826 protein-coding genes, 18 tRNA genes, 3 rRNA genes, 4 other RNA genes, 5 pseudogenes and 2 riboswitches (1 of these 858 running past the window's edge) are annotated in these 912,774 nt (G+C 59.8%); of the genes and pseudogenes, 353 read left to right on the forward strand and 503 right to left on the reverse strand.

Annotated features, from left to right (window positions below):
* Nucleotides 1–73: 73 nt before the first annotated feature.
* Genes fdhD through ACMGG9_RS14355 form a run of 3 tightly spaced genes read left to right on the forward strand, consistent with a single transcriptional unit; the run spans nt 74 to nt 2,889 of the window.
* On the forward strand, nt 74–916 hold the full coding sequence (gene fdhD / locus ACMGG9_RS14345) for a formate dehydrogenase accessory sulfurtransferase FdhD (protein ID WP_033650829.1): 843 nt from the start codon (nt 74–76) through the stop codon (nt 914–916).
* 58 nt (nt 917–974) lie between these two features.
* Nucleotides 975–1,892 carry a bestrophin family protein gene (locus ACMGG9_RS14350; protein ID WP_033643582.1) on the forward strand — a complete coding sequence of 306 codons (918 nt, stop codon included), beginning with the start codon at nt 975–977 and terminating at the stop codon, nt 1,890–1,892.
* A 34-nt stretch (nt 1,893–1,926) separates the two neighbouring features.
* A complete protein-coding gene (locus ACMGG9_RS14355; protein ID WP_033643584.1) occupies nt 1,927–2,889 on the forward strand; it encodes a Dyp-type peroxidase in 963 nt (320 codons plus the stop codon).
* Between the two features lie 26 nt (nt 2,890–2,915).
* On the opposite strand, the gene arsC (ACMGG9_RS14360) is transcribed toward ACMGG9_RS14355, so the two are convergent.
* The 3 genes from arsC (ACMGG9_RS14360) to ACMGG9_RS14370 all read right to left on the reverse strand — a co-directional run bounded on the left by arsC (ACMGG9_RS14360) (nt 2,916) and on the right by ACMGG9_RS14370 (nt 5,047).
* Nucleotides 2,916–3,347, reverse strand: coding sequence for an arsenate reductase (glutaredoxin) (arsC, locus tag ACMGG9_RS14360; RefSeq protein WP_033650828.1), 432 nt, complete (start codon nt 3,345–3,347; stop codon nt 2,916–2,918).
* A 14-nt stretch (nt 3,348–3,361) separates the two neighbouring features.
* Nucleotides 3,362–4,651, reverse strand: coding sequence for an arsenic transporter (locus ACMGG9_RS14365; protein ID WP_033650827.1), 1,290 nt, complete (start codon nt 4,649–4,651; stop codon nt 3,362–3,364).
* A gap of 69 nt (nt 4,652–4,720) precedes the next feature.
* Nucleotides 4,721–5,047, reverse strand: a complete 327-nt coding sequence (locus ACMGG9_RS14370) for a metalloregulator ArsR/SmtB family transcription factor (protein ID WP_033650826.1) — start codon at nt 5,045–5,047, stop codon at nt 4,721–4,723.
* A 150-nt stretch (nt 5,048–5,197) separates the two neighbouring features.
* On the opposite strand from ACMGG9_RS14370, the gene ACMGG9_RS14375 reads away from it, so the two are divergent.
* The 4 genes from ACMGG9_RS14375 (at nt 5,198) to ACMGG9_RS14390 (ending at nt 8,167) form a co-directional block, all read left to right on the forward strand.
* Nucleotides 5,198–6,307, forward strand: coding sequence for a YbdK family carboxylate-amine ligase (locus ACMGG9_RS14375; protein WP_414161499.1), 1,110 nt, complete (start codon nt 5,198–5,200; stop codon nt 6,305–6,307).
* A 95-nt stretch (nt 6,308–6,402) separates the two neighbouring features.
* A complete protein-coding gene (locus ACMGG9_RS14380) occupies nt 6,403–6,582 on the forward strand; it encodes a hypothetical protein (RefSeq protein WP_004935085.1) in 180 nt (59 codons plus the stop codon).
* Nucleotides 6,583–6,794: 212 nt separating this feature from the next.
* Nucleotides 6,795–7,391 (forward strand): hypothetical protein, encoded by a 597-nt coding sequence (locus tag ACMGG9_RS14385; protein ID WP_414161500.1) that lies wholly within the window; start codon nt 6,795–6,797, stop codon nt 7,389–7,391.
* A gap of 2 nt (nt 7,392–7,393) precedes the next feature.
* The gene (locus ACMGG9_RS14390; protein WP_033650823.1) at nt 7,394–8,167 is read left to right on the forward strand and encodes a DUF3307 domain-containing protein; all 774 of its coding nucleotides are present in this window, start codon (nt 7,394–7,396) and stop codon (nt 8,165–8,167) included.
* Nucleotides 8,168–8,215: 48 nt separating this feature from the next.
* Here the strand turns inward: ACMGG9_RS14390 and mgtA are convergent, their stop codons facing one another.
* Nucleotides 8,216–10,915 carry a magnesium-translocating P-type ATPase gene (gene mgtA / locus ACMGG9_RS14395; protein ID WP_033643589.1) on the reverse strand — a complete coding sequence of 900 codons (2,700 nt, stop codon included), beginning with the start codon at nt 10,913–10,915 and terminating at the stop codon, nt 8,216–8,218.
* Nucleotides 10,916–11,158: 243 nt separating this feature from the next.
* Nucleotides 11,159–11,857 carry an MgtC family protein gene (locus ACMGG9_RS14400; protein ID WP_025303346.1) on the reverse strand — a complete coding sequence of 233 codons (699 nt, stop codon included), beginning with the start codon at nt 11,855–11,857 and terminating at the stop codon, nt 11,159–11,161.
* 501 nt (nt 11,858–12,358) lie between these two features.
* Here ACMGG9_RS14400 and ACMGG9_RS14405 point away from each other — a divergent pair.
* Both ACMGG9_RS14405 and ACMGG9_RS14410 read left to right on the forward strand, forming a co-directional pair.
* A complete protein-coding gene (locus ACMGG9_RS14405; RefSeq protein ID WP_213587919.1) occupies nt 12,359–14,539 on the forward strand; it encodes a glycoside hydrolase in 2,181 nt (726 codons plus the stop codon).
* Nucleotides 14,540–14,600: 61 nt separating this feature from the next.
* Nucleotides 14,601–15,986 (forward strand): CoA transferase, encoded by a 1,386-nt coding sequence (locus ACMGG9_RS14410; protein WP_414161501.1) that lies wholly within the window; start codon nt 14,601–14,603, stop codon nt 15,984–15,986.
* On the opposite strand, the gene ACMGG9_RS14415 is transcribed toward ACMGG9_RS14410, so the two are convergent.
* A complete protein-coding gene (locus tag ACMGG9_RS14415) occupies nt 15,983–16,858 on the reverse strand; it encodes a LysR substrate-binding domain-containing protein (protein ID WP_213587918.1) in 876 nt (291 codons plus the stop codon). The genes ACMGG9_RS14410 and ACMGG9_RS14415 overlap by 4 nt on opposite strands.
* A 101-nt stretch (nt 16,859–16,959) precedes the next feature.
* On the opposite strand from ACMGG9_RS14415, the gene ACMGG9_RS14420 reads away from it, so the two are divergent.
* Nucleotides 16,960–18,375: a pyridoxal phosphate-dependent decarboxylase family protein gene (locus tag ACMGG9_RS14420; protein WP_033650973.1), complete on the forward strand. Its 1,416-nt coding sequence runs from the start codon at nt 16,960–16,962 to the stop codon at nt 18,373–18,375.
* A 12-nt stretch (nt 18,376–18,387) separates the two neighbouring features.
* On the opposite strand, the gene ACMGG9_RS14425 is transcribed toward ACMGG9_RS14420, so the two are convergent.
* Nucleotides 18,388–19,029: a GNAT family N-acetyltransferase gene (locus ACMGG9_RS14425; protein ID WP_101452867.1), complete on the reverse strand. Its 642-nt coding sequence runs from the start codon at nt 19,027–19,029 to the stop codon at nt 18,388–18,390.
* A gap of 794 nt (nt 19,030–19,823) precedes the next feature.
* On the opposite strand from ACMGG9_RS14425, the gene rcsA reads away from it, so the two are divergent.
* On the forward strand, nt 19,824–20,453 hold the full coding sequence (gene rcsA, locus ACMGG9_RS14430) for a transcriptional regulator RcsA (RefSeq protein ID WP_019453510.1): 630 nt from the start codon (nt 19,824–19,826) through the stop codon (nt 20,451–20,453).
* Between the two features lie 216 nt (nt 20,454–20,669).
* Here the strand turns inward: rcsA and dsrB are convergent, their stop codons facing one another.
* Together dsrB and cspE are read right to left on the reverse strand one after the other, a co-directional pair.
* Nucleotides 20,670–20,870 (reverse strand): protein DsrB, encoded by a 201-nt coding sequence (gene dsrB / locus ACMGG9_RS14435; protein WP_033643594.1) that lies wholly within the window; start codon nt 20,868–20,870, stop codon nt 20,670–20,672.
* 319 nt (nt 20,871–21,189) lie between these two features.
* Nucleotides 21,190–21,402, reverse strand: coding sequence for a transcription antiterminator/RNA stability regulator CspE (gene cspE, locus ACMGG9_RS14440; protein WP_004935122.1), 213 nt, complete (start codon nt 21,400–21,402; stop codon nt 21,190–21,192).
* 375 nt (nt 21,403–21,777) lie between these two features.
* Between cspE and ACMGG9_RS14445 the strand changes: the two genes are divergently transcribed.
* From ACMGG9_RS14445 to ACMGG9_RS14455, 3 genes are all read left to right on the forward strand, one after another.
* Nucleotides 21,778–22,155 carry a hypothetical protein gene (locus ACMGG9_RS14445; RefSeq protein WP_033643595.1) on the forward strand — a complete coding sequence of 126 codons (378 nt, stop codon included), beginning with the start codon at nt 21,778–21,780 and terminating at the stop codon, nt 22,153–22,155.
* Between the two features lie 509 nt (nt 22,156–22,664).
* A complete protein-coding gene (locus ACMGG9_RS14450) occupies nt 22,665–22,874 on the forward strand; it encodes a hypothetical protein (protein ID WP_004935132.1) in 210 nt (69 codons plus the stop codon).
* A gap of 156 nt (nt 22,875–23,030) precedes the next feature.
* On the forward strand, nt 23,031–24,038 hold the full coding sequence (locus ACMGG9_RS14455) for an NAD(P)H-quinone oxidoreductase (protein ID WP_033643596.1): 1,008 nt from the start codon (nt 23,031–23,033) through the stop codon (nt 24,036–24,038).
* Between the two features lie 43 nt (nt 24,039–24,081).
* On the opposite strand, the gene ACMGG9_RS14460 is transcribed toward ACMGG9_RS14455, so the two are convergent.
* A complete protein-coding gene (locus ACMGG9_RS14460) occupies nt 24,082–25,134 on the reverse strand; it encodes an SDR family oxidoreductase (RefSeq protein ID WP_047574673.1) in 1,053 nt (350 codons plus the stop codon).
* A gap of 110 nt (nt 25,135–25,244) precedes the next feature.
* Between ACMGG9_RS14460 and ACMGG9_RS14465 the strand changes: the two genes are divergently transcribed.
* Nucleotides 25,245–26,177 (forward strand): LysR family transcriptional regulator, encoded by a 933-nt coding sequence (locus ACMGG9_RS14465; RefSeq protein WP_033650815.1) that lies wholly within the window; start codon nt 25,245–25,247, stop codon nt 26,175–26,177.
* Between the two features lie 3 nt (nt 26,178–26,180).
* On the opposite strand, the gene ACMGG9_RS14470 is transcribed toward ACMGG9_RS14465, so the two are convergent.
* The 3 genes from ACMGG9_RS14470 to ACMGG9_RS14480 form a co-directional block, all read right to left on the reverse strand.
* Nucleotides 26,181–26,570, reverse strand: a complete 390-nt coding sequence (locus ACMGG9_RS14470) for a YidB family protein (RefSeq protein ID WP_019453502.1) — start codon at nt 26,568–26,570, stop codon at nt 26,181–26,183.
* A 95-nt stretch (nt 26,571–26,665) separates the two neighbouring features.
* Nucleotides 26,666–26,914: a GlsB/YeaQ/YmgE family stress response membrane protein gene (locus ACMGG9_RS14475; RefSeq protein ID WP_004935146.1), complete on the reverse strand. Its 249-nt coding sequence runs from the start codon at nt 26,912–26,914 to the stop codon at nt 26,666–26,668.
* Nucleotides 26,915–26,925: 11 nt separating this feature from the next.
* The gene (locus ACMGG9_RS14480; RefSeq protein ID WP_033643599.1) at nt 26,926–27,126 is read right to left on the reverse strand and encodes a glycine zipper domain-containing protein; all 201 of its coding nucleotides are present in this window, start codon (nt 27,124–27,126) and stop codon (nt 26,926–26,928) included.
* A 628-nt stretch (nt 27,127–27,754) separates the two neighbouring features.
* On the opposite strand from ACMGG9_RS14480, the gene ACMGG9_RS14485 reads away from it, so the two are divergent.
* Both ACMGG9_RS14485 and yjdN read left to right on the forward strand, forming a co-directional pair.
* Nucleotides 27,755–28,675: a Kdo(2)-lipid IV(A) acyltransferase gene (locus ACMGG9_RS14485; protein WP_033650814.1), complete on the forward strand. Its 921-nt coding sequence runs from the start codon at nt 27,755–27,757 to the stop codon at nt 28,673–28,675.
* 176 nt (nt 28,676–28,851) lie between these two features.
* On the forward strand, nt 28,852–29,271 hold the full coding sequence (gene yjdN, locus ACMGG9_RS14490; RefSeq protein ID WP_046687369.1) for a VOC family metalloprotein YjdN: 420 nt from the start codon (nt 28,852–28,854) through the stop codon (nt 29,269–29,271).
* 15 nt (nt 29,272–29,286) lie between these two features.
* Here yjdN and ACMGG9_RS14495 read toward each other — a convergent pair whose 3' ends face one another.
* A complete protein-coding gene (locus ACMGG9_RS14495) occupies nt 29,287–29,481 on the reverse strand; it encodes a hypothetical protein (RefSeq protein WP_033643602.1) in 195 nt (64 codons plus the stop codon).
* A 160-nt stretch (nt 29,482–29,641) separates the two neighbouring features.
* Here ACMGG9_RS14495 and ACMGG9_RS14500 point away from each other — a divergent pair, with 160 nt between their 5' ends.
* Together ACMGG9_RS14500 and ACMGG9_RS14505 are read left to right on the forward strand one after the other, a co-directional pair.
* Nucleotides 29,642–31,195, forward strand: a complete 1,554-nt coding sequence (locus tag ACMGG9_RS14500) for a sensor domain-containing diguanylate cyclase (protein ID WP_033650812.1) — start codon at nt 29,642–29,644, stop codon at nt 31,193–31,195.
* Between the two features lie 494 nt (nt 31,196–31,689).
* A complete protein-coding gene (locus tag ACMGG9_RS14505) occupies nt 31,690–32,583 on the forward strand; it encodes a Kdo hydroxylase family protein (protein ID WP_414161502.1) in 894 nt (297 codons plus the stop codon).
* Nucleotides 32,584–32,626: 43 nt separating this feature from the next.
* Here the strand turns inward: ACMGG9_RS14505 and paaZ are convergent, their stop codons facing one another.
* Nucleotides 32,627–34,693, reverse strand: coding sequence for a phenylacetic acid degradation bifunctional protein PaaZ (gene paaZ, locus ACMGG9_RS14510; protein WP_414161503.1), 2,067 nt, complete (start codon nt 34,691–34,693; stop codon nt 32,627–32,629).
* A 317-nt stretch (nt 34,694–35,010) separates the two neighbouring features.
* On the opposite strand from paaZ, the gene paaA reads away from it, so the two are divergent.
* The 13 genes from paaA to paaY all read left to right on the forward strand — a co-directional run bounded on the left by paaA (nt 35,011) and on the right by paaY (nt 46,303).
* Nucleotides 35,011–35,949, forward strand: a complete 939-nt coding sequence (paaA, locus tag ACMGG9_RS14515) for a 1,2-phenylacetyl-CoA epoxidase subunit PaaA (protein WP_042784922.1) — start codon at nt 35,011–35,013, stop codon at nt 35,947–35,949.
* 21 nt (nt 35,950–35,970) lie between these two features.
* Nucleotides 35,971–36,258, forward strand: a complete 288-nt coding sequence (gene paaB, locus ACMGG9_RS14520; RefSeq protein WP_004935173.1) for a 1,2-phenylacetyl-CoA epoxidase subunit PaaB — start codon at nt 35,971–35,973, stop codon at nt 36,256–36,258.
* Between the two features lie 8 nt (nt 36,259–36,266).
* A complete protein-coding gene (paaC, locus tag ACMGG9_RS14525; protein WP_033650808.1) occupies nt 36,267–37,025 on the forward strand; it encodes a 1,2-phenylacetyl-CoA epoxidase subunit PaaC in 759 nt (252 codons plus the stop codon).
* Between the two features lie 9 nt (nt 37,026–37,034).
* The gene (gene paaD, locus ACMGG9_RS14530) at nt 37,035–37,532 is read left to right on the forward strand and encodes a 1,2-phenylacetyl-CoA epoxidase subunit PaaD (RefSeq protein ID WP_072627398.1); all 498 of its coding nucleotides are present in this window, start codon (nt 37,035–37,037) and stop codon (nt 37,530–37,532) included.
* Nucleotides 37,533–37,545: 13 nt separating this feature from the next.
* The gene (gene paaE / locus ACMGG9_RS14535) at nt 37,546–38,604 is read left to right on the forward strand and encodes a 1,2-phenylacetyl-CoA epoxidase subunit PaaE (protein ID WP_089191965.1); all 1,059 of its coding nucleotides are present in this window, start codon (nt 37,546–37,548) and stop codon (nt 38,602–38,604) included.
* An 8-nt stretch (nt 38,605–38,612) separates the two neighbouring features.
* Entirely contained in the window at nt 38,613–39,386 is a 774-nt protein-coding gene (paaF, locus tag ACMGG9_RS14540; protein WP_414161504.1) for a 2,3-dehydroadipyl-CoA hydratase PaaF, read from the forward strand.
* 3 nt (nt 39,387–39,389) lie between these two features.
* Entirely contained in the window at nt 39,390–40,181 is a 792-nt protein-coding gene (gene paaG / locus ACMGG9_RS14545; protein WP_033643612.1) for a 2-(1,2-epoxy-1,2-dihydrophenyl)acetyl-CoA isomerase PaaG, read from the forward strand.
* A gap of 2 nt (nt 40,182–40,183) precedes the next feature.
* Nucleotides 40,184–41,716 (forward strand): 3-hydroxyacyl-CoA dehydrogenase, encoded by a 1,533-nt coding sequence (locus ACMGG9_RS14550; protein WP_414161505.1) that lies wholly within the window; start codon nt 40,184–40,186, stop codon nt 41,714–41,716.
* Nucleotides 41,713–42,153 carry a hydroxyphenylacetyl-CoA thioesterase PaaI gene (paaI, locus tag ACMGG9_RS14555; protein ID WP_099786174.1) on the forward strand — a complete coding sequence of 147 codons (441 nt, stop codon included), beginning with the start codon at nt 41,713–41,715 and terminating at the stop codon, nt 42,151–42,153. The genes ACMGG9_RS14550 and paaI overlap by 4 nt, the downstream gene beginning before the upstream one ends.
* A complete protein-coding gene (gene pcaF / locus ACMGG9_RS14560; protein ID WP_047025411.1) occupies nt 42,150–43,355 on the forward strand; it encodes a 3-oxoadipyl-CoA thiolase in 1,206 nt (401 codons plus the stop codon). The genes paaI and pcaF (ACMGG9_RS14560) overlap by 4 nt, the downstream gene beginning before the upstream one ends.
* 15 nt (nt 43,356–43,370) lie before the next feature.
* The gene (gene paaK / locus ACMGG9_RS14565; RefSeq protein ID WP_016927188.1) at nt 43,371–44,678 is read left to right on the forward strand and encodes a phenylacetate--CoA ligase PaaK; all 1,308 of its coding nucleotides are present in this window, start codon (nt 43,371–43,373) and stop codon (nt 44,676–44,678) included.
* 77 nt (nt 44,679–44,755) lie between these two features.
* Nucleotides 44,756–45,694: a phenylacetic acid degradation operon negative regulatory protein PaaX gene (paaX, locus tag ACMGG9_RS14570; RefSeq protein WP_042784929.1), complete on the forward strand. Its 939-nt coding sequence runs from the start codon at nt 44,756–44,758 to the stop codon at nt 45,692–45,694.
* A 12-nt stretch (nt 45,695–45,706) separates the two neighbouring features.
* Nucleotides 45,707–46,303 carry a phenylacetic acid degradation protein PaaY gene (gene paaY, locus ACMGG9_RS14575; protein ID WP_033643617.1) on the forward strand — a complete coding sequence of 199 codons (597 nt, stop codon included), beginning with the start codon at nt 45,707–45,709 and terminating at the stop codon, nt 46,301–46,303.
* A gap of 37 nt (nt 46,304–46,340) precedes the next feature.
* On the opposite strand, the gene ACMGG9_RS14580 is transcribed toward paaY, so the two are convergent.
* From ACMGG9_RS14580 to ACMGG9_RS14600, 5 genes are all read right to left on the reverse strand, one after another.
* Nucleotides 46,341–47,738, reverse strand: coding sequence for an amino acid permease (locus ACMGG9_RS14580; RefSeq protein ID WP_414161506.1), 1,398 nt, complete (start codon nt 47,736–47,738; stop codon nt 46,341–46,343).
* Between the two features lie 20 nt (nt 47,739–47,758).
* Nucleotides 47,759–48,946: an aromatic amino acid transaminase gene (locus ACMGG9_RS14585; RefSeq protein WP_414161507.1), complete on the reverse strand. Its 1,188-nt coding sequence runs from the start codon at nt 48,944–48,946 to the stop codon at nt 47,759–47,761.
* Between the two features lie 58 nt (nt 48,947–49,004).
* A complete protein-coding gene (locus ACMGG9_RS14590; RefSeq protein WP_033643621.1) occupies nt 49,005–49,376 on the reverse strand; it encodes a RidA family protein in 372 nt (123 codons plus the stop codon).
* A 1-nt stretch (nt 49,377) separates the two neighbouring features.
* Complete coding sequence (locus tag ACMGG9_RS14595) at nt 49,378–50,175, reverse strand: alpha/beta hydrolase (RefSeq protein WP_414161508.1); 798 nt, start codon at nt 50,173–50,175, stop codon at nt 49,378–49,380.
* 147 nt (nt 50,176–50,322) lie between these two features.
* On the reverse strand, nt 50,323–51,234 hold the full coding sequence (locus tag ACMGG9_RS14600; RefSeq protein WP_103101001.1) for a LysR family transcriptional regulator: 912 nt from the start codon (nt 51,232–51,234) through the stop codon (nt 50,323–50,325).
* Nucleotides 51,235–51,332: 98 nt separating this feature from the next.
* Here ACMGG9_RS14600 and ACMGG9_RS14605 point away from each other — a divergent pair, with 98 nt between their 5' ends.
* Together ACMGG9_RS14605 and ACMGG9_RS14610 are read left to right on the forward strand one after the other, a co-directional pair.
* Entirely contained in the window at nt 51,333–51,950 is a 618-nt protein-coding gene (locus tag ACMGG9_RS14605; RefSeq protein ID WP_414161509.1) for a glutathione S-transferase family protein, read from the forward strand.
* 4 nt (nt 51,951–51,954) lie between these two features.
* Complete coding sequence (locus ACMGG9_RS14610; protein ID WP_033650796.1) at nt 51,955–52,869, forward strand: pyridoxamine 5'-phosphate oxidase family protein; 915 nt, start codon at nt 51,955–51,957, stop codon at nt 52,867–52,869.
* A 42-nt stretch (nt 52,870–52,911) separates the two neighbouring features.
* Here the strand turns inward: ACMGG9_RS14610 and ACMGG9_RS14615 are convergent, their stop codons facing one another.
* Nucleotides 52,912–53,127: a glycogen synthesis protein gene (locus ACMGG9_RS14615; RefSeq protein WP_414161510.1), complete on the reverse strand. Its 216-nt coding sequence runs from the start codon at nt 53,125–53,127 to the stop codon at nt 52,912–52,914.
* Between the two features lie 211 nt (nt 53,128–53,338).
* Here ACMGG9_RS14615 and gabD point away from each other — a divergent pair, with 211 nt between their 5' ends.
* Nucleotides 53,339–54,814 carry an NADP-dependent succinate-semialdehyde dehydrogenase gene (gene gabD, locus ACMGG9_RS14620; RefSeq protein WP_089194911.1) on the forward strand — a complete coding sequence of 492 codons (1,476 nt, stop codon included), beginning with the start codon at nt 53,339–53,341 and terminating at the stop codon, nt 54,812–54,814.
* A 136-nt stretch (nt 54,815–54,950) separates the two neighbouring features.
* Here gabD and ACMGG9_RS14625 read toward each other — a convergent pair whose 3' ends face one another.
* Nucleotides 54,951–64,967 carry an amino acid adenylation domain-containing protein gene (locus tag ACMGG9_RS14625; protein WP_414161511.1) on the reverse strand — a complete coding sequence of 3,339 codons (10,017 nt, stop codon included), beginning with the start codon at nt 64,965–64,967 and terminating at the stop codon, nt 54,951–54,953.
* A gap of 526 nt (nt 64,968–65,493) precedes the next feature.
* Between ACMGG9_RS14625 and pqqU the strand changes: the two genes are divergently transcribed.
* The 4 genes from pqqU to ACMGG9_RS14645 all read left to right on the forward strand — a co-directional run bounded on the left by pqqU (nt 65,494) and on the right by ACMGG9_RS14645 (nt 70,746).
* Nucleotides 65,494–67,638: a TonB-dependent receptor PqqU gene (gene pqqU, locus ACMGG9_RS14630; RefSeq protein WP_414161512.1), complete on the forward strand. Its 2,145-nt coding sequence runs from the start codon at nt 65,494–65,496 to the stop codon at nt 67,636–67,638.
* 147 nt (nt 67,639–67,785) lie between these two features.
* Nucleotides 67,786–70,158 carry a glucose/quinate/shikimate family membrane-bound PQQ-dependent dehydrogenase gene (locus ACMGG9_RS14635; RefSeq protein WP_033650791.1) on the forward strand — a complete coding sequence of 791 codons (2,373 nt, stop codon included), beginning with the start codon at nt 67,786–67,788 and terminating at the stop codon, nt 70,156–70,158.
* A gap of 226 nt (nt 70,159–70,384) precedes the next feature.
* Entirely contained in the window at nt 70,385–70,570 is a 186-nt protein-coding gene (locus ACMGG9_RS14640) for a hypothetical protein (protein ID WP_033643635.1), read from the forward strand.
* The gene (locus ACMGG9_RS14645) at nt 70,567–70,746 is read left to right on the forward strand and encodes a hypothetical protein (RefSeq protein ID WP_015378373.1); all 180 of its coding nucleotides are present in this window, start codon (nt 70,567–70,569) and stop codon (nt 70,744–70,746) included. Before ACMGG9_RS14640 ends, ACMGG9_RS14645 begins: the two co-directional genes overlap by 4 nt.
* A gap of 28 nt (nt 70,747–70,774) precedes the next feature.
* Here ACMGG9_RS14645 and ACMGG9_RS14650 read toward each other — a convergent pair whose 3' ends face one another.
* From ACMGG9_RS14650 to ACMGG9_RS14735, 18 genes are all read right to left on the reverse strand, one after another.
* Entirely contained in the window at nt 70,775–72,208 is a 1,434-nt protein-coding gene (locus ACMGG9_RS14650; protein ID WP_033650790.1) for an EmmdR/YeeO family multidrug/toxin efflux MATE transporter, read from the reverse strand.
* A 114-nt stretch (nt 72,209–72,322) separates the two neighbouring features.
* A complete protein-coding gene (gspS, locus tag ACMGG9_RS14655) occupies nt 72,323–72,721 on the reverse strand; it encodes a type II secretion system pilot lipoprotein GspS (RefSeq protein WP_147879980.1) in 399 nt (132 codons plus the stop codon).
* Between the two features lie 86 nt (nt 72,722–72,807).
* On the reverse strand, nt 72,808–73,008 hold the full coding sequence (locus ACMGG9_RS14660) for a hypothetical protein (protein ID WP_015378375.1): 201 nt from the start codon (nt 73,006–73,008) through the stop codon (nt 72,808–72,810).
* 115 nt (nt 73,009–73,123) lie between these two features.
* A complete protein-coding gene (locus tag ACMGG9_RS14665) occupies nt 73,124–75,259 on the reverse strand; it encodes a peptidase domain-containing ABC transporter (protein WP_004935271.1) in 2,136 nt (711 codons plus the stop codon).
* Nucleotides 75,246–76,541, reverse strand: coding sequence for an HlyD family secretion protein (locus tag ACMGG9_RS14670; RefSeq protein WP_004935276.1), 1,296 nt, complete (start codon nt 76,539–76,541; stop codon nt 75,246–75,248). The genes ACMGG9_RS14665 and ACMGG9_RS14670 overlap by 14 nt, the downstream gene beginning before the upstream one ends.
* A 73-nt stretch (nt 76,542–76,614) precedes the next feature.
* Nucleotides 76,615–76,974: a hypothetical protein gene (locus ACMGG9_RS14675; RefSeq protein ID WP_004935280.1), complete on the reverse strand. Its 360-nt coding sequence runs from the start codon at nt 76,972–76,974 to the stop codon at nt 76,615–76,617.
* A gap of 137 nt (nt 76,975–77,111) precedes the next feature.
* A complete protein-coding gene (locus tag ACMGG9_RS14680) occupies nt 77,112–78,053 on the reverse strand; it encodes a fimbrial protein (protein ID WP_033643645.1) in 942 nt (313 codons plus the stop codon).
* A gap of 42 nt (nt 78,054–78,095) precedes the next feature.
* Nucleotides 78,096–80,672: a fimbria/pilus outer membrane usher protein gene (locus ACMGG9_RS14685; RefSeq protein ID WP_414161513.1), complete on the reverse strand. Its 2,577-nt coding sequence runs from the start codon at nt 80,670–80,672 to the stop codon at nt 78,096–78,098.
* 54 nt (nt 80,673–80,726) lie between these two features.
* Nucleotides 80,727–81,410: a molecular chaperone gene (locus tag ACMGG9_RS14690; protein ID WP_033632666.1), complete on the reverse strand. Its 684-nt coding sequence runs from the start codon at nt 81,408–81,410 to the stop codon at nt 80,727–80,729.
* Between the two features lie 56 nt (nt 81,411–81,466).
* Complete coding sequence (locus ACMGG9_RS14695; RefSeq protein WP_004935293.1) at nt 81,467–82,006, reverse strand: fimbrial protein; 540 nt, start codon at nt 82,004–82,006, stop codon at nt 81,467–81,469.
* Nucleotides 82,007–82,645: 639 nt separating this feature from the next.
* The gene (locus ACMGG9_RS14700) at nt 82,646–84,154 is read right to left on the reverse strand and encodes a PhoPQ-activated protein PqaA family protein (protein WP_042784952.1); all 1,509 of its coding nucleotides are present in this window, start codon (nt 84,152–84,154) and stop codon (nt 82,646–82,648) included.
* Between the two features lie 70 nt (nt 84,155–84,224).
* Nucleotides 84,225–84,623, reverse strand: a complete 399-nt coding sequence (locus tag ACMGG9_RS14705) for a hypothetical protein (RefSeq protein WP_042784953.1) — start codon at nt 84,621–84,623, stop codon at nt 84,225–84,227.
* A gap of 84 nt (nt 84,624–84,707) precedes the next feature.
* Nucleotides 84,708–84,941, reverse strand: coding sequence for a hypothetical protein (locus ACMGG9_RS14710; protein WP_004935304.1), 234 nt, complete (start codon nt 84,939–84,941; stop codon nt 84,708–84,710).
* Between the two features lie 131 nt (nt 84,942–85,072).
* Complete coding sequence (locus ACMGG9_RS14715) at nt 85,073–85,900, reverse strand: Cof-type HAD-IIB family hydrolase (protein WP_033643650.1); 828 nt, start codon at nt 85,898–85,900, stop codon at nt 85,073–85,075.
* A 1-nt stretch (nt 85,901) separates the two neighbouring features.
* Nucleotides 85,902–91,688, reverse strand: a complete 5,787-nt coding sequence (locus tag ACMGG9_RS14720) for an amino acid adenylation domain-containing protein (RefSeq protein WP_414161514.1) — start codon at nt 91,686–91,688, stop codon at nt 85,902–85,904.
* A gap of 34 nt (nt 91,689–91,722) precedes the next feature.
* Nucleotides 91,723–92,592 (reverse strand): hypothetical protein, encoded by an 870-nt coding sequence (locus ACMGG9_RS14725; RefSeq protein ID WP_414161515.1) that lies wholly within the window; start codon nt 92,590–92,592, stop codon nt 91,723–91,725.
* A gap of 108 nt (nt 92,593–92,700) precedes the next feature.
* Nucleotides 92,701–93,276 (reverse strand): helix-turn-helix transcriptional regulator, encoded by a 576-nt coding sequence (locus ACMGG9_RS14730; RefSeq protein WP_004935315.1) that lies wholly within the window; start codon nt 93,274–93,276, stop codon nt 92,701–92,703.
* Nucleotides 93,277–93,982: 706 nt separating this feature from the next.
* Entirely contained in the window at nt 93,983–94,273 is a 291-nt protein-coding gene (locus ACMGG9_RS14735) for a hypothetical protein (protein WP_004935318.1), read from the reverse strand.
* Between the two features lie 244 nt (nt 94,274–94,517).
* Here ACMGG9_RS14735 and ACMGG9_RS14740 point away from each other — a divergent pair, with 244 nt between their 5' ends.
* Entirely contained in the window at nt 94,518–94,745 is a 228-nt protein-coding gene (locus tag ACMGG9_RS14740) for a hypothetical protein (RefSeq protein ID WP_004935320.1), read from the forward strand.
* A gap of 265 nt (nt 94,746–95,010) precedes the next feature.
* Here ACMGG9_RS14740 and ACMGG9_RS14745 read toward each other — a convergent pair whose 3' ends face one another.
* The 18 genes from ACMGG9_RS14745 to ACMGG9_RS14830 all read right to left on the reverse strand — a co-directional run bounded on the left by ACMGG9_RS14745 (nt 95,011) and on the right by ACMGG9_RS14830 (nt 118,806).
* The gene (locus tag ACMGG9_RS14745; protein ID WP_033632662.1) at nt 95,011–95,364 is read right to left on the reverse strand and encodes a DUF6277 family protein; all 354 of its coding nucleotides are present in this window, start codon (nt 95,362–95,364) and stop codon (nt 95,011–95,013) included.
* A gap of 25 nt (nt 95,365–95,389) precedes the next feature.
* Nucleotides 95,390–98,869, reverse strand: a complete 3,480-nt coding sequence (tssM, locus tag ACMGG9_RS14750) for a type VI secretion system membrane subunit TssM (protein WP_033643653.1) — start codon at nt 98,867–98,869, stop codon at nt 95,390–95,392.
* Nucleotides 98,870–98,904: 35 nt separating this feature from the next.
* Nucleotides 98,905–100,416 carry a type IVB secretion system protein IcmH/DotU gene (gene icmH, locus ACMGG9_RS14755; RefSeq protein ID WP_414161516.1) on the reverse strand — a complete coding sequence of 504 codons (1,512 nt, stop codon included), beginning with the start codon at nt 100,414–100,416 and terminating at the stop codon, nt 98,905–98,907.
* Nucleotides 100,413–101,771 (reverse strand): type VI secretion system baseplate subunit TssK, encoded by a 1,359-nt coding sequence (gene tssK, locus ACMGG9_RS14760; RefSeq protein WP_021505816.1) that lies wholly within the window; start codon nt 101,769–101,771, stop codon nt 100,413–100,415. The genes icmH and tssK overlap by 4 nt, the downstream gene beginning before the upstream one ends.
* A gap of 1 nt (nt 101,772) precedes the next feature.
* Entirely contained in the window at nt 101,773–102,279 is a 507-nt protein-coding gene (locus ACMGG9_RS14765; RefSeq protein WP_033643655.1) for a type VI secretion lipoprotein TssJ, read from the reverse strand.
* A gap of 9 nt (nt 102,280–102,288) precedes the next feature.
* A complete protein-coding gene (locus tag ACMGG9_RS14770) occupies nt 102,289–102,654 on the reverse strand; it encodes a PAAR-like domain-containing protein (RefSeq protein ID WP_033643656.1) in 366 nt (121 codons plus the stop codon).
* 6 nt (nt 102,655–102,660) lie between these two features.
* Nucleotides 102,661–103,275 carry a DUF3540 domain-containing protein gene (locus ACMGG9_RS14775; RefSeq protein WP_033643657.1) on the reverse strand — a complete coding sequence of 205 codons (615 nt, stop codon included), beginning with the start codon at nt 103,273–103,275 and terminating at the stop codon, nt 102,661–102,663.
* Nucleotides 103,268–104,422, reverse strand: a complete 1,155-nt coding sequence (locus ACMGG9_RS14780; RefSeq protein WP_414161517.1) for a pentapeptide repeat-containing protein — start codon at nt 104,420–104,422, stop codon at nt 103,268–103,270. Before ACMGG9_RS14780 ends, ACMGG9_RS14775 begins: the two co-directional genes overlap by 8 nt.
* Complete coding sequence (locus tag ACMGG9_RS14785; protein ID WP_414161518.1) at nt 104,412–106,637, reverse strand: DUF2169 domain-containing protein; 2,226 nt, start codon at nt 106,635–106,637, stop codon at nt 104,412–104,414. The genes ACMGG9_RS14780 and ACMGG9_RS14785 overlap by 11 nt, the downstream gene beginning before the upstream one ends.
* Nucleotides 106,638–106,649: 12 nt before the next feature.
* Nucleotides 106,650–108,911 carry a type VI secretion system tip protein VgrG gene (vgrG, locus tag ACMGG9_RS14790; RefSeq protein ID WP_004935351.1) on the reverse strand — a complete coding sequence of 754 codons (2,262 nt, stop codon included), beginning with the start codon at nt 108,909–108,911 and terminating at the stop codon, nt 106,650–106,652.
* A gap of 64 nt (nt 108,912–108,975) precedes the next feature.
* The gene (gene tssH / locus ACMGG9_RS14795; protein ID WP_414161519.1) at nt 108,976–111,561 is read right to left on the reverse strand and encodes a type VI secretion system ATPase TssH; all 2,586 of its coding nucleotides are present in this window, start codon (nt 111,559–111,561) and stop codon (nt 108,976–108,978) included.
* Nucleotides 111,562–111,577: 16 nt separating this feature from the next.
* The gene (tssG, locus tag ACMGG9_RS14800; RefSeq protein ID WP_046687388.1) at nt 111,578–112,606 is read right to left on the reverse strand and encodes a type VI secretion system baseplate subunit TssG; all 1,029 of its coding nucleotides are present in this window, start codon (nt 112,604–112,606) and stop codon (nt 111,578–111,580) included.
* A complete protein-coding gene (tssF, locus tag ACMGG9_RS14805) occupies nt 112,599–114,440 on the reverse strand; it encodes a type VI secretion system baseplate subunit TssF (protein ID WP_414161520.1) in 1,842 nt (613 codons plus the stop codon). Before tssF ends, tssG begins: the two co-directional genes overlap by 8 nt.
* A gap of 11 nt (nt 114,441–114,451) precedes the next feature.
* Nucleotides 114,452–114,898, reverse strand: a complete 447-nt coding sequence (locus ACMGG9_RS14810; protein WP_015378391.1) for a type VI secretion system baseplate subunit TssE — start codon at nt 114,896–114,898, stop codon at nt 114,452–114,454.
* An 81-nt stretch (nt 114,899–114,979) separates the two neighbouring features.
* Nucleotides 114,980–115,504: an Hcp family type VI secretion system effector gene (locus ACMGG9_RS14815; protein WP_004935369.1), complete on the reverse strand. Its 525-nt coding sequence runs from the start codon at nt 115,502–115,504 to the stop codon at nt 114,980–114,982.
* Nucleotides 115,505–115,735: 231 nt separating this feature from the next.
* A complete protein-coding gene (gene tssC / locus ACMGG9_RS14820; protein ID WP_033643662.1) occupies nt 115,736–117,262 on the reverse strand; it encodes a type VI secretion system contractile sheath large subunit in 1,527 nt (508 codons plus the stop codon).
* The gene (gene tssB, locus ACMGG9_RS14825; RefSeq protein ID WP_033643663.1) at nt 117,259–117,816 is read right to left on the reverse strand and encodes a type VI secretion system contractile sheath small subunit; all 558 of its coding nucleotides are present in this window, start codon (nt 117,814–117,816) and stop codon (nt 117,259–117,261) included. Before tssB ends, tssC begins: the two co-directional genes overlap by 4 nt.
* Nucleotides 117,817–117,840: 24 nt before the next feature.
* Nucleotides 117,841–118,806 (reverse strand): ImpA family type VI secretion system protein, encoded by a 966-nt coding sequence (locus ACMGG9_RS14830; RefSeq protein ID WP_033643664.1) that lies wholly within the window; start codon nt 118,804–118,806, stop codon nt 117,841–117,843.
* A 1,609-nt stretch (nt 118,807–120,415) separates the two neighbouring features.
* Here ACMGG9_RS14830 and ACMGG9_RS14835 point away from each other — a divergent pair.
* Nucleotides 120,416–120,850: a DoxX family protein gene (locus tag ACMGG9_RS14835; RefSeq protein WP_033651807.1), complete on the forward strand. Its 435-nt coding sequence runs from the start codon at nt 120,416–120,418 to the stop codon at nt 120,848–120,850.
* A 48-nt stretch (nt 120,851–120,898) separates the two neighbouring features.
* Here ACMGG9_RS14835 and ACMGG9_RS14840 read toward each other — a convergent pair whose 3' ends face one another.
* From ACMGG9_RS14840 to ACMGG9_RS14850, 3 genes are all read right to left on the reverse strand, one after another.
* Nucleotides 120,899–121,861: a hypothetical protein gene (locus ACMGG9_RS14840; RefSeq protein WP_147879975.1), complete on the reverse strand. Its 963-nt coding sequence runs from the start codon at nt 121,859–121,861 to the stop codon at nt 120,899–120,901.
* A 283-nt stretch (nt 121,862–122,144) separates the two neighbouring features.
* Entirely contained in the window at nt 122,145–122,777 is a 633-nt protein-coding gene (locus ACMGG9_RS14845) for a helix-turn-helix domain-containing protein (RefSeq protein WP_033643666.1), read from the reverse strand.
* Between the two features lie 127 nt (nt 122,778–122,904).
* On the reverse strand, nt 122,905–123,717 hold the full coding sequence (locus ACMGG9_RS14850) for an IclR family transcriptional regulator C-terminal domain-containing protein (RefSeq protein WP_033643667.1): 813 nt from the start codon (nt 123,715–123,717) through the stop codon (nt 122,905–122,907).
* Nucleotides 123,718–123,906: 189 nt separating this feature from the next.
* On the opposite strand from ACMGG9_RS14850, the gene ACMGG9_RS14855 reads away from it, so the two are divergent.
* The 6 genes and pseudogenes from ACMGG9_RS14855 to pcaC all read left to right on the forward strand — a co-directional run bounded on the left by ACMGG9_RS14855 (nt 123,907) and on the right by pcaC (nt 128,972).
* Nucleotides 123,907–124,596, forward strand: coding sequence for a 3-oxoacid CoA-transferase subunit A (locus tag ACMGG9_RS14855; protein ID WP_033651809.1), 690 nt, complete (start codon nt 123,907–123,909; stop codon nt 124,594–124,596).
* 11 nt (nt 124,597–124,607) lie between these two features.
* Complete coding sequence (locus ACMGG9_RS14860) at nt 124,608–125,261, forward strand: 3-oxoacid CoA-transferase subunit B (protein WP_147879973.1); 654 nt, start codon at nt 124,608–124,610, stop codon at nt 125,259–125,261.
* Nucleotides 125,262–125,271: 10 nt separating this feature from the next.
* Nucleotides 125,272–126,474 (forward strand): 3-oxoadipyl-CoA thiolase, encoded by a 1,203-nt coding sequence (gene pcaF, locus ACMGG9_RS14865; protein WP_414161521.1) that lies wholly within the window; start codon nt 125,272–125,274, stop codon nt 126,472–126,474.
* A gap of 3 nt (nt 126,475–126,477) precedes the next feature.
* A complete protein-coding gene (locus tag ACMGG9_RS14870) occupies nt 126,478–127,827 on the forward strand; it encodes a 3-carboxy-cis,cis-muconate cycloisomerase (RefSeq protein ID WP_033651812.1) in 1,350 nt (449 codons plus the stop codon).
* Nucleotides 127,818–128,561 (forward strand): annotated as a pseudogene (pcaD, locus tag ACMGG9_RS14875) (3-oxoadipate enol-lactonase); the annotation flags it as partial. The gene ACMGG9_RS14870 and the pseudogene pcaD, both read left to right, overlap by 10 nt.
* Nucleotides 128,562–128,972 carry a 4-carboxymuconolactone decarboxylase gene (gene pcaC, locus ACMGG9_RS14880; RefSeq protein ID WP_223524804.1) on the forward strand — a complete coding sequence of 137 codons (411 nt, stop codon included), beginning with the start codon at nt 128,562–128,564 and terminating at the stop codon, nt 128,970–128,972.
* A 9-nt stretch (nt 128,973–128,981) separates the two neighbouring features.
* Here the strand turns inward: pcaC and ACMGG9_RS14885 are convergent, their stop codons facing one another.
* Genes ACMGG9_RS14885 through pcaH form a run of 3 tightly spaced genes read right to left on the reverse strand, consistent with a single transcriptional unit; the run spans nt 128,982 to nt 131,331 of the window.
* A complete protein-coding gene (locus ACMGG9_RS14885) occupies nt 128,982–129,914 on the reverse strand; it encodes a LysR substrate-binding domain-containing protein (protein WP_028128141.1) in 933 nt (310 codons plus the stop codon).
* A 59-nt stretch (nt 129,915–129,973) separates the two neighbouring features.
* On the reverse strand, nt 129,974–130,594 hold the full coding sequence (pcaG, locus tag ACMGG9_RS14890; RefSeq protein ID WP_016927159.1) for a protocatechuate 3,4-dioxygenase subunit alpha: 621 nt from the start codon (nt 130,592–130,594) through the stop codon (nt 129,974–129,976).
* A complete protein-coding gene (gene pcaH, locus ACMGG9_RS14895) occupies nt 130,594–131,331 on the reverse strand; it encodes a protocatechuate 3,4-dioxygenase subunit beta (RefSeq protein ID WP_016927158.1) in 738 nt (245 codons plus the stop codon). Before pcaH ends, pcaG begins: the two co-directional genes overlap by 1 nt.
* A gap of 229 nt (nt 131,332–131,560) precedes the next feature.
* Between pcaH and ACMGG9_RS14900 the strand changes: the two genes are divergently transcribed.
* Nucleotides 131,561–133,456 carry a bifunctional sugar phosphate isomerase/epimerase/4-hydroxyphenylpyruvate dioxygenase family protein gene (locus ACMGG9_RS14900; RefSeq protein WP_033651815.1) on the forward strand — a complete coding sequence of 632 codons (1,896 nt, stop codon included), beginning with the start codon at nt 131,561–131,563 and terminating at the stop codon, nt 133,454–133,456.
* Nucleotides 133,457–133,712: 256 nt separating this feature from the next.
* Entirely contained in the window at nt 133,713–135,086 is a 1,374-nt protein-coding gene (locus ACMGG9_RS14905; RefSeq protein WP_046687396.1) for an MFS transporter, read from the forward strand.
* A gap of 112 nt (nt 135,087–135,198) precedes the next feature.
* Here the strand turns inward: ACMGG9_RS14905 and ACMGG9_RS14910 are convergent.
* Nucleotides 135,199–135,288 (reverse strand) — tRNA-Ser (locus ACMGG9_RS14910).
* 92 nt (nt 135,289–135,380) lie between these two features.
* On the opposite strand from ACMGG9_RS14910, the gene mtfA reads away from it, so the two are divergent.
* From mtfA to ACMGG9_RS14925, 3 genes are all read left to right on the forward strand, one after another.
* Nucleotides 135,381–136,181: a DgsA anti-repressor MtfA gene (gene mtfA / locus ACMGG9_RS14915; protein ID WP_414161522.1), complete on the forward strand. Its 801-nt coding sequence runs from the start codon at nt 135,381–135,383 to the stop codon at nt 136,179–136,181.
* A gap of 99 nt (nt 136,182–136,280) precedes the next feature.
* A tRNA-Asn gene (locus tag ACMGG9_RS14920) sits at nt 136,281–136,356 on the forward strand.
* Between the two features lie 568 nt (nt 136,357–136,924).
* Nucleotides 136,925–140,959, forward strand: coding sequence for an NACHT domain-containing protein (locus ACMGG9_RS14925; RefSeq protein WP_414161523.1), 4,035 nt, complete (start codon nt 136,925–136,927; stop codon nt 140,957–140,959).
* Nucleotides 140,960–141,197: 238 nt separating this feature from the next.
* On the opposite strand, the gene gap is transcribed toward ACMGG9_RS14925, so the two are convergent.
* The 4 genes from gap to ACMGG9_RS14945 all read right to left on the reverse strand — a co-directional run bounded on the left by gap (nt 141,198) and on the right by ACMGG9_RS14945 (nt 145,155).
* On the reverse strand, nt 141,198–142,208 hold the full coding sequence (gene gap, locus ACMGG9_RS14930) for a type I glyceraldehyde-3-phosphate dehydrogenase (protein ID WP_241439402.1): 1,011 nt from the start codon (nt 142,206–142,208) through the stop codon (nt 141,198–141,200).
* A gap of 77 nt (nt 142,209–142,285) precedes the next feature.
* Complete coding sequence (locus tag ACMGG9_RS14935; protein WP_046688511.1) at nt 142,286–143,260, reverse strand: GlxA family transcriptional regulator; 975 nt, start codon at nt 143,258–143,260, stop codon at nt 142,286–142,288.
* Nucleotides 143,261–143,385: 125 nt separating this feature from the next.
* Nucleotides 143,386–144,120, reverse strand: a complete 735-nt coding sequence (locus ACMGG9_RS14940) for an SDR family NAD(P)-dependent oxidoreductase (RefSeq protein ID WP_033643677.1) — start codon at nt 144,118–144,120, stop codon at nt 143,386–143,388.
* A 12-nt stretch (nt 144,121–144,132) separates the two neighbouring features.
* Complete coding sequence (locus ACMGG9_RS14945) at nt 144,133–145,155, reverse strand: LLM class flavin-dependent oxidoreductase (protein WP_101452846.1); 1,023 nt, start codon at nt 145,153–145,155, stop codon at nt 144,133–144,135.
* Between the two features lie 149 nt (nt 145,156–145,304).
* Nucleotides 145,305–145,407: riboswitch (TPP riboswitch) on the forward strand.
* Nucleotides 145,408–145,469: 62 nt separating this feature from the next.
* Between ACMGG9_RS14945 and ACMGG9_RS14950 the strand changes: the two genes are divergently transcribed.
* Genes ACMGG9_RS14950 through ACMGG9_RS14965 form a run of 4 tightly spaced genes read left to right on the forward strand, consistent with a single transcriptional unit; the run spans nt 145,470 to nt 148,625 of the window.
* Nucleotides 145,470–146,153 carry a TenA family protein gene (locus ACMGG9_RS14950; RefSeq protein ID WP_099782194.1) on the forward strand — a complete coding sequence of 228 codons (684 nt, stop codon included), beginning with the start codon at nt 145,470–145,472 and terminating at the stop codon, nt 146,151–146,153.
* Nucleotides 146,150–146,890 carry an ABC transporter ATP-binding protein gene (locus tag ACMGG9_RS14955; RefSeq protein WP_208060730.1) on the forward strand — a complete coding sequence of 247 codons (741 nt, stop codon included), beginning with the start codon at nt 146,150–146,152 and terminating at the stop codon, nt 146,888–146,890. Before ACMGG9_RS14950 ends, ACMGG9_RS14955 begins: the two co-directional genes overlap by 4 nt.
* Nucleotides 146,887–147,654 (forward strand): ABC transporter permease, encoded by a 768-nt coding sequence (locus ACMGG9_RS14960; protein WP_042784966.1) that lies wholly within the window; start codon nt 146,887–146,889, stop codon nt 147,652–147,654. The genes ACMGG9_RS14955 and ACMGG9_RS14960 overlap by 4 nt, the downstream gene beginning before the upstream one ends.
* Nucleotides 147,655–147,689: 35 nt before the next feature.
* A complete protein-coding gene (locus tag ACMGG9_RS14965; RefSeq protein WP_116286316.1) occupies nt 147,690–148,625 on the forward strand; it encodes an ABC transporter substrate-binding protein in 936 nt (311 codons plus the stop codon).
* Here ACMGG9_RS14965 and ACMGG9_RS14970 read toward each other — a convergent pair whose 3' ends face one another.
* A complete protein-coding gene (locus tag ACMGG9_RS14970; RefSeq protein WP_414161524.1) occupies nt 148,626–149,366 on the reverse strand; it encodes a transporter substrate-binding domain-containing protein in 741 nt (246 codons plus the stop codon). It abuts the gene before it with no gap.
* Between the two features lie 285 nt (nt 149,367–149,651).
* On the opposite strand from ACMGG9_RS14970, the gene opgB reads away from it, so the two are divergent.
* On the forward strand, nt 149,652–151,955 hold the full coding sequence (gene opgB / locus ACMGG9_RS14975; protein WP_033651825.1) for a phosphatidylglycerol--membrane-oligosaccharide glycerophosphotransferase: 2,304 nt from the start codon (nt 149,652–149,654) through the stop codon (nt 151,953–151,955).
* 139 nt (nt 151,956–152,094) lie between these two features.
* Complete coding sequence (locus ACMGG9_RS14980; protein ID WP_033643685.1) at nt 152,095–153,558, forward strand: AMP nucleosidase; 1,464 nt, start codon at nt 152,095–152,097, stop codon at nt 153,556–153,558.
* Nucleotides 153,559–153,594: 36 nt separating this feature from the next.
* Here ACMGG9_RS14980 and nac read toward each other — a convergent pair whose 3' ends face one another.
* Nucleotides 153,595–154,518 carry a nitrogen assimilation transcriptional regulator NAC gene (gene nac / locus ACMGG9_RS14985; RefSeq protein WP_033643686.1) on the reverse strand — a complete coding sequence of 308 codons (924 nt, stop codon included), beginning with the start codon at nt 154,516–154,518 and terminating at the stop codon, nt 153,595–153,597.
* 328 nt (nt 154,519–154,846) lie between these two features.
* Here nac and ACMGG9_RS14990 point away from each other — a divergent pair.
* Nucleotides 154,847–154,922 (forward strand) — tRNA-Asn (locus ACMGG9_RS14990).
* 57 nt (nt 154,923–154,979) lie between these two features.
* On the opposite strand, the gene ACMGG9_RS14995 is transcribed toward ACMGG9_RS14990, so the two are convergent.
* Nucleotides 154,980–155,420, reverse strand: a complete 441-nt coding sequence (locus ACMGG9_RS14995; protein ID WP_033643687.1) for a DMT family transporter — start codon at nt 155,418–155,420, stop codon at nt 154,980–154,982.
* A 17-nt stretch (nt 155,421–155,437) separates the two neighbouring features.
* A complete protein-coding gene (locus ACMGG9_RS15000) occupies nt 155,438–155,956 on the reverse strand; it encodes a GNAT family N-acetyltransferase (protein ID WP_033651829.1) in 519 nt (172 codons plus the stop codon).
* Between the two features lie 38 nt (nt 155,957–155,994).
* Here ACMGG9_RS15000 and ACMGG9_RS15005 point away from each other — a divergent pair, with 38 nt between their 5' ends.
* A complete protein-coding gene (locus ACMGG9_RS15005) occupies nt 155,995–156,564 on the forward strand; it encodes a helix-turn-helix domain-containing protein (protein WP_033651830.1) in 570 nt (189 codons plus the stop codon).
* 12 nt (nt 156,565–156,576) lie between these two features.
* On the opposite strand, the gene ACMGG9_RS15010 is transcribed toward ACMGG9_RS15005, so the two are convergent.
* The 3 genes from ACMGG9_RS15010 to ACMGG9_RS15020 all read right to left on the reverse strand — a co-directional run bounded on the left by ACMGG9_RS15010 (nt 156,577) and on the right by ACMGG9_RS15020 (nt 158,554).
* The gene (locus ACMGG9_RS15010) at nt 156,577–156,870 is read right to left on the reverse strand and encodes a DUF2623 family protein (RefSeq protein ID WP_033643690.1); all 294 of its coding nucleotides are present in this window, start codon (nt 156,868–156,870) and stop codon (nt 156,577–156,579) included.
* Between the two features lie 130 nt (nt 156,871–157,000).
* On the reverse strand, nt 157,001–157,588 hold the full coding sequence (locus ACMGG9_RS15015; RefSeq protein ID WP_033643691.1) for a nitroreductase family protein: 588 nt from the start codon (nt 157,586–157,588) through the stop codon (nt 157,001–157,003).
* A 69-nt stretch (nt 157,589–157,657) separates the two neighbouring features.
* Nucleotides 157,658–158,554, reverse strand: coding sequence for a LysR substrate-binding domain-containing protein (locus tag ACMGG9_RS15020; RefSeq protein ID WP_033643692.1), 897 nt, complete (start codon nt 158,552–158,554; stop codon nt 157,658–157,660).
* A gap of 115 nt (nt 158,555–158,669) precedes the next feature.
* On the opposite strand from ACMGG9_RS15020, the gene ACMGG9_RS15025 reads away from it, so the two are divergent.
* Nucleotides 158,670–159,305 carry a flavodoxin family protein gene (locus tag ACMGG9_RS15025; RefSeq protein ID WP_147879967.1) on the forward strand — a complete coding sequence of 212 codons (636 nt, stop codon included), beginning with the start codon at nt 158,670–158,672 and terminating at the stop codon, nt 159,303–159,305.
* Between the two features lie 28 nt (nt 159,306–159,333).
* Here ACMGG9_RS15025 and ACMGG9_RS15030 read toward each other — a convergent pair whose 3' ends face one another.
* Nucleotides 159,334–160,713, reverse strand: a complete 1,380-nt coding sequence (locus tag ACMGG9_RS15030; RefSeq protein ID WP_414161525.1) for an FAD/NAD(P)-binding protein — start codon at nt 160,711–160,713, stop codon at nt 159,334–159,336.
* Nucleotides 160,713–161,885, reverse strand: a complete 1,173-nt coding sequence (ssuD, locus tag ACMGG9_RS15035; protein WP_033643695.1) for an FMNH2-dependent alkanesulfonate monooxygenase — start codon at nt 161,883–161,885, stop codon at nt 160,713–160,715. Before ssuD ends, ACMGG9_RS15030 begins: the two co-directional genes overlap by 1 nt.
* Nucleotides 161,886–162,165: 280 nt before the next feature.
* Here ssuD and ACMGG9_RS15040 point away from each other — a divergent pair, with 280 nt between their 5' ends.
* Nucleotides 162,166–164,085 carry an aliphatic sulfonate ABC transporter substrate-binding protein gene (locus tag ACMGG9_RS15040; RefSeq protein WP_414161526.1) on the forward strand — a complete coding sequence of 640 codons (1,920 nt, stop codon included), beginning with the start codon at nt 162,166–162,168 and terminating at the stop codon, nt 164,083–164,085.
* A gap of 718 nt (nt 164,086–164,803) precedes the next feature.
* Here the strand turns inward: ACMGG9_RS15040 and ACMGG9_RS15045 are convergent.
* Nucleotides 164,804–165,652 carry a helix-turn-helix domain-containing protein gene (locus ACMGG9_RS15045; protein ID WP_414161527.1) on the reverse strand — a complete coding sequence of 283 codons (849 nt, stop codon included), beginning with the start codon at nt 165,650–165,652 and terminating at the stop codon, nt 164,804–164,806.
* 696 nt (nt 165,653–166,348) lie between these two features.
* Here ACMGG9_RS15045 and ACMGG9_RS15050 point away from each other — a divergent pair.
* The 4 genes from ACMGG9_RS15050 (at nt 166,349) to ACMGG9_RS15065 (ending at nt 172,538) form a co-directional block, all read left to right on the forward strand.
* Nucleotides 166,349–167,236 carry a helix-turn-helix domain-containing protein gene (locus ACMGG9_RS15050; RefSeq protein ID WP_414161528.1) on the forward strand — a complete coding sequence of 296 codons (888 nt, stop codon included), beginning with the start codon at nt 166,349–166,351 and terminating at the stop codon, nt 167,234–167,236.
* A 495-nt stretch (nt 167,237–167,731) separates the two neighbouring features.
* On the forward strand, nt 167,732–167,905 hold the full coding sequence (locus ACMGG9_RS15055; protein WP_153297017.1) for a hypothetical protein: 174 nt from the start codon (nt 167,732–167,734) through the stop codon (nt 167,903–167,905).
* A gap of 458 nt (nt 167,906–168,363) precedes the next feature.
* Nucleotides 168,364–170,703 (forward strand): membrane-bound PQQ-dependent dehydrogenase, glucose/quinate/shikimate family, encoded by a 2,340-nt coding sequence (locus ACMGG9_RS15060; protein WP_116286324.1) that lies wholly within the window; start codon nt 168,364–168,366, stop codon nt 170,701–170,703.
* Between the two features lie 194 nt (nt 170,704–170,897).
* The gene (locus ACMGG9_RS15065; protein ID WP_016927100.1) at nt 170,898–172,538 is read left to right on the forward strand and encodes a Na+/H+ antiporter; all 1,641 of its coding nucleotides are present in this window, start codon (nt 170,898–170,900) and stop codon (nt 172,536–172,538) included.
* A 110-nt stretch (nt 172,539–172,648) separates the two neighbouring features.
* Here ACMGG9_RS15065 and ACMGG9_RS15070 read toward each other — a convergent pair whose 3' ends face one another.
* Nucleotides 172,649–173,404, reverse strand: a complete 756-nt coding sequence (locus ACMGG9_RS15070) for a glycosyltransferase family 2 protein (protein WP_414161529.1) — start codon at nt 173,402–173,404, stop codon at nt 172,649–172,651.
* A gap of 319 nt (nt 173,405–173,723) precedes the next feature.
* On the opposite strand from ACMGG9_RS15070, the gene ACMGG9_RS15075 reads away from it, so the two are divergent.
* Entirely contained in the window at nt 173,724–173,966 is a 243-nt protein-coding gene (locus tag ACMGG9_RS15075) for a hypothetical protein (RefSeq protein WP_015378427.1), read from the forward strand.
* Between the two features lie 5 nt (nt 173,967–173,971).
* Here ACMGG9_RS15075 and ACMGG9_RS15080 read toward each other — a convergent pair whose 3' ends face one another.
* On the reverse strand, nt 173,972–174,601 hold the full coding sequence (locus tag ACMGG9_RS15080) for a serine-tRNA(Ala) deacylase AlaX (protein WP_033651838.1): 630 nt from the start codon (nt 174,599–174,601) through the stop codon (nt 173,972–173,974).
* Nucleotides 174,602–174,686: 85 nt separating this feature from the next.
* On the opposite strand from ACMGG9_RS15080, the gene ACMGG9_RS15085 reads away from it, so the two are divergent.
* Nucleotides 174,687–175,622, forward strand: coding sequence for a LysR family transcriptional regulator (locus ACMGG9_RS15085; protein ID WP_089191989.1), 936 nt, complete (start codon nt 174,687–174,689; stop codon nt 175,620–175,622).
* On the opposite strand, the gene alkB is transcribed toward ACMGG9_RS15085, so the two are convergent.
* Nucleotides 175,605–176,252, reverse strand: a complete 648-nt coding sequence (gene alkB / locus ACMGG9_RS15090) for a DNA oxidative demethylase AlkB (RefSeq protein WP_033643703.1) — start codon at nt 176,250–176,252, stop codon at nt 175,605–175,607. The genes ACMGG9_RS15085 and alkB overlap by 18 nt on opposite strands.
* A 139-nt stretch (nt 176,253–176,391) precedes the next feature.
* Between alkB and rarD the strand changes: the two genes are divergently transcribed.
* Nucleotides 176,392–177,270 carry an EamA family transporter RarD gene (rarD, locus tag ACMGG9_RS15095; RefSeq protein WP_033643705.1) on the forward strand — a complete coding sequence of 293 codons (879 nt, stop codon included), beginning with the start codon at nt 176,392–176,394 and terminating at the stop codon, nt 177,268–177,270.
* Between the two features lies 1 nt (nt 177,271).
* Here the strand turns inward: rarD and dhbA are convergent, their stop codons facing one another.
* The 11 genes from dhbA to citC form a co-directional block, all read right to left on the reverse strand.
* Nucleotides 177,272–178,030 (reverse strand): 2,3-dihydro-2,3-dihydroxybenzoate dehydrogenase, encoded by a 759-nt coding sequence (gene dhbA, locus ACMGG9_RS15100; RefSeq protein ID WP_039565253.1) that lies wholly within the window; start codon nt 178,028–178,030, stop codon nt 177,272–177,274.
* Nucleotides 178,031–178,130: 100 nt separating this feature from the next.
* Nucleotides 178,131–179,321, reverse strand: coding sequence for an isochorismate synthase MenF (locus ACMGG9_RS15105; protein ID WP_122016247.1), 1,191 nt, complete (start codon nt 179,319–179,321; stop codon nt 178,131–178,133).
* 189 nt (nt 179,322–179,510) lie between these two features.
* Nucleotides 179,511–180,203, reverse strand: coding sequence for a 4'-phosphopantetheinyl transferase family protein (locus ACMGG9_RS15110; protein ID WP_197762199.1), 693 nt, complete (start codon nt 180,201–180,203; stop codon nt 179,511–179,513).
* A gap of 161 nt (nt 180,204–180,364) precedes the next feature.
* Nucleotides 180,365–181,594 (reverse strand): bifunctional glucose-1-phosphatase/inositol phosphatase, encoded by a 1,230-nt coding sequence (agp, locus tag ACMGG9_RS15115; RefSeq protein WP_122003981.1) that lies wholly within the window; start codon nt 181,592–181,594, stop codon nt 180,365–180,367.
* Between the two features lie 146 nt (nt 181,595–181,740).
* Nucleotides 181,741–183,204 carry an anion permease gene (locus tag ACMGG9_RS15120; RefSeq protein ID WP_033643712.1) on the reverse strand — a complete coding sequence of 488 codons (1,464 nt, stop codon included), beginning with the start codon at nt 183,202–183,204 and terminating at the stop codon, nt 181,741–181,743.
* 25 nt (nt 183,205–183,229) lie between these two features.
* Nucleotides 183,230–184,114 carry a triphosphoribosyl-dephospho-CoA synthase CitG gene (gene citG / locus ACMGG9_RS15125; RefSeq protein ID WP_033651844.1) on the reverse strand — a complete coding sequence of 295 codons (885 nt, stop codon included), beginning with the start codon at nt 184,112–184,114 and terminating at the stop codon, nt 183,230–183,232.
* Nucleotides 184,095–184,643: a citrate lyase holo-[acyl-carrier protein] synthase gene (gene citX, locus ACMGG9_RS15130; RefSeq protein WP_033651845.1), complete on the reverse strand. Its 549-nt coding sequence runs from the start codon at nt 184,641–184,643 to the stop codon at nt 184,095–184,097. Before citX ends, citG begins: the two co-directional genes overlap by 20 nt.
* Nucleotides 184,644–184,646: 3 nt before the next feature.
* A complete protein-coding gene (gene citF / locus ACMGG9_RS15135) occupies nt 184,647–186,152 on the reverse strand; it encodes a citrate lyase subunit alpha (RefSeq protein ID WP_028130661.1) in 1,506 nt (501 codons plus the stop codon).
* Complete coding sequence (citE, locus tag ACMGG9_RS15140; RefSeq protein ID WP_016927085.1) at nt 186,152–187,072, reverse strand: citrate (pro-3S)-lyase subunit beta; 921 nt, start codon at nt 187,070–187,072, stop codon at nt 186,152–186,154. Before citE ends, citF begins: the two co-directional genes overlap by 1 nt.
* Nucleotides 187,056–187,364, reverse strand: coding sequence for a citrate lyase acyl carrier protein (gene citD, locus ACMGG9_RS15145; protein WP_016927084.1), 309 nt, complete (start codon nt 187,362–187,364; stop codon nt 187,056–187,058). Before citD ends, citE begins: the two co-directional genes overlap by 17 nt.
* Nucleotides 187,364–188,434, reverse strand: a complete 1,071-nt coding sequence (gene citC, locus ACMGG9_RS15150) for a [citrate (pro-3S)-lyase] ligase (RefSeq protein ID WP_414161530.1) — start codon at nt 188,432–188,434, stop codon at nt 187,364–187,366. Before citC ends, citD begins: the two co-directional genes overlap by 1 nt.
* Before the next feature lie 313 nt (nt 188,435–188,747).
* On the opposite strand from citC, the gene dpiA reads away from it, so the two are divergent.
* The 3 genes from dpiA (at nt 188,748) to ACMGG9_RS15165 (ending at nt 192,816) form a co-directional block, all read left to right on the forward strand.
* Complete coding sequence (gene dpiA, locus ACMGG9_RS15155) at nt 188,748–189,434, forward strand: two-component response regulator DpiA (protein WP_033643717.1); 687 nt, start codon at nt 188,748–188,750, stop codon at nt 189,432–189,434.
* 102 nt (nt 189,435–189,536) lie between these two features.
* A complete protein-coding gene (locus ACMGG9_RS15160; protein ID WP_414161531.1) occupies nt 189,537–192,626 on the forward strand; it encodes a beta-galactosidase in 3,090 nt (1,029 codons plus the stop codon).
* Nucleotides 192,627–192,740: 114 nt separating this feature from the next.
* Nucleotides 192,741–192,816: transfer RNA gene (locus ACMGG9_RS15165), tRNA-Asn, on the forward strand.
* A 203-nt stretch (nt 192,817–193,019) separates the two neighbouring features.
* On the opposite strand, the gene ACMGG9_RS15170 is transcribed toward ACMGG9_RS15165, so the two are convergent.
* The gene (locus ACMGG9_RS15170; protein ID WP_147879957.1) at nt 193,020–193,820 is read right to left on the reverse strand and encodes a nucleotidyltransferase domain-containing protein; all 801 of its coding nucleotides are present in this window, start codon (nt 193,818–193,820) and stop codon (nt 193,020–193,022) included.
* An 809-nt stretch (nt 193,821–194,629) separates the two neighbouring features.
* Here ACMGG9_RS15170 and ACMGG9_RS15175 point away from each other — a divergent pair.
* Nucleotides 194,630–196,336 (forward strand): hemolysin, encoded by a 1,707-nt coding sequence (locus ACMGG9_RS15175; RefSeq protein ID WP_147879956.1) that lies wholly within the window; start codon nt 194,630–194,632, stop codon nt 196,334–196,336.
* A 49-nt stretch (nt 196,337–196,385) separates the two neighbouring features.
* Here ACMGG9_RS15175 and ACMGG9_RS15180 read toward each other — a convergent pair whose 3' ends face one another.
* Nucleotides 196,386–196,958, reverse strand: coding sequence for a hypothetical protein (locus ACMGG9_RS15180; RefSeq protein ID WP_147879955.1), 573 nt, complete (start codon nt 196,956–196,958; stop codon nt 196,386–196,388).
* A 129-nt stretch (nt 196,959–197,087) separates the two neighbouring features.
* Between ACMGG9_RS15180 and ACMGG9_RS15185 the strand changes: the two genes are divergently transcribed.
* Nucleotides 197,088–197,978, forward strand: a complete 891-nt coding sequence (locus ACMGG9_RS15185) for a LysR substrate-binding domain-containing protein (protein WP_047025369.1) — start codon at nt 197,088–197,090, stop codon at nt 197,976–197,978.
* Here ACMGG9_RS15185 and ACMGG9_RS15190 read toward each other — a convergent pair.
* The 7 genes from ACMGG9_RS15190 to ACMGG9_RS15220 form a co-directional block, all read right to left on the reverse strand.
* Nucleotides 197,975–198,703 (reverse strand): PA1136 family autoinducer-binding transcriptional regulator, encoded by a 729-nt coding sequence (locus ACMGG9_RS15190; RefSeq protein ID WP_147879954.1) that lies wholly within the window; start codon nt 198,701–198,703, stop codon nt 197,975–197,977. The two genes, ACMGG9_RS15185 and ACMGG9_RS15190, sit on opposite strands and share 4 nt — an antisense overlap.
* Nucleotides 198,700–199,575, reverse strand: coding sequence for a glyoxalase III HchA (hchA, locus tag ACMGG9_RS15195; RefSeq protein WP_033643728.1), 876 nt, complete (start codon nt 199,573–199,575; stop codon nt 198,700–198,702). The genes ACMGG9_RS15190 and hchA overlap by 4 nt, the downstream gene beginning before the upstream one ends.
* A 102-nt stretch (nt 199,576–199,677) precedes the next feature.
* On the reverse strand, nt 199,678–200,445 hold the full coding sequence (locus ACMGG9_RS15200) for an ABC transporter ATP-binding protein (protein ID WP_033651856.1): 768 nt from the start codon (nt 200,443–200,445) through the stop codon (nt 199,678–199,680).
* A complete protein-coding gene (locus ACMGG9_RS15205; RefSeq protein ID WP_033643730.1) occupies nt 200,432–201,442 on the reverse strand; it encodes a FecCD family ABC transporter permease in 1,011 nt (336 codons plus the stop codon). The genes ACMGG9_RS15200 and ACMGG9_RS15205 overlap by 14 nt, the downstream gene beginning before the upstream one ends.
* Nucleotides 201,443–201,484: 42 nt before the next feature.
* Complete coding sequence (locus ACMGG9_RS15210; protein WP_223524790.1) at nt 201,485–202,561, reverse strand: ABC transporter substrate-binding protein; 1,077 nt, start codon at nt 202,559–202,561, stop codon at nt 201,485–201,487.
* Between the two features lie 46 nt (nt 202,562–202,607).
* A complete protein-coding gene (locus tag ACMGG9_RS15215) occupies nt 202,608–203,006 on the reverse strand; it encodes a hypothetical protein (protein WP_047574509.1) in 399 nt (132 codons plus the stop codon).
* A gap of 18 nt (nt 203,007–203,024) precedes the next feature.
* Nucleotides 203,025–204,395 (reverse strand): MFS transporter, encoded by a 1,371-nt coding sequence (locus tag ACMGG9_RS15220; RefSeq protein WP_260048743.1) that lies wholly within the window; start codon nt 204,393–204,395, stop codon nt 203,025–203,027.
* Between the two features lie 339 nt (nt 204,396–204,734).
* Between ACMGG9_RS15220 and amiA (ACMGG9_RS15225) the strand changes: the two genes are divergently transcribed.
* Entirely contained in the window at nt 204,735–205,577 is an 843-nt protein-coding gene (amiA, locus tag ACMGG9_RS15225) for an N-acetylmuramoyl-L-alanine amidase AmiA (protein WP_033643732.1), read from the forward strand.
* Between the two features lie 54 nt (nt 205,578–205,631).
* Complete coding sequence (locus tag ACMGG9_RS15230; RefSeq protein ID WP_414161532.1) at nt 205,632–206,684, forward strand: porin; 1,053 nt, start codon at nt 205,632–205,634, stop codon at nt 206,682–206,684.
* Between the two features lie 144 nt (nt 206,685–206,828).
* On the opposite strand, the gene ACMGG9_RS15235 is transcribed toward ACMGG9_RS15230, so the two are convergent.
* Together ACMGG9_RS15235 and ACMGG9_RS15240 are read right to left on the reverse strand one after the other, a co-directional pair.
* Entirely contained in the window at nt 206,829–207,773 is a 945-nt protein-coding gene (locus ACMGG9_RS15235; RefSeq protein ID WP_176589069.1) for an NAD-dependent epimerase/dehydratase family protein, read from the reverse strand.
* 67 nt (nt 207,774–207,840) lie between these two features.
* Nucleotides 207,841–208,671 carry an alpha/beta fold hydrolase gene (locus ACMGG9_RS15240; RefSeq protein WP_033643735.1) on the reverse strand — a complete coding sequence of 277 codons (831 nt, stop codon included), beginning with the start codon at nt 208,669–208,671 and terminating at the stop codon, nt 207,841–207,843.
* 220 nt (nt 208,672–208,891) lie between these two features.
* Here ACMGG9_RS15240 and ACMGG9_RS15245 point away from each other — a divergent pair, with 220 nt between their 5' ends.
* The 8 genes from ACMGG9_RS15245 to ACMGG9_RS15280 all read left to right on the forward strand — a co-directional run bounded on the left by ACMGG9_RS15245 (nt 208,892) and on the right by ACMGG9_RS15280 (nt 218,912).
* Nucleotides 208,892–210,295 carry a coniferyl aldehyde dehydrogenase gene (locus ACMGG9_RS15245; protein WP_414161533.1) on the forward strand — a complete coding sequence of 468 codons (1,404 nt, stop codon included), beginning with the start codon at nt 208,892–208,894 and terminating at the stop codon, nt 210,293–210,295.
* Nucleotides 210,296–210,554: 259 nt separating this feature from the next.
* The gene (gene katG, locus ACMGG9_RS15250; protein ID WP_414161534.1) at nt 210,555–212,750 is read left to right on the forward strand and encodes a catalase/peroxidase HPI; all 2,196 of its coding nucleotides are present in this window, start codon (nt 210,555–210,557) and stop codon (nt 212,748–212,750) included.
* Between the two features lie 188 nt (nt 212,751–212,938).
* A complete protein-coding gene (locus ACMGG9_RS15255) occupies nt 212,939–213,520 on the forward strand; it encodes a hypothetical protein (protein ID WP_147838511.1) in 582 nt (193 codons plus the stop codon).
* On the forward strand, nt 213,517–213,966 hold the full coding sequence (locus tag ACMGG9_RS15260; RefSeq protein ID WP_089192004.1) for a hypothetical protein: 450 nt from the start codon (nt 213,517–213,519) through the stop codon (nt 213,964–213,966). Before ACMGG9_RS15255 ends, ACMGG9_RS15260 begins: the two co-directional genes overlap by 4 nt.
* Nucleotides 213,959–214,318 carry a DUF805 domain-containing protein gene (locus ACMGG9_RS15265; RefSeq protein ID WP_046896410.1) on the forward strand — a complete coding sequence of 120 codons (360 nt, stop codon included), beginning with the start codon at nt 213,959–213,961 and terminating at the stop codon, nt 214,316–214,318. Before ACMGG9_RS15260 ends, ACMGG9_RS15265 begins: the two co-directional genes overlap by 8 nt.
* 479 nt (nt 214,319–214,797) lie before the next feature.
* Entirely contained in the window at nt 214,798–215,697 is a 900-nt protein-coding gene (locus ACMGG9_RS15270) for a VOC family protein (RefSeq protein WP_162997205.1), read from the forward strand.
* A gap of 41 nt (nt 215,698–215,738) precedes the next feature.
* Nucleotides 215,739–217,028 (forward strand): alginate export family protein, encoded by a 1,290-nt coding sequence (locus tag ACMGG9_RS15275; RefSeq protein ID WP_147879952.1) that lies wholly within the window; start codon nt 215,739–215,741, stop codon nt 217,026–217,028.
* A 501-nt stretch (nt 217,029–217,529) separates the two neighbouring features.
* Nucleotides 217,530–218,912: a serralysin family metalloprotease gene (locus tag ACMGG9_RS15280; protein WP_033643741.1), complete on the forward strand. Its 1,383-nt coding sequence runs from the start codon at nt 217,530–217,532 to the stop codon at nt 218,910–218,912.
* Nucleotides 218,913–219,018: 106 nt separating this feature from the next.
* On the opposite strand, the gene ACMGG9_RS15285 is transcribed toward ACMGG9_RS15280, so the two are convergent.
* The 5 genes and pseudogenes from ACMGG9_RS15285 to ACMGG9_RS15305 all read right to left on the reverse strand — a co-directional run bounded on the left by ACMGG9_RS15285 (nt 219,019) and on the right by ACMGG9_RS15305 (nt 224,386).
* On the reverse strand, nt 219,019–220,071 hold the full coding sequence (locus ACMGG9_RS15285; protein WP_414161535.1) for an NAD(P)H-dependent flavin oxidoreductase: 1,053 nt from the start codon (nt 220,069–220,071) through the stop codon (nt 219,019–219,021).
* 96 nt (nt 220,072–220,167) lie between these two features.
* A complete protein-coding gene (locus ACMGG9_RS15290) occupies nt 220,168–221,778 on the reverse strand; it encodes an MFS transporter (RefSeq protein WP_033643743.1) in 1,611 nt (536 codons plus the stop codon).
* On the reverse strand, nt 221,771–222,196 hold the full coding sequence (locus tag ACMGG9_RS15295; protein ID WP_047025359.1) for a DoxX family protein: 426 nt from the start codon (nt 222,194–222,196) through the stop codon (nt 221,771–221,773). The genes ACMGG9_RS15290 and ACMGG9_RS15295 overlap by 8 nt, the downstream gene beginning before the upstream one ends.
* A 9-nt stretch (nt 222,197–222,205) precedes the next feature.
* Nucleotides 222,206–223,035: pseudogene (locus tag ACMGG9_RS15300) on the reverse strand (alpha/beta fold hydrolase).
* A 160-nt stretch (nt 223,036–223,195) separates the two neighbouring features.
* Nucleotides 223,196–224,386 (reverse strand): sugar transporter, encoded by a 1,191-nt coding sequence (locus ACMGG9_RS15305; protein WP_046687439.1) that lies wholly within the window; start codon nt 224,384–224,386, stop codon nt 223,196–223,198.
* Between the two features lie 260 nt (nt 224,387–224,646).
* Between ACMGG9_RS15305 and ACMGG9_RS15310 the strand changes: the two genes are divergently transcribed.
* Nucleotides 224,647–225,333: an aspartyl/asparaginyl beta-hydroxylase domain-containing protein gene (locus tag ACMGG9_RS15310; protein WP_414162276.1), complete on the forward strand. Its 687-nt coding sequence runs from the start codon at nt 224,647–224,649 to the stop codon at nt 225,331–225,333.
* A gap of 17 nt (nt 225,334–225,350) precedes the next feature.
* Here the strand turns inward: ACMGG9_RS15310 and ACMGG9_RS15315 are convergent, their stop codons facing one another.
* Nucleotides 225,351–226,283 (reverse strand): aromatic alcohol reductase, encoded by a 933-nt coding sequence (locus ACMGG9_RS15315; RefSeq protein ID WP_414161536.1) that lies wholly within the window; start codon nt 226,281–226,283, stop codon nt 225,351–225,353.
* An 86-nt stretch (nt 226,284–226,369) separates the two neighbouring features.
* Between ACMGG9_RS15315 and ACMGG9_RS15320 the strand changes: the two genes are divergently transcribed.
* Entirely contained in the window at nt 226,370–226,789 is a 420-nt protein-coding gene (locus ACMGG9_RS15320) for a winged helix-turn-helix transcriptional regulator (protein WP_033651871.1), read from the forward strand.
* A 29-nt stretch (nt 226,790–226,818) separates the two neighbouring features.
* Here ACMGG9_RS15320 and ACMGG9_RS15325 read toward each other — a convergent pair whose 3' ends face one another.
* The 5 genes from ACMGG9_RS15325 to ACMGG9_RS15345 all read right to left on the reverse strand — a co-directional run bounded on the left by ACMGG9_RS15325 (nt 226,819) and on the right by ACMGG9_RS15345 (nt 231,858).
* On the reverse strand, nt 226,819–227,535 hold the full coding sequence (locus ACMGG9_RS15325; RefSeq protein WP_033651872.1) for an ABC transporter ATP-binding protein: 717 nt from the start codon (nt 227,533–227,535) through the stop codon (nt 226,819–226,821).
* Nucleotides 227,532–228,407, reverse strand: a complete 876-nt coding sequence (locus tag ACMGG9_RS15330) for an ABC transporter ATP-binding protein (protein WP_033651873.1) — start codon at nt 228,405–228,407, stop codon at nt 227,532–227,534. The genes ACMGG9_RS15325 and ACMGG9_RS15330 overlap by 4 nt, the downstream gene beginning before the upstream one ends.
* On the reverse strand, nt 228,404–229,690 hold the full coding sequence (gene livM, locus ACMGG9_RS15335) for a high-affinity branched-chain amino acid ABC transporter permease LivM (protein ID WP_033643751.1): 1,287 nt from the start codon (nt 229,688–229,690) through the stop codon (nt 228,404–228,406). Before livM ends, ACMGG9_RS15330 begins: the two co-directional genes overlap by 4 nt.
* A 10-nt stretch (nt 229,691–229,700) precedes the next feature.
* The gene (locus ACMGG9_RS15340; protein WP_033643752.1) at nt 229,701–230,615 is read right to left on the reverse strand and encodes an ABC transporter permease subunit; all 915 of its coding nucleotides are present in this window, start codon (nt 230,613–230,615) and stop codon (nt 229,701–229,703) included.
* A gap of 124 nt (nt 230,616–230,739) precedes the next feature.
* Entirely contained in the window at nt 230,740–231,858 is a 1,119-nt protein-coding gene (locus tag ACMGG9_RS15345) for a branched-chain amino acid ABC transporter substrate-binding protein (protein ID WP_016927040.1), read from the reverse strand.
* A 456-nt stretch (nt 231,859–232,314) separates the two neighbouring features.
* On the opposite strand from ACMGG9_RS15345, the gene ACMGG9_RS15350 reads away from it, so the two are divergent.
* The 3 genes from ACMGG9_RS15350 to ACMGG9_RS15360 all read left to right on the forward strand — a co-directional run bounded on the left by ACMGG9_RS15350 (nt 232,315) and on the right by ACMGG9_RS15360 (nt 233,648).
* Nucleotides 232,315–232,390, forward strand: a tRNA-Asn gene (locus ACMGG9_RS15350).
* 470 nt (nt 232,391–232,860) lie between these two features.
* Nucleotides 232,861–233,322, forward strand: coding sequence for a hypothetical protein (locus ACMGG9_RS15355; protein ID WP_414161537.1), 462 nt, complete (start codon nt 232,861–232,863; stop codon nt 233,320–233,322).
* A 250-nt stretch (nt 233,323–233,572) separates the two neighbouring features.
* Nucleotides 233,573–233,648, forward strand: a tRNA-Asn gene (locus ACMGG9_RS15360).
* 73 nt (nt 233,649–233,721) lie between these two features.
* Here the strand turns inward: ACMGG9_RS15360 and ACMGG9_RS15365 are convergent.
* From ACMGG9_RS15365 to ACMGG9_RS15375, 3 genes are all read right to left on the reverse strand, one after another.
* On the reverse strand, nt 233,722–234,930 hold the full coding sequence (locus tag ACMGG9_RS15365; RefSeq protein ID WP_414161538.1) for an aldose 1-epimerase family protein: 1,209 nt from the start codon (nt 234,928–234,930) through the stop codon (nt 233,722–233,724).
* Nucleotides 234,931–235,355: 425 nt separating this feature from the next.
* A complete protein-coding gene (locus ACMGG9_RS15370; RefSeq protein ID WP_016927038.1) occupies nt 235,356–235,658 on the reverse strand; it encodes an XRE family transcriptional regulator in 303 nt (100 codons plus the stop codon).
* Nucleotides 235,659–235,662: 4 nt separating this feature from the next.
* Nucleotides 235,663–236,016: a type II toxin-antitoxin system RelE/ParE family toxin gene (locus ACMGG9_RS15375; RefSeq protein ID WP_089194950.1), complete on the reverse strand. Its 354-nt coding sequence runs from the start codon at nt 236,014–236,016 to the stop codon at nt 235,663–235,665.
* 438 nt (nt 236,017–236,454) lie between these two features.
* Between ACMGG9_RS15375 and ACMGG9_RS15380 the strand changes: the two genes are divergently transcribed.
* Entirely contained in the window at nt 236,455–237,750 is a 1,296-nt protein-coding gene (locus tag ACMGG9_RS15380; RefSeq protein ID WP_033643756.1) for an MFS transporter, read from the forward strand.
* 26 nt (nt 237,751–237,776) lie between these two features.
* On the forward strand, nt 237,777–238,583 hold the full coding sequence (locus ACMGG9_RS15385) for a substrate-binding domain-containing protein (protein ID WP_414161539.1): 807 nt from the start codon (nt 237,777–237,779) through the stop codon (nt 238,581–238,583).
* Here the strand turns inward: ACMGG9_RS15385 and ACMGG9_RS15390 are convergent.
* From ACMGG9_RS15390 to ACMGG9_RS15400, 3 genes are all read right to left on the reverse strand, one after another.
* A complete protein-coding gene (locus ACMGG9_RS15390; RefSeq protein ID WP_089197228.1) occupies nt 238,558–239,457 on the reverse strand; it encodes a LysR family transcriptional regulator in 900 nt (299 codons plus the stop codon). The two genes, ACMGG9_RS15385 and ACMGG9_RS15390, sit on opposite strands and share 26 nt — an antisense overlap.
* Before the next feature lie 102 nt (nt 239,458–239,559).
* Nucleotides 239,560–239,946 carry a diacylglycerol kinase gene (locus ACMGG9_RS15395; RefSeq protein ID WP_223524775.1) on the reverse strand — a complete coding sequence of 129 codons (387 nt, stop codon included), beginning with the start codon at nt 239,944–239,946 and terminating at the stop codon, nt 239,560–239,562.
* Between the two features lie 185 nt (nt 239,947–240,131).
* The gene (locus ACMGG9_RS15400) at nt 240,132–241,256 is read right to left on the reverse strand and encodes a DNA-binding protein (protein ID WP_042785021.1); all 1,125 of its coding nucleotides are present in this window, start codon (nt 241,254–241,256) and stop codon (nt 240,132–240,134) included.
* Nucleotides 241,257–241,433: 177 nt separating this feature from the next.
* Between ACMGG9_RS15400 and ACMGG9_RS15405 the strand changes: the two genes are divergently transcribed.
* From ACMGG9_RS15405 to spt, 5 genes are all read left to right on the forward strand, one after another.
* Nucleotides 241,434–241,628, forward strand: coding sequence for a hypothetical protein (locus ACMGG9_RS15405; RefSeq protein ID WP_145957729.1), 195 nt, complete (start codon nt 241,434–241,436; stop codon nt 241,626–241,628).
* A 365-nt stretch (nt 241,629–241,993) separates the two neighbouring features.
* Complete coding sequence (locus ACMGG9_RS15410) at nt 241,994–243,733, forward strand: fatty acyl-AMP ligase (protein ID WP_033643761.1); 1,740 nt, start codon at nt 241,994–241,996, stop codon at nt 243,731–243,733.
* The gene (locus ACMGG9_RS15415) at nt 243,730–244,644 is read left to right on the forward strand and encodes an NAD-dependent epimerase/dehydratase family protein (RefSeq protein WP_223524771.1); all 915 of its coding nucleotides are present in this window, start codon (nt 243,730–243,732) and stop codon (nt 244,642–244,644) included. Before ACMGG9_RS15410 ends, ACMGG9_RS15415 begins: the two co-directional genes overlap by 4 nt.
* Before the next feature lie 31 nt (nt 244,645–244,675).
* Nucleotides 244,676–244,936: an acyl carrier protein gene (locus tag ACMGG9_RS15420; RefSeq protein ID WP_015378483.1), complete on the forward strand. Its 261-nt coding sequence runs from the start codon at nt 244,676–244,678 to the stop codon at nt 244,934–244,936.
* Nucleotides 244,923–246,095, forward strand: a complete 1,173-nt coding sequence (spt, locus tag ACMGG9_RS15425; RefSeq protein WP_414161540.1) for a serine palmitoyltransferase — start codon at nt 244,923–244,925, stop codon at nt 246,093–246,095. The genes ACMGG9_RS15420 and spt overlap by 14 nt, the downstream gene beginning before the upstream one ends.
* A 64-nt stretch (nt 246,096–246,159) precedes the next feature.
* Here the strand turns inward: spt and ACMGG9_RS15430 are convergent, their stop codons facing one another.
* Complete coding sequence (locus ACMGG9_RS15430) at nt 246,160–246,891, reverse strand: ATP-binding protein (RefSeq protein WP_101453898.1); 732 nt, start codon at nt 246,889–246,891, stop codon at nt 246,160–246,162.
* Nucleotides 246,892–247,259: 368 nt separating this feature from the next.
* Between ACMGG9_RS15430 and ACMGG9_RS15435 the strand changes: the two genes are divergently transcribed.
* From ACMGG9_RS15435 to lptG, 7 genes are all read left to right on the forward strand, one after another.
* Nucleotides 247,260–247,985 carry a hypothetical protein gene (locus ACMGG9_RS15435; protein ID WP_144236209.1) on the forward strand — a complete coding sequence of 242 codons (726 nt, stop codon included), beginning with the start codon at nt 247,260–247,262 and terminating at the stop codon, nt 247,983–247,985.
* Nucleotides 247,986–248,015: 30 nt separating this feature from the next.
* On the forward strand, nt 248,016–248,810 hold the full coding sequence (locus ACMGG9_RS15440) for a hypothetical protein (protein WP_414161541.1): 795 nt from the start codon (nt 248,016–248,018) through the stop codon (nt 248,808–248,810).
* 72 nt (nt 248,811–248,882) lie between these two features.
* Complete coding sequence (locus ACMGG9_RS15445; RefSeq protein ID WP_004935553.1) at nt 248,883–250,220, forward strand: lipopolysaccharide biosynthesis protein; 1,338 nt, start codon at nt 248,883–248,885, stop codon at nt 250,218–250,220.
* A complete protein-coding gene (locus tag ACMGG9_RS15450) occupies nt 250,217–251,086 on the forward strand; it encodes a hypothetical protein (RefSeq protein ID WP_033643767.1) in 870 nt (289 codons plus the stop codon). The genes ACMGG9_RS15445 and ACMGG9_RS15450 overlap by 4 nt, the downstream gene beginning before the upstream one ends.
* A 20-nt stretch (nt 251,087–251,106) precedes the next feature.
* Nucleotides 251,107–251,673, forward strand: a complete 567-nt coding sequence (locus ACMGG9_RS15455) for a YtfJ family protein (protein WP_046688517.1) — start codon at nt 251,107–251,109, stop codon at nt 251,671–251,673.
* 28 nt (nt 251,674–251,701) lie between these two features.
* Nucleotides 251,702–252,772, forward strand: a complete 1,071-nt coding sequence (gene lptF / locus ACMGG9_RS15460; RefSeq protein WP_414161542.1) for an LPS export ABC transporter permease LptF — start codon at nt 251,702–251,704, stop codon at nt 252,770–252,772.
* Nucleotides 252,769–253,845 carry an LPS export ABC transporter permease LptG gene (gene lptG, locus ACMGG9_RS15465; protein ID WP_414161543.1) on the forward strand — a complete coding sequence of 359 codons (1,077 nt, stop codon included), beginning with the start codon at nt 252,769–252,771 and terminating at the stop codon, nt 253,843–253,845. Before lptF ends, lptG begins: the two co-directional genes overlap by 4 nt.
* A 199-nt stretch (nt 253,846–254,044) precedes the next feature.
* Here lptG and ACMGG9_RS15470 read toward each other — a convergent pair whose 3' ends face one another.
* The 4 genes from ACMGG9_RS15470 to ACMGG9_RS15485 form a co-directional block, all read right to left on the reverse strand.
* Nucleotides 254,045–257,131 (reverse strand): efflux RND transporter permease subunit, encoded by a 3,087-nt coding sequence (locus ACMGG9_RS15470; RefSeq protein WP_187048213.1) that lies wholly within the window; start codon nt 257,129–257,131, stop codon nt 254,045–254,047.
* Nucleotides 257,128–258,237: an efflux RND transporter periplasmic adaptor subunit gene (locus tag ACMGG9_RS15475; RefSeq protein WP_033651889.1), complete on the reverse strand. Its 1,110-nt coding sequence runs from the start codon at nt 258,235–258,237 to the stop codon at nt 257,128–257,130. Before ACMGG9_RS15475 ends, ACMGG9_RS15470 begins: the two co-directional genes overlap by 4 nt.
* A gap of 74 nt (nt 258,238–258,311) precedes the next feature.
* Nucleotides 258,312–258,926, reverse strand: a complete 615-nt coding sequence (locus ACMGG9_RS15480) for a TetR/AcrR family transcriptional regulator (RefSeq protein ID WP_187048214.1) — start codon at nt 258,924–258,926, stop codon at nt 258,312–258,314.
* A 271-nt stretch (nt 258,927–259,197) separates the two neighbouring features.
* Complete coding sequence (locus ACMGG9_RS15485; RefSeq protein ID WP_187048215.1) at nt 259,198–259,347, reverse strand: hypothetical protein; 150 nt, start codon at nt 259,345–259,347, stop codon at nt 259,198–259,200.
* Between the two features lie 218 nt (nt 259,348–259,565).
* Between ACMGG9_RS15485 and ACMGG9_RS15490 the strand changes: the two genes are divergently transcribed.
* The 4 genes from ACMGG9_RS15490 (at nt 259,566) to ACMGG9_RS15505 (ending at nt 263,544) form a co-directional block, all read left to right on the forward strand.
* The gene (locus ACMGG9_RS15490; RefSeq protein ID WP_414161544.1) at nt 259,566–261,068 is read left to right on the forward strand and encodes a phospholipase; all 1,503 of its coding nucleotides are present in this window, start codon (nt 259,566–259,568) and stop codon (nt 261,066–261,068) included.
* Nucleotides 261,065–261,838 (forward strand): ankyrin repeat domain-containing protein, encoded by a 774-nt coding sequence (locus tag ACMGG9_RS15495; RefSeq protein ID WP_038877899.1) that lies wholly within the window; start codon nt 261,065–261,067, stop codon nt 261,836–261,838. Before ACMGG9_RS15490 ends, ACMGG9_RS15495 begins: the two co-directional genes overlap by 4 nt.
* Before the next feature lie 32 nt (nt 261,839–261,870).
* Complete coding sequence (locus ACMGG9_RS15500; protein WP_414161545.1) at nt 261,871–262,629, forward strand: ankyrin repeat domain-containing protein; 759 nt, start codon at nt 261,871–261,873, stop codon at nt 262,627–262,629.
* Nucleotides 262,630–262,770: 141 nt separating this feature from the next.
* On the forward strand, nt 262,771–263,544 hold the full coding sequence (locus ACMGG9_RS15505; RefSeq protein WP_089192018.1) for an ankyrin repeat domain-containing protein: 774 nt from the start codon (nt 262,771–262,773) through the stop codon (nt 263,542–263,544).
* A gap of 91 nt (nt 263,545–263,635) precedes the next feature.
* On the opposite strand, the gene ACMGG9_RS15510 is transcribed toward ACMGG9_RS15505, so the two are convergent.
* A complete protein-coding gene (locus ACMGG9_RS15510) occupies nt 263,636–264,943 on the reverse strand; it encodes a serine hydrolase domain-containing protein (RefSeq protein ID WP_108681477.1) in 1,308 nt (435 codons plus the stop codon).
* Between the two features lie 107 nt (nt 264,944–265,050).
* On the opposite strand from ACMGG9_RS15510, the gene ACMGG9_RS15515 reads away from it, so the two are divergent.
* Nucleotides 265,051–265,959 (forward strand): LysR family transcriptional regulator, encoded by a 909-nt coding sequence (locus tag ACMGG9_RS15515; RefSeq protein ID WP_108681479.1) that lies wholly within the window; start codon nt 265,051–265,053, stop codon nt 265,957–265,959.
* Between the two features lie 366 nt (nt 265,960–266,325).
* Here ACMGG9_RS15515 and ACMGG9_RS15520 read toward each other — a convergent pair whose 3' ends face one another.
* The 3 genes from ACMGG9_RS15520 to ACMGG9_RS15530 are packed head-to-tail and all read right to left on the reverse strand — an operon-like array spanning nt 266,326 to nt 270,499.
* Nucleotides 266,326–268,269, reverse strand: a complete 1,944-nt coding sequence (locus ACMGG9_RS15520) for a hypothetical protein (protein WP_154231715.1) — start codon at nt 268,267–268,269, stop codon at nt 266,326–266,328.
* The gene (locus ACMGG9_RS15525) at nt 268,266–268,892 is read right to left on the reverse strand and encodes a hypothetical protein (protein ID WP_414161546.1); all 627 of its coding nucleotides are present in this window, start codon (nt 268,890–268,892) and stop codon (nt 268,266–268,268) included. The genes ACMGG9_RS15520 and ACMGG9_RS15525 overlap by 4 nt, the downstream gene beginning before the upstream one ends.
* Nucleotides 268,889–270,499 carry a VPA1262 family N-terminal domain-containing protein gene (locus tag ACMGG9_RS15530; protein ID WP_154231716.1) on the reverse strand — a complete coding sequence of 537 codons (1,611 nt, stop codon included), beginning with the start codon at nt 270,497–270,499 and terminating at the stop codon, nt 268,889–268,891. Before ACMGG9_RS15530 ends, ACMGG9_RS15525 begins: the two co-directional genes overlap by 4 nt.
* A 411-nt stretch (nt 270,500–270,910) precedes the next feature.
* On the opposite strand from ACMGG9_RS15530, the gene ACMGG9_RS15535 reads away from it, so the two are divergent.
* Nucleotides 270,911–271,915 (forward strand): LacI family DNA-binding transcriptional regulator, encoded by a 1,005-nt coding sequence (locus ACMGG9_RS15535; protein ID WP_004935582.1) that lies wholly within the window; start codon nt 270,911–270,913, stop codon nt 271,913–271,915.
* A gap of 6 nt (nt 271,916–271,921) precedes the next feature.
* Here the strand turns inward: ACMGG9_RS15535 and araD are convergent, their stop codons facing one another.
* The 10 genes from araD to ACMGG9_RS15585 form a co-directional block, all read right to left on the reverse strand.
* Complete coding sequence (gene araD, locus ACMGG9_RS15540; RefSeq protein ID WP_033632583.1) at nt 271,922–272,614, reverse strand: L-ribulose-5-phosphate 4-epimerase; 693 nt, start codon at nt 272,612–272,614, stop codon at nt 271,922–271,924.
* Entirely contained in the window at nt 272,608–273,477 is an 870-nt protein-coding gene (locus tag ACMGG9_RS15545; RefSeq protein WP_414161547.1) for an L-ribulose-5-phosphate 3-epimerase, read from the reverse strand. The genes araD and ACMGG9_RS15545 overlap by 7 nt, the downstream gene beginning before the upstream one ends.
* Nucleotides 273,464–274,951 carry an FGGY-family carbohydrate kinase gene (locus tag ACMGG9_RS15550; RefSeq protein ID WP_042785037.1) on the reverse strand — a complete coding sequence of 496 codons (1,488 nt, stop codon included), beginning with the start codon at nt 274,949–274,951 and terminating at the stop codon, nt 273,464–273,466. The genes ACMGG9_RS15545 and ACMGG9_RS15550 overlap by 14 nt, the downstream gene beginning before the upstream one ends.
* A gap of 8 nt (nt 274,952–274,959) precedes the next feature.
* Nucleotides 274,960–275,949 carry an ABC transporter permease gene (locus ACMGG9_RS15555; RefSeq protein WP_414161548.1) on the reverse strand — a complete coding sequence of 330 codons (990 nt, stop codon included), beginning with the start codon at nt 275,947–275,949 and terminating at the stop codon, nt 274,960–274,962.
* Complete coding sequence (locus tag ACMGG9_RS15560) at nt 275,946–277,436, reverse strand: sugar ABC transporter ATP-binding protein (RefSeq protein ID WP_414161549.1); 1,491 nt, start codon at nt 277,434–277,436, stop codon at nt 275,946–275,948. The genes ACMGG9_RS15555 and ACMGG9_RS15560 overlap by 4 nt, the downstream gene beginning before the upstream one ends.
* 54 nt (nt 277,437–277,490) lie before the next feature.
* Nucleotides 277,491–278,408 carry an ABC transporter substrate-binding protein gene (locus tag ACMGG9_RS15565; protein WP_016927010.1) on the reverse strand — a complete coding sequence of 306 codons (918 nt, stop codon included), beginning with the start codon at nt 278,406–278,408 and terminating at the stop codon, nt 277,491–277,493.
* A gap of 136 nt (nt 278,409–278,544) precedes the next feature.
* A complete protein-coding gene (locus ACMGG9_RS15570; RefSeq protein WP_033643780.1) occupies nt 278,545–279,612 on the reverse strand; it encodes a zinc-binding dehydrogenase in 1,068 nt (355 codons plus the stop codon).
* 354 nt (nt 279,613–279,966) lie between these two features.
* Nucleotides 279,967–280,284 (reverse strand): PTS system regulator TmaR, encoded by a 318-nt coding sequence (gene tmaR / locus ACMGG9_RS15575; RefSeq protein ID WP_004935612.1) that lies wholly within the window; start codon nt 280,282–280,284, stop codon nt 279,967–279,969.
* Nucleotides 280,285–280,444: 160 nt separating this feature from the next.
* Nucleotides 280,445–281,512 (reverse strand): FUSC family protein, encoded by a 1,068-nt coding sequence (locus tag ACMGG9_RS15580; protein WP_129992840.1) that lies wholly within the window; start codon nt 281,510–281,512, stop codon nt 280,445–280,447.
* Nucleotides 281,513–281,606: 94 nt separating this feature from the next.
* Nucleotides 281,607–282,374 (reverse strand): N-acetylmuramoyl-L-alanine amidase, encoded by a 768-nt coding sequence (locus tag ACMGG9_RS15585; protein WP_033651900.1) that lies wholly within the window; start codon nt 282,372–282,374, stop codon nt 281,607–281,609.
* Between the two features lie 176 nt (nt 282,375–282,550).
* Between ACMGG9_RS15585 and ACMGG9_RS15590 the strand changes: the two genes are divergently transcribed.
* Nucleotides 282,551–283,297, forward strand: coding sequence for a helix-turn-helix transcriptional regulator (locus ACMGG9_RS15590; RefSeq protein WP_033643785.1), 747 nt, complete (start codon nt 282,551–282,553; stop codon nt 283,295–283,297).
* Nucleotides 283,298–283,333: 36 nt separating this feature from the next.
* Here the strand turns inward: ACMGG9_RS15590 and ACMGG9_RS15595 are convergent, their stop codons facing one another.
* Nucleotides 283,334–284,443: an SDR family oxidoreductase gene (locus ACMGG9_RS15595; protein ID WP_033644325.1), complete on the reverse strand. Its 1,110-nt coding sequence runs from the start codon at nt 284,441–284,443 to the stop codon at nt 283,334–283,336.
* Between the two features lie 258 nt (nt 284,444–284,701).
* On the opposite strand from ACMGG9_RS15595, the gene ACMGG9_RS15600 reads away from it, so the two are divergent.
* The 3 genes from ACMGG9_RS15600 to sbcB all read left to right on the forward strand — a co-directional run bounded on the left by ACMGG9_RS15600 (nt 284,702) and on the right by sbcB (nt 286,669).
* The gene (locus tag ACMGG9_RS15600; RefSeq protein WP_046896373.1) at nt 284,702–284,908 is read left to right on the forward strand and encodes a hypothetical protein; all 207 of its coding nucleotides are present in this window, start codon (nt 284,702–284,704) and stop codon (nt 284,906–284,908) included.
* A gap of 54 nt (nt 284,909–284,962) precedes the next feature.
* Nucleotides 284,963–285,151: a DNA polymerase III subunit theta gene (locus tag ACMGG9_RS15605; RefSeq protein ID WP_033643787.1), complete on the forward strand. Its 189-nt coding sequence runs from the start codon at nt 284,963–284,965 to the stop codon at nt 285,149–285,151.
* 90 nt (nt 285,152–285,241) lie between these two features.
* A complete protein-coding gene (sbcB, locus tag ACMGG9_RS15610) occupies nt 285,242–286,669 on the forward strand; it encodes an exodeoxyribonuclease I (RefSeq protein ID WP_142075793.1) in 1,428 nt (475 codons plus the stop codon).
* Between the two features lie 70 nt (nt 286,670–286,739).
* Here the strand turns inward: sbcB and ACMGG9_RS15615 are convergent, their stop codons facing one another.
* Both ACMGG9_RS15615 and ACMGG9_RS15620 read right to left on the reverse strand, forming a co-directional pair.
* Nucleotides 286,740–288,107, reverse strand: coding sequence for an APC family permease (locus tag ACMGG9_RS15615; protein WP_025303526.1), 1,368 nt, complete (start codon nt 288,105–288,107; stop codon nt 286,740–286,742).
* 535 nt (nt 288,108–288,642) lie between these two features.
* Nucleotides 288,643–290,061 carry a glutamine synthetase family protein gene (locus ACMGG9_RS15620; RefSeq protein ID WP_414161550.1) on the reverse strand — a complete coding sequence of 473 codons (1,419 nt, stop codon included), beginning with the start codon at nt 290,059–290,061 and terminating at the stop codon, nt 288,643–288,645.
* On the opposite strand from ACMGG9_RS15620, the gene ACMGG9_RS15625 reads away from it, so the two are divergent.
* The 6 genes from ACMGG9_RS15625 to ACMGG9_RS15650 all read left to right on the forward strand — a co-directional run bounded on the left by ACMGG9_RS15625 (nt 289,975) and on the right by ACMGG9_RS15650 (nt 296,908).
* The gene (locus ACMGG9_RS15625; RefSeq protein ID WP_308383592.1) at nt 289,975–290,259 is read left to right on the forward strand and encodes a hypothetical protein; all 285 of its coding nucleotides are present in this window, start codon (nt 289,975–289,977) and stop codon (nt 290,257–290,259) included. The genes ACMGG9_RS15620 and ACMGG9_RS15625 overlap by 87 nt on opposite strands.
* 197 nt (nt 290,260–290,456) lie before the next feature.
* The gene (puuR, locus tag ACMGG9_RS15630) at nt 290,457–291,014 is read left to right on the forward strand and encodes an HTH-type transcriptional regulator PuuR (RefSeq protein WP_016927000.1); all 558 of its coding nucleotides are present in this window, start codon (nt 290,457–290,459) and stop codon (nt 291,012–291,014) included.
* A gap of 155 nt (nt 291,015–291,169) precedes the next feature.
* Entirely contained in the window at nt 291,170–292,681 is a 1,512-nt protein-coding gene (locus ACMGG9_RS15635) for a sugar ABC transporter ATP-binding protein (protein WP_414161551.1), read from the forward strand.
* Complete coding sequence (locus ACMGG9_RS15640) at nt 292,678–293,673, forward strand: ABC transporter permease (protein ID WP_042785047.1); 996 nt, start codon at nt 292,678–292,680, stop codon at nt 293,671–293,673. The genes ACMGG9_RS15635 and ACMGG9_RS15640 overlap by 4 nt, the downstream gene beginning before the upstream one ends.
* A gap of 244 nt (nt 293,674–293,917) precedes the next feature.
* Nucleotides 293,918–295,906 (forward strand): ligand-gated channel protein, encoded by a 1,989-nt coding sequence (locus tag ACMGG9_RS15645; protein WP_414161552.1) that lies wholly within the window; start codon nt 293,918–293,920, stop codon nt 295,904–295,906.
* A 78-nt stretch (nt 295,907–295,984) separates the two neighbouring features.
* Nucleotides 295,985–296,908, forward strand: coding sequence for a siderophore ABC transporter substrate-binding protein (locus tag ACMGG9_RS15650; protein ID WP_414161553.1), 924 nt, complete (start codon nt 295,985–295,987; stop codon nt 296,906–296,908).
* Between the two features lie 32 nt (nt 296,909–296,940).
* Here ACMGG9_RS15650 and ACMGG9_RS15655 read toward each other — a convergent pair whose 3' ends face one another.
* Together ACMGG9_RS15655 and ACMGG9_RS15660 are read right to left on the reverse strand one after the other, a co-directional pair.
* Complete coding sequence (locus tag ACMGG9_RS15655) at nt 296,941–297,729, reverse strand: ABC transporter ATP-binding protein (protein WP_033643795.1); 789 nt, start codon at nt 297,727–297,729, stop codon at nt 296,941–296,943.
* Nucleotides 297,726–298,808, reverse strand: coding sequence for a FecCD family ABC transporter permease (locus ACMGG9_RS15660; protein ID WP_033643796.1), 1,083 nt, complete (start codon nt 298,806–298,808; stop codon nt 297,726–297,728). The genes ACMGG9_RS15655 and ACMGG9_RS15660 overlap by 4 nt, the downstream gene beginning before the upstream one ends.
* A 369-nt stretch (nt 298,809–299,177) precedes the next feature.
* Between ACMGG9_RS15660 and ACMGG9_RS15665 the strand changes: the two genes are divergently transcribed.
* A complete protein-coding gene (locus tag ACMGG9_RS15665) occupies nt 299,178–300,278 on the forward strand; it encodes a GGDEF domain-containing protein (protein WP_033652543.1) in 1,101 nt (366 codons plus the stop codon).
* Between the two features lie 45 nt (nt 300,279–300,323).
* Here the strand turns inward: ACMGG9_RS15665 and ACMGG9_RS15670 are convergent, their stop codons facing one another.
* From ACMGG9_RS15670 to ACMGG9_RS15680, 3 genes are all read right to left on the reverse strand, one after another.
* Nucleotides 300,324–301,802, reverse strand: coding sequence for an amino acid permease (locus ACMGG9_RS15670; RefSeq protein ID WP_033643798.1), 1,479 nt, complete (start codon nt 301,800–301,802; stop codon nt 300,324–300,326).
* Between the two features lie 221 nt (nt 301,803–302,023).
* Nucleotides 302,024–302,890, reverse strand: a complete 867-nt coding sequence (gene yieE, locus ACMGG9_RS15675; protein ID WP_021505917.1) for a DNA-binding transcriptional regulator YeiE — start codon at nt 302,888–302,890, stop codon at nt 302,024–302,026.
* Between the two features lie 99 nt (nt 302,891–302,989).
* Nucleotides 302,990–303,187, reverse strand: a complete 198-nt coding sequence (locus ACMGG9_RS15680; RefSeq protein WP_033643799.1) for a hypothetical protein — start codon at nt 303,185–303,187, stop codon at nt 302,990–302,992.
* A gap of 193 nt (nt 303,188–303,380) precedes the next feature.
* Between ACMGG9_RS15680 and ACMGG9_RS15685 the strand changes: the two genes are divergently transcribed.
* Together ACMGG9_RS15685 and nfo are read left to right on the forward strand one after the other, a co-directional pair.
* The gene (locus ACMGG9_RS15685) at nt 303,381–304,454 is read left to right on the forward strand and encodes a YeiH family putative sulfate export transporter (protein ID WP_033652542.1); all 1,074 of its coding nucleotides are present in this window, start codon (nt 303,381–303,383) and stop codon (nt 304,452–304,454) included.
* A gap of 98 nt (nt 304,455–304,552) precedes the next feature.
* A complete protein-coding gene (gene nfo, locus ACMGG9_RS15690; protein WP_033643802.1) occupies nt 304,553–305,392 on the forward strand; it encodes a deoxyribonuclease IV in 840 nt (279 codons plus the stop codon).
* A gap of 17 nt (nt 305,393–305,409) precedes the next feature.
* On the opposite strand, the gene ACMGG9_RS15695 is transcribed toward nfo, so the two are convergent.
* The 4 genes from ACMGG9_RS15695 to fruB form a co-directional block, all read right to left on the reverse strand.
* Nucleotides 305,410–306,003: a DJ-1/PfpI family protein gene (locus ACMGG9_RS15695; protein ID WP_080273400.1), complete on the reverse strand. Its 594-nt coding sequence runs from the start codon at nt 306,001–306,003 to the stop codon at nt 305,410–305,412.
* Nucleotides 306,004–306,164: 161 nt separating this feature from the next.
* Nucleotides 306,165–307,850, reverse strand: a complete 1,686-nt coding sequence (gene fruA, locus ACMGG9_RS15700; RefSeq protein ID WP_033643804.1) for a PTS fructose transporter subunit IIBC — start codon at nt 307,848–307,850, stop codon at nt 306,165–306,167.
* 11 nt (nt 307,851–307,861) lie between these two features.
* Nucleotides 307,862–308,803: a 1-phosphofructokinase gene (fruK, locus tag ACMGG9_RS15705; RefSeq protein ID WP_015378523.1), complete on the reverse strand. Its 942-nt coding sequence runs from the start codon at nt 308,801–308,803 to the stop codon at nt 307,862–307,864.
* Entirely contained in the window at nt 308,800–309,933 is a 1,134-nt protein-coding gene (gene fruB / locus ACMGG9_RS15710) for a fused PTS fructose transporter subunit IIA/HPr protein (protein WP_069100293.1), read from the reverse strand. The genes fruK and fruB overlap by 4 nt, the downstream gene beginning before the upstream one ends.
* 247 nt (nt 309,934–310,180) lie before the next feature.
* Between fruB and ACMGG9_RS15715 the strand changes: the two genes are divergently transcribed.
* The 4 genes from ACMGG9_RS15715 (at nt 310,181) to ACMGG9_RS15730 (ending at nt 315,813) form a co-directional block, all read left to right on the forward strand.
* The gene (locus tag ACMGG9_RS15715; protein WP_033652539.1) at nt 310,181–310,603 is read left to right on the forward strand and encodes a nucleotide triphosphate diphosphatase NUDT15; all 423 of its coding nucleotides are present in this window, start codon (nt 310,181–310,183) and stop codon (nt 310,601–310,603) included.
* Between the two features lie 231 nt (nt 310,604–310,834).
* Nucleotides 310,835–311,995 carry a NapC/NirT family cytochrome c gene (locus ACMGG9_RS15720; RefSeq protein WP_033652538.1) on the forward strand — a complete coding sequence of 387 codons (1,161 nt, stop codon included), beginning with the start codon at nt 310,835–310,837 and terminating at the stop codon, nt 311,993–311,995.
* 12 nt (nt 311,996–312,007) lie between these two features.
* The gene (gene torA / locus ACMGG9_RS15725) at nt 312,008–314,482 is read left to right on the forward strand and encodes a trimethylamine-N-oxide reductase TorA (RefSeq protein WP_101453943.1); all 2,475 of its coding nucleotides are present in this window, start codon (nt 312,008–312,010) and stop codon (nt 314,480–314,482) included.
* A gap of 155 nt (nt 314,483–314,637) precedes the next feature.
* On the forward strand, nt 314,638–315,813 hold the full coding sequence (locus ACMGG9_RS15730) for a sugar efflux transporter (RefSeq protein ID WP_033652536.1): 1,176 nt from the start codon (nt 314,638–314,640) through the stop codon (nt 315,811–315,813).
* Here the strand turns inward: ACMGG9_RS15730 and ACMGG9_RS15735 are convergent.
* The gene (locus tag ACMGG9_RS15735; RefSeq protein WP_019453627.1) at nt 315,810–316,064 is read right to left on the reverse strand and encodes a YkgJ family cysteine cluster protein; all 255 of its coding nucleotides are present in this window, start codon (nt 316,062–316,064) and stop codon (nt 315,810–315,812) included. The two genes, ACMGG9_RS15730 and ACMGG9_RS15735, sit on opposite strands and share 4 nt — an antisense overlap.
* A 271-nt stretch (nt 316,065–316,335) precedes the next feature.
* Here ACMGG9_RS15735 and mtr point away from each other — a divergent pair, with 271 nt between their 5' ends.
* Both mtr and yeiP read left to right on the forward strand, forming a co-directional pair.
* Nucleotides 316,336–317,580, forward strand: a complete 1,245-nt coding sequence (gene mtr / locus ACMGG9_RS15740) for a tryptophan permease (protein WP_047025330.1) — start codon at nt 316,336–316,338, stop codon at nt 317,578–317,580.
* 126 nt (nt 317,581–317,706) lie between these two features.
* Complete coding sequence (gene yeiP / locus ACMGG9_RS15745; protein ID WP_004935725.1) at nt 317,707–318,279, forward strand: elongation factor P-like protein YeiP; 573 nt, start codon at nt 317,707–317,709, stop codon at nt 318,277–318,279.
* Nucleotides 318,280–318,321: 42 nt separating this feature from the next.
* Here yeiP and uxuA read toward each other — a convergent pair whose 3' ends face one another.
* Nucleotides 318,322–319,512 carry a mannonate dehydratase gene (gene uxuA / locus ACMGG9_RS15750; RefSeq protein ID WP_047025329.1) on the reverse strand — a complete coding sequence of 397 codons (1,191 nt, stop codon included), beginning with the start codon at nt 319,510–319,512 and terminating at the stop codon, nt 318,322–318,324.
* Between the two features lie 292 nt (nt 319,513–319,804).
* Between uxuA and ACMGG9_RS15755 the strand changes: the two genes are divergently transcribed.
* Complete coding sequence (locus ACMGG9_RS15755) at nt 319,805–321,277, forward strand: mannitol dehydrogenase family protein (protein ID WP_033652533.1); 1,473 nt, start codon at nt 319,805–319,807, stop codon at nt 321,275–321,277.
* 61 nt (nt 321,278–321,338) lie between these two features.
* Here the strand turns inward: ACMGG9_RS15755 and ACMGG9_RS15760 are convergent, their stop codons facing one another.
* A complete protein-coding gene (locus tag ACMGG9_RS15760; RefSeq protein ID WP_004935734.1) occupies nt 321,339–321,647 on the reverse strand; it encodes a type 1 fimbrial protein in 309 nt (102 codons plus the stop codon).
* 319 nt (nt 321,648–321,966) lie between these two features.
* Between ACMGG9_RS15760 and ACMGG9_RS15765 the strand changes: the two genes are divergently transcribed.
* From ACMGG9_RS15765 to yejF, 8 genes are all read left to right on the forward strand, one after another.
* Nucleotides 321,967–322,941, forward strand: coding sequence for a CobW family GTP-binding protein (locus tag ACMGG9_RS15765; RefSeq protein WP_033652532.1), 975 nt, complete (start codon nt 321,967–321,969; stop codon nt 322,939–322,941).
* A gap of 78 nt (nt 322,942–323,019) precedes the next feature.
* On the forward strand, nt 323,020–323,730 hold the full coding sequence (locus ACMGG9_RS15770; RefSeq protein WP_033643814.1) for a phosphatase PAP2 family protein: 711 nt from the start codon (nt 323,020–323,022) through the stop codon (nt 323,728–323,730).
* 410 nt (nt 323,731–324,140) lie between these two features.
* Nucleotides 324,141–324,716: a bifunctional murein DD-endopeptidase/murein LD-carboxypeptidase gene (gene mepS / locus ACMGG9_RS15775; RefSeq protein ID WP_033643815.1), complete on the forward strand. Its 576-nt coding sequence runs from the start codon at nt 324,141–324,143 to the stop codon at nt 324,714–324,716.
* Between the two features lie 392 nt (nt 324,717–325,108).
* Entirely contained in the window at nt 325,109–326,692 is a 1,584-nt protein-coding gene (locus tag ACMGG9_RS15780; RefSeq protein ID WP_414161554.1) for a cyclic di-GMP phosphodiesterase, read from the forward strand.
* A gap of 93 nt (nt 326,693–326,785) precedes the next feature.
* Complete coding sequence (locus ACMGG9_RS15785) at nt 326,786–328,597, forward strand: extracellular solute-binding protein (protein WP_033652530.1); 1,812 nt, start codon at nt 326,786–326,788, stop codon at nt 328,595–328,597.
* Between the two features lie 9 nt (nt 328,598–328,606).
* Nucleotides 328,607–329,701, forward strand: coding sequence for a microcin C ABC transporter permease YejB (locus tag ACMGG9_RS15790; protein WP_033643818.1), 1,095 nt, complete (start codon nt 328,607–328,609; stop codon nt 329,699–329,701).
* Nucleotides 329,698–330,723: an ABC transporter permease gene (locus ACMGG9_RS15795; protein ID WP_042785062.1), complete on the forward strand. Its 1,026-nt coding sequence runs from the start codon at nt 329,698–329,700 to the stop codon at nt 330,721–330,723. The genes ACMGG9_RS15790 and ACMGG9_RS15795 overlap by 4 nt, the downstream gene beginning before the upstream one ends.
* Before the next feature lies 1 nt (nt 330,724).
* Entirely contained in the window at nt 330,725–332,335 is a 1,611-nt protein-coding gene (yejF, locus tag ACMGG9_RS15800) for a microcin C ABC transporter ATP-binding protein YejF (protein ID WP_414161555.1), read from the forward strand.
* An 8-nt stretch (nt 332,336–332,343) separates the two neighbouring features.
* On the opposite strand, the gene ACMGG9_RS15805 is transcribed toward yejF, so the two are convergent.
* The 3 genes from ACMGG9_RS15805 to rsuA all read right to left on the reverse strand — a co-directional run bounded on the left by ACMGG9_RS15805 (nt 332,344) and on the right by rsuA (nt 335,235).
* The gene (locus tag ACMGG9_RS15805; protein ID WP_004935763.1) at nt 332,344–332,688 is read right to left on the reverse strand and encodes a YejG family protein; all 345 of its coding nucleotides are present in this window, start codon (nt 332,686–332,688) and stop codon (nt 332,344–332,346) included.
* A gap of 595 nt (nt 332,689–333,283) precedes the next feature.
* Nucleotides 333,284–334,480, reverse strand: coding sequence for a Bcr/CflA family multidrug efflux MFS transporter (locus ACMGG9_RS15810; RefSeq protein ID WP_033652528.1), 1,197 nt, complete (start codon nt 334,478–334,480; stop codon nt 333,284–333,286).
* A gap of 41 nt (nt 334,481–334,521) precedes the next feature.
* Nucleotides 334,522–335,235: a 16S rRNA pseudouridine(516) synthase RsuA gene (rsuA, locus tag ACMGG9_RS15815; protein WP_033652527.1), complete on the reverse strand. Its 714-nt coding sequence runs from the start codon at nt 335,233–335,235 to the stop codon at nt 334,522–334,524.
* A 316-nt stretch (nt 335,236–335,551) separates the two neighbouring features.
* On the opposite strand from rsuA, the gene ACMGG9_RS15820 reads away from it, so the two are divergent.
* Entirely contained in the window at nt 335,552–337,309 is a 1,758-nt protein-coding gene (locus tag ACMGG9_RS15820; RefSeq protein ID WP_414161556.1) for a DEAD/DEAH box helicase, read from the forward strand.
* A gap of 162 nt (nt 337,310–337,471) precedes the next feature.
* A complete protein-coding gene (gene rplY, locus ACMGG9_RS15825; protein ID WP_004935776.1) occupies nt 337,472–337,756 on the forward strand; it encodes a 50S ribosomal protein L25 in 285 nt (94 codons plus the stop codon).
* Between the two features lie 84 nt (nt 337,757–337,840).
* On the opposite strand, the gene yejK is transcribed toward rplY, so the two are convergent.
* On the reverse strand, nt 337,841–338,848 hold the full coding sequence (gene yejK, locus ACMGG9_RS15830; protein WP_042785067.1) for a nucleoid-associated protein YejK: 1,008 nt from the start codon (nt 338,846–338,848) through the stop codon (nt 337,841–337,843).
* Nucleotides 338,849–339,059: 211 nt separating this feature from the next.
* On the opposite strand from yejK, the gene ACMGG9_RS15835 reads away from it, so the two are divergent.
* From ACMGG9_RS15835 to ACMGG9_RS15860, 6 genes are all read left to right on the forward strand, one after another.
* Complete coding sequence (locus tag ACMGG9_RS15835) at nt 339,060–339,287, forward strand: YejL family protein (RefSeq protein ID WP_004935782.1); 228 nt, start codon at nt 339,060–339,062, stop codon at nt 339,285–339,287.
* 9 nt (nt 339,288–339,296) lie between these two features.
* On the forward strand, nt 339,297–341,078 hold the full coding sequence (gene yejM, locus ACMGG9_RS15840) for an LPS biosynthesis-modulating metalloenzyme YejM (RefSeq protein ID WP_033652524.1): 1,782 nt from the start codon (nt 339,297–339,299) through the stop codon (nt 341,076–341,078).
* 78 nt (nt 341,079–341,156) lie between these two features.
* A tRNA-Pro gene (locus ACMGG9_RS15845) sits at nt 341,157–341,233 on the forward strand.
* Between the two features lie 33 nt (nt 341,234–341,266).
* Nucleotides 341,267–341,396, forward strand: a non-coding RNA gene (locus tag ACMGG9_RS15850) — RtT sRNA.
* Between the two features lie 32 nt (nt 341,397–341,428).
* A non-coding RNA gene (locus tag ACMGG9_RS15855) (RtT sRNA) lies at nt 341,429–341,558 on the forward strand.
* Nucleotides 341,559–341,591: 33 nt separating this feature from the next.
* Nucleotides 341,592–341,721, forward strand: a non-coding RNA gene (locus ACMGG9_RS15860) — RtT sRNA.
* Between the two features lie 137 nt (nt 341,722–341,858).
* Here ACMGG9_RS15860 and maiA read toward each other — a convergent pair.
* Genes maiA through ACMGG9_RS15880 form a run of 4 tightly spaced genes read right to left on the reverse strand, consistent with a single transcriptional unit; the run spans nt 341,859 to nt 345,647 of the window.
* The gene (gene maiA / locus ACMGG9_RS15865) at nt 341,859–342,503 is read right to left on the reverse strand and encodes a maleylacetoacetate isomerase (protein ID WP_414162277.1); all 645 of its coding nucleotides are present in this window, start codon (nt 342,501–342,503) and stop codon (nt 341,859–341,861) included.
* Between the two features lie 20 nt (nt 342,504–342,523).
* A complete protein-coding gene (locus tag ACMGG9_RS15870) occupies nt 342,524–343,225 on the reverse strand; it encodes a fumarylacetoacetate hydrolase family protein (protein ID WP_414161557.1) in 702 nt (233 codons plus the stop codon).
* Nucleotides 343,226–343,240: 15 nt separating this feature from the next.
* On the reverse strand, nt 343,241–344,278 hold the full coding sequence (gene gtdA, locus ACMGG9_RS15875) for a gentisate 1,2-dioxygenase (RefSeq protein WP_089192036.1): 1,038 nt from the start codon (nt 344,276–344,278) through the stop codon (nt 343,241–343,243).
* 19 nt (nt 344,279–344,297) lie between these two features.
* Nucleotides 344,298–345,647, reverse strand: a complete 1,350-nt coding sequence (locus ACMGG9_RS15880) for an MFS transporter (protein WP_414161558.1) — start codon at nt 345,645–345,647, stop codon at nt 344,298–344,300.
* 125 nt (nt 345,648–345,772) lie between these two features.
* Here ACMGG9_RS15880 and ACMGG9_RS15885 point away from each other — a divergent pair, with 125 nt between their 5' ends.
* Both ACMGG9_RS15885 and ACMGG9_RS15890 read left to right on the forward strand, forming a co-directional pair.
* On the forward strand, nt 345,773–346,684 hold the full coding sequence (locus tag ACMGG9_RS15885; RefSeq protein ID WP_089192038.1) for a LysR family transcriptional regulator: 912 nt from the start codon (nt 345,773–345,775) through the stop codon (nt 346,682–346,684).
* A gap of 173 nt (nt 346,685–346,857) precedes the next feature.
* Nucleotides 346,858–347,100 (forward strand): DinI family protein, encoded by a 243-nt coding sequence (locus ACMGG9_RS15890; protein WP_042785072.1) that lies wholly within the window; start codon nt 346,858–346,860, stop codon nt 347,098–347,100.
* Nucleotides 347,101–347,257: 157 nt separating this feature from the next.
* Here the strand turns inward: ACMGG9_RS15890 and ACMGG9_RS15895 are convergent, their stop codons facing one another.
* The 17 genes from ACMGG9_RS15895 to ACMGG9_RS15975 all read right to left on the reverse strand — a co-directional run bounded on the left by ACMGG9_RS15895 (nt 347,258) and on the right by ACMGG9_RS15975 (nt 363,526).
* Nucleotides 347,258–349,279 (reverse strand): prophage tail fiber N-terminal domain-containing protein, encoded by a 2,022-nt coding sequence (locus tag ACMGG9_RS15895; RefSeq protein WP_414161559.1) that lies wholly within the window; start codon nt 349,277–349,279, stop codon nt 347,258–347,260.
* Entirely contained in the window at nt 349,276–350,436 is a 1,161-nt protein-coding gene (locus ACMGG9_RS15900) for a tail fiber domain-containing protein (protein ID WP_042785073.1), read from the reverse strand. The genes ACMGG9_RS15895 and ACMGG9_RS15900 overlap by 4 nt, the downstream gene beginning before the upstream one ends.
* Nucleotides 350,437–350,486: 50 nt before the next feature.
* Nucleotides 350,487–354,074: a DUF1983 domain-containing protein gene (locus ACMGG9_RS15905; RefSeq protein ID WP_414161560.1), complete on the reverse strand. Its 3,588-nt coding sequence runs from the start codon at nt 354,072–354,074 to the stop codon at nt 350,487–350,489.
* Between the two features lie 53 nt (nt 354,075–354,127).
* Nucleotides 354,128–354,646: a tail assembly protein gene (locus tag ACMGG9_RS15910; RefSeq protein WP_414162278.1), complete on the reverse strand. Its 519-nt coding sequence runs from the start codon at nt 354,644–354,646 to the stop codon at nt 354,128–354,130.
* Between the two features lie 120 nt (nt 354,647–354,766).
* Entirely contained in the window at nt 354,767–355,099 is a 333-nt protein-coding gene (locus ACMGG9_RS15915) for a hypothetical protein (RefSeq protein WP_127554718.1), read from the reverse strand.
* Between the two features lie 37 nt (nt 355,100–355,136).
* Nucleotides 355,137–355,841, reverse strand: coding sequence for a C40 family peptidase (locus ACMGG9_RS15920; RefSeq protein WP_414161561.1), 705 nt, complete (start codon nt 355,839–355,841; stop codon nt 355,137–355,139).
* 9 nt (nt 355,842–355,850) lie between these two features.
* Nucleotides 355,851–356,603 (reverse strand): phage minor tail protein L, encoded by a 753-nt coding sequence (locus ACMGG9_RS15925; protein WP_033639816.1) that lies wholly within the window; start codon nt 356,601–356,603, stop codon nt 355,851–355,853.
* A 9-nt stretch (nt 356,604–356,612) separates the two neighbouring features.
* Entirely contained in the window at nt 356,613–356,951 is a 339-nt protein-coding gene (locus ACMGG9_RS15930; protein WP_004935824.1) for a phage tail protein, read from the reverse strand.
* Nucleotides 356,951–359,242, reverse strand: coding sequence for a phage tail tape measure protein (locus ACMGG9_RS15935; protein ID WP_182074469.1), 2,292 nt, complete (start codon nt 359,240–359,242; stop codon nt 356,951–356,953). The genes ACMGG9_RS15930 and ACMGG9_RS15935 overlap by 1 nt, the downstream gene beginning before the upstream one ends.
* Nucleotides 359,235–359,456 (reverse strand): hypothetical protein, encoded by a 222-nt coding sequence (locus ACMGG9_RS15940; RefSeq protein WP_080280890.1) that lies wholly within the window; start codon nt 359,454–359,456, stop codon nt 359,235–359,237. Before ACMGG9_RS15940 ends, ACMGG9_RS15935 begins: the two co-directional genes overlap by 8 nt.
* Nucleotides 359,457–359,473: 17 nt before the next feature.
* Nucleotides 359,474–359,839 carry a phage tail protein gene (locus ACMGG9_RS15945; RefSeq protein WP_025160180.1) on the reverse strand — a complete coding sequence of 122 codons (366 nt, stop codon included), beginning with the start codon at nt 359,837–359,839 and terminating at the stop codon, nt 359,474–359,476.
* A gap of 126 nt (nt 359,840–359,965) precedes the next feature.
* Entirely contained in the window at nt 359,966–360,421 is a 456-nt protein-coding gene (locus tag ACMGG9_RS15950; protein ID WP_033652513.1) for a major tail shaft subunit, read from the reverse strand.
* A gap of 40 nt (nt 360,422–360,461) precedes the next feature.
* Nucleotides 360,462–360,854, reverse strand: coding sequence for a hypothetical protein (locus ACMGG9_RS15955; RefSeq protein WP_042785077.1), 393 nt, complete (start codon nt 360,852–360,854; stop codon nt 360,462–360,464).
* Nucleotides 360,851–361,240 (reverse strand): hypothetical protein, encoded by a 390-nt coding sequence (locus ACMGG9_RS15960; protein ID WP_042785078.1) that lies wholly within the window; start codon nt 361,238–361,240, stop codon nt 360,851–360,853. The genes ACMGG9_RS15955 and ACMGG9_RS15960 overlap by 4 nt, the downstream gene beginning before the upstream one ends.
* A 57-nt stretch (nt 361,241–361,297) precedes the next feature.
* Nucleotides 361,298–361,738 carry a lysozyme gene (locus ACMGG9_RS15965; RefSeq protein ID WP_147879905.1) on the reverse strand — a complete coding sequence of 147 codons (441 nt, stop codon included), beginning with the start codon at nt 361,736–361,738 and terminating at the stop codon, nt 361,298–361,300.
* A complete protein-coding gene (locus ACMGG9_RS15970) occupies nt 361,725–362,045 on the reverse strand; it encodes a phage holin family protein (protein ID WP_033652509.1) in 321 nt (106 codons plus the stop codon). The genes ACMGG9_RS15965 and ACMGG9_RS15970 overlap by 14 nt, the downstream gene beginning before the upstream one ends.
* A 1,118-nt stretch (nt 362,046–363,163) precedes the next feature.
* Complete coding sequence (locus ACMGG9_RS15975) at nt 363,164–363,526, reverse strand: antiterminator Q family protein (RefSeq protein ID WP_033651917.1); 363 nt, start codon at nt 363,524–363,526, stop codon at nt 363,164–363,166.
* Nucleotides 363,527–363,768: 242 nt separating this feature from the next.
* Between ACMGG9_RS15975 and ACMGG9_RS15980 the strand changes: the two genes are divergently transcribed.
* Nucleotides 363,769–364,446: a LexA family protein gene (locus ACMGG9_RS15980; protein WP_033651918.1), complete on the forward strand. Its 678-nt coding sequence runs from the start codon at nt 363,769–363,771 to the stop codon at nt 364,444–364,446.
* 91 nt (nt 364,447–364,537) lie between these two features.
* Here ACMGG9_RS15980 and ACMGG9_RS15985 read toward each other — a convergent pair.
* The 4 genes from ACMGG9_RS15985 to ACMGG9_RS16000 all read right to left on the reverse strand — a co-directional run bounded on the left by ACMGG9_RS15985 (nt 364,538) and on the right by ACMGG9_RS16000 (nt 365,789).
* A tRNA-Thr gene (locus tag ACMGG9_RS15985) sits at nt 364,538–364,613 on the reverse strand.
* 6 nt (nt 364,614–364,619) lie between these two features.
* A tRNA-Ser gene (locus tag ACMGG9_RS15990) sits at nt 364,620–364,707 on the reverse strand.
* 157 nt (nt 364,708–364,864) lie between these two features.
* On the reverse strand, nt 364,865–365,194 hold the full coding sequence (osmE, locus tag ACMGG9_RS15995) for an osmotically-inducible lipoprotein OsmE (RefSeq protein WP_004935874.1): 330 nt from the start codon (nt 365,192–365,194) through the stop codon (nt 364,865–364,867).
* 127 nt (nt 365,195–365,321) lie between these two features.
* Nucleotides 365,322–365,789 (reverse strand): DUF1348 family protein, encoded by a 468-nt coding sequence (locus tag ACMGG9_RS16000; RefSeq protein WP_089192047.1) that lies wholly within the window; start codon nt 365,787–365,789, stop codon nt 365,322–365,324.
* Nucleotides 365,790–365,897: 108 nt separating this feature from the next.
* Between ACMGG9_RS16000 and ACMGG9_RS16005 the strand changes: the two genes are divergently transcribed.
* Complete coding sequence (locus ACMGG9_RS16005; RefSeq protein ID WP_033651920.1) at nt 365,898–366,476, forward strand: TetR/AcrR family transcriptional regulator; 579 nt, start codon at nt 365,898–365,900, stop codon at nt 366,474–366,476.
* Here ACMGG9_RS16005 and ACMGG9_RS16010 read toward each other — a convergent pair.
* The gene (locus ACMGG9_RS16010; RefSeq protein ID WP_187048240.1) at nt 366,470–366,886 is read right to left on the reverse strand and encodes a VOC family protein; all 417 of its coding nucleotides are present in this window, start codon (nt 366,884–366,886) and stop codon (nt 366,470–366,472) included. The two genes, ACMGG9_RS16005 and ACMGG9_RS16010, sit on opposite strands and share 7 nt — an antisense overlap.
* A gap of 157 nt (nt 366,887–367,043) precedes the next feature.
* Nucleotides 367,044–368,180 (reverse strand): porin OmpC, encoded by a 1,137-nt coding sequence (gene ompC, locus ACMGG9_RS16015; protein ID WP_033651922.1) that lies wholly within the window; start codon nt 368,178–368,180, stop codon nt 367,044–367,046.
* A 695-nt stretch (nt 368,181–368,875) separates the two neighbouring features.
* Here ompC and ACMGG9_RS16020 point away from each other — a divergent pair.
* Genes ACMGG9_RS16020 through rcsB form a run of 4 tightly spaced genes read left to right on the forward strand, consistent with a single transcriptional unit; the run spans nt 368,876 to nt 373,858 of the window.
* Nucleotides 368,876–369,283, forward strand: coding sequence for a DUF4186 domain-containing protein (locus ACMGG9_RS16020; RefSeq protein WP_089192050.1), 408 nt, complete (start codon nt 368,876–368,878; stop codon nt 369,281–369,283).
* Nucleotides 369,284–369,337: 54 nt separating this feature from the next.
* Nucleotides 369,338–370,492, forward strand: a complete 1,155-nt coding sequence (locus ACMGG9_RS16025; protein ID WP_047025315.1) for an MFS transporter — start codon at nt 369,338–369,340, stop codon at nt 370,490–370,492.
* A gap of 20 nt (nt 370,493–370,512) precedes the next feature.
* Nucleotides 370,513–373,215 (forward strand): phosphotransferase RcsD, encoded by a 2,703-nt coding sequence (gene rcsD / locus ACMGG9_RS16030; RefSeq protein WP_033643838.1) that lies wholly within the window; start codon nt 370,513–370,515, stop codon nt 373,213–373,215.
* On the forward strand, nt 373,208–373,858 hold the full coding sequence (gene rcsB, locus ACMGG9_RS16035; RefSeq protein WP_004935900.1) for a response regulator transcription factor RcsB: 651 nt from the start codon (nt 373,208–373,210) through the stop codon (nt 373,856–373,858). Before rcsD ends, rcsB begins: the two co-directional genes overlap by 8 nt.
* 61 nt (nt 373,859–373,919) lie before the next feature.
* Here rcsB and rcsC read toward each other — a convergent pair whose 3' ends face one another.
* Together rcsC and gyrA are read right to left on the reverse strand one after the other, a co-directional pair.
* Nucleotides 373,920–376,781, reverse strand: coding sequence for a two-component system sensor histidine kinase RcsC (gene rcsC, locus ACMGG9_RS16040; RefSeq protein WP_042785084.1), 2,862 nt, complete (start codon nt 376,779–376,781; stop codon nt 373,920–373,922).
* A 166-nt stretch (nt 376,782–376,947) separates the two neighbouring features.
* Nucleotides 376,948–379,590, reverse strand: coding sequence for a DNA topoisomerase (ATP-hydrolyzing) subunit A (gyrA, locus tag ACMGG9_RS16045; protein ID WP_033643840.1), 2,643 nt, complete (start codon nt 379,588–379,590; stop codon nt 376,948–376,950).
* Between the two features lie 212 nt (nt 379,591–379,802).
* On the opposite strand from gyrA, the gene ubiG reads away from it, so the two are divergent.
* The 4 genes from ubiG (at nt 379,803) to yfaE (ending at nt 384,717) form a co-directional block, all read left to right on the forward strand.
* Nucleotides 379,803–380,528 carry a bifunctional 2-polyprenyl-6-hydroxyphenol methylase/3-demethylubiquinol 3-O-methyltransferase UbiG gene (gene ubiG / locus ACMGG9_RS16050; protein ID WP_033644327.1) on the forward strand — a complete coding sequence of 242 codons (726 nt, stop codon included), beginning with the start codon at nt 379,803–379,805 and terminating at the stop codon, nt 380,526–380,528.
* A 438-nt stretch (nt 380,529–380,966) separates the two neighbouring features.
* Entirely contained in the window at nt 380,967–383,255 is a 2,289-nt protein-coding gene (gene nrdA, locus ACMGG9_RS16055) for a class 1a ribonucleoside-diphosphate reductase subunit alpha (RefSeq protein WP_033632525.1), read from the forward strand.
* 67 nt (nt 383,256–383,322) lie between these two features.
* Nucleotides 383,323–384,453 (forward strand): class Ia ribonucleoside-diphosphate reductase subunit beta, encoded by a 1,131-nt coding sequence (gene nrdB / locus ACMGG9_RS16060; protein ID WP_414161562.1) that lies wholly within the window; start codon nt 383,323–383,325, stop codon nt 384,451–384,453.
* A 3-nt stretch (nt 384,454–384,456) separates the two neighbouring features.
* Nucleotides 384,457–384,717, forward strand: coding sequence for a class I ribonucleotide reductase maintenance protein YfaE (yfaE, locus tag ACMGG9_RS16065; RefSeq protein WP_072627287.1), 261 nt, complete (start codon nt 384,457–384,459; stop codon nt 384,715–384,717).
* Nucleotides 384,718–384,776: 59 nt separating this feature from the next.
* Here yfaE and ACMGG9_RS16070 read toward each other — a convergent pair whose 3' ends face one another.
* Nucleotides 384,777–384,929 carry a Hok/Gef family protein gene (locus tag ACMGG9_RS16070; protein WP_004935921.1) on the reverse strand — a complete coding sequence of 51 codons (153 nt, stop codon included), beginning with the start codon at nt 384,927–384,929 and terminating at the stop codon, nt 384,777–384,779.
* Nucleotides 384,930–385,159: 230 nt separating this feature from the next.
* On the reverse strand, nt 385,160–385,981 hold the full coding sequence (locus tag ACMGG9_RS16075; RefSeq protein ID WP_033651927.1) for an AraC family transcriptional regulator: 822 nt from the start codon (nt 385,979–385,981) through the stop codon (nt 385,160–385,162).
* Between the two features lie 116 nt (nt 385,982–386,097).
* Here ACMGG9_RS16075 and ACMGG9_RS16080 point away from each other — a divergent pair, with 116 nt between their 5' ends.
* On the forward strand, nt 386,098–387,306 hold the full coding sequence (locus ACMGG9_RS16080) for an FAD-dependent oxidoreductase (protein WP_414161563.1): 1,209 nt from the start codon (nt 386,098–386,100) through the stop codon (nt 387,304–387,306).
* A gap of 3 nt (nt 387,307–387,309) precedes the next feature.
* On the opposite strand, the pseudogene ACMGG9_RS16085 reads toward ACMGG9_RS16080, so the two are convergent.
* A pseudogene (locus tag ACMGG9_RS16085) lies at nt 387,310–388,505 on the reverse strand (nicotinamide mononucleotide deamidase-related protein YfaY).
* Nucleotides 388,506–388,750: 245 nt separating this feature from the next.
* On the opposite strand from ACMGG9_RS16085, the gene tyrP reads away from it, so the two are divergent.
* Nucleotides 388,751–389,959 (forward strand): tyrosine transporter TyrP, encoded by a 1,209-nt coding sequence (tyrP, locus tag ACMGG9_RS16090; RefSeq protein WP_163965848.1) that lies wholly within the window; start codon nt 388,751–388,753, stop codon nt 389,957–389,959.
* A gap of 61 nt (nt 389,960–390,020) precedes the next feature.
* Here tyrP and ACMGG9_RS16095 read toward each other — a convergent pair whose 3' ends face one another.
* Entirely contained in the window at nt 390,021–390,560 is a 540-nt protein-coding gene (locus tag ACMGG9_RS16095; RefSeq protein WP_033643844.1) for a YfaZ family outer membrane protein, read from the reverse strand.
* A 338-nt stretch (nt 390,561–390,898) separates the two neighbouring features.
* Here ACMGG9_RS16095 and katA point away from each other — a divergent pair, with 338 nt between their 5' ends.
* A complete protein-coding gene (katA, locus tag ACMGG9_RS16100) occupies nt 390,899–392,335 on the forward strand; it encodes a catalase KatA (protein ID WP_033651930.1) in 1,437 nt (478 codons plus the stop codon).
* 44 nt (nt 392,336–392,379) lie between these two features.
* On the opposite strand, the gene menE is transcribed toward katA, so the two are convergent.
* The 8 genes from menE to idnO all read right to left on the reverse strand — a co-directional run bounded on the left by menE (nt 392,380) and on the right by idnO (nt 400,641).
* On the reverse strand, nt 392,380–393,765 hold the full coding sequence (gene menE / locus ACMGG9_RS16105) for an o-succinylbenzoate--CoA ligase (protein WP_342175405.1): 1,386 nt from the start codon (nt 393,763–393,765) through the stop codon (nt 392,380–392,382).
* Nucleotides 393,753–394,736 carry an o-succinylbenzoate synthase gene (gene menC, locus ACMGG9_RS16110; RefSeq protein WP_414161564.1) on the reverse strand — a complete coding sequence of 328 codons (984 nt, stop codon included), beginning with the start codon at nt 394,734–394,736 and terminating at the stop codon, nt 393,753–393,755. The genes menE and menC overlap by 13 nt, the downstream gene beginning before the upstream one ends.
* Nucleotides 394,736–395,593: a 1,4-dihydroxy-2-naphthoyl-CoA synthase gene (menB, locus tag ACMGG9_RS16115; RefSeq protein WP_033639797.1), complete on the reverse strand. Its 858-nt coding sequence runs from the start codon at nt 395,591–395,593 to the stop codon at nt 394,736–394,738. Before menB ends, menC begins: the two co-directional genes overlap by 1 nt.
* Nucleotides 395,594–395,604: 11 nt before the next feature.
* Nucleotides 395,605–396,375, reverse strand: a complete 771-nt coding sequence (gene menH / locus ACMGG9_RS16120; protein WP_116286706.1) for a 2-succinyl-6-hydroxy-2,4-cyclohexadiene-1-carboxylate synthase — start codon at nt 396,373–396,375, stop codon at nt 395,605–395,607.
* The gene (menD, locus tag ACMGG9_RS16125) at nt 396,372–398,048 is read right to left on the reverse strand and encodes a 2-succinyl-5-enolpyruvyl-6-hydroxy-3-cyclohexene-1-carboxylic-acid synthase (RefSeq protein ID WP_060660438.1); all 1,677 of its coding nucleotides are present in this window, start codon (nt 398,046–398,048) and stop codon (nt 396,372–396,374) included. The genes menH and menD overlap by 4 nt, the downstream gene beginning before the upstream one ends.
* 380 nt (nt 398,049–398,428) lie before the next feature.
* Nucleotides 398,429–398,740: a stress response protein ElaB gene (elaB, locus tag ACMGG9_RS16130; RefSeq protein ID WP_033643850.1), complete on the reverse strand. Its 312-nt coding sequence runs from the start codon at nt 398,738–398,740 to the stop codon at nt 398,429–398,431.
* 81 nt (nt 398,741–398,821) lie between these two features.
* Nucleotides 398,822–399,853, reverse strand: a complete 1,032-nt coding sequence (gene idnD / locus ACMGG9_RS16135) for an L-idonate 5-dehydrogenase (RefSeq protein ID WP_195880224.1) — start codon at nt 399,851–399,853, stop codon at nt 398,822–398,824.
* Between the two features lie 23 nt (nt 399,854–399,876).
* Nucleotides 399,877–400,641, reverse strand: a complete 765-nt coding sequence (idnO, locus tag ACMGG9_RS16140) for a gluconate 5-dehydrogenase (RefSeq protein ID WP_033643852.1) — start codon at nt 400,639–400,641, stop codon at nt 399,877–399,879.
* 268 nt (nt 400,642–400,909) lie between these two features.
* On the opposite strand from idnO, the gene ACMGG9_RS16145 reads away from it, so the two are divergent.
* Nucleotides 400,910–401,893 carry a LacI family DNA-binding transcriptional regulator gene (locus ACMGG9_RS16145; RefSeq protein WP_414161565.1) on the forward strand — a complete coding sequence of 328 codons (984 nt, stop codon included), beginning with the start codon at nt 400,910–400,912 and terminating at the stop codon, nt 401,891–401,893.
* Here ACMGG9_RS16145 and ACMGG9_RS16150 read toward each other — a convergent pair.
* Complete coding sequence (locus ACMGG9_RS16150; protein WP_033643854.1) at nt 401,873–402,382, reverse strand: DUF1097 domain-containing protein; 510 nt, start codon at nt 402,380–402,382, stop codon at nt 401,873–401,875. The two genes, ACMGG9_RS16145 and ACMGG9_RS16150, sit on opposite strands and share 21 nt — an antisense overlap.
* Nucleotides 402,383–402,512: 130 nt before the next feature.
* Entirely contained in the window at nt 402,513–403,748 is a 1,236-nt protein-coding gene (locus tag ACMGG9_RS16155) for an MFS transporter (protein WP_047574275.1), read from the reverse strand.
* A 288-nt stretch (nt 403,749–404,036) separates the two neighbouring features.
* Between ACMGG9_RS16155 and ACMGG9_RS16160 the strand changes: the two genes are divergently transcribed.
* Entirely contained in the window at nt 404,037–404,912 is an 876-nt protein-coding gene (locus ACMGG9_RS16160) for a LysR family transcriptional regulator (protein WP_414161566.1), read from the forward strand.
* Between the two features lie 59 nt (nt 404,913–404,971).
* Here ACMGG9_RS16160 and nuoN read toward each other — a convergent pair whose 3' ends face one another.
* The 14 genes from nuoN to lrhA form a co-directional block, all read right to left on the reverse strand.
* Nucleotides 404,972–406,429, reverse strand: coding sequence for an NADH-quinone oxidoreductase subunit NuoN (gene nuoN, locus ACMGG9_RS16165; RefSeq protein ID WP_033635324.1), 1,458 nt, complete (start codon nt 406,427–406,429; stop codon nt 404,972–404,974).
* A gap of 6 nt (nt 406,430–406,435) precedes the next feature.
* A complete protein-coding gene (gene nuoM / locus ACMGG9_RS16170; RefSeq protein ID WP_033643857.1) occupies nt 406,436–407,965 on the reverse strand; it encodes an NADH-quinone oxidoreductase subunit M in 1,530 nt (509 codons plus the stop codon).
* Between the two features lie 95 nt (nt 407,966–408,060).
* Nucleotides 408,061–409,908, reverse strand: a complete 1,848-nt coding sequence (gene nuoL / locus ACMGG9_RS16175; RefSeq protein WP_004936005.1) for an NADH-quinone oxidoreductase subunit L — start codon at nt 409,906–409,908, stop codon at nt 408,061–408,063.
* On the reverse strand, nt 409,905–410,207 hold the full coding sequence (gene nuoK / locus ACMGG9_RS16180) for an NADH-quinone oxidoreductase subunit NuoK (protein ID WP_004936014.1): 303 nt from the start codon (nt 410,205–410,207) through the stop codon (nt 409,905–409,907). Before nuoK ends, nuoL begins: the two co-directional genes overlap by 4 nt.
* Nucleotides 410,204–410,761 carry an NADH-quinone oxidoreductase subunit J gene (gene nuoJ, locus ACMGG9_RS16185; protein WP_019453717.1) on the reverse strand — a complete coding sequence of 186 codons (558 nt, stop codon included), beginning with the start codon at nt 410,759–410,761 and terminating at the stop codon, nt 410,204–410,206. The genes nuoK and nuoJ overlap by 4 nt, the downstream gene beginning before the upstream one ends.
* Before the next feature lie 13 nt (nt 410,762–410,774).
* The gene (gene nuoI, locus ACMGG9_RS16190) at nt 410,775–411,317 is read right to left on the reverse strand and encodes an NADH-quinone oxidoreductase subunit NuoI (RefSeq protein WP_025160170.1); all 543 of its coding nucleotides are present in this window, start codon (nt 411,315–411,317) and stop codon (nt 410,775–410,777) included.
* A 14-nt stretch (nt 411,318–411,331) separates the two neighbouring features.
* Nucleotides 411,332–412,309, reverse strand: a complete 978-nt coding sequence (gene nuoH, locus ACMGG9_RS16195; protein ID WP_033643858.1) for an NADH-quinone oxidoreductase subunit NuoH — start codon at nt 412,307–412,309, stop codon at nt 411,332–411,334.
* Nucleotides 412,306–415,044 carry an NADH-quinone oxidoreductase subunit NuoG gene (gene nuoG, locus ACMGG9_RS16200; RefSeq protein WP_049234003.1) on the reverse strand — a complete coding sequence of 913 codons (2,739 nt, stop codon included), beginning with the start codon at nt 415,042–415,044 and terminating at the stop codon, nt 412,306–412,308. Before nuoG ends, nuoH begins: the two co-directional genes overlap by 4 nt.
* 76 nt (nt 415,045–415,120) lie before the next feature.
* Nucleotides 415,121–416,467, reverse strand: a complete 1,347-nt coding sequence (gene nuoF / locus ACMGG9_RS16205; RefSeq protein ID WP_015378579.1) for an NADH-quinone oxidoreductase subunit NuoF — start codon at nt 416,465–416,467, stop codon at nt 415,121–415,123.
* Nucleotides 416,464–417,015: an NADH-quinone oxidoreductase subunit NuoE gene (nuoE, locus tag ACMGG9_RS16210; protein ID WP_033651941.1), complete on the reverse strand. Its 552-nt coding sequence runs from the start codon at nt 417,013–417,015 to the stop codon at nt 416,464–416,466. Before nuoE ends, nuoF begins: the two co-directional genes overlap by 4 nt.
* Nucleotides 417,016–417,017: 2 nt before the next feature.
* On the reverse strand, nt 417,018–418,814 hold the full coding sequence (gene nuoC / locus ACMGG9_RS16215) for an NADH-quinone oxidoreductase subunit C/D (protein WP_033651942.1): 1,797 nt from the start codon (nt 418,812–418,814) through the stop codon (nt 417,018–417,020).
* A gap of 96 nt (nt 418,815–418,910) precedes the next feature.
* Nucleotides 418,911–419,585 (reverse strand): NuoB/complex I 20 kDa subunit family protein, encoded by a 675-nt coding sequence (locus ACMGG9_RS16220; protein WP_004936039.1) that lies wholly within the window; start codon nt 419,583–419,585, stop codon nt 418,911–418,913.
* A gap of 15 nt (nt 419,586–419,600) precedes the next feature.
* Nucleotides 419,601–420,038 carry an NADH-quinone oxidoreductase subunit NuoA gene (gene nuoA / locus ACMGG9_RS16225; protein ID WP_004936040.1) on the reverse strand — a complete coding sequence of 146 codons (438 nt, stop codon included), beginning with the start codon at nt 420,036–420,038 and terminating at the stop codon, nt 419,601–419,603.
* Between the two features lie 707 nt (nt 420,039–420,745).
* Nucleotides 420,746–421,690: a transcriptional regulator LrhA gene (lrhA, locus tag ACMGG9_RS16230; RefSeq protein WP_033643860.1), complete on the reverse strand. Its 945-nt coding sequence runs from the start codon at nt 421,688–421,690 to the stop codon at nt 420,746–420,748.
* An 856-nt stretch (nt 421,691–422,546) separates the two neighbouring features.
* Here lrhA and ACMGG9_RS16235 point away from each other — a divergent pair.
* Together ACMGG9_RS16235 and yfbR are read left to right on the forward strand one after the other, a co-directional pair.
* A complete protein-coding gene (locus ACMGG9_RS16235; protein ID WP_019453720.1) occupies nt 422,547–423,761 on the forward strand; it encodes a pyridoxal phosphate-dependent aminotransferase in 1,215 nt (404 codons plus the stop codon).
* Nucleotides 423,762–423,868: 107 nt separating this feature from the next.
* A complete protein-coding gene (gene yfbR / locus ACMGG9_RS16240; protein WP_015378582.1) occupies nt 423,869–424,468 on the forward strand; it encodes a 5'-deoxynucleotidase in 600 nt (199 codons plus the stop codon).
* A gap of 27 nt (nt 424,469–424,495) precedes the next feature.
* Here yfbR and ACMGG9_RS16245 read toward each other — a convergent pair whose 3' ends face one another.
* The 4 genes from ACMGG9_RS16245 to yfbV all read right to left on the reverse strand — a co-directional run bounded on the left by ACMGG9_RS16245 (nt 424,496) and on the right by yfbV (nt 428,190).
* Nucleotides 424,496–426,328, reverse strand: coding sequence for an SLC13 family permease (locus ACMGG9_RS16245; RefSeq protein ID WP_033643862.1), 1,833 nt, complete (start codon nt 426,326–426,328; stop codon nt 424,496–424,498).
* Between the two features lie 97 nt (nt 426,329–426,425).
* Nucleotides 426,426–427,082 (reverse strand): sugar phosphatase, encoded by a 657-nt coding sequence (locus ACMGG9_RS16250; protein ID WP_033643863.1) that lies wholly within the window; start codon nt 427,080–427,082, stop codon nt 426,426–426,428.
* A 17-nt stretch (nt 427,083–427,099) separates the two neighbouring features.
* Nucleotides 427,100–427,594, reverse strand: a complete 495-nt coding sequence (locus ACMGG9_RS16255; protein WP_033643864.1) for a YfbU family protein — start codon at nt 427,592–427,594, stop codon at nt 427,100–427,102.
* Between the two features lie 140 nt (nt 427,595–427,734).
* Nucleotides 427,735–428,190, reverse strand: a complete 456-nt coding sequence (gene yfbV / locus ACMGG9_RS16260; protein WP_004936061.1) for a terminus macrodomain insulation protein YfbV — start codon at nt 428,188–428,190, stop codon at nt 427,735–427,737.
* Between the two features lie 358 nt (nt 428,191–428,548).
* Here yfbV and ackA point away from each other — a divergent pair, with 358 nt between their 5' ends.
* Together ackA and pta are read left to right on the forward strand one after the other, a co-directional pair.
* Nucleotides 428,549–429,751 (forward strand): acetate kinase, encoded by a 1,203-nt coding sequence (ackA, locus tag ACMGG9_RS16265; RefSeq protein ID WP_004936063.1) that lies wholly within the window; start codon nt 428,549–428,551, stop codon nt 429,749–429,751.
* Between the two features lie 74 nt (nt 429,752–429,825).
* Nucleotides 429,826–431,985, forward strand: coding sequence for a phosphate acetyltransferase (gene pta / locus ACMGG9_RS16270; RefSeq protein ID WP_033651943.1), 2,160 nt, complete (start codon nt 429,826–429,828; stop codon nt 431,983–431,985).
* Nucleotides 431,986–432,096: 111 nt separating this feature from the next.
* On the opposite strand, the gene ACMGG9_RS16275 is transcribed toward pta, so the two are convergent.
* The 7 genes from ACMGG9_RS16275 to ACMGG9_RS16305 form a co-directional block, all read right to left on the reverse strand.
* Nucleotides 432,097–432,543: a hypothetical protein gene (locus tag ACMGG9_RS16275; RefSeq protein WP_308347541.1), complete on the reverse strand. Its 447-nt coding sequence runs from the start codon at nt 432,541–432,543 to the stop codon at nt 432,097–432,099.
* Nucleotides 432,521–432,913, reverse strand: coding sequence for a polymorphic toxin type 44 domain-containing protein (locus ACMGG9_RS16280; protein ID WP_198811068.1), 393 nt, complete (start codon nt 432,911–432,913; stop codon nt 432,521–432,523). The genes ACMGG9_RS16275 and ACMGG9_RS16280 overlap by 23 nt, the downstream gene beginning before the upstream one ends.
* An 831-nt stretch (nt 432,914–433,744) precedes the next feature.
* Nucleotides 433,745–434,704, reverse strand: coding sequence for a transketolase family protein (locus tag ACMGG9_RS16285; RefSeq protein ID WP_414161567.1), 960 nt, complete (start codon nt 434,702–434,704; stop codon nt 433,745–433,747).
* The gene (locus ACMGG9_RS16290) at nt 434,697–435,548 is read right to left on the reverse strand and encodes a transketolase (RefSeq protein ID WP_342207708.1); all 852 of its coding nucleotides are present in this window, start codon (nt 435,546–435,548) and stop codon (nt 434,697–434,699) included. Before ACMGG9_RS16290 ends, ACMGG9_RS16285 begins: the two co-directional genes overlap by 8 nt.
* A 13-nt stretch (nt 435,549–435,561) precedes the next feature.
* The gene (locus ACMGG9_RS16295; protein WP_004936074.1) at nt 435,562–436,941 is read right to left on the reverse strand and encodes a PTS ascorbate transporter subunit IIC; all 1,380 of its coding nucleotides are present in this window, start codon (nt 436,939–436,941) and stop codon (nt 435,562–435,564) included.
* Nucleotides 436,942–436,964: 23 nt separating this feature from the next.
* A complete protein-coding gene (locus ACMGG9_RS16300; RefSeq protein ID WP_025303676.1) occupies nt 436,965–437,246 on the reverse strand; it encodes a PTS sugar transporter subunit IIB in 282 nt (93 codons plus the stop codon).
* Nucleotides 437,247–437,338: 92 nt separating this feature from the next.
* Nucleotides 437,339–437,782, reverse strand: a complete 444-nt coding sequence (locus ACMGG9_RS16305; RefSeq protein ID WP_033643869.1) for a PTS sugar transporter subunit IIA — start codon at nt 437,780–437,782, stop codon at nt 437,339–437,341.
* Between the two features lie 310 nt (nt 437,783–438,092).
* On the opposite strand from ACMGG9_RS16305, the gene ACMGG9_RS16310 reads away from it, so the two are divergent.
* A complete protein-coding gene (locus tag ACMGG9_RS16310; RefSeq protein WP_042785105.1) occupies nt 438,093–439,112 on the forward strand; it encodes a LacI family DNA-binding transcriptional regulator in 1,020 nt (339 codons plus the stop codon).
* A 53-nt stretch (nt 439,113–439,165) separates the two neighbouring features.
* On the opposite strand, the gene yfcD is transcribed toward ACMGG9_RS16310, so the two are convergent.
* Together yfcD and yfcE are read right to left on the reverse strand one after the other, a co-directional pair.
* On the reverse strand, nt 439,166–439,711 hold the full coding sequence (gene yfcD, locus ACMGG9_RS16315; protein ID WP_004936086.1) for an NUDIX hydrolase YfcD: 546 nt from the start codon (nt 439,709–439,711) through the stop codon (nt 439,166–439,168).
* A gap of 100 nt (nt 439,712–439,811) precedes the next feature.
* Nucleotides 439,812–440,363 carry a phosphodiesterase gene (yfcE, locus tag ACMGG9_RS16320; RefSeq protein WP_033643871.1) on the reverse strand — a complete coding sequence of 184 codons (552 nt, stop codon included), beginning with the start codon at nt 440,361–440,363 and terminating at the stop codon, nt 439,812–439,814.
* A 233-nt stretch (nt 440,364–440,596) separates the two neighbouring features.
* On the opposite strand from yfcE, the gene yfcG reads away from it, so the two are divergent.
* The 3 genes from yfcG (at nt 440,597) to ACMGG9_RS16335 (ending at nt 442,640) form a co-directional block, all read left to right on the forward strand.
* Nucleotides 440,597–441,226 carry a GSH-dependent disulfide bond oxidoreductase gene (yfcG, locus tag ACMGG9_RS16325; RefSeq protein WP_016926886.1) on the forward strand — a complete coding sequence of 210 codons (630 nt, stop codon included), beginning with the start codon at nt 440,597–440,599 and terminating at the stop codon, nt 441,224–441,226.
* 111 nt (nt 441,227–441,337) lie between these two features.
* Nucleotides 441,338–441,709, forward strand: coding sequence for a dihydroneopterin triphosphate 2'-epimerase (gene folX, locus ACMGG9_RS16330; RefSeq protein ID WP_025303682.1), 372 nt, complete (start codon nt 441,338–441,340; stop codon nt 441,707–441,709).
* A 16-nt stretch (nt 441,710–441,725) separates the two neighbouring features.
* Nucleotides 441,726–442,640, forward strand: a complete 915-nt coding sequence (locus tag ACMGG9_RS16335; RefSeq protein WP_414161568.1) for a TIGR01777 family oxidoreductase — start codon at nt 441,726–441,728, stop codon at nt 442,638–442,640.
* A 7-nt stretch (nt 442,641–442,647) separates the two neighbouring features.
* Here ACMGG9_RS16335 and hisP read toward each other — a convergent pair whose 3' ends face one another.
* The 15 genes from hisP to ACMGG9_RS16410 all read right to left on the reverse strand — a co-directional run bounded on the left by hisP (nt 442,648) and on the right by ACMGG9_RS16410 (nt 456,969).
* Nucleotides 442,648–443,421: a histidine ABC transporter ATP-binding protein HisP gene (hisP, locus tag ACMGG9_RS16340; RefSeq protein WP_004936098.1), complete on the reverse strand. Its 774-nt coding sequence runs from the start codon at nt 443,419–443,421 to the stop codon at nt 442,648–442,650.
* 21 nt (nt 443,422–443,442) lie between these two features.
* Nucleotides 443,443–444,147 carry an ABC transporter permease gene (locus ACMGG9_RS16345; protein WP_033643875.1) on the reverse strand — a complete coding sequence of 235 codons (705 nt, stop codon included), beginning with the start codon at nt 444,145–444,147 and terminating at the stop codon, nt 443,443–443,445.
* Nucleotides 444,144–444,830, reverse strand: a complete 687-nt coding sequence (locus ACMGG9_RS16350; RefSeq protein WP_033635345.1) for a histidine ABC transporter permease HisQ — start codon at nt 444,828–444,830, stop codon at nt 444,144–444,146. The genes ACMGG9_RS16345 and ACMGG9_RS16350 overlap by 4 nt, the downstream gene beginning before the upstream one ends.
* 82 nt (nt 444,831–444,912) lie before the next feature.
* Nucleotides 444,913–445,695, reverse strand: a complete 783-nt coding sequence (gene hisJ / locus ACMGG9_RS16355; protein WP_033643876.1) for a histidine ABC transporter substrate-binding protein HisJ — start codon at nt 445,693–445,695, stop codon at nt 444,913–444,915.
* Between the two features lie 304 nt (nt 445,696–445,999).
* The gene (locus tag ACMGG9_RS16360; protein ID WP_033643877.1) at nt 446,000–446,572 is read right to left on the reverse strand and encodes a UbiX family flavin prenyltransferase; all 573 of its coding nucleotides are present in this window, start codon (nt 446,570–446,572) and stop codon (nt 446,000–446,002) included.
* A gap of 140 nt (nt 446,573–446,712) precedes the next feature.
* Entirely contained in the window at nt 446,713–448,230 is a 1,518-nt protein-coding gene (gene purF / locus ACMGG9_RS16365) for an amidophosphoribosyltransferase (RefSeq protein ID WP_033632500.1), read from the reverse strand.
* Between the two features lie 21 nt (nt 448,231–448,251).
* Nucleotides 448,252–448,752, reverse strand: a complete 501-nt coding sequence (gene cvpA, locus ACMGG9_RS16370) for a colicin V production protein (protein ID WP_004936119.1) — start codon at nt 448,750–448,752, stop codon at nt 448,252–448,254.
* Between the two features lie 234 nt (nt 448,753–448,986).
* Nucleotides 448,987–449,739: a cell division protein DedD gene (gene dedD / locus ACMGG9_RS16375; RefSeq protein ID WP_033643878.1), complete on the reverse strand. Its 753-nt coding sequence runs from the start codon at nt 449,737–449,739 to the stop codon at nt 448,987–448,989.
* The gene (gene folC / locus ACMGG9_RS16380; protein WP_033643879.1) at nt 449,740–451,005 is read right to left on the reverse strand and encodes a bifunctional tetrahydrofolate synthase/dihydrofolate synthase; all 1,266 of its coding nucleotides are present in this window, start codon (nt 451,003–451,005) and stop codon (nt 449,740–449,742) included.
* 191 nt (nt 451,006–451,196) lie between these two features.
* Nucleotides 451,197–452,105 (reverse strand): acetyl-CoA carboxylase, carboxyltransferase subunit beta, encoded by a 909-nt coding sequence (accD, locus tag ACMGG9_RS16385; RefSeq protein WP_414161569.1) that lies wholly within the window; start codon nt 452,103–452,105, stop codon nt 451,197–451,199.
* Between the two features lie 232 nt (nt 452,106–452,337).
* Nucleotides 452,338–453,000 carry a DedA family protein gene (locus tag ACMGG9_RS16390; RefSeq protein WP_004936130.1) on the reverse strand — a complete coding sequence of 221 codons (663 nt, stop codon included), beginning with the start codon at nt 452,998–453,000 and terminating at the stop codon, nt 452,338–452,340.
* 78 nt (nt 453,001–453,078) lie between these two features.
* The gene (gene truA / locus ACMGG9_RS16395; RefSeq protein ID WP_046687554.1) at nt 453,079–453,900 is read right to left on the reverse strand and encodes a tRNA pseudouridine(38-40) synthase TruA; all 822 of its coding nucleotides are present in this window, start codon (nt 453,898–453,900) and stop codon (nt 453,079–453,081) included.
* A complete protein-coding gene (locus ACMGG9_RS16400; protein ID WP_033643883.1) occupies nt 453,900–454,910 on the reverse strand; it encodes an aspartate-semialdehyde dehydrogenase in 1,011 nt (336 codons plus the stop codon). Before ACMGG9_RS16400 ends, truA begins: the two co-directional genes overlap by 1 nt.
* A 110-nt stretch (nt 454,911–455,020) precedes the next feature.
* Complete coding sequence (gene pdxB / locus ACMGG9_RS16405; protein WP_033643884.1) at nt 455,021–456,142, reverse strand: 4-phosphoerythronate dehydrogenase PdxB; 1,122 nt, start codon at nt 456,140–456,142, stop codon at nt 455,021–455,023.
* A 53-nt stretch (nt 456,143–456,195) separates the two neighbouring features.
* Entirely contained in the window at nt 456,196–456,969 is a 774-nt protein-coding gene (locus ACMGG9_RS16410) for an AraC family transcriptional regulator (RefSeq protein WP_033643885.1), read from the reverse strand.
* Nucleotides 456,970–457,086: 117 nt separating this feature from the next.
* Here ACMGG9_RS16410 and ACMGG9_RS16415 point away from each other — a divergent pair, with 117 nt between their 5' ends.
* Nucleotides 457,087–458,007, forward strand: coding sequence for a DMT family transporter (locus ACMGG9_RS16415; protein WP_033651953.1), 921 nt, complete (start codon nt 457,087–457,089; stop codon nt 458,005–458,007).
* On the opposite strand, the gene ACMGG9_RS16420 is transcribed toward ACMGG9_RS16415, so the two are convergent.
* From ACMGG9_RS16420 to ACMGG9_RS16430, 3 genes are all read right to left on the reverse strand, one after another.
* Nucleotides 458,004–459,422 (reverse strand): sensor histidine kinase, encoded by a 1,419-nt coding sequence (locus ACMGG9_RS16420; protein WP_033651954.1) that lies wholly within the window; start codon nt 459,420–459,422, stop codon nt 458,004–458,006. The genes ACMGG9_RS16415 and ACMGG9_RS16420 overlap by 4 nt on opposite strands.
* Entirely contained in the window at nt 459,409–460,083 is a 675-nt protein-coding gene (tctD, locus tag ACMGG9_RS16425) for a transcriptional regulator TctD (protein WP_033643888.1), read from the reverse strand. The genes ACMGG9_RS16420 and tctD overlap by 14 nt, the downstream gene beginning before the upstream one ends.
* A 167-nt stretch (nt 460,084–460,250) precedes the next feature.
* Nucleotides 460,251–460,580 carry a hypothetical protein gene (locus tag ACMGG9_RS16430; protein ID WP_047025296.1) on the reverse strand — a complete coding sequence of 110 codons (330 nt, stop codon included), beginning with the start codon at nt 460,578–460,580 and terminating at the stop codon, nt 460,251–460,253.
* Between the two features lie 274 nt (nt 460,581–460,854).
* On the opposite strand from ACMGG9_RS16430, the gene ACMGG9_RS16435 reads away from it, so the two are divergent.
* From ACMGG9_RS16435 to ACMGG9_RS16445, 3 genes are read left to right on the forward strand one after another with little or no spacing between them, the layout of a single operon-like run.
* Complete coding sequence (locus ACMGG9_RS16435; RefSeq protein WP_033651957.1) at nt 460,855–461,835, forward strand: Bug family tripartite tricarboxylate transporter substrate binding protein; 981 nt, start codon at nt 460,855–460,857, stop codon at nt 461,833–461,835.
* A 15-nt stretch (nt 461,836–461,850) separates the two neighbouring features.
* Nucleotides 461,851–462,282 carry a tripartite tricarboxylate transporter TctB family protein gene (locus ACMGG9_RS16440; protein ID WP_033643891.1) on the forward strand — a complete coding sequence of 144 codons (432 nt, stop codon included), beginning with the start codon at nt 461,851–461,853 and terminating at the stop codon, nt 462,280–462,282.
* Between the two features lie 11 nt (nt 462,283–462,293).
* The gene (locus ACMGG9_RS16445; protein WP_016926872.1) at nt 462,294–463,811 is read left to right on the forward strand and encodes a tripartite tricarboxylate transporter permease; all 1,518 of its coding nucleotides are present in this window, start codon (nt 462,294–462,296) and stop codon (nt 463,809–463,811) included.
* A gap of 34 nt (nt 463,812–463,845) precedes the next feature.
* On the opposite strand, the gene ACMGG9_RS16450 is transcribed toward ACMGG9_RS16445, so the two are convergent.
* Nucleotides 463,846–464,475, reverse strand: coding sequence for a CatB-related O-acetyltransferase (locus ACMGG9_RS16450; protein ID WP_042785110.1), 630 nt, complete (start codon nt 464,473–464,475; stop codon nt 463,846–463,848).
* Between the two features lie 156 nt (nt 464,476–464,631).
* Nucleotides 464,632–465,627 (reverse strand): DMT family transporter, encoded by a 996-nt coding sequence (locus ACMGG9_RS16455; RefSeq protein WP_147838335.1) that lies wholly within the window; start codon nt 465,625–465,627, stop codon nt 464,632–464,634.
* A gap of 172 nt (nt 465,628–465,799) precedes the next feature.
* Here ACMGG9_RS16455 and ACMGG9_RS16460 point away from each other — a divergent pair, with 172 nt between their 5' ends.
* A complete protein-coding gene (locus ACMGG9_RS16460; protein WP_047025294.1) occupies nt 465,800–467,266 on the forward strand; it encodes a PLP-dependent aminotransferase family protein in 1,467 nt (488 codons plus the stop codon).
* Here the strand turns inward: ACMGG9_RS16460 and ACMGG9_RS16465 are convergent.
* Genes ACMGG9_RS16465 through ACMGG9_RS16480 form a run of 4 tightly spaced genes read right to left on the reverse strand, consistent with a single transcriptional unit; the run spans nt 467,263 to nt 470,917 of the window.
* The gene (locus tag ACMGG9_RS16465; RefSeq protein ID WP_147838336.1) at nt 467,263–467,763 is read right to left on the reverse strand and encodes a protein disulfide oxidoreductase; all 501 of its coding nucleotides are present in this window, start codon (nt 467,761–467,763) and stop codon (nt 467,263–467,265) included. The two genes, ACMGG9_RS16460 and ACMGG9_RS16465, sit on opposite strands and share 4 nt — an antisense overlap.
* Complete coding sequence (locus tag ACMGG9_RS16470) at nt 467,756–468,472, reverse strand: DsbA family protein (RefSeq protein ID WP_033651962.1); 717 nt, start codon at nt 468,470–468,472, stop codon at nt 467,756–467,758. The genes ACMGG9_RS16465 and ACMGG9_RS16470 overlap by 8 nt, the downstream gene beginning before the upstream one ends.
* A complete protein-coding gene (locus ACMGG9_RS16475) occupies nt 468,469–470,505 on the reverse strand; it encodes a protein-disulfide reductase DsbD family protein (RefSeq protein WP_147880752.1) in 2,037 nt (678 codons plus the stop codon). The genes ACMGG9_RS16470 and ACMGG9_RS16475 overlap by 4 nt, the downstream gene beginning before the upstream one ends.
* Nucleotides 470,506–470,554: 49 nt before the next feature.
* Nucleotides 470,555–470,917, reverse strand: a complete 363-nt coding sequence (locus tag ACMGG9_RS16480; RefSeq protein ID WP_033639760.1) for a hypothetical protein — start codon at nt 470,915–470,917, stop codon at nt 470,555–470,557.
* 205 nt (nt 470,918–471,122) lie between these two features.
* Here ACMGG9_RS16480 and flk point away from each other — a divergent pair, with 205 nt between their 5' ends.
* A complete protein-coding gene (gene flk, locus ACMGG9_RS16485) occupies nt 471,123–472,151 on the forward strand; it encodes a flagella biosynthesis regulator Flk (RefSeq protein ID WP_414161570.1) in 1,029 nt (342 codons plus the stop codon).
* Between the two features lie 4 nt (nt 472,152–472,155).
* On the opposite strand, the gene ACMGG9_RS16490 is transcribed toward flk, so the two are convergent.
* Nucleotides 472,156–472,611, reverse strand: a complete 456-nt coding sequence (locus ACMGG9_RS16490) for a rhodanese-like domain-containing protein (RefSeq protein ID WP_033651965.1) — start codon at nt 472,609–472,611, stop codon at nt 472,156–472,158.
* 93 nt (nt 472,612–472,704) lie between these two features.
* Here ACMGG9_RS16490 and ACMGG9_RS16495 point away from each other — a divergent pair, with 93 nt between their 5' ends.
* Nucleotides 472,705–474,138, forward strand: a complete 1,434-nt coding sequence (locus tag ACMGG9_RS16495) for a PLP-dependent aminotransferase family protein (protein ID WP_342193303.1) — start codon at nt 472,705–472,707, stop codon at nt 474,136–474,138.
* Nucleotides 474,139–474,165: 27 nt separating this feature from the next.
* On the opposite strand, the gene ACMGG9_RS16500 is transcribed toward ACMGG9_RS16495, so the two are convergent.
* Nucleotides 474,166–475,062 carry an endonuclease/exonuclease/phosphatase family protein gene (locus tag ACMGG9_RS16500; RefSeq protein WP_414161571.1) on the reverse strand — a complete coding sequence of 299 codons (897 nt, stop codon included), beginning with the start codon at nt 475,060–475,062 and terminating at the stop codon, nt 474,166–474,168.
* A gap of 217 nt (nt 475,063–475,279) precedes the next feature.
* Here ACMGG9_RS16500 and pepT point away from each other — a divergent pair, with 217 nt between their 5' ends.
* Nucleotides 475,280–476,527, forward strand: a complete 1,248-nt coding sequence (gene pepT, locus ACMGG9_RS16505) for a peptidase T (RefSeq protein WP_414161572.1) — start codon at nt 475,280–475,282, stop codon at nt 476,525–476,527.
* Here pepT and ACMGG9_RS16510 read toward each other — a convergent pair.
* Entirely contained in the window at nt 476,524–477,636 is a 1,113-nt protein-coding gene (locus tag ACMGG9_RS16510) for an SLC13 family permease (RefSeq protein WP_414161573.1), read from the reverse strand. The genes pepT and ACMGG9_RS16510 overlap by 4 nt on opposite strands.
* Nucleotides 477,637–477,788: 152 nt before the next feature.
* Here ACMGG9_RS16510 and apbE point away from each other — a divergent pair, with 152 nt between their 5' ends.
* Nucleotides 477,789–478,820, forward strand: a complete 1,032-nt coding sequence (gene apbE / locus ACMGG9_RS16515; RefSeq protein WP_414161574.1) for an FAD:protein FMN transferase ApbE — start codon at nt 477,789–477,791, stop codon at nt 478,818–478,820.
* Between the two features lie 51 nt (nt 478,821–478,871).
* Here the strand turns inward: apbE and ACMGG9_RS16520 are convergent, their stop codons facing one another.
* Nucleotides 478,872–479,093, reverse strand: coding sequence for a hypothetical protein (locus ACMGG9_RS16520; RefSeq protein WP_004936201.1), 222 nt, complete (start codon nt 479,091–479,093; stop codon nt 478,872–478,874).
* A gap of 212 nt (nt 479,094–479,305) precedes the next feature.
* Nucleotides 479,306–480,526, reverse strand: coding sequence for a beta-ketoacyl-ACP synthase I (gene fabB, locus ACMGG9_RS16525; protein ID WP_004936203.1), 1,221 nt, complete (start codon nt 480,524–480,526; stop codon nt 479,306–479,308).
* 170 nt (nt 480,527–480,696) lie between these two features.
* Here fabB and mnmC point away from each other — a divergent pair, with 170 nt between their 5' ends.
* Nucleotides 480,697–482,718, forward strand: coding sequence for a bifunctional tRNA (5-methylaminomethyl-2-thiouridine)(34)-methyltransferase MnmD/FAD-dependent 5-carboxymethylaminomethyl-2-thiouridine(34) oxidoreductase MnmC (mnmC, locus tag ACMGG9_RS16530; protein ID WP_414161575.1), 2,022 nt, complete (start codon nt 480,697–480,699; stop codon nt 482,716–482,718).
* A 40-nt stretch (nt 482,719–482,758) separates the two neighbouring features.
* On the opposite strand, the gene ACMGG9_RS16535 is transcribed toward mnmC, so the two are convergent.
* The 6 genes from ACMGG9_RS16535 to prmB form a co-directional block, all read right to left on the reverse strand.
* Nucleotides 482,759–483,040 carry a YfcL family protein gene (locus tag ACMGG9_RS16535; RefSeq protein WP_016926855.1) on the reverse strand — a complete coding sequence of 94 codons (282 nt, stop codon included), beginning with the start codon at nt 483,038–483,040 and terminating at the stop codon, nt 482,759–482,761.
* 32 nt (nt 483,041–483,072) lie between these two features.
* Nucleotides 483,073–483,630, reverse strand: a complete 558-nt coding sequence (locus ACMGG9_RS16540; protein ID WP_033651970.1) for an elongation factor P hydroxylase — start codon at nt 483,628–483,630, stop codon at nt 483,073–483,075.
* A 91-nt stretch (nt 483,631–483,721) separates the two neighbouring features.
* A complete protein-coding gene (locus ACMGG9_RS16545) occupies nt 483,722–484,528 on the reverse strand; it encodes a sulfite exporter TauE/SafE family protein (protein WP_033651971.1) in 807 nt (268 codons plus the stop codon).
* Nucleotides 484,529–484,531: 3 nt separating this feature from the next.
* Nucleotides 484,532–485,359 (reverse strand): penicillin-insensitive murein endopeptidase, encoded by an 828-nt coding sequence (gene mepA, locus ACMGG9_RS16550; RefSeq protein WP_025303719.1) that lies wholly within the window; start codon nt 485,357–485,359, stop codon nt 484,532–484,534.
* A 5-nt stretch (nt 485,360–485,364) separates the two neighbouring features.
* The gene (gene aroC, locus ACMGG9_RS16555) at nt 485,365–486,450 is read right to left on the reverse strand and encodes a chorismate synthase (protein WP_033643909.1); all 1,086 of its coding nucleotides are present in this window, start codon (nt 486,448–486,450) and stop codon (nt 485,365–485,367) included.
* Between the two features lie 65 nt (nt 486,451–486,515).
* Nucleotides 486,516–487,448 (reverse strand): 50S ribosomal protein L3 N(5)-glutamine methyltransferase, encoded by a 933-nt coding sequence (gene prmB, locus ACMGG9_RS16560; RefSeq protein WP_025160157.1) that lies wholly within the window; start codon nt 487,446–487,448, stop codon nt 486,516–486,518.
* A 170-nt stretch (nt 487,449–487,618) separates the two neighbouring features.
* On the opposite strand from prmB, the gene smrB reads away from it, so the two are divergent.
* A complete protein-coding gene (smrB, locus tag ACMGG9_RS16565) occupies nt 487,619–488,149 on the forward strand; it encodes an endonuclease SmrB (protein WP_025303720.1) in 531 nt (176 codons plus the stop codon).
* Nucleotides 488,150–488,218: 69 nt separating this feature from the next.
* On the opposite strand, the gene sixA is transcribed toward smrB, so the two are convergent.
* The 4 genes from sixA to ACMGG9_RS16585 all read right to left on the reverse strand — a co-directional run bounded on the left by sixA (nt 488,219) and on the right by ACMGG9_RS16585 (nt 493,059).
* Entirely contained in the window at nt 488,219–488,701 is a 483-nt protein-coding gene (gene sixA, locus ACMGG9_RS16570; protein ID WP_004936230.1) for a phosphohistidine phosphatase SixA, read from the reverse strand.
* A 389-nt stretch (nt 488,702–489,090) separates the two neighbouring features.
* Nucleotides 489,091–491,256 (reverse strand): fatty acid oxidation complex subunit alpha FadJ, encoded by a 2,166-nt coding sequence (gene fadJ / locus ACMGG9_RS16575; RefSeq protein ID WP_047025283.1) that lies wholly within the window; start codon nt 491,254–491,256, stop codon nt 489,091–489,093.
* A complete protein-coding gene (gene fadI, locus ACMGG9_RS16580; RefSeq protein WP_042785123.1) occupies nt 491,256–492,566 on the reverse strand; it encodes an acetyl-CoA C-acyltransferase FadI in 1,311 nt (436 codons plus the stop codon). Before fadI ends, fadJ begins: the two co-directional genes overlap by 1 nt.
* A gap of 196 nt (nt 492,567–492,762) precedes the next feature.
* Nucleotides 492,763–493,059, reverse strand: coding sequence for a YfcZ/YiiS family protein (locus ACMGG9_RS16585; RefSeq protein WP_072145088.1), 297 nt, complete (start codon nt 493,057–493,059; stop codon nt 492,763–492,765).
* Nucleotides 493,060–493,464: 405 nt separating this feature from the next.
* Between ACMGG9_RS16585 and fadL the strand changes: the two genes are divergently transcribed.
* Nucleotides 493,465–494,787 carry a long-chain fatty acid transporter FadL gene (gene fadL, locus ACMGG9_RS16590; RefSeq protein ID WP_033651974.1) on the forward strand — a complete coding sequence of 441 codons (1,323 nt, stop codon included), beginning with the start codon at nt 493,465–493,467 and terminating at the stop codon, nt 494,785–494,787.
* 117 nt (nt 494,788–494,904) lie between these two features.
* Here fadL and mlaA read toward each other — a convergent pair whose 3' ends face one another.
* From mlaA to ccmA, 10 genes are all read right to left on the reverse strand, one after another.
* Complete coding sequence (gene mlaA, locus ACMGG9_RS16595) at nt 494,905–495,663, reverse strand: phospholipid-binding lipoprotein MlaA (RefSeq protein ID WP_033643913.1); 759 nt, start codon at nt 495,661–495,663, stop codon at nt 494,905–494,907.
* 28 nt (nt 495,664–495,691) lie between these two features.
* Nucleotides 495,692–496,906, reverse strand: a complete 1,215-nt coding sequence (gene ccmI, locus ACMGG9_RS16600) for a c-type cytochrome biogenesis protein CcmI (protein ID WP_033651975.1) — start codon at nt 496,904–496,906, stop codon at nt 495,692–495,694.
* Nucleotides 496,906–497,373 carry a cytochrome c-type biogenesis protein CcmH gene (locus tag ACMGG9_RS16605; RefSeq protein WP_033643915.1) on the reverse strand — a complete coding sequence of 156 codons (468 nt, stop codon included), beginning with the start codon at nt 497,371–497,373 and terminating at the stop codon, nt 496,906–496,908. Before ACMGG9_RS16605 ends, ccmI begins: the two co-directional genes overlap by 1 nt.
* Entirely contained in the window at nt 497,370–497,921 is a 552-nt protein-coding gene (locus ACMGG9_RS16610) for a DsbE family thiol:disulfide interchange protein (protein WP_033643916.1), read from the reverse strand. The genes ACMGG9_RS16605 and ACMGG9_RS16610 overlap by 4 nt, the downstream gene beginning before the upstream one ends.
* Nucleotides 497,918–499,888: a heme lyase CcmF/NrfE family subunit gene (locus ACMGG9_RS16615; RefSeq protein WP_033643917.1), complete on the reverse strand. Its 1,971-nt coding sequence runs from the start codon at nt 499,886–499,888 to the stop codon at nt 497,918–497,920. The genes ACMGG9_RS16610 and ACMGG9_RS16615 overlap by 4 nt, the downstream gene beginning before the upstream one ends.
* A complete protein-coding gene (gene ccmE / locus ACMGG9_RS16620; protein ID WP_004936264.1) occupies nt 499,885–500,379 on the reverse strand; it encodes a cytochrome c maturation protein CcmE in 495 nt (164 codons plus the stop codon). Before ccmE ends, ACMGG9_RS16615 begins: the two co-directional genes overlap by 4 nt.
* Nucleotides 500,376–500,612 (reverse strand): heme exporter protein CcmD, encoded by a 237-nt coding sequence (ccmD, locus tag ACMGG9_RS16625; protein ID WP_033651976.1) that lies wholly within the window; start codon nt 500,610–500,612, stop codon nt 500,376–500,378. Before ccmD ends, ccmE begins: the two co-directional genes overlap by 4 nt.
* Entirely contained in the window at nt 500,609–501,346 is a 738-nt protein-coding gene (locus ACMGG9_RS16630; protein WP_004936270.1) for a heme ABC transporter permease, read from the reverse strand. The genes ccmD and ACMGG9_RS16630 overlap by 4 nt, the downstream gene beginning before the upstream one ends.
* A 120-nt stretch (nt 501,347–501,466) precedes the next feature.
* Nucleotides 501,467–502,126 carry a heme exporter protein CcmB gene (gene ccmB / locus ACMGG9_RS16635; protein ID WP_025303731.1) on the reverse strand — a complete coding sequence of 220 codons (660 nt, stop codon included), beginning with the start codon at nt 502,124–502,126 and terminating at the stop codon, nt 501,467–501,469.
* Nucleotides 502,126–502,758, reverse strand: a complete 633-nt coding sequence (gene ccmA / locus ACMGG9_RS16640) for a cytochrome c biogenesis heme-transporting ATPase CcmA (RefSeq protein WP_047574213.1) — start codon at nt 502,756–502,758, stop codon at nt 502,126–502,128. Before ccmA ends, ccmB begins: the two co-directional genes overlap by 1 nt.
* A gap of 229 nt (nt 502,759–502,987) precedes the next feature.
* Between ccmA and ACMGG9_RS16645 the strand changes: the two genes are divergently transcribed.
* Entirely contained in the window at nt 502,988–503,914 is a 927-nt protein-coding gene (locus ACMGG9_RS16645; RefSeq protein WP_147880748.1) for a formate/nitrite transporter family protein, read from the forward strand.
* Between the two features lie 129 nt (nt 503,915–504,043).
* Nucleotides 504,044–504,118 (forward strand) — tRNA-Arg (locus tag ACMGG9_RS16650).
* Nucleotides 504,119–504,189: 71 nt separating this feature from the next.
* Here the strand turns inward: ACMGG9_RS16650 and ACMGG9_RS16655 are convergent.
* The 4 genes from ACMGG9_RS16655 to ACMGG9_RS16670 all read right to left on the reverse strand — a co-directional run bounded on the left by ACMGG9_RS16655 (nt 504,190) and on the right by ACMGG9_RS16670 (nt 507,146).
* Entirely contained in the window at nt 504,190–504,432 is a 243-nt protein-coding gene (locus ACMGG9_RS16655) for a hypothetical protein (RefSeq protein ID WP_414161576.1), read from the reverse strand.
* A gap of 19 nt (nt 504,433–504,451) precedes the next feature.
* Nucleotides 504,452–505,252 (reverse strand): helix-turn-helix domain-containing protein, encoded by an 801-nt coding sequence (locus ACMGG9_RS16660; protein ID WP_163965920.1) that lies wholly within the window; start codon nt 505,250–505,252, stop codon nt 504,452–504,454.
* Between the two features lie 699 nt (nt 505,253–505,951).
* Nucleotides 505,952–506,173 (reverse strand): hypothetical protein, encoded by a 222-nt coding sequence (locus ACMGG9_RS16665; protein ID WP_033643922.1) that lies wholly within the window; start codon nt 506,171–506,173, stop codon nt 505,952–505,954.
* 1 nt (nt 506,174) lies between these two features.
* Complete coding sequence (locus tag ACMGG9_RS16670; protein WP_042785129.1) at nt 506,175–507,146, reverse strand: hypothetical protein; 972 nt, start codon at nt 507,144–507,146, stop codon at nt 506,175–506,177.
* 227 nt (nt 507,147–507,373) lie between these two features.
* Here ACMGG9_RS16670 and ACMGG9_RS16675 point away from each other — a divergent pair, with 227 nt between their 5' ends.
* The 3 genes from ACMGG9_RS16675 (at nt 507,374) to dsdC (ending at nt 510,639) form a co-directional block, all read left to right on the forward strand.
* Nucleotides 507,374–508,870 (forward strand): PAS domain S-box protein, encoded by a 1,497-nt coding sequence (locus tag ACMGG9_RS16675; RefSeq protein WP_142075841.1) that lies wholly within the window; start codon nt 507,374–507,376, stop codon nt 508,868–508,870.
* A gap of 134 nt (nt 508,871–509,004) precedes the next feature.
* Nucleotides 509,005–509,256 (forward strand): CsbD family protein, encoded by a 252-nt coding sequence (locus ACMGG9_RS16680; protein WP_033643925.1) that lies wholly within the window; start codon nt 509,005–509,007, stop codon nt 509,254–509,256.
* A gap of 453 nt (nt 509,257–509,709) precedes the next feature.
* A complete protein-coding gene (gene dsdC, locus ACMGG9_RS16685) occupies nt 509,710–510,639 on the forward strand; it encodes a DNA-binding transcriptional regulator DsdC (RefSeq protein WP_033651984.1) in 930 nt (309 codons plus the stop codon).
* Nucleotides 510,640–510,650: 11 nt separating this feature from the next.
* On the opposite strand, the gene ACMGG9_RS16690 is transcribed toward dsdC, so the two are convergent.
* The 3 genes from ACMGG9_RS16690 to ACMGG9_RS16700 are packed head-to-tail and all read right to left on the reverse strand — an operon-like array spanning nt 510,651 to nt 512,217.
* Nucleotides 510,651–510,953 carry a hypothetical protein gene (locus ACMGG9_RS16690; RefSeq protein WP_042785132.1) on the reverse strand — a complete coding sequence of 101 codons (303 nt, stop codon included), beginning with the start codon at nt 510,951–510,953 and terminating at the stop codon, nt 510,651–510,653.
* Nucleotides 510,954–510,956: 3 nt separating this feature from the next.
* Complete coding sequence (locus ACMGG9_RS16695) at nt 510,957–511,880, reverse strand: DMT family transporter (protein ID WP_089192086.1); 924 nt, start codon at nt 511,878–511,880, stop codon at nt 510,957–510,959.
* Between the two features lie 46 nt (nt 511,881–511,926).
* Entirely contained in the window at nt 511,927–512,217 is a 291-nt protein-coding gene (locus ACMGG9_RS16700; RefSeq protein WP_033643929.1) for a hypothetical protein, read from the reverse strand.
* Between the two features lie 403 nt (nt 512,218–512,620).
* Here ACMGG9_RS16700 and ACMGG9_RS16705 point away from each other — a divergent pair, with 403 nt between their 5' ends.
* On the forward strand, nt 512,621–513,766 hold the full coding sequence (locus ACMGG9_RS16705; RefSeq protein WP_376697688.1) for a porin: 1,146 nt from the start codon (nt 512,621–512,623) through the stop codon (nt 513,764–513,766).
* A 57-nt stretch (nt 513,767–513,823) separates the two neighbouring features.
* Here the strand turns inward: ACMGG9_RS16705 and mltB are convergent, their stop codons facing one another.
* Nucleotides 513,824–514,912, reverse strand: coding sequence for a lytic murein transglycosylase B (gene mltB / locus ACMGG9_RS16710; protein WP_033632457.1), 1,089 nt, complete (start codon nt 514,910–514,912; stop codon nt 513,824–513,826).
* Nucleotides 514,913–515,191: 279 nt separating this feature from the next.
* Here mltB and ACMGG9_RS16715 point away from each other — a divergent pair, with 279 nt between their 5' ends.
* The 3 genes from ACMGG9_RS16715 (at nt 515,192) to ypdK (ending at nt 516,798) form a co-directional block, all read left to right on the forward strand.
* Nucleotides 515,192–515,644 carry a DUF805 domain-containing protein gene (locus tag ACMGG9_RS16715; RefSeq protein WP_033643931.1) on the forward strand — a complete coding sequence of 151 codons (453 nt, stop codon included), beginning with the start codon at nt 515,192–515,194 and terminating at the stop codon, nt 515,642–515,644.
* Nucleotides 515,645–515,727: 83 nt separating this feature from the next.
* The gene (locus ACMGG9_RS16720) at nt 515,728–516,165 is read left to right on the forward strand and encodes an antitoxin HicB (RefSeq protein ID WP_033651988.1); all 438 of its coding nucleotides are present in this window, start codon (nt 515,728–515,730) and stop codon (nt 516,163–516,165) included.
* A gap of 558 nt (nt 516,166–516,723) precedes the next feature.
* Nucleotides 516,724–516,798, forward strand: a complete 75-nt coding sequence (gene ypdK, locus ACMGG9_RS16725) for a membrane protein YpdK (protein ID WP_099782600.1) — start codon at nt 516,724–516,726, stop codon at nt 516,796–516,798.
* A gap of 58 nt (nt 516,799–516,856) precedes the next feature.
* Here ypdK and ACMGG9_RS16730 read toward each other — a convergent pair whose 3' ends face one another.
* The 3 genes from ACMGG9_RS16730 to ACMGG9_RS16740 all read right to left on the reverse strand — a co-directional run bounded on the left by ACMGG9_RS16730 (nt 516,857) and on the right by ACMGG9_RS16740 (nt 519,381).
* Nucleotides 516,857–517,381, reverse strand: a complete 525-nt coding sequence (locus ACMGG9_RS16730) for a cytochrome b (protein WP_033643933.1) — start codon at nt 517,379–517,381, stop codon at nt 516,857–516,859.
* 111 nt (nt 517,382–517,492) lie between these two features.
* Complete coding sequence (gene alaC, locus ACMGG9_RS16735; protein WP_033643934.1) at nt 517,493–518,722, reverse strand: alanine transaminase; 1,230 nt, start codon at nt 518,720–518,722, stop codon at nt 517,493–517,495.
* Between the two features lie 119 nt (nt 518,723–518,841).
* Nucleotides 518,842–519,381 (reverse strand): GNAT family N-acetyltransferase, encoded by a 540-nt coding sequence (locus ACMGG9_RS16740; RefSeq protein WP_033643935.1) that lies wholly within the window; start codon nt 519,379–519,381, stop codon nt 518,842–518,844.
* Between the two features lie 168 nt (nt 519,382–519,549).
* Here ACMGG9_RS16740 and ACMGG9_RS16745 point away from each other — a divergent pair, with 168 nt between their 5' ends.
* From ACMGG9_RS16745 to ACMGG9_RS16755, 3 genes are all read left to right on the forward strand, one after another.
* Nucleotides 519,550–520,794 (forward strand): DUF1479 domain-containing protein, encoded by a 1,245-nt coding sequence (locus ACMGG9_RS16745; RefSeq protein WP_414161577.1) that lies wholly within the window; start codon nt 519,550–519,552, stop codon nt 520,792–520,794.
* A gap of 92 nt (nt 520,795–520,886) precedes the next feature.
* A complete protein-coding gene (locus tag ACMGG9_RS16750) occupies nt 520,887–522,578 on the forward strand; it encodes a sensor histidine kinase (protein WP_342185067.1) in 1,692 nt (563 codons plus the stop codon).
* Nucleotides 522,575–523,309 (forward strand): LytR/AlgR family response regulator transcription factor, encoded by a 735-nt coding sequence (locus ACMGG9_RS16755; RefSeq protein ID WP_025303751.1) that lies wholly within the window; start codon nt 522,575–522,577, stop codon nt 523,307–523,309. Before ACMGG9_RS16750 ends, ACMGG9_RS16755 begins: the two co-directional genes overlap by 4 nt.
* 4 nt (nt 523,310–523,313) lie before the next feature.
* Here ACMGG9_RS16755 and ACMGG9_RS16760 read toward each other — a convergent pair whose 3' ends face one another.
* The gene (locus ACMGG9_RS16760; RefSeq protein ID WP_033643938.1) at nt 523,314–523,646 is read right to left on the reverse strand and encodes a DUF2502 domain-containing protein; all 333 of its coding nucleotides are present in this window, start codon (nt 523,644–523,646) and stop codon (nt 523,314–523,316) included.
* A gap of 396 nt (nt 523,647–524,042) precedes the next feature.
* Here ACMGG9_RS16760 and ACMGG9_RS16765 point away from each other — a divergent pair, with 396 nt between their 5' ends.
* The gene (locus ACMGG9_RS16765) at nt 524,043–525,272 is read left to right on the forward strand and encodes an OFA family MFS transporter (protein WP_033643939.1); all 1,230 of its coding nucleotides are present in this window, start codon (nt 524,043–524,045) and stop codon (nt 525,270–525,272) included.
* 69 nt (nt 525,273–525,341) lie between these two features.
* Here ACMGG9_RS16765 and glk read toward each other — a convergent pair whose 3' ends face one another.
* Entirely contained in the window at nt 525,342–526,304 is a 963-nt protein-coding gene (gene glk, locus ACMGG9_RS16770; RefSeq protein ID WP_025303754.1) for a glucokinase, read from the reverse strand.
* Between the two features lie 310 nt (nt 526,305–526,614).
* On the opposite strand from glk, the gene ACMGG9_RS16775 reads away from it, so the two are divergent.
* Nucleotides 526,615–527,862, forward strand: coding sequence for an ion channel protein (locus ACMGG9_RS16775; RefSeq protein ID WP_047025275.1), 1,248 nt, complete (start codon nt 526,615–526,617; stop codon nt 527,860–527,862).
* On the opposite strand, the gene ACMGG9_RS16780 is transcribed toward ACMGG9_RS16775, so the two are convergent.
* Both ACMGG9_RS16780 and ACMGG9_RS16785 read right to left on the reverse strand, forming a co-directional pair.
* A complete protein-coding gene (locus ACMGG9_RS16780; RefSeq protein WP_019453821.1) occupies nt 527,859–528,551 on the reverse strand; it encodes an aspartate/glutamate racemase family protein in 693 nt (230 codons plus the stop codon). The two genes, ACMGG9_RS16775 and ACMGG9_RS16780, sit on opposite strands and share 4 nt — an antisense overlap.
* Before the next feature lie 67 nt (nt 528,552–528,618).
* A complete protein-coding gene (locus tag ACMGG9_RS16785; RefSeq protein WP_016926809.1) occupies nt 528,619–529,071 on the reverse strand; it encodes a multidrug/biocide efflux PACE transporter in 453 nt (150 codons plus the stop codon).
* 96 nt (nt 529,072–529,167) lie between these two features.
* Between ACMGG9_RS16785 and ACMGG9_RS16790 the strand changes: the two genes are divergently transcribed.
* Nucleotides 529,168–530,058 carry a LysR family transcriptional regulator gene (locus ACMGG9_RS16790; protein WP_033651995.1) on the forward strand — a complete coding sequence of 297 codons (891 nt, stop codon included), beginning with the start codon at nt 529,168–529,170 and terminating at the stop codon, nt 530,056–530,058.
* Here the strand turns inward: ACMGG9_RS16790 and ACMGG9_RS16795 are convergent.
* The gene (locus tag ACMGG9_RS16795) at nt 530,034–531,695 is read right to left on the reverse strand and encodes an alpha-keto acid decarboxylase family protein (protein ID WP_414161578.1); all 1,662 of its coding nucleotides are present in this window, start codon (nt 531,693–531,695) and stop codon (nt 530,034–530,036) included. The two genes, ACMGG9_RS16790 and ACMGG9_RS16795, sit on opposite strands and share 25 nt — an antisense overlap.
* A 191-nt stretch (nt 531,696–531,886) precedes the next feature.
* Between ACMGG9_RS16795 and mgrA the strand changes: the two genes are divergently transcribed.
* Complete coding sequence (gene mgrA / locus ACMGG9_RS16800; RefSeq protein WP_414161579.1) at nt 531,887–532,876, forward strand: L-glyceraldehyde 3-phosphate reductase; 990 nt, start codon at nt 531,887–531,889, stop codon at nt 532,874–532,876.
* Here the strand turns inward: mgrA and ACMGG9_RS16805 are convergent.
* Nucleotides 532,868–533,101 carry a hypothetical protein gene (locus tag ACMGG9_RS16805; protein WP_127897177.1) on the reverse strand — a complete coding sequence of 78 codons (234 nt, stop codon included), beginning with the start codon at nt 533,099–533,101 and terminating at the stop codon, nt 532,868–532,870. The two genes, mgrA and ACMGG9_RS16805, sit on opposite strands and share 9 nt — an antisense overlap.
* On the opposite strand from ACMGG9_RS16805, the gene ACMGG9_RS16810 reads away from it, so the two are divergent.
* Complete coding sequence (locus ACMGG9_RS16810) at nt 533,100–533,510, forward strand: DUF2502 domain-containing protein (protein ID WP_046896266.1); 411 nt, start codon at nt 533,100–533,102, stop codon at nt 533,508–533,510. The two genes, ACMGG9_RS16805 and ACMGG9_RS16810, sit on opposite strands and share 2 nt — an antisense overlap.
* Before the next feature lie 41 nt (nt 533,511–533,551).
* Here ACMGG9_RS16810 and ACMGG9_RS16815 read toward each other — a convergent pair whose 3' ends face one another.
* A complete protein-coding gene (locus ACMGG9_RS16815; protein ID WP_042785141.1) occupies nt 533,552–534,787 on the reverse strand; it encodes an Nramp family divalent metal transporter in 1,236 nt (411 codons plus the stop codon).
* Between the two features lie 377 nt (nt 534,788–535,164).
* Between ACMGG9_RS16815 and ACMGG9_RS16820 the strand changes: the two genes are divergently transcribed.
* Nucleotides 535,165–536,352: a NupC/NupG family nucleoside CNT transporter gene (locus ACMGG9_RS16820; protein ID WP_414161580.1), complete on the forward strand. Its 1,188-nt coding sequence runs from the start codon at nt 535,165–535,167 to the stop codon at nt 536,350–536,352.
* Between the two features lie 118 nt (nt 536,353–536,470).
* Here the strand turns inward: ACMGG9_RS16820 and ACMGG9_RS16825 are convergent.
* A tRNA-Ala gene (locus ACMGG9_RS16825) sits at nt 536,471–536,546 on the reverse strand.
* A 60-nt stretch (nt 536,547–536,606) separates the two neighbouring features.
* Nucleotides 536,607–536,682 (reverse strand) — tRNA-Ala (locus ACMGG9_RS16830).
* 308 nt (nt 536,683–536,990) lie between these two features.
* On the opposite strand from ACMGG9_RS16830, the gene ACMGG9_RS16835 reads away from it, so the two are divergent.
* On the forward strand, nt 536,991–537,776 hold the full coding sequence (locus ACMGG9_RS16835; protein WP_033651998.1) for a formate/nitrite transporter family protein: 786 nt from the start codon (nt 536,991–536,993) through the stop codon (nt 537,774–537,776).
* Nucleotides 537,777–537,842: 66 nt separating this feature from the next.
* Here the strand turns inward: ACMGG9_RS16835 and gltX are convergent, their stop codons facing one another.
* A complete protein-coding gene (gene gltX / locus ACMGG9_RS16840; protein WP_033643946.1) occupies nt 537,843–539,258 on the reverse strand; it encodes a glutamate--tRNA ligase in 1,416 nt (471 codons plus the stop codon).
* A gap of 294 nt (nt 539,259–539,552) precedes the next feature.
* Between gltX and ACMGG9_RS16845 the strand changes: the two genes are divergently transcribed.
* The 4 genes from ACMGG9_RS16845 (at nt 539,553) to ACMGG9_RS16860 (ending at nt 539,929) form a co-directional block, all read left to right on the forward strand.
* A tRNA-Val gene (locus ACMGG9_RS16845) sits at nt 539,553–539,628 on the forward strand.
* A gap of 28 nt (nt 539,629–539,656) precedes the next feature.
* A tRNA-Val gene (locus ACMGG9_RS16850) sits at nt 539,657–539,732 on the forward strand.
* A 38-nt stretch (nt 539,733–539,770) separates the two neighbouring features.
* A tRNA-Val gene (locus ACMGG9_RS16855) sits at nt 539,771–539,846 on the forward strand.
* 7 nt (nt 539,847–539,853) lie between these two features.
* Nucleotides 539,854–539,929 (forward strand) — tRNA-Lys (locus tag ACMGG9_RS16860).
* Between the two features lie 84 nt (nt 539,930–540,013).
* On the opposite strand, the gene ACMGG9_RS16865 is transcribed toward ACMGG9_RS16860, so the two are convergent.
* On the reverse strand, nt 540,014–540,424 hold the full coding sequence (locus ACMGG9_RS16865; protein WP_071997822.1) for a GNAT family N-acetyltransferase: 411 nt from the start codon (nt 540,422–540,424) through the stop codon (nt 540,014–540,016).
* 217 nt (nt 540,425–540,641) lie between these two features.
* On the opposite strand from ACMGG9_RS16865, the gene fepB reads away from it, so the two are divergent.
* The 4 genes from fepB (at nt 540,642) to ACMGG9_RS16885 (ending at nt 544,785) form a co-directional block, all read left to right on the forward strand.
* Nucleotides 540,642–541,649, forward strand: coding sequence for a Fe2+-enterobactin ABC transporter substrate-binding protein (gene fepB / locus ACMGG9_RS16870; RefSeq protein ID WP_197849890.1), 1,008 nt, complete (start codon nt 540,642–540,644; stop codon nt 541,647–541,649).
* A 215-nt stretch (nt 541,650–541,864) separates the two neighbouring features.
* Nucleotides 541,865–542,920, forward strand: coding sequence for a Fe(3+)-siderophore ABC transporter permease (gene fepD / locus ACMGG9_RS16875; protein ID WP_033652547.1), 1,056 nt, complete (start codon nt 541,865–541,867; stop codon nt 542,918–542,920).
* Nucleotides 542,920–543,957 (forward strand): iron-enterobactin ABC transporter permease, encoded by a 1,038-nt coding sequence (gene fepG / locus ACMGG9_RS16880; protein ID WP_033652548.1) that lies wholly within the window; start codon nt 542,920–542,922, stop codon nt 543,955–543,957. Before fepD ends, fepG begins: the two co-directional genes overlap by 1 nt.
* A 21-nt stretch (nt 543,958–543,978) precedes the next feature.
* The gene (locus tag ACMGG9_RS16885) at nt 543,979–544,785 is read left to right on the forward strand and encodes an ABC transporter ATP-binding protein (RefSeq protein WP_004936408.1); all 807 of its coding nucleotides are present in this window, start codon (nt 543,979–543,981) and stop codon (nt 544,783–544,785) included.
* A 28-nt stretch (nt 544,786–544,813) separates the two neighbouring features.
* On the opposite strand, the gene ACMGG9_RS16890 is transcribed toward ACMGG9_RS16885, so the two are convergent.
* The 3 genes from ACMGG9_RS16890 to budA form a co-directional block, all read right to left on the reverse strand.
* Nucleotides 544,814–546,400 carry an ABC transporter substrate-binding protein gene (locus tag ACMGG9_RS16890; RefSeq protein ID WP_342185064.1) on the reverse strand — a complete coding sequence of 529 codons (1,587 nt, stop codon included), beginning with the start codon at nt 546,398–546,400 and terminating at the stop codon, nt 544,814–544,816.
* Between the two features lie 143 nt (nt 546,401–546,543).
* Entirely contained in the window at nt 546,544–548,229 is a 1,686-nt protein-coding gene (alsS, locus tag ACMGG9_RS16895) for an acetolactate synthase AlsS (RefSeq protein WP_033643950.1), read from the reverse strand.
* Between the two features lie 32 nt (nt 548,230–548,261).
* Nucleotides 548,262–549,041, reverse strand: coding sequence for an acetolactate decarboxylase (gene budA / locus ACMGG9_RS16900; protein WP_033643951.1), 780 nt, complete (start codon nt 549,039–549,041; stop codon nt 548,262–548,264).
* A 449-nt stretch (nt 549,042–549,490) separates the two neighbouring features.
* Between budA and ACMGG9_RS16905 the strand changes: the two genes are divergently transcribed.
* On the forward strand, nt 549,491–550,393 hold the full coding sequence (locus ACMGG9_RS16905; RefSeq protein ID WP_033652550.1) for a LysR family transcriptional regulator: 903 nt from the start codon (nt 549,491–549,493) through the stop codon (nt 550,391–550,393).
* Here the strand turns inward: ACMGG9_RS16905 and eutC are convergent.
* Both eutC and ACMGG9_RS16915 read right to left on the reverse strand, forming a co-directional pair.
* Nucleotides 550,372–551,169, reverse strand: a complete 798-nt coding sequence (gene eutC / locus ACMGG9_RS16910) for an ethanolamine ammonia-lyase subunit EutC (protein ID WP_414161581.1) — start codon at nt 551,167–551,169, stop codon at nt 550,372–550,374. The genes ACMGG9_RS16905 and eutC overlap by 22 nt on opposite strands.
* Nucleotides 551,166–552,551 (reverse strand): ethanolamine ammonia-lyase subunit EutB, encoded by a 1,386-nt coding sequence (locus ACMGG9_RS16915; protein WP_042785150.1) that lies wholly within the window; start codon nt 552,549–552,551, stop codon nt 551,166–551,168. The genes eutC and ACMGG9_RS16915 overlap by 4 nt, the downstream gene beginning before the upstream one ends.
* 159 nt (nt 552,552–552,710) lie before the next feature.
* Between ACMGG9_RS16915 and ACMGG9_RS16920 the strand changes: the two genes are divergently transcribed.
* Both ACMGG9_RS16920 and ACMGG9_RS16925 read left to right on the forward strand, forming a co-directional pair.
* Nucleotides 552,711–553,259 (forward strand): nucleotidyltransferase family protein, encoded by a 549-nt coding sequence (locus tag ACMGG9_RS16920; protein WP_033652553.1) that lies wholly within the window; start codon nt 552,711–552,713, stop codon nt 553,257–553,259.
* A gap of 52 nt (nt 553,260–553,311) precedes the next feature.
* Nucleotides 553,312–553,779 (forward strand): FlxA-like family protein, encoded by a 468-nt coding sequence (locus ACMGG9_RS16925; protein WP_021505617.1) that lies wholly within the window; start codon nt 553,312–553,314, stop codon nt 553,777–553,779.
* A 1-nt stretch (nt 553,780) separates the two neighbouring features.
* Here ACMGG9_RS16925 and ACMGG9_RS16930 read toward each other — a convergent pair whose 3' ends face one another.
* Nucleotides 553,781–554,701, reverse strand: coding sequence for a LysR family transcriptional regulator (locus ACMGG9_RS16930; RefSeq protein ID WP_033643957.1), 921 nt, complete (start codon nt 554,699–554,701; stop codon nt 553,781–553,783).
* Between the two features lie 97 nt (nt 554,702–554,798).
* On the opposite strand from ACMGG9_RS16930, the gene ACMGG9_RS16935 reads away from it, so the two are divergent.
* Entirely contained in the window at nt 554,799–555,791 is a 993-nt protein-coding gene (locus tag ACMGG9_RS16935; protein ID WP_033643958.1) for a bile acid:sodium symporter family protein, read from the forward strand.
* A gap of 26 nt (nt 555,792–555,817) precedes the next feature.
* On the opposite strand, the gene ACMGG9_RS16940 is transcribed toward ACMGG9_RS16935, so the two are convergent.
* The 3 genes from ACMGG9_RS16940 to zipA form a co-directional block, all read right to left on the reverse strand.
* The gene (locus ACMGG9_RS16940) at nt 555,818–556,033 is read right to left on the reverse strand and encodes a DUF3820 family protein (protein WP_172755763.1); all 216 of its coding nucleotides are present in this window, start codon (nt 556,031–556,033) and stop codon (nt 555,818–555,820) included.
* Complete coding sequence (ligA, locus tag ACMGG9_RS16945; protein WP_197665923.1) at nt 556,033–558,054, reverse strand: NAD-dependent DNA ligase LigA; 2,022 nt, start codon at nt 558,052–558,054, stop codon at nt 556,033–556,035. The genes ACMGG9_RS16940 and ligA overlap by 1 nt, the downstream gene beginning before the upstream one ends.
* A gap of 79 nt (nt 558,055–558,133) precedes the next feature.
* Nucleotides 558,134–559,159, reverse strand: a complete 1,026-nt coding sequence (gene zipA / locus ACMGG9_RS16950) for a cell division protein ZipA (RefSeq protein ID WP_047025265.1) — start codon at nt 559,157–559,159, stop codon at nt 558,134–558,136.
* A 221-nt stretch (nt 559,160–559,380) separates the two neighbouring features.
* Here zipA and cysZ point away from each other — a divergent pair, with 221 nt between their 5' ends.
* The 5 genes from cysZ (at nt 559,381) to crr (ending at nt 564,283) form a co-directional block, all read left to right on the forward strand.
* Nucleotides 559,381–560,139, forward strand: a complete 759-nt coding sequence (cysZ, locus tag ACMGG9_RS16955; protein WP_033643961.1) for a sulfate transporter CysZ — start codon at nt 559,381–559,383, stop codon at nt 560,137–560,139.
* Nucleotides 560,140–560,324: 185 nt separating this feature from the next.
* Nucleotides 560,325–561,293, forward strand: a complete 969-nt coding sequence (gene cysK, locus ACMGG9_RS16960; RefSeq protein WP_016926786.1) for a cysteine synthase A — start codon at nt 560,325–560,327, stop codon at nt 561,291–561,293.
* A 399-nt stretch (nt 561,294–561,692) separates the two neighbouring features.
* Entirely contained in the window at nt 561,693–561,950 is a 258-nt protein-coding gene (ptsH, locus tag ACMGG9_RS16965; protein WP_004936458.1) for a phosphocarrier protein Hpr, read from the forward strand.
* Nucleotides 561,951–561,996: 46 nt separating this feature from the next.
* Nucleotides 561,997–563,724, forward strand: a complete 1,728-nt coding sequence (gene ptsI / locus ACMGG9_RS16970) for a phosphoenolpyruvate-protein phosphotransferase PtsI (protein ID WP_004936461.1) — start codon at nt 561,997–561,999, stop codon at nt 563,722–563,724.
* 49 nt (nt 563,725–563,773) lie between these two features.
* On the forward strand, nt 563,774–564,283 hold the full coding sequence (gene crr, locus ACMGG9_RS16975; protein WP_004936467.1) for a PTS glucose transporter subunit IIA: 510 nt from the start codon (nt 563,774–563,776) through the stop codon (nt 564,281–564,283).
* A gap of 75 nt (nt 564,284–564,358) precedes the next feature.
* On the opposite strand, the gene ACMGG9_RS16980 is transcribed toward crr, so the two are convergent.
* The 10 genes from ACMGG9_RS16980 to ACMGG9_RS17025 all read right to left on the reverse strand — a co-directional run bounded on the left by ACMGG9_RS16980 (nt 564,359) and on the right by ACMGG9_RS17025 (nt 573,891).
* The gene (locus ACMGG9_RS16980) at nt 564,359–565,684 is read right to left on the reverse strand and encodes an ATP-binding protein (protein WP_414161582.1); all 1,326 of its coding nucleotides are present in this window, start codon (nt 565,682–565,684) and stop codon (nt 564,359–564,361) included.
* Nucleotides 565,685–565,690: 6 nt separating this feature from the next.
* Nucleotides 565,691–566,371, reverse strand: coding sequence for a response regulator transcription factor (locus ACMGG9_RS16985; protein ID WP_033652557.1), 681 nt, complete (start codon nt 566,369–566,371; stop codon nt 565,691–565,693).
* Nucleotides 566,372–566,621: 250 nt separating this feature from the next.
* Nucleotides 566,622–567,503, reverse strand: a complete 882-nt coding sequence (gene cysM / locus ACMGG9_RS16990) for a cysteine synthase CysM (protein ID WP_033644334.1) — start codon at nt 567,501–567,503, stop codon at nt 566,622–566,624.
* Between the two features lie 80 nt (nt 567,504–567,583).
* Nucleotides 567,584–568,672: a sulfate/thiosulfate ABC transporter ATP-binding protein CysA gene (gene cysA / locus ACMGG9_RS16995; protein ID WP_033643965.1), complete on the reverse strand. Its 1,089-nt coding sequence runs from the start codon at nt 568,670–568,672 to the stop codon at nt 567,584–567,586.
* Complete coding sequence (gene cysW, locus ACMGG9_RS17000; protein WP_033643966.1) at nt 568,662–569,537, reverse strand: sulfate/thiosulfate ABC transporter permease CysW; 876 nt, start codon at nt 569,535–569,537, stop codon at nt 568,662–568,664. The genes cysA and cysW overlap by 11 nt, the downstream gene beginning before the upstream one ends.
* Nucleotides 569,537–570,376: a sulfate/thiosulfate ABC transporter permease CysT gene (gene cysT, locus ACMGG9_RS17005; protein WP_033652561.1), complete on the reverse strand. Its 840-nt coding sequence runs from the start codon at nt 570,374–570,376 to the stop codon at nt 569,537–569,539. The genes cysW and cysT overlap by 1 nt, the downstream gene beginning before the upstream one ends.
* The gene (locus tag ACMGG9_RS17010) at nt 570,377–571,399 is read right to left on the reverse strand and encodes a sulfate ABC transporter substrate-binding protein (RefSeq protein WP_414161583.1); all 1,023 of its coding nucleotides are present in this window, start codon (nt 571,397–571,399) and stop codon (nt 570,377–570,379) included.
* Nucleotides 571,400–571,599: 200 nt separating this feature from the next.
* Entirely contained in the window at nt 571,600–572,499 is a 900-nt protein-coding gene (locus ACMGG9_RS17015; protein WP_033643968.1) for a Dyp-type peroxidase, read from the reverse strand.
* A gap of 182 nt (nt 572,500–572,681) precedes the next feature.
* Nucleotides 572,682–573,269, reverse strand: coding sequence for an RpoE-regulated lipoprotein (locus ACMGG9_RS17020; protein WP_004936494.1), 588 nt, complete (start codon nt 573,267–573,269; stop codon nt 572,682–572,684).
* A gap of 157 nt (nt 573,270–573,426) precedes the next feature.
* The gene (locus tag ACMGG9_RS17025) at nt 573,427–573,891 is read right to left on the reverse strand and encodes a DUF2919 family protein (RefSeq protein ID WP_172755761.1); all 465 of its coding nucleotides are present in this window, start codon (nt 573,889–573,891) and stop codon (nt 573,427–573,429) included.
* A gap of 174 nt (nt 573,892–574,065) precedes the next feature.
* Between ACMGG9_RS17025 and ACMGG9_RS17030 the strand changes: the two genes are divergently transcribed.
* Nucleotides 574,066–574,464 carry a YgiW/YdeI family stress tolerance OB fold protein gene (locus ACMGG9_RS17030; RefSeq protein ID WP_016926776.1) on the forward strand — a complete coding sequence of 133 codons (399 nt, stop codon included), beginning with the start codon at nt 574,066–574,068 and terminating at the stop codon, nt 574,462–574,464.
* A 42-nt stretch (nt 574,465–574,506) separates the two neighbouring features.
* Here the strand turns inward: ACMGG9_RS17030 and ACMGG9_RS17035 are convergent, their stop codons facing one another.
* Nucleotides 574,507–574,932, reverse strand: a complete 426-nt coding sequence (locus tag ACMGG9_RS17035) for a GNAT family acetyltransferase (RefSeq protein ID WP_004936504.1) — start codon at nt 574,930–574,932, stop codon at nt 574,507–574,509.
* 204 nt (nt 574,933–575,136) lie between these two features.
* On the opposite strand from ACMGG9_RS17035, the gene amiA (ACMGG9_RS17040) reads away from it, so the two are divergent.
* The 3 genes from amiA (ACMGG9_RS17040) to ACMGG9_RS17050 all read left to right on the forward strand — a co-directional run bounded on the left by amiA (ACMGG9_RS17040) (nt 575,137) and on the right by ACMGG9_RS17050 (nt 577,459).
* Nucleotides 575,137–576,018: an N-acetylmuramoyl-L-alanine amidase AmiA gene (amiA, locus tag ACMGG9_RS17040; protein WP_033652564.1), complete on the forward strand. Its 882-nt coding sequence runs from the start codon at nt 575,137–575,139 to the stop codon at nt 576,016–576,018.
* A gap of 65 nt (nt 576,019–576,083) precedes the next feature.
* Nucleotides 576,084–577,004 (forward strand): oxygen-dependent coproporphyrinogen oxidase, encoded by a 921-nt coding sequence (gene hemF, locus ACMGG9_RS17045; protein WP_042785157.1) that lies wholly within the window; start codon nt 576,084–576,086, stop codon nt 577,002–577,004.
* On the forward strand, nt 577,004–577,459 hold the full coding sequence (locus tag ACMGG9_RS17050; RefSeq protein ID WP_004936514.1) for a YaiI/YqxD family protein: 456 nt from the start codon (nt 577,004–577,006) through the stop codon (nt 577,457–577,459). Before hemF ends, ACMGG9_RS17050 begins: the two co-directional genes overlap by 1 nt.
* A gap of 22 nt (nt 577,460–577,481) precedes the next feature.
* On the opposite strand, the gene ACMGG9_RS17055 is transcribed toward ACMGG9_RS17050, so the two are convergent.
* The 4 genes from ACMGG9_RS17055 to ACMGG9_RS17070 all read right to left on the reverse strand — a co-directional run bounded on the left by ACMGG9_RS17055 (nt 577,482) and on the right by ACMGG9_RS17070 (nt 583,766).
* On the reverse strand, nt 577,482–579,722 hold the full coding sequence (locus ACMGG9_RS17055; RefSeq protein WP_042785158.1) for a TonB-dependent receptor domain-containing protein: 2,241 nt from the start codon (nt 579,720–579,722) through the stop codon (nt 577,482–577,484).
* A 123-nt stretch (nt 579,723–579,845) separates the two neighbouring features.
* Complete coding sequence (locus tag ACMGG9_RS17060; protein ID WP_197665919.1) at nt 579,846–581,972, reverse strand: S9 family peptidase; 2,127 nt, start codon at nt 581,970–581,972, stop codon at nt 579,846–579,848.
* 54 nt (nt 581,973–582,026) lie between these two features.
* Nucleotides 582,027–582,824, reverse strand: a complete 798-nt coding sequence (locus ACMGG9_RS17065) for an energy transducer TonB (RefSeq protein ID WP_108681699.1) — start codon at nt 582,822–582,824, stop codon at nt 582,027–582,029.
* Between the two features lie 102 nt (nt 582,825–582,926).
* The gene (locus ACMGG9_RS17070; RefSeq protein WP_414162279.1) at nt 582,927–583,766 is read right to left on the reverse strand and encodes a ChaN family lipoprotein; all 840 of its coding nucleotides are present in this window, start codon (nt 583,764–583,766) and stop codon (nt 582,927–582,929) included.
* A gap of 177 nt (nt 583,767–583,943) precedes the next feature.
* Here ACMGG9_RS17070 and mmuP point away from each other — a divergent pair, with 177 nt between their 5' ends.
* Both mmuP and mmuM read left to right on the forward strand, forming a co-directional pair.
* On the forward strand, nt 583,944–585,353 hold the full coding sequence (gene mmuP / locus ACMGG9_RS17075) for an S-methylmethionine permease (protein WP_033643976.1): 1,410 nt from the start codon (nt 583,944–583,946) through the stop codon (nt 585,351–585,353).
* Complete coding sequence (gene mmuM, locus ACMGG9_RS17080; protein WP_149542742.1) at nt 585,343–586,281, forward strand: homocysteine S-methyltransferase; 939 nt, start codon at nt 585,343–585,345, stop codon at nt 586,279–586,281. Before mmuP ends, mmuM begins: the two co-directional genes overlap by 11 nt.
* A gap of 48 nt (nt 586,282–586,329) precedes the next feature.
* Here the strand turns inward: mmuM and maeB are convergent, their stop codons facing one another.
* From maeB to ACMGG9_RS17105, 5 genes are all read right to left on the reverse strand, one after another.
* Nucleotides 586,330–588,609: an NADP-dependent oxaloacetate-decarboxylating malate dehydrogenase gene (gene maeB, locus ACMGG9_RS17085; RefSeq protein WP_016926766.1), complete on the reverse strand. Its 2,280-nt coding sequence runs from the start codon at nt 588,607–588,609 to the stop codon at nt 586,330–586,332.
* Nucleotides 588,610–588,824: 215 nt separating this feature from the next.
* A complete protein-coding gene (locus tag ACMGG9_RS17090; RefSeq protein ID WP_004936544.1) occupies nt 588,825–588,998 on the reverse strand; it encodes a hypothetical protein in 174 nt (57 codons plus the stop codon).
* Entirely contained in the window at nt 588,979–589,359 is a 381-nt protein-coding gene (locus ACMGG9_RS17095; protein WP_414161584.1) for a hypothetical protein, read from the reverse strand. The genes ACMGG9_RS17090 and ACMGG9_RS17095 overlap by 20 nt, the downstream gene beginning before the upstream one ends.
* Nucleotides 589,356–589,757: a M15 family metallopeptidase gene (locus ACMGG9_RS17100; protein WP_414161585.1), complete on the reverse strand. Its 402-nt coding sequence runs from the start codon at nt 589,755–589,757 to the stop codon at nt 589,356–589,358. Before ACMGG9_RS17100 ends, ACMGG9_RS17095 begins: the two co-directional genes overlap by 4 nt.
* Nucleotides 589,747–590,073: a phage holin, lambda family gene (locus ACMGG9_RS17105; RefSeq protein WP_033643982.1), complete on the reverse strand. Its 327-nt coding sequence runs from the start codon at nt 590,071–590,073 to the stop codon at nt 589,747–589,749. The genes ACMGG9_RS17100 and ACMGG9_RS17105 overlap by 11 nt, the downstream gene beginning before the upstream one ends.
* A 293-nt stretch (nt 590,074–590,366) precedes the next feature.
* On the opposite strand from ACMGG9_RS17105, the gene ACMGG9_RS17110 reads away from it, so the two are divergent.
* Nucleotides 590,367–591,866, forward strand: a complete 1,500-nt coding sequence (locus tag ACMGG9_RS17110) for a glycosyl hydrolase family 18 protein (RefSeq protein ID WP_164107370.1) — start codon at nt 590,367–590,369, stop codon at nt 591,864–591,866.
* An 85-nt stretch (nt 591,867–591,951) separates the two neighbouring features.
* Here ACMGG9_RS17110 and ACMGG9_RS17115 read toward each other — a convergent pair whose 3' ends face one another.
* Complete coding sequence (locus ACMGG9_RS17115; protein ID WP_025303805.1) at nt 591,952–592,893, reverse strand: LysR family transcriptional regulator; 942 nt, start codon at nt 592,891–592,893, stop codon at nt 591,952–591,954.
* Nucleotides 592,894–593,297: 404 nt separating this feature from the next.
* On the opposite strand from ACMGG9_RS17115, the gene ACMGG9_RS17120 reads away from it, so the two are divergent.
* On the forward strand, nt 593,298–593,891 hold the full coding sequence (locus tag ACMGG9_RS17120; RefSeq protein ID WP_197801449.1) for a lytic polysaccharide monooxygenase: 594 nt from the start codon (nt 593,298–593,300) through the stop codon (nt 593,889–593,891).
* 65 nt (nt 593,892–593,956) lie between these two features.
* On the opposite strand, the gene ACMGG9_RS17125 is transcribed toward ACMGG9_RS17120, so the two are convergent.
* From ACMGG9_RS17125 to ACMGG9_RS17150, 6 genes are all read right to left on the reverse strand, one after another.
* Complete coding sequence (locus ACMGG9_RS17125; RefSeq protein ID WP_004936575.1) at nt 593,957–594,919, reverse strand: sugar-binding transcriptional regulator; 963 nt, start codon at nt 594,917–594,919, stop codon at nt 593,957–593,959.
* Between the two features lie 95 nt (nt 594,920–595,014).
* Nucleotides 595,015–595,671 (reverse strand): dihydroxyacetone kinase subunit DhaL, encoded by a 657-nt coding sequence (dhaL, locus tag ACMGG9_RS17130; protein ID WP_033643985.1) that lies wholly within the window; start codon nt 595,669–595,671, stop codon nt 595,015–595,017.
* A 3-nt stretch (nt 595,672–595,674) separates the two neighbouring features.
* On the reverse strand, nt 595,675–596,676 hold the full coding sequence (locus ACMGG9_RS17135; protein WP_015378693.1) for a dihydroxyacetone kinase subunit DhaK: 1,002 nt from the start codon (nt 596,674–596,676) through the stop codon (nt 595,675–595,677).
* Between the two features lie 29 nt (nt 596,677–596,705).
* On the reverse strand, nt 596,706–597,476 hold the full coding sequence (locus ACMGG9_RS17140) for an SDR family oxidoreductase (protein WP_414161586.1): 771 nt from the start codon (nt 597,474–597,476) through the stop codon (nt 596,706–596,708).
* 35 nt (nt 597,477–597,511) lie between these two features.
* Complete coding sequence (locus ACMGG9_RS17145; RefSeq protein WP_004936588.1) at nt 597,512–598,780, reverse strand: MFS transporter; 1,269 nt, start codon at nt 598,778–598,780, stop codon at nt 597,512–597,514.
* A gap of 66 nt (nt 598,781–598,846) precedes the next feature.
* A complete protein-coding gene (locus tag ACMGG9_RS17150) occupies nt 598,847–599,959 on the reverse strand; it encodes an MDR/zinc-dependent alcohol dehydrogenase-like family protein (protein WP_033643987.1) in 1,113 nt (370 codons plus the stop codon).
* Between the two features lie 318 nt (nt 599,960–600,277).
* Here ACMGG9_RS17150 and rpiB point away from each other — a divergent pair, with 318 nt between their 5' ends.
* The 3 genes from rpiB to tkt all read left to right on the forward strand — a co-directional run bounded on the left by rpiB (nt 600,278) and on the right by tkt (nt 603,893).
* Nucleotides 600,278–600,736, forward strand: coding sequence for a ribose 5-phosphate isomerase B (gene rpiB / locus ACMGG9_RS17155; protein ID WP_033643988.1), 459 nt, complete (start codon nt 600,278–600,280; stop codon nt 600,734–600,736).
* Between the two features lie 193 nt (nt 600,737–600,929).
* Nucleotides 600,930–601,880: a transaldolase gene (tal, locus tag ACMGG9_RS17160; protein WP_016926754.1), complete on the forward strand. Its 951-nt coding sequence runs from the start codon at nt 600,930–600,932 to the stop codon at nt 601,878–601,880.
* Between the two features lie 18 nt (nt 601,881–601,898).
* A complete protein-coding gene (tkt, locus tag ACMGG9_RS17165) occupies nt 601,899–603,893 on the forward strand; it encodes a transketolase (protein ID WP_042785165.1) in 1,995 nt (664 codons plus the stop codon).
* A 50-nt stretch (nt 603,894–603,943) separates the two neighbouring features.
* Here the strand turns inward: tkt and nudK are convergent, their stop codons facing one another.
* Nucleotides 603,944–604,519: a GDP-mannose pyrophosphatase NudK gene (nudK, locus tag ACMGG9_RS17170; RefSeq protein WP_060660385.1), complete on the reverse strand. Its 576-nt coding sequence runs from the start codon at nt 604,517–604,519 to the stop codon at nt 603,944–603,946.
* Nucleotides 604,520–604,906: 387 nt separating this feature from the next.
* Between nudK and narQ the strand changes: the two genes are divergently transcribed.
* Together narQ and ACMGG9_RS17180 are read left to right on the forward strand one after the other, a co-directional pair.
* Complete coding sequence (narQ, locus tag ACMGG9_RS17175; RefSeq protein WP_033651518.1) at nt 604,907–606,583, forward strand: nitrate/nitrite two-component system sensor histidine kinase NarQ; 1,677 nt, start codon at nt 604,907–604,909, stop codon at nt 606,581–606,583.
* Between the two features lie 161 nt (nt 606,584–606,744).
* Nucleotides 606,745–607,377 carry a response regulator gene (locus ACMGG9_RS17180; RefSeq protein WP_033651519.1) on the forward strand — a complete coding sequence of 211 codons (633 nt, stop codon included), beginning with the start codon at nt 606,745–606,747 and terminating at the stop codon, nt 607,375–607,377.
* A 31-nt stretch (nt 607,378–607,408) separates the two neighbouring features.
* Here ACMGG9_RS17180 and ACMGG9_RS17185 read toward each other — a convergent pair whose 3' ends face one another.
* A complete protein-coding gene (locus ACMGG9_RS17185) occupies nt 607,409–607,687 on the reverse strand; it encodes a winged helix-turn-helix domain-containing protein (protein WP_004941750.1) in 279 nt (92 codons plus the stop codon).
* A 292-nt stretch (nt 607,688–607,979) separates the two neighbouring features.
* On the opposite strand from ACMGG9_RS17185, the gene acrD reads away from it, so the two are divergent.
* Nucleotides 607,980–611,114 (forward strand): multidrug efflux RND transporter permease AcrD, encoded by a 3,135-nt coding sequence (gene acrD, locus ACMGG9_RS17190; protein WP_033643993.1) that lies wholly within the window; start codon nt 607,980–607,982, stop codon nt 611,112–611,114.
* Between the two features lie 124 nt (nt 611,115–611,238).
* On the opposite strand, the gene ypfM is transcribed toward acrD, so the two are convergent.
* Nucleotides 611,239–611,298 carry a protein YpfM gene (gene ypfM, locus ACMGG9_RS17195; RefSeq protein WP_100396732.1) on the reverse strand — a complete coding sequence of 20 codons (60 nt, stop codon included), beginning with the start codon at nt 611,296–611,298 and terminating at the stop codon, nt 611,239–611,241.
* Between the two features lie 216 nt (nt 611,299–611,514).
* Between ypfM and ACMGG9_RS17200 the strand changes: the two genes are divergently transcribed.
* The 7 genes from ACMGG9_RS17200 to ACMGG9_RS17230 all read left to right on the forward strand — a co-directional run bounded on the left by ACMGG9_RS17200 (nt 611,515) and on the right by ACMGG9_RS17230 (nt 616,342).
* The gene (locus tag ACMGG9_RS17200; RefSeq protein WP_414161587.1) at nt 611,515–611,994 is read left to right on the forward strand and encodes a tetratricopeptide repeat protein; all 480 of its coding nucleotides are present in this window, start codon (nt 611,515–611,517) and stop codon (nt 611,992–611,994) included.
* A gap of 9 nt (nt 611,995–612,003) precedes the next feature.
* Nucleotides 612,004–612,435 (forward strand): GNAT family N-acetyltransferase, encoded by a 432-nt coding sequence (locus tag ACMGG9_RS17205; protein ID WP_072627166.1) that lies wholly within the window; start codon nt 612,004–612,006, stop codon nt 612,433–612,435.
* A gap of 729 nt (nt 612,436–613,164) precedes the next feature.
* Nucleotides 613,165–613,716, forward strand: coding sequence for a LuxR C-terminal-related transcriptional regulator (locus ACMGG9_RS17210; protein ID WP_123061883.1), 552 nt, complete (start codon nt 613,165–613,167; stop codon nt 613,714–613,716).
* Between the two features lie 256 nt (nt 613,717–613,972).
* Nucleotides 613,973–614,359, forward strand: coding sequence for an ArsC family reductase (locus ACMGG9_RS17215; RefSeq protein ID WP_228206518.1), 387 nt, complete (start codon nt 613,973–613,975; stop codon nt 614,357–614,359).
* Complete coding sequence (dapE, locus tag ACMGG9_RS17220; RefSeq protein ID WP_033643998.1) at nt 614,356–615,483, forward strand: succinyl-diaminopimelate desuccinylase; 1,128 nt, start codon at nt 614,356–614,358, stop codon at nt 615,481–615,483. The genes ACMGG9_RS17215 and dapE overlap by 4 nt, the downstream gene beginning before the upstream one ends.
* Nucleotides 615,480–616,154, forward strand: coding sequence for a M15 family metallopeptidase (locus tag ACMGG9_RS17225; RefSeq protein ID WP_414161588.1), 675 nt, complete (start codon nt 615,480–615,482; stop codon nt 616,152–616,154). The genes dapE and ACMGG9_RS17225 overlap by 4 nt, the downstream gene beginning before the upstream one ends.
* 2 nt (nt 616,155–616,156) lie before the next feature.
* The gene (locus tag ACMGG9_RS17230; RefSeq protein ID WP_004941720.1) at nt 616,157–616,342 is read left to right on the forward strand and encodes a YpfN family protein; all 186 of its coding nucleotides are present in this window, start codon (nt 616,157–616,159) and stop codon (nt 616,340–616,342) included.
* 30 nt (nt 616,343–616,372) lie between these two features.
* Here the strand turns inward: ACMGG9_RS17230 and ypfH are convergent, their stop codons facing one another.
* The 6 genes from ypfH to dapA all read right to left on the reverse strand — a co-directional run bounded on the left by ypfH (nt 616,373) and on the right by dapA (nt 623,164).
* On the reverse strand, nt 616,373–617,062 hold the full coding sequence (gene ypfH, locus ACMGG9_RS17235) for an esterase (RefSeq protein ID WP_042785172.1): 690 nt from the start codon (nt 617,060–617,062) through the stop codon (nt 616,373–616,375).
* Nucleotides 617,063–617,182: 120 nt separating this feature from the next.
* Nucleotides 617,183–619,195 carry a tRNA(Met) cytidine acetyltransferase TmcA gene (locus ACMGG9_RS17240; protein ID WP_414161589.1) on the reverse strand — a complete coding sequence of 671 codons (2,013 nt, stop codon included), beginning with the start codon at nt 619,193–619,195 and terminating at the stop codon, nt 617,183–617,185.
* A gap of 56 nt (nt 619,196–619,251) precedes the next feature.
* Nucleotides 619,252–620,121: a neutral zinc metallopeptidase gene (locus ACMGG9_RS17245; RefSeq protein ID WP_033644002.1), complete on the reverse strand. Its 870-nt coding sequence runs from the start codon at nt 620,119–620,121 to the stop codon at nt 619,252–619,254.
* A 209-nt stretch (nt 620,122–620,330) separates the two neighbouring features.
* A complete protein-coding gene (gene purC, locus ACMGG9_RS17250; RefSeq protein ID WP_033644003.1) occupies nt 620,331–621,044 on the reverse strand; it encodes a phosphoribosylaminoimidazolesuccinocarboxamide synthase in 714 nt (237 codons plus the stop codon).
* A gap of 169 nt (nt 621,045–621,213) precedes the next feature.
* The gene (gene bamC / locus ACMGG9_RS17255; RefSeq protein ID WP_033644004.1) at nt 621,214–622,266 is read right to left on the reverse strand and encodes an outer membrane protein assembly factor BamC; all 1,053 of its coding nucleotides are present in this window, start codon (nt 622,264–622,266) and stop codon (nt 621,214–621,216) included.
* A gap of 16 nt (nt 622,267–622,282) precedes the next feature.
* On the reverse strand, nt 622,283–623,164 hold the full coding sequence (dapA, locus tag ACMGG9_RS17260; RefSeq protein ID WP_033644005.1) for a 4-hydroxy-tetrahydrodipicolinate synthase: 882 nt from the start codon (nt 623,162–623,164) through the stop codon (nt 622,283–622,285).
* 110 nt (nt 623,165–623,274) lie between these two features.
* Here dapA and ACMGG9_RS17265 point away from each other — a divergent pair, with 110 nt between their 5' ends.
* Together ACMGG9_RS17265 and bcp are read left to right on the forward strand one after the other, a co-directional pair.
* Nucleotides 623,275–623,880 carry a glycine cleavage system transcriptional repressor gene (locus tag ACMGG9_RS17265; RefSeq protein WP_369795937.1) on the forward strand — a complete coding sequence of 202 codons (606 nt, stop codon included), beginning with the start codon at nt 623,275–623,277 and terminating at the stop codon, nt 623,878–623,880.
* A 2-nt stretch (nt 623,881–623,882) separates the two neighbouring features.
* Nucleotides 623,883–624,347 carry a thioredoxin-dependent thiol peroxidase gene (gene bcp / locus ACMGG9_RS17270; RefSeq protein WP_033635500.1) on the forward strand — a complete coding sequence of 155 codons (465 nt, stop codon included), beginning with the start codon at nt 623,883–623,885 and terminating at the stop codon, nt 624,345–624,347.
* Between the two features lie 43 nt (nt 624,348–624,390).
* Here bcp and ACMGG9_RS17275 read toward each other — a convergent pair whose 3' ends face one another.
* Nucleotides 624,391–625,467, reverse strand: a complete 1,077-nt coding sequence (locus ACMGG9_RS17275; RefSeq protein ID WP_033644006.1) for an AI-2E family transporter — start codon at nt 625,465–625,467, stop codon at nt 624,391–624,393.
* Nucleotides 625,468–626,230: 763 nt separating this feature from the next.
* Between ACMGG9_RS17275 and ACMGG9_RS17280 the strand changes: the two genes are divergently transcribed.
* Nucleotides 626,231–626,539, forward strand: coding sequence for a hypothetical protein (locus tag ACMGG9_RS17280; RefSeq protein WP_230328417.1), 309 nt, complete (start codon nt 626,231–626,233; stop codon nt 626,537–626,539).
* Between the two features lie 30 nt (nt 626,540–626,569).
* Complete coding sequence (locus tag ACMGG9_RS17285; RefSeq protein WP_033651529.1) at nt 626,570–627,022, forward strand: GNAT family N-acetyltransferase; 453 nt, start codon at nt 626,570–626,572, stop codon at nt 627,020–627,022.
* Nucleotides 627,023–627,024: 2 nt separating this feature from the next.
* Here the strand turns inward: ACMGG9_RS17285 and ACMGG9_RS17290 are convergent, their stop codons facing one another.
* The gene (locus tag ACMGG9_RS17290; RefSeq protein ID WP_033651530.1) at nt 627,025–627,642 is read right to left on the reverse strand and encodes a LysE family translocator; all 618 of its coding nucleotides are present in this window, start codon (nt 627,640–627,642) and stop codon (nt 627,025–627,027) included.
* A 189-nt stretch (nt 627,643–627,831) separates the two neighbouring features.
* Between ACMGG9_RS17290 and ACMGG9_RS17295 the strand changes: the two genes are divergently transcribed.
* Nucleotides 627,832–628,293 (forward strand): Lrp/AsnC family transcriptional regulator, encoded by a 462-nt coding sequence (locus ACMGG9_RS17295; RefSeq protein WP_021504394.1) that lies wholly within the window; start codon nt 627,832–627,834, stop codon nt 628,291–628,293.
* 34 nt (nt 628,294–628,327) lie between these two features.
* Here ACMGG9_RS17295 and ACMGG9_RS17300 read toward each other — a convergent pair whose 3' ends face one another.
* Both ACMGG9_RS17300 and ACMGG9_RS17305 read right to left on the reverse strand, forming a co-directional pair.
* A complete protein-coding gene (locus ACMGG9_RS17300; protein WP_033651531.1) occupies nt 628,328–629,536 on the reverse strand; it encodes an NAD(P)/FAD-dependent oxidoreductase in 1,209 nt (402 codons plus the stop codon).
* Between the two features lie 160 nt (nt 629,537–629,696).
* Complete coding sequence (locus tag ACMGG9_RS17305; RefSeq protein WP_033644016.1) at nt 629,697–630,236, reverse strand: RrF2 family transcriptional regulator; 540 nt, start codon at nt 630,234–630,236, stop codon at nt 629,697–629,699.
* A 340-nt stretch (nt 630,237–630,576) separates the two neighbouring features.
* Here ACMGG9_RS17305 and ACMGG9_RS17310 point away from each other — a divergent pair, with 340 nt between their 5' ends.
* From ACMGG9_RS17310 to ACMGG9_RS17325, 4 genes are all read left to right on the forward strand, one after another.
* Complete coding sequence (locus tag ACMGG9_RS17310; protein WP_033651532.1) at nt 630,577–632,046, forward strand: tetratricopeptide repeat protein; 1,470 nt, start codon at nt 630,577–630,579, stop codon at nt 632,044–632,046.
* A 20-nt stretch (nt 632,047–632,066) separates the two neighbouring features.
* Nucleotides 632,067–632,420, forward strand: coding sequence for an arsenate reductase (glutaredoxin) (arsC, locus tag ACMGG9_RS17315; protein ID WP_033651533.1), 354 nt, complete (start codon nt 632,067–632,069; stop codon nt 632,418–632,420).
* A 200-nt stretch (nt 632,421–632,620) separates the two neighbouring features.
* Nucleotides 632,621–632,851, forward strand: coding sequence for a hypothetical protein (locus tag ACMGG9_RS17320; RefSeq protein ID WP_033644019.1), 231 nt, complete (start codon nt 632,621–632,623; stop codon nt 632,849–632,851).
* 13 nt (nt 632,852–632,864) lie between these two features.
* Entirely contained in the window at nt 632,865–633,404 is a 540-nt protein-coding gene (locus ACMGG9_RS17325) for a helix-turn-helix transcriptional regulator (RefSeq protein WP_033644020.1), read from the forward strand.
* A 13-nt stretch (nt 633,405–633,417) separates the two neighbouring features.
* Here the strand turns inward: ACMGG9_RS17325 and hda are convergent, their stop codons facing one another.
* Nucleotides 633,418–634,119 carry a DnaA inactivator Hda gene (hda, locus tag ACMGG9_RS17330; RefSeq protein WP_025159568.1) on the reverse strand — a complete coding sequence of 234 codons (702 nt, stop codon included), beginning with the start codon at nt 634,117–634,119 and terminating at the stop codon, nt 633,418–633,420.
* A 272-nt stretch (nt 634,120–634,391) separates the two neighbouring features.
* On the opposite strand from hda, the gene ACMGG9_RS17335 reads away from it, so the two are divergent.
* On the forward strand, nt 634,392–634,907 hold the full coding sequence (locus tag ACMGG9_RS17335) for a hypothetical protein (RefSeq protein WP_016926729.1): 516 nt from the start codon (nt 634,392–634,394) through the stop codon (nt 634,905–634,907).
* Between the two features lie 33 nt (nt 634,908–634,940).
* Nucleotides 634,941–635,189: a GlsB/YeaQ/YmgE family stress response membrane protein gene (locus ACMGG9_RS17340; RefSeq protein ID WP_016926728.1), complete on the forward strand. Its 249-nt coding sequence runs from the start codon at nt 634,941–634,943 to the stop codon at nt 635,187–635,189.
* 47 nt (nt 635,190–635,236) lie between these two features.
* On the opposite strand, the gene uraA is transcribed toward ACMGG9_RS17340, so the two are convergent.
* Together uraA and upp are read right to left on the reverse strand one after the other, a co-directional pair.
* Nucleotides 635,237–636,526, reverse strand: a complete 1,290-nt coding sequence (uraA, locus tag ACMGG9_RS17345; protein WP_033651534.1) for a uracil permease — start codon at nt 636,524–636,526, stop codon at nt 635,237–635,239.
* A gap of 76 nt (nt 636,527–636,602) precedes the next feature.
* The gene (upp, locus tag ACMGG9_RS17350) at nt 636,603–637,229 is read right to left on the reverse strand and encodes a uracil phosphoribosyltransferase (RefSeq protein WP_004941642.1); all 627 of its coding nucleotides are present in this window, start codon (nt 637,227–637,229) and stop codon (nt 636,603–636,605) included.
* 255 nt (nt 637,230–637,484) lie between these two features.
* Between upp and purM the strand changes: the two genes are divergently transcribed.
* The 3 genes from purM to speG all read left to right on the forward strand — a co-directional run bounded on the left by purM (nt 637,485) and on the right by speG (nt 639,824).
* Nucleotides 637,485–638,522 carry a phosphoribosylformylglycinamidine cyclo-ligase gene (gene purM / locus ACMGG9_RS17355; protein ID WP_414161590.1) on the forward strand — a complete coding sequence of 346 codons (1,038 nt, stop codon included), beginning with the start codon at nt 637,485–637,487 and terminating at the stop codon, nt 638,520–638,522.
* Nucleotides 638,522–639,160: a phosphoribosylglycinamide formyltransferase gene (gene purN, locus ACMGG9_RS17360; protein ID WP_072627154.1), complete on the forward strand. Its 639-nt coding sequence runs from the start codon at nt 638,522–638,524 to the stop codon at nt 639,158–639,160. The genes purM and purN overlap by 1 nt, the downstream gene beginning before the upstream one ends.
* A gap of 112 nt (nt 639,161–639,272) precedes the next feature.
* Nucleotides 639,273–639,824, forward strand: coding sequence for a spermidine N1-acetyltransferase (gene speG / locus ACMGG9_RS17365; RefSeq protein ID WP_033644040.1), 552 nt, complete (start codon nt 639,273–639,275; stop codon nt 639,822–639,824).
* Nucleotides 639,825–639,893: 69 nt separating this feature from the next.
* On the opposite strand, the gene ACMGG9_RS17370 is transcribed toward speG, so the two are convergent.
* From ACMGG9_RS17370 to ACMGG9_RS17385, 4 genes are all read right to left on the reverse strand, one after another.
* Nucleotides 639,894–641,198, reverse strand: a complete 1,305-nt coding sequence (locus ACMGG9_RS17370) for a hypothetical protein (RefSeq protein ID WP_414161591.1) — start codon at nt 641,196–641,198, stop codon at nt 639,894–639,896.
* Nucleotides 641,199–641,944: 746 nt separating this feature from the next.
* Nucleotides 641,945–642,307: a DUF596 domain-containing protein gene (locus ACMGG9_RS17375; RefSeq protein ID WP_048795068.1), complete on the reverse strand. Its 363-nt coding sequence runs from the start codon at nt 642,305–642,307 to the stop codon at nt 641,945–641,947.
* A gap of 8 nt (nt 642,308–642,315) precedes the next feature.
* Nucleotides 642,316–648,237, reverse strand: a complete 5,922-nt coding sequence (locus ACMGG9_RS17380) for a DUF637 domain-containing protein (protein ID WP_414161592.1) — start codon at nt 648,235–648,237, stop codon at nt 642,316–642,318.
* 60 nt (nt 648,238–648,297) lie between these two features.
* A complete protein-coding gene (locus ACMGG9_RS17385; RefSeq protein ID WP_414161593.1) occupies nt 648,298–649,965 on the reverse strand; it encodes a ShlB/FhaC/HecB family hemolysin secretion/activation protein in 1,668 nt (555 codons plus the stop codon).
* Between the two features lie 370 nt (nt 649,966–650,335).
* Between ACMGG9_RS17385 and ACMGG9_RS17390 the strand changes: the two genes are divergently transcribed.
* On the forward strand, nt 650,336–651,790 hold the full coding sequence (locus ACMGG9_RS17390) for an SIR2 family protein (protein WP_342175386.1): 1,455 nt from the start codon (nt 650,336–650,338) through the stop codon (nt 651,788–651,790).
* Nucleotides 651,787–652,278 (forward strand): TIR domain-containing protein, encoded by a 492-nt coding sequence (locus ACMGG9_RS17395; RefSeq protein ID WP_369605926.1) that lies wholly within the window; start codon nt 651,787–651,789, stop codon nt 652,276–652,278. Before ACMGG9_RS17390 ends, ACMGG9_RS17395 begins: the two co-directional genes overlap by 4 nt.
* 65 nt (nt 652,279–652,343) lie before the next feature.
* Here ACMGG9_RS17395 and pstB read toward each other — a convergent pair whose 3' ends face one another.
* From pstB to ACMGG9_RS17410, 3 genes are read right to left on the reverse strand one after another with little or no spacing between them, the layout of a single operon-like run.
* Nucleotides 652,344–653,156 carry a phosphate ABC transporter ATP-binding protein PstB gene (gene pstB, locus ACMGG9_RS17400; protein WP_004941613.1) on the reverse strand — a complete coding sequence of 271 codons (813 nt, stop codon included), beginning with the start codon at nt 653,154–653,156 and terminating at the stop codon, nt 652,344–652,346.
* 28 nt (nt 653,157–653,184) lie between these two features.
* Complete coding sequence (pstA, locus tag ACMGG9_RS17405) at nt 653,185–654,834, reverse strand: phosphate ABC transporter permease PstA (protein WP_414161594.1); 1,650 nt, start codon at nt 654,832–654,834, stop codon at nt 653,185–653,187.
* Complete coding sequence (locus ACMGG9_RS17410; RefSeq protein WP_414161595.1) at nt 654,831–657,002, reverse strand: ABC transporter permease subunit; 2,172 nt, start codon at nt 657,000–657,002, stop codon at nt 654,831–654,833. The genes pstA and ACMGG9_RS17410 overlap by 4 nt, the downstream gene beginning before the upstream one ends.
* 396 nt (nt 657,003–657,398) lie before the next feature.
* Between ACMGG9_RS17410 and ppk1 the strand changes: the two genes are divergently transcribed.
* The 6 genes from ppk1 (at nt 657,399) to ACMGG9_RS17440 (ending at nt 666,988) form a co-directional block, all read left to right on the forward strand.
* A complete protein-coding gene (gene ppk1 / locus ACMGG9_RS17415) occupies nt 657,399–659,462 on the forward strand; it encodes a polyphosphate kinase 1 (RefSeq protein ID WP_033644044.1) in 2,064 nt (687 codons plus the stop codon).
* 10 nt (nt 659,463–659,472) lie between these two features.
* Entirely contained in the window at nt 659,473–661,023 is a 1,551-nt protein-coding gene (ppx, locus tag ACMGG9_RS17420) for an exopolyphosphatase (protein ID WP_033632396.1), read from the forward strand.
* A 181-nt stretch (nt 661,024–661,204) separates the two neighbouring features.
* On the forward strand, nt 661,205–661,387 hold the full coding sequence (locus tag ACMGG9_RS17425; protein WP_004941600.1) for a YfgG family protein: 183 nt from the start codon (nt 661,205–661,207) through the stop codon (nt 661,385–661,387).
* A 103-nt stretch (nt 661,388–661,490) separates the two neighbouring features.
* A complete protein-coding gene (gene mgtE / locus ACMGG9_RS17430) occupies nt 661,491–662,924 on the forward strand; it encodes a magnesium transporter (RefSeq protein ID WP_004941597.1) in 1,434 nt (477 codons plus the stop codon).
* A gap of 185 nt (nt 662,925–663,109) precedes the next feature.
* Complete coding sequence (locus tag ACMGG9_RS17435; RefSeq protein ID WP_042785187.1) at nt 663,110–666,439, forward strand: diguanylate cyclase; 3,330 nt, start codon at nt 663,110–663,112, stop codon at nt 666,437–666,439.
* Nucleotides 666,440–666,634: 195 nt separating this feature from the next.
* Nucleotides 666,635–666,988, forward strand: a complete 354-nt coding sequence (locus ACMGG9_RS17440) for a DNA-binding protein (RefSeq protein WP_033644048.1) — start codon at nt 666,635–666,637, stop codon at nt 666,986–666,988.
* A 6-nt stretch (nt 666,989–666,994) separates the two neighbouring features.
* On the opposite strand, the gene alkA is transcribed toward ACMGG9_RS17440, so the two are convergent.
* The 3 genes from alkA to ACMGG9_RS17455 form a co-directional block, all read right to left on the reverse strand.
* Nucleotides 666,995–668,485 carry a DNA-3-methyladenine glycosylase 2 gene (alkA, locus tag ACMGG9_RS17445; RefSeq protein WP_164106909.1) on the reverse strand — a complete coding sequence of 497 codons (1,491 nt, stop codon included), beginning with the start codon at nt 668,483–668,485 and terminating at the stop codon, nt 666,995–666,997.
* 161 nt (nt 668,486–668,646) lie between these two features.
* Nucleotides 668,647–669,486 carry an oxidoreductase gene (locus tag ACMGG9_RS17450; protein ID WP_142002798.1) on the reverse strand — a complete coding sequence of 280 codons (840 nt, stop codon included), beginning with the start codon at nt 669,484–669,486 and terminating at the stop codon, nt 668,647–668,649.
* A gap of 147 nt (nt 669,487–669,633) precedes the next feature.
* On the reverse strand, nt 669,634–670,644 hold the full coding sequence (locus ACMGG9_RS17455) for an AraC family transcriptional regulator (RefSeq protein ID WP_033644051.1): 1,011 nt from the start codon (nt 670,642–670,644) through the stop codon (nt 669,634–669,636).
* Nucleotides 670,645–670,915: 271 nt separating this feature from the next.
* Between ACMGG9_RS17455 and yegD the strand changes: the two genes are divergently transcribed.
* Together yegD and ACMGG9_RS17465 are read left to right on the forward strand one after the other, a co-directional pair.
* A complete protein-coding gene (yegD, locus tag ACMGG9_RS17460) occupies nt 670,916–672,268 on the forward strand; it encodes a molecular chaperone (RefSeq protein ID WP_033651543.1) in 1,353 nt (450 codons plus the stop codon).
* 51 nt (nt 672,269–672,319) lie between these two features.
* Entirely contained in the window at nt 672,320–672,886 is a 567-nt protein-coding gene (locus tag ACMGG9_RS17465; protein WP_033651544.1) for a GNAT family N-acetyltransferase, read from the forward strand.
* On the opposite strand, the gene ACMGG9_RS17470 is transcribed toward ACMGG9_RS17465, so the two are convergent.
* Together ACMGG9_RS17470 and ACMGG9_RS17475 are read right to left on the reverse strand one after the other, a co-directional pair.
* Nucleotides 672,883–673,500: a pyridoxamine 5'-phosphate oxidase family protein gene (locus ACMGG9_RS17470; RefSeq protein WP_033651545.1), complete on the reverse strand. Its 618-nt coding sequence runs from the start codon at nt 673,498–673,500 to the stop codon at nt 672,883–672,885. The genes ACMGG9_RS17465 and ACMGG9_RS17470 overlap by 4 nt on opposite strands.
* Nucleotides 673,501–673,560: 60 nt before the next feature.
* On the reverse strand, nt 673,561–674,514 hold the full coding sequence (locus tag ACMGG9_RS17475) for an aldo/keto reductase (RefSeq protein ID WP_042785189.1): 954 nt from the start codon (nt 674,512–674,514) through the stop codon (nt 673,561–673,563).
* Nucleotides 674,515–674,783: 269 nt separating this feature from the next.
* Here ACMGG9_RS17475 and ACMGG9_RS17480 point away from each other — a divergent pair, with 269 nt between their 5' ends.
* Genes ACMGG9_RS17480 through baeR form a run of 6 tightly spaced genes read left to right on the forward strand, consistent with a single transcriptional unit; the run spans nt 674,784 to nt 685,769 of the window.
* The gene (locus ACMGG9_RS17480; RefSeq protein ID WP_414161596.1) at nt 674,784–676,037 is read left to right on the forward strand and encodes an MdtA/MuxA family multidrug efflux RND transporter periplasmic adaptor subunit; all 1,254 of its coding nucleotides are present in this window, start codon (nt 674,784–674,786) and stop codon (nt 676,035–676,037) included.
* On the forward strand, nt 676,037–679,156 hold the full coding sequence (locus ACMGG9_RS17485) for an MdtB/MuxB family multidrug efflux RND transporter permease subunit (RefSeq protein ID WP_033644058.1): 3,120 nt from the start codon (nt 676,037–676,039) through the stop codon (nt 679,154–679,156). The genes ACMGG9_RS17480 and ACMGG9_RS17485 overlap by 1 nt, the downstream gene beginning before the upstream one ends.
* A complete protein-coding gene (mdtC, locus tag ACMGG9_RS17490) occupies nt 679,153–682,233 on the forward strand; it encodes a multidrug efflux RND transporter permease subunit MdtC (protein WP_342174252.1) in 3,081 nt (1,026 codons plus the stop codon). The genes ACMGG9_RS17485 and mdtC overlap by 4 nt, the downstream gene beginning before the upstream one ends.
* Before the next feature lie 10 nt (nt 682,234–682,243).
* Nucleotides 682,244–683,674 carry a multidrug transporter subunit MdtD gene (gene mdtD / locus ACMGG9_RS17495; protein ID WP_033644060.1) on the forward strand — a complete coding sequence of 477 codons (1,431 nt, stop codon included), beginning with the start codon at nt 682,244–682,246 and terminating at the stop codon, nt 683,672–683,674.
* Nucleotides 683,671–685,053 carry a two-component system sensor histidine kinase BaeS gene (baeS, locus tag ACMGG9_RS17500; protein ID WP_116286540.1) on the forward strand — a complete coding sequence of 461 codons (1,383 nt, stop codon included), beginning with the start codon at nt 683,671–683,673 and terminating at the stop codon, nt 685,051–685,053. The genes mdtD and baeS overlap by 4 nt, the downstream gene beginning before the upstream one ends.
* A complete protein-coding gene (baeR, locus tag ACMGG9_RS17505; RefSeq protein WP_414161597.1) occupies nt 685,053–685,769 on the forward strand; it encodes a two-component system response regulator BaeR in 717 nt (238 codons plus the stop codon). Before baeS ends, baeR begins: the two co-directional genes overlap by 1 nt.
* A gap of 7 nt (nt 685,770–685,776) precedes the next feature.
* On the opposite strand, the gene ACMGG9_RS17510 is transcribed toward baeR, so the two are convergent.
* Nucleotides 685,777–686,166, reverse strand: coding sequence for a type II toxin-antitoxin system VapC family toxin (locus ACMGG9_RS17510; RefSeq protein WP_108681740.1), 390 nt, complete (start codon nt 686,164–686,166; stop codon nt 685,777–685,779).
* Nucleotides 686,167–686,169: 3 nt separating this feature from the next.
* On the reverse strand, nt 686,170–686,433 hold the full coding sequence (locus ACMGG9_RS17515; protein ID WP_019452401.1) for an antitoxin: 264 nt from the start codon (nt 686,431–686,433) through the stop codon (nt 686,170–686,172).
* Nucleotides 686,434–686,770: 337 nt separating this feature from the next.
* On the opposite strand from ACMGG9_RS17515, the gene ACMGG9_RS17520 reads away from it, so the two are divergent.
* The 17 genes from ACMGG9_RS17520 to gutQ all read left to right on the forward strand — a co-directional run bounded on the left by ACMGG9_RS17520 (nt 686,771) and on the right by gutQ (nt 703,892).
* Nucleotides 686,771–687,109, forward strand: coding sequence for a YegP family protein (locus tag ACMGG9_RS17520; RefSeq protein ID WP_033644064.1), 339 nt, complete (start codon nt 686,771–686,773; stop codon nt 687,107–687,109).
* 178 nt (nt 687,110–687,287) lie between these two features.
* Nucleotides 687,288–688,640, forward strand: coding sequence for a tRNA 5-hydroxyuridine modification protein YegQ (gene yegQ / locus ACMGG9_RS17525; RefSeq protein WP_046897730.1), 1,353 nt, complete (start codon nt 687,288–687,290; stop codon nt 688,638–688,640).
* A gap of 467 nt (nt 688,641–689,107) precedes the next feature.
* Complete coding sequence (gene yegS / locus ACMGG9_RS17530; protein WP_033644066.1) at nt 689,108–690,013, forward strand: lipid kinase YegS; 906 nt, start codon at nt 689,108–689,110, stop codon at nt 690,011–690,013.
* 168 nt (nt 690,014–690,181) lie between these two features.
* Nucleotides 690,182–691,396, forward strand: coding sequence for a D-mannonate dehydratase ManD (gene manD, locus ACMGG9_RS17535; RefSeq protein ID WP_047574071.1), 1,215 nt, complete (start codon nt 690,182–690,184; stop codon nt 691,394–691,396).
* 5 nt (nt 691,397–691,401) lie between these two features.
* The gene (locus ACMGG9_RS17540) at nt 691,402–692,418 is read left to right on the forward strand and encodes a Zn-dependent oxidoreductase (protein ID WP_175403949.1); all 1,017 of its coding nucleotides are present in this window, start codon (nt 691,402–691,404) and stop codon (nt 692,416–692,418) included.
* Nucleotides 692,419–692,509: 91 nt separating this feature from the next.
* Nucleotides 692,510–693,799 carry an MFS transporter gene (locus ACMGG9_RS17545; RefSeq protein WP_197823053.1) on the forward strand — a complete coding sequence of 430 codons (1,290 nt, stop codon included), beginning with the start codon at nt 692,510–692,512 and terminating at the stop codon, nt 693,797–693,799.
* 52 nt (nt 693,800–693,851) lie between these two features.
* Nucleotides 693,852–695,357: a mannitol dehydrogenase family protein gene (locus tag ACMGG9_RS17550; RefSeq protein WP_213588061.1), complete on the forward strand. Its 1,506-nt coding sequence runs from the start codon at nt 693,852–693,854 to the stop codon at nt 695,355–695,357.
* Complete coding sequence (locus ACMGG9_RS17555) at nt 695,338–696,669, forward strand: MFS transporter (RefSeq protein ID WP_069100800.1); 1,332 nt, start codon at nt 695,338–695,340, stop codon at nt 696,667–696,669. The genes ACMGG9_RS17550 and ACMGG9_RS17555 overlap by 20 nt, the downstream gene beginning before the upstream one ends.
* Before the next feature lie 98 nt (nt 696,670–696,767).
* Nucleotides 696,768–697,454 carry a GntR family transcriptional regulator gene (locus ACMGG9_RS17560; protein ID WP_060660360.1) on the forward strand — a complete coding sequence of 229 codons (687 nt, stop codon included), beginning with the start codon at nt 696,768–696,770 and terminating at the stop codon, nt 697,452–697,454.
* Nucleotides 697,455–697,660: 206 nt separating this feature from the next.
* A complete protein-coding gene (fbaB, locus tag ACMGG9_RS17565) occupies nt 697,661–698,710 on the forward strand; it encodes a class I fructose-bisphosphate aldolase (RefSeq protein ID WP_015378749.1) in 1,050 nt (349 codons plus the stop codon).
* A gap of 235 nt (nt 698,711–698,945) precedes the next feature.
* The gene (locus ACMGG9_RS17570; RefSeq protein WP_004941528.1) at nt 698,946–699,494 is read left to right on the forward strand and encodes a PTS glucitol/sorbitol transporter subunit IIC; all 549 of its coding nucleotides are present in this window, start codon (nt 698,946–698,948) and stop codon (nt 699,492–699,494) included.
* 15 nt (nt 699,495–699,509) lie between these two features.
* Nucleotides 699,510–700,493: a PTS glucitol/sorbitol transporter subunit IIB gene (locus ACMGG9_RS17575; protein ID WP_042785195.1), complete on the forward strand. Its 984-nt coding sequence runs from the start codon at nt 699,510–699,512 to the stop codon at nt 700,491–700,493.
* Nucleotides 700,494–700,515: 22 nt separating this feature from the next.
* Nucleotides 700,516–700,878 carry a PTS glucitol/sorbitol transporter subunit IIA gene (srlB, locus tag ACMGG9_RS17580; protein ID WP_004941520.1) on the forward strand — a complete coding sequence of 121 codons (363 nt, stop codon included), beginning with the start codon at nt 700,516–700,518 and terminating at the stop codon, nt 700,876–700,878.
* Nucleotides 700,879–700,888: 10 nt separating this feature from the next.
* Nucleotides 700,889–701,668 (forward strand): sorbitol-6-phosphate dehydrogenase, encoded by a 780-nt coding sequence (srlD, locus tag ACMGG9_RS17585; RefSeq protein WP_033644069.1) that lies wholly within the window; start codon nt 700,889–700,891, stop codon nt 701,666–701,668.
* Between the two features lie 46 nt (nt 701,669–701,714).
* Nucleotides 701,715–702,071 carry a transcriptional regulator GutM gene (gene gutM / locus ACMGG9_RS17590; protein ID WP_004941515.1) on the forward strand — a complete coding sequence of 119 codons (357 nt, stop codon included), beginning with the start codon at nt 701,715–701,717 and terminating at the stop codon, nt 702,069–702,071.
* A gap of 83 nt (nt 702,072–702,154) precedes the next feature.
* The gene (gene srlR, locus ACMGG9_RS17595; RefSeq protein WP_033644070.1) at nt 702,155–702,928 is read left to right on the forward strand and encodes a glucitol operon DNA-binding transcriptional repressor SrlR; all 774 of its coding nucleotides are present in this window, start codon (nt 702,155–702,157) and stop codon (nt 702,926–702,928) included.
* Nucleotides 702,921–703,892 (forward strand): arabinose-5-phosphate isomerase GutQ, encoded by a 972-nt coding sequence (gene gutQ / locus ACMGG9_RS17600; RefSeq protein ID WP_049270680.1) that lies wholly within the window; start codon nt 702,921–702,923, stop codon nt 703,890–703,892. The genes srlR and gutQ overlap by 8 nt, the downstream gene beginning before the upstream one ends.
* A gap of 39 nt (nt 703,893–703,931) precedes the next feature.
* On the opposite strand, the gene ACMGG9_RS17605 is transcribed toward gutQ, so the two are convergent.
* From ACMGG9_RS17605 to thiM, 3 genes are all read right to left on the reverse strand, one after another.
* Nucleotides 703,932–704,390, reverse strand: coding sequence for an inhibitor of vertebrate lysozyme family protein (locus ACMGG9_RS17605; protein ID WP_033648850.1), 459 nt, complete (start codon nt 704,388–704,390; stop codon nt 703,932–703,934).
* 83 nt (nt 704,391–704,473) lie between these two features.
* A complete protein-coding gene (gene thiD, locus ACMGG9_RS17610; protein ID WP_414161598.1) occupies nt 704,474–705,274 on the reverse strand; it encodes a bifunctional hydroxymethylpyrimidine kinase/phosphomethylpyrimidine kinase in 801 nt (266 codons plus the stop codon).
* On the reverse strand, nt 705,274–706,065 hold the full coding sequence (gene thiM / locus ACMGG9_RS17615) for a hydroxyethylthiazole kinase (RefSeq protein WP_414161599.1): 792 nt from the start codon (nt 706,063–706,065) through the stop codon (nt 705,274–705,276). Before thiM ends, thiD begins: the two co-directional genes overlap by 1 nt.
* 35 nt (nt 706,066–706,100) lie before the next feature.
* Nucleotides 706,101–706,197: riboswitch (TPP riboswitch) on the reverse strand.
* 142 nt (nt 706,198–706,339) lie between these two features.
* Between thiM and ACMGG9_RS17620 the strand changes: the two genes are divergently transcribed.
* Complete coding sequence (locus ACMGG9_RS17620; RefSeq protein ID WP_033644074.1) at nt 706,340–706,765, forward strand: GNAT family N-acetyltransferase; 426 nt, start codon at nt 706,340–706,342, stop codon at nt 706,763–706,765.
* Here ACMGG9_RS17620 and ACMGG9_RS17625 read toward each other — a convergent pair.
* Complete coding sequence (locus ACMGG9_RS17625) at nt 706,762–707,985, reverse strand: MFS transporter (protein WP_342174250.1); 1,224 nt, start codon at nt 707,983–707,985, stop codon at nt 706,762–706,764. The genes ACMGG9_RS17620 and ACMGG9_RS17625 overlap by 4 nt on opposite strands.
* A 95-nt stretch (nt 707,986–708,080) precedes the next feature.
* On the opposite strand from ACMGG9_RS17625, the pseudogene ACMGG9_RS17630 reads away from it, so the two are divergent.
* The 3 genes and pseudogenes from ACMGG9_RS17630 to rluF all read left to right on the forward strand — a co-directional run.
* Nucleotides 708,081–708,518 (forward strand): annotated as a pseudogene (locus ACMGG9_RS17630) (winged helix-turn-helix transcriptional regulator); the annotation flags it as partial.
* A 42-nt stretch (nt 708,519–708,560) separates the two neighbouring features.
* Nucleotides 708,561–709,364: an aminoglycoside adenylyltransferase family protein gene (locus ACMGG9_RS17635; RefSeq protein WP_369334399.1), complete on the forward strand. Its 804-nt coding sequence runs from the start codon at nt 708,561–708,563 to the stop codon at nt 709,362–709,364.
* 138 nt (nt 709,365–709,502) lie between these two features.
* Entirely contained in the window at nt 709,503–710,372 is an 870-nt protein-coding gene (gene rluF, locus ACMGG9_RS17640; protein WP_089192127.1) for a 23S rRNA pseudouridine(2604) synthase RluF, read from the forward strand.
* A 110-nt stretch (nt 710,373–710,482) separates the two neighbouring features.
* Here rluF and ACMGG9_RS17645 read toward each other — a convergent pair whose 3' ends face one another.
* The 4 genes from ACMGG9_RS17645 to ACMGG9_RS17660 all read right to left on the reverse strand — a co-directional run bounded on the left by ACMGG9_RS17645 (nt 710,483) and on the right by ACMGG9_RS17660 (nt 715,470).
* Nucleotides 710,483–710,935: a DUF943 family protein gene (locus tag ACMGG9_RS17645; RefSeq protein ID WP_033644077.1), complete on the reverse strand. Its 453-nt coding sequence runs from the start codon at nt 710,933–710,935 to the stop codon at nt 710,483–710,485.
* Complete coding sequence (locus ACMGG9_RS17650) at nt 710,928–711,731, reverse strand: YPO3983 family protein (protein ID WP_042785204.1); 804 nt, start codon at nt 711,729–711,731, stop codon at nt 710,928–710,930. Before ACMGG9_RS17650 ends, ACMGG9_RS17645 begins: the two co-directional genes overlap by 8 nt.
* A 181-nt stretch (nt 711,732–711,912) precedes the next feature.
* The gene (locus ACMGG9_RS17655; RefSeq protein ID WP_414161600.1) at nt 711,913–714,960 is read right to left on the reverse strand and encodes an autotransporter domain-containing protein; all 3,048 of its coding nucleotides are present in this window, start codon (nt 714,958–714,960) and stop codon (nt 711,913–711,915) included.
* Between the two features lie 195 nt (nt 714,961–715,155).
* Complete coding sequence (locus ACMGG9_RS17660; RefSeq protein ID WP_025303891.1) at nt 715,156–715,470, reverse strand: hypothetical protein; 315 nt, start codon at nt 715,468–715,470, stop codon at nt 715,156–715,158.
* Between the two features lie 175 nt (nt 715,471–715,645).
* Here ACMGG9_RS17660 and ACMGG9_RS17665 point away from each other — a divergent pair, with 175 nt between their 5' ends.
* Together ACMGG9_RS17665 and ACMGG9_RS17670 are read left to right on the forward strand one after the other, a co-directional pair.
* Nucleotides 715,646–716,278, forward strand: coding sequence for a LuxR C-terminal-related transcriptional regulator (locus tag ACMGG9_RS17665; RefSeq protein ID WP_414161601.1), 633 nt, complete (start codon nt 715,646–715,648; stop codon nt 716,276–716,278).
* On the forward strand, nt 716,275–718,056 hold the full coding sequence (locus ACMGG9_RS17670) for an ATP-binding protein (RefSeq protein WP_414161602.1): 1,782 nt from the start codon (nt 716,275–716,277) through the stop codon (nt 718,054–718,056). Before ACMGG9_RS17665 ends, ACMGG9_RS17670 begins: the two co-directional genes overlap by 4 nt.
* A gap of 16 nt (nt 718,057–718,072) precedes the next feature.
* Here ACMGG9_RS17670 and ACMGG9_RS17675 read toward each other — a convergent pair whose 3' ends face one another.
* Together ACMGG9_RS17675 and ACMGG9_RS17680 are read right to left on the reverse strand one after the other, a co-directional pair.
* Nucleotides 718,073–718,405: a type II toxin-antitoxin system RelE/ParE family toxin gene (locus ACMGG9_RS17675; RefSeq protein WP_414161603.1), complete on the reverse strand. Its 333-nt coding sequence runs from the start codon at nt 718,403–718,405 to the stop codon at nt 718,073–718,075.
* A gap of 31 nt (nt 718,406–718,436) precedes the next feature.
* The gene (locus ACMGG9_RS17680) at nt 718,437–718,664 is read right to left on the reverse strand and encodes a type II toxin-antitoxin system Phd/YefM family antitoxin (RefSeq protein ID WP_033651562.1); all 228 of its coding nucleotides are present in this window, start codon (nt 718,662–718,664) and stop codon (nt 718,437–718,439) included.
* A 218-nt stretch (nt 718,665–718,882) separates the two neighbouring features.
* Between ACMGG9_RS17680 and ACMGG9_RS17685 the strand changes: the two are divergent.
* A pseudogene (locus ACMGG9_RS17685) lies at nt 718,883–719,077 on the forward strand (hypothetical protein); the annotation flags it as partial.
* Between the two features lie 62 nt (nt 719,078–719,139).
* Here the strand turns inward: ACMGG9_RS17685 and ACMGG9_RS17690 are convergent.
* From ACMGG9_RS17690 to ACMGG9_RS17700, 3 genes are all read right to left on the reverse strand, one after another.
* The gene (locus ACMGG9_RS17690; protein ID WP_127897174.1) at nt 719,140–719,334 is read right to left on the reverse strand and encodes a hypothetical protein; all 195 of its coding nucleotides are present in this window, start codon (nt 719,332–719,334) and stop codon (nt 719,140–719,142) included.
* Between the two features lie 159 nt (nt 719,335–719,493).
* Nucleotides 719,494–721,608, reverse strand: coding sequence for a peptidase domain-containing ABC transporter (locus ACMGG9_RS17695; RefSeq protein WP_414161604.1), 2,115 nt, complete (start codon nt 721,606–721,608; stop codon nt 719,494–719,496).
* Nucleotides 721,601–722,878, reverse strand: coding sequence for an HlyD family secretion protein (locus tag ACMGG9_RS17700; RefSeq protein WP_033644082.1), 1,278 nt, complete (start codon nt 722,876–722,878; stop codon nt 721,601–721,603). Before ACMGG9_RS17700 ends, ACMGG9_RS17695 begins: the two co-directional genes overlap by 8 nt.
* Nucleotides 722,879–723,198: 320 nt before the next feature.
* Between ACMGG9_RS17700 and ACMGG9_RS17705 the strand changes: the two genes are divergently transcribed.
* On the forward strand, nt 723,199–723,516 hold the full coding sequence (locus ACMGG9_RS17705) for a hypothetical protein (protein ID WP_079007635.1): 318 nt from the start codon (nt 723,199–723,201) through the stop codon (nt 723,514–723,516).
* Nucleotides 723,517–723,593: 77 nt separating this feature from the next.
* Here the strand turns inward: ACMGG9_RS17705 and ACMGG9_RS17710 are convergent, their stop codons facing one another.
* The 4 genes from ACMGG9_RS17710 to guaB form a co-directional block, all read right to left on the reverse strand.
* The gene (locus tag ACMGG9_RS17710) at nt 723,594–725,219 is read right to left on the reverse strand and encodes a cholesterol oxidase substrate-binding domain-containing protein (RefSeq protein WP_042785207.1); all 1,626 of its coding nucleotides are present in this window, start codon (nt 725,217–725,219) and stop codon (nt 723,594–723,596) included.
* Between the two features lie 128 nt (nt 725,220–725,347).
* The gene (locus ACMGG9_RS17715; RefSeq protein ID WP_033644341.1) at nt 725,348–726,151 is read right to left on the reverse strand and encodes a helix-turn-helix domain-containing protein; all 804 of its coding nucleotides are present in this window, start codon (nt 726,149–726,151) and stop codon (nt 725,348–725,350) included.
* A 1,101-nt stretch (nt 726,152–727,252) separates the two neighbouring features.
* Nucleotides 727,253–728,830 carry a glutamine-hydrolyzing GMP synthase gene (guaA, locus tag ACMGG9_RS17720; RefSeq protein ID WP_021504498.1) on the reverse strand — a complete coding sequence of 526 codons (1,578 nt, stop codon included), beginning with the start codon at nt 728,828–728,830 and terminating at the stop codon, nt 727,253–727,255.
* A gap of 103 nt (nt 728,831–728,933) precedes the next feature.
* Nucleotides 728,934–730,397, reverse strand: coding sequence for an IMP dehydrogenase (gene guaB / locus ACMGG9_RS17725; protein ID WP_414161605.1), 1,464 nt, complete (start codon nt 730,395–730,397; stop codon nt 728,934–728,936).
* Nucleotides 730,398–730,567: 170 nt separating this feature from the next.
* On the opposite strand from guaB, the gene xseA reads away from it, so the two are divergent.
* The gene (xseA, locus tag ACMGG9_RS17730; protein ID WP_147881066.1) at nt 730,568–731,944 is read left to right on the forward strand and encodes an exodeoxyribonuclease VII large subunit; all 1,377 of its coding nucleotides are present in this window, start codon (nt 730,568–730,570) and stop codon (nt 731,942–731,944) included.
* Nucleotides 731,945–731,947: 3 nt separating this feature from the next.
* Here the strand turns inward: xseA and ACMGG9_RS17735 are convergent, their stop codons facing one another.
* Nucleotides 731,948–734,314 (reverse strand): TIM-barrel domain-containing protein, encoded by a 2,367-nt coding sequence (locus tag ACMGG9_RS17735; protein ID WP_033651563.1) that lies wholly within the window; start codon nt 734,312–734,314, stop codon nt 731,948–731,950.
* 11 nt (nt 734,315–734,325) lie between these two features.
* On the reverse strand, nt 734,326–735,636 hold the full coding sequence (locus ACMGG9_RS17740; RefSeq protein ID WP_198793319.1) for an MFS transporter: 1,311 nt from the start codon (nt 735,634–735,636) through the stop codon (nt 734,326–734,328).
* 359 nt (nt 735,637–735,995) lie between these two features.
* On the opposite strand from ACMGG9_RS17740, the gene ACMGG9_RS17745 reads away from it, so the two are divergent.
* The 3 genes from ACMGG9_RS17745 (at nt 735,996) to ACMGG9_RS17755 (ending at nt 738,495) form a co-directional block, all read left to right on the forward strand.
* Complete coding sequence (locus tag ACMGG9_RS17745; protein ID WP_033651630.1) at nt 735,996–737,066, forward strand: LacI family DNA-binding transcriptional regulator; 1,071 nt, start codon at nt 735,996–735,998, stop codon at nt 737,064–737,066.
* A gap of 62 nt (nt 737,067–737,128) precedes the next feature.
* A complete protein-coding gene (locus tag ACMGG9_RS17750; RefSeq protein ID WP_033644087.1) occupies nt 737,129–738,154 on the forward strand; it encodes a M4 family metallopeptidase in 1,026 nt (341 codons plus the stop codon).
* Entirely contained in the window at nt 738,154–738,495 is a 342-nt protein-coding gene (locus tag ACMGG9_RS17755) for a protealysin inhibitor emfourin (RefSeq protein WP_016929750.1), read from the forward strand. Before ACMGG9_RS17750 ends, ACMGG9_RS17755 begins: the two co-directional genes overlap by 1 nt.
* Nucleotides 738,496–738,499: 4 nt before the next feature.
* Here the strand turns inward: ACMGG9_RS17755 and ACMGG9_RS17760 are convergent, their stop codons facing one another.
* The 22 genes from ACMGG9_RS17760 to trmJ form a co-directional block, all read right to left on the reverse strand.
* Nucleotides 738,500–738,721 (reverse strand): zinc ribbon domain-containing protein, encoded by a 222-nt coding sequence (locus ACMGG9_RS17760; RefSeq protein ID WP_147881063.1) that lies wholly within the window; start codon nt 738,719–738,721, stop codon nt 738,500–738,502.
* Nucleotides 738,722–738,734: 13 nt separating this feature from the next.
* Entirely contained in the window at nt 738,735–739,691 is a 957-nt protein-coding gene (locus ACMGG9_RS17765) for an AEC family transporter (protein ID WP_033651565.1), read from the reverse strand.
* Nucleotides 739,692–739,790: 99 nt separating this feature from the next.
* Nucleotides 739,791–741,281, reverse strand: coding sequence for a ribosome biogenesis GTPase Der (der, locus tag ACMGG9_RS17770; protein WP_004941442.1), 1,491 nt, complete (start codon nt 741,279–741,281; stop codon nt 739,791–739,793).
* A gap of 255 nt (nt 741,282–741,536) precedes the next feature.
* On the reverse strand, nt 741,537–742,718 hold the full coding sequence (gene bamB / locus ACMGG9_RS17775) for an outer membrane protein assembly factor BamB (RefSeq protein ID WP_046687651.1): 1,182 nt from the start codon (nt 742,716–742,718) through the stop codon (nt 741,537–741,539).
* An 11-nt stretch (nt 742,719–742,729) separates the two neighbouring features.
* Nucleotides 742,730–743,350, reverse strand: coding sequence for a YfgM family protein (locus tag ACMGG9_RS17780; protein ID WP_033635592.1), 621 nt, complete (start codon nt 743,348–743,350; stop codon nt 742,730–742,732).
* Nucleotides 743,351–743,363: 13 nt separating this feature from the next.
* Nucleotides 743,364–744,638, reverse strand: coding sequence for a histidine--tRNA ligase (gene hisS / locus ACMGG9_RS17785; RefSeq protein ID WP_025303909.1), 1,275 nt, complete (start codon nt 744,636–744,638; stop codon nt 743,364–743,366).
* 139 nt (nt 744,639–744,777) lie between these two features.
* The gene (gene ispG / locus ACMGG9_RS17790; RefSeq protein ID WP_016929756.1) at nt 744,778–745,899 is read right to left on the reverse strand and encodes a flavodoxin-dependent (E)-4-hydroxy-3-methylbut-2-enyl-diphosphate synthase; all 1,122 of its coding nucleotides are present in this window, start codon (nt 745,897–745,899) and stop codon (nt 744,778–744,780) included.
* Nucleotides 745,900–745,946: 47 nt separating this feature from the next.
* The gene (gene rodZ, locus ACMGG9_RS17795) at nt 745,947–746,921 is read right to left on the reverse strand and encodes a cytoskeleton protein RodZ (protein WP_033644090.1); all 975 of its coding nucleotides are present in this window, start codon (nt 746,919–746,921) and stop codon (nt 745,947–745,949) included.
* Complete coding sequence (pilW, locus tag ACMGG9_RS17800) at nt 746,911–747,660, reverse strand: type IV pilus biogenesis/stability protein PilW (protein ID WP_033644344.1); 750 nt, start codon at nt 747,658–747,660, stop codon at nt 746,911–746,913. Before pilW ends, rodZ begins: the two co-directional genes overlap by 11 nt.
* A gap of 97 nt (nt 747,661–747,757) precedes the next feature.
* On the reverse strand, nt 747,758–748,954 hold the full coding sequence (locus ACMGG9_RS17805; RefSeq protein ID WP_286093522.1) for a bifunctional tRNA (adenosine(37)-C2)-methyltransferase TrmG/ribosomal RNA large subunit methyltransferase RlmN: 1,197 nt from the start codon (nt 748,952–748,954) through the stop codon (nt 747,758–747,760).
* A 237-nt stretch (nt 748,955–749,191) separates the two neighbouring features.
* The gene (ndk, locus tag ACMGG9_RS17810; protein ID WP_004941424.1) at nt 749,192–749,617 is read right to left on the reverse strand and encodes a nucleoside-diphosphate kinase; all 426 of its coding nucleotides are present in this window, start codon (nt 749,615–749,617) and stop codon (nt 749,192–749,194) included.
* Nucleotides 749,618–749,778: 161 nt separating this feature from the next.
* A complete protein-coding gene (gene sseB / locus ACMGG9_RS17815; protein ID WP_033644091.1) occupies nt 749,779–750,609 on the reverse strand; it encodes an enhanced serine sensitivity protein SseB in 831 nt (276 codons plus the stop codon).
* 89 nt (nt 750,610–750,698) lie between these two features.
* Nucleotides 750,699–751,994, reverse strand: coding sequence for an aminopeptidase PepB (gene pepB, locus ACMGG9_RS17820; protein ID WP_033651568.1), 1,296 nt, complete (start codon nt 751,992–751,994; stop codon nt 750,699–750,701).
* A 223-nt stretch (nt 751,995–752,217) separates the two neighbouring features.
* On the reverse strand, nt 752,218–752,418 hold the full coding sequence (gene iscX, locus ACMGG9_RS17825) for a Fe-S cluster assembly protein IscX (protein WP_006327336.1): 201 nt from the start codon (nt 752,416–752,418) through the stop codon (nt 752,218–752,220).
* A 32-nt stretch (nt 752,419–752,450) separates the two neighbouring features.
* On the reverse strand, nt 752,451–752,786 hold the full coding sequence (fdx, locus tag ACMGG9_RS17830) for an ISC system 2Fe-2S type ferredoxin (protein ID WP_004941417.1): 336 nt from the start codon (nt 752,784–752,786) through the stop codon (nt 752,451–752,453).
* A 2-nt stretch (nt 752,787–752,788) separates the two neighbouring features.
* Nucleotides 752,789–754,639: a Fe-S protein assembly chaperone HscA gene (hscA, locus tag ACMGG9_RS17835; protein ID WP_414161606.1), complete on the reverse strand. Its 1,851-nt coding sequence runs from the start codon at nt 754,637–754,639 to the stop codon at nt 752,789–752,791.
* Nucleotides 754,640–754,671: 32 nt separating this feature from the next.
* Nucleotides 754,672–755,193 carry a co-chaperone HscB gene (gene hscB / locus ACMGG9_RS17840; protein WP_033644094.1) on the reverse strand — a complete coding sequence of 174 codons (522 nt, stop codon included), beginning with the start codon at nt 755,191–755,193 and terminating at the stop codon, nt 754,672–754,674.
* Between the two features lie 62 nt (nt 755,194–755,255).
* Nucleotides 755,256–755,579, reverse strand: a complete 324-nt coding sequence (iscA, locus tag ACMGG9_RS17845) for an iron-sulfur cluster assembly protein IscA (protein ID WP_004941410.1) — start codon at nt 755,577–755,579, stop codon at nt 755,256–755,258.
* Between the two features lie 54 nt (nt 755,580–755,633).
* Nucleotides 755,634–756,020 (reverse strand): Fe-S cluster assembly scaffold IscU, encoded by a 387-nt coding sequence (gene iscU, locus ACMGG9_RS17850; protein ID WP_004941408.1) that lies wholly within the window; start codon nt 756,018–756,020, stop codon nt 755,634–755,636.
* A 24-nt stretch (nt 756,021–756,044) separates the two neighbouring features.
* A complete protein-coding gene (iscS, locus tag ACMGG9_RS17855; RefSeq protein ID WP_015378780.1) occupies nt 756,045–757,259 on the reverse strand; it encodes a cysteine desulfurase in 1,215 nt (404 codons plus the stop codon).
* Between the two features lie 54 nt (nt 757,260–757,313).
* Nucleotides 757,314–757,808, reverse strand: coding sequence for a Fe-S cluster assembly transcriptional regulator IscR (iscR, locus tag ACMGG9_RS17860; protein WP_004941404.1), 495 nt, complete (start codon nt 757,806–757,808; stop codon nt 757,314–757,316).
* Between the two features lie 193 nt (nt 757,809–758,001).
* Nucleotides 758,002–758,736, reverse strand: coding sequence for a tRNA (cytosine(32)/uridine(32)-2'-O)-methyltransferase TrmJ (gene trmJ, locus ACMGG9_RS17865; RefSeq protein WP_025303916.1), 735 nt, complete (start codon nt 758,734–758,736; stop codon nt 758,002–758,004).
* A 119-nt stretch (nt 758,737–758,855) separates the two neighbouring features.
* On the opposite strand from trmJ, the gene suhB reads away from it, so the two are divergent.
* Nucleotides 758,856–759,659 carry an inositol-1-monophosphatase gene (suhB, locus tag ACMGG9_RS17870; RefSeq protein WP_033644096.1) on the forward strand — a complete coding sequence of 268 codons (804 nt, stop codon included), beginning with the start codon at nt 758,856–758,858 and terminating at the stop codon, nt 759,657–759,659.
* A 55-nt stretch (nt 759,660–759,714) separates the two neighbouring features.
* Here suhB and ACMGG9_RS17875 read toward each other — a convergent pair whose 3' ends face one another.
* Both ACMGG9_RS17875 and ACMGG9_RS17880 read right to left on the reverse strand, forming a co-directional pair.
* On the reverse strand, nt 759,715–760,737 hold the full coding sequence (locus ACMGG9_RS17875; RefSeq protein ID WP_033651571.1) for a nickel/cobalt transporter: 1,023 nt from the start codon (nt 760,735–760,737) through the stop codon (nt 759,715–759,717).
* Nucleotides 760,728–761,363 carry a DUF1007 family protein gene (locus ACMGG9_RS17880; protein ID WP_033651572.1) on the reverse strand — a complete coding sequence of 212 codons (636 nt, stop codon included), beginning with the start codon at nt 761,361–761,363 and terminating at the stop codon, nt 760,728–760,730. The genes ACMGG9_RS17875 and ACMGG9_RS17880 overlap by 10 nt, the downstream gene beginning before the upstream one ends.
* Before the next feature lie 180 nt (nt 761,364–761,543).
* On the opposite strand from ACMGG9_RS17880, the gene csiE reads away from it, so the two are divergent.
* Complete coding sequence (gene csiE / locus ACMGG9_RS17885; protein WP_033651573.1) at nt 761,544–762,809, forward strand: stationary phase inducible protein CsiE; 1,266 nt, start codon at nt 761,544–761,546, stop codon at nt 762,807–762,809.
* Here the strand turns inward: csiE and ACMGG9_RS17890 are convergent, their stop codons facing one another.
* Both ACMGG9_RS17890 and glyA read right to left on the reverse strand, forming a co-directional pair.
* Nucleotides 762,810–763,955 (reverse strand): 3-phenylpropionate MFS transporter, encoded by a 1,146-nt coding sequence (locus ACMGG9_RS17890; protein ID WP_108681767.1) that lies wholly within the window; start codon nt 763,953–763,955, stop codon nt 762,810–762,812.
* A 156-nt stretch (nt 763,956–764,111) separates the two neighbouring features.
* A complete protein-coding gene (gene glyA, locus ACMGG9_RS17895) occupies nt 764,112–765,365 on the reverse strand; it encodes a serine hydroxymethyltransferase (RefSeq protein ID WP_047570908.1) in 1,254 nt (417 codons plus the stop codon).
* Between the two features lie 357 nt (nt 765,366–765,722).
* On the opposite strand from glyA, the gene hmpA reads away from it, so the two are divergent.
* Nucleotides 765,723–766,913, forward strand: a complete 1,191-nt coding sequence (gene hmpA / locus ACMGG9_RS17900; protein WP_069100607.1) for an NO-inducible flavohemoprotein — start codon at nt 765,723–765,725, stop codon at nt 766,911–766,913.
* Nucleotides 766,914–766,950: 37 nt separating this feature from the next.
* Here hmpA and ACMGG9_RS17905 read toward each other — a convergent pair whose 3' ends face one another.
* From ACMGG9_RS17905 to purL, 15 genes are all read right to left on the reverse strand, one after another.
* Nucleotides 766,951–768,135 (reverse strand): c-type cytochrome, encoded by a 1,185-nt coding sequence (locus ACMGG9_RS17905; RefSeq protein WP_147881060.1) that lies wholly within the window; start codon nt 768,133–768,135, stop codon nt 766,951–766,953.
* Entirely contained in the window at nt 768,132–770,042 is a 1,911-nt protein-coding gene (locus ACMGG9_RS17910) for an NAD(P)-binding protein (protein WP_414161607.1), read from the reverse strand. Before ACMGG9_RS17910 ends, ACMGG9_RS17905 begins: the two co-directional genes overlap by 4 nt.
* 85 nt (nt 770,043–770,127) lie before the next feature.
* Nucleotides 770,128–771,552, reverse strand: coding sequence for an aminobutyraldehyde dehydrogenase (gene patD / locus ACMGG9_RS17915; RefSeq protein WP_147881059.1), 1,425 nt, complete (start codon nt 771,550–771,552; stop codon nt 770,128–770,130).
* A gap of 35 nt (nt 771,553–771,587) precedes the next feature.
* Nucleotides 771,588–772,394: an ABC transporter permease gene (locus tag ACMGG9_RS17920; RefSeq protein WP_016929774.1), complete on the reverse strand. Its 807-nt coding sequence runs from the start codon at nt 772,392–772,394 to the stop codon at nt 771,588–771,590.
* Nucleotides 772,384–773,328, reverse strand: a complete 945-nt coding sequence (locus ACMGG9_RS17925; RefSeq protein WP_016929775.1) for an ABC transporter permease — start codon at nt 773,326–773,328, stop codon at nt 772,384–772,386. Before ACMGG9_RS17925 ends, ACMGG9_RS17920 begins: the two co-directional genes overlap by 11 nt.
* 1 nt (nt 773,329) lies before the next feature.
* On the reverse strand, nt 773,330–774,358 hold the full coding sequence (locus ACMGG9_RS17930; protein WP_033651579.1) for an ABC transporter ATP-binding protein: 1,029 nt from the start codon (nt 774,356–774,358) through the stop codon (nt 773,330–773,332).
* A gap of 53 nt (nt 774,359–774,411) precedes the next feature.
* Nucleotides 774,412–775,566 carry a putative ABC transporter substrate-binding protein YdcS gene (gene ydcS, locus ACMGG9_RS17935; RefSeq protein WP_025303928.1) on the reverse strand — a complete coding sequence of 385 codons (1,155 nt, stop codon included), beginning with the start codon at nt 775,564–775,566 and terminating at the stop codon, nt 774,412–774,414.
* Between the two features lie 73 nt (nt 775,567–775,639).
* Nucleotides 775,640–777,103 (reverse strand): gamma-aminobutyraldehyde dehydrogenase, encoded by a 1,464-nt coding sequence (locus ACMGG9_RS17940; RefSeq protein ID WP_089197345.1) that lies wholly within the window; start codon nt 777,101–777,103, stop codon nt 775,640–775,642.
* A gap of 115 nt (nt 777,104–777,218) precedes the next feature.
* A complete protein-coding gene (locus tag ACMGG9_RS17945) occupies nt 777,219–778,142 on the reverse strand; it encodes a LysR substrate-binding domain-containing protein (protein ID WP_015378793.1) in 924 nt (307 codons plus the stop codon).
* A gap of 331 nt (nt 778,143–778,473) precedes the next feature.
* Nucleotides 778,474–778,812 carry a nitrogen regulatory protein P-II gene (glnB, locus tag ACMGG9_RS17950; protein ID WP_004847623.1) on the reverse strand — a complete coding sequence of 113 codons (339 nt, stop codon included), beginning with the start codon at nt 778,810–778,812 and terminating at the stop codon, nt 778,474–778,476.
* Nucleotides 778,813–778,824: 12 nt separating this feature from the next.
* Nucleotides 778,825–780,447 (reverse strand): NAD+ synthase, encoded by a 1,623-nt coding sequence (locus ACMGG9_RS17955; protein WP_147881058.1) that lies wholly within the window; start codon nt 780,445–780,447, stop codon nt 778,825–778,827.
* A 130-nt stretch (nt 780,448–780,577) separates the two neighbouring features.
* The gene (glrR, locus tag ACMGG9_RS17960) at nt 780,578–781,918 is read right to left on the reverse strand and encodes a two-component system response regulator GlrR (RefSeq protein ID WP_046687667.1); all 1,341 of its coding nucleotides are present in this window, start codon (nt 781,916–781,918) and stop codon (nt 780,578–780,580) included.
* Entirely contained in the window at nt 781,915–782,787 is an 873-nt protein-coding gene (gene qseG, locus ACMGG9_RS17965) for a two-component system QseEF-associated lipoprotein QseG (RefSeq protein ID WP_052133764.1), read from the reverse strand. Before qseG ends, glrR begins: the two co-directional genes overlap by 4 nt.
* A gap of 3 nt (nt 782,788–782,790) precedes the next feature.
* Nucleotides 782,791–784,227, reverse strand: a complete 1,437-nt coding sequence (locus tag ACMGG9_RS17970) for a sensor histidine kinase (protein WP_033644112.1) — start codon at nt 784,225–784,227, stop codon at nt 782,791–782,793.
* An 889-nt stretch (nt 784,228–785,116) separates the two neighbouring features.
* On the reverse strand, nt 785,117–789,007 hold the full coding sequence (purL, locus tag ACMGG9_RS17975) for a phosphoribosylformylglycinamidine synthase (RefSeq protein WP_414161608.1): 3,891 nt from the start codon (nt 789,005–789,007) through the stop codon (nt 785,117–785,119).
* 278 nt (nt 789,008–789,285) lie between these two features.
* Between purL and mltF the strand changes: the two genes are divergently transcribed.
* Nucleotides 789,286–790,746: a membrane-bound lytic murein transglycosylase MltF gene (gene mltF / locus ACMGG9_RS17980; RefSeq protein ID WP_033644113.1), complete on the forward strand. Its 1,461-nt coding sequence runs from the start codon at nt 789,286–789,288 to the stop codon at nt 790,744–790,746.
* On the opposite strand, the gene tadA is transcribed toward mltF, so the two are convergent.
* Nucleotides 790,747–791,253, reverse strand: a complete 507-nt coding sequence (tadA, locus tag ACMGG9_RS17985; protein ID WP_033644114.1) for a tRNA adenosine(34) deaminase TadA — start codon at nt 791,251–791,253, stop codon at nt 790,747–790,749.
* Between the two features lie 117 nt (nt 791,254–791,370).
* On the opposite strand from tadA, the gene ACMGG9_RS17990 reads away from it, so the two are divergent.
* Nucleotides 791,371–792,423 carry a DUF2157 domain-containing protein gene (locus tag ACMGG9_RS17990; RefSeq protein WP_099782384.1) on the forward strand — a complete coding sequence of 351 codons (1,053 nt, stop codon included), beginning with the start codon at nt 791,371–791,373 and terminating at the stop codon, nt 792,421–792,423.
* 45 nt (nt 792,424–792,468) lie between these two features.
* On the opposite strand, the gene yfhb is transcribed toward ACMGG9_RS17990, so the two are convergent.
* The 3 genes from yfhb to murQ are packed head-to-tail and all read right to left on the reverse strand — an operon-like array spanning nt 792,469 to nt 795,402.
* Nucleotides 792,469–793,125, reverse strand: a complete 657-nt coding sequence (gene yfhb / locus ACMGG9_RS17995; protein ID WP_042785222.1) for a phosphatidylglycerophosphatase C — start codon at nt 793,123–793,125, stop codon at nt 792,469–792,471.
* Between the two features lie 3 nt (nt 793,126–793,128).
* Nucleotides 793,129–794,490 (reverse strand): PTS transporter subunit EIIC, encoded by a 1,362-nt coding sequence (locus tag ACMGG9_RS18000; RefSeq protein WP_072627118.1) that lies wholly within the window; start codon nt 794,488–794,490, stop codon nt 793,129–793,131.
* Between the two features lie 18 nt (nt 794,491–794,508).
* Nucleotides 794,509–795,402, reverse strand: coding sequence for an N-acetylmuramic acid 6-phosphate etherase (murQ, locus tag ACMGG9_RS18005; RefSeq protein ID WP_033651584.1), 894 nt, complete (start codon nt 795,400–795,402; stop codon nt 794,509–794,511).
* 167 nt (nt 795,403–795,569) lie between these two features.
* Here murQ and ACMGG9_RS18010 point away from each other — a divergent pair, with 167 nt between their 5' ends.
* Together ACMGG9_RS18010 and ACMGG9_RS18015 are read left to right on the forward strand one after the other, a co-directional pair.
* Nucleotides 795,570–796,418, forward strand: coding sequence for a MurR/RpiR family transcriptional regulator (locus ACMGG9_RS18010; protein ID WP_033644119.1), 849 nt, complete (start codon nt 795,570–795,572; stop codon nt 796,416–796,418).
* A gap of 53 nt (nt 796,419–796,471) precedes the next feature.
* Entirely contained in the window at nt 796,472–796,732 is a 261-nt protein-coding gene (locus ACMGG9_RS18015; RefSeq protein ID WP_033632309.1) for a YfhL family 4Fe-4S dicluster ferredoxin, read from the forward strand.
* Between the two features lie 46 nt (nt 796,733–796,778).
* Here the strand turns inward: ACMGG9_RS18015 and acpS are convergent, their stop codons facing one another.
* The 7 genes from acpS to lepA form a co-directional block, all read right to left on the reverse strand.
* The gene (gene acpS, locus ACMGG9_RS18020) at nt 796,779–797,159 is read right to left on the reverse strand and encodes a holo-ACP synthase (protein WP_206358221.1); all 381 of its coding nucleotides are present in this window, start codon (nt 797,157–797,159) and stop codon (nt 796,779–796,781) included.
* The gene (pdxJ, locus tag ACMGG9_RS18025; RefSeq protein WP_033651585.1) at nt 797,159–797,890 is read right to left on the reverse strand and encodes a pyridoxine 5'-phosphate synthase; all 732 of its coding nucleotides are present in this window, start codon (nt 797,888–797,890) and stop codon (nt 797,159–797,161) included. Before pdxJ ends, acpS begins: the two co-directional genes overlap by 1 nt.
* Before the next feature lie 71 nt (nt 797,891–797,961).
* Nucleotides 797,962–798,693 carry a DNA repair protein RecO gene (gene recO / locus ACMGG9_RS18030; RefSeq protein WP_015378804.1) on the reverse strand — a complete coding sequence of 244 codons (732 nt, stop codon included), beginning with the start codon at nt 798,691–798,693 and terminating at the stop codon, nt 797,962–797,964.
* Between the two features lie 4 nt (nt 798,694–798,697).
* Nucleotides 798,698–799,606, reverse strand: a complete 909-nt coding sequence (gene era, locus ACMGG9_RS18035; protein WP_004929162.1) for a GTPase Era — start codon at nt 799,604–799,606, stop codon at nt 798,698–798,700.
* Nucleotides 799,603–800,283, reverse strand: coding sequence for a ribonuclease III (rnc, locus tag ACMGG9_RS18040; RefSeq protein WP_004929158.1), 681 nt, complete (start codon nt 800,281–800,283; stop codon nt 799,603–799,605). The genes era and rnc overlap by 4 nt, the downstream gene beginning before the upstream one ends.
* A gap of 234 nt (nt 800,284–800,517) precedes the next feature.
* Nucleotides 800,518–801,495: a signal peptidase I gene (lepB, locus tag ACMGG9_RS18045; protein ID WP_033644122.1), complete on the reverse strand. Its 978-nt coding sequence runs from the start codon at nt 801,493–801,495 to the stop codon at nt 800,518–800,520.
* Nucleotides 801,496–801,527: 32 nt separating this feature from the next.
* Complete coding sequence (lepA, locus tag ACMGG9_RS18050; protein ID WP_019452315.1) at nt 801,528–803,327, reverse strand: translation elongation factor 4; 1,800 nt, start codon at nt 803,325–803,327, stop codon at nt 801,528–801,530.
* A gap of 519 nt (nt 803,328–803,846) precedes the next feature.
* On the opposite strand from lepA, the gene ACMGG9_RS18055 reads away from it, so the two are divergent.
* Nucleotides 803,847–804,683, forward strand: a complete 837-nt coding sequence (locus ACMGG9_RS18055; RefSeq protein WP_033644123.1) for a hypothetical protein — start codon at nt 803,847–803,849, stop codon at nt 804,681–804,683.
* Here the strand turns inward: ACMGG9_RS18055 and rseC are convergent.
* From rseC to rpoE, 4 genes are read right to left on the reverse strand one after another with little or no spacing between them, the layout of a single operon-like run.
* Nucleotides 804,680–805,156 carry a SoxR-reducing system protein RseC gene (gene rseC, locus ACMGG9_RS18060; RefSeq protein WP_033644124.1) on the reverse strand — a complete coding sequence of 159 codons (477 nt, stop codon included), beginning with the start codon at nt 805,154–805,156 and terminating at the stop codon, nt 804,680–804,682. The two genes, ACMGG9_RS18055 and rseC, sit on opposite strands and share 4 nt — an antisense overlap.
* A complete protein-coding gene (rseB, locus tag ACMGG9_RS18065) occupies nt 805,156–806,112 on the reverse strand; it encodes a sigma-E factor regulatory protein RseB (protein WP_025303948.1) in 957 nt (318 codons plus the stop codon). Before rseB ends, rseC begins: the two co-directional genes overlap by 1 nt.
* The gene (gene rseA / locus ACMGG9_RS18070) at nt 806,112–806,765 is read right to left on the reverse strand and encodes an anti-sigma-E factor RseA (protein ID WP_033644125.1); all 654 of its coding nucleotides are present in this window, start codon (nt 806,763–806,765) and stop codon (nt 806,112–806,114) included. Before rseA ends, rseB begins: the two co-directional genes overlap by 1 nt.
* A gap of 30 nt (nt 806,766–806,795) precedes the next feature.
* Nucleotides 806,796–807,371 (reverse strand): RNA polymerase sigma factor RpoE, encoded by a 576-nt coding sequence (gene rpoE, locus ACMGG9_RS18075; RefSeq protein WP_004929136.1) that lies wholly within the window; start codon nt 807,369–807,371, stop codon nt 806,796–806,798.
* Between the two features lie 214 nt (nt 807,372–807,585).
* On the opposite strand from rpoE, the gene nadB reads away from it, so the two are divergent.
* Nucleotides 807,586–809,187 (forward strand): L-aspartate oxidase, encoded by a 1,602-nt coding sequence (gene nadB / locus ACMGG9_RS18080; protein ID WP_197752444.1) that lies wholly within the window; start codon nt 807,586–807,588, stop codon nt 809,185–809,187.
* Nucleotides 809,188–809,225: 38 nt separating this feature from the next.
* Here nadB and trmN read toward each other — a convergent pair whose 3' ends face one another.
* Nucleotides 809,226–810,005 (reverse strand): tRNA(1)(Val) (adenine(37)-N(6))-methyltransferase TrmN, encoded by a 780-nt coding sequence (trmN, locus tag ACMGG9_RS18085; protein ID WP_042785226.1) that lies wholly within the window; start codon nt 810,003–810,005, stop codon nt 809,226–809,228.
* A gap of 99 nt (nt 810,006–810,104) precedes the next feature.
* On the opposite strand from trmN, the gene srmB reads away from it, so the two are divergent.
* Nucleotides 810,105–811,427 (forward strand): ATP-dependent RNA helicase SrmB, encoded by a 1,323-nt coding sequence (gene srmB / locus ACMGG9_RS18090; RefSeq protein WP_047025578.1) that lies wholly within the window; start codon nt 810,105–810,107, stop codon nt 811,425–811,427.
* A gap of 52 nt (nt 811,428–811,479) precedes the next feature.
* On the opposite strand, the gene ACMGG9_RS18095 is transcribed toward srmB, so the two are convergent.
* From ACMGG9_RS18095 to grcA, 3 genes are all read right to left on the reverse strand, one after another.
* Nucleotides 811,480–812,235, reverse strand: a complete 756-nt coding sequence (locus ACMGG9_RS18095) for an ankyrin repeat domain-containing protein (protein ID WP_089192173.1) — start codon at nt 812,233–812,235, stop codon at nt 811,480–811,482.
* Nucleotides 812,228–813,187, reverse strand: a complete 960-nt coding sequence (locus tag ACMGG9_RS18100) for a DUF2974 domain-containing protein (RefSeq protein WP_060442526.1) — start codon at nt 813,185–813,187, stop codon at nt 812,228–812,230. Before ACMGG9_RS18100 ends, ACMGG9_RS18095 begins: the two co-directional genes overlap by 8 nt.
* A 183-nt stretch (nt 813,188–813,370) precedes the next feature.
* Nucleotides 813,371–813,754 carry an autonomous glycyl radical cofactor GrcA gene (grcA, locus tag ACMGG9_RS18105; RefSeq protein ID WP_004929114.1) on the reverse strand — a complete coding sequence of 128 codons (384 nt, stop codon included), beginning with the start codon at nt 813,752–813,754 and terminating at the stop codon, nt 813,371–813,373.
* A 346-nt stretch (nt 813,755–814,100) separates the two neighbouring features.
* On the opposite strand from grcA, the gene ung reads away from it, so the two are divergent.
* The gene (gene ung / locus ACMGG9_RS18110) at nt 814,101–814,784 is read left to right on the forward strand and encodes a uracil-DNA glycosylase (protein WP_004929112.1); all 684 of its coding nucleotides are present in this window, start codon (nt 814,101–814,103) and stop codon (nt 814,782–814,784) included.
* Nucleotides 814,785–814,840: 56 nt separating this feature from the next.
* On the opposite strand, the gene grpE is transcribed toward ung, so the two are convergent.
* Nucleotides 814,841–815,425: a nucleotide exchange factor GrpE gene (gene grpE, locus ACMGG9_RS18115; protein WP_025159545.1), complete on the reverse strand. Its 585-nt coding sequence runs from the start codon at nt 815,423–815,425 to the stop codon at nt 814,841–814,843.
* Between the two features lie 125 nt (nt 815,426–815,550).
* Between grpE and nadK the strand changes: the two genes are divergently transcribed.
* The 3 genes from nadK to bamE all read left to right on the forward strand — a co-directional run bounded on the left by nadK (nt 815,551) and on the right by bamE (nt 818,756).
* Nucleotides 815,551–816,429, forward strand: a complete 879-nt coding sequence (gene nadK, locus ACMGG9_RS18120; RefSeq protein WP_004929107.1) for an NAD(+) kinase — start codon at nt 815,551–815,553, stop codon at nt 816,427–816,429.
* 86 nt (nt 816,430–816,515) lie between these two features.
* On the forward strand, nt 816,516–818,177 hold the full coding sequence (gene recN, locus ACMGG9_RS18125; RefSeq protein WP_033644129.1) for a DNA repair protein RecN: 1,662 nt from the start codon (nt 816,516–816,518) through the stop codon (nt 818,175–818,177).
* A 240-nt stretch (nt 818,178–818,417) separates the two neighbouring features.
* Nucleotides 818,418–818,756 (forward strand): outer membrane protein assembly factor BamE, encoded by a 339-nt coding sequence (bamE, locus tag ACMGG9_RS18130; protein ID WP_004929101.1) that lies wholly within the window; start codon nt 818,418–818,420, stop codon nt 818,754–818,756.
* Between the two features lie 118 nt (nt 818,757–818,874).
* On the opposite strand, the gene ACMGG9_RS18135 is transcribed toward bamE, so the two are convergent.
* Both ACMGG9_RS18135 and ACMGG9_RS18140 read right to left on the reverse strand, forming a co-directional pair.
* Nucleotides 818,875–819,159 (reverse strand): RnfH family protein, encoded by a 285-nt coding sequence (locus ACMGG9_RS18135; RefSeq protein WP_414161609.1) that lies wholly within the window; start codon nt 819,157–819,159, stop codon nt 818,875–818,877.
* Nucleotides 819,152–819,586, reverse strand: a complete 435-nt coding sequence (locus ACMGG9_RS18140; protein WP_004929096.1) for a type II toxin-antitoxin system RatA family toxin — start codon at nt 819,584–819,586, stop codon at nt 819,152–819,154. Before ACMGG9_RS18140 ends, ACMGG9_RS18135 begins: the two co-directional genes overlap by 8 nt.
* Nucleotides 819,587–819,747: 161 nt before the next feature.
* On the opposite strand from ACMGG9_RS18140, the gene smpB reads away from it, so the two are divergent.
* Together smpB and ssrA are read left to right on the forward strand one after the other, a co-directional pair.
* Nucleotides 819,748–820,230, forward strand: a complete 483-nt coding sequence (gene smpB, locus ACMGG9_RS18145; protein ID WP_016929804.1) for an SsrA-binding protein SmpB — start codon at nt 819,748–819,750, stop codon at nt 820,228–820,230.
* A gap of 49 nt (nt 820,231–820,279) precedes the next feature.
* Nucleotides 820,280–820,643, forward strand: a transfer-messenger RNA (tmRNA) gene (gene ssrA / locus ACMGG9_RS18150).
* A 132-nt stretch (nt 820,644–820,775) separates the two neighbouring features.
* Here ssrA and ACMGG9_RS18155 read toward each other — a convergent pair.
* From ACMGG9_RS18155 to ACMGG9_RS18165, 3 genes are read right to left on the reverse strand one after another with little or no spacing between them, the layout of a single operon-like run.
* Complete coding sequence (locus tag ACMGG9_RS18155; protein WP_197756193.1) at nt 820,776–821,912, reverse strand: HlyD family secretion protein; 1,137 nt, start codon at nt 821,910–821,912, stop codon at nt 820,776–820,778.
* A gap of 9 nt (nt 821,913–821,921) precedes the next feature.
* Nucleotides 821,922–822,266, reverse strand: a complete 345-nt coding sequence (locus ACMGG9_RS18160; RefSeq protein ID WP_122004496.1) for a DUF3302 domain-containing protein — start codon at nt 822,264–822,266, stop codon at nt 821,922–821,924.
* Between the two features lie 38 nt (nt 822,267–822,304).
* On the reverse strand, nt 822,305–822,958 hold the full coding sequence (locus tag ACMGG9_RS18165) for a DUF3313 domain-containing protein (protein WP_197756194.1): 654 nt from the start codon (nt 822,956–822,958) through the stop codon (nt 822,305–822,307).
* Nucleotides 822,959–823,093: 135 nt separating this feature from the next.
* Between ACMGG9_RS18165 and ACMGG9_RS18170 the strand changes: the two genes are divergently transcribed.
* The gene (locus ACMGG9_RS18170) at nt 823,094–824,029 is read left to right on the forward strand and encodes a LysR family transcriptional regulator (protein WP_025303965.1); all 936 of its coding nucleotides are present in this window, start codon (nt 823,094–823,096) and stop codon (nt 824,027–824,029) included.
* 55 nt (nt 824,030–824,084) lie between these two features.
* Here the strand turns inward: ACMGG9_RS18170 and ACMGG9_RS18175 are convergent, their stop codons facing one another.
* From ACMGG9_RS18175 to ACMGG9_RS18185, 3 genes are all read right to left on the reverse strand, one after another.
* The gene (locus ACMGG9_RS18175) at nt 824,085–825,746 is read right to left on the reverse strand and encodes a DUF2534 family protein (protein ID WP_187048308.1); all 1,662 of its coding nucleotides are present in this window, start codon (nt 825,744–825,746) and stop codon (nt 824,085–824,087) included.
* A 71-nt stretch (nt 825,747–825,817) separates the two neighbouring features.
* Nucleotides 825,818–826,234 carry a DUF2946 domain-containing protein gene (locus ACMGG9_RS18180; protein WP_223524628.1) on the reverse strand — a complete coding sequence of 139 codons (417 nt, stop codon included), beginning with the start codon at nt 826,232–826,234 and terminating at the stop codon, nt 825,818–825,820.
* Between the two features lie 112 nt (nt 826,235–826,346).
* On the reverse strand, nt 826,347–826,799 hold the full coding sequence (locus ACMGG9_RS18185) for a GNAT family N-acetyltransferase (protein WP_197756196.1): 453 nt from the start codon (nt 826,797–826,799) through the stop codon (nt 826,347–826,349).
* 100 nt (nt 826,800–826,899) lie between these two features.
* On the opposite strand from ACMGG9_RS18185, the gene ACMGG9_RS18190 reads away from it, so the two are divergent.
* The gene (locus ACMGG9_RS18190; RefSeq protein ID WP_197756197.1) at nt 826,900–827,634 is read left to right on the forward strand and encodes a class I SAM-dependent methyltransferase; all 735 of its coding nucleotides are present in this window, start codon (nt 826,900–826,902) and stop codon (nt 827,632–827,634) included.
* A 59-nt stretch (nt 827,635–827,693) separates the two neighbouring features.
* Here the strand turns inward: ACMGG9_RS18190 and ACMGG9_RS18195 are convergent, their stop codons facing one another.
* The gene (locus ACMGG9_RS18195) at nt 827,694–828,194 is read right to left on the reverse strand and encodes a GNAT family N-acetyltransferase (RefSeq protein WP_033651602.1); all 501 of its coding nucleotides are present in this window, start codon (nt 828,192–828,194) and stop codon (nt 827,694–827,696) included.
* Between the two features lie 151 nt (nt 828,195–828,345).
* Nucleotides 828,346–828,861: a DUF1543 domain-containing protein gene (locus ACMGG9_RS18200; RefSeq protein WP_108681804.1), complete on the reverse strand. Its 516-nt coding sequence runs from the start codon at nt 828,859–828,861 to the stop codon at nt 828,346–828,348.
* A gap of 120 nt (nt 828,862–828,981) precedes the next feature.
* Here ACMGG9_RS18200 and ACMGG9_RS18205 point away from each other — a divergent pair, with 120 nt between their 5' ends.
* Complete coding sequence (locus tag ACMGG9_RS18205) at nt 828,982–829,164, forward strand: YodC family protein (protein WP_016929823.1); 183 nt, start codon at nt 828,982–828,984, stop codon at nt 829,162–829,164.
* A 32-nt stretch (nt 829,165–829,196) separates the two neighbouring features.
* Here ACMGG9_RS18205 and ACMGG9_RS18210 read toward each other — a convergent pair whose 3' ends face one another.
* Nucleotides 829,197–829,475 carry a GNAT family N-acetyltransferase gene (locus ACMGG9_RS18210; RefSeq protein WP_414161610.1) on the reverse strand — a complete coding sequence of 93 codons (279 nt, stop codon included), beginning with the start codon at nt 829,473–829,475 and terminating at the stop codon, nt 829,197–829,199.
* Nucleotide 829,476: 1 nt separating this feature from the next.
* Complete coding sequence (locus tag ACMGG9_RS18215; RefSeq protein ID WP_016929825.1) at nt 829,477–829,707, reverse strand: (4Fe-4S)-binding protein; 231 nt, start codon at nt 829,705–829,707, stop codon at nt 829,477–829,479.
* A 192-nt stretch (nt 829,708–829,899) separates the two neighbouring features.
* Between ACMGG9_RS18215 and ACMGG9_RS18220 the strand changes: the two genes are divergently transcribed.
* The gene (locus tag ACMGG9_RS18220) at nt 829,900–830,313 is read left to right on the forward strand and encodes a DoxX family protein (RefSeq protein WP_016929826.1); all 414 of its coding nucleotides are present in this window, start codon (nt 829,900–829,902) and stop codon (nt 830,311–830,313) included.
* 50 nt (nt 830,314–830,363) lie between these two features.
* On the opposite strand, the gene smrA is transcribed toward ACMGG9_RS18220, so the two are convergent.
* Nucleotides 830,364–830,936, reverse strand: a complete 573-nt coding sequence (smrA, locus tag ACMGG9_RS18225) for a DNA endonuclease SmrA (RefSeq protein WP_346406830.1) — start codon at nt 830,934–830,936, stop codon at nt 830,364–830,366.
* 184 nt (nt 830,937–831,120) lie between these two features.
* Between smrA and ACMGG9_RS18230 the strand changes: the two genes are divergently transcribed.
* Nucleotides 831,121–831,456: an MbeD/MobD family mobilization/exclusion protein gene (locus tag ACMGG9_RS18230; protein WP_033644141.1), complete on the forward strand. Its 336-nt coding sequence runs from the start codon at nt 831,121–831,123 to the stop codon at nt 831,454–831,456.
* A gap of 67 nt (nt 831,457–831,523) precedes the next feature.
* Complete coding sequence (locus ACMGG9_RS18235; RefSeq protein WP_033644142.1) at nt 831,524–831,970, forward strand: DUF1198 family protein; 447 nt, start codon at nt 831,524–831,526, stop codon at nt 831,968–831,970.
* Nucleotides 831,971–831,995: 25 nt separating this feature from the next.
* Here ACMGG9_RS18235 and ACMGG9_RS18240 read toward each other — a convergent pair whose 3' ends face one another.
* The 3 genes from ACMGG9_RS18240 to ACMGG9_RS18250 all read right to left on the reverse strand — a co-directional run bounded on the left by ACMGG9_RS18240 (nt 831,996) and on the right by ACMGG9_RS18250 (nt 834,604).
* On the reverse strand, nt 831,996–832,334 hold the full coding sequence (locus tag ACMGG9_RS18240; protein ID WP_042785237.1) for a DUF2002 family protein: 339 nt from the start codon (nt 832,332–832,334) through the stop codon (nt 831,996–831,998).
* 102 nt (nt 832,335–832,436) lie between these two features.
* Complete coding sequence (locus ACMGG9_RS18245; protein ID WP_197760265.1) at nt 832,437–833,609, reverse strand: MFS transporter; 1,173 nt, start codon at nt 833,607–833,609, stop codon at nt 832,437–832,439.
* Between the two features lie 98 nt (nt 833,610–833,707).
* Complete coding sequence (locus ACMGG9_RS18250; protein WP_414161611.1) at nt 833,708–834,604, reverse strand: LysR substrate-binding domain-containing protein; 897 nt, start codon at nt 834,602–834,604, stop codon at nt 833,708–833,710.
* Nucleotides 834,605–834,709: 105 nt separating this feature from the next.
* Between ACMGG9_RS18250 and ACMGG9_RS18255 the strand changes: the two genes are divergently transcribed.
* Nucleotides 834,710–836,092: an MFS transporter gene (locus ACMGG9_RS18255; protein ID WP_414161612.1), complete on the forward strand. Its 1,383-nt coding sequence runs from the start codon at nt 834,710–834,712 to the stop codon at nt 836,090–836,092.
* On the forward strand, nt 836,089–836,469 hold the full coding sequence (locus ACMGG9_RS18260; protein ID WP_004928958.1) for a DUF4440 domain-containing protein: 381 nt from the start codon (nt 836,089–836,091) through the stop codon (nt 836,467–836,469). Before ACMGG9_RS18255 ends, ACMGG9_RS18260 begins: the two co-directional genes overlap by 4 nt.
* A 196-nt stretch (nt 836,470–836,665) precedes the next feature.
* Here ACMGG9_RS18260 and asr read toward each other — a convergent pair whose 3' ends face one another.
* The gene (gene asr, locus ACMGG9_RS18265; protein WP_004928953.1) at nt 836,666–837,016 is read right to left on the reverse strand and encodes an acid resistance repetitive basic protein Asr; all 351 of its coding nucleotides are present in this window, start codon (nt 837,014–837,016) and stop codon (nt 836,666–836,668) included.
* 229 nt (nt 837,017–837,245) lie between these two features.
* Between asr and ACMGG9_RS18270 the strand changes: the two genes are divergently transcribed.
* On the forward strand, nt 837,246–837,554 hold the full coding sequence (locus ACMGG9_RS18270) for a DUF883 family protein (RefSeq protein ID WP_004928950.1): 309 nt from the start codon (nt 837,246–837,248) through the stop codon (nt 837,552–837,554).
* A gap of 67 nt (nt 837,555–837,621) precedes the next feature.
* Here the strand turns inward: ACMGG9_RS18270 and ACMGG9_RS18275 are convergent, their stop codons facing one another.
* On the reverse strand, nt 837,622–839,046 hold the full coding sequence (locus tag ACMGG9_RS18275; protein WP_414161613.1) for a PLP-dependent aminotransferase family protein: 1,425 nt from the start codon (nt 839,044–839,046) through the stop codon (nt 837,622–837,624).
* A gap of 95 nt (nt 839,047–839,141) precedes the next feature.
* On the opposite strand from ACMGG9_RS18275, the gene ACMGG9_RS18280 reads away from it, so the two are divergent.
* The 5 genes from ACMGG9_RS18280 to nrdF all read left to right on the forward strand — a co-directional run bounded on the left by ACMGG9_RS18280 (nt 839,142) and on the right by nrdF (nt 843,596).
* Nucleotides 839,142–839,573 (forward strand): carboxymuconolactone decarboxylase family protein, encoded by a 432-nt coding sequence (locus ACMGG9_RS18280; protein ID WP_015378864.1) that lies wholly within the window; start codon nt 839,142–839,144, stop codon nt 839,571–839,573.
* 272 nt (nt 839,574–839,845) lie between these two features.
* A complete protein-coding gene (nrdH, locus tag ACMGG9_RS18285) occupies nt 839,846–840,076 on the forward strand; it encodes a glutaredoxin-like protein NrdH (RefSeq protein ID WP_414161614.1) in 231 nt (76 codons plus the stop codon).
* Nucleotides 840,077–840,085: 9 nt separating this feature from the next.
* A complete protein-coding gene (nrdI, locus tag ACMGG9_RS18290; protein WP_004928930.1) occupies nt 840,086–840,490 on the forward strand; it encodes a class Ib ribonucleoside-diphosphate reductase assembly flavoprotein NrdI in 405 nt (134 codons plus the stop codon).
* Nucleotides 840,472–842,616 carry a class 1b ribonucleoside-diphosphate reductase subunit alpha gene (gene nrdE / locus ACMGG9_RS18295; RefSeq protein ID WP_213588031.1) on the forward strand — a complete coding sequence of 715 codons (2,145 nt, stop codon included), beginning with the start codon at nt 840,472–840,474 and terminating at the stop codon, nt 842,614–842,616. Before nrdI ends, nrdE begins: the two co-directional genes overlap by 19 nt.
* A gap of 8 nt (nt 842,617–842,624) precedes the next feature.
* Nucleotides 842,625–843,596: a class 1b ribonucleoside-diphosphate reductase subunit beta gene (nrdF, locus tag ACMGG9_RS18300; RefSeq protein ID WP_414161615.1), complete on the forward strand. Its 972-nt coding sequence runs from the start codon at nt 842,625–842,627 to the stop codon at nt 843,594–843,596.
* A gap of 43 nt (nt 843,597–843,639) precedes the next feature.
* Here the strand turns inward: nrdF and ACMGG9_RS18305 are convergent, their stop codons facing one another.
* The 5 genes from ACMGG9_RS18305 to ACMGG9_RS18325 form a co-directional block, all read right to left on the reverse strand.
* Complete coding sequence (locus tag ACMGG9_RS18305) at nt 843,640–843,927, reverse strand: type II toxin-antitoxin system RelE/ParE family toxin (protein ID WP_033639548.1); 288 nt, start codon at nt 843,925–843,927, stop codon at nt 843,640–843,642.
* Complete coding sequence (locus ACMGG9_RS18310) at nt 843,927–844,214, reverse strand: CopG family ribbon-helix-helix protein (protein ID WP_033639547.1); 288 nt, start codon at nt 844,212–844,214, stop codon at nt 843,927–843,929. The genes ACMGG9_RS18305 and ACMGG9_RS18310 overlap by 1 nt, the downstream gene beginning before the upstream one ends.
* A 77-nt stretch (nt 844,215–844,291) precedes the next feature.
* The gene (locus ACMGG9_RS18315) at nt 844,292–844,486 is read right to left on the reverse strand and encodes a DUF1289 domain-containing protein (RefSeq protein WP_213588030.1); all 195 of its coding nucleotides are present in this window, start codon (nt 844,484–844,486) and stop codon (nt 844,292–844,294) included.
* Between the two features lie 64 nt (nt 844,487–844,550).
* Nucleotides 844,551–845,291, reverse strand: a complete 741-nt coding sequence (locus ACMGG9_RS18320; protein ID WP_047025555.1) for an SDR family oxidoreductase — start codon at nt 845,289–845,291, stop codon at nt 844,551–844,553.
* Nucleotides 845,292–845,444: 153 nt separating this feature from the next.
* Complete coding sequence (locus ACMGG9_RS18325; RefSeq protein WP_414161616.1) at nt 845,445–846,389, reverse strand: MBL fold metallo-hydrolase; 945 nt, start codon at nt 846,387–846,389, stop codon at nt 845,445–845,447.
* A gap of 206 nt (nt 846,390–846,595) precedes the next feature.
* Between ACMGG9_RS18325 and ACMGG9_RS18330 the strand changes: the two genes are divergently transcribed.
* Nucleotides 846,596–847,567, forward strand: coding sequence for a patatin-like phospholipase family protein (locus ACMGG9_RS18330; RefSeq protein ID WP_047025553.1), 972 nt, complete (start codon nt 846,596–846,598; stop codon nt 847,565–847,567).
* Nucleotides 847,568–847,664: 97 nt separating this feature from the next.
* On the opposite strand, the gene ACMGG9_RS18335 is transcribed toward ACMGG9_RS18330, so the two are convergent.
* Nucleotides 847,665–849,020 (reverse strand): 2-hydroxycarboxylate transporter family protein, encoded by a 1,356-nt coding sequence (locus tag ACMGG9_RS18335; protein ID WP_033644155.1) that lies wholly within the window; start codon nt 849,018–849,020, stop codon nt 847,665–847,667.
* 326 nt (nt 849,021–849,346) lie between these two features.
* On the opposite strand from ACMGG9_RS18335, the gene ACMGG9_RS18340 reads away from it, so the two are divergent.
* Entirely contained in the window at nt 849,347–850,939 is a 1,593-nt protein-coding gene (locus tag ACMGG9_RS18340) for a sensor histidine kinase (protein ID WP_033644156.1), read from the forward strand.
* A gap of 33 nt (nt 850,940–850,972) precedes the next feature.
* Entirely contained in the window at nt 850,973–851,659 is a 687-nt protein-coding gene (locus tag ACMGG9_RS18345) for a response regulator (protein WP_033644157.1), read from the forward strand.
* A 16-nt stretch (nt 851,660–851,675) separates the two neighbouring features.
* Here ACMGG9_RS18345 and ACMGG9_RS18350 read toward each other — a convergent pair whose 3' ends face one another.
* Nucleotides 851,676–851,939 (reverse strand): hypothetical protein, encoded by a 264-nt coding sequence (locus ACMGG9_RS18350; protein ID WP_342193183.1) that lies wholly within the window; start codon nt 851,937–851,939, stop codon nt 851,676–851,678.
* Nucleotides 851,940–852,065: 126 nt separating this feature from the next.
* On the opposite strand from ACMGG9_RS18350, the gene proV reads away from it, so the two are divergent.
* The 3 genes from proV to proX all read left to right on the forward strand — a co-directional run bounded on the left by proV (nt 852,066) and on the right by proX (nt 855,438).
* On the forward strand, nt 852,066–853,268 hold the full coding sequence (gene proV, locus ACMGG9_RS18355; RefSeq protein WP_414161617.1) for a glycine betaine/L-proline ABC transporter ATP-binding protein ProV: 1,203 nt from the start codon (nt 852,066–852,068) through the stop codon (nt 853,266–853,268).
* Nucleotides 853,261–854,367, forward strand: coding sequence for a glycine betaine/L-proline ABC transporter permease ProW (gene proW, locus ACMGG9_RS18360; protein WP_042785249.1), 1,107 nt, complete (start codon nt 853,261–853,263; stop codon nt 854,365–854,367). Before proV ends, proW begins: the two co-directional genes overlap by 8 nt.
* A gap of 69 nt (nt 854,368–854,436) precedes the next feature.
* A complete protein-coding gene (gene proX / locus ACMGG9_RS18365; protein ID WP_033644160.1) occupies nt 854,437–855,438 on the forward strand; it encodes a glycine betaine/L-proline ABC transporter substrate-binding protein ProX in 1,002 nt (333 codons plus the stop codon).
* A gap of 30 nt (nt 855,439–855,468) precedes the next feature.
* On the opposite strand, the gene ACMGG9_RS18370 is transcribed toward proX, so the two are convergent.
* A complete protein-coding gene (locus ACMGG9_RS18370; RefSeq protein WP_042785250.1) occupies nt 855,469–856,347 on the reverse strand; it encodes a LysR family transcriptional regulator in 879 nt (292 codons plus the stop codon).
* A gap of 105 nt (nt 856,348–856,452) precedes the next feature.
* Here ACMGG9_RS18370 and ACMGG9_RS18375 point away from each other — a divergent pair, with 105 nt between their 5' ends.
* The 7 genes from ACMGG9_RS18375 (at nt 856,453) to emrB (ending at nt 863,770) form a co-directional block, all read left to right on the forward strand.
* Entirely contained in the window at nt 856,453–857,652 is a 1,200-nt protein-coding gene (locus ACMGG9_RS18375; protein WP_047025549.1) for an MFS transporter, read from the forward strand.
* A 121-nt stretch (nt 857,653–857,773) separates the two neighbouring features.
* Nucleotides 857,774–858,520 carry an AzlC family ABC transporter permease gene (locus ACMGG9_RS18380; protein ID WP_033644163.1) on the forward strand — a complete coding sequence of 249 codons (747 nt, stop codon included), beginning with the start codon at nt 857,774–857,776 and terminating at the stop codon, nt 858,518–858,520.
* Nucleotides 858,510–858,857 (forward strand): L-valine transporter subunit YgaH, encoded by a 348-nt coding sequence (ygaH, locus tag ACMGG9_RS18385; protein ID WP_033644164.1) that lies wholly within the window; start codon nt 858,510–858,512, stop codon nt 858,855–858,857. The genes ACMGG9_RS18380 and ygaH overlap by 11 nt, the downstream gene beginning before the upstream one ends.
* Before the next feature lie 162 nt (nt 858,858–859,019).
* Entirely contained in the window at nt 859,020–859,538 is a 519-nt protein-coding gene (mprA, locus tag ACMGG9_RS18390) for a transcriptional repressor MprA (RefSeq protein ID WP_004928879.1), read from the forward strand.
* A 28-nt stretch (nt 859,539–859,566) separates the two neighbouring features.
* A complete protein-coding gene (locus tag ACMGG9_RS18395; protein WP_033644165.1) occupies nt 859,567–861,018 on the forward strand; it encodes an efflux transporter outer membrane subunit in 1,452 nt (483 codons plus the stop codon).
* 23 nt (nt 861,019–861,041) lie between these two features.
* A complete protein-coding gene (emrA, locus tag ACMGG9_RS18400) occupies nt 861,042–862,214 on the forward strand; it encodes a multidrug efflux MFS transporter periplasmic adaptor subunit EmrA (RefSeq protein ID WP_016929855.1) in 1,173 nt (390 codons plus the stop codon).
* A gap of 17 nt (nt 862,215–862,231) precedes the next feature.
* Nucleotides 862,232–863,770, forward strand: a complete 1,539-nt coding sequence (emrB, locus tag ACMGG9_RS18405) for a multidrug efflux MFS transporter permease subunit EmrB (RefSeq protein WP_033644166.1) — start codon at nt 862,232–862,234, stop codon at nt 863,768–863,770.
* Nucleotides 863,771–863,830: 60 nt separating this feature from the next.
* Here emrB and ACMGG9_RS18410 read toward each other — a convergent pair whose 3' ends face one another.
* Nucleotides 863,831–864,919: a tRNA/rRNA methyltransferase gene (locus tag ACMGG9_RS18410; protein WP_033644167.1), complete on the reverse strand. Its 1,089-nt coding sequence runs from the start codon at nt 864,917–864,919 to the stop codon at nt 863,831–863,833.
* 207 nt (nt 864,920–865,126) lie between these two features.
* On the opposite strand from ACMGG9_RS18410, the gene trxC reads away from it, so the two are divergent.
* The 4 genes from trxC to pssA all read left to right on the forward strand — a co-directional run bounded on the left by trxC (nt 865,127) and on the right by pssA (nt 870,555).
* Nucleotides 865,127–865,546, forward strand: a complete 420-nt coding sequence (trxC, locus tag ACMGG9_RS18415) for a thioredoxin TrxC (protein ID WP_004928868.1) — start codon at nt 865,127–865,129, stop codon at nt 865,544–865,546.
* 114 nt (nt 865,547–865,660) lie between these two features.
* Nucleotides 865,661–866,350, forward strand: coding sequence for a tRNA-uridine aminocarboxypropyltransferase (locus tag ACMGG9_RS18420; protein ID WP_047573925.1), 690 nt, complete (start codon nt 865,661–865,663; stop codon nt 866,348–866,350).
* A 48-nt stretch (nt 866,351–866,398) separates the two neighbouring features.
* Nucleotides 866,399–869,047, forward strand: coding sequence for a GNAT family N-acetyltransferase (locus ACMGG9_RS18425; RefSeq protein ID WP_414161618.1), 2,649 nt, complete (start codon nt 866,399–866,401; stop codon nt 869,045–869,047).
* A gap of 152 nt (nt 869,048–869,199) precedes the next feature.
* Nucleotides 869,200–870,555 carry a CDP-diacylglycerol--serine O-phosphatidyltransferase gene (gene pssA / locus ACMGG9_RS18430; protein WP_414161619.1) on the forward strand — a complete coding sequence of 452 codons (1,356 nt, stop codon included), beginning with the start codon at nt 869,200–869,202 and terminating at the stop codon, nt 870,553–870,555.
* A gap of 36 nt (nt 870,556–870,591) precedes the next feature.
* Here the strand turns inward: pssA and ACMGG9_RS18435 are convergent, their stop codons facing one another.
* The 7 genes from ACMGG9_RS18435 to gmhB all read right to left on the reverse strand — a co-directional run bounded on the left by ACMGG9_RS18435 (nt 870,592) and on the right by gmhB (nt 878,511).
* A complete protein-coding gene (locus ACMGG9_RS18435) occupies nt 870,592–871,902 on the reverse strand; it encodes an MFS family transporter (RefSeq protein WP_033644171.1) in 1,311 nt (436 codons plus the stop codon).
* Nucleotides 871,903–872,341: 439 nt separating this feature from the next.
* Nucleotides 872,342–872,457: ribosomal RNA gene (rrf, locus tag ACMGG9_RS18440) — 5S ribosomal RNA — on the reverse strand.
* 175 nt (nt 872,458–872,632) lie between these two features.
* Nucleotides 872,633–875,540: ribosomal RNA gene (locus tag ACMGG9_RS18445) — 23S ribosomal RNA — on the reverse strand.
* Between the two features lie 207 nt (nt 875,541–875,747).
* Nucleotides 875,748–875,823, reverse strand: a tRNA-Ala gene (locus ACMGG9_RS18450).
* 38 nt (nt 875,824–875,861) lie between these two features.
* Nucleotides 875,862–875,938 (reverse strand) — tRNA-Ile (locus ACMGG9_RS18455).
* A 74-nt stretch (nt 875,939–876,012) separates the two neighbouring features.
* A 16S ribosomal RNA gene (locus ACMGG9_RS18460) occupies nt 876,013–877,554 on the reverse strand.
* The 16S, 23S and 5S rRNA genes sit together here with 2 tRNA genes alongside, the layout of an rRNA operon.
* A 393-nt stretch (nt 877,555–877,947) precedes the next feature.
* Nucleotides 877,948–878,511: a D-glycero-beta-D-manno-heptose 1,7-bisphosphate 7-phosphatase gene (gene gmhB / locus ACMGG9_RS18465; protein WP_025304009.1), complete on the reverse strand. Its 564-nt coding sequence runs from the start codon at nt 878,509–878,511 to the stop codon at nt 877,948–877,950.
* A gap of 188 nt (nt 878,512–878,699) precedes the next feature.
* On the opposite strand from gmhB, the gene metN reads away from it, so the two are divergent.
* From metN to proS, 6 genes are all read left to right on the forward strand, one after another.
* Nucleotides 878,700–879,731 carry a methionine ABC transporter ATP-binding protein MetN gene (gene metN, locus ACMGG9_RS18470; protein WP_004932012.1) on the forward strand — a complete coding sequence of 344 codons (1,032 nt, stop codon included), beginning with the start codon at nt 878,700–878,702 and terminating at the stop codon, nt 879,729–879,731.
* Nucleotides 879,724–880,377 carry a methionine ABC transporter permease MetI gene (locus tag ACMGG9_RS18475; protein ID WP_004932010.1) on the forward strand — a complete coding sequence of 218 codons (654 nt, stop codon included), beginning with the start codon at nt 879,724–879,726 and terminating at the stop codon, nt 880,375–880,377. The genes metN and ACMGG9_RS18475 overlap by 8 nt, the downstream gene beginning before the upstream one ends.
* A gap of 39 nt (nt 880,378–880,416) precedes the next feature.
* A complete protein-coding gene (locus ACMGG9_RS18480; RefSeq protein WP_033644900.1) occupies nt 880,417–881,232 on the forward strand; it encodes a MetQ/NlpA family lipoprotein in 816 nt (271 codons plus the stop codon).
* A 114-nt stretch (nt 881,233–881,346) separates the two neighbouring features.
* Nucleotides 881,347–881,751 carry an Rcs stress response system protein RcsF gene (gene rcsF / locus ACMGG9_RS18485; RefSeq protein ID WP_025304011.1) on the forward strand — a complete coding sequence of 135 codons (405 nt, stop codon included), beginning with the start codon at nt 881,347–881,349 and terminating at the stop codon, nt 881,749–881,751.
* Entirely contained in the window at nt 881,748–882,455 is a 708-nt protein-coding gene (tsaA, locus tag ACMGG9_RS18490; protein WP_033644898.1) for a tRNA (N6-threonylcarbamoyladenosine(37)-N6)-methyltransferase TrmO, read from the forward strand. The genes rcsF and tsaA overlap by 4 nt, the downstream gene beginning before the upstream one ends.
* A gap of 112 nt (nt 882,456–882,567) precedes the next feature.
* The gene (proS, locus tag ACMGG9_RS18495; protein ID WP_414161620.1) at nt 882,568–884,286 is read left to right on the forward strand and encodes a proline--tRNA ligase; all 1,719 of its coding nucleotides are present in this window, start codon (nt 882,568–882,570) and stop codon (nt 884,284–884,286) included.
* Nucleotides 884,287–884,354: 68 nt separating this feature from the next.
* On the opposite strand, the gene nlpE is transcribed toward proS, so the two are convergent.
* The 3 genes from nlpE to ACMGG9_RS18510 are packed head-to-tail and all read right to left on the reverse strand — an operon-like array spanning nt 884,355 to nt 886,033.
* Nucleotides 884,355–885,038: an envelope stress response activation lipoprotein NlpE gene (nlpE, locus tag ACMGG9_RS18500; RefSeq protein ID WP_072627080.1), complete on the reverse strand. Its 684-nt coding sequence runs from the start codon at nt 885,036–885,038 to the stop codon at nt 884,355–884,357.
* A gap of 29 nt (nt 885,039–885,067) precedes the next feature.
* Nucleotides 885,068–885,481 carry an alternative ribosome rescue aminoacyl-tRNA hydrolase ArfB gene (arfB, locus tag ACMGG9_RS18505; protein ID WP_060660319.1) on the reverse strand — a complete coding sequence of 138 codons (414 nt, stop codon included), beginning with the start codon at nt 885,479–885,481 and terminating at the stop codon, nt 885,068–885,070.
* 3 nt (nt 885,482–885,484) lie between these two features.
* Nucleotides 885,485–886,033: a YaeQ family protein gene (locus tag ACMGG9_RS18510; protein WP_033644891.1), complete on the reverse strand. Its 549-nt coding sequence runs from the start codon at nt 886,031–886,033 to the stop codon at nt 885,485–885,487.
* Between the two features lie 213 nt (nt 886,034–886,246).
* Between ACMGG9_RS18510 and ACMGG9_RS18515 the strand changes: the two genes are divergently transcribed.
* Both ACMGG9_RS18515 and rof read left to right on the forward strand, forming a co-directional pair.
* Entirely contained in the window at nt 886,247–886,447 is a 201-nt protein-coding gene (locus tag ACMGG9_RS18515; RefSeq protein ID WP_033652508.1) for a YaeP family protein, read from the forward strand.
* Nucleotides 886,434–886,697, forward strand: a complete 264-nt coding sequence (gene rof / locus ACMGG9_RS18520) for a Rho-binding antiterminator (protein ID WP_004931991.1) — start codon at nt 886,434–886,436, stop codon at nt 886,695–886,697. The genes ACMGG9_RS18515 and rof overlap by 14 nt, the downstream gene beginning before the upstream one ends.
* A 50-nt stretch (nt 886,698–886,747) precedes the next feature.
* Here rof and ACMGG9_RS18525 read toward each other — a convergent pair whose 3' ends face one another.
* From ACMGG9_RS18525 to ispU, 20 genes are all read right to left on the reverse strand, one after another.
* Nucleotides 886,748–887,062, reverse strand: a complete 315-nt coding sequence (locus ACMGG9_RS18525; RefSeq protein ID WP_025304017.1) for a c-type cytochrome — start codon at nt 887,060–887,062, stop codon at nt 886,748–886,750.
* Nucleotides 887,062–888,393: a tRNA lysidine(34) synthetase TilS gene (gene tilS, locus ACMGG9_RS18530; RefSeq protein WP_193160485.1), complete on the reverse strand. Its 1,332-nt coding sequence runs from the start codon at nt 888,391–888,393 to the stop codon at nt 887,062–887,064. The genes ACMGG9_RS18525 and tilS overlap by 1 nt, the downstream gene beginning before the upstream one ends.
* A gap of 56 nt (nt 888,394–888,449) precedes the next feature.
* Entirely contained in the window at nt 888,450–889,895 is a 1,446-nt protein-coding gene (gene dtpD / locus ACMGG9_RS18535) for a dipeptide permease DtpD (protein WP_414161621.1), read from the reverse strand.
* 68 nt (nt 889,896–889,963) lie between these two features.
* Nucleotides 889,964–892,102 (reverse strand): lysine decarboxylase CadA, encoded by a 2,139-nt coding sequence (gene cadA / locus ACMGG9_RS18540; RefSeq protein WP_033635725.1) that lies wholly within the window; start codon nt 892,100–892,102, stop codon nt 889,964–889,966.
* A gap of 95 nt (nt 892,103–892,197) precedes the next feature.
* Nucleotides 892,198–893,541, reverse strand: coding sequence for a cadaverine/lysine antiporter (cadB, locus tag ACMGG9_RS18545; protein ID WP_033644886.1), 1,344 nt, complete (start codon nt 893,539–893,541; stop codon nt 892,198–892,200).
* A 369-nt stretch (nt 893,542–893,910) separates the two neighbouring features.
* Nucleotides 893,911–895,467, reverse strand: a complete 1,557-nt coding sequence (cadC, locus tag ACMGG9_RS18550; protein WP_123061932.1) for a lysine decarboxylation/transport transcriptional activator CadC — start codon at nt 895,465–895,467, stop codon at nt 893,911–893,913.
* An 89-nt stretch (nt 895,468–895,556) separates the two neighbouring features.
* Complete coding sequence (locus ACMGG9_RS18555; RefSeq protein ID WP_047026598.1) at nt 895,557–895,946, reverse strand: VOC family protein; 390 nt, start codon at nt 895,944–895,946, stop codon at nt 895,557–895,559.
* Nucleotides 895,947–896,053: 107 nt separating this feature from the next.
* Entirely contained in the window at nt 896,054–898,198 is a 2,145-nt protein-coding gene (locus tag ACMGG9_RS18560; RefSeq protein WP_042785262.1) for a lysine decarboxylase LdcC, read from the reverse strand.
* 111 nt (nt 898,199–898,309) lie between these two features.
* The gene (gene accA, locus ACMGG9_RS18565) at nt 898,310–899,269 is read right to left on the reverse strand and encodes an acetyl-CoA carboxylase carboxyl transferase subunit alpha (RefSeq protein WP_004931972.1); all 960 of its coding nucleotides are present in this window, start codon (nt 899,267–899,269) and stop codon (nt 898,310–898,312) included.
* A gap of 12 nt (nt 899,270–899,281) precedes the next feature.
* Nucleotides 899,282–902,770: a DNA polymerase III subunit alpha gene (gene dnaE, locus ACMGG9_RS18570; RefSeq protein WP_033652500.1), complete on the reverse strand. Its 3,489-nt coding sequence runs from the start codon at nt 902,768–902,770 to the stop codon at nt 899,282–899,284.
* Between the two features lie 77 nt (nt 902,771–902,847).
* On the reverse strand, nt 902,848–903,441 hold the full coding sequence (gene rnhB, locus ACMGG9_RS18575) for a ribonuclease HII (protein WP_033644879.1): 594 nt from the start codon (nt 903,439–903,441) through the stop codon (nt 902,848–902,850).
* Nucleotides 903,438–904,586 (reverse strand): lipid-A-disaccharide synthase, encoded by a 1,149-nt coding sequence (lpxB, locus tag ACMGG9_RS18580; RefSeq protein ID WP_004931967.1) that lies wholly within the window; start codon nt 904,584–904,586, stop codon nt 903,438–903,440. The genes rnhB and lpxB overlap by 4 nt, the downstream gene beginning before the upstream one ends.
* Nucleotides 904,587–904,589: 3 nt before the next feature.
* Nucleotides 904,590–905,378 (reverse strand): acyl-ACP--UDP-N-acetylglucosamine O-acyltransferase, encoded by a 789-nt coding sequence (gene lpxA, locus ACMGG9_RS18585; protein ID WP_033644878.1) that lies wholly within the window; start codon nt 905,376–905,378, stop codon nt 904,590–904,592.
* A 3-nt stretch (nt 905,379–905,381) separates the two neighbouring features.
* A complete protein-coding gene (gene fabZ / locus ACMGG9_RS18590) occupies nt 905,382–905,837 on the reverse strand; it encodes a 3-hydroxyacyl-ACP dehydratase FabZ (RefSeq protein WP_004931962.1) in 456 nt (151 codons plus the stop codon).
* Between the two features lie 160 nt (nt 905,838–905,997).
* On the reverse strand, nt 905,998–907,020 hold the full coding sequence (gene lpxD / locus ACMGG9_RS18595) for a UDP-3-O-(3-hydroxymyristoyl)glucosamine N-acyltransferase (RefSeq protein ID WP_025304030.1): 1,023 nt from the start codon (nt 907,018–907,020) through the stop codon (nt 905,998–906,000).
* A 3-nt stretch (nt 907,021–907,023) separates the two neighbouring features.
* Nucleotides 907,024–907,521 carry a molecular chaperone Skp gene (skp, locus tag ACMGG9_RS18600; RefSeq protein WP_004931958.1) on the reverse strand — a complete coding sequence of 166 codons (498 nt, stop codon included), beginning with the start codon at nt 907,519–907,521 and terminating at the stop codon, nt 907,024–907,026.
* A 156-nt stretch (nt 907,522–907,677) separates the two neighbouring features.
* The gene (bamA, locus tag ACMGG9_RS18605) at nt 907,678–910,104 is read right to left on the reverse strand and encodes an outer membrane protein assembly factor BamA (protein ID WP_033652498.1); all 2,427 of its coding nucleotides are present in this window, start codon (nt 910,102–910,104) and stop codon (nt 907,678–907,680) included.
* 35 nt (nt 910,105–910,139) lie between these two features.
* Nucleotides 910,140–911,495: a sigma E protease regulator RseP gene (gene rseP, locus ACMGG9_RS18610; RefSeq protein ID WP_025304033.1), complete on the reverse strand. Its 1,356-nt coding sequence runs from the start codon at nt 911,493–911,495 to the stop codon at nt 910,140–910,142.
* A gap of 27 nt (nt 911,496–911,522) precedes the next feature.
* Nucleotides 911,523–912,365, reverse strand: a complete 843-nt coding sequence (gene cdsA / locus ACMGG9_RS18615; RefSeq protein WP_033644875.1) for a phosphatidate cytidylyltransferase — start codon at nt 912,363–912,365, stop codon at nt 911,523–911,525.
* Between the two features lie 9 nt (nt 912,366–912,374).
* Nucleotides 912,375–912,774, reverse strand: partial view of a (2E,6E)-farnesyl-diphosphate-specific ditrans,polycis-undecaprenyl-diphosphate synthase gene (gene ispU, locus ACMGG9_RS18620; protein ID WP_033644874.1) — the 3' portion only. It continues 359 nt past the right edge of the window; 400 of the gene's 759 nt are visible here — the last part of the coding sequence; its start codon lies beyond the right edge, outside the window; its stop codon occupies nt 912,375–912,377.

Below are 912,774 nucleotides of genomic sequence, written 5' to 3' on the forward strand. Positions count from 1 at the left end.
GTATAATGTCCACACCTGCTCAATAAGCATTCATCCCCGTCGGCGCCTCGTCACCGACGGTCACGAGAACGTTATGAACAAGCACCTACTCCTCGCAGAAACCGACGACATCGAACAGGCCTGCCTGTCTCGCCATGCGGTCTGGCAGCGCACCGATCTGGCTCAGGCGCAGCAGGATTGGCTGGCGGAAGAAGTGCCGGTCGCCCTGGTGTACAACGGCATTTCCCACGTGGTGATGATGGCGACGCCGAAAGATCTGGCGGCCTTCGCCATCGGTTTTTCGCTGTCCGAAGGCATCATCACCTCTCCCGACGATATCTACGACATCCGTCAACAACCGGCCTGCAACGGCATTGAAGTGCATGTAGAGCTCTCGAGCCGCCGCTTTATGCAGCTGAAAGAGAAGCGCCGCAGCCTGGCCGGCCGCACCGGCTGCGGCGTCTGCGGGGTCGAGCAGCTGCAGGAGGTTGCTCAGCCCATCGCACCGCTGCCCTTCACCCAACGTTTCGATTTGGCCCAACTCGACCGGGCGTTGGCTCAACTGCAGGAAGTGCAAACGGTGGGAAAACTGACCGGCTGCACCCATGCGGCGGCCTGGATCCAGCCGGACGGCGCACTCAGCGGCGGATGTGAAGACGTCGGCCGCCATGTGGCGCTCGACAAACTGCTGGGTTACCGCAGCCAACAGGCCTGGTCGCAAGGGGCGGCGCTGGTCTCGAGCCGCGCAAGCTATGAAATGGTGCAAAAGTCCGCCATGTGCGGCGTCGAGATCCTGTTCGCCGTCTCCGCCGCCACCCGTCTGGCGGTGGAAGTGGCCGAGCGCAGCAACCTGACGCTGGTGGGCTTCAGCAAACCGGGGCGCGCCACCGTCTATACGCACCCGCAACGGCTCTGGCAATCGACAACGGCGGCATAGCGCCGCCGGATAAGAATCGACTATTCTCAATAGCAGGACACCAGGAAGCACCCACGTTATGATAATTCGCCCGCACCAGAACTGGTTTTTTCGCCTGTTCGCCTGGCACGGTTCCGTGCTGTCAAAAATTACCTTTCGCCTGTCGCTGAACGTGCTGATGTCGATAGTGGCGGTGATCAGCTACCAATGGTACGAACAGCTCGGCGTGCATTTGACCATTGCGCCGTTCAGCCTGTTGGGCATCGCCATCGCCATTTTTCTCGGCTTTCGCAATAACGCCGGCTACAGCCGCTTTGTCGAAGCGCGCAACCTGTGGGGCTCGCTGCTGATTACCGAACGCACCCTGCTGCGCCAGATCAAAAGCCTGCTGCCGGACGAACCGGCGGTGCAGCAAAAGGTCGCCAAGCTGCTGATCGCCTTTAGCTGGAGCCTGAAGCATCAGCTGCGCGGCACCGACCCCACCGCCGATCTGTACCACAATCTCACCGGCAACGAGCTGGCCGAGGTGATCGCCAGCCCGATGCCGACCAACCGCATCCTGCTGATGCTGGGCCAGGAAATCGGCAAATTGCGCCGTCAGGGCTTGCTGAGCGACATCACCTTCGGGCTGATCGACGATAAGCTGAGCGAACTGTCTCACACCCTCGGCGGCTGCGAACGGCTCGCCAGCACCCCGGTGCCGTTCGCCTATACCCTGATCCTGCAGCGCACCGTTTACCTGTTCTGCAGCCTGTTGCCTTTTGCCCTGGTGACCGATCTGCATTACATGACACCGTTTGTTTCGGTGTTCATTTCCTATACCTTCTTATCCTGGGACTCACTGGCCGAAGAGCTGGAGGATCCGTTCGGCGTGTCGGCCAACCATCTGCCGTTAAACGCCATTTGCAACACCATCGAGCGCAACCTGCTGGAAATGAACGACCAAAGCCCGCTGCCACCGCCGATGAAACCCGACGAGCACTTTAATTTGATCTGATCTATTTCACCCGAACACACTGGAGCCGAATGCAATGAATGCAAATAATACCCCGCCGCAAGCCGTATTCACGCCGGTCACGCGCCATGCCATTTTCATCGTCGCCACCCTGTCGCCCGTTCCCGCCCATCTGGCGGCGGTGCGCGCCTGGTGCGGCGATATCGCCGCCGTGGTACGTTCGGTCGGCAAACGCGCGCCGGCGGGCAATCTCACCTGCGTCTGCGGCTTCGGCTCCGAGGCCTGGGATACGCTGTTCGGCGCGCCGCGCCCTCGCCAGCTGCATCCGTTCAGCCCGATCGGCAGCGGGGAGCGCGTTGCGGTCGCCACGCCTGGCGACATCCTGCTGCACATCCGCGCCGATGAAATGGATCTGTGTTTTGAACTGGCCTCTCAGTTGACCGCCAAGCTCGGCGACGCCGTGACGGTGATCGAGGAGGTGCACGGCTTCCGTTATTTCGATCAGCGCGCCATGATCGGCTTCGTCGACGGTACGGAGAACCCGGAGGGGCACGAAGCCTTCGACTACACGGTGATCGGCGACGAAGACGCGGCGTTCAGCGGCGGCAGCTATGTGCTGGTGCAGAAATACCTGCACGACATGCAGGGCTGGAATTCGCTCAGCGTGGAAACGCAGGAGAAGATCATCGGCCGCCATAAACAGTCCAACATCGAGCTGGATGAAGCGGTCAAACCGTCGTCGTCGCACAGTTCGTTGACCACCATCACCGACGAGCAAGGCAACGAGGTGAAAATTCTGCGCGACAACATGCCGTTCGGCCGCCCCGGCCTGCGCGAGTTCGGCACCTACTTTATCGGCTATGCGCGCTCCCCGCAGCCGATCGAGCAGATGCTGGAAAACATGTTTATCGGCCGCCCGGCCGGCAACTACGATCGGCTGCTCGATTTTAGCCACGCGGTGACCGGCACCCTGTTCTTCGTGCCTTCTGCCCCGCTGCTGGAAGCGCTGGCCGATCGCAGCGGCGCCGAACTGCACTGATTGGATGAAATGCGGGGCCGCAGCGATTAGCCGTTGGTTATCCTGTGGCCCTGCGCATCAATCACCGGCTCCCCGTCCTCTTTGCTGAAGGCGCCGCGCTGCGGATCCGGCAGAATCTCCAACACCACCTCCGACGGACGGCACAAACGCGTGCCGAGCGGGGTCACCACAATGGGGCGGTTGATCAGGATCGGCTGTTGCAGCATGAAATCGATCAGTTGATCATCGCGCCAGCCGGCTTCGTCCAGCTTCAGCTCGGCGTAAGGCTCGATGTTTTTGCGCAGCAACGCGCGCGGCGTCATGCCCATTTCGTCCAGCAACGCAATCAATCGTTCGCGGCTTGGCGGCGTTTCCAGATACAAAACCACCTCTGGCTCAACGCCGCTGTTGCGGATCAACGCCAACGTATTGCGCGACGTGCCGCAGGCCGGGTTATGGTAAATCTTGATGTCGCTCATGACGGTTTCTCCGGTCAGGGCAAAACGGACAACCGCAATGCCAGCGCGGCCAGGGTGACAAACAAAATCGGTAACGTCATCACCAGCCCCACGCGGAAATAATAGCCCCAGGTAATGACGATGTTCTTTTGTGCCAACACATGCAGCCACAGTAACGTCGCCAGGCTGCCAATCGGGGTAATTTTGGGGCCGAGATCGCTGCCGATAACGTTAGCGTAAATCATCGCCTGTTTGATGACGCCTTCCGCACTGCTGCCGTCGATAGACAACGCCCCCACCAATACCGTCGGCATGTTATTCATGATGGAAGAGAGAAATGCGCTCAGGAAACCGGTGCCAAACGTCGCCGCCCACAGCCCCTGCCGTGCCAACGCGTCCAGCACACCGGAAAGCCAATCGGTCAAACCGGCGTTGCGCAACCCGTAGATCACCAGATACATGCCCAGTGAGAAAATGACGATCTGCCAGGGCGCCCCGCGCAACACTTTACCGGTATCGATCGCTCGCCCGCGTTTCGCCACCGCCAGCAAAACCAGGGCGCCGCAAGCGGCGACCAAACTGACGGGCACGCCGAGCGGCTCCAGGGCGAAAAAACCCATCAACAACAGCGCCAATACGGCCCAGCCGGTCCGAAACGTCGCGCGATCGCGAATCGCTTCCCGTGGCACCGGTAAACGCGTCAATGCGTAGCGCTGCGGAATATCCTTGCGGAAGAACAGATGCAACATCACCAGCGTCGCCGCGACGGCGGCAAGGTTGACCGGCACCATCACCGCCGCATACTCCGTAAAGCCCAGCCGGAAGAAATCCGCTGAAACGATATTTACCAGGTTGGACACCACCAGCGGCAGGCTGGCAGTATCGGCGATAAAGCCCGCCGCCATGACGAAAGCCAGCACGGCAGCAGGACGAAAACCGAGCGCCGACAGCATGGCGATCACGATCGGCGTCAGAATCAACGCGGCGCCGTCGTTCGCGAACAACGCTGCCACTACAGCCCCTAGCAGCAACATGTAGGTAAACAGCCATCGACCTTTGCCGTTGCCCCAACGTGCGACATGCAAGGCGGTCCAGGTGAAGAAGCCGCTTTCATCCAGCAGCAGGCTAATGATGATAACGGCGATGAAGGTCGCGGTCGCATTCCAGACTATCTGCCACACCACGGGAATATCACCGACGTGCACCACGCCGCTCACTAATGCCAATCCCGCCCCGATCGACGCACTCCAACCGATGCCCAGCCCTTTCGGTTGCCAAATCACCAAAATCAACGTCAGAATAAAGATTGTCCCCGCCACTATCATCGCCGCCTCGCTGCTTCTTCAAGTTTACATATATGTTTTTTCGAATATATTAGGGCAAATTTTTTATCGTTACGGGCAACCTTTCGCCGCGCGTTGCGCCAATTCCATCATCTGTTCTGATCGGCACTGATAAGCCTGCTCAATAATAGCCGCCGCCCAGGCCGGCATATGCGGCGACAGGCGATAATGTATCCACTTGCCATCGCGCCGATCGAGCAACAGCCCGCTTTCACGCAGCATCGCCAGATGTCTTGATATTTTTGGCTGCGGCAGCGCCAGTGCGCCCGACAGCTCGCACACGCACAGCTCGCCGGCGTGGCGCAGCACCAGCACCAGCGTCAGACGCGTCTCATCCGACAAGTTTTTAAACAGCTTCAGCGGCGTCAATGACGTCATGTCGCACTCCCGTTAACCTTTATCTGCTCCACAAATCGCTCGTGAAAATATCACCTTCATATTCGAAAAAGCAAATATAAAACGCAAGGCGTTATCCCCAGCCCAACAACTTATACTTATCTTACGCTGTTTTTATGGGAAGGAGGCGCCATGCCGCTCACATTCAAACCGTCGGAAAGACTCTCCATCGGCACCGAAATAGAGCTGCAGCTGGTCGATGACGAGCACTACGATCTTACGGATCGGGCTGACCGGGTGGTCAGCGCGGTCGGCGACCGCCGACGCGTCAAACATGAGCTCACCAAGTCGATGGTGGAACTGAACAGCTCGGTGCACCGCGATCTCGATGCGCTGCACGCCGAGCTGCGCGCCCTGACCGATTCCGTCCGGCGCAGCGCACGGCGCCTGGGCTGTGACGTCTGCGGCGGCGGCCGCCACCTGAGCAACGACTGGCGCAAGCAGGTCATCAGCGACAACGCGCGCTACAGGCAGCTGGCCAGCCGCTTTGGCTATCTCTCCAAGCTGGCCTGCGTATTCGGCCAACACATCCACCTCGGCGTCAACGACGGAGACGAGGCGATGTACCTGTGCCATGCGCTGACGCCCTATTTTCCGCAGCTGATCGCGCTCAGCGCTTCGTCACCGCTGTACCAGGGCGTCGATACGCACTTTGCCAGCTCCCGTTTCAGCGCACAGAATTCTTTCCCCAATTACGGGTGCCTGGAACACATCTACAGCTGGCGCGAATTCAACGCCTACTATGACCGGCTGCATGCCGCCGGCGTCATCGACAGCGTCAAGGATATTTACTGGGATGCGCGGCCGAAACCGGAGCTGGGCACGGTAGAGATCCGCATCTGCGATACGCCGCTGCGCCTCGCGCACGCCACGCTGCTGGTCGGCTACTGCCGTCTGCTGGCCGATTTTCTGTTGCAACACCGCACGCCGATCGCGCCGGAGTACGATGCCTTCACCAACTACAACAAGATCAACGCCTATCGCAGCGGTTTCGCCGCCGAATACGTCGATCCCGCCACTCTGCGCCGCTGCAGCCTGACCGCACATATCCTGCACACCCTCGACTCGCTGAGCGGCTTCGCCGAGCGGCAGGAGGATCGGGCCGTGCTGCAGGCGGTCGAGCGCCATGTGCGCCGGGGCATCAGCGATTCGGAGCATATCCGCCAGATGTTGTACAACGGCCTGCCGCAAACCCAGGTCATCAAACGCCTGTGCGATGAGCTGTTGCAACCGGCAAGTTAAGTTTCGGCTATCGATTCCATACGCCAAAGCGGCTGTTCATTATGTGCTCTTTCGCTACAATCGTGAGCACTGACATTCACCGTATCGAGGACACTATGTACAATTTCTCCCGCTATCAGGCAAAAGAACTGGCGCTGGCTTACATGAGCGGCAAAAAGCACGATCTGTCGCCGCAGGAGTTTTTGCAGCAGCTGAAAAGCAGCGAAAGATCGTTTGAGCACCTGCTGAAACACGGCAGTGAAATGCCACGTGACGTGCTGGTAAAAAGCTTCTGAACGGCCGGTCGCCGGCCTCTTTCCGTCTACGCCGCCGGTGGCGGGCCTGACAGGTCCGCGCATTCCCGGCCGTCTCTCTCCCTTTCTCTTCGCCCCCGGCGTTTCGCCTCCACCGATCAAAACCCGGAAATTCGCCTTTAGAGACGAATTATTGACATATTCGTATTCAGGTGCGAATTTATAATCATCCCCCATCCACAACGGATCACGCCATGCCGACGCCAATCAGCGTAATCAGCGGCGATCTGGTCGATTCTCGCCGGTCAGACACCGTCAACTACCTCAACGGGCTGCACAGCCTGCTCGATCGGCTGCAGCGCGACGGGCGGCTGCGCCAGGTGGAAATCTTTCGCGGCGATGCCTTCCAGGCGCAGGCCGCGCCGGAGGACGGGCTGTTGCTGGCGGTGTATGTTCGCACTGCGCTTCGGGCGATGGGCGCCGCGCACTGGGATGCGCGCATCGCCGTCGGGCTGGGTAGCCAACGGCCCGACGCCGCCGGTTACGGCAGCGCCTTTATCAACTCCGGCAGCGCGCTGGACGCCATGACGAAAAATTGCCGCCTGGCTCTGAAAACCGACAACGATCGGACAAACGCCATTGTCAGCGATCTGCTGCCGATGTTAGATCATGTCATTGGCCGCTTGTCGCAGACCGAAGCGCGCATCGTCCAGGAGAGAATGTTCGCCGACAGCGGCGCGGCCGTAGCCGAGCAGCTGCAAAAAGCCGCTTCCACGGTCTCCGCCACGCTCAAACGCGCGGCCTATGAGGAGATCATGCGGTTTATTCACGCCATTAACAGGATCGTCTGACTATGGATCTGACCTATGCGCCTTTACTGGCCTGGCTGTTGATCGTCCATCTGCTGGCGGATTTTCCACTGCAGCCGCTGAGTTGGGTGGAAGATAAAATCCAACATCGCGCGCGTTCGCGTTTTCTGCTGTTGCACGCGTTGCTGCATGGGGTGCTGGCCGCCTGGGTGGTGGCCGGTTTCGGCCTGCTGCACGGCGGACTGTCTTCACTGCAGGTGCTGGTCAGCCTGCTGGTTATCGCCGTCAGCCACTACCTGATCGATTTGCTGAAAGTCACCGCCATGATCCGCCTGAGCCCGGCCCGCAGCTTTCTGCTCGATCAGGGATTGCATCTGGCGGTGATCGCCTTGCTGTGGCTGGGGCTGACGCCGAATGCCGGTGAACTGCTCGCGGCGTTGGGACGGCAATTGGGGAGTTGGCAAACCGGCCTGGTGCTGGTGGCCTACAGCCTGATTTATCTGCCGATGAGCCTGCTGATTGGGCAACTGCTGGCGCGCTGGACGCCGCAAATGCCGCCTTCGGCCAAGGCCGACAACGATTCGCTGCTGCGCGCGGGCAAACAGATTGGCTATCTGGAAAGAACGCTGATCCTGACCTTTGTGCTGCTGGGGCAAATTCCGGCGATCGGTTTTTTGCTGGCGGCCAAATCTATCTTCCGTTTCGGCGATCTGCGCCAAAGTGACGATAAGATGCGTACCGAGTATGTGCTGCTCGGCACGCTGTTTTCCTTCACGCTGACCATCATGCTCGGCCTGCTGGTCAACAAACTGCTGTAGCGGTGCGGGGGCGAAGAATTTCGCCCCCGAAGTGAACGCCGAGGCGGCTTAGAGCCACTCGCCGAAGCGGCGGATATAGAAACGCTTCATCAACTGTGCGACCACGCAGTAGCTGACCAGCGTAGCGGCCAACCACGGGAAGTATTCCCACGGCAGCGGCTGCAAGCCAACCAGGGCGCCGAGCGGCGAGAACGGAATGTAGATGCCGAGCGCCATCACCAACCCGGTGGTCAGCAAGACCGGCAGCGCCGCCGTGCTCTGAATGAACGGGATCTTCTGGGTGCGCAACATATGCACCACCAGCGTTTGCGACAACAGCCCCTCAATGAACCAGCCGGACTGGAACAGCGCCTGGTGTTCCACGCTGTTGGCGGCGAACACGTACCACATCAGCGCATACGTCGTGATATCGAAGATTGACGAGGTCGGCCCAATCCACAGCATAAAGCGCCCGATGTTTTTGGAGTCCCACTTGCGCGGTTTGCGCAGAAACTCTTTGTCCATCTTGTCCCACGGCAGCGACAGCTGAGAAATGTCGTACATCAGGTTCTGAATCAACAGGTGGATCGCCAGCATCGGCAGGAACGGGATGAAGGCGCTGGCCACCAGCACCGAGAACACGTTGCCGAAGTTGGAGCTGGCGGTCATGTTCAAGTACTTGATGATATTGCCGAAGGTCTCGCGCCCTTTGATTACCCCCTCTTCCAGCACCATCAGGTTCTTTTCCAACAGGATGATGTCCGCCGACTCCTTGGCGATATCGGTACCGGTGTCGACCGAGATGCCGACGTCGGCGTCGCGCAGCGCCGGCGCATCGTTGATGCCGTCGCCGAGGAAACCGACGGTATGGCCGTTGGCCTGCAGCATTTTCAGCACCCGCGATTTTTGCAGCGGCGTCAGCTTGGTGAAGACCGTGCGCTGTTCCACTTCGCGCGCCAGTTCTTCGTCATCCATCTGTTCAATCCGCAGCCCGGAGAGCGGCTCGCCCGGCTCCAGCCCGACGTCGCGGCAAATCTTGCAGGTGATCACCGGGTTGTCGCCGGTCAGCACCTTCACCGTCACGCCATTTTCCTGCAGCGCGGCGATCGCCTGCTGAGCGCTCTCCTTCGGCGGATCGAGGAAGGTCAGCAGCCCTTGCACCACCATATCGCGCTCGTCGGCCACGCTCAGCGGTTCGGCCGGGCGCTGCGCATCCAGCTCGCGCGTCGCCAGCACCAGCACGCGGAAACCGTCTTCGTTATATTCGCGGGCCAGCGCCTGCAACGCCGCACGGCGCGCGTCGTCCAGCACCAGCGTCTGATCGCCTTCGCGCACGTGGGTGGCGATCTCCAGCATCTCCTCCACCGCGCCCTTACAGATCAGCTGCTGGCGGCCATTCTCATCCGCCACCACGATCGACAAACGGCGGCGTACGAAATCGAACGGCAGCTCATCCACCTTGCTGAAACGCCCCAGGGCTTCAATCCCCGGTTTGCCGCGGCCAAAGCGGATCACCGCCTGATCCATCAGGTTCTTCATGCCGCTCTGATGGAAGCTGTTCAACCAGGCCAGGTGCAGCACCTCGTTATCTCTGGCGCCGTTGACGTCGATGTGGTGCTCGAGAATGATGCGGTCCTGGGTCAGCGTGCCGGTCTTGTCGGTGCAAAGCACGTCCATGGCGCCAAAGTTCTGAATGGCGTTCAAACGCTTCACCACCACCTTGCGACGCGACATGGCGATCGCCCCTTTCGCCAGGTTGGAGCTGACGATCATCGGCAGCATTTCCGGCGTCAGGCCGACCGCCACCGCCAGCGCGAACAGCGCCGCTTCGCTCCAGTCGCCTTTGGTGAAGCCGTTGATCAGCAACACCACCGGCACCATCACCAGCATGAAGCGAATCAACAGCCAGCTGACGCTGTTCACCCCGCGATCGAACGCAGTCTGCGCCCGTGTCCCGACGATCGACTTGGCCAACGAGCCGAAGTAGGTGCGCCCGCCGGTCGCCACCACCACCGCCGTAGCGGTACCGCTGGCGACGTTGGTGCCCATCAGACAGATGTTGGAGAGCTCAAGCAGCGCGTTCTCGCTGGACACTTCCCCTTCGCTCGACTTCTGCGCCACGTTGCCCATCGCATCGTATTTCTCGATAGGGATCGCCTCGCCGGTCAAAATCGCCTGGCTGATGAACAGATCGCGCGAGGCGATAAGACGCACGTCGGCCGGCACCATGTCACCGGCGGAGAGCTGGATGATATCCCCCGGCACCAGTTCGCGGATCGGCACTTCCAGCGTCAGCGGATGCGCGCTGTAGCTGCTGCGGCGCAGCACCGTGGCGGTAGTGCGCACCATCGATTTCAGCGCTTCCGCCGCTTTGTTGGTGCGGTATTCCTGCCAGAAACGCAGCAGCCCGCTCAGCGTGACCATGGTCAGGATGATAATGACGCCGGTGAGTTCAGTTTCTTCACCGCTCTGGAGCGGCAGCCAATAATCGGTAAAGAAACTGATCGCAGCCAGCACCATAAGCACGAAGATAAACGGGTTGTTGAAGGCCTTGATCAGCTGGATCAGGGCATGCGGTGCCTTGTCATGGGCGACCTGGTTGGCGCCGAACTGCTCCAGCCGCTCATCGGCGTCGTCCTGGGTCAAGCCGTTGCGGTTGCACTTCAGGTTCGCCAGCGTTTGAGCGATGCTGTTGGTGGCCTCTTGCGCAATGGCGTAGGTCACCGCGTCTTTATCACGGCGACGCGTTCTTTCATTAATCTGAGTCATAACGCTATTCTCTTATTTTAGTTCTGCGCACAGCGAAGCCCCGCCCGATAAACAGGTGACTATGCGCAGCTTGGAATTTTTTATTAGCGTGACTAAATGGCGGAATTATCCTGTCAGCCACGCTGGAATCATTTTCCTTCCGGGGTCATCGTCCATAACGCCTCCTTAATGTTCAGCGTTATTCAAGGCGTGCATGAATAAACCTGAACATATAATCAAGTTAATCAATATTTATATCATTAATCAGACCGGTAATTCGGACGCGACGCGCCAGCGAACGGCGCTCACGCTTTTTTCCAGACTGACGCGGCAGACAATACCTTCGATTTCTTTTTGCGCGGCCGGCGTAGCGGTAATTTCCGCGCACACTTCCAATTGCCCCGGGCTCGAAATATCGGCGCTGCGCAAGGATTGCAGCCGCAAGGCGACGCCGTTCAGCGCCTGCAGGATCAGGGTGCGCACCAGAATTTCGTCCTGCTCGCCGCAGGTCACCTGAATGCGATAGCACAGTTCCAGATCGGTCGCCTGCTGATGCGGCTGCAGATTGATGCGCTGCGCGGCTTCGCGCAGCAGGATATTGGCGCACAGGATCACCAGCGTAGCGACCACCGCATCCCAATGCTGGCCCAGGCCGCACAGTACGCCGATCCCCGCCGAACACCACAGCGTGGCGGCGGTATTGAGGCCGCGAATATTAAGCCCTTCACGCATGATCACGCCGGCGCCGAGGAAGCCGATACCGGATACGATCTGCGCCGCCACGCGGCCGGCGCTGGCCGGATCTGTGGACATGGAGCTGAGAATAAAGACCGCCGCGCCGGTCGCCACCAGCGCATTGGTGCGCAGGCCGGCCATGCGTTGGCGCCACTGGCGTTCGGCGCCAATGACCGCGCCCAGGCACATCGCCAGCAATAAATTCAAAACGAAAGGAGTCATAGCCATGACTGTCCCCTTAATTAACCGCAGGAGATAAAATCATGTGCTGTTTAGCACACGCGAAATCGCGCTGAAAATAAATCAGCGAATCAGCGTGCTGTGCCTGGAGGGAAAAGGCTGTGGCTGCAGAATACCATAATAACGTCCAACTCAATTCACCTGAAACCGTCAGGCATCAGGAAACGTTTCTTATTCGGGTATGCACAGCTCAGAAATAACTTGAGAGGGGTGCTGCCCGCCGATAACGGCAAGCAACAAATCAGAAGAGAATTGGTCAGCTTGCCTTATTTGTTTTATTACAACTACAACTGTCCAATTGGGTTTCTCCACTGAAATTTTGGCTGAGTATAGTGACGTCGGGTAATGAAGTAAAGGCTAATTTATTAAACGAAAAATAAACTGGAATACGGCGTTTATATTTCGATGTCACAAATAGAAGATGGCGACATTGGGCGACAGTGCGCTTATCGGTAAACTGCCCTCTTTCATCTTCCAAGGACGCCCCTGATGAAACAACGGTTTTCCCCGCTCGCGCTGGCGCTGCTCATCAGTTTTCCCGCCGATGCCTTACTGCTGCAGCAAGGCGACGTGCAATTTGAACTCGACCCTGCCACGCTGCATATCGCCGCAGGCCCGGTGCCGATCAATCTGGCGCAGCCTGCGCAGCAGGTAACGGATCTTACCGCAACGCCACGACGCGCCAGCTGGCGATGGCCGCAACGCGCAATCAACGTCAGCGCCCGTCTGGAAGGCGGCGATCTGCGCCTGAGCTTCAGCAGCGATCGGCCGCAAACCCTGAACTGGTATCATATGCCGCAGGGGGAAACGCTGCTGTTGCCGATCGGCGAAGGCAGCCGCATCCCGCTGGACAACGCGGTCTGGCGTCATTACCTGACGACGGAAATGACGCCGCTGGATACCAACTGGGATCTGAAACTGCCGCTGTGGAGCCTGCAACACCAGGGTAAGGTCTACAGCTGGCTGATGTTGACGCCGTTCAGTAACCAGATAGCCTTCGCCACCGCGCAGGAAAAGCTGGCGATGCGCGCCAGCCACCAATTCAATCGCTTCAATCAACAACAGGCATTCGAGGTGCTGCTGCACGTCGGCGACGCCCCGCTGTCCGGCGCCCGCCGTTACCGCGACTATCTGCAACAAAACGGCCGGTTCAGCAGCCTGCGCGAGAAGATCAAGCAGGCGCCCGAAGGCGAAAAGCTGATCGGCGCTACCCATATCTATCTGTGGGGCGACCAATTGCTGGCGGCGGAAGATGTCAAGGATTGGCCGGGATTACTGCACTACTTCGCCTCTCCCGCCGCCGAAGCGCTGCGGCAGAAGATGGACGCCGAGAGCAGAAGCTTGCTGCTGCGGCTGGCGGGAAAAACGCCGGAGGGCTGGCAACAGCAGCCCCTGATCGACGGCATCAACCGGGCGTTGACGGCGCAGTTCGCGCTTGGCGCGACGCCGGATGACGCCAACTTTCTGCAGGCGCAACAGCGCCAGGCCGCCGCAGTGCGGGCGCTGGCGCAACGGGAGCTGGGACGCTGGTTAACCCCAGCGGACGGTTGGGGGCAAGGGTTGGCCAAACCGTTGATCGACGCGCTGCGCCAGGCCGGTTTGCCGCGCCTGTGGTTGGGCACCGATAACTGGACCGCCGCCTTCCTGCACCCGCAAGCGGTAGCCGCCGCCAAAGCGGCCGGTTATCTGATCGCCAGCTACGACTCCTACGATACCGCCATCGCGCGCGGCGTCAACGACAGCTGGCTCACTGCGCAGTTGCCGACGACGCTGCGGGAATCCTGCGCCATCGTGCGCGCAGACGGCAGCAGGAAACCCGGCTTCGGTAAACAGGGTTATTACCTCAATCCAGGCTGTGTCCTGCCCTATTCTCAACAGCGCATGCGCGAACTGGTGCAATTGGCCGGGTTGAACAGCCTGTTTCTCGATGTGGACGGCACCGGCATGGTGTCCGACGACTATCAGCCCGACCACCCAACCGGCGCGGCGCAGATGGCCGAAGCCCGCAACGCCCGGCTCGCCTGGTTCAGCGCCACCCTTAAGTTGCCGCTGGGCTCAGAGGATGGCAACGCAGTGACCGCGCGCAGCCTGATGTTCGCCCACGGCATGGAAACCTGGGGATTCGGCTGGGGAGATAAACAGATGAATCAGGATAAATCCTCGCCCTATTATCTCGGCGCTTGGTGGCCCAACGCCCAACCGGCGTTTTTCTTCCGCCCCGCCAAAGTGAAACAGCCCTACCGTACCGTCGAATTCGATCCGCGTTACCGCCTGCCGCTGTACCAGGCCGTTTTCCACGATGCTATCGTCAGCAGCCACCACTGGAATTACGACAATCTGAAGTTCAGCGACGTTCAGACCACCCGCAGCCTGCTCAGCCAGCTGTACAACACCGCGCCGATGTTCCACCTGAGCCGCACCACTCTAGCGGCGCGCTTACCGGCGATAAAACGCGCCGATGCCGCCTTCCGGCCGCTGCATCAGGCCTTGTGGGATAAAGCGTTAACCGACTTCCGCTGGCTCGATCGGGACGGCTGGGTGCAACAGACGACGTTCAGCGACGGATCGACCCTGACCGCCAATTTCAGCGCGCAACCTTTCGGCGGCGTGGCGCCCCACAGCGTACACGCCAAACTGGCCGACGGCCGCACTCTCGACGTCGCACCTTAGCAAGGCCGCCGACAGTGGGCTACGCTAGGCTATATTTCCGTTTACCCACAAGGAGCGGCCGATGACTCCCCTGATCCACACTCTGCTCGACGAGATTTGGCAAAGCCTCGGGCAATGCCCTGCCCCCGCCGATCGCCTCACCGTAAGCGGCACCGGCGCATTGCCTTCGGCTTTTCCCGTGACCGAATTGGCCACCGCCGCCTGGAGCGCCGCAGGTTTAGCCTGCGCCGAGCTGCTGCGGCGCGAGGGCGCCGCCGCGCAGCAGGTTTGGGTCGATCAACGCCTGGCCTCGCTTTGGTTCGGCTGGACGCTACGCCCGCTGGGTTGGACGCTGCCCGCCGCCTGGGACGCGCTGGCCGGCGACTACGCCACGGCGGACGGCTGGATACGCCTGCATACCAATGCGCCACACCATCGGCGAGCGGTGGAACAGGTGCTGGGCCCGGCATCGAAGAAAGGCGCGCTGGCGGAACGTGTGCTGGCCTGGAAAAAAAGCGAGCTGGAGGAAGCGGTGATCGCGGCCGGCGGCTGCGCAGCCCAAATGCGTTCGGCGGCCGCGTGGCGACAACATATTCAGGGTAAAAGCGTGGCGCTCGAACCGCTGATCCACACCGCATTGCAGCCGGAAGCGCCATCGCCCGGCTGGACGCTGCCCGTCGCCCGGCCGCTGCACGGCGTGCGGGTACTGGACCTGACGCGCATTCTCGCCGGGCCGATCGCCACGCGTTTTCTCGCCGGCTTGGGCGCCGACGTGCTGCGTATCGACCCTTACGGGTGGGATGAGCCCGGGGTCGAACACGAAGTGATGTTGGGCAAGCGCAGCGCGCGCCTCAATCTGACCAATGCGCGCGATCGCCATACGTTTGAGCACCTGCTGAGAAACGCCGACGTCATCGTGCACGGCTACCGCGCCGGCGCGCTGGAGAAACTGGGCTATGGCGCGGAGGAAAGGCACGCGCTGGCGCCGGGCCTGATCGACGTCTGCCTGAATGCCTACGGCTGGAGCGGGCCGTGGCGCACCCGGCGCGGTTTCGACAGTCTGGTGCAGATGAGCTGCGGGCTGGCGGAGGCGGGCATGGTTTGGCGCAGCGCCAGTTTGCCGGTGCCGCTGCCGGTACAGGCGCTGGATCACGCCACCGGCTATTTGATGGCGGCGGCAGTGCTGACCGGTATGACGCAGCGCCTGAACCGCGGCACCGGCTATCGCGCGCGCTTGTCGCTGGCGCGGACGGCGCAGCTGCTGCTGGCGCATCCCTACCCGACGCATTATCGGCCGGAACCGCTGACACCGGCCGGAAGCACCGACGAGAACCCTGAAACGGAACTGACTTACTGGGGGGCCGCGCAACGCCTGCGCGCGCCGTTGAGTCTGCAGGGTACGGCGCTGCAATGGGCGCTGCCGGCGACCACGCTCGGCACCTCGCAACCGGAATGGCTACGCCGCTAAATCGCCGCCAACTGCTGCTGAAGCCACTGCAGCAAGCGGGTGACCGCCGGCGTCAACCCGGCGGTCTGCGGCCATGCCAGATAAACGTCGTCATCGCTCAGGCGACAGGGCGCGGCCAAGGCCACCAGCCTCCCCGCGTCGAGGGCATCCTGCACCAGCAGCTTTTTCGCCAACGCGATGCCAAACCCTTGCTCCGCCGCGCGAATCAATAATCCGGCATCGTTGAACAACGCCTGTTGCCGCCCGCATAACGGGTGCCCCTGCGCGTTGAACCAGTCGCGCCAGGGACTGACGTCGTGCTCGAGCAACGGAATATCGCCACCGTTCTCGAAAGCCGCCCCCCATTCTCGCGCCATATCCGGCGAAGCGACAGGCAACACGTCCCCCGAGGCGATGCGCTGCGCCTGCAGCCCCGCCCATTGACCGCTGCCGATGCGGATCGCCGCATCGAACCCCCGCTGCGACAGATCCTGCAGCGCCAGCGACGCATCGATATCCAGCGCAATATCGGCACAGGCCTCATGAAAAGCCGACAGACGCGGCAGCAGCCAGTAATGGGCAAAAGACGGCAACACGCTGATGCGCAGCGTCTGGCTTGCCGCCGCTCGCCGGGCGCGGGCGACGCCCTGCTGCAGCGCCTGCAGCGCCGGCTCTACCGCCGCCAGCAACTCTCGCCCGGCGGCATTCAGGCGCACGCCGCGCCCGCGCCGTTCAAACAGCGGATAGCCGACCGCCTGCTCCAGCAGCTGAATTTGCTGGCTGACCGCGCCGTGCGTCAAATGCACCTGTTGCGCCGCAGCGCGCAAATTTTCCAACCTGGCGGCGATCGCAAAGGTCGGCAAGACATGCAAGGGAATGCGTTCACTCATCATTGGTTAACCAGGCTATCCAAAAAGGTTATTTTTCATCGATTTTGACCGGCAGGCAAATGTTCTATGTTTACCCCATCATCCCTGACGCTTTCGGAGCCGCCATGCACCCACGTTTACAACAGGACCTCGCACAGTTTCCGCAGATCCTCGATCACACCCGCCAACTGGCGGAAGATTTCCTGGCTGGGCTGCAGCAACGCTCGGTCTGCCCACCGCTCGAGCATCAGCAGCTGCAACCGGGCGACGATCGGCTCGACGAAAACGGCGAAGGCGCCCTGGCGGCGCTGGAGCGTTTTTGGCAACGTTATCAGGCCGGCATTTCCGCCAGCGCCGGCCCGCGTTATTTCGGCTTCGTCACCGGCGGCGGCACCCCGGCGGCGGTCGCAGCGGACTGGCTGGTTAGCGTGACAGACCAAAATAGCCTGCTCAGCCATGATACCATCGCAGCCACGATCGAGCTGGCGGCCGTGACGCAATTGAAATCCCTGCTGGGCCTGCCGGAAACGTTCAGCGGCAGCCTGGTCAGCGGCGCGACAATGGCCAATTTCACCGGACTGGCCATTGGTCGGCAGTGGCTGGGGCAACAGCGCGGCGTGGATATCGCCCAACAAGGCCTGGCGGCGCTGGGCCCGATCCGGGTTCTGGGAGCCAATCCGCATTCCAGCAGCGTGAAGGCGCTCAGCATGCTCGGTATCGGCCGCGAGGCGTTGACGATCGTCGCCAGCCTGCCGGAGTCTGAAGCCATGGATATGGCGGCGCTGGAGCGGCAGCTTGCCGCCGGCGCTGGCCAGCCAACGTTGGTACTGGCCAGTGCCGGCACGGTCAATACCGTCGCTTTCGACGATCTGCCGCAACTGCTGGCGCTGCGAGAGCGTTATCCATTTTGGCTGCATGTCGATGCGGCATTCGGCGGCGTGGCGGCCTGCTCGCCGCTATACGCCCCAAGGCTCGAGGGCTGGCAGCATGCCGATTCCATCACCGTCGATGCGCACAAATGGCTGAACGTGCCTTATGACAGCGCGATCCAATTTACCCGCCATCTGGATCTGCAGATGCAGGTATTTCAGAACCATTCGGCCTACCTGGAAGCACCGACGCTGCGACCAGACAACTATCTGCATCTGACGCCGGAAAATTCGCGCCGCTTCCGCGCCCTGCCGCTTTGGCTGACGCTGAAAGCCTATGGCCGCAGCGGCATACGAGATATCGTCGAGCGCAATGTCGAACTGGCGCAGGCGTTGGGAGCGGCGTTAGCGGCCGAGGACGGTTTCCATCTGTTGGCGCCCGTGAATATGAACGTGGTGTGCTTTGCCCTCAGTCATCCACAGGGCGACAGCGAAGCGGCGCGCGATCGCTTTCTCGAACGCCTTAGCCGGCATGGGGTGGCGCGTTGCACCCCTACGCGTTATAACGGCCAGCCGGGGATCCGCGCCGCGCTGGTCAACTGGATGACGGAGGAACAGGACATTCGCCTGACGCTGGACTCGCTGCGCCATTGCCTGGCGGAGACGGCCTAAACGCCTGGCGCGTCACCCGGGCTGGAAGGCCTGCAAACGCCGTTCTTGCCGCCCGTCGTCGCCGATGTTATCCGGTGACAGCCAGGCGGCAAACGCCGAGCGCAGCGCCGGCCATTCTCCATCGATGATCGACAGCCAGTCGGTGTCGCGCGTGCGTCCTTTGACGACGACCGCCTGACGGAACGTGCCCTCATAGCGAAAACCAAAACGCTCGGCGGCCTGACGCGAAGGCAGATTGAGGCTATCGCATTTCCATTCGCAGCGCCGGTAACCCAGATCGTCAAACAAATGGCGCAGCATCAGGAAAATGGCCTCGCTGCCGAGCGCACTGCGCTTCATCAGCGGGGACCAGTTGATGGTGCCCAGTTCAGCCGCACCGTTGGCGGGATCGATGCGCAAAAAAGCGCAGGTTCCTACCGCGCGCCCGTTCGCCTGATCGATCACCACCATCGTGCGCCTGTCGGCGCTGGACGCCAGGGCCTGCAGGTAATGCTGAAAATCCTCGCGCGTCTGCGGCCGCGCCCAAAACAGATAGGTCCAGTCGCGGTCGTCCTCGGCGGTTTGATAAGCCTGATAAAGCTCGTCGCCCCAGCGTGCGAGGTTCAGCGGTTCCAGGCGGCAAAACCGCCCTGACAGTAACGCTTGCCCGGGCATGCCTGCCGGCTGCCAATGAGGGAGGGCATCGCCTATCGGCTGCCCATATTGATTTTGTCTCACCGCGACATCCTGTTTTTGAAAGGTGCAAAAGCAAGTTAAAACCGGCGCGGGTCAGAAACAACTCCGACCTGCCGCCGCCCCTGCCGACCGGCTGGCAAGACGATAGTTTAGAAAAATCACTCAATCACCGATAAACATTCACACAAATGATTTCATATGAAATAAATATCCACATAACCTATTGTAAAATGGTGATTTATGGCAACAATTAAGCTACACATTCCAGCAATAATGTTAACTTTTGTTTGTTGTTATGATAAAAACAGAAGCGCTTATCATTATCGAAAGGCACCAAGACAATCATAAGACAATGATTTTTATGATTAAAAACAAAAGAACCCAGAAGTGAGTACTTTTTGAGCACTTAAAAAGCACGCTAAAAGACTTCAAAAAAACGACACATGAATTTTTTTTAAGACTTTTCCTAGCAAACTAAAATTTTGTTTCGTGACATGATGAACAGATTATCAGCAGACAATGCCGGCAGGCGCGGGCGCCAAGCGCGAATCAGGCCCATCATGCCGACGTCGGGCGAGTAGCGGATCGCTCTGACTTAAGCCAAACTTATAGATTCATGCGATTAATAAGTTTAGTATGAAAATATCATTGAGTGCCGTCGTGTTTATTGATAGAACACTCGCTACACTGAATTATTGTTCCATTTTGCCTTTCGGCTTTTTAGGCTTTTTCTCATATTACCGCAGTAAAACGGATTTAAGTGGGGGTGCGATATGCCAACGATTATCATGGATTCATGTAGCTATACCAGATTGGGGTTAACCGACTATCTGACTTCGCATGGCGTGAAGAAGCGCCATATTAATGCCATCGAGGACATTGACAGCCTGCATGAAAAATGCAGTAAGTTGAATCCTAGCCTGGTGTTTATTAACGAGGACTGCTTCATCCATGAAGCAAACGCCACGGAGCGAATAAAACGGGTGATTTCACTGCACCCGGATACGTTATTCTTCATATTCATGGCTATTACCAATGTACATTTCGACGATTATTTATATGTTCGCAAGAACGTCATCATATCGTCAAAATCCATCAAACCAGAGACTATGAATCAGCTACTTAGTCATTATCTCGAGAAAAAATCCCTACGGGTGGAGAAATCTTCTCTGGATCAAACGCCGGTGACGCTGAGCCAAACTGAATCGAACATGTTACGCATGTGGATGTCAGGGCAAGGCACCATCCAGATATCAGACCAGATGCAAATAAAGGCCAAAACGGTCTCTTCCCACAAGGGAAACATCAAGCGGAAAATAAAAACGCACAACAAGCAGATCATTTACCACGTTGTCCGTTTGACCGACACATTGACTAGTGGAATATTCGTCAATAGCCGCTGAACCGTAGAGAACGCCCCCACTTTGTTTACCCATCGTTAATTTCCGGTGATAACGTAATCCGGTTCTCAAACGCTGGGATAACCAAAAGAATACCTGCTGCGTTATCCCCCGCTGGCGCAACGGGTATTTTTATGTCGTCGATAAAAAAATTCTTACCGCATTGAAATAATCTCAAAATAGACAGTTTCGTTAGCAAATTAATGAGATTGTTCGAAGTTACTGCCCGGGCGCGCCGCAAGGCTCCACAAAAGTGCCGTCACGGCTGTCGATTTCATTAAAAAACCACACGCCCGCCGGGTAGTCCTCAAGAGACACCAGATACATGGTACCTTCGTTGAAGACCTCTACGGCCAGAATGACGCCTTCGCGCCGTGGGCCACCATCTGTTTTTACCGTCACTCGATCGTTAACCTGCATACCCTTCCCCATTCTTTGCGATTGGCATCAGTGTATTACAAAACCCCGGGTGAAGGACACCGCCCCAGCCCTGCCGGTCTCTGCTATCAGCGTAGCAGCCGCCTGGATTTTCACTTTCTTAACGGTTTGACCGCAGAATCTTAAGCCGTCCTCGCGTAACCTGTCTTCAGGCGTTTCCCCCCAGAGAAGCGCTTGCAAATGAAGAAGTAACAAGGAACTTTTGCCCGCAGACTTGCGGGCTTTTTTTTATGCGCCGTCAAATTGCAGGCATAAAAAAACCCGCCTCGGCGGGTTTTATTCAATCAGCGGTAGACGCCAATTAGATAGCGGTAACGTTAGCCGCAGATGGACCTTTCGCACCGTTCTCGATAGAGAACTGTACGTTCTGGCCTTCAGCCAGGGTCTTGAAGCCTTGATCCTGGATAGCAGAGAAGTGTACGAATACGTCTTTGCTGCCGTCTGCTGGGGTGATGAAACCAAAACCTTTAGCTTCGTTGAACCACTTCACTTGACCTTTGATCATGTTGGACATGTCTAATTTCCTTCAATAATAATGTTAGCCGCCATGGGCGAGATAGCCGGTCATCAGTTACTTATGGAGGCACTGGAAAGGAAATTCGTCAGAGAAGGGCTATCCGGGATAACGCTTTAAATTTGAACTACTTTACTCAAAATGTCGTGCATAAATAGGTCTGTACCACAGGCCGACATCATTAACTCACGAGCGAGCGGCAATAGCAACCTTTTTCGCCGTGCAGGGGCGTTAATCTCGGCTAAACGCACAGGATTTGACCCCGTCTGCCTACGGGATCGCCAGCTGAATCCCCATTACGCCGCAGGCAAATGATAGTAATTCTCGTTTTACTGTTTTATAGTTGCCCGGCGTAATCATCCAGGGAGATCCACCATGCCGAGATGGCTCACATTACCGGCCGCCAGCGCCGCCGCCCTGCTGGCCTTTGCCGCTTACAGCGCCCCGCTTGGCGCGCTGGAGCTGAATTATCAAGCCCCCGATCCCAGCGTCGCCCCCGCGCCCAAGCCGCCGACGTCGCCTGGGCCCGCGCCCAAGGCCGAGAAACCGCCGATCACCTGGGCAGAGGCGCGAGATAAAAACGGTTTTCGCGTCGACATCGAGTGCGATCATCCGGGCTGCAGCAAGCCGCGCACCAAACCTTATCCCGCGTATGACGGCCCGGTGAAGAAAACCGATCGCCGCCGCCAATCCGATCCTTATTCCACCAACCAGGATCCCGATTACAACATTCAGTTAGGCTATGAGTGGTAATGACGCTTTCGGAGTAATGCCTATACCTCCCGCAATCACAGCCGCTTAGAATGGCGTCAGTTCACCACTCCTCCTGGTGTTGAACATGACAAGCTGTGTTGCAAATCTTTATGCGCCTCCCTATAGGCGCTTTTTTTTGCCCTTCTCGCATCACGCCTTCCCGATTACAGATTGGTCTCATTGCCCTGCAAAGTGATGAATGTCACAAATACGCCTCCTTGCCATTCTTATTCGGAGGTGATGTTCATGGCCACAGGATCTCTTGCCCTCCTGGCCGTCTTGGCCGGCATTGCGGGCTATGCGCTCTATAAACACTTCAAATCTCAGAAGAAAAGCGCATTCGTTCGCCCGCACGATCGGTAATCGACAACGCATTTTCACCGCAAAGGCGCGGCACGCCGCACGCCGCGCCTGCGGTTATCGTCATCCTTTCATCACAAAACTGTCACAATATGGCCATATGATGATTAGCGATTATCCGTTCTGGCTTAACACCAAGGATTTCGCCCATGACCATAATTAAAGCTGCAAACCACCAGGAAGCAGAAAAGCTCATCCGCGCCGGCACAGCCAAGAAAATCGAACTGGCTTACGACATCGGCAGCGACGATTTCTTCCAGCTTGCCAGCCTGTGGTGCGATAAAGGCGCCAAGATCTCCAAAGGAAAAGAACACTTTATCGTTTCATTGAAAGGGTTCCGCATCCCCCCTAACGATTGATGCCCAGCCGCCCATCGCGGCGGCGTCTCCTCCTCTTCCTCGCAAAACCGCTCTATTCGACCACGCGTACCTCATTCGATTTCGCTAAGCTAACAGCAGACTTTATTGTGGACGCGCCACCTGATAACCGCGTCCGCCACGATGAGGAGAGTAACCATGTCAACGAATGCACCGCTGCCCGACACGATGAAAGCGATTGAGATCAGCCAACCCGGCGCCCCCGAGGTTCTGGTCGTCGCCGAACGTCCGGTGCCGGTTCCGCAAGCGGGCCAACTTCTGGTGAAAATCGCCGCCGCCGGCGTTAACCGCCCCGACGTGCTGCAACGTCAGGGGAACTATGCGCCACCGCCCGGCGCCTCGGATATTCCCGGCCTCGAAATTGCCGGCGAAGTGGTGGCCATCGGTGAAGGCGTGACCCGCTTCGCGATCGGCGATCGGGTTTGCGCCCTCATCGCCGGCGGTGGCTACGCGCAATACTGCGCCGTGCATGAAAGTAATGCGCTGCCGGTTCCGGCGGGCCTGAGCCTGACCGAGGCCGCCGCGCTGCCGGAAACCTTCTTTACCGTCTGGGTCAACGTGTTCCAGCGCGGTCACCTCAAAGCCGGCGAGACCGTGTTGATCCACGGCGGCACCTCGGGTATCGGCACGGTCGCCACCATGCTGGCGAAAGCCTTCTGCGCCCAGGTGATCACCACCGTCGGTTCAGAAGAGAAGCGTCAGGCGAGCCTGGCGCTGGGCGCCGACGTGGCGATTAATTACCGCAACGAAGACTTTGTCGCCCGCACCAAAGACGCCACTAACGGCAAAGGCGCCGACGTGATCGTCGATCTGATCGCCGGCGACTATGTGGCCAAGAACTATCAGGCCGCAGCGATGGAAGGCCGTATCGTGCAAATCGGCACGCAAAACGGCGTGGTAAAAGAGCTCAACCTGATGCCGCTGCTCTTGAAACGCTTGACCCATACCGGTTCGACGCTGCGTTCGCGCAGCGTCGCGGACAAAGCGCAGATTGCCGCCGAGCTGCACGAGAAAGTTTGGCCGCTGCTGGAGCGCGGCGTGCTGAAACCGCAAATCTTTAAAACCTTCCCGCTTGAAGAGGCGGCCGCTGCGCATGCGCTGATGGAATCCAGCGAGCACATCGGCAAAATCATGCTGACGTTCTGAGACCTTTCCCCGCAGCGGGGCTGCGGGGACATTTATGCCGCATTCAGGGAATGATGCGGCGACGACGGAATGCATCGAACAGCGAGAAAAACATGGCTTCGGTTTCGACAAACTGATGGAAACCGAAACGCCGCGCCTTGCTGCCGTCCGCGAACATGTCGTAGTCCCAGGAAAAGACGAAATCGGCGAAACGCCAGCCGGCCACCGCCCGGTAATCGGGCTCGGTCAAGGAGTGCCGTTGCGCCAGCTCACGCCACAGCGGCGCTTTGTCCACCATCATGTTTTCCAGCGTCATCGGCAACGGCGGCGCACATTCCAGCCCGAAGTACGCGGCGATTTTCGGCCACATTTCGCTCCAGCGAAACAGATCGCCGTTGTTGATGTTAAACGCCTGATTGGCTGCCGCAGGTTCGGTCGCCGCCCAGAGCGTGGCGCGCGCCAGCAGTCCGGCGTCGGTCATTTCCAACAGGCTGTGGTAAGCGCCCGGCTTCCCGGGAAAGCGCAGCGGCAGCCCGAGCGCTTTACTGATCGAGGCGTAAACCGCGATGCTTAACGCCAGATTCATCGGGTTGCCGAGCGAGAAGCCCCCCACGACGCTCGGGCGAATGGCGCTCCAACGCCAGCGCTTGCCTGTTTGGCGCTGCTCCAGATACTGCTGCTGCGCCACGTTAAACTCCGGCGGCATATGCCCGGCATCGCTTTCACGCGCCGGCGTTTTAAACGGCCCCAAATGCGCGCCATAAACTTTATAGCCCTGCATCAGGCTGATATGTTCCAACGCCGGCGCAATCGGCTCCAGCCCTTCGACAACGTGTTGCAACATTTGCAGGTTCGGCGCCACCAGCCCCGCCCAATCCGGAGCATCCTGATAGGCGGCATAGAAAACGTGGCTAATCGCGCTCAGCGGCCGCAGCGCGTCCCGCGTCGTCGCCGCATCCAGCAGGTCAACCTGCAGGTGGCGCACCCCAGGCGCCGGTTCGCCGCCCCGGCGCGAGACGCCCACCACTTGCCAACCTTGGTCAATCAGCTCCTCAATCAATCGGCGCCCAATCACGCCATTGGCGCCGATCACCAGCGCCTGTCGCTTTGCGTTCATTTTGTCACCCCTCGGATTATCGATACCCTGAGTGTTATTGATTAGCGATGCTTGCGGTAGATGAGGGTTTCCACTAACACTAATAAGAAATATCTATAGGCAAAATCGACATGGATAAGCTGAACGCAATGAAAACCTTTATGCGGGTGGCGGAGCTGGGCAGCCTGTCTGCCGCCGCGCGCGATCTGCGTTTGACGCAGCCGGCGGTCAGTCAGCAAATCGCCGGTCTGGAACAGCAGTTGGGGGCGCAGCTGCTGTTTCGCAGCACGCGTGCGGTCACCCTGACGGAGGCCGGCAATGATTACTATCAGCGCCTCAAACCGATTATGGCGGCGGTCGACGAAGCGGAAGAGGCGTTGCACGGCCAGCACCACCAGCTGCAGGGCAATTTGCGCCTGCATGCGCCGACCGGATTCGGACAACGGCATATCACCCCTTTGGCCATCGCGTTCCAAAAACGTCATCCGGATCTCACCATCGAGCTGCTGCTGGACGATCGCCGCGCCGACGTCATCGGCGAAGGCATAGACGTGGCGCTGCGCTTCGGCGAATTGCATGCGCCCGGCATGGTGGCGAAACGGTTGGGTGAGCTGCAACGCCTGCTGGTCGCGTCGCCGGCCTATCTGGCCAGGCATGGCGCCCCTCGTTCGCCGGCGGATCTGGTGAAACATGCGCACATTCGCTACAGCGGCCTAAACGATGGCGATACGCTCACCCTGCTCGGCCCCCACGGCGCCGAGATGGTCGCGCTGCGGCCCACGTTTCGCGCCAACAATACCTTATCGCTGCTGGCGGCCATCGAGGCCGGGGCCGGCATCGGTGGCGCTCAGCGGCCGCTGATCGGCGAACAGCTGGCGACGGGCGCGCTGGTTCCCGTCTTGCCGGAATACCGCTACCCGCCCATGGCGCTGCATGCGGTCTATCCCGCTTTACGTTTTATTCCGCAGAAAGTGCGCGCCTGGGTGGCGCATTTGCAACAGGCGTTGACGGCGATCGAGGGAATTAGCGGAGTGAATGCCCCCGGCCAGACGCCGGGAGCATAATCATTATTTGAACAGTTTGCCGACCATGTCGCCCAGTTCATTGCTGTCTTGCTGCACTTCACCGTTTGGCGAAGCGGCATCCGCTACCGTCGGCAAGAACTGTGCAATGGTGCTGGACGCCTGGGCCGGATCGACGCCCAGCTTTTCAGCCAGTTGATTGATCGCATCGCTGCCCAACGCCTGCTGCACATGATCGCCGGTAATCGGCTGGTTTTCGCCGTTACCGAGCCAGGAACCGACGATATCGCCGAACTGCCCCTGGCGGAACTTGTCTAAAATGGCCTGCAGGCCGCCTTGTTGCTCGACCCACTGCATAATGGCGATGTAGTCGATGCCTTTGCCGTTGGCGCCGCCGCCCAGAATGTTACCCAATACGCTATCGAACAGACCCATGATATTCCCCTTTCAGCCGCTGCGGCCCGCGCCGCACAGCCGGATTGATTTCACGAAAAAGGGCCGCCGCGGCGACCCTGTTGAGCAACGGCTGCTTAGCCTTTGATCTTCCTGTAGACAAAAAGCACCACCAGGGCACCGATGACCGCCACCACGAAGCTGCCCAGGTTAAAACCGTCAACGCGTCCCATACCGAAGAAGGTGCTGATATAGCCGCCGACGACGGCGCCCACGATCCCCAGTATAACGGTAACAATAAAGCCGCCGCCGTCTTTGCCCGGCATAATCCATTTAGCCAGGATACCGGCGATTAAACCAAAAATGATCCAGGAAATGATGCCCATTTTTACTCTCCCTATTGCCTTTTGCCTAACAGAAATCCTATTACCAGGCCCACGACGGCGCCGGCGCCTACCCCTGCCCAAGGGTTATCCTTGATGCAGGCACATGATTGCTCGAGCGCTGCCTTTACGCCGCTGCGCACTTCGCAGGCGGTGGTTTTAACGTAGTCGCTCGGTTGCTCAACACCGCTTAGATCGTCATTTTCATATGACATGTCAAATCCTTACAGACCCGCCCTCTGAGAACTTCGTCACCTGTTTCACGTCCGGCGCCGCCCGTTCCGCGATCTTGCTCTGGACACTCTGCCCACAGCCGTTCAAGACGGGGCGTACGGCGACAAACGCACAACATCACACTATGACTATAGTAAAAAATCAGCGGTTTACCCATTTCCGTCCGTCTGAATTTCACCGCGTCAAAAGCGATCGCATTTCATCCCATTGTCATCTGGACAGGCTAAACTTTAAACACAGCCTCCTGGAGGAAACGCCGATGTTCAATGCCCCTTTTGTCCTGATTCTCGCGCTGCTGTATGCGCTGGCGGCCGTTTGGGACGGTTCCGCCGCATTGCTGTTTCTCTAAGGTTACATAGCGGTTGTCACTTTTGCGATGCGCTGAATTGTGTCCTTATTTTTCAATGTCGCCAGCCGGTTGAAATAACGGTGAATATCCGCCCTTCCCTCGGTAAAAATCTCATTTCGTTCCGTTTCCCGTCTGCGCTTAAATAAAGCGTAAAAAAAAGCATGAATGGAAAACCCGGTCTCACAAAAAATGCTCTATCATTTCGCACATAACAATTTGGGTTAAGGTCCCATTGCGAAATTAAAGGAAGAACAGAAAAAATGATTTCAAACCAACGCTTTGAGCGCGAATTCTTGCGCCCTCGTTATTGGTTGCTGTGGATAGGGCTGGGAATACTCTATCTATTGGTGTTATTGCCCTACCCGCTCATTTATCGGCTTGGACACGGCCTTGGCAGAATCGCCATGCCCCTGATGAAACGCCGGGTAAAAATAGCGCGCCGTAATTTAGAACTCTGTTTCCCTGAGATGCCCGCCGCCGAACGAGAGGCGCTGATTGTCAAAAATTTTGAGTCCGTCGGCATGGGCCTGTTCGAAGTCGGCATGGCCTGGTTCTGGCCTGACTGGCGCATCGCCCGTTGGTTTAAGGTGAGCGGCATGGAAAACATGCAGTTGGCGCGTCAGGACGGGAAAGGCGTGCTGCTGATCGGCCTGCATTTCCTCACTCTGGAGCTGGGCGCGCGCATCTTCGGCATGCAAAACCCCGGCATCGGCGTACACCGCCCGCACAATAACAAGCTGATGGAATGGGTGCAGACCTGGGGCCGGCTGCGCTCGAATAAATTCATGATCGATCGTAAAGATATCAAAGGCATGATCCGCAACCTGAAGCAGGGTGAAATCCTGTGGTACGCGCCGGACCACGATTACGGCCCGCAAAGCAGCGTGTTCGCGCCGTTCTTCGCCGTGGAAAACGCCGCCACGACGACCGGCACCTATATCCTGGCGCGTATGGGGCGGCCGTCGATCGTGCCATTCGTGCCGCGCCGTCTGCCGAATGCCCGCGGCTACGAGCTGATCGTGCAGCCGCCGCTGACGGACTTCCCGCTGGACGATGAAACGCGCGCGGCGGCCATGATGAACCGCGTGGTGGAAGAACAGGTGCTGCTGGCGCCCGATCAATACATGTGGTTGCACCGCCGCTTTAAAACCCGCCCACCCGGCGAACCTTCGCTGTATTAATCGCCTTCGCGCCTTCGCCCGCCCTGCCGGCGGCGAAGGTGCTCACCTCGCACGAGCATTCTACGTCAGGGGGACTACACTAATAAGTCACCGACGGCAATTATTGCCGCCAGCAATCATTTCTTCCCGCCCGAGGGCCGGTCGTTGCCTGTCGGGCCACAACCGAGGTCAATGTCATGCTGGTACAACCCTATTTGTTCTTCAGCGGTAACTGTGAGCAAGCGATTAACTTCTATGTACAGCAGTTGAATGCCAAAATTGAAATGGTCATGCGCTTTAAAGACATGCCCGAAGAAGCCCGCCAAGGCGGGCCGCAGGATGTCAATCCTGAAGCGATCATGCATGCGCGTCTGCTGATTGGCGACGGCGTGCTGATGGCCTCCGACGGCTGTCCGCAGGATGACAGCGGCGGCGCTTCCCACAAAGGCTTCTCGCTGTCGCTGAACCCCAGCGACGCGGAACAAGGACGCAAACTGTTCGATAATCTGGCGCAGGGCGGCCAGGTGACGATGCCTTATCAAGCCACCTTCTGGGCCAAAGGCTTCGGCATGCTGACCGACAAATTCGGCGTCAACTGGATGATCAACGTCGAATAACCCCGCATGGCGCCGCTAGCTGTAGCGGTGCCAGTCATACGCCGCTTTGGCGAACAGCGCGAACAACACCGTCAACAGCGCCAGCCCCAACCGCCAGTAAGGCGACCGTCGCCGCCGCCAGGCGAAGAACATCATCACCGCCAGCGCCCCCAGCGTGAGGGGGTAATACACCGCCAGCGTCAGTAAAGCGATAATGATGTAATCCGACATGGCTCTTTTACTCCTTCGCGTTCACGCCGCCGCAAATGCGGGGTGCGAGGCGCCTTTCTCCCTATCGCCACGTTAAGGGCTAGAGGTCTGGCGCATTTATGCATAAAATATAAGATTGCTCTTAACTCAAATTGAATAGTAATCAAACAACAAGGGTGACATGACTCAGCAGCAACCCATACAGGATGCCGTGCCGCCGCGCAGCGTTAAAAGCTCCCCATTATTATTTCAGGCCGGCGTGTTTGTCATCATCGTTGCCGCCACGCTGATCCTCTTTAACAGCTGGCAAATCTGGAACGCGCACCAGCGCGATCTGCGCAGCGCCGAGCATGAATCCGCCAACCTCGCCCGTTCGCTGGCGCAGCATGCCGACGATACCTTCATGCAGGTAGACGGCAATCTGCTCGATCTGACCGAACGTCTCCAGAACGACGGACTGGGGCCCTCGCAATTGACCCGGCTGCAACGGGTGATGCAAACCCAGGTCGGCAACCTGCCGCAGCTGCACGGGATGTTTATCTACGATGCGAGCGGCCGCTGGCTGGCGACCTCCTCGGGCAAATTCATCAAGAACGCCAACAACGCCGATCGCGATTACTTCAAATATCACCAAAACCGCGATGGCGGCGGTCTGTACATCGGCGAGGTGATCCGCAGCCGCACCACCGGCGATCTGATCATCCCCGTTTCGCGGCGCTTCAACAACCCGGACGGCAGCTTTGGCGGCGTGGTGCTGGCGACGTTGTACGTCGATTATTTTCGCCAGTTTTACGACAGTTTCGCCCTCAACACCGACGCCTCGCTAAATCTGCTGCTGGCGGACGGCACCATCCTCTACCGCCGCCCTTACTCGGCGGCCTCGATCGGTAAAAATATCGCCAAGGGCGTGTTGTTCAGCGAAATATTGCCGCATTCGGAATTCGGCAACGCCACCATCACCTCGCTGTACGACAAAGTGGAGCGCATCTACGGCTATTCGCGGGTCAACCGCTTTCCGCTGGTGATCGCCGCCGGGCTGTCGAAACGCGACGCGCTGGCGGACTGGCGCACCGACGCCGGCCTGTTCGCCGCCGGCGGCCTCTCTCTGCTGATGATCCTGCTGGCGATGGGCGCGGTGCTGCTGCGGCAAATCAAGCACAGCATGCAAACCGAAGCCGAGCTGATGCGCACCCGCGATCAGCTGACCAGCATCAACCAGATGCTGGAAGAACTGGCGCTGCTGGACAGCTTGACCGGCCTGGCCAACCGCCGCCAGTTTGACATTGCGCTGAAGAACGAGCTGGCGCGCGCCTCGCGCAACTACCGCAGCGTGGCGCTGCTGATGCTGGATATCGACTACTTCAAGCAGTACAACGACAGCTACGGCCACGTCGCCGGCGACCAGTGCCTGCAGCAGATCGGCCAGACGCTGAAAGGGTTGGCGTGCCGCAGCAACGATATTCTGGCGCGCTACGGCGGTGAAGAGATGGGGATTATCCTGCCGGATACCGACGTGCAGGGCGCGCTGATTTTCGCCGAACGCGTCATCCAGGCGGTGCGCGATCTGAAGATCCCGCATCAGGGTAACCCGCACGGCATCGTCACCATCAGCATCGGCATCTGCGCCAAAGTGCCGCATATGTATAACGATACGCCGATCAGCTTTATCAATGAGGCGGACAGCGCGCTGTATCAGGCCAAGAAAAAAGGCAAAAACTGCATTTACGGCGCTTAATCACTCATCGGGCCACCAAAATTGGGCGGCCCGATTTATTCCAACGACAAAAATGAAATAATTTCCCGCCGAAACATTATTTCCCCAATTTGCCCCGCTCTCGGAATGAAATAACGCCAATAAATAAGCAGCATATTTATTTCCATTACAATTCAATAAGATAAAAAATGCACTATTCAGCGAACAATTCGTGCCATTTTTGATTATTCGTGCCCACGCCGAACCTCGTTTAGCCTCCGTTTACTTTTCATTGGCATTGCCGGTGATACCCTTAGCAGGACTATTCTATATATCAGGAAGCCATCGCACGCTTCGGCGCACTGCGCCCTGCTGATACATCCATAATAGAACCCATAAATTTCACGTTGCATTTGGGCGACCGACGCAAAGACTTTTGGCGTCGCTCCAGCCAGCCACGGCGCAAGCCAGTGCAGCCAACCACGCGGCAACCTGAAAGGCGGGAATAAAGCGATATAGATTTGCGAGGAGATCTCATGCCTACTGGCGATATTATGCGTGAACAGGCCGTCCTGACGCTGCCGTTGCGACAATGGGCGGCAGCGGAAGCATCCAGCGCGGTCAGTGAACTGGAACAGGGCAAAGTGCTGTTTCTGCCCGAACTGGCCTTCACCCTGTCTGAGCAGGAAATGCCGCTGCTGGATCCGTCGCTGGTCGATCCGAAGCGCAAAAACATCAGCTATCAACCGCTGTCCGGCAAGCTGACCGGCGTCGCCGTCGCGGAGCGCCGGCAGCAGGTTCAGCAACTGCTGGAACGTTATTACCAATCTTGCCGCCAGCTGATCGCCGGGCTGTTGCCCGAGTATCAGGAGGCGCTGCACCATCCGACCGGCAGCCTGCGTTTGCATCCGGTTTCGGCCTGGCGCGCAAGCAGCTCCTGGCGCAAAGACGACAGCCGGCTGCACGTCGATGCTTTCCCGTCGCGCCCGAACTACGGTGAACGTATTCTGCGTATTTTCACCAACATCAATCCGCACGGTGAACATCGCCAATGGCGCGTCGGCGAACCGTTCCCTGAGCTGGCGCAACGCTTCATGCCGCGTCTGGCGCGCTACTCCGCCTTTAGCAGCTGGTTGCAGCACCGGGTACACATCACCAAAACCCGCCGCAGCCATTATGACCACCTGATGCTGCAGTTGCATGACGCCATGAAGGCCGACGGCGATTATCAACAACAGGGGCCGCAGCTGGCGCTGGCGTTTCCGCCGGGCAGCAGCTGGATTTGCTTCTCGGATCAAACGCCGCACGCCGCGATGGGCGGCCAGTTTATGCTGGAACAGACCTTCTTGCTGCCGGTGAACAAGATGCAGGATCCGCAGCGCTCGCCGCTGAAAGTGCTGGAACAGCTGCGCGGTCAGCCGCTGATCTGAATAGATTGCCGCCGCCGGCAGCTCCGGCGGCGGCAAGCGCGCATCACGCCTCGAAGTCCCCCTGTTGGCGCGCCACCAACGTCAGGATGCTGTACAGCGCCACCGGCTGCTGTTCCTGATTCAATACTTGCACATCCCACACCACCACGCCGTGCGGCCGATCTTCGGCGGTTTTCTGCGGCTTGCGGCTCTTCTTCTTGCAGGTCAACCGCACCTGAATGGTGTCGCCGATCTTCACCGGTTCGATAAAGCGCAGATTCTCCATGCCGTAGTTGGCGATCACCGGCCCGACGGCGGCATCGACAAACAGCCCGGCCGCGGCGGACACCACAAAGTAACCGTGCGCCACCCGCTCGCCGAACAGCGAATCGGCGGCGCCGATCTTGTCCATATGCGCGTAGAAATGATCGCCGCTCAGGCAGGCGAAGTTGACGATATCCGCTTCGGTCACGGTACGGCGCGCGGTCAACAGGCTGTCGCCCAGCTGCAGCTGCTCGAAGTATTTCCGGAACGGATGTACCGGGTGCTCGGCGACCGGCGCGCCGCGCACCCATTCACCGCCGATGGCCGCCAGCATCGCCGGGCTGCCCTGGATCGCCGTGCGCTGCATATAGTGCTTCACCGCGCGCAGTCCACCCAGCTCTTCCCCGCCGCCGGCGCGCCCCGGGCCGCCGTGCACCAACATCGGCAGCGGCGACCCGTGGCCGGTGGACTCCGCCGCCGCCTGTTCATCCAAAATTAACATGCGGCCATGGGCGCACGCCGCCGCGCGAATGAAGCGCTTGGCCAATGCCGGATCGGCGGTCACCAGCGAGCCCGCCAGGCTGCCCTGCCCCAGCAACGCCAGCGCGATCGCCTGCTCGGTATCCGCATACGGCATCAGCGTCGCCACCGGGCCGAAGGCCTCAGTGCCGTGCACCGCCTGATGGGTGAACGGATCGGCGCAATACAGCAGGGTCGGCGGATAAAACGCCCCGCCGCGCGCGCCGTCGCCCAGGATTTCCAGCTTATCCAGCGCCGCGCCGCACAGCGGCTCGCAGCCGTTGCGCAGCAGAAACTCCACCTTGCTTTGCACATCATCACGCTGCTCGTGGCTGACCAACGCCCCCATGCGCACCTGCTCCAGCTGCGGGTCGCCCACCGTCACCCCAGCCAGGCGCTGCAACAAGGCCTGACGCACCGCAACCACCTGCGCCGCCGGCACGATGATGCGGCGGATCGCCGTGCATTTCTGCCCCGCCTTGGCGGTCATTTCACGGCACACCTCTTTGATAAACAGCGCAAACTCCGGCATCTCCGGCGTTACGTCTTCCGCCAGCACGCAGCAGTTGAGCGAATCCGCCTCCATGGTGAAGGCGATCGATTTCTCCAACAGCCGCGGGTGCGCGCGCAGCCGCTGCCCGGTCTGCGCCGAACCGGTGAACGTCACCGCATCCTGATAATCCAGGTGCGCAAACATGTCGCCGACGCCACCGCATACCAACTGCAGCGCCCCTTCCGGCACCAGCCCGCTGTCGACGATCAGCCTGACCATCGCCTGCGTCAGCTGCGCGGTGGCGGTGGCCGGCTTGATGATGGCCGGCATGCCCGCCAGCCAGGTCGGCGCCAGTTTTTCCAGCATGCCCCAGCAAGGGAAGTTGAAGGCGTTGATATGCAGCGCCACGCCCGGGCGCGAGGTCAATACGTGGCGAGCGGCGAACTGCGCCTGTTTCGACAACGGGATCAGCTCATCCTCCGGCCACAGGGTATCATCCGGCAGATCGCGGCCGGCCATGCCGGCATAGGCGAACAGCGTGGCGATGCCGCCTTCGATATCGACCCAGCCGTCGCTGCGCGTCGCCCCGGTTTGATAGGAAATCTGATACAGCGCCTCTTTGTGCGCCAGCAGGTGTTTCGCCACCGCTTTGAGCATCTGGGCGCGCTGCTGGAACGTCATTTGCGCCAGCGCCGGCCCCCCGTGGCGGCGGGCATAGCTCAGGCTCGCCGCTAACGGCAGGCCGTCGGAGCAGACCTGGTACAGCGCCTCGCCGGTCACGGCGTGGCGGATCTCGCGGCTCTCTCCCTGCCCATACACCCAGGCGCCAGAAAGATAACTGTGTAACTGCTGCATGTGCCCTCCAAAATTCATAAATTTTCACCCTACAGCTTAATTACGTATCACATAAATGCCAGTTTACGCCAAACTCAATTTTAACAAAAAGAGAACAAGAAGCGCGTTCAAGCCGCTTTCCCTGTCGTTAACACAGCGTTATTGATTTTATTTATTAAATTAAATCAATAATATAAACAATTCACTTGTGAGTGCGCTCGCAAAACCACATGAATCTCGTTTGATCTTTTTGTTATCAGTTTGTAGCCTTATGGTTAGTTAAAGTGATTCACATTTTTATATTCAATGTGAAGAATACGAATCACCAAGAGGCGAGCATGACAACTGAAGCACAGTATCAGCAGCATTTCGACGCCAAGATCGCGGCGGATATCGCTATCGAAGCCAAAGACTGGATGCCGGACGCTTACCGTCAGAACCTGATTCGGCAGATCGGCCAACACGCCCATTCGGAAGTCATCGGCATGCTGCCGGAAGCCAACTGGTTGACGCGCGCCCCCACGCTGCGCCGCAAAGCGGTGCTGCTGGCCAAAGTGCAGGATGAGGCCGGCCACGGCCTGTACCTCTACAGCGCCGCCGAAACCCTCGGCTGTTCGCGCCAGGACATCTACCAAAAGATGCTCGACGGCAAAATGAAGTACTCCTCGATCTTCAATTACCCCACGCTCAACTGGGCGGATATCGGCGTGATCGGCTGGCTGGTCGACGGCGCCGCCATCGTCAACCAGGTGGCGCTGTGCCGCGCGTCCTTCGGCCCCTACGCGCGGGCGATGGTGAAAATCTGCAAAGAGGAAAGCTTCCACCAGCGCCAGGGCTACGAGGCGGTGATGGCGATGGCCCACGGCAGCGATGCGCAGCGCGCGATGTTGCAGGACGCCATCGATCGCTTCTGGTGGCCGGTGCTGATGATGTTCGGCCCAAGCGACGCCGACTCCCCTCACAGCGCTCAGAGCATGGCCTGGAAAATCAAACGCCACAGCAACGATGAACTGCGGCAAAAGTTCGTCGACAACACCGTGCCGCAGCTTGAGGCGCTGGGCATGACGGCGCCGGACCCGAGTCTTACCTGGGACGAGGCCGCCGGCCACTATCGCTTCGGCGAGATCGACTGGAGCGAACTGCATGAAGTGATCAAAGGACGCGGCCAATGCAACCACGAACGCCTGCAGGCCAAACGCCGCGCCTGGGAAGACGGCGCCTGGGTGCGCGACGGCGCCATGGCCCACGCCGCGAAAAACGCCGCTTCCGCCGCATAGCCAACATAAGGAACCGAGATCATGAGCCACGTTGAATGGCCGCTGTATGAAGTGTTTATCCGCAGCAAACAAGGGTTGGCGCATCGCCACGTCGGCAGCCTGCACGCCGCCGACGACCAAATGGCGCTGGAAAACGCCCGCGACGCCTATACGCGCCGCAACGAAGGCTGCTCGATTTGGGTGGTGCAATCCCGCCATCTGATCGCCTCGCAGCCGGAAGATCGCGGCGCGTTCTTCGATCCGTCCGAAGACAAGATCTACCGTCATCCGACGTTTTACACCATCCCTGACGGCATCAAGAACATGTAGAGGCGACCATGACGGTTAACGATCCGCGCATCAGCTATTTGCTCCGCCAGGGCGACACGCCTTTGATCCTCGCCCAGCGCCTGTGCGCCTGGTGCGGCCACGCGCCCGAGCTGGAAATCGATCTGGCGTTGGCCAACATCGGTCTCGATCTGCTCGGCCAGGCGCGCCACTTCCTGGGCTACGCCGCCGAACTGGCCGGCCCGCCCTGCAGCGAAGACAGCCTGGCCTTCGGCCGTGACGAGCGCCAGTTCCATAACCTTCTGCTGGCGGAACAGCCGAACGGCGGTTTCAACGACACGTTGGTGCGCCAGTTCCTGCTCGACGCCTACCACGTGCAGCTGCACCAGGCGCTAAGCCGCAGCCGCGATGCGCAGATCGCCGCCATCGCCGCCAAATCGTTGAAGGAAGCCGATTACCACCTGCGTTTCAGCCGCGGCTGGATGATCCGCCTCGGTGACGGCAACGATATCAGCCACCGCAAGATCCAACAGTCGCTGGATAACCTGTGGCGTTTCACCGCCGAACTGTTCCATGCCGACGCGCTGGAGCTGACGTTGGCGGAACAAGGCATCGCCGTCGATCCGCGCGAGCTGCAGGCCCCCTGGCAGGCGCTGGTGGCGGAGACGCTGCGCCAGGCGACCTTGACGCTGCCTGCCGAGCAGGCGTTCCGTCACGGCGGCAAGCAAGGTCAGCACAGCGAACACCTCGGCCCGCTGCTGGCGGAGATGCAGTTCCTGCAGCGCGCCTATCCAAACAGTCAGTGGTAGGAGGCCGCGATGAACGTCACTCGTTTGCAACCCGCCGAAATCCCGCAGATTTGGCACTGCCTGCAGCAGATCAGCGATCCCGAACTGCCGGTGCTGTCGATCACCGATTTGGGCATGGTGCGCGACGTGGTGCGCGACGGCAGCGGCTGGCGCGTGACCTTCACCCCAACCTATTCCGGCTGCCCGGCCACCGAATTTTTGCTCAACGCCATCGAGCAGCGGCTGACGGCCGCCGGCTTCAGCCCGGTGCGGGTGGACATTCGCCTCAGCCCGGCCTGGACCACCGACTGGATGAACGCCGACGCCCGCGAGCGGCTGCGGCAATACGGCGTAGCGCCCCCGCAGGGCCACACCTGCGATCGGCCGCACGTCCACGGCCCGGTCGCCTGCCCGCGCTGCGGCAGCACCCACAGCGAGAAGATCAGCGAGTTCGGCTCCACCGCCTGTAAAGCGCTGTACCGCTGCTGCGACTGCCGGGAACCGTTCGACTACTTCAAATGCATATAGGAGCGCTGACACCATGACGGTCTTTCATCGCCTGAACGTCGCCGCCATCGAGCGCGAAACGCCGGACGCCGTAGCCATCACCCTGCGGGTGCCCGAAGAGCTGCAAAACCAATACCGCTACACCCCCGGCCAGCACCTGACGCTCAAGGCGCGGGTCAACGGCGAAGAGCTGCGGCGTTGCTATTCCATCTGCAGTTCACCGCAGGAAGGCCTGCTGCAGATCGGCGTAAAAGCAATTGATCAGGGCCGTTTCTCCGGCTTCGTCAACCGCATGCTGAAAGTCGGCGATGCGCTGGAAGTGATGGTGCCGCAGGGGCGCTTCGGCTATCAGCCGCAGGCGGAGCGCCGCGGTAATTACCTGGCGATCGCCGCCGGCTCCGGCATCACGCCGATGCTGTCGATCATCAAGGCGACGCTGCAGCTCGAACCGGGCAGCAGTTTTACCCTGATCTACGGCAACCGCAACAGCCGTTCGATGATGTTCAAAGAAGCGCTGTCGGATCTGAAAAACCGCTACCCGCAGCGTTTTCAGCCGCTGTACCTGTTCAGCCAGGAGAGCCTCGACAGCCCGCTGCTCAGCGGCCGCATCGATCGTGAACGCCTGACGGCGATCGGCGGCGCGCTGCTGGATTTCCGCGACTATGACCACGCCTTCATCTGCGGGCCGGAATCGATGATGGACGACGCGCAGACCGTGCTGGAACAGGCCGGCGTCCCGGCCAACCACATCCACAGCGAACGTTTCAACACCAGCGGCCTGGTCGTCCGACCGCGCCACAGCGGCGATCGCAACGCCGCCAGGGTGACAATCCTGCTCGACGGCCGCCGGTTGGATATCGAGCTCGGCGAACAGGACGACAGCATTCTCGACGCTGCGCTGCGCCAGGGCGCCGACCTGCCCTACGCCTGCAAAGGCGGCGTATGCGCCACCTGCAAATGCCGTCTGAAGGCCGGCCAGGTGGAGATGGGCGTCAACTACAGCCTGGAGCCGGATCAGTTGGCGGCGGGCTATGTATTGAGCTGCCAGTCGTGGCCGAAAGGCGACGGCGTGGTGTTGGACTTCGACGTCTAGGAGCCGCGATGGACACCCCCTTTATTTTGCATCAGCAGCAACACCGCGTGGTCACGCTGACGCTGCATCGCCCGGAGGCGCGTAACGCCCTAAGCACGCCGTGTCTGGAACAGCTGGTTGCCCGGCTGGAGCAGGCCGACGCCGACAGCGGCGTGGGCGCCGTGGTGATCGCCGGCGCGGCGCGCTTCTTCGCCGCCGGCGCCGATCTGCGCGAACTGCAACAGCAGGATCTGCCGGCCACGCTGGCGGATCGCCGTCCGCAGCTGTGGCAGCGACTGGCGCAGTTCAGCAAGCCGCTGCTGGCGGCGGTGAACGGCTATGCCCTGGGCGCCGGCTGCGAGTTGGCGCTGGCCTGCGACATCGTTATCGGCGGCGAAAGCGCCCGCTTCGGCCTGCCGGAGATCACCCTCGGCCTGATGCCGGGGGCCGGAGGCACCCAGCGCCTGATCCGCTGCGTCGGCAAGGCGCGCGCCAGCCAGATGGTGCTGACCGGCGAAGCCATCGACGCCCGCACCGCGCTGCAGGCTGGCCTTATCAGCGAAGTGTGCGTCGATGCCCTGACGCTGGAGCGCACGCAGCAGATTGCCGATCGCATCAGCCGTCAGGCGCCACTGGCGCTGCGCGCCGCCAAGCAGGCGCTGAAACAGTCCGAGGAAACCGGCCTTAGCCAGGGGCTGGCGATGGAGCGTCAGCAGTTCGTCACCCTGGCCGCCACCGACGATCGCCGCGAAGGCATCGCCGCCTTTTTCGAAAAACGTACGCCAAACTATCAGGGGCGCTGATTTATGGATAACGCATTGATTCTCAGTCATCTCGACGCCGGCGTGTTGACGCTGACCCTCAACCGGCCGGATCGGCTCAACAGCTTTAACGACGAGATGCATCGCCAACTGAGCGAAGCGCTGACGCAAGCCGAACGCGACGACAACGTGCGCTGCCTGCTGATCGCCGGCGCCGGCCGCGGTTTCTGCGCCGGGCAGGATCTCAACGATCGCAACGTCAGCGCCGATCAACAGGCGCCGGACCTCGGCCTGTCGGTCGAACGTTTCTACAACCCCCTGATCCGTCGCCTGACCGCCCTGCCCAAACCGGTGGTGTGCGCGGTCAACGGCGTGGCGGCCGGCGCCGGCGCCGCGCTGGCTCTGGCGTGCGACATCGTCATCGCCGCCGACAACGCCGGCTTTATTCAGTCGTTCTGCCGCCTGGGGCTGGTGCCGGATTCCGGCGGCAGCTGGTTCCTGCCGCGGCTGGCCGGCCACGCCCGCGCGATGGGCATGGCCATGCTGGGCGACAAAATCAGCGCCCAACAGGCGCTGGAGTGGGGCATGATCTGGCAGGTGGTGCCGGCGGATGAATTGGCCGACCGCACGCAAACGCTGGCGCGCCATCTGGCCACCCAGCCGACTTACGGTCTGGGGCTAATCAAGAAAGCCATCTACAGTTCGGCCACCAACAGCCTCGATCAACAGCTCGATCTGGAACGCGATCTGCAGCGATTGGGGGGCCGCAGCGACGACTATCGCGAAGGCGTCAGCGCATTCTTCGCCAAACGCACGCCAAATTTCAGCGGGAAATAGCCATGAACGCGCCCCTTCTTAATGGCCAGGTGGCGGTGATCGGCGCCGGCACCATGGGCATCGGCATCGCCCAGGTGGCCGCCGCCGCCGGCCACCCGGTACGGCTGTTCGATATCGCGCCCGCCGCCGCCCAGCGCGCGATCGACGAACTCGCTCGCCGCCTGCGGCAGCGGGTCGACGGCGGCAAGGCCGACGCAAACGCCACCGAGGCGCTGCTGGCGCGCCTCGAACGCGCCGACTCGCTCGAGCAACTGGCCGACTGCGCGCTGGTGATTGAAGCGGTGGCGGAAAATCTGGCGATCAAGCAGAGCCTGTTCCGCGATCTGGAAGCGATCTGCTCGCCCACGGCGCTGTTCGCCAGCAATACTTCTTCGCTGTCGATCACCGCCATCGCCGGCGCCTTGCAACACCCACAGCGCATGGCCGGGCTGCACTTCTTCAACCCGGCGCCGCTGATGAAGCTGGTGGAGATCGTCAGCGGTCTGGAGACCGGGGCCGAGACCCTCGCCGCGCTGCAAGCCCTGGCGCAGCGCTGGGGTAAGCAGAGCGTCGTGTGTCGTTCGACGCCGGGATTCATCGTCAACCGCGTGGCGCGGCCGTTCTACGCCGAAAGCTTGCGCGCGCTGGAAGAACGGGTGGCCGACGCCGCCACCCTGGATGCAGTCATGCGCGACGCCGGCGGCTTCGCCATGGGCCCGCTGCAGTTGACCGATCTGATCGGCCAGGACGTCAATTACGCCGTGACCGACTCGGTGTATCAGGCCTTCTACCAGGACCCGCGCTTCACCCCCTCGCTGGTGCAGCAGGAGCTGGTGGCCGCCGGGCGCCTTGGCCGCAAATCCGGCCGCGGCTTCTACCGCTACGACACGCAACGCCCCACCGCAGAGATGATCGCCTTTGCGCCACCGGCGCAGGCCGCGCTGCCGCAGCGCGTTACGCTGCACGGCGACTGGTCTTCGCTGGCCGATTTGGCGCAGCTGTTGATCGAAAATGCGGGGGCGATCAAAAAACCTGGCCAGACCAGCCCGCACGTCACGATCGACGACGTTACACTGATGTTAACCAATGGTAAAACCGCCGGCCAACTGGCCGACGAACGTGGAACGCCCGTGGTGCTGTTCGATCTCTGTGCCGACTATGCGCATGCCTCCGCCATCGCCATCAGCTGTGCGGCGCAAAACGGCGCGCAACACAATGCCAAAGCGATCCGTCTGCTGCAGTCCCTCGGCAAACGCGTCATCCCGTTGCCAGATTACCCCGGCCTGCTGACGATGCGCACCCTGGCCATGCTGGCCAACGAAGCGCTCGACGTGGTGAACAAAGGCGTCGCCAGCGCCGAGGATACCGATCTGGCGATGCTGCGCGGGGTCAACTATCCGCGCGGCCCGCTCGCCTGGGGCGCCGCGCTCGGCTGGCGCCACATCCTGACGACGCTGGAAAACCTGCAACGCTATTACGGCGAGGCCCGCTATCGCCCGATACCGCTGCTGCGCCGCTACGCTTCCCCCGCCGCTTTCCCAGGAGCCGAACAATGAACGCCAATACGCCGCGCGCGCTGGCTCAGCGCTGCGCCGAACAGATGTTCCAGCAAGATACCTGCGCTCAGGCGATGGGGATGCACATCGATGACGTCGACGTCGGGTACGCGCAGGTCAGCATGACCGTCGGCCCGCAGATGCTCAATGGCCACCAGACTTGCCATGGCGGCCAGCTGTTCAGCCTGGCGGATACCGCCTTCGCCTACGCCTGCAACAGCCAGGGGCTGGCGGCGGTGGCTTCCGGCTGCAGCATCGACTTCGTCCGCCCGGCGCTGGCCGGCGATCGCCTCACCGCCAGCGCGCAGATGCGCCATCAGGGCAAAGCCACCGGGCTGTATGACGTCGAAATCGTCAATCAACAGGGCAAAACCGTCGCCTGGTTTCGCGGCCGCGCGCACCGCCTCGGCCACAGCATTTTAGGAGATCGGGCATGAATCAGGCATTTATCTGCGACGGCGTGCGCACCCCGATCGGCCGCTATGGCGGCGCGCTGGCCCAGGTGAGGGCCGACGATCTCGCCGCCCTGCCGCTGCGCGTGCTGCTGGAGCGCCATCCCCAGGTGGATTGGGCACAGCTGGACGACGTGGTCCTCGGCTGCGCCAACCAGGCCGGGGAAGACAACCGCAACCTGGCGCGCATGGCGCTGCTGCTGGCCGGGCTGCCGGTCGGCGTTTCCGGCACCACGGTGAACCGCCTGTGCGGTTCGGGTCTGGACGCGCTGGCGATGGCGGCGCGCAGCATCAAAGCCGGCGACGCCGGGCTGATGCTGGCCGGCGGCGCGGAATCGATGACCCGAGCGCCGCTGGTGATGGGCAAGGCCGACAGCGCCTTCAGCCGACAGGCGCAGCTGTACGACACCACCCTCGGCTGGCGCTTCGTCAACCCGCGCATGCAGGCCGAGTTCGGCACCGATTCGATGCCGGAGACTGCCGAAAACGTCGCGGCGCAGTTCAACATCAGCCGCGCCGATCAGGACGCCTTTGCGCTGCGCAGCCAGCAGCGCGCCGCCCGGGCGCAAACGCTGGGATACCTGGCGCAGGAGATAGCGCCGGTCAGCCTCACCGGTAAAAAAGGCGCAGTCACCCTGTTCAGCCAGGATGAACACCCGCGCGCCGACACCACCTTCGATCAGCTGCAGGCGCTGAAAACCCCGTTCCGTCAGCCCGGCAGCGTCACCGCCGGCAACGCCTCGGGGCTGAACGACGGCGCGGCCGCGCTGATCGTCGCCTCCGAAGCGATGGCGGCGCGCCAGGGCCTGACGCCGCGCGCGCGCATCCTTGCCACCGCCACCTGCGGCGTGGAGCCGCGGCTGATGGGCATCGGCCCGCTGCCGGCCACCCGCAAGGTGCTGGAGATCGCCGGGCTGAGCCTGGCGCAGATGGACGTCATCGAACTGAACGAAGCGTTCGCCGCCCAGGCGTTGGCGGTGATGCGCCAGCTTGGCCTGCCGGACGATGCCCCGCAGGTCAACCCCAACGGCGGCGCGATCGCTCTGGGGCACCCGCTGGGCATGAGCGGCGCGCGCCTGGCGCTGGCCGCCCTGTTTGAACTGGAACGGCGAGCCGGCCGCTACGCTCTGTGCACCATGTGCATCGGCGTGGGCCAAGGCATCGCCATGATCATTGAGCGTGTCTGACCCCTGAGGCTAACCATGACAATAAATCCACAGCCCCTCGAAACGATCGAATTCGCCTCGCGCGATGAGATTGAAGCGTTGCAGTTGGCGCGTTTGAAGTGGACGCTGCACCACGCCTACGACAATGTGCCGATGTACAAGCGCAAGTTCGATCAGGCGGGCGTACACCCCGACGATCTTAAGCAGCTGAGCGATCTGGCGCGCTTCCCCTACACCACCAAGCAGGATCTGCGCGACAACTACCCGTTCGACACCTTCGCGGTGCCGATGGAACAGGTGGTGCGCATCCACGCCTCCTCGGGCACCACCGGCCGCCCGACGGTGGTGGGCTACACCCAGCGCGACATCGATAACTGGGCCGATATCGTCGCCCGCTGCCTGCGCGCCGGCGGCGCCACCGCCAAAGACAAGGTGCACGTCGCCTACGGTTACGGCCTGTTTACCGGCGGCCTCGGGGCGCACTACGGCGCGGAGCGGCTCGGCGCCACGGTGATCCCGATGTCCGGCGGGCAGACGGAACGCCAGGCGCAGCTGATCCTCGATTTCAAACCCGACATCATCATGGTGACGCCGTCCTATTGCCTGACGCTGATCGATGAACTGGAGCGCAAAATGGGCGGCGACGCGCGCGGCTGCTCGCTACGGCTCGGCGTGTTCGGCGCCGAACCCTGGACCGAAGCCCTGCGCCACGAAATCGAAACCCGCATGGGCATCAAGGCGCTGGATATTTACGGCCTGTCGGAGGTGATGGGGCCGGGCGTGGCGATGGAATGTCTGGAAAGCGGCGGCGGCCCCACCATTTGGGAAGACCACTTCCTGCCGGAGATCATCTGCCCGGAGACCGGCATCGCCCTGCCGGACGGCGAGCACGGCGAACTGGTGTTCACCACCCTGACCAAAGAGGCGCTGCCGGTGATCCGCTACCGCACCCGCGATCTCACCCGGCTGCTGCCGGGCGACGCGCGCCAGATGCGCCGCATGGGCAAGATCACCGGCCGCTCCGACGACATGCTGATCATCCGCGGCGTCAACGTCTTCCCGTCGCAGGTGGAAGAACAGATCATGCAGTTCGAGCAGCTGTCGCCGCACTATCAACTGCAGGTCAGCCGCAGCGGGCATCTGGACACGCTGGCGGTGCGCGTCGAGCTGAAAGAATCGGCGCTCAGCCTCAGCCATCAGCAGCGTTGCGATATCTGCCACCAGCTGCGCCACCACATCAAATCGATCGTGGGCGTCAGCACCGACGTCAGCATCGCCAACTGCGGCGATATTCCGCGCTCGGAAGGCAAGGCGCAGCGCGTGGTCGATCTGCGGCCGCGCTGAGCGCACGGCGTCACGGATGACGCCGCCCCAAATTATGGTAATGTTGTGGCTCATCGAAGGCTAACCCATGGAAAAATATGGAACATAAACTGGATGAGTTCATTCGCCATGCCGTCGACGCCCAGCCGATCAGCGGCACGTCGCTGATCATTTCGCTGTACGGCGACGCGCTCAGCCACCGCGGCGGCGAAGTGTGGCTCGGCAGCCTGAGCGCGCTGCTGGAGGCCTTCGGTTTCGGCGATCGCTTCGTGCGCACCTCGGTGTTCCGCCTGCAGAAAGAGGGGTGGCTGGCGGTGGAGAAAATCGGCCGCCGCAGCTTCTACCGCGTGACCGAGCAGGGAATGCGCCAGTTCCGCCACGCCGAATCGAAGATCTATCTGCGCGAGCAGCCCGCCTGGGACGGCAAATGGGAGCTGTTGCTGCTGGAATGCGCCGAAAAAAACGCGCGCGCGCGGCTGAAAAAAGAGCTGGGCTGGCTCGGGTTCGGGCAGATCGCCAACAACCTGATGGCCGCCCCCACCCATGCGCAAACCGACGTGACGGCGCTGCTCGGCGAATTGAACGCCAGCGAGCAGGTGATCTACTTCCGCGCCGATTACCCCTACAACCGCTCCGAGCAAACGCTGCAGAAACTGGTGGCCGACTGCTGGTCATTGAGCGAGGTGGCGGCCGGTTATCATGAGTTTATCGTCTCTTTCCGGCCGCTGATGGCGCTGCTGCGCGAAGTCGACCCGGCGGCGCTGACGCCGCTGCGCTGTTTCCAGATTAAGCTATTATTGATTCACTTCTTCCGTCGCGTGGTGTTGAAAGATCCGCTGCTGCCGGATGCGCTGCTGCCCGCCCAGTGGGAGGGCCAGATCGCCCGCAATCTGTGCATCAATCTCTATCAGCAGGTCGATCGCGCCGCGACGGACTACGTCAGCGCGCTGGCGGAGACCACCATCGGCGCCCTGCCCGCGCCGGCCGCCGGCTACTATCGGCGCTTCGGCGGCCTGCCGCGCGACCCTACATATTAAGGAACTCACGCTATGCCTGTGTATCAGATTGACGGCCTGACGCCGGTCGTTGACCCCAGCAGTTACGTGCACCCGACGGCGGTGCTGATCGGCGACGTGATCGTCGGCAAACACGTGTATATCGGCCCGAACGCCAGCCTGCGCGGCGATTTTGGCCGCCTGGTGATCTGCGACGGCGCCAACATTCAGGACAACTGCGTGATGCACGGCTTCCCGCAGCAGGACACGGTGGTGGAAGAAGACGGCCATATCGGCCACGGCGCCATCCTGCACGGCTGCCGCATTCGCCGCAACGCGATGGTGGGCATGAACGCGGTGGTGATGGACGGTGCGGAGATCGGCGAGAACACCATCGTCGGCGCGATGGCGTTCGTCAAAGCCGCGGCGGTGATCGAAGCCAACAAGCTGGTGGTCGGCAGCCCGGCGCGCGTGCTGCGCGATCTGACCGAACAGGAGCTGGCCTGGAAGATCGCCGGCACCCGCGAGTATCAGGATTTGGTGCAGCGCTGCAAATCCTCGCTGCACGAAGTGGCGCCGCTGACCGAAATCGAACCGGGCCGCCGGCGCCTGAGCTTCGGCGACCACCTGATCCCGAAAAGCCAGCTTTAATCCCCGGGGCTGAGATGCGCCTCAGCCCCTCCCCTTATTACTCCACCTCCGGCGCCTTGAGTGGCGACGGCGCAACCGCGCGGCGGCTCTGGAAGTGATAAACCGCCACCAGCAGCAAGGTGAACGGAATACCGAACCACAGCGTCATGCGGAAGAATTCGGTAAACGCCGTCGAGATCATCAATGCCGCCATCAGCCCGGCGCCGAGCAAGGTGGTATAGGGAAAGCCCCACATGCGAAATTTCAGGTGGGTCTGCCGATGCCGGCGGCGGAAGAACAGGTGGGTGACCAAAATCATCAGCCAGGTAAAGCAGGCGCCATACACCGAGATAGACATCATGGCGGCGAACGAGGTTTCCGGCGCCACCAGGCTCAGCACGATAGACACCACGATACCGATGCACGACATCGCCAGCGCATTGACCGGAATACCGCGCCGGCTGACGCGCCCCAACGCCGCCGGCGCCTGCCCGGCGCGCGACAGCGAGAACATCATGCGAGTGGTGATATACAGCTGGCTGTTCATTGCCGACAGCGCCGCTACCAGCACGATAAAGTTGAAAATACCGGCGGCGGCGGGCAGATGGATCACGTTCATCGCCATCAGGAACGGGCTTTCGCCGGTGCCGGACTGGCGCCAGGGCACGATGGCCAGCATCAGGGCGATCGACAGCATGTAGAAGATGAACAGTCGCACGATGGTGCCCTTGAACGCCGCCTTCACCGCAATCACCGGATTCTTCGCCTCGCCGGCGGCCACCGCGATCATTTCAATGCTCAGGTAGCTGAAGATGGACACGATCACCGCGAACCACATGCCCTTGACGCCAAACGGCATAAAGCCGCCGGCGGTCAGGTTGCGCAGGCCGTAGGCCGGGTTGCCCGAGAACGCCAGAATGCCGATGCCGATCAGAATAAACGCCACGATCGCCGTCACTTTGACGGTGGACAGCGCGTATTCCACCTGGCCGAACGATTTCACGCCGATCACGTTAACAACGATCACCGCCGCCGAGAACAGCAGCACCCACGGCCAGGTCGGCGTCGCCGGGAACCAGAACTGCATGTACATGCCGATGGCGGTGACTTCGGTGCCCACCGCCAGCACCACGCAAGACCAGTAAGAGTAACGCACCAGAAAACCGAACAGCGGGCCGAGATAGAATTCGGCGTAGTCGCCGAACGAGCCGGGCGTCGGGTGTTCGGAGGTCATTTCCGCCAGGCTGCCCATCAGCAGCAGCGCAATGACGCCACCGATCAGGTAGCTCAGCAATACCGACGGCCCCGCCATCTGAATGGCGTAGGCGCTGCCGAGAAACAGCCCGGTGCCGATGGCGCCGCCGATCGCCAGCATCGACATCTGCCCGGCGGTAAGATGCTTGTTCAACCCGCCCTGGCGGCGGGCGATATGCTCAAAATCATTCATCTGTGGCATGGCTGTGCTCCCGGGCGGAGTTAGGCGGTACGGGTGACGTCGAGGATCGCGGCGGTCACATAGTCGATGTTGCCGGGGTTAAGCCCCGGCAGACACATGCGGCCGGGCGAGACCAGATAGATGGCGTAGCGCTGCCGCAGGGTCTGCAGCTGAGCTTCGTTCAGGCCGGTATAGCTGAACATGCCGCGCTGCTCGCGAATGCGCCGGTGCTCCAGCGAAGAGCCGCCCTGCGCCAGCCCGGCGGCCAGCTGTTCACGCATTTGCTTGATGCGTGAGCGCATTTCCGCCAGCTCATCGCGCCAAAGCTCGCCGAGTTCGGCGTCGCCAAGCAGGGTTTCCACGATCTGGCTGCCGTGCGTCGGCGGGCAGGAGTAGCTGCGGCGGATCAGCGTTTTTAACGCCCCTTTGACGTTGGCGGCATTTTCCGCGTCGGCGCAGCGCACCGACAGCGCGCCCAGACGCTGGCCGTACAGCGCGACGTTTTTGGAAAACGAATTGCAGACCAAAAACGGCAGATCGGTTTTCAGCGCTTCGCGCAATGCAAAGCAGTCCTCCTCCAGCCCGTCGCCGAAGCCCTGATAGGCGATGTCGAACAGCGGCAGCAGGCTGCGTCGTTGCAGCACGGCGAGCGTGGCGCGCCATTGCTCCGGCGTCAGATCGGTGCCGGTTGGGTTGTGGCAACAAGGGTGCAGCAAGACCACGCTGCCCGGCGGCAGGCTGTCCAGCGCGTCGAGCATGGCGGCGAAACGCAGGCCGCCCGCCGCTTCATCAAAGTAGGGATAGGTATTCACCCGCAGCCCGGCGCCTTCGAAAATCGCCCAGTGATTGGCCCAGGTAGGATCGGACACCCAGATTTCACCGCGCGCCAGAAAGTGGCGCAAAAAATCCGCCGCCAGCTTCAACGCGCCGGAGCCGCCGACGGTCTGCACCGTGGCGATGTCGGCCGCCTGTTGCTCACCGAACAGCAGCGCCTGCACCTGGCGGGCGAACTGCGGCGAACCTTCGATCGGCGGATAACCGTGCGGGCGGCGCAGCGCCAGCAACCGCTGCTCGGCCGCCTCAACCGCCTGCATCAGCGGAATATTCCCCTGCCGATCGTAATACAGCCCAATGCCTAAATTCACTTTTTTCGGATTGGGATCCTGCAAATAGGCTTCCATCAGCGACATAATAGGATCGGCGGCGGAAGGTGCAATCTGTTTAAACATGACGCATCCTTAACTCGTTATTGAATTAATATGAAGACAGGCTTAAGGAGAAATTAAATCAGGCGATGGCGCTGACGGTAATTTCTATTTTCATTCCGGGCACCACCAATTTCTCGACGATAACCGTGGAGCGATTGGGATAAGGATAATTAAAGTATTTCCGGTAAATATCATCGAGCCATTTAACGTCGTTAACGTCGGTAAGATACACGATCACCTGCAGCACCTTATCGCTGTGGCTGCCCGCCGCCTTCAGCGTCTGCGCCAGGTTATCGAAGGTCAGCGCAATCTGTCGCTCCGGCGCGCCGGTGTCGATGCTGCCGTCCGCCCGCACCGGGCCGTGGGCGGTAAACAGCATGCCGCCGCCCCGGGTGGCCCAGGAAAAAGGCTGGCCGATATCCGGCAGCCCGGTCTCTACAATCTCGCGCATGTCAGTGGTTCCCGTGGTGGTCAAGTTGGCGAAGCAGCGCGCCGTCGGCGGCGAACAACGCATCCAGGATGGTGAAATGGTTGGCGCCTGGCACCGCGACCAGTTCAGCCGGCAGCCCGCGTTGGCGCAGCGCCGCATGATAGTGTTGCGACTGACCTCTCAGTTCCGGCAGCTCCAATGCGCCGTAATACAGCGTAAGCGGCTTGCCGCGCGTCGGCAGGCGGCGCGCCGGGCTGAGCGTTTCAATTTGCCGCGTGGTCAACTGCAGCGCCCGATTGACATAACTTTGTTGCAGCGGCGCCAGCTCGAACAGGCCGCTGATGGGAAAGACGGCATCCACCAACGCATGCTGCTGCCAGAGCGCCGCCAGCTGCCCGCCGGCGGAATGGCCGCACAGATAAACCGGATGGGCGTAGTGCGGCGGCAGGCGGCGCTGAATGGCATCCAGTGCCATTCCGATCTGTCGGCATATTTCGTCGAGATCCACCGCCGGTGCGAGCGCATATTCCACCAACACCACGTCAAAACCCAACGCCAGCGGCCCGGCGGCGATAAAGGCGAAATCCGCCTTATCGCAAAATTGCCAATAGCCGCCGTGAATAAAAATTAACGTCCCCTGATGCTGCTTTGCAGAATAGAGCCAATCAAATGTTTCACGTTCGCCGTTGCCATAAGCAATATTATTTTCATGGCGCGTCTGTTTATAAACAGCCGCGCTGCGGGTTTGAAATGAAGTCAAAATAGCCGCTTCATTATCCACCGTGGCGCCGTTGTCATAATTCCCCGCAAGTGGTTTCATATATTAAACTTCGTTTATTATTTAAGATGTGAATTAACTATTAGCACCGACAAAATTATTGTCAAGACGGGCGCATCAGCAATGCGCGCCCGGTAAAATAAAACCTGATGAATAATGAAAAAGTTTAACCCATGAAACTTTTTGCGTTTATTTCCCCCGCCCGTCCAGCTGAATTTGCGGCAAGGCGCTGAGCCGTTCAAATGCATAATCCCAAAAGGCGCGCACCTTCAGCGGCATGTGCTGCGCCTGCTGCGCCACCAGCTGTACCGGCATCGGCAACGGCTCATGATCCGTCAACAGCCGCACCAGCGTACCGGCGGCCAAATCGTCCGCCACCTGATACGAGAGCAACCGGGCGACGCCCTTGCCGGCGCGCACCGCCAGCAGTTGCGCTTCCACGTCGTTGAGCAACAGCCGGGGCGTCAATCGCACGCGCTCGCCGTTTTCCTGCGGGCCGAAGCGCCATTCGCGCAGCGACGGCCGCTGGGTGCCGACGATGGTGGCGTGCTCCGCCAGCTGCGCCGGCGATCGCGGTTCACCGCAGCGCGCCAGGTAATCCGGGCTGGCGACCGTCACCCGGCTGACCTGCCCCAGCCGCCGCGCCACGCGGGAAGAGTCCTGCAGATGACCGATGCGCACCGCGATATCCAACCCTTCGTCAATCAGATCGAGATTGCGATCGTTCAATACCATTTCGATCTGCATCTGCGGGTAATCATCGAGAAATGCCATCACCACCGGCGCCACGTACCGGCGGCCGAACTGCACCGGCGAGGTAACGCGCAGCAAGCCGCTCAGCTGCGCTTCGGCGGTATCCTGCACCACCGCCTGATAATCCTGCAGCAGCTGTTGCGCGCGCTCCAACAGCCGCGCACCCGCCTCGGTGGGCGCCAGCCGCCGGGTCGTGCGCTCCACCAATCGGGTGCCGAAACGCTGTTCCAGCGCGGCGATGGCCCGGGTGATCGCCGGCGCCGAACGCCGCAGTTTGCGCCCGGCCGCCGCCAGGCTGCCTTGCTGCACCACCGCCACGAAAATCGCCAACTCGTCTAACCGATCCATAGATTCTTCCGAAAAGTGAAATTATCAATTTCCACATTGCCGGATTTCGCTCGTTCAACGCAAGAGTATGCTGACAAAAAGCACTGAGGAGAAACGCCATGTCCACCATCACACTCTACGGCACCCCGCTTTCCGGCCACGTTCATCGCGTGGCGTTGCTGCTGCGCATGCTGGCGCTGCCCTATGCATGGGTCGAAGCCTCGGCGGACGTACGGCAGAGCGCAGCCTTCCGCCGGCTCAACCCGTTCGGCCAGATCCCGGTCTTGCAGGATGACGATCTGACGCTGGCCGACAGCAACGCCATTCTGGTCTATCTGGTGAAGCGCTATGCGCCGGACAGTCACTGGCTGCCGGAACAGCCGGCCGCGGCGGCGCGAGTGCAGGCCTGGCTTTCCAAAGCCGCCGGTGAAGTCCGCTACGGCCCGGCGGCCTGCCGACTGATCGCCCAATTCGCCGTGCCGGAGGACTATCAGGCGGCGCGGGCGGTCAGCGATCGTTTCCTGCCGCAGATGGAACAGCATCTGAGCGAGCGGGACTACCTGGCCACCGAACACCCCACCATCGCCGATCTGGCCTGCCACAGCTACGTGGCGGTCGCGGCTGAAGGCGGCATTTCGCTGTCGCCTTACCCTGCGATACGTCGCTGGGCGGCGCGCATCGCTGTACTGCCCGGCTACTTTGCCATGCCGGCCCTGCCGGAACCGGCGGGGAGCTGACGCCATGATCCCGCAACTGTTCCATCCCGATGAGCTGCGCGCACAGACGCTGGCCGGGTTTGGCGGCGTAGGCGGCGGCATCTACCCCGCGATGCCGGATCAGCACCGCGCGTTTTTCGCCGCGCTGCCCTACCTGTTTGTCGCCACGCTGGATGAACAAGGCTGGCCCATCGCCACCCTGTTCACCGGCCCGCCCGGATTTTTACGCACGCCGGACGACACGCATTTACGCATCAGCGCGCCGCGCCGCGGCGACGATCCCGCCCAGGCGCTGTTGCTGCCCGGCAAGCCGGTCGGCGCGCTGGGGCTGGATTTCAGCAACCGGCGGCGCAACCGCGCCAACGGCGCCATCGGCCGCACCGACAAAAACCGGGTGGAAATCCTCGTTCAGCAAAGCTTCGGCAACTGCCCGCAGTACATTCAGCGCCGCGAACTCTACCCGGTGGACAGCCGGCCGCAGCCGGTTGAGCATTTGGCCGTGCTGGATGCGGCGGCGCAGGCGCTGATCCGCGCCGCGGACACCTGCTTCGTCGCCAGCTGCGCGCACCTGACACTGCCGCAGGGCGGCGTGGATATTTCCCATCGCGGCGGCCGCCCCGGCTTTATCCATCTGGAAGGCGACACGCTGTGGATGCCGGACTTTCGCGGCAACCGCTACATGAACACGTTGGGCAATCTGCTCGCCGAACCGCGGGCGGCGCTGCTGTTCATCGATTTCGATCGCGGCGACGTGCTGCATCTGCAGGGGGAAACGCAAATCCTCTGGCAGGCGGAAGGGGATCCCGGCGTCGAAGGGGCGGAACGCTATTGGCGGTTTGACGTGCGCCGCGCCTGGCGTTTTGCGGCGGCGCTGCCGTGGCGAGGGCGCAATCTGGAGTATTCGCCGGCGACGCTGGCGACCGGGGTGTGGCGCCGCTGAGCTGAAATGAAAAGCCCCGCGGCGGCGGGGCTGGATCGGAAATTACAGGCTGTGTTCGGCCGCCGATGCGGCCTGATAAAGCTGACGAAAATAATTCAACCGCGCAAAGAACAGGCGGCTTTGCTGCTCCGACATATTGCCGGCCACCTGCCCGGCGTCAATCTGCCGCTCTTGCCATTCCATCAGGGCGATGCTCGACGCCAAAAAATCCATTTCGCTGCCGTAGGCCGCGAGATGTCTGTCTACTGATTTCATCATTCGCACACTCCTTTTAATCACATCGAAAAGGGTCATATGCCTGCTCTTTCAGTATCGACCCGACGGCGGATATTTTTTGTACAGAAGATGCGCAGTGAGAAAACGGCCATCTTGTCGTCGCGTTGGCAAACGGCGGCGGCAAAGTTTGCTAGGGTAAAGGGTAGCCGTATGGAATAGACCACTCCGTTGAACTCAGCAAAGGAAGAGACTCATGAGCATCAGTATCCGCGCCACCCTCAAGGATCCCACGCTGTTCCGCGAGGCCAATTACATCGACGGGCAATGGTTGCCGGCCCAGGAAGGCCGCACGATCGCCATTCATAACCCCGCCAACGGCGAGCGGATCGGCCACGTGCCGGCCTTCGGCGCCGAAGAAACCGCTCGCGCCATCGCCGCCGCCAAAAAAGCGCTGCCCGCCTGGCGCGCGCTGACCGCCAAAGAGCGCGCCGGCAAGCTGCGGCGGCTGTTTGAGCTGATGATGGAAAATCAGGAAGATCTGGCGCGCATCATGACGGCGGAACAGGGCAAACCGCTGGCCGAAAGTCGCGGTGAAATCGCCTATGCCGCCTCCTTTATCGAATGGTTCGCCGAGGAAGGCAAGCGGGTGTATGGCGACACCATTCCACAGCCGCAGGCCGGTCGCCGCATCATCGTGCAAAAAGAGCCGATCGGCGTGTTCGCCGCCATCACCCCGTGGAACTTCCCGGCGGCGATGATCACCCGTAAAGCCGGCCCCGGCTGGGCCGCCGGCTGCACCGGGGTGATCCGCCCCGCCAGCCAAACGCCGTTCTCGGCGCTGGCGATCGCCGTGCTGGCGGAGCGCGCCGGGTTGCCCGCCGGGGTGTGCAACGTGATAACCGGCCCCAGCAAAGGCATCGGCGGCGAACTCACCGCCAACCCGGACGTGCGTAAACTCTCCTTCACCGGCAGCACCGAAGTGGGGGCGCAGCTGCTGGCCCAGTGTGCGCCCACCATCAAGAAAACCAGCATGGAGCTGGGCGGCAACGCGCCGTTTATCGTGTTCAACGACGCCGATCTGGACGCCGCCGTGGCCGGCGCGGTCGCCTCGAAATACCGCAACGCCGGCCAGACCTGCGTCTGCACCAACCGTTTTCTGGTGCAAGACGGCGTATACGATGCCTTCGCCGCCAAACTGAAAGCCGCCGTCGCCAAGCTGAAAGTCGGTAACGGCCTGGATGACGGCGTCACCATCGGCCCGTTGATTAACCCGGACGCGGTGGAGAAAGTGCGCGAGCACATCGCCGACGCCGTCGAGCACGGCGCCTCGGTGCTGCTGGGCGGCAAGCCTGACGCGCTGGGCGGCAATTTCTTCAGCCCGACCATCCTGACCGACGTGCCGCGCACGGCGAAAATCTTCCGCGAGGAGACATTCGGCCCGGTGGCGCCCCTGATCCGCTTCAGCCAGGAAGCCGACGCCGTCGAACTGGCCAACGACACGCCGTTCGGCCTGGCCGCTTACTTCTACAGCCGCGACATCGGCCGGGTGATGCGCGTGGCCGAAGCGCTGGAGTACGGCATTGTCGGCATCAACGAAGGGCTGATCTCCACCGAAGTGGCGCCGTTCGGCGGCATGAAACACTCCGGTTTGGGCCGTGAAGGCTCAAAATACGGCATCGAAGACTATCTCGAGATCAAATACCTGTGCCTCGGCGGCCTGGGCGCCTGATGCGGTCGCTATCCATATCGGCTGCCGCTGACGCGCGCAGAGGAAAGTGACCGCGTTAGTCCTCGCCATCCTCGGCCCCTGCGCCGCAATGCCTGGCTTGCCGGCTCCGCCTGCCTGTACGGAGCCGGTGAGCCAATCAGGCGTCCTGATTGAGTACGTTGCCGATCGCCTCCTCACACTGCAAGATATTATGGTGGTGACAAGCCAGCGGGATAATCTTGAGCTGCGCGCAAACCGCGCCCAGCCCATTATCTTCCAGCGCCAGCAGCGGCGCCGTTATCGCCTCCGGCAACTGCGGGTTACCCTCCATCGCCTTGAACAACGTCACCTTCGTGGTTTGCAGCCTGCGGCTCAGACACCCCTCTGACAGCCGCCGCTCCGCCTGCCCGGCGGCCATGGCGCGTGTCGCCGCCTCCCCCTCGATGCCCAGCGCAGGCAGCAGTTGCTCCAGCGGCAGCTCCGCCGTGGTCTGCCGGTAGAAGCTGTCCAGCAGATACAGCCGCACGTTACGGCAGCCGCGCGCCTCCAGGCGAGCGGCGATCTCCAGCGCGATGATGCCCCCCAGCGACCACCCGAGAATGCGCACCGGCCCGGCGTCTTGCAGCAGGCCGGCGGCAATCATGTCGTTTAAATACCGTTCGGCCAGCTCGCCGAGCGAGTCGATGGTCGGTTGATGGTAAAGATTATGGTTATCGACGCCATAGCAATTGAGTCGCCCTTGCAACGGCTGAGCGAAAGCATGAAACGCCTCCGCGCCCACCAGTGCCGGGTGGATCATCCACACAGTGGGCACGCCGTCTGTCCGGCGGTTAAGCGGCATGACCAAACGGCGCTCGTTGGCGGCCAGCAGATTTTTCAGGGTGCGGCTTTGCAACAGCTGCACCACCGGCACCGGCGCGGCCATCAGTTCGCCCATGCCGACGCACAGGGAGATCGCCTTGATCGAAGTGCCGCCCAGCAGGAAGAAATCGTCCGTCATGCCGACCTGCTCGCACTGCAGCGCCTCCTGCCACAATGCGCACAACTGCTGCTCCAGCGCGTTCGCGGGAGCGACATAGGCCTGCGGCTCATTCGCCGTCGGCGCCGGCAACGCCTTGCGATCCAGCTTGCCGCTGGAGTTGTACGGCAACGCTTCCAGCCGCACCAGGGCCGCAGGCAGCATGTATAGCGGCAATTGCCCGCTCATAAAGGCCAGCAGCGCCGACTCCTCCAGCGGCGCCTCACTGACGTAATACAGCGCCAGACGCTGCCGATGCGCCTCTGACAGCACCACGGCGCAGCAGGATTTGATCGCGCCGAACGCCAGCGCACATTGCTCGACCTCCCCCAGCTCGACGCGGTAGCCATTGATTTTCACCTGAAAATCCATACGGCCGAGGAACTCCAGATTGCCGTCCGGCAAATAGCGCCCGGCATCGCCGGTGCGATAAAGCCGCTCCCCCAGTTCCGGATGGTAGATGAATTTTTCCTCGGTCAGCGACGGATTGCGGTAATAGCCGCGCGCCACGCCGGCCCCACCGATGTACTGCTCCCCCGGTAAGCAGGGCGGCAACACGCGCAGATGGCGATCCAGCACATAGAAACGCTGATGGGCCATCGCCCGGCCATAAGGCACGCTGGGCGCCAGGATCGGCGTTTCCGGAATGTCGTACAAAATCGACCAAATGGAGCTTTCGGTCGCGCCCCCGGCGCTGACTACCCGGCACCCTGGCCGCCATTGGCGAATGCGCGCCGGCAGTGAACGCGAGATCACCTCACCCACCAGCACCACGTTGCGCAGATGCGGCCACTGCGCCTGCGACGCGGCGGACTCCAGCTGCTCCACCAGCAGCGTCATCACCGAAGGCGCGGAATTCCAGAAGGTCACCCCCTGAGTCATCAACAACCGATGCCACGCCTCCGGCTGATAGCGTTCGGTTTCGGACGGCATCACGATGGCGCCGCCCACCGACAGCAGGCCGAAAATATCGAACACCGAAATGTCGAAGCTCAGCGCGCTGAGCGCCAACCCGCGATCGTCCGCGCCGAGTTCCAGCTGGTGCAAGGTATCGATGATGCTGTTCACCGCGCCGCGATGTTCTATCGCCACCCCTTTCGGCGTGCCGGTAGAACCGGAGGTGAAGATCACATAGGCCAGCGCGGAAGGCGCCGGCAAGACCGGCTCACCCGGCGCCGCCGGCGGTAACGCGTTGACCGCACCTTGCGGATCGATCGTCAACAGTCTGGCGTTACCGTGGGCCGCCCACGCCCGGCTGCTGAGGATAATCCGGGTCTGCGACTGCGCGACGATATCCAGGCGGCGGCGTTCCGGCCAGGCGCCGTCCAGCGGCAAATAGGCCTTGCCGGCCATCAGGATCGCCAGCACCGCAATGATTTGCGCCCGTCCTTTGTCCACCATCACCGCGATGGGGTCGGCGCGCATATCCGCATGCTCGCGCAGCTGCAACGACAGCGCCAACGCACGCCGATACAGCTCACCGTAGTTCAGCTCACCCCATTCATCGACGATCGCCACCCGCTGCGGATCGCGCTCGGCCTGACGGATAAAATCATGATGGATGGCGCGTTCGAAATCGTAGGCCGGCGGACAGGATTGACGCAAGGCGCGCTGCCGCGCCGTTTCACTCGCCGATACCAGCGCCAACTGACTGACGCGCTGCTCCCCGTGATTGACGATCTGCGTGAGGATCGTCAGATAATACTCACCCAACAGCGCCAGCGTGGCCGGTGCAAACAGGGCGGTGGCATAGTTAAAGATCGCCCTGCCGCCTTGCGGCGCCGACTGTATGCTCAGCGTCAAATCGAATTTGGCCGCCTGATAGTGTGTCAACAGATCCTGCGGCGCCAGCCAGGCCGGCGCTTCACCCGCCTCTTCCAGCGCGAACAGCGTCTGAAACAGCGGATGGCGCGACAGATCGCGCGGCACCTGCAGCAGCTCAATCAACTGATCCAACGGTAAATTCTGATGCCGCTGCGCCTGTAGCACGCCATCAAAGACCCGATGCACATAATCGTTCAGCGACGCCGCATCGTCTATTTGCGAGCGCAACGGCAGCGTATTGACGAAGAATCCGATCGCCGAGCGGGTCTCCGCCACCGGCCGGTTAGCGACCGGCGTACCGACCAGAATGTCTTGCTGGCCGCTGAAGTAACCGAGCAGCAGATTAAAGGCCGCAAGATACAGCGCAAACGGCGTGACGCCTTGCCGCCGGGCGAACTGCGCCGCCTGCATCGTCAGGGCGTCCGGCAGCACGATGACGTGATTGGCGCCGCGATGATCGAAGCGCGCCGGCCGCACGAAATCGAGCGGCATCTCCAGCGCCTGCCACCCATCCAGCGCTTGTCGCCAATACGCTTTCGCCTCATCCGCCAGCGCGGAGTCCAGCCAGCGCCGCTGCCAGACGGCATAGTCGCCATATTGCAACGGCAACGCCGCCAGCTCAGCCTCCCGCCCTTGCCGCTGCGCCTGATACAGCGCATCCAACTCCTGCAGCAGCACCGGCTGCGACCAGCCGTCAAACGCCAGGTGGTGCACCAGGATCAGGCTGTAAGTCACCCGCCCGCCATCAGGCTGCACCACCTGGTAAACGCTCGCTCTGATCGGCAACTCCGCCTCCAGGGCAAACGGCCGATCGATATCCTGCCGCAGTCTGTCCGGCCAGCGCGCCGCCTCCAGCGCCACGCGCTCCAGCGAAAGCGTTTGTTCACAGGCCCGGGCGACGGCAATTTGGGACGGCTTCTGGGCAATCAGGCTGTGCAACACCTGATGCCGGGCGACGACCGCCTGCAGACTGCGCTCGTAAGCCGTCAGACAGACCTCCTCGCCGAGACGGAACAGCATCGGCACATGATAAAGATTGCCGCCGCCGTTCAGGTTCTCGATAAACCACAGCTGCAGCTGTGAGGCGGAGAGCGGATACTCGCGTTGCCGCAGCGGCGGGATCGACATCGGCGCGGCGCCCTCCCCCTGCCGCAGCAACGCACGGCACAATGAACGGATCGTCGGGAACCGGCCCAGCTCGCTCAACGTCACCTCGCTCCCCAACCGCTGACCGATCTGGTAACAGGCCTGGATCGCCAGAAGGGAATTGCCGCCCAGCGAGAAAAAATTGTCCTCCACGCCGATATCCTGCCGCTGCAACAGATCGCGCCACACCGCCAGGCAAGCGTTCTCCCGCTCGTTCTGCGCCGCGACAAACTCGCGCGCCGTCCTTTTCGGCGGCGGCAACGCCTGTCGGGCTATCTTGCCGTTTTCGGTCAGCGGCAGCTGTGCCAGCTGCATCAGCGCCTGCGGCACCATGTAAGGAGGCAGTTGGCTGCTCAAATGCTGCGCCAAATCCTGCGGGGCGATCGCCTCATCGGCAACGAAGTAAGCGGCCAGACAGGGCTGAGGGGCGGTGACGAGCACGCAACAACAGGCGGTCACCCCCGGATAGGCAAGCGCGGCATGCTCTATTTCACCCAGCTCGATGCGGTAGCCGTTCAGCTTGACCTGCTGATCGAGACGCCCCAGGAACTCCACATTGCCGTCCTCGAGCCACCGGCCCGCGTCGCCGGTGCGATACACCCGCTCCTGCAGCTCCTCATGCCAGAAGAAACTCTCGGCGGTGCGTTGCGGATCGCCGTAATACCCGCGCGCCAACCCTTCACCGGCCAGATAGATCTCCCCGCGCACGCCCGGCGCCGCGGGCCGTCGTCCGGCATCCAGAATGTAGCAACGCTGGTGCGGCAACGGTTTACCGTAAGGGATGCTGACCGAGCGAATTTTCTCGCCTCGCGACACCTCATACAGCATGGTGAAGATCGCCGCCTCCGTAGCGCCGCCGGCGCTGCAGAAGCGGACGTGCGGCGCCCAGGCCAGGCAGCGTTCCGGCAGCGAGGTGGCGATCCAGTCGCCCCCCACCATCACAGCCCGCAGCGCCGGCGCAGGCCCGGCCGCCAGCCCCGCGCCGTTTACATAGTCCAGCAACAGCTCCATCAGGGCCGGTGCGCTCAACCATTGCGTCACTCGATGTGTCATCATCAGCTGATACCAGGCTTGCGGATTGACCCGATCTCGCTCGGCCGGCATCACAACCGCACCGCCCGCGCTCAACGGGCTGAAAATATCGAAGATCGCCAGATCGAAGCTCAACGCGCTAAGCGCCAGGCTGCGATCCCGCTCGTTGAACCCGAAATACCGCCGAACGCCTTCCAGCATGTTCACCGCGCTGCGATGTTCGATCGCCACGCCCTTGGGCGTGCCGGTCGAGCCCGAAGTGAAAATGATATAGGCCAGGCTGTCAGGACCGGCCTCCACCGCCGGCAGGCGCCTCTCCGGCAGCGGCAACTGCGCCGCCAGCCCGTCGGCATTCAGTTCGACCAGGTTGATCTCGTCGCAGGCCCAGGGCGCATCGCTGAGCAACGTATTGATGCCGGCCTGCGCCATCACCTTCAGCCGCCGCTGCGGCGGCCATGTCGCCTCCATCGGCAAAAACGCCTTGCCGCACATCAGCGCCGCCAACAGGGCGATCGGCTGCCGGCGCCCCTTGTCGGCGACGACGGCGATGGCGTCGCCGGTCATCTTGCCCTGCACACGCAGTTGAGTGGCCAGCGTTAACGCCGCCTCGTGCAGTTCGCCGTACGTCATTTCCCCCTGCGCGTCGATCACCGCGACGGCCTGCGGATTGCGCTGCGCATGCCGCACGAAATCCTGTTGCAGGCAGCGTTCAAACGCATAGCTAAAGGCCGGCGCCGCAGGCAGCGCCGGGCTCTGCGGCTGCAGACGAATATTTTCCAGCGGCCAGTCATCGTGGCGCGCCATCTGTTGCAATAGGGCGAGATAGTAGCCGGCCAACCGATCCATCGACGCTTTGCTGAACAGCGCCGACGCGAAGTTGAAGCGCGCGCGCATCTGCTCCCCCTGCGGCGTCAGCGTGAGCGTCAGATCGAACTTGGCAGTGCGCTCATCCGCGCTCAGATCGACCACCGACAGCCAGTCCGGACGCGTCGGTGCGCCGCTCTCGCCCTCCAGCGCGAACATGACCTGGAACAGCGGATGCCGCGAAAAGTCGCGCGGCAGCGCCAGAGCGTCCACCAACGCCTCCAGCGACAGCGTCTGATGCTGCTGCGCCCGCAGCGTCGTGGCCGCAACCTCTCGCACAAACTCGGCGACGCCCTGACGCGGGTCGATCTGCCGGCGTAAAGGCAGCGTATTGACAAAGAACCCGATCAGACTCCCCAGCTCGGGGCGATTGCGGTTCGCCAGCGGCGTGCCCACCATCACATCGTTCTGACCGCTGTAGCGGGCAAGCAACAGCATGAACCCCGCCAGCATCACGGCATGCAGCGTCACGCCCTCTCGGCGCGCCAACGCCTCCAGCGCCTTCACCAGCGCCGCCGGCAGCGGCACTTCGCTGTTGTCGCCGCGTACGTCGAAGACCGCCGGCCGCAAAAAATCCACCGGCAGCGAGAGCGGCTGCCAGCCCGCCAGCTCTCGTTGCCAAAAGGCCAATTCGTCGGCCCGGCGCTGCACATTTTCCGGCGCGTGTTGCCAGCAGGCATAGTCGAGGTATTGCAGCGCCGGCTCTGTCGCCTTACGCCACGTTCCCCGATAGCGCGCGTCCAGTTCCTGCAGCAGCACCTCAAGCGACCAACCGTCAAAGACGATGTGATGGAACACCAACAGACAAACGGCCGTTTCCCCGCCTGCCGCATCGCGGTAACGATAGCGTGTGGCGCGCAGCGGCAGCTCGCACGTCAAATCCATCGGCCGGCTGCAGGCCTGCGCCAGCGCCATGTCAAACTCAGCGCCGCTCACCGTCAGCAAAGGCACCGGCAGCACGGCGTCGCTGACCCACTGGCTGGCTTCGCCCCGCTCATTCTGGCGAATCAGGCTACGCAGGATCTGGTGGCGCTCGACGATCGCCTGCAGACAGTCCGCAAAACGTTGGTCATCGATGTCCGGCGCCAGCCGCAGCAGCACCGGCGACAGATAGTGCGTGGCGTCCGCCGACAGTTGCTGAACAAACCACAATCGCGACTGCTGAAGCGACAGCGGCCCCTCCCGCAGCTCGCCGGGGAGGATGGGCGGCTCATCCGACGGCGCCTGCCGTTGAGCGGCGATATGCTCGCTCAGCGCGGCCACCGTCGGATGCTGATTCAACGTCAGCACCGAGATCTTCGCCCCCGGCAATTTATTCACTTCGTGACACAGCCTGATGGCCATAATGGAGTTGCCGCCGAGGCGGAAGAAGTTGTCGTCCATGCCGACATGGCCGCCCAGCAGCCGATTGAACAGTGTAGAAAGCTGAGTCTCCAGCGGCGTGCCCGGTTGGCGAAACGCCGTTTGCCGCTCCACCGGCAGCGGTTCCGGCAATGCCCGGTAATCGACCTTGCGGCTCACCGTCAGCGGCAGCGCCGACAGCGCCGACAGCGCCGACGGCAACATATAATGCGGCAGCTGCGCCGCCAGGCGTTGCAAGAGGTCGCCGGCCTGCGGCGTCGCGCCGGGCTTCGGCACATACCAGGCCGCCAGTTGGTCCGTCGTGCCGGGGCGCAGGGTCACCACCGCCTCGGCCACCTCGGGCAGCGCGCGCAGCTGCATTTCGATCTCGCCCAACTCGATGCGATAGCCGTTGATCTTGATCTGCTGGTCGTGTCGTCCGAGATAGTCCAGGCTACCGTCGGCCAAGCGCCGTACCCGGTCGCCGGTGCGATACAGGCGCCGGTAAGGCTCACGCAGTTCAAAAGGATTGGCGACGAATGCGGCTTCCGTCAGCGCCGGCAGGTTCAGGTATCCGCGCGCCAGGCCGACGCCGGCCAGACACAGCTCGCCCTCCGCCCCCAGCGGCAGTAGATTGTCATGCTCGTCAACCACATAACAACGCATATTGGCGATGGCGTGGCCGATATTGCGCGCGCCGTTGCGGCGATAGATATTCAGACTGGCGCTGACCGAAGCCTCGGTCGGGCCGTACAGATTGGCAACCTGCATGCCGCAGGCCAGGTAATGGTCGAGCGCCTCCTGCGCGGTCGCCTCGCCGCCGGTCGCGAGATAGCGCACCGAAGCCGGCAGGTCTGGCAAGGTGCCAAGCAGCGCCGGCGGCAGGAAACAGGCTTCGATGCCCCAGGCCGCCATTTGGCCGCACAACAGCGCCGGATCGCGCCGCTGCGCCTCGCCCGCGATAAACAGCCGGTGGCCGTTGCTCAGGGCCATGAACACTTCAAACACGTGCGCGTCAAAGGCCAGCGACGCGAACTGCAGGCAGTTGAGCGCGCCCGATTCATTGCGCAGCAAACGCTGCGTATGACCCCGCACCATGTTGGCCGCGCCCCGGTGTTCGCACAGCGTGCCTTTCGGCCGCCCGCTGGTGCCGGAGGTGTAAATCACGTAGGCCAATTGCCGGGCTTCGACATTCGGCAGGCTCGCGGCATCCGCATCGGCAAGCGATTCATCCGCCGCCAGGCAAACGCCGTCCGGCGCCAGACGCCGCGCCTCCCCTTGCAATGCGCTTTCCGTCAGGACGATGGGGCTGTTCACCTCTTGCAGAATATATTCCAGGCGCTGCGCCGGCGCCGCGGGATCCAGCGGCACATAGGCGCCGCCCGCCTTCATGATGGCCAGCATCGCCACCACCGCTTCCGCGCTGCGCTGCAGATACAGCGGGATCAGCGTCTCTGGCGGCATGGCGGCGCCGCGCAACCGGCGATATTCTTCCCTCAGCCGTAACGCCAGGCGATCGCTGCGCTGCGCCAGTTGGCGGTAGCTGAGCGAACCGTTGGCATCGGTTACGGCGATGCGTTCCGGATGACGGCGCGCCTGGCGAGCCACGCCGTCGAGCAGTGTCGCCCCTGGGTCGGCCGTGTCCGGCTCGCTCTCCCAGGCGTCGCGGCAGCGTAAAACCTGCTGCGCCGTGAGCTGCGGCCACGCGGCTATCGGCGCGTCCGGTTCGGTTAGCGCACGCCGCAATAGCCCGAGATACTGATCCGCCATCTCCGCCATTTGCGTGGCGTCGAACAGATCGGGCCGATAACGCAGGCGAAACTCAAAGGCCTGCTCGGTCGGCTGATACTCCAGCAGCAGTTCCGAACCGGCCAGATCGACGTTGTAACGGTGATTGACGCCGATGCGGCAACCGTCAAGCGCCAGCGGCGCATCTTTCAGGTAAGCCTGAGTGAAATTGACGTTCAGCTCGCGCACCGGGCTGAGGTTCAGCATGTCATAAACCGGCAATTGGCTGTGCCGCAGCTTGCCCGTCGCCTTGAGCGCTTTGCTGTAGGCCAACGTCGCGCGGTACAGCTGGTTGAACGTGGCTTGCGGGGCGAGCGTTAAGGGAAACACCGCGGTGTTGACCTGGGCGCCGAAGAACAGCGGCTCGCCGCCGTCCGGCGCGACGGGATAACCGATATGCACCGTGTCCTGCGCGGATTGCCGGGCGATCAGCAACGCCCACAGCGTTTTGAATATCAGGAATGGGTTGGCATACCTGACGCCGGACTTCAGCGCCTGCCACTCGGCGAACGGCAACGTAAAGCGCACTTCGCCGGCGCCGGGTGCTTCGGGGGCTTCACCGGGGAGATAAGGCAACGCTACGCGCGGGGCGCATTCGGCCAACCGGTCGCCCCAGAATGACGCGGAACCGAAGTCCTGCTTCAACGCCGCGATATCCGCCTCATAGCGCCGGTACAATCGACAAATGTCCGTTTCATCCGCCTGCGGCGGCGCCACGGCAGCCCCGCGATTGTAATAGGCGGAAACGGCATTGTAGAACTCCTGGCCGGACAGGCCGTCGATCAGGATGTGATGAACGACAATGATCAAATTATAGCGCTGCGGCGCCAGCTCAATCAGGTAGAAGCGGCACAACGGCCCCTCCCGGAGATCGAACGGCGTATTGATTAATTTGCCGACATCGCAATCGGCATCAAGCGTTTCCAACGCAATTTTCTTCTCCGTCTTTACCCAGCGTAATTGCGGCGAGCTGTCGTCGAGGACATGGTGAAACAGAATATAGTCCCGGCACACGTCCTCGACCGCCGCGCGCAGTCGATCGACGTCCAGCGCCCCCTCAATGGTCTGATCCAGCACCAGGTTGTACTCGCAAGAGTGTGGATTGAGGACGTATTCATTCCAAAACGTGTGGGTATAGGGTGAAGCGATGATCGCGCCCATGAATCAATTCCCTTTTAATATATTAAAATAATATATGAATAGATATTTATGCATGGCATAAATAACGTGATGGTTATGCGATTGAGCTGTTAGGCGAAAACTTAAAAAACATAAGAGCGAATATTATTTTATTTTTATAAAAAATAAAGCTACAAAAACACAAATAAACTAAAACCAATAAAAACAATGACATAAAAAATAATTCGTCATTTCAAAATGATTCACGGCTTTTCATTCATAAATAAAATAACTATTGTAAATAAATTAAAAAAAAAGATAGGAATATATTTAATATAAATAAATCTAATTTAAAGGCATCGCAGAAAAATCGATAAAAAAGAGAATCTTCTTAAATGAAAACACGCATCTTTCAGTTGCGCTATTCCAAAGCGTACGGTGTCGGAATATCCTATACTCGTTGCAGGATGCAGTTTCCCTCCCATTGAATGCCAGTACAGGGAGTCACAAATGGCTATTTTCGCCCACTTGCGGGCAATTTTTTCAGCATTATTGGCAGAATTATCTGATGAATAAAAAACGTCCCGTCTTGACCCCGGCAACCCTGTTATTGCTGCAGCCGGTCTGCATCGGTTCGGCCCTGGCGGCGGATCAGAAAGACAGCGATACGCTGGTGGTAATGGCGCAACCCATCGGATTGACCGAGCTGGGATCGCCGGTGTCCGTCAGCGTGATCGACGGCCAGGACCTGCGCAACGCCGCACCGCAGATTAACCTGTCGGAAAACCTTGGCAGCGTGCCGGGCCTGCAGCTTCAAAACCGGCAAAACTATGCGCAGGATCTGCAGTTGTCGATACGCGGATTCGGCAGCCGATCGATGTTCGGCGTGCGCGGGGTGCGCATGTACGTCGACGGCATCCCCGCCACCATGCCTGACGGCCAGGGACAAACCTCCAACATCGACATCAACTCCATCGAGCGCATCGAGGTGCTGCGCGGCCCCTATTCCGCGCTGTACGGCAACGCTTCGGGCGGGGTGATCAACGTTGACACCCAGACCGGCGCCCAGCCGCCAACGCTGGAGGCCGGCGGCTATTTCGGCAGCGACAACACCTGGCGCTACGGGGTGAAAGCGACCGGCGCCACCGGCGACGGCACCCAGGCCGGCGACGTCAACTACGCTATCTCCGGCACCCGCTTCACCACTCAGGGCTATCGCGATCACAGCGCCGCGCGGAAAAACCTCGGCAACGGCAAGCTCGGCGTGCGGTTGGACGACGTCAGTACCCTGACGCTGATGTTCAACAGCGTCTCCATTGACGCCGGCGATCCGGGCGGCCTGACCGAAGCGGAATGGAAGGAAAACCCGCGCCAGGCGCCGCGCGCGGATCAATACAACACCCGCAAGTCGCTCGATCAGACCCAGGCCGGTCTGCGCTATCAGCGCCAGATGAGCGAGCGCGACGAACTGACGCTGACCGCCTACCACGGCGAGCGCCACACCACGCAGTACCAATCCATTCCACGCGGGCCGCAGCTCAACCCTACCCACGCCGGCGGGGTGATCGTGCTGGAAAGAAAATATCAGGGCATTGACACTCGCTGGAAGCATGAGGATACTCTCGCCTCGTTACCGGTAACACTGATCGGCGGTCTGGATTATGAAACCATGACCGAACGCCGGCAGGGGTTTGAAAACTTTATTCTGCGAGACGGCACAGTGGACTACGGCGAGAAAGGCGACCAGCGGCGCAACGAGAAAAACCGCATCTGGAACCTGGATCCTTACCTGCAAACCTCCTGGCAACTGACGCCGCACTGGACGCTGGACGCCGGCCTGCGCTACAGCACGGTCAGCTTCGACTCGACCGACTACTACATCACGCAGCGCAACGGCGACGACAGCGGCAGCAAACGCTACCACCAGTGGCTGCCGATGGGCTCGCTCAACTATAAAATCAATCCGGCGTGGAACGTTTATCTCTCAGCCGGCCGCGGCTTTGAAACCCCGACCATCAACGAACTCTCCTATCGCCCCGACGGCCAGGCCGGCCTGAACATCGGTCTGCAGCCGTCCACCAGCGACACCGTCGAACTGGGCAGCAAACTGCGCCTCGGCAACGGCCTGGTGAGCGCCGCCCTGTTCCAGACCGATACCGACAACGAGCTGGTGGTGGCGGAAAGCAGCGGTGGGCGCACCAGCTACGCCAACGCCGGCAAAACCCGGCGGCGCGGCCTGGAACTGGCGCTGGATCAAGAGTTCGCGCTGGACTGGCGCCTGCATATGGCCTGGACGCTGCTGGACGCCACCTACCGCAGCGAGATGTGCGGCAAAGCCGTTTGTACCCCGGCCCAAACCATTCCCGCCGGCAATCGCCTGCCGGGCATCGCCCGCAACATGGGCTACGCCTCGCTGGCCTATGCCCCGCCGGAAGGCTGGCACGCCGGCGCGGAACTGCGCTACATGAGCGACATTCAGGCCAATGACGCCAACAGCGCGCAGGCTCCCTCTTACACCGTGGCCGGCGTAAACGCCGGTTATCGCTTTACCTGGAACCGCTGGGCGCTGGACGTGTTCAGCCGGGTGGACAATGTTTTCGATCGCCGATACGTCGGTTCGGTGATCGTCAACGAAGGCAACGGCCGCTACTTCGAGCCGGCGCCGGGGCGCAACTGGGGTGGCGGCGCCACCTTGTCTTATCGCTTTGAATAAGGCAAAGCACCTTAAGGTTAAAAAACGGGATGGGTTTTACGTCACCCTAGCGGCTTCTCGCTGAAATAATAGGGAGAAACCGCGTGTTTTTTCCGATTTGGCTTAATCTCTAAATCGGGGACTTTCATTTTTGGTAAGGGTATTGCTATGCAAAATAAAGCGTCACTATCGCCGCTTATCGTCATAACGGCGCTGTTTGCCGCGCTGAGCGGGCTTTATCTGCTCGGCGGCGGCATCTGGCTGGCCAAGTTGGGCGGTTCGCTGTATTACATCATCGCCGGGCTGGTGCTGCTGGCGACCTCCTGGCTGCTGTTCCGCCGCCGCGCCACCGCGCTGCTGCTGTACGCGGTATTCCTGCTGGGCACCACGATTTGGGCCCTGTGGGAAGTGGGCCCGGACTTCTGGGCGCTGACGCCGCGCCTGGACGTCACCTTCTTCTTCGGCCTGTGGCTGGTGTTGCCGTTTATCTACCGCAAGCTGGTGGCCAACGGCAAATTCGCCTACGGCGCGCTGAGCGCGGCGCTGGCGATCACCGTCATCGCGCTGGCCTATGCCGTGTTCAACGATCCGCAAGAGATTAACGGCACCCTCGACGCCGCCCAGGTACAACCGAAAGACGCCACCGGCGCCGACTGGCCGGCCTATGGCCGCACCCAGGAAGGCACCCGTTACTCGCCGCTGAGCCAGATCAACGACAAAAACGTTGGCCAGCTGCAAGAGGTTTGGCGTTTCCAGACCGGCGATCTGAAGACCGCCAACGATCCGGGTGAGATCACCAACGAAGTCACGCCGATCAAAATCCGCGATACCCTTTACATGTGTACGCCGCACCAGAAGCTGTTCGCGCTGGATGCCGCCACCGGTAAAGAAAAATGGAAGTTTGATCCGCAGCTGAAATACAACCCAACCTTCCAGCACATCACCTGTCGCGGCGTGTCTTACCACGAAACCGCCGCAGCCGCAGGCGCCGCCGGCGACGCCGCTCCGGCGATGTGCGCACGCCGCATCATTCTGCCGGTCAACGACGGCCGTCTGTTCGCACTGGACGCCGAAACCGGCAAACCCTGCCCGGACTTCGCCAACAACGGTGAGCTGAACCTGCAGAGCAATATGCCGTATGCGACGCCGGGCCACTATGAGCCGACCTCGCCGCCGGTGATCACCGATAAAGTGATCGTCGTCGCCGGTGCCGTGACCGACAACTACTCCAACCGCGAGCCTTCCGGCGTGATCCGCGGCTTCGACGTCAACAGCGGCAAGCTGCTGTGGGCCTTCGATCCGGGCGCGAAAGATCCGAACGCCATCCCGGCGGACGAGCACCACTTCGTGCCGAACTCGCCGAACTCCTGGGCGCCTGCCGCCTATGACGCCAAGCTGGATATCGTTTACCTGCCGATGGGCGTTTCCACTCCGGACATCTGGGGCGGCGATCGCACCCCGGAAATGGAACGCTACGCCAGCGGCCTGTTGGCGCTGAACGCCTCCACCGGCAAACTGGCCTGGTTCTATCAGACGGTCCACCATGACCTGTGGGATATGGACGTGCCGGCGCAGCCGACCCTGGCGGACATTACCGACAAGAGCGGTAAAAAAGTGCCGGTCATCTATGTGCCGACCAAAACCGGCAACATCTTCGTGCTGAACCGCACCAACGGCGAACTGGTGGTGCCGGCGCCGGAGAAACCGGTACCGCAAGGCCCGGCCAAGGGCGATCGCCTGTCACCGACCCAGCCGTTCTCCGAGTTGACCTTCCGTCCTGAGAAGAAACTGACCGGCGCCGACATGTGGGGCGCGACCATCTATGATCAGCTGGTCTGCCGCGTGATGTTCCACAGCCTGCGTTATGAAGGCACCTTCACCCCGCCTTCCGAGCAGGGCACGCTGGTGTTCCCGGGTAACCTGGGCATGTTCGAATGGGGCGGCCTGGCCGTCGATACCGATCGCGAAATCGCCATCGCCAACCCGATCGCGCTGCCGTTCGTCTCCAAACTGATCCCGCGCGGCCCAGGCAACCCGATTGAGCCGCCGGAAGGCGACAAAGGCGGCAGCGGCACCGAGTCCGGCGTACAGCCGCAGTATGGCGTGCCGTTCGGCGTCACCCTGAACCCGTTCCTGTCGCCGTTCGGCCTGCCGTGCAAACAGCCGGCCTGGGGTTACATTTCCGCCGTGGATCTGAAAACCAACGACATCGTGTGGAAAAAACGCATCGGCACCGTGCGCGACAGCTCACCGTTGCCGCTGCCGTTCAAAATGGGCATGCCGATGCTGGGCGGCCCGGTGACCACCGCCGGTAACGTGTTCTTCATCGGCGCCACCGCGGACAACTACCTGCGCGCCTTCAGCGTGACCAACGGTGAAAAACTGTGGGAAGCGCGCTTGCCGGCCGGCGGCCAGGCGACGCCGATGACCTATGAGGTCAACGGCAAGCAGTACGTGCTGATCTACGCCGGCGGCCACGGCTCCTTCGGCACCAAGCTGGGCGACTACGTGGTCGCTTACGCCCTGCCCGATCAGAAGTAACCACCGCCGTTAGTACCCCGCAAAGCACGCCGCAAGGCGTGCTTTTTCTTTTCCCGCCCCGCCGGCTGCCCCCTCGCAATACCCTTAATTTTTTCATCTCCATTATTGATAATGGTTATCATTCGCAATATTATACCTCTGCGGCCCCGGCAGCGGCTGCGATCCTCTCCAGCTTAATGGGCAATACAACGATCGGCCGCCTTCAGGCGGCCCTATTCGGAGGCGCATGGTCGACCATACTCGGAAGCATCGAAAGAAGATTTTGCAAGCGGCGGTGAAAACGCGACGCGCCGGCCTGACGTTCGCGCCGGCATCGCCAGCCACTTCGCCCTTTATCGGCCAGCACCGCCAGACGCAAGCCGTACTGATACACCTGATCGGCCATGATGACGCCCAGGAGGAACATGAATGAACCTGCAGCCCTTTACCGCCATGCTGATGTTCGCCTATGTGCTGCTGATGGTGCCGCTGCTCTACGTCATCGACAGCCGCCTGAGCGCCAGCAAACTGGTGCGCAAAGCCACGCAAAATCTCATCATCATCGCCTTGACGCTGTTGTTCTTCAGCGCGATGACGCTGCTGTATTGACCTTGCCGCGGCTGTCGGCGGCGGATCGTCACCCGGCGTCCGAGCGCCTGGCCCGCGGATATTTCCACAGCCAGCGCCCGCTGACCATGCGCCAGTAGAATAAGGCGCCGCGCACCGCCCAATCGAGGAACATCCCCAACCAGACGCCCACCACGCCCATGCCCAGTTCGATGCCCAACGCGTAGCCGGCCACCACGCGGCACCCCCACATGCCGAGCATCGTCACCCACATGGCGAAGCGGGCGTCGCGCGCGCCTTTCAACCCGGCGGGCAAGACCCAGGAAGCGGCCCAGATCGGCATAAAGGCGGCGTTGAGCCAGATCAGGGTTTTCACCACCGTTTTCACATCATCCTGCGAGGTATAAAACGCGGCGAACACCCCGGCCAGCGGCGCGGTGCCCCAGGCGATGGCGGTCAGCCCAAGGGTCGACAGCCAGAAAATATGGCGCAGCTGCCGCTCCGCCTGGCCGATCTCGCCTTTGCCGAGCCGCCGACCGACGATAATGGTCGAGGCCGATCCCAACGCGTTGCCCGGCAGGTTGATCAACGAAGCGATGGAGAAAGCGATAAAGTTGCCGGCGATCACGTTGGTGCCCATGCCGGCGACAAACATCTGCGTCAACAGCTTGCCGCCGTTAAACAGTACCGACTCGACGCTGGCGGGAATGCCGATCCCCAGCACTTCCCACAGGATGCTCATTTTGAGCGGCGTGAAATAGCTTTTCAACGTGATGTGCAGCGCCGGATTAAAGCCGATCGCCAGCACGTAGAGGATGGCGATGGCGCCGATATAGCGGGAAATCGTCAGCCCCAGCCCGGCGCCGACGAACCCCAGGCCATGCCAGCCCAGCATGCCGTAAATCAGGATGCTGCTGATGATGATATTGAGGATATTCATGCCGCCATTGATAAGCAGCGGGATCTTGGTGTTGCCCGCGCCGCGCAGAGCGCCGCTACCGATCAACGCAATCGCCGCCGCCGGGTAGCTCCACACCGTGGTTTGCAGGTAAGAGAGCGCCAGCGCTTTCACCTCCGGCGAGGCCGCGCCGGCGATCACATCAATGATAGGCTCGCCCGCCAGGTGGATGCCCGCCGCCAACAGCAGCGCCACGCCGGTCATCAGCACCAGCGACTGACGCGCCGCCGCTCGCGCCCGCCGGCGATCGCGCTTGCCGAGGCTGAAGGCCACCACCACGGTGGTGCCGAGATCCACCGCGGCGAAAAAGGCGATGATCACCATGTTGAAACTGTCCGCCAGCCCCACCCCGGCCATCGCCTCTTTACCGAGCCAGCTCACCAGAAAGGTGCTCAGCACCCCCATCAGCAGGACACAGGCGTTCTCCAGAAAGATGGGCACCGCCAGTGGCGTGATCTCGCGCCAGAACAGCACGCGGTAGCTTTTCCGTTTGGCGTACCAGCGCGTATTTTCCACGCGCTGACGCAGTGCGGCATACAGGTTCAAGATGGGCTCGATGGGTAAAAGTGAAACATCATTTCAAATGATGATCGATAAATCGTTATCCTGCAAAGAATTTTGGGGCGCCCATAACGCGCGCCCGAAAGGCATGCCGGCGCGCTACTCCATGTAATCTTCCTGATCGGCCTGCGCCGCCGCGATAAAGCGGGCGGTGCTGCGGCTGAGCGCAGCGCATTTTTCCGTCAGCAGCTGATTGTCCTGTTGCAGGGTCAGGTAACGCGACTGGGTAAGCGCCGGCAATTGCCGATACCCTGCCGCCTGCGTGTCCCAGCCGCGGCGCTGCGCCGCGCGCATTGCGGTGCGCTGTAGCTTCACGTCGTCCGGTATCTCGCTGCGCCCGCAGTCCACGCGCAGGAAGTGTCCGCCGGCCAGCATCGAAGCGATGTGATCCAGCTGCGCCTGCAGCGGCGGCGCCGGTTTATGCGCCGTCTGCTGACAACCGGCGAGCAGCAGCAATGCCACCGCGCCGCAAAGAGACGTGCGAAACAGAGTCAACATGGGGGCTCCGGGAAAACCTGTGGGTGATGAGATGATCTTAGGTGAGCGGACGTCGGGCGGCAAGGCGAGCAGCACGCGCGGCCCGCTTAACGTCGGCCGCTGCTGACCTTGGTGGCGCGGGCGGGGTTGCCGGCGACGAATTCCAGCGTGGGGGAATAGTAAAACGGCAGCCAGGCGTTATAGCCGCTCTCCCACTCCCATTTGACCGGGCAAGGCCACAGCATGTCTTCATGCAGGATGTAATAGATCCACCGCCCGGGCGGGCGGCGCGGTTTGCGCGTTTTCATAGCGGGTTCGACGGCCTGATGGAATGCGATAGGGTCAACTGCTGCATTTTACCGCGATTTTCGCCGTGGGGACAGCCTGCATTGCCGGCTTCGCCCCGGCGCCGGCAAGCGCCCTTTATTCACCGCCGCCTGCCGGCGCGCCGCTCTCGGCCCCCAGCACCACTACCCTGTCGGCCGAGTCGATGGTCGACTTTCTGTGGGCGACGATCACGCGCGTAATATTCAGCGAAGATATCGCCCGGTTGATCGCCGACTCATTCTCAACGTCCAGATGGCTGGTCGCTTCATCCATAAACAGCACGCTCGGGCGGCGATAGAGGGCGCGCGCGATAAACAAACGTTGCTTTTGCCCGCCGGAGATGCCGTTGCCCAACTCGCCGATCAGGGTTTCGTAGCCCATCGGCATCTGCATGATTTCATCGTGGATATTGCTGTGTATCGCGCAGGCCATGATCAGCTCTTTATTGGCATTGACCTCAAACCCGCTGATGTTTTCCGCAATGGACCCGGAGAACAGCCGGTCGTCCTGCAGCACGCAGGCGATCGCGTTACGGTAGTTATTCACCCCGACTTTATGGATATCCATCGCGTCGGCCAAAACCTGGCCGGAAGTGGGGCTGAGCAAACCGCACATCACCTTCAGCAAAGTGGTCTTGCCCGCGCCGGAGGCGCCCACGACGGCCACGCTTTCGCCGGCCGCAATGCGCATGTTCAGGTCTTTGAAGATTGGCCGCGACAGCGCGTCATATTGATACGTAAGATTTTTTACCTCAATGGCAATCCCCGTGCCCGAGGGGAAAACCTGTCGCGGCGCGGACTCCGTCTCCGCATCGGTAAAGACGATGTCGGATATCCTCTCATTGTGCAGCGACAGCATGCGCAAGCCGATCGCCAGGTCGATCAGGCTCGAGGCCCGCTGAGAGAACTGGCCGCGATAGGCATTGAACGCCATGAACATGCCGAGCGTCATGGAATTGTCGATGACCATCATGGCGCCAAGCCACAGGATCGCCACCTGATCGAGCGTTGTGATAAAGGTATTGATCCCGCCGAACATCATATTGAATCGAGTGATTTTGATATTGGTATTGGCGGCGTCGACGTTCAGATTGAGCCAATAGCTGGAGCGCGTTTCCTTGATGCCCAGCGCCTTGACGGTCGAGATGCCGTACAGCGTCTCCATGAAATGCGAGTTGGCCTTGGCCGCCTTGACGATCTGCTCCTCCGAGAATTGACGGTAGGTTCTGTAAGTCATCATCCTGATGAGGATGTAGATCAGAGTGAAGCCCGCCACGACCCAGACCAGCCAGCCGCCGTAGACCATCATCATCGCGAACAGCCCGACCGTCATGATGCCGTCGATGATCCCGCTGACGATATTATTGGTAAAGGTGGTTCTGATCGCATCCAGCGAGGAAAAGCGCGATTGAATGTCCCCCAGGTGCCGTTTCTCGAAAAAATCCAGCGGCAGCTTCATCAGGTGTTCAAACAGCGTCGTCTTCCACTGAATATCGGTCAGCGTCCCGAGCACGATGGAGATCCAGGCCCTGGCGATACTGACCACCGCGCGGAACAAGGTGAAGAAGATCAGCCCCAAACAGATGACCGTCAGCAGGCTGTAGTCATGCGCCTGAATGACATGGTCGGTCACCAGTTGCGTTCCCACCGGCAGCAGCAGGTTGACCGATTCGATGACTATCGATAACGCAAAGATCTTGAGCAGCGTCCCCGGCAGGCCCTCGATGTTTTTCATCAAATCCAGCAGGCGCAAACGGGTCTTGAGGGTCTCTTTTTGAAAGGCCCTGTCGGGCCACAGCTCCAACGCGATGCCGGTAAAGTGATTCGACATCTCCTGCAGCCCGATCACTCTGCGCCCGAAGGCCGGATCGTGAATGACAAAACCGGCGCGCTGCACCTTAACCAACACCACGAAGTGATTCATATTCCAGTGCAGTATGCAGGGCGTTTTCAGCTGATTGATTTCGTCGATGTCCAAGGACAAGGCGCGCGTCTTCAGCTGGATTTGCGACGCGATTTGAGAGATCGTCCCCAGGGTCGCGCCCTGGGTGGAAATGCCGAATCGCTGCCGCAGGCTCAGCATATCCACATTAAACCCGTAATAGGAGGCGATCATGGCGAGGCACGCCAGGCCGCATTCCGATGACTCCGACTGCAAGATGCTCGGCACCCGCTTGCGCAGTGAGAATGTTAACTTCTCGTTGATCCGTTCAAAGAGATTATTGTCCTTCATCGACTCGCCCCACGACGCTGTTTTTTATGTCATACAAAGGCGCGATCGCCCACTGATAAAGCGGTTTCTTATCCAGGAAGACGATGACCCTGGCCTGCAGCCCGCTGCTGATTTCGAGATATTTGCCTTTATCGCTGAATTGCGTGTCGCTGATGGACGCCAGCACTTTGTAGTAGGCGTTCCTTTCCCTTTTATTTCCGCTGCTGTATTCCGACATTTCCTGCGGGGAGGCGGGGACCGACGAGATGGATTCTATTTTTCCCGGAAACTGACCGAATTTATCCGACGGGAAGGCTTCATAGCGAATGTTGATGCCATCGCCGATTTTCACGTAGGGCAAACTGTTATTCGGCAGCCATAAAACCAGATAATATTTGATGTTATCAATCGGTTTGATTTGCGCCAGACTGCTGCCGCTCTCGACCACCTGCCCGGCGGTCACGCTCAGCGACTCGATTTTCCCCTTGAGCGGCGCTTTGATAATGACCTGGCCGCCGGCATTGGACTCCGCCAGCTGGCGTTGTAAATCACTGCGTTGCGATTCGCTTTGCGATATCTGATTGTCGTAATCGGCGGCGCGAATCAGCAAATCGCTGCGCAACTGCGACAGTTGAATATTTTGCTGGATCTTTTGGCTGTAGAGCGCCTGATACGAGCTTTGCTGTTGTTGAAAGAGCGAGCGCTGATAATTTAACTGATCTTTGGTGATCAGGCCTTTCGTCAAATAGTGTTCGTAATTTTTCAGGCTATCGCGCATTTTATCCATCCCCTCTTTGGCGCTGAGGTTCAGTTTCTCGGTTTCTTTATAGGCGTTTTCATAGCTATTGATCTGTTTGCGCAAATTATCCAGCATGGCGGTTTTATTTTTATTCAGCTTGCTGATTATCGAATCCAGATTGCTAATCTGTTTGCTTATTTCGCTGGCCGCGATATGGCTGACATTGCCGGACGTGGTGCTTCTCGAGACATCAATCACATACAGCGGTTCGTCCTTTTCCACGACGTCACCGGCTTTATGGAATGCCTGGCTCACGTAACCGTATTGGGAGGAAAACACATTGGTGGAATGCGGGATGCTGATCACCTCGCCTTCAACATCGACCCGGCGCGTGTACTCGCAAAAATAGAGTGCGCCCGCCAGGATCAGAATAAAAGTGAAACAGGTGGCGGCAATCACATGGCTCGACGCGCCGGAAATTAACAGCGCCCTGCCGGTCCATCTTTGACGTTGATAATTGACCGCCTCCTGGCGGAAAATATTCCTGCTCTTATTATCACTCATAGGAAGAACCTGCGCTTGCCTGACCGGGAGACAGCCGCAGCGAGAACGCTGCGGCTTTGGACCGCGTATGGATTTAGCTGATGGTGCCGTTAATCAGCCCATCGAGGCCTTTTTTGGAGTATTCCAGCGTGGTGTCCCAGCCAATAACGGCTGCGGCCACGCCGCTGGCTACGCCGCCCAGGATGCCGCCGGCGACCATGCCGACGCCCTGGCCAATCGAGCCGACGCCCAGCAGGCCGCCGCCGTCGCCGCCATGCTTACCGCCGATGACGGCGCCCGCCATGCTGCCCACGGAGGCGCCCAGAGCGATGGATGAAACGGCTTCCGCGGCATTGGAGACGGCGCTGCCAATCAGCCCCGACAGTCCATTGCTCATATCCCAGGAATAAGCGCCTGACACTTCATTCATTTCGATAACAGACAGTTCTTTCATTGGTTAATCTCCATATTTAAACGGACAAACACTGCCATACATGCGTGTTGTCATTGCATTGGCATCGGCCTGCAGCGCCTGATGCCACCAATAATGTCGCGCGAACAGACGACATTATATTTTTAATAGGGGTCTCTTTAATTCTGCGTAATGGTGAATGTCATCACCGCGTCGGCCTGTCCGGGGCTAATGGCTCCCGTTTGCTTATAGCGCGCCATCAAGGGGATCCTGATCTCTTTTTCAGCCGCGGTGTGGTAATTGATCGGTCTGGAAAACGTTAATGGATTACGGTTCTCATCCAACACTTCCACGGCGACGCCCTTCGCCGCATCGGCGCCGTCGGCGATATCAATCATTCCCACGCCTGGCGAATTTCCGGCCGCCTCGAACGTGACCTGAACCGGAATATTGTCCTCCTGACATTGCAGAACCACGGAAAAATTGCGTTCGGAAGACGCCGCCGTGCTGCCGACGCCGTTAAACTCGCTGCGTTTAGGGCTGCCCAGATTTACCGTTTGATTTTTATAGTTCAAATCAACCAGGCAACTTTTCTGAATGACCTTCATGCCGGAAATACTGATATCCAAAATGGAGGTCGAATCCAGATAATATCTGGCGATAATTTTCCCGCCCATATCGCCGCCGGTTTTGATCGGGCCGGTTTTAATAAACGTCAGCCGAACATCGTTTCGATTGATCCACGGCGTCAGCAAGTTGGGCGAAATCGCCGTGTTGACGGGCACGTTCTTATTGCTCTGCCATAGGTCTGAAATCGTCACCCCCACGCCCTCGATGCCCGTTTCAAATACGCCGGGCAGCGCGCTCGGCGTCAGCGGCGACATGGAGCGATAGGCGACCGAACCGGAACAAAGAAAAGAAAACGTCGTGCCGTTAATGCTGTTCTCCGTTCGAACAGCCAACTGCTCGCCGACTTCAATGCGCGGATCCACGGCCAGCGTCAGCAACCCCATACGGGCGGTTTTCGCGTTGGTGGTACAGGTGCCGGCATAAACCGCCGTCGTGAGCGTCGCCAGCCACACCAGGGCGCCGTAACCGAATATCCTGAGAAAAACGTTCATTTTCACTCTCACTTAAAAGTCATGATGGAAATAGAGCGAGATCTATTGGCAAACGCCGTTTAGGGTTTGGAGACCCGCTGACGGCGGCTCCGCCGGCAACTGGTAACGGATGCGGCATTGGTTCTCGCCATTCCTGCCCCACTGCGCGATGATCAGGCCCTTTTCCGCCATGCCGCTCAGATAGACCACGCCGTCGCCGCCGACCAGGAACGGCTGAGCCGCCCCCTCGGCAAGACGCAGGCTGGCGCCCAGCGGCAGGGGTGCCCCCTGCGAGTCCGTCACCTTCATCAAAATCCGTCTGCCGACGTTGGCTTTGAAATTCGCCCGGCTCACCGCGCCGCGAGTCGGCGTGACCGACTGGTTCGTCAACTCGAGATCGACATCATCCGGCAAGCTGTCGACATCGAGGCGAATCGAATTGTTGCGATAAGGCGTGGCGTAAGGAACGATCGCGTAGCCGCGCCAGTCGGTTTTCACCCCGACCTGATTGCCGACCGCCACATCGCTCGCGCCGGCCGCCTGTACCAGGGCGACGGTTTCGCCGAACGGTTGACCGAAGGTCACGCCGTCTTCATGGGCGATCACCCCGCCCTTCACCCCGTAGTTGACGCGCTGTTGACTGCGATCGTAGGCGTAGCCCGCCGTGAGTTCGCCGTACGTCGCGCGCCAGTCGGCGTTGGCGTTGCCGCTGTTGCCCTGGCCCTGGCTGCCATACCCTTCCTGTACGCTCCAGCTGAGGTTGCCGCCGGCCAGCGCCGTGCCGTTGAGGCCCGCCGTATGGCTGGTATTGCCTTTTTTGCTGGTGTTGAGGTTGTAGGTGGCGTAGGTGTTGCTCAGCCATTTCTCTAATGGCACGCTGATGTTGAAAGCGAAGATCTGATCGCGATCGTAAATGCGCCCGCGGTTCGAATCGCCGTAAATAGCCTGTGAATTCCGGCTATAGCTGTAGTTAAAACCGTAGCTGATGCCATTCCAGCTATTGTTGTAACCCGCGCTCAGCGACTGCATATTGCGCTCGGAGCCCCAATAGTCTTCGGAGACCGCGCTGAGTGAAAGCGACCCCGCCCCTTCCCATAAATTCTGGTTCAGCGTGATTTCGCCGCGATTCTTGCGGCGGTCTATCGGGGCGTAACGGTTGCCGCTGCGATAGGTGTCCAGCACTTCCTGCAGCCCATAGTAGCCGCTGGTCGAATAGCGGTAGCCGGCGATGGCGAAGTTCGTCCCCGTCTCGACGATATTTTTGCTGTACCGCACGCGCCATGACTGACCATCGCTTTTCGGTTGATGCTCCTGCTTTGCCCACGCCTGGGTGACGTCGGCCGACAGAGCGCCGAACTCGCCCAGGTTCTTGCCCAGACCCAATGCCAGCGATTGATACGGCCCGGCGAATTGGCCGCCGCCATACAGGGTGAAACCGGCGGGCAAGCCATAAATCAGACTGGCCTGCGAGAAGATCTTTTTATCCACGCTGTGATCGTAAGTGCGGTATTGCCCCGAGGTCAGCGCATATTTCAGCCGCCCTTCGCGTTGCAGCACCGGCAGGCTGGCGAAGGGAACGGTCAGGTGCTGTTCGCTGCCGTCCGCCTCCTTGATAGTCACCTCCAAATCGCCGCTGCCGCCGGTCGGGTACATGTCCGAAATTTCAAACGCGCCCGGCGCAACGTAACTCTGGTAGATGACATAGCCGTTTTGGCGAATGACCACTTGCGCATTGCTGCGCGCGATGCCGCGCACCACCGGCGCATAACCGCGCAGGCTTTCCGGCAACATGTCGTCATCGGAAGCCAGCTGCGCGCCGCGAAACGATACGCTGTCAAACACATCGGACGGGCTGCTGCTTTCGCCGAGCGTCAGCAAGCTTTTCAGGCGGATGATATTGCGCTGGGCGTAGGTATAGACGGAGTCCCAACGATCCTCCGACGCTCGCCCGCCGCCGGCGCTGTTGTAGCTCCAGGTGGTGTAGTTCCGCACTCGCCAGGCGCCCAGGTTGAAGCCCGGCCGCAGGTTAAGGTAATAACTGCTTGCGCTCTGGGTGAATCGATCGCGCCCCTTGCTGTTGCTGCCGGTGAAGCCATAGTTCAGCAGCATCGCCGGCAGGCCTTCATCCCATTGTTCCGGCGGAACGTATCCGCGCACCTTATTTTCCAACGCCGCCTGGGGGATACTCAGCATCAGGCGTTGGCGGTTAAATTGAAATTGCGCCGAGGCCTGCGGGATCGCGGCCAAATTCGCGCAGCGATCGGCACCGGCCAAACCGGGAAACAGTTCAACTTTCACCCCAAGCCGTTTCAGATCTTCCCGCGTCAGACAAGGCTGCAGATCGGCCTTCTCGTCGCTGCCGGCCCGCCGAGCGAACGACACCTCGCGCGTTTCCAGCAGCATGTCGTTCACCCAAATATCGACCCGATACGTGCCGGGAACCTGCTGGCCATTTTCAAAAATCGACAGATCGACGTGCTGCTGACCTGAGCGCCCGGTTTCCAGCAACGCCGGATTAAAATAGTCACGAGAGAAGGCGGGATTAGCCATGTTGCCGCATACCGCCGTTGTTGCCGTGAATAAGGCTATGCGTTTCAGCCAAGCATCCCGCTTCGCTAATATACGCTTTTGAGTTATCATTCATTAGCTCCATTATTGAAATGTTTTATCCCTCTGTCTGCCTTCCCTTACAGATTAAATACCTGACTGATGTTCTTTCCCTGTGCCGCCATAATCATTAATTAATTTCCAGCTTACCGACGTTGCGCCCGCCACGGGCAATGCAAACATTTCGCTGCTCATCGGCGCGATATACGCCACCTCTTTCATTTCCCGCCCCCCGATGCGGACATAATGAAAGTTCATATAATAAGGCGTTGGGTTGGTGAGTTTTAATTCTGAACCGACACGCTGCCATTTCAGCTGCTGCGTCACTTCTTCGGGCACCTGGCGGAGCAGCGGCGCCGGCCGATAAATCAATTTAATGCGGGTCTTGACCGCTATTTGCAGCGTATTCGATTTACCCGCCTGGGTTGTTGAAGGAATGGATTTAATATTCATCCAATACAAGCTTTCTTTATCTTTCGGTAAGTCATCGCCCACTTTCACGATGCGCAGCATATTTTCCTGGTTGCCGTCCAGCCGAAATAAAGGCGGCGTAACGATAAACGCGATTTTATCCACCCCGCTTTGTTGATTCTCCAGCCAGGACTGAATCAAATACGGTTCTTTATCCGGATTCTCCACGCTGATTGACGCTTCTTTTTTTTCGCCGTTGAATATCACCCGCGTCCCGCCAATCACCACGCCGGCGTGAACCGTAGACGCAAACAATAAAATAATGAAAGCCGCTAAGGCGCCGTAGCGATTAAAACGCATAATATTATCTCCGAGGCAATACAGCCCGCTGTGAACCAGCGGGCAAGAAAATATTATCAGTTATAATTCAGCGTAAAGGTGGCGACGCTATTAGCTTTACCGGCGGTAACATCTGCCTGCGTGGAAATATAGCGGGCGGTAAAATCGAGGTTATTTTTCACGCCGCTGCCGGAAGCCAACGGATAAGCCGTCGACGCCGTGTAAAGCGGCAGAACACTGTTAGAAATATCAGACAGTTGGATACCGACGCCGGTAGCGACATCCGTTTCCTGGGTCAGCTGCAATACGTTGCTGTCGCCGTTATCGGCCGCGCCGTCGAACTTAACGGTGGCGCTTTTTACCGTATCCGGACAATCGGTGACTTCCAGCGTGAATTTTGTCGCGCTGGACGTTGATCCCTTGCCACCCGCAAATGCCGTTCGGGCCACATCACCCAAAACAACATTTAATGGATTACTCAAGTCATTCGTGACCTTGCACGCAGCATCGACAATATTCCCGGTAAAATTAACCTGACCATCTGCTGCCAGAGCAGGTAAAGCGCTTGAACACGCTGCCGCGACAAATGCCAACATAATCACTTTTTTTTCCATCATGGGTACTTCTCCTTTTGATTAGACAGACTTCAAAATATCCCCGCCACGGAGAACCCGGACAGGGAGAATAGGAGCTCCGCTCCTTTCACAGTTAATTATGCTTAGCTTTCCCCCTTTAGCAATACATAAAATCAATGTAAAGATGAGAAAAGATAATTACCCCAAATAGAATTAGCATCATTCTTAATTTTATTTTGAAAAAACCGCCAAATCGGCGTTTCTTGATTCAATCATCTGGCCGCCAGAGAATTTATTCTCGCGCTATTCGAAGGCGCTTTCGCCAGATCCTCCTCATTTCCTCCTCAGCCGGAAAATCGGGCGACATCGCCGTAAAATGAAAGCCGGGCGATAAAACTCGCCCTGAAATAAGTGACATTTATATTACGAAAGGCATCACGACGCGGCGGCAGAAAGAGGAGCAGAGGAATAGGAAAAGCATGGCGATAACGGTTTATCGAACAGGAGGGAGAATAAAGCATTCGCCGTTCGTGAAACCGGCGCGGTCATGTGACAACGAGAAAATGGCGTTACGCAGAAATATTCTGTCTGACGCCGTTCACTATTTCGAAAACAAGGCGACAATGCGCTCTGTCGCGCAGAATAACGCATTGCCGCCTTATTGTTTTTCGGCGCCGCTAATTAATCGTCATGGCGATAATCTTCCCCCAGCCCTCTGCCGGGTAGGGTTTCACACGCCAGACCATCGCCCGCGGGAACGGCGGACGGATAGTTATCGTCAGGCGTGATAAAGACCGGCGTGGTCGCGATAAACCCATCGTTGAACACCGCCTCGATAAAGGTGGCCTCCCAGCCTTGCGCCGGGGCGGCCAGACGAAACTCGCCGCGATCGGCCTCCGCTGTAGCCAACGGCTCCGGGGTAAAGCGTACGCCGCACGAATAACGAAAATCTCGGGCCGTGCGGTTGTGCGCGCTCCAACGCCGCACGGTGGCCGGCGGTTCGGAAAAACGCAGCGTGCGCACCGCAGCATCCGCGGCGCTGCCTTGCACCTCGATCGTCGGCAACGCGATATCGCGCTGGCGGCGCTTGATCATCGCCAGTATGGCGCGTTCGGCGGCCGGCCGGCTTGCCGCGCGATCCCCGTCGGCAATCGCGCGCAGCGAAGCCTCACCCGGTGAGGCGCTGAAATAGAATCGCGTGCTGTCCGGCGGATAACGTTCGTCGCCGCTGGCGATGATGACATATTTCGCCGCCGCTGGCCGCTCTCCCGCCGTCGGCGGCGGATAAGCGGTGGGATCCGCTATTTGCATCAGTTTGTCGAACGCCGGCGTCTCTATGCGCCGATCGATGCCGAGTTGGTAATAAGGATGAAACGCCAACGGCCAACGGCCGCCATACGTACGATAGGTATGCTTCAAGACCTGCCGCGCCGCGACCCCATCCGGGAACATGGCGACGACGGCATCGATGCGCTCATCCGACAATGACGCCAGCCACGCCGCGGTTGCGCCGCTCGCCGCGCCCGCCACGATGAATTTATCTATCCCCCATCGGCTCAATTCGCGCTGCGCCAGCGTCATGGTTTGCGACAAGGCCGCCGTCATGGGGATCGCCAGCGGCATCATCAAGTATTCATCCGCATCGTCCAGGAACAATCGCCAGCCTCGGGCCTGGCTGTCCTCCCCCGCACGACGCCGCCCCTCATTTTGATATTCCAGGTACGGATAAGGCAGCCGGTTGACGACAATCACGATGGTGTGACTTTCCGCCGCCAAGGCCGCCGGCGTAGCGACGGAAAACGCCGCATTTTGCTTGCCTGGCCCGCTCGCCCCTGCGGCGGCGCAAGCGCAGTCATCGCTCATCAGCACCAACGCTTTACGGGCAAGCGCCCCGTTGGGGATATAAATATCCACATCGTGCCACCATTGCGTCGGCCGGATGGCGTCTTGCGGCGACCAGGATTGCGACATCAACCGATAATGGCGTATCGACACGTCATGGCCGTTATCCACGCCCTTTAACGAATATGACAGAGGCAATATGGCCAACTGATTGTTATAACAAGGAATAACGGTGTGCAAGGCGGGATGTTCGTCCGCAAAGCAGCGGTCTTCCTCTGCCGCCATGGCCTGCCGGCCGCCGATTAAGGCCAGGCAAATCAGCGCGATGTATCCGATGCGTTTCAGCATTTTTTCCTCCCCCCTTTGTCCGTGGCAAATCCCTTGTACGCCGCCTGGCGGCAGGAAACCTTCCGCGCGCCTAGAGCACCTGATGAAAGCGTATCGGATAGCCAAAGCTGTCCTTTTCGAACGCCACGTCTCTGTCGTTCTCGCCCAGCAATAGGCTGTAAACGCCGTTTTCCTCATAACGGCTCATGGCGATATACAGCACCACCTCCCGATGGTCAGCGATCGTAAACTGTTTGCGCCTGGCGTTGATTTCCAAGGTAAACGCCACCACAGGATTGTTGTTCAGAAATACCGAGGTCTGCTGCATGGAGACGATCCTGCCCTGCGCTTTCTCGGTCACCTGAAAGGGCGTGGCGTCATTGGGGGCGCGTATATCCACCTTCTTTTGGATATAGATAAAGTTAAACACCGCCAACGCCACCGCCACGAACAGATTGATGACCATGATCAAGATGATTTTATTCGCCATGAACTCTCCCTTTGCCGTTCTTCCGGCTCCCGACATGAGCGAGGTAAAAGTGCCCTTGCGGGCACTTTTCATTAAGGGCCGGGCTTATGACGATTTACGGCCAAACAGCTGCGAGAAGGCGCTAATCCCGGCATCGATGACGGCGCCAATGCCCTCACCGAGTTTGGCGCCGGCGCCCGCCGCATCCGCGTGGATCCCGAATAGACCGGTACCGGCATCTACGATGGCGCCAATGCCATTGCCCAGGATTTTGCCGGCATCGGAAGCGATGCCTGCGCCGGAAACCGCCATGACTTCTGCTTCAGTCAGTTCTTTCATACTGTCTCCTTTGTATTTATCGACATGTTTAGTAATGAAAAAATGAAACCCTCACTGTTTGTTCACCTCCTTGTTATCTGCCCACGAAAGACCCTGTTGCCAATGCGTTCACCCGCGCGGCGGTGACAATGTCAGAACAGGCCGAACTCACGGCAGAGATAATCGGCGACGCCATTGCGGCTGTTGGGCAGCGCAATCGGGTTAAACGGCAGCGCGCGCTTCAATTCGCCCATGGCATTGCCCATCACCACCCCCGTTCCGGCCCAGCGCAGCATGTCCAAATCGTTCATCGCATCGCCGAAAGAGAGGCAATCGCGCATCGCTATCTGTTTGGCGCTCAGATAGTCGGCCACGCTTCTGGCCTTGGAAATATGCTTATCCATGATGTCTATCGTTTCCGCAGAGGACTTACAGATGGACAGCGTTTTTCCGAAAGCCTGACTGACCTCGTCGTAAAACCGCTCGATCAGCGCCGCTTCACCCTGCAGCAGCACTTTCAGGATCGGTTGCCGTTTCATCGCCTCCGGCTCGACATAGCGGCAAGCGACGCCCGAGGTTTTGATATAGTCGGCAAAATGCGGATTCTCTTCGGCCATCATCCATCCTTCCTGGGTGAACAACGTCACGTGGAGCGGACAGGCGAAGAGGTAATCCATCAACATCATTTGGCTGTCGCGAGGCAGGAAATAGCGTTTATCCGCCACCGGCCGCCCCTCGATATTGACCATCGCGCCATTGCAGGAGACGATCGCCGGCGAGAACCCCAAGCCATCCACAATCCCGCGCGCATCCGCATCGCAACGGCCTGTCGCGATGACGATTTCCAGCCCGCGGGCATGCAGGATATTGAGCGTTTCCACCGTCAGATCAGACAGATTCCCGGCAGGATCCAGCAAGGTTCCGTCAAGATCGCTCACGATCGCCCGGTATTTTATTTTGCCGTCGATAGCAAGCCACATATCACGCCTCCTCCGCCTGGATAATCCCGTCTTCGGCGCGGATTTCGCTGTCGGGCGGAAGGTGGGCGATCGCGATCGCAATGGCCTGAAAACGGCGTCCTACCGCAACGATGGTCTCCTGAGCTATCTCATGAGAATCATAAAACAGTGAAATGGCGAGCCGTTCCGCTTCGGGGAACAAGCACAGCACCGTCTGGTGGTTGCTGCCGCTGACGATATCCGTCACCCGGAACGTAAACGGCAAGCGCGGATCCTTCTGCGGTTGCGGCATGTTTTCAAACACAAACAGGCTGCCGAACGGCGAAGTGGGCACCCATTGTTCGTCGTAGCGGTTCAGTTCGGAAAAGGCGTACTTCTGCCTCAGCGTCTGGGAATCCGCGATATCGGCCAGCAACGCATAAATGGGCCGGCGGCGAATCGCCTGCAGGCGCAGCACCGGGCTGGCGACACACAGGCCAAACAGCGTCTGCACCTGCTCAATATCCGCCGGGCGCTCGCTCATGGTCGTACCGATCGCGATATCGTCACAGGCCAGCGCTTCGGCCAGCGCCAGCATCCAGGCCAGCTGCGTCAGTTGATTGACCGTGATCCCCTGGCGCCGGCAAAACGCGGTGAGGCTTGCCACCTGTTCCGCGGTGAATTCCGCGCCATATTGCCGCATGCGTCGCCCCTGCGGCGCGGCATCCGGCGAAGCGCTCAACGGCAAACGTTGGTTGACCGGCGCTCCGCGCAAATAGTCCGCCCAGAACGCCTGCGCTTCGGGATCGTCGCCGTGCGCGCGCACATAAGCGGCGAACGGCTCAAATCGGTTAATTTCCAGCGTCGGCGCGCCCCCTTCCAGCAAGGTGAGGTAGTCGTTGAACCAGTGTTCGAACAGAACGCCGAGGGACCAACCGTCGAACAAGATATGGTTAAAGGTCTGCACCAGATAGTGCTCATCGGCGTTCAACTTGATCAGGCGCCAGCGGATCAACGGCGGCGCATCCAGCTCAAACGAGGTTTCTCGTTCCCGGGCCAACAGCGCTTCCATCCTTTCTTCCAGCGAGGACGGCGGCGCATCGGTCCAATCCTCGATCGCGATCGGCGCCTGCAGCGTCTCGCAGATGAAGACGTTGGGCCGCCCACGGCGGGTTTGATCGCCAAACCCGGCGCGCAGCATTTCAAATCGCTGCAGCGCCAGCGACCAGGCCTGGTTCAACACCTCCGGCTGCAGCGGGCCGGCCACCTCATAAACGGCCTGATCGATCTGATACTCGCGGTTAAGCCGGTTGAAATACATCAGTTCCCGCTGCGTAACCGTAGCCTCGAAAACGGCGGCGATGCGATGACGTTGCTGCCAGTGGTCCAACTCGGCGAGGCTGACGTCGGCATGGGGGAAGTCCCCCGGGCTGGCGAGGCGAACGCCCTGGCTCGCCTCGTGGCAACAGTGTTCGACCAGCGCCGACACGCTCGCCCTATAGTGCGAACCGATCCGGGCCAGCGTCGCCTGCGGCAATAAGCCCGACATCACGATGCTCAGCCGGTCGCCGTGCACGTAGAGCACCAGATCCAGCACATTGTCGCTCGCCGGCAGCGCGCCGTTTTCCAGATCCGCCGTTTGGTCGATCAAGGCCCACAGGGCGTCGTCAGTCTGTTCGTTAAAGACCCCGAGATAGTTGAATGAAATGGCCGGCAAGCGGTGGCGCCGCAGACAGGCTATCGCTTCGTCGTCCGACGCTGAACCGTATTTCAGCGCCGAATAGCCGATGCCGTGATCCGGTATCTTTCTTAATGTGTCCTTGATGGCGCGCAGCGTGTGTTTTGGGCTCTGATGCGCGGTGATGCGCAAAGGCAGTAAGGCGGTGAACCAGCCGACGGTGTCGTCGAGCTGGATCTTATCGTCATTGATATCGCGGCCATGGTGTTCGAGCGTCAGGTAACTGTCCGCACGGCCATGCCAGGCCTGCAGCACCGGCGCCAGCGCCGCCAGCAACACCTCGCGGGTCGAGGTGCGGTAGGCCTGATGACAGGTGTCCATCAACAGCGTCGTCAACGCCGCGTCGCACTCTAAGCGGCAAAACGCCGGACTCTGCGCCCCCTCGCTGAGCGTGGCGTAATCGGGTTGCCCGGCGATCATCGCCAACCAGTAAGCGCATTGGTCATGCCGGCTCGCCGCGTAGTGCCTTAACGTCTCGCCCCACTGCCGGTAGCTGGTGCCTTTCGCCGACAGCGATTCCCCCTGATGCAACCGTCGCATGTCTCTGACGATGATGCGCCAGGACACCACGTCGATGATCAGATGATGGAATGCGCAGAACATCAACGCGTAGCCGGGCGCGCTGCTGTCGAAAATGTAGACGAAGCGGCACAGCGGCCCTTCTACCGGATCAAACCCCGATTGCCATTGATGCAGAAGTTCGGCGCGGCTTTGGCGACAAAGCGCCAGGTCATAGTATCCCCATGAAGGGCCGCCGTCGGCCACCGACAGATAGCGCTGCGCGACCAGCGCGCCGGCATCGTCGGCGCTAAACCGCGCGCGCAGCATGTCATGGCGCGACGCCAGCCCGTTGACCAGATCGGCCACGCGCTCGGCGGACATCGGCGGCACCCGCACCAAAAAAGTCTGGTTGAAGAAGGCGCGATGTTGCGGCGGCTGCTCGTTGTACCAGCGCTGAATCGGCAGCAATTCGAATTCGCCCTGCAGCTCGCCCTGTTCATTGAGCGGCGCAATCGCGTCCCGTTGCTGCAAGATGCGCTTGGCCAGCGCCCGCGCATTCCGGGTTTCGAACACCGCACGCGAGTTGCTGTGATAGCCCGACTTGCTTAATTCGCTGGTGAACACGATGCTTTGGATCGAATCGCCGCCCAGACGAAAGAAGTCGTCATCCACCCCAACCCGTTCAACGCCGAGGATCTCCGCCCACAGGGCGCAAATCAACGCCTCCAGCGCATTCTGCGGCGCGGCATATCGCTCGTTTTGCGCGAATTGCGGAGCGGGCAGCGCCGTGCGATCCAGCTTGCCGTTCACCGTCAGCGGTATCTCGTCGAGCGCGACATAGCTGGACGGCACCATGTAATCCGGCAGGATCCGCTCCAGCCGGGCGCGCAAATCGGCAGGATCCAGCGGCTCGCCCCGCGCCATCAGCACATACGCGGCAAGGCGCTTGCTATCGCGATGGACGACATCCACCACGACGCATTTCTCGACGCCCTCCAGCGCATTGATCGTATTTTCTATTTCGCTGAGTTCAATTCTGAAACCGCGGATTTTCACCTGGCAATCGTTTCTGCCGAGATACTCCAGATTGCCGTCGCGCAACTCTCGCACCCGATCGCCGCTTTTATACAAGCGTCGTCCGTTCAACGTAATGAAACGCTCTTGCGTCTGCTGCGGCTGGTTGAGATAGCCGCGCGCCAGCGCGTCTCCGCCGATATACAGCTCGCCGGCCAGCCCTGGCGGCAACGGCTGCAGCCAGCGATCCAGCACATGAAGTTCGCGCCCCGGTATGGCTCGCCCAATCGGGATGCTGCTGCGGGTTTCATCCGCCGCGATGGCGTACATCGTGGTGAACGTGGTGCATTCCGTCGGGCCATAGCCATTGATGACCTGCTGCGGGCGGTTGGCTTGCCGCACCAGGCGCTGCATCAGCGTGGCGGTCAGCGCCTCCCCGCCCACCAGCAGACAGCGCAGCCCGGCGAACAGGTCGGGGTGACTGAGGTAAAGATGATCGAACAGGCTGCGCGTCGCCCACAGAATCGATACCTGCTGCCGACGCAGCAAGGCTTCCAGCTGCGGCACATCGCCGGCGATATCCTCCGTGTCGCGCACGACGACCAATTTGGCGCCGTTGAGCAATGCGCCCCACACCTCGAACGTCGCCGCATCGAACGCCGGACTCGAGAGGAAGAGCAGCACATCATCAGGCGTGACAGCGATGCCGGACGCGGTCGCCAACCCGCACATCGCGTGTTGCTCGAGCATCACGCCTTTCGGGATCCCCGTCGATCCCGAGGTATAGATCACCGCGCCGAGCCGGTCGGCGCCGGTGACGGCCGGCAGATTCTGCCGCTCGTGCGGCAGGCGGTTCAGATCGCCCAGCGTGAGGACGGACACGGCGTGCGGCATCATCGCCGCCAGCGCCTCGGCGGCCGACTGCAGGCTTTCCCCGGCGATGAGCACCGGCGCGCGCGTTTCTTCGAGAATATGCCGAATGCGCGCCTGAGGATAATTGCAGGAGAGCGGCACATAGGCCGCACCGGTTTTCAGCACCGCCAGCAGCGCCACCACCATTTCCAGGCTTTTCTCGCTGTACAGCGCAATCAGCGTGTCCGCCTGAGGGGCGACCCCGGTCAGCGCTTGGTAGCGGAGCGTAATTTCGCGCGCCAGGCTATTCGCCATGCCGTTCAGCTCACGGTAGCTGACATGCAGCCCCTCAAACTCCAGCGCAATCTTATCCGGATAACGCAGCGCGATCGCCTCAAACCGGGCGCTGAGGGTTTCTCTCGGCAACGCAGGGACCGCGTCGTCATCTGGCGGCATGTCGGCGGCGGGATAAAAGGCGAGGTGGCGTAAAGGCGCGTCAGGCGCGCGCATCGCCGCTTGCATCAAGCGCATGAAATGTTCCGCGCAGTCGCGCATGTCATCTTCGTCAAACATGTCCTGACGAAAACGCAGCCGGAACTGCAAGGCATCGCTGTCGGCCCGATCCTCATATTCCAGGGAAAGCGACGCGCTGGCCATATCGTGGTTGGCTTCAAACAACGGCGAAGTGGCGCAATCGGCCAGCGCCAATGCCGCATCGCGCAGGTTGGTTTGGGCAAAGGAAATCGGCATCGCGCGGATCCCCAGCGTCTGCACCACCTGTTGCGTGGGCAGTTGGTTAAACCGTTGGCGCGAGTGCGGCGCCGCGGCGGTAATAAACGCCAGCGCGCGTTGATAAACGGCGGCGAAGCCTTCGCCGTCACGCAGCGAGAGGGGCATCACGCTGGTGTTGACATGCCCGCCAAGCGCAAATCTTTGCCCCTTTTTTATCGACACCGGATAGCTGATATAGACCGTTTCCTGATTGCCGCTGCGCGCCATCAAGATGCCCCACAGCACCAGCAACGCCAGAAAGTCATTCATTCGCCGTATTCCCGCGCTCTGCTTCAGCGCTTTCCATTGCGCTTTGGGCACCTGGAAACGCAGCTCGGCCGCCTCATCGTTTCGCACGGCGCCGCTTTTCTCAAAGGGCACGTCTATCGCGCCCAAATTTGCCGCTTCGGCCCGCCAGTGCGCCAGCGCTCCATCGGCGGCCAGTTGTTCCACCTCGCGCTGCAGCTGCCGGTTGATGGCGGCAATCTCGGCCGCCTCGAGGCGTGTCGATAGCCGCTGTTGACCATAGTACTGGCTCACCAATGAGAAAAACTCGTCGGAAGACGCGCCGTCGATCACCAGATGATGGCCCACCAGCGCCAGGGTATAGCGCCCCGGCCCCTCGGCGAAAAGCGCCCAACGATAAAGCGGCCCGCGGTAAATGTCGAAGGGCTGGCGAATCACTTGGGTCAGCAGCGTGCGGTCCGTGTAATGCTGCAAAGGATGGATTGCGTCATTGCGACGCCAATACAGCTCGCCATTCCGTTCATGAATATGGCTGTTCAGCAGGACATGATCTTGCACCAGCGCATTCAGCGCAGCTTGTAATCTGATGGGATCCAGCGCGCCCTCAATACGCTGCAGCACCAATACGTTGTAATTACAGCCCTCTGGATGGCGGTCATATTCATCGATAAAAACTTTTGAATAGGGTGATACAGGAATCTCTTCCATGACAAACACTCCATTTAGAATACACGTGCCCTGCTTAACGGCGATCCATGCGGCATACCCAAACCTCTTTCGGCACCAGCTCGCTTATCTTTTCTGAGTAATAACCGATCAGCATGTTGATGCGCTTTTCTGCAATGACCTCCGCCGCCTGAGCGCAAATCGACTTGTAAAAACCAATAGGGATCATCACTTTGCAACGGCTATGCAGGTGCCGACAAACGCCGATGGCCCAGGAAAAACACTCCCTGGAGGGATTGGAAATATCCAAAAGTTCGGCACACTCACTGGAACAGCCAATCACAGCGTAGAGATTGCCTTTATTAATATAATGAATTTTATGATACAGAGGATGTTTTTCAATATATTCAAATGCGCGATGATCTTTTTCTCGCCCCAGATTATTGATAAAGCTGGCCTGCCGCGCTTGGTCGCCCTCGGTAAAACGAAAGGCCATAAACTTATCAGGCTTTAAGGTTAATTCGACGAAGGGATAGATTTGCGTATTGGTCGTTAAATACTTTCTAAAAATCTTTTCATAAACCCTGATCTTCCTGTCATCGGAAAAGCAGATATCCGCCGCCACATCCGAACGCCTGGCCTGCAGGAAAAAATCTTTCAAGACGGTGGAGGATTTGACCTGACGGTGGATCCCAAGATCGCCAAGCATATTGACATTAAAGGATAATTCATTGATTTTAAAAGGATAAAAACTGGATACAAACATCCCGAGATAACGTTCTTGATCCTTGTAAAATATGCCCGTTTTTTCCATCGGCGCCCCACAATGCGGATCGAGCAAATGCTTCCAGTGCAAGAAACGCTCCCCGCCCAAATCTCTGCCATAAAGCTCTTGCAATAATTTGAAATGATTATGAGAAACCGCTTCTCTCACAAAGACAGCCATGTTTTATCTCCCTATAAAACCGATTCCATGCCGGGCGGAAATCAATAAAAGATGACCGCTCAGCGCCGCTGATAATACGGCGCCGGACCGTTCGCTTCCTTTCCCTGATTAACAAGAGTCGCTGTGCATTTTTAACCAGCGCAAGAATTCAATATTATTATCGATGTTCAGTTTTCTCATGGCCGAACGTTTATGAATGCTCACCGTTTTCGGGCTGATGCCGAGCAACATCGCCGTTTGGTTTTGTGAATAGCCCAGATGGATTAAACGGCACACTTTCCCCTCGCTAAAGGTCAACTGGGTACGACAACGCGGGCAATAGCTTGAAACCAAACTATTTTTCTTGCGATAGCAGAACATGACCTTGTCCACGATCGCCGCCACGCTGTCTTTGCGCGTAATACTTCCGGCTTCCAAATTGCAATGAATTTTAGGGAATGTCTTTTTATGCTCCAATATTGAAAAATAGAGCGGAATAGAAGAAAAGTTGCCCTGCAAAAGCTGGGTATGACAAAAATTTATGGACACCCGCTTGTCCGGCGCCCTGAATATGATGTTGGCACGTTCTTCTCCCGTGATCTTGGCCTTAATGCCATTCGTGAGAAAACCTTCTTGCAAGGCAAGACTCAACCCCAGCTTGAAGAATTGATTTTTATCCACAATAGCGATATTGACGCGCTCCATTAACAAACCTCCCTTTTGACTACGCTTGCTCACTCTCCTTACTGCAATATCATTGCTGTGATTATTTTTTGTTTTAACGTGCTTTTTAATAAAAAAGCGTTATAGGCGAAGCAAAAAAGACCTTGCCTCGCAAAAGTGCATTTTATATATAGGGTTATATAAATCATCTGCCCTGGAGAGCATACAAAAGCAAGACGCGGTAAGCTGCCGCGCTTCGCAAGGGAAATTGTTATCGTAAGATATATTTATAAGGCATCATTGCCATCAGCATCACGGTGCTAAGATTTTTCTCTGATACGTTAATTTTACTCCAAGAGCGCAATATATCCAGATAAATATCGAAAAAACACATAATATAGAACATAACATTGCGCGACATTGATTGTTAAGAGAATCCGTTTATGCATTAGGAATTTACTTATGATAAAGGCAGGATAATGCTTTTTTCGCACGAGGCGGTGGGGTCATCGCAGACCCTATTAAACAGAGTATAACCATATTCATTTTATTGTAAAAAAATTGCATAAAAAAAAGCTACACTTTATGGCAGTAAGTGATTCCCGCCCTTTCATGTAGACGGCAACAAAAAAGAAGAAGGCGAACCCATCGGCCGCCCGCGCAAGAAATGCCTGGTAGGAGTAAAGATTTTTCAGGAGTGATGCGCAGCGCAGAAAGATAACGCGGCATCGTTGACGAGCGGGATGATTTATATTTTTTTGATCCTCATCAATTTTTTAGCCTCCAGGCAGGAAACCAACCCGAGGTGATCTTTTTTTAGCTGCTTGTCGCTCCCAAGAGGAAGAATGACTTTGAACGTTTGCAACTTACCGTGATTATTATAGATATCAAAGACTATCACCGGCGGGCCATAACCCAGGATCATGCAGTCTAAAAACCGCAGAACGGCGCAGCCCAAGCGGCTCCTGGCCTCCCGGATGATTTTATCCGCAAGCTCATCATACCGGAAAGGTCTTTCCGGCGTCGTCAATACCTTCATAAGGTCTCCCTTCTGGTATATATCATTCCGATTTAAAATAATAATCTCATAAAACCGCCGCCGTTCAAGGCGAGTAAGATATAAAAACCCAGGTTTCGGCAATATATAATCTAACGATGCAAAATCAATCTAACAAAAAACACAATAGTATAAAAAACAGCGCGAGTTTTATTGAAAAAATGACCTGATTTGCAATAATGAAATTGCCTGAAGTAAAGGGCTAACTGAAAAAGGAGTTTCAATCATGAAAGAACTATCCGCAGTAGAAATTGAACAAGTTAACGGTGCTGGTTTTTTTGGTGACGTAGGCACACTGATTGGCAGTGCGGTAGGTACAGGTATTGATACCATTTCCGCGATTGCCGGTGTTAACCCGGATGCCAAAACCGTTGTCGGCACCATCGGTAAAGGTATTGGTCTGGCCGTCGATGCGCTGATTTCCAGCGGATTGCAGATCATCTCTAAACTGTAATAACAACTCATAATCATCCCTTCCTATTTTTTAATTCGCTTCATTTTAAGCACCTTCGCGGGTGCTTTTTTTTACATCAAAGAATCAAAAAATAGATAAGGTCAGAAAAACCAATATCCAAAAAAACAAGCTGGGTATCACCATGATAAAAAAACCCATGCGTTTATTGGCGTTTTTGAGCATCCAGTCATAGATCATCGCAACACTCCTTGTGAATACCAGGAGGCATTTCCGCCTCCCGGTCTTTTATCCATCGAGTTTTTGATTACAGTTTCGGCACTTTGGAAAAGAAGTCCGCCATTTCGTGCGGGAACCCTTTCGCAATCGCCGGACGAAGATCGTCCATGGAAACATTAAAATCTTTCGGCTGCTCGCTCGTTTGCATTTTTTGGTGTGCGTTCACATTCGATTGCAGACCATTAAAAATGCCCTTCATATTGCCGAACATATCATCGCAAGATTTTGTCACATTACTCATGACCGACTTGGCCGCATCCGGCCCCGACATTTGAATATTGCTGACGCCTTGCATAAACGGTTGACTCAGCGACGATTGGGAATTGGTGCCCAAATTGCCGCCGGCCTTCATGGTTTCTAAAATTTTGGCTGGATCTAACATGTTTATCACCTCTTTACGGTTGTGTTTACATCGCTTTCGGGCACGAGAATCCTCGCAACGCCCGTGACCAAAGTGGGAAATCTTTCATCGTCGAGCGCAATTCCAGTTTGAGCACGCCCACCACCGACGACATCGACATCGTCAGCTCTCGCCTGTCGCTGGCGAGCGGCACGGGATTGCTGGCGTCGAACATTCGGAACAAGGCCCAGGGCCCGTCGAAACTGGCGACCTGGATCTGGCCGGTGCCGGTGCGGAAGGTGAGTCGAACATAGCTGCCGCCTTTCGGGCCCGGCCAATCGATACGGGTAGGCTGGCTGAAGCCATGGCTGTAGTTAATCACCTGCCCATCGATATCCAGGGTCGCTTCCGTAATGGTCGGCGTCAGGGACAACGGCCTGATGAACATGGAGAAGGACAGCTTGTCGCCGGCGGTGAAGAAGGTATCGCGGATCAGGCGGGCATTTTCAAACGCGCCCAGCGTGCTGGCATTGACGATCCCCTCTGAACCCGGTTTGGCATTCCATTTCTGCGCGTTGACGTCCACATAAGGGGCCAGGTTCTCATCGAAGAACTGCTGCATCGCGCCGCTTTGGCCAAACATGCGCGAGAAGTCCTCGATGCCGACCTCCGCTCTGGCGTTGCGCGAGAACGGATAACGCCCGCTGATGCTGCTCTTGCACAAGCCGGAGGCCAGCGACGAAGCGCCTTTGCTCAGGTTCTTTTGGCTCTGCTGAATAGTCTGGCTGTCCCCGACCTGCAACAGATCCATCATCACGCTGCGCACCGGTTCCGGCTGGCGCGCCGCATCCAACTGCAGACGCTTCAGCGTGCCTCCGGCGGGCACCACCTGGCCGCCGCGCAGCGAGGTGGACAAGGTGGTCAACTGGCTGTACAGCGCTTCGAAACTGCGGCTCAGCGGATCGTTGCTGGCGTTGGTGGTCTGCAACAGCTGATAGCCCAGACGCCGCAGCAGCTCGAAGCGATCTTCCACCGCGCGTTCCGGCGTGAGACGAAAACGCGCGCGCTCGCCGGAAATCTCGCCGAGGATGTCGCGCCGCTGCTGCTCGATGCGGTTGCGCTGGCGATCGAACCAGCTTGCCGCATCGCCCTGGTTGGTGCCGGTCATGCTGGTTTCGCGCGCGGCGAAGCGCACCAGATTAGCCAGCGGGGAAGAAGGGTCGGACAGTTGACGCGCCAGGATCGCCGCATCCTCAAGCCCGTTGACCGGCCGGGCGCGCACGTCGCGCATGAAAGCATCCCATTTGTCGGCATACTCGATGAGGTAAAGCTTCCTCGCCTCGTCGGCCAGCTTCTGCGCCGAGGCCAGCGAGTTCACCGCGTTTTTCCCTTCCGCGCTGTCGCGCAGCACCCAGGACTCTTCTTCGATCATGTCCTTGGCGGCGTCATCGAGCTGCGCCAGGAAAACGTCGCGATAGCTGGCGCGGGTATAGAACCCCGGCACGGCGGTATCGGTGACCGTCGCCTGGCTCTTGCGGCGCAGCATCAAGGAGACGTTCGGCCCGGCGGCGTCGGCCAACGAAATATCGTTGATCGCCGCCGGCAACGGTTTCTCTTCGATGCGGCGCACCACCCGCACCTGCATCGGAATGTTCATCGCTTTCACCCGCGCCAGGCGCAGCAGATCGCCGTTCATCTTCATGACCGGCGCGTCCGGCAAAGAGAACATCTCCCGCAGATGGTAAGCGAAGATGCCTTTGTTCATGTCGGTGTAACCCTGCGGCATAAAGGTTTCCCAGCGCGCCATGAACCAGTCGACCAAGGCTTCGGCGGAGCGGTGCGAAGGTTCGCCCATCATCAGGTACACTTTCAGGGTGCCGTAGACGTCCTTGTTGGACGCCGAGACATCATTCTTGAGTTCGTCCGCGATATAGTTTTCCACCGCCGGCCAGAAGATCTGCAGCAAATGGCGTTGGTAGGTTTTTTGCGCCGCGCTGTTGATCAGCTTGTGCTCGAAATAGGGATTCGGCACCGGCGACACTTCGCCGCCCAATTGCGCGTTCATGTACCCCAGCTGCTCATAGGCGGAAATGACATCGTCGCTGACGCGGTTAGTCACCGGAATTTCGCGCACGATGCGCTTTGTCTCATCGAAGCGCGCCGCAATGTAGGAGATGTAATCGCTCTCCCACAGGTAACGCATCGCCAGCAGGTTAAACGAGACCGCCAACAGAATGAGCACCAGCACATAGCGGCCCAGGGAGCTCATGCGGCTGCCGAGCGGCCTGGCGTGCGAAGACTGCTGCATCACCCCGCGTTCTTGCCGGGCGTAATCCAGCTCCGGATGGTAAATGCGCCCGGTCGGGCGAGCTTCATAGATATCCGCCGCTTCCGCGTTGTAGATCGCCCCCTGCGGCGGCAAGGCGATGGTGCTGCCCAGCCACACCTGCTGCAGATGGCAGGCGTAGCCCACCGGCGTTTGCGGGAAGATCTGCTCTAACAGGGAATACAGCGGGTTGCCCAGCGACCCCAGCGATTCGGTGAAGAACAGCAGCTGTTGGCGGTTTTGGCCGTCCGGCGCATCGTGCAACAGTTCGAGCACGTGATGGCTGACGCGCGCCACCATCTCCCGGTAGAGGGTTTCATACTGCTCGAAGGGGGTTTCTCCCTGTTCGGCGCGGTTCAGGCTGAAGCCCATGCCTTTTTGCAACAGATCGTCGCCCAGCATGGACAGGAAGGTCTCGCCGCCGACCAGTTGATCGAGGTGGCTGATGGTGAGATAGACCGGCAGCTCGCTGCGGAACCACGAGGCCATCTCCAGCAGGCGAACGCGCAGCGCGTCGGCGACCGACTTTCTCTCCGTCAGCGAGGCGTGCAGCAACCAACGCGCATCCAGACACAGCATGATGCCGTCGATGCCCGGATGGCGGCGATGGCGGCGGATCAGTTTGAACAGGGTGTCGCGCGCCCTGGCGCCCTCTTCCCCCAGGCCGTTCAACTGCAGCCATTCGCCGGAGGTGTCGACATACACCGAATTCTCCGCCAGCCACCAGTTGCAATCCTGGGTCGGCCCGACGTCCACCGTCTGCTGCAGGCCATAGTGCTCGGCCAGCAAGAAGCGTTCGCCGCTTTCGCCGATCAGCGAGGTTTTGCCGCTGCCCGGCGGCCCGATGACCAGAAACCACGGCTTTTCGCTGACGTAACGGCGCGTCAGGCGGTATTTGAAGCGCTGCCAAGGGGTGCGCTGCTTCGCCGTGCCGACGTACTGCAAGGTGCGCAAGGCGTCGTAAAAGCGCGAGGTCACGCGGTCTCGCTGGGCGGTCTTGCGTTTGGCCGGGGCCGGCGCTCGCGCGTGGCGGAACACCCAGGATAAGAACGTCGCCACGAACGGCCAGAGCGCCCAGCACAGGATCAGCGCGATGATGATGCCCCTGACCCAGACCGACAGCAGCGGCCGATAGGTGCCGATGGCGATCAACGGCCCAATCCACCACACCACCGCACACAGCAGCAAGGCAATCACCAATATGAATGATCTACGTATCATATAATTTCCTTATTATCTCTACGCCGGCGGATGTCTTAGTTATCCTCGGGGACCTCGGCGGCTACCCCTGCCTGATTTAACGTTGCAGACGGTGAAGCCATCTCCCTCTCGCCGATTTTCCAAAGGATGTCCACGCGGCGGTTGCGGCGGCGCCCTTCTTCCGTCGCGTTGTCGTCCAGCGGCTCCTGATCGCCCTTGCCGACCGATGTCACGGTGCGGTTGTATTTACTGTTGGCCAAGGATTCGCGCAGCTTGTCGGCGACCGTCTGCGCGCGAGCCTCGGACAGTTTCAGGTTGGAGTTGTTGGAAGTGTTGCGATACGGTTTGTTGTCGGTATGCCCGATGACCTCCAGATCGCCCGGCCACGGCGCCAGCGCTTCCCCCAAACGCTCGATGTTGCGTTTCTTTTTAAACTCTTCCGACAGCTTCGACTGCCCGGTGGCGAACGCGCCGTCGGAGGTGAAGATCAACAGCCAGCCGCGCGGATCGGCGCGCACCTCCAGCCACCCTTCGCTGAGGATTTGCGGCAGCGGCTGCGGCAGCGTCTCCATGATGTTGATTTTGCGCGGCTGCGGCGGCGTCCAGGCCAAAATGGCGTTGCGCAGCGCGCGGGACTGATCGTGCAGATACCAGGCGGCCGAGGCATACGCCAGCAGCGCGATGGCCAGGCCGTAGCACAGCAGCTTCAGCGGCGTGATGCGGGTCGCCTTGCGCACCACGTTGCTCGGCTCGGCATCGGCCAGCGTCTGCGTCGGGTTCTGGCTGTACAGATAGCCGTCAAGACGGTTGCGCACGTCGGCCAACAGCACCGCGCCGCGTTCCATTACGTGGTATTGCCCTTCGAAGCCCAGCGACAGGATCAGATCGTAAAACGCCAGGATCTCCTTGTTGCGCGGTGAGGCGGCCAGATAGGCCTGCAGGTGCTCGAAGCACTTTTCCCCGCCCCAGGCGTCGCGATAAAACTCCACCAGCAGGCTGAGATTCAGTTCGCCGGATTCGAGCGTGCTCATGCAGCACTCATCCACGTAGGAGCACAGCAGATAGGCCAGCTTGTCCACATCGCTCGGCGCGATGTGATCCGCCAGCAGCGTCTGCTGAAACTGTTGGATCTCACGCACGATCTGCGCGCGCACCGCGCCCGGATTCAGCTGTTTCTGATCGCGCACTCGCTCCACCTGCAGCAGGACCGGGATAGCGGCGGCGATCAGCGGGTTGTCCCAATGGCCCATCATCACGCCGGGCTTGCTCAGCGCGGCGCGGCCGAACAGCCCGCTCGAGGTCGGCGCCGCCTCGGCCGGGCGCTCGCCCGGCGCGGGCTCTCTGCTTTCCGGCGCAACGCTTTCCGCTTCATAAGGCTTGGGTTCGGGGGGCGTCGCCACCCCGGCGCTTCCCGGCCGCAGCTTGGCGGCCAGCGCCCGCGCGCCGAAGGACAGCGCGGCGATCTCCGCCGTCGTTTTGCCCACCGAGCCGGACGCGGGAAGGCGCGGCGTCGCGTTGTTGCGCGTTACCGCCATCGCCTCGCGTATTTTTCTCTCGAATTCGTTCATCCCACCCTCCCTTGCCTTAATCCCCAGACGTCAAAACGCAGGTCGGGGAAATCACCCACGATGCTGAGCGCCATCGCCGAGCCGGCCATCATTTCCTTATAAATCGGGTCGGCATGATCAACCTCGAAATAGATGCTGTTCGGGTAATACGGTATGTGCCGCGGCGGCGAGGCCATCGGCAGCAAGCGAGCGCCCGGTAATTGCAGATCGATCAGCTGAATGATTTTCTCGACCGGCCCCAGTTTGACCTGCGCGGGGAAATACGAGCGCAGATGCTCGATGGACAAACCGCAGCTGACGGCGAACACCAGTTTTTCCAGGCGCAGCTGCGAGTCGTTCGGGCACAGATAAATGCTGTCGCCGCGATCGATAAACGGCAACGCCACCGCCGGCGCTTCGATCACCAGCGACAGCGCGCGGCGAATCGAGGCGAACAGCTGGAAGTAGCAGTTGTGCGGTTCATCGTGCAGATACACCAAATCGGCCCGATCCCAGAGGCGTTCGCCGCCGGGAATGATGCTGAGCCGCCCCAGCAGGCTCAGCAACGTGTCGAACAGGGTTTCAGGATGTACCTGCGGGCTGGCCAGCAGTTGGCTGATGCGCAAATTGAACTCGCTCAAGGTTTGCAGCAGCAGCAGTTCCAGCAGCTCGGAAAGCCCGCCGATCGTCATATGCACGTCCGGGCGGAAAACCGACTCCAGACGCTGGCTGATCAGCCCAAGCAATTCGGTGGTGAAAGCGGGCAGCCAGCCGATGGCGCGGAAATCCAGCATCGGCGGCAAGGCGCGCTCATCCAGCAGCACCCGACGATCGCTGGTCAGCTCGCGCACGAAACCGACCGGCAGCACGCTTTCCGCGCTGCTGACCGCGTCCTCCAGGCTTAGCCGCGTCACCAGGCTGCCCAGTTGCATCGTGCACACGCGCGGGGTCCCCTCCAGGCTGACGCCGTGGTTGCGATCCGGCACCTCGGCGTCCATGGTGCGAAAACGGCTGCTTTTTCGCGCATCCTGGATAAGATCGATCTGGGCGTTGCCGGCGATGTCCATCAGCACGGACAGGCACACCACTTTCCCCTGGCAGCCTTCTCCCAGCACCAGCGGCGGCGGCAACGGAATATCCTCAGGCATGCTGAACGCCGTGCCGTCGGGGAAAACGCCCTTGGCTTTCTTCAGCGCAAACTTGCCCTGTTCCAATAGCCCGTTGTCGATCTCCAGCGTCAGGAACCCCCAGGTGAAGGTTTCGACGCTGCGCAAGCGCGCTTCAATCAAGTGCTCGAAAAAACGTTCCTGCTGCTGGAAATGCTGCGGTTCCATCAACATGCCTTCTACCCAGGCGACGCGTTGTTTAGGTAACATGTCATTCATCCATTTTGTCGTTAGTCACTATGCTGAGTGACGTCATCCCCACCATCACCTTCATTTGCGAATCAGCCTGCGCAGGGGACTTTTGCTCGGCGAGCGGCAACACGCCGCTGATTTGCTGAAACTCCGCCCCGACGACGACCCATCGCTCTTGCCCCGCCGGCACCTCGAAGCGATAACGCAACGTCTCCCTCGGTTGCAAAATGCTCTGGTGCCGGCTCAGCGCCCCTTCCGACGGCGCCGTCTCGCGGCAAGGGGCGCCGTCGCCAATTCCCTCAGGCATCCACCCCGAGCGATTGGTTTCTATCACGCACACCTTGACCGGCTGCGCCTCCCCGGCGGCATTCGGGTTCACGTTGTCGTTGGCGGTCACCTCGACGTCGATAAACCGCAACCGACGCCCCGCATCCGCAGCCTCATCGTGAGAAAACCAGCTGCATCCGCCGAGCATCCCCACCGCCAACAGTCCCCCTGTCGCAATCCCCCGGAGCGTTTTCACCATGCTGAACTCCTATGCATTAACGAAACATTTGGTCTGGCTCGGCGCGACCTGAGTGCAGACCATGTTGTTGTTGTTCGTCGTGCTGGAATCACCTAGCCGCGTGACCGGCATGCCGCCGGAGAAATACTTACCCGATCCCTGCACCGGCTGCGCCTGGGCCGAATGCGTCCCCGAGGCAGCGCCGATCACTCCGCCCGAATCGGCGGTGGCCACACGAGTTGTGCCTAGGTTTTGTTCATTGCCGCCGGAAATGAAAATGTTAGGCACGTTCGGTATGCCGGTGTTGTTGGGCGAGGTGTTCGGGCCCGGCGCCGGTATCATCGGGTCGCAGCCGGCAAAGCCGATCCCGCCCATGTTGGTATTGGCTGCAGTCATGGTGGTTTACCCCATATGTATCTGGCCACCGTCGATCTTCAGCACCGCCGAAGACTTCAGGGAACCAATTTCACTGTTGATGACGAGGGATTGCCGCGCATCCTGAATGATGTGCTTGGCCAGCACCTCGTCGGTTTCCTCCACCCGCCGGCTCGCGTGCTTGCTGCGCACAAACAGGCGTTGAGAGATTTGGTGCAGCGTTTCGGCAACCCAACGGCTGCTGCGCGTCAGCAGCGTGAAGTGCGGGCTGCGCAGCGTCAGCCGCTTGCCGCCCTGCAGCTCGATCTCCGGCGCCACGATGCGCAAGTTGGCGCAGCGGCTGTCCAGCGTCATAACGGCGTTCGCCTGTTGCCGCGACAGGATCTCGGTGATGACCAACTTGTCGCCGTCGGCGATGACGCAAACGCGATCGCCCGCCAGCGGCTGAACCAGGCAGCTGGTGGCGACCGCCAGACAATGCGCGCGCATGCCGTCGACATACAGACCGCCGTTGGCGTCGGCCGCCAGCGTCACCACCTTGCGCCCCCCTTGTTCGGGAAGCGGAGCGCTGCGCACCAACTGCAAAGGCGTCACCCTGGCGTTGGCATAGACCTTCTGATGCTCTCTTCTGGATTTATACATATCTGCTTACTCCTGTTGGCCGTTGATACGACGGTTGCCGCGGCCCCGGTTGTTGATGCGCATACCAGGCGTCGATCGCGCTCAAGAACGGATCGGCGGTAAGCGGCACGTTTTCGGCGCGATGACGCTGCGCGCCATGCAGGCGAGCGCTCTGTTGCTGAGCGGCGGTCAACGGCTGTTCGATCAGGTTCGCTTCCCGCAGTTCGGCCTGCTCAAGATTGGCTAACGCCAGATCGCACGCCCTGAATTCCGCTTGCGGCAAGATGGCGCGCCCCCAGTTGGCGCCGGCCATCGCACATTCGCTGAACCGGGCCTTCTGCCCCTGCGCCAGGATCAGCGTCGCGCGCTCGAAATCGCAGCGCAGCGCCTGCGCTTCAGCGAAGACCGCCGAGGTCAGATCGCTGTCGGCGAACGAACACCCCTCCAGCTCGCTGCGGTGAAAACTGGCGCCCTGCAGCTGTAGCTGAGCCAAAGTGCAGCCCGACAGGCGGCAGGTGAACCAGATGCGCGCCTGCCCCGCGATCGTCTGCCAGCTGCACGTCTCCAGCCGGCAGCTCCCCATGATGTGGCGCTCGAGGGTCGACGCCTGCCACAGGCACTGCGTGAGCTGGCAGGCGTACCAGTTGGCGTCCTGTATCACGTCCTGGTGAAACATCAGGTTGGTCAGGGTGCTGGACTGCACGGCCAGATGCCCCAGGCTGCTGCGTTCAATTTCCGCGCCGTTGACCTCGCACCGGATCAAACCGCAGTCATCCAGCAGACAATCGCCGACGTAACACCCCTGCAGCGTGGTGTCGTTGCACGCCAAATTGCACAGCAGCCCCTGTTGCAGCGTCAGGTTCTCAAACCGGCATTCGTTGAACGACAGGCGCATCAGGCTGCCGCCGACCACGTTGACCTGCTGCAGGGTGCAGCCCTCAAAGCGCACCGCCCGCAAATCACAGCCTTCAAACGTGACGCGTTCGAAATGACAGTCGATGAAAAAGCAGTCGCTCAGCGTCAACCCTTTCAGCTCGCGATCGTGGAACCGGCGTTTCTTGAAGATCCGCGGCATGGGCGGCGTCTGCGCCACCGCCTGGGCGACCTCCAGTTCGATCGCCTCTCGGTCAGGCAGCGCCTGTTGAATCACGCGGCTTTCAGTTTTCATGCACATAGTCCCCATGAATGATTCTGCGCGGCACCCAACACGCGCGCTCCAGCAGACAACCGCTGAACCGCGTGCCGGCGTCCTGCCAGGTCATCGCCAGATGCGCCGCCGCCAGATTGCACTGGTCAAATTCCGCATCGCGCAGATCGGCGTTATAAAACAGGCCTTGCTGAGCGCTGCTGTTTTGCCAACGTGAGTGCGTCAACAGGCTGTCTTTAAACCGCACGCCGGCCAGATCGCAGCCGGCGATCGCGCAGGCCGTCAGATCGGCCTCGTCAAAGTTGCATTCAGTGAAAACGCTGTACAGCAGTTGGCACCTCTCCATGCGCGCCGCTTTCAATCCCACTTTGGTGAAACAGCTATCGCTGAACACAGCGTGGGAAAAGTTCGCCTGCATGCCCGCCGTCAGGCTCTCGACGCGGCAGCGTTCGAACCGCACGCCGCGCCAGTTGCCGCCAAGGAACGAGTTTTTGGTGAGCGTCATCTCCAGCGCAACCGCCTCTTCGGCGAGGCAGCGGTTAAACACGCACGCGTCCAGCTCGCCTTGCAGAAACTGCGCACGAATCAGCGTCGCGCCATTAAACATGCCGTTGCCGATCGCCGCGTGTTCAAAGCGGCTCGCGGTGAAATCGCCCCGTTCGAAAACGCAGTTATCCAGCTTCACGTGGTCGGCGCGCAGCCCTTGCCCCTGAGGCTCCGCCAGCGTCACCCGTTCCAAGACCGCCTCTTGCCACACGCTTTCCGCCAGCAACGGCTTTTGCAGCGTGCACGAGATCATGCGGATCTGGCGCAGCTCCGCCTGCGTCAAATTGACCGCATCAAAAACGCAGTTTTCGAAGGTGCAGCCGTCGAGGGAAGCCTGCGAGAAATCGCAGCGCTCAAAGCGGCACTGCAGAAAATGCCGGCCCGACAGCGCCTCGCAGCGCAAACCGGTGAAAGTCTTCCCTTCCACGGTCGCGCTATCGGGGAAAAACGCGTCATTGCCGTCTTCGGCGGGAAGATCCGGCAAATCGGGCAACGTCACAGAAGCGGGCTCCGCCGCCGCTTGTTGCTGGTGCAAGGCGATCGCCTCGCGGATGCGTTGATAGAACACGGCGGAATCGCCCAGAGAGGTGGGCGACGGATCGTAACGCAAATCGCTGGGGTGATCCGACACCGCCTGGATGACGTTCAACCCCATCTCCGCCGGCATCAGATCCGGATCGAACAGAAACTCAAAGGGCGAGGCGTCATCGTCGCTGCGCTTGCGGAATACCTGTTGGAAATAGTCGAACGAGCGCGGCGCATCGCAGCGATCCAACGCCAGCATGACGGACTCGATGGACTCGTCCAGCAGATGCGTCAACGGCGCATTGCCGGTGAAGATAAGCAAAGCGATGTCGCTGTCGGGCAGGAACCACAGCGTTTTGCGCTGCAGCTCGATTTCCTCGAGGCTGTCGCTATCGTGACGGCGGATGAACGCCCGTCCGCGCACCGCCGGCAGCTCGCCGCGAATCGCCTCGCTTTGCGCGCCAACACCCTGCAACTCGAAGGGCACCCGATCCGGCCACGCCGCTTCCGGCAACCACTGCGCCGGCGGCGCCATCTGGAAATAACGCCGATCGATATTGGCCGGCAGCCCGGGGAATGCCGTCTCGAGATAGGCTTTGCCGGCGATCTGGCCCGCCACCTTATCGATGTGCGCCTTGCGCAGCGCAAACTCGTGCGGCACCGGCGCCGGCGCCGCCAGCGGAGAGCGCTCCTGCGCGGTCCCCTCGGGGGACAGCGTCATCAGCAGCGGCCGCAGCCCGTCATTGCAGCCGCGGCCAAACGGGTTCTCCTTGTTGTCTTTGCCGCCCCAGGCGGAGGTGTGATCCAGCGGCACGCTGAGGAAGGGTTCCACCTCCATCGCGCCGCGCCGTCCCTCGCCCTCGACCCGCCAACGGCGCTTCAGCCCGCCGATGTCGGCGCTGACATTCAGCGTTTTCACTGGCTGACCGATGCCGGCATGGCCGGCGATCAGGTATTCGGCGAACGGCTTCGGCTCGGCAACATCCAATATCGGCAGGCTGAGCGGCACGCGCTTCCACGCCTCCCAGATTTCGGCTTCGTTCACGAAGTGCTCAGGCCGGGACAGGTAGCATCCGGCCACGACGCTGATGCCGAGCCGGCTGTCTGTCCCGATCTGGTAACTTCCTTTAATCGCCACCAATTGCTGTGGCCGTATGATTCTCATTGCCGCGCCTCGTTAGTTTTTGCTTTGCATCCCGACTTTTTTCAAATCGACGCCGGTCTCGGACAGTGACGCGCCGGTATAGCTGATCGACACCCCTGTCGTGCTGGTGCTGCTGCCAGTATTGCTGACGCTGCTGCCGGTATTGCTGACGCTGCTGCCGGTGCTGCTGACGCTGCTGCCGGTGGTGCCGACGCTGCTGCCGGTGGTGCTCACGCTGCTGCCGGTGGTGCTGATGCTGCAGCCGGTGGTGCTGGTCGACGATCCGGTGGTGCTGATGCTGCAGCCGGTGGTGCTGGTCGACGAGCCGGTGGTACTGACGCTGACGCCGGTAAAGCTGGTGCTGCTGCCGGTCTGGCTGGTGCTGACCGTGGTGTAGCTGTTGCTTTCGCCGGTCATGCTGTTGCTGATGCTGGTGAAGGAGTTGCTTTCGCCGGTCATCGAGTTTGATACGCCGGTGCAGCTGGTGCTCTGCCCGGTAAACGAGGTGCTCAGCCCGGTGAACGAAGTGCTCACGCCGGTAAATGACGTGCTCACGCCGGTGAACGAGGTGCTGACGCCGGTAAACGAGGTGCTCACGCCGGTGGCGGTGAGGCTGACGCCGGTCATCGACGCGCTGACGCCTTTAATCGAAGCGTCAAACCCGGTAATGCTGAAGACGTAATCCTTGTAAGAGACGTGGTTGGTGAACCAGTCCGTAAAGGTGCGGCGGATGATGTCGAACTTGTCCATTCCCACCTCGGTGGCCTGGTTGCGCTCCACCGTGGTTTGCAGATCGCGTTCGGCATGCAGCATGACGCGTTCGTTGTTGCGGTTGTCATCGAAGGTCAACTGGCTGGCATGCTGCGGCTTGCCGAAGCGCAGCGAACGCGACACCATGCCCGAGTAGTTGATGTATTCAGGCAACTGATAAGGCGGCGGGTTGTCGCCGTTATACACAATCCCGGTCACCATCGGACGATCGAGATCGCCGTCGACATAGGTCACCAGCACTTCCTGACCGACGCGCGGCATGGCGATCACGCCCCAGCCTTTCCCGGCCCAGGCCTGCACCACGCGGATCCAGCAAGAGCTGTCTTCCTCGGTGGTTTTGTAGCGATCCCAGTGGAAATGCACGCGGATGCGCGCAAATTTGTCGGTATGCACTTCGGAGTTGGGCGCGCCGACCACGGTGGCGCTCTGGATGCCCGGCATCTGCGGCTTTGGCGTTTCGCGCAGCGGGCGGAACGGCACGTCGTCGTTCAACGCATTGAAACGGCAGGTGACGTTGCGGCCGTCGCTGCTGCTGTCCGGGCCGTCTTGCACGAACACATAGTCGCAGCGAGTCAGCTTGAAGCGGCGGTTGCGGTTGGCGTCCGGGTGCAAAATCAAGGAGAAATCCTTGCCGGCCATCAGCCCGACGGCGTTGCTCTCGCCAAACAGCAGATGGCCGTCGCTTTGCATTTCTTCAAGGCGCAGCCGCGCCAGGTTTTCACCGCGTTCGGTATCCACATAACCCGCCGCGTAGTCGTACCACTCCAACGGGGTGTTCTGCAGGCCGAGGCGGCTCTCTTCCACCTTGGTTTGCAGGTTCTTGCGCGGGTTCTGGAAGTCGAAGTCGCGCAGCACGATTTCATTCGGGCGCACTTTGCGTGAACGCTGGATGCGCTGGATCCCTTCGCGGATGGCGCGGTTTTCTTCGCTGTCCGGCATGAACGGCAACACGGCGTAACCGAAATCCAGATCGTCGAAATTCTGCCGGTCGGTGATCACCAGCGTGTGTTTATCCTCGGCGTGATCGAAGTAATACCAGATGCCTTCGTCTTCAAGCAGGCGGCTGATAAACGCGAAATCCGTTTCGGAAAACTGCACGCAATATTCACGCGTCGGATAAGTGCCTTGAATATCCAGACGGTAGTCGGCAAAACCGTAGCGCGAGAAGATTTGCTCGATGATGTCGAGCACGTTCAAATCCTGGAAAATGCGGCTGTTGCGGTTCTGCATCAAAAACCACAGCCAGGTGCTCAGCTCCAGCTTATAAACGAACTTATCCTGATGCTGCCCCGAATCGGAGGCGCCGATCACGTAAGCGTAAAACGGCCGCGCGCCGAAATCCGGCCTTTCTATTTGAATGCTGATCCCTTGACCCAGCAGAGATTCATAATCAACGTCCGCCTGTTCACATTCGAATTCGAGCGTATATTGCGAGTTGCTCGACAACCCTTCTTTGGTGGTGAAGCTGAGTGGAAACGCATTTAATTCGGCTAACACCGGGTTATCAATTTCGATTAAAGGCATAACAACCTCTCTGATCCGATATCGAACCCCGCCCCGCGTTTGCGGGCCGGCGGCAAATTAAAAATCAGTCGAAATAAACACTTAAACTATCGTTCTCGACCATGAGTTGGATATTCTGCAGTTCCTGTCCCGTCCGTTTGCGCTGCAGCACTTCATTGCTGATGGGCGGCAAAATCGCCTGCTGCAGCAGCGACTCGACCGCTCTGCCGCGCGAAGGATGGGCGCTGATGCGTTTGGCTATCCAGCCTGGAATGTCGCCTTCCAGCACCAGCGACACGCCCACTTCTTTGTGCAAACGCTGTTGTAAACGCGAAATCTGTTTGGTGGCGATATGGGTTATCGCTTCGGTAGAAAGCGGCACGTAGGGAATGACGTTCATGCGCGCCAACAGCGCCGCCGGGAAGAAGCGCGCCAGCACGTCGTGCAGCATCGGCCGCAGCGCTTCGGTTTTCAGATCCGGCGTTTCCGCCAGCGTCGCTTCTATTTCGCCGGCGCCGATATTGCTCGTCATTAAAATGAAACACTGGCGGAAGCTGATCATGCGGCCCTCACCGTCTTCCATCACGCCCTTGTCGAAGACTTGATAAAACGCCTCGTGGATATCGGGATGCGCCTTGTCGAATTCGTCGAGCAAGACGATGGAATAAGGTTTGCGGCGCACCGCCTCCGTCAACTTGCCGCCCTTGCCGTAGCCGACATAGCCCGGCGGCGCCCCTTTCAGGGTGGAAACGGTATGCGATTCCTGAAACTCGCTCATATTGAAGACGATCAGGTTATGCGCGCCGCCGTACATCGCCTCCGCCAGCGCAAACGCGGTCTCCGTTTTGCCGACGCCGCTCGGGCCGGACAGCATGAAAACGCCCAATGGCCGATCGTGCGCCTGAATGCCGGCGCGGGAGATGCGCACTGCCTGCGCGATTTCATCGATCGCCGTCTGCTGGCCGAATATCTGGCGGCTCAGCAGTTGGTTGAGATTGAGCGCATTGTCCAGATCGCTTTGCAGCATGCGGCCGGTGGGGATGCCGGTCCAATCCGACAACACCTCCGCCACGACGCGGTCGTCCACCCACGGATACACCAACGGCAGGCCGCCGTCTTGCAAGGCTCCCAGCTCGGAGGCCAGCTGCGGCAAGCGCTCCGGCGACTGCCGCTCCGCGTCGAGCAAGGTGGTGACCGCCTGTTGCTCCTGCGCCTGCCGCTGACGCAGCGCATCCAGTTCGCCTTCCATGTCGCTGAGGGTCTGCTGCAATTCAGTGATGCGGGTGAGCGCCAGACCGTCGAATTTGCTTTCCTCCTGCAGGCCGTTCATTTCGGTGCGCTTCACCGCCAACCCGGCCTCGAGCGACTCAATTTTTTCAGGCAGCGCATGCTGGCTCAGCGCCACCCGCGCGCAGGCGGTGTCCAGCAAGCTGATGGCTTTGTCCGGCAGTTGCCGCGACGGCAGATGGCGCAGCGACAAATGCACCGCCGCCTGCAGCGCCGACTCACGGATCTTGACGCTGTGGTGCTGCGCAAAATGCGGGGCGATGGCGCGCATCATGTTCACCGCATTCTCTTCGTCGGGTTCAGAAACCAACACGTACTGGAAACGGCGCGTCAGCGCGGCGTCCGGCTCGATGAACTGTTTGTATTCCGACCAGGTCGTCGCCGCCACCATGCGCAGCGCCCCCCTGGCCAACATCGGTTTCAACAGGTTGACGGCGTCGCCGGTGCCGGCCTGCCCGCCGGCGCCCACCAGCGTATGCGCCTCGTCGCAAAACAGGATCACCGGCACCGCCGAATGCGCGATGGCGTCGATCAGCGCTTTCAGGCGCGATTCGAATTCGCCCCTCATGCTCGCCCCGGCCTGCATGCGCCCCAGATCCAAAGACAGCAACCGGGCGCCCTGCAGCAGCGGCGGCACCTGCCCCTGGGCTATCTTGCAGGCCAGCGCTTCTGCCACCGCCGTTTTGCCGACCCCGGCTTCGCCCACCAAAATCGGGTTGTTCTGCCGGCGACGCAGCAAGATGTCGATCACCTGGCGCAGCTCCGCTTCGCGGCCAATCACCGGGTCGATTTCACCGTCGCGCGCCTGGCGGGTCAGATCGGCGCACCATTTATCGAGAATATCGACCGTCTCGGACGCCTCCGGCGCATCGCCGTGGGCGCTGTAGACCTCTTCTTCCTCTTCCTCATGCTCGACGGACTCCGCCAGAATCGCCGGATAATCGTCGAACAGCTGCGGGATCGGCAGTTTTTTGAACTCGTCGCTCAGCCGGTACAGGCTGCGCTGCAACGTGGGATCCTGCAGAATGCCGACCAGGATATGAATGGTGCGCACCCCGCCGGACGGCGTTTCGGCGAGCTGGCTCATCAGCAGCCCTCTTTCCACCACCGTTTCCAGTTGCGTCGACAGATCCACCACCGCATTCGTCCGGTTAGGCAAGGTATGAAGAATGCGATCCAACGCATCGCTGATGCGCTGACTGTTGATGGCGTAGTGCGCCAGGATCATCGGCAAGTCGCCGCGCTCCTTGTCCACCAGGACTTTCAGCCAGTGTTCCAGCTCCACGTATTCGTGCCTGAAGGTTCGGCACAGCTTGGTCGCTTCGACGAACGACTGATAGGCAAAGTGGCCCAATCGCGAAAAAAGACGTTCTCGTTGATACACCTTAAATTTCCTTATATTAAGTTGTTGATTGATAAACCAGCTGCCTAAACGTCCCTGTCTTAGGTTTCAGCCAGCTGTCTTTACTCAGCGACTTACCGCCCAGCTGCGCCGCCATGCCCGGCTCCGTGGCAATCAGCAGGCTGACATCCAGCATCAGCTGATGGCTCGTAAAGTCATGACAGATGCTCACCAGCGCCTGCAGCCGCCGGCTGCCGCGCTGATACTGCTGATACTGCGGGGCCCCCAGCGGGCCGATCTGAATATGCGCGCCGTACTGGGCATCGAAAAAGCGGCTGCCGATGCGCGTGCTGCCCAACTTGCCCAGCTTTTGGCTGCCGCTTTGCTTGCCGTCGTCGATCCATTTGGCGTAGCGCGGCGTAATCGTGATGGGAACGGCGAAATAGGCCGCCAACATCTTGTTGAGTTGCCGCAGCGAGCGGCGACCGGGCAGATAAGTGCCGGGGTACGCCTCGCGCAGGCGCTGGATATGCGGGTTCACCGTCAGCGCCGTATCGACGCCCACCGTCTGGCGCAAATGGCGCAAGAACGGGTTTTTATCATCGTCATGCTCATGGCCGATCATCGCCTTCAGCTGCGCCCAGGCCCGGTAGTGCAATACGGCGAAGCGCTGGCTGACGATGCCGACGAACTGCTGGAACGCCTGGTTGCGTCTGGCGATGACTTCGGTGCGCGCGTGCTCTGTCACATGGATCGGCAGCGGGCCGTAGGGGGCGAACATGCCGAAATGCCGCGCCTGAATCAGCACTTGCTTAGGGCGCTGCACGATAGAGGCGATTTCACGCGAAGCGAACGCCATATCCGCCGGCTGGGTAATGCAGAGCCTTTCGCGGCTGCGATCGTTGGAGACGCCGAGCCGCGGCGCATCCGGCTGCGCGCGTTCGATACGCCGCAGCAGCTCGAAAAAATCCTGTCGATTGGACAGCCCGCGGATTTCGGCCTGGCCCGCGCTTTCGCTTTGCGCCCCCGGCGTCGGCGCCGGCTCCAACGAGAGCGCCGTTTCACGCATCAACGACATATCAGCCATAGTAGAGCGCCCCCCAGTCGGCGTGGGTTTCCCCATCCAGCAACAGCTTCATGCTTAACGTTTGGTTCAGGTCGCCGTATTGGCTCAACGCGTGGTGCAATATTTTGCCGAACAGATAGGCGCCGTGGTCGGCATGATGGTTGGCGCTTAAGTTGACGGCGATCTCGGCTCCGCGGATCCAGGCCAGCGGCCCCGGCCCCTGATTGCGTTCGAAGTGGTGCTCCACCCAGGCGTTTTTGATGCTGGCGATGCGCTTGCGTTGGCTGGAGTCATCCTGATGGCAGAACAACGACAGCCAGTCGCGCAACAGCGCCGAACAATCCTGAACGTCGGGGCGCGCATGGCGCAAAGGATTGGAGGCCAGCATCTGGATCGCCTGCCACGCCTGGCTGATGTTCGGCACCGCGACCGGGTTGCTCGGGTAGCGGACGATCTCCACCTGGTGGATCGGCATCGCCGTTTCCAGCTGGAAATGCGGCTGCTGAAGGTGCGCCGGCACCAGATGCCGTTCGCATACCAGCGCCTCGACGCTGAGCGACGTGATGTCGTCGATGTCGATGCCGCTTTTGCCCGGCGAGATGGCGATGAAGGTATCTTCGTTGGGCAGGTGCGGATTATTGTACTTGGAGGGCGACGGCTCCCGGCGACGGTGCAGCGTATAACCGGCCGGCTCCCGCTCGCAGTCGTACCGCACGTCGGCCTGCAGCGAAGAGAAAATCACCGGGTTGCCGTCGGGCAGCATGCCTTTCACTTGTTTTACGCTGTGTATCTCATACAGCGAGGTGTTCAAACGATCGACCACCAGCTGGTGCTCCGTGCGCTCATCCGTCAGCAGCACCGGCGAGCAATGGCGGCGATACAGGTTGATGACCGGGGTCGCGAAAAGATGAAAATCCCTGGCGTTGACGCGACCGATCAGAGTGAGTGGGCGTTGCTCCAGCGCGAACAAGATCTCGAACTCGTGAACGCGTTCACATTGGCGCAGAAAATCCTGCACGCCATGCAGCTCCAGGCTGAAGAAGCGGCTTGGCGCGGCGAAGTATTCGCGCATCAGCCGGTTGCCGGGCAGTTCCCCCACCACGGTGGGCAACAAGGCTTCTTCATCGCTGACGCCGCCCAGGCGCAAGCTGTCCGGCTGCAAGACTTTGACGATTGGCCGGTCGTCGCTTTTCGCCCATAGCACGATGCGCAAGGTGCGATTAAGCAACGCGGCCAGCAGTTGATTGGCCCGCACCGTATCTTCCGCCAGCGTCAGGTGCAGCGGCTCGAGATCCAGCTCCGAGACGGGAAGCACGCCGTGCGTCGTCAGGCATATCCTGACGTAGGCCGAGCAATCCTGCATGTGTCTGGCGGCGCCGTCAGGCAAATGGTGCGGCGGCAAAATCTCACATTCCGCCAGTGAAATCTCAACGGGCTGCACTTTAATATGCCGCGCCGTGGTGAACGTGGCGGGTTTGTTGTTCAGCGAGATATCGTTGAGGGTCATGCGGCTCCCGCGCGGCAGGTCAACCTGGCTGTGCCACTGGGGAAAAGAGAGATCGGGCTTAATCGCGACGGTAGCGATCGCGGGAACCGGCGTATACCACAGCGGCGCCAGGCGTGAGAGCATTTGCAGGGCAAATTCCGGCTGCTCATTGTTCAGCTTTTCCTGGATGCGGGTGCAAAGGAACGCGGAGCCCTCCAACAGACGCTCAACGAAAGGATCCAGCACGCCGTCGATATGCATGCCTAAATGCTGGGCGACCTGGGGATGAGAAGAGGCGAACTGACGACCGGCCTCGCGAAAATAACGCAGCTCATCATTATATAATTGGAGAAAGCGCTCACTGAACATAGTCACCCCTATTAATCAAATACGTGTACGGCGCCACAGGAATAATCAAGAGCGATGCGCAAATTAACCAGCATTTCGTCACCCGGTAATGAGCAGGTGCCATAAATATCGAATAAAATCGCCAGCACATACGATTGGCGTTCATTCACTACAGGCACCACACGAATCGTTTTCGGATCCAGACGCGGCTCAAACGAAGTAATGATTCTTTGTATATGTCTCGCCAGCGTTAACGGATCGGTATTAATCGGTATGCGTTGGCTCAGCGACGGCAGGCCATAATTCAATACCGAACTTTCGCTGTGCGCATAATCATGAAGTTTCAAATCAGCGCTGCGCGATGCGTCATTCAGTAAAAATTCGATATCACGCACCAAAACACGCCGCCAATTATCGGCGCTGGCGCTTTGATGTCTCACGCTGAGCTTATCGAATAGCATGGGCAATGACGCTTTCATTTAACACCTCGCGATAAGGCTTATGTCTGCCCGCAATCGCTGCGGGCAGACAGCCTGCAATTAGTGTTGTGACATCAATGATCAGATACGGGCATTAAGCTTGAGGTCATACCCCGTCTTAATTACCGCACCCATGGAGCCATCATTGTTTTGCTCTTTGTACTCAACTTCGATACGTGCGAAATTCAGCTTGATAACGTCGGTTGGCAGCACGGTATCGATTTCAGTACCGATGGTGGAATTCAGCGGCATATTACCCACGGTCTTGAATGAGGAAACCAGGCAGTTGCTGAAGGTCACGGCAATGAAGTCTTGCTGACCCTGGCCTGATTTACGGCAAACAAGTTTTGCCTGAGGAATATGCTCGCCGGTGGCGCACATCAGGAACAGTTTCGGCGAAGCCTTATTGCTCACCATGCGAAACTCAAAGTCTTTCATCTCGACTTTGCCTGAACCGCCGCCGCTCCCGAACCCCCAACGGCCGGCGTTTTCTTCCGCCCATTGCCAGGCTTGCAGCTGAATCCAGCCAGGGTAGGTTTGGTCGGGTGATTCACCATCAACACCCTCAATTTTCAAAAAATAGTCTACTAAAGCTTTCGTGCTCATTTTTTGTCTCCTTGACTGATAGGTCTACTTCGTTAATTGAAAAGTCTATTCAGATAAGTCGTTATATTGCCTACGCGATCATTGAAATAGCGACAATGAGAACCCATTAGCCATTAATAAATAGCAATAGCGTAAAAAACAGCGCCACTAAATTTCAATGAAATATCAATTCCCACCAACGCCATTTAATAATTAACGTCGGCAATATCCAAACCAATGACCAGCCGTAACTTATCTGCTCCCATCTTTTTTGGCTGACGGAAGTTTTGATACAAGTCGCAAGGACACGGTCATGCCTTCCAACTGGTAATGCGGGCGCAAATAGAAATGCGCGCGGTAATAACCCGGATCGTCTTCTACATCCTCAACGCGCACCTCGGCGGCGGCTAATGGACGACGCGCCTTGGTCGCCTCGGTCGATACGGAAGGATCGCCATCGACGTAGTTCATCAGCCAGTCATTCAGCCACAGCTGCATATCGTCCCTGGACCGAAAAGAACCGATTTTGTCGCGCACGATGCATTTCAAATAGTGCGCGAATCGGCACGTGGCGAAAATATAAGGCAAGCGCGAAGACAGCTTGGCGTTGGCCGTCGCGTCGGGATCCTCGTATTTCGCCGGCGCGTGCATGGTGCAAGAACCGATAAAAGCGGCGAAATCGGAATGCTTGCGATAGACCAGGGGCAAGAACCCGGCGTCGGAAAGCTCTTGCTCGCGCCGATCGGAAATGGCCACTTCCGTCGGGCACGTCAGTTCATATCCGCCCTCATCGGAAGGAAACGCGTAGGCGGGCAGTTCTTCCACCGAGCCGCCGGATTCGATGCCGCGAATCTTCGAACACCAGCCGTACTCATGGAACGCGCGGTTGATGTTGACGCCCATCGCATACGCCGAGTTGGCCCAGGAAAAATCATCATCCACATCCGGCCTGACGGACTCCTCGAAAGCGAACTCTTCGATCGGGTTGGTTTTCGCCCCATAAGGCAAACGCGACAGGAAACGCGGCATCGTCAACACCAGGTAACGCGAGTCGTTGCTTTCGCGCAGGCGGCGCCAGGACGCATATTCCGGCGTGGTGAAAATCTTGCCGATATCCCGCGGGTTGCCCAGTTCGTTCCACTTGCTCATCTGCAGCAGCGACGGCGACGCGGCGGAAATGAACGGACAGTGCGACGCCGCGGAAATTTTCGCCAACTCGGTCAGCAGCGTAACGCTCATCGGGCTGTGATCGAATTCAAAATCGCCGATGATGCAACCGAACGGCTCGCCGCCGAACTGACCATATTCCTGTTCGTAAATCTGTTTGAACACCGGGCTTTGATCCCAGGCGGAGCCCCGATAGCGGCGCAAATTGCGCGTCAGCTCATCCTGACTGATGTTCAACACCCGGATCTTGAGCGTTTCGCTGACGTTGGTGTTATCGACCAGATAACTCAGACCTTGCCAGGCGGACTCCAGCTTCTGGAACTCCTTGTGGTGCAAGATATTGTTCATCTGTTGCGAAAGCTGTTCGTCGATCTGGGCAATCAACGATTCAATGGTCAATACGACATCCTGACTGACCTTGACCTTGCCTTTATTGGCATATTCGGACAGCGTGCCGATAGCCCGACGAACCGCTTCCGAAGCCTCGTTCGTTCTGGGCCGGAATGAACGCTTGAGCAAACCGTCAAGCTCATTTTCCGTTTCCTGCGTTTCAACTTCAGCGACTGCCGTAGCCTGCTGCTTAGCCGAATAGCGTCGTTGCCTCGCTCTCATTCCTCATCTCCTTTATTGCCGGAATCCTGCACATCCTGTTCCGCATCCGCGACCGTTTTACGCGCATCCGTCACCAAACGATGCAGAAAATCGGGTTTCTCCAGCAGATTCTTCACCACTTCTTCCGCGCTGGATTTACCATCCATATAGGTGATCAGCTCCGTGAGATGTTCCCGGGCTTCAAGCAGGCGTTGCATCTGCGGAACCCGTTTGGCGATGGCGCCAGGCGTGAAGTCATCCATCGATTCAAACTCCAATTCCACGTCCAGCAACGCATCGTCTTCGCTCAGGGTGTTCTCTACGTAAAATTGCAGACGAGGCTTGATGGCGCGCATACGATCGTTGAAGTTGTCCTGATCAAAGGTCAGGAATTTCCGCTCTTCGATCGGCAGCAAAGGCTTTTTCCGATGCCCAGAGAGATCGGACATGACCCCCGTAACAAAGGGCAACTCCACTTTCTTTTGTGAACCGTAAAGCTCTACGTCATATTCAATTTGCACGCGCGGCGCGTTATTTTTACCGATAAATTTCTGAGAGCTTGAGTCCTTAGCCATTGGAAAACTCCTTTGTGATAAAAATTACTTCCCGGACAATTGATTTAACGAGGCCAGAGATTCCGGCAAAAGCTCCTCAACAATCGTCGCGAAGTCCATACCGATCATTTTTTGTGAACGTCGAATAAGAATGGGGGCCGGATGGCTGGGCTCATAGTTTTGGAAATAGTCCAAAACCTGATCCAACAGCAAGATGACATCCTGCCGGGAACGGATATATTTGCCGGGCATGGCGACAGGCGCGTCAGCATCCGGCGAGTCAATCTCCGCGTCATCCCGTTCAGCCGGCAATTCCTGCTGTTCCAGTGAAGCCAGCTGGCGGTTGAACTGTTTCAAATAGTCGCGCACCTGCCGGCAGTCCAAACGATAATCTTCGGCCTGCAGATTGGCGTAATTCTCGACGCGCTCCAGCGCATCGATTTCCAGCGCCAATTGCTCTTTCAGCGAAGGCAGATTTCTGCCGGCAAAATAACTGTCGGCTTGCCCCAGCACCTTTACCACCTCCGAAAAATGCAGGCTTTTGCCTTCCTGCTCGTCAAGCCGCATATTCAGCAGCTCGTCGGTGGTTAACGGCGTGTCGGGAAAAATCTTGCTGTTCTTGATTTCGTGCAGACAGGACGATGTGGCGAGCCACCCTAATGCGGCCGCATGAAAGCTGTCCGATGAGGGTTCCATATCCGCCTGAGGGAAAATGGTGGCGCCCTCCTCGGCATATTTGGCGTCAATATCCTTAATGCCCTGGTAGAAGGCCGAAAAACCGTCGATATGAAGATTGGCGCGCATAAACCACAGCACGACATGTAAATCGAAGCACTGTTCCAGCAACGCGGCAGACTGCTCGCGAATGGCGTGCCAATTGATATCACGCGCATTGTCTACGGCATTAAGCGGATCGGTTTGGCTGTCATATTCTGAAAGCGTGAATTCAATTTCACTGTATCGTGGATCAAATTCGACGCCATTCACTTCCGTTGAGATGACTTCATTCATGGCCTGATATCCTTTTCAATCAGCACTAGAAACATAAAGCCTAATAAAGCGGGCTTTTACGTTCGCCAGTCTTTCCCAGAGTCCTTTTAGCGTAAGTTAGTCGTCACCAAGCTCGCAAATTGTTTAGATGTATTAATATTAACAACAATAATAGATTAAAACTATCAATAGAATCACAGTGATCGGTTTAAACTATTTTACATTTACATATTTATTTTTTCCTTTTAAAATCAATAAATTGTAAACAATAATTATGCAAGCTAAGAATAGGAAAAAAATCAAAAACTGCCCTAAAAACAACGTTTCATCCTTGGTAGGATAATTCCAGTAATACCACTGGATACAAATAATTTAATTAGCAAATGATAACCACAGTAAATAGTGAAATTTTTTCATAAAACCATGACAGCCAGTCGTTTCTTGCAAGCGGGTAGCACGCAATGATCAATAGAAGACGATGGCAGTGTGACTTTCATTTCCAGCACTCAGTACTTACACATGCGAAACCTGGTGTGAAAATAAACAATTTGGCGAGAGTTTTGATTATTAATTTTAAAGCTAAAGCACAGATTAACATTCCGCCGTGGTGCACCGAATACCTATTGGTACACAAACAGCCTGGTGGATAAAGTATCGTTCTTTTATAGTTAACTCAGGGTAATGATCAGAATAATTTAAGATTCAATTCCCCTTCATGTGTGTTCTCATACGTCTTACCGCGGCAAAAGCACCACTGCGGTAAAGGGTCTCGCAGACTAAAGTGGCATTAGAGATATCATTTACTATAACCGCAAAATAACCACGTAAGCGCTGCAACGACAGTAACCGTGTTAAGACCAGCGATCTGTTCCATATACAAGAAATGTTTCCCTAACTGATAAGACCACTAATTTGATACTAGCAAAGGCAAACCCAATATCAAGAAAAAATATTATTTTTTTAATAAAAAAATAACAAATCAATATACATAAAACAAACAATTCAACAACTTAAAACAGCGCTGAATCGATTACTTTTACGCCAGGAAAAATAGTTCATGGAAATTTACACCCACTCATAACCCCCTCAGTCAATCTCACTCATTCTCTTCGGCATTGAATTGTCATCAAAAAATAAGAAAATCTATAAAAATAAAACCCGCCACTGGCCGTGCGTCCCACAGGATCAACTTTCGCAAGGCAAAATAAGCAAGATAATTCCCAATAAAAAGGCCGAAAAAAAGCGTTAATGATTTAGCGGTTCAAAATAAAAATAAAGGTAACTCTATTGGGTTATTAAAGCGAAAACGCGCACCTTTTCATTGCTGCAAAAAAACCTTATGAATCTTTACGTTGCCTGTCCTTTGACAATCATTGATGAAAAAGCAAATCAGGTAGCCAACACATACAGAAAAGAGATGGGCTACGCGATGGGCCAACCCTGCCGATGACTTTTCTCATCCCCGGTTCGGCCCGTGCGCACAGGTTATTCCGCCTAAAAATCAGGCCGCATCGCCGGCCTCGTCCGGCGATTTAACGCCAAGCCCGCCGTTTTCCTGATCCAGAACAGCTTTCGCATTCATCCGACTGATATATTGATTGAAAATCATTCCTATTCAGGAGAAAAAGCCATGGTTAAGTCACTCAATGCGGCATTCACTCGCTTTTTTGACCACCCGGACGCAGGCAAATTGGCGCTCAGGCTAACCTTCGGCGGGCTGATGCTGTTTCACGGCGTCGCGAAAGTTCAGCATGGCGTCGGCTGGATCGCCGATGCGTTACAACAACAAGGGCTGCCCGCCTTCATCGCCTATGGCGTATATATTGGGGAGATCCTGGCGCCGATACTGATCGTTTTGGGGCTGTTCACCCGCCCCGCCGCAGGGGTTTACGCCCTCACGCTGGTGGTGGCGTTTTTGATGGTGGGCACCGGCAAGGTCTTCACCGTCACCGACGTCGGCGCCTGGGGCATTGAAAACGAACTGGTGTTCTTTATGGGTGGGGTCGCCATACTGCTGCTGGGCAGCGGGAAGTATGCCATCGCGCGCAATGAAGCCTATCGATAAACCACGCTATCAATAAGGAGGTTCCCGTCGAACCTCCTTTTTTAGGCTTTAAGGTTTGCCGAGCAACGTGTTAGCCATGAAAGACAATAAGGCGGTCGATTGAGGGTAGGCCGCACGGTTCTCGGTGACCTCGCGATCAAACCGCCAGTTCATGATGTAAACCACAGGTGCATTGGGATATTGGTTAATAAAATCCCAATACAATTGAATTTGCGCATGCAACTGCTGATCATTCATTCCTAACGATGCCGTCGAAGGCGGCACCAACACCCACTTCTGCCCGGCAGAGCTCATCGGCGCCAGACGATTGTATGTGCTCCACATATCCGCCACCGACCAGTTGTAGTTGTCCACGCCAACCCAGTCGAGCGTGCTTTTTACATTGCTCGGACACGCGGTCGCGGGTGCACCCTGCTGCATTTCACGGATCAATTCGGCGTTATTGGCATGCCGGTAGGATAAAATGGTGTAAATGGGGATCGCGATCCCATACTGCTGCATAGCCTGACGCAGGGTGCAAACATAGCTGGAATATTGGTAAGCGTCATATTTTCCCGCCGTCTGTAAGGCCGGAACATCGAACGGCTCATCGATAAAATAAATAGCGCCGGGTTTATATTTAGCGGCGGCGATCTTCTTCACCACCGTCCAGATCGCATTCCAGGAACCTGCGGCCTGACAACTGCTGTTCGAGTCCGCGCCAGAGCATATATCGATAAACGGCGATCCCGAGAGCGCCCCCGAGCCGGCCTGTATGTTCACGGCGCATGTTCCCTCGGCGCAAACGGGCAGATTGAGGCTTTCCAGGGTGTGCACCACGTTCAGATTGGTCATACTGAAACCGGTGCCGGAAATGGCCTTGAGCGCCTCTGTAGCGCTGAAAGACGGCGTGGCGGTTTCATAAAAATCCAGCCAGTCATAGCCGTAATGCTTGATATTGGCGTTGGGGCCGGCCGCCAGCGCATGGGCACCGAACAGGCACCCGCACAGCAACGCAAAACGTTTCAACATGCTCTTCTCCTTCAAATCTTCATCGTTGTAAGCCAACGGTGGACAGCAAACGGTGCCATCAACCGGAGACGCTATCGTGACACCCGCCATCGACGACGGCCCGCCGTTTGCGTTGTGCTGCAGCCGATCGAACGGTGAGGAGGGTTTGAGAAGAAATCGCGCCTATTTTCTTATCGAGCGACGAGGAAATGAGGGTAGAAAAAGAGGAAGCCACCGCGGGGTCAGACTGTCCCCGCCGGAAATCAGGTTTAAACCAGCATAATGAATCGCCAGTCATCGGCCATTAACGATCGGCCAGCCGGTAAACCGGTACCTTGCGCGTCGTGCCGGTCAGGGTGTCGAAAATCTCCGTTTCCGCCGTCACGATCGTCATGCCGGTTTTTCTTAGCCTGCGCACTTCGGCGGCGATGCGCTGTATGCCGAACCAGAACAGTCCGTCCAGCGCCGTGACGCGCAGCCCCTGCTCCAGCGCCAGCTTAAGCCGCTCACGCGGCGCCTTGAGCGCCTTGGCGATTTCCCGGTAAGGCAGCGCGTCCACGCCCGACGCCGAGGTTCGGTGAATGCGGGTCGACAGACCGTATTGGAAGGCCTCGGGCACGTCGCTTAAATCGCTCTTCAGGCTGTAAACGCAGCCAAAGCGCTTGCCGTTGAACACCACATTTTTTTGACTGATCGACAGCTCATCGCGCAGGCCGGCAATCAGCTGCGGCGCCCGCACCAGCAATAAGCGAAACGGCAATTCGAAACTGGTCACATAGTCCACGTTGAGCAACGCAATGCGCAGGCGCTCTTCCGCGCCCGCCTGCGTCTGGCGACACTCGTTCAACACCTCGCTCCACTGGCGCGCAAGCCGCGGGGCTTCATCCAGCGGCGCGAAATGGTATTTCTCGATGTGGTAGTCGATTCTTTCGTTCATGTCCGTTGGCCCCCGCGTCAGTCATCATGCCCTCAGCAAATTACCTTACCCGCGGCCCACAATACAACACCGCATCACGCCGCAAGACGCGGAAAAAATCGGGCGCATACGCCCCCTGCGTGCTCGCTCAAGGCGAGTCGTGCAACAGCAGCGATATCTCTTCGGCGGCCGAGCGCAACAAAGGCAGGTGGTGCTGGTGCAAACGCTCTGCGGAAACCTGACCGGCATGCACGCCGACGTTCAATGCCGCGGCGATGCGGCCGTCCGGCGTGGTGAGCGGCACCGCCAGTGAACGCAGGCCAATCTCCAGTTCCTGATCGTTGATGGCATATCCCTGCTGACGCACGCGCGCCAGCTCTTCCCGCAATGCGCTGACGCTCACCAGGGTATGGCTGGTGTAACGCAGCTGAGTCAATCGCGCCAAATAGTCATTCAACGTCTCACTGGCCAGCCCGCTGAGCAGCACCCGCCCCATCGACGTCGTGCTGGCGGGTAAGCGACTGCCGACGTGCAAATCGATGGTCATGATCCGCGAAGTTGATGCGCGGGCGATATAAAGAATGTCATCGCCGTCCAATATGGCCATGGAACAGGACTCATTGAGCGTCTGGCTGAGTTGCCTCAACACCGGCTGCGCGGCGTTGGCCAACGGCGAAGCCCCCAGCCAGTTGTGACCCAGCGACAAGACGCGCGGGCGCAGCTCATAATTCTTGCCGTCTTCCGCGTACACAAAGCCCAGCTTACTCAGGGTGTAAAGGCAGCGGCGCACCGCCGCGCGCGGAATGCCGGTACGCTGGCTAATCTGCGACACCGACATCAGCCGCCGCTGCGGCGTAAAAGCCTGCAGGACCTCCAATCCTCGCGCCAAAGAGGCCATAAAGTCGGGATCCCCCTTCCAGGGATCGGTGCTGCTGCGCGTAATTTCCTGTTCTTTTTCCATTCTCGTTACCCCGCTGTCTGCCTGAAATATCGGTGTGCCGACGATCACAACCTGCGAATGCCTCTCAAAGAATAGCCGATAATCGCACACTTTTTCGATAATCGGTATTGTTTGCCTGAAAGGGACGATCTACTTTTCCCATTGACGATAAACACTCCCCCGGCGGGCGCCGAATGAAAGGAACAACAGATGATCGATAAAAGTGTGGCCACCCTGGAAGACGCCGTGTCCATCATTCCGGACGGCGCGAGCATCATGATTGGCGGCTTTGGCCCCGCGGGACAGCCGCTGGAACTGATCGATGCGCTGATTGAACACGGTGCCCGCGAGCTGACGGTAATCAGCAATAACGCCGGCAACGGCGACAGCGGCCTCGCGGCGCTGCTCAAGACCGGCTGTGTGCGAAAGATGATTTGTTCCTTCCCGCGCCAGGCCGATTCGTGGGTCTTTGACGACCTCTATCGCCGCGGCGCGATCGAACTGGAACTGGTGCCTCAGGGCAACCTTGCCGCCCGCATGCAGGCCGCCGGCAGCGGGTTGGGCGGCATTTTCACCCCAACCGCCTTTGGCACGCCGCTGGCGCAAGGCAAAGAAACGCGTGAAATCGACGGACGGCATTACGTATTTGAAACGCCCTTAAAGGCGGATTTCGCCTTGATAAAGGCCCATCGGGGTGACCGCTGGGGCAATCTGGTTTACCGCAAAGCGGCGCGTAATTTTGGCCCGGTGATGGCGATGGCCGCCGCCACGACGATAGCGCAGGTCGCTGAATTGGTGCCGCTTGGCGCACTGGATCCGGAAAACGTGATAACGCCGGGCATCTTCGTCCAGCGCCTGGTGGCGGTGGCGCACCCCGCGACCTTTTCCCTCTCTGCCTGAGGAGTCATAACATGCAAAAATTAACCCGCGACCAATTAGCCCAACGGGTAGCGCGCGATATTCCGGAAGGCGCCTACGTCAACCTCGGGATTGGGCTGCCGACCCGCATCGCTAACTACCTGCCCGCCGACAAAGAGGTGATTCTGCACAGCGAAAACGGCCTGCTCGGCATGGGGCCGTCACCCGCGCCGGGCGAAGAAGATCCGGAACTCATCAACGCCGGTAAAGAACGGGTGACCTTGCTGCCCGGCGGCAGTTATTTCCATCACGCCGACTCTTTTACCATGATGCGCGGCGGCCACCTCGATATCTGCGTGATGGGGGCATATCAGGTCTCGGCTGCCGGCGATCTGGCCAACTGGAGCACCGGCGCCGAAGACGCGATCCCGGCGGTGGGCGGCGCCATGGATCTGGCCATCGGCGCGCGCAAAGTCTATGTGATGATGGACTACCTGACCAAGACCGGCGAATGCAAGCTGGTGGAACAGTGCAGCTACCCGTTGACCGGATTGGCCTGCGTCAGCCGCATTTATTCGGATATGGCAATCATTGATATCACCTCGGACGGCCCGCAGGTGCTGGAGCTGTGTCCGGGGCTCACCTTTGACGCGCTGCAAGCGTTAACCCCGATACGTTTACTGCAATCTGACTTGATCCCCGCTTGAGGAAATCGCCATGCAACAGGCTTTTATCTGCGATGCCGTTCGTACGCCATTCGGCCGTTACGGCGGCGCATTATCCGCGCTGCGCGCCGACGATTTGGCCGCTCTGCCCCTGAAGGCGCTGCTTGCCCGACTGCCGCAGTTGGATCCCCACGCCATTGATGACGTTATTCTGGGGTGCGCCAACCAAGCCGGTGAAGACAACCGCAACGTGGCGCGAATGGCGCTGCTGTTGGCCGGATTGCCCCACACCGTGCCGGGCACCACCCTCAATCGCCTGTGCGGTTCGGGATTGGACGCGGTAGGCATGGCGGCGCGCGCCATTAAATGCGGCGAAGCGGAGGTCATCATTTCGGGCGGCGTGGAAAGCATGTCGCGCGCGCCCTTTGTCACCGGCAAAGCGGACAGCGCCTTCAGCCGATCGCTGAAAATGGAAGATACGACGATGGGATGGCGCTTTATCAACCCGCAAATGCGCGCGCAGTTCGGTGTCGAAACCATGCCTGAAACCGCCGAAAATGTGGCTCGCGATTTCGCCGTCAGCCGCGCCGATCAAGACGCCTTTGCATTGCGCAGCCAACAGCGCACCGCCCGCGCTCAGGAGCTGGGCCTGTTTGATGAGGAACTGATCGCCGTCAGCATTCCGCAACGCAAAGGCGAGCCGCTCAGCCTGGTTCGCGACGAACATCCCCGCAGCACTTCTTTGGCCGCGCTGTCCGCCCTGAAAGGCGTCGTGCGCCCCGAGGGGAGCGTCACCGCCGGCAACGCCTCGGGCATCAACGACGGGGCCAGCGCCCTGCTCATTGCCAGCGAACGCGCGGCGGTGCAGTATGGACTCGCCCCGCTGGCGCGTGTGGTCGGCATGTCCGCCTGCGGCGTAGAGCCGCGCATCATGGGTTACGGGCCGGTTCCCGCAGTCCGCAAAGTGCTGGCGCAAACCGGTTTGAGCCTGGCGCAAATGGACGTCATCGAGTTGAATGAAGCCTTTGCCGCCCAGGCGCTGGCCGTGACGCGCGCCCTGGGACTGCCGGATGACGCGGAACGGGTCAACCCTAACGGCGGCGCTATCGCGCTGGGGCATCCCCTGGGGGCATCCGGCGGCAGGTTGGCCATGACCGCCGCTTATCAACTGCGGCGCACCGGCGGGCGTTTTGCCCTGTGCACCATGTGCGTCGGTGTCGGGCAAGGCGTCGCCTTGATTCTGGAACGGATATAACGAATGTCTCTCTATAGCGCAATGTTTATGGCTTCGCCATTAACGCCCTGCTTCAGCGACACGGCGCTGCTGCAGGGCATGCTTGATTTCGAAGCCGGCCTGGCGCAGGCCCTGGCGTCTGCAGGGATTATCGATGACGCGTCCGCGCGGATCATACGCAGCCACTGCCAGGCGGAAAAGCTCGACGCCGCCGCGCTGACGCAGTCCGCCGGATTGGCGGGCAATTTAGCCATTCCCCTCGTCAAACAATTGACGGCGTTGGTGGCGCAAACCTCACCGGAAGCGGCGCGTTTCGTTCACTGGGGGGCGACCAGTCAGGATGCGATTGACAGCGGGCTGATGCTGCAACTGCGCAGCGCGCTCGATAAAACCGACGCGCTGCTCAATCAGCTGATTGCGGCGCTGACGGCGCAATGCCGGCGCCATAGCGCAACGTTAATGGTGGGCCGCACCTGGCTGCAACACGCTTTGCCAACGACGCTGGGGCTGAAGCTGGCCGGCACGCTGGACGCCTTGCTGCGCTATCGGGCTCGTCTGGCTGAAATGCGGCCACGCGTGCTCGCGTTGCAATTCGGCGGCGCGGCCGGCACGCTCGCCTCGCTCGGCGAACAGGGCGAGCGCGTTGAGCGGGCGCTGGCGCAAGCGCTGGCCCTGCCGCGCAGCGCCACGCCGTGGCATACCCAACGCGATCGGTTGTTGGAGCTGGCGAGTTGGTATGCCGGCCTGACGGGCTCGCTCGGCAAGCTGGCGCGCGACATGTCTTTGTTGATGCAGACCGAAGTCGCTGAAATCAGCGAACCGTCGGCCCCCGGACGCGGCGGCTCCTCCACGATGCCGCATAAGCGCAATCCGGTACTTTGCGCCGCCATCCTCAGCGCGGCCAACCGTCTGCCTGCGTTGATGTCCGGATTGTATGCCGGCCTGGTGCAGGAGCACGAACGCGCGCTGGGCGGCTGGCAGGCCGAGTGGCAAAGCCTGCCGCAGCTCCTGGTGCTGAGCGGGGCGGCATTGGCGCAAAGTCTGGATCTCATTAACGGTCTGGAGGTGCATGAAGCGGCGATGAGGCGCAATCTGGCGCTGACGCAAGGGCTGATCATGGCTGAATCGGTTACCCTGGCCTTGGCCCCCACCCTCGGCCGTCAACAGGCGCACCATCATATAGAACGGTGCTGCCGGCAAGCCCTGGCCACCCAGCAACCCCTGTTAACCCTTCTGTGCGCCGATGCGGAAGTCTCTTCCCGACTCAGCCGGGAAACCCTGGAAACCTTGCTCGATCCGGCCAATGCCACCGGCAGCACGCAGCGTTTCATTCAACAAGTCCTGGCGATGGCCGAAAGGGAGCAATCATGTTGAATTATGTCCTTGAGGGGCCTGAAAACGCCCCGGTTATTCTGTTTGGCAACTCGCTGGGCACCTCATTATCAATGTGGCAGCCGCAGCGCGACGCGTTCATCGCCCACTATCGCATTCTGCGCTACGACGTTGCCGGCCACGGCGACTCTGCGCCCGATGAACGGCCCGGCTCGCTGGCGCGACTGGGCGAACAGGTGCTGTCCCTGCTGGACACTCTGGCGATTGATCGGGTGCATTTCTGCGGCATCTCCATGGGGGGGCTGACGGGGTTATGGCTGGCGCGCTTTCATGCCGATCGCTTGCTGACGCTGACGATCGCCAATAGCGCCGCGAAAATCGGGGTGACGGAGCATTGGCGAGAACGCGCCGCGCAGGTGCGCCAGTGCGGCATGTCCGCCGTCAGCGATGGCGCGGCAGCGCGCTGGTTCACCCCGGCATTTTGCCAATCCGCCCCCGTCAAGGTGCAAACCGTCGTGCAACAGCTCACCGCCTGCGATCCCGAGGGCTATGCCGCTTGCTGCGACGCGCTGGCGACCGCCGATTTACGCGCCGAGCTGGCAGGCATCCGCGTTCCGACGCTGGTTATCGCCGGACATGAGGATGCGGTAACGACTGTCGACGATGCAAAAGCCTTGGCGGCAGGCATTCCCGACGCGCAATGCGTCATCCTGCCCGCCGCCCACCTGTCCAGCATCGAAGCCTGGCGGGCATTTAACCGCGCGTTCGGGGCCTTTTTGGATGAGCAGCTCACGCAGCGGCAACGTTATCAGCAAGGCCTGACGGTGCGCAGAGCGGTGTTGGGCGATGAGCATGTCGATAATACCCTCGCGGCGCTGTCGCCGCTCAACGAGGAGTTTCAGCATTTCATCACTCGCTACGCCTGGGGAGAAATATGGACGCGTCCGGGCTTGTCGCGCCATACTCGCAGCCTGATCACCATCGCGATGCTGATCGCCTTGAATCGCGAAGCTGAGCTGAAAATGCATATCCGGGCCGCCTTCAATAACGGCGTCACGCGTGAAGAGATCAAAGAAGTTCTGATGCATGCGGCGCTTTACTGCGGCTTACCCGCCTCGAACGCCGCTTTTCATCTGGCGCAGTCCGTCTTTGCCGAACACGACGCCGGGCGGCGATCGGACGACTAGAAGACGCGGTTATACCGGCACATCCAGTACCCTTTGGCGCAGCGCAGCAATCAGGCGCTGCTGCTCAGGGGACGAGAGCGCCTCTTGCCGGGTAATGATGCCCAGCGGCTCGGCCATGCCCTGGGTAGGCAACGGCAGCGCACGCAGGTGATTGCTGAACAAGTCGTCACGCACCGCGCCGTAAGGCACCAGCCACACATAGCCATACTGTAGCGTCAGGCAGCGCGCCAGCGTAACCGACAACGTCTCGACGCACCCTTCCGGCACCGCCAGCCCGTGGCTGACAATGAGCGCCTCCGCATTCTGACGCGGCACCGTACCCCGCGGGGAGAGCACCAATGGCCAGCTCAACGCCTCCGCCAGCGAGACATCCGAATGCAACAGCGGATGATGAGGCGCAACCACCAGCCGCAGCGTTTCATGGTACAGCAGCTCGAAGTTGAGCCCCTCCATGCGGGAGGGGTCTGACATGCGCCCGATGCCTAACGTTAATTGCCCCGATCTCACCGCCATCATCAGCGCATCGTTGGCCAGCGTCGTAACCTGCATGCGCCAGCCGGGGGATTGCTGCTGCAACCCCACCACGACCGGCGCGACCAGGCTCACCAGCGTGGTGGGCAGCGCGCCGATATGCAGCGGCGCCGGCAGCGCCTCGCTGTCCGAGGCAAGCGTGCGCCCCAACACATTCAGCGCATCCAAAACGCGGCTGGCATCCTGCAGGAAACGCGTTCCGGCGGCGGTCAGTTCCGCCCCCTGCCGATTGCGCGAAAAAAGGCGCTCGCCGGCCAGGCTTTCCAGTTCGTTGAGCGTTTTAGAGAGCGCGGGCTGCGTGATGCCCAATTGCTGTGCGGCGCGCACCAACGTCCCCTGTTGCGCGGTAGCGACAAAGGCGTGCAGATGACGAAGGCGGATGCGTTGGCTAAAGCGAGAAGTCATGTTCATGATTTATAGTATTAACTTGCCGCCGGCGCGGCAAGCTCATTGTCAGGGCGAACGGAGGATCAAATATCAAAAAAAACGGTTTCGTTCTCGCCCTGTAACCAGATGTCGAAATGGTACACCGTCTGATCCCCGCGCTGCCGCCTTTGCGCCAATAACGTGCTGCGCCGTTTTTCCCACTCGATGAGATTCAACACCGGATCTTCGGCATTGGCCGCCTGTTCGTCGGCAAAGTAGAGACGCGTGTTCAATCCGATGTTGATGCCGCGGGCCACTATCCACAGATTGAGATGGGGCGCCATCAACCGGCCGTCGCGCCCCGTCACGCGCCCCGGTTTAATCGTCTCGAATTGCCACAGGCCGCTGGTGAAATCCGAACAGGTTCGCCCCCAGCCGCGAAACGCCGGATCGTCGGGTTTATCCAACTGGCCGTCGGCGGGGTGCTGATATCGCCCGGCGGCATTGGCCTGCCAGACTTCGACCAGCGCGTCTCGAACCGGCGTGCCGGAGCCGTCATAGACATGCCCTTCCACCACGATGCGCTCCCCGCGCGTCTCCGGTTGCGTCAACACATGGGTGAAATTACGCTCGAAAATATCAAAGCCGGCGGCATGCGGCGCCAAACCGATGTGCACATAAGGCCCGGCGGTTTGCGAGGCCGTTTCAGACAAGTATTTTTTCATCACGCGGCTCCCTGTGTACGGTTCTCAAACCACGTGGCTCGATGGCCCCGCAGCACCAGATCGAAGCGGTAAGCCAGGCTGTCCAGCGGCACGGCGGCGTGCATATCCAGCTCGGCAATCAGCGTGCGCATCGCATCGTCACTGCCTACCGACTGCAAGATGGGGCAGCGAACGAGCAACGGATCGCCTTCGAAATACATCTGCGTGATCAAGCGCTGCGCGAACGCCTCGCCGGAGAGCGAGAAGTGAATATGCGCCGGACGCCAGTCGCTGACCTGATTGCGCCAGGGATACGGGCCCGGCTTGATCGTACGAAAACAGTAATACCCGTTGTCGTCGGTCAGCATCCTGCCGCAGCCGCCAAAGTTGGGATCGATAGGCGCCAGATACTGATCTTTCTTGTGACGATAGCGCCCTCCCGCATTGGCCTGCCATACCTCGACCAGGGCGTTGCGCACTGGCGCCCCAAAGGCATCCCGCACAAATCCATGCACGATGATCCGCTCGCCGATCGGTAAGCCGTCTTTGGCGTAATTCAGAATCAGATCGTGATCCAGCGGGCCGATATCCGTTGGCGTGAAGACGGGGGCGGTCAGTTCAGACAGCGAGTTTTGCAATGAAATTAATGCATTGCGCGGCGACCGCAGCACGCTGGTTTTATACAGCGGCGCCAGCGCCGGCGGGTGATGACTGTAATCGCGATGCACCAGTTCTCGCGCCATCCAATCACTTTTCATCCCGGTATCCTTATTATTTGAGGGTACATGTCGTCAGAGTGTAGGAAGCGCAATATGTAAAAGTAAAGTGAGAAAATCGATCGCTTTATATAACCAAAAGTAATGGAATGTTCTGAATTGACGAAACATTTCATTTGGTCCATAACATGATTCAATTCCCGTCGGTGGTCCGCCTCGCTGCTGAATGGTCGCTTTCAGGTCATCCATGACCGCTTAACTGGAGGCAATGATGAAACGTTCTATCGCGACGGTCTCGGTATCGGGTTCGCTGCCGGAAAAACTGCGGGCTATCGCCGCCGCAGGCTTTGATGGCGTCGAAATTTTCGATAACGATCTGGTCTACTACCCCGGCTCACCGGCGGAAATCCGTGAATTGTGCGCCGAACTGGGCCTGGAAATTTTACTGTTCCAACCGTTTCGGGACTTCGAAGGAGGCCCGCGCGAAACGCTGGCGCAGAACCTTTCCCGCGCGGCGCGCAAGTTCGAAGTCATGCAGCAACTGGGCTGTTCTCGCATGCTGCTCTGCAGCAATGTCTCGCCCGACAGCAGCGAAGACATGGCCACGCAAGTGAGCGATTTGCGCGCGTTGGCAGAGTTGGCCGCCGAGTATGATATTACTGTCGGTTATGAAGCGCTGGCCTGGGGACGTCACGTGAATATGTGGCGCGACGCCTGGGCGCGCGTGAAGGCCGTAGATCATCCGGCGTTGGGGATCATTCTCGATAGTTTTCATATCCTGTCGCGCGGCGATAACCTCGATGGCCTCGAGGACGTGCCGCCCGAAAAAATCGTGTTTGTCCAACTGGCGGACGCCCCGCTGTTGAAGATGGATGTGCTCGCCTGGAGTCGCCATTTCCGCTGCTTCCCCGGCCAGGGGGAGCTGAATCTGACCCAGTTCATGACCCAACTTTCCGCGCATGGCTATCGCGGCGCCTGGTCGCTGGAGATATTTAACGATGGTTTCCGCGCCTCGCCGGTGCTCCCCACGGCCCAGGACGGTTTCCGATCGTTGTTGTGGCTGGAGGAGCAAACCTATGACTGGTTGGCCAAACAGCCTCTGCTGCCCAACGCCATGGCCTCGCTCATGGAACGTTCCTTATTCCATTCGCAGCCGCATCCGCCCTTGCTGGCGCTGGAGTTTATCGAATTTGCCGTCTCGCACAACGACGGGCTGGCGATGGGCCAATGGCTGACGCAGCTGGGATTGGTTCACGCCGGCGAGCACCGCTCCAAAAGCGTCGCCCTCTATCGCAACGGCAAAGTGAATGTCATTCTGAATGCCCAGCCGGAAAGCCAAGCCAGCGGCTATTATCACCTGCACGGCATTTCCCTGTGCGCCGTGGCGTGGCGGGTGCGCGGCGTAGCGCGTTTACTGCAACGGGCGCAAGACTACGGGTACGCCATCTGGCAAGGCGAAACCGGCCCCAACGAGCGGCAAATCCCCGCGCTGTGCGCACCGGACGGCAGCCTGATTTATCTGGTGGAAGCGGACGAAGATCCCAAGAACGATATTTATCACGCCGATTTTCATCTGACGCATCGCAGCGCGCCGCCGCCCGCGCTGCAGAGCATCGATCACCTGGCGATTGCGCTGGCGGATGAATCGAGCGGCAACTGGATCATGTTCCTGCGCAGCGTGCCGGGTTTTGTGCAGGACAACGAGTGGGAATTGCCCGATCCGCTGGGTTTGGTTCGCAGCCGCGTCCTGCGCAGCCCCAACGACGCCATCCGGCTGCCGCTGAATATGTCGGTGAGCCGGGAAACGCAAATCGCCCAGGCGTTAACCGCCTATCAGGGCGCAGGCTTGCAGCACGTCGCCTTTGGCTGCGAGGATCTGTTCAGCATGGTGAAAGCGGCGCAGGCGCGCGGATTAAAAACGCTGCGTATTCCCGATAACTACTATCACGATCTCAGAGCGCGTTTCGATCTGGACCCCGCTTTCCTCTCACAGCTGCAAGCGGGCAATGTGCTCTACGATCGAGACGATCAGGGCGGAGAATTGCTGCATGTCTACACCGTGCCCTATGAAAAAGGCCGCTTCTTCTTCGAACTTCTGGAGCGCCGAGGCGGCTACCGCGGCTTTGGGGCCGCCAACGCCCCGGTTCGGCTCACCGCCATGCGTTAATCGCGCGGGCCATCAAGGCCCGCCTGTTCTTCCATCTTACTGAAAAGGTTAATGATCGCGCTCACACTCTCAGTGGCCTCCGGCGCCGCCATTCTCACGGCAATCCCTTTTCATAACATAAAGTTAACACTGCCTCGTCACTCACCGCCGGCTCAATTGTCCGATAAACGCACATTTTTTCGATTATCGCCGTTTAACGTCCACCCAGGGGCTGCTTATAGTGATGACACTCAACTACTGCACCGGGGGCACCTCCATGTCGGGAAACAACGCAATCAATGTTCGGGCGCTGATCGACGACCGCCCGTTAGGCAAATGGCAAAAGATGATCGTGCTGCTCGGCTTTTGCATCATTGCTCTGGATGGATTCGATATCGTTATCATGGGATTTATTGCGCCAGAGCTTAAGGCGGATTGGCAAATCACTAACCGCGAACTGGGGCTGGTGATCAGCGCGGCGCTGATTGGCCTGTCGCTGGGCGCGATGCTATCCGGACCATTGTCAGACAGATTCGGCCGCAAAGTCGTCATCATCAACAGCGTATTCTTTTTTGGCGTTTGGACGCTGGTGACGGCGTTTTCTCAAAATATGGAGCAGATGATGTTATTTCGCCTGCTCACCGGATTGGGGCTCGGCGCCGCCATGCCGAATGTCGGCACCCTGGTGGCGGAGTTCGCGCCCGCCCGACGCCGCGCTTTCTTGATTACCGTGGTTTTCTGCGGCTTCACCTTTGGCGCCGCCTTGGGCGGATTCGCCGCGTCCTGGCTGATGCCGCGCTTCGGCTGGCATGCCGTGCTGCTGCTCGGCGGGATCTTGCCCCTGCTGTTCGCGCCCGTGCTGATGGCGGCGTTACCCGAATCGGTGTGTTTCCTGGTGGCGAAACGGGCAGATCAGGGCGGCATTCAGCGCATTCTGGCGAAACTGGCGCCCGATCGCGATTTTCGACATTCTACCGTCGTTCTGCCCCCGCCGGGCCAGGTCTGCACTCATCCGGTTAAACTGGTGGTGAGCGCACGGTACCGCTTCGGCAGTTTAATGCTGTGGGGCGCGTATTTTAGCGCGCTGTTTCTGTACTACACCTTAGGCAGTTGGCTGCCGCTGCTGATTAAAGACAGCGGTTTCAACATCGCGCAAGCGGCGGTCATCACCGCGCTGTTTCAGGCGGGCGGGACATTAGGGTCGCTATTTTCCGGGTGGTTGATGGACAGATCCGAACCGCATCGCGCGTTGGCGTCGATTTATGGGTTGGGGGCGCTGTTCACTCTGCTGATGGGGATGGCGATGGGTTACCCCCTCCTGATGGGCGGCTGCGCGATGGCCATCGGGTTCTGCATCGGGGGCGCCAACACCGGCATGAACGCGTTGTCGGCCAGCTTTTACCCCACCGAAGCGCGAGCCACCGGCTCCAGCTGGATGCACGGCATCGGCCGTTTGGGCGCTATCTTAAGCGCGCTGGCCGGGGCTGAAATGCTGGCGCTCGGTTGGAGCTTCAGCACCATTTTCGCCGTCCTGGCGCTTCCCGCCCTGCTGACGGTGGCGATGATCGTCGCCAAGCGGCGTCATCAGGCGCGTCAAGCGACAGAGCATCAATATGCCGCCTATCTGGATGCGCGTTCGAATGATGTTTGATTGCGTCGGGAAATAATCGAGAACAAAGGGGAAGGCGTGTCGGCCTGCAGGGCCGGGGCGCTTTAACTGTGATGGGGATCGTTGAAAGATTTTTTCGTAAGTGATTGAATAATGGCGGAGAGAGGGGGATTTGAACCCCCGGTAGAGTTGCCCCTACTCCAGTTTTCGAGACTGGTCCGTTCAGCCGCTCCGGCATCTCTCCTGACAACGCTTGCTATCATGCCCGCTTTTACGGCATTTTTACAGCATTAGCATACCGCTGAACGTTCAAGTGACGACTTTACGAGCAACCTGATGATTAAATGGCCGTGGAAAGCGACTCAACCTTCTCACCCCGAGGCGGATACCCAGGCACAGTGGCGGGACGCGCTGGCGATCCCGCTGCTCTCGCCGCTGAATGAGCAAGAGCGGCAGCGGCTGGTGGCCGTCGCCGGGCAGATTTTGCAGCAAAAGCGCATCGTGCCGCTGCAGGGGCTGCAGCTCACCTCGCAGATGCAGGCGCGCATCGCCCTGCTGTTCGCCTTGCCGGTGCTGGAGCTGGGCGCGGAGTGCCTCGACGGCTTCAACGAAATTCTGCTCTACCCCACCCCATTCGTGGTGGAAGACGAATGGCAGGACGAGATCGGCCTGGTGCACTCGGGGCCGCTGGTGCAGTCCGGCCAAAGCTGGGAACAGGGGCCGATCGTGCTCAACTGGCAAGACGTGCAGGACTCTTTCGACCTTTCCGGTTTTAATCTGGTGATCCACGAAGCGGTACACAAGCTGGATATGCGCAACGGCGGCGTCGCCACCGGCGTGCCGCCGATCCCGCTGCGCGAGGTGGCCGCCTGGGAACATGATCTGCACGCCGCGATGGAAAGCCTGCAGGACGAGATCGACATGGTCGGCGAAGAGGCCGCCAGCATGGATGCCTACGCCGCCACCGATGCGGCCGAGTGCTTCGCCGTGCTGTCGGAGTACTTCTTCAGCGCCCCCGAGCTGCTGGCCGAACGCTTCCCGGCGCTGTATCAGCACTTTTGCCGCTTCTACCGCCAGGATCCGCTGGCGCGCCTGCTGCGCGCCCAGGCAGAAAACGACGCGCAATGGGCTGATTGACGGGCTTATTGCTCAGATACCGAGCAGTCGCACCGCCTGGGGCAATTTAGCGTTGACACACCTGGGGCAGCTGGATATGATGCGCCCCGTTCACACGATTCCTCTGTAGTTCAGTCGGTAGAACGGCGGACTGTTAATCCGTATGTCACTGGTTCGAGTCCAGTCAGAGGAGCCATATTTAGAAAAGCCCGCTTAAGGCAACTTAAGCGGGCTTTTTGCTTTTTTGAGTTTATCAATTACATCAAAACATCGGTTCAGGATGGCTTATCACTTCATTCACAATAGCAGGAGGTATACATTGTTCAAGGCTTCTATATCAATGGTTCTGAGCTGCTCACAGCGAATAGCGCCCATTTTTGTTCTTGCATCATCGATGCGAAACGGTAAAACCCGGTTTCTACCACCGATGATGGGAACAACAAAAGGTGTCAGTATGAACTGATTTAATGGTGTCGCAATTAGCCAGTAGCAGCAAGTGAGGAGTTCTGGAAGCAGAGCACTGAAAGTAGAAATCCCACAGATAAGTCCCCCATATAAGAAAGACTTGATGTCTGTTACCTGTATATCACGATTGCAAAATGTGATGCATGTCAATGAGTTGTATAACTCATCCAGAAGTTAATAAAATAGCCCCTCAATAAAGAAAAAATGCCGTATTATCTCTGATAGAAGCAAGGAAACTAGGCACAGCTTTCTTTTCTGCTTGAATATTTTTCCAATTCAACATGATGCGCTATGTAACTATGAATTCAACCTTCTATCTTGAACGTAATTTTACACGCAATGACAGGACGTACACAGAGACAGAGTTGCTGGCTGAATCAACGCACATTGTTGTGTTAGCAGAACCCGGCGGCGGGAAAACAGAGCTGATGAAAAGTATCGCTCAGAAACTGAACACCTCTGTCTTAAATGCCAGCGTATTTGCTTATGTGGGAACAGATAAAGAAAATAGCTCACTGATAATCGACGCCGTTGATGAAGTCGCCAGAATCGATCAATCAGGTATCCATAAACTCCTTGCGCTCGCCAGGACATCAAAGCCAAATCGCGTAATCATGTCGAGCAGGTCAAGCGAATGGGGACTGGCTTTCACCAGTTTTTTTGAAAAATTTCTTGGGGTCTCCCCTATGATTGTGAGACTGAGAGAATTCGATCTAGACGAACAACACGCCATCTTTAAGCACCATGCGCCAGCAGAAGACTTCTTTGCATTCCAGACCGAAGTCACTCGGTTTAGTTTAGACATGTTGTTACCAAACCCTCAGTTTCTGAAAATGTTCACCGATGCCTATTTAGAAAGTGACCGACGATTTGCTGACAAACGTTCAATCTTTGCTTTAGCGGTCGAACGACTGGCCAAGGAAGTCAACCCAGGAATCCCGAAAGCCTCCGTATCTCTTTCCGTTGCACAAAAGATTGCATTTTCTGCCGAGGTTTATGCCAAACTTCTGTTGTCGGGCGCAGAAGGCATCAGCACCATCGACACGACTGCAAATCGGATGTATCCCATGCTGCCAGAGTTGTTTAACGGCAGTACTGCCTGTTACGACATATTGTCAACACAGCTTTTCAAACCCGGTGATAATGAAGATCAACACCGCCCGGTCCACAAGATCGTCGCTGAATACTGTGCAGCGGATTATCTCATTAAACGAATAGCCGATCCTGCGGATGACCTCACTTTAACAAAGTGCTTGTCAATTATTGCGCCGAACGGTACTGCCAGAGATGAGTTGAGGGGTCTGCTAGGATGGATGGCGGCACTAGGCAACAGGTCGGTACAGAGAGCCATTATTGAGCTTGACGCCTATGCGGTACTCGCAAACGGCGATCCATCGCAGCTTGAACGCACATCGAAACGACAGCTTCTTCATCGACTTAAAGAGATTGAAGCCGCAGACCCTTACTTTCGTCGGAGCGATTTCTGGCGACGGTTCAGCGCGGCCGGTTTTTTCACACAAGACGTTGTTGAAGAAATAAAACCTCTTTTAGCGATGGGCGATGAGGGGCATTTACGTGACTTAATTTTAGAACTTCTAGCAGACTCCCCGGTTAATAACCAGTTGATGCCTGAATTGAGCTTAATTATTTTAAACCCCAGCGAGCCTGAACATATTCGTACATTAGCAAGCAGATGCTTACTCAATGTAAAAGAATACTACTTCATTAGTGCTTTAGCCGTTTTAATCTTTGAAGCCAGTAATATTTCACTCAATATTTCGGCCAAATTCATTCAAGTCGTAGGGCCAGAAAAATTCAACCGAAAATATCTCTCTGGATTCTTACGAGTCTGTGCTAACCTCTATCCAAGCCACAAAGAAAAATTTGAAAGAGTGGTAGGAACTCGTTATTTCATTAAGAGGCTCATTTCCTGTTTTTCACAAAATACTCTCGAATCTCTTCTGGATGAATTAACCCATAACCTTTACTGCCATTGTGGGAAAAAATCCTATGAATGTGATTGTCGCAATGGGATAAGTAAGATCGTCGGTTCAATGGTAGATCGCTATTTTGAATTAGCCCAAGCTCCGTTTGATCCTGTGAGGATCTGGCAATGGACAGGTAATCTCAATTTTCATCATCAATGCCAGCCCGATCAAAGCAAATCGGTACAGATACTTCGAGAAAATGACACGCTTCGTCAGGGGATCATTGCTCATGTATTCGGGTCATTAACGGATCGTAAAGCAATATTCAACATAAAAGTAGAAAAATTCAACGGACACTTGCACTCACACTCAGGCCTTCATTTATGGCGGAATGACTATAAATTTATCCTCGATCTGGCGTTTAGAACAGATAACGTTGATCTGTGGGCAAGTTTCCTTGTCAACCATCAACATTACAAAAACAAGGAAGAACAAGGTTCTGATGACTTGCGGACACGAATGCGTCAGCACGCCCTTTCCAAACCCGCGTTTATGCGCGAATGGGCCAGATACAATAATGCAATGAAATTATCCAAGCAGGAACACCAGTTCTGGAGGTTCAGACATAGCCGAAGCAGGAAACGTCATGATAGAAAGCGACGGGAGATCTACACTAGAAATATAAAATTCGTTAATGAAAACAGAGAGATTGTAGAGCAAGGTCGTCACTGGGGGTGTCTTGTTCGTTTTGCAGACCTTGTGCTCATGCATCCGGAAAGAATTGAATTAGAGTTTGGTGACGAAAAACTGGTTCGGACTGCGTTGCGAAATTGTCTGGATTTTATTACTCCCGTGATTCCCACCCTACCTGAACTGGCGGCCCTGCAATGCGAATCTAAACACAGGCATTCTGAGACGGTTTTATATGCGGCCTGTCTAGAGACTCTACGTACAGAAGGCAACCTTGAATGCGTCAATATCGAGTTGCTTACAGCCTTAAGAACTAACATTCACATGGGATACAACTCAGTTTCGACGGAAGAACGTGACGCCCTACAGACTGAAATCGATCGCCTCATTTTCCCTGATAGTGAAAGTGCGGAAAAATATCTCCGACAGTATGTTGAACCCCAACTGGCTCAGCCATGCCCTCACCCTGAAATTTGGATGTTAAGTGGAGAAGAGGTCTTTCATCATTCACGCGCTAAACTTTCCATTGAATGGCTTCGTCGTTTTACTGATTTATCACTTAACTCAGTAGATACACTTTTTGAAATTGCTGCTCAATACGGCGATCGTGAGGATTTAAAAGAGATTATTGCAGAGCGTTGTTCAGCGATAATATCAGGCTGGCCCAATCCGACAGAAGATGAGGGTTTTGAACTCAAGCGAATTTTCTGGTTGGTACAGGAGTTCTACTTTCTCGAGAAAATTACAGCTACTAATTGGGCATGGTTAAAATCTAATAAAGATAATTTACTGCATTTTTATGAACGTTCTGGGCGCATGAATCGGAGTGAGCACAGTGCCTGGCCGGAACTTACCTCAATTAAGGTTGAAGCCATTTTAGACGCTTTCTTTGACCAATGGCCGCGTGTTGAACTGCCAAGTCATTGGAGCAGCGATAGCCCTGAAGAGGAAAAAGCCTACCGTTTTTTGACTGATTTAATTTGGTCAATTGAATCAGATATTCCTGAAAATGCAATACCTGTACTGGATCGCCTTCTTACCGATCCACGTTTTACGAGCCAACATAAAGAGCTGCAAAGTATATATGCTGGTCAGCTCAGGAAAAAAACACTCAGGGATTTTGAACCACCGACGCCAGATGAAATAGTCCAACATCTGGATTGTGATTCAGTGGTTACTGTTGAAGGCCTGCGTCAGTTAGTTCTTCAGGAGCTTCATGATTTCCAGAAAGCGATTGATGGCGGGGAGTTTAACTCGGCAGATCGCTTTTATGAAAAAAACGAACGCCTTGATGAGGTAAAGTCTACGGAGATCATTGCTGAACGTCTCAATTTAAAACTCGAACCTCAGGGCATATCAATAATACCTGAACATCAGTTGAAAGGGAAAAACAGGAGTGATTTCACGGCATCTAAATTGATTGGCGGAAGAAGACGGCTGCTCGTTACGGAAGTCAAAGGCCAGTGGCATAGAGAGTTATACTCTGCCGCTTCAGCCCAACTCTATGACCGTTATTCCATCCATCCAGATGCCGAGCAGCAGGGTATCTTTCTCGTCATATGGTTTGGGGAGAGTGAGCCCGTTGCAGGCCGTAAGCTCCACGGTATCAAAACCGTTCAGGAACTCAAAAACAGCATTGAGGCAGTCTTGCCAATTGATCTCCGCGGTTTAATTGATGTTTTCATTTTAGATGTCTCTCGGCACAGTAAAAATTAGCATGAGTTACATCGAACATAAATATCCGATATCACCGCAGGTGTAAGATCTGGCGTTTACCACTGGCACAGAGAGGTTGTTAAAAATTAGTGGTCGTCCTGATGGCCTCTCTAGAAAAATAAATTCTTGCCTAGATTAATTATCAACCAGTTAATAGTAAAAGCGACCCCAGTCAGAGGAGCCATATTTAGAAAAGCCCGCTTAAGGCAACTTAAGCGGGCTTTTTGCTGTTGGGCGTTTACAGCCCGCGCTTTTCCATCAGCAGCGCCAGATCGACCAACCGATTGGAGAAGCCCCACTCGTTGTCATACCAGGCGAGCACCTTCACCAGATTGCCGCCGATCACCAGCGTGGACAGGCCGTCGATAATCGACGAGCGCGCATCGCCCCGGTAGTCGCTCGACACCAGCGGCTCATCGCTGTAGCCCAGGATCCCTTTCAGCGGGCCGGACGCCGCCGCCGCGCGGAACGCCGCGTTGATCTCCTCCGCCGTCGCCGGGCGTTTCAGCGTCACCGTCAGATCGACAATGGAAACCACCGGCACCGGCACCCGCAGTGAATAACCGGTCAGGCGGCCGTCCAGTTCGGGGATCACCTTGCCGAGCGCCTTGGCCGCACCGCTGGAGTAAGGCACGATAGACTCCGCCGCCGCCCGCGCGCCGCGCAGATCTTTTTCCGGCTGATCGTGCAGCGCCTGGCTGTTGGTATAGGCATGCGTGGTGTTCATCAGCCCGTATTCGATGCCGAACGCCTGATGCAGCACCTGTGCGGCGGGCGCCAGCCCGTTGGTGGTGCAGCTGCCGTTGCTGACCACCTTATGCAGCGCCGGATCGTAGAGGTGATCGTTAACCCCCATCACCAGCGTGATGTCATCGTTCTTGGCCGGCGCCGAGATAATCACCCGCTTGGCGCCGCCATGCGTGATGTGCGCTTCCGCCTTGGCCTTGTCGGTAAAGAAGCCCGTCGCTTCGATCACCACGTCCACGCCCACGCTGCTCCAGGGGATCTCGGCGGGATCGCGCTGCGAAAACACCTGAATCGGCCGGCCGTCCAGCAGCAGCTGGTTGTCGCCGGCTTCGACCCTGGCGGCCAGGGTGCCGGAAAGCGTGTCGTATTTCAGCAGGTGCGCCAGCGTCTTGCTGTCGGTCAGATCGTTGATCGCCACCACTTCAAAATCGCTGCGCCCCAGCGCCGCGCGCAGCACGTTGCGTCCGATCCTGCCGAATCCATTAATGCCTACTCTCACCATGATGCACTCCTCGTTTTGGGCTTTGCCTCAACTCTAGCCCTGCCCCGAAGCGGCGTAAATGACGTTTACCGATCAATTTACGCCAAATTGCGCGCATGAAAGCGTTCGCGGTATTCGCTCGGGGTCAGCTGCAGTTTTCGCTCAAACACCCGCCGCAGGTTAAGGCCGTTGCCAAAGCCGGTGGCCAGGGCGATCTGTTCGATGCCTTGCGCACTCTGCTCCAGGCGCTGCCTGGCGGTATGCAACCGCCCTTCTTCGACGAATTTGGCGGGAGAAATGCCCGTCTCGCGGGTGAACACGCGGGTAAAGTTGCGCGGGCTCATCGCCACGCGTTCGGCCAACCGTTCGACGCTGAGATCGTCGGCGAGGTTTTCCAGGATCCAGGATTGCAGGTCGCGGATCGGGCCCGGCGATTTGGCCTGGTTGAGCGGGTAGCGGCTGAACTGCGCCTGCCCGCCGGGGCGGCGCAGAAACATCACCAGATCCTGCGCCACTTCGCGCGCCTGCACGAAGCCGTAGTCGTCCTCCACCAGCGCCAGCGTCAGATCGAAGCCGGAACTGACGCCGCCGGAGGTCCAAATCGGCCCGTCCTGCACGTAGATCGGGCCGTTTTCGACCTGCACCTGCGGGAAACGCGCCTGCAGCGTTTCCGCCAGTCGCCAGTGGGTGGTCGCCCGCCGTCCGTCCAGCAACCCGGCTTCGGCCAGCAACAGTGCGCCGCCGCAAACGGAGGCGATACGGCGCGTCTGCGGCGCCGCGCGGCGCAGCCAAGCCGCCACCAGGGCGCCCTCTTCTTCGCTCGCCCCTTTGCCGGCGACGATCACGGTATCGCGCGGCAGGCGCGGATCGAGATCCGCCAGGCGATGGTCGGCCAACAGGCTCAGCCCGGACAGGCCGTGCACCACCCGATGAGACTGCGTGGTGGCGACCGCGATCTGATACAGCGGCGTCTCGGCGGCACTCAGGCGATTAGCCTGCATCAGGATATCGGCGATGCCCGCCGCTTCGAACAGCATGCCCCCTTCAGGGACGATAATCAGGAATGTGTGCATGGCGATAATAGAGAGAACGGTCAAAACAGGTCAGGAAGCCACTGTATAAGAAAAGCGCCGCCGGTTCACCCTGCAGGCATAAAAAAGCCCGCCGGCAACCCGACGGGCCTGGAAGGAATAGTCATTTAAACCTGCGGCAAGCTCACCCCGCCGGCGCGCGCCAATTGCGCCAGCAGCGCCGTTTGAAACGCCTCGTCGTGTACCGCCGCGTGAGGCTCGAAGCGCTGCTGATGATGCCAATAGCCGCCGGAGGCCAGGGCCTGCGGTTCATCGCTGCTCACCAGCCATGCCTGCGTCACATGCCCCAGCGCCAGATCGTCGGGCGCGTCCGCGCCGCCCATTTTGGTCGGCACCCAGCCGGGATCGACCGCGCTGCTGATGACGTCGGGCCACAGGCGCGCCACGGCGGCGGCCAGTGTGGTGACGAACAGCTTGCTGTCCGAATAAGAACCTGCGGCGCCGCCAAGCCAGTCTACGCCGTTCAGCTCCGCCACGCCGTCAAAGTGCATACTGCTGCTCAGGTAGACGATACGCTTGGGACGTTCGATCAGGGCCGTCAGCAGGTAGGGCGCTATGACGTTCACCGGCATCACCTGCGGCCCGGTGAACATGCCGGCGTTGTGGATCACCGCGTCCGGACGGCCGAGGCGATTGACCTGCTCGGCAAGCTGCCGAGTCTGCTGCACATCGGACAAATCGCCGATCGCCGCCTGTGCACCGCGATCCAGCAGATCGCGCACCGCGTCCAGACGGCCGGGTGCGCGCGCATGCAGAATCACCTGATGCCCTTCGTCCAACAGCGTTTGCGCGGCGGCGCGGCCCAGCCCGTCCACCGAACCGGTAATGAAAATGCGTGACATGCCATCCTCCGTTTAGCGCCAGCCGAGCGCCGGCGCGACATGGGTTAAAATCGATTCGATGACGTGCGCATTGTAATCCACGCCCAGCTGATTAGGCACGGTCAGCAGCAACGTATCCGCTTCGGCGATGGCCTCGTCCTGCGCCAGCTGCTCGATCAGCGCGTCCGGCTCAGCGGCATAGCTGCGGCCGAAGATCGCCCGGGTCTGTGCGTCGATATACCCCAGCTGATCGCCCTCTTTGCCGCTGCCGCCGAAGTAATTGCGATCCCGCTGATCCACCAGCGCAAAGATGCTGCGGCTCACGGAAACCCGCGGCTCGCGCGCATGGCCCGCCTCTTGCCAGGCCGCGCGATAGGCGCGGATCTGCTTGGCCTGCTGGATATGGAAGGGTTCGCCGGTCTCGTCATTCTTGAGCGTCGAGCTTTGCAAATGCATACCCAGCTTCGCCGCCCAGACGGCGGTGGCGTTCGAACCGGCGCCCCACCAGATGCGATCGCGCAGCCCGGCGGAAAACGGCTCCGGCCGCAGCAGCCCGGGCGGATTCGGGAACATCGGCTGCGGATTGGGTTCAGCGAACCCTTCACCGCGCAGCGCTTCCAGAAAGACTTCGGTATGGCGACGGGCCATGTCAGCGTCGGTTTCGCCCTCGGCCGGGGCGTAACCGAAATAGCGCCAGCCGTCGATCACCTGCTCCGGCGAGCCGCGGCTGATGCCGAGCTGCAGCCGCCCGCCGGCGATCAGATCCGCCGCGCCGGCGTCCTCCACCATGTACAGCGGATTTTCATAGCGCATGTCGATCACGCCAGTGCCGATCTCGATGCGTTGGGTTTTGGCGCCAATGGCGGCCAGCAGCGGGAACGGCGATCCCAGCTGACGCGCGAAGTGGTGCACGCGAAAATAGGCGCCGTCCGCCCCCAGATCTTCGGCGGCAACCGCCAGATCGATGGACTGCAGCAGCGCATCCGCTGCGGAACGGGTGCCGGACTGGGCGGAAGGCGTCCAGTGGCCAAACGAGAGAAAACCAATCTTTTTCATCGGGCATCGTCCTCAAAGGCAAAACATGGGCCTACAGTGACAAAAATCGCGCGCTTTGCGCCAGCAAAATCGCCCCCGATCGCACTAAACGAACCGATTGCCGCCGCGCCGCCCGGCGATTGTAATCAAAAAACAAATGTCGTATAACAGGCAGCTCCGAGGGGTGTCCTGTTACGGGCTGAGATGGCGCAAGCCGAACCCTTTGAACCTGATCTGGGTCATGCCAGCGAAGGGACGGTTAGGCAACCGCGCGATCACCCGTTGCCTGTTCATACCTCAGCGTGCCCGGATCTCCACTGACTCAAGGAGGTCCCATGTCCATCACCACCCTGTTCGAAAGCGGTCTTTACGGCCGGCTGCGCCAACAGGCCGGCAGCCACTGGCAAAATTACGTCGATCACCCGTTTCTGCAGCAGTTGGCCGCCGGCACCTTGCCTGAACGCGCTTTTCGCCGTTACCTGACCCAAGACTACCTGTTCCTGCTGCACTTCGCCCGCGCCTATGCGCTGCTGGTCAGCAAGCTGCGCACCCTGCCGGAAATGCGCGCCGCCACCGCCTCGCTCAACGGCATCGTCGCCGAGCTGCCGCTGCACGTGGCCTACTGCGCCGAATGGGGGCTGAGCGAAGCGCAGATCGCCGCCCAGCCGGAGGCGGCGGAAACCATGAACTACACCCGCTACGTGCTGGACATCGGCCATGCCGGCGACGCCCTCGATCTGCTGGCCGGCCTGCTGCCCTGCGTGGCCGGTTATGCCGAAATCGGCCTGCGGCTGCTGCACGATCCCGCCACGCAAATGGAGGGCAATCCTTACGCCTCCTGGATCCGCAACTACGGCGACGAGGGCTATCTGGCCGGCGTGCGCGCCGCCATCGAACTGCTGGAAACCGTCGGCCACCAGCGCGGCGCACAAAGCCGCTTTACCGAGCTGGCGCAGATTTTCACCACCGCCACCCAGCTGGAAGCGGCATTTTGGCAAATGGGGCTGAACGCCTCATGATCTCCCCGCGCCTCCCGCCCGGCATCCAGGTGCGGGATCTCACTCTGCGCTTCGATCAACAGACGATCTTTGAGCGGCTGAGCTTCGACATCGCCGGCGGCAGCTTCGTCTCCCTGCTCGGCGCCAGCGGCGCCGGCAAAACCAGCCTGCTGAAGATCATCGCCGGGCTGGCGCAGGCCAGCTCGGGTACGGTGAGCGGCAGCGACGGCCTGCCGATCGCCGGGCGCATCGCCTACATGGGGCAAAAAGACCTGCTCTACCCGTGGCTGAGCGTCGAAGACAATGTCGCCCTCGGCTCGCGGCTGCGCGGCGAAGCGCCGGATCGGGCGTGGACCGCGCACCTGCTCGAGCGCGTAGGCCTGGCCGCGCATAGCCGCAGCCTGCCCGCCGCGCTGTCCGGCGGCATGCGCCAGCGCGCCGCCATCGCCCGCACGCTCTACGAACGCCAGCCAATCGTGCTGATGGACGAACCCTTTTCCGCGCTGGACGCCATTACCCGCGCCGAGATCCAGAGCCTGGCCGCCGAGCTGCTGGCGCAAAATACCGTGCTGCTGATCACTCACGATCCGATGGAGGCTTGCCGCCTGAGCCACCGGCTGCTGGTGCTGTCGCCCTGGCCGCTGGGCCTCGACGATACCCACCGCATCAGCGGGCAACCGCCGCGCGCGCCGGATGACGCCGACCTGCTGAAAAGCCAGGCCGAGCTGCTGCTGCAAATGGTGAGGGCAGCGCAATGAATATCGCCAAAGAGCGCGGCTTCACCCGCCTGCGGCGTGGGTTGACGGTCTTCATCGGCCTGCTGCTGCTGTGGTGGCTGGCGGCGCAAAGCGGCATTCCGGCCTTTCTGCTGCCCACGCCGGGCGCGGTGGCGCAGGCGCTGTGGGACGGACGCGGCTATCTCGCCTGGCACACGCTGGTCACGGCTTCGGAGATCGTCAGCGGGCTGGCGCTCGGCGTGTTGCTCGGCGCGGCGCTGGCGCTGTGCATGATCTTCTCGCCGCGCCTGCAGCGCTGGCTGATGCCGCTGGTGCTCACCAGCCAGGCGATACCGGTGTTCGCCCTGGCCCCATTGCTGGTGCTGTGGTTCGGCTTCGGCATGAGCGCCAAAGTGGCGATGGCGGTGCTGGTGATCTTCTTCCCGGTGGTGTCGGCCTTTTTCGACGGGCTGCGCCGGGTCAACAACGACTATCTCGATCTGGCGCGCACGATGCGCGCTTCGCGTTGGGCGCAGCTGCGGCACGTGCGGCTGATGGCGGCGCTGCCGGCCTTCGGCTCCGGCCTGCGCATGGCCGCCGCCGTCGCGCCGATCGGCGCCATTATCGGCGAATGGGTCGGCTCGGCCGAAGGGCTGGGCTACGTGATGCTGAACGCCAACGCGCGCATGCAGACCGACGTCTGCTTCGCCGCGCTGTTTATTTTGGTGCTGATGACCGTGCTGCTGTGGGCTGCGGTGGATGCGCTGCTGCGGCGCCTGATCGCCTGGGCGCCGGAAAACGACTGATGATTGCAACCATAACCAGGGATAAAGGAACGACCATGATCAAACAAACCGTTTGCGGGCTACTGCTCGGCGCCGCCCTCACCGGCCAGGCCGGCGCGGCCGACAAGCTGACGCTGGTGCTCGACTGGTACATCAACCCCGATCACGCGCCGATTATGGTGGCCGAGCAGATCGGCGCCTTCAAGGCCGCAGGGCTGGACGTCAAGATCGTGCCGCCGTCCGATCCGGCGCTGCCGCCGCGGCTGGTGGCCGCCAAACAGGCCGACCTCGCCATCACCTATCAGCCGCAGCTGCATTTCTTCGCCGATCAGGGCCTGCCGCTGATGCGCGTCGGCACGCTGATCAATACGCCGCTGAATACGGTGATCGCGCTGGACAAAAACATCACGTCGCCGGCGGATCTCAAGGGCAAAACGGTGGGCTACTCGGTCAGCGGCATCGAACAGGCGACGCTGGCCACCATGGTCGAACACGAGCACCTCAAGCCGCAGGACATCAAGCTCATCAACGTCAACTTCCAGCTGACCAGCGCCCTGCTGGCGGGCCAGGTCGATGCGGTGATCGGCGGCTACCGCAATATCGAAGCGCTGGAGCTGAAGCTGCAGGGCAAAAAGCCGGTGGTGTTCAACGTCGAAGACTACGGCGTGCCGGCCTACGACGAGCTGATCATCGTCGCCAACCGCGATGCGGTGAACGAGCCGAAAATCCGCAAATTCCTCGCCGCGCTGAAGCAAGGCAGCGACTACCTGCATGCGCACCCGCAGGACACCTGGCTGGCGTTCGCCAAGGCGCACCCGGAGCTGAATACCGAGCTGAACAAACAGGCGTGGCAAGCCAGCCTGCCGCTGTTCGCGCGCGATCCGGCCAAGTTGGATCGGGCCCGCTATGAGGCTTACGAACAGTTCCTGTTCGACAACAAGCTGATCAAGAAAATCACCCCGGTAGACCAGTATGCGGTGGAGCTCGACTGATCACGCCGAGGCGGCCGGCGGCGCCACCGTCACCTCGCCCTGGCCGCTGCGCTGCAAGGCCGCCTTCACCAGCCCGTTGGCCTTGCAGCGTTCGATAAACGCGTTCACGTAGGCGGCGCCCTGCGTTTTTTGCCTCGGCACCGCCATCGCCTGGCGAATGGCGGTGAAATGCCCCTCCAGCACTCGGTAGCCGGGATGGGCGGCCGCGGCGGCCAGCAGCGGTTGACGCACGCCGGCCGCCGCCTCCAGCCCGCGTTCGAAAAACAGCGCGATCGCCTCGGCGGAAGTAGCCGCCCGCACCAGCTGCGCCTGCTGCAGCGTGCGCGACAAAAACAGATCGTACGCGGCACCCTGGCCGACCGCAATGCGTACCTCCGGCCTGTCGAGCTGCGCCACCTCAAAGTAAGGCGCGTCGTTCGCCACCAGGTAAGTCCCCTCAATGATCACGTAGGGTTCGCTGAAGGCGATTTGCGCCGCGCGCACCGGTTCGATGGCCATAAACGCCAGGCTCCAGGCGCCGCTGTCCAGGTCGGCGAACACCTTGCCGGCCGCGTCATAGGTCACCAGCTCCAGCGCCACGTCCAGTTCGCGAGCCAGCGCGGCGGCCAGCTCCACCGAAGCGCCTTGCGGTTTACCGCCGGGCCCGGCCTGCGCCAGCACCGGATTGCCGAGATTGATCGCCGCGCGCAACACGCCTTGCGGGGCCAGATCGTCGAGTACCGCTGCGGAAATCGTCTGCATACTTCCTCCTGAATGGCTGATGGACGCGCCGTCGTGGCGCTCATTAAGCGTAGAGCGAAAGCTCCGACCAGCAAGATTTCGCCGCCGCGGCCGCCGCCGACGTGATTAACGTCACACTATTGTCATAAAAATGTACAATAGCCGCCGACCGTCGGCCGGAGCGGGACATCGCGCGTTGTTCCGCCGCCGACAATAGGCTATACCCTTCACTTTTCGCGCCCCGGCACGGTCGGCGGCGCAGACCAGGGCAGCAACGTTTTTTTCCAATCAGACAAGGTTTGGCGGATGGTTCTCGCAGTCGTTTCGTTTGTTCTTTTTTTGGCGTCGATCTTGATTTATCGCACCCGGGCCGCCGCCAACCGCTGGTGGTTCGCCATTCTGCTGACGCTGCTCGGCAGCTATCTGGTGCTGAACGTCATTCTGATCGCCAGCAACTACTTCACCGGCGACGGCATCACCGATGCGGTGATCTACACCGTCACCAGCAGCCTCAAAGGCGCGGGCATCAGCAAATACGTGCTGCCGTTCATCGGCCTGCTGGCGGCGCTGGGGCTTATCTTCGCGGTGCTGGCCCGCAGCCTGCTGCGCCGCAAGGCCAAAGGCAGCAGCGTGGCCTACAGTCTCGTCGCCGTGCTGCTGGCGCTGTTCTCGGTCGGCACCACCCCGGCGTTTCAGGACATCTCGCTGCTGGTCAAGAGCCAGATCGTCGGCGATACCGCCGATTTCACCACCTACTACAAGGCGCCGAAAAAGACCGTGCAGGGCAAACGGCCGAATCTGGTGTACATCTATGCCGAGAGCCTGGAGCGCACCTACTTCGATACCGAGCTGTTTCCCGGCCTGGCCGACGAGCTGAACGCCCTGCGCGCAGACAGCATCGATTTCAGCAACACCCAGCAGCTGCCGGGCACCGGTTACACCATCGCCGGCATGGTCGCCTCACAGTGCGGCATTCCGCTGTTCGCGCCCTTCGACGGCAACGCCTCCAGCGCGGTCTCCACCTTCTACCCGGAGAACGTCTGCCTGGGCGACGTGCTGAAGGCCGCCGGCTACAGCAACTCTTTCTATCAGGGCGCCGAGCTGGCGTTCGCCGGTAAAGACACCTTCCTGAAATCCCACGGCTTCGACCACGTTTACGGTTTCAAAGAGCTGCGCGAACAGGTCGCCGATCCGAGCTACAAAAACGACTGGGGTTGGTACGACGACAGCGTGCTGGACGTGGTGTACAGCAAGTTCGTCGAGCTGTCCAAACAGCGCCAGCCGTTCTCGCTGTTTACCCTGACCGTCGATACCCATCACCCGGACGGTTTTATCTCCGCCGGCTGCAGCAAGAAAAGCTACGCCTGGCAGAACAAGGAAAACCGCTCGCTGAGCGCGGTAGCCTGCAGCCAGCAACACATCGCCGCGCTGATCGACAAAATCAAACGCTCGCCCTATTTCAGCAACACCGTGATCGTGGTGTCCTCCGATCATCTGGCGATGAACAACACCGCCTACGACATCCTGACCAAACAGAAGCGCCGCAACCTGTTCTTTATCATCGACGGCACCCGGCCGCAGGCGGAGCAGCGCAACGAGAAACGCAGCACGCTGGATAACGGCGCCACGGTGCTGGACGTGATGGGCGGTGACAACTATATCGGCCTCGGCCGCAGCAGCCTGTCGGCGCCGTCGCTGTCTACGGTGTTCCTGAATATCGAAGAGAAAATCAACGGCTGGAAACCGGCGGTGATCAATCAGTGGGGCCTGCCGAACCGCATCAGCGACTACAGCGTGGACACGCGCCAGCGCAGCTTCAGCTTCTCCGGCGTCACCTACAAGGTGCCGTTCATCCTGCGGGTGGGCGACAACCGCATCGAACCGATGTTCAACGTCTACCTCTCCACCCCGCTGCGCAAGCAGCTGGCCGGGCTGGGGGCGGGGGAGAAATTCGTCTGGGTCGATAAATGCTACGAGATCGGCCGGGTCTGGGCGCCGCAGCTGGCGCTGAGCACCGACATCTGCGTGGCCTCCGGCACCCTGGCCTCGCCGCCGCAGATCGTACAGGCCAGCGGCGAGCGCTTCCGCGGCAAGGTGAACTTTACCGGCCCGGCGGCGGACAGCGTCGCCGATTACCAAAACGCCGTCGCCCGCCTGCAGGTGGACGACGCGGCGATGAAGTACCGGGCGGACGCCATCGAGTTCATGCTGCCCGGCATGCCGGAACAGGTGAAAGCCATTACCGGCGTCTCCGCCGTCGAGGAGTGGGGCCGCTGGTCCGACGCCAACCTGGCGCCGGCGGTCGACATCGATTATGTCGATCCGCTGCCGAAAACCTTCGATCTGGTGCTGCGCGCCCGCGCCTACGGCAACAACGTCGGCGAACCGATTTCGGTGCGCGTCGGCGACGAAGAGCGCTTCGTGTCGCTCGGCGAGCAGGACAGCACCGTCACCCTGCGTTTCGACAACCCGCGCGGCGCGCAGAAGATCAGCATTACCCCGCCGGCACCGACCGAGCCGAAAGAGAGCGCCAGCGGCGGCTTCACGCCGAAGAAGCTGGGCATCGGCCTGGTATCGCTGAAGGTCGAAGCGGCCGCTCCCGCCTCCTGATCCCCCCGCCTTCACGGGCGCGGTAATTTCTTTGCCGCGCCCGTCATTTCGACCAAGCTTTTACGCCCTGCTTCGGCTAACCTGTGACGGTGAAACGCCGCCAATCCCGCCACAGAGCCGGGACATCGAAGGAGAAAGTATGAGCTATGCCCCACCTCGCAGCGGCCTCAGCGCCGATCAGGCACTCGATCAACTGGAAGCCTTGTATGACGCCGCGGTAGACGCGCTGCGGCAGGCGGTCAGTGACTTTATCAGCCACGGCACCCTGCCGGACCCGCAGGCGCGCGCCGCCGGGCTGTTCGTGTATCCCGAGCTGCGCGTCAGCTGGGACGGGCAGCAGTCCGGCCCGAACAAAACCCGCGCCTTCGGCCGCTTTACCCATCCCGGCAGCTACAGCACCACCGTGACCCGGCCGCAGCTGTTCCGCCACTATCTGGCCGAACAGCTGGCGATGCTGGAACACGACTACGCCGCCCATATTGAAGTGGCGCCGTCGCAGCAGGAGATCCCGTTCCCTTATGTGATCGACGGCTCCAGCCTGGCGCTCGATCGCTCAATGAGCGCCGGTATCGCGCAGCATTTCCCCACCACCGAGCTGGCGCAGATCGGTGACGAGACCGCCGACGGCCTGTATCACACCACCGACAACCATTTCCCGCTGTCGCATTTCGATGCGCTGCGCGCGGATTTCTCGCTGGCGCGTCTGCGGCACTACACCGGCACCCCGGTGGAGCATTTCCAGCCGTTCGTGCTGTTCACCAACTACACCCGCTATGTGGACGAGTTCGTGCGCTGGGCCTGCGCGCAGATCGCCGATCCGGCCAGCCCGTACATCGCGCTCTCCAGCGCCGGCGGCACCTACATCACGCCGGAAACCAGCGCGCCCGAACAGGCGGTGTCCGATCTGGCGTGGAAAAACCACCAGATGCCGGCCTATCACCTGATCTCGCGCACCGGCCAAGGGATCACGCTGATCAACATCGGCGTCGGCCCGTCCAACGCCAAAACCATCTGCGATCACCTGGCGGTGCTGCGCCCGAGCGCCTGGCTGATGATCGGCCACTGCGGCGGCCTGCGCGAAAGCCAGAAGATCGGCGATTACGTGCTGGCCCACGCCTATCTGCGCGACGATCACGTGCTGGATGCGGTGCTGCCGCCGGATATCCCGATCCCGAGCATCGCCGAGGTGCAGCGCGCCCTGTACGACGCCACCAAGATGGTCAGCGGCATGCCCGGTGAAGAGGTCAAACAGCGTTTGCGCACCGGCACGGTGGTCACCACCGACGATCGCAACTGGGAGCTGCGTTACTCCGCTTCGGCGCGGCGCTTCAACCTCAGCCGCGCGGTGGCGGTCGACATGGAGAGCGCCACCATCGCCGCTCAGGGTTACCGCTTCCGGGTGCCGTACGGCACGCTGCTGTGCGTCTCCGACAAACCGCTGCACGGTGAAATAAAACTCCCGGGCCAGGCCAACCGCTTCTATGAAGGGGCAATCTCCGAGCACCTGCAGATCGGCATCTGCGCCATCGATCTGTTGCGCGCCGAGGGCGATCGCCTGCACTCGCGCAAGCTGCGCACCTTCAACGAACCGCCGTTCCGATAACGGTGCTCAGGCCCGCTGCGGCGGGCCGTTTTTTCCTCAACGCACCAGCGCCAGCGCGCGCTTCTCCTGGCTGCGGCCGCCGGCGATCGACAGCAGCAGGTCTTTCACCAGCAGCGCCGGGGCGGACAGCGACTGTTGGCCCGACATGCACAGCGACAGCGGCACCGACATCGTCGGCGCATTGATGCGCGCCATCCAGGCCTTGGCCGGGCCGATCATCGCGCGCGCCACCGACTCCGGCAATACGGTCGCCCCCAGCCCGCCGGCGATCGCAGCGCTCAGCGCGCCCGAGGATTCAATCTCCCCCACCACGTTGACAGCCAGCTTGCGCAGCGCCATCGCCTCCTCCAGTTGGTTGCGCACCGCATCCCCCTCGCGCGGCAGGAACAGGTTCAGCCGCGCCACGTCCAGCAGCTCGACGCTGTTGCCGGGATGCGGCACCGCGCGCGTCGCCACCAGATAGAGATCCTCTCGCATCAGCGCGACGGTGTGCAGACCGGCGGGCATTTTGGCGCCGTAGACCATCGCCATGTCCAGCGTCTGGTTGGCCACCTGTCCGGCCAGCGCCGCGCCGCTGTTTTCATGCAGGCTGAGCAAAATGCCCGGCTGCTGATCGCGCAGGGTTTGCAGCAGCGGCAGCGCCAGCTGCGCTGCGGTGCTCCCCGACGCCAACCCGAGAGACACCTGGCCGCTCATCGCCTGCCCGGCGCTGTTGACCGCGCTCTGCGCCTGCTCGCACTGGCGCAAAATGGTTTGCGCGTGAGCATACAGAATGTTGCCGGCCTCGGTCGGCTGCACCCCGCGCTTGGTGCGGATCAGCAGCTGTTGCTTCAGCTCCCCCTCCAGCGTCGCCAACTGCTGGCTGAGCGCCGGCTGGGCGATATGCAACACCTCCGCCGCCTGGGTCAGGCTGCCGACATCGACGATTTTCACGAAGTACTTCAGACGTCTGAGATTCATAGTGCCTCCAGCGAGCCGCTAAATTGAGAATGCCGAAATCCGGTCATGCAACCGCAGCAAGATCCAGGCCAGAGTCGTCAAAAGGCCAAAAACGGCGACAAATGGCCGTTTATCGGGCGAGGCGCGCCACAACGCAGGGCACGCGTTGCACCACCGGCAGGCAACGGCACCGCCTCAGCGGGCAATCCGGCGGCGCTGCGCGTGAGGTAAGCGATAAAAGCGAGAAAAAGCAGCAGGTTGGGCAATCTTGCAGCAAACGCGCGCGCCGGGCGTTTTCGCGCTTTACAAGCCGCAACCGCCCCGCTATTATTCGCCCCGTTCACACGATTCCTCTGTAGTTCAGTCGGTAGAACGGCGGACTGTTAATCCGTATGTCACTGGTTCGAGTCCAGTCAGAGGAGCCATATTTAGAGAAGCCCGCTCAGGGAAACCCGAGCGGGCTTTTTGCCTTTCAGCCGCCGTCAAAAGCTGCGTTTCGCCACCAGATAGGCGCCCGCCACCAGCAACAAGGCGCCGAACAGCGCCGGCAGATTCTCGCGCAGCGCCGCCGGGCCGGCGCGGTAGACGTCCACCAACAGCCCCATGCACAGCTGGCTGGCGACCAGGATCGAGATGGTGGCCGCCGCGCCCAGTTTTTGGTAGCCCAGGATGCCGGCGAACACGAACAGCGATCCCAGCAGCCCCGGCAACAGCATCCACCACCTGGCGGCGCCGGTCACTTCCGTCACCGCGCCGAGGCCGTTTTTGGCCAGCAGCAACCCCACCAGCAGCAACAAACCGACGCTGGAGTTGATCACCAGCGTGATAAGGATGGTCGAGACGCTTTCGGTGATGCGCACCATCAGCAGATTCTGCACCACCAGCCCCATCCCGGCCGCGATCAGCAGTAACAGCATATTCATCGCCCTGTCTCCCGGGATCAGCGCGCGGGCGGCGTCGCCCGTTCGTCGAGCCTCAGTTGCAGGAACGTCAGATCCAGCCATTGGCCGAATTTAGCGCCCACCTGTTCCATGCGCCCCACGTCGCGGAAACCCAGCGCCAGATGCAGCTTAATCGAGGCCCGATTGCCGGATTCGATGCCGGCCACCATCACATGTTTGCCGATTTCCCGCGCCCGTGCGATCAGCGCCAGCAGCAGCGCCTTGCCAATCCCTGCGCCGCGATGCGCCTGATGGACATACACCGAATGTTCCACGGTGTGGCGATAGCCGTCCCAGGCGCGCCAGTCGCCGAACGACGCGTAGCCGATCGCTTCGTCCTCGGCGTTCACCGCCACCAGCACCGGGTAACCCGCCGCCTGCCGTTCGCCGATCCACGCCGCGCGATTGGCCGCATCCACGGTTTGTTCATTCCAGATGGCGGTGCTGTTCAACACCGCGTCGTTATAGATAGCGGCAATCGCCGCGCTATCGTTGAACGTCGCATTTCGTATAATCATGGTTTACCCCGGCCAATTGTCCACTATAATACTACGATATGAATATTAAATTAGACAATCTAAATCAGCTGATCGGCGCACGCATTCGCATTGAACGCGAGGCGCGCCACTGGTCGCTGTCCGATTTGGCCGAACGGGCGGGCGTCTCACGGGCGATGGTTCATAAGATCGAGCGCGGCGAGAGCAGCCCGACGGCGATGCTGTTGGGCAGACTGGCGGGCGCGTTCGGCCTCAGCATGTCCAAGCTGATCGCCCGAGCGGAAACGCAGGAAGGCCGGCTGCTGCGCCGGGAAGATCAACCTATCTGGGTCGATCCCGAGAGCGGTTACGTGCGGCGCCACGTGTCGCCCCGCACCGATTTGCCGCTCGATCTGGTGCGCATCGAACTGCCGGCCGGCGCGGCTATCCCGATGCCGGCTTCGGTGTACGCGTTCAAACGTCAGCTGATCTGGGTCTTATCCGGCGCACTGGTCTTTATCGAGGGTGACGCGCGCCATGAGATGGCCGAGGGAGACTGCCTTGAGCTCGGCCCGCCGGCGGACTGCCGATTTGAAAATCAGAGCGACCAACCGTGCGTGTATATGGTGGCGGTGCTGAGCGCCGCCTGACGGCCGTCTGTCCTAACCCTGCGCCGGGCGGTTATAGCCGGCGCGGAAAAACTTCTCCGCCAACCGGCTGTCGCCGCCGGAGAAGAACTCGCTCATCGGCTCGCTGCCAAGCCCATAGGCGCGGCTGAGCTGCCCGGCCTCGAACGCCGCCCGGTTCTCGTCGCCGCAGCGCTGCGCCAAATGGTGCGCATAGCCGAGCACGAAACCGCGCTTGTAGTCGGAGCAAAAGCGCGACAGCTCCGCCTCCGGTTTCAGGTTGTCCGCTTTTAATCCCGCCAACAGCCCTTTGCCAAAATGATCCCCCATCGGTTCCTCCTTATCACGCAATCGCTATATAACAAAATATACAGCGAATGGGCGAACGCGAACATACTCCCAAAGTTTTACTCGCCACATAAAAAAGGCCCGCCAAGCGAGCCTCGGCGAGAAGGCGCGATCACAGCGTGAAATTCAGCCCTTCGCTGACGGTGTTGCCCAGCGGCAGGCGGCCCGACGGCGCTTCTTTCTCCTGCAGGAAATCCGGCAGGCGGGATTTGTCGCCCGGTTTGCCGATCGCCACCATGGCGTGCACCGCATAGTCGTCCGGCAGCTGCAGCGCCGCCTTAATCTTGTCGTGGTGAATGCCGCTCATGCAGTGGGTCAGCCAGCCTTTCAGGTGCGCCTGATGCGCCAGGTTGGCCCAGGCGGCACCGGTGTCGAACGCGTGGGTCGGGTTGTCCACCAGCCGCTCGCCGTTCAGGCTGGTGGTTTTGGAGACGATCACCACCAGCGCCGAAGCGTGTTGCGCCCAGCCGCGGTTGAAATCGATCAGGAACTCCAGGTAGTTCTCCCAGCTGTCGGAGCCGTGCTTGCTGTAGGCAAAGCGCCACGGCTGAATGTTGTAGGCCGAAGGCGACCAGCGCGCCGCTTCAAAGAAGCTCAGCAGCGTTTGATCGTCGATGGCGTCGTTGGTCATCGCGCGCGGCGACCAGCGCTCGATAAATTGCGCGTCAATCGGGTAATCGGAGATTCTTGGCTGGCTCATGATAGGTTCTCGCAGTGAAGTAAAAACAAAAGTTCGCTGATATTCCCACAGCTTAGGACGGTAAAACTTTTATTTCGTGCCATTGTCCTGCGGCAATTCCTGCTGCAGCCAGGCCAGAAACGCCCTGACCGGCGGATGCCGCTCGCGCCCCGGCGCGCACAGTACGCTGTATGCGGCGCCCGGTACGCGCACCTCGGGCCGGTACGCCGCCAGCAGGCCGTTGTCCACCATCTCGGACACCATCACCGAGCTGGCGAGCACCCACCCTTGCCCGGCCACCGCCGCCTGCAGGGCGTAATGCTCCTCGTGATAGCTGCGCATCGCCGCATGGCGCCGCCACCAATCGACCCCGGCGGCCCGGCACCAGTCATGCCAGCCGCTGTCGTACAGCGCCGAATCCCCCCACTTGACGGTGATCAGCACCGGATTTTCCGGCTCGGCGGCGGCCAGCCCCGGCGCGGCGTAGACGCCAAAGCTTTCCTCCAGCCGCGCCGCCTGATGCAGCGCGGGATAGTGCGCGCGGCTGTAGCGCACCGCTACGTCCACGCTGGCGTCTTGCTGCAGATCAATCACCTCGGCGCAGGCCTCCAGGCGCACCAGATAGTGCGGATACGCCTGATAGAAGCGCCCCAAACGCGGCACCAGCCACAGCGCCGCGAACGAGTGCGTCACCGAAACGCACAGCGATCCTGCGCTGGGCTGCGGCCGCAGGCCTTCGAGCGTGGCGGCGACGTCCAGCAGCGCGCCGTGCACCCCGGCAAACAGCGTTTCCCCCTTCGGTGTCAGCCGCACGCCGCGCGGCACCCGCTCGAACAGCGCAAACCCCAACTGCTGCTCCAGCGCTTTGATCTGGTGTGATATCGCCGTCGGCGTCACCGCCAGTTCGGCCGCCGCCAGCTTGAAGCTGCGCAGGCGAGCGGCGGATTCGAAGGTGCGTAATGCGTTGACGGGCAGCGTGGCGAACATGGCGAAGCCTCTCCAGGTGAGTTGAATTCATCCTGGCAGAAAAGCCGTCATTTGTCGCCCGCCGGGGTTTGTTTCTAGAGTAGGGCTGAATTCATTTCACACAGAGGAATATGACATGAATGCAACTCATCAACCCAAGCGTTTGGCGGTGCTGGTCGGCAGCCCGCGCCGCGACGGCAACAGCGCCACGCTGGCACAGGCGATCATGGCGGGCGCCGCCGAAGCCGGCACCGTCGCCAACCTGCATTTTCTCGACGATTACCTGAGCGGTTTTCTGAGCGATGAACGCCATACGCCGCCGCCGGCCGATCGCTACGCCGAGCTGTTCCTGGAGCACTTCCTGCCGGCCGACGGCGCGGTATTTTGCACGCCGATTTACTGGTACGGAATGTCGGCGCAAACCAAGGCCTTTTTCGATCGCTCGTTCAGCTTCTATTCCAATGCCTACCCTCAGGCGGCGGACGTGCACCAACGCATGAGCGGCAAGCGCATCGGGCTGGCGGTGGCGTCGGAAGAGACCTACCCCGGCGCTGCGCTGGGCATCGTGCATCAGATCCAGGAGTTCAGCCGCTACACCCATTCCGCCTTCGTTGGGCTGGTGCACGGCGCCGGCAACCAACGCGGCGAGATCGCCCGCGATCCGCGCAACCCGCTGCGGGCCGCCCGCGAGTTGGGGCGCGAGTTCTTCACTCGCCCCTATTCGGATTATCAAATGGACAGCCCGCGCAGCACGCAGGTGTGGGCGGACTGACGCTTGAGTCTGCCGGCAAACCGCGCTGTCACCCTCCGGCGGCGATCGCCGCCAGCAGGTGACGCGCGACGCTTTCGGCGTGTTCCGCCACCTGCGGCAGCCCCATCAGTTCGCCGAAGCGGCCGCGCGCCACCGGGCCGGCCACCAGCAGGCGCGGGTTGGCCAGGCCGTCGCCGCCGATCGCCTGACTGTCAGCATTGACCCACAGCCCCAGCCCCAGCGGATCGGCGCGCAGCGCCCCCTGCTCCGCCAGTGAATGGAGCAAGGGGCTGGCGGCGATCAGGCTGGCATGGGCCGGGCCCGTGGTGATCAGCAGCCGCTGCGCCTGCAGCGCACGCTCTGCGCCTTGGCGCGGCAGAATCGTCAACCTTACGCCCTGCGGCGTTCGCTCCGCTCTACGCAAACGAGCGGCCAATACCTGCAGCGTGCCCGCCGCCTGTTGCTCCGCCAGCAACGTGCTCACCTGCGGCGCAAGGCGATAGCGATGCACGTCCCAATAGGCGCGCAAATGCCGCAGAAAGCGCTGCTGTTCGGTCGGCGTCAACGCTTGCCACAGGCGCTGCCCCTGGGCGCGCACTGCGTCCAACACCGCCTGCCACGGCACCCGTTGCCGAGCGGCGCGCGCCACCTCAAGGCGCACCTGCCGCACCCCATCGCGCAGTCCGGCGGGCGGGGCAAACGACCATGTCGGGTACTCCCCTTCGGCATTGGGGCGCGGCAGCAGGCCGTGACGAGAGAAGGCGGTAATCGGCCCGCGATGCCCGCGGCGGTGCAACGCCGCCACCGTATCGGCCATCGTTAACCCAGTGCCGACGATCGCCAACGCCTCACCGGGTTCAACTTCGTCCAGCGCCTCCGCCGCCCAGGGATTGGCGATCAGACGCGCATCGCGCGCCAGCTCCGGGGCGATCTGCCGCGGCAGCGCGGGCGGCGGATGGCTGGTCGCCAACACCACATAGTCGCCCCACAGCCGTTCGCCGCCCGCGGTGATGACGGTCGCGCCCTGCGCCTGCGGCTGCAGGTGCAGCGCCCGATCGCGCAGGTGCCGCAAGCGGGCCCGGCCCGACTGCGCCGCCTGATGGAAACGTTCCTCGACATAGCGGCCGAAGGCGCCGCGCTGCGGATAGGCTTTACCGTCGCGCCACAACGCCTGCGGATCGGCCGCCAATCCGCCGCCCAGGCGATACCAGCGGTCAAAATCCCCCGCCGGCTCATCCGCCAGCTGCATCCGATCGGCCGGGACGTTGATGCGGTGGGTCGGTTCAGTGGTCGAGTAGGCCACGCCATAGCCCGGCGCCGCGCGCGGTTCGATCACCGTGACATCCACCGCTCCGCGCGCCAGCTGGATCGCCAGCGCCGCGCCAGTGAAACCGCCGCCGATAACGATAATATGGGCACGCTTCGCCATCAGCCCTCCCGCTGTACCGGGCCGGGACGACGATCGCCGCCGATGGTTTCGCCGAACGGGCCGGTATTGATCGTGCGGGCCGTCTGATGGGCCGGCTGCGCCAGCGGCAACAGCGGCATCACCAGTTCGGCGAAGCGGTGGGCCTCTTCCAGATGCGGATAGCCGGAAAGGATGAAATTGTCGATGCCCAGAGCCTGATACTCGCGTATGCGCGCCGCCACCTGCTGCGGATTGCCCACCAACGCGGTGCCGGCGCCGCCGCGCACCAGGCCGACGCCGGCCCACAGGTTGGGGCCGATGCGCAGACTCTCACGCGAGCCGCCATGCAGCTCGCTCATGCGGCGCTGGCCGGTGGAGTCCATGCGCGCAAAGATCTGCTGCGCCGCCGCGATGGTGTCGTCATCCAGATGCGCGATCAGGCGCTCAGCCGCCGCCCAGGCTTCGTCTTCGGTTTCGCGCACGATAACGTGCAGGCGAATGCCGTAGCTGAGTTTACGTCCCTGCCGCTCGGCGCGCTGGCGCACCGCCGCCAGCTTTTCCGCCACCTGAGCCAGCGGCTCGCCCCAGGTCAGGTAGGTGTCGATCTGCCCGGCGGCGATGTCGATCGCTTCCGGCGAGGAGCCGCCGAAATAGAGCGGCGGGCCGTTTTCCTGCACCGGCGGGAACAGCAACTCGGCGCCTTCGACGCGAATATGCTTACCGCTGAAATCCACCTTCTCCCCTTGCAGCAGCCGTTGATACACCGTGAGAAATTCCTGTGTCACCTCGTAGCGTTCGGCATGGCTGAGGAAGATGCCATCCCCTTTGTTTTCCACCGGATCGCCGCCGGTCACCACGTTGATCAGCAGGCGCCCGTCCGACAACCGGTCCAGCGTCGCGGCCATGCGCGCCGCCAGGCTCGGCGGCTGCAGGCCGGGGCGCACCGCCACCAGATAGCGCAACCGACGGGTGATCGGTGCCAGCGCCGCCGCCACCAACCAGGAATCCTCGCAGCTTTTACCGGTTGGGATCAGCACGCCGTAATAGCCGAGGTTATCGGCGGCCAGCGCCACTTGCTGCAAGTAAGGCAGGTCTACCGGGCGCCCGCCCTGCGCCGTGCCCAGATAGCGGCCATCGCCGTGGGTCGGCAGAAACCAGAAAACGTTGATGCGTTCTTTCGCTGACTCAGTCATTTATGCTTTTCCTATATAACTATTCTCAATATTTATCGATAGAAAAATCTTGCTTGGTTATAAAACGAAAAGCAGGATGCATGCCACAGTAGCGGATTTTAAAAAGCAATACATATCAATGCGTTGAAAAGACATTACCGCCCGAGCGCTGCTGCATTGGCAGCAGGCGGCGGCGAAAAGCTGTTGCCAATGCAGCACCATGCGCCTTTTACCCTCTCGCGGCCGCTCATGGGCTGGGATAAGATTTTTTTCCCCCTTCGCCGTCAGCCAGGAGACGCCCATGTACGATCCCCAACCGTTCGCCGCCGACAAACCGGTGCTGATCGATCCGGCGTCGCTCGCTCTGCAAAGCGTGCTCGATCGGCTGGCCCCCACCGACGCCACCGTACTGATCGTCGGCGAAACCGGCACCGGCAAAGAGGTGGTGGCGCGCTATCTGCACCACCACAGCGCGCGCCGCCATCGCCCTTTTTTGGCGGTCAACTGCGGCGCGCTGACGGAAAGCCTGGCGGAAGCCGAATTGTTCGGCCATGAGAAAGGCGCCTTCACCGGCGCCGTCGGCACCCATCAGGGCTGGTTCGAAGCAGCGGAAGGCGGCACCCTGCTGCTGGACGAGATCGGCGAACTCAACCTGTCGCTGCAGGTCAAGCTGCTGCGCGTGTTGCAGGAACGAGAAATCACCCGCGTCGGTTCGCGCAAACCGCTGAAGATCGATGTGCGGGTCATCGCCGCCACCCACGTCGATCTGGCCGGCGCAATCCGCCAACGACGCTTCCGCGAAGATCTCTATTACCGGCTGAACGTCGCGGCGGTGACCTTACCCCCGTTGCGCCAGCGGCCGGAGGACATTCCGGCGCTGACCAGACACTTTCTTGCGCTGTACGCCCGCCGGCTGGGACGGCCGCCGCTGCAGTTGACGGTGGAGGCGCAGCAGGCGCTGCTGGACTACCCCTGGCCCGGCAACGTGCGCGAGCTGGAGAACACGCTGCATAATGCGGTCTTGCTGAGCCAGGAGGGGCCGATCGCCCCGCAGCAACTGCGGCTCACGCAACGCCTGACGGATCACGGCGGCGGCGGTGACGACGCCATCGATCGCTTCGTGCAGCAGCAGTTGCAAGGCGACGGTACCCAGCTCTACCAACGGGTGCTGGATGCGCTGGTGCGCAACGCCTTCGAACGCAGCGGCGGCAACCAGGTTCAGGCGGCGGCCTTGCTCGGCGTCAGCCGCAATACCCTGCGCACCCATTTGGCGCATCTTGGCCTGATCAAACCGCGCCGCCACAGCGCCCGCGCGCCCGCGCATTCGCCGGCCATCAGCGCAGCGCCGCTGCCCGAACGCGAACTGCGCATCGGCTATCAAAAATTTGGCAACCTCGGCGTGCTCAAGGCGCGGCAAAGCCTGGAACAGCACTTCGCCGCACAGCGCATCAGCGTACTGTGGAGCGAGTTTCCCGCCGGGCCGCAGCTGCTGCACGCGCTCGACGGCGATGAAATAGACTTCGGCACCACCGGCGAAGTGCCGCCGATCTTCGCGCAGGCGCAGGGCAACGCGCTGGTGTATGTCGGGTTTGAGCCGCCGGCGCCGCAAAGCGTGGCGATGGTGGTGCCGCAAGACAGCCCGATACGCAGCGCCGCCGATCTGCGCGGCAAACGCATCGCGCTCAACAAAGGCTCCAACGTGCACTATTTATTGCTGCAGATGTTGGACGAACAGGGACTGATGTTGAACGATGTGCGCATCGTCTATGCGCCGCCGAAGTATCCGCTGTCGGCGACCGACCTGCAGGCGGTGGACGCCTGGATGATGTGGGATCCGCTGCTCAGCGACGCGCAGCGCAGCGGGGAACTGCGCGTGATCGCCGACGGCACCCAACGGGTGCTCAATCAGCAATTCTATCTGGCGCGCCGCGAGTTCGCCGAGCGCTCGGGCGATCTGTTGCAGCCACTGATGCAAGCATTGCAGCACACCGGCCGCTACATTGCCGCGCAGCCGAAAGAAGCCGCTCGTCACCTTTCCGACGAACTGGGGCTGGCGAGCGCCTCGCTGGAACTCGCGCTGTCGCGCCGCAGCCACGAGATCCGCGCCATGGATTTGCAGGTGATCCGCCAGCAGCAAAGCATCGCCGACCGCTTCTACGCCCTGGGGCTGTTGCCCAAAGCGATCGCCGTGCGCGAGGCGGTTTGGCCGCTGGGATCTTAGCCTGGCTTCGGGGGGGCGCAGCATCGGCCGCCCTTTTTCCTCTGCGCACAAACTCATACCGCCGTCGGAGCCGGGCGGTAATGCCAATGCCGCAAAGACATTTTTAGGTAAAATATACCGCCGATGTCAGTGCTAGGATTAATTCGCTATCATTTTATGTGCACTTTCAATTAACGTTACCCTGTTATTTTCGCATTCGCCGGTCGTCACGACCGGCTTTTTTATTTCCCCGCCTCCCCTGCCAAAAATATCGTTTTTTGGTAAAAAAAAGCGCGCCAGGTAGGATTACATAGCAACTGCATGGCCTTATTTCCCGTGTAGGGCCGTGCATCTCAGAGAGATTGTCGATGTTTCATTGGCCGGCGTTAATCGCCGGCTTTTTTTATCTTCATTTCATGACGCCTGCGCGTCGCAGGCCCCACGACTTATTGCCAAAGAGAATGCGCGCATGCCGAGTCCATTGTTCCGTGAGATAACACTTTTCGGTAAAGACAAATCCTCAACGCGCGCTATTATTTAATTGTAGTGTTGTCATACCTATTGAATACCCCATGCTTACCGACCCTCGCGGTCGGTTTTTTTCTTCTTCACCAACCGTTCCGTTGGCGGAAACAGGCTTATGGGGCGTTGACGGGAGGGCGCCATCAAAATATCGATGGCATAACCCAAGCTTTCCGTTGTGGTCAGGCAACCTGCTGCCACGCGCGATAAACAGAGCTCATTTTATCGCGATGAAATACCACATGCTGACGTTTTCCTTTTCACCTGGGCAGTGATCGTGAATTTTAAAGATTACGCTTTGCGTGATGAAGATATCCAGGGAAGCCAACACCCCCTCATAGAGTGATAGGATGAACTCGTTTTCGCTCATCTTTTTTTCATTGCGTCTGATCGCAATGTACTTTGCCGATGCGTTGTACAGGCTACAGGTTATTGGATTCTTTACGTTTACCTTCATCTGCCCCCGGCTGATTACCGGCGAAAGCAGTTGCACGATCCTTTTATTCTCGTAATACTCATGCAAATTCAAGTACACGATGCTGCTGGGGAAAGGCTCTTTATCGAAGCCAATAATCGGTTGATAATTGAGAAAAGGCCAATCGCGCAGGGTTCTGAATGTTCTTGGCGGGCAACCGAATTGATTTGAAAACGCACGGCTAAATGATTGCTGAGAACTAAATCCGGAGAGCAACGCGATTTCATAGATCTTCATATCGGTACATTTCAGCAATAACGTCGCGCGGCTTAGTCTGCGCTTTCTGATATAAGTCCCTATCTTCATCCCTTCATACAAATAGAACATCCGCTGTAAATGCCCGATGGAATACCCTGACTTAATGGATAGCGCCCTTATTGATACATGGCTTTGTGTATCAATGGCTTTTTCAATGATAGCGATTATCTCATCTAAAATATTGCGTCTGAACTTGTTAGAACAATCCATAGTAAAGCCTGTCATCTTGCTATTTTTATTATTGAATGCATCTCTCTTCTTGCGGAACCAAAAGCTGTCCGGCTTGCTTTCTTTCGAAGAATGGCATTCCCATATCCGTTTAAATATATCCACGCATCACGTTGCACAAAAATCATTTCCAGGGCGAAAGATGCCGATTCCCCTCTCGCACAAGATGAGATTCACAAAGAAGTCGTGTGGAAAAACGCTGATAAACCACGGACGCCAAGACAGAAAACGCTCAGCGTTTATTCTGCCTCAAAAAACGCAGGCCACAGCCAGAAGATAAATAGCAAACGCTATTTTTCGTGAAAATACCCCCCTCATACGCCTCCCTGAATGTCATTATCCTTGATACCCCCTTGGATTAACCATTATTTAATTGCGCAATCCCCTGTCTGGCCTATTTGCCGCTTAACCACCCACTCTTAAACATAGAATAGTTAATTATTTCGATTCGAAAAGATGTTACTGTCAATAAATTGACAGCCATATAGAGTTTTTATCTATCAATGAGCAAAAAATGTGCTCCCACCACCTTAACTCATTCATATAAATTTATAAAAATCAATAAATTAATATACTTAAAATGTATCCCTGCACTTTCTCCTTCTTCGCCATACGCTGCTATTTGGTAAATGACACTTTTAAGTACATTTTTTTTAATTTACCGCGTTAATATTGCAAGCGTTCTATACTCAGGATATTGCCTAAAAGATCGGATGAATTGGGGGCTTATCGCTGAATACCGATAACGCGTTATTTTACCCAACGCAACCATTAGGCAGATAACTAAAAGGGAGCTCCTGCATGTTTATAACCAAAGTCATTGAGGAGCTGCTCGCCTGGGTGGAAGAAAGTGGGTTCAATGAGAAGCTCACCGTTGAGATGCTGTCAGAAAAAAGCGGATATTCACGCGGGCATATCCAAAAAGCGTTTAAAGATGAAACAGGGATGACTTTCGGGAGCTATGTGAGGGGCAGAAAACTCATTCGCGCCGCATTTATGTTGAAAGCGACGAACCTCTCTATTTCCGATATCGTTAAAGCGCTGAACTTTCAGTCATATCAATCCTTTGAACGGGCGTTTCGCAAGCAATTCAGAACCTCGCCGATGCAGTATCGCAAAAGTAAATCGTGGGACGTGTCCTCCGCCATCCCATTGCTGTTTCTCGACGGCATTCCCGAGCATCGCTATGTGCACCTGCCAAAATTTTTCGACGATTCTGGGGATGGCGTTGATGCAGAGATAGATCACTTCCATCCTGCGGTTTCCGCGCTGCGATTGGCGGCAATTGATAACATGAAAAAAACGGACAGCGGCGTGATTAACTTTTTCAATTTTGGCGCGAGCATCAAGAAAGAGAATTACGTCAGCATCTATTTGAAGACCCTCTATATTTCTGAAGAAGACTGTCTTGGCAGCGTGCTTGCCTCTCTGGCCGACGCCCAGGGAAAAAAAGACATGCAACTTTATGCAGAGTTCTGTTTTGACGGCGCAAGCGATGAGGCGCAAAAATTCACGCAAAGCATCTACACCAAATCATTCCCGATAAATAAAGTTGGCATGATCGATCGCTTTCTCATTGAAATTATCACCCCCAAAGACGGCGATAGAATAGAGATGAAGACCTATATCCCCATTGTCTTCCCGATCAAACACAGAGAGAAAGAGGTAGCGCCAGGGCCAGCGCGGTAACCCTGTCACTATCGGCGTTGCTATTTATTAAAAAGGGTAATTATTTATATTAGACAATAAAGAGTTATGATGAATTTACACACAAAACCACTCATTACCCACTCGCTGCAAAGCGCCAACTTTAAGACTTATCTAATTGGAAAACACGTCAATATCGCCCTGAAGATCACGCCAAGATGAGTTCTTATCGTCCCCACAAGGAATCACCGCTTATCCGTTAAGCGTTGACTTCGATATGACTTACATACCAAAACCTTAAATATCAACGTGTTACCCACATTTGCTTTTTGTGCGGCCGATTGGATAACTTATTGTTTTTATTATATTTGTGCTAAATACCCCGCCTGAGCGCAACCGGCATTTTTCGCTTTATCCCGCCCGCACGCTTGTAGACATCCCCAGGTAGTGACGATATTTTATTTCCACGAGACTTATTTTTACGGGTGCTATCAATATGCCTTAAACAAGAATAAAGCGCGTCAGGAAAATAGAATTATGAGTATTCAATTATGGTCTAAAAACCTAAAAAAACACTATCCTAATGTTAATGTTGAAAAAGTCACCGTCGGCGAACGCGGGAAAGGTTATATTGTCTATGTCGATGGGGAAAGAATGGCATTAAATCATTTTTTTCGCCGCTTCTATCGACACAGGCTTGATAAAGAATGACGTTTCACCCTGAACTCAACGCAGGGTAAACCTCTACGCAACCTCGTGATTAAAAGCAATTTCGCATTCATCATCACTCTAAATAATTAGTCCAGAGAGGCTCTTTCATTCAATGCGTTTATCACTGCAATAAAATATCGGATTGCCCAGCGCACCCAAAAAACCGTATCTCTGCGAGACGGTTACAACCCGGGATTAAATAAAAATGTTGATGGTTATTTTTATCGCGCGCGTTCTGTCATCGCCCAATAAAAACCCCTTATCTTGGTCTGGCGACTGATCCAAGCCGCAATGGCCACTGTTGAAATGGATATCAAAACGACAACTCAATGCCCCTAAAGCGTTAAAGAATAAAAAGTCTCAAGGCGGGAAATGCCTTGCCTTTCGCGCCGGCATTTTACGCGTTGGCAGCGATGGGATGGTGATCCAATGTGGATTTAAAAGTCAAAGGAAAACATATGATTAGAACATCGTTTGGTAAGAGAGCCGCAATAATCACGTTCTTTTGCTTGCTGGTTTTTTCTGGCGTCGCGTTAACCGTGGGGGGAATTTGGCTGATCGCCCTCGGCGGATCGTTCTACTATGCCATTACCGGGATAGGCTACATCGCCGCCGCAGTGCTGGTCCTCAAGCGCAGCAAATCGGCTTGTTACTTAACCGGCCTGCTGTTTTTGATGACGGTGCTGTGGGCGCTTTGGGAATCGGGGCTTAACTACTGGGCATTGTTCCCTCGCCTGCTGGTGCCCGCCGGCCTCTCTATTATCGCCGCGTTTTTACTTCCCTCGTACCTGCACGGCGCCAAGAGTCAAAAGCAGGCTTACATCGCCGGTTCGGCATTATCCGTGGCCTTTGTCGCTTTCTTTATCGGCGCCTTCTTTCCCCATGGCGAAATTACCCCTGCTGGCGACGTGACGTTTATCGAGAGCAAAAGCGACAATGCGCCTGCCGATTGGAGCGCCTATGGCCGCACGACGGAAGGAACGCGCTACGCGCCGTTCAATCAGGTGAACCGTTCAACCGTCAAAGATCTGAAACTCGCCTGGGTGTATCGCACCGGCGATTTCCGGCCGGGCGTGGACCAAAATACCCCGCTCGCGATTGATGATGTGGTGTATAGCTGCACGCCCAACGGTCTTATCACCGCTATCGATGCCGATACGGGTAAAGCGCGCTGGAAATTTGACTCGCATTCCACCTCCCCCGTTTGGCAACGCTGCCGCGGGCTTGGCTACTACAAAAATGAGGATGTTGCGCCAGGCGCTCTGTGCGAGAAAACGATCGTTCACACCACGATCGATGCCCGCCTCATTGCGCTGGATGCCAAAACGGGCCAGAAATGCCCCGCCTTCGGTCAAAACGGTGAGGTGAATCTCGGCCAGCATATGGGGGAAGTCAAACCGGGTTATTACTTCCAAACCTCGGCGCCGACCATCGCCAGAGGGAAGATTATCGTCGGCGGCTGGGTTATCGATAACGTAATGAAAGGCGAGCCTTCCGGCGTCATCAGGGCGTTCGACGCCAAAACCGGCGAGTTGGACTGGGCGTGGGACTTAGGCAATCCGGGCATCACCAAGGCGCCGCCGGCCGGAAGCACCTATACGCGCGGCACGCCGAATATGTGGACCACCGCCGCCTATGACGACAAATTAGGCTTGTTGTATGCGCCGCTTGGCAATGCAACGCCCGACTATTACGGCATGAATCGCCCGGAAAATTCGGATGAGTACAACTCTGCCCTGGTCGCCATTGATATTGAAACAGGTCGTGAGCGCTGGAAATTCCAAACCACGCATCACGACATTTGGGATTATGACCTCGCGTCCCAACCCGCGCTGGTAGACGGTTTTGATGAGCAACATCGCCCGGTGCCCGCCCTTTTGCTCGGCACCAAACGCGGGCAGATTTTCTACCTGAACCGGGAGACCGGCAAACCGCTGGCGCAGGTTGAAGAGAAAGCCGTGCCGACCCAAGGCGCCGCAGAGGAAGAGCGCCTCTCGCCAACCCAGCCGTTCTCCGTCGGCATGCCGACCATTGGCGCCGAACGCCTGACCGAAGAAAAAATGTGGGGCACCACCCTGTTTGACCAGATGGCCTGCCGCATCCTGTTCAAACAGATGAATTACCAGGGCGACATGACCCCGATAGGCACCCGCCCAACGCTCGAGCAGCCCGGCAATTTAGGCGGACTCAACTGGGGGAGCATGTCGATTGATCCTGTGAACCATATGGCTTACATGAACGATGTGCGCATCCCGAATGTGTTTTGGTTAGTGGCGCGCGACAGCTATGAACGCGTCGCGAAGCAGTACCCGCAAAAAGTGATCGATGGCCACGGGCCTTCCCCCATGATCGGCACGCCATACGGCATGATCACGTTGATGTGGATGTCGCCGCTCGAAGTGCCTTGCAACCAACCCCCTTACGGCACGATCACCGCCGTCGATTACAAAAATAAAAAGATCGCCTGGCAGATACCGGCCGGCACCGCCGAAAAAATGGGGCCGCTGGGCATCAGATCGCACCTGCCGATGCCGGTTGGCATGCCCACCTACGCGGGCACCATGACGACCGCCGGCGGCCTGGTCTTCTTCGCCGGCTTCCAGGACTATTATCTGCGCGCCTATAACAGCAGCACCGGCAAAGAAGTCTGGAAATATGCGCTGCCGGTCGGCGCGAGCGCGACGCCGATGAGCTACGTTTCGCCTAAAACCGGCAAGCAATACATCGTTATTGTGGTCGGCGGCGCCGCGCATTCGTCAGAAACCGGCGATTACGTGATGGCGTTTGCGCTGCCTTAACCCTTTGCCCCGTTTGCCTGCGCCATCACACAGGCAAGCGGGGGCGAAGACCGGCCTTGCTCAACTGCGCTTTCTTTATCGACAGCGGCCGCCGTGGCCGCTGTTCAGCCTTGGCCGACGAGCCGCCTGAGGGGCGGCATGCAGAAAAACCGTTTGATAACGGCGAGAAAAATTAAATCCACAAAAGGTTCACGATGGAAACATTCTTCACCATATTGATCTTATTGCTCACCGTCTCGTTGTCCGGCGTCGTGACGCGCATATTGCCCTTCCAAATCCCGCTTCCGCTGATGCAAATCATCGTTGGCGCCGTGTTGGCCTGGCCGCAGTTTGGGTTGCATATCGACTTCAATCCCGAGCTTTTCTTGATGCTGTTTATTCCCCCGCTGCTGTTCGCCGACGGTTGGAAAACGCCGGCGCAAGAGTTCATCCATTACGGCAGAGAAATCCTTTGTCTGGCCCTGGTGCTGGTGATCATCACGGTCGTCGGGGTGGGTTATCTGATTCACTTCCTGCTCCCGTCAATCCCCCTCGCCGCCGCGTTTGCCCTGGCCGCCGTTCTGTCGCCAACGGACGCCGTGGCGCTGTCCGGCATCGTCGGTAAAGGACGCATGCCCAAACCCGTGATGAGCGTAATTGAAGGGGAGGCGCTGATGAACGACGCCTCCGGGTTGGTTTCCCTCAACTTCTCCATCGCTGTCGCGCTCGGCGCGATGGCGTTTACCCTGGAAAGCGCCTTTCTGACCTTTCTTCAGGTATCGATTGGCGGGGTGCTGTGCGGCATCATTATTGTCTTTCTCTATAATCAAATGGTTAAGTTCATCCATAAATGGATGTATAACGATTCCGCCACCCAGATTATTTTCTCGCTGTTACTGCCCTTTTCCTGCTACCTGATTGCGGAAAGAATCGGCGTATCCGGCATCCTGGCCGCCGTCAGCGCCGGCATGATGATTGGCCAATCCAAAGTGAATCGCAGCATGCCGCTGGTGCGTTTACGCACCAATAATATTTGGGAAATGCTCGAGTTCGTGTTTAACGGCATGGTGTTTATTCTGCTTGGGCTGCAGCTGCCGGGCATCTTGAACTTCACCGTGGCGCAAACCGGTATCGATCATTCCATCAGCCTGGAGACGCTGCTGGCTTACGTGGTGATCATCTATTTTAGTTTGATCGCCGTGCGTTTGATTTGGCTGTGGCTGATGAAGGTCGGCAGCGCGACCCTGATGCGCAAAGATCCGCTGTTATTTTCGAAATTCAGCACGCGCGATCTGTTCGTCGCCGCCTTTGCCGGGGTGCGAGGGGCAGTGACCCTGGCGGGCGTGCTGTCAATTCCGCTGTTTCTATTGGATGGCTCGCCATTCCCGGGGCGGTATCAGCTGGTGTTTATCGCCTCGGGAGTCATCTTGCTGTCGATCGTCGTCGGCATCGTCACGCTGCCCTTCCTGTTGCGCGGCAATCTGCCGCCGGAAGAAGATCAGGAAGAGGCTTTCTCCGTTTCAGAAGCCTTGGCGAGCGCGGCGACCAAGGCCGTCAACGAAACCAAGGAAAAGCTGCTCGTCGCCCCGCCGGACGACGCCACGCCGGAACTGATTGAAGAAACGACGCGGCGGATGCTGGACGTGCTGCAACGTAAAATTCTGACCAAAGAAGACGTTAAGAATATCGTGGCGCTGAAGCGGCTGGAAAAGCAGCTGTACTTAGCCTCGTTGCACGCGGAAAGAGAAGAGCTTTACCGGCTGCGCCGCATGAAGAAAATCAGCCATGAGAAACAGAGAAAGCTGCTGCATCGCATTGATATTACTGAGGTGCTGATCGCTGAAGACAGCGTTTAAACGAGGAGATGAAGGCGGTTCGCCCCCCACCTTCGGCGCGCGGTTGCCGGCCCAACGCCGCAATCGCGCACCGCAATCGAACGGGAGCTCACGCCACGCCCGCCGTTCGGCTATCTGTGGTACCACGCCTTGAAATACTTCAAAAAGCTGTAGGACACCGCGTAAACGCCGGTCACGGCCCCGACCCGTCCCGCTTTACAGGCGCCGCTGAAAATGTACCACTTGAAAAATGCGCCGATGGCGCTAATCACCCCTCGGAGAATCGATGGCCTTATCGCCTTGTATTTCACCACGCGCGCCGTATAGCTGTTCAGCTTGGCAAACACTTCCTCGATTGAGAAAAAAGTGTCGTGTTTAACGTGCCCGGCCAGTATCAAGGTGGATGCGCCCCCTTCCGCCGCATCATCTACCGGCGCATCATTGAACTTCACCACCTGGCGATGAAAAAAGCGAATGGGGAAATCCGGTGACGAGACGGGATAAAGCGTTCTGACCGCCTGTCCCAACACAAACCAATCGCGACGAATGCGATAGGCGTTATTTTTGTCGGGGCCTGGGGTGCGCTTGAAAAGCCGCATCGCGTCAACCGCTTCATCATCCATGATCTCATCGCTGTCCAGGCACAAAACCCAGTCATGTCGCGCGCGGGATATGGCGTAATTCATTTGCCGGCCATGGGTTTCAAACGGGTGATAAAGAGGCTTGATATTGAAGTCGTCGCAAATGGCCAAGGTGCCGTCAGTACTGCCCGAATCCACCACGATGATTTCATCGGCGAACGCCGCCACAGGTTGCAACACGTCACGCAGCAGGCGCGATGAATTAAACGTCAATAAACACACGGAAATCCGGTTACAAAAATCCATTTTACAATCCACGACACTGAGAAAATGCAGTCCATGCCAAAAACGGCAGGCGCGCCGTGCAAAAGCGCGCACCCAAAGCGCTTCTCCTGCCCCGAGCGCCTCTTCAATTAAGTATTTAGAATATTGGCTGCCCTGTCATGCCCTGGATGATGGCATCTGACTATTTCATCAATTTCAATAAAATCAATGATTAACCTGAATTAAGCTCGGGCGTTCACCGCACCGGCTCACGCGCCGGCGGGCACCGAGCGCGAGAGCGGCGCTTGGCGGCGCTTTGGTTTTGTTATAACGTATCAAAAAAAGCAAAGGGAAGACGACGATGAAAATCCAGCTGTCGCTGCTGTTTCTCAGCCTGTTGGCCGGCAAGGCTGCGGCGTTTCAGTCAAAAGTGCCCGAGCCGCGCACCGAACAGGCGCGTGCGGCGGAACAGAACATCGAAAATCTGTTTTACGGCTTTCACGCTATGGACGCCCAGCCGGTGAATATCGGCCGCTGTGAGGCGGTGCCGGTGGCGGGATGTCAGTGCGCCTTCTGCACCCAGCTGCGGCAGGCCGGGCGCTGACGCTTTTATTCCAGCGCATACTGCACGATCAGCTGCCCTTTCTTCATCTTTACGCCGGTAATCGCGATCGCGCCCACCTCGCCCAACGTGGCGACATGCGTGCCGCCGCAACCGTAGGCGGGCAGATCGCCGAAACCGATCTGGCGCATCCCGTCCACCGCCTGTTGGCGACGCGGCAAATCGGCGGCGATCAGGCGCGCCAGCTCCGCGTGTAAAAACGCCGCCTCCAGCGTCTGTACGTCCGGCCCCGGCGTGAACGTGATGCGCCCTTCTCCCGGCCAATGATGCGCTTTCATCGGCCGCCAACCGCGGGTTTCCCCCAGCCAGCCGATCAGATGGCCGCCGGAGTGCCAGCGGGCGTGCAGCCGGCGTTGCGCTTCGTCGACCTGCATATTGACCGGCCCGATCGGCAGCGGCGCCGCGGTATAGTGCAACACCCTATCCCCCTGCTGCTGCACCCGCAATACGGCGACGCCGTTCAACGCTCCCACGTCGGCCGGCTGCCCGCCGCCCTGCGGGTGAAACAGCGTGGCGTCCAGTTCCACGGCGTAAGCGCCCGCCTCGGCCGGTTCACAGCTCAATACCTGCGCCTGGCCCTGTAAATCGTCGCTGTAGTAATAACGTCGCTCGGTCATCATTTTTCTCCTCGGTTCGAAGAGCCATTATATTCATGTCATAATCGGAGCATAATCCGTCGCCATCACAATGGACCTTTGCGTCATGAGCACAAATCTTTCTTACGCGCTGTTGGCCGAAATGGCCGTTTTCGTCCAGGTCGTGGAGAGCGGCAGCTTTTCCGCCGCCGCCCGCAAACTGGGCGCTTCACCTTCCGCCGTCAGCCGCAGCGTGGCGAAGCTCGAACAGGCGCTGGCGCTGCAGCTGCTGCATCGCACCACCCGTAAACTGCGGCTGAGTGAAAGCGGCGAAGAGGCGTTTGCGCACTGCCGCACCCTGCTGGCGGCGGCCGACGCGGTGATGGCGATCGGCGGGCGCGGCGCCGCAGAGCCCGAAGGGCTGGTCAGCGTCAGCGTGCCCAAGGCGGTAGGCCGTTTCGTGCTGCATCCGCACATGCCGGCGTTCCTGCGCCGCTACCCGAAGGTGGACGTGAGGCTGCGGCTGGAAGATCGTTATATGGATCTGATCGACGACCGCGTCGATCTGGCGCTACGCATTACCGATCGCCCGTCGCCGGGCTTGATCGGCCGTCAGCTGATGCGAATAGACCACCTGCTGTGCGCCACGCCGCACTATCTGGCGCAGCACGGCGCGCCGCAGCACCCGCACGATCTGGCGGCGCACAGCTGCATCTATCTGGGAGAAACGCCGAGCGACGCGCAATGGAAGTTCCGCCGCAGCGGCAAAACGGTGACGGTCAACGTGCGCGGCCGCTACGCCGCCAACCACACCGGCGTGCGGCTGGACGCGGTGAAACGGCATATCGGCATCGGCAGCCTGCCGTACTTTACCGCCCGCCAGGCGCTCGACGAGGGCGAGATCGTGCAGGTACTGCCGGAATGGGATTTCCTCAGCAGCTATCACGGCGGCCTGTGGTTGCTTTACGCGCCCAACCAGTATCTGCCGCCCAAACTGCGGGTGTTTATCGACTATCTCGTCGCCTGCCTGGCGCAGGAGCCGCAGCTAAAGCGCCTTGCGTAGCGTGATGTTGATGCGGTGCGGCCCCACCAGCGAGTGGTAGCCTTCCTTGACCGGCAGGATGCCGTGGAAACAGAGCCGCGACGGGCCGCCCCACACCACCACGTCGCCGTGCGCCAATGGGATGCGCCGCGCCCGGTCGCTGCGTTGCAGCCCGCCGAACTGAAACACTGCCGGCAACCCGAGCGACACCGAGACGATCGGCGCGCCGAAGTCGTGCTCGTCTTTATCCTGATGCAGCGACAGCTTGCTGCCCGGATCGTAACGGTTCATCAAACAGGAATCCGGCACGAAGGGGCCAAAGCCCGCCTGCTGCGCGGCTTCGTCCGCCAACGCCATCAGAATAGGCGGGATCGGCGGCCAGCGTTTGCCGCTGCGCGCGTCGCGTTCCGAGTAACGGTAGCCGCGGCTGTCGCTGGTCCAGCCGTTGCCGCACCAGCTCATCGCCACCGACATCACGTGCCCGCCGGGGGTGGTCAAATGCTGCCACGGCACCTGCGCCACCACGCCCTGCACCGCCGCCAGCAGTGCCGGCCCGTGATCGCGCACAAAGCCGTGCATCACCACCGCGCCGGGGGCGATCTCTTCACGCCACGGCGGCGGCAGCGCGTCTTCAAAAAGATCGATTGTCATCGCCAAAACCTGTATGAATACACAGTATTCATTGTAACCCGCCGCCGCCGATTGTCCAGCGCCCGGCTGCGCCATTGTCGTTGGCGGCAAATTTCTCTACAGTAGCCGCCATAAAATCAATCACTCACCAGGAATGCGTGTGATTAAGGGCATCACTCTTTCGGTCGTCGCCTCCATCTTGTTCGGCGCGATGTATTACTTCACCTCTACCCTCACCCCGCTGAACGGCGAACAGGTCTACGGCTGGCGCACGCTGCTGACGCTGCCGTTCCTGACGCTGTTCATGGCGCTGTCCGGCGATTGGCGCAAGGTGAGCGACACGCTGGTCGGGATAGGCCAACGGCCGCCGCGTCTGCTGGGCCTGCTGCTCACCTCGGCGCTGCTGGGGGTGCAGCTGTGGCTGTTCCTGTGGGCGCCGCTGCACGGCAAGGCGCTCGACGTGTCGCTCGGCTATTTTCTGCTGCCGCTGACCATGGTGCTGGCGGGCCGTTTGATCTACCGCGATCGGCTGTCGCTGCTGCAAAAACTGGCGGTGGCGTGCGCCGTGGCGGGGGTGGGCAATGAGCTGTATCAGGCGGGCGGCGTATCGTGGCCGACGCTGGTGGTGGCGCTGGGGTATCCGCTCTACTTTATTTTGCGGCGGCGTTTCGGCACCGACAATCTCGGCGGCCTGTGGTGCGAGCTGACGCTGATGCTGCCGGCGGCGGCCTGGTTCGCCTTCGGCGACGGCGGCGCGGCGGCCCTGCAGATCAATGCCGAGCTGTATTGGCGCATTCCGCTGCTCGGCGTCATCAGCGCCGTGGCGCTGGTGTGTTACATCCTCGCCAGCCGCATGCTGCCGTTCAGCCTGTTCGGCCTGCTGAGCTATGTGGAACCGGTGCTGCTGGTGCTTGTCGCGCTGCTGCTCGGCGAGAGCATCAGCCAAAGCGAATGGCCAACCTATCTGGCGATCTGGCTGGCGGTGCTGCTGCTGGCGGCGGAGGGCGCGCGGCACCTGCTGCGCCGCCAGCGGGTCTGACTCAGGCGGCCAGCGTGGCGCCGCCGTCGATCACGATGTCCTGCATGGTGATGTGGCTGGCCAAATCCGAGGCCAGAAACAGCACCGCGTTGGCGATTTCGTCCGGACGCGCGATTTTACCCAGCGGGATCCCCAGCTTGAACATCTCGGGGAAGCCGGCGATGGTGCGTTGCTGCGCATCGTCGGTCTGCCACATGCCGCGCTGCATCGGCGTGTCGGTCGAGCCCGGCGACACCAGATTGCACCGCACGCCGAACGGCGCCATCTCCAACCCCACGCAGTGGTTCAGGCTGGTCAGCGCCGCCTTGGAGGCGCAGTAGGCCGCCATCTGCGCGCGCGGCACGTGCGCGGCGTTGGAGCCGATGCTGACGATCGCCCCGCTGCGCTGCGCCTTGAAGTGCGGCAGCACGGCGCGGAACAGGTAAAACGCCCCCGAGGCGTTGACGTTGATGCACTGGTGCCAGTCATCCACGCTCAGATCTTCGGTATTGCCCATGCGCAGAATACCGGCGGCGTTGACCAACACGTCCAGTCGCGGGTTCTCCGCCAGCTGTTGGCGGCACACCGCCTCCACCTGCTCCGGCCGGCTGATGTCCAACGTCACGCAGGGGTAAGGCAGATCCGGATTGGCGAATTCTCGGTCAAACCCCACCACCTCGGCGCCCTGGGTTAAAAAGTGGCGGGCGATCTGCTCGCCGATGCCGCGCGCCGCGCCGGTCACCCACACGCGTTTGCCGGTGAAATCCATCTGAATGCTCATGCGCGCACCGCCATCCGGGCGCACCGCCGGGTCATGTTGTTGTTCATCGTTGTCTCCTGCGAAAGGCTATGACGCGGCGCGGACTGCGCCGCAAAGAGGCCTACAGCGCGCCGCTGTTCAGGCCGAAAGCGTTGAGCATGGTGCCCAGTTTGGCGGTGGTTTCCATCCACTCGGACTGCGGCGTCGAGGCGGCGACGATGCCCGCGCCGGCGAACAGCCGCACCCGGTTGCCGCGCAGCAGCCCGCTGCGGATGACGATCGCCCACTCGCCGTCGCCGTTGGCGTCGCACCAGCCGACAATGCCGCTGAACAAGCCGCGATCGTGCGGTTCCAGAGCGGCGATCAGCTGGCGGGCGCTTTCGGTCGGGAAGCCGCACAGCGCCGGCGTCGGATGCAGCAGGCAGGCCAGCTGCATCACGTTGAGATTCGGGTTCAGCAGCTCGCCGCGAATGCGGGTGGACAGGTGCCACATGGTGCCGGTGCTGAGCAGCGACGGGCCGCTGGGTACGCTCAGGGTGGCGCACAGCGGCGCCAGATGCCGACGAATATCGTCGATCACCAGCTTGTGTTCGTATTTGTCTTTGGTCGAGCGCATCAGGCGCTCGCTGCCGAGGCGATCCTGCTGCGGATCGTCCTGCCGGCGCGCCGAGCCCGCCAGCGGATTGGTGTGGATCTCGCCGCCCTGCTTGCGGATCAGCAGTTCAGGGCTGGCGCCGATCAACACGCTGCCATCGGCCAGCGGCAGGGAGAAGTGGTAACCGGTCGGGTTCTGCACCATCAGGTTATTGAGGATCCGGTGGCCGGCCACCGGTTGTTCCAGCTCGATATCGAGGATGCGCGACAGCACCGCCTTGTCCAGCTTGCCTTGTTTAAAGCGGCTGACCGCTTCCGCGACCGCGTGTTTGAATCGCGGTTCATCTGGAATACTGGTGCAGGCGACCAGGCGATGCGGCTGTTGCAGCATCGGGCGCGCGGCGCGGATAAAGCTGTCGTTGGCGACGAATCGGCTTTCTTCAGGGATATACAGGCAGGAAGGCCGGCGCGTGTCGAACGGAATGGCGCCCACCACCACCGGGGCCGCCTGGCCGGCGGCTTTGGCGCGCGCCAGCGCCTGGCGAATATGCTGCGCCAGCGCGCTGCCTTCCTGCTCGCCGCCGAACGCCGGCGTCTCGATACGCTCAAACACGCCATCGGCGGAGAGGGAACGGAATTCTGACCGGTACAAAAAGGTCGATTGTTCGGCGTACTCAAACCCGGAGAAGGTTTGGTTTTCTGTCGTCAGTGTCGCCACAAGACCACTCCTTTGTTGCGCCTCACCAATGATAATGTTTATGCGAATAATTATCATTAGCTGTAAAGGGTGGGTAAATTACACCGGATCCCCACCGTCGGTCAATCTCCGATGAATGAATCTTTCCGCACGCCGCGGCAAATTCGCGTTACGCCACAACAAGAAATAACACACTGTTATTATTGTGTTTTAGCAAAAAATAAAAGTCGTGACATCGTCACCTTCACGCCAAAACCGCCCGGCGAAACGCCGTCCGGCGCAGCAATGCGGCGTCAACGTGGTGAGCAGCGCCAATTCGAACGTCTGCCGCTGCGCATCCACCGCCACCATCCGCGCATCAAGAAAATCGAAATATCGGCGCACCTGCGGGTACAGCGCTTTGAACAGGCTCTCTTTGGCGGAAAACGTCAGCGTCAGCAGCTCGTTGAACGGCAGCGTTTCGCCCAGCAACGTCTCGCGCTCCGCCGGTGAAACGATCGCGCTCCACAGCTCCTCCGCTCGCGCCACGGACAGCAGCGTCTCCACATCCAGCCCAACGCCGCCCAGCCCGCTCTCTCGGTGTACGGCACACAGCGCGGTATGCGAATTATGGCTCAGCGCCCCGGCGATGCCCGTCGGCCACTGCGGCGCGCGATCTTCGCCGCGCGCCAGGGTGAAATCGGCGAAACCGAGCGGCGCCAGCAGCTGCCGCGCCAGCACACGCCCGGCCAGATACTCCGCACGGCGTTTCGGCACCGCGCGCGCCAGATGGTCCGGCAGCGCAAATCCCGCCTCGGGAAAACTGTCGTCGCGATACTCCGCCAGCGCAAACTGGCAGCGCGCCACCTGGCCCGGATAGCCGTCCGGCGTGAAAAATTCGATATTGCGGATAAAAGTGGGCAACGGCGGTATCCATGATAAGCAGGCAGGCTGAAGATGTTAGCCCCCGAAACGGCCTGCAACAATGACCCAGGGCAAAATAAATGGCGTTAAGTCCCGCGCGGAGGCGCGTTGGGCGAAGTGGGAAAAGGCCTCTCCCCCACATTCGGGAGAGAGGCCGGGCATTACAAGATGCCTTTCATGGTCTTCTCGAAATCGCTCCAGGCGCAGAAGCCGTCTTTATCGATCGGGCAGCCTTTCAGCGCCAGCGTCACGCGCTGCGGCGGGGTTTGCAGCGTCAGCGGCGTCGCCTTGCGCAGCTGTTCGGTGGACTGATAGACGTACTCGATCTTCAGCAATTCACGGTCGTTCTGCGCGTCGCGCCAGCGCTGGAATACCAGTTTGCCGCCGATCGGCGTTTTCTCGTACTGCTGCGGCAGCTGATACGGCTGGAACTGCATGGCCGACAGCAGCGAGGCGATATTGGAGTCGTGGCCCACCAGCACCGTCAGCTTCGGCGCGTCCGGTTTACGCTCGCCCAGCAGCGCGTTGTTGATGTAGGTCAGCAGCGGCTTGGCGACGTTCTGCGCCACCACCGGCGAGGTGAACAGCGAATCCTGATAGCCGTCTTTCAACTGCGCCAGCTGCTGCCACTGGTGCGGCGTGGCGATTTTGCCCCAGGCCACCTCTTTCATCGGGAAACCTTCGTAGTACTGCAGCATAAAGGCGTCCACCAGCGAGTTGCCCACCCGCAGCGGGCCGGAGACGCCCGGCTCTTTGCCCGGCACCGCGCTCATCACGCTGGCTTCTTTGGTCAGGTCGCAGTGTTTGTCGGTCTTGCAGGCGGCGGAATCCTTGTAGTCGATGATCTTCGCCAACTGCTGATAAGAGGCGTCCAGCTTCAGCGATCCCAGCGCGGCGTTCATCGCCGCCAGCGCCTGCTGGTTGAAGGCTTCGCTGGTGTCGGTGATGATCGGGTTGAAAGTCGGATCCATCTCGCCCATCTTGTCCTGATGGTGCACGCTGACGTCGCAGCCCGGGAACGCGCCATTGCTGAAGAACTGCGCGGTGGCCACCGTGCGCTGCAGGCTGTTGGCGTAGACGTACACGCTGCCGGCGGTCGGACAGCCCTCTTGCGGCAACAGGCCGGTCTGCTTCAGCCAGGCGTTGAAATAGTGCCCCATATACACTTCCAGCACCCCGCCCTTGGTGGTCAGCTGGCCGCCCGGCGTTTCCCAGGCCGGCCAGGCCTTCGGCGTGGACTGCGCCAGCACGCTGCCGTTGTTGGCCAGCGGCGCGCGCAGGTTATGGCGGCTCATCACCAGCACCTGTTCCAGTTGATAACCGCCGGCGTCCGCCAGCGCGTTCCCGGTGAATATCAAAGGCAGGCACAGCAATAACGTTTTTTTTCTCATCCGCAGAGGCTCCCGGAAAATGATTATTTTTAAGGTGTTAGCGTTTGCCTGCGTATGATGGCGGGGTTAGTGTGACAAGTGTGTGACAGGGTTCACGGGAAAAGATCGTACCAGCGGCCACCGGGCGGCGGCCGCTGTGCGTCAACTCAGTACCACAGGCTCATGATTGGCCAGCCGATCAGCAGCAGCGCGGCGATGTACACCACGCCGAGAATGCCGCCCAGGCGCCAGTAGTCTTTCGACTTCACATAGCCGCAGCCGTAGATAATCACCCCCGGCCCGGTGGCGTACGGCGTCAGCACGCCCATGATGCCGATCGACAGCACCAGCAGCATCGACAGCTGCTCCATCGGCACGCCCGGCAACCCTTTGCCGACCGCCAGGATCACCGGCAGCATGGTGGCGGTGTGCGCCGACAGGCTGGCGAACAGGTAGTGGGCGAAGTAGAACACCAGCACCAGCGCCACTACCGTCATGTTCGGCGAGAAGCCGTCCAGGTGGGTGCTCATGGTCTGGGCGAACCAGTCGATAAAGCCGGAGCGCGTCAGGCCGTTGGCCATCACCACCAGCGTCGCCAGGTTAACCAGCGTATTCCAGGCGCTGGAGTATTTGGTAATGTCTTTCCACGACACCACGTGCAGCGCCAGCATCAGCGACACCGCCAACAGGCACACCGCGGTGGCGTCCAGCACCTTGCCGCCGAACACCCACAGGCACAGGCTGAGCAGCACCAGGCCGATCAGGGTGTACTCCTTGCGCGTCAGCTTACCCATTTCCCCCAGCGCGGTATTCGCCCAGGCGGCCACTTCGCTGCTGTGGGTCACGCCCGGTTTGTAGAGGTAGTAGGAGATCAACGGCGCGATGATCAGCAGCAGCAGGCCAACTGGCAGGAACGCCAGGAACCACTGCATCCAGCTGATGTGCACCCCGGCTATCTTGCCGACGAACTCGATGCCCAGCACGTTCGGCGCGGCGCCGGTGACGAACATCGAAGAGCTGATGCTGGTGCCGACCACCATCATCCACATCAGGTAGCCGCCGATGCGGCGCGAAGAGGGATCGTTAGGGAAGGAATCGAACAGCGGCGGCAGGTTTTTCACCACCGGGAACACCGTGCCGCCGGTGCGCGCGGTGTTGGACGGCGTGAACGGCGCCAGCAGGATATCGATGATCACCACCGCATAGCCCAGCGTCAGCGTGCGCTTGCCCATGAATTTCACCAGGAACAGCGCGATGCGCCGCCCCAGCCCGGTGGCCTCGTAGCCCAGCGCGAAGATAAAGGCGCCGAACACCAGCCAGACAGTGGTGCTGGAGAAGCCCGCCAGCCCCCATTTCAGCGCCTCTTTACCGGCCTTGAAGCCCGGCTCCGCCAGTTCCTGCGCGCCGAACAGCACCCAGTTGGCGCTCAGCACGCTGACGGTCACCGCGATAAAACTGATGGCGGTGGCCGGGATCGGCTCCAGAATCATGCCGACGATCATCGCCACAAAGATGGCGAAATAGTGCCACGCCTGCGGCGGCATGCCGTCGGGCACCGGTATCAATAACAGGATCGCGAGCACCGCCAGCGGCGCTATCGCTTTCCAGATCTTTTCCTGGGTTTGGGACATAGGGACTCTCCTGAAGGCTTGGTTATTATTCTTGGGCACCCAGCTGCGCCAGCAGCCAGGTCACTATCAACAAGTCGGCGCTGCCGCCGGGGCTGAGGTTGCGGGCAATGCAGTCGGCATCGAAGCGCCGCAGGCGCGCCAGGCCCGCTTCCCCCGCCGAGCCGCCCTGCGCCAGCAGCAAGGCCGCCCGGCGCCGCAGCCAGCGCAGCCCGCGCAGGCCGCCGCGCGAGGCGACGTTGGTGTCATCGTTGTGGGCCATCAGCCACAGCAGGCTGTCCAGCAGCGCCCGCTGTTCGTCGCCACCGGCGGCCAGCCGTTGCCGATACAGCGGCAGCGCGCCGTCAAGCACCAACCGAAAACCGGATTCCGCCTCGCCGCGCGCGCCGCTGAGGCCATACGCAGCGAACAAGCGCTGGCCGGCGGTCTGCCCGGCGTTGTTGCATCGCAGCTCGCTGTCCACCAGCCCTCGGCACATCGCCGCCACTTCGGCGCATAACGATGCGGCACTGATGGCCCGGCCCTGCTGCTGCAGGCGGCCGAAGGCGGCGCACAGCAACCCGAGTGAGAACACGCTGCCCTTATGGGTGTTAATGCCGCCGGTGGCGCGAAACATCTGGTTTTCGCAGGCCAGGCCGAGCGGCCGCAGCCGCGCCAACTGCCGCTCCGCCGGCCGGCAGGCGTCTTCGCGGCCGCGCTGGATAAAACGCGGCAGCCACACGCCGATGGCGCGGGCGCTGCGGTAGAAATGCCCAAGATCCATGTCGCGATGGGCGCCGGTGTTATGGCGATCCACCAGCCCCGGTTTGGGCGTGAGGTTGACCTCCACCAGCAGCGCGCGAAAGGCGGCGCGGGCGAAGTCGCAGGCCGGCTCGGCTCGGCGGGCGGGTGGATTAATCGGCAGAGATCGCATCGTTGAACATCCTTTCCATTTCTTGCAGCAGCTGCTCGCTGCCATGCCGCCGCTGGCGGGCGCAGATCTTGGCCGGTTGGCCGCACAGCAGGCAGCGCCGCGCCGGCAGGCCGATGTCGCGGCGCGACAGGATTCGCCCCTGCGCATCCAGCACGTCGATATCCCACAGCCGGCCGATCGGGCGGCTCACCTCCAGCTGCATGGCGCAATCTTTTACCCGTTGGGCGTCGGCGCGCAGCGCCACAAACCCTTCGCAGCCGGTGGCGAGCGCCAGCGCCTCGGCCTGCGGGCTCGGCCAGCCCTGTTCGGCGCACAGCCGCAGCAGCGCCGCCCACCCGAGGTTGAAGATGCCGCGCGTCAACGCGCTGTCCTTCACCGGGCCGGGCACCACCAGCGTCAGCACCAGCAGCGTGCACTCGTGCTGCGCCAGCCACGCCTGCTGGCGCGCCTGACGACATTCGCGGCTGGTGAGCAGCTCCGGCAGGCTGACCGCACGTTCGGCGGCCAGTTGAGGATCGACGGCGGCCATCGGTTACTCCGCCACCTGATGCACCACGTCGATCACCGAGCCGTCGCGGTAGCGCACCACCGCCACCACCTTGTCGGTAAAGGCGATCGGTTGCGGTTCGCCGGTCAGCTGCAGCGCGCGGGCGCGCAGCCAGTCGATGCTCACCACCTCAAGCCCGGCCTCCCGCAGGCGCTGCGCCAGCTCCGGCCGCGCCGGGTTGACGGCGATGCCGTGGTCGGTCACCAGAATGTCGATGCTGGAGCCCGGCGTGACGCAGGTGGTCACCTGTTCCACCAGCGTCGGGATGCGCCCGCGCACCAACGGCGCGACGATGATCGCCAGCCGCGCGGCGGCGGCGGTGTCGCAGTGGCCGCCGGACGCGCCGCGCAGCACGCCGTCGGAGCCGGTCAGCACGTTAACGTTGAAGCCGGTGTCGATTTCCAGCGCGCTCAGCACCACCACGTCGAGCCGATCGACCGACGCGCCCTTGGAGCTGAAGTTGGCGTACTGGTTGGCGCTGATTTCGATATGGCGCGGGTTGCGCGCCAGCGAGGTCGCCGCCGCCCGATCGAAGCTCTGCACGTCCAGCAGCTTGCCGATCAACCCCTTCTCGTGCAGATCCACCATGGTCGAGGTGATGCCGCCGAGGGCGAACGCGGCGCGAATGCCGCGGGCGCGCATCTTGTCCTCCAGGAACCGGGTCACCGCCAGCGAGGCGCCGCCGGTGCCGGTTTGCAGCGAGAACCCTTCAGTGAAGTAGCCGGAGCCGGCGATCACCTCGGCGGCGCGGCGGGCGATCAACAGCTCGCGCGGGTTAGAGGTCATGCGCGTGGCGTCGGCGCCGATCTTGTCGGCGTCGCCCACCCGCTCCAACTGCACGATCAGATCCACCCGATCCTGCGCCAGGCTGGCGGGATGATGCGGATACGGCACCAGCTGCTCGGTCAGCAACACCACGGTACCCGCCGCCTCGGCGTCCACCCGCGCATAGCCGAGCGAGCCGCAGCAGGCTTCACCGCTGTAGCCGTTGGCGTTGCCGAACTCATCGCAGGCCGGCACGCCGAGGAAGGCCACGTCTATCTTCAGCTCGCCGGATTCGATCAGATTGACCCGGCCGCCGTGCGAGTGAATTTGCACCGGCTCCGCCAGCAAGCCGCGCGAAACGGCGTCCGCCAGCGGGCCGCGCAGCCCGGAGGTGTAAATGCGGCTCACCACGCCGTGGCGGATATGCTCAACCAACGGCGCATGGCAGTCGGTCAGCGAGCTGGAGGCCAGCGTCAGGTTGCGGAACCCCATCGCCGCCAGCGTCTCCATCACCTGATTGAGCGCCAGATCGCCGCCGCGAAATGCATGGTGGAAGGAGATGGTCATGCCGTCCTGCAGCCCGCTGCGGCGCACCGCTTCCTGCAAGGAGTCGCACAGCTTGAGATCGCGCGGTTTACGCGCCTGCAGGTTGGCTTTGGACACGTCCTGATAACCCGGCAGATCCGCCGGGTTGGCGAAGGTCATCAATCGTTGTTGGCGGTTCATCATGCTTCCTCCCCGTGCTGCGCCGGTTCTTCCCGTAAGCCGGACAGCGCGGCGCGCTCCAGCACCAGCCGGGCGCGTTCAATCACCGGGCTGTCGACCATTTTTCCGTTGAGCGACACCACGCCGCGCCCTTCCCGCTCCGCCGCTTCGGCGGCGTCCACCACCCGCTGCGCGTGCGCCACCTCTTTGGCGGTCGGCGCGTACAGGTTGTGCAGCAGCTCAATCTGGCGCGGGTTGATCAGCGATTTGCCGTCGAAGCCGAGCTGTTTGATCAGCGCCGCTTCCTGTAGGAAGCCGGCCTCGTTGTTGGCGTCGGAGTAGACGGTGTCGAACGCCTGAATGCCGGCGGCGCGCGCCGCCTGCAGCAGCGAGCAGCGGGCGAACAGCAGCTCAATGCCCTCCGGCGAGCGTTCGGTGCGCAGGTTGCGCACATAGTCTTCCGCCCCCAGCGCGATGCCGATAAGACGCGGCGAAGCGTGCGCGATCGCCACCGCGTTGGTGATGCCCTGCGCCGATTCGATCGCCGCCAGCAGCCCGGTGCTGCCTACCGGCCGGCCGCAGGCCGCCTCGATGGCGGCGATCTCGCGCTCCATGTCGACAACGTCCTGCGCGCTGTCGGTCTTCGGCAGGCGCACGATGTCCGCGCCGCCGCGCACCACCGCCTGCAAGTCCGCCAGGCCGTAGGCGGAATCGAGCGCATTGACGCGCACGATGGTTTCCACCTCCTGGTACAGCGGATGCTGCAGCGCGTGGTACACCAGCCGGCGCGCCGCGTCTTTTTCACGCAGGATCACCGAGTCTTCCAGATCGAACATCAGCGCATCGGCCTGATAGATAAAGGCGTTGCTGACCATCGCCGCGTTAGCGCCGGGAACGAACAGCATGCTGCGGCGCAGCCGGGTTTTATTCAGCGTTTTCATCTTTCGCCTCCCATGGCAGTTGGCCGCTCTCGCAGGCGCGCATCAGCGCGGTTTCCAGCCGGGCGCGCAGCACGCAGTCCAGCGCCCCTTTGTCGTCGACGATCACCTGCACCGGCTCCACCTCATAACGCTGCAGCACCTCCAGCAGGGTGCGGCGGATCGCCGTGCCGAACTGTTTTTCCACGCTGCTGGCGATCAACAGATCGTGCTGCGGCCCCTCGGCGGGCGCGATGCGCACCATGACATCGCTGGATTCCAGCGTGCCGGCCATTGCTTCTCGGATAATTTTCATCATTCACCTGATTGTGCGGACTCAAAAGGATGCGGGGCCGCCTTGGCCCGGCGCTGCGTTTGCAGATCCTGCAGGTAGTACAGGGTGTCCGGCGGCACCAGCGGCGCGGCGGCGTGGAAGTCCCCCGCCGCCAGCAGCTTGCGCACCCAGGAGGCGGAGATCGCCGTGCCCTGATATTGCAAACGCTCGATTTCCACCAGCGCGATCGGCGGGCTGGGCAGCGCCGGCGTTTCCAGCCAGTAGCGCATGTCGCGGTTGTACTTCGCGGTCACCGCGCAGAACGGCTCGTTGCCGACGAAGCGGTGGGTGATGCCCAGCGCGGGCGCCAGATACTGGCGGAAGATCTTCAGATCGATTTCGGTGTAACAGTCGTCGGCCACGCCCTGGTCCTTGATGAAGTAACAGGGGAAGGTGGCGCGCGAGATCACGTACTGCGAGCCTTCGTGTACCGTGAGGTTGGGGATGTCGGCGGTGCCGGCCAGCACCAGCCGGCGTCGATCTTCATAGCTGAAGCGCGAGGTGTTTTCCTTCACCAGAAACAGGTGCAGCCAGTCGCAGCGCTTGGCCGCCTGACGCACCAGATACTGATGCCCGCGGGTAAAGGGGTTGGCGTTCATCACGATACTGCCGATGGTGTCGCCCGGCCGACGTTGGCTCGCCAGCTGGGCGGCGTAGCGCTTCAGGCGGCACGGGCTGTTTTCCATCAGCACCACGATGCCCGGCACGGTGGCGATCGGGTAGAAACCGCACTGGCGGAACAGCGGCTCGTTCTGCACCTTGGTGTAGATAAACAGCTGGGTGTGGTGGCGCTCGTAGGCCAGGTTCACCAGCTCGGTCGCCAGCGCCAGCGCCAACCCTTCGCCGCGCATCAGCGGGCTGATGGCGACGCATTTGATAATATTGTCGGCGATGCCGCCGCAGGCGACCAATTTGTCGTGCTGGGTAACGCTAATAAATATTTCAACCGTGGTATCGATATTCAGATCGTTACTGCGCAAGAAGGCGCTTATTTCCGAAATCGCTTTATGATCCGATCGCTTTACCCGATTAAATACGGCATCGCCTAACATAACACGCTCTCTGGGTTAACTGGCAAACAACAAATGAAATACAAAAAGGCATTTTAATTAACATCGAAAATGGCAATTAAAACCTTAAAAACCATGAAGATAAAATCATCCTCTCGTTCGATAAACCCATGGTAAGCAGAAAAAAAACGCGGATTATTGACCTATTTCACAAACCGATCCCGGTTAATAAGTTATTTAATGTTCTTTATTTGCTTAATTAATCTTATGGTGTTTATTATTGAGATAATCTTTATTTGGTGCCGCAATTCACTTACATTCACTTAGCATTTTTATTGCAATTACGGGTCGCACTATGGAATGGCTGAACATCCTGATCGTTGAAGACGAAACGCCGCTGGCGGAGATGCACGCGGAGTTTATCCGCCAGAACGGCGGCTGCCGCCAGATTTGGCTGGCCGGCACGCTGGCGCAGGCGCGCGCCATGACCGACCGCTTCAAGCCGGATCTGATCCTGCTGGACAACTTTCTGCCGGACGGCCAGGGCATCACCCTGCTGCGCGAACTGACGCTGAGCGGGTATCGCGGCGGCATCGTGTTCATCACCGCCGCCAGCGACATGGCCACCGTGGCCGAGGCGTTGCGCTACGGCGTGTTCGACTACCTGATCAAACCGCTGGCCTATGACCGGCTGAGCCAGACGCTGCTGCGCTTCAGCCAGCGCCGCGAAGCGTTGAAGGACAAAGCGCGCCTCAACCAGCGCCGCATCGACGAGATGTTCAATACCTACGCCCGCGGCGAGCAGCAGGCGGCGCTGCCCGCCGGCATCGACGAGCTGACGCTGGGCAAGGTCCGCGCGCTGTTCGCCGAACCCGCCGCGCGGCACACCGCTGAAAGCGTTGCGCAAAAAATGGGGCTCAGCCGCACCACCGCTCGCCGTTATCTGGAGTTTTGCACCGCCGCGCAGCAGCTGCGCGCCGAGATCATTTACGGCAAGGTAGGCCGCCCACAGCGGATCTATCGCGCCGGCGAGCCGCATTAACGGTTATTTGATCGCCCTTGCAAGGTTGCGTGTAACCGCTTTACTTTTTATGCGCCGGTCAGCATCTTGGTGAGCATCACCTAGCCGACTGGACGATCGCCGATGCCTGCTGCGCCCCTAGCTTCCCTGACCGAGATCCTCGCCCGCCGTGACTGGCAAAACCCGGCCTGCACCCACTACCGCCGGCTGGAGGCCCACCCGCCATTCGCCAGCTGGCGCACGGTGGAAGACGCGCGCGACGACGCCCCCAGCGCCAGCCGCCGATCGCTGAACGGCGAGTGGCGCTTCAACTATTTCCCGCGCCCAGAGGCGGCACCGGAGAGCTGGCTGCAGCAGGATCTGCCGGACGCCGCCCCGCTGGCGGTGCCGGGCAACTGGCAGCTCGCCGGCTACGACGCGCCGATCTACACCAACGTGCGCTACCCGTTCCCGGTCGATCCGCCGCGCGTGCCGGAAGACAACCCGACCGGCTGCTACTCGCGCGCCTTCAGCGTCGATCCGGCCTGGCTGGCCGCCGGCCAGACGCGCGTCATCTTCGACGGCGTCAACTCGGCGTTCTATTTATGGTGCAACGGCCACTGGGTCGGCTATTCGCAGGATAGCCGCCTGCCGGCGGAGTTCGATCTCAGCCCGTGGCTGCGGCCGGGTGAAAACCGGCTGGCGGTGATGGTGCTGCGCTGGTGCGACGGCAGCTACCTGGAAGATCAGGATATGTGGCGCATGAGCGGCATCTTCCGCGACGTCAGCCTGCTGCACAAACCCGCCGCGCACCTGAGCGATGTGCGCATCACCACGCCGCTGCATGACAGCTTTACCCGCGGCGAACTGGTGGTGACGGCGCGCGCCAGCCGGCCCGGCCCGCTGCAGGTGCAGATTCAGCTGTGGCGCGACGGCGCGCGGGTGGCCGAACGCACCCAGCCGCTCGGCAGCGAGATCGTGGATGAGCGCGGCGCCTATGACGATCGCGTCACCCTGCGGCTGCCGGTGGAGCGCCCGGCGCTGTGGAGCGCCGAAACGCCCGCGCTGTATCGCGCCACCGTCGCCCTGCTCTCGCCCGAAGGGGAGATTATCGAGGTGGAGGCCTATGACGTCGGCTTCCGCCAGGTAGAGATCAGCGGCGGGCTATTGAAGCTCAACGGGCAGCCGCTGCTGATCCGCGGCGTTAACCGCCACGAGCATCATCCGCGCCACGGCCAGGTGATGGACGAGGCGACGATGCGCCACGACATCCTGCTGATGAAGCAGCACAACTTCAACGCGGTGCGCTGTTCCCATTACCCCAACCACCCGCTGTGGTACCGGTTGTGCGACCGCTACGGGCTGTACGTGGTGGACGAAGCCAATATCGAAACCCACGGCATGCAGCCGATGAACCGCCTGGCTGACGATCCGCTGTGGCTGCCGGCGATGAGCGAGCGCGTCACCCGCATGGTGCAACGCGATCGCAACCACCCTTGCATCATTATCTGGTCGCTGGGCAACGAGTCCGGCCACGGCGCGAACCACGACGCGCTGTACCGCTGGGTGAAAAGCCAGGATCCGACCCGCCCGGTGCAATATGAAGGCGGCGGCGCCGACACCGCCGCCACCGACATCATCTGCCCGATGTATGCGCGAGTGGATCAGGATCAGCCGTTCCCGGCGGTGCCCAAATGGGCGATCGGCAAGTGGATCGGCCTGCCGGAGGAGCCGCGCCCGCTGATCCTGTGCGAATACGCCCACGCGATGGGCAACAGCTTCGGCGGTTTCGAGCGCTACTGGCGCGCGTTCCACGCATATCCGCGCCTGCAGGGCGGCTTTGTCTGGGACTGGGTCGATCAGGCGCTGATCAAACGCGACGATCGCGGCGAAGAGTTCTGGGCCTACGGCGGCGACTTCGGCGACACCCCCAACGATCGCCAGTTCTGCCTGAACGGGCTGGTGTTCGCGGATCGCACCCCGCATCCGGCGCTGTTCGAAGCGCAGCGGGCGCAGCAGCTGTTCCGCTTCGCCTTCGACGCCGCCTCGCTGACGCTGACCGTCACCAGCGATTACCTGTTCCGCCACACCGACAACGAACAGCTCAACTGGCGGCTGGAGCTGGACGGCGTGGAGCGCGCCAGCGGCAGCTTCGATCTGGCGCTGCCGCCGCAGGGCAGCACTCGCTTCACCCTGCTCGACCGCCTGCCGATGCTGCATCAGCCCGGCGAGCTATGGCTAAACGTGGAGGTGGTGCAGCCGCAGGCCACCGACTGGTCCGAAGCGCATCACCGCTGCGCCTGGGAGCAGTGGCGAGTGCCGCGCGCGCTGCATCCCGCGCCGCCGCCGGCGCAGGGCGTGCCGCCCATGCTGATTGAAGATGATGAAGGGCTGACCCTCACCCACGGCGACCAGCGTTGGCGCTTCGAGCGCAGCAGCGGCCACCTGACGCAGTGGTGGCAGAACGAGCAGCCGCAGCTGCTGACGCCGCTGCGCGACGGTTTTGCGCGCGCGCCGATCGATAACGACATCGGCGTCAGCGAAGCGGACCATATCGATCCCAACGCCTGGATCGAACGCTGGAAGCTGGCGGGCCTTTACCGGCTGGAGGAGCGCTGCACGCAGTTGCAGGCCGATGCGCTGCAAAACGGCGTGCGGGTGGTGAGCGAACACCAGTTCGGCGTGGACGGGCAGATTTTGCTGATTAGCCGCAAGCAGTGGCTGTTCGACGCGCTGGGCGCGGTGAGCGTGAACGTGGAGGTCGAGGTGGCCGACGCCCTGCCGCCGCCGGCGCGCATCGGCCTGCACTGCCAACTGGCGACGGTGCAACCGCAGGTGGAATGGCTGGGCCTGGGCCCGCACGAGAACTACCCGGATCGCCGCCTGGCCGCGCAGCACGGGCGCTGGCGCCTGCCGCTGGCGGATCTGCACACGCCATATATTTTCCCCGGCGAGAACGGCCTGCGCTGCGACACCCGCAGCCTGCGCTACGGCGGCTGGCGCATCGACGGCCGCTTCCACTTCTCGCTCAGCCGCTTCGGCCTGCAACAGCTGATGGCCTTCAGCCACCAGCATCTGCTGCAGCCGGAAGCAGGCACCTGGCTGCACTTGGACGGTTTCCATATGGGGGTGGGCGGCGACGACTCCTGGAGCCCGAGCGTGCACCGGGATTACCTGCTCACCGCCGGCGTTTACCGCTATCAGCTGCGCCTGCAGCGAGCGCCAGAGGGCTAAATCTGCCAAAAAACTCAACGGGTTGCGCATTCTGTAAGCAAACAGTCACAGAATGTGTAATCCGCCTTTGACATGCCGACGGCGCCTCGCTATTATTCGCCCCGTTCAAACGATTCCTCTGTAGTTCAGTCGGTAGAACGGCGGACTGTTAATCCGTATGTCACTGGTTCGAGTCCAGTCAGAGGAGCCATATTTAGAGAAGCCCGCTCAGGGAAACCTGAGCGGGCTTTTTGCTGTTGGGCGGTTATGAGCGAGGGGCGGACGTTGCGCTTGAATCAGGATGGGTCTTGCCCTCCGGGAACCTTTCGGGTTGAGATGTCCATCTCGGGATTTGGATATTGCATCTTCCGTGATACTTATACCCCAGCCGCGTAAGTGACCGGAAGTCTGGATTTAACCTCTGTCAGAATACCCTTCCAACATGGCAAGGAGCGCCCGCCGTGCCGCATCGTCTGCAATATTTTCAGGCAGAGCATCAGCTCGCAGATTGATATAGGCGTCAACGGCCATTCTGATGGCAATGCTGACAGAGTCATGGTCGTGCGTTGCCAGCGTGGATGTCAGCAGGCCATCAGGATCAATGCCGTGGAATTCAATGCGCCTAACCCCACGTTGAGGTAGATTTGCACGACGGCTCAGCATAGGTCCCAGCACTTGCTCCCGGAAAAATGACAGCATGCCAATCGCTTCAAAGAGTTCCCCCCTTCCCAGTTTAGCCCCCGCATAATGAAGCCAGATCCAGGCTCGGGACTCAAACCACTCCGGCGTCATGTTAGGCCAGTGAGCGCTAAATTTTGCCAGTTGTCTCTCCAGAGCAGTGTTATCACGGGTAAATAACACTGCTGGCTCCTCAACACGTTGAGTGAGCATTTCCATTGTGACAAATTTCAGGTCGACATGGAGGAGTTCAGGTCCATACAGGCATATAAGCAGGCGAGGCTCTCCAACATGTTCGCCTGTGAAAGCATGCAGCAGATGGCCCAGTGATCCGGCGAACACCATACGCTGTGCCATGATTTCGTCATAATAGAGAGGTTCTACCACAACGACAAAATCCAAATCGGAGTATTTATCAAATCCGCCATGGATAATCGAGCCGCCAGCGAGAAGGGAGTGAATCCGCGAGTCAGCCTGAAATTTAAGCTTGAGTTGCTCTGCAAAACTTCTATGTAAATCGGGTAATGTACTAAGCATACTTTTTCCTGTTCACAAAAAAGACAAAGCATTACAGACTATCGAGTTCTGTATATTCAGACTAGATATTTCTGAAGGAATAGTCATTTTCTCAGGGGGTTCTCTCGAAGCGATAAATTGTCCCGGATAGTCTGGCGCTATTGATTTTGCCGCGTGGGCAACCTCTGATTGAGGGTTTACCTATTTAGTCTTGTGCCCAATTTGGTGGATAAGCTCATCAGACATATGCCCATCAAACGGAAGGCATAAGTTTTTTCTGACAATCACCTAATAGAGAGGAGAAAATATGGGTTAGCGCACCTTGAGACCCGCTTCTCTCAATAAACTGCGACCACGATTTAGGCTCACACTTACATAAGCATTTTCTAATAGACCAGACTTCCGCTTCTGGCTCAAAGCCAACCGTCAGATTACTCAGTCAACCTTTCCTACCCGTTTCGCCCCTGGGCAATCCCCTCCCTGCATCCATCACCGCAATGCCGCCAACGTTTAGCCAATCCCCCCTAGCGAAACCCACTCTTTTATCTAAGAAGATTCCTAACCGAGCTGACGGAAATGCCTTCCTGACGCCAATACGCGGATTTACCCGCCGATTTACAACAATAACTCTGTAAAAACAATCGATAAGCCAATCTCTCTCGCTCAGCAAGTTGCGTCTATCCTTTCGCTATGGGCGCCTGCCGCCCATCGTTCGCTGCAGATCGCGGCATGCGCGTTTCTGGCTGTTCGGGTTTCGGTTTATTCCATCGCGCGCTTCCATTCATCATGTTGAATTTCACAGCAATCTCTCAGCAACAAGGAGTGTTTATATGGCTTACGTCATTACCGACCGAGAAAAACTGCAAGCGATTTGGGAGGCCGCCAAAGCCGGCGACTGGCCAGCGGTATATGCCGCATCCGTCGATGCGCTCACCGATCCCAACCATGCCAACCAACCCATTGAGGGCGTGGATATCGCGGTGTATACCTGGATCAAAGGCGCCTATGGCGTGAACTCGAATCAGGGGGCGTTTGCCCATTACATTCGCGACCAAACCAAGCTGCAGTATGAGCTGCGCACCGGGCATGTGCCCGATGACTGGGAGGCGCGCATTCAGAATGCCTCCGACAACATCGCCAAAAACTTCGCCAAAACGCTGTTTGGCGTCGATCTGAGCAGCGATCCCAACGCACCGCTGCCGGATGCCCCGCCCACCAGCGCCAAAGTGCCGGACATTCACGAGGTCGGCCTGATCGACGCCGGCGCGGCGGCGTCCGAAGTGTTCACCGATGCCTCCTCGACCGGCGCCCCCAACTATTCCCCCTGGGCCGGCACCACGCTGTTCTCTTATTTAGGCGATACCTCGTTCTTTACCGAATGGGTGGCGACCAACGACACCTCGGCCTTTAAGGTGGAAGGCGGGACTTACGATCTGATTGCCGCGGCGCAGGTCTCCATGCAAATGAAAAACCTCAGTTACGTGGTTGAAACGCTGCTGGCGGGCGAAGTGCCCACCTATTTGACCACCCTGGGCATTGGCCACGAGACCATCCGCCTCGCCGCCGAAGCGGCGCGTGATTTCTACACCGACTCCTACGGCAGCAGCGTGACCGGCGGCGGCAGCCTCATTCCCGGCAAGCTGGATATCGGCTCGGCGATTTTCAACGACATTGCCGACGTGCTGTCCACGCCGAATCTGTACCGCGTCGGTACGCTGCATGACGACGATTTCACGCTGGCGTTCGGCAATATCGCCGTTAACACCGGCAGCGGCGACGACACCATCAGCGTGCCGCGCGGCTGGCAAAACAACGCCGGCAACTACGGCTGGACGGTGATCGACGGCGGCAGCGGCCACGATACGGTCGATTATTCCAGCCTGTCGCACGGGGTAAACCTGAAGTTTGACGCCCAGGGCAGCTACGGCGGACGCGGGGTGATCGAGAAAAACGGCATCGGGCTGTATGGCTTTAAGGACGGGCTGTACAACATCGAAGCGGTGAAACTGACCGACTTTAAGGACAACGTCACCTTTAACGATCGGGTGCTGACGCCGGCCAACGGCCTGGAGGTCAGCCTGGGCAAAGGCTCCAGCGAGATTCGTTTCGAGCACGGTTATACCACTGCGCCGGGAGGGAGCGCGCCGCAGGATTATCTCGGCGTGAACCTGAGCATGCTGTCCAACGATGTGCCTTTCCCCAACAGCCTGCTGAATATTCCCGTGAAGCAGACCCACAATATCTACATCGACGACAGCTTCGAGCTGGGTTTTTTACAGGCCTCCTCCCTGTCTATCGACAACCACCTGCTGGCCTTCGGCGCCGAAGGATCAAACAGCAGCTTCTCACTGAACTACAACGCGCAAACCCATACGCAGGATCTGTCGATATTCATGCAGGGCGAAAGCGCACTCAATCAGCACGTCGTCAATATCTACAATTGGGATCAAGGATACTTTGGCATCAATCTGGAGCAGCCGGCCATTCAGCTTGTCGGTTTGCAAACCGTTACGCCGCAAGAACTGGCGGCCGCCTAAGCGAAGCCCGCCGGTTTACCGGCGGGTTGTTTACCTGCAGCGCGACGGCTCAGGCCCCATCCCGCTCCGCCACCCGCGCCAGCAACGCCCCCAGCAACGCCAGATCGACCAGCAACGCCAGCGCAAAACAGCTCCCCCTCACGCCCGGCGCGGCGTAGGTTTGTACCAGCGAAGCGGCAATCACTACGGCCACGATAGTCACCACTGTCGTCAGCCTGCACGCCACGGCGAACGCCGCTTTCTCCTCCACCGCCGTGCGGTAGGCAACGCCCTGCCCCAGGCCGCCGAGGGCGATGCCCGCCAGCAGAGCCGGCCAGTCATGGCCGCCGAACAGCATCAGCAGCGTCAATAGCCATCCCGCCGCCGCCAGCAAAAAGCCGTGGCGGAGAATCGCCAGCGCAGGCCGGTTCCGCAGCGGCTGCCAGCGGGCCAGTGCGGCGCCGCCGAGAAACGCCAGCGCCAATGCCGTCAGCAGCATCAGGGGCGCGCCGATGCCCTGCTGGCTCTCCGCCTCCAGCAGCAAAGCGCCCGCCGCGACCGGCACGCTGAGCGCCAGGGCGCTCGCCGCCGTTCCCGTGTGTGCCATGGCGCCCAGGGCGCCGTTGTTGATAGAAAGGCTCATCGCTCACTCCCGATAGGGTGGAAATGATGAAATAAATTCATTTCCCTGTTCACATGTCAGTAGCCTATCTCTTGTATAATCGGTCAGACAAACTCATAGTTTTCAGCCTTAGATGAGAATAACTCAGCCATGAGAAAACCCCGTTTGCCGCCGCTTGGCGCGCTGCGCGCTTTCCACGCCGTGGCCGGCTGCCGCAGCTTCAAACTGGCCGCCGAGGCGCTGGGCGTCAGCGCGACGGCGGTCAGCCACCAGATCAAGCTGCTGGAATCGGTGCTGGAATGCCGGGTGTGCGAGCGCAGCGCGCAGGGCGTCAGCCTGACCGAGACCGGCGAGATCCTGTATGCCGGCACCCAGCGCGCCTTTGCCGCGCTGGAACAGTCCGTCGCCCAAATCACCCGCGCCCGGCAGCCGCCGGCGCTGACCGTCACCACCACCTCCAATTTTCTCACCCACTGGCTGGTGCCGCGCCTGGCGGATTTCAAGGCGGAGTTTCCCGCCATCGATCTGCGCCTGCACACCAGCGTCGAGCGGGTGGATCTCAGCCAGCGCACCGTGGACGTCGCCATCCGCTACCGTGAAACGCCGGAAACCGATCTGCACTGCACCCTGCTGCATGAGGATCGCTTTATCGTGGTCGCCAGCCCGGCGCTGGCGCTGGCGCGCATCGAGGATTTGCAGCGGGTGACGTTGTTTCACGTGGCGCATCGGCAGGTGCCCGCCGACTCGCCGACCTGGGAGAACTGGCGGCGGCGCTACGGGCCGGAAGGGTTGAACGTGGAAGCCGGGCTGACCTTCAGCGACGAAACCCATGCGCTGCAGGCGGCGGTGGCCGGCCAGGGGGTGGTGATCGCCAGCCGGCTGCTGGCACGCGATTTGTTGCAGCGCGGCGTGCTGGCCGCGCCGTTCGAGATGGCGTTACCCGGCGCCAACTACTATCTGGTGGCCACCGAAGAGACCGCGCAGCGCCCCGATATCATTGCGCTGCGCGAGTGGCTGCTGCGGCAAATGGCGGCAGGCTAACGGCTCTCGGGGGCAATTTCGCCCAGGCGGATCGCCACGCTGATCGCCTGCGCGGTGGTGGCGGCGCCAAGGCGCCGGCGAATGCGGCGCAGGTGGTTTTCCACCGTGCGTTCAGACAGGCCGAGCATCGCGGCGATATCCGCCTGTCGTCGGCCGATGGCGGTCCAGCTCAGCACCTCACGCTCGCGCGCCGACAGCCGGCCTTCTTCTTTGCCGGCCGCCGGTTCAAACAGCCGCCGCGCCGCCAAAAAGGCCGCCGTGCCCACCAGCGACAGCGCCAACCGCACCGGCGGCGAGGCGTCGATGCGCTCGCCTCCCAGGCTGACGGCGCCCTCCAGGCCGGCGGGGCCGAACACCGGGATTTGCATGCCGTGCAGGCCCGCGCCGCGCGGCGTGCGCACAATCCGGTAGCGCTCTCCCTGCTGCGCCCGGGTCTTGGTCCAGAAGAACGGCTCGCTGGCCCGCAGCATGTGGTGAGTCACCGGGCAGTGCCGCACGTAGGTCAGCGCATCGACCGCCTCCCCCTCGCCGAACCAGTCGCCTTCGACCCAATAGATATGCTCGATCCCCGCCTCCGCCGTGGCGGAAGCGGAAAACAGCACAAAGCGATCGAAGCCGAACGGCGCGGCGAAGGCGCGAACCCGCCCCTGAATGGCGGACAGGGTTCGCTCGTGGTCCATCGCCAACGCCGTCTGGAAAGCGCGCTGCGCGATCTCGTCGCTCATCGCGCGGCGACGTCGGCCAGCAGCGTCTCCGCCGCCAGTTTGCCGAGGTTGTTGGAAGCCAGCGGGCTGTCGCCGGTCAGCAGGCGCCGATCTTTATGCACCTTGCCGGTGATGTCGGCATTGACGATCTTCACGCCCAGCTCACGCAGGCGTTCGCCCACCAGCCAGGGCATCGGGCCGGGGATATAGCCGATGTCGATGTTGGCGCCGGTATCGAGAGCATCCGGGAACACGCACATCTCATAGCCGCGATAAAGGAAATCGTCTTTGCTCTCACCGATGCCCGCCGCCAGCAAACCGGCCGGCCCGTGGCACAGCGAGATCACGTAGCGATCGTTGTCATGGGCCCAGTGCAGCGTCTTTTTCACCTCTTCACTGAACGGGATATCATTGAGCACGCCGTGGCCGCCGGGAATGAAAACGCCGAGGTAGTTGCCGCCATCCAGATCCTTCACGACTTCCGTCAGCTTTTTCGGCTGCTTGAGTTGGCTGCGGTACTTCTCATAGGTGGCCTTGACCGCTGGGTCTTCATGCGGGAACGCCCACATCTCCAGCTTCACCGGATCGCCGGACGGCGTGGCGATGTCGATCTCGAAACCGGCCAGATCCAGGTGATACATCGGCAGCAGCATCTCGACCGGATGGTTGCCGGTGGAGAAGAACTTGCCGTTTTGCATCAGCAGGTAGCGCTCCTGCGAGGCGATCATCAGCACCTTCCACTTGCCGCCGCGATAGGCGTTCGGGTAGCTGGCGCCCGTGAAGTCGGTTTTGGACGAGGTGTACTGGCTGAGGGAGTAAGGTGATGGGAAGAACGCGTTGTCTTCCGCCACATCCGGGGTGGGATTACGATCGTTGGATACTGAATCAGTCATGATTATCTCCATATTCACCGTTGCATTTCTCTTTCAGCTTAAATAACCGCCGGCGGGGCCGCAATGCGGGATATCCCTCAATCGCCCTCGCACTGGCGGCGCTCAAGCGGGGTGCCGTAGCGCGACAATGAACGTTTCTTCGCTGACGCCGGCATATTCGTACCGGCACTTTCTCACCGGCACCTGGAAGTAGCGCTCCAGGATATCCTCTTGCAGCAAGGCGTTTTTATCGCCAAACATGCACTGTCGCTTATTCATCAGCAGGCACTTGTCGGAGATGCGATCGGCGTAATGCAGAAAATGCGTATTCAGCACGATCGTCATCTGCCGCTCTTTGGCGAGGCGCCAGAGCATCTCGATCATTTTAGCCTGATTGTAAAAATCCAGGTTCGACTCCGGTTCGTCGAGGATCATGACGTCGGGATCCGCCGCCAGCGCCTTGGCGAAATAACACATCTGCAGTTCCCCGCCGCTGATCTGATTGATGTTTTTCTGCGCCAGCGGCGCGATCTCCAGCGCGTGCAACACCGCCTGCGCCTTGGCGAAATCTTGCCGTCGCGGCCCGGCGAACCACCCCGCCTGGCGAGCGCAGCCGAAAGTGACAAAATCGAGCACGCCATACGCGAAATGCGGCGTTTTCGCCTGCGGCACATAGGCCAGTCGGGCGGGCCGATTGTCGATATGGCCGATCTGGCACACGCCTGACAGGGGCCGGCACAGGCCCGCGACATGTCTCAGCAGCGTGGTTTTACCGGCGCCGTTCGGCCCGAGCACGCTGAGGATCTCACCGCGTTTCAGATGAAAACTGACGTTGTCGAGAATGGGCTCACACCCTTTGAACCCCAGGGTCAACTGGCTAACGGTGATCATGTTTGCTGCTCATAATAAAAAGGAGGGCGAAAAGCGGCGCGCCGATCAGCGCGGTCAGGATGCCGATCGGGATTTCAGCGTAGGTGGCGCCTCTGGCGATATTGTCGATCACCAGCAAAAACAGCGCCCCGCTCAGCGCCGAAGCCGGGATCAGGCGACCGTGGTTATACCCCAACACGCTTCGCACCAAATGCGGGATCACCAAGCCGACCCACCCCACCACGCCGGCCAAGCTCACCGAGGCGGAAACCAGCAGAGAGGCGGCGATCAGCAACAGGATCTTCAGCCGGGGCGGATTCAGACCGGCGATGCGCGCCTCGTCGTCCCCAAGAGAGAGAATGTTCATATTCCACCTGAGCCGGTAGATAGTCAGGTAACACGCCGCAAACAGCGGGATCAGCCAATAAACTTGCGCTTTCGCTACCGAAGCGAAGCTGCCCATCAGCCAGAAGACGATCGCCGGCAAGGTATCCTGCGGATCGGCGACATATTTTATGACCGAGACAAACGCGATAAACAGCGACGCGATAATCATGCCGGACAAAAGCGTGGTGAGCGCATCCTGCCGGCGTTTGAGGCGGCAGATGCCGAGCACCAGCAACAGGCTCACCACGCCGAAAAGAAACGACAGCAGCGAACTCAGGGCAAAAGGCAAACTCAATAGAATGCCCAGCGCAGCGCCAAAGGCGGAGGCGGAAGACGTGCCAAGCACGTCCGGGCTGGCCAATGCGTTTTTCAGCACCGCCTGAAAGGTCGCGCCGGCGACCGCCAACCCGCCGCCCACCAGCATCACCGCCACTACCCGCGGCGCGCGCAGGTTAAAAATCACCGAATAGCGGGCCTGGTTTTCCCCCGGCATGTTCCCCTGCCATAAAATCTGCGCCACATCATGGGCCGACAAGGCGTAGCGGCCGGCAAACAGCGATGCGAAGGCGACTGCACACAGCGAAATGAACAATCCCGCCATGATCGCCGCATATTTTCCTCTGCCCGGCATCCCCAAGCTCCTCCAATGGATTAACGCTATTCAACCGTGGCGCTAGCGTTGCGCCAGCACCTCATCCAGCAACCGGTCCGGGATCGCGTAGGAGAACATCGTCTGATAATAACGACGCGTCTCCTGCCGCAGCGTCTTGTCGCTAATGTCTTCGGGCGCGTATCGGTTGATCATGAACAGCGGCAACAGTGACGTTTCCGCCGACAGGCCCCCCCAGTTGTGAATGCCCACCGGCGTCGAGAAAACCTTGCCGTTTTTCACCGCCCTGAGCGTCTCCCACGCCTGGCCGGGGATCCCCCCGTGCAGCAGCGCTTTTGCGCTGCCGAACACCACGAAAATCACATCCGGATCCCAGGCCATGATCTGCTCCATCGACACGTTGATGTACCTGCCGGCATCGCCCTTCACCGGCAAATCCCCGGCGACGTTATCCATGCCGGCCATTTTCAGATAGGTGTCGCCGTAGGTGTGCGGGCCGCTCACCTTCAACTGCCTGCCGTCGCTTTCTTCCAGATATAACGCCCTGACGTGCTGCGCGCGGATGGCTGCGGCATAGGGGCGGATCTGCTTCAGGGTCCTTTCCCAGGCGTCTTTGAATTTATGCGTGCGCGGCAGGCCGAGGGTGTCGGCGAAGGTATTTTCCCAATACACCTGGGTGACCATCGGCTGGTATTTGGTCTTCCCGCCGGCGTCCAGATCGACCGTCATCACGCCCGCCCTTTCCAGCCGATCGTCCTGGCTTTTGCCGTAGTAATAAATGATGTCGGGCCGCAGATTCATTAACGACTCCATGTTGACCCGATAGTCCTTATTGATGAAATCGGACGTGATCCTGCCGATGTCAGGCTTCATGTCTTTCAACACATGCATATCGGCATGCATGAATGCCCAGGGGCCGACGCCGACGACGTGCCGATAGGCCGCCTCGTTGGCCAGGATCACGCCGAAGGGGCAGTTGCCGGTGATAACGATCCGCGGATAGCTGCCGGGCAGCGTTTGCGCCGCCGCGCTCTGCGGCAGCGCGGCCGCTTCCGGCTGGCTGGCGCCGGCGCAAGGCAGCATCGGCAAAGCGGCTATCGCCAGCAAGGCGGTGGCGATGAATGTCAGTTTTACGGCCATGAGGCCTCCTGCGCGCACGCGCAATGGCGCGCGTCGATGAGCGGTGTCAGGCCGAGGCGGCGATGCCGGCGGCCATGATGGTGATCCCGGCAACGAAAACGATCGCCGCGGTGGCGACCGCGCCGCCGCCGACCAACGCGGCGGTTTTTCCTTCGGAAATGTCTTTTCGCTGCAGGAAAGAGAGTTGCGACAGGGGAATGATTTTTCCGCTGTCGGCAACGATGTCTTTCGGTTCAACCTTCGCAACCGTCAGCTCGCCGCCGCTGCCGTCCTTCAGGCCGTATTTCAGCCGATCGCCGACATAGACCGGCGGCTGCAACAGATAATACGGGCTATTGAGCCCCGCCTCTTTTTGTTGCAGCGCCACGTCGTGGTAGGTCGAGCAGCCGCTGAGGGAAAACGCCGCCATCCCGATAATGAGCGGCACCAGGTGGGTGAATCGCATGGGAAACCTCGAACGTGCTTATTTGCTGGTTTTTAACGTAACGGCGGACTTGAAGCGCATATAGCTCACGGCCAGAGAGAGAAACGAGAACGCCGCCCCCGCCATTAAGCTGATAGTCGTCGCTTGCGCGCCGCGCATATTGAAGAAAATCGCCACTAACGCCGAACCGACGATTTGCCCAATCAACCGGGAACTGCCCAACAGACCGCTGGCGATGCTGCTGTTTTCATGAGAGACCGAGGTCATGATCAGCAGGTTGTTCGGTGATTGAAACAGGCCGAAACCGATGCCGCACAGCGCCACACGCCATACGATCGCCCCATTCGACGGATCGGCCGGCAGGTTGGCCATCAGCAGCATGCCGGCCAACAAGCAGGCGAGGCCTGACAGGGCGACAAGATTGGGATCGTATTTCTTGGTCAAATCGCCGGAAATCAACGACGACACCATGGTGGCCAGCGGCCAGGCGGTCAGCAGCAGACCGATTTCCACCACGTTTCTTTGCAGGACATTGTGGAAATAAAAAGGCAGCGATACAAAAGCCAAAAGCTGGGTGCTGTAAGACAGCATCGACATCAGCAAAGACAATGACAGCGTCGGGTTATGCAGCATCGCGACCGGGATCAGCGCGGCGTTGGCCTTTCTTTTCTGATTGATGTACAGCCACCCGGCCAGTCCGGCGAATACCGCAAAGCTCAGCGCCGCCGCCAGCAGATGGCGGGTGGTCATGCTCATCGTGCTGAGCGAGAAAGCGATAAACAGCACAAACACCAACAGGGCGCCCCCGCTGTCGAAGCCAACGCTGCGCCGCTCGCGGGAGCCCAGAAATATCACGCTCAGCAGCAGCGACAGGCAGGCGATGGGAACATTGATGGTGAACAGCCAGTTCCAGCTCGTTTGAGAAAGTATCGCCGAGGCGATGGACGGCCCGGCGGCGGCGGAAACCGACACCACCATCACGTTAATCCCCAGGCCGCGCCCCAGCAGCCTTGCCGGGTAGATCTCCTTAATCAGCGCCGCATTGACGCTGAGCACCGCCGCGGCGCCGAAGCCCTGTATCACTCGGAACGCCGTCAGCATCGCCAGCGTGTCGGAAAGCGCGCAGCCCAACGAGGAGAAAGCAAACAGCACCACCCCGGCCATAAAGATTTTTTTATTGCCCACCGCTCTGCCCAGCGCCGCAAAGGGCATCAACGACGCGACGACGGCAAACTGGTAGGCATTGATAATCATGATGGAGGCCGATTCGGAAACGGCGAAATCTTTCGCGATCACCGGCAGCGCTACGTTAGCGATGGTGCTGTCGAGCATGGCGATGACCGTGCTTAACGAGACGGCGAGAACCGCGAATAGATTTAGCGTCTCTTTTTCCTGGTGTTTAAAAGTCATGTTAACGCTCCAAAAACGTGGGTGTCTTTATGCCGGCATGCCGGCGGCAAAGACGCCGTTTTTATCAATTTTTGTAATTACGTTATAACATATCATTATTGGATGGTAATAAATCTCATTTGAAATATTGGATTGCATAGTGTTTCAAAATAAGAATTAACAAATCAAATACAAATAAATCACAATATAAATACCCAATCAAATAACCATATTCAGTATAAAAAACCGGTTGATTTATAGAATGACATTAAAAGTAACAGGCGCTAACAGACGACGATGATGTCAGCATGATTTGTTATGTTATAACACAACAACCTTCCCTTTATGCGGGTTAACCTTATGGCTAAGAAGGACCTTTTGAACACGCGCTTGTCCCGCCGCAGAATGATGCTGGCCGGGCTGGCGGCTCTGGCGCTCAATAGCGCCGTTTCTCCGCTGGCTAGCGCCCACGGCTTGCCACGCCCCAAAAAACAGGCGGGCCCTCAGGGTGCGCGAAAACGATTCCTGGTCATGTTGGATCCCGGCCATGGCGGCATCGACTCCGGCGCCATTGGCCACACCGGTTCGCTGGAAAAACATGTCGTTCTGGCGATCGCCAGAAACGTGCGGGCGCAGCTCGATCGACACGGCATCGATGCCCGCCTGACGCGCGACAGCGACGTTTTTATTCCGCTGTACGATCGGGTGGAGATCGCGCACCGGCATGGCGCGGATCTTTTCATGTCGATTCATGCCGACGGCTTTACCTGCCCCAGCGCCTGCGGCGCTTCGGTCTTTGCGCTTTCCACTAAGGGCGCCAGCAGCGCGATGGCGAAATACTTATCGAACAGTGAAAACGCGGCGGACGATCTCGCCGGCCCCCACGTCATCAAGAAAGATCGCTATTTGCAGAAGATACTGTTTGATTTGGAACAAACGGAAACCATCAAAGAAAGCCTGACGCTAGGCTCGCACCTGATCCAACATATTGCGCCCATCCATCATTTACATGCCAAAAATACCGAACAGGCGGCCTTCGTGGTGTTGAAATCCCCGTACATTCCTTCGGTATTGGTGGAAACCTCGTTCATCACCAACCCCGAGGAAGAAAGGCTGCTGGGCACCCCTGCATTCCGAAATAAAATCGCCACCGCCATCACGCAGGGGATCGTCAGCTACTTTAAACACGTCACGCACGCTTAAGCTTCACCAGGACGGCAAGCCGGCCGGCTTGCCGCGCACAGGGACGGTGTCATCATGATAAAATGCAATCCTCGCGCTTTTTCGGCGAGCCTGTGGCTCCCGCTGCTGGCCCTGTTGCCGCGCAGCGCCTTCGCCGTGCCGCTGACGGTATCGCAACACAGCAGCCTGAATTTCTACGGCACGATTATCGCCAGACGCTACAGCGGCCAAAGCGAACGCGACGACGGCGACCGCAGCTATCTCTATTTCGGCCTGATCGGCAAAAAAAAGATCGCGCCGCGCTGGCGGGCCTACGCCCATTGGGAATATACCGTCAGCTTCGCCGACGCCACCCGAAACAGCACCCGGCTCGCCTACCTCGGCGTGCAGAACGCCGCCCTGGGCAGCCTCGATATCGGCCGCAACTGGGGCGTGCTCTATGATGTGACCGCCCTGACCGATCGCTCCCCGCTGTTCAGAGAAATGGCCTACAACTACATCGACAACTTTATGCGCGGCCGGGCGCACAACCTGCTCACTTACCGCAAACCTTTCAGCCTGTTTCAGCGGCACGCCGCCCTCGCGCTGCAGTATCAGTTCAAAGACGGCGACGATCGACAGGCGCTGGGCAAACAAAACGGCAACGGGTTCGGCGCCTCCTTCCGCTATGCGCTGACGCCGACGCTCAGCCTCATCGCCGCCGCTTCGGCGTCTCAAACCACGCAGCGGCAGCAACGCGCCGCCGGCTATCGTCGGCGCGTCGATACGCTGGCCGAGGGGGTTCTCTATGCGTCGAAAAAAATCTATCTCGCGGCCGTGTTCACCCAAAGCGACAACGCCATCAGCCCGCAACAAACCGCTAACCGCGGCTCGGCGTCCAGTTATGAAGCGCTCGCCAAATACCGGCTGACGGACCACATCCAACCCAACATCGGCTATACCCGTTTGATACAGGCCCGGGCAGGCCGCAACACCGACTTATTGAACTACGAGGAGTTGGGCGTGACCTGGTTGCTCAATAGCAACATGCAGGTGTTTATTAACTATGAATTCAATAACCTTTCTCGGCACGCCCCCGGCGTCGATGCGTCAGACAAACTCGATATGGGCATCAGCTATCACTGGTGACGCGCTGCCGCAGCCAATAAAATAAAAAGCCCCGCCCGGTGAAGGGCGAGGCTCGCTCGCGCCGATCGAGACGGTGCGAGAGGATCATGAGGGCAGAGTGATGACAAAGTGCCGAATGCGCCTGCTCATGGCGTGACGGACGCCTCAGCGCGGCGCTTGCGCGTTTTTCCACTCCCGCCAAATCGTTTCCAGCCCGGCGTGATACGTCGTGACGGCGAAGTCGGGAAAACGCTGTTTGAACTTGGTCGAGTCGAACAGGTTATCGTGCTCGTAGCGCGGCAGCAGCTCGCGCATCTCACGCGCCCCGGACGAAACCAACCCCGCGGCGATCAACGCCCATTTGCCGATAACGGAATATGAAATGTCCTTCCCAAACACCTCGCAGGCCAACGCGGCGAACTGCGCATAGGTGAGCCGCTCGTCGCAGCACGGGAGATGCCACGTCTGGCCGAACGCGTCGGGCGTATTACCGAGCCGGGCTAACCCACGGCTGGCGTCGGGCGTCCAGATCAGCGTGCGCAGCCTGTCGTCGCGAACCGGCACGCGCGGTTTTTCCCCCGCTTTCAGCCTGTCGACGATCAGCGCATTGGTGAAGCTCTGCGTTTTTCCCGGCCCATAAAACTCGGGCGCACGGCCGATCAGCACGGGGATCTGCTTGCGCTCCATCTCGTCGAGCACCTTCTCGGTCATCAGGGCGCGCACCCGTCCCTTGCGCCCCCGAGGCGCGAACGGCGTCGATTCCGTCTGCGGCTCGCCGTTCTGCGGATACATATAGGTATTGTCGAAATAAACAAAGGGCACGCCCGCGGTACGGCTGGCGTCCAACGCATTCTGCAGCATGGTCGGAAATTGCCGCTCCCACAGCGCCGAATCCGGCGGCAGGCCGGCGGCGAAATACACCACGTCGCTGCCCTTCACCGCCGCCAGGGTCTGCTGTGCATCGAGCAGGTCGGCCGCGACCAGCGTATCGCTGTCGTTGACCTTCCTCGGGTTGCGGCTGACCAATCTTAAATCATCGGTGTACGCGCGCTTCAGTTCACGCGCCAGCTCTTGGGCGATCTGGCCACTGGCGCCCAGGATCGTTTGCATTGGCGTTCCTCATCGCAATGAAAAAAACTCCGCCCACTCAGGGCGGAGCAAAAGTGCTTGTTCGCGCTTAACTGTTCACGAACGCCAGCAGATCGGCGTTGACCTGATCGGCATGGGTGGTCGGTATGCCGTGCGGCGCGCCCTTATAGGTATGGAGCGTGCCGTTTTGCACCAGTTTGGCCGACAGCGCGCCGGAGTCCTGATAAGGCACCACCTGGTCGTCGTCGCCGTGGATCACCAGCACCGGAATGGCAATCTTCTTGAGATCTTCGGTGAAATCGGTCTGCGAGAAGGCGACGATGCCGTCATAGTGCGCCTTGGCGCCGCCCATCATGCCCTGCCGCCACCAGTTCCAGATAATGGCCTCCGACGGTTTGGCGCCCGGACGGTTATAGCCGTAGAACGGGCCGGCGGGCACGTCGTAATAGAATTGCGCCCGGTTGGCGGCCAGCTGCGCCTGGAAATCATCGAATACCGATTTTGGGGTGCCCTGCGGGTTACTGTCCGTTTTCACCATCAGCGGCGGCACTGCGCTGATCAGCACCGCTTTGGACACCTTGTCCTCGCCGTGGCGCACGATGTAGCGCACCACCTCACCGCCGCCGGTCGAGTGGCCCACGTGCATGGCGCCCTGTACGCCGAGGTGTTTTACCACCGCGGCGACATCATCGGCGTAGTGATCCATGTCGTGCCCTTCCCACACCTGGCTGGAGCGGCCGTGGCCGCGGCGATCGTGCGCAACCACGCGGAACCCTTTGTTCACGAAGAACAGCATCTGGGCATCCCAGTCATCGCTGGACAGCGGCCAGCCGTGGTGGAAGTAGATAACCTTGCCGTTTTTTGGGCCCCAATCCTTGTAGAAAATCTCGACGCCATCGCTGGTCGTTACATAACCCATGTCGTTTCTCCCATTTACACTCTGGTTAAAAAAGAAGGTTTATACTGCGCACGGCGCCGGGATCTCTGGCTCCCTCATCCCGGTTGGCCGACGATCTTGCGTTGATCGTTTAACGAGTATAGGTTTAAAGTTCACTTTAAGGTCAAACCCCATTCGGCAAACCGCATTCCCGCTTTCACTCGGCATCAGGAGAATTCAAGTGCAGGGAGATGACATCCTCATGACGATGGAGCCGCGGCTTGCCGCCCAGCGCCACGCCTTCCTGCGCGACGGCGCGCCGACGATGCAACAGCGCAAGGCCGCCCTGCGCCGCTTGCGGAGCGCCATTCTGGCCCAGCGCGCCGCGCTGGCGGCGGCCGTCAGCGCGGACTTCGGCCACCGTTCGCCTTACGAAACCGACATTCTGGAGATTCTGGTCACCGTTCAGGCGATCGATTACCTGCTGCGCAACCTGAAACACTTCATGAAGCCGGAGCGCCGCCACGTCGCCCTGCCGTATCAGGCCGCACGCGCCTATGTGCAATATCAGCCCAAGGGCGTGATTGGCATCATGGCGCCGTGGAACTACCCGTTTTCGTTGACCTTCATCCCGCTGGCCACCGCCCTGGCCGCCGGCAACCGTGTGATGCTGAAACCTTCGGAGCTCACGCCGCATACCAGCCGCCTCATCGAAACGTTGCTGGCGGCGCTGTTTCCCGCCGATGAGGTCGCCGTCGTGACCGGCGGGCCGGACATCGGGGCCAGATTCAGCGAGCTGGCGTTCGACCATCTGGTGTTCACCGGCAGCACGGCGATCGGCCGTCAGGTCATGCAGGCGGCCGGCAAACATCTGGTGCCGTTAACGCTCGAACTGGGCGGCAAAAGCCCCGCCGTCATGGCGCGCGGCGCGGTTAACGCCAGAAACGTCAAGAGCGTGGCGTTCGGCAAGCTGTCGAACGCGGGCCAAACCTGTATCGCGCCCGATTACCTGCTGGTTCATCAGGACGATCTGGCAAGCTTCATGGCGCTCTATGACGCGGCGGTTAAAAGCTTTTATCCCGACGGGCCAACCGGCGACGACTACGGCGCCATCATCAACGACAGGCACTACCACCGCTTGCAAGCGCTGCTTGCCGACGCACAGGCGCGCGGCGCGCAACTCCATCCGGTCGGCCACCGCCCGGACTCGGCGTCTGAACGGCCGAACACGCTGGCCCCTACGCTTATCGTCGGCGCCCCCGATGACAGCGCGATCATGCAAGAAGAGATCTTCGGGCCGCTGCTGCCGGTGCGCACCTACGCCGCCTTTGATGAAACGATCGACGTTATCAACGCCGCGCCCCGCCCGCTCGCGCTCTACTACTTCGGCCCGCCGGGCGAGGATCGGGACCGGCTGCTGGCGCGCACCGCCTCCGGCAACGTCAGCATCAACGCCACCCTGCTGCACTTCGCCCAGGACGACCTGCCGTTCGGCGGCATCGGCCCCAGCGGCATGGGAGCCTGTCACGGCATCGAAGGATTTCGGGCGCTGAGCCACGCCAAAGGCGTTTTCATCCAGAGCCGCTGGCGCTTTACCGACCTGCTGCGCGCGCCGTTCGGCAAGCTGGCGGACGCGGTGCTCGCGGTCATGTTGCGGCGCCGATAACGCGGCGTGTTGACTATCAATAGCACACCCATAAATCGCCGCAAGCTATCACAATATTCACTCATTCCTATTTTATCTCTCCGCCGCCGCTGACTAAGCTTAGCCCTATGTCCCCCTTTGCCCGTTGGCGGCGAGGGTGACGTAAATCTATTGAGTTCAGTTATTTAGCGCAACACCCGACGCAAGCCTTACCCGCATGCCTTGTTAACCGCTCCACGCCCGGCGGCTGGAGCATCTTTACGGAAGCAGAGAGCGCATTATGACAACTGAAAGCAAATGCCCGTTTTCGGGCGGCAAGCAGCCCGCACCGCAGAACGGCCCCACCAATCAGGATTGGTGGCCTAATCAGCTCAGCCTGAAACCACTGCACCAGCACTCCCCCCTGTCCGATCCGATGGATAAAGACTTCAACTACGCCGATGCCTTCAACAGCCTCGATCTGGCGGCGGTCAAACAGGATCTGCACGCCCTGATGACCGACTCGCAGGAATGGTGGCCGGCGGACTTCGGCCACTACGGCGGCCTGTTCATCCGCATGGCCTGGCACAGCGCCGGCACCTACCGCATCGGCGACGGCCGCGGCGGCGCAGGCGAAGGCCAGCAGCGCTTCGCCCCGCTCAACAGCTGGCCGGACAACGTCAGCCTCGACAAGGCGCGCCGTTTGCTGTGGCCTATCAAGCAGAAATACGGCCGCAACATCTCCTGGGCCGACCTGATTATCCTGACCGGCAACGTGGCGCTGGAATCGATGGGCTTCAAAACCTTCGGCTACGCCGGCGGCCGCGCCGACACCTGGGAGCCGGACGACGTCTACTGGGGCTCTGAGAAGATCTGGCTGGAACTGAGCGGCGGGCCGAACAGCCGCTACTCGGGCGACCGCGATCTGGAAAACCCGCTGGCGGCGGTGCAGATGGGCCTGATTTACGTCAACCCGGAAGGCCCGGACGGCAATCCCGATCCGGTGGCCGCCGCGCGCGACATCCGTGAAACCTTCGCCCGCATGGCGATGAACGACGAAGAAACCGTGGCGCTGATCGCCGGCGGCCACACCTTCGGCAAGACCCACGGCGCCGGCCCGGCGTCTCACGTCGGCGCCGATCCGGAAGCCGCCGGACTGGAAGCGCAGGGCCTCGGCTGGCACAGCACCTTCGGCACCGGCGTCGGCAAAGACGCCATCACCAGCGGCCTGGAAGTCACCTGGACCACCACCCCGACCCAGTGGAACCACGACTTCTTCCGCCACCTGTTCGAATACGAATGGGAGCTGAGCCAAAGCCCGGCCGGCGCGCACCAGTGGGTGGCGAAAGACATCGGTGAAACCATTCCCGACGCCTTCGATCCCAACAAAAAACGCCGCCCAACCATGCTGACCACCGACCTGTCGCTGCGCTTCGATCCGGCCTACGAGAAGATTTCGCGCCGCTTCTATGAGCACCCGGAGGAGCTGGCCGACGCCTTCGCCCGCGCCTGGTTCAAGCTGACCCACCGCGACATGGGGCCGCGCGCGCGCTACCTCGGCCCGGAAGTGCCGCAGGAAGCGTTGATTTGGCAGGATCCGATCCCGGCGGTCGATCATCCGCTGATCGATGAGCAGGACATCGCCGCGCTGAGAAACGCCGTGCTGGCTTCCGGCCTGTCGGTGTCGGCGCTGGTCTCCACCGCCTGGGCTTCCGCTTCCAGCTTCCGCGGCTCAGACAAGCGCGGCGGCGCCAACGGCGCGCGCATTCGCCTCGCGCCGCAAAAGGACTGGGCGGTCAACCAACCTGCGCAGCTCGCCGCGACGCTGGCCAAGCTGGAGAGCATCCAACGCGCCTTCAACGATGCGCAGACCGGCGGCAAACGCGTCTCGCTGGCGGATCTGATCGTGCTGGCCGGCGCGGCGGGCGTGGAACAGGCGGCGAAGAACGCCGGTTTCACCCTGACGGTGCCGTTCGCCCCGGGCCGCATGGACGCTTCGCAGGAACAGACCGACGTGGACTCCTTCGAGGCGATGGAGCCGCTCGCCGACGGTTTCCGCAACTTCCTGAAGGGCAAATACCGCGTGCCGGCCGAAACGCTGCTGGTCGACAAGGCGCAGCTGTTGACCCTGACCGCGCCGGAAATGACGGTGCTGGTCGGCGGGCTGCGCGTGCTCGGCGCCAACGTCGGCGGCACGCAGCACGGCGTGTTCACCCATCGCCCGCAGGCGCTGACCAACGACTTCTTCGTCAACCTGCTCGACATGGGCACCACCTGGCACCCGGTCGGTGAAGACGGCCTGTTCGAAGGCCGCGATCGCCGCAGCGGCGCGGTTAAATGGACCGGCACCCGCGTCGATCTGGTGTTCGGTTCGCACGCGCAGCTGCGCGCGCTGGCCGAAGTCTACGGCAGCGCCGACGGGCAAGAGAAGTTCGCCCACGACTTCGTCGCCGCCTGGAACAAAGTGATGAACCTCGATCGTTTCGATCTGGCGTAACTTAGCGACAGCACAAAGCCCGCCACGGTAAGTCGGCGGGCTTTTTTATTTGAGGGTAAAAACCGACGACACAACACATAAAAATGACTAACTGATTGATAAAATTTATAACCCCATGATAGGTTAGGCGATTAAATGTATACAAAGACAATTTAAAAATATTAAAAATCAATAAAATAGGAGTAATCATGGACGATGTTAATGTTTACGGAGAAACAGGAATATTTATCATTAAAGAACAAATTTTCAGCAAAAATGGACTCCCGTCCATAGGACACTTCTCTCCTTCTGCTGTACAAATCCAGCGCTACGTCTACCAATTGCGTAAGGAACAAGAGGTTTTTTGGGAGGGGCGAAAGATCGACTATACACAGCTCGGCATTTGGGAAAAATTTAAGATACTGATGGGCAACGACTTGGTCAGTAGAGACAAACAAGGGGGCAGCACGCTCTATTCACTGGAGTTCGCCGGATTTGAAACAAGAATAACACCTCTGGATGGAGCAAAAGCACCCCTCCCCGAATTTTTAGGAAAATCCTATAAGATTAACGTACCCACACCTTACATTTATGGCCAAGATCCTATCCCAGAGATGAAGCTCTATGGCAGGAAAGACGTCTCATTCATTATGAGCAACGGTGGACAATCAGCCCCTACTGCAATGGCAAAATACAACAAGACGACCAAGAATCTGATAATGATTCGTACTGAACTAGAAATGAAAAATTTGATGTTATCCTTGAGCAGCGCCAAGGAGCTAAAAAAATGAAGAAAACGATGCTGTTCATTAGTCTGATAGTCATTTATGGTTTTATTGGTTATTTTCTGCACCTCCCAATGGCAAAGCTCTACTTTGCCGGGAAAACATTGTTTGTTTCTGACGTTGCAGCAACGGTCGTTACCCAGTTTAAGGCCGCCGGGATTTTCATTTTGTGCGGTGTCATCATCCTGACGCAGATCGTACTGACAAAAAAATCAAAATCCGTTAGACGATATGCCGTTATCTATAGCACTTGGGTGGGTATCCACTTCGTCTACCTTCTCGTCATCTTGATACTTAAGAGCAAGTTCCTAGAACCTCTCAACAAAATCCCGATGGATGCAATTGCTGTTGAACAGTTTAACCTTGCTGGCCCAGCGCTTATTTCTCTGGTTTTAACCTGTTCGTCGCTATGGCTCGTCAACAAGTCAGGACAATCAGCACGCAATGTCTAAACAACCGAGAATCCTGAATAGTCTACTCAACTGTTACAAAAAGACCTTCACCTACTCAGGTCGCGAAAGCCGTGGGCCTTATTCAATGCTGCTTTTGTGCCAGCACGTTTGGTTTCTGCTTTATCTCGCTGTTATCGCCAGCAAGATGAATGAGATTTCCATTTTCGCGCTTGCAGCGTTTTTGCTGCCTATGCTAGCGGCCAATGTGCGCCGTTTGCACGATGCGGGTTACTCCGGTGGTTGGTGCCTGACCTGGTTCTGCTTCACACCCTATGTGATGCTGATCTTCGCGCTGTTCCTTCCCGCAAAGAACCTCAACAACCCTTACGACGATCGCCCAAACCTGGCGTAAGCCCCCTCAACGGCCTGCTTCGGCGAGCCCTGTCAGGCGCCGCGATATTCTCTTTTCCCGCTTATTCGTATTTACTCAACAAGTCATATAAAAATTTGATGGGCGGCAATTCTTTTAATGCTGTATTTATATTTAGAGGGCAATGAAGAGCGTAAACTCACATCGTTAATGCGATATATCCCATCAAGGAGATGACCGTTATGGATTATCCTCGATACACCTCAACACGCGGCGAGGCGGGTCTCATCATCGCCGTCCCTTAGCGGCAGCGGGTTTGGCCGGCAAAGGCGCCCCATCGTTTTACGCCATAAAAATAGATGTTATGCACCTGCGCGATATTCGCCTGGGCGCCTGACGTTCGCCCTTCGTTAATGTTTCACGGCGCGCATTGCGCTTTTGGTTTTTATTTTTCAGCCGACGGGAAAGCTCATGGGAAATTACGCTTCACTCAGGAAAATAACCGCTACCTGGAGGTCAACATGCAACATATTATCGGCATTTCTTCTCGTCGGCTGAGGATATCGGCCCTTGCGCTGCTGCTCCCGGCGATGTCATGGGCGGCCGATACGGCGTCTGTCGCCGTAGGGCCGCAGTATGACACCACCCATGTCTACGTCGAACGCGGCAAGATGGATGCCTTTGTCGACAGCATCCTGAAAACCTTCGGCGGCACCAGCACCGAACGCGTGCTGGTCAACGTCACGCCCACGCCCAGCGAAACCTACTCCCAGCTGATACTGACGCCGGCCGGCAGCTTCTCGGTGTTCGATTTCAAAACGCCGATCCCGCATCCGTTTGGCGCTGAGCGCAACGGTTTTCTGGTCAGGGATATGGACGCCGCCATTCGGCAAGCCAAGGCCGCCGGCGCCGATGTGCAGGTCGAACCCTTCGACGATCCGATTGGCCGCGACGCGGTGATCCAGTGGCCCGGCGGCGTCAACATGCAGCTTTATTGGCACACCAAAGCGCCCAACTACAAGCCGCTGCTGAGCGTGCCGGAAAACCGCCTGTACCTCTCCGCCTATCGCGTCGACGACTTCCTGAACAGCTATCGGGCATTCTCGCACGCCAAGGTGGCGAGCGACGCGCAAGTCAGCGATGCGGCGATCGGCCGTAACGGCAACGGCAAGATCCGCCAGATCGAACTGGACTCCCGCTTCGGCAAAACGCGCATTTTCGTCACCGACGGACATCTGCCTTATCCGTTCGGCCATGAGCGCACCGGCTATGGCGTCGACGATCTGTCGGCCACGCTGGCCAAAGCGACGGCCAGCGGCGCGCAGGTGCTGTGGCATTCGACGGCGGCGGAACGCCGCGCCTCGGCGCTGGTGAGTTTCCCCGGCGGCTATATCGCCGAAATTCACCAGACGGCCAAATAAACCCAAGGCGCGCTGCGGCGCGCTTTTTACTTCGGATATCCATGATGAAACGCACGCTACCCGCACTGTTGCTGTTCTCCACGCTCCCCGCGCTGGCGGCGGAGCCCGCCGCTTCCCCCTGGAAAAACATCCCGTTGGGCGATGCGGCCACGTTGTCTTTCGACGGTTCACTGCGCGAGCGCTATGAATGGACGGATCAGCGGGATCTGAACAGCGGACGCGACGACACCTTCATGCAGCGCTTGCTGGTTGGCGCGCGCCTCGACTACGGCGACTATGTCGGCGCCTATGTGCAGGTGGGATCGTCGCTGGCCACGCCGCGCGACCTCGGGCGCAAGCCGACCGACGAAGATCATGCCTACCTCGGCCAGGGCTATGTGGATATGAAACTGCCCACCGCCTACGGCCTCGGCACCCTGCGGATCGGCCGCCAGGAGATTGCGCTGGGCTCGCTGCACCTGCTGGGCACCCGCGACGGCCCCAACGTGCGCCGCTCCTTCGACGCTATCCGCGCCAGTTGGGTCAAGGACAAAAACCGCCTCGACGCCTTTATCGGCCACCCCATTACGCTCAAAACCGGCAGTTTCGACGACGATACCGACAACAGCCAAAAGGTATGGGGGCTGTACGGCACCACACCGCTGACGCCGCTGGCTTCCTCGCTCGATCTTTATACCTTCGGCTTTGAAGATAACGACGCCCACTACGCGCAGCTCAGCGGGCAAGAGCGGCGCTACACCGTCGGCGCGCGCATTTTCGGCGCGGCGCAGGGCTTCGACTGGGACAATGAGGCCGCCTGGCAGTTCGGCAGCGCGGAACAGCGCGACATCCGCGCCTGGTCGGCGTCGGCGCACGCCGGCTATACGGCGAACGACTGGCGCTGGCGGCCGCGCTTTGGCGGCAAAATCGGTATCGCCAGCGGCGACAAAAACGGTCACGACGGGCAGCTCAATACCTTTAACGCCATGTATCCCAAGCTGCCCTACCTGACCGAGAACGGGCTGGTGGCGCCGGCGAACCTGATCGCCATCCATCCTTCGGTCACGATCACGCCGTGGCAAACCCTGTCCATCGACTTCAGCTGGGACGCGTTATGGCGGCAACGCCGCGAGGATGCCTTCTACCTCGGCCCGATGCGCCCGGTGAAAGGCAGCGCGCAGGGCCCGCGCTTTATCGGCAACCAGTACCAGGTCGAAACAACCTGGACGCCGAGAAGCGATCTCCAGTTCAAGGTGGCCTATGTCTACTTCGACGTCAGCAACAGCCTGCAGCACCATGCCGGGCTGAAAAACATGAACTTCGTCCTGGCGCAGGGCACCTACAGTTTTTAAGTATCAGGCAAGTTAATCGGTGTACGCGGGCGCCCTCAATAATCCCGTATCCGATTAATGACGACAGCCGGCGTGCGGCCGCCTCTATGCGTTACGGCAATGGCGGCTACTCACCGCATTTCACAGATAAAAAGCTGGAAAAGCAGAAAGATAAATCAGCGACGCAAACGCCGCGCGCCGATTACAGAGAAATATTAAATAAAGATTTAATTCCAACGAGTTATTTAAACACGTCTTTTACTCATATCTTATGTAAAAGATTCATATAAGAATAACTCATTAATAAAATAATTGTGTTTATACTGCTTTAACTCAATCACAGTGCACAATTAATTCCTCACCGTGATTAATGATAAGGATATATTCCGCTTGAACGCAATATTCAAGCCGGACCAAGGAGGCAAGCCAATGATATCACTTTAATTACCCCTGATTTTCAAACCTGTGTACGAGCATATAGAGCGTTAGGTGCAATATTGTCAACGTCCAAAGGAGTTTGATATGTCATTAGCGACCGATAAGATTTCCGATTATTTAACCCGTTATGAAAGAGGCGATCACGCGGGGAGCAGTAAACCGTCATATACCACGCAAGAGGTTTCAGATCTGCTGCTGAGGAGCCATTATTCCGCCAATGGCAAAGGCGTGACCGACCATGCGGCTACCTTGACCTACTCTTTCCCCGTCTATACGGGCAGCGACAAGACGGGCGCCGCGCAGCTTACCGCCGCCCAGCAAGCCCAAACCAAGCTTTCATTGCAATCCTGGTCGGATGTGGCCAACATCACGTTCACCGAGGTTAAAGGCAACGACGCGAAAAATGCAGATATAAAGTTTGGTTTTTATAAGGCGGCCAGCGGGGGCAATTACACCTCGTATGAAAGTACGCAGAGCAATCTAAAAAGCACCATTTGGATCAGCGGCAATAACGGCTACGACGCCTCCAATCCGCAAACCAATAATTACGCCAGGGATACACTCACCCATGAAATAGGGCATGCGTTGGGGCTTTCTCATCCCGGCAATTATGATGCGTCAAATGCCACCTACCCCACCTACGCCAACTCGGCGAAGTATTATGAAGACGACCATCAATATTCTTTGATGAGCTATTTTAACGAACAATACACCAGCGCTGACTATAAAGGCGTTTGGCCATCAGGGCCGCAGCTGGATGATATTACCGCCATACAGAAGCTTTACGGCGCGAATACCACCACGCGCACCGGCGATACCACCTATGGTTTCAACTCGAATACGGACCGAGACTTTTTGAGCGTTAAGGCGTCCACGGACAAAATCGTGGCGGCTATCTGGGATGCCGGCGGCAATGACACGCTGGATTTTTCAGGCTACAGCCAGGATCAGCGCATCAACATTAACGAAGGCGCATTCTCTGATGTCGGCGGCTTGAAGGCGAATATCGCCATCGCCTACGGCGCGCAGATTGAAAATATCATCGGCGGCAGCGGCGCCGACATTCTTGTGGGCAACGCGCTGAACAATACGTTAAAAGGCGGTGCAGGCAACGACATCATTTACGGTGCCGGCGGCGCCGATCAGCTCTGGGGCAATGCAGGCGCGGACACCTTCGTCTTCCGCGAAGCCGGCGACAGCCAAGCCGCCGCGCCGGATTGGATCCGCGATTTCCAGACGGCGGTGGATAAAATCGACCTGTCGTGGCTCAACCAGACGGCTAAGGCCGAAGGGAGCGAGTTGCACTTCGTGGATAGTTTAAGCGGCTCGTTGTATGAAGCGGCGCTGAATTATGACGCGCAGCAGAATGTCACCGATCTGGCCATCAATCTCTCCGGCAATCAATTGCCTGATTTCCTTGTCAAAATCGTTGGGCATGTCGACGCTTCCGCCGATATTCTCGTCTAGCCAAGGCAAACCCGCAGTCCGGCCTTCACGCCGGACTGTTTATCTCTCTCAGGCCTCACCCCGGCGTCTTTTTACATTGCCACAGCAATAAATCGCGCCGACGAGGTCACACCGCTTCCAGCTCCGCCGCCAGGGTGGCGACCAGCTCCGCCGCCGGCATCGGCCGCGCCAGGCCTACGCCCTGCCCGGCCCACAGCGACATAAACTCCGCGCGTCCGGCCTTGGCCGCCGCCTGGCGAATATCGCCGGTGAGCGCGTTCTGCACCGGATAAGGCAGGATCCGCGCCTCTTCCGCGCGCATCTGCCGCATGAAATCATTGACGATGCCGCGCGCCGGGCGGCCGCTGAAGGCGCGCGTCAGGCGCGTGCTGTCATCGCCGGCGTTGCGCAGCGCCGCTCGCCAGGCTTCGGCGATGCCCGACTCCGGGCTGCACAGAAACGCGGTGCCCAGCTGCGCCGCCTGCGCGCCCAGCAATTGTGCCGCCGCGATGCCGCGCCCGTTCATGATGCCGCCTGCGGCGATCGCCGGGATCTTCACCGCCGCCGCCACCTGCGGCAACAGGGCCATCAGGCCGACGCAGGACTGTTCGATATCGCCGAGGAAGGTCGGGCGATGCCCCCCCGCCTCCGCGCCCGAGACGCAGACGAAGTCGGCGCCCGCCTCTTCCCAGGCGCGGGCTTCCGCCACCGTGGTGGCGGTGCCGATCACCCGCGAGCCGGCCTTCTTGAACTGCGTGACCGTCGCGCGCGGCAGCACGCCGAAGGTGAAGCTGACCACCGGCGGCGCAGCCTCCAGCAGGGCCGCGATCTGGTCGCGGTTGTTTTCGGCGAATTGGGTTGGCATGGGCGGCTCGCTCAGCCCCAGCGCTTCACGGAACGGCCGCAGCAGGTGCTGGGCGCGCTTGAGCTCGGCGAGATCCGGGTGCTGCTCATCGAGCAGAAACAGGTTGATGTTGAACGGCGCGGCAGTCTGCGCGCGGATCTGCTGCACGCGCTCGAGGATCACCGCTGGGGAAAACAGCGCCGCCGCGCACGATCCCAGCGCCCCGGCGTTGCTCACCGCCACCGCCAGCGCCGGCGGCGACGCGCCGTTCATCGGCCCCTGAACGATCGGATAGCGCAGCCCAAGCTCGCGGGCAAAAGCAGAAGGTGCCGTCATCAATATGTCTCCCTGTGCTGACTACATTCGTCTTACGGCGGCCGCGCCGCCGAACCGACCAAAAGCATAGCACCTTCTCACCGCCTGGCCGTGCAGTTAATGCTTCACCTGACGCCGGTCGAGCGACAGGAAGTGATGCACCACCGGTTTCTCAGGGCCGATATGGAAACGCAGCGCCTCCTGCTGCAGATCGGCGTCGGCGTGCGATACCCGCTGGTGCTGCCGCAGATGCTCCGCCCAGGACTCCACCAGGAACCACTCCATGATGCATTCCGGATCGCCGGTGTGCTCGGTGATGCCCCAGGCGTAAGCGCCATCGCGGCGACGCGCCCGCTCCAGCATCAGCAGCGTACGCAAGAACTGCGGCCGATCCTGCTCGCGAATGCGGTACTCCACCTGAATCATCACCGGGCCGCGATCGTTCTCGACCGGCGTGTTAACCAACGGCTCCGGCCAATGGTTCGACGGCTGCAGATCGGCCTCGCCGGTCGGCAGACGCAGGCGGTGGAACAGCAGCCCCGCCGCCAACAGGCCGACGCCGCCGACCAGCAGCGTGGCAGCCACGCCCAGCTCCTGCGCCACCAGCCCCCACAACAGGCTGCCCGCCGCCATCGCGCCGTTGAACACCATCAGATAGATGGCCAGGCCGCGGCCGCGCACCCAGTTAGGCAGCACGCCCTGCGCCGCGCCGTTGAGCGTGGTCAGCGCAATGATCCAGCCGGCGCCCAGCACCAACAGCAGCACCACCGCCAGCCACTGCGGCGGCGCCAGCGACAAGGCCGCCATTACCGCCGCCGTCAGCACCGCCGCCAGCAACACCAGCCCGTCGGCGTTCAGCCGCTGGCGCAGGCGCGGCAGCACAATAGCCCCAAGGATCGCCCCGGCGCCCACCGCCCCCAGCAGGACGCCGTAAAAACCGGCGCTGCCGCCCAGCATGCGGCGCGCCACCAGCGGCAGCAGTGCCCAGACCGAGCTGGAGAAGGCGAAGAACACCGCAGCCCGCAGCAGCACCACGTGCAGCTCGCGGCTGGAACGGGCATAGCGCAGCCCGGCGCGGAAGGCGCCGAAGAAGTGTTCCGACAGGCCGCTGTCCTCAACCTTCGGCCGCTTCCACCACAGCAGCGCCGCGATCACCAGCACATAGCTCATCACGTCCGCGCCGTAGGCCGCGCCGGCGCCGAAGCTGGCCAGCAGCAAACCGCCGGCCGCCGGGCCGATGGAGCGGGCGATGTTGATGCCCAGCGAGTTCAGCGCCACGGCGTTTTTCAGCTCGGCGCGCGGCACCAGCTCCGGCACGATCGCCTGCCAGGTCGGCCCCATCAGCGCCGCGCCGATACCGCCGACGAAGGTCAGCGCCAGCAGGTATTCCACCGTCAGCGCGCCGGTCTGCGACAGCAGCAACAGGCTGCCGCTGACGCAGGCCAGCAGAATTTGCACGAAGATCAGAAAGCGTCGCCGATCGAGAATGTCCGACAGCACCCCGGCCGGGATGGCCAGCAGGAACACCGGCAGCGTGGCGGCGGTTTGCATCAACGCCACCGCCGAAGGGTTGCTCGACAGGTCGGTGATCAGCCACGAGCTGGCGACATCGCGCATAAAACTGCCGACGTTGCCGAGCACCGTGGCGCCCCACAGCACCGCAAATAATGGAATTTTCAGCGGCGCGAAGCCGCCCGCCGCCGCCTTGTTTTCCGTCTGTTCAGCCATCCGTTCGCTCCTTCAAATCGTTAAATGCCACCAGCAGCAGCGCGCCGGCCAGCCCGAGGTGTTCAAAAAATCCGTTCATCATCTGTCCGCGCTCCGCCCCGTCGAACTGCCAGAACGGATTGGCCATCAGCATCGCCATCAGGGTAAAACCGGCCAGCGCCAACGCGCCGAGCCAGCGATAAAAACCGCTTAGGATCAGCGCCGACGCCGCCAGTTCCAGCAGCGTCACCAGCACGGCGAACAGCGCCGCCGGCTGCAGGCCGAAGTGGGTCATCTCGGCGATGGCGCCCTCAACGTTCAGCGCCTTGACCAGCCCGCCCTGAATATAGGCGGCGCAGATCGCGAGCAGCAGCACCCAGCGCACCGCAGGCGCGTGCAGCCGCTGCGCGCAGCGGGCGGCGATAACAGTCAGGTTCATCGCGCCCCCTTAAAACGGTGAATTCTGGATGAAGGCCAGCAGATCGGCGTTGAAGCGATCGGGATCGGCCTGCGCCAAACCGTGAGAGCCGCCGGCGTAAACATTCAGCTCCGCCTGTTGCATAAGCTTAGCGGCTTTCAGCGCCGAGGCGCCGATCGGCACGATCTGATCGGCGTCGCCGTGCACCAGCAGCGTCGGCTTGTCGATCGCCAGCAGATCGGCAGTGTAATCCACTTCGGAGAACGCGCGCACGCAGTCGTACTGCCCTTTCACGCCGCCCTGCATGCCCATCAGCCAGAAGCTGTCGATCAGCCCCGCGTTGCTCTCCACCTCGTCGCACTGGAAGCCATAGAACGGCACCGCCAGCTCTTTGAAGAACTGCGAGCGGTTGCCCGCCACGCCGCTGCGAATGCCGTCAAACGCCGCCATCGGCGTGCCCTCTGGGTTGACCGGCGTCTGCAGCATCAGCGGCGGCACGGCGCCGACCAGCACCACTTTCGCCACCCGATCGCTGCCGTGACGGCCGATGTAGCGCGCCACTTCGCCGCCGCCGGTGGAATGGCCGACCAGGATCAGATCGCGCAGATCCAGCGTTTCGATCAGCAGGGCCAGATCGTCGGCGTATTGGTTGATGTCGTTGCCGTGCCAGGTTTGATCAGAACGGCCGTGGCCGCGGCGATCGTGGGCGATCACGCGGAATCCGCTCTGGCCGAAAAACAGCATTTGGTTGTCCCAGGCATCGCGGACAGCGGCCAACCGTGCGAGAACAGGATCGGCTGGCCGCGGCCCCAATCCTTATAGAAAATGCGTGCGCCATCGGGCGCGGTAAGAGTGCTCATGACGTGTTCCCCGCTCGGTATCGAATTGGATTTTGAACGGGTTAACAGTACGGCAGGCGCAAAGGCAGTGATAACGGAATAATTTTCGCATGATCGCGAGTTTTTTTGCTGAAGAGGCCGGCGCAGCCGCCGGCTCTGGAAGACAGGGAAACGAGGCCGCTTAACGGCTGTGGTGGTGCTGCAGCCGTTCGCTGCGGTAGGCGCTCAGCAAGCACCAGCCGAGGGCGATCAGCGCCAGCGGCGCGGCGACGAAGCCGATGTTGCCCATGCCCAGATGCAGGCTCACCTGGTTGCCCAGCAGCGCGCCGCTGCCGATGCCGAAGTTGTACAGGCCGGAGAAGATCGCCATCGCCACGTCGGTGGCGTCCGGCGCCAGGCTCAAGACTCTGGCCTGCATCGACAGGCCGATCGCCATGATCGCCATGCCCCAAAAGATGCACAGCACCGTCAGATGGCTTTCGCTGCCGGCGGCCGGCAACAGCAGCAGCAGGCTCAAGGCCAGCAGCGTAATGGCGCCGATAAAGAAGCCGGAAGGAAAACGCTCGCTGTAGCGGCTGAACAGCAGGCTGCCGACGATGCCGGCGGCGCCGAACAGCAACAGCATCAGCGTGGTGAAGTTCTCCGACAGCCCGGCCACGGTCTGGATAAACGGCTCGATGTAGCTGTAGGCGGTGAAGTGCGCCGTCACCACAATGATGGTCAGCATGTACAGTGCCATCAGCGCCGGGCGCTTGAACAGCAGCGGCACGCTGGCCAGCGAACCGGAGTGCTCGCTTTTCAGCACCGGCAACAGGCGCCACAGCAGCACCAGCGCCAGGGTGGCGCACACCGCGATGCCGATAAAGGTCATGCGCCAGCCGAGCAACTGCCCGACCACGCGCCCGAGCGGCAACCCGAGCACCATCGCCAGCGCGGTGCCGCCCGCCAGCAGGCTCAGCGCCTGGGCTTTCTTGCCCGGCGGCGCCACGCGGATCGCCAGCGAGGCGGTGATCGACCAGAACACCGAGTGCGCCAGCGCCACGCCGGCGCGCGAGATAACCAGCGTGGTAAAGTTCCAGGCCACGGCGGTCAGTATGTGGCTGGCGATAAACAGCATGAACACGCCGATCAACAGTTTGCGGCGCTCGATCTTGCTGGTCAGCAGCATGCACGCCAGCGAGGCGGCGGCGACGATCCAGGCGTAAATGGTAATGATCAAGCCGACCTGTTCGGTTTGCATCGAAAAGCTGGCGGCGATATCGCTCAGCAGACCGACCGGAATAAACTCGGTGGTGTTGAAAATAAAGGCCGAGACGGCGAGGATGACCACGCGCAACCAGGCGGTTGAGCGGGAAACGGGAGCGTGTTCCATGGTAAAAAAAATCCGGACAGGTGCGGGCAAGTCGCGATATTTTAACCAACCGGCCCGCTAAATGCGATACGCGTCACATTTTAATTGTGTGGTTTTTTTCACCGCCCATCGACACGCTCACCGACGCACGGTTGCCAAAATGCTGTGCTAATCTATTGAAGCGTACCAATTTTTCCTGCCGCGCTTCCCCGGCCGCCCACGCGCCGCGCCGAAGACCCGCGCAGTGTCCCTTTGGCGTTTCCTGAGGCGAGGTCATTATGATGTCCGCGATTTATGATTGGTCCGTACTTGCCCTGCGCAATGTTTACGATCGCCGCATCCAGGGCCAGCCGGTGCTCGACAGCGCGGCCCTCTTCCCCGACGCCGAACGCTTTACCGCCCAATGGCGGCAGATCCGCGAAGAGGCGCTGACGGTCGCCCACGATCTGCACAATATCCCGCGCTTCCACGAGATCATGAGCCAGCAGGCGTCCATCTCCGCCAACGACGCGCGCGACTGGCGCATGTTCATCATGAAGGCCTATGGCCAGCCCATCCCCCGCAACCTGGCACGCTGCCCGACGCTGGCGGCGCAGATCGCCTCCTCGCCGGACGTGCTGTCCGCGTCGCTCTCCTTCCTGGCGCCCGGCAAACAGGTGCCGCCCCATCGCGGCCCGTTCCGCGGCATTCTGCGCGGCTATCTGGTGCTGGACATGCCCAAACGCGCCGACGGCGCGCCGGCGGCGGTGCTGAAGGTGGACGGCCGCGAATATCGGCTGCACGAGGGGGAGTTCATGCTGTGGGACGATACCTTCGAGCACGAGGTATGGAACGACAGCCCGCAGGTGCGCACCGTGCTGCTGCTGGATATTCGCCGCCGCGACATGCCCGGCGGGCTGCGGCTGCTCTCCAGCGCCATCATCGCGCTGGTGCGGCTGAACGTGCGCTGGATGCAGCGCCAGTTTTGACTGCGGCGCACAGGCGATTAACCGCCCTGAGAAGCCAGCCACTGGCCGGCGGTAGTGACGGCCATGCCCTGGCGCACATTGAAGGTGTTCGCCTTATCCCAGGCCACGCCGTCGGGTCGGGCGAAAGCCAGCCGGTATTTCGCGCCGACGTCATGCGGATGATTCCGCACCTCCGCCTGCAGCCTCTCTTTGTCCAACAGGACTCTGTTGACCTCCACGCCCCAGTGCGCCTGCATAAGATCGGCAAGCTCACGGTAGGTCAGCGTGTCCCCGGCGATATAGACCACCTGGTTGCGAAACGCGGGCCGATGGAAAAAAATCGCGGCCGTCAGCCGGCCAATGTCCTCGGGAGTGGTCAGCGTCACCGCATACTGCCAATCGCCCAGCGCGCGCACGGTTTTGCGTTCCGCATCCACCACGCCAAAACCCGAGTCAAACAGGTAGCTGGTGAAAATGCCCGTGGAAACAATCACCCACTCCGTTGCGCTCTGCGCGCGCAGCAGGTGACGCACCTCGAGCTGTTCATCCCACACCGGCTGCCCGCTGCCTTTACCGACGACATCGTAGTCCACGCCGAACTGCCACGGGAAGTAGCGCGCCACGCCGGCCTGCAAAACGGCCTGGGTGATCTTTATCTGCGTGCCCGCCCCGCCAACGAAGCCGCTGCAGTTGATTACCGCATCAAAGCCACGCAGCAGCACGCTCAGCGCATCCACCCCGCTTTGCTGCAGATCGCCTTCCACCACGGCGATCCCGAACCGCGCCAGCTCATCCCGCCGCGCCCGGAGCGGGCCGCTCACGGCGCGGGCGGCCTCCGGCCGGAGCAGTACGCTGATTTTTAAAGATGGAGATAACCGAGCCTGCCGGCTCATCGCTCGCAGTACCGGCAGCCCCAGTTCGCCGGCGCCGAGTATGAGCACGGTATTGATGGATGGATTTGTGGATTTCATGCTTGCCTCCTGTCTTGACACTGCGTCATCCTGACAGCTGACAAAAACGGGTTCAATTAGGTACACGCGTGATACCGGGGAGGAATATGACGAGCGATCGGGAAGCGCTGCTGCAATTTTCGCAAGCGTTCTGTGAAGCATTGAGCAACGACGATGAAGGATTGAAGCGCGAGATCCTCGCGCATGCGGGCAACCGTTGGTCGCTGGGCGTATTGCATCTCCTGGGCACCCACGGGCCGCTGCGCCACGGCGAACTAGGCCGCCAATTAGCGGGCGTGACGCAGAGAATGCTGACGCGGACGCTGCGCCATCTCGAGCGGGATGGGTTGATATCGCGCTGCGATTATCAGGAAAAACTGCCCCGCGTGGTTTACACCATCACCGAGGCGGGGGAAGAAATGCTGCTCAACATGCTGCCGCTCTGGTCGTGGATTATCTCCTCCGCCGACGCCTTCAGGGCAGCCCGCTCGCAGTACGATGGCCAAGAGCGCGACGCCGAAAAATGAACGCGGGCTTCCCTGCCCGCAGGCGGCTGTCAGCCGCCGCCCAGATACGCCTTTCTCACCTGCGGATCGTTCAACAGTTCTTCCCCGCTGCCGGTGAGGCGGATCTGGCCGTTGACCATCACATAGCCGCGATCGGACAGTTTCAGCGCATGGTTGGCGTTCTGCTCCACCAGAAACAGCGTCATGCCGCTGCGGGTCAGTTCGCGCAGCACCCCGAAGATCTGCCGCACCACGATCGGCGCCAGCCCCAGGCTCGGCTCGTCCAGCAGCAACAGCTTCGGCCGGCTCATCAGCGCGCGGGCGATCGCCAGCATCTGCTGTTCGCCGCCGGACATGGTCATCGCCCGCTGGTTGCGCCGCTCTTTCAGGCGCGGAAACAGCTCGAACATGCGCGGCAAATCCTCTTCCAGGTAGCGATTGCCGACGGTGATGGTGCCCATCAGCAGGTTCTCCTCCACGCTCATGTCCGGAAAGATGCGCCGCCCCTCCGGCGCCTGCGCGATGCCGCTGCTGGCAACAAAGTGCGTGGAGCGGCGGCTGATGTCCTCGCCGCGAAACAGGATCTGCCCGCCGGCGATACGCGGCTGACCGAAGATCGACATCAACAGCGTGGACTTGCCCGCGCCGTTGGCGCCGATCAGCGCCACCGTCTCCCCGGCGTTCACCTGCAGCGACACCTGGCGCAGCGCCTGGATCGGCCCGTAAAACACATCGACCTCGCGAAATTCCAACATCGCTTCGCTCATCCCGCCAGCTCCTCTTCGTCCGCGCCCAGGTAAGCGGCGATCACCGCCTCGTTGTGCTGAATCTCTTGCGGCGTGCCGCGGGCGATCACATCGCCGTGATCGAGCACGATCACCCGATCGGAGATCTCCATTACCATGCCCATGTCATGCTCGATCAGCAGCACCGTGATGCCGTGATCCCGGCGCAGGAAGCGGATGATGCGGCTCAGCGCGGCCGTCTCCACCGGGTTCAGCCCGGCGGCCGGTTCGTCGAGGCAGATCATCTCCGGCGCGGTGCACATGGCGCGCGCGATCTCCAGCCGCCGCTGCTGGCCGTAGGACATCTCCCCCGCCAGCCGGTTGGCGCAGTCCGCCAGATCCACCACCTCCAGCCAGTAGAAGGCGTGATCGAGCGCGGCGCTTTCCGCCCGGCGGTAGCCCGGCGTATTCAGCACCCCGGCGATCAGATTGCGGTTGCTCTGCATGTGCTGCGCCACCAGCAGGTTCTCCACCACCGACATTTCGCGGAACAGGCGGATATTCTGGAAGGTGCGCGCCAGCCCGGCGCGGTTGACCAGGTGGGTGCCGCCGAACATCTTGTAATAGAGGCGCGAACCGAGCCGCTTCGGGCGTATCCAGTCGCCGGCGCGGAACTTCTGCCCCAGCACCTGGATCACATCGGTCGGCCGCTTGTGGGTATTGAGCAGGATCGCGCCGCCGGTGGCGCGATAGAAACCGGTCAGGCAGTTGAACACCGTGGTCTTGCCGGCGCCGTTGGGGCCGATCAGGGCGGTGATGGAACCGCGCTCCACCTCCAGATTGACGTCGTTCAGCGCCTTGATGCCGCCAAAGCGCATCATCAGGTGTTCCACCCGCAAAATGGCGTCGCTCATGGCGCCACCCCCTTGCGTTCCGCAAAGCTGGCGCGGCTGATGCGCACCAGCCCGCGCGGCCGCCAGATCATCATCGCCACCATCAGCACGCCAAACAGCAGCACCCGGTATTCAGCGAAGCTGCGCAGCAGCTCCGGCGCCACCGTCAGCACAAAGGCCGCCAGCACCACGCCGAGGGTGGAGCCCATGCCGCCCAGCACCACGATCGCCAGGATCAGAGCCGACTCGAAGAAGGTGAACGAAGTCGGGTTGACGAACCCCTGGTAAGTGGCGAAAAACACCCCCGCCAGCCCGGCGGTGGAGGCGCCCAGCATAAACGCCGACAGCTTCACCAGCACGTGGTTCAGCCCGAGGGAGCGGCAGGCGATCTCGTCCTCGCGCAGCGCCTCCCAGGCGCGGCCGATCGGCATGCGCGTCAGCCGGTGCTTGATGTACAGCACCAGCAGCACCACCAAAAACAGCATCGCGTAGATGAAGATGAACTTGAGATTAGGATTGTAATCGATGCCGAGAAACTCGTGGATCGGCACCCCGCCGTCTTTAGCGCGCCGGCCGAACTCCAGGCCGAACACTGTCGGCGCCGGCACCGAAATGCCGTTCGGCCCGCCGGTGAGCGACATCCAGTTGTTCAGCACCAGCCGGATGATCTCGCCGAACCCGAGCGTGACGATGGCGAGATAGTCGCCGTGCATGCGCAGCACCGGAAAGCCCAGCAGCGCGCCTGCCAACGCCGCCATCAGCGCCCCGAGCGGCAGCATCGCCCAAAAACCGAGCCCGAGATACTGGTAGCCCAACGCCAGCCCGTAGGCGCCGATGGCGTAAAACGCCACGTACCCCAGATCGAGCAGCCCCGCCAACCCGACCACAATGTTCAGCCCCAGTCCGAGCAGCACGTAGATCAGGCCGAGGATCGCCACCGTCAGCAGGTATTTGGTGGCGACGAACGGGAACAGCAGCGCGATCGCCGCCATCAGCGGCAGGAACCAGCGCAGATTGGATTTATAGCCCAGCGGACGTACGTACACGCCGTCGTTGCCGCCGTCGAAGCGCGCCAGCACCTTGCGGCCCGGCGCGGTTTGCAGGAACAGGCTCAGCAGCAGCCGCCCGGCCATCACCGCGACGATGATCCACACCAGCCGGTGCGGCTCGAAGTTAAAGCTGTAGCCGTTCAGCACGATGCCGACGATCGGCCCGAACACGATCAGGGCGATCAGCCCGGCCAAAACGGCATCCAGCAGGCTGCGTTTGACGTTCAGCCCGCCGTTGATTACGGATTGCGACATGGCGTTCTCCTTAAACCTTGGCGACCAGCGGCCGGCCGAGCAGGCCCTGCGGGCGGAAGATCAGGATCGCCACCAGCAACCCGAAGGAGAACACGTCCTTGTAATCCGAATTCACCATGCCGGCGAACTGCGCCTCCGCCACGCCGAGCAGCAGCCCGCCCAGCATCGCGCCCGGCAGCGAGCCGATGCCGCCCAACACCGCGGCGGTGAAGGCCTTGATGCCGATGATAAAGCCGACGTAAAAATCGAAGGTGCCGTAGTTCATGGTGATCAGCACTCCGGCCAGCCCGGCCATGGCGGCGCCGATCACGAACACCAGCGAGATCACCCGATCGGTATTGATGCCGAGAATCGAAGCCATTTTGCGATCCTGCTGGGTGGCGCGGCAGATGCGCCCCAGCCGGGTGCGCTGAATGATGTAGGTGAGGATCGCCATGCCGAGCAGCGACGCCACCAGAATGAACACCTTGGTGTAGGTGATCTGCACCACGCCGCCGTCGAATTCCAGGCGGAACACGCCGCTCAGCAGCGTCGGGATGCCCTGCTGGCGCGGCCCTTGGCTTATCTGCGCATAGTTTTGCAGGATTAACGACATGCCGATGGCGGAGATCAGCGGCGCCAGGCGGGTGGAGTTGCGCAGCGGCCTGTAGGCGATGCGCTCGATCACCCAGCCGTACACCCCGGTGATGACGATGGTGAATACCAGCGTGCCGAGGATCAGCAGCGGGAACGATTGCAGCCCGAAGAACGACAGCAGCGCCAGACCGATGGCGCACAGGTAGGCGGAGATCATGTACACCTCGCCGTGGGCGAAGTTGATCATGCCGATGATGCCGTAAACCATGGTGTAGCCGATGGCGATCAGGCCATACACCGCGCCGAGGGTCAGGCCGTTGATCAGCTGTTGCAGAAAGAATACATCCATAATGAGCAGTCTCGCCTGGTAAGGCCGCCAACGCAGTCCGACGCGGCCCAAAGGTAGTCGCGGAACGGGCGCGCCAAGGCGGCGGCCCGTCGGTCATAGGGTCACACCCTCAATGTTCGGCCGTTTACAGTTGGTGATATTTGCCCTTGTCATCCCATTGATAGACCACGTAATCCGAGACCTTCAGATCGCCCTTCTGATCCCAGGCTTTTTTACCCATCACGGTGTCAACATCGTGCGACTTCAGCCATTCGGCGGCCTTGGCGCTGTCTTTGCCGCCGGTGGCGTTGAAGGCGGCGGCGATCGCCTGGATCGAAGCGTAGGAGTAAAGGGTGTACCCTTCCGGCTCAAAGCCGCTGGCGCGGAACTTGGCGATCACCGCCTTGCCTTCCGCGATCTGGCGCGGATCGTTGCCGAAGGTCATCAGCACGCCGTTGGTGTACTGCGGCCCGCCGGCGGCGGTCACCAGCTCTTCGGTCACCACGCAGTCGCCGGAGAAGAACTTGGCGGTCACGCCCTGCTCGCGCATCTGGCGCACCAGCGGCCCGGCTTCGGGATGGCAACCGCCGAAGTAGACCACGTCCGGCTTGACCGAGGCGATCTTGGTCACCAGGGCGTTGAAGTCTTTCTCGCCGCGCGACAGCCCCTCATACAGCACCTCTTTAACCCCGCGCTTGTTCATTGCCGCCTTGGCGGCGTCCGCCAGCCCCTGGCCGTAGGTGTCTTTATCGTGGATCACCGCGATGCGTTTGGCCTTCAGGGTATCCAGCATGTAGTTGGTGGCGATCACCCCCTGCTGATCGTCGCGCCCGCACATGCGGAACATGGTCTTCATGCCGCGCTCGGTGATCTGCGGGTTGGTGGAGCCGGGGGTAATGGCGATGATGCCGGCCTCGTCATACACCTCGGAGGCGGGCATGGTGGATGAGGAACAGAAGTGGCCGACCACCGCCGACACCTTGTCCTGATCCACCAGCCGGTTAGCAACCGCGACCGCCTGTTTCGGTTCACAGGCGTCATCCCCCTGCACCAGTTTGATTTTTTCCCCTTTGATCCCGCCGGCGGCGTTGATGTCCGCCGCCGCCTGCGAAGCCCCGCGCCAATACTGATCGCCATAGGTGGCGTTCGGCCCGGAGAACGGCCCAGCGACGCCGATGACGATATCGGCCTGCGCGGAAAACGCCGTACCTAAACAACCGATGAGCAAAGCAGCGAGCGGACTTTTTATCAATTTCGATGACATTGTTATCTTCCTCAGCACTGTTGTAGCGAAACGCCCCGGGGCGCGGATCAGTCACTTTATGTGTAGACGGGGAAAATAATTTTCTTGAGAGCGCAGTCGCATTCCCCAAAAATGGGTAAGCAAAAATCCAGCCATTGTGACGACGAATACATATTGTTTGCTTATTCATCCTACATATCAGTTGCGGCGCGGCGTGTGGCGGCGTTAACCAGGGTCTGGCCAATACGGTTAGCGCGAGTGGAAGTATGGGTGGGAGAACGGCCCTGCACCATCGCCGTGCAAAGGCGTGTGCAAGCGGCGTCAAAACGATTGGGGATGCAAAAATCAACGCATCGCGATGGAAAATGCCGAAAAACAGCGCAAGGTGCTCATTCCCTCAGCAAACGCGCTTTTTTTGCAGTTTAGCGCTTTGACAAACCCCGGATGCCCCGCTATTATTCGCCCCGTTCACACGATTCCTCTGTAGTTCAGTCGGTAGAACGGCGGACTGTTAATCCGTATGTCACTGGTTCGAGTCCAGTCAGAGGAGCCATATTTAGAGAAGCCCGCTTAAGGAAACTTAAGCGGGCTTTTTGCTTTTAAAGTTTTGAGATTGAGTGAGAGTGATAACTAGGACACTAGTTTTACAATATTCAGAGGATTCTAATAGTATAACTTTTTACTCATAGATATAGATTACACTACCAATGTTTGTCGTTACGATAAACTGACAATGAGAAGAAGTTACAGGCTATCCTTCTTATCCTTTATGGGCTGCAGAGTCACTGGTCAAGATGTGTTCTCTCTTAAGTCAGATTCGTTTTCCGTTCGCAATAGAAGGTATTAAACGACTATTTTTTGACATTTTCACTTGAGTATTGACTCCAGAATAATTAGATGTAATATTTTAGTTGTAAACAGGTAAAGCTAGCCCCGTATCTATAATCATTGATAGTATTGTTTAGATATCAACTGAGCTTTATAAATTAATTCAATTGCTAACCATTCAAGAACAAACTGAAAATGATGAATTTTTTATTAGGCGTTTTTTCAAGCATTATCGCTACCGGGGTTATTGTTTTCTTTGGGAAATTCTTATGGCCGAACTTCAAAGATAGATGCTTATACCATGGTGTACGTGTAACAGGGTCATGGGATGTTTACGAAGTTCGCAATGGGGAGGACGTAAAATCAGGGAAAATAGAGCTAAAACAACAAGGTAGATTAATTAATGGTACGAGCATAAGAACAAAAACGCGTGATGGAAGAGACTCCGAAAGAAAATTTAACTACAGTGGCTCAATTAGTGGCCATCAAATGACCCTAATTTTTGATGATTTACAGGGTAAAAATTTTGATACGGGTACATATGTTTTTATCGTACAAAATGATAGTAAAACAATGATAGGCATGACTACATTCCATGGAAAAACCGAGAATAAAATCGTTGCAGAATATAGAGTCTTAAAAAAGACCGCATGCTAAATAAACACATAAGAATAAAGAATTATTTTTATTTTATCAACGATAAACTTAGTTTTTTATGAATAATCTCACATAGAGGAAAGCGCACCAATTAAACTAACTCGATCCAACCAATGCCTAAGCCTCGAATATATTAACGTTATAGTTAAATAACTAAACTACGTGCCCAATGCCTTCGTACAGGAGGTGAAAACAGTAATAGCCAGATTATTGGCATCATCGCAACGGCACTTCGCCCCGTTCACACGATTCCTCAGTAGTTCAGTCGGTAGAACGGCGGACTGTTAATCCGTATGTCACTGGTTCGAGTCCAGTCAGAGGAGCCATATTTAGAGAAGCCCGCTTAAGGAAACTTAAGCGGGCTTTTTTCTTTAACGCTGAATGCATGGGCAGACAGCGTTACTCCTTGGCTATCGGCGCGTCATTCTCTTCAATTTTTACCTTGCCCTGAATATCCGCAATTTTCTTCTCCAGATCCGCCACCTGCGCTTTGCTATGCAGCAAGGTATAGGTCAGATCAAACTGCGCACTGGCGCCAGGCTGCAGCTGCTTAACGCGTTTTTGTTCGCGCTCAATAGTGACCGGGTAGGCATAGCTGGTGCCCGGCTCAATCCCCGTCACATACCCCTGTTTTAACGTATCGGTATTCTTCCACAGCGTCAGGACGGGTAATTGGCGGGTATCGAACTGAATCGCCACCCCTTTGTCGCCTGCGTTATTGACCAGCGCCGCCAGCGTTTGATGATTCGGATCCGATAATGGCTTAATGTTAAAGACCATTTCATCGAACCCTTTGGTTGGACCGGCATAGGTTCCCCAGCTCTTCAGCCCGGCTTTGGCATAGTCGTTAAACGGGCTGATGCTGGCGATCGGCGCCAGGAAGCGGGCGCCATTTTCCAGAATCGGCGCGCCGAAATTGCTGTGATAAATAATCTGGTAGTCATGGGGATAATCCGCCCGGTTGGTTAACACATCATGCAGGCTGAAACTGTTGCTGCCGGGCACGTAGCGCAATTCGGTCAGGGTTTGCAGATCGGCTTTTTTGAATGTGCTCTCTTTGATCAGGCCGCGAATACGAATTTCATACGGCGCCGTATCCGCTACCTCAACCTCAACCCGCGAGGCCGGCGTATTGCCCGCTTTGCCGTGCAACGTGTAAATTTGCCCTGCGTCGGTCACCGGATGACCGGTCCACTCATAGCCACAACGCACCATCATCTCATTGAAACCTTCCAGCCAGCCGAGCCCATTGCGGCTTTCCAGGTTGATAAAGGCGGGGTTGACCACCTCTTTGACCGGGGAATCCCATCCCATTTTCGCGCCAAAGCTTTCTGCCCGCAGGAGGTTCATGCCGCGGGTGGGGCTCAGCGTGATGGTCAGGCCATCCTCGCTGCGGATAATGACGACTTTGCTGCCTTCTTGCTTGCCGCCGTGCAACACTTTCTGCTCAATGCTGAACGTTTTATCCTTCACCTTCAGCGCCTCGCTCGAAATCTTCCAGTTTCCTTTCTCCACGCCATCTTCAGCGCTGGTCAGCACCCAACTCTGCGCCGCCGCCTGCCCTGAAATCAGGGCCGAAAACACCGCCATAACCCATGTCTTTTTCATTTCCCTTCCCCTTTAGCTGAATCGATTTTTTTCTAAGCAAAGAAAATCTACTGTTAAGCAGGTTAAAGAAATGTGATGAGCTTCACCGGGTGAGTATTTGAAGAAATAGCGCGATAAAAATACGAATTTCATCGCAGTTTTAATGAAAGACGTTGATTTTTTGCACACAAAACGAGCTGCTTATCAACATAATTTGTATCGTTTCAGCTAAGGAGCAAGGAGACAGTTACGGGCAAGCAAGACATCGCGAAGGGAGTGCGGGTGGCTTGTTTAACGCTATCCGGCCCAAACGAAAGTGCTCAGACAGCCTGCCCGTCTTGAGCCTCGTTGCTTTCACGGCCGCCTGCTTGTGTCAAAGGAGCCCTGGTGCACAAAGCCCGCACCGGGGAATCTGAGCGGGCTTTGTGCCTTTCTGCCGTTAGCGCTTACAGCACAAACTCGTAGTGAGAGCCGTCCGGCAGTTCAATGTCCAGGCGCAGTTTGCCGCCGGCCGCCTCAACATAGCGTTTAAGCGAAGACAGTTTCAGATCGCGGCCCGGTTTTTCCATCACGGCAACGGTCGGCTGCCTGATCCCCAGCGCCTGCGCCATTTCAACCTGCGTTTTCTGTACTTTTTCACGCAGCTCGGCAAGGTGAATGTTCAGCATGATGTCCGCCGCCAGCGCCTGCGCTTTGGCCACGACCTCGGGCTTTTCATCCGCAATAAGCTGTTCCAACGTTCTGCCCATCGCGTCACTCCTTCTCGTTTAATGTGTTCAGCCAGTTCGTGAATTCCCGATCGGCAACCTGGATCATCCGATCGTAAAAACGCTTTTCATTACCGGCTTTATTGCCCGCGCAAAGCACAATGCCAATACGGTACGGATCGAAAGCGAAGAATGCCCGCAACGGTTCGCCTCGGCACTGAATGCGCAACTCTTTCATATTGCTGTAACGTGAGCCTTTAACCGTATCGGCATAGGGTCTGGGCAGCCCCGGCCCCTTTTCCCGCAGGACCATCAATGCGGCAAGTACGCCGGCCCGATCGGCATCGCTGAGCGATCTGAACCAATGATCAAATGCATCCGTTGTTTTAATTTCCCACACGGGACCTCCCTAAAATATAGATCAGTAACTATATAGATGTAAAGCTATAGCAGAGAGGCGCTGGGATAGCATGCAAAGGCATGCGTGGTGACTGCAAGGCTGAACGTACATCCACGTATTTTGCAAACGCAGTGCGAGGCATTCACCTTTTTACGCACGGTATCGAACAATCGTTCAGAGGCACGGGGCGCTTCCCCGCCGCCCCTTTATGAACCCTGTCACAAAAAGCGCATAACGTTTTCGGCGTTCTGCGCAGCGGGCGATGAGCGACAAACTTGTTAACGCCACGTTACATCGGGTTAGGCAACATTGTTAACGCCGATTGATGCGTCAAACGCATCGCACCATGAGTTTATTGCGCTTATTTACTTTATTTTCCTGAGCGAGTCTTCAGCAACAGGCGCGGCGTCAAGCGCCAATAACAAACTGGAGATAAAGATGCATTCCTCTACCTCACCCATGACCACCCGGGCCAGAACCGGCGCGATACTGCGCGTCACCTCCGGCAACTTTTTAGAGCAGTTCGATTTTTTCCTGTTCGGCTTTTACGCTACCTACATCGCACACACCTTTTTCCCGGCCAGCAGCGAGTTCGCCTCGCTGATGATGACCTTCGCGGTATTCGGCGCAGGTTTTCTGATGCGCCCGATCGGCGCCATCGTGCTGGGCGCTTACATCGATAAAGTCGGCCGCCGCAAAGGGTTGATCGTGACCCTGTCGATCATGGCCGCGGGCACCTTCCTGATCGTGCTTATCCCCTCTTACCAAAGCATCGGGCTTTGGGCGCCGCTGCTGGTGCTGTGCGGGCGTCTGTTGCAAGGCTTCTCGGCGGGCGCGGAGCTGGGCGGCGTGTCCGTCTATCTGGCCGAAATCGCCACGCCGGGCCGTAAAGGCTTCTACACCAGCTGGCAGTCCGGCAGCCAGCAGGTGGCTATCATGGTGGCGGCGGCCATGGGCTTCGCGCTCAATGCGGCGCTGGAAGAAAGCGCCATTCGCGAATGGGGCTGGCGCCTGCCTTTCCTGTTCGGCTGCCTGATCGTTCCCTTTATCTTCTTCCTGCGCCGCAAGCTGGAAGAGACGCAGGAATTTACCGCTCGCCGTCACCACCTGGCGATGCGCGACGTGTTTAAAACCCTGCTGAAAAACTGGCCGGTGGTGATCGCCGGCATGCTGATGGTCGCCATGACCACCACCGCGTTTTACCTGATCACCGTCTATGCGCCGACCTTCGGCAAAAAGGTGCTGCTGCTCAGCGCTTCCGACAGCTTGCTGGTCACCCTGCTGGTGGCGATCTCCAACTTCATCTGGCTGCCCATCGGCGGCGCGCTGTCGGACCGTTTCGGCCGCAAACCGGTGCTGGTCGCCATGACATTGCTGACGTTGGCCACCGCCTACCCGGCGCTGAGCCTGCTCGCCGCCGCCCCCAGCTTCAGCATGATGCTGGCCGTGCTGCTGTGGCTGTCCTTCATTTACGGCCTCTACAACGGCGCCATGATCCCGGCCTTGACGGAGATCATGCCAACGGAAGTGCGGGTGGCCGGGTTCTCGCTGGCCTACAGCCTGGCGACGGCGGTGTTCGGCGGCTTTACGCCGGTAGTCTCCACCGCGTTGATCGAATACACCGGCGACAAGGCTTCACCGGGCTACTGGATGAGCTTCGCCGCGCTGTGCGCCCTGCTGGCGACGCTGTATATGTATCGCCGCATCGCCATGCCGCTGCAAACCGCGCGCTAAGCCGCCATCTCAAAAGGAATGATGCCATGCAAAAATTCACTCGTTCGATCCTCGCCGCGCTGGTGTGCGCCTCCTGCAGTACGGCGGCGCTGGCCAAAGACGTGACCGTCATGATCTCCGGCGGCTTCAAAGCCGCGCTGGAGAAGCTGGCCCCGGAGTATGAAGCCCAAAGCGGCGACAAAATCATTCTGGTGTCGGGCCCCTCGATGGGCAAAACGCCGCAGGCGATCCCCGCGCGGCTGGCGCGCGGAGAGCAAGCCGATGTGCTGATCATGGTGGGCGACGCGCTCACCCAACTGGAAAAAGAGCGCTGGACCCAGCCGGGTTCGCGCGTGGAGCTGGCCGATTCGCCGATCGGTATGGTGGTCAAACAGGGCGCGCCCAAGCCGGTGATAAAAACGGATGCCGACCTGCGCAATGTCTTGCTGCAGGCGGACTCTTTCGCCTATTCCGACAGCGCCAGCGGCCGCTATGTCAGCGGCCAACTGTTCAAAAAGCTGGGCATCGAGGAACAGGTGAAAGGGAAAGCGCATAAGATTGAACGCATTCCGGTGGCCTCTGAAGTGGCGCAGGGGAAATACGCGCTGGGTTTCCAGCAGGTCAGCGAATTGCTGCCCGTGGCGGGCGTGACCTTTATCGGCGAGCTGCCTGAAAACGTGCAGTACATCACCCGCTTCGCGGGCGCGGTAACCGCCAGGGCGGAACATCGCCGCGAAGGCAAAGCGCTGCTGGACTTCCTCGCCTCCTCTCAGGCCCAGCCGACCATTCGCGCGACCGGCATGCGAACCGTGCCGGCGCCGCAGCCGGTCAGGCAGAGTGATACTGTTCAGTAATCAGCTTTTCCAGCTCGGCGGAGACGAAAGACTGCATGCGGCCGCCGCGTCTGATGAGGCCTACGGTGCGTTTCACCACCGGCTCGACCAGCGGCACCGACGTCAACACCGAGTGCTCTGAAGCGGGCATCGACATGGCGGGCACGGCGGCAATGCCGATGCCCGCCTCAACCATGCCCAGCATGGTCGTCACATGGCGAGTTTCACACACGCTGGGGCGTTCCGGCACGAGGTGTTCCAGGCGCTGATCGAGCAGATTGCGATTGCCGGAGGTTTTATCCAGCGACACGTAATCCTGCTGATAAAACTCCCGCCAGGTGAGGCTCTTTTTACCGGCGAGCGGATGGTCTCGCCGGCAGGCGGCCACGTAGACGTCCCCCACCAACGGCACAAACTCAAGATTAGGCTGCAGCCGCCCGGCGAAGCAGATGCCGAAATCGGCCTGGCCGCCGGTGACCGCCTCGATGACATTGCCTGCGCTGCCGTCGATCAGTTTAACGCGCACGCGCGGATAGCGAAGCCGGAAACGGCGTATCACGTCGGGCATGAAATAGTAGGCCGCCGACGGCACCGTGGCGACGGTGACCAGCCCCACCCGCTCTTGGCTGACCTTATCGATATCAGCCATCACCGCTTCGACGTTCATCAGCAGCTGCTCCGAACGTTCGGCGAAGGCCTGCCCGTACAGCGTCAAGGTCACGCGCCGGGTGGTGCGATCGAACAGTTTGATGCCCAGCGCGTTTTCCAGCTTCTCAATCCTGCGGCTCAATGCCGACTGCGACAGGCAGATGGACTCTGCGGCCAGCCGAAAATTGCCGTACTCCACCAACGCGCGAAACGCATAAAGATCGTTGAGATCAAAATTCACGGGCATAACGGCAACCTATCCTTACCATGGCGCCAAAGGCGTAAAGCAACGATAATAGCCGCTTATTTAGCCGCAGCAACCGGTTTAACGCCGGAGCGCGCCTCGCCGTTATCCTCCCAGCAGCACCGTCCCCCAAATAATGATGGTCATTATCACCGCCACCAGCTGCGCTGCGCCGCCCAGATCTTTGGCGCGTTTGGATAACGGATGCAACGCCAGCGAAATGCGATCGACCACGGTTTCAATCGCCGTATTAAGCAGCTCAACCACCAGCAGCAGGAAACTGCAGGCGATTAATAACAGCCGCTCCATTTTTGTAATATCCAGAGTAAATGTAACAACCAGTAAAATGGCGTTAATAACCAATAATTCACGAAACGCATTTTCGGTCAGCGCGGCGTCAATAAAGCCGGCCCAGGAGTTCCTTATGCTGTAGGTTAATCGGCTTATTCCCTTTTTCTTTTCCACAGGCATGCATTCTGCTCTCTTCAGCATCACGGCGATCGTGGTTCAATAAATCACGCGCCGTGAATTTATCTCGGGTTTATTAATTAACGGCCTTAACCGTTCCACTCTGGCGACAATGCTTTCACTCACGCTCAGTCCCCCAAAACGAACGGCGCCGCACGCAATGCGCTTATTATCCTGATGGCGTTAAAAGGCGATGCGATATCAGTCGATTAAAGCGTCTTTTCGTACAAACGGTAGCGCTTATAAGGCACCGCGCCGATACGTTCTAAAATCGTCCGCATGCCGGTATTGGTTTCCAGGATCCACGACATTTCCAGCGCGTCGATATTGCGCTTGGCGAACGGCTCGCGCAGCGCCTCAATCAACAGCAATGCAATAATCGGCCCGATGCGGCTGAATTGATACTCCTGGCGAACGCCCATCAGCGGCACGCGCGCGGTGCGAACGCCGCTGACTTTCAGCCGCCACAATAACTTCGCCCAACCGAACGGCAATAACCGCCCCTGCAGATCGGCAATCGCCTCATTAATGTTCGGCAACCCGACGATAAAGGCGCAGGGCGCGCCATCCACCTCGGCGATATGGATCATATCGTCGGGCACCAGGAACTTCAGCTGATCCCCCATGGTGGCGAACTCATGCTCGGTGAACGGAACAAACCCCCAGTTATGCTGCCACCCCGAGTTGAACACCTCGCGCAGCACCTGCATCTCCTCGCGAAAGCGCTTGCGGTTGAGGCGGCGAACGGTCACCTTTTTGCGCACCTGATCCATCATCCGGGTCAGCGACGGCGAAAAATGCAGGTCGGTTCTTTTCATCCAATAAGCAAGCAAATCAATCCCTTCGCTATACCCTTGCTGCGCTATCTGGGCCGCGTAGTAAGGTTTGGCATGGGTCATCAGGGCCGACGGCGGCGTGTCGAACCCTTCGACCAGCAGGCCGCTTTCCTGATTGATATTGAGACTGAACGGCCCGGTGATTTTCCGCGTGCCCTTGGACCGTAACCACTCCTCCGCCGCCGTGAATAACGCGCTGAACACGGCGGGATCGTCAACGGCGTCGATCATGCCGAAGTGACCGGTATCTTCTCCGTGCAGCGCCCGGTGCAGAGAATCGATTTGCGCGGTGATGCGCCCGACGACCTTCCCCTGCTTTTTCGCCACCCACGCCTGCCATTCGATATGATCGGTGCCGGGATTCTTCTTTGACAGGTGCTCTTCGCGCTCTAAATACAGCGGCTCAATCCAGTTCGGGTCATCACGAAACAGTAACGAAGGGAAAGCAATAAATTCTTTAAGTTCGCGTTTATCCAGAACTTTCTCAATACGGATCATAAATAGCCTTACGTTTTAATAAAATAATTAAATATGAGCGCGACAACGCCTTTAGCATTTTTTATGCTGTTCTCTTTTATTGGATTGTGTATCGCCTCCGGTTCAACGATAAGAAAAACCGAATATTTCCCCCTGTGAACCAGCGCATTATTTGCCTATCACGCGCACTGAGGCGGCGTGATTAAAAAAAAAGGAAAGCCCAAAGCGGCGCTGACATGCTACGCTATGCGTGCTCTTTTATTATTTAGTGCTATTTGGGCGAAAGAAACCCGCCGCTTTAAGTGTACCGACTTTAATCAGGTGGCGCGCCGCCATTTTTACCACTTAATGCTCTTTTTAAGAATCAACTTAAATGAGGCATTCACTTTTTGATTTCTTGCGGCATACTGTTTAGGAAGTGTTTAAGTTCGAAGATAGCCATGCATGAGGTCATAACCTATGAGCAGACAGGTATTTCCTGCCCGACAGATGCAGACTAAAGAACGGCGAACCTCGGGTATTACAATCACCTCTCGTATATCTCCAGGTCGCCGCTCAAGGCTGATAATGCAGGCCGCTCACGCGCTACCGGGTTAATAACCGGCGTGCCGCTCAAGTACGGCAATATACGCAATTCGCGGAATGAAGATGGTTGAATAACAAACTTATTCAAAACCTATTCATAGTAAAACATCAATTACCTCGCCAAGAGTGATTTAACTCTTTTGGTGATTTTTAATCTATGGCTAAGTTTGTCTATGTCTGAAACAAGTTCCGTTCATTCTCTTCCCATGCGCTATGCGGACTTCCCCACTTTAGTGGACGCGTTGGATTACGCGGCGCTCGGTAATACGGGAATGAATTTTTACGATCGGCGCAATCAACTCGTGACCGTTCTCGATTATCGCACGCTGCAGCAAAAAGCGATCTCGGGCGCGCGGCGTTTATTGTCCCTGAAGCTCAAGAAAGGCGATCGCGTGGCGCTTATCGCCGAAACCAGCGCGGGGTTCGTCGAAGCCTTTTTCGCTTGCCAATATGCCGGCCTGGTGGCGGTGCCGTTGGCGATCCCGATGGGCGTGGGCCAGCGCGACTCCTACACCGCCAAACTGAAAGGGCTGATCGCCAGCTGCAACCCGGCGGCTATTATCAGCAGCGAAGAGTGGACGCCGCTCATCGCCTCCGCCACGGAAAACGCGTCAGCGATGCACATCCTCAGCGACGCGGATTTCAACGCATTGCCGGAGCCGGAGATCGCGCTGCCGGCGCCTTCGCCCGACGATATCGCCTATCTCCAATACACTTCGGGCAGCACCCGCTTCCCGCGCGGCGTGATCATCACCCAGCGGGCGGCGATGGCAAACCTGAATGCGATCAGTCGCGACGGGATCAAGCTGCGCGCGGGCGATCGCTGCGTGTCGTGGCTGCCCTTCTATCACGATATGGGCCTGGTCGGTTTCCTGCTGACGCCGGTGGCGACCCAGCTGTCCGTCGATTATCTGCGCACGCAAGATTTCGCCATGCGCCCGATGCAGTGGCTGAAACTGATCGCCAAGAATCGCGGCACGGTGTCCGTCGCCCCGCCGTTCGGCTACGATCTGTGTCTGCGCCGCAGCAACGCCAAAGAGCTGGCCGATCTGGATCTCTCCAGTTGGCGGGTCGCCGGCGTGGGCGCCGAGCCGATCCCGGCCGAGCTGCTCAGCCAGTTTGGCGAACACTTCAGCAGCATCAACTTCGACAGCAAGGCCTTCATGCCGTGCTACGGGCTGGCCGAGAACACCCTGGCGGTGAGCTTTTCCGATCCTTGCTCCGGCCCGCAAACCAACGCGGTCGACCGCGATATTTTGGAGTACGAGGGTAAAGCGGTCGCGCCGGGCAAAAAAACCCGCGCCGTCTCGACCTTCGTCAACTGCGGCCGTGCGCTGCCCGGCCACCGCATCGAGATCCGCAGCGAAACCGGGCAACCGCTGCCGGAGCGCCAGGTCGGCCATATCACGATTTCCGGCCCCAGCCTGATGAACGGCTATTTTTGCGATGCTGAGTCCCAGCAGCAAATTCAGGTGACCGGCTGGATGGATACCGGCGATCTGGGCTACCTGCTGGACGGCTATCTGTACGTCACCGGCCGCAAGAAGGATTTGATCATCATTCGCGGCCGCAATATCTGGCCGCAGGATATCGAGTACGTCGCGGAATCCGAACCGGAAATCCGTTCCGGCGATGCGATCGCCTTCGTGACCGAAGAACACGACGAAGCGGCCAGGATCATTTTGCAGATCCAATGCCGAGTCAGTTCGGAAGAGCGCCGGGAGCAGATCGTGCATTCGCTGAGCGCGCGCATTCAAAGCGAATTCGGCATCGCGGTGGACATTGAGCTGCTGCCGCCGCACAGCATTCCCCGCACGTCGTCGGGCAAACCCGCCCGCGCCGAAGCCAAGAAACGCTGGCTGAGCGCTTCGCTCTACCCGCAAATGCCGCAGTTGGCCGGTTTCGCGCAATGAGCGGCACCGTGGCGGTGACGGGCGCGACCGGCTTTATCGGCCGGCATATCGTCCGAGAACTGCTGGCGCAGGGGTTTAGCGTGCGCGCCCTGACGCGGCAAGCCGACAAAGCCGCCGCGGACAACCTGCAGTGGATCCCCGGCGCGCTGGAAGATCGGCCTTCGCTCACCGAACTGGTGCGCGGCGCCGAGTGCGTCGTGCACTGTGCGGGCCAGGTGCGCGGGCATGCGGAAGCGGTGTTCACCCGCTGCAACGTGACCGGCAGCCTGAACCTGATGCAGGCGGCCAGGCAAAACGGCCGCTGCAATCGTTTCTTGTTCATGTCGTCGCTGGCGGCGCGCCATCCGGCGCTGTCCTGGTACGCCCATTCAAAACAGGCCGCCGAGCAGCAGTTGATCGCCGCCTCGGGCGAGATCGCGCTGGGGATTTTCCGCCCGACGGCGGTTTACGGGCCGGGCGATAAAGAGCTGAAACCGCTGTTCAACGGCCTGCTGCGCGGCGTGCTGCCCCGGCTGGGCGCGCCTGACGCCAGGCTCTCTTTTCTGCACGTGAGCGATTTGGCGAAGGCAGTCGGCCAATGGTTATTGGCGCAGCCCGCGCAGCCGAATATTTACGAACTGTGCGACGGCGTGGCCGAAGGCTATGACTGGCTGCGCCTGCGGGACATCGGCGCCGCCGTGCGTCACGGGCCGGTGCGGCTGGTGGGTATTCCGCTGCCGCTGCTGAAAGTCCTGGCGGATATCAGCGTGGTGTGGAACCGCCTGATAAAACAGGAGCCGATGCTGACGCGCAGCAAAATACGCGAATTAACCCATCAAGACTGGTCCGCCAACAATCAGGCGCTGTCGCAACAGATTAATTGGTTTCCACAGGTGAGTTTGGAACGCGCGCTGCGTGAAGGGCTGTTTTAATTATTCCAAGTAGAGGTGTGTCAACGTTCTTATGCTAAATCGCGATGCTGTAATGGATTATATCCTGACGTGTTTGCAAGGTATCGTCGAAGGCGGAGTGGAAATAAAACCTGATAGCGATCTCGTCAATGATCTTGGCCTGGAATCCATCAGAGTCTTGGATCTGCTGATGATGCTGGAAGATGAATTAGATATCTCCATTCCGATCAATATATTGCTTGATGTCAGAACGCCTGAGCAACTGCTTGACGCGCTGCGCCCTTATCTGGAGAAAAACCATGGGACTGTATGATAAGTTTGCGCGGCTCGCGGGCGATCGCGAACAGTTTCAAACCTCCGGCCTGAATCCGTTCGGTACCTGCATCGACGAAGTCTATTCCGCCACTCAGGGGCGCATCGGCGATCAAAAGATTGTCCTCGCCGGCACCAATAACTACCTTGGCCTGACGTTCGATGCGCAGGCGATCGCCGCCGGCCAATCGGCCCTGGCCGCACTCGGCACCGGCACCACCGGCTCGCGCATGGCGAACGGCAGCTACGGATCGCACCTGGCGCTCGAACGGGAGCTGGCGGCATTCTTTGATCGCCCGAGCGCCATCGTGTTCTCCACCGGCTACACCGCCAACCTGGGCGTCATCAGCACGCTGGCGGGGCCGGGATCCGTGGTGTTGATCGACGCGGACAGCCACGCGAGCATTTACGACGCCTGCGCCCTCGGCGGCGCGGAGATTATTCGCTTTCGCCACAATGACGCCGCCGATCTGGAGCGCCGCATGGTGCGCCTGGGCGAACGCGCCCGCGAGGCGCTCATTATCGTGGAAGGCATCTACAGCATGTTGGGCGACGTCGCCCCGCTGGTGGAAATCGTCGATATCAAGCGGCGGCTGGGCGGGTATCTGCTGGTCGACGAAGCGCATTCCTTCGGCGTAATGGGCGAACACGGCCGCGGCCTGGCCGAAGCGCTGGGCGTCGAGCAAGACGTAGATATCATCATGGGCACCTTCAGCAAAAGCCTGGCTTCGATCGGCGGTTTCGCCGTCGGCGGCAAGGGGATGGACGTGCTGCGCTACAGCAGCCGGCCGTATATCTTTACCGCTTCGCCGTCGCCGTCCAGCATCGCGTCGGTGCGCACGGCGCTGCAAAAAATCGCGCGCCAACCCGAGCTGCGGGAAAAACTGTGGAGCAACGCGCACCACCTGTATCACGGCCTCGCCGAGCTGGGCTATACCCTGGGGCCGCGCATCAGCCCGGTAGTGCCGGTGATGATCGGTTCGAAGGAGGACGGCCTGCGTTTCTGGCGTGAGCTGATCGCCCACGGCGTGTATGTGAATCTGGTGCTGCCGCCGGCCGCGCCGGCGGGCGTCACCCTGCTGCGCTGCAGCGTCAATGCCGCGCACAGCGATGAAGAAATAGACACCATCGTGCGCGCCTTTGCGGCGCTGAAAAAATAAAGCCTTCCCTCTCGGCCGCGGCGGCGGCGAAAACGCCATCGCCGCCCTGCCGAATCGCTGCGCCTCAGCGCGCAGCCGGTGATGCCCCATCAGCCGAATAGCGATACCCCTGCACCGCCATAAATTCCTCGATGGCTTTTTCCGCCGCCGAAAGCACCTCCTCGATCGGCCGATCGGCATCGAGATCCACGATGTCGGCGCCTTCGAAGGTCAATAACGGCGTGACGGCGATCTTCTTCTCCAGCGCCGCTTTGCGGTGATCGGGTTTACGGGCGCAGGCCACGTCCAGACTGACATTCAGCTTGAGCACCAGATCCGGTTTTTGCTTCGCCATCCACTGGAACGCCGCCCGCTCCCGCGCCGCCAGCCAACGGACGAAACGGCTGCCTTCAACATCGACGGGAAATACCGTGCCGTCATAAGCGCCGGGGATTTGCGCCTGCGGAAAACGGTCGGTCAGCACGATATATCCCTGCCGCCGAAACGCCAGCATGCGGCGAAACCGCAGCAGCCGCCGCCCCACGAAGGCGATGATCACCGCCGACGGCAACAGGCCGATGCGGGATTTCTTCGTTTTGACTTTTTTGGTATTGCTTTCGATAGCCTTGCCCACCGAACGCCCGAGCAGCGGCAGTTTCGCCGCCGCCCGCCCGACGTTGCCCGCCTGTTTGCCCAGATGCACCTGCACCGCCGGGCCATAATGTTTCACATATTCGATCAGATGTTCACAAACGGTGGACTTACCCGATCCGTCGCTGCCGATAACCGCAATCAGCGGCGGAAATTTTGCATTCATAATCAGACTCTCTTTCAATACACCAGAAACGGCATGCCCTATTTGAAACGAAATATCGCTCACGGCCGCGACGGCAGCGCGAAGATAATTGCCATGACGCCGCGCCAAACCGCACAAAAGATTAAGCGAAAATGGAAAACCTCTGCTTTTTTTTCGCCGTCAGCCAGGCCGAAAGTTAACATAAAAAGCGAAACTGGCTCACGCCCGGCCAATTAGCACAAAATAACAAGAACGAACGCCATAAATATCAATTCAAATAACAAACAGGAATACCGAACCCATTATTTTATCGCAGCAAAGCACAATAAATATCTTGAACCCAAGGCGTATTGGAATACAATAGTTTTTTTCGCATTGGATTAATTATTGTGAGTCAGCAGATAAGACCTTCATCTGATCGCTCGCCCGTGCGCGTAATAGCGATAACCGGCTGTGACGGCTCGGGAAAATCCACCCTGGCCGCCAGTCTGGTCGATGCCTTATCGGCGCAAGAACCTGCCGAACTGCTTTATCTCGGCCAGTCTTCCGGGCGTATCGGCGAATGGATCAGTTCGCTGCCGATTATTGGCGCGCCCTTCGGGCGTTATTTGCTGAAGAAATCGCAGCGCGTGCACGATCGCCCTGCTACGCCGCCTGATAATGCCACGGCGCTGGTGATCTTTTTACTTTCCTATTGGCGCGTTTTTAAATTCCGCCGCATGCTGAAGAAAAGTCGCCGCGGCGCATTGCTGATTACCGATCGTTATCCGCAGGCCGAAGTGGCGGGATTTCGTTTCGATGGCCCGCAGCTGGCGAAAACCGCCGGCGGCAATCGCTGGATACGCTGGCTGAGAAAACGCGAACAACGTCTGTACCACTGGATGGCGTCTTATCAGCCCTTATTATTAATTCGGTTGGATATTGACGAGCAAACGGCCTATTCACGCAAACCCGATCACTCGTTGGCGGCGTTGCGTGAAAAGATCGCCGTCATCCCGCACCTGACGTTTAACGGCGCTAACATATTGGATTTGGACGGCCGCGAGCCGGCCAAGCATATTTTCGATGCTTCGCTGCGCGCCGTTAAAATATCGCTGAGGGCCGCCAATGCCTAGCCGCCAAATAACCTTTTCGTACCGAAACAGATGAAAAAAAATAAACTCACTGCCGAGCAGGATACCTCTCACAGCTGCATCACCGGGCTGATTGCCGTGGTGGGCAGCGACGGCACGGGCAAGTCCACGCTGACCGCCGATCTGGTGAAAAACCTGCAGCAGCATCGCCCCACGGAGCGCCGCTATTTGGGGCTGATCTCCGGCGAAGACGGCGACAAAATCAAGAAATTGCCGTTCATCGGCGTGTGGCTGGAGCGGCGCCTGGCGGCCAAATCAGATAAAACCCAGCGCATGAGCAACAGGCCGCCGGCGCTGTGGGCGGCGCTGATCATGTACGGCTTTTCGCTGTGGCGCGCCGCCAACCTGCGCAAGGTGCGGCGGCTGGCGCAGAGCGGCGTGCTGGTGATCAGCGATCGCTACCCGCAGGCGGAAATTTCCGGTTTTTACTACGATGGGCCCGGCATCGGCGTGGAACGCGCAAAAGGCCGGCTATTGCGCCGCCTGGCGGCGCGCGAACGCCGTTTATATCAACGCATGGCCGTCTATCGGCCGGAGCTGATCATTCGCCTGGATATCGACGTCGATACGGCGTTTACCCGCAAGCCCGATCACAGCTATGAAGAGCTGAAAGACAAGATTTCCGCCATGGTGCGCCTGCAGTACAACGGCGCGCGCATCATCGAGCTGGATGCCAGAGCCCCTTACGACGAGGTGCTGAGCAACGCGCTCAACGCCATTTCCGCCGTAGTGAATCCCGCGAAGCGCCCACAGAGCGACATCGGGCAACCCGGCGAAAACGCCGGTAAAGAAACTCAGGTTTATTAAAAAGAGACAGGGCAAGCGCATGAGTGCGGAACACAAGATGCACAAAAATAACGATGATGGCTGGTTTAAGTTATGAAACGATGGTTTTCCGATGGCGCGTTTCGTTCCATTTTACGTAATGCCGCCTATTTAGGCTCCGGCAGCGTCGCCAGCGCACTGCTTGGCCTGCTGGCGCTCTCCTGCGCCGGTAAAGGCATGTCGCCTGAAATGTTCGGCGTGCTGGTGGTGATCCAGGCCTATACCAAAGCGGTCAGCGATTTCATCAAATTCCAGACCTGGCAGTTTGTGGTGCAATTCGGCACCCCGGCGCTGGAGCATCAAAATACCGGGCGCTTCCGCGACGTCGTCGCGTTCTCCTTCGGCCTGGATATCGCCAGCGGCGTCATCGCCGTGCTGGGCGGCATGATCATGCTGCCGTTCTTGTCACACGCCCTGGGGCTGGACAGCGAAAGCTTCTGGCTCGCCATGCTGTACTGCACCCTGATCCCGTCGATGACCTCGTCCACGCCGACCGGCGTGCTGCGCGCCTTCAACCGCTTCGATCTCATCGCCATCCAGCAGGCGATCAAGCCGTTCCTGCAGGCGGTGGGCAGCGTCATCTCCTATTATTTCGATCTGGGGTTCCCCGGCTTTATCGTCACCTGGTACGCCTCTAACCTGATCGGCGGCACGCTGTTTTGGTGGTTCACCGCGCGCGAGCTGCGCCGCCGCGATATCCACGGCGCGCTGAGGCCGCGCCTGTTCAACGTCGCGCGCCGCATCGAGGGCGCCTGGAACTTCGTCTGGACAACCAACATCGCCCACACCATCTGGGCCGCGCGCAACTCCTGCACCACCGTGCTGGTGGGCGTGGTGCTCGGGCCGGCCGCCGCCGGGCTGTTCAAGATCGCCATGACCTTCTTCGATGCGACGGGCACCCCGGCCAAGCTGCTGGAGAAAAGCTTCTATCCCGAGATCATGCGTTTGGATCCGCGCACCAAGACCCCGTGGCTGCTGGGCCTGCGCTCTTCGCTGCTGGCCGGCGGCATCGGTCTGGCCGTCGCGGTGTTGATGTTGCTGGTGGGCAAGCCGCTTATTTCCGCGGTCTTCGGCCAGCAATACCTGGAAGCCTATGACCTGATTCAAATCATGCTGGGCGCGATCATCGTCTCGATGATGGGCTTCCCGCAGGAATCCTTGCTGTTTATGGCGGGCAAGCAGCGCGCTTTCCTGATCGCGCAGGCGACGGCCTCGGCGGCCTACATTGCGCTGCTGGTGTCGATGGCGTATGCCTTCGGCGTGCAGGGCGCCGCCTTCGCTTATTTACTGGGGCAATGTTTAGACGTGCTGTTATCCCTGATACCGACGATCGGCGCCTACCGCAATCGCTTTATGTTGGGGCTGAATGTGCCCAAAGAGAGTAATCAATGACCGCTAACACGAATTGGAAGAAGTTCTCCGCCGAAACCACCCAGGCGCTGTTTGTCGCCGTGGAAGAGGATGACCTGGTCGAGGCGAATATCAGCCTGCCGCAGCAGATCGATCTGGAATGCTCCCCCGAGAGCATCCGGGACAACTACGCGCTGTGCCTGCAGTTTTGGGAAGACGGCTTTTCCCGCCGCGAGCTGCTGCAACTGGTGAACGGTTTCCTGCAAGACCCGCAGTTGGCGGCGGCTACCCGCATGCGCTACAAATATATCCGCGCCCGCTATAAGCACCTGCGCTTCGCCCAGCAGCTGTACGGCGCGCCCCACCGCGCCAACCGCCTGTTCCACACCACCACCGTGGTGCTCGGCCATTTTCAGGACGCGTTTCGCAACGGCAACCAGAAGAACCTGACGCTTTACGGCAACCTGCTGCGGCTGCTGCTCAGCAAGCCGGTATGGTCTTACGTGCGCTATGCGCTACGCCACACCCGCCTGGAAAGCGCGCAGGGCTTTATCGCCTACCGCCAGGAGCAGATGCGCCAGCTGCAGACGCTGATCGCCGGCCCGGCGCTGACCGGGCATCAGTTCCACGACGTGCGCAAAATCGTCAGCCGCCAGGTGTCGTTTTACGACACGCTGAGATCGATCGATCCGGATAACCGCGAGGCCCGGCAGATCTCGCGCTTCCTGGCGGCGATTAACGGCCTGATGGGCGACCGGCACGACGTGATGGTGGCGGACAAGCTGGCCGGCGGCGATATCTATGACCGGCCGGCGACGCTGGACATCGACATCCGCCAGCGCCTGGAGCTGCTGCTGGCGCGTTTTCCGCTGTCGTTTTCCCCGTCGGCCGTCGCGGCCGGCAGATAAGCGCGTTGCCCGTAGCCATGATGACGTTACCTCGCTTGCTGGCCCTCGCCCTGCTGCTGTCGCCGCTGGCGGCGCCGGCACATAACTTCGTGCAGGGCCGGCCGGTGGCGCCGATCGCCATCGCCGATCGCGGCGAGCTGCTGCTGCGCAACGGCGATTTCAGCTACCGGCCGTGGAACAGCGCAAAACTGGCGGGCAAGGTGCGAGTGATCCAGTACATCGCCGGGCGCACCTCCGCCAAAAAGAAGAACTCGTTGCTGATCAACGCCGTCAAGGACGCGAACCTGCCGGGCGACCGCTTCCAGCCCACCACCATCGTCAACACCGACGATGCGATACCGGGCTCCGGCTTCTTCGTGCGCGGCAAGATCGAGAAAAACAAACGGCATTACCCCTGGGCGCAGTTCATCGTCGACAGCGACGGGCTGGGGCGCATGGCCTGGCGGCTGCCGGAGGAGAGCTCAACCATCGTAGTGCTGGACAAGGCCGGGCGCGTGCAGTGGGCGAAGGACGGCGCACTCACCCCGCAGGAAGTTGACCAGGTGATCGCCCTGCTGCGCGCCCTGATCGCGCGGGAGGCGCCATGAAGCGCACGCCGCCGGGAGCCGATAACGCATGCCTTTGATTGAACGCTATATCACGGTTGAGATCCGCCGCCTGGTGATGATGATCGCCGGGTTTCTGATCTTCATGTTCGCCAGCTACTCCGCCCAGCGCTACCTGACCGACGCCGCCAACGGCACGCTGGCGCTGCGGGTGGTGGCCGACGTGGTTTTCTATAAGTCGCTGATCGCGCTGGAGATGATATTGCCCGTCGCGCTGTATGTCTCGGTGGCGGTGGCGCTGAGCCAGATGTACAGCGATGCGGAGATCACCGCCATGCTGGCCGCCGGCGCCAGCCCGCTGCGGCTGTACAAGGCGGTGCTACTGCTCGCGGTGCCGCTGGCGATAGCGGTCACGCTGCTGTCGCTATATGGCAGGCCCTGGGCGTACGCCAATATTTATCAATTGCAGCAACAGTCGCAGTCGGTGCTGGACGTGAGCCACCTGCAGGCCGACAAATTCAACGTCAGCGGCAACGGCCGCATGATCCTCGCCAAGCACGTCGACAAAACGGCCAACCACCTGACGGACGCCATGATTTATGTGCGCGGCGGCCATCACACCAACCTGTACCGCGCGCAGTCGGTGGAGGTGCTCGACGCCTCCCCCGCCAGCCCCGCCGTGCGGCTGAAAACCGGCACCGCCTATGTGCTGGATCGTGAGGGCGCCGACGACAACGGGCAGAATTACGACAACTTTGATATCGCGCTCAAACCGTTCGTGCCCAGCGCCGAAAGCCGGCACAAGTCGGCCTCGCCGGCGGAGCTGGCGCGCTCCGCCGATCCGGGCGACGCCGCCGAACTGCAATGGCGCGAGAGCCGCGGGCTGACCACCGTGCTGATGGTGCTGCTGGCGATCCCCTTTAGCCGCATCAAGCCGCGACAGGGGCGCTACGCCGCGCTGCTGCCCCTGACGGTGCTGTTTACCGTGATTTTCTATGGCGGCAACATTTGCCGCACGCTGGTGGCCAACGGCTCTCTGCCGACGCTCCCCGGCGTTTGGCTGGTGCCGATAGCGATGGCTGTCGGCATCGCCCTGCTGCTGGCGCGCGACTTATCCCTGCTGCGGAAACCCTCCCGATGACTATTTTTAGCCGCTACCTAATGCGCAACGTGTTCATCGGCTTCGCCGCCGCGGCCGGGCTGCTCATCCCGCTGTTCACCACCTTCACGCTGATCAACGAGCTGGAGGACGTCACTCCGGGCGGCTACCGCTGGCAGCAGGCGCTGCTGGTGACCGTGATGACCCTGCCGCGCAGCCTGGTCGATCTGGGGCCATTTATCGCGCTGCTCGGCGGCATCGTCGGGCTGGGGCAGCTGTCGAAAACTCTGGAGCTGACGGCGATCCGTTCCGCCGGGATGTCGATATTCCGCATTGCGCTGGTGATGCTCGCCGCCGGGCTGCTGATGAACCTCTCGCTCGGCGCCCTCGATGAATGGGCCGCTTCGCCGCTGCAGCAACGCGCGCTGCAGATGAAGAACAACGCGCTGGCGCAGTCGAACAGTAATGATGTTACCGTTAACCCGCTGTGGGCGCGGCGCGGCAACGAGTTTGTGACGGTCAAAACCGTCGATGAGAACGACCAGCCCCACGGCATAGAGATCTTCCGTTATCAGGCCAACCGCGCGCTGGAATCTTACATTTACGCCGACAGCGCCAGCACCGCCGCCGACGGCAACTGGCTGCTGCACAACGTGATGCAAAAAAGCTGGCAAGGCAGAAAGGAGACGATTAATCGGCAAGATAGCCTGCTCTGGCGCTCGCTGTTCGCCGTGCCGAGCCTGAAAGAGCTGACCCTGCCGGCCGGCAGTTTCTCGCTCCAACAGTTGGATCGCTATATCGCTTATCTGCAGGGCTCTGGGCAACCCAGCACCGAATACCGCCTGGCGCTGTGGAAAAAACTCGGCCAGCCCCTGCTGGTGCTGGCGATGATTCTGCTGGCCATCCCGTTTACCTTCACCTCCCCACGTGCGCCCGGCGTGGGCAGCCGGTTAGCGCTCGGCGTCATCATCGGGTTGCTGACCTACATCGCTTACCAGATCGTCCTCAACCTGGGGTTGCTGTTCGCCCTCAACGCGCCCTTCACCGCCCTTGCCCCGCCGCTGTTGCTCCTGGCGTTGGCGCTGGCGCTGGTTTATCGGTTTGATCGGGGTTAGGGTTTAGCAAGAGGAAGCACATTTGCTTGTAGCCGCAGAATTTATCGTCAACCTTTATTGCTCCGCCAATTCCGCCAATTCCGCCAATTCCGCCAATTCCGCCAATTCCGCCAATAATGAAAAACCGCAGACCGTCGCCCAATGACAATGGTCTGCGGATAGACAAATGGCGAGGCAACCACGCCGGCCAGACACAGGCCTAAGACGAGGCCCTATCGTTCCGCCGTTGATCGTCTGGGCGTATCTTGAACCAAATGGCATACATTGCAGGCAGAAACACCAGCGTGATAACGGTGCCGCCAAACGTCCCGCCAATCAGGGTATAAGCGAGTGTGCCCCAAAACACCGAGTGAGTCAGCGGGATAAATGCCAATATGGCAGCCATCGCCGTCAGCAACACCGGCCGGGCCCGCTGTACCGTCGCCTCCACGACCGCGTGGAAAGGCGCCAGCCCTTGCTGCTCGTTGTGATGGATCTGGCCAATCAGAATCAAGGTGTTTCGCATCAGAATACCCGACAACGCGATTAGCCCCACAAGCGCATTGATGCCAAAGGGCTGGTTAAAGAGCAGCAGCGTTGGCACCACGCCAATGAGCCCCAGTGGCGCGGTGAGAAACACCATGACCATTGCCGACATCGAACGCACCTGCAGAATGATGATCAACAGCGTCACGGCAATCATGATTGGGAACAAGGGTGCCATCGCTTTCGTCGCCTTTGCTGACTCCTCAATTGACCCGGCCTGCTCAATGCGATATCCGGCCGGAAGCGCATCGATGTTTGGCTGCAGCGCTGTCATGATTGCCGTGGAAACATCCGGCGGTTGCAGGTTTTCGGCAATGTCCCCCCGCACGGTAATGGTCGGCGTGCGATCGCGACGACGCAGGACAGGTTCTTCCATTCGCACGTCAACCGTTCCGATCTGAGACAGCGGAATGCGCTGTCCGGAAGATCCGACAAGGGTAAAACCCGCTATTTTCGCCGGATCGAGCCGGATATCTCCCGCCGCGCGCGCCATGACCTGCACCGAACGGATGTCTTCACGTACAGAGGTGACAGGAATACCGGAGAGCAGAAACTGAAGCTGTTGGGCAACCGCATTCGAGGTCAATCCCACCGCCTGCAAGCGATCTTGATTGAGCGCGAAATGCAACGTCGGCACGCGCGGGCCCCAGTCGGTGTTGGTGGTCCTCATCATCGGACTGGCCCGCATCACTCTTTCCACGCCCTCAGCAATCTCGCGCAGTTTGGCGGGATCCGGCCCCATGACGCGGAATGCCACCGGATACGGTGAATACGGGCCAAACACCAGTTGGGTCACGCGGATGCGCGCCTCCTGTGCCAGCCCCCCCGCCACCGCCTCACGAAGACGCAACTTGAGCGTCTCACGCGCGGCCTGGCTGTCCGTCAGCACGACAATTTTCGCAAACGAGGGATCGGGAAGCTCGGGCGCCATAGCCAGATAAAAACGCGGCGCTCCCTGGCCGATGTAAGAGGTGACGATTTTCGCTGCTTCCTGCTTGCTCAACCAGGCTTCGATTTTCGCCGTTGCGACGCGGGTCTGCTCAATAGCGGTGCCATATGGCATCTGAACTTCGACCAACACCTCCGGGCGGTCGGATGTAGGGAAAAATTGTTTTTTTACCAGCCCCATGCCGAGAATCGCGACGGTAAAGACGGCGATAACGGTGCCCGCGACGCGCCATTTGCCCGCGATAACGCGGGTCAGCAGCCGGCGAAAACGGTTGTAGTGCCGGGTGTCGTAAATGGCCGCGTGCCCGCCCTGCACCGTTTTGATGTTCGGCAGCATTTTCACGCCCAGATAAGGCGTAAACACCACCGCCACCACCCAGGAGGCCATCAGCGCGATGCCCACGATCCAAAACATGTTGCTGGTGTACTCACCGGCGGTGGACTGTGCAAACCCGTTCGGCATAAAACCGACCGCCGTGACCAGCGTACCGGCCAGCATCGGCGCGGCGGTGTGGCTCCAGGCATAGGCGGAGGCTTTGATGCGATCGTATCCCTCCTCCATTTTTACCACCATCATTTCGATGGCGATGATGGCATCATCCACCAGCAACCCCAGCGCCAGGATTAAGGAACCCAACGTAATGCGGTCGAAATTTTTGCCGGACGCCGCCATCACGACAAAAACGACAGCCAGCGTCAACGGCACCGCCGCCGCGACCACCACCCCCACGCGCCATCCCATGCTGACGAAGCAAACCCCCATGACCACGAGCAGCGCGACAAAGAATTTGATCATGAACTCGTCAACGGCGGAGCTAATGTTAACCGCCTGATCGGTGACCTTCGTCAAGGTCATGCCCAGCGGCATGTCCTGATTGATCTTCACCGTTTCCGCATCCAGCGCCTTGCCCAAATCCAGACCGTTCCATCCCTCGCGCATGACGATACCCAGCAGCAATGCCGGTTCTCCCTGATTGCGCACCAGGAAGGTCGCCGGATCTTCGTAGCCGCGCTCCACCGTCGCCACGTCTGAGAGCTGCAGCGTCCGGCCCTGAGCGACGATGGGCGTCGCGCGGATCTTCTCCAGCTTGTCAAAGGCGCCATCCAGGCGAATAAAGACCTGCGCGCCCTGGGCGTCGATCGAACCGGCCGGCGTCAAGACGTTCTGGTTGTTGAGAGCGGAGAAAATATCCTGAGGAGAAACGCCCAGCGTCGCCAGCCTGTCATGCGAGAACGAGACGAAGATGCGCTCCGCCTGTTCACCGATAATATTGACCTTCTTGACCCCAGGCACGTGCAGCAGACGCTGGCGTAACGATTCCGCATCGCGAACCAGCAACCGCTGCGGCTCCCCTTTCGCCTTCAGCGCAAAAAGCGCGAAGGTCACGTCGGAGAATTCGTCATTCACCATCGGCCCGATCACGCCTGCCGGCAGGCTTTTCGTCTCATCGCCAAGCTTCTTGCGCGCCTGGTAGAATTCTTCCTGCACCTGCGCGGGCGGCGTGCCGTCCTGCAGTGACAACTGAGTAAAAGCCAGGCCCGGACGCGTGTAAGTCTCACTGCGGTCATACCACTTGAGCTCCTGCAAACGCTTTTCAAGCGGTTCGGCGACCTGCTCCTGCATTTCCTTCGCGGTGGCTCCCGGCCAGGCGGAAACGAGCGTCATTTGTTTGACCGTGAACGGCGGATCTTCCGCTCGTCCCAGTTCAAAGAACGAAAAAATGCCGGCGACCGTAATCAGGACGATCAGGAATAAGGTAATGGCTCGCTCGCGCACGGCGAGCGCCGAGAGATTAAAACGCCCGCCGCTCATGGCCGGCTCCCCGCGACAGCGCCATCGTCTTGTTGCGCCGTGCGCACAGGTTCACCGTCATGCAGCAAATGCGCCCCGAGGGCGACCACCCGTTCACCGGCCTGCAGTCCGCCCGTGACGTTTGCCGCATCGTCCCCGAGGCTCAGCACCTGGACCGGTCGCCATGACACTTTGGCCGGCTTGCCGGCAATCCCCCAAACGCCCGGACCGTTGCCCGCATCATAGATGGCCGCCAAAGGCACCTGCATCACCTGGCGGGTTACTTTATCTTCGGTAATGCGCAGCGTGACGGTGGAGCCGAGCGGTGCGCTCGCCAGCGCGCCCTCAAGCACATATCTCGCCTCGAAGGTGCGCGTCACAGGGTCAGCCGCATCGGAGAGCAGGCGCAGTTTCGCAGGCACTGACTGTTGATCGTTCCCGTACAGCGCAGCCTGGGCTTCGCTTCCGACCGCCGGGCGCAGCGTCTCGGGCAATTGCACGAAGGCCTCGCGCTGCCCCGCCCTGGCCAGCCGGACAACGGGCTGACCGGCGCTGACAACCTGACCGGGTTCAGCCAGCGTATCCATGACCACGCCATCGGCATCGGCCAGCAGCACGGCGTAGCCCGTCGCGTTTTGCGCCACGTTGGCCTGAGCCTGGGCGGCACTAAGTTCCGCTTTGGCCGTCTCCGCGGTGGCCTTGATCTGATCGTAAGCCGATGCAGAGACAGCGCCGGCGGCAACCAGACCGCGATAGCGAGCTTCATCATTGGCGGTTTGCCGGGCGCGGGCTCGCGCAGCGGCGACGGCCTGTTGCTGAGCCTGCGCCTGTAGGTGCAAATCAACGGGATCGAGGCGCATTAAGGGTTGGCCGCGTTTAACGCTCTGGCCGGCATCCACCAGGCGTTCAAGGATTTTGCCTTGCACTCTAAAACCAAGGTCGCTTTGAATCCGCGCGACGACTACGCCACTGAATGCGCGAGCAGTATCGACGGCATTGACTACGATTGCCGTTCTCACCAGAGGCGGTTGCGTTCGCGGATCGTCAATACCGGAAACGTCGTCGCAGCCCGCCAGGGCGAGCGGCAACAGGCAAATAACGAGGGTGACGGGGTTAAGCCGGAGCATGGGTTCCCTTACTGATTTAACAGGACAGTAACCGCATTCTCTGACTAGTGACCAATATTGTCAATGGTCACAAATCAAGGTGACAAACTTCTCAGTATCAGCGATGACAGGAGCGTGGCGGCTGAGGATGCCGTCTCCAGATTGCATTGCAGCTGTATCGGGCTGATATAAGGCCGCATGACCAGATATATTGCATCCGCAGCCTCATCCAGCGGCGTTTTTCGCTCAAACTCCCCCGTCTGCCGTCCTTCAAGGATAATGAGTTCAACGAGTTGCCGCAGGCACTCTTCATGCCGCACGGCGGAGGGCCACTTATCACGCGCCGCGACCGCGGCAATGTCATACAGCTTACGATCGTGAAAAAACAGATCGCTGCCGGCTTCAGTGAGCGCCCTCAACAAGCGTCTCATTTTTTCGGCAGCCGTAGACGCATCTGCGATCGCTGAATTGACAATCTCCATGACCATCGCCAGCCGGTTGGCGCAGATCACCTCGCCTATCGCCTGCTTGGAATCAAAGAATTTATAGATATAGGCTTTAGAAAAACCTATTGATCTAGCCAGATCGGAGACCGTGGTTTTTTCATAGCCAAAATGCCCGAAATGCTCCATGGCAGCGTCCACGATCTGATCGCGGACGCTGTGGTCAGATGGGCCCCGCGGGGGATTCACATTTGTGTGTTTAGTCATTTTTCAAGCTTAGCTCAATGAACCCAGGTTAACAACGAGTGACCATCCTGGGATTTGGTTACAATGCGGCATTGTCTCAAGGAATATCAAAACATCTCCTGCCCCCGCCTTAGCGGCAAACGCTGGTTCACGGGTGGATTGCGTCGTCAGGCGGATTATAGCCGCTATGGCAATCGCGATGAAACCGCTCTGAACGCCGGGTATCGGTGGGCGGCAAAACGCTTGCCAGGCAGCATGGACTGACGATCAGACGTCGAAGATAAGACAAGTGCTACTGCGCCGCACCTTGCCGCCGCAGGATCATGCAGCGGTAAAAGCGCCACATAAAACGGGCAGATAAGGCGGGGATAACATGCTGGTGCACCACGCCATGCGCGTATTTTTTTATTGGTGCGGTTGTGCCGGCAATGGGATCAAACATCGCATCAACCTTTGGAAAACAAGAACTTTCCGGTTAACATTTGGCCGGCTTTACAAATTGGCTTGAGCCGTTATCATCCCTTATCTGGTGTCCTATGCGCCGTTAGCTACCGCTGACTGCCGTTCGATAACATGCCCCCTCAGGGCCCATCGAGTGCAAGGAGTGCGAGCGCCCGCCTGAACAGGCCGAGACGCAGCAAGCAAAGGAAGAGACACACTATGTTTTCCAGTTTGAAACTGCTGTATATCGCCGATGATATTATTTCACCTGATGAATTCCCCCGTATAGTCAGCCCTTCCCGCGCCTGTCACGGCCTTTCATACATGCCGGACAAAGACATTCTGTCGCTTTTTTCTGGTTTTCGCGGTGGTGAGCGGATCCGCCGTGAAGTTGGCGTTACGCAAAACGGAATAAGCTCTAACTTGCGCGCAAGAGTGCAGAGCGACCTGATGAGCGGCGTTGTCGTAGCGGTCGAAACCCGGCCCGGCGTGTTGGCGACGATGGGGCCATTTTACGCCGACATCGACGGCTACCTGATACCGCAGGGGAGACAAGAGCCAAACTACCCGGTGGACAGGATAGTGAGGCGGTACGAAGAGGCCGTGAAGTCTTATGGTGGCCGCCGGGCGCGCCCGTCCGTCTTCCCCGCACAAGTCACGCGGGCCAAACCGGCCCTTGGCCCGGATATTCCGGCGCAAGGTGGAAGAGCCTCACAGTCGGCCGTGTCTGGCCCCTTGACCAAAGCGCAACGCTGGCAGGAGCGAAAATACCTCATTGGCCGCGGGCAACGGAGTATCTACCCTGACGCCCGAATCGCCTCAGAGCGCCTGGCGGCAAACAATGTCGCCGTCGAGAAGGCAAAGCTGGCGGAGAATATCTACAAGACAACGAATCCGCTAAAGGAGACTCCCGGCGTTCCCGAGGGCTGGAAAGATATCAGTAACGATGAGTTGGCGCTAAACAAACTGGGTCTTAAAAGCTCAATGCTTTATGATAACAATTTATCTCCAGATTTTCTGGCCCGAGTATATCAACCTGATAGAGGTATTTTTGGTAAAGAGATGAACCCAACGGTCGTGTTCAGAGGATCAAGAGCGCCAGAATTCCCGCAGGGAATCGGCAGTGCCGCAAAAAAAGCACTTAAAGGTGATTTATCGGGCATTAAAAATGTAAATGACTGGATAAATAACGGTGCTCAAGGGATTGGTAAAAGTTCTGAGTATTATAAAAAGGCTGTTGAGATTGGTGACGGCATATCAAAAACCCCCAGTATTGATATCTCTGGTCATTCATTAGGTGGTGGAATGGCCTCCGCAGCATCAATGACCAGTGGAAAACCCGCATGGACGTTTAATGCAGCCGGACTCCATCATGGAACTGTAGGAAGATATGGATCTGAGATGATTGGTTCAGCCAAGAACATACAGGCCTATCGAGTGGAAGGTGAGCTATTAACCACGTTACAGGAGGTTAATAACGAAAGTGATTATGAGCTTATAAAAAATGCCCTGCCCGATTCTTTGCAAAAACCCTGGGGCGTAGCATTGCCTTTCACCTTGAAAGAGTGGTCATCACTGGCGCTGCCTGATGCCGCTGGCATACCGCACACTCTTGCCGGTGGGGCAGGAACCCTGCTCGATAAACACGGTATAGACCAGACAATAACGTTGATTGAAGACCAGAAAGACGAGGATGTCGCCACTATTAGGGGGAGAATATGAGCAAGTTGATAATGGCAGTCGCGTTACTCTTTACTGTTCTCATGATGCAAGGATGCAAAAAAAACATGGAATATGAACCACAGGATTTTTTTGAAGGCCGTCAACTGGAAGTCGCAAAGCTGATTTATGATGGCGACGAAGTGAAACTGAATGAGAAGCTTCCTTCAATAAGCAAGGAAGAACTGAATCGACCAGTGAAAGCAGACATGACCCTGCTGTTTTGGTCGGTGCTAAACGCAATCTATGATAAAAATACGCCTAAAAGACTGAGCATTATTACTGACTTGGTTAAAGCGGGTGCAGACCCATTGCAACCCAGACCGGAAGGGGGAAGCAGTCCAGCTGAGTTTGTCCTGCAGGGCGATAAAGGCGTCTGGATAAAAGCAATGTTGGATGGTGGGTTACCACCGAATTCTAGAGATAAAGTTCATAACGAGCCAATTATATTCGAAGCGTTAGACGCGAAAAACACTGAGACTTTAAAGGTGATGTTGGATTATGGTGCGGATATAAACACAAGGGATTCATTGGGAAACACCTTGTTAATAAGCTCACTGGATTCTCGTTCGTTTGATCATACTATACTTCTGTTGGAGAGAGGCGCGGATAGTAAAATCAAAGGGAAGTTTGGTTGGACTATGGGTAATCAGCTCCAACGCTTTATAGATAGAGACGTAGGAGATGCCGAAGACAAAGAGAAAATTAATAAGATAAAAGAGTTGTTAATTAAAAAGGGTGGTGACTGGCCTCCACTACCTGTAGAGAATTGACTCTATTCTATCGCCACTATCAGGGAGAGAATATGAGAAAGTTGATAATGGCAATGGCGTTACTATTTACTGTTCTCATGATGCAAGGATGCAACAAAAACATGGAATATGAGCCACAGGATTTTTTTGAAGGCCGGCAACTGGATATCGCACAGCTGATTTATGATGGCGATGAAGTGAAACTGAAAGAGAAACTTCCCTCTGTCAGCAAGGAAGAACTGAATCGACCGGTTAAGGCAGACATGACCCTGCTGTTTTGGTCGGTGCTAAACTCAATCTATGATAAAAACACGCCAGAAAGGCTGAAAATAATAACCGACCTGGTAAAAGCTGGCGCAGACCCGCTGCAACCCAGACCTGAAGGAGGAAGCAGCCCAGCGGAGTTCGTCATGAAAGCCGACAAGGGGATTTGGGTCAAAGCCATGCTCGACGGCGGTTTACCGCCAAACGCAAAAGATAAGGTATTCAATGAGCCCATTGTATTCCAAACAATCAAAGCCAAAAACACTGAAACGTTAAAGGTGATGCTGGATTATGGCGCGGATATAAATATCAGAGACTCCTTACAACAAACCTTATTAATGGATGCTTTTTTTAGCTCAGCCTTTGAGCACATGATCCTACTGCTCAATCGGGGTGCGAATCCTAACCCGGTAAATATAAACAATCTTTCGCTGTTAACAGCAGTGAATCGGCAAATAAAAGACAGCCAAGGTGGCTCAGAATACAATGAACAGTGTAGGAAAATACTCGAGCTCATGCTTTTGAAAGGAGCAAAGGAAACGCCGTAATTTCATCAACGCAGATCTGACAGCTGCCGGTTATTTATACTGAAGCTGTCAGGTTACATCTGGTTTTCGATAAACACGCTATAGACCACGCAATAAAACGGATTGAAGAGACGAGGATGTCACCATTCTCAGGGGGAGAAGATGAGAAAATTGATAATGGCGATAGCGCTACTGTTTACTGTTCTCATGGTGCATGGATGCAACAAAAGCATGGAATATGAGCCACAGGATTTTTTTGAAGGTCGGCAGCTGGACATCGCACAGCTGATTTATGATGGTGATGAGGTGAAACTGAAAGAGCAGCTTCCCTCTATAAGCAAGGAAGAACTGAATCGACCGGTTAAGGCAGACATGACCCTGTTGTTTTGGTCTGTATTAAACGCAATCTATGATAAAAACACGCCGGAAAGGCTTAAAATAATAACCGACCTGGTTAAAGCGGGTGCCGACCCGTTGCAGCCCAGACCGGAAGGAGGAAGCAGCCCGGCGGAATTTGTCATGAAAGCCGACAAGGGAATTTGGATCAAGGCCATGCTCGACGGTGGTTTACCGCCAAACGCAAAAGATAAGGTATTCAACCAACCCATTATATTCGAAGCGTTAGACGCGAAAAACACTGAAACGTTAAAGGTGATGCTGGATTATGGTACGGATGTAAATACAAGGGACTCATTGGGAAACACCTTGTTAATAAGCTCACTGGATTCTCGTTCGTTTGATCATACTATACTTCTGTTGGAGAGAGGCGCGGATAGTAAAATCAAAGGGAAGTTTGGTTGGACTATGGGCAATCAGCTCCAACGCTTTATAGATAGAGGGGTAGGCGATGCCGAGGATAAAGAGAAAATTAACAAGATAAAAGGGTTGTTAATTAAGAACGGTGGTGACTGGCCTCCACTACCTGTAGAGAATTAAGACTCCCCTAAGGTCAACGTCGAAGACATGGAATATACCGCTCAGGGGCTAAATGGCAACCGCCATCCAGCCCCTGCTTACCCAGCCGACGTTAACGCAATTCCTTCGCTATCGCGCTAAACATCAGCGACGCCTCCAGCGGTTGGGCGCTGAAAGAAGGTTCCGCCTGCGGCCAGGTGGACCACTGGACGATCACCAGATTCTCCGCCTGATTGACCATAATCATCTGGCCGAAGATCCCCAGCGCCCACAGGGAATGCTTGAGGGAGGCCTGCGGAGTAGGCTCTACGTTGGTCGCATTCACCGGCACTTCGTTGTTCCACCATTGGAAGCCGTAGATGCCGTTGGGATGCGCCGCCGACATCGAGCCCGCCGCCCGAGTCCAGTTGGCCGACTGGGCTACCCAATTTTCCGGCAGGATCTGTTTGCCGTTCGGCAGCGTCCCGTTATGCAGAATGAACTCACCGAAGCGCCCCCAGTCTTCCAGCGTGGCGTTAAAGCCGTGCGCGCCCACGTCGTGCTGCCCTTTGGCGTAGGCATGCCACACGCCGTCGCTCGCCATGCCGTACGGCTGCCAGATGCTTTGCTGCAGATAGGCCGCCAGCGGCATGCCGGTGGCGCGCTCCAGCACGTCGCCCAGCAGCCACGCGCCGCCGGAGGAGTAAGACCAGTTCTGCCCGGCCGGATGCGTGCGGTGCAAACCGGCCACCAGCTTGCGCACGCAGGCGTAGGTGCCGGGCTTGGCTTCACACTCGGTCAGCTGCGCGAAGTCCGATTTCGGGTTGGTGTAATCCTCATTCCACGCCACGCCGGAGGTGTGAGTGATCAGCTGCCTGAGGGTCACGCCGTCCCACGCGGTGCCTTTCAGATCGGGTTCGTATTGCGTGATGAGATCGTCGAGCGAGCGGATCTTGCCCTGTTTAATCGCCACGCCCACCAGCGTGGCGACCACGGATTTGCCCACCGAGCGCGACGTCCACAGGGTGGCGTCGGTATTGCCCTGCCCCAGATATTTCCAGGCGATTTTGCCGTCTTTCAGCACCAGCATGCCGCTGACGTTCTGGCGCTGCAGGTAATCCTGCAGGTGGTAGGTTTTGCCATTCACCCGATAGCTGGCGTCCGTTAGCTGTTTAGCGGCAGCCACCAGCGGTATGGCATTGCCGTGATGAAACACATCCCCGGCATAGTTGCGGTAGTCGTTACGAAAACCGATCACCCGGTCGCTCTGGCTCCAGGTGAGCATCTTGTGCGTGTCCGGCAATTGCGCATCGAAAGGCGCGGGACAGGCGCTGAGTTCGGTACCCGCACAGGCGGCCAGCGCGGCGGGTGCCAGCAGGCCGCTGCAGAGACTGATGACAACGCCCGCCAGCAGGCTGCGGTTAAACACTTTGCTTTTCATATTTTTTCTCGCTTAGCTCAGGAAGGCGTTCAGCTTAAAAAAACGCGGCCTATAATAAAAAACGCCTGATGGGGGAAAATCCCCCGCAAAATCGACGGGGGAACCGCGTGCCGAGCCTGATTTATTCCTTTGCCCAACTGGAAGCCTTCACCGCCGTGGCCGAGCACGGCAGCCTGGCGAAAGCCGCGCTCAAGCTGGGCAAAGACCGCACGACGCTGCGCGATTTGATTGATTTTCTCGAGGATGGGCTGGGCTATGCGCTGTTCCTGCGCGAGGGGCGCAGCCTGCACCTGACGCCGGAAGGCGAACAGCTGCAGCGCCAGGCGCACCTGCTTATGCGCCAGGTGAAAGCGTTTGAGGCATTTGCCAAAGACGTGCCCAAGAGCGCGGCGCAGGAAATCTCGCTGGTCTACGATCCCTTTACCCCCCGCGCGTTGCTGCAGGCGCTGATTGCCGCCATGGCCCAGCGAAACACGCGCCTGAGCCTGATTAACGCCTCGCGCGACGAGGCAGAAAGGCTGCTGGCAAACGGCCAGGCCGATCTGGGCATCTGCCAGGCGCGCAACCGCAGCGTGGGCGACACCATGGAGTGGCGCGCCTTAGGGGCGATAGAGATGGATTTTTACGCCGCCGAAACGCTTTTCCCCAACGCGGAACAGCCGCTTTCGCTGCTGGAGCTCTCGCTCGCGCCGCAGGTGATCATGCACCCGGATTCTGACGAACCCGTGGCGCGCCGCCTGCAAATTTCAGGGCATACAATATTTACCAACGAGCTGGAAATGCTGCGCGCCCTGCTCGAACAGGGCTGCGGCTGGGGATTCCTGCCGACGCACATGCATGCCGAACAGTGGAAAAACGTTAACACACTGCGCACCGAAGTGGGCAGCCAGGGGATCAGCCAAACCATGGTCACCATCTGGAAGCCAGGCAATGACCGACGGGCGCTGATTGATGAGACGTTGGGGTTGTTGCCGGGGTTGTGGAGAGGGGGTTGGGGGGTGAAAAGTCGCTACTAAATTAGAGGTAGTGTTACCGGTAGTCGAGCGTATAGCTCATCAGCTGCGTTGTTTATCCGAACGTTCTTAAGCGGGGCTCGCTGTTTTCATCCAATGAGAGCACCCCATCACCATCACTCCAGCGCTGCTGGCGCTGGTTTGTTGCTTTGATAGGCGGCATTTGAGGGGCTGCTTTGAGCGATCTGCAGACATTCGTAATTGACTCGCGATGGATGTTGCTATCAATGCCGTTTGTCAATCAACTGGGAACAGGTCAGATCATCCAGAAAATGGAATTCAAATCGAGTTTTTTGCAGCTTTATCCAAGCAATTAAGAATACAATGAAATGGGTAGCGACGCTTTAGACGCTGCCCATTTAACCACTATTATAAGAGCGGCTTCAGATCAGATATGACGTCCATGTTCAGTGAATACCTCCTGCCATCAACTTGATTTAGCCATTTTAGCTGACCAACAATCTCTGCCAAATTTATATTGGCAGCTGTCACCAAAACTTTAATCGCCTCTGTATTTGCGTTGTTACGAATTGCACTGGACAGCATCCCGGCCAGATCCTTTATGTCGGAGTGGTAATATTCCAGATAGTCCTGAAAATCGGGTTTTTCAGTGGGAGGAAAGAGTGACTGCTGTGCCTCGTCCATTAACGAGCCATCCCATATCACGCGTCTCAAACAGAGGTGCAGAAAAAGTTGCTTCCAGTGCTTTATATTTATGGTGTCATCAACTGACATCATCTCCTTCACGGCAAAGTGTAGATATCGATGCATATCCAGAAAACTCTGGGGAGCACTTAGCTTACCTTCTCCAAGCTGTACGGACATCTGATCCAGAGCAGCAAGGCCGGAAGTGCAGAGCACTAAAAGACATTCTCCAATGTTATGTCGAAGTGAGTACCGTTCCGAGGGGGCCTCGGGTAGGCCAAACTCTGCTGCCTCACGTAGAAAATATGCGGAGTTCCAGAGGTTGAGCCAACGCGCAGCTGTGTCGCCGAGTTGTACAAGCGGATAGGCCAGGAGGTGTGAAGATATCCCCGGAAAGCTCTGGCCTTCTCTTCTGAAGTGCAGTGATAATATACGATTTAATTTATGGCTCTGTTCTAAAGAAAAACTATCGGGGCCTCGCAGCCATAACTGTTCGAATACATTGTAGTTTTGCGGTTTACAGTTGTTGTCGTGAGCGAAACTAGAACGAGCAGAAAAGTAGCAAAGGGTCTCCCAGTCGGGAGCATCGGACGGGCTTGTTTCTGGCAGATTCAGCTGTGATGTAAGGCGCCCAAGTGAATCCATGAGTATTGAAAGCGCATAAACTGGACGTTTAAAATCTTTAGCATCCTGATCGCTCAGGACAATATTACGCATCAGCCAAGCTGACCATCGTGTCACAATACCAGCGAAGTCTGAACGTCCGTAGAGTGTGTGGGCAATACTATCGGCTAAGGCATCTATTTCGGATTTATACTGGTCTTCAATCATTTTCCCCTGTCTTACCAGTTCAAACGGAATATCCTTCATCCTGTTGCATACATGCGCGAGTAGCATAGGAAGAAATATGCTTCCGTTCCAATGACCATCTTTTGAAAATGCCTGCTCGGCTGAAAGCGCAAACTCCCTCCATCTGCTCAGACGGGGAGAGAACATTCCGGCCCCCGATACCATAAGCACTGTATCGATCAAAACCGGGTTACGTGATGCATTTAGTAGGCCGGCCATCTGGTTAATATCTATGTCAGCTAGAACCGAAAACAGACTCGACTCGGCAAACATTCTGGGGTCTGAATAACGAAACCCACGCCAGATTTCTTCAAGTTTATTGACTGACCGTTCCCAGTGAGACAATTGTTCAGTTAGCTCAGAATGCCGATGTGATTTCAAATCACCTCGTTCAATGGCATAGAATACTTCTGAAAAAAGAGAGACGTATGTTTGCCGAGCTTCCTGATTAATGTTACATAGTGCAAGTAACGCATTTTTGATCCAGTATTCAACGGCGTAAGAATTCATGATCACTTCGCGGACGCTAATCCATGTTGTGACTTCAGGATGTCGATGAAGCAACTCTGCACAAAATAACGTCAGAATAATATCCGCGTCATCCAGAATGTTTTTTTTCGAACACCAACTATGAAGTAATTTAATCCAGTTTTCAGGCGATTCTAATAGGAAGGGATGCCTTAGGTCGGCCAAACAGTTATCTAAGACAGATTTGTTCTCCGCTAGCCATGAAATAAAATCATCCGGTGATTTTACATCATTGTTCACTCTGACAGGGCTTTTCAGCCTTACATCGGGCCATTCCATTAATTCATTCATGCCATTTCCCTCCAGGCCAGATCAAAAAAATTTAAAGCCCCTGTTTCATTTGCACACCATCCCCGACTGACAGCGGAGACGGAAGTATGGAATCCGCCAACTGTAGCCCCGAAATGCCAGAGTTCATCATCAATCACGGCAAAACGGTCATGCATAAAATCAAATTTCTGCTTTAAGGTTTGTCTGATCTGAATCGAACATTTGGGCTTCCCTCCTCCGCGTAATGCGTTAATTTCTCTTTCCTGTATTTCAAAAATAGATTCCATCTCAGAACTGAATTGCTGGTGAACCTTAGTTAAAATTCGGATGTCGGTTGCATCAAGTCGCGCGTGAAACCATTTAGCAATATCAAGTACATAATCTGTACTATCAATTTTTTCGCTGGGTGCGGCAAAAAAATAACCGTCCAATATCCAGATCCTTTCCTGCGCATCCCTGACCGCGTCTACGAAAAAAGTTAGGGGTTCTGCTACATCTAGATCACGGCGTATTCTTAAGGCATTTATATCCGGCGGGAATTTAGTGGGATCGCCGCCGGGTGTGCCCCCCCAGTAAATGTTTTTTTCCGGGAGTGAACGCTTAGTCGGACTGGATACTATTAGTGAAGGAGAAAAAATTTTCATTCGTTTTCTCCACTTATATATGACCTTTTCGATAAGGAAAAATGGGTTTCCAACTGTCTGCCTTGAGCGAGAATAAGCTTTAGATTATCAATTATTGTCTGCGGGTCAGGTAGTTTGACAATTACTGAGGCCTGTTTGCCGAAAGAGTTTAGGGAGTTTCCAGAGAACCAGACTTCATCATCAATGACTATAAAGCGATCATGAAGAAGATTCCCAGGTAGGATGTATGTCTTGATGGTTATGTGATGGTTCTTACGAATTTCTTCGATACCATAAAGGAAAATTCTTGCTTTCTCTTCAGGTGAGTTTCCTGTAAAAGCTCTTGTCGTGGTTAAAATGTCAACGTTTACCTCACGTGAACTTACTTTATAAAGATACTGCGAGAACTGTAAGCTTCCAAAATAGGGGTCGGCGATAATGATCTGCTTTTTAGCTGTCTGGATTAGCGCATGGAAAAAGCGCATGGCTTCCTTTCGATGATTATCGTTAAACCAGCGCTGCCCCTGCGTGTCAGCCTGAATTTTACGCTGACGGCGATAATGTTGTTCGCGTCGTTTTGCTTTAATCTGTGCGGGTTCAGCATCACGTACTACAGCAGTCGAGGTTGAGTGTACCGTGCTACGCGACGCGTGATAGGTCAATCTTTCGGCGTCTGGTGACTCATCGATGGGCACATCGACGATGTATTGTGTTCTGTCTGCGACTCCTACACCAACATTGATATGTCGTATGAAGGGTGAGGGGGGACTGAACGCCAAAATGCCCTGAGAAGGATGCCGCAAAACATACCCGTACTCTCCATCGCATACTGCTTTTTTCTGTATCACTACACCATCGCTTCGTAACTTCTGAGTTTGAAAATCAGTTAGCAAATTCATGTCTGTGTCAAAAGTTGTAAGCTCAAGTCCCTCAACTGTTTGACCGGGCATAGCAACAAACCGGAATAGAAGAGACTCATCGCCTTCCTTGTCTGCATCAACTATAAAATTTTCAACCCGTCGTAATATGCGCTGGGGGCTTACGTAACAGGCACTCCCAAGATACTCCTGATAGCCACGCAAGTTTATGTGCATTCGCTGGGCTACAAATGTCGTGGCTTCATCATCAAGCAGAAATCCTGCAAAGAGTTCAATCCCGCCGCCATCAAATCGCCGATGTATACGGGAAGTTGTGCTTCCTGTAAAAGGAGCAGGATCGTTTTCGGACAAAGGAAGTGCAAAAAATCCTTCGCCGATGGGTAAACTCAACTGGGGCCAAGGTTTCTCATCATAAAGCTTACCCACGGTCAAAAGAGGCAGGCCATCCAGAGCAGGGTTACGTTCAGCCTCAAGTGTGGGAAGAGGCGTTTTGCAAACGCCTTCCTGAAGAGATAGATACCATTGTCGAGCATCCGATAATGCTAAAAGTGTGCGTCTGAAGAAAATGCGCTCATTGGTCGATTTGACGGCCACTGTTTCGAAGCCATTCATCGGTGGTGGCAGCATGCGTTCAGGTGTGAGTTCAGTGATAGTGGCGAATAGTAATCTGGCAGGCTCCCGGGAGCTTTGCTTAGCCAGAGAGGCCAGTCGGATAACTGCCCAACCTTCTGATGTATCAAGTAAGTCCATTACAATTACCGCTACATTTATTTGAGTATTACCACAATACTAAGTTGAATAAGAAAATGAAAATGAATGTAAGAGTTTAAGCCACGACTTATCCCGATGACCTGCTCCCTAAAGAATAACTCAGATTGATGTTTGCTACTTCCGCTGTTGGCACAAAGCAGCCATTAACACCTAGCTTCGACCATGACCCACACCATAGCCATAGCCATAGCCATAGCAAAGGTTCCTCCAACATAATACAGCCACATAAAAATAATTAAATTCACAATTAATAAACCAACGACATTATTACCTCTATTTTCATTCCAATATTTTCCCTCCCCCACCCATCCCCCCCAACTCCCCCCTAGCACCGCCCCCGCCCTTTCCCTACAATAAGGGATCTGTTGAGGCATAACGCAAGGAAAGACGGTGTCGAAAGCCAATCCCAATGCCACTATCGTGGATATCGCCCGCCGCGCCAGGGTGACCAATATCACCGTTTCCCGCGCCTTCAATAAGCCCGAGCTGGTCAAACCGGAAACCCGCGAGCGCATTCACGCCATCGCCAAAGAGCTGAACTATGTGCCCAACGCGTTCGCGCAGGGGCTGAAAAGCAGCAGCAGCCAGATTATCGGCATCGTCACCAGCAGCATGTACAACCCGTTCTATTCCGGCCTGATCAAGACCGTGTCGCGCATTGCGCGTCAGCAGGGCTATCAGATCATGCTGTTCGACACCGACGGCAGCGAAGAGGCGGAAATGCGCGCCATTCAGGCGCTGTTCGGCTACAAGGCGCGCGGCATCCTGCTGTCGGCGGTGCGCGACGACAAGCGCTACCGCCCCGCCTATCTCGAGCTGGCCGAGGTGTACGGCGTGCCACTGATCCTGATCGACCGCGATCTTTACGATCAGCAGCTGAGCGGCGTGTTCCTCGATAACCGCGAAATCGGCGTGCTGGCCGGGCGTTATTTGGCGGAGCAGCCGGAGCAGAAGCTTTTGATTATCGGCGGCCCGGCGGATTCGGAAATTACGCTAACGCGCACCGCCGGCATCGTCGCGGCCTTGCAGGGCAGCGGGCGCGAGATTCATATCATCAACGGCGACTACGATTTCACCTCGCAAGAGAGCGAGGTGCGCGCCTATCTGGCGCAGCCGGAGAATCGCCCGGATTACATCATCGGCCTGAATGGCATCATCACGCTGGGCGCCATCGCCATCTGCCACGAGATGGGGCTTTATCAGCAGGTGAAGTTCTTCTCGATAGACGAACCGCCGCGCGCCGGCGCTTACGGCCTGCACATTCCGGGGGTGTATCACGATACGCAGAAACTGGGGGAGATCGCCGCGGAGCTGCTTTTCAGCGCCATTAACAGCCCGCGCGGCGAGTTGCCGGTGCGCAGAGAGTTCTTCACCGGCTCGCTGTTGAATCGCTGACGGGCGCTATTGCCCGTAGTAGGCGTGTTTGCCGTGCTTGCGCAGGAAATGTTTGTCCAATAGCTCCGGCTGCATCGGGGCGATGGCCGGTGCCAGCTGGCGCGTCGCCATCGCCATGATCGCCACCTCTTCCAGCACCACCGCGTTGTGCACCGCATCCGCCGCGTCCTTGCCCCAGGCGAACGGGCCGTGGGAATAGACCAGCACTCCCGGCACCTGCTGCGGATCGCGCCCCGCCTGATTGAAGGTCTCGATAATCACCTTGCCGGTTTCCCCCTCGTAGTCGCCGGCGATCTCCGCCTCGCTCATCGGCCGGGTGCAGGGAATGTCGCCGTAAAAGTAGTCGGCGTGGGTGGTGCCCAGCGCCGGGATCGGCTGCCCGGCCTGCGCCCAAATGGTGGCGTTGCGGCTGTGGGTGTGCACCACGCCGCCGATATCGGCGAAGGCGCGGTACAGCGCCAGGTGGGTGGCGGTGTCGGATGAGGGCTTGCGGTGCCCTTCGCGCACCTTGCCCTCCAGATCCACCACCACCAGATCCTCCAGCGTCATCGCCTCGTAGGCGATGCCCGAAGGCTTGATCACCACCAGCCCGCTCTGGCGATCGATCGCCGAGACGTTACCCCAGGTAAAAGTCACCAGCCCGTATGCCGGCAGGCTGAGGTTGGCGGCCAGCACCTGCCGCTTGAGTTCGTTCAGCATGCGATGCCTCCCTCATTCATCTGTTGTTCGATCCAGGCTTTGGCCTGGGCGATGCGTTGCTTATCCTGCCCGTCTTCGCGCGCCCACATCTCCAGCAGATAGGGGCCGCGATAGCCGAGCGCGTTGAGCACGGCAAAGGCGTGGGCGAAATCCACGCAGCCCTCGCCGAACGGCACGTCGCGGAACTGCCCGGCGCTGCCCGGCCCCACCGCGACGGTGTCTTTGAGGTGCACGGCAGTGATGCTGCCGATGCCCAGCGCCAGCTCGGCGGCGACGTCGTTGCCCCAGGCGCTGAGGTTGCCGAGATCGGGATACACCGTGAACCACGGGCTGTTGACGTGGCGGGCGATGTCGCGCCATTTGCTGATGCTGTTGATGAACGGCGTGTCCATCACCTCCACCGACAGCATCACCTGCGCTCTGGCGGCCTGCGCCGCCGCCCACTGCATGCCCTCGATAAAGCGCTCGCGGCTGTGGCGATCGGCGGGTTCGTAATAGACGTCGTAGCCCGCCAGTTGGATGTTGCGGATGCCGAGATCCGTCGCCAGTTCCAGCGCCTTGCTCATCAGCACCCGCGCCCGTTCGCGGGTGGCGGCGTCCGCGCTGCCGAACGGATCGCGCCGGTGCGCCGACAGGCACAGGCTCGGCACCGTCACCCCGCTGTCAAGCCGCGCCTGGATAAACGCCAGCCGCTGGCGGCGATCCCAATCCAGCCGCTGTTGGCGCGCCGGCTGTTCGTCGATCGACATCTCCACAAATTCAAAGCCCAGCTCGGCTGCGGTGGCCAGCCGCTGCGGCCAGCTCAGATCGGCGGGCAGCGCCTTTTCATACAGCCCCAGACAGGCGGCGCTAGTCGTTTGCATCAGTCACCTCACTCAAAGCCTGAGCGACCGCCAGATAGCGCGCCTGCTGGGCGCGCAGGCGCCGGTGGGCGGCGGTCGCGGGATAATAACAGCGCAGCTTGGGCGGCGCGGCGGCGATCGCTTCGGCGAACCCGGCGTACTCCCCGGCGCCGACGGCGGCGCACAGGGCGGCGGCGCGGCAGCCGCTCTGGCGCGTTTCCACCACCTCAAGCGGCAGGTTGCCGGCGTCGGCGTACATCTGCATCCACACCTCGGACTGCGTCGGCCCGCCGGTCATGCGCACCCGCTCGATGCGCGGGTTCAGCTGCACCATGCGCTCCTGATGGATCAGGTGCGAAAACACGATGCCCTGGTAGATCGCCTGCACCACGTCCGCCATCTCGTGGTGGGCGCTCAGGCCGATCAGCCCGCCTGGCGTGTTGCCGCCGAGGTTGGAGCCGTACAGATAAGGCAGGAACAGCAGCCCGCTCGGCTGCTCGCGGCGCTCGGCCACCCAGGCGTTGAACTGGGCGTAGCGCTGCCGATCGTCGGCGCAGAACTGGCGCAGGAACCAGGCCAGGTTGCCGGCCGAGGTCGGGCTGCCTTCGTGCACGAAATAGCGGCCGTCGATGCAGTAGCGCCCCCAGGCGTAGGGATAGTCGGCAGGAATGATGCGCTCGGTCACGCAGGTGGCGATCGACCAGGTGCCCGCCACCGCGCTGAGCGTGCGATCGTCGGCCACGCCGGAGCTGAGCGCCGCGCCCACCACGTCGAACAGGCCGCCGTACACCGCGGTGCCCGTTCGCAGGCCGCACTGCGCCGCCGCCGCGGCCGTCACCCGCCCGGCCAGCTGCGCCGAGCCGATCGTTGGCGCGGTCTTCTCCTGCGCCTCTTCGATGCCGAAAGCCGCCATCAGCGCCGGATCGTAAGCGCCGCTGCGCTGGTTAAACAGGTTGCTGCCGGAGATGTTGGTCACTTCGGCCGCCGCCTCGCCGGTGAGGCGAAAGCGCAGGTAGTCGTGCGCCATCAGGATGCGATCGACGGCGGCGTACTGCGCCGGTTGCCGCTGCTTCAGCCAGCGCAGCAGCAGCGCCGGGTGGCTGGGCCACAGCGGCTGCAGGCTGCGCGGGTAGGTCTGCGCGTCCACCCCGGCGCGGCGCAGCTCAGCCACTGTTGCCGCTGCGCGGTTGTCCGAAGAGAGGATGCCGTTGCCGACCGGTTTGCCATGGCGGTCGATGGCGTACAGCCCTTTGCCGTGCGCCGAAAAGCTGACGCCGCGCACCTGCCCGGCCGCCAGCCCCGCCGCGTGCAGCGTCTGGCGGATCGCCGCGCAAACGTCATCCCACAGCGCGTCCATATTGCGTTCGCTAAAGCCCGGCTGGGCGGCAATCGCCGCGCCGTCGCGCTCGGCGACTGCCAGCTCTTCACCGCTTGCCCGGTACAGCCCGGCCTTGATCACCGTGCCGCCGACGTCTATGCCAAGAAAGACTGACATCGCGCCTCCTATTTGCGCCGCACGGAGCTGAGGTAGATGGCGGCCAGGATGATGCCGCCTTTCACCACGTTCTGGATATACGGCGATACGTTCATCAGATTGAGGCCGTTGTTGAGCACCCCGAGCATCATCGCCCCCACCAGCGTGCCGACGATGGCGCCGCGCCCGCCGGAGATCGCCGCCCCGCCCAGCACTACGGCAGCGATAGCGTCCAGCTCGAAGCCTTCGCCGGCGTTGGGCTGCCCGCTCATCAGGCGCGAGGTCAGCACCAGCCCGGCCAGCGCGGCGGTCAGGCCGCTGATCACGTACACCAGCATCTTGTAGCGCGGCACGCGGATGCCGCTCAGGCGCGCCGCCTCTTCGTTGCCGCCCATGGCATAGACGTAGCGGCCGAACGGCAGCTGGTTGAGCATCAGCCAGGCCAGCAGGTACACGCCGAGCATGATCAGGATCGGCACCTGGATGCCCAGCAGCGTGCCGCGGCCAAAGAAGGAGAAGACGTCGGGCAGGCCGGAGATCGGGTAGCCGCCGGTATAGAGCAGCGCCAGGCCGCGGGCGATGCCCATCGACGCCAGGGTGACGATGATCGGCGGCATGCGCAGGTAGGCAATGCAGGCGCCGTTGGCCAGGCCGAACAGCGCGCCGAGCGCCAGCGCCGCCACCATCGCCAGCGGGATGGGCACCGCCGCCAGCATCAGCCCGGCGGCGACCGAGCCGGCCAGCGCCATTACCGGCCCCACCGAGAGATCGATGCCGCCGGTCAGGATGGCGCAGGTCATGCCCACCGCGATGATGGCATTGATAGATACCTGGCGCGCCACGTTGGTCAGGTTGTTGACGCTGAGGAAGCTGTCGTTCAACATGCTCATCAACACGAACAGGACAACGAAGCCGATAAACGGCAAGACCGCCGGGTGATGCAGCAGTTTTTCCCAGCGCTTGCCGAGGCTGGGGCCGGCGGCGCGGCGCGCCACGGCGGGTTGTTCAATTCCGATCATAAGGCACTCCCGGTCGCGTGAAGCATGATGTGGTTGGATTCGATGTCGCCGCCGGTCAGCTCGGCGACGATGTGGCCGCCGCGAAACACCAGCACGCGGTCGCACACGCCGATGATCTCCGGCAGTTCGGAAGAAATCATGATGATGGAGATGCCCTGCTGGGTCAGTTGCTGCATCAGCTGGTAGATCTCGGCCTTGGCGCCCACGTCGATGCCACGCGTCGGCTCGTCGAAGATCAGGATGTTGCAGTCATTGTTGAGCCAGCGGGCGATCACCACCTTCTGCTGGTTGCCGCCGCTCAGGGTGCTGACGGCGGTCTCGGCGTCCGGGGTTTTCACGCCCACGGCGCGGATCAGCCGCTGCACCACGTCGCGATCCTTGCGGGCGCTGACGAAGATCTTGCCGCGCCGGTGGTGCCGGTTGAGGGTGATGTTCTGCGCCACCGAGAACGGCAGCACCAGGCCCTCGGTTTTGCGGCTCTCCGGCAGCAGGCCGATGCCCTGCGCCAGCGCCTGCGCCGGGGAGCGCAGCGCCGCCGGTTGGCCGCCGAGGCGGACGCGTTTACGGTGGCAGCGGCTGGCGCCGATCAGCGCCGAGACGGTCTCGGTGCGCCCGGAGCCCACCAGCCCGGCGAAGCCGAGGATCTCGCCCTTGTGCAGCCGGAAACGGTCGGTCGCGCCGTGCTTCTCGCGCTGGATCTCCGCCTCCAGCAGCACCGTCGCGGTATCGACCGGGTGCTGCTTCACCGGGAAAGCGTTCTCGATTTTGCGCCCGACCATCAGCCGCACCAGCTCTTCCACGTTGGTGTCGCCGGTGGCCAGCGTTTCGATGTAGGCGCCGTCGCGCAGCACGGTGATGCGATCGCAGATGGTGAAGATCTCGTCCAGGTGGTGCGAGATAAACACCATGCCGACGCCCAGCAGCCGCAGATCGTTCATCACGCTGAACAGGTGCTCGGCCTCACCCGGCGTCAGCGTGGCGGTCGGTTCATCCAGCACCAGCACCCGCGCCTCCAGCGACAGCGCCTTGGCAATTTCAACGAACTGCTGCTGCGCCACGCTCAGCTGCTCCACCGGGCAATCGAGATCGATAGCCACCGTCAGCCGCTTGAAGATCGCCTCGGCCTTGCGCCGCATCGCCCGCCGATCCAGCAGACCCCAGCGGTTCCTAATCTCCCGGTTGAGGAAGATGTTGTCGATGGCGCTCATGTAGGGAATCAACGAGAATTCCTGAAAAATAATGCCGACCCCGGCCTCGATCGCCTGGCAATAGTTGTTAAAGCGGCGCTGCTCGCCGTCGATAAAAATATCGCCCTCGTCCGCCTGATAGATGCCGCACATGATTTTCACCAGCGTCGATTTGCCGGCGCCGTTTTCGCCCAGCAGGGCGTGCACCTCGCCGCGTTGAATGGCCAGATCGATGCCGTCCAGCGCCTTCACGCCGGGAAAGCTTTTCTTGATTCGCTTCAGTTCCAGTAAAGGTGTCACCGCATTGCCCTCCGCGCCGAACACCCCGCCGCAGCGGGGCGAACCCGGCCGCTGTTACCAGCTAAAGCCGGCCGCATTGCTGCGGTCGATCAGCTTCACTTTGACCGGCACGGTTTTCGGCACCGTGGCGCCCCAGTAGCGGGCCAGCGCAATGCCGAGCGCAATGCGCAGCTGGTCGCGCGGGAACTGCGCTGAGGTAGCGATGAACGGCGAATTCGGCTTGAGGATCTCTTTGATGGCTTCCGGCTGGCCGTCGACGCTCACCAGCTTGACCTTGGCGCCGTTGCTTTCGATCGCCGCCAGGGCGCCGAGCGCGCCGACGTCGTTGACGCTGAAGATGCCCGCCAGATCCGGCGCCGACTGCAGCATGTTTTCGGTCACGGTCAGCGCGGTGTCGCGCTCCTGCTTGCCGTTTTGCTTGGTGACGATCTTGATGTCGGGGTATTTTTTCATCGCCGCTTCAAAGCCGCGCACGCGCTCCAGGATCGGCACCACCGGGATACCGTCGAGGATCGCCACCTTGCCTTTGCCGCCCAGCGCTTTCGCCAGGTACTCGCCCGCCTGGAAGCCGGCGTCGTAGTTTTCCGAGCCGACGAACGAGTCCAGCGGCCCTTCCGCCTGCGCGTCGATCGCCACCACCACCGCGCCGGCCTTATGGGCGGAGATCACCGCCGACTGCACCCCCACCGAATCGGTCGGGTTGATCAGCAGGATATCCACCTTCTTCTGCAGCATGTCCTCCACATCGCCGATCTGTTTGGCGACGTCATGGCGCGCATCGGCCACGTACACCTTGGCGCCGATATCCGCCGCCGCCTGATCCAGCGCCTGTTTCATGGTGACGAAGTAGTCGTTGTTCATTTCCTGGAACGACATACCGATCGTGATTTGCTTGGCCAGCGCCACCTGGCTGGCCGCCAACATTCCACCGGCGACGATAAAAGGCAGGGTCTTTTTGAATAATGAAAACATAGCCAATTCTCCTGTAGGGAAGCTTCTTGTTGTGGTTATCAGAGCAACAGCATGTCTTTACGTTTGGCCGACCGGCCAGCCCCTCCGTTGCGAACGGGCCGACGGTCGTGACTGCAACAGCGGTACGGCGGGAGGGTCAGGGAACCAGGATCACCTTGATAGAGTCGGTCGAGTCCGCCAGGGCGAAGGCTTCGTCCCAGTCGTTCAATGAATAGCTGTGGGTGACCACGCCGTTGGAAGTCACCAGCCCGCGTTCGAACAGATCGATGGCGATTTCGTAGCTGTAGGGCGCCAGGTGCGCGCCGCGAATGTCCAGCTCCTTGCGATCGCCGATGATGGACCAGTCGACGGTGGTTTCCTTGCCGAACACGCTGAACTCCACGAAGCGGCCCAGCTTGCGGATCATCTGCAGCCCCTGGGTGACGCCGATCGGCGCGCCGGTGGCCTCGATATACACGTCGCAGCCGTAGCCGCCGGTCAGCGATTTGACGATCTGGTCGGCGTCTTCCTTCAGCGGGTTGATCACCACGTCGGCGCCGAATTCCTTCGCCAGCGCCAGCCGCTCGTCGATGGCGTCGATCACGATCAGTTTCTTTGGCGTCTTCAGGCGCGCCACCTGCACCATGCAGAGCCCGAGCGGCCCGGCGCCAGCCAACACCACTACGTCGTCCAGCTGGATGTCGCCGCGCGCCACGGTGTGGATGGCGCAGGCCATCGGTTCGATCAGTACCGCGTCTTCATGGCTCAGGCTTTCCGGGATCTTGTGCACGATGGCGTTTTCGGAAAAGCGCATGTACTCCGCCATGCCGCCCTCCGCCACGTCTTTCTGGAAACCGTAAATGTTATGCGTCTCACACATCCAGTAGCTGCCGGATTTGCAGTAGCGGCACTCCCAGCACGGCACGATCTGCTCGGCGATCACCCGCTCGCCGAGCCGGTATTTGCCTTCCGCGCCCTCGCCCAGCGCGGCGATGCGGCCGTAGAACTCGTGGCCCGGCACCACCGGCGGTTTAACCCACGGGTTCTCCCCCCAAAACATCTGCGCGCCGTTCTTGCATTTGCAGTCGCCGGCGCAAATGCCGCAGCCTTCCACCTTGATCACCAGCTCGCGCGCCTTCGGCAGCGGCGTAGGCACCTGTTCGAAACGATAATCCTGCGGGCCATGGCAAACGACCGCGCGCATTTTTTCCGGCAACTGGCTCATCTCTTCCTCCAATACATTCGTTAAACGCTTGAATTTTATTAATGTTGACGTTGTCATTTTTATTCAACAAAAAATGAGTAACGACACAATATGTTAAATTTCAATGAATTAATCATCACACATCCCGAAAACTCAAAATGACAACGTGAACATTGATCGACATATAACCAAAGCTGCAAAAATAATTGTTTGAGCAAAATCACAGTTCGTTAACATTGCGGCTAAAAATGCTACAAATGCGGATCGCGATCCCATTTACAGGATCGATGAGGATCGGGAGATGATCGAAACGGCGGGAAGAAGATGATTGGCAGGAATGCGGGCCAGGCATCGCGCCCGGCCCGATAAAGCGGGTTACTTCACTTCGCCCATCGCTTTCAGCTTTTTGGACAGCTCGCGGCGCTCTTTGGACAGATCGGCATTTTTGATGATGTAGTCATCAACGCGATCTTCGTAGTCGCTGCGCATGTTGGCGATGATGCCCTGAATGTCTTCAATGCTCATGCCGGGCTTGATGTACTCACTCAGGTTGTCGAGCAGCAGCACGCGCTTCTGGTTATCACGAATTTTCTTTTCGTTGTCGACGATCTCGCGTTGCAGCTTGTTTTTGCGGCGGAACATACGCACAAACTCCAGCACGTCCTGGAAACTCGGCTTATTTGCATTATCCATCTTTATACCCTTGCTTTAGTAATACACAGATTCATTTGCTTACGGCCACATGGCACCAAGATACAGGTTTGTGGCGGTCCGGCACAACAGTGATTGGCTTATCTTACCCACTTTGCCCCGGCGGCCAAAACCCAAAGCGCCGCCTTCATGATCTGACCCCTTATTCGCGCCCGGCGGCGGTGCAAACCTGGAGCAAATCCCCCAGCTCTTCCAACTGCTGCGCCAGCTCCATGCTGAGCCAAACGTAGCCGTAAATCGGCGCTTCGCCGTGTTGGCCGACGCTGACTTCCTGCATCAGCGTTTTCAGCTCGCCGGCGATTTCCGCCAGCTGCCCCGCCGCCGCCTGGCGCTGCGCCTGCGGCCCTTCGCGCATCAGCACCGCCAGCGACTCCAGCGAGCTCAGCGTCAGCAGCTGGGTGCTGCGCAGCGTGCGGGCGTTCAGCATGATGAAGTGCGTTTCGCGCGAGGCCCAGTAGGCATCGGCCATCAGCTCCAGCGTGCACACCAGATTGCGGCTGAGGGTTTGCACCGCTTCGAACACCGCTTTGGGGATGCGGGTTTCCTTGCTGGCGGGCACGATCAGGCTGCGCAACTTCACCACCTGATTCAACAGATCCTTGAGCTGCGGCTCCAGCCGCGGCCGCTCGATAACGTTCGGCGAAAAATACGCGCCGTAGAGGCGGGCGGCGGTTTGCAGGCAGTCCGCCATTTGCATGCGCCACAGAATGTAGGCGCGCTGCGGGTAGATGCTGGTGAACAGCAACGCCAACAGCGAGCCGAAGATCACGTCGCCGCTGCGCCACAGCGCGGTGTGCATGTCGCCGGCGCCCGCGCCGCACACTACCGCCAGCGTGATCCCCACCAGCAGCGCCATATACGGCCGTTTGCCGAGCGTCAGGTAACCGCAGACGAACATCACCACGCCGCACCAGACCAGCATCAGCGGCAGCGAATAGAGTTCCAGATACAGGGCTATCAGGCCGGAGGCGGCGCCGAACACCGTGCCGGCAATGCGTTGCAGCGCGCGCTGCAGCACGTTGCCCCAAAACGAGATCGGCCCCATCACCACCACCAGGGTGATCAGCGGCCAGGTGCCTTCGGGCACCGCCAGCAGGCGGATCAGCAGAAAGGTCAGGATAAACGCCAGCCCGATGCGCACGCCGTGTACGATGCGGTGGTGGCGATAGGTCAGCAGTTCAAGGGAAGAGATTTTTCGATCGAGGCGCACAGTGCCTCCGATAAAGACCAGCCAGGCCGCTATTTTAGCGGAGGAAGCCCGGCGAGGAAAAGGCGAATGAGGCGTCCCCCATTCACCTTCAGGCTCAGGCGACGTACTTGTCGACCAGCGCGCGCAGAACGGCGGCGGTTTCAACATCCATCACGCCGTCATACTTCTGCTGACGGAAGTGCAGCTGGAACGCGCGCACCAGCTGGCGATAGCCTTCTGCGGTGTTCGCCGCCGAGGTGTCGTAGCCATATTGGGCGAACAGTTTCAGCAGATCGGCCTGCGCCGGCAGACCCTGGCTGCAGTATTCCTGCTGGCGCTGCTGCTTGGTCGCTTCGTCATACCAGGCGCCGACGCCGGCCTGATACAGCTGCTGCCACGGGAACTGCGGGCCCGGATCGCTCTTGCGGCCCGGCGCGATGTCCGAGTGCGCCACCACGTTCACCGGCGAGATGTCCGGATAACGCTGCAGGATGTTCTGCGCCAGCTGGGTGACGGCCTCGATCTGCTGCGGATTGAACGGCGGGAAGGTGATGTTTCCACCGTCGCCGCTCGCCAGGTTGACGATCTCGATGCCGATCGAGGTGTCGTTGATATTGCTGCGGGTGCCCCATTGGCTGCTGCCGGCATGCCAGGCGCGCTCATTCTCGTCCACCAGGTTGAAGATGCGCACGCCGCTGAAGCCGGCCGCCTGATAGGTCGCCTCGGTCGGATCCGGCACCAGATAGTGCGCGCTGACCGATTTTCCGGTCAACGACTTCACCGAGTCGGCGAAGTTTTGCGCCGTGTAGTGCAGCACCAGAAAGCGCACGCGGTGGCCGAAGCTGGCGACCGATCGGTAGCTATTGTAATCAATCTTGTACATCGTAAAGTCCCTCTCTCGTTTGATTTCACTGAGCGGCCCCTCATCATGACAGACCGCCCCGCACGGGTGAACCCTTGGCTCACCCTTTTTGTTTTAGCTAATTGCTAAATCATGCGCAAGTCTTTTTTAGCAAAATCGTTATTTACCTTTTTGCTAAAGAGTGCGATCATTGCACGATGGAAACTAAAGAAATCAGGCGCAACAATCTGCGCGAATTGATGGCCCGCTACGCCCGGCAAGGCGTCAACCAGAATGAATTCGCCACGCTGGTTGAGTCTTCCGCGCCGACGCTGAGCCAAATCATCGGGGAGAAATCCTCCCGCAATCTTGGCGACAATCTGGCCAGGCGGATCGAGGCCAAGCTGAATTTGCCCAAGGGCTGGTTCGACGTGTTTCATGAAAAGCAGCTGGTGCGCCCGTTTGACAACGTGGCGGCGGAGTCGGACTTCCAACCCGCCCGCTTGAAACCGGTGGTATGGGAAGATACCGAACAAGACAAGGAAGAGTTTGTGGAGATCCCGCTGCTGGATATCGATTTTTCCGCCGGCGACGGCTGCTACGAAATCGTCGATCGCGAGGAGTTTTCGCTGATCTTTCGCCGTTACTATCTGCACAAGATGGGGGTGGCGGTCAACGCCGCGCGCATTATCCGCATCTCCGGCTCCAGCATGGAACCGCGCCTGCAGGACGGCGACGTGGTCGGCATCAACACCGACGACACGCGCATCCGCGAGGGCAAGACCTACGCCATCCGCCACGGCAATTTGCTGCGGGTGAAGGTGCTTATCGAGCAGCCGGACGGCGGCGTCATCATCCGCTCCCTTAACCGGGAAGAGTACCAGGACGAGCATCTCAGCTATCAGCAGCGCAAAGAGCAACTGGTGGTGCTCGGCCGCGTCTTCTGGTCATCTTCGTCCTGGTAACGGACCACAGCGTCGGGCGCCCAGGGCGCCCGGCGGTTATTTGAAGTCCACCACCATCTGCTGCTGAATGGACAACCCGCGGGTCGACTGCACGCAGCCGGCGATGTAGTCGGTGAAGCGCGGCGGTTTCGGCATGCCCAGCTTGAGGATTTTCTCGTTGCTGAAACGCACGTTGAGCATGGCGAACGATCCGTACAGGCGCATCGCTTTGAGCATCAGCCGCTCGTTGCACGGGCCGAAAATGTCTTTCAGCTGACGGCGCATTTTCACCAGCGCGTCATACGTCACCTGCGCATACTCATCGCCCACCGGCGCCTTTTCCAGCGCCGCCGCCATGGCGCGGTCGATTTCGGCAAAGCTGACGCTGCTCTCCTCACCGGCGGAGATATGATAAACGTCGTTCTCGAGCGTTTCGCTGTTCATCAACATCACCAACGCATCCGCACAGTAGTCCGCCGGGATCACATCGATATTGTCCTGCAGCGAACACATGAACTTGCGCAACATCAGCGCCATGCCGAACACCCAGAAAATGCTGCTGGAAGGCTGGCAGCCCAGGCGAGTGTGGCCAACGACGATCGACGGACGGGCGATGGTCAGCGGCATGTGCGGGCAGCGCTGGCGCATCAGCTGTTCGATGGTGGATTTGGAACGCGTATATTCCACCAGGTGCTCGGCGTCTTCCTCAAACTCGCCGCTCTCCGACACCAGCGAACCCGGTTCCGGCGAACAGGACATGGCGGTACCGACGTGCAGGAAGCGTTTTAATCCCGGCACCTGCGCCATTCTTTCGGCAAAGGCCAGTGTGCCTTCTACGTTTACCTTCCAAATGAGCGGGTTATTACCGAAAGAAGCAACGGCCGCGCAGTTAATAACGTGCGTGACTTTGTTAATGCGTGCGTCAGTTAAAAAGTCGGCCGGCTCGGAAAGGTCGCCCAACAATATATTTTCTATCGTAATTTTAGACAGCAGATTCGCGTCGATATTAAATTTTTCCATATTCGCGCGAATACGGGCCAGCCCTTGCTGCGCATCGTCGGCACGCACCAGTAAAAGATAATTAATAGACTGATTTTCAATCAATAATTTTTCAAGAACCGCACCACCGAGAAAGCCGGTAGCGCCGGTCAACAGCAGCGTTTTCATAATTGTCACCCACATTGGCATTGAATGTGGAAGATTGTATCTGCGGATAATTAAACAATTATTAAATAGAATTACGGCGCCCTTAAACACTTTTCTTAATATTATCTTAAGGAATCTTTTGAAACATCCATCATGGGTTTAGTAACAAAAGAGTCGGGACAAGATTACGATTAATCCCTACTGTTTAAATACCATTGATGTAACCCCTGATTTAATTTAATGGTCAATGTTATTTCTCTTAGCGTCCGTGGAGGACTTATGACCTATAACCAAAAAATCTGGTTGGGGGTTTTGCTGCTATGCACCCTGTTTTGGGTGGCGGTGATCGGCGGCGCCTGTTCGCTGTATCAACGCGTGGATCGCTTCCAGGCACATCACGCAGAGAGCGAGTTCGCCGCCCGCCACAGCCAGGCGCCTTGCGCGCAACCCGGCGCTCAGGCGTCGACTGCCCCCCGGAATGGGTAGGGACAATATCCGCTAACGATCCTATTATGCCCTAAGGTTAACAGGGAGATAACGATGGCTCGAAAGCTGGATAGCTTACCGCAGGCGCAACGCGAGAAAATAGAAACCGATTTGCTGGCCATCAGCGTGATCTACAACGAACGCTACGGCATCGCCTCCACTCAGGCGGAAACAGAACAACAGGTCCCCGACCACCTGCTCCCCTACTTTCATCAACGGCTGAACTATTATCGCCGTGCGTAATTGCGCGCATTTCGCTAACCGCCGCTTGGCATCGCTCCCCACGCCGTTACAATAGAGGCATATTGTATCCGCCACTGAAGAGACGCGATTTTGAGCAGCAAGGCAACGGCCACATTTTACATTCACGATTACGAGACCTTCGGCAAGAGCCCGTCGCTGGACCGCCCGGCGCAGTTCGCCGGCGTGCGCACCGATATGGATTTCAACATTATCGAAGAGCCGCTGGTCATCTACTGCGCCCCGGCCGACGATTACCTGCCGGAACCGGAGGCGGTGATGATCACCGGCATCACGCCGCAGGTGGCGCGCGCCAAAGGCGTTAACGAAGCCGAATTCACCCGCCAAATCCATCAGGCCTTCAGCGTGGCCGGCACCTGCATTCTCGGTTACAACAACATCCGCTTCGATGACGAAGTGAGCCGCAATATCTTCTATCGCAACTTCTACGATCCCTACGCCTACAGCTGGCAAAACGGCAACTCGCGCTGGGATCTGCTGGATGTGATGCGCGCCTGCTACGCTCTGCGCCCGGACGGCATCGTTTGGCCGGAAAACGAAGACGGTTTCCCCAGCTTCCGCCTGGAACACCTGACGCGCGCCAACGGCGTCGAGCACACGCAGGCTCACGATGCGATGTCGGACGTTTACGCCACCATCGCCATGGCCAAGCTGGTCAAGCAGGCGCAGCCGCGGCTGTTCGATTTCCTGTTGCAGCACCGCAATAAACACAAGCTGAACGCCCTGATCGACGTCGCCGACATGACGCCGCTGGTGCACGTCTCCGGCATGTTCGGCGCGGCGCGCGGCAATACCAGCTGGGTATCGCCGCTGGCCTGGCACCCGGACAACAAGAACGCGGTGATCATGTGCGATCTGGCCGGCGACATGACGCCGCTGTTGACGCTGAGCGTCGAGCAGCTGCGTGAGCGGCTGTACACCCGCCGCGACGATCTGGCGCCGGATCAAGCGCCGGTGCCGATCAAGCTGGTGCACATCAACAAATGCCCGGTGCTGGCGCCGGCCAAAACCCTGCTGCCGGAGAACGCCGAGCGGCTGGGCATCGATCGTCAGGCGTGCCTGCAAAATCTGCAGCTGCTGAAACAGCATCCGGAAGTGCGCGAGAAAGTGGTCGCGTTGTTCGCCGAAGCCGAGCCGTTCAAAGGTTCCGAGGACGTCGACGCCCGCTTGTACGACGGTTTCTTCAGCGACGCCGACAAGGCGGCGATGAGGATTATCCAGCAGACCAAGCCGCAGAACCTGCCGGCGCTGGATCTGGCCTTCAGCGACGGCCGCATGAAAGAGCTGCTGTTCCGCTTCCGCGCGCGCAACTACCCGAATACGCTGGACGACGCCGAGCAGCGCCGCTGGCTGCAACATCGTCAGGAAGCCTTGAGCGCGGAGCGCGTGCAGAGCTATCTGCTGCAGCTCGAATCGCTGTATAACCTGCACGAAGGCGACAAAGAGAAAACCGCCCTGCTGAAAGCGCTGTTCGATTACGGCAAAGAGTTGGTGGGATAAAATCCGCCGCAGCAGAAAAGGAAAAGGCCGCGAAAGCGGCCTTTTTTGTGGCTGAGGAGACGGCTCGCGCTTAGGCGGCGTCTTCGCTCGCTTGCGGCACCGGCAGACGGAAGCTGCGGGTGACGAAGGCCAGGTAGATCAGGCCGATGGCCGCCCAAACCAGACCCAGCGTCATCGAGCTGGCTTCCAGGTTGATCCACAGCGCGCCGACGGTCAGTGCGCCCATCACCGGCAGGATCAGGTAGTTGAACGTGTCCTTCACGGTGCGGTTCATCTTATCGCGAATATAGAACTGCGAGATCACCGACAGGTTAACGAAGGTGAAGGCCACCAGCGCACCGAAGTTGATCAGCGCGGTCGCGGTCACCAGGTCAAACGACACCGCGGACAGCGCGATGGCGCCTACCAGCAGCACGTTCAGCGCCGGGGTACGCCACTTCGGATGCACATAGCCGAAGAAGCGAGTCGGGAACACGCCGTCGCGGCCCATCACGTACATCAGACGCGAAACGCCCGCGTGCGCCGCCATGCCCGACGCCAATACCGTCACGCAGGAGAACACCAGGATCACCGACTGGAAGAATTTACCCGCCACGTACAGCATGATTTCAGGCTGCGACGCGTCCGGATCCTTGAAGCGCGAAATGTCCGGGAAGTACAGTTGCACGAAGTAAGACACCACGATAAAGATGATGCCGCCGATCAGCGCCGTCAGGAAGATGGCTTTCGGGATCACTTTTTCCGCGTCTTTGGTCTCTTCGGACAGCGAGCTGATGCCGTCGAAGCCCAGGAACGAGAAGCACAGGATGGTCGCGCCGGTAATCATCGGCACCACGTGAGCGTTATCGGACCAGAACGGGCGGCTGCTGACCAGCGTACCGGCGCCTTCGCCGTGGTAAATGCCGTTGATCACCAGGCCGAGGAACACGATCATGATCGCCACCTGCACCACCACGATGATGGAGTTCAGGTTAGCCACCAGCTTGATGCCGCGCAGGTTGAAAATCGTCATCAAGCCGACCAGCACCGCCACGAAGATCCAGGACGGTACGCCCGGGAAAATCGCTTCCAGGTAAATCTTGGCCAGCAAAATGTTGATCATCGGCATGAACAGGTAGTCCAGCAGCGATGACCAGCCCACCATAAAGCCGACGTGCGGGCTGATGGCTTTCTGGGCGTAGGTGTAGGCGGAACCGGCGGAAGGGAACTTCTTCACCAGCTTGCCGTAGCTCAGGGCGGTAAACAGGATCGCCAGCAGAGCGAAGGCGTACGCGGTCGCGACGTGACCATCGGTCAGGCCGGATACGATGCCGAAGGTATCGAAAATGGTCATTGGCTGCAGGTAAGCCAAGCCCATCATCACTACCGGAACTAAAGTCAGGGTTTTACGCAGCTGAGTGCGCTGAGCCGGAGCGGCGTTGATGGTGTTATCGGACATTGTTCAGCCCCCCCTTACCTTGAGCCTTGCGGATGGCGGACACGCCAAGACTTAAGGTTGCGGGGAAACTTCGCAACGAGCGACTTAATTCTAAAAGAAGGGGGTTGTAAGCTGGATAACGGGTCGAGGTAACCTCGGCTGCTCCATAGTCGCTGCGGCCACAGCGGAAACCGGCGGGCACCGGCGCTAAAGTGAAAAATTGCCCCATCTTTCTAATCCTCATGAGTCACGACCATAAAGTTTTGTTTGATCGTGCACGAAACTATTTATCTATCCGGATCGGTGTCCGGCCTCGCTTGGTGTATGAAACGCTACGTTGGTAAAACATAATGCAAAAAAAATAACCGACGCTTTCAAAACGTCGGCTATCTGCATTTGAGATATTTTGCACCAGAATGCCTCCGAATGACAAGATCCGGAAACCCTCAAATACAAATTCTTTTTGTCGATCGCACGCAAAACCAGCCCGGCAGGCGAATTAATCCGCTGCCGGCAGGCCAGTCGCCCGCACATACCTCTTACTTTATACGCCTATTCAGGCATTTTTCAACATCCAGTCGATCTCGGTTTCCGTCACTCGCCGTTCAAACTGCAGCAGTTCGTCGGTCTTGCAGGCGTGATAAACGCGGGTGAAACGCTCGCCGAGATAGTGCGTCAGCGCGTGCTGATGTTCAAACTCGTACAGCGCGTCGCTCTGGCGGATCGGCAGCGGCAGCCCCTCTTGCTCCAGCCCGTTGCCGGTCACCGGCTCAGGCAGCGGCAGTAGGTTGTCCAGCCCGTACAGCATGCCGGCCAGGATCGCCGCCATCACCAGATACGGATTGGCGTCGGCGCCGGCCACGCGATACTCCACCCGATGGTTCTCCGGTTCGCCGCAGGGAATGCGCAGCGCCACGGTGCGGTTATTGTGGCCCCAGGCGGCCTGGATCGGCACATACATCCCCGGCTGGAAACGCCGATAGGCATTGACGTTCGGCGCCAACAGCGCCATCGACGCCGGCATCAGGGTGATCATCCCGGCCAGCGCCTGTTTCAAGAGCGGCGAATCCTCGCCTTCGCCGTCGGCGAACAGGTTGTTGCCCGCATCATCCTGCATGCTGACGTGCACGTGCATGCCGCTGCCGGCGTAATCCTCATAGGGCTTGGCCATAAAGGTGGCGTGCATGCCGTGGTTCTCGGCCACCAGCCGCACCAGCCGCTTCAGCGCCAGCGCGTGGTCGCAGGCCTGCAAGATATCGTCGGTATGGCGCAGGTTAACCTCGAACTGCCCTGGCGAGGCCTCCGCCACCGCGCCGTCCGCCGGCAGCCCCTGCAGCTTCGCCAGCGCGTCGATATCGTTCAGCACCTCGGCGAAATGGTTCAGGTTATCGACGGAGTACACCTGGCTTTGGGTGTTGCGCTCCTGCGTGCCGGGCGCACACGGCGGTTGCAAATCGCCTTCCGCGTCGCGCTGCCGATCGATGAGATAAAACTCCAGCTCTACCGCTGCCACCGGGAACAAGCCGCGCTGTCGCAGCGCCTGCCACACGCGGTTCAGCACATTGCGGGGTTCAACGTCAAAGGGAGTGCCATCTTCATCCAGCATGGTGAGCAGCACCTGGCCGATGTGCTGCGGATCGGCCGCCGACGGCGTCAGCGAACCGGGCACCGGCAGGCATACGCGATCCGGTTCGCCGAGTTCCTGCCCAAGGCCCGCCTCCTCCACCACGTTGCCGAGGATGTCCATAGCGAACACCGACGCGGGGAAGTAGCTGCCTTTTTCCAGTTTTTTCAACCCTGAGACGGGTATGCGTTTGCCGCGGAAGGAACCATTGAGATCGGTGAGAAGGATATCGATATACTGCGTGGCGGGATGGCGTTCCAAATAATGAGCGACCTCATTTTGGAACGCGCTACTTCGCCTCTCTTCATGATGCTGTGCAAAATGTTCAACTGCTGCGCTATTGGTTTGCATACGTCACCCGCCATTATGCTCTTAAGGCGCATTGGCGCCCGTCCGCCGTTCGATTCAACACATGATTGGATTTCTCGCCAGGTCGCGCCGCTGCCGGGCGCTCAAAATAACATCCACAACATGAAACATAGTCTTAACAGAATGGGTTTGCAAATGTTACAATCCTGTTTGATTATTCGCCACCGGCTGCTAAATTGATAAAATATTGACCGAAAAGGCCTTGCCGCCATTTTCACGTCAACTATTTTGTCCGCCGCGCCGACGGTGAGCATGGGCAATATATTTTCCAAACCTACCCTAACTACCGATATCATGCAGCATCGTTATCGACCAGGCAGGCGCCCGATACCGATCGTCATTTCTGCCTGTCGCCCTTACCAGAAGGAAGTACCGCTATGAGCGAAGCCAGCTTGGCACCGGGCAAACGCCTGTCGCAGATCCGCCAGCAATTGGGTTTGTCGCAGCGCCGGGTCGCCGAACTGTCCGGGTTAACCCACAGTGCGATCAGCACCATCGAACAGGACAAAGTCAGCCCGGCCATCAGCACGCTGCAAAAGTTGCTTAAGGTGTATGGCCTGTCGCTGTCGGAATTCTTTGCCGAACCGGAGGCCGTCGACGAGCCGCGCGTGGTGATCGACGCCGAGGATCTGATTGAGATCGGCAGCCAGGGGGTGTCGATGAAGCTGGTGCACAACGGCAGCCCGACGCGCAACCTGGCGATGATGCTGGAAACCTACCAGCCCGGCACCACCACCGGCGAAAAGATCAAACATCAGGGCGAAGAGATAGGCACCCTGCTGGAGGGCGAGATCGTGCTGACCATCAACGGCCAGAGTTACTGCCTGACCGCCGGTCAGAGCTACGCCATCAACACCGGCATTCCGCACAGCTTCAGCAATACCTCGGCGCGCATCTGCCGCATCGTCAGCGCACACACCCCCACCACCTTCTGACCGTTTATCGCTCCGGCGCAGCCTGACGCGGGTTGCGCCCCTGCCCGCCCACGCTTTTCATCGCCGTTATGCCATTTTGTTGGTTGCCAACGGCGCAATCTGTGTTACAACAGAGCAAAACAGCCATCTAAACATCTAAACGGCCTCACTACGCAATGTCAACCGCAACGCCTTCGCGCCTCGAGATGCGCAATATCTCGATCGCCTTCGCCGGCTTCAACGCGCTGCAGGACGTGGACTTCACGCTGCACGGCGGCTCAATCCACGCGCTGGTCGGCGCCAACGGCGCGGGCAAGTCGACGCTAATGGCGATCCTCTCCGGCACCCACGATCACTACCGCGGCGAGATCCTGATCGACGGCCGGGCGGTGGAAATTCATTCCCCGCTGCAGGCGCGCCGCCACGGCATCCACGTGGTGCAGCAAGAAGTCGATGTCGCGCTGATCCCCACGCTGTCGGTGGCGGAAAACATCATGCTGGACTGGCTGAACGAACCGGGCCACTGGCTGAACTGGGCGGAACTGCACCGCCGCGCCGCACAGCTGCTGCAGCAATGGGCGCTGCCGCTCAATCCGCGCAGACGTCTGGCGGACTGCACGCTGGCGGAAAAACAGCAGGTGCTGCTGGCGCGCGCGCTGTCGCACCGCTGCCGTTTTCTGGTGCTCGATGAACCGACCGCGCCGCTCGATCGCGCCGAGAGCGAGCGCCTGTTCAACGTGGTGCGCCGCCTGCAATCCGAAGGCATCGGCATCGTATTCATTTCTCACCGCATCCACGAACTGAGCGACATTTGCGATTGGCTGACGGTGCTGCGCGACGGCCGCCGCGTCAGCGAAGACGCCATGCGCGGCCTCGGCGGCGAACAGATCGTCGAGAAAATGCTCGGCCACCGGCTGGACGACATTTTCCCGCCGCCGCGCCCGCCGCACGCGGAGCGTACGCTGCTGCAGGTGGAGGGCTTGCGCGATCGCCATAAGCTGCGCGACGTTTCGCTGCGGCTGCATGAAGGCGAGATCCTCGGCATCGCCGGTCTGGCCGGGGCCGGGAAAAGCGAGCTGTGCAAGGCATTGTTCGGCGCCGGCGCCGCGCAGCTGGAACGCGGCGAACTGCGCGGGCAGCCCTGGGCGCCGCGTGCGCCGCATCTGTCGGTCGAACAGGGGCTGGCGCTGGTGCCGGAAGAACGCCGCAAAGAAGGCATTTTTATCGATGAGGCGATCCCGATGAACCTGAGCGTCAGCGCCGATGACAGCTTCTCGCGCTGGAGCCTGTTCAGCCGGCGGCAAGAGCTGCGCTGGGCGCGCGAGATCATGCAGCGTCTGAACATTCGCGCCTCCGGCCCGCAACAGCGGCTGGCGCGCCTGTCCGGCGGCAATCAGCAAAAAGTGGCGATCGGCAAGTGGCTGCGCGGCGACGCCGACGTGCTGATCTTCGATGAGCCGACCAAGGGCGTGGATATCAAGGCCAAACAGGAACTGTTCAGCCTGATCGACGGCCTGGCCCGCGCCGGCAAAGGCGTGATTTACGCCTCCGGCGAGTTCGCCGAGCTGGTTGGCCTGTGCGATCGCATCTGCGTGCTGTGGGACGGCCGCATCGTGGCGGAGCTGAACGCCGCCGATACCGACGAAGAAACCTTATTGCTTTATTCCACCGGAGGAACCCCTGCGTGAGTAAAGAATTTGCCTTGCGGCCTGCGCTGCCCTGGCGCCAACAGCTGTTTGATTTCCTCTACAAGTGGGGCATGCTGCTGACCGTCGCGGCGCTGGTCGCCCTGTTTGGCCTGGCGTCGGACAACTTTCTCGATGCCAACAACATCATCAATATCCTGCGTTCGATCGCCATCGTGACGGTGATCGCCATCGGCGTCTCTATCTCGCTGTCGGTCGGCGGTTTCGATCTGTCGGTCGGCTCGACCGCCTCGCTGGCCAACGCGCTGGTGATTTCCCTGTTCGTCTGGCACGGGTTCGGCACCGCCGGCGCCATCGTGGTGACGCTGTTGCTGTGCACGCTGGTCGGCCTGTTCAACGCCCTGCTGATCGTGGTGCTCAAAATCCCCGATATGCTGGCGACGCTGGCCAGCCTGTTCGTGATCCAGGGCGTGGCGATGACCTACAGCTACGGCGGCTCCATCACCCAAAACATGGTGCTGCCGAATGGCGACATGGCGGAAGGCCTGATCCCGGAAGTGTTTTCCGCCCTCGGCCAGGTGCCGGTGATCGTGCTGATCATGCTGGCGGTCACCGTGGCGGTGCAGCTGTTCCTGTCGTTGACCAAGCACGGCCGCCGCATGTACGCCATCGGCGGCAACCCCGAGGCGGCGCGCCTGTCGGGCATTCGCACCGTACGTTACAGGGTTGCCGCTTACGTCATTTCTTCCTGGCTGGCGGCGCTTGGCGGCATCCTGCTGGCGTCACGTATCGGCTCTTCGCAGGTCAACGCCGGCGGCGGCTATCTGATGGATGCGGTGGCGGCGGCCTACATCGGCTTCTCGCTGGCCGGCTCCGGCAAACCCAATGCGCTCGGCACCCTGATCGGCGCGGTGATCCTCGGCGTGCTGCAAAACGGCCTGGTGATGCTGTCGGTGCCCTACTACGCCATGGACATTATCAAAGGCCTGGTGCTGGCGCTGGCGCTGGCCATCACTTACATCCAGAAACGCTGATCCTCCCCGGCGCACATCCGCTGCGCCGGTTTTCCCTTTAATTCATCCGGTTACTCTTTCCCGCCAGAATAACAAGCATACAAATGATATGAATTATCATTAGCGTTTACATTAAGTAAAAAATCCTTACAATACCCTCACGCAACGCTGACGAAGCACCGGATTTCTCAGCGAACGATGAATAATTTCATTAGAAATTCAATTGGTTAATTACTTTCACTTCAATCCAGGAAAGGTTTACCTCATGGAAACGCCACGTTACAGCAAGCTCGCCGCCATGGTCATCGCCTCGCTCAGCGCCACCGCCGCGCTGGCCGCGCCGCAGACTGACGCCCAGGACACCATGGTCGTCACCGCCTCCGGCTTTCAGCAAAAAATTCAGGACTCCGCAGCTTCCATCTCAGTGATCCCGCGCCAGCAAATTGAAGATAAAGCCTATCGCGATGTGACCGATGCGCTGAAAGACGTGCCGGGCGTGGTCGTCACCGGCGGCGCCAGCAGCAGCGACATCAGCATCCGCGGCATGTCCTCCAAGTACACGCTGATCCTGGTGGACGGCAAGCGCGTTGACACCCGCGGCACCCGGCCGAACAGCGATAACGCCGGCATCGAACAGGGCTGGCTGCCGCCGATGGAAGCCATCGAGCGCATCGAAGTGGTGCGCGGGCCGATGTCTTCGCTGTACGGTTCCGACGCCATGGGCGGCGTGATCAACGTCATCACCCGCAAGACTTCCCGCACCGAGTGGAAAGGCTCGCTGCACGGCGACGCCACCCTCCAGGAAAACCGCGATTCCGGCGATCTGTTCCAGACCAACGCCTACGCCTCCGGCCCACTGATTGAAGGCCTGCTCGGCGTGCGGGTCAACGGCCTGCTGTCGCGCCGCGCCGAAGATAAAATCGCCAACGGTTACAACGAACAGCGCATGCGCAGCGGCACCGCGGTGTTCACTCTGACGCCGGACGAGAAAAACGAATTCGACTTCGAAATCGGCCGCTCGCTGCAGGATCGCAACAGCACGCCGGGCAAATCGGTGGCGGCGGAGCGCTGCAGCAAAGGCAAGTGCAAACCTACCTCTCGCAGCGAAAATCTCTACACCCGCACCAACTACGCGCTGACCCACAACGGTTATTACGACTTCGGTAACTCCACCAGCTACGTTCAGCGGGAAGAGACCAATAACCCGGGCCGCAAGATGAAGATGTACAACACCATCTTCAACACCCAGAACCAGTTCGAGCTGGGTGCCCACATGCTGAACCTCGGCGGCCAATACCGCTATGAGAAACTGGGCGACAGCGGCAACCAGCTGAGCTCGGCGCAAGACGTCAACCAGCTGACGCGCTGGAGCTGGGCGCTGTTCGCCGAAGACGAATGGGCGCTGACCAACGACTTCAGCCTGACCAGCGGCATCCGTATGGATCGCGATCAAAACTTTGGCAGCCACTGGTCGCCGCGCATGTACGGCGTCTGGCACCTGACCGAACAGTGGACGATGAAAGGCGGCGTCTCCGCCGGCTATCGTTCGCCGGATCTGCGCCAATCCTCCGCCAGCTGGGGCCAGGTCACCGGCGGCGGCGTGCGTAACGGCATCATCGTCGGCAACCCGGATCTGCAGCCGGAGAAGAGCCTGAGCGAAGAGATCGGCCTGATGTGGGATAGCCTGAAAGGCGTCAATGCCGGGGTGACGGTCTTCAACACCGACTTCAAGAACAAGATCACCGAAGTGCGCCGCTGCGAAGACACGCCGGACTGTAAGATCGGCAATGACGTCTACGACTTTATCAGCGATCGCGTCAACGTCGACAAAGCCAATATGCGCGGCGTAGAGGCCACCTTCGGCTGGCAGATCAATAAAGACTGGAAGTGGAACACCAATTACACCTACACCGCTTCCGAGCAGAAGAGCGGCGAGTTCCAGGGCAAGGCGCTGAACCAGATGCCTAAGCACATGATCAACACCGTGCTGGACTGGCAGGCCACGCAAGACCTCAGCCTGTGGTCGCGCGTTAACTTCCGCAGCCGCACCTCAGACTACCTGAGCCGCACGTCGATGGAGACCAGCACCCCATCCTACACCTTCGTCGATGCGGGCCTGAGCTACCAGGCGGCGAAAAACCTGCAGCTGACCGGCGGGGTCTACAACATTCTCGACAAGACCGTGGATTACGATCACTACCGCACCACGCTGGACGGCCGCCGTTACACCGTCGGCATGACCTACAACTTCTGATGCCCCCGGGCGCGCGCTGCGCGCCCTTTTCATTCCATCACCGAGAGGAAGCCCCATGAGATTACGCCGCTCCCCCTGATGATCGCCCTGCTGGCCGCGATGGCGCTGGCGGGTTGCCACAGTAAAACCGACGCACCGGCGGCCTCGGCCACCGTCAACGTCCAGCACCTGAACGGCAGCACCGAGGTGAAGAAGCACCCGCAGCGCATCGTGGTGCTGGATTACGCCTCGCTGGAAACGCTGCAGCTGCTGGGCGTCGAGCCGCTGGCGCTACCCGGCAACCGTAAGAACTTGCCGGATAGCCTGAAGCGCTATCAGGATGACAAATACCTCAATGCCGGCACCCTGTTCGAACCGGATATGGCCGTGCTGCGCGCCGCCAAACCGGATCTGATCCTGATCGCCGGCCGGGCGTCCAAAGCCTATGACGAGCTGAACGCGCTGGCGCCGACGTTGAACATGTCCGTCGATCAGCAGGATCAGTTGGGCAGCCTGAAACAGCGCACCCGCCAGCTGGGCGAGCTGTTCGATAAACCGCAACAGGCGCAGGCAGCGATCGATAAGCTGGATGCGCAGATAGCGGCGGTCAAACCGCAGGCCGCCCAGGCCGGACGCGGGCTGGTGGTGCTGTTCTCCGGCGGCAAGATCAGCGCTTACGCCCCCAAGAGCCGTTTCAGCTTCGTCTATGACGCCCTCGGCTTCTCGTCCGCGCTGCACTCCGATGAAAAAGACGTGCGCGGCAATAAGCTGACGCCTGAGCAGGTCGCCAAACTGAACCCGGACTGGCTGTTCGTCATCGACAGAGATGCCGCGACCGGTCGGCCGAACGCGGTGGCGCCGCAGAAAATCCTCACCGGCACCGCGCTGAAGAAAACCACGGCGGTGAAAAAAGGCCAGGTGGTTTACCTGCCGGCGGCCGAGGTCTATCTGTCCGGCGGCATCGTCACCGCCCAGCACGTCGTCGAACGCGTGAGCGAAGCACTGAACCGCGCTGCGCGATAAAAAAAGCCCGGTGATGCCGGGCTTTTCTTGGACTATATCGTCGGCTGGTTCACCAGACCGTCTATCAGCACCTGCGGCGTGCCCTGCGAGCAACGCTCGATGCGCCCGCGCACGCCATAGACCCGCGCCAGGCTCTGCGGCGTAATCACCTGATCCGGCGCGCCGTCGGCGATCAGATCGCCATCCTGCAGCATCAGCACGTGGTCACCGTGACGCAGCGCAATGTTGATGTCATGCACCACCACCACCGTCACGATATCGCGCTTGCGGGTTTCGCGGCGCACCAAATCCATCACGTGGAACTGGTAGTTGAGATCGAGCGCGCTCAGCGGCTCATCCAGCAGCAGCAGCGACGGCTGACGGATCAGCGACTGCGCCAACCCCACCAGCTGTTTCTGGCCGCCGGACAGCTGATCGAGATAACTCAGCGCCAGGTGGGCGATGCCCAGCTGTTCCAGCAAAGCCATCACTTCCGCTTCGCTGCCGGCGTTGCTGCGGCCGCCCGAGGCGCGCTGCGCCACGATGATCGACTCCAGCACGTGCAGATGCACTCCGGCGGGCAGCGACTGCGGCAGGTACACCACTTTCTCCGCCCGACGGGCGAACGGCATCTGCATCAAATCGCCGTCGTCCAGCCACAGCTTGCCCTGCGCCGGGTTCAGCCCGGCCAGCGAGCGCAGCAATGTCGATTTGCCGCTGCCGTTCGGCCCCAGCAACACGGTGATTTGCCCGCGCGGCAGCATCGGCACCGAGAGATTGTCAATCACCTGGCGTTTCGGGTAACCCGCCGAGAAGTTTTCTATCCGTAACCCCTGGCTCATACGTTCCCCCGGTGGCGCAGAATAATGCTCAGGAAGAACGGCACCCCGACCAACGACGTCACGATCCCCACCGGGATGATTACCCCAGGCACCAGGTTTTTCGACGCCACCGAGGCCATCGACAGCACCAGCGCGCCAATCAGCGCACTGGCCGGCAGGTAGAAACGGTGATCTTCGCCGAAGATCATGCGGGCGATGTGCGGCGCCACCAGACCGATAAAGCCGATCGGCCCGACGAAAGCCACCGCCAGCGCCGAGAGCATGCTGATGCGCAGCAACGTGGTCAAACGCAGCCGACGCACGTCGATGCCGAAGCTCACCGCCCGGTCTTCCCCCAGACGCAGCGCGGTCAGTTTCCACGAGCTCATCATCGACAGCGGCAGCAGCACGGCGAACACCCCGAACAGAATGCCCAGTTTGTCCCACGAGGCGCGCGCCAGGCTGCCCATGGTCCAGAACACCAGCCCCTGCAGCGTATCCTCGCTGGCGATGAACTGCATCATCGAGACCAGCGCGTTGAAGGTAAACACCAGCGCGATGCCGAACAGCACCACGCCGGAGGTGGCGACCCGCGTCCAGCGCGTGATGCCGTCCAGCATCAGCGCGGCGAACAGCGCGAAGATAAAGGCGTTGGCGGAGATGAACCACTGATCGGGGATCCCCGGAATGCCGATGCCGAGCACGATCGCCAGCGCAGCGCCAAAGGCCGCGGCGGAAGACACCCCAAGGGTGAAGGGGCTGGCCAGCGGGTTATTCAGGATGGTCTGCATTTCCGCCCCGGCCAGGCCGAGCGCAAAGCCCACCACCACCGCCATCAACGCATAGGGCAAGCGGATGTCCCAGACGATCACCCGCGTGCCGGCATCGGCCGCGGCGGGATCAAGCAGCGTTTGCCATAAGGACGACAACGACAGGCCGGACGGCCCCATGGTGAAATCCAGCAGCAGCGAGCCCAGGATCGCCAATGCCAATACGCCCATCATCAACAGGCGATGGCGAAGAATATGCTGATAACGCCCCATCACGCCGGCGTCGGGTTGCCCCTTGGCTTCAGTCATGGGATCGGTGGATACGCTCATTAGTTAAGATACCTGTTGCAACCATCATGACAGCGGCGCGAAAGCGGCCGCCGTGAACCGAAAAGTGTGCGGCAGCAGCCTGCTGCACAGCCGTTAACAATAAAACAAACGATAATACTTATCAATCATATCAATAGGTGAAAACGGCGTTGTCGAAATGTAATAATTTGTTTTTTATCGCCATTTTTCAAACCACCACGCTTTCCCCCGCCAACGGCCAGTAGGTTAATTATTCTGAAAATTCTTCCTGATCCGACCAGACTCTGACAAATAACGGCAAAACCACATAGAATCCAAAATCACAGCACCGCGCGTGCAAAAAAACTTCAGGCCGCCGCAAGAGCGGCCTTATTGATTGACGAGGCTGTAATGAGAAGTCCATCTCCGGCGGTAACGCCCAAACGCCCGGCGCTGCTGAACTGGCTGTTATACAGCCCGCTGCACGCCGATGACGAGCCGTTTCAACGCCAGCTGCGTCTCACGCTGACGCCCTCTCCTCTCACGCCCTGGCTGAATGCCGCAGGGCCGGCCGCGCTGCTGGCGGGGTACGCCTGGCTGGTCCAGCGGCCGCTCGGCATCGGTTTGCTGCTGCTGCTGTTGTTGTTGACCGCCGGGCGAGCCTGGCTGGCGCGCCGGCGTCAACCGGCCTGGCCGAACGCCATGCTGGTGACGGTGCTGCTGTGGGCGCTGCTGGTCGGCGCCAGCGCCGCTCTGGCGATGCTCTCGGGCCGCTTTGTCTTAATGCTGTTCGCCGGCCTGACGATCACCGCCCTGGCCTGCTGGCTGATGCAACGCCACGCCGCCGCCCCGCGCTTCGCGCTGCTTGAGGTGATCGCGCTGACGCTGCCTTACCTGCTGGCGGCGCCGCTGTCGCGCGTGCAAAACCTGTTTGTCCTGGCGGACCTCGCGCCGCTGTGGCTGGTGCTGGCCCACGGCATGATCGCGCGCTACCACCGCCAGCTGGTGCAGCACGTCACGCTGGCGTGGGAGAAGCAGCAGGCGTCGCACCGCGATCGCCTGACCGGCTTTCTCAACCGCGCAGGCGGCGAGGCGGTGATGCGCAGCATCTGCCGTCCCGGAACGGCGCAGCCGATCTCCCACCTGTTCATTCTTGAATTCGGCCCGCTGGCGGCGCTCTACCAAAGCCACGGCGTCCAGATCGGCGACGACGTGCTGCGCACCGTCGGCGAGCGCCTCAAGACGCTGATCCGCCCCAGCGACTATATCTGCCGCTATACCGGCGGCCAGTTTCTAATTCTGGTGCACGATCTGCCCTACGGCGCGGAAAGCGAGTTTCTGGCGCGCATTGTGCCGCCGCTGGAGGCGCCCTACGATTTTGGCGCGTTCGGCGAGGTGAACATGCAGCTTAACGCCGGCATTGTGGCGCTGACGCAGGATTACGCGACGGTAGAGAGTTTGATGAGCTCGGCGCAGCAGGCGCTGGCGGAAGCCAAAGGCGGGAAAAAGTAAAACAAAACGCGGCGGGAGCCCCCGCCGCGTGTCACTCACCGAAAATTACTTCACGTCCATCTTCGGGAATTCCATCTCGCTGTACTTCACGACACGGGTGCCTTGCGACAGCTTGTAACCAAACCAAATCAGCAGGAACAGCGGAATACCGATGTAGGTCGCGGTCACGCCGTACCAGTCGATCTTGTCTTGCAGGAAGGCCTGGTAGTTCTGCCCCAGGGTGATGATCAGACACAGCACGAAGGCGAAGATCGGCCCCAGCGGGAAGAAACCGGAACGGTACGGCAAATCGTTCAGATCGCGCCCCTGCAGCATGTAGCCGCGACGGAAACGGTAGTGGCTGATGGCGATGCCCAACCAGGCGATGAAACCGGTCATGCCCGAGGTATTCAGCAGCCACAGGTAAACCGACTGGTTACCGAACATCGACGTCAGGAAGCACAGGCCGGCCACCACGCAGGTCGCGTACAGCGCGTTGCGCGGCACGCCGCCTTTCGACAGCTTGGCGAAGATGCGCGGCGCCTTGCCTTCCGAAGCCAGGGTGTACAGCATTCGGGTCGACGCATACATGCCCGAGTTACCGGCCGACAGCACCGCCGTCAGGATCACCGCGTTCATCACCGCCGCCGCCGACAGCAGGCCGGCATGTTGGAACACCAGCGTGAACGGGCTGACGCTGATGTCTTTCACGTCGTTGCGCAGCAGGCTCGGATCGGTGTACGGAATGATCAGGCTGATGATCAGAATGGCGAAGATATAGAACAGCAGGATACGCCAAAATACCTGACGCACCGCGCGCGGGATGTTTTTACCCGGGTTTTCCGATTCGCCGGCCGCGATGCCGATAAGTTCGGTGCCCTGGAACGAGAAGCCGACGATCATGGCCACGCCGATCATCGCCGAGAAGCCACCGGCAAACGGCGCGTCTCCTATTGTCCAGTTCTGCCAGCCGGCATGCTCGCCGCCCTTCAGAATGCCGACGATCATCATCACGCCGACGGCGATGAAGATAATCACGGTGCTGACCTTGATCAGCGCGAACCAGTATTCCGCCTCGCCGAACCCTTTCACCGAAATGTAGTTCAGCAGGAACATCAGGCCGAGGAACAGCGCGCTCCAGATCCAACCCGGGGTGTCCGGGAACCAGTAGCTCATCACCAACTGCGAGGCCACCAGGTCAACGGCGATGGTCACCGCCCAGTTGTACCAGTAGTTCCAGCCCAGCGCGAAGCCGAAGCCTTCTTCTACGTATTTGGCGCCGTAGGTGGAGAATGAACCGGAGACCGGCATAAAGGCCGCCAGTTCGCCCAGGCTGGTCATCAGGAAGTACACCATCAAACCGATCAGAGCGTAAGACAGCAGCGCCCCGCCGGGGCCTGCCTGAGAAACCGTGGCGCCCGAGGCGACGAAGAGGCCGGTGCCGATGGAGCCGCCGATGGCGATCATGGTCAAATGCCGGGCTTTCAATTCACGGCGCAATCCGGGTGCTTGCTGCCCCGATGTTTTTATATCCTGCTGAGCCATTCGTTCCCTATCTATCTGCTCTTCGAAAAATGAGGGCGGATTGTAACAAATACCCGCCGGTGAACTAGCAACATTGCACCGATATAAGATAGCTTCATAATTCAGAGGCAATTATTAGCTGCGGCCCTTATAGCCTTACTTACTCTCATTAATGTGAGCGGGCGCAGGTTTTTATGCTTTTTCCGGCCTGCGCGGCAGCAGAGGGCTTGACGTGCCGCCGGTTACAGCACGCAATAGCTGAGAAAACGTTGCAACGCGTTGGAGACGTGCTTTTGCCGATGGCGGATCAGGTACAGGGTGCGGCGCAGCGGCGGCAACGGCACCGGCAGTTCCACCAGCGCGCCGCTGGCCAGCTGTTCCGCCACCACCCGCCGCGACAGGCAGCTGATGCCGATGCCGTGCCGCACCGCATGCTTGATCGCCTCCGAGTTGCCCAGCTCCATCACCAGCTGGAAGTGCGGCAGATGCGCCAACAGCAGATGGTCCAACACCTCACGGGTGCCGGAACCGCGCTCGCGCAGGATCCACGGCGCATTGGCCAGCGCCTCCAGCGTCGGCGGTTGACGGGTCAGCGGGTTATCCGGCGCGGCGAACACCACCAGCTCGTCCTCCAGCCACGGCTGCGTCACCAGCTCCGGCATATGGCAAGGCCCTTCGATCAGCCCCAGATCGACGCGAAAATCCGCCACTGCCACGATTACGTCCTGGCTGTTGCCGACGTTCAGCTCCAGCGGCGTGGCGGGAAAATCCCGGCGGTAGCGGGCGATCATCTCCGGCAGCATGTAGTTGCCGATGGTGCTGCTGGCGGCGATGCGCAACGCCCCGCCGTCATGGCGAAACAGCTGCTCTATCTCCCCCGCCTGTTCCAACAGCGCCAGCGCCTTGGGATACAGCAACCGGCCGTGCTCGTTGATCACCAGCCGTTTGCCGACGCGATCGAACAGCTGCACGCCCAGCTGCCCCTCCAGATCCGCCAGCGCCGCGCTGACCGCCGACTGCGACAGCGCCAGCACCACCGAGGCCTGCGTGGTCGAACCGCTTTTCAGCACTTCGGTAAAGACTTCCAGTTGACGCAACGTGATATGCATAGCTGTCCCGGTATTGAAAGAAGGTTCTGCCAGAGAACCCCCAACATGGTGTTGTGGGCAGCCCGGCCAGGCTACCCTGTTTGCGGCCAGATCGGCGCGCTATTTGCCCAACGCGACCAGCTGCGCCGCCGCGGCCAGCACCGGCTCTCGCGGCGTGCCGGTTTCGTCCCGCAGTATCAATTGCAGCATCGCCGCGAGATGGTCGCGGTCGATCGCCTTGTTTTCTTCAATCAACCGCCGCACCGCGCGGCCCACTTCCTGATCTACCTGCTCTCTGCGTTGATCGTCGGTATCCATCGCCTGCTCCTGTTAGTTGAAAATTGACGGCTGGCTCGCCGCTCCTCCACACCCTAGCCGCAATGCGGCGTTATGCCAATGGCTGACCACATACCACTTATTCAGATAGGTTATAAATATATAATCAATTTCTCTTTTATTCAGCCCAAACGTACTCTTGACCGCAAGAAACAGACTGAAGGACTGACTTTATATGGCGACTGATACCACTCACACTTACCCCGAGCGACGCTTCCCGCTGTTCGGCCTGCCGCGGCTGGTGCCGGGGCTGGCGCTGACCGGCGCGCTCACCGCGCTGGCCGTCTGGGCCGGCGACATTCCCTGGGTGGCGGAGCTGGGGCTGGGGGCGCTGACGCTGGCGATCCTGCTCGGCATTCTGGTGGGCAACACGCTGTACCCCCGCTGGCAAACCGTTTGTCACAGCGGCGTACAGCTGGCCAAACAGCGCCTGCTGCGTCTGGGCATTATCCTTTACGGCTTCCGGCTGACCTTTCAGCAGATCGCCGACGTGGGCGCCAGCGGCATCATCATCGATGCGCTGACCCTGATCACCACTTTCCTGCTGGCCTGCTGGCTCGGCAAGAAAGTGTTCGGCATCGACAGCCAAACCGCGATACTGATCGGCGCCGGCAGCAGCATTTGCGGCGCGGCGGCGGTGATGGCCACCGAGCCGGTGCTGAAGGCCGACTCCAGCAAAGTGGCGGTCGCGGTCTCGACCGTGGTGGTGTTCGGCACCCTGGCGATCTTCGCCTATCCGTGGCTGTATCAGTTGAATGAACACTTCCAGTGGCTGCCGTTCAGCCAGGAAACCTTCGGCATCTACGCCGGCTCCACCATCCACGAAGTGGCTCAGGTGGTCGCCGCCGGGCACGCCATCGGGCCGGACGCCGAAAATGCGGCGGTGATCGCCAAGATGATCCGCGTGATGATGCTGGCGCCGTTCCTGCTGCTGCTGTCGGGCTACATCAGCCGCGGCAGCGCAGGCAAGGCGGAAAAATCCGCCATCACCATTCCGTGGTTTGCCGTGCTGTTTATCGCCGTCGCTGGGCTGAACTCCTTCAACCTGCTGCCGGCCACGCTGGTGCGGCACCTGATCACCGCCGACACCTGGATGCTGGCGATGGCGATGGCGGCGCTCGGGCTGACCACCCACATCAGCGCCGTGCGCCAGGCCGGGATGAAACCGATTCTGCTGGCGACGCTGCTGTTCGTCTGGCTGCTGGTCGGCGGCGGCGCGATAAACCAACTGGTGCAACACCTGCTGTAATCTCCCTCGGCGGCCCGCTTCGGCGGGCCGCCGCTTTTCGCCATTCAATCCGCCCGCCATCAATGCCATAATGTCACCGATAACACAGGAGAATGAAGATGAAGTTTGTCGGTGCACATGTCAGCGCGTCAGGCGGCGTGGATCAGGCGGTTATCCGCGCGCACGAATTGGAGGCGACCGCGTTCGCCCTGTTCACCAAAAATCAGCGTCAATGGAAGGCCGCCCCGCTGGCCGCCGACGTGATCGATAAGTTCAAGAGCGCCTGCGCCCAGTACGGTTACGGGCCGGGGCAAATCCTGCCGCACGACAGCTACCTGATCAATCTGGGGCACCCGGTAGCCGACGCGTTGGAAAAATCGCGCGAGGCGTTTATCGACGAGCTGCAGCGCTGCGAACAGCTGGGGCTGACGCTGCTGAACTTCCACCCCGGCAGCCACCTGCTGCAAATCGACGAAGATAAGTGCCTGGCGCGCATCGCCGAATCGATCAACATCGCGCTGGATAAAACCGCCGGCGTGACGGCCGTGATCGAGAACACCGCCGGCCAGGGCAGCAACCTGGGCTTCAAATTCGAGCACCTGGCGGCGATCATCGACGGCGTCGAAGACAAAAGCCGCGTCGGCGTTTGCATCGACACCTGCCACGCCTTCGCCGCCGGGTACGATCTGCGCACCGAAGAAGAGTGCGAGCGCACCTTCAAGCAGTTGGGCGACATCGTCGGTTTCAACTACCTGCGCGGCATGCACCTGAACGACGCCAAGAGCGAGTTCAACAGCCGCGTCGACCGCCATCACAGCCTGGGGGAAGGCAACATCGGCAAAACGGTGTTCAGCTACATCATGCGCGATCCGCGTTTCGACAACATCCCGCTGATTCTGGAAACGGTAAATCCGGATATCTGGGCCGAAGAGATCGCCTGGCTGAAGGCGCAGCAGTAACCCCCCTGGCCGCTCGCTTAAGCGCGAGCGGTTTCCCCCACCGCGTGCTCCGCCGCCAGCATGGCGCCGAACTGACGCAGCGTTTCTTCATCCAGGCCCGCAGCCCTGAACACCGCGGTGGTAAAACTGACCGGCGCCGATCCCGGTGACGTAATGACGCGGTCATCCACAACGGCGACGGCGCTCGCAACGTAATGGCGCTGCCCGCTGTAGCCCGCAACGTTGCGCGTCAAGAACTCGGCATCGTTGGAGGTATGCGCCCTGCCGTTCAACAGGCCGGCCCGCGCCAACGCCAACGTCCCGCCGCAAATACCCGCCAGGGTCGCGCCGCGTTGATGCTGCTCGTTGAGCAACGCGCGGATATCCGGCGCCCGTTCGGTTTCCCACAGGGTGCCGCCGACCACCACCAGCACCTCGGGGCGCCAGTCCGCCAATTCGGCCACGCCGTGAGCAACGTCCACCGTCAACCCGCCCTGTGAACGAAGCGTTCCGGCCTGCGGCGCAAAAAACGCCACATCCAGCCCATAAAACGGGCCGCCAACGCCGGCAATCAGCGCGTATTCCCAATCGGCGAAACCGGATGTCAGTACGATCGCCACTTTTTTAGCCACTGATGAATCTCCTTGAATCATTCCTTGTTCGCAGGAATAAGGTCGCGCTATCAGCTTAGAAAGCCTTGTGGTTTCTGACCAGGGGTAAATCGTGCTAACTGCCTAAGACACAAATAAAAACGCGCAGCTCTGGGCTGCGCGTTTTGCGGTATCGGCGAGGCTTACGCCGCGGCGGCGACCGGCGTTTCAGCACGTTTCAGCAGGGCATAAGCCACCCCGGCCAACAGCGTGCCGGCGGCGATCGCCACCAGGTACAGCAACACCGGCGAAATCGCGCCCGGGATCAGCAGCACGAACAAGCCGCCGTGCGGCGCCATCAGCTTGGCGCCGAAGGCCATCGACAGCGCGCCGGTCAGCGCCCCGCCGGCGATGCAGCACGGCAACACGCGCATCGGATCGCGGGCGGCGAACGGAATCGCCCCTTCGGTGATGAAGCACAGCCCCAGCACCAACGCCGCCTTGCCGCCTTCCTGTTCGGATTTCGGGAACTTGCGGCGCGCCAGCAGCGTCGCCAGGCCCATCGCCAGCGGTGGCACCATGCCCGCCGCCATGATGGCCGCCATCGGCGCATACACCGAGGAGCTGAGCAGCGCCACACCGAACGCGTAGGCCGCTTTGTTCACCGGGCCCCCCATGTCGGTGCACATCATGCCGCCCAGGATCGCCCCCAGCAGCACGGCGTTGGCGGTGCCCAGAGACTGCAGCCAATGGGTCAGGCCTTCCATGATTTTCGCCACCGGCGTGCCGACCACGTAAATCATGATGAGGCCGGTGATCAGGCTGGCCACCAGCGGAATGATCAAGATGGGCTTCAGCGCTTCCATACTTTGCGGCAGGCGCAGCTTGCTGCTGATCGCCCTGGCGACATAACCCGCCAGGAAACCGGCGATGATGCCGCCAAGGAACCCGGCGCCGGTGCTCACCGCCAGCATGCCGCCGATCAGGCCCGGCGTCAGGCCCGGACGATCCGCGATGGAGAAAGCGATGAAACCGGCCAACACCGGCACCATCAGCGCGAAGGCGGAGCCGCCGCCGATCTGCATCAGCGCCGCCGCCAGGGTGCCCTTGACCTCAAACGCCTTGATGCCGAACACGAACGACAGCGCGATGCACAAACCGCCCGCCACCACCATCGGCAGCATGTAGGACACGCCGGTCAGCAGGTGACGATACGGGCCGTTGCCCTCTTTCTTCTTCGCCGTCGGCGCCGCGCCGCTGCGCTGCTGCGGCTGGAACACTTCGGCTTCGGCCAGCGCCTTGTCCAGTTCCTGCGCGGTTTTCTTCAGCGCCAGACCGGTGGAAGTTCGATACATCGGCTTACCGGCAAACTTGTCCAGATCCACTTCGATGTCCGCCGCGACGATCACCAGATCCGCCGCCGCTACTTCTTCCGGGGTGATGGCGTTGCCGGCGCCGACGGAGCCGCGCGTTTCCACCTTCACCCACCAGCCGCGTTTCTTGGCTTCACTTTCAATGGCTTCGGCCGCCATAAAGGTGTGCGCCACGCCGGTTGGGCAAGCGGTGATCGCCACGATGCGTTTTTGTCCATCGGCTTTCACCGCCGCCGCTGCCTGCGGCGCCTGATAGGTTTCAGCTTCGGCCTGGGCGCGCGCCAGAAACGCGTCCGGTTCACGCACCGCCTGTTCTACCTCGCCCACATAGATCAATTTGCCGTTCAGCGCGGCGTCAGCAGGAGCAGCCTGCCCCGCCACCGCCACCAGTTCGGCGTCCTGCAGCGACTCGACCAGCGTCAGGCCGGCTTTGGCCGCGGCGGCCTCCAGCATGCGTTTCGCCAGGTGGCCACGGGCCTGTCCCTGCGAACTGTCTACCATCAGCAGCGTTTTCATTCTGCCTCCTGCTATTGATTGAAAGGTTTCAGATCGACGCGCGCCATCATCGCGGCCAACTGGGGACGATCGGTCACGCCGACGTTGCTCTGGCTGACCGCCAGCGCCGCTACCGCCGTGGCCAGACGCAGGGTGTGTTCGCTGGATTCGCGCATCAGCAGGCCATAAATCAGGCCGCCGACCATCGAATCGCCGGCGCCCACGGTGCTGACCACCTCACAGGACGGCGGTTTGGCGATCCAGGCGCCGGATGCGTTAACCCACAGCGCGCCTTCCGCGCCGAGGGAGATGACCACGTGGGCGATGCCCTGTTCGCGCAGCGCATGCGCGGCCTCGACCACGTCCGCCAGCGTCGGCAGCGGGCGCCCGGCCCAGATTTCCAGCTCGCGGCGGTTCGGTTTGACCAGCCACGGCGAGGCCTTCAGCCCGGCGACCAGCGCTTCGCGGCTGCTGTCGAAAATGATGCACGGGCACTTGGCGCGCAGTTGGGTCATCCAGTCGGTAAACGCGTCAGGATCGACGCCGGCCGGCAGGCTGCCGCTCACCGCCACCATGTCAAACTGGCCCAGCCAGCTCAGCGAGTCGCTGACGAAGCGATCCCAGTCCTGCGGCGTCACTTCGAAGCCGGAGAAGTTGAAATCGGTCACTTCGCCGTCTTTTTCCGTCAGCTTGACGTTGATGCGGGTGCGCCCCGGCACCACCTGAAAGCGGTTGGCGATCCCCAGATCGCTGAACAGCAGCTGGAAACCGTCCTGATTATCTTTGCCCAGGAAGCCGCCGACGGTGACGTCGATGCCTAAATCTTTCAACACTTTGGCGACGTTGATGCCCTTACCGGCGGCGTGCAGGCCGGCGGTTTTTACCCGGTTGACTTCCCCGCGTTCAATCTGCGGGCAGAAACCCACCAGATCGTACGCCGGGTTCAGGGTGATTGTTGCTACTCTTCTGCTCATGCTGCGCCCTCGCCCAGTCCTTCATTAATCGCTTCGCCAATCGCCTTCAGCGCGGCTTCAGCATCTTCTCCATTGGCGGTAAAGCGCAGGTGATGCCCTTTCTTCACGCCCAACGCCACCACCTTCATCAGGCTGCGCCCGTTGGCCGGCTTGCCGCTGCCGTCCAGGTTGGTGACGGTGATGTCACTGTTGAAACTTTTGATCACGTTGACCAGCGCCGTGCCCGGCCGCGCGTGCAGGCCATGCTCGTTGCGGATCACGAATTCGGCGCTCAGCACGCTGCTCTCTTCCGCCACGTCGCTGGTCAGCAGCGCCAGCACGCCGGCGGCATCCGCCTTCAGCAAGCGTTCAGCTTTGTTGGCCAGCAGCAGATCGCTGAGGTAGTTGAGCACCGCCAGCGGCTGCGCGTCGGCGACCGACACCGTCAGCAGTAGCGCCACCGGCTCGCCGTCTTCCACGAAAGCCTGCGCCGGGCGGCTGACGGTGGCCGCGCTGGCCAGGTTGCCTTCAACGCTGTCGCTCAGCCAAATGCCCTGCCCCAGATTCAGCGGCTTGCGGGTGATGGCATCGCTGACGAACTGCGCGTTGACCGCCCCGATTTTTTGCAGACGGCCGGCGTTCAGCGCCTGCAGCGTCATCAGGCTGTCGGCGGCGACGTCGAGCGCAATCAGCGAAACGTCGAACTGGAATTCGGCGCTCTGCCGTTCGCCCATCAACAGGCTGCGCAGCTCTTCCGCGGAGGTGGTTTTCGCCAGCCGCTCCGCCACGCTGTCATCGCTCAGTACGTGGGTAAGCTGACGCAGCAGCGCCAAATGCTCGTCGGAACGGGCGGCGATGCCGATCGCCACATAGGCGGTCTGGCCTTCCCCCCACGCGATGCCCTGCGGGAACTGGAACACCTGCACGCCGGTTTTCAACACCAGATCGCGGGTATCGGTGGTGCCGTGCGGAATGGCGATGCCGTTGCCCAGGTAGGTGGACGTCTGCAGTTCGCGCTGCAGCATGCCGTCCACATAACCGGCGCTGACGCAGCCGGCTTCGGTCAGCGCGGCGGCCACCTGACGGATGGCCTCCTGCTTATCGGCGGCAGCGGCGCCCAGATGAATGTCTTGCGGTGACAACTGGAACATGATTCTCCTCTCCTGCTGAATTGAATCGTTTCAGCTTCATTGAGAAAAAGGAGCGTTATCCGCTGCCCACAAGCGGTCGGATAACGCTGAAACGTTTCAAGGAGTGTGTAAGCAGCGCAAGATGAAAGCAAGCTTTCTCCCTTTCGCCATTGCAGATTTTTGAGCTTACGCACACTTTCATCGGCGCATTGGTCAGCGCCGGGGCAAAATGACATACTGTGCTGAAACTTTGCTGACGGAGAAAAGCATGAATGTAGTGACGGGCGTCGGGGTGATCATCGTGAACCCGCAAGGCGAGATTTTGCTGGGCAAACGCTGCGGCTCCCATGCGCCCTTTTGGTCGATCCCCGGCGGGCATCTGGATGCCGGTGAAACCTTCGAGCAGTGCGCCCAGCGCGAAATTGCCGAAGAAACCGGGTTGATCATCGATCCGCCGCGCTTCGTTGGCGTCAGCAACAATCTGCAAACCTGGCGCGCCGAAGGCAAACACACGGTGTCCATCTGTCTGCAGGTGGCGCATCCCGGCGGCGAAGCCGAGCTGAAAGAACCCGAAAAATGCGCCGAATGGCGCTGGTGCGCGCCAGACTCTCTGCCGGAACCCCATTTCGAAGCCAGCCGCACGGCGATCCGCCTGTGGCTGAGCGGCCAAACCTACTTGCCAACGGCCTGAGCCCTTCGCGAGCGCGCGGCGTTCGCGTTGCCTGCCTCACAGCCCATCGCTATATAAAATAGAATATAACGCTATTTTTTGCGATATACGCCATTTTTTTGACTACGGATAACCCCATGGGGTTAACCCTCTTCTATCATTACCCCTGCAATCGACGTGGCATTCTGACCTCCGGTCGGCGGCCTTTTGGCAAGATTTTATTTTAAATTCATAATTATAAGCGGGTTTACCATGAGCAAAAAACTGACTGGCTTTGAAAAAAAGCGCCGGTGGGGATGGCTATGGCTTTTGCTGCTGGGGATTATCCTCGGCGCGGCGCTGTTGGCCGGGACCGCCACCGTATTCCATAAAACCAGCGATACCGCCTTCTGCGTTTCCTGCCACACCATGCAACAACCGCTGGCCGAATATCAGGGCAGCGTCCACTTCCAAAACACCAAGGGCATCCGCGCCGAGTGCGCCGACTGCCACGTGCCGCACCAGCCGATCGATTACCTGTGGACCAAGATCCGCGCGGTAAAAGACATCTACGGCGAGATGGTCGGCACCATCGATACGCCGGAAAAATATGAAGCGCACAAGCTGGCGATGGCGCAGTCGGTCTGGAAGACGCTGAAAGAGAACGACTCGGCCACCTGCCGCTCCTGCCACAGCTACGACGCCATGGACATCACCGCCCAGCGTCCCGAAGCGCGCCTGCAGCACCCGGTGGCGATCAAACAGGGCGAAACCTGCATCGACTGCCATAAAGGCGTGGCCCACATCCTGCCGGACATGAGCGGCGAAACCCAGGCCGGCGCCGCCGAGCTGGCCAAGGCCGCGGCGCTGACCGCACCGGGCGCCACCACCCTCTACACCATCGCCACCGAACCGTTCTTCCTCAGCGCAGACGACAGCCATAATGCCGGCAACCTGATGCCGTCCACCGAAGTGCAGGTGGTGAAACAGGATGGCGACAAGGTGCTGGCCACCGTGAGCGGCTGGCAGCAAGACGGGGTCAGCGAAGTGTTCTACGCCGCGCAGGGCAAGCGCATCCTCAGCGTGCTGCTGGGTGAAGACGCGCGTAAACAGCTGAAGACCGCGTCCACCCAGACCGATGCGGAAACCGGCCTGGTCTGGCATCAGGTCTCTCTGCAGGTGTGGCTGCCGCGCAAGCAGCTGATCGACGATCAGCAAAAAATCTGGCGCTACGCCGCGGACATGATGTCGGCCAACTGCACCGGCTGCCACGGGCTGACCGCGCTCGATCGCTTCAACGCCAACCAATGGATCGGCGTCATCAAAGGCATGGCGCCGCGTACCTCGCTGACGCAGGAACAGCTGCGCGTGCTGACACAATACGTACAAAAACACGCCAGCGACATGCCACCTGCCGCACCGGCCAAGCTTTAAGGGAGAAGCGCAATGAGCAACCAAAAACCGTTAACCATGAGCCGCCGCCGCTTCCTGACCGGCGCCGCCGCGCTGACCGCCGCCCCGCTGCTGGCGGGATTATGGCCCAAAGCGGCGCTGGCGCAGGCCATCAGCGAAGCGCTGCCGCAGTTCATCGTCTTGCGTCAGGCGCAGAAAGGCATTCTGACCGGCGCCCACTGGGGCGCGTTTGAAGCCATCGTGCAGGACGGCAAGATGGTCGGCGTGCAGCCGGTGCAGGACGATCCGTATCCCAATGAGCTGATCACCATGGCGCCTTATCAGGTGCACGCCGAGAACCGCATCAAATACCCGATGGTGCGCAAAAGCTGGCTGGAAGGCGGCCCCGGCAGCCGCACCGAGCTGCGCGGCCGCGACGAGTGGGTGCGCGTCAGCTGGGACAAAGCGACCGAGCTGGTGTGCAATGAGATCACCCGCCTGCAAAAAGATCACGGCCCGCAGTCGATCTACGCCGGTTCCTACGGCTGGAAAAGCGTCGGCATGCTGCACAACAGCCGCACGCTGCTGCAGCGCCTGATGAACCTGACCGGCGGCTTCCTCGGCTACGCCGGCGACTACTCCACCGGCGCGGCGCAGGTGATCATGTCGCACGTGGTCGGCTCGATGGAGGTCTACGAACAGCAGACCGCCTGGCCGAACGTGATCGAGAACAGCGAGCTGGTGATCCTGTGGGGCTGCAACCCGATGGTCACGCTGAAAAACAGCTGGAACGTGCCGGATCACGTCGGCCAGACCGGCTTCGAGGCGCTGAAGAAAAAAGGCACCCGGGTGATCAGCATCGATCCGGTACACAACGACAGCGCCAAGTTCGTCAATGCGCAGTGGATCGCCCCGCGCCCATACACCGACGGCGCCATGCTGATCGGCATCGCCCATACGCTGCTGACCGAGAAGCTGCATAACCCGGACTTCCTGAAAACCTATACCGTCGGCTTCGACAAGTTCCAGGCCTACCTGCTGGGCGAGAGCGACGGCGTGGCGAAAACCGCCGAATGGGCGGCCGACATCAGCGGCGTCGATGCCGACACGCTGCGCGCGCTGGCGCGCGAGATGGCGAAGCACCGCACCATGATCATGGGCGGCTGGGGCATTCAGCGCCAGCATCACGGCGAACAGCAGCACTGGCTGCTGGTGACGGTGGCGGCGATGCTCGGCCAGATCGGCCTGCCGGGCGGCGGCTTCGGCTTCAGCTACCACTATTCGTCCGGCGGCAGCCCGACCGCCAAGGGCGGCATCATCGCCGGCATCTCCGCCGGCAACGCGCCGAAGAACTCGCCGGCGCCGATCCCGGTAGCGCGCATCGCCGAATGCCTGAGCAATCCGGGCAAAACCATCGACTTCAACGGCGCCAAGGTCACCTACCCCGAGGTGAAAATGGTGTATGTGGCGGGCGGCAACACCTTCCACCAGCATCAGGACACCAATAACCTGGTCAAAGCCTGGCAGCGGCCGGACACCATCGTGGTCAACGAGCCTTACTGGACCGCCACCGCCAAGCATGCCGATATCGTCCTGCCGGCCACCACCAGCTACGAGCGCAACGATCTGGAAATGGGCGGCGACTATTCGCAGCTCTACGTGTTCCCGATGCATCAATGCGTGCCGCCGCAGCACGAGTCGCGCAGCGACTTCGACATCTTCTCGGCGATGGCGGCCAGGCTGGGCGTGCAGGAGGCCTTTACCGAGGGCAAGGATGAAACCCAGTGGCTGAAAGGCATGTACGACGACATGAAAAACCAGGCGCGCGCCGCGCGGGTGGCGCTGCCGCCGTTCGACATGTTCTGGCAATCCAATAACTACGTGCGTTTCCCGGTGCCGGAGGCCAATAAGCAGTGGGTGCGCTTCGCCGATTACCGCGACAACCCGCTGCTGAACCCGCTGGGCACGCCGTCGGGCAAGATCGAAATCTACTCCGACGCCATCGCCAAAATGCATTATGAGGATTGCCCGGGCATCCCGACCTGGATGCCGCCGCACGAGTGGTATCGCGGGCCGGAAGCGGCCAAGTATCCGCTGTCGCTCAATACCGCGCACCCGACCAACCGGCTGCACTCCCAGCTCGACAATACGCCGCTGCGCAAGAAATATGCGGTAGCGGATCGTGAAGCGATCCTGATCCACCCGCAGGACGCGCAGCCGCGCGGCATTACCGGCGGCGATCTGGTGCGGGCGTTTAACGATCGCGGCCAGATCCTGGTGGGGGCGGTGGTCAGCGAAGACGTGCGGCCTGGCGTGGTGCGCATCAGCGAAGGCGCCTGGTTCGATCCGGCCGATCCGGCGCAGCCCGGCTCGCTGTGCAAGAACGGCAACGTCAACTGCCTGACCTTCGACATCGGCTCCTCCAGCCTGGCGCAGGGCAACTGCGGGCAGATGGCGCAGCTGCAGATCGAGAAGTATCAGGGGCCGGCGCTGAAAAATACCGCGCACGCCGTGCCGCAAGGCGCCTGATCCCGCGATAAACAGAGGGCGCAACGCGCCCCCTGTTTTCCTCGTCGCCGCGCGACATAGCCGCTTACCCTCCGCCGAGGGATAGCGGTTTGCGTTTCTTTTCAACGGGCGTATGATGCGCGCGACCTCACTTTTTCGACGAATTCTCCATCGCCATGCCGACTTCATCCGCAGTAACGCGACGCACGCCCGATCTCACTTCGCTGGCCTTTTTGGCGGTGGCCTTCCTGACCGGCATCGCCGGCGCGTTGCAAACCCCGACGCTGAGCCTGTTTCTGGAAACCGAAGTCAAGGTGCGGCCGGCGCTGGTTGGCCTGTTCTTCACCGGCAGCGCGGTGATCGGCATTCTGGTCAGCCAGTTTCTCGCCGGCCGCTCGGATAAAAAAGGCGACCGCAAATCGCTGATCTTCCTCTGCTGTATGCTGGGTGCGCTGGGGTTCACGCTGTTCGCCTGGAGTCGCAATTACTACCTGTTGCTGCTCGTCGGCGTGCTGCTCACCAGCTTCGGTTCCACCGCTAACCCGCAAATGTTCGCCCTGGCGCGCGAACACGCCGATCGCACCGGGCGCGAGGCGGTGATGTTCACCTCCATCATGCGCGCGCAGGTCTCGCTCGCCTGGGTGATAGGCCCGCCGATCGCCTTCGCGCTGGCGCTGGGTTTCGGCTTCAAAACCCTGTATCTGGCGGGCGCGGCGGCCTTTGTCCTGTGCGGCCTGCTGGTGTGGAAACGGCTACCCTCCATGCCGAAAAGCGCCGTGGCGAGCGCGCCTCTGGCCGCACCGCGGCAGCATCGCCGCGACGCGCTGCTGCTGTTTGGCGCCAGCACCCTGATGTGGACCGCCAACAGCATGTACCTGATCAACATGCCGCTGTATATGGTGCACGAACTGCGGTTGCCGGAGCGGCTGGTCGGCGTGCTGATGGGCACCGCCGCCGGGCTGGAGATCCCGATCATGCTGATCGCCGGCATGGTGGCGAAACGCTGCGGTAAACGATGTTTGATGCTCGGCGCCGCCGTCGCCGGCGTACTGTTCTACTGCGGCCTGCTGTTTATCACCGGCAGTGGGCAACTCATCGCTCTGCAGCTGTTGAATGCGGCGTTTATCGGCGTGCTGGCGGGGATCGGCATGCTCTACTTCCAGGATTTGATGCCCGGTCAGCCCGGCACGGCCACCACGCTGTTCACCAACACCATTCGAGTCGGCTGGGTTATCGCCGGCGCCATCGCCGGCGCGGTGGCGGAAATCTGGAACTACCATGCGGTGTTTTACGCCGCGCTGGCGATGGCGGCAGGCGCGACGCTGTGTCTGTGGCGGTTGAAAGACGCTTAAGGCGCGGTGTCCGCTTCCAGCCTGGCGAGATAAATCAGCGCCTGATCGCGGTGATCGTGGCACATGTCGCGGCTCGGCTGCAGGCTGCCGCACACCTTCGGCCGCAGCGGCGAATGAAACAGGCCGCAGCGCAGCTGTTCATCCAAATGAATGCAGCGGGTATTGGCGGGCTTGCCGTTCGGCATGCCGGGGATCGGGCTGGATATTGACGGCGCGATACAGCAGGCGCCGCAGTCGCTGCGACAGTCCATCAGCGCTACTCCTGGTGGGCTGGGGAAAAGAAGCGCGACAATAGCAGCCGCGTGCGGCGGCCGCCAGCAGAATCCCTGCGCCTTGGCGATCTTTACACTCGTCCCGCAACCGTCTTGCCCCGCCGGATTCGCCACCTGACGAATAAATGCCCAAAAAGCCGCAATTTAAAGACAAAAACGCGTGAAGCGTGCAATTCCCACGCTTTACATGCGCCATGCACCCATGTACCATTGAGCTAGTACAAAAGAACCTCTTCCATCAGGAGCGCACATGTCTACGGACACCATCCAGAAGCTGGCCCGCCCTTCCGTTCTCGGCGGCGCGATGATCATTGCCGGTACCGCCGTAGGCGCCGGCATGTTTTCCATTCCGATCGTCACTTCCGGTGTCTGGTTCAGCGGCTCCGTCGCGCTGCTGGTGTATACCTGGGCCTGCATGTTGCTTTCCGGCCTGATGATCCTTGAAGCCACGCTGCACTACCCGAGCGGCGCCAGCTTCAACACCATGGTCAAGGATCTGCTGGGCAAAGGCTGGAACGCCGTGAACGGCCTGTCGGTGGCGTTCGTGCTGTACATCCTGACCTACGCCTATATCTCCGCGGGCGGTTCGATCATCGCGCACACGCTGGAGGGCATCGTCGGCGTCGGCCAGACCACCGCCGGCCTGGTGTTCGCGCTGGTCGTGGCGTTTATCGTCTGGCTCTCCACCCGCGCGGTCGACCGCCTGAGCACCATTCTGATCGGCGGCATGGTGATCACCTTCGTGATGTCGGTGGGCGACATGTTCACCCACGTGCAGCCTGCGGTGCTGTTCAATACCGGCGATGACCAGGCCAGCTATCTGCCTTATGCCCTGGCGGCGTTGCCTTACCTGCTGACCTCGTTCGGCTACCACGGCAACATTCCCGGGCTGGTGAAGTACTACCACAAGGACAGCGGCTCCGTGGTGCGCAGCCTGGTGTACGGCACCCTGTTGGCATTGGCTATCTACATCCTGTGGCAGTATGTGATTCAGGGCAATATCGCGCGCGACGCCTTTAAGCAGGTGATCGCCGAGGGCGGCAATATCGGCAGCCTGCTCAAGCAAATGGGCAACGTCTCCAGCAGCCAGACCGTCAGCCAACTGCTGAACGCTTTCTCCTATATGGCGCTGGCCAGCTCGTTCCTCGGCGTGTCGCTGGGCCTGTTCGACTACCTGGCGGACTTCTGCAAATTCAAGGACGACGCCGTCGGGCGCAGCAAGACCGCGCTGGTGACCTTTGTGCCGCCGACCCTGGCCGCGCTGCTGTTCCCGAACGGTTTCCTGTACGCCATCGGCTTCGCCGGGCTGGCGGCCACCATCTGGGCGGTGATCGTGCCGGCGCTGATGGCGCGCGCCAGCCGCCGCCGCTATCCGCAGGCCGGTTATCGCGCACCGGGCGGCAACGGCGTGATCCTGTTCGTCATCCTGTTTGGACTGATCAACGCCGCCGCGCATATTCTGTCGCTGTTCGGCCTGTTGCCGGTCTTCCGGTAATCCCCGACGGGAGGGCTGCCGCCCTCCCTTTCCCGCACTGTTTTTGCGCCGGGCTATTGCCTGAAATCGGCGGCGCGAGTACCTTGTCGCAACTTCTCTAATACTCTTCATTGCGGATGAATTGAAATGGCAAGAGCTAACGAAATTAAACGCGGCATGGCGATCAGCTACAACGGCAAGCTGCTGCTGGTAAAAGATATCGACGTGCAGAGCCCGAGCGCCCGCGGCGCCAGCACCCTGTACAAAATGCGCTTCTCCGACGTGCGCACCGGCCTGAAAGTAGAAGAACGCTTCAAGGGCGACGATATCCTGGACACCATTTCCCTGTCGCGCCGCAAGGTGAACTTCTCCTATATCGACGGCGAAGAATACGTGTTTATGGATGACGAAGATTACACGCCGTACATCTTCAAGAAAGACCAGATCGAAGACGAACTGCTGTTCATTCCGGAAGGCGGCCTGCCGGGCATGCAGGTGCTGACATTGGACGGCCAGGTGCTGGCGCTGGAGCTGCCGCAGACCGTGGATATGGAAATCGTCGAGACCGCGCCGGGCATCAAAGGCGCTTCCGCCAGCGCCCGCAACAAGCCGGCCACCATGGCGACCGGTCTGGTGATCCATGTGCCGGAATACCTCAGCGCCGGCGACAAGATCCGCATTCATATCGCCGAACGCCGCTACATGAGCCGCGCCGACTAGTCGCGCCAGCGGGGCCGATGCTCGGCCCCGTTTCCTTTTCCGCTACGGCAATTCCGGGAAAAAGCGCCGCTTGAGCGCCAGCTCGACGCCGCGCAGCTCCGCCAGCCCTTTCAACCGCCCGATGGCCGAATAGCCCGGATTGGTTTTCTTTTTCAAATCGTCCAGCATCTGATGCCCATGATCGGGGCGCATCGGGATCGGCCGCCGATCGCCCGCCCGCTGCCGACGCAGTTCTTCGGTCAGGATCGCTTCGATCACCGCCACCATGTCCACATCGCCCTGCAGATGCGCCCCCTCGTGGAAGCTTTTCGGGTTTTCCTCGCGGCAGGTGGCGCGTAAGTGGGTAAAGTGAATGCGATCGCCGAAGGTTTCAATCATCCGCACCAGATCGTTGTCGGCGCGCACGCCGTAGGAACCGGTGCATAGGGTGAAGCCGTTATGAATGCTGTCGACGGTCTGCTTCAGCCACTGCATGTCTTCGATCGTGGAGACGATGCGCGGCAGGCCGAGGATCGGCCGCGGCGGATCGTCGGGATGCACCGCCAGCCGGATGCCGGCCTCTTCCGCCACCGGCACGATGGCGCGCAGAAAGACCGCCATGTTTTCGCGCAGCTGCGCCTTGTCGATGCCGTCGTATTCCGTCAGGCGGCGGCGGAACTGCTCCAACGTATAGCCTTCTTCCGCCCCCGGCAGCCCGGCGATGATATTGCCCGTCAGCGTGGCTTTCTCCTCCTCGCTCATGGCGGCGAAATAGGCCGCCGCCTGACTGCGCTCTTGCGCCGTATAGTCCGCCTCGGCGCCGGCGCGTTGCAGGATATGCAGCTCGAACGCGGCGAAGGCGATTTGATCGAAACGCAGCGCTTTGGCGCCGTCCGGCAGCGAATAGGCCAGATCGGTGCGCGTCCAGTCGAGGATCGGCATGAAGTTGTAGCAGACGGTGTCGATGCCGCAGGCCGCGAGGTTGCGCAGCGTCTGTTGATAGTTGGCGATATGCCGCCGCCAATCGCCGCTGTGGGTTTTGATCTCTTCATGTACCGGCACGCTCTCTACCACCGACCACACCAGCCCTTTTTCCGCCAGCAGCGCCTGCCGCGCGCGGATCTCGTCGATCGGCCAGACTTCGCCGTTCGCAATATGGTGCAGCGCCGTGACCACCCCGGTCGCCCCAGCCTGACGCACGTCATCCAAAGAGACCGGATCGTTCGGGCCATACCAACGCCATGTTTGTTCCATGTTGTGTCCTTATGCCTGTCTCGCATTGCAATGTTGTTATACCAGTTTAATTTAGATATCAGCTAGCTTTAACTTACTCTTTCGCCGCGCGCTGTCAAAATTGAACCGTTCATTGGTTGATCCGCTTCACGATTCTGGCTTATTTTGGCCTGACCAATTCCCTTAACCTGCCGACAACTTTAGACTGGTGGCAGTTTTTTATCGCCGGCGCCCCGCTGTCCATGCGTCGGCAAACTGGTCCGCTAACTTGACGCAAGTGGCCCGCCAGCTGTCTACTCGCTTTGGAGATGAGATGAATACGATCGCCAACACCCCGCTGCCGGGCGCCGTCCGGCAACCGAATTATGATCGCCGGGCCCTGCGCAGCCGCATCGTGCACCTGGGTTTCGGCGCGTTCCACCGTGCGCATCAGGCGCTGCTGACCGATCGGGTGTTGAACGCCCAGGGCGGCGACTGGGGCATTTGCGAGATCAGCCTGTCCGGCGGCGTGCCGCTGTTTCAGGCGCTGCGGCAACAGGATCATTTATACAGCGTGCTGGAGAAAGGCGCGGACGGCCATCAGGCCCTGGTGATCGGCGCAGTGCATGAGAGCGTGCACCGCAAGCTGGAGGGCATCGCCGCGGTGTTGGAGAAGCTGGCCGAGCCGCAGGTGGCGATCGTCTCGATGACCATTACCGAAAAGGGCTACTGCATCGAACCCGGCAGCGGGCGGCTGGATCGGCGGCATCCGGGGATCGTCGCCGATCTGGCGGCGCCGCATCAGCCGCAGACCGCGCCCGGCATTTTGGTGGAGGCGCTGCGGCTGCGGCGTGAACGCGAGCTGCCCGCCTTCACCCTGCTCTCCTGCGACAATATTCCGGAGAACGGCCACGTGCTGCGCCGGGCAGTGCTCGATTTGGCGCAGGCGCGGGATCCGTCGCTCGCCGACTGGATCGCCTCCGCCGCCACCTTCCCCTGCACCATGGTCGATCGCATCGTGCCGGCCGCCACGCCGGCCACGCTGGATGAGATCGCCGCCGCGCTGGGCGGCGTGCGTGACGAATGCGCCATCGCCTGCGAGCCCTTCATTCAATGGGTCGTGGAAGACAATTTCGCCGCCGGACGCCCGGCGTGGGAGCTGGCCGGCGCCCAGTTGGTCCGCGATGTGCTGCCGTTTGAGCATATGAAGCTGCGCATGCTGAACGGCAGCCACTCGTTCCTGGCATATCTCGGTTACCTGGGTGGCTACCGCTATATCAACGAGTGCATGGCGGACGAGCACTACCGCCGCGCCGCACAGCGGCTGATGCTGTGCGAGCAGGCCCCGACCCTGAGCGTCACCGGCATCAGTCTGCCCGACTACGCCGCGCAGCTTATCGCGCGCTTCAGCAATCCGGCGCTGCAACACCTCACCTGGCAGATCGCCATGGACGGCACGCAAAAGCTGCCGCAGCGCCTGCTGGACGCCGTGCGCTGGCATCTGCGGCACGGCGGCGACTATAGCGGGCTGGCGCTGGGCGTGGCGGGCTGGATGCGGTACGTCGGCGGTGTCGATGACGCCGGCCAACCCATCGACATTCGCGATCCGCTGGCAGATGTCCTGCAACAGACGATCGCCGCCACTCCGGACGATCGGCGGCGCGTAACGGCGCTCCTGGCGCTGAAATCGGTGTTTGGCGAACAGCTGGCGACGCATGCCGCGTTTACCGAGGCGGTGACGCAAGCCTATTTGTCACTGCGCGATCGCGGTGCGCGTGAAACGGTGAAGGAGTGGGTGAAGCGGTGAAGTGCCTGCAGGCTGAGAATAACCATGCCGACGTAACGTTACGCCGGCATGGCGGAACGACTTAACGATAAACGACCGTCATAACAGCAAGTTTCTTCTGTTGGTCTACCCACTTCATTTCGGTTGTGCCAAGATTCAGCGGAAGTTCTTTGCGTGTAGTATCAAAACCTGACAACGCTTGCTGGGCCTGATAATGCTGGCCGTTGCGGTAACATTGCGTATTCGCCTTAGAATCTGCAATCTTGACCGTGCAAGGACTTTCAACGATAGAGCCGACGAAGCGAATTACCCCGCCGGCCACTCCTGCCTGACTCACTGCCGTCCATGAAAACAACATTCCTACGATCAAAAATAACCGAAAGGTATTCATGGCAACCTCATTTTTAGTTAAGCCAATTTAACCATAGAGGATCTTGTTCGGAATAATCGCAAGGAAAGGGACGAGATTTGATCGTTAATCGCGTCATTAACAATGTAAAAACAAGCTACTAACAAAAGTTAACCGTATCTAATACAGGGTTTTATCTAAGAATTTTCTTGCCAAAAAAAGTGGATTTTGCCGGTTGAAAAGCGCAGGGTGGCGTGCAAAATTTGTGAGGCAGAGCACAAATTAAATCGCGCTCGCCGCCGCGACCGCGCAGAATCGCTCATTTATTAGGCAGGTTGATTTTTGCACCCAGGAATGATTAATGACTAAAACCAATCTGATTACCGGCTTCCTCGGCAGCGGTAAAACCACCGCCATCCGCCATTTGCTGGCCCATAAGCCCGAGCATGAACGCTGGGCGGTACTGGTCAACGAATTCGGCGAAATAGGCATCGACGGCGCGCTGCTGGCGGACAGCGGCGCGGTGCTCAAAGAGATCCCCGGCGGCTGCATGTGCTGCGTCAACGGCCTGCCGATGCAGGTGGGTCTGAATATGCTGTTGCAGCAGACCAAACCGGACCGGCTGCTGATCGAGCCGACCGGGCTCGGGCATCCGAAGCAAATCCTGTCGCTGCTGACCCAGGAGAGCTATGCCGGCTGGATCGATCTGCAGGCCACGCTGTGCCTGCTGGATGCCCGTCAACTCAGTCAGCCCCGCTACCGCGACAACGAAAACTTCCGCGATCAGCTGGCCGCGGCCGACGTTATCCTGGCCAGCAAAAGCGATACCTATCGGCCGGAAGACAGACGGGCGCTGGAAGCCTGGACGGCGCAAGATCCGCTGCAGCGGCCCTGCTACGCCATCGCGCAAGGTGAGGCGGATGTCGCGTTGTTGTCACTTCCTCGCACAAATCGTACAGAATTGCCGGACGCACGACATCATCATGGTCAGGCGAAAACGCAAGGACTGGCGGCGTTGCGGCTGCCGGAGAACGCGCGTTGGCGGCGAGCGCTGAACGAAGGGCAAGGCTTCACCAGCTGCGGCTGGATTTTTGACGGCGACACCCGGTTCGACACCGTCGGCTTTATGGAATGGGTGCGGCTGGCGCCGGTCGAACGTGCCAAAGGCGTGGTGCGCATCCCCGAAGGCACGTTGCTGATCAATCGCCAGGGCCAGGATCTCAACATCGAAACCCGCCCGAACGCGCCGCTCGACAGCCGGGTTGAACTGATCCACAGCGAAAATGCCGACTGGAACGCCCTGCAATCCGCCTTGTTTAAGATTCGTTTAAGTTAAACCCCGTACCGTTGCCCCCCCGGTTGCCGCAGGGCGGCCGGTTTTGTTTCATTTTCATTTTTCCAACAGGTTTATGTCATGACACGCCGCAATTTACCCTTCATTCTCTTCTTCAACTTACTGGGCGTTGCGCTGTTTCTGTCCTGGTTCCTGCCGGCCAATCACGGCGGCTGGTTTACCCTGGATTCGGCGATCTTCTTCTTCTTTAACCGCCATCTGGCTACCGACCCAGCATTTTTGCACCTGGTCGCCATCACCAACAACCGCGCGTTCGATGTGATTTCGCTGCTCGCCATGGGCCTGCTGTATTTGTACTTCTACCTGAAGCAGGACGCCGCCGGCCGCCGCCGTCTGGTGATCACCGGCGTGGTGATGCTGCTGACCGCCGTGGTGCTGAATCAGCTTGGCCACCTGCTGCCGGTGAAGCATCCGAGCCCCACCCTGACCTTCGACAATATCAATCGCGTCAGCGCATTGACCGGCATCCCCACCAAGGACGCCTCCGGCGACAGCTTCCCCGGCGACCACGGCATGATGCTGATTATTTTTTCCTGCTTTATGCTGCGCTATTTCGGCCGCGGCGCCTTCGCCGTCGCCCTGCTGATTACGCTGATCTTTTCATTGCCACGCGTGATGATTGGCGCCCACTGGTTTACCGATATCGCCGTAGGCTCGCTGTCCGTGGTCTTGGTTGGCGCCAGTTGGGTGCTGATGACGCCTTGCAGCGACTGGATTATCGAACGGTTGAATCGCCTGTTGCCCGGCAAGCACCGCCCCGGCCAACCATAACTTACGTCTATGAGTCATTCCGGGAGGTGCCCGCCTCCCGCGTTTTATCCCCTCGCGATGCGCAAAATTTCTCCGCCCCCCGTTAACGCTTTTGCAACCTGATTTCACGCCAGATTCATACATCGGACAATTGGCGTTTTTTATATGAAGATTTACATTATGTTACATCACAAATTCATATAAAAAAGACCGGAAAAAGACTCGCAATCCCCTATTTGTTCCGGTAATCTCAGATGCGTTTGTGCCTGGTTTAAGTCGAATCAGTACGGAATCCGATAAAAATGTGCGTTCCCGCACGTTTTCAACGGTAACTGATTGTCGATGCAACAGGTGCGGACTAGGCTCGTTTCGTTTGGCATTTTTCAGGTAGCGACTTTCGTCGTTAAGGACTTCAAGGGAAAACAACAACAATGGTCAAATCTCAACCGTTTCTGAGATATTTTTTGCGGGTAGTCCCTGCAATTGCCGCTGCGGTTATGCTGTCAGCGTGCAGCTCGACTCACACTTCGAACTTGAGTAACGCACAAACTGAGATGCGTGCAGTTAATGACAAAGACGGTCTTTTACTGCAAGCCTCTCAGGATGAATTCGAAGCGATGGTCCGCAACGTTGACGTCAAGTCAAAGATTATGGATCAGTACGCGGACTGGAAAGGCGTTCGCTACCGTTTAGGCGGTGACACCAAGCGCGGCATCGATTGCTCGGCGTTTGTACAGCGCACCTTCCGCGAACAGTTCGGCATGGATTTACCGCGTTCTACCTACGAACAGGAAGATCTCGGTAAGAAAATCCAGCGCACCAAACTGCGCGCCGGCGATTTGGTGCTGTTCCGCGCCGGTTCTACCGGGCGCCATGTCGGCATCTATTTAGGCAACGATCAGTTCGTTCACGCTTCTACCAGCAGTGGCGTCATGATTTCCAAGCTGACCGATAACTATTGGAATAAACGTTATCGAGAAGCGCGCCGAGTGTTGACCAACGGCTGACGGCGCAACGCCCTGAAGATCCTGAATACCAAACGAGCGATAAACGCCGCCTACGGGCGGCGTTTTTTTTGGCTGTCAAACGAGAGCCACCGGGGCTGAACCAGGCCTTATCGTCACCTCACACCATTATTTTGATAAACTGCCGGCCGGAAATCGCGCCGACGAGGAAAAACTCGCCTATTATCGTCAGATGACGGCAACGGCGCGCCCGGCGTTATTTAAAACGTTTCCGCTTAATAGGTGCATTATATTTCTGTCGGCGACGCCTTGTATTTAAACGGCGTCGCCGGTTGGGTACGGGATAAAAGGCAAAAAATGAAAAAAAAGCCGTTGGCACAATCCATTAAATGGCTGCGCGACACGCCTGACGCCCCGTTGCAGAGGTCTCGGTTATGGGCTTGAAAAGGGCGTTCTCTCGCAGCGTGTCGCACCGACAGCGCAGTCTGGCCAAAAGCGTTGTCGCCGCCCTGCTATTTTTTACGCTATTCACCGCGGTCACACTTTCTTTGATCAACCACCAGCGCACGCAATATCAACACAAGGTTGAAGCGCGTACGCAAAAATTCGCGCTGGGTTATATCTCGCACCTGACGGATGTCATGCAAAAAATGATGCCGCTGCTGGACAAACCCTGTCTCTCAAGCCAGTCGGACATCACCTATCAGGCGGCCTTTACCAGCGGCGTACGCACCTTCCTGCTGGTGAAAGACGGTTACGCCTACTGCTCCTCCGCCACCGGCGACATGATGCTGCCGATGAAAAACCTGTATCAGGACATCGATACCCACCTGCCTTTGGATCTGAAGCTGCAGCAGGGCACGCCGATCGTGCCGGACAAGCCGGCGGTCGCGGTTTGGCTACGGCATCCTGGCGCATCGGCGACCGGCATCCTCGCCACGCTGGACATCAATTTGATGCCCTACCTGCTGTTCACTTCGCATGACGAGCAGGCGCCGGGCATCGCCATCGTGATGGGCAACCGCGCGCTGACCACCTTCAGCCCGAACCTGATGCCGATCGCGCAGTTGCCGCAAGACAAGGCGGACACCCTGACGCTGCCCAATCTGCCGCTGAGCATCCTGTTCTACAACGAGAAACTGACGCCCAACGATATTCGCCTGACGCTGCTGGGCAGCCTGGTGCTGTCGCTGATGATCGGCGTGCTCTGCTACTACATGCTGCTGTTGCGGCAAAGCCCGGAGCGCGCGCTGCTGCGCGGCATTAAGCGCAACGAGTTCTTCATCGAATATCAGCCGGTGTTCCATACCGGCAGCAACAGCATCGGCGGGCTGGAAGCGTTGATCCGCTGGCAGCATCCTATCGAGGGCCGCATTCCCCCGGATGTCTTTATCCCGTACGCCGAAAGCAACGGGCTGATCGTGCCGCTCACCCGCCATCTGTTCAGGCTGATTGCCGAAGATGCGCCGCAGCTCGCCAAGGCGCTGCCGCGGGGAGGCAAGGTCGGCCTCAATATTTCCCCCGCCCACCTTAGCGCGCCGTCATTCCATCAGGACGTGTATGAACTGTTGGCGCAGCTGCCGGGCGATTACTTTACGCTGGTGTTTGAAATCACCGAACGCGGCATGGTGGAAGAAGAGAGCGCGCTGGCGGAGTTCGACTGGCTGCATAAACAGGGCATCGAGATCGCGGTGGACGATTTTGGCACCGGCCACAGCGCGTTGATCTATCTTGAGCGTTTCACCATGGATTACCTGAAGATCGATCGCGGCTTCGTCAACACCATCGGCCAGGACACCGTCACCGCACCGGTGCTGGATGCGGTGATTTCGCTGGCGAAAAAGCTGAAAATGCTGACGGTAGCCGAAGGGGTGGAAACCGCCGAGCAGATGCAGTTCCTGCAAGAACGCGGCGTTAACTTCATGCAGGGCTATTACTTCAGCAAGCCGCTTAGCATCGCTAATTTCGTCGCTTACTGCAATGCTCATCAGGTCTTTGATTATCAGGAAAAAAAATAGTTAATCTTTAAGCATCTTTACCCTGCGCCCGCCCGAAGAATGTTATGCTGGGCGCCGGTTGTACTTTATTCCACAGCAGGAGCTTACCGTCTGATGTCCGTGCGCATTTTCGCTGCTCTGGTGCTCTCGGCACTGAGCTTCGCCTCGCAGGCCGAAGCCCTCAACGAAAGCTACGCTTTCGCCCTTCTCGGTGAACCGAAATACGCCGCCGACTTCAGCCATTTCGACTACGTCAATCCGGCGGCGCCCAAGGGCGGCGACGTGCGCCTGGCGGCCATCGGCACCTACGATAACTTCAACCGCTTCGCTACCCGGGGCGTGCCCGGCGAGCGCACGGATCAACTTTACGACACGCTGTTCGCAACGTCCGACGACGAACCCGGCAGCTTTTATCCGCTGATTGCCGAATCGGCGCGCTTCCCGGCCGACATGCGTTGGGTGGAAGTGGATATCAACGCCCGCGCGCGTTTCCACGACGGCAGCCCGATCACCGCCGCCGACGTGGCCTTCACCTTCAGCAAATTCATGGCCGAGGGCGTGCCGCAGTTTCGCTCCTACTACAAAGGCGTCACGGTCAAAGCCATCTCTCGGTTGACGGTGCGCATTGAATTCCCGCAGCCGAACAAAGAAGCGATGCTGTCGTTATTCGGCAGCCTGCCTATTCTCCCGGCCGCCTTTTGGCAAAACCATAAGCTCAACGAGCCGCTCAACACGCCGCCGCTGGCCAGCGGCCCGTATAAAATCGGCGATTATCGCCTCGGCCAGTACATCACCTATCAACGGGTGCGGGACTACTGGGCCGCCAACCTGCCGGTGAACCGCGGCCGCTATAACTTCGACAGCATTCGCTACGATTATTATCTGGACGATAAAGTGGCGCTGGAAGCGTTCAAGGCCGGCGCTTACGATTTCCGCATCGAGCCGTCGCCCAAGAGCTGGGCCACCCAGTATCAGGGCGGCAACTTCGCGCGCAACTACATCATCAAACAGGACGAGACCAACCAGGCGGCGCAAAACACCCGCTGGCTGGCGTTCAACATCCAAAAACCGCTGTTTGCCGACCCGCGCGTGCGCGAGGCGATCACCCTGGCTTTCGACTTTAACTGGATGAACAAGGCGCTGTATTACAACGCCTATCAACGCGCCGACAGCTATTTCCAAAACACCGCCTACGCCGCCCGCGGCTATCCGGACGCCGCCGAACTGGCGCTGCTGGCGCCGCTCAAAGGCCAGGTGCCGCCTGAGGTGTTCACCAGCATCTATCAACCGCCCGCCTCCGACGGCAGCGGCAACGATCGGCAAAATCTGCTGAAGGCGACCCAACTGTTGAAAGAGGCCGGTTGGGTGGTCAAAAATCAAAAGTTGGTCAACGCCAAAACCGGCCAGCCGTTCACCTTTGAGCTGATGCTGCTGAGCGGCAGCAACTTCCAGTACGTGTTGCCGTTCCGCCACAACCTGCAGCGGTTGGGCATCGATATGGCAATCCGCGAGATCGACGCCTCGCAATATACGCGCCGCATGCGCGAACGCGACTTCGATATGATGCCGACGGTGTACATGGCGATGCCGTTCCCCACCGCCAATTTACGCATCATTTGGGATTCGGAGTACATCAACTCCAGCTATAACACCCCCGGCGTCAAGGACCCGGCGGTCGACAGCCTGGTCAGGCAAATCGCTGAGCATCAGGGCGACGAAAAAGCGCTGCTGCCGCTCGGCCGCGCGTTGGATCGGGTGTTGACCTGGAACCGCTACATGCTGCCGATGTGGTACTCCAACCACGACCGCTACGCCTATTGGGACAAGTTCTCCACACCGCCGATCCGCCCGGCCTACGCCATCGGCTTCGACAACTGGTGGTACGACGTCAACAAGGCGGCGCGCTTGCCGGCTCAACGGCAATAAGGAGTCGGCATGGCAGCCTATCTGATACGCAGACTGTTGCTGGTGATCCCCACGCTGTGGGCGATCATCACCATCAACTTTTTTATCGTGCAAATCGCCCCCGGCGGCCCGGTCGATCAGGCCATCGCCGCCATCGAACTGGGTCAGGGCAGCGGTTTCGGCAGCGGCGGGGTCAATGAAGGCCTGGGGCACGCCAGAGCCGGCGTCCCGGCCGCGACCGAAGGGCAATACCGCGGCTCGCGCGGCCTGGATCCGGAGGTGATCGCCGAGATCACCCAGCGTTATGGCTTCGATAAACCGCTGCACGAACGCTACTTCACCATGCTGTGGAACTACATGCGTTTTGACTTCGGCGACAGCCTGTTTCGCGGCGCTTCGGTGATGCAACTGATCGGCCAAAGCCTGCCGGTCTCCATCACGCTGGGCCTTTGGAGCACGCTGATCATCTATCTGGTGTCGATCCCGCTCGGCATCCGCAAGGCCGTCCACAACGGCAGCGCGTTCGATACCTGGAGCAGCACGCTGATCATTATCGGCTACGCCATTCCGGCGTTCCTGTTCGCCATCCTGCTGATCGTGCTGTTCGCCGGCGGCAGCTATCTCGACTGGTTCCCGCTGCGCGGCCTGGTCTCCAGCAACTTCGATACCCTCTCGTGGCCGGCGAAGATCGCCGACTATCTGTGGCACATCACGCTGCCGGTGCTGGCGACGGTGATCGGCGGTTTCGCCACCCTGACCATGCTGACCAAAAACTCGTTCCTCGACGAGATCCGCAAACAGTACGTCACCACCGCCCGCGCCAAGGGCCTGGACGAGAAAAAGATCCTGTACCGCCACGTGTTCCGCAACGCCATGCTGCTGGTGATCGCCGGTTTTCCGGCCACCTTTATCAGCATGTTTTTCACCGGCTCGCTGCTGATTGAGGTGATGTTCTCGCTCAACGGCCTGGGGCTGCTGGGTTACGACGCCACGCTGCAGCGCGACTACCCGGTGATGTTCGGCACGTTATATATCTTCACCCTGATCGGCCTGCTGTTGAACATCCTCAGCGATATCACCTATACCCTGGTCGATCCGCGCATTGACTTCGAGGCCCGCCAATGAGCCGCCTTAGCCCAATCAATCAGGCGCGCTGGGCGCGTTTTCGCCGCAACCGCCGCGGTTACTGGTCACTGTGGATCTTTCTGGCGTTGTTCACGCTCAGCCTGGCCGCCGATCTTATCGCCAACGACAAACCGCTGTTGGTGCGTTATGAAGGCCGGCTATACCTGCCGTTTATGATCAACTACAGCGAAACCGCGTTCGGCGGCGAACTGAACACCGAAGCCGACTATCAGGATCCGTTCGTCCAGCGCCAAATCGACCGACATGGCTGGGCGATCTGGGCGCCGATCCGTTTCAGCTACGACACGATCAACTTCGCCACCGAGGTGCCCTTCCCCTCCCCGCCTTCGCGCCATAACCTGCTGGGCACCGACAGCAACGGCGGTGACGTGCTGGCCCGCGTGCTGTATGGTTTTCGCATTTCGATGCTGTTCGGCCTGGCGCTGACGCTGTTTTCCAGCCTGATCGGCGTGTGCGTCGGCGCGACACAGGGGTATTACGGCGGGCGTTTCGATCTGTGGGGGCAACGCTTTATCGAAGTGTGGTCGGGCATGCCGACGCTGTTTCTGATCATTCTGCTGTCGAGCATCGTCCAGCCCAATTTCTGGTGGCTGCTCGGCATCACTATTCTGTTCGGCTGGATGAGCCTGGTGGGCGTGGTGCGCGCCGAGTTCCTGCGCACCCGCAACTATGACTATATCCGCGCCGCGCGCGCCATGGGCGTGCCGGATCGCGTGATCATGTCCCGCCACATGCTGCCCAACGCCATGGTGGCGACGCTGACCTTCCTGCCGTTTATCCTCTGCGGCTCGATCACCACCCTGACGTCGCTCGATTTTCTCGGCTTCGGTCTGCCGATCGGTTCGCCGTCGCTCGGCGAACTGCTGCTGCAAGGCAAAAACAATCTGCAGGCGCCGTGGCTCGGCATCACCGCCTTCCTGGTGCTGGCAGTGCTGCTGTCGTTATTAATCTTTATCGGCGAAGCGGTACGCGACGCCTTTGACCCCAGCAAGGCGCATTGATATGGCTACACCTCTGCTCACCATCCAGGATCTCAGCATCGCCTTCCGCCAGGGCGACGCCGTCACGCCGGTGGTCAACGAACTTTCTTTGCAAATAGCCCCGGCGGAAACGCTGGCGCTGGTGGGAGAATCCGGCTCCGGCAAAAGCGTCACCGCCCTGTCGATACTGCGACTGCTGCCCGCGCCGCCGGTGGTTTACCCTGGCGGCGATGTTCTGTTCAACGGCAACTCGTTGCTGCATGCGCCGGAGGCTGAACTGCGCAAGGTGCGCGGCAATCAGATCGCGATGATCTTTCAGGAACCGATGGTGTCGCTCAATCCGCTGCACACCATTGAGAAGCAACTGGCGGAAGTGCTGATGCTGCACCGCGGCCTGCGGCGCGAAGCCGCGCGCGCAGAGATCGTCGACTGTCTGGAGCGCGTCGGCATCCGCCAGGCCAAAACCCGGTTGCAGGACTATCCGCATCAGCTCTCCGGCGGTGAACGCCAACGCGTGATGATCGCCATGGCGGTGTTAACCCGCCCGAAATTGCTGATTGCCGACGAACCCACCACCGCGCTCGACGTGACTATCCAGGCGCAGATCCTGACGCTGTTGCAAGAATTGAAACAAGAAATGGGCATGGGGTTGCTGTTCATCACCCATAACCTGAATATTGTGCGCCGTCTGGCGGACAACGTGGCGGTGATGCGTCAGGGCCGTTGCGTGGAGCAAAACGGCCGCGCACAGCTGTTCAGCCGGCCGCAGCATCCCTACACACGGCAACTGCTGGCCGCCGAGGACGTCGGCGAACCGCTGCCGCTGCCGGCCGCAGCCAGCGCGCGCCCCGGCGATGAGCGGCCGCTGCTCAAGGTGGAAGATCTGCAGGTGCGATTCCCCATTCGGCGCGGCCTGCTGCGCCGCACGGTGGATTATCACTATGCGTTGAAGTCATTGAGTTTCGAACTGCGCGCCGGAGAGAGCGTGGGGCTGGTGGGGGAATCCGGATCGGGAAAAAGCACCACCGGGCTGGCGCTATTGCGTCTGCTGGCCTCGCAGGGGGCCATCTGGTTCGACGGCGAACCGCTGCACCCGCTGACGATGAAACAAATGCTGCCCTACCGCAGCCGGATGCAAATCGTCTTCCAGGATCCGTATTCCGCCCTCAACCCGCGCCTGAACGTACAGCAGATCATCGCCGAAGGGCTGGAAGTGCACCAGCGGCTGAACGCCGAGCAGCGGGAACAGCGCGTGATCGAGGTGTTGCAGGAGGTCGGCCTGGATCCGCAGCTGCGCCACCGCTACCCCACCGAGTTTTCCGGCGGCCAGCGCCAGCGCATCGCCATCGCGCGCGCGCTGATCCTGCAGCCGCAGCTGCTGATCCTCGACGAGCCGACCTCTTCGCTGGATAAATCGGTGCAGGCGCAGATCCTGACGCTGCTGAAATCGCTGCAGCAACGCCACCGGCTGGCTTATCTGTTCATCAGCCATGACCTGCAGGTGGTGCGTTCGCTGTGCCACCAGGTGATTGTGCTGCGACAGGGAGAAGTGGTTGAGCAGGGAGACTGTCGGGCGATTTTCGCGGCGCCCGCAGCCGACTATACCCGACAACTGTTGCAGTTGGCGGATTAGCGGCGAATTCAGAAGGGGTATTGCGCGCTGAGCGGTTCGGCGATCGCGGCGCCGACGTTTTTCAGGCGGCACATCGTCGCGCTCTCATCGCTGCGCTGCACGAACAGGCAAGGTTCCCCTTCCCATTCGACGATCGCGCAGTCGACCTGAATCTCCTGCAACGACAGATTAAGCTGTTGCATCACCTGCCAGGCCTCGGCCCCTTCATGGCTGAGCAGCTTCAGCCCAATCAGGTTGTTATCCTCGTCTATTCCGTTAAACGGAATCGGTTCGACCTTTACGCCGGTGAAACCGGATAGCCAACGATAACTTTGCGGCAAGCGATGCACTACCGAAAGTTGGATACTCTCCACATGAAATCCCTAGTTTGAAAAGGTGAAACACTTTTACCTGACAGGGTTACTAAGTTATAGCCGTTGACTCCCGACTCTGCCGCGCACAAATGTTATTTAAATGTAAATTTTGCCGCAAGCCATTAACCTGACCCCGTGCTTGCCGATGCCGTGCCATTTTTTGGCGCGCCGTGCGGTGTTATTTCACGGCATTTTGCGACTCAGCTCGCATTTTTGCGTTATATGTAACCCTTTCCCGCAGCGATCTCAACTCTTTTTTCTTGCAATGCGACTACTTTTTCGTCGCCATATTTTTACATTGAGGAAACATTTCACCCGTCGCGTTAGCGCACCTTCCTCCGCTAATACCTTGATTTACATCCCCCCTAATGCAAACCGCCCGCACCGACCCGCCGGCAAAACGCCGCGCATACCGGAGGATATCGGGCAGCTCAGCGACGGTATTTTTTAACAAAAAGCACACAGAAGGGTAAATGACTCATTGATTAGCAGGCATATGTTTAGCAACAAAATTTTCATTGCCGGTTGCACCGCAAACTGGCAAGGCGCAACCCTGTGACGGCTCGGGGCAACTTCGCCCCGAACCAGGAGAACGTCAGGCTGCGCGATCGCGCGGCCGGCTGGCGTACAGATAGAACAACACCGCCACAATGCTGCACAGCGCCATCGAGGTGACCATCGGCCAGGCGCTCTTGCCCGGCGCCATCGACAGCACCGCACCTACCAGCGCGCCGATGCTGAACCGCAACGTGCCGGCCAGGGAAGACGCGGTGCCCGCCATATGCGGAAAATCATCCAGGATCACCGCCATGGCGTTGGAGGAGATCATCGCGATGCACCCCAGATAGACCGCTACGCCGATCACCAGCGCCCAGAAGCCCAGCCCGACGGCGCTCACCGCCAGCAGCCACAGCCCCATCGCCAGCTGCACCAGCAGCCCCAGTTTGAACATCTTGACCGCGCCGAATCGCCGCACGTTGCGGCTGTTGATCAGCGTCGTCAGGAACAGGAAGACGATATTCAGCGCAAAGTAGTAACCGAAGTGCTGCGGCGAAACCTGGTTCAGTTCGATGTAGACGAACGGCCCGGCGCTGAGGAACGAGAACATGCCGGCGAACGAGAAGGCGCTGGCCAGCATGTAGCTCAGCACCCGCTTGTGGCGGAACAGCGAACCGAAGTTGCCCAGCGTAGTGCGCAGGTGGAACCGCTGTCGCCGCTCTTTCGGCAACGTCTCCTTGATGAACAGGGCCACCAGCAGTGAACCGATCAGCGCCGCGGCGCCCATGGTCCAGAAGATGGCATGCCAGTTGAACCACAGCAGCAGCGCCCCGCCGATCATCGGCGCCAGCAGCGGCGCGATGGTCATCACCAGAATGACGAACGACATCATGCGCGAGAACTCGTCCTTGGTGAACATGTCGCGCATCAAGGCGTTGATCACCACGCTGGCGGCGGCGGCGGCCAGACCGTGCAGGAAACGCAGTCCGATCAGCTGATCGATCGACTGCGCCATGGCGCAGGCGCAACCGGCGATGGCGAAGATCAGCGTTCCCCACAGGATCACCGGTTTGCGGCCGATGCTGTCCGACATCGGCCCATAGAACAGCTGCCCGAAGGCGAAGCCGAGCATATAGGCGCTGAGCGTCATCTGCACGCTGCCGGACTCGACGCCAAACTGGGCGGCGATCACCGGCATGCTGGGCAGGTACATGTCGATGGCCAGCGGCATCAGCATGGACAGCAGGCCCAGAATGAAAATCAAACCGAGATGAGAGGTTCGGTTCTGTTGCACGTTCCACGACTCCTTAATCGGCCGCAATCAATGATCGGTTATCAGTCCTGCAGGTGCGGCGCGCCCACGCTGGCGATCTCTTCTTCGGTCAGTGGGCGATATTCGCCCGGCGCAAGATCGTCATCCAGCACGATGGCGCCGATGCGCTCACGGTGCAATTCGATCACCCGATTGCCGACCGCAGCGAACATCCGCTTCACCTGGTGGTAGCGCCCTTCGCTGATGGTCAGGCGCACCACATGCTCGTCAACCTGCTCCAGCGTCGCCGGCCGCGTCAGATCTTTCTCGTTGTGCAGTTGCACCCCTGCGGCGAAACGCTGCGCGGTGTCTTCCGCCAGCGGGTGCTCCAGCGTCACCAGATAGGTTTTCTCGCAGTGGTGGCGCGGCGAGGTGACGCGGTGCGACCACTGGCCGTCGTCGGTCATCAGCACCAGCCCGGTGGTGTCGATATCCAGCCGCCCGGCGGCGTGCAGTTTGTACGCGACCGGCTCATCGAGGAAGTACAGCACCGTCGGATGATCGGGATCGTCGGTGGAGCAGACGTAACCCTGCGGTTTGTTGAGCATGAAATAGCGCGGGCCGTTCTGCTGCTGCAGCGGATTGCCGTCGAACGCCACCTCTTGTTCCGGGGTCAGTTTGACAGCCCCGCTCTTCACCACCTCACCGTCTACGGTGACGCGTTTAGCCCGAAGTTCGCGCGCGACCAGCGCACGGCTGATGCCTAACTGCTGAGATAAAAACTTGTCCAATCGCATGGGATCTGCTTTGCCTGTCGTTGTTATGATCGCATTGATCGTATTGCCAAAATATGACGCCCGCCGTTGCACCGGGTGCAAATGGCAGGCTCAGGGGGGAAATCGCGTGGGGGCACAGCGATTGCTGTCACACGAGTATAGCGGCACAACGCGCTGCCCGACAGGGGTAATTTTCACGCTTCTCGCACCGCGCGCGCTCAGAAGGCATAATATAGACATTTCTCGGTCGCCCGGGGCGTAAAATGTCAGCGTTTCTGTGGCAACAGCGCTGACAAACCTAACCCCCGCGGCCCATTCCAACCTACGGCGTTCATTTATGGCCTTTACCCTACGCCCCTACCAACTGGAAGCGGTCGAAGCCACCATCAACCATTTCCGGGGGCATCCCGAGCCTGCGCTGATCGTGCTGCCGACCGGCGCCGGCAAAAGCCTGGTGATCGCCGAGCTGGCGAAGCGAGCCCGTGGGCGAGTGCTGGTGTTGGCGCACGTCAAGGAACTGGTGGCGCAAAACCACGCCAAATACTGCGCCTACGGCCTGGAGGCGGACATCTTCGCCGCCGGGTTGCAACAAAAAGAGAGCGCAGGCAAGGTGGTGTTCGGCAGCGTGCAGTCGGTGGCGCGCAACCTGCCGCTGTTCGACGGCGCCTTCTCGCTGCTGATCGTCGATGAATGCCATCGCATCAGCGACGACGACGACAGCCAGTACCAGCAAATCATCCAGCACCTGCAGAAAACCAACCCGCAATTGCGGCTGCTGGGGCTGACCGCCACGCCGTACCGGCTGGGCACAGGCTGGATTTATCAGTACCACTACCACGGTTTCACCCGCGGCGACAGCGCCAGTCTGTTTCGCGACTGCATCTATGAGCTGCCGCTGCGCTACATGATTAAACACGGTTTTCTGGTGCCGCCGGAGCGGCTGGATATGCCGATCGTGCAATACGACTTCAGCCGTCTGGAGGCCAGGAGCAACGGCCTGTTCAGCGAAGCGGACCTGAACCGTGAGCTGAAACGGCAAAACCGCGTCACGCCGCACATCATCAGCCAGATTGTGGAGTATGCCGACGATCGCAAAGGGGTGATGATCTTCGCCGCCACCGTCGAGCACGCCCGCGAGATCCACGGCCTGCTGCCGAACGGCGAAGCCGCGCTGGTCAGCGCCGAAACGCCGCCCGCCGAGCGCGATGCGCTCATTGAGGCGTTCAAGCAGCAGCGGCTGCGCTATCTGGTCAACGTGGCGGTGTTAACCACCGGCTTCGACGCGCCGCACGTCGATCTGATCGCTATCCTGCGCCCCACTGAGTCCGTCAGCCTGTATCAGCAGATCGTCGGGCGCGGGCTGCGTTTGGCGCCCGACAAAAAGGATTGCCTGATCCTCGACTACGCCGGCAACCCGCACGATCTGTTTACGCCGGAGGTCGGCGTCAGCAAACCGCACGGCGACAGCCAGCCGGTGCAGGTGTTCTGCCCGGCCTGCGGTTTCGCCAACCTGTTCTGGGGCAAGTGCACCGAAAACGGCGACATCATCGAACACTACGGCCGCCGCTGCCAGGGCTGGCTGGAGGACGACGACGGCCACCGCGAACAGTGCGATTACCGCTTCCGGTTCAAGAGCTGCCCGCACTGCGGCGCGGAGAATGACATCGCCGCGCGCCGTTGCCATCAGTGTCAAGAGGTGTTGGTCGATCCCGACGACATGCTGAAGGCGGCGCTGAAGCTGAAAGACGCGCTGGTGCTGCGCTGCGGCGGCATGGAGTTGCAAAGCGGCCGCGACGACAAGGGCGAATGGCTGAAGGCCACCTATTACGACGAGGACGGCACCAGCACCAGCGAGCGCTTCCGCCTGCAGACGCCGGCGCAGCGCAAAGCGTTCGAGATGCTGTTCCTGCGCCCGCACCAGCGCGCGCCGGGCGTGCCGTTCGCCTGGCACACCGCCGCCGACGTGCTGGCGCAACAGCAATCGCTGCGCCATCCGGATTTCGTGGTGGCACGCAAGCGCGGGCAGTTTTGGCAGGTGCGTGAGAAAGTGTTCGATTATCAAGGCCGTTTCCGCCGTGCCAATCAGTTGGCCTGAGCGAACGGCCCTCAATCTGGGCAGGTTTTCGTTGCCCTGTGGGCGGCTTTCCGTTAAAATGCCGCGCGCTTTACCTGGGCCTGCCCAGCGTTAAAGCGGAATTCCGAACTTGCTACTTGGGTCGCCTGTAGCAGGGTAAATTTTCTTTTAAGAGAAAAAACAATGTTCACTATCAATGCAGAAGTACGTAAAGACCAGGGTAAAGGTGCGAGCCGCCGCCTGCGTGCAGCAAACAAATTCCCAGCTATCGTTTACGGTGGCAAAGAAGCTGCAGTTTCCATCGAATTGGATCATGATTCTGTCAAGAACATGGAAGCTAAACCAGAATTCTACAGCGAAGCAGTAACTCTGGTTATCGACGGTAAAGAAACCAAAGTTAAGGTTCAGGCTGTACAGCGTCACCCGTTCAAGCCAAAACTGGCTCACATCGACTTCGTTCGCGTTTAATCGCTACGTTTTCGAACCTTTCGGGACGCCGAAATAAAGAACGCCGCAATTGCGGCGTTTTTTATTGTCTGCGATTCGGCAAGCTTACTTGCCGCTGCCGGTCCGGCGCTGCAGCTGATCGCGCAGGTTCGGCGGCGTGCCTCTGATGGTCAGCGTGTCAGTGGCCGCATCCCAGAAAATGCGCTCGCCCAGCAGCATGGCGTCGAAGTTCAGACTGATACCGCCGCCGCTGCCGGCGAATTTGGTCAGCTGGCGCAGCGTGCCGCGATCCGCCGGGAAGCTGTCTTCCAGCTGATAGCCTTGCTCGCTGGAGAACTGCATAAAGTCTTTCTCGCCGACCGGCGACAGCTCCTGCGACAGCGCCTGCAGTTCGATCTCTTCGCCCGCCTGCAGCTGTTCGTTGCAGTAGCTGTACACCTGCTGGCGCACCGACTGGCGTTCATTCTTGTCCAGCTGCGCGTCGGCGCAGTAGTCGTCCACCGCCTGCAGCAACCCGCGGTTTTGCGCCTTGGTGTCCAACCCTTCGGACGCCGCCAGGAAATCCATGAAGAAGTCGGCGACCTTACGGCCCACGCGCCCGCGCAGGAAGGTCAGATAGCGGGTCGATTCCGGGTTGGTTTCCCACTCGGTCAGATCGATGCGCGCAACGATATCGGCGTTGTTGATGTCCAGATAGTGCGTAGTGTTGATATCCAGCTCTTCGTTGACGCGCATGCTGTTACGGCTGTTCAGCACCGCGATCAGCAGGTACTCGACCGCCAGATAACGGTATTGGCCGAACAGCACCACGCCGCCTTCGGCGAAGGGATACTTCGCCAGTTCGTCGCGCAGACGGCCGGTCGCCGCGCGGCTGAAGGCCAGAAAGTCCTTATCGTCCTTGCGGCAGGTGCGCAGCGCTTCCGCCAGCTCGCTGCCCTCGTTGAACAAGCCCAAGGCCTTGCTCTTGGCGCTGTAGACGCGATGCAGTTCCGCCATCATTTCTTCCACCGCCGCGTTGGTGGGAAGCAAGGAATCGCGCAGCACCACGTCCAGCGTTTGCTCGTCGCGTTTCACCAACTGGTGCAGAGCGATCTGGTCGATATCCAGACTCATGGTAAATCCTCCTGTTCTTTAGGCGCGTATTCAAACACTGAAGGCCCCGCCCTGCAATACTAAAAAACCGCGGCAAACCGGAAAGGCGCAGCGGTGAGCGGCCCCGTCGCGGGCGAACCCTTTCCCGAATGACAGGAAGTGATAAAAGAGCGGAAAATCACTGTCCTATACGGTAAGATAGGGCACTTTGCAGATTACTAAGCGCAATTTTATGCCACAATCATCCCGTTACAGTGACGAACACGTTGAACAACTGCTCTCAGAGCTGGTCAATGTTCTGGAAAAACACCATACCCCCACCGATCTTTCCCTGATGGTGCTGGGCAATATGGTCACTAATTTGATCAACACCAGCGTTGCCCCCGCGCAGCGGAAAACCCTGGCGAGATCGTTCGCGGAAGCCCTGCAGGCTTCTGTCCGTGAAGATAAAGCGCATTAATATTTATTTATGGTGACAAACCGTCAGCGTTATCGTGAAAAAGTCTCCCAGATGATCAGCTGGGGGCACTGGTTCGCCTTATTCAACATCCTGCTCGCCCTTGGGCTGGGCAGCCGCTACCTGTTTGTCACCGACTGGCCCGCTTCCCTGCTGGGCCGGGTCTATGCCCTGGTCAGCCTGCTGGGGCATTTCAGCTTTATCGTGTTCGCCGGCTACTTGCTGGTGATCTTCCCGCTCACCTTCGTGGTGATGTCGCAGCGGCTGCTGCGATTTATTTCCGCCGCGCTGGCCACCGCCGGGCTCACGCTGTTGCTGGTCGACAGCGAGGTGTTCTCCCATTTCCACCTGCACCTCAATCCGGTGGTGTGGGATCTGGTGGTCAACCCGGATCAAAGCGAGCTGTCGCGCGACTGGCAGCTGATGTTTATCTGCGTGCCGGTGATCTTCCTGGTGGAAATGCTGTTCGGCACCTGGAGCTGGCAGAAGCTGCGCAGCCTGAACCGCCGCCGTTTCGGCAAGCCGCTGGCGGCGCTGTTCATCAGCGCCTTTTTCGCCTCGCACCTGATTTACATCTGGGCCGACGCCAACTTCTATCGCCCGATCACCATGCAGCGGGCCAACCTGCCGCTCTCGTACCCGATGACCGCACGCAAGTTCCTCGAAAAACACGGCCTGCTCGATCAGCAAGAATATGAACGCCGCCTGGTGCAACAGGGCAATCCGGAAGCGGTGGCGGTGGAGTACCCGCTCAGCGATCTCAGCTACGGCGATAAAGGCAGCGGCTATAACCTGCTGATGATCGTGGTGGACGGCATTCGCGCCAAAGACGTGGCGCAGGACATGCCGACGCTGACGCGTTTCGCCCAGGAAAACGTGCGCTTCAGCGATCACTACAGCTCGGGCAACCACGCCGACACCGGACTGTTCGGCCTGTTCTACGGCATTTCCCCGACCTATCTTGACAGCGTGCTCGCCGGCCGCAAGCCGTCGGCGCTGATCAACGCGCTCGGCGAGCAGGGTTACCAACTGGGGCTGTTCTCGTCCGACGGCTTCAACGCCAGCCTGTACCGTCAGGCCCTGTTGACCGACTTCTCGCTGCCGACGCCAGCGCCGCAAAGCGACGCGCAAACCACGCAGCAATGGCAACGCTGGCTGACGGATCAGGGCGACAAAGAGCCGTGGTTCTCCTATATCAACTTCAGCGGCGCCGAGCCGGCCGAAGGCGCTAAAACTCCGGCGCCGGCCGATTTTATCCAACGCTATCGCACCGGCGCTCAGGACGTGGACGCCCAGATAGCCCAGGTGCTGGACACCCTGAAACAGCGCGGCCTGCTGGATAAAACCGTGGTGGTGATCACCGCCGAGCACGGCGTCGAGTTCAACGACAGCGGCAAAGGCCAATGGGGCGCCGGCACCGCCTTCAACCAGGCGCAGCTGCAGGTGCCGCTGGTGATCCACTGGCCCGGCACGCCGGCGCAGACCATCAACAAGCTGACCGGCCATAACGACGTGATGCGTACCTTGATGCAACGGTTGCTGCACGTGAAAACCGCGCCGAAAGACTATTCGCAGGGCGAAGACCTGTTTACTGCCCAGCGCCGCAACAACTGGATCGCCACCGGCGATGGCAACCAGCTGGTGATCACCACGCCGACGCAGACGCTGATGCTGGACAACAGCGGCAACTATCGCGTCTACGATCAGAACGGCGATGAAATAAAAGACGAGAAACCGCAGCTTGCTCTGTTGTTGCAGGTGCTGACCGATGTAAAACGCTTTATCGCCAACTAACTGCTTAAAACTAAAGCAATCAAGTGGTAAGGCGCTTGCATAAACATCGAGAATCGGTAGTATGATTTTTCATAGCGTCGGCATGTAGCGCAGCCTGGTAGCGCACCGTCATGGGGTGTCGGGGGTCGGAGGTTCGAATCCTCTCATGCCGACCAAATTCAAAAAAACCTGCCGTAACAGCAGGTTTTTTTTCGTCTGTACGTGAGAGGATGAGAATCTCCGAAGGAGGTTTGAGCCGAACGTAGTGAGACCACGTTGCTTTAGCAACGGCCCGCAGGGCAAGCATCGAAGATGCGCATAATCCTCTCATGCCGACCAAATTCAAGAAAACCTGCTGTAACAGCAGGTTTTTTTCGTCTGTACGTGAGAGGATGAGAATCTCCGAAGGAGGTTTGAGCCGAACGTAGTGAGACCACGTTGCTTTAGCAACGGCCCGCAGGGCAAGCATCGAAGATGCGCATAATCCTCTCATGCCGACCAAATTCAAAAAAACCTGCCGTAACAGCAGGTTTTTTTTCGTCTGTACGTGAGAGGATGAGAATCTCCGAAGGAGGTTTGAGCCGAACGTAGTGAGACCACGTTGCTTTAGCAACGGCCCGCAGGGCAAGCATCGAAGATGCGCATAATCCTCTCATGCCGACCAAATTCAAGAAAACCTGCTGTAACAGCAGGTTTTTTTCGTCTGTACGTGAGAGGATGAGAGCGCAGCCGCTGCCCCCCTGCCTCCCCCAACGATCATTGCGCGCCTCGCTTTCGCGACGGCCTTTCTCTTTACCAGGCTCAGGCTGAGATTTTGTCTTGTTGGTTTTCGGGCGCTGCGGCGATGAACGCCGGGAGCTGGGTACAGGCGTCGTAAATCGCTTTACAGCGCGGGTACCCGTTCAGATCGCACCCCATCCGCAGGGCATTCGCCCACTGAGGGATCAGGCAGCAATCCGCCAACGTCGGGCTGCCTCCAACGCAGAAGGGCCCTGGCGGCCTCTGGAGCAACAGCTGCTCCACGGCGCTCAACCCTTGCCGGATCCAGTACGCATACCAGCGTTTTTTCTCTTCCTCACTCACCTTCAGCTCTTCACTCAGGTAGCGTAACACCCGTAGGTTATTGACCGGGTGAATATCGCAAGCGATGACATAAACGATTTCCAGTACCCGGCTGCGCGCCGGATCGGCCGTCGGCAACAGCGGCGACTGGGGGAAATGGCGATCCAGCCAGTCGGTAATCGCCAGCGACTGGCTGAGAGACTCGCCGTCGTCCGTGAGCAGCGTCGGCACCAGCCCGACCGGGTTCATACGCCGATAAGCCAGCTCATTCTGCTGCCCGATGCGAATATTGACGCCCACCGTCTGGTAATGGATACCTTTCAGCGCCAGCGCAATGCGCACGCGGTAGGACGCAGAGCTATTAAAAAAACTGTACAGCTTCATCATTCACCTCAGAATCAGCCTCAGACAATTTTCACGGCGATAGGGGTAAGCCCCTCTACATTCCCGGTAATCACATCGCCTTTCACCACCGCCCCCACCCCTTCCGGCGTGCCGGTAAAAATCAGATCGCCGGGCTGCAGCTCAAAAAAGCCGGACAGATAGCTGATGGTTTCATTCACCGACCAGATCAGATGACGGATGTCGCTGCGCTGACGCTCGCTGCCATTGACCTGCAGCCAAATAGGCGCAGTGTTGACGTCTGCGCTGTCGCCGGCTTTATGCAGTGGCGCGATGGGCGCAGAGAGATCGAACGACTTGCCGATTTCCCATGGGCGCCCCATTTGACGCATGTCCATCTGCCGATCGCGGCGGGTCATGTCCAGGCCCGTGGCATATCCCCAGATATATTCATGCGCCTTTTCCAACGGAATATCGCTCCCCCGTTTGCCAATCGCCACCACCAGTTCGATTTCGTAGTGATAGTTGTCCGTTTGCGCCGGATACGGCAGCGCCAGCGTTTCGCCGGCCGCCACCGGCACCACCGCATCGGCAGGCTTGCAGAAGAAGAACGGCGGCTCACGATCCGGATCAAAGCCCATTTCGCGAGCATGGGCGGCATAGTTGCGCCCGACGCAGTAGACACGGCGCACGGGGAACTGTTTATCACTCCCCACGACAGGAACAGTCACGGGGGCTGGCGGTGCAAATACGTATTGCGTCATTTTGTCTCTCCCAAATTAATAACGTGCTTCACGGAACAGCCCCAGGGCTTCCTGAACCGGCCGGTCCGAAAAACTGAATAACACGGTGTCTTCATCCGCCTGAAACGACACGTCGAACCAGGTCGGCGCCACAAAGATATCTTTTGCCGAAAAGTGAAGGGTTTCGTTGCCGATGCTGACCTGGCCGCGCCCTTCCACCACGTGGTAGAGGGTGCTGTCCGTGGTGCGCGCCTTTCGTGAGGAAAAGCCTTTCGGCAACAGTTGCAGGAAGGCGCCCATCGAGGGCATGGGATAGCCGCCGGTCACCGGATTGACGTAGCGCATCTTGTAGCCGTCCCACTCGTCGGCGTCCCCCATGCGGGTGAGGTCGTACAGCGTTTCGCGGCTGCGATCGTAGCGGTAGTTGAAAATGGGCGATGAGTTGCCTTTCTGATGGCGCAGCGGCAGCATATTGGCCGCATAACGCGGTAAATAGTCCCCCTCCCGGCGCGTCACGGGCTGCTGTTCTTGCGGATAGTCTTCCGCGAAACCGCAGCCCAGCAGATTCACCAGCGGCAAATCCAGCCCGTCCAGCCATACCACCGGCTCAGCGCCGGGATTGCCGTGATCGTGCCAGCGCCACTGCGGCGTCAAAATGAAGTCGCCTTCATGCATTTGCGTTCGTTCGCCGTCAACGGCGGTAAACGCCCCTTTCCCTTCGACGATAAAACGCAACGCGGACTGATTATGGCGATGGCTCGGCGCGATTTCGCCCGGCATGATCAACTGCAATCCGGCGTACAGCGTCGGGGTGATGGCGGCTTGTCCGCGCAACATCGGGTTTTCCAGCACCAGCACGCGGCGCACTGCCTCTTTGGCGCCAATCAACTCGCCGCTGGCCAGCAGGTGCGGGCGAATCTCCTGATAGTTCCAGTAAGCCGGGGCGCAGTTTGCATTCGGCGTTGACGGTACCAGATGGTGCAGCGACTCCCACAACGGGGTCAGGTTCTGCCCGGAAATCTGCCGGTAAAACTGCTGGCGGCTGGGGTTAACATCCTGATGGCGTTCAGGCATAGGGATTCTCCTTTTTCATTCACGACGCTGCGCGAGGCAACGTGTCAGGGGCTGGGGCAGACAGACGAACGACAGCCGTCAGCAGCATTAACATCACCGTACTGAGCGCCGCCGGAAGGGCAATAATGAAAAATAGCGTATCGAATGAGAAATTCATCGCCATCATCACGCCGCCGGAAAGCGAGCCGACAATCGCGCCGCAGCGGCCAATGGCATTGGACCAGCTGACGCCCGTCGCCCGGCTTTGCGTCGGATAGAGCGTGGCGGTCAAAGCATTCAGCCCGACCTGCGACCCGCTGATGCCGATGCCGGTGCCGAAGATGGCCAGCGCCATTTGCCACAGGCCGTTCTCGCTCAGGCCAATCATGACAATACACACGGCGCCCAAGGCGTAGCTCACCGCCAACACCCGGAAGGGATTGCATTTGTCCATCAACACGCCCAGCCCCAGCGCGCCCACCGTGCCGCCTATCTGGAAAGCGGCGGTCACCCAGGAGGCATGCCGCAGATCAATACCGCGGTGATTAAGCAGCGTCGGCATCCAGCTGGAGAGCAGGTAGATGATCAGCATGCTCATGAAAAAAACCGCCCAGAGCATGAGGGTAACGCGCAACTGGCGGCCGGCGAACAGCGGGCTGATGCTGCCTTTGGCCGCCGTGGCGGCTTCGTTCAGATAAAAATGGGTCTCTTCATCCCACTCGCCAGTCATGGCGCTGACCGTTTTGGCAATCACCTTTTGCGGCAGTTGGCGGCGAACCTGCCAGCGCGGGGATTCCGGCAGGGCAAACAGCAGCGCCGCAAAGAGCATCAACGGCAAGACGCCGCCGAGCACCAAAATGCCGGACCACCCCACCCTCGGCACCAGTTGGGCGCTGACGATCCCGCCCAGGGCCGAACCGAGCGTGAAACCGCAGAACATCAGCGTGACCAGCGCGCCACGGCGGCGGGCAGGCAGATATTCAGAAGTCATCGTGATGGTGTTCGGCATCGCGCCCCCCAGGCCCAGGCCGGTGAGAAAACGCAAAACGACCAGCGTTTGCAGATCGGGGGAGAAGGCCGAAATCAGGCTCAGCGCGCCAAACAGCGCCACGCAAAGTTCGATGACGCGCTTGCGGCCAAAGCGGTCAGAGAGCGGACCGCAAAGCAGCGCGCCCGCCGTCAATCCCAGCAACCCCGCCCCAAACAGCGGCGCCAGCTCACCGGCGGACAGTTGCCACTGGGCGCGGATGTCGGGCGCGATGAAACCAATGGCGGCGGTGTCAAAACCATCGAGCATCACCACCAAAAAGCAGCAGAGAATGACGCGCCACTGCGTCTTGCCGATAGGGGCTGCGTCGATCAGTGCTTGTAAATCACGCCGTTGAGTCATAGTGAGCGCCTCGGAGCAGGTAGAGAGATGTCTGTGTTGTTTTAGGTATGTTACGAATTTGTATCTTTAGCGATAAAATGTACAATGGCTTTTCGGGCGGAGACATAACCGGAGGGTTATAGCAAATGGCGAACTGGGCGCAGAAATTGAAGCTGCACCATCTGCAAATGTTGGTGGCATTGGGTGAACAGGGCAATCTGACCCACGTTGCGCGGATGATGAACATCTCCCAACCCGCTCTGTCAAAATGGCTGTCGCAGCTCGAAGATGAGATTGGGATCACGCTCTTTGAGCGGCATAGCAAAGGGCTGCGCCCCTCCGAGGGGGGGAAATTGCTGCTTCAGCATGCGCAGCGTTTGATCAATGATCTGGAGCGTTCGCAGTCTGAAATCGCCCGCTTTAAGCAAGGCGGGCTGGTGGGAAGCCTGAAAATCGGCTGCTCGCCGGTGGCGACCGACTGCGTTTCGCAGGCCATATTGAGCCTGCTGCAAGAAATGCCGACGCTGCATCTCAATATTGAGGAAAAGGTGATGACCCCCCTGCTGCACGATCTGCTCGCGGGCGCGGTGGATGTCGTCGTGGGCCGCGTCGGGGGGCGGGCGCTGCAACTGCCGCTCAACTATCAAGTGCTCTACACCGAACCGGTATGCTTCGTTGCCCGCCCTCACCATCCGCTGGCAAAATCCGCCTCCCTCACCTGGCACGATCTCACCCACTGGCGCTGGATAGTCTGGCCGACCGGCACGCCAATCCGCCTCAGCATCGATAATGCGTTGGCAGATAACGGCGTGATGCTGCCTGAAAACACGGTTGAATCGGCATCGATGAACGTCAGCACCAACCTGCTGCAAAGCAGCGACATGATCTCCATTCTTTCACTACGGCTGGCGCAGCGTTATGCCAGCCAGGGGCAACTGGCGATTCTGAACCTGCCGAAGATTGAGCAGAAAGGCAGCGTGGGTGTTTTCTGGCGCAACAGCGAGCCGCCTTTTGCCGCACTGAGCCGCTTTTTGCAGCTGCTGACGCAGGCCAGATAAAAATCGCCTTAACGCGACGGCTCCCTTTTCTGGCAGAACGGGGATTCAGCGGCGGGCTTTACCGCACGCCGCGCAAGAATAAACGCCCCTTGTAAAATTCTGCGCCGCCTCTTGCCAACCCGAACGCCTCAGGCCAGAATACTGTACATTAAATCAGTATTTACAGGTGAGTCATGTTTGTAGAATTGGTGTACGACAAACGCAACGTCGCTGGGCTGCCCAACGCCGCCGAGATTATTCGCAGCGAGCTGGAAAAACGCGTGCACGTGTTGTTCCCGGAGGCGGAAGTGCGCGTGAAACCGATGCAGGCCAACGGCCTGAACTCCGACGCCAGCAAAAGCGATCGCGAAAAGCTGAACCGGATGTTGGAAGAGATGTTCGAAGAAGCGGATCAGTGGCTGGTCACTGATATTTGACGGGAAAGAACGTTATTCGCAGGGGCGAACTCCCACTCAGCGGGAACCCTGCATAGCGGAACGGGCAGTGACTCTGCCCGAGCCTGGCGTCGATGATGCCGGCGCAGATACCTGAAACCGACTGCACCGGCATTATTTACCTGGCATCCATTCGAGTTTATGAAACCGCGTTGGTTTCCGATGGCGTGTCATCGTTTAACACCAGCGCCTGCGGCGGCAACACTTCCACCTCTTCACGCACCGGCATGGCGAGGCGCAGATCGATCCAGCGCCCCTCAGGGATATCCATCGCTTCGCCGGCCACGACCGTCGCGGTATTGATGTCAAAACGACGTTTGCTGATTTTCACCGTAATGACGCCGTCGTTATCGGTGGCGGTTTCCACAAAGCACAGGCGATTGCCGTTCACGTCCTGCGGCACTTCGATAGTCCAGCCCTCCTTTGCCAACCCCAGCGATCCATTCAGCTGATAAAGGCCGGTAGCGATTCGTTCCGCGCTCACCCCGGCCGCTTCGCCATTAACGGCGACATAACCGGCCAAAGCAAAGCCGCCGTCCAGATAGTCGGCTTGCATATGCTGCGGCGCCGCGGACAATCTGGCGATCGGCGAGGCTTTCTTGATAAAGCCGTTGGCGTCAACGGTGGTGTTGGCTTCCGACCACATCCAAACCCAGGGGGTAAACGTAGCGCCATTCCAGCTGCGCACGGCAATTTTCCCCGATTGCGCCGCACTTACACCATAGCCGTAACAGGTTTGCACCGTACGGTAACTGTCGTCGGTTCCCGCCTGCGTCACCGCCCACGATCGCGTATCGAGAAAGTGAGTGCCGACATCTTTGAAGGGATTGCCAATGGGATCTGTGCTCACATAACCCCGTCGGCTCTGCATTTGCGCATTGAAATTGCCTTTGCTTGCGGCGGTAGCACCTTTACTCAAGCCCCAATCTTTCAGGTTTGCAATATCCGCGACGGTGGGTTGATCGGACGAGCTAAATAACCGCGACCAGGTGATAGTCGAAGGCAATGCGGTAGATGAACTCCCCACCCAAGCCTGCCGCGAAACCGATGTGGCAAAATACGCGCAAGATGGCCCGCCATCCACCGGCAACGTTAATATGCCCCCAGACACGTTGCCCGGCCGATTGGCCGTCGCTACCGTGTAGCGCTGAATGGAGGATTTATTATCCTTCGCAAATGCATCCTCGGTATGAATTGGTCCGGTACCAAAACCACCGATAGCAGATTGGGCGACAGTAGCATAATCGGGTAACGCCTGGGATTGCGAAAACGAAACGCCCGTGCGCATATCAATTTTCATCACCCCGCTCGGTTCCACCGATTGCTTTACCGCCTTATGCTCCCAGCGCAAGCCGGCCGCGTTCGCGTAGGTGATTTGCTCAACCGTATACCAGCAGTTGATGGTGAAAGTATTCACTTTCACATAGATATCATAATTATCGCGACTGGATTCAATAACCTGAATATCCAAGATCGCCGTTCCGGTATCGTTAAGAAAGGTGCCGCCGATACGATTGGCCTTATTGGTCGTATCGCTGGCGCCAAGATTACCCGTCCTCAGCATCAGGCGTGACAGGCCGGCGTTATAAACAAATCCGTTATAGCCGTTCGAACCGTAGAAATTGAGCGCGATCCCGACACCATTTTGCCCCACATTTTTAAACTGCCCCAACAGGAACCAAGTGGCGATATTGGTATTGTTTTCCGGGAACTTGAACCGCACATTATCAAAGGCGGTCACCACCTGTGCGGCGCTCTTCGCCGCATTTTGCTCGCTGGTTTTCGCCGCCGCAGCGGAGGAAGAAGCCTTGCCTGCGGAGGCGGCCGCCTCTGCACGCAAACGATCGACGGTTTGCACAATCTCCGGCGTGATATCGCTTTCCCCTGGCCGGCTCAGGAAATCATTGAGCGTGCCGGGCAAGGAATCGCTATACACCTCGATAGCCCCCACCCGTTCCGGCTGTGCGCCATAGACAGAGATGATAACCTCGTAAGCGCCCGGCTCCACGGATAGAGCGTATTTACCGCTGTCATCCGTCACCGATTGTGATTTAGCCAGGCTCAATACCGTTGACGAGGTTCTGACTGCGCGCATGGTAATGGTTACGCCGGAACGAGGATCGCCATAAGGCCCTTTTAATACGCCGCTGATTAAAGTCATTGCACTTTCTCCATGAGTTCTTTGATTAATTCATCCTGGCGATCGATTCTATCCAGAGCCTGATTCAATGCGGCCAGGGCCACATATCCCAGCGTTGAATAATCGACGGATTTTACTCGAGTAACGGTTTCGCCATTTTGCAACTCTAAAGAACCACCTTCAGCAACAACCTGAGGAAGCTTCTTTTCAATTTCTTGTGCGATACCACCGATAAAGGGCTTGCCATCGCGCTTGCCGGTATAGAGTTTTAGACCACGAATGAGTGTTATGGGATCTTCAATTTCTTTTACTTCAGTTTTAATTCTAAGATCTGAGCCGGTCACCCAATTTCCAGTTAAGTTATTAAAGTCTCCGTTATTCTGTAGACGAACCTCATGCCAAACATTGGCATAATCCTTAAATGAAATCGCACCATAATCAGTTACACCAATTTCACGGCGACAAAACATTTGCATAGCTGTGACAACACCACCTGCAGTTGTCATAACCGATAGTAATGTCGGGCCATCTACAGTTCCGGTAGACCTAGTAAACGTTTTTTCAGCACGGACATTAGAAGACCCCGTATCACCAGAGTTCAAATGAATCCCATTTCGCCCCATCATGGTATCATCAAATGTCGTTGACTTACGGAAGCGTGAATATCCCCCCACGTCAAGGTTTGCCGTTTGCCCTGTCACCAAAGAACCCTGTAAAGACAGTGAACCTTTAATTTCCTGGGCAGCGCTAATCGTCTTGTCTAATTTATTATTGAGTGAATCTGCAATATTATTCCAGGCTGGACCGGTATAGGTGCTGCCATCAGGGAGCGTTACCGTAATATTTCCGCTGCCGCTGAAGACCTGCTGCCAATTCTCTTTATCGGAATTCAACCCACGCAGGGCTTTCGCCGTCTCGGCAGCCAGCTGGGCAGTGATGGCGTTCATTGCATCGCGCGGTACGGCATTCCAGGCAACACCGACCTGAGTCGAGCCGTCATAGGCTTTAACCAGCGTTGCCTGCGTAGCATTATCAACGGTTTTAACCGGCAGCGTATAGGTTACGCCGCCGACCACGCTCACGATGAAATCACCGGCTTTCAGCTCGGTATTAAAGGCCGTTCCGGTACCTTTTACTATTGTGGAATTATTTGTTAGGGTGAGAGTGCCTGCTGGCATAAATATCCTCCTGAATTAGCCTGATAAAAACCTCGTTATGGAGATGATGGTTACTCCAGCCCAAAGGCTGTATATTGCGGAGTGGCAAAGATGTTCACAATAAAAGTCGTTGAGTGCGATTGTCCTTGGTCAAGCTCTCCTGAGGCAAGCTGCCAAAAGGCAGTCGAAGACTTTCCAATTAATGTATCGATATAAACGATGGATACTGAAGGTTGCCCGCTACTAGAACTGGAACTAACGGAAACCTCTGGCATATAACCTCCGCCGGTTGTGTTTTGCCTAACCCCGCCATAACCGTGAGGATAGCCTCGTCCACTTCTTTTAATTTGAATCTGTCCAAAGACACGAACGGGAATAACATTATTACCGCCAAAGCGTAATAACCGACTCGCATTAGTATGATAACCCGTCCAGCTTAACATCGAGCCATCCATGATCGCGCCTTCGATATTCGCGGCGGAAAGTTTTCCCTCAATGGAGCAATTCTCAAGGATCCGGCAATTGCCAATCACGCCATTTTTAAACTCACCAGTGTCGGCATATATCGCTCCACGGGCGCTAATGTTATTGAATTGTGCCCCGCCATCTTTATTTATCGCCCAGCCACGCTGCCCACTTACCCAATTAGAAGACTGGATATGCTGTGCGATCTTTGCGCTATCGATAGTACCATTGCGAATAAACGCGTCGCTAATAAACACCTGCCCATCCACCACGGCAAACGGCGAATACTGATTGCTGTTGTTGCCGCTCATCAGCACGAACTGGTTGGCGTTAAAGCCCACGCGGGTGGTAACCGGCCTGCCGTTTTCCGCCAATACCGCGATCGACATGCCGGCGTTGTAGAAGGTGCCGTTCACCCGCACGCCCGCTTTCAACGTATGGATGGCCGTGGCGCCGTCGGCGTCTACCGTCGCCGTCAGTTTGTCTTCCAGCACCGCCGCCACGTCGTCAATCTGCGCCTGCACCTGGGTTTTCATCTCGGCCAGCCCGCGATCGACCTCCGCGATGGTGGTTTTCACCACCATAATATCGGCGCGCACCGTACCGTACTGCGCCCATTGGTGACCCACCGTCGCGTTGTTGGCCAGCGCATTCTGCAAGATAGCGTCGATGTTGGTGTCGATATCGCCCACCAGCCGCTCGCCGTCTTTCGCGGTCAGGAGATCGTCGCCGATGTTCTCGAGATAATCGCCGGCGTCCGCGTTCGCCTGCCCAGCGGTCCAGCCTGTCCAGTCGCCCTGATTGCCGGTGCGGTCTTGCAACCGCGCGCGGAACCAGAACTCCTGCCCCGCCTTCAACCCTGTCATGGCGTGGGTGTGCAGCGGGTACGGGATATCGGCCAGCAGCATCGCGTTATTTCCGGCCGCGTTGTCCGCATACTGAATTTCGGTCTTGAGCGTATCTTCAGCGCCGCCAGGGAACGCCCAGTCGAGCTGGATGCCCCACAGCAAAGGCGATGCCTTGAAGCCAAGCGGCATCGGCGGTTTACCCTCTTTGCCCTTGAGGTAGGTTTCCATCGACGTCGCCCAAATAGACGATACGTCACTGGCGTTGATGGCTCGCACCCGCACCCGATAACGACCGGCGTAAATCCCCGGCACCTCGAAGCCCAGCGCCGAGGTGCGCGGCACCGACACCCAGTTGCCGTTATCTTTGCGCCATTCCGCCTCATAGGCGATGGCATTTTCAACCGCGCCCCAGGCGGCGCGCAGGGTGGTAATGGCGATACCCTGGCTCACCGAGGAGTAGCTGTCGATGGTGATGTTCTTCGGCGGCGCCTGCACGCCGGGCGGAATGATGGAGATCGGACGATCGTCGATACGCGCGCCGGTATCGATGCGGGCGTACTTGTTCGGATCGTGTTCCGCCGCGTTGACGGTATAGGTGTTGTCGCCGTTGTCGGCGATACCCACCACGCGGTAAAGCTGCACCGCCAGGTCGTCCGCGTCGATGGACCAGGCCGCTTCCGGCGCCGGCGTCTCGCTGTAGGCCGTGGTGACGGTCACTACGCGTTCATTCACCGCCTGCACGGTGCGCGCCTGCGCCCGGCCGGAAGGCAGGTTGACGATCAGGCGATCGCCGGCTTTGGCGCCCGGCGTCCTGTCCAGCGTCAGTTTACGGCCGTCCACGCCGCTGAGGCGCCCGCCAATCACCCGCCCGGCCAGCATCTGGTCTGCCACGCCGACGATATGCCCCGGCATGGGGATCATGCCGTCCAGCCCCACGGAAAAGCTGACCGTACGATCCTTGCTGTTAGTCAACAGCGCCCAGCGGCCGCGGCGGTTCGCTTCGCTCGGCGTGGTGCAGCCGATAGCCGTCAGCTCGGTCTGGTTCACGTCGTAGCGGCGCACCAGATCGCTGTCGAATACCGCCTCTATCGCATCGGCGTAATGGTTGCCCGGATCGGACCAGCTGACCATCGCGGTGCTGTAGCGGGTGCGTTCGCTGGCGGACGAGTAGGTAAACTTGCCGTCGATCACGTTGGCGCGGGTGTAGGTGAAGTCCATATCGCGCGGCATGTCCGCCAGGGCGACCATTTGGTTTTGCCCCCAATAGGTCATGCCGCGGAAGATGCCGGCCAAATCGCTCAGCACCGTCCAGGCCTCTTCCCGCGACTGCAGATAAACGTTGCAGGTGAAGCGCGGCTCCATGCCCTCGCCGCCGCGCCCGTCCGGCACCGGCTGATCGCAATACTGCGCGATGCGGTACAGTTCGGACTCGGAGACCTGGGAGGCGTCGATGCGATCGCCCAGGCCAAAGCGTTCGGCCAAAATAATGTCGTAAAACACCCACGCCGGGTTATCGCTGTAGGCCCACTTAAAGCCGCCGCTCCAGATGCCGGTATAGCTGCGCGTTTGCGGATCGTAATTGTCCGGCACGCGGATCAGGCGGCCGCGCGGTTTGCAGCTGATCTTCGGGATGTTGGGGAACTGCTTTGAATCAAACTCCACGTAAAGCAGCGCAGTGTTCGGGTAGCGCAGCTTGGCGTCGATGATTTCGGTCAGCGCCTCGATGTTCATCCGGTCGGCGATCCGGGCGCTGTTGGCGTTAGGCGTCAACCGGCGCACGCGCAGCTGCCATCCCGTGGTGGCCTTCGGCAAATTGATGCGGTGCGAGCGTTCATACAGCGAGGTGGTTTTATCGTCGATCGCCGCCGTTAACACCTCCTGATAGCTGCCGCCGTCGGTCGCCACGTCGATGGCGTACTCAATGCGATAGCCGTTGACGTCGCCGTTGTCCGCCTGCTTTTGCAGCATAGGCCAACCCAGGCGCAGGCGGACAGCGGAAAGTTGCAGGTTCGAGACGGAACGCACCCACGGCGCGCCGCTTTTCAGTTCGCTGCCGACCGAGATCTCATTTTCAACGGCGGGAATGCCCTGGATATATTCCTGCGCCTGCGAGCCAGGGCGGAACTCCCAGCGGAAACCGGGAAAGTTTTCCGTGCCGTCGCTGCTCAGTACCGGCGTACCGTCAACAAAAATGTTTGTGCCATCCAGCCCACCGACAAATTCCCCTTCGCCTAATGCGAACAGCATCTTCGCTCTGGCGATCGACTGAATGCTGTCCGGCGATTCTACCGGCGTGTGGCCGCCACCGCCGCCGCCTTTTCGCCCACGGATCATGTTCTGTGCCATATTTCGCCCATAAAAAAAGCCGCTATTGCGGCTGTCTGTTCAAACGGATGTCGTTATTGCTGGTCTTCGGTATAAATACCTGCGGAGATAATCGCCCCGCCAATTTCACGCGTGCCGTACAGCACGCCGACGGGGTTGCCCTGCGCCGTGGTGTTGACCGGCGCGCCAAAGGCATAGCTCGGTTTATTTTCCGGGCCTTGCCGCATGCGCAGCCCGCCCATTTGTGGGGAAAGCATTTGGACGACGCCGCCGAGGGCAAGGGAAGCGCCAGCAACACCAATACCTTGTGCAACGGCTGTCGACATACCTAAAAGGGCAGGATTCCAAATGGACAAAGCCACTAATGCGGCCCCAAGAATTGTTTGAAACAGCCCAGCTCGCTTGCTCCCAATCACGACGGGAACAAGGTGAATATCTTCCGACCCTTTGGTGAGCTCTAGCTCATCCTGCCGGACATTGCGTTTACCAACGAAAATAGAAAATGTCAGGCCGCGTTTGTGCGCCTCCAGCATGTAGCGCTCGAAGCCGGGTAACAAGTTCTTCATTGCATCAATGGCTTTGGTAACAGTCATGGCCCGGTATTTAAACTCCCGGCCAAACAACTGAATCATCGGACCATGAAACCGGACAGTTCTTAGAGGAATATCGATAAAAGACATAATGCCACCATAAAAAAAACCTGCCGAAGCAGGTCATTTACATTGCGTGATAGCCTGCTCATAGAAATCTATTTCTTTACTTCTATATAAGCGATAACTGCTACCTTCACTATTACTGACAACATCAAGGATGAATACGGGACCACGCCAGGGATCGTTAAACTGTAGCGAATGTCCATCCGGTAATGGTTGAGTGATCATCGGTTGCAAATATGAATGCTTATTCCACTCAGCGATCACACAATAGACGAACGCCTGTTCCGATTTTTTCGAGTTCCCCGAAGCAATGGGAGTACTCTCTTTCAAACTGCTTACCGTATTACACCCAGAAATAAACAGAGCCATAATTAATAAAATCTTCTTCATTACCCTTTTCCTTAAGCTGAAAAGTGGAATGATAGCATCACATCAGGGCTTTGTGGCGCAACACCTTCACCGTTCGCTCTTTCCAATACCCACCGTAAGGCACCCGCTGGCTGAGCATGCCGTACATATGGTGCAGCAACAGGCCATCTGCCAGCAGAATGCCGGCGTGGTTGGCCACCGGCGCCGAAACCTGCATGATCGCCATGTCCCCCGGCTGCGGCGGGCCATCGAACTCGCGAAAGCCGCAGGCATGCCAGTTTTCCAGATAGCGGTTTTCACCCTGCTCCCACCACGGGTAATCAACGCGGTAATCCTGGAGCGTTATGCCGTGCTCCTGGCGGAAATAGCTCATGATCAGTCCCCAACAGTCGGTATGCCCCAGCACGAACTGGCGGCCCACCAGCGGCAGTTCGCCGCGCGGCAAAATGATGCGCAAATCCCCCTCCGGCCAGCTGGCTATCGCCCAGGGCAACTCCATCGCGTCGCACTGCGCTTTGTCCAGTTCACTCGGCTGCGTGGTGGCGTCCGGGTGGCTGTGCACTATGAGGGTGATGGTGCCCCATTCGGCGGCGGCCACGTAGTCTTCCGGCGCCAGATGAAACTGCTCTGTGGGGTTGTCCGCCAGGTTGCGACACGGGAAATAGCGCTCCACGCGGGACTTTTGCGCCACCACACCGCAGCATTCGCGCGGGTACTCGGCCCTGGCGTGCGCCATAATGGCCGCCGCGGTTTTTTCTTTCATGCTCGCCCCCTACTGCCGGATCAACGCCGCGCCGGGGAAGCCGCCGAACGGCAGCGGCTCGTGCTCGCCAAAGCGTTTTTGGCAGTCGCTCAACAGCCCGCCGCAGCGATCCTGGCTCGGGTCATCCACCGGGTTGCCCTTGTCGTCAAAGTAACGGCTACCGGCGTAATCGCAGCCCTTGCCGGTGCGATAGCCGCCGCGCGAGCACCAGGTGCACAGGCTGTGGATTTGCCGGGTCGGGATGCGCAATCCCCGCAGGTCCGCCGGACTCGAGAGTTCGAACTCCACCGCTTCGTCGCTTTCCGTCGCCTTGCGATCGATGTAGAACACCTGCAGCTTTTCCTGCAGCGGATCGGCCGAAGAGTTCCCTTGCGGGAAGTTGCGGGCATCAAGGTAGTGCACCAGCGTGTCGTGGATCCGCACCTTGGCCTGCGCCATGTCCTCAAACTGCAGGCAGAGCGCGCTGATCAGGCCGTTGATATTGGCGACCGACAGTTTGGGCGCGTTGCCCTGGCTGTCGGCGGAAATCTCCAGCCCTTCAACGCTAAACGGCCACGGGCCGTACTCCAGCCCCTGCCACCAGACCGATTTCGCCGGCAGTTTGCTTTCATCACCGCCGGCGGCGGCCAGCTCTTGCGGCGTAAACGGCAGGGTATCGCAATGAAAGCGCAGAATATCGGCGCCAAACCGGGTGCCGTCCACCTCAATCAGGCGGATGCGGTTGCCCGGCTCCAGCTTTTGCAAATCTGAATTCAGCATCATCTCCCCCGATTAAACGTGAAAAGCCTCGGTAAACGTGGCCGTCAGTGAATAGTTGTCCCCGCCCATCGCGACCGGCTTATAACCCTCGCAGCGGTAAAGGCCGGGAACCTGCGTCGGTGGCGTCCATTGGAAAGATTTCACCCCGTGATGATTTTCCAGAAAGACGATGATCGGCGTGATGTAGTCATACTTGCCGACAAAGGTCAGATCCCAGGAGCGCACGATCGGGTTAATGCCGTCGCCGGAGACCTGCGCATAGCCGTCGCCGAACTGCGCCTTTCTGACGCGAAAGCGCATATCGCCGGCGGCATTGACGCGCGCCGGAAATTCAAATGTCTGAATGCCCATTACATCCCCTTGATTGCTTTCCAAATCGGCTGGCCCGGCATCAGGTTGCGGTTGATCACCTTCTGGCTTTCCTGCGCGGCGATATTGCCCATCCGTTTACCGAACTCGCCCCATCCCGGATCGGCCTGCGAACTGACGTTGCCGCCGTTCTCGATGGTGATGTAGACATTCGGCGCCGCCGCAGACTGCTGGCCGCCGCCGATCGCCCGCACGCCGAGCGAACCGTCCGCGCCGCGTTTGAGCGGCATAATGGCCTCCGGCCCGGCTTCGCCCATCAAGCCGGCGCCTCTGGCGAACGCGAACAACGTGGGATTACTGACGATCTGGCCGCTGAATGCGCTCAGCGAAGGCGAGGCGTATACGCCACCTTTGGCGTTGGGGACATAGCCTTGCCAACCGGTCGGCATGCCCATCGCACCTGAACCGGCCGCGCCCGCGCCGGCGCTTGCAGCCCCGCCCAGCAAGCCGCTGCCGATATTCATAAAGGTGGAAAGAATGGTTCTGGTCAACAGCGCCTGCATCGCCAGATCGATCAGTTGCTGAATGATGGACTGCGTCATGGAGGTCATCAAACCGAGCATGCTTTGCTTAAAGTTTTGCGTCCCGGTCAGCAGATCGAACATCATGCCGGAGGTCCGTTCCCGCGTCATGTCCACCAGCCCCAGCGCCATCTTGTGCACGCGGCTCTGCCCGCCGAACAGGCTCAGCGCCTGCTGATACTGAGCGTCCGACGATTCTTGCGTCGCCGCCTGCATCAGCTGTTCATAGCGCTGTTTATCCAGAAAGCCTTGCTGGTAGTAAGCCTGGTATTGCGCCTGCTGCTGCACCAGCTGGTTGTTAAGGCGAGCGACCGGATCCACATCACCGGCAATGTTCATACGCGGCGCGGCAAGCGCATCGGTTTCAGCCTTCAACCGCTGGCGCGTCGTTTCTTGCTGCTGCATCCGGCTGGCGGTGTGGTACTCGCGTTCGGTCAACAGCCGCCCGTCATACAACGCCTTCAGCTCCTTACCAACCTCCTGCTCTTTGCGCACCGCCGCCTGCCCTGGCGCGTATTGTTCAGCGAGCTGTTGCCGCTGCCGCTGATACTTCTCGGCGTTCAGCGCCATCGCACGCTGCACATCGGCCTGCCCGGCACCGGCCGCCTTGGCCGTTGACGCCAGCCTGGCCTGCGCACTTTGTTCATCCTGGGTGATTTTTTCGAGGCTGCTCAGATGCGCCTGCTCGATTTCCTGACGCAGCTGTTGGTACTGATCAAGAGCCTGCTGCTTGCCATTATCGTTAAAAGTACGGCTAACAGGAGCGACACTTGCTTGAAGGCCCTTAGGCTTATCAGCTTTGGTCTCAACATGGCTGTCATTGCCATTTTGTGCATTAACGGCATTGCTTCGCTGAAGCCGGATCGCTTTCTCGCCCTCAATGATATCTTCCAACTGCGCTTGCAAGGCGTTCCGTTCTTTCCTCACCTCTTTTGGATCAGAGTAGAGGAATCCCAATATCCCTTTGCTTCGGCGCTCTAAGAGAGCAAGTCGGATATCGCTCCGATTCGCCAGTTGGTTCTCGATCTTGGCTTTTTCCTCACTGAGCGTCTTTAGCTGATCGTCGAAGGTATCAATTTTGACGGCGAGCTTTGCCTTGGAGAGCTTGCTGAGATCTTCGGCCGTCTCGACCGCCGCATCTTTCAATGCCAAAGCCGACTTACGGGCCAATTGGTTTTGCTCATGGAAGTACAGCATCGCCAATCCCGCCTGGATGGCGACACCGATTGGGCCGCCAAGCATCCCCAGCGCGACGTTGGCGACGCGAGACGCCGCGCCGACGCCTGATGTCGCCTGAGCCGCCCCGCGCGCCGCCGCCGCCTGATCGCGCCAGGCCGCCGCGCTGTCATTCAGGCCGCCGGCCAGTTTCAGCATCTCCTCCGCCCGGCTGCCGCCGTCGCCGGAGGCGCTGCTCGCCTGGCGAGCCGCGTCGTCCAACTGCTTCATCTGCGCCGTCGCGGCGACGGTGATGGACGCAAGTTCGGTGAGCGCCTGTCCATACTGGCGCGAGGTGGCGGCGAGGCCCTGCAGCGACAATTCAACGCCGGCCAGCCCCGCCAGTTTCCCCGCCAGGCCGCCAAGCGTGCCGCCGATACGTTGATATGACTCGTCGGTCTTTTTCGCGTCCTGCTGAGCCTGGCGGTTAAATTTGGCGGATTGTTCCCCGGCGGTACGGTAAGCCGCCGTCAGTTTGTTTTTAAAGTTGGTGTCATTCAGTTGCAACCCGACGACCAACTGTGCGGTATCAGCCATTTCCCAGCACTCGCATAACGTCAGCACACTGCATATCAATACTGCTTTGCGCGGGCTGACCGGATTGATGAACGGGGGCACTCTCCGCCGCATCGGCCATCATGCCTTGCAGTTTGAAGTATGCCCGCCAGTGATTCAGGATGTGCGCCGGCATCGCGGCGATCTTGCGAGGATCCGACTCACCCCAGCGATCGGCCAGTTGGAACACCAACATCAGCCAGGGCGAGTCAGTCAGTTTTTTTCCGCTTCCTCCAGGCTGCCGACCGCATGGCGCTTGACGGCGCCGATGGCTTCGACCAGCGTTGGGTTATCGTGCGCCGCCAGCAGATCGTCAACGCTCGGCAAGGCGCCGGCCGGGATACGTTTGCCGTCCGGCGTCATCAGGCATGACAGCAGCAGTTGCACGTTAAGCTGCGCGGCTTTGTTCATGTCACCGCTGTCGATGGCGGCCTTCATGCCGTCTTCATTTTCCTGCAGCTCCGCCGCTTTCAGGCGGCGGATAAAGGCTTTGGCGCCAAAGATCTGCGTTTCAATCACGTGGTCGTCGGATTTCAGCAGCGCCGCTTTCAGCGCTTTCAGATCGTATTTCTCTGTCATCAGTTTTTCCTTGTTCAATTCGGTTTACTCTGTACATAAGCGGGTTGCCGCAGGCCACATGGCCCGCGGCTGAAGCGTTCGCGCCGAACGCCCTCAGACGTTAAGCCAGCGCGAACCGTCGGTTTGTCACACTTTCGGGGTGACCGTGCCCCAGGTGTTGCTGTTTTGCTTGCCCTGGACGGTAATCTGAATGACTTCGCTCGCCGGGGCGGTGATCTCATTCATTTTCCAGCCGGACAGCGACAGGATGGAGGTGGAGGTGCGGCCGTTCGGCAACTCGACGTAGAACTGCACCGTTTCGCGCTTGTCCGCCGCATTCAGCAGCGCCGCAAAATCGGCATTGGACGGATCGTCGATGAAACCGATGGATTTCTCCGCGCCTTCCGGCAGGTCGGAAATAAACTGCTTGGCGGTATCCAGCAGCGTGGTGCAATCGACAAAACCGCCGGTTTGCCCCATTTCACCTACCGCTTTACAGTTGGTCAGCGCCTTCATGGCCGTGGTTGCAGCCCCGACGGTGCCCCATTTGACGATAGTGCCGGCAGGCAGCATGGCGTATTCTGGCGAAGTTTTATCAGCCATAGTTTTTCTCTCTCTTTTTGATGAAGGATGGTAGCGGTCGCTACCGGTTTTCGATGCCATAGCGGACGTGAGCCGCCAGGATGCGTAACACTTGGTGCTTGTGGTGATCCAGCGCAGGGCGAATAAACGGGGCGGCGGCTTGCGTTGCCATGCCGTACTCCTGTTCCAGGGCTCTGCGGTAATGCTGTTTACTGGGGCCGACGCGCAACGTCACCGCGTTCCATCCGGTAACGGCCGGGCGTATCGCGATACCGGCGCTCAGCGAGGGTTCGCTGTTTGGCGCCCCTCGTTCGGCGCACTGCCGCATGGTGCCAAGAACCGGGGCCAATGCGGCGTGGCCGGCCTCCGGCAGAATGTGACTGGCGACCTCGCGCCGAATCGCTTCCAAACGGCGAGTCAATTCCGCCATGCCGGTAACGTTTATGGCGATCACGCCGCCACCTCGGAATGGGTGATGAGGTAATCGCGGGCCATCCGATACTGGACGCGGTTATCCGCCAGGGGCGTGGCGCTCTGCAAAAGGGTGCTGCGCGTGACCGCTTGTACCGGCCATTCGCCGATATGACCATGTTGAACCCCTTCCCAGGCATTCAAAACCGCTTTGTCCAGAGCGATCAGCCGGGAGTAATCGTCGATCACGTACAACACGACCTGAAAACGGCTCTGCACCAGCGAGCTGTCAACCAGACCGGTGTTCACTTTCAGATCGCTGATCTTCTGATAGGTCACGCCTTCTTGCTGCGGATCCGGCAGGATCAGCGGATGAACCGCCAGATGGGTTAGCGCAGTCAGCGAGCGTTGAATTTCATCTTCAATCATTTGGACAAGGTCTCCGTCGTTTCGAGAGTTGAATCGTTCTGCAGATGCATTTGGGCATCAGGAAAGGAATAGCGCGCGTTCCGCCGCGCGCCGGGCAACCAGCCCATCGAGCCGCACACCGCCCGCATTCACCCATCGGCCGAACTGGTCGGCCGCCCCCTGCCGATCGCCGGCGTTCAGCCTGCGCAACAGCGTCGAGTTTTCCAACGCGCGCAGGCCCAGGTTATAGGCGAAGCTCACCAGCGCATCGAACTGCCCCTGCGTGACTGTCACCGCCACCAGCCGTTCGACGCCCTGTTCGAATTGAGCGACACCGCACACCAGCAAACGCTCGGCCGTTGCGGCGTTGATCACCATGCCGGCCCCAACTTTTCGTCCCGCTACCGGTTGAGTCCACCCGTAGCCGATCGTCCAAACGCCGACCGAGTCCTGATAAGCCTGCAACCGCAGGCCTTCGAAACGCTTAATCAGCGCCATGCCGTCGTCACTTATCTTCATGGTTTCCTCCTGACGCTTTATTGAGAAATCGGCGTTCCAATGCCTTGATCAGCGATGCTCCCGACCATCCCGCCATACCGCATACGCCGCCCATCACCTCCGAAGGCCAGTCGTAATGCAGCGCAATCATCACCATGGTCAAACCGGCGAAAATAGAAACGAACAGCTGCAAAAACAGCGTCCTCCAGCTAAAGGTTTCGCCGTTCAAGACCTTGAAGGAATAGCTGGCGATCGCCCCCAGCAGCGTCATACCGAAAGCAAGCAGCATTGAAAGGATGTTTGGTTCATTTTTCCAAGGCATAGTCATCACCCTCCCCTTACCGGGGCATAGCCCGATCGTCGGGAGTCATGGAAAAGAGCGGCGAAATGCAGCCCCTAACCGTCATTCCTGTTCCATTTAAAAAACGGCCATTTACGCTGTCGAAAATGGCTTATCCGTTCTGCCCAACCTGAGCAGATAAATAAGGATTGCGCCGTTTTATAAAGGAGAAGGATTAGCCTCCCGTCGTGGCCATTCAACGACAGTCATTATTCAGTGAGTGATTGACCGTTTTGACAAGGAGGCTAAAAATGAAAAACCCCGCCGAAGCGAGGTTTATTTGTCGTGCGGCGGCGCCGGCAATAATTCAGTTTTATCAGATTACACGCTTATTTGCGTACGCGTGAGTCTTTTATCATAAAAAATAAAACCCCGCCGGAGCGAGGTTTAGCTATCGTGCGGTGGCGCCGGTAACAATTCAGTTTTATCAGATTACACGCTTATTTGCGTACGCGTGAGTCTTTTATCATAAAAAATAAAACCCCGCCGGAGCGAGGTTTAGCTATCGTGCGGCGGCGCCGGCAACAATTCAGTTTTATCAGATTACACGCTTATTTGCGTACGCGTGAGTCTTTTATTATAAAAAATAAAACCCCGCCGAAGCGAGGTTTAGCTATCGTGCGGCGGCGCCGACAACAATTCAGTTTTATCAGATTACACGCTTATTTGCGTACGCGTGAGTCTTTTATTATAAAAAATAAAACCCCGCCGAAGCGAGGTTTAGCTATCGTGCGGCGGCGCCGACAACAATTCAGTTTTATCAGATTACACGCTTATTTGCGTACGCGTGAGTCTTTTATTATAAAAAAATAAAACCCCGCCGAAGCGAGGTTTAGCTATCGTGCGGCGGCGCCGACAACAATTCAGTTTTATCAGATTACACGCTTATTTGCGTACGCGCGAGCCTTTTATTATAAAAAATAAAACCCCGCCGAAGCGAGGTTTAGCTATCGTGCGGCGGCGCCGGCAACAATTCAGTTTTATCAGATTACACGCTTATTTGCGTACGCGTGAGCCTTTTATTAATTATTGCAATGCGCTATTGTTATTCCTGACGCAATAGGGAAACGAGGAATAAACCCTCATCAACGTCAACGACAGGCGTTTCAGCGATCCATACTCAACTTTATATCCAACATCGCCAGGCATCCCCCGATAAATCCCTCCGCCGTTTGCATCTCTTTGCGTATCGTACCGTCTGAACATTTCCTTTTCAGGGCGATCTTACGCAGAGATATGCCATAAACATGGTGGGCAATGATGAGATCGAACTCTTCGGGTTTGTATTTTTTCAATCTGCCCACGCAACCGTCGATCACCAGGCCGTCATCATCGCAGCAGGAACGCTCGCCACTCGACTTATAGGACAACAACCCTTTGAACCCGGCAGCAATGGGGGAATAATCGATGCCGCTGTTATCCCTGGCCCATACGCCCCACCGCTCCAAAACTTCATTCATATCTCTCATGCTTCCACCTCCTTTGGGCGTTTGCCATATCGCCAGGGCTCCATGTTGTTGACCGACGTCGATCGAGCCGTTCTTCTGCTCGGCGTGCGCCAAGACGCAACAACCGATCCGCCCGGCGGGCTCACCGAGGGATATCGCACAAAATACTGTACAAATAACCAGTACCAAGTATACCCAGAGGTATCTTTTTTTCAATAGCGAAAATCCATTTACCTGCAGGTAAATTTAGGTACGATGGCCTCATGAAAAACGAGCAAAAAATGCACCTGCAGGAGATGCGGCGAGAGCGCCTGATCATCCTGATCGATAACCTCGGCGTCGGGGGGCAAAAGCGCCTTGCCGAGGCGCTCGGCATTGCCGCAGACTATGTTTCTCGTCTGCTCTACCCGCCGGGCAAGAAGGGTAAAAAGGGCATCAGTGGGGACATGGCGCGAAGGATTGAACAGTACTTCGCCGTGCAAATCGGCTGGCTGGATGGCCTGCAGCAGACCAGGCAACGCCCCGTCAGGCAGAAGGCCGCACAGGCCTTGGCTAAAACGCTGCCGCTGCTCGCGTGGACATTGCCGTTGTCTCATGAACAGTTGCGCAAAGGAACGACCGTCCACTACCCGGCGATGGTGCAATGCAGCGCTCTGGCCTACTGGTTGCCGGTGCGGGATGACGCGATGAGCGGCTCTGCCGGCACCAATTACCCAAAGGGAGCATTGATTCTTGTCGAACCCATGACTGCCGGTATAACCGAGCTCGTGTCCGGTGATAAGGTGATAGCGAAACGCTGCGACAGCGCAGAACTTATCTTTAGAAGGTATGTTGAGGAAGCCGGTCATCAATGGCTTAAGGGGAACATGCCGGGTTGTCCGACTTTGAATGCCGATGAGTACATGATTCTCGGAGTGGTGCTCGGTGCCTGGCTGCCCTAACCTACCCGTTTAAGACGACATAATGCAAAAAACCGCCAACCTTGCGGCTGACGGTTTTTTTGGCACTCAGGGCGCCGGTACTGCTTTATCATGGTGCCGGCTACCGGAATCGAACTGGTGACCTACTGATTACAAGTCAGTTGCTCTACCTACTGAGCTAAGCCGGCTGAATTTGGCGGAAGGACAGAGATTCGAACTCTGGGAGCTGTTACACTCGACGGTTTTCAAGACCGTTGCCTTAAACCACTCGGCCATCCTTCCAATGGGCGCTGATATTAGCGATACCGTTATGAAATGTCTATCGTTTTGATGCAAAAAAATCGCATCGGCGGCGCAGTTGCCTAAACTTCAGGCCTTAAACGCTTAAAAAATGAAAAGCCCCGCAAAAACGAGGCTTTTATGTTCGGCTGAAACGCGATTACTTCGGCTGCGAATCGTAGTCTGAACAGGTTTGATAGCCCTTGTTCATGACATGGCCCGTGTCGTTGTAGCTGACAAAATACGTTTGCACTTTGCCATCGCGCGGCGCGACTGCATAGGTGTCGCAAGTGCCCTGCGCATGGATCAGCGTGGCGGACGTCGACGGCGGACCGGCAATCGCCCGCACCTGCTGCTTGGTCATCCCTACTTTGACATCGCTGACCACCGGCTCATTGACATAACTGGTTGCACGGTCATAAGCGGTGCAGCCGGCAAGAATGGAAAATACCGCCGCAGTGCCGACGGCCAAAACCAACTTCTTCGTCATAGCTTGTCCTCTTGGAGTACGTTTGTTGTCCCCTAAGTCTAGAAGTGGAAAGGCTTTTCTACAAACTCCCCTTTGTCGATCGGTGCGCTTTTTCTCGCGATCGGTCGGCACGGGCGCGACAACGGATTCAAAAGCCGAAATCGCTCAGCGCCGGGACATCGTCCGGGCGCCGACCGAGCGACCAATGAAAACGCCGATCCTGTTCGCGAATCGGCATGTCGTTGATGCAGGCATGGCGGTTGATCATCAACCCTTCCTGATTGAACTCCCAGTTTTCGTTGCCGAAGCTGCGATACCAGTTGCCGGAATCGTCGCGCCACTCATAGGCGAAACGCACCGCAATGCGCGCGCCGTCAAACGCCCACAGTTCCTTAATCAGCCGATACTCCAGCTCTTTCGCCCACTTGCGTTGCAAAAATGCGACCACCGCCGCGCGGCCGTCGACAAACTCCGCGCGATTACGCCAATGGGTATCGAGGGAATAGACCTGCGACACCCGCTCAGGATCGCGGCTGTTCCAGGCATCTTCCGCCAACCGTACTTTTTCGATGGCGGATTCACGGGTAAAAGGCGGCAATGGGGGTTTAATGCTCATGATCATCTCCTGCGTATAAGCAAGTAGACAACTCTGTCTACATCATTACGCTAGCGCATGTAGACAGAGTTGTCTACAATCACTCGAAAATAGCCTGGGAGAAAAATGATGACCGCCGATCGCAACACCTTGCCCGCCCGTCAGCGCATCCTGCTGACGGCCCACGATCTGTTTTATCAGGAAGGGATCCGCGCCACCGGCATCGATCGCATCATCAAGGAATCAGGCGTCACTAAAGTGACGTTTTATCGCCACTTTCCCAGCAAGAACGATTTGATTACGGCGTTTTTGGCCTATCGCCACCAGCAGTGGCTAACCTGGTTCAGTACAGCGTTGGATCGACATGTGGCGCAGAGTGGCGGGTTACTGCCGGCGCTGGCGCCCTGCCTGGCGGAATGGTTTGACGATCCGCGTTTTCGCGGCTGCGCGTTTATCAATACGGCCGTGGAGATCGCCGATCTGCTACCGGAAAGCCTGCACCTCGCCGGCCGGCATAAGCAACAGATGACGGATGAACTGGCGCGCCACCTGCCCGCAGGCCCGCAGCGGGAACAGCACGCCGCGATATTGGCGATGCTGATCGACGGCGCCATCGTCAGGGTGCAGATTGAGCGCCAGCCGCAGCCGGCGTTGCAGGTGCTGAATGCCGCGCTGGCGTTGTTGGCGCAAGGCGGGTTCGATCAGTAATTGGCCCAGATGCCCGGCGTCACCAGTTCCAACAGGTGGGCGTCGGGATCGCGAAAGTAAATGCTCTCGCCACCGTGCTCCCAACGCATGCGCCCCTCAATCTCCACGCCGTTGGCCGTCAGATGCCGTTCCCAGTACGGCAGTTGGTCTTTTGCCACCGCCAGCCCGATATGCGCCGGCCCCACACCATCGTGCGCGGGAATAAAGCCGGTCGGATAATGCGCCCCGCGCAGCGAATCGCCCTCGACAAACAGCAACAATACGCTCCGATCGCCAACGTTATAGGCGCGGAACCGCTCGTTGGCGACCATCGCCGGTAGCTTCAGCACCTCTCGGTAGAAAGCGTCCGCGCGCTCAATATCGCTGACGTACAGCACCGTTTCGATCACCTTATCGATCTTGAGTTCCATATCATCCCCCTCTTTTTTGTACTGACAGCGTAGGCTTAAAGGAGGAAAACCACGGTGCTTCCCGTGCCGATAGCGGATCAATCCGTGCTTTTTTACCGGTTTACAGGCAAAAAAAACGCGGCCCGAAGGCCGCGCGATGACGTTCACACTGAGGTGCTTAGAACTGGTAAACCAGGCCCACGGCAACCACGTTGTCGGTGTTGATACCGGCAGCGTCGGTGAAGTCGTTGTTGTCCATCAGGTTGATTTTGTAATCAACATAGGTAGACATGTTTTTGTTGAAGAAGTAGGTCGCACCCAGGTCGACGAATTTGACCAGGTCTTGATCGCCGTAGTCCTTGCCGTTACCGGCGCGGCCCAGGTCTTTACCTTTGGTCTGGTTATAGCCGACGAACGGACGCAGACCGAAATCGAACTGGTAGTGCGCATAGGCTTCGAAGCTCTGCGCCTTGTTGGCGTAGCCGTAAGCACCATCATCCTTGGCAGAGCTGCCGAAACGCGCCGCGTTGTAGGACTGGGTGAACATCACCGCCAGGTAGACGTCGTTGGCGTCATATTTCAGACCGCCGGAGTAACCTTCGGCCTTGTCGCCGCGGCCCATGATGTTCTGGTGACCGTTAGCGCCGTTCTGCTCGCTGGTGCGGCGAGAGTTGAAGAAGGCGCCCGCCGCGCTGATGCCGTAGCCCATGTCATAGCTCATGGACATACCGTAGCCTTCGCCGTTCTGGCCAAGGACGTCGCGACCGTTGTTGGTCTCTTCGCCATTGCCGTTTTTACCCTGGTACTGCAGGGCGAAGTTCAGGCCGTCAACCAGACCGAAGAAGTCGTTGTTACGGTAGGTCGCCAGGCCGCTGGAACGCTGGAACATGAACTGGTCGGCGCCGTAGGTCATACCGTCGAACTCAGGCTGCAAGTCGGTATACGCCGCGACGTCGTACAGCACGCCGGTATTACGGCCGTAGTCGAAGGAACCGTAGTCGCCGAATTTCAGACCGGCGAAGCCGTAACGGGTGAAGTTCTTGTTGTCCTGGTTTTCAGCGTGGTTCAGGTTAGCCTGATATTCCCACTGGCCGTAGCCGGTCAGTTGATCGCTGATTTGCGTTTCGCCGCGCAGGCCAAAACGCATATAAGACTGGTCACCGTCCACGCCGTTGTTGCTGGAGAAATAGTGAAGACCGTCGACTTTACCGTACAAATCCAGTTTATTACCGTCTTTGTTGTAGATTTCCGCCGCGCCTGCTGTGCCTGCAACCAGCAGTGCGGGTACCATCAGAGAGAGTACTCGAAGTTTCATCGTTATTATCCTCGTTAATTATGTCGAGCTACGGCCACTGCCCTTTTCGAGCATTATTAGCACGACTGTGCATTACCATTCTGGTAACAAGGGTTATATTAATCCAGAAAGAAAATGATACCAAGTATCCGATAGTGTTTCAGCGTGATTAATAAAGGTTTCAAAATGTAAATGTGCGCGAACTTTCACAAAACATTACCGACAAACAAAATAAAGCACTTAAAGACAAAGAATAGATTAATTGATAAAAAATCATGTAGTTATACAAATCTTTAAGAAAAAAAAGCCAACCATACAATTGTACTGGACAATAAGCACATTGTGCCAAAACGCCGCCTGCACGCAGCCGCTATAATCACCTCGCTATCATCATTATTTTCATTATTACCTTCATTATCCGAAGATAATTTCTGCATACCTTTAACCGGCTTCTGGCCGGTTTTTTATTTTCCTCCACACTGTCCTCACAATTTCAATCCGCACAAATAGCACGCAAATAAATAACCTCGCGATATAGTTTCGCCAATTTACATCCGCACTAATTGCTAATCTTTTCTCTTATATTGGTCTACAAATTGAATTTGTTTTTCATTTCGTGCTTTATCTCGCCGAATATTGTGTGTCACAGGCAAAATTGGCCGCAGAGTTTCACTTCTGGTAGCCTGAAAAAAAGCTCACCCTCAGCGAGTAAAGTCATGATGCCATTTCACCCAGAGGCGCTATGGCGGCGGCTGCAAGGCTCCCCCTTCCGCGCCCGTTTCCGTTTGAATCCCAAAGACCAGAGCTATCTTGACGACAAAGGCTTGCCGCTGATCCTCAGCCATGCCCGCGACTTTATCGATCGCCGTCTGGCCGCCGCCCACCCCAAAAACGATGGCAAGCAGACGCCGATGCGCGGCCACCCGGTGTTCGTCGCCCAACACGCCACCGCCACCTGCTGCCGAAGCTGCCTGGAAAAATGGCACGGCATACCGCAGGGCATCGCGCTGGACGAACAGCAAAAAGACTATATTGTCCAGGCGATCGCCCTTTGGCTGGTGCGCCGAGGCGGCGCCAGAGAGGAATCAGGCGCGAATCTTTTCGACCCGGATCGCGGATTGTGATAAAAACTGTCAGTAACTTTCGCCACTCTTTTGACCCAAGATCCTGACGCTTACATGACAGCCACCTTGTGCAATGAACAGCAAACGCCCGGCGTTCCTCAACAGATCGCCACCCGCCTGGCCTTTTTCGTCGCCGGCCTCGGCATGGCCGCCTGGGCGCCGCTGGTGCCCTTCGCCAAAACGCGCATCGGCCTCGATGACGGCTCGCTCGGCCTGCTGTTGTTATGTATCGGCGCCGGCTCCATGTTGGCGATGCCGCTGACCGGCTTCCTGACCGGCAAACTGGGCTGCCGCGCGGTGATCCTGATGGCGGGGCTGGGGCTGTGCATCGATTTGCCGTTGCTGGCGCTGATGGACTCCCTCGGCGGCATGGCCGTGGCGCTGCTGTTGTTCGGCGCGGCGATCGGCATGATAGATGTGGCGATGAACGTGCAGGCGGTGATCGTCGAGCGCAACAGCGGCAAGGCGATGATGTCCGGCTTTCACGGCTTCTTCAGTATCGGCGGCATCGCCGGCGCAGGCGGCGTCAGCGCACTGCTGTGGCTGGGGCTGACGCCGCTGCAATCCACCCTGATCACCGTGCTGGCGGTGATCGTGCTGCTGGCGTTCGCCAGCCGCCATCTGCTGCGTGACAGCGGCGCCGACGACGGCGGACCGATGTTCGTCTTGCCGCGCGGTTGGGTGATGTTTATCGGCATTCTGTGCTTTATCATGTTCCTGGCGGAAGGCTCGATGCTCGACTGGAGCGCGCTGTTCCTCACCACGCTGCGCGGCGTCGAACACAGCCAGGCCGGGCTGGGCTATGCGCTGTTTTCCATCACCATGACGCTCGGCCGCCTCAATGGCGATCGGGTGGTGAACTCGCTGGGCCGCTACCGGGTGCTGCTGCTGGGCAGCCTGTGCGCCGCTGTCGGTCTCAGCCTGGCTATCGCCTTCAATCACGCCACCGTTTCGCTGGTCGGCTTTATGCTGGTTGGCCTGGGCGCTTCCAACGTCGTGCCGATTCTGTTCAGCGCCGCGGGCAACCAACGCGATATGCCGGCCAATTTGGCGATCGCGTCCGTTACCACCGTCGGCTATGCCGGTATTCTGGCCGGCCCGGCGCTGATCGGCTTTATCGCTCAGTTTTCCAGCCTGACGGTGGCCTTCGCCTGCGTAGCCGCTCTGCTGTTGGCGGTGACCGCCAGCGCCAGGGCCGTCACTCGCTGATTCAGGAATGCGCAGCCACTATGCAAAATAAACAACTGACCATTAGCTCCAGCAATATCACTCGCTGCTTCCTGCTGTTTATCGTGCTGCTGACGATCGGCATCGGCCTGTATGGCTACAACTACACCAACGCCTGGCTGGCGGAAAAGAAGTACACGCTGAACAGCATCGCCGGTTCGCTGCAAAAGCGCATCGATACCTATCGCTACATGACCTATCAGGTCTATGACAAATTCGGCAACGCGCCGGCGCAGAATGTCGATCCCGGTTTGCAGGAAACCCGCCTGCGCCCCGACGTCTACTATGTCGAGAAGCCGCACAAGAAAACCGACGCGGTGATCTTCGGCAGCCATGACGAGAACACGCTGGCGATGATCGCCAACATTTCGGACTACCTGGACAACCGTTGGGGCGCCAAGACCGAGAGCTACGCCATGTATTACCTCAATGGTCAGGACAACAGCCTCAGTCTGATCACCACTCAGCCGCTCAAAGAGCTGGCTTCGCGCTTTAGGGAAAGCTACCTGACCACTTCGGCGGACGAACGCCGCGCCGAGATGCTGCAACAGGCCAATATGCTCGACGAACGCGAGAGCTTTTCCGATCTGCGCAAACAGCGCTTCCAGAACGCCTATTCATTCTCGATTCGCACCACCTTTAATCAGCCGGGACATCTGGCGACGGTGATCGCCTTCGACTTGCCGATCAACGACATCATTCCGGCCAACCTGGCCCGCGCCAATTTCCTGCTGCAGCCGGACGATGTCGAGCTCGACGACAGCGCCATCCCGGCGGAAACCGCCCTCGGCGCCCAGGCGGCGATGAGCGGCGGCTGGGTGGAGTTCAGCGCCGCCCTGCCCAATGCGCCGTTGAAGGTGGTGTATCGCGTTTCGGCCATTAATCTGGCCATCGATCTGCTGCGCAACAACATCTGGCTGATCGCGGTCAACCTGCTGCTGTTGGCGCTCTCGATGCTGAGCATCTACTTTATCCGCCGCCAGTACATCCGCCCGAGCGAAAACATGGCGGTTGAGCTGGAGGCCGAGCGCGCGCTGAATCAGGAAATCGTCTCCAGCCTGCCCTCCGGCCTGCTGGTTTACAGCTTCGCCAACAATGCGGTGATCGCCAGCAACAAAATCGCCGAGCACCTGCTGCCGCACCTCAGCCTGCAAAAAATCGCCCATATGGCCGAACAGCACCACGGCGTCATTCAGGCAACGGTCAACAACGAGGTGTATGAAATCCGTATTTTCCGCAGCCAACTGTCGCCGGATACCTACCTGTTCCTGATGCACGATCAGGATAAAGAGGTCATGGTGAACAAGCGGCTGCAACAGGCACGGCGTGAATACGACAAAAACGTGCAGGCGCGCAAACTGATGTTGCACAACCTGGGCATCGAACTGAATCAGCCGGTGCGCCAGATGCACGATCTGGTCGACAGCCTGCGCAACCAGCCGGATGAGGAACAACAGCAGGCGCTGCTGGGCCAACTGACGGCGGCGTCGTCGTCGGTGCTGGGATTGATCGATAACATCACTCTGCTGACGCGGCTGGAAACCCAGGACTGGCAACCGACGCGCGAGCCGTTCAACCCGGCGGCGATGATCGACGAGTTGCTGCTGGAAGCCCTGCCCGCCCTCAATCAAAAGGGGCTGGCGCTGTTCAAGCATTTCCAGCTGGACGTCGAACAGAACTACATCGGCGACGCCAACGCGCTGCGCAAAGTGATCTCGCTGCTGGTGCATTACGCCATTATCACCACCGCCTGCGGCAAGATTTCTCTGGTCATCGACCATGAGCCCGAACACCCGGATCGCCTGATTTTCCAAATCAACGACACCGGCTCCGGCATCTCCAACGAAGAGATCAGCAATCTCAATTACCCGTTCCTCAGCCAGACGCTGGTGGACCGCTTCAACCACGGTTCCGGCCTCACTTTCTTCCTGTGCAATCAGCTGTGCAAGAAGCTTAACGGCCAGTTGGACATTCGCAGCAAAGTGGATATCGGCACTCGCTATACCATTCGCGTCGCCATGGAGATGGAGAGAAAAGAGCCGCAGGAACAGGAAAAGCTGCTCGACGGCGTCACCGCCCTGCTGGACATCACGTCAGATGAAGTGCGCGGCATCGTGACCCGCCTGTTGCAGGCTTACGGCGCCGACTGCCTCGTCGCCGAAGATCGCGCGGTCAACCGCGATTATGACGTGCTGCTGACCGATAACCCGCAGCGAGCCGATGATTACACGCTGTTGCTGGCGACCGATGAACCGGGTTGGCAAGCGCTGGATAAACGCTACATTCGGGTGAACTATAACCTGAACGGCGCATTAATCGACGCCGTGCTGATGCTGATCGAACAGCAAATGGCCGCGCTGGAGCAGGAAGAAAGTCCGCTTTCATTGAGCTCAGAAGATATCCAACTCTATGAAAAACAATTGAAATCAAGTGATTACTATGGGCTGTTTGTCGATACAGTACCCGATGATGTCAAAAAACTGTATACTGAGGCGGGCAGCAGTGATTTCAATGCGCTGTCACAAACCGCACACCGCCTGAAAGGCGTGTTTGCCATGTTAAATCTGCTTCCCGGCAAGCAGCTGTGCGAATCGTTAGAACAGCGCATCGCAGAAGGTGATGCGCCCGAGATCGAGAATAACATCAGTCAGATTGATTTTTTCGTCAGCAGACTGCTGAAGCAAGGTAGCCAACAACATGAATAACCTGAACGTAATTATTGCTGATGACCATCCTATCGTACTGTTTGGCATCCGGAAGTCACTTGAGCAAATTGAATGGGTGAATGTCGTTGGGGAGTTCGAAGACTCAACCGCACTGATCAACAATCTGTCCAAGCTGGATGCCAACGTGCTGATCACCGATCTGTCGATGCCGGGTGACAAGTATGGCGACGGCATCACGCTGATTAAGTACATCAAGCGTCATTATCCGCAGTTGTCGATCATCGTGCTGACCATGAACAACAACCCGGCGATCCTGAGCGCGGTATTGGATCTGGATATCGAAGGCATCGTGCTGAAACAAGGCGCGCCGACCGATCTGCCGAAGGCGCTGGCCGCCCTGCAGAAAGGCAAGAAGTTCACGCCGGAAAGCGTCTCCAAACTGCTGGAGAAAATCAGCGCCAGCGGCTATGGCGACAAACGCCTGTCGCCGAAAGAGAGCGAAGTGCTGCGTCTGTTCGCCGAAGGTTTCCTGGTGACCGAAATCGCCAAGAAACTCAACCGCAGCATCAAAACCATCAGCAGCCAGAAGAAATCGGCGATGATGAAGCTGGGCGTAGAAAACGACATCGCCCTGCTCAACTACCTCTCGTCCGTCAGCATGACGCCGTTGGACAAAGACTAAAGCCCGCCTCACGGCAGGTTAACGCCAAACAGGCACGGCATCCGCCGTGCCTGTTTGCTTTTCAGGCCTCGCTGCGGTTGTAGCGTACCTGCTGGCTGTAATAAGCCAATGTCTGCTCCAGCGTCTCCAGCGTAACCGGTTTCGACAGGCAATTATCCATGCCCGCCTCGAGACAGCGCTGCTTCTCCTCCGCCAACGCGTTCGCCGTCACGCCGATCACCGGCGCGCTGAACTGCATCTCCCGCAGCGCCTGCGTCAGGCGATAGCCGTCCATGTTCGGCATATTGACGTCGGTCAACACAATATCGACGTGGTGCTGTTTCAGTACGGCGAGCGCGTCTACGCCGTCGTTGGCGGTCACCACCTGATACCCCAGCGACCCCAGCTGATCGGAAAGCAGGCGACGGTTGATCGGATGATCGTCGACCACCAGCAGATGAATATCGCCGTTGTCCGTCGCGCTGGCCTTGGCGGGCACCGGCAGCTGCACCAGCGCCTCTGCCGCGCCGTTGCCGACGCCGAACAATCGGTTGATCAAGGTCAGCGTTTCACGCGGCGTAGAGGTGCTGTGCATCCAATAGCCTGGCCGGGTTTCCAGCGACGGGCCGATATGTTCGGTCGAGAACTGGATCTGAGCCAACAGCGGCGTGTTCAGCATCAGCGGATAATCGCTGAGCATCACCTCGTCGGCGGCGGTCTCCTGCCCGTCATAGCGCTGGATATCGGCGCCGTAGCCGCCCAGAATCGCCATCAGGTAGCTTTCCAGCCGCTGATTGCGGATATCCAGCCACAGCCGCCGGCCCTGCCAGGTATCGCTGGCCTGCGGGATCGGGAACTGGGCGTTAAACAATGGAATGCGAATGCTGAACAAGCTGCCCAGCCCCGGTTCGGACTCGACGGAGACGTCGCCGTCCATCAAGTTGACCAATTTCTCGCAGATCGCCAGCCCCAAACCGGTGCCCTGGAAGTGGCGCTGCACGCCGGTGCCCACCTGGAAGAACGGATCGAACAGGCGTGAGATCTCCTTCTCCGGAATACCGACGCCGGTATCGCGCACGCTGAATTCCAGGTAGCTGCCGCGGGTGCAGACCTGCAGCACGATGCAGCCGGTATCGGTGAACTTGATGGCGTTGTTCACCAGGTTGGACAGCACCTGCTGCAGCCGCACCGGATCGCCGAAGATACGCTCCGGCACGTTTTGCTCGATAAAGCAGTACAGCCCCAAACGTTTCTTCACCACCAACGGCAAATAGTTGCCGGCGATATGGGTGATCACCTCCAGGCAGGAGAACTCACGCGGTTCAATCTTCAGCTGCTCGGACTCGATTTTGGAGAAGTCGAGAATATCGCTGATGATTTTCAGCAGCAGCCCGGAAGAGTTGTTCATCGCATTGACCAGCCGATCGACCCCTGGCGGTAACGCCTTGGTCTGCAGCAGATCGAGGTTGCCGATAATGCCGTACAGCGGCGTACGCAGCTCATGGCTGACGGTGGCCAGGAACATCGATTTAGACTGGCTGGCCTGCTCCGCCGCCGCCGCCATCTCCTGCAGCGACTCTTCCATTTTCACGCGCGCGCTGACGTCCACCAGCACGCAGATCGCCACCTCTTCGTTGCGGTAACGCGAATGGACAAAGCTGATCTGCAGATTATTGTTGTTGCTGGTCATCACATCGACGAAGTTCGCCTGCTGTTCGCAGATGATGCGCGTAATGCGATCGCGATCTTCGTGGGTCAACAGGTTGATGTAGTTGTGCGCCAGTTCGTTACTCAGAATATTGGTGCCATCGCTGATGCGCAGGATACAGATGCCCACCGGCGCCGAGGCGACGATCTTGCGGTTGAACTGTTCGTGTTCTTCCAGCCGGAAGGCATTGTCCTCCGCCGGCAGGAACATCTTGCGCTCAAACAGCCACGCCAGCGTGAACAGCACGATAGCCGACAACAGGTTCAGCAACAGCGCATTGAGGATCAGCATTTTGAAGCGTTCCACCACGCTTTTCACCGGCAGCGCATAAACGATGCTCAGCGATGAAGGCGGCAGCGCTTTTTTCAGGATCAGATCGCGGTAGTTATCGACATAACCGAAGTAAGCATGCTCTTCGGGGTAGCTGTTGAGCGCAGCGGCATAGCGATCGCCATCCGCCAGGCGCAGTATCGGATCGTTGTTTTCATCCAGCAGCGTGACGCCGATCGGCAGGTTGCCGGCGGTGACGAAATCTTCCAGCCGGACGGTTTGCTCGATGCCCAGCAGCGCCTCCAGCTTGTTGCCGATATAGAGAGGCGTCAGCACATACAGATAACCGATGTCAGGCCGCTGCGCGCTGGGGCTAATCCAATACAGGTTGTTGTCTTTGTCCAGATTCTTGGCGTTGCGGTATTTCAGAATGCGCTCGTGCAGCAGCTTCAGCATGTTTTCCCGGTTGGCGACCGCGTTGCCGCCGCCGAATTCCGCCAGACACAGGCTGTCGCCGCCGATAAAGAACACCCGGTTGAGATCGTAGGCCGCCACGAAGTTCTCTTTCCAATACTGGATCAGGCCGCTCAGCGAATCGAGTGAACTGCGGTAAGTGGCGCTCAGGGCGCAATTAGACTCTGGATACAGCGGATAGAATTGCGGTGGGCTGCCCTTGCCGGGGATCACGCCGCTGAACATGTCCAGGCCGCTGACCGAACCGTTGAGACGGTTTTCCGCCATGTACTTGATGTCGCGTATGATGTCGGCGGAATGGCGAATATAGCCCTGCGCCTGATCGAAATTGAGGTTGTACTCCTGGCGGATGTCCGATTCTTTCTGATGCAGGATATTCAGAATATAAAAGGTGGTGAGCAGCGCTCCCAACGACCACAGCAAAATCGCCAGCACCCGGAACAGATAGCGGGATATCTTCAGCGTAGTTCGAAAAGAGGCTAAATATTTCAATCGGATACCATACGAAAGTCAGTGGCGGCGCGCGTTGTCGCCGGCGCAGCGGCCGGCGGCTCGGTGCGCCAATTAAACCATATAACTGAAAAAGGGCCTAGCATCGCTGCCAGGCCCTTTTGTCTCAGTGCATTACGGTGTCGGCATGCCGACGCCCTCACCTTGCTTAAACGTTGTCGTCGTCCATCGGCTCAGCCGCGTCGTCGCCATCGTCCAGCGGCGTAGTGTCTTCTTCCACCGCTTCCGCGCCCGGTTCCAGGCTGTCCAGCTCTTCGTCTTCCACCGGCTCGGCCACGCGCTGCAGACCGACGACGTTTTCGTCTTCCGCCGTACGGATCAGCGTCACGCCCTGGGTGTTACGACCGACCACGCTGACTTCCGAAACGCGGGTACGCACCAGCGTGCCGGCATCGGTGATCATCATGATCTGGTCGCTGGTTTCCACCTGCACGGCGCCGACCACCTGGCCATTACGCTCGCTCACCTTGATGGAGATAACCCCCTGGGTGGCGCGTGACTTGGTCGGGTACTCGGTGACTGCAGTACGTTTACCGAAGCCGTTTTGCGTGACGGTCAGAATGTCGCCCTCGCCGCGCGGCACGATCAGCGAAATCACGCTGTCGCCTTCGCCGAGGTTGATGCCGCGCACGCCGGTCGCGGTACGGCCCATCGAACGCACCTGCGTTTCCGGGAAGCGCACCACTTTACCGTTGGCGGAGAACAGCATCACTTCGTTGGTGCCATCGGTCAGATCGACGCCGATCAGCTCGTCGCCCTCGTTGAGGTTGACGGCGATAATGCCGGCGCTGCGCGGACGGCTGAACTCGGTCAGCGCGGTTTTCTTCACGGTACCGCTGGCGGTGGCCATGAACACGTGACGCCCTTCTTCATACTCGCGCACCGGCAGAATGGCGGTGATACGCTCATCGGCTTCCAGCGGCAACAGGTTGACGATTGGGCGGCCACGCGCGCCACGGCTGGCTTCAGGCAGTTGATACACCTTCATCCAGTACAGGCGGCCACGGCTGGAGAAGCACAGGATCGTATCGTGGGTGTTGGCCACCAGCAGGCGATCGATAAAGTCTTCTTCTTTAATGCGCGCGGCGGACTTGCCTTTGCCGCCGCGGCGCTGAGCTTCATAGTCGGACAGCGGCTGATACTTCACGTAGCCCTGGTGAGACAGGGTCACCACAACATCTTCCTGGTTGATCAGGTCTTCGATGTTGATGTCGGAAGTATTGGCGGTGATCTCGGTGCGACGACCGTCGTTGTACAGCTCTTTGACCGCCACCAGCTCTTCGCGGATCACTTCCATCAGGCGCTCTGGGCTTTCCAGAATAAAGATCAGCTCGGCGATGAAGTTGAGCAGCTCTTTATATTCGTCCAGCAGCTTTTCGTGCTCCAGGCCGGTCAGTTTCTGCAGACGCAGATCCAGAATCGCCTGAGCCTGCTGCTCGGTCAGGTAGTACTTGCCGTCGCGGATGCCGAACTCCGGCTCCAGCCACTCAGGGCGAGCGGCGTCGTCACCGGCGCGTTCCAGCATGGCGCTGACGTTGCCCAGATCCCACGGCTGAGCCACCAGCGCGACTTTCGCTTCCGCCGGCGTCGGCGCACGGCGAATCAGCTCGATGATCGGATCGATGTTGGCGAGCGCGATAGCCAGCGCTTCCAGGATATGGGCGCGGTCACGGGCCTTGCGCAGTTCGAAGATGGTGCGGCGGGTGACCACTTCGCGGCGGTGGCGCACGAAGGCTTCGAGGATATCTTTCAGGTTCAGCAGTTTAGGCTGCCCCTGATGCAGCGCGACCATGTTGATGCCGAAGGTAACCTGCAGCTGCGTCAGCGCATACAGATTGTTCAGCACCACTTCGCCGACCGCGTCGCGTTTGACTTCGATCACGATGCGCATGCCGTCTTTATCGGACTCGTCACGCAGCGCGCTGATGCCTTCTACGCGTTTTTCTTTCACCAGCTCGGCGATCTTTTCGATCAGACGCGCCTTGTTCACCTGATACGGGATCTCGTGAACGATGATGGTTTCGCGGCCGGTTTTGGCGTCGGCTTCCACTTCCGCGCGCGCGCGCAGGTAGACTTTGCCGCGCCCGGTGCGGTAGGCCTCTTCAATGCCGCGACGGCCGTTGATGATCGCCGCCGTCGGGAAGTCCGGCCCCGGGATGTGTTCCATCAGCCCTTCGATGCTGATGTTTTCATCATCGATATAGGCCAGGCAGCCGTTGACGACTTCAGCCAGGTTGTGCGGCGGAATATTGGTGGCCATGCCCACGGCGATGCCCGACGAGCCGTTGACCAGCAGGTTCGGGATCTTGGTCGGCATAACGGCCGGGATCTGCTCGGTGCCATCATAGTTAGGCACGAAGTCGACGGTTTCTTTTTCCAGATCCGCCAACAGTTCGTGAGCAATCTTGGACATGCGCACTTCGGTATAACGCATCGCCGCGGCGGAGTCGCCGTCGACGGAACCGAAGTTACCCTGACCGTCCACCAGCATGTAGCGCAGTGAAAACGGCTGAGCCATACGCACGATAGTGTCGTAAACCGCGCTGTCACCGTGCGGGTGATATTTACCGATCACGTCCCCGACGACACGGGCCGATTTCTTGTATGGTTTATTCCAGTCGTTACCCAATACACTCATCGCGTAAAGAACGCGGCGGTGAACCGGCTTCAGTCCATCACGAACATCTGGCAGCGCACGTCCGACAATAACGGACATCGCGTAGTCCAGATACGAGTTTTTCAACTCGTCTTCGATGTTTACCGGTGTGATTTCTCTGGCAAGGTCGCTCATGGAGCTGCTATCCCTCTACTAATGATTCATCTGCCCGCTGCCATAGTGGCAAAGGTGTAAAACTATATCACAAAGCACGCTTTACGGGAAAATAACCGCCGCTGTTTCACGGAAATTGTACAGATTAGTGCGCTAAAAACGCATCGACGCAGACGATGCCGCGCCGGAACATGTATAATCCGCGCAACGAGAACAAGGAGCCAGACAAGCCCATGAACGCAGAATCATCCAGCCGAGTGCAAAACGTTGACCACCAGGAAATCGCCAAGTTCGAGGCCGTCGCCTCCCGCTGGTGGGATCTGGAAGGCGAGTTCAAACCGCTGCACCGCATCAACCCGCTGCGCCTGAACTACATCATGCAGCGTGCCGGCGGCATTTTTGACAAGCAGGTGCTCGACGTGGGCTGCGGCGGCGGCATTCTGGCGGAAAGCATGGCGCGCGAAGGCGCCGAAGTGACCGGCCTGGACATGGGCGGGGAGCCGCTGCAGGTCGCCCGGCTGCACGCGCTGGAAAGCGGCGTGAACGTGACTTACGTGCAGGAGACGGTGGAAAGCCACGCTCAGGCCAACCCGCAGCGCTACGACGTGGTCACCTGCATGGAAATGCTGGAGCACGTGCCCGATCCGGCCTCGGTGGTGCGCGCCTGCGCCCAACTGGTGAAACCGGGCGGCCACGTGTTCTTTTCCACCATCAACCGCAACACCAAAGCCTGGCTGATGGCGGTGATCGGCGCGGAGTACGTGCTGAAGATGGTCCCGCAGGGCACCCACGATCATAAGAAGTTTATTCGCCCTTCCGAACTGATCGGCTGGGTCGACGGCACGCCGCTGCGCGAAAAGCACATGATCGGCCTGCATTACAACCCGATCACCGATCATTTCAAGCTTGGGCGCAACGTTGACGTGAACTACATGGTGCACACCCAGCACGAAGGCTGAGCGCTGTAAACCGCGCCGGCCCTGCGTTATCGGGGTTCGGCGCCAACGCGGTGTTAGGAAAAATACCTAATTTCCGCGACTTCGATCAAAATAGCGGTTGTAGACAGTTTTTTAGAATATTAAATCAGATCAATATGCCGTTTTTTTCTAACGTTTAATAAAGCGCCAAACGATCGGTTTTTTCAGTTTTTCAGTAAAATCTGATCTCGCTTATTGACAAGCTTGTCGCGCCAGTCACGGCGCGCACTGCGAACGGCAAGTTACATTTCACCCCCAAGTTATCCACAAATTAGGCCGGTTTTGTTCACTTGCAAACGCCGTTTTTTCTCACTATCTTGTTACCTCACCGACATACAACCCCTATATATAGTGTTTACATACTGAGCAGAGCGACTACACTTCTGCTTAGGGGCACCATACGGACAGGTAAAACACCACATGAACCAAAGTCTGCTTGTAACTAAACGCGATGGCCGTAAAGAGCGCATCAACCTCGACAAAATCCACCGGGTCATCGATTGGGCCGCAGAAGGATTGCACAACGTCTCGGTTTCTCAAGTAGAGTTGCGTTCCCACATTCAGTTTTATGACGGCATCAAAACCGCCGACATTCACGAAACCATCATCAAAGCCGCTGCCGATCTGATCTCCCGCGATGCGCCGGACTATCAGTACCTGGCCGCTCGCCTGGCGATCTTCCACCTGCGTAAAAAGGCTTACGGTCAGTTCGAACCGCCGAAGCTGCACGCTCACGTGACCCGCATGGTCGAGATGGGCAAATACGATAAACATCTGCTGGAAGACTACAGCGCTGAAGAGTTCGAGCAGATGGACTCCTTTATCGATCACTGGCGCGACATGAACTTCTCTTATGCCGCCGTCAAGCAGCTGGAAGGCAAGTATCTGGTGCAGAACCGCGTCAGCGGCGAGATCTACGAAAGCGCCCAGTTCCTGTACATGCTGGTGTCCGCGTGCCTGTTCTCCAACTACCCGCGTGAAACTCGTCTGGATTACGTCAAACGTTTCTACGACGCGATTTCCACCTTCAAGATTTCGCTGCCTACGCCGATCATGTCCGGCGTGCGCACCCCAACCCGCCAGTTCAGCTCCTGCGTGCTGATCGAGTGCGGCGACAGCCTGGACTCCATCAACGCCACCTCCAGCGCCATTGTGAAATACGTTTCGCAACGCGCCGGCATCGGCATCAACGCCGGCCGCATCCGCGCGCTGGGCAGCCCGATCCGTGGCGGTGAAGCCTTCCATACCGGCTGCATCCCGTTCTACAAACACTTCCAGACCGCCGTCAAATCCTGCTCGCAGGGCGGCGTGCGCGGTGGCGCGGCAACGCTGTTCTACCCGATGTGGCACCTGGAAGTGGAAAGCCTGCTGGTGCTGAAAAACAACCGCGGCGTTGAAGGCAACCGCGTGCGCCACATGGACTACGGCGTGCAGTTGAACCGCCTGATGTACCAGCGCCTGATCAAGGGCGAAGACATCACTCTGTTCAGCCCGTCCGACGTGCCGGGGCTGTATGACGCGTTCTTCGCCGATCAGGACGAATTCGAGCGCCTGTACACCCAGTACGAGAAAGACGACAGCATTCGCCAGAAGCGCGTGAAAGCGGTTGAGCTGTTCTCGCTGATGATGCAAGAACGCGCCTCTACCGGCCGTATCTATATCCAGAACGTCGACCACTGCAACACCCACAGCCCGTTCGATCCGCAGATCGCGCCGGTGCGCCAGTCCAACCTGTGTCTGGAAATCGCACTGCCGACCAAGCCGCTGGAAGACGTCAACGACGAAAACGGCGAGATCGCGCTGTGCACCCTGTCCGCCTTCAACCTGGGCGCGATCGACAGCCTGGACGATCTGGAAGAGCTGGCGACCCTGGCGGTACGTTCGCTGGACGCCCTGCTGGATTATCAGGATTATCCGATCAAGGCCGCACACCGTGGCGCAATGGGTCGCCGCACCCTGGGCATCGGCGTCATCAACTTCGCCTATTATCTGGCAAAGAACGGCGTGCGCTACTCCGACGGCAGCGCCAACAACCTGACCCACAAGACGTTCGAAGCCATTCAGTACTACCTGCTGAAAGCCTCCAACCGTCTGGCGCAGGAACAAGGCGCTTGCCCGTGGTTCAACGAAACCACCTATTCGCAGGGCATCCTGCCGATCGACACCTACAAGAAAGACCTGGATGCGATCTGCAGCGAGCCGCTGCACTACGACTGGGAAACCCTGCGTAAAGAGATCCAAGAAACCGGTCTGCGCAACTCGACGCTGTCCGCCCTGATGCCGTCGGAAACCTCTTCGCAGATTTCCAACGCCACCAACGGCATCGAGCCGCCGCGTGGCCACATCAGCATCAAGGCGTCGAAAGACGGCATCCTGCGCCAGGTGGTGCCGGAGTATGAGCGTCTGAAAGACAACTACGAGCTGCTGTGGGAAATGCCGAGCAACGACGGCTATCTGCAGCTGGTGGGGCTGATGCAGAAATTCATCGACCAGTCGATTTCGGCCAACACCAACTACGATCCGACCCGCTTCCCGGGCGGCAAGGTGCCGATGAAGCAGCTGTTGAAAGACCTGCTCACCACCTACAAGTTCGGCGTGAAAACGCTGTACTACCAAAACACCCGCGACGGTGCGGAAGACGCCCAGGAAGATTTGCAGCCTGCCAAGGCCGGCGATGACGACTGCGAAAGCGGCGCCTGCAAGATCTAAAGTTTGACCTAGCGGGCCGGAATTTTCCGGCCCCTTCATTTAGCCACGTTACGATGGATTCAGGCTTATGGCTTACACCACTTTTTCTCAGACCAAAAACGACCAGCTGCAAGAGCCGATGTTCTTCGGCCAGTCGGTAAACGTTGCGCGTTTCGACCAGCAAAAGCATGAAATCTTCGAAAAACTGATCGAAAAACAGCTCTCCTTCTTCTGGCGCCCGGAAGAGGTTGACGTTTCCCGCGATCGCATCGATTACCAGGCGCTGCCGGAGCACGAGAAGCACATCTTCATCAGCAACCTGAAGTATCAGACCCTGCTGGACTCCATCCAGGGCCGCAGCCCGAACGTCGCCCTGCTGCCGCTGATCTCGATCCCTGAGCTGGAAACCTGGGTGGAAACCTGGTCGTTCTCCGAGACTATCCACTCCCGTTCCTACACCCACATCATCCGCAACATCGTCAACGATCCGGCGCTGGTGTTCGACGACATCGTCACCAACGAAGAGATCAAGAAGCGCGCGAAAGACATTTCCGGCTACTACGACGATCTGATCGAGATGACCAGCTACTATCACCTGCTGGGTGAAGGCACCCACCAGGTGAACGGTAAAACCGCCACCGTCAATCTGCGTGCGCTGAAGAAGCAGCTGTACCTGTGCCTGATGAGCGTGAACGCGCTGGAAGCGATCCGCTTCTACGTCAGCTTTGCCTGCTCCTTCGCTTTCGCCGAGCGCGAATTGATGGAAGGCAACGCCAAAATCATCAAACTGATCGCCCGCGACGAAGCGCTGCACCTGACCGGCACCCAGCACATGCTGAACCTGATGCGTTCCGGCGCCGACGATCCTGAAATGGCGGAGATCGCCGAGGAATGTCAGCAGCAGTGCTACGATCTGTTCGTGCTGGCCGCCCAGCAGGAGAAAGAGTGGGCGGAATACCTGTTCCGCGACGGCTCGATGATTGGCCTGAACAAAGACATCCTGTGCCAGTATGTGGAGTACATCACCAATATCCGCATGCAGGCGGTCGGCCTCGGTCTGCCGTTCGAAACCCGCTCCAACCCGATCCCGTGGATCAATGCCTGGTTGGTGTCCGACAACGTGCAGGTAGCGCCGCAGGAAGTGGAAGTGAGCTCTTACCTGGTTGGCCAGATCGACTCGGAGATCAACGCCGACGACCTGAGCGACTTCGAACTGTAAGCGATGGCGACGCCAACCGTAACGCTGCGCGCCGCCGGCACGCAGCTCTCTTGCCCTAACAGTGAAAACTGCCTGCTCGACGTGCTGGAACTGCACGACGTGCAGGTTGAGTACCAATGCCGCTCCGGCTATTGCGGCGCCTGCCGCCTGAAGCTGGTGAAAGGCGAAGTGGCCTACCGCCAACAGCCGCTGGCGTTTATCAACGACGGCGAAATCCTGCCCTGCTGCTGCATGCCGCTGACGGATATCGAGCTGGAAATGTAAAGTCGGGTGCCGGAAACCGCGCCTGGAGACCAGAAGGCGGGGTTGCCCCCGCCCTAGGATTACCGCTTCACCTCACACGCCAACCTGATCAGGATAGTGATATTTTCCTGGTAGATTTTCAGCTCGCACAGCGAGTCTCTTATCATCCAGATAAATAACAAAACCGTAATACATACAACGGTTAGCGAGTGAAACACATGCCTTAAGCGCATGCTTGCCTCCTTGCTGTGAAGGGGCTACCATAACGGTGTCTAGGCGTTAGGGCAGCCCCATTCTGATTGAGAGTCAGTCTGGGGCTTTCATCTATCCGCCTTGTCACACAATGCCCAAGACGAACAGTCTCAAGCACCCGTCAAGAGAGTAACAGCATTCCCTCACCGCGAATATCCCCTATAAGATTATGATTAATCAGGGATATATAACTATCCTCAAAGTATTTCCCTTAGCGCCCCTTTCCCGCCGATGTGGAAAAATAACGCGCCGGGGAATCGCCGAAGGCTTTACGAAACATGGCGATAAAATTGCTCGGCGAGGCATACCCCAGCGCCTCCGCAATCTGCAGCACCGTTTCGCCTTCGGCCAGCTTCGCCAACGCATATGACAACCGAGCCTGCTGACGCCACTGGGCAAAACTCAACCCCGTCTCGCCGATCATCAGCCGCCGCAGGGTACGCGGCGACATCGCCCCCCATTCAGCCCACGCCTCCAGTGAACGTTCGCTCCCCGGTTGCGCCAGCAAGGCCTGCAGAACGCCGGCCAGGCGCGGATGGGACGACATCGGTAAATACAGCGGCTCCGTCGGCGCCAGCCGTATCTCGTCACGCATCACCTGCGCCATACGCTCCTGCTCCAGGGTAAGCGCGCTGCGTTTGTCCCAACCTTCCGCACGCTGAGCCAGCGCCTGTAGCACTGCGCTGATGCCGATAACGCAAGGTGTATTCGACAGATCGTGGCAGGCCTCCGGCGCCAGCAGTAAACTCCAGCCGCTCAGCGCGCCGCAAACCTGCACCCGGTGCTCCGTCGCCGGCGGGATCCAACCCGCCCGCTGAGGCGGCAGCACCCAATCGCCCTGCGCCGTGCTTACATGCAGCAAACCGCTTTCAACGCACAGCAACTGCCCGCGCACATGCTGATGCCAGTCGTATTCGCGCGTGCCCAACCGATACTCCCGGCCTGCCGCGTCGCGGCCGCCGAGGGCGATCAGCCAGGGGCCCGTCGACCATTCGCTGCAGTCAGCGTCGAGGGCGTGAAGGTTCGCATTCATATTGGCCACTAATCACTATTTTTAGTCCAGATACCGTTATACCAACCTTTTCCTGCACCGACATAATGAAATGCTTCCGGCCGCGACCGTCTGCGGCCACTGACTCACGAGGGAACATGATGACAACACTCAGCATTGGCATTATCGGCGCCGGGCCCGGCGGCCTGTGTCTGGCTCAGGGACTGCGCCGCTTTGGCATCCACGCCACGGTGTTTGAACGCGACACCACACCGCAAGCACGCGATCAGGGCTACCGGCTGCGCATCGATCCGTCGGGCCAGCAGGCGCTGGCCGCCTGCCTGCCGCCGACGCACTACCGCTTGCTCTGCGCCGGCAGCGCGCAAAACAGCGGCGAGAGCAATCTATGGGATCCGCAGCTTGCCCCGCTCATCGGCCGGCGCCCCGAGCACTGGTTGCCCTCCAGCCAGCACCAAACACAAGAACCGGGCGGCGATCTCGGCATTCATCGCCAAACGCTGCGCGAGATCCTGCTTGCCGGCCTGCAAGACCGGGTGCGTTTCGGCCATACCTTGCGTGAATTTGCACAAACGCCGCAGGGTGTGGAACTTCAGTTCGCCAACGGCGAACACGTGCGGGTCGATGTGCTGATCGCCGCCGACGGCGTCAACTCGCTGGTGCGGCGGCGCTGCCTGCCCGAGGTGGGGCCAGAAGACAGCGGTGCGGTCACCCTCTACGGCAAAACGCCGCTCGATGCGGCGACCCGGGCCCAATTGGCCCCTGAGCTGCTGAACGGCGTATCGGTGATCTTCGCCGACGGCGTGTCGCTGGTGGTTGAACCGATGCGCTTTCAGGCCCCCATGGCGCAACTGGCGGCCGACTACGCGCCCGATTGCCGCCTCTCGCCGGTCGACGACTATCTCTATTGGGCCTGTATCGGTTCGGCTGAACGTCTCGGCGGAGCCCCGGGACTGGAGGAGAACACCGCGTTGCAGGCGCGCATACGGCATATCTCGCAAGGATGGGCGCCCGCCTTGCAAACGGCGTTAGCGCTGGCGGATCCCCTATCGCTCAGCGTGCGGACGGTGCAGGTTACGGCGACGATGCCGGAATGGCACAGCGAACGCATCGCCTTTCTCGGCGACGCCGTGCACGCCATGAGCCCGGCAGGTGGGCTCGGCGCCAACACCGCGCTGGTAGACGCCGCCAGCCTGGCGGCGCATCTGGCGCACTCAGACAGCGCCGCGCAGGCGCTCAGGAACTACGGTACAGAGCTGCAAACGCGAGGCGCGGCGGCAATACGTCTTTCACGCCTGGCGTCCGAACGGCTACAACAAAACAGTGAGGCAGACAACTCAGCACCATGAGCGTCACTCGATAATTTCCACCACCTCCAGCCAGGCGTTTTTACCGCACGCCTGGCCCCCATTCAGCCAACGGCGCAGCATATCCAGCGCCAGCATCGCCACCGACTCCTGCCGCAGCCGTAGCCCGTGGCGCGACGCGCGATAACGCACGGTCTGGCCAATCCCGCCGCGCGGCGTGTGCAGCGCAATGCTCACCTGCTCATCGCGCATGGCGCTGACCGCCAACGCCAACGGCGCGCCGGTCAATTCCGCCAGCGAGCGGGCGCGCGCCAGCGTCGTTTCCAGCGTTTCGATGCAGTGGGCCGGCAGCAGCTCTCCCCCGCCAGCGGCGCGCCTTCGCTCTGCAGCTGCAGGTTGATCAAACCGCCGCTGAATTGCTCGCTCAACGCCAGCTTCAGCCCTTGCTGATTCAGGCGCTGCGTCAACATCGCCGGCAACCCGACGGTGCCTTCGAAGATGCAGTTGTCCCCCGCGACCTCGCGCACGCGTCGCCAGGCCAGCTCCATCTCCGCGCGCCGGCTTTCCGGCCCGGTCAGCTTCAGCTCAATGATCGGGCTGGACGAGCGGTAACCCAGCACCACGTCCGGCGGCAGCGGCAGGCTGTCCAGTTCGGCGGCCAGATCGCTCTCGGAAGTGCCGAACGTCGTCAGGCGCAGGCACAGCGGCGGCGCCGGCAAAGTGAAGCGCTGGCGCAGACGCGGCACGATCTGCTGTTCGACCATCACTTTGAATTCCGAAGGCACGCCGGGGGTGAAGAACATCAGGCATTGGTTCAGCTGCAACGCGAAACCGCAGGCGGTGCCCACCGGGTTATCCAGCATTTCCGCATTGGCCGGGATCTGCGCCTGCTTGCGGTTGGAAGGGGCCATCGGCCGCCCGCGCTCGGCGAAATAGGCTTCCATGCGCGCCAGCCAGTCAGCCCGTTCAATCAGCTCTACGCCGCAGGATTTCGCGGCGGCCAGCGCGCTCAAATCGTCGCTGGTCGGCCCCAGGCCGCCGTTGACGATCAGCACATCGGCGATATGGCTGCGTTCCTGCAGGATCTCGATCAAAGCAGAGAGGCTGTCCCCTACCGTTTCCCGCCCGCTCATCGGCACGCCCTGCTGGAACAGGTAGTCCGCCAGCCAGGCGGCGTTGGTATCAATAATTTGCCCGTGCAGCACCTCATCGCCGGTGCTGAGCATCTCCACCCTTAACATTGATCTCTCCCACATTTTTTGGTCATTCCACTATAGAAGCCCGTAAATAACTTTTCACTAGCCGCCGTCGGATTATTTCCGCCATCGCGTCGTTCATCATGCGCCATGCCGCTCGCAAGGTTGTAAACTTTAATTTACAATGCGCGTAACGCCGGTTTGACACAAATTAGGGCTTCCACTATCCTGCCATCCTCATAAATCGTTACCTATAATTTTCAAAATCTTTCGGCTGGTAGAGAAAAAACGTGAAGAATCGCACTCTTGGCAGTGTTTTTATCGTGGCGGGCACCACCATTGGCGCCGGGATGCTGGCGATGCCGCTGGCGGCGGCCGGCGTCGGTTTCGGCGTCACGCTGGCCTTACTGGTCGGGCTGTGGCTGTTGATGTGTTACACCGCGCTGTTACTGGTGGAGGTTTACCAGCATGAGCAGGCGGATACCGGTCTGGGCACGCTCGCCAAACGTTATCTCGGCGGCGGCGGCCAGTGGCTGACCAGCTTTAGCATGATGTTCCTGATGTATGCCCTCACCGCCGCCTACATTAGCGGCGCCGGCGAACTGCTCGCCACCAGCATCAGCCAATGGACATCGCAGGACTTCCCTGTGTCGCTCGGCGTGCTGCTGTTCACCCTGGTGGCCGGCGGCGTGGTGTGCATCGGCACCCACTCGGTCGACTTGTTCAACCGCATCCTGTTCAGCGCGAAAGTGGTGTTTCTGGTGGTGATGCTCGGCCTGATGTTGCCGAATATCCACCAGACCAATCTGATGACGTTGCCGCTGGAGCAAGGCCTGGCGTTATCGGCCATTCCGGTGATCTTCACCTCATTCGGCTTCCACGGCAGCGTGCCGAGCATCGTCAACTACATGGGCGGCAACATTCGCAAACTGCGTTGGGTGTTCATCATCGGCAGCGCCATCCCGCTGATCGCCTATATCTTCTGGCAACTGGCAACGCTGGGCAGCATCAGCTCCGACACCTTCGTCGGCATTCTGGCGCAGCAGGCCGGGCTGAATGGCCTGTTACAGGCGGTGCGTGATGCAGTAGCTTCGCCGCACGTTGAACTGGCGGTGCACCTGTTCGCCGATCTGGCGCTGGCGACCTCGTTCCTCGGCGTTGCGCTTGGGCTGTTCGATTTCCTGGCTGACCTGTTCAACCGGCAAGATAACGTGCGTGGCCGCCTGCAAACCGGCGCCATCACCTTCCTGCCACCGCTGGCCTTCGCGCTGTTCTATCCGCGCGGTTTCGTGCTGGCGTTGGGTTTCGCCGCCATCGCCCTGTCGGTGCTGGCGCTGCTGCTGCCTTCGCTGCTGGTGTGGAAAACCCGCCAAAAGCATCAGGCGCAGTATCGCGTCTGGGGCGGCACCCCTGCGCTGGCGCTGGTGTTTGTCTGTGGGGTAACGGTGATCGCCATCCAACTGGGCATCGCCAGCGGCATGCTGCCGGCGGTCGGGTAAGCGACGAAAGACAAAGAATGATAAAGAGAAAGGGGCCGCAATGGCCCCTTTTTGCTGAGCGTCAGAAGCTCAGACCGACACCGACATAAGGGCCATCGGCCAGGGTGTTGTCGCGACGCCCGTCTTTGCCTTCCATCTGCATGTAACGGTAGCCCACGTCCACGCTCAGCGGACGGAACTTCCAGCGCAGGCCGCCGCTGGCTTCGTTATAGGCCTTCACGCCGCTGGTGAAAGACTCAGGGGCAAAGTAACCTTCGCCGTGCAGGCTGAAGTAACGGTTAATTTCCCACTCCAGGCCGCCGCCCAGCGCCACCGCCCCGCCGCTTTTCCCGTCTTTCGGGCTGAGGTACAGCGCTTTGGCGCCCACGGTCGCCGTCAACGGCCCCAGCGGCACGCCGAAGTTCAACCCCACGCTGCCGACGTTGCCGTCGTGGTCGCTGCGCGCCCAGTTGCCGGTCAGGCCCAGACCTGAAGAGCCGGTGCTCATGCCAACGCCCAGGTTGGTGTAGTGTTGCCCGGCTTCGCCCGACACGCTGATGGCGTTCGCCGCGCCGGTCACAAACAGCAATCCTGCCGCGCACGCGACCCAAGTCTTTTTCATCATCTTTCCCTCTGGTTTGTCATCCGTACCGAATGATCGAATCAACGCAAAATAATAACGTCATGAGTCTATACCAAAGCGCAATGAGTATTTAAGGGATAAAAGCGAAAAAATTCTTCAATAATCAAATAAATGTAAAAATTTGCAAACAAAAATCCATATTCGTCAAGGCGATGCCAACGATAACCGAGACCTATTTGCCGTCGCTCGGCAATAGGGCTACAACTAGTAGTGGCTTTGACCAAGGTCAGGGGAAGAAGCCCCGCCAAAGGACTATGCTGATGAACGCTTAAACCGCCCGAGTCTTTACTTAACTGCACTACGATAAGGAGCAAGTGATGAGCAAGAAAGGACTGACCACCGCAGCCGGCGCCCCGGTTGTCGATAACAATAACGTGATCACCGCGGGCAAACGCGGCCCGATGCTGTTGCAGGACGTGTGGTTCCTGGAAAAACTGGCCCACTTCGACCGCGAGGTCATCCCCGAGCGCCGCATGCACGCCAAAGGATCCGGCGCCTACGGCACCTTTACCGTCACCCATGACATCACCCGCTACACGCGCGCCAAGATCTTCTCCGAAATCGGCAAGCAGACCGACATGTTTATCCGCTTCTCCACCGTCGCCGGTGAGCGCGGCGCGGCCGACGCCGAACGCGACATTCGCGGTTTCGCCATGAAGTTCTATACCGAAGAAGGCAACTGGGATTTGGTGGGCAACGATACGCCGGTGTTCTATCTGCGAGATCCGCTGAAATTCCCCGATCTCAATCACGTGGTGAAACGCGATCCGCATACCAACCTGCGTAATCCGGTGTACAAGTGGGATTTCTTCTCTCACCTGCCGGAATCGCTGCACCAGCTGACCATCGACTTCAGCGATCGCGGCATTCCCAAGTCCTACCGCCACATGCACGGTTTCGGCAGCCACACCTTCAGCTTTATCAATGCCGCCAACGAGCGCTTCTGGGTGAAATTCCACTTCCGCTGCGAACAAGGCATTGAAAACCTGATGGATGAAGAAGCGGAAGCGATCATCGCCAAGGATCGCGAAAGCTCACAGCGCGATCTGTTCGATGCGATCAAACGCGGCGACTTCCCGCGCTGGAAACTGCAAATTCAGATCATGCCGGAGCATGAGGCCTCGCAGACGCCGTATAACCCGTTCGATCTGACCAAGGTCTGGCCGCACGGCGACTACCCGCTGATCGACGTCGGCTTTTTCGAGCTGAACCGCAACCCCGACAACTACTTCTCCGAGGTTGAGCAGGTGGCGATGAACCCCGCTAACGTGGTGCCGGGCATCAGTTTCTCGCCGGATAAAATGCTGCAGGGCCGCCTGTTCTCCTATGGCGATGCGCACCGCTACCGCCTGGGCGTCAACCACCACCAGATCCCGGTGAACGGCGCCAAATGCCCGTTCCACAATTATCATCGCGACGGCGCGATGCGCGTGGACGGCAACAGCGGCAACGGCGCAACCTACGAACCGAACAGCTTTGGCCTGTTCCAAGAGCAGCCGGACTTCAGCGAACCGCCGCTGAGCATTGAAGGCGCGGCCGACCACTGGAATCATCGTGAAGACGACGATTACTACAGCCAGCCGCGCGCGCTGTTCAACCTGCTGAGCGCCGAAGAGCACCAGCGCATGTTCACCCGCATCGCCGGCGAACTGTCGCAGGTGCCGGAACACATCCAGCGCCGTCAGGTCGAGCTGTTCACCAAGGTGCACCCGGACTACGGCGCCGGCGTCGCCAAGGCGTTGGGACTGAAATAACCCGCCGTCATCCTTCGCTCAGCCGCCCTTTCGGGCGGCTTTTTTTATGCCTGACGCAGGCGCTCCGCCACCCACGCCTGCAACCGGCGGCGCGAAATCTTGATGCCGCCGTTTTTCAGCTCGTCAGGCAGCGGAAGCAATGCCGTCGGGCGTTGGAAATTGGCGAGCTTATCCTGCGACCAGGCGAGCAGCGTCGCCAGCGACAGCGACGGATCGCCGTCGATCACCGCCACCGGCCGCTGGCCGAATTCGGCGTCCGCCACCGGCACGACAAACGCCTGTGTGATCTGCGGATGCGCCGCCAGCACGCGTTCGATATCTTCCGGCTGCACCCCTTCGCCGCCGCTGAAAAACAGGTTGTCCAGCCGGCCGAGAATTCGCAGTTCCCCCTCGATCATCGCGCCGCGATCGCGGGTCGGGAACCAGCCCTGCTCATCGGCCAACGGCTGCAGATGCCCATGGCGCCAGTAGCCGAGCGCCAGGCTGTCGGCGCGGATCCAGACCTCTTCATCCACCAGTTTTACCTCGCGGCCGCCGAGCGGCAGGCCGACGCCCGCCCGCGCATCGGCGCGCTTGGCGCACACCGTGGAGGCCAGTTCGGTCAGCCCGTAGCCGCACCAGCAACGGATCCCCGCCGCCTCCGCCCGTTCGGTCAGTTCCACCGGGATCATCGCGCCGCCGAGCAGCACCGCCTTCAGCGTCATGCCCGCCAGCGGTTGCGCCAGCAGCCGCCACAGCTGGGTCGGCACCAACGAGGCATGCGTGCATCCCGCCAACGCCTCGTTCAGCGGGTGCATCTCGCGCACCGCCAACCGGGCGCCCGCAGCCAGCCAGCGCCAGACAATGCCCTGTCCGGAGACGTGAAACAGCGGCAATGACAGCAGCCAGCAATCCTCGCGCTGAAACGCCATCAGCCCCAACACCCCGGCGGCGCTGGCCAGATGGTTGGCATAGCTGTGCGCGGCCGCTTTCGGCATGCCGCTGGAACCGGAAGTCAACGTCAGCGTCGCCAGACGCTGCGCATCCCACGTCGGCAGGTTTGGCCAACGCGGCTCGGTCGACGGCGGGGTCAATCGAATCACGTCTTCCGGCAGCGCCGGCAACGAGTCCGGGCCGAAGACAAAGGTCATATCCAATTCCGGCAACAGCTGCGCCAGCAGCGGCGTCGGCAAGGCGGGATTGAGCGGCAACAGGCGTGCGCCGCACTGCAACAGCGCCAGATAGGCCAGCAGCAGTGGATAGCTGTTTTTACCGCACAGCGCCACACCGCAGCCCGGTTCAACGCCCTGATGCTGGAAATCCGCCGCCAGCTCATCCACCTGGCTCTGCAACGCCAGCCAGCTCAGCGGTTGTTCGCCGAGCATCAGCGCCGTCGCCTGCGGCTGAGTGCGCGCCCAGTGCCGCCACGGCCAATCGTTCAACGGCGCCATAGGCACTCCAGCGCCGAGACATCCAGCAGCGGCAACGCGCTGCCCGGCCACGGGCGCAGCACCTGCGCCTGCATCAACCCCAGCGTGTCCAGGCCCGGCACGGTATCCGGCGTCAGCCAATGGGCAATGCGCGCCAGCTGGGTCAACCCCAGGCTGGATTCGAGGCTGGAACTGATCACCGCCGTCAGGCCCGCCGCGTGCGCCTGCGCCACCAGCGTCTGGCAACGCGCCAGGCTGCCGACCAGCGTCGGCTTGATCACGATGGCCGCCACGCCCGGCTCGGCCTGCACCACAAAGTCCGCCTCCCGCACGCTCTCATCCCAGGCGATGGCGATACCGGTCACCCGGGCGAAGTCGCGCGATTCATCACGGGTCTTGCAGGGCTCTTCCAGGAAGGCGATGCGATCGCGCCACGCCGGGTTAACGTACCTGGCGAAGCCGTCGGCCTTGGCGCGGGTCCAGCTGCGGTTGGCGTCCAGCCGCAGCCGCAGATCCGGCAGCGCCTCCAGCAACACGTTGACGATCATGCCGTCCCGCACCGCCTCATACAGCCCCACCTTCACCTTGGCGACTTTCTCGCCCGGCAAAGCGCTCAATGTCTCGAACAGCTCATCCGGATCGCCGGTGCACAGCGGCGCCTTGCGAAAATCCGCCTGCATCGGCAAACGCTGCTCCAGCTCGGCCTGCGCACAGCTGAGCCCAAAGGCCACCGAGGGCAGCGCGCTGTGCTCCGGTTCGTTGCCCGCCAACCACGCCTGCAGCCAGTCCAACGCGGCCTGTTCGGCCTGCGCCGGCGTTTCCCGGCTGAATTCCGGCAGCGGCGCGATCTCGCCCCAACCTTCACGCTCGCCCTGACACAGCTGCACCACCCATCCGTCACGCGTTTTCAACCGTTGATTGCGCAGCACCACGCCCGCCTCCATCGGCAGGCTGTAACGGTATAGCGCCGCGCTGCGGTTTGCCCCGCTCATTACGGGTTACGCTTGAATTTGCTGAAGTCCGGTTGGCGCTTCTCGTTGAACGCGTTGCGCCCTTCCTGCCCTTCGTCGGTCATGTAGAACAGCATGGTGGCGTTGCCCGCCAGCTCCTGCAAACCGGCCTGGCCGTCGCAGTCGGCATTCAGCGCCGCCTTCAGGCAGCGCAGCGCCATCGGGCTGTTCTGCAGCATTTCGCGGCACCAGCGCACCGTCTCTTTTTCCAGATCGGCCAGCGGCACGACGGTATTGACCAGGCCCATGTCCAGCGCGGCGGCGGCGTCGTACTGGCGGCACAGGAACCAGATTTCGCGCGCCTTCTTCTGGCCGACGATGCGCGCCATGTAAGACGCGCCCCAGCCGCCGTCGAACGAGCCCACTTTCGGGCCGGTCTGGCCGAAGATGGCGTTATCCGCCGCGATGGTCAGATCGCACATCATGTGCAGCACGTGGCCGCCGCCGATCGAATAGCCGGCCACCATCGCCACCACCGGCTTCGGGCAGGTGCGGATCTGGCGCTGGAAGTCCAGCACGTTGAGGTGATGTACGCCGCTGTCGTCGCGATAGCCGCCGTAGTCGCCGCGCACTTTCTGATCGCCGCCGGAGCAGAAGGCCTTATCGCCGGCGCCGGTCAGAATAATGACGCCGATGCCGTCGTCGTAACGGGCGTTGGCCAGCGCGTCGATCATCTCTTTGACCGTTTGCGGACGAAACGCGTTGCGCACCTGCGGCCGGTTGATGGTGATTTTGGCGATGCCGTCGGCGGACTTGTGATACAGAATGTCTTCGAAATCGCCGGTGCAATCCTGCCAGGCGATGGCGGCATACAGGTGTTCTTCATTCGGATAAAGCATGTTCGGTTCCTTTAACCAGGGTTAACGAGAAAGGTCTGCAGCTCGGCGACGAAATCCTGCGGATTGGCCAGATGCGCGTTGTGGCCGGCCTGCGGCACGATGCGCAACGGCAACCCGGCGTCGCGCGCCAGCCGTTGAAATTTGGGGTCGTTCTCACCGCACAGCACCCGCAGCGGCACGGTCAGTTGGCGCAGCTGCGGCGCCAGATAAGGCTGCCGCCCGAGCGAGGTGGCTTCGAGCATGTCGGCAATCGCCGGGCCGCTGTTGACCGAACGCGCGGCGATCAGCGCCTGGCGGTGCACATGGCTAAGCTCTTTGAACACCGGCTGCTGATACCAGTCCGCCAGGACTTCGGCAATCGGCTCACTGCGAAAACGCGCCGCCCATCGCGTATCCTGCTCGCAACGATCGCGGCGCTGTTGTTCGTCCTCAAGCCCCGGATTGCCGCCCTCGACGATCACGCCTTGCAGGCCGTCATGGCGGCCGTGGCAAGCGTGATACATGGCGATGCGCCCGCCGAGCGAGTAGCCCACCAGCCAATAACGTTCAATATTGCGCAGTTGCAGGGTCGCGGCGATTTGCGCGCTGATGTCGTCGAAGCCGCGGCAGCTCACCGCCACGGAATCACCGTGGCCGGGCAGATCGATGGCCAGCGACGGCCATTCCGGGCAACGCGCGGCGATCACCCGCCATTCATTGTTGTTGCCCAGCAGGCCGTGCAGCCATACCAGCCACGGACGCCCCGCTTCGCCCTGTTGCAAAATTCGCGTCGCCAGCATCATTGCACCGCCATCTGTTGCACCAGGAATTGCAGACTCTCGGCCCCTGCGCTCGGCGACACCTGCAGTTCTATCAGCGTGGCGCCGCCGCGCCGCCAGCCTTGCTCAACCGCCTGTTGCAGTTGGCGCCAGTTTTCCGGCCGCGCGTAGTCAAGCTGGAACATCGCCGCCGCGTGGCTGAACTCGACGTTCTGCGGCATGCAGTAAAAGCGTTGGCGCTCCTCGTCCGGCGTCGGCAACAGCGAGAAAATTTGGCCGCCGTTGTTATTGACGACGATCAGCACCGTCGGCGCCGAACAGTGGCGCAACAACGCCAGCGCATTGAGGTCATACAACGCGGAAAGGTCGCCCACCACCGCCAACGTCGGCCTGGCGGTGGCGCGCTGTACGCCGGCGGCGGTGGAAATCAGACCGTCGATGCCGCTGGCGCCGCGGTTGCTGAATACCGGGTAAGCGACAGGCAGCGTGGTTAACGCGTCGATCAGTCGCACCACCAGGCTGTTGCCGAGAAACAGCTGGCCGTTCTCCGGCAGCAGTTCCGGCAGGCGGTGCGCCAGCTGCGCTTCGCCAAAGTTATCGTGCAGATGCGTGGACGCCGCCGTCAGCGCCTTATCCGCCAAGACCGCCAGCCCGGCGGCCCACGGCGCGCGCGGTTGCGCCGGATGCTGCGCCAACCACTGCGCCACCCCGGCACGCAGACGCCGCCCCCGGTGCTGGGCCGGATCGAGCCGCCCCGGCAGCTCGTCGATGACCCAATACTCTTCCGGCCGACACTGCGCCTGCCACTGCAGCAAGCGTTTACCGGTCAGACTGCCGCCGAACTGCACCACCAGCTGCGCGTCTTGCAACACGCGCTGCGCCTGCGGATGAGCGAGCCATAAATCGGCGCAGGGCAGCGGTTGCCCGGTCTGCGACAGCACATCGCCGATCAGCGGCCAGCCCAGCGTCTCGGCCCAGTCGGCCACCTGTGCGCCCTCTTCCGCGCTCATGCGGCCAGCCAGCACCACGCCGCGTTTTTGCCGCCAGAAGAACCAGTCCGGCTGCGGCGACGGCGCCGCACGCGTCTCGCTTTCCTGCAGCCAAGGCCGATCGCTCTGCCACCAGTCGCCCAGCGCGGCGGACCAATCGGCATACTGACGTTCATCGCCGCCGTACAGCGGTTCGGCGAACGGGCAGTTAATATGCAACGCGCCGTGCTGCAGGCGCGCCATCGCGCTGTCGACGCTGGAGGCCAGCCACGCGGCCGGAATATCCGGCGTAGGACGCGGCAGATCGATCGCCAACGTCGGGTGGCTGCTGTAGAGGCCGTTTTGACGGATCGCCTGATTGGCGCCGCAGTCGATCAGTTCCGGCGGCCGATCGGCGGTGAGAAACACCAGCCGCTCACCGGTCAGGCCGGCCTCGATTAAAGCCGGGTAAAGGTTCGCCGCCGCGGTGCCGGACGTGACAATCACCGCTACCGGCTCACGCGCCGCCTTCGCCAGCCCAAGCGCCAAATGGCCAAGCCCGCGTTCATCAAAGTGGGTATGACAGATAAAAGATCGGTTGGCCGCAGCGGCCAGCGTCAACGGCGTGGAGCGCGATCCCGGAGCGATACAAACATGCCGCACCCCATGGCGGGCCAGCGCCTCGAGCAGCACAGCCGCCCACCGGCGATTAAAAACACTTGTCGACATAGTTCGCTCACAAGTCAGTTAGCAGAGATCGTCCCCGGCGCAGCCGACGGACGCCGCGCCTGTAGTTACGCTCTGTATTATATGAGGTGTTATTTTCACGGCTTTTGCGCCAGCGCAAAAACGCCGTATATCCCTGGGTGTTTACACCAGATAATTATTTGATTTAGAACAAAAAACAAACAATAAATACACAAACACTTTACACCTGCGGCGACATGGCCTCAATCCGTCCGCACAAAAAATAGGGGAATAGCGCCCCGCCTGCGGCGGCTAGCGGAAAGTATAGGCGGGATATGGAAGAACTATCGGAGAAACAGCGGGATGAAGCACACAGTCTGCAGAAAAGAACGAGGCGGCTTGCGCCGCCCCTGGGTCGTGATTTATTTGCGGGCCAGCAGCAGCCCCAGCACCAGCCCGACGGTGGCGCCGATGCCCACGCTGTGCCAGGGTTTATCCCGCACATAGTCGTCGGTGCGGTGCACCGCTTCTTTGGCGCGGGCATAGTAGGATTCGCCGGTGTTCACCCAGCGCGCCTTGACCTCACTCAGCGCCTGCTCGGCGTGCGACTTGATGTCGATGTAGGCCTGATCCGCGCGATCGCCGCTGTATTGCAACACTTCTTCCAGCGTTTCGGTCAGCATTCTCAGATCGTCATCCAGCGTAGTTTGCTCAGCATCCGTATGTCTTGCCATCGTGAGATCTCCGTGGTTGAAAAATTAAGCGTTCCTACACTATAGACAACGATCGTCACCTGCGGCCATCGGACTTTTACCCTAAAACACTAATTGCACCTTGGCGGCCTGGCGCTTGTCGCCGGCAAACTCCAGCGCCTGCGCCAGTTGGTCCCCGGCGAACTCCGCCGACAGCAGCGGCAGCGGATCGACCACATCGCCGGCCAGCCAGGCCACCGCCAGCGCGAATTCCTCCACGAAGCGGAAGGAGCCGAGCAGATTCAACTCCTTGGCGATCAACAGCATCAGCGGGAAATCAGGGAAGCTGCCGCCCATCCCGACCTGCACGACGGTGCCCTTGGCGCGCGTGACTTCCAGGCAGCGCTGCAGCGACGTCGGATGCCCTGCTGCCTCGAAAGCGATGTCGAAATAGCCTTTGTGTTGCTGATATACGCTGAAATCGTCGTCTGCGGCATGCAGACAGCGATCCGCCCCCATCTGGCCGGCGAGCGCCAGACAGCGCGGGCTGAGATCGGCGCAGACGATCTCGGCGGCGCCCAGCGCTTTCAGCGCCGCCACCAGCAAACAGCCGATCGGGCCGACGCCGGACACGAAAACCGTTTTACCCTTCACCGCGCCGGGCTGTTTCGCCGCGTGGATCGCCACCGCCAGCGGTTCGGCGAATACCATCACCCTGTCGTCGCGATCGGCGGCGTAAGGAATGCACTGCACGCTATCCACCACCTTGTATTGGGTGAAAGCGCCGTCGACGTGCGGGAAATACATCGCGCTGCCGAAAAAGCGCATTTCAACGCACTGATTGCTTTGCTGCGCCAGACAATATTTGCACTGCCCGCAGGGTTTGCTGGGATTGAGCGCCACCTTCTGCCCGATCGCCAGCTGCGGTGAATCGCTGGCGACCACCTCGCCGATCGCCTCGTGGCCCAGCACCATCGGCTGGCGTACCTGAAAATTGCCGACCTTCCCTTCCTGGAAGTAATGCAGATCCGAGCCGCAGATGCCGCCGCGGCGGATTTTCACCAGCGTGCCCTGCCCCTGATAATTCACTTCTTGCGCGATCACCGCCACGTCTCGTTTGCCGTTGACCATGCAGGACTGGGTTTGAATTTTCATCTCAACACTCCACGAAAGAGGGATTACACCGCGGCGGACATGCCGCCATCGACAAACAGCAGCTGCCCGTTGACGAAGCTGGAAGCGTCAGCGGCCAGGAACACCGCCGCGCCGATCAGCTCCTGCGGATCCCCCCAACGCGCGGCGGGCGTGCGCTGGGTCAGCCAGGCGGTAAAGGCCGGGTCGTCGGCCAACGCCTGCGTCATCTCGGTTTTGAAATAGCCGGGGGCGATGCCGTTGACCTGAATGTTGTAACGCGCCAACTCCACGCACATGCCGCGCGTCAGCATTTTCACCGCCCCTTTGGACGCCGCGTAAGGGGTGATGGTGTCCCGCCCCAGCTCGCTTTGCATCGAGCCGATATTGACTATCTTGCCGCGCCGGCGCGGCACCATGTAACGGGCCACGGTCTGCGACACGATGAAGACCGCCTTCTGGTTGACGGCGATGATGTCGTCCCAGTCTTGCTCCGGGAACTCGGTGAAGGGATGACGGCGCTGGATGCCGGCGTTGTTGATCAACACGTCTATCGCGCCGATGTCCGTTTCGATACGGCCGATGGCGGCATGCACCGCCTGAGAGTCGGTGACGTCGAACGCCGCCGCGTCGGCGCGCAGCCCCTCTTCGCGCAGGCGATCGGCGGCGTGCCGGGCATGTTCTTCGGTGGTGGCGTTGACCAGAATATGCGCGCCTTGCTGCGCCAGGCCGCGCGCCAGCAGAAAACCGATGCCGCGCGAGGCGCCGGTGATCAAGACGGTTTTGTTATCCAGAGAAAACAGGTTGTTCATGGTGATTCCCGGCCTTCAGGCCTCCAATCGGACAGGCCTCTATCTCAGCCGATTGTTACCGGTAAAAACGTGATGGAAATCACTGAAAATAATGTTACGAAACCCTGTTACCCTTAACGTGAACTCACGCAGACAGCGAGAGAACAAAGCCAATCTATCCAATTGAAAAATAGCCACTTTCAATAAAATCGCATGCGTTGTTATCACCAAATCGATTTGTTAACATACCGCTATCCACCCTTGCCGCGCCGCCCGTTAAGGCTACCGAATGAAACACCCCCGCGTAACGCTACAGGACATCGCGCAATTGGCCGGCGTGACCAAAATGACCGTCAGCCGTTTTCTGCGCACGCCGGACAAAGTGGCGGTCGACACCGCCGAACGCATTGCGCAGGTCATGCGGGAGCTGAACATCACTGACGCCGATACCGCACAGGCCGGCAGAAAACCGCGCATCGGCGTGTTGATCCCCTCTTTCAATAACCAGATTTTCGCCGATCTGCTGGCCGGCATCGAATCCGTCACCCAGGCGCGGGGTTATCAAACGCTGGTGGTGAACTACGATTACAGCCCGCAGCGGGAAGAAGAGCAGATTGCACAGCTGCTGGCTTATCCAATCGCCGGGCTAATCCTCACCGATTCGGCGCACACCTTGCGCGCTGAGACCTATCTCGCCGCCGCGAAAATTCCCATCGCGCAGGTGATGGATCTCGACGCGCCGCCGGGGCGGATCGCGGTGGGATTTGACAATGAACAGGCGGGGTATGACATGACCGCCGCGCTGCAGGCCAGCGGCAAACGCCATATCGTTTACTTTGGCGCCATGTCCGACGCCCGCGACATTAAACGTTACCAGGGTTACTGCCGCGCCATGGCGGCTCAGGGGCAAACGCCGCGCCAGATCACGCCGCATCGGGTCTCATCGGTTTCGATCGGCGCCGACATGCTGGCGATGGCGCGCGAACGCTACCCGCAGTTGGACGGTATCCTGTGCACCAACGACGATTTGGCGGTAGGCGTGTTGCAGGCCTGCCTGCGTCTCGGCGTGCGCGTGCCGCAGGAGGTTGCGCTATCGGGTTTTCACGGTCTGGATATCGGCCAGGCGACCACGCCGGGCATCGCCAGCGTGATCACGCCGCGCTTTGAGATGGGTAAGGCCGCCAGTGAACTGTTGCTGCAGCGGATCGCGGGCGAGCCCTGCGCCGAGCGTCTCGACCTGCACTACCGCCTCTCACTCGGCGGCACCGTTTGAGCCGGCATGCCGGCTGACCGGCTGTGCGGCGCGGGCTTTTTCGCTGCGCGCCGCCCACCACAGCCCGCTGTTTTTCATCGCATAGCCGAATAGCAGGCCCACCAGCAAAGAGAGCGTCACCAGCGGCCAGTCGCCGCCGCCGGCGAAGGTCGCACAGGCGCCGATAAAGGTGCCGGGCACGAACCCCAGCCATTGCTGTTTGGCCTGTATGCACATCAAGAACGCCACGGCGCCGGTCAGCAGATACCCCAGCAAATTCCATTGCGGCGCCAGTTCGCTGCCGTGGATGATGACCATTGCCCAGAAAACGCCGCTGCAGCAGGTCAACGCGCCGATCAACAGCCCTTTCAGGCCGCCCTGCGGGCAGGCGAAATAGGCCGTGCAGCCGAGAAAACCGGCCCAACCGATCAGGCCCAGACTGACGGCAACCCATCCCCAAACGCCGGACAGGATCCCGGTGGTGACGGCAATGGCGAAAAGAACGTTCATAAAGTGACCTGCAGCAAAAAGAAAGCGCGCAGTTTACCCGAAAACAGGCCAATTTATGCGATACAAATCACATCATAAATGTAATTAAAGAATAATTAATTATAAAAAATAGATATTCATCACAAAATAATTAGCAAGGGAACCCCACCCGGGACGTTTTCCATGCCAGCAACAGGCACACTGCGCTGCTGCTCAAGAACAGCAAATGGGTCGCCTGCTGCAGATCGACGCGATCGACCACCACGCCCAGCAAGATCGGCACCCAGTTGGCGATATAAGCGATAACGTAAAACAGAGAAAGCAAACGCGCATGGCTGGTCGGCGGCGAAATCAAGTTCACCAGGGTCGCGCTGCCGACGAAAATGGCGCCGTATGCATAGCCGGCCACCACCAGCCCCATCGCTGCCAGCCCCAGAGAATGCCACTGGATCGCCATGGCGAACACCACTGCCGCCAGCACCTGCGCCAGGCAACCGAACAACAGCGAATGACGGGCGTTAACGCGGCGGCTCAGGATCTGGCTGATGCCGGCGATCAGCAGATACACCGCAATCGCATAGCCAAAGACGCCACGTTGGTGCATGCCTAACAGCGTTTCCGCCACGCCGGGGCCGATTGCCAAAATACTGGCGGCCAGCGCCCAACAGACAAACAGCGCGCCGGCGCACACAAAGAATTTACCGCCGGTAGCGCGCAGGCCATCGAGCAGCGTGCTTTTTTCCTGTTCGGCCGGCGCAGCGCGGGCCGGCGACGCAACCTGGCCACGCGGCCACAGCAGCATGACGCCCAACGCCGCCATGGCGGCAATGGCCATGATGAAAACGAACGGCAGCGTCGTGGGATGAAAACCGGTCTGCAAAGCGATGCCGCTGAAGATCGGCCCCAGCGCTAATCCGGTGGTGAATGACAGCGTTGCGATTAACGCCGCGCTTTTACCGCCGTCGCGCGGCCCAAACCGCACCAACGCGATGTTCGCCGCGCCGGTCAGCGCCCCGGTGCCTACCCCGGCCAGCAGCCGCGCCATCAGCATCATGGCAAAGGTATCAGCCAGCGCGAACAGCAGCGCGCCGCTCAACACCACCAGCAACGCCGGCACGATCATGCTGCGTAAATCCTTTACTTTGCCGGCCAGATTGCCGACGCCGAACAAAGAGATCAGCACGCCGGCGGCATAGGCGCCGTAGATGACGGTCAGACTGACCGAGCTTAGCGCAAGCTGCTGCTGATACAGCGGATAAAGCGGCGTCGGCGCGCTGCTGTTCAGCAATGCCGACATCAAAGCCAGCGCCAGGAACAGTAAAATGGCCGTGCGCGACGCCTGTGCGTTTGCTGGCGCCGCGTCCTGGATGGCGGTATTTTCTGACATGCTTCCACTCCCAAAGTCGGCAGGCGGCGGCCTGCCATCGTCGTCTTTCCTCACCCGGTCTGCCGGGAACGGCGCTTATCATAGCGTTACGGCGACGGGCGAAGTATCGTCAAGAATGAATCACCCTGATGCATTCTTGCATCACCGGAGAAATAACCGCCGATGTGCGTGCCGTTGACCGTCTTTCTCTCCCTCCAGGCGGAACAACGCTTTATGATAGATACCGGTATCGTTCGCCCGGCCCGCACTGCTCCCCTGGCGCCGACAAATCTGCAGAGAGGAAATGGCATGATGAATTGGGATGACGCGCGCTTCTTTCTGGCCGTCGCACGCTGCGGCACGTTACGTAAAGCCGCCAACCAGCTGCAGGTTGATCAAGCGACCGTCGGCCGACGTCTCATCGCCCTGGAAAACTCGCTGGGTTCGAAATTATTTATCCGCACGCCAAAATCCTTCTCCCTCAGCCCGCTGGGCGAATCCATGCTGGCGGACATGATGAAGATGGAAAATGCCGTGCAGGCGATCGCTCGCAAAGCCGCCGGCGGCGACGAAAGCCTGTGCGGCAACGTGCGCATCGCCACCACCGATACCCTGGCCGAAGCCTTCGTGATACCGGCGCTGCAAGATCTGCGGCAACGCTATCCGGCCATCACCGTCACGCTGTTGACGGCGCTGAACATCACCGATATCGCTTACCACAGCGCGGATCTGGCGATCCGCGGCGCGCGCCCCGATGACGATGAGCTGATCATCAAACGCTTAGCCACTATCGAAATGGGCCTGTACGCCAGCCCGCACTATCTGGCGCAACGCGGCATGCCGGTCAAAGGCGAGCAGCTGCGCGGCCACGATCTGCTGATGTTCCCGCGCGAACTGGTGCCGCGCCACTGGAGCAATTTCGGCGGCGAGACCCTGTTCGAGCCCAACGCCGTGCTGCAATGCAATTCGCAGCTGTTGTTACGTTCGGCCACCCGCAGCGGGCTGGGCATCGGGCTGCTCTTGTCGTGCCTGGCCGACCACGACCCGGAACTGGTGCGCCTCTTTCCCGAGAGCAAAGACTGGGTGGATATCTGGCTGGTGCTGCACCCCGATTTGCAACGCGCCGCTCGCGTGCGCGCGGTGGTGCAGGCGCTGGAAACGTCGTTTAGCGCCCATTACGGCTGAGTGCCGTTTCTCCATAAAAAAAGGCCGCCGAAGCGACCTTTTTACCGTCTGAAGCGTTATCAGAACGTCGGCTGCGCCATCTGCACCAGCGAAATCAGCGGCTGAGGATAAACCCCCAACAGCAGCACCAGCGCGGCTGAGATCAGCACCACGACGCCACCGGCGGTCAACGCCCAGTTGTTCGGGGTGTCGCGCTGCAGCGATTCCGGCGCGCTGAGGAACAGACTGACGGTCACGCGCAGGTAGTAGTACAGGCCGATGGCGCTGCCTACCACGACTGCGCCGGTCAGCCACCACAGGTGCGCGCTGACGCCCATCGCGATCACGAAGAACTTACCGATAAAGCCCAGCGTCATCGGGATACCGGCCAGCGACAGCATCATCACCGTCATTACCGCGGACAAGATTGGCTTGTGCCAGAACAGACCACGGTAAGAGAACAGCGAATCCGCATCCGGGCCGCGGTATGGGCTGGACATCAGGCTGACCACGCCGAAGGCGCCCAGGCTGCTGAACAGGTAACCGGCCAGATAAACGCCGGCGGTTTCCAGCGACAGCTGATGAGTTTGCACCGCAATCAGCGCCACCAGCAGGTAGCCCAGATGAGCGATCGACGAGTAGCCCAGCAGACGCTTGATGTTGGTCTGGCTGATGGCCATCAGGTTACCGAACAAGATGGAGCAGAACGCGATGATCGACAACACCATGCGCAGCGCTTCGTTGTCGGCGGCCGGGGCATACAGGAACAGACGCATCACGACCGCAAAGATCGCGATCTTGCTGGCGGTCGCCAGGAAGGTCGAGACCGGCGCAGGCGCGCCCTGATAAACGTCCGGCGTCCACAGTTGGAACGGCACCAGCGACAGCTTGAAGCCCAGACCGACGATCATCATGCCCATGCCGGCCAGGATCAGCGGCTGGTGCATCATGTTTTCCTGCAGGCTCTTGCCGAGGCCGGCCAGCGACAGATCGCCGGATTCGGCGTACAGCAGCGCCATGCCGAACAGCAGGAACGACGACGCGGCGGCGGACAGCAGCATGTACTTGATGGCGGCTTCCAGCGGGCGCTTCTGGCGGTAGGCGTAGCCCACCAGGCCGAACAGCGGCAACGAGATCAGCTCGATACCGATGAACAGCGAAGCCAGATGGTTGGCGCTCGCCAGCAGGATGCCGCCCATGGCGGCGATCAGCACCAGCAGGTAGAACTCTTCGCGGTTATCCGGATAGCCGACCAGCCACGGATAGGCGAAGGTGCAGGTCGCCAGACTCGCCAGCAGCACCAGCCCGGTGTAGAACATCGAGTAACCGTCAACCCGCAGCAGCGGGGTGACGTCCATTGGGCCTGCCTGGCCGACAAAGTACAGCGAAAGCAGCGCCAGGTTGAGACCGATCACGGTCAGGGTGGCGTTGATAAAGTGGTCGCGTCGCCACGCAATGCCTAGCATCACAACCACCACCGTCAATCCGACGATCAACAGCGGCAGCAGTGCGATCAGTTGTTGAGGAGTTATTGTCATGGCGAATTACGGCCTTGTTGTTGAAATTGCTGAAACTGACGAACCAAACCAATGTTGCACGTTGCTCATCGCCGCGTTGGAAGTATCCAGAATCGGCTGCGGGTAAACCCCCAGCAGAACCAGCAACACCACCAGCAACAGAATGATGAACAGTTCGCGCGCGGTCATGCCCTGCAGCGGCTGGTCGGATTTAGGCGCACCGTAGTAAGCGCGCTGCATCATGATCAGCGAGTAAACCGAAGCGAACACCAGACCGAAGGTGGAGATCACGGTGATCACCGGCACCACCTGGTAGCTGCCGAACAGAATCATGAATTCGCCGACGAAGTTACCGGTACCCGGCATCCCCAGCGTAGCCACGGCGAAGAACAGCGACAGCGCAGGGATGAACTTGATGCGCCCCCACAGGCCGCCCATCTGGCGCATGTCGCGCGTATGCAGACGCTCATACAGCTGGCCGCAGATGATAAACATGCCGGCGGCGGACAGGCCGTGCGCGATCATCTGGATAACCGCGCCCTGGTAAGCCAGCTGGCTGCCGGTGTAGATGGCGATCAGCACGAAGCCCATGTGCGATACCGAGGTGTAAGCAATAAGGCGCTTAATGTCGGTCTGCGCGAACGCCATCCAGGCGCCGTAGAAGATGCCGATCACGCCCAGCCACATGGCGATTGGCGCGAACTCGTGCGAAGCCTCAGGGAACAGCGGCAGGCTGAAACGCAGCAGGCCGTAGGCCGCGGTTTTCAGCAAGATGCCCGCCAGGTCGACGGAACCTGCGGTTGGCGCCTGGCTGTGAGCATCCGGCAACCAGCCGTGCAGCGGCACCACCGGCATTTTCACCGCGAAGGCGATGAAGAAGCCCAGCATCAGCATATATTGCACGTTGTGGGACATCGGCGTTTGCAGCAGGTCTTCGTAATCGAAGGTCCACACGCCGGTGGCGTTATAGTGCACGAACACCAGGCCCAAGATCGCAATCAGCATCACCAAACCGCTGGCCTGGGTGTAGATGAAGAACTTGGTCGCCGCGGTGATGCGGGTTTTACCGTCCGACGCCTTGTGACCCCACAGCGCGATCAGGAAGTACATCGGCACCAACATCATTTCCCAGAAGAAGAAGAACAGGAACATGTCGATGGCGAGGAACACGCCGATAACGCCGCCCAGGATCCACAGCAGGTTGAGGTGGAAGAAGCCCTGATACTTCTGGATTTCACGCCAGGAACAGAGGATCGCCAGCACGCCCAGCAGACCGGTCAACACCACCATCAGCAGCGACAGACCGTCCAGCGCCAGGTGGATGGAGATGCCGAAGCGCGGGATCCACGGCAGCAGGAATTCGCTCTGCCACTGCGGAATGCCTTTCGGCGTGGTCAATGTATAGCCGCCCTGCATCCACAGCTGCAGAGAGAGCGCCAACGTCAGCCCCATTGCGATCAGCGCTATCCAGCGCGGCACCTTAGTACCGAAGCGCTCAAGCTGCCAGCACAGCAGACCGCCGATAAAGGGGATAAGAATTAGCCAAGGTAATAGCATGGCGTTTTGTGTCCCTTATACGAATAATTTCAAACTTTGTACGTAGCGCCTGCCCGGCGCTACGCCCGAAAAATGCGTCTGTTTAAATTATTCAATTAAACCAAAATCAACAGAGCCAATACGACCACTGCACCCACACCCATAGACGCTATATACCAACGCACCTGACCGTTCTCGCTCACCGTCAGACCGCGGTTCCCCCAGCGGGAGAAGACGGCCGGCAGGTTCATCAGCGAGTTCAGCGGATCGCGTTGCAGCAGCTTCGCAATGCCCAGGTACGGCTTGACGAACACTTTGTCATACAGCCAGTCGAAGCCCCAGGCATGGAACCACCAGGTCGAGAAGAAACGACCCGGCGCGCTGTTGGCGATGCTGTTGACCAGGCTGCGTTTGCCCAGCCACAGCGCGGCCGCCAGCAGAATGCCGACGATAGCCACCACGCCGGAGGTGATTTCAAGCCGCAGCACGCTGCCGTGCGCCAGCTCGGTGGTCTCCGGCAGCACGCCCTGCAACGGCGGCACGATCATCGCGCCGACGAAGGTGGACAGCACCAGCAGAACCAGCAGTGGCAAGTGGTGAGTGATGCCTTTACCGGCATGCGCTTTGATTTTCTCTTCGCCATGGAACACGATGAAAATCATACGGAAGGTGTACAGCGAGGTCATGAACGCACCGACCAGGCCGGCAACCATCAGGTTGATGTGGCCGTTGGCCATCGCGCCCGCCAGGATCTCGTCCTTACTGAAGAAGCCGGCCGTGACCAGCGGCAACGCAGACAGCGCCGCGCCGCCCACCAGGAAGCAGACGTACACCAGCGGGATGCTCTTGCGCAGACCGCCCATCTTGAAGATGTTTTGCTCGTGGTGGCAAGCCAGGATCACCGAACCGGACGACAGGAACAGCAGCGCCTTGAAGAACGCGTGGGTCATCAGGTGGAAGATCGCCGCGTCCCATGCCTGCACGCCCAGCGCCAGGAACATGTAACCGATCTGGCTCATGGTGGAGTAAGCGAGCACGCGCTTGATGTCGGTCTGCACCAGCGCGGCGAAGCCGGCCAGCAGCAGAGTGACCGCACCGACGATGCCCACCAGGTGCAGCACTTCCGGCGCCATCAGGAACAGGCCGTGCGTGCGGGCGATCAGATAGACGCCCGCGGTCACCATGGTCGCCGCGTGGATCAGTGCGGAAACCGGGGTTGGGCCCGCCATCGCGTCCGCCAACCAGGTTTGCAACGGCAGCTGCGCCGATTTGCCGACCGCGCCGCCCAGCAGCATCAGGGTCGCCCAGGTGATGGCCGTGTCGCCCACCGCCAGTTTCTGCGGCGCCAGGATCATCAGCTCGCGGATGTTCAGCGTGCCCAGCTCGTTGTAGAGGATGAACAGCGCGAACGCCAGGAACACGTCGCCCACGCGGGTCACGATAAAGGCTTTCATCGCCGCCGCGCCGTTGGCCGGATCTTTGTAGTAGAAACCGATCAACAGGTAGCTGCACAGGCCCACGCCTTCCCAACCCAGGTACATCAACAGCAGGTTGTCCGCCAGCACCAATACCACCATGCTGGCGATAAACAGGTTGGTGTAAGCGAAGAAGCGCGAATAGCCCTCTTCACCGCGCATGTACCAGGAAGCGAACATGTGGATGAAGAAGCCGACGCCGGTGACCACCGACAGCATGGTCAGCGACAGGCCGTCCAGCACCAGGGTCACGCCGATATTGAAGTTGCCGACGGCCATCCAGGTCCACAGGCTTTGCTCGAACAGCTGCACGCCGGCGGCTTTCTGGGCGAAGAAATCCATCGCCACATAGACCGTGACCAGCGCAGCCAGGCCGATAGAACCCACGCCGACGGTGGCCGCCGTGTTTTCAGACCAACGACCGCGGGAAAATGCCAACAGCAGGAACCCGATCAGCGGTAGCAGAATTGTTAAATATAATAGGTTCATCCGCGCATCTCACTGACAGTATCAATATTCAGGGTATGACGACGACGGTAGAGCTGCAGCAGCAGCGCCAGGCCGATACTGGCCTCGGCTGCCGCCAGGCTGATCGCCAGGATGTACATCACCTGTCCGTCCGCCTGGCCCCAGTAGCTTCCCGCCACGATAAACGCCAACGCCGCAGCGTTGATCATCACTTCCAGGCTGATCAGCATAAACAGCAGGTTGCGGCGCACCAGCAGCCCGGTCAGCCCGAGCACAAACAGGATAGCCGCCAGGATCAGGCCGTGTTGAAGAGGGATCATGCTTGCTCCTCCGATTTTCTTCTCGCCATTTCGCCACTCGCCGGCGCGTTGCTCAGCACCTCGCCAGGCTTGTGTTCGCGGCCGATATGGAAGGCGACAACCAAACCCGCCAACAGCAGCATTGAAGCCAGCTCAACCGCCAGTACGTAAGGCCCGAACAGGCTGATGCCCACCGCCTTCGCGTCGACCATCTCACCGCTGATACCCTGATCGGATACGCTGCGGATCGCGACGATCAATACCACCAGCAGCGCCAGCGACAGCAGGCCAGGCCCGATCCACACCGTCGGCTTCATCCAGTCGCGCTCTTGCTGCTGCACGTTGCCGAGGTTCAGCATCATCACCACGAACACGAACAGCACCATGATGGCGCCCGCATAAACGATGATTTCCAACGCGGCGGCAAAGTAGGCGCCGAGAGAGAAGAAGACTGCCGAGATCGCCAATAACGAGACGATCAGATACAGCAGCGCATGCACAGGGTTGGTATGGGTGATCACGCGAATCGTCGCGGCCACCGCAATCAAACCTGCCAGATAAAATGCAATTTCCATGCTTGCTGGCTCCTTAGGGCAACAGACCTTTGACGTCGATCGGTTTGGCTTCGTTTTCGGCTTCGCCTTTGGCTTTGCCGTCAATCGCCATACCGGCCATCCGGTAGAAGTTATATTCCGGATATTTACCCGGCCCCGAGATCAACAGATCTTCTTTTTCGTACACCAGATCCTGACGCTTGTACTCACCCAGTTCGAAATCCGGCGTCAGCTGGATAGCGGTAGTCGGGCAAGCCTCTTCGCACAGGCCACAGAAAATGCAGCGCGAGAAGTTGATGCGGAAGAACTCCGGATACCAACGGCCGTCTTTCTGTTCCGCTTTTTGCAGCGAGATACAGCCGACCGGGCAGGCAACCGCACACAGGTTACAGGCGACGCAGCGCTCTTCGCCGTCCGGATCGCGCGTCAGCACGATGCGGCCGCGGTAGCGCGGCGGCAGGTAAACCGGTTCTTCCGGGTACATCTGGGTTTCACGCTTGGCGAAGGCATGCATGCCAATCATCCAAATGCTGCGCACCTGGGTGCCGAAACCAACCACTAACTCTTTCAATGTCATGGTTTATTCACCCCTTATTGAGCGTTGTACAAAATGACCGCGGCGGTTGCCAGCAGGTTCAGCAGCGTCAGCGGCAGGCACACTTTCCAGCCGAAAGACATCACCTGGTCATAACGCGGACGCGGCAGCGCGGCGCGGATCAGGATGAACATCATCATGAAGAAGGCCGTTTTCAACGCGAACCAGATGAATGGCGGCAGGAACGGACCCTGCCAGCCGCCGAAGAACAACGTCACAATCAGGGCGGACACGGTGACGATACCGATGTATTCCCCCACGAAGAACAGACCGAACTTCATGCCGGAATATTCGATGTGGTAACCGTCAGCCAGTTCCTGTTCGGCTTCCGGCTGGTCAAACGGGTGACGGTGACACACCGCCACGCCGGCGATCGCGAAGGTCACGAAGCCGAAGAACTGCGGAATGACGTTCCAGACGTGCGCCTGCGATTCAACGATAGCCTGCATGTTGAACGAACCCGCCTGCATCACCACGCCCATCAGCGACAGGCCGATGAACACTTCGTAGCTCAGGGTTTGCGCGGAGGCACGCATCGCGCCCAACAGCGAGTATTTGTTGTTGCTCGACCAGCCGGCGAACAGCACGGCGTACACCGCCAGGCCGGCCATCATCAGGAAGAACAGAATACCGATGTTGAGATCGGACACCGCCCAGGTCGGGCTGACCGGTACGATGGCAAATGCCAGCAACAGGGAAGTAAAGGCGATCATCGGCGCCAGGGTGAAGATCACCCGGTCGGAGAATCTCGGCACCCAGTCTTCCTTGAAGAACATTTTGATCATGTCGGCGACCAGCTGCAGCGAGCCGCCCCAGCCTACGCGGTTCGGTCCGTAACGGTTCTGGAACAGGCCGAGCAGGCGGCGTTCGCCGAAGCTCATGAACGCCCCGCACGCCACGACCACCAACAGGATCACGACCGCTTTAAGAACGGCGATCAGAATGTCGATCACCTCAGGGGTAAACCAGCTCATCGTGCCGCCTCCCGCAGATTGTCTACCTTAGCACCCACCAGAATCGGCGGGATCCCTGGCAAGCCGAGCGGCAAACCAACCTGGCCCTGGGTCAGGGTTTCACTCAGACGCACCGGCAGACGCAAGGTCTGGCCCGCACAGCTGAACTCCACCAGGCTGCCCGCGTTGACGCCAAGCGTCGCCGCGTCGGCCGGGTTGACCATCACGTAGGCTTCCGGCATGCGCTGCTGGATCACGTGAGAGCGCTGCGACATTTCATCGCTGCCGAACAGGTGGTAGTAAGGCGCGACACGCCAGCCGTCGTTCGGATTGAAGGCGGCTGGCACGCGGTCGAAGTAACCGAGGCTGCCCTCCCCCGCTTCGATCAGGCGCACGCCCGGATCGCCGTGGCGCAGTTTGCCGCCCACTTCAGCCTGGAACTTGTTCCATGCCTGCGGTGAGTTCCAGCCTGGCGCCCAGGCGAACGGGATCTGCTGACGATCGGCCAGCGGGCTGTTGTTCCCTTCCATCGAGAAGGCGAACATGGTGTCTTTATCCTGCGGCTGACGCGGCTCGTGCACGCTGATGTTGGCGCGCATGGCGGTACGGCCGCTGGAACGGTGCGGCGAACGCGCCAGCTTCTGACCGCGAATGCGGAAAGTCGCGTCCGGCGCGGCATCGACGATGCCCTGCAGCTGCGGCAACGCGGCGACGCAAGCGGCGATCACGTCATCGAGCTGAGTCCAGTCCACATGGCGGCTGGTGTAGGTGGAGTGCAGCGAGTGCATCCAGCGCCAGCTTTCCAGCATCACGGTGAACTGATTCTTCTTGGCGTCGTCGTAGTAAGCCGGATCGTATACCTGGAAGAAGCGCTGCGCGCGGCCTTCCTGGTTGATCAGCGTACCGTCGCTCTCGGCAAAGCTGGCCGAGGAGAGGATCAGATTGGCTTTGTCCATGATCGCGGTGCGCTGGTGATCGGCGACGATCAGGTTGTTGACCTTGGCCAACGCTGCGTCCACCTGCGCCGCCGGCGCATGACGATAGAGATCGTTTTCCATCACGATGGCGGTATCGGCTGCGCCGCTCGCCAGCTGTTCCAGCGCCTGATCGAGCGAACCGCCGCCGATCATCGCCAGGCCCATGCTGTTGGCGGCGCCCGCCACGAAGGTGATGCCGACGTCGGAACCGCGGCCCTTCAACGCTTTGGCGATGTTGGCCGCCGCTTCGATGATGGCTTCGCTGCCGGCGTTGCTGCCGGTAATGATCAGCGGTTTGCGTGCGCCGGTCAGCGCCTGCACGATGATGTCGACTTTCTTGTTCAGGCCTTCGGCCAGATCGTTCACCGCCGGCGCTGCGCTATCCAGCGCGTGCGCGATGGCGAAGCCGAAGCGCGCCTGCTCGTCTACCGGCGCGCGGTAGTTCCAGGCGGCGATGTCGTCCAGGCGGGTGTTGTCGACGTTGGTGGTGAACAGCGGGTACTTGGCGTGCTGGCCGATGTTCTGCACCGCCGCGATCTGCCAGTCGGCAACGCGCTGCGCCGCCGCCATCGCGCGGGCTTTACCCTTGACGGCCTGACGCACGGACAGCGCGATGCGCGCGCCGGTTTGCGTCAGGTCTTCGCCCAGCACCAGCACCGCGTCGTAATCTTCGATCTCACGCAGCGCCGGCGTATGAACGCCGCCGTTCTTCAGCACGTTCAGCATCAGCGCCAGGCGTGATTGCTCCGCCTGAGCGATACCGGTGTAGTAGTTCTCGGCGCCGACCAGCTCGCGCAGTGCGAAGTTGCTTTCCAGGCTGGCGCGCGGGGAGCCGATGCCGATGGTTTTCTTCGCCTGACGCAGGATGTCCGCCGCGCCCTGCATCGCCTGCTCGGCATTCAGGGTGATCCAGTCGTCGCCGCGCAGCTGCTGCGGTTGACGCGGACGATCTTTCTGGTTGACGTAGCCGTAACCGAAACGGCCGCGGTCGCACAGGAAGTAGTGGTTCACGCTGCCGTTGTAACGGTTTTCGATACGGCGCAGCTCGCCATAGCGCTCGCCCGGGCTGGTGTTACAGCCGATGCTGCACTGCTGGCAAATGCTCGGCGCGAACTGCATGTCCCATTTACGGTTGTAGCGTTCGGAATGCGTTTTGTCGGTGAAGACGCCGGTCGGACACACTTCCACCAGGTTGCCGGAGAACTCGCTTTCCAGCGTGCCGCTTTCCGGGCGACCGAAGTAGACGTTGTCGTGCGCGCCGTACACGCCGAAGTCGGTGCCGTCCGCATAGTCTTTGTAGTAACGCACGCAGCGGTAGCAGGCGATGCAGCGGTTCATCTCGTGCGAGATAAACGGCCCCAGCTCCTGGTTGTTGTGGGTGCGCTTGGTGAAGCGGTAGCGACGGAAGCTGTGGCCGGTCATTACCGTCATATCCTGCAGGTGACAGTTACCGCCTTCCTCACAAACCGGGCAATCGTGCGGGTGGTTGGTCATCAACCACTCGACCACGCTTTCACGGAACTGCTTCGCTTCGCCGTCATCGATGGAGATGAAGGTGCCATCGGATGCCGGGGTCATACAGGACATCACCAAACGGCCGCGCGTATCTTCCGCGTTTTGGTATTGCTTTACCGCACATTGGCGGCAAGCGCCGACGCTTCCCAGCGCCGGATGCCAGCAAAAGTAAGGAATATCAAGGCCGAGGGAGAGACAAGCCTGCAGCAGGTTGTCCGCTCCGTCTACCTCATACTCTTTGCCGTCTACATGAATCGTAGCCATAGTCAGCATGCTTCCAAGTGGCCTGCCTTGCGGCAGGCGTTAATCAAAAATTCTGGCCGTGTTCGGGCGAGTCGGCTTACCAGCGTTGCTTCAGCAGATTGTTCGGCTGAATGCCGCCAATCGCATGCGCGTTGCCGAAGTGCTGCACGGCGATACCCGCCTCGAACTCTTCACGGAAATATTTAATCGCGCTTTGCAGTGGCTCTACGGCACCTGGCGCGTGGGCGCAGAAGGTTTTGCCCGGGCCGAGGGAACGGCACAGCTGTTCGAGGGTTTCGATATCCCCCGGCTGCCCTTCGCCGTTTTCCAACGCACGCAGGATCTTCACGCTCCACGGCAGGCCATCTCGGCAAGGCGTACACCAGCCGCAGGACTCGCGGGCGAAGAACTCTTCCAGGTTACGCACCAGCGGCACCATGCCGATCTCGTGGTCTACCGCCATCGCCAACGCGGTGCCGAGACGGCTGCCGGCTTTGCCGATCGCGCCGTATTCCATCGGCAGATCGAGGTGATCGGCGGTCAGGAAGTCGGTGCCCGCGCCGCCCGGCTGCCAGGCTTTGAAACGCAGACCGTCGCGCATGCCGCCGGCGTAATCTTCCAGGATTTCACGCGCGGTGGTGCCGAACGGCAGCTCCCAGACGCCCGGATTTTTCACCCGGCCGGAGAAGCCCATCAGCTTGGTGCCTTTGTCTTCACTGCCGGAGATGCCGGTGTACCACTCCACGCCGTTCGCCAAAATGGCCGGCACGTTGCACAGCGTTTCGACGTTATTGACGCAGGTCGGCTTGCCCCAGACGCCGGCGCTGGCCGGGAATGGCGGCTTGGAGCGCGGGTTGGCGCGGCGGCCTTCCAGCGAGTTGATCAGCGCGGTTTCTTCGCCGCAGATGTAACGGCCGGCGCCGGTGTGGACGATCAGCTCGAAATCAAACCCGGTGCCGAGAATGTTCTTGCCCAGATAGCCGGCTTCGGTGGCTTCCGCGATGGCGCGACGCAGGTGCGCCGCCGCTTCGATGTACTCGCCGCGCAGGAAGATGTACCCGCGATAGGCTTTCAGCGCGAACGCGGAGATCAGCATGCCTTCCACCAGCAGGTGCGGCAGCTGCTCCATCAGCAGGCGGTCTTTATAGGTGCCCGGCTCCATCTCATCGGCGTTACACAGCAGGTAACGGATGTTCATGGATTCGTCCTTCGGCATCAGGCTCCACTTCAAACCGGTGGAGAAGCCCGCGCCGCCGCGGCCCTTCAGCCCAGAATCTTTCACCAGGCCGACGATCTCGTCCGGGGCCAGGCCTTTGAGGGCCTTCTCTGCGCCGGCATAGCCGTTTTTGCTGCGGTATTCGTCCAGCCACAGCGGCTGCTTGTCATCACGCAGACGCCAGGTCAGCGGATGCGTTTCGGGAGTGCGTACAATGTGCTTGGTCATTGATACTGCTCCAGTAGCGTCTCGATATCTTCAGGCTTCAGCTGACTGTGCGTGTCGTCATCAATCATCATGGTCGGCCCTTTATCGCAGTTGCCCAGACAGCAGGTCGGCAGCAGCGTGAAGCGGCCATCAAAGGTGGTTTGACCCGGTTTGATGTTCAGCTTCTTCTCGATAGCGGCCTGAATGCCCTGGTAACCGGTGATGTGACAAACAACGCTGTCACAATAACGGATCACGTGACGTCCTACTGGCTGACGGAAAATCTGGCTGTAGAACGTGGCCACGCCTTCTACGTCGCTGGCGGGGATGCCCAGCACTTCCGCGATGGCGTAAATCGCACCGTCCGGAACCCAGCCGCGCTGCTTCTGCACAATTTTCAGTGCTTCGATGGAAGCGGCGCGCGGATCCTCGTAATGGTGCTTTTCGTGCTCGATCGCATCACGTTCTTCCGCGCTCAGTACAAATGCATCAACGCCGCTCTGAGGAGCGGCTGCATTGATGGGCTCGAGCGCATCGTTGACTGCGTGATTGTCTTTTTGAGAGTCCATAGTTAGCGGTCCACATCTGACATTACAAAATCGATACTACCCAGATAGACGATCAGGTCGGAAACCAGGCTGCCTCGGATGACCGATGGGATCTGCTGCAGGTGCGCAAAGCTCGGCGTACGTACCCGGGTGCGGTAGCTCATGGTGCTGCCGTCGCTGGTCAGGTAGTAGCTGTTGATCCCTTTGGTGGCTTCAATCATCTGGAATGATTCGTTGGCTGGCATCACCGGGCCCCAGGAAACCTGCAGGAAGTGGGTGATCAGCGTTTCAATGTGCTGCAGCGTGCGCTCTTTCGGCGGCGGCGTGGTCAGCGGGTGATCGGCCTTGAACGGGCCTTCCGGCATATTGTTCAAGCACTGTTCGAGGATGCGCAGGCTCTGGCGCAGCTCTTCCACCTTCAGCATCACGCGGGTGTAGCAATCGCTGTTGCCGTCGCCGACCGGCACTTCGAAGTCGAAGTTCTCGTAGCCGGAGTACGGGCGCCATTTACGCACGTCGAACTCGACGCCGGTGGCGCGCAGACCGGCACCGGTCACGCCCCATTCCAGCGCTTCTTTGGCGTTGTAAGACGCGACGCCGATGGAACGGCCTTTCAGAATGCTGTTCTTCAGCGCCGCTTTCACGTAGGAATCCAGACGCTTCGGCATCCATTCGAGGAATTCACGCAGCAGGCGATCCCAGCCGCGCGGCAGATCGTGCGCGACGCCGCCGATGCGGAACCAGGCCGGGTGCATACGGAAGCCGGTGATCGCTTCCACCAGATCGTAGATCTTCTGGCGGTCGGTAAAGGCGAAGAACACCGGGGTCATCGCGCCGACGTCCTGAATGAAGGTGGAGATGTACAGCAGGTGGCTGTTGATGCGGAACAGTTCGGACAGCATCACGCGAATGGTGTCAACGCGCTCCGGCACCTTAATGCCGGCCAGCTTTTCAACCGCCAGCACGTAAGGCATTTCGTTCACGCAGCCGCCGAGGTATTCGATGCGGTCGGTGTACGGAATGTAGCTGTGCCAGGATTGACGCTCGCCCATCTTCTCGGCGCCGCGGTGGTGATAACCGATATCCGGCACGCAGTCGACGATCTCTTCGCCGTCCAGCTGCAGAATGATGCGGAACGCACCGTGCGCAGACGGGTGGTTCGGGCCGAGGTTGAGGAACATGAAGTCTTCGTTCTCGGTGCCGCGCTTCATGCCCCAGTCTTCCGGCTTGAAGGTCAGCGCTTCCATCTCCAGATCTTCTTTCTGCTTGGTCAACACGAAAGGATCGAATTCGGTGGCGCGCGCCGGGTAGTCCTTGCGCAGCGGGTGCCCTTCCCAGGTCTGCGGCATCATGATGCGCGACAGGTGCGGGTGGCCGTCGAAGGTGATGCCGAACATTTCCCAGGTCTCGCGCTCATACCAGTTGGCGTTTGGGAACACCTTGGTGGCCGTCGGCACGTGCAGGTCTTTTTCAGACAGCGCCACCTTCAGCATGATGTCGCGGTTGCGCTCGATGGAAATCAGATGGTAGAAAACGGAGAAATCCGCAGCGGGCAGGCCGTCGCGGTGGGTGCGAAGACGTTCGTCCACGCCATGCAGATCGAACAGCATGACATACGGCTTCGGCTGTTTTCTCAGGAACGTCATTACTTCCAGTAACTGGTCAGGTTTAACCCATACCACGGGCATGCCGGTGCGGGTGGCCTGAACAGTAAAGGCTTCCGGCCCAAAACGGTTGCGCAGTTCGCCGATCACCGGGTCGTCAAGGTGATCTCGGGTCTGCCAGGCAGGCAAGGCGTCGTGCGTCGTCAAATCTGTCATAATTTTTTTTCACCACACTAAAGGGTTATTCGCCGCAAGTTTCACTTTTCGCTGTGTTAACCAATAGCGCACTAAGATGGACGTTAAATGAACGTCTTAAATCTCGTCAGGCGTCCGGAGGTTGGTCACCGCGATGCGCTCGCCGTGTTTACGCTCTCTTTCAGACTGCATATTGGCGCGGTAAACGCCCTGATCGCCGACAACCCACGACAGTGGGCGACGTTCTTTGCCGATGGATTCCTGCAGCAGCATCAGCGCTTGCATGTAGGCTTCCGGACGCGGTGGGCAGCCGGGAATGTACACGTCGACCGGCAGGAACTTGTCCACGCCCTGCACCACGGAATAGATGTCGTACATGCCGCCGGAGTTGGCGCAAGCGCCCATCGAGATCACCCACTTGGGCTCCAGCATCTGCTCGTACAGGCGTTGGATAACCGGGGCCATCTTGGTGAAGCAGGTGCCGGCCACCACCATCAGGTCAGCCTGACGCGGGGAGGCGCGCAACACTTCCGCACCGAAACGCGCCACGTCGTGAACGGCGGTAAACGACGTCACCATCTCCACGTAACAGCACGAAAGGCCGAAGTTATACGGCCAAATAGAGTTTTTACGCCCCCAGTTCACCATGTCATGCAGCGCATGCTCGAGTTTACCCATGTAAACCGTGCGGTGGACCTGTTGTTCCAGGGGATCGGCGACGATCTCCTGTTTTTGCAGGGGATAACGGTCGTTCTCACCGTTCGGGTCTATGCGGGTGAGCGTATAGTCCATCTTAATGCCTCGCTGTTACTGCGGATGACTGTTGGTGTTAGTGATCGTGCTCGGTTTGCTGCGGCGTTGGGAACGCGCCGGAGTCCAATCCAACGCGCCGATGCGCACCAGATAAACCAGACCGGCCAATAGCACCAAAATGAAAATGGCGGCTTCGATAAAGCCTACCCAGCCGCTCTCGCGAATCGAGACCGACCAGGCATACAGGTATAAGGCTTCAACGTCGAAAATAACGAAGAACATGGCCACCAGGTAGAACTTGGCGGACAAACGCATGCGCGCCGTGCCGACCGAGTCGATGCCTGATTCAAACGGGGTGTGTTTGGCGCGCGCCCGGGCTCTCCCGCCCAAGAAGAACGCGCCCAGCAGCATTAAGCCGCAGAGCCCGATAGCCACAACGAGAAATACGGCGAGCGCCCAGTGATGAGCGATAACTTCAGTGGTTGTTGACATACTCTATGCTTACTCATCAAAAGTGGCGTCGATCGCACTGCTCTTGTCACCGGCAGTTAGTGCGCCACATCGATTTAAGGGAAGGATAAATAACCACACAAACAAACTGCTTTTACAGCGAGTTAGGCAGCGTTTTTCTGTGGGCTTTTTACTCCTTTCTATAACCTTTTGTCAACTTTGACAAAAGTATCTACACACTAGTTTACATACGTATCATTTGATTAACATTTGATGCGCCAGGGACAGGCTAAATCGTGTCAGTTAATTTTTGTGTAGAAACAGATAGATATAAACCAACATGCACATTTCAGTTTTACTATACCATTGTCTCAGGAATTCCCTGTTCTTCCACTCACTACCTAGGGGTATTTTTTTGATCCAGGACACGTTTTCAGCATAAATCCTCAAAAAAAGTGTGGCCCTTTAACAATTTTCCTCAAATTGAGCCGCAAAAACGGCCGCTATAAGCTAACAAAATAACCCTGCTATTACCATGCCTTTAACCCATTCAATCTTATTGCTCAAAAAACGAACTTAGCGTATTAAACCCGGCCAAACTCTCTTTTCAGTAACGCTTAAAAGTCAACAAAACAGCCAACTCAATTTAAAAAACAAACCAAATGCATATAAATACAATTTTAGGTAAAAAAAGGACAAAAAAAACCTCCGCCGAAGCAGAGGTTTTCATCAGATATCGCGCCGCAGCGTTATTCTTCTTCGTCCACCAGGCTGGCGTCATCCTGATCGCTCTGGAGACCGCCTTCCGCGCCGTTGAAGCCATAGCCGTCATTGCCGCCCTGCATCGCGCTGAAGATGGCCATCGCCAGCTCGTTGCTGCACTGCGCGTTTTTGCACAGCGCATACTGGGTATCCGGCAACGGCGGCAAACCTTCCGCCGCGCCCAGCACCCGCAGGTCAGGGCTCATCATCTCGATCGGCCGCGCGGTCACGCCCAGGCCGGCCTTGCAAGCCGCCCGCACCGCGGACAGCGTGGAAGCGACGTAGGCGATGCGCCACGGGATGCCGGCTTCGTCCAACTGCTTGATCGCCAGCGAACGGAACGGGCTTGGCTCGTCCATCACCACCAGCGGGATCGGCTCGCCGGCCTGGTAATGGTAATCGGCGGCGCAGTACCACAACGTCGGCGACGTGCGCAGCACGATGTGCGGATGCCCTTCGGGATCGGCCGTGGTCACCGCCAGATCGATCTCGCCCTCTTCCAGCAGATCGACCATCGTCGTGCTGCGCTTCACGCGCACGTCAATAGCCAGCTTCGGATAGATGGCGGTTACGCGGTTCAGCAGGAAAGGCAGAATGGTATCGGCGGTGTCGTCGGAAGCGCCGATGGTCAGAACACCTTTAATATTGTTGTACATCAGAGAGGTACAGGCTTCATCGTTAAAGCGCAGGATTTTTCTGGCATAACCGAGAAGCTGAATACCATGCTCAGTCAGAAGTTTGTTGCGCCCATGGCGGGCAAACAGTTCTTTGCCGACCAGTTGCTCTAATCGCTGCATTTGTTGGCTGACGGCTGATTGAGTACGGCAAACGGCGACAGCCGCCGCTGCGAAAGTATTCAAATCAGCAACCGCAACAAAGGTTCTTAGCAGATCGAGGTCGAGATTAAGTATCGGACGATTTGCAGTTGTCATAGTGTATTCTTCACTTTTTTAAATTCTAATTTACGAACTACTACCCTGGTGTGTTTCTCAGACGCCGTTGAAAAAGGACGGAGCCTGTTATGACAGTACCCCACTCATAAGTGGAGGGCAAAAAAATTACTTATGATTCGTTACCTCTATCGCTTTTTGAAATGCGATCTATCGATGCTGCTTATAGAACGCGGGGGACTAAATGCCGGCATACGGGGAAAACCCCCACCGGGCCTGAGATTTTACTCATTCATACTGCCTAATTTCCACTCCATTCGTGCTACTGATAACCCTTATCAACTGGCGTTCAGACTGCATTTACGAGCAAGAAATATAAATAATTAACGGCACCGACTTCGTATCACCACGCAATGAATTTAATAAATTCAATCAGTAAGATTTTTACTTTAAATAATATTCTCATAACCACATAAACAATGCTTAAGATAAAATATAAAGTAAAGCTTATGTAAATATGCCATTTTTCTTAGTGTGGTGTGTCATCTGACAACCCGCTATCAGACAACTCCGGTATTATCGTTCCTTTACAGTTACTGAAAACCATTCTCCCTTATGGCTTATCAGTTCTCCACACCCAAGCGCTGACGCCAGCGCGTCGCGTTGAACGACGCTCGATTTCACAGAACAAAACCCTAGTAAAATTATAGTTCATGAAATTATGAACCACAAAATAACTTTACCTTTGCTTATCATAACTAAAATCCCCCGTTACGACATGCATTTGCACCAAAGGCGTGCAAAACCCTTCAAAAGCAACTACGCCAGGAGTACATTGGGCGGGTTGCGGCGTCCCACGGTAGGAGCGCCCCTATCCCAGCAAAAGGCTCAACTTTTTATGTCCCCCATTGAGAAATCCAGCAAACTGGACAACGTCTGCTATGACATTCGCGGCCCGGTGCTTAAAGAAGCTAAACGTCTTGAAGAAGAAGGCAATAAAGTCCTGAAACTGAACATCGGCAACCCTGCCCCGTTCGGCTTCGACGCCCCGGACGAAATCCTGGTCGACGTGATCCGCAATCTGCCCACGGCGCAAGGCTACTCCGATTCCAAAGGCCTCTTCTCGGCGCGTAAAGCGATCATGCAGCACTATCAGGCGCGCAACATGCGTGACGTGACCGTTGAGGATATCTACATTGGCAACGGCGTCTCCGAGCTGATCGTTCAGTCCATGCAGGCGCTGCTCAACAGCGGCGACGAAATGCTGGTGCCGGCGCCGGACTATCCGCTGTGGACCGCCGCAGTGTCGCTGTCCGGCGGCAAGGCCGTACATTACCTGTGCGATGAGCAGGCCGGCTGGTTCCCGGATCTGGACGACATCATCAGCAAGATCACCCCGCGCACCCGCGGCATCGTGATCATCAACCCGAACAACCCGACCGGTGCGGTCTACAGCAAAGCGCTGCTTGAGCAGATCGTCGAGATCGCCCGTCAACACAACCTGATCATCTTCGCCGACGAGATCTACGACAAGATCCTGTACGACGAAGCAGAGCACCACTCTATCGCCGCGCTGGCGCCGGATCTGCTGACCGTGACCTTCAACGGCCTGTCGAAGACCTACCGCGTGGCGGGCTTCCGCCAGGGCTGGATGGTACTGAACGGGCCGAAAAAGCACGCCAAAGGTTATATCGAAGGGCTGGAGATGCTGGCTTCGATGCGCCTGTGCGCCAACGTGCCGATGCAGCACGCGATTCAGACCGCGCTGGGCGGTTATCAGAGCATCAGCGAATTCATTCAGCCCGGCGGCCGCCTGTACGAACAGCGCAACCGCACCTGGGAATTGCTCAACGACATCCCGGGTGTCTCTTGCGTGAAGCCGCAGGGCGCGTTGTACATGTTCCCGCGCATCGATGCCAAACGCTTCAACATCCATGACGACCAGAAGCTGGTGCTGGATCTGTTGCTGCAGGAAAAAGTGCTGCTGGTGCAGGGCTCCGCGTTCAACTGGCCTTACCCCGATCACGTGCGCATCGTCACCCTGCCGCGCGTAGACGAACTGGAAATGGCGGTCGGCAAGCTGGGCCGCTTCCTGGAAGGCTATCACCAATAATCATCAGGGGCGCAGCGCCTCGCTGCGCCCTTCCCTCACAGCCCGGTTGCAAAATTCGCCGACACTGCTTCACAATGGGGCCCTCACTTGCCGTTAAAGAGAGCACCATGAGTCAGAGCCATTTCTTCGCCCATCTGTCCCGCCTGAAACTGATCAACCGCTGGCCGCTGATGCGCAACGTGCGCACCGAGAACGTCTCCGAACACAGTCTGCAGGTGGCCTTTGTCGCCCACGCGTTGGCGGTGATCAAGAACCGCAAATTCAACGGCAACCTCAACGCCGACCGCGTTGCGCTGTTGGCGATGTACCATGACGCCAGCGAAGTGATCACCGGCGACATGCCGACGCCGATCAAATACTACAATCCGCAGATCGCCCATGAGTACAAGAAGATCGAAAAGATCGCCCAGCAAAAGCTGCTGGACATGATCCCGGCGGAGCTGCGCAACGATTTTCGCACCATTCTCGATGAGCATTATTACAGCGAAGATGAAAAGCAGGTGGTGAAGCAGGCTGACGCGCTGTGCGCCTACCTGAAATGCCTGGAAGAGCTGTCTGCCGGCAACAACGAATTCACCCTGGCCAAGGCGAGGCTGGATAAAACCCTGGAACAGCGCCGCAGCCCGGAGATGGACTACTTCATGGAAGTGTTCATTCCCAGCTTCAGCCTGTCGCTGGACGAAATCAGCCTCGACAGTTCGCTGTAACCCCGCCGGCGCAGCCTCGCTGCGCCGTTAAAAACCGTAGAGCCACGGCACCACAATCACGCTGACCGCCATCACCAGCAGGGTGAACGGCACGCCGAGACGCACGAAATCGCCGAACTTGTAATTGCCCGGCCCCAGCACCAGCGTGTTGACCGGTGAAGAGACCGGCGTCATAAAGGCGGCGGACGCGGCGATGGCGATAATCATCGCGAACGGGTATGGCGATACCCCCATTTCGCGCGCGGCGGCGATGGCGATCGGCGCCATCAGCACCGCCGTCGCGGTGTTGGAAATAAACAGCCCGATGGTCGCGCACAAGACGAACAGGCACAGCAGCATCACGCGCGGCCCCGCGCCGCCGGCGACATCCATCAGCCCACTGACGATCAGACTGACCCCGCCGGTCTTTTGCAGCGCCTGCGCGAACGGCATCATGCCGACGATCAAAATGATGCTCGGCCAATGGATCGATTTATAAGCGCTCTCCATGTCGATACAGCGGAATTTGCCCATCAGCAAACAGGCGATCAGCGCCGCGATCGGGTTGGGGATTTCGTCGGTCAGCATCATCGCCACCATCAACGCCAGGCAAAACAGCGCGTGCGGCGCCTGCGTGATGGCCGGCGCCACTTCGTCCACTTCGGCCGGCAAGTTGAGCACGATAAAGTCATGGGTTTTGGCCTGCAGTTGACGGATCGCCTTCCAGTCGCCGATCACCAGCAAAATGTCGCCCAGCTCCAGCGGCTCGTCCACCAGTTTGCCGCCGAGCGTCTCGCCGTGGCGGCGGATGCCCACCACGTTCAGATCGTAGCGGCTGCGGAACGCCGCTTCGCGCAGGCTTTTGCCCAGCAGCGCCGAGTCAGGGATCAGCGAGACCTCCGCCATGCCGACGTTGCGCGACTGTTCCGAGAAGTAATCGCCGCGCAGCACCATCGGCTCCAGCCGCTGTTCGCCGCAGAATTCGCGCAGATCGATCTGGCTGTCCGACATGTCGATCAAGAGAACGTCACCCTCGCGCAGCTCGGTGCTGCCGGAGGCGCTGACCATCACCCGCCGAAAGCGTTTCCAGCGTTCGATGCCCACCACGTTGGCGCCGTAGCGCGCACGCAGGTGCAGTTCATCCAGCGAACGCCCAATCAGCGGCGAAGCGCTGCGGACAGCCAGCCGCCGCGCGCGGCCGGTCAGTCTGTAATCGCGGATCAGATCGCGGAAGGTGCGGCGCTGCCAGCCGTCGCCGGCTTTGCCCGTGTCACCGCTGCCCAGCCAACGCCGGGCGATCAGCATGTAGCCGACCCCCAGCGCCAGCACCACCAGGCCGATCGGCGTCACGCTGAAGAAACCGAAACCATGGATGCCTTCGCGCACCAGCTCGCTGTTGACCACCATATTGGGTGGCGTGGCCACCAACGTCATCATGCCGCTGATAAGCCCGGCAAAGCTGAGCGGCATCATCAGCCGCCCCGGCGCGATCTTCATTCTGGCCGTCACGCTGAGCACCACCGGGATAAAGATCGCCACCACGCCGGTCGAGCTCATAAATGCCCCCAGCCCGGCGACCGTCACCATCAGCAGCATCAACATTTTGGTTTCGCTGCTGCCGGCCACTTTCACCAACCAGTCGCCCACCTGATAGGCCACCCCGGTGCGTACCAACCCTTCGCCGATCACGAACAGCGCGGCGATCAGAATCACGTTGGGATCGCTGAACCCGACCGTCGCCTCCTGCAGGCTGAGCGTGCCGCTCAGCACGAAGGCGATGATCACCAACAGCGCCACCACGTCCATGCGCAGCTTGTTGGTGGTAAACAGCACGATGGCAATCAGCAGTAAACTCAGCACCCACAGTAATTCGCTGTTCAAAACGGCCTCATCCGGCAAATGTCCAAGGGCTTAAAAAATAGCATAAAAAAACCCCGCAAAGGCGGGGTCTAATCAATTAGGGTGAAGATAATGCCACTCAGGCCAGTAGGCGAACGATCGCGCCCTGCGCCGTTTTATCAACGGCGATCTGCGCCAGCGAATCCAGCCGCAGGTCAACCTGCTCCAGCTTCGGCGCGTCGGCCGGGGCGTTGACCGCAATCACCTGGCAGCCCGCCGCCAGCCCCGAAAGAATGCCGGCCGGCGCGTCTTCAACCACCACGCACTCGTGCGGCGCCAGCCCCAGACGTTCGGCGCCCAGCAGGTAGGCATCGGGCTGAGGCTTGCCGTGTTTAACCTGCTCGGCGGTGATGAACACCGCCGGCTGCGGCAAACCGCCGGCCTGGCGGCGAGCGCCGGCTACCGGCACCGAACCGGAGGTGACGATCGCCCAAGGGATGCCGAGCGCGTTCAGGCGCTCCAACAACGCGATGGCGCCCGGCAGCGCGCGAACGCCTTCGGTATCCTGCGCTTCCACCTGCTCCAGCAGTTGGAACTCGCGCTGAATTTCCGCTTCGCTTTCACCCGGCATAAAGTGGCGCAGAGAAGTAATGGCCTGTTTACCGTGAATGAAGTCCAGCACCGCTTGCGGATCGACGCCGCGACGCTCGGCCCAGTGCGTCCAGGCGCGCTCTACCGCCGGCAGCGAATCCACCAGGGTGCCATCAAGATCGAACAGAAAACCCTTACACTCCACAGAAAACCTCTTTTTAATCAAGCATTGATGATTTGCGCTATCTCAACGGCGCTCAAGTGATACTGGCGCGGGCAGGCCAGCCAGATCGCCAGCATACGCTGGTATTTTTCCCACATTTTGGTCTGGGCGTTGAAACCGTGGCTGCCGGAATCGAAGTGAGTATAGCGCCCCTCGGTGTTGACCAGGAAACGCACATAGCTCAGGTAGCGCGCCTCGGTGGCGGCGTCGAAGCCGAGAAACGCCAGGCGGCGCTCGTCCAGCCCCTGCTTCTCTTTCAGATTGCCCCAGGAAACCTGCAGCGCATGGTGCATCTCCATCACGTTGATGATGGTGCGGCATACCTCTTCGCTCAGTTCACCAAAGTCACGATCCAGCTCGCGCATTTGCAAGCCGAAGCCGCGTTCGACGATGGTTTGCAACCGGCGATAACGATCGCTGTTGTCCGGATCGAGTAGCGTCATCATCTTGTACTGATTCGACAGGATCAGGCGCTGGGCATGGGTCATTTCCATCAGGATTTCCTCATTTCTGTATGATGGCGGGAGCATCGCACAGCGCAAGAACGCAGGAAATCACAACTCGACCGTTCTTTGATTTAAACCGGGGTTATTGGCGCTTTCACGAGAAAGGCCGCATCAGCGCGGCCTTTTCATTACAGATCGTCGAGGAAGGTTTTATCCAACTGCTTGAAGGCGCGCTTAAGCAGATCGGCCAGCGTCTGATAGGTGGGCGTGCCCTCGAGCGGCGCCACCGCCTGCCCGGCTTCCGTCAGCTTGTTGCGCACCTCATGGAACCATTGCAGCAGCGTCGGCGGCAGCGGCGTAACAGAACGGCGCCCCAGCCACCACAAGCCCTGCATCGGCAGGCTGCAGGCGAACAGCGCGGTGGCGATCGCCGGGCCGAGCTGGCCGCCCAGCGCGATCTGCCAGGTCAGCGTGAAAATCGCCAACGGCGGCATGAAACGGATAGCGAAACGGGTGGCACGCGCAACGCGGTTCTCCGGAAAGACCGGTGCCAGACGTTTGTCTGACGGCCAGGTTTTCATATAATGCTGCCCGCGCTGGAAGACCTGAAACCAGCTTACGGAACCGGACGGTTTGCTCGTCATTGCGTACCTCAACGTCACGTAAAGAAACTAAAAGCGTGCTGCCAGAGCCCATACTAAAAAATTTGAAGCTTTAAATTTATTTTGTGTTTGCACCGGGCTATCGGTATCCTAAGCCGGCCTTGTGGCCGGTAGAAGATGACGTAAATTTTGTCAACTTTTAGCCCTATAAAAATCAAGATTATTTAAACCGCAGAGAAATCATCGGTTTTTCCATCATCCTGTGATTTGTGCACTTCACATGATGTTAATCATAAATGTCATCGGCACTATGCGCTACGCTTGTTGTCTGATTGACGATTAATTCACCACGTGTGTTCGATTTTCTTTTAACAACACGACTATTTAAGTAGGTACTTCCATGTCGAGTAAGCTAGTACTGGTTCTTAACTGCGGCAGTTCTTCTCTGAAATTCGCCATCATCGATGCCGTTAACGGCGACGAATTCCTCTCCGGTTTGGCCGAGTGTTTCCACCTGCCTGAAGCTCGCATCAAGTGGAAAATGGACGGCGCCAAACACGAAGCTGCCCTGGGGGCCGGCGCTGCACACAGCGAAGCGCTGAACTTCATTGTTAATACTATTCTGGCACAAAAACCAGAGCTTTCTGCGCAGCTGACCGCTATCGGCCACCGCATCGTGCACGGCGGCGAGAAGTTCACCGCTTCCGCCGTGATCAACGACGAAGTTCTGCAGGGTATCAAAGATTCCGTGCCGTTTGCACCACTGCACAACCCGGCTCACCTGATCGGCATCGCGGAAGCGCTGAAATCCTTCCCTCACTTGGCTGACAAGAACGTTGCCGTGTTCGACACCGCGTTCCACCAGACCATGCCGGAAGAATCTTACCTGTACGCCCTGCCGTACAGCCTGTACCGCGACCACGGCGTTCGCCGCTACGGCGCACACGGCACCAGCCACTTCTACGTGACTCAAGAAGCCGCGAAGATGCTGAACAAGCCGGTGGAAGAAGTGAACGTAATCACTTGCCACCTGGGCAACGGCGGCTCCGTCACCGCAGTGCGCAACGGCCAGTGCGTTGACACCTCCATGGGTCTGACCCCGCTGGAAGGCCTGGTGATGGGCACCCGCAGCGGTGACATCGATCCGGCTATCATCTTCCACCTGCACGATTCTCTGGGCATGAGCGTTGACCAGATCAACAAGATGCTGACCAAAGAATCCGGCCTGCTGGGCCTGACCGAAGTCACCAGCGACTGCCGTTACGTTGAAGACAACTACGACAGCAAAGCCGACGCCAAACGTGCCATGGACGTGTTCTGCCACCGTCTGGCCAAATACGTCGGTGCCTACAGCGCGCTGATGGAAGGCCGTCTGGACGCGGTGATCTTCACCGGCGGCATCGGCGAGAACGCCGGCATGGTGCGTGAGCTGACCCTGAACAAACTGGGCCTGCTGGGCTTCGAAATCGACCACGACCGCAACATGGCCGCTCGCTTCGGCAAATCCGGCGCCATCACCAAAGACGGCAGCCGCCTGGCGCTGGTGATCCCGACCAACGAAGAGTTGGTCATCGCGCAGGACGCATCCCGCCTGACCGCGTAATGCTCTCAAAACACCGTCAGCCCAGGCTGACGGTGTTGTTTTAGCCTCATGTTAATCGTGAAGAGGACTATTCTGTGTCACGTACTATTATGTTGATCCCCACCGGCACCAGCGTCGGCCTGACCAGCGTCAGCCTGGGTGTCATCCGCTCCATGGAGCAAAAAGGCGTTCGTCTGAGCGTGTTCAAACCTATCGCTCAACCGCGCACCGGCGACAACGCACTCGACCAGACCACCACCATCATCCGCAGCAACTCCACCATTCCGGCGGCCGAACCGCTGCGCATGGACTACGTTGAGGGCCTGCTGAGCTCCAACCAGCAAGACGTGCTGATGGAAGAGATCGTGGCGCGTTACCACGAGAACACCAAAGACGCGGAAGTGGTGCTGATCGAAGGCCTGGTGCCGACCCGCAAGCATCAGTTCGCCAACGCGCTGAACTACGAGATCGCCAAAACCCTGAACGCCGAGATCGTCTTCGTGCTGGCGCTGGGCAACGACTCCCCGGCGCAGCTGAAAGAGCGCATCGAACTGGCGCGCACCAGCTTCGGCGGCAGCAAGAACAAAAACATCACCGGCGTGATCATCAACAAGCTGAACGCACCGGTCGACGATCAGGGCCGCACCCGTCCTGACCTGTCCGAAATCTTCGACGACTCCACCAAGGCCAGCATCGCCCACGTCGATCCTGCACAGCTGTTCGCCAACAGCCCGCTGCCGGTTCTGGGCTGCGTGCCGTGGAGTTTCGATCTGATCGCCACCCGCGCCATCGACATGGCTCGCCACCTGAAGGCCCGCGTGGTCAACGAAGGCGACATCATGACCCGCCGCGTGAAGTCCGTGACTTTCTGTGCGCGCAGCATCCCGCACATGCTGGAACACTTCCGCCCTGGCTCCCTGCTGGTGACCTCCGCAGACCGCCCTGACGTGCTGGTCTCCGCCTGCCTGGCGGCGATGAACGGCGTGGAAATCGGCGCCATCCTGCTGACCGGCGGCTACGCCATCGACGAGCCGATCAAGAAGCTGTGCGAACGCGCCTTCCAAACCGGCCTGCCGGTGTTCATGGTTGACACCAACACCTGGCAAACCTCGCTGAGCCTGCAGAGCTTCAACCTCGAAGTGCCGGCGGACGACCACCAGCGCATCGAGAAAGTGCAGAACTACGTGGCCAGCCACATCAGCACCGAGTGGATCGACTCGTTGACCGCTGCCTCTGAGCGTTCACGCCGTCTGTCTCCACCGGCGTTCCGTTACGAGCTGACCGAGCTGGCGCGTAAAGCCGGCAAGCGCATCGTGCTGCCGGAAGGCGACGAGCCGCGCACCGTGAAAGCGGCGGCCATCTGCGCCGAACGCGGCATCGCGGAATGCGTGCTGCTCGGCAACCCGGACGAGATCCAGCGCGTCGCGGCAGCGCAAGGCGTTGAGCTGGGCAAAGGCATCGAAATCGTCGATCCGGTCGCAGTGCGTGAAAACTACGTGCCGCGTCTGGTTGAGCTGCGCAAGAGCAAGGGCATGACCGAAGTGGTCGCGCGCGAGCAGCTGGAAGACAACGTGGTGCTCGGCACCCTGATGCTGGAACAAGGCGAAGTCGACGGCCTGGTCTCCGGCGCGGTTCACACCACCGCCAACACCATCCGTCCGCCGTTGCAGCTGATCAAAACCGCACCGGGCAGCTCGCTGGTCTCCTCCGTGTTCTTCATGCTGCTGCCTGACCAGGTACTGGTCTACGGCGACTGCGCGATCAACCCGGATCCGACCGCCGAGCAGCTGTCTGAAATCGCCATCCAGTCTGCGGATTCCGCCGCGGCCTTCGGCATCGAGCCGCGCGTGGCGATGATCTCCTACTCCACCGGCAACTCCGGTGCGGGCAGCGACGTAGAGAAAGTGCGCGAAGCGACCCGTCTGGCGCAGGAAAAACGCCCGGATCTGATCATCGACGGCCCGCTGCAGTACGACGCCGCCATCATGGCCGACGTCGCCAAGTCCAAGGCGCCGAACTCGCCGGTGGCCGGCCAGGCGACCGTGTTCATCTTCCCGGATCTGAACACCGGCAACACCACCTACAAAGCGGTACAGCGCTCCGCTGACCTGGTTTCCATCGGCCCGATGCTGCAAGGCATGCGCAAGCCGGTGAACGACCTGTCGCGCGGCGCACTGGTTGACGATATCGTCTACACCGTCGCGCTGACGGCGATCCAGTCTTCCCAGGCTGACGCTGCCGCCGCCAAGGCGTAATAAACCGTTAAAAAAAGCCAGTCAGGTAATCCTGACTGGCTTTTTTATGCCTGATATTCTTGGTGATGATGCTGTTTTAGACAATACCCGCCAAATCCGCAGCACCCACCATCATCGCCAAGCGCTGACGCCCCGTGCAGAAAAATCAATGGTAGGCATGATGGGGATTTGGCTGTTCGTGGCATAGAAAAATGCCGAATTCGTAAAGGAATACACCTTCCCGGAAAAATTGATGGTGACGCGGTTGCCCTCGCCGCGGATAGTTGCATCAGCCCGATCCGCCGTCAAAATTGGCGCGCTTTGACTCAGCACGTTGATAGGGTCGCCATCCAGGCTTCCGTTCAAATAGTAACGATACACATCCGTGTCGGTGGCCCCCGCATTCTGGTACTCGGTGACATAGAGCCAAATCTCGTCGGTCAACTGCTTTTTGCTGTAGAGCTTATCGTCATAAGTCTCGCGGGTGGCATACCAATACCCCGCAAAGCCAACGACAATAACCAACAAAACCGTCGTCAATAGCCGATGAGCCCATTTAGTAACCATGCCGAGTTGCATAATCAATTCCTTGTTTGATCCAATATTGATCCCGAGGGTCATCACCATACGGCGGGCGTTGATACCAATGACTCCATTCTAACCGCGATGTTCCTGCACGTGACTGAGCAAATCCAGCGCCCATCAACAAAATATCTGCGGGAATTCCAGCCGCGGTACCGGTTGCACCATAATTGAAATTACCAAAGTTAGCCAAGGCGCGATTTTGCTGTTTGTAATCCCAGGGGCCCCGATTTTTTACCTGATGGTAGAACCAATAGTAAGTACCAGGCAACGCCATGTTGCGCGGTTGCCCCTGCCTGCGCGCCTCGCGCAAGTTTCTGGCAAGAAAAGTAAAACCGCCTGGCGGCAGTAATGGAACCACGGCCATAATCTCCTCCTTGAGAGCCGGATGTAATTTATGGTGCAGAAACCCAACGGCACTCTCTCAAGCGTTATGCCTATCACTTCGCTTCACACACATTGCCGTTCTTGTCATTTCATTCATCCCTCTTTGGCTTTATTACTCCGCGCTGACAATAACCTGCAAAATCTTGCCGTCGCTGATTTTCAGCGAGAAACTGCGCTGCCAGAAACGTTTGGAATCTGCATCCTGAGGATCTACGGTGCTGATTGCCACGGTGTAGGGCACATTGCTCTCAAATGCCTTGAACGAGTATGGGATACATTGGCCGGGCGTAATAGTCTCAACGGGCTTCGGTGGTAGAGTGCTCCTGCGCCAGAGTTAATGCGTTTGGCTATCCAACCGTTGTTCAATAGCGATACTGACCAGACTGACCCTGCCACTCTGTGTTGGGTAGGTTTGCGGTAAAGAAAAACAGAGATCATTTCCCCGCAGCGTAATATCCGTAGTGTAAAAACGTTGCTTTTCAAGCATACAGCCACTGAGCAACATCATCATGATGAGGGTATAGAGAGAGCGGGATAGCGTGATCTCGCCTAGCGTCAGCCTTCTGAATGAGCCCCTTGCTGTTATCATTATTCACCACATGAATATAACTCATTGTATTTATTGCATTATTTTTATTATCTCTTTTTACCCAAGCATTGGCCACCTATATTCACCGAAAACAAAAAGCCCCCTAAGGGGCTTATCAGTTAATAATACGTGAGTCATGACTCAAATTCCGGGTTGGAAGGTATATGCTTTCTCCAGAGCACCGAGCCTCATTCGTTACAGCAGTTGTTATTGACTCAAAAACTACTTTTGCAGCAACTGCCCGGCAGCCTCCAGAATTTGCTCGGCGGTCAGGCCATACTCCTGCTGTAAAAACGCCTGGGTGCCCACCTGGCCGTAACGCTCCTTCACCCCCACGCGCCGCATCGGCGTCGGGCATTCCTCCGCCAATACCTCCGCCACCGCCGACCCCAGCCCGTTATGAATGCTGTGGTTTTCACAGGTGACGATGCGTCCGGTCTTGGCCGCGTAGGTTTTGATCAGCTCACGGTCAATAGGCTTGAGGGTGAACATATCGATCACCGCCGCGCTGACGCCCTGCCGCGCCAGCATCTCCGCCGCCTTCAGCGCCTCCGCCACCATGATGCCGTTGGCGATCAGCGTGATATCGTCGCCGTCGCGCAGCAGGTTGCCCTTGCCGATGGTAAAGCGCGAGCCGTCCTGGTAGATGCGCGTCGCCTGCTTGCGGATGGTGCGCACCCAGTAGAAGCCGCGCAGATCCATCAGCTGGCGCAGAATGTCGGCGAACATGGTGGCGTCGGTCACTTCCAGCACCACCGAGTGGGCCAGCCCGCGCACGATGCCCATATCCTCGAACGACATGTGGGTGCCGCCGTTGTGGCAGGCGCTCACCCCGGCGTCGGAAGCGATCACCTTGACGTTGTTGCGCTGATAATCCAGCGACATGAACAGCTGATCGAAACAGCGGCGGCTGGCGAAGGCGGTAAAGGTGTGCACGAACGGCACCCGGCCGGTCAGCGACAGCCCGGCGGCGACGCCGATCACGTTAGCCTCCATGATGCCGCAGTTAATCACGTGCTGCGGGTGATCCTTATGCACGCCGTCCATCGCCATGGAGCTCATCAGATCCGCCTCCAGCGCGATGATCGGCGCGCCCGCTTCAATCTGCCGCCGGACCGCGCCGGCATAGACTTTGCGCATTTCGACGGCGTCGTTTTCCAACTGCGTCACTACGTTAAACATGGGCGGCCTCCAGTTCGGCGATGGCTTTTTCAATCTCCTGCTGCACGTCCGGCGTCAGGCGCAGGTGGTGTGAGTTCGACAGGTTTTCCAAATAGGTCACCCCCTGTCCCTTGATGCTGTCGAGCACGATCGCCAGCGGCCGCTGTTCTCCGCCGCGCGCCGGCCTCACCGCCGCCAGCAGCGCCGCAATGTTGTCGCCCTTGATGGTCTGCACCTCAAAGCCGAAAGCGCGGAACTTGGCGGCCAGATCGAACGGTTGGATCACCTCGTCCAGCGCGCCGTCCAGCTGCTGTTTGTTGTAATCGATAAACAGCGTCAGGTTGTTCAGATTGTGGTGGGCGATAAACTGGAACGCCTCCCAGCACTGCCCTTCGTTCAGTTCACCGTCGCCGAGGATGCTGAACACCCGATTGCGGCGCCCCGCCAGCCGATGGGACAGCGCCATGCCGGCGGCGATCGACACGCCCTGCCCCAGCGAGCCGGTAGTGGCATCCACGCCGCGCGTGCGCAGCCGGTCCGGATGGCTCGGCAGGCGCGTGCCGTTCTGATTGAGGGTTTGCAACTCCGCCAGCGGGAAGTAGCCCTTGATCGCCAGCGTACTGTACAGCGCCGGGCCGGCGTGCCCCTTCGACAGCACGAAGTCATCGCGCTCCGGCCAGTCCGGATCCGCCGGATCGATGCGCATCACGCCGCCGTACAATACCGCCAGCGTCTCGACCACCGACATACAGCCGCCGTAGTGGCCGAACCCCAGACCGGTCAACGCCTTCAATGTTTCCAGGCGGATGGCGCGCGCCAGGGCGCGCAGCTCTTCAATTTCCATTTCGCTCGTTGTGTCGTTCATCACTCTGCCCTCGTTATTTCTCGACGCGGTCAGCGGCCGGCGCGCCTTTGCGTTTTCCCAGGAAGTTATGCGCCACCAGCAGCGCAAACACGGCGACAATCGCCAGCATGATCATCTCTTTAGACATAAAGCGCGCCATGTTGCCCAGCAGGATGCCGATCGCGCCGAAGTCGGCGTCGGAGAAGGTGGTGTTGGCAAAGCCCAGCGCCCCCAGTACCGGCAACAGCAGCACCGGCAGGAAGGTGATCAGCAGACCGTTGGCGAAAGCGCCCAGCATCGCACCGCGCCGCCCGCCGGTGGCGTTGCCGAACACCCCGGCGGTAGCGCCGGTGAAGAAATGCGGCACTACGCCGGGCAGGATCAACACCATCTTCAGTTGCCCCAGCAGGAACAGCCCGGCCAACCCGCCGAGGAAGCTGAACAGGAAGCCGATCAGCACCGCGTTGGGGGCATAGGGGTAAACCACCGGGCAATCCAGCGCCGGCCGCGCGTTAGGCACCAGTTTTTCCGAGAAGCCGGTGAACGCCGGCACGATCTCTGCCAGAATCAAGCGCACGCCCTGCAGGATGATGAATACCCCGGCGGCGAAGGTGATGGCCTGGATAATCGAATACACCAGGTAGTTCTGGCCGCCGCTGAGCTCGCTTTCCACATAGGCCCGCCCGGCGCAGATCGCCAGGATCAGGTAGATGACGATCATGGTCATCGAGATCGAAATGGAGCTGTCGCGCAGAAAACTGAGGTTTTTCGGCAGGTTCATCTCTTCGGTCGAGCGCGAGTTTTTCCCCACTTTCGAGCCGATCCAACCGGACAGCACATAGCCCAGGGTGCCGAAGTGGCCGAAGGCGATATCGTCGTTGCCGGTGATGCGGCGCATATAGCGCTGGGCGATCGCCGGGAAGAACGCCATCACCAACCCCAGGGTCAGCGCGCCGGTGAACACCAGCTGTACGCCCTCGAAGCCCGCCACCGTCAGGATGATGCCGATCATGCAGGCCATGTAGAAGGTGTGGTGGCCGGTGAGGAAGATGTATTTCAATCGGGTAAAGCGCGCCACCACGATATTCGCCACCATGCCGAACGCCATGATCAGCGCGGTGGAAGCGCCGTATTTCTCCAGCGCGATGGAGACGATGGCTTCGTTATTCGGAATGATGCCCTGAATATTAAACGCGTGTTCGAACATGCCGCCCAGCGGATTGAGCGATCCGACCAATACCGTGGCGCCGCCGCCCAAAACGATAAAGCCGAGAATGGTTTTTACCGTGCCTTTCACCACGTCGGAAAACGATTTCTTTTGCGCCAGCAAACCGATCAGCGCAATAAGCCCGACCAGTACCGAAGGCACCTTTAATATATCCACCACAAACTTAAGCGTTTCCTGGATAAACATATCCACCTCGCCAATCGTTTTATTCAGATGATTGAGTGGGCTTCGAAGTAAGCGCGCAGCTTGGCTTCCAGCTCATTAATGTCGATGATGTTGCTGATCACCACCAGCTGCTCGGCCGGTACGCTGGCGCTGTCGGCGATGTCTTTCGCCATCACGAACACGTCGGCGGCGCCGGGAGTGGCGGACGACAGATCGGAGTGTTCGACCTCGGCCTCCACGCCCATCTTTTTCAGCACCTTTTTAATGTTCATTTCCACCATAAAGCTGCTGCCGAGACCTGAACCGCAAATCGCCATGATTTTCATGATATCCACCTGTTGAATTTAGCGTGTAGGGTAGCGCCGCCGGGAATATTCCCGACGTTATGGGCATTAATAATGTTCCTGGTGATTAAACGTTAATAGCGGGCGATAATATCCTCAATTTGCCGTTTGTCTGTGGCGTGAAATAACGCCTCCATCGCCGTGTTATCGGAAAATAATTCCGCCAACTGCGAAATCATTTCAATGTGACTGTTGCCGTCGGGTGCGGAAAGCATCACCACCACCTGAACCGGATCGTTATCCGCAGAATGAAAATTCACGCCCTGGTGGATCTTCAACAGCGACAGCCCCAGCGCGTTGGCGCCCTGCTCCGGCCGCGCGTGCGGCATCGCGATGCCCGGCGCCAGGACGAAGTAGGGGCCAAGCTGCTCCTGCTGATGAAAGATGGCCGTCAGGTAATTCGGCGTAATCACGCCGCGTTGCAGCAGCGGTTGCGCGCTGAGCGTTACCGCCTGGCGCCAGTCCTCCACCCGTTCGCACAGCTGTATATGATCGGCGGTCAGCCATTCTTTCAGCACGTTACCCTCCCAAGCGTTGATGGTTTCGGCCGGTGATTAATTCACCGACGACGGTAAAACTTTAATCAACCCCTCTCGGCTGCACAGTGATTGGCATCACAAAGATAGCGCTACCAAAGCGCTATCATGCAGAACTGTGATAGCGCTATCAAAACGCCATGCCGCGGCGCGGCGTTAACCACAATTTTTTCTCGCTCTTCCGGGTTACGGGGTAGAATGTGCCGCATACTGGGATCGTCGAAGCCGCGCCGTCGGCTTCCCACCATCACAATCTTTATGCGCCGCGCGCGCATTTCAGTCGGGATTAGGCATGTCGATCGGTAAAAAACGCCGCAGCACAGGCAGGGTGACGTTGGCTGACGTAGCGCAGCTGGCGGGCGTCGGCACCATGACGGTGTCGCGCGCGCTGCGCACGCCGGAACAGGTTTCGGACAAACTGCGCGAGAAGATAGACGCGGCGGTAAACGAGCTGGGCTATCTGCCCAACCTGGCCGCCAGCTCGCTGGCCTCGGCCTCGTCCTACACCATCGCCATGGTGGTGCCCAGCCTGTCCGAATCCGGCTGCGCCGAAATGTTCGCCGGCCTGCAGAAAGTGCTGCAGCCCGCCGGCTATCACATCATGCTGGCGGAGTCGCAGCACCACCTGGAACGCGAGGAGAAACTGCTGGAGACGCTGCTCTCTTACAACCTGGCGGCGGCGGTGCTGCTCAGCGTCGAGCATTCGCAAAATGCCCGCAACGCGTTGATCGCCGCCAACATTCCGGTGGTGGAGATTGGTGCCGTACGCGCCGATCCGATCGACATGAGCATCGGCATCGATTACGTGGCGGCCATGTATCAGCTGACGCAAACGGTGATCGCCAGCGGTTACCAGAATGTCGGGCTGCTGTGCGCCAATCAGGAGCAGTGGATTTTCCAGCAGCACCTGCAGGGCTGGCACAAGGCGCTGCTGCGCAACCATATGTCGCCGCATCGGGTCATCAACGCCGCGCAGCCCGCCAGCTTCAGCACCGGCGCGCAGCAGCTGCCGGAATTCTTGCTGGCCTGGCCGGAGCTGGACGCGCTGGTGTGCGCGTCGGACGAACTGGCGGGCGGCGTACTGTATGAATGCCAGCGGCGGCGCATCAAGGTGCCGGATAATCTGGCGGTGGTGGGCTTCGGCAACAGCGAGTTCAGCCGGGTGTGCCAGCCGCCGCTGACCACCATGACCATTCCGCATCGCGATATCGGCATTCAGGCCGGCCAGGCGCTGCTGGCGCGGCTGAACGAGCATCCCTGGCAGCCGCCAGGCTCCCTGCCCGCCACGCTGTGCCGCCGCGACAGCTGCTGAATCCGCCCGTAAAAAAAGCCGGTCGATGACCGGCTTTTCCATGCGCAGGCGGCTCAGTGATTGTCGAGCGGCTTGCCGTAATCCTGTTCATTGTTGCGCGTCAGCCACAGCGACAGCGCCTTCAGCGAATCCGGGGTAAACTCGTCGCAGCGGGCGGTGATCTCTTCCGGCGTCAGCCAGCACACCTCGGCCACTTCTTCTTCCTGCAGCGCGAACGGCCCGTGCGATACGCAGCTGAACAGCGCCCCCCACACCCGGCACTGCTCTTCCTCGAAGTAGAACAGACCGTGCTCGGCGAAAGGCACGCCGGCGATGCCCAGCTCCTCTTCCGCCTCGCGGCGCGCCGAATCCAGCACGTTTTCACCGCTTTGCACTACGCCGCCCGCCGTCGCGTCCAGCCAGCCCGGGTAGAAGTCCTTGATCTCGGTGCGACGCTGCACCAGAATTTTTCCCATCCCATCATGCACCACAATATAGGTAGCACGATGACGCAGCCGCTCCGCCCGCATCTGTTGACGACTGGATTGAGCAATCACCTCGTTTTGCTCGTCGACGATATCAACCCACTCGGTATCTGCAGCCTGACCCTGTTCCGCCATCCTCTAAAACCTTCTATTTTGGCGCGATGCAATCCCGCGCGCTGGTTAATCAATGAGTGTTTTTCAAAGATTTTTATTGTGTGTGTATAAATTAGTGCGTTTAGCGTGTTAACGCCACCTCCGCGACGACCTTGCCGTCGTCGAGCGTCAGCACGCGCAAAGTGCCGCTTTCCAACATGCCGTAGCTGGCGGGAAAGCCCCCTTTCGGGATGCTGACCGAGCCCGGATTGAAGCAATAGATCTCACCCTGCCGCTCCGCCTGCGGCAGATGCGTATGGCCATAGGCCAAGACGTCACCGCAGGATAACGGCGGCAGTGCCGAGGGATGATAAAGGTGACCGTGGGTCAAAAACAATCGTCTTTTTTGCAGTAAAACCTGTTGCCAGGGCGCCTCGATGGGAAACGTCAGCAGCATCTGATCGACCTCGCTGTCGCAATTGCCGCGAACGGCGATGATCTTGTCGCTATAGCGATTCAATCGTTCGGCAACCTGAGCGGGCTGATACCCGGCGGGCAGCGCGTTGCGCGGGCCGTGATTCAGCAAATCACCCAGAAGAATCAACCAGTCGGCGCCGTGTTGTGCGAACAATTCCAGCACGCGTTCGGTAGCCGGCAGCGAACCGTGGATATCCGAGGCGAACATCAGCTTCATAACCTTGTCCTATAGAGGGAAATAAGCGCCATTTTACCGCGCCGGCGCCGTGCGGCAAACCGCCGCCCGCCCCGGTGGAGAATTGTGATCCAACTGCGCAGATAGCATCGGACGAATCCCACATAGCCTGCTATCCTTAGCTGCTATTGTTGGATCTCTGATATACCTTTGTGCGCGGCGAAGACCGCAGCAACGTGTAATGAATTACAGATCACCTTACCGCAGGAGGCAACATGATTGACCTGTATTACGCGCCTACTCCCAATGGTCACAAGATCACCTTGTTTTTGGAAGAGGTCGGCTTACCCTACCGTATCCATCGCGTAAACATCAGCGCCGGCGAGCAGTTCAAACCGGACTTTCTGAGCATTTCTCCCAACAACAAAATCCCGGCGATCGTCGATCAGCAACCGGTGGACGGCGGCGCGCCGATCAGCCTGTTCGAATCCGGGGAAATCCTGCTGTATCTGGCGGAGAAGACCGGCAAGCTGCTGAGCAAGGGCCTGCGCGAACGCGCCGCTACCCTGCAGTGGCTGTTCTGGCAAGTGGCCGGATTCGGGCCGATGCTCGGGCAGAATCACCACTTTAACCACTACGCGCCGCAGCCGGTGCCTTACGCCATCGAGCGTTACCATCTGGAGACCAAGCGGCTGTACGGCGTGCTGGAAGCTGAACTGCAAAAACACCCGTACCTGGGCGGCGATAACTACAGCATCGCCGATATCGCCACCTACCCGTGGGTCGTATCGCATCCGCGCCAGCGCATCGATCTGGCGGATTACCCGGCGGTGCGCAACTGGTTCGAGCGCATCAGCAATCGCCCGGCGACCGAGCGCGCCTACAAACTGGCCGAACAAGCCTAAGTGCCTCCCCCGACTCCCCGTCGGCCGGGGAGTCACATTGTCCCTGCGTTATCATTTCCCTACTTTCCGTGTATTCTGAACGCTAATAATCAGACCTATGGAGAATCTCTGATGTCTTTCAGTCAACCCGACGCCGTTATTCGCATTAAAAATCTGCGGCTGCGCACGTTCATCGGTATCAAGGAAGAGGAAATCAACAACCGACAGGACGTCCTGATCAACGTGGTGATCCACTACCCGGCGGACAAGGCGCGCAACAGCGAAGATATCGCCGATGCGCTCAACTACCGCACCATCACCAAAGCGATCATCCGCCATGTGGAAGATAACCGTTTCGCGTTGCTGGAAAAATTAACGCAGGATGTGCTCGATATCGTAAAAGAACACGCCTGGGTGACCTATGCTGAAGTGGAGATAGATAAACTTCTGGCCCTGCGCTACGCCGACTCGGTTTCCATGACCATGAGCTACCGCCGGGACTAATTCAGGGAGGTCGACCATGCGGATCCTGATCACCGGCGCAACGGGATTGATAGGCAGCAGCCTGACGGCAAGACTGCTGGCGCTTTCTCACCACATTACGGTGCTGACCCGAGACGAACGGCGAGCCCGAGCCCGGCTGGGCGACCGGCCGAGCTATTGGCGAACGCTGGACGACCGGCAATCGCTGGATGAATTTGACGCGGTGATCAACCTGGCCGGCGAACCTATCGCCGACAAGCGCTGGAGCGCGCAGCAGAAAGAGCAGCTGTGCCGCAGCCGCTGGGATCTGACCGAACGCTTGGCGAAGCTGATCAAGGCCGGCAGCACGCCCCCCGGCGTGTTGATTTCCGGTTCCGCCGTCGGCTACTACGGCGATCAGGGGCAGGCGGTGGTGACCGAAGAGGAGCCGCCGCACGACGAATTCACCCACCAGCTGTGTCAACGCTGGGAAGCGCTGGCGCTGCAGGCGCAAAGCGACGCCACCCGCGTCTGCCTGCTGCGCACCGGCGTGGTGCTGGCGCCACAGGGCGGCGCGCTGGCCAAAATGCTACCGCCGTTCCGCTTCGGGCTCGGCGGCCCGATCGGCGACGGTCGCCAATACCTGCCGTGGATCCACCTCGAAGACATGGTCAACGGCATTATTTATCTGCTGGATCACGCCACCCTGAGCGGCCCGTTCAACATGGTCGCTCCCTACCCGGTGCACAACGAGCAATTCGCCGCCCAATTGGCCAACGTGCTCGATCGCCCGGCGTTTCTGCGGGTGCCGGCGTTCGTCATGCGGCTGTTGATGGGGGAAGCGGCGGTGCTGGTGCTCGGCGGCCAGCGGGCGGTGCCGAAGCGCCTGGAAGAGGCCGGTTTCCACTTCCGTTATCTGGAGCTGGAACAGGCATTGGATGACCTTGTCAATCAGCGGGCCGAAGCCCGCTGATCTGAGGTTACTTCAACGCGCCGGACAGGAACTGCTGCAGGCGCGGGCTTTTGGGATTGCCGAACAGCTCGGCCGGCGGGCCCTGCTCTTCGATCAACCCTTTGTGCAGGAAGATCACGTGGTTCGAAACGTGGCGCGCAAATTCCATTTCGTGCGTCACCACCACCATGGTTTTTCCCTCCTCCGCCAGCTTCTGCATGATGCGCAGCACCTCGCCCACCAACTCGGGATCCAGCGCCGACGTCGGTTCGTCAAACAGCAGCACTTCCGGCTCCATCGCCAATGCGCGGGCAATGGAGACGCGCTGCTGCTGGCCGCCCGACAGGTGCACCGGGTACTTGCCGCGCGCCCGCTCGTCGATGCCCACTTTATCCAGGTAGCGCACCGCGCGCTCGTGCGCGTCGGCCTTGCTCAGCCCCAACACCTGCACCGGCGCCTCCATCACGTTCTCCAGCACCGTCATATGGCTCCACAGGTTAAAATGCTGGAACACCATGGTCAGGCGGGTGCGCAGCAGCTGCAGCTGCTTCTTGTCGAATACCTTCAGCTGGCCGTCCTTGTCGCGCACCATGCGAATATCTTCGTTGTTCAGGCTGATCGAGCCTTCGCTCGGCTTCTCGAGGAAGTTGATGCAGCGCAGAAAGGTGCTTTTGCCGGAGCCGGAGGAGCCGATGATGCTGATCACATCCCCGGCGTTGGCCGCCAGCGAGACGCCCTTCAGCACCTCGTGATCGCCATAGCGTTTGTGCAGTTCCGTGACGGCTAATTTATTCTCAGACATGGTTTTTCTTCCCGTCATTTATCAGTGACTAACGTGTGCCATCCAGCGTTTTTCAGCTTTGCGGAACAGGCTGATTAACACGTAGGAGATGATCAGGTACAACACCGCCGCAATGCCGAAAGCGTAAAACGGCTGATAGGTCGCGGCATTGATGTCGCGCGCAATCTTCAGCAGGTCCGGCACGGTGGCGGTAAACGCCAGCGCGGTGGAGTGCAGCATCAGGATCACTTCGTTGCTGTAGGCCGGCAGCGCGGTGCGCAGCGCCGAAGGCAAAATGATGCAGCGATACATCTTGAAGCGCGAGAAACCGTAGGCGTTGGCGGCCTCGATTTCACCGTGCGGCACCGAGCGGATCGCCCCGGCGAAGATCTCGGTGGTATACGCGCAGGTGTTGAGCGTCAGCGCCAGGATGGTGCAGTTGAGCCCGCTGCGGAAAAACGCGTTGAGAAACTCGCTGCCGCGCACGATTTCCAGGCTGTACATGCCGGAGTAGAACACCAGCAACTGCACGTACAGCGGCGTGCCGCGAAACACGTAGGTGTAGAGCCACACCGGGAAACGCACCCAGCGCAGGGAAGAGACGCGCGCCACCGCCATCGGGATCGCCAGCAGCCCGCCCATCACCACGGAGGCGATCAGCAGCCACAGCGTGACCGCCACGCCGGTGAAACGGTAGCCGTCGCTCCACAGCAGCGACTGCCAATACTGTTGCAAAATCTCGATCATAGCTCGGCCCTCTTGACGCCCAGTGAGTAACGCCGTTCAAGCCACAACAGCACGCCGTTGGAAACGGTAGTGAAAATCAGGTAAACCACGCCGGCTACGATGGCGAAGAAGAACGGCTGATAGGTGCCTTTCCCCGCCAACTGCGTGGCTTTCACCACGTCGTTCAGGCCAAGGATAGACACCAGCGCCGTTGCCTTCAGGATCACCTGCCAGTTGTTGCCGATGCCCGGCAAGGCGAAGCGCATCATCGCCGGGAACAAAATGCGCCGAAAGATCTGCGCGCCGCTGAAGCCGTAGGCCGTCGCCGCCTCAATCTGCCCTTTCGGCACCGCCAAGTAGGCGCCGCGGAAGGTTTCGGTAAAGTACGCGCCGTAAATAAAGCCGAGGGTAATGATGCCGGCGCCGAGCGGGTCAATATCGATCTGCGAGAAACCGAGCAGCGTGGTGATGTTGTTCAAGGCGATTTGCAGGCCATAAAAAATCAGCAGCATCAGCACCAGATCGGGCACGCCGCGGATCAGCGTGGTGTAAGCGCCGAACAGGCCGGAAATAAGGGGGTTGTGGGAGAGTTTGCCGCCGGCGCCGATCAACCCGATCACCACCGCCAACAATACGGAACTGAGGGCCAACTCCAGCGTCACCAGAGCCCCCTCGAAAATCAGTTGGGAATAGCCTTGCAGCATCTACTTCACCCTGTCGTCTAGGATCCGAACCATCGGAGCCGGCGCACCGGCCCCGCAGTCACAGCATGGAACGGTTAGCGGATTAGCCGCCGTAGACGTCGAAGTCGAAGTACTTTTTCGCGTATTTATCGTAGGTGCCGTCTTTGCGCATCTCGGCGAAGGCTTTGTCCAGCGCCGCTTTCAGCTCGGTATCGGTTTTGCGCAGCCCCATGCCGGTGCCGACGCCAAAGAATTTGTCATCCTTCACCGATTCGCCAGCGAACGCATAGTCTTTGCCCGGCGGCTGTTTCAGGAAGCCATCGCTGCCCGCCACTTCATCCTGGAAGGCGGCGTCGATACGCCCGGAGGCCAGATCGGCGTAGACCAGATCCTGGTTCTGATAAGGCACTACGGTGACGCCCTTCGGCTGCCACATGGCGTTGGCGTAGGCTTCCTGGGTCGTGCCCTGCAGCACGCCCACGCTCTTGCCTTTCAACGCATCCACGGTAGGCAACAGCTTAGACCCCTTCGGCGCGATCAGGCGGGCGTTGGCGGCATACAGCTTGTCGGTAAAGGCGATTTCCTGCTGGCGTTTTTCGGTGATGGACAGCGAAGAGATGATAGCGTCGATCTTTTTCGCCTTGAGGGATGGGATCAGCGCGTCAAAGTCGCTCTCCACGAAGGTGCATTGGGTATTTATGCGTTTGCACAGCTCTTTGGCCAAATCGATATCGAAGCCGACCAGCTCGCCTTTGGCGTTTTTGGATTCAAACGGCGCATAAGTCGGATCGGTGCCAATCTTCAATGTCGATGGGATAGCGGCGAATGCGCTGTTTGCGGCCGCCAAAGCCAAGACTAAAGGAAGAACCTTAACCAGCTTTTTCATAAATTACCCTCAAATTGATTTTTTTGATGCCACTACGGGCATTACTTTTCCCCACCAAATCAATTTGCAGTAATCGTGCCACATTAGGTGCTACGGGCGGAGGGAACGGCTCCGGCCTTCACAATACTGTTTCCTGGGACGATAACCGCAAAATTAAATCGGCCGCTCGGGGCCGCGCCACTGGCAGCCGCGACAGGACGGCGCCATGAAACAGTGAACGTGATGAAGTGGGATCATTATGGTGCATGCGCCGCCCTAATTCAGTGCGGTGTTGCACAAATGTACCAATTTGGGGATGAAAATGTTAATCAGCACCCTGCCAACGGGTGAACAGATCGGCCGGCAATTCGATATCAAACTGGTCGATCACCCGATTGACGGTCTGATCGATGATGTCTTCCACGCTTTTCGGCTGGTGATAAAACGCCGGCACCGGGGGCATGATCACCGCGCCCATTTCCACCGCCTGCGTCATCAGCCGCAGGTGCCCAAGGTGCAACGGCGTTTCACGCACGCACAATACCAGGCGGCGGCGTTCTTTCAGCACCACGTCGGCGGCGCGGGTCAGCAGCCCGTCGCTGTAGCTGTTGACGATGCCGGACAGCGTTTTGACTGAACAAGGCAAAATCGCCATGCCCAGGGTTTTGAAGGAACCGGAAGAGATGGCGGCGGCGATATCGCGCGCATCGTGAACCACATCGGCCAGCGCCTGCACTTCACGCAGACTGTACGGCGTTTCCAGCGCCAGCGTCTGCCTTGCAGCGTTGCTCATCACCAGATGGGTTTCCACCTCTGCGACGTCGCGCAAGACCTGCAACAGGCGCACGCCGTAGATCGCGCCGCTGGCGCCGGAAATGCCGATGATGAGTCGTTTCATGAAGAATGGCCTCTGCCGTAAAAAAGTAAAAAATAAGATCAGGCAGACTTTGCCGCAATGGCGAGGGATAAGCAAGTTCACAGGAGCAAGGCGCACCGCCGCAGACGCGGCGATGCCCCCTGATGGATCAACGCAGGCGGTTAGCCTTCGTTATGCAGTTCCAGATTTTCCGCTTCGGTTTGTCCCCGCAGCGCCTTGGCGTCGTCGTTGCGCAGCGACTCCAGGTATTCCAGATAGCTTTGATCGACGTCTTTGGTCACGTAGATGCCGTTGAATACCGAGCATTCGAACTGGGTGATGTCCGGGTTTTCTTCACGCACCGCTTCGATCAGATCGTCGAGGTCCTGGAAGATCAGCCCATCGGCGCCGATGATTTGGCGGATTTCATCCACTTCGCGCCCGTGGGCGATCAGTTCGTTGGCGCTCGGCATGTCGATGCCGTAGACGTTAGGGAAACGCACTTCCGGCGCGGCGGAAGCCAGGTACACGCGCTTGGCGCCCGCTTCGCGCGCCATCTCGACGATCTGCTCTGAGGTCGTGCCGCGCACGATGGAATCATCCACCAGCAGCACGTTCTTGTCGCGGAACTCGGCGCGGTTGGCGTTCAGCTTGCGGCGCACCGACTGACGACGCGCCTGCTGGCCCGGCATGATGAAGGTGCGGCCGACGTAGCGGTTCTTCACAAAGCCCTGGCGGTAGGGTTTGTCGAGAATGCGCGCGATCTCCAGCGCGATGTCGCAGGAGGTTTCCGGAATCGGGATCACCACGTCGATGTCCAGATCTTCCCATTCGCGGGCAATCTTCTCGCCCAGCTTCTGGCCCATGCGTACGCGGGCGCTGTAGACCGAGATCTTGTCCATAAAGGAGTCCGGGCGCGCGAAATAAACGTATTCGAACAGGCACGGATTGGTTTTCGGATTCTCTGCGCACTGGCGGGTGAACAGCTGGCCTTTGGTGGTGATGTACACCGCTTCGCCCGGCGCCACGTCGCGCAGGAATTCAAAGCCCAGGGTATCCAGCGCCACGCTCTCGGAAGCCACCATATACTCGCTGCGGCCATCTTCCAGCGTGCGTTTACCGATCACCAGCGGACGAATGCCGTACGGGTCGCGGAACGCCAGCAGGCCGTGGCCGATAATCATCGCCACGCAGGCGTAAGCGCCGCGCAGTTGCTGATGCATGGCGGCGACCGCGGTAAAGATGTTGTCGGCCTCCAGCGGATAATGCGGGAAGCGATCCAGCTCGCTGGCCAGCACGTTCAGCAAGATTTCCGAGTCGGAGGTGGTGTTGACATGGCGGCGGCCGCTTTCGAACAGCTTTTGGCGCAGCTCATGGGCGTTGGTCAGGTTGCCGTTGTGGGCCAACGTAATGCCGAACGGCGAGTTGACGTAGAAAGGCTGGGCCTCAGAGGCGCTCGAGCTGCCGGCCGTCGGGTAACGCACATGGCCAATGCCCATGTTGCCCTGCAAGCGTTGCATATGGCGCGCCTCAAACACATCCTTCACCAGGCCGTTGGCTTTGCGCAAACGGAACCCGTTGTGGGCGTCAATGGTGACGATGCCTGCGGCATCCTGGCCACGGTGCTGAAGCACCGTCAGCGCATCATAAATCGACTGGTTTACCGGCATAAAACCGGCGATACCGACAATACCGCACATGTTGTCTTTTCCTCATCAGCGCTACCGCCCCGGCAATTGGGTCGGCAAGAAACTCGACGTGCTCTGCAGGTAGTCAAAGAACCACCTGATGACGTAACTGAACTGGGGAATCAGCTGCGACTGTTTCCAGTCGGCACTTTGTGAAAAGCCGGTAAAGGTATCCAGGAAGAACAGGATCGCCGCAACGATCAACACGCCGCGCAATGCGCCGAAGCAGATGCCCAGCACCCTGTCGGTGCCCGACAGCCCGGTTTTCTCTACCAGTGAGCTAATCACATAGTTAACAATAGCCCCTACGATCAGGGTCGCGATGAACAAAATCGCGATCGCGATGCCGTTTCGCACCAGTTCATCTTCAAAACGAGTGAAATAGACCGCAAGGTAAGAGTAGAAATGGCTGGCAACAAAAAACGCACATCCCCATGTCACAAGTGACAATGCTTCGCGAACAAACCCTCGGATCAGGCTCACCAGAGCCGAAAATCCAATCACCGCTATAATGACGTAATCAATCCAGACCATGAACTATTCCAATGATGAATCGCCCCTGCATCCAATTCGCGGCGAATTCTAACAGAAAAAGAAAACGTTTGCGTAGGGGATTTCCTACCACGTTACAAATAAAAAGCGGCGATTAAAAAATTCCCAATCGCCGCGCCTACATAGGTGATTTCGCCTGTAAAAGGCGCGGTTTCTCTAGCGATCTCTCCACCACTCCTTAATTCAGGGGCGCATCCTGCTGCGCCCCTGCGGGGTTTAACGACCGTACGGCTTCACCTGCCCGCTCAGCCCGCTGATCGAGTTCAGCGACGGCAATGCCGCCTGCAGCTTCTGCTTGGAAGCATCCGGGCCGACGTAGATGCGGGTGATCTGCCCTTGCACCGGCGTTGACGGCACGGTGAAGGCGCGATAGCCCGAAAGACGCAGCGAAGCGACAATCTCGTTCGCCTTGGCGGCATTTTTCAACGCCCCGAGCTGCACGACATAGGCTTGCCCGGCCGGCGCTTTTTCTTCCGCCGGTTTCGGCTGCGGTGCCGGCTCAGGCTTCGGCGTCGGTTCAGGTTTCGGCTCCGGCTTAGGCGTCGGTTTCACTTCCACCGGCTTCGGCTGCGGCGCCGGTTTCGGTTTCACCTCTACCGGTTTGGTTTCCACCGGTTTCGGCTTAGGCTGCTGCTGCACCGGCTGAGGACGCGTCTCGACCGGCGGCGGCGCCACCTGCGTCGGTTGCTGAGCATTCTGTCGCACCGCCTGTTGCGCCGCCGCTTCGTTGGCCGCCTGCTGCTCGACCAGCGCGCCCGCCCCTTCCGGCGGCTGCGCCGGCAACGGCTGCGTCACCGGCGGCAACACGTCGTTCTCTTCGACGTCGCCCGCCTTCGGCACCAAAGGAATGGCCGCGAATTCATCCTCGTAATGCTTCTTTTTGCCGTCCAGCAACCCTGGCAGGATAATCACCCCCAGCGCCACCAGAATCACGGTTCCGACCAGTCGGTTCTGAAATTTACTCGCCACTCACACTCCCCGCATCTCGTCTGACGCCGCCATCACCTGCGCAACGGTGTGGAACGATCCACAGACGATCACAATATCCTGTTTATCAGCATCCTGCATAGCCTGCCGCCAGGCAGTTTCGACATCATTAAAGCGTCGCGGTTCCGCCAGATGTTGCGCCAGCAGTTCGACGCTGGCGCCGCGCGGGCCGTCGAGCGGTGCGCAGTACCATTCATCTACCTGCTCGCTCAGGCAGGCCAGCGTACCGGCGATGTCCTTGTCCGACAGCATGCCCACCACCGCGCGCACCTTGCCGCCGTCGCGCGGCAGCTTGGCCAGACGCCCGGCGAGATAGCCGGCGGCGTGCGGGTTGTGCGCCACATCGAGGATCAGCATCGGCTCCCGCCGCACGATCTGGAAACGCCCCGGCAGCGTCGCCTGCTGCAGCCCGGTGAAGATCGCGCGCTCGTCGATTTCCAGCGGGGAACAGTTCAGCGCCGCCAGCGCGGTAGCGGCGTTGGCCAGCGGCACGTTCGGCGTCGGCAGATCGGTCAGCAGCGTGTCGCCGCCCTGCCACTGCCAGCGATCGCCCTGCTCGCTGAAGCTCCAGGCTTCACCACGGCGATACAGCGGCGCGCCCAGCGTTTCGGCGACCTGGCGAATGCTGTCCGGCATGTCGGGTTCGCCCACTACCGCCGGCTTGCCGCTGCGGAAAATGCCGGCCTTTTCACGGCCGATGCTTTCGCGATCGTTGCCCAGCCAGTCGGTGTGATCGAGCGCGATGCTGGTGATCACCGCCACGCTCGGATCGACGATGTTGGTGGCGTCGAGACGCCCGCCCAGGCCGACTTCCAGGATCACCACGTCCAGCCGCGCCTGTTTGAACAGCTGCAGCGCCGACAGGGTGCCGAATTCGAAATAGGTCAACGACGTTTCGCCGCGGCCGGCTTCAATGGCGGCAAACGAGCGGCTGTGCTCCGCTTCGCTCAGCTCTTCCCCCTGAATGCGCACGCGTTCGGTGTAGCGCACCAGATGCGGTGAGCTGTAAACGCCGACGCGCAGGCCGGCGGCCAGCAGAATGGCTTCAAGGGTGCGACAGGTCGTGCCTTTGCCGTTAGTGCCGGCAACGGTGAACACCGTGGGAGCGGGGGTCAGTAAGTCCAGATGCGCCGCGACGCGCTGTACGCGCTCGAGGCCGAGTTCGATCGCCTGGCTGTGCAGACGTTCCAGATAGTAAAGCCACGAGCTCAATGGCGACGTGGCTTGGGGAATTTGGTGGTTTTGCATGAGTCCCATCACTGAACTTGGGTTCATTAATCCATCAGGGCACCACCCTCACCGCGGTAAAGGCGATGCGCTTCGTCACTGCCGCCCACCTGCAAACCGCAACGTCATAGGCCGCGGCCGGCAGGGAACGGGCATCAGCCGTCACTTAGCCACAAAGTGGCGGCTGAACCCGGGCGGGATCCGTCTTTGCCTCAGGCGTCGACCTGCTGCTCCGGCTCAATGACCGGCGCGGCCTCATCGAAATGCGGCTGCGGCTGGTTGGTCAGCTTGGACAGAATGCTCGCCAGCGTTTGGCGCATTTCCGGACGGCGAACGATCATGTCGATCGCGCCTTTTTCGATCAGGAACTCGCTGCGCTGGAAGCCCGGCGGCAGTTTCTCGCGCACGGTTTGCTCGATCACGCGCGGGCCGGCAAAGCCGATCAGCGCTTTCGGCTCGGCGATGTTGATGTCGCCCAGCATCGCCAGGCTGGCGGAGACGCCGCCCATGGTCGGGTCGGTCAGCACGGAGATGTACGGCAAGCCGCGCTCCTGCATTTTGGCCAACGCCGCGCTGGTTTTCGCCATCTGCATCAGCGACATCAGCGCTTCCTGCATGCGCGCGCCGCCGCTGGCGGAGAAGCACACCAGCGGACAGTTGTCCTCCAGCGCCTGCTCAACCGCACGCACGAAACGCGCGCCAACCACGGAAGACATCGAACCGCCGATGAAGGCGAATTCAAAGGACGCCGCGACGATCGGCATGCCGTACAGCGTGCCCTTCATCACCACCAGCGCATCTTTCTCGCCGGTCGCTTTCTGTGCGGCGACCAGACGATCTTTATAGCGCTTGGAATCCTTGAATTTCAGAACGTCTTTCGGCTCCAGATCGCTGCCCAGCTCCACTTCGCTGCCTTCATCCAGCAGGGTATGCAGACGCGCGCGCGCGCTCATACGCATATGGTGGTCGCACTTCGGACACACTTCCAGATTACGCTCCAGCTCGGCGCGGTAGAGAACCTGGCCGCAGCTGTCGCATTTGGTCCAGACCCCTTCAGGAATGCTCGCCTTACGGGTTTGTGTGATATTGCTCTTGTTAAGAATTCGTTCAATCCAGCTCATCGATGACCTTTCTGTTTGAACCTGGCACACGCCAGTCCGCTGTTCATGCTTTAACAATCCCCCTGAAAACACCCCCAATGAAAAAATGCCCGTTCGCCGCGCGGCAAGCGCGCGACCGAGGCATCGGCTTCAGGGTTGTTCGCAGGAACAGACCATAATGTCGCTCATTAAACCATATCGGCCCGACGCTGTGGACAAAAAACTGGTCGAACCGACAGGTTGAGCGATGTTTTTATTGTTTTTGCTGGCGGGCGGCGGCGCGCTTGTGGCGCCAAATTTCAATCACGCCCGGCAGAATCGAAACGATGATGATCCCGACGATCAGCAGTTTCAGGTTCTCCTGCACCACCGGCAGATCGCCGAACAGGTAGCCAGCATAAGTGAAGAGCAGCACCCAAACCAGTGCGCCAATCACGTTGTAGGCGGCGAAGTGGCGATAGGACATATGCCCCATGCCGGCGACGAACGGCGCAAAAGTACGCACGATCGGCACGAATCGCGCCAGAATAATCGTTTTCCCGCCGTGCTTCTCATAAAACTGATGCGTTTTATCCAGGTAGCTGCGGCGGAAGATTTTCGAATTCGGGTTGCTGAACAGCTTCTCGCCAAACAACCGCCCGATAGTGTAGTTCACCGCATCGCCGATGATCGCCGCCACGGCCATCAACGCCACCATGGTGTGCACGTTCAGATCGTTGGTCGGCAAAGCCGCCAGCGCGCCGGCGACGAACAGCAAAGAATCCCCCGGCAGGAACGGCGTCACCACCAAACCGGTCTCGCAAAACAGGATCAGGAACAGAATAGCGTAGACCCACATGCCGTATTGTGCGACCAGTTCGGCCAGGTGCACATCAATATGCAGAATGAAATCAATAATAAACTTGATGATGTCCATAAATTCTCTCATTGATACCGGGCGTTTCAATCACCCGGCAGAAGCACAAGGGAGCGACGCTTTCAGGCGTGCCGGCGTTTAATCGTCGGGTAAAAACAGCGGCCCCATCGGCGGCCGCGGGATGCCAAAGTGGTCGGGATAGTCCACGGAAACCAGATACAGCCCCTCGGCTCGCGCCGTCGCCGCCGCCAGATTGCGATCCTTCAGCGCCAGCAACTCGGCCATCCAGTTCTCATCCTGATTGCCGCAGCCGATCTCCATCAGGCTGCCGACGATGTTGCGAACCATGTGATGCACGAAGGCATTCGCCTTGATATCTACCACAATATATTCGCCGTAGCGCGTAACCTTAACGTGTTTTACGCAGCGCCACGGGGTGCGCGACTGGCATTGCACCGCGCGAAACGAGGTAAAGTCGTTCTCGCCCAGCAATGCCTGCGCCGCCCGATGCATGCGGTCCGCGTCCAGCGGGTGATAAAAATGCGTCACCCCCTGTTGCAACACCGCCGGCCGGTAGCGATGGTTGAAAATAATATAGCGGTAACGGCGCGCGGTGGCGCTGAAACGCGCGTGAAAATCATCGGCGACGGGGCTCACCCAGCGCACCGCGATGTCCGGCGGCAAATGGGTGTTGACGCCCATCGTCCAGGCGGCGTCCTTGCGGCGCGCGGTGGTTTCGAAGTGCACCACCTGCCCGGTGGCGTGCACCCCGGCGTCGGTGCGCCCGGCGCACAGCACGTTGATCGGCGCATCCGCCACCTTGCTCAACGCCTGCTCCAGCCGTTCCTGCACGCTGGCCACTTCTTGCTGCCGCTGCCAGCCGTAGTAATGGCTGCCGTCATATTCGATGCCCAGCGCTACCTTCAGCGTCGGCTGAGCGGGCGAGACCACCTCAGACATCAGTACATCTGCTCCTGCACCAGACGCTCGGCGGTTTCGATCGCCATCAACGCGCCGCCGAAGCGGACGTTGTCCGCCACCGTCCAGAACTGCAACAGCTCGGGGATGCCGTAATCGTTGCGCAGACACCCGATGCTGAGCGCATCGCTGCCGGAAGCTTCGGTGACCTGAGTCGGGTAATCATCCTCTTCACTCAGTTGAACGTCTTCGACCTCTTCAAGCTCGCTGCGCGCCTCTTCGGCGGACAGCGGACGCAGCGCTTCCAGATGCACGACCTGGGCGTGGCCATAAAACACCGGCGACTGGATGCAGCTCACCGAAATCGGCAACCCTTCGTCCTGCAGCACCTTGCGCACCTGATCGACGATCAGGCGCTCTTCGCGCACGCTGCCCTGCTCGTCGGCGACAAGCGGCAGCATATTAAACGCCAGCTGTTTAGTGAAAACGCCTTCTTCGGCCGGGATGCCGTTCAACAGCCGCGCGCTCTGGCCGGCCAGATCGTCCACCGCCGCCTTGCCGCGCGAGGATACCGACATCAGCGTCGTGACGTGCAGGCGCGACAGCCCCGCCTGTTCGGTCAGCGGTTTGATCGCCGTCAGCAGTTGGCTGACCATGCTGTCGGCCACCGCGACGATGTTGCGGTTGCGGTAATCCGCCAGCACCTGCGGGTTAACGCCAGGCACCACCAGCGGCACATCCGGTTCCATGGCGAACAGGCCGCTGGTGTCGATCACCAGACAGCCCATGTTGCCGGCCTCTTCGGCATAGCGCGCTGAAGCGTCGCTGCCGGCGACGAAGAAGGCCAGCTGCGCCTGCGACCAATCGAACTCTTCGGCGTTTTGCACCAGAAGAGACTTGCCGTTGAAGCGCACATTGGCGCCCGCGCTGCGTTCGCTTGCCAGAGGATAGAGCTCACCCACCGGGAACTGGCGTTCCTGCAACAATTCCAGCAACGCTTCACCTACCGCGCCAGTGGCGCCGAGCAGCGCGATATTCCAGCCGTCAGACATTGGGTTTTCTCCAGAGTATTTCATTCATAAAAGCAGACGGGCAGTGCAGCCACCGCCCGATAATCTTTGCCGCTCACTGTAGCGGCGTTGGCTTAAGACAACCTTACGCGCTACGCGATGCTGAAGCCCAACTTGCCGAGCAGCTCGGCGCTGGCGCTGTCATCGCATTGCACGGCCAGCGAAGACCACTCGCGGCGTTCCTGGTAGTGCTTGCGCAGGCGATCGAACTCGCCCGGTTGCCCGGCGACTTTGCGCAGCGGCGCATCATCGCGGCGCACATCATACACCAAGTGCATCAATCGTTTTAACCGCGCTTCATCCAGCGGGCCGTTGAGACGGATCTGGCTGAACTCCGGCACCGGCAGCAGCGAGGCCAACGCCACCTGTTGCGGCTGCCCCAGATGGCGGCTGAACGCTTCGAACACCTGAGTGGTGCCGCGCGCCTTGCCTTCCAGCGTATACCCGGCGATGTGCGCGGTGCCGATATCCACCCGCGCCAACAGCGGCAAGGCGAGATCCGGCTCCGGTTCCCACACGTCCAGCACCGTGCTCAGCTTTTTGCCTTTTTCCAACGCCTGCAGCAACGCGGCGTTATCCACCACCGGCCCACGGCAGGCGTTGATCAGAATGCGGTTGTCCGGCAACGCCGCCAGCAGATCGGCGTCCGCCAGATGCAATGAATGATACGGGCCGGATTTATTCAGCGGCGTATGGAAGGTCAGCACGTCGGCCTCGGCCACCAATTTCTCCAGTGGCCAGAATTCCCCGGCGTCGCCGCGATCGGCGCGCGGTGGATCGCACAGTAGCGTGCGCACGCCCAGCGCTTTGAGGCGCGCGTCCAGACGCGAACCGACGTTGCCCACGCCGACGATGCCGACGGTTTTATCCCGCAATTGGAAGCCATCGCGCTCGGCCAGCAGCATCAATGCGGAGAACACATACTCGACCACCGCGATGGCGTTGCAGCCCGGCGCGGCGGAAAACCCGATGCCCTGCCGTTGCAGCCAGGCATCATCGACGTGATCGGTGCCGGCGGTAGCGGTGCCGACAAAGCCGATGCGGCTGCCGGCCAACAAGGCTTCATTGACCTTGGTGACCGAACGCACCATCAGCGCGTCGGCATCCGCCAGCGCCTCAAGCGGGATCGGACGCCCCGGCACCGCCCGCACGTCGCCCAGGCGGCTGAACAGCTCGGCCGCATACGGCATATTTTCATCAACCAGAATTTTCACTGCGTTCTCCGACGGTTTACGGCTATTTGTCTGCGAAATAGTGTGCCACTGAATCAGGCACGGCGAAAGCGCTCAGGGGTGGTGCCGGCGATCTGCTGGAACATGACGATAAAGGCCGACGCGGAGCTGTAACCGACCTCCAGCGCCACGTCCTGCACGGTTTTGCCCTGTTCGAGCAGCGACACGGCGTGCAGGAACCGCAGGCGCTGGCGCCATTCGCTGAACGGCATGCCCAAATCCTGCTGGCAGCGGCGAGACAGCGTGCGCTCGGTGGTGTATACCCGCTTCGCCCACGTCGCCAGCGAAGTGTTGTCCGCCGGGCAATGTTCCAGCGCTTCCAGCACCGGCGCCAAAAATTTGTCGTCCGACGACGGCAGATAGGTTTGCTGGCGCGGCGACAGATGCAGTTGGTCGATCAGCACCTGGCAGAGGCGCAAATCCGCCTCCGCCTGCGGAATGTACTGTTTGCGCGCATAGAAATCCTCGGCGATGGCGCGAAAGATCGGCGTCACATTGACCAGGCAAGGATCGGCCGGCATGCCGGCGCACAGCGCCGGCGCGATGTCCACCATGCGGCACTGCGCCAGCCGCTGGTTGTAACAGGAGTGTTCGATGCCCGCCGGCGTCCACAGCACGTACTCCGGCGGCGCCAGAAAGCGCTGCCCGCCGATGCGCAGCACCATCACCCCGGCTTTGACCCACATCAATTGGCCCCAGGTATGGCTGTGCGGCTGGAATTCGGTGCGGACGTTGAACTCCTCGCAACGAAACTGCACCGGGTTTGGCGCCGGGATCAGCGACTCGGGAAAATGGCGGATTTCTGGCATGGTTTCGTCTCGTGATTTGTCTTATTTACGCCGATTTTTGTCTGAATATCGTTATATATGATAAACCGGACACGCGTAGACTAGCCAGCATGTTGGACGCTATTGAGAATAATTGTCATGAATATGCTTTTCCCCCTGCTGGCCGTGCTGATTTGGTCGATTAACGCCGTCGTCAGCAAACTCTCCGCCACCGCCATCGATCCGGCGGCCATCTCGCTCTACCGCTGGCTGCTGGCGCTGATCGCCCTGACGCCGTTTGTGCTGCCGGGCGTGCTTCGCAACTGGGCGCAGGTGCGCGCCAACTGGTGGAAGCTGATGATCCTCGGCTTGCTCGGCATGGTGCTGTATCAAAGCCTGGCCTATTACGCGGCGCACAGCGTCAGCGCGCTGTTTATGGGCATCATCGTGTCGCTGATCCCACTGCTGACCATCCTGATCAGCATCGTACTGCTGCGCATTGCGCCGACCGTCGGCGTGCTGCTCGGCAGCATTCTCTCCTTCTGCGGTTTGATCTGGCTGGTCAGCGGCGGTCAGCCCGGCGCGCTGTTGCAGCACGGTATCGGCAAAGGGGAATTGATGATGCTGCTCGCCACCGCCTCTTACGCGCTGTATGGCGTGTTGACCAAACGCTGGGCCATCGCGCTGCCGAACTGGCAATCGCTCTACGTGCAGATCCTGTTCGGCGTGCTGTTGCTGCTGCCGAATTTCCTGATGGCGCAGGATGTCGGCTTGAACGGCCATAACCTGCCGCTGGTGCTGTTCGCCGGCATTCCGGCCTCGATCATCGCGCCGTACCTGTGGATTCAGGGCGTCCTGCGCCTGGGCGCCAACACCACCTCGATCTTCATGAACCTGGCGCCGGTGTTTACCGCCGCTATCGCGGTGCTGTTCCTGCATGAACAATTGCACGGTTACCACCTGATCGGCGGCGGCATCACCCTGCTGGGCGTGATCCTGTCGCAGCGGCTGCGCACGCCGCTGACGCGTAAAGCCAAAGCCCCGGCGGCAGGCGCAGATTCCTGCAAAGAACAGGCCTAAGCCAGCAACCTGAAACGCACCCGCACCAACAGGCCGCCCAGCGCGGCGGAGCTCAACAGCTCCGGGCGGGTGCCGTGATACGCGGTGATGTCCTTCACCAACGCCAATCCCAAACCGGCGCCCGGCTGATCGCCCACGTTGTCCAAACGATGAAACGGCTGCAGCGCCAACGCCTTGTCCTGCAAGGCGATGCCCGGGCCGCTGTCTTCTATCTCCAGCACCCCTTCCCCCGTAGCCTTGTCCCGCGTAAGGCGGGCGGTCACCACGCCCTGACGCGGCGTGTATTTCAGCGCGTTGTCCAGCAGATTGGCACACAGCTCGGCCAACAGCAGCGGCTCCCCCGCGACCTGACATGCCGCTTCACCCTCGAAACCGAGATCGATCTGTTTGCTGCGCGCCTGCGGCAAGCGAGAGAAACAGGCGTCGCGCAGCACCTGCGCCAAATTGACCGGCTGCAGCTTGCGATCGGCGCTGTGCTCGCTGGCTTTCAGGCGCGAGAGGTGCAGCAGACGGTCGGTGAGCGCCACGGTGTTATCCAGCGTCGCGCTCATCGCCTGCAGACTTTCGCGCCACTGCTGCGGCCGATCGCTGGCCAGCGCCACCCCGACCTGGGTCTTCAGCACCGCCAGCGGGGTGCGCAGCTGGTGAGAGGCGTCGGCGCTGAAGCGTTCCTGACGCGCCACCATCAGCCGCAGCCGTTCGATGTAACGATTAAATGCCACCAGCAGCGGCTGCATCTCCGACCAGGGAAGAACCCGCGGCAAAGGCGTCAGTTCGCCCGGATCGCGCCGCAGCATGATGCCGGAGAGTTTACGCATCGGCTTCAACACCCGCTTGAGCAGCGCGAACGCCAGGATCAGGGTCAACACCACCACCGTGCCCTGGCTCAACAGCGCCGCGATCATCATCTGCCGCGCCAGGTAACGACGCGATTCCAGGGTTTCCGCCACCAGAATGGTCGCCATGCCGCTCACGCCCGACTCGTTGACCGGTTGAAACAGCGCCGCCACGCGGATCGGCCGGCCAAGGTATTCCGCATCGTAGAAATGCACCAATGCCGGATAGAGGGTGGAGCGTGGAATGTGGGGCGGCAACGACGGCAAATCGTCATAGCCCGAGATGCTTTTCCCCTGTGGCGAGATCACCTCGTAATAGAGCTGATCGTTCATGTTGCGCTCGAAGCTGTCGAGCACCACATAAGGCACATCGACCGCCAGCTTGCCTTCGCGCACCACCAGCCGCTCCGCCACGGTGCGCGCCGACGCCAGCAGCGTGCGGTCGTAGGCCAGGGTGGCGGCGCTCATGGCGCTGAAGTAGTGGGTGTAGATAGAGATGCCGCCCAGCGCCAGCAGCGGCAGGCCAAAAAACAGCAGCAGTTGATAAAACAGCGAACGCGGCGCGTTAAACCACCGCATTGCACAGTTCCAGGCTGTAGCCCAGACCGCGCAGCGTGACGATCGCCACGTCGCTGCCCTGCAGCTTTTTCCGCAAACGGTGTACGTAAAGCTCAATGCTCTCCGGATTGGCCTCGTCAGACAGCGTAAACACCTGCTCAAACAGCTGCTGCTTGGCCACCGGGCGGCCGCGCCGGTGCATCAGCGCGGTCAGCACCGCCAGCTCGCGCGGCGTCAGCGCCAGCGGTTTGCTCTCCAGCAGGAAATAACCTTCGTCATGATAGGTCAACGCGCCGTATTGCAACGCCGGCTGCGCGGCGCCGACGCTGCGGCGCAGCAACGCCCGAATGCGCGCCTCCAGCTCGTCCAGTTCGAACGGTTTGGTCAGGTAGTCGTCCGCCCCCAGATTCAGGCCTTTCACCCGGTCGGTCACGTCGGTGCGCGCCGTCAGCAACAGCACTGGCAGATCCTGCCCGCGCTTGCGCAGGCGCGCCAGCAAATCGAGACCGTTCAGACGCGGCAACGCCACATCCAGCACCGCCAGCGCATAGCGTTCATTAAGCAACAGGTGGTCGGCGGCCACGCCGTCCGGCGCGACGTCGACGGCAAATCCGGCGCCGGTCAGCGCCTTTTGCAACCAGTGAGACAGCTCGGGGTGATCTTCAACCAATAACAGTCGCATGTTCCCATTCCATTGATTTACCTGAACAACCAGACACCGATGCGGCGTCTGTTAACAGGTCGATAACAGAGAATGGCATGGAAAATAAGGGGATAAAAGAGCGCCGCGCCGCCAGTTTTGGGAGCTGGCACACAATTATGCGTACTGGGGCGCGCTCGTGTGACGCCTCAGATCAGCGTGATGGGGCTATCGGCGAGAGCAAGATCCAACACCGGACGCAGCTTGTCGGCGGTAAACGGCGAAGAAACCAGCACGGAGCGGTTGTTGGCGGCAAACACCAGATCGATGCCGGTCACGCAGGCGGTCATCGGGCAGACATACTTTTCACCGTCGGCGTTGACGAAATGCAGCTCAAATACGCCAATCTCAGGGCGCAAGCGCTTCACACGACACTGCCCGGCTTCTCCCGCCATCTCGGCGTAGACCTCTGGCAAGCGTTTAATCGCACATACCTTGGCGCTGTCCCTGCCGCCAAACAATTTCCCTAACGAAAACATATCACTGCATCTCTATTCATTTTATTACAGATGATTTTAACGTGAATGACTATCGGCAATCCTGACATTACGCAGGGTTTTGGCCGGTTTTGCGTGCTGTTCTCTGCGCCCATTCTATGTTAGCGCACCCGCCGTTCGCTCGCGACAAGAGACCCTAATCACAGACTGGAAACTTTTCCGGCCACTGAAAGGTAAATGAAAGGTTGTTGTTTTAACAATTCCGCAACCGCATTCGGCGGGATTCACCATCAGACAATACCGAGGGTAAGTCACAATGAAAAAAATAATGACCCGTACCTTTACCGCCGCCGCCCTGTTGCTGGCGGCCTCTCAGGCCTTTGCCGTGGAAGCGCCCAAACGCACCGAATGCATTGCGCCGGCCAAACCCGGCGGCGGCTTCGATCTGACCTGCAAACTGATTCAGGTATCGCTGCAGGACACCAAGGCCATTGATAAACCGATGCGCGTCACCTATATGCCCGGCGGCGTCGGCGCGGTGGCCTACAACGCCATCGTCGCGCAACGCCCGGCGGAGTTCGGCACCGTGGTGGCCTTCTCCGGCGGTTCGCTGCTCAACCTGGCTCAGGGCAAGTTCGGCCGCTACAACGTGGACGACGTGAAATGGCTGGCGGCGGTCGGTACCGACTACGGCATGATCGCGGTGCGCGCCGACTCGCCTTACAAAACCTTGAAAGACTTGATGGACGCTTTCCAAAAAGATCCCAACAGCGTGGTGTTCGGCGCCGGCGCCTCGATCGGCAGCCAGGACTGGATGAAAACCGCGCTGCTGGCGCGCGAAGTCGGCGTGGATCCGCGCAAGATGCGCTACGTGGCGTTCGAGGGCGGCGGGGAACCGGTCACCGCGCTGCTGGGCAACCACATCCAGGCGGTATCCGGCGATCTGAGCGAAATGGTGCCTTACCTGCAGGGCGACAAGATCCGCGTGCTGGCGGTGTATGCCGAGCAACGTCTGCCGGGCCAGTTGGCCGATATTCCCACCGCCAAAGAGCAAGGATACAGCCTGGTGTGGCCGATCATTCGCGGCTTCTACGTCGGGCCGAAAGTCAGCGATGAAGAGTATCAGTGGTGGATCGACACCTTCCAGAAAATGATGGCGACCGACGAATTCAAGCAGCAGCGCGATCTGCGCGGCCTGTTCGAATTCAACCTGACCGGCAAAGAGCTGGACGCCTACGTGAAGAATCAGGTTGCCCAATACCGTGAGCAGGCGAAAGTGTTCGGCCTGGCCAAATAACCGCAGGGGAAAACCATGAGCGATCGTATTTTTGCCGGCTTTTGGCTGCTGCTGTGTATCGGCGGGCTGTTCATCGGCTGGGGCATCCAGAGCGAATACAGCTATGAACCGCTGGGGCCGCGCCCTTTCCCGCTGGCGATCCTCAGCCTGATGGCGCTGTGCGCGGCGCTGCTGTTGCTGCGCCGCCCGCAGGCGGTGGAATGGCCGCACCACAAGGTGATGCAGCGGCTGCTGGTGCTGGTGATCACCCTGGTGCTGTATGCCTGGGGGTTTGAATGGCTCGGCTTTCCGCTGGCGACCGCGCTGCTGACGTTCAGCATCGGCCTGCTGTTTCAGGCCAGCCTGCCGGCGGCGGCCATCTCCGGCGTCATCATGGGCGCAGCGTTGTACTACGCCTTTGACCAACTTCTCGATGTCACACTGCCGCTCGGCGCCTGGCTGAGCTAACGGGAGCGATGATGGATACCTGGATGTATTTGACCCAAGGGTTTGAAGTGGCGCTGGTGCCGCAAAACCTGATTATCGCCCTGATCGGCTGCTTCGTCGGCACCATCGTCGGCCTGTTGCCGGGGTTGGGGCCGATCAACGGCGTGGCGATCCTGCTGCCGCTGGCGTTCGCCCTCAAACTGCCGGCCGAATCGGCGCTGATCCTGCTGGCGACGGTGTATATCGGCTGCGAATACGGCGGACGCATCTCGTCAATTCTGCTCAACGTGCCGGGCGACGCGGCGGCGATCATGACCGCGCTGGACGGCTACCCGATGGCGCAGCAGGGGCGCGCCGGCGTGGCGCTGTCCATCTCGGCGGTCAGCTCGTTCGTCGGCTCGATGATCGCCATCGGCGGCATTATTCTGTTCGCGCCGCTGCTGGCCCGCTGGTCGCTGGCCTTCGGCCCGGCGGAGTATTTTGCCCTGATGGTGTTCGCCATCGCCTGCCTCGGCAGCATGATGAGCCAAAACCCGCTGAAATCCCTGCTGGCGGCGCTGATCGGCCTGGGGCTGGCGACGGTGGGCGTCGACGCCAACACCGGCGTTTACCGCTTTACCTTTGACAGCGTGCACCTCTCCGACGGCGTGCAGTTTATCGTGGTGGTGATCGGCCTGTTCTCGGTCAGCGAGATCCTGCTGATGCTGGAAAGCACCAGCGCCGGGCAAAAGCTGGTGCGTAAAACCGGCCGGTTGCTGTTCAACCGCAAAGAGGCGGCGCAGTGCGCAGGCCCTACCCTGCGCTCGTCGGTGATCGGCTTCTTCGTCGGCATTCTGCCAGGCGCCGGCGCCACTATCGCCAGCGCGCTGACCTACATGACCGAAAAGAAAATCAGCGGCAACAGCGACACCTTCGGCAAGGGCGACATCCGCGGCGTAGCGGCGCCGGAAGCGGCCAACAACGCCTCGGCCTGCGGTTCGTTCATTCCGATGCTGACGCTGGGGGTGCCGGGTTCCGGCACCACGGCGGTGATGATGGGCGCGCTGACGCTGTACAACATCACCCCCGGCCCGGCGATGTTTACCGAACAACCGGATATCGTCTGGGGGCTGATCGCCGCGCTGCTGATCGCCAACGTCATTTTGCTGATCATGAACCTGCCGCTGGTCGGCCTGTTCACCCGCATGCTGACCATCCCGCTGTGGTTCCTGGTGCCGGCGATCGCCGCGGTATCGGCGGTGGGGGTTTATGCGGTGCACAGCACCACCTTCGACCTGCTGCTGATGGTCGGGTTGGGCGTGTTCGGCTACATCCTGCGCAAAATGCACTTTCCGATGTCGCCGCTGATTCTGGGCTTCGTGCTGGGTGAGATGCTGGAGCAGAATCTGCGTCGCGCGCTGTCGATCAGCAACGGTGAATTCGGCATCCTGTGGAGCAGCAGCATCGCGCAAACGCTGCTGGTGCTGGCGGTCGCGGTGCTGGCGCTGCCGCCGCTGCTGCGCCTGATGCGCAAACGCCGCCAACCGGCGGCCGAGGCCAAGGCCGAGTAACGCGTAACGGGCGGGAATTTCCCGCCCGTTGTGTTTAACGACGCAAGGCCGCAATTCCCCTTTCCAGCGCCCCGATATCGTCATCGACGAGCAGGGGCTGAATCACCGCAAAGTCCGCCTCAGGCAACTCATAGAGCCGCAAGGCGAGCAAGCGCGCGATAACTTCCGGCGCGAATCGCCAACGGATAAACCTCGCCGGATTGCCGCCGACGATGGCATAAGGTTCAACGTCGCCGGTCACCACGCTGCCGGCGGCGACGATCGCCCCTTCGCCTATCGATACCCCTGGCATCAACATCGCCCGCATGCCAATCCAGCAACCGTCACCCAGCCGGGTATCGCCTTTGGGGCGGTACGCCTGTTTGATGGTTGCCATAAACGGGTACAGGCTCAACCAGTCGATGCGATGGGTGTGATTGCCCCCCATCAGGATCACCGCTTCGGCCGCGATGCACACGTAATCGCCGATCAGCAGGCGATCTATTTCGCCCAGCGGCTGCCATTGCCGGCTGACCGCGTCGCCGTGCAGATAGCGCACCACCGAGCGTTCGAAACCGTTATCCCAGCAGTCGCTGTAGTAGCTGTGGGTGCCTTTGACGATAATATTCGGGTTAGTCACCGTCTGATGCAGCAGCTCGGTGTTGGACCAGTGTTTTTCGGACATGGCGTATTCTCTTGTTACGGGAATAAAAGCCACGGAACGGAATGTCTGTGGCCGTGTTGTCGTTCACTCAACACGGCCATTCAAGCGATAAGCGCTCGTTTCAATCTCGGGTTATTCATGATTACCGCCTCTCTTGCGAGGCGAAATGGTAACCGATCACGCCTCGGCGGTCTTGCTTTTCAACAGCAGCACCCCACCCATGACCAACGCGCTGCCCAGCAGCTGCAGCTGATTCATGTTTTCCCCCAGCAGGAAATAGGCGATCACCGCGGTGAAAACCAGCTCCAACGACAGGATCAGGTTGGCTACGGCCAGCGGCAGCGTTTTCAGGCTGATGTTATACAACCCGAAGCCCAACAGCGTCGGCCCGGCGGCCAGCGCCAGCAGCAACAGCCAGCCGCTCCACTGAATGCCCTGCGCGCCGTGCGACAGGAACCACAGATCGCCGGCCATGCCGTGGAAAGCCGCCAGCGGGAACGCCGTCAGCGCCGCGTTGAACACCAGCTGATACAGCGCCGAAAAACCGAAAACGTACAAAATGGTGTTCCACACCGGATAGCCCCGTTCGCTGGCCACCCGCCCGCCGAGGGTATACAGGGTATAGCCGATGCCCGACAGCATCCCCACCAGCAGCCCCAACAAGTCGAAGTGCTGGTTGCCCATGCTGTCGCCGTTGCTGACCAGGAAACAACCGCCCAGGCTGATGGCGATCACCAGCAGTTGGCGCAGCGTCAGGCGTTCGCTGTACATCACCCAGCCGAGGAACACGGTAAAGCCCACCGAACAGTAGGTCAGAATGGTCGCCACCGATGCGCCGTTCAGCGCCACCGACAGCGTCCACAGGCTGTTGAACAGCGCCAGCAGCAGCCCGTAAAGCGCGTAGAACAAAACCTGTTCACGGCGCAGGCGCGCCCACTGCGGTTTCATCACCAACAGCAGCGGCAACAACACCAGCGCCACCAGCGCCGCGCGCCAGAACGCCAGCACGAAGGTCGGCAGGTGATAGTATTCGGTCAGCGCGCGGATGATGATGGCGGTAAAGGCCAGCAGCATGGCGCTGATAATGGCGATGACGTAACCCTGGCGGCTGCCCTGAAAGAGACGCGCGCCGGGCAGCAAAGGCCGGGCGGAAACGCCTGACGGTAATGACATGAGATCCTCGGAAAAATGGCGACGTAAATGCTCAGGCGCACAGTGTAACGCGGCCATATTTTCCCACTATAGCCACTTTTCGGCCTTGTCATGCAGGCCACTTTTCTGCGCTTGAAGCCCTGTTGACATGGGGTATAGTAAAAAGCTCTCTCCCTAACCGGGCCAATTTCGCATGCACATTCCGTTAGATCGCGAGCAGGACGTTCCGCTCTATTTACAGATCGAAGAAGCGCTGCGGCGCGCCATCCTCACCGGCGTGTTCGTGGATGGCGACAAGCTGCCCTCGACGCGCACGCTGGCGGCCGAATTGGCGGTCAGCCGCTTGACGGTGGATAACGCCTATGCCGAACTGGCGGCCAAGGGCTTTTTGCATCAGCGACGCGGCAGCGGCGCCTATGTTGCGCACCCGCAGGCGCAAACGCGCCCGGCCCGGCCGACCAGCGATGCCCCCTTCCCGCTGGAGAGCTTCACCACCCTCACCTCGCGGCTGGACGGCTATGCCGACGCCCCGCTGCCGGAGAGGCTGATCAACTTCGCCGCCGGCGTCGGCAGCCCTAAGGTGTTTCCGCTGGAGGCGTTTCGCAAAGTGCTGCTGTCGGTGCTCAGCCGCCATGCGGAAGAGGCCTTCAGCTACGGCGAATACTGCGGCTACTACCCGCTGCGCGATACGCTGAGCCGCATTCTCAGCGCGCAGGGCATCCCCACGCAGGCGGAACAGGTGCTGATCACCAACGGCTCGCAGCATGCCATCAGCCTGGTGGTGCAAAGCCTGCTGGCGCCGGGCGATACGGTGATCGTCGAAGAACCGACCTACGCCGAAGCGCTGGGCCTGCTGCGCCAGCACCGCATCAATATCGTCACCGTGCCGGGCGATCGCCACGGCATGCTGGTCGAACGATTGCCCGAGTTGCTGGAACGCCACCGCCCCAAATTGATCTACACCATCCCCAACTTTCACAACCCGACCGGCCGTTGCCTGAGCGAAGCTCGCCGGCGGCGCCTGCTGGCGATCGCCCAACGGGCCGGCGTGGTGATCCTGGAGGACGATTTCGTCGGCGATCTGCGTTACCAGGGCAAACAGCTGCCGTCGCTGCGTGCGCTGGCGCAGCCGGGCGCGGTGATCTACGTCAGCACCTTCTCCAAGATGCTGCTGCCCAGCATGCGCATCGGCTATCTGGTGGCGGACAGCGAGCACTATCAGCGCTTCGCGCGGCGCAAGCACGTTGACAGCTTCACCAGTTCCAGCCTGATCCAGCGGGCGCTGGACGCGTTTGTCACCGTCGGCCGTTACGACAAGCAGCTGCGCCGCGCCGGGCGCGTCTATCGCCTGCATCTGGAAGTGATGATCGACGCGTTGCAACGGCGGTTGCCGCCGGGGTGCCGTTTCGAAACGCCGCAAGGCGGCTTGTTTATCTGGCTGACGCTGCCCGCGACGGTGACCACCACCGAGCTGATGCCGGTGGCCTGGCGGCACGGCGTCACTTTCGCGCGCGGCGAATGCTTTTATGCCCAGGAACAGCTGGGCGCGCACAGTCTGCGGCTAAACTTCGCCGCCAACTCGCCGCCGCAGATTGAAGAAGGTATCGCCCGGCTTAGCCGGGCGATTGAGGAAGTGATAGCAGAGAAAAACGCCGGTTAGACGGCGGCCCACCACAGCCGCAGCTTCATCCCCCAGTAGCTGGTCCAGCCGGTGGTGCTCTGCACCACCTTGCCCTGCGAGACCACCACGAAGGTCGGCGTCACGCCAATCTGCCACTGCGCCGACAGCGTACCGGCCGGATCGTTGACCACCGGCAGCGCCAGCCGTTTGCGCGCCAGCCACTGTTTCACCTGGGTATCGTCGCCCGATCGCAGCGCGACGGTCAGCACGTTGCCGCCCGCCGCCTGCAAACGGGCGACGTCCGGCGTGGTGAAACGACAAACGCCGCACCAGCTGGCCCAGAAGTAAACCAGCAGCGGCCGCTCATGACTGAGCTGCGCCAACGACACGCGCTCGTCATCCAACGTGGTCAGCGTCTGGGCCTCGAAGGCCGGCGGCGCCTGCGGCGCGTTCAGCCAATCCATCACCGTGATCACCGCCAGTGCGATCAGCGCCAGCAGCAGCAACTCGCGCCCCCAGCGCTTGAGCTTAGCCATGGTTAGCCTTCGCCAGCTGCTGCTTCACCATCGTTTCCAGCTCTTCATAGGACACCGCCCCCGGCAGCATCCGATCGCCGATCAGCGTCGCCGGCGTCCCTTGTACGCCCAGTTGTTCCGCCAATTCCATATTGGTGCGCAGCGTGGTCATGCTCTGTTCGCTCGGCGCCACCGCCTTGACGCCGGTTTTCTCCTGCGCAGCGGCGATGCTGGCCTTGTCGTGGAAGCCCTTTTTCGCCATCAGCCGCTGATGCAAGGCCCAGAATTGCTCCGGGTGCTGCTGCCAGGTGGTGAGCGCCACGCGCGCCGAACTGACCGAACTTTCGCCCTTGAACGGCAACAGCTTCACCACCAGCGCCACATCCGGGTATTGCTTGACGATTTTCTCCAGCATCGGATCAAACCGCTTGCAGTACGGGCAGTTATAGTCGGTAAAGGTCACCAGCGTCAGCTTGGCGTTGGCGGCGCCGAGGCGCGGGCTGGCCGGATCCTGATACAGCGTTTTGGCATTCTGCTTGATAGCCTGGCTGATTTGCTGGCCTGCGGTTTGCTGCTGCCAGGCGTCCACCGCCTGCGCCAGAATGTCCGGGTTGGACACCAGCGTTTCGCGGATCATCTCTTTGATACGCGCCTCTTGCGCCGGGGTGAAAGGCTCGGCGGCCCACACCGGGGCGGCGATGATCATCAGTAAAATCAGTAGCTTTTTCATTGTTCGGTTCCTTTGGCATGGGAAAGCGTTTGCAGCACGGCGTCACGGGTCAACAGCGGGGATAGCACCTCGCCGTCCGGGCTGCCGGGGCCATAGATTTGGTTGAAAGGCACGGCGACGCTGCCGCGCTTTTGCAGGAAGGCGCTGATGTCGGCCGACGGGCGGCTCCAGTCGCCGCGCAGCGCGACCACGTCATCGGCGCTCAACGCCCGCTGTACGTCATCGCGCAGCAGCACATTGAATTTGTTGGCTTTACAGGTCACGCACCAATCGGCGGTGACGTCGACGAACACCCGTTTATGTTGCGCCAGCGCCTCGGCGATCGCCTGTTCGCTCAGCGGTTGCCACTGCACCCGATCCTGCAACGGCTGGCGCCACAGACCGGCGGTCAGCGAGCCGGCCAGCAAGACGGCGCCCGCCAGCACCAACGTGCCCGCCGCCAGCTTGGCCGCCAACCGTGCCCCCTGCCGGCGCCACACCGCCAGCAGCAACGCCAGCAGCGCCAACCCCCCCAGCCACAGCGTAGCCTGCACGCCGATATGATTGCTCAGCAGACTCAGCAACCACAGCGACGACGCCAGCATCAACAACCCCATCGCCAGCTTGACGGTATTCATCCAGCGGCCGGGACGCGGCAACCGCAGCGCCAGCGACGGCCAGGCGGCGATCAGCAACCACGGCAGACTCATGCCGATGCCGAGCGCGATGAACATGCCCCACAGCACCGGCAGCGACGCCGCCAGCGCGAAGGCCACCGCCGTGCCGAGAAACGGCGCCGAGCACGGCGTCGCCAGCAGCGTAGCGAACGCGCCCTGCCAGAAATGGCCGCTCAGACCGTGCCCGTTATGGGTGGCCAGCGACGTGTTCAGATCGGACGAGAGGCGCAGATGGAACAGGCCGAACAGGTTGGCGCTGAACAGCAGCGTCACCAGCACCATAAAGCCGATAAACCACGGATTCTGGAACTGAATGCCCCAGCCAAGCGCGTGGTTGCCGAGCCGCAGCAGCGTCATCAGCAGGGCCAACGCCATAAACGAGGCGACAATACCCAGCGACGACGCCAGGAACTGCAGCCGTACGCTGCGCCGATCGCGCCGCTCCACCTGCAGGATGGAACCGAGCTTGATGCCCAACACCGGCAGGACGCACGGCATCAGATTGAGGATCAACCCGCCCGCCAGCGCCATCAATACCGCCTGCCATAACGGGAACGCCGCACCGGCCGGCGCGGCCAGCGGATCGCCAATCGGCAGCGTAATCTGCTGCGCCATGCCGCCGTCGTCGATCACCAGCGTCAGCGTTTTGCCGCGCAGATCCGGCGCCGCCTCTCCCCAGCCATCGCTCACCGGCACTCGCGCCAGCAGCTGATCGCCGTCGGTTTCAACCTGCGGCTTGCCGAGATCGGCATCCGCCAGCGTATCGAAGAACAGCGCGGGCCGCTGCCAACCGCCGGCGCGTTCGGCGGCAATCTGCAGCTCGCCGCTGCGATACCCGGCCTTGACGTTCTCCGCCAACCCGGCGGCGATCGGCACTTGCCCCATCGCCTGCGCGAAGTCGTGATTAAACTGCGGATCGTTCGGCGTCGTCAGATCCAGACTGAACGGGTAGTCGGTCAGAATGCAGACATTGCTGCAGGTGGACAACGTCAAAGTACCCGCCAGCGGGCCGGATACCGAGCCAGGCATCACGATCGGCAGCGTGACCCGATCGTGATAGCCCTGGGTGGAAATGCCGGCCACCTCGAAACGCTGCGGCGTCGGCCAGTGCCAGGTCGCCGGCGGCGGGTGGCCTTGCCAAACGATAGCCGGCGCGATGCCGCCTTCGCCCGGGGAACGCCAGTAGGTTTTCCAGCCTTTTTGCAGCTCGACCGACAGCAACAGACGGGTCTCTCCCGGCTGTGACGTGTCGGCGCGCAGCCGCACCTTGGCATGATCGTTGGCCGGATTTTGCAGCCAGCCGCTGTCCGCCGCCTGCAAGGCGGGCAGCCACAGCATAAACAGGCAAGCGCAGGCCAGCCTGATAATTTTCAACATGTTAATTCTCCATAAATGATTAATTCACCGCGAAAAACGGGCGATTAACTCATTCACGGAAGACGCATAATCGAAGGTGCACCCTGAGGGTGGGCGGAGAAATGGCGCGAGGAGGAGGAATGCGCAGACGCGCGGCAATGGTCGGCGCCAACAGCGCCAGCAGCAGACCCAGCCCGAACAGCACGGTTTCGAACATTACCGGCGGCGCGGCCAGCAATGATTTGGCGCTCAGTTCACAGGGCGTCGGCTGCGCTTCGGCGGCGGCATCACTGGACTGAACGGCGGTAGCGGCCGGGATCCCCAGCGTTTGCTGCAGCGCATGCAGGCCCGCCATGCGCTGGGTCATGCACGTCAGCACCACCAGGCAAGCCAGGCATAAAAACCATTTTGCAATCCGCTGCCGTTTAACCATGCCATCCTCATGTTCAGATCTGGGGTTATCTTAGCGGCGCAGACGCGATTAGCAACGTTTTGTCGGTAAAGAAATGTCTGAGCGGCGGTATTGATGGCGGCAAATTACAGGTATCATAGAGGGTAAGCCTGCGCTTTTCGCCGGGTACAATGACGATTCTCTCCTCCAGGCACACTGCGGGGATACACAGCGAAGGACTGGTGATATGCAACCTTTGAGTGGGCCGGGCACCCCAATCGCCGGCGAGCGCCCCCCTTCCCCGGGCAAAACGGCGGCCACTGACGATCAACCCCTCTCTCCGGCGCAGCGCACAACGCTGGAAAAACTGATCGTGAAAATCATGACGCTCAGCCCGGTAAAATCGGCGGAGATCTGGGCGTCTCTGCGTCACGATCTCGGCGCCGACAAAGGCGGCGAGCTGCTGGCGCGCCATTTTCAACCGGCGGAACAGCTGCTGCAAACGCGCCTGACGCAGGCGCAGCAAAACCATGCCGGGCGCCAACTGCTGCAACAGCTGGCCGAGTTGCTGCCGCAGGGCAATAATCGCCAGGCGGTCAGTGACTTTATTCGTCAACGGTTCGGCCATACGGTGTTGAGCCAGTTAAGCCCACCGCAGCTGCAGCAGGTGCTGAATCTGTTGCAGACCGGCGGCCTGACCATTCCCCAACCGCAGCAAACCGCCACCAGCGATCGCCCGCTGCTGCCCGCAGAGCATCAAAGCCTGCAGCAGCAGGTTACCAAACTCAGCGCCGCGACCGGTGAAGCGCCGGCTAAAATTTGGCAAACGTTGTTCGATCTGGCGGGCGTGAAAACCAACGATCCGCTGCCGGCGCGCCACTTCCAGCTGCTGAACCAGTTTTTACAGGTGAAGGTGGCGCTCAGCCCGCAGAACGCGCCAACGCTGAACAACCTGCTGGCGGCGCTCAAACAGCCGGCGGATGAGCAAGAACTGCAGCAGATGAACGACTATTGCCAGACGCGCTTCAACTGCGGCGCCAACGCGACGCTGACGCATCCGCAAATGAGCGACGCCATTCATCAGCTGTTTGCCCGCCGTCTGGACAAAGCCGGCCAGGCGCAGCCGATCGCCAGCCCCTCTATCGAACCGCAGCCGCTGCTCAACCCGCTGATCGCCGCCCTGCCTCTGCCGCTGCAAAAAGCGCTGAGTAAGCCCGCCGTGGCGCTGATCCTGCTGCTGTTGGCGTTGGCCGTCGTGCTGGCGCTGGTGTTTTAACGCCTCAGGCGCAGCCGCAGTCCGCTGCGGCCGCCCGGGAGCGCAGTGACCCCGGCAGTTCGCCGATGGCCAACGGATGGCCGTCGCGCAGCCAGAAATCCAGCCCGCCAATCAACTCCTTCACCCTAAACCCCAACTTCGCCAGCTTGTAGGCGCCTTTGGTGGAGCCGTTGCAGCCGATGCCGTCGCAGTAGGTCACATACACCTTTTGGCGATCCAGGTGCGCCGTGCCGGCTTCATCCATCAGGCGATGCGGCAAGCTGAATGCGCCGGGGATATGCCCGGCGGCGTACAGCGCCTCCGCACGGGTGTCGATCACCACCATCCCGTCCACGCCATTGCGCAAATCTTCCGCCACGTCCCAGGCATCCGCATAGCGGCTCAGCTTGGCCGCCAGATAGGCCAGGCTCTCTTCCGGCGCTGCCGGCGGAAAGGCCAGCACCAAGGATTCTTTCGACATATCACTCACTCCCGTTGATCAAGACAGATGACAATAGTGCCCGATTTTGGTCTTATGATTGATACCCATTTTTTACTCATGATAAGACCCATTATGCGGCACACGCTGATCACGCTGTTTCAGCAATCGCCCCAGGCCATCGGCACGCTGCGCGATCGTCTGTGTGCGGCATTGCGGCAGGCCATCCACCACGGCGCATTGAGCGTTGGGCAACGGCTGCCCTCCAGCCGAGTGCTGGCTGGGGATCTGAACCTCTCAAGGGTAACCGTCGAAGCAGCCTACGGCCAGTTGGAGGCGGAGGGGTATTTGCAGCGCCGCGTCGGCCAGGGCACATTTGTGGCTATCCGCATCGCCAAATCGCCGCCGCCGGCGACCCGCACCGCCATGCTGCGCCTTTCCCTGCGCGGCCAACAGATCGTGCACACCGGCGGCTGCCGCGATCCGCAGCATCCTCAGGCCTTCGCTGCCGGCTCGCCGGACCTGCGCGCGTTTCCGCTGGCCCTGTGGAAGCAGTTGACCGCTCAACGCCTGCGCCTGCAGGGGGAAAACCTGCTGCGCTACGGCGATCCGCAAGGCTATCTGCCGCTGCGCGAAGCCATTGCCGCCCACGTCAACCAAACGCGCGGCGTAGTCTGCGATGCGAGCCAGGTTATCGTGCTGACCAGTTCGCAGCAGGCGCTGCAAATGATCGCCACCTTACTGTTGGACAGCGGCGACAGCGTCTGGATGGAAGAGCCGGGTTACGCCGGGGCGAGAAACGCCTTTATCAGCGCCGGCGCCGCGCTAACGCCGGTGGCGGTAGACGGCGATGGCCTGCGAGTAGAACCTTCCTTGCCCGATCCGCGTTTGATTTATCTGACGCCCTCGCACCAATACCCGACCGGCGCGGCGCTCAGCCTGGCACGCCGCTTGGCGTTGCTGGCGCAGGCGGAGCGGCAACAGGCCTGGATCATTGAGGACGATTACGACAGCGAGTTTCACTACGACGGGCTGCCGATACCGGCGATGCAAGGCCTGGATCGCCATGGCCGGGTGCTCTATCTCGGCACCTTCTCCAAATCGTTGTTCCCTTCGCTGCGGCTGGCGTACCTGATCGTGCCGCCCGCGCTGGTCGCCCCCTTCGTCACCGCACGCACGGTCTATGACGGCCACAGCGCGCAATTGATGCAGGCGGTGACCGCCGAGTTCATCCGCCTGGGGCACTTCGCCGCGCATATTCGTTACATGCGCCAGCTCTACCACAGCCGGCGCGATGTGCTGCTGACGGAAGTGCGCGAAAAGCTGAGCCACTTCGCCACGGCCGCTCCCGCCGCCGGCGGCCTGCAGCTCAGCGTTTGGCTGCCGCCCGGCCGGGAGGCGGCGCTCAGCCAACAGGCGCGGCGGCTCGGCGTCCTTACGCCCGGGTTAACGGCGCAATACCAAACGGTTCAGGCCCAGCGCGACGGCTGGCTGCTGGGTTTTTCGGCCCTGACGCCGGGCGAGATCCGCAGCGCCGTCGAGCGGCTGGCGCGGATCGCCGCGGCTTAGCCCTGCCCCGGAGAGACGCCGGCCGGCTTATTGCTCGGTCAGGCGCATCTCCGCCACCAGCGGCAGGTGATCGCTCACCGCCGGCCAGTGCACGCCGTTCCAATCGCCGCTGGCGTTCGGCACCGTCAGGCTGTCCAGATGCCAACGCTGCGCATTGCCGCTAAAGATGTAATCCACCCTGATTTCGGCGTTTTCCGCCGGCCAGCTGCGGCCATCTTGCCCATTGGGCATGATGTCGTTCCAATAGCGGCTCAGCTCCAGCCAGGTGACGCTGCCCGGCACGTCGTTCATGTCGCCGAACAGCAGTTTGATGCCGCGCACTTCGATGGTGCGATCGTTCAGCTCCCGTACTTGATCCAGGCGCATCGTCGGATCTTCCTTGGTATCGAGGTGGGTGTTGAACAGGGTGATCGGCGTCGGGAACTCCGGCACATCGACCTTGGCGCTGAAGGCGATGCGCTGCTCGCGCTGGCCGGACGGCAACGGATAGATCACGGCGTCGTGCAGCGGATACTTCGAGAGAAACGCCAGGCCGTATTCACCGCCGTCGAAATCGATCGCCCGGCCGAACACCGCCTGCATGCCGGTCAGCTTCGCCAGTTCCGCCGCCTGATCGACCCGCCCGCTGCGGGCGGTGAGTTTATCCACCTCCTGCAGCGCCACCACGTCGACGTTCATCGCGCGAATCGCCTTGGCGATAGCGGTCATGTCGCTGACCTTGCCGGCGGCGATATTGAAGCTGGCGACGCGGATCTTCGGCGCCTGTTCCAGCTCGTAGGTTTTGTTCTTCAGGCCGCCCAACGCGCTGGCCACCTCGCGGCTGTTGGCGTTGCTGTTGGCGTGCCCGGTATCGGCGGACGACCAGGCGCTGTGAGAGATGCCCAGGGACAGTAAGGTGATGAGCAAAGCGTGACCGGTGTGCATGAATTCTCCTTGAGGGACAGATAAGTGTTATGCGGGCGCTTCCCGGCCCACAGCTAACACCGATTTTGCCGCAGAAACCTGCGACTATTTCCTAGTTGCACCGCTATTTTTCGTTTCTGCGCGATGCTTCGCATTCTGGCGGTTTACGCATTGCGCCGTTGGACAATCGGCTGATTTCGTTTTAAAACCGGTAGATTGCCAACCGCGAGGAGTTCCGATGACCAGCCCGATTGCCGAACAGCTTACCGAACGTTTCTTCCGCTATCTGGCGGTGACCAGCCAGAGCGACGCCGCCGCAACCGCCCTGCCCAGCACGCCGGGGCAGCATGAGATGGCGCAACTGTTGGCGGACGAGCTGCGCCGGCTCGGCCTGGCCGACGTTCAAATCGACGAGCACGCCACCGTAACCGCCCGCAAGCCCGGCACCCAACCCGGCGCGCCGCGCATCGGCTTCATCACGCATATCGACACCGTGGACGTCGGCCTGTCGCCCGAGATTCGCCCGCAGCGCCTGCGCTTCACCGGCGAGGATTTATGCCTGAACTCCGAGCAGGACATCTGGCTGCGTACCGCCGAGCATCCGGAGATCCTGCCCTACCGGAACGAAGAGATCCTGTTCAGCGACGGCACCAGCGTGCTGGGCGCCGACAATAAGGCGGCGGTCACCGTGGTGATGACGCTGCTGGCCAACCTGACCGCGGCCGATCGCCACGGCGATATCGTGGTGGCGTTCGTGCCGGACGAAGAAATCGGCCTGCGCGGCGCCAAGGCGCTGGATCTGCAGCGTTTCCCCGTCGATTTCGCCTACACCATCGACTGCTGCGAACTGGGTGAAGTGGTGTACGAGAATTTCAACGCGGCGGCGGCGGAGATCCGCATCGAGGGGGTGACCGCCCACCCGATGTCGGCGAAAAACGTATTAATCAACCCGATACGCATCGCCAACGACATCATTAACCGATTCGATGTGCAGGATACTCCGGAGCACACCGAAGGGCGCGAGGGTTATTTCTGGTTCACCGATCTGGCCGCCAACGCCAATCAGGCGACGCTGAAGGTGTCGATTCGCGACTTCGATCGCGCGGCGTTCGAGGCACGCAAAGCCCGCCTTGAGGAGACGGTGCGCCAGGTGGCGGCCAACTATCCGCGGGCCAACGTCAGCTGCAGCGTCAGCGACATCTACAGCAACATCAGCAACGCCATCGGCGAGGACCGGCGCGCCATCGATCTGATCTTCGGCGCCCTCGCCGCCCACGGCATCCCGCCGAAGGTGATCCCGATGCGCGGCGGCACCGACGGCGCGGCGCTCTCCAGCCGTGGCATCCTGACGCCCAACTACTTCACCGGCGCGCATAACTTCCACTCGCGCTTCGAGTTTTTACCCGTCAGCGCCTTCGTGAAATCCTATCAGGTGACCCGCAGCATTTGCCTGCTGGCCGCGCGACAAAGCGGCCAACCGGCTTAGCTCATCACCCAGCCGAGCAACGCGGCCCATACCAACAGCGGCAGCGAATAATAGTGGAAGCGCAACCAGATCTTGCGCTCCCCCGCCATGCGCAGCGCAATCAGGTTGGCGAGCGATCCGATCGCCAACCCGAAGCCGCCGGCGTTGACCGCATAGGCCAGTTGAGCGCTGGAGGGCACATAGTTGAGCAACAGTATGGTGGCCGGCACGTTGCTGACGATCTGCGACAGCCCGACACCCAACGCATACACGCTCCCCTCGCTCAGCCCGGCGATGGCGGCGAACGCCGGCTGAAGCGGCGGCAAACGGGTAAACAGGCCGACATCGATGAACATGGCGGCGAACACGAAAATCAGACTCCAGTCGATCTGCAACAGCACTCGGCGCGCCAGCAGCAAGAAACCGGCGAACACCGCCAGCAGCCCGTACAACGGCAGATCGAAATCGAGACACAGCAGGAAAACCGCATACAGCCCTACACAGCTCAGCAACAACGGCCGCTGGTAAGGATACCCCTCGGTATTCGGCGTTTTCACGATGTCGCGCGCCGGGAAGCTGAACCAGGTCAGCGCCAGCAGGCTCAACATCATTGCGGCGCCAAACGGCGCCATCTGGCCGATGAAGCCGAAGAAAGAGAGGCCGGAGCGGCTCCACAGCAGGATATTTTGCGGGTTGCCGATCGGCGTCAGCAACGAACCGGCGTTCACCGCCAGCGCCTGGAAGATGATCAAGCGGCCAACCGGCAGCGCCGACAGCTTTTTTAGCGTGATGGTGAGCGGAATGACGATAAACAGCGCCACATCGTTGGTAAGAAACGACGACAGCAGCGCGGCGGAAAACACCAGGAACAGCGCCAGCCGCCGTTCGCTGTGCAAGCGGTTGATAATCTTGCGGCCGACAAAATCGAAGTAGCCGCTGACCTCCACCCCTTTGGTCAGCAGCATCAGCCCCAACAGGGTGATGAGGGTACGGCCGTCGATGAAACCACCCAGCGCCGACAGCGGTTGCGGATGAAAAGCGAACATCGCCACGCCGGCCAGCAGCAATGCATGCAAGAAGCGATCTTTGACAAAGGGGTGGATAAGCCGAGAAATGGCGGTTGAACTCATAGCGGCAGTGTGAACCTCACCGAAAAGAATGGGCAGACGTTAGCTCAGACGCGGCTTCAGCGCCAGCAAAATGCTATTTTACCTTTATCCGCTTTTCATTTGCCGCGCTTTACTTTATTTGTAGCGGCTTTCACGGTTTCAAAGGACATGTTATGGCTTCCCTGCTCGCCAAAGGGGCGTTGCTCAGCGCCTTATGCGCCCTGCTCGTCGCCTGTGACGATCCCGCCTCTCGCCCGCAAATCGATATCGACGGCAAGACCATGGGCACCTTCTACAGCGTTAAGGTCAGCGGTGACGTCGCGATCGGCAAACAAGAGCTGCAGCGGCAGATCGACACGGTGCTCGAACGGGCCAACGACGATATCTCTACCTACCGCGCCGATTCGGTGCTGTCGCGGTTTAACCGCAGCGCCAGCCTCGAGCCGCAGCCTATCCCGCGCGGCATGGCGGACATCGTATTGATGGCCCAACGCATCGGCCGCGATACCGGCGGCGCCATGGACATCACCGTCGGCCCACTGGTGAACCTGTGGGGGTTCGGCCCAGACAAGCATCCGGTCAAGGTGCCGGAACAGGCGCAGATCGACGCGGCGAAGCAGAACATCGGCCTGCAGCACCTGAAGCTGATCAGCGACAATCGCGGGGAGTGGCTGCAAAAAGATCTGCCGGGCATGTATGTCGATCTCTCGACGCTGGGCGAAGGCTATGGTGCCGATGAGCTGGTGCGCCTGATGAACCGTCACGGCATTACCAACTACCTGGTGTCGGTAGGCGGCGCGGTCTCTTCACGCGGCGTCAACGGCCAGGGCAAACCCTGGCGGGTGGCGATCCAAAAGCCGACCGACCGTGAAAATGCGGTGCAGGCGCTGGTGGATCTGCACGGTTACGGCATCAGCACCGCCGGCAGCTACCGCAACTACTTCGAACAAAACGGCCAGCGTTACTCCCATGTCATCGATCCGACCACCGGCAGGCCGATCAACCACCGACTGGTTTCCGCCACGGTGATCGCCCCGACCGCACTCGAGGCCGACGGCTGGGATACCGGCTTGATGGTGCTGGGCCCGGAGAAAGCGTTGCAGCTCGCAGAAGAGAAAGGGCTGGCGGTCTACCTGATCAGCAAAACCGACGACGGTTTCAGCGCCGTGATGACGCCGCAGTTCAAAGCATTTTTAGTGCAGTGAGATAAAAAAGCCCGGCGCGCAATGGCCGGGCTTATTCCTGTTCCGCGCCAATCACTTGGTCAGCGCGATGATACCGAGGGTCAGACCGGCAACCGCCGCCGCACCGCCGGCGATCGCGCCCGCGGTTTCCCAGTTATCCTGAGTGGTGCCCTTCATACAGGTGTTGGTGTGCACCAGACGCCCCTGGTCATCGTAGACCGGCACGCAGGGAGAATCGGTGGCGCATCCGGCCAACACGGCCGACAGTAACCCAACCGCAATTAACTTTTTCATACTTCTTGCCTCAATGTTCGATCACTTTAGAAAGCTACGCCGAGCGATAATCACGCTACCTGGCTATTGTATGCCCAACGCGTGTAATGGCGAGGTAATGATGTGTCAGGGGATGTGATTTGGGAAAACTCCGAGCGCCCGGCCGGTGGGCTTCGGGCAGTAAAAAGCCCGCGAAAACGCGGGCTTGTTGGCGGAATGACGCGCCGGCGGGATTATTTCGCCAGTTTGCGCATCACCAGTGTGGCGTTGGTGCCGCCGAAGCCGAAGCTGTTGGACATCACGGTGGTCAGCTCGCGCTGGGTCGGCTGAGTCACGATATTCATGCCAACCGCCTGTTCATCCAGGGTTTCGATGTTGATGCTCGGTGCGATAAAGCCGTGCTCCAGCATCAGCAGGCTGTAGATCGCTTCCTGCACGCCCGCGGCGCCCAGCGAGTGGCCGGTCATCGCCTTGGTGGAGGAGATGGCTGGGGTATTGTCGCCGAACACTTCACGAATGGCGCCCAGCTCTTTCACGTCGCCTACCGGCGTAGAGGTGCCGTGCACGTTGATGTAATCGATCGGCGCATCCAGATCCTGCATCGCCATCTTCATGCAGCGCACTGCGCCTTCACCCGAAGGGGCAACCATGTCGGCGCCGTCGGAAGTCGCGCCGTAGCCGACGATTTCCGCATAGATGTGCGCGCCGCGCGCCAGTGCGTGCTCCAGCTCTTCAACCACCACCATGCCGCCGCCGCCGGCGATGACGAAACCGTCACGATCGGCGTCATAGGTGCGGGACGCTTTTTCCGGCGTGTCGTTGTATTTGGTGGACAACGCGCCCATCGCATCGAACTCGCAGGCCATTTCCCAGCACAGCTCTTCGCCGCCGCCGGCGAATACGATGTCCTGTTTGCCCAGCTGGATTTGCTCAACCGCGTTGCCGATGCAGTGCGCGGAGGTCGCGCAAGCGGAGCTGATGGAGTAGTTCACGCCGTGGATTTTGAACGGCGTTGCCAGGCAGGCGGAAACGCCGGAAGCCATGGCCTTGGTCACCACGTACGGGCCAACCGCTTTCAGGCCGCGCGGGCTGCGCATCGCATCGGCGCCGAACACCTGGAAGCGCGGAGAACCGCCGCCGGAACCGGCGATCAGGCCCACGCGCGGGTTGTTTTGATACTCTTCTTCCTTCAGGCCGGAAGACGCGATCGCTTCTTGCATCGCCAGGAAGGCATAAATGGAAGCGTCGCTCATGAAACGCACCGCCTTGCGGTCGATCAGGCCGGTAGTGTCGAGCTTAACTTGCCCCCATACGTGACTACGCATGCCGGAATCTTTCAGCTCCTGGGAGAAAGTGATCCCAGAACGTCCTTCCTGCAGGCTTGCCAGGACCTCCTGCTGGTTATTACCAATGCTGGAGACAACTCCCAGGCCAGTAATCACTGCACGTTTCATTCAATACCTCTTCCACTATTTACCTACGGGATTTTGCATCGCACTTTAGCGTACAGATGTAAGCCGAACAAGTCCGATCAGCGTTTTTCAGCTTTATTGTTGTCCAGTTTGCGCCGGGGCGCCAGCGCCGTTAGAATTCGCGGCATCCCTTGAATTTCGAGCCATTGACCGTGAACCACGCCCCCATCCAAACCGCAACGCTAACCTGGAACGAACAGGGTACACCTGTTTCGAAACAGTTTGATGACGTCTATTTTTCCAATCAGGATGGGCTGGAAGAAACCCGCTACGTCTTCCTGCACGGCAATCGGCTGCCGCAACGTTTCGCCGCCCATCCGCGTTCGCTGTTTGTCGTGGCGGAAACCGGGTTCGGCACCGGGCTCAATTTCCTCACGCTGTGGCAGGCCTTCGCCGGCTTCCGTCAAGCCGAGCCGGACGCGACGCTGCAGCGCCTGCACTTTATCAGCTTCGAAAAATTCCCCCTGCAGCAGGCTGACCTGGCGGCGGCGCATGCACGCTGGCCGGAGTTGGCGCCTTATGCCGACGAGCTGCGCGCCCAGTGGCCGCTGCCGTTGCCGGGTTGCCATCGCCTGCTGTTAGCCGAAGGCCGCATTACGCTCGATCTGTGGTTCGGCGACGTCAACGATCTGCTGCCGCAGTTTGACGCCAGCATGAATAACCAGGTGGATGCCTGGTTCCTCGACGGTTTCGCGCCGGCAAAAAACCCCGACATGTGGACAGATCAACTGTTCGCCGCCATGGCGCGCTTCGCCCGGCCGGGAGGCAGCTTCGCCACCTTTACCGCCGCCGGCTTCGTGCGCCGCGGCTTGCAACAGGCCGGTTTTCAGGTCAACCGCTGCAAAGGCTTCGGCCAAAAGCGTGAGATGCTCGCCGGCGAGCTCCCGGCCGATGCGCAGCCCGCCGCACATCCGGCGCCCTGGTATCGACGCCCGGCGGCGGACAACACCGCCGACATCGCCCTGATCGGCGGCGGCGTCGCCAGCGCGCTCACCGCGCTGGCCTTGCTGCGCCGCGGCGCCACCGTCACGCTGTACTGCGCCGATGAGCAGGCGGCCGAGGGCGCATCCGGCAACCGCCAGGGCGCGATTTATCCTTTGCTGAACGGCAGCGGCGACGCGCTGGAGAGCTTTTTCAGCGCCGCGTTTCCCTTCGCCCGCCGCCAGTACGATGCCCTGTTGCAACAAGGCGTCGCCTTTGATCACCAGTGGTGCGGCGTCAGCCAGTTGGCCTATGACGAAAAGAGCGGCGCCAAGATCGCCAATATGCTGAAAACCGACTGGCCGCAGGCCTTGGCGATGGCGGCCGACCGCGAGACGCTCAGCGAACGGTGCGGTGTTGATACCGGCTTTGGCGGCATCACCTACCCGCTAGGCGGCTGGCTCTGCCCGGCCGAGCTGACGCGCGGCGCTATCGCGCTGGCGCAGCGTCAGGGCTTGGTCTGCCACTACCGGCACGATGCACAGAGGCTGACGCAGGAAGAAAACGGCTGGCGCATCGATTTCGCCAACGGCGACAACCGGCGCCATGCGACGGTGATCCTGGCCAACGGCCATCGGTTGGCCGAACTGGCGCCGACGGAGGCCCTGCCGCTGTATTCGGTACGCGGGCAGGTGTCGCATATCCCGACCTCGCCGGCCCTCGGTCAATTGAAACAGGTATTGTGTTACGACGGTTACCTGACGCCGGTTAATGCCAACAACGGCCACCACTGCATTGGCGCCAGCTACCAGCGCGGCGACATCGCCACCGACTACCGCGAGCAGGAGCAACAGGAGAACCGCGAGCGCCTGCTGCGCTGTCTGCCGGAGCAGGCCTGGCCGCAGCAGGTGGACGTCAGCGCTCATCAGGCGCGCTGCGGCGTGCGCAGCGCCACCCGCGATCATCTGCCGATGGTCGGCGCGCTGCCGGACTATCAGGCCACGCTGGCGCAGTATCAGGATTTGCAGCGGCAGAACCAGCGCGGCGAAACCGTCGCCGATGCGCCGGTCTATCCCGGTCTGTTCGCTATCGGCGGGTTAGGCTCGCGCGGCTTGTGCTCGGCGCCGTTGGCGGCGGAAATTTTGGCGGCGCAGCTGTTCGGCGAACCGTTGCCGGGTGATGCGCGCCTGCTGGCGGCGTTGAATCCGAATCGGATGTGGGTGCGGAAATTGCTGAAAGGACGTGCGGTTTAATCAACCTTGAGGGGCGCGGCGACGCGCCCCGGCATGACGATCAGGCGGCAGGGGTTGCAGCCTGATAGAGGTTTTCCCACATGCCGCGCACCAGGATCTGATCCGGCGGCGAGAGTTCCCCGGCGGCGATCGCTTTGTGCAGGCTCTCCTCCACCCGCGCTTTCAGCGCTTCGGCGGTGTGTTCGCCCTGCTCTTCCGCCTCGGCCACCGCCAGCGTCAGATGACCGCGCAGGTAGCCACCGGCAAACAGTTCATCATCGCTGGCGTGCTCTACCATGTCATCAATCAGCGCCAAAATGCGCGCTTCAAATTCTGCGATCATCAAATTTCCTCATTAAATAACGGGCTGTGGCGTCAGTTGAGATCTTCCGGATAGGGAAAGTGCTCGGCCGCCAACGGTGGCGTATTGTAGAACGATTGCAACGCCTGAATAAAGCGCGCAGGCCTTGTGGGTATTCCCTGCTCCAGCAGCGCCAATACCCGGGCGCGCACCTTGCGTTGGAACGCGATGCGATCCGGCTCGCAGTCGCCGTTCAGGTTGTCGCAGCTGACGTTGAACGGGAAACCGGCCGCCACGCAGAACATCCATTCCAGCGCCTGCGGTTTGATCTCTACCGCTTCAAATTCGCTCTGGGTCTGCGCGTCCCGTCCATCCGGGCAATACCAATAGCCGAAGTCCACCAATTGACGGCGCGCTTCACCGGCGATGCACCAGTGCGAAATTTCATGCAGGCCGCTGGCGTAGAAACCGTGGGCGAACACGATGCGGTGATACGGCAATTCGTCGTCGGCCGGCAGGTAGATCGGTTCGTCGTCGCCCTTCACCAGGCGGGTGTTGTAGTCATCGCTGAAGCAGCGATTGAAGATCTCGATCAACTGCTCATAGTGATGGCGGGTCTGTGTGTCTGACATAAAAAACTCTATAACCACAAAAATAAAGAGGCCATTATACCCGATAACCGGCGGGGGGATACGGGCGCATAAACGGCGCCCATTTTCATCGTCAGCGGTGCAAGAAGGCGGACAGCCACTGCTGAATCTCTGCGCCGTGATTGTCGTAAAGCAGCTTGAGGCTCATCACCAGCGAGACGATGACGATCATCGGCCGAATCAATTTCTGGCCACGAGTCAGCACCATGTGCGCGCCCAAACGCGCCCCCAGCACCTGCCCCACCAGCATCACCAGACCGATGCTCCACACCACCTTGCCGCCGATGATGAACAGCGCCAACCCGCCGACGTTGGAGGTAAAGTTCAGCACTTTGGCGTGCGCCGTAGACTTGGCGAGGTTGAAACCGCACAGCGTCACGTAGGCCAGCGCGTAGAATGAGCCGGCGCCGGGGCCGAAGAAACCGTCGTAAAACCCGACGCAACCGCCGGCTACCAGCCCGAACGGCAAGGCGCCGAGGCGGCGTTGACGATCTTCCTCACCCAGTCGCGGCATCAACAAGAAATAGAGACCGATGCCGATCACCAGCAGCGGCAACATCTGCCGCAGCAAATCGGCGCGCATGTGCTGCACCAGAATCGCACCGGCGATCGAGCCGATCAGCGTCAGAAAAATCGTCAGCTTCTGGTCGTTGAGGTTCACCGCTCGCCGACGAATGAAGTACAGACTGGCGGAGAAGGAGCCGCCGACCGACTGCAGCTTATTGGTCGCCAGCGCCTGCGCCGGAGGAACCCCCACTGCCAGCAAGGCCGGCACCGTCAGTAATCCGCCGCCGCCGGCGATGGAGTCGATAAACCCCGCCAGCAGCGCTACCGCAAACAACACCCCGAGCATCTCGGGGCCAATGACGAACCAGTCCATGTGTTATTCCGCTGAGAAATGGTGATCCAGCAATGCCTGACAGGTAGGCGGTAACGGCGGCGGCACAGGTTTGCCCGGCTTCGCGTTCGGCTGATGCGGCACGAACCAACTCGCCAGTTCGGCGCCGCAGCCATCGCCCGGCGGCGGCGTATCCTGCTCCTGGCACTCTAGGCTGCCGGCCGGACAACGCAGACGCACGTGCATGTGCGCACGGTGGCCGAACCACGGCCGCACCTTGTGCAGCCAGGCGCGATCGGCGCCGGCGTCCAGGCACAGACGCTGCTTGATCGCCGGGTTGACGAAGATGCGCGTCACGTCCGCATCCTGCGCCGCCAGTTTGATCAGCGACTCAATCTGCGGTTGCCATTGGCTCGCCACCACCTGTTTGCCGTCGCCCGACACCAGGTCGATCGGCTGCGGCTTGAGCAATTGCTGCGCGCTCCAGCGTTGGCGCGGCAGTTGCAGCCAGATGTCGACGTCGAGCCCAGACTGGTGGCTGGCGTGGCCGCTGCTGAAGCGCCCGCCGGCCGGCATCGCCATGTCGCCGATCAGCACCGTGCCCAGCGCTTTCTGGTTCGCTTTGCTGCTGAGGCGCTGTATGAACGCCAGCAGATCCGGATGGCCGAAATAGCGGCGCTGGTCGGTACGCATCACCTGATAGTCCGGTGAATTCAGCGGCAACGGCTGCGCGCCGATGATGCAGCCGTTGGCGAAACCGCCCACCGCCTGCGGCGCGCCGGCCACCGGATGGTCGATTTTCTGCCACGGCGTCAGCGCCATGGCGGAAGCGGAGGCCGTCAGGGCCACCAGGCCCAACATCCAGTTTTTCATGGCGATTACCAGCGAGGCACGTCGGAAACCACATCACCGTTTTGCGCACGCTGGCGCAGCAGGTGATCCATCAACACGATCGCCATCATCGCTTCGGCGATCGGTACGGCGCGGATGCCCACGCACGGATCGTGGCGACCGCGGGTCACCATTTCCACCGCTTCCCCGTGGCGATTGATGGTGCGGCCCGGCACCATGATGCTGGAGGTTGGCTTCAGCGCCAGATGCGCGATCACCGGTTGGCCGCTGCTGATGCCGCCGAGAATGCCGCCGGCATGGTTGCTTTGGAAGCCTTCCGGGGTGATTTCATCGCGGTTTTCGCTGCCGCGTTTGGTCACCACGGCGAACCCGTCGCCGATCTCCACGCCTTTCACCGCGTTGATGCTCATCAGCGCGTGCGCCAGATCGGCATCGAGGCGGTCAAACACCGGCTCGCCCAGGCCAACCGGCACGTTTTCCGCAATCACGCTGACCTTGGCGCCGATGGAGTCACCCTCTTTTTTCAGCGCGCGCATCAGTTCGTCCAGCGCTTCCAGCTTGTCCGGATCCGGGCAGAAGAACGGGTTCTGTTCGACCTGATCCCAGTCTTTCAGCTCGCAGGTCACGTCGCCGATCTGCGCCAGATAGCCGCGCACCTGCACGCCGAACTTCTGCTGCAGGTATTTCTTGGCGATAGCGCCCGCCGCGACGCGCATGGCGGTTTCACGCGCCGAAGAGCGGCCGCCGCCGCGATAGTCGCGTAGACCGTATTTCTGTTCGTAGGTGTAGTCGGCATGCCCTGGACGGAACACGTCTTTGATGGCGCTGTAGTCTTGCGAGCGCTGATCGGTGTTTTCAATGATCAGACCGATGCTGGTGCCGGTGGTCACGCCTTCGAATACGCCGGAGAGAATGCGCACCTGATCCGGTTCGCGACGCTGGGTGGTGTAACGCGAGGTGCCCGGACGACGGCGGTCCAGATCGTGTTGCAAATCGGCTTCGGTGAGCGGGATGCCGGGCGGCACGCCGTCGACGATACAACCCAGCGCCACCCCGTGAGATTCACCGAAGGTGGTGACGCGGAAAATCTGCCCAATACTGTTTCCTGCCATCACGGCTCCTTACCGTTAGTCTTTTATCGTTATGAGGCCCGCCATGCGGGCCTTGGAAATGCGGCTTAGCTGCGATAGAGGCTGAAGTGATCCTTGCAATCCACCAGCTGCTGTTTGGTCAGCATGAACACGCCGTCGCCGCCGTTTTCGAATTCCAGCCAGGTGAACGGGATGTCCGGATATTGTTCCATCAGATGTACCATGCTGTTGCCCACTTCACAAATCAGCACGCCGTCGTCGGTCAGGTAGTCCGGCGCGCAGGCCAGGATGCGGCGCACCAGCTTCAGGCCGTCGCTGCCCGCCGCCAGCCCCAGTTCCGGCTCAAAGCGGAACTCCTGCGGCAGATCCGACATGTCTTCCGCATCGACGTACGGCGGGTTGGTGACGATCAGATCGTACTGGATCGCGGGAACGTCGCGGAACAGATCGGAACGGATCGGGATCACCTGGTGCTCGACGCCGTGCGCCTGAATATTGCGCTCGGTCACCGCCAGCACTTCGCTGGAGATGTCCACCGCGTCCACTTCCGCTTCCGGGAAAGCGTAGCCACAGGCGATGGCGATGCAGCCGCTGCCGGTGCACATGTCGAGAATATGGCGCGGCGGGTGCGGGATCAGCGCGCTGAAACGATCGTTGATCAACTCGCCGATCGGCGAGCGCGGCACCAGCACGCGTTCGTCGACGTAGAATTCCATGCCGCAGAACCAGGCCTTGTTGGTCAGGTAGGCGACCGGGATACGCTCGTTGACGCGGCGGATCACGCGCTCAACGATGCGATGGCGCTCGCTGGAAGTCAGACGAGCGGTATGCATGTCCTCCGGAATGTCCAACGGCAGAAACAGGCTTGGCAGCACCAATTGCACCGCTTCGTCCCACGGATTGTCGGTTCCGTGACCATAATAGATATTGGCGGCGTTGAAACGGCTTACCGTCCAGCGCAGCATATCTTGAATGGTGTGCAGTTCGTTCACTGCTTCGTCGACGAAAATTTTGTCCAATTTGCCCTCCGGCAGGCGCTGTGTTTCATGATTTAGCCGCATAGTTTGCCATGAAGCCCGCGACAAATCACGCGCGCCCCTCGCGCTTTTCACTCTGGCCCGAGTTTTGCGTCGACAGCGCTCATTCACAAGGTAAACTAGCGAAATAAACGATTTCCGGTGAATGAAGCATGAAGAACAAGCCCCCTCTGAGCAAAGACGAACAACAGCTCTTCAGAGAGTCGGTGGCGGGCGCAAAAAAGCTGCGCCAGGACACCATCGTCCACCGCCCGCCGAAGCTCAAGGTCAAACAGGTCGCGCCGCAGCGGCTGCTGCAGGAGCAGGTCGATGCCAGCTATTATTTTTCAGATGAATATCAGCCGCAGTTGGAAGAGGAAGGCCCGACGCGCTACGTGCGCCCCGGCAGCAGCCCGTATGAGCTGAAGAAGCTGCGACGCGGCGATTATTCGCCGGAGCTGTTTCTTGATTTGCACGGCCTGACTCAGCTGCAGGCCAAGCAGGAATTGGGGGCGCTGATCGCCGCCTGCAAACGCGAGCATGTGCACTGCGCCTGCGTGATGCACGGGCACGGCAAACACATTCTCAAACAGCAAACGCCGCTGTGGCTGGCGCAGCATCCCGACGTGCTGGCGTTCCATCAGGCGCCGAAGGAATGGGGCGGCAACGCCGCCGTCCTGCTGTTGGTGGAGCTGGCAGAATAGCCTCCCGCAGAAACGACTCAGGGCGATGTCAGACATCGCCCTGAGTTTATTCCGCACCGCATCCGCGGCTCACACTTTGGCCATCACCTGCGACGGGCTGACCTGCCATTCAAATTTGCCGTAGCTGCCGTCCGCCGGCAGATCGACGTTGGCGATCGCCGAGGTCGCGAACATCGGCGGGCACTCGCCCGGACACAGTTCCGCCACCAGATACCCCACCAGCGGCAGGTGCGACACGATCAGCACCGAGCTCACCCCTTGCATCGCCAGCGCCTGAAGATAGCTGCCGACTTGTTCGGCGTTCCCGCCCGGCGTCAGTTCGGGCAGCACTTCTTCGCCCTCCGGCAGCGTCAAGGCTTCACGCACCGTCGCCAGCGTCTGTTCGGCCCGCAGATAGGGGCTGACCAGCACGCGTTCAATATCCACAGACTTGGTGTTCAACCAGGCCGCCATCTGACGGGACTCGTCGCGGCCGCACAGGGTAAGGGGCCTTACCGCATCGCTGGCTGCCTCGAGCGCCGCCTCTCCGTGACGCATAATCAAAACTTGCATATTGCACCGCTGTTGTTGACAAAGTAACGCTATACAGAAACGCCGTGCGTGCTGTACCGCCGAGTTTTACAACCCCAAAGCCAAAGCTTTAAAACGATAACGCGCCGTCTCTTTATGGCGGCCGGGCATTTTGCCTGAAAGTTTGCGTAAAGAAAATGCTGTTTTTTACAGCAATCCTCCCCGGGCAAACCTCGATTGCTCATAGAACAATCAATTCAACGGGTTAAATTTTAACCTTTTCGCCATGAAAATTATTGATGGCGCTCAAGCTAACTTACCGCTGCCGCAGCCTTGCTGTACAGCCTCACGGGCTGACGCTGTCGCAAGGAGTGATGGCGATCACAACGCGGCCCTGTTGCAACTATAGTGCAAATCGGGCCGCCCTGCGTTCAACTCCCCAGCGGGTAAAAACGTTCGCCCTGCTGCGCCATGCGCTGCAGGCGCTCGCACGGCGCGAAGTGCTCGCCGTGCTGCTGACGCAGGTAGTCCAGCGTCTTCACCACTTTCTCGGCGCCGAGTTCATCCATATAGCGGAACGGGCCGCCAAGGAACGGCGGGAAACCGATGCCGAATACCGCACCGATGTCGCCGTCGCGCGCGCTGCGGATCACGCCTTCATCCAGGCAGCGCGCCGCTTCGTTCAGCATCATCATCACGCAGCGCTGGGCAATGGTCGCCGGCAGCATGTGCGCCTTCGGCGTGACGCCGAGCAACGTATACAATGAGGTATCCGCGCGCTTACGCCGCTGACGCTGCTGCCCCTCGCTCGGGTAAAGATAGAAGCCGCGGCCGTTCTTGCGCCCTTTGCGCCCGTCCTTCAGCACCGCATCGAACGCGGCAGGCGCGGCGAAGCGCGGCCCCAGCGCCTCGACCAGCACCGGAATGATCTTGGTGCCGACGTCGATGCCCACTTCGTCCAACAGGGTGATGGGGCCGACCGGGAAGCCGAAGTCCACCAGCGCTTTGTCCAGCGATTCAATGGGCTCGCCTTCCAGCAGGCAGCGCGCCGCTTCGTTGATGTACGGCGCCAGGATGCGGTTGACATAAAAACCGGCGCTGTCGCCCACCACGATGGCGGTCTTGCCCTGCTTGTGCGCCAGCGCCACGGTGGTGGCGATGGTTTGTTCGCTGGTGCCGGCGTGCGGGATCACTTCCACCAGCGGCATTTTGTCCACCGGGCTGAAGTAGTGCAGACCGATCACCTGCTGCGGCCGCTGGGCCTGTTCGGCGATTTGACCGATAGGCAGCGAGGAAGTATTGGAGGCGAACACGGTATGCGGTGCACAGTTCGCTTCGACCTCGGCCACCATCTTCTGCTTCAGCGCCAGATCCTCAAACACCGCCTCGACCACGATATCCACCTGCTCGAAGCCGGTGTAATCGGTAGAGCCGGAGATCAACATCATCTGCTTTTGCCGTTCCGCCGGGCGCATGCGCTTGCTGCGCACCCGCTTGCCGAGCACGTCCCAACTGTATTTCAGCGCATGATTGATGCCGGTTTCATTGATATCTTTGATGCGAACCGGCAAACCGCCGCGCGTGGCGGTGACGCAGGCGATGCCGCCCCCCATCAGGCCGCCGCCGAGAATGCCGACGCGATGCAAGGCGCGCGGCTGAGCATCGCCGCCCCGCTCTTTTTTCAGCGCGGTGGAAGCGAAGAACAGGCTGCGCAACGCCGCCGATTGCGGCGTCATCGCCAGTTCGCCAAAGGCGCGCGCTTCGGCTTCATAGCCGCTGGCGCTGCCGTGATCCAGCCCGGTGCGCACCACCTGAATGATGCGCTCCGCCGCCGGGTAGTTGCCGTGCGTTTTCGCCAACGTTTTCTTGCGCACGATGCTGAACAGCAGATTTCTGCCCAGCGGGCCGTTGAGCAGGCGATCCTGCCACGGCAGCTCGCGCTGATGCTTCCAGCCCTGTTTCACCCGCTCGATGGCGGTCTGCAGCAAAATCGATTGCGGCACGGCGTCGTCCACCAGCCCCATGCGCAGCGCCTGGCGGGCGCGAATGTGCTTGCCGGTCAGGATCATGTCCAGCGCCTTGGCGGCGCCTATCAGGCGCGGCAGGCGCTGAGTGCCACCGGAGCCCGGCAGCAGGCCCAGCTGCACTTCCGGCAGACCGAGCGCGGTTTTGTCATCCAGCGAACAGACGCGGCCGTGGCAGGCCAGCGCCAATTCCAGCCCGCCGCCCAGGCAGGCGCCGTGGATGGCCGCCACCACCGGTACCGGGAAGGCGGCGATCTGCGCCAGCGTGCTCTGCCCTTTCTTGGCCAGCGTTTCCGCCTCTTTGGCGCTGGTGCAGGCGGCGATCATGGTGATATCAGCGCCGGCGATAAACGAGTCCGGCTTGCCGGAAACGATCACCAGCCCTTCCAGCGCAGTATGCTGCTGCGCGCGGATCAGCACGTCGTTAACCTGTTCGACGAACTCGGCCTTGAGCGTATTGACCTTGTCGCCCGGCACGTCGATGGTGATCACCCCGATGTTGTCGGGGCGGATCGTCAGTTGAAAGGCCGACGGTTTGGCGCGCTGCTCGTGCAATGCGTTTTCGACGCTCATCATTCCACCTCCACGATCATCGCGGCCCCTAACCCGCCGGCGGCGCAGGCGGTGGTCAGGCCCAGCCCGCCGCCGCGGCGTTTCAGCTCACGCAGCGTCTGGGTAATCATGCGCGCGCCGGTGGCGGCGAACGGGTGACCATAGGCGATAGAACCGCCCAATACGTTGAATTTGTCCATGTCCACTTCGCCGATTGCCTGGCTGCGGCCAAGCTTCTCGCGGGCGAACGCTTCGCTGGCGAACATCTTCAGGTTGGCCAGCGTTTGCGCGGCGAAGGCTTCATGCATGTCGATGAGCGTCAGATCGGCCAGGCCGATGCCGGCGCGATCCAGCGCCAGCGGCGTGGCGTAGGAGGGCCCCAGCAGCATGTCTTCCCACACGTCGATGGCGGCAAAGGCGAAACTTCGCAGATAGCCGAGCGGCTGCAGCCCCAGCGCTTTGGCGCGCGATTCGCTCATCATCAGCACCGCCGCCGCGCCGTCGGTCAACGGCGTGCTGTTGGCCGCAGTGACGCTGCCGTGTTTGCGATCGAACGCCGGTTTCAGCTTGGCGTAGGAAGCCAGGCTGGAGTCTTTGCGGATATTGTTGTCTTCAGAAAGCTGAGCGCGGTAAGGCGGCACGTAGGCGGTCATGACCTCGTCGCGCAGCCACCCCTCCCGCCAGGCCTTGGCCGCCAGCTCGTGGGAACGATGCGCCAGCGCATCTTGCGCTTCACGGGTGATGCCGTGGCTTTTCGCCATCTGTTCGGCGGTATCGCCCATGCGCAGGCCGGTGGAATACTCCGCCACCGCCGGCGGCACCGGCATCAGATCGCGGAATTTCAGCCGGCTGAACAATTTGAGGCGCTGCGACAGCGTGCGCGCCTTGTTGACGTCCACCAACGTGCGCGCCAGCGCCTTGCTGACGCCGATCGGCAAGACGGAAGAAGAGTCGGCCCCGCCGGCGATGCCGACGCTGATGCTGCCGGCCATGATGCTCTCCGCCACGTTGGCGATCGCCTGGAAACTGGTGGCGCAGGCGCGCGACACGCTGTAGGCGTCGGTATGAACGCTCATGCCGGTGCCAAGCACGATCTCACGCGCGATGTTCGGCGCCTCGGGCATTTGCACCACCTGGCCGAACACCAGCTGTTCGATCAGTTGCGGCTCGATACCGCTGCGCGCCAACAGCTCGCTCACCGCCGTTTTCCCTAAATCCACCGCCGGAATGCCGTGATAGGCGGTCGCCTGTTTGGCAAAGGGAGTACGCAGTCCATTCACAATCGCAATGCGGTCACCATGACGGGTCACCAACGGCAGTGCCTTACTCATAAATGCTCCTGAAGAAAATAACGTCAGCGCAATGGGCAGAAAGAGGTCTGACCTGATGAGGTCATTGTTAACCAAACGGTTACATTTGGCAAACCGGCAGAGATCAAAACTGCGAGCAGGCGCACTTTCTATCGGGAACGAGGCAGGGAAGGAAATCCCCGGCGCGCAGCAGGCGGCGCCGGGGGTAAAGCGGGGATTAACGCAGGCCGAGCTGGAAGATCAGGGTTTCCGCCTGGCAGGCGAAGGTAAAATCGGCTTCCAATTGTACGCCGCCGTCAACCGGTTTAATGCTACTGCTGATGTCACAGGGATCGGATTCGACCGCGCGAGCCTTTTCGCTCAGGGCCGCCAGCATCGCCTCCGCATCTTGTTGATTGCTGAACACCTGGCTGTAGGATGCGGTGCAATCGGTGTTATCCATCACGGTGCCGACATCCACGCAGCAACACGCGGCGGTTTCCTGGGCGCTGCATTTATTAATTGCATCTGACATGGTTGGTTCTCCTCAAGGGCCTCTGTTATCAGCCCAAATTGCCGTTTTATTCACCGGCGCAAAGCCACGAAATTCTGTGGGTATTTTACGCTCCCAAGCCGGCAATCACTAGCACTTACTTTTACTGGGTGTTTTAAGTGATGGAAATCACAAATAAAAATGAGCGCCTGCTAAGAAATGGTAAGAATTTTGTTATTTACCACTGTCTTTTTGTTAAGCAGATCTCTTTTTTGATATCAGAGTGGAAATATTTCAAAAACAAACTTGCAACATTTTCACAGGTCAGACCTATACTTCAGCCACTGGTCTGATTTGTCTGAACGATAACGGACCCTACAATCCCGCGCTCCTTGTTACTTCGTGTAACAATAGTTTAAATAATAAACACATAATGAGGTTTTGGTCATGAGCCAGAAAAACCTATTGACTAAATCAGCTCTCGCAGCTGCAGTGGCAATTATTTCTTCAAACGTGTCTGCCGCAGGATTCCAGCTGAATGAGTTCTCATCAGCTGGTTTAGGACGTTCGTATTCTGGCGAAGGCGCCATGGCGGATACGGCGGCCTCCGCAAGCCGCAACCCGGCGTTGCTGATGATGTATACCCGCCCGGAACTCTCTTTCGGCGCAGTCTTCATCGATCCGGACGTCGATATCAGTGGCCAATCCCCTTCCGGCGCCAGTCTGGATGCGAAAAACATCGCGCCGACCGCCTGGGTGCCGAACCTGCATTATGTTCACCCGATTAACGATCAATTCGCCGTAGGCGGCTCGGTCACCAGCAACTTCGGTTTGGCGACCGAATACAACAACGGTTATGCGGCGGGCTCCATGGGCGGCAAAACCGATCTGGAAACCCTGAACCTGAACCTGAGCGGCGCTTATCGCCTGAACAAAAACTTCAGCTTCGGTCTGGGTTTTGACGCCGTCTACGCCAAGGCTAAACTCGAGCGTTACGCCGGCGATCTGCCAAAATTGATCGCCGGTTCAGGCAAATTGCCGCCACAGTTGGCCGGCCCGGTTTCGCAGATCCCGGCAGATACCCAAATTTCTCACCTGAAAGGCGACGAATGGGGCTTCGGCTGGAACGCCGGTATTCTCTACGAAGTGGATGAAAACAACCGTTACGGCTTCACCTATCGCTCTGAAGTCAAAATCGACTTCGACGGCGATTACAAGAGCAGCCTGCCTTCAGCCTTCAACCCGCTGCTGGCCTCTCAAGGCCTGCCATGGGGCACCAACGGCACCACCATCCCGGGTTCTCTGAGCCTGCACCTGCCTGAAATGTGGGAGCTGTCCGGTTACAACAAAGTGGCGCCGCAGTGGGCCGTTCACTACAGCCTGGCCTACACCAGCTGGAGCCAGTTCCAAGAGCTGAAAGCCACCGGCAACAACGGCCAGACGCTGTTCCAGAAGCATGAAGGCTTCAAAGACGCTTACCGCATCGCGCTGGGCACCACCTACTTCTACGACGATAACTGGACCTTCCGTACCGGTATCGCCTTCGATGACAGCCCGGTGCCTGCCCAAAACCGTTCGATCTCCATTCCCGATCAGGACCGTTTCTGGCTGAGTGCCGGTACTACCTATGCGTTCAACAAAGACGCCTCGGTCGACGTCGGCGTGTCCTACATGCACGGCCAGAAAGTCACCATCAATGAAGGTCCTTACACCTTCACCTCCGAAGGCAAGGCCTGGCTGTACGGCGCCAACTTCAACTACCGCTTCTAATCTCGCTTGAGATGGATGCCAAAGCGCCCCGCGGGGCGCTTTTTCTTTGCCTGTCGCTCGCCGCGGGCGTAAAAAAACCCGCCAGACGGCGGGTTTTCATGGGCATAAGGCCGGCGGTTACTGCGAGTCGATCTCGTCCAGATCGCCCTGAATCGCCTTGGCGTTCGGGTTCTCTTCCGGCTTGAGCGAACCGCCGTTGGCGATGAAGTCGTGGCGCTGGAAGTAAGCTTCGCGCACCATGACATAAGGATCGGAGGAGTTGCGCAGCAGACCGTCGGAATCCAGCAGTTGAGCGCGAGTTTCGATACCCTCGACCACCCATTTGCCCGCCGACATCCAGAAAGTCAGGTAGCTCAGCATCGGATACAGCGTATCCGCAAAGTCGCCGCCGTCTTCACGCAGGGTAAAGCTGCCGTAGCCCGGCAGCATCACGTACGGACCGTAGCCCACATCGTAATGCCCCAACGTGCTGCCGAAACGGTTCGGCTCTTCGCGCGCCAGTTTCGGGTTGGCCATGCCGGCCACGTCGATCAGGCCGCCCATCCCGAGCAGGGTGTTCAGGAAGAAACGGTTGAAGTGGATCATCCCGCGGTAAGGATCCCCCTTCAGGAAGGCGTTGACCATGCTGGCCGGCTCTTCCAGGTTAGAGGTGAAGTTGCTGATGCCGTTACGCGCCGGCATCGGCACGTAGTCACGCCAGGCCACCGCGACCGGACGCAGGATATAAGGATCCAGGACGTTGTAGTTGAAGTCGAACATCGTCCGGTTAAATCCTTCCAGAGGATCGGAACGCCCTTGCGGCTCATTGTCTGGCGCGCTGGCACAGCCCACCAGTAATGCCGCTGCGAATGCCACCCCAGTCAGGCGAAAGTTCATATTTTTCTCCATAAAAACACGTTCGGTCTTATTTTTCAGGGACCTGCTTGTTTATCTGAACGCTAACCTGCTCTTTGCCGCTGAATGTCTGCAGCGAGCTTTCGCCGAACCAGTCCCCCGGCTGCGGCGTGGCCAATCCGTCCTGTGAGAGGCGCACACGCACCTGCACCTGATGCTGTGCCGAGAGTAGACGCTCGGGCATCATGGCGTTGCTGTCGTCCAGAGAGAAAGACAGCGGAAAACGGCTCAACGGCAATTGTTTTACCGCGACCGGCACCGGGCTGACGCCGTCGGTCACCGAGATAACCAGCGTCCCCTGCGGCGGCATGGCTTTCGCCGCCTGCGGTGACAGTGAAACAGTCACATTCAGTTTAACAGTTTCTCCGCCGGCCTGGGCTTTTGCTTGTGCAATACTGCGCTTTATCACTTCCGCGCGCGGATCGTTGGCCGGCAGCAGCTGCAGCATCACTTGCCAGGCGCCGATCGCCTGTTTGAAATCGCCCTGTTCGAAAGCGTTGAACGCCAACAGGCTGAGCACCCGCGGATCGCTGTGATTTTCCGCGATCATGCGCCGCAACAGCTGCGTCGCCTGCTTGTTATCCTCCGGATCGTTGGATCGCGTCAAGACCTCGGCATAGCCGAGCCGCACTTCCAGACTATTCGGATCCAATTGATAGGCATGAGCAAATGCCTGCGTGGCGGTGGTGGCGTTGTTCAACGCCATGCCGACGCGCCCCAGCATCATCCAGTCATTGATATTGCGATCGTCCTGCTGTAGCTCGGTGCGCAGCCCCAGCCCGAGGCGAGCGATCTCTTCCATGCTCAGCGGTTTGGCGCGCTCATTGGCGACGCGCTCACGCAATTCCGGCATTTGCGCCTGCACCAGACGCCAATCCAGCACCTGCGCCAACCCGCCGGTTTTCAGATAAAAGCCAACGGTCACCGCCAGCAATAACAGCACGCCCGGCACTAACGCCCAACGGTTGATCGGTTTCGCCTGCTCTGCCTGTTCGACGGGGATGTCGTTCAACAGGTTCTGTTGCAGCTCTTTAACCAGCTCCGGGCGCTCGGCCACCACGCCCTGCTGCTCGTCCTGCTCCAGTTCGCTGAGGCGATCCTGATAGAACGCCTTGTTCAGCGCATCGCGCGTAGCGGCGCTCTGCTTGCCGTGGCGCATCGCCGGCACCACCAGCAACGCGGCGGCGCCGGCCAGCAACACGCAAATAATCAGCCAAAAAGCCATTAGGGTTTCTTCCTGTCAGTCTCTTGCAACAACGCCGCCAGGCGCTGCCGTTCCCGTTCGGAGAATTCATCGTCCACCGCCGCGTCGGGCCGGCGACGGGTGCGCAGGATCACCACCGCCCCGCCTATCAGCACGAACAGCAGCGGGCCGATCCACAAGATCAGCGTCGCCGGCGTTACCGGCGGTTCGTAGGTGACGAAATTGCCATAACGCGCCACCATGTAATCGATGATCTGCTGCTTGCTTTGCCCCTGCATCATCAGCTCGTACACCTTGGTGCGCATGTCTGCGGCGATAATGGCGTTGGAATCGGCAATGCTGTTGTTCTGGCATTTCGGGCAGCGCAGCTGTTCGGTCAACTCGCGATACTGTTGCTCCTGCTCAACGGAGTTGAAGCGATAGGTATCGATCGCCGCAGCGGCGCTCCAGCTCAGCAATGCGGCGAACAGCAGGGCAATCAGCCTCATGCCTCACCCCCGTACTTTCTATACAGCGGCAGCACTTCCTGCTGCCAGACGCGCTCGTTCATGTCGCCGGCATGGCGATAGCGAATGATCCCCTGTCCGTCGATAAGGAAGGTCTCAGGCGCGCCGTACACCCCGAGATCCAATCCCAGCATGCCGTCGCCGTCGTACAGGCTGAGCGCATAGGGATTGCCGAGGGAATTAAGCCAGGTCACCGCCTTGGCGCGATCGTCTTTATAGTTCAAGCCGACCACCCGCACGCCGCGCGCCGCCAGCGTATTGAGATACTGGTGTTCCGCGCGGCAGGTCGGGCACCAGGTCGCCCAGACGTTGAGCAATATCGGCTTGCCGTCGCGCAGCACCGCCTGATCGTAGGTTTTGCCCGGCTGATCCAACGATTCCAGCCTGAAGGTCGGCACCGGTTTGCCGATCAGCGCCGACTCCAGCATGGTCGGATCTTCGCCGCCGGCGTTGCGCGTCAGTTGCACCATCAGGGCCGCCACCAGCAGCAGGAAGAGCACCAACGGGATAAACAGCAGCTTACGCTTCATGATTGCGCCTCCAGCTTGCCTTCACGCTTGAGCTTTTTGCTCATGCGATAACGCGGATCGAGAATGCACAGCAGGCCGCCGAGCGCCATAAAGACGCCGCCGAACCAGATCCAGCGCACGAAGGGTTTGTAATACAGGCGCACCGCCCAGGATCCGTCTTCCAGCTCCTCGCCCAGCGCCGCGTACAGATCGCGGCTGAACCCGCCGTCGATCGCCGCCTCGGTCATCATGCTGCGCGCCACGCTGTAGTAGCGTTTCTCCGCGTGCAGCGTCGCCTCCGGCTTGCCGTTGCGCGTGACGTCGATGATGCCGACGCCGCCGCTGTAGTTCGGGCCGCGAATGTCGTGCACGTCGCGGAACACGAAGTGATAGTTGTGGATATCCACGCTGTCGCCGGCCTTCATCCGTACGTCGCGCTCCACGCTGTAGTTCTGGCTGAAGGCGATGCCGATCACCGTCACCGCCACGCCGAGGTGGCCGAGCACCATGCCCCAGTGGCTGCGGGACAGCTGCCGCAGGCCGCGCCAGAAACCGTGACGATGGGTGGCGCGCTCATGCAGCTCCATCAGCGTCAGGATGATCACCCACAGCGCCATAATCAGGCCCACCACCGTCATGCCGGCGATGCTGTCCTGCAACAGCCACGGTAGCAGAATCGACAGCACCAGCGTCACCAGCAGCGCCACGCCGAGGCGGCGCCACAGCTTGCCCGGCTCATCGCGGCGCCAGCGCACCAGCGGCCCGATGCCCAACAGCAGCGCCAGCGGCGCCATCAGCCAGGTGAACATGGTGTTGAAGAACGGCTCGCCGATCGAAATGCTGCCCAGCCCCAACTGTTTGTGCACCAACGGCAGCAGCGTGCCCAACAGCACCACCAGCATGGCGGCGATCAGCAGCACGTTGTTGCCCAGCAGGAAGGTCTCGCGCGAGAAGGTCTCGTGCTGCACCCGGCTGCGCACCTGCCCGCCCTTGACCGCGTACAGCAGCAGCGAACCGCCGATGACGATCACCAGATAGGCGAGAATAAACATGCCGCGCGCCGGATCGGAGGCGAAGGAGTGCACCGAGACCAGCACGCCGGAGCGCACCAGGAAGGTGCCCAGCAGGCACAGCGAGAAAGCGGTGATCGCCAGCAACACCGTCCAGGCTTTGAACGTGCCGCGTTTCTCGGTCACCGCCAGCGAATGCATCAGCGCGGTGCCGGCCAGCCACGGCATAAAGGAAGCGTTCTCCACCGGATCCCAGAACCACCAGCCGCCCCAGCCCAGCTCATAGTAGGCCCAGGCCGATCCGAGCACGATGCCCAGCGTGAGGAACACCCAGGCGGCGGTGGTCCACGGGCGCGACCAGCGCGCCCAGGCGGTGTCGAGCCGGCCGGCCATCAGCGAGGCGATGGCGAACGCGAAGGCGACCGAGAAGCCGACATAGCCCATGTACAGCAGCGGCGGGTGGAAGATCAGGCCGATATCCTGCAGCAGCGGGTTGAGATCGCTGCCGTCGATCGGGAAGTTAGGCAACGTGCGGGTGAACGGGTTGGAGGTCATGATGATGAACAGCAGGAAGCCGGCGGTGATCATGCCCATCACCGACAACACCCGCGCCACCGCGTCCTGTGGCATCGCCCGGCTGCACAACGCCACCGCCAGCGACCAGCAGCTCAGCAGCAGCACCCACAGCAGCAGCGAACCTTCGTGCGCCCCCCAGGTGGCGGCGATGCGGTAATACACCGGCAGTTGGGTATTGGAGTTGGTGGCCACGTAGGCGACGGTAAAATCATTGACCACGAAGGCATGCACCAGGCACAGGAACGCCAGCGCAATCGCGGCGAACATGCCGTAGGTCAGCGGGCGGGCCACCGCCATCATGCGGCTGTCCTGCCGCGCCGCGCCCCACTGCGGGTAAATGCTCAGCAGCAGCGCGATCGCCAGTGCCAGGCACAGCAGAAAACTGCCCAGTTCCGGCATCATGACTTGGCGCCCTCCGCCTGCGGCGCGTTATACGCTTCCGCCGGCCCTTTGTGATTCTCTTTCATCGCGTCGGCCACTTCCGGCGGGGTGTATTTTTCGTCGTGCTTGGCCAGCACTTCGCGCGCGTTGACCACGTTGCCCTCGCCCAGCACGCCCTGCGCCACCACGCCCTGCCCTTCGCGGAACAGGTCCGGCAGAATGCCGGTGTAGGTCACGCCGATCGCGCCGCGCGCATCGTAAATCTTGAAGCTGACCTGCAGCGTATTGGGATCGCGTTTCACCGAGCCGGGCATCACCATGCCGCCGATGCGCAGCCGCTGGCCGACCTCGGGCTTCTCATGGTTTTCGCCCTTGCCCTGCAGGATTTCACCCGGGGTGTAGAACAGATCGATGTTGGAGCGCAGCGCGTACAGCATCAGGGTTGCGGTCAGCGCGATGCCGATCAGCACAACGATCGCCAGATAAAGGCGGCTTTTACGACGTGGATTCACAATGATTTCTCCCGCGGTGCGGCGGATTTTTGTTTTGATTGTTGCGCATGGCGAATGCGCCGCTCGCGCGCCTGACGGCGGCCGATCTCGGCGAGCAATAGCCGCCGCTGCCAGACGGTGTGCGCCACCAGCCCCAACAGCGAAATCAGCGTGACGGCGACCGCCAGCCAGACATAGAAGGCATAACCGCCCATGGCGAAAAACGCCGGCCAGGAATCGAACGCGGCATTCATGACTGACGCTCCTTATTCACCAGCCCGGCAACCCACGGGCGCTGGCGCTCCTGGAACAGGATCAGATTGCGCAAGCGCATCAGCGTCAGCGTGACGAACAACAGCAGGTAGCCGAGGATCGCCCAGCGCAGCGGGGTGCGCATGCTTGGCGCGATGGATTGCTGCATGTTGGTCGAGCCCTGATGCAGCGTATTCCACCATTCGACGGAGAAATGGATGATCGGAATGTTCACCACGCCCACCAGCACCAGAATGCCGGCGGCCCGGCCCGCCAGGCGACGGTCTTCAAAAGCGTTATACAGCGCGATGACACCCATATAGAGGAACAGCAGCACCAGCTCGGAGGTCAGCCGCGCGTCCCATACCCACCAGGTGCCCCACATCGGCTTACCCCAGGCGGAACCGGTCACCAGCGCGATAAAGGTGAACACCGCGCCGATCGGCGCCATCGCCGCCACCACGGTATCGGACATTTTCATCTGCCACACCAGGCCGATAAACGCCGCCACCGCCATCGAGGCGTAGATGCCCATCGACCACATGGCCGCCGGCACATGAATATAAATGATGCGGAAGCTGTCGCCCTGCTGATAATCCTTCGGCGCGAAGCCAAAGCCCCATGCCCAGCCGAGCAGCAGGCAGGCCGCCGCCGCCAGCCCCAGCCAGGGGATAAAGCGGCCGCAGACGTGATACAGCCGTTCGGGCCGCGCCAGTTGATGTAACCATTTCCACATTGTCGTCAGTGCTCACGGTAATTTTTATGCGTCGGCCGCTCCGAGCGTTCGAAACGGCGAAAATCTTCTGCGGGGTACGCTCTTGTCGGCCTTGCCCCGTCTGTTCATTCAATACGTTAGCTAGTGCACGCTCACTCGCAGCGCCGCCGCGGTGGCAAACGGCGCCAATGTCACGCTGCCCGCCAGCATCGCGCCGAGTATCGCCAGATAACCGTCGATCGGCATGCCCATCGAGGCGGCGTCGATCGCGCCGGTGGCGAAGATCAGCACCGGGATATACAGCGGCAGCACCAGCAGGCTGAGCAGCACGCCCCCTTTGCGCAGGCCGACGGTCAGCCCCACGCCGATAGCGCCGATCAGACTCAGCGTCGGCGTGCCGAGCAGCAGCGTACCCGCCACCGCCAGCCAGGTTTGCATATCGAGCGACAGCAGCAGCGCCACCAGCGGCGACAGGATCAGCAGCGGCAATCCCGTCACAACCCAGTGAGCACACACTTTGCCCAGCACCGTCATCGGCAGCGGCGTCGGCAGCAGCAACAGCTGCTCCAGCGAACCGTCGAGAAAGTCGTCGCGAAACAGCCGCTCCAGCGACAGCAGCGAAGCCAGCAGCGCCGCCACCCACACGATGCCCGGCGCAATGCGCGCCAGCAGCTGCGGTTCAGGGCCAATCCCCAGCGGGAACAGCGTGATCACAATCAGGAAAAACCACAGTGGGTTGACGATCTCCGACCCTTTACGGCAGGCGATCTTCAATTCGCGACGCACCAGAGTCAAAAACATCACAAACTCCCCGCGTCGTGTTCCGCCAAACGAATTTTGCCCACCGTTTGGCTGACGCCGGCCAAATCCTGATGCGTGGTCAACAATACCATGCCGCCCCGCTGCGCATGTTGTTCAAAAAGGCTAATCAACTCGGCCACGCCCTGTTTATCGATTGCCGTCAAGGGTTCATCGAGGATCCACAGCGGCGCCGCGCTGAGCCACAATCGCGCCAGCGCCACCCGCCGCTGTTGCCCGGCCGAAAGCTGCGCCACCGGCAGATCTTCGTACCCCACCAACCCCACCTGCTCCAGCGCGCGCCAGATGGCCTGATGCTCGACCGCGCCGCGCACCGCCTGATAAAACTGCAGATTTTCAAAGGGTGTCAATACGGCTTTGATGCCCGGTTGATGGCCGATAAACAGCAAATCTTGCTGATACGCCGCGCGATCGCGCAGCGTGTTGCGCCCGCGCCAGCACACCTCACCGCCGTCCGGCCGCGCCAGACCGGCGAGGATGCGCAGCAAACTGGTCTTGCCCGCGCCGTTCGGCCCTTCTACCTGAATGATATCGCCCGGCTGAACTGAAAAGCTTAGCTCGCTAAACAGGATGCGCTCATCGCGCACGCAACTCAGACTTTTGGCTTCCAGCATCAGGGAACTCATATTTTTCTTTGGGATAGCGAATCATAGCATAAGCCTTTCCCCGCACGCAGCCTGCGGCGGGCGCGCCGAGGGGCCAATATGGCGAGCAGGATCAAGAATGCGTGGAAAAAATCGGCGGATTTTAACTCTTGTTACCTTTTTCTGTATTTCGCCGCATTTAGACCGGGCAACTACGCTTAATGACGTGAACTCACCCTTATTGAGCAGGAGCGACAGCATGAACGAACAGCAACGCCAGGAGCACGAGCAGGATGAGACAATGCAGGTAGAGAGCGAAGAGCAGGAACAGGGCAAACGCGAAATCGAAGTCAGGGAAGAAAATTTGCCTTCGCGCGCGGCGGCGGTGCATGAACAGATCCGGATGGAAGGCGAAAAAGAGCTGGAGCGCGACGGGCTGGCGCTGCTGTGGTCGGCGATCGCCGCCGGGCTGTCGATGGGCGCCTCGCTGGCGGCGAAAGGCATTTTCCACGCCCGCTTGCCGGACGATCCCAGCCGCTTTTTCATTGAGAACCTCGGCTACACCTTCGGTTTTATCATTGTCATTATGGCGCGCCAGCAGCTGTTTACCGAAAACACCGTCACGGCGGTGTTGCCGATCATGCATAAGCCCACGCCGCGCAACCTGCTTATCCTGCTGCGCCTGTGGGGCGTGGTGCTGCTCGGCAATCTGATCGGCACCGCGCTGGCGGCGCTGGCGTTTACCCATATGCCGCTGTTCGACGCCGAAACGCGCCGCGCCTTCATCAGTCTGGGCGAAGAGGTGATGCGCCATACGCCGGGAGAAATGTTCGCCAACGGCATCCTGGCCGGCTGGATCATCGCCACCATGGTATGGATGTTCCCGGCCGCCGGCGCGGCGAAAATCTGGGTGATCGTGTTGATGACCTACCTGGTGGCGATTTGCGATTTGACTCATATCGTGGTCGGCTCGGTGGAGATCCTGTATCTGGTGTTCAACGGCGCGATGGGATGGCAAGCATTCGTTTATCCGTTCGCCCTGCCGACGCTGGCGGGCAACATCATCGGCGGCACCTTTATCTTTGCGCTGATAAGCCACGCGCAAATCCGCAACGATTTGAGCGCCAAAAATAAGGCGGCGCGCCTGCAAGAGGAAAAACGGCGCCACGGCGGGGAAAAATCGTGATCGCCGTCGGTTAGCCGAGGAAATTTCGGCGCGAACTGGCGAGGTATTGAGCAAACGCGCCGCTAAGCGCTTATTCTGCGGGTAAAAAAAGGTATAATGCCCCGGCAGCTTCGGTTGCCGGTCCGCAGCGTCCCCGTAGTTAAACGGATATAACAAGCCCCTCCTAAGGGCTAGTTACTGGTTCGATTCCAGTCGGGGACGCCATTTTTCCTTATCGAGCCAATGCGCATCGACCGCCCGCGGCCCCTGCTTCAATCCCTTGTTCAGCCCTAATTTCATCCCTGCGGGTGCAGGCACGCCATCCAGGTCATTCCTGCCAACACGATTGGCTGATGTTCCCGATTATTGGCCATCGCATTTCCTGAAAACATGAACAGAATAAATGCCAGCATGAATTGAATGGCCCGTTTTCCTAAACCGGCGACGATGATTCGGCCAAAGGCAGACAGCCTTAAATACAGTAGCAGGAGTGCGCGGTGCCGTTTATTCATCGAATCGGGGCGATTTTCTCTATTCATGACGTCTCCTTTTCCATCACTACGTCACAGGAATAAGTATATCGACATTGATAACCTTACTGTTTGAACTTTCATCTCTATATAGCTCAATAAAGAAGCTCTCCCTCATTTTGACGTTGATAGCCGGCAAGTAAGCGTCATATATCCCCTCAAAAAAATTAACGTACTCAGGCAACTCCCCCATAAAGGGAATGACAATATATTTACCCATTGGGATATAGAAGTTGAAGATGGAGTGAAAAACCGCCTGATCCTTGCCGTTGGCATGGCATTTATTCCCCCTGCTTTTCTCTACATTATATGCCCCCCAATTTTTGCTTAGCCGTTTCTCATTAGTCTGCGCAATATCATTGGCATCTCTGTATTTCCTTATAGAATGGAAAATTAATGTTTTGTAATGCTTCAGCATCTCGATGTCATCCGGCATGACCGTATGATAGAAATAGGGTTTATTATCGTTGCCGTATGGGGGGATCTGCGTGGAAAAATCCCATCCCCGGCTGTTTCTAAAGCTATTGGGCGTTTCGCCAAAGAAACGTTTGAATGCCCGGGTGTAGCATTGCTGAGAGGCAAACCCCGATGCCAAGGCGACATCCAATATGTTCCCTTGATGCTGTTTAAGCAAGACAGCCGATCGGCTCAGCTTTCTATTCCTGATATACGTCCCGAGCGTAATGCCAAAATAATGCTTAAACAACCGCTGTAAATGCCATTTAGAGTAACCCGAGATAATTGAAACCTTCTCAACCGAAAGCCCCTCCACAATATTCTTTTCCATATACTCCAATACTTGTAAAAGAATATCTCTTCTGTAATCCATGTGCGCTCCTTGCATTTATAAAAGCCGTATCCTTTTCATTAAAATCGTTAAGCAAAGAAATTAAGTCATTAAGATTAATCCTAAAAAATCACGCCCTCTTCTTTTTATTCTCACACCCTCCAAGAGGTCATTATATAAATAACTGAAAATGATCATGTTATATAAATCCACCCACAAGAAAATCGAAAAACAAAATTTAACGACACAAAGTGCATCTATTGAAGGAGCACTTGCGCCGCCAGTGAGAATCACACTTTCTGTTAAATTTTTTATCTTAAAGTGTTTTTTATCGCATCAATTGCATGGCCGAATAGGAATTTCATCATCAGAAATGAAATCGCATTTTATAGCCTTGATTGTTGATAACACTTATTGCAGCTAATGGGTAAAGCCTGAGCCGTGGCTAAGGAAGCTGAGAGGAATTAACGCAAAGCCTGAACATCAGGCTTAATAATCACGTGTCGCAACAGTGAGTTTCTTTTTTATCTTTCCCTGCACAGAAAAAGCGGATGCATCAACAAATCATGTTAGAGGTCATATATTGCCTTCCCGTCCCGGGGGCATTGATGCTCCCGCACCGCGCCAGCCTCTCCGCCGTCAAGCGCCAAGCCGATACGCGCCATAGTTTGTTACCGTAACCGCCCGCTCCTCAAAAAAAAGCCCAGCACGCAAAGCTGGGCTTTTCATCCAATGAGCGGATTAGTCCGTCAGGTTGTCGATTTCTGCCGCTCTGTGCTTACGCAACAGATACAGCAGCAAGGACACCCGTCGCTCGGTCCGTTCCGGGGTATCCGGCGGCAAGTTATAGCGCAAGGTGTAACGCTCGTTGTTCTCGTTGCAAAAATCGATGACCAGTACGGGCGCGGACGCTCCCGCCACTTTTCGATAATTCAGCGAGATGCACGACAGGTTTTTGCCCATCTCAACTCACCGCGACGGTACGGCGGGTTGACTCGGCAATTCGCCCCACGCCGGCGCTCAACGCAGCGCCCAGCAACAGTATCAGCAGTGAGCCCCACGCGGCGCGAGAGAGTTGCTTGGCCGCTTCATCAGCCGCTTCACGCGCTTTCTGCTCGGCCTCGGCCTTGAGTTTTTCCACCTTCTGCACCGCCTGCTGATAAGCCTGGGCGTAGTTATCGACGATTTGGCTCGCTTCATCACGGCTCTTGCCGGTACGCGCCGCAACAATATTCACCAGCGCGTCCTTATCGGCGGCGCTCAACGTCGGCTCACCGGACTGCTTAACGCGCTCGAACCACTGCTTAAGCTCGGTGGCGGCCTGCGCCGGATCGGCCGCGGCATCCACGGCCGACTGTTTGCCGTCGGCGGCCGCCCGATTGGCTTTCTGCTCCAACCGAGCCGGATCCAGCTCCGGCTTACCGCTCTGCTTAAGCGTTGCGTTCAACTGGCTTTCCAGGTTTCCCCAGTCCAGGCTGATGCCCTTTTTATCCAACTGTTGCTTCAGGCTGTCGCCCACGCTTGGCGCCGCCGCCGCCAGGCCGCTGCCCGCCAGCGAGAGCCCTTTGCCAACCGCGTTGCCAGCCAGCCCCACCACGCCGCTCGCCAGTGACACCATCAACCAGGTGGTCAGCAAGGTGGTGATCGCCCAGCTCAGCAGGCCATGCAAGCCGCCGCGATTCGGCGCGGTGCGGCCGGCGACGAATGCGCCCGCGGCCAGCGACGCCAGCGTTGAAACCAGCAGCCAGATCCCGGTGCCGGTGCCAAATCCGCTCAGCGGGTTGCCCTTTTGCATCATATCCACGGCCTGGGCGCCGATCGCCGTCCCCAGCACGCTGAATATCAGATAAGTCACCAGCGCCACGGCACTCCCGGCCAATATCGAGCCCCATGACACCTGAAACGCAAAGCGATTTGATTCATAGACAGTGGTCATCGTTGTTCCTTATATTTTCTGGACAAGTGATTGCAGACACGGCAGAAAACCGCGCAGACAAATTCAGTCTGCCGCGCGGCATCATCGGCCGTCCCGGTTCATTTGCGCCAGAACGCCTGGTGCATTCACACCCTGCGAATACGCACGTTATGCACTAAGCTGCTCAGCGAGTAGCGTAACCCGCGGCCCCTAAAGCGGCCGCTCCCCTTCTGTCTAGCGGAGAACACATGAGCCAATCCGTCTTGGCCAGCGAAACCAACCGCGGCCACCTGCAGCAAATCATCTCCGGCTTGTCCGACGGCGTGATCCTGACGGATACCGATCAAACCCTGCTATGGGCCAACGAGGCCGCGTTAGCCATGCATGGCGTGAGCCACCAGCAAGCCCTGGGGGCCGATGCCGGCGAGTACGCGGCGCGTTTTGCCCTGCGCTATCGCAACAACCATCCGCTGGCTTTGGAGCAGTACCCTTTGAACCGGGTTGCCGATGGCGAGACCTTCACCGATGTGGTGGTGGAAGTTCGCCAGGTCGACGATCCGGACAGTTTCTGGGTGCACCGCCTGCGGAGCCTGATCGTCACCGATCCGCAGGGGCAGCCGGAGCTGCTGGCGCTGATCATGAGCGACGCGACGGAGTGGGCCAGCGCCGAACAGCGCTTTGAAAAAACCTTTAACGCCAATCCGGCGCCGGCGGTCATCTGTCGGCTCAGCGATCTGCGCTACGTCAAGGTCAATCAAGGGTTCCTTGATATGACCGGTTACCAACGTGAACAGGTCTTGGGGCGTTCGGTTTATGAACTGGACGTCCTGCAACAGGCCGAGCATAAAGAGCTGGCCGTGCAGCGCCTGGGGGAAGGCGCCACCATTCCGCAGATGGAGGCCGAGCTGAAACTGCCCGACGGAGGCAGCAAGCTGGTGGTGGTTGCCGGTCAGCCGTTGGACATCAATGAAGACGACTGCATGCTGTTCACGTTTACCGATCTCGAACCCCGGCGCCAGGCTGAATCGGCGCTGCGAGAAAGTGAAGAGCGGTTCGCCAAATCTTTCCGCCTGAGCCCGGTGCCAACGCTGGTGTGCACCGCAGACGGGCGGCGCGTGCTGGATGTTAACGAAGCCTTCACCCGCGCCATCGAATACGACGCCGAAGCCTTAGTCGGCAAATCGGTCGACGAGATCCCGGTTTTTGACGATCCCGAGGCGGGCAGCCGTTTGTTTGCCGCCCTGGAAAAAACCGGCAATGTCGAAGGGATGGACATCCGGGTGCGCAAGAAAGGGAGCGAGTTAATCGACTGCGTGGCCTCAGCGGATGCCGTCAGCATCCATAATGCGCCCTGCTATCTGTTGGTGCTCATGGACATTACCGAACGCAAGCGCTCGGAGCTGGAGCTGGTGAACGCCATCGAGGAAGTGATGCAGGACGCCTCGTGGTTTAGCCAAACCCTGATCGAAAAACTGGCTAATGTGAAAAGCATCAATCGGTCCAACCAGGCCGGGTTTGCCGCCAGCGATCTCACCCCGCGCGAGCGCGATGTGCTGGGTTTGATCTGCGAGGGACTGCCGGACAAGAAAATTGCGGCGCGCCTCAATCTGGCGCTCAACACCATTCGCAATCATGTCGCGACGGTCTATTCCAAACTCGGCGTGCACAGCCGCAGCGAAGCCATCGTATGGGCCAGAGAACGCGGGCTGTTTACCGGCGGACCGGCCTCGATGAATGGCAAGTAGCCTGCAAATGCACTAGCCATACCGATGCAAACGCCCCTTATGAGCACCGAGTGAAGTGCATAACATGGCGGTGCAAATGCAGGCTTTCGCCCTGTGCGAACGCCAAACGGATCGAACCTAAGGAGCGCATCATAATGAACAGCGAAAAAGCCAATGGCATGATGGAAAAAGTGGCGGGCAAAGCGCAGGAAATCGCGGGCGACGTCAGCGGCAACGAACGTTGGCAGGCCGAAGGCGTCACGCGCCAGGCAGTGGGCGCGCTGCAAGAAAAATACGGCGACGCCCTGAGCTGCGCCGGCAGCATGATGAAGAAAAATCCCCTCGCCGCGTTGGCACTCGTTGCCGGCGCAGGTCTGTTGGCCGGCCTGCTGCTGCGTCGCCGTTGATGGGCGCCGACGAGCAAACCGCTTTTCCCTGAATGCCGTGTCCGGTGGGCAGCCACCGGGCACGGTTCTCTGGCCAGGCGGGGGATTGCTGCCTCCCTCTCGTTGGCATCCGGGCTTAACGCGTGCTCTGCGTCGCCATGCGGCGGATTATTATGGCGAAACCGTTATATCCCGCATGGAACATGAGCCTTTATCGTTCAGGCTGTCGCACGCCGCCTTCACTCGCGGCTTAACGGCACCTCTTTTATTATATTCGTCCTATTGCTGATTATCATCGCTCTCTCAATCAACGTCCCCAACGCCTGTTATTTCCGCTTGTTATGCCAGTAAGTTAATTTTCCCTCAACATAACGAAATTCCTCGGCATAAAAACCGAATATATCAATCAGGCTGGGTTTATCCTCCGCGCCATTAAATGTTAATATTACCGGATTATGCGCACGGAGAAATAGCATGTTCCCCAGTAAAAAACATTCGCAGCGGGCGACCCCGCTGACCAGCTATCAATTTTCCAGGCTGCATACTTTCGAATGCGTCGCCCGTCATTTATCTTTTGCGCTGGCGGCACAAGAATTGTCGATCACCCCCAGCGCCGTGAGCCACCGCATTAATTTGCTCGAAAAGGAATTGGGGTTTCTGCTATTCCAACGCTTTCATCGCAGAATTACGCTGACGCCGGAGGGCGAACGCATGCAATGGGCGCTGGACAGCTCCTTCAACACCTTGAATCAGGAAATCCTGGACATCAAAAATCGCGAGTTGACGGGGACCTTGACCCTCTACTCGCACCCGTCCCTGGTGCAATGTCTGCTACTGCCGCGCATCGGCGACTTTATCGCCCAGCACCCCACCATTCACCTCAACATTCTGACCGGGCAGGAAATCATCAACCTGGCCAACCGCGGCGTGGATCTGGCGATGTACTTCGGCAAACTGCGCTCGGGGCGGCATCTGGAAGAAGCCTTTATGCAGGAATCGATGGTGCCGATCTGCACGCCGCAGTACGCCGCTGCACACAATCTGTATGATGCGCCGGAAAACCTGGCTCACTGTACGCTGCTGCACGATCGCTACAACTCCGGCGAAGATGAGTGGCAAACCTGGTCACAACACTTTGCGCTGGGGCTGGATACCGACAGTAAAAGTATGGAGTTCGACCGTTCCGATCTCGCGGTGCTGGCCGCTACGCGGCACCTTGGCGTCGCCATGGGGCGGCTTAATCTGGTGCAGGACTGGATCAAAAGCGGCGAGCTGATCATTCCGTTCGCCGATATGACCGTGCCCTGCGAACACTGCTATTTTACCTCGACCATCTCCGAGCGGCAGTGGCCGAAGATCCTCGCGTTTAAGCAGTGGATAATGAAAATATCCCCTCTGGTCTGATGGCCAGAGGGTTATCGCCATACTTTGGGAGAATAAGAAAAATGCAACGCGCAGGCATAGAGCCGGCCGGCCTTTGAATAAGAGATATATTTGCGATTTTTATCCCAGGTCAGCAGGGAGTTATTGGCAAAGTAATAAACCTCCAGCGGCATTCCGTTAGCCAATTTCGACCAACCTCGGCTTCTTATCACGGTAAAGTCACCGTTATCGCTGAGCGTAATCAACGGCACGCCCCAGGCATAGCGGGATATTTGCATCTGAATAATGAATTGGCTTTCGCAGCTTATTTGGTAATTCTGTACATCAACATCCATAATTTATATTTTTGGTGCCACCCTACGGTCAAAATAAATAAGATATGAACAACTCACCACGATTAACCCCAGCACGATCAGCACAGCACCCAATACAAACTCAATTTGCAGCGGCTCGCCGAGCATGACGACGCCGGCCAGGATGCCGAATACCGGCGTCATAAAGGTGAGAATGCCCAGCGAGGACGCCTGATAACGACGCAACAGTGAAAACCAGATCAGGTAGCTGAAAAACGACACGATCACCGTTTGGAACAGCAGGCTGCTCCAGGCCACCCGGCTCAGAGCGACGTGCAAATTGCCCAACGCTATCGCCAGCAACGACAGCAGCACGCAGGCGCCCGTCAACTGGAACAGCAGCGTCTGTTTAGCCGGGCACTCCGCCAGACGCGAGGTACGGATCACCAGCGTAGAACCGCCCCAGGCGATCCCCGCCAGCAGGCCGTAGAGATCGCCCTTCAACCGAGCTGCGTCGCCGCTGCCCTCAGCCATGCCCGATATGGCCAACACCACGCCGCCAAAGGCGATGAGCATGCCAAGCCACTGCACCGGCGACAGGCGTTCCTGGCGAATCAGAAAATGCAGGCCGAGAGCGGAAAACAGCGGCGCGGTGTACAAAAACACCGCCATATGCGAAGCGCTGGTATAGCGCAGCCCTTCGGAGACAAAAAAGAACTCCAGCGCGAACAATGCCCCTACGCTCAAACCGGCGCTCAGCGTGGCGCGATCCCAGGTGAAGCACTCGCCGCGGCAGCGCGCCAGCAGGTAAACCCCCAGGGCGGCAAGACCGGAGCGAATGGCAATTTGCAGCACCGCCGACACATCCGGTTCAGCGGCCTTGATCGCCACCTGCTGCATCCCCCAAATGGCGCATAGCATCACCATGGCGGCGGCAGCCCTGCCGTCGATACCGATTCTTGCATTCATAATAGGGTTCCCGCCGCCGTTGAAATAATCACAGGCTGCCGCCGCGTTATTCTTTATACACCACGATTTCCTGATAAAGCTTAATAACTTCGCCATCGCTGTCGACGGAGTCGGTATATTCAGTTTGCTGCGCCAGGTGAATCACCTTCCAGCCTTTTCGCGCCAATTCCGGGATCGTCAGGCGCCCCACGCCGCGGCAGAAAAACAGAGTGTCGTCAGACAACCTTAGCTTACTAACCTCTGCATAATCATAAGCTTGAGAATGGCAGACGTGCGACTCCGCCGCCATCGCCGGTAATGAAAACAGCCCCACCAACAACATTAACAGGTTTCTCATGGCGACCTCCCAATCGCTTATTCCTGCCAACCGATTACGCAAAAATGCCTCACGTTAATACGGCGGTGACAGGCTGGAATTAATTATCTCTTGCATGGCTGAAATTACAGGCTGGGGTTGGTGACTGACAAATGAAAAATATAAACCTTGGCGTTAAATGAATTCATCCGAGTGGAGAGAGAGGCAGAGCGGCCACTTTCACCGCACGAAATGGTCAAAAACCGGCCAATAATTAGCAAGAAAAGTAATTATTTATTTCACCGTTTATGCTACAAATGCCGCCCGCCGCTAAAACACCAAAAAAAACCGTCAAAATGCGCAAAAACGCAGCTTTCTGCGCAAAACATCGGCATGGCGGCGCTGATGAGGGCGGTCATACCTAAAACAGGGATAACACATGGCAATGAAATTGCGCGTAATGACTCAAGCGGTGGCGCTGGGTCTGGCGATCGGCAGCGCGTCGTTCGCCGCTCAGGCGGAAATCACCCTGCTGAAGCAAGATCCACAGGCCGGCGATCCGCTCAGCCGCCTGAACTTCACCGTTGGCGGCAGTATTCGTCCGCAGTTCAACAACATGACGGGCGACGGTGACAAGGGCTCGTACAAGCGTAACGGCTTCGACGGCGGCACCCGCTTCCGTTTCGCGGCGGACTACTATCTGTTCGACGATATCAGCTGGATCAGCTACTACGAGCTGGGCGTGAACATTCCGGCGCTGTTTGACTGGGATCATCACTATGCCGACGGCGCGAGAAACACCAGCCGCCGCATGCTGTACACCGGCCTGAAAAGCAACACCTGGGGCCAGATGACCTTCGGTCAGCAGAACAGCGTTTATTATGACGTGGTGGGCGCCAAGACTGATATTTGGGACTACGACATGCTGGCCCAGGCGCCGGGCAACGGCATTAACGGCGACTACGACGGCTCTTACCGTTCACGCAAAATGCTGAAGTACAAGAACCGCTTCGGCGATGCGGACGTTTACGCCTCGTACCTGTTCAGCGACAGCGACTATCTGCCGGGCAACGGCCTGCGCTACAAGCGCAAAGGCGGCGGCTCTCTGGGTGTGGATTACCACATTACGCCGGATCTGACCTGGGGCACCGCCTGGAACTACACCCGCGCCGAAATGCGCAACCCGTCCACCAGCGGCAGCAAAAGCTACGATCAGAACATCGTCGGCACCGCCATCAGCTGGAAACCGGACAACTGGACCCTGACCTTCGGCGGCGGTTACTACAACGACTTCCTGACCACCAAGAAAGCCGACGTCAATAATTACTTCGCCGGCGATGCGTGGGGTATCGAATACCTGGCCGGTTATACCGTGCCGGTAGGTCAGTACGCAGTGAAATCGGTGATGCCGTACTTCATGGGCGACCGCCTGGAATACATCACCGGCCGCAACTACCAGCGCATCGATAACGGCCTCGGGGTGACCGTACAGTTTGACTACGGTTTCCGCGTTGACGTGGAGCACGTGCTGACATCGAGTACCGACAACCTCGGCGATATGACCGTGGTGCGTCTGCGCTACGATTTCTGATTGCTCAGAATGCAAAAAAGGCCGCACAAGCGGCCTTTTTCGTTTATTGACGCAGCGTCAGAAGCCGCCGCGCGCCGAGCGCCCGACCGCTTCGCCCAGTTGCCATACCGCCATGGCGTAATGGGTGCTGTGGTTATAGCGGGTGATGACGTAGAAATTCGGCAGACCGTACCAATACTGGTAGCCGGTGCCGACATCCAGCCGCAGCAGGCTGGCCTCTTGGTTATCACCAAGCGAACCCTGCGGGCTCAGGCCGGCTTCGGCCAGCGCGGCGACCGAGTAGCGCGTCTTGAAGCCGTTTTCCAACCCCGGCGCCTGGCCGTTGGCCTGAATGGCGACCGGCTCGCCTTTGGACCAGCCGTGCGCTTTGAAGTAATTGGCCACGCTGCCGATGGCATCGACCGGATCCCACAGGTTGATATGCCCATCGCCGTTGAAATCGACCGCATAGCTTTTGAAGGAAGAAGGCATGAACTGCCCGTAGCCCATCGCACCGGCGAAGGAGCCGCGCAACTCGAGCGGATCGTCGCCTTCGGTGCGCGACATCAGCAAGAAGGTTTCCAGCTCACCGGCGAAGTAATCGGCGCGGCGCGGGTAGTCGAAGGCCAGCGTCGCCAGCGCATCGATAATGCGGGTTTTACCCATTACGCGGCCCCAACGGGTTTCCACGCCGATAATCCCCACGATAATCTCCGGCGGCACGCCGTACACCTGCCAGGCGCGCTGCAGCGCATCCTGATATTGATTCCAGAACACTACGCCGTTTTGCACGTTATCCGGGGTGATGAACTTGTTGCGGTAGCGCAGCCAGGAGCCATTCGGCCCGGTTGGCCCCTGGGTAGACGGCGTCGGCGCCTGCCTGTCCATCAGCCGCAGCACCGAATCCAATCGCCGAGCCTGCGCCAGCACGTCGTGCAGCTGCTGCCGGTCAAAACCGTGTTCCTGCACCATCTTCTCGATAAAGCGCGCGGTATTCGGGTTATTGGCGAAATCCCCACCCAGCGGCGCGCCGCTGTGCGCCGGGCTCAGCAAAAAGCCGCCCTTTACCGGGGCGCTCTGCGGCGTAGCGGTGGTACTGGGTTTCGGCGTGCTGCTACAGGCAGCAAGCAAGGTAATCAGCGGTAAAAGCGCAACCAGGTGACGCATCGGATATCCATATAGCCATGCAAGAGATAAGTGGGAGTTATGTTAATGCATTGTTCAACGCGAACAAACAGGATTATGCCGCCAATGACCGCGTCAGGTAGCCAAACGTGCCAAATTGTGACGTTTTGCACGGGCAAAGAACGCCCGGTGCGGCCGCGCTGAATCTCAACCGCAACTAAATGAGAAAAGTTATCACCTTGACGCCCACGTTTGCCCCGATAAAATGCCCGACTGCTTGCCACCCGGCTATCGCCGCAATGATCACGACAATGGACTGTGATGGAATCTCTCGGACAACTCGCCAAAGACCTGTACCGTGGGCGCATCTCGCGCAAACCGTTTATTTTCTCGCTGGCGATCTTCGCCATCGGTATCGTGCTGCTGTCGTTTCTGTCGACCTATCTGGATAAAAACCATTTTCGCGCCCACGCGCACGGCGACGGCGCCGAATTCGTCTCGGTGCTGCTGTATCTGCTGTGCATTATGGTGTGGGCGTTGTTCTGTTTCGGCCTGGTCACGTGGTTCATGGCCAAAACCGCATTCCGACTCAACGATATCGGCCTGCCCGGTTGGGCGTTGGCCGTAGCGTGCTATGTTTGCTCGGTGCTCAACAACTACTCCCCCGGCCCGGTAGCGCGCTGGCTGCCGCTGTTCAGTCTGGCAGTCATGGTCTGCGCCCTGCTGTTGCCGCCCGACGGGCTGCGACGCAAGCCGCGTGAACAGACCGATTGAGCGCCATTCCGCTCAAGGCTATGGCTATCCGCCGGCCGTGCCGTCACAATAGCGCCTCATTCAGGTTTTAATCAGGGATCGCCATGTTCAGCCATTACTTCGCCCATTACGCCTTCGATCGCGACAGCGACGCCTGGCAGATCGGTTTTCGCGACTTCCCCGAGTGGCAAACCGCCTGCTATAAACGCGAAGACATCGAACTGGAGGCGCAGGAAAGCCTGTTGGCCGCCATCGCCGCCACGATGGATGAAGGTTTGCCCCTGCCCGCCCCTTCTCCTCTGCAAGCCGATGAGTTGAGGGTACACCTGCCGGCGCTGGTGGCGCTGAAAATCGAACTGCACAACGCCATGCTGCGCAAAAACACCGGTAAAGCGGCGCTGGCGCGCAAGCTGGGTTTCAACGGCGGGCAAATGGAGCGGTTGCTGGATATCGGTTACGCCTCGAAGGTGGAAGCGTTGGAGCAGGCGCTGTATCTGTTGGGCTACGACGTGCGCGTGACAATAAGTGAAGTTTGCCAATAAGTTAGCAACAGGTAAGCAAAATATTATCCGCAGGGGCTAAATTTTCCTCCATTCGCGCCGATGTGATCGTTACCTAATCCTCTGTCGCAACAACGAAGGCTAAAAATGGAGTGGAGTCGCCGTCATATTTGGGCCGTTATTCTGCTGTCTTGTCTCGTTTTTTGGGTCATTCTGGCGACCGGCATCAACGCCGTCGCCTGAGCGCCTGCCGCTGCATTGTTTCATCCCTTATTTTACAGCCCGCCACGGCGGGCTAGTTCCTGTCGCCCGCCGATAAAAAGCGTTATAAAACAGCGTGCACTGTTCAAAAAACAGCCGAAAATTGTGATCAAAAACACAGTATTGAAATCAGACCAGTATTGAGAGTACATTAGCGCCGATCCTGTCGCGGTTCGGATTTTACCTCACGGAGCATGAGGCGCGACAACCGGACAACCCGCGCGCGAGGACGTTGTTCTTTCGTTTGGAAGAACCCGCCCGACAAACAGGTTGCCCATAAAACACTCAGCACAACAATCGGGATCATTGCTGGCGAGGACTCCAGACAGGAGTTGTTCAGTGAAATATTTTTTGATGGGCGTGTCATTCATGCTGGTTGCCTGGGTTGGCACCTTCATGTTGATGGTTGCCTGACCGGGAACACAGCCAAAGGGACGCGCGAGCGTCCCTTTGTCGTTTCCGTCGTTCGCCGTTATTTGCCCGGCATCATGCGGCGCAGGGTGTCGTCCTTGCGCAGGTAGTGGTGATACAGCGCCGCCAGCGCATGCGCGCCAATGATAAAGTAGCCGATATTCGCCAGCGTCTCATGAACCGTTTTAACCAGCTTGCGCATCACCGGATCCGGCGTCACCCATTGCGGTACCGGCCACCCCAGTAAAGTCCACGATTTCCCGCCGTAGGCCAGGGTTAACACGCCCAGCAGCGGCAACATCAGGAATACCACGTACAGCAGCCAATGGAAGATCTTGGCGCCCACTTCCTGCCATTCCTCCAGCGGCGGCGTGGTCGGCGGCGTCGCGTGGAGGGTGCGCACCGCCAGCCGAATCAGCATCAGGGCAAAAACCGAAGCCCCAAAATTAAAGTGCAGATTTTTGACCAGCGGCGCCCACGCCTCCGGCACCGAATCCTTCAGCAACATCGCCGCGTAGGTGAGGATCACCATCAGCAGCGTCAACCAATGTAAAACGATTTGCGATCGCGCGTAGCGGTTGCTCATACACTCTATCCAAAAAATAAAATTCAGCGTAGTCGAGCATAATGGGGAAATAATGAAGAAAACCTTGGGACGGGAAAAAATAAGGCCGGACAAACGTCCGGCCTGACAGGATTATTTGGCGCCGCCGCCTTTGCCCGGCATCAGCAACCCGTCCGCGCGGAACATGGCCTTGATGCCGCGCACCGCCTGGCGAATACGGTCCTGATTTTCGATCAGCGCGAAGCGCACATGGGTATCGCCATAGTCGCCGAAGCCGATGCCCGGCGAAACGCAAACCTTGGCTTCCGCCAGCAGGCGTTTGGCGAACTCCAGCGAACCGAGATGGGCATAAGGTTCGGGAATTTTCGCCCAGACGTACATCGACGCCTTCGGGTTTTCCACCATCCAGCCGGCCTCATGCAGCCCTTTCACCAACACATTGCGGCGCTGCCGATACTGCTCGGCGATATCGCGCACGCACTGCTGATCGCCTTCCAGCGCGGCGATGGCCGCCACCTGCAGCGGCGTAAAGGTCCCGTAGTCGTGATAGCTCTTGATGCGCGCCAACGCGCTGACCAGTTCGGGATTGCCGACCATGAAACCGATGCGCCAGCCGGCCATGTTGTAGCTTTTCGACAGGGTGAAGAACTCCACCGCAATGTCTTTCGCCCCCGGCACCTGCATGATCGACGGCGCTTTCCAGCCGTCATAGACGATATCGGCATAGGCCAGATCGTGGATCACCAGCACGTTGTACTGCTTGGCCAGCGCCACCACCCGCTCGAAGAAATCCAGCTCCACGCACTGGGCTGTCGGGTTGGACGGGAAGCCGAGGATCATCATTTTCGGGCGCGGAATGGTTTCCCGAATGGCGCGCTCCAGCTCGCCGAAGAAATCCACGCCGTCCACCAGCGGCACCGAGCGCACCTGAGCGCCGGCGATCACCGCGCCGTAAATGTGGATCGGGTAACTGGGGTTCGGCACCAGCACGGTATCGCCGTGATCGAGGGTCGCCAGCATCAGGTGCGCCAGCCCCTCTTTCGAACCGATAGTGACGATGGCTTCGCTTTCCGGATCGATATCCACCTGATAACGATCGGCATACCAGCGCGAAATGGCGCGGCGCAGGCGCGGAATGCCGCGCGAGGTGGAATAACCGTGGGTGTCGTCGCGCTGGGCGACGGCGCACAGTTTTTCCACGATGTGCGGCGGCGTCGGGCCGTCGGGGTTACCCATGCTGAAGTCGATAATATCCTCGCCGCGACGGCGTGCGGCCATCTTCAGTTCGGCGGTGATGTTGAATACGTAAGGGGGAAGGCGTTCAATGCGCGTGAAACGGCGCTGTGGACTGTTATCAGCCATAGGGGATTCCTCGATAGACGTTAGCGCCCGGACCGTCCGAGCGACGCTGGCCAGCGAACTGACCGAATATCGAACATAGCGCAGCGCCGACGAGCTTGTCGATACCCTGCGCGATATTTTTATTTAGCGCTCTGAAACTCCGCCGCCAGCAGCCCGAACAGCCAGTCGTCGCACCACTGATCCGCCAGACGGTAGTTGTCGCGCAGCGTGCCCTCCAGCTGGAAACCGCACGACTCCAGCAGGCCGCGCGAGGCGACGTTACCGGCGGTCACGGTGGCGGTCAGCTTGTGAAAACCGCAGGCGTTCACCGCAAAATCCAGCACCGCCCGCAGCGACTCCTTGCCATAGCCCTTGCCCTGCCCGGAAGGCAAACTCCCATATCCCACTTCCGCCTGCCGATACGGCGCCCAGTGCGGGCGAAAGCCGGTAATGCCCACCGCCTCTCCGCTGTGCTTCTCACGCATCACCAGGCACAGCCACTGGTCGCCGTGTTTGTCCCAGACCGGCAGGCGCTCCTCGAACCGTGCGCGGATCTCCGCTTCGCTGCGCGGATCGGAGATGTAACGGATCACCTCGGGATCTTGGTACAGGCGCAGAAACAGCGGCCAATCCTCGGCGGTTATCGACTGTAACTGCAGACGTTCAGTGACCAGCTTCATAAAATCTCCGAAAAACGAAAAATAGGAACTTACGAATGAAAGATATCTCTTTATTTTCCCCGATTGGTTGCCGATAATCATTTACGTTAAAACCACAAAACCATAACGTCTTGCCCGATTCCCTACAACTGCCCGCCGCCGTTACCCACGCGGCATCAGGAGAACACCATGGCCTCTTTAGTCATCGACGATATTCCGCAGGCGATCGTTAACGTCAAGCGTCAGCTGCGCCAGGCATTGCCCAACTATCGCGACGTATTCCAGGCGCTGGAAGAGAACATCCGCGGCCAGGTCGAACAGATTCGCCGCGAACTGGCCGCCGGCCACAACCCGGTACCGCAGATTGACGCGGAAGATATCCTGCAGCAGCGCGTCACTGAACAACAAAAAGCGCTGATCAAACAACGCGGCGCCTGCGCTATTCGCGGGGTGTTTCCGCGCGCCAAAGCCGAGGGCTGGAACCGCGAAATCGGCGATTACCTCGATAGCAACAACTTCGTCGAGCGATTGAAGAACGCCGCCGAAGACAACTATTTCGGCAAGCTGGCCGCCAGCAAGCCACAGATCTACGGCATCTATTGGTCAAAACCGCAGGTTGAAGCGCGGCAGGACGCGCGCATGCATGCGGTGCAGGTGTCCCTCAACAGCCTGTGGGCCACCGAAAGCAACGGCAAACAGCATTTCGATCCGACTCGCGTCGCCACCTACGCCGATCGCACCCGCCGCCGCCCGCCGAACTCCTCGTCGCTGGGCCTGTCGCCGCACGTCGACAGCGGCACCATCGAGCGCTGGCTGGACGAGAACTTCCGCTATGTGTATCGCCACGTCTTCTCCGGCGACTGGCAGCAGTACGATCCCTTCGCCGCCGATGGCCGCACCGAAGTGCGCGAGATAGCCTCTCCGGCGGTCTGCTCGATGTTCCGCACCTTCCAGGGCTGGACGGCGCTGACGCCGCAGCGCACCAACGCCGGCACGCTGAACCTGGTGCCGATCGCCAACGCCATGGCCTATGTGCTGCTGCGCGCGCTGCAGGACGACGTCGCCGATGACGATCTGTGCGATGCGGCGCCGGGTCGCGCGCTGTCGATCTCGGAAAAATGGCATCCCCTTTTATTAAGCGGGATTTCCCCTATTCCCGATCTGGAGCCGGGCGACACGGTCTTTTGGCACTGCGATGTGATCCACGCGGTAGAGAACGAACATAACGGCGAGTTCGACAGCAACGTGATGTACATCGCCGCCGCGCCGGGCTGCGAGAAAAACGACGCCTATCTGCAGCGCCAGCTGCCGAGCTTTATCGACGGCAGAACGCCGCCGGACTTCGCCCCCGACGACTTCGAGGTCGATTTCGAGGGCCGCGCCACCGTCGAGCTGCTGACGCCGCTGGGCAAAGCGCAGCTCGGCATGCGCTGACCGCCGCCCCCAGCCACGGGCCTCTCTCGCTGTGGTATACTGCCGTCATCCGTAGGCCGCAGCGAGAACCCGTCGTGCACCCTTTTTTTGAAATGCTGTTGGCGGTGTTTGATCGCGCCGCGCTGATGTTGATCTGTCTGTTTTTCCTGACCCGCACCCGGCTGTTCCGCCAACTGCTGCAAAAAGAAGACCATACGCCGCTTGAGCTCGGCATCGTCACGGCAATCTTCTCGCTGTTCGCGCTGTTCAGCACCTACTCCGGCATCAACGTTGAGGGTTCGCTGGTCAACGTGCGCGTCATCGCCATCATGGCCGGCGGCATCCTGTTCGGCCCCTGGGTGGGGATCGTCACCGGCATCATCGCCGGGGTGCACCGTTATCTGATCGACATCGGCGGCATCACCTCGGTGCCCTGCCTTATCACCAGCATCATCGCCGGCATCAGCGCCGGTTACATCAACCTCAAGGTCAAAAAAGAGCAGCGCTGGCGCGCCGGCATCGTCGGCGGCATGCTGTGCGAATCCCTCACCATGCTGCTGATCGTGCTGTGGGCCAAGCCGACCGAGCTCGGGTTGGACATCGTGTCGCAGATCGCCCTGCCGATGATCCTCGGCACGGTGTGCATCGGCCTGATCGTGCTGCTGGTGCAGAGCGTCGAGGATGAGAAAGAAGTGATCGCCGCGCGCCAGGCCAAGCTGGCGCTGGATATCGCCCACAAGACGCTGCCCTATTTCCGCAACATCAACAGCGAATCGCTGGCCACCATCTGCGATATCATCCGCCAGGATATCCGCGCCGACGCGGTGGCGATCACCGATACCCATCAGGTGCTGGCTTACGTCGGCGTAGGGCGCGAAGCCTACCCGATCGGCCGCGAAGGGCTGAGCCGCGTCACTCGCGAAAGCATTCGCCACGGCAAAATCATCATCAAAAACAACCTGGAAAACCCGGCCGCGCCGCAGATCCATTCGCAGCTGGTGGTGCCGCTGTGGGAAAAAGGCGAAGTGACCGGCGCACTGAAAATTTACTACTGCCACGCTCACCAGATCACCAACACGCTGAAGGTGATGGCGGTCGGGCTGTCGCAGATCATCTCCACCCAGATGGAGGTTTCGCGCATCGAGCACCTGCGTCAGATGGCGGATAAAGCCGAAATGCGCGCGCTGCAGAGCAAGATTAACCCGCACTTCCTGTTCAACGCGCTGAACGCCATCTCTTCCTCCATCCGCCTGAATCCGGACACCGCGCGCCAGCTGATCATCAACCTGTCGCGCTACCTGCGCTACAACCTGGAGCTGAACGACGAACTGATCGATATCCGCAAGGAACTGCATCAGATCCAGGATTACATCGCCATCGAACAGGCGCGTTTCGGCGCCAAGCTGACGGTGATTTACGACATCGACGACGACGTCTCGGTGCGCATTCCGAGCCTGCTGATCCAGCCGCTGGTGGAGAACGCCATCGTGCACGGCATCCAGCCCTGCAAGGGCAAAGGGGTAGTGGTGATCGCAGTGAAAGATCAGGGCGACCGGGTGAAAATATCGGTGAAGGATACCGGCCACGGCATCAATCAGGAAACCATCGATCGGGTGGCGCGCAACGAGATGCCGGGCCACAATATCGGCCTGCTCAACGTACACCACCGCGTGTCGCTGCTGTACGGTGAAGGGCTGCATATCCGCCGCCTGGAGCCGGGCACCGAAATCGCGTTCTACATCAGCAAAAACGGCGGCAAGCTGCATCAGGAGCCGAGCGCGCCGCCGGTCGGGGAGGTCTCATGAAAGCCATTATCGTGGAAGACGAATTCCTCGCGCAGGAAGAACTCAGCTACCTGATCAAGAAACACAGCAATATCGATATCGTCGCCACCTTCGAGGATGGCCTCGACGTCCTCAAATACCTGCAGACCCACCAGGTCGACGCCATTTTCCTCGACATCAACATCCCGTCGCTGGACGGCGTGTTGCTGGCGCAAAACATCAGCAAATTCGCGCATCGCCCGTCTATCGTGTTCATCACCGCCTATAAAGAGCATGCGGTGGAAGCGTTCGAGATCGAAGCGTTCGACTATATCCTCAAGCCCTATCACGAGGCGCGCATCGTCACCATGCTGCAAAAGCTGGAGGCGCTGCATCATCGCCCCGCCGGCGCGACGGAGCCAGCCAGCGCGCCGAGCCGTGGCAGCCACAGCATCAACCTGATCAAAGATGAGCGGATCATCGTTACCGACATCAACGACATCTATTACGCCGCCGCCGATGAAAAGGTGACGCGGGTCTATACCCGCCGGGAAGAGTTCGTGATGCCGATGAACATCACCGAGTTTTACGGCCGGCTGCCGGAAGAGCATTTCTTCCGCTGCCACCGCTCTTACTGCGTTAACCTGGCGAAGATCCGCGAGATCGTGCCCTGGTTCAACAATACCTACATTCTGCGGCTGAGCGATCTCGAGTTTGAAGTGCCGGTCAGCCGCAGCAAGGTGAAAGAGTTCCGCAAGCTGATGCGCCTGTAAGCGCTTACCAGCGCGGGCCCGGACGGTAGTAATACCCCGGCGGCGGCGGTGGCGGCATGCGGTAATGCGGCCGGTCGCGCCAGTCGCGCCGCGGCGGCCCGTAGTAAATCACCCGGGGCGGCGGGCCGTAATAGTACCCGCGCGGGCGTTCATACCGGCGGTGATCGGCCCACCAGCGCGGATCGCGCCAGCGATAGCCGTCCCAGTAATGGCCGCGATTGTCGCGATCGCCGATATGCAACGACAGGCCAGGCACGTTCACGCCGATGGAGACGTCGGCCTGGCTCGCCAGCGGCAGCGCCAGCAGCGCAGCCAGTAACAACAGCGTTTTTTTCATTTCATGGCTCCTGCAGAGCGGACCTTGTCCGATCGCAGATAACATAGCCCCGCGCTCACCGCCGCTCTATAGGCGCAATGCCGATTTACGCCTTTCAGACGCATCCTTCACAATTCCACCACAATCGTTCACCGGCGATTAACAATAAATCGTTGATATCTTTGATGTAGATCACGTGTCACCCCCGGCATTTCACGGGCTTTCAGGCGCAAAAACGGCAACTCACGCCGCATAAAATGCATTTCATTCCTTCCGTCGTGCAACTCATTCCCGATCCGCCGCCCGCCGCAGGGGCCGGCCATATAATAAGCCCATACCGCGGGATCGCTGATTCACCCCGCAAATTTCAGCCAACGGCTCACGCCCGGCAACGCACACACAGGAAGGAGACCGGCCATGAACACCAAACCGGCAAATCGCAGCTTAATCGTTCTCGGCACCATCATCTGTCAGATGGGTCTGGGCACCATCTACACCTGGAGCCTGTTCAACCAGCCGCTGGTCGACAAGTTCCACTGGGGGCTGGCGGACGTCGCCACCACCTTCTCCATCACCAGCTTCTTCCTGGCCTTCGCCACGCTGTTCGCCGGTAAGCTGCAAGAACGCTTCGGCATCCGCAACCTGACGCTGTGCTCCGGCATCCTGGTCGGCCTGGGCCTTATCGCCAGCGCCCACGTCAGCTCTCTCGACATGATCTACCTGCTGGCCGGCGTGGTGGTGGGCTTTGCGGTCGGTATCGCCTACATCTCCACCCTGTCCAACCTGATCAAATGGTTCCCGGCCAACAAAGGCCTGATTTCCGGCATCTCCGTCGGCGCCTTCGGCAGCGGCAGCCTGCTGTTCAAATACGTCAATGCCGCCCTGATCGCCGACGTCGGCGTTTCCGGCGCCTTCTTCTACTGGGGTGCCATCGTGATGGGCCTGATCGTCGTCGGCTCCCTGCTGCTGAAAGAGCCGGTGCTGGCGACCAACGCCGCACAGCCAGGCGCCAACGGTCTGGGCAACGACTTCAGCGTGCGCCAGATGCTGGCCACCAAAGAAGCCTACCTGCTGTTCACCATCTTCTTTGCCGCCTGCATGAGCGGTCTGTATCTGATTGGCATCGTGAAAGACATGGGCGTTCAACTGGCCGGGATGGACTTGGCCACCGCCGCCAACACCGTGTCCGCCGTCGCCATCTTCAACACCGCCGGCCGCATCATCCTGGGGACGCTGTCCGATAAAGTGGGCCGTATGCGCGTCATCAGCTTCACCATGCTGGTTACCGTGCTGGCGATTGTCGCCCTGAGCTTCATGACCCTGAACCACACGCTGTTCTTCATCTGCGTCGGTGCGGTGGCCTTCTGCTTCGGCGGCAACATCACCGTGTTCCCGGCGATTGTCGGCGACTTCTTCGGTCTGAAAAACCACAGCAAGAACTACGGCATCATCTACCAGGGCTTCGGCCTGGGCGCGCTGGCCGGTTCGTTCGTCGCCAAATACTTCGGCGGCTTCCACGCCACCTTCATGGTGATTGGCGTCCTGTCCGCCGCCTCCTTGCTGATTACGCTGTTCATCAAAGCGCCGAAAGCCGTGGAAGTGGAAAGCGAAGAAACGGCACAGGCGGCAGAGCTGGCCAAAGCCTGATACCCCGCGAAAACGACAAGGGGCGCAACCTGCGGGTTGCGCCCCTTTTTTATCGTGCCGCCGCGTTGCTTACAGCTGCATGCCCAGCGTCTGGCGCAGATGCGCGCCGGCTCCCAGCAGGCCCGGTTGGCCATGGGTTATCATGAACACCGGAATGTCTCGCACATAGTCACGGAAACGCCCTTTGTCTTCGAAAGCGGCGCGGAAGCCCGAGGCCTTGAAGAATTCCATAAAGCGCGGCACGATGCCGCCGGCGATGTACACGCCGCCAAAGGTGCCCAGATTCAGCGCCAGGTTGCCGCCGAAGCGCCCCATGATCACGCAAAACAGCGACAGCGCACGGCGGCAGTCGATGCAGCTGTCGGCCAGCGCCCGCTCGGTAATGTCCTTCGGCTCCAGTTTCTCCGGCAGGCGGTTGTCCGCCTTGACGATGGCGCGATACAGGTTGACCAGGCCCGGCCCGGACAGCACGCGCTCGGCGGAAACGTGCCCCACTTCACCGCGCAGCACCTCCAGAATAATGTCTTCTTCTTCGCTGTTCGGTGCGAAATCGACATGGCCGCCCTCGCCCGGCAGGCTGACCCAGCGGCGATCGACCTGCACCAGGTGGGCAACACCCAGCCCGGTGCCGGCGCCGTACACCGCGATCGGTTTGCCCGGCTGCGCATCGCCGCCGCCAAACTGCAGCACGTCGTCCGGCGAGAGCATCGGGATCGCCATCGAGACGGCGGTGAAATCGTTGATCACTTCCAGATGACTCAACCCCAGGTTGGCCTTCATTTCTTTGATAGAGAACGCCCAGCTGTGGTTGGTCATCGCAACCCAGTCTTCCGTCACCGGGCAGGCGATCGCGATACAGGCGTCCTGCACCTCGATATCGCACGCTTTCAGATAGTGGCGGATCACCGCCTCCAGGCTGTCGAACTCCAGGCCGGAATAGGTTTTCGCCTGGGTAATCTCACCCGTCGCAACAGTGCACAACGCCAGGCGGGCATTGGTGCCGCCAACATCACCTACGAGGGCATAGGTCATTGATTTCGTCTCCGCAAAATGAAAAATAAAAAGCTGCCCACACTGTAAAATCCTGCTGCGAAAACAACAATCACCCGCCTCGGATCTGCGCCCCAATAGCGATCCGGATCACAAAAAACGTTTCAGCTGGCCCGCCAAGCCGCGATTTGAAACAAATTGCGGCAAAAAACGCGCCGCCGCGACTGTTAACCGTCATCGACGCCGGGCAATATCAATGCGTGCCTGCTCGCCGATAGTCTGGCAAGCTGTGGTCACTGTCCAACCACCCGCTCTCCCTGCCCTGCATGGAGGCATCGACAAGGGATTATCCATGCTGCATCCGCGCGCCAATGCCATGTTGGCCTTTGCTTTGCCTGCGCTGATTATCGGTTCCGCCTCCAGTCTGGTGCTGCTGTTGATGATGAAAGTCGCCGCTACGCTGCAGCAATGGCTGTGGGTGACGCTGCCCGACGCGCTGAGCCTGGACGCCCAGGCACCCTGGTGGCCGCTCGGCATGCTGACGCTGACCGGCGTGGCGGTCGGCCTGATCGTGCGCTATATGCCGGGCCATGCCGGGCCGGATCCGGCGACGGAATCGCTGATCGGCATGCCGCTGCCGCTCTCCGCCCTGCCGGGGCTGGGATTGGCGCTGATCGTCGGCCTGGCCGGCGGCGTCAGCCTGGGGCCGGAGAACCCGATCACCGCCATCAATATCGCGCTGGCGGCGGCGGCGGGGGCGCGCCTGCTGCCTAAGGTGCCGCGCATGGACTGGATCATCCTGGCGGCCGCGGGCACCATCGGCGCGATGTTCGGCACGCCGGTCGCCGCCGCGCTGATTTTCTCGCAAACCCTGGCGGGCAATAACGAAACGCCGCTGTGGGATCGGCTGTTCGCCCCGCTGGTGGCCGCCGCCGCCGGCGCGGTCACCACCCAGCTGTTCTTCGTGCCCAATTTCGCCCTGCAACTCGACGCCTATGACGTAACCCGGCTGCCGGACATCTTCAGCGGCGCCATCGTGGCGCTGATCGCTATCGCGCTCGGCATGGTGGCGCTGTGGTGCTTCCCGCACGTTCACCGCCTGTTCCATTCGATGAAGAATCCGGTGTTGATGCTAGGACTGGGGGGCTTTGTGCTGGGCCTGCTGGCGCTGGTGGGCGGTGAGATTACCCTGTTCAAAGGGCTGGATGAAATGAAGCGCCTCGCGGCAGACGGCAACTATTCGGTGCCGGCGCTGTTGGCCGTTACCCTGACCAAGCTGGCGGCGCTGGTGATCGCCGCCGCCTGCGGCTTTCGCGGCGGGCGCATCTTCCCGGCGGTGTTCGTCGGCGTGGCGCTGGGGCTGATGCTGCATCAGCACGTTCCGGCGGTGCCGGCGGCGATCACGGTCTCCTGCGCCATCATGGGGCTGGTGCTGGTGGTCACGCGCGACGGCTGGCTCAGTCTGTTTATGGCGGTGGCGGTGGTGCCGGATCTGCACCTGCTGCCGATCTTGTGCATCGTGATGCTGCCCGCCTGGCTGGCGCTGGCGGGCAAACCCTTGATGCTGGTGAACCGCCGGCAACCGCCGCACGACGATTAGGCCAGCGCGAACGCCGCGGCGGCGCGAGCGTGGATCGCGGTAGTGTCGAACACCGGCACCGACGCATCCCGCTCGCTCACCAACAACCCTATCTCGGTGCAGCCGAAAATAATCCCCTGCGCGCCCTGTTGTTCCAGATCGCTGATGATCCGGCGATATTCGTCGCGCGAGGCGTCGCGAATTTTACCGAGGCACAGTTCGTCATAGATGATGCGGTGTACGATGTCGCGATCGGCGCTGACCGGCGTCACCACGTCGATGCCGTGCAATTCCTGCAGGCGGCCGCGGTAGAAGGTCTGTTCCATGGTAAAGCGCGTGCCCAACAGCCCGACGCGGCGAATGTTTTTTTCCCGCACCTGCAGCGCCGTGGCATCGGCGATGTGAATCAGCGGCAGGCCGCTGGCCTGCTCGACCGCCTCCGCCACCTTGTGCATGGTGTTGGTGCAGATCACGATAGCTTCGGCGCCGGCGGCGCGCAAAGCCACGGCGGCGGCGGCCAGCAGCCGGCCGGCGCCATCCCAATCACCCTGGTGCTGCAAGCGTTCAACCTCCTGAAAATCGACGCTGTAGAGCACGATTTTGGCCGAATGCAGCCCGCCGAGGCGCGCCTTTACCTGCTCGTTGATGGTGCGGTAATACGGAATGGTGGATTCCCAACTCATGCCGCCCAGCAGACCCAACACTTTCATCCTTCATTCCTCAGCATTTTCCGACGATCCTCTGACCTTACCTGAGAATCGCCGGGCTGACGACGCCTTATTTGGCGCCGGAATTGATCGGCTGGCGCGCTTCGAACCAGCGCTGGCGCAGCGTGTCGTACAGCCAGTTGTAGGCCATGGTGTACGGCAGGAAGAACAGGAAGAAACCGATTTCCAGCATAAACGCCTGCGCCCAGGAAATGCTCAGCATCCAGGCGGCGATCGGCACGCCGATCAGAATAAAACCGGCTTCAAAGCCAACGGCGTGCAGCGCACGCACCTTCAGGTTACGCACCACCCGGCTGACCGGCCACAGGCGGTCGAACACCGTGTTGTAAACCATGTTCCACAGCATAGCGACGGTGGACAGCATCACCGCCAACGCACCGACCTGCACCATTGAGCGGTTCAGCAGCCACGCGCCCAGCGGGGCGCAAACCATCACGGCGATGGCCTCGAAACCGACGGCGTGGACGATACGTTCAATGAGAGACTTGTTTTGCAGTTGCATACATCACCTTTTTTTCAACAGTTGTTGCGAAAGCCAGGTGATTATCATCGCTTTTTTGGGTAGATTAAAAATAGGTTCCATCGATAAAGTAGATATATGCACTATTCACCGGAAGCGTTACAGGCGTTCGTTGAAGCCGCCGCCCTCGGCTCATTTTCCGCCGCCGCGCGCAAGCTGCGCAAAAGCCAATCCACCGTCAGCACCGCCATCGCCAATCTGGAAGCCGACCTGGCATTGACGCTGTTCGATCGCAGCGCGCGCCAACCGGTGCTCACCGCCGCCGGCCGCAAGGTGCTGGGGCACGTGCAGGAGATCCTCGCCGCCAGCGAGCGACTCGACGCGCTGAGCATTCAGCTGGCGGGCAATGTCGAACCGCGCCTGAGCATGGTATTTTCCGATACCTATCAACCGAAGCATCACGACAGCCTGATGCAGCGGTTTGAACAACGTTACCCGGAGATTGAGCTGGAATGGATGATCGCCGAGGAAGGCGACGTTATCGATCTGCTGCAAAGCGGCCGCGCGCATTTGGGCATGGTGGAAGTGCAAAAACGTTATCCGCCGGATATCGCCTTCTCCCGCCTGCCTGAGCAGACCGAAATGGGGTTGTTCGTCGCGCATGGGCATCCGCTGGCGCAGGTCGCCGCGCCGACCCCGGAGCAATTATCCAGCACCCGTCAGCTGATCCTGAACACTTACACCGGCGCCGAAGCGGCCAGACAAGGCGGGCTGGTCTGGTCGGCGCCCAGCTATCTGCTGTTGCTGGAGATGGCGGAACAGGGATTCGGTTGGGCGGTGCTGCCGCACTGGCTGGTGCAACAATACGGCCACGGCAGGCTCACCCAGCTGCGCCCGCGCGGCTGGCCCAAACTGATTTCGGTGGATGCGGTATGGTCCAAACTGACCCCGCCGGGCCCGGCGGGGTACTGGATGCTGGAGCGATTGCTGGAAGACGACGCGGCTCAGGCGGCGGCGTTGCGCGACTGAATGACGCGCGAGATCGTATCGAGCAGTTCGGGAATATCCATCTTCGGCAGCATCACTTCGATGAAAGCCAGCCGGTCGCCCTGCGCCGCCTCACTCAGCGCCTGGCGCAGCGCCTCCGGCTGACTGACCCGCAACGCCGTCACCGGCCGCCCACCGGCCAATGCCGTTGGCAGCTGCGTCCAGTTCCACCGGGCGATGTCGTTGTAACTCTGCTCCGGCCCGTGGATAGCGCGTTCAATCGTGTAGCCCTGATTATTCAGCACGAAGATCACCGGTTTAAGCCCGTCGCGCAGCATCGATCCCAGCTCCTGCACGGTCAATTGCGCGGCGCCGTCGCCGATCAACAGCACCACCCGGCGCTGTGGTTCGGCGGTTTGCACCCCGAAGGTCGCCGGTAAGGTATAGCCGATCGAGCCCCAGAGCGACTGCACGATCATCCGGCTGCCGCGAGGCAGCGTCAAGGTCGCGGCGCCGAAACAGGCCGTGCCCTGCTCGGCCAGCACGATATCCCCCGGCCGCAGGAAATCCTGTATCTGCCGCCAGAAGGCGTGCTGATCCAACCCTTCCCCATCGCCTTCCGGCAGCTCCGGACGGCCGATCGTCGGCAACGGCCAGCGCGACGCCAGCGACAGAGTCAGGCGGTGCAGCGCCTGCACGGCGGCGCACATCGGGATGCGGCGGAACCGTTGACGACCGACCCAGGCTTCGAACGGTTGGATATCGATGCATTTTTCCGCCGGCAGATGATGTGTGAATCCTCCGGTAATGGTGTCGGTGAGACGCACGCCAACGGTGATCACGACATCGGCATTTTCAATCAGCGCTTTGGTCGCCGCAGCGCTGGCGCCGCCGCTGTAGGTGCCGACAAAACCGTCGCGGTTCTCATCCAGCACGCCCTTGCCGAGCAGCAGCGTGGCGTGCGGGATAGCCACCTCCTGCATCCAGTTATCCAGCGCCGTTTCAACGCCAAAGCGGTCCGCCAGAAAGTCCGCCAGCAATGACACTTGCCGTGCCGATTGCAGCTTTTCACGCGCTGCGGCGATAAACGCCTGCAATGCGCTCCGCGACAGCCTGGCCTGGCGCAGCATCAGCGGCGCCGGTTTGCCCGGCAGCGGCGCTTCCGCTACGTCGCTGGGCAGCATCAGATAAACCGGACGATGCTCCAGCAAGGCGGCGTCGATCAGGCGGTCAATCTCCCTGGCGGCGTTGTCGGCGGTCAGGTTGGCCTGTGCGACGCTGACTTCTTTGGCTATCCGCGCAAAGTGAGTGAAGTCGCCATCGCCCAGCGAATGGTGCAGCAAATCGCCGGCGCGCTGGGCACGCTGCGCCGGTGTGCCCACCACGTGGATCACCGGCAGGTATTCGGCATAACTGCCGGCCACGCCGTTCAGCGCGCTCAACTCCCCGACGCCGAAGGTGGTGAGCAGCGCCGCGGCCGGTTTGCAACGCGCATAGCCGTCGGCGGCGTAGGCGGCGTTCAGTTCGTTGGCGCAGCCTACCCAGGTGATTTGCGGATGAGCGATGACGTGATCGAGGAATTGCAGGTTGTAATCCCCCGGCACGCCGAAGACGTGGCGGATGCCAATCTGGGCCAGACGGTCGAGCAGATAATCGGCCACCGTGTAGATCTGAGTCATGATCATCACCTGTCTGCAGCTGAAGCGATTATCTTTAAGTATCGAAGATGCCGGTTAATTTTCGAACAGCGCTTTCCGTGTCGAACGGCAACCTGGCGTTACATGCCGGCCTTGTGATCGCCCCCTCGGCGGCACGCTGTGAAAACGCATACACTCAAAGCACGCCACTTCTTCGCCGACAAAGGATCACGATGTCCTACCCAGCCTCCCCCTCGCGTTATCAAGATATGGAATACCGGCGCTGCGGCCGCAGCGGATTGAAGCTGCCCGCCGTCTCGCTCGGGCTATGGCACAACTTTGGCGACGCCACGCTGTACGACAACGCCCGCGCCCTGATCCGCTGCGCCTTCGATCGCGGCATAACCCACTTCGATCTGGCCAACAACTACGGCCCGCCGCCCGGCGCCGCCGAGGAAAACTTTGGCCGCATTCTCAACGCCGATCTGCGGGCCTGGCGCGACGAACTGATCGTCTCATCCAAAGCCGGTTACACCATGTGGCCCGGCCCCTACGGCGATTGGGGCTCGAAAAAGTACCTGGTCGCCAGCCTCGATCAGAGCCTCAGGCGCATGGGGTTGGAGTATGTGGATATCTTTTATCACCACCGGCCGGACCCGGATACGCCGCTGGAAGAAACCATGGCGGCGCTGGATCTGTTGGTGCGCCAGGGCAAAGCGCTGTATGTCGGTTTGTCCAACTACCCGGCCGAGCGCGCGCGCCAGGCGTTCGACATCCTGCAGCGGCTCGGCACGCCGTGCGTGATCCACCAGCCCAAGTATTCGATGTTTGAACGCGGGCCGGAGACGGAATTGCTGGATACGCTGGCGGATCATGGCGTCGGCGCGATCGCCTTCTCCCCGCTGGCGGGCGGCCTGCTGACCGATCGTTATCTGCACGGCATCCCGCAAGATTCCCGCGCCGCCAGCGGCAGCCGTTTCCTGCAGCCGGAACAGCTGACCGCCGACCGACTGGACAAGGTGCACCGCCTCGATGCGCTGGCGCGGCAACGCGGGCAGAAGCTGTCGCAGATGGCGCTGGCCTGGGTGCTGCGCGGCGATCGCGTTACCTCGGTGCTGATCGGCGCCAGCAAGACTGCGCAGATAGAAGACGCGGTGGGCATGCTGGCCAATCGTCACTTCACTGAAGAAGAGCTTGCGCAGGTCGAGAACATTTTATTGTAATCGCTTACAAATTCCGCCGCTCAATTGAGCGGCGATTCCCCAGAAAAATCTCAAATCTCGGCCTCCGGCGCCCTTTTCAGAGTGGCTCTCAGATTCAACCCCATGCGCTGGCGCTATGATGCCGATATTGCAGTAAAAATAACGATAAGGCCGTTTTTTAAACTGATGAACGCGCTTCATAAAGTGATCAACGGCCAGGCCGCGCAAGCGGAAAGGAGAAGTCATGTTTAAACCTCTGCTCTTGGCCGCCATCTTGGCGGCGACGGTACTGCCCGCCGCACAGCAGGCGCACGCCGAAGGGATCAGCATCGATCTGATGCCGGGCGTTTCATTGCGCATCGGCGATCAGGACAATCGCGGCCGTTACTGGGACGGTTACGACTGGCGCGATCGCGACTGGTGGCAAGGCCATCAGGGACGCTATCTCGGCGATCGCAGCCCGCGCGGCTATTACTGGGATGGCTATCGCTGGCGCGACCGCGACTACTGGCGCAAATATTACTACTCGCGCGACGGGCGCTATTACAAATGCGACCATCATTGCGACAAGCATTACTGGAAGAAAGAGAAAAAACACCACCACGATCATGACCGCGATCGCTGGCGCCGCCACGGCGATGACGACCGCGATTAACGACAACGGGCCGGCGCAACGCCGGCCCGCACTGTTTTCGCCTACAGCACACTGCCGATCAGCAGGTAGCCATTCAACCCCACCACCACCAACACGATCAGCTTGCCCAGGTTTTGCACCACGGGGCCGTTAACCATCTCCCCCATCAGCGCCCGATTGCCGGTGAAAGCCAGCAGCGGCACCAGCGCCAGCGCAATGCCGAAGCTGAGCAGCACCTGGCTCAGCACCAGAATGCGCGTGGCGTCCACTCCCAGCATGATGACGATAAACGACGGCAGCATGGTCACCGCTCGGCGCAGCCACAGCGGGATATGGAAATGCACAAACCCTTGCATCACCACCTGCCCCGCCAGCGTGCCCACCACGGTGGAAGAAAGACCGGCGGCCACCAGGCTCAGGCCAAACACGGTGGCGGCGGCTTGCCCGAGCAGCGGTTGCAGCGTCAGATAGGCCACGTCAAGATCGGCGATGCCGCTGTGGCCGCTGAAATGAAACGCGGCGGCGGCAGTGGCCATCATCGCCAGGTTAACGAAACCGGCGATGGTCATGGCGACGGCGACGTCGACTTTGGTGGCGGCATAGCGCTCCGCCTTATCGTGCTCACCGCCAACTTGGGTGAGCGACGAATGCAGATAGATCACGTGCGGCATGATGGTGGCACCCAATACCCCGGCGGCCAGGAATACCGCGTCGCCGTTGGGCAAATCGGGCAACGCCATGCCTTTCAGCAGCGGCGCAAGCTGCGGCTGGGAAAACGCCAGCTCGACGATGTAAGCGGCGGCGACGAACAGCAGCAGGCCGCCGATCACCCACTCCAGCGGCTTTTGTCCGCGCTTTTGCAGCATCAGAATTAAAAAGGTGGCGATGCCGGTCAGCACCGCGCCCTGCAACAAGGAGACGCCGAGCAGCAGCTTGAAGCCGATCGCCGCGCCGATGAATTCGGCCAGATCGGTCGCCATGGCGATAATCTCCGCCTGCACCCAATAGGCCCACACCGCCGGCCGCGGAAAGCGATCGCGAATATGCTCAGCCAGGTTTTTTCCGGTGGCGATCCCCAGCTTGGCGGACAACAGCTGGATCAGCATCGCCATCACGTTGGCCCAGACCACGACCCACAACAGGCTATAGCCGAACGAGGCGCCGGCCTGGATATTGGTGGCGAAGTTGCCGGGATCGATGTAGCCGATAGCGGCGATGAAGGCGGGCCCCATCAGCGAGAGTTTGATTTTTCTGGCGGAGCGACCGGAGGTGGTTTCAACCACGCGACTGTTCAGCATATGTTGAACCCTTACTGGAATTACGTTTATCTCCACTCTATATAAATGATAATAATTATCAAGCGCATTTAGAGTGGTAAAACTTATCTCTGCAATAGCCAACATTAACGGTTTTATCGAAGGGTTCGACACCGTACTTGCCGATTTCCGTGCTTTTGGGTTGGGATTTTGGCTGCAATACCCCTGAAAGACAGGTTAGCACAAGAATACGAATTTCCTATGTCTGAGTTAACATCTTGATTTTTTATGCTTTTGCGCAACACTTTAGGAGAACTCCCACTATGATTTTCCATATTTGCAATAGAAGTCTCGTTTTTAAACGTAGCGTTACATAAAATGACAGCCGAAATTCAGCCTGCCTCAAATTTGGAGCAAACATGTCCCATATTGCGCACTTTGCGTTGGCGATAGTGGTGGTGGCGATCCTGGCCCTGTTGGTGTGCCGCGATCGCAAAAGCATCCGCATTCGCTATGTTATTCAATTATTGGTTATCGAAGTACTGCTGGCCTACTTTTTCCTGCATTCGGAAGCGGGTTTGGGCTTCGTAAAAGGATTCGCCGCGCTGTTTGACAAACTGCTCGGGTTTGCGGGACAAGGGACTGATTTCGTGTTCGGCGGCATGGGCGACAAAGGCCTGGCGTTCTTCTTCCTGAAGGTGCTGTGCCCGATCGTCTTCATTTCGGCGCTGATCGGTATTCTGCAGTACATCAAAGTGCTGCCTTTCATCATCCGCATTATCGGTACCGTGCTGTCGAAAGTGAACGGCATGGGCAAGCTGGAGTCGTTCAACGCCGTCAGCTCGCTGATCCTGGGCCAATCCGAAAACTTCATCGCCTACAAGGATATCCTGGGCAAGATGTCGGAAAAGCGCATGTACACCATGGCGGCGACCGCGATGTCTACGGTGTCCATGTCCATCGTCGGCGCCTACATGACCATGCTGGACGCCAAGTTCGTGGTGGCGGCGCTGGTACTGAACATGTTCAGCACCTTTATCGTGCTGTCGTTGGTCAACCCGTACGACACCAATAAAGAAGAAGAGCTGCACCTCGGCAACCTGCACGAAGGCCAGAGCTTCTTTGAAATGCTGGGCGAATACATCCTGGCCGGCTTCAAAGTAGCGATTATCGTCGCCGCGATGCTGATTGGTTTCATCGCCCTGATCGCCGCGCTTAACGGCGTGTTCAGCGCCATCTTCGGCCTGAGCTTCCAGGAAATCCTCGGCTTCTTCTTCTATCCGTTCGCCTGGATCATGGGTATTCCTAAGCACGAAGCCCTGCAGGTCGGCAGCATCATGGCCACCAAGCTGGTTTCCAACGAATTCGTGGCAATGATGGAACTGCAGAAAGTCTCTGCCGAACTGTCGCCGCGCAGCCTGGGGATCCTGTCGGTGTTCCTGGTGTCCTTCGCCAACTTCTCTTCCATCGGCATCGTGGCCGGTGCGATCAAGGGCCTGAACGAACACCAGGGCAACGTAGTGTCCCGCTTCGGTCTGAAGCTGGTCTACGGCTCTACGCTGGTCAGCATCCTGTCCGCTTCTATCGCGGGTCTGGTGCTGGGCTAAGCCTGAAATTTACAGCAATGATAAGGCGCCTGCGGGCGCCTTTTTTATTGGTTGGCCTTCGGCGAAGGTGAAATAACGCAAAGCAAAAAGCCGACCCTAAGGTCGGCTTTTCAAATGGTGGTGGAGCTAGACGGGATCGAACCGTCGACCTCTTGCATGCCATGCAAGCGCTCTCCCAGCTGAGCTATAGCCCCACAAAAATGGTACGCGTTGACCGGCGTTACGGTATTCCCCAACCTCTCTGAGAAGAAGGTTGGTGGAGCTAGACGGGATCGAACCGTCGACCTCTTGCATGCCATGCAAGCGCTCTCCCAGCTGAGCTATAGCCCCGTTCCACAATCACTTTGTGCTGTGAACGGGGCGCATAATATGAAACCCGCTCAAAGCTGTCAACGGCTAAATTGAATTACTGAATCAAGCGTTGAAAAAGCCGCCAAATCAGCATCTTTGGCGCCAAAAAATCATCACTTTGCGCAGAGTTCATCCATTTTGCGCGCTACTTCTCAAAATGGCAAAAGACCCTGCATATCACGTTGATTTTTAATTAACGGAATGTTAGCGAAATGCGCTTGAGTCGGGCTCCCGAGCGGCATAGACTGCCCGCGCCATAAACTTTATTACTATAAACCGAGTCCGTCATGTCTTTGCATTCACCAAAAGAAATCGCCGCCCTCGCCGTTCAGGCCGGGGTAAACAAAAGCCGCGCCCCTCTTGCTAATCTGCTGATTCTGGGCTTTCTCGCCGGCGCCTTTATCGCTACCGGCTTCCTGTTGGATATTCACGTCATCGGCACCCTGCCGGCCGAATGGGGCTCTTTCGGCGCGCTGTTGGGCGCCGCGGTGTTCCCTATCGGTTTGATCCTGACCATTCTGGCCGGCGGCGAACTGCTGACCGGCAACATGATGACCTTGCCAATGGCCTGGTTCGCCCGTGAAATTCCCGCCATCGCCGTGCTGCGCAACTGGTTTTGGGTCACCCTGGCCAACTTCGCCGGCAGCGTGGCCGTCGCCTACTTCTTCGGCCACCTGCTGGGCCTGACCGAAGGCGCATTTTTACATAAGACGCTGGCGATCGCGCAGGCCAAAGTGGATGCGGACTTCCTGCACGCCTTCATTTCCGGCGTCGGCTGCAACTGGCTGGTATGCCTGGCGGTGTGGTTAGCCTTCGCCAGCAAAGATGTGCCGGGCAAAGTGATCGGCATGTGGTTCCCGGTCATGGCTTTTGTCGCCATCGGCTTCCAGCACGTGGTGGCGAATATGTTCATCATCCCGGCGGCCATCTTTGCCGGCGGCATGGGCTGGGAGCAGTATCTGCCTAATTTCATCGCGGTATTTCTCGGCAATGCGCTGGGCGGCGCCGGCTTTGTCGGGTTGATGTATTTCCTCGCCTACCGTCCGGGTTTGCCGGCTAGCGAACAAGCCTGACAACGCGCAATAAAAAAGCCCCGGGATCGCTCCACGGGGCTTTTTCTTTAAGGCGTATCAGCCTAATCAGGCTTGGGCTTCACGCTCGGCGATGTAAGCCAGCGCCATATCGATACGCTGCAGCGAACGCTTCTGGCCGATCGCATGCACGGTCACGTCCATGCCCGGCGACTGGCCGGCGCCGGTCACCGCGACACGCAGCGGCATGCCGACTTTACCCATGCCGACGCCCAGCTCATCCGCCGTGCCCTGAATGGCGTCGTGCACGTTTTCCGGCGTCCAGACGGTGATGGCGGCCAGCTTGGCGCGCACCGCTTCCAGCGGCTGACGCGCGACCGGACGCAGGTGCTTCTTGGCGGCGTCGGCGTCGAACTCGCTGAAGTCTTCGTAGAAGTAACGGCAAGACTCCGCCATCTCTTTCAGCGTCTTGCAGCGCTCGCCCAGCAGCTTGACGATGTCCTTCAGTTCCGGCCCGTTGCGGGTTTCAATGCCCAGTTGCTCAACGTGCCATGCCAGATGCACCGCCACTTCTTCCGCCGGCATATGGTTGATGTAGTGGTGGTTCAGCCACTGCAGCTTCTCGGTGTTGAACGCGCTGGCGGATTTGTTGATCGCTTCCAGCGTGAAGAACTCTTTCATCTCGTCGATGGAGAAGATCTCCTGATCGCCGTGGGACCAGCCCAGACGCACCAGGTAGTTCAGCAGCGCCTGCGGCAGATAGCCGTCGTCGCGGTACTGCATCACGCCCACGGCGCCGTGACGTTTGGACAGCTTTTTACCGTCGTCGCCGAGGATCATCGACACGTGCGCGTATTCCGGCACCGGCGCGCCCAGCGCTTTCAGAATGTTGATCTGGCGCGGGGTGTTGTTGATGTGGTCTTCGCCGCGGATCACGTGGGTGATTTCCATGTCCCAGTCATCGACAACGACGCAGAAGTTATAGGTTGGCGAACCGTCGGTGCGGCGGATGATCAGATCGTCCAGCTCCTGGTTGCTGAATTCGATCGGGCCGCGAATTTTATCGTCGAAGATCACCGACCCTTCCTGCGGGTTACGGAAGCGCACCACGTGCGGCTCGTCGTCGGTGTGGCTGCACTGGCTGTCGCGGCAGTGGCCGTCGTAACGCGGCTTCTCGCCGTTTTCCATCTGCTTCTCGCGCAGCGCTTCCAGGCGTTCCTTGGAGCAATAGCATTTATAGGCGGTGCCCTGCTCCAGCATTTCGTCGATGACCGCGTTGTAGCGATCGAAACGCTTGGTCTGGAAGTACGGGCCTTCATCCCAATCCAGGTTCAACCAGTTCATGCCATCCATAATTGCGTCGATCGCGTCCTGGGTAGAGCGTTCCAGATCGGTATCTTCGATACGCAGAACGAACTCACCGCCCGCATGGCGGCTGAACAACCAGGAATAAAGTGCGGTACGCGCGCCGCCGACGTGAAGATAGCCGGTCGGGCTCGGTGCAAAACGGGTTTTGATTTTCATTGGGTTCACTGCCTTATTACGCAACGCGTGTCGGCGATGGCCGACGATTGCTCGGAATTGAAAAAAGAGTGGACGACATTGTATCACCACGCGCTAATTCCTCAACGCCGACACGATATTGCGCCGGTCGATTTCGCGCGTTTTGCGGCGAGTTTCGCATAGCGTTGCGCAAAGAATCGGCGCCGTTGGCGATAATTATCGCGCCCTGCCTAAATTTGCGGCGAACGATTGAAATCATTTTAAAAACCGTTGACTCACTTTGAACTATCCCTATAATGCGACTCCAACAAGACGGGGCGATTAGCTCAGTTGGTAGAGCATCTCCTTTACACGGAGGGGGTCGGCGGTTCGAGCCCGTCATCGCCCACCATCTTGTTGAGAAAAATGAGAACGAATGAGGGTGATTAGCTCAGTTGGTAGAGCATCTCCTTTACACGGAGGGGGTCGGCGGTTCGAGCCCGTCATCACCCACCATCATTCTCTCGTTTAGCAGTGCCTGGAAGTCCTGAAGTGGGTGATTAGCTCAGTTGGTAGAGCATCTCCTTTACACGGAGGGGGTCGGCGGTTCGAGCCCGTCATCACCCACCACTTCTGCGGGTCGTTAGCTCAGTTGGTAGAGCAGTTGACTTTTAATCAATTGGTCGCAGGTTCGAATCCTGCACGACCCACCAATTCAGAAAAAAGCGCCTTTTGGCGCTTTTTTCGTTTCTAAAGACCGTATTATACAGCCCTCTTTATCTCTCGTCAGTGAACACTCATCCGCCATGGCCCTTTGTCAGATCAATTAAACCTGCAGCGGTAGGGCGAAAACCGCACCCGCAATAAAAACCGGCCAGATGGGGTTCGTAATCGACGTGCAGCCAGCTTGCTCCACGCATTTTTGCGATCGCTATCGCCGCTTGAACCAGCCCGGTCGCCACCCCCTGCCGTTGATAATGACGATGGACGCAGGTATCTAAAATAAACGCGTGCTTGCCACCGTCCCAAGCCACATTCACAAATCCAATCATCACATCTTCTGCGTAAGCGCCGATATGGGCCAAACTGCGGGATAATATCGCCGGCATGTCAGCCGGTAGCGGTTCTCCCCAAGCGGATAACCATAGCTCGTTCAACACAGGAAAAGCCGGATGAGGATCCGTTCGAAACTCAACATCCCGAACCATACGCCCCCTCTTAATCGATTAAGTCGAAACAGGAAACTTCTATCATCTCTCTATTATGGACAGGCCTCGTTAAAGCTGCCTGCGGTTGCCTGGGAAACACGAGATACGAATGGTTATCATTTTGACGGCTTGAATGGTAAATTAGCGGGCATAACACTCCCCAGCAATCCGCACGCGGATTGATACGCCTTAGTTCAAGGAAAGAAAGAGCCCGCTCATGACCCTATCCTTACGTCAGCTGTTCATTTCAGTTATTGCCGCCGCGGCCTTGCTGCTCAGCGGTTGCGGCCCGGACGACAAGAGCGACGGGCAGAAACCGTCCGCCTCCGCTGCCGACAGCAGTTGGCCGCGCACCATCGATAGCGCCAAAGGGAAGTTCACGCTGGAAAAACCGCCGCAGCGCATCGTATCCACCAGCGTCACCATCACCGGCACGTTACTGGCTATCGACGCACCGGTGGTCGCCAGCGCCGCCACCAGTCCAAATCCCCTGGTGGCCGATCAACAAGGCTTCTTTACCCAATGGAGCGAAGTGGCCAAACAACGCCACGTCGAACGGCTGTATCAGGTGGAACCCAATGCCGAAGCCGTCGCCGCCGCCGCCCCGGATTTGATCGTCGTCGCCTCGACCGGCGGTGATTCGGCGCTGAAACTGTACGATCAGCTGTCCGCCATTGCGCCGACGCTGGTGCTCGATTACGGCGACAAAAGCTGGCAACAGCTGGCCAGCGAGCTCGGTGAAATCACCGGTCACGAAGCCGGCGCCAAACAGGCGGAAGATCGTTTCGAGCAGCGCGTGGAACAAGTGAAGCAGGCGATTACCCTGCCGCCGCAGCCGACCACGCCGCTGGTATATGCCGACAACGGCCGCGAAGCCATGCTGTGGACGCCGGGCTCCGCCCAAGGCAAGCTGCTGACCCAGCTCGGCTTCCAGCTGGCTACCCCGCCGGAAAGCGCCAAAGGCAACGCCAGCATGGGTAAACGCCATGACATCATCCAGATCTCCGGCGAAAAAATGGCCGAAGGCCTGAACGGCAAAACCCTGATCCTGTTCGCCACCAATGAGCGCAAAGTGCAAGAGGTGCTGGCCAACCCGTTCCTCAAACATCTGGAGCCGGTGGAACAGCGGCACGTCTACGCCGTCGGCAACGATACCTTCCGCCTCGATTACTACAGCGCCACCAACATGCTGAACCAAATCGAACGGCTGTTCAAAAAGCCCTGAATCACGCCGTCGGCAGGCCAGTCCCCTGCCGACGCTTTTCGCAAACGGGGCAACCATTCACATTCAATCAATTGAAATATCAATAGTTATTAACATCGTCCACGCGCCTTCGCCACCAACCGGCGGGTGCATGCGGGCGTAAACTCGTGTTACTATTGGCGCCCTTCACGAACGCAAATAACAATGAGAATAAAAATCATAAAGGAGTTACCGGTGTGAACGTACCCACTCCGACTGAGCGGACGCTTTCGTCCGCACCGCACGCAGCTTACGCCAGTGGCTTCAAACGCATCGCCGGGTTCGGTATCGGCTTGGCGTTGTTGTTGCTGTGCATCATTGCCAGCCTGATGCTGGGTTCCAAAGCCATCCCCTTCCATACCGTCTGGCTCAGCCTACAGGGCGCCGCGAGTGGCTCCGACAGCACCATCATTCTTAACGCCCGGGTGCCCCGTACGCTGGCGGGCATTTTGGCCGGTATGGCGCTCGGCGCCGCCGGCGCGCTGATTCAGGCGCTGACGCGCAATCCGCTGGCCGATCCCGGCGTGCTCGGCATCAACGCCGGCGCCAGCTTCGCCGTGGTCATCGGCATCATGTTTTTCGGCGCCGCCACCACCGAAAGCTATATGGCCTACGCCTTTGTCGGCGCGGCCCTCACCACCCTGCTGGTCTACCTGATCGGCACGCTGGCGGGCGGGCGCATCAACCCGGTGCGGCTGACGCTGGCCGGCGTGGCGATCGGCGCGGTGCTGGTCGGCATCACTACCGGGCTGTCGCTGATCGATCCGCAAACCTTCGACCAACTGCGCTTCTGGCAGGCCGGCACGCTGGATATCCGCACGCTGGCCACCCTGCCGGTGACCGCCCCCGCCATTTTGCTCGGCTGCCTGCTGACGCTGCTCATCGCCCGGCCGCTGAATACCATCGGCATGGGGGAAGATCTGGCTATCGCGCTCGGCGCGCGCGTAGTGCTGACTCAGGCGATCGCAGTGATCGCCATTACGCTGCTGTGCGGCGCGGCGACCGCCACCGTCGGCCCGATCAGTTTCATCGGCCTGATGGTGCCGCATATCGCCCGCTGGTGGGTCGGCCCCGACCAACGCTGGATCCTGCCCTACTCCATGCTGCTGGCGCCGATTTTACTGCTGTGCGCCGACGTGGTCGGCCGCTTGCTTGCGGCCGGTGAGCTGCGGGTTTCCATCGTGGCGGCCTTCATCGGCGCGCCGGTGCTGATCTGGCTGGTGCGCCGCAAGAAAACGCTGGGGGGTCTGTGATGAGTCTGCCGCACACGCTGCATATCGGCCGCCCGGACGGCGTCATCAACGGGCGCCTGCCGCTGCGCCTGCTGCTGGTCAACCTTTCACTGTTGGCGCTGTGTCTGGCGATGGCCGTCGCCGCCCTGTGCTACGGCACGCTGCAACTTTCGCTGGAGCAGGTTTTTGCCGCGCTGACCGGCGAGGCGCCGAAAAACCTGGTCACCGTGGTCACCCAATGGCGCTTGCCGCGCATCGCCATGGCGCTGCTGTTAGGCGCCGCGCTCGGCATGAGCGGCGCCATCTTCCAGTCGATTATCCGCAACCCGCTCGGCAGCCCGGACGTGATTGGCTTTAACATGGGGGCTTACACCGGCGCGCTGATCGCCATCACCCTGTTCAACGGCGGCTATTACTACATCGCCGGCGGCGCGTTGGCCGGCGGCATTCTCGCCGCGCTGGCCATCTACCTGCTGGCCTGGCGGCAAGGCATCGCCGGCTTCCGGCTGATCATCGTCGGCATCGCCATCAGCGCGGTGCTGGTCTCCACCAATACCTGGCTGATCATCACCGCCTCGCTCGAGCGCGCCATGGACGCCGCCATGTGGCAGGCCGGCTCGCTCAACGGCATGACCTGGCAGAAAGCCCAGCCCGCCACGGCGTTCATCCTGCTGGCGGCCGCGGCCGCGCTGTTGATGGGCAAACGGCTGCAGCTGCTGGAAATGGGCGACGACACGGCGCGCGCGCTGGGCGTGAACGCCGAAGGCAGCCGGCTGTGGCTGATGCTGTTCGGCGTCACCCTCACCGCCGCCGTCACCGCCACCGCCGGGCCGATTTCCTTTATCGCGCTGGCGGCGCCGCAAATCGCCCGCCGCTTGGCCGGGCAATCCTCGGTCACCCTGACGTCCTCGGCGCTGATGGGCGCGGCGCTGCTGCTCGGCGCCGACGTGGTGTCCCAACATCTTTTCGCGCCGATCCAACTGCCGGTCGGGATCGTGACCGTCTGCATCGGCGGCCTGTACCTGATTTGGCTGCTCATCCGTGAGGCCCGCAGATAGATAATGAAGAGTGATAATGCCATGAGCCACCGCCTGCACGCCTCGCACCTGAAGCTGGGCTACGACAATAAAATCATCGCTGACGATCTGAGCGTGGCGATCCCCGACGGCGCCTTTACGGTGATCGTCGGGCCGAACGCCTGTGGCAAATCGACGCTGTTGCGCGCCCTGTGCCGCCTGCTGAAACCCAGCGCCGGCGAGGTGATGCTGGACGGCAAGAACATCAGCAGTTTCGCCACCAAGGCGCTGGCGCGCGAGCTTGGCCTGCTGCCGCAAACCTCGATCGCACCGGACAGCATCACCGTGGCGGACCTGGTGTCGCGCGGCCGCTATCCGCACCAGAGCCTGCTGAAACAGTGGACACAGGCCGACAAACAGGCGGTGGAAGCCGCCATGGCGGCCACCAACGTCAGCCAACTGGCGGATCGCAGCGTTGACGAGCTGTCCGGCGGGCAGCGTCAGCGCGTCTGGGTAGCGATGGCGTTGGCGCAGCAAACGCCGCTGCTGCTGCTGGATGAACCGACGACGTATCTGGACATCGCGCACCAGATCGAGCTGCTGGATCTGTTCCGCCAGCTCAACCGCGAGCGCGGTCAAACCCTGATCGCGGTGCTGCACGATCTCAACCACGCCTGCCGTTATGCCGATCACATCATCGCCATGCGCGACGGCAAGATCGTGGCGGAAGGGAAACCGGCGGAGATCATTACCGCCGAACTGGTGGAGCGGGTGTTCGGCATGCCGTGCATGATCATCGACGATCCGCTGTCCCACACGCCGCTGGTGATCCCGCGCGGCCGCTACCACTGCGACGCGCCGCAGGCATGAAAAAGGCCGGGTTATCCCGGCCTTGTCGTTACTTCTCCAGCGACACCTGTTTGAAAATGTGTTTGCCGAACGGGTCTATCTCGTAGCCTTTCACTTCCTTGCGCACCGGTTCGAAGATGGTCGAGTGCGCAATCATCAACGCCGGCATCTGATCGTGCATTATCACCTGCGCCTGCTGATACATCGCCACCCGTTTGGCGTGATCGTTCTCCTCGCGCGCCTGCAGGATCAGCTGGTCGAACGGTTTATAGCACCATTTCGCCGAGTTCGAACCGCCGAGCGAAGCGCAGGTGAACAGCGGGCCGAAGAAGTTGTCCGGATCGCCGTTGGCGGTGGTCCAGCCCATCAGCGCGGTCTGGTGTTCGCCGTTTTTAATCCGCTGTAAATACTCTCCCCACTCGAAGGTGACGATTTTGGCGCGCACGCCGATTTTAGCCCAATCGGCCTGGATCATCTCCGCCATCCGCTTGGCGTTGGGATTATAGGGCCGCTGCACCGGCATCGCCCACAGATCGATGTCGAAGCCCTGCCCCAGCCCGGCCTCCTGCAACAGCTGCTTCGCCCGCTCCGGTGAATACGGGTAGTCTTCAAGCTGCGCGTTGCTGCCCCATTGGGCCGGCGGCAGAAGATTTTTGGCAGGCTGACCGGCGCCGTGGAACACCGCGTCGATGATCGCCGGCTTGTTGACCGCCAGCGCCAACGCCTGGCGCACCTTAACGTTATCCAACGGTTTCTTCTGGGTGTTGAACGCCAGGAAACCGATATTCAAGCCGGATTTTTCCATTACCTGAATGTTGCCGTCCTGCCGCATGCGCGCCAGATCCGCCGGATTGGGGAACGGCATCACCTGGCATTCGTTCTTTTGCAGCTTGGCGTAACGCACCGCCGCATCCGGCGTGATCGAGAACACCAGCCGATCAAGCTTCGGCTTGCCTTCCCAGTAGCGGTCGAACGTCTTGTAGAGGATTTTCGCGTCCTTCTGGTACTGCACCAGCTGGAACGGCCCGGTGCCGATCGGATCGTTGTCCACCCGCTGCGGCGTGCCGGCCTTCAGCATCGCGTCGGCATATTCCGCCGATAAAATGGTGGCGAAATACATGCCCAGATCGGCGACGAACGGCGCCTCGGCGCGGGAGAGCTCAAAGCGCACGGTGTGCTCATCCACCTTGACGATCCGGTCGATCAGCGTGCCGAACTCCATCGACTCGAAGTTGGTGTAGGCGCCGTTGGAGACCTTGTGATACGGGTTGTTGGCGTCCTTCTGGCGCATAAACGAGAAGATGACGTCATCGGCGTTGAAATCGCGGGTGGGCGTGAAATATTTATTGCTCTGGAATGCCACGCCCTTGCGCAGATGGAAGGTATAGCGCTTGCCGTCTTCGCTCACCTCCCAGCTTTCCGCCAGGCTGGGTTGCAGCTCGACGGTGCCGGGTTTGAAATCCACCAGCCGGTTGTAGATCGCCGCCGAACTGGCGTCTACCGTGGTGCCGGAGGTGAACAGCTGCGGGTTGAAGCCTTCCGGCGAGCCTTCGGAACAGTAGACCAGCGTATTGGCCCGCGCGCCGCCGGTAATCGCCAACGCCAGCAGCCCGATCGTTATTGCTTTTCTTTTCATTGCGCTATCCCCAGTGGTGAAAAAACAGCCGAACGGATAGCAATAAATCATGCAGTTAGCGATGTAAAGGACAAATTCCGCGCATAAAAACGGGCAGGCGCGCAAGCGGCCTGCCCCGGTGAAACGGCGCGAGGATGATGAAATTAAATCATCTGGCTGAAGTTCATCTGCGCCATCAGCTTATAGTTATCGGCGTAGTCGACCGGAATGGCCACCACCACCGGCCCCTGGATCTCCATCGCCTTGCGCAGCATCGGCCGCAGATCTTCCACCGACTGCACGGCGAAACCGACCGCGCCGCAGGATTCCGCGTAGGCCTTGAAGTCGATCGGCCCGAACTCCACGCCGGATTTGCGCTGGTATTTGTTCACTTCCTGCATTTCCACCATGTTGTAAGCGTTATCGACCCAGATCACGTGCACAATGTTGTTTTTCAGCCGCACCGCGGTCTCCAGCTCCATGCTCGACTGCATGAAGCCGCCGTCGCCGGAGATTGACACCACCTTATCGCCGGGGCGCACCAGCGCCGCGCCAATGGCCCACGGCAGCGCTACCCCCATGGTTTGCTGGCCGTTGGAGATCAACAGCTGTCGAGCGCGGAAGCTGTAAAGATAGCGGGCTATCCAGATGTGGAAACTGCCCATGTCCACGCACAGCGTCACGTCGTCGCTGACGATGTCCTGCAGCTCCTTGACGATGCGCAACGGATGGATCGGCATGCCGCCGCGGCGCGCGGCGCGTTCCGCCAATTCGGCGCGCTGGCGGCCGAGATCGGTCAGGATCAGTTCCACCTCCGCCGGAACGCAGACCGCCTCATTGAACGCTTCGGTCATCATGTTCAGCGTGGCGCTGATGTTGCCCACCAGCTCGACGTCCGGCCGATAGCAGGTATCGATGTCCGCCGGCAGCACGTCGATATGCACCAGCTTCAGCCGCCCGTGGCTGTTCCACATGCACGGATCGTATTCGATCGGATCGTAGCCGACGCTGACCACCAGATCGGCCTTTTGCAACAGCTGATCGGCCGGCTGGTTGTTGAACAGGCCGACGCGGCCGGCGAAGCGGGCAAAGTGATTGACGTCAATCACCCCCGCCGCCTGATAGGTGCCGACCACCGGCATATGGGTGCGGTACAGCAGATGGCGCACCGCCTCGCTGTTCTCCGGCCGGCTGGCCTGCAAGCCCAGCAACAGCACCGGGCATTTGGCCTGGCGGATCAGTTTCACCGCCGCCTGAATGTCGTCCGCCGCCGCGGCCCCCATGCGCGGCAAGCGGCAGCCCGCCAGCACCGGCGCCGTGACCGGCTCATTGACGATATCCATCGGCAGGCTGACGAACGACGCCCCCGGCCGGCCGAACTCGGCGCGGCGGAAGGCGTTGGCGATCACCTCGGAAATCGCCGAACCGGCATGCACTTCGGCGCAGTACTTGGTCACCGGCCGGAACATGCTGACGGTATCCATGCTCTGGTGCGTCTGCTTCAGGCTGTCGGCGCGCTTCACCGCGCCGCCGAAGGCCACCACCGCATCCCCTTCCGAGGTGGCGGTTGCCAGCCCGGTGATCAGGTTGGAGCTGCCCGGCCCGGAGGTGACCAGCGCCACCCCCGCCTTGCCGGTCAGGCGGCCGACCGCCGCCGCCATAAAGGCCGCGTTGGCCTCATGGCGCACCACCACCGTTTCGATCGACGGCGCATCTTCCAACGAATCGAACACCCGGTCGATCTTGGCGCCCGGAATGCCGAAAACGTGTTTGACGCCCTGCGCTTCCAGGTTTTTCACCACCAAGTCGGCGCCGCATTGCCAGTCATTGCCTGTTTTTTCCTGTGCCATGGTTCCACCTCCTAAGAAAACGATCGCCGGGATTAGCCCTCGGCGGAACGAATTGCGCGATCCAAATCCTCTGGACAGAGGTTGGCGCGCAAGAAATCCGCATCATGCGGCAACTGAAGATTGAGACGGGTGATGACGCCGAACTGCAGGCGGCCATGATCGAGCTGGTAATCCAGCACGTGGCCGCCGCCGCTGCGGTCGTCGGTAACGAAGTGTTCGTGATAGCCGGCCACGCCGATGCCCTGCATGTAATCGGGCGAGCGGAAGCCGACCAGCGTGCCGCGCCGCTGATGGAACGAGAAGGTCGGCTGCTCTTCTATCGCTTCCAGCATTGGGCGGTAAGGCCGTTCCTGACGCGGCACGGTGCGGGTTTCTACATGGCTGAACTCACCGTCGACCCGCACCGCGCAGAACAGGTTCGGCGAGGCGACCTGTTCATCGATGCATTGGTGCAGTTGCGCCTTGGTGATCGGCCGATCGAATTGCTGGCTGACGCTGGGCTGGAAAAAGGTGACGACGGCGAAAGGGGTTTTCTGTTGCAAACCGGCCGGGCGGGCGCTGCCGTCGGCGCGCAGCTGGTGTATTTCCTGATCGAACGCGATCAGTTCGCCATCCAGATGATTGAAGGTGCCGAGGCCGAAATCGCCGTGTTTCAGCAATTCGGCGATGGTGGTCTCCCCTTCATAAACCCCGTCGATGAGCGCGCTCATCAGCGAGATTTGATAGATTTCGCCCTCCCCGGCGTTGATCGACTGCCTGGCGAAACCCTGCGCCAAATGGCGCGCACAGGAACACCCGTGTTTTTCGTTCATGCTGACTCCTCCACCAGCGCGGAACTGCGGTTCCACGCGTTCAAAAGACCCGCCGACGGCGGGCCAAGATGTCCCTCAGGCGCGTTCATCAGTTGGAACGATTCAGCCTGAGGCGACAAAAAAACCGGCACGGCTGGCCGGCCGATATCCAGAAACAACAGGAAGATAAGTGAAAGTAAAGACTCACTAATCATTGAGGTTGAGTCGGATATCAAATTGAACGGTTAATCTGGTGTTGGAGCGACAATCAACGCCACAGGCGGCTGAGGCAGCCTGGGAAAAACATCTGTTATTTGGTGCTAAACGCCGCGAGGTTTATGCGTTTTTTCTCTATACGGCCGGGATGCGGCGACGCTGAAGCCCGTCGTCAACCCGCAATCAGAGTAGCCGCAGCATCGCCAACAGAGAAGCGGGTATTCATAAGAAACGCTTTTGCATATAATGCAAAAATGAATGACGCCCGCTATGTAGAACATCTGCCAATCTTTCTCGACGTGGCTCGCCTGGGCAGCTTTTCCGCCGCCGCACGCCAGCTGGGTATGGTGCCTTCTTCGCTGGTGCGCCATATCGATGCGCTGGAAAGCGCGCTCGGCGCGACGCTGTTCGTGCGCTCCACCCGCGGCCTGTTGCTGACCGACGCCGGCGAGCTGCTGCTGGCACGCGCCGCCGCGCTGATGACGGACATTACCGGCATTCGCGCCGAGTTGAACGCGCTGAACGAAACGCCGCAGGGCACGCTGCGCATCAGCTGCCTGCCGACCTTCGGCAAAACCTATGTGCTGCCGCTGCTGCCGACGCTGGCGGAACGTTACCCTCAGCTGTGGGTCGATCTCGATCTGACCGAACGCCAGACCGATCCGACCCAGGAACGGCTGGACGCCGCCATCCGCATCGGCGAGCAGAAGGACAGCGCGCTGTACGCCAGCCGCATCGCCACCCAACGCTGGGTGATGTGCGCCAGCCCCGGCTACGTCGCCCGCTATGGCCTGCCGAGCGATCTGGAAGCGCTGCCGCAGCACCGGCTGATCGCCCGCTACCACAAACAACAGCCGGCCTGCTGGGCGCAGATCCTCGACGCGGCGTTGATGAACCGCTGCACCATGGCGCTGCGTTGCGATGACTTCACCGCGCAGCGTCAGGCGGCGCTGCTCGGCCTCGGCATCGCCTTTCTGCCCAACTGGGTGGTGGGGCCGGACGTGCAGCATGGGCGGCTGGTGCAGATGCTGGAAGATCCGCGCCATGAACAGCAAGGCATCTATCTGCTGCGGCCGGTGGCGAAAGTGTCCGCCCGCCTGGCGGCCTTCACCGCCCTGCTGCAGCAAACCATCGGTCAACCGCCCAACTGGGCGTAAAGCGGGATGACGCGGCCGCGCAGCGCCGGGTTGTCGCTCTCGTCTTTCAGTTCGACGCCGGTCAGCCTTCGCCGGCACGCCTGTTCCAGCAACCAGGCCAATTTGAACGCCGCCTGCGGATAATCCAGCCCCTCCGGCCGCACATTGGAGATGCAGTTGCGCTCTGAGTCCCTTCTGCGCGCGTTCGGCTCCCAGGTCAGATAAATCCCCAGGCTGTCCGGCGACGACAGCCCCGGCCGTTCGCCGATCAGCACCGCCACCGCCCGGGCCTGCAGGCATTCGCCGATCTCATCCCCCAGCGCCACCCGCGCCTGATGCGCCAGCACCACCGGCGTCACGCTCAATCCCAGCGTATCGAGATAAGGTCGCAGCGCCTGCAGCAGCGGCAGCGGCAGCGCCTGACGGTGCACCGCCTTGGAGGAGAGGCCGTCCGCCACCACCAGCAGCAGATCGACACGGCGCGATGGTGAGCCGAGCAGCAGGCTGCGGCTGTCCGGCGCCAATCGCCGCCCCAGATCCGGTCGGCGCAGATAGGCGGCGCGGTCAACGGCCTGGCTGTGCACCGCTAGCGTGGGCCAACCGGCATCGTGCAGATCCGCCGCCAGCCGTTCGCTCTCGAATGGCTGATGCACCGCGTCGCGCGCCTGGGCATGGGCCAGGCCGAAGCGCAGCAGCTCGTCGGTCGGCAGACTGGCGCCGGTGCGCCCCAGCGCGATGCGCGCGTCGGTAAAGGCGCGCAGCGCGTCCCAGCTGTTGACGTGAACCGGTTTGCTCATGTCCGTTCTCCCTGCAGCGCCAGCAACAGCGGGTGATTGGCGGCGGCGTCGCGCAGCCGTCCGCGTTCATCGGTGATGTTCATCGCCGCCAGCCAGGCGGCGAACTCCGGCGCGTGCTTCAGCCCCAGCAGTTCACGGATATAGAGCGCGTCGTGGAACGAGGTGCTTTGGTAATTGAGCATGATGTCGTCCGCGCCCGGCACGCCGATCAGGAACGTCAGCCCGGCGGCGGCCAACAGCGTCAGCAGCGTGTCCATATCATCCTGATCGGCCTCGGCATGGTTGGTGTAACAGACATCGCAGCCCAGCGGCAGGCCGAGCAGCTTGCCGCAGAAGTGATCCTCCAGCCCGGCGCGGATAATTTGTTTGCCGTCATACAGGTATTCAGGGCCGATAAACCCCACCACGGTGTTGATCAGCAGCGGTGAGAAATGCCGCGCCACCGCATAGGCGCGCGCCTCGCAGGTCTGCTGATCGACGCCGTGATGCGCGTTAGCCGACAGGCAACTGCCCTGCCCGGTTTCGAAGTACATCACGTTATCGCCCAACGTGCCGCGCTTGAGGCTCAGCGCCGCCTGCTGCGCTTCCGCCAGCAGCGCCAGACTGATGCCGAAACCGCGATTGGCCGCTTCGGTACCGGCGATCGACTGAAACACCAGATCCACCGGCGCGCCGCGCTCCATCAGCCGCAGCGTGTTGGTCACGTGGGTCAGCACGCAGGATTGGGTGGGTATGGCGAAGCGCTGGATCACGTCGTCCAGCATGTAGTTGAGTTTTTCCAGCAGCGGCAGGCTGTCGCTGGCCGGATTGATGCCGACCACCGCGTCGCCGCTGCCGTACAGCAAACCGTCCAGCATGCTGGCGGCGATGCCTTGCAGGCTGTCGGTCGGGTGATTGGGCTGCAGCCGCACGCTGAGGTGGCCCGGCAGGCCAATCGTATTGCGAAAGCGCGTCACCACCCGGCATTTCTTCGCCACCAGGATCAGATCCTGATTGCGCATGATCTTGCTTACCGCCGCCGCCATCTCCGGCGTAATGCCGGCGGCCACCTGCGCCAGCATGGCGCTGTCCGCCTGCTCGCTCAGCAACCAGTCGCGAAAATCGCCGATCGTGAGGTGCGAGATGGGCTCAAAGGCGGCGGCGTCGTGGCTGTCGATGATCAGGCGCGTCACCTCGTCCTGCTCGTACGGCACCAGCGGCTGCTGCAGGAACGTCTTGAGCGGCACATCCGCCAGCGCGATGCGCGCCGCCATGCGCTCTTCGGCGCTTTCCGCCGCCACCTCCGCCAGATAATCGCCGGAACGCGCCGGCGAAGCTTTCGCCATCAGCTGGCGCAGGCCGCCGAAGCGATAGCCGCGTTGGCCCAACGTTGCCTGATACATAGCCCCCTCCCTTGCCCTGAGTGACGAGATAAAAGCCCTGCACCAAGTGTAGTCAGTGAAGCAAGAAAATTAATTTGCCTGCTATCGCCGCCATCGCGCATCCCCCCATTTCACCCGCCGCCGCTTCGGGTTACAGTAGCCGCGAAAACAGGAGGGGTGATGGATCCGCAACGGCAAATTATCGACTGGCTGCAACAAGATAGCGCGCGCATGGCCGCCCTGCGCACCGTGCGCCGGCTCGGCCTGAATGACTGGTGCCTCGGCGCCGGCTTTGTGCGCAACCTGGTGTGGGATCGGCGCCACGGCTATGCGGAGCCCACGCCGCTCAACGATATCGACGTGATCCACTTCGATGCGGAGCGGGCGGACGCCGAACGCGATCGCATGCTGGAGGCGCGGCTGCAGCAGTGGCTGCCGCAGCCGTGGTCGGTCAAGAACCAGGCGCGCATGCACCTGCGCAGCGGCCGCGCGCCCTACCGCAACAGCGAAGAGGCCATCAGCTTCTGGACCGAAGTGGAAACGGCGATCGGCGCACGCCTGAACGCCGACGACAGCATCACGCTGGTCGCCCCTTTCGGGCTCGCGGCGCTGTTCAACGACACCATTACCTTCAACGTGAAAAATGGCGATCGCACGGCCTATGCCCAGCGCGTGGTCGACAAAGGCTGGCTGCTGCGCTGGCCGCGTCTGCAGCAGGTAAAGATTTAGCCGCCGCTGCCGATACCCTGAACAGCGAGATCCAGACTCAGGGAGAGCAACCATGTCGACCACCATCACCATGATCGTACCGATCAAGAATACCGTCCCCGGCGTCAGCAACGTCTTCAGCGCGCCGGGCCATCAGGGCGAATTGCTGATGGCCAAACCGGTCAACAACCAGCCGCAAGGCGGCAAGATGGAGAAAAACGAACGCGCCAACGGCAATGACGAACCGGTTAACCTCAATGAAAGCCGCGCTTCGGCGCGCATCAAGGCGCTGAACCGGCAGATTCAGGCGCTGCAGCAAAAGCTGGTGGAACTGAAGGATTCCGACGCCGATCCCAAAGAGATCGAAAAGCAGAAACAGCTGATCGAAGCGCAGATCAAGATGTTGCAGGCCGAGATCGCGCGCATCCAGAAAGAAGAAATGGAAAAGCAGCAGCAGGAGCAAATGGAAAAAGCCGCGGCGAAATCCGGCGACGGCGTAAACCGCCCAACGCCGCTCAACGCGGTGGACGTCTATATCTGAGTCAATATGCCGCGTTTTCCCGCCGGCGCTGTTGCAGCAGCGCCGCCTGCTGACGCGCCACCTGCCAGATGGCCTCCGCCGCCGGCGTCAGTGAGCGGTTCTTGCGCCGCACCAGCATCAGCGCGCGGTTAATTTCCGGCACCAGCCGCCGCACCCGGAGCCGCCCCCCTTCCGGCAACGGCAGCGCCAACGCCGGGAAAATGCTGATGCCAATCCCCTCCGCCACCATCGGGAACAGCGTGGCCGGATGGCCGATTTCCTGCACCACCTGCGCCTCCACGCCCTGCTGTCTCAGCGCACTGTCGATCAGCGGCCGGCTGCCCGACGCATAATCCTGCAACACCAGGCGGCAACCGTTCAACGCCGACCAACGCACCGCCTGCTGCGCAGCGAACGGATGATCGTCGCGGCACAGCAACAGGAAAGGTTCATGCAGCACCGCTTCGCACTCCAGATCCACCGCCTGTACCGGGTCGACCACGATGCCGAAATCCACCTCGGCGTTGCGCACGCTGTGCAGCACCTGCTGCTGCGCCTGATCGCGCAGCATGATGCGGATCTCCGGGTATTCACGCTCGCCGGCGGCGATGCACTGCGGCATCAGATGGGCGGAAATGGTTTGGCTCGTCGCCACCCGCACCGTGCCGCTGCGCTGTACGCCAAAGCTGCGCGCATCCAGCAAAGCGGCCTGCAGTTCGTCCAGCAGCCGCTCGACCCGGTTGGCCAACCGCAGACCGGCGTCGGTCAACACCACTTCACGCGTGGTGCGATCCAGCAGCCGCACGCCGACCTCCGCTTCCAGCTCTTTCACGCTGTGGCTGACCGCCGATTGCGTCAGGCCGATCGCCTCACCGGCGCGGCTGAAGCTGCCGTGGCGGGCGATGGCGACGAACACCCGCAGCTGTTTGAGTGAGTAATTCATGTGTTTTATTCATATATGAATTAAATAAATCAATTTAATTATTATATGTCCGCGCGGGAGAATAGCCCTATCGATTTTCGACCCTGAGCGCACCGCCATGAGATTTCTGCCCGATCGTTTTACCCTGACGCTGATCGCTACCGTGCTGCTGGCGTCGTTCCTGCCGGCGCGCGGCGAGTTCGTCGGCTGGCTCAACGCCCTGACCATCGCCGCCATCGCCCTGCTGTTCTTCATGCACGGCGCCAAGCTGTCGCGCGAGGCCATCCTGGCCGGCAGCAACAACTGGCGGCTGCATCTGTGGGTGATGTGCAGCACCTTCATCATTTTTCCGGCGCTGGGCGTGCTGTTTGCCTGGTGGGCGCCGATCGACGTCAGCCCCGAGCTGTACGCCGGTTTCATCTACCTGTGCATCCTGCCGGCCACCGTGCAATCGGCCATCGCCTTCACCTCGCTGGCGGGCGGCAACGTCGCGGCGGCGGTATGCAGCGCTTCCGCCTCCAGCCTGCTCGGGATCTTCGTGTCGCCGCTGTTGGTCGGCTTGTTGATGAATGTGCACGGCGATACCGGCGGCCTGCGGCAGGTCGGTTCGATCGTGCTGCAGCTGCTGGTGCCGTTCGTCGCCGGTCACCTGCTGCGGCCGCTGATCGGCGGCTGGATCGAACACCATCGGCCGCTTATCGGTAAAACCGATCAGACTTCAATTCTGCTGGTGGTGTACGCCGCCTTCAGCGAGGCGGTGACGCACGGCATCTGGCATCAGGTAGGGATGGGCTCACTGGCGTTTATCGTCGGCGGCAGCATCGTGCTGCTGGCGATCGTGCTGGTGGTGAACACTTACATGGCGCGCTGGCTGGGGTTCAGCAAAGCGGACGAGATCACCATCGTATTCTGCGGTTCGAAGAAGAGCCTGGCGAACGGCATTCCGATGGCCAATATCCTGTTCCCGGCGGCGACGGTGGGGATCATGGTGCTGCCGCTGATGGTGTTCCATCAGGTGCAGCTGATGACCTGTGCGGTATTGGCGAAAAGGTATCAGCGCAAGCAGCGGGCGCAACAGGCGGTGCCCAACGCGCAGGCGTCGCGCGGGTAAAAAAAGACGGGCCAAGGCCCGTCAGTTCAGCTTTTCTTCAGCGGCTTGACCAGGTGGTCAAGCCCTTCGATTTTAATCGCCAGCGTCATCTCCATCAGCATGCCGAGCTTGCCTTTGGGGAATTCGCCCTTACGGGCGAACCACAGCAGGTACTCTTCGGGCAGGTCGATCAGCACCCGCCCCTGGTACTTGCCGAACGGTATCACGGTGTTGGCGATCTCCAGCAGGTTTTCCTTTTCCATCAGTCACCCAGCAGGCGGATCATTTCCGCTTCGTCGATCACGGCGATACCCAGCTCCTGCGCCTTCGCCAGCTTGGAGCCGGCCGCCTCGCCGGCGATCACCAGATCGGTTTTCTTCGACACGCTGCCGCTGACCTTGGCGCCCAGCGCCGTCAGGCGATCTTTGGCTTCGTCGCGCGACAGCTGGCTCAGCGAGCCGGTCAGCACCACGGTTTTGCCGGCGAACGGACTGTCTATCTCTTCCGCCGCCACCACCACCGGCGCCGGCCAGTGGATGCCGATCTCGGCGCCCACCAGCTCGTTGATCACCTGCTGATTGAGCGCTTCATCGAGGAAGTTGCGCGTATGTTTGGCCACCACTTCGCCGACGTCCGGCACCTCTTTCAGCGCCTCGATGTCGGCGGCGAACAGCTTCTCGAGCGATCCGAAATGCGCCGCCAGGTTGGCGGCGGTCGCTTCGCCGACCTCGCGAATGCCGAGCGCATACAGGAAGCGAGCGAAGGTGGTCTGCTTGGATTTCTCCAGCGCGTTGACCAGATTCTGCGCCGATTTCGGCCCCATGCGATCCAGGCCGGTCAGAATGCCGGCGGACAGCCGGAACAGATCGGCCGGGTTCTTCACGTACTCCTTGTCCACCAGCTGCTCGATGATCTTGTCGCCCATGCCTTCAACGTCCAGCGCGCGGCGGGAAACGAAATGCTTCAACGCCTCTTTGCGCTGCGCGCCGCAGATAAGACCGCCGGTGCAACGCGCCACGGCCTCGCCTTCCACGCGCTCAACGTCGGAACCGCACACCGGGCAGTGCAGCGGGAACACCACTTCGCGCGCATCCTGCGGCCGACGGTCTTCCAGCACGCCCACCACCTGCGGGATCACGTCGCCGGCGCGGCGCACGATCACCGTATCGCCGATGCGCAGCCCCAACCGCTCAATTTCATCGGCGTTGTGCAAGGTGGCGTTGCTGACGGTCACCCCGGCCACCAGCACCGGCTCAAGGCGCGCCACCGGCGTAATCGCGCCGGTGCGGCCAACCTGAAACTCCACTTCGCGCACCACGGTGATCTGCTCCTGCGCCGGGAATTTGAACGCCGTCGCCCAGCGCGGCGCACGCGCCACGAAGCCCAGCGTTTCCTGCAGATCGATGTCGTCAATCTTGATCACCACGCCGTCAATATCGAAACCGAGCTGTGCGCGGTCCCGCTCGACCTGGCGATAGAACGCCAGCACTTCCTCGCTGCCGGTGCGGCGCTGGGCGCGATCGCTGACCGGCAGGCCCCAGGCCTTGAACTGCATCAGGCGTTCAAAGTGGCTGCGCGGCAGCTCGCCGCCTTCCAGCAGCCCGACGCCATAGCAAAAGAAGGTCAGCGGACGTTTGGCGGTAATGCGCGGATCGAGCTGGCGCAGCGAACCGGCGGCGGCGTTGCGCGGATTGGCGAACACCTTACCGTCTTTGCGCCGTGCCTCTTCGTTCATCTGTTCAAACCCGGCCTGCGGCATGAACACTTCGCCGCGCACTTCCAGCCGGCGCGGGATGTTGTCGCCGGTCAGGCGCAGCGGGATGGCGCGAATGGTGCGCACGTTGGAGGTGATGTTCTCGCCGGTGGTGCCGTCGCCGCGCGTCGCCGCACGCACCAGCTCACCGTCTTCGTACAGCAGGCTGACCGCCAGGCCGTCCAGCTTCAGCTCGCAGCAGAAGGTCAGCGGATCGCTGCTCTTGAGCCTGTCCTGCACGCGCTTGTAAAACGCCAGGAAGCTCTCTTCGTCGAACACGTTGTCCAGCGACAGCATCGGCACTTCGTGACGCACCTGGTCAAACGCCGCCAGTGGCGCCGCGCCCACGCGCTGGGTCGGCGAATCGGCGGTGATCAGCTCCGGATGCGCGCTCTCGAGCTCGCGCAGCTCGCGCATCAGGCGGTCATATTCCGCATCCGGCACTTCGGGCGCATCCAGCACATGATACTGGTATTCATGATGGCGCAATGTGGCTCGTAGTTGATTGATTTGTTGGATTATCGATTCCATGGCTCACCATCAAAGATAAAAAACCCCCGGCTAGCGGGGGCTTTGTTGTTACGGATGTTCAGTGCGCGCGGCAACCCGGTCAGGCGTTGTTTTCCAACACTTCACGGATACGCGCTTTGTAGGTTTCCAGCTTCTGCGGCGTCATCATGCGGCGCTCGTCGTCCAGCACCACACCGCCCACGTCGTCGGCGATGCGCTGCGCCGACTGCAGCATCAGCTTGAAGTTCTGATTGGCGTCGCCGTAAGACGGCACCATCATGAACATCGACACGCCCGGCGTGGAGAAATCGGACATCATGTCAGGATCGAACGACCCCGGCTTGACCATGTTCGCCAGGCTGAACAGCACCGGGCCGCTGCCGGCCGGGCTGATATGGCGGTGGAAGATGCCCATCTCGCCAAACTGGAAGCCCGCCTGCAACACGCTCTGCAGCAGCACTTCGCCGCCGATCACGCCGCCCTGATGGGCCGCGACGTGCAGCACCAGCACGGTCTCTTTCAGTTTAGCCTGTACTGGCGCAGCGGCCGGCTGTTGCGGCTGCGGTGCAGGTTCCGACGCTGGCTTCACTTCCGGCGCTTGCTGCACCGGGGCGGGTTCGGCGTGGAATGCCGGTTCCGCCGCCAGCGGCGCCTCATGTTCATGCGGCAGATCGTCAACGCGCGGCTCGCGGCGCACGGCCGGTTGCGGTTGCTGCGGCTCGGCCGGTTCTTCGTCCGGCGCGTAGTTGTTCAGCAGGATGTCATCGTACTCCGGCCGCTGAGACAGCGGAGGCGGCGTCTGATGAGCAGCCGGCTGAACGGCGCGGGGCGCAGGCGCAGCCGCCGGAGCGGGCTTCGGCGCGGCCACGGGTTCTTCGCGTGCGGCATCGAAATGGCCGAATGACGGCTCGTCTTGCGGGTGAGCGGCGCGTACGCGCACCTCACCGACGCCTTCTTCGAGATCGTCGATCGGAGTTTGTTCACGTTCCTTTTGGGAACGTTTGGCTGGGCGATCGCGGAAGAGCGCTGACCGTTCTTTGCGACTGGTCCACAGACCGTGCAATAACAGCGCTATTATGGCGATCGCGCCAACAACGATTAATATCAGACGCAAATCCTGCATCATTGCTATCTCTGTTGTTCCAATACATTGCCACCGCGGCAAACATTCACTCTTTAACTCTATTTGCCCGCGCACACAAGTGCAAGTCCGTGCTGAACTTTATGCCAATAAAGATGATTATACTGCCTTTTTCTGCTGGTTTTTCAGCCAACCCTACCCTAGCCAGTGGAAAATCATCCCTATATGATAATGATGCCTGTTCAGACAACGAGATAACTTAAGATATGTCCTATACGCAGCCCCCTTCCCGTTCCACCAGCGGCATTCATTATTTCGCCGAAGGCTGGCGCCTGATTTCGCGCCCGGGGATTAAACGCTATGTGGTCCTGCCGTTGCTGGTCAACGTGCTGCTGATGGGCTCCGCTTTCTGGTGGCTGTTCAGCCGCCTCGGCGACTGGATCCCGGCGATGATGAGCCACGTTCCCGATTGGCTGCAATGGTTGAGCTACCTGCTGTGGCCGCTGGCGGTCATTTCGGTGCTGCTGGTGTTCAGCTATCTGTTCAGCACCCTCACCAACCTGATCGCCGCCCCGTTCTGCGGCCTGCTGGCCGAACAGCTCGAAGGCAGCCTGACCGGCAAACCGCTGCCGGACACCGGCCTGCTCGGCATCGCCAAAGACCTGCCGCGCATCATGGCGCGCGAATGGCGCAAGCTGATGTATTACCTGCCGCGCGCGCTGCTGCTGCTGGCGCTGTACTTCGTGCCCGGCATCGGTCAAACGGTGGCGCCGGTGCTGTGGTTCCTGTTCAGCGCCTGGATGCTGGCGATCCAGTATTGCGACTATCCGTTCGACAACCACAAGGTGAGCTTTGCCGATATGCGCCGCGCACTGCGCCAGCACAAAACCGACAACCTGCAGTTCGGCGCGCTGGTCAGCCTGTTCACCATGATCCCGATCCTCAACCTGGTGATCCTGCCGGTCGCCGTCTGCGGCGCCACCGCGATGTGGGTCGATCGCTACCGCTCGCAATTCGTCCGATAACCGCCGTTTTTTGCCGCCGATAGCGCGGAAATTTTCGACAGGGCGCGCATTTCGCGCCCTTATCATTGTGCTTAAAACTTATTTCCTAATAACATATAGATATACCAATTCTTTACTTCCCTGCCGGTACTGTTAGCGTATGCTTTCGATGTTCCCCACATTTTCATAGAGTTAAAGGACGGGCTATGAGCAAGATATATGAAGACAACTCATTAACAATCGGCCATACGCCGCTGGTTCGTCTGAACCGTATCGGCAACGGACGCATTCTGGCCAAGGTTGAATCACGCAACCCGAGCTTCAGCGTCAAATGCCGCATCGGTGCCAATATGATTTGGGATGCGGAACAACGCGGCGTGCTGACCGCCGGTAAAGAACTGGTGGAGCCGACCAGCGGCAACACCGGCATCGCGCTGGCCTTCGTGGCCGCCGCGCGCGGTTACAAGCTGACGCTGACCATGCCGGAAACCATGAGCATCGAGCGCCGCAAGCTGCTCAAAGCGCTGGGCGCCAACCTGGTGCTGACCGAAGGGGCGAAAGGCATGAAAGGCGCCATCGCCAAAGCGGAAGAGATCGTCGCTACCGATCCGAACCGTTACCTGATCCTGCAACAGTTCAGCAACCCGGCCAACCCGGCCATCCATGAAAAAACCACCGGTCCGGAAATCTGGGAAGACACTGACGGGGAAGTCGACGTGTTCATCTCCGGCGTCGGCACCGGCGGCACGCTGACCGGCGTCAGCCGCTACATCAAGAACACCAAAGGCAAAGCCATCACCACCGTGGCGGTCGAGCCGACCGACTCGCCGGTCATCAGCCAGGCGCTGGCCGGTGAAGAGCTGAAGCCGGGCCCGCACAAAATTCAGGGCATCGGCGCCGGCTTCATTCCAGGCAACCTCGATCTGGACCTGGTGGATCGCGTCGAAAAAATCTCCAACGACGAAGCCATCAGCATGGCGCGCCGTCTGATGGACGAAGAAGGCATCCTGGCGGGCATCTCCTCCGGCGCAGCGGTCGCGGCGGCGGTAAAACTGGCCGAAGAACCGGCGTTCGCCGACAAGACCATTGTGGTTATCCTGCCCTCTTCCGGCGAACGTTATCTCAGCACTGCGCTGTTTGCCGATCTGTTCACCGAGCAGGAATTGCAGCAGTAATTCCGGCACTGCACAAATCGCTAAAAAAGCACCCCACGGGGTGCTTTTTTGTGGACTGGATCAAACTTTATAGCAGTCCAAGATTGCTTTTGCCCGTCGCCTTTAGTATTTAACGGTGCATTATTTCGATGCGCAAAATTAATCACTCTCCGAGCCCGGTCAAGGCTGAATCGATTTACTCATCTGTCGCCGACGCGGCGAATCGGGCATAATGGGGAGCGGATTGGAACGACGTCAAAAGCCGAGTTTTTTGATCTGAAGTGCCTAACGCGTCGTTTTCTGTTGCATCAACGTTCGCCCCTGTCCATAGTCAGGCGCTATAACCAGACAAGCTAAAGTCAGGCCACTGGGCTAAACTTTAGCTCCACAACATTAATCCAATAAGTTGGGGAAACATCAATGTTCCAGCAAGAAGTTACTATTACCGCTCCGAATGGTCTGCATACTCGCCCTGCCGCTCAGTTCGTTAAAGAAGCAAAAGGCTTCACGTCTGACATCACCGTAACCTCCAACGGCAAAAGCGCCAGCGCCAAAAGCCTGTTCAAACTGCAAACTCTGGGGCTGACTCAAGGGACCGTAGTGACCATCTCCGCTGAAGGTGAAGACGAGCAGAAAGCCGTTGAGCACTTGGTAAAACTGATGGCAGAGCTTGAGTAATCGGCCCGTCTTTTTAGTTAACACCAGTCAAGAGTAAGGTAGGGTTATGATTTCAGGCATTTTAGTATCACCGGGCATCGCTTTTGGTAAGGCTCTCTTGCTGAAAGAAGACGACATTGTCATCAACCGGAAGAAAATCTCTGCTGATCAAGTAGAGCAGGAAGTCTCGCGTTTTCTGGCCGGCCGCGCGAAAGCGTCCGAACAGCTGGAAGCGATCAAGACCAAAGCTGGCGAAACCTTCGGCGAAGAGAAGGAAGCTATCTTCGAAGGCCACATCATGTTGCTGGAAGACGAAGAGCTTGAGCAGGAAATCATAGCCCTAATCAAAGACGATCTGGCCTCCGCAGACGCCGCCGCCTACACCGTGATCGAAGGCCAGGCGAAAGCGTTGGAAGAGCTGGACGACGAATACCTGAAAGAACGCGCCGCCGACGTGCGCGACATCGGCAAACGCCTGCTGCAGAACATTCTGGGCATGCCTATCGTCGATCTGGGCTCCATTCAGGATGAAGTGATCCTGGTGGCCACCGATCTGACCCCGTCCGAGACCGCACAGCTGAACCTGGACAAAGTGCTGGGCTTCATTACCGATCTCGGCGGCCGCACCTCCCACACCTCTATCATGGCGCGCTCCCTGGAGCTGCCGGCGATCGTCGGCACCAGCGACGTGACCAAGCAGGTGAAGAACGACGACTATCTGATTCTGGACGCGGTTAACAACCAGATTTACGTTAACCCGACCGCTGACGTTATCGATCAGCTGAAAGCCGCCCAGAACCAATACATCACTGAGAAAAACGATCTGGCCAAGCTGAAGGACCTGCCGGCGATTACGCTGGACGGCCATCAGGTTGAAGTCTGCGCCAACATCGGCACCGTGCGTGACGTCGCGGGTGCAGAGCGCAACGGCGCGGAAGGCGTCGGCCTGTATCGTACCGAATTCCTGTTCATGGACCGCGACTCGCTGCCAACCGAAGACGAGCAGTTCCAGGCTTATAAAGCCGTGGCGGAAGCCATGGGCTCGCAGGCCGTGATCGTCCGCACCATGGACATCGGCGGCGACAAAGACCTGCCGTACATGAACCTGCCGAAGGAAGAGAACCCGTTCCTCGGCTGGCGCGCCATCCGCATCGCGATGGACCGCCGTGAAATCCTGCACGCCCAGCTGCGCGCCATCCTGCGCGCCTCGGCGTTCGGCAAACTGCGCATCATGTTCCCGATGATCATCTCCGTGGAAGAAGTGCGCGATCTGAAAGGCGAAATCGAGACGCTGAAGGCGCAGCTGCGCGAAGAAGGCAAGGCGTTTGACGAGAGCATCGAAGTGGGCGTGATGGTGGAAACACCGGCTGCGGCGGTCATCGCTCACCACCTGGCGAAAGAAGTCGACTTCTTTAGTATTGGGACAAACGATCTAACCCAGTATACTCTGGCGGTAGATCGCGGCAACGAGCTGATTTCTCATCTCTATAACCCGATGTCCCCATCAGTGCTTGGCCTGATCAAACAGGTTATTGATGCATCTCACGCGGAAGGCAAGTGGACCGGCATGTGCGGCGAACTGGCTGGCGATGAGCGTGCTACACTGTTGTTATTGGGCATGGGGCTGGATGAGTTCAGCATGAGTGCGATTTCAATCCCGCGCATCAAGAAAATTATTCGCAACACGAATTTCGAAGATGTGAAGGCGTTGGCAGCGCAAGCCTTGGCACAGCCAACGGCACAAGACCTGATGAATTGCGTCAATAAATTCATCGAAGAAAAAACGCTCTGCTAAACTTCCACGACACTGGAACGCCGCCCAATTTAATGCTTAGGAGAAGATCATGGGTTTGTTCGATAAACTGAAATCTCTGGTTTCTGATGACAAGAAAGACACGGGCACTATCGAGATCGTCGCTCCCCTTTCTGGCGAAATCGTCAATATCGAAGATGTGCCGGACGTAGTGTTCGCTGAAAAAATCGTTGGCGACGGTATCGCCATCAAACCGGCCGGCAACAAAATGGTTGCTCCGGTTGACGGCACCATCGGTAAGATTTTCGAAACCAACCATGCATTCTCTATCGAATCCGACAGCGGCATTGAGCTGTTCGTCCACTTCGGCATCGATACCGTAGAACTGAAAGGCGAAGGCTTCAAACGCATCGCCGAAGAAGGTCAGCGCGTCAAGAAAGGTGACGTCGTTATCGAGTTCAACTTGCCACTGCTGGAAGAGAAAGCCAAGTCTACCCTGACGCCGGTCGTTATCTCCAACATGGACGAGATCAAAGAGCTGATCAAACTGTCCGGCAGCGTGACCGTTGGCGAAACCCCGATCATCCGCATCAAGAAGTAATCGCGAATGAGCAAGATAAACGGCGCCCTCGGCGCCGTTTTTTTATCCCCTTCGTCGTATCCCAATCTCGCTACGTTATGACGACCAGCGCGGGATACGCAGGGTAATGACCAGCCCCTCTCTGTCGCCGTTGCGCGCCTCAACCTGGCCGCCGTGCGCCAATACCACCTTGCGGGTAATCGCCAGCCCCAGGCCGTAACCCTTGCCCGACTGCGCCGACTTCACGCGCACGAATGGATCGAAGATGCTCGACAGTTTCGACTCCTCCACGCCCGGCCCCTGATCGCTGACGGCGAGCTGGAACAGGTTGTCGATGCGCGACAGCGCTACCGTCACCCGCTGGCCCTGGCTGGAAAACCGCAGCGCATTGCGCACGATGTTGTCCACCGCGCGCCGCATCAGCTCCGCATTGCCCTTGACGGTATACTCCACGTCCGACTCGGCCTGCAGCACGATCTCCACGCCGGGCACCTGCGCCTCGTAGCGCGCATCGCTTACCACCGCGTCCACCAGGCCGTACAGATCGAAGTACTCCTCGTCCGGCAGGCTGCTGTGTTCGGTGCGCGACAGCGCCAGCAGCTCGCCGATCATTTTATCCAGCCGCCCCGACTCATGTTCGATGCGCTTGAGCGAGGTTTCGACGTTGCCGGCATTCTGCCGCGCCAGCCCGATCGCCAACTGCAGGCGAGCCAGCGGCGAACGCAGCTCGTGCGAGACATCGTGCAACAGCTGCTCGCGGGCGCTGACCAGCAGTTCCAGCCGCTCGGCCATGGTGTCAAAATCGCGCGCCACGTCGGACAGCTCGTCATGACGGCGCCGCATTTTCGGGAACAGCCGCACCGACAGATCGCCCTGCGCCACCCGATCCAGGCCGCCGCGCAGCTGACGCATCGGCCGGGTCAGGTTCCAGGCCAGTACGGCGCTGAACAGCAAACCGCCCAGCCCGCCGACCCACAACATCGGCGCAGGAATGTTGAAGAAATGGGAACGCCGCTCCGGCCGATACTCTTCCCGCAGCCCGCGCACGTTATAACTCAGCCAGTATCCCTGCCCTTCCCCGGTCTGCACCCAGGCGGAAATCGCTTTCGGCATCCGCCGCCCTTCAAACAGTGGTTCTTCCGGCGCGGGCGGCGGCGGTTGGGTCATCGGCGTTACCGACAGCAGACGCCTGTCGTCCTCGGGCCAGTCGCGTATCAGCGCTTCCAGCGCCGGCATGCCGCCGCTGCGCAATTGGGTGGCGGCGGAGGTCAGCTGCAGGCCGATCGCCCGCCGCGCCATGGCGTTCTCCGGCGGCACATAGCGATCGCCATAAAGAGAAAACGCCACCCACAGGGCCTGCGTCATGATGAGAAAGGTCAGCCAAAAGCCGAGCAAAATTTTCCAGAACAGTCTTCCGCGCATGTCAGGTTACCGGATGCGATAGCCGATGCTGCGCACCGTTTCGATGCTCAGCGTATTGCCGGCCAACGCGCTCAGCTTCTGGCGGATATTGCTGATATGCACATCCACGCTGCGGTCATAGGCTTCACGCGGGCGCCCCAGCCCCTTCTCGGACAATTCGTCCTTCGACACCACGCGGTCCGGCGCGCGCAGCAACAGCTCCAACAGATTGAATTCCGAAGCGGTCAGATCGAACGCCTTGCCGCGCCATTCGCTGCTGCGGGTTGAAGGGTTCAACGTCAGCTCGCCAACGCTGATGGCGGCCTCGTCGTCCGCTTCTTGCGGCCGTTCTTCGAAACGGCGCAGCACCGCGCGCAAACGCGCCACCAATTCACGCGGATAGCAGGGTTTGGGCATGTAATCGTCGGCGCCCATCTCCAGACCAATCACCCGATCGATGTTGTCACCTTTGGCGGTCAGCATGATGATCGGCAGCCGGCTCTTTTTGCGCACGTCGCGCAGCACGTCGATGCCGCTCATATCCGGCAGCATGATGTCGAGGATCATCGCGGTATAGTCGCCCGACAGCGCGCCCTCTACCCCCGCCTTACCGGTCAGCACCAGCGTGGCGTCGAAACCTTCGCCTGTCAGGTATTCGCTCAGCATGGTGCCAAGCTCCAGGTCATCGTCGACCAGTAAAATTTTCATGCCTTGCTCCTTCACCGATTTTCGTTATTTTCCCGCCAATTTCGCCGGTTCGCAGCCGGTTTTACTCAATCCTTACACATCGCTCTTGGCGTCTCGCCACCGTTATTGTGGTCGCTGCCGCGCGATTTCTCTACTTCAGTCATGGCATTGGCGCACGGGCAAGCGGCAGCCGCCGCAAGCGGGGCTGCCGTCTGTCGAAAGGAAAAGGGGAAAGGTTTTCCCGACGGAACACACCGCCGGGAGGGCACGCTCAGCCGAACACGCCGGTAGAAAGGTAGCGATCGCCGCGATCGCAGACAATCGCCACCACCACGCTGCCGGGGTGAGCCGCGGCGACGCGCAAGGCGCCGACCACCGCGCCGCCGGAGCTGACGCCGCAGAAGATGCCTTCACGCTGCGCCAGCTGGCGCATGGTCTGCTCGGCATCGCCCTGTTCGATATCCAGCACCTGATCCACCAGCTCCGGGCGGAAAATACCCGGCAGGTAAGCGGGCGCCCAGCGGCGAATGCCGGGGATGCTGCTGCCCTCCGCCGGCTGCAGGCCGATGATCTGCACCTGCGGATTCTGGCTTTTCAGGTAACCGCCCACGCCGGTAATGGTGCCGGTGGTGCCCATGCTGGAAACGAAATGCGTGATGCGCCCTTCGGTTTGGCGCCAAATCTCCGGGCCGGTGGTGGTGAAATGGGCGTAGGGATTGTCCAGGTTGTTGAACTGATCCAGTACCTTGCCCTGCCCCTGACGCTGCATCTCCAGCGCCAGATCGCGCGCCCCTTCCATGCCCTGCTCACGGCTGACCAGGATCAGCTCGGCGCCGTAGGCGCGCATCGCCGCCTGCCGCTCCAGGCTCATGTTCTCCGGCATCAGCAGCTTCAGCGTATAGCCTTTCAATGCAGCGATCATCGCCAGCGCAATGCCAGTGTTGCCGCTGGTGGCCTCAATCAGCACGTCGCCGGGCCTGATCTCACCGCGCAGCTCCGCCTGCTGGATCATCGCCAACGCGGCGCGATCCTTCACCGATCCCGCCGGGTTGTTGCCTTCCAGTTTGACCCATACCTCGCTGCCCGCCTGGGCGGCCAGCCGTTGCAGTTTTACCAGCGGGGTATTCCCGATGCATTGTTCGAGCGTTGTCACGATCTTTGCCTGTGTGTTGGTGTGCGTAAAGTAAAAAGGCAACCCTGGGGTTGCCTTGAATAAAGGGCTGCTAAAACCTATCAGGCGCTTTTGGCTAACGCAACAGGTTGCAGCAGTTGATCGCCGGCATACAGCCGCGCATTGAGGCTGCCGACGTAATAACGGCCGCCGCGCACCGGCGTGGCGTTGCCTTCCGGCAGCACCACGCTGATCGGTTCCTGGTGCCAGCCGATCGGCTGCACCGTCAGCTGCCAGAAATGGCCGCGCGGACTGACTTCCAGCACCTGAACCGGCAGCGGACAACGTTCGCTGCTTTCGGTCGCCACTTCCATTTCCCACGGGCGCAGGAACAGATCGACGCTGCCCTGGTGCATCGGCTGGAACGACAACGGCCACTGATGCGCACCGACGAACAGCTGGGAGCCGCGAATTTCGCCGTTCAGGCGGTTCACTTCCCCCATGAATTCCAGCACAAAGCGGCTCGCCGGTTCGCGCATGATGTCGACCGGCGACCCGACCTGTTCGATATTGCCCTGGCTCATCACCACGATGCGGTCGGCCACTTCCATCGCCTCTTCCTGATCGTGGGTGACGAACACGCTGGTGAATTTCAGCTCTTCATGCAGCTGACGCAGCCAGCGGCGCAGCTCTTTGCGCACCTGCGCATCCAGCGCGCCGAACGGTTCATCCAGCAGCAGAATCTGCGGTTCCACCGCCAGGGCGCGCGCCAGCGCCACGCGCTGTTTCTGGCCGCCGGACAGCTGCGACGGATAGCGGGTAGCCAGGTGGCCCAGCTGCACCATTTCCAGCAGCTGAGTGACTTTCTGTTTGATCGCCGCGGCGTTCGGGCGCTCGCGGCGCGGCAGCACGGTCAGGCCGAAAGCGATGTTATCGAACACCGTCATGTGGCGGAACAGCGCATAGTGCTGAAATACGAAGCCCACGCGCCTGTCGCGCGCGTGCATGTGGCTGACGTCGGTGCCGTGGAAGCCCAGCTTGCCGCCGCTCTGGCTTTCCAGCCCGGCGATGATGCGCAGCAGCGTGGTCTTGCCGGAACCGGACGGCCCGAGCAGCGCCACCATTTCGCCGGAAGCAATATCGAGCGAGATATCGTTCAATACCTTGGTGCGACCGAAGGACTTGTTGATGCCGTTAATCTCAATGCTCATGATTTTCCTCCCGCTCGAGACGCGCGTTTTGACGTTCCAGACGCCACTGCAGCGCGCTCTTCAAAAATAGGGTAACGATCGCCATCAGGGTCAACAGGGCGGCGGCGGTAAAGGCCCCGACGGTGTTGTAATCCTGCTGCAACAGCTCGACCTGCAGCGGCAGGCTGTAGGTTTCGCCGCGAATCGAACCGGACACCACCGACACCGCGCCGAACTCGCCGATGGCGCGCGCGTTGGTCAGCACCACGCCGTACAGCAGCGCCCAGCGAATGTTGGGCAGCGTCACGCGGCGGAACATTTGCCAGCCGGACGCTCCCAGCAGAATGGCGGCCTCATCTTCCTGGCTGCCCTGGCTGAGCATCATCGGCACCAGCTCACGCACCACGAAGGGACAGGTGACGAAAATGGTCACCAGCACCATGCCCGGCCAGGAGAACATCACCTGAATGTTATGCGCATCCAGCCAGCCGCCCAACAGGCCGTTGCTGCCGTAAAACAGCAGATAAATCAGCCCCGCCACCACCGGTGATACGGCGAACGGGATATCGATCAGCGTCAGCAGCAGCTGGCGGCCGGGGAAGGTAAAACGCGTCACCAGCCACGCCAGCAACGTGCCGAACACCAGGTTGAACGGCACGGTGATCAGCGCAATCAGGACCGTCAGCCAAATGGCGTGCAGCATGTCCGGATCGAGCAAATTGCTCCACATCGCGCCGAATCCTTTGGAGAAGGCCTCGGCGAAAATCGATATCATCGGCACCACCAGCAGCAGCGCCGAAAACAGCGTGCCGATGGCGATCAGCGTCCACTTGCCCCAGTTGACGCGCGGGCGCTCGGCGCCGTTGAAGGCGGAAATATCAGCCATCAGTGCCCTCCTCCCAAACGTCTGCCGAAGCGGCTTTGCAATACGTTAATGCTGAACAGCAGCAGCAGCGACGCCGCCAGGATCACCGAGGCGATGGCGCTGGCCGCCGGGTAATCGAACTCCTGCAAACGCACAAAAATCATCAGCGAGGTCACTTCCGTCTTCCAGGCGATATTGCCGGCGATGAAAATCACCGCCCCGAACTCGCCCAGACTGCGGGTAAAGGAAATGGCGGTGCCGGCCAGCAGCGCCGGCGCCACTTCAGGCAGCACGACGCGGCGAAAACTCTGCCAGCGCGTGGCGCCCAGCGTCTCGGCCGCCTCTTCGTACTCCGGCCCTAACTCTTCCAGCACCGGCTGCACGGTACGCACCACAAACGGCAGGCTGGTGAACGCCATCGCCACCGCGATCCCAAGCCAGGTGAAGGTGACCTTGATGTCGAAGTGCGCCAGCCACTGCCCGTACCAGCCGGTGGTGGAAAACAGACCGGCCAGCGTCAGGCCGGCTACCGCCGTCGGCAGCGCGAACGGCAGGTCGATCAGGCCATCCAGCAGCGAACGGCCGGGAAAACGGTAGCGCGTCAGGATCCAGGCCATCAGCATGCCGAACACCGCATTGAACAGGCTGGCGACAGCGGCCGCCAGCAGCGTCACTTTATACGCCGCCACCACCTGCGGGTTGGAAATCACTTCCCAATATTGCGCCAGGCTCATCTGCGCCAGCTGCATCACCAGCGCACTGAGCGGCAGCAGCAGGATCAAACAGGTATAAAACAGGCTGCTGCCGAGGCTGAGGCCAAATCCGGGCAGCACCCGCTTACTGGACGACAACGCCAACATTTACTTGCGCCCTGCCGCTAACAGCTGATCCAGCTCGCCGCCGGTGGCGAAGTGGGTTTTCATCACCTGCGGCCAGCCGCCGAATTGATCTTCCACGCGGAACAGTTGGGTGTCCGGGAATTGCCCCTTGGCCGCCGCCATCGCTTTCTGGTCATACACGCGGTAGTAGAAACTGGTGATCACCTGCTGCGCCGCCGGGCTGTAGAGATAGTTCAGATAAGCTTTGGCCGCCTGTTCGGTGCCGTTGCGCGCGACGTTTTTGTCGACCCAGGCCACCGGGAACTCCGCCAGAATATCGACCGGCGGCACGATCACTTCGTACTTGTCTTCACCGTATTGCTTGCGGATGTTGTTCACTTCGGACTCGAAGCTGATCAGCACGTCGCCCAAACCGCGCTCGACGAAGGTGGTGGTCGCGCCGCGGCCGCCGGTATCGAACACCAACACGTTTTTCAGGAAACGGGTCATGAAGGCGCGGGTCTTGTCCGCATCGTTGCCGTCGGCCTGGCTGGCGGCGCCCCAGGCGGCCAGATAGGTGTAACGGCCGTTGCCGGAGGTTTTCGGGTTCGGGAACACCAGCTTCACGTCGTCACGCACCAGATCGTTCCAGGTGTGGATACCCTTCGGGTTGTCCTTGCGCACCAGAAACGCCATGGTGGAATAGAACGGCGAGCTGTTGTTCGGCAGACGCGACTGCCAGTCCGCCGGGATCAGCTGCCCGCGATCATGCAGGATCTGCACGTCGGTGACCTGGTTGTAGGTCACCACGTCGGCGCGCAGGCCCTGCAGGATCGCCAACGCCTGCTTCGACGAGCCGGCGTGCGATTGTTTGATGATCAGCTTGTCATTCGGATGCTGCTGATTCCACTGCTGTTCAAAGCCGGGATTCAGCGCGACGAACAATTCACGGGAAACGTCATAAGAGCTGTTCAGCAATTCCGCCGCCGACGCGGCGCCGCTCGCCAACAGCGCAGCCGCCAGCCAACCTTTCAGCACGAGATTTTTAACCCGGTTTTGTTTCATTCTGCACCTTATCACTGAGTCATTCCTTCAGGCTTTCGCCTTATTGACGACCAGTGTATTTATAACTCGGTGCGGAGCTGTAACGCTTTTATATACCGTTTAGTGATTTACAAGCATCAAACGCTATAAGGCAGGCAATGCGAGGCGTTTTGGGGCGGGAAAACAGACCGAAGCCGGACGCGCCGGCTTCGGCAACGGCGTCAAAGTGACAGCAGGCGCGTCAGCGATGGCGCAAAATAGTAGCTGCCGGTGACCGCACGGCTGAAACGCAGCATCGCGTCGCGTTTGCCGTCCAGATCGCCGAACATGCTCAGCAGTTGCTGCTCGATATTGTGCAGGCGCGCGCAATAGGCGATGAAGAACAGGCCGTGCTTGCCGCTGGCGGTGCCGTAAGGCAGGCTCTGGCGCAGAATTTTCAGGCCTTTGCCGTTCTCTTTCAGATCGACGCGGCTGACGTGGGAGGTATCCGGGCGCCGATCCGCCGGCAGCTCTTCGCTGTCGTGCTTGGTGCGGCCGATGATCTGCTCCTGTTGCTCGGTGGTAAAGCGCTGCCACTGGCGCAGGTTGTGCTCGTAGCGTTGCACCAGCACGTAGCTGCCGCCGGCGTCCTCTTCACCTTCGGCGATCGTCGCCACTGCCGGGCGTTGGTCGCCCTGCGGGTTTTCGGTGCCGTCGATGAAGCCGCTCAGATCGCGCTCTTCCACCCAGCGGAAACCGTGGGTTTCTTCCTCAATCTTGATGACGTTGCCGAACGCCGCCAGCGCGGCCTGCGCCAGCGTGAAGTTGACGTCGTGGCGCAGCGACTGGATGTGGATCAGCATATCGCGCTGGGTGGCCGGCGCCAGCCCTTTGCCGAGCGGCGTGAACGGCTTCAGCTCTTTCGCGCCCTGGCCGCTGGAGAGATCGTGCCAGACGTCGTAGCCGAAAGCGATCACCGCGCCGAGGCGCGCATCGGGGAACTGCTGCTGCAGCTCGCTCAGCGTCTGACAAAACTGTTTGCAGCCCTGGCGCAAATCGGCGAATTCGCCCTGTACGCTGGCTTCCATAAAAATGGCGAAACGGCAGTGCTCCAGCAGAATGCCGCTCTGAACCTGTGTCATGTTGTTATCCTCAATACCAGAATCCGGCAACAGGTAAGGTATGGCGGTTGACGCGCGGGGTCCCTGTTACAAACGCGCGCTATCATACCGCAAGCACAGGCGATTGCCTTGCAGCAGCGCAAAGAAAATAGGGGTAATGATTTGGACAAGCAGGCGCCGGGAACCGGCGCCCGTTGAACGCGTTACTGCTGCGGCTTGGCGTGCCAAATGATTTTGCTGACCGTCCAGCTTTTCAGGGTGTCGTCCGGCGGGATGATATCCTGCGCGCCGGCCCACTTGCCGCTGAAGATGTAGGTGACGTATTTGCTCTGCTCCGCCACGCACTCCACTTTACCGGCGTCTTCGCCGCTGCCCGGCTTACAGGAGCCGAACGCCTTGCTGTACATGTCGCCGAACGGCGTGCCGAGCTTGTTGCCCCACTCCGTCGCCACTTTCGGATCCAGCACGTCCACCCGCTGCAGGCGCCCTTTCGGTTCGCCGGTGATCACCAGCTTCACCTCGTCGCCGGACAGCGCCTGATAATAAGAGACGATCTGGCCGTTGTTGGTCGCCATGCCGCCACGCAGGCGGTAGTTGCCGTCCAGCCCGTCGTTGATGGCGCTTTCCGACATCGGCGTGCCGGCGTTGAGCTTGCCGACGCCCTTGGCGCCGACTTCCAGGCTGCTGCCGAACCAGTTGAACGGCGACAGGCTGGACCAGGAGAAATTGGACATGCTCGAACAGCCGGTCAGTAACAGCGGAAGCCCTAACAACAGGGGGCGAATATTCATCTCTAGCTCCTTAGACATCAATGGCACGGGGCGGGTCACCCGCTCCTGCCGCATTCGGCGTTTTGCTGCGTGCCAGCCTCTCACAACGGCCCGCACTACGCCAACGGTTGCCAGCTTGGAGTGCGGAAAATGCGAAAAGTGCCGCACTTCTCGGCAATTAGTCGGCGCGCTCCGCCGGCGCGAAACAGGCTTTCAGACGCGCGTTCAGCAGCAGATAGCTCAGCGCCAGCGCGTCGAACAGCGCCAACGTCAGCTCCAGCCCCGGCGCATCGCCATCCTGGCGCCACAGGCTGAACAGCGAGCCGCCGAACGACGCCAGCAGCGAGACAGCAAGCCCCCAGCGCCAACCGCGCCACAGCCGCGGCCATTGGTGGCGACGGCCGCTCAGCAAAAACGCCAGCGCCGCCGGCAGACCGAGCAGCATGCCGTACCAAAAGCGTTGGGTATCCGGATAAAACAACGCCAACAAGCTTTCGCCCTGCTCGCGCGAAGCGCCGGCCATCACGAACAACAGCCAGGTGCGCGCCTGCAAAATCAGCACGGCCCAAAATCCCAGCGGCAGCCGCAGCGCGCCGTGCTGATCGTAATCGTCCGGGGAAAACCGGGGTGAGAATGGCTTCAACGCTCGTTCCTTGCCAACAGAATAAAGACTATGGCTACAGATGGGCGCCGGCGATGGGAATTTCAATGCGTCGGCTTAAGAAGCTCTTAAGATCGGTGTGTTTTAATCCTTATCACTTAGCAAGCACCCGATATCAGCGGGATGTGATTTTCGATAACGATAAGGAAGCGCAACATGAAAAAACTGACTCTGGCCGCTCTGATCGCGCTGTGCAGCGCACCGGTACTGGCGCAACAAGGCGGGTTCCTCGATCCGGCCGCGCCGCAGGCTCAAACGCAAACCACCGCACAAGGTGGTTTCTCCGGCCCCAGCGCGGCGCTGACCACCGTGGACAAGGTGAAATCGCTGAGCGACGACACCTGGGTGATGCTGCAAGGCAACATCGAGCAGCGCATCGGCGACGATACCTACACCTTCCGCGACGCCACCGGCACGCTGACGGTCGAGATCGATCGCAAACGCTGGAACGGCCAAACCGTCACGCCGAAAGACAAGGTGCAGCTGGAAGGCAAAGTGGATAAAGACTGGAGCAGCGTCGAAGTGGACGTGAAAACCGTCAAAAAGCTGCCGTAATGCGTTGCGGCGGGCGGGGCAACGCCGCCGCCCGCCGCTCGATCAATATTCCTGATCTTCGATCAGCCGCTTGCCCAGGCTGGTGATGCCCTGGATCTCGTAGCCGAGCTTCTCGTACATCTCGACCACCGTGTCGTTGTCTTCGCGCACCATAATCTGGATCTTCGGGCAGCCGCGGGCGATCAGCTTCTTCTCCAGACGATTGATCAACGCATTGGCGATGCCGCGCCCGCGATAGTCGGGATGCACCCCGAGGTAATACGCCGAGCCGCGGTGGCCGTCATAGCCGCCCATCACCGAACCGACCACTTCGCCGCCGACTTCCGCCACCAGGAACAGCTCAGGATCGTGGTTCAGCTTGCGCTCGATGTCCATTTCCGGATCGTTCCAGGGCCGCAGCAGATCACAGCGCTCCCACAGGGTAATGACTTCTTCAAAGTCGTCTTGTCGAAATACGCGAATTTCCATCGATGTTGGCCGCTGTTAATTAAGGTGTTTATCTGATTATCGCGTGATTATTCACTTACGCAATATCAAACTGCGATTTACCGCGCTATTTGCCCCGAAATCGCCGGTAACAGGCGTAATAAATGGAAATAGTTATCGGGTCGATTAATGATTATCAATACGATATAACGTCGCGAAATAGAATCGTCGATGGAGCGTTGCGTAATGAAAAAGCAGGGTAAACAATTCCTCAATTTTAAGCCGCTTGCCGTTTCCCCGACGCGACGCCAACTGTTGCTTTCCGGCCTGGCGGTAGCGCTGTTCGGCGTGAAAAACCCAAGCGCCAAGGCGGAAGGCATGCTGCGCAATCAGCACAGCAAACCGGCGGCGAAACCGGCCGGCGGCAAAAAGCGGGTGATGATCGATCCCGGCCACGGCGGCATCGACTCCGGCGCGGTCGGCCACGAAGGTTCGCAGGAAAAACACATTGTGCTGGAAATCGCCAACCACGTGCGCCGTTTCCTGCATGAGCACGATCACATCGAGGCGCGCCTGACGCGCGAAGAAGACGAATTCATTCCGCTGTTCCAGCGGGTGGAGATCGCCCACCAGCACCAGGCCGATCTGTTCATTTCCATTCACGCCGACGGTTTTACCAGCCCGTCGGCCTCCGGCGCTTCGGTATTCGCCCTCTCCAACCGCGGTGCCAGCAGCGCCATGGCGCGCTACCTGTCCAACCGTGAAAACGCCGCCGACGACGTAGCGGGCGGCAAATACAAGGATCAGGACAACTACCTGCAGCAGGTGCTGTTCGATCTGGTGCAAACCGACACCATCAACAACAGCCTGACGCTCGGCCGCCACGTGCTCGGCCAAATTCGTCCGGTACACCATCTGCACAGCGACAGCACCGAACAGGCGGCGTTCGCGGTGTTAAAATCCCCGTCCATCCCCTCGGTGCTGGTGGAAACCTCGTTCATCACCAACCCGAACGAAGAACGGCTGCTGGGCACCACCGCGTTTCGCGAGAAAATCGCCCGCGCCATTGCGGACGGCATCGTCAACTTCTTCGACTACTTCGACGCACACCAACGCAAACCCCGCTGATGCCGCGGGCGGCGAATAAGAGTATACTCAGCGCCTTGTTCAGCCAGACGCTATAAAGACCCCGCATGAGTTTACCTAACATCGCTGAAGTAAAATCCTTCCTGCTGGCGCTGCAGGATCATATCTGCGCGCAGCTCGCCCAGGCCGATGGCGGCGCCGTGTTCACCGAAGACCAATGGACGCGTGAAGAAGGCGGCGGTGGCCGCAGCCGCGTGCTGACCAACGGCGCGGTGTTCGAACAGGCGGGGGTCAACTTCTCGCACGTCTCCGGCGCCACCCTGCCGGCCTCGGCGACCGCGCACCGTCCGGAACTGGCCGGGCGCAGCTTCCAGGCGATGGGCGTCTCCCTGGTTATCCATCCGCTCAGCCCCTACGTGCCCACCAGCCACGCCAACGTACGCTTTTTCATCGCTGAAAAGCCGGGCGAAGCGCCGGTGTGGTGGTTCGGCGGCGGTTTTGACCTGACGCCGTTCTACGGTTTCGCAGAGGATGCCGTGCACTGGCACCGCACCGCGGCCGAGCTGTGCGCGCCGTTCGGCGACGAGGTCTACCCCAAATATAAACAGTGGTGCGACGATTACTTTTTCATCAAGCATCGCAACGAAGCGCGCGGCATCGGCGGCCTGTTCTACGACGATCTGAACACCCCGGATTTCGACCATTGTTTCGCCTTCACCCGCGCGGTGGGCCAGGGCTTCCTCGACGCCTACCTGCCGATCGTCGAAAAACGCAAGGCCTTGACCTGGGGCGAGCGCGAGCGCCAGTTCCAGCTGTATCGCCGCGGCCGCTATGTGGAGTTCAACCTGGTGTGGGATCGCGGCACGCTGTTCGGGCTACAAACCGGCGGGCGCACCGAGTCCATCCTGATGTCGATGCCGCCGTTGGTGCGTTGGGAATATAACTACCAGCCGGACGCCGACAGCCCGGAAGCGGCGCTGGCGCGCGATTTCCTGCCGGTGCGCGACTGGCTGCGGGAGAAGAAATGATGCAGATTTGGGTCGATGCGGACGCCTGTCCGAACGTGATCAAGGAAGTGCTGTTCCGCGCCGCCGATCGCACCGCCATCACCGTGACGCTGGTGGCGAACCAACCGCTGCGCACGCCGCCGTCGAAATACATCCGTTCGCTGCAGGTGGCGGCCGGCTTCGACGTGGCCGATAACGAGATCGTGCGCCGCTGCGAAGCGGGCGATCTGGTGATCACCGCCGACATTCCGCTGGCGGCGGAGGTGATTGAGAAAGGCGCGGTGGCGCTGAACCCGCGCGGCGAACGCTATACGCCGGACACCATTCGCGAGCGCCTCAACATGCGCGATTTTATGGATACCCTGCGCGCCAGCGGCATTCAGACCGGCGGCCCGAACGCCCTGAACCAGCGCGACCGCCAGCAGTTCGCCAACGAGCTGGACAAATGGCTGCTGCAGGCGAAACGGGCGCAGTGACTGCGCCCTGCTCTGCTGCGGTTTAGAAGCGCACCTCCCCGCCGAAGATATAAGTCCGCCCACGGGCGGTGTTGGTCGGCGTCTCATACTGCGACTGCGACGGCAGCGAGTTCATCTTGTTCAGCGCGTCCGAATAGTCTCTGTCCATCAGGTTTTGCACGCTGAGCTTCAGCAGCAGATTGCGATTCACCTGATAGGTGCCGTACAGATCGATAATGGTCGGAATATGCGGCGCCGGCTCCTTCAGCAACTGCTCATTCTCATCGTAATCAGAGTCCGGCGACAGACGCACCGACTTGCCGGTGTATTTCACCACCCCGCCCAGCGTCAGTTTTTCGTCCAGCAGGCGCACCCCGCTGTCCAGCGTGAAGTAGAATTCCGGCAGTTCGCTGATATCGCCCGCGCCGAATACGTTGCTGGCCTGGTTGGTCGGCTGGGAGGTATGCTCCTTGCTTAACGACAGTTTGGTGAAGGCGAAACCGGCGTCGTACAGCGCCTCAAGCTCCACCCCGCGCGTTTTGACCGGATCGGGAGCATTGCTGTACATGGTCATGCTGACGTTGATGTCCGCGTTATCCCACTCTTCCTGCGTCGCCTGCGAACGGTTGCACTTCTGACGGTTTTTACACACCAGGTAGGTTTGGCTGGATATGTAGTTTTTGATCTTGGTTTCGAAATAGACCGCTTTCAGTTGGAAGCTGTCCTGCTTGAACAACAGATCGTGGGCATTGGCGTTGAACCCGCCCTGCCAGGTCTCCGCTTTTTCACCCTTCAGGAACGGGTTCATCGACTGGCCGCCGCTGTTGGCGAAGAACACTTCCTGGATATTCGGCCCGCGCATCGACTTGCTGTAGCTGACGAACGGCTGCAGCCACGGCGTCACCTGCGCCGACAGCATGACCGACGGGTTGAAGCCGTGTTCATTGCGGTTGATAGTGCCGGCGCCCTGAGGGAAGCACTCTACGCGCTCATCACAGGCCGGCTTGTAGCCGGAGAGGCGATAAGCGGTGTAGTTCAGGTCGAAATTTCCCTGCCAGATGCCGTAGTTGGCCTGCAACCCACTGTACAGGCTGGAGATATCTTGTTTGCCGGCAATGCCCACCGGCATGCTTTCCGCCTGATCCTGATCCGTCACCAGCCCGGATGCCTTTTTCTTATACTCGTTGCGCACCAGCTTGCCGCCGTAGCTGAAGGCGAAATCAATATCCCGCAGGCTGAAACGGCTGGTGTTGTTGATATCCAGCGCATCGGAAATGTTTTTCGCCGTGCTGTCGCTGAACCCCGCCATGTTGTTGGACATGAACTTCTGCTCACCGCGGCTGGTGCTGGCGGTCAATTTGAAATCGATCAGTTCCGAGAACGGCGCGTAGTGGTATTTGAGGTAAAAATCGTCGCTGTCGATGTGGCGGCGGGTGATTTTATTCTGGTAGCTGCGCGCCGACAGTTCGATGCTGTTGAAGGCATCCGGCTTGATGTCCACTTTGAACAGCTGGGATTTCGGGTTCTGGCGGTAGGTTTTATCGACGTTGAACATCTCGCTGTCGAAACCGGCGCCGTTTTTGTAGTTAGAGGTGATGGAGCTGCCGCTGATCGCCGCCATCGCCCCCAGGCTGCCGCCGTCGGCAAAGGCGGCAGTTTTGGCGCCCACGGCGATCATGCCGCTGCGGCCGATGCCGTTATTGCCCACCGAGAACTTGGTGCGTACGCCGAACGGGTTATCGGAAAACACCACGTCATCCACGCCGATGGTGCGGAAATTGGCGCTGCCCGCCAAGGCATTCACCCCGTCGGAACCGGTGGCGTTGCCGCGCGCCACATCGACGCCGACGATAAAGTTAGGATCGATCAGCGCCCCGAACTGGCTGGTGGGCATGCCGCCGTGCGCTGCATCGCTCGGGGAGTTGCCGTAGTAGTTTTGCGTGATGCCGTCGACCATGGTGTTGACCCGGCCGAAGCCGCTCAGGCCGCGAATATTGACGCTGACCGATCCCTGGCCGGGGTCGATCTGGGTATAGGTGCCCGGCATGCTGCGCAGAATGCTGTCCACCGACTCCAGATTTTGGTTCTCGTCGCGCGAGCTGAACGCGCCCGGCCTCGCCAACGCCTCTTTTTCGCTGCTTTTGCCGCCGTCGGCGGCCGAGACGTTGAGCGGGCTGAACGCCACGCTGCCTTTATTGTTTTCCGCCTGTTCCTGCGCGGCCACAGCCTGCCCGTGCAGCACCAGTCCCGCGCCGATCAGGCTCGCTATCATTTTAATTTTCATATATCCCCAGAAATAGCCAATAAGGTTTGATGGCCGACAATGCCCAGCAAAAAGCCCGCCGAAAGCGCGGTATAAAAGGTTGTTATTTTTTTATTGCGCCGCAGCGTGCCGCGGCGCTGAAGGTTATTTCTGCGCCTGCCGATCCGCCGCCAAAATAAAGGCGTACTCCAGCGCGCCGTTTTCCAGCCGCGCCAGGCGGCCCGATTTGCCACCGTGGCCGGCGGTCATGTCGGTGGAGAGCAGCAGCAGCGAATCGCCCTGTTTGAAACGCCGCAGCTTCGCCACCCATTTGGCCGGCTCCCAATACTGCACCTGCGAATCGTATAAACCGCTGGTGACCAGCAGGTTCGGGTAACGCTGTTTGCGCACATTGTCATACGGGCTGTAGGACTTCATCAGCGCATAGGCGGCCGGCTGGTGCGGGTTGCCCCACTCCTCGTATTCGCCGGTAGTGAGCGGAATGCTGTCGTCCAGCATGGTGGTCACCACGTCGACGAACGGCACCTGCGCCACCACCGCGTTGTACAGCTGCGGCGCCTGATTGATCACCGCCCCCATCAGCAAACCGCCGGCGCTGCCGCCCATGGCGTAGATGCGCCCCGGCTGGCCGTAGCCGCCGTTGATCAGCGCCTGGGTGGCGTCGATGAAATCGTTGAAGCTGTTCGGTTTGTGCGTCAGCTTGCCCTGTTTGTACCAGTTCTGCCCCAGTTCGCCGCCGCCGCGCACGTGGATCAGCGCATAGACGAAGCCGCGATCCAGCAGGCTGATGCGGTTGGCGCTGAACGCCGGATCCATGCTCATGCCGTAAGCGCCGTAGCCGTACACCAACAGCGGGTTATGCCCGTTTTTGAACAGCGACTTGCGATACACCAGCGAGACCGGCACCTTCACGCCGTCGCGCGCCGTGACCCAAATGCGCTCGCTGTGATACAGGCTGGGATCGACGCCTTTCACTTCCTGCTGCTTGAGCAGAGTGCGCTCGCCCTTGTTCAGGTCCCATTCATAGGTGCGGGTCGGCGTGGTCATCGCCGAATAGCCGTAACGCAAACGATCGCTGTCCGGCTCCGGGTTATAGCCCAGCCAGGCCATGTAGCTGGCGTCGTCGAACGGGATGGCGCGCTCGGTTTTGCCGTCCCAGCTGATTTGCCGCAGCTGCACCAGCCCGTTGGCGCGTTCCTGCACCACCAGCCAATCGCGGAACAGGCTGAAGCTTTCCACCTCGTGCTGCGCCTGCGGCGCAATCAGCGTCTGCCAGGGGTTGCCCGCCGCCGCCGTGCGGTACAGGCCGAAGTTCGGATCCTGATGGTTGGAACGCAGATAGAACTCGCCGCGGTAGTGATCGAGATAATACTCGCGGCCGTTTTGCCGGGCGGCGAACAGCTGAGGCTCGCGCTGCGGCTGGTTGGCGTCGATCAGGCGCACTTCGGACGTGGTGTTGCCGCTGATGGTCAGAATCAGGTAATCGCGCGAAGAAGAACGGCTGAGGCTGAGGTAGAACGCCGGATCATTTTCCTGATACACCAGTTTATCTTCCGCCGGCGGCGTACCGTACTGATGGCGGTAGACCTGGTACGGCAGCAGCGTTTGCGGGTGGTTGCGCACGTAGAACAGGGTTTGGCTGTCGTTGGCCCACACCATGTTGCCGGAGGTGTTTTCCAGCGTTTCCGGCGACCAGCGTTCGCTGTCTATCTCGCGCAGGGAGATGCGGTATTGGCGGCGGCCCTGCAGATCTTCGGCCACCGCCAGGCGGCGGTTGTCCAGGCTCACGTCCAGCGCCCCCAGGCGATAATAGGCATGGCCGGCCGCGCGCTGATTGGCGTCCAGTAAGGTTTGCCACGGCGCGTCGGCGGTGAGCGCCTGGCGCTGATACCGCGCGAAATCTTTACCGGCGGCGTAGCTTTCCTGATAGCGATAGCCGTTGAGCTGATACGGCACCGAACGATCGTCAGGGTTCATGCGGCCCAGCATCTCCTGATACAGCGTGGCGCGCAACTTCTGGTACGGCGCCATCATCTGCTCGGTGTAGCGGTTCTCCGCCTTCAGGTAGTCCAGCACCTTCTGATCTTTTCGGCTGTCGTCGCGCAGCCAGTAGTAATCGTCGGTACGCGTCTCGCCGTGGGCCGTCAGCGCTTTCGGCGCCCGTTCCGCCAACGGCGGCTGCGGTTGCGCCAGCGCGGCGCCGGCGATGCCTAAAGAAAGCCAGAGCGCGGCCGCGATGCGACGGCGCGGGGTAAATAACAGCGGATTCATAATCCCTCACGAAGTTTGAAGAGCCGGACGGCGGCGCTGCCGCGTCTGCGGGCATTAACGGCGGGCATTCAGCTCCGCCAGATTGAAATCGATCGGCATCCTTACCCTGACGGCCCCCTTCTGGAGCATCTCCGGCGGCGGCGGCGGCAACGGCTGCGCGCGCGACACCACCGCCACCGCTTCCCGATCCAGCGACGCGGTGCCAGAACGGATCTGCAGGGTCACGTTCGACACCCGCCCCTGCGCATCGACGCTAAAACTGACCTGCGGCATGCCGCTGCGCCGGCGGTTGCGGGCATCCAGGGGATACTCTTTGATGCGGTTCAGTTTGCCCTTCACCAGGCTCTCCCACGACAGCTTGGCCTGCGCGTTGCTGTTGGCGTCGCTGTTGATCGGGGCGGCGGTGTGGTGAGAGAGCGTCTGCGCCTGCGGCGCGGCGGCGCTGGACGCGGCGGCGTTGCGCGTCTCTTTCGCCTGTTCCTGCGGCTTCGGCTGCGCTTTTTGCGGGGGACGGTGCTCGGCGCGCTTCTTGTCCGCCGTCACGATCTTCGCTTTATCGGCGCGCGCCAGCTTGGGCAGATCCGGCTGTTGCTGCTGCTCCGCCGGCTGCGCCGCAGCGGATTCCGCCTGCTGCACACCCAGCGGCAACGGTTTGCTTTCCGGCGCTTCAATCTGCGCCGCCCAGCTCATCATCACCGCCGGCGGCGGCAGCTCGACCGGCTCGAGCGCCGTCTGCGGCCAATAAAACAGCAGAACCAACGCCGCGTGCGCCGCCAGGGCGAGCAGCAAGCCGCGCGCCCAGCGCGGCTGCGGCAGCGCAAAGGCCGGAGGGGGATAAGACTGACTTAACATAGGGGCATTAGCTTACTTAATTGCGAATGATTGCAGATCACATTTACTAATGATAATCATTTGCAACTATAATTAACACCCCTTTTCACTGCCTTAACGTATTCATTTCACTGATGGTGTGATCCACAGGTAGTCCGCCGTGTGCACGTCAACCTGTACGCCCGGCTCCGCCAGCATCAGCACCGTCGGCGCCGCCGCCGGTTGCAGATCCCGCACGTGCAGCGGCACGCCCACCGATTTGGCGGCGTGATAACCGCCGGCGATCAATAGCGCGGGCGTCGGCGCCGCCAGCAGGCGCTCCGCCATGCGCCTATCGCGCTGCTGCTGGATCGCCAGCATCGCTTGCAGCTGCGCGGCCTCAATCTGGCCGCCGTGCGAAGTGCGGATAGTCTCTTCCAGCGCCTTGCGCACCGCCGGCTGCGACGAGAGCTGCCCCGCCGGGAACTGCGGCTGCTGATAGAACGCCGCGATCTCGCTGCGATCCAGGTTGGCCGACCACAGCGGGTAAGGCGCGCGCATCGCCGCCATCGTCACCCCGCCATACAGCGCCCATTTCCAGCCCGGCTGCCAGGCGATCAGCTCCGCCACGCGGCCGTCACGCACCGTGGGATCGCTCTGCAGCCACTGCTTGACTTTGTCGACCTGCGCCTGCTGGTTCGGGTTGATCATCTCCATCAGCACGCTACCCTGCGGCCGCCGTTGCGGCAGCTGCTGCACCAGCCATTGCTCAATCTGATGGTGGTAAGGATTGTCATGCTTTTCCCCGACGATCACCCGCGGCTGCTGCGCCAACCGCGTCAACAGCTGCTCGGGCGTCAGGGTCGCGCCGCTGTGCAGATCGGTGATATTCCCCATGCTCGCGACGTCGCTGGCCGGCGTCTTCACCGGCGTTTGGCTGCAGGCGCCGAGCGCCAACGCCGCCAATAAAATCAGATATCTCATCATGTTGCCCCATTAGCGAAAATGGCGACATTATAGATAATAATTATCATTTGCATATAGATCTGGCCTGACGATTTTTTTACGCGGCGATCGCCGGTGACGCATTGCGTTGAAACGGCATTGCGGGTATAACCAATAGCCATTCAGATATTTAGACGTCTATACGGATAGATTATTATGCACTCATCGGCGCCCGCCGCAGGGCAGTTCAAACGCAGCATGAAGGCCCGGCATCTGGTGATGCTGTCGCTGGGCGGCGTGATCGGCACCGGGCTGTTTTTCAATACCGGCTACATCATCTCCACCACCGGGGCGCTCGGCACGCTGCTGGCCTACCTGATCGGCGCGCTGGTGGTGTATCTGGTGATGCTGTGCCTGGGCGAGCTGTCGGTGGCGATGCCGGAAACCGGCGCCTTTCACGTCTATGCTTCGCGCTATCTGGGGCCGGCCACCGGCTATGCCGTCGCCTGGCTGTATTGGCTCACCTGGACGGTGGCGCTGGGCTCCAGCCTGACCGCGGCCGGATTCTGCATGCAGTACTGGTTCCCGCAGTCGCCGGTGTGGCTGTGGTGCCTGATCTTCTGCGCGGCCATTTTCCTGCTCAACGTCGTGACCACCCGTTTTTTCGCCGAAAGCGAATTCTGGTTTTCGCTGATCAAAGTGGTGACCATTCTGGCGTTCATCATTCTGGGCGGCGCCGCCATGTTCGGCCTGCTGCCGATGAAAGACGGCACCCCGGCGCCGTTCCTGCACAACCTGACCGCTTCCGGCTGGCTGCCGCACGGCACGCTGCCGATCCTGATGACCATGGTGGCGGTGAACTTCGCTTTCTCCGGCACGGAGCTGATCGGCATCGCCGCCGGTGAAACCGAGAACCCGGAGAAAGTCGTGCCGCTGGCGATCCGCACCACGGTGATCCGCCTGATGCTGTTCTTTATCGGCACGGTGTTTGTGCTGGCGGCGTTGATCCCCATGGATCAGGCGGGGATCGTCAAAAGCCCGTTCGTGCTGGTGTTTGAACGCATCGGCGTGCCTTACGCCGCCGATATCTTCAACTTCGTGATCCTGACCGCCATCCTGTCGGCGGCCAACTCCGGCCTGTACGCCTCGGGGCGCATGCTGTGGTCGCTGGCCCACCAGCGCACCCTGCCGGCCTACTTTGCGCGCGTCAATGCGCGCGGCATTCCGATCAACGCCCTGACCTTCAGCATGCTCGGCGGCGTGCTGGCGCTGCTGACCAGCGTGATCGCGCCGGATACGGTGTTTGTCGCCCTGTCGGCGATCTCCGGCTTTGCGGTGGTGGCGGTGTGGCTGAGCATCTGCGCCGCCCACTATGCTTTCCGCCGCGCCTATCTGCGCAGCGGCCAGCCGATAAACGGCCTGAAATACCGCGCGCCCGGCTATCCATTGACGCCGATCCTCGGCTTTGCGCTGTGCCTGCTGGCCTGCATCGGGCTGGCGTTCGATCCGGAGCAGCGCATCGCGCTCTACTGCGGCCTGCCGTTCGTCGCCCTGTGCTACCTCACCTATTTCCTGACCCGGCGCGCCGGGCAAAAAAACGCTTTGGGAGAACAACATGTCGGTTAACAACCCCGTCGCTCGTTTGCTGGCCGAACGGCCGACGCTGCTCCTGGACGGCGCGCTGGCCACCGAGCTGGAAGCGCGCGGCTGCGATCTGACCGATCCGCTGTGGTCGGCCAAGGTGCTGATTGAAAATCCCGAGCTTATCTATCAGGTCCACCTCGATTATTTCAACGCCGGCGCCCAGTGCGCTATCACCGCCAGCTATCAGGCCACGCCGCAGGGCTTCTCGCGCCGCGGCCTGGATCAGGCTCAGTCGCTGGCGTTGATCGCCAAAAGCGTGCAGCTGGCGCAGCGCGCGCGCCGCGATTATCTGGCCGCGCACCCGCAGGCGGCGCCGCTGTTGATCGCCGGTTCGGTGGGCCCGTACGGCGCCTATCTGGCCGACGGCTCGGAATACCGCGGCGACTACCGGCTGGCGCAGGATGACTTCATTGCCTTCCACCGCCCGCGCATCGCCGCGCTGGCCGCCGCCGGCGTCGATCTGCTGGCCTGCGAAACGCTGCCGTCGTTTGCTGAACTGCAGGCGCTGCTGACGCTGCTGCAGGAGTTCCCGACGCTCGGCGCCTGGTTCGCCTTCACCCTGCGCGACAGCCAACACCTCAGCGACGGCACGCCGCTGACGGAGGTCCTGTCCGCGCTGCGCGGCAATCCGCAGGTGTTGGCCATCGGCATCAACTGCATCGCGCTGGACAAGGTCGCCCCGGCGCTGCGTCAGCTGAGCGCGCTGGCCGACAAACCGCTGCTGGTCTACCCGAACTCCGGCGAGCACTACGATGCGGTGAGCAAAACCTGGCGCGCCTGCGGCGGCGAACACGGCAGCCTGGCCGATCAGGCGACAGAGTGGCACACGCTCGGCGCACAATTGATCGGCGGCTGTTGCCGCACTACGCCGCAGGATATTCGCGCCATCGCTGCACGCTGCAAGGCATAAAAAAGCCCCCGGCGCCAACGGCGCAGGGGGCCAGTCATTAACCCGGGCTTACAGCGGTTCGGTCTGGGCTTCCACCACCGCCAGCGCCACCATGTTGACGATGCGGCGCACCGAGGCGATCGGCGTCAGGATGTGCACCGGTTTGGCCACCCCCATCAGCACCGGCCCGACGGTCACCCCTTCCGAGCAAGAGACGCGCAGCAGGTTGTAGCTGATGCGCGCCGCTTCCATGTTCGGCATGATCAGCAGGTTGGCCGAGCCTTTCAGCGGGCTGTCCGGCATCAGATCGTGACGGATGCTTTCCACCAGCGCGGCGTCGCCGTGCATTTCACCGTCGATTTCCAGCTCCGGCGCCAGCTCGTTCACCAGCTCCAGCGTTTTACGCATCTTGCGCGCCGCCGGGCAATCAGACGAGCCGAAGCTGGAGTGAGACAGCAGCGCCACCTTCGGCTCGATGCCGAAACGGCGCACGGTTTCCGCCGCCATCAGGGTGATCTCCGCCAGCTGTTCCGGCGTCGGATCGTCGTTGACGTAGGTGTCGGCGATGAAGGTGTTGCCGCTCGGCAGCAGCAGCGCGTTCATCGCGCCGGCGACGTGCGCGCCTTCACGGAAGCCGAACACGTTCTTCACTACGTCGTAATGCTCGTGGTAGCTGCCGATGGTGCCGCAGATCATCGCATCCGCTTCACCGCGGTGCAGCATGATGGCGGCGATCAGCGTCGGGTTGCCGATCACCGCGCGGCGCGCCTGCTCTTGCGAAACGCCGCGGCGTTTCATGATCTGGTAGTACTCGCCCCAGTATTCGTTGAAGCGCGGATCCGACTCGTTGTTCACCACTTCGAAATCTTTGCCCGGCGTCAATTGCAGGCCCAGCTTTTTCAGGCGCATCTCGATCACGCTCGGACGGCCGACCAGGATCGGGAAGGCCAGCCCCTGCGACACCAGCTCTTGCGTGGCGTGCAGCACGCGCTCTTCCTCGCCTTCCGCCAGCACCACCCGCTTCACCTCTTTGCGCGCCTGGGAGAAGATCGGTTTCATGAACAGATTGGTTTTGTAGACGAACTCCGCCAGCTTCTCCACGTAGGCGTCGAAGTCTTCGATCGGGCGCGTCGCCACGCCGGAGTCCATCGCCGCCTTGGCCACCGCCGGCGCGATCTTGACGATCAGACGCGGATCGAACGGTTTCGGAATGATGTATTCCGGCCCGAAGGAGAGATCCTGATCGTCATACGCGGAGGCCACCACGTCGCTCTGTTCCGCCAGCGCCAGATCGGCGATGGCATGCACGCAGGCCAGCTTCATCTCTTCGTTGATGGTGGTGGCGCCCACGTCCAGCGCGCCGCGGAAAATGAACGGGAAGCACAGGACGTTGTTCACCTGGTTCGGGTAGTCGGAACGGCCGGTACAGATGATGGCGTCCGGGCGCACCGCTTTGGCCAGCGGCGGCAGAATTTCCGGTTCCGGGTTGGCCAGCGCCATGATCAGCGGATCGCGCGCCATGGTTTTCACCATATCCTGCGTCAGCACACCCGGGCCGGAGCAGCCGAGGAAGATGTCGGCGTTCGGGATGGCGTCGCCCAGCGTGCGCTGACCGTTATCCTCGATGGCGTAGGCGGCTTTGGTCTGCTCCATGTTGGCGTCGCGGCCTTTATAGATGACGCCCTTGGAATCGCAGACGGTGATGTTCTGTTGACGCAGCCCCAGCGCCACCAGCAAGTTCAGGCAGGCGATGGACGCCGCGCCGGCGCCGGACACCACCAGCCGCACGTCGGAGATGTTCTTCTTCACCACGCGCAGGCCGTTGAGCACCGCAGCGGTGGTAATGATCGCCGTGCCGTGCTGGTCGTCGTGGAACACCGGGATCTTCATGCGCTCACGCAGTTTCTGTTCGATGTAGAAACACTCCGGCGCCTTGATGTCTTCCAGGTTGATGCCGCCGAAGGTCGGTTCCAGCGCGGCGATAATGTCGATTAATTTGTCAGGGTTATGCTCATCCACTTCGATATCAAATACATCGATACCGGAAAACTTCTTGAACAAAACGCCCTTGCCTTCCATCACCGGCTTACCGGCCAACGCGCCGATATTGCCCAGACCCAGTACCGCCGTGCCGTTGGAAATTACCGCCACCAGGTTGCCGCGCGCGGTGTATTTGTAGGCCGCCAGCGGATCTTCGGCGATCTCGAGGCAAGGCGCGGCGACGCCCGGCGAATAGGCCAGCGCCAGATCGCGCTGGGTCGCCAACGGTTTGGTTGGGGAAACCTGGATCTTCCCTGGGACAGGAAACTGATGGAAATCAAGGGCACTCTGTTTGAGCTGTTCGTCCATTATGGATTCCTTTGTTTTTTGCTTTTATGTTGAGGTAAGGCTTTGAGGCTGCGCCCTGCCGTGGGCCATGGCGCCCAGGTACAATGACAGGGCACAGCCTTGAAGTATAGTGAGAGAAACATCACAAACTTTGAAGCGCGCCATAACCTTGGTCGAAAGACCGTTTTAAAAGTAAAAAAAGAAGGCCTGCGGGACAAGTCAGACAAGCGCCGCCGTCAGCGCGGCGGCAGCGTGGCGCGCCAGGCGTTGAGCGTCTCCACCTGGCCGGCGCAAATGTGTAACGAGGTTTGTAACGCCAGGGCATAGCTCACCGCATCGCCCCAGGTCTCCCCCTGCAACTGCGGCTGCTCACAGGGAGCGAATACCGACTCAGGGGGCAACAGCGGCACGGCCTGCGGCGCCGGTGGCCGGGCGCAGGAGCTCAAGCACAGCGCCAGGCAGAGGCCGAGCGGCGCAGGGATCGTTTTTAATCGCTTCACGGTATTTCCTCTGATAAGCCTCGTGTTGCTGGCGCAGCTGCTGTTCCTGCCGCTGCTGCGCCGCCATCAGCGCGCGGTTTTGCGCGTCCTGTGTCTGCAAGGTGGCGATAAGCCCCGCCTGCTGCGCCAGGCTTTTTTGCAGTTCCGCCGCCTGTTGTCGCGCGGACGCCAACTGGTGCGACAACAGCGAGCTGTAGCCGCCGAGGCAGATGGCCGCCAGCAACAGCAGCAGCAACCCGCCCTGCATCAGTTTTTGCAGCCAGCCGCTCATGCCGGATAGTCCCGAAACGGCAGCTGGAAGTGCGGGCCGTCCTTGAGGGTCTTCCATTCGCCGCCCCATTCGACGTTGATGCCGCATTCGCGCGCCGCGCGCCGCACCGCCACCGCAATTTGCGCGTAGTAATCCCACTCCCAGGAGACCACGCCCGCCGGCATCGCCACCACGTCCACCGCGTGTCCGGTCAGGTGGCGGCTGCGCAGCGTTTGGCTTTTGCCGGCGCGCACCATTTCCCGCTGGCGCGCCATGCTGCGCAGCCCCTCGCTGACGGAAAACGGCACCAGGGAATAGCGCAGCGCCAGACGAATAACGCGCACCAGATCCGGATGCACGCCGCGCAGGTTCTCTTCGCTGCGGGCGGTAAAGCGAATCTCTTCGATGTCATTTAACATTTTTAAACCCCGTTTTTTTGCCGATGAATTTTTTAATTAAGGCGTTGATGTAATCCGCCCCCATAAAGCCAATCAATACGCTGGCCAAATTCGCCCAGTTTAATTCCAGGCCCATCAACGCCAGCGCATCGCGCACCGTCCAGGCCAATAACGCGCACATCGCCGCATTCAATAAACGTCGCCGAATACCCACGTTGCGATAGGCGCCGTGTAATAGCGCCATCACGCCGGCCAGAATGGCGTTCAATACCGGCTGAAGATATTCACATACTCGCTGGACTATTAAGCCAACAGCGTCAGGCTCTATGCTGGACATAGCTCATCTCCTTTTTTATTTTTAATTAAATGCCAATCACGGCCGGTGGGACATCGGATACTCAGAATCTAGTTAAGGATGCTATTACAAAGCAAATGAATAAATACAGGCCCTATGGTCGAATTCATTCATGCTGAATGCTGGCACAACACATAAACGCCAAGGCAGGCGGCAGTGAATAAAAAATTCATTCTTATCGTGATTTGTTTCGACTGTTATTTCCGAGAAAAATAAACATTAATGGCAACGGGAAATATTTTCCCATCCAAAAACATCCACTCTGGAGAAATGCCATGTCCACACGTAAAGCCGTTATTGGGTATTATTTTATTCCGACCAACCAAATCAATAATTACACCGAGACCGATACGTCTGTCGTGCCGTTCCCGGTTTCCAACATCACGCCGGCCAAAGCCAAACAGCTGACGCACATTAACTTCTCGTTCCTGGATATCAACGACAATCTGGAATGCGCCTGGGATCCGGCCACCAACGACGCCAAGGCGCGCGATGTGGTCAACCGCCTGACCGCGCTCAAAGCGCACAACCCCAGCCTGCGCATCATGTTCTCCATCGGCGGCTGGTACTACTCCAACGATCTGGGGGTGTCGCACGCCAACTACGTCAACGCGGTGAAAACCCCGGCGTCGCGCGCCAAGTTCGCCCAATCCTGCGTGCGCATCATGAAGGATTACGGCTTCGACGGCGTGGACATCGACTGGGAGTACCCGCAAGCCTCGGAAGTGGACGGTTTCATCGCCGCGCTGCAGGAGATCCGCACCCTGCTGAACCGGCAAACCGTCGCCGACGGCCGCCAGGCGTTGCCGTACCAGTTGACCATCGCCGGCGCCGGCGGCGCCTTCTTCCTGTCGCGCTATTACAGCAAGCTGGCGCAGATCGTCGCGCCGCTCGATTACATCAACCTCATGACCTACGATCTGGCCGGCCCCTGGGAGAAAGTAACCAACCACCAGGCGGCGCTGTTCGGCGATGCGGCCGGGCCGACCTTCTACAATGCGCTGCGCGAAGCCAACCTGGGCTGGAGCTGGGAAGAGCTGACCCGCGCCTTCCCCAGCCCGTTCAGCCTGACGGTCGACGCCGCGGTGCAACAACACCTGATGATGGAAGGCGTGCCGAGCGCCAAAATCGTGATGGGCGTGCCCTTCTACGGCCGCGCCTTCAAGGGCGTCAGCGGCGGCAACGGCGGGCAATACAGCAGCCACAGCACGCCGGGCGAAGATCCGTACCCGAACACCGATTACTGGCTGGTGGGCTGCGAAGAGTGCGTGCGCGACAAGGATCCGCGCATCGCCTCCTATCGCCAGCTGGAGCAGATGCTGCTGGGCAACTACGGCTATCAGCGGCTGTGGAACGACAAGACCAAAACGCCTTACCTGTATCATGCGCAGAAAGGGCTGTTCGTCACCTATGACGATGCCGAGAGCTTCAAATACAAAGCGAAATACATCAAGCAGCAGCAGTTGGGCGGCGTGATGTTCTGGCATCTGGGGCAAGACAACCGCAACGGCGATCTGCTGGCCTCGCTGGATCGCTATTTCAACGCCGCGGACTACGACGACAGCCAGCTGGATATGGGCACCGGGCTGCGCTACACCGGCGTCGGCCCCGGCAACCTGCCGATCATGACCGCGCCGGCCTATGTGCCGGGCACCACTTACGCGCAGGGCGCGCTGGTGTCCTATCAGGGTTACGTCTGGCAGACCAAATGGGGTTACATCACCTCGGCGCCCGGTTCTGACGGCGCCTGGCTGAAGGTGGGCCGCGTGGCGTAAGCCGTAAAAAAACCCCGTAGCCGAATGCTGCGGGGTTTTCATTGAGTTAACCGTTTGATTTTCGCGTCCCTTCGTCTCTATTCCTTCAGTTGTGGCACCAAGGATAACCGCCATCCCGCACCACTTCGCGGCCCATCAGGCTGTAGACATCGCTTTTGCGCGTCAGCCGCTCATGCCACCAGTTAAACCCGGCGCCCTTGCTGGCCGGGTGCCACGCCAGCCAAATCATTTCGTCGCCCTTTTGCATCTCTACCGGCACCGTCACCAGTTCGCCGCTGGCCAATTCCTTTTCGATCAAAGCAGGCGGCAGAAAAGCGTGGCCGATGCCGCGCTTGAGCAGCGCCAGATTGCTTTCCACATCGCATACCACCAACTGACGCTGCAAGGGCAGCGTGCCGTGATTGCGTTTGGGCAGCTCATGGCTGCTGTCGGCGATCACCACCACGATGTCGTTCAACCGCTGTTTCTTGCACACCGGCTTTCTCTGCGCCGCGAACGGGTGCGAAGGCGACACGCACAGCACAAAGTTGAGCTTGCCGAGCATCAGGGTTTTGGCCTGCACGCTGTCGGGAATTTGGCCGATGGCGATGATCAGATCCGCCCGGTTGTTCTTCAGCGCATCCCAGGTGCCGTTCAACGCTTCTCGCTGCACCGAGATACTGGCGTTCGGGCAATGCTGAATATAGTCGCGGATATCCTGCGTCAGGGTTTCCAACGGGAAGAAGGTGTCTACCGCCAGGCGGATATTATTGTCCAGCTTGGGGATGTTGCGCACCCGGCTTTCCAGATCCTGCACCGCATTTAATATCCAGCTGCCTTCCTGCAGGAGAAATTCCCCTTCATCCGTCAGGGTAATCATGGGGCCATTGCGATGAAAAAGTTTCACGCAGAGTTTGCTTTCAATATTGGAAACCCGATAAGAGATCGCCGAAGGCGTTTTATGCAGCGCCTCCGCCGCCATAGAGAAAGAACCGGTGCTCTTGATGGTGCTGATTATTTTAATCGCGTCCAGGGATAATCTAGTCATACAAATTCCTCTTTAAAATAAAATAAGAAAAATGACACTAAATTCCCAAGGTGGTGGCGCACAAAAATCGATCAAATCGAACAAGGGTACTCATAGCAACAAGCAATATACTTCATAAATGAGAGCGCTATCTTAAATACTATTCATCACGACCTGATATAAAATTCATCATAGCGCCCTATTTTTACACAGCGACAGTTAAATAAATTCAGCCTAACGATCAAAGATCGTCATCATAATAATTTTCGTTAATAGCCGTTAAAACATTCCGCTCTATCGCACGACCAGAATGATAAAAATAAAACAAGCCGACAAGAAGAGTTATTTCTAATTGCGTTATTAGTCTCTCATTTTGTCGGTGAAATACGCTCAACTTACAACATAATTTCAGTCAGGAGTGACTTATGAACAAAACTTCCCGTACCCTGCTCTCTCTGGGCCTGCTGAGCGCGGCCATGTTCGGCGTTTCGCAACAGGCGAATGCTCACGGTTATGTCGAGTCGCCGGCCAGCCGCGCCTACCAGTGCAAACTGCAGCTCAACACCCAGTGCGGCAGCGTGCAGTACGAACCGCAGAGCGTCGAGGGCCTGAAAGGCTTCCCGCAGGCCGGCCCGGTTGACGGCCATATCGCCAGCGCCAACAAGTCCACCTTCTTCGAACTGGATCAGCAAACGCCGACGCGCTGGAACAAGCTCAACCTGAAAACCGGCCCGAACGCCTTTACCTGGAAGCTGACCGCGCGTCACAGCACCACCAGCTGGCGCTATTTCATCACCAAGCCGAACTGGGACGCTTCTCAACCGCTGACCCGCGCTTCCTTTGACCTGACGCCGTTCTGCCAGTTCAACGACGGCGGCGCCATCCCTGCCGCGCAGGTCACCCACCAGTGCAACATACCGGCAGATCGCAGCGGTTCGCACGTGATCCTTGCCGTGTGGGACATAGCCGACACCGCCAACGCCTTCTATCAGGCGATCGACGTCAACCTCAGCCACTGATCCGTCAAAAGGGGGATGTCTCTGGAGGGTTCAGCCTGGCGCTGAACCCTTTTTTGCGGGTGCCGCTATTGCGACATGTTGAGGATAGTGCGCACATTGAGCGCGCTGGTGGCGATAATGTCGATGGCGCCGGTGCGCAACGCGCCCAAAATCGCCAGCGCCTTGGTATTCTCGGAGGCAATGGCGATCACGCACGGAATTTTGCGCAGCTCATCAATGCTCAGCCCAATCACACGGTCATTCATCACCGTATCGACATGCTGCCCCTGGGCATTGAAAAAGTCATAGCCGGCGATGTCGCCGATCACGCCCTGATTAAGGCTGGCGTCGATAATCTCGTGCGGCGTAAACCACCCCAATTTCACCATATAACTGTTTTCATTCATGTCGCCAATGCCGACTAACGCCACATCGGCCTTACGCGCGCGATCCAACGTTTCCTTGATCGTGCCGTTCTGCATGAAGGCGTCTTTCAACGCGCGATTTTCGACGTAGGCCGGCGCATAGAGCGTCTCGCTGCTGCCGCCGAACTTCTTCGCCAGACGCCGGCTGATATGGTCGGCATTGATCGCATCGCCCGGACGGTGGGTGCCGCCGATGCCGCAGATGAACTTGCAGTTGCGCTCCGTCACGCTGCCGACGTGATCGGCGATCGCCGCCACGTTGCGTCCCTGCCCGACCGCCAACACCATATCGTCTTTCAGCGACATCGCCAGGTAGTTGGACACCAGCGCCGCCACTTGCCGACGCTGTTCCTCTTCGTCCTGATGATCGAGCGCGATCAGCGCGCGGCTGATGGGAAAACGTTCCATCATCTGCTGTTCCAGCCGGGTGCTGAACACCGGGTGATAACGCACGTTGATCTCGACGATGCCTTCTTCCTTGGCGCGCTTGAGCAAACGACCGACTTTGATCCGTGAGATGCCGAACTTTTTGGCGATCTCTTCCTGCGTGATCTCATCCTGATAATAAGCAACGGCGATTTCGGTCAGCAGTTCGTTATCCTGGGACACAGTTTGTTTTTCCATCCGTTAGACGTTTCCCCACGGCAGGCCGGTTAATCATGGCGGAGGGACGATACACGCCCCTCCGACAATGCTGAATGCCCGCTAGTATAACGCGTTCAGGCGGCAACGGTATTCAGTCGTTGCTCCACCTCGTCCGCCAATCGGGTCAAGAGCAGGCAGCAAGATACCGCGCCGGCGTCCAGTACGCCGCGCGAACGCTCGCCCAGGCGGCTGGCGCGGCCGATTTTCGCCACCAGCTCGCGCGTGGAATCGCGCCCGCGCGCTGCGGCGATCCTCATCTGTTCCAGCGCAGCGGCGAAGTCGTCACCGCGCCCCGCCGCCTGCTCAAACGCCGCTACCGCCGGTATCAGCGTATCCATCAGACACTTGTCCCCCACGCCCGCACTGCTGATGTCCTGCAGTTCGCGCAAACCGCCGTGCAACATCGCCAAAAATGCCTGCTTATCCAGCACGCTGCGCTCGCGCACGCTCTCCGCCATGCCCATGAACAGGCTGCCGTACAGCGGCCCCATCGAACCGCCGATGCCCTCCATCAGCGCATCGGAAACCGCATCGAACGCCTGCGCCAACGTGAGCTCGCGGCCGCGAATGGCATCGCCGCACATCGCGAATCCCTTCGACATGTTAATGCCGTGGTCGCCGTCGCCGATGGCGCCGTCGATTTCGCTCAGGTATTCGCGGTTGCTGACAATGGTTTCTATCAGCCCCGTAACGATCTCACTGCCGTACCGGGTTGAAATTTGTTCCGTCATGATTCACTCCACCTGGGTTAAGCCTAAAGATTGCGCCGGCATGTCCAGCAGCGTTTTCAGTTCGTCATCCAGCGTCATCAGCGTCAGCGTCACGCCCATCATTTCCAGCGACGTGAAGTAATTGCCGACGTAGCGCCGATGCACCCGCACGCCTTTCGCCGTCAACCGACGCTCTATTTCGGCATAATAGATATACAGCTCCATCACCGGCGTGGCGCCAAGCCCGGAGATCAGCAACGCTACCTCCTGCCCCTGTTCCAGCGGCATGTCGTTGAGCACGAAATCGAGCATGGTGCCGGCCATCGCCGACGCCGACTGGATCGGCGACACCTCAATGCCCGGTTCGCCGTGATGGCCAATGCCGATCTCCATCTTGCCGTCTTCGATATGAAAATTGGGTTTGCCGACCGCGGGAATGGTGCAGGAACTGAGGCCGACGCCGATCGAACGACACCGGTCGATGGCTTTTTGCGCCGCGCCGATCACGCCGTCCAGATCGTATCCCTTGGCCGCCGCCGCCGCGCCGACCTTCCACATCAGAATTTCTCCGGCCACGCCGCGCCGTTTATCGATCTCACTGGCCGGTGCCGAGGCGACGTCATCGTTGGCCACCACGGTTTTCACCCGTATGCCGGCCGCCGTGGCCTTCTTGATCGCCATCTTGACGTTCATGTTGTCGCCGGCGTAGTTGCCGTACAGGCAAGCGACGCCCGCACCGCTGTCCGCCGCCTTGAAGGCATCGAGAAAAGCCCCCGCCGTAGGCGATGAAAAAATCTCGCCAATCGCGACGGCATCCAGCATGTTTTTGCCGACATAGCCCAGGAACGCCGGCTCATGGCCGGAACCGCCGCCGGTGACGATGCCCACTTTGCCGGCGATCGGCGCCGGCGGATATTTCAACACCCGCGCATTGTCGGTGGCGGCGTAATAGTCCGGGTGGGCCAGCCTATAGCCCTGAATGGCGTCTTCCACTACGTGATCGGGATCGTTAATGATTCTGTTCATCGCGGCCTCTCTGTCGCCTGAATAAGAAATTATTGAATGGTGTAACCGCCGTCGACCACCAGGTTGGCGCCGGTGATCATCGCCGCCGCGTCGCCGGCCAAAAACAGGGCGCTGGCGGCGATATCTTGCGGCTCGGCGAAGCGCCGCAGCGGGATTTTCTGCTTCATCTGCTCAGCCACCTCGCCAGACCAGGCCTTACGGCCCAGCTCCGTCAAAACGACGGTGGGTGAAATGGCGTTGACCCGCACGTTGTGCGGCCCCCACTCCAGCGCCAGCACCTGAGTCAACCCGATCACGCCCGCTTTGCTGACGCAATAGGCCAGGTGATTCGGCAATGCCACCACCCCGGCCTGCGAGGCGAGATTGATGATGCTGCCGCCGCGCTGACTAATGAAACGGCGCCCTACCGCCTGGCAGGTAAGAAACACGCCTTTCAGATTGACCGCCAGGGTTGCATCCCACGCCGCTTCAGGCAGTTCCTCAGCGGGATGCAGCGCGACGATGCCGGCGCTGTTGACCAGCACGTCCAGCCGCCCGAAATGCGCCTCAATCTGCGCCACCGCCCGCTCCACCGACGCGGCATCGGTGACGTCGGCCACGACGCCCACCGCCGCCTCGGCGTCCAGCTGTCGCGCCACTTCAGCAACCTGCGGCGCCCGATCGAGCAGCGCCACGCGCGCGCCGTTTTGCAGATAGCGTTCGGCGATAGCGAGGCCGATCCCCGCAGCGCCGCCGGTAATCAGCGCCACCTTGCCCTGTAGCGAGAGCTCGCGCGGCGCCGTAGTTTGATGATTAATCATAAATTTCCCCTTAAAACTGTGAACTTCACCCTCGGTCAGGATATTTTCGCCAAACTCGCGCCGCGTTCTTCCTGCGCCGTCGCGCTTTCTTTCGGCAGCGTGACAAATTTCATCAGCACGCCGCTGAACAGGTACAAACCGGTAAAGATCCAGATCACGCCAACGGTGCCGAGGCTGCCGATAAACAGCCCCACCACCGCCGGGCCGACAAAGGTGCTCAGGCCGGCCCCCAGATTGAGAATCGACATCGCCGCGCCCTTATTGTCCGGCGCCAGCGACGGCATGATGGCCGACAGCGGCACGAACGCCGCCAGGCAGGCGCCGAACAAACCGGCGGCGCAAACGGTCAGCAGGTAGTTGGCGCCGAAGAATTGCGGCACGTAGTAGAACATCAGCGTGGTCAAGGCACAGCCGACGCAGCCGAACCACATCACCACATTGCGCCAGCCGAGGCCGTCGCTGATCACGCCGAAAATCAGGTTGAAAATGATGTTGACCGTCCACAGCGCGGCGTACATCTGCAGCCAATGCGTGCGGGTGAACCCCATATCCATCATGTACATGGGCATGAATACGACGAAGCCGTATGCCGCAGAGGTATTAATGGTGCGCACGATGCCGCCCAGGCCAATCTTCGGGTTTTCAAACGCGATGGTGATGCCCTTCAAGACGTAACCCAGCGACGCTTTTTCCCGGTTGCCGCTCTGTGCCGCGCCGTCGTCGCGATTGAGCATCAGCGCAATCACCGCGCCCAGCACGACGAAAATCAGCGCGCTCCACAGCGTGTGGATCTCGCCGAGATAAGGCAGCATGATGCTGGAATACAGCACGCCCAGCACGCTGAGCCCGCCGCTGTAGACGAACCAGAAAATCCCCACCGCCGACCCCAGCCTTTCCGGCGGCGCCTCATACGCCACCCACACCAGAAAACCGTAGGCGAACAACGGATAACCCAAGCCGCGCAGCGCATAGGTCGGCACCATGATCGCCAGGTTGTTGCTCGGCAGGCCGAACGTCAAAAAGCACACCGAACCGAACAGAAACAGCAGCAGGCCGGCCAACATCACCCGCCGGGCGGTAAAGATTTCCGCCAGCACGCCGGAAAACCAGGCGGCGATCGCGGCCGCAAAGCCATAAACGCTGAACAGCAGCGCCGATTCCTGAATGCTCAGCCCCTTGCCGATCAAATAAGGCGACAGCCAGCCTTGTTCCAGCCCTTCGCCCATCATGAACACCAACACGCCGGCATAGCCCAGCAGCAGTTTCGGTGACAGACCAATGCGATGAATCAGTCCATGCAACATAGAACACCCCAGCACATGTGATTATGGAGGCGCAGGCTCGCCCGCACCCGAAGAACGATGCAGGTTTCAGAGGTTTGGATTAAGCACCACTTTGATTGAACCGATGCCGCGCTTCATCAGCTCGAAGCCCTCGGCGAACTGTTCCAGCGGCAGCGTATGCGTCACCACGCCTTCGGTCGGCAGATCGCCATTGGCGATGCCTTCGATCACCAGCGGGTAGCAGTAAGGGCCGAGGTGCGAACCGAGCACGTCCAGCTCCTTGCGGTCGCTGATGATGCTCCAGTCGACGGTCACCGGATCCTTGAACACGGAAAATTCCACGAAGGTGCCGAGTTTGCGGATCAGCGTCAGGCCCTGTTCCACGGACTTTTGGGCGCCGGTCGCCTCGATGTAGATGTCGCAGCCGTAGCCATCGGTCATCGCTTTAACCGCCGCGGGCACGTCGTCACGGGTCGGGTTCAGCGTCACATCCGCGCCGAAGCGCTTCGCCAGCGCCAGACGCTCGTCGGACAGATCCAGCACCACCAGCTTCGAGGGCCCGGACTTTTTGATCGCCCCGATCATGCCCAGCCCCAGGGTGCCGGCGCCGGCCAGCACCACGACATCGCCCAGTTTGATATTGGCGCGTTGCACCGCATGGAAGGAGCAAGCATAGGGTTCGATCAGAATGGCTTTTTCGATCGGCAGATCGGCCGGCACGTGATAGTTAATCGCCTCTTTGGTGAACTTCATGTACTCGGCCATGCCGCCATTGACGTTTTTCTGGAAACCGTACAGGTCATGCTTTTCGCACATCCAATACTGGCCGCGGTTGCAGAAGCGGCATTGCCAACAGGGAACGATCTGTTCTGATATCACCCGATCGCCGAGATTGAAGCCCTCGACGCCTTCGCCGTATCCCACCACGTGGCCGATAAACTCATGACCGGGGATCATCGGCGCCTTGATGTATGCCGGTTGTTTTTCATCGCCCCAGAAGCTGGGCGCCCCTTCGAACGCTTTAACATCGCCGGCGCAGATGCCGCAGGCCTCGATCTTCACCAGGATCTCTTTCGGGCCGATCTTCGGTACCGGCACCTGTTCCAGGCGGTAATCTTTCGGGGCGTACGCCACAACCGCCTTCATGATCTCGGGGATACCGTCCGCCATTTTCGCCTCTGTCATGCAGGTCTGACACATAGCACTCTCCTCTGGTAGGGTGACTCTTCATGATCAATAACACAAACAAAGAACAAATGAACACTAACGTCACGCGTTCAATTTGCCCACAGAGAACTTGCCAAACTGTGATATCGCTCAAAAACCCGTCTGAATGAGGATAAATAACGATTAAAACCTCTTTTTTAGTGACGGTCGTCACCTTTTAAAGGGAGGAACAGAAAAATCAGGCAAAAAACAAAAGAACACCAATTGAACATTTGATTAAACAGAGATACGGTAATGAACGTGGCGCCACCGAGGATCGCCGCCCTTTTCGTTACCAATCAGGAGACCGCTATGCTGCCTATCGCCATCGGCGCCGACGATGCCGCCATTGAACTGAAGGATCTGATCGTCGCCCACCTGCAACGACGGGACATTCCCGTCATTGACTACACGACGGATCGCACCGCAGAAACGGGGATCTATCCCGATATCGCCTATCGCGTCGCGCAGGCGATACGGGAGGAAAAACATCGGCGGGGGATCCTGCTGTGCGGCACCGGCATCGGTATGAGCATCGTGGCCAATAAAGTGCCCGGCATTCGCGCGGCGCAATGTCACGATACCTACTCCGCCCAACGGGCGCGCAAAAGCAATGATGCGCAGATCATCACGCTGGGCGCGCGGGTCATCGGCGCCGAACTGGCGAAAACCATCGTCGATGCCTGGCTGGAATCGGAGTTTGAAGGGGGAGGTTCGGCGCCGAAAGTCGAGCGGATCGGCTATTACGAAAACGCGGTCGGTCGGCGTTAAACTGCCTGCAGTCTCGATGGCGGTCGCGCGCAAGCCGCGCTCCGCCTGGGTTTATTCGTCATTCATTGTTATTATCCATCGCAACAATCAGAAAAAGCGCATTTTCATTCTCGATCCGATGATGCAGTGTGTTCCCCCTATGATGAAAAAGGTTCTCATTTCCCTACGTTGAGCTTGGTCAAGGAGCTTATCAATGAATCAATTAGACGCACTCAAGCAGCTGACCACGGTGGTCGCCGACAGCGGCGATATCGAATCCATCCGCCAGTTCGAACCCCAGGACGCCACCACCAACCCTTCGCTGATCCTGAAAGCCGCCGCGCTGCCGCAGTACAAAGCGCTGATCACCGAAGCGCTGGAGTATGCCCGCCGCCAGGGCGGCAGTAAGGAAACCCAGCTGATCAACGCCAGCGATAAACTGGCCGTCAACATCGGCGTCGAGATCCTCAAAAGCGTGCCGGGCCGCATCTCCACCGAAGTGGACGCCCGCCTGTCGTTCGACCGCGGCATGTGCGTCGCCAAAGCGCGCAAACTGATCGGCATGTATCAGGAACAGGGCATCGACAAATCGCGCATCCTGATCAAGCTGGCTTCCACCTGGGAAGGCATCAAAGCCGCCGAAGAGCTGGAAAAAGAAGGCATCAACACCAACCTGACGCTGCTGTTCTCCTTCGCTCAGGCCCGCGCCTGCGCCGAAGCCGGCGTGTATCTGATCTCGCCGTTCGTCGGCCGCATCTATGACTGGTACCAGGCTAAACAGCCTGCCGCCGACTACGACGCCGATCAGGATCCGGGCGTGAAATCGGTGCGCACCATCTATGAATACTACAAGCGTCATCGTTATCAGACGGTGATCATGGGCGCCAGCTTCCGCAAAGTTGAGCAGATCCTGGCGCTGGCCGGCTGCGATCGCCTGACCATCGCGCCGAACCTGCTGGAGCAGCTGAAAAACAGCGAACAGCCGGTCGAGCGCAAGCTGACCCCGTCGACCGAGGGCTTCCACCAACCCGCTCCGCTGGCCGAAGCGGAATTCCGCTGGCTGCACAATCAGGACGCCATGGCGGTAGAAAAACTCGCCGAAGGCATCCGCCTGTTCGCCGTCGACCAGCAGAAGCTGGAAGACATGTTGGCCGCTCAACTGTAATCGCACTGGAGTTTCGTTATGTCTTCTCGTAAAGAGCTTGCCAACGCCATCCGCGCACTCAGCATGGACGCCGTACAAAAAGCAAATTCCGGCCACCCGGGGGCCCCTATGGGCATGGCGGACATCGCCGAAGTCCTGTGGCGCGACTACCTCAACCACAACCCGACTAACCCGCACTGGGCTGACCGCGACCGTTTCGTGCTCTCCAACGGCCACGGCTCCATGTTGATTTACAGCCTCCTGCACCTCACCGGCTACGACCTGCCGATGCGCGAGCTGGAAAACTTCCGTCAGCTCCATTCCAAAACACCGGGCCACCCGGAGTACGGTTACACCCCGGGCGTTGAGACCACCACCGGCCCGCTGGGCCAGGGCATCGCCAACGCCGTCGGCTTCGCCATCGCCGAACGCACCCTGGCGGCGCAGTTCAACCGCCCTGGTCACGACATCGTCGACCACCACACCTACGCCTTCATGGGCGACGGCTGCATGATGGAAGGCATCTCGCACGAAGTCTGCTCCCTGGCCGGCACCCTCAAGCTCGGCAAGCTGACCGCCTTCTACGATGACAACGGCATCTCCATCGACGGCCACGTCGACGGCTGGTTCACCGACGACACCGCCCTGCGTTTCGAAGCCTACGGCTGGCACGTGGTGCGCAACGTCGACGGCCACAACCCGGACGCCATCAAGGCCGCGATTGAAGAAGCCCGCAAGGTGACCGACAAGCCGTCGCTGCTGATGTGCAAGACCGTTATCGGCTTCGGTTCGCCGAACAAGGCCGGCACCCATGACGTGCACGGCGCCGCGCTGGGCGCCGCCGAAGTGGCCGCCACCCGCGAGCGGCTTGGCTGGAAATACGCCGCCTTTGAAATCCCGCAGGACATCTACGCCCAGTGGGACGCCAAGGAAGCCGGTCAGGCCAAAGAAGCGGCCTGGAACGACAAGTTCGCCGCCTACGCCAGGGCCTTCCCGGAACTGGCCGCCGAGTTCAAGCGCCGCATGAACGGCGAGCTGCCGGCGGACTGGAAAGCGGACGCCAAAGCGTTCGTGGAAAAACTGCAGGCCAACCCGGCCAACATCGCCAGCCGCAAGGCGTCGCAGAACGCGCTGGAAGCGTTCGGCAAGGTGCTGCCGGAGTTCCTGGGCGGCTCCGCCGACCTGGCGCCGAGCAACCTGACCATGTGGTCCGGTTCGAAAGCGCTGAACGTTGACCCGGCGGGCAACTACATTCATTACGGCGTGCGCGAGTTCGGCATGACCGCCATCACCAACGGCATCGCGCTGCACGGCGGGTTCCTGCCGTACTCGGCGACCTTCCTGATGTTCGTGGAATACGCCCGCAACGCGGTGCGCATGGCGGCGCTGATGAAGCTGCGCAACGTGTTCGTCTACACCCACGACTCCATCGGTCTGGGCGAAGACGGCCCGACCCACCAGCCGGTGGAGCAGCTGGCGAGCCTGCGCGTGACCCCGAACATGAGCACCTGGCGTCCGTGTGACCAGGTGGAATCGGCGGTGGCGTGGCAGTACGGCATCGAGCGCAACGACGGCCCGACCACGCTGGTGTTCTCGCGCCAGAACCTGACCCAGCAGCCGCGCACCGCAGAGCAGCTGGCGAACGTGTACCGCGGAGGCTACGTGCTGAAAGACTGCGCGGGCACGCCGGACGTCATCCTGATTGCCACCGGCTCCGAAGTGGGCATCACGGTGGAGGCGGCGGACAAACTGACCGCGGCGGGCCGCAAGGTGCGCGTGGTGTCGATGCCGTCGACCGACGCGTTCGACAAGCAGGATGCGGCGTACCGCGAGTCGGTGCTGCCGGCGGCGGTAACGGCGCGCGTGGCGGTGGAAGCGGGTATCGCGGACTACTGGTACAAGTACGTGGGCCTGAACGGCGCTATCGTGGGCATGACCACCTTCGGTGAGTCGGCGCCGGCGGAGCAGCTGTTCGCCGAGTTCGGCTTCACCGTGGACAACGTGGTGGCCAAGGCGCAGGCGCTGCTGAAGTAAGCCGCCGGGCGCAAGCCGATAAAAAAGCCGGTCATCATGACCGGCTTTTTTTATTCCATCACCCGATGAATCTGCAAATACTGCAGTAGCATGATGGTTTTGCCGTCTTTAATCCGGCCATCGGCGATCATCGCCACCGCGTCGCGAAACGGCAGTTCGATCACCTCAATATCTTCATCTTCAATGCCGCCGCCGGCCGCGCGCCGCTCATCGTCCTGGTATTCGGCGATAAAGAAGTGCACGATCTCGGTCACGCCGCCCGGCGACATGTACGCTTCGAAGATTTTCTTCACCTCGCTGACCTGAAAACCGGTCTCCTCCACCGCTTCGCGGCGCGCGCACTGCTCCGGAGAGTCGGCGTCCAGCAAGCCGGCGCAGGCCTCGAGCAGCATGCCGCTCTCGTTGCCGTTGACATAGGTCGGCATACGGAACTGGTTGGTCAGCACCACCGTGCCCTTGGCGCGGTTATACAGCAAAATGGTGGCGCCGTTGCCGCGATCGTAGACCTCGCGCACCTGTTGCACCGAACCGCCGTTTTTGCGTTTCAGATCGAACGTGTACTTGTGCAGCACATACCAGTTGTCCGACAGCAGCTCTTTCTTCACATTCTCAATTTTCGACGACATAACCCTTTTCCCTTGCGTGACAACGTGAAGATCATACCGCGATTAGGCCGCGCCGCGGCAGACGATTTGCAACAAAAATCACACCGCGCCCCGCCGGACAAGCCGGGACTTAACATTGCTTAAAATAATGAAAAATAAGTCGCGCTCAGGCGCATGAGATTGCATAAAACCCAGTGCGATTCGCCCCCCAAAGACAAATCGTCAGAGGAAACCGGCCCGCCGCTGAAAATCGACGGGCGTTTCGCTATTCATTTGATTACACAACCACAATTGTTCCCGTTTTGTTGACAACTTGATACAAATCGCGGTGCATTTTAGTTGCAAAAGTTATAGTTTTGCTTTCGAATGAAACTGGCGACGCGCCCTACCTGAGAGAAGGATCCTTGATTGCTTGTTAAACGTTCCGTGACCGGCAGCCTGGCCAAAGCGCTGTTCGGCATCGTGATACTGTCGGTGCTCGCCACCGGGTTGGCGTTGACCACCGTCGCCGGCAGCCAGAGCGATGCCGAAGCGATCAATATCGCCGGTTCGCTGCGCATGCAAAGCTACCGGTTGGCCTTCGATCTCGACCAGCAGAGCCCAGAGCTGGAGCTGCACCTGCAGCAATACCGGGAGTCATTGCAGGCGCCGGCGCTGCAAAAACTGGCGCGCTTCTACGTACCGGCTGAGGTGCGCAACCATTATCTGGCGCTGCAACAGGCGTGGCAAACGATGGAGCGGCAGATCCGCAACGGGCAGGCGATCGCCTATCGGGCGGAGGTCGCCGGCCACGTCAATCGCGTTGACCATTTCGTGTCCGCCCTGCAGCGCTATTCCGAACTGAAACTGACCCTGGTGGCCGCCGTCAGCGTGCTGGGTTACGCCGCCATCATCGGTCTGGTGCTGTTTTGCATTCGTTTCATGCGCCGCCAGGTGGTCACCCCGCTGCAGCATCTGGTCGACGCCAGCCAGCGCGTGCAACAAGGGGATTTTCGCCACCCGCAGTTGGACGTGACGTTGCCGAACGAGCTCGGCGTGCTGTCGCAAACCTTCAGCGCCATGTCGGACGAACTGGCCCGGCTCTATCAGTCGCTGGAGCTGAAGGTACAGGAAAAAACCCAACGTCTGCAGCAGGCCAATGAAACGCTTGAGGTGCTGTATCGCTGCTCGCAGGCGCTGAGCGTGCGCCAGCTCGATCAGCAGGCGTTCGAAAATGTGCTGCGCATCGTGCGCCAAAGCGAACGGCTGCGCTGCATCCAGCTGAACGTAGCGGACGGCCAGGGCCAGTGGCGGCTGAGCGAAGGGGAAGCGGCGCCGACGCAGGCCTGGAACGCGCTGCCGATCACCCAGGGCGACAAGCCGCTGGGCGAGTTGCGCTGGCAGCCCGAGGCGCACCCGCCGCACCCTCACCTGATGCAGAGCCTGGCCAATATGTTGGGCCGCGGCGTTTACTTCAACCGGGCACAAAAGCAGCACCAATATCTGCTGTTGATGGAAGAGCGTGCGACCATCGCCCGCGAGCTGCACGATTCGCTGGCGCAGACGCTGTCGTTCCTGCGCATCCAGCTGACGCTGCTGCGGCGCAGCGCCACCGATCCGGCGGCGCAGACCATTATCGACGATTTCGATCGCACGCTGGCCGATGCCTATCGCCAACTGAGAGAGCTGCTGGCCACCTTCCGCCTCAACATTCAGGAGGCGGATCTGAACGCCGCGCTGGAGCAGCTGCTGCAGCCATTAAAAGCGCTAACCCCCGCGCGGATTCAGTTACACTGTCGGCTGTCTTCGCAGGCGCTCAACGCCCAGCAGCAGGTGCACGCGCTGCAGATCGTGCGCGAGGCGGTGCTCAATGCCGTCAAGCACGCCGGGGCGAACGAGATTACGGTGTGTTGCGAGGTCAACGCCGCAGGCGACAACGTTTTCAGCATTACCGACGACGGTTGCGGCATCGCCAGTCTGGAGGAACCGGAAGGGCATTATGGTTTGACCATCATGAGCGAACGCGCGGCGCGATTGGGAGGAACGCTGCACATTCAGCGCAGAAGCGGCGGCGGCACGGCGGTTTGCCTGACATTCTCGCCCTGACCTTACGGCTGTTCATTCTGCGTTACGGTTGCCGCCGGGCGGAAGGCCGTCCGGGGAGGTTTACGGCGCTGATTGCCGCTATTTTTGAAGAGACAGTCCCACTGTGAAGCACGCCGCAGGGCGCGTTTGAGTGGCTTTACTTGCTACAGGGAGCATATTTCATGGTGATGAAGCAATACCGAGTCATGATCGTTGACGATCATCCGTTGATGCGGCGCGGCATCAAACAACTGCTGGGACTGGATGCGCGATTTGGCGTGGTAGCGGAGGCCGGCAACGGCAGCGAGGCGGTTGCGCTGGCGCTGCAGCACGCCCCGGACGTGATCTTGTTGGATCTGAACATGAAGGGCATGTCCGGGCTGGACACGCTGCGGGCCCTGCGCGACGAAGGCGTGGACGCGCGCATCATCGTGCTGACGGTCTCCGACGCGCGCAGCGATCTGTATGCGCTGATCGACGCCGGCGCCGACGGCTACCTGCTGAAAGACAGCGAGCCGGAACTGCTGCTGGAGCACATCGGCGCCGCCGCCGAGGGGCAGAACGTGATCAGCGACGCCATGGCCGACTATTTGCTGGCGCGCAGCGAGCAGCGCGATCCCTTTGCCGCCTTGACCGAACGTGAGCTGGATGTCTTGCAAGAGGTGGCGCGCGGCCTGTCCAACAAACAGGTAGCGGCGCAGCTGCATATCTCTGAAGAAACCGTGAAGGTGCACATCCGCAACATACTGCGCAAATTGGACGTGCGTTCTCGCGTGGCGGCGACGGTGATGTACCTGGAGCATAAAAGCCAATGAACGTCAGCCCCGGCCGCTGCGCCGGGGCAGCTTACTCGATGGCGCTGAGCAGCGCCTGATGGTGCTGGTGCACCCAGCTCTTGTTGAACGGCCCCCAGCTTTCCAGCTGATAGAAACCGTCGTTGTTGCGCACGCCCTGCTGTACGAACTGCAGCTCGACGCCCATGCCGGGCAGCGCCTTCAGCACATCCTGCAACGTGCGGCGCGGCCAACCGGTCAGCGCCATCAACCGCGGCACATTGGGCCGCTCACTGTGGCTGATCAGCCAGCACAAATAAAGCCGACGGGCAAATACCGGGTTAATTCCCATGCCAAGCTCCTGCTGTAAGGTGAGTCCTGTTTATTTCCGGTTCCGTGCGCGCGAAGAAGGCGCGCACGGCCTTCGACAGTCATAAAAATGTCTTAATCGCGTCTCGTTGTCGGCAAACAAGCGCCAACGCCGTTTTACGCTACCGTTATTTACACTATCTCCTTTTTTTCTCCACGCTTTCCTCGGCTTTCCCGAGTACAGTGCAATAGCGCCGGGATCCCTCCCTGCCGCTGAAATGCATAATTCTGATGCGTTTTAAAGATAGAACAAGTCATAACGAGGTTCGCGCTGCATGGCCAATTTTTTTATTGATCGCCCGATTTTCGCCTGGGTGCTGGCAATAATTCTTTGCCTGACCGGCGCGTTGGCGATTTTTTCTTTACCGGTAGAACAATACCCGAATTTGGCGCCGCCGAACGTGCGCATCAGCGCAACTTATCCAGGCGCTTCGGCGCAAACGCTGGAAAACACCGTCACGCAGATCATTGAACAGAATATGACCGGCCTCGACAACATGATGTATATGTCGTCGCAGAGCACCAATACCGGCCAGGCGACCGTCACGCTGACGTTCGAAGCCGGCACCGACCCCAACGAAGCGATGCAGCAGGTGCAAAACCAGCTGCAGGCGGCGATCAAACGTCTGCCGCAGGCGGTGCAGAATCAGGGGGTCACGGTCTCGAAATCCGGCGATACCACGCTGATGATGGTGGCATTCGTCTCCACCGACAACAGCATGGACAAGCAGGACATCGCCGATTACATCGTCTCCAACCTGCAGGATCCGCTCAGCCGCATCAACGGCGTCGGCAGCATGGACGTCTACGGCTCGCAGTACGCCATGCGCATTTGGCTCGATCCCAACAAGCTCAACAGCTATCAGCTCACGACCCAGGACGTGGTCAAAGCCATTCAGTCGCAGAACGCCCAGGTGGCGGTCGGCCAGTTGGGCGGCACGCCGTCGGTCGATAAACAGGCGCTGAACGCCACCATCAACGCCCAGTCGCAGCTCCAGACGCCGGAGCAGTTCCGCCAGATCACCCTGCGGGTCAATCAGGACGGTTCGCTGGTGACGCTGGGCAACGTCGCTACCGTTGAGTTGGGCGGCGAGAACTACAACTACCTCAGCCGCTACAACGGCATGCAGGCCGCCGGCATGAACATCAAGCTGGCTTCCGGCGCCAACGAACTGCAGACCGACCAGTTGGTGAAGGACAAAATCGCCGAGCTGTCGCAATACTTCCCGCACGGACTGGAAGCCAAAGTGGCCTATGAAACCACCCCGTTCGTCAAAGCCTCGATCAAGGACGTGGTGAAAACGCTGCTGGAGGCCATCCTGCTGGTGTTCCTGGTCATGTACCTGTTCCTGCAGAACTTCCGCGCTACCCTGATCCCCACCATCGCCGTGCCGGTGGTGCTGATGGGCACTTTCGCCATCCTCTCCGCCTGCGGCTTCAGCATCAACACCCTCACCATGTTCGCCATGGTGCTGGCGATCGGCCTGCTGGTGGACGACGCTATCGTGGTAGTGGAGAACGTCGAGCGCGTGATGAGCGAGGAAGGCTTGCCGCCGCGAGAGGCCACGCGCAAATCCATGGGGCAGATCCAGAGCGCGCTGGTCGGCATCGCTCTTGTGCTGTCGGCGGTGTTCGTGCCGATGGCGTTCTTCGGCGGCACCACCGGCGCCATCTATCGCCAGTTCTCCATCACCATCGTCTCCGCCATGGTGCTGTCGGTGCTGGTGGCGATGATCCTGACCCCGGCCCTGTGCGCGACGCTGCTTAAACCGATCGCCAAGGGGCATCATCACGGCAAGCGCGGCTTCTTCGGCTGGTTCAACCGCATGTTCAACCGCAATGCCGATCGCTATGAGCGCGGCGTGGGGCGCATCCTGCACGCCAGCGGCCGCTATATGGTGATTTATCTGCTGCTGCTCGGCGGCATGGCGCTGCTGTTCATCAAGCTGCCGACCTCGTTCCTGCCGCAGGAAGACCGCGGCATCTTCACCGTACAGGTGCAGCTGCCGGCAGGATCGACCCTGCAGCAAACGTCCAAAGTGGTGGAGAAGGTCGAGCAGTACTTCCTCACCGAAGAGAAACAGGACGTGTTGTCGGTGTTCGCCATCATCGGCTCCGGGCCGGGGGGCAACGGCCAAAACGTGGCGCGCCTGTTTGTCCGGCTGAAAGACTGGGACCTGCGCGCCTCGGGCGCCAACAGCTCATTCGACATCATCGATCGCGCGACTCAGGCATTCAGCAAGATTAACGAAGCCCGGGTGATCGCCAGCAGTCCGCCGGCGATCACCGGCCTCGGCAACTCCTCCGGCTTCGATATGGAGTTGGAAGACCACGCCGGCCTCGGCCACGCCAAGCTGATGGCGGCGCGCGATCAATTGCTGCAGCTCGCCGGGCAAAATCCGCTGCTGTCGCGCGTGCGCCACAACGGCCTGGACGACAGCCCGCAGTTGCAAATCGATATCGATCAACGCAAGGCTCAGGCGCTGGGCGTGTCGATCGACGACATCAACAGCACGCTCTCTACCGCCTGGGGCTCGACCTACGTCAATGACTTCGTCGATCGCGGCCGGGTGAAAAAAGTCTACGTGCAGGCTGCGGCGCCGTTCCGCATGCTGCCGGATGACATCAACAAATGGTATGTGCGCAACAGCACGGGCGGCATGGTGCCGTTCTCGGCCTTCGCCAGCTCGCACTGGGAGTATGGTTCGCCACGGCTGGAACGCTATAACGGCAGCTCGGCGCTGGAGATTGTCGGCGAAGCGGCCAACGGCGTCAGCACCGGCACCGCCATGGCGGAAATGGAGAAACTGGTCAGCCAGCTGCCGACCGGCTTCGGTCTGGAATGGACGGCGATGTCCTATCAGGAACGGCTGTCCGGCTCGCAGGCGCCGGCGCTGTACGCCATCTCGCTGCTGGTGGTGTTCCTGTGTCTGGCGGCGTTGTACGAGAGCTGGTCAATTCCGTTCTCGGTGATGTTGGTGGTGCCGCTGGGGGTGATCGGCGCGGTCGCCGCCACCTGGCTGCGCGGCCTGGAGAACGACGTTTATTTCCAGGTCGGCCTGCTGACCATCATTGGGCTGTCGGCGAAAAACGCCATTCTGATCGTCGAGTTCGCCAATGAGCTGAACCAGAAAGGGCAGGATCTGATGTCGGCGACGCTCGACGCGTCGCGCATGCGCCTGCGGCCGATCCTGATGACCTCGCTGGCGTTCATCTTCGGCGTGCTGCCGATGGCCACCAGCAGCGGCGCCGGTTCCGGCAGCCAGCATGCGGTCGGTACCGGGGTGATGGGCGGCATGATCTCCGCCACCCTGCTGGCAATTTTCTTCGTGCCGCTGTTCTTCGTGCTGGTTCGCCGCCGCTTCCCCGGTAAAGCGCATCCTGCCGCCACACCGCCCGCCGAAGAGTGATCGGCGGCGCATAAAAAAAGCAGCGTCGGATGACCGATGCTGCTTTTTCGAACGAATATCTCGTTCCCACGGTGTTTCAGTAATTTTCCAATGACTCAACCTTGCCATCGGCTTCATCGCTGTGTCAGTTGCCCAACATCTCATCAATGAAGTCTTTCCAGTTTCCTAATTCACGATCAACCATAATACTTTACAACCTCAATTATTTGACGAAGCGGATTCTACGCCTGTTTTTTGACCATGTGAAGGGAAACGGGAACGATGCCGGGCCCGGAAACCGGGGTTAGCGCACATTTTCGTATTTATCTGATCAATGTTCAGTGCGGCTATTCCCTTGTGATATCAATTTCTCCACGATAGCGTGTAAAAGGTATAACAATACGCCAATGGAGCGCCGATCATGTCCACCTCTTTGTCTGTCTCACAGTTGAAAGCGCAAGGTCATTATCAGGAAGCCACTGCGCTGGCGTTGCGGCAACTGGCGGCAGAGCCGGAAGCGGCGATGCTGCATTTTCAGCTGGCCTGCCTGTACGACGTTCAGGGTTTGGAGCGACAGGCGATTCCCTGCTACCTCGCGGCGTTGGATCGCGATTTGCCGCCCGCCCAGCGCCGTGAAGCCTGGCTGGGCCTCGGCAGCACTTACCGCGCCCTGGGGAAATACCCGGCTTCGCTGTGCGCTTTCGACGATGGCCTGGCTGAATTCCCGCAGGCCAACGAGCTGAGGCTGTTTCGTGCCATGACGCTGTACAACCTGGATGAAGGTAAACGGGCCGTGGCCGATCTGTTGTTGTTGCTGGCGGAAACCTCGTCAGACCCCGACATCCGCGGCTATCAGCGCGCCATTAGGCACTATGCCGCCGATCTCAATCATATTGATTAGAGGAAAACGATGGAAATCATCACCGATATGAACCGCCGCGCCATCGACTGGCGGCGGCTGTGTGAATTGCTGCAGGCCGCCGGGCTGGGCGAACGCGATCCGCATACGCTGCAACGCGTTTATCAACACAGCCAGTTTTGCTATTGGGGGTTTATCGGCGATGAGCTGATCGCCACCGCGCATGCCATCAGCGATTTGACTTCGGTCGCTTACCTGGCCGACGTGGCGATCGATCCACGCTTTCAGGGGCAGGGATTGGGGCGCCGGTTGATGGACCGGGTAATGCAAGATCTGGCGCCGCTCGGCAAGATTTTCATCTATTCGGTGCCGGAAAAACTGGCTTTCTATAAAAAGTACGGTTTTCACGATTTGACCACCGGCATGGTGTTCGCAGAAGGGGATGCTCTGCAGCGTTTGCAACAGGGGGGCTACGTGCGTTAATCGCGCATTACAACATTCGGCTGATAAAAATACGGCGGCAAATGCCCCCGCAGAATTGCTGCCGCTGTCAGGATCTTTCACCACGGCCGACGATTGTCGTAGCCGATATATTCATCGTTAACGCGATCCAATCCGTCCACAAGACAAGACGCTATTTCCGACGTGATCTTATCGGAAATTTCGATCCGGCATTCTTTCATGCCGTTCCCCCGTATAAATCCTCCCCACTTGCACAACGCTCGCAGCTTAAAACATCGCATTTTTTGATTAAGATTTATCTTTGCCATTAATTTGGCGCGGGCCATGAGATTGTCCCAGCACACTCTTTGAACTGAGTTAAAAATAAGCGACGCCCCTCACTAAAAAGCAAGAAATATCTTAATTATTAATTCATTAGCATCCCCTCCCTCACAAAAACGATCGATATTAACGATCGAATATTTTATTTTGATAGCCACTTTCTATGTTAATTCCTTTTAATAACCTGAGTATTAATAGAGGATTTCTATTCTATCCCTCTTTCTTCACTGGGCAACTCGATTAAAAACCAAATTTACTCTTTATAAATCATGCTAGTATATGGGGCTTTCCTGATTGTCCACCGCAGGATAGCGTTCTTTCCCTGCGGCGCCCAATAAGTTCAATGTGAAATTATTTAGATTGTTTCTTTTTTTATGTTTTAAGATATCAATCCTCACCGGGAAATAGAAATTAAGGGATTATAATAAAATGAAAATTGATATTTTCAGTGCGTGTGCCTATACCGCTATCGGCATCCGGCAGCTCATCAATCAAACCTGGGCGGAGAAACGCGCGCCGGCCGGCTTTAGCCGCAAAAGGGTCTGCTTTATCGATGTCACCATCGCCAATTTTGAAGCGCGCTACCGCGATGAATATGCCAACCCCAATACCTACAAAATAGTCATTATCACCGACTGCCTGCATGACATGGTGATTGTCGACAATAAGACCATTATATTATCAAACCTTATATCATTGAGCCGCTTCAGCCACCTGATCGGCGACTTATATAAGCGCTACAGCCACTATACCGAGCCGCCGCAACTCTCTCAGCGCGAGTCGCATTTTCTCTCGGAATGGTCGACGGGAAAATCGCTGGCCGACATCAGCAATGCCATGAATATCAGAAATAAAACCGCCAATCATTACAAGTCACGAATAATGAAAAAACTCGGCGCCAGCCGGATAAAACCGCTCTTGCATATTACCCGCGTACGGTGTTTGACCGATCGTTTAAACATAAGGATCAATAAAGAGTAGCTCTCTCTCCGCCAGCTCTGCATTGGCGGCAGAACGCTTTCGCCGGCGCCTTTTCACCAGCACGGTCGGCGAAGGCAGCCGTTCAACCACGTTGCCGACCTCTTATCCCTGGCGCGCAATCGCACCTCGCACGCATCGTTGTCTGGATCTCGCCGCCGCTTTACTGGCATTATCTCTGCTATCGCCGGGCGGCTAGCGGGCCAAAGATCGCCCACGCCGCTCAGTATCGACTCGACGAGACAGGTAGCTTTACGCCATGGCAAACAAACCGCAACAGACAACGCTGACGATGTACGGCATCAAAAACTGCGACACCATCAAAAAAGCCCGCCGCTGGCTGGAAGATCAGGGCGTGGCCTATCATTTTCACGACTATCGCGCCGACGGCCTGGACGAACAACGGCTGCGCGGTTTCGTCGCGCAACTGGGGTGGGAGCCGCTGCTCAATACCCGCGGCACCACCTGGCGCAAGCTGGATGAAGCGCAGCGCAACGCCTGCAATAACGCCGACGCCGCCATCGCGCTGATGCTGGCACAGCCGGCGATCATCAAACGCCCGTTGCTGGACGCCGGCAACGGGCGCGCCCTGCTCGGTTTCAACGCCGACGCTTACCAGCAATTTATCGCCGAGGTCGCCGTATGACTTGCCCGGTTATCGAACTGGCTCAGCAACTGATCAAACGCCCTTCCCTCAGCCCAAATGATGAAGGCTGCCAGCAGCTGATGATCGATCGCCTGCAGGCGATCGGTTTCACCGTCGAAGCAATGGACTTCGAAGACACTCAAAACTTCTGGGCCTGGCGCGGCGAAGGGCAAACCCTGGCGTTTGCCGGGCACACCGACGTGGTGCCGACCGGCGATGAAAAGCGCTGGGACAACCCGCCGTTTGAACCGGCGATCCGCGACGGCATGCTGTACGGCCGCGGCGCGGCGGATATGAAAGGGTCATTGGCCGCGATGGTGGTTGCGGCGGAACGCTTTGTCGCCGCCAACCCGAATCACCGGGGCCGCCTCGCTTTTCTGATCACTTCGGATGAAGAGGCCAGCGCCACTCACGGCACGGTTAAAGTGGTTGAAGCGCTGATGGCGCGCAACGAACGGCTGGATTACTGCCTGGTCGGCGAGCCGTCCAGCACCGAGCGCGTCGGCGACGTGGTGAAAAATGGCCGTCGCGGCTCGATCACCGCCAACCTGCATATCCACGGCGTACAAGGGCACGTCGCCTATCCGCATCTGGCGGACAATCCGGTGCACCGCGCCATGCCGGCGCTGAATGAACTGGTGGCGATAGAATGGGATCGCGGCAACGAGTTCTTCCCGCCGACCAGCATGCAGATCGCCAACGTGCAGGCCGGCACCGGTAGCAATAACGTGATCCCAGGCGATTTCTACGTGCAGTTCAACTTCCGTTTCAGCACCGAACTGACCGACGCGATGATCAAGCAGCGCGTGGAAGAGCTGCTGGAACGCCATCATCTGAATTACAGCATCGAGTGGCGTCTGTCCGGCCAGCCGTTCCTCACCTCGCGTGGCGCGCTGGTGGATGCGGTGGTCAACGCCGTCGAGCACTATTCTGAATTGACGCCGCAGCTGTTGACCACCGGCGGCACCTCCGACGGCCGCTTCATCGCGCAGATGGGTGCGCAGGTGGTGGAGCTGGGGCCGGTCAACGCCACCATCCACAAGGTCAACGAATGCGTCAACGCCGCGGATCTGCAGCTGCTGAGCCGCATGTATCAACGCATCATGGAGCAATTGATCGCATGATCAACGCAGAAATGCTCACCGGCCGCTCGACCGAGCACCTGGCGCCGCTGAGCGGCAACCATCTGCTGCAGGCGGATGCCGTCAACGCGTTCCTGGCGATGCAGCAGGCGGCGCGTGCGGCGGGATTCGATCTCCAGCCCGCCAGCACCTTCCGCGATTTTGACCGGCAGTTGGCCATCTGGAATGGCAAATTCTGCGGCCAGCGGCCAGTATTAGATAAGGACAGTCAACCGATCGACGTCGCGCCGCTGTCCGCCGCCGAGCGCTGTGAGGCGATCCTGCGCTGGTCGGCTCTGCCGGGCGCCAGCCGCCACCACTGGGGCAGCGATCTGGACGTGTACGATCCGTCGCTATTGCCGGAAGGGCAAAAGCTGCAGCTGGAACCGTGGGAATATGAGGAAGGCGGCTACTTTGCGCCCCTTAACCAGTGGCTGACGGCGCATATGACCGAATTCGGTTTCTACCGCCCCTTCACCGAAGACTGCGGCGGCGTGGCGGTGGAGCCGTGGCATCTGAGCTACCGGCCGCTGGCGCAAGAAGCCGAACACTTGCTGACGCCGGCGCTGTTGCTGGCGGCCTGGCAAGACAAGGAGGTCGCCGGTGCCGAATGGCTCGAACGCCATCTGCCATCGATTTTTTCGCGTTTTATACGCAGTAAAGGAAAGGAGTAGCTATGCAATGGTTAGCTGATTACTGGTGGATTATCCTGCTGGTTCTGGTGGGGATGGTCGTCAGCGGCATCAAGGAACTGCGCCGCGTTGACGTCAAAAGCTATCTGGCCAACAAGCCGGAGATACCGCCGCACCGCGACAACAACGCCCAGTGGGATGACGAAGACGACTGGCCGAAGAAGAAGTGATATCAGGGCGCTCATCGGCGCCCTGAATTTTTAGCGGAAGGCGATCAGCTCGCCGCGCTTGCCGGACAAGGCTTCGTCCCAGTAGCGCTGCGGCACATAGTAATGCAACCTTTCCAGCGCGGCGTTCATCATGCCCTGGTTGATCGCATGCCCAACGTCCTGTTCCACGTCCAGCGTGAAATCGGCGCCGTTGGTCCGCAACGCCTCCGCCGCCGCGTGAGCGTGCTGCACCGCGATCACCGCGTCCTCTTCGCCGTGGATCAAATGCACCACGCTGTCGCCGAACGCCTGCTCAGGCAACTGGGCGAAACGCCCGCTGAACGCGACCACTCGCCCGGCGAGGCGGGTTTCCGCCTTCAACGCCTCCAGCGCCATGATCGCTCCCTGCGAGAACCCCACCAGGGCAGTGCCGGCATAGCCAACGCCGCTCAGCTGCTGCCAATGGCGCACCACGGCCACAAACTGCGGCATTACGTCTGCGATGCGGGCCACGCGGTTCTCTTCGGTCACGTCCTGCACCGAAAACCACTGGCGGCCTGCGCCGTTGCCAAACGCTGCGGGGCCACCGATGCTTACCACCTGCGCCTGGGGAAACTCTTTGGCGAAGTAACTGCCGATCTCCCCCATCGCCACCGGGTTGTCGCCGACACCGTGAAACAGCAAGATCAGCTGCGCCGCCGGGGTCGCCGGGCTTTGGACAACGAAATGCTCATGTTTCATCGATGACTCCTTAATAGTAACCAAACCTGACGCAGCGACTGTCGTCGCCGCACCGCTGACAGCCACTATACGCCGCTGAGAAATCGGGAAAATCGGGTTTTATTGAGCAAGTTCTTCAATTTATTGCAATGACTGCGCCCAGTCGCGCCAGTAGCGGCAGTGCTGCGCATTCAGCTGTTCCAGCGCCTGCGCCGTTTCATGCCGCCAGTGGCGCAGCAAGGCTTTCTGGCCGCTGACGCCCGCCCGCTCTGCGCACTCCGCGGGAGAGTGCCGCCGCTGCAGATGGCCGCGCAGTGCGGGCAGCGGCAGACTGCTGGCCAACAGCAACCGCTGCAACGCCCCCAGGCTGGCCTCCAGCGGCCGATGGGCAAAAGCGAATCCGGCCAGCTCGCGCCAGTCCTCTTCGCCGAGCGACGTATCGCCGTCGTCGCCCGGGATCGCCAGCGTAAGCTCGATACGCTGCCGCAGCCAGGGCCAGTCGCGCGCCAGATGCTTGTGTGCCGCGTGCCGCAGCGCCTCTCCTTGCTCGCTCAGGGGCAAGATCGCCATCGCGGTATAGCAGCCGCTGCTGGCCTCCGGCTTGCTGCCGATGCGCACCAGCTCAAAACCGCAGGATTGCCAAAAGCGCCACAGCGGCTCGGTATAGCCGAAGCTGACCGACAGGAAGTCCAGCCCCTGCGCCTGGCGGCGTTGCCGCTCGATCAATTGGCGCGCGATACCCCGCCGCCGCAATGCCGGCAGCGTCGCAATGCGGGTAATGCGCCGTGAACGCAGCGTCGGCGCCCACCATTGGCCGCCATGCGCCGCCAACGACTGCGCCACCAGATTGCCGCGCGGCCGACGGCGGCCGGCCCACACGTCGTGCGCCAACTCGGCGCTCAATCCGCCTTCTTCCACCAGCCACACGGCGCCGACCACCTCCAAACCGGCCTGCGCCAGCCCAAAATGCATGCCGGGCGCATCCATCAGCCGGCGTAAATCCAGCGGTGAGGTGCGGTAATGCGCGCTGCTCAGCAGGGCGTAGAAACGCGCCAGCCGCTGCGGATCGGCGCACAGCTCGCGTTGTTCCGCCTGGCTGTAATCGATCGCCTGGCCATCCGCCGGCCAGGCGGGCAGCTCGTTGAACAACAGCGCATTGTCCGTTATCCGTTCCAGCGCATCCCCCTGCGCCCAGCGCATCGGCTGCTGCAGGCTCAGCGCCTGATAGGCCGGCAGCCCGGCGCAAAACTTCAGCAGAAAACCGCGGCCGGTGCCTTCATAGCCCTGCACCGTGGTGGTCAGCAACACGCGTGGGAAATAGCCGATCAACTGCTGCAACAGCGGCGCGGGGATCGCCGCCGCCTCATCCACCAGCAGCCACCCCACGGCGCTGACGTCGCCTTCCCGACACTGCGCCAACAAGGCATCGGGCGCCCAAAACTGCGCGCGCCCCTGCGCCCATTCTCCGGCCACCGCCGTGGCGGCGCGGCTCGGCCCGGTGATCCAGCAGATCAGCGGCGACTGCGCCACCAGCATGCCGGCCAGCGTCGATTTGCCGCGGCCGCGAGCGGCGGTCAGCACCCACACGCCGGACTCGGCCTGCAGCAGCGCCGTCAAGATCGCCTGTTGTTCCTCGGTCGGCCGGCCATCCGGCGGCTGCCACTCTTCACGCGCCGGCAGCGCGGCCAGCGTCAGGGGCTCATCCTGCCGCCAGATCGTCACTTCGCTGTCGTCGGTCAGATGCTGCTGCAGATGGCGGATGAAATGCGGGGTGGTGATCGGCTGCGGGCAATCGCTCCAGCGCAGGCTGTCGCCGTCCGGCAGCTCAGCCCATTGCCGCCAGGGCGGCGTCAACAGCAGCAGCCAGCTGCCGGCGCGCAGGGCGCCGCTCAGCGCCGCCAACGCCTCTACGTCCAGCGAATGACCGGCATCGAACACTGCGTGCAGCCGCTCCTGCCCCAGCAATTGACGCACCGCGCCGCTCGCCAACGCCGCCTGGCCGGGCGGCGAATTCTCCCCGACCCAAGGCCAGTCGCCGGGCAACGTCGCCGCCAGCCGCTGCGCCTGTTCGCGGCACCACTCGGGTTCGCCGCTGAGCACCAGCAGGCGCCGGATGCCCTGCCGCCGCATGAGTTGTTGCGCTGCCTGTAGCATAAGGCTGTATCTCAATTCGAAAAAAATGCCGGAGTCAGGCTCCGGCACGTGAGGTGTTAACGGGATGCGAAGGTGTTGCAGGTATTGGGATCGCCGCTGTCGAAGCCCTGTTTAAACCAGGTGTAGCGCTGCTGCGAAGTGCCGTGGGTAAAGCTGTCCGGCACGACGCGGCCCTGGCTCTGTTGCTGCAACCGATCGTCGCCAATCGCCTGTGCGGCATTCAGCGCCGCCTGCAGGTCGCCCTCTTCCAGCATCTGCTGCTTCTCGGCGTATTTGCCCCATACGCCGGCAAAGCAGTCCGCCTGCAGCTCCATTTTCACCGACAGGCGGTTCACTTCCGCCTGGCTGGCGCCCTGCTGCATCTGGCGGACCTTCGGCTCGATGCCCAACAGGTTCTGCACATGGTGGCCGACTTCGTGCGCCACCACATAGGCCTGAGCGAAATCACCGCCGGCGCCCAGCTTGGTCTTCATGTCCTGATAGAAAGACAGATCGATATACACCGTTCTGTCGCCCGGACAGTAGAACGGCCCCATCGCCGCCTGACCGGTGCCGCAGCTGGTGCGCGTCACGCCGCGATACATCACCAGCTTCGGCGGTTGGTAGGTTTTGCCCATGCGCTGGAAAATCTCTTTCCAGTTATCTTCGGTCGAGGCCAGCACCACCGAAGTGAATTTGGCCAATTCATCGTCTTTCGGACTGATGCTGGCGCTCTGTTGTTGACCCTGAGGAGCGACATTACCGCCGTTCAACAGCGGCGACAGATCGATGCCGTAATAGCCGGCCACCAGCACCACCACCAGAATGACGATGCCGCCCTTGCCGCGCACCGGCACGCGGAAACCGCCGCCACCGCCGCCCAAACCTGAAGACTGCCCGCGACGATCCTCAACATTGTCACTTTCCCGACGCCCTTGCCAACGCATAAATACACTCCAGATATTTCCCCTGCTCGTTGAAGATGCCGCGCGTTGGTAAGCGCAAAGGCAGCTTCAAGCCTGAGTGGGATAGGTTTTAGTCATCTCGCATCCATCATTATAAATGGTCTGCCGCGGAGGAAATGTAGAAATTTTCTGGAAAAATGCAGAACAGCGGGACGATCCGGCCGGATCGCCCCGAATGGCGGTGCCAACGCTTAGTCGAGCTTCACGCCGATGCGGCGCGCCACTTCTTCGTAGGCTTCGATCAGGCCGCCCAGGCTTTGACGGAAGCGGTCTTTGTCCATCTTGTCCAGGGTGTTTTTGTCCCACAGACGGCTGCCGTCCGGCGAGAATTCATCGCCCAGCACCACTTCGCCGTTGAACAGGCCGAATTCCAGCTTGAAATCGACCAGGATCAGGCCGGCGTCGTCGAACAGCTTGGTCAATACTTCGTTGGCGCGGTAGCTCAGCTCACGCATGCGCGCCAGATGCTCTTTGCTCACCCAGCCGAAGGTTTCGCAGTAGGATTCGTTGACCATCGGATCGTGCATGGCGTCGTTTTTCAGGAACAGATCGAACAGCGGCGGGTTCAGCACCAGACCTTCTTCGATGCCCAGACGCTTCACCAGCGAACCGGCGGCGCGGTTGCGGATCACGCATTCCACCGGCACCATGTCCAGCTTCTTCACCAGCACTTCGTTGTCGGACAGCAGACGCTCCATCTGGGTCGGGATGCCGGCTTCTTCCAGTTTGCTCATGATGAAATGGTTGAACTTGTTGTTCACCATGCCTTTGCGATCGAACTGCTCAATGCGCTGACCATCCAGTGCTGACGTATCGTTGCGGAACTCCAACACCAACAGATCGGGATTCTCGGTGGTGTAAACGGTTTTTGCCTTTCCGCGATACAGCTCAGCTAGCTTTTGCATCTTACTTACTCCAGTGATGTATCCCCGTTGTCTCCCGAGCGCGGCCCGGAATTAGGGGTATAGAATTGACCTAATGAATTCTTTGGCGTGCCGGGCACTATTGTGCCAAACCTGCGACGCAAACGATACCGTATAGATAAAACAAAAAGGGGCCGAAGCCCCTTTTTGGTTATTTAACGCTGGTTTTACTGAAGGCAGACTGGAATGCCGCCACCAGTGCGTCGTTTTTCGACTGGGTGAGCGGTTTGCCTTTCGGATCGATGAATTGCAGGCTGGTGCGGTTGTTGAGATCGCCGACCTGCAGCTTGTAATCCCCTTCCGCCAGCTCAGGATCCTTGACGCCCAACGCATCCCAATCGCTGCTGCTCAGGGACTTGTAGGTCACGGCGACGGTGCCCTGCGGACGGCTGCGGTCACCCACTTTCATCCCCAGTTTTTCGAGCGCCGGCGGCAGGCGATCCCACACCACGGTGTACGGGCCGCGCACGACCAGCATCGGCAGGCCGGTATCATCGGCGCCGCTCTGCACGTCCAGCGCGCCGAAGCGGCTGGCGGTCTGGCTGCTCGCCAGGTTGTCCTGCTTGTCCAGACCTTCGATCAGGGTGTTGATCATCATGCCGTTGTAACGCTGGATCTCAGATTGATCGGTGACCTGTTCGGTCTTGCCCTGCTGCTGCAGGCCAACGCTTTTCACCACCAGCGCCTGCTGGTAGCCTTGTTGCTGCACGCTGATCTGATAACGGCCTTCGTACTGGTTGTCTTCGTCCAGACGGTTCCACTTCACCCAGTCGGTGGTCAGGGTCTGACCGGCGTCCTGGCGGGAAGCGATCGCGATGTTCTTCGCCTGCAGCAGGCTGACGACGCGCGACCACAGGTTTTGGTTCTGCGGGCTGTTTTCCAGCAGCAGCGTGCCGCTGTCGCCGGCGTATTGCGCGCGAGAACCGCTCAGCAGCGCCAACGGCTGCACCGGCGGACGAATGTCCAGTTGCTTGCCGACGTTGCCTTGCAGCGTCGTGGCGGGCACGTCATAGTTGCCGCTCTGCACCGGCAGGATCATGCCGGACGGCGCGTTCAGCGCCTTGAGCGGAGCCGCGTCGAGGTAAGCCTCGTCGCCGCTGACCTGGCGCTTGTAGCGCTGATCGCTGCTGCAGGCCGCCAGCATCATCACCAAAGAGATGCCCACTACTTTTGCTACCGTCGACTTTTGCAATGAATAAGCCATCAAATTTCCCTTAGAGTTACAGCAAACCGACGCTTTTCAGCGCGCGCTCCACCACCGGGCGGGCGGTTTCGCTCAACGGCGTCATCGGCAGACGCAGCGTATCGGTTGCCATCAATCCCAACGCCTTACAGGCCCACTTCACCGGAATTGGGTTTGCTTCTACAAATAGATCCTGATGCAACGGCATCAAGCGCTGATTTAAGCGGCGCGCTTCGGCGAATTTGCCCTGCGCCGCCAGCGCACAAAGTTCCGCCATCTCGCGCGCAGCCACGTTGGCCGTCACGGAAATCACCCCTTTGCCGCCCAGTTGCATGAAGTCCAGCCCGCTGGCGTCGTCGCCGCTCAGCAAAATGAAGTCTTCATCGTCAACCAGCACTTGGATCTGACTAACGCGACTTAAGTTCCCCGTCGCTTCTTTTACAGCAACAATATTCTTGATTTTCGCCAGCCGAGCGATGGTCGGCGGCAGCATGTCGCAGCCGGTGCGCGAAGGCACGTTATACAGGATCTGCGGCAGCTCGGTGCTCTCGGCGATCGCCTTGAAGTGCTGATACAGCCCTTCCTGCGTCGGCTTATTGTAGTACGGCGTCACCGTCAAACAACCTACCACGCCAGTGTTGGCGAAGCGGGTGGTGAGCGCGATGGCTTCGGCGGTAGCGTTGGCGCCGGTGCCGGCGATCACCGGAATGCGGCCGTCGGCCAGCTCCAGCGTCTGCAGCACCACGTCAACGTGCTCGTCATGGGCAAGCGTTGCGGACTCGCCGGTGGTCCCTACGGAAACGATCGCCGCGGTGCCACTGGCTACATGATAATCGATCAATTTTTTCAGGCTCGCGCGATCGACAGCACCTTTGTCGTCCATCGGCGTAACCAGTGCAACAATACTTCCCGTAAACATTGGCCGTCCCCTCCACAAACAAGTCACTCATGGTACTTTTGCTGCCTATCCAAAAGCAAGCGCACAACCGCGTTGTAAGCGCTTGGCAGGCGGTTTTTTTTATGTTTACCATGGTAACCCCATTAAGCACGACAGGAAGCGCCATTTTGCCTCAGTCAGACGAACACTATCTCGTGATTACCGCGCTCGGCGCCGACCGCCCCGGAATCGTCAATACCATCACCCGCCACGTCAGCAGTTGCGGATGCAATATCGAAGATAGCCGTCTGGCCATGCTGGGAGAGGAGTTCACGTTCATCATGCTGCTGTCCGGCAGCTGGAACGCCATCACCCTGATCGAATCCACCCTGCCGCAAAAAGGCGCGGAGCTGGAGCTGCTGATCGTGATGAAGCGCACAAACTCGCATGAAAGGCCGCCGATGCCGGCCACCGTGTGGGTTCAGGTCGAGGTGAAGGACTCGCCGCACATCATCGAACGTTTTACCGATCTGTTCGACTCCAGCCAGATGAATATCGCCGAGCTGGTCTCACGCACGCAGCCGGCGGACGGCGACCTGCCGCCGCAGCTGTATATTCAAATAACCGCCCACAGTTCCGGCGATCGGGACGCCTCAAATATTGAGCAAGCCTTCCATCGCCTATGTACAGAATTGAACGCGCAAGGCAGTATTAGCGTGGTGAACTATCCACAGCATGATGAGAAAGATGGAGAGTAGTGATGAGCCCATTGAAAGCCGGTGACACAGCGCCGAAATTTAGTTTGCCTGACCAGGACGGTGAGGAAATTAATTTGGCCGACTTCCAGGGACAGCGAGTATTGGTTTATTTCTATCCGAAGGCGATGACGCCGGGCTGCACCGTGCAAGCCTGCGGCCTGCGGGACAACATGGACGAATTGAAAAAGGCCGGCGTCGAAGTGCTGGGCATCAGCACCGACAAACCGGAAAAACTGTCGCGCTTCGCCGAAAAGGAGCTGCTCAACTTCACGCTGTTGTCTGATGAAGACCATCAGGTATCGCAACAGTTTGGCGTGTGGGGCGAGAAAACCTTCATGGGCAAGACCTATGATGGCATTCACCGCATCAGCTTCCTGATCGACGCCAAAGGCAAGATTGAAAAAGTGTTTGATGATTTCAAAACCACCAATCACCACGACATCGTTCTGAACTACCTGCAGCAGTAATTCTCACGAAGCGCAGCGGCCTGCTGCGCTTCGTCTCCCTCCGTCAGCCGGCCTTGTCTTCCACCTCGACCCGCAGTTCATCCGGCCAGGCGTGAATCACCGCCTTCACCAGCGTCGCCAGCGGTATGGCGAAAAACACGCCCCAGAAGCCCCACATTCCGCCAAACACGATCACCGACAGGATAATCACCAGCGGATGCAGGTTGACCGCCTCGGAGAACAGGATCGGCACCAGCAGGTTGCCGTCCAGCCCCTGCACCACCAGATAGGCGACGATCAGCGTCCAGAAATCGGCGCCGACGCCCCACTGGAACAGCGCCACCACCACCACCGGTATGGTGACCAGCACCGCGCCGATATAGGGGATCAGCACCGAAAAACCCACCAGCACCGCCAGCAGCAGCGAGTAGCGCATGTCCAGCACGGCGAACACCAGGTAGGTCGCCACGCCGACAATCACCATCTCCAGCACCTTGCCGCGAATATAGTTGGTGATCTGCTGATTCATCTCGTTCCAGACCTGCCCCGCCAGACCGCGATTGCGCGGCAACACGCGGCGCACCGCGTTCAGCAGCTGCTCTTTGTCTTTCAACAGGAAGAACATCATCATCGGCACCAGGATCAGGTAGATAGCCAGCGTCAACAGGCCGACCAGCGACGCCAGCGAGAATTTCACCACCGACTCGCCCATGCCGGACAGCCGGCTGCGCAGATTTTCCGCCATCATGTCGATGATGCCGGCATCCACCAGCGCCGGATAACGCTTCGGCAGCGTCGCGGCGAAGTTATAGAACTGATTGAGCATGCCCGGCAGATCGCTCATCAGATTGATGCCCTGCTGCCAGGCGGTCGGCGCGACGACGAACACCAGCAGCATGGCGACGCCCGCGAACACCAGCAGCATGATGCTCGCCGCCCAGGTGCGCGAACAGCCGATGCGCTGCAGGCGCGCGGTCGGCCACTCCAGCAGATACGCCAGCACGATGGCGACCAGCAACGGGGTCAGAATGCCGTGCAGAAAATAGAGTATGAGGAAGCCGGCGACCAGGATCACCAGCAACGCGATAGCCTGTGGATCGGTGAAACGGCGGCGGTACCACTGTAATAGCATCTCCAGCATCAGAGCGGGCTCCTCGAGATTTGACGGGCGGGCATGGCGATTCCTGTGATGGGCCTGATTAAAGCATAGATAGAACGGCGCACGTGGGGGTGTGCAAAGCACTCAGAGTACTCAAAGTTCGCCATACATCAACAGCGATTTGGCTGAATTTATCGCGCCGGTGGGCGATCGGCGCAAAAATCCGCAGACGCCGCGTCAGAGTCGGTGAACGGCCCCGGGCGGGGCCGCAGAAGATTACAGCGAGGCACTGATGGAGAGCGGCGAACCGACCGCCAATGCGAACAACAACACACAGCCGATGGCGATCGCCGCCGCCAGATCATTTTTCATTGTCCTGTCCCTTGATGATGCGTAAACCGATTATCGCCACGAACTCTGTCGGTTCTTTACGTTGAAGGCCTCTGCCGATGCACACCATTAAAAACCCCCGCCTGAGCGGGGGAGAAAACGTTCTGGTGCATCAAGTATTACAAGGAGGTCATGAGGGATTGCTAACCCTAAATGACTATTTCAAGCTAGGATTATTCCCAGAGCATGGCAAGCGATCGCGTCGAGGTTCTCCGCACTTTGAGAAAAACCTCATAAAAAAATCCCGCACGGCAGCGGGATGAAGGGATGATAACGTCATAAATTTTTTATGCGGACAATGAGGCGGTATTGTCGTCATTTGGCGACAATACCGCGCCGCTCAGGCGGTCTCAAGGGAAATCTGACCGCCGTAAGGAAATCAGAATTTCGCCAACGCACGCGATCGTGAGCCATTGTGCAGCAACGAAAAGAAATGGGATTTTCGTCAGACCGCCGCCGTGTAAAAACCGGTAACATGGTCGTCATAATCCCAAATGCCGTCGGGGGAGAGATGAACAACAAGCCATTTGAATTTGATGAGGCAATCTGCCAGGCAATTGGGCGCGGCGTGTGCGAAGTCGTGAAAATAGGGGATGAAATCAGCGTCTTCTCTCTGCTGGAAGCTATCGAGAGCTTCATCGAGCGGCAGGCGCTCAGCGAAAGTGAAGTGGCGGCGGCGGACGACGCGCTGGATTTGATCAGCGGATTGGTCCACCGCCAGTAGCGATGCGTTAACGAAAAGAAAAGGAATAGCATGACCATACCTTCCCCACTTGTCTGGCAGCGTGCGGACTATCTCGTCAGCACCGATCCCGCCCTGCTGGATCTCGATGCCATTCACGCTTTTCTGACCCGTTCCTCATGGGCGGAGGGAATCGATAAAGAAACCGTCCGCCAGTCCCTCACCCACAGCCTGTGCTTCGGTTTATATCACGAGGCCAGGCAGATCGGTTTCGCCCGGCTGGTCACCGATTACGCCACTTTCGGCTATCTGTGCGACGTGTACGTGCTGGAGACGCATCAAAAAAGCGGGCTGGGTCTGTGGCTGGCGGAATGCTGCCAGGCCCATCCGCTGATGGCGAAGCTGAGGCGAATCATGCTGGTCACCAGCACCGCCCCCTGGCTCTATGAGAAAGTGGGCTATTCGGCCATCAATCACCCCGACTTTGTCTGGCAGATCGCCCGGCCGGACATCTACCGACGGTAATGCTATTTCAACGCCTGCTCGGCCAGCAGCCCGAGCGCGATGACGATCATCGCCGCACCGGAGATGCGCCCCACCCCCTTCGCTGCCTGCGGGCGCGTGCGCAGCACGGACTGTGAACCGAATCCCACCAGCAGATACACCAGGCCGCAGCTGATCAAATGCACGGCGCCCAACGCCAGCATCTGCATCGGCACCGACCACTCGGCCCGGGCGTCGGTAAACTGCGGCAACAGCGCCAGAAACAGCAGAAACACCTTGGGGTTCAGGCCGCTAACGCACACGCCCTTGCCGGCCCAGCGCAGCCAGGAATCGGAACGCTGATCTTCACCGGCGCCGGGCACCGGCGGATGCAGCAGCATATTGAAACCGATCCACAGCAGGTAAGCCGCCCCCAGCAAGGTGAGCGCCGTCAGCGCCAGCGGATTGCCGACCAGCAACGCGCCGACGCCCGCCACTACGATCGCAATCATCAGCAGGTGGCCGAACAACAAACCGGCGACGGCGGGCACCACCACCCGGCCGCGAATGCCCGCCGAGATCACATAAGCCCAATCCATACCCGGCGTGATCACCAACAGAATCGACACCGCCCAAAAAGCGGCGAACAGAGCGAGCGTCATGCCGGCGCCCTCTCAAACGCACAGCGCCGCACCGAACAGAGAACCATCGCGTTTTCCTCGTAGAATAAGCACGGCCGCCTGGCGGCGGCCGTCAAAACCGTTCAACAGATGGCAAGAATATCCTCAAGGCGTTAAAATGTGCTTTCAATTACTTGCCTGAAATCGGCACAAGCGGGGAAATTTTTCCAAATGGATAAGATTGATCGCAAAATTCTTGCGGAACTGCAAACCGACGGGCGGTTGTCGGTGACCGAATTGGCCGAGCGGATCGGATTGAGCGTATCCCCCTGCCACCGCCGGGTGCGCGCATTAGAAGAATCCGGGGTGATCAGGGGCTACCGCGCCCAGCTCGATCCCGGCAGCCTGGGCTACAACTTCTCCGCTCTGGTGTTCGTCACCATGCGCGAAGGCGATCGCCGCGCCGTCGAAACCTTCGAAAACGCCATGGTGGACATTCCGCAGGTGGTGCAGGCGCAGCGTTTGTTTGGCGATCCCGACTATCTGCTGCACGTTATCGCCCGCGATCTGCCCGCCTTCCAGCAGCTTTACGACGAGAAGCTCTCCGCCCTGCCGGGCGTGCAGCGCCTGAGCTCCACGCTGGTGATGAAAACCGTGGTGCCGGAACGCTCTTTCCTGCCGCTGGGGAAATGACGACGGGAGCGTTGCCGCTCCCGTTCTTATCTTTTTAAGGCACAATCACGAAATCCGGATTGGCGACGGCGAACAACGCCTCGCGGTCCGCCGCCGGTGGGTAAATCCACTGCGTGTTAATCTCCTGTTTAATCTTTTTGCCTTCCTGACGGGTAAAGCGCACCTGGCGCTGCCAGCCTTCGGTATACAGCGCGCCCCAGGGGCCCAGATCCAGACAGGTCACATACTTCGGCTGGCTATACGGGTGCGTCGGCAACCCGACTAACTCCGCCGCCGCATTGTGACCGGCGACGCGGCCGAGGCTCATCGCATGCTGGCAGGTCATCAGATTGTGGTTACCGAGATCGTCGGTCGCCGCTTTCACCGTATCGCCGGTCACGAAAATGCCCGCCGCCGCCGGCGCGCGCAGGAAGGCGTCGCCGATCACTCGGCCATTAGCGTCACGTTCGCCGGGGATTTGCTCGGTCAGCGGATGCGCACGCACGCCTGCCGCCAGGATCACCGTGTTGGCGGCGATGCGCTCACCGTTCGACAGCATCACCCCCTCGGCATCGATAGCCGAAACGCGCAGGCCGGCTCGCGCTTCCACGCCGCACTCCGCCAGCGCCTGGCGAATCACCGCCCCCGGCTCCGCGCCCATTCCTGCGCCCACTTCCGGGGCGCTATCGACGATCACCACGCGCACATTCTCGTTTTGCCCCAGCGCATCGCGCAGCCGCTGCGGCATCTCCGCGGCGCTCTCCAGCCCGGTCAGCCCCGCTCCCACCACCACGGCGGTGTTGCGCGCCGGCGTTGACGGTTTGGCCGCCAGCGCTTTGATATGAGCACCCAAGCGCTGTGCGCTTTCCAGCGTATCGACGTTGAAACCGTATTCGGCAAAGCCCGGCACCGCAGGCACGGAAAGCCGACTGCCGGTGGCCCACACCAAACGATCGTAGGCCAACTCAAGGGGTTCCCCCACCGCCGGCGCCACCCTGAGCGTTTTGGCGGCGGCGTCGATACGTTCTACCGTCCCGGCCAGGTGCCGTGCACCGACGGCGGTGAGCTGCGCGGAAATGTCGGGGTTCATGTTGTCCAGCACCGCTTCATACAGGCGTGGCCGGATGGTGACCGTTGGCGTCGGCGAAACCATCAGCACCTCGATGTCGTCATGCTTACCGGCAAGGGTAATGGCGCGCATGGCGGACACGGCGGCCCAAAAACCGGCAAAACCGGAACCGGCAATCACTATTTTCTGCGTCATGGGATGACTCCTTCATACAGGGTTGACCGGGCGACGAGGCTGCCCGCAGTTTTTTCGGATGAACGGCGCCGTTCCGCTCCCGTCGCAGGGTGCAGAAGGACCGCCCGCCCCTTCCGAAGAGGCGGGAAAAAATGTGTTTTGTTTTAAAGAAAGGCGGAGTTTAGGTCTTGGCGCGAGCCGTTTTGCCGCTGCGCGCGGTGCGTTCCGTCATGCGCTCGTCGAGCCAGATGTTGACCTCGCCGAAGAAGCCCTGTGGCGCCTTGCGGCCAAAACGGGCAGCGACGTCGCCGAGGGTTTGCGCCGCCAGCGCATCGCGCATCGCCTTCTCCGCCTGCAGCATCACCGCATGGATAGCGCATTTGCCGGAGACCGCCCATTCCGGCGGGGAATCATCGAACACCGCACAGCGCCCGCGCACCTCCTGGCAATCGAACAGCGGCTTGTGCCCCTCGATGGCGTCGATAATCTCCAGAAAGCTGATCTCTTTCGCCGGACGGGCCAGCCGGTAACCGCCGCGCACCCCTTCACTGGCGGCGACGATGCCCGCCTTTTCCAGCTTGGGGAAAATCTTGGCCAGAAAGCTGGGGGAGATCCCTTGCAGTTCGGCGAGTTCGCGGCTGCTGAGCGCGCGCTGGTTATCGCCGACCAGCCACAGCAGGCAGTGGATGCCATATTCAACGCTGGTTGTGATGTACGCCATATGTCCGTTTTTGACCGTCAGTAAACCTTCAATAACGCAGACTATATGAGTCTGCGTTTATCTTGTCAATAAAACACGGACTAACTTTATCCGCGTTTTATTGAAGTTCCGTCTCGCTCCCGACGGAGAAAACGCCCTTCGAAATGAAAAATAAAACTTTTTTGCCCTATTCGCCCCCGGCTAACGTTTCCTTGTCGCCTGCCGCTGACTATGATGTGATGATTGCCGTCGCGGCGGTTTGTGATCCGCCGCACTTTCACGCGGATCGCGCCGTGGGAATAAAGAACTCTTGTCTGCTGCTGACGTCTTAGAAATGATTATTTAAGGGAAACGCCTGACTATGACCAACCGGTTGACCAAAACCGCGTTAGCGGTGCTGTTGCTCGGCACGTTGAACGCCACCGCCCTGGCGCCAGCACAGGCGGAAAGCCAGGACCAGTTGCCGGATATGGGCACCTCCGCCGGCGGCACCCTGAGCATCGGACAAGAGCTGGCGATGGGCGACTTCTACGTGCGCCAACTGCGCGCCAGCGCCCCGCTGATCAACGATCCGCTGCTGAGTCAATACATCAACCAACTGGGCAACCGGCTGGTGGCCAGCGCCTATTCGGTGCGCACGCCGTTCCATTTCTATCTGGTGCGCAACGACGAAATCAACGCCTTCGCCTTCTTCGGCGGCAACGTGGTGCTGCATTCCGCCCTGTTCCGCGTCAGCGACAATGAAAGCCAGCTGGCCTCGGTGCTGGCGCACGAAATCTCGCACGTCACCCAACGCCACCTGGCGCGCGCAATGGAAGATCAGCAACGCAACGCCCCGTTGACCTGGGTGGGCGCACTTGGTTCCATCCTGCTGGCGATGGCCAACCCGACCATGGGCATGGCGGCGCTGAGCGGCACCATGGCCGGCACCCAGCAGGGCATGATCAGCTTTACCCAATCGAACGAACAGGAAGCCGATCGCATCGGCATTCAGGTGCTGCAGCGCGCCGGTTTCGATCCGGAAGCGATGCCCGACTTCCTGCAGAAACTCTCGGATCAGTCGCGTTACGCCTCCAAGCCGCCGGAAATGCTGCTGACGCACCCGCTGCCGGACAGCCGTCTCTCCGACGCGCGCAACCGCGCCAACCAGATGCAGAAACACATCGTGCAGTCTTCGCAGGATTACCTGATGGCCAAGGTGCGCGCACTGGGCATGTACAGCTCGGAAGGCTATGGCCTGAATGAAGAGCTGCTCGGCTCGCTCAGCAAGGGGAACGTGCGCGAACAGGCGGCCGCCAAATACGGCCGCGCCATCCTGTTCTATGAAGCGAAAAAATACGACGACGCGCGCAATATCATTCAACCGATGCTGGCGCAGGATGCGAAAAACGTCTGGCTGATTGACCTGATGACCGATATCGATCTCGGCCAGAAACGCGCGCCGCAGGCCATCGCCCGCCTGCAGGCGGCCAACGCCGCCCAGAACAACAACCCGGTGTTGCAACTCAACCTGGCCAACGCCTATGTCGAAGGCAACCAGCCGGCGCAGGCGTCGAAGATCCTGAACCGCTATACCTTTGCCCATCCGGACGATCCGAACGGCTGGGATCTGCTGGCGCAGGCCAGCGCCGCTCAGGGGCTGCGCGATGAAGAGCTGTCGGCCCGCGCCGAAAGCCTGGCGCTGAACGGCCGGCTCGATCAGGCTATCGGCCTGCTCAGCAATGCCAGCTCGCTGCAAAAACTCGGCAGCCTGAAACAGGCGCGCTACGATGCGCGCATCGACCAGCTGCGCCAACTGCAACAGCGCTTCCGCCAATACCAGCGCAGCTGATTCAACAAGGAATGAACGCCATGAAAAACGTCACGATTTACCACAACCCGCGCTGCTCCAAGAGCCGTGAAACCCTGGCGCTGCTGGAACAGCACGGCGTCGATCCCAAGGTGGTGCTGTACCTCGAAACGCCCCCTACAGTCGATGAGCTGAAAAAGCTGTTGAAGGAACTGGGCTTCACATCGGCGCGCGATCTGATGCGCAAAAAAGAAGATCTGTACAAGGAATTGAAGCTGGCGGACGAAAGCCTGAGCGAAGAGCAACTGCTGGCGGCGATGACGGCGAACCCGAAACTGATCGAACGCCCCATCGTGGTGAAAGGCAGCAAGGCGCGCATCGGCCGGCCGCCGGAGCAGGTGCTGGAGATTTTGTAATCGTCCGGCAAATCTCTTATTGAACCGCAAAATACCAATAGCCCTGAACAGGGCTATTTTTAATTAATTGTTATATAAATACTTTTCATCATCACAGTCTTCTTCCGCTGCTATGCTGCGCAAACGCCAAATCTCTCGGTGAAACAGCCGTTGACAATCGTCAACACCCCACCTACCCTGATCGCATCACTGGACGAGCGATGAAAAAACACCCAGACAAGCACATTCAGGCGGCATTAGCTTACGCCCTTTCTCAGGGTTGGCATTTTCGGCCCAGCAAGGGGCACGCATTTGGCCGACTACATTGCGCCTTTGCCGGGCATCAAGAACATATGATGAGCATCTGGAGCACGCCAAAAAACCCAGAGGTACATGCCAAACAGATTCGGCGCAAAGTCGATCACTGCCTGGCGCTGTCGCAGAAAAAATAACCGGAGAATCACCATGACGCTCTATCATTTCTCATTGACGCTGGATGGGGTCACCGCCGATACCGCCGGGCTGGAAGATGCGCTGTATGCGGCGGGATGCGATGACGCGCTGATCTGTTTCTACGGTAAAGCCGTTTACCTGGAGTTCGATCGAGAAAGCGATAACTTTGCGCACGCGATTTGCAGCGCCATCAGCGATATTGAATCCGCAAATATCGGCGCCAAGGTGATATCGGTGGACTCCAGTCTGGTGGGATTAAGCGATATTGCCGAGCTCACCGAACTGTCGCGTCAGGCGATCGCCATGCTAAAAGACGGAACTCGCGGCCCCGGCGGCTTCCCTTCCCCCATTCAACGGCTCGGCGGCGCCTCACCGCTGTGGCGCTGGGCTGACGTGGCGGCCTGGTTGGCACAGCAGGGGAAAATCGACCCACGGCTTGCAGACAATGCGCAGTGTCTGGAACATATCAATCTCGCTTTGCAACTGCGAAACGATCGGCAACGCCAGCAGGTTGAGCACTACTGCTCCCTGCTGGAACACGCGGAAAAATAGGCAGATTAGCCCGTTACAGCCCCAGGATCTCTTTAACGAACGGGATGGTAAGCTTGCGTTGGGCGGTAATCGAGGCGCGATCGAGTTGATCGAGGGTCATAAACAGCGTGCGCATCTCGCGATCCAGCCGTTTCAACAGGAAGCGGCCCACGTCTTCCGGCAGCTCGAAGCCGCGCAGTTTGCCGCGCAGCTGCAGCGCCAGCAGTTTCTCTTCGTCCGACAGCGGCTGCAGCTTGTAGATCTGCCCCCAGTCCAGGCGCGAAGCCAGATCAGGTAAACGCAGGTTCAGCTGACGCGGCGGACGATCCCCGGTGATGAACAAACGGGTGCGGCCGGTTTCCAGGATGCGGTTGTAGAGGTTGAAGATCGCCATCTCCCACTCTTCGTCGCCGGCGATGCATTCGATATTGTCGATGCAGACCAGCGCCAGCTGCTCCATGCCGTCCAACACTTCAGGCACGAAGTAGGCGCGCTTGTCGAGCGGCACATAGCCCACCGCTTCGCCTTTCTGCGAAAGCTCGGCGCAGGCCGCATGCAGCAGATGGCTGCGCCCGCCGCCTTCACGCGACCAGAAATAGATATAGCTGCCATGTTCCTGACGGACGGCGGATTGGATCGCGGCTAATAGGGATGGGTTCTCGCCCGGATAAAAACTGGCGAAAGTTTCATCATCGGGAAGATAAAGTGGCAGTGAAAGCTGTGCCGGCGTATTCAGAGAAGCACCTCAACCAAAACTGGCAGAAAAACGTGGGCAGTTTAACACAGAAAACGGGCGCTGTTGAACCGGCAGGATCTTATGCCGCAATAGTGAACAATGCCTAAGCGCTGCTTGATCGGCGGCGGCGCCCGCCGAGGCAAGAATTATCCGATATCATTCCCTAACTCCATGCCTGCGCAGGTTAAATTTGTAATTTAAGTAAAATCTGACCTAGTATAGGTAGGCTAAATGCAATCACCATCAACAAGGTTTCTGCAAGGATATAGACGATGAAAGTATGGAATAAAGTGCTGTTGGCCTCCTTTATCGGGTTGTTGGTTGCCGGCTGTGATGACTCCTCCAAGGTTGACGCCAACCTGGATAAAGCCAAAGACAGCGCCGAGCAGATGAAAGACGCCGCCCAGAAAAAAGCGGACGATCTGACGGACAAAGCGAAAGCGACGGCGGATGAAATCAAAAAAGAGGCCGCCACTCAGGCGGATCAGCTGAAAGACAAAGCTTCGGCGATTAAAGAAGACGCCGCCAAGCAGGCGGACGCCATCACCAACGACGCCAAGGCCAAAGCCGCCGCGATCAAAGACGACGCAGGCAAACAGAGCCAGCAGTTGGTGGATCAGGCCAAGGCCATCAAAAACGACGCCATCAACGGCGCCAACGATCTGACCGAGCAGGCCAAGGCGAAGACCGAAGCCATCAAGAACAGCGCCGAAAACAAAGCGCAAGAGTTGAAACAAGAGACCGATGCGGCGGTGAACGGCAATACTCAGCCGGCCACCCAGCAGTAAGCTATTCTCAGCCACCAAAGAAAGGAGCAGTAAATGGGGATTATTTCCTGGATTATCTTCGGCCTGATCGCCGGTATTTTGGCTAAGTGGATCATGCCCGGCAAAGACGGCGGCGGCTTTATTCTGACCGTCGTGCTGGGGATCATCGGCGCCGTGGTCGGCGGCTATATCAGCACCTTCTTCGGCTACGGCAAGGTTGACGGCTTCAACTTCGGCAGCTTCGTGGTGGCGGTTATCGGCGCCATCGTGGTGCTGTTCGTGTACCGCAAAATTCGCAGCTAAGGCGAATGCCATAAGTCAAAAGGGCAGCCCCTGGGCTGCCCTTTTCGTTACTTCTGCTCCGCCGATTCGTCCGGCGCGTCAAGCACCTCTTCTTCCTTGCGGAACAGGCTGATGACCTTGAACAGCAGGCTCAGGCCAATGCCGACGATGGTCGCCAGCGCCATGCCTTTCAGCTCCGCCGCGCCGATGTGCACCTTGGCGCCGCTCACGCCGATGATCAGGATCACCGAGGTCAAAATCAGGTTCTGCGCTTTGTTGTAATCCACTTTGGATTCGATCAGCACGCGAATGCCCGAAGCGCCGATCACACCGTACAGCAGCAGCGAAACGCCGCCCATCACCGGCACCGGCACCGCCTGGATCGCCGCCGCCAGCTTACCGATGCAGGACAACAGGATCGCCAGCACCGCCGCGCCGCCGATCACCCAGGTGCTGTAGACCTTGGTGATGGCCATCACGCCGATGTTCTCGCCGTAGGTGGTGTTCGGCGTGGAGCCGAAGAAGCCGGAGAATACCGTCGAGATGCCGTTGGCGAACATCGAGCGGTGCAGGCCCGGATCGCGGATCAGGTCTTTTTTTACGATGTTGGCGGTCACCACCAGGTGGCCGACGTGCTCGGCGATCACCACCAGCGCCGCCGGCAGAATGGTGAAGATGGCGAACCACTCAAAGCGCGGGGTGTAGAAGGTCGGCAGCGCGAACCAGTGCGCCTCGCGGATCGGCGTCAAATCCACCACGCCCATGAAGAACGACAGCGCATAGCCCACCAGCACGCCGATCAGGATCGGGATAATCGCCAGGAAGCCGCGGAACAGTACTGAACCGAGCACCGTGACCGCCAGCGTCACCAGCGAAATGGTGATGGTGGTCGAGTCGGCGCTGGCGCCTTCCGCCGGCAGCAGCCCCGCCATATTGGCCGCCACGCCCGCCAACTCCAGGCCGATGACGGCGACGATCGCCCCCATCGCCGCCGGCGGGAACATCACGTCCAGCCAGCCGGTGCCGGCCTTTTTCACGATCAGCGCCACCAGGCAGAACAGCACGCCGCACATGATGAAACCGCCCAACGCCACTTCGTAACCGAGCGGCAACAGCAGCAGCACCGGCGAGATAAACGCGAAGCTGGAACCGAGGTAGGCCGGGATCTTGCCTTTACAGATGAACAGATACAGCAGCGTGCCGATGCCGTTGAACAACAGCACGGTCGCCGGGTTGATCTTGAACAGGATAGGCACCAGCACGGTGGCGCCAAACATGGCGAACAGGTGCTGGAAGCTGAGCGGAATGGTCTGGAGCAGCGGCGGGCGCTCGCTGACGCCGATGGCGCGACGGGTCATGTGTGCTTTTCCTCGGTTTATTGGTTTTATAGGTTTTAGTCAAAAAAAAGCCGACTCGTTAAGTCGGCTCAAATGTTTACTTAGTACCAAATATCTTGTCGCCCGCATCGCCCAGGCCAGGCACGATGTAGCCCTTGTCGTTCAGACACTGATCGATGGAGGCGGTGTACAGCTCAACGTCCGGATGCGCTTTCTCCAGCGCGGCGATGCCTTCCGGCGCCGCGACCAGGACCAGCACCTTGATGCTGTGGCAGCCGGCTTTCTTCAGCAGATCGATAGTGGCGATCATCGAACCGCCGGTGGCCAGCATCGGGTCGACGACCAGCGCCATGCGCTCTTCGATGTTGGAAACCAGCTTCTGGAAGTACGGCACCGGCTCCAGGGTTTCTTCGTCGCGGTATACGCCCACCACGCTGATGCGCGCGCTCGGCACGTGCTCCAGCACCCCTTCCATCATGCCCAGGCCTGCGCGCAGGATTGGCACTACGGTAATCTTTTTCCCTTTGATCTGATCCACTTCAACTGGCCCGCACCAGCCTTCGATGGTGACTTTTTCCGTCTCCAGATCGGCGGTCGCTTCATAGGTCAGTAAACTACCCACTTCTGAGGCCAGCTCACGGAAGCGTTTGGTGCTGATGTCATTTTCGCGCATCAGGCCAAGCTTGTGTTTTACCAGCGGGTGTTTCACCTCAACGATCTTCATCATTTTTCTCCTATTAAGGTGGTTGCGGCCAAAAAAATCGCGGGATTATACCTCCTTTTTTTCGCCGCGCCACCCACAATAGCCCGATCGGGATCAACAAAAGTTTGAATATCAGTATAGATGACGAAAAAGCAGAGCCGGTTCACAAGCCGCTCGCAAACGTTTGCCTGCGCTGTTAGAATTGCCGCGCCTTATTCCGGAATCAACATCGGAAGCACAGTTTTCAAACCGCAAATCGTCGTGGGGAATCGCGCAGTGACCGACAAAACCTCTCTCAGCTATAAAGACGCAGGTGTCGATATCGATGCAGGCAACGCATTGGTAGATCGCATCAAAGGTGTAGTTAAACAGACCCGTCGCCCGGAAGTGATGGGCGGTCTGGGCGGGTTTGGCGCCCTGTGTGCGTTGCCGCAGAAATACCGCGAGCCGGTGCTGGTTTCCGGTACCGACGGCGTGGGCACCAAGCTGCGTCTGGCGATGGATCTGAAACGCCACGACACCATCGGCATCGATCTGGTGGCGATGTGCGTCAACGATCTGGTGGTTCAGGGCGCCGAGCCGCTGTTCTTCCTCGACTACTACGCGACCGGCAAGCTGGATGTGGACACCGCGGCCAGCGTGATCACCGGCATCGCCGAGGGCTGCAAACAGTCCGGCTGTGCGCTGGTGGGCGGCGAAACCGCTGAAATGCCGGGCATGTACCACGGCGAAGACTACGACGTGGCCGGTTTCTGCGTCGGCGTGGTCGAAAAATCCGAGATCATCGACGGCAGCAAAGTGCAGTCCGGCGATGCGCTGATCGCCCTGGGCGCTTCCGGCCCGCACTCCAACGGCTACTCGCTGGTGCGCAAAATCCTGGAAGTGAGCAACACCGATCCGACCGCCACTCAGTTGGAAGGCAAACCGCTGGCCGACCACCTGCTGGCGCCGACCAAGATTTACGTGAAGTCCGTGCTGGAGCTGATCAAGAAGGCTGACGTACACGCCATCGCTCACCTCACTGGCGGCGGCTTCTGGGAAAACATTCCACGCGTGCTGCCGGAAGGCATGCAAGCGGTGATCGACGAAGCCAGCTGGCAGTGGCCGGCGGTGTTCACCTGGCTGCAGCAGGCCGGTAACGTCAGCCGTCATGAAATGTACCGCACCTTCAACTGCGGCGTAGGCATGGTCATCGCCCTACCGGAAGCCGAAGTGGAAGCGGCCATCGCGCTGCTGACCGCGGCAGGTGAAAAAGCGTGGAAAATCGGTAAACTGACCGCCTCTTCCGACGAACAACAAGTGGTCATCAACTGATGAAAAAGATCGTGGTGTTGGTCTCCGGCCAGGGGAGCAATCTCCAGGCGCTGATTGACGCCTGCCAGCAGGGCCGCATCGCCGCCGAAATCGTGGCGGTGTTCAGCAACAAGGCGCAGGCTTATGGCCTGCAACGCGCCGAAACGGCGGGCATCGCCGCCCAGGCGCTGGATGCCAAGGCCTACGCCGATCGCACGGCGTTCGACGCCGCATTGGCGGACGCCATCGACCAGTACCAGCCCGATCTGGTGGTGCTGGCCGGCTACATGCGCATCCTCAGCCCGCAGTTCGTGCAGCGCTATGCCGGCCGCATGCTGAACATTCACCCTTCCCTGCTGCCGAAATACCCGGGGCTGCATACTCACCGTCAGGCCATCGACAACGGCGACAGCGAACACGGCACCTCGGTGCACTTCGTGACCGAACAGCTCGACGGCGGCCCGGTGATTTTGCAGGCCAAGGTGCCGATTTTCGCTGACGACGAGGAGGATGACGTGGTTGAACGGGTGCAAACCCAGGAACACACGATCTATCCACTGGTGGTGAGCTGGTTCGTCGACGGCCGCCTGGCGATGCGCGACGGCGCCGCCTGGCTGGACGGCGAACGCCTGCCGGCGCAGGGCCACGCCGCCGACTGATGCGCGCAGCCTGAACCTTGCCTAAACGGCGCCCACGCGGCGCCGTTTTTTTCGCCTTCATCCATTCTGTGAAGTTATACTTTGCACAATTTCACGGCACAGAGGAGCCCACATGTCCAGCACTGCCAGCGTCAGGTTACGCCCATTGGAACGGGACGATCTGTCGTTCGTCCACCAGATGGACAACAACGCCAGCGTTATGCGCTATTGGTTTGAAGAACCCTACGAAGCCTTTGTCGAACTTTCCGATCTCTACGACAAACACATCCACGATCAGAGCGAGCGCCGCTTTATCATCGAGCACGAAGGCGCCAAGGTCGGCCTGGTGGAACTGGTGGAGATCGATCACATCCACCGCCGCGCAGAATTCCAGATCATCATCGATCCCGCCCACCAGGGCAAAGGCTACGCCAGCACCGCCGCCCGCCTGGCGATGGACTACGGCTTCTCGGTGCTGAACCTGTACAAGCTGTACCTGATCGTCGACAAGGAGAACCCGAAGGCGATCCACATCTACAGCAAGCTGGGCTTTAACGTGGAAGGCGAGCTGATCGACGAGTTCTTCGTCAACGGCGAATACCGCACCGTGCTGCGCATGTGCATCTTCCAGCCGCAATATCTGGCGAAGTTCAAAACGCCGGGCGATAAGCCGCTGGTGAAGTGACGGCTAGCGAGAAAAAGAGAAAACCCGCCAAGGCGGGTTTTCTTCATTAGATAAAAGGCATTAACCCGGTTAGTTCGCTATCTTAAGCGCTCTAAAACCGGTGCCGGCGCTATTCTCCTCCCCCAGCATCACTCGCTCAAATCCCATCTTCCCTTTTCTGTTCGTCAGCAGGCTTAGCGACGTATTGCCTTCTCTCCAGGGGTAATCGATAGCGGCCACACAGGCACCGGAGGCATGCATTTCAATCAAATCGGTATTGCCATTGATAATTTTAGTTCCTTCTTTCGCCACGCTGAAGGCACTGGCATTAATTGAATATCCATTGTTTGCCCCCGAAGGCAATCCGATGACCAAACAGTTCTGACCAGAATTTTTGACTTTACCCACATCAAGAGATGAAACGGACACCAGAGCACTTTGGCTATCGATCGTGACCGAATTCGATCCCGAATTAATGCTGGCCTCGATAACTTTGTTGAGTGAAAAGGTGCCTGCCGTATTTTCCGTTCCTCCCTCCGCGCGTATGGAGTCAATATAAAGCTGACTGACACTGCTATTGACGCTTCCTGACGCTTTAACGATCCCTTTGCAAGACTCTGCCGTTGTGCCATACAAAAAGAACCCTGTCGAAGGGCGGTTAGAACAAACGATAGAAATACCGTGTAGGCCGGTAAACGCCACGCTGCAGCCAATCAGGGTGATGCCGCGGCAATCTACAAATAAAAAACCGTGGCATGGCGCCTGGTTAACATAGCTCTCTGGGCCACCAAACGCTTTGCAATTGATGAAGACGGCCTCTTGTAATGCCTCAGCATAAAAACAAGGCGCTGTTGCCGTCAGATTGGTATGTTTTACCAGGACGTTTATTGCCGTTAGCGTCTGGGAGACTTTGTCCGACGGATTATCATCGTTATCCGGCTCGATAACAATGCCGATACCGCTATCCGCCAAATTATCAATATTGATATTCTCCAGAATAAAACCGTCATAGGGCTTACGTAAAACAATTGCGCTCCCGGTATGGCTGGCCATATTGATAGAGATATCTTTGACGCACACGCCAACGGTAGAGTACCCCGTAATATCGGAGTCAAATTTGAAAACGGCCCCCAGCTCCCCCAGGTCAGCCGTAAGGAGTAACTTCGTTGACTGAATTCCTTCGCCAACGATGTGTACACCTGGCTTTAAAAAAACGATCTGCCTCTTGATGCTGTAGGTACCGGCGGGCACGATGACCTTACCGCCGAGGGATTCCCAGACCGGGTTAGGATTCTCATTGATTTTCTTGGCAAGACGAAGAAATGCGTTAGTTAAATCATTTCCTTCACCCGCCTCAACAAAGTCGAGAATATTCATTGCACCGGATGACGCCATATTACTTCTCCTGTTTACACTGTCTCACTGTAGGTTCGGCTCTCCTGTCACAGAACTGAGCCAAGGCTTGAACAAACAGATTATCCGCAAACATCAAAATGCAAAGGCATATGCTGTTGTGTAATCGATGACAGATCACTCATCACCCGAGAAAATAATGCGTCCTTATAGGACTGTCTTTTTCCGAAAAAAGGGAAGTATTCTATGAATGCGCTCACATAACGGAGTTACGTTAACAACAGAGTCACATTAAAAGGGTAAGATTAAATAAAAATTCAGACCTATTTATGTTACCTACGAGCGAGAAATTTCATGCATAAAGTATCAAGCTTACTTATCCTTATTAGCCTCATTATTTTAATTATCGTGTTTTCACTGAATCTCTATGGCCACTACGCCGTCAGTAACTCAAACGCTGCACCGCTGTTTTCCCCGCTCTGGTGGACGCGCTGGTTCCCGCTCTATGCCTCGGGCGCTGCATTGCTATTGGTAGGGGTAGTGTTGCGAGTTTCGGGGCGGGGACGATAAAACCCAATTTCATCGTAGATATTGCAAAGCAATATATTCTGCCATATTCATTATCAAAGCAAATATTTCCACAATGCGTATATATTGCAAACCAAATAATATTAAAAATAAAATAAAATCAATGTGTTAATTTTTGATTGCTGCGTAATAAAAAACCCGCTTTTGCGGGCTTTTTATTATCTGTTAACAGATTACCATTCTACAGATAGTATCAGTAACTACGTCCAATCCTGGTAGCCGTCTTCATGAATCCAAACAAGACCACCAGGGCATTCCTCTTCATAGAACCAAATATCTTCATTTTTTGTTTTCCATTCCTCTTCTGTCTTAGGGAATGCAGCCTTGTAATGTGTTAACTGTTCTTCAATGTCTCCCTCAAGGAATTGACCATGTTTGCCTAACCTTACTCTCCCTTCAGCCATAAGGTGATGAATCAAATCGAAAAAATAGTTTTTCTTATCTTCGTAGGACAATGTATTCCTATCAAAATTATCAGCTCTCATAGCTGACCATACGGTTCCAATGGAAGCACCGTCCAACTCTTCACTAAACAGTTTGTATTGATCATCGCTATACAACATGGTAGCCCTCATCGAAATTTGATTTCTACTCTTTTTTTCACTTTACCTTGAAGCGCATTCAGGTGTTCATTATCTATGATATCAATCGTCCAACGTGCTTTGGTATCTTCCTTGCTACTTGAAACACTTCTAAGAGTTAATTTCTCACCTGTTTTTTCATTTAAAACCACCGTCCATAGTGCATCTTTTCTGACTTCTATTAATGGTTTCCCTCCGGTAAGAGATTGCGCATAATCGAAGATCGCCTGTTTCGATAAATTCTCAGTGGCAAACACTTTTGTATTACCTTGCTTGTTGCTGCCGCCCTCACCTAACACCTGCTCAAACTGCTGACCAAACACGTTCAGCTTACTTTCGTTCTGTTTCGGGTCAAACACCTTGACCAACTGGTTAGTGTTAACCTTCTGTATTTCCCGTAGATAATCTGCCGTTTTAGTCGACAAATTCGCCCCGGCTGCTGTTTCTCCTTTGATAAAATCGGCAACCGGCTGAGTGTTGAACGTTTTTGTTTTGTATAATTCATCGGAAGCGTTCACCAGCTGTCGGCTCAACTTCCTCACGCTGTCTTCGGTCTTACCCAAAATCAATGTGCTGCCGGTCGTTACGGCGCCCGTGCCAATGATGGCCTCAGGTGCCACAATATCCGCCGCATAAATACCGGCTTGGTTCAGGCAAAGCGCGGGGTTAGTTTTGCAACCGGCAATCGCCAATCTTGCAGCCAGAACCAATTCTGGCGCAGCTCCCACCAGCGTCATCCCCCCCGCAGTAAGTACCAGACCGCCACCACCTACTGTCGCCACTATTGCGGCAGCTTCTCGGCGAGCCACAACACGTTTTGCCGCAGCAACATCGCCTTTACCAGCGGCCAAAATGTCTTTCTGATTATCAAGCGCATACTGCATCAACATATGCTCGGTCATGTTGTAGCGATAAACCGACTGTGCACTGTCCGCAGCGCTGTAGGCGCCCTCCGGTGTATGCGTTGCCAACGCCCCGGTCAAAGCCCCGATCACTCGTGCCGTTTGCTCTTTTACTTCATTGCCGTTTAGCGCCTCCTGCAGACGGTAGAGCTGGCGTTCTTTTTCGTTGAGATTGGCCGGTTCGAACAGCGTACTCTGCATCACAACGCCGGCCAGCTCCGCCGCCAGCGCCCCGGCAGCAGCCCCTTTACCGTCACCGCGCCCGATTTCCGCGGCGATGCCCGCCACAACCGCATGACTGACTGACTTCCCGGCCGCGCCCAGGACTTCGCCGTTATCCCCGATCAGATTGGCGCCCTCGGCCTGAACCTGGCTGCCGATGTTCGCCAACAGCGCATTGGTCAAGTTGTCTTTGAAGCTGCCGCCATTGATGGCGGTATTCAGGCTGGAGCTGATGACCGATTGCCCGGCCACCCGCTGCGCCACCTTGCTCCAGTCGCCATTACTCAACTGCGGCAGTTTGACGTTGTTTGGATTGAGCGGTTTGCCCGCCGCGTCCTTGCTCCAACCCATCGCGCTGTCGAAGCCGTTGAGCGCGCCGCCTATCGCCATCGCTGTGGCGGTCGCCTTGACGTTTTCATTGCTGCCCAGCGCCTGCAGGGTTTTCGACAGGTTGCCTTGATTCTCCACCAGCGCGACCGCCGCCTGGGAGGCCAGAGAAGACATCCCGGCGGTGACCGCGCCGCTGGTTACCGCCCCGCCGCCCACGGCGCCGGAAACGCTGGAGGCCGCCGTGGCCGCCAGTGAACTGCCTGCGGTCACCGCCGCAGCCGCGATGGCGATCACCGCCGCCACCGCCGGGTTCAAGTGCTGGCTCTTGTAATCCCAGCTGTCGTAGGCGTCCTTGACCTTGCTCCACTGCACGTCGTTGCGCTTATTCAGATCTTTGACCCAGGTGGTGCCGGGCGTATTGCCCAGCGCGTCGATAGCGCTTTGCAACGCCTGCCCGTTTTTTACCTTCACATCGGCGCTGACGCCCTTGGCGGCATCCACGGTCAAGGCGCCACCGGTATGAATGCTCGGCAGCACCCACTTATTGTCTTCGTAGCCTTTATTGGCCTGCTTGATAAAGAAGCCTTTCGAATTGCTGACGGTCTGTTCGAAAGAGGTATTTTTCACCGCGCGGAAGTTAACCTGGCCATGCGTGCTGGTCAGGCGCGCGTTTTGCCCAGCGGCGATCTTGCTGGCTTCATAGGTGCTGTCGTCGCGGCTCATGAGCGTGATATTGCCGGCGGCGGAAAACTCGGTAACCTTGTTGGTCACGTCATGGCGGGTCTGCTTAACCTCGGTTTTCTTGCCCCACCATTTGCGCTTGGTTTCCTTTTTCTCGTAGTGGCTGGACTCTTCCATCGCCTGAGCGTAGAGATAGCCGCCCTTGGCAGCGATATCCATATTGCCGGCGCGCATGGCTTCAGCCTGATTGTGGGCGTCGACCTGGGCTTTTTGCTTAGCCTCGTCCGCCCCTTTACTTATCGCCTCATTGCGGGCGGTTGCCAGACGTGATTGTGCGCCATCGCGATCTTGCGTGGCCTGAGTAAGGCGCTGCTGCGCATTATTGAACGCTGATTGCTCGGCATTTATTTCATTCGGAAGACTATTCGCACGCTTCTCTTTTTCTAAAAGTTCATGGGTGATGCCGATGCCTTCGGCTGTGAGGCCGGCACTTTCTTGCCATAGACTCCAATCGTTAATTTCCATCAACTTGCCATGCTTGGCGGAAAATTCCTGAATCTTTCTTAAATTATCTGCTTGTCTTTGTCTTAGCGTCTCCATGTCACGCTGCAACGTATTAAATTCATTGCTTTTACTGTTTTTCGCTTGTTCAGCCCGGCTCTTGTCCTGCAGAGCCTGATTGATACGCTGCTGTGCGTTTTGAAGCTGCTGTTCTGCAATGGCTATCTGGCTCCCCCAATCCGTCACCGCTACCGGCGGTTTCCAGTTTGCCCCCAACCCTTTCACTACCAGTTTGGTCGCCTGGAATAGAATGCTTCCGCCGGAAATCACCGTCATCAGGCCACCGGCATTCAGCTCGGTCCCTTGCTGGGTGCGAGTTTCGGTAAATTCGTTGCCACCTTCTCGGTAAGTGTGGTTTTGCACCGCCTCGAAGCGCATATCGCCGCCGGAGGTCAGCGTCATGTTGGCGCCGGAAGTCAACCTGGCACCGTAAGTCAGCAGTTGGTTGTTCGCCGCCGCGGTCAGATTTTTCCCGGCGCTGAGAGTAGTGACCACATGGCGGTCGTCTTTGTTGTTGTCGTTAGCGGCATCGATAGCGGAATAGGCGACGTTCGACAACCATAGATTCTGTCCGGCCAACAGCGTGATATTACCGTTGGCGGAGAGCGCGCCGCCCTGGGTGCCTATGTCGCGGGCCGAGTTAATCAGCAAATTGCCGCCGGCGTGTATCTTGCTGCCGAGTTCTGGGGTACGTGAAGTTGCAAAAAGATGCCCATAATTACCGCCCAGCGCCCGGTAGTTGAGGTCGGCATTATGCCCGGCCAGCAGCGTCACATCCTTGCCGGCATTGATGTTGACACCGCGCAGTGCCAGATAACCGCCGCTATTGAGAGAGACCGAACCAGTGGCGTTCAGTTTTCCTGTGTTCAACAGGCCATTGAAGTAGTGTTGCAACTTGTCTGATGGCAGATATTCACCGGGACGATCGCGCATCAGTACGGCATCATTTTTGATAAGAGAGATGCTACCGGAAGCAGTCATGCTGATATTGCGACTTTGTGGCGCCAGCAACGTATTTAGTAACGTAATGGTGCTGCCCGCCGTCAGCGTCAGGTCACGAGAGGCCAGCAGACTGCCCAGCCAACGCACACCATTCTGATGGTAGTAATTAGGCTTTTCGCTGGTGTGAACTTTTATCTCACCGGTACGCGCGGTAAGCGTGATGTCTTGCCCTTTCAGTTCGCTTTGCCATACATCGATAGTATTAACGGCACTCAAATTCAGCTCTTTGCCGGCAGAAAGGATACCTTGACCCAGCACGATGCGGTCTTCGGCGATAGCGGTGATGTTGCCTACCGCGTTGATGGCATCGGTATTGACGATATTAGCCGCATGCAGGAGTACATTCTTTGCCTTGATAGTTTCCGGGCGCCCAGCCGTATTGATGTCGTTTAATTGGCTTTCATTGGGCATCACCGTTCTGATTTCGATCTGATTCTTGAAGTCTGCAGTCAGATTGCCATCAGCGACCATACCGCCATCAATTATACCGTCATAACTCCAACGGAAAGCTCGCTCTCCGGTATCGACATAACTTAATGGGGGGTAAGGCCATCCCAGCTTTTCATATTGGATGTAAGCTTCCGTATCTGGTTTAAATTTGTTGAAGCGTTCTTTTGTACCAAAGGCGTGGTTGATGGAACTGAAGGTATTACCTGTAAGGATCATATCTCCTTTAGCCTTCAGTTGGCTGGCATCATTCCACAATGAGCCAGCATTAATGTAGCTGTTTTTGCCAGACGCTATAATGGCAGGAGAAGAATTAGAGGTAACGCGGGTTCGAACTCGCTCATCGAGTATCCAATTAGCTAAGTGCCGATTTGCATAAGTACATTCCTCCGATGTCGTGCAAGGTAGCAGCCATTTCTCCCACTTCGACATGTCTTCTTTATAAAGATCTTGTCGGTTTTTTATATCTCCGTTTTTATACGCATTGAATACGCTACCAAATAATCGCATTCCTTCTTGATCAACAGGCTCTATTTGGTCAGAAATCGCCAATGTCTGCCGCACGTTATCGAGCTTGTCGGTACGAATAACCAGGTCGCCGCTGTTGGTTTGGATACGGGAAGAACGGTTTTCTACCCGAGTCGCTTTGTTTCCCTCCGCATCCTTCTGTATCCACAAGTTGTTGTTGGCTTGAATGTTAGCGTAATAGGTACCGACGTTACGTACGGTATCACCAAAGATACGAATATCATTGCCTGCAGCGATATTGGCGTCGTTATTTTCTATCGTTGCTGCGGCGAGCGTAACGTCACGTTCAGCACGCAAGCTCGATCGAGGCAGCGTTTGAATGGCCTGGCCACTTACATTCAAATCGGTTTGCGCATGTGTATTGCCCAAGATTATCTTGCCCTTCACGGATAGCATAATATCGCGTTGCCTCCCCTTCAGGTCGTTGAGGTTCACCCCCACCCCATCCTCGTTGGCCACCAGGCGGATTTTGTTGGCGTACATGCCGCCCAGCGCTTTGGTATCCACGGCCAGTTGGGGCTTAGCGCCTTCACCGGCGATCGGTTTGATGCTGCCGTCCTTGAAGCTGATGCGGTTGGTGCCCTGAGTCAGCGACAGATTTTGTGCATTGATTTTGCCGTTCAACTCGGTGGCGCGGCTGATGATATCGACATAGTCGGCGCCGCTGCCGTCCAGCCCTTTACCGCCGATGGTGACGCCGCCTTTTTTCACCTCCAGCGCTTCCAGCGCGCCCTGCTTGTCGAACTGCGGTTTGCCGGTGGTCAGCGTCACGCCCGGCGCGTTGATAAAGCCGCAGCCGTCGCAGGTGATGCCATTCGGGTTGGCGATCATCACGTTGGCCTTGTTGCCGAATACCTCGAGTTTGCCCTGCAGCTCGGAACGACTGCCGCCGATCACCTCATTGATGATCAACTCCGCCGGTTTTCCCTTCAGGTAGGTGTTGCCCTGCGCGCTGTAGATCTCCACGCCCAGTTGCGTTTTGCCGCCGTGAGTGGCGTTATTCAACACGGCGCCCTGTGGCCCAACGTTGAAATCTTTATAGGTGTTGTGGGAGATGCCCGCACCGTTCGGCGTGGCGATATTCACCACCGGCACGTCGCCCGGCTTGATAACCACCTGCGTATTGCCGTTGGCGGCGGTAATACCGGCAGCAAACGCCGGGTGTAATGGCTGGAAAGCCGTCAGGTAAATCAGCAAATAGCTGGCGCCCCGCGCCAGCGGATGATTGAGCTTATCCATATTCATTCCTTCGAAAGGATGTTGTTTTGAACGCCGAGGCGCTCCTGCTGTGTGCTGGCGTTATAACGTGACGGTGGCTTGCCAGTAGGCCACCCAACGATCCGGTTGCAGACTGTCTGGGTGCGTCAGCGGTTTACCGACGGTGACCGCCTGATTGAACCAGCGGCCGCTTAGCGTGGCGCCCAGCGCCGCACCGACGACGCTGCCGCCGTCTATCTGCCCGGCGCGCCCCTGCAGCCAGCCGGCGTCTAACGCGCCGGTCAAAGAAAGCTCCCCCAGCCTCGGCAACGTCTGCCATTGCCAGTTGAGTTCATTGCGCCAGTAGGCGCCGCGATTACCGGTCAGGTACTGCTCTTTAAAGCCACGCACCGAGTATTGCCCGCCGATGGAAATGCGCTCGCCGGCATACAGATTGTCTGCGCTGGTTTGCCCGTAGGCCGAGGTCAGGTAGTAAAGAGAGGGGGCGAGCGGATAGAAATAACTGGTGCTGAGGCCAAGCTTACGGAACTCACTGCGCGGCGCCCCGTTGCGCTGCGGATCGTCGGCGGTGGCGCCCAGCATGCGCAGCCCACGGCTTACCGTCGGGTTCAGCGTCATATAGCCGCCGCCCGTGACCGCACTGTAATTGAGGCCCAGACTGGCGATGCTGAGCGTCGGGCTGCTGACGCCCAACCGTTCCCCCGCCAGCTTATTTTCCGTGGTGCGCCGCGCCAGCCCGATATCGATGGCCAGCTTACGTTTGCCATCCCGCAGCAACGTGCGGTTCGCGCCCAAACGCTGGGTCTGGTTGTTGCCCTGATAGCGGTAAGCGGCACCGTTGAACGGCACCTGCTGGAAAAAATCGTTCCAGGCGTACTGGTAGCTGAGCAGCCAATAGCCATAGGGTAAGGTGACGCTGCCGTTCAGGCTACGGCTGCGATGATGCGGGCTGAAATCGTTATTGCGCGCTGCGGAAAGCGACCATTGATCGGCGAGACGCAGCGGATTATCCAGCGAGAAGGCGACGTTCATCTGCCCGGTGCCGGTGCTTCTCTGGCCGCTGTTATCCGCGCCGAAAGAGAAAGAGACCGGTGCCCGCGCGGCGCCACGCAGCAAAACCACTTTGGAAAAGCCGGGTTGCTCGCCAGGTTGAATATCGATAGTCACCTGTTGTGACGGCAGGCGGTTGAGCTGCTCCATGCCCTGCTCGATATCGCGCAGATTCAGTACGTCGCCAACCAGGCCGGGAAACGCCATCTTCAACGCCAGCGTCTGCTCACCGTTTTGCGTGATGGACTCGATTCGCCCTTCGCTGACGCTGACGGCCAACACGCCGCGGGAGATATCCTGTTCCTGCAGCCAGGCCCGCGAGGTGACATAGCCACGTTGCAGATAAGCATTAGTGGTTTCGCGCGCCAGACGGTTGATGTGCTCTAGCGTCAGGCAACGCCCCTGATACGGGCGCGCCAGGCTTTCTTTTACCGACCAGGAAAGATGGTCGGCGCCATCAAAAACGATCTGCCGCACCGGCTGGCAAACCGCTCCTGCGGCGGCCGGCACTGGCAGCGGTAACGCCGGCAGTTCGACGCTATTTTGCAACGCCTCGCGCTGTTGCTGGGCCTGTTCCAGCAACGTTTTCTGCTGTTGGGTAATACTATCGCGATCGGCAGGGTTGGTGATTTCCGCGCACCACGCAGAGCTGCAAAACGCCAAGAGCACAGGCCAAATCTTCAGCCTCCATGCACACATTTTAATACATCCATTTACGTTAACTTACACACCTTGGCAGAGTATATACATTTTACGCCGCAAATCAATGATAATGAGAATTACTTCTATTTAATCAAAGTCACAATGTGACAAAAAATGCAGATATGCCACAACCAATGCATCTTATTACCCAGAGTGCATTTAATTAATATTAAAATTAAAAAAACAAATAATAAAAACAAATTAATTCAATATTAAAATAACACATTCAATATCGACAAAAACAAAAAAGCAGAGTTTACAAAGTTAACTTATCATCTTATCTTGATAGTTCTATTAGCATAATTAATTCATAAAAAACATAGTTGTTAATTAACTAATAAAGAAAAACAATGTTGGGAATAGCCTCATGTTTAACCGTAATATAGAACTGTTTATTCGAGATTACGTTAATGATATCAAAGCCGGCAGCGCTGCGCTGTTTGCCGGCGCCGGACTGTCCATCCCCGCCGGTTTCGTCAGCTGGAAAGAGCTTATCGGCGATATCGCTTATGAACTGGAGCTGGATATCGAAAAAGAGAGCGATCTTATTTCTCTGGCGCAATATCACCTCAATGAAAAAGGCAACAGACATAAGATAAATCAAAAAATAATTACAGAATTCGCTGAGCAAGCAGAAGAAACAGAAAACCACCGAATTATCGCCAGATTACCGATAGCGTCACTTTGGACCACTAACTACGACGACCTGATTGAAAAAACCTATGCCCGTTATAATCGCGTCTGCGACGTCAAAACTACACCGGAAAGCCTGACCAACAACATTCACAAACGTGATGTTGTCTTATATAAAATGCATGGTGACTATAGAAATCCCAACCAGGCGATTATCACTCGCGAACAATACGAAACTTACTCCCGTACACATCTTCCTTTTATCAACATGCTGATGGCGGAGCTGACTGCCAAAACCTTCCTGTTTATCGGTTTCAGCTTTGAAGACCCCAACCTGCAATATGTATTGAGCCGCCTTTACGCGCAGTACGGCGAAGGGCAGAGAAACCACTACTGCATCATGCGGCGCGTCCAGCTCGGCGACAACGGCAGCGAGGATCAGGCGTCTTGCGATTACAACAGCCGCAAACAAGGCTTGATGATTAACGATCTGCGCCGTTACGGCATTCAAACGCTGTTGGTGGATGACTATCGGCAAATCACCGACCTGCTGTATGCCATCGAAACGCAGTTCAAGAAAAGCACGGTGTTTATCTCCGGCAGCGCCGACAACTACCAGCCCTATGCCCGTGAAGAGTCCATCCAATTCATACATCGTCTGGCGCGCCTGCTTATCCGCAAACAGTATCGCATCGTCAACGGTTTCGGCTGGGGCGTAGGCACGGCGGTGATCAACGGCGCCTTGGAAGCCATTTACGACAGCCAGGGAAAAATCAGCGAAAGCCAGCTGGTGCTGCGTCCTTTCCCCCAATTCGCCAGCGGCGGCATTACCCTACCGGCACTTTGGCACGAATACCGTCAGAACATGATTTCGCTCAGCGGCATCGCAATCTTTTTGTTCGGCAACAAACGCAACGCCGAAGGCGAATACGTGCTGGCCGACGGTTTATTGAAAGAGTTCCAGATCGCCACGGAACAAGGCTGCGTCTGCATTCCTATCGGTTGTACCGGCAGCGCATCTGCCGAGATCTACCGAAAAATCAAGGAGGAGATGAAAGAAACCCTCTACTACCGCAACCCCGCCGCCATGAATCTGCTGGATCAGCTTAACGAACCGGGCAGCCTGGCGGAGAAGAAAAAAAGCCTATTGGCGCTTATCGATATCATTACTAAGGATAACCCTCGATGACCAGAAAATGTTTTTACAGTTTCCATTATGAGCCGGACAACTGGCGCGCTTCTCAGGTACGCGAAATGGGCTCGCTGGAAGGTAACCGACCAGCCACGGATAACGATTGGGAGGAAGTGAAAAAAGGCGGTGACGCCGCTATCGCCGCTTGGATCAAGGGCCAGTTGGACAATCGCAGCTGCGCCGTGATTCTCGCCGGTAAAGATACCGCTAATCGCAAATGGATTAATTTCGAAATCTGCGAGGCTTGGAAAAAAGGCATGGGCGTGCTGGTAGTGTATATCCATAACCTGAAAGACAGCGCCGGCGACCAAACCGAGAAAGGTAAAAACCCGTTGGATCACATCAAACTGGGTGAAACAAAACTCTCCGCTATCGCCAAAGCCTATGATCCGCCTTACCTGACCAGCACCAATGTCTATAACCACATCAAAGAAAATCTGGCTGAGTGGGTAGAAGAAGCGATCCGCATTCGCAAAAACTACTGACGCCCCTGATAGACGAAAGGCTGCATGGTTGTGCAGCCTTTCGTTTGTTCATAGCCCAAATGGCCTCACCCATACCGCCCGGTAATATAGTCCTCGGTGCGGCGCTGGCGCGGCGACGTGAAAATGGCGTCGGTGTCGTTGTATTCCACCAGCCGCCCCTGATGAATAAAGGCGGTGTAGTCGGAGACGCGCGCCGCTTGCTGCATGTTGTGCGTCACCAGCACCACACTGTAACGCTGCTTCAGCGCCGAAATCAGCTCTTCGATGGTCAGCGTGGAGATCGGATCCAGCGCCGAAGTCGGCTCGTCGAGCAACAGCACTTCCGGCTCGATGGCGATGGCGCGCGCGATCACCAGGCGCTGCTGCTGGCCGCTGGACAAGCGGAAGGCGTTTTCGCGCAGCCGGTCCTTCACCTCATGCCACAGCGCGGCGGCGCGCAGCGAACGCTCCACCGCTTCATCCAGCAAGCGCCGGTCGCGCACGCCCTGCAAGCGCAGGCCGTACACCACGTTTTCATAGATCGATTTCGGGAACGGGTTCGGCCGCTGGAACACCATGCCCACTCGCCGCCGCAGCGCCGCCACGTCGATCTGCGCGCCGGAGATCGCCGCGCCGTTCAGCTGCAGTTCGCCCTCGATGCGGCAGTTGTCCACCAGATCGTTCATGCGGTTGAAACAGCGCAGCAGCGTCGATTTGCCGCAGCCCGAAGGGCCGATCAGGGCCGTTACCCGGTGTTTCGGGATACGCAGCGAGATATCGTGCAGCACCTGTTTGTCACCATAAAACAGGTTCAGGCCGTTGACCGCCAGCGCGGTCTGTTCATCGTCGAGATGCTGGACATCCAGCCGGGGCAAACTGCCTGGCGTCATCAAACCCATTACGCACTCCCCAAAAATAGCGTCATTGTTACTGCGACCATGCTCGGTACCGCTCCCTCAGCGAATGGCGGATGCCCATCGCCGCCAGATTCAAACTCACCACGATCGTCACCAGCAAGAAGGCGGTGGCGAACACCAACGGCCGCGCCGCCTCCACGCTCGGGCTCTGGAATGCCATATCGTAGATCTGGAAGCTCAAATGCATGAACTTCCGCTCAAGGTGCAGATACGGGAAAATCTCGTCCACCGGCAGCACCGGCACCGATTTCACGACCCCCACCAGCATCAGCGGCGCGGTCTCCCCGGCGGCGCGCGCCACCGCCAGGATCAGACCGGTCATCATCGCCGGCGCCGCCATTGGCAGCACGATGCGCCACAGCGTCTCGGCCCGGCTGGCCCCCAGCGCCATCGAGCCCTGCCGCAGCGAGGTGGGTATGCGCGACAGCCCTTCCTCGGTGGCGACGATCACCACCGGCAGCGTCAGCAGCGCCAGCGTCAGCGCCGCCCACAGCACGCCGGGCGTGCCGAAGGTCGGGTTGGGCAGGGATTCAGGATAGAACAGCTGATCGAGCGTGCCGCCTATCATATAGACGAAGAAGCCGAGGCCGAATACGCCATAGACGATCGAGGGCACGCCGGCCAGATTGACCACCGCGATGCGGATCACCCGCGTCAGCAGATTGTTGCCGGCATATTCGTGCAGATACACCGCCGCGATCACGCCAAACGGCATCACCACGATCGACATCAGGATCACCATCAACACCGTGCCGAAAATGGCCGGGAACACCCCGCCCTCGGTATTCGCCTCACGCGGGCTGTCGATGAGAAACTTCTTCACCTGCTCGCCCCAGTGCGCCAGCTTCTCGGAGGTGCTCATGGCGTTCGGGTACCAGGCATCGCGCACCTGGCTGAGCGGAATGGTCAACGTCTGCCCGTGCATGTCGCGCAGCAGCAACGCGTCGCGCTGGCGATCGCGGTTCAGCCCCGCCAGACGTTCGGACAACAGCTGATACTGCCGCTGCAGCTCCAGCCGTTCGGCCTTGATGGCGTCCTGCGCGCGGGCGTCCAGCTTATCGTCGCGCTGCAGGCGCTTTTCCCGCAGCCGCAGCGCGTCAAACTGCTGATTGATGCGCGCCATGTCGCGGAATTGAATGTCGTGCGCCTGGCGTGAGAGCGCGGCAATCTGGGGCAGGCGCTGCTGCAACGCCTGCCCCAGATTGCGGCCGGTCAGCGGTTGCCCGTCTTCCAGCAGCCCCGCCAGATAGCCGTAAGCGGTGCCGTGGCTGTCGCGTTCCAGCACCAGCAGGCTGCGCGGCGTGCTTTGGCTGCGGATATCGCTGGCCAGCAAGGTGCGGAAATCCTGCCCCTCGCGCTCGCGGTTGCCGACCTTAATCAGATAACGTTCGACGTTCTGCGCCTCGCCCGGCGGCGTGACGCCCGCCTCGGCCAGCTGGCGCCGGGAAATGCTTTGTTGCTGGTACAACTCGCCGATCAACGTCACCGGCCCGGCGCCGTTCTGATTCAGTTCGAACTGATAAACCGGGCTCGGCCAGAAATAGCGCATCCCCTGCCCGGCCAGCAGCAACAAAATGCCGATCAGCGCCAGCAGGCTGACGGCGACCGAACCGGCGGTCAGCCACACCCACGGTGACCCGCTCTTCACCCAGTTTTTCATGGCGCCTCCTGATTCGGCGTGTAGCGCTTGCGCAGCCGCAGGCGCACCGCCTCCGCCAGCGTGTTGAACACGAAGGTGAAGACAAACAGCACCAGCGCAGTCAGGAACAGCACGCGGTAATGGCTGCTGCCGGAAACCGCCTCCGGCATTTCGATGGCGATATTGGCCGCCAGCGCTCGCAGCCCCTGGAACAGGCTGCCGTCGATAATCGGCGTGTTGCCAGTGGCCATCAGCACGATCATGGTTTCTCCCACCGCGCGGCCAAAGCCGATCATCAGCGCGGAGAAAATGCCGGCGCTGGCGGAAGGCAGCACCACCTTGATCACCGTCTGCCATTGGGTGGCGCCCAGCGCCAAAGAGCCCTGGCTCAGGGTGGCCGGCACGCTGAACAGCGCGTCCTCCGCCAGCGAGAAGATGATCGGCACCAGCGCGAAGCCCATCGCCACGCCCACCACCAGCGCATTGCGCTGGTCATAATTATCCCCCAGCCAGAAATGCAGCGGCTCACCGAACAGCGCCACCTCCAGCCACGGCCCCAGGCTGAACGCCAGCCACACCGTCAACGCCAGCAGCGGCAACAGCAACAGCAGATCGACGCCCGGCCGGCAGCGCGGCATAAAGCGATGGGTCAACGCGCCGCACAGCAGCACCGCCGCCGCCAGCAGCAGCGGCAACGCCAGCACCGCCAACAGATACTGCTCGATGATCGGCGCCAGCCAGATGCCGGCCACCAGCCCGATCACCACCGTCGGCAGCGCGCCCATCACTTCGATAGCCGGTTTGATCACTCGCCGCAGCCCCGGCGTCATAAAGTAAGCGGTATAGATGGCGCCGGCCAAGGCCAGCGGGATGGCGAACAGCATCGCGTAAGCCGCCGCCTTGAAGGTGCCGAAGATCACCGGCATCAGGCTGAATTTGGGTTGGTAGCTGTCTTCGCCAGAGGTGGACTGCCAGACATAGGCCGGCTGCGGGTAGTTCTCGTACCACACCTTGCCCCACAGCGAACGCCAGGTGACGTCCGGATACGGGTTGTCGAGCGCATAGCGCTGCCAGCCCTGCGCGCTCTCCAGCAGCAGGCCATCGCCGCGCGGCGCGAACGCCATTTGCCGCACCTCGGCGCCCAAACGGGTGTTCAGCAGCGGCTGCGGTTGAATGGTGGAGAATAACGAGAAACCGCCATCGGGCCGCAGGGTGGCGAACACCCGGCGATAGGGCTCAGCCACCGTCAGCTCCTGCCCGTCGGCGCCATGGTCGAAATGCTGCACCGGCGTCAGGCGCCAGCGCTGCTCTTTTTCTACTTCGAACCACTCGCGCAGATTGCCGTCGGCGCCCTTGATCAACAGCGCGCTGCCGCCGGGCAGCGCCGTCATCTGATACGGAGCATGTTCGCCAAGGGTACGCGTTTCACGCAGCTGCAGCTGCGCGCCGTCGATCTGATAACGCGCCAGCCGGTTGCCCGCCAGCAGGTAAAGCTGGCGGCCATCCGGCGTCAGCACCAGTTGCTCCCCGTCGTGTTCCAGCGGACGTTCGCTGAACTGCGGCGGCCGATCCGGGCTGAAACGGCCGAACACCAGCCGCCGATCGTCGGTCACCCCGGCCAGCAGATACTGCCCGCGATGCGCGTCCGCCAGCGACAACAGCTTCAGCGGCTTGCGCTGCGGATCCAGCGCCAGCGGCGGTTGGCCGAGTGGGAACAGCCACTGCGGCCGGCCGTTTTCCGCCGTGGCGAAATCCGCGCGCGCCACCACCAACCGGCCGTCGGCCTGCGCCAACGCGAACAGATCCCGCTCTCCGGCGGCCTGCGCGAGCAGCGCCGGTTTGGCCAGCAGCGTTTGCTGCACCAGCGGTGTCTGGGCCTGGCCGCTCGGCGCCGACGACAGACGATAAAATTGCCCCGTGCCCTGCGCATCGATGCGATAACCGACGCGCTGCTGCACGTCCATGCCCAGCGCCAGCGCCGGGGAAGACGCCACAATCGGCAGCGGCTGAACTTGCCCAAGCGAGGCCGGTTTGAACAGCGGCAGCACCGCAAACAGCAGATAAACGAAGATCAGCATCAACGTCATCAGCACCATCAGCCCGCAGGCGGTCACTGCCGCCTGCACGCCGCGGTCGATGCGCCCGCGCAGGCGATCTCGGGGATGTTGATTTGCCGTCGTCTGTGTCATGTGTCTCGCTGTCGCTGATGTAATCGGGCTTACGCCGTAAGATAACCGGGCATCTTATGTCAGTTTTATGACGTTTGCATGACAAAGTTACCCGACTCAACCCAGGTTTTTTACACTGCCAACAGACAATATGAATTTGATATATTGCTGAAAAATGACCATAAACACGCTTTATAACGCCAAGAATAAGCCTGCTAACCGTCATTTCATGCTGATCGTTTCACTGCCGGGCATCCCGCCGCGGGGAAAATTTATTGTCGGCGAAAAACGCCGCGCGCCAACGCAATGGATATGTTGGACTTTCCTGTCAATCTCTCGCAATAATGATGAAGGACACTAGAGCGGCATCCGGGCGCTGCGTCCCGGATCCTATTCTAAAATTGAACTGGAGTGGCAATGGGTCAGGAAAAGCTCTACATCGAAAAAGAACTAAGCTGGTTATCCTTTAATGAACGCGTGTTGCAGGAAGCCGCAGATAAGAGCAATCCCCTGATTGAACGAATGCGTTTTCTGGGCATTTACTCCAACAACCTCGACGAGTTCTATAAAGTCCGCTTCGCCGATCTCAAACGCCGCATCCTGATCAGCGAAGAGCAGGGCTCCGCCGGCGCCTCGCGCCACCTGCTGAAAAAGATCCAGGCCAAGGTGCTGAAAACCGATCAGGAATTCGACGGGCTGTACAACGATCTGCTGCTGGAAATGGCGCGCAACCAGATCTTCCTGATCAACGAACGCCAGGTGTCCGAAAACCAGCAAATCTGGCTGCGCCAGTATTTCAAACAGCATCTGCGCCAGCACATCACGCCGATCCTGATCAACCACGACACCAATCTGGTGCAGTTCCTGAAAGACGATTACACCTATCTGGCGGTGGAAATTATCCGCGGCGCGCGCACCGACTATGCGCTGCTGGAAATCCCGTCGGACAAAGTGCCGCGCTTCGTCAATCTGCCGCCGGAAGCGCCGCGCCGCCGCAAGCCGATGATCCTGCTGGACAACATTCTGCGTTACTGCCTGGATGAGATTTTCAAAGGCTTCTTCGACTACGACGCGCTCAACGCCTATTCGATGAAGATGACCCGCGACGCAGAGTACGATCTGGTGACCGAAATGGAATCCAGCCTGCTGGAACTGATGTCCTCCAGCCTGAAACAGCGCCTCACCGCCGAACCGGTGCGCTTCGTTTATCAGCGCGACATGCCGAACGAGATGGTGGAACTGCTGCGCGGCAAGCTGGGCATCTCCAACTACGATTCGGTGATCGCCGGCGGCCGCTATCACAATTTTAAAGACTTCATCAGCTTCCCGAACGTCGGCAAGGCCAATCTGGTCAACAAGCCGCTGCCGCGCCTGCGCCACATCTGGTTCGACGGTTTCCGCAACGGCTTCGACGCCATTCGCGAAAAAGACGTGCTGCTCTACTACCCGTACCACACCTTTGAGCACGTGCTGGAGCTGCTGCGCCAGGCGTCGTTCGATCCGAGCGTGCTGGCGATCAAAATCAACATCTACCGCGTGGCGAAAGACTCGCGCATCATCGAATCGATGATCCACGCCGCGCACAACGGCAAAAAGGTCACGGTAGTGGTCGAGCTGCAGGCGCGCTTCGACGAAGAGGCCAACATTCACTGGGCGAAGCGCCTGACCGAAGCCGGCGTACACGTAATCTTCTCGGCGCCGGGGCTGAAAATCCACGCCAAACTGTTCCTGATTTCGCGCCGTGAAGGCGATGAAATTGTGCGCTATGCTCATATCGGCACCGGCAACTTTAACGAAAAAACCGCGCGCATCTATACCGACTATTCGCTGCTGACCGCCGACTCGCGCATCACCAACGAAGTGCGCCGGGTGTTCAACTTTATCGAGAACCCCTACCGGCCGGTCACCTTCGACAACCTGATGGTGTCGCCGCAGAACTCGCGCCTGAAGCTGTATGAGCTGATCGACAACGAAATCGCCAACGCCCAGGCCGGGGAACAGGCCGGCATTATGTTGAAAATAAATAATCTGGTGGATAAAGGGCTGGTAGATCGGTTATATACCGCGTCCGGCGCCGGCGTGAAGATCCGCCTGCTGGTGCGGGGCATGTGTTCCCTGATTCCCAACCTGCCGGGGATCAGCGACAATATTCAGGTGATCAGCATCGTCGATCGCTTTTTGGAACACGATCGGGTTTACGTTTTCGACAACAAAGGTGACAAACGGGTGTATCTGTCCTCCGCCGACTGGATGACCCGCAACATAGATTACCGTATCGAAGTGGCGGTATCGCTGCTGGATCCGGCGCTGAAACAGCGCGTTCTGGACATTCTGGAGATCCTGTTCAGCGATACGGTCAAGGCCCGTTATGTGGATAAAGAACTGAGCAACCAGTACGTGCCGCGCGGCAACCGCCGCAAAGTGCGCGCCCAGGTGGCTATTTACGAGTATTTAAAAGCTCTGGAACAACCAGGACAGTAGGCCAGCAACTATGCCGCTAAAAAACACTGCAACGAACAAACCGCAGGAAATCGCCGCCATCGACCTCGGGTCGAACAGTTTCCACATGGTGATCGCCCGCGTCGTCAACGGCGCCTTACAGGTATTGGGCCGTTTAAAACAGCGGGTGCACCTCGCCGACGGATTGGACAGCAACAACGTACTCAGTGAAGAGGCGATAGAACGCGGCCTGGCCTGCCTGGCGCTGTTTGCCGAACGGCTGCAGGGCTTCCCGGCGGATAACGTCACCATCGTCGGGACCCACACCCTGCGCCAGGCGGTGAACGCCGAAGTGTTCCTCAAGCGCGCCGCCAAAGTGATCCCCTACCCGATCGAAATCATCGCCGGCCAGGAAGAAGCTCGCCTGATCTTCATGGGCGTGGAGCACACTCAACCGGAGAAAGGCCGCAAGCTGGTGATCGACATCGGCGGCGGCTCGACCGAGCTGGTGATCGGCGAAGACTTCGAGCCGCTGCTGGCGGAAAGCCGCCGCATGGGCTGCGTCAGCTTCGCCCAGCTGTTCTTCCCCGGCGGCGAGATCAGCAAAAACAACTTCCGCCGCGCGCGGCTGGCGGCGGCGCAGAAGCTGGAAACGCTGGCCTGGCAGTACCGCATTCAGGGCTGGCAGTACGCGCTGGGCGCCTCGGGCACCATCAAGGCCGCCCACGAAGTGCTGGTGGCGATGGGAGAAAAAGACGGTCTGATCACCCTCGAACGCCTGGAAATGCTCGCCGAACAGGTGCTGCAGTTCAAAAGCTTCAGCTCACTGAGCCTGCCGGGGCTGTCGGAAGATCGCCAATCGGTGTTCGTGCCGGGGCTGGCTATTCTGTGCGGCGTGTTCGATGCGCTGGCGATCCGCGATCTGCGCCTGTCTGACGGTGCGCTGCGCGAAGGCGTGCTGTATGAAATGGAAGGCCGCTTCCGCCACCAGGACATCCGCAGCCGCACCGCGAAAAGCCTGGCCGATCACTACAACATCGACCGCGAACAGGCCAAGCGGGTGCTGGAAACCACCGAACTGCTCTATTCGCAGTGGATGGCGCAAAACACCAAGCTGGTGCATCCGCAATTGGAAGCCCTGCTGAAATGGGCCGCCATGCTGCACGAAGTGGGGCTGAGCATCAACCACAGCGGCATGCATCGCCATTCGGCTTACATTCTGCAAAACTCCAATCTGCCTGGCTTTAACCAGGAACAGCAGCTGCTGTTGGCGGCGTTGGTGCGTTTCCACCGCAAGGCGATCAAGCTGGAAGAGCTGCCGCGCCTCAACCTGTTCAAAAAGAAACACTACCTGCCGCTGATCCAACTGCTGCGTCTGAGCACCCTGCTCAACAACCAGCGCCAGTCGACCACCACGCCGGAAACGCTGCGCCTGACCACCGACGACAACCACTGGACGCTGCGCTTCCCGGCCGGCTACCTGGCGCAAAACAACCTGGTGCAGTTGGACTTCGAGCGCGAGCAGGCCTACTGGAACGACGTCGTCGGCTGGAAGCTTCTGATCGACGAAGAAGGTTCGCAAGACGAACAACGCTCCGCCTGATCCCCCGCCCCCTGCCAGCCAGGGGGTTTTTCTTTCCGCCCCCGCTCCGCCAACCTAAACGAAACCCTAATACGGCGCGCCGCTCGCCGGAAAAAAATGGACAACTTTTGTCATCAGCGCCTAAAATCCGGTTACAAATTCTCGAGCGAATAACACAGGACACCGGCATACCGGGTGATATATGCGCAAGAAAACCACCGGACAGATGACGAAGATAGTGTTGTTTATCAGCTTTATCATTTTAGTCGGCCGACTGCTGTACGCCGCCGTGGTGGCGGTGCCTCATCATCAGGAAAAAAAGCAGGCCGCTGCGCAAAACGCCGCCGAAGTCAGCGCGCCGCAACAGGACGCCTCCTCTGAATAACCGCCGCGCCCCGTCCGTTTCATAAAAATGACTCCGGCACTCGCTATGCTCTATCTTTTAATGAGCCTGCGTCAGGAACGCCGAGCGCCCGTTAAGGAACACCATGTCAGCCGCAACCCATAACGTCAAAAAAGTCGCTGAACACCGCCAGCGCATTCTCACTCTGTTGTTGAACAATAAGGAATTGGTCGACGGCATTCTCGGCCGGCCAGGGGATGAACACGCCCTCAGCCAAAGCGAACTGCTGAACCAAACGGCGGAAATTACCGGCCTGCTTGACGACATGCACGCCGCCGACCTGGCGGACCTGCTGGAAGCGCTGCCACAGGACGAGCGCATGGCACTGTGGCGGCTGGTGGGCAACAGCAAGCGCGGCCAGACGCTGGTGGAAGTCGCCGAACCGGTCTGGGACAGCCTGATCGAAGAAATGAGCGATAAAGACCTGCTCAAAGCGATCAAAACGCTGGACGTGGATGAACAGGCCTATCTGGCGCAATACCTGCCGCGTAACCTGATGGGCCGGTTGCTGACCTCGCTGGAGCCGGAGCAGCGCGCTCAGGTGCGCGAGATGAGCCAGTACGCCAAAGACAGCGTCGGCTGGATGATGGATTTCGAACTGGTGACGGTGCGGCCGGACGTCACGCTCGGCGCGGTGCACCGTTTTTTGCGCATGCGCAAAACCATTCCCGACGCCACCGATAAACTGTTCGTCACCGATCGCAAAAATACCCTGCTGGGCGAACTGCCACTCACCGCGGTGCTGCTGAACGACCCGGAAATCCCGGTACGCGAAGTGATGGACAGCGACCCCGCCACCTTTCAGCCTGAGGACAAGGCCGATGAAGCGGCCGGCGCGTTCGAACGTTATGACCTGATCAGCGCCCCGGTGGTTGACGCCAAAGGCAAACTGATGGGCCGCCTGACCATCGAAGAGATCGTCGACGCCGTCAACGAAGAGAGCGACACCAACCTGCGCCGCATGGGCGGTTTAAGCCCGGAAGAAGACGTGTTCGCCCCGGTCAGCAAAGCGGTCAAAACCCGCTGGGCCTGGCTGGCGATCAACCTCTGCACCGCATTCATCGCCTCGCGGGTGATCGGCCTGTTCGAGCACACCATTTCCCAGCTGGTAGCGCTGGCGGCGCTGATGCCGATCGTCGCCGGCATCGGCGGCAACACCGGCAACCAGACCATCACCATGATCGTGCGCGCGCTGGCGCTGCACCAGATTGAAGTCGGCAACATCTCGCGCCTGATGCTCAGAGAGCTGGGCGTCGCCATCATCAACGGCGTGGTGTGGGGCGGCATCATGGGCGTGATCACCTGGCTGCTGTACGGCGACGCGGCGATGGGCGGCGTGATGACGTTGGCGATGCTGCTCAACCTGCTGCTGGCGGCGCTGATGGGCGTGGTGATCCCGATGACCATGCTCAAACTGGGCCGCGACCCGGCGGTCGGCTCGAGCGTGCTCATCACCGCGCTGACCGATACCGGCGGCTTCTTCATCTTCCTCGGCCTCGCCACCCTGTTCCTGCTGTAAGACGCTCAAAGCCGGCCCCGCGCCGGCTTTTTCGTCATTCTGTCGCCGGGTTTGCGCTAACGCAGTAAAGTCGGCCCTCCCGGTAGGTTTTCCTCCCGCGCTGTACTACCCTTTTTCAATAAATCATCTTGATTCATCCACGTCATGAATCCAATCACAGGCAGAGGTCATCGGTAAGGATGTCTATGGATATCAGCGCGCCGAACGCGTTCGGCACACACAAAGGCGTTATGCTGACACATTCTCTGTTCGTGGCGCTGGCGACATTTTTGCTCGCCTTGCTGAGCCTGTCGTTATCCAGTGAGGCTCATCACTTCACGCCGCTGTGGTTCCCGACCGCCGCCGCGATCGCCGTGCTGTATCGCCATCCCCCGCGTCATTGGGGTTTACCGCTGCTGGCCAGCGGCACAGGCATCGTGCTCGCCAGCTTCCTGCTGTTCGGCCTCAGCGCCATTCCCGTCAAGCTGGCCGCCATCAACCTGCTGGAAGCGGCAGTGTGCGCTCTGCTGCTGCGCCGCACGCTGCCGGCGATCGATCCGCTGAGCGATCTGGGCTGTTGGCTGCGCTTCGTGGTCTGCGCGGTGATATTTACCCCATTGTTCAGCGCGCTGCTGGCCGCCGGACTGACGCCCACGCCGGACCAAACGTTTTGGCAATCGTTCGGCACCTGGTTCATCTCTGAGGCGATAGGGGTGCTGTCGCTGGCGCCGCTCGGGCTCACCTATCACCGCCGCCTGTTGGCCGGGCTGAATCCGTATCCGCTGCTATTGACCCTGATGGGCTCGCTGGCCTTCAGCTATCTGGCGCTGACACATCTGCCCTTCCCCTTTACCTTCGTCATCCTGCCGCTGCTGTGGGCGGCTATCGCGCTGTCGCGCTTCGAAACCTTCACCGTCTGTTTCTGCACTCTCTTGCTGATCACCGTCCTGCTGTCGCTGGGCCTGCTGCGCCTTCAGTCTTCCCAGCACACTTTCCTGGGCGAACTCGGCCTCTATCTGCCGATGTTGCTGATCCTGATCCCGGCGCACGCCATGGCGATGGTGATGCACACCTTCCGGGTGGAAAAGCAACATATCGTCGAGAGCGAAAGCCGCTTTCGCAGCGCGCTGGAGTATTCCGCCATCGGCATGGCGCTGGTGTCGCCGGAGGGCAAATGGCTGCAGGTTAACCAGGCGCTGTGCAAGCTGCTCGGCTATCCGCCCGAAAGACTTTATCGCCTGACCTTTCAAGAGATCACCCACCCGGACGATCTGAACGCCGACCTGACCCAACTGCACGAACTGCTCGACGGCCATATCAGCAGCTACACCATGGAGAAGCGCTATATCCGCAGCGACGGCCAGACGGTTTGGGCGCTGCTGGCGGTCTCGCTGGTGCGCGACGGCGAAGGCCGGCCGTTGTACTTCATCTCTCAGGTGGAGGACATCAGCGACCTTAAGCGCAGCGAGGCGGAGAACAACCGGTTGGTGGAGCGCATCACGCTGGCCAACCAGGTGGGCGGCGTCGGCATCTGGGAATGGGTGATGAGCCAGGAAAACTTCACCTGGGATCAGCGCATGTTCGAACTCTACGATCTCACCCCCGACCAAACGCCGACGCTGGCGTTGTGGCGCACCCTGCTGGTGCCGGAAGATCGCGAGCGCACCGATCGCGAGCTGGCCGAGATCCTGGCGCAGCCGCGGCCATTCATCATGGAGTTTCGCATCACTACGCGCAGCGGCAAAGTGCGCCATATCCGCGGCCAGGGCAACGTGATCCTCGACGATCAGGGCCGGCCGCTGCGCCTGATCGGCACCAATATCGACATGACCGAGCTCAAGAGCCTCGCCGAGGCGCTGCACGAAGAGAAAGAGCGCCTGCACATCACCCTCGACGCCATCGGCGAAGGGGTGATCTCCACCGACAGCCACCTGCGCATCACCTTTATGAATCCGGTGGCGGAACAGATGTGCGGCTGGCCGCTCGAATTGGCGATCGGCATGCCCGTCGCCGGCGTGGTGCGCCTGACCAACGGCAAAGACGGCCCGGAAATCGAAAACCTCACGCAATACCCACGGCAATGGCCGGCGGATTATGCGCTGGTGCTGCACAGCCGCGACGGGCGTTATTTCGACGTACAGCAGTCGGTCTCACCGCTGAAAACCCTCGACGGGGAAACCATGGGCGCGGTGATGGTGCTGCAGGACGTCACCGCCTCGCGCGAACTGATGAAAAAACTCAGCTACAGCGCCTCGCACGATGCGCTGACCGGATTGCCGAACCGCACCCGCTTCGAGAAACAGCTGAAAGCGGCGATCGTCGCCGGCGGGGAACCGTCATCGCCGCATTCACTGGTGTTCCTCGATCTGGATCGGTTCAAGGCGGTGAACGACACCGCCGGCCATGCGGCGGGCGATGCCCTGCTGCGGGACATCGCCCAGCTGATGCGGCATCAGCTGCGCCATAGCGATTGCCTGGCCCGGCTGGGCGGCGACGAGTTCGGTCTGATCCTGTACGACTGCCGGCTGGAACAGGCCAAATCGCTGGTGCAGCAAGTGGTTAATCAAATCAGCCAGCACCCGTTCTACTGGGAAGGGAAGATTTACCGCGTCGGCGCCAGCGCCGGCATCACGCGCATCAGCGCCGACGCCAAAAGCAGCGAACTGCTGGCGCAGGCCGATATCGCCTGCTACACCGCCAAGCACCAGGGGCGCGGCCAGGTTTATCTGTACGAAACGCGGCAGAAACAGCTGCTGGAGCGGCAGCACGAGGTGCTGAGCCTGCAGGAAGTGCAGACGATCATCAGCGAGGGGCAACTGCGGCTGCTGACTCACGCGGTCGCGCCGCCGGCGACGCCGCTGTCGGCCGCGTTTCACCAGGTGAAGCTGCAGGTGATGGCGCCGGACGACCGCCCGCTGTCGCACGAGGCGTTCATCGCCGCCGCGCAGCTGTACGGCCTGATGCCGGACATCGACCGCTGGACGGCGGCGCAACTGCTGGTGAAATATGCCGACGACATCAAACGCAAAGGGCTGTCGCTCGCGCTGCCGCTGGCCATCGACAGCCTGCTGAGCGCCGACTTCCAGCGCTACCTGACTGAAACGGTGCGCGCTTCCTCGCTGCCGCCGCAGGCGCTGCTGTTCAGCGTCGATGAGGCCGCGATACTGGAGCACGCCGCGCAGTGTCGGGCATTTCTCCGCGAACTGCAGCAGCAGGGCTGCCGGCTGATCGTCAACGGCTTCGGGCATAACATCAATGCGTTCGATGAGCTCAGCGATCAGAGGATCGACATCATTCGCATCGATGAGCGCTTTATCACCAACGTGCACTGCAACCAGATGGACGAGCTGATGGTCTCGATGCTCAACGGCGCGGCGCATCGCATTAAAGCGCAGACCTTCGCCGGACCGGCTCACCAGCCGGTGACGCTGCAGGCGCTGCGCGACATTGGCGTCGATCTGGCGGACGGCGACCAGGTGGCGCTGGAGCAGCCGCTGGCGGTGTTGCTCAGCGACGGCTATTTCGGCATCCGTTAACCCTCTCCCCCCACTCAGGCGCCGTCTCCCGGGCGGCGCCTCGCATCTCGTTCGTTACATGATATTAACCAAGACAAGATTAGTGATATAAATAACACCTGAAGCTTAAACGATTAAGTAAGATGAAATCCCCATGCGAACATCGACGTATCCGTTGATTTTCCTCGACAGGTGATGGCTCAGAGACAAGGGACTATGGAAAAGAAATGGTTTTCCGCCAGGGAACTGATGGGTAAGGCGGGGTTGCCCTCAACCCCGCAGGGGGTCAATTTGATGGCCCGGCGCGAAGGCTGGGTCAGTCGCCGCCGCAGCGGCGTACAGGGCAAAGCGCTGGAATACCATATCGACAGTCTGCCGTTCGGCGCGCGCAGCCTGTCAGCGTTGCGCGAAACCGACCATCCGGATTACGACGTCAAACGTCAGGATCCGGTACGGGTCTGGATCGAGTATTACTATCACCTCACGCCGGCCGAACGGGAAAAGCTGCTGGCGTTCCTGATGCGTGAAGGCATGAGCCGCCTGCTGCAGCTGATCGAGTCTCCCCGCTAGCCGCGTTCAACTCTCCGCTTCCGGCGCCCAGCCGCCGTTGTGCCACAGATGCAGCGTGGCGTAAGAGCGCCACGGGCGCCAGCGCTCGGCGTAGCGTTCAATCTGGCGCGGCGTCATGCCGGGGAAACGCTGTTTGATCAGGTAGTCGCCGGCCAGGAACACGTCCGGCCACGACCAGGCGCGCATCGCGATATAGCTGGCGGTCCAGCTGCCGATGCCCGGCAGCGCGGTCAGCGCCTTGATGCCCTGTTCGATGTCCAGCACGTTGTCGAGCTGCAGCCGCCCTTCCCCCAGCGCGCGGGCGATCTCGATCAGCGCCGCCGCGCGCTTCACTTGCACCCCGAGCGGGCGCAGTTCTTCAGGCTGCAGCTGCGCCACCCGTTCTGCCGTGGGGAAAACGTGGGTGATGCCCTCATGCGGCGTCGCCAGCGCTTCGCCCCAGCGTTCGGCCATCCGCCCGGCGAAGGTCGCCGCCATTTTCACGCTGACCAACTGCCCCAGCACCGCACGCGCCGCCTGCTCGAAACTGTTCACGCAGCCCGGCAGGCGCAGCCCCGGCGCATCGGCCGCCAGCGAGCCCAGCGCCTCATTGATGCGATCCGGCGCGGCGTCCAGATCAAACAGCAGGCGCACCCGGCGCAACACCTCCGTCGTCACCAGACTGAGCGTCGGCGCAATCTCGACCCGAACCCGATTGCTCGCCTCTTCCGGCTGCACGCTGAGCCAGCCGCGGTGTTCCGTGCCGCCCTGGCTGACGGCGATCGAGCGCAGGTAGCGGCGCCCCTCGACCCGCTCCACGCCCTGCACGGCGCGCGCCTGCAAGAAATTCAGCATGCGCGCCCAGTCATAGGGCGGCCGATAGCCCAGGTGAAACACCAACCCGCTGGCGGCGGCCCGTTCACCGCGCGCGCCGCCGCTGCGCAGCGCCGACGGGATCAGGCGGTAACGCGCCTTGAACAGCTCGTTGAAACGCCGCAGGCTGCCGAAACCGGCGGCGAACGCCACCTCGCTGAGCGGCAGATCGGTGTCCGCCAGCAAGCGCTTGGCCTGCAGCAACCGATGCGACTGCGCGTAGTCGATCGGCGAAGCGCCAAACTGTTCGGCGAAGATGCGCCGCAGATGGCGATCGGAAATGCCCAGCCGCGCCGCCAGCGCTTCGCAGCTGTGTTCGGACAGATACCCCTGCTCGATGAGCTGCACCGCTACCTGGGCATAGCGGTTGCCCAGATCGATCAGCGCCAGGCCGGGCGCCAGTTCCGGTCGGCATTTGAGGCAGGGGCGAAACCCCGCCAGTTCAGCCGCCGCCGCGCTCGGATAAAAGGTGCAGTTTTCCAGCTTTGGCGTGCGGGCGCTGCACACCGGACGACAATAGATGCCGGTGGAAGAGACGCCGACGAAAAAACGGCCGTCGAATTTGCGGTCACGCGCGCGCAGCGCGTCGTACAACGCTTGCTGTTGAGTATTCATGGCAACGCTCGGGTTCGGTTTTTTCTGCATTATGGGACTCGGCTAGCGCGCTGACGTGCGGAATTCGGACATTAAGTTACGCACCTTCCCACCGTCCAGATTAGCGATTGTCTTTAATGATTATGCGTCTGAACAGCGTTCAGACGCACCATTTTCACCGCCACCGACATAAAGCCCCGCTGCCCGACGACTTATTGCCCCTGGCGCGGTACCCCCAATGCCCGGCGCATCAGCCCATCGAAGGCGCGATCGGACAACAAGCGCCGCAGAAAAATCAGCGGTTTCGCGCCAAACCCCACGGCATAGCGCGTTTTCGGACGATGGGCGGCGACGGCTTTGGCTATCGTATCGGCAATCACGCTCGGCGGCGATTGCCGTTTCTTGCTGGCGTCGCTGACCATGGCGTGGGCGACAGCGTGAGCCTGAGCGGCGTACTCGCTCTGGCCTGAAACGCCGATCAGTTTTTCCGCGGCGATATCCGCCCATTCACTCTGGATGCCGCCGGGTTCGATCACCACGACGTCGATGCCGAAAGGTTGCACCTCCATGCGCAAACAGTCGCTGATGGCCTCCAAGGCGAATTTGGTGCCGTGATACCATCCGCCCAGCGGCGTATGTATTTTCCCGCCCATCGACGTAATATTGATGACGGTGCCGGAGCGCTGCGCTCGCATGTGCGGCAAAATCAGCTGCGTCAGCCGAACCGCACCGAACACATTCACATCAAATTGAGCGCGAGCCTCATTCGCAGAAACGTCTTCAATAGCGCCATAGGAGCCGTAACCGGCGTTATTGACCAGCACATCGATACGCCCCGTTTCGGCGATGATGGTCTTTACCGCCTGCGCCATGGAAGCATCGTCGGTGACGTCCAACGGCAAAACGCGAATGCCGGCGGCAGCCAGAGCCTGCATGCGTTCAACCCGACGGGCGGCCGCATAAACGGTGTGCCCGCGCTGTTTTAACGTAACGGCGGTGGCTTCGCCAATACCGGACGAGGCGCCGGTCACCAGGATCACTTTGGACTTCATACTGACTGCTCCTTATTAGGATGATTGCGTTGGCGACTGCCTGCGCAGTCTGTATGTTGTCCACTTTAAGCGACGGCCTCTGCCGCAACCATGTCGAACCGCGCCAATCAACTCGCAGAATGCGCCAACGTGAACAGCGCCTCTCGGCTAATTCAGCCGCATCGCCTGGCGAGCCGCTTCCGGCGTTTGCCCTGTCCATTCGTGAAAGGCGCGGAAGAAAGAGTTCGGCTCTTCAAAACCGAGCAAAAAGGCAATCTCTCCGCTGGTAAGGGTCGAATGCTTAAGATAGTGGCGCGCCAATTTTTCCCGGGTGCCGTTGCTCAGCGAACGAAAACTCTCGCCCTCATCTTCCAAACGCCGCTGCAGCGTCCGGCGGCTCATGCCCAATCTTGCCGCCACCGCGTCGATGCCGGCGGTATTGCTGGGAATCAACTCCAGCAGCACCGCACAAACGCGCTCTCCGGTGGTTGCCGTGGCGTCCAGTTCACTGAGGCGACGACGCAGCTCGGGTTCGAAAACGCGCCACATGCCCTCATTCACTGTCAAAAAGGGACGCAAGGCATCTGCGGAGGAGAAAGTAATGCCCGGCCCTGCCCCAGGCGTTACCGCGCAGCCGAAGAAGGCTGCCAAGGGGCGTGAAAGGGCTGCAGGCGGCAGTTCAGGCAAGGTGATACGGCGCGCTTTTACCGGTTCGCGCGTGGCAAGCTGCGCCAGCCGAACATAAAATGCCAGCTCAGCCACCAGTAAAGACGCCGGTACCGCCTCCTCCGCCAACAACCAGCGGGGTGAAATCGTCATTTCGCCTTCAGGGCCGATGGCGAGCTCCAGGCTCATCGGCGCCGTAAGTTGCTTGTATTTCGCTAACCGCTGGACAGCTTGCGCCAGATTGGCGCTGCACAGGGCGGCGAATATCGGAGGGTCAAACGATTCCGTTGACATCAGCGCAACGATTTTCAACGGAAACAACGGGTCACCCGTTCCTTCCTCCATCGCGCGCCAGAAGCGGAAATATTCTTCCGTAGTGATCCCTTCAGCGGTGCGTGACAACAGATCTTCAGGCAATGCAGCCCGGCGTAAAACATCCGTCGGCTGGAGCCCCAGATCTTTCAGCAGGGTTCTCCAGCCGATATTCATGAGAAAGGTCGAGTTGCGCGTCATGAAATCCTCATCACAGAGTCATAGGGCAAGGCATTCCCCGCTCGGAATACCTGTTGAGTATAAAGAAGTGGCGTGCGTCTTGATGGGCGAAGCACGCCATTTTCATAGCCGACTGTGCCATTGCTGCGGCTTGAGCGTTATCCGCACCGAGAAAGTTCGCGCACGCCGCCGCGCCCGCTAAATTTTTCGACACTCGCGCATTGGCGCATTGCCCGCCGGCCCCGTCTCGGGTAAAGTCGCCCCCCTTCATTGGCATGGGGACAAAAAAGAGATGTTTATTGGATTCGATTACGGGACAGCCAACTGTTCCGTTGCAGTGATGCGCGACCACGGCCCCGAGCTGTTGACGCTGGAAAACAACGCGCCCTATCTGCCTTCGATGCTGTGCGCGCCGACCCGCGAAGCGGTGAGCGAATGCCTGCACCGCCATTGGCAGATCCCGACCGGCAGCGAAGAAAACCAGCAGCTGCTGCGCCGCGCCATCAGTTACAACCGCGAAGAAGACATTCCGGTCAACGGCGACAGCGTGCTGTTCGGCCTGCAGGCGCTGGCGCACTATATGGAAGATCCGGAAGAGGTGTACTTCGTGCGCTCGCCGAAGTCCTTCCTCGGCGCCAACGGCCTGAAACCACAGCAGATCGCGCTGTTCGAAGACCTGGTGTGCGCCATGATGTTCCACATCAAACGCCAGGCGGAAAATGTGCTGCAAACCGGCATCGATCAGGCGGTGATCGGCCGACCGATCAACTTCCAGGGCATCGGCGGCGACGAAGCCAACCGGCAGGCGCAGGGCATTCTGCAACGCGCCGCCGAACGCGCCGGTTTCAAGGACATTGAATTCCAGTTCGAGCCGGTGGCGGCGGGGCTGGACTTCGAAGCGACGCTGAGCGAAGAGCAAACCGTGCTGGTAGTGGACATCGGTGGCGGCACCACCGACTGCTCGGTGCTGCTGATGGGGCCGCAGTGGCGCAACCGCGCCGATCGCCAGCAGAGCCTGCTGGGCCACAGCGGCTGCCGGGTCGGCGGTAACGATCTGGACATCATGCTGGCCTTCAAGCAGCTGATGCCGCTGTTCGGCCTGGGCGGCGAAACCGCGAAAGGCATCGCCCTGCCGGCGCTACCTTACTGGAACGCGGTGGCGACCAACGATGTGCCGGCGCAAAACGATTTCTACAGCACCGCCAACGGCCGCGTGCTGCGCGATCTGATCCTCGACGCGGCGGAGCCGGAAAAGGTCAAGCGCCTGCTGAAAGTGTACCAGCAGCGCCTGAGCTACCGATTGGTGCGGGCGGCCGAAGAGAGTAAGATCGCCCTGTCCGGCCAAACGGCCATCAGCGCGCCGCTCAATTTCGTGCAGGCCGATCTGGCGGAGAACATCAGCCAGGATCAGCTCGCCGACGCCATCTCGCAGCCGTTGATGCGCATTCAGGAGCAGGTCAGCGCCGCGCTGGCCAGCAGCCAGACCGCGCCGCAGGTGATCTACCTGACCGGCGGCAGCGCGCGTTCGCCGCTGCTGCGCGCCGCGCTGCAACAGCAGCTGCCGGGCATTCCGATCGTCGGCGGCAACGACTTCGGCTCGGTCACCGCCGGGCTGGCGCGCTGGGCGCAAACGCTGTTCCGTTGACAGCCCGCGGGCGCGGCTCGCCGCGCCCTTGTTCATTGGAGGCTATGCATCATGTCGACCATCCTTACCCTCGACAGCGCCAGGCTACGGCTGCGCCCCTGGCGCGACGACGACCTGCCGGCCTTCGCCGCGCTCAACGCCGATCCGCAGGTCATGCGCTATTTCCCGGCGACGATGACGGCCGAGGAAAGCCGCGCGCAGGCCGAACGCATCCGCGCCTTCCTGCAACAGCACGGCTGGGGGCTGTGGGCGGTGGAAGTGAAAAGCGGCGCGCCTTTTATCGGTTTTGTCGGGCTGGCGCGGCCGGGCGACGATCTGCCTTGCTCCCCCTGCGTGGAGATCGGCTGGCGGCTGGCGGCGGCCCACTGGGGCAACGGCTACGCCGCTGAGGCGGCGCGCGCCGCGCTGGCGTGCGCCTTCGACACGCTGCATTTGCCGGAAGTGGTGTCCTTCACCGCCGAAGATAACCAGCCGTCGCGCCGGGTGATGACGCGCATCGGTATGCGCTTCGACGGCGAAACCTTCCTGCACCCGCGTCTGCCGGCGGGCCATCCGCTGCAAAAGCACGTCTTGTACCGGCTGAACCGACAAACGTGGCGCGAACGCCACGGCGATTAATACAGCGTATCCTTCAGCCGCTGCGGCAGCGCGCTGTCGTACTCCTCACCATCGAAGCGCGTTTGGCTCACCGCAGCCAAAATATGGCCGGGGCTGGGCAGCGCCGAACGCTCGAGGCGGCTGGCCTCTTCCCATAACCCCGAACGCAAGATCGCCCGGCTGCACTGGAAGAACACCGCCTCCACCCGAATGCGCAGCACCGAACGCGGCAGCTGGTTACGGTGGGCGAAACGCTGCAACACCGCCGGCGCCACCACGATCTCCGCCCGCCCGTTAATCCGCAGCGTTTCGCCGATGCCGGGGATCAGCAGCAGCAGCGCCACCCGGTTGTCGTGCAGGATATTGCGCAGGCTGTCGATGCGGTTATTGCCGCGCCGATCCGGCAACAGCAGGGTTTTCTCGTCTTCGATATGAATGAAACCGGCCGGATCGCCGCGCGGCGAGACGTCCATGCCGTCCGGCCCCACCGTCGAGAGGGCGGCGAACGGCGCCGCCTCGATAAACGGACGGTACGCCGGGTGGATGTAGCTGACTTCTTTAAAAACCGAGGGCGCGGCGGGCTTGCCGTACAGCTGTTCCAGCGCCGCGAGGTCGTTGATGATATCGCCAGACATTGCAGTTTCCTGAATGAGTCATATGACCCCTTCAGCATAGAGCAAAATCGCCGGCGGCTCTTACTCGGCGCTGGCGTGGTTCAGCGTCTGAATGTCGTCCGCATCCAGCGTCAGACGCGTGGCGCTGACCAACTCATCCAGCTGCGACAACGAGGTGGCGCTGACGATCGGCGCGGTGATGCTCGGGCGCGCGATCAGCCAGGCCAGCGAGACCTGCGCCACAGAGACGCCGTGTTTGCCCGCCACCTGATCCAGCGCCGCCAGGATGCGGAAACCGCGCGGGTTCAGGTAGCGTTCGACGATGCGATCGCCGCGCTGACTTTTGCCCTCATCCGCTTTGCTACGGTATTTGCCGGTCAGAAAGCCGCTGGCCAGCGCGAAGAAGTTGATCACCCCGAGGCCATGGCGCTGCGCCACCCCCTCCAGCTCGGCTTCATACCCTTCGCGCGCATACAGATTGTATTCCGGCTGCAGGGTTTCGTAGCGCGCCAATCCGTTGCTCTCGCTCACCCGCAGCGCTTCTTCCAGGCGATCCGCCTGATAGTTGGAGGCGCCGATCGCCCGCACCTTGCCGGCCTTAATCAACGCATCGAACGCCGCCAGCGTCTCTTCCAGCGGCGTATCGCGGTCATCGTCATGCGACTGATAAAGATCGATATAATCGGTTTGCAGGCGCCGCAGCGAATCTTCCACCGCCTGCTGAATATAGCGCGGCGACAGACCCTGTTTGCCTTCGCCCATCGGTTTACCCACCTTGGTGGCGATGATCACCTGGTCGCGCTTGCCGCTCTTCTTCAGCCATTCGCCGATGACGGTTTCCGATTCGCCGCCCCGGTTGCCCGGCGCCCAGCTGGAATAAACGTCGGCGGTATCGATAAAGTTGAGCTGATTGTCCACCAGCGCATCCAGCAGGCTGAACGAGGTCGCTTGATCCGCCGTCCAACCGAACACATTGCCGCCAAAGGTCAACGCCGGCACCTGAATGCCTGAGCGGCCCAATTCTCTGTTGCTCATCACCTGCTCCTGTGGGAAAAGATTCGCGGGTTAATTATTAGCGCCAACCAGGATAGAACGCTAAAACGGATTGGCTATAAGCTGAAACAAATCTCTTATAAACATAGCACGCTCAAATCACCCACTTATTAGGACAATGCTGACGGTTCCTCCATATTTCCTTCATTTTTATGCCGTCCCCGCTGGCTAAACTAGTATCCTGTAAGGAGTGTCATTTTTGTGGCAATGAGTGCCCGCACCCCTGCCTTTTGGAGAGAATTTTCGCCGCCATGAATGCAAAACCCCAACGCCGTTCCCTGATGCCGCGCCTGCTGGTTGCGGCCATCCTGGTCATCGCCGCCGTCTTCGCCTGGCGTTATTTTAACGCCGCTCAACCGTCGGCCGGCACGGCCCCGGGCGCGCAGCAAGCCGGCGGCAAAGCGGGGGCCGGTCGCGCGGCGGGCGGGCGGCGCGGCGCGCCGATGTCGCCGGTGCAGGCCGCGACGGCCACGCAACAGACGGTGCCGCGCTATCTTTCCGGCTTGGGCACCGCCACCGCCGCCAATACCGTCACCGTCACCAGCCGGGTCGACGGCCAACTGATGGCGATCCACTTTACCGAAGGCCAGCAGGTCAAAGCCGGCGATCTGCTGGCTGAAATCGATCCCCGGCCGTTCCAGGTGCAACTGACCCAGGCGCAGGGGCAGTTGGCGAAAGATCAGGCCACGCTGGCCAACGCCCGACGCGATCTGGCGCGCTACCAGCAATTGGTGAAAACCAATCTGGTTTCCCGTCAAGAGCTGGATACGCAGGCCTCGCTGGTGCAGCAAACCGAAGGCGCCATCAAAGCCGATCAGGGCGCGGTCGACAGCGCCAAACTGCAGATCACCTACAGCCGCATCACTGCGCCAATCGACGGCCGCGTCGGGTTGAAACTGGTCGACGTCGGCAACTACGTCACCAGCGGCAGCACCACCGGTTTGGTGGTGATCACGCAGACGCACCCGATCGACGTGGTGTTCACGCTGCCCGAAGGCAACATCGCCGATCTGCTCAAGGCGCAAAAAGCCGGGCCGGTGAGCGTCGAAGCCTGGGATCGCACCAACCAGAACAAGCTGACGACCGGTTCGCTGCTGAGCCTGGACAACCAAATTGATACCGCCACCGGCACCATCAAGCTGAAAGCGCGCTTCGCCAACGAAGACGACGCGCTGTTCCCCAACCAGTTCGTCAACGCGCGGCTGCAGGTGGATACCCTGCACGATGCGGTGGTGATCCCGACCGCCGCGCTGCAGATGGGTAACGAAGGCAACTTCGTCTGGACGCTCAGCGAAGACAACAAGGTCAGCAAACACCGGGTCACCGCCGGCGTGCAGGACAGCCGGCAGGTGGTGATCAGCGCCGGCCTCAACGCCGGCGATCGGGTGGTGACCGACGGCATCGATCGCCTGACCGAAGGCATGCAGGTGGAAGTGCTGGCGCCGAACGACGCGCCTGCGGCGTCAAAAGCCAAGCGCGAACCTGACGTTCAGAGGAAGTCCTGATGCAGGTGATGCCACCGACCCGCGGCGGCGGCCCTTCCCGCCTGTTTATCCTGCGCCCGGTCGCCACCACCCTGCTGATGGTGGCGATACTGCTGGCGGGGATCATCGGCTATCGCGCGCTGCCGGTTTCCGCGTTGCCGGAAGTGGACTACCCGACCATCCAGGTGGTGACGCTGTATCCCGGCGCCAGCCCGGACGTGGTCACCTCCGCCATTACCGCGCCGCTGGAACGCCAGTTCGGCCAGATGTCCGGCCTGAAGCAAATGGCGTCGCAAAGCTCCGGCGGCGCCTCGGTGGTGACGCTGCAATTCCAGCTGGCGCTGCCGCTCGACGTCGCGGAGCAGGAAGTGCAGGCGGCGATCAACGCCGCCACCAACCTATTGCCGAACGATCTGCCCTACCCGCCGATTTACAGCAAGGTTAACCCGGCCGATCCGCCGATCCTGACGCTGGCCGTCACCTCCACCGCCATGCCGATGACGCAGGTGGAAGACATGGTGGAGACGCGCGTAGCGCAGAAAATCTCTCAGGTGACCGGCGTCGGCCTGGTGACCCTGGCCGGCGGCCAACGCCCGGCGGTGCGTGTAAAACTGAACGCCGCGGCGGTCGCCGCCTATGGCCTGAACAGCGAAACCATCCGCACCGCCATCAGCAACGCCAACGTCAACTCGGCGAAAGGCAGCCTGGACGGCCCGACCCGCTCGGTCACCCTGTCCGCCAACGACCAAATGAAATCCGCCGACGACTATCGCCAGCTGATCGTCGCCTATCAGAACGGCGCGGCGATCCGCCTGCAGGATATCGCCACCATCGAACAAGGGGCGGAAAATACCCGACTGGCTGCCTGGGCCAACCAGCAGCAGGCGATCGTGCTGAACATTCAGCGCCAGCCCGGCGTCAACGTCATCACCACCGCCGACAGCATCCGCGAAATGCTGCCGACGCTGATTAAAAGCCTGCCCAAGTCGGTCGACGTCAAGGTGTTGACCGATCGCACCACCACCATCCGCGCCTCGGTCAGCGACGTGCAGTTCGAGCTGCTGCTGGCGATCGCGCTGGTGGTGATGGTGATCTACGTGTTCCTGCGCAACGTGCCGGCGACCATTATCCCCAGCGTGGCGGTGCCGCTGTCGCTGGTCGGCACCTTCGCCGCCATGTATTTCCTCGGCTTCTCCATCAATAACCTGACGCTGATGGCATTAACCATTGCCACCGGTTTCGTGGTGGATGACGCCATCGTGGTGATCGAGAACATCTCGCGCTACATCGAGAAAGGGGAAAAACCGCTCGACGCCGCGCTGAAAGGGGCCGGCGAGATCGGCTTCACCATCATCTCGCTGACCTTCTCGCTGGTGGCGGTGCTGATCCCGCTGCTGTTCATGGGCGACATCGTCGGCCGCCTGTTCCGCGAGTTCGCCGTGACGCTGGCGGTGGCGATTTTGATCTCCGCCGTGGTATCGCTGACGCTGACGCCGATGATGTGCGCCCGCATGCTCAGCCACGAATCGCTGCGCAAGCAGAACCGCTTCTCCGCCGCCTCTGAGCGCTTTTTCGAGCGCGTGATCGCGCGATACGGCCAGTGGCTGAAAACGGTGCTTAACCACCCCTGGCTGACGCTCGGCGTGGCCGTGGGCACCCTGGCGCTGACGGTGTTGCTGTACCTGCTGATCCCGAAAGGCTTCTTCCCGGTGCAGGACAACGGCATCATTCAGGGCACGCTGGAGGCGCCGCAGAGCGTTTCGTTCAGCAATATGGCCGAGCGCCAGCAGCAGGTCGCGGCGCAGATCCTCAAAGATCCGGCGGTGGAAAGCCTGACCTCGTTCGTCGGCGTCGACGGCAGCAACGCCACGCTCAACAGCGGCCGGCTGCAGATCAACCTGAAGCCGCTGAGCGAACGCAGCGACCGCATTCCGGCGATCATCAGCCGGTTGCAGCAGCAAACGGCGCAGTTCCCCGGCGTGAAGCTGTACCTGCAGCCGGTGCAGGATCTGACCATCGATACCCAGGTCAGCCGCACCCAGTACCAGTTCACCCTGCAGGCGATGTCGCTGGACGATCTCAGCCTGTGGGTGCCGCAGCTGATGGATGAGCTGAAACAAACCCCGCAGCTGGCGGACGTCACCAGCGATTGGCAGGATCAGGGGCTGGTCGCCTACGTCAACGTCGATCGCGATTCGGCCTCGCGCCTCGGCGTCACCATGAGCGACGTGGACAATGCGCTGTACAACGCCTTCGGCCAACGCCTGATCTCCACCATCTACACCCAGGCCAATCAATACCGGGTGGTGCTGGAGCACGACGTCAGCGCGACGCCGGGGCTGGCGGCGCTCAATGAGATCCGTCTGAGCGGCAAGGACGGCGCCGTGGTGCCGTTGAGCGCCATCGCCAAAATCGAAGAACGTTTCGGCCCGCTGTCGGTCAACCACCTCGACCAATTCCCGTCGGCCACCGTCTCGTTCAACGTCGCCGCCGGCTACTCGCTCGGCGAAGCGGTAGACGCGGTCACCCAGGCGGAAAAAAATCTCGCCATGCCGAAAGACATCACCACCCAATTCCAGGGCGCGACGCTGGCCTTCCAGGCAGCGCTCGGCAGCACGCTGTGGCTGATTTTGGCGGCGGTGGTGGCGATGTATATCGTGCTGGGCGTGCTGTATGAAAGCTTCATTCATCCGGTGACCATCCTCTCCACCCTGCCGACCGCCGGGGTCGGCGCGCTGCTGGCGCTGATGCTGGCCGGCAGCGAACTGGACGTGATCGCCATCATCGGCATTATCCTGCTGATCGGCATCGTGAAGAAGAACGCCATCATGATGATCGACTTCGCGCTGGCGGCGGAACGCGAACAGGGCTTATCGCCGCGCGACGCCATTTATCAGGCCTGCCTGCTGCGTTTCCGGCCGATCCTGATGACCACGCTGGCGGCCTTGCTCGGCGCGCTGCCGCTGATGCTGAGCACCGGCGTCGGCGCGGAGCTGCGGCATCCGCTGGGCGTCTGTATGGTCGGCGGCCTGATCATGAGCCAGATCCTGACGCTGTTCACCACGCCGGTGATCTACCTGCTGTTTGACAAACTGGCGCGCAACACGCATCGCCAGCCGGATACGCAGGAGCTGCCGTGAAATTCTTCGCCCTGTTCATTCACCGGCCGGTGGCCACCACCCTACTGACGCTGGCCATCGCCATCAGCGGCGCGATCGGTTTTCGCCTGCTGCCGGTGTCGCCGCTGCCGCAGGTGGATTTTCCGGTGATTTCGATCAGCGCGTCGCTGCCGGGCGCCTCGCCGGAAACCATGGCCTCCTCGGTGGCGACGCCGCTGGAGCGCGCGCTGGGCCGTATCGCCGGGGTCAATGAAATGACCTCGATGAGCTCGCTCGGCAGCACCCGGGTGATTTTGCAGTTCGATCTCAGCCGCGACATCAACGGCGCCGCGCGCGACGTGCAGGCGGCGATTAACGCCGCGCAAAGCCTGTTGCCGACCGGCATGCCGAGCCGCCCCAGCTATCGCAAGGTCAACCCTTCCGACGCGCCGATCATGATCCTGACGCTGACGTCGGACACCTACAGCCAGGGGCAGCTTTACGACTTCGCGTCCACCCAGCTGGCGCAGAAGATCAGCCAGACCGAAGGCGTCGGCGACGTTTCCGTGGGCGGCAGCTCGCTGCCGGCGGTGCGCGTGGAGTTGAACCCTTCGGCGCTGTTCAATCAGGGTGTTTCGCTGGATGCCGTGCGGCAGGCCATCAGCAACGCCAACGTGCGCCGCCCGCAGGGCGCCGTCGAAAACCCGCAGCAACGTTGGCAAATCCAGGCCAACGACGCGCTGAAAACCGCCGACGCCTACCGCCCGCTGATCGTTCATTACAACAACGGTTCGGCGGTGCGGCTCGGCGACGTGGCCGAGGTCAAAGATTCGGTGCAGGACGTGCGCAACGCCGGGATGACCGACGCCAAGCCGGCGATCGTTCTGGCCATCAGCCGCGCGCCGGACGCCAACATCATCGAAACCGTCGATCGCATTCGCGCCGAGCTGCCCGCGCTGCAGGAAAACATTCCGGCCGCAATCTCGCTCAACGTCGCGCAGGATCGCTCGCCGACCATTCGCGCGTCGCTGGCCGAGGTCGAACAGTCGCTGGCGATCGCCATCGGGCTGGTGATCCTGGTGGTGTTCATCTTCCTGCGCTCCGGCCGCGCCACGCTGATCCCGGCGGTCGCCGTGCCGGTGTCGCTGATCGGCTCGTTCGCCGCCATGTACCTGTGCGGCTTCAGCCTCAACAACCTGTCGCTGATGGCGCTGACCATCGCCACCGGCTTTGTGGTGGACGACGCCATCGTGGTGCTGGAAAACATTTCCCGCCACGTCGAGGCCGGCATGAAACCGATCAACGCCGCGCTGCTGGGCGCGCGGGAGGTCGGTTTCACCGTGCTGTCGATGAGCGTTTCGCTGGTGGCGGTGTTTATCCCGCTGCTGCTGATGGCGGGCCTGCCCGGCCGGCTGTTCCGCGAATTCGCCGTCACCCTGTCGGTGTCGATCGGGCTGTCGCTGATCGTCTCGCTGACGCTCACGCCGATGATGTGCGCCTATCTGCTGCGCCACCAGCCGGCGCGTTCGCAGCGGCGCGCGCGCGGCTTCGGCAAAATGCTGCTGGCGCTGCAGCAGGGATACGGACGCTCGCTGAACTGGGTGCTTGGCCACTCGCGCTGGGTGCTGGCGGTGTTCCTCGCCACCATTGCGCTCAACGTCTGGCTGTATATCAGCATCCCGAAAACCTTCTTCCCCGAACAGGATACCGGCCGCCTGATGGGCTTTATCCAGGCCGATCAGAGCATCTCGTTCCAGGCGATGCGCGGCAAACTGGAAGATTTCATGAAAATCGTGCGCGAAGATCCGGACGTGGAAAACGTCACCGGCTTTACCGGCGGCTCGCGCACCAACAGCGGCTCGATGTTCATCTCACTGAAACCGCTGTCGGTGCGCAGCGACGACGCGCAGAAAGTGATCGCCCGCCTGCGCGCTCGCCTGGCCAAAGAACCGGGCGCCAGCCTGTTCTTGATGGCGGTGCAGGATATCCGCGTCGGCGGCCGCCAGGCCAACGCCAGCTACCAATATACGCTGCTGGCGGATGACCTCGCCGCGCTGCGCGACTGGGAACCGAAGATCCGCGCCGCGCTGGCGGCATTGCCCGAGCTGGCGGACGTCAACTCGGATCAGCAGGATAAAGGCTCGGAGATGGATCTGGTCTACGATCGCGAGACCCTGGCGCGCCTCGGCATTTCGGTGTCCGACGCCAACAACCTGTTGAACAACGCCTTCGGCCAGCGACAGATTTCGACCATCTATCAACCGCTCAACCAATACAAAGTGGTGATGGAAGTGGCGCCGCCTTACACTCAGGACGTCAGCTCGCTGGACAAAATGTTCATCATCAACAACGAAGGCAAGGCGATACCGCTCTCCTACTTCGCCAGTTGGCGACCGGCCAACGCGCCGCTGTCGGTCAACCATCAGGGGCTGTCCGCCGCCTCGACCATCTCCTTTAACCTGCCGGACGGCGGCAGCCTGTCGGACGCCACCGCCGCTGTCGAGCGCACCATGACTCAGCTCGGCGTGCCGTCCACGGTGCGCGGCGCCTTCGCCGGCACCGCCCAGATGTTCCAGGACACCCTGAAGTCGCAGCTGATCCTGATCCTGGCGGCGATCGCCACGGTGTATATCGTGCTCGGCGTGCTGTACGAGAGCTATATCCATCCGCTGACCATCCTCTCCACCCTGCCTTCCGCGGGCGTGGGGGCGCTGTTGGCGCTCGAGCTGTTCGGCGCGCCGTTCAGCCTGATCGCGCTGATCGGCATCATGCTGTTGATCGGCATCGTGAAGAAAAACGCCATCATGATGGTCGACTTCGCGCTCGAGGCGCAACGCAACGGCGGCATCAGCGCCCGCGAGGCGATTTTCCAGGCCAGCCTGCTGCGCTTCCGGCCGATCCTGATGACCACGCTGGCGGCGCTGTTCGGCGCGCTGCCGCTGGTGTTGACCAGCGGCGACGGCGCGGAGCTGCGCCAGCCGCTCGGCATCACCATCGCCGGCGGTCTGGTGATGAGCCAGCTGCTGACGCTGTACACCACGCCGGTGGTCTATCTTTACTTCGACCGGCTGCAGGCGAAGTTCCGCCGCAACAAGCAGCTGGCCCCGCTGCCGCACTAATGGCCGACCGATGCTGATGAAACACACCGCCACGGTACGTTGGCAACTCTGGATAGTGGCGTTCGGCTTCTTTATGCAGACGCTGGATACCACTATCGTCAATACCGCCCTGCCCTCGATGGCCGCCAGCCTGGGGGAGAACCCGCTGCGCATGCAGTCGGTGATCGTCGCCTATGTGCTGACGGTGGCGGTGACGCTGCCGGCCAGCGGCTGGCTGGCGGACAAGGTCGGCGTACAGCGGGTGTTTTTCAGCGCCATCGTGCTGTTTACCCTCGGCTCCCTCCTCTGCGCCCGCTCGGCAACCCTGAACGAGCTGATCGCCTCGCGCGTGCTTCAGGGCATCGGCGGCGCGATGATGGTGCCGGTCGGCCGCCTGACGGTGATGAAGATCGTGCCGCGCGAGCAGTACATGGCGGCGATGACCTTCGTGACGCTGCCGGGCCAGATCGGCCCGCTGATGGGGCCGGCGCTGGGCGGACTTCTGGTGCAATACGCCAGCTGGCACTGGATTTTCCTGATCAATATTCCGGTGGGCATCGTGGGCGCCATCGCCACGCTGCTGCTGATGCCCAACTACCAAATGCAGACCCGCCGCTTCGATCTCAGCGGCTTTTTCCTGCTGGCGATCGGCATGGCGTCGCTGACGCTGGCGCTCGACGGCCACAAAGGCATGGGCCTGACCGGCGGCGCCATCGCCGGCCTGGTGGCGCTGGGCGCGGCGGCGTTGTTGGGGTATGTTTGGCATGCCTACGGCAATAGCCGCGCCCTGTTCTCGCTGCGGCTGCTGCGCACCCCGACCTACAAGATCGGGCTGCTGGCCAGCCTGCTGGGGCGCATCGGCAGCGGCATGCTGCCGTTCATGACACCGCTGTTTCTGCAGGTGGGCATGGGCTTCACGCCGTTCCACGCCGGGCTGATGATGATCCCGATGATCATCGGCAGCATGGGCATGAAGCGCATCGTGGTGCAGGTGGTCAACCGCTTCGGCTACCGCAACGTGCTGGTGGCCGCCACGCTGCTGCTGGCGCTGGTCAGCCTGAGTTTCCTGCTGGCGGCGATGCTCGGCTGGCTGTGGCTGCTGCCGGTGATACTGTTCTTCCAGGGGATGGTCAACGCATTGCGCTTCTCGGCGATGAATACCCTGACGCTGAAAGACCTGCCGGACCGGCTGGCCAGCAGCGGCAACAGCCTGTTGTCGATGGTCATGCAGCTGTCGATGAGCCTCGGCGTCAGCGTCGCCGGCATCTTGATCGGCAGCTTCGCCCATCACCAGGCGGTGGCCGACAGCCCGGCCATCCACAGCGCATTTATTTACAGCTACTGCTGTATGGCGTTGATTATCGCCCTGCCCGCGCTGGCCTTCGCGCGCGTGCCGGCGGATAGCGCGCCTAACCGCACGCTGGCCAAAGAGCCGGGCACCGGCTCAACGAGGTTGCAATGAAGATAGGCATTACCGGGAAGCTGTTCCTGGCCATTTTCGCCACCTGCATGCTGGTGTTGATCACCATGCACTGGGGGGTGCGCGTCAGCTTTGAGCGCGGTTTTATCGACTACATCAAGAGCAGTAACGAGCAGCGCATCAACATGCTGAGCGAAGCGCTGGAGGAGCAGTACAGCCATCATGGCAACTGGATATTCCTGCGCAACAACGATCAGGTGGTCTACCAAATCATGCGTTCGTTCGAGCAGAACAGCGACAGCAGCCACAACCTGCCGCCCAAAGGCTGGCGCACCCAGTTTTGGGTGGTGGACAGCCAGTTCAATCGGCTGGTCGGGCATTCCGGCCCGTTGCCGAAAGAGGGGCCGCGCCACCCGATCCGCTACAACAACGAGATCGTCGGTTGGGTGCTCACTACCCCGGTCGAACGCCTGACGCGCAATACCGACATCAACTTCGATCGCCAGCAGCGCCGCACCAGCTGGATCATCGTCGCGCTCTCCACCCTGCTGGCGGCGGCGGTGACCTGGCTGCTGTCGCGCGGCATGCTGGCCCCGGTTAAACGCCTGGTGGCGGGCACCCATCGATTGGCGGCGGGCGACTTCACCGCCCGCGTGGCGGTCAGCAGCCAGGATGAGCTGGGCAGGCTGGCGCACGACTTCAACCAGTTGGCCACCTCGCTGGAGAAAAATGAACAGATGCGCCGCGCCTTTATGGCCGACGTGTCGCACGAACTGCGCACGCCGCTGGCGGTGCTGCGCGGCGAGCTGGAGGCGCTGCAGGACGGCGTGCGCCAGCCAACGCCCGCGTCGCTCAACTCGCTGCAGGCCGAGGTGTCCACCCTGACCAAACTGGTCGACGACCTGCACCAGCTTTCGCTCTCCGATCTCGGCGCGCTGGCCTATCGCAAATCGTCGGTGGACTGCGTGCATCTGCTGCAGATCGCCGTCGCCGCCTTCCGCGAGCGCTTTCGCGCCAAAGGGCTGGAGATCGTCACCCATCTGCCGCCCCAGGCGCCGCTGTTCGGCGATCCCGATCGCCTGAATCAGCTGTTCAATAACCTGTTGGAAAACAGCCTGCGCTACACCGATGCCGGCGGCCGGCTGGAAATCAGCGCCGAGCTGCAGCCGGGGCGGCTGTCCCTCTGCTGGCAGGACAGCGCGCCGGGCATCAGCGATCAGCAACTGACGCGCATTTTCGAACGTTTCTACCGGGCGGAAGGCTCGCGCAACCGCGCCAGCGGCGGTTCCGGATTGGGGCTGGCGATCTGCCACAACATCGTGGAAGCGCACGACGGGAAAATCCGCGCCGAGCATTCGCCTTTAGGCGGCGTGCGCATTACAGTAGAATTTGCTACCCCGATAAAAAATAAGGCGCCCTGATGGACATTCAGAATCAACCCGTGCAGATCATGATTGTTGAAGATGAGCCCAAGCTGGGCCAGCTGCTGGTGGATTATCTGCAGGCGGCGGGCTACGCCACCCGTTGGCTGACCAACGGCAACGAAGTGGTGCCGACCGTGCACCAGCATCCGCCGGCGCTGATCTTGCTCGATCTGATGCTGCCGGGCGCCGATGGGCTGACGGTGTGCCGCGAGCTGCGCCGCTTCAGCGACGTGCCGATCGTGATGGTGACGGCGAAAATCGAAGAGATTGACCGCCTGCTGGGGCTGGAGATCGGCGCCGACGATTACATCTGCAAACCCTACAGCCCGCGCGAGGTGGTGGCGCGGGTGAAAACCATCCTGCGCCGCAGCTATCGGCCGCAGGAGAATGCGCGGGAAGATGACCTGTTGCACATCGATGAACCGCGTTTCCAGGCCAGCTATCAGGGGCAATTGCTGGATCTGACGCCAGCGGAGTTCCGCCTGCTGAAAACGTTGGCCAGCCAGCCGGGCAACGTATTTTCGCGCGAGCAGCTGCTGAATAACCTGTATGACGACTATCGGGTGGTCACCGACCGCACCATCGACAGCCACATCAAAAACCTGCGCCGCAAGCTGGAGCTGATCGACGGGCAAAAATCCTTTATCCGCTCGGTATACGGCGTCGGTTACCGCTGGGAAGCCGAACCCTGCCGGCTGGTGAATGGGATCTAGGGGGAAATCAGCGCGTCCAGTCCTCAACCGCCAATCCGGGCACCATGGCGAATGCGCGATCGTTGGTCACCAGCGTCGCGCCACGGCTCTGCGCATGAGCGGCGATCAGTTGATCCATCGCGCCCATGATTTTCCCCTTTCTCTCCATGTTTGCCCGCATTTCACCGTAACAGCGGGCAGCCTCGCTATCCCATGCATAGACCGTCACCGCGGCAAGAAAGGCCTCGACCATGCTTTGCAACGCCTTGTTCCGCCGTTTAGCCACACCGTAAAGCAGTTCCGCCTCCGTGACGCTGGAAATACATACGGCAGAAGGCGGCAGCTTTTCCATGACGTTAAGCACCTGCGGATGCTGCCGAAACAAGTGGCTGACGGTGTTGGTATCAAACATGTACATCGCCTATTCGTCCTCTGAGAATGGATCGCGGTCTGCAACCCCTTGCTGACGATCTTCCGCGCCAAGAAACTCTTGCGGCACCGGCGTTTGGGCGATAATGCTCAGCAGCGGTGCCCAGCTGTCCGGCTTTGCTGGATATTTGGATAAAATCACGTTGCCCTCCCTATCGCGACGGATATAGACACGATCCGTATCAAATTCAAATTCCACCGGTAACCTCACCGCCTGATTTCTGCCGTTTTTAAACAGCTTTGCGATTCTTTCCATCTCGACACCCCCACAGCTGGCATAGGCCAAAGCATATGCCTGTAGCGTGTCGATGCCAAGATATATCGCTCATTTTTCATCCACATTGACGAAACGGCCAAACAGTAACGCACAGTCTCACGGGTTGAAACCCTGCTCCCCTCATTATGCGGTGCGCTGCGCAATCACCGCCCCTCACTTAGCTTCCCGTGCGGCGCCGGGCTTCTCGGGCGAAAACTCCGCGCCGGCGCAAAAAAATTGCGCATTTTTTCGACTAAGCTGCTGTGAGGTTTAGCCACCGATTTTCAAGCGATTGGCTACACTTACATCACGAATCGGAACCTACAGGAGAAGAACCATGGCAATCGGTCATTACGAGCTGAAAAAAGCAAAGAACGGACAGTACCACTTCAACCTGAAAGCCAGTAACGGCGAGATCATTCTGGCCAGCGAGATGTACGCCAGCAAAGCGTCGGCGGAGAACGGCATCGCCTCGGTGCAGACCAATTCGCCGCATGAAGCGCAGTTTGAGCTGAAGCACAGCACCAGCAACCAGCCCTACTTTGTGCTGAAGGCCAAGAACCATCAGGTGATCGGCGTCAGCGAAATGTACAGCTCCGAAAGCGCAGCCAAAAACGGTATCCAGTCGGTGATTAAAAACGGCCCGACCACCGATATTCGCGATTTGAGCGCCTGATCCCCCGTTTCGCCCGCGCGGTGGCCGCCATCGCGCGTTTTCCGTTTGACCGGGATCAATCTCCCTTGAATAAATCCGGTTAACTGCTGATTTTTTGCCGCGCCGCGGCTACAATCCCCCGCTTTTACTGCGCCATCAGGTGGCGTGGTGCTGACCTGAAATCAGACCGAGACACACTATGTTTACACCGGAACTTCTCTCCCCGGCCGGAACGCTGAAAAACATGCGTTACGCCTTCGCCTACGGCGCCGATGCGGTTTACGCCGGCCAGCCGCGCTACAGCCTGCGGGTGCGCAACAACGAGTTCAACCACGAGAATCTGGCGCAGGGCATCAACGAAGCGCACGCGCTGGGTAAAAAATTCTACGTGGTGGTCAACATCGCCCCGCACAACGCCAAGCTGAAAACCTTCCTGCGCGATCTGAAACCAGTAGTCGATATGGGCCCGGATGCGCTGATCATGTCCGATCCTGGCCTGATCATGATGGTGCGCGAAGCCTTCCCGCAGATGGACATCCACCTGTCGGTGCAGGCCAACGCCGTTAACTGGGCGACGGTGAAGTTCTGGAAACAAATGGGCCTGACCCGCGTGATCCTGTCGCGCGAGCTGTCGCTGGAAGAGATCGCCGAGATCCGCGCCGAAGTGCCGGACATGGAGCTGGAGATCTTCGTCCACGGCGCGCTGTGCATGGCCTACTCCGGCCGCTGCCTGCTGTCCGGCTATATCAACAAGCGCGATCCCAACCAGGGCACCTGCACCAACGCCTGCCGTTGGCAGTACAAGGCGGAAGAAGGCAAAGAGGACGACACCGGCAATATCGTGCACCTGCACGAGCCGATCCCGGTGCAGACCGTCGAGCCGACGCTGGGCATCGGCGCGCCGACCGACAAGGTATTCATGCTGTCTGAGGCGCAAAAACCAGGCGAATATATGAGCGCCTTCGAGGACGAACACGGCACCTACATCATGAACTCCAAGGATCTGCGCGCCATCCAGCACGTAGAGCGTCTGACGCAGCTCGGCGTGCATTCGTTGAAGATCGAAGGACGCACCAAGTCCTTTTACTACTGCGCGCGCACCGCCCAGGTCTACCGCCGCGCCATCGACGACGCCGTTGCCGGCAAACCGTTCGATCCGACCCTGCTCACCACGCTGGAAGGCCTGGCGCACCGCGGCTATACCGAAGGCTTCCTGCGCCGCCACGTGCACGAAGCGCAGCAGAACTACGAATACGGCTCTTCGCTCTCCGAGCGCCAGCAGTTCGTCGGCGAGTTCACCGGCGTGCGCCGCGAAGGCTGGGCGGAAGTCGACGTGAAGAATAAATTCTCACTCGGCGACAGCGTCGAGATGATGACGCCGGGCGGCAACGTGCTGTTCACCCTCGAAAGCATGCAAAATAAGAAAGGCGAGCCGATTGAGGTCGCGCCGGGCAACGGCCATATCGTTTATTTGCCGATCCCGCAGGATATCGATCTCAATTATGCTTTGCTGATCCGCAATTTGGCGGAAGAAAATAGCGCCGGAGCCTAACAATGAATCGCCGTCATTCGGCGGCGATTTTTAGCAAATATTAGAATTGGATCACATCAATGTGCCCGCAGCTTGGTTACTATCACGCTGCTTAAAACGAACAACGAAAATATTTGCATAGCAATACTAGGAACCACCTCCTTAGCCGGCCCAATCTCCCTTGGGCTGGCTTTTTCTTTATGGGCCCGCCATTGCCGCCGGCGCGCCTATTTCTCATTGCGTTTTCCCGTTATCCATTTTAATAAAAATAATAACGCCACATCGATATATAAATAACGCTATAGCGATTAATCCTGCCGCCATTAAAATTGCGCTTATTGTCAGGTTAAATTCAGATAAATTCGCATCGTCTTCATATTCACGGCGCAATGGGAAATAACAGGAATTAGCTGAATATTCTGATGGCTTGGCGGCCTAGGCTGGTTTATCTTGAGGCATTATTGGTTTTCCGCCGGAGGAGCTCGGCAATGCCTCAACACTCACATGCACCAGCACTGCTTATCATCAACGGCAAGGGCGCCGGCAACGAAGAGCTGCGCCAGGCCGTCAACCGGCTGCGCGAAGAGCAGATAACGCTGCACGTGCGCGTCACCTGGGAACACGGCGACGCCGCGCGCTACGTCGCGGAAGCCGCTCGGCTCGGCGTCGGCACCGTCGTCGCCGGCGGCGGTGACGGCACCATTAACGAAGTGGCCGCCGCGCTGGCGCAACTGCCGGCGCAAGGTCGGCCGGCGCTGGGCATTTTGCCGCTCGGCACCGCCAACGACTTCGCCATGGCCTGCAACATTCCCCTCTCGCCCGAGCAGGCGCTGCAACTGGCGATCAAGGGACGCTCGGTGCCTATCGATCTGGCCAAGGTCAACGGCGAGCGCTACTTCATCAACATGGCCACCGGCGGCTTCGGCACCCGTATCACCACTGAAACGCCGGAGAAGCTGAAAGCGGCGTTGGGCGGCGTGTCCTACTTCGTTCACGGCTTGCTGCGCATGGATACGCTGCAGGCCGACCGCTGTGAAATCCGCGGGCCGGACTTCCGCTGGGCCGGCGAAGCGCTGGTGATCGGCATCGGCAACGGCAAACAAGCCGGCGGCGGCCAGGAACTGTGCCCCAACGCGCTGATTAACGACGGGCAGTTGCAGCTGCGCCTGCTGATCGCCGATGAACTGCTGCCGGCGCTGGTGGCCGCCCTGTTCAACGACGAAGAGAGCAACAGCATCCTCAGCGCCGCGCTGCCGTGGCTGGAGATCGACGCGCCGCATGAGATGACCTTCAACCTCGACGGCGAGCCGCTCAAAGGCCGCCATTTCCGCATCGAAGTGGTGCCGCAGGCCATCGAATGCCGCCTGCCGCCGAACTGCGCCCTGCTGGGCTGACCTTGTCGGGCGCAGCCGCTGCGCCCCGCTTCTTCCCCTCCGTTCATCCGCTTCCACTCGCGATCAAATGTGATCCTCTCCGGCAAATTCATCAATTCATACTTGTATGGTAGTTAGTTCATGGCGTATTTTCGCGCTATCTCTCCGCAGCTACAGGATGTGAAGGTTATGAAAATCGTCAACGCCGAGGTGTTCGTCACCTGCCCGGGGCGCAACTTTGTCACGCTGAAAATCACCACCGATGACGGCATCATCGGCCTCGGTGACGCCACGCTGAACGGGCGCGAATTGCCGGTGGCCTCTTACCTGAAAGATCACCTCTGCCCGCAGTTGATCGGCCGCGACGCGCAGCGGATCGAAGACCTCTGGCAATTCTTCTACAAAGGCGCTTACTGGCGGCGCGGCCCGGTGACCATGTCCGCCATTTCCGCCGTCGACATGGCGCTGTGGGACATCAAGGCCAAGGCCGCCAATATGCCGCTGTATCAGCTGTTGGGCGGCGCCTCGCGCTCGGGAGTGATGGTGTATTGCCATACCACCGGCCACTCGATCGACGAGGTGCTCGACGACTATGCCAAACATAAAGAGCAAGGTTTTAAGGCGATCCGTGTGCAATGCGGCGTGCCGGGCATGAAAACCACCTATGGTATGGCCAAGGGCAAAGGCCAGGCCTATGAGCCGGCCACCAAGGGCGAATGGCCGGAAGAGCAGCTGTGGTCGACGGAGAAATACCTCGATTTCACCCCCAAACTGTTCGATGCGGTGCGCAACAAGTTCGGCTTCAACGAGCATCTGCTGCACGACATGCACCACCGCCTGACGCCGATCGAAGCGGCGCGCTTCGGTAAAAGCGCCGAGCCGTATCGTCTGTTCTGGATGGAAGATCCGACGCCGGCGGAAAATCAGGCCTGTTTCCGCCTGATCCGTCAGCATACCGTCACGCCGATCGCCGTCGGCGAGGTGTTCAACAGCATCTGGGACTGCAAACAGCTGATTGAAGAGCAACTGATCGACTACATCCGCACCACCCTGACGCACGCGGGCGGTATCACCGGCATGCGGCGCATCGCCGACTTCGCCTCGCTGTATCAGGTGCGCACCGGTTCACACGGCCCCTCCGATCTGTCGCCGATCTGCATGGCGGCGGCGCTGCACTTCGATCTGTGGGTCCCAAACTTCGGCGTGCAGGAATACATGGGCTATTCCGAGCAAATGCTCGAGGTGTTCCCGCACAGCTGGACGTTCGACGACGGCTATATGCATCCGGGCGACAAGCCGGGCATCGGCATCGAGTTCAACGAGAAGCTGGCGGCCCGTTACCCCTATGAACCGGCCTACCTGCCGGTCGCGCGTCTGGAGGATGGCACTTTATGGAACTGGTAAACACCATGCGCAGCGTCGTGATAGAACAGCCCGGGCGCCTGGCGCTGCAGACGCGCGCGCTGCCACAGCCGGCGGCCGGCGAGGTGCGGGTCAAGGTGAAATTCGCCGGTATCTGCGGCTCCGACGTCCATATCTATCACGGCCATAACCCGTTCGCCCGCTATCCGCGGGTGATCGGCCACGAGTTCTTCGGCCTGGTCGATGCGCTGGGCGAAGGCGTCGATCCGGCGCGCCTCGGCGAACGCGTCTCGGTAGACCCGGTGGTGAGCTGCGGCCACTGCTATCCCTGTTCGGTCGGCCGCCCCAACGTCTGCACCTCGCTGCAGGTGATCGGCGTGCACCGCGACGGCGGCTTCAGCGACTACGCCTGCGTGCCGGCGCGCAATGCCTATCCGGTTCCGGCCGCCATCAGCGATCGCCACGCCGCGATGATCGAACCCTTCACCATCGCCGCCAACATTACCGCCCATCTGCAACCGCGCCCCGACGACATCGCGCTGATCTACGGCGCCGGGCCGATGGGGCTCACGGTGATCCAGACGCTGAAAGGCGTGTACGGCGTCAAGCAGGTGTGGGTCGTCGATCGCATCGCCGAACGGCTGGAGATGGCGCGCGCCAACGGTGCTGATGAAGTGTTCAACAACGCCGAGGCCGCATTGCCTCAGGCGCTGCAGCAGCGAGGCGTTCAGCCGACGCTGATCGTCGATGCCGCCTGCCACCCCGCCATTTTGCCGGAGGCGATCGCGCTGGCTTCGCCGGCGGCGCGCATCGGCATCATGGGCTTTTCCGGCGACGCCTGCACCCTGACCCAGCAGAGCATCACCAGCAAGGAGCTGTCGATCTTCTCCTCGCGCCTGAACAGCGCGCGCTTCCCGCAGGTGATCGCCTGGATGGCGGACGGCAAGCTGGACCCGCAGCGGCTACTCACCCACTGCGTGCCCGCCGGCGACGTCGAACGGGCAATGCAGATGTTCGAGCGGGATCAGCGCACCTGCTGCAAGGTACTGCTGCAGTTCGAGTAACGTCACGGCAGCATCGGGGCATGGGGCGGCACCCGCCGCCCGTGCAAACAACGAAGCATCACGATTAAAACGACACCCAGTGGAGTGCTTTATGTTTAAGAACCTGCGTTGGACCATCGTGTTCCTGCTGTTCATGGTCTACATGATCAACTACCTCGATCGCGTGGCGCTGTCGATCACCGTGCCGATGATCGAACAGGATCTGATGCTAAACGCCGAACAGTTCGGCCTGATCTTCGGCAGCTTCTTCTTCGGCTACGCCATCTTCAACTTCGTCGGCGGGCTGGCGGTCGACCGTTTCGGCCCGACGCTGGTGTTAGGCGTGGCGGTCGGTCTGTGGTCCATCTTCTGCGGCATGACGGCGATCGCCACCGGCTTTTACTCGATGCTGATCCTGCGCGTCCTGTTCGGCATGGCCGAAGGGCCGATTTGCGCCTCGGCCAACAAGATGATCAACGGCTGGTTCCCGAAGAAGCAGGCGGCAACCGCCATGGGCCTGCTCAGCGCCGGTTCGCCGTTGGGCGGCGCGGTGGCCGGGCCGATCGTCGGCTATCTGGCGCTGGCGTTCGGCTGGCGGCCAGCGTTTATGATCATCTGCGCCATCGGCATCGTCTGGATGCTGGTGTGGTTCTTCGTGGTGGCGGATAACCCGGCGAAAAGCCAGCGCGTCAGCAACGAAGAACGGGCGCTGATCGCACGGTTGAAACAGGAAAACCTCGGCGAGGAAAGTGCGCTGAGCGACGCCGCGCACGGGCTGGGTTACTACCTGAAGCAGCCGATCATTCTGGTCACCGCCTTCGCCTTCTTCTGCTACAACTACATCCTGTTCTTCTTCCTGAGCTGGTTCCCCTCGTATCTGGTGCAGGCGCACAACCTGAACATCAAAGAGATGAGCCTGACCACGATGATCCCGTGGATCGTCGGCTTCGTCGGGCTGGCGCTCGGCGGCTATATTTCGGACAAAATCTTCAACATCACCGGCAAATTGCTGCTGTCGCGCAAGATCGTGCTGGTCACCAGCCTGCTGGCGGCGGCGGTGTGCGTGGCGCTGGCGGGCACCGTCAGCAGCGTGGTGCCGGCGGTGATGCTGATGTCAGTGTCGATCTTCTTCCTCTACATTACCGGCGCTCTCTACTGGGCGATTATCCAGGACGTAGTGCATAAATCCCGGGTCGGTGGCGCCAGCGGGTTCATTCATTTGATCGGCAGCGTCTCCGGCATCATCGGGCCGATCGTCACCGGCTACATCGTGCAGAACACCGGCAAATTCGACAGCGCCTTTATGCTGGCGGGCGGCGTCGCCGCGCTGGGCGCGCTGCTGGTGCTGCTGGTGATCAAGGCGCCGCGCGCAACGGCGGGCGTGCAAATCTTAAAACCCTAACGCCAGGCGGGGCGGCTTCGCCCCTTTGCTTACCTCTCCAGGGACATTGAACATGAGACTTTCCGACCGCAGCGCGCTGCCGGCCGCCGTTATCCGGCCCGGCTACGCACGTGAGCGCGTGAAACCGCGCATGGCGCATATCGGCTTCGGCGCGTTTCACCGCGCGCACCAGGCGATGTACGCCGACAGGCTGGCCAGCGAGCACGGCAGTGACTGGGGCTACTGCGAAATCAGCATGCAGCACGGCTGGCAAAAGATCGCCGACCTGCAGCAACAGGATCTGCTGTTCTCGGTGGCGGAGATGGACGACGATGGCTGGCGGGGCCGGGTCATCGGCGTGGTGCGCCAGGCGCTGCACCTGCAAACCGACGGGCTGGCGGCAGTGCTGGCGGCGCTGACGCAGCCCGAGATCGCCATCGTCTCGTTGACCATCAGCGAAAAGGGCTATTGCCACCACCCCGCCAGCGGCCGACTGATGGCGGAACACCCGGCGATCGCGCATGATATCGCCCACCCGGCACAGCCGGAGTCGGCGCCGGGGCTGCTGCTGGCGGCGCTGCGCCTGCGCCGTGAACGCGGGCTGCCGCCGTTCGCCGTGATGTCCTGCGATAACATGCCGGCTAACGGTCGGGTCACGCGCCAGGTGCTGGTCGAACTGGCACAGCGGCAGGATCCGGCGTTGGCCGACTGGGTGCGTCAAGAGGTCGCCTTCCCTTCCACCATGGTGGATCGCATCGTGCCGGCGATGACGCAGGAAGCCCGCGGGCAGCTCAATGCTTGGTTGGGCGGCGCCGAAGATGAGGTCGGCGTGGCCTGCGAGCCGTTCAGCCAGTGGGTCATTGAGGACCGCTTTCCCCAGGGGCGCCCGGCCTGGGAAAAGGCTGGCGCCGAACTGGTGAGCGACGTGCTGCCGTACGAGGAGATGAAGCTGCGCATGCTGAACGGCAGCCATTCGTTCCTCGCTTATCTCGGTTATCTGGCCGGCTATCAGCACGTCGGCGACTGCATGCAGGATGCGGATTTTGTCCGCGCCGCCCGTCACCTGATGCTGGCGGAACAGGCGCCGACCCTGCAGGTGCCGAACGTCGATTTGGTGCAGTATGCCGACTCGCTGCTGCAACGTTACCGCAACCGCGCGCTGAAGCACCGCACCGCGCAGATCGCCATGGACGGCACGCAGAAGCTGCCGCAGCGGCTGTTGGACGCGATCCGCTGGCATCTGGCGCGCGGCAGCCGCTTCGACTGCCTGGCGCTGGGCGTCGCCGGCTGGATGCGCTACGTCGGCGGCCGCGATGAACAAGGCGCGCCGATCGCCATCAGCGATCCGCTGCGCGAACGCCTCGCCGCGTTGGTCGCCGGCAGCGAGGAAGGCCGGCCCCGCGTCCTGGCGCTGCTGCAACTCGACAGCGTCTTCGGCCACGATCTGCCCGATTCACCTGACTTCGTCAACGCCGTCAGCCACGCTTATCATCAACTGCTGAGCCTGGGGGCCAAAGCCGCCGTCGCCGCTCTGCCGCTTACCGACCGGGAGGTTTCCGATGACCATCACCACGCATAACGCCGTCAATACCGGCAATCAACCGCTGCTGCGGCGCGTCGCCAGCGCGTCGGCCATCGGCACTGCCGCCGAATACTATGATTTCTTCGCCTACGGCACCGCCGCGGTGCTGTTCTTCGGCCAGCTGTTTTTCCCCAGCGCCGATCCGCTGATCAGCACGCTGGCGGCCTTCGCCACCTACGCGGTCGGTTTCCTGGCGCGTCCGCTGGGCGGCATCGTGTTCGGCCACATCGGCGACAAGGTCGGCCGCAAGAAGGCGCTGGTGATCACCATCCTGATCGTCGGCCTCGGTACCTTCTGCATCGGCCTGCTGCCCACCTATGAGCAGATCGGCATCTGGGCGCCGCTCGCGCTGATCTTTATCCGCGTGCTGCAGGGCTTCGGCGTCGGCGGCGAACAGGCCGGCGCGGTGCTGATGACCGCCGAATACGCGCCACCGCCGCGGCGTGGCTTCTACGCCAGCTGGGTGCAGATCGGCGCGCCGGCCGGTTTCCTGCTGCCGTCCGGGCTGTTCGCGCTGCTGACCGCCGTGCTGTCGCCGGCGCAGATGCTGGACTGGGGCTGGCGCATTCCGTTCCTGCTCAGCCTGCTGCTGGTGCTGGTCGGGCTGTTTATTCGCCTGAAGATCGACGAGTCGCCGGTGTTTACCCAGATCCGCGCCACCAAGGCGGTGGAGAGCCGGCCGGTGGTGGAAGTGGCCCGCAGCTATCCCGGCCTTATCGGCAAAGGGGTGTGCGCCAAGCTGATCGAGGCCTGCGCCTTCGCCATGTTCACGGTGATCGTACTGGCCTACGGCAAGGCCAACCACCTCAACGAAAGCATTCTGCTGGAGGCGATGATCGTGGCGGTGCTGCTGGAGATTTTCGCCATTCCGCTGATGGGCCGCCTCTCCGATCGACTGGGGCGCAAACCGGTTTACATCGCCGGCGCGCTGCTGCAGGTGGTATGCATCGTGCCGTTCTTTATGGCGATCAACCTCGATAATTTCTGGGTAACGCAGATCGCCATGATCGTGGTGCTGACCTTCGGCCACAGCATGTGCTACGCGCCGCAGGCCTCTTACTTCCCGGAGCTGTTCCCCACCCGCGTGCGCTGCAGCGGCATCGCGCTGATCTGGCAGATCGGCTCGCTGATCGGCAGCGGCATTCTCGGGCTGTTGGCGGTGAAGATCCTGCAGGTGACCGGCGGCCACTACTACGGGCTGGCAGGGTACATGATGGTGCTGGGCGTGGTGTCGGCCATCGGCCTGAGCCTGATGCCGGAAACCGCGCCAGGGCGGCGCAAGCAGGAATATCAGGATTGGCATCACTGAGTTACCCTGCCCGGCGGGTAGATTTATCCACCCGCCCTTAACCAATAATCTGCTAGTATGGTGGCATTCGAATTCCAGCCAGATGCCTGATTGTCGCCATGTCTGAAACGTACAGTCTCACCAACAACGTCCCGGTCAACCAACAGATCTATCGCTTCCTGCGCAAGGATATCGTCGACTGCACCATCCCCCCCGGCACCCTGCTGTCCGAGAAAGAGATCTCCACCCGCTTTTGCGTTTCGCGCCAGCCGGTACGCGAAGCCTTCATCAAGCTGGCGGAGGCCGGCCTGGTTCAGATCCTGCCGCAGCGCGGCACCTTCGTGATGAAAATCTCCGCCAAGCGCGTGGCCGACGGGCGCTTTATCCGTCAGGCGGTGGAATGCGCCATCGTGCGCCGCGCGGCCGAGCGCGCCACCCCGGCGCAGCTGATGACGCTGGAGCATAACCTGCACCGCCAGGCGCTGGCGGCGCAGAACGGGCAAACGCGCGAGTTTTTGGCGCTGGACGACGAATTCCACCAGCTGCTGACCCAGTTTGCCGACTGCCCGCTGGCGTGGGAGACCATCGAAACCATCAAGGCCACCATGGATCGGGTGCGTTTCCTCAGCCTGAGCGAAGTCTCGCCGCCGGAGAGCCTGATCAAGCAGCACTACCGCATCTACGAAGCGCTGAAAGCGCGCGATGCCGAGGCGGCGGAGCGCGCCATCCACGATCATCTGCAGGAGATGATCTACTCCATCACCCCGATCTCCCAACAGAATACCGCGTGGTTCGAGATCGAATAATCAACCGCTTAGCAAGCCGGGGGCGATCGCCCCCGCGTATTTGGCCACGCCAATGGCATTTCCTCTCAATCGCATCTATTGTTTGTCCTTGCCGGAGCAAGTTCGGTAGCATCGCTTTACAGCTTCAATCACCGCTTTTTTACTACGCCGGTGGTCAAAAACCCTTGCATTGCCGGTGTATGAAGAAGCTTAATCGGGAGTGAATCATGACTGATATTGTGCAGTTGCTAGGAAAGGAAGCGGAAGATCTGCTGCAACACCGCTGTACCACTATCCCCGCCGAGAATCTCTACCTGCCGGGCGCCGACTTCGTCGACCGCGTAATGATCGATAACAACCGCCCCAACAGCGTGCTGCGTTCGATGCAAACCCTGTTCAACCACGGCCGCCTGGGCGGCACCGGTTATCTGTCTATCCTGCCGGTCGATCAGGGCATCGAGCACTCCGCCGCCGCCTCGTTCGCCGCCAACCCGCTGTATTTCGATCCGAAGAACATCGTCGAGCTGGCGATTGAAGCCGGCTGTAACTGCGTCGCCTCCACCTACGGCGTGCTGGCGTCGGTATCGCGCCGCTACGCGCATAAAATTCCGTTCCTGGTCAAACTCAACCACAACGAAACGCTGAGCTACCCGACCCAGTACGACCAGACCCTGTACGCCAGCGTCGAGCAGGCGTTCAACATGGGCGCAGTGGCGGTTGGCGCCACCATTTACTTCGGCTCCGAGCAGTCGCGCCGCCAGATCGAAGAGATCTCGATCGCCTTCGAGCGCGCGCATGAGCTGGGCATGGTCACGGTGCTGTGGGCCTATCTGCGCAACCCGGCGTTCAACAAGGACGGCGTGGACTACCACTCCAGCGCCGATCTGACCGGCCAAGCCAACCACATCGCCGCCACCATCGGCGCCGACATCGTCAAACAGAAAATGGCCGAAAACAACGGCGGTTACCGCGCGGTGAAATTCGGCTATACCGACGATCGCGTCTACACCAAGCTGACCACCGATCACCCGATCGATCTGGTGCGCTACCAGCTGGCCAACTGCTACATGGGCCGCGCCGGGCTGATCAACTCCGGCGGCGCCGCCGGTGAGAACGATCTGCAGGAATCGGTGCGCACCGCAGTGATCAACAAACGCGCCGGCGGCATGGGCCTGATCCTGGGGCGTAAAGCGTTTAAGAAATCGATGAAAGACGGCGTGGCGCTGATCAACGCCGTACAAGACGCCTACCTGGACAAGAAGGTCACCATCGCCTGATGTGACAGACCGCCTGTCCCAAAGCCCGGTTCGCCGGGCTTTTTTGTGCCCGTTTTCTCCCCCTCGTGCCACAGATCTTCTCTTTCTTTCACTTTAAACTTTCAAAATAAAATATTTATCTTTCAAATTGTGATCTATTTAAAACAAATAGCCCAACAAAGTGACTACTGTAAGGCCCATGGCGACAGAGCCGCCGTTCGCTCCAGGCCATATCAGTCCATTACAGGAGAACATAATGATTGAGCTAATCACCCACGGCGCCGAGTGGTTTATCGGCCTGTTTCAGAAAGGCGGTGAAGTGTTTGTCGGCATGGTGACCGGCATTTTGCCTTTATTGATCAGCCTGCTGGTTATCATGAACGCGCTGATCAAATTTGTTGGCCAGGAACGTATCGAACGATTGGCACAGCGCTGCGCGGGCAACCCCGTTTCGCGTTATCTGCTGCTGCCGCTGATCGGCACCTTTGTCTTCTGCAACCCGATGACCCTCAGCCTGGGGCGTTTCATGCCGGAGAAATACAAGCCGAGCTACTACGCGGCGGCTTCCTACAGCTGCCACTCGATGAACGGCCTGTTTCCGCACATCAACCCCGGCGAACTGTTCGTTTACCTCGGCATCGCCAGCGGCCTGACCACCCTCGGCCTGCCGCTCGGCCCGTTGGCGGTGAGCTATTTCCTGGTGGGGCTGTTCACCAACTTCTTCCGCGGCTGGGTCACCGATCTCACCACCAGTCTGTTCGAACGCAAGATGGGCATCCGTCTGGATCGCCAGGTGCAACTTTAATTCGTGGAGTGCAGCATGAGTGCTTATATCCGTATTGAAAAAGGCGCCAGCGGCTGGGGCGGCCCCCTGGAACTGCCGATAGAACCCGGCAAAAAAGTGGTGTACATCACCGCCGGCACCCGGCCTTCCATCGTCGATCGCCTCAGCGAATTGACCGGATGGCCCGCCGTCGACGGTTTCAAAGAGGGCGAGCCGCCGGCGGAAGAGATCGGCGTGGCAGTGATCGACTGCGGCGGCACCCTGCGCTGCGGCCTGTACCCGAAACGCCGCATTCCGACGGTCAACATCCACGCTACCGGCCAGTCCGGCCCACTGGCGCAGTTTATCCTCGAAGACATCTATGTCTCCGGCGTGCGCGACCACAACATCAGCCGAATCGACGCGACGGAGAACCCACCCGCCGCCGCCGCCGTTGCAGCGCCGCCCAAGGCGCGCGACTACGACACCAGCAAGAAGATCACCGAACAAAGCGACGGGCTGCTGGCGAAGGTCGGCATGGGCATGGGATCGGTGGTGGCGGTGTTCTTCCAGGCCGGGCGCGACACTATCGACACCGTGCTGAAGACCATTCTGCCGTTTATGGCATTCGTCTCGGCCTTGATCGGCATCATCATGGCCTCCGGCCTCGGGGACTTTATCGCTCACGGCCTGACGCCGCTGGCCAACAGCCCGATCGGCCTGGTGACGTTGGCGCTGATCTGCTCATTCCCGCTGCTGTCGCCGTTCCTCGGCCCCGGCGCGGTCATCGCCCAGGTGATCGGCGTGCTGGTCGGGGTGCAGATCGGCCTCGGCCATATCCCGCCGCAGCTGGCGCTGCCCGCGCTGTTCGCCATCAACGCGCAGGCCGCCTGCGATTTCATTCCGGTCGGCCTGTCGCTGGCGGAAGCCAAACAGGACACCGTACGGGTCGGCGTGCCTTCAGTGCTGGTTGGGCGCTTTCTGACCGGCGCGCCAACGGTCCTGATCGCCTGGGCCGCCTCGGCCTTTATTTATCAATAGCATGATTTCCAGGGAGACGTTTATGCACACCATTTTTCATACCACCATCACGCAGATCGGCGGCTGCGCCCGCGACGCGTTGCTGGACAACATGCTGATCACTTTCCGTGAAGGCGCGCCGGCGGATATCGAAGAGTTCTGCTTTATCCACCGCCACGGCGCGACCGCCGGTGAGCTGCAGGTCGGCGGCGTGATGGAACTGGCGCAGCAGCGCTACGCCATCACCGCCGTCGGCAGCGTCGCCACGCAGAATCTGCGCGAACTGGGCCACATCACCGTGCGCTTCGACGGAGAAGCCGAAGCCGAATTCCCCGGCTCGATCCACGTTTCCGGCCCGACGCCGACCGATATCCCGTTGGGCAGCACGCTGTCATTTATCGCATAAGGAGTAGACCATGTCTGAAGTAGCTGTAGTGATCGGCGGCGGCCAAACGTTAGGCGCCTTTTTGTCCCACGGGCTGGCGCAGGCCGGCTATAGGGTGGCGGTGGCCGATCTGAACGCCGACAACGCCAATCGGGTGGCGCGGCAGATCAACGAAGAGTACGGCGCTGGCAGCGCCTGCGGTTTTCAGGCCGACGCCACCGACGAGCAGAGCGTGATCGCGCTGGCGGCGGCGGTTGACCGGGAATTTGGCCAAACCAACCTGCTGGTCTACAGCGCCGGCATCGCCAAGGCGGCGCCGATCACCGATTTCCCGCTGGGTGACTTCGACCGCTCGCTGCAGGTGAACCTGGTGGGCTATTTCCTCTGCGCCCGCGAGTTCTCGCGCCTGATGATCCGCGACGGCATCGCCGGGCGCATCATTCAGATCAACTCCAAGTCCGGCAAAGTCGGCAGCAAGCACAACTCCGGCTATAGCGCCGCCAAGTTCGGCGGCGTGGGGCTGACGCAGTCGCTGGCGCTCGATCTGGCGGAATACGGCATTACCGTGCATTCACTGATGCTCGGCAACCTGCTGAAATCGCCGATGTTTCAATCGCTGCTGCCGCAGTACGCGCAAAAATTGGGCATCGCGCCGGACCAGGTGGAGCAATACTACATCGACAAAGTGCCGCTGAAGCGCGGCTGCGACTACCAGGACGTGCTGAACACCCTGCTGTTCTACGCCAGCGATAAGGCCTCTTACTGCACCGGCCAATCGATCAACATCACCGGCGGCCAGGTGATGTTCTGACGCCACCGACGCCCCCTTCCGCGGAAGGGGGCATAAGGAGAACCCCATGACACAAGCTTTGATCGCCTTCGCGCTACTGGCCTGGCTGCTGCAAATCGCCTTCGGCTGGTGGCAACTGCAACGTTTTAACCGCGCCTTCGACGGCTTATGCCGACTGGGCGCCGTCGGCGTCGGCCGCTCCGGCGGCCGTTTCCGCCCACGGGTGGTGCTGGCGCTGGCCTTCGACGCCGATCGGCGGGTGTGCGGCAGCCTGTTGCTGCGCGGCCTGACCGTTTTCGCCCGGCCCCGCCCGCTGCCTCATTTGCACGGTTTGCATCAGCGGGATTTGCGCCCGGATGTGATCTTCCCCGAGGATCGCGCATGCCAGTCTGCACTATCGTTAGCGATTGAACCCAAATCGTGATATTTTCACATTAAAAGGCATTACCTTTCATAGTGAATTATTCAGCGAGGGGAAATGCCCCACTCTTGTGAACGGGAATCGCGATGAAACCAAAGCAGCGGCAGGCCGCTATCCTTGAATATCTGCAGCAGCATGGCAAAACGGCAGTGGACGCCCTGGCCGAGCATTTCTCCACTACCGGCACCACCATCCGCAAAGATCTCACCCTGCTGGAAGAAGAAGGCGAGGTGATCCGCACCTACGGCGGCGTAGTACTCAGCCGCGACGACGGCGATCAGCCAATCGACCGTAAAACCCATATCAACACCGAGAAAAAACGCCGCATCGCCAGCGCCGCCGTGGCGCTGATCGCCGACGGCGACTCGCTGATCTTCGACGCTGGCAGCACGGTGCTGCAGATGGTGCCGCACCTGGCGCAGTTCAATAACATCACGGTGATGACCAACAGCCTGACCATCGTCAACGCGCTGGTGGAACTGGACAACGATCAGACCATCCTGATGCCCGGCGGCACCTACCGCAAAAAATCGGCCTCGTTCCACGGCAGCCTGGCCGAATCGGCGTTTCAGCAATTCAGCTTCGACAAGCTGTTTATCGGCGCGGACGGCGTCGATCTCAACGCCGGCGTCACCACCTTCAACGAAGTGCACAACGTCAGCAAAGCGATGTGCGAAGCCGCCGGCCGCATTATTTTGTTGGTGGACTCCTCGAAATTCGGCCGCAAGAGCCCGAACGTGGTGTGCGAACTCAGCGCCGTCGATACGCTGATCACCGACCGAGACATCAACCCCGATTACCTCGCCGCCCTGCAGGCGAAAGGCATCAATATCATTCTGGTAGGAGACCCCGATGAGTAACGCCAACGCCCTGCTCGCCTTCGCCCGCGAAACGCTGGAGATCGAGTTGACCGAAGCGCAGCGCCTGCTGGCGCGCCTGGATGACAATTTCGTCTGCGCCTGCGAGCTGCTGCTGAACTGCCGCGGCAAAGCGGTGATTTCCGGCATCGGCAAGTCCGGCCATATCGGCAAAAAAATCGCCGCGTCGCTGGCCAGCACCGGCACGCCGTCGTTCTTCGTTCATCCGGCGGAGGCGCTGCACGGCGATCTCGGCATGATCGGCGCCGACGACGTGGTGGTGTTCATCTCCTACTCCGGCCGCGCCAAAGAGCTGGACCTGATCCTGCCGCTGCTGGCGGAGAACGGCATTCCGGTGATCGCCATCACCGGCGGCAAAGAGTCGCCGCTGGCGCAGGCCGCGGCATGCGTACTGGATATCGGCGTCGAGCGCGAAGCCTGCCCGATGGGGCTGGCGCCCACCTCCAGCGCGGTCAACACCCTGATGATGGGCGACGCTCTGGCGATGGCGCTGATGCGCCAGCGCGGTTTCAATGCGGAAGACTTCGCCCGCTCGCACCCGGGCGGCAGCCTGGGGGCGCGCCTGTTGAACCGCGTGCATCACCTGATGCGCACCGGCGATCGCCTGCCGCGCGTGAGCGAAAGCGCCAACGTGATGGAAGCGATGCTGGAACTGAGCCGCACCGGGCTCGGGTTGGTGGCGGTGTGCGACGCGCAGCAGCGGGTAGTGGGCGTGTTTACCGACGGCGACCTGCGCCGCTGGCTGGTGAAGGGCAACAGCCTGCAGGATCCGCTCAGCCCGGCGATCACCCGCCCCGGCTATCGGCTGCCGGAGCAGTGGCGCGCCGGCGAAGCGCTGGAAGCGCTGCACGAACAGCACATCAGCGCGGCCCCGGTGGTCGATATGGACGGCGTGCTGGTGGGGGCGCTCAACCTGCACGATCTGCATCAGGCCGGCATTGGCTGATCGACGCCGGGGGCGGCATCGTCAGCGCCCCCGGTCAGATCATTTCCAGTCGGGATTGTTCTCAAACTGCTGCTTAAGCAGCGCTTTCATGTCGTCATCCGGCTTGCCGAGCCACTGGTACTTGGCGTATTTCTTCGGATGATCGACGGCTTCCGGCCGATCTTCCACCGCGACTCGCACGCCCCAGGCCTGGGATTTATCCGCGCTGAACGCCACGATCAAAAAGTTGTTGCCGCAGTCGTGCGGTTTGCACAGATTGCCGACCAGATACTCTTTGCCCTTCCAGCTCAGGTTTTGCGCCGGCGTAGAGGTGCCGACGCCCTTGCGCGCCCAGCCCGGCATCCGCGCCTGGCCTTTGACCATGTTTTGCCAGCTGGCCTGATACCCCGGCTGCTGAATCAAATCCGATGTGGTGACGATCTGCTGAGCGAAGCTGCCCGCGCTGAAGCTGAGCAGTGCGCCGAAGAGGGCGCAACGCAGCGCCTGGTGTCCCGTCATAGTCCTTCTCCCTAGGTTAAATCAGGTTTCGCCCGTAAACCGGGCCTGAACTAGTCAGACCACGGTTGCGGCAAAAAGTTGACTCACCACCAGGCGTGAAAATGATGCACCGGCCCGATGCCGTGCCCCACTTCCAGCGTATCCGCCTGTTGCAGCGCGTGTTGCAGGTAGTCCTTGGCGGCGGCCACCGTGGCCGCCCAGTCGGCATGGCACGGGCGCAGCGCCGCCAACGCGGCTGAGAGCGTGCAACCGGTGCCGTGAGTGTGGCGGGTGGCGACGCGCGGCGCGGTAAAGCGCTGCTCGCCTTCGGCGGTAAACAGCCAGTCCGGGCTCTCGCTTTCGCTCAGGTGGCCGCCCTTCATCAGCACCGCCCGGCAGCCCATCGCCAGCAGCGCCCGCCCCTGCTCGCGCATCTGCGCTTCATCTTCCGCCGGCGCGCACGCCAGCAGCGCCGCCGCTTCCGGCAGGTTCGGCGTAATGATCGACACCAGCGGCAACAGCTCGCGCCGGATAGACTCTACCGCCTCCGGCGCCAACAGCGGATCGCCGCTTTTCGCCAGCATCACGGTATCCAGCACCACGAATTCCGGCCGGTAATGGCGCAGCCGTTCGGCCACCGCCTGCACGATGTCGGCGTTGGCCAGCATGCCGATCTTGACGCTGTCGATGCGCACGTCGCTGAACACCGAGTCCAGCTGCGCGGCGACGAACGCCGGATCGATGTAATACACCGACTGCACGCCGCGGGTATTTTGCGCCACCAGCGCGGTAATCACCGAGGTGCCGTAGGCGCCAAGCGCCGAGAAGGCCTTCAAATCGGCCTGAATGCCGGCGCCGCCGCTGGGATCGGTGCCGGCGATGGTCAGGGCGTTAATGCGTTTCATCACAGATCCTCCCCGCGCAGTTGATACAGCGCATCGAGGAACGCCGGCGTAAAGCTGCCCGGCCCGGCGGCCTGCCTGGCCGCCAGGCCGCCGCAGTGGGACATCACCCGGCAGGCGGTCGCCACGTTGTCCAGGCGATCGCCCGGCAGGGCGCAAAACGCCGCCACCACCGCCGACAGCGCGCAGCCGGTGCCCACCACCCGCGTCATCAGCGGAGAGCCGCCTTCGATCGCCCAATCGCGTTGGCCGTCGGTGATGTAATCCACCGCGCCGGTGACCGCCACCACCGCGCCGCTGCGCTGCGCCAGCTCACGCGCGGCGGGCAATGCCGCCAGCGAGTCGTCGCCGCTATCCACGCCGCGGCCGCTGGCCAGCAACCCGCTGAGCGCCATGATTTCCGAGGCGTTGCCGCGTATCGCCGCCGGTTTCTCGTCCAGCAGCTGTTTGGCGAAGGCGGTGCGGTAGGAGAGCGCGCCGACCGCCACCGGATCCAGCGTCCAGGGCTTGCCGGCCCGATTGGCGGCGGCCACCGCCGCCCGCATCGATTCGGCGCGCAGCGCGTTGAGGGTGCCGACGTTGATCAGCAGGCCGTCGGCCAGCGCGCTGAACTGCGCCGCCTCTTGCGGCTCCACCACCATCGCCGGAGAGGCGCCGAGCGCCAATAGCACGTTGGCGGTCAGCGACTGCACCACTTCGTTGGTCAGGCAGTGGATCAGCGGAGGCCGCTGTTGGAATTGGGTCAGGCAGGCCGCGGCGCGGGCGCCGGGTAGTGCATCAGGTCGAGCGATCATATTCCTCCCAACCGGCGTTCAAGAAGGCGGCGCCGGTTGAGCGGCCGTGACTTCCCTACGCTGGCATTATCCAGATCAGGTAATACGGGTATTTCTCAGCCTTCACGCGGAAGGGCACCCCGAGTCATGAAAATCAATAGGTTGTGATCAACGTTGCGTTAATCCCTGCAGGGGATCATGCCAGCGGCGGCGCGGACAAACAAGCGATTAAATTGGCCCTGCGGGCATACGCCGCGCAATGCGCTATAGTGAGCACAAACCACCGGGAGATGCCATGCAGATAAGACCCTACCAAGAGACCGATCGCCCCTTCCTGCGCACGCTGTACCTGGCGTCGCGCAAGGCGGCGTTCGGCTGGCGCGATACCTCAAACTATCAGTTGGAAGATTTCGACGGCGCGACGCTGGGCGAAGCGATTTGGGTGGCGGAAGACGGCGGCGCGCTACTGGGATTTGTCTCCGTCTACCGCGAAGATAACTTCATTCATAACCTGTATGTCGATCCCCATCAGCCGCCGCGCGGCGTCGGCAGTGCGCTGCTGCATGCGGCGCAAGCCACCTTCACCGCCACCGGTTCGCTGAAATGCCTGGTGAAAAATGAAAAAGCGCTGGCGTTCTACCGCAAGCACGGCTGGCGCATCATCTCCACCGGCAACGACGGCGAAGAAGATTATTACCTGATGCACTCACCGGCCCGCTAGCCCTTACCCGCCGCATCCGGCATCCCGCGCAGCGTCAGCCGCCAAAACAGCAATGCGCTCAGGCTGACGCCCGCCCCCAGCCAGCAAACGCCGCTCCAGCCCGCCCAGACGTACACATGGGTGCCGGCAAAGGCGCCCAGTCCGCTGCCGACGGCGTAAAACAGCATGTAGCAGGCCACCAGCCGGCTGTGCGACTGCGGGTGTGCGCTGAAAATCATGCTCTGGTTCAGCACATGGATAGCCTGGCCCGCCAGATCCAGCAGCACGATGCCCGCCACCAGCCAAACCAGGCCGCTGCCGAGCAAACCGAGCGGCAGCCAGGCCAGCGTCAACAGCAGCAGACACGCGCCGCTGGCCGTCTGCCCCAGCCCGCGATCCGCCAGATGCCCGGCGCGCACTGCCGCCAGCGCGCCCACCGCGCCGACCAGGCCGAACGCTCCCACCGCGGCATGGGTGAAGTTGAACGGCGGCCGGCTCAGCGGCAACACCAGCGAACTCCAAAAGAGGCTGAAAGCGCCGAACATCAGCAACGCCAGCATGCCGCGAATTTGCAGCGTGCGGTCATGCAACAACAGGCTCAACATTGAACCCAGCAGCGCGGGATAACTCAGCGTGCTGGGAACAGTGCGTGGCGCTGGCAGCAGGCGCGACAGGATCGGCAGCAATACCAACGTCACTCCGGCAGAGAAGAAATACACCGTGCGCCAGCCACCAACGTCCGCCAGCGCGCCGGACAAGGTGCGCGCCAGCAGCAACCCCAGCACCACCCCGCCCTGTGCCGCGCCGACTACCCGCCCGCGCTCCTGCGGCGGCGCCAGGGCGGCGGCGAACGCGATCAGGCCCTGCGTCATGGCGGTGCCCAGTAGCCCCACCAGCATCATCCCCACCAGCAGCCAGGGCGCGCTGGGCGCCCAGCCCACCAACAGTAGCGCAGCAATCAGCCCCAGCTGTTGCCCCGCCAGCAATCGATGCCGGTTCAACCGATCCCCCAGCGGCACCACCAACAGCAACGCCAGCGCGCAGCCCAACTGAGTCACGGCGATCACCATGCCGACCGCCGCCAGGCTGATGGAAAAATCGCGGGCGATGGCGTCTAACAGCGGCTGCGCATAGTAAACGTTGGCCACGCTAAAGGCGCTGGCGGCGGCCAACAGCAGTACCAGGGCGGCCGGCAGGCGCCCTAATGCCGCACAGGGAGGATCCAGCAGTTTGTCGCTCATCGCACACCTCAATGTAGTTTCATTATTAAACCCAATGGACTTTAGGTGCAGAGGTTTTATAATGCAACCAGAATATGCAGCAGGAGATAATCGTCGTGAAACGTAAGAGCCTGGAAGACGCGCCGTGCCCGGTGGCGCGCACGCTGGATGTGATTGGCGACTGGTGGTCGCTGCTGATCGTGCGCGACGCCTTCGACGGCGTCACCCGCTTCAGCGAATTTCAAAAAGGGCTGGGGATGGCGAAGAACATCCTTACCACCCGGCTGCGCGCCCTGGTGACGCACGGCGTGCTGGAGATCGTGCCCGCCGCGGACGGCAGTGCCTATCAGGAGTATGTGCTGACCGAGAAAGGCCGCGCGCTGTTTCCGGTGATCGTTGGCCTGCGCCAGTGGGGGGAAGATCATTTGTTCGCCGAGGGAGAAGCGCACTCAACGCTGGTAGAAAGCGACAGCGGCCGCCCCGTGCCGCGCCTGACGCCGATCGGCAACGCCGGGCAGACGCTCACCCCGCTTAACACCCGGGTGGTGAAGGTGGGGGAACGGTTTGAGCCATCTTTTAACAATCGCCAATTAGCTATAAAAGAAACACTTCCAACCGAAATCGCCGCACAGATCGACGCCGCATACAATGTGCTGACAGAGCAACTCGGCGAGACACTCTTGGGCATCCATCTGTATGGATCTGCGGTCGATGGCGGTCTTAAACCCAACAGCGATATCGACATATTGGTCGTCATCAGCAAGCCGCTGATGTCAACCACTCGGGCCGCCCTCATGAAAGCTTTGCTGACCGTGTCGGCTCCGCCAGATGCCGACAGTATTTTTCGCCCGCTGGAAGTCACCGTGCTGGTACAGACCGACATCAAACCTTGGCGCTATCCGCCACGACGTGAGTTACAGTTTGGCGAATGGCTGCGTGAAGAGTTGCTGGTGGGAATTGTCTCCCCCGCCACCTTGGATCCTGATGTGGCGATCCTGCTTACCAAAGCCCGGCAGCATCATCGACATCTGTTCGGCGCCTCCTTTGAACTCCTGTATGACAGCGTCCCTCGCAGTGACTTCATCGCCGCGCTCACCGATACCCTGAGTCAATGGAAAGAACCTGATGACTGGCATGGCGACGAATGCAACATTGTGCTTGCGCTAGCGCGCATCTGGTTCAGCGCGGCAACCGGTCGGATCGCCCCCAAAGATGTGGCCGCCGAATGGCTGCTGGAACGCTTGCCATCTGAACACCAGCCGGTACTTAGCACCGCGCGGCGAGTTTATCTCGGACAAGCGATAGATGACCTGTCTCAGCATCAGCAGCCGTTGGCGGCATTCATCGGCTATGCCAAAACGACGATCGCAAGTCTATTGACGACAACAGCATCGCAATAAGACGCAGGCCTGTCGACACCACTTATCGTCTGCACTTTTTGATGCAGGGACGGATTTTGTTCATAGCCGCCGCCTCCTGCATGATTCGCTTCGCAGCGCCATCCGGGTAATGTATAGTCCGCGTTTTACGGAGATCCCATGCTGACTAACTCATCCATTCGTCTGAACAAATACATTAGCGAGAGCGGTATCTGCTCACGCCGCGACGCCGATCGATACATCGAACAGGGCAACGTTTTCATCAACGGTAAACGCGCCACCGTTGGCGCCCAGGTATTTGCCGGCGATGTGGTGAAGGTTAACGGTCAGCTGATCGAACCGCGCAATGAAGAAGATCTGGTGCTGATCGCGCTGAACAAACCGGTCGGCATCGTCACCACCACCGAGGACGGCGAGCGCGACAACATCACCGACTTCGTCAACCACAGCAAGCGCATCTTCCCGATCGGCCGCTTGGACAAGGATTCGCAGGGGCTGATCTTTCTGACCAACCACGGTGACCTGGTCAACAAGATCCTGCGCGCCGGCAACAATCACGAGAAAGAGTATCTGGTGACGGTCAACAAGCCAGTGACCGACGAGTTTATTCGCGGCATGGGTGCCGGCGTGCCGATGCTTGGCACGGTGACCAAAAAGTGCAAGGTGAAGAAAGAAGCGCCGTTCGTGTTCCGCATCACGCTGGTGCAGGGGCTGAACCGCCAAATCCGCCGCATGTGCGAACACTTCGGCTATGAGGTCACCAAGCTGGAACGCACGCGCATCATGAACGTCAGCCTGAAAGGCTTGCCGCTGGGCGAATGGCGCGATCTGACCGATGACGAGCTGATTGAGCTGTTCAAGCTGATTGAAGGCTCTTCGTCCGAGGCTAAACCGATGAAGAAAGCCCCGGCCAAATCTGCCCCGGCGAAAAAACCGAGCGCCGGCGGACCGAAAAGCGCCGATAAAACCGCTGCGCCGGCCGGCCGCAAGCGCTTTACCCAGCCAGGACGCAAGAAAAAAGGGCGTTAAACGTCCTTCCCTGCTCAGCCCGCCGTTGCGCGGGCTTGGCGAGGGCGAAACCCTGACCACCACCTAGACGAGTCTGATTGAAAACGAGGAAAATCAGGGGGTAAGAGTCACTATTTTTTTAACAGCGTGGTCTTACCGTCAGGCTCTTGAGCAAAAGTCTTCCCATCCAGACTGATAAAAATCCTTTTATTAGCATCACCATTAATAATCATCGCTATATCCTTATAGATACATTTGTTCTTGGCATCGCCCTCGGCAAAACAATGATAGTCATCAACACTTCCATCATTGCTACCCGTCGGAGCGGCAACATAGCCGTCAAAATTCATTACGGCAACGGTAAAGTGACTCTCGTCTTTGATAATATGATATTTTTCCTGAAGTTTATCTTTATTATCATTCCACCAAGATATTTTACCTTCCGTGGTCAACGGAAGGTATTGAACATAAACAGCAGCACCATCAACCCGCACAACATTAGCCGGCCTGACAAGCACCCAAACCAACCAAAAAGCCGCTACGGCAACCAAAGAAAAGAACGCAACCTTTTTCTTGTTAAGCATAGTTTTCACCTGTCACTATTATCTTCGCGCCAAAGTTGGTGAAAAAGGGTCTAAACGCGAACTCTTTATACCTTTGAAGTACAAACCAAATCCTGAAAAAACCAATAGAATTAAACTTTAACTTGCTAATATCTTCTTTATCCAATCCAAAATGATCCTGAGCTTTATAGCTAATCACGGCAGTATATCTATTACCTTGAAAAACCAAAGAATCAACACTGATCTCTGTACTGTTGACCTCATGTACACTGACTCCCATTCCATTTATGCAGTCTTCCCAGCGAACATACTTTGGCAAACGGCTCTGTGATAACTGAAGAGCGAATGCCTCTTTATTCAGCCGATATGAGTTAAAGTCAAAGGTGTCGAGAACACTTTTAATTCGAATTAGCGTACTATTTTCTGATTTATCGCTCAGTATCAGCCTTTTATAGGCTAAATCCATTTGAACATCTTGAAAGTCAGTTCCGTTATTGCACTGCATATGATTGAAAAGCTTAACTATCAAGCCTTGATAAACGCCAGTAAAAGAAAAGTATCTCGATGCAGCTCTCAGCTCATCAAAAAGCATGGCAACCGCCTTTTCTTTTCCTGCTGCCGGAATATTTCGCGTTGCCGGATGATCATAGGGCGATTTATAAGTACTCCAATCGATAAACGTTGATACTTGCCCCAAGCGATACCGTTGCTTAAGTGTACGTTCATCCATATCGCCATATTGCATATCATCCGCAAAACGGTCGTTAAAAGGCTTCTTGCTGGTGAAAATCGTTAACGGCCTTGTCAATTCACGCATTGGAAAATCAGTCCCTTGCCCATACCAATAAGAGCATTAATCATACAGGCAATCCCGCCCTGCTCATATCGGGAAATGTCTTAGCGCCCCCTTACTCAGGCTCACGGGAAACTTAATGCCCACCATAAAAAAGGCCCGCATCAAGCGGGCCTGCAAGTACCAGAGAAGTCTAGAGGAAAAATCAGAACGACCAGCGCAGGTTGGCGTTGACCGAATTGACGCGGGTATCGGCGCCGAATTGCCCCTGATAGCCGACATCCAGCGTCGCAGCGCGCGACAGCTTCACGCTCACGCCGATATCGCCCACCATCACGTTGTCATCCACGGCCTGGCCCTGAGTGACGAACGCGTCGCTGCCGGCAAACGCCATGCGCGATGAGGTGTTCTTATCGCCGTAGGCATGTTGCCAGCCGAGCGAGCCGTAAAGGCTGACGTTCTTCGGCAGTTCAGTCACGCCGCGCACCCCGAGCGTGGAGTAGAAGGTGTCCATCGTTTCATTGCGCACGCTCAGCGCCGCCGCGCCACCCGACTCCTGGAAGCTGTCGGTATGCAGGCGGATGTAGCTCAGGTTGATGAACGGTTCGACGTTCATCTCCGGTTGGCCGAAACGGTAACCCGCTTCGGTGAACGCCAGCAGCGAGTTCGCGTCATAATCCGACTTCAGCCGATCCGAGAAGCCGCTGAAATCGACGTTGCGCTTGCCTTCAATCTTGTGCCAGGTGTAACCCAGCGCGCCGCGCAGCGAGAACGCATCCTGTTGCCCGGCCGCATACAGGCCGAGGTGGTAGTTGTCGGTATCGGCCTTGGAGCGGCGGCTGTCGACGTCATAATCGCCGCGGCTGTAACCGAAGTAACCGCCGATGCGCACGTTATGGTCCGCCAGCTTGCGATCCGCCCCCAACAGGAAGCCGGTGGTGTTGCCATCCAGCTTGCCCACGTTGCCGTTGCCGCTGTTCCTGCCCCAGGAACTGAAGGTCTGGCCCCAGACGCCGCTGTTTTGCGCCTGCGCCGGTTGCACCAGCGACATCGCCAACGGCGGTACCGGCAGACTGTCATTGTCGAACAGGCGCAGCATGCGCTGGTTCAGCACGTTGAACAGCTGGGTGCTGCCGGCGATCAGGTTAGACTGCATCGACGGATAGACTTCGCCGGACAGCTGATTGAACGCCTCACGCGCTTCCGGCGCGCTCAGCAGCAGCAGCGAGTTGTACAGCGCCAGTGAAGGACCGCGCTGCGCCAGCGTGGAGAGCGCGCCGGCGGTATTCCACTGGTTGCCGCTCTCGGCCACCGTTTGGAAAATGCCCTGCTTGCCGCTGCCTGGATTCTCGCCCCCCGGATTTTCCCCGCCTGGGTTTTCTCCGCCCGGATTCTCGCCCCCTGGATTCTCACCGCCAGGGTTTTCTCCGCCCGGATTCTCACCACCTGGATTTTCCCCACCCGGATTCTCGCCGCCTGGGTTTTCACCGCCGGTGTCTTTCTGCGCGATGGTCAGATCCACGGCGTTGGCGCTGTGTTTTAACGCCACATCGAGGAAGGCAGACTTGGAGACCGCCGACGCGAACTGGCCGTCAATACCGCCGTCCGAGGTCAGAATGCGGTAGCTTTGGCCGGTTTTATAGCTGGTTTGCGGATCCAGCGCCGTAACCTGCACCTTGGCCCGATCGCTGATGGTGGTTTTGCCCGCCACCAGCAGTTGATCGCTGCGGCCGTCGCCGGCGATATCGACGTCATAGAAGGATTCGCCGATAAAGTTCAGGTAGCGTTTCAGCGTCAGCGTGCCGATATTGCCGTCGCCGGGCGAGATATGGCCGCCGGACTGGATCTCGGTCTGGCCCAGCGTGCCGTTGCCGCCCAGCGTGCCGCCGGCCTTGATCGACGCGGCGCTGCTGTAGCCGAGCCCGTTATTGACGTCGGTGCCCGCCGTCGCGTTAAGGATCAGCGTGCCGCCGTTCTCGGCGCCGAGGGTTTGGATCTCGAAGATGTCGTCTTCTTTCTGGGTATTGATGTCGCTGGCGATGATGAGCTTGCCGCCGCGTGCGGTGACGTTCGCCTGCAGCTCAGAGAGATCGCCGTTCAGCGTCGTGTGCCCGGCGCTGTTGATCACCTCGCCTTCGCCGCTCATCTTGTTGCTGAAAACGTAATTGCCGTCGGTATGGTTAAAGTACACATAGCTGCGGAACAATCCGCCTCGCAGGGCGATCGCCGTCTGGGCATCGATGGCGCCAGCGGCGCCCGCCGCGCCGAGCGTCGGTTCGGTCAACCCGGTGCCGGTGTCCATATTGCCGCGGCTGCCGATAATCAGCGCGCCGCGGTTCGAGCCGGAACCGGTCTTGCCCAGCACCACTTCGTTGCCGCCGGCGGAGAATGTCCCGCCGTCCATGACCGCCAACACGCCATTGCCGTAATCGCCGACGTTGACGCTGCTGCCGCTGGTAAACCGTGAGCCGTTGCCGGCGATCGTCAGCTCAGCGGTTTTACGCGCGCCCGAGACGCCCGCCACCTGAATATTACCGACGTTAACCGCAGCGCCGTTCAGCACGTCCAGATCGCCGTAGAGCGTGAGCGCACGGCCGACGTTCCACTGGGAATTGGCCCCCTTGACCGTGGCTTTCGGGCTCAGCGTATCGGTCTCACCCGGCCCGCTGCCATTGCCGATGCGTGCGTCAAAGGCGGTGTTCAGCACAGCGCCGTCTTCAATCGCCAGCGTGGAACGTGCCCCCAGATCGGTGCCGACGCTGAGAAAATTGCTGGTAACGCGAGAACCGGCGCCGGTGGCGATAAGGTGGCTGTCATAGCCACGGGTGGTGCCAACCACGATCTCTTTCGCGCTGGCCAGCGCACCCTCTTCAACCCGCAAAGTGCCCCGCCCCAGATTGAGGCCGCCGCGCAGCACGAACTGATCGTTCACCGCATTCAGCTCGGCGTTCGGCCCGCGGACCGTGACTACGCTGTCATGAATTTGGCCGTTGAACATCCGGCCGATATTGATGTTATAGGCGCTGATCTTGCCATTCTCGATCAGCAGGTTGCCGCTTTGGTTACGGCCGACGTAAACGTCCCCGGTGTAGGCCAATGATTCGGTAATTTTTGAGTCGCCGTCAAAAATGGCATCGTCTGCGCGAGCGATATCGGCGGGCGCCAGCATCAACAGCGGCGCGGAAAATAGAGCGAGGTAAAGTTTGGAAAGCGGTGTTTTAACCGCTAAAGAATGCGATGTCGTGTCATTCACGGGCTATCTCCGTACTCGTTAGCGTGATGTCGCGGAATGTATTGTTATAAGAAAACTCAATGCGCTAGAGGAGGTATGAGGCGTTATTCCGCGCACGCAGGTTTATTGATCGTCGAAGCAAAAGCTTATTGCCCCCCGGCGCTGGCGCTCCGACGATGGAAAACCAGGAAGCGGCAATACCGCCTCCAAAGCGAATTATTTATGGGTGACTACCGGTGTACAGGTCGGCGCGCTCAGCGACGGCGAGGAGCCTAAAATTCCCGGCATCATCAGCGATGAACAATCGAAAATTCGGCCTTTCTCTGTGGTGGCGCGATAAGAAAGTTTTTGGCCGCCCAGCGCATCCGGCTGCGCGCCATTGACATTGGTCACGGTAATTTCGTCCGATGAACCCAGGCCCAGCATTTTAGCGGTTTCCGCCTGCAGCAGCGGAATGGCCTGATCGGTTTTCAGGGTGGAACAACCGGCTATCATCATCGTAACGGTTAAAGCGATAAGTGGTTTCTTCATAAATTATCCTTTATAACCAATCAGTTAAAAATACCGATTGGCTTTATGTTTTCTCTTATCCAAATCCTCGAATAATATATTTCCCTTTCCTAAACGAAAAAACCCTCCTAAAGTAGGGAGGGTTGATAATAACTCATCAGACCTATCTGATATTTGAAGGCGAAAGGAGAATCCTTTGGGGCAGGATTATGCGTTGGTCGTTGATGACCATCCATTGGTAGCAAGCGGCATCGCTAATTTTCTCAGCACGCATTGCCGATTCAAACAGGCGCATGTGGTGACCACAGAAGAGAATTGCTACCGTCATATTAGGGAAAACGGCCCGCCGCGTTTACTGGTGATCGATTTTTGGCTCTCTTCCGGTACGGCGTTGAAATTACTCAAAGAAGTAAAGCAACTTTATCCTCAGGTGCGGATCTTGGTGGTTAGCGGCGACGAGAATAACGATATCTGGCAGAAAGTGCACACTGCCGGCGGGCATGGATTTGTATTAAAAAACGAACCTCCTGAATTATTCGCCAAGGCGGTCTTTGCACTGAACGATAATCATGAATGGTTTCCTGAAGGGAATGAATTCGCCGTTAAAAGCAACCACGAGCATTTAAAAAAATTTAATTTAACCCCACGACAAATTGACGTATTAAATATGATGATGCGCGGCCTGCCCAATAAAAGGATCGCCGCGCAGCTGTCTATTTCCGAACCCACCGTCAAAGAACACATCAGCAATATTTTGAAAAAGATCGGCGTCAACAGCCGAGTGGAAGCCATTACGCTGTTGCACGGCAAACGGGAGCCGTCGCAATGAGATTTTTCCAGCATTTACAAAATGATGGCATCTCACCACGCGCGCAGATCCGCCTGCTGGACAACACCTTCATGCGATTGGTGTTCAGCTTTACCGCCGTACCTTTCGTCGGCATCCCTTTCGCCATCTGGATTTATTTGCTGGGGGATGAACTTGGCCCAACCATTGCCTGGATCATGGTTTACCTGCTATGCGCCGTGGCGATCAGAATATGGCATCGGCGCTACCTGCGCGAGGCCAAAGAAAATGATGAAGACACCGTGCTGCGCCGCTGGCTGCCGCGCATTAATAAGGTGGCCTTTATTCACGGGCTGGGGATCTCCTCACTCTATTTAATTACCCCGCAGACCCATAACTTTGATTTTTTCCTGCTGCTCAATATCAGCATCGCCGCGATCGTCGCCGCCAACGCAACGCATCTGACGCCCGTCATCAGCACCTTTACGCGTTTTTTCTTCGCCTCCTGGGGGCTGCTGAACCTCGGCATCATCTGGCGGCTGGAAGACGTGATGTTCATCGTGCTGATGCTGAACTTGCTGTACGGTTTCGCCATTTATCGCCACGCGTTAACCTCACATGCGTTCTTTATTCAGCAAGCGCTGCTCGAAGAGCAAAGTTCGCGCCTGGCGGAACAGTTCCGCCAGGCCAAAGAAGAGGCGGAACAGGCGCTGTTGGACAAGAACCAGTTCCTGACCACCGCCAGCCACGATCTGCGCCAACCGGTGCACGCCATGGGTTTTCTGATCGAAGCCATCATCCACAAAAACCGGGACGACAGCCTGACGCCGCAGCTGCTGGATTTGCAGCAGAGCGTGCGCTCAGTGCATCTGATGTTCAATTCGCTGCTTGATCTCAGCAAGATCGAATCCGGCAACGTGCGCACCGCCGCCACCCATGTGGATATCGGCGCACTGCTCGACTCAGTGATCACCCTGTTCCGCGAAGAGGCCAACAGCCGCTCGCTGGCGCTGCGCACCTGGCGGCCCAGGCGGCCCATCAGCGTGATGGGCGATCCGCTGCTGGTGCGGCAATCGCTGATCAATCTGATCCAAAATGCCCTGCGCTACACGCAACGGGGCGGCGTACTGATCGCCATCCGCCCGCGCGGCGCCGAGTGCCTGGTGGAAGTGTGGGATACCGGCGTAGGCATCGCCGACGAAGAGAAAAGCAAAATCTTCTCCCCTTATTACCGCCCCGAGCTGGCGTGGAAGATAGACAGCGCCGGGCACGGGCTAGGGTTGGCGGTGGTAGCGCGCTGCGCCAAGCTGATGAAGGTGAAGTACGGCATGCACTCCGTCGAGGGCAAAGGCTCGCGCTTCTGGATGCGCTTTGCGCAATACATCGGCGAAGACAAAGCGCCGGAGATCGCGGCGACGTACGACAACACCGCCACGCCCACCCGCTACGCGCCGCTGCGGGGATCCTGCCTGGTGGTGGACGACGATCCTTTGGTGACCTCCGCCTGGGAAAGCCTGATGAGCACCTGGGGCATCACCGTGCGCTGCGCGGCCTCCGCCGAGGAAGCCTTCGCCATCGTCGACGACGGCTTTACGCCGTTCGCCGTGCTGTGCGATCAACGCCTGCGCTCCGGCGAGAGCGGTTTCGACATCCTCAAAGCGTTGTTCGAACGCCTGCCGGACGTGAGTGGCGCCATGGTCAGCGGCGAGTTCAATTCGCAAGTTCTGCAAGAGGCCGAGCAGGAAGGCTATCTGGTGCTGCGCAAGCCGCTGGAACCGGCCAGGCTGCATGCGCTGTTGACGCAGTGGGGGGCCGGCTAGCGCATATTGAGGGCGATCAGGCCATGATCAGACGCTTAAACAGCAGCTGCTGAATGTCCTGCCGATGTGACAAAATCGCATGTGCTGTTACCACCCTTCCGTCGACAGAATACAAAACCCGGTAACCTTCAGGGTGGTTAAACTCCCGGTACTTTGCGCAGCCGATTTTCAGCAGCTCGGGGCAAATCTGGCATCCCTGTGGAAACTGGCCAACGATGCGCTCAAACTGAGTGAGAATGTCTGCGATAACCGGGCGTGGCTCAACATCAATACGGCGCAGGAAACCCGCTATTGTGCCGATGCAGTGCTTTACCGTAAGCGTGTACTCAAAGGTCACCTGCTGTTCCATTGCAATCCTTTAATGTTGAGCACTGTAATGCTTAAAGCCCATCCAACAGCTGTTCCTTTGAGAACACGCACCCTTCCGCTTTATCCTTCTCTGACAGCGTCAGCAATTTCAGCAGAGCAATGGCGTTCTCTCGCTCCTGCTGCTGCTCATAGGATTCTATCACGTAGGCGGGAACCCCATTTTGCGTGACCAGGATAGGTTCAGAGAGATCGAGCGTGGCCGCGTTTTTTTTAACGTAGCTGATGGTCTCTACTTTCATCGTGCCCCCAGGCGCTACCAATCACATTAAGGTCTGAATATAGTCTATATTTAGACCAAAAACAATAATCTGCTTCAAACCTCATGATTGAAGCGAGGCAGAAAATAGCATAGCCATATAAAGAAAAATCCTCTGTGAAAACAAAAGATGGTACAGGCAAGCGAGACGAATCCGCCCTATCTACCAGCGCCCCCTTTTCGTCATCAGTTACCCTGACCTTATTCGAACGCCTGCCGGACGTGAGCGGCGCCATGGTCAGCGGCGAGTTCAACTCGCAAGTTCTGCAAGAGGCCGAGCAGGAAGGTTATCTGGTGCTGCGCAAGCCGCTGGAACCGGCCAAGCTGCATGCGCTGTTGACGCAGTGGGGGGGCAAGTTAACTACACAGATGGCGCAGGTTATCCGCCAGCAATAAGGCAGGCTCAATGAATAAAACATTAAGCCTGCCGTATTTTACGCTGCGTTATCTAAATACGATTAATCGCATTTAGGCGGTTCTGGTTTGCAAACCGGCGGCTCAGGTTTACATACCGGCGGTTTTGGCGTGCAACCGCCCCAGGCATTATTCCACGCGTTTCCCCAGCTGTTAACAACCTTGCCGATAATAGCCAGACCCAGGCCAATCGTTGCGCCGTTCACCTGCTGAACTTCTGTTGAGTTTAATTCTCTCATTTTTCATCTCCATTCACTAAAAAGAATCAATTAAAAAAGACTGCTTTTTATGAACCGTCGGTTCACGCTTTAGGTATAAGGCGCTCGATAAATTAACTCAATAACAAAAATCTTAATTAAAGATGAAATAAATATAAAATTTCATATTTCATCAAACAATTACGCTATTGCATTTACAGGTTGCAATGTAATTACCCGTTCTGCCGATGCAATCGTCGATGGCCGATGAGCAATAATAACGCGGGTCATTTTCAACGAGGATATGGCTTCGTTCACCCTTTTTTCATTGTCCAGATCTAAATGACTGGTGGCTTCGTCCATAAACAGAATACTGGGCCTTCGATATAACGCGCGGGCGATAAGCACCCGCTGTTTTTGCCCGCCGGAAAGGCTACCCCCCAATTCGCCCACCAACGTTTCATATCCCATCGGCATTTTCATAATATCGTCGTGAATATTGCAATGCTTGGCGCATTCAACGATAAATTCCGTATCGGGATGAGCATCAAAACTGCATATGTTCTCGGCAATTGAACCGGCAAGCAGTTTATCTTCTTGCAATACACATGCGATGCACTCCCGATAATTATTAATGCCGATATCATGAATGTTAATGCCGTTGATAAACAAACGCCCTTCCGTCGGTTCCAACAGCCCGCACATCAGCTTCATCAACGTGGTTTTGCCAACGCCTGAAGGCCCGACGATCGCCACGCTTTCTCCCGCCGCGATCTGCAGGCTGAGCCCGGGGATCACTGGGCGCGAAAGGCTGTCATATTGATAAAGCAGATCGCGCACTTCAAAAGTCACCGCCTCGTTGGGATTGCATATCTTGCGATAGGGCTTTTCTTCCTCTGTCGTAGAAAGCACGATGTCCGCCAGCCTTTCATTATGCAAATTCAGCATTCGCAGCCGGATTACCATATCGATAAGATTTGACGCGCGATCGGAGAATTGCCCCCGATAGGCATTAAAGGCGACAAACATGCCTAATGTCATTTGACTGTCGATCACTAAAGACGCGCCCAACCACAAGATAACGATTTGATCGCAGGCCGCAAGAAACGCATTCACGCCGCCAAAGAACATATCGAGCTTCGTTACCCGAATATTGGCGTTTGCCGTATCGATATTTAAATTTAACCAGAACTGCGAACGCGTTCCCGCCAACCCCAACGACTTCAGCGTCGCGATGCTGTACAGCGTCTCCATAAAATGTGAACTGGCTTTCGCCGACTTCACCAATTGCTCCTCGGACGCTTGCCGATAATAGCGATAGGTCGAAAGGCGCAGCAGAACATATAAGACCGTAAAGCCGGAGGCTACCCACACCAGCCAGCCGCCGTACATGAACATCATGATAAATACGCCGACCGACATGATGCCATCAATGATGCTGGAAACGATACTGGTGGTAAACGTGGTGCGAATGGCGTCCAACGAGCCAAAGCGCGATTGAATATCACCCAGCTTGCGCTTTTCAAAATAGGCAAGCGGGAGCTTCATCAGATGATCAAACAGCCCTGATTTCCACTGTATATCGATCAGCGCGCCCATCACGATGGAGATCCACGAGCGAAACATCGAAACGCAGGTGCGGAACAAGATAAAAAACAGTAAACCGACGCAAATAATGACCAATAAATTATGGTCGCCGGCCTGGATGACGTGGTCCATCACCAACTGAGTCCCGACGGGCATCAGCAGGTTGACGGCCTCAATGACCAGCGACAGCGCGAAAATTTTTACCAGCGCGCTTTTAAGACCGGTGACATTGCTGAGCAGTTTTCTAAAGTGCAGGCGATTTTTCTGCACCACAGGCGTGAATTCACTGCTTGGCCATACCTCTAAAGCGATTCCGGTAAAATGAAGGGAAAACTCCTGCAGGCCGATAACCCGGCGGCCAAATGCCGGATCGTGCAGGGTTATCCGCCCACCGCGAATGTTGACCAGGACCACAAAGTGATTCATATCCCAGTGCAATATGCAGGGCCTTTTCACCTGGTGAATCTCATCCAGGCTCAAGGATAGAGCCCGCGTTTTCAAATTGAGATTCTCGGCGATCGCGATCAGCGAGCTCAGGGTGGCGCCGCGGGCCGAGATATCAAACTTCTGGCGCATCGACAGCATATCGATGTGCATGCCGTAATAGCCGCACACCATCGCTAAACTGGCCAGCCCGCATTCGGCGGCCTCCGTTTGCAAGACCTGCGGCACTTTTCTTCTGAGCGACAGGTTCAGCTTGCCAACGATATTCTCATAAACTTTATTCACGAAGTGGCCCCGACACACTGTTTTTCATGTCATAAAATGGCGCGAACATCCATTGGTAGATGGGTCTTTTCTCCAGGAAAAGCGTGGCTTGCGCCTTCATGCCGCTTGAAAGGTTCAGCTTCTTTCCCTGATAGCCGAATTGCGTGTTATCGATAGCCACCAGCACTTTGTAGTACGACTCAACCAGTTCAGCCGATTGTCGAGTTGGCGAACTGCTGTAAGTGGACATTTCCTGAATTGATGCGGGAACATAAGCGATGCTTTCGATCACGCCGGGAAACTGACCAAATTTTTCATACGGAAAAGCGTCATAGCGAACGTTGATGTGATCGCCTCGGCTCACGTAAGGCACGCTGCTGTTGGGCAACCATAAAACCAGATAATAGATGGCATGATTACTGGGGATTAATTGCGCCAGGCTGTCTCCCGTATTGACCATTTGCCCAGGCGTCACGCTGAGCGATTCAACGCGCCCGTCCGCCGGCGCATTGACAATCAACGAGCCGCTGGCGTCCGCTTCGGCCAGCTGCCGCAGGAGATCATTGCGCTGAAATTGATATTGTGAGATTTGATTATCGAAATCGGACGCTCTTGTCGCGAGATCGCTATTCAGGTTAGTTATCTGCAAAGACTCTTGAATGCTTTGGTTATAGAGACTGTGGAACGTACTCTGCTGCTGATAGTAGAGGTAAACCTGGTTATTCAGCTGATCCCGATTAATGAGCCCCTTACTGCGATACTCATCGTAATTTTTCATGGTTTCGCGCATGAAGTTAACGCCGTTGCGTGAATTCTCGACCATCTGTTTGGACTGGCTGTGCGCCAGTTTATATTGGTCAATCTGCGCTTGCAGATTGACCAGGGTCGTTTTCTTGTTCGCCTCCAATTTGGCGATGATGCTATCGACCTGCGCCAGTTGATTTTCTATCGCCTGCCGCGTGCTTGCGCTGACGGTGCCGGAATCCGTCACCCTGCTGACGTCTATCTGATAAAGATGCTGCCCTTTTTTTACCTGATCGCCCACATTGACAAAGCGTTGTGCAATGAATCCCTGCTGAGTAGCAAATATGTTGACCGATCTTGGCAGCGTCGTGACCTCTCCGCCCACGCTGATACGCCGGGTATAACCGCCATAGGTCACGAAAATGATCAGCACAGAAACGAATGAAAGTGAAATGCCCGCGATGACCCAGGCCGGCAACCCTGCAATTAACAATGCTTTTCCTGCCCATTTAGAACGACTGTGCGATAAGGCCTCTTCCCTAAACAAATTCTGACCTCTCCATATATAACGACACCGTTCATTTTTATCTTTTCCCTGGCCCAACACGGCGCTTATTTAGATTTAGTCTTTGTTGGCAAAACCCACAAGTAATAATAATCTTAAAAAAACACAAAACTGCTGAAACGTCACAAAAAGTGCGACCCTAATATTAGCGACGGCGTTATGAGTTGCATATTTCAACGCCGACCTCTTTAATCTAAGCGTATTCTCATCAAGCCGTCATTCACAGAGGCTGCGAGAATTAAGCGGCGAAACGCTTTACGTTTCGTTCCTGAGGTATAGGGATAAAGTTGAAAGGATTTACTATGAAAGAGCTAAATACTGCAGAGATCGAAATCGTTTCTGGTGCGGGGATTATTTCCGATACGGCAAGCTTTGTATCAGGATTTGCCGGCGATGTTATCATTGATACCGTAAAATTGGCCAATGATGCGCTTAATACCCGATTGATCTCTTCCGTAGGCCAAGGGTTCAACGCGATCGGTTTTGGCTTGGGCGCCGTTCATAATGTCGCGGACTCGCTTGGCTATGCGGCATTTAAAAGCGTTGCAGCCGTAGGCTCCCTGCTGGGCGGGGATGCAAGCCGTATCGAATATCATTACGAGAAAGAATGGGGTGCTTGAAAACAAGCGGCTCCCTCTGAAAGGTTAATGATGCTAACCACCTGCCCAATCAGGTGGTTATTTCAATTACGCACTCACTAACTCTTCTGTTTGAAAACCGCTTTGGTCAATGGAGAGGAGAACACGTTGTGCGGATCGTACTTATTCAGCACGTTGCAGGCATGATTCCAACTGTCATTGTTCCCTGCCCCTGCATTAAAGCTGCGCGGAATGTTTTCTTCGAGTACGGTTTTATCCTGCCACGCGGCCTGTGACGTATAACCCCAGCCTTTACTCCACTCTACGCGAACCGTCGCATAGTCGCCCGCATAGTGGCTAAAAATCCATTTTTCCATTTCACTATAGAATTTATTGGCATCCGGCGTATCGGGCATGGTCAGAATATCCAACCAGATCGCGACATCCCATTCCGGATGGGATTCAACGGGGCGAATAGCCGAAAGATCGGGAGCAATGGCATTGGCCACCGCGCTCTCTTTTGCACTGTCCAATCCGGTGACGCGAATTTCAATCGGGCCATTCATCGGAAATGAATTCTTGCGCTGGTAATCGGCCACCATTTCTTCATATTTTTTCGTGAAATCGTGCAATACGTTTTGAATATTGCTCCGCTTCGTGATTATCGCGTAACCATTGGCCGTCACGCGCAGCGTTGTCGGCTTCACATACAGCAGCAGATCCTTGCTCCACCCCCACAGATCCGCCGACACGGTGGCCCCTAAACCAATGCTGACCAACTCCATCTGCGCCTTGCCGAGTGTCGGGGTCAGCTCCGGGTGGCCATTATTGATTTTTTTAATGATATCGGAAATTTTAACCGGCAAATTATCCGAGAACGGATAGTTAAATGGACCATTAACCGGTTTTGACACTTTTGGGAAGCTGTCTTCTTGCTTCCACACTTTCAGCCATGGTTTTTCCGTGAACGGGAACCAAATGACTTCAACGCGCCCGCACAGATCCAAGAAATGGCTGAAGGTATTTTTTGTCGTGCTTGCAGTGGAAAAAAGATCCGCCGCGGTGACATTAACATAACTTTGACAGCGTAAACGCCGGTTGCGCGGCACCTGCAGCGTCACTTCGCTGATAAAAGCCCGGCCGACATGCACCAGGAATGCCGAGCTCTCCGCATTATCACGCGTAAACTCCTTTAATTCATACTTCGACCGCGCCTGATCCCAGACGACAGCTTTTAGCGACACCACGCTATTGCTCACGGAACCAAAGCTGGCAAACTCAGCCAGAGGCTCATCTTTTGCCGGAATGCAGGTTCCATGGCCGCCGATGGCGAGCACGCCGCCCAGGGTCAGATCGCCAGGCGCCGGCGTCGCGTAAAAGCCGAGTTTCTTTTTTTCTAATTCAGTGAGCAAAGCCTGCATTGTCACCCCCGTTTGCGCGGTGACGTATCCATGCTCTCCCACTTTATTGATTGAGATGTTTTTGAATTTCCTGGTGAGGTCGATCAGCACGACATTGCTGTTATCCTCCCCGTTTGCAATAACGAGCGGGGACCAGTTGTGCTTGATGCCAACCGGACGCACGCAATATTTATTCTCATGCGCCCAGTTAATTACGGCCAAGAGCTCATCCGTATTTTGTGGATAGCAGGTCAGAATATGATTGCCGGAGATTTCTTTTGACCAATTAACAAAATTGACATACTCATAGCCCACAGGGAACGTGTTCAAACTAGAACTAGTCATAACTGACTTCCTTTTAAAATTAAAATAGATAGAGATAAAAACGGCAACAGCCCGAGCGCTAATTGATCACCCTGATAAGCACCTCCTTTTCCTTGGGATAATCCCTCTGTTTTACTGCCCGAATAGGGTCAAGACTTGCCAATATAAATCAACACTTTGACGTTAATTTCCGCGTATTGAAAATTCTTTTCTTTATGCAACTCAATTAAAAAGCCGTTTCTTATTCGCACGCCAAGCAAAGGAAGATAGGCGTCATAGATGCTGTCAAAAAAAACCAGGTATTCGTTCAACCTGCCGTTAAACTCGAACAACAAATACTGCCCTCTTATCAACGTCAGATTGCGTGTCTCGTAGTACCCTTTGCTGAGCGTTACTTCCCAACCGGATGAAGCCAACTTTACCGTGCGCATTGACGTATCGGTATTTTTCCCTGTGCGGCTGCCGTATTTCTGTCGCTCCTCTCCTCCAGAGCTGGAAGCATTCATCGAATGATAGAGAAAAAACTTATATCCCTTAAGCAGGTATATGTTCTTGGGCATTTCGATAAAATGATATGCTGACGGATTTTGTATTAAAAAGGGAGGGAGATGTTTGGAAAAGTCCCATTCCTGGCTCGTTCTAAAGTCCTTTGGGCTTTCACCGAAAAAGCGTTGAAAGGCGCGGCTAAAAGCCTGCTGGGAGCTAAAGCCGATAGCAGTAGCCACTTCCAATACTTTTAAATCAGACTGTTTGAGCATGACGGCAGACTTGCTCAGACGCCTATTTCTAATATACGTCGCTATTTTCATTCCCGTATAACGCTGAAACATTCTTTGCAAGTGCCATTTCGAATAACCAGACAAATCCGATAACTTTTCTATCGAGAGATCATGCTGTATATTCATCTCGATCAAATTAACTAGCTCGACCACAATACTATGCTGGTAACTCATAATGACATCCATGCCCTAACAAAACCCACCCTCAGACAACCTGCTCATTGGGCTTTTATCCATTAAAATGAAAAACAAAGCGCTGCCGCAATCATGCAATTAGGATTAGAATGTGAAAAACGATGAACCTTTTATAATTGATTGACAGAGAGATACTTCTTTTTGGGTAGACATCCTCCTTGTGACGTTATTGGTATAATTCTTATAAAGCTTTTCCCTGGTGAAGGCTTTTCCTGTCTCTTTCATCTTGACCAATATCCATCCTGACGTTGTGCAACTAAGCAGTCAAAAGAAAGCATATCCTGGCATCCGTTGATAAATCGTTTGCCTCCCTCTCGGCGGTGCATTTTAATACCCTTACATTTAGAGTAGCCTATGTAGATAGCTTAGAAAATATCAAATGCCAGATAATTACATAGTTCGCACTTTATGTTACGACAATAATTAAAAGATAAGAAAAATCATATAATTAGAATTTCAATTCCAAGCAATGAATGCCGATAAAACGTAGGTCTCGTCCTTGAGAAGGGTTATTAAAAACAATGAAACCGCTGATTTCCCCAATAAAAACAGAAAGAAAGATTTATAAAATAAGAAATAGACTAATTCATCACATCCTTCTGATATATTTATTCGTCAGACCAAGTCTTTCAGAAAAATCCCATAAAATGGCGCACGGAGTCCTTTAATTTTCGCAGAGGATTAATTAGCTACGCCATCGCCCGATGCCGATGAGTCGACGCGCCTCAATACGGCAATTCATTTTAATGCCGCGGCCCGGCGGATACGGTGAATAAAGGCCCGTTATCCGACGACATCATCGCACCGGCGAAGTGCGCGTGGTTGCAGAATACCGTTCTGCGGATAGGCGCAAAGCCGAGATGGAAAACGCCGCGCCTCAGAAAATGAGCCGTAAGCAAAGCGCAGGCGGCTCCGCGCGGGCTGTCCTCTCCATTCGCGCCTCTCTCAACCCAGCCCTCTTGCGGATCGGAGGCCGTCTACGGCACAGGGCGCCAAACATCAGGCATAAAAAAACCCGCCGTTAAGCGGGTTTGGTTCTCATGTGCGGTTCACTGACGCCAGCCTACGCCGGACGCGGGATTACTCCCACTCGATCGTCGCCGGCGGCTTGCCGCTGATGTCGTACACCACGCGGGAGATGCCGTCCACTTCGTTGATGATGCGGTTGGACACGCGGCCGAGGAAGTCATACGGCAGATGCGCCCAGTGCGCGGTCATGAAGTCGATGGTTTCCACCGCACGCAGGGAGACCACCCAGTCGTATTTGCGGCCGTCGCCCATCACGCCGACCGAGCGCACCGGCAGGAACACGGTGAACGCCTGGCTGACTTTGTTGTACAGGTCGGCTTTGTGCAGCTCTTCGATGAAGATGGCATCGGCGCGGCGCAGCAGATCGCAGTACTCTTTCTTCACTTCGCCCAGCACGCGCACGCCCAGACCCGGGCCCGGGAACGGGTGACGGTACAGCATGTCGTACGGCAGGCCCAGTTCCAGGCCAATTTTGCGCACTTCGTCTTTGAACAGCTCTTTCAGCGGCTCGACCAGGCCCAGCTTCATCTCTTTCGGCAGGCCGCCCACGTTGTGGTGCGACTTGATCACGTGCGCTTTGCCGGTGGCGGAAGCGGCGGATTCAATTACGTCCGGGTAGATGGTGCCCTGCGCCAGCCATTTCACCTGCTCTTGCTTGCAGGCTTCTTCGTCGAACACTTCAACGAACACGCGGCCGATGATTTTACGCTTGGCTTCCGGCTCGTCGACGCCCGCCAGCGCGGTCAGGAAGCGGTTTTCCGCCTCGACGTGCACGATGTTCAGGCCGAAGTGGTCGCCGAACATTTCCATCACCTGCTTGGCTTCGTTCAAGCGCAGCAGGCCGTTGTCGACGAACACGCAGGTCAGACGCTTGCCGATGGCGCGGTGCAGCAGCATCGCGGTCACGGAGGAGTCAACGCCGCCGGACAGGCCGAGGATCACGTGGTCTTCACCCACCTGCTCGCGGATGCGCTCAACCGCATCTTCGATGATGGTCGCCGGCGTCCACAGGGCCTCACACTGGCAGATGTCCAGTACGAAGCGCTCCAGCATGCGCTGGCCCTGACGGGTGTGGGTCACTTCCGGGTGGAACTGCACGCCGTAGAAGCGTTTTTCTTCGTTGGCCATAATGGCGAACGGGCAGGTATCGGTGCTGGCGACGGTCACGAAGTCGGACGGGATCGCGGTCACTTTGTCGCCGTGGCTCATCCACACGTCCAGCAGCGGTTTGCCGGCCGGGCTGATGGCGTCTTCGATGTCGCGCAGCAGCGCGCTCTCGTTGACGATTTCCACCTGCGCGTAGCCGAACTCGCGTTCGTTGGAGCCCTGCACATGGCCACCCAGCTGCATCGCCATGGTCTGCATGCCGTAGCACACGCCCAGTACCGGCACGCCGGCGTTGAACACGTAGTCAGGGGCGCGCGGGCTGCCGGCTTCGGTGGTGCTTTCCGGGCCGCCGGACAGGATGATGCCGCTTGGGTTGAATTCGCGGATCTGCTCTTCGCTAACGTCCCAGGCCCACAGTTCGCAGTAAACGCCGATTTCGCGCACGCGGCGGGCGACCAGTTGGGTGTATTGCGAACCGAAGTCCAGTATGAGGATGCGATGCTTATGGATATTTTGTGTCATGTGAGGCGAATTCCAGCAACAAGAGAAAAAGAGCGAAAATGTATGTTTTCGGGATGGGGCTTAGCGCCCCAACCCGGCCTCTCACTCAGGAGAGGTTAAGGCATCAGCCCATGCGGTAGTTCGGCGACTCTTTGGTGATGGTCACGTCGTGCACGTGGCTTTCCTGAATGCCGGCGCCGCTGATGCGCACGAACTCCGCCTTGGTGCGCAGATCGTCGATGGTGGCGCAGCCGGTCAGGCCCATGCAGGAGCGCAGGCCGCCCATCTGCTGGTGCACGATGGCTTTCAGCATGCCTTTATAGGCCACGCGGCCTTCGATACCTTCCGGCACCAGTTTGTCGGCGGCGTTATCGGTCTGGAAGTAACGGTCGGAAGAGCCTTTGGACATCGCGCCCAGCGAGCCCATGCCGCGATAAGATTTGAACGAGCGGCCCTGATACAGCTCGATTTCGCCCGGAGATTCTTCGGTGCCCGCCAGCATGGAGCCGACCATCACGCAAGAGGCGCCCGCGGCGATCGCTTTGGCGATATCGCCGGAGAAGCGGATGCCGCCGTCGGCGATAACCGGAATGCCGGTGCCTTCCAGCGCTTCCACCGCGTCGGCGATGGCGGTGATCTGCGGTACGCCTACGCCGGTCACGATGCGGGTGGTACAGATGGAGCCAGGGCCGATACCCACTTTCACCGCGCTCACGCCGGCTTCAGCCAGCGCTTTGGCGCCCGCCGCGGTCGCGACGTTGCCGCCGACGATCTGCAGATCCGGGTATTTGGCGCGGGTTTCGCGGATGCGCTGCAACACGCCTTCGGAGTGGCCGTGCGAGGAGTCGATCAGCAGAACGTCAACGCCTGCCGCCACCAGCGCATCAACGCGCTCTTCGTTGCCGGTGCCGGCGCCGACCGCCGCGCCCACGCGCAGACGGCCGTGCTCGTCTTTACAGGCGTTCGGCTTACGTTCCGCTTTCTGGAAGTCTTTAACGGTGATCATGCCCAGCAGGTGGAAGCTGTCGTCCACCACCAGCGCTTTTTCTACGCGCTTTTCGTGCATCTTCTGCAGCACCACGTCGCGCGCTTCACCTTCTTTCACGGTGACCAGGCGATCTTTCGGCGTCATCACCGCAGTCACCGGCTGAGTCAGATCGGTCACGAAGCGCACGTCGCGGCCGGTAATGATGCCGACCAGCTCGTTGTCTTCGGTGACGACCGGATAACCGGCGAAGCCGTTGCGCGCGGTCAGCTCTTTCACTTCCTGCAGCGTGGTGGCCGGGGTAACGGTCTGCGGGTCGGTGACTACGCCGCTTTCATGTTTTTTCACGCGGCTGACTTCTTCAGCCTGGCGCTCGATGGACATGTTTTTGTGGATGAAGCCCAGGCCGCCTTCCTGCGCCAGCGCGATGGCCAGGCCGGATTCGGTAACGGTATCCATGGCTGCGGACAGCATAGGGATGTTCAGGCGGATGGTTTTGGTCAGTTGAGTGCCGAGCTCTGCGGTGTTAGGCAGAACCGTGGAGTGGGCTGGAACCAGGAGGACGTCGTCAAACGTCAGAGCTTCTTTAGCGATACGTAGCATGGGCAATATCTCACCAGGGTGGGCTGTGAAAAAGATAAAATATTGCCGCGGCATTATACAGAGCGGAATCGGTTGCCTCCAGCACTTTCTTACAAAAAGTCTTGATTACCTTTTTCAGCCATGTAGTATCGACCAATTAAGTGATTGTTTTGAAATTTGATCTGGGTCACATGTCGCTACCTGTTTCGCCTTCCATTTTTACCGTAAGCCGCCTGAATCAGACGGTTCGCCAACTGCTGGAAATGGAAATGGGGCAGATTTGGCTCTCCGCCGAGATCTCCAACCTCTCCCAGCCCGCCTCCGGCCACTGGTATTTCACCCTGAAAGACGACCGCGCCCAGGTGCGCTGCGCGATGTTCCGCAACAGCAACCGCCGCGTCACCTTCCGGCCGCAAAACGGCCAGCAGGTCTTGGTGCGCGCCAGCATCACGCTGTATGAACCGCGCGGCGACTACCAGCTGATCGCCGAGAGCATGCAGCCCGCCGGCGACGGCCTGCTGCAGCAACAGTTCGAGCAGTTAAAACAGCGCCTGAGCGCCGAAGGGCTGTTCGATCAGCAGTTCAAGCAGCCGCTGCCCGCCCCGGCCAAACGCGTCGGGGTGATCACCTCCGCCAGCGGCGCGGCGCTGCACGATATCCTGCAGGTATTGCAGCGGCGCGATCCGTCGCTGCCGATCGTCATCTACCCCACCTCGGTGCAGGGCGCGGAAGCGCCGATGCAGATCGTGCGCGCCATTGAGACCGCCAACCGCCGCGATGAATGCGACGTGCTGATCGTCGGCCGCGGCGGCGGTTCGCTGGAGGATCTGTGGAGCTTCAACGACGAACGCGTGGCGCGGGCGATCTTCGCCAGCCGCATTCCGATCGTCAGCGCCGTCGGCCATGAAACCGACGTCACCATCGCCGACTTCGTCGCCGACCTGCGGGCGCCGACCCCTTCCGCCGCCGCCGAACTGGTGAGCCGCAATCAGCTCGAGCTGTTGCGCCAGCTGCAGTCGCAGCAGCAGCGGCTGGAGATGGCGATGGATTACTACCTGGCGCAGCGTCAGCAGCAGTTCACCCGCATTCATCACCGTTTACAGCAGCAGCATCCGCATCTGCGCCTGGCGCGCCAGCAGACGCTGCTGTTCAAGCTGCAGCGCCGAATGGAAGACGGCATGCAGCAGCAGTTGCGCCTGGCCGCCCGCCGCAGCGAACGTATCCAGCAGCGGCTGGCGCAGGTGCAGCCGCAGGGCCGCATTCACCGCTACCAACAGCGCGTGCAGCAGCAGGAATACCGTCTGCAGCAGGCGATGGAGCGCCAGCTCAACGCCTACCGCCAGCGTTTCGGCGTGGCGTGCAGCCAGCTGGAGACCGTCAGCCCGCTGGCGACGCTGGCGCGCGGCTACAGCGTGACGCAAACTCCGCGCGGCGAGCTGCTGAAAACCACCAAGCAGGCGCAGGTCGGCGAACTGCTGAAAACCCGCCTGCAGGATGGCTGGGTGGAAAGCGAGGTGAAAACCATCACCGTCGCCAAAAAGCCGCGCAAGAAGCGCGCGGCCGAGTAAGCCCTACTCCAGCGTAAAACGCTCGCCGGGTTCACCGTTCACCCACAGCGCGCGCGTTTCGCCTTCCGGCAGGCTGAGCATCAGCGTGCGCCAGGCCGGGCGGAAATGCCCTTCCGTCGTGATATCCACCATGATGCGCTGATGGTCGCAGCGCATTTCCCAGCGCAGCCACAGCGCATCGCCCTGCCGCCAGCCGTCGCTTTCGCCGTCGTCCTCAAACAGCAGCCCGCCGCTCGCCCCGCCGCCCTTGAGCGGAAACAGGCGCAGCTCGCGCCGATCGTCGGCGGCCACGTCCACATGCGCCAACCGCTGCGACAGCGGCAGCGCCGCCCCGGCGCGCACCAGCAGCGGCAGACGCTCCAACGGCGCCGCCAGCGTCACCGTCTGGCCGCCGCCGAACCACTGGCCGCTGTAGAAGCAGTACCAGCCTTCGCCATTATCCGGCAGATACACCGAACGGCGACGTTGCCCCGGCTCCACCACGCTGGCCACCAGCAGATCGCGGCCAATCAGAAAATCGTCGTTTTCGCCAAAGGTGCGCGCATCCTGTTCGTGATCGAGAAAAGTCGGGCGCAGCATCGGCTCGTCGTCGGCGCAGGCCTGCCACAGCAGCGTGTAGAAATACGGCAGCAGCCGGTAACGCAGGTTGATCGCCTCGCGCACCGCCGGGGTGGCGGCCGGGTACATCCAGGGTTCGTTGACCGTGGCGTCGTCATTCCAGGAGTGGATGGTGAAACGCGGGTGCATCACGCCGTTTTGTACCCAGCGCACCAGCAGCTCCGCGTCCGGTTTGTCACCGGAGAAGCCACCGACGTCGTGGCCGAGGTTATACAACCCGGACAGGCTCATGCCCAACCCCATGCGAATGTTGTAGCGCAGCGTCTGCCAGCTGGTGCGATTATCGCCGCTCCAGGTCTGCACGTAGCGCTGCATGCCGGCGCAGCCGGAGCGCGAGATCAGGTACGGCCGCCGCTGCGGCGCAAAGCGCAACTGGGCCTCCATCGAGGCGCGCATCATCAGCAGCGGCATCACCGGGCGGAGATGTTTGATGGCGATCGGCCGTCCAAAGCCGTGGCAGCGCGCTTCGCCGTCCCACACTTCGTACTCGTTGTTGTCGTTCCAGGTCGAATCGATGCCCATCTCCAGCAGCTGCTGTGTGACGCCCTGCTGCCACCAACGCACCGTCGCCGGATTGGTGAAGTCGAGGTGCGATCCTTCGTCGTCCCAGAAGCTGGAGCGTTCCGGCGCGTCGCTTTGCGAATCGCGGATAAACAGCCCCTGCGCCGCCACCTCTTGATACTGCGGATGATCCTGCAGCAGGCACGGCTTGATGTTGGCCGCCAGCTTGAGGCCGGCGTCGTGAAACGCCTGGCTGAGCAGCCTGGGCTGCGGCACCTTGTCATAGTTCCAGTTAAACACGTAGCGTTTGTTGTTGATCGAGGTGTAGCCCGACGACAGCTGGAAAGAGTCGCAAGGGATGGCATGTTGACGGCACAGCGCAATGAACTGTTGCAGCTGCTGCTGGGCGTCCGGCGCGTCGGTGTAGTGCATGGTCGAACCGCTGTAGCCCAGGCTCCACTTCGGCCCGAAGTGGGTGCGGCCGGTCAGGCGCACGAACGCCTTGGTGACATCCAAAACCTTCGGCCCGAGGAACAGGTAGTAATCCAGATCGCCCGCTTCGGCCTGATAGCGGCGGTAGGCCGTATGGTAGTTGTCGATCTCGTTGCCCAGATCCAGCCAGCAGCTGCTCAGGTTGTCGTAGAACAGGCCGAAGCTCGCCTCCGGCCCGCGGGTGATGGTAAACGGAATGTGCTTGTACAGCGGATCGGTGCTGGCGGCGTTGTAGCCCATCGCGTCCAGGTTGCGCATCTCGAAGCGGCGGCCGGTGCGTTCCAGATCGCCGGCCTTCTCCCCCAGGCCGTAATAGCGCTCATCGGCGAAACGCCGCTGGTAATGCGCCACGCCGTCGCCGTGCGCGTTGAGCAGGTAGGCGCTGGTCGGCCGATCCGCCGCCAGCGGCCGCCACTCGCCGGCGGCATTGCAATACTCCCACGCCAGCCACAGCGGCTGATGCACCGTCACGCGCAGCAGCGGCGTGCTGACCACCAGCCGATCGCCCTCCCGGCGCAGCTGATAGCCCGGCAGGCTGAAACCGGCGACGCTGAGCCGATCTCGCCCCTCCCAGGGCACATCCTCCTGCGGCGCAATGCTCCAGGTGCGATCCAGCGCCAGCTCGCCCTCACGTTTGATCAACACGCGGAACAGACCGTCTTCCAGCACGTACAGGCAGAAACGGTGGCGTTCATCGACCAGCAGCTCGACGTAGTCGGCATGCTGCGCCGCCAGCGTCCAATTTTTCAACGTTTTCATACATATTCCACTTAGCTGTGTGAAGGGGTTTTCTTACCGCCGCGCTCGGCGATCAGGGTGATCAAGAACAGGGCGCCGATCAAATCGAAGAAGCCCATCGCGATAAACAGCGGGTTGAAACCGAGGGTGTCGGATACCGCGCCGATCAGGAGCGTGAACAGGAAGCTGGCGATCCAGGCGCTGGAGCCGCGCATGCCGTTGACCGTCGCCATTTGGTTCTTATCGAACGATTCCACCACCAGGGCGCTGAGCATGCAGGAGATCACCTGATGGCCGAATCCGCCGATCGAGATCAACGCGATCGCCACATAGGGATCTTGGGTGATCGCCACGAACGCCAGCGACACCATCATAAAAGCGCCGGTCACCGAGCTGGCGACCACCGAGTTGACGCGGCTGCAGCCGAACCATTTGCGGTATAGCGTGGTGAGATAGCCGCTGGCGACGCTGCCGATATCCGCCGCCAGGAACGGCAGCCAGGCGAACATCGCGATCTGCTTCAGATCCATGCCGCGTTCGGTGGCCAGGTACAGCGGCACCCAGAAACTGAAGACCGCCCAGGCCGGCTCGGCGAGAAAGGCCGGGATGGCGATGCCATAGAATTTCTTGTTCTTGCACAGGCTGGCCAGCGAAGTGAAGAACGGCAGCTTCGGCAGCACCGGCTCGTTGTCTTCACGGATCAGATCCAGCTCTTGTTGGCTGAGGTTCGGGTGCTGCTGGGGCGAGTGGTAGAACAGCCACCACAGCACTACCCAGATCAGCGCCAGCCCGCCCGAGAACAGGAACGCGCCCTGCCAGCCGAAGGAGACGTGGGCGATGACGATGATCGGCGGCGCCAGCATGGCGCCGATGGAGAAACCGACGCCCGCCCAACCGGCGGCGATCGGACGCTCCTTCTTCGGGAACCAGTCGGAGATCGCCTTGGCGTTGGCCGGAGTGGCCGCCGCCTCCGCGCCCCCCATGAAGAAGCGCAAAATGGCCAGTTGCAACCAGCTGCCGGCACCGGCGTGCAGCATACACACCACCGCCCAAATGCCCGCGCAGATCAGAAAACCCATCTTCAGGCCGATGACGTCGATCAGCCAGCCGCAGATCGGCTGAAATACCGTATAGGCCAACTGGAACGACGCCACCACCCAGGCATATTGCTCGGTGCTCATGTTCAGGCTGGTTTTCAGTTCCGGCGCCAGAATGCCCAGCGAGTTGCGGGTAATGTAGTTGACCGTGACGCCCAACAAGAACAGCGCCAGCATCCACCAGCGTAGCGATTTGAACTTGCGCCGGCCGCTCTGCGCGACCGTCTGATTGATCTCCACACTCATCGGTTCTCTCCCCGCGGCCGCCCGTGACAACGACGCGCGCATTGGTAGGGTACATTGCGCTATCAAAAGGGGACGGTGAACACAGGCCAATGCCCGCCTAACAGACCGGCATTCCATCACAACCCCATGATTTATTTTTTGTTTTCTTCTTTGCACACCGTTAAAATTGGACTGACAAGTCGTTAAAATTGGTGTACCAATGCAGACTACTCAGCGATCACGCACAGCGAAACGGGGTTTTTTGCAAAGATTTTCACAGGCGGGTGAAAAAATAGTCATAATGGCCGCAGGATCCAGTCAAAGTGCTGAAAAGCCGCAGTGAAAATATTCTCATGGACGAATTTGAAGGAGATCACAAAATGAACGGAAAGCTGAAAATCCAGGAGATCGCCCGCCAAACCGGGCTGTCGATCAGCACCGTTTCCCGCGTGCTGGCGGGCAAGGCCAACACCAGCGCCGAAGCGCGCCGCAAGGTGCTGGAATGCGCACAGCAAAACGGCATTCTACAGGGCATTTCCAGCGGCCGACTGATGTTGAACAACGTGATGGTGTTCGCACCGCAGCGCGCGTTCGACGTGCGCACCGATATCTTCTACTACAAGGTCATTCAGGGCATCGCCGCCGCACTGATGCAGCACGAGGTGCGCATCCGTTACTGCGGCCTGGAAGAGCAGCACAGCGACGGCGCGCTGTTTCTGGAAAAAATGAGCGATCCGCACACCGAAGCGGCGCTGATCATCGGCATCGACGACGAACACATCCATACCCTGGCGGCCGATCTGCCCAAGCCCTGCGTGCTGATCAACTGCACCGATCGGCAGATGCGGCTGGACAGCGTCTCGCCGGATCATCAGCTGATTGGCGACTATTCCGCCAGCTATCTGTTCCAGCAGGGGCACAGCCATATCCTCAACCTGCAGTGTCTGCGCCGCCACACCATGGAGCTGCGGCTGGCGGGCATCCGGCAGGCCTACGCGCGGCATCATCTGCCGTTCGACGACGGCCGCCATCTGGTGACCACTTCCGGCTTCGGCAGCGAAGAGGCCGAACAGGCGCTGAGCACCTACCTGAACCGCGCCCCGCTGCCGACGGCGATCCTGGCCGGCGGCGACTACATGGCGGTCGGGGCGGTCAAGGCGCTCAACAAGCTGGGGCTGAGCGTACCGGGCGACGTATCGGTGATGAGCACCGATGGCTTCAACCTGGCGGAAATACACGACGTGCCGCTGACCTCGGTACAGGTGCCACGTGATGAGCTGGGCTACGAGGCGATCCAGCTGCTGCAGCGGCGCATGCTGCGCGCCGACGCGCCGCCGTGCAACCTGCTGCTGCATGGCCGGTTGGCGGTACGCGCCTCGGTGCGGCGCATCAGTCCCCACAAGACCACCCCGGCGGTGAGCACGCATAACCACAGGCTTTATGACGAGTAGACTACACTTAGGCTCAGTGCATTCATTCGATGAGGTAAATTTTTTGCCTAAGGAGAGCCACTATGCCAGCCCAGCGCATGCGTTCCGTTATTCCTCCCTACATGCTGCGCCGCATTATTGAACACGGTAACGCCCCGCAGCGCGACTGCGCGCTGCACACCCTGAACCACGTGCAAAGCCTGCTCGGCAACAAGCCGCTGCGTTCACCGACCGAGAAAAACGCCCGAGCCGGCGAAGCGCTCCGCGATATCTACGACGCCCAGAACGGCACCCAACTGCCCGGCAAACAGGTGCGCAAGGAGGGGCAGCCCAGCAACCACGACGTGGCGGTGGACGAGGCCTACGACTATCTCGGCGTCACCTACGATTTCTTCTGGCAGGCCTACCGGCGCAATTCGCTGGATAATAAAGGGCTGCCGCTGGTCGGCAGCGTGCACTACGGCAAGGAGTACCAGAACGCTTTCTGGAACGGCCAGCAGATGGTGTTCGGCGACGGCGACGGCGAGATCTTCAACCGTTTCACCATCGCCATCGACGTGGTCGGCCACGAGCTGGCGCACGGCGTGACCGAGAGCGAAGCCGGGCTGATCTACTACCAGCAGTCCGGCGCGCTCAACGAATCGCTGTCTGACGTGTTCGGTTCGTTGGTCAAACAATTCCACCTGCAGCAAACCGCCGATAAAGCAGACTGGCTGATCGGCGCCGGGCTGCTCGCCAAGGGCATCAAAGGCAAAGGGCTGCGCTCGATGTCAGCGCCCGGCACCGCCTACGACGACCCGCTGCTGGGCAAAGACCCGCAGCCTGCCAGCATGAAGGATTACATCCAGACCAAGGAAGACAACGGCGGCGTGCACCTCAACTCCGGCATTCCCAACCGCGCGTTCTACCTGGCGGCAACCGCGCTGGGCGGCTTCGCCTGGGAAAAAGCCGGCTACGTCTGGTATGACACGGTGTGCGACAAAGCGCTGCCGCAAAACGCCGACTTCGCCACCTTCGCCCGCGCCACGGTGAAACACGCGCAGGCGCGTTTCGATCAAAGCGTGGCGGACAAGGTGCAACAGGCCTGGCATCAGGTGGGGGTGGAGTAATGAAACCGCTGCCGACGCTCAATCAGGATACGGTCATTGAGCTGGCGCGCGAGGGAGGCTTCGCCTACATTCCCAAACTGGCGGGCCAGCGCCGCATTGCGCTGGCCGATATCACGCCGGAGCAACGGCAGCGCCTGAATCAGTTGCTGAATCAGACGCTGCCGTACGCCCAGGAAGAGGGCCAACCCAACTCCCCCGGCTGCGGCGACCAGCGCTACTACCGCGTACAGATCAACTACACCAGCCCCACCCTGAGCACCGAGATCGTGCTGTTAATCCCGGAAAGCAGCGCGCCGCAGGCGCTGGTGGATTTGTGGAAAACCGGCCAGGTGGATGAGTGAGGGCTTACAGCGGCTGATAGCTGAAATTCACACGTTTTTTGGAGATCAGCCCGTGCCCGTTCTGGCACAGGTAATCCACCGCCCCGCAGGCCTTCAACTCTTGCAGCGGCTGCCCGCACTCCGGGCAGTTCGCCAGCTGCCGATAATCGCGCTGACAGGCTGCACAATGGTAGTGACCCGCTACCCAATTCATGGTCTGACGACAGTGCGGACAATGCGCATCCATAACGGCTCCCAGGTTAAATCGCGCCCCATGAGCGCAAGAAATAGATCCCCAACGCGGTGGTGAAGAACGACCCGACGGTGGTGATAGCGATAATGTTGGCCGCCAGCGTGGCGTTGCCGCCCATGGCGCGCGTCATCACATAGCTGCCCGAAGCGGTCGGCGTGGCGGAAAACAGGAAGATGATGCCCAACGCCGCCCCCTGAAACCCGCACAGCCAGCCGGCCAGCGTCATCAGGAACGGCACCAGAAACAGCTTGGCCGCCGACGACAGCGCCGCCACGTTGGACGAGCGGAACATGGCGCGGAAATCCAGGCTGGCGCCGGTGCACAGCAGCGCCAACGGCAGCGACAGCGCGGAGATATAGCTGCCGGTCTGGCGGATCACGGTCGGGATGCCCAGCCCGGTTTGCGCATACAGCAGCCCGCACACCAGGCCGATGATCAGCGGATTGGTGACAATGCTGCGCAGCAGCGACAGGTGGCTGATTTTCTTGCCCTGCCCGCCCTGCAGGCTGCGCGTGAGGGTGATGACCGACAGTATGTTGAACAGGATCACGGTCACGGTCAGGTACAGCGAGGCGAGCGCAATGCCTTCGCTGCCGTAGGCGGTCATGGCGTAGGCCAGACCGACGATGGCGGTGTTGGCGCGAAACCCGCCCTGCACGAATACCCCGCGCTCACGCGGTTCTTTCACCACCCACCTGGCCGCCAGCTCCAGCAGCAGGAAGGTCGCCAGCGTGCCGACCGCGCCGAACAGCACCAGCGGCAGATTGCCGAGCAGTTGCGGATGGTTGGTGGCGATGCTGAAAAACAGCAGGCACGGCAGCGCCAGATTGAACACCAGGCGGGTCGCGCCGTCGACGAAGCGGTCATCCATCAGGCGCCAATGGCGTAACAGGATCCCCAGCAGCATCATCAACAGATTCGGCACGGTGACGTCGAACGCAAAACTCCAGGTTTCCCAGGACATGGTGTTCCTTCAGACAGGCGAGGTAATCTTCAGATAATAAAACGATTTCGGGCCAATAAAAAAGGGGCGCGGCATCACTGCCGCGCCCCTCATGAGCGATTACTTGCTCTTTTTCAGGTGGCTCATCAGGCGTTTGCGCTTACGCATCTGGGTCGGCGTCAGCAGGTTGCGTTTGCCGGCGAACGGGTTGTCGCCCTCTTTGAACTGGATGCGGATCGGCGTCCCCATCACGTTCAGCGAACGACGGAAGTAGTTCATCAGGTAGCGCTTGTACGAATCGGCCAGATCGCTGACCTGGTTGCCGTGGATCACCACGATCGGCGGGTTGTAACCGCCGGCGTGGGCGTATTTCAGCTTCACGCGGCGGCCGCGCACCAACGGCGGCTGGTGATCGTCAACCGCCATCTGCATGATTTTGGTCAGCATCGAGGTGTTTACGCGACGGGTTGCGCACTCGTAGGCTTCCTGTACCGATTCGAACAGGTTGCCGACGCCGCTGCCGTGCAGGGCGGAAATAAAGTGCACGCGCGCGAAGTCGACGAAGCCCAGACGCAGATCGAGCATCTCTTTCACGTGCTCGCGATCTTCTTCGCTCATGCCGTCCCACTTGTTGACCGCAATCACCAGTGAGCGCCCACTATTGAGGATAAAGCCGAGCAGCGAGAGGTCCTGATCGGAGATGCCTTCACGCGCGTCAATCACCAGCAGCACCACGTTGGCGTCTTCAATCGCCTGCAGGGTCTTGATCACCGAGAATTTCTCGACGGTTTCGGTCACCTTGCCGCGTTTGCGCACCCCGGCGGTGTCGATCAGCACGTATTCGCGTTCGTCGCGCACCATCGGAATGTAGATGCTGTCGCGGGTGGTGCCCGGCATGTCATACACCACCACGCGCTCCTCGCCGAGGATACGGTTAGTGAGCGTAGACTTACCTACGTTCGGGCGGCCGACGATCGCCAGTTTGATCGGCAGATCCTGCGGATTGAACGCTTCTTCCGGCTCTTCGTCTTCTTCGCCTTCCAGCGTTTCGCCGTTTTGCTCGGCCCAGTAAGCGGCGTTGGCCTCTTCCTCGGTCAGCTCGACGTCTTCCGGTTTTTCCGGCACGAACGGCACCAGCACGTGTTCAATCAGCTGGGTCACACCGCGGCCGTGAGAAGCGGCGATAGCGAACACTTCACCCAGACCGAGCGAGTAGAAATCGGCGGTGGCGGTGTCCGGATCCAGACCGTCGGTCTTGTTGGCCACCAGGAAGGTCGCCTTCTGGCGGCTGCGCAGGTGCTGGGCGATGCCCTGATCCGCCGGCATCAGGCCGGCGCGGGCGTCGACCATGAACAGCACGATGTCCGCTTCTTCGATCGCCAGCAGCGACTGACCGGCCATGCGCGTTTCGACGCCGTCTTCGGTGCCGTCGATGCCGCCGGTATCGACGATGATAAATTCATTGCCTTCGATTTCAGCACGACCATACTTGCGGTCACGCGTCAGCCCCGGGAAATCCGCCACCAGCGCATCACGCGTATGGGTTAAACGGTTGAACAAGGTGGATTTACCCACATTCGGGCGCCCGACCAGCGCGACGACAGGTATCATTGTTGAAGCCTCATTACTTAATAATCAATGCGTTACTGCACTGTGGATAGACACCGTCGGTGCAGCTTATAAAATACGAAACGGCCCCTGAACATTCAGGAGCCGTTTTCCCCTTCATCTTTCGCGCCACAGCGGCGTTGTCTGCGCACCTTCGCCTCGGTCACTTAGCTCACTAAGCTCCCGAGGACTCATGCGCTTGCCGCCTGGCTGCAACCCGAAATCATTCGGGTGCAAGAAGGGTTACGACGAGCGGCGTTAGCGGGTGAAAGCGTAAACTTTCCCGCCGCGAGCCTGGATGACCAGCTTGTCGCCGGCCACCATCGGCGCAGACAGGAAGCCGGAGCTGTCCACTTCCTGCTGGGCGACAAAACGGCCATCGGTGGTGTTGACCCAGTGCAGATAGCCTTCGGCGTCACCGGTCACCAGATAACCATTATACATCACCGGCGGCGTCAGGTTGCGGTGCAGCAGATCGCTTTGCGTCCACACGGTCACGCCGCCTTCGGTGCTGAGCGCCACCACGCGATCGTTCTGGTCGATCAGGTAGATGCGGCCCGCGTCGACGATGAAATCATTCACCGAACCCAGCTCGCGTTTCCAGATGATCTGACCGGAACGCAGATCCAGCGCCGTCAGGTTGCCGTTGTAACCCAGCGCGTAGACCACGCCGTCAACGATCACCGGCGTGGTGTCCACGTCGTTCAGGCGATCGATTTCGGTCGCGCCGCTCGGCTGAGAAATGCGCTGTTGCCAGATCAGTTGGCCCTGCTGCATCAGCACGGCGCTGACGCGGCCGTTGTCACCGCCGACGATGGCGGCGCCAAAGGCGACGGCCGGCGCGGATTCACCGCGCAGCGACAGCGAAGGCATGTCCAGGTTAACCGTCCACTTCACCGCGCCATCGGCTTCGTTCAGCGCCTGCAGCATGCCGTTGGAGGTATGCACCAACACCATGCCGTCGCTGACAACCGGACGGGAGATCGCTTCGCCGGCCACTTTGGTCTGCCAGGCGATGGCGCCGTCGGCGGTGTTCAATGCGTAAACCACCGCTTTTTCGCTGCCGACGTAAACCTTGTCGCCCGCAACCGTCAGGCCGCCCGACAGCAGCGCAGACAGGTTGCTGGAGAAGAAGCCGGTCTTCTCGGAGAGGTTGACCTTCCACTTCTCGTTGCCGCTGTCGGCGTCCATCGCTTTCACGATGCCAAAGCGATCGGCGGCGTAAATGGTGCTGTCCTGATAGGCCGGGCGCAGGTGGGAGTAATACTCACCGATACCGTCGCCCACCGAGGTGCTCCACGCCTTGTTCGGCGTAAACTGATTTTCAACTTTCGGCAACGGCGACATGGTAACCACGTCTTCTTCGCTGTTAAACAGCGAGCAACCACTCAGCAAGGCAGCGGAAACCAGTCCGACCAAGAGTGTTTTACGCAATTGCATGGGAATTCCCCTTAGCTGGACAAGTTATTCAATTTCATGCGCAGCAGAACCTGCAGCGCTTGAGAAGCGTTGGACTCAATGCCTTTGCTGTAAGCTTCGCGCGCGCCCTTGGCGTCGCCCTTCGCCAGCAGCACATCGCCGCGCACATCCTGCATCATCGCCGCCCAGCCTTCGCCTTTCACGCCATCCAGCGTTTTCAGCGCTTCATCCAGCTTTTTCTCCTGCAGCTGGACGCGCGCCAGACGCAGGTCGATCATCGCCAACAGGTTGTCGTCTTTGGTCTGGCCCTGCGCCAGCGCCAATTGTTGTTCCGCCTTGGCGAAATCATTCTGTTCGACAAAGTGCTTGGCCAACTGCAGCGCGGCCAGTACGCCGTAGCTGTTGCCGTTGGCCTGGACAAATTTCTCTGCGGCAGCCACGTCATCCGGCTTGCCGGCCGCCAGACGATCGCTGGCTTCCTGATAGGATTGCGATGCCGCCATCATGTTGGAGTTTTCATGGCTCTGCCAGTAACGCCAGCCAACCAGGGCACCAATTCCGAGCACCACGCCCACCGCCAGCGCTTTGCCGTTCTCGGCAAAGAACCGACGCAGTGCGTCGACTTGTTCGTTTTCAGTGGTATAGACTTCCACGGTGTCCTTCTCCTTAACCTAACATCAAAGCCAGACGCGCAGCGACTTCGCTTTGCGCCAGCGTTTCTTGTTCACCACTGCGCAGGTCTTTCACCACCACCTGCTGCGCCGCCACTTCGCTCTCGCCCAGGATCAGCGCGATGCGCGCGCCCCATTTGTCCGCACGGGTGATCTGCTTCTTGAAGTTGCCGCCGCCGTAATTGGTCATCAGCTTCAGCTGCGGCGCCGCGTCGCGCACCTGTTCAGCCAGCTGCATCGCCGCGCTCTGGGTGCCCGCGCCGGAAGAGATGACGTACACGTCGATAGCCGACGGCGCCTTGAATTCCGGGTTGACCGCCTGCACCAGCAGCACCAGACGCTCCAGGCCCATGGCGAAACCGACCGCCGGAGTGGCGCGGCCGCCCAACTGCTCGACCAGACCGTCGTAACGGCCGCCCGCGCAGACGGTGCCCTGCGCGCCCAAGCTGGTGGTCACCCACTCAAACACGGTGCGGTTGTAGTAATCCAGACCGCGCACCAGGCGCTCGTTAACGGTATATGGGATACCTGCCTGCGCCAAAAGTTCACACAGACCGGCGAAGTGAGCACGGGATTCTTCATCCAGGTACTCGGACAGGCGCGGCGCGTCGTTCAGCAGCGCCTGCACCTCAGGATTCTTGGAGTCCAGCACGCGCAGCGGGTTGCTGTACATGCGGCGTTTGCAGTCTTCGTCCAGCACCTCGACGTGCTGCTCCAGGAACGCCACCAGCGCATCGCGGTAGTTGGCGCGCGCCTCCAGCGAACCGATGGAGTTCAGCTCCAGCTTGACGTGCTCGGCGATGCCCAGCGCTTTCCACCAGCGGGCGGTCAGCAGGATCAGCTCGGCGTCGATATCCGGGCCTTGCAGGCCGAACACTTCCGCGCCCAGCTGATGGAACTGGCGATAGCGGCCCTTTTGCGGGCGCTCGTAGCGGAACATCGGGCCGATGTACCACAGACGCTGTTCCTGATTGTACAGCAGACCATGTTCGATGCCGGCGCGCACGCAACCGGCCGTCCCTTCCGGACGCAGCGTCAGGCTTTCGCCGTTGCGGTCTTCGAAGGTATACATCTCTTTTTCCACGACGTCGGTCACTTCGCCGATCGCGCGTTTGAATAACGGGGTCTGCTCTACAATCGGCAACCGGATTTCGCTGTAACCGTAGCCGCCCAGCACCTGCTTGAGGGTGCCTTCAATACGCTGCCATAATGCCGTTTCTTCCGGCAGGTAGTCGTTCATGCCGCGGATGGCTTGAATGTTCTTTGCCACGTGAGTTCTCTGTCCGTTGTCTGTAAAAATGAACCTGATTATAGGGACTTTGCCGCCCGGTATTCAACGCGGATGCGGTTTTCCGCCCTTCAGGTGCATAAACAAGCGGGCCAACAGGCCCGCCGTGTAGCGATAACGCTTATTTTTCCAGCAGATTGACCGTGATACGGTTGCTTTCGTCCATCATCGCGGCCTTGGCGCGAATCTTCGCTTCCAACTGGTCGATCATCTGTTCGTTGTCGAAACGCTCTTTCTGGCGCACGCCGTCTTCGTAGAAGCCGCTCTTCTTGTGGCCGCCGGTCACGCCCATGGTGGACACCAGCGCTTCGCCCGGGCCGTTCACCACGCAACCGATGATCGAGACGTCCATCGGCGTAATGATGTCTTCCAGGCGCTGCTCCAGCGCGTTCACCGTGCCGATCACGTCGAACTCCTGACGCGAACAGGTCGGGCAGGCGATGAAGTTGATGCCGCGCGCGCGGATGCGCAGCGACTTCAGAATGTCGAAACCGACCTTCACCTCTTCGACCGGATCCGCCGCCAGCGAGATGCGCAGGGTATCGCCGATGCCTTCAGACAGCAGCATGCCCAGGCCGATGGCCGATTTGACCGACCCGCTGCGCGCGCCGCCGGCTTCGGTGATGCCCAGATGCAGTGGCTGATCGATGCGCGACGCCAGCAGACGGTAGGATTGCACCGCCAGGAACACGTCCGATGCCTTGACGCTGACCTTGAACTGGTCGAAGTTGAGGCGATCGAGGATATCCACGTGGCGCATGGCGGATTCCAGCAGCGCTTCCGGCGTAGGTTCGCCGTACTTTTCCTGCAGATCTTTCTCCAGCGAACCGCCGTTGACGCCGATGCGAATCGGGATGTTCTTGTCGCGGGCGCAGTCCACCACCGAGCGAATGCGCGATTCGTTGCCGATGTTGCCCGGGTTGATGCGCAGGCAGTCCACGCCGTATTCGGCAACCTGCAGCGCGATGCGATAATCGAAGTGGATATCGGCGACCAGCGGCACGTTGACCTGCTGCTTGATCAGCTTGAACGCCTCGGCGGCGTCCATGGTAGGAACCGAAACGCGGACGATGTCGACGCCCACGCGCTCCAGCGCTTTAATCTGATTAACCGTTGCTTCAACATCGGTGGTACGGGTGTTGGTCATCGACTGCACGGCAATCGGCGCGCCATCACCAATAGGCACCTTGCCGACGTAAATGCGTGTAGATTTTCGACGGTTGATGGGCGCTTGGTTATGCATTACTTACTCTCCATTGCTGCTCTGACATCACGACCGGGGCCGCGCGATTACTGCGCGGCGACGGTCAGGCGAGCAACACGGTTTGACTTAACGAACCGGCTCAAATCAACCGGTTTACCCTGATACTGGATCTGTACTGCCGCCGGCGCGCCGATGGTCAGTTTGTACGGCGCAGTGCCGGTCAGGTTCAGCTTGCCGCCCTGCTTCTGGGTGCCGCTGAACAGCGTTTTACCGCTCGCGTCGGTCACCTGCAGCCAGCAGTCGGCGGAGAAATCCATCACCAGCGCGTTCGGATCGGCCGCCGGCGCAGCCACGCCCGCATCGGCGGTCGGCAGCGGCGATTGCGCCGCCGGCGCGGTTTCCGGCAGGGTGGTCTGGCTTGGCGACACCACGGCAGGCTGTTGCTGAGCCGCGCCCGGCGTCTGGGCGGTCGCCGCCGGCGCCTGAGCCGCTGCGCCGGTATCGGCCGGCGCGGCGCTGTTGTCGGTCAACGGCACGTTGGTGCCGGCGTCGGCGTTGCCGTCCGTCAGCGGCACGGACTGCCCTTCGTTATTCTGTGAAAGCTGCGCGGAGGATTGATCGGCCATGGTGGCGATCTCTTCCTGCTGCGCCTTGTGGTTTTGCCACCACCAGGCGCCGGTCAGGCCAATCACCACGAACACGATAAGCCAGGTGAAGCTCATCAGCCAGCCGTCGCGTTTCTTGCGGCGCTTGCCCAGCGAGAAGCTTTGCATCGGCGCCACTTTCGCCATCTTCAACGGCGCCTGCTTGGCCAGCATCGGCAGCAGTTCGTCTTCCGGCAAATGCACCAGCTTGGCGTAGGAACGGATGTAGCCGCGCACGAAGGTGGACGCGAGGTCAGCGGACACGCTGTCTTCCTCGATATCGCGCACGGTGGACATTTTGAGACACAGGCGTTCTGCAACGGCCTGTTGGCTCAGCCCGAGTTGCTCACGGGCCTGACGCAGGCGTTGGCCCGTCGTCATGGATACGGTTTTATCTTGGGAGGCTTCAGTATTCATTAGCTAAGAACTGCTGGTACTGTTTGGATTGTGGAAAACTTCGCGCTAACTGCTTGCCATAGCGTTGAACGCTATCCTGACGGCCGGCTAACGCGGCGAAACGAATCTGTAACCATAAGCTGCTGGCGCTAGCCGGCAGAACATGCTGATAAACATCCAATAAAAGTTGCGACTGGGCGCGCTTCCCTTCTCCAAATTGCTTTTCGGCCTCCGCCAACAGCGGAGCGCCTTTGTCCGGATCGACTTTCAGCGCGCGGCTCAACAGCGTGCGCGCTTCATCGTTTTGTCCGGCCTTGAGAAAACAGTAACCTGCGTTTTCCAGGCTGTCGGCGACCTGACCATAATCGGGCGCCAGTGCCGCAGCGCTAAACTGCTGTTGCGCCGGTACATACTGCCCTAAACTGCAAAGAAACGCACCGTAATTATTCAGTACTGTGCCATTGCCCGGCGCAAGTTTGAGCGCTTGCCGATAACGCTGTTCGGCCGCGGCGTTTTCACCGATCCGCTGCGCGTAGAGCGCCATGCCCAACTGCGTGCGGTAATCCTGCGGGGCCGCGTCCAGCGCCTTTTCCAGGTTCTGGCGCGCGGCGTCCATGTCACCTTGCTGCAGGTACTCCAGCCCCAGCTGCAACCGCGTCTGGCCCGCCTCAGCGACCTGTGCTTCCTTTTCCGGCGATGAGCCGGAACACCCGGCCAACAACCCGACCGCCAGCCACACACCCCACAGTTTCAGCTTCATGCCCGCATTCATTTCCTTATCGGCCGTCAGCTAACGCCCATTAGCGTCAACATCTCGCATAACAGGCTGTTAGATAACAAAAAAGGTGCTATAGGATTCAGACCGCCCGTACGTTGATAGGTTCCCCGGCCATTTTCTTTTTCAGGGTACGCTTGGTACGGTCGATCACTTCACCCGCCAGTTGCCCGCAGGCGGCATCGATATCGTCACCGCGGGTTTTACGAACAATAGTCGTAAAGCCGTATTCCATCAACACCTTGGAGAAACGATCCACCCGGCTGTTGGAGCTGCGGCCGTAAGGGGCGCCCGGGAACGGGTTCCATGGGATCAGGTTGATCTTGCACGGCGTGTCTTTCAGCACTTCCGCCAGCTGATGCGCATCGTCGGTGCTGTCGTTGATATGATCCAGCATCACGTACTCGACGGTGACGCGCCCCTGGTTGGCGTTGGATTTCTCCAGGTAGCGACGCACCGCGGACAGGAAGGTCTCGATGTTGTACTTGCGGTTGATCGGCACGATCTCATCGCGGATGGTGTCGTTAGGCGCGTGCAGCGAAATGGCCAGCGCCACGTCGATCATGTCGCCCAGCTTGTCCAGCGCCGGCACCACGCCGGAGGTAGACAGGGTCACGCGGCGTTTGGACAGGCCAAAGCCGAAGTCGTCCAGCATGATTTCCATCGCCGGCACCACGTTGTTCAGGTTGAGCAGCGGTTCGCCCATGCCCATCATCACCACGTTGGTGATCGGGCGTTGGCCGGTCACCTTCAGCGCGCCGATGATCTTCGCCGCGCGCCACACCTGGCCGATGATTTCCGACACGCGCAGGTTGCGGTTGAAGCCCTGCTGCGCCGTCGAACAGAATTTGCACTCCAGCGCGCAACCCACCTGCGAGGAGACGCACAGCGTCGCGCGGTCGGCTTCCGGGATGTACACGGTTTCGACCTGCTGATCGCCCACCTTGATCGCCCATTTGATGGTGCCGTCGGCCGAGCGCTGTTCTTCCGCCACTTCCGGCGCGCGGATTTCCGCCACGCGCTGCAGCTTGCCGCGCAGGACTTTGTTGATGTCGGTCATCTGCTCGAAATCGTCGCAGCAGTAGTGATAAATCCACTTCATCACCTGATCGGCGCGGAACGGTTTCTCGCCCATTTCGGCGAAGAACTCGCGCATTTGCTGGCGGTTCAGATCCAGCAGGTTGATTTTGGCCGCAGCCGGTTGCTCCACGTTAACGGAGGGGGGAGTCAGCGAATTATTTTCAGACACGGTGTGCTCGGACGTGATGGGTTCTAACATAATGATCTCTGGCCTCGTTATTACACGTTATGGCGCTAAAGAATGGAAAGTAAGTTGTGCATTTCAGCCCGCATGATTCGGGTGGCGGCACTAAAAACACGCCCCTGACAAGTCGTCTTATCAGGGGCGCGGCATTGTACAAATTTTAGTAGCGGGTTTCTATGGCTGAAAGGCATTCAGGGCATTTTTATTGTTTCAGCCGGTGAATGCCTGGCTATCAGCTCAGAAACGGCACGATTAACGTGCGCAGATTTCGCTTTCGTTGAAGAAGTAAGCGATTTCACGCTGTGCGGATTCAACGGAGTCGGAACCGTGAACGGCGTTAGCGGTGAAGCTGTCCGCGTAGTCGGCGCGCAGGGTGCCGGCCAGTGCGTTGTCCGGGTTGGTTGCGCCCATGATGTCGCGGTTGCGCTGCACGGCGTTTTCAGATTCCAGAACCTGCACCATGATTGGGCCGGAGGTCATGAACTCTACCAGACCGTCGAAGAATGGGCGGCCTTTGTGCTCAGCGTAGAAGCCTTCAGCTTGCTCGCGAGTCAGACGCAGCATTTTAGCGGCGATGATTTTGAAACCGGCGCGCTCGAAACGCGCGTAGATAGCGCCGATGTCGTTGTTGGCTACAGCGTTTGGTTTAACGATGGAAAAGGTACGTTCTACGGTCATGATGGCCTCTGTATGACTTCCAAAACAGGCCGGTCTGCAATGTTGCCGGCCTTCTCAAGTGGCGCAGATTATATGTGCGCCGTTAACGCTTGCCTACGGGAAAATCAACATTTCATTAAAAAAATATGATCTTCCTGCGGCATTTCCGACCACGCGCCGCGTTACTGGGTTTTGTCGGTGGACGGGATCAAATTGCGCAGCCAGCTGCCCCAGCGGCGCTGATAAAACGGCTGCGTATGGGCGATCAGGTAGTGGCTGATGCCGCGCTCTTTCTCCGACACCAGGCAGAAATCGACCGGTTCGTCATTCGGCGCCGTTTCGCTGGCGACGCTGCCGGCCTCGTTGATCAACGCCTCGATCTCCGCCGGTTCTGCATCCACTTCCAGCCCGATCAGCAGATTCGGCTTCTCGTCCGCCGCCTGATCGTGCATCAGCGCCAGAAACGCGCGGCGCACCGGTTTGCGCTGGCTGAACAGCGTGGTCAGCGCATCCACCATCGCCGACGGGTACTCTTCGGGCTGCCCCAACAGGATTTGGGTCTCTTTGTCGACGTAATGCTCCACCGGTTTGACGACGCCGCCGGTCGCCAGCAGCATCGCCACCTCTTCCGGGTAGAACTCTTTGCCGTACTCCGCCTTCGGGTTGAGGAACAGATCCGCGCCCTGGGTGATTTCAAACAGCACCCGCGCCGGCATGGCGATGAACGGCTGTTCGTCCTCAACGGCCTTCTGCAACGCTTCCAGCGAGGTGAAGAACGGAATGATGCTGCCGCCGTCCTGCTTTTCCCAATGCTGGATATTGACCGGCGTATCCGCGTTCAGCGTAATGTCGCCGTCCTGCTGCACCTGCTCGCTGTCGCCGAGGATCAGCACCGTGGCGTCGAGCAGTTCACGGAAGAACGCCGGACGGTGGGCCGGCTCCGTCACCGCTAGCTTCAGCAGGCGTTCAAGCTCGTTCTCGCTCGGGGCGGCATCGTGATGATGGGAACTCATGGCAAACTCCAGGGATCAAATAGCGAGGCCCAGCATGCTGGGCCCCGAAGATAATGCGCATTCTAGCGCCCGCCGCGGCGGGCGTTCAATTATTTGGCTTTGCTCAGCAAGAGATTGGCCAGGGTGCGCACGCCCAAACCGGTCGCGCCGGCCGACCACTGATCCACCGCGCCTTTGCGGTAGGTGGCGGAGCAGTCGATGTGCAGCCAGCCCTGTTGGTAATTCTTGACGAAGTGCGACAGGAAGGCCGCCGCAGTGCTGGCGCCGGCGGTATAAGCCGGGCCGGCCACGTTGTTCAGCTCGGCGAAGTTGGACGGCAGCTGGCTGCGGTGGAATTCGGCCAGCGGCAGACGCCAGAACGGCTCTTGCTCGGCGGCGGCGCTGCTCAGCAGCGCCTGCGCCAGCGCATCGTCAAAGCTGAACAGCGCGTGATAGTCGTTGCCCACCGCGGTTTTCGCCGCGCCGGTCAGGGTGGCGCAGTCGATAATCAGCTGCGGGTTCTGCTCGGCGGCATCGATCAGGCCATCGGCCAGCACCAGGCGCCCTTCCGCATCGGTGTTCATCACCTCAACGGTTTTGCCGTTGCGGTAACGAATGATGTCGCCCAGTTTGAAGGCGTTGCCACTGACCATGTTGTCGGCGCAGCACAGGTACAGCTTCACGCGCTGCTTCAGACCGCGCGCCGCCGCCAGCGCCAGGGCGCCGGTGATGGTGGCCGCGCCGCCCATGTCGGATTTCATCGAATCCATGAAGGCGCTCTGCTTCAGGCTGTAACCGCCGCTGTCGAAGGTGATGCCCTTGCCGACCAGGCAAGCGAACACCGGCGCATCCGGGTTACCGGTCGGGTTGAAGTCCAATGCCAGCAGCACCGGCGGACGTTCGGAACCGCGGCCGACGGTGTGGATGCCGGCATAGTTCTGCTCGCGCAGATCTTCGCCCTTGGTGATGCGGTAGCTGACGGCATCGCAGCCGACGTCGCACATCAGATCGACGGCGCGGGTCGCCAGTTGCTCCGGCCCCAGCTCTTCCGCCGGCATGTTGATGGTGTCACGCACCCAGTCGACGATCTTCAGGCGCTTATCCAGCTCCTGACGCGCGGCTTCCGGCAGTTCGGCCCATTCGACGTTGCGCTGCCCTTTCGGCCCGCGATAGCCTTGCCAGAACGCCCAGCTGTTTTCCAAATCCCAACCGTCGCCGGCCAGCTTGACGTTTTTGATGCCCTGGCCGTCAATTTTGCGGCCCGCGCGCTGGATCGCGCCCAGCTTGTCGGCCCCGGTCAGATGGATAGTCATCCCTTCGCCGTTGGTGCTCAGCAGCGCTTTCTCGCCCCAGCGGGCGTCGGCAGGTTGTTGCGACAGCGTGACCTGCATGAATTCTGTTGTCATAGCCTTCTTACTCCGGATGTTCCCTTTATTATTTCATTAGGGCTTTATTGCATACCCTATGGATTTCAAATTGCAGCTAGGCGCCCAGCGATCTCATCCCCAGGAGCTTACTCAGGTAAGTGACTGGGGTGTGATCGTGCAGGTAACAACGCTGCGGTTTGAAAGACGACGGGTATGTCGGATACAAAATAAACGGGCCGCCCATGGCAGCCCGTTACGCTATTTACTCCGCTTCATCTAACCAGACCAGCAGGATCGCTTCCAGTATTTTTTCGTTGGAAGCCTGCGGATCGTCATCGAACTCTTCCAGATCGCAGATCCACTGATGCATGTCGGTAAAACGCACGGTTTTCGGATCGGTGTCCGGGTATTGGTCGTACAGGGCTTCGCCGATTTCACGGCTGTCGGTCCACTTCAGTCCCATTATGATCTCCGGGTTGACGCTGCAGCTAACAATTAATGCTCACGCGCGTGGTTGACGGTGTAGCGCGGCATTTCGACCACCAGATCTTCGTCGGCGACCAGCGCCTGGCAGCTCAGACGGCTTTCCGGCTCCAGCCCCCACGCTTTGTCCAGCATGTCGTCTTCCAGCTCGCTGCTCTCTTCCAGCGAATCGAAGCCTTCACGCACGATGCAGTGGCAGGTGGTGCAGGCGCAGGATTTCTCGCAGGCGTGCTCGATTTCAATGCCGTTGCGCAGCGCAACGTTGAGGATCGACTCCCCTTTTTCGGCTTCCAGAACCGCCCCTTCCGGGCAAAGGTCTTGATGGGGCAGGAAAACAATTTTAGGCATGGTTAAACCTCATCCACAGAATGGCCAGCCAGCGCGCGGCGAATGGAAGCGTCCATGCGGCGCGCGGCAAAATCTTGCGTTTGTGCATCTAATGTTTTGATGGCGTCTTCGATAGCGGCGGGATCTTCACCCTGCGCCGCCTGCTGCAACGCCTGGGTCGCGGCGGCGATCGCCTGGCTTTCCGCCTCGCTCAGCAGCGCGGCGTCGGTGGCCAGCGCGCCCTGCAGGCTTTCCAGCACCCGCGCGGCTTCCACGCGTTGCTCCGCCAGCTTGCGCGCACCCACGTCGCTTTGCGCGTTGGCCATCGAATCCTTGATCATGCCGGCGATTTCGCTGTCCGACAGGCCGTACGACGGCTTGACCTGGATCGAGGCTTCCACGCCGGTGGATTTCTCCATCGCGGTGACGCTCAACAGGCCGTCGGCATCCACCTGGAAGGTGACGCGAATGTGCGCGCCCCCGGCAGGCAATGGCGGCAGGCCGCGCAGCGTGAAGCGCGCCAGCGAACGACAATCCCGCACCAGCTCGCGCTCGCCCTGCAGCACGTGGATCATCATCGCGCTCTGGCCGTCTTTAAAGGTGGTGAACTCCTGCGCGCGCGCCACCGGAATGGTGGTGTTGCGCGGGATCACTTTCTCCACCAGGCCGCCCATGGTTTCGAGGCCCAGCGACAGCGGGATCACGTCCAGCAGCAGCATGTCGCTGTCCGGCTTGTTGCCCACCAGAATGTCGGCCTGGATCGCGGCGCCGATGGCGACCACTTTATCCGGATCGATCGACGTCAGCGGCGTGCGGCCGAAGAAGGCGCCCACCTGCTCACGCACTAGCGGCACGCGGGTGGAGCCGCCGACCATCACCGCTTCCAGCACCTCGTCGGCGGCGACGCCGGCGTCTTTCAGCGCGCGGCGGCAGGCCATCAGCGTGCGTTTCACCAACGGAGCGATCAGCGCTTCAAACTGGGCGCGGGTCACTTCACCCTGCCAGCCGGCCACCTCGACGCGCACGCTGTCGGCATCGCTCAACGCGATTTTGGCGGCGATGGCGGCATCCAGCAGTTGGCGCTGCACTCCGTGGTCGCTGCGATCGGCCACGCCGGCCTGCTCGCGCAGCCAGTCGGCCAACAGGTGATCGAAGTCGTCGCCGCCCAGCGCGGAATCGCCGCCGGTGGCCAGCACTTCGAACACGCCGCGGCTGAGGCGCAGAATGGAGATATCAAAGGTGCCGCCGCCCAGATCGTAAACCGCGATCACCCCTTCCTGGCCGGAATCCAGCCCATAGGCGATCGCGGCCGCAGTGGGTTCGTTCAACAGACGCAGAACGTGCAGGCCGGCCAGACGCGCCGCGTCTTTGGTGCCCTGGCGCTGCGCGTCGTCGAAGTAAGCGGGAACGGTGATCACGACGCCATCCAGCTCGCCTTCCAGCGCCGCTTGCGCGCGCGCGGACAGGGCTCGCAGGATATCGGCGGAGACGCCGACCGGGTTAACCGCGCCGGCGGCGGTGACGATCAGCGGCAGGCCGTTGTCGCTGGCTTGGAATTGGTACGGCAGGTTCGGGTAACGTTGCTGCACGTCCGCCAACGAGCGGCCCATCATGCGTTTGATGGAGCTGACGGTATTGGCCGGATCCTGCGCCGCCTGTTGGCGCGCCTCCCAGCCGACGCGCTGCGCGTCCGCCTGATAATGCACTACCGAAGGCAGCAAATGGCGACCCTGTTCGTCGGCCAGCGTTTCCGCTTGCCCGCTGCGCACCGTGGCGACCAGCGAGTTGGTGGTGCCCAAGTCGATGCCGGCGGCCAGACGTCGCTGGTGCGGCGCGGCGCTGAGGCCAGGCTCACTAATTTGTAATAAGGCCATGTTGAAGCTTCCACAATCAGAATCAGAAGGTGTTACTCAAAACCCAGCAGTTTTTCTTCGAGTTGTTCAACCTGTTGCTGGAGTTTGTCCAAGAAGCGCAGCTTGCGCACGGTGTCGGCGGCGTCCGCCCACTGTTCACTGTCCAACTGCTGCAGCATCAGCGCGCTGCGCTGTTTGACCGAGGCGGCCAGCCGCGCGCCGAAATCGGCCAGCAGGCTTTCCGCCTCCGGCTTGCGCTCAATGGCGTCGAGCTCTTCGCGCAGTTCCAGCTGTTCCATCAGGAACGCGGTGTCGCGCATCGTATGCTGTTCGTTGCCCAGATCGAAGCCGTGCAACGATAGCATATACTCCGCGCGTTTTAACGGGTGCTTCAGCGCCTGGTAGGCTTCGTTAATGGTCGCCGCCTGCTGCAACGCCATCAGGCGTTCGCGCTCCGGCTGGTTGGCGAAACGATCGGGGTGGAATTGGCGCTGCAGATCCTGGAAGCGGGACGCAAGCAGGCTGCCGTCCACGGTGTAGCGAACTGGCAGCCCGAATAAAGTAAAGTAATCCATAGCGTGCTCTGGGCGTTAGCGGATGAAGTTCCCCCGCCGAAACGGGGGAGCACGATGGACTGTCAGACGTTGAAACTCTCGCCGCAGCCGCACTCGCTTGAGACGTTCGGGTTGTTGAACTTGAAGCCTTCGTTCAGGCCTTCCTTAACGAAATCAAGCTCGGTGCCGTCAAGGTAGACCAGGCTCTTGCCGTCGATGATCACCTTGATGCCTTTGTCTTCAAACACGATGTCGTCATCGTTTGCTTCGTCAACAAATTCCAGCACGTACGCCATCCCGGAGCAGCCGGAAGTTCGCACTCCCAGACGCAGGCCGAGACCCTTGCCGCGGTTCGTCAAAAACGCCTGAACACGCTGCGCAGCGCTGTCGCTCATGGTAATAGACATCACAACCTCACACTTCACATCAAAGCCCGGCGCGGCCGGGCCGACTCAGACAAATTACTTGGCGCTATGCTTGCTCTTATAGTCGGCAATCGCTGCTTTGATGGCGTCTTCAGCCAGGATCGAGCAGTGAATTTTGACCGGCGGCAATTCCAGCTCTTCGGCGATCTGGGTGTTTTTGATCGCTTCAGCCTGATCGAGCGACTTGCCTTTCATCCATTCGGTCACCAGCGAGCTGGAGGCGATGGCGGAACCGCAGCCGTAAGTTTTAAAGCGCGCGTCTTCGATGATGCCTTCATCGTTAACCTTGATTTGCAGCTTCATCACGTCGCCGCAAGCCGGCGCCCCTACCATGCCGCTGCCGACGGTAGGATCTTCGTTGTCGAAAGAACCCACGTTACGCGGGTTTTCATAATGATCGATTACTTTTTCGCTGTAAGCCATGACCTTGCTCCTGAAACCTGAGAATTAATGATGCGCCCATTCGATGCTGTTGATGTCCACGCCCTGCTTGAACATCTCCCACAGCGGGGACAGATCGCGCAGACGGCCGATGGATTTACGCACCAGTTGAATGGTGTAGTCGATCTCTTCTTCCGTGGTGAAACGCCCCAGGGAGAAACGGATCGAGCTGTGCGCCAATTCATCGCTCATGCCCAGCGCGCGCAGCACGTAGGACGGCTCGAGGCTGGCGGAGGTACAGGCTGAACCGGAAGAAACGGCCAGGTCTTTCAGCGCCATGATCAGCGACTCGCCTTCAACATAGTTGAAGCTGACGTTCAGGATGTTCGGTGCACCGTGCTCCAGATCGCCGTTCAGATACACTTCTTCCATATCTTTCACGCCGTTCCACAGACGATCGCGCAGGGTGCGCAGACGCGCCATCTCTTCGGTCATCTCTTCTTTGGCGATGCGATAAGCTTCGCCCATGCCGACGATCTGGTGGACAGGCAGGGTGCCGGAACGCATGCCGCGCTCGTGACCGCCGCCGTGCACCTGCGCTTCGATGCGGATGCGCGGCTTGCGACGCACGTACAGCGCGCCGATGCCTTTCGGACCATAGATTTTGTGGCCGGAGAACGACATCAGGTCGACTTTCAGCTTGCTCAGATCGATAGGCAGTTTGCCCACGCTCTGGGTGGCGTCAACGTGGTAGATGATACCGCGCGCACGGCACATTTCGCCGATCGCTTCGATATCCTGCACCACGCCGATTTCGTTGTTGACGTGCATGATGGAGACCAGGATGGTGTCATCGCGCATCGCCGCTTCGAGATCCTGCAGGCTGATGATGCCGTTGCTCTGCGGCGCCAGGTAGGTCACTTCAAACCCTTCGCGCTCCAGCTGACGGCAGGTGTCGAGCACGGCTTTGTGTTCGGTTTTGCTGGTGATGATGTGCTTGCCTTTTTTCTGGTAGAAATTGGCAGCGCCTTTGATCGCCAGGTTGTCGGATTCGGTCGCCCCGGAGGTGAAGACGATTTCGCGCGGATCGGCGCCCACCAGTTCGGCGATTTGGTTACGGGCGATGTCTACCGCCTCTTCCGCCTGCCAACCGAAACGGTGGGAACGGGAAGCCGGGTTGCCGAAAGTGCCGTCCAGGGTCAAAAACTGCATCATCTTCTCAGCAACGCGCGGGTCAACCGGCGTCGTTGCTGAGTAATCCAGATAAATCGGTAATTTCATTGCTCTTGTGCTCCGTACATCACTTCCAAAAACTAAAATAATTTCGCCAGCTGCTTATGCGCGCAGATTAACGTTGATAGTTTCTTGCGGACGACCGTTGGCCGTGCGGCGCGTATCGTTGTTTTGACGATCCGCCACCACCAGCACTTCCTGGTTGTTGACCAGTTCAGCCAGCGTAATGTTGTTCAGGAACCCGCTGATGCGCTCGCTCAGATCGCGCCACAGGGCGTGGGTCAAGCAGCGATCGCCGCCCTGACAGCCTTCTTTGCCCTGGCAACGGGTTGCATCTACCGATTCATCGACGGCAGTGATGACAGCGCCAACGGCGATCTCACCCGCGTCTTTACCCAGCAGATAACCACCGCCCGGACCGCGCACGCTGGCCACCAGGCCATTCTTGCGCAGACGGGAGAATAATTGTTCCAGATAAGAGAGCGAAATACCCTGGCGTTCGGAAATGTCCGCCAGTGGCACCGGCCCTTCCTGGGAATGCAGCGCTACGTCGAGCATAGCGGTTACGGCATAACGGCCTTTGGATGTCAGTCTCATAGCTCAATGGTTACCTGTTGGTCAAATATGGCCGAAAGTCTGACATTCCTGAGTAAAACAGTCAACTATTTAACCTAGTAATTAACTCAAGTATTAGCACGTTTTGAACTTAGCAAGAACAAAGGTATATAAAATACATGTTATAACCTTTGGATAACTAATACTATTGTCGCCCACCGTTATGCCACATCAATTAATTACCTTGATGTTTATCCTGTTTCTCGATCGAGGTCAGCATGCCGCGCAGGATATTCAGCTCCTGCCCTTCCGGGCGTGCGCGGGTGAACAGCCGACGCAGGCGGCTCATCACCTGGCCCGGATGGGACGGGCGAATGAAGCCGGTACGCTGCAGCGTCTGCTCAAGGTGCTGATAGAAACGCTCAAGGTCGTCCACCAGCGGATACGGCGTCTCTTCCAGCTGCGGCGCGCCCGCCTGTTGGCGATCGAGGTAAGCCACGCGCACTTCGTACGCCAGGATCTGCACCGCCATCGCCAGGTTCAGCGAGCTGTAGTCCGGGTTGGCCGGAATGGCGACATGGTAGTGGCACTTCTGCAATTCATCGTTGGTCAGCCCGACGCGTTCACGGCCGAACACCAGCGCCACCGGCGCGTGCTCGCCCTCGTGCACCGCGCGCACGCCGCATTCGCGCGGCTCCAGCATCGGCCACGGCAGGGTGCGAGAGCGCGCGCTGGTGCCCACCACCAGGCTACAGCCGGCGATGGCGTCATCGAGGGTATCGACGATGGTGGCGTTGCCGATCACGTCGCTGGCGCCGGCGGCCAGGGCGATGGCCTGAGAATCGGGTTTGATCAGCGGATTAACCAGATAAAGGTTGGTTAACCCCATGGTTTTCATGGCTCTGGCGGTCGAGCCCATGTTGCCGGTATGTGAAGTCTCTACCAGAACAATGCGGATATTGTGCAGCATACAAACTCTGAGCGTGGCGGAAAATCGCAGCATCTTAACACAGCCGTAGGCAATTTGCCGAACAGCTGCTATACTTCGCGCCGTTTCCTGTTCTTTAACATCCTAGTTGGAAGATACCCATGCATCCGATGCTGACTATCGCCGTGCGCGCTGCGCGCAAGGCCGGTAACCTGATTGCCAAAAACTACGAAACCCCGGACGCTGTAGAAGCGAGCCAGAAAGGGACCAATGACTTCGTCACCAACGTCGATCGCGATGCAGAGCATCTGATCATCGACGTCATCCGCAAGTCTTATCCGCAACACAGTATCGTGAGCGAAGAACGCGGTGAGCTGATCGGCGAAGATCGCGATGTGCAATGGGTGATCGATCCACTGGATGGCACTGCAAACTTCATCAAACGTTTCCCTCATTTCTCCGTTTCCATCGCCGTACGCATCAAAGGCCGCACTGAAGTGGCCGTGGTTTACGATCCGATGCGCAACGAACTGTTCACCGCCACGCGCGGTCAGGGCGCCCAGCTCAACGGTTACCGTCTGCGCGGCACCAACGCCAAAGATCTGGATGGCACCATCCTGGCGACCGGCTTCCCGTTCAAAGTCAAACAGCACGCCACGCCTTACATCAACATCGTCGGCAAGCTGTTCACCCAGTGCGCGGACTTCCGCCGCACCGGTTCCGCTGCGCTGGATCTGGCCTATGTGGCCGCCGGCCGCGTAGACGGTTTCTTCGAAATCGGCCTGAAGCCGTGGGACTTCGCCGCGGGCGAACTGCTGGTGCGTGAATCCGGCGGCCTGGTCACCGACTTCGTCGGCGGCCACAACCACTTCAGCTCCGGCAACGTGGTAGCAGGCAACCCGCGCGTCGTGAAAGCCATGCTGGCCACCATGCGCGAAGAACTGAGCGAAGCGCTGAAGCGTTAATCGCCAGAAGCGAATCGAAAAAAGCGCTGCCGATGCAGCGCTTTTTTTATGCCCGTTAGCGGGAGAAGGGGCGGATGCCGCCGCCGAATTCCGGCTGCGCGCTGACGTACAGCAACAGCCCGGCGGCCAACAGGATCAGGCCCCCGGCCAGCGCCAACGATCCCCAGGCCACCGCGCTCCAGGCGGCGGGCGCACGCGAGCGGCTAAGGCGCACCGCCAGCCGTCGGCTGTAATGCACCAGCAGCGCCAGCATGGAGATGGTCAACGACGTGCCGAACGCCATCGCCAGCGCGGAGATCACTCCCCAGCCGAACACGCCGATCACCTTGGAGAACAGCAGCACCAAAATCGCCCCCGAACAGGGACGCATGCCCATCGCCAGCACGATGGCAGTCTGGGTGCGCCAATCGCTTCCCGCCTGCAGCTCGCTGTCGCTCGGCAGATGCCGGTGGCCGCAGCCGCAATCGGCGCTGTGCACATGCTCCGCCGCCAGCGGCGTCAGGCTGTTGATGCGCAGCGCCGGCGCCGGGCGCATCGCCTTGATCGCCGCAAACAGACGTTTCAGCGCGCGCCAACTCAGCAACACGCCAAGCAACATCACCAAAATAAAGCTGCCCTTCTCCAGCCAGAAGCTGCTTTGGTGCAGCTGGCGCGAAGAGAGCTGCAATACCACCAGCATCAGCGTGACCAGCGCGATCGCCACCCCGCCCTGCACCAGCGAAGCGGCGAAGGTCAGCTTCAGGCTGCTTTTCAGCCGCGCCGGGTGAGTGGCCAGATAGGTGGCGATCACCACTTTGCCGTGGCCGGGGCCGAGCGCATGCAAAACGCCATAGCCGAGGCTGAACAGCGTCAGCGCCAACCCTGCCTGCTGCGGCGCGGCCTTCACCTGCTGCAACAACCCCGCCATCTGCTGGTGCAGCGCTTTTTGCCATACCACGCTCTGCATCAGCAGCTGCGGCCAATAGTGCCACGCCAGCAGCGCGGCGGCCGCCAGCGCCAGCGTGAACGGCAGCAGCGGCCACAGGCCGAAAGCCCAGTGGCGCCGGTTTATCGTCGGTTGCGAGAGATTCAGCGACATTGCAGCGTCACCCGCTGGGCGAACTGCTGCCCCAGCGCCAGGTCTTCGCCGGGCGAGTCGTTCTTGTCGAGCGACAGCGCATAGGCCTGCAGCGACGCATTCGGCTTCGGCGTCATCAGCTTGTAGCTGCACAGTTGCGCCATCTCCGGCGGCAAATGCAGCGCATTTTGGTCTTTATAGGTCATATCCACGAAATAAGTCGGATCGTAAGTAGAAAGCTCGAACGGCTTGCCCGCCAGCGGCTGCGGCTCGGCCAACGGCAGCACGAACTCCAGTACCGCCTGGTTGCCCTGGCGCGACAGGTGATATTCGCTGGGCAAGTTCAGGTATTTCACCGGCTTGCCGTCGCGGTAAAGGTCGGTGAAATAGTGCTGCCCCAGCACGTTGGCCATCACTTCCGCCGCCAGCTTTTTCCACACTTCCGAATCGCTCTTGGCGTTTTTCGCATCGTAGAGCAGATCCGCCGAGGTGATTTCATCCATCACCCACACCATTTTCAGGCCGACCAACCGCTGATCCTTGGCGACGAAGGTGGTGTTCATATCGATAAAGCTGTGCGGATGCGCGATCGCACCGGCGCTGAACACGGCGCCAAAGGCAGCCAAAAGTCGACGTAACTTCATCATTATCCTGCTTTACTATATTTGTTATAACGTAACACAAATAAATGTCGAACGGCCCGCCTCTGCCGGCGATATTTGTGACGAAAGTTGTAAGCCGAAGTAAAAGCCGCGCGTTAACCCTGCCGGCACAAAGCCTTTTGCTATGCTTAGGCATAATCGCAACCTTTTATGCCGGAAGGTGATATGAGCCTGGACACCTCTCCCGTGCCTGAGCTCTCCGGACAACAACGGCGCTGCCATCTGCTGCTGATGCTGTACACGCCGGAGCCCGAGTTACAGCTGGAGACCCTCAGCCGAATCAATGGCGTCGCCCCCCCGATAACCCGGCAAGATATAGCCGAGGTGGCCAGTGAAATCCAGCGTTTCCACCATCTGGAGATCGCCGTCGATCCCGACCATGGCTACCGATTGAGGGGCAGCGCGCTCAACCAACGCCTGTGCCTGCTCCATTGGCTAAGGCGCACCCTGCGCTGCAGCCCGCGGTTCGTCGAAGACGATTTCGCCCCGCGCCTGCGGCAAGCGCTGGCGGCCGATGCCGAGTTGACATCGCTGTTGGCCCAGTCGCTCGACGCCTGCGAGCCGCTGCTCAATCGTCACTTTGACGCGCGCGACCGCCAATTCCTGCAGCATTATCTGCTCTACTGCGCCTGGCAAAACCGCCTGCAGCAACACCCGTGTTTCGACGCCGTTCAGCGCGACTGGCTGCGGCAAAAACCGGAGCAGCAAGCCGCCGCCTGGCTGCATCAGACCTGCAACCGGCTGTTTAACCAGCCGCCGCACGCGGACGAGCGCGATTTCCTGGCGCTGACCTTCACCCTGTTGAAAAGCCACAGCTACCACAGCAACGACTCGGCGCATGAGCAGCGGTTGATGACGGCGATCGACAGCATGGTCGAGCGGTTCCAGCAGCTGTCCGGCATGGCTTTCAGCAGCAAGGCGGAGCTGGTCAGCCAGCTGTTCGCCCATCTGGCGCCGGCGCTGGAGCGCTGCCGTTTCGCCATCGGCATCGACAATATGCTGCTGGAAGAAGTGGTGCGCAAATACCCGCGGCTGATGCGCACCACGCAGGAAGCGTTGAAACCGCTGGAGCAGGAGTACGGCGTGCATTTTTCCAACGAGGAGGCGGGCCTGGTGGCCATCAGCTTCGGCGCCTGGCTGATGCAGGACAACGCGCTGCAGGAAAAACAGGTGCTGCTGCTGACGCTGGATAACCCGCAGTTGGAAGAGGAAGTGGAATATCAGATCCGCGAGCTCACGCTGCTGCCGCTGAACATCAAGTATCTGCCGCTGAGCGACTATCTGTGCGGCGGAGCGCCGCAGGGCGTCACGCTGGTGATCACCCCCTACGCGGCGGTGCACAGCGCTCCACACCCGCCGCTGATCTATACCGAACTGCCGCTGGAAAACCGCCAGCGCCAGGCCATCCGCGCGCTGCTGGAAGCCCCTTAATCACCGGCTGACGCTGACCGCCGGCGGCCGGATGAACAAGGCCGGCACCGCGACCGCCGCCATCACCCAGAATACCCCGCCCTGCCAATGTTCGAACAGGAACCCGGCAATGACCGTCATGACGGCGATACCGCCGCCCATCGCCAGCGCCGAATACACCGCCTGCAGCCGGATCACCTCTTGCCCCTGGCGCGCGGCGATAAAGCGCATCGCCGCCAGATGGCAGACGGTGAAGGTGCCGCAATGCAGGATCTGGATCAGCAGCAGCCAGCCCAGCTCGGTGCTGTAGGCCATCAGGCTCCAGCGCAACACGCCGCAACAGGCGGAAAGCAGCAGCAGGTTGCGCGCATTCCAGCGGCGGAACAGCACGTTGCTGCTGGCGAAAATAATCACTTCCGCCACCACGCCCAGCGACCACAGATAACCGATGGTCGAGGCCGAATAGCCCGCCTCCTGCCAGTAAATGGAGCCGAAGCTGTAGTAGCCGGCGTGCGCGCCCTGCAGCAGCGTGACGCACAGCAGGAAGCGCCACACCGGCCCTTCTTTCAACAGCGCCCACAGCGAACGCTCGGCCCCGCCGTGCGTGCGCGCTTCGCCCTGCGGCATCACGCTCGGCTTCAGCAGCATGCCCAGCAGCATCGCCAGCACGCTGAGGATCAGGCTGTAGAGAATGGCGTTATGGCCCCACACCGCCACCAGTTGCCCGGTCAGCGCCGAGCCGATGACGAACGCCAGCGAGCCCCACAGCCGCACCCGGCCATAGTCCATGCGGATCTGCTTTTGCCAGGTGGCGGCCAGCGCGTCGGTCAGCGGCACCAGCGGCGAGAAGAACAGGTTGAAGCCCGCTATCACCAGCATCAGCCAGCCCCAGCCGTTGCCGAAGCAGAAGCCAACCGCGAAAGCCAGGGTCAGCAGCGCCAGCAGGCGCAGCGCGGAAACCAGATGAGAGGGATCTTTAACGCGGGGAGCAATCAGTAAACTGCCGAGGAAGCGGGCCACCAAACCGGCGCCGAGCAATATGCCGATGGTTTCGGGCGCGATGCCCTCGCCTTTCAGCCACACGCCCCAGAACGGTAAGAAAATGCCGTAGGAAAAAAAGTAGGTGAAATAACTGAGCGCGAGCCAACGCGTGGATTGCAGAACCATGATCCCTCCGGAGTGAGGGCAATACTTTGACAGAGCTCACACCGCCCCGCAATCTTCATTCCGCTTCAATGCGTTAGAGTGCCAGACAGCTCACAGTTTACCGCGAGCGGCCACAAAAAAACCCGCCGCAGCGGGTTTTATCAGGCAAAAGCGGGATTATGCGTAAACCGGCAGGCGGGCGCAGATATCCAGCACTTTCTTCTTGGTGCGTTCGATGGTGGCTTCATCGTTGATGTTGTCCAGCACATCGCAGATCCAACCGGCCAGTTCGCGCACGTCGGCCTCTTTGAAGCCGCGACGGGTCACGGCTGGGGTGCCGATACGCACGCCGGAGGTGACGAACGGGCTCTTCGGATCGTTCGGCACGCTGTTTTTGTTGACGGTGATGTTGGCGCGGCCCAGGGCGGCGTCCGCTTCTTTACCGGTCAGGTTTTTATCGACCAGATCCAGCAGGAACAGGTGGTTATGGGTGCCGCCGGAGACCACTTTGTAGCCGCGCTGCAGGAACACGTCCACCATCGCCTTGGCGTTGACCGCCACTTGCTGCTGGTAAACCTTGAACTCAGGCTCCATCGCTTCTTTCAACGCCACCGCCTTGCCGGCGATCACGTGCATCAGCGGGCCGCCCTGGCCGCCAGGGAACACGGCGGAGTTCAGCTTCTTATACAGATCTTCGTCGCCGCCCTTCGCCAGGATCAGGCCGCCGCGCGGGCCCGCCAGGGTTTTGTGGGTGGTGGTGGTGACGATGTGTGCGTGCGGTACCGGGTTCGGGTACACGCCGGCGGCGATCAGGCCCGCCACGTGCGCCATGTCGACGAACAGGTAAGCGCCGATGCTGTCGGCGATTTCGCGCATTTTGGCCCAGTCAACCACGCCGGAGTAGGCGGAGAAGCCGCCGATGATCATTTTCGGCTTGTGGGTTTGCGCCTGCTTGGCCAGATCGTCATAGTCGATTTGACCTTTGTCGTCGATGCCGTAAGGCACCACGTTATACAGTTTGCCGGACAGGTTAACCGGGGAACCGTGGGTCAGGTGGCCGCCGTGCGCCAGGTTCATGCCCAGAATGGTGTCGCCCGGCTGCAGCAGCGCGGTGTAAACGGCGAAGTTAGCCTGGGAGCCGGAGTGCGGCTGCACGTTGGCGTAATCGGCGCCGAACAATTCTTTGGCGCGGTCGATAGCCAGCTGCTCAACGATATCCACGTATTCGCAGCCGCCGTAGTAACGCTTGCCCGGATAGCCTTCAGCGTATTTGTTGGTCAGCTGGGAACCCTGAGCCTGCATCACGCGCGGGCTGGTGTAGTTCTCAGACGCGATCAGCTCGATGTGCTCTTCCTGACGCACCACTTCCTGCTCCATGGCACGCCACAGTTCCGCATCGTAATCGGCAATGTTCATTTCACGCTTTAACATCCGGCATCTCCTGACTTAAATCAGCTAACTAAAAAATCACCAAATAACTACCCGTTTGGGTTCTGGGCCACAGTGTAAACCGTTTCGCCCCACCGAAGATAGGTCTTGACAGAGGTTTTTACGCAAACGATTGGCATAAGGCGGCGCAAGGCTTTGATCCGCTAAACGCCGCCGTTTATCAACGGACATTTCCTCATGCGAACGATGCGCTTTTTTCATGTTCTGTGAGCGCGATCGACGCCGGAAGAACACCGCAACGAAAACAAGGGTATTTACAAGCGGCGTGGAACTCAATAAGATGCATTTAAAATGCATCATTAAAATTCTCGTCAAGATCCCAACCCAAGGAGCGCTCCCATGCTGGATAGCCAAACCATCGCCACCGTTAAATCCACCCTTCCCCTGCTGGCTGCGACCGGGCCGAAGCTGACCGCCCACTTTTACGATCGCATGTTCGCGCACAACCCGGAATTGAAAGACATTTTCAACATGAGCAACCAGCGCAACGGCGATCAGCGTCAGGCGTTGTTCGACGCCATCTGCGCCTATGCCGCCAACATCGAGAACCTGGCGGCGCTGCTGCCGGCGGTGGAGCGCATCGCGCAGAAGCACACCAGCTTCAATATCCAGCCGGAGCAGTACCAAATCGTCGGCGGCCACCTGCTGGCGACGCTGGACGAAATGTTCAGCCCGGGTCAGGAAGTGTTGGACGCCTGGGGCAAAGCCTACGGCGTGCTGGCCAACGTGTTTATTCAGCGTGAAGAGCAGATTTATCAGCAGAGCGAAACCGACAACGGCGGCTGGCGCGATCTGCGCGCATTCCGCATCCTGAAGAAACAGCCGCAGAGCGACGTGATCTGCAGCTTCGTGCTGGCGCCGGTGGACGGCGGCCGGGTGGCGGACTTCAAACCGGGGCAATACCTGGCGGTCTACATCAAGCACGACAGCCTGGAGCATCAGGAAATTCGCCAGTACTCGCTGACCGCCTCGCCAAACGGCGAGTTCTACCGCATCGCGGTGAAGCGCGAAGATCAGGGGAAAGTGTCCAACTACCTGCACCGGCAGGCGCAGGAAGGCGACGTGATCGACATCGCCCCGCCGCACGGCGACTTCTTCCTCGACGTGGCGCCGACCACGCCGGTGGCGCTGATCTCCGCCGGCGTCGGCCAAACCCCGATGCTCGGCATGCTCAACAGCCTGCACGACAATCAACACCAGGCGCAGGTCCACTGGCTGCACGCGGCGGAAAACGGCAGCGTGCATGCCTTTGCCGAGGAAGTGGCGGATATTGCCGGGCGCATGCCGAATCTTAGCCGCCATGTGTGGTACCGCGAGCCGGGCGCCGATGACGTGGAAGGCCGCGACTACCACAGCCGCGGATTGATGGATTTGAGCGCGCTGCAAGGCAGCCTCGCCGATCCGCAGATGCACTATTACTTCTGCGGCCCGGTGGCCTTCATGCAGTTCGTGGGCAAACAGCTGCTGGAGATGGGCGTAGAGGCCGAACGCATCCACTACGAATGCTTCGGCCCGCATAAGGTGCTGTAATGCTTGCGGAGCGCGGCCGTCAGACCGCGCTCCCTCTTCATTTCGCCTGCAGTTGGCGCGCGTCCTGCACCTGCTGCACCGTTACCGGCGCCGCCTGGTTGCCCCAGCTTCCCCGCAGATAGCTCATCAGGTCGGCCGCCTGCCGGTCGTTCAACGCCCAGCCGTAAGCCGGCATCCCGAGCGCCATCGCCTGCTGCGTGATCGGGGTATGCGCCCCTTCCAGCACCACCCGCAGCGCGGTCAGCGGATTGTCCGCCGTTACCGTGGCGTTGCCCGCCAGCGCCGGGATAGTGAAGTCGGTGCCCTCTCCCTTATTGCCGTGGCAGGTCGAGCAGTACATCGCATAGGTCGCCTTGCCGCTCGGGTTATCCGCCTGCGCAGCCTTCGAGGCGGCCCCGGCGACAGGGTCCGGCGCCAGGCTGCGCAGGTACACCGCGATGGCGTTCAGATCGCCGTCGCTGAGGTACTGCGTGCTGTGGGCCACCACCTCGCTCATCGGCCCGGCGACCGCCGCATGGCGGCTGCGGCCGGTTTTCAGCAGCGCCGTCACCTCTTCCGGCGGCAGGCCGCGCAGGTTGGAGGCGTACCAGCCGTCCAGCTCGGCGCCGCTCAGGAACACCGGTTCCTTACCGTCCAGCCCCTTCTCCTGCATCGCCCAACCGCGTGGCGTATGGCAGCTGCCGCAGTGGCCCGCGCCCTGCACCAGGTAGGCGCCGCGGTTCCACTCGGCGCTTTGCTGCGGATCGGCCTGATACGGCTGGTCGTCGTGGAACAGCTGGTTCCACACCGCCAGCGGCCAGCGCATCGACAGCGGCCAGCTGATGTCGCTGGCGCGGTTGGCGACGTTCTGCGCCGGCACCTCGTTCATCAGATAGTCATACAGCGCGCGCATGTCTTCCGCGCTCATTTTGGCGTACGAGGTGTACGGCATCGCCGGATAAAGCCGGTGACCGTCTTTGGCGATCCCCTGACGCATGGCGAGATCGAACTCTTCGAATGAGTAAGCGCCGATGCCGTGCAGCTTGTCCGGCGTGATGTTGGTGGCGTAGATAGCCCCGAGCGGCGTCGGGAATTTCATGCCGCCCGCCAATTCGGCGCCGCCCGGTGCGGTATGGCAGGCGGTGCAGTCACCGGCTTTGGCGACGTATTCCCCGGCCGACATCGCCTGGACCGAGCCGCCGGTCGCCAGCAGGCTCAACAGGTACAGCGAACGCAGACTCATGCTCCCTCCTTGGCGGCAACCTTGCCGTAGGCCAGTTCGTTAACCGCGCGCCACGCCTGATCGATCGCCGAGTTGGCGTACGGGCTCCAGTCGGCATCGGAGTTGGCGATAGCGATCTTGCCGATCGGCTGCCGCGCCGTTTCGATGATTTTCTTGGCTTCGTCTTCGTCGTCAAACAGCCCGTTGAGGAAGTAGGAGTAACCGTGCGACCAGCGGTTGACGGTGATCGCCTGAATGTCGCGCTGATGGTCGAAACCAGCCTCGCCCAGCATGCCCTGCAGCTGTTCGCGGATCATCTGTTCGTGCACTTCAAACGGCGTGCCCAGCAGCAACGCGCGCCCTTTGCGCGACTGTTCGCGCGTGCTGAGGCCGCTGCCCGGCAGCGTCGGCACATACACCATATGCAGGCCGATCGGCCGATCCGGATCGCGCGGGTGCTGATAGCCGCCCATGCTCACCGGATAGTCCAGCTTCACGCGGCTGTACGGCGCGGCCGGCGAATAAACCTCGTGCACGCCCAGCTTGATGAACGGCTGCCAGTTGCGGATCACCACCTTGCTGTACACCAGCGGCGCCTTGACGTTCTGCTTCAGCGCCTCCTGCTGCTCGTGCGACATCTCCGGCACCAGATACGGGATCATCATGTTGTAGCCGGCCATCACCACCTGCCCGGCGCGCACCTTGGTCATCTTCTCGCCGGTCATGTAGGTGACTTCCACCTTGTCGCCGACGTTGGCCGCGTGCAGCCCGGTGCTGTTCAAACGCAGCTTCACCGGCGATTCCGGCCGATCGAGCTGGCTGTAGTCGAATTTGGCCAGCACCACATCGTTCATATCCTTGCCGGCCGGCGCCACCGCCGGGATCAGTTGGCGCACCATCAGGCGCGCCAGCGTGGCGTTGCCGTCCGGGAAGTGGAACACGTAAGGATCGTCGAGATCCGCCTGCGACTCTTCGTCCAGCGGCGGCAGATTCATGCCGTCAAGGCCCGGCAGATCGCAGATGCGCGCATCGCTGCACGAGGTGCCATCAATACCCACCGCCTGGAAGTCGTTGGTGGTCTGCTGGAAATAGCGGATCGCCAGTTCGCTCAGGCCCACCTTCTCGCGCAGGAACTGGGTATAGCTGTGGGTATCGAGCCACTCGACCTTCTGCTCCAGCGTCATCTCCGGCAGATAATCCTTCTCCACCGTGTGCAGCGCGATCAGCGCCTGGCGATCGCTTTCCGGCAGCGGGAAATCGCCGATGAACGCTTCATAAGAGCGGCCGTTGAGCCGATCGCGCGGAATGTCGTCCGCCACCGTGCGCCCCGGATCGCCGCTCACCACCTTGTCGACGCCGAAGTTCTTGCGATCGAAGTAAACGCCCCGGCTCAAATTCAAATCCGGGTAGAAGGTGGTGTCGAAAGCCTGTTCCAGTTGGTCGATATCGACGCCGAGCTTGCGCAGCAGCCCCATCGCCACCGGGCTGAAGTTGGAGCGCGGCGACTGCAGCGATTCGCTGCCGCCATAGCCGAGCAGCATGCCGTCGTTGCTGTTGAACTCGTTGCGCTTGGCGTGGCCGCCGAAGTCGTCGTGGTTGTCGATCAAAAGAATGCGCTGCCGCTCGCCTTTCAGTTGCTGCCAGAAACAGGCGGCCGCCAGCCCGCTGATGCCGGCGCCGACCACCACCAGATCGAACTCTTCAACGGCGGGTACGCTGCCGAAATCAAAGGTTTTGCCGTCGCGCCCCAACTGGTGCGCATGCTCGAACGAGCCCGGATGGTTGCCCCGCAACCCGGTCAGCGCCGGCGGATAGTACAGGGCTTGATTAGCGGTTTGCGGCGACGCGCGCAAGATTTGCAGCGGCGTCAACCCGGCGGCGATGGTGATCGCCACTCCGTTGAGAAAATCGCGTCTGGTGATACCCATATAGGCTTCCTTTCAATTTTTATTATCATCAGCCGGCCGGAACCGGCTCGAAGGCCGCGCTATTGTGCGGATAATTACTGTAAAATCAATGTTTGAACATCACATGACGAATGGCCGTGTAATCCTCCAGCCCGTACATCGACATATCCTTGCCGTAGCCGGACAATTTCTGGCCGCCGTGCGGCATTTCGCTCACCAGCATGAAGTGGGTGTTCACCCAGGTGCAGCCGTATTGCAGGCGGGCGCTTAAGCGATGCGCGCGGCCCACGTCGCGGGTCCACACGGACGACGCCAGCCCGTAATTGGATTCGTTCGCCCAGGCCAGCACCTGCTCTTCGTCGTCGAACAGCGTCACCGTCACCACCGGGCCGAACACTTCGCGCTGCACGATCTCATCGTCCTGGCGCGCGCCGGCCAACAGCGTCGGCTGGAAGTAGTAGCCCGGCCCTTTCACCTTCTCCCCGCCGGTCACCACCTGTACGTGCGGCAACGCTTTGGCTCGCTCGACAAAACCGGCCACCCGCTCCAGATGCTGGGCGGTAATCAACGGCCCCAGTTCGGTGCTCTCGTCGTCCGGCGCGCCGATCTTCAGGCTGGCCACCGCCTCGCCCAACCGCTTGACCAGCTCGGGATAAATGCTTTTCTGCGCGTAGATGCGGCAGGCGGCGGTGCAATCCTGCCCGGCGTTGTAGAAGCCGAAACCGCGAATGCCGTCGACCACCTGCTGCAGATCGGCATCGTCAAACACCAGCACCGGCGCCTTGCCGCCCAGCTCCATATGGGTGCGCTTAATGCCGGCGGCGGTATGGGCGATGATATGCTCGCCAGTGGCGATCGAGCCGGTCAGCGACACCATGCGCACCTTGTCATGCCCGGTCAGCCGATCGCCGACGCTGGCGCCGCGGCCGAACAGCACGTTGAGCACGCCCGGCGGGAACAGCCCGGCGGCCAGTTCGGCCAGTTTGAAAGTGGTCAGCGGCGTTTGCTCCGACGGCTTGATCACCACGCAGTTGCCCGCCGCCAACGCCGGCGCCAGTTTCCAGGCCGCCATCATCAGCGGGTAGTTCCACGGCGCGATCGAGGCCACCACGCCGAGCGGATCGCGGCGGATCATCGAGGTATGCCCGGCCAGATACTCGCCGGCCGCCATGCCGGTCAGGCAGCGGCTGGCCCCGGCGAAGAAGCGGAACACGTCGGCCACCGCCGGCAGTTCGTCATTCAATACGCAGTGATAAGGCTTGCCGCAGTTGAGCGACTCCAGCCTGGCGAAGGTCTCGGCATGCTCATCGATCAGATCCGCCAGCTTGAGCAGATGCTCGGCGCGCTCCTTCGGCGTGGTCTGCCCCCAGGCGGCGAACGCGGCATCCGCCGCCAGCACCGCGCGATCGACCTGCTCCGGGCTGGCCTCCGCCACCTGCGCAATCACTTCGCCGGTCGCCGGGTTATACACCGGCTGGGTCGCGCCCTGGCCGTTCACCAGTTGGCCGTCAATCAACAGTTGGCTTTGCATAGGATTATCCTTTTATCAGAGGTCGGGTAAGGAAATTATTTGCCGCTGCCGGCGACGCTTTCCCCACCTTTGGTCAGGTAGTAAGCGCCGAGGATCGGCAACATGGTCAACAGCATCACCGACAGCGCCACCACGTTGGTGATTGGCACGTCGCGCGGGCGGCCGAGCTGGTTCAGCAGCCACAGCGGCAGCGTGCGCTCGTGGCCGGCGGTAAAGGTGGTCACGATGATTTCGTCGAACGACAGCGCGAACGCCAGCATGCCCCCGGCCAGCAGCGCCGAGCCGAGGTTCGGCAAGATCACGTAACGGAAGGTTTGCCAGCCGTCGGCGCCGAGATCCATCGACGCTTCGATCAGGCTGTACGAGGTGCGGCGGAACCGGGCGATGACGTTGTTGAACACGATCACCACGCAGAACGTCGCATGGCCGACGACGATGGTCAGGATGCCGGGCTCGATGTTCAGCGCCTTGAACGCCGCCAGCAGCGCCAGGCCGGTGACGATCCCCGGCAGCGCAATCGGCAGCAGCAACAGCAGCGAAATGCTGTCCTTGCCGAAGAAATCGCGCCGATACAGCGCCGCCGCCGCCAGGGTGCCGAGCACCAGTGCGATGGCGGTCGCCAGGCAGGCGATCTGCGCCGACAGCAACACCGCATCGATAATGTCCTGCCGCCCGGCGGCGACGTTGAACCAGTGCAGCGTGAAACCCTTCGGCGGGAAGCTGAAGGCCGCGTCCTCGGTGTTGAAGGCGTAGATGGCGATGATCGCCAACGGGAAATGCAGGAAGACAAGTCCGCCCCAGGCGGCCAGCTTCAGCCCTAAGGGCGCGCGTTCAGAGTGCATCGAAAGCCCCCAGACGTTTGACGATGGAAAGATAGATGGCGATCAGGACGATCGGCACCAGCGTAAAGGCCGCAGCCATCGGCATATTGCCGATCGCGCCCTGCTGGGCGTACACCATGCTGCCGATGAAATAACCCGGCGGCCCCACCAGCTGCGGCACGATAAAGTCGCCCAGCGTCAGCGAGAAAGTGAAGATCGACCCGGCGGCGATGCCCGGCACCGCCAGCGGCAAAATGACGTGACGGAAGGTCTGCGCCGGCCGGGCGCCCAGATCCGCCGAAGCGTGCAGCAGCGAGGGCGGCAGGCGCTCAAGCGCCGCCTGGATCGGCAGGATCATGAACGGCAGCCAGATATAGACGAACACCAGAAAACGCCCCAGCCCCGAGGTCGACAGCGTGTTGCCACCGACGCCGGGCACCGTCAGCAGCGACGCCAACAGCGGCTCCAGCCCCAGGTGCTGCAGGAACCACTGCGCCACGCCGTCTTTCGCCAACAGCAAAGTCCAGGCATAGGCTTTGACGATATAGCTGGCCCACATCGGCATCATCACGGCGATGTAAAAGAACGCCTTGACGCGGCCGCTGGTGTAACGCGCCATGTAATAGGCGATGGGGAACGCCAGCGCCGCGCTGGCCAGCGACACCAGCACCGCCATGGTCAGCGTGCGCAGGATAATGTCGTAGTTGGCCGGGTTGAACAGCGCCGCGAGGTTGGCGAAGGTCAGATCCGGCGTCACCGCCATGGTGAAATCGTCGAAGGTGTAAAATCCTTGCCACAGCAGCGTCAGCAGCGAACCGAGGTACACCGCGCCGAACCACAGCAGCGGCGGCACCAGCAGCAAAAGCAGATACAGCGTCGGCCGGCGATAGAGCCAGGTCGACAGCGCGCGCACGGTACCGCCGCGCGCCGGGGGGGAATCGATGCTCATGTCCATCTCACCTCTCCTCCAGCAGCGGCACCATCGCCGCGCGCGGCCAGCAGGCGACGATCGGCTGGCCGATCTGCCGCTGTTGCCCTTCGGCGATCCACTGCGGATTGGCCTGGCTGACCAGCAGCTTTTCGCCGCCGTTCAGCGCGATTTCATAGCGTGTGGCCGCGCCCTGGTAATGGATTTCCTGCAGCGTGCCCTGCACCTGGATCTCGTCCTGCGCCGCGCCGCCGTGCTCCAGCAGGCGGATATGTTCCGGCCGGATCGAGAAGGTTCGGCTTTCGCCGAGCAGGCGCTGCGCCAGCTCGCTGCGCACCACGTTGGAGGTGCCGACGAACTCGGCGACGAACGGCGTCTTCGGCCGCATGTAAAGTTCGCGCGGCGTATCCACCTGTTCGATGCGGCCGTTATTGAACACCGCCACCCGATCGGACATCGACAGCGCTTCGCTTTGATCGTGGGTGACGAAGATAAAGGTGATGCCCAGCTGACGCTGCAGCTTCTTCAGCTCACCCTGCATCTGCTCGCGCAGCTTGAGATCCAGCGCGCCGAGCGGCTCGTCCAGCAGCAGCACCCGTGGCCGATTGACCAGCGCGCGCGCCAACGCCACGCGCTGACGCTGGCCGCCCGACAGGTGCGCCGGTTTGCGTTCGGCAACGAAACCGAGCGCCACGCTCTCCAGCGCCTCTTGCGCCCGCGCCAGCCGCTCGCGTTTGGCGACGCCCTTCACCATCAGGCCGTAGGCGACGTTTTCCAGCACCGACATGTGCGGGAACAGCGCGTAATCCTGAAACACGGTGTTCACGTCGCGCTGATACGGCGGCAGGTTGGCGGCTTCCTGACCGTGAATGCGAATCGAGCCGGAAGTCAGCTGTTCAAAGCCGGCGATCAGGCGCAGGCAGGTGGTTTTGCCCGAGCCAGACGGCCCGAGCATGGAGAAGAATTCCCCGTCCTGAATATCGATGGATACCCGATCCACGGCGCGAACATCGCCGAAAGTCCGCGAAACATCGATGAATTGCACGGCAATGGTCATTTTCTGTGCTCCATACGGATGTGATTCGGGCGCAGCGGGCTGCGCCCCGCGGCTTAGCGGCCGCCCATGATGGCGATGTAGTCCTGGGTCCAGCGGCTGTACGGCACGAACTTGCCGCCCTGCGCCTGAGGCGTTTTCCAGAAGGCGATTTTGTCGAACTGGTTGAAGCCGTTGGTTTCGCAGCCCTTCTCACCCAACAGCGCGCTGGCCTTGCAGCCCGCCGGCGAAGCCGGCACCGACCCGAACCAGGCCGCCACGTCGCCCTGCACCTTCGGCTCCAGCGACCAGTTCATCCACTGGTAGGCGCAGCTCGGGTGTTTGGCGTCGCTGTGCAACATGGTGGTATCCGCCCAGCCGGTCACGCCCTCTTTCGGGAACACGGTGGCGATCGGCTGCCCCTCGCCCTTCAGGGCGTTGGCCTGATACGGCCAGGCGCTGGAAGCCACCACGCCTTCGTTTTTAAAGTCGCTCATCTGCACCGAGGTATCGTGCCAGTAGCGGTGGATCAGCGCGTGCTGGCTGCGCAGCAGCTTCAGCGCCGCCTGATACTGCTCTTCGTTGAGCTGGTAAGGATCGCTGATGCCGAGCTGCGGCTGGGTGGCTTTCAGGAACAGCGCCGCGTCGGCGATGTAGATCGGGCCGTCGTAAGCCTGCACCCGCCCCTGGTTGCTCTTGCCGTCCGGCAGGTTCTGCTGCTGGAAGATCACCGCCCAGCTGTCCGGCGGCGTCGGGAAGGTTTTGGTGTTGTACATCAGCAGGTTTGGCCCCCACTGGTACGGCGTGCCGTAGGTTTTGCCGTCCACGGTATACCAGGCGCCGTTCAGCAGGCGCGGATCGATGTTCTTCCAGTTCGGGATCAGCGCGGTGTTGATCGGCTGCACCCGCTTGCCGAAGATCAGGCGCAGCGAGGCGTCGCCGGAGGCGGTCACCAGATCGTAGCCGCCTTTGGCCATCAGGCTGACCATTTCATCGGAGGTGGCGGCGGTCTTCACGTTCACCGCACAGCCGGTTTGCTTCTCAAACTGGGTGACCCAGTCGTAGTTTTTGTCGGACTGGCCGCGTTCGATGTAGCCGGGCCAGGCGATGATATCCAGCCGGCCTTCGCCTTTGCCCAGCGACTGCGGCAGATCGGCCGCCTGAGCCAGGCCGCACAGCACGGTGAGACAGAGCGCGGAGACGGTGGTGGTGACTGCGGTAGTTTTTCTCATCGTAATTACCCCTGTGTTGCGTATCTGTGTGCGGCAGGGAACGGCTGCCGCCCGATTTTGCTTTATAGAACCGCTAGAAGCTGGCTTTGAACTTCGCCATTACGTGCCTGACAACGCTGTAATCCTGCAGCGAATCGCTGGACAGATCCTTGCCGTAGCCGGAGCGTTTCAGGCCGCCGTGCGGCATTTCGCTCGCCAAGGTGAAATGGGTGTTGATCCAGGTGCTGCCGTACTGCAGATGGGCGGCGATGTGCAGCGCCCGATCGATATTTTGCGTCCACACCGACGAAGCCAGCCCATATTCCGAGTCGTTGGCCCACTCGACCGCCTGCGCCAGATGCTCGAAGCGCGTGACGCTGACCACCGGGCCAAACACCTCGCGCTGCACGATCTCGTCGCTTTGCAGGCAGCCCGCCAGCAGGGTCGGCTGATAGTAGAATCCCGGCCCGGAGTGCGCCGCGGCGCCGGTGATCAATTCGATATGCGGTTGGCTGAGCGCGCGCTCGACAAAACTGGCGACGCGATCGCGCTGGCGGCTGCTTATCAACGGGCCGATCTCGTTGTCCTGATCGCGCTTGCGGGCGAAGCGCAGGCTGGCGACCGCCTCGCCCAGCGCGTCCACCAGTTTGGGATAGATGCCGGCCTGCGCGTAGATGCGGCAGGCGGCGGTGCAGTCCTGTCCGGCGTTGTAATAGCCATAGGTGCGAATGCCGTTGACCACTTCGTCAAGATCGGCGTCGTCGCAGACGATCACCGGCGCCTTGCCCCCCAGTTCCAGGTGGGTGCGCTTGACGCTTTTGGCCGCCGCCTGAAGAATTTTTTGCCCGGTGACGATATCGCCGGTGACCGACACCAGCCGCACCTGCGGGTGCCCCACCAGCTGGCTGCCGACCCCTTCCCCGCCGCCGTAGACGATGTTCAGCACGCCCGGCGGCAGGATCTCCTGCAGCGCCGGCACCAGCGCCAGAATAGTCAGCGGCGTGTGCTCTGACGGTTTGAATACCACGGTATTGCCCGCCGCCAACGCCGGCGCGATCTTCCACGCCGCCATCATCAGCGGATAGTTCCAGGGGGCGATCGAGGCGACTACGCCGATCGGATCGCGGCGGATCATCGAGGTGTGGCCCGGCACATACTCACCGGCCAGTTGCCCTTGTTGCGTACGCACCGCGCCGGCGAAGAAGCGGAACACGTCGACCGCCGCCGGCAGATCGTCATTGAGCGCCTGATGCAGCGGCTTGCCGCAGTTGAGGGCTTCCAGCTGCGCCAGCTGCGGCGCCTGCCGCTCGATGGCGTCAGCGATGCGCAGCAACAGCGTGGCGCGCTGGGCCGGCGTGGTGCGCGACCAGTGGCTGAACGCCTGCTGCGCGGCTTTTACCGCGCTGCCGACCTGCGTCGAAGAGGCTTCGGTCAGGGCGATCAGCGTCTCGCCGTTGGCCGGATTGACGATGCATTCCTGCTGGCCTTCGCCGTCGATAAGCTGACCGTTAATGAACTGCTGACAGGACAAACCTGAGAGAATCTGCACATCCGCCATCGCCTGACGCCCCTAAGTGACAAAAACGTTAACCAAATGTGAATAAGTTAGTTTTAATCAGCCTAAGCGAGCCTCTGGCGGGCAACAAATTCTAAATACTGAACGCCGCGTTCGATTAAATCGAATGCTTAAGCCCGGCGGCGTGTTTGCTGCCGTTCTCGCGCGCGATGGTGAGGAACGGCGTCACCAGCTCCGGCCGCGCGCTGCCGCGCCGCCATGCCAACCCGATATCCAGCGGCTCCAGCAGATCGTCCAGCTTGCGCGCCTCGATCATGTTGCCCTCCAGCGACCAGGCGCGGTACGCCATGTCCGGCTGGATGGAGACCCCCATCCCCGCCGCCACCAGGCTGCGCACCGCCTCGGTCGAGGCGGTCTTCATGGCGATCTCCGGCTTCAGCCCGGCGCGCGCCCAGATGCGCCGCGCGTGCACGTCCATTTCATCAGCGTTGAGCTGGATCAGCGGCTGTTTGGCCACGTCCGCCAGGCTGATGCTCTCGTGCTCCAGCAGCGGGTGCAGCGGCGGCAGCCACAGGCGGTACGGCGAGTGCATCAGCACCTCGGTCTGCAGCGCGTCGCGGTCTTCGATGTTCGACAAGATCAGCACGCCGATGTCGATCTCGCCGCTGACCAGAAGATGCTCGATGTACGGGCGTTCGTCTTCTACCACCTGCACGGTGACGTTGGGATAGGCCGATTTAAAGCGCGTGAGCAGTTCCACCAGGAAGTAGCCGGCCACCAGGCTGGTGACGCCGATAGTCAGCTTGCCGGTCAGGCTTTCAGTGCCGATCTGCAGGCTGCGCTTGGCGTTGTCCACCGTCGCCAGGATCAGATACGACTGGCGCAAAAACTGGTGCCCCTGATGGGTCAGCGTCATGCCCTTGGCATGGCGATCGAACAGCCGCACGCCGATCTCGGTTTCCAGCTGCTGGATAGCGAGCGTCAGCGAAGACTGGGAGACAAACACCGCCTGGGCGCCGGCGGAGATCGACCCGGTTTCCGCCACGGCGATAAAGTGGCGGATTTGGCGTAACGTCATCATCCCCATCGCCTTTCAAGCCGCTGCGTTGTTGTCTGCGTTCGCTTACCCCAGTCACTTACTTGAGTAAGCTCCTGGGGATGCACGCCCTTGCCGCCTAGCCGCAACTTGAAATTCATTGGGGATCACCTTAATCAAAATAGTTACGTTGATTGTAGATCTCGCGAGAGAAGCGATCGGGAAAAGTATCAAAAACGAGATAGCGTTCGCTTTTTTAGAATGCCGACAGGCAAAAATGAGGGGAACAATGAGGCGAAGAAGTGCGATGTGCGGGGGACAGAAATGACAAGGGCGCAGCAAGCTGCGCCCTGATGGCCGATGATCCTGCGGAGGATCAGATCGCTTCTTCGTCCTGCTCGCCGGTACGGATGCGCACCACGCGCGCCACGTCGAAGACGAAGATCTTGCCGTCGCCGATCTTGCCGGTCTGCGCCGTCTGCATGATGGTTTCCACGCAGGTGTCGACGATGTCGTCGGCAACCACGATCTCTATCTTCACCTTCGGCAGAAAGTCGACCATGTACTCGGCGCCGCGGTACAGCTCGGTGTGGCCTTTCTGGCGGCCGAAGCCTTTGACTTCGGTGACCGTCATGCCGGTGATGCCCACTTCGGCCAGCGCTTCGCGGACGTCATCCAGTTTGAACGGCTTGATAATCGCGTCGATCTTTTTCATCTTCTTTCCTTATTACCAATTTTTGCGGCCAAAACCGGATGTGATGGGATAACGGCGGTCTTTGCCGAAGTTACGGGCGGTGATGCGCGGCCCGACGGCGGCCTGACGCCGCTTGTATTCGTTGATGTCCACCAGGCGGATCACCTTGCGCACGATCGCTTCGTCGAAGCCTTCGGCCACCAGATCGGCGACCGACTTGTCGCGCTCAACGTAGCCTTCCAGGATCGCATCCAGGATATCGTACGGCGGCAGGCTGTCCTGATCGACCTGATCCGGCGCCAGCTCGGCGGACGGCGGACGATCGATCACCCGCTGCGGGATCACGTAGGAGACGGTGTTGCGGTATTCGGACAGCTTGAACACCAACGTTTTCGGCACGTCTTTCAACACGTCGAAACCGCCGGCCATATCGCCGTACAGCGTGGCGTAACCGACCGCCATTTCGCTCTTGTTGCCGGTGGTCAGCACGATGCTGCGGCGTTTGTTGGACAGCGCCATCAGCACCACCCCGCGGCAACGCGCCTGCAGGTTCTCTTCGGTGGTGTCGCGCTCGGTGCCGGCGAACATCGGCGACAGCTGGCCCATAAAGGCATCGAACATCGGCTCGATGGAGACGATATCGAACTCCACGCCGAGGATTTCCGCCTCTTCCTTGGCGTCGGCGATGCTGATATCCGCGGTATAGCGGAACGGCATCATCAGCGCCTGCACCTTGTCTTTACCTAACGCATCCACGGCGATCGCCAGCGTCAGCGCCGAGTCGATGCCGCCGGACAGCCCCAGCACCGCGCCTTTGAAACCGTTCTTGGTCACGTAGTCGCGCACCGCCAACACCAGCGCCTGATACACCTGCGCCAGCTGCGGCAGTTCGGCGGCCGGATCGGCCATCGGCACCACGTCCAGCTCGTTGAATTTCAGGCGAGTGACCTGCTCGTCGAAGGCCGCCAGACGGTGGGTCATGGTGCCGGCGGCGTCGAAGACCTTGGAGCAGCCGTCGAAGATCAGCTCATCCTGGCCGCCGACCTGGTTGAGGTACACCAGCGGCAGCTGAGTGCGCTGGCAGTGGCCGGCCATCAGCGTTTTGCGGATATACGGTTTTTCGCGGTTATACGGCGAGGCGTTGATCGACAGGATAATCTCCGCGCCGGCGGCCTTGGCGGCGTCGATCGGCTCCGGGAACCACAGATCTTCGCAAATCAGCAGCCCCAGACGGTAGCCTTTCAGTTCCACCACGCAGGTGTCGTTGCCGGCGTGGAAATAGCGCTTCTCATCGAACACGCCGTAGTTCGGCAACTGCTGTTTGAAGTAGCGGGTCAGCAGGCGGCCTTCGGCAAACAGCGACAGCGCGTTGTACAGCTTGTCGCCTTCGCGCCACGGGTGGCCGACCAGGATCGCCGTCTCGGCGGAAGCCTGCTGCAGGCGCAGCAGCTGCGCATCACAGCGCTGATAGAAATCATTGCGGTACAGCAGGTCTTCCGGCGGGTAGCCGGACAGCGCCAGTTCGGTGAACATGACCAGATCGGCTCCCGCCTTCTGCTGCTCCTGCACGATTTGCAACATGCGTTCGGTGTTGCCTTCAATGTCGCCGACCAGCAGGTTCAGCTGGGCCAGGGCGATGGAAAGTGATCTGCTCATTTGTGTACGATCCCGCTTAATACGTTCCATGGTGCTCTACGCCGGGGCGCGCCGCGGCAAAGAGAACGGAGTGTAAATCATTCCGCCGGATTTGTTGAGAACCTGCGTGGCAGGCGCCGGCGGGAATCTGTCATTCTTTAAAATCGTTGGCGTCCAGCTCGTGGCGCGACAGCAATTTGTAAAACTCGGTGCGGTTGCGGCCCGCCATGCGCGCGGCCTGGGTCACGTTGCCCTTGGTGATCTGCAGCAGTTTGCGCAGATAGTGCAACTCAAACTGGTTGCGCGCTTCGGCGAAAGTCGGCAGCGCAGTGTTTTCCCCTTCCAGCGCCTGTTCCACTAGCGCCTCGCTGATCACCGGCGCCGAAGTCAGCGCCACGCACTGCTCGATGACGTTGACCAACTGACGCACGTTGCCCGGCCAGCTGGCGGTCATCAGCCGCTTCATGGCGTCGGTCGAGAAGCTGCGCACGAACGGCTTGTGCCGCTGAGCCGCTTCGCGCAACAGGTGATTGGCCAGCAGCGGAATGTCTTCGGCGCGCTCGTTGAGCGCCGGGATCTTCAGATTCACCACATTGAGACGATAGTAGAGATCCTCGCGGAACTCGTTCTTCGCCATCGCCTTTTGCAGATCGCGGTGGGTGGCGGAGATGATGCGCACGTCGATGTCCAGATCGCGGTTGCTGCCCAGCGGCCGCACCTTGCGCTCCTGCAGCACGCGCAGCAGTTTCACCTGCAGCGACAACGGCATGTCGCCTATCTCGTCGAGGAACAGCGTGCCGCCCGCCGCCGCCTGGAACAGCCCCTCGCGGCTGCTGACCGCGCCGGTGAAGGCGCCTTTGGCGTGGCCGAACAGTTCGGACTCCAGCAGTTGCTCCGGCAGCGCCCCGCAGTTGATGGCGATGAACGCCTTGCCGGCGCGCGGGCTGGCGGCGTGGATCGCCTGCGCCAACACCTCTTTGCCGGTGCCGCTCTGGCCGTTGATCAACACGCTGACGTCGGACTGGGCCACCATTTTCACCTGCTCCAGCAGCCGTAGCATCAACGGGCTGCGGGTGACGATGTCTTCGCGCCAGGCGTCGTCACCCGCGGGGGAGGCCGACAGCGACAGCGCCTCGTCGATGGCCTTATAGAGCGCATCGCGATCCACCGGTTTGGTGAGGAAGCTGAACACTCCCTGCTGGGTGGCGGCCACCGCATCGGGAATCGAACCGTGCGCGGTAAGAATGATCACCGGCATGCCCGGCTGATGCTTTTGGATTTCGGCGAACAGCGCCATGCCGTCCATCTCATCCATGCGCAGATCGCTGATCACCAGATCGATCTGTTCGCGCACCAACAGGCGCAGCGCTTCCTGGCCGCTTTCGGCGGTGGTGACGTGAAAACCTTCGCTGGTCAGGCGCATGCCCAGCAGCTTCAGCAGGCTGGGATCGTCGTCAACCAATAACAGGTTGGCCGGTTTGCGTGCGGTCATTGCGCGTGGGACTCCTTATTGGCGGGGTGCGGCGTATAGGTGTCTTCCGGTTCAACCGGCAGCGCGGTGCCTTTTTCCGGTTCGTCCTGCGTTTCAGCGCCTTTGGCGGCCGCGCCGCTTTTACCGGCGGCTTCGCCCTTCTGCTGGCCCGCGCCGTTTTCCGGGATTTCTCCTTGCAGCTGCTTGCGCGATGAGAGCTGGCGCTCGATATCGGTCAGGTTTTCCAGCTTGCGCGAGGTGTCCTGCAGCTGCGACTGCAGGCGCGCCTGATTCTGGCGCAGCGAATCGATCTGGCTGTCGCTGCTCTCCTGCAGATGCTGATAGCGCGCTTTCTCATCGAACAACGTGATCTGCAGCATCTGCTGCTGGCGCCACAGCTGCGTCAACGGACGTAGCGAACCGGGGAACTCCATCCGGTAACTGTTGATCCTGTCGAGCATCTGGCGGCGTTCACCGGAGGTCGGCTGTGCGCTCCCCAGCAGGATGCTCTGTTTGAAAACGCCGGACCAGCTGTCACCCGGCACCGTTTTCGCCAGCGCACGCGCCTGGGTCGAGCCGATGCGATCGGCGCAGTCCATCGCGCGCAGCCAGTAGAGCGCGTTATCCAGCGCGTCCTTGTCGTCCAATTGCCACAGGGTATCGCAAGCCGCGGTGCGGTAATCGATCACCTTGGTATCCGGGATCGCCTCTTGCTGCTGAGCGCTCAATCCGCCGCTGACGGCGCGATCGACGCAGCCCGCCAGCAACAGCGGCATAAAGAAAACGGCGCCCAGCCAGGTGATCGGGCGTTTGCCGAGCGGCGCTCTGTGCGTGGCACGCGGTGAACGTTCGGTCTGTGAAAGACGAAGGCGCTTAGACCATGTGTACATTATTTATTCATTCTCGGCGGTTAACGGCAGTTCAATGCGGAAGCAGACGTCTGCACCGGCGACCGTCGCCAGTTGCAGCTCACCGCGCATGCGACGGATACAGTCCTGAGCGATGCTCAACCCCAGTCCGCTTCCTTTTACCGCCCCTTTTCGCTGGTGACTACCCTGGAAAAAAGGCTCGAAAATCATGGCTCTTTCAGCCTCGGGGATCGGCGTGCCGGTATTGGCGACGTCGATTTGCACCCGTTGTCCAACCTGACGGCTGCGGATCCAAATGTTACCGGATTCCTTGCCGTAGTGCACCGCATTGGAGTAGAGATTATCCAGCACGCGCATTAATAGCGTAGGCTCTGCCCAGCAGATTTCCGCTTCCAGCGCGATTTCGGTGGAAATCATCTTCGCCCGCGCCGGCAAACTGTGCGCGGCGACCACCAAATCGACCATCTCGCGCAGCTCGACGTTCTCGTGCTCCGCCGGGCCATCGGCCAGTTTGCGGTTGTAATCCAGCAGTTGTTCAATCAGCTGCTGCAGGTGGCGGCTGCTGTTGTCGAGGATCGTCACCACCTCTTTCTGGTCGGAAGTCAGCGGCCCCGCCACCTCGTCGGCCAGCAGTTCGGTGCCTTCGCGCATGCTGGCCAGCGGCGTTTTCAATTCGTGCGAGATATGGCGCAGGAACTCGTGGCGCTGCGACTCCAGCCACGCCAGCCGTTCGCTCAGCCAGATGATGCGCTGCGCCAGCGAACGCAGCTCGCGCGGCCCTTTGAACGATGCGGTGCTGCCCAAAGCGCGCCCTTCCCCCAGGCGGTTGATCATCCGCTCCACGGCCTTGACCGGCCCGATGATCATGCGGGTGAACAGCACCACCAGCAGCACGCTGACCAGGAACAGCAGCAGCGCCTGCCAGCCGAAGAACTGGCCGCGCTCGGCGATGGCCTGCTGCAGCTGCTGGCCGCGCGAGAACACCACCGCGCGCGTGGCCTGCACCATTTCGGCATTGGAACGGGAGAACGACTCGAGCAAGGCGGAGGCTTCTTGGTCCGGCCCGCTGTTATGGCACTTGATCGCCGCCAGCTGGGTCAGCAACTGACGCAACGTTTGGTAGTAGCGCTCGTCCGGCAAGATCGGCGCGTGGGCGTCCAGCATCTGCGAATACTGCTTGCGCTGATTTTGGTACAGCTTCTGCAGCGTGGGCTCAACCAGCACGCAGTACTGACGATAGCTGCGCTCCATCTCCAGCGCCACGCTGGTCATCGCCTCGCTGCGCCGCGCGTCCACCAGCGTGGTGCGGTTGATGTCCGCCGCCTGCGCGCTCAGGTGATCCAGACTCTGGTAGGCCTGATAGGCCAGCACCAACAGCGGCAGCAGCACCAACAGGAACGCCAGCAGCACCAATTGCCGCAGCGAACGGGGGAATAAACGCCATTTTTTCAACGAAATCATCTCATTCTCTCAGGCCTGTCACGATGCTAACTGACTCGCCGGAAAGAGAAAAGCCCGGCAAGGGAGAATCCTGAACGCACAAGGAAAAAGCCGCGGGATCGGTGAACCGCGCCGATAAGGTTGGCCTGCCGATGGCATACGGCCCCGGTAACAAAAACCGGTACGAAAGCGAGAGTGTGGGAATAGCGTCTGCGTTCGAGGGCATAGGCAACGAAACAGGGGTAAGCGCAGCGTTGAGAATTGACGCCGGGGCAATAAGCTTGCCCCGCCGCAAGGAAAGTGTGGATGCCCTTGAACCTCGTCCCCAGGGTGATGTAGCGCAGCGGCTGGCATCGAACAGGACGAATAGCATCCGTAAGTATCCAGGATTGATGAACCCTTCATCACAGTTGGATACAGGCGGTGCCTCACTCCACGTGTCGCCCGATGCTTGATAAAGCCGCTTGCGCGGTCTGTTATCGGTTTGGTTGGACGATAGGCACCATTTCTTTGGCATCATTCGGAGGCTTATGAGGCGATTTGCCGTTTATAATTACGGCGCCGTCATAAAAAGGTGAATGAGCAACCGCAGAGAATAATGCACGTTACGTGCCAACTTTGCAATTAAATTAATAACGAATTGATTTTAATAAAAAATAAATAAAACCCTGCCGTTTGATTCGCCGATTCCGCGCCGAGCAATGATGAAATAAACGCCGCTCTGTCGCCAAATGCAGACAACTAAAGTCAAACCTGTTTACCGATAATAAAATCAATGGGTTAAATGTCTCCATTTAGCGACAAGCAAACCAGCACTTGTCGCAAAATGCAGACACTGCCGCCAATCGCCGAGTGCCGGCCATAAAAAAGGGCGCAATTGCTTGCGCCCTCTGTACGGTGGTAGCCGTTTTTAGCCCAGTTGCTTACGGGCGTTGCGGAACATGCGCATCCACGGGCTATCCTCGCCCCACTCTTCCGGGTGCCAGGAGTTGCTGACGGTGCGGAACACGCGTTCCGGATGCGGCATCATCACCGTTGCGCGCCCGTTGGCGCTGGTCACGGCGGTGATGCCATTCGGCGAACCGTTCGGGTTAGCCGGGTAAGCTTCCGTGACCTGACCGGCGTTGTTGACGAAACGCAGCGCCACCAGGCCATGGCTTTCCAACGCCGCCAGATGCGCCGCATCGCGCACTTCGACATGCCCTTCGCCATGGGAAACGGCGATCGGCATGCGCGAGCCGGTCATGCCCTGCATGAACAGCGACGGGCTGGCCGCCACTTCCACCAGGCTGAAGCGCGCCTCGAAGCGATCCGACAGGTTGCGCACGAAGCGCGGCCAGTGTTCGGCGCCCGGGATCAGCTCACGCAGGTTGGACATCATCTGGCAGCCGTTGCACACGCCCAGCGCCAGCGTCTGCGGACGGTGGAAGAACGCCTCGAACTCGTCGCGCACCCGCTCGTTGAACAGGATAGACTTCGCCCAGCCTTCGCCGGCGCCCAGAACGTCGCCGTAAGAGAAGCCGCCGCAGGCCACCAGCGTGTGGAAGTCCTGCAGATCGCGGCGCCCGGCCAGCAGATCGCTCATGTGCACATCCACGGCGTCAAAGCCGGCTCGATGGAACGCCGCCGCCATTTCAACGTGGGAGTTCACCCCCTGCTCGCGCAGCACCGCCACTTTCGGGCGAGCGCCCTTGGCGATGTACGGCGCAGCGATGTCTTCCTCGGGTGCGAAGGTCAGCTTCACGTTCAGGCCGGGATCTTGTTCATCCTGCTTGGCCTGATGTTCCTGATCGGCGCACGCCGGGTTGTCGCGCAGACGCTGCATCTGCCAGGTCGTTTCCGCCCACCAGGTGCGCAGGGTATTGCGGCTTTCGCTGTACAACGCTTTGCCGTGCTGATTGATGACGAAACGATCGCCGGCCTGTACGCTGCCGATGTGATGCACGTTGTCGGTCAGACCGTGCTGCGCGAACGCCCGCTTCACGTCGTCGAGACGTTCGGCGCTCACCTGGATCACCGCGCCCAGCTCTTCGTTGAACAGCACCGCCAGCGCATCGTCGCCGAGGCCATCGAGGTTAACCTCTACGCCGCAGTGACCGGCGAAGGCCATCTCCGCCAGCGTCACCAGCAGGCCGCCGTCAGCGCGGTCGTGATAAGCCAGCAGCGCGCGATCGGCCACCAGCTGCTGCATGGCGTTGAAGAAGCCCGCCAGCTGCGCGACATCGCGCACATCGGCCGGTTTGTCGCCCAGTTGGCGATAAACCTGCGCCAGCGCGGTAGCGCCCAGCGCGTTATGGCCGTTGCCCAGGTCGATCAACAGCAGCGCGCTGTCGCCCTTATCGGTGCGCAATTGCGGCGTCACGGTGTGGCGCACGTCTTCCACGCGGGCGAAGGCGGTGATGACCAGCGACAGCGGCGAGGTCATTTCACGCTGTTCATTGCCTTCCTGCCAGCGGGTTTTCATCGACATGGAGTCTTTGCCCACCGGAATGGTGATGCCCAGCGCCGGGCACAGCTCTTCGCCCACCGCTTTCACCGCTTCGTACAGGCCGGCGTCTTCACCCGGGTGGCCGGCGGCGGCCATCCAGTTGGCGGACAGCTTCACGCGCTTCAGGCTGCCGATTTCCGTGGCGGCCAGGTTGGTCAGCGCTTCCCCGACCGCCAGGCGGCCGGAGGCGGCGAAGTCCAGCAGCGCCACAGGCGCGCGTTCGCCGAGCGACATCGCTTCGCCATAATAGCTGTCCAGACTGGCGGTGGTGACCGCGCAGTCGGCTACCGGGATCTGCCACGGGCCGACCATTTGGTCGCGCGCCACCATGCCGGTGACGGTGCGGTCGCCGATGGTGATCAGGAAGGTTTTCTCCGCGACGGCCGGCAGATGCAGCACGCGCTTCACCGCGTCGGCCAGCGTGATGTTCTCACGCTGTACCGCCTGGCCCTGCACCTGCAGACGGGTCACGTCGCGGGTCATCTTCGGCGTCTTGCCGAGCAGCACGTCCAGCGGCATGTCGATCGGCTGATTGTCGAAGTGACGATCGTTCAACGTCAGATGTTGCTCTTCGGTCGCTTCGCCGATCACCGCGTAAGGCGCGCGCTCGCGGCGGCAGATCTCGTCGAACTGCGCCATCTGCGCCGGGGCGATCGCCATCACGTAACGTTCCTGCGATTCGTTGCACCATACTTCCAGCGGGCTCATGCCCGGCTCGTCGTTGAGAATGTCGCGCAGTTCGAAACGGCCGCCGCGGCCGCCGTCGCTCACCAGCTCCGGCATGGCGTTGGACAGGCCGCCGGCGCCGACGTCATGGATAAACAGGATCGGGTTCTGGTCGCCCAGCTGCCAGCAGCGGTCGATCACTTCCTGACAGCGGCGTTCCATTTCCGGGTTGTCGCGCTGCACCGATGCGAAGTCCAAATCGGCATCGGACTGGCCTGACGCCATCGATGACGCCGCGCCGCCGCCCAGACCGATATTCATCGCCGGGCCGCCCAGCACCACCAGCTTGGCGCCGACGGTGATTTCCCCTTTCTGCACGTGATCGGCGCGGATGTTGCCGATACCGCCCGCCAGCATGATCGGTTTGTGGTAGCCGCGCAGCTCAACGCCGTTATGGCTGTTGACGCGCTCTTCATAGGTGCGGAAGTAGCCCAGCAGCGCCGGGCGACCGAATTCGTTGTTGAACGCCGCGCCGCCCAGCGGGCCTTCGGTCATGATGTCCAGCGCGGTGACGATGCGCTCCGGTTTGCCGAAGTCCTGCTCCCACGGCTGTTCAAAGCCGGGAATGCGCAGGTTGGACACCGAGAAGCCCACCAGGCCGGCCTTCGGCTTGGCGCCGCGGCCGGTGGCGCCTTCGTCGCGGATCTCGCCGCCGGAGCCGGTCGCGGCGCCAGGCCACGGCGAGATCGCCGTCGGGTGGTTGTGAGTTTCCACCTTCATCAGGATATGCGCGTCTTCCTGATGGTAGTCGTACGTGCCGTTCTCCGGCGCGGCGAAGAAGCGGCCGACCTGCGAGCCTTCCATCACCGCGGCGTTGTCTTTATACGCCGACAGCACATAGTCCGGCGTCTGCTCATAGGTGTTCTTGATCATTTTGAACAGCGACTTGGGCTGCTGTTCGCCGTCGATGATCCAGTCGGCGTTGAAAATCTTGTGGCGGCAGTGCTCAGAGTTGGCCTGCGCAAACATATAGAGTTCGATATCCGTCGGGTTGCGCCCCAAACCGGTAAAGGCATTCAGCAGGTAATCGATCTCGTCCTGCGCCAGCGCCAGGCCGAGCCGGACGTTGGCCTGCTCCAGCGCGGCGCGCCCTGCGCCCAGCACGTCGACCGACTGATACGGCGCCGGCTGATGGTGCGCGAACAGCTGTTCAGCCTGTTGCAGCTCGCTGAAGACGGTTTCCATCATGCGATCGTGCAGCAGCGCGGCGAGCTGGTGCCACTGGGCTTCCGTCAGCTCAGGCGCCTTGACGTAGAACGCCAGACCGCGCTCCAGCCGCAGCACCTGTTGCAAACCGCAGTTGTGGGCGATGTCGGTGGCTTTGGAAGACCAGGGAGAAATGGTGCCCGGGCGCGGCGTGACCAGCAGCAGCCGGCCTTCGGGGGCGTGTTCGGCGAGAGAAGGACCGTACTTGAGCAAGCGCTGAAGTTTAGCGTGTTCTTCGGCACTTAGCGGTGCGCTAACATCGGCAAAGTGGACGTACTCGGCGTAGATATCACTGACGGGCAGGTGGGCGTCCTGGCAGCGGGACAGCAGTTTGGTAATGCGAAAAGCCGATAAAGCGGGCGAACCACGCAGAATTTCCATAATCAAAGTTCTCTCGTCTTCGAAGCGACGGATAAGACGCTTCATTGGGCGCAACAGGGGAAAACGCGCGTCATTATAGAGAATCCTCGCCGCCGACGAAACCGTTTGCGTAGGGATTATTGATAAAAGCGCGCCGCACCGTCGAATTGTCATAACGTGTCAATAAAGTTGCACACTGGCGTTTTGTTGCGCAAAATGCCCCCCGCACTGGTGATTTAACCATGAGAAAAGTCGCGGTTGTCGTCGCCGGCGTACCTGTGCCACCACTGGATAACTATTTGAAACGTCTTAAAATAAACTACATCCTCATCGGCGTTGTCACCCTGCTTCTGGCTCTCGCGCTGTGGCCCAATATCACCTGGCGCAGCGGCCAGGGCGGGCAACTCCAGGAGATCATTTCCCGCGGCGAGTTGCGTATCAGCACGCTGAACTCACCGCTGACCTATTTCAACACCAAGCAAGGGCCGGGTGGGCTCGACTACGAACTGGCCAAGCGCTTCGCCAACTACCTCGGGGTAAAACTGGTGGTGATCCCCCATCAGAACATCAATGACCTGTTCGACGATCTGGACGACGACGACGCCGACCTGCTGGCGGCGGGCCTTATCTACAACCAGGAGCGCCTCAGCCGCGCGCGCACCGGCCCCGCCTACTACTCCGTTTCCCAACAGCTGGTGTACCGGCTGGGCACCCCGCGGCCAAAAGGCTTCGCCGACATCAAAGGCAAGCTGGCGGTCGCCTCCGGTTCCGCGCACGTCAGCACGCTAAAGCAGCTCAAACAGGATAAATACCCGGATCTCGCCTGGGAGTCCTCCAGCGATCTCACCTCCAAAGAGCTGCTGGAGCGGGTTGCCGACGGCAAGCTGGACTATACCCTCGGCGATTCGGTGACCATCGCGTTGCTGCAGCGCATCCATCCGCAGCTGGCGGTGGCGTTCGACGTCACCGACGAAGAGCCGGTCACCTGGTACCTCAAACGCGACGGCGACGACAGCCTGTACGCGGCGATGCTGGATTTCTACAGTCAAATGGTGGACGACGGCACCCTGGCGCGGCTGGAAGAGAAATACCTCGGCCACGTCGGCAGCTTCGACTACGTGGATACCAAAACCTTCCTGTCGGCCATCGACTCGGTGCTGCCCAACTTCCGCCCGCTGTTCGAGAAACACGCCAACGAGATCGACTGGAAGCTGCTGGCGGCCATCGCCTATCAGGAATCGCACTGGAATCCGCAGGCCACCTCCCCCACCGGCGTGCGCGGCCTGATGATGCTGACCCGCGCCACCGCCGACGGCCTGGGGGTCAACGATCGCCTCGATCCGGAAGAGAGCATTCAGGGTGGCGCCCTGTACCTGCAGCGGCTGATGGCCAAGGTGCCGGACAGCGTGCCGGAAGATGAGCGCATCTGGTTCTCGCTGGCGGCCTACAACATGGGCTGGGGGCATATGCTGGACGCGCGTAAGCTGACCAAAACGCAAAAAGGCAATCCGGACAGCTGGGTCGACGTCAAACAGCGCCTGCCGATGCTCAGCCAAAAGCGCTACTACCCGCAGCTGACCTATGGCTATGCGCGCGGGCGTGAAGCCTACAACTATGTAGAAAACATCCGCCGCTACCAGGTCAGCCTGGTGGGTTATCTGCAGGAAAAAGAGAGAAAGGCGGCGCAAGCGGCCGCCGAGCAGGAAGCGTTGGGAAAAGGCTATCCGACGGTGATGCCGGAACTGGCGCTCAACTACTGATTATTCCGGCTTATCCGCCGCCCGCTGCGCCAGCTTGAGCGCTTTTTTCTGTTCGCGGCGCAGGCGGAAGAAATTGCTCAGGGTGGCGGCGCATTCGTCCGCCAGCACGCCCGAGACGATCTCCACCTGATGATTCATGCCCGGATGGCGCAAAATATCCACCAGCGAACCGGCCGCGCCGGTTTTCTCGTCGGCGGCGCCGTACACCAACCGGCGGATGCGGCTGTGCACCATCGCGCCGGCGCACATCACGCAGGGTTCCAACGTGACGTACAGCGTGGCGTTCAACAAGCGGTAGTTTTGCAGCACCGCGCCGCCCTGGCGCAGCGCCATGATCTCGGCGTGCGCGGTAGGATCGTGCCGGCCGATCGGCCGGTTCCAGCCCTCGCCGATGACCTGATTGTCCAGCACCAGCAGCGCACCCACCGGCACCTCGCCCTCTTCCTGCGCGCGCAGGGCCAGCTGCAATGCCTGACGCATCCAGTACTCATCGTTATATTCAGTCATCGCATAATTCCTCGTGCGCTTTTGCGGCGGGCATTATACACACTAGCCTCCCTTTGTCGTAGCCGCCCGCCAATGGCTATACTGGCCACATCAGCGTGTGATTCAGGGACAAGAAACATGAAACTCAGTAAAAAGAACGCCGTCGTGGTGCGCAAGGCGCTGGACGGCTGGGTTGGGGAAGGCGCCTTGAGCCCCGAGCAACAACAGCAACTGCTGCTGCATGTGGACGTGCAGCCTTTCGATTGGCGGCGGCTGGCGCGCTATGCGTTTCTCGCCGCGCTGGCCTCGTTGCTGATCGCCGTCACCAGCCTGTTCGCCGACAGCGCACTGCTTGAATGGCTGAGCGAACTGTTCCGCTTCGACGCGCCGGTGCGCATGGCGATCGCCGGCGTACTGGCGGCGCTGGCCTACGTCTGGGCGCTGCGTCGTCGTCAACGCCACCCAGAAAAACGCTACGGCAATGAGGCGGCGCTGTTTGTCGCCGTGTTGCTCACCGCCTGCGCCTTATGGCAACTGGGCGTCTGGCTGGATAACGGCAGCGGGCGGGTTTCCGTGCTGCTGCTGGTCGCCGCGCTGCTGTACGGCGCCATCGGCTGGTTCAGCCGCTCCGGGCTGGTATGGTGGTTCGCCCTGCTGTCTCTCGGCAATGCCTTCGGCGCCGAGACCGGCTACCTGTCCGGCTGGGGCGCCTACTGGCTCGGCATGAGCTACCCGATTCGCTTTATCGCCTTCGGCGCGGTGCTGATCGCCGCCGCATTGCTGCTGCGGCCGCTATTGGCGCAGCGCGGCCTGCAGCGGGTGTCGCTGGCGATGGGCCTGCTGTACCTGTTCATCGCGCTGTGGCTGCTGTCCATCTTCGGCAACTACGGCGATCTCGACAGCTGGTACCGCGCGCGCCAGATTGAGCTGTTCCACTGGAGCCTGCTGTTCGGGCTGGCCGCCTTCGCCGCCATCTGGCTGGGGTTGAAGCATGACGACGCCATGCTGCGCGGTTTCGGGCTGACCTTCCTCGGCATCAACCTCTATACCCGCCTGTTCGAGTTTTTCTGGGACAGCATGCCGAAGACGATTTTCTTCGCGCTGCTCGGCCTGAGCCTGTGGGCGTTGGGGCATTATGCGGAGAAGATTTGGCAGCTCGGACGCAAACCGCACGACGTAACCGACGACTGATCGCGGCAGCGATAACAGCAAAGGGCGGAATTCTCCGCCCTTTGTTTATTCCAGCTGCTGCAGCTCGCCCTGCTTGCTCACCCGCCAACGGTGCTCGCAAAAAAACAGCAGCGGGTTATCCTGCTTGCTGTCGCTGTAACCGCTGTACAGTTTCAGCGGCGCGCCGAGCCGTTGCTCCAACTGCACCACTTTTTGTACGCCCAGACAGCGCAAGGTCAGCACCCAGCCGCCATAGCGGCGCGCGATGCGGCTGCCGACCAATCGCACCCGCGGCAGAAACGCCGAATCCCGATACACCTGCGCCACCAGTTGCTCCGGCGAGCCGGTAATCAGCCACACCTCGGCATCGTGCTCATCCAAATACTGCCGCAAGCGCATTTGCACCACCGGAAACGCAGTGACCTTCTGGCGGAAAACCTCGATGAACTGCCGCTCCAGCGCCTTCAGCGTCGCTTCGGTACGCCCGAAGGTGATAGCCCACAGCAACAGGCTCATCGGCCAGCGCGCGGCGCGCCCCAGCAGCAACAGCGCCAGGCCAATCAATGGCAACAGCGGTATCACCAGCAGCAAATTCAGCGGTAAACGGCGCAGCAGGAAACGCAAGAAACTGCCGAACATATCCTCCTGATGCAGAGTGCCGTCCAGATCGAAAAAGACCACGCGGCGCCCTGCTGCGGCCGATGGTTGCTGCTTGTCGCTCAAACGCTACTCCTCGGGATCGTTGAACCCCATCATCCAGGTGAAGAGAAAACCGGCGATAATCGTAATCAGCATCCCCGCCAGATACAACATCACCTTACCTGAGACGATGGTCAACGCCAAAGGCAGCCCCGAAATGCCGAAGGTAATCACCGTCGCCACTTTCCAGTAGCTGATCACCGCGCCGCCTACCGCACCGCCGAGGCAGGCGCCGATAAACGGCCGGCCCAGCGGCAGCGTCACCCCGAAGATCAGCGGCTCGCCGATGCCGAGAATGCCGACCGGCAACGCCCCTTTGATCACCTTCTTCAGCCGCGCGTTACGGGTTTTCAACAGCACCGCCAGCGCCGCCCCCACCTGACCGACGCCGGCCATCGCCAGGATCGGCAACAGCGGGTTGGAACCGTGCGCCTGCACCAGCTCGACGTGGATCGGCACCAGCCCCTGGTGCAAGCCAGACAGCACCAGCGGCAGGAACAGCCCGGAGAGCAGCGCCCCGACAAGCAGCCCGCCCTTGTCGATCGCCAGATTGGCGCCGTGGGCGATGGCATCGGAAATGGCGCCGCCGATCGGCTGCAGGATCAGGATCGCCAACGAGGCGGTCACCAGCGTGGTCAGCAGCGGATTGAGGATCAGTTCGACCGACTCCGGCAGCAGCGTGCGCAGGCGTTTCTCCACCCAGCACATCAACGCCACCACCAGCAGCACGGCGATCACCCCGCCGCGCCCCGGCTGCAGCGCCTCGCCGAACAGGGTGATCTGCGCCAGCGCCGGGCTGGAGAGGATCCCGGCCATCACGCCGCCCATCGCCTGTGAGCCGCCGAACACCCGCGCGGCGTTCACCCCGACCAGAATGTTCATGATGGCGAACACCGCGCTGCCGAAGATCGCCAGCAGCCCCAGCGCGTTCGGGTAGTCCAACGCCAACTGTCCGGCGATGTCGGGCCGTTTCAGCAGGTTGATGATGCCGGTGATCAGCCCCGAGGCGATAAACGCCGGGATCAGCGGAATAAAAACGTCGGCCAGCTTTTTCAGCGCGCCGCTCATCGGCGCCGCGTATTTCTGTTTGGCCTGCGCCTTGGTGCGGGCGGCGTCACCAACCGCGGGCTGCGCGCTGCCGCTCAGCAAAGCGCGCATGGCGTCCACCACCTTGGCGGCGGCGCCCGGGCCGACGATAAACTGATGCTGTTCACCCTGCTTGATATAGCCCTTCACGCCGGGCAACTGCTTGAGGGCCGCCAGATCCAGACGCTGTTCGTCGCTGACCTCGACGCGCACCCGCGTCATGCAGTTCTCCAGTTTGAGGATATTGCCCTCGCCCCCCACGCCCGCCAGGATCTGTGTCGCCAATGCCGTTGTCTTGTCCATCGCCGCCCCCACCGTGAATTAACGCGCCAACGCCGCGCGCAGGTAGCCGTCGTGCCGCTGCAGCCGCTGCTGCGCCTCATCGGCGCTGACGCCGGCTAAAATCATCAGGATCGCCGGTTTGACCTCAAAGCCGGTCTGCGCCAGCGCCGCCTCCGCCTGAGCGCGTTCGGCGCCGGTGGCCTCCACCACGATGCGGCAGGCGCGATCCACCAGTTTGACGTTGGTGGCCTTCACGTCCACCATCAGGTTCTGGTAGACCTTGCCCAGCTTGACCATCGCGCCGGTCGACAGCATGTTGAGCACCAGCTTCTGCGCGGTGCCTGATTTCAGGCGCGTCGAACCGGTCAGCGCCTCCGGCCCCACCACCGGCGAGATCGCCACCTGCGCTTCGTGCGCGATCGGCGAATCCGGGTTGCAGGAGATGGCCGCCGTCGGGCAACCCAGCCCGCGCGCATAGCGCAGCGCGCCGATCACGTAGGGCGTGCGCCCCGAGGCCGCCAATCCCACCACCATATCGACGGCGGTCAGGTTCAGCGCCCGGAGGTCGGCCTCACCCAGGGCTGCGTCATCTTCCGCCCCTTCCACCGCTTTGAGCAGCGCGCCCGGGCCGCCGGCGATTAGCCCCACCACCACACCGTGCGGCACGCCGAAGGTCGGCGGGCACTCGGAGGCATCCAGTACGCCCAGGCGCCCGCTGGTGCCGGCGCCCAAATAAATCAGCCGCCCGCCGGCCTTCAGCGCCGCCGCGGCCAAATCGACCGCCTGCGCGATCGCCGGCAGCACCTTTTCAATCGCCTCCGGCACCTTGCGATCTTCCTGGTTAAAGCAGCGGACCATGTCCAGCGTCGACATCTCATCCAGCCCCATGGTGGCCGGGTTGCGGGTTTCCGATACCAGTGCGCCTAAGTTCATCTGTTCACCTTTGAATTTTTAATTCACAAAACTAAATCAATATTTGAATATTTTATTCAACAAAGCGAGCGCTATTTGCTATTTTAACGACGAGCTCACAAAAATTTTCACCGCGCGTTTTCGCCGCCTGCGTGGCAAAATGGCCGCTGGTTTCCAGGGAAAGATCAATGAGTACCCTTCTGCGCATTCGCCAGATGTATCCGACACTGGCGCAAAACGACCGCAAGCTGGCGGATTTTTTGCTGAACAACGCCGAACAGGCGCGCCATCTCAGCTCGCAAAAGCTGGCCCAGTTGGCCGGCGTCAGCCAATCGAGCGTGGTGAAGTTCGCCCAAAAGCTGGGCTATAAAGGTTTCCCGGCGCTGAAGCTGGCGCTGAGCGAGACGCTGGCCCAGCCGCAGGCCGAACCGGTAGTGACCGTTCATAACCACATTCTCAGCAGCGACACGCTGAAAACCGTCGGTGAAAAGCTGTTGGCGGAAAAGCAGGCGGCGCTGCGCGCGACGCTGGACATCAACAGCGAAGAACGGCTGCATCAGGCGCTGGACATGCTGCGCCAGGCGCGCCGGGTGATGCTGATCGGCATCGGCGCCTCCGGGCTGGTGGCCAAGGATTTTTCCTTCAAGCTGCTGAAAATCGGGGTGATGGCGGTGGCCGAAGCGGATATGCACGTTCAACTGGCGGCGGTGCAGGCGCTGGACAAACGCGATCTGCTGGTGGCGATCTCCTTCAGCGGCGAGCGGCGTGAAATCAATCTGGCGGCGGAAGAAGCGCGCCAGGCCGGCGCCAGGGTGCTGGCGCTGACCAGCTTCTCGCCCAACGGCCTGCAGCAACGCGCCGATCACTGCCTCTATACCATCGCCGAAGAGCCCCGCACCCGCAGCGCGGCCATCTCTTCCAGCACGGCCCAGTACGCTCTCACCGACCTGCTGTTTATGGCGCTGATCCAGCACGACCTCGATCATGCCCGCGACCGTATCAGGCACAGCGAACAATTGATGAAAAAGTTGGTTTAACCGGTATAATCGCCGCTGCGAAAAATACCCCTGTTAATAATGAGAGATACGTCATGGCCCTGCTAATCACACGCAAATGCATCAACTGCGACATGTGCGAGCCGGAATGCCCGAACCAGGCGATTTCGATGGGCGATGAGATCTACCAAATCGATACCGACCGCTGCACCGAGTGCGTTGGCCATTACGATACGCCAACCTGTCAGCAGGTCTGCCCGATCGACAACACCATCATTACCGATCCGCAGCATCGCGAGACTAATGAGCAGCTGTGGGATAAGTTCGTGGTGTTGCACCACGCCGATCGCATTTAACCCGCCGCAGGGCTGACAAGGGCGCCGCAGGGCGCCCTTTCTATTTTCAGCTTTCGACGATCACCGTCGCGCAGGCATAGCGCCGTTCATCGGCCAGCGAAACGTGGATCGCGGTGACCCCCATCTCCCCCGCCAGCTCGGCGGCGCGGCCGTGCAAACGAATATTCGGTTTGCCCAACGCATCGTTGAACACCTCGAACTGGTTGAACGCCAGGCCGTTGCGAATGCCGGTGCCGAACGCCTTGGCGGTGGCCTCTTTCACGGCGAAACGCTTGGCCAGAAAGCGAATCGGCTGCTGGTGCTGCTGGTACAGCGCCCACTCGGCGTCGCTTAGCACCCGGCGCGCCAGACGATCGCCGCTGCGCTCCACCACCGCTTCGATACGCGCCATCTCGACGATGTCGGTACCCAGCCCGAGCACCGCCATTACCGGCGCGCTTCCCGCATCAACACTTTCATGTCGGCAACCGCGGCCGGCAGCCCGCTCATCACCGCCTGGCCGATAATCGCATGGCCGATGTTCAGCTCGTGCATTTCCGGCAGCGCGGCGATCGGCTGCACGTTGTGATAGGTCAGGCCGTGGCCGGCGTTGACCTTCAGCCCCTTCTCGGCCGCGTAGGCGGCGGCGACCGCGATGCGGCGCAGCTCGGCCTGTACCGCCAGCTCGCCCTGCGCTTCGGCGTAGGCGCCGGTGTGGATTTCAATATAGGGGGCGCCCACCGCCACCGCCGCGTCGATTTGGCGATGATCGGGATCGATGAACAGCGAGACCAGAATGCCCGCCTGCGCCAGGCGCTCGACCGCCACGCTCATTTTGTCCAGCTGGCCGGCGACGTCCAGGCCGCCTTCGGTGGTCACTTCTTCGCGCTTTTCCGGCACCAGGCAACAGAAATGCGGCTTCAGCTCCACGGCGATGTCCAGCATCTCGTCGGTCACCGCCATCTCCAGATTCATGCGCGTCTGGATGGTCTGGCGCAGCAAACGCACGTCGCGGTCGGTGATGTGGCGACGGTCTTCGCGCAGATGCACGGTAATGCCGTCGGCCCCCGCCTGTTCGGCAATGAATGCCGCCTGAACCGGATCCGGGTATTGGGTTCCGCGCGCGTTACGTAACGTGGCGATGTGATCGATATTGACGCCCAACAGTAAATCAGCCATGACAACCTCTAAATACGATTTTCAGTGCCAGCAGTTTACACGCGGGTGCAGAACGGCAAAAGGGGAAAAGGTCAGGCGTCGTCGACCGGCGTATTCGGCTGTTTGCGCACGAATTGGCGAAACAGTTCGCGGCTCTTCAACGGCTTGCCGCCGAGGTAGGGTTTCAGCGCCATGCGGGTGAAACGCTTGGCGGCGCGCAACGTCTCGGCATCGGGAAACTGCCGCTCCGCCAGCGCGCGCAGTTCGCGCCCGGTGAAGCTGTAGTGATCCACCACCAGGCTGGCGATAAAGCCTTTCTCTTCACGGTAGCGGTAGGTCATGGCGTCATCCACCGGCAGGCCGCTGCCGGCGCAGTGCAGGAAATCGAGGCCGTAACCCAGGTGCTGCAACAAGGCCAGCTCGAACTGGCGCAACGCCTGTTCCGGCGAGCTGTCTTCCGCCGCCAGCGCCTGCAGGCACTGCAGGTAGTCGAAGAACAGCACCGAGTAGTTGGTTTCCTGCTCCAGCACGCGCGCCAGCAGTTCGTTCACGTACAGGCCGCTGTAAAGCATCATGCCGCTGAGGGGTAAACCGAGAGAGACCGCTTCGGCGTTGCGCAGCGTTTTCACTTCGCCGCGGCCGCCCCAGCGCACTAACAGGGGGGTAAAGGGCTGCAGGCAGCCCTTCAGATTGGAGCGGCGGCTGCGCGCGCCTTTTGCCAGCAAGCGCACCCGCCCATGACCTTCGGTAAACAGATCCAGCATCAGACTGGTTTCACTGTACGGCCGCCCATGCAGGACGAAAGCGCGCTCCCAGCCGTCCACGGCGTTACTTCAGATCGTCAACATAGCCCAGGCTGCGCAGCGCACGTTCGTCGTCCGCCCAACCGGATTTCACTTTCACCCACAGCTCCAGATGCACTTTGGCGTCGAACATCTGTTCCATGTCCTGGCGCGCTTCAATGCCGATGGTTTTGATCTTGGCGCCCTTGTTGCCGATGACCATTTTCTTCTGGCCTTCGCGCTCGACCAGGATCAGGCCGTGCACATCGTAGCCGCCGCGATCGTTGGCCACGAACTGTTCGATTTCCACCGTCACCGAATACGGCAGCTCTTCACCCAGGAAACGCATCAGCTTCTCGCGGATGATCTCAGACGCCATAAAGCGCTGGGAGCGATCGGTGATGTAGTCTTCCGGGAAGTGGTGCTCTGCTTCCGGCAGCAGCTTGCGCACGATGCCGGCGATGGTGTCGACGTTCATCCCTTTCTCGGCGGAGATAGGCACCACGTCGAGGAAATTCATCTGCTGGCTGAGGAATGCGATGTGCGGCAACAGCTTGGATTTGTCGGTGACGTTATCGACCTTGTTGATCGCAAGCAGTACCGGGCAGCGCAGGCTGCGCAGCTTGTTGACCACCATTTCGTCGTCGGCGGTCCAGTTGGTGCCTTCGACCACGAAGATAACCAGTTCGACGTCGCCGATCGAGCTGCTGGCCGCGCGGTTCATCAAACGGTTGATGGCGCGTTTTTCTTCGATGTGCAGCCCTGGGGTATCGACGTAGATCGCCTGATAGGCGCCATCGGTGTCGATGCCCATGATGCGGTGACGGGTCGTCTGCGGCTTACGCGACGTAATGGAAACCTTCTGCCCCAGCAGTTGGTTCAGCAACGTCGATTTGCCCACGTTCGGGCGGCCAACGATGGCGATAAAACCGCAGTGTTGTTTTACTTCACTCATTCAAGCTCCAGCTTTTTCAGCGCTTGTTCCGCTGCCGCCTGCTCGGCTTTACGGCGGCTCGAGCCGGTGCCCACCACGGGCTCGCTCAAACCACTCACCTGGCAGTGGATGGTAAACTCTTGGTCGTGCGCTTCACCGCGAACCTGCACCACCAAATAAGAAGGCAACGGCAGATGACGCCCCTGCAAAAATTCCTGCAAACGGGTTTTCGGGTCTTTCTGCTTATCACCGGGGCTGATTTCGTCCAACCGGCTGCGATACCAGTCCAAAATCAGGCGCTCGACGGTCTGGATGTCGCTGTCCAGGAACACGCCGCCGATCAATGCCTCCACCGTATCCGCCAGGATTGACTCGCGGCGGAACCCACCACTTTTCAATTCGCCCGGCCCAAGCCGCAGACATTCGCCCAGGTCAAACTCGCGCGCCATCTCCGCCAGCGTGTTGCCGCGCACCAGCGTGGCGCGCATGCGGCTCATATCGCCCTCGTCTACGCGAGGAAAGCGGTGATAGAGCGCATTGGCGATGACAAAGCTAAGAATCGAGTCACCCAGAAACTCAAGACGTTCATTGTGTTTACTGCTGGCGCTGCGGTGAGTCAAAGCCTGCAGTAAAAGCTCCTGCTGTTGAAAAGTGTAGCCCAGCTTCCGCTGCAGCCTGTTTATTACGATGGGGTTCATGAGTTACCAATAGATCAAGAATGCGTCAAAAACTTGCAGCATACGGAACAGGCCTGCTTCGCCGAAAGCCGATCCAAAGCTGTTTCGTTTGCAGTGGCTCCCAGCAGGAGCCAACTTTTATCGCCCGAGAAAGTATTCTACAACGAGTGGAAACATAATGCTGTGTTTATATCCCCTTAATCTTTCACGCCGCAGCAGGCTGCGGCGTGAAATTGACAGGGAATAAATCAGCGATTAATGAATGCCGCCAATCCGGCTGAAACGCACGCCGGTAGGCCACTCGCCTTCCTGCTTTTCAAAGCTCATCCAGATGGCCGTGGCTTTACCCACCAGATTCTTCTCCGGCACAAAGCCCCAGTAACGGCTGTCCGCGCTGTTGTCGCGGTTGTCGCCCATCATGAAGTAATGCCCGGCCGGCACCACCCACTCCGCCAGCGGTTTGCCCGGCTGTTGGTAGTAAGCGCCCACCTGATCCTGCGTGCCCGGCACGGTCAGGATGCGGTGCGTCACGTTGCCCAGGCTCTCCTGACGTTCACGCAGACGAATGCCGCCCTGCGGCACGTTGTCATTCAGCGGGATCTGGTAGAAACCGTTGCTGGCCTCGCCCATGCCGCTGCGGCTGAACAGCTGTACGAAGTCGCTCGGCTGCGCGTCGGCGTAGGTGACCGCCAGCGCGGTATCGCAGGACTGCCCGCTGTTGCACGACGGCTGCACCGTAACGCGCTTATTCACCGGATCGTAAGTAATACGGTCGCCCGGCAGGCCAATCACGCGCTTGATATAATCCAGCTTCGGATCCAGCGGATATTTAAATACCGCAATATCGCCGCGCTTCGGATGACCGGTTTCAATTAGCGTGGTCTGGGTTATCGGATCTTTAATGCCGTAAGCATATTTCTCCACCAGAATGAAATCGCCAATCAACAGCGTCGGCATCATTGAGCCGGACGGGATTTGGAACGGTTCGTAAATAAACGAGCGCACCACAAAGACCAGCAGCAACACCGGGAAGACCGATGCCCCGGTCTCTACCCAGCCTGGCTGCTTAGCCACTTTCGCCAGCGTTTTATCGTCTACTGCGCCCGCGGTCTGCTCGTTGACCGCCGCAATCTTCGCGCGGCGGGCCGGCGCCCATTTAAAGCGCTCGAAGCACCAGATGATCCCGGTGACCAGGGTGGCCAACGCCAGGATCAGGGCAAACATATTCGCCATGCAAACTCCCTCGTTTCGCGAACTCGTCGCGGTTACTTGCCGTCTTTACCGACGTGCAGAATGGCCAGGAACGCTTCCTGCGGCAGCTCGACGTTGCCGACCTGCTTCATGCGCTTCTTACCGTCTTTCTGTTTCTGCAGCAGCTTTTTCTTACGGCTGACGTCACCGCCGTAGCATTTCGCCAGCACGTTTTTACGCAGCTGCTTCACGGTGGAGCGCGCGATGATGTGCGTGCCGATCGCCGCCTGAATCGCGATGTCGAACTGCTGACGCGGGATCAGATCTTTCATCTTTTCCACCAATTCACGGCCGCGATACTGCGAGTTGTCGCGGTGGGTGATCAGCGCCAGCGCATCCACGCGCTCGTTGTTGATCAGCACGTCCACACGCACCATGTCGGAGGCTTGGAAGCGCTTGAAGTTGTAATCCAGCGACGCATAACCGCGCGACGTGGACTTCAGGCGGTCGAAGAAGTCGAGCACCACTTCCGCCATCGGGATTTCATAGGTCAACGCCACCTGGTTGCCGTGGTAGACCATGTTGGTCTGCACGCCGCGTTTCTCAACGCACAGGGTGATGACGTTGCCCAGGTATTCCTGCGGCATCAGCATGTGGCATTCGGCGATCGGCTCGCGCAGTTCCTGGATGTTGTTCAACGGCGGCAGCTTGGATGGGCTGTCGACGTAGATCACTTCTTTGCCGGTGGTTTCCACTTCGTAGACTACCGTCGGCGCAGTGGTGATCAGATCCAGATCGTATTCACGCTCCAGACGCTCCTGAATGATCTCCATGTGCAGCAGACCGAGGAAGCCGCAGCGGAAGCCGAAGCCCAACGCGGTGGAGCTTTCCGGTTCGTAGAACAGGGAGGCGTCGTTAAGGCTCAGCTTGCCCAACGCATCGCGGAAAGATTCATAGTCGTCGGAGCTGATCGGGAACAGGCCGGCGTACACCTGCGGCTTCACTTTTTTGAAGCCCGGCAACGCTTTATCCGCCGGCTGACGCGCCTGCGTCAGGGTATCGCCCACCGGCGCGCCGAGAATGTCTTTGATCGCACAGACCAGCCAGCCCACTTCGCCGCAGTTCAGCACGTCGCGATCGACCTGCTTCGGCGTGAAAATGCCCAAACGATCGGCGTTGTACACCTGGCCGGTGCTCATGACCTTGATCTTGTCGCCCTTGCGCAGCGTGCCGTTCTTGACGCGCACCAGCGACACGACGCCCAGGTAGTTATCGAACCAGGAGTCGATGATCAGCGCCTGCAGCGGCGCATCCGGATCGCCCTGCGGCGCAGGAATGTCGCGCACCAGGCGCTCCAGCACGTCGGGCACGCCGACGCCGGTTTTGGCCGAGCAGCGCACGGCATCGGTGGCGTCGATGCCGACGATGTCTTCAATTTCCTGCGCGGCGCGATCCGGATCGGCGGCCGGCAGGTCGATTTTATTCAACACCGGCACCACTTCCAGATCCATTTCGATCGCGGTGTAGCAGTTGGCCAGCGTCTGGGCTTCTACGCCCTGGCCGGCGTCCACCACCAGCAGCGCGCCTTCGCAGGCCGCCAGCGAGCGGGACACTTCATAGGAGAAGTCAACGTGGCCTGGGGTGTCGATAAAGTTAAGCTGATAGGTCTGCCCATCCAGCGCCTTGTAATCCAGCGTGACGCTCTGCGCCTTGATGGTGATGCCGCGCTCGCGCTCCAGATCCATGGAATCGAGCACCTGCGCAGCCATTTCACGGTCGGACAGGCCACCGCAAATTTGGATAATGCGGTCAGACAGCGTCGACTTACCGTGGTCAATATGGGCAATAATGGAGAAATTTCGTATATGCTTCATTATAAAAGTTTTTCTGCCTTGGTATTTCTGAATTACTCGCCTATAGAAACCCGCATGGACCTAAAGCGACAGTGAATGGGTTAGGCCGTCTTGCACCTGAATCGCTGCATTCTACATGCCACACCACTGAAAACCTAGCGATCGGTGCAGTGAAGGCATTCTATTATGCGCAGCTAAATGTTACAGGGCGCCCCGGCTGATGAAAACAGATGTTAACACGGGCTATACGGCCTGAACCCAAGGCTTGCAGGTGCTCCGTGGCCGTCAAACTCCGGCGCTAATACATAACCGGCCGCAGCGCAATAAACCCCTTCTGAAATTATCGAAAAAGAATATTTGGATCAACCTCTTAGAATTCGATTTTGCCCCACATCCTTTAGGAAAAACCCCATATACGCCACCACCGTCCCTCGGATAGAAAGGGCATGAACTCCGCGACAAAACATTATTCCGGGCACTACATCGGCAGCCCACCGGGGTTCACCAGCATATCTGCGTACGTTGATTGGAAGGTGCATTATGATCGATAAAGGGCAAATGCTGAGCCGGCACGATTTTTCGAAGGTCAACTGGGGCATTCTGGCGGCGGCGGCGCTGCTGTTCAGCGTAGGTGCGGCGCTGTTGGTGCTGCCGCTGCTGAGCAGCATTGATGAGAATGACGTCATCACGCTGTTGCAGGCCGGCGCGGGCACAATTTTACTCGGCTGTACGCTGCTGGCGCTGCGGCATTACCTGCGCCCGGTGTTGACGTATCGGCTCTACGAGCACGGCGTACGGGTCTTTGACGGCCACCATCACAAAGAGCGTTTCATTCCGTTTGAGAAAATCGGCGACATCTATCGCTTTCGCGGCGGCAAGGCTTTTGGCGGGTTGTTTGACGTCACGGCGTTCCGCGCCGGCGCGGATCAGCCCTGGTGCACGGTCTTCAGCAATGTCGCCCATTCGTGGCGACTGGCGGATGTGATCGTCGATCAGCAGCTGCAGCAGCGCGGGCCATTGGCGTTGAACGCGCTCTATCAGGGGGAGACGGTGTCGTTTCACACGGTTGAGGGCGACGCACGCTGGCTGTGGCAGTTGCTGCTCGGCAAACGGCAAGGCACGCCGACCGAAACGCTGCGGCTGAGCGCCACCCTGCTGACCACTGAACGGGGCAACGTGCCTATCGAGCAGATCCGCGCGTTGGAAAATCATCCGCAGCGCGGCATCCGCTTATTCGACGGCCAGGGCAATGTGCTGTTCGCTATCAACGATGATTCGCTGCTCAGCGCCGATCTGTTCATCGCGCTGCTGGAACATATGATCCACAACCGCATCCCCGCCTATCACAACCCGGCGATGACGCGGCCGTCGGTTTAAATCAGCGGGGAGTTTTCCGCCTGCATGCGCAGTGCGGTAGGCGGTAAGCCAATCTGCAGCACCACCGGCTGATAGTCGGCCTGCTCGCCCAGACGTCGGGCCAAGCGGCGCGCCAGCATAAAGGCCACCCCGCCGCCCAGTACGGCGCCGACTGCCGCCGAGGCGTCGCTGCCGAAACAATATTGCAATAACGCGCCACCCAGCATCATGCCCAGCAGCGGCGTCAGGTAAACCAGCATGGCGGAGCGCAGCAGGCTGCCTTCCGCGATGCCGACCTCGACGCGCTGCCCCGGCTCGAGCGGCTGATCGATATGCACCTGCAGCTGATGCTCGGTTTCCGGCACCAGCTCGTTCAACGCACGCGCGCCACAGCCGGAGCGCGCGGTGCAGCTGCCGCAGCCGGCCTTGGGTTCACAGCGCAGCAGCGCTACGCCCTGTTGCCACGAAACCACCGTGGCCCACTCTTTCATCATTACGGCGATACCTTGAAAGAAATGCTGTCGGCGATGCGTTTGGCCGTCGCCGGCGGCAATTCGCCCACAATCGTGATTTCGTTGCCCGCGCGCACTTCGGTCTGGATGGTGCGGCGCCCTTGACGGTAGTACTGCTGCCCGGCTCCGCTGCCCGCCGGGCTGACGTTGACCGAGAAGCTGAACAAGCCGTCGCTGTAAAGGCGGGATTCAACCGGCACGGCGACGTTAGGCAATTTGCGGCGGTTGCGCGCCACCTCGTCTACCCCCGCCGGCAGCCAGCCGGTGCTCCAGCTCAGCTGGACGTTTTCCACCGCCGGCAGCGACAGCAGCGGCGGCAGGTTGGCTTTGAGCAGCCCCTGCATCGCGCCCTGCACGTCGGCGCCGACCGCGAAGGAGATCACCCGATATTGCTCCAGCGTTTCGCCGTCGCGATCGAGCAAATCCACCCGCAGCGGCAGCTTGGTGTCCTCGTCCATCCAGACGATGTAGCTGTAGCGGGAACCGTCGCGCGCCACCACGCGCAGCACTTCACACGGCCGATCGGCGATGCGGGTGCTGCCCACGGAGATAAAGTCGTAGTACTTGGCCAGGCGGGTGAAATCGGCATAAACGATCGCCGGCAGCGCATCGACGATGTGATCGCCGGTGAGCGTGAACGGCTCCAGGCCGGGTTCGAAGTAGCTGATCCCGCCGCCGCGCTGCAGCACTTCGCGGCGCGGGCCGTCCATGTGCAACAGCTGGCCGAGCGGCACGTTGCCGATCACCGCATGGCGATAGCGCAACGACTCGATTCCCTGCTTGCTGATGCTGATGTAGGCGAGCTCGTAATTGAGAGAACGGCTGGCGCTGCTCATCTGTTGCAATAACGCCCCGGACGCAGTCGGCTGCGCCGGGGCGATGCTGGAATAGAGCAGGCTGCCCGTCAATAAACAAACGGAGAACCAGATTTGCTTCATTACTGCTGTTGCATTCCTAAAGACTGAGTTCCGGGAACCTGAATGGCGGCCTGTTGCGGATTGCTTTGCTCAAGCTGCAGCTGATCCGAATGCAGGCGACGTTGCAGTTCATAGTCCTGCAGCATGGCGTTGATACGCTTACGCTGTTCCTGCACCTGCTGCTGTTGGCCGCTGCCGGTGGAGAAACTGTCGGCAGGAACGCCCAGGCTGACCGGTGAGGCCTGGCCCATGATCGGCAGCGTGGTGAAGGCCGGCGATTCGGACGCGTTCGATGACGCAGAAGGCTGGTTGTAGTGCTGCACGCCGACGATGACCGCCAGCGACACGCAGGCCGCCATGCCGATTTGCGTAATCTGGCTCGCCCAAGGACGCACTTTGTCCCAGAACGGCATTTTCTGCCAGGTGTGAGGCTGCGGCTGAGATTCCTGAACGGCGGAAGGCACCAGCCGGGCAGGTTCTTTCTCAAGTGCAGCGGCGACGCGATCGGCGATATCGAAATGCATCACTTGTCCGATATCACCCCGCAGTGTGTCACGTATCAGGTGATAGCTCTGCCAGCTTTGCTGAAGCGTTCGATCTTGCGACAGAGAACTCAACAGCTCGCTGTCGAACGATTCACCATCCATCAGAGCGGAAAGCTTTTCTTTCTGCATGCCTAAGTACCCTTCCTGTGCCCGCCATTGCTAACGCTGGATCAGCGGTTGAACTTTATTATCGATAGCTTCCCGGGCGCGGAAAATACGCGAACGTACGGTTCCGACCGGGCAATCCATGATGGCGGCTATCTCTTCGTAGCTTAGACCATCCAACTCCCGCAGGGTAATCGCCATGCGAAGATCCTCAGGGAGAGACTCAATGGTACGGAAAACTATCTGTCTCAGCTCTTCTGACAACATTAAGTTCTCAGGGTTCGAAATTTCTTTCAGTGCGCCCGCACTTTCGTAATTTTCCGCATCGTTGGCGTCCACATCACTGGATGGCGGACGGCGCCCCTGAGCAACCAGATAATTCTTTGCCGTGTTCACGGCGATTCGATACAACCAGGTATAAAAAGCGCTGTCGCCACGGAACGATTCCAGTGCGCGATAGGCCTTGATAAACGACTCCTGCACCACATCGGGCACATCGCCCTGCGGCACATAGCGGGAAACGAGACTCGCCACCTTATGCTGATAGCGCACTACCAGTAGGTTAAACGATTTCTGGTCGCCCTTTTGGACCCGCTCAACCAGAACTTGATCCGTTAACTGCTCGCTCATCCGAGGTAAACTCTCCCCAAATCCGTCTCCACGCGTAAAATTGTACTGCCAGCCATACATTATTTTCCTGAGCAAGCACTCGCTTGGAGTTCATATAGAACACGAAGTTCCATATCGCCATTGTTTTTTCTGTTGATGTCACCCTATCCGTGGCTTTTGCCCGGACAGTTAGGCTAACATGAAATTCACTCTTCTTCTGCACACATCATACGTTATGCAACCATCATCTGAACATGTTAGCGATGTACTGATCGTCGGCAGCGGCGCTGCGGGCCTGTCACTGGCGCTGCGCCTGGCGCAGCATTGCAAGGTTACCGTTCTCAGCAAGGGGCCGCTCAGCGAGGGGGCCACCTTTTACGCCCAAGGCGGGATCGCCGCGGTGTTCGATGAGACGGACAGCATTGCCTCACACGTTGATGACACTTTGATTGCCGGCGCCGGCCTGTGCGACAAAGAGGCCGTCGAATTCATCGCCGGCAACGCGCGCCACTGCGTGCAGTGGCTGATCGATCAGGGCGTGCTGTTCGACACCGAGGTCAACGCGCAGGGCGAGGCGCATTATCACCTCACGCGCGAAGGCGGCCACAGCCATCGCCGCATCCTGCACGCCGCGGACGCTACCGGTAAGGAAGTAGAGACCACGCTGGTGGGGAAAGCAAGCGCTCACCCCAATATTTGCGTGATGGAACGCCGCAACGCGGTTGACCTTATTACCTCGAACAAAATCGGCCTGCCGGGCACCCGCCGAGTCGTGGGCGCTTACGTCTGGAACCGCGAGCTCGAGCGGGTGGAAACCTACCGCGCCAAAACGGTGGTGCTGGCCACCGGCGGCGCGGCCAAGGTATACCAATACACCACCAACCCGGACATCTCCTCCGGCGACGGCATCGCCATGGCCTGGCGCGCCGGCTGCCGGGTCGCCAACCTGGAGTTCAACCAGTTCCACCCGACCTGCCTGTTCCACCCACAGGCGCGCAACTTCCTGCTGACCGAAGCGCTGCGCGGCGAAGGGGCTTACCTGAAGCGCCCGGACGGCAGCCGCTTTATGCCGGATTTCGATCCGCGCGGCGAACTGGCACCGCGCGATATCGTCGCCCGCGCCATCGACCATGAAATGAAGCGCCTGGGCGCCGACTGCATGTACCTGGACATCAGCCACAAGCCGGCGGAGTTCATCACCCAGCATTTCCCGATGATCTACGAAAAGCTGCTGACGCTGGGCTTCGATCTGACTCGGCAACCGATCCCCATCGTCCCGGCGGCGCACTACACCTGCGGCGGCGTGATGGTCGATCAGCACGGCCGCACCGATCTCGACGGGCTGTACGCCATCGGCGAGGTCAGCTACACCGGCCTGCACGGCGCCAATCGCATGGCGTCGAATTCGCTGCTGGAGTGCCTGGTTTACGGTTGGTCGGCGGCGGAAGACATTCTGCAGCGCCTGCCGTTCATCCAGCAGGCCAAACAGGTGCCGCACTGGGATGAAAGCCGGGTGGACGATGCGGACGAACGGGTGGTGATTCAACACAACTGGCACGAGCTGCGGCTGTTCATGTGGGATTACGTCGGCATCGTGCGCACCACCAAGCGCCTTGAGCGCGCCCTGCGCCGCATCAACACGCTGCAGGCGGAAATCGACGAGTACTACGCTCACTTCCGCATCTCCAACAACCTGCTGGAACTGCGCAATCTGGTGCAGGTGGCCGAGCTTATCGTGCGCAGCGCCATGGCGCGCAAAGAGAGCCGCGGCCTGCACTACACGCTGGACTACCCGGATTTGCTGCCGGAAGCACTGCCGACCATTTTGCAGCCTTAAACTCTGCGACAGGGCGCCTAATCGGCGCCCTTTTCTTTTCAGTAGAACAGGTAGAAGTCGGTGATCAACCGGCGGAAATCGTCGGTATAGCTGCCGTCGGCCTGCTTGATCGCCAGCGCCTGCTCCCGCAGCGGCGTTTCCCGCCGCGTCAGCGCCAGCAACACCCGGTGCAGCGGCGTATCGGCCCGATCGCTGACGTTCACTTTCGCCGCCGTGTGCCAACCGCTTTGCTGCGCCAGGCGTTCGAATTCGGCGCCGATGTCGTGCGGCAGCACCACGCAGAACATACCCTGTTCCGCCAGCAGCTGTACTGCACAGGCTAACAGCGCCTCGTGCGTCAGGGTTTCGGTGTAGCGCGCGTTGTGGCGCGCCTGGTCGCGGCAGGCCACCGCCGGCTCAAAATAAGGCGGATTGCTGACGATCAGATCATACTCAGCGGCATGCTGCTGCGCATAATGGTGAATATCCTGCGCATGCACGCGGATGCGCTGCGGCCACGGCGATTCCGCCGCGTTTTCGCGCGCCTGGCCGGCGGCGGCTTCATCCAGCTCCACCGCGTCGATGGTCACTTCGTCGCCGCTGCGCTGCGCCAGCATCAGCGCGATCAGCCCGCTGCCGCTGCCGATGTCCAGCACCCGGCGCGCCTGCCCCAGCGGCGCCCAGGCGCCGAGCAGCACCCCGTCGGTGCCCACTTTCATGGCGCAACGATCGTGGGCGACAAAGAATTGTTTAAAGGTAAAACCCCCGCGGCGCGGGGTAAAATCGGCTTTCGATCGCTTGCTCACACTCACCACCTGGCTATAAAACTGGCGTAGCATAAGGCAATCTGATCGGCGGGAAAAGAGCGGCTTTCCGCTTAAATAGGTGAAGATCGCGGCCAACCCGTCTATAATCGGCGCCCCAAGTAGAGGTAGACCATGACAGCAACCACTTTTTCCGAACTCGAACTCGATGATCGCCTGATCGACGCGCTGCGCGACAAAGGCTACGATCGCCCCACCGCCATTCAGGCCGCTGCGATCCCGCCGGCGATGGACGGGCGCGACGTCTTAGGTTCGGCTCCGACCGGCACCGGCAAAACCGCCGCCTTCCTGCTGCCCGTGTTGCAGCACCTGCTGGACTTTCCACGCAAGAAATCCGGCCCGCCGCGCGTGCTGATCCTGACGCCAACGCGTGAACTGGCGATGCAGGTCGCCGACCAGGCGCGTGAATTGGCTGCTCATACCTCGCTGGATATCGCCACTATCACCGGCGGCGTCGCTTACATGAACCACGCGGAAGTGTTCAGCGAAAACCAGGACGTGGTGGTCGCCACCACCGGCCGCTTGCTGCAATACATTAAAGAAGAGAACTTCGACTGCCGCGCGGTGGAAACCCTGATTCTCGACGAAGCCGACCGCATGCTCGACATGGGCTTCGCGCAGGACATCGAAACCATCTCCGCCGAAACCCGCTGGCGCAACCAGACGCTGCTGTTCTCCGCCACGCTGGAAGGCGAAGCGATCCGCGAATTCGCCGAGCGCATCCTGAAAGAGCCGGTGGAAGTGGAAGCCGATCCGTCGCGCCGCGAACGCAAAAAGATCCTGCAATGGTACTATCGCGCCGATGACGTGCAGCACAAAACCGCGCTGCTGATCCACCTGCTGAAGCAGCCGGACGTGCAGAAATCGGTGATCTTCGTGCGCAAGCGCGAGCGCGTGCATGAGCTGGCCACCTGGCTGCGCGAAGCGGGCATCAACACCTGCTATCTCGAAGGCGAAATGGTGCAGGCCAAACGCAACGAAGCGGTCAAACGCATGATGGATGGCCGGGTTAACGTGCTGGTGGCCACCGACGTTGCCGCGCGCGGCCTGGATATCCTCGATATCACCCACGTGTTCAACTTCGACATGCCGCGCACTGCGGATACCTACCTGCACCGCATCGGCCGTACCGGCCGCGCCGGGCGCAAAGGCACCGCCATTTCGCTGGTGGAAGCGCACGACCATCTGCTGCTGGGCAAAGTGGGCCGTTACCTGAACGAGCCGCTGAAAGCGCGCGTGATCGACGAACTGCGGCCGAAAACCAAGGTGCCGAACGAGAAGAGCAACGGTAAACCGTCGAAGAAAGTGCTGGCCAAGCGCGCGGAAGACAAGGCGAAGAACAAAGAAAAGGCCAAGGTGAAAGTGCGCCATCGCGACGCCAAAAACGTCGGCAAACGCCGTCAGGCGAAGGCCAAACCAACCGGCGACGCGCAATAACCGCCGCTGCCTAAGAAAAAACCGCCTGTACAGGCGGTTTTTTTATGGGTGTTTACTGCTGCGCGTAATGCGTGGCCAGGCGGCGCCCCTGCAGCCATTTATCCAGCTCGCGGAACTGCGCCTTCAGCTCGTCATTCTGCAAATGCGCCGGCGTTTGCGAGAAATAAAACTGGAACGCATAACCCTGCTGATTGCGCGCCCGGGCATCGGCACCGGCCTGCAACAGCAACAGCGCCAGGTGCGGCGCGTTGATCTTCGCCGCCAGATGCAGCGGAGTATCCCCCAGCCGATCGCTCAACGTGGTGTCCGCCCCGGCCGCCAACAGCAGCCGCAGCGGCTCCTCACGCCCGGCCAGCACCGCCGCCGCGAGCGGCGTGGCGCCGGTAACGGCATTGCGCACGTTCACCTGCGCCCCTTCGGTCAGCAACAACCGCAGATACTGTGCGTCTTGCAACATCGCCGCGGTGTGCAGCGCGCTGTTGCCGTCCAGCCCCGCCGTCGCCGGGTCGGCACCGAGTTCCAGCAACGTCTGCACGCTGGCCGGCTGTTGCGAAAGCACCGCCCACTGCAACAGCGTGACCTGTCGATCGCCCCGTTCGCGCAAGCGCTCCTGTGTGGCCTGCGCGGCGATGCCCTGCGCATCGCCGCGCGCCACCGCCTGAGCCAGCGCCTGGTTGCTGCGGCCGTCAAACGGTGAAATCTCCTGCCCCATCTGTTGCTCCTTAGCCATCATCAGTAAACCGGTCACCGCGACCAGCGCCAGTAAGGCTATCGCCAGCGCCCGCCGCAAGCGACACCCTTCAGGCATTGGCCTTCGCCTCCCACGGCTTTTGTTCCGCCATCGAGCTTATCACCTTGTCGATGCCGTGCGCCGTCAGGCTGCGATCCAGATGCTTGCTCGGCCGCCAGTCATCGATGCCGGTCAGGGTATCGTTGTTGGCCAGGGTAATGTTGTGGCCGATGGCGTCCGGGATCAGCGAAGTCGATTCCTGGGTGCTGGTCAGCATGTCATATTGCTCGCTGTAACGGCGAATGCCGCCGGCTTCGGCGTCTTTCTTCGCCGCCGCCGGATCGATCCCCAGGCGATTCAGGGTGTAATCCGACACCCCGGCCGCATTGAAGGTGACCGCGACGGTGCCGGTCGCCAGCGCCGCCGTGGCCGCCAGACCACCGCCGAGCGAATGACCGGCGATCACCAGCGCATCGCCGAAGGCCGCCTTAGCGCTTTTGGCGGCGGCAACCGCCTGATTGTACTGCACATCGTCATAACCCGTCGCCTGCCGCACGTTGCTCAGCCAGTCGCGCCAGTCGTTGGTGCCGGCGAACGCCAACACATACTGCTTGTCGTTGCTGTAAATCCCGGCCTGGAAACCGCTGCCCGCGTCGTGCAGGCTGGCGGGATCGATGCCGAACCCGAGCAACGCGCTGTCGCTCAGACGGTTGAACCCGGCGGCGCCCTGGCCGTTCAGCGAGTAAACGTCCTTGGCCAACAGCGCCAACGCATAATCGCCTTCCTGAGATTGTTGCCCCCGGATCACGCCCGGCGCAACCGCCGTCGGCGCCGCCGCAGAGATATCGCCGACCAGCGTATTCAACAGGTTCTGCGCGTTCAGCGTATTCTGAGAAGGGGTGGCCACCGGCGCCGGATTTGCCGGCGCTGCCGCAGGCTGCGATGCCGTCGCCGTTTCGGCAGCGGCGCGAGGTGTAGGGATCGCGGCCACCGGGGATACTGCAGAGGTAAAACTTAAAGGCATACTCATGCCGACTCCTTGTCGATAGACTTTTTTATTTAGCACCTGAATAGGTGCTGATTTAGCTATCGGCAGGTCGGATGAGTTCTGTATCAGGAATGCTTATCTTTGTGCAGAATGTGATCCGCCTTCAGTTTTCGGCCATCAAGCGCAAAAAGGGAGCCGAAGCTCCCTGATTGACTGCGCCGCCGATTACAGGCTTTCGGTAAAGGTGCGGGCGATAACGTCGCGCTGCTGTTCCGGCGTCAGGGAATTGAAACGCACCGCATAACCGGACACGCGGATGGTCAGCTGCGGGTATTTTTCCGGATGCTTGACCGCGTCTTCCAGAGTTTCGCGACGCAGCACGTTGACGTTCAGGTGCTGGCCGCCTTCCACGCGCACGGTCGGCTGCATTTCCAGCGGCACTTCACGGTATTCGATCTGGCCCAGATCGCTGACCGCGACAACCTGATCTTCCGCGTAGTTGGCCTTGGCGCACACGCAGCGAGCTTCCGCTTTTTCATCGTCCAGCAGCCAGAAAGAATTCACCAGCGCCTGGTCGTTCGCTTTGGTAATTTGAATACCGGTAATCATTATGTTGCCTCCGTACAAGGGCGTAAAAATTCACATCGTGAGAAAACCCAATTCTGGTTTCGGCCATTTGGTAAAACCATTGTTGTCTTGTTGTTCTGTATACCAGCCTGACCGGGCCAGTTCTTTGATTAAAGTCAATTTTTACCGGGTAGGCACAAGGCGTGAAGGGGCAAATTTATGTTTTATATCAATTTTCCCGTCGCGCTAAAAAACAATTATTTTTGTAAATTTTCAAAAATAATTGCATTACGCGTGACAGTGAGAAATGAAAAGCGGGTTTCGCTGCGCGGGCCGACACGGTAAGCTATAGCCCATGAATTGCTAAAGAAAACAAAGGAGAGCGTTTATGGCCACCTCCCTCACCTGGCATGACGTGATCGGCAAAGAGAAAGAGCAGCCCTATTTTGTTGAAACGCTCGCCTTTGTTGCCGCTGAGCGCCAGGCCGGTAAGACCATTTATCCACCGCAGAAAGACGTGTTCAACGCGTTCCGCTTTACCGAGCTGGCGGACGTCAAAGTCGTCATCCTCGGCCAGGATCCCTACCACGGCCCCAATCAGGCGCACGGCCTCTCTTTCTCGGTGCGCCCCGGCGTGCCGGCGCCGCCGTCGCTGGTGAACATGTATAAAGAGCTGGCGACCGACATTCCCGGTTTCGAACGCCCGGATCACGGCTACCTGCAAAGCTGGGCCGAACAGGGGGTGCTGCTGCTCAACACCGTGCTGACGGTCGAAGGCGGCCGCGCGCACTCGCACGCCAACCTGGGCTGGGAAACCTTTACCGATAAGGTGATCGCCGCCCTGAACGAGAACCGCGAAGGCGTGGTGTTCCTGCTGTGGGGCTCGCACGCGCAGAAGAAAGGCAACTTTATCGACCGCAACCGCCACCATGTGCTGAAAGCGCCGCACCCGTCACCGCTCTCCGCGCACCGCGGTTTCCTCGGCTGCCGCCACTTCTCGCAGGCCAATCAGCTGCTGGAGCAGCAAGGGCTCACGCCGATCGACTGGATGCCGCGCCTGCCGCAGGCGTAGTCCAGAGACAAAAAAGGCACCCTCGGGTGCCTTTCTTTATGCCGTTGCCGGGGCGATTACGCCTTGGCTTTGGAGACCGCGACCATCGCCGGACGCAGCAGGCGGCCGTTCAGCGTATAGCCTTTCTGCATCACCATCATCACGTGGTTCGGCTGGTGATCGGCGGATTCCATCATGCTCATCGCCTGATGCACTTCCGGGTTGAACGGCACGTTGACGTCGCCGACGATTTCGATGCCGTACTTGCGCACCACGTCCAGCAGCGATTTCAGCGTCAGCTCGATGCCTTCGATCATCGCGGCCAGTTCCGGATTGTTTTTATCCGCCAGATCCAGCGCGCGCTCCAGGTTGTCGATCACCGGCAGCAGATCGCCGGAGAATTTCTCCAGGGCGAACTTGTGCGCTTTCTCGACGTCCAGTTCGGCGCGGCGACGGATGTTCTCCGCTTCCGCTTTGGCGCGCAGCAGGCTGTCGCGCTCGTGCTGCTGAGCTTCCGCCAGTTGGGCTTCCAGTTCGGCGATACGCGCATCGCGCAGATCGACGCCTTCCGCCGCTTCCGGCAGCGTATCCTCGTGATGAGCGTGTTGTTCCATTTCTTCCGAGACTTGCTCGTTTGGCGTCTTCTGTTCTTTACTACTCATGAATATCTCCGCGTTTTAGCATTAATCTCGCAACTTGGCTTATTATGGGGATCAAAACCGGGGTTTCAAGTCAACCGGTCACAATGTGGGGCATAAACGGGTCCCGGTGAGGAAAATCACAACAAATGAATAAAAAATTCGCCTGTATTGGCATTGTTGGCCACCCGCGTCACCCTTCAGCGCTGGCAACCCACGAGATGCTGTTCCACTGGCTGGTGGCCCGCGGCTATTCGGTGATGGTCGAACGCCAAATCGCCCATGATTTGGGGCTGAAAGACGCCGTCACCGGCAGCCTGGCGGATATCGGCCAGCGCGCCGATCTGGCGGTGGTGGTCGGCGGCGACGGCAACATGCTCGGCGCCGCGCGCGTGCTGGCGCGCTATGACATCAAGGTAATCGGAGTCAACCGCGGCAACCTCGGTTTCCTCACCGATCTCGATCCCGACAACGCCCTGCAGCAGCTGGCGGACGTGCTGGAAGGCGAGTACATCGACGAACAGCGTTTCCTGCTGGAAACCATCGTGCATAAAGAGCACCAGCAGTGCCGCATCAGCACCGCCATCAACGAAGTGGTGCTGCACCCCGGCAAAGTGGCGCACATGATCGAATTCGAGGTGTACATCGACGATCGCTTCGCCTTCTCGCAGCGCTCCGACGGCCTGATCATCGCCACGCCGACCGGCTCCACCGCCTACTCGCTCTCCGCCGGCGGGCCGATCCTCACCCCGTCGCTGGAGGCGATCGCGCTGGTGCCGATGTTCCCCCACACCCTTTCCGCCCGGCCGCTGGTGATCAACGGCGACAGCACCATCCGCCTGAAATTCTCGCAGATCGGCAGCGATCTGGAGATCAGCTGCGACAGCCAGATCGCACTGCCGATCCAGGAAGGCGAAGAAGTGCTGATCCGCCGCAGCAACTTCCATCTGAACCTGATTCACCCGAAGGACTACAGCTATTTCAACACGTTAAGCACCAAGTTGGGCTGGTCGAAAAAATTGTTCTAAAATCTGCATCGGCCACTTTACTGTATATAAAACCAGTTTATACTGTATGAAACTACAGTTATGTGTTTATACACAGGAAGGTTCCCATGCTGGCGCAATTAACCATCAGCAACTTTGCTATCGTTCGTGAGTTGGAAATTGATTTTCAACCGGGCATGACGGCGATCACCGGTGAAACCGGCGCCGGCAAATCCATCGCCATCGATGCGCTGGGGCTGTGCCTCGGCAACCGCGCCGACGGCAACGTGGTGCGCCTGGGAGCCGCCCGCGCCGACATCTGCGCCCGCTTCTCGCTGGCGGACACCCCGTCCGCGCGCGCGTGGCTGGAGCAAAACCAGCTGGACGACAGCAACGAATGCCTGCTGCGCCGGGTGATCAACGCCGACGGCCGTTCGCGCGGCTTTATCAACGGCACCGCCGTGCCGCTGTCGCAGCTGCGTGAGCTGGGGCAACGCCTAATCCAAATCCACGGTCAACACGCCCATCAGCTGCTGCTCAAGCCGGAGCACCAAAAAGCGCTGCTCGACGCCTACGCCGACGAACCCGCCCTGCTGGCGGCGATGAGCCAGGCCTACCAACGCTGGCACCAAAGCTGCCGCGAGCTGGCGCACCATCAGCAGCAGTCCATCGAGCGCGAAGCGCGCAAGCAGCTGCTGCAATACCAATTGAAAGAGCTGAACGAATTCGCGCCGCAGGCCGGCGAGTTCGAACAGACCGACGCCGAGTACAAGCGCCTGGCCAACAGCGGTCAGCTGCTGACCCTCAGCCAGCAAACACTGCAGCTGCTGGCCGACAGCGACGAGAACAACATGCTCAGCCAGCTTTACAGCGCCAAACACCTGCTGCTTGAGCTGGCCGGGCTGGACGATAAGCTCAGCGGTCTGCTGGACATGCTGGAAGAGGCCTCTATCCAGATCAGCGAAGCCAGCGACGAACTGCGCCATTACGCCGATCGCATGGATCTCGATCCCAATCGCCTGCACGAGCTGGAACAGCGCCTGTCGCGTCAAATCAGCCTGGCGCGCAAACACCAGGTCGCGCCGGAAGAGCTGCCGCAGCTGCATCAGCAGTTGCTGGATGAACAGCAGCTGCTGTCGCAGCAGGAAAGCGACCATGAGCACCTGAACGAGGCGGTGACCCTGCATCATCAGCAGGCGCTGGCGCTGGCGGAGCAGCTGCATCAGAAACGCCTGCACTACGCCGCCGAGCTGACCACGCTCATCACCGACAGCATGCAGGCGCTCTCCATGCCGCACGGCAAGTTCAACATCGACGTGCGCTTCGAACCGCAGCACCTGAGCGCCGAAGGGGCCAGCCGCACCGAGTTCTGCGTCTCCACCAACCCGGGGCAGCCGCTGCAGCCGCTGGCGAAGGTCGCCTCCGGCGGTGAGCTGTCGCGCATCGCGCTGGCCATTCAGGTGATCACCGCCCGCAAGATGGAAACCCCGGCGCTGATCTTCGATGAGGTGGACGTGGGCATCAGCGGCCCGACCGCCGCCATCGTCGGCCGCCTGCTGCGCCAGCTCGGCGAATCCACCCAGGTGATGTGCGTCACCCACCTGCCGCAGGTGGCCGGATGCGGGCATCAGCACCTGTTCGTCAGCAAGCAGACCGACGGCACGGTCACCGAAACCCAGATGGCGCCGCTGGATAAACGCGCCCGGCTGCAGGAGCTGGCGCGCCTGCTCGGCGGCAGCGAAGTCACCCGCAATACGTTGGCGAACGCCAAAGAACTGCTGGCGGCATAAAAAAGCTCAACTTTTTCACTTTCCTGCGGTCTGACAGTGACGCTGTTGGCCCGAGAAATATCTAAAGTGCGGCGCGGCGGTGATCCAAAGCCATCTCAACAGCCTGAAAAAGGCCAAGCGCTTGAGGTGCTAAAGGAAAGCCAATGCGTCGCAACGTGAAAGATGAAGGGTATAAAGGTTTCCAACTGCCGCAAGGTCTATTATCATCGGCATCCTATGCCCTAAAGGAATGTGATTACTATGCGCTGTAAAACGCTGACTGCCGCCGCTGTAGTTCTTGTGATGCTGACTGCAGGCTGTTCTACTTTTGAAAAGGTGGTTTATCGTCCTGACATCAACCAGGGGAACTACCTGACGTCGACCGACGTGGCGAAAATTCAGAAAGGGATGACCCAACAACAGGTCGCTTACACATTGGGCACCCCAATGCTGCAAGACCCGTTCGGAACTCAGACGTGGTTCTATGTGTTCCGCCAGCAGCCTGGCCATGAAGACATCACCCAGCAGACGCTGACGCTGACCTTCGACAGCGCAGGCGTGTTGACCGACATCCAGAACAAACCGGCGCTGACCAAGTAATCGGCGCTGACCGCTCTTCCGGCCCATGAGGGGGCATGGTGTTCCTCATGACAGTCGCAGGCTGCAACGCGGAAGAGAAAATCAGTTTCAGATAAAAAAATAAGGCGCTATAAGCGCCTTATTTTTTTGCCTTTTCTGCCCGTTGCCGGCGCAGCTCTTTCGGATCGGCGATCAGCGGCCGGTAAATCTCCACCCGGTCGCCATCGTTCAGCTTATCGCCCAGCTTGGCCGGGCGGCTGTAGATGCCGATTTTATTGCTTTTAAGATCGATATCCTGGCGCAGCTCCAGCAGGCCTGAAGCCTGAATCGCCTGCTCGACGCTGCTGCCCTCGGCCAGCTTCACCTTGCGCAGGTACTGCCGCTCCGGCAAGGCGTACACCACCTCGACCTGGATGTCAGACACTGTAGACCTCTTTCGCCCGCTGGGTGAATGCCTGCACCATGCTGCCCGCCAGCTCTTTGAACACCTTGCCGAACGCCAGCTCAATCAGTTTGTTGGTGAACTCGAAGTCCAGGTGCAGCTCCACCTTGCAGGCCTCTTCGCTCAGCGGCGTGAACTGCCAGCCGCCCATCAGCTTGCGGAACGGACCATCGACCAGTTGCATATTGATGCTCTGGTTATCCAGCAGCGTATTGCGGGTGGTGAAGGTCTTGCTGATACCGGCCTTGGCGACGTCCACCGCGGCGGTCATCTCGTTGGAGGTAGCGTTAAGCACCCGGCTGCCGGTGCAGCCTGGCAGAAAATCGGGATAAGAATGAACATCGTTAACCAACTGATACATCTGCTCGGCGCTGAACGGCACTAATGCAGACCGACTGATCTGGGGCATATCATTTCCTGTAAGACATAAAACGTACAGATAATACCATTTATCTGGCGGCAAACAAAAAATCTGCTAAGAGATGAGGGCACCAAAAATGCGAAAAATTGCGCAGGTGCTGAACGGGAAAGGATTTCTTTCGCTGAAGCATCCAGTATAATGAACGCACTATGACAAAGAAAAAAGCACACAAACCCGGTTCCGCCACCATTGCCCAAAACAAGCGTGCGCGTTTCGAATACTTCATTGAAGAAGAGTTCGAGGCGGGCCTGTCGCTGCAAGGGTGGGAAGTTAAATCGCTGCGTGCAGGCAAAGCCAACCTCAGCGACAGCTACGTGACGTTCCGTGACGGTGAAGCCTACCTGTTTGGCGCCACCATCACCCCGCTCAACGTGGCTTCGTCGCATGTGGTGTGCGATCCGACGCGTACCCGTAAACTGCTGCTGAACCGACGCGAGCTGGACACCCTGCTCGGCCGCGTCAACCGCGACGGTTACACCGTGGTGGCCTTGTCCCTGTATTGGAAAAATGCCTGGAGCAAGATCAAGATCGGCGTAGCCAAAGGCAAGAAAGAGCACGACAAACGCGATGACATCAAAGATCGCGAATGGCAGACGGCGAAAGCCCGTATCATGAAGCACGCCAATCGTTAAGCCGCTGGCTTATCGAGGTAAACTTCTGGTATACTGCACAAAGTTACTTGGGGCTGATTCTGGATTCGACGGGATTTGCGAAGCCCTAGGAGCATGCCGAGGGGCGGTTGGCCTCGTAAAAAGCCGCAAAAAAATAGTCGCAAACGACGAAAACTACGCTTTAGCAGCTTAATACCCTGCTTAGAGCCCTCTCTCCCTAGCCTCCGCTCTTAGGACGGGGATCAAGAGAGGTCAAACCCAAAAGAGATCGCGTGGATGTCCTGCCTGGGGCTGAAGCGTTAAACTCAATCAGGCTAGTCTGTCAGTAGCGTGTCCATCCGCAGCTGGCCGGCGAATGTAAAGATTGGACTAAGCATGTAGTGCCGACGGTGTAGTAATTTCGGACGGGGGTTCAAATCCCCCCAGCTCCACCAAATACGTCGCCAGTGAACCAGATAGACCCGGCGATAATAGCGAAAAAGCCCACAACTTCGGTTGCGGGCTTTTTTGTTTTTGTCACATTCAGGGGGAAAACCCTTGGCCCGGGCTCCCCGGGCCGATGCAGGCTAGTGATCCAGATAAAGATAGTGCAGCCAGCTGGTCATGCGCAGCAGCACTTTGCGCATCACGGAGACGTGCTCGAAGTGCCCGGTATAGACCGCCGCCTGGGCGCTCACGCCGTCGGGCAGATGATCCAGATCCGGGTTGGCCGCCAGATCGATCATCACGTACACCCCTTCCCGGCCCGGCGTGGCGCTCAGGCCCTGCAGTGCGCCGCTGGCCTGGTAGCTGCCGTCCGGTATCGCCGGCAACACCCGGCTCACGGTGCCGCCATAAACCTGTCCCGGCAAACCGTTAAACACCACTTCAGCCTGATCCCCCTGCGCCAAGCGCAGGATGGCGTTCTGGCGGAATACCGCCACCACCTGGCGCTTTTGCTGCGGGATAAAAATCATCACCGGTTTGAACGGCAATCGCATCGCCGCCGTGCCCGGCCGCGCCAGCACCTGCGTGACATAGCCATCGCTCGGCGCACGCACCACCGTTTGTTCCAGGTTGTAACGCGCTTCGGCTATTTGCGATTTCAGGCTGGCTATCGTGGCGTCTTCGCCGTCATAGCGCCCGGACAACCGCGCCTGTTCCTGTTGGAACTGGGCTTTCGCCGCCTGCAGCGCGGCGGATTGCGCCTGATACTGCTGCTGCGCATGGCTGACGTCCTGCTCCGAAAACGGATTGACCGGCATGGCCGCCCCTTTCGCGTAGCGCTGGTAATCTTTACGGGCGCGCTCAAACTCCACGTTCGCCCGCTGCACGTTGGCGGCGGACTCGCTAAGCGCTGCCCGACGCGTTCTGATCTCCGCCTCCGCCCCGGCCAGATCCGCTTCCAGCTTGGTGAGCCGCGCGCGGTAGCGGCTGTCGTCGAGCCGGAACAGCACCTCGCCTTTGCGCAGCAGCACGTTGGTTTTCTCCGTCACCTCAACGATCATGCCCGAGACCTGCGGCACCATCGGCACCGACACGGCAATTTTCTGCGCCCGATCGCTATACGGATGGTTGTAGTTCATCGTCAGAATCAAGGCGCCAACGATAAATATTCCGCCAAGCACCGCAGTCGGCACGGTCCATTTGTTGACCGGAATGCGGAACAGTTTAAATACGCCGTAGCTCAGCGCCACGTAGCTGAGAATAATGAGCAAATCCATAGGCTACGCTCAACTTACCGTGGGGCCGGGAACCGCCGTCGGCTTTTCCTGCAGGCGTTGTAATTCCGCTTCAAGCAGTGCGATGCGCGCCTGCAGATCCGTTGAGGATTCAGGCCTTTCACTCATGCCCCAGCCGCGTTCCGGCCGATAGAGCGTCGCCCAGATCCACAGCAGCGGCCAAATGGCGTGCAGCGTAAACAGGCTGACCCAACCGGCGACGTGAATCGCATCCTGATGCGGATGGCGGCGTTTTTTCGCCAGCAAATAAGGAATGTCATGAATAATAATGACGCCGTAGAATAATATCAGGAATACCGCGATCAGTACGCCTAAAGCAAAATAGTTAAGAAACATGTAAAGTCCTGGTTGAGAATAATGAAAATAAATAATCTCTATAGCGTGTTATATTGTCTGATGTCGTTGGCGATAGTATCGATGGCGTTCTTCACGTCGGTGACTTTCAGCTGTGCTTTCTCATTATTAAGATTTTCTCCCGAAGCCTTACGCACCACTTTAATGACCGGCTGATTGGTCGCGGCATCGATAAACTCGCCTTCCATATAGACCGCGCTCTCCATAGTACGGTGCCCGGTGACGCTTTGCGTCGCGGCGATCAGCAGCGTGATTGGCAAGACTTCATAGACCTGCAGCCCTTTCTTCTGCGTGTCGATCGCCGTGATGGCGCCGCGGAAAATCAGGGTATGCTCGCACGGCATGTCCACCAGCGTAAAATGGGTGCCCATCGCCTGCTTAAACTGCTGGTTGGTGTAATTCAGGATATTGTCGAGCGCGCGTTGGCTCACCATCTCGCTCGGTTTCGGCCGCGGGAAATAGATCATCGGTTGATACACCAGATATTGATAACGGGAAAAATCGACGTTCTTATCCTTCCAATATAAAACGTCTTTGCCGGACGCGGATTGACCTTTATTGATATCGTTATAATTGGTCAGAAAGGTCGAGTATTTTTCTTTTTCGGTCACGGCGGAAGAGCACGCGGCCAGTAATAACAGCGCAGGTAAAATAACCGCTCTTGTCACTTTCATTGACGGGTTTCTCTTTATTTTTGTGGATAGCAAATAATCAAATCGAATGATACCCACCCACCCGTGATAAGTCATATGACAATGCCGCCAAAGGTGTATATCATTTTTGATATACAAACTCATACGAGCCGGCCAGTGAAAGAGAAAGACTTCCGCATTGAAGAACTCAGGATTGTCCGCGTCATTGCCGAAACGGCGAGCGTCAGCAAAGCGGCGCAGCTGTTGGATATGCCGCAGTCTAACGTGTCGCGCGCCCTCACCGCGCTGGAGCGGCGGCTCGGGCTGGAGCTGTTCCTGCGCGGCCCGCGCACTCTGTCACTGACCGAGTTCGGCGAACAATTCTTGCGGCGCGCCTCGCAGTTGCTGAACGAGCATAGCGATCTGCTCGATATGGCCGGCACCTATAAGCGCAGCCTGAACGGCATGGTCACGCTCGGCGCGCCGATCGGCATCCACGCTTTCCTGGCCAGCTATTTGCTGCCGCCGCTGCTGCACGCTGCGCCGGCGCTGACTGTCGATCTGGTAACCCGCAACCCCGACGAACGCGAGAAAAAATATGGCGCAGTATTCGACAGCGACTGCGATTTGCTGATCAGCTTTTTCCAGCCGCAAAACGAAAGCCTGATTGCCAGGCCCTTTACCCGTTTTCGCGTCGGGCTGTTCGCCGCGCCGGATTACATCGCCCGCTCGCCGCTGAATGAGCTGGATGAACTGTCGCAGCATCGCTGCATTACCTTGCGCATGCTGGGCGGCATTCGCAATACCTGGAGCGGCTACAGTGCGCAGGGGGAGTTGGTACAGGTCGAGATCAACGGCGCCAGCGTCTGCGATAACATTCTGCCGGCGATCGAGCTGGCCAAACAGGGCCTGGGCATCGTCTACGCCCCGTATTATTCCGTCGCCGCCGAGCTCGATGCCGGCACGCTGCTGCCCTGCCTGGCGCGCGAGCGCGGCATCGATATGCAGGCCTACCTGATCTACCGCCGGCGCGGCGTGTTGCCGCACCGCGTGCAGGTGACGATGGACAGCATCATGGAAAGCGTCAAACTGCACGCACACCGGCTGATATAGCCAAGAAAAACCCCGCCGCAGCGGGGTTTAACGCATCACATCGGCGCAAAATACCTCACCGCCCCTCTTTTTCCCCCAGGAAGAAATACCACAGCGGAATGGAAAGCAGCAGGGTGAACACCAGCGTATACAGCAGCACCATCAGGCTCTGCATGATCACCATCTGCGCGCTCCAGTCACCGATCGGCAGCTGGAATTGTTCGACGGTGCCGCCGAGGATCGCCCGGCCCATCACGCAGCCGACCGCCACCGCCACTGTCGCCACCGCCGCGCGGAACTTGCGCACCTCGGCGCGGCGGGCGGCCGCTTCCGGCGTTTCGTCCCGAAGCCCTTGCCGCTGGCCGCGCCAGCGCCCTACGTCCACCAGCAGCAACGCCGCGAGGCTCACGCCCATTACCGGCAGGCAATAACCCAGCGCCGCTGCTACCAGCAGCGTGACGGCGCGGGCAGGCAGGGAAAGCGCCAGCCAGGCGGCAACCAGGGTCTGCACCGGATGCTGCGTCCCCGCCGCCGGGCGGCGACTCCACCACATGCGGTAACCCAGCACGATCGTTAAGCACAGCCCGAGGCCGAACGCCGCCAGCAGCAGCTGATTCGGCAAGCCGAACAGAATGCCCATGTGGGCGTCGATGCCCCAGCGGGTCAGCTTGGCGATGAGCGGGAAGGTGTCGAACCGCACCTGGTCGACGACGGCGAAGCTTTGCGGCGCGATGGCAACCGCGTCCACCTGCGTCGGCCAGCTGCGATCTACTTCGGTCACCGTCCAGGCTTTGCCCTCGCCTTTCGGCTGGCGCAGCTCGACCTTAGCGGCGTCTATTCCGGCGGCGCGCGCGGCGTGCAGCGCCCGATCCCAATCGCCGTTCAGCGCATTGCTTTGCGCGGCAGGGCTCATCTTCATGCCCGGCATCATCCCGCGGTGCTCGGCGTGCGGATCGGTCGGCGTCTGCGGCGCATCGGCCTGCAGGCTGGTGTTGACCTGCGGCGTCAGCCAGCCCAGGTTGGCCCGCAGCGCGTCGATGTTGCCGCCGGCCCACTGCGACCAGGTCAGCCCGGTAGCCGAGAAGAACAGCAGCCCGGCCAGCAGCGCCACGCCCAGCGTGATATGCCAATGGCGGTTAGCGGCGAAGCCCCCTTTCACCCTTTTCAGCTTGCGCTTCGGCCGCGTCGCCAGCCACAGCGCCACGCCGCCCAGCGCGGCTACCCACAGCCAGGAGGCCGCCAGCTCGCTGTAATTACGGCCCAGATCGCCAAGCAGCAGGCTGCTGTGCAGCTTGTCCAGCCAGGTGCGCAGCGGCAGTACGCCGGAAGTGCCGTACACCGTCATATCGCCCTTGATCGCCAGGGTATAGGGATCGACAAACAGCGCACGCGACTCGGAAGCGCCCAGATCGGCACTCGTGAACTGTACGCGCGTGGTGTCCATTGCGCCGGGAGCCGGACGCACGGCGTAAATGCGCGCCTCGTCACCCGCCGCACGGCGGGCGGCGGCGATCTGGTCAGCCAGCGATCTCGCCTGCCCGTGCGGTTCGGTGAAAAGCGCATCGCGATACAGCGCCTCTTCAAGCTGCGGGGTCAGCACATACAGCGTGCCGGACAGTGCAGCGACCAGAATAAAAGGTGCGACCAGCAGGCCGATATAAAAATGCAGCCGTCTGATCAGGTTCAGCATCGCGCCACGCGGCGATGCGGCAGGTGGATTTTTGGTTATTGAAGACATGGCCTTTCTCGTTTTTCAAACTGTGCGCGCAGGCAAACCGTCCGCAGCGATACGGACGGCGTTACCCATGATCAAGCAATAGGGAAAAACGGCTGGCCGGGCGGCCCGCGCGGGCTCGGCCGCAGAGTAAGGCGCCGAAGGGGCGGAGAAACGATGCGCGGCGCGCAAGGCAGGCGCGCGATACGCGCCATCAGCCACAGCAGCGGGACGAATGCCCACAGCAGCAGCGGCACGTGGATCAGCAGCTCGCAATAGCCGCAGAAAATCATCTCCGCAGGATCCATGCCGTGGTGGCCGGCATGCTCGGCGGCGGGCATCGCCATCCCGTGCATGTCGTGCGGCATGGCGGCGTCCGTCTGAGCCATGCCGCCCATCATCGGGTGGTGCATCAGCGATTTCGACACCACCGGCGCCACAAACAGCAACAGCACCGCCATAATGGCGATGCAGGCGGTAAAGCGTTGCTGTAGCTGACGTGGCACTCTCATCGCGGCGGCGAATTAACCCGGTCGGTGGCGAACAAGCGGCCAGTGTAACCCGCGATGCGCGATGAGGTGAAAGAAAAGTCAGGTTTGTCTTACCCGCCCCCGGCGAGGGCGATCACAGCGCCCGCGAGTAGACCCGCGAGGCTTCGCCCCAGGGGTGATAGCCGAGCCCGTTATAAACGAAGCCGCTGCGCTCGTAGTAGCCTTCCAGATCGGTGCACAGGTGCAGCTGCGGGAAGCCCAGCCGGCGGGTTTCCGTCGCCACATGCTCAATCAGCTTGGCGCCGTAGCCCCGGCCGCGCTGCGTCTCTTCTACGTAGAGCGCACACAGCCAGGGATACAATTCCCCACGGCTGATAAAGTCGTTGGTAATCAGTCCCGCACAGCCGAGGATCTGGTCATTTTCCATCAGCAGGTACCACTGCGGCAGCGGGTTAGCGGCGCCGAGGCTGCGGTTGATGGCGTCTTCATACATCATCAGCGTTTCTGCCGTGGCCCAGTGCCGCTGAAAATACGCAATGGCGCGCGGCGCCAGCTCGGGCGCTTGCCGCACCGAAATCATGTCCATCGTCATTCCCGTTATTCATGTTGTCAGCGTAGAATTATGCAGCAATATGCACGGTATGGCAGCGGCATTCCGCCGCCGTCATTCACCCCAAGGAGTCATCATGACGCAAAATATCTATGACAATCAGGCCTTCTTCGACGGCTACGCGCAGCTCAGCCGCTCGCAGCACGGCCTGGACGGCGCGCCGGAATGGCCCGCCATCCGCCGCATCCTGCCGGATTTGCAGGGAAAAAGCGTGGTCGATCTCGGCTGCGGCTACGGCTGGTTCTGCCGCAGCGCCCGCGAACAGGGCGCAGCCAGCGTGCTGGGGCTGGACGTTTCGGAAAAGATGCTGGCCAAAGCGCGGGAGATGACCGCCGATGCGGGCATCGAGTACCGTCGGCAAGATTTGGCGCAGTTGAAGCTGCCGCCGGAAAGTTACGGTCTGGTCTACAGCTCGCTGACGCTGCACTACCTCGAGGATCTGGCCGCCCTGTTCGCCACGGTTTACGCCGCGCTGAAACCCGGCGGGCAGTTCATCTTCACCGCCGAGCACCCAATCTACACCGCCCCGGCGCAGCAGGGCTGGCTGACCGACGGCAACGGGCAGAAATCCTGGCCGGTCAACGGCTACCAACGGGAAGGCCGGCGCGTCTCCAACTGGCTGGCGGAAGGCGTCATCAAGCAGCACCGCACGCTCGGCAGCTATATCAACCCGCTGGCGCAGCAAGGGTTTATCATCCAGCATTTGAACGAATGGGGCCCCAGCGCGCAGCAAATCGCCGCTACCCCGGCGCTGGACGAAGAGCAGGAACGCCCGATGATCTTCATTCTCGCCGCCCGCAAATCCGCCTGATTGATCCGCAGTAAACCGTTCACACCACCACAGTTGGGGAGGCCGCCTCCCCCCAACGGCTATTGTACCGGCAGCGCCGCCCCGTGCGCCGCGAAGTGCGTCAGCGCCTCGCCTTCCATACGATAACGCACCCACTCGCCTTGCGGCTGCGCGCCGATGCTAAGGTAGAAATCGATAGCCGGCTGATTCCAGTCCAGCACGCTCCACTCCAGGCGGCCGCACTGCCGCTCGCACGCCAGTTGGGCGATGTGCCGCAGCAGCGTTTTACCGGCGCCCGCGCCGCGATGCTTCGGCGCCACGTACAGGTCTTCCAGATAGATGCCGTTTTTACCCAGCCAGGTGGAGTAACTCATAAAGAACACCGCATAACCCGCCGGCTCGCCGTTTACCGTGCAAATCAGCGCTTCGGAACAGGCGCCCGGCCCAAACAGGCTGCGTTCGATGTCCTCCACGCTGGCCCGCACCTGCTCGCGCGCCTTTTCGTACACCGCCAGCTCGATAATCATATCCAGAATCAGTTTGGCGTCGCTTTTTTGCGCCGGGTAAATCTCAATGGTCATGGCAAGTCCCGTGTGAGTTGATGGCTGTGCTTGCCAGCATACAGCGCCTCTCATGCTGCATGAACGGCATTTTCATCAACAGGCAATGAATATCATGCATCTGGATTGGAAACGCCTCGATCTCAACCTGCCGCGGGTGTTCGAAGCGGCGTTATAACGCGGGTTCGCCGATCGGCAGATACCCCTGCCACAGCGGCCGGGCGGGCTTGCCGTGCGGGTTGGCCCGCAGATGCACGTGGTAGCCCTGCAGCGCCTGCAGCAGCAGGCAGTCGTCCACCTCAGCCAGATCATCTTTGTGCTGCTGCGCGCTGTCCGTCAGCAGCGCCCGTTTGGCTTTCTCCTTCGCCTCGTCGGCGGAGCGCGCCACAAAAAGGCCGAACTGGTGCAATTCCGCCAGCTCATCGCTGCGGTAGCCGCCCACGTTGACGAAAAACAGCCTCTCTTCGCCGGCAAACGGCGCAGGCTCCAGGCTCACGTCGTAACCGTCCGCCCAGTCGATGCGCGCATAGCCGTCGACATGCACCTTACGCTTATCGCCGAACCACTTTTCACGCAGCAGCGGATACGCTTCTTCCGGCCGATCCGCCGCCGCGAACTGCACGTCGTGCAACTCAATATTGGCGCCCGGCGCCGTACCGCCCATATAAAACATCAATAATCCCGGCATGTTAGTTTGCTCTCCCTGGTAATAATCGCTGTATAATTTAATACATAACGAAACACCTGCCAACGGCGGCGCCATTCTGTGTTATCAATAGATGAGGTTTAATCTGTTGTGGAGGAACGCATGGCATTCAATATCGGTGATTTTGTACAACGCACCACCGGCGGCCCGAAGATGACCGTGGTGGCGATCGACGGCGAAACCCTGGTTTGCAGCTGGAATGAACTGGGTAAAGAGCAGCGCACGGAAGTGCAGGCCAACGAGGTGGCGCTGTACCACGAAGACGGCGATTTCGGCGTCTGCTGAATGACCGGGGCGCGCCGCGCCCCGTTATCGCCTCAGGCGCGAATGTCCTGATAGGCTGGGGTGGTATCGAACTCATGCTTGGCGAACGGGCACAGCGGAATGATTTTACGCTGCTCCGCGCGCATTTTCTCCACCACCAACGCCACCAGCTTTTTGCCGACGCCCTGCCCCTTCAATGACTCATCCACCCAGGTGTGATCGATAGTGGTCAGCTTGTCGCCGCTCGGCACGAAAGAGATCTCGGCGATCAGCTTGCCGTGCTCGTCATTGATATAAAAACGCTTCTCGTCCGCCAGTATTTTATGATCCATATTATTTCTCCCTATATTTCAGTGCGCCGCTGGGGCAAGTATCGATAACGCGTTTCACTTCGGCCGCGTCGGCATTGTCCGGCATAATCCACGGCCGGCGATTCAGGGTAAAAATAGCCGCGTTGCCACGCACGCAGTTGGCGGAATGGCGGCATATCGCGCTGTTAAAATAAACGTCAATCTTGTCGCCGGAATAACGGCGGTAACCGGCGGCGGTCAATTCTTCATCCATCATGGCCTCACATTGCCCGTTTTATTGTTTTTGCTCCAGGCTCAAGTATAGGCAATGCCGTCGGCTTCACCACGCGTCTCACCCAACGAAAAAAGTGGCGCAACCGCCCGTCGCCGCTAGAAAAAACCGTAAATTGTTCTAATCTTTATTCAGCAAGACAACATAATTCCGACAGTGGCTAAGGAGTTCGAAATGGGTGATAGCTCAAAAGACGGCGTAATTCTGCTGTCCCGCATTCTACTGATGGTTCTGTTTATCATTTTCGGCTGGATGAAACTGGTCAACTTCGGTGCGACCGTCACTGCGATGGAAGGCTATGGCACGCCGATGCCTTATTTGGCGGCGATTGTCGCCGTGGTGGTGGAGTTTATTTTCGGCATCGCGCTTATTCTCGGCCTGTTTACTCGCCCTATCGCGGTCATTTTTGCCCTGTATGTGTTGGGCACCGCGTTTATCGGCCATCCGTTCTGGAAAATGACCGGCATGGAAATGATGGGCAACGAAATCAACTTCTTTAAAAACATCAGCATCATTGGCGGTTTGCTGCTGCTGGCGGTGACCGGCGCCGGCCGTTATTCGCTGGATTATAAAATATTTAATAAATAATTCATCGATGGCCGGCGATATGCGCCGGCCATTTTATTTCGGCTATCCTTTCACCGGCTGCGCTTGGCGTGGCGCTCAAAGTTTTCCGCCCTGGCCTGCGCCGATTTACGCAGCGTGACATAGCAGGCGCCCTCGCCGCCGTCGCGCGGTAAGGCGCGGCAAAACGCCTGCACCTGTTCAAACTGCGCCAGCCATTTGGCGACGTAACTGCGTACGATATTCGGATGGCTGTCGTTCTGCCGCCCGCGGCCGTGCACGATAAGCAGCGAACGCAGGTTTTGCGCCTCCGCCTGCATAATGAAGCGGAACAGCGCCTGCCGGCTGGCTTCAACCGGCTGACGCAGCAAATTCAGCGACGCCTGCGGCGGGTAACGCCCGTTGCGCAGCTTGTCCAGCACGCCCTGCTGAATGCCTTCCCCTTTGAACTCCAGCGGCCGATCGCAGGGGATCACCTCGAGGAAATCGGTGCTGAGGAAGTTTTCCTGCATCAGCCGCTGCGCTTCGCGCCGCGCGCTTTTGTCCACCGCCTCCTGCGGCTTGAGGTACAGCGTCTGGCGCCTGCTCGCCAGCGGCACCACGTCTGCCATCGCCTGTTCAAAAAAGTCTTTTTCCTGCTCGCTCATGTTCCACCTCTCTTGAACGGCAGCCTTTACGGCCGGGGATGGGGACGATTGTAAGACGCCTTGGCGCGGTTGCAAGCCGGGAATTGTCAGCGGCATTTGTCTCAATTGTCGTCAACGGGTGAGCTTGCGAGCAGTTTTCGCTATACTGCTAAGCCATCATTGAGTGCCGCAAAGGATCGAGCCCATGACAATGCGCGAGCTGGAAATCCAGTTTCAAAATGCGATGAATGAGTTGCAGAGCAGCTTCGAACGGCAACACCGCGAATGGCAGCGGAGCTACCAGGCGCTGCAGCAACTGCTGGAAGAAGCCAAACAGCGCGAAGCCGCGCTGCGGGCGCAGAATGAACAACTGGCGCGCAAACTGAGCACCGCCAGTTCGGTGCCGGAGCAGCATGCGCTGGTCAAGCAGATCAAAATGCTCGGCGCCCATCTGGACGCGCTGGCCAAAGACGCGGCCACCTTCAATCACCACCTGCGCCAACAGAGCGCGGTCGGTAATTTCAGCGGCGAACAGCATTGATAGCGGGCGCTGTCGCACAGCGCCTCCTGCCCCTCTTCTGGCGAACTGAGAGTGTAATAAAGCCTAAATGACCTGGATCATCCTCGCCGCCCTGATCGTCGTATTCATCATCGGTTACCGCATTTTGACGTCCGACACCCGTAAAGCCATCGATTCGCTGGCCCATCTGCTGAGGGTCAAACCGATGCTGATCGAATCGATGATCCAGGAAATGGGCGGCCGCCAAAGCCAGACCTTTATCCGCATGCTGAACAACGGCTATACCGAAGAGATGCACCAGGCCGCTTACCTGCTGTTCATCTACCTGACGTTCATCAAACAGGCGGACGACGAGCAGATTGGCCATTGGCGCGACGTGCTGCTGCGCGCCGGGCTGTCGCCGGAGCTGCACGCCGAGCACACCGAAGCGGCGCTGTTTTACTTCGCCGAGTTGGATATCGATGCGTTTGAACTGGCGCAGTTCCGCCGCGCCTACAACGAGCGTTTCAACCGCGAAGCGTTGGCCCACGGCTGATAGCGTCCCCCTGGCGGGGGACCGTTTACAGGAACATGCTGTAGAGGTAACGCGACAGCGCTTCGCGCGAGCTGAAGCCGTGTGCGATGCCGTAACGCTGATTCGGCGCGTCGCTGCTTAAATCCAGGGGAAATTCCAGATATTGCTCGCTGGTGCGCACCGGCGAGGTCGGCGTGGCGAAATGCACGCTTCTCTCTTTCAGCGCCGGGTGGATCACCAACGCGGTTCTGCCCATCCGCGCTTCGCGATTCACATACACGTAGTGTGCACCCTTGCGGTAACCATAGGCCTGATCGGTGACATAATCACGCTCAAAGCCGGTATTCTCCAACACTTTAGCCACTTCATCCGGCCGTAAATACATCGATTCCTCCTCTCATTCTGGACCGCTGAGCGACCTTACCGTAATCATTCACCGAAACAATGATTTTCTGGGGAGGAATCCGGGTTTCGGACTATTCCTGAATCAGGCCCGGCTGCGCTGCAGCAGGCGCAGAGTGAGCAACACCCCGAGCGCCACCAGCAGCGCCGCCGCCAGATAAATCGACGGCACGCCCGCCTGCCCGATCAGCAGCCCGGCCAGCGGGCCGGTGATGCCCAACGCCAGGTCGAGGAACGCCGAATAGGTACCGAGCGCCGTGCCCTGATTCTGCGGCGGCACCTGTTTCACCGCCTCAACGCCCAGCGCCGGGAACACCAGCGAAAAACCGGCGCCGGCCAGCAATGCGCCGGTTTGCACCATCCAGGGCTCGCCGGCCTGCCAAATCAACAGCAGCCCGACGATCTCAACCAGAAACGACGCCAGCGTCACCTTCAACCCGCCGTGGCGGTTGATGACATTGCTGAAGATCAGGCGAATGCCGACGAAGGCGCAGCTGAACAGCGTCAGCGAAAACGCCGCGCCGCTCCAGCCTTTGTCGGCGTAGTAAAGGGTGATGAACGTGGCGATCACGCCGAAGCCGACGGTGCCCATCGCCAGCCCGAGACCATAGGCCCAAATGCGGCCGAACACCGCGCGAAAGGCGATGCGTTGCCCGGCGGCGATCGAGACGTCCGGCTTGCCGCTCGCCAACAGCAGCGCCACCGCGACCGCCAGCACGATCAGCGCCGCCACCCCGGCCAAGCCCCACTGCTGATTCAGATACACGCCGAGCGGCGCGCCGGCCGCCATTGCGCCGTAGGTGGCGACGCCGTTCCAGGAGATCACCCGCGCGGTGTGCATCGCTCCAACCCGGCCGATGCCCCACAGCGTGGAACCGGTGCTGGCGAAGCTTTCGCCGACGCCGAGAAACACCCGCCCCACGCACAGCAGCAGCAGGCTGAGCCACGGCCAGCCGTCAACGCCGAACGCCAGCGCGTAAAACAGGCCGCTGGCGCCGCAGCAGGCCAGGCCGAACAGCACCACCTTCTTCGGCCCCAACTGATCGGCGTAACGCCCGGCGTGCGGGCGGCTGAACAGCGTGGCGAAGTACTGCGCGCTGATGATAAGGCCCGCCAGCACCGAGTTGTAGCCCAGGTGGTCATGCACAAACCCCGGCAACACCGCCAGCGGCAGGCCGATGGTCAGGTAGCAGACGAAGGTGAACATCACCACGGACAGAATGCGTCGGTTCAGTTGGCGGTTATTTTCTGCGGTCATCGAAGGCGGCTCGCATCGGACGGGGTAGATGAAGCCCTCCAGCATACCCCGACGAGATTTGATGATAAATGAGAGAGTGATAACGAATTATTATTTCGCTAACGGTTTGCCGCCACCCGCGCACGCAGAAAATCGATAAACGCCCGCACCTTCTCCGGCACGTGGCGGGTGTTCGGGTAGAGCGCATAGATACTCTGCTCGGGGAAACGGTGATCCGGCAGCAACCGTTGCAGCCTGCCGGCGTCGATGTCGGGTTGCGCCAGCCACGCCGGCAGCAGCGCCACCCCGGCGCCATGCAGGGCGAACGCCAGCAATGCGGCGGCGCTGTCGCCGGTGAGCGTCGCCGCATCCGCGACCTTGAACAGCACCGCGTCGCGCTGCGGCGTGACCACCTGCCAGCTGAGGGGCGAACTGAGCCGGCTGTGGGCGATCCACTGCGCCTGCGCCAGATCCGTCAGCGAATGAATCGGCCGCTCGGCCAGATAATTCGGCGCCGCCACCGGAAAGATGGCGAAGCTGTCGATCAACGCCGCGCGGTGGCTGGAATCCGCCAGCTGGCCCAGGCGGATCGCCACGTCGAAGCGCTCAGAGATCAGATCGGCATGATAAGAGGAAGACACATGCTGGATGCGCAGGCGCGGATGCTGCCGCGAAAACGCCGCCAGCGCCGGCACCACGACCTGCACGCCATACTCAGGCGTGCTGGTGATGCGCAGCACGCCGCTCAGCCCGTGATGATCGCGTCGCACGTCGTCGAGCACGTTCTCGGCCTCCTGCAACAGCTGCAGGCTGCGCTGGTAGAAGCGTTCGCCGGCATCGGTCAGCGACAATCGGCGGGTGCTGCGCGCCAGCAGTGACACCCCCAGCTCATTCTCCAGCTGCTTGACGTTAAAGCTCACCACCGCCTTGGTTTGCCCCAGCGCCGCCGCCGCCGCGGTAAAGCTGCCCGCTTCCACCACCGCCGCGAAGATCGCCAGACGCTGCAAATTCAGCATATCGCCGCCCTTATTGTCAAAATCATTTTGACAGTGTAATCGCCCGCCGCCGATTTATCCGCACTTTTCCCCCCGATACACTGCTCGCCTTCAACCGGAGGCACCATGTCTTATCGCAGCAAAGTGGCAATCGTCTATCTGCTCGGCTTTTTCGTCGATCTGATCAATATGTTTATCGCCAACGTCGCCTACCCCGCCATCGGCCAGGCGATGGCGGCGTCGGTCAGCCAGCTGGCGTGGGTCAGCAACGGCTATATTCTCGGCCTGACGCTGGTGATCCCGCTCAGCGCCTGGCTGGCGCAGCGCATCGGCGGGCGGCGGGTGTTTCTGCTCTCGCTGGCGCTGTTCATGCTGGCCACCCTCGGCGCGGGCAACGCCGACAGCATCGGCGCGCTGATCGGCTGGCGCACCCTGCAGGGCATGGGCGGCGGTTTGCTGATCCCCATCGGCCAGACCCTGACCTATCAGCTGTACCGCAGCCATGAACGCGCCGGGCTGTCGGCCGCCATCATGTTGGTGGGGCTGCTGGCGCCGGCGCTGTCACCGGCGCTGGGCGGCTGGCTCGTCGATCGGTTGGACTGGCGCTGGGTGTTTTTCGCCAACCTGCCGCTGGCGGCCCTGGCCCTGGCGCTGGCGGCGCTGTGGCTACGTGCGGAAACGCCGACGGCGGCGTGCAAACCGCTCGACGCGACAGGATTACTGAGCGCCTGCGCGGCGCTGACGCTGCTGCTGCTCGGCCTGACCCGGCTGAGCGAAGCCGGTCATCAGGTTTCCGGCGCGGCGCTGCTGGCCGCCGGGCTGCTGGTGCTGGCCTATTATCTGCGCCATAGCCTGCGCACCCCGCAGCCGCTGCTGAACCTGCGGCTGGTCGTCGATCCGCTGCTGCGCAACGCCATGGCGGTTTATTTGTGCATTCCCGGCCTGTTCATCGGCGTCAGCCTGGTGGCGATGCTGTATTTGCAAAACCAGTTGGGGATGCCCGCCGCGCAGGTCGGCGGCCTGATGCTGCCCTGGGCGCTGGCGTCGTTCCTGGCCATCACGTTGACCGGCAAAAGCTTTAATCGCCTCGGCCCGCGGCCGCTGCTGATCGCCGGCTGCCTGTTGCAAGGCGCCGGCATGCTGACACTGGCGCAGATCGATCAGGTCGGGCAGCACGCGTTGCAGATCGCCGCCTTCGCCCTGATGGGGTTCGGCGGCAGTCTGTGCAGCAGCACCGCGCAGAGCAGCGCGTTTCTGCAGATCCCCGACGGCCAATTGGCGGACGCCAGCGCACTGTGGAATATCAACCGCCAGCTCAGTTTTTGCCTTGGCGTGGCGCTGCTCAGCCTGCTGCTGAATCTGCTGCTGGCCGTGTTACCGCCCGCGGCGGCTTACCGAACCTGCTTCATTCTGGCGGGCGCCAGCGCACTTATCCCGCTGTTGCTGTGTCTGCGCCTCGCCAACCGCGCCATCGTGCGCCAACTCAACGCTCAACAGGATGCTTTATGAACCCGTATTTTACCGAAGTGATCGACGCCCACATCGCCATTGAACGCTGGCTGGGCAAAGGCGCCGGAGAGGAGCAGGCGCTGCTGGCGCGCTTTACGCCGGATTTCAGCATGATCGCGCTGAACGGCGCCCCGCTGGATTTCACCGCGCTGTGCGCTTTTTTCCGCGCGCATCGCGCCGCCAAACCGGGACTGGAAATCGAGATAGAAGAGATGAAGCTGGTGGCCGAATGGCCGACGGGCGCGGTAGTCAGCTACCGGGAAAAACAGAGTCTGCCGGGGCAAAGCGCCACGCTGCGCTACTCCACGGTGGTGTTTGAACGCCTGCCCGACGCGCTCGGCTGGCGGCATTTGCACGAAACCGCCGCGGCGCAATAATTACAGGAAGCTGCCGGCCAGAAACAGTTCCCAACCGACGATCACCCCGCACAGGGTTACCGCGCTGAAAATGACTTCGAACAGATAGCGATGGATCATCGTGAGTAGCCTCAAAAGAAGACACCCGGAAAGACCGGGTGTCTGGAATACGGGCTGTAGAGTGCGGAACCTTGTCGGTTCCGCAAACATCACTTAATTAAGCTTTTTTACCGGCTTTTTTGTGGTGTTTTTTAGCGGCCTGAGCTTTCTGCACTGGCGCTTTTTTGTGGTGTTTTTTAGCAGCCTGGGCTTTCTGAGCTGGCGCTTTTTTGTGGTGCTTTTTAGCGGCCTGAGCTTTCTGGGCTGGCGCTTTTTTGTGGTGCTTGGCTTTCTTGTGGTGCGTTGCTTTAGCTGGCGCTTTTTCAGCAGCAGCCGCTGGCGCAGCGGTAGTGGTGGTCGCAGCTGGCGCGGTGGTGGTAGCCGGAGCAGTAGCTGCAGTATCAGCAGCGAAAGCAACAGAAGACAGACCCATAGTGGCAGCAACGATCAGCGCTAATACTTTTTTCATCTTTAAATCCTCAGAGTGTTGTTTCGGTAAGCTCCGGTGGAGCCGTTGAAACAGATACTAGTGGAATCAAACGGCCGTTTCCGTGAGTGATTGGTTTCGCCGAGTAACCAAATGTACAAAGCCCAGGTGCCGGCAAACACCTGCGTGACGGCGGTTTTTTTCCGTGATCGGCCACACAAATCTCGGCATGGTCTACACTTAAAAGACATGTGTCGAAATGGAGAGCTGAATGTTTAAGAAAGCGGAAAGAACAGAACGCGATATCGATCAGGATGTGACTCTGTTGGCCGATACGCTGGATGAAGTGTTGCGCGAGTCCGGTGACAAGACCAAAGAGGAACTGAAAGAGCTGCACAGCAAGGCGAAAGGCGTGCTGCGCGACGCGCGAGCGCGATTCAACGGCTCCACCAGTCTGACACAGCATGCGCGCGACGCGGTCGATCAAGCCGACAGCTATGTGCGTGACAAACCTTGGCAGGGCGTAGGGATCGGTGCCGCCGTCGGCATCGTGCTCGGCGTGCTGCTTGCCCGGCGTTAACACCCCTGCAGTCATAAAGATAAAACAGATGTGCGTCTGGCCCGCGGAAATCGCGGGCCGTTTAATTTTAGCGAAACAGCTGCGCCAGCCCCTGTACCGCCCGCTCCGCCTCCTCTCGCCGGCTGAAATTGGCGAACCCCAGCAGTAACCCTTGCCCCGCCGGATGGTCGATTCGCCAGTCAGACAACGCCTGCACCGCCAGCCCCTGCTGCCAGGCTTGCGCCGCCAACGGCGCATCCGCCAAGCCGTCGCGCAGCCGGGCCAACAGCTGAATGCCGCCCTGTTGCGGCACCGTCGTCAGCCACGCCCCCAGCTGCCGCTCCAACGCCTGCGTCAACCACTCGCGCCGCTGGCGGTACAACGGCCGCATGCGTTTCAGGTGGCGGTAGAAATGCCCTTGCCGGATAAAATCCGCCACGCCGGCCTGCAGCAGCGGCGGGCAGCCGCAGCCACGTAGTCGGCTGCTACGCTCAAAGGCCTCCGTCAGGCCGGCGGGCACCACCAGGTAAGCCATGCGCAGCGCCGGGAACAGCGTTTTGCTGAAGGTGCCGGCGTACAGCACCCGCCCCTGAACATCGAGGCTTTTCAGCGGCGGCAATGGCCGCCCGTGATAGCGAAACTCGCTGTCGTAGTCATCTTCCAGGATCCAGGCCCTGCGCTGCTGCGCCCAGTCGAGCAGCGCCATGCGCCGCGCCAGGTTGAGCGTGACGCCGAGCGGGCTTTGATGGGTCGGCGTCACCACCGCCAGCCGCGCCTCAGGCGCCGTCAGCATACCGGCGGCCACGTCCATGCCTTGTTCATCCACCGGCACGGCGATCGGCCTGACGCCGGCGGCCCGCAGCAGCGGGCGCGTGACCGGATAGCCGGGATCTTCGATCCATACCGCGTCGCCGGCGTGCAACAGCGTCTCCACCACCCAGTCCAACAGCGCCGGATAACCGGCGCAGAGGAAAACCTGCTCCGGCCTGCAGCTGATGCCGCGCGACAAATGCAGATAATGGGCGATCGCCTCACGCAGCTCAGGCAGGCCGCCGGCCGGCGGCAGCGCCAGGGAAGCCACCGTGGAACCGCGCAGCTGGCGGGCGACAATGCGCTGCCATAACGCCCGGGGAAACGCGTCCAGCGCCGGCACGCCCAGTTGGAAAGGCTGCAGCATGCCCTGCGGCTGCAGCGGATCGGGTGCCATCGCCGCCAGCGGCAGCGCAGCGGATACCCCGCCCGGCGGCACGTGCGGCAGCTGCGGCGAGACATAGGTGCCCGCCTGCCCGCGGCTCTGCAAGAAACCTTCGGCAATAAGTTGCGCGTAGGCGCTTTCCACCGTGGCGCGCGCCACGCCCAGATCGCTCGCCAACCCGCGCACTGAGGGTAATCGGCTGCCCGCCGCCAGGCTGCCCTGGGCGATGGCGTCTTTAATCCGCAGGTAAATCTGCCGGTACAGCGGTTCCGCCAGCCGGTTGTCCAGCCGCAGCGAGGTCAGGAAAGATGGCATCATGGCCCGGTTAAATAATCATTTTATGGCCCTATAGCATAGACCATAAGGCCGCTAAAGTAGCGGCATGATTTCGTTACTACCGATTGAGGTTGACCATGATTAAGCAACGTTTGAATTATGCCGAGCTGGCGCCCGCCCCGTACAAAAATATGGTAAGCGCGCTGATGGCGCTGGAGAAAGGTGCCCTGGACAAGGCGACCATCGAGTTGATGTTTATGCGCGTTTCGCAGATCAACGGCTGCGCCTACTGCCTGGATATGCACGGCAAAGCGCTGCGCGAAAGCGGCTTCAGCCATGCCAAGCTGGATACGCTGGCGGGCTGGCGCGTCAGCCATGAGTTCAGCGAGCGCGAACGCGCCGCGCTGGAATGGGCCGAGTCGGTGACGCTGATCGCCGCCACCGGCGCACCGGACAGCGCTTTCGAGGCGCTGAAGGCGCACTTCAGCGATACCGAGATCGCCGATCTGACCTTCGCCATCAGCATCATGAACGCCTTCAACCGGCTGGCCGTCAGCATGCGCCAGTAATGCGCTCGCCTCCCCCTCTTCACTGAGAGGGGGAATTTCACACCCGCAAAAATTTTTTCCCTCGCCTTTTCCAGCCCCGGCGCGGCCTGCGCCTCCAACCTGACAAAACACCATATATAGCGTGGTTGATAAAACAAATATCAACATATAGTATTTTATCTATCAGCCGCAGGGAGTGTCGTTCGGTTGATAACGCCGTCAGAAACGCCAGGAACGATGCTCCGTTATCTGACTTGTCCGCCTGTCCTTCAGCTTAAAGGTAAATGCGAATCATGAGCATTATTATTTACAGTAAGCCGGACTGTGTCCAGTGCAACGCCACCTATCGCGCATTTGATAAACAGGGGATTGATTATCAGGTGATCGATCTCACCCAGGATCAGCAGGCGCTGAACCACGTTAAATCCTTAGGTTATCAGCAAGTTCCGGTGATTATCGCCGGTGACGAGCACTGGTCCGGGTTCCGGCCGGACAAGATCGGCGCACTGGCGCTCACCTGCTGAGGCCCGCCGATGAATCCGCTGGTCTATTTCTCCAGCAGCTCGGAGAACACCCATCGGTTCGTTGAGAAACTGGGCCTGCCGGCGATCCGCATTCCGATCGCCGGAGCCCGCAGCAAATTGCTGATGGAACAACCCTATATCTTGATCGTGCCCAGCTATGGCGGTGGCAGCGCCGTCGGCGCGGTGCCGATCCAGGTGATCCGCTTTCTCAACGTTCCGCAAAACCGTTCATACCTGCGCGGCGTCATCGCCGCCGGGAACACCAACTTCGGCGCAGCGTACGGCATCGCCGGCGACATCATCGCCAAAAAATGCCAGGTGCCTTTCTTGTACCGCTTCGAGCTGCTCGGCACTACGCAAGACGTTGAAAACGTTAGACAGGGAGTAACCGCATTTTGGCAACGACAGAACTGACCAGGCCCGAGACGGGCGCGCTGGATTACCATTCGCTCAACGCGATGCTCAATCTTTACGATGCGGAAGGCCGGATCCAGTTCGATAAAGATCGGCTGGCGGCGCGGCACTACTTCCTGCAGCACGTCAACCAAAACACCGTGTTCTTCCATAACCTGGAGGAAAAGCTGCGCTATCTGGTGGAAGAAGGCTACTACGAGCCGCAGGTGCTGGCGCAGTACGAATTCCCGTTTATCAAGCAGCTGTTCCAGCAGGCCTACGCCAAAAAATTCCGCTTCGAGACTTTCCTCGGGGCCTTCAAGTACTACACCAGCTATACGCTCAAAACCTTCGACGGCAAGCGCTATCTGGAACGCTACGAAGACCGGGTGTGCATGGTGGCGCTGACGCTGGCGGCGGGCGACACCGCACTGGCGCAGGATCTGGTGGAAGAGATGATTTCGGGCCGCTTCCAGCCGGCCACGCCGACCTTCCTCAACTGCGGCAAACGCCAGCGCGGTGAGCTGGTCTCCTGCTTCCTGCTGCGCATCGAAGACAATATGGAATCGATCGGCCGGGCGGTGAACTCCGCGCTGCAGCTGTCGAAACGCGGCGGCGGCGTGGCCTTCATGCTGAGCAACATTCGCGAGGTGGGCGCGCCGATCAAACGCATCGAGAACCAGTCCTCCGGCGTCATTCCGATCATGAAAATGCTCGAAGACGCCTTCTCCTACGCCAACCAGCTCGGCGCGCGCCAGGGGGCGGGCGCGGTGTATCTCAACGCCCACCACCCGGATATCCTGCGTTTTCTCGACACCAAGCGGGAAAACGCCGACGAGAAGATCCGCATCAAAACGCTGTCGCTGGGGGTGGTGATCCCGGATATCACCTTCGAACTGGCGAAGAACAACGAAGAAATGTACCTGTTCTCGCCCTACGACGTCGAACGGGTGTATGGCACGCCGCTGTCTGAAATCAGCGTCAGTGAAAAATACCGCGAGATGGTGGACGACAAGCGCATCCGCAAGTCGCGCATCAACGCGCGTGAGTTCTTCCAGGTGCTGGCGGAGATCCAGTTCGAATCCGGTTACCCCTACGTGATGTTCGAGGACACGGTCAACCGAGAGAATCCGATCGCCGGGCGCATCAACATGAGCAACCTGTGTTCGGAGATCCTGCAGGTCAACCGCGCCAGTACGTATCACGAAGATCTGGGCTACGATCGCATCGGCAAGGACATCTCCTGCAACCTCGGCTCGCTGAACATCGCCAAAACCATGGACGCGCCGGACTTCGGCAAGGCGATCGAGACCGCGATCCGCGCGCTGACCGCGGTGGCCGACATGAGCGATATCCGCTCGGTGCCGTCGATCGCCGAAGGCAACCGCAGCGCCCGCGCCATCGGTCTGGGCCAGATGAACCTGCACGGTTACCTGGCGCGCGAGCGCATCTTCTACGGCTCGGAAGAAGGCATCGACTTCACCAATCTCTATTTCTATACCGTGGCCTATCACGCCATCCGCGCCTCGAACCGGCTGGCGATCGAACGCGGCGGCGCGTTCGATGGCTTTGAGCACTCGCGCTATGCCAGCGGCGAGTACTTCGACAAATACACCGAACGCGACTGGCTGCCGCAGACTGAGCGGGTGCGCGAGCTGTTCGCCGCCGCCGGCATCGCCATTCCGGGCCGCGATGAGTGGCGCGCGCTGCGCCAGTCGGTGATGATGCACGGGCTGTACAACCAGAACCTGCAGGCGGTGCCGCCGACCGGTTCCATCTCGTACATCAACAACGCCACCTCCAGCATCCATCCGATCGTCTCGCGCATCGAGATCCGCAAGGAAGGCAAGATCGGCCGCGTTTACTATCCGGCGCCGTACATGACCAACGACAACCTGGCGTATTACCAGGATGCCTACGAGATTGGCCCGGAAAAAATCATCGATACCTATGCCGCCGCGACGCAACACGTCGATCAGGGGCTGTCGCTGACGTTGTTCTTCCGCGATACCGCCACCACCCGCGACATCAACCGCGCGCAGATCTACGCCTGGCGCAAAGGCATCAAAACCATTTACTACATCCGCCTGCGCCAGATGGCGCTGGAAGGCACCGAGGTGCAGGGCTGCGTGTCCTGCGCGCTGTGAGGCAACTTATGACGACCGTAACATCGGCGCCGCTGGTACGCGCCATCAACTGGAACATCATCGAAGACGACAAGGATCTGGAGGTGTGGAACCGCCTGACCTCCAACTTCTGGCTGCCGGAGAAGGTGCCGCTGTCCAACGATATCCCCTCCTGGGCCACGCTGACGCCGAAGGAGCAGCAGTTGAGCATTCGGGTGTTCACCGGGCTGACGCTGCTGGACACCATCCAGAACACCGTCGGCGCGCCGGCCCTGATCGCCGATGCGCTGACGCCGCACGAAGAGGCGGTGTACTCCAACATCAGCTTTATGGAGGCGGTGCACGCCCGCTCTTACAGCTCAATCTTCTCTACCCTGTGCCAAACGCCGGACGTGGATGACGCCTATCGCTGGAGCGAGGAAAACCGCGCGCTGCAGAAGAAAGCCGGCATCATTCTGGCGCACTACCGCAGCGACGATCCGCTGCTGAAAAAAGTCGCCAGCGTGTTCCTCGAGTCGTTCCTGTTCTATTCGGGCTTTTACCTGCCGATGTACTGGTCCAGCCGCGCCAAGCTGACCAACACCGCCGATCTGATCCGCCTGATCATTCGCGACGAGGCGGTGCACGGCTACTATATCGGCTATAAATTCCAGAAAGGGCTGGAGAAAGTGGACGCCGCACGGCGCCAACAGGTGAAAAATTTCGCCTTCGATCTGATGCAGGACCTGTACGACAACGAGGTGCGCTACACCGAGGAACTGTACGACGGCGTCGGCTGGACGGAAGACGTGAAGACCTTCCTGCACTACAACGCCAACAAAGCGCTGATGAACCTGGGGTATGAAGCGCTGTTCCCGCCGGCGATGGCGGAGGTCAACCCGGCGATCCTGTCGGCGCTGTCGCCGAACGCCGACGAAAACCACGACTTCTTCTCCGGTTCAGGGTCGTCCTACGTCATCGGCAAGGCGGTCAACACCGAGGATGAGGACTGGGATTTCTGAGGACATGACAGCGATGCCGGTCTTTCAGGCCGGTATCGTGCATTCAATACCCTTGTTCTTTCTGACTGCGGATCGCCAGAACAAACGCCGTATCGATATCAGGAATGTATTTGTAGAGCGCCAAATAACCGCGAGCTTGCTGCCCAATAATCAATTCACGCAGCCCTGCGCCAAGGGACCGTCCGATCAATGGATTATGTTCCAATACCGCAATTGCCTGGATGATTTCCTGAATGCGCCGCCCTGAATCCGCAGCGCCATACTGAGCCAAATGAGCGAGAATACGTTCGATATCATCCCTGACCTCTGGCGCCAACTCGACATTTGCCATCAGCGCCCCAATTTTTTAACCGGAGGTTTGACAGCGGCAGTATCACCCGCTGCGTAATTTTCCAAATAACCGCGCATCTCTTTCCAAGAGACCGTCTCTCCCGTCGCAATTATCTTGGCATAGCGTTTTTCCGCTTCATTCTCAAAGTCGCGGCGCAACTCTTCCTGCTGCGTTTTCTCCGCTATTGCCTGCAAAATAAAGCTGTGAGACGTTACGCCAACCTGCTCGGCGACGGCAGCGACTCGGGCTTTAAGCTCATCTGGAATACGAATGGTCGTCGTCGACATAATCGCTCCTAACGTCGGTCAATCACATGTAGCTCAATTGTGCTACATGCAGTCTGGCAGCGCAATAATGCAGAGGATTATTTCACCGATTGACGCAGCTCTAGCCGCCGCCAGATAGCGCGTTTCTCCGCGTCGGTGGCGGTCGGCCAGGCGGCGATCTCCGCCCGCGTGCGCTGGCATCCGCGGCACTGCTGGGTTTCGTCGTCGATCCGACACAGGCTGACGCAGGGCGACCTGACGCCGGGATAAAACTGCTGATTGTCGCCTGCCATACGCTGCCCTTGATGTGATGAGTTCCGCCACAGGATACCCGATCCTGCGGCGGCGCGTCGTCAATCAGATGATGCCGCCGTTGGCGCGCAGGGTTTGGCCGTTGATCCAGCCGCCGTCGGCCCCCGCGAGGAAGGCCACCGCTGCAGCGATATCGTCCGGCGTGCCCAGGCGCTCCAGCGGCGCCATCTTCGCCAGCCGCTCGATAAGCTCCGGGGTTTTGCCGTCGAGGAACAAACCGGTGGCGGTCGGTCCCGGCGCGACGGCGTTCACCGTGATATTGCGGCCGCGCAGCTCTTTCGCCAGCACGCTGGTCAGCGCTTCGATCGCCGCCTTACTGGCGGCATACATGCCGTACCCCGGCTGCAGCAACCCCACCACGCTGGAGGAGAAGTTGATGATGCGGCCATTGTCGCGCAGGCGCTTCGCCGCCTCGCGCATCGCATTGAAGCTGCCTTTCAGATTGATGTCGAGCAGGCGATCCACGTCTTCGTCACGCATGTCCGCCACCGGCGCCAGCGCGATCACCCCGGCGTTATTGACCAGCACGTCGACGCCGCCAAACGCCTGTTCGGCGCTGTCGAACAGGCGGGCGACCGCAGATGCATCGCTGACGTCGGCTTTGACGCTCAAGGCGCGGCCGCCGCCCTGTTCGATCTTGCGCACCAGCTCATCGGCCGGCGCCGGGTTGCCCGAATAATTGATGATGACGGTGAAGCCATCGGCGGCCAGACGCTCGGCGATGGCCGCGCCGATGCCGCGCGATGCGCCGGTAACGATGGCGACGGGGGGAGTTTTCTGATTCATCGGGAGATCCTTAAAGAAAACGACGAGGGTAACGTTAATCATGCACTCTTTATCACGGCGAATAAGCCCCGATTCTCTGGCATCATCATCCCAAATTATCGAACAATGTCCCCAAGGCGCTTACGATGGCCGCCCGTTGGGCGGCCATCGCCATTACAGCGCGCCGTAGTTCAATGGCACCCAGGCGTAACCGTCGCCCTGGCGGTTCAAATACCCCAACCCCGGGAACGACAGGTGTGCGCCCCCCACCAGCTCGCTCTGCCGCGCGCTGTCGCCAAATATCCGCAGCCGCTGAGCGACCGCCGCCTTGGCGTCATTATCAAAGCTGATAGCCACCTTCGGATGCGGCATCTGCACCGCCGCCACGTGGATCAGATCCCCCAGTAGCAACAGCTTCTGGCCCTGGCTGGTCACCTGATACACGCTATGCCCCGGCGTATGGCCGTGGGCGGCAAAGGCGGCAATGCCCAGGGAAAGCTCACCGTCGCCGCTGAACGGCTTAAAGTGGCCGGCCGCCTGATACGGCTTGATCACTGCCTGAGCCCTTTCGAAGTTGCTTTTACTGCCCGCGCTAGCCTGTTTCAGTTTGTCCGCGCTTAGCCAGAATTCCGCGTCCTGGCTGGCGGCACGCACCACCGCATTGGGGAATACCGCCTTGCCGTCGTGCGTCAGCCCGCCGAGGTGGTCCGGGTGCATGTGGGTCAGGTAGATCTCATCCACCTGCTCCGGCTGGTAGCCCGCCGCACGCAGGTTATCCACCAGCTTGCCCAGGCCGTCGCCCAGCAGTTGGCCGGCGCCGCTGTCGATCATCACCAGCTTGTCGCCGGTATTGATCAGATAAGCATTGACCGACGTGACCACCGGCAGGCTTTGATGCTGCTCGGCTACCCCGGCGGCGATCTGCTGCGGCGTACGGCCCAGTAACAGCTTATCCGCCGGCAGGCGAATAATGCCGTCGGACAACGCGGTCACTTCAAAGCTGCCCAGCATGATGCGGTAAAATCCCGGCGTCGGGGTTTTGGCCTGCGGCGCGGCGGCGCCGGCCTGTAACGACATAACGGCCAGCGCCGCGCCCAACAGACAACGTTTCCAGAACATGATGACTCCTTGTGAGAATTGAACAGCGCTAAGTATTGACGCAAAAAGCCCGATGCGCCTGTTTAATAAATGCCTTTGATAAATATATAAATAATATATTCATTATGAATAATTTTGTTTGCCGAGCCACACAACCCCAATCCATATTTTCTCGTGCGCCGCTTCGTTATTTTTCTTACTCCCTAAACCACGAGTAAGGAAATATGATGAGCTATCAATTCGAAAACCTGGTCTTTGAAGGCGGCGGCGTAAAAGGCATCGCCTATGGCGGCGCACTGGAATTGCTGGAGGCCAAAGGCATCATGCCGCAGATCAAGCAAACCTCCGGCGCCTCAGCGGGCGCTATCGCCGCGCTGCTGGTCGGGCTGGGCTGCAGCTCGGCCGACGTGACCAAGATTCTGTCGGCGATGGATTTTAAAAAATTCCTCGATTATAACGGCGGTTTTTTCGGCACGCTCCAGGACGCCTATCGCCTGTTCAATCAATACGGCATCGCGCCCGGCGATTATTTCTATCAATGGTCACGCGATATTATCAAACAATATACCGGCAACCCGGATATTACCTTCGAACAGTTCGAAGCGATGAAAACGGCGAAAGGGTTCAAGTCGATTTACTTTATCGGCGCCAACCTCAACAGCGGCCAGCGCGAAGTCTATTCGCATCGCACCACGCCGCGCATGAAAGTGGCGGATGGCCTGCGCATTTCGATGTCGTTCCCGTTCGCCTTCGTGGCGAAGAAAAATGCCCTGGGCGACCTGTGCATCGACGGCGGCATGATCGACAACTACCCGGTGCGGCTGTTCGACTATGACTTCTCCGCCACGCCGCCTTACATCGACAGCACCAGCCAGCGCATCAACACCCGTACGCTGGGCATTCGCCTGGACTCCGCCAGTGAAATCGCTCAGGCCGCCGGTCAGGCCGGCCCGCGCACGCCGGTCAACAACCTGTTTGATTTCACCCTGGCGGTGGCCAACGTGATGCTGGACATCCAAACCAAGGTGCATCTGGACAGCGATGACTGGAAGCGCACCGTGTATGTCGACACGCTCGACGTCGGCACGCTGGAGTTCGGCATCAGCGAGGAGAAGAAACGCGCGCTGATCGAATCCGGCCGTCGCGGCGTAGAGCGCTACTTCGCGTGGTACGACGCCGCCATGAAGCAAGCGGCGTAACCGGCAGTTCCCCGCCCGCGCGTCGGGCCGGCGCGCGGGCAAAAAAAATCCCCGCGGGGGCGGGGAAAGGCAAAGTAACGCTAAGGATTTATAGGAGTTATACGAAGAACTTGGCCAACACCAGCAACGACAGCGAAACGTTGATAGCGCCGCCGATACGGGTTGCGATCTGGGCGAACGGCATCAACGACATGCGGTTGCCGGCGGTGAGGATCGCGACGTCGCCGGTCCCGCCCTGCCCGCTCTGGCAGCAGGAGACGATCGCCACGTCGATAGGATGCATGCCGATTTTCTTGCCGACGAAGAAACCGGTCGCTACCAGCGCGCTGACGGTGGTGACGATCACGATCAGATTCTGTACGGTGAACGCGTCCACCAGTTCCTGCCACGGCGTGATGGCTACCCCGACGGCGAACAGGATGGGATAGGTCACGGCGGTGCGGAAGAATTTGTACACCACCTGCGAGCCTTCCTGAATGCGCGGCGACACCCCGTGCGCCAACTTCACCGCCACGGCGGCGAACAGCATGCCCACCGGCGCCGGCAGGCCGATCAGACGGTGCAGCAGCATGCCCACCATATACAGCAGAATGGCCAACAGCGCGCCGCAGGCGATGGTGCTGACGTCCACCTTGCCGCTGATTTTTTCCACCGCGCTCATGTCGCTTTCACCCTGCTTGCTCGGCATCAGGCTGCCTTCGCCGGTCAGGTGGGGATAACGCTTGCCCAGTTGGTTGAGCAGGCCGGCGATGACGATAGCGGTCAGGCTACCGAGCATCACGATAGGCAGAATGCGCCCCAGCGCCACGCCCTGCTCCATGTGCAGGATCGCGGCATAGCCCATCGACAGCGGGATCGCCCCTTCACCTACGCCACCGGCCATGATCGGCAGGATCAGGAAGAAGAAGATCTGGAACGGTTCCAGGCCCAGCGCCATGCCGACGCCCATCCCCACCAGCATGCCGACGATCTCGCCGCACAGCATGGGGATGAAGATGCGCAGGAAGCCCTGGATCAGCACCTGGCGGTTCATGCTCATGATGCTGCCGACGATGATGCAGCAGATGTAGAGGTAAAGAATGTTGGTCGATTTGTAGAACTTGGTGGTCGACTCCACCACCACGTCCGGCAGCAGGCCATAGTGCACCAGCGCGGAAGGAATGAAGGTGGCGCAGATCGCCGCCGCGCCCATTTTGCCGATCAGCGGCAGGCGCTTGCCGAATTCGCCGCAGGCGAAACCGAAGAACGCCAGGGTGGCTACCATCACCACGATATCGCTCGGCAACTTGCCTTCCAGGCAGTCGAGCAGAATCAACACGCCGGCCAGAATAAAGAACGGTAACGGAATAATCCCTACTTTATAATTATCCAGTATCCGCCACCATTTCTCACGCAGAGGAATATCAGCGGCCTTGTCTTTGGCTACGAGGTAAGAATCATCTGTTGTGCTCATAATCTGGCCTCTTATTAGTTTGTTCAGCCATCATAGAGAAGCGCACGGATTATCTGCTGTGATTATGTTCAAAATTAAAAAGGGTTTTTAATGGTGGTTATGGTTTCTATGGAGTTAATTAAGATTATGTAAAAATCAGCGTGGTTTTAATGGCATTAATGCCGTTTTTATTTTAAAGCTTATCAACTTTATCGCAGACGAACAATTCTCGTCCGGTTCACTCTAATCCCGTGTGAGGGATCACAAGTTGATCGGGCGCAATATTACACACCCCGTATCTCGTGATAGGGTAAGGCTTCAGGATCTCTTTACGGTGAAGCTCCGCCATGCGCCTTAAACTCTCATTTCAAATCAAGCTGTTTCTGTGCCTGGTGGCCTTCTCCTGCCTGCTGCTGAGCTGCATCGGCGCCTACACCTATTACCAGCTGGATGCGCAGCTGCACCGCGATCTCGGCGCCCGCGCCCAGGTGCAGGCGCGTGAAATCGCCCTTATCCCTTCGTTGGTGGATGCCGTAGAAAAAAACGACGCCGCCAGGATCGCTGCGTTGATGAAAAAAATCCGCGCCAGCAGCGACGCCAGCTATATCGTCATCGGTGATAATCATGCCCGTCATCTCTATCATTCCGAATATGAGGGCCGCCTGGGCACGCCGATGATCGGCGGCGATAATAAAGAAGTATTGGAAGGAAAAAGCATTATTTCCATTCGCAAGGGCGGCATCGGCGTTTCATTACGCAGCAAGGCGCCGATTCTGGATGAAAATAATCACGTCATCGGCATCGTTTCCGTCGGCTATTTGAAATCGCATATCGATAATTTAAATGCCAGGACATTAACGCAAATTATCGGTTCCATCGTGCTGCTGCTGATCGCCCTGTTCGTTTTTTCCTGGCTGCTGTCGAAAAACCTCAAACGCCAAATGTTCTGGCTGGAGCCGAAAGAGATCGCGCTGCTGGTGCGCCAGCAAAAAGCGCTGCTGGAAGCCATCTATGAGGGCGTGATCGCCATCGATCCGCAGCTGCGGATCATCACCATCAACCATGCGGCGCGTGAGCTGTTGGATCTGCATCAGCCCGCCACAGGCCTGCTGGGCCGGCCGATCGGCGACGTGATCCAGGCCCAGCCGGACTTTTTCGCCGTCGCGCACTTGGAGCACGACACCCATGACGAGGTGTGCCGCTTCAACCACGTGCGGGTGATCGCCAGCCGGGTGCGCATCATGCAGGAGCAGGAGCTGCAAGGCTGGGTGATCAGCTTCCGCGACAAGAACGATATCAATACCCTGAGCAGCCAGCTCAGCCAGGTGAAACGCTATGCCGACAACCTGCGCATCATGCGCCACGAGCAGCTGAACTGGACCGCCACGCTGGCTGGGCTGCTGCATATGCAGCGCTACGACGAGGCCATCCGCTATGTGGAAGCCCAGTCGGAGGGGGCGCAGGAGATCCTCGATTTCATCTCGCAGCGCTTCAGTTCGGCGGCGCTGTGCGGGCTGCTGCTGGGCAAATACTCCAGCGCCAGAGAGAAAGGCATCGAACTGCGTTTCGATCCGGCCTGCCAGCTGCGGCAGATCCCGGCGGCGCTGAATGAGACCGAACTGATGTCGATCGTCGGCAACCTGCTGGATAATGCGGTGGAGGCGACGCTGCACTGCCCGGCTCCGCACGACGCGATCGAACTCTATATCAGCGACGGCAGCGACGAGCTGGTGATCGAGGTGGCGGATCGCGGCACCGGCATCGCCGAGGAGATTCGTGATACGCTGTTTGAACAGGGCGTGACCACCAAAGCGGATAAAAGCGACCACGGCATCGGCCTGCATCTGGTCGCCAGCCACGTGGCACAGGCGCACGGCAGCATAGAAGTGTCGGACAACGAGCCGCACGGCGCGATATTCTCTATATTTATCCCTAAATAAAACCCATAACCCGATTTTTTTGAGCACCCGATTATGTCACACCAAACACTGGACGTTCTGATCGTGGAAGATGAGCCGCAACTGGCGACGCTGCACGCAGAGTTCATCGAGAAAAATTTCAACCTGCGGGTGGTGGCCTACGCCGCCACGCTGGCCGAAGCGCGGGCCAAAGCCAACGAGCATCAGCCGCGGCTGATCCTGCTGGACAACTTTCTGCCGGACGGCCAGGGCATTGAGCTGATGGAAGAACCGGCGGTAAAGAATCCCGCCTGTTCGGTGATTTTCATCACCGCCGCCAGCGACATGCATACCTGCAGCCAGGCGATCCGCAACGGCGCCTTCGACTACATCATCAAGCCGGTGTCTTACAAACGGCTGCGCAACTCGCTCGAGCGCTTCATGCAGTTCGTGCAAACCCAGCGCACCTTCAAAATCATCGATCAGGACAATGTCGATGCGCTGTACAACCTGCAGTCGAAGCAGTTCTCCAGCGAACCGAGCGCCAAAGGCATAGAAACCAACACGCTGGAGCTGGTGCAGGCGCTGTTTATCGCCCAGCCGGCGGTGGCGCATGCGGTGGAAGACGTGGTCGAACAGGTCGGCATCAGCAAAACCACCGCTCGCCGTTATCTGGAATATTGCGTCGCCACCCAGTTCGTGCGGGTGGAGATGCTGTACGGCAATATCGGCCATCCGCGCAGGCTGTATCGCAAGGCCTGAGGCTGCCATCTGGCTGTCATACTAAGGCGATAACATGACGCTCGACGATATCCCCCTCGATATCGGCACCTGTCGTTAAAACTGATGAAATACTGATGACTTTTGCCCGGCCTCTGGTCGGGTTTTTTATTATCCGAACGGCAGGCGCGGCGCCCAAATATCCCTCTGCGCCACACCGTATTATTTCCCCAAAAACCAAACCATTATGGCGAATAATGGCCGTTAATTTTGAGTCACGGGCCAAATTACCATAACTAATTAAAACCTTGATGTAAACCACTAATATCCCATTTAAATGACATTGAGGGTTGTCTCAGATATTCACTGTGTTAGGGTAAAAAGCTCTTTTATTTTGCTAAGGACAGCCCATAACGCTTTAATTAAACCAGAGGAAACAGCAAATTGCATGGCAATTAAACTCGAAGTAAAGAACCTGTATAAGATATTTGGCGAGCACCCGGAACGCGCATTCAAACTGCTGGATAAAGGTCTGACAAAAGATCGGCTGTTTGAAAAAACCGGCTTATCGCTCGGCGTAAAAGACGCCACTCTGGCCATTGAAGAAGGCGAGATATTTGTCATCATGGGGCTCTCCGGTTCCGGCAAGTCCACCCTGGTACGCCTTCTCAATCGTCTGATAGAACCCACCCGTGGTCAGGTGCTGATCGACGGTGAGGACATCGCCAAAATATCCGACACCGCGCTGCGCACCGTGCGGAGAAATAAGATCAGCATGGTATTTCAGTCATTCGCGCTAATGCCGCACATGAATGTTCTGAATAATACCGCCTTTGGCATGGAATTAGCCGGAATACCGCTGCAGGAACGCCAGGAAAAAGCGCTGGACGCCCTGCGTCAGGTCGGGCTGGAGAATTATGCGCTGTCTTATCCGGATGAATTATCCGGCGGCATGCGTCAGCGCGTGGGATTAGCCCGCGCGATGACCAATAACCCGGATATATTATTGATGGACGAAGCCTTCTCGGCGCTCGATCCGTTAATTCGCACCGAAATGCAGGATGAGCTGGTGAAATTACAGGCTCAGCATCAGCGCACCATCGTGTTTATTTCCCACGATCTGGACGAAGCGATGCGCATTGGCGATCGCATCGCCATCATGCAGGGCGGCGAGGTGATCCAGGTCGGCACGCCGGACGAGATCCTCAATAATCCGGCCAACGACTACGTGCGCACCTTCTTCCGCGGCGTGGACATCAGTCATGTGTTCAGCGCCAAGGATATCGCCCAGCGGCGTCCGGTGACGCTGATCCGCAAAACCCCCGGTTTTGGCCCCCGCTCGGCGCTGCAGCTGCTGCGCGATGAGGACCGTGATTATGGTTATGTTGTTGAACGCGGGAAGAAATTTATCGGCGTGGTGTCGATAGAGTCGCTGAAAAAGGCGCTGTCCGCCAATCAAACGCTGGACGATGCCCTGCTTGAGGCCCCCGCCGCCGTGCCGGCCGACACGCCGCTCAGCGATCTGATCTCCCTGGTCGCCCAGGCGCCGTGCGCGGTGCCGGTAGTGGGCGAAGAACATAACTATCTCGGCATCATCTCCAAGGCCATGCTGTTGCAGGCGTTGGACAAGGAGGGCTCAGCCAATGAGTGATACCACGCAAACCCAAGATCCCTGGGCTACCGCACCGGCCGATGCCGGCGCCGCCCCAACTCACGATGCCGCCGCCAACGCCGGCGACGCCTGGTCCAGCGCACCGCCGCCGGCCGCTCATGACGCCGCCGGGCAAGGCGCCGATTGGCTCAGCAGCGCCCCGGCGCAGCCTGAGCACTTCAGCCTGCTTGATCCGTTCCATAAGGCCTGGGTGCCGTTTGATTCCTGGGTCACGCAAGGCATCGACTGGCTGGTGCTGCACTTCCGCCCGCTATTCCAGGGCATCCGCGTGCCGGTAGACGTGATCCTGAGCGGCTTCCAGCAATTGCTGTTGGGCATGCCGGCGCCGATCGCCATTCTGGTGTTCTCGCTGGTCGCCTGGCAGATCGCGGGCCTCGGCATGGGCGCCGCGACGCTGCTCTCTCTGGTCGCCATCGGCGCCATCGGCGCCTGGTCGCAGGCGATGGTTACGCTGGCGCTGGTGCTGACCGCGCTGTTCTTCTGCATCCTTATCGGCCTGCCGCTCGGCATCTGGCTGGCGCGCAGCAAGCATGCCGCCAAAGTGATTAGGCCGCTGCTCGACGCCATGCAAACCACCCCGGCCTTCGTCTATCTGGTGCCGATCGTCATGCTGTTCGGCATCGGCAACGTGCCGGGCGTGGTGGTGACCATTATCTTCGCGCTGCCGCCGATCGTGCGTCTGACCATTCTTGGCATCAAGCAGGTGCCGGAGGATCTGATCGAGGCCGCCGAATCCTTTGGCGCCAGCCCGCGCCAGCTGCTGTTCAAGGTGCAGCTGCCGCTGGCGATGCCGACCATCATGGCCGGCGTGAACCAGACGCTGATGTTGGCGCTGTCGATGGTCGTCATCGCCTCGATGATCGCCGTCGGCGGTCTGGGCCAGATGGTGCTGCGCGGCATCGGCCGGCTGGATATGGGCCTGGCCGCCATCGGCGGGGTCGGCATCGTGATCCTGGCGATCATTCTCGATCGCCTCACCCAATCGCTGGGGCGCGATCGCCGCAGCAAGGGCATCGGCCGCTGGTACCGTCGCGGCCCCATCGGGCTGTTTACCCGTCCATTTATCAAACAAGCCTGACGCTTTTCCCGCCGGCGGCTGCGGCCCCGGCGGGCCAGGGCACCACCACATCAAAAGAGGGGAAACACTATGCGCACCACGGGCATCTGGGCTCTCGCCCTGACGACACTGATTGGCTCACAGAGCGCCATCGCGGCGGATTTACCCGGCAAGGGAATAGCGGTACAGCCGGTGCAAAGCACCATTTCCGAAGAGACGTTCCAGACGCTGCTGGTCAGCAAGGCGCTGGAAAAACTGGGTTACGACGTGAAGGAACCGCGCGAAGTGGATTACAACGTCGCCTACACCTCCATCGCCTCCGGCGACGCCACCTTTATCGCGGTCAATTGGGATCCGCTGCACGCCGATCAGTACAAGGCCGCCGGCGGCGACGCCAAGTTCTACCGCGAAGGCGTCTACGTCAACGGCGCCGCACAGGGCTACCTGATCGACAAGAAAACCGCCGAGCAGTACCACATCACCAACGTCGAACAGCTCAAGGATCCCAAGATCGCCAAGCTGTTCGACACCAACGGCGACGGCAAGGCCGATCTGACCGGCTGCACCCCGGGCTGGGGCTGCGAGGCGGTGATCAACCACCACATCAAGGCCTATGGCCTGAGCAATACCGTCGAACACAACCAGGGCAACTACGCGGCGATGATCGCCGACACCATCACCCGCTACAAAGAGGGCAAACCGGTACTGTATTACACCTGGACGCCGTACTGGGTCAGCGATGTGATGGTGCCGGGCCGCGACGTGGTCTGGCTGCAGGTACCGTTCTCTTCCTTGCCGGGCGAGCAGAAGAACGTCGATACCAAGCTGCCTAACGGCGCCAACTACGGCTTCCCGGTCAACACCATGCGCATCGCCGCCAACAAGCAGTGGGCCGAAGCCAACCCGGCGGCCGCCAAGCTGTTCGCCATCATGAAGCTGCCGATCGCCGACATCAACGCGCAAAACCTGCGCATGCATGAAGGCCAGGCTTCGGAGGCCGACATCCAAAACCACGTCAACGGTTGGATCAAGGCGCATCAGGCGACCTTCGACGGCTGGGTGAAAACCGCCGCCGAAGCGGCGAAGCCGTAACCGATCGGGGACGCCGTCTCTGCCGCGCCCCTACCCCGCCAGATCGATGCCGCTGAACTGTAAAAAACGGGCCGCGGCGTTCGACAAGGGCTGCGGCCAGATGCAATACACCTGGCGCCGCGGCCCGTCTTCAATCGGAATCGACACCAGCGCGCTTAAGCGTTGCGCGGTCGAGATCGGTACGATACCCGCCGCCAACCCGCGCCGCACCAGATTCTCCAGCCATTCGATATGATCGATCTCAAAACTGACGTGCCGGCGGATGCCCGCCGCCTGAAAGGCGCGGTCGGTTTGGCGCCGCGCGCCGGTGCCGCTGTAGAAATCCACCAGCGGCACTTCCGCCAGCGCCTGCAGGTTAACCCGCTCGCGGTTGGCCAGCGGGTGCTGCGGCGCCACCAGCGCCACCAGCGGCTCATCGGTCAACTGCCGGTGCGACATCGGCAGCAGATCGACATCGCCGGGCCAGATGCCGACGAACGCCATATCGCACTTCTGCTGACGCACATCCTCCAGCAGGGCTTCGCTCATGCCAACGTACAGGCGGATGTTCACCGCCGGATAGTGGCGATGAAACTTGTCGAGCTTTTCGGTCAGATCAATCGCGTTTATGGTTGAAATCGTGCCGATGGTCAGGGTGCCGGACACCGCATCGCCGGCGGCGGTCACCTCCTCCACCAGCGCCTGCTGCGCCGCCAACAGTCGCTGCGCCGAGGGTATGAAAGCCTGGCCGGCGGGGGTCAAGCGCACCCGGCGCGAAGTACGTTCAAACAGCGTACAGCCCAGCTCTTCTTCCAGTTTGGCGATCTGGTGGCTGAGCGCCGACTGCACCGTATGGCAGCGCTGTGCCGCCCGGGTGAAACTCTGTTCTTCCGCCACCGCCAGCGCATAGCGGATCTGTTTCAGGTTCATGGCATCTATCTTGAAATGAGATAAATCAAATGAAAATTATACATTGGTTTCCAGACGCGCGTTGCCGGATACTGCGCGCCATCTTCTTTCCGTGATGAAAAAACCATGAGCCAACAAAACGCCCATCCGGGCCTCAGCCCGGCGCTGACCGTGCTGATCGCCATCGCAACCGGCCTGGCGGTCGCCAGCAACTATTACGCGCAACCGCTGCTGGAAACCATCGCCACCGGTTTCAACCTGTCGGTCAATCAGGCCGGCTTTATCGTCACCGCCGCGCAGCTCGGTTATGCAACCGGCCTGCTGCTGCTGGTGCCGCTCGGCGACATGTTCGAGCGCCGCGGGCTGATCGTGTTCATGACGCTGCTGGCCGCCGGCGGCATGCTGATCACCGCCACTTCCGCCACGCTGCCGATGATGATCCTCGGCACCGCGCTCACCGGGCTGTTCTCGGTGGTGGCGCAGATCCTGGTGCCGCTGGCCGCCACGCTGGCCCACCCGGAAAAGCGCGGCAAGACCGTCGGCATCATCATGAGCGGCCTGCTGCTCGGCATCCTGCTGGCACGCACCGTCGCGGGCGCCTTGGCGTCGTTCGGCGGCTGGCGCACCATCTACTGGGTCGCCAGCGTGCTGATGATCCTGATGGCGCTGATCCTGTGGCGCGCGCTGCCGCGCTATAAGCAACACTCCGGGCTGAACTACCCGCAGCTGCTGGCCTCGATCTTCAGCCTGTTCTGCCGCACGCCGCTGCTGCGCACCCGCGCCATTCTCGGCGCCCTGTCGTTCGCCAACTTCAGCGTACTCTGGACCTCAATGGCCTTTCTGCTCGCCGCGCCGCCGTTCAACTATTCCGAAGGGGTGATCGGGCTGTTCGGCCTGGTGGGCGCCGCCGGTGCGCTGGCCGCTTCGCGCGCCGGGCATCTGGCAGACAAAGGCAAGGCCGGGTTGACCACCACCGTCGGCCTGGTATTGCTGCTGCTGTCCTGGATACCTATCGCGCTGGCTAAACAATCGCTGTGGGCGCTGATCGCCGGCATCCTGATCCTCGATCTGGCGGTGCAGGCGGTACACGTCACCAACCAGAGCGTGATGTATCGCATCATGCCGGAGGCGCGCAACCGCCTGACCGCCGGCTACATGACCAGCTACTTTATCGGCGGCGCCCTCGGTTCGCTGCTCTCCGCGTCCGCCTATCAGCATGCCGGCTGGTACGGCGTAGCCGCCGTCGGAGGGGTGTTATGCCTGCTCAACCTGCTGACCTGGTGGCTCGGCAAGCATCACGATCCGCAGGGGCCGGCGGCAATCTGATTATCGTGCAAATAGTCACTAAAGAAATTTATTAGCGGTGCAGGGTATAAACATTACTTACTCTCTGGTAATGTTCTGGGCATAAACTATTGACGACCTATCTACCCTGCGACCCACAACCATGCAAAGCCAAGCTGCAGACAGCCTTACTCCGCCCGCCGTCAGCGCCACCTTCGCCAACGGCGTCGTCGACAGTTTGCCGATCGTCATCGGGTACGTGCCGGTGGCGTTCGCTTTCGGCCTCAGCGCCGTCAAACTGGGCTTTTCCCCGCTGGAAAGTATTTTCTTCTCCTGCATCATCTACGCCGGCGCCAGCCAGTTCGTGATCACCGCCCTGCTGAGCGCCGGCATGTCGCTGTGGGTCTCCGCGCTGACGGTAATGGCGATGGACGTGCGCCACCTGTTGTATGGCCCGGCGCTGCGTCACCGCATCGTCTCGCGCCTGTCGCCCGGCAAAACGGCGCTGTGGGCCTTTGGCCTGACCGATGAGGTGTTCGCCGCCGCCACCGCCAGGCTGATGCGCAATAACCGCAGCTGGAGCGAAAACTGGATGCTGGGCATCGCGCTCTGTTCCTGGCTCTCCTGGGTAGCCGGCACCGCGCTCGGCGCGCTGTTCGGCAACGGCCCGCTGGAGCAGTTCCCGGTGATCGAGGCCTCGCTCGCCTTCATGCTGCCGGCGCTGTTTCTCAGTTTCCTGCTGGCCGCTTTCCGGCGCCCGCAGAGCCTGACCATCGCCGCCGCGCTGGCCGGCGCGCTGCTCGGCGTGGTGCTGTTCTCCATTCCGGTCGCCATTTTGGCCGGCATCGGCGCCGGCTGCGCCGCCGCCCTGTTCCAACCCCCGCACGCGGAGGCCAGCCATGAACACTGATGTGCTGGTGATCGGCCTGGTGGTGGGCTGCGCCAACTACCTGTTCCGTTATCTGCCGCTGCGGCTGGCGCCGGCGCGCGCTCAGCCCGGCATCAAACGCGGCAAAGCCGCCCTGCTGCTCGACAGCATCGGCATCGCCTCCATCTGCGCTCTGCTGGTGGTCTCCAGCACGCCGGTGGTGATGCGCGAACCGGACAAGCTGCTGCCGACGTTAGCGGGGTTCGCCGCGCTGGCGCTGTGCTTCTACCGCAGTAAAAGCATCATTCTGTCGACGCTGCTCGGCGCGACGGCCTTTGGCGTCACATTAAAATTGTTAATGTTTTTCGGCCCTGGCTGACGCCGCCTCCGACCGTTTGGCTTCACACTGGCGTTTTCAGGCGTCACATCTTTACAAACACTGACAAATGACACGAATTGCTAAATTATCCGCACGGCTGAACATTTACATTATTTGTCACCGTCGTTACTATCTCGAACGAAATTAATGAGGCCCTAAATTATGGAAAGCTCGTTTGCCCCCATAGAACAAATGCTGAATTTCCGCGCCACGCGGCAGAAAGATTTCCCTTATCAGGAAATCCTGCTGACCCGTCTGTGCATGCACATGCAAGGCAAGCTGCTGGAAAATCGCAATAAGATGCTGAAAGCGCAGGGGATTAACGAAACACTGTTTATGGCGCTGATTACCCTGGATGCGCAGGAAAGCCACAGCATCCAACCTTCTGAGCTAAGCTCTGCCCTGGGCTCCTCGCGCACCAATGCGACCCGCATCGCCGACGAGCTGGAGAAGCGCGGCTGGATCGAGCGCCGGGAAAGCGACAACGATCGCCGCTGCCTGCATCTGCATCTGACGCCGCAGGGGGAAGAATTTCTCAGTCAACTGCTGCCGCCGCAGCACCAATGTCTGCATTTCCTGTGGTCCACGCTGACCGACGATGAGCAAAAACAGCTGGAACAGCTGACGCGCAAATTGCTGGCACGTCTGGATCAAATGGAAATCACAGAACAGTTACCCTAATTCACAATTTCTGTTCAGGTACCTACTTATGCGATCCCCATTTCACTGGAGATTCACACCGCTGTTCGCCGTGTTGCTGCTGGCCGGGTGTGCTTCTACCGATAATATTGCCCCGCAATCCACGCTGATGGATCCGCAGAGCCTGCAGTTGGCTCAGCCGAAAGTCAGTTCGCTGGCCGTCAGCCCGCAGTGGTGGCGCGCCCTCAAGGATCCGCAGTTGGACGCCTTGATGACGCAGACGCTGCAAAGTTCGCCGACCCTGCGTCAGGCCGCCGCCCGCGTGCGCGAAGCGCAGAGCGTGGTAGGCGAAGCCAACGCCGCCAACGGGCCGAACCTGGATCTGAACGCCAGCACCCAGCGTCAGCGCGTGCCGCAGAACGTCAATATGGGGCTGGGGTATCCGCATAAGCCGATCTATTCAAGCTCCAACTCGCTGGGGTTGAACCTGGCGTACGAGTTCGACTGGTGGGGCAAATACCGCAACCAGGTGAACGCCGCCAAGGCGCAAGTGAACGCAGCGCGCGCCGAGCAGGAACAGGCGGCGCTGACGCTGACCAGCTCGGTGGCGTCCGCCTATTATCAGCTGCAGAGCAATCTCGCGCTCGAGAAGCTGCTGCAGCAGGAAGTGAACAACAACGAGCGCCTGACCGCGCTGCGCCAACAGCGCTATCAGGCCGGCCTGACCGGCGTCGACGTGCCGCAACAAACCCAGGCGCAGTCCGACGTCGCCAAACAGCAGATTCTGCAGCTGCAGTCGCAAATCGAACAGCTCAGACACCAGCTCGCCGCGCTGGCGGGCCAGGGGCCGAACGCCATGCAGCACCTGCGTCAGGTGCCGCTGCCTGCAGACAACCTGATGGCGCCGCAGGGCGAACTGACGGCGGATCTGCTGGGCAAACGCCCGGACATCGCCGCGCAACGCCAGCTGGTGGAGTCTTACAGCCAGCGCGTCAGCGCCGCGCGTAAAGAGTTTTACCCCAGCCTGACCATTTCAGCCTTCGCCGGCCTGATGACCACCAATACCAGTGGCACCAGCCCGAATCTGTTTGAAGCGGCCAGCCAGGCCTGGAACGTGATGCCGGCGATCTCGCTGCCGATCTTCCACGCCGGGGCCCTGCGCAGCAAGCTGGGCGAGGAATCCGCGCTGTATGACGAAGCGGTGGAATCCTACAACCAAACCATCCTGAATGCGGTACAGGAAACCGCCGACGCCATCACCATCCAGCAGAGCTCTGCACAACAGCAGCTGCAGGCGGCGTCCGCGGCCCAGTCGATGCAACAGGTGTATCAGGTCGCCAACGCCCGTTACCAGGCAGGGATTATCGGGCGCGACGATCTGTTGACCAGCCAGACGCAGCTATTGCAGCAGCAACAGGCGGAGTTGAATGCCAGCAGCAATTTACTGCAGGCGAAGATAGGACTGATCCGCGCGTTGGGCGGTGGCTATCAGGCCCCGGCCGCAGCGGATTCGAAAGCATAATAATATAAGGCTTGGAGAACACCATGAGCGCAAGCGCGGAAACCCAAAACCCGCAGCAGCCGAGCGGCAAAAAGAAGCAGCGCAAATTTTGGCTGCTGTTGCTGACGGTTATTTTCATTGTTATAGGGGTGGCTTATTTAGTGTATTGGTTCCTGGTGCTGCGTCATCACCAGGAAACCGACGACGCCTACGTCTCCGGCAACCAGGTGCAGATCATGGCCCAGGTGTCCGGCAGCGTGAACAGCGTCAACTTCGACAACACCGACTACGTCAAGCAGGGCGACGTGCTGCTGACGCTCGATCCGACCGATGCCGAGCAGGCGTTTGAACGCGCCAAAACCGGCCTGGCCAACAGCGTGCGTCAGACCCACCAGCTGATCATCAACAGCAAGCAGTATCAGGCCAACATCGCCTTGCGCAAGACCGATCTGAGCAAGGCCGAGAACGATCTGAAACGTCGCGTGGTGCTGGGCAGCGTTGACGCCATCGGCCGCGAAGAGCTGCAACACGCTCGCGATGCGGTCGACAGCGCCAAAGCCGCGCTGGAAGTGGCGGTGCAGCAATACAACGCCAACCAGGCGATGGTGCTGAACACCCCGCTGGAACAGCAGCCGGCGATCCAGCAAGCCGCCGCGCAGATGCGCGACGCCTGGCTGGCGCTGCAGCGTACCAAAGTGATCAGCCCGATTACCGGCTATGTCTCGCGCCGCAGCGTGCAGGTCGGCGCGCAGATCGCCGCCGGTTCGCCGCTGATGGCGGTGGTGCCGGCCGATCACATCTGGGTTGACGCCAACTTCAAGGAAACGCAGATCGCCAATATGCGCATCGGCCAGCCGGCGACGGTGGTCAGCGACGTCTACGGCGACGACGTGGTGTATCAAGGCAAAGTGGTCGGTATCGACATGGGCACCGGCAGCGCCTTCTCGCTGCTGCCGGCCCAGAACGCCACCGGCAACTGGATCAAGGTGGTGCAACGTCTGCCGGTGCGTATTGAGCTCGACGCCAAGCAGGTGGCCGACCATCCGCTGCGCATCGGTCTTTCGACGCTGGTGACCGTCGACACCGCCAACCTGGACGGCCGCGTGCTGTCTGACGTGGTGCGCGACAAACCGCTGTATCAGAGCGACGCGCTGGCGTTGAACCTGGCGCCGGTTAACCAGCTGATCGCCGACGTGATCCATGCGAACGCCGGCTAAGCGCGCGGGAGGCCATCTTGCCACAGAAACCGCTTGAAGGCGCCCAGCTTGCCTGGATGACGGTCGCGCTCGCCATGGCGACCTTCATGCAGGTGCTGGACTCCACCATCGCCAACGTGGCGATCCCCACCATTGCCGGTAACCTCGGGTCTTCCAACTCGCAGGGCACCTGGGTGATCACCTCGTTCGGCGTGGCGAACGCCATCTCGATCCCGATCACCGGCTGGCTGGCGAAGCGCATCGGCGAAGTGCGGCTGTTCCTCTGGTCCACCGCGCTGTTCGTTCTCGCCTCCTGGCTGTGCGGCATCTCCAACAGCCTCGGCATGCTGATCTTCTTCCGCGTGATCCAGGGCGTGGTGGCCGGGCCGCTGATCCCGCTGTCTCAGAGCCTGTTGCTGAACAACTACCCGCCCGCCAAGCGAGCGATGGCCCTGGCGCTCTGGTCGATGACCGTGATCGTCGCGCCGATCTTCGGGCCAATTCTCGGCGGTTACATCAGCGACAACTACCACTGGGGTTGGATCTTCTTCATCAACATCCCGATCGGCGCCTTCGTTATCCTGGCGGCGATGGCGACGCTGAAGGGGCGAGAAACCAAAACCGAGATCAAGCCGATCGACACCGTCGGCCTGGTGCTGCTGATCGTCGGCATCGGTTCGCTGCAGGTGATGCTCGATCAGGGCAAGGAGCTGGACTGGTTCAACTCGACCGAGATCATCACCCTGACCGTCGTGGCGGTCGTGGCGCTGCTGTTCCTGGTGGTCTGGGAACTGACGGACGATCATCCGGTGGTGGATTTATCGCTGTTCAAGTCGCGCAACTTTACCATAGGCTGTCTGTGCATCAGCCTGGCGTACATGCTGTATTTCGGCGCCATCGTTCTGCTGCCGCAGCTGCTGCAAGAGGTGTACGGCTATACCGCTACCTGGGCGGGGCTGGCGTCGGCGCCGGTCGGGCTGATCCCGGTGCTGCTGTCGCCGATCATCGGTAAGTTCGGCAACCGGCTCGACATGCGCAAGCTGGTGACTTTCAGCTTCATCATGTATGCCGTGTGCTTCTACTGGCGCGCCTATACGTTTGAACCGGGCATGGACTTCGGCGCTTCGGCCTGGCCGCAGTTCGTTCAAGGTTTCGCCATCGCCTGCTTCTTCATGCCGTTGACCACCATCACGCTGTCCGGCCTGCCGCCGGAACGCATGGCGGCGGCATCGAGCCTGTCGAACTTTACGCGAACCCTGGCGGGGTCGATCGGCACCTCGATCACCACCACCCTGTGGACGCAGCGCGAATCGCAGCATCACGCGCAGCTGACGGAGTTCGTCAACCCGTACAATCCGCAGTCGCAGGAGATGTACCGGCAGCTCGAGCAGCTCGGCATGAGCAAGCAGCAGGCGTCGGCCTACATCGCCAACGAGATCACGGCACAGGGGCTGATCATCTCCGCCAACGAGATTTTCTGGCTGTCGGCCGGGGTATTCCTGGTGCTGCTGGCGCTGGTGTGGGTAGCGAAACCGCCATTCAGCTCCGGCGGCGGCGGGGGCGGCGGCGCTCACTAAGCTTCAATAAACGAAACGGGCGCCCTGAGGCGCCCGTTTTTTTATTCGACGTAATGAAAATCACGCCTGATTCTGACGCCACCAGTCTGCCAGCAGAATGCCGGTCGCCACGGAAACGTTCAGGCTTTCTACCTTGCCGGTGCCGCCGATAGACACGTTCATATCGCCCTGCTGCCAGGCGCTGTCGCTGAGGCCGTCGCGCTCCTGGCCCAGCACCAGCACCATCTTGGCCGGCAGCTTGGCCTGCGCCAGCGCGGTGCCTTTGTGGCTGGAGGTGGTGACGATGGTGTAACCCGCCTTGCGGAAGGTATCCAGCACCGACAGGAAATCATCGGCGTTGATCGCCTTGATGTGCTCCGCGCCGCCTTCTGCGGTACGCACCGCCGCGCCGGATTCCAGCAACGCCGGATCCTGCAGCAGCACGCCGTTGACGCCGAAGTGGGCGCACGAACGGACGATGGCGCCCAGGTTATGCGGGTTGCCGACTTCTTCCAGCGCCAATACGCAGTCGGTCGCCGGCGCAGTTTTCAGGTAGGTCTGCGCATCCAGGCCCTGACGCTTTTTGATCAGGAAGCAGACGCCGCCGTGGTGCTCGGTGCCGGAAGCCTTGGCCAGCTCTTCCTCATCCACCACGTGGTAGGCTTTGCGGTTAGCCGCCATCCAGCGCAGCGCTTCACGGAAGCGCGGCGTGACCGACTGCACGAACCAGGCGCGCACGATCGCTTCCGGACGGCTGGCGAACAGCGCCTGACAGGCGTTCTCACCGTAAACGCGGGTTTCTTCCGCGCGCTGGCGGCGCAGCTGTTCCGGATCGATAAAGCTTTTGCCGCTGATGCCGCCGTGATCGAACGCCGGCTCTTCACTCGGCGCGCGCGACACGGTTCTCCACGGCGACTCGTTGCCGCCGCGATCTTCAGAGCGCGCCGGACGGCGAGGACGATCGCTTTCACTGCGGCGGGAATCGGCTCCGCGACGGTCATTGCCGCCGCGCGCCTTGTCTTGACCGGTGCGGCCCGAGCGCGCACCGTCAGCCGGACGGCCTTTGCCGGCCGGACGTTTATTCTTGTTGCGGTCGTCGCCGTTGTCGTCGTCGCTGCGGACGTACATCACTTTGACCTTACCGTTCTTGCCACTAAATGAATCGTTCATTGTCTTCTCCACCAACGCGCAGGGCGCGAAGATTACCTGATGTTGGTGCATGAAGCCACCAACTTGCGCTAAAAGCTCCCAACTATCACATCCATTGAACAAACCTCATTGTTCATGCGCCGGGTTTTGCCGATAATCGTCAGCATTAAAGAAACATCTCCGCAACCGCGTTGCGGGGACCCGGCTTTCTCAGTACCCGAGGTCAACATGAATACAGTTTGTGCAGCTTGCAATGCCACCAACCGTGTGCCGGAAGAACGTCTGGCGGACAACGCGAAATGCGGCCGCTGCGGCCATGAGCTCTTCGACGGTGAAGTGATCAACGCCACCGCCGCCACGCTGGACCAGTTGCTGCAGGACGATCTGCCGGTCGTGGTCGATTTTTGGGCGCCGTGGTGCGGCCCGTGCCGCAGCTTTGCGCCGATCTTTGAAGACGTGGCCGAAGAGCGCGCCGGCAAAGTGCGCTTCGTGAAAGTGAACACCGAAGCCGAGCCGGAACTGAGCGCCCGTTTCCGCATCCGCAGCATCCCGACCATCATGGTGTTCCGTCAGGGCAAGATGGTCGACATGCTCAACGGCGCGATGCCGAAGGCGCCGTTTGACAACTGGCTCAACGAGTTAGTGTGATTCGGCAAGTATAGGCCGTATCCCGCCATCGCGCGCGAACGCGCCCCGATCGAGCCCGCCCCTCCCGGCGGGCTTTTTTCTGCGTTACAATAGCGGTTTTTCCCCAGGATCGTTATGACCGACAACGCCGTACTTCGCCTGCGCCAATTCCGTTTAGACCGCGCCACCCGCCCCTTTCTGGCGCGCGGTTGCCGAGTGGCGCGTTGTCAGGGGTGCCTGCTGCCGCATAAGAACTGCCTGTGCGACACCATTCGCCCGCAGCAGGCCGGCAGCCGTTTCTGCCTGATCATGTTCGGCGCCGAGCCGCTCAAGCCCAGCAACACCGGGCGCCTGATCGCCGATATCCTGCCGGACACCCAGGCGTTCCTCTGGTCGCGTACCGAGGTCGATCCCGCCCTGCTGGCGGCCATCAACGATCCGACACGGCAGCCTTACGTGGTGTTCCCCGCGTCCTACGCCGACGCCGAGCGGCCGGTGTTCAGCGAACTGCCCGTCGGCGGCAAACCGCCGCTGTTCATCATGCTGGACGGCACCTGGGCGGAAGCGCGCAAAATGTTCCGTAAAAGCCCGTATCTCAATCAATTCCCGGTGTTTTCACTCAACGTCGACGCCGCATCGGCCTACCAGCTGCGCGAAGCCAGCCGCGCCGAGCAACACTGCACGGCGGAAGTGGCCGCCGCCCTGCTGCAACAGGCGGGCGATATGCCGGCCGCCGACGGATTGAATCAGCATTTCCGCTATTTCCGTCAACAGTATCTGGCGGGAAAACCGACCCGACCGGAGGCACCGGTCACAGCAATGTAGCCATAAAGCGCCTAAAATCAGGCGTAACGTTGCCAAAAGGAGCCGTGCATGAGCCAGCGAGGGTTAGAAGCGCTACTACGTCCCAAATCGATCGCCGTGCTGGGCGCTTCGCAGCAGCCGGGCCGCGCCGGCAACCTGATGATGAGCAACCTGCTGGCCGGCGGTTTCGGCGGGCCCATCTTGCCGGTGACACCGCGCTACAAGGCGGTATGCGGCGTCATGGCCTATCCCGACGTCGCCAGCCTGCCGCTGACGCCGGATCTGGCGATCATCTGCACCCACGCCAGCCGTAATCTGGCGCTGATTGAAGCGCTGGGCCAACGTGGCTGCAAAACCGCCATCGTGCTCTCTTCGCCGCCGGAACAGTTCGCCGAGCTCAAAGCCTGCGCGCAGCGTTACGCCATGCGGCTGCTGGGCCCCAACAGTCTGGGGCTGCTGGCGCCGTGGCAAGGCATCAACGCCAGCTTCTCGCCGGTGCCGATCCAAAAGGGCAAGCTGGCGTTTATCTCGCAGTCCGCCGCCGTCGCCAACACCATTCTCGACTGGGCGCAGCAGCGCGAAGTCGGCTTCTCCTATTTCATCGCGCTGGGCGACAGCCTGGATATCGACGTCGACGACCTGCTCGACTTTTTGGCGCGCGACAGCAAGACCAGCGCCATCCTGCTGTATCTGGAAAACATCAGCGATGCGCGGCGCTTTCTCTCCGCCTCGCGCAGCGCCTCGCGCAACAAGCCCATTCTGGTGATCAAAAGCGGCCGCAGCCAGCAGGCACAATTGCTGCTCAACAGCCAGCTGGGGCTGGACGCCGCCTATGACGCCGCCATCCAACGCGCCGGCCTGCTGCGCGTCCAGGATACCCATGAGCTGTTCTCGGCGGTGGAAACCCTCAGCCATATGCATCCGCTGCGCGGCGAAAGGCTGATGATCGTCAGCAACGGGGCGGCGCCGGCGGCGATGGCCTTGGACGAACTGCTCGGCCGCAACGGCAAGCTGGCGACGCTGAGCGAGGAGAGCCTGGCGACGCTGAGCGACGCGCTGCCGGACTTCATTCGCGCCGGCAACCCGCTCGACCTGCGCGACGACGCCACGCCGCAGCGTTATCTGGCGGCTCTCGGAGCGCTGCTCGACAGCCACGACTATGACGCGCTGCTGCTGATCCACGCGCCGAGCGCGGCTGCGCCCGGCACCGCCACGGCGCAGCGGCTGATCGACGCGCTGCATCGCCATGCGCGCGGCAAGCGCATCACGCTGCTGACCAACTGGTGCGGCGAATACTCTTCGCAAGAGGCACGCCGGCTGTTTACCGAAGCCGCCATTCCGACTTACCGCACGCCGGAAGGCGCGGTCACCGCCTTTATGCATATGGTGGAATACCGCCGCAACCAGAAGCAGCTGAAGGAGACGCCCGCGCTGCCGGTCGGCCTGACCGCCAATACCGCCGATGCCCACCGCCTGATTCATCAGGCGCTGGCCGAAGGCGCCACCCAGTTGGATACCCACGAGGTGCAATCCATTCTGCAGGCCTACGATCTGAGCACCCTGCCGACCTGGATCGCCGAAGACAGCGCCGAAGCGGTGCACATCGCCGAGCAGATCGGCTACCCGGTGGCGCTGAAGCTGCGCTCGCCGGATATCCCGCACAAATCGGAAGTTCAGGGCGTGATGCTTTACCTGCGCACCGCGACCGAAGTGCAACGCGCGGCGGAGGCGATCCTCGACCGCGTGAAGCGTACCTATCCTCAGGCGCGCATCCACGGCCTGTTGGTGCAGAGCATGGCCAACCGCGCCGGCGCCCAGGAGCTGCGCATCGCGGTAGAGCAGGATGCCATTTTCGGCCCGTTGATCATGCTGGGTGAAGGCGGCGTAGAGTGGCGCCAGGAAAATCAGGTGGCGGTCGCGCTGCCGCCGTTGAACATGGCGCTGGCGCGTTATCTGGTGCTGCAGGCGGTGAAAGGCGGCAAGATCCGCGGGCGCAGCGCACTGCGGCCTTTAGATATCCCCGGGCTGAGCCGCTTGCTGGTGCAGGTTTCCAACCTGATCCTTGACTGCCCTGAGATCGCCCGACTGGATATTCATCCGGTGCTGGCTTCCGGCAGCGAGTTCACCCTGCTGGACGTTTCGATGCAGCTCGCACCGTTCAGCGGCGATCCGCAGGCGCGGCTGGCGATTCGCCCTTATCCGCATGAGCTGGAAGAGACCATCGCGCTGAAAGACGGCAGCCAATGCCTGTTCCGCCCGATCCTGCCGGAAGACGAGCCGGCACTGAAGCATTTCATCGACCGGGTGACCAAGGAAGATCTCTATTACCGCTACTTCAGCGAGATCAACGAGTTTACCCATGACGATTTGGCCAACATGACGCAGATCGACTACGATCGGGAAATGGCCTTTGTGGCGGTGCGGGCAGACGAGATTATCGGCGTGACCCGCGCGCTGTCCGATCCGGACAACACCGATGCCGAGTTCGCCGTGCTGGTGCGTTCCGACCTGAAAGGCGTGGGGCTCGGCCGCCAGCTGCTGGAGAAAATGATCGCCTATGCGCGCGCGCATGGCCTGACCCGCCTGAGCGGCATCACCATGCCGAATAACCGCGGCATGATCGCGCTGGCGCAGCGGTTGGGCTTTGGCATCGAGGTGCAGCTTGAGGACGGCATCGTCAATCTGACGCTGCCGCTGCAGGCCGACGACGCGCAGTGACCTGCGTCGCAATGCGCTACGAATCCACCACTTAACGCCAAAACATACGCACAATCGAGGCAACTAATGGTATTATCGCCCGATTATTCGGTTTATTGTTTTTAAGTCTGTGGCGTTCCAGCCATCAATCATGAGAGAAGAAGCGCACTGTGATGTTGTCAAAATTTAAACGTAGCAAACATCAACAACACCTTGCACAACTGCCCAAACTCCCCCAGACGGTTGCTGATGTTCGTACTCTGTACGCGCCGTCCGACTTTCGCGCCACGCTGCTGGATTCCATCGCCAACGCCACCCAACGTATCTATCTGGTGGCTCTGTATCTGGAGCATGACGACGCCGGGCGTGAGATCCTCAACGCGCTGTATCAAGCCAAACAGCGGCGGCCCGAGCTGAAAATCTGCGTGCTGGTCGACTGGCACCGCGCACAGCGCGGGCGCATCGGCGCCGCCGCCGCCAATACCAACGCCGACTGGTACTGCGCCATGGCCAGCCAGCATCCGGAGCAATCAGTACCAATCTACGGCGTGCCGGTCAATACCCGCGAAGCGCTGGGCGTATTGCATCTGAAGGGCTTTGTGGTCGACGATACCGTTATCTACAGCGGCGCCAGCATCAACGACGTCTATCTGCATCAGCATGAGAAATACCGTTACGATCGCTACCAGTTGATCACCAACGGCGTGCTGGCCGATACTCTGATCGATTACATCAAACAGCATCTGCTCACCGCCGGCGCCGTACAACGCCTGGATCGCAGCGATCGACCGAAAAGCCCGGAGATCAAAAACGAAACCCGTCTGTTCCGTTTCGCCCTGCGCCGCGCCGGTTACCACTTCCGCGGCAAAGCCGGCAACGATGAGCTGGCGGTGACGCCAATGGTTGGGCTAGGCAAACAAAGCGTGCTGAATAAAACCATTCATCACCTGATGTCATGCACCGACCAGAAACTGACGCTGTGCACTCCCTATTTCAACCTGCCGGCGCTGCTGGTGCGCAACATCATTTATCTGCTGCGACAGGGCAAGCAGGTGGAAATCATCGTCGGCGATAAAACCGCCAACGATTTCTATATTCCGGAAGACCAGCCGTTCAAAATCATCGGCGCGCTGCCCTACCTGTATGAGATCAACCTGCGCCGCTTCCTGAGCCGGTTGCAGCGTTACATCGACACCGGCCAACTGATCGTGCGTTTGTGGAAGGATGGCGATAACAGCTATCACCTGAAAGGCATGTGGGTAGACGAAGAGTGGCAGCTGATTACCGGCAATAACCTCAACCCGCGCGCCTGGCGGCTGGATCTGGAAAACGCCATTCTGATCCACGATCCCAAGCAAGAGCTGCGCGAGCAACGGCAGAAAGAGCTGGAATGCATCCGTACTCATACCACTGTAGTCGGCCATTATCAGGAACTGCAAAGCATTCAGCAGTATCCGATCAAGGTGCGTAAGCTGATTCGGCGTCTGCGCCGTATCCGCATCGATCGGCTGATCAGCCGTATCCTGTAAGCGGTATGCTGACCCCGGCCAAGGCCGGGGTTTTTATTACAGCTGTATCTCCTTGCCTTTGCGATGCAACCGGAGCGAGACCAGCAGCGCCAGCAGGCACATGCCGGAGACATACCAGAAGAAAGCGTTCTCCACGCCAAACGATTTAAGCGACAGCGCGACATATTCCGCCGAGCCGCCGAACATGGCGTTCGCCACCGCATAAGACAAGCCCACCCCTAAAGCACGTACCTCCGGCGGGAACATTTCGGCTTTAAGCAGCCCGCTGATCGCGGTGTAAAAACTGATGATGAACAGCGCCAGCACGATCAGGCCAAACGCCATATAAGGATTACTCACCTCTTTCAGAGCGAACAGGATCGGCACCGTCAACACCGTGGCAAAGGCCGAGAAGATCAACATCGAGCTGCGACGGCCGATTTTGTCCGAAAACGCGCCTACCGCAGGCTGCAGCAGCATAAAGACGAACAGCGCGACGGTCATGATGGCGCTGGCCAGCTTGGCGTCCATACCGGCGGTATTCACCAGATATTTCTGCATGTAGGTGGTGAAGGTGTAGAAGGTCAGCGAACCGGCGGCGGTAAAGCCCAGCACCATCAGGAACGCCTTGCGATTTTTCCACAGCCCCGTCAGCGAACCGGCATCTTTGTGGTTACGCGTCTTCGCATCGGAGGTTTCATTCAGCGAACGGCGCAGGTACAGCGCAACTACCGCCAACACGGCACCCAGGGCAAACGGAATGCGCCATCCCCAGGCTTTCAGCTCTTCGGCGGGCAATATCTGCTGCAGGATCACCAGGACCAGCAGCGCCAACAGTTGCCCGCCGATCAGCGTCACGTACTGGAACGAGGCGTAAAAGCCGCGTCGCCCCTTGATCGCCACCTCGCTCATATAGGTCGCGCTGGTGCCGTATTCTCCCCCTACCGACAGCCCCTGGAACAGGCGGGCGATCAGCAGCAACGCCGGCGCCCAGCTGCCGATCGATTCATACGTCGGCAGGCAGGCGATCACCAGCGATCCGGCGCACATCATACAGACCGAAAGCAGCATGGAATTTTTTCGACCATGCTTGTCGGCAATATAACCGAATAGCCAACCGCCAATCGGCCGCATAAAGAAGCCGGCGGCGAATACCCCGGCGGTTTGCAGCAGCTGCGTGGTGCTGTTGCCCGCAGGGAAGAACGAGGCGGCAAAGTAAATGGAACAAAAGGAGTAAACGTAAAAATCAAACCACTCCACTAGATTGCCTGATGAAGCCCCGACGATAGCGAAAATGCGTTTCTTGTTATCCAGCGCCCCCTGTTCGACGCCGTGCTCATCCCCAAGAGCCGAGGTTGTTTCTGTCATGATGTATTCTCCGAGCCATAACAATGATGAAATTTGGCTTCCTGCCGCCCTGGTTGTTACTTTATTGTTATTTATAAGTTAACAGCCAAACTTAATAGCGGACGAAGAATATCTGACATTCAGAGAAACAATGCGTTGGTTTTGTGATGAATATTAAACAGTACGATGAAAGCTGAAGCGGATTACAACGGGGATTTTCCATTTTACGCATAGCAAAAAGCCCTGAACGTCAGTTCAGGGCTTTCGGCTTTATTTGATGCCTGGCAGTGTCCTACACAATTCGTCTCATCCTGAGACTCTCCCCTCCGGGGCCGCCGCACGCGGCGTTAAGGCCCGTTCCCGACGGGCCTTTCGCATGCCCATGCTCAAGCAGAACGCCAGATAACAGACAAAACAAAAAGCCCCATGCTTTCGCATGAGGCTTTTTGCTTTGTTTGATGCCTGGCAGTGTCCTACTCTCGCATGGGGAGACCCCACACTACCATCGGCGCTACGGCGTTTCACTTCTGAGTTCGGCATGGGGTCAGGTGGGACCACCGCGCTATTGCCGCCAGGCAAATTCTGTTTCATTCCAACCGCCTCACTTCCGTGAAGCCATCAGAACCAATCTTGGAACGTCGCTGAAAATTATTCGTATCATCCTGATACTCACCCCTTCGGGGCCAACGCTCCGCGTTGTTCAAAATCGTTCCTGACGATTTTGTCTCTCTAAAAACACCTTCGGTGTTGTAAGGTTAAGCCTCACGGATCATTAGTACTGGTTAGCTCAATGCATCGCTGCACTTACACACCCAGCCTATCAACGTCTTAGTCTTAAACGTTCCTTCAGGGGCCTTGAAGGCCCAGGGAAGACTCATCTTGAGGCAAGTTTCGCGCTTAGATGCTTTCAGCGCTTATCTTTTCCGCACTTAGCTACCGGGCAATGCCATTGGCATGACAACCCGAACACCAGTGGTGCGTTCACTCCGGTCCTCTCGTACTAGGAGCAACCCCTCTCAATCTTCCAACGCCCACGGCAGATAGGGACCGAACTGTCTCACGACGTTCTAAACCCAGCTCGCGTACCACTTTAAATGGCGAACAGCCATACCCTTGGGACCTACTTCAGCCCCAGGATGTGATGAGCCGACATCGAGGTGCCAAACACCGCCGTCGATATGAACTCTTGGGCGGTATCAGCCTGTTATCCCCGGAGTACCTTTTATCCGTTGAGCGATGGCCCTTCCATTCAGAACCACCGGATCACTAAGACCTACTTTCGTACCTGCTCGAGCCGTCACTCTCGCAGTCAAGCTAGCTTATGCCTTTGCACTAACCTCACGATGTCCGACCGTGATTAGCTAACCTTCGTGCTCCTCCGTTACTCTTTGGGAGGAGACCGCCCCAGTCAAACTACCCACCAGACACTGTCCTCACCCCAGATTATGGGGCCGAGTTAGAACATCAAACATTAAAGGGTGGTATTTCAAGGATGGCTCCACGCAGACTGGCGTCCACGCTTCAAAGCCTCCCACCTATCCTACACATCAAGGCTCAATGTTCAGTGTCAAGCTATAGTAAAGGTTCACGGGGTCTTTCCGTCTTGCCGCGGGTACACTGCATCTTCACAGCGAGTTCAATTTCACTGAGTCTCGGGTGGAGACAGCCTGGCCATCATTACGCCATTCGTGCAGGTCGGAACTTACCCGACAAGGAATTTCGCTACCTTAGGACCGTTATAGTTACGGCCGCCGTTTACTGGGGCTTCGATCAAGAGCTTCGCCTTGCGGCTGACCCCATCAATTAACCTTCCAGCACCGGGCAGGCGTCACACCGTATACGTCCACTTTCGTGTTTGCACAGTGCTGTGTTTTTATTAAACAGTTGCAGCCAGCTGGTATCTTCGACTGGCTTCAGCTCCATCCGCAAGGGACTTCACCTACATGCCAGCGTGCCTTCTCCCGAAGTTACGGCACCATTTTGCCTAGTTCCTTCACCCGAGTTCTCTCAAGCGCCTTGGTATTCTCTACCTGACCACCTGTGTCGGTTTGGGGTACGATTTAATGTTACCTGGAGCTTAGAGGATTTTCCTGGAAGCAGGGCATCAACTACTTCTGCACCGTAGTGCATCGTCATCACGCCTCAGGGTTGATATGCAACCGGATTTACCAGGTCACACCCCCTACACGCTTAAACCGGGACAACCGTCGCCCGGCCAGCCTAGCCTTCTCCGTCCCCCCTTCGCAGTAACACCAAGTACAGGAATATTAACCTGTTTCCCATCGACTACGCTTTTCAGCCTCGCCTTAGGGGTCGACTCACCCTGCCCCGATTAACGTTGGACAGGAACCCTTGGTCTTCCGGCGAGCGGGCTTTTCACCCGCTTTATCGTTACTTATGTCAGCATTCGCACTTCTGATACCTCCAGCAACCCTCACAGGCCACCTTCAACGGCTTACAGAACGCTCCCCTACCCAACAACGCCTAAGCGTCGCTGCCGCAGCTTCGGTGCATGGTTTAGCCCCGTTACATCTTCCGCGCAGGCCGACTCGACCAGTGAGCTATTACGCTTTCTTTAAATGATGGCTGCTTCTAAGCCAACATCCTGGCTGTCTATGCCTTCCCACATCGTTTCCCACTTAACCATGACTTTGGGACCTTAGCTGGCGGTCTGGGTTGTTTCCCTCTTCACGACGGACGTTAGCACCCGCCGTGTGTCTCCCGTGATAACATTCTTCGGTATTCGGAGTTTGCATCGGTTTGGTAAGCCGGGATGGCCCCCTAGCCGAAACAGTGCTCTACCCCCGAAGATGAGTTCACGAGGCGCTACCTAAATAGCTTTCGGGGAGAACCAGCTATCTCCCGGTTTGATTGGCCTTTCACCCCCAGCCACAAGTCATCCGCTAATTTTTCAACATTAGTCGGTTCGGTCCTCCAGTTAGTGTTACCCAACCTTCAACCTGCCCATGGCTAGATCACCGGGTTTCGGGTCTATACCTTGCAACTAATCGCCCAGTTAAGACTCGGTTTCCCTACGGCTCCCCTATACGGTTAACCTTGCTACAAAATATAAGTCGCTGACCCATTATACAAAAGGTACGCAGTCACACCACGAAGGTGCTCCCACTGCTTGTACGTACACGGTTTCAGGTTCTATTTCACTCCCCTCGCCGGGGTTCTTTTCGCCTTTCCCTCACGGTACTGGTTCACTATCGGTCAGTCAGGAGTATTTAGCCTTGGAGGATGGTCCCCCCATATTCAGACAGGATGTCACGTGTCCCGCCCTACTCATCGAACTCACGACCTGTGCATTTTAGTGTACGGGGCTATCACCCTTTGCTGCGCGACTTTCCAGACGCTTCCACTAACACACAAGCCGATTCAGGTTCTGGGCTCCTCCCCGTTCGCTCGCCGCTACTGGGGGAATCTCGGTTGATTTCTTTTCCTCGGGGTACTTAGATGTTTCAGTTCCCCCGGTTCGCCTCATGCCACTATGTATTCATGACATGATAGTGTGTCGAAACACACTGGGTTTCCCCATTCGGGTATCGCCGGTTGTAACGGTTCATATCACCTTACCGACGCTTTTCGCAGATTAGCACGCCCTTCATCGCCTCTGACTGCCTAGGCATCCACCGTGTACGCTTAGTCACTTAACCTCACAACCCGAAGATGTTTCCATCGTTCGCGCTGCAAACATTTGAGAGACTCTATGACAGGTTACTCTTCATCCCAGTACATCTACGGAGGGATAAATTTCAGCCGTCATGTTTCAATTTTCAGCTTGTTCCAGATTGTTAAAGAGCAAAATACTTCGCAGCATACTGTCGCCAATATACTCTGAAGTATTGAAATACCGGACTATATGGTGGAGCTAAGCGGGATCGAACCGCTGACCTCCTGCGTGCAAGGCAGGCGCTCTCCCAGCTGAGCTATAGCCCCATACAGTCACGTGCAGTACCTTTTCCACTTACAAGAAGTGGTAGGCCTGAGTGGACTTGAACCACCGACCTCACCCTTATCAGGGGTGCGCTCTAACCACCTGAGCTACAAGCCTATAAAGGTATTTCTGCTCGTTACTTTCTATCAGACAATCTGTGTGAGCACGCCACGCGAACTAATATCTTTAGGTAAGGAGGTGATCCAACCGCAGGTTCCCCTACGGTTACCTTGTTACGACTTCACCCCAGTCATGAATCACAAAGTGGTAAGCGCCCTCCCGAAGGTTAAGCTACCTACTTCTTTTGCAACCCACTCCCATGGTGTGACGGGCGGTGTGTACAAGGCCCGGGAACGTATTCACCGTAGCATTCTGATCTACGATTACTAGCGATTCCGACTTCATGGAGTCGAGTTGCAGACTCCAATCCGGACTACGACGTACTTTATGAGGTCCGCTTGCTCTCGCGAGGTCGCTTCTCTTTGTATACGCCATTGTAGCACGTGTGTAGCCCTACTCGTAAGGGCCATGATGACTTGACGTCATCCCCACCTTCCTCCAGTTTATCACTGGCAGTCTCCTTTGAGTTCCCGGCCGAACCGCTGGCAACAAAGGATAAGGGTTGCGCTCGTTGCGGGACTTAACCCAACATTTCACAACACGAGCTGACGACAGCCATGCAGCACCTGTCTCAGAGTTCCCGAAGGCACCAATCCATCTCTGGAAAGTTCTCTGGATGTCAAGAGTAGGTAAGGTTCTTCGCGTTGCATCGAATTAAACCACATGCTCCACCGCTTGTGCGGGCCCCCGTCAATTCATTTGAGTTTTAACCTTGCGGCCGTACTCCCCAGGCGGTCGATTTAACGCGTTAGCTCCGGAAGCCACGCCTCAAGGGCACAACCTCCAAATCGACATCGTTTACAGCGTGGACTACCAGGGTATCTAATCCTGTTTGCTCCCCACGCTTTCGCACCTGAGCGTCAGTCTTCGTCCAGGGGGCCGCCTTCGCCACCGGTATTCCTCCAGATCTCTACGCATTTCACCGCTACACCTGGAATTCTACCCCCCTCTACGAGACTCTAGCTTGCCAGTTTCAAATGCAGTTCCCAGGTTGAGCCCGGGGATTTCACATCTGACTTAACAAACCGCCTGCGTGCGCTTTACGCCCAGTAATTCCGATTAACGCTTGCACCCTCCGTATTACCGCGGCTGCTGGCACGGAGTTAGCCGGTGCTTCTTCTGCGAGTAACGTCAATTGATGAGCGTATTAAGCTCACCACCTTCCTCCTCGCTGAAAGTGCTTTACAACCCGAAGGCCTTCTTCACACACGCGGCATGGCTGCATCAGGCTTGCGCCCATTGTGCAATATTCCCCACTGCTGCCTCCCGTAGGAGTCTGGACCGTGTCTCAGTTCCAGTGTGGCTGGTCATCCTCTCAGACCAGCTAGGGATCGTCGCCTAGGTGAGCCATTACCCCACCTACTAGCTAATCCCATCTGGGCACATCTGATGGCAAGAGGCCCGAAGGTCCCCCTCTTTGGTCTTGCGACGTTATGCGGTATTAGCTACCGTTTCCAGTAGTTATCCCCCTCCATCAGGCAGTTTCCCAGACATTACTCACCCGTCCGCCGCTCGTCACCCGGGGAGCAAGCTCCCCTGTGCTACCGCTCGACTTGCATGTGTTAAGCCTGCCGCCAGCGTTCAATCTGAGCCATGATCAAACTCTTCAATTAAAAGCTTGATGTGCTTCCACTCGAGAAGCGATGCTCAAAGATTTACTGCATGAATTTTACTTCAGTTAGTCACTCTTCAAGACTTGATATTTTTTTGCATCCGAAGATGCTGGATATCGTCTTGTGGAGTGCCCACACAGATTGTCTGATAAATTGTTAAAGAGCAGTGAGTTAGGCGCTTTCGCTTGCTAACTCGAGGTGGCGTATATTACGCTTTCCTCTTTCAGAGTCAACCCTAATTTTCAGGATTTTTTCTCTGCGACCCCCGGATACTCTGTGAAGTTGTTCACATGTTCCGTGTCGATGGAGGCGCATTATAGGGAGCCGGTTCAGAATGACAAGCGTTAATATGCATTTTTTATCTGACCGCTCACTATTCATTCGTAACGCCTATTAAACCCGCTTTTTGATGGCTGCCGGCAGGTCCGCCAGGCTGTTTAGCACCCAATCGGCCAGCTTTTCGCCCTGCTCCGTCACCGGCTTGCCGGTACGCACCAGCACCTTGGTGCCGACGCCGGCCGCGATCGCCGCCTGCATGTCTTCCGGTTTATCGCCCACCATATAAGAAGCGGCCATATCGATGTTCAATTCCTGCTGCGCTTGCAGCAACATGCCCGGCTGCGGCTTACGGCAGTCGCACACCTGGCGATACTCTTCTACTGCCGCCTCCGGATGATGCGGGCAGAAATAGATGCCGTCGAAGTCGACGTCGCGATCGGCCAGCGACCAGTCCATCCACTCGGTCAGGTACATAAACTGGTCTTCGCTGAACTTGCCGCGCGCAATGCCGGACTGGTTGGTCACCATCACCAGCGCGAAGCCCATCTTTTTGAGCTCGCGACAGGCGTCGATCACGCCGTCAATAAAGTGGAAGTTGTCGATTTCATGGACATAGCCATGGTCAACATTAATCGTGCCGTCACGATCGAGAAAAATTGCTGGAACGCTTTGTGTCACCGCTTTGCTCCTGAGGGCCTGTATACGCTGACAGTATCGCATGTTTTACCCCACGCTGAGAACGCCGGAGAACGTCGTTGGCCGTTGACTTAGACGTCTAGACGCCTTAACATCTGAGGCATACCTTGGTTCCACGCCGAGGTTTACTTTTATCTAGCCACGGGCAACCACGCTAAAATAAGAAGAATATGATTAAACTTTCTAACATCACTAAAGTGTTCCAGCAGGGTTCGCGCACCATTACCGCGCTCTCTGACGTGACCCTTCACGTTCCTGCCGGGCAAATCTATGGCGTCATCGGTTCCTCCGGCGCCGGTAAAAGCACGCTGATCCGCTGCGCCAACATGCTTGAGCGCCCCACCTCCGGCCAGGTGCTGGTCGATGGCCAGGATCTGACGTCTCTGTCGGAAAGCGAACTGACGCGCGCCCGTCGCCAAATCGGCATGATCTTCCAGCACTTTAACCTGCTCTCTTCCCGTACGGTGTTCGGCAACGTGGCGTTGCCGCTGGAGCTGGACAATACGCCGCGCGCCGAGATCAAAAAGCGCGTGACCGAACTGCTGGAACTGGTCGGCCTGGCGGACAAGCACGACGCCTACCCGGCCAACCTGTCCGGCGGCCAGAAACAGCGTGTGGCGATCGCGCGCGCGCTGGCCAGCAACCCTAAAGTGCTGCTTTGCGACGAGGCCACCAGCGCGCTGGATCCGGCCACCACCCGTTCCATCCTGGAACTGCTGAAAGACATCAACCGCCGTCTGGGCCTGACCATTCTGCTCATCACCCATGAAATGGACGTGGTGAAACGCATCTGCGACCAGGTCGCGGTCATCAGCCAGGGGCAGCTGATCGAAAAAGACAGCGTCAGCGAAGTGTTCTCGCACCCGAAAACGCCGCTGGCCCAACAGTTCATTCAGTCCACGCTGCATCTGGATATCCCGGACGACTACGCCGCGCGCCTGTCGCCGGAGCGTCAGGGCGACCGTCAGCCGCTGCTGCGCCTGGAGTTCACCGGTCAGTCGGTCGATGCGCCGCTGCTGTCTGAAGCCGCTCGCCGCTTCAACGTGAACAACAACATTATCAGCGCCCAGATGGATTATGCCGGCGGCGTGAAATTCGGCGTGATGCTGGCGGAGCTGCACGGCAGCGACGAAGACGCGCTGGCAACGATTAAGTTCCTGCAAGAAAATCAGGTAAAAGTAGAGGTTCTGGGTTATGTCTGAGGCAATGATGTGGTTGATGGCACGTGGCGTGTGGGAAACCGTCATGATGACCTTTGTCTCCGGCTTTTTCGGTTTCGTGCTCGGCCTGCCGGTCGGCGTGCTGCTGTATGTCACCCGCCCGGGGCAGATCATCGCCAACAATTCGCTGTATAAGATCCTGTCCGGGCTGGTGAACATCTTCCGTTCCATCCCGTTCATTATCCTGTTGGTTTGGATGATTCCGTTTACCCGCATGATCGTCGGCACCTCGATCGGTCTGCAAGCGGCGATCGTGCCGCTGACCGTCGGCGCCGCGCCGTTCATCGCGCGCATGGTGGAAAACGCCCTGCTGGAGATCCCGTCCGGTCTGGTGGAAGCGGCGCGCGCCATGGGCGCCACGCCGATGCAGATCATCAAGAAAGTGCTGCTGCCGGAGGCCCTGCCGGGCCTGGTCAACGCCGCGACCATCACCCTGATCACCCTGGTGGGCTACTCCGCCATGGGCGGCGCGGTCGGCGCCGGCGGCCTGGGCCAAATCGGTTACCAATACGGTTATATCGGTTATAACGCCACAGTTATGAATACCGTATTAGTATTACTGGTAGTTTTGGTTTATCTGATCCAATTCTGCGGCGATCGCATCGTCAAAGCCGTTACCCATAAATAGTTTCACAGCATATTAATGCGAGTCTAATGAGGAAGGGATATGTCGTTAACATTTAAATCCATCGCGACAATTGGCGCACTGATCGGCACTCTGGCTCTGGCGGGCTGCGGCCAGGATGAAAAGAATCCAAACCACATCAAGGTCGGTGTGATCGTCGGCGCTGAACAGCAAGTGGCCGAAGTGGCGCAGAAAGTGGCGAAAGAGAAATACGGTCTGGACGTTGAGCTAGTCACCTTCAACGACTACGTGCTGCCTAACGAAGCGCTGAGCAAAGGCGATATCGACCTGAACGCCTTCCAGCACAAACCGTATCTGGATCAGCAAATCAAAGATCGCGGCTACAAGCTGGTGCCGGTCGGCAACACCTTTGTTTACCCGATCGCCGGTTACTCCAAGAAAATCAAATCGCTGGACGAACTGAAAGAGGGTTCTCAGATCGCACTGCCGAACGATCCGACCAACCTGGGCCGTTCGCTGCTGCTGCTGCAGAAAGTCGGTCTGATTAAACTGAAAGACGGCGTTGGCTTGCTGCCGACCGTACTGGACGTGACCGAGAACCCGAAAAACCTGAAGCTGGTTGAGCTGGAAGCCCCTCAGCTGCCGCGCTCTCTGGACGATCAGCAGATCGCGCTGGCGGTGATCAACACCACCTATGCCAGCCAGATCGGCCTGACGCCGGCGAAAGACGGTCTGTTTGTGGAAGATAAAGACTCGCCTTACGTCAACCTGCTGGTTGCGCGCGAAGATAATAAAGACGCGGAAAACGTGAAGAAATTCGTCCAGGCCTACCAGTCTGACGAAGTTGACGCCGCCGCCAACAAAATCTTCAACGGCGGTGCCGTGAAAGGCTGGTAAGCGCTTATTCACCAATTTTATTCCTATAATTGCAAGACGGGCCAAGGCCCGTCTTGTTATTTCCGCCATAGATTGCTTCAATAGCGCCACTTTCATTAAGGCAGAGGAATCTCAATGCGTGTTTTACCTCTCTGTTTGTTAGCGCTCGCGCTGGCCGGATGTTCATCGCAACGTATCGCGCCATCCTCAACAAACAGCACCAGCAAGCCGACCACGACCGCCCCGGCCAAGACCACGCCGGCCGCCCGCCCCGCTCCGGTAAAACTGTATAAAAGTGCAGAAGAACTCGTGGGTAAACCATTCCGCGATCTGGGTGAAGTGTCCGGCGAATCGTGCCAAACCACCGTACAAGACTCCCCACCGAATCTGGCTACCGCCCGTAAACGCATGCAAATCCGTGCGTCTTACATGAAGGCCAACGCCGTGCTGCTGCACGACTGCCAGATTGTCAGCGGTGTCGCAGGTTGTTACCAGCAGGCCGTTTGCCAGGGCTCGGCGCTTAACGTCTCGTCTAAATGACCGAATTCGTTTTTGAGCAGATCGGCGTGATCCGCTCGCCGTATAAAGAGAAATTCGCCGTGCCCCGCCAACCGGGGCTGGTCGAAGACGGTGGCGGCGAACTGCTGCTGCTGCCGCCCTACAACCAGGCGGAAGCGGTTCGCGGTCTCAGCGATTTCAGTCATCTGTGGGTGATGTTCATTTTCCATCAAACCATGGAAGGCGGCTGGCGCCCGACGGTACGCCCACCGCGTTTAGGCGGCAATGCCCGCATGGGCGTGTTCGCCACCCGCTCCACCTTCCGCCCCAACCCGCTCGGCATGTCGCTCATTGAGCTCAAAGGCGTACGGGTGAAAAACGGGGAAGTGGCGCTGGAACTGGGCAGCCTCGATCTGGTCGACGGCACCCCGGTGGTGGACATCAAGCCTTATCTGCCGTTCGCCGAGAGCCAACCGCAGGCCCGCGCAGGCTTTGCCCAGGCCGCGCCCGCCGGCGATATGCCGGTGCGTTTCGCGCCGCAGGCGGAACAGCAGCTGCAGCAACATCAGGCGCGCTACCCGCAATTAAGGCGTTTTATCAGCCAGGTGCTGGCACAGGACCCCCGTCCCGCCTATCGTAAAGGAGAGGACGTCGAACGGGATTACGCCGTCTGGCTGCTGGATTTCAACGTGCGCTGGCGCGTCGTGGACGGCCACACCGAAGTGCTGTCGCTCGACCCGCGTTAAAATTCCGCCGCCTCTCTTTTGGCGACCCGCTCGCGCTGGTAAACTAAATCACTTTTTGGCCGCCACTCTGGCAGCCCGATGCAATTTGCAGTTCTAACGGAACCAAAACACCATGCGTACTAGCCAATATCTGCTCTCCACTCTGAAGGAGACACCTGCCGACGCCGAAGTGATCAGCCACCAGCTGATGCTGCGCGCCGGGATGATCCGCAAGCTGGCCTCCGGTCTTTACACCTGGCTGCCGACCGGCCTGCGCGTTCTGAAAAAGGTTGAAAACATCGTTCGCGAAGAAATGAACAATGCTAACGCGATCGAAGTGTCCATGCCGGTGGTTCAGCCTGCCGACCTGTGGCAGGAAAGCGGCCGTTGGGAGCAATACGGCCCCGAGCTGCTGCGCTTCGTCGACCGCGGCGACCGTCCTTTCGTGCTGGGCCCGACGCATGAAGAAGTGATCACCGATCTGATCCGCAACGAGATCAGCTCGTACAAGCAGCTGCCGCTGAACTTCTTCCAGATCCAGACCAAGTTCCGTGATGAAGTGCGCCCACGTTTTGGCGTGATGCGTTCCCGTGAGTTCCTGATGAAGGATGCCTACTCCTTCCATACCTCGCAGGAGTCTCTGCAGGAGACTTACGACGCGATGTACGAAGCGTACAGCAAAATCTTCAGCCGCATGGGCCTGGATTTCCGCCCGGTGCAGGCCGATACCGGCTCGATCGGCGGCAGTGCGTCGCACGAATTCCAGGTGCTGGCAGACAGCGGTGAAGACGATATCGTGTTCTCCACCGGTTCCGACTTCGCCGCCAACATCGAGCTGGCGGAAGCGGTCGCTCCGGCAGCGCCGCGCGCGGCGGCCAGCGAAGAGCTGCGCCTGGTGGATACGCCAAACGCCAAAACCATCGCCGAGCTGGTCGAGCAATTCCAGCTGCCGGTGGAAAAAACCGTGAAGACGCTGATGGTGCGCGCCACCGAAGAGAGCGGCCATAAACTGGTCGCCCTGCTGGTGCGCGGCGATCACGAGCTGAACGAAATCAAGGCCGAGAAGCTGGCGCAGGTTGCCGCGCCGCTGACCTTCGCCACTGAAGAAGAGATCCGCACCATCGTCGGCGCCGGCCCGGGTTCCCTCGGCCCGGTCAAGCTGCAGATGCCGGTGGTTGCCGACCGCAGCGTAGCGGCGATGAGCGACTTTGGCGCCGGCGCCAACGTCGACGGCAAACACTACTTCGGCATCAACTGGGAGCGGGATCTGCCGCTGCCGCAGGTGGCCGACATCCGTAACGTGGTGGAAGGCGACGCCAGCCCGGACGGTCAGGGCACGCTGCTGATCAAACGCGGCATCGAAGTGGGCCATATCTTCCAGCTCGGCACCAAGTATTCGGAAGCGATGAAAGCGACCGTACAGGGTGAAGACGGCCGCAACCAGGTGCTGACCATGGGTTGCTACGGCATCGGGGTGACGCGCGTCGTGGCCGCTGCCATCGAGCAGAACCACGACGAACGCGGCATTATCTGGCCAGACGCCATCGCGCCGTTCCAGGTCGCTATTCTGCCGATGAACATGCACAAGTCGTTCCGCGTGCAGGTGCTGGCCGAAGAGCTGTACAACACCCTGCGCTCCCACGGCATCGACGTGATCCTCGATGACCGCAAAGAGCGCCCGGGCGTGATGTTCGCGGATATGGAGCTGATCGGCGTGCCGCACTCTATCGTTATCGGCGACCGTAACCTCGACAACGAAGAGATCGAGTACAAAAACCGCCGCGTCGGCGAGAAGCAAATGATCAAAACCGGTGAAATCGTTGATTTCCTGCTGGGCCAGATCAAACGCTAAACACCGCGCGTCAGAGAATAAAAAACCCGCCTAGGCGGGTTTTTTTATGTCCATGGGGACAGGGGAGGTTAGTTGTTGCTGCAGCTTTTACTGCGGTCGAACGCGATTTTGCCGTCCGGCACCACCGCCTTCTCTATCAGCCCCTCTTCCATCGACGGCTGCACGCTGAAGTGCGCGTTGAAAGTCAGAAACACCGGCTCACCGGCATTCTTATTGGCTTTGGCGTAACCTTGCTCCAGCGCGATGTTGTTATCCACCGGGAACGTGATGCCGGTGGCGCAATCTTTGAACACCGCCGCGTCGGCCATATAGGTGTAGCTGCCTTTCATCACCATCGGCGTTTTAGGCAATGGCTTCTCGACCGGCTCCAGACGATAATTCAGCTTGGAGGCGATCGGCGCGCCGCTGCGATCCAGCATCTCAAGACTCTTGCCCACCGGGCGGAAGTAGCGTTTTTCCCCGGTGCTGTCAGTCAGCACCAGCTTATCCGCGGTGCGCGCCCATTTGCCGTAGTCGGCGAAGGTCTGATCGCCGTCTTTGGTGCCGCGATAAGTTTCCTGCAGCACAAAGGTGCCGTCCTCATCCAGGAACAGCGCCGTATCCAGCCCGCCGCAATCGGCGCAAGGCAACACCCCTTGATAACTCTGCGGCATCGCCTGCAGCGGTTGTTCCTTCGGTTGATAATGATTGTTGCATCCCAACAACGAGAGTGCGCCTGCCGCCAAGAACAGGGCTACCGTAATTTTCTTCACAGTTATTCTCCTACTGTGTTCATGTATTCCTAAGTGCGAACCTTGCCACGCAGCGCCTTGGTGGCGCCCTTACGCGCCTTGCCTTCCAAACGGCGCAATTTTGCCCCTTTGGTCGGCTTGGTCGCCTTGCGCGTTTTTTCCACCACCATCGCCTGCTGAATCAGCGCGACCAACCTGGCCAACGCCGCTTCGCGATTCAATTCCTGACTGCGATACTCTTGCGCCTTGATAATCACTACGCCATCAGCGGTAATGAGATGATGATTCAGCGCCAGCAGCCTTTCCTTATAATACTCTGGCAGGCTGGATGCCCGGATGTCAAAGCGCAAATGGATCGCCGTTGAGGTTTTGTTCACGTGCTGGCCACCCGCGCCCTGCGCGCGGATCGCCGTCAATTCCAGCTCATTATCCGGTATGGCTACGTTTCTTGACAGTTCCAGCACCGGTCACACCTGTGCCTGCTGCCACTCGGCAAACTGGATTTCCAGACTATTCTGAGCATCAGACAGCCAAATAGTTCCCTCCTGCAGCGTTGCCTGCAGCGTCATGGTGCGGCTGGCCAGCGCCGTCAGGCGCGCCAGCTGTTCGTCATCGAGGAAGCGCACGCTCAGGTTCTTGTAGCCGGCCACTTTTCCCTGCATCGCCTGCCACCAAACGTGCGCGGCGCGCTCGCCGTAAGCGTACAAGACCACGCGCGGCGACTGGTTGCAGGCCTTGCGGATGCGTTTCTCGTCGGGCAATCCCATCTCGATCCACATTTCCAGCCCGTTGTGGTCGTTGCGCTGCCAGATCTCCGGCTCGTCGTCGGCGCTCAACCCTTTGGTGAACACCAGCCGCTCGTCGGCGTGGCAGATCCAGGCCAAAAGTCGCAGCATCATGCGCTGCTCATTTTCGGACGGGTGTTGCGCCAGCGTCAGCGTGGCGTCGTGGTAGAAGTGACGATCCATATCAGCAATATTGACCGCGGCTTTATAAATGGTTGCTTTCAGCGCCATGGGTGACCTCGTTATTATCCGGCGACAGTGTACTTGATCAGGGCCAAACCCCGCCAGCGCGGTCAGGCTGCGGCAGTGCGAAAGGCGTGCCGGGGTGCTGATAACTCCATAACAGCTGTGCTATAGTCGTCTAGGATAGGATAAAACTCCGAGAGTCTGCGCCTCATCGCGATAGTAGTCTTGATGATGCAGAGGTTCTTAAGGGAGGAAACTGTGCAACAATACTGTGAGTTAGTACGCCGTACTTACGCCGAGATTGGCAGTGGAGATCTTGGCTACGTGCCTGATGCGCTGGCTTGTGCGTTAAAGGCATTGGACGATGTCGCAGCGAACCACGCGCTACCGTCCTCCGTTAGGGAACAGGCGGCCTTTGCCGCCGCTAACTTATTGGTGAGCGACTATGTTGATGAATGATGAGTACCAACCCATCAATTGCGATGACTACGACAACCTGGAACTCGCCTGTCAGCATAAACTTATTCTGAAGCTGGAGTTACGCGACGGAGAAGTGATCGAGGCCAAGGCGATCGACCTGCTGCAAAAGAAACGCGTTGAGTATCTGACCATCGAACAGAACGGCCAGCAGCGCGACCTGCGTCTGGACCATATCAGCAGTTTCAGTCATCCGGAAATCGGTACCGTGGTCGTCAGTCTGTCAGACTGAGCAGCGGTAACCCCATCCCAACAGGGCAGCCCAACGGCTGCCCTCGTCATTTAGGGCTTCAGGCTGGCGTAATAAGCCGCCAGATCGGCGATATCGTCATCCGACAATCCCGACACATAGGCTTTCATCACCTCGGCCTGGCCGCCGTTGCGCTCCCCTTTCTTATACGCCTGCAACGCGTGCTGCAGGTACATGGCGTTCTGCCCGGCCAGATTCGGGTACATCGGCACCGTCACCTTGCCCTGCGCGCCGTGGCAGGCCGCGCACGCGGCGGCTTTGGCCTGACCGGCGGCCGCATCCCCCGCCGCCAACGCCGGCAGGCTGAACAGGCCGGCGGCCAACAGCGCGATTTCCACAAACTTCATCATTGCTCCTCACGATTATGATTTTTTTCCCAGCGCAGCCGCCACGGGCGTTCGCCTTCCGGCACCTGCCCCGCCTCACAGACGAATACGCCCAGCGCGGCGATCAGCTGCTCATCATAATAAATCAACGGGATGCGTTCACGCTGCCAGGGAGGAATACCCAGCTCCTGCCACAGTTTTTTTATCGGCCGCGAATGGGCGCGCCCCACGATGCGCACCGCGCCCTGTACACCGCCGAAACGAATGCTAATCTGCTGCGATGGCAGCGGCGCGCGCAGCGCCAGATCGCCCTCACCGGCAACCAACTGCCCCAGCCCGTCCGGCAACGTCAGCGGCTGGTCAGGCTGCCAGGGCAGATGCACATCGCGCAGCGCCGCCAGCGGCGGCAACAGGTGCAATCGGCCTCGGAAACGGCGGATCTGATAGGCGCCGAGCTGCAGCTGCGGTTCGGCATCTTCCCGGCTGAGCGCCACCTCCTCCCACAGACGCTGCAACTGCTCACGCGCCGGCATGGTAACGTTGAACAATGCGATCCAGCGCCGCAACAGAGCGAAGCGCCGCACCGGCGAACAGGCCGTCAAACCGTCGATCGCCAATGAGCGATCCGCCGCCAACAGGCTTTGCAGCGGTTCCGCCAGCAGCTCGTCCAACAATTGTTCCTGTTCGGCGCACAGGCTGGCGCTGCGCGCCACCGCCGAGGCGAAGTGCGGCCAACGTTGATTGAGCTGCGGCAACACCTGCAACCGCAGGAAATTGCGATCGAAGCGCGTGTCCTGATTGCTGTCGTCGTCTATCCAGGCCAAGCCGTGGCGTTGCGCGTAATTTTCCAGCGTTTGACGCGAGCAGCCCAGCAGCGGCCGCAACAGCAGGTGCTCGCCCAGCGTGGCGCGCGCCGCCATCGCCGACAACCCTGCCGGCCCGCTGCCGCGCTTGAGCGCCAACAGGAAAGTTTCGCTTTGATCGTCAAGGTGTTGGGCGGTGAGCAGCGCTTCGCCCTCCGCCAATGCTGTGCTGAAAGCGGCATAGCGCGCCGCACGCGCCGCCGCTTCGATGCCGCCCTGGCGGGCATCTACCTGCACGTGCGTCACCGTCAGCGGGATCCGCCACTCGGCGCACCGGCTGCGGCAATGCTCAACCCAACGGTCGGCAAAGGCGCTCAGGCCATGATGCACGTGCAACGCGCGCAGCTGCAGCGCCGGACGTTGGCGGCGCAACGCCGCCAGCAGATGCAGCAGCACGCTGGAATCCAGGCCGCCGCTAAACGCCACCAGCAGCCGCTGCTGCGCGCCCAGCTGGTCCGCCACCTGCGTCGTTAATTGATCAGTATCCATCGGTAGGCTTTGTCACTTCTACATAGCTGCACGTTAACCCCGCCTACCGCCATCAATCAAGCATTAACCGTCCGGGCCTGGCGTCGCGTCAGCAGCCACCAGCCGCCCAGCACCGCGATCACCGCCAGCGCGCATCCGGCCGCTCCCCAGCCGATCTGGGCGAAAATGCGGCCATACGCCTGCATTGCCGCCCCTTCGATGTGATCCTCGGCGGTCTGATTGGCGATAATGCCCGCCAGATAGTTGGCGATCGAACCGGTCGCCAACATATAGATGCCGGTCAACACGCCGGTGGCGCCGGGGATATTCAGCCGGGTGATCTGCGCCATCGCCACCGGATCGATAAACAGTTCGGCAAAGCCCATCACCGCCAAACCGGCGATCATCAGCCCCATCGATCCCGGCCCGTGCAGCCGCGTATTGAGCGCCATCAGCGTAAAGCCGACGCCGATCAACAGCAGACCGAAGGCGAACTTGCACCAGATGCGCAGCGTGCGATCGCCATCGCCGCTCGCCAGCCAGGCCAGCGCCACGCCACCCAGCATCACCGCGCAGGCGTTAACCGACTGGAACAGCGCGGTCGGCACCGTCCAGCCGAACCAGCGCCGGTCAACGAAATGATCGATAAACAGGCTGATGGAGCTGCCGCCCTGCTGGGCAAAAGCCCAGAACAGCGTGCCCAGCAGCATCAGTACGATGATCTGCCACAGCCCCCGGCGCTGGCCGGCGTCCGCGCGCAGCATAATGCGCGCCACCAGCGCCACCGCCGCCACGCACACCAACCCGAGCAAATAGCCGGCCCAGTCGCGTTCAAACAGCAGCGTGAAGAACAGCGGCGACGCCAGCAGCGCCGCCAGCAGCCATCCCCAGTGCGGCAGGCCCAGGCTCCTGGCGCGCATCAGCGGTGCATTCACGCCGCGCGTGTAGCGGAAATGGCGTCCGCCCAGCAGAAAAATCACCAGACCGGCGAACATGCCGATCCCGGCCAACGCAAAGCCGACGTGCCAGCCATAGCGCTCGGCCGCCAACCCGCAGGCGATCGGCGCCAGAATAGATCCGACGTTGCCGGCGGCGTACAGCAGTGAGAAGCCCCCTTCGCGGCGCGAGTCCTGCGCCGGATACAGCTCGCCCAGCAGGCAGCTGATATTGGATTTGAACAGGCCGTAGCCGCAGATGATGATCGCCAGCGCCAGATAAAGCGACTGGGTGGAGACCGCGCTCAGGCCGAGCACGATATGTCCCAGGGTCATTAGCGCCGCGCCGGCGATCACCGCGACGCGGTTGCCCAGCAGGCGGTCGGCGAGCCAGCCGCCAAGAATAGGAGTGACGTAAACTAACGAAGCGTAAGCGCTGTAGAGATCGATGGCGTGGCTGTCGGTATAGCCGAGTTGGTGGGTCAGATAGAGGATCAATAACGCACGCATGCCGTAAAAGCTGAAATATTCCCAAATTTGTATCGCTACGACATAGTAGATTGCGCGCGGCTGTGAGGGTGTTTTCATGGTGGTCTCCCATCAGTCGGTGAACGACAAAGGGGAAGCGCGAGCGCCTCCCCTCTTATTGGCTGCGGTTATTTCGCCTTCAGCACTTTCACCCGATAACGTCCGTCCGCCTGGCGATAGGCGCCGTGAATGTCGGTTTCAAAGCCCGGATAATGCGCGCCGATTTCGCACAGCATCTGCAGGAACTCCAGCACCGGCCGGCTCTCTTCGGTCAGCATCTCGCCCGGCATCACCAGCGGCACGCCCGGCGGGTATGGGAGGATCATGTTGGCGTTGACCTTACCGACCATCTCTTCCAGATAGACCTCTTCCACTTCGCCGTGCAGCTCTTTCTGGAACGCCTGGTACGGATTCATCACCATGGTTGGCAGCACTTCGAACGCGCGGTACATCAGGTCCGGCAGGTTGTGTTGCTCCACCAGGCGGTGAATGTTCTGCGCCAGATCCTGAATGCGCATGTTTTCATAGAAATCAGGCGCTTCCTGATACAGCGAAGGCAGCATGTTTTTCACCCGCAGGTTCAGGTCGAACGAGCGTTTGAAGTCGGTCATCGCGCGCAGCAGGCTGAGCGCCTTGGTTTTATCGATGCCGATGCTGAACAGGAACAGCAGGTTGTAAGGCCCGGTTTTCTCGACGATGATGCCGCGCTCGTCGAGGTATTTCGCCACGATGCTGGCCGGGATGCCGAACGGTTGCATCTCGCCTTCCTTGCTCATACCCGGGGTCAGGATAGTGACCTTGATCGGGTCCAGATACATGTGTTCGTTGTCGATGTTCTTGAAACCGTGCCAGGCGCTGTCGGAGCGCAGCGGCCAGCATTCCGGCTCATCGATATGCTCCGGCTGCCAGACGTCGAAGAACCAGCCGTCGGACTCGACTTTCAGGCGTTTGATCTCTTTGCGGAACTTGATCGCGCGCTCGATAGAGCCGTTGATCAGGCGCTTGCCGGCGTTGCCTTTCATCATCGCCGCGGCGGTTTCGGTCGACGCCACGATGCCGTAGTGCGGCGAGGTGGTGGTGTGCATCATGTAGGCTTCGTTGAAGGTCTCTTCGTTGATGTCACCCTTCACATGAATCATCGAAGCCTGCGAGAAGGCCGCCAGCAGTTTGTGGGTGGACTGGGTTTCATAGATCACCTTGCCCTCCACGCGGCCGCCGCTCATGCCGCACTTGCCTTTATAGATCGGATGGAAGTTGGTGTAAGGCACCCAGGCGGAGTCGAAATGGATCGACTTCACGTCCAGGGTGTTCTTGATAAAGTCGGTGTTGTACAGCAGGCCGTCATAGGTGGAGTTGGTGATCACCGCATGCACCGGCCAGGTGGCGTTCGGGGTCTCCTTCACGCGTTTGGCGATGGTGGCGCGCTGGAACTCGCTCTGCGGAATGCCGCCGAGGATGCCGTAGGCATTGCGGGTCGGGCGGAAGTAGATCGGCGTGATGTCGCTCATCATCATCAGGTGAGTCAGCGACTTGTGGCAGTTACGGTCAATCAGCACCGTGCTGCCCGCCGGCGCCGAATACATGCCGACGATCTTATTGGCGGTGGAGGTGCCGTTGGTCACCATGTAGCTGCGCTCGGCGTTGAACACGCGGGAAATGTACTCTTCCGCCTCTTTGTGCGGGCCGGAGTGATCCAGCAGCGACCCAAGCTCGGACACCGAAATCGAGATATCCGACTTCATGGTGTTCGGGCCGAAGAAATCGTAGAACAGGCTGCCCACCGGGCTTTTCTGGAAGGCGGTGCCGCCCATGTGGCCCGGTGTACAGAAGGTGTATTTGCCTTCGCGCACGTATTTGAACAGCGCCTTGGTCAACGGCGGCAGGATGGTGTCGATATACTCGTCGGTGTTCTGTTTGATCTTGGCGGCGATGTCGGTTGCCGCGCCGAGCGCATACTCGAAGAAGCGCACCTGCATGCGCAGATCGTTCAGGCTGACGTCCAACGTGGAATAGGTGTTGGCGAATGCGTACAGCGGCATGTATTCGTTCAGTTGGCTGATCTCTTCGCACAGCTCCAGATTGTATTTGTCCCAGTCGAAGATCACCCCGCACAGACGGGCGTTGTTCTCGATCAGTTTCAGCAGGTCTTCGCGATCGTTAGGGTAAACGATGCGGAAATCCAGACTTTCCAGCGCCTGATGCAGTTCACGGATAGGCTCTTCTTTGAAGTAGACACCCATGTGATTCATGATGGCGATAACGTTCATATGCATTTCTCCTGGCAAAGCAAGCCCCTTCCCGTCGCGGCTGACAGGTCGGAAAGAAAGGGGCTGGGTAAATTCAGTCGGTCAGCGGACGCGAATCAGTGCGCTTTGGCCGTGGTGTTTTCATCGACCGCCGCTGCATTGGCAGCCTGGCGGGTATTCATTTTCCGGGCGTAGAACATCAGGATAATCAGGCTGATGATAAAGGTGCCGGACAGTTCGAAAGAGTTGGCGCCCATCAGCGCGATGAAGCAGAAGCCGCAGCCGCACACCGAAGCGATCAGGCTCAGCAGGTTGCGCACGTTGACCCCTTCGAAGCGAATCAGGTCTACGCAGGAGTAGAAGTAAGGCAGCATGGTCAGCAGCACCGCGATGCCGGTCAGCTCGCCGAAAAGATCGGAAGCCTTGCCGCCGGCGGAGCTCATCAGGGTGATCAGCACCATCAGCGCGGTCATTTTGCAGCTCGCGAGCAGCAGGCCTTTTTTCGGAATGCCATTTTTATCCAGCTCGCCGTACACTTTCGGGAAGTTGCCGTCGTTGGCGGCGCGCACCCCGGCCTGGCCGACCAGCATCATCCATGACCCGAGCGAGGTCAGGCAGGCAAAGGCGGTGAACGCGGAAACCATCGGTGCCGCCCAGTTGCCCATAATCGCCGAGGCGCTGATGGCGAACGGCGCGCCGCTGGCGGCCATTTCAGATGCCGGGAACATGCCGCTGATCACCTGGGTGGCGGCGATGTAGATGATGCCCGCCAAACCGGTGCCAAGCATGGTCGCCAGCGGCACGGTGCGTTTCGGGTTTTTCACCATGCCGGTGCTGACCGCCGCGGATTCCACGCCGATGAACGCCCACAGGCACAGCAGAATACTTTTGATGACCGCATGGCTGTCGGTGGTGCCGGAGGTATTCCAGTTAGCCTGGTAGGTGGCGGCGTCAAACCAGTGCCAGCCGAGGGTGGCGGTTACGATCACCGGGATCAGCACCAGCACCAGGCCCAGGGTGGTCAAGCGGCTGACCCATGTCCCGCCCAGCATGTTGACGAAGGTGAAGATCCACACGATGGCGATACAGGCGATGCCGGCAGGCACCGGGTTGTTCAACGCCGGGAAGAAGGTGGAGAGATAAGAAACGGCGGTAATGCCGATGGCCAGGTTGCCGATCCAGTTGGCATGGTAATAAAGCACGCCGGTCTGGAAGCCGAACGCCGGGGAAATTTCACCGGCGTAGGCGATAGGGCCGCCCTGCTGCGGATTTTTGGTCGCGAGGCGGGCGTACACGTAGGCCAGCGACATCGCCCCGATAATCGAGATCACCCATCCCCAAATGGCGATGGATCCGAGACTCGCCAGGTTGGCGGGCAATAAGGCAATCCCGCTCCCCATCATATTACCGGCGACTACGCCGGTGCAGGCAATAAGCCCTATTTTCTTGGGTGAAGCCATGGTCAGTTTCTCCTGATTTACGTTTCTTATAAGCCACACCCATAAATAAAAGATTTTAATGAGCCGGCTTGATAGTCAGGATGCTAACCATCGGCAGAAATAAAGTCCTAAAGATAAAGTGAGATTACGCTCATGATCATACAAATGATAACCTGAGGTTTTTGATTAACACATCAAGATAAAAAGGTAAGCTAAAGAAAAGATAAATATCGTTAAAAAACAGGATAATAACCAGGTTAATCACGAATAACAAACGGCAGAAAAGGAACGATATTGCGCAGCAAAATAACACAATGGCGCAACATTTCTTCACCAATAAATAACGCCGCCGGAATTCCCTGAGAATAATGGCGGCGTGGTTCTGGTGAATTATTGGCGCTGATAGTTATTTAAATAAGGCACCACGTTGGTCAATGACGTCTGGAATACGCCATTGGTGATCCAATGCAAGGTATCTTCACCGGGGCGCAGGTTGAACGCGGTAATATAAGAATCCGCCGCCAAATGATTCTGCCCCTGCATTTCATACACTTTGCCCAGCAGCACATAATTCAGCCACGACATTTGCAACTCAATCCCCAGCTCGATCGCCCGGTGCGCATCGTCAATGCGTCCCTGCGCCAGCGCATCAACCGCCAGAACTTGCTGCACGATCGGCGTATTTTTCAATTCGGGGATCGTCGCCAGATGGCTGATATCGGCGCGCAATTGCGCCAGCCCCTGGCTGTCGAACGGTTGATAAGAGTTGCGCAGCACATCCACCAGCGCTTTTTCCGCCAGCAGGTAGTGGAAATTCGGCGCGCTTTTAATCAGCTCGCTCAACTGCGCGCTGGCGCGAGTCAACGAATCGGCGTCGCCGTGGATCAACAATTGATGCGCCTGGTAGAAGCGCTGCAGCAGCGGCCCGTTGTCCGGCAGCAGCTGCGCCAGACGCTGTTCCAGCTGCGGCGGCCAGGGCTGTTTCAGCGCGGCGGACAGGCTGGCGAGGAAGTCGCTTTGGATCTTCAGCTGGTTATCGGCGGTAATGAAGTAACGCTTGTCCAACATGATTGAGCTGTCGGCGTTATCCACCAGCCGCACGGACAGGAAACACTGCTGGGCGCGGTAGTGGCGCTGATTGACGAACTCGATATACAGCGACTTGCCGGAGTTGCTGGGGCCGGAATAGTTGTAATTGGTTTGGTCGTGCACCAGGAAGGTCGAGTAGGTGTTGAGCGAATCGGTGATCAGCTCGCTGACGCCCACCACATAGGAGAGCTGCGGCATCCAGTTGCTGCAGCTCTCGCCGCCCTGGATGCGGATATCGATGTCGCGCGGATTGAGCAGCACCGGCATGGTCGATACCGGCACGCGTTGCGACAGCGTGGCGATGCCGACAAACGCCACGCAGACGCTGAGCGCCGCCAGAAACGCCAGCCACACCCAGAACGTCGAGCGGCGATAAAAGCGCGGCTGCTTTTCGCCGGGCGCGGCAACCGGCGTTCGGGTCCGGCTCGGCGGCACGTACGGCGTATCGTCTTCATCATCGCTGCCGTCTTCCGGCTCATGCATGATCACCGCAATCTGCGGCGCCGGCGCAGGGGCGGGCTGCGACTCCCCGTCTTCACACCAGATCACCGAAGCCGCCAACTTATACCCGCGCTTAGGCACGGTGATAATGTATTCCGGACTGTCGCTGTCGCCGTCTTTCAGGTATTTGCGCAGTTCTGAAATGCATTGGGTCACCACGTGATTAGTGACGATATTGCGCTTCCAAACGCTATCGATCAGCTCGTCGCGGCTCAACACCACATCGGGGTGCCGGGCGAAATAGCACAGCATGTCGATCAGGCGCGGTTCCAGCGTTTTCTGGCGGCCGTCACGGGTGATGGTGTTGTCGGCAGGGGTAACCAGCCACTCCCCGACGCGAAAAGCAGGCTCTTGCATGGCGGAAATAACTCTGTAGGCATGTGGGGCAAGGGCGCGATCATAGCATAATCGCCCCCGGCTGTGGCCGCCGGGAGGCGATTAAGCCGTTAACTCTCGTATAATTCTAACGGTAAACCATCGGGATCGCTGAAAAAGGTAAAACGAGATTGAGTATAAGGATCGACGCGTACCGGTTCGCAGGCGACGCCGGCCGCCTGCAGATGGGCGATGGCTTGGTCTATATCGTCAACGCTGAACGCCAGATGGCGCAGGCCGCAAGCCTCCGGGCGGCTGACGCGGGCCGGCGGCGAAGGGAAAGAAAACAGCTCGAGGGTGTATTGCCCGTTGAGCGCCAGATCCGCTTTCCAGGAGTCACGCTCCTCGCGGTAAACTTCACTCAGCAGGGTAAAGCCGAGAATGTCGCAATAGAAATGCTTACTGGCAGCGTAGTCCGCGCCAATGATCGCGATGTGATGCACCTGACGTAATGCCAGCATAGAAACCCTCTCCTGTTCATTCTGATGGTGCACGGTATCCGGCGGCGATGAGGCCGTCAATGAGGAAGCCCGGCGCATCTTTCCAAACCGCCGGGCGCATTATGGCCTTATGGCTGCGGGGCTTTCAGCACCTTCACCAGATAGCGTCCGTCTTCCGTCAGCTTGGCGCCGTGGATATCGGTTTCAAAACCGGGATAGCGCTCGCCGATCGAGCACAGCATCAGCAGGAAATCGAGCACCGCCCGGCTCTCTTCGGTGATCATTTCCCCCGGCATCACCAGCGGCACGCCCGGCGGATAAGGCAGTATCATATTGGCCGCCACCTTGCCCACCAACTGATCCAGCTCGCAGGTTTCCACATTGCCGCGCACCTGCTCCTGGAACATCTGGTGCGGCGTCAGCTTCATTTCCGGCAGCACGTCAAACGCCCGCTGCATCAGGCGCGGCAGATCGTGTTGGCAGATCAGGCGATGAATACCGGCGGCCAGATCCTGGATGCGCATGTGGCGATAGAAATCCGGATCCTCGGCGTACAGATCCGGCAGCATGTTCTTCACCCGCAGGTTGAGATCGTAGGCACGCTTGAAGTCGGTCAGGCCGCGCAGCAGGCTCATCGCCTTGGTTTTATCGATGCCGATGCTGAACAGGAACAGCAGGTTGTACGGCCCGGTCTTCTCCACCACGATGCCGCGCTCGTCGAGGTACTTCGCCACCAGCGCCGCCGGGATCCCCTCTTCCTCCAGCGCCCCCAGCTCATTCATGCCCGGCGTCAGGATCGTCACCTTGATCGGATCGAGATACATATGATCGCGATCGGTCTGGCCGAAACCGTGCCAGTTATCGTCCGGATCCAGCGGCCAGCACTGCGCTTCATCGATCTCTTCCGGCTGCCAGATATCGAAGAACCAGCTGTCGCTTTCCTCGCGCAGCCGCTGCACTTCACGGCGAAAATGCAGCGCGCGCTCCACCGAACGGTTGATCAAGCGGCGCCCCGGATTGCCGCGCAGCATGGCGGCGGCGGTTTCCATCGACGCCACGATGCCGTAATGCGGCGAAGTGGTGGTGTGCATCATGTAGGCTTCGTTGAAGGTGCTCTCGTCGTAGTCGCCCTTGATATGAATCATCGAGGCCTGCGAGAAGGCCGCCAGCAGCTTGTGGGTGGATTGGGTTTCGTAGAAAACCTTGCCGGGCACCCGATCGCCGCTCATGCCGCTCTTGCCGTCGTAAATCGGATGGAAGTTGGTGTAAGGCACCCAGGCGGAGTCGAAGTGGATCGACGGCACCTCCAGCGTCTGCTTGATGTAGTCGGTGTTGTACAGCAGGCCGTCATAGGTGGAATTGGTGATCACCGCATGCACCGGCCAGGTGGCGTTCGGGGTCTCCTGCACCCGGGCGGCGATGCTGGCGCGGGTAAACTCGCGCTGCGGAATGCCGCCGAGGATGCCGTAGGCGTTGCGCAGCGGGCGCAGATAGATCGGCACGATATCGCTCATCATCAGCAGGTGGCACAGCGATTTGTGGCAGTTGCGGTCGATCAGCACCGTGCTGCCCGCCGGCGCTGAATACATGCCGACGATCTTGTTGGCGGTGGAGGTGCCGTTGGTGACCAGATAGCTCTGCTCGGCATTGAAGGTGCGTGCGATGTACTCTTCGGCCTCCAGATGCGGGCCGGTGTGATCCAGCAGCGACCCGAGCTCGGTGACCGAAATCGAGATGTCGGCCTTCAGGGTATTGGCGCCGAAGAAGTCATAGAACAGGCAGCCCACCGGGCTTTTCTGGAACGCGGTGCCGGCCATGTGGCCCGGCGTACAAAAGGTGTACTTTCCTTCGCGCACGTAGTTGAACAGCGCCTTGGTCAGCGGCGGCGTAATGGTGTCGATGTATTCCGCCGTGTATTGCTGGATGCGCTGCGCGATATCGTCTGCCGCATTCAGGCCATACTCGAAGAAATAGAGCACCATGCGCATTTCATGCAGGCTGACGTCGAAGGTAGAGTGGGTATTGATAAAGGCGTACAGCGGCAGGTATTCGTTCAGCTCGTTGATCTCGCTGCACAGCTCCAGGCTGTAATCGTCCCAGTCGAAGATCACGCCGCAGATGCGGGCATTGGCTTCGATCAGCTTCAGCAGGTCACCGCTGTTTTTGGGGTATACCAGCTGGAATCCCATCGCGCCCAACGCCGCGTGGAGCTCGCGGATCGGCTCATCTTTGTAGTAGACGCCCGTCGGGCCCATGATGGCGATGATATTCATCGGCAGCTCCTGTCAGTTAACGGCCAAGTCTCTATAACACCACGAAAATCCGGCGGTGTGTAGCCAAAAAAAAACCGCCCGAAGGCGGTTTATTACCGTGAAGATCGCAACTCAGCAGTAGCCGTAGTTCATCAGACGCTGGTAACGGCGGTTGAGCAACTCTTCGTCGTTCAGGCCATCCAGATCTTTCAGATCGGCCAGCAGCTGCGCTTTCAACGCGGCGGCCATCGCCGGCACGTCGCGGTGCGCGGAACCCAGCGGCTCCGGGATCACCGAGTCGATCAGCTTCAGCTCTTTCAGACGCGGCGCGGTGATGCCCATCGCTTCTGCGGCCAGCGGCGCCTTGTCGGCGCTCTTCCACAGGATGGAGGCGCAGCCTTCCGGCGAAATCACCGAGTAGGTGCTGTACTGCAGCATGTTCACCTTGTCGCCCACGCCGATCGCCAGCGCGCCGCCCGAGCCGCCTTCACCGATGACGGTGCAGATGACCGGTACGTTCAGGCGCGACATCTCACGCAGGTTGCGCGCGATAGCTTCCGACTGGCCGCGTTCTTCCGCGCCCACGCCCGGATAAGCGCCCGGGGTATCGATAAAGGTGATGATCGGCATTTTGAAGCGGGCGGCCATTTCCATCAGGCGCAGCGCCTTGCGGTAGCCTTCCGGCGCCGGCATGCCGAAGTTACGGCGGATCTTCTCTTTGGTCTCACGGCCCTTCTGGTGCCCGATGATCATCACCGGGCGGCCATCCAGGCGCGCAATCCCCCCGACGATCGCTTTGTCGTCGGCGTAAGCGCGATCGCCCGCCAACTCTTCGAAGTCGGTAAAGATGTGTTTGATATAATCCAGGGTATAAGGACGGCGCGGGTGGCGTGCCAATTGGGCAATCTGCCAGGCCCCAAGATCGGCAAAAATCTTGCGCGTCAGCTCAACGCTCTTTTCACGCAGGCGCTGAACCTCTTCGTCCAGATTAATATCTAATTTTTCGTCTTGACGGCTGACTGCAGTCAGCGAGTCAATTTTCGCTTCCAGCTCTGCAATCGGCTGTTCAAAATCAAGAAAATTCAGACTCATAGCATTCCTATTTTAGTCAAATTCCAAGTCCACCTGCTCATTGCCTACCAACGTCCGCAAGTCTATCAACAAGCGGTCGGTGGGCGTCACGCGCCAGGTTGCGCCAAAACGCAGCTTGGCTCGCGCATCTTCCCGTTGATAGTAGAGATGCACTGGAATCGTCCCCGAGCGATGGGGTTCCAACGACTGACGGAGACGGTTCAAAAGCTGGTCATCAATTTGCCTGTCAGTCAGCGAGATAGCAAGCCCGCGAGCGTATTTTTCCCGGGCTTCACTGATGTCCATTACCTCGCGGGCCATCATTTTAAGCCCGCCGCTAAAGTCATCAAAGCTGACCTGTCCACTGGCGATAAGGATACGGTCTTTTTCCAACAAATGCTGGTATTTTTCTAACGCTTCGGTGAATAGCATCACTTCCAGACGGCCCGAACGGTCATCCAGCGTACAGATGCCGATGCGGTTGCCGCGCTTGGTCACCATCACCCGCGCGGCGACCACCAACCCGACGGCGGTAGTCATTTTGCCCCGATCCGTCGGGTGCATGTCTTTCAAACGCTGGCCACCGGCGTAACGTTCGATCTCCTTGAGGTATTGGGTGATCGGGTGGCCGGTCAGGTACAGCCCCAGCGTTTCCCGTTCACCGTCCAACACCACCTGCTCCGGCCAGGGCGCGATGTTGGCGTAGGATTGCTCCACCTGCTCCGGCGCTTCCGCCAGCACGCCAAACATGTCCACCTGGCCGATAGCTTCGGCTTTCGCATGCTGATCCGCCGCTTTCAACGCGTCGCCGAGCGAATTCATCAGCGCGGCGCGGTGTGGCCCAAGGCGATCGAACGCCCCGGACATGATCAGTTTTTCCAGAATGCGGCGGTTCAGTTTCTTGATGTCGGAGCGCGCGCAGAGATCGAACAGGTCTTTGAAATAACCTTGCTCGCCGCTGTTGCGCGCTTCGATAATGGCTTCGATCGGCCCTTCCCCCACGCCCTTGATGGCGCCGATGCCGTAAACGATCTCGCCGTCGTCGTTGACGTGGAAGTGATACAGGCCGCTGTTGATGTCCGGCGGCAGGATCTTCAGCCCCATGCGCCAGCATTCGTCCACCAGCCCCACCACTTTGTCGGTATTGTCCATATCGGCGGTCATCACCGCCGCCATAAACTCGGCCGGATAGTGCGCCTTCAGCCACAGCGTCTGGTACGACACCAGCGCGTAGGCGGCGGAGTGCGATTTGTTGAAGCCATAACCGGCGAATTTCTCCACCAGGTCGAAGATTTTCACCGACAGTTCACCGTCGATGCCTCGCGCTTTGGCGCCGTCTTCAAAGCCGCCGCGCTGCTTGGCCATTTCGACCGGGTTCTTTTTACCCATCGCACGGCGCAGCATGTCCGCGCCGCCCAGCGTATAGCCGGCCAGCACCTGGGCAATCTGCATCACCTGTTCCTGATACAGGATGATGCCGTAGGTCGGCTCCAGCACCGGCTTGAGCGACTCATGCTGCCACTGAATGTCCGGGTAGGAGATCTCTTCGCGGCCATGTTTGCGGTCGATGAAGTTATCCACCATGCCCGACTGCAGCGGCCCCGGACGGAACAGCGCCACCAGTGCGATCATGTCTTCGAAGCAGTCGGGCTTCAGACGTTTGATCAAATCTTTCATGCCGCGCGATTCAAGCTGGAACACCGCCGTGGTTTCCGAACGCTGCAGCATGTCGAAGCTTTTCTTGTCGTCGAGCGGGATGGCGGCGATGTCGATCGGTTCCAGCCCGGTCTTGGCGCGCCGGGCGTTGATCATCTCCAGCGCCCAGTCGATGATGGTCAGGGTGCGCAGACCGAGGAAGTCGAACTTCACCAGCCCGGCGTATTCCACGTCGTTCTTGTCGAACTGAGTCACCGGGTGGTTCCCTTCGGCATCGCAGTACAGCGGCGCGAAGTCGGTGATTTTGGTCGGCGCGATCACCACGCCACCGGCGTGTTTACCGGCGTTGCGCGTCACCCCTTCCAGCTTGCGCGCCATGTCGATCAGCGCCTTGACCTCTTCGTCGGCCTCGTAAATCTCCGGCAGCTGCGGTTCGGCGGCGAAGGCTTTCTCCAGCGTCATGCCCGGATCCGGCGGCACCAGTTTGGAGATGCGATCGACGAACCCGTACGGGTGCCCCAACACGCGGCCTACGTCGCGGATAACTGCTTTCGCCGCCATGGTGCCGAAGGTGATGATCTGCGATACCGCTTCGCGGCCGTACATCTCCGCCACGTGCTCGATTACCTGGTCACGTTTCTCCATGCAAAAGTCGACGTCGAAGTCGGGCATCGAGACACGCTCCGGGTTCAGGAAGCGTTCGAACAGCAGGTCGAATTCCAGCGGATCGAGGTCGGTGATTTTCAACGCATAGGCCACCAGCGAACCGGCGCCGGAGCCTCGCCCTGGGCCCACCGGCACGTTGTTGTCCTTCGACCACTGGATAAATTCCATCACGATCAGGAAGTAGCCGGGGAACCCCATCTGGTTGATCACTTTCAGCTCGACGTCCAGACGCTCGTCGTATTCCGGGCGGCGCTGCGCGCGCACTTCAGGATCGGGGAACAGGAACTCGAGGCGCTCTTCCAGCCCCTCTTTCGATTTGAGTACCAGGAAGTCCTCGGTACTCATATCGCCGGTCGGGAACTGCGGCAGGAAGTACTCGCCGAGGCGAATGGTGACGTTACAGCGTTTGGCGATTTCGACGCTGTTCAGCAGCGCTTCCGGGATATCGGCGAACAGCTCGCACATCTCGTCTTCGCTGCGCATGTATTGTTGCGGGCTGTAGTTGCGAGGCCGCTTGGGATCGTCCAGCGTAAAGCCGTCGTGGATGGCGACGCGGATCTCATGGGCGTCGAAGTCATCTTCCACCAGGAAACGCACGTCGTTAGTGGCCACCACAGGCAAACCGCGCTCGGTGGCCAGCGCCACCGCCGCATGCAGATAGTTCTCTTCATCCGGGCGGCCGGTGCGGATCAACTCCAGGTAGTAGCAGTCCGGGAAATATTGCTGGTAGAAATCCAGACACTGATCCACCTGCGCCTGGTTGCCGCGCAGCAGGAACTTGCCGACGTCGCCCTGACGCGCGCCGGAGAGCAGGATCAGCCCTTCGCGATGTTCAATCAGCCAGTCGCGATCGATGATCGGGCCGGCGGCGCCGTAGCCGCGCTGATAGGCGCGGGAAATCAGCAGCGTTAAGTTCTGGTAGCCTTCGTTGTTGCTGGCCAGCACCGTCAGTTGAGCGAGTTCGTCGCCCAAGACTTCGCTTTGCACATGGAAATCCGCGCCGATGATCGGTTTGATCCCGGCGCCGTGCGCGCTGCCATAGAACTTCACCAGCCCGCACAGGTTGGTGAAATCGGTGATTGCCAGAGCAGGCATGGCTAACGCGGCGGCTCTTTTCACCAGCGGCGCCGTCTTGGCCAATCCATCAATCATGGAGTAGTCACTGTGGACGCGCAGGTGAATAAAACGAGGTTCGGCCATCTCCAGATACCTGATTGAAGGGGCTCAGCGTGCTGAGCCCGGGTTAATGCTATCGTCGAGCCGGTCAGGCTCGCAGGCTACAGCGCGAGCGCCCTTTTCACCGGCGCGAAGCTGCGGCGATGATGCTCGGTGGCGCCCAGCGCGGCCAGCCGCTCCAGGTGGAAGGCGGTCGGGTAGCCTTTATGCTGCGCGAAACCGTAGTCCGGGAACTCGCTGTCCAGCTCGGCCATTTCGCGATCGCGCGTGACCTTCGCCAGAATGGACGCCGCGCTGATCTCCGCCACGCGGCTGTCGCCCTTCACCACCGCCTGCGAACGCATCGGCAAGCTCGGGCAACGGTTACCGTCGATTAAAACCATGTCCGGCGCGATATGCAACCCGGCCACCGCGCGCTGCATCGCCAACATGGTGGCGTGCAAAATGTTCAGCTGGTCGATTTCCGCCGGTTCAGCGCGCCCCAGGCTCCAGGAGAGCGCTTTGGCGACGATTTCGTCATACAGCGCCAGCCGGCGTTTTTCACTGAGCTTTTTGGAGTCCGCCAGCCCGACGATCGGCCGCGCCGGATCGAGGATCACGGCGGCGGTGACCACTGCGCCGACCAACGGGCCGCGGCCCACTTCGTCCACACCGGCAATCAGCGTGGCAGCGGGATAGATAAAGGGTTCAATCATGCTTTCGCCAGCTCCAACACAGCCTGAGCGGCCTGTTCGTCCGCACCGCAACGGATGCTTTGGTGCAAGGTAAGAAAAGTCTGTTTCAGCGCGTCGGTTTCCGGGCTCTCTTCCAGCAGCGGCATCACGGCGGCGGCCAGTTTGTCCGGGACGCAGTCATGCTGCAGCAGTTCGGTGACGATCTCCCGCCCCGCCAGCAGATTCGGCAGCGAGACATAAGGCGTTTTCACCAGCTTCTGCGCCAACCAGAAAGTGAACGGCTTCATGCGATAGCCCACGACCATCGGGCACTTGGCCAGCATGCATTCCAGCGCCGCCGTGCCGGATGCCAGCAGCGCCGCGTCGCTGGCGATCATCGCTTCACGCCCCTGCCCATTCAGCAGGTGTACGGTCAGATCCGGCGCCACTTCGGCCTTGATGCGCTCAAACTGCTCACGCCGTTTGGCGTTGACCAGCGGCACCACCACTTCCAGCTCGGGATAACGCGTGCGCAGCAGCTGCGCGGTTTTGAGGAAGTCGGCGCTCAGCATCTCGACTTCGGCGCCGCGGCTGCCCGGCAACAAGGCCAAACAGCGCGCCTGCGGAGCGATGCCAAGCTGAGCGCGCGCCGCCAACCGATCGGGCTGCAGCGGCATGGCGTCCGCCATGGTGTGACCGATAAACCGGCAGGGGACGTTGAAACGATCGTAAAACGCTTTTTCGAAAGGGAGAAAGGCCAGCACCAAATCGGTGGCTTTGCCTATTTTGAAAACGCGCTTTTGTCGCCAGGCCCACACGGAAGGGCTGACATAGTGGATGGTGCGAATGCCGCGCTGCTTGAGGCGGCCTTCCAGCGTGATGTTGAAGTCCGGCGCGTCGATGCCGACAAACACGTCCGGCCGCAGCTCACCGAAGCGGCGGGTGAGATCCTTGCGGATCTTCAACAGGCGTGGCAAGCGCTCGAGCACTTCCACCACGCCCATTACCGCCAGCTCTTCCATTTCGTACCAGGCTTCGCACCCTTCGGCCTGCATCAGCGGGCCGGCGACGCCAACGAAACGCGCGTCAGGGATCTGCGCTTTGAGCGCACGGATCAAACCGGCGCCGAGAATGTCACCGGAGGTTTCTCCGGCGACCAATCCGATAGTCAATGGACGATTCGACATAACTCAGCGAATGATGCCACGGGTAGAACGGGTGAAGAAATCGAGGTACTGCTGCACCACCGGCTGCTCTTTGGCCAGGGCTTCGATTTCCGCTTTCGCTTCATCCAGCGTTTTTTCGCTGCGATACAGGATTTTGTAGGCGTTGCGGATCGCCTGCATTTCATCCTTGTCAAAACCGCGGCGCTTGAGGCCGACCGCGTTGACGCCGAACGGCGTAGCGTGGTTGCCCTGAGCGATGACGAACGGAGGCACGTCCTGAGCGACACCGGAACAACCGCCTACCATCACATGCGCGCCGATAATGCAGAACTGATGGATCGCCGTCATGCCGCCGATGATGGCGTGATCGTCGATTTCCACATGCCCCGCCAGCGTGGCGTTGTTGGCCAGCACGCAAGCGTTGCCGACTACGCAGTCGTGGGCGACATGCACGTTGACCATCAGCAGGTTATCGTTGCCCACTTTGGTCAGGCCGGTGCCCTGCGCGGTGCCGCGGTGGATGGTGACGCTTTCGCGGATGCGATTGCGATCGCCCACTTCCACACGCGTCGGCTCGCCCGCGTATTTCAGATCCTGATTCACTTCGCCGATAGAGGCGAACTGATAAATCTGGTTATCGCGGCCAATCTTGGTAATGCCGTTCACCACCACGTGGGATTTCAGCACCGTGCCGGCGCCGATTTCCACCTGGGAGCCGACGTAGCAGAAAGGGCCGATATGCACGCCGGCGCCAATCACGGCGCCTTCTTCGACTATCGCGCTAGGATGGATAAAGGCGGTTTGGTCAATCACGGATTAAGCCTCCCGGCTGCGGGCACACATCATGGTTGCTTCGCAGACAATTTTACCGTCAACGGTCGCCACGCCTTTGAAGCGAGTCAGACCGCGGCGAGTTTTCTCGAAGGTGACTTCCATGACCATCTGATCGCCTGGCACCACAGGGCGCTTGAAGCGAGCTTCGTCGATACCGGCGAAGTAATACAGCTCGCCCGGTTCCAGTTTGCCGACGCTTTTAAACGCCAGGATGCCGGTGGCCTGCGCCATGGCTTCCAGGATCAATACGCCTGGGAAAATCGGTTTGCCAGGGAAGTGGCCCTGGAAAAACGGTTCATTCACCGATACGTTCTTCACCGCACGCAGATATTTGTGCTCTTCAAACTCGAGGACGCGGTCGACCAGCAAGAACGGGTAACGGTGAGGAAGCAGATCCAAAATTTCTGCAATATCCAGAGTATGAGTGTCAGTAGTCAAAATACTCTTCCTGTCTCTAAAAACTGATGGCATCAACAACACGGCCTGCGCTGACCCCAAAAGGAGATCATCATGCAGGCCGCAAATTAACATCTCTTTGCGCTTTTGGTCTCACGACCAACGCGTTTCGTTTTGTACCCGCGAGAGCGGGCGGCAATGACTAGTCTTTTCCGACTTTACGTTCGACAGCTTTCAAGCGTTTGCTGATCTCATCGATATTCATTACCAACGCAGCGGTTTTACGCCAAACCTTGTTAGGCTGCAACGGAATGCCCGAAGAGTATACCCCAGGTTCGGTGATTGGTCGCATAACCATTCCCATTCCGGTAACAACAACCTTGTCGGCAATTTCCATGTGACCGTTGATCACGCTGGCGCCGCCAATCTGGCAGTAGCGGCCGATTTTCAGGCTGCCGGCCATGATCACACCGCCGGCGACGGCGGTATTGTCGCCAATCACGACGTTATGTGCAATCTGGCATTGGTTGTCGATGATAACACCATTCCCGATTTGGGTGTTATCCAAAGCGCCGCGGTCAATGGTGGTGCAAGCGCCGATTTCGACGCGATCGCCGATAATCACCGTGCCCAACTGAGGGATCTTGATCCACTCGCCGCGCTCATTCGCATAGCCGAAACCGTCTGCGCCGATCACGGTGCCCGACTGAATCAGGCAGCGCTGGCCGATTTCGACCGCATGATAAATCGTTACGTTCGCCCACAGACGCGTTCCCGCGCCGATGCGTGCGTGTTTGCCGATGAAGCAGCCCGGGCCGATAACCACGTTATCGCCAAGCACCGCACCCGACTCGATCACCGCGTTCGCCCCAATGGCGACGTTCTGCCCCAGCTGCGCTTCAGGCGAGATCACCGCGCTTGGCGCGATATCCTGAGCCGGCGACGGCGTGGTGTCCATCAGTTGCGCCATGCGCGCATAGGTCAGGTAAGGGTTCTTAACCACCAGCGCCGCAGCACGGCAGTGTGGTAAATCCGCTTCGGTAAGCACCACGGCGCTTGCCTGGCAGGAAGACAGCTGCTCTTGATAGCGGCTGTTTGACAAAAACGTGATTTGGCCAGGCTGTGCCGAATGCATAGAAGCAATGCCGGTGATGACGAGATCGCCATCACCGTGCAATTGTGCATCCAACTGCTGCGCTAAATCAGCCAGTCGAATTGAAAGCATGTGTTATTTAACCTGTTTCAGCACGTCAGCAGTGATATCTTTGGAAGAGTCTGCATAGGCAACGGCGTTGGCGTCGATCACCACGTCATAACCGCCTTTGCTCGCGACAGATTTCACCGCGTCCTGAATGCGGCTCAGGATCTTGTTACGCTCTTCCATCTGGCGACGACGGTTGTCCTGCTCGAAAGCCTGGGCTTTCTGAGAGAACTGCTCGCGCTGCGCCATCACGTCTTTTTCCAACTTGCTGCGGTCGCTGGCTTTCATGGTAGCGCCGTCACGCTGCAGACGTTGCATTTTGGTCTGCAGGCTACGTTCCATGTTCTGGAGTTCGCTTGCACGGCCTTTAAACTCGTTTTCCAGCTGTTTAGCGACCGCTTCGCGGGCCGGCAGCTGTTGGAAAATGCTGGAGACGTTAACGACAGCGATCTTATCTGCTGCCTGAACGCCAGCTGAAGCAGCCATTGCTAAACCGAGGCCTGCGGCACACAACCACTTTTTCACTATAAACTCCTTACCATCACCCATTTGTGTCATATGACACTGAAGTACACAATTTGCCAGACTTGTCCCACCAAACAATGAGAATCATCTCCCTCTGCCGGCGGGCGCCTGGCCATTGCGATTCTTAATAACTGTTATGCCCAGAGGCGAGACCCGTTACCAGGTCTTACCGATGTTAAACTGGAACTGTTCGGACTTGTCGCCTTCGTATTTCTTGATCGGGTTGGCGTAAGAGAACACCAGTGGCCCCAATGGCGACATCCACTGCAGCGCGATACCGGCGGAAGAACGAATATTGCTGGCCTTGCTGTAGTCCGGCACGCCGTACATCAGCGTCTCGTTGGTATTCTTCCACTTGGTATCCCACACGGTACCCGCATCGATGAACAGCGACGTGCGCACAGAGTTGGCGTATTTCTCGCTGATGAACGGCGTTGGGGTGATCAGCTCCAGGCTGGCGACCGCCATGGCGTTACCGCCCACCGCGTCATCCGAACCACAGATGCTCTGACGATCGGTGGTGCTGCCGGCGTTGAACTGGCACTGGTACGAATTGGAGTTGTAGTACACCGCCTTCGGACCAATGGTGTTGGACTGGAAGCCACGCACGGTGCTCGAACCACCGGCGTAGAAGTTCTCGTAGAACGGCATTTCCTTGCCGCCCAGCCCATCCGCGTAACCCAGGCGGCCGCGACCCAACAGCACCCAGGTACGGTCGTCGTTGATCGGCACGTACTGTACGCTGTCCAGCGTCACCTTGTAGTATTCGTTGTCCGAGCCCGGAATGGTGACCTTGCCGTTCAACGTGGTGCGGTTACCCGAAGTCGGGAAGTAGCCGCGGTCCAGGTTGTTGTAGGTCCAGCCCAGGTTCAGGGTAAAGTCGTCCGTCGAGTAGCTGGCGCGGTCGGTCTTGTTCGCATCCACACCCATCGAGTCGAGGTAACGCCACATGGCGATCTGCGGCTGCATGTTCGACAGGCCGTTGTGGACATAGCCCAGGCCGGTGCGCAACGAGTTGTTTTCGTTGATCGGGAAGCCCAGCGTGCCGTCAACACCGTAACTCTTGTTGGTGTAGTCGGACAGATCCGCGTTATCCGCTTTAAAGTCGTTGTAGAAGACGCGGCCGCCCAGGCTCACACCGTCAACGGTGAAGTACGGGTTGGTGACCGAGAATTCGGTGTACGTCTGGTAATCGTTCTTGGTGCCGCTGATGCCGACCGAGTAGCCGGTACCCAACCAGTTATCCTGCTGCACGCCGGCCTGGAAGCTGACGCCGCTCTCGGTGCCGTAACCGACGCCGAAGTTAAAGGTACCGGTGTTGCGTTCTTTCACCTTGTAGGTCACGTCGACCTGATCGGCAGTGCCCGGCACGCGCTGGGTTTCCACGTCGACCGTTTCGAAGTAGCCCAGGCGGTTCAGACGCTCCTTGCCCTGCTCGACCTGCTCGTTGCCGAGCCAGGCGCCTTCCATCTGGCGCATTTCGCGACGCAGTACGGAATCCTTGCTGGTGTCGTTGCCTTCGAACTTGATGCGGCGCACGTAGAAACGGTTGCCCGCGTCAACGTTGACGTGCAGCTTGACGGTTTTATCCGCATCATTGATCTCCGGCTGGGTGCCGACACGCGGGTAGGCGTAACCATAACGGCCCAACATCGTTTTGATGTTGTCTTCCATTTTGGTCACTTTGCTGCCGTTATACAGCTCGCCCGGCTCGATTTTGGTGATCTGAGCGACTTCCGCCGAGTGGCCGGCCAAGTTGCCGTTCACGACAACATCAGAAAGCTTGTACTGATCGCCTTCGGTGATGTTGATGGTGATGTAGATGCCTTTTTTATCCGGCGTCAGGCTCACCTGGGTAGAATCGATGTTAAAGCGGGCATAGCCGCGATCCAGATAGAAGCTGCGCAGGGTTTCGAGATCGCCCGCCAGTTTTTGCTTCTGGTATTTGCGATCGCCGACCAGGTTCCACCACGGCACTTCGTCACGCAGCTGGAAGCGCGAGATCAGTTCATCGTTGGTGAAGGCGTGGTTGCCGACGATGTTGATTTGTTGAATCTTGGCGGAGACCCCTTCCGTGAACACCAGCTTCAGGTCGACACGGTTGCGCGGCAACGGCGTGACCACGGCTTTCACCGAGGCGCTGTATTTACCGACGCTGTAGTAGAAGTCTTCCAGCCCTTTTTCAATGCTGGAAATCGTGGTGCGGTCGAGCGCCTCGCCCACCCGGACGCCGGAGGCTTCCAGGTTTTGCTTGAGCATGTCATCCTTCACCGACTTGTTGCCGGAGAAAGTGATGCTGGCGATGGTAGGACGTTCCTTCACCTGCACGATCAAGGTATTACCATCGCGCAGTACGCGCACGTCCTCGAAGTTGCCGGTGGCAAACAAGGCACGAATGGTATTACTGATGTCATCGTCAGTGACGGTATCGCCGACGCGAACCGGCATGTTGAGTAACGCCGCACCGACGGCAACTCGCTGCAGGCCTTCGAAATGAATGTCTTTCACTACGAACCCGTCTGCACCGTATACGGTGGCGCTGCCAAACAGCAGCGACGCTATGAGCAACTTTTTCATCGCCATCGTTGTTATGCGTTCTTCCTAACCTATCCCCGCCCCTAAAGGCGGGAAAAATCATTGAAAAGTGCAAGACCCATCAACAACACCAACACGATCGAACCTATGCGGTAGCTGTAGTCCTGTACTCGCTCGGAAACCGGCCCACCCTTCAGCTTTTCTATCGCCAGGAAGAGGAGATGCCCACCATCTAACACCGGTAATGGGAACAGGTTGATGATCCCCAGGTTGACGCTAATCAACGCCAGGAACATCAGATAATACACGAATCCGACTCCGGCTGACGCCCCAGCTCCCTGTGCAATCGAGATCGGGCCACTCAGGTTGTTCAGCTTTACATCACCGGTTATTAATTTGCCCAGCATGTTGACCGTCAGCCGCATCAGCTGCCAGGTCTTGTCGCCGGCCTGATACAGCGCCGGGAACGGTCCATACTGGCGAATCGTCTTATACTCTTCCGGCAGCGGCAGCACCTTTGGAATGATGCCTGCAAACCCCACCGATTTGTCTTTTCCCACCGGCTTTGTATCCGGTATCAGCGTCAAAGACAAGGGGGCGCCGTTTCTTTCAATCTCCAAAGCCAGCGGTTGCCCCGGGCCATCGTGGATACGCTTCACCAGCGTCTGCCAACGACCCAACGGCTGACCATCGACTTTAACGATCCTGTCCCCCGCTTGTAAACCCGCCTTTTGCGCCGCCGAGTTCGGCTGCACTTCCGCCAACACGGATTCGATCTGCGGGCCGCGCGGCATAATCCCCAGCGCGACAACGGGATCCTGCTTGTCCGGTTCAAAGTTCCACTGGCGCAAGTCCAGGGTTTTGGTCACCACCTGCGAAGAGCCGAACGGCGCTACGCCGACTTCGGTTTGCGCATCGCCAATCTTCGCCACCAGCGCCAGACGAACTGACTCCCAATCAGGCGTTTCGATGCCGTCAACCGACTTTAGTTCCATGCCAGACGAAATTTCAGCCTTGGCGGCGATCGATTGCGGCGCGATTTCGCCGATCACCGGACGGAAACTCGGCACGCCGATGATGAACACCAGCCAGTAGGCAAGGATAGCAAACAGGAAGTTGGCGATGGGGCCGGCGCTGATGATGGCCGCGCGCTGCCAGACGGTTTTATTGTTGAAGGCCTGGTGGCGCATCTCCGGCGCCACCGACTCCACGCGCTCGTCCAGCATCTTCACGTAGCCGCCGAGCGGGATCAGAGCGATAACGTACTCGGTGCCCTGGCGATCGGTTCGGCGCCACAGCGCCCGGCCAAAGCCGATGGAGAAGCGTTCAACGCGCACGCCGCAACGACGGGCAACCCAAAAGTGTCCGAACTCATGCACGGTAATCAAGATACCGAGCGCAATCAGAAACGCCACCAGGTTCCAAAGCACGCTGACCATCATCCCTCACTTTCCGTCATCGACGGATTAAAACACCAACAGCATCAGGCAGGCAAACACCGGCACCGCCGCGGTCAGGCTGTCGATACGATCCAGTATGCCGCCATGACCGGGAATCAAATGCCCGCTGTCCTTGATGCCCGCTTCGCGTTTGAACATGCTTTCGGTCAAATCGCCCAGCACCGAAGCCAGCGCGGCGATCACCGAACAGGCCAGCAGCGTGGTCGGCACCACGTTCAGCGGCGCGTAGCGGCCGAACAGCCACGAGATCACCGCCGACGTCAGCAACCCGCCGATCAACCCTTCCCACGTTTTGCCCGGTGAGACCTTCGGCGCCAGCTTATGCTTGCCGAACAGCTTGCCGAACATGTAGGCGCCGGAATCCGCGCCCCACACCAGCAACATCACGTACAGCAGCCACCAGGCGCCGGTAAACGGGTTTTGCTCGTAGCCGAACTGGCGCAGCGCCAGCATGCCCCAGAAAAACGGCACGATGGTCAGCAGCCCAAACAGCAGGCGCAGCGGGCGCGAATTGCGCCAGATAGCGGCCGAGCCGGGATAGAACAGCACCAACAGCAACGCCGCCAGCCACCAGGCCAACGACAGCCACAGCGAGCCGCTTATCTGCGGCACGGATTGATGGTAAGCGGGGACGCTGAGCATCATCAGCGCAAGCAGAAAACCGCACAGTATCGCCAACCAGATGCGCTGCGAACGGGAGGTAAAACCGGCCAATTGGCCCCACTCCCAGGCAGCTAACATGCACACGACGAGCGTTACCAGAGCAAAGGCCAACGGCGGCAACAGGAACAGCGCCGCGATAACGATCGGGATTAAAATCAGAGCAGTTATGAGGCGATACTTCAGCAAAAGTTCTCCCTAGGACGCATCGGCGCCGTTAGGTGTTGTTCCCCCGAAGCGGCGCTCACGTTGTGCAAATGCATTCAGCGCACCTTCAAAGACAAGTTCATCGAAATCAGGCCAGAGCACATCAGTAAAGTAAAGTTCAGCATAGGCGATTTGCCACAGCAGGAAATTACTGATGCGATGCTCGCCACCGGTGCGGATAACCAGATCCACCGGCGCCAGGTCGCTCATGCAAACCCGCTCGTTCAATAATTCCTCGCTGATCTGATCCGGGTGCAACTCGCCTACCCGTACCTGTTCGGCCAGTTCCCTTACTCCCTGAATGATATCCCAACGGCCGCCGTAGTTGGCAGCGATATTGAGCGTCAGGCCATCGTTATTTTCCGTCAGAGCTTCAGAGCGGCGGATCCGC

This window comes from Serratia sp. BNK-10 (assembly GCF_047456065.1).
GTDB classification, from domain to species: domain Bacteria; phylum Pseudomonadota; class Gammaproteobacteria; order Enterobacterales; family Enterobacteriaceae; genus Serratia; species Serratia ureilytica.

Bases quoted from the DNA above. Each gene is read 5' to 3' on its own strand.
- ACMGG9_RS14765 (WP_033643655.1), bottom strand. From the start codon at position 102,279: ATGGTGAAAACGCTCCGGGGGATTGCGACAGGGGGACTGTTGGCGGTG.
- ACMGG9_RS17105 (WP_033643982.1), bottom strand. From the start codon at position 590,073: ATGTCCAGCATAGAGCCTGACGCTGTTGGCTTAATAGTCCAGCGAGTA.
- yejF (WP_414161555.1), top strand. From the start codon at position 330,725: ATGGCTACACCTCTGCTCACCATCCAGGATCTCAGCATCGCCTTCCGC.
- pcaF (WP_414161521.1), top strand. From the start codon at position 125,272: ATGCAACAGGCTTTTATCTGCGATGCCGTTCGTACGCCATTCGGCCGT.
- ACMGG9_RS16280 (WP_198811068.1), bottom strand. From the start codon at position 432,913: ATGGCCGTGGTTCCATTACTGCCGCCAGGCGGTTTTACTTTTCTTGCC.
- ACMGG9_RS17920 (WP_016929774.1), bottom strand. From the start codon at position 772,394: ATGCACTCTGAACGCGCGCCCTTAGGGCTGAAGCTGGCCGCCTGGGGC.
- mdtD (WP_033644060.1), top strand. From the start codon at position 682,244: ATGCTGATGAAACACACCGCCACGGTACGTTGGCAACTCTGGATAGTG.
- ACMGG9_RS16795 (WP_414161578.1), bottom strand. From the start codon at position 531,695: ATGACTCAGATCTACACGGTGGCCGATTATCTGCTCGACCGTCTGGCC.
- ACMGG9_RS15245 (WP_414161533.1), top strand. From the start codon at position 208,892: ATGACGATGGAGCCGCGGCTTGCCGCCCAGCGCCACGCCTTCCTGCGC.
- ACMGG9_RS15615 (WP_025303526.1), bottom strand. From the start codon at position 288,107: ATGTCCGATAACACCATCAACGCCGCTCCGGCTCAGCGCACTCAGCTG.
- rseB (WP_025303948.1), bottom strand. From the start codon at position 806,112: ATGAAGCAAATCTGGTTCTCCGTTTGTTTATTGACGGGCAGCCTGCTC.
- ACMGG9_RS17410 (WP_414161595.1), bottom strand. From the start codon at position 657,002: ATGACACAGACGACGGCAAATCAACATCCCCGAGATCGCCTGCGCGGG.
- yfaE (WP_072627287.1), top strand. From the start codon at position 384,457: ATGGCGACGCCAACCGTAACGCTGCGCGCCGCCGGCACGCAGCTCTCT.
- ACMGG9_RS15270 (WP_162997205.1), top strand. From the start codon at position 214,798: ATGCAACATATTATCGGCATTTCTTCTCGTCGGCTGAGGATATCGGCC.
- ACMGG9_RS16235 (WP_019453720.1), top strand. From the start codon at position 422,547: ATGTCCCCCATTGAGAAATCCAGCAAACTGGACAACGTCTGCTATGAC.
- paaA (WP_042784922.1), top strand. From the start codon at position 35,011: ATGACAACTGAAGCACAGTATCAGCAGCATTTCGACGCCAAGATCGCG.
- ACMGG9_RS17485 (WP_033644058.1), top strand. From the start codon at position 676,037: ATGCAGGTGATGCCACCGACCCGCGGCGGCGGCCCTTCCCGCCTGTTT.
- pcaF (WP_047025411.1), top strand. From the start codon at position 42,150: ATGAATCAGGCATTTATCTGCGACGGCGTGCGCACCCCGATCGGCCGC.
- nrdF (WP_414161615.1), top strand. From the start codon at position 842,625: ATGACGACCGTAACATCGGCGCCGCTGGTACGCGCCATCAACTGGAAC.
- ACMGG9_RS15265 (WP_046896410.1), top strand. From the start codon at position 213,959: ATGTCTAAACAACCGAGAATCCTGAATAGTCTACTCAACTGTTACAAA.
- ACMGG9_RS14905 (WP_046687396.1), top strand. From the start codon at position 133,713: ATGTCGGGAAACAACGCAATCAATGTTCGGGCGCTGATCGACGACCGC.
- fruK (WP_015378523.1), bottom strand. From the start codon at position 308,803: ATGAGCAGAAGAGTAGCAACAATCACCCTGAACCCGGCGTACGATCTG.
- ACMGG9_RS14830 (WP_033643664.1), bottom strand. From the start codon at position 118,806: ATGAATGAAGTCATCTCAACGGAAGTGAATGGCGTCGAATTTGATCCA.
- ACMGG9_RS14385 (WP_414161500.1), top strand. From the start codon at position 6,795: ATGCCGACGCCAATCAGCGTAATCAGCGGCGATCTGGTCGATTCTCGC.
- ACMGG9_RS16300 (WP_025303676.1), bottom strand. From the start codon at position 437,246: ATGAAAATCATGGCGATTTGCGGTTCAGGTCTCGGCAGCAGCTTTATG.
- ACMGG9_RS18185 (WP_197756196.1), bottom strand. From the start codon at position 826,799: ATGGACATGATTTCGGTGCGGCAAGCGCCCGAGCTGGCGCCGCGCGCC.
- ACMGG9_RS15735 (WP_019453627.1), bottom strand. From the start codon at position 316,064: ATGGACTGTCGCAGCGACTGCGGCGCCTGCTGTATCGCGCCGTCAATA.
- yegQ (WP_046897730.1), top strand. From the start codon at position 687,288: ATGTTTACACCGGAACTTCTCTCCCCGGCCGGAACGCTGAAAAACATG.
- katA (WP_033651930.1), top strand. From the start codon at position 390,899: ATGAGCAAGAAAGGACTGACCACCGCAGCCGGCGCCCCGGTTGTCGAT.
- ACMGG9_RS15835 (WP_004935782.1), top strand. From the start codon at position 339,060: ATGCCACAATCATCCCGTTACAGTGACGAACACGTTGAACAACTGCTC.
- grpE (WP_025159545.1), bottom strand. From the start codon at position 815,425: ATGAGTAGTAAAGAACAGAAGACGCCAAACGAGCAAGTCTCGGAAGAA.
- dapA (WP_033644005.1), bottom strand. From the start codon at position 623,164: ATGTTTACGGGAAGTATTGTTGCACTGGTTACGCCGATGGACGACAAA.
- ACMGG9_RS15925 (WP_033639816.1), bottom strand. From the start codon at position 356,603: ATGATGCTGAATTCAGATTTGCAAAAGCTGGAGCCGGGCAACCGCATC.
- ACMGG9_RS17210 (WP_123061883.1), top strand. From the start codon at position 613,165: ATGAAAATTGATATTTTCAGTGCGTGTGCCTATACCGCTATCGGCATC.
- ACMGG9_RS15310 (WP_414162276.1), top strand. From the start codon at position 224,647: ATGTCCGCGATTTATGATTGGTCCGTACTTGCCCTGCGCAATGTTTAC.
- ACMGG9_RS16540 (WP_033651970.1), bottom strand. From the start codon at position 483,630: ATGTCAGACACACAGACCCGCCATCACTATGAGCAGTTGATCGAGATC.
- ACMGG9_RS14660 (WP_015378375.1), bottom strand. From the start codon at position 73,008: ATGAAAACGCGCAAACCGCGCCGCCCGCCCGGGCGGTGGATCTATTAC.
- paaG (WP_033643612.1), top strand. From the start codon at position 39,390: ATGGATAACGCATTGATTCTCAGTCATCTCGACGCCGGCGTGTTGACG.
- rcsA (WP_019453510.1), top strand. From the start codon at position 19,824: ATGCCAACGATTATCATGGATTCATGTAGCTATACCAGATTGGGGTTA.
- ACMGG9_RS14420 (WP_033650973.1), top strand. From the start codon at position 16,960: ATGCACCCACGTTTACAACAGGACCTCGCACAGTTTCCGCAGATCCTC.
- ACMGG9_RS18340 (WP_033644156.1), top strand. From the start codon at position 849,347: ATGCGCCTTAAACTCTCATTTCAAATCAAGCTGTTTCTGTGCCTGGTG.
- ACMGG9_RS16930 (WP_033643957.1), bottom strand. From the start codon at position 554,701: ATGAATTACTCACTCAAACAGCTGCGGGTGTTCGTCGCCATCGCCCGC.
- ACMGG9_RS15365 (WP_414161538.1), bottom strand. From the start codon at position 234,930: ATGAAAAAGACATGGGTTATGGCGGTGTTTTCGGCCCTGATTTCAGGG.
- paaX (WP_042784929.1), top strand. From the start codon at position 44,756: ATGGAACATAAACTGGATGAGTTCATTCGCCATGCCGTCGACGCCCAG.
- nuoF (WP_015378579.1), bottom strand. From the start codon at position 416,467: ATGACCAAGCACATTGTACGCACTCCCGAAACGCATCCGCTGACCTGG.
- cadB (WP_033644886.1), bottom strand. From the start codon at position 893,541: ATGGCTTCACCCAAGAAAATAGGGCTTATTGCCTGCACCGGCGTAGTC.
- ACMGG9_RS14605 (WP_414161509.1), top strand. From the start codon at position 51,333: ATGTCCACCATCACACTCTACGGCACCCCGCTTTCCGGCCACGTTCAT.
- ACMGG9_RS15895 (WP_414161559.1), bottom strand. From the start codon at position 349,279: ATGACTTTAATCAGCGGCGTATTAAAAGGGCCTTATGGCGATCCTCGT.
- ACMGG9_RS16445 (WP_016926872.1), top strand. From the start codon at position 462,294: ATGGATACCTGGATGTATTTGACCCAAGGGTTTGAAGTGGCGCTGGTG.
- fepB (WP_197849890.1), top strand. From the start codon at position 540,642: ATGACCCTATCCTTACGTCAGCTGTTCATTTCAGTTATTGCCGCCGCG.
- nuoN (WP_033635324.1), bottom strand. From the start codon at position 406,429: ATGACAATAACTCCTCAACAACTGATCGCACTGCTGCCGCTGTTGATC.
- ACMGG9_RS16740 (WP_033643935.1), bottom strand. From the start codon at position 519,381: ATGAAGCTGGTCACTGAACGTCTGCAGTTACAGTCGATAACCGCCGAG.
- araD (WP_033632583.1), bottom strand. From the start codon at position 272,614: ATGCTGAACGAACTCAAGCGGCAGGTGCTGGCCGCCAACCTCAGCCTG.
- ACMGG9_RS15180 (WP_147879955.1), bottom strand. From the start codon at position 196,958: ATGAGCCTTTCTATCAACAACGGCGCCCTGGGCGCCATGGCACACACG.
- ACMGG9_RS15960 (WP_042785078.1), bottom strand. From the start codon at position 361,240: ATGATTGAAGATGAAATTCAACGCTCGCTGACTGCGCTAACCCATCTG.
- ACMGG9_RS17625 (WP_342174250.1), bottom strand. From the start codon at position 707,985: ATGAGCGACAAACTGCTGGATCCTCCCTGTGCGGCATTAGGGCGCCTG.
- bamA (WP_033652498.1), bottom strand. From the start codon at position 910,104: ATGGCGATGAAAAAGTTGCTCATAGCGTCGCTGCTGTTTGGCAGCGCC.
- cvpA (WP_004936119.1), bottom strand. From the start codon at position 448,752: ATGGTCTGGATTGATTACGTCATTATAGCGGTGATTGGATTTTCGGCT.
- bcp (WP_033635500.1), top strand. From the start codon at position 623,883: ATGAGCCCATTGAAAGCCGGTGACACAGCGCCGAAATTTAGTTTGCCT.
- ACMGG9_RS15010 (WP_033643690.1), bottom strand. From the start codon at position 156,870: ATGGGGGATCATTTTGGCAAAGGGCTGTTGGCGGGATTAAAAGCGGAC.
- ACMGG9_RS14595 (WP_414161508.1), bottom strand. From the start codon at position 50,175: ATGAAACCACTTGCGGGGAATTATGACAACGGCGCCACGGTGGATAAT.
- ACMGG9_RS16690 (WP_042785132.1), bottom strand. From the start codon at position 510,953: ATGGATGTTGATGTACAGAATTACCAAATAAGCTGCGAAAGCCAATTC.
- ACMGG9_RS14475 (WP_004935146.1), bottom strand. From the start codon at position 26,914: ATGGGCATCATTTCCTGGATCATTTTTGGTTTAATCGCCGGTATCCTG.
- ACMGG9_RS14580 (WP_414161506.1), bottom strand. From the start codon at position 47,738: ATGCCACAGATGAATGATTTTGAGCATATCGCCCGCCGCCAGGGCGGG.
- ACMGG9_RS16025 (WP_047025315.1), top strand. From the start codon at position 369,338: ATGACAGCCACCTTGTGCAATGAACAGCAAACGCCCGGCGTTCCTCAA.
- ACMGG9_RS15470 (WP_187048213.1), bottom strand. From the start codon at position 257,131: ATGAGCGGCGGGCGTTTTAATCTCTCGGCGCTCGCCGTGCGCGAGCGA.
- nuoC (WP_033651942.1), bottom strand. From the start codon at position 418,814: ATGACAGATTTGACGACGCACGACGCCTTGCCTGCCTGGCAGACCCGA.
- ACMGG9_RS16435 (WP_033651957.1), top strand. From the start codon at position 460,855: ATGAAAAAAATAATGACCCGTACCTTTACCGCCGCCGCCCTGTTGCTG.
- alkA (WP_164106909.1), bottom strand. From the start codon at position 668,485: ATGCAGAAAAAACCGAACCCGAGCGTTGCCATGAATACTCAACAGCAA.
- rseP (WP_025304033.1), bottom strand. From the start codon at position 911,495: ATGGTCAGCGTGCTTTGGAACCTGGTGGCGTTTCTGATTGCGCTCGGT.
- ACMGG9_RS14365 (WP_033650827.1), bottom strand. From the start codon at position 4,651: ATGATAGTGGCGGGGACAATCTTTATTCTGACGTTGATTTTGGTGATT.
- ACMGG9_RS18305 (WP_033639548.1), bottom strand. From the start codon at position 843,927: ATGGCAAATGTCGAGTTGGCGCCAGAGGTCAGGGATGATATCGAACGT.
- ACMGG9_RS15635 (WP_414161551.1), top strand. From the start codon at position 291,170: ATGTCAACCGCAACGCCTTCGCGCCTCGAGATGCGCAATATCTCGATC.
- ligA (WP_197665923.1), bottom strand. From the start codon at position 558,054: ATGGAATCGATAATCCAACAAATCAATCAACTACGAGCCACATTGCGC.
- ACMGG9_RS17395 (WP_369605926.1), top strand. From the start codon at position 651,787: ATGACCAGAAAATGTTTTTACAGTTTCCATTATGAGCCGGACAACTGG.
- mprA (WP_004928879.1), top strand. From the start codon at position 859,020: ATGGAAAGCTCGTTTGCCCCCATAGAACAAATGCTGAATTTCCGCGCC.
- ACMGG9_RS14375 (WP_414161499.1), top strand. From the start codon at position 5,198: ATGCCGCTCACATTCAAACCGTCGGAAAGACTCTCCATCGGCACCGAA.
- ACMGG9_RS16000 (WP_089192047.1), bottom strand. From the start codon at position 365,789: ATGAGCATTAAACCCCCATTGCCGCCTTTTACCCGTGAATCCGCCATC.
- ACMGG9_RS16160 (WP_414161566.1), top strand. From the start codon at position 404,037: ATGATGAATTGGGATGACGCGCGCTTCTTTCTGGCCGTCGCACGCTGC.
- apbE (WP_414161574.1), top strand. From the start codon at position 477,789: ATGGCTTCCCTGCTCGCCAAAGGGGCGTTGCTCAGCGCCTTATGCGCC.
- ACMGG9_RS15065 (WP_016927100.1), top strand. From the start codon at position 170,898: ATGGAAACATTCTTCACCATATTGATCTTATTGCTCACCGTCTCGTTG.
- tadA (WP_033644114.1), bottom strand. From the start codon at position 791,253: ATGACTGAATATAACGATGAGTACTGGATGCGTCAGGCATTGCAGCTG.
- srlR (WP_033644070.1), top strand. From the start codon at position 702,155: ATGAAACCAAAGCAGCGGCAGGCCGCTATCCTTGAATATCTGCAGCAG.
- ACMGG9_RS15520 (WP_154231715.1), bottom strand. From the start codon at position 268,269: ATGAATGAATTAATGGAATGGCCCGATGTAAGGCTGAAAAGCCCTGTC.
- fadL (WP_033651974.1), top strand. From the start codon at position 493,465: ATGAGCCAGAAAAACCTATTGACTAAATCAGCTCTCGCAGCTGCAGTG.
- ACMGG9_RS17760 (WP_147881063.1), bottom strand. From the start codon at position 738,721: ATGGATGCGCATTGTCCGCACTGTCGTCAGACCATGAATTGGGTAGCG.
- spt (WP_414161540.1), top strand. From the start codon at position 244,923: ATGGGACTGTATGATAAGTTTGCGCGGCTCGCGGGCGATCGCGAACAG.
- ACMGG9_RS15055 (WP_153297017.1), top strand. From the start codon at position 167,732: ATGAGTATTCAATTATGGTCTAAAAACCTAAAAAAACACTATCCTAAT.
- ACMGG9_RS15075 (WP_015378427.1), top strand. From the start codon at position 173,724: ATGAAAATCCAGCTGTCGCTGCTGTTTCTCAGCCTGTTGGCCGGCAAG.
- zipA (WP_047025265.1), bottom strand. From the start codon at position 559,159: ATGATGCAGGATTTGCGTCTGATATTAATCGTTGTTGGCGCGATCGCC.
- ompC (WP_033651922.1), bottom strand. From the start codon at position 368,180: ATGAAACTTCGAGTACTCTCTCTGATGGTACCCGCACTGCTGGTTGCA.
- ACMGG9_RS14855 (WP_033651809.1), top strand. From the start codon at position 123,907: ATGATCGATAAAAGTGTGGCCACCCTGGAAGACGCCGTGTCCATCATT.
- ACMGG9_RS16865 (WP_071997822.1), bottom strand. From the start codon at position 540,424: ATGGTTCGGGATGTTGAGTTTCGAACGGATCCTCATCCGGCTTTTCCT.
- ACMGG9_RS14785 (WP_414161518.1), bottom strand. From the start codon at position 106,637: ATGAGAATCATACGGCCACAGCAATTGGTGGCGATTAAAGGAAGTTAC.
- ACMGG9_RS15980 (WP_033651918.1), top strand. From the start codon at position 363,769: ATGAAAAACGAGCAAAAAATGCACCTGCAGGAGATGCGGCGAGAGCGC.
- ACMGG9_RS16755 (WP_025303751.1), top strand. From the start codon at position 522,575: ATGAAAGCCATTATCGTGGAAGACGAATTCCTCGCGCAGGAAGAACTC.
- yjdN (WP_046687369.1), top strand. From the start codon at position 28,852: ATGCTGGTACAACCCTATTTGTTCTTCAGCGGTAACTGTGAGCAAGCG.
- ACMGG9_RS14460 (WP_047574673.1), bottom strand. From the start codon at position 25,134: ATGAACGCAAAGCGACAGGCGCTGGTGATCGGCGCCAATGGCGTGATT.
- ACMGG9_RS18100 (WP_060442526.1), bottom strand. From the start codon at position 813,187: ATGAGTATGCCTTTAAGTTTTACCTCTGCAGTATCCCCGGTGGCCGCG.
- ACMGG9_RS14840 (WP_147879975.1), bottom strand. From the start codon at position 121,861: ATGTTGAAACGTTTTGCGTTGCTGTGCGGGTGCCTGTTCGGTGCCCAT.
- ACMGG9_RS14960 (WP_042784966.1), top strand. From the start codon at position 146,887: ATGAATATCGCCAAAGAGCGCGGCTTCACCCGCCTGCGGCGTGGGTTG.
- ACMGG9_RS17265 (WP_369795937.1), top strand. From the start codon at position 623,275: ATGGTAACCCCATTAAGCACGACAGGAAGCGCCATTTTGCCTCAGTCA.
- ACMGG9_RS15315 (WP_414161536.1), bottom strand. From the start codon at position 226,283: ATGAAATCCACAAATCCATCCATCAATACCGTGCTCATACTCGGCGCC.
- ACMGG9_RS16535 (WP_016926855.1), bottom strand. From the start codon at position 483,040: ATGATCGCAGAATTTGAAGCGCGCATTTTGGCGCTGATTGATGACATG.
- ACMGG9_RS17455 (WP_033644051.1), bottom strand. From the start codon at position 670,644: ATGACGCGCAACTCGACCTTTCTCATGAATATCGGCTGGAGAACCCTG.
- proV (WP_414161617.1), top strand. From the start codon at position 852,066: ATGGCAATTAAACTCGAAGTAAAGAACCTGTATAAGATATTTGGCGAG.
- ACMGG9_RS17715 (WP_033644341.1), bottom strand. From the start codon at position 726,151: ATGAGTTACCAGCATAGTATTGTGGTCGAGCTAGTTAATTTGATCGAG.
- rnc (WP_004929158.1), bottom strand. From the start codon at position 800,283: ATGAACCCCATCGTAATAAACAGGCTGCAGCGGAAGCTGGGCTACACT.
- nadB (WP_197752444.1), top strand. From the start codon at position 807,586: ATGCAACCATCATCTGAACATGTTAGCGATGTACTGATCGTCGGCAGC.
- mgtA (WP_033643589.1), bottom strand. From the start codon at position 10,915: ATGACTCAGATTAATGAAAGAACGCGTCGCCGTGATAAAGACGCGGTG.
- ACMGG9_RS17435 (WP_042785187.1), top strand. From the start codon at position 663,110: ATGGATATCAGCGCGCCGAACGCGTTCGGCACACACAAAGGCGTTATG.
- ACMGG9_RS15170 (WP_147879957.1), bottom strand. From the start codon at position 193,820: ATGCTTAGTACATTACCCGATTTACATAGAAGTTTTGCAGAGCAACTC.
- ACMGG9_RS17070 (WP_414162279.1), bottom strand. From the start codon at position 583,766: ATGAGATATCTGATTTTATTGGCGGCGTTGGCGCTCGGCGCCTGCAGC.
- citG (WP_033651844.1), bottom strand. From the start codon at position 184,114: ATGCGATCTCTGCCGATTAATCCACCCGCCCGCCGAGCCGAGCCGGCC.
- ACMGG9_RS16815 (WP_042785141.1), bottom strand. From the start codon at position 534,787: ATGCTGAACAGTCGCGTGGTTGAAACCACCTCCGGTCGCTCCGCCAGA.
- ACMGG9_RS18250 (WP_414161611.1), bottom strand. From the start codon at position 834,604: ATGCTGAATTTGCAGCGTCTGGCGATCTTCGCGGCGGTGGTGGAAGCG.
- ACMGG9_RS17475 (WP_042785189.1), bottom strand. From the start codon at position 674,514: ATGAGCAACAGAGAATTGGGCCGCTCAGGCATTCAGGTGCCGGCGTTG.
- mgrA (WP_414161579.1), top strand. From the start codon at position 531,887: ATGTCCTACCCAGCCTCCCCCTCGCGTTATCAAGATATGGAATACCGG.
- ACMGG9_RS15950 (WP_033652513.1), bottom strand. From the start codon at position 360,421: ATGGCTGATAAAACTTCGCCAGAATACGCCATGCTGCCTGCCGGCACT.
- ACMGG9_RS17940 (WP_089197345.1), bottom strand. From the start codon at position 777,103: ATGGCGGATGTGCAGATTCTCTCAGGTTTGTCCTGTCAGCAGTTCATT.
- hisP (WP_004936098.1), bottom strand. From the start codon at position 443,421: ATGTCTGAGAATAAATTAGCCGTCACGGAACTGCACAAACGCTATGGC.
- baeS (WP_116286540.1), top strand. From the start codon at position 683,671: ATGAAGATAGGCATTACCGGGAAGCTGTTCCTGGCCATTTTCGCCACC.
- citC (WP_414161530.1), bottom strand. From the start codon at position 188,434: ATGTTAGGCGATGCCGTATTTAATCGGGTAAAGCGATCGGATCATAAA.
- ACMGG9_RS15905 (WP_414161560.1), bottom strand. From the start codon at position 354,074: ATGGCACAGAACATGATCCGTGGGCGAAAAGGCGGCGGCGGTGGCGGC.
- ACMGG9_RS14925 (WP_414161523.1), top strand. From the start codon at position 136,925: ATGAATTCAACCTTCTATCTTGAACGTAATTTTACACGCAATGACAGG.
- ACMGG9_RS16750 (WP_342185067.1), top strand. From the start codon at position 520,887: ATGCTGTTGGCGGTGTTTGATCGCGCCGCGCTGATGTTGATCTGTCTG.
- ACMGG9_RS14405 (WP_213587919.1), top strand. From the start codon at position 12,359: ATGAAACAACGGTTTTCCCCGCTCGCGCTGGCGCTGCTCATCAGTTTT.
- ACMGG9_RS16610 (WP_033643916.1), bottom strand. From the start codon at position 497,921: ATGAAGCGTAAGCTGCTGTTTATCCCGTTGGTGCTCTTCCTGCTGCTG.
- flk (WP_414161570.1), top strand. From the start codon at position 471,123: ATGCAACCTTTGAGTGGGCCGGGCACCCCAATCGCCGGCGAGCGCCCC.
- ACMGG9_RS15050 (WP_414161528.1), top strand. From the start codon at position 166,349: ATGTTTATAACCAAAGTCATTGAGGAGCTGCTCGCCTGGGTGGAAGAA.
- ACMGG9_RS18155 (WP_197756193.1), bottom strand. From the start codon at position 821,912: ATGGATTTGCTCATTATTCTCAGCTACGTGGCGCTGAGCTACGGCGTA.
- ACMGG9_RS18205 (WP_016929823.1), top strand. From the start codon at position 828,982: ATGGCATTCAATATCGGTGATTTTGTACAACGCACCACCGGCGGCCCG.
- aroC (WP_033643909.1), bottom strand. From the start codon at position 486,450: ATGGCAGGAAACAGTATTGGGCAGATTTTCCGCGTCACCACCTTCGGT.
- dpiA (WP_033643717.1), top strand. From the start codon at position 188,748: ATGGAATGGCTGAACATCCTGATCGTTGAAGACGAAACGCCGCTGGCG.
- ACMGG9_RS15770 (WP_033643814.1), top strand. From the start codon at position 323,020: ATGACACGCCGCAATTTACCCTTCATTCTCTTCTTCAACTTACTGGGC.
- rcsD (WP_033643838.1), top strand. From the start codon at position 370,513: ATGCAAAATAAACAACTGACCATTAGCTCCAGCAATATCACTCGCTGC.
- iscX (WP_006327336.1), bottom strand. From the start codon at position 752,418: ATGGGACTGAAGTGGACCGACAGCCGTGAAATCGGCGAAGCCCTGTAC.
- ACMGG9_RS15765 (WP_033652532.1), top strand. From the start codon at position 321,967: ATGACTAAAACCAATCTGATTACCGGCTTCCTCGGCAGCGGTAAAACC.
- ACMGG9_RS18195 (WP_033651602.1), bottom strand. From the start codon at position 828,194: ATGACCATTGAGATTTACCCGGCGCAAAAAAGCGACGCCAAACTGATT.
- trmN (WP_042785226.1), bottom strand. From the start codon at position 810,005: ATGCTACGCCAGTTTTATAGCCAGGTGGTGAGTGTGAGCAAGCGATCG.
- ACMGG9_RS15480 (WP_187048214.1), bottom strand. From the start codon at position 258,926: ATGACTAAACACACAAATGTGAATCCCCCGCGGGGCCCATCTGACCAC.
- ACMGG9_RS17890 (WP_108681767.1), bottom strand. From the start codon at position 763,955: ATGGTTCTGCAATCCACGCGTTGGCTCGCGCTCAGTTATTTCACCTAC.
- maiA (WP_414162277.1), bottom strand. From the start codon at position 342,503: ATGAAGCTGTACAGTTTTTTTAATAGCTCTGCGTCCTACCGCGTGCGC.
- ACMGG9_RS15530 (WP_154231716.1), bottom strand. From the start codon at position 270,499: ATGGACTTACTTGATACATCAGAAGGTTGGGCAGTTATCCGACTGGCC.
- budA (WP_033643951.1), bottom strand. From the start codon at position 549,041: ATGAACGAAAAACACGGGTGTTCCTGTGCGCGCCATTTGGCGCAGGGT.
- crr (WP_004936467.1), top strand. From the start codon at position 563,774: ATGGGTTTGTTCGATAAACTGAAATCTCTGGTTTCTGATGACAAGAAA.
- ACMGG9_RS15415 (WP_223524771.1), top strand. From the start codon at position 243,730: ATGAGCGGCACCGTGGCGGTGACGGGCGCGACCGGCTTTATCGGCCGG.
- ACMGG9_RS18175 (WP_187048308.1), bottom strand. From the start codon at position 825,746: ATGTCTTCAATAACCAAAAATCCACCTGCCGCATCGCCGCGTGGCGCG.
- paaB (WP_004935173.1), top strand. From the start codon at position 35,971: ATGAGCCACGTTGAATGGCCGCTGTATGAAGTGTTTATCCGCAGCAAA.
- glk (WP_025303754.1), bottom strand. From the start codon at position 526,304: ATGACCTATGCCCTCGTAGGTGATGTTGGCGGCACCAATGCCCGCCTG.
- ACMGG9_RS16705 (WP_376697688.1), top strand. From the start codon at position 512,621: ATGAAATTGCGCGTAATGACTCAAGCGGTGGCGCTGGGTCTGGCGATC.
- yegD (WP_033651543.1), top strand. From the start codon at position 670,916: ATGTTTATTGGATTCGATTACGGGACAGCCAACTGTTCCGTTGCAGTG.
- ACMGG9_RS16020 (WP_089192050.1), top strand. From the start codon at position 368,876: ATGATGCCATTTCACCCAGAGGCGCTATGGCGGCGGCTGCAAGGCTCC.
- ACMGG9_RS16460 (WP_047025294.1), top strand. From the start codon at position 465,800: ATGCACATTCCGTTAGATCGCGAGCAGGACGTTCCGCTCTATTTACAG.
- ACMGG9_RS16415 (WP_033651953.1), top strand. From the start codon at position 457,087: ATGAATATGCTTTTCCCCCTGCTGGCCGTGCTGATTTGGTCGATTAAC.
- ispG (WP_016929756.1), bottom strand. From the start codon at position 745,899: ATGCATAACCAAGCGCCCATCAACCGTCGAAAATCTACACGCATTTAC.
- bamE (WP_004929101.1), top strand. From the start codon at position 818,418: ATGCGCTGTAAAACGCTGACTGCCGCCGCTGTAGTTCTTGTGATGCTG.
- ACMGG9_RS15295 (WP_047025359.1), bottom strand. From the start codon at position 222,196: ATGAACCTGACTGTTATCGCCGCCCGCTGCGCGCAGCGGCTGCACGCG.
- ACMGG9_RS14690 (WP_033632666.1), bottom strand. From the start codon at position 81,410: ATGCGTTTTAATCGCTACGGCGCCTTAGCGGCTTTCATTATTTTATTG.
- lpxB (WP_004931967.1), bottom strand. From the start codon at position 904,586: ATGTCGAATCGTCCATTGACTATCGGATTGGTCGCCGGAGAAACCTCC.
- mmuP (WP_033643976.1), top strand. From the start codon at position 583,944: ATGCACTCATCGGCGCCCGCCGCAGGGCAGTTCAAACGCAGCATGAAG.
- ACMGG9_RS15555 (WP_414161548.1), bottom strand. From the start codon at position 275,949: ATGATCGGAATTGAACAACCCGCCGTGGCGCGCCGCGCCGCCGGCCCC.
- ACMGG9_RS16455 (WP_147838335.1), bottom strand. From the start codon at position 465,627: ATGTCATTACCGTCAGGCGTTTCCGCCCGGCCTTTGCTGCCCGGCGCG.
- sixA (WP_004936230.1), bottom strand. From the start codon at position 488,701: ATGCAAGTTTTGATTATGCGTCACGGAGAGGCGGCGCTCGAGGCAGCC.
- ACMGG9_RS16605 (WP_033643915.1), bottom strand. From the start codon at position 497,373: ATGAGGCTGATTGCCCTGCTGTTCGCCGCATTGCTGAGCTGGAGCGCC.
- ACMGG9_RS17690 (WP_127897174.1), bottom strand. From the start codon at position 719,334: ATGAGAGAATTAAACTCAACAGAAGTTCAGCAGGTGAACGGCGCAACG.
- ACMGG9_RS18255 (WP_414161612.1), top strand. From the start codon at position 834,710: ATGTCTTATCGCAGCAAAGTGGCAATCGTCTATCTGCTCGGCTTTTTC.
- ACMGG9_RS16645 (WP_147880748.1), top strand. From the start codon at position 502,988: ATGAACGAACAGCAACGCCAGGAGCACGAGCAGGATGAGACAATGCAG.
- ACMGG9_RS14355 (WP_033643584.1), top strand. From the start codon at position 1,927: ATGAATGCAAATAATACCCCGCCGCAAGCCGTATTCACGCCGGTCACG.
- rcsB (WP_004935900.1), top strand. From the start codon at position 373,208: ATGAATAACCTGAACGTAATTATTGCTGATGACCATCCTATCGTACTG.
- ACMGG9_RS15570 (WP_033643780.1), bottom strand. From the start codon at position 279,612: ATGAGCCAGTTGCCGGAAAAAATGCGCGCGGTCGTTTGCCATGGCCCG.
- ACMGG9_RS14470 (WP_019453502.1), bottom strand. From the start codon at position 26,570: ATGGGTCTGTTCGATAGCGTATTGGGTAACATTCTGGGCGGCGGCGCC.
- ACMGG9_RS14370 (WP_033650826.1), bottom strand. From the start codon at position 5,047: ATGACGTCATTGACGCCGCTGAAGCTGTTTAAAAACTTGTCGGATGAG.
- ACMGG9_RS16715 (WP_033643931.1), top strand. From the start codon at position 515,192: ATGGAATCTCTCGGACAACTCGCCAAAGACCTGTACCGTGGGCGCATC.
- nuoJ (WP_019453717.1), bottom strand. From the start codon at position 410,761: ATGGAAATTGCATTTTATCTGGCAGGTTTGATTGCGGTGGCCGCGACG.
- ACMGG9_RS18260 (WP_004928958.1), top strand. From the start codon at position 836,089: ATGAACCCGTATTTTACCGAAGTGATCGACGCCCACATCGCCATTGAA.
- rof (WP_004931991.1), top strand. From the start codon at position 886,434: ATGTTGATGAATGATGAGTACCAACCCATCAATTGCGATGACTACGAC.
- ACMGG9_RS18420 (WP_047573925.1), top strand. From the start codon at position 865,661: ATGACCGACAACGCCGTACTTCGCCTGCGCCAATTCCGTTTAGACCGC.
- rseC (WP_033644124.1), bottom strand. From the start codon at position 805,156: ATGATGAAAGAGTGGGCCACGGTGGTTTCGTGGCAACAGGGCGTAGCG.
- nac (WP_033643686.1), bottom strand. From the start codon at position 154,518: ATGAATCTCAGACGTCTGAAGTACTTCGTGAAAATCGTCGATGTCGGC.
- truA (WP_046687554.1), bottom strand. From the start codon at position 453,900: ATGTCTGAGGTGGTCTCGCCCGCTCAGCCGACGCTGAAGGTAGCGCTG.
- ACMGG9_RS16920 (WP_033652553.1), top strand. From the start codon at position 552,711: ATGGATCCGCAACGGCAAATTATCGACTGGCTGCAACAAGATAGCGCG.
- hisJ (WP_033643876.1), bottom strand. From the start codon at position 445,695: ATGAAAAAGCTGGTTAAGGTTCTTCCTTTAGTCTTGGCTTTGGCGGCC.
- ACMGG9_RS15285 (WP_414161535.1), bottom strand. From the start codon at position 220,071: ATGACGGCACCTTCTGCTTTTGCCCGCGAGCTTGGGCTGCGCTATCCG.
- cadA (WP_033635725.1), bottom strand. From the start codon at position 892,102: ATGAACGTTATCGCCATCATGAATCACATGGGTGTCTACTTCAAAGAA.
- xseA (WP_147881066.1), top strand. From the start codon at position 730,568: ATGTCGCTACCTGTTTCGCCTTCCATTTTTACCGTAAGCCGCCTGAAT.
- manD (WP_047574071.1), top strand. From the start codon at position 690,182: ATGAAAATCGTCAACGCCGAGGTGTTCGTCACCTGCCCGGGGCGCAAC.
- ACMGG9_RS15175 (WP_147879956.1), top strand. From the start codon at position 194,630: ATGGCTTACGTCATTACCGACCGAGAAAAACTGCAAGCGATTTGGGAG.
- ACMGG9_RS14665 (WP_004935271.1), bottom strand. From the start codon at position 75,259: ATGAAGGACAATAATCTCTTTGAACGGATCAACGAGAAGTTAACATTC.
- ACMGG9_RS16785 (WP_016926809.1), bottom strand. From the start codon at position 529,071: ATGCAACTGCAAAACAAGTCTCTCATTGAACGTATCGTCCACGCCGTC.
- ACMGG9_RS14425 (WP_101452867.1), bottom strand. From the start codon at position 19,029: ATGCCCGGGCAAGCGTTACTGTCAGGGCGGTTTTGCCGCCTGGAACCG.
- amiA (WP_033652564.1), top strand. From the start codon at position 575,137: ATGAAAAAGCAGGGTAAACAATTCCTCAATTTTAAGCCGCTTGCCGTT.
- ACMGG9_RS16295 (WP_004936074.1), bottom strand. From the start codon at position 436,941: ATGTTTATCCAGGAAACGCTTAAGTTTGTGGTGGATATATTAAAGGTG.
- proW (WP_042785249.1), top strand. From the start codon at position 853,261: ATGAGTGATACCACGCAAACCCAAGATCCCTGGGCTACCGCACCGGCC.
- ACMGG9_RS14500 (WP_033650812.1), top strand. From the start codon at position 29,642: ATGACTCAGCAGCAACCCATACAGGATGCCGTGCCGCCGCGCAGCGTT.
- ACMGG9_RS17560 (WP_060660360.1), top strand. From the start codon at position 696,768: ATGTCTGAAACGTACAGTCTCACCAACAACGTCCCGGTCAACCAACAG.
- smrB (WP_025303720.1), top strand. From the start codon at position 487,619: ATGAAGAACAAGCCCCCTCTGAGCAAAGACGAACAACAGCTCTTCAGA.
- ACMGG9_RS15665 (WP_033652543.1), top strand. From the start codon at position 299,178: ATGAGAAGTCCATCTCCGGCGGTAACGCCCAAACGCCCGGCGCTGCTG.
- ackA (WP_004936063.1), top strand. From the start codon at position 428,549: ATGTCGAGTAAGCTAGTACTGGTTCTTAACTGCGGCAGTTCTTCTCTG.
- nuoK (WP_004936014.1), bottom strand. From the start codon at position 410,207: ATGATCCCTCTTCAACACGGCCTGATCCTGGCGGCTATCCTGTTTGTG.
- uraA (WP_033651534.1), bottom strand. From the start codon at position 636,526: ATGACCCGTCGCGCCATCGGCGTCAGCGAGCGCCCGCCGCTGCTCCAG.
- ACMGG9_RS15685 (WP_033652542.1), top strand. From the start codon at position 303,381: ATGGCGACTGATACCACTCACACTTACCCCGAGCGACGCTTCCCGCTG.
- srmB (WP_047025578.1), top strand. From the start codon at position 810,105: ATGACAGCAACCACTTTTTCCGAACTCGAACTCGATGATCGCCTGATC.
- ACMGG9_RS14450 (WP_004935132.1), top strand. From the start codon at position 22,665: ATGACCATAATTAAAGCTGCAAACCACCAGGAAGCAGAAAAGCTCATC.
- menH (WP_116286706.1), bottom strand. From the start codon at position 396,375: ATGATGCTGGCGACGCGAATTTTGCAACAGGGCGAAGCGGGGCGTCCG.
- fdx (WP_004941417.1), bottom strand. From the start codon at position 752,786: ATGCCTAAAATTGTTTTCCTGCCCCATCAAGACCTTTGCCCGGAAGGG.
- eutC (WP_414161581.1), bottom strand. From the start codon at position 551,169: ATGAGCAAACCGGTTCACGTCAACAGCTGGGACGCGCTGCGCGCCTTT.
- ACMGG9_RS15785 (WP_033652530.1), top strand. From the start codon at position 326,786: ATGTCCGTGCGCATTTTCGCTGCTCTGGTGCTCTCGGCACTGAGCTTC.
- ACMGG9_RS16810 (WP_046896266.1), top strand. From the start codon at position 533,100: ATGTTTAAACCTCTGCTCTTGGCCGCCATCTTGGCGGCGACGGTACTG.
- tmaR (WP_004935612.1), bottom strand. From the start codon at position 280,284: ATGGATAATGCAAATAAGCCGAGTTTCCAGGACGTGCTGGAGTTTGTG.
- ACMGG9_RS17150 (WP_033643987.1), bottom strand. From the start codon at position 599,959: ATGTGTCAGACCTGCATGACAGAGGCGAAAATGGCGGACGGTATCCCC.
- ACMGG9_RS16290 (WP_342207708.1), bottom strand. From the start codon at position 435,548: ATGAACGACACAACGAGCGAAATGGAAATTGAAGAGCTGCGCGCCCTG.
- ACMGG9_RS15940 (WP_080280890.1), bottom strand. From the start codon at position 359,456: ATGTTGGTGTTCCAACTGGCCGATCGCTGGGGTGAGTCGGATCCTCGC.
- gutM (WP_004941515.1), top strand. From the start codon at position 701,715: ATGACACAAGCTTTGATCGCCTTCGCGCTACTGGCCTGGCTGCTGCAA.
- ACMGG9_RS17755 (WP_016929750.1), top strand. From the start codon at position 738,154: ATGAAACCGCTGCCGACGCTCAATCAGGATACGGTCATTGAGCTGGCG.
- ptsH (WP_004936458.1), top strand. From the start codon at position 561,693: ATGTTCCAGCAAGAAGTTACTATTACCGCTCCGAATGGTCTGCATACT.
- ACMGG9_RS14680 (WP_033643645.1), bottom strand. From the start codon at position 78,053: ATGAACGTTTTTCTCAGGATATTCGGTTACGGCGCCCTGGTGTGGCTG.
- ACMGG9_RS16510 (WP_414161573.1), bottom strand. From the start codon at position 477,636: ATGAGTTCAACCGCCATTTCTCGGCTTATCCACCCCTTTGTCAAAGAT.
- ACMGG9_RS18410 (WP_033644167.1), bottom strand. From the start codon at position 864,919: ATGAACGATTCATTTAGTGGCAAGAACGGTAAGGTCAAAGTGATGTAC.
- ACMGG9_RS16790 (WP_033651995.1), top strand. From the start codon at position 529,168: ATGCACTATTCACCGGAAGCGTTACAGGCGTTCGTTGAAGCCGCCGCC.
- ACMGG9_RS18280 (WP_015378864.1), top strand. From the start codon at position 839,142: ATGATTAAGCAACGTTTGAATTATGCCGAGCTGGCGCCCGCCCCGTAC.
- glyA (WP_047570908.1), bottom strand. From the start codon at position 765,365: ATGTTAAAGCGTGAAATGAACATTGCCGATTACGATGCGGAACTGTGG.
- ACMGG9_RS15400 (WP_042785021.1), bottom strand. From the start codon at position 241,256: ATGATCCGTATTGAGAAAGTTCTGGATAAACGCGAACTTAAAGAATTT.
- ACMGG9_RS17675 (WP_414161603.1), bottom strand. From the start codon at position 718,405: ATGGAACAGCAGGTGACCTTTGAGTACACGCTTACGGTAAAGCACTGC.
- ACMGG9_RS17015 (WP_033643968.1), bottom strand. From the start codon at position 572,499: ATGACACAGGTTCAGAGCGGCATTCTGCTGGAGCACTGCCGTTTCGCC.
- ACMGG9_RS15625 (WP_308383592.1), top strand. From the start codon at position 289,975: ATGAGCGACCTCATTTTGGAACGCGCTACTTCGCCTCTCTTCATGATG.
- ACMGG9_RS16500 (WP_414161571.1), bottom strand. From the start codon at position 475,062: ATGCACACCGGTCACGCTTTGCTCATCACCTTACTGTCCCTGGGCATC.
- recN (WP_033644129.1), top strand. From the start codon at position 816,516: ATGCTGGCGCAATTAACCATCAGCAACTTTGCTATCGTTCGTGAGTTG.
- fruB (WP_069100293.1), bottom strand. From the start codon at position 309,933: ATGTTCCAGTTGTCACCGCAAGACATTCATCTGGGCGCCGCTGCCGCC.
- menC (WP_414161564.1), bottom strand. From the start codon at position 394,736: ATGAGCGGGGCAAACCGCAGCGCGGCGCTATACCGTTACAGCCTGCCG.
- ACMGG9_RS16925 (WP_021505617.1), top strand. From the start codon at position 553,312: ATGTCGACCACCATCACCATGATCGTACCGATCAAGAATACCGTCCCC.
- ACMGG9_RS14945 (WP_101452846.1), bottom strand. From the start codon at position 145,155: ATGAAAAAGATTGGTTTTCTCTCGTTTGGCCACTGGACGCCTTCCGCC.
- ACMGG9_RS16765 (WP_033643939.1), top strand. From the start codon at position 524,043: ATGAACACCAAACCGGCAAATCGCAGCTTAATCGTTCTCGGCACCATC.
- ACMGG9_RS16005 (WP_033651920.1), top strand. From the start codon at position 365,898: ATGACCGCCGATCGCAACACCTTGCCCGCCCGTCAGCGCATCCTGCTG.
- ACMGG9_RS17370 (WP_414161591.1), bottom strand. From the start codon at position 641,198: ATGGCGTCATCCGGTGCAATGAATATTCTCGACTTTGTTGAGGCGGGT.
- ACMGG9_RS18000 (WP_072627118.1), bottom strand. From the start codon at position 794,490: ATGGACAAGACAACGGCATTGGCGACACAGATCCTGGCGGGCGTGGGG.
- nudK (WP_060660385.1), bottom strand. From the start codon at position 604,519: ATGTCGTCGAAAATTGAGAATGTGAAGAAAGAGCTGCTGTCGGACAAC.
- era (WP_004929162.1), bottom strand. From the start codon at position 799,606: ATGAGTGAAGTAAAACAACACTGCGGTTTTATCGCCATCGTTGGCCGC.
- ACMGG9_RS14485 (WP_033650814.1), top strand. From the start codon at position 27,755: ATGATTTCAAACCAACGCTTTGAGCGCGAATTCTTGCGCCCTCGTTAT.
- ACMGG9_RS15430 (WP_101453898.1), bottom strand. From the start codon at position 246,891: ATGAATGCAAAATTTCCGCCGCTGATTGCGGTTATCGGCAGCGACGGA.
- gltX (WP_033643946.1), bottom strand. From the start codon at position 539,258: ATGAAAATCAAAACCCGTTTTGCACCGAGCCCGACCGGCTATCTTCAC.
- ACMGG9_RS18435 (WP_033644171.1), bottom strand. From the start codon at position 871,902: ATGACAGAAACAACCTCGGCTCTTGGGGATGAGCACGGCGTCGAACAG.
- smpB (WP_016929804.1), top strand. From the start codon at position 819,748: ATGACAAAGAAAAAAGCACACAAACCCGGTTCCGCCACCATTGCCCAA.
- mepS (WP_033643815.1), top strand. From the start codon at position 324,141: ATGGTCAAATCTCAACCGTTTCTGAGATATTTTTTGCGGGTAGTCCCT.
- ACMGG9_RS16070 (WP_004935921.1), bottom strand. From the start codon at position 384,929: ATGCGCTTAAGGCATGTGTTTCACTCGCTAACCGTTGTATGTATTACG.
- ACMGG9_RS14645 (WP_015378373.1), top strand. From the start codon at position 70,567: ATGAACCTGCAGCCCTTTACCGCCATGCTGATGTTCGCCTATGTGCTG.
- ACMGG9_RS14400 (WP_025303346.1), bottom strand. From the start codon at position 11,857: ATGGCTATGACTCCTTTCGTTTTGAATTTATTGCTGGCGATGTGCCTG.
- mtr (WP_047025330.1), top strand. From the start codon at position 316,336: ATGTCTACGGACACCATCCAGAAGCTGGCCCGCCCTTCCGTTCTCGGC.
- ACMGG9_RS18275 (WP_414161613.1), bottom strand. From the start codon at position 839,046: ATGATGCCATCTTTCCTGACCTCGCTGCGGCTGGACAACCGGCTGGCG.
- ACMGG9_RS14410 (WP_414161501.1), top strand. From the start codon at position 14,601: ATGACTCCCCTGATCCACACTCTGCTCGACGAGATTTGGCAAAGCCTC.
- suhB (WP_033644096.1), top strand. From the start codon at position 758,856: ATGCATCCGATGCTGACTATCGCCGTGCGCGCTGCGCGCAAGGCCGGT.
- ACMGG9_RS14995 (WP_033643687.1), bottom strand. From the start codon at position 155,420: ATGAATATGCTGTTACTGCTGATCGCGGCCGGGATGGGGCTGGTGGTG.
- pepB (WP_033651568.1), bottom strand. From the start codon at position 751,994: ATGACAACAGAATTCATGCAGGTCACGCTGTCGCAACAACCTGCCGAC.
- ACMGG9_RS17300 (WP_033651531.1), bottom strand. From the start codon at position 629,536: ATGACGCAGAAAATAGTGATTGCCGGTTCCGGTTTTGCCGGTTTTTGG.
- grcA (WP_004929114.1), bottom strand. From the start codon at position 813,754: ATGATTACCGGTATTCAAATTACCAAAGCGAACGACCAGGCGCTGGTG.
- ACMGG9_RS15820 (WP_414161556.1), top strand. From the start codon at position 335,552: ATGGCCTTTACCCTACGCCCCTACCAACTGGAAGCGGTCGAAGCCACC.
- tssK (WP_021505816.1), bottom strand. From the start codon at position 101,771: ATGTTACCTAAACAACGCGTCGCCTGGGTAGAAGGCATGTTGATGGAA.
- ACMGG9_RS14695 (WP_004935293.1), bottom strand. From the start codon at position 82,006: ATGATGGAAAAAAAAGTGATTATGTTGGCATTTGTCGCGGCAGCGTGT.
- ACMGG9_RS18380 (WP_033644163.1), top strand. From the start codon at position 857,774: ATGCAAAGCCAAGCTGCAGACAGCCTTACTCCGCCCGCCGTCAGCGCC.
- menB (WP_033639797.1), bottom strand. From the start codon at position 395,593: ATGCTTTATCCGAATGAAGAACACCTGTATGCCGCCATCGCCTGGCAG.
- ACMGG9_RS16010 (WP_187048240.1), bottom strand. From the start codon at position 366,886: ATGGAACTCAAGATCGATAAGGTGATCGAAACGGTGCTGTACGTCAGC.
- ACMGG9_RS16820 (WP_414161580.1), top strand. From the start codon at position 535,165: ATGTCCCATATTGCGCACTTTGCGTTGGCGATAGTGGTGGTGGCGATC.
- ACMGG9_RS17550 (WP_213588061.1), top strand. From the start codon at position 693,852: ATGAGACTTTCCGACCGCAGCGCGCTGCCGGCCGCCGTTATCCGGCCC.
- ACMGG9_RS15500 (WP_414161545.1), top strand. From the start codon at position 261,871: ATGAGAAAGTTGATAATGGCAATGGCGTTACTATTTACTGTTCTCATG.
- ACMGG9_RS18560 (WP_042785262.1), bottom strand. From the start codon at position 898,198: ATGAATATCATCGCCATCATGGGCCCGACGGGCGTCTACTACAAAGAT.
- ACMGG9_RS17325 (WP_033644020.1), top strand. From the start codon at position 632,865: ATGACGCTCTATCATTTCTCATTGACGCTGGATGGGGTCACCGCCGAT.
- ACMGG9_RS17285 (WP_033651529.1), top strand. From the start codon at position 626,570: ATGACCATACCTTCCCCACTTGTCTGGCAGCGTGCGGACTATCTCGTC.
- ACMGG9_RS15330 (WP_033651873.1), bottom strand. From the start codon at position 228,407: ATGAGCGACGCCATTTTGCGGGTGGAACACCTGATGATGCGCTTTGGC.
- ACMGG9_RS15160 (WP_414161531.1), top strand. From the start codon at position 189,537: ATGCCTGCTGCGCCCCTAGCTTCCCTGACCGAGATCCTCGCCCGCCGT.
- paaI (WP_099786174.1), top strand. From the start codon at position 41,713: ATGAACGCCAATACGCCGCGCGCGCTGGCTCAGCGCTGCGCCGAACAG.
- ACMGG9_RS14455 (WP_033643596.1), top strand. From the start codon at position 23,031: ATGTCAACGAATGCACCGCTGCCCGACACGATGAAAGCGATTGAGATC.
- ACMGG9_RS15880 (WP_414161558.1), bottom strand. From the start codon at position 345,647: ATGACTCAACGGCGTGATTTACAAGCACTGATCGACGCAGCCCCTATC.
- upp (WP_004941642.1), bottom strand. From the start codon at position 637,229: ATGAAGATCGTTGAGGTGAAACACCCGCTGGTAAAACACAAGCTTGGC.
- opgB (WP_033651825.1), top strand. From the start codon at position 149,652: ATGGTTCTCGCAGTCGTTTCGTTTGTTCTTTTTTTGGCGTCGATCTTG.
- rseA (WP_033644125.1), bottom strand. From the start codon at position 806,765: ATGCAGAAAGAAAAGCTTTCCGCTCTGATGGATGGTGAATCGTTCGAC.
- ACMGG9_RS16080 (WP_414161563.1), top strand. From the start codon at position 386,098: ATGATGACAACACTCAGCATTGGCATTATCGGCGCCGGGCCCGGCGGC.
- ACMGG9_RS17020 (WP_004936494.1), bottom strand. From the start codon at position 573,269: ATGAATATTCGCCCCCTGTTGTTAGGGCTTCCGCTGTTACTGACCGGC.
- ACMGG9_RS17125 (WP_004936575.1), bottom strand. From the start codon at position 594,919: ATGGAAAAACAAACTGTGTCCCAGGATAACGAACTGCTGACCGAAATC.
- ACMGG9_RS17060 (WP_197665919.1), bottom strand. From the start codon at position 581,972: ATGAATCCGCTGTTATTTACCCCGCGCCGTCGCATCGCGGCCGCGCTC.
- ACMGG9_RS18165 (WP_197756194.1), bottom strand. From the start codon at position 822,958: ATGAAAGTGACAAGAGCGGTTATTTTACCTGCGCTGTTATTACTGGCC.
- ACMGG9_RS14445 (WP_033643595.1), top strand. From the start codon at position 21,778: ATGCCGAGATGGCTCACATTACCGGCCGCCAGCGCCGCCGCCCTGCTG.
- ACMGG9_RS18320 (WP_047025555.1), bottom strand. From the start codon at position 845,291: ATGAATCAGAAAACTCCCCCCGTCGCCATCGTTACCGGCGCATCGCGC.
- fepG (WP_033652548.1), top strand. From the start codon at position 542,920: ATGAGTCTGCCGCACACGCTGCATATCGGCCGCCCGGACGGCGTCATC.
- asr (WP_004928953.1), bottom strand. From the start codon at position 837,016: ATGAAAAAAGTATTAGCGCTGATCGTTGCTGCCACTATGGGTCTGTCT.
- emrA (WP_016929855.1), top strand. From the start codon at position 861,042: ATGAGCGCAAGCGCGGAAACCCAAAACCCGCAGCAGCCGAGCGGCAAA.
- ACMGG9_RS15005 (WP_033651830.1), top strand. From the start codon at position 155,995: ATGAATATTAAATTAGACAATCTAAATCAGCTGATCGGCGCACGCATT.
- ACMGG9_RS14935 (WP_046688511.1), bottom strand. From the start codon at position 143,260: ATGCACACATTCCTGATTATCGTCCCTGAAGGGGGCATGCTGTTCGAA.
- ACMGG9_RS17055 (WP_042785158.1), bottom strand. From the start codon at position 579,722: ATGAAAATTAAAATGATAGCGAGCCTGATCGGCGCGGGACTGGTGCTG.
- ACMGG9_RS16470 (WP_033651962.1), bottom strand. From the start codon at position 468,472: ATGAAAAAGCTACTGATTTTACTGATGATCATCGCCGCCCCGGTGTGG.
- ACMGG9_RS14610 (WP_033650796.1), top strand. From the start codon at position 51,955: ATGATCCCGCAACTGTTCCATCCCGATGAGCTGCGCGCACAGACGCTG.
- ACMGG9_RS17440 (WP_033644048.1), top strand. From the start codon at position 666,635: ATGGAAAAGAAATGGTTTTCCGCCAGGGAACTGATGGGTAAGGCGGGG.
- ACMGG9_RS15505 (WP_089192018.1), top strand. From the start codon at position 262,771: ATGAGAAAATTGATAATGGCGATAGCGCTACTGTTTACTGTTCTCATG.
- ACMGG9_RS18425 (WP_414161618.1), top strand. From the start codon at position 866,399: ATGAGCCAGCGAGGGTTAGAAGCGCTACTACGTCCCAAATCGATCGCC.
- acpS (WP_206358221.1), bottom strand. From the start codon at position 797,159: ATGGCGGTGCTCGGGCTGGGTACCGACATCGTCGAGATGGCGCGTATC.
- ACMGG9_RS18015 (WP_033632309.1), top strand. From the start codon at position 796,472: ATGGCCCTGCTAATCACACGCAAATGCATCAACTGCGACATGTGCGAG.
- ACMGG9_RS14850 (WP_033643667.1), bottom strand. From the start codon at position 123,717: ATGGAAAAAGAACAGGAAATTACGCGCAGCAGCACCGATCCCTGGAAG.
- paaY (WP_033643617.1), top strand. From the start codon at position 45,707: ATGCCTGTGTATCAGATTGACGGCCTGACGCCGGTCGTTGACCCCAGC.
- ACMGG9_RS16450 (WP_042785110.1), bottom strand. From the start codon at position 464,475: ATGTCCGAAAAACACTGGTCCAACACCGAGCTGCTGCATCAGACGGTG.
- ACMGG9_RS15680 (WP_033643799.1), bottom strand. From the start codon at position 303,187: ATGGATACCGACGATCAACGCAGAGAGCAGGTAGATCAGGAAGTGGGC.
- agp (WP_122003981.1), bottom strand. From the start codon at position 181,594: ATGAGAAAAAAAACGTTATTGCTGTGCCTGCCTTTGATATTCACCGGG.
- rplY (WP_004935776.1), top strand. From the start codon at position 337,472: ATGTTCACTATCAATGCAGAAGTACGTAAAGACCAGGGTAAAGGTGCG.
- ACMGG9_RS16695 (WP_089192086.1), bottom strand. From the start codon at position 511,880: ATGAATGCAAGAATCGGTATCGACGGCAGGGCTGCCGCCGCCATGGTG.
- ACMGG9_RS15490 (WP_414161544.1), top strand. From the start codon at position 259,566: ATGTTTTCCAGTTTGAAACTGCTGTATATCGCCGATGATATTATTTCA.
- uxuA (WP_047025329.1), bottom strand. From the start codon at position 319,512: ATGGAACAAACATGGCGTTGGTATGGCCCGAACGATCCGGTCTCTTTG.
- ACMGG9_RS15205 (WP_033643730.1), bottom strand. From the start codon at position 201,442: ATGCCGGGCAGAGGAAAATATGCGGCGATCATGGCGGGATTGTTCATT.
- gabD (WP_089194911.1), top strand. From the start codon at position 53,339: ATGAGCATCAGTATCCGCGCCACCCTCAAGGATCCCACGCTGTTCCGC.
- proS (WP_414161620.1), top strand. From the start codon at position 882,568: ATGCGTACTAGCCAATATCTGCTCTCCACTCTGAAGGAGACACCTGCC.
- ACMGG9_RS15385 (WP_414161539.1), top strand. From the start codon at position 237,777: ATGCAAAAATTCACTCGTTCGATCCTCGCCGCGCTGGTGTGCGCCTCC.
- ACMGG9_RS14815 (WP_004935369.1), bottom strand. From the start codon at position 115,504: ATGAGCACGAAAGCTTTAGTAGACTATTTTTTGAAAATTGAGGGTGTT.
- yieE (WP_021505917.1), bottom strand. From the start codon at position 302,890: ATGCATATCACGTTGCGTCAACTGGAAGTCTTTACCGAAGTGCTGAAA.
- ACMGG9_RS17575 (WP_042785195.1), top strand. From the start codon at position 699,510: ATGAGTGCTTATATCCGTATTGAAAAAGGCGCCAGCGGCTGGGGCGGC.
- ACMGG9_RS15240 (WP_033643735.1), bottom strand. From the start codon at position 208,671: ATGGGTTATGTAACGACCAGCGATGGCGTCGAGATTTTCTACAAGGAT.
- ACMGG9_RS16805 (WP_127897177.1), bottom strand. From the start codon at position 533,101: ATGACTTCTCCTTTCCGCTTGCGCGGCCTGGCCGTTGATCACTTTATG.
- ACMGG9_RS17880 (WP_033651572.1), bottom strand. From the start codon at position 761,363: ATGATGAAGTTACGTCGACTTTTGGCTGCCTTTGGCGCCGTGTTCAGC.
- ACMGG9_RS15190 (WP_147879954.1), bottom strand. From the start codon at position 198,703: ATGAGCGACGAGATCGCGCAGCGCGCTTTCCAGACGGCGTTGGCGATG.
- ACMGG9_RS15025 (WP_147879967.1), top strand. From the start codon at position 158,670: ATGAATGCAACTCATCAACCCAAGCGTTTGGCGGTGCTGGTCGGCAGC.
- menD (WP_060660438.1), bottom strand. From the start codon at position 398,048: ATGTCGACAAGTGTTTTTAATCGCCGGTGGGCGGCTGTGCTGCTCGAG.
- ACMGG9_RS18475 (WP_004932010.1), top strand. From the start codon at position 879,724: ATGTCTGAGGCAATGATGTGGTTGATGGCACGTGGCGTGTGGGAAACC.
- ACMGG9_RS15930 (WP_004935824.1), bottom strand. From the start codon at position 356,951: ATGGGCATTCAGACATTTGAATTTCCGGCGCGCGTCAATGCCGCCGGC.
- pstB (WP_004941613.1), bottom strand. From the start codon at position 653,156: ATGGGTTTGATGACGCCAGGCAGTTTGCCCCGGCTGGATGTCCAGCAT.
- ACMGG9_RS15730 (WP_033652536.1), top strand. From the start codon at position 314,638: ATGCCGACTTCATCCGCAGTAACGCGACGCACGCCCGATCTCACTTCG.
- ACMGG9_RS17305 (WP_033644016.1), bottom strand. From the start codon at position 630,236: ATGGCGTACATCACAACCAGCGTTGAATATGGCATCCACTGCCTGCTG.
- thiD (WP_414161598.1), bottom strand. From the start codon at position 705,274: ATGAAACGCATTAACGCCCTGACCATCGCCGGCACCGATCCCAGCGGC.
- ACMGG9_RS15290 (WP_033643743.1), bottom strand. From the start codon at position 221,778: ATGGCTGAACAGACGGAAAACAAGGCGGCGGCGGGCGGCTTCGCGCCG.
- ACMGG9_RS17650 (WP_042785204.1), bottom strand. From the start codon at position 711,731: ATGCGTGAATTGACAAGGCCGTTAACGATTTTCACCAGCAAGAAGCCT.
- ACMGG9_RS17765 (WP_033651565.1), bottom strand. From the start codon at position 739,691: ATGTCCTGGGAAACCTGGAGTTTTGCGTTCGACGTCACCGTGCCGAAT.
- pssA (WP_414161619.1), top strand. From the start codon at position 869,200: ATGTTGTCAAAATTTAAACGTAGCAAACATCAACAACACCTTGCACAA.
- ACMGG9_RS15655 (WP_033643795.1), bottom strand. From the start codon at position 297,729: ATGAGCCAGGGGTTACGGATAGAAAACTTCTCGGCGGGTTACCCGAAA.
- ACMGG9_RS17620 (WP_033644074.1), top strand. From the start codon at position 706,340: ATGCAGATAAGACCCTACCAAGAGACCGATCGCCCCTTCCTGCGCACG.
- nuoE (WP_033651941.1), bottom strand. From the start codon at position 417,015: ATGGACTCTCAAAAAGACAATCACGCAGTCAACGATGCGCTCGAGCCC.
- cadC (WP_123061932.1), bottom strand. From the start codon at position 895,467: ATGCAAGAGCCTGCTTTTCGCGTCGGGGAGTGGCTGGTTACCCCTGCC.
- ACMGG9_RS18190 (WP_197756197.1), top strand. From the start codon at position 826,900: ATGACGCAAAATATCTATGACAATCAGGCCTTCTTCGACGGCTACGCG.
- hscA (WP_414161606.1), bottom strand. From the start codon at position 754,639: ATGGCCTTATTACAAATTAGTGAGCCTGGCCTCAGCGCCGCGCCGCAC.
- ACMGG9_RS14835 (WP_033651807.1), top strand. From the start codon at position 120,416: ATGGTTAAGTCACTCAATGCGGCATTCACTCGCTTTTTTGACCACCCG.
- ACMGG9_RS17180 (WP_033651519.1), top strand. From the start codon at position 606,745: ATGGTGATGAAGCAATACCGAGTCATGATCGTTGACGATCATCCGTTG.
- ACMGG9_RS15670 (WP_033643798.1), bottom strand. From the start codon at position 301,802: ATGGCTCAGCAGGATATAAAAACATCGGGGCAGCAAGCACCCGGATTG.
- nrdI (WP_004928930.1), top strand. From the start codon at position 840,086: ATGAATCCGCTGGTCTATTTCTCCAGCAGCTCGGAGAACACCCATCGG.
- elaB (WP_033643850.1), bottom strand. From the start codon at position 398,740: ATGGCAAGACATACGGATGCTGAGCAAACTACGCTGGATGACGATCTG.
- srlD (WP_033644069.1), top strand. From the start codon at position 700,889: ATGTCTGAAGTAGCTGTAGTGATCGGCGGCGGCCAAACGTTAGGCGCC.
- ACMGG9_RS17680 (WP_033651562.1), bottom strand. From the start codon at position 718,664: ATGAAAGTAGAGACCATCAGCTACGTTAAAAAAAACGCGGCCACGCTC.
- yfbR (WP_015378582.1), top strand. From the start codon at position 423,869: ATGAGTCAGAGCCATTTCTTCGCCCATCTGTCCCGCCTGAAACTGATC.
- ACMGG9_RS15495 (WP_038877899.1), top strand. From the start codon at position 261,065: ATGAGCAAGTTGATAATGGCAGTCGCGTTACTCTTTACTGTTCTCATG.
- paaC (WP_033650808.1), top strand. From the start codon at position 36,267: ATGACGGTTAACGATCCGCGCATCAGCTATTTGCTCCGCCAGGGCGAC.
- ACMGG9_RS14950 (WP_099782194.1), top strand. From the start codon at position 145,470: ATGTCCATCACCACCCTGTTCGAAAGCGGTCTTTACGGCCGGCTGCGC.
- fbaB (WP_015378749.1), top strand. From the start codon at position 697,661: ATGACTGATATTGTGCAGTTGCTAGGAAAGGAAGCGGAAGATCTGCTG.
- alsS (WP_033643950.1), bottom strand. From the start codon at position 548,229: ATGGCACAGGAAAAAACAGGCAATGACTGGCAATGCGGCGCCGACTTG.
- ACMGG9_RS14970 (WP_414161524.1), bottom strand. From the start codon at position 149,366: ATGCAGACGATTTCCGCAGCGGTACTCGACGATCTGGCCCCGCAAGGC.
- citF (WP_028130661.1), bottom strand. From the start codon at position 186,152: ATGAACCGCCAACAACGATTGATGACCTTCGCCAACCCGGCGGATCTG.
- nrdA (WP_033632525.1), top strand. From the start codon at position 380,967: ATGAACCAAAGTCTGCTTGTAACTAAACGCGATGGCCGTAAAGAGCGC.
- ACMGG9_RS17240 (WP_414161589.1), bottom strand. From the start codon at position 619,195: ATGCTACAGGCAGCGCAACAACTCATGCGGCGGCAGGGCATCCGGCGC.
- ACMGG9_RS17185 (WP_004941750.1), bottom strand. From the start codon at position 607,687: ATGGGAATTAACCCGGTATTTGCCCGTCGGCTTTATTTGTGCTGGCTG.
- ACMGG9_RS16780 (WP_019453821.1), bottom strand. From the start codon at position 528,551: ATGAAAGTGTTGGGTCTGCTGGGCGGCATGAGTTGGGAATCCACCATT.
- tssM (WP_033643653.1), bottom strand. From the start codon at position 98,869: ATGATACGTAGATCATTCATATTGGTGATTGCCTTGCTGCTGTGTGCG.
- ACMGG9_RS17385 (WP_414161593.1), bottom strand. From the start codon at position 649,965: ATGTGTGCATGGAGGCTGAAGATTTGGCCTGTGCTCTTGGCGTTTTGC.
- ACMGG9_RS17515 (WP_019452401.1), bottom strand. From the start codon at position 686,433: ATGGAAAGAATCGCAAAGCTGTTTAAAAACGGCAGAAATCAGGCGGTG.
- ACMGG9_RS17035 (WP_004936504.1), bottom strand. From the start codon at position 574,932: ATGGAAATTCGCGTATTTCGACAAGACGACTTTGAAGAAGTCATTACC.
- ACMGG9_RS17545 (WP_197823053.1), top strand. From the start codon at position 692,510: ATGTTTAAGAACCTGCGTTGGACCATCGTGTTCCTGCTGTTCATGGTC.
- qseG (WP_052133764.1), bottom strand. From the start codon at position 782,787: ATGTACACATGGTCTAAGCGCCTTCGTCTTTCACAGACCGAACGTTCA.
- ACMGG9_RS15325 (WP_033651872.1), bottom strand. From the start codon at position 227,535: ATGAGCGAAGCGATGTTGGAATTTCGCGAGGTCGATGTGTTTTACGGG.
- ACMGG9_RS16720 (WP_033651988.1), top strand. From the start codon at position 515,728: ATGTTCAGCCATTACTTCGCCCATTACGCCTTCGATCGCGACAGCGAC.
- ACMGG9_RS15340 (WP_033643752.1), bottom strand. From the start codon at position 230,615: ATGGATGTATTCTTTCTGCAACAGCTGATCAACGGCCTGACCCTCGGC.
- ACMGG9_RS17670 (WP_414161602.1), top strand. From the start codon at position 716,275: ATGAGATTTTTCCAGCATTTACAAAATGATGGCATCTCACCACGCGCG.
- ACMGG9_RS14860 (WP_147879973.1), top strand. From the start codon at position 124,608: ATGCAAAAATTAACCCGCGACCAATTAGCCCAACGGGTAGCGCGCGAT.
- ACMGG9_RS16655 (WP_414161576.1), bottom strand. From the start codon at position 504,432: ATGAATAGAGAAAATCGCCCCGATTCGATGAATAAACGGCACCGCGCA.
- ACMGG9_RS18370 (WP_042785250.1), bottom strand. From the start codon at position 856,347: ATGAACCTGAAACAGATCCGCTATGCGCTGGCGGTGGCGGAAGAACAG.
- mltB (WP_033632457.1), bottom strand. From the start codon at position 514,912: ATGCGTCACCTGGTTGCGCTTTTACCGCTGATTACCTTGCTTGCTGCC.
- ACMGG9_RS17570 (WP_004941528.1), top strand. From the start codon at position 698,946: ATGATTGAGCTAATCACCCACGGCGCCGAGTGGTTTATCGGCCTGTTT.
- lepB (WP_033644122.1), bottom strand. From the start codon at position 801,495: ATGGCGAATATGTTTGCCCTGATCCTGGCGTTGGCCACCCTGGTCACC.
- ACMGG9_RS16670 (WP_042785129.1), bottom strand. From the start codon at position 507,146: ATGACCACTGTCTATGAATCAAATCGCTTTGCGTTTCAGGTGTCATGG.
- ACMGG9_RS14725 (WP_414161515.1), bottom strand. From the start codon at position 92,592: ATGGCTGTCTTTGTGAGAGAAGCGGTTTCTCATAATCATTTCAAATTA.
- dsrB (WP_033643594.1), bottom strand. From the start codon at position 20,870: ATGCAGGTTAACGATCGAGTGACGGTAAAAACAGATGGTGGCCCACGG.
- tssC (WP_033643662.1), bottom strand. From the start codon at position 117,262: ATGAGAGCGAGGCAACGACGCTATTCGGCTAAGCAGCAGGCTACGGCA.
- maeB (WP_016926766.1), bottom strand. From the start codon at position 588,609: ATGGACGAACAGCTCAAACAGAGTGCCCTTGATTTCCATCAGTTTCCT.
- gtdA (WP_089192036.1), bottom strand. From the start codon at position 344,278: ATGCCTGAACGCCATCAGGATGTTAACCCCAGCCGCCAGCAGTTTTAC.
- ACMGG9_RS16775 (WP_047025275.1), top strand. From the start codon at position 526,615: ATGCTGCATCCGCGCGCCAATGCCATGTTGGCCTTTGCTTTGCCTGCG.
- osmE (WP_004935874.1), bottom strand. From the start codon at position 365,194: ATGACGAAGAAGTTGGTTTTGGCCGTCGGCACTGCGGCGGTATTTTCC.
- ACMGG9_RS16410 (WP_033643885.1), bottom strand. From the start codon at position 456,969: ATGCCAGAAATCCGCCATTTTCCCGAGTCGCTGATCCCGGCGCCAAAC.
- ACMGG9_RS17380 (WP_414161592.1), bottom strand. From the start codon at position 648,237: ATGGATAAGCTCAATCATCCGCTGGCGCGGGGCGCCAGCTATTTGCTG.
- folX (WP_025303682.1), top strand. From the start codon at position 441,338: ATGTCTTTCAGTCAACCCGACGCCGTTATTCGCATTAAAAATCTGCGG.
- tal (WP_016926754.1), top strand. From the start codon at position 600,930: ATGAATCAATTAGACGCACTCAAGCAGCTGACCACGGTGGTCGCCGAC.
- ACMGG9_RS16905 (WP_033652550.1), top strand. From the start codon at position 549,491: ATGAATGACGCCCGCTATGTAGAACATCTGCCAATCTTTCTCGACGTG.
- ACMGG9_RS15230 (WP_414161532.1), top strand. From the start codon at position 205,632: ATGATAAAATGCAATCCTCGCGCTTTTTCGGCGAGCCTGTGGCTCCCG.
- livM (WP_033643751.1), bottom strand. From the start codon at position 229,690: ATGTCGCAATCCGTAATCAACGGCGGGCTGAACGTCAAACGCAGCCTG.
- ACMGG9_RS18160 (WP_122004496.1), bottom strand. From the start codon at position 822,266: ATGTTTCTTAACTATTTTGCTTTAGGCGTACTGATCGCGGTATTCCTG.
- paaK (WP_016927188.1), top strand. From the start codon at position 43,371: ATGACAATAAATCCACAGCCCCTCGAAACGATCGAATTCGCCTCGCGC.
- ACMGG9_RS17335 (WP_016926729.1), top strand. From the start codon at position 634,392: ATGAAAGTATGGAATAAAGTGCTGTTGGCCTCCTTTATCGGGTTGTTG.
- pepT (WP_414161572.1), top strand. From the start codon at position 475,280: ATGACCAGCCCGATTGCCGAACAGCTTACCGAACGTTTCTTCCGCTAT.
- ACMGG9_RS17275 (WP_033644006.1), bottom strand. From the start codon at position 625,467: ATGCTGGAGATGCTATTACAGTGGTACCGCCGCCGTTTCACCGATCCA.
- ppx (WP_033632396.1), top strand. From the start codon at position 659,473: ATGCCGCTAAAAAACACTGCAACGAACAAACCGCAGGAAATCGCCGCC.
- lepA (WP_019452315.1), bottom strand. From the start codon at position 803,327: ATGAAGCATATACGAAATTTCTCCATTATTGCCCATATTGACCACGGT.
- folC (WP_033643879.1), bottom strand. From the start codon at position 451,005: ATGCAAAACCACCAAATTCCCCAAGCCACGTCGCCATTGAGCTCGTGG.
- ccmD (WP_033651976.1), bottom strand. From the start codon at position 500,612: ATGAATGCCGCGTTCGATTCCTGGCCGGCGTTTTTCGCCATGGGCGGT.
- citX (WP_033651845.1), bottom strand. From the start codon at position 184,643: ATGGCCGCCGTCGATCCTCAACTGGCCGCCGAACGTGCGGTCAGCCTG.
- ACMGG9_RS16345 (WP_033643875.1), bottom strand. From the start codon at position 444,147: ATGATCGAGATTTTGCAACAGTATTGGCAGTCGCTGCTGTGGAGCGAC.
- ACMGG9_RS14640 (WP_033643635.1), top strand. From the start codon at position 70,385: ATGGTCGACCATACTCGGAAGCATCGAAAGAAGATTTTGCAAGCGGCG.
- ACMGG9_RS17705 (WP_079007635.1), top strand. From the start codon at position 723,199: ATGAAAGAGCTAAATACTGCAGAGATCGAAATCGTTTCTGGTGCGGGG.
- ACMGG9_RS16890 (WP_342185064.1), bottom strand. From the start codon at position 546,400: ATGAAAAGAAAAGCAATAACGATCGGGCTGCTGGCGTTGGCGATTACC.
- ACMGG9_RS17605 (WP_033648850.1), bottom strand. From the start codon at position 704,390: ATGACGGGACACCAGGCGCTGCGTTGCGCCCTCTTCGGCGCACTGCTC.
- paaF (WP_414161504.1), top strand. From the start codon at position 38,613: ATGGACACCCCCTTTATTTTGCATCAGCAGCAACACCGCGTGGTCACG.
- ACMGG9_RS16400 (WP_033643883.1), bottom strand. From the start codon at position 454,910: ATGTCTGACGGCTGGAATATCGCGCTGCTCGGCGCCACTGGCGCGGTA.
- ACMGG9_RS16885 (WP_004936408.1), top strand. From the start codon at position 543,979: ATGAGCCACCGCCTGCACGCCTCGCACCTGAAGCTGGGCTACGACAAT.
- alkB (WP_033643703.1), bottom strand. From the start codon at position 176,252: ATGACAATCGATCTTTTTGAAGACGCGCTGCCGCCGCCGTGGCGTGAA.
- ACMGG9_RS18230 (WP_033644141.1), top strand. From the start codon at position 831,121: ATGACAATGCGCGAGCTGGAAATCCAGTTTCAAAATGCGATGAATGAG.
- ACMGG9_RS17120 (WP_197801449.1), top strand. From the start codon at position 593,298: ATGAACAAAACTTCCCGTACCCTGCTCTCTCTGGGCCTGCTGAGCGCG.
- murQ (WP_033651584.1), bottom strand. From the start codon at position 795,402: ATGAACTTAGGCGCACTGGTATCGGAAACCCGCAACCCGGCCACCATG.
- pcaG (WP_016927159.1), bottom strand. From the start codon at position 130,594: ATGAAAAAATACTTGTCTGAAACGGCCTCGCAAACCGCCGGGCCTTAT.
- ACMGG9_RS14775 (WP_033643657.1), bottom strand. From the start codon at position 103,275: ATGTATAAATCCAGAAGAGAGCATCAGAAGGTCTATGCCAACGCCAGG.
- ACMGG9_RS14670 (WP_004935276.1), bottom strand. From the start codon at position 76,541: ATGAGTGATAATAAGAGCAGGAATATTTTCCGCCAGGAGGCGGTCAAT.
- ACMGG9_RS16585 (WP_072145088.1), bottom strand. From the start codon at position 493,059: ATGTCAGATGCAATTAATAAATGCAGCGCCCAGGAAACCGCCGCGTGT.
- ACMGG9_RS15525 (WP_414161546.1), bottom strand. From the start codon at position 268,892: ATGAAAATTTTTTCTCCTTCACTAATAGTATCCAGTCCGACTAAGCGT.
- nuoG (WP_049234003.1), bottom strand. From the start codon at position 415,044: ATGGCTACGATTCATGTAGACGGCAAAGAGTATGAGGTAGACGGAGCG.
- ACMGG9_RS14885 (WP_028128141.1), bottom strand. From the start codon at position 129,914: ATGAACATGACTTCTCGCTTTAGCCAACGCATCCGCCTTCGTCATCTG.
- ACMGG9_RS17735 (WP_033651563.1), bottom strand. From the start codon at position 734,314: ATGAAAACGTTGAAAAATTGGACGCTGGCGGCGCAGCATGCCGACTAC.
- ACMGG9_RS15915 (WP_127554718.1), bottom strand. From the start codon at position 355,099: ATGAAGAAGATTTTATTAATTATGGCTCTGTTTATTTCTGGGTGTAAT.
- ACMGG9_RS16835 (WP_033651998.1), top strand. From the start codon at position 536,991: ATGTCTTTGCATTCACCAAAAGAAATCGCCGCCCTCGCCGTTCAGGCC.
- ACMGG9_RS16935 (WP_033643958.1), top strand. From the start codon at position 554,799: ATGAGATTTCTGCCCGATCGTTTTACCCTGACGCTGATCGCTACCGTG.
- mtfA (WP_414161522.1), top strand. From the start codon at position 135,381: ATGATTAAATGGCCGTGGAAAGCGACTCAACCTTCTCACCCCGAGGCG.
- patD (WP_147881059.1), bottom strand. From the start codon at position 771,552: ATGCAAAGCCAACTGTTGATTGACGGCCAACTGGTGAACGGCCAGGGC.
- ACMGG9_RS15885 (WP_089192038.1), top strand. From the start codon at position 345,773: ATGGCGAACTGGGCGCAGAAATTGAAGCTGCACCATCTGCAAATGTTG.
- pstA (WP_414161594.1), bottom strand. From the start codon at position 654,834: ATGAAAAACTGGGTGAAGAGCGGGTCACCGTGGGTGTGGCTGACCGCC.
- yejM (WP_033652524.1), top strand. From the start codon at position 339,297: ATGGTGACAAACCGTCAGCGTTATCGTGAAAAAGTCTCCCAGATGATC.
- ACMGG9_RS15605 (WP_033643787.1), top strand. From the start codon at position 284,963: ATGGCTCGAAAGCTGGATAGCTTACCGCAGGCGCAACGCGAGAAAATA.
- sseB (WP_033644091.1), bottom strand. From the start codon at position 750,609: ATGAGTTCCCATCATCACGATGCCGCCCCGAGCGAGAACGAGCTTGAA.
- ACMGG9_RS17340 (WP_016926728.1), top strand. From the start codon at position 634,941: ATGGGGATTATTTCCTGGATTATCTTCGGCCTGATCGCCGGTATTTTG.
- ACMGG9_RS18245 (WP_197760265.1), bottom strand. From the start codon at position 833,609: ATGACCGCAGAAAATAACCGCCAACTGAACCGACGCATTCTGTCCGTG.
- ACMGG9_RS15040 (WP_414161526.1), top strand. From the start codon at position 162,166: ATGTACGATCCCCAACCGTTCGCCGCCGACAAACCGGTGCTGATCGAT.
- rnhB (WP_033644879.1), bottom strand. From the start codon at position 903,441: ATGATTGAACCCTTTATCTATCCCGCTGCCACGCTGATTGCCGGTGTG.
- gspS (WP_147879980.1), bottom strand. From the start codon at position 72,721: ATGTTGACTCTGTTTCGCACGTCTCTTTGCGGCGCGGTGGCATTGCTG.
- ACMGG9_RS17010 (WP_414161583.1), bottom strand. From the start codon at position 571,399: ATGAAACAAAACCGGGTTAAAAATCTCGTGCTGAAAGGTTGGCTGGCG.
- ACMGG9_RS15210 (WP_223524790.1), bottom strand. From the start codon at position 202,561: ATGGCCGTAAAACTGACATTCATCGCCACCGCCTTGCTGGCGATAGCC.
- ACMGG9_RS14735 (WP_004935318.1), bottom strand. From the start codon at position 94,273: ATGAAGGTATTGACGACGCCGGAAAGACCTTTCCGGTATGATGAGCTT.
- pdxJ (WP_033651585.1), bottom strand. From the start codon at position 797,890: ATGGCTGATTTACTGTTGGGCGTCAATATCGATCACATCGCCACGTTA.
- ACMGG9_RS17645 (WP_033644077.1), bottom strand. From the start codon at position 710,935: ATGCTTAACAAGAAAAAGGTTGCGTTCTTTTCTTTGGTTGCCGTAGCG.
- ACMGG9_RS16730 (WP_033643933.1), bottom strand. From the start codon at position 517,381: ATGAGCAACCGCTACGCGCGATCGCAAATCGTTTTACATTGGTTGACG.
- ACMGG9_RS15550 (WP_042785037.1), bottom strand. From the start codon at position 274,951: ATGTCAGTCTTTCTTGGCATAGACGTCGGCGGCACGGTGATCAAGGCC.
- ACMGG9_RS16145 (WP_414161565.1), top strand. From the start codon at position 400,910: ATGAAACACCCCCGCGTAACGCTACAGGACATCGCGCAATTGGCCGGC.
- ACMGG9_RS14780 (WP_414161517.1), bottom strand. From the start codon at position 104,422: ATGAAAACTGAAAGCCGCGTGATTCAACAGGCGCTGCCTGACCGAGAG.
- ACMGG9_RS17745 (WP_033651630.1), top strand. From the start codon at position 735,996: ATGAACGGAAAGCTGAAAATCCAGGAGATCGCCCGCCAAACCGGGCTG.
- fadJ (WP_047025283.1), bottom strand. From the start codon at position 491,256: ATGAGCGTCGAAAACGCATTGCACGAGCAGCGCGCCAAACCGTCGGCC.
- ACMGG9_RS15660 (WP_033643796.1), bottom strand. From the start codon at position 298,808: ATGAGCGTATCCACCGATCCCATGACTGAAGCCAAGGGGCAACCCGAC.
- ACMGG9_RS15650 (WP_414161553.1), top strand. From the start codon at position 295,985: ATGATCGCCCTGCTGGCCGCGATGGCGCTGGCGGGTTGCCACAGTAAA.
- guaB (WP_414161605.1), bottom strand. From the start codon at position 730,397: ATGCTACGTATCGCTAAAGAAGCTCTGACGTTTGACGACGTCCTCCTG.
- ACMGG9_RS18210 (WP_414161610.1), bottom strand. From the start codon at position 829,475: ATGGATCATAAAATACTGGCGGACGAGAAGCGTTTTTATATCAATGAC.
- ACMGG9_RS16360 (WP_033643877.1), bottom strand. From the start codon at position 446,572: ATGAAACGACTCATCATCGGCATTTCCGGCGCCAGCGGCGCGATCTAC.
- ACMGG9_RS15215 (WP_047574509.1), bottom strand. From the start codon at position 203,006: ATGCGATTCACCCACCTGGTGCCGCTCATTATCGGGATGGCGGCGTTT.
- ACMGG9_RS15900 (WP_042785073.1), bottom strand. From the start codon at position 350,436: ATGCCAGCAGGCACTCTCACCCTAACAAATAATTCCACAATAGTAAAA.
- ACMGG9_RS18345 (WP_033644157.1), top strand. From the start codon at position 850,973: ATGTCACACCAAACACTGGACGTTCTGATCGTGGAAGATGAGCCGCAA.
- dapE (WP_033643998.1), top strand. From the start codon at position 614,356: ATGACTTGCCCGGTTATCGAACTGGCTCAGCAACTGATCAAACGCCCT.
- ACMGG9_RS15455 (WP_046688517.1), top strand. From the start codon at position 251,107: ATGACGTTACCTCGCTTGCTGGCCCTCGCCCTGCTGCTGTCGCCGCTG.
- ACMGG9_RS15120 (WP_033643712.1), bottom strand. From the start codon at position 183,204: ATGTCCCAAACCCAGGAAAAGATCTGGAAAGCGATAGCGCCGCTGGCG.
- ACMGG9_RS16760 (WP_033643938.1), bottom strand. From the start codon at position 523,646: ATGAAAAAAACGCTGTTGTTACTGGCTGCGCTGCTGGCGCTGCCGCTG.
- ACMGG9_RS15085 (WP_089191989.1), top strand. From the start codon at position 174,687: ATGAGCACAAATCTTTCTTACGCGCTGTTGGCCGAAATGGCCGTTTTC.
- cysW (WP_033643966.1), bottom strand. From the start codon at position 569,537: ATGGCTGATATTTCCGCCTTCAACGGCGCCGAGCGCCCGCGCGTCAAC.
- ACMGG9_RS14700 (WP_042784952.1), bottom strand. From the start codon at position 84,154: ATGCTGAAACGCATCGGATACATCGCGCTGATTTGCCTGGCCTTAATC.
- ACMGG9_RS18220 (WP_016929826.1), top strand. From the start codon at position 829,900: ATGGGTGATAGCTCAAAAGACGGCGTAATTCTGCTGTCCCGCATTCTA.
- tssB (WP_033643663.1), bottom strand. From the start codon at position 117,816: ATGGCTAAGGACTCAAGCTCTCAGAAATTTATCGGTAAAAATAACGCG.
- idnD (WP_195880224.1), bottom strand. From the start codon at position 399,853: ATGAAAATTCAAACCCAGTCCTGCATGGTCAACGGCAAACGAGACGTG.
- rpoE (WP_004929136.1), bottom strand. From the start codon at position 807,371: ATGAGCGAGCAGTTAACGGATCAAGTTCTGGTTGAGCGGGTCCAAAAG.
- ACMGG9_RS15910 (WP_414162278.1), bottom strand. From the start codon at position 354,646: ATGACTGTTACCAAAGCCATTGATGCAATGAAGAACTTGTTACCCGGC.
- tssG (WP_046687388.1), bottom strand. From the start codon at position 112,606: ATGGCTGATATGTCGTTGATGCGTGAAACGGCGCTCTCGTTGGAGCCG.
- ACMGG9_RS15595 (WP_033644325.1), bottom strand. From the start codon at position 284,443: ATGAAAACGCTGCTGTTGACCGGCGCTACCGGCTTTCTCGGTGGTGCG.
- der (WP_004941442.1), bottom strand. From the start codon at position 741,281: ATGATACCTGTCGTCGCGCTGGTCGGGCGCCCGAATGTGGGTAAATCC.
- ACMGG9_RS15485 (WP_187048215.1), bottom strand. From the start codon at position 259,347: ATGTTTGATCCCATTGCCGGCACAACCGCACCAATAAAAAAATACGCG.
- ypfH (WP_042785172.1), bottom strand. From the start codon at position 617,062: ATGAAACATGAGCATTTCGTTGTCCAAAGCCCGGCGACCCCGGCGGCG.
- ACMGG9_RS16480 (WP_033639760.1), bottom strand. From the start codon at position 470,917: ATGGTTAAACGGCAGCGGATTGCAAAATGGTTTTTATGCCTGGCTTGC.
- ACMGG9_RS14415 (WP_213587918.1), bottom strand. From the start codon at position 16,858: ATGATGAGTGAACGCATTCCCTTGCATGTCTTGCCGACCTTTGCGATC.
- ACMGG9_RS15060 (WP_116286324.1), top strand. From the start codon at position 168,364: ATGATTAGAACATCGTTTGGTAAGAGAGCCGCAATAATCACGTTCTTT.
- purC (WP_033644003.1), bottom strand. From the start codon at position 621,044: ATGCAAAAGCTAGCTGAGCTGTATCGCGGAAAGGCAAAAACCGTTTAC.
- ACMGG9_RS14380 (WP_004935085.1), top strand. From the start codon at position 6,403: ATGTACAATTTCTCCCGCTATCAGGCAAAAGAACTGGCGCTGGCTTAC.
- ACMGG9_RS17115 (WP_025303805.1), bottom strand. From the start codon at position 592,893: ATGACTAGATTATCCCTGGACGCGATTAAAATAATCAGCACCATCAAG.
- ACMGG9_RS15235 (WP_176589069.1), bottom strand. From the start codon at position 207,773: ATGCAAACGATCCTGGGCGCCAGTGGCCAGATCGCCCAAGAGCTGGCG.
- ACMGG9_RS14715 (WP_033643650.1), bottom strand. From the start codon at position 85,900: ATGTGGCTTGCTATCGACGGCAAAATAAAATACCGGGCGATCGTGAGC.
- fruA (WP_033643804.1), bottom strand. From the start codon at position 307,850: ATGAAAACGCTGCTGATGGTAGACAGTTCGCAGGGACAGGCCCGTGGC.
- hscB (WP_033644094.1), bottom strand. From the start codon at position 755,193: ATGGATTACTTTACTTTATTCGGGCTGCCAGTTCGCTACACCGTGGAC.
- ACMGG9_RS15200 (WP_033651856.1), bottom strand. From the start codon at position 200,445: ATGATCACCGTTAGCCAGTTGACCCTGGGGTTCAAAGGGTGTGAGCCC.
- ACMGG9_RS15870 (WP_414161557.1), bottom strand. From the start codon at position 343,225: ATGACGCAATACGTATTTGCACCGCCAGCCCCCGTGACTGTTCCTGTC.
- nuoI (WP_025160170.1), bottom strand. From the start codon at position 411,317: ATGACATTGAAAGAGTTAGTGGTTGGTTTCGGCACCCAGGTGCGCAGC.
- ACMGG9_RS15715 (WP_033652539.1), top strand. From the start codon at position 310,181: ATGAATGTAGTGACGGGCGTCGGGGTGATCATCGTGAACCCGCAAGGC.
- ACMGG9_RS16940 (WP_172755763.1), bottom strand. From the start codon at position 556,033: ATGGAAAAGGAAAACCTGCTGGAGATCGCCAACACCGTGATACCGTTC.
- ACMGG9_RS15790 (WP_033643818.1), top strand. From the start codon at position 328,607: ATGGCAGCCTATCTGATACGCAGACTGTTGCTGGTGATCCCCACGCTG.
- bamC (WP_033644004.1), bottom strand. From the start codon at position 622,266: ATGGCTTATTCATTGCAAAAGTCGACGGTAGCAAAAGTAGTGGGCATC.
- ACMGG9_RS17245 (WP_033644002.1), bottom strand. From the start codon at position 620,121: ATGCGTTGGCAAGGGCGTCGGGAAAGTGACAATGTTGAGGATCGTCGC.
- ACMGG9_RS17215 (WP_228206518.1), top strand. From the start codon at position 613,973: ATGGCAAACAAACCGCAACAGACAACGCTGACGATGTACGGCATCAAA.
- purN (WP_072627154.1), top strand. From the start codon at position 638,522: ATGAAAAAGATCGTGGTGTTGGTCTCCGGCCAGGGGAGCAATCTCCAG.
- rodZ (WP_033644090.1), bottom strand. From the start codon at position 746,921: ATGAATACTGAAGCCTCCCAAGATAAAACCGTATCCATGACGACGGGC.
- ACMGG9_RS15440 (WP_414161541.1), top strand. From the start codon at position 248,016: ATGAAAAAAAATAAACTCACTGCCGAGCAGGATACCTCTCACAGCTGC.
- ACMGG9_RS15345 (WP_016927040.1), bottom strand. From the start codon at position 231,858: ATGTCATCGAAATTGATAAAAAGTCCGCTCGCTGCTTTGCTCATCGGT.
- paaZ (WP_414161503.1), bottom strand. From the start codon at position 34,693: ATGCAGCAGTTACACAGTTATCTTTCTGGCGCCTGGGTGTATGGGCAG.
- ACMGG9_RS16155 (WP_047574275.1), bottom strand. From the start codon at position 403,748: ATGTCAGAAAATACCGCCATCCAGGACGCGGCGCCAGCAAACGCACAG.
- bamB (WP_046687651.1), bottom strand. From the start codon at position 742,718: ATGCAATTGCGTAAAACACTCTTGGTCGGACTGGTTTCCGCTGCCTTG.
- ACMGG9_RS16475 (WP_147880752.1), bottom strand. From the start codon at position 470,505: ATGTTGAAAATTATCAGGCTGGCCTGCGCTTGCCTGTTTATGCTGTGG.
- rluF (WP_089192127.1), top strand. From the start codon at position 709,503: ATGCTGACTAACTCATCCATTCGTCTGAACAAATACATTAGCGAGAGC.
- ACMGG9_RS18375 (WP_047025549.1), top strand. From the start codon at position 856,453: ATGAGCCAACAAAACGCCCATCCGGGCCTCAGCCCGGCGCTGACCGTG.
- ACMGG9_RS14940 (WP_033643677.1), bottom strand. From the start codon at position 144,120: ATGTCACGCATTTTCATTACCGGTTCGGTGGACGGGCTGGGCCGCGCC.
- gyrA (WP_033643840.1), bottom strand. From the start codon at position 379,590: ATGAGCGACCTTGCCAGAGAAATCACACCGGTAAACATCGAAGACGAG.
- rcsF (WP_025304011.1), top strand. From the start codon at position 881,347: ATGCGTGTTTTACCTCTCTGTTTGTTAGCGCTCGCGCTGGCCGGATGT.
- ACMGG9_RS14720 (WP_414161514.1), bottom strand. From the start codon at position 91,688: ATGGAAGAGATTCCTGTATCACCCTATTCAAAAGTTTTTATCGATGAA.
- yeiP (WP_004935725.1), top strand. From the start codon at position 317,707: ATGGCAAGAGCTAACGAAATTAAACGCGGCATGGCGATCAGCTACAAC.
- ACMGG9_RS15755 (WP_033652533.1), top strand. From the start codon at position 319,805: ATGAATACGATCGCCAACACCCCGCTGCCGGGCGCCGTCCGGCAACCG.
- ACMGG9_RS15390 (WP_089197228.1), bottom strand. From the start codon at position 239,457: ATGCCCGTGAATTTTGATCTCAACGATCTTTATGCGTTTCGCGCGTTG.
- ACMGG9_RS14675 (WP_004935280.1), bottom strand. From the start codon at position 76,974: ATGAAAGAACTGTCTGTTATCGAAATGAATGAAGTGTCAGGCGCTTAT.
- ACMGG9_RS14965 (WP_116286316.1), top strand. From the start codon at position 147,690: ATGATCAAACAAACCGTTTGCGGGCTACTGCTCGGCGCCGCCCTCACC.
- ACMGG9_RS17945 (WP_015378793.1), bottom strand. From the start codon at position 778,142: ATGATGACGTTACGCCAAATCCGCCACTTTATCGCCGTGGCGGAAACC.
- ACMGG9_RS17390 (WP_342175386.1), top strand. From the start codon at position 650,336: ATGTTTAACCGTAATATAGAACTGTTTATTCGAGATTACGTTAATGAT.
- ACMGG9_RS17970 (WP_033644112.1), bottom strand. From the start codon at position 784,227: ATGATTTCGTTGAAAAAATGGCGTTTATTCCCCCGTTCGCTGCGGCAA.
- ACMGG9_RS15275 (WP_147879952.1), top strand. From the start codon at position 215,739: ATGATGAAACGCACGCTACCCGCACTGTTGCTGTTCTCCACGCTCCCC.
- ACMGG9_RS15450 (WP_033643767.1), top strand. From the start codon at position 250,217: ATGACCGCTAACACGAATTGGAAGAAGTTCTCCGCCGAAACCACCCAG.
- iscS (WP_015378780.1), bottom strand. From the start codon at position 757,259: ATGAAATTACCGATTTATCTGGATTACTCAGCAACGACGCCGGTTGAC.
- ACMGG9_RS15510 (WP_108681477.1), bottom strand. From the start codon at position 264,943: ATGAAAAGCAAAGTGTTTAACCGCAGCCTGCTGGCGGGCGTTGTCATC.
- ACMGG9_RS15420 (WP_015378483.1), top strand. From the start codon at position 244,676: ATGCTAAATCGCGATGCTGTAATGGATTATATCCTGACGTGTTTGCAA.
- ACMGG9_RS15780 (WP_414161554.1), top strand. From the start codon at position 325,109: ATGGGCTTGAAAAGGGCGTTCTCTCGCAGCGTGTCGCACCGACAGCGC.
- iscU (WP_004941408.1), bottom strand. From the start codon at position 756,020: ATGGCTTACAGCGAAAAAGTAATCGATCATTATGAAAACCCGCGTAAC.
- mmuM (WP_149542742.1), top strand. From the start codon at position 585,343: ATGTCGGTTAACAACCCCGTCGCTCGTTTGCTGGCCGAACGGCCGACG.
- fabB (WP_004936203.1), bottom strand. From the start codon at position 480,526: ATGAAACGTGCAGTGATTACTGGCCTGGGAGTTGTCTCCAGCATTGGT.
- ACMGG9_RS17450 (WP_142002798.1), bottom strand. From the start codon at position 669,486: ATGAAGTCCAAAGTGATCCTGGTGACCGGCGCCTCGTCCGGTATTGGC.
- ACMGG9_RS14625 (WP_414161511.1), bottom strand. From the start codon at position 64,967: ATGGGCGCGATCATCGCTTCACCCTATACCCACACGTTTTGGAATGAA.
- ACMGG9_RS16075 (WP_033651927.1), bottom strand. From the start codon at position 385,981: ATGAATGCGAACCTTCACGCCCTCGACGCTGACTGCAGCGAATGGTCG.
- ACMGG9_RS17135 (WP_015378693.1), bottom strand. From the start codon at position 596,676: ATGAACAGAATCATTAACGATCCCGATCACGTAGTGGAAGACGCCATT.
- ACMGG9_RS16985 (WP_033652557.1), bottom strand. From the start codon at position 566,371: ATGAAAATTTTACTGGTCGACGATGACCTGGAGCTTGGCACCATGCTG.
- ACMGG9_RS16915 (WP_042785150.1), bottom strand. From the start codon at position 552,551: ATGTATCAGGCAACGTTGGGCCAACGCGGCTATCGCTTCGGCGGCCTG.
- fdhD (WP_033650829.1), top strand. From the start codon at position 74: ATGAACAAGCACCTACTCCTCGCAGAAACCGACGACATCGAACAGGCC.
- yegS (WP_033644066.1), top strand. From the start codon at position 689,108: ATGCCTCAACACTCACATGCACCAGCACTGCTTATCATCAACGGCAAG.
- ACMGG9_RS15030 (WP_414161525.1), bottom strand. From the start codon at position 160,713: ATGGCGAAGCGTGCCCATATTATCGTTATCGGCGGCGGTTTCACTGGC.
- ACMGG9_RS17925 (WP_016929775.1), bottom strand. From the start codon at position 773,328: ATGGACATGAGCATCGATTCCCCCCCGGCGCGCGGCGGTACCGTGCGC.
- ACMGG9_RS16150 (WP_033643854.1), bottom strand. From the start codon at position 402,382: ATGAACGTTCTTTTCGCCATTGCCGTCACCACCGGGATCCTGTCCGGC.
- mgtE (WP_004941597.1), top strand. From the start codon at position 661,491: ATGTCAGCCGCAACCCATAACGTCAAAAAAGTCGCTGAACACCGCCAG.
- nuoA (WP_004936040.1), bottom strand. From the start codon at position 420,038: ATGTCAACAACCACTGAAGTTATCGCTCATCACTGGGCGCTCGCCGTA.
- iscA (WP_004941410.1), bottom strand. From the start codon at position 755,579: ATGTCTATTACCATGAGCGACAGCGCTGCGCAGCGTGTTCAGGCGTTT.
- ACMGG9_RS15645 (WP_414161552.1), top strand. From the start codon at position 293,918: ATGGAAACGCCACGTTACAGCAAGCTCGCCGCCATGGTCATCGCCTCG.
- ACMGG9_RS17520 (WP_033644064.1), top strand. From the start codon at position 686,771: ATGGCAATCGGTCATTACGAGCTGAAAAAAGCAAAGAACGGACAGTAC.
- ACMGG9_RS17290 (WP_033651530.1), bottom strand. From the start codon at position 627,642: ATGACGCTCGCTCTGTTCGCCGCTTTTTGGGCGGTGTCGATTCTGTTG.
- ACMGG9_RS14705 (WP_042784953.1), bottom strand. From the start codon at position 84,623: ATGGCGAATAAAATCATCTTGATCATGGTCATCAATCTGTTCGTGGCG.
- ACMGG9_RS16520 (WP_004936201.1), bottom strand. From the start codon at position 479,093: ATGAAAAAGTTAATTGCGGTTGGGTTACTGTCGGCCGTGTTGGCCGGA.
- ACMGG9_RS17805 (WP_286093522.1), bottom strand. From the start codon at position 748,954: ATGTTAGAACCCATCACGTCCGAGCACACCGTGTCTGAAAATAATTCG.
- ACMGG9_RS17110 (WP_164107370.1), top strand. From the start codon at position 590,367: ATGTCCACACGTAAAGCCGTTATTGGGTATTATTTTATTCCGACCAAC.
- ygaH (WP_033644164.1), top strand. From the start codon at position 858,510: ATGAACACTGATGTGCTGGTGATCGGCCTGGTGGTGGGCTGCGCCAAC.
- ACMGG9_RS18310 (WP_033639547.1), bottom strand. From the start codon at position 844,214: ATGTCGACGACGACCATTCGTATTCCAGATGAGCTTAAAGCCCGAGTC.
- yfcD (WP_004936086.1), bottom strand. From the start codon at position 439,711: ATGGCGGAACAGGGTCAGGCTGCAGATACCGAGTGGGTTGATATCGTC.
- nuoL (WP_004936005.1), bottom strand. From the start codon at position 409,908: ATGAACCTATTATATTTAACAATTCTGCTACCGCTGATCGGGTTCCTG.
- ACMGG9_RS14710 (WP_004935304.1), bottom strand. From the start codon at position 84,941: ATGAAAGAACTGACTGAAGCAGAAGTCATGGCGGTTTCCGGCGCAGGC.
- ACMGG9_RS18240 (WP_042785237.1), bottom strand. From the start codon at position 832,334: ATGTATTTACGGCCGGATGAAGTGGCTAAAGTGTTGGAGAATACCGGC.
- ACMGG9_RS15970 (WP_033652509.1), bottom strand. From the start codon at position 362,045: ATGACTATGCCTTGGAAAAATGAACCAAACATCCTTTCAATGCTGCTT.
- ACMGG9_RS18315 (WP_213588030.1), bottom strand. From the start codon at position 844,486: ATGGCAGGCGACAATCAGCAGTTTTATCCCGGCGTCAGGTCGCCCTGC.
- ACMGG9_RS14810 (WP_015378391.1), bottom strand. From the start codon at position 114,898: ATGAAAGCGTCATTGCCCATGCTATTCGATAAGCTCAGCGTGAGACAT.
- ACMGG9_RS17470 (WP_033651545.1), bottom strand. From the start codon at position 673,500: ATGTCTGGCGATATCATCAACGACCTCGCGGCGCTGGAACAGCTGTAC.
- ccmI (WP_033651975.1), bottom strand. From the start codon at position 496,906: ATGGCTTTTTGGCTGATTATTTGCGTGTTGCTGGCCGGCGCCGCCGCG.
- ACMGG9_RS15260 (WP_089192004.1), top strand. From the start codon at position 213,517: ATGAAGAAAACGATGCTGTTCATTAGTCTGATAGTCATTTATGGTTTT.
- ACMGG9_RS14390 (WP_033650823.1), top strand. From the start codon at position 7,394: ATGGATCTGACCTATGCGCCTTTACTGGCCTGGCTGTTGATCGTCCAT.
- ACMGG9_RS15585 (WP_033651900.1), bottom strand. From the start codon at position 282,374: ATGTACAAGATTGATTACAATAGCTACCGATCGGTCGCCAGCTTCGGC.
- ACMGG9_RS17740 (WP_198793319.1), bottom strand. From the start codon at position 735,636: ATGAGTGTGGAGATCAATCAGACGGTCGCGCAGAGCGGCCGGCGCAAG.
- tssF (WP_414161520.1), bottom strand. From the start codon at position 114,440: ATGTTCAGTGAGCGCTTTCTCCAATTATATAATGATGAGCTGCGTTAT.
- ACMGG9_RS17910 (WP_414161607.1), bottom strand. From the start codon at position 770,042: ATGGGTATCACCAGACGCGATTTTCTCAACGGAGTGGCGATCACCATC.
- ACMGG9_RS14635 (WP_033650791.1), top strand. From the start codon at position 67,786: ATGCAAAATAAAGCGTCACTATCGCCGCTTATCGTCATAACGGCGCTG.
- dnaE (WP_033652500.1), bottom strand. From the start codon at position 902,770: ATGGCCGAACCTCGTTTTATTCACCTGCGCGTCCACAGTGACTACTCC.
- cysA (WP_033643965.1), bottom strand. From the start codon at position 568,672: ATGAGCATTGAGATTAACGGCATCAACAAGTCCTTCGGTCGCACCAAG.
- ydcS (WP_025303928.1), bottom strand. From the start codon at position 775,566: ATGAGAAAAACTACCGCAGTCACCACCACCGTCTCCGCGCTCTGTCTC.
- ACMGG9_RS14550 (WP_414161505.1), top strand. From the start codon at position 40,184: ATGAACGCGCCCCTTCTTAATGGCCAGGTGGCGGTGATCGGCGCCGGC.
- ACMGG9_RS16545 (WP_033651971.1), bottom strand. From the start codon at position 484,528: ATGGACTGGTTCGTCATTGGCCCCGAGATGCTCGGGGTGTTGTTTGCG.
- ACMGG9_RS16255 (WP_033643864.1), bottom strand. From the start codon at position 427,594: ATGGAAATGACCCATGCCCAGCGCCTGATCCTGTCGAATCAGTACAAG.
- ptsI (WP_004936461.1), top strand. From the start codon at position 561,997: ATGATTTCAGGCATTTTAGTATCACCGGGCATCGCTTTTGGTAAGGCT.
- ACMGG9_RS18140 (WP_004929096.1), bottom strand. From the start codon at position 819,586: ATGCCCCAGATCAGTCGGTCTGCATTAGTGCCGTTCAGCGCCGAGCAG.
- ACMGG9_RS16420 (WP_033651954.1), bottom strand. From the start codon at position 459,422: ATGCGGTGGTTTAACGCGCCGCGTTCGCTGTTTTATCAACTGCTGCTG.
- menE (WP_342175405.1), bottom strand. From the start codon at position 393,765: ATGGCGCCGTTGAACGATTGGCCGTGGCGGCACTGGGCGCGCACTCAG.
- nuoH (WP_033643858.1), bottom strand. From the start codon at position 412,309: ATGAGCTGGTTTACCCCTGAGGTGATCGACATTCTGATCGCCGTTCTT.
- ACMGG9_RS17295 (WP_021504394.1), top strand. From the start codon at position 627,832: ATGGATAAGATTGATCGCAAAATTCTTGCGGAACTGCAAACCGACGGG.
- ACMGG9_RS15760 (WP_004935734.1), bottom strand. From the start codon at position 321,647: ATGAATACCTTTCGGTTATTTTTGATCGTAGGAATGTTGTTTTCATGG.
- alaC (WP_033643934.1), bottom strand. From the start codon at position 518,722: ATGGCTGATAACAGTCCACAGCGCCGTTTCACGCGCATTGAACGCCTT.
- ACMGG9_RS17140 (WP_414161586.1), bottom strand. From the start codon at position 597,476: ATGATTAATCATCAAACTACGGCGCCGCGCGAGCTCTCGCTACAGGGC.
- ACMGG9_RS16680 (WP_033643925.1), top strand. From the start codon at position 509,005: ATGAACAGCGAAAAAGCCAATGGCATGATGGAAAAAGTGGCGGGCAAA.
- ACMGG9_RS17095 (WP_414161584.1), bottom strand. From the start codon at position 589,359: ATGAGCGGCTGGCTGCAAAAACTGATGCAGGGCGGGTTGCTGCTGCTG.
- ACMGG9_RS17100 (WP_414161585.1), bottom strand. From the start codon at position 589,757: ATGTTAAATGACATCGAAGAGATTCGCTTTACCGCCCGCAGCGAAGAG.
- ACMGG9_RS18335 (WP_033644155.1), bottom strand. From the start codon at position 849,020: ATGAGCACAACAGATGATTCTTACCTCGTAGCCAAAGACAAGGCCGCT.
- ACMGG9_RS16675 (WP_142075841.1), top strand. From the start codon at position 507,374: ATGAGCCAATCCGTCTTGGCCAGCGAAACCAACCGCGGCCACCTGCAG.
- ACMGG9_RS18180 (WP_223524628.1), bottom strand. From the start codon at position 826,234: ATGAGAGTGCCACGTCAGCTACAGCAACGCTTTACCGCCTGCATCGCC.
- cysZ (WP_033643961.1), top strand. From the start codon at position 559,381: ATGTCCTATACGCAGCCCCCTTCCCGTTCCACCAGCGGCATTCATTAT.
- ACMGG9_RS15935 (WP_182074469.1), bottom strand. From the start codon at position 359,242: ATGGCTGATACCGCACAGTTGGTCGTCGGGTTGCAACTGAATGACACC.
- glnB (WP_004847623.1), bottom strand. From the start codon at position 778,812: ATGAAAAAGATCGACGCGATTATCAAGCCGTTCAAACTGGATGACGTC.
- ACMGG9_RS15280 (WP_033643741.1), top strand. From the start codon at position 217,530: ATGTCATTAGCGACCGATAAGATTTCCGATTATTTAACCCGTTATGAA.
- ACMGG9_RS15020 (WP_033643692.1), bottom strand. From the start codon at position 158,554: ATGTTCGCCACGCTGCCCGTCAACGCATTACGCACCTTCGAATCCGCC.
- ACMGG9_RS15445 (WP_004935553.1), top strand. From the start codon at position 248,883: ATGAAACGATGGTTTTCCGATGGCGCGTTTCGTTCCATTTTACGTAAT.
- katG (WP_414161534.1), top strand. From the start codon at position 210,555: ATGACAACTGAAAGCAAATGCCCGTTTTCGGGCGGCAAGCAGCCCGCA.
- ACMGG9_RS15600 (WP_046896373.1), top strand. From the start codon at position 284,702: ATGACCTATAACCAAAAAATCTGGTTGGGGGTTTTGCTGCTATGCACC.
- ACMGG9_RS17065 (WP_108681699.1), bottom strand. From the start codon at position 582,824: ATGTTAAGTCAGTCTTATCCCCCTCCGGCCTTTGCGCTGCCGCAGCCG.
- ACMGG9_RS17375 (WP_048795068.1), bottom strand. From the start codon at position 642,307: ATGTTGTATAGCGATGATCAATACAAACTGTTTAGTGAAGAGTTGGAC.
- lptG (WP_414161543.1), top strand. From the start codon at position 252,769: ATGACTATTTTTAGCCGCTACCTAATGCGCAACGTGTTCATCGGCTTC.
- ACMGG9_RS16495 (WP_342193303.1), top strand. From the start codon at position 472,705: ATGCGGCACACGCTGATCACGCTGTTTCAGCAATCGCCCCAGGCCATC.
- ACMGG9_RS15305 (WP_046687439.1), bottom strand. From the start codon at position 224,386: ATGGAACACGCTCCCGTTTCCCGCTCAACCGCCTGGTTGCGCGTGGTC.
- ACMGG9_RS14980 (WP_033643685.1), top strand. From the start codon at position 152,095: ATGAGCTATGCCCCACCTCGCAGCGGCCTCAGCGCCGATCAGGCACTC.
- ACMGG9_RS18235 (WP_033644142.1), top strand. From the start codon at position 831,524: ATGACCTGGATCATCCTCGCCGCCCTGATCGTCGTATTCATCATCGGT.
- ACMGG9_RS15395 (WP_223524775.1), bottom strand. From the start codon at position 239,946: ATGCTGAAGAGAGCAGAATGCATGCCTGTGGAAAAGAAAAAGGGAATA.
- ACMGG9_RS15410 (WP_033643761.1), top strand. From the start codon at position 241,994: ATGTCTGAAACAAGTTCCGTTCATTCTCTTCCCATGCGCTATGCGGAC.
- ACMGG9_RS17225 (WP_414161588.1), top strand. From the start codon at position 615,480: ATGATCAACGCAGAAATGCTCACCGGCCGCTCGACCGAGCACCTGGCG.
- ACMGG9_RS17955 (WP_147881058.1), bottom strand. From the start codon at position 780,447: ATGAGCAGATCACTTTCCATCGCCCTGGCCCAGCTGAACCTGCTGGTC.
- ACMGG9_RS18215 (WP_016929825.1), bottom strand. From the start codon at position 829,707: ATGGATGAAGAATTGACCGCCGCCGGTTACCGCCGTTATTCCGGCGAC.
- ACMGG9_RS15620 (WP_414161550.1), bottom strand. From the start codon at position 290,061: ATGCAAACCAATAGCGCAGCAGTTGAACATTTTGCACAGCATCATGAA.
- acrD (WP_033643993.1), top strand. From the start codon at position 607,980: ATGGCCAATTTTTTTATTGATCGCCCGATTTTCGCCTGGGTGCTGGCA.
- ACMGG9_RS15185 (WP_047025369.1), top strand. From the start codon at position 197,088: ATGAGAAAACCCCGTTTGCCGCCGCTTGGCGCGCTGCGCGCTTTCCAC.
- ACMGG9_RS15975 (WP_033651917.1), bottom strand. From the start codon at position 363,526: ATGAGAGATATGAATGAAGTTTTGGAGCGGTGGGGCGTATGGGCCAGG.
- ACMGG9_RS17205 (WP_072627166.1), top strand. From the start codon at position 612,004: ATGGAAATCATCACCGATATGAACCGCCGCGCCATCGACTGGCGGCGG.
- ACMGG9_RS16440 (WP_033643891.1), top strand. From the start codon at position 461,851: ATGAGCGATCGTATTTTTGCCGGCTTTTGGCTGCTGCTGTGTATCGGC.
- ACMGG9_RS14745 (WP_033632662.1), bottom strand. From the start codon at position 95,364: ATGTTAGATCCAGCCAAAATTTTAGAAACCATGAAGGCCGGCGGCAAT.
- ACMGG9_RS17875 (WP_033651571.1), bottom strand. From the start codon at position 760,737: ATGTCGCTGAATCTCTCGCAACCGACGATAAACCGGCGCCACTGGGCT.
- ACMGG9_RS15890 (WP_042785072.1), top strand. From the start codon at position 346,858: ATGTTTGTAGAATTGGTGTACGACAAACGCAACGTCGCTGGGCTGCCC.
- ACMGG9_RS14350 (WP_033643582.1), top strand. From the start codon at position 975: ATGATAATTCGCCCGCACCAGAACTGGTTTTTTCGCCTGTTCGCCTGG.
- ACMGG9_RS17540 (WP_175403949.1), top strand. From the start codon at position 691,402: ATGCGCAGCGTCGTGATAGAACAGCCCGGGCGCCTGGCGCTGCAGACG.
- fadI (WP_042785123.1), bottom strand. From the start codon at position 492,566: ATGAGTAAGGCACTGCCGTTGGTGACCCGTCATGGTGACCGCATTGCG.
- trxC (WP_004928868.1), top strand. From the start codon at position 865,127: ATGAATACAGTTTGTGCAGCTTGCAATGCCACCAACCGTGTGCCGGAA.
- ndk (WP_004941424.1), bottom strand. From the start codon at position 749,617: ATGACCGTAGAACGTACCTTTTCCATCGTTAAACCAAACGCTGTAGCC.
- ACMGG9_RS14615 (WP_414161510.1), bottom strand. From the start codon at position 53,127: ATGATGAAATCAGTAGACAGACATCTCGCGGCCTACGGCAGCGAAATG.
- ACMGG9_RS14465 (WP_033650815.1), top strand. From the start codon at position 25,245: ATGGATAAGCTGAACGCAATGAAAACCTTTATGCGGGTGGCGGAGCTG.
- mepA (WP_025303719.1), bottom strand. From the start codon at position 485,359: ATGAAAAACTGGATGTTGGGCCTGGTGGCCCTGACGGCCTCCGCTTCC.
- citE (WP_016927085.1), bottom strand. From the start codon at position 187,072: ATGAAAACGCTGAATAAAACCCGGCTGCGCCGCAGCATGCTGTTCGTT.
- ACMGG9_RS16430 (WP_047025296.1), bottom strand. From the start codon at position 460,580: ATGTTTTCGTTAGGGAAATTGTTTGGCGGCAGGGACAGCGCCAAGGTA.
- ACMGG9_RS16390 (WP_004936130.1), bottom strand. From the start codon at position 453,000: ATGGACATCATCAAGTTTATTATTGATTTCATTCTGCATATTGATGTG.
- ACMGG9_RS16350 (WP_033635345.1), bottom strand. From the start codon at position 444,830: ATGCTGCAAGGCTATTCCCAACTGATTTTCGAGGGGGCTCTGGTGACG.
- iscR (WP_004941404.1), bottom strand. From the start codon at position 757,808: ATGAGACTGACATCCAAAGGCCGTTATGCCGTAACCGCTATGCTCGAC.
- ACMGG9_RS14685 (WP_414161513.1), bottom strand. From the start codon at position 80,672: ATGATAACTCAAAAGCGTATATTAGCGAAGCGGGATGCTTGGCTGAAA.
- smrA (WP_346406830.1), bottom strand. From the start codon at position 830,936: ATGAGCGAGCAGGAAAAAGACTTTTTTGAACAGGCGATGGCAGACGTG.
- nadK (WP_004929107.1), top strand. From the start codon at position 815,551: ATGAATAAAAAATTCGCCTGTATTGGCATTGTTGGCCACCCGCGTCAC.
- ung (WP_004929112.1), top strand. From the start codon at position 814,101: ATGGCCACCTCCCTCACCTGGCATGACGTGATCGGCAAAGAGAAAGAG.
- nrdB (WP_414161562.1), top strand. From the start codon at position 383,323: ATGGCTTACACCACTTTTTCTCAGACCAAAAACGACCAGCTGCAAGAG.
- yfcG (WP_016926886.1), top strand. From the start codon at position 440,597: ATGATTGACCTGTATTACGCGCCTACTCCCAATGGTCACAAGATCACC.
- mlaA (WP_033643913.1), bottom strand. From the start codon at position 495,663: ATGAACTTTCGCCTGACTGGGGTGGCATTCGCAGCGGCATTACTGGTG.
- ACMGG9_RS14590 (WP_033643621.1), bottom strand. From the start codon at position 49,376: ATGCGCGAGATTGTAGAGACCGGGCTGCCGGATATCGGCCAGCCTTTT.
- cysK (WP_016926786.1), top strand. From the start codon at position 560,325: ATGAGCAAGATATATGAAGACAACTCATTAACAATCGGCCATACGCCG.
- dhaL (WP_033643985.1), bottom strand. From the start codon at position 595,671: ATGACGGAACAAATTTCAACCCGGTACGGCAGTGAGATCGTTACGGGG.
- ACMGG9_RS17930 (WP_033651579.1), bottom strand. From the start codon at position 774,358: ATGACCATTGCCGTGCAATTCATCGATGTTTCGCGGACTTTCGGCGAT.
- nuoM (WP_033643857.1), bottom strand. From the start codon at position 407,965: ATGCTATTACCTTGGCTAATTCTTATCCCCTTTATCGGCGGTCTGCTG.
- dsdC (WP_033651984.1), top strand. From the start codon at position 509,710: ATGTTCCCCAGTAAAAAACATTCGCAGCGGGCGACCCCGCTGACCAGC.
- ccmB (WP_025303731.1), bottom strand. From the start codon at position 502,126: ATGTTTTTGACTCTGGTGCGTCGCGAATTGAAGATCGCCTGCCGTAAA.
- ACMGG9_RS15565 (WP_016927010.1), bottom strand. From the start codon at position 278,408: ATGTTTTCATTATTCAAAAAGACCCTGCCTTTTATCGTCGCCGGTGGA.
- pqqU (WP_414161512.1), top strand. From the start codon at position 65,494: ATGAATAAAAAACGTCCCGTCTTGACCCCGGCAACCCTGTTATTGCTG.
- cspE (WP_004935122.1), bottom strand. From the start codon at position 21,402: ATGTCCAACATGATCAAAGGTCAAGTGAAGTGGTTCAACGAAGCTAAA.
- vgrG (WP_004935351.1), bottom strand. From the start codon at position 108,911: ATGCCTTTAATCGAAATTGATAACCCGGTGTTAGCCGAATTAAATGCG.
- ubiG (WP_033644327.1), top strand. From the start codon at position 379,803: ATGAACGCAGAATCATCCAGCCGAGTGCAAAACGTTGACCACCAGGAA.
- ACMGG9_RS18510 (WP_033644891.1), bottom strand. From the start codon at position 886,033: ATGGCGCTGAAAGCAACCATTTATAAAGCCGCGGTCAATATTGCTGAT.
- ACMGG9_RS15720 (WP_033652538.1), top strand. From the start codon at position 310,835: ATGAGCAAAAAACTGACTGGCTTTGAAAAAAAGCGCCGGTGGGGATGG.
- ACMGG9_RS16095 (WP_033643844.1), bottom strand. From the start codon at position 390,560: ATGAAAAAGACTTGGGTCGCGTGCGCGGCAGGATTGCTGTTTGTGACC.
- ACMGG9_RS16490 (WP_033651965.1), bottom strand. From the start codon at position 472,611: ATGTCGAAAGAATCCTTGGTGCTGGCCTTTCCGCCGGCAGCGCCGGAA.
- idnO (WP_033643852.1), bottom strand. From the start codon at position 400,641: ATGAACAACCTGTTTTCTCTGGATAACAAAACCGTCTTGATCACCGGC.
- ACMGG9_RS17510 (WP_108681740.1), bottom strand. From the start codon at position 686,166: ATGTACATGTTTGATACCAACACCGTCAGCCACTTGTTTCGGCAGCAT.
- ACMGG9_RS18330 (WP_047025553.1), top strand. From the start codon at position 846,596: ATGAGCTATCAATTCGAAAACCTGGTCTTTGAAGGCGGCGGCGTAAAA.
- tilS (WP_193160485.1), bottom strand. From the start codon at position 888,393: ATGGATACTGATCAATTAACGACGCAGGTGGCGGACCAGCTGGGCGCG.
- ACMGG9_RS17555 (WP_069100800.1), top strand. From the start codon at position 695,338: ATGACCATCACCACGCATAACGCCGTCAATACCGGCAATCAACCGCTG.
- ACMGG9_RS15945 (WP_025160180.1), bottom strand. From the start codon at position 359,839: ATGACAGAGAAATACGATCTGAAAGCGCTGAAAGCGGCGCTGCTGAAA.
- ACMGG9_RS18395 (WP_033644165.1), top strand. From the start codon at position 859,567: ATGCGATCCCCATTTCACTGGAGATTCACACCGCTGTTCGCCGTGTTG.
- ACMGG9_RS14585 (WP_414161507.1), bottom strand. From the start codon at position 48,946: ATGTTTAAACAGATTGCACCTTCCGCCGCCGATCCTATTATGTCGCTG.
- ACMGG9_RS15795 (WP_042785062.1), top strand. From the start codon at position 329,698: ATGAGCCGCCTTAGCCCAATCAATCAGGCGCGCTGGGCGCGTTTTCGC.
- ACMGG9_RS18095 (WP_089192173.1), bottom strand. From the start codon at position 812,235: ATGCCTGAAGGGTGTCGCTTGCGGCGGGCGCTGGCGATAGCCTTACTG.
- lptF (WP_414161542.1), top strand. From the start codon at position 251,702: ATGCCTTTGATTGAACGCTATATCACGGTTGAGATCCGCCGCCTGGTG.
- ACMGG9_RS16615 (WP_033643917.1), bottom strand. From the start codon at position 499,888: ATGATGCCGGAACTGGGCAGTTTTCTGCTGTGCCTGGCACTGGCGATC.
- ACMGG9_RS18555 (WP_047026598.1), bottom strand. From the start codon at position 895,946: ATGCTGGCATTACGTCAGGTGCATCACATCGCGATCATTGGCGCGGAC.
- ACMGG9_RS18200 (WP_108681804.1), bottom strand. From the start codon at position 828,861: ATGCCGGGATTATTGATGTTTTATATGGGCGGTACGGCGCCGGGCGCC.
- accA (WP_004931972.1), bottom strand. From the start codon at position 899,269: ATGAGTCTGAATTTTCTTGATTTTGAACAGCCGATTGCAGAGCTGGAA.
- arsC (WP_033650828.1), bottom strand. From the start codon at position 3,347: ATGAGCGACATCAAGATTTACCATAACCCGGCCTGCGGCACGTCGCGC.
- ACMGG9_RS17990 (WP_099782384.1), top strand. From the start codon at position 791,371: ATGAAACTCAGTAAAAAGAACGCCGTCGTGGTGCGCAAGGCGCTGGAC.
- ACMGG9_RS16310 (WP_042785105.1), top strand. From the start codon at position 438,093: ATGTCGATCGGTAAAAAACGCCGCAGCACAGGCAGGGTGACGTTGGCT.
- ACMGG9_RS15355 (WP_414161537.1), top strand. From the start codon at position 232,861: ATGATGAATTTTTTATTAGGCGTTTTTTCAAGCATTATCGCTACCGGG.
- lpxD (WP_025304030.1), bottom strand. From the start codon at position 907,020: ATGCTTTCAATTCGACTGGCTGATTTAGCGCAGCAGTTGGATGCACAA.
- dtpD (WP_414161621.1), bottom strand. From the start codon at position 889,895: ATGAAAACACCCTCACAGCCGCGCGCAATCTACTATGTCGTAGCGATA.
- purF (WP_033632500.1), bottom strand. From the start codon at position 448,230: ATGTGCGGTATTGTCGGTATCGCCGGTTTTATGCCGGTAAACCAGTCG.
- ACMGG9_RS14955 (WP_208060730.1), top strand. From the start codon at position 146,150: ATGATCTCCCCGCGCCTCCCGCCCGGCATCCAGGTGCGGGATCTCACT.
- amiA (WP_033643732.1), top strand. From the start codon at position 204,735: ATGGCTAAGAAGGACCTTTTGAACACGCGCTTGTCCCGCCGCAGAATG.
- arsC (WP_033651533.1), top strand. From the start codon at position 632,067: ATGAAAAACGTCACGATTTACCACAACCCGCGCTGCTCCAAGAGCCGT.
- torA (WP_101453943.1), top strand. From the start codon at position 312,008: ATGAGCAACCAAAAACCGTTAACCATGAGCCGCCGCCGCTTCCTGACC.
- pilW (WP_033644344.1), bottom strand. From the start codon at position 747,660: ATGAAGCTGAAACTGTGGGGTGTGTGGCTGGCGGTCGGGTTGTTGGCC.
- ACMGG9_RS15000 (WP_033651829.1), bottom strand. From the start codon at position 155,956: ATGATTATACGAAATGCGACGTTCAACGATAGCGCGGCGATTGCCGCT.
- ACMGG9_RS17200 (WP_414161587.1), top strand. From the start codon at position 611,515: ATGTCCACCTCTTTGTCTGTCTCACAGTTGAAAGCGCAAGGTCATTAT.
- nrdH (WP_414161614.1), top strand. From the start codon at position 839,846: ATGAGCATTATTATTTACAGTAAGCCGGACTGTGTCCAGTGCAACGCC.
- rsuA (WP_033652527.1), bottom strand. From the start codon at position 335,235: ATGCGATTGGACAAGTTTTTATCTCAGCAGTTAGGCATCAGCCGTGCG.
- proX (WP_033644160.1), top strand. From the start codon at position 854,437: ATGCGCACCACGGGCATCTGGGCTCTCGCCCTGACGACACTGATTGGC.
- ACMGG9_RS14730 (WP_004935315.1), bottom strand. From the start codon at position 93,276: ATGGAGCGCGTCAATATCGCTATTGTGGATAAAAATCAATTCTTCAAG.
- ACMGG9_RS14770 (WP_033643656.1), bottom strand. From the start codon at position 102,654: ATGACTGCAGCCAATACCAACATGGGCGGGATCGGCTTTGCCGGCTGC.
- ACMGG9_RS16220 (WP_004936039.1), bottom strand. From the start codon at position 419,585: ATGGACTATACGCTCACCCGCATAGACCCGAACGGTGAGAACGACCGT.
- yfbV (WP_004936061.1), bottom strand. From the start codon at position 428,190: ATGACGAGCAAACCGTCCGGTTCCGTAAGCTGGTTTCAGGTCTTCCAG.
- ACMGG9_RS16285 (WP_414161567.1), bottom strand. From the start codon at position 434,704: ATGTTTAACGTAGTGACGCAGTTGGAAAACGACGCCGTCGAAATGCGC.
- ACMGG9_RS15475 (WP_033651889.1), bottom strand. From the start codon at position 258,237: ATGCTCCGGCTTAACCCCGTCACCCTCGTTATTTGCCTGTTGCCGCTC.
- ACMGG9_RS17480 (WP_414161596.1), top strand. From the start codon at position 674,784: ATGAATGCAAAACCCCAACGCCGTTCCCTGATGCCGCGCCTGCTGGTT.
- hchA (WP_033643728.1), bottom strand. From the start codon at position 199,575: ATGACTGATTCAGTATCCAACGATCGTAATCCCACCCCGGATGTGGCG.
- ACMGG9_RS15320 (WP_033651871.1), top strand. From the start codon at position 226,370: ATGACGAGCGATCGGGAAGCGCTGCTGCAATTTTCGCAAGCGTTCTGT.
- ccmA (WP_047574213.1), bottom strand. From the start codon at position 502,758: ATGCTGGAAGCCAAAAGTCTGAGTTGCGTGCGCGATGAGCGCATCCTG.
- accD (WP_414161569.1), bottom strand. From the start codon at position 452,105: ATGAGCTGGATTGAACGAATTCTTAACAAGAGCAATATCACACAAACC.
- ACMGG9_RS17425 (WP_004941600.1), top strand. From the start codon at position 661,205: ATGCGCAAGAAAACCACCGGACAGATGACGAAGATAGTGTTGTTTATC.
- ssuD (WP_033643695.1), bottom strand. From the start codon at position 161,885: ATGACTGAGTCAGCGAAAGAACGCATCAACGTTTTCTGGTTTCTGCCG.
- tsaA (WP_033644898.1), top strand. From the start codon at position 881,748: ATGACCGAATTCGTTTTTGAGCAGATCGGCGTGATCCGCTCGCCGTAT.
- baeR (WP_414161597.1), top strand. From the start codon at position 685,053: ATGGACATTCAGAATCAACCCGTGCAGATCATGATTGTTGAAGATGAG.
- yejK (WP_042785067.1), bottom strand. From the start codon at position 338,848: ATGAGTCTGGATATCGACCAGATCGCTCTGCACCAGTTGGTGAAACGC.
- thiM (WP_414161599.1), bottom strand. From the start codon at position 706,065: ATGATCGCTCGACCTGATGCACTACCCGGCGCCCGCGCCGCGGCCTGC.
- gutQ (WP_049270680.1), top strand. From the start codon at position 702,921: ATGAGTAACGCCAACGCCCTGCTCGCCTTCGCCCGCGAAACGCTGGAG.
- ACMGG9_RS18270 (WP_004928950.1), top strand. From the start codon at position 837,246: ATGTTTAAGAAAGCGGAAAGAACAGAACGCGATATCGATCAGGATGTG.
- paaE (WP_089191965.1), top strand. From the start codon at position 37,546: ATGACGGTCTTTCATCGCCTGAACGTCGCCGCCATCGAGCGCGAAACG.
- ACMGG9_RS14900 (WP_033651815.1), top strand. From the start codon at position 131,561: ATGAAACGTTCTATCGCGACGGTCTCGGTATCGGGTTCGCTGCCGGAA.
- ACMGG9_RS16745 (WP_414161577.1), top strand. From the start codon at position 519,550: ATGGCCTCTTTAGTCATCGACGATATTCCGCAGGCGATCGTTAACGTC.
- ACMGG9_RS15220 (WP_260048743.1), bottom strand. From the start codon at position 204,395: ATGACTTTTAAACACCAGGAAAAAGAGACGCTAAATCTATTCGCGGTT.
- ACMGG9_RS17320 (WP_033644019.1), top strand. From the start codon at position 632,621: ATGAAAAAACACCCAGACAAGCACATTCAGGCGGCATTAGCTTACGCC.
- glrR (WP_046687667.1), bottom strand. From the start codon at position 781,918: ATGACCGCACGCAAACCGGCCAACCTGTTATTGGTTGACGACGATCCC.
- ACMGG9_RS16275 (WP_308347541.1), bottom strand. From the start codon at position 432,543: ATGCAACTCGGCATGGTTACTAAATGGGCTCATCGGCTATTGACGACG.
- nfo (WP_033643802.1), top strand. From the start codon at position 304,553: ATGAAGTTTGTCGGTGCACATGTCAGCGCGTCAGGCGGCGTGGATCAG.
- ACMGG9_RS18480 (WP_033644900.1), top strand. From the start codon at position 880,417: ATGTCGTTAACATTTAAATCCATCGCGACAATTGGCGCACTGATCGGC.
- trmJ (WP_025303916.1), bottom strand. From the start codon at position 758,736: ATGCTGCACAATATCCGCATTGTTCTGGTAGAGACTTCACATACCGGC.
- ACMGG9_RS15255 (WP_147838511.1), top strand. From the start codon at position 212,939: ATGGACGATGTTAATGTTTACGGAGAAACAGGAATATTTATCATTAAA.
- guaA (WP_021504498.1), bottom strand. From the start codon at position 728,830: ATGACACAAAATATCCATAAGCATCGCATCCTCATACTGGACTTCGGT.
- hemF (WP_042785157.1), top strand. From the start codon at position 576,084: ATGAGTTTACCTAACATCGCTGAAGTAAAATCCTTCCTGCTGGCGCTG.
- dhbA (WP_039565253.1), bottom strand. From the start codon at position 178,030: ATGAGCATTCAGATGGATTTCACCGGCAAACGCGTGTGGGTGACCGGC.
- ACMGG9_RS15080 (WP_033651838.1), bottom strand. From the start codon at position 174,601: ATGACCGAGCGACGTTATTACTACAGCGACGATTTACAGGGCCAGGCG.
- icmH (WP_414161516.1), bottom strand. From the start codon at position 100,416: ATGAACGAATTCGAGAGAAAAATACGCGAGGCGATGGCGGTAACGCGC.
- ACMGG9_RS15070 (WP_414161529.1), bottom strand. From the start codon at position 173,404: ATGGATTTTTGTAACCGGATTTCCGTGTGTTTATTGACGTTTAATTCA.
- ACMGG9_RS16465 (WP_147838336.1), bottom strand. From the start codon at position 467,763: ATGGCTAAGCTCAAGCGCTGGGGGCGCGAGTTGCTGCTGCTGGCGCTG.
- paaD (WP_072627398.1), top strand. From the start codon at position 37,035: ATGAACGTCACTCGTTTGCAACCCGCCGAAATCCCGCAGATTTGGCAC.
- puuR (WP_016927000.1), top strand. From the start codon at position 290,457: ATGAGCGAAGCCAGCTTGGCACCGGGCAAACGCCTGTCGCAGATCCGC.
- csiE (WP_033651573.1), top strand. From the start codon at position 761,544: ATGAGCCTGGACACCTCTCCCGTGCCTGAGCTCTCCGGACAACAACGG.
- ACMGG9_RS14740 (WP_004935320.1), top strand. From the start codon at position 94,518: ATGAAAGAACTATCCGCAGTAGAAATTGAACAAGTTAACGGTGCTGGT.
- lrhA (WP_033643860.1), bottom strand. From the start codon at position 421,690: ATGACAACTGCAAATCGTCCGATACTTAATCTCGACCTCGATCTGCTA.
- ACMGG9_RS14505 (WP_414161502.1), top strand. From the start codon at position 31,690: ATGCCTACTGGCGATATTATGCGTGAACAGGCCGTCCTGACGCTGCCG.
- ACMGG9_RS17465 (WP_033651544.1), top strand. From the start codon at position 672,320: ATGTCGACCATCCTTACCCTCGACAGCGCCAGGCTACGGCTGCGCCCC.
- ACMGG9_RS15380 (WP_033643756.1), top strand. From the start codon at position 236,455: ATGCATTCCTCTACCTCACCCATGACCACCCGGGCCAGAACCGGCGCG.
- ACMGG9_RS14480 (WP_033643599.1), bottom strand. From the start codon at position 27,126: ATGTCATATGAAAATGACGATCTAAGCGGTGTTGAGCAACCGAGCGAC.
- ACMGG9_RS17310 (WP_033651532.1), top strand. From the start codon at position 630,577: ATGACCAACCGGTTGACCAAAACCGCGTTAGCGGTGCTGTTGCTCGGC.
- ACMGG9_RS15370 (WP_016927038.1), bottom strand. From the start codon at position 235,658: ATGGGCAGAACGTTGGAACAGCTTATTGCGGATGAAAAGCCCGAGGTC.
- citD (WP_016927084.1), bottom strand. From the start codon at position 187,364: ATGAAAATTATCCGAGAAGCAATGGCCGGCACGCTGGAATCCAGCGAT.
- ACMGG9_RS18325 (WP_414161616.1), bottom strand. From the start codon at position 846,389: ATGTTCTGGAAACGTTGTCTGTTGGGCGCGGCGCTGGCCGTTATGTCG.
- yfcE (WP_033643871.1), bottom strand. From the start codon at position 440,363: ATGAAGCTGATGTTCGCCTCGGATATCCACGGTTCGCTGCCGGCTACC.
- gap (WP_241439402.1), bottom strand. From the start codon at position 142,208: ATGGTGAGAGTAGGCATTAATGGATTCGGCAGGATCGGACGCAACGTG.
- tkt (WP_042785165.1), top strand. From the start codon at position 601,899: ATGTCTTCTCGTAAAGAGCTTGCCAACGCCATCCGCGCACTCAGCATG.
- metN (WP_004932012.1), top strand. From the start codon at position 878,700: ATGATTAAACTTTCTAACATCACTAAAGTGTTCCAGCAGGGTTCGCGC.
- ACMGG9_RS14495 (WP_033643602.1), bottom strand. From the start codon at position 29,481: ATGTCGGATTACATCATTATCGCTTTACTGACGCTGGCGGTGTATTAC.
- ACMGG9_RS18055 (WP_033644123.1), top strand. From the start codon at position 803,847: ATGATCGATAAAGGGCAAATGCTGAGCCGGCACGATTTTTCGAAGGTC.
- ACMGG9_RS17905 (WP_147881060.1), bottom strand. From the start codon at position 768,135: ATGAGTCTGCGTTCGCTGTACCTGTTGAGCCTGCTGGCGACCGGCGGC.
- ACMGG9_RS15920 (WP_414161561.1), bottom strand. From the start codon at position 355,841: ATGAAAGAAAAAACCGCGGCGGCCATTATGGCGCACGCCAGGGCCGAG.
- ACMGG9_RS15965 (WP_147879905.1), bottom strand. From the start codon at position 361,738: ATGAAGATAAGTGACGACGGCATGGCGCTGATTAAGCGTTTCGAAGGC.
- ACMGG9_RS15015 (WP_033643691.1), bottom strand. From the start codon at position 157,588: ATGAGCCAGCCAAGAATCTCCGATTACCCGATTGACGCGCAATTTATC.
- cysT (WP_033652561.1), bottom strand. From the start codon at position 570,376: ATGTTGGCGTTGTCGTCCAGTAAGCGGGTGCTGCCCGGATTTGGCCTC.
- srlB (WP_004941520.1), top strand. From the start codon at position 700,516: ATGCACACCATTTTTCATACCACCATCACGCAGATCGGCGGCTGCGCC.
- purL (WP_414161608.1), bottom strand. From the start codon at position 789,007: ATGGAAATTCTGCGTGGTTCGCCCGCTTTATCGGCTTTTCGCATTACC.
- ACMGG9_RS16630 (WP_004936270.1), bottom strand. From the start codon at position 501,346: ATGTGGAAATGGTTACATCAACTGGCGCGGCCCGAACGGCTGTATCAC.
- ACMGG9_RS16335 (WP_414161568.1), top strand. From the start codon at position 441,726: ATGCGGATCCTGATCACCGGCGCAACGGGATTGATAGGCAGCAGCCTG.
- ACMGG9_RS17660 (WP_025303891.1), bottom strand. From the start codon at position 715,470: ATGAAGAAACCACTTATCGCTTTAACCGTTACGATGATGATAGCCGGT.
- ACMGG9_RS17145 (WP_004936588.1), bottom strand. From the start codon at position 598,780: ATGTTGCATGGACTGATTCATCGCATTGGTCTGTCACCGAAACTGCTG.
- ACMGG9_RS16700 (WP_033643929.1), bottom strand. From the start codon at position 512,217: ATGAGAAACCTGTTAATGTTGTTGGTGGGGCTGTTTTCATTACCGGCG.
- ACMGG9_RS14870 (WP_033651812.1), top strand. From the start codon at position 126,478: ATGTCTCTCTATAGCGCAATGTTTATGGCTTCGCCATTAACGCCCTGC.
- tctD (WP_033643888.1), bottom strand. From the start codon at position 460,083: ATGCGACTGTTATTGGTTGAAGATCACCCCGAGCTGTCTCACTGGTTG.
- ACMGG9_RS14845 (WP_033643666.1), bottom strand. From the start codon at position 122,777: ATGAACGAAAGAATCGACTACCACATCGAGAAATACCATTTCGCGCCG.
- ACMGG9_RS15545 (WP_414161547.1), bottom strand. From the start codon at position 273,477: ATGCAAACGACTAGCGCCGCCTGTCTGGGGCTGTATGAAAAGGCGCTG.
- ACMGG9_RS17050 (WP_004936514.1), top strand. From the start codon at position 577,004: ATGCAGATTTGGGTCGATGCGGACGCCTGTCCGAACGTGATCAAGGAA.
- ACMGG9_RS18010 (WP_033644119.1), top strand. From the start codon at position 795,570: ATGAGTACCCTTCTGCGCATTCGCCAGATGTATCCGACACTGGCGCAA.
- ACMGG9_RS14600 (WP_103101001.1), bottom strand. From the start codon at position 51,234: ATGGATCGGTTAGACGAGTTGGCGATTTTCGTGGCGGTGGTGCAGCAA.
- ppk1 (WP_033644044.1), top strand. From the start codon at position 657,399: ATGGGTCAGGAAAAGCTCTACATCGAAAAAGAACTAAGCTGGTTATCC.
- ACMGG9_RS17230 (WP_004941720.1), top strand. From the start codon at position 616,157: ATGCAATGGTTAGCTGATTACTGGTGGATTATCCTGCTGGTTCTGGTG.
- rpiB (WP_033643988.1), top strand. From the start codon at position 600,278: ATGCTGCCTATCGCCATCGGCGCCGACGATGCCGCCATTGAACTGAAG.
- ACMGG9_RS16980 (WP_414161582.1), bottom strand. From the start codon at position 565,684: ATGCGCGGAAGACTGTTCTGGAAAATTTTGCTCGGCTTTTGGCTGACC.
- ACMGG9_RS17710 (WP_042785207.1), bottom strand. From the start codon at position 725,219: ATGACTAGTTCTAGTTTGAACACGTTCCCTGTGGGCTATGAGTATGTC.
- ACMGG9_RS16665 (WP_033643922.1), bottom strand. From the start codon at position 506,173: ATGGGCAAAAACCTGTCGTGCATCTCGCTGAATTATCGAAAAGTGGCG.
- ACMGG9_RS17750 (WP_033644087.1), top strand. From the start codon at position 737,129: ATGCCAGCCCAGCGCATGCGTTCCGTTATTCCTCCCTACATGCTGCGC.
- ACMGG9_RS16660 (WP_163965920.1), bottom strand. From the start codon at position 505,252: ATGGATTACAGAAGAGATATTCTTTTACAAGTATTGGAGTATATGGAA.
- ACMGG9_RS18525 (WP_025304017.1), bottom strand. From the start codon at position 887,062: ATGAAGTTTGTGGAAATCGCGCTGTTGGCCGCCGGCCTGTTCAGCCTG.
- speG (WP_033644040.1), top strand. From the start codon at position 639,273: ATGTCCAGCACTGCCAGCGTCAGGTTACGCCCATTGGAACGGGACGAT.
- hmpA (WP_069100607.1), top strand. From the start codon at position 765,723: ATGCTGGATAGCCAAACCATCGCCACCGTTAAATCCACCCTTCCCCTG.
- ACMGG9_RS15590 (WP_033643785.1), top strand. From the start codon at position 282,551: ATGGAAACTAAAGAAATCAGGCGCAACAATCTGCGCGAATTGATGGCC.
- ACMGG9_RS17030 (WP_016926776.1), top strand. From the start codon at position 574,066: ATGAAAAAACTGACTCTGGCCGCTCTGATCGCGCTGTGCAGCGCACCG.
- pcaH (WP_016927158.1), bottom strand. From the start codon at position 131,331: ATGAAAAGTGATTGGATGGCGCGAGAACTGGTGCATCGCGATTACAGT.